We start from the raw sequence: 922746 nt of genomic DNA, 5'->3' as shown, positions 1-922746 counted from the left end.
GCGAGTAGCACCATCGCGCCAGAAGTCAGCTCTGCCAAACTCAGCAACAAGGCGAGTACAAGCCAGCTATAAGCCGGGCTCCAGTCCATAGCAGTGTTACTCCCTCGTGAATGAAAGTGTTAATGACAATTAGGTTAGCGTAACCTAATTATGTGAACTTATCTCGCTTAGGCCGCAAGCGAGTTTTTTGGTGCGAGCATATCCTCTGAAGGGTGCTATCCTGCCTGCCTTTAAAGATAGCGAGCATAAAGGAGAAGGGCGTGTCGGGCGTGGTCTATTGGCTGGATATGGCGGGTGTCATCGTGTTCGCGCTGTCGGGCGTGATTTTGGCGTGCCGGTCGCGGATGGATCCGATTGGCATGCTGGTGCTGGCGGCAGTGACCGGTATTGGCGGGGGCACGCTGCGGGATTTAGTGCTAGGTATCAGGCCGGTCTTTTGGGTGACGGATCCAGCCTACCTGTGGGTGATTTTAGCCACAGTGGGTTTGTCGTTGATGGGCTTTCACTATATCCACCGCCTGTCGAGGGGCTTTTTACCGATCGCCGATGCGTTTGGCTTGGCACTGTTTACTGTGATTGGTACTCATAAGGCACTGCTGCTGGGCAGCTCGGGCACGGTAGCGGTCTTGATGGGCATGATGACTGGTGTAGCAGGCGGGATGATACGGGATGTATTGGCTCAACGAGTGCCCATGGTGCTTCGCGAAGAGGTCTACGCGACGGCAGCGATGGCCGGGGGCATCGTATACGTGGCGCTACATGCCCTGGATGCGCCGCTGACCATGGCGATTGCCGCCTCACTGAGCGTCACCCTTGGACTGCGTTTGGCGGCGATCCATTGGCGCTTGGCGTTACCGGTCTTTGCCTGGGTCACGGTGCCGCCGAAACCTCATGATGAGGCGGCATCACCGCTCTCTACGCCGCAAAAAGCCAAAGAGCGGGTGAGGATGATTCGCCGTGAGCGCAAAAAACGCTAAGGGCGAATCGGAAGAGACTACCGATTAGGGCTTAGGGAGCGGTTCGCCTCCCGCCAGCGGTCAAACCAGCGGCGTGGTTGAATAACGCGCAAGGTTGGTTCGCTGTCCTCCAGTTCAACCCCTAATCCAAACACGCCAAGGCTGGCATAAAGCGCGCCGTTTGCGCTGCGGTTGGCCAGAGTGACATCAGAAAGCAGCAGCAGCGGGCCACCGGTGAGCGCCAAGTCCCTAAGGCTGATCTGCTCGCCGCTGATTTCTAGCTGCGCGGTGCCTTCTATATCGTGAACATTCAGCAGTCGCCCGAGCCAGTCGCTGTCCCTTGCACGGGCTAAAAATAGCCGGGCAAGTAAGCCAGTATCGCGCATCTCAAAGCGTAGCTGGCTGGCTAGACGGATAGGGTCTTGCCACGCCAGCTGCGCATCCAACATGGAAAGCGTTACCCACCAACCGGCATCCGGTGAACCGTTTTCACTCTGGCGATTAACATTCTCCAGGCGTAATACAGAATTATTGGCGGTGAAGCGACGTGTTTCCAGGTCTCCCTCGGTTAGCTCTAGATAGAGGTGCAAGTCGCCGCGTAGCCGCTGATCCAGCAACGCTAACTCTGCGCCAAAGGCACGCAGGGTGATTTCGCCCTGGGCGTTTAAACCTTCCAGCAGCCACTCGCTTTCCAGGCTTGCTTGCCCGTCCAGCAACCTAATACCCGCGCCTTCGGGCAGGTAGCGGTTGTAGCGGGTGAAATCGGGCACCTCAGTAATTGGCAGCGCGATGCGGGTGATAAAGTGCTCCGGCTGGGGAGATTCAAGCACATCGCTGAAGCGCTCGGTTTGCGTGGTGAGAGCAAAGTGGCGACCTTCCAGGTGCGGGCTATCATCACCTTGGTGACTCAAAGCAAAGCGGGGGATGCCAAGCGAGAGCTGGGCCTGCTCGGTACTATCCAATTGGGCGGTAAGCTCACCACGCCCAGTGGCGAGATAGTCTAAAAACGAGACTTCTAGCTGGTCGGCGTTGACCCGCAGCCGTGTGGGTGCCAGCAAGCGGTTATCGCGAAAGGCGCCCTGAGCGAAGAGTTGGCCTTCGCCCGCGATGGCCAAGCCATGTGCATCCGGTAGAAAAGCATTTAAAAAGCCTAGCCGCTGCACGCTTCCTTCCAGTGAAAACTGACCGCTTGGCACGTTCGCTTGGCGTTGAAAACGACCGTTATCGAGCACTAATATGCTCTCTAAGCGCTCGCTAGGCAGGTCAGCATCGGCTACTTGCCAGCTCAACCGGGTGCCGCTGATATTCAGCGCTGAGCCATCCATCTCCGCCTGTTGAATGGGGAGGAAAAGCTGCATATCGCTGGTTAACGTGCCGACTTGTTCGCCGCGCTGCCAGCGAGTGGTCAGTCCGCTGCCGGCTAAATGCACCTCTCCGCTGAGCTGCTCCGACGCCATGGTGAGCTGGCCGTGGCTGGCGGCTTGCCCGCCAAGCAGTTGTAGTGGCGCCGGGGTAGGTAAAATGGCGTCTAAATAGGGTTGCAAAACGTCGATATTGGGCAGGCGTGCCGATCGCCAGCTTAATGTTGCGGATGCCTCTTCGCGGGCTGTTTGTGGGTCTTGAGGGCTCGATGCCACGATGTTGATGTCGGCTTCATCGAGCAATAGACGCTCTTGGTGGTGCAACGTGGCGTCGGTAAAGTTAAGCGTTGCTTCAATAACTTCTTGTGGCGTTAGCTGGGCATCTAGTGAGCCGCTACCTTGGGCAATGAATCCACGTGTATCTGCTGCCAGTGTCGGCGCTTTAACACTCAGTTGGGCGTCATAAAGGCGCGATTGGCGAATACTCGCCGCGGCCTCAATTTGGCCATGGCCGGAAAGGTGAATGCCTTTTGGTTCAGAGCTCTCTCCTGCAGCTATCTGTGCTTCAGTAGCCTCTCCTTCAGTACCTTCTCCTGCATAATTTTGTCCTTCTACACCTGGTGAAATATATCGATCCAGCATATCCATTCGGGTGATATCGCCTTGCAAGGCGAGTGTTGCTGAGGTGGGAAGGTCGAGTAGATCCAGGCGCTTATTGGGAATTTGGGTAGCAAGGCGTAGCTCGCCGTGCTCTGCGTAAGGAGACGTGTCGGCTAGCTCAACATCGGCTAGCTGCGTTGAAAAATGTAGTTGATCGTTCTCAACCGCCAAGCGCACTTGGCCCTCACCCGTAGCCGTATGGCGAGGCGGAGGGGCATCCGGCAGTATCCAGCGAGGCGAGTCAGTTGGCGCACGTAAGCGCTGCTCATCCACGGTTAAGCGCAGCACGGGTGCGTCCAACATAAGTTCGCTACCGGGTCGTAACTTGCCAGCGATTAGCTCCAGTTCTCCCGTCAGTGCCCCGCGCCCCTCCAGGGTTAGCCAGGGCAAGGCGTCCAGGTAGGGCATAAAGACATCCCAGGCATCCGCCTGGGCATCCAACTGAAGCTGTGCGGAGAGCGCTGCCAGTAGGTCGGGGTTCAACTCGCCGCTGTTAACATTGACAGGAGTTATCGTTTTGAGCGACGCATCAGCGTTAAGATTGATAGCGCGCACCAGGGTTGCTTGATCGCTTAGGCGAACTAAACGACCATTAGTGATAGCGAGGGAAACATGAGGGATCGCGAGTGTGTCGCGACTTAAGGTGGTCTCTGCGACTTGTAGCTCGCCGTCAGCTTCAAGTGCGATGTCACCAACGGTCAGGCGGCGAATACCCACAGCATCGAGTGCATCGATATGCAGCTCGCCGCGCAACAGGGCCAGTAGAGAGAGCGAAAGGGTGGCGCGTTCAGCCTCAATCGAAATCGGCAGCGCCTCATCTTCACGAGCTAGATACAGCCCCTCTACTTCCCAGCGGCCTGGGTGTCGGCTAATACCTTGCTCCCAGCGAATATCGATGCCCTCAAATTGTGAAATGCGCGCGGGCAGCCACTGGCTATTAAGCAGCCAATAGCTGCCCGCCACCCAAACCAGGATGATAAACAGTAGGCCAATCAATACCCTCAGCAGCAGGCGAGGTAGGTGATTTTTACGAGTGTTCGCGTCTGGCATAGTAGCTTCCCTAGCAGATAACTCCTGTTGGGGCGTGTTTTATGGCATTATGCGCGGCGTTGGGCAGTGACGGGTTTTCGATTTCAACGCTAGGCAGGCAACAAACGCCATGTTCAAGGATTTTTACACGCAGCGCGGAGAGTATGTAGTGATCTCTGCAGAGCAGGCCAGTCGCTTCGCCAAAGGCGTGGCGGGTGACTACAACCCTATTCATAACCCGGATGCACGCCGTTTTTGTGTGCCCGGTGATCTACTGTTTGTACTGATACTCACAAAGTTTGGGTTGTCGCGGCAAATGGAATTTCGTTTCACCAACATGGTGGGCGCTGACACGCCGCTGAAGTTTAGTGAAGCAGACGACGGCACTCTTCACGTTAGCGATGAGAGCGGTAAATGTTATTTACAGGTAGTGCGTAGTGGCGACATTACCCACGATCCCGACGTGGTGGAAGCCTTTGCGCGTTGCTATGTCGCATTTTCAGGCAAAAATTTTCCACACTATCTCAAACCGCTGATGGAAGAGCATGGGGTCATGTTTAACCCCAAACGCCCACTGGTGATCTACGATAGTATGGGATTTTCACTCGAGCGTCTGGATGGCTTTTCGCCTGGCTTAACGCTGAACCACTCTTCGCTAGAGGTGCACGGTAAGCGTGCCGATGCGCTGCTGGAGTTCTCGATTGAGTCAGCCGGGGAGGCCGTTGGAGTGGGCTCTAAAAAGCTGGTCGTGAGCGGCCTTTGCGACTATGACGCCGATGAAATGGCCGCTATTGTAGAAGAGTTTTATCGTCTCAAGGCCGCCTATGAGTCGGCCTAGTGGTCAGTGTGCAGGTATCAACCTGCTAATGGCATTACATCGACTTCGACTTCCAGACGGTGCTCGCCGCCCCCGTTCATAACGCCTTTGAGCGGGGCGACATCGGCGTAATCCCGCCCCCAGGCCAACACCGGATGCTGCTCGCCAGCCACGGTGCCGTTGGTGGGGTCGAGGGCTAGCCAACCCCATTCGGGAATCCAGGTAGCCAGCCACGCATGGGAAGCATCTGCGCCTATAAGTCGTGCCTGCCCAGGCGGCGGCTGAGTTTCTAAATAGCCGCTGACATAGCGTGCGGCGAGGCCTACTGAGCGCAACGCCCCAATCGCCAAGTGAGCAAAATCCTGACAGACGCCGCGCCGGTTGGCGAGTACCTCGCTTAGCGGTGTCGCTAGCGTGGTAAAGCTGGGGTCATACTCAAAGGTTTTGTAAATCAGTTCATTAAGCGCTAAAGCCGCCTCAACTATCGGTCTGCCTGGGGTAAAGCAGCTGTGGGCAAAGTTGGCTAGCTCGTCATTACGGCGAATAAACGGCGAGTCGAGGCGGTAAAGTTGAATGTCAAAGCTGTTGTTCTGGCTAAGCTGCTGAGCAACCTGTTCCCACGTAGTTGAGCTGGTTGGTAGCGTCGCTAAGGGTTGCGTGCTCAGTGGCGTGACTACAGTGACATCTAGCGTTTGATGGACATCCTCCATGGCGAAATAGAGCACTCGATTACCGAATACATCGCGGCGCTCCATCTGCACCTGCGGCGCGGGGCTTATCTGCAGTTCCGAGGCACCACACTGCTGGTGCGGCGTTCTGCGGGGCAGCACTCGCGCTTCACTATGGCACAGTGTGACCGGGGCGCTGTAGTGGTAGCGGGTGGTATGGCGCAGCGTGTAGTTCATGCATCGGCCCCCATGCTGACTAACTGGCGCGGCCGCTCCACGTGGCTGAAATGGCTCTGGCTAATGGCTTCAGAAAGCGCGTTTAAGGGTTCAATCAACGCATCCAGCAGTTGCTCTAGGGCATCTTGCGCCTCTGGCGTATCGGCCAAGTGGCTTAAGCGATCGATGTCGGCCAGGTGCAGCGCGGCATTGGCCTGAATTAACAGCCGTCGCTCAGCGTTACGGTAGGGCGATGAGGTGCCGGGCAGGCGATCCATCTGACGCTCAATGCGTTTGAGCATATAGCCCACCGAGCGGGGATTGGTTTCATCAAAAAGCAGTAGATCCAGAATCGCCGCAGGGTGAAGCTCGCTGCGGTAACGGCGGCGATAAGCGGTAAAGTTATCGGTGGTGGCGAGCACGACTTCCCACAATGCTAGCCCCGGCGAATGCGGCGCATTGAGAGTAAGCTTGAGCAGCGACAGCAGTCCCAGCACGCGATCCAGGAAGCGGCCGATATCCATAAATCGCCAGCCGTAGTGATGCGGCATGGTTTCGTTACACAGCCCGAAGAAGGCGGCAAGCTGTGCAGAAAGCCCTTCGCAGGCGCGCCTCGCCGCGCTGGCCCCTAAGCTGGGGTTAAAGGTGGCCATGCGCTGGCGCAGTTGGTGCACCACTCTCCAGGAGTCGTCGCCTAAATGGTCGCGCACGCTGCGTGCATTGCGCATCAACTGTGCAAAAAGTGGCTGCAATGCCTGGGGATCTACATCATCAAATTGGGCCAGCAGCGCGGTGCGTTTTAGATCAAAGCCAATCAGCGGTGCCTGTAGCCTTTGTTCGTCCTCTTCGTTTAGTGTGGTGATATCCAGTGCTAACAGGAGTTCATCAAGCAGTTGATCGGCGATCTCATCCTGTTCATACTCCATCAGCCTGAGCAGCGCTTCACGCAGCAGTCGCGCACGGGTGTCTAATCGCTCCCCGTAACGGCCTAACCAGAATAGGCTTTCGGCTACTCGACTGGGTAGGTCAGTGCCGTCGCGTGTGGCCACCACCGGGCCGCGGGCCTGGCGGAGCTGGCTAACGTGGGGCTGTGGAGAGGTCGCCGTAACCCAAACATCCTTAACGATGGTGCTGCTTAGGGATGGCAAGCCAGGCTCACCAACCCAGGCTAAACCTCCGGGCATTACTTGGTACTCGCCTGCCGCACTATTTTTAGCGGCAGTGCTGCTTTTTGTAGTGGCATTGGGTGTGCGTGTCACAAAGCAGCGAAGATTGAGCGTGGTGGGCTCCAGACGCTGCAGGTGGCTATCAAAAACCGGCGCAGTGGCTGGTTTCGTCGTGATATCGGCGTTGGGCAGTAGCAGGGTCTCACCCAGCAGATGCTCGCACAGCATCGGTAAGTAGTCCGCTAACACCGGAGCTTCCAAAATGCCCACCCCCAACGCGTTAGATAGCGCCACGCCGCCTGCGCGCATGGCCTGTAGAAGCCCAGGTACGCCCAACTGCGAATCGCCGCGTAGTTCCAACGGGTCGCAGTAAGCGTCGTCGCAGTGGCGCAGTATCACATCGACTGGCTGCAAACCGCCCAGGGTGCGTAGCCACACCTGGGTATCACGAACGACCAAATCCTGGCCTTCAACCAGCGCAATATTAAGGTAGTTGGCTAGATATGCGTGCTCAAAATAGCGGGGACTACCCGGCCCCGGTGTTAATAAGATAAGCGTGGGGTTATCACGATGCTGATAGGCCATGGCGATCAGCGTGCGGTGGTGTAGGTCAAGAAAACCCGCTAACCGCTTTAATGGCGCATTGCGGTACATATCCGGCAGGGCGCGCGCCATCAGTATGCGATTTTCAAGCGCAAGGCCAGTACCGGATGGCGCCTGTAGTCGGTCTGCCATCACCCGCCACTGGCCCTGAGTATCCTGAATCACATCCACGCCGTGAAAAACAATCGGCGCGCGGTCATTGGGCAGCGACTGGTGGCAGGGCAGTATTAAATGCGCTGAGGCAAGCAGTTCCTGGGTGGGTAGCAGCCCCGCCTCAAAGAGCGTTTTGGGCCCATAGATATCGTCGTAGAGGGCGCTCAGCAGACGGCTGCGCTGGATTAGCCCTGCTTCTAATGCATGCCACTGTGCTTCATCAATCACCCAGGGTAGCGGGTCGAGCCGCCACGAACGCCCCTGGGTTTCATCATGCATATTAAAAATTACGCCGTTTTCAGCTAATAGGCGCTGAATCTCGTCATGCTGCTGGTGACGCCCCGTCGGGCCCAGGCCTTCTAATGAGCCGAGTAAGTTTTGCCAGCCAGGGCGTAACTGCCCCTGGCCATCGAGCATGGCGTCAAACGTGCCGGGCTGTCCCTTGCCTAGCTGGTGTAAGTAATCCTCAACGAGCCCGTTAGCCACGGGCGCGAGAAGTGAGGGAGAGACAGGGGCCGTCATTATCCTTGTAATCCTGAGAAGTAGGTGGCGGATTATCCTGTACTGGGCGCTAAGAGAAAAGCATTAGCTTAGGAAACCTCTGATTCACTATTGCGCTTGCCCATACTGCGTTGAAATTAGACTCAAAATGCTCATTTACCCATGTAAACTCCGCTTTTTCGACTAATTTCGCCTTGTCTGGCCTGCGCTCATGACGTTAATCAGAGGCTCCTTAGTTAAAAATGTTAGCTAGGCGTCCAACGCAGGTCGAGGGTCTGCGGCAGTTCCAGGCTTGGGGTTTCCAGCTTGGGAACCTGATGGCCATGGCGATGACCGCTGTCACTAAAACGCCCCAGTCTTCGCGCTTCGGCTTCAAACGCATTGACCGGGAAGGTATCGAAATTACGCCCTGTGGGGTGCACCACGTAGTAAGTGCAGCCCGCCACTGAGCGCTGGTTCCAGGTGTCGATGACATCAAACACCAGCGGCGCGTGAATGGGAATTTGCGGATGCAGCGCCGAGGGCGGCTGCCAGGCGCGGTAACGCACCCCGGCCACCGCTTCGCCGTTTCTGCCGGTAGCTGAAAGGGGCACCCGGCGGCCGTTGCAGGTCACCACATAGCGGTCACCGCTCATACCGCTGACTTTGACTTCCAGGCGTTCCACTGAGGAGTCGACGTAGCGTGCAGTGCCGCCAGCGGAGGCTTCTTCGCCCAATACATGCCAGGGTTCGATGGCTTGGCGCAGCTCGATATCCAGCATGGGGGTGTGCAAGCGACCGTGTAGCGGGAAGCGGAACTCCAGAAAGGGGGCGAACCACTCCAGGTCAAAATCGAAGCCGTGGTGGCGCAAGTCACTCAGCACGTCGTCAAGGTCACTCCACAGATAGTGGGGCAGCATCCAGCGATCCTGTAACGCGCTGCCCCAACGCACCGGTTTGGCCCGGTAGGGCGTTTTCCAGCAGCGGGCTACCAGTGCGCGGATCAGCAGCATCTGCATCAGCCCCATACGGGCGTGGGGCGGCATCTCAAAGCCGCGGAGTTCCAGTAAGCCAAGGCGACCGCTGTCGCTATCCGGCGAATAGAGCTTGTCGATACAGAACTCGGCGCGGTGAGTATTGCCGGTTAAGTCGGTGAGCAGGTGGCGCAATAAGCGATCGACCAGCCAGGGCTGTACCACTTCCCCTTCGGGCATTTGTTGAAGGGCGATTTCCAGCTCATAGAGGGCTTCATGGCGAGCTTCATCCACCCGCGGGGCTTGGCTGGTGGGGCCAATAAACAGACCCGAAAACAGGTAAGAGAGACTCGGGTGGTGCTGCCAGTAGGTGACTAAACTGGCCAGCAGATCCGGACGACGCAAAAACGGTGAGTCGTCAGGCGTCAACCCGCCCAGGGTGACATGGTTACCACCGCCGGTGCCGGTATGGCGCCCATCCAGCATAAATTTCTCAGTGCCCAGGCGGGTTTTTCGCGCTTCTTCATATAGCCGTTCGGTTTGTGCTACCAGGGTTTGCCAACTGGCCGCGGGCATAATATTGACTTCGATCACGCCGGGGTCAGGGGTGATCATAAAGTTTTCCAGGCGCGGGTCTCTCGGCGGTGAGTAACCCTCTACCATGACCGGGCAAGCGAGTTCCTTGGCGCACTCCTCAACGGTACTCAGTAGGTCAAGGTAGTGCTCTAAGCTGGTCAGCGGCGGCAGGAAAATATGCAGGCGGCCATCCCGCGGTTCCACACATAGACTGGTGTGAATGACGCTACTTTCCCGGTCGATGTTTGCCCGTGGCTGCTGTTGAACGGCTTCGCCTTCCGGATGCGATGGGCTAGGGTGGCTTGAGCGACCCAGGCGTTCGGCATCGCTGATATGCAGCTGTTCGGCGTTGCGGCGGGCGACTTCGCCGTGAATATCGCCCAGTTCAGGCCGGGGGGCGAACAGCGATTCAGGCTGTGGCTGCTCCTCTGGGTCGGCCCAGGGCAGCGCTGAAAGCGGTAAGCGTAGGCCCATGGGCGAGTCACCGGGCACCAGGAATAAGTGGTCGCGCTTGAGCGGCCAGCGGCCGCTCTCCCAGCGGTGAGCTTGGCTGATCGAGTGGCGCAGCGGCAGGGCGTAGCCCACCACTTCGTCCAAGCCTTGCTCTAACAAACGAGCTAAACGGTGGCGTTCGGCGTCATCTTTGAGATTGGCTTCCCGCGGATCCACATTGACGGGCAGCGACTGCTCTTTCCAGAGGTAGTAGTAGGCATCCTCAAACGCCGGAATCCAGTAGCGTTCCGCCACCCCCAAGCGTTCGCTAAGGGCCTTGGTGAAGCGATGCGCCATCGCATTATCAACGTCTACCTTGGGGGCGCCTTCCATACAGGCCAGCCACTGGGGATCTCGCCATAGCGGCACGCCATCTTTACGCCAGTAGCAGGCTAGCGCCCAGCGGGGCAGCGGTTCACCGGGGTACCACTTGCCCTGCTGTTGCTGAATGGCGCTGCCGGGCGCATAGGCGGCCTGCAGCCGGGTTAGTAGTGCCTCGGCGCGTTCGCGCTTGTGCTCGCCTAGCGCTTCGGTGTTCCACTGTGGGCTCTCCATATCGTCGACGGATACGAAGGTGGGTTCGCCCCCCATGGTGAGGCGTACGTCCTGCTGCAAGAGTTCGGCGTCCACTTGGTCTCCCAAGGCGCAGATGCGCTGCCACTGTTCATCGCTATAGGGCTTGGTGACCCGCGGATCTTCATGGATGCGCTCGACCTCCATGGTGACATCAAAGGTGACTTCACACTTATCCGAAAATCCGGTGATGGCCGCGGCGCTACCGGTCGTCGGAGTGGCGGCGAGGGGAATGTGTCCTTCGCCAGCGAACAGGCCCGAGGTGGGGTCGAGACCTACCCAGCCAGCGCCGGGCAGGAAGACTTCGGTCCAGGCGTGCAGGTCGGTGAAGTCCACCTCGCTGCCGCTGGGGCCGTCCAGCGCTTTAACATCGGGTTTGAGCTGAATGAGGTAGCCGGACACAAAGCGTGCAGCGAGGCCCAGATGGCGGAAAATCTGCACCAGCAGCCAGGCGCTGTCGCGGCAGGAGCCGCTGGCGAGTGTCAGTGTCTCTTCGCAGCTCTGAACACCGGGCTCCAGGCGTACCAGGTAACCAATATCGTCCTGTAGACGTTGATTAAGCGCGACCAGGAAGTCGACGGTGGTAGTTGGTTCGCGGGGAACGGCTTTGAGCCACTCCAACAGCCGCGGCCCTGACTCGGTGATTTCAAGATAGGGGCTTAGTTCTTGGCGCAGCGCTTCTGGGTAAGCAAAGGGGATCGTTTGCGCAATATCGTCCAAGAAGAAATCGAACGGGTTAATCACCGTCATCGGGGCGATTAGCTCGACGGCAATGGTTAGCTCTTTGCGGGGTTCAGGGAACACCACGCGGGCATTGAAGTTGCCAAACGGATCCTGTTGCCAGTTTAAAAAGTGGTCATCGCCGGAGAGTTTGAGCGAGTACGCTTCGATATGAGTGCGGCAATGGGGTGCCGGACGCAGCCGAATAACGTGGGGCGAAAGACGCACCGGACGGTCAAAGTGGTAAGTCGTACGATGATACAAGGCAACGCGAATGGTCATGGGCCACCCTCAAAAGAGCCGCTATTAATCGGCTGGTCGGTTGGGTTAAGGAATAACCGAACGTTTCGCAAGTATCGTTCCACTTTTACTATTTTGCAGCCGCTATCTTAACTAAGACGTTTAACTAAAGTGGAAATCGCGTTATGCACCAACTTGATGCCACTTGTGCGCACCAAGATAGGGCGTAAAGGCGCTTTAAGTTGCTCTTGCTCCCTGTCACGTAGCGTTTAAGTAAGCGAGCGTTGAAATATCGCAAAAGATGGTACGCATTTTGCTCTCAATTGTTTGATTGTTTTGCACGCGGCAGGCCTACACTGAGCATTAAGCAAGTTGCCGCTTACATCCCCAGCGCCAGGAGAGCGCCCATGAGCCAAGTGAATTGGAATAACTATGCGTGTCGTGATTACTACGATGAGCTGATGGCCGCACCCGGACAGCCACGTGACTCTGCGGGTGAGTTGTGCAACATGTTGGCAAGGTTCAGCGCCGAGGAGTTAGCTGAGCGGAAAACAGCGGCGGAGATCGCGATCCGTACCATGGGGATTACCTTCACCGTCTATTCTGAAGGCGCGATGATTGATCGCGCCTGGCCCTTTGATATTGTGCCGCGGATTATTCCCGCCAGTGAGTGGCGCAAAACCGAGGCGGGCCTTAAACAGCGCGTGCAGGCACTGAATCTATTTATCGATGATCTCTACCACGATCAAAAGGTCATTAAGGACAAAGTGTTGCCTGCCGAGGTGCTGGCACAGTCGGTTAATTTCCGCCCCCAGTGTGTCGGCATTAATCCCCCTCACGGCGTATGGGCCCATGTGTGTGGCTCCGACCTCGTACGCGATGGCGATGGGACGCTCTACGTGCTGGAGGATAACTTACGCATTCCTTCCGGCGTCTCCTACATGCTGGAAAACCGCAATGTCACCAAGCGGGTGCTGCCGGAGCTGTTTGCCTCAGGCAAAATTTTGCCTGTTGATGACTATGTAGCGCAGCTATACGACATGCTGGCGGCGATGTCGCCAAGGCCCGGGGATGACCCCCAGGTAGTAGTACTAACCCCTGGGATCTACAACTCTGCCTACTTTGAGCACGCCTATCTTGCCCAACAAATGGGTGTCGAGCTGGTGCAGGGAAGTGATCTACTCGTTGATGACGATGATGTGGTGTACATGCGCACCGTGGAAGGGCTACGCCGGGTCGATGTTATTTACCGCCGTGTAGACGATGAGTTTCTCGACCCGGAAGCATTTAACCCAGAATCCATGCTGGGGGTGGCGGGCCTAATGCGTGCCTGGCGGGCAGGGAAAGTAGCACTCGCCAATGCGCCGGGTGCCGGTGTGGCGGATGACAAGGTCGTTTACGCCTTCGTTCCCGCGTTGATTCGCTACTACCTCGACCAAGAGCCGCTGATCCCCAACGTGCCCAGCTACCTGTGTATGTTCGAGGATGACCGCCGCTATGTACTCGACCACCTGGATGAACTGGTAGTGAAACCGGCCAATGAGTCAGGGGGCTACGGCATGCTGATTGGCCCACGTTCAACCAAAGAGACCCGCGAAGAGTTTGCCCGCTTGATAGAGGCGAATCCGCGCAACTATATGGCGCAGCCGACCCTGGCGCTGTCGACCACGCCGACGCTGGCGAATGGCTTGGCGCAGCCACGCCACGTGGATTTACGCCCTTTCATACTCTCGGGTCCTGAAATTCATGTCACCACCGGGGGCTTAACACGAGTGGCATTGGTTGAAGGGTCGCTAGTGGTGAACTCTTCACAAGGTGGCGGCAGTAAAGATACCTGGATTGTAGAAACCGACGATAAGGCGGCAGCGGCCGCGGTGAAAGGAGCCTAATGCCATGCTGTCACGCGTTGCAGAGAACCTCTACTGGATGGCGCGCTATATCGAACGAGCGGAAGATACAGCGCGCTTACTGAGCGTCAATAGCCACCTTATGCTCGATTTGCCGGGTCGCTTACCGCTTGGTTGGGCACCGCTTATCGAAATGACCGGCAGTCTGGAAGCCTTTACCGCACGCCATACCGACTTTGATGAACGCAATGTCGTGCACTTTTTATGCGCCGATACCGACAATGATATTTCGATTATCTCCGCGCTTGCCAGTGCCCGTGAGAACCTCAGAACCACCCGGGATGTGGTGCCCCGGGAGATTTGGGAAGAGGTTAACCAGCTCTATCTGAGCGTCGCCGATCATGCCGAAAACGGTGTTAGTCCACGCCGTCGCGATAGCTTTCTTAAAAGCGTTATTCGTGGCTGCCAGACGCTGACGGGCCTGATTGAAGGCACGTTAAGCCATGGCCCTGCGCGCACCTTTATTGAGCTGGGGCGCCAGTTAGAGCGGGCCGATATGACCACCCGTATTGTGGATGTGCGCTCCGCCAGTCTGCTGCCGCAAAACCCTGAAGAACTGCTGCCGTTTGAGAACCTGCAGTGGATGAGCGTGCTCAAGTCGCTCACCGCTTACCAAATGTACCGCCAGCAGGTGCGCTTGCGCGTGCGTGGCCCCGATGTATTGCGCTTTTTGCTGCAGGACCCTAACCTGCCGCGCTCGATTGCTTGTAGTCTTGAAACCCTGGGCCATGAGCTGGCGCTACTGCCACGCCAGGATCGTCCTGCGGCAACCGTTTCGCTGGTGCGCGCCGATGTGGTAGATGCCGATATTCAAGCGCTGGCCCACTCACCCAGCAAGCTGCACTTGTTTATCGACGAACTGCAGATTGGCTTTGCCGCTATCCACGATACGCTTAGCGCTACCTATTTTGTGAATGACGACAGCGTACCTCGCATAACTCAAACCCAGAGTCAGAGCCAGAGTCAAAACCACGCGGGGGATAACGATAACGACTAACCGGCGGGAGAGTCGTGCCCTAGCGGGCTGGCGGCCTGCACGATTTGATGCAGGTATGCCAGCTTCTCGCGCACCGCTGGGGCAAGCACTCCTGGGGCCAAGTCGAGCAGGCCCATATCCCGGTTGAGCTCATTCACTGCCATCCCTACCTGATGAAACGCAATCAGCATACTCTCCAGGCTGCCGTCGTACTCAAGGTGGGTAATGCCCATGTGCAGTGCGGTATCCAGCACGGCGACCATATCCAAGTAGTAGGCAAATGTTTCGGCAAAATCTTCCCAGGGGTGCATGGTGGCGTAAGCGGAGATGAAGCGATTAGGCCAGTCGCTGGGCGCCCCCTGTTGGTAGTAGCGCTCTAACGCTTCAGCATAGGTTGGCCGGTGGTGGTTGCCAAATACCGCACGGCAATTCTCTTCATCGCGATCCTTAACCAATACATCCCAGTAGTAGTGGCCGATCTCGTGGCGGAAGTGACCAATCAGCGTGCGATGGGATTCATTCATATCGACCCGCAAGCGCTCGCGTTCAACGTCGTCGGCTTCTTTGACGTTGATGGTGATATGGCCCGATGCATGGCCGGTATACACCTTCTCTTGCTTGGCTGTGGAGCGCCATAAGCCCTGGTCGGGCAACGCATCGGCCATAAATGAGAAGCTTAACGGCACACTAATACCATCCTCTTTAGTGCCGTGGGGAAGTTTAAGTAGATCCAGAGTATGAAAAAGACGCCGTTTCGCAGCCTCTAGCGCCGCCCAGCGTTCGCGATGGCCGGCAATATTGAGGTCGGGTATTACTTCGTTGTAACGACAGCAGTCGCAGAGCGTGTCTGCTTGGCCGTGCTCCATCACCACCAGACGGTTGCACACATTTTCAACGGCGTAGTTGTGGCACTTCAGTAGCGCCGTATCGCAACCTGGGTGGGTACAGCGATAGCCACCGTTATCCATGGGCTCAATGGCTACGATATTGCTGCAAGCAGGGCACCAGCCTACTTGTGACTGGCAGGCAAGGCAGTGGGTGTTTTCGTAGAACAGCGGATTACCGCAGCGGCAGCTAAAGGTCTGCATAGATAATTCCCTGTGTTTAAACACGAGCTTTCGCCGCGGGCGATCCGCAAGTCTGCGGCACACTGATTAGCCGAAGCATAGCCAGCGCGACGCTACAATGGAAAGGCTAATTGACGTCTTGCTATAGATTTTGTTTACTCACGAGATACTTAGTTGACGTTAACGTCAACTTGCTGCTATACCCTGTGTACTTGTCTTACCGCGATGAATTTTAAAAACAGCTTTTTTAACACTCGCACCCATAACAACCACAACCATAAATAGGAGCAACGCTATGTCCGTTCGCGAAATTCCCATGTATATCGATGGTCAGCCCGTGAAGTCGCAAAGCCAGGAATGGCGCGACGTGGTCAACCCCGCGACGCAAGAGGTGGTGGCTCGTGTGCCGTTCTGTACCGCTGACGAAGTGGAGCGTGCCATCAGCAGCTCTAAAGAGGCGTTCAAGGAGTGGCGTAAAGTTCCGCTGGGTAAGCGCATGCGCATTATGCTCAAGCTGCAGGCGCTGATTCGCGACAATACCGCTGAACTGGCGGCACTTATCACCGAGGAGCATGGTAAAACCCTGCCCGATGCGGAAGGCGAAGTGGGTCGTGGTCTGGAAGTGGTAGAGCACGCTTGCTCGATTACCTCGCTGCAGTTGGGTGAATTAGCCGAAAACGCTGCCAACGAGGTAGATGTTTACACCATGCACCAACCGCTGGGTGTGGGGGCGGGGATTACTGCCTTTAACTTCCCGATTATGTTGCCCTGTTTTATGTTCCCGCTGGCGATTGCCACCGGTAATACCTTTGTTCTTAAGCCCTCCGAGCAAGATCCCAGTTCCACCATGCGCTTAGTGGAGCTAGCCCACGAAGCAGGTGTGCCTGCGGGCGTACTCAACGTGGTGCACGGTGGCCCGGACGTCGCCAACCAAATTGCTGATCACCAGGATATCAAAGCGCTCTCGTTCATCGGCTCCACCCACGTAGGGTCACTGCTGTATAACCGGGCAGCAGCAGCGGGCAAACGTATGCAGGCGATGATGGGCGCCAAGAATCACTGTGTGGTGATGCCAGATGCTAACCGTAGTCAGGCGATCAATAACCTGCTGGGCTCAGCCTTTGGCGCTGCGGGCCAACGCTGCATGGCAAACTCGGTGGTGGTACTGGTCGGCGAGGCGCGCGAGTGGTTAAGCGATATTGTCGATGCGGCGCGAGCAATGAAAGTAGGCCCAGGCACCCAGCTCGATGCGGATTTGGGACCGCTGGTGTCTCCCGCTGCCCGTGATCGTGTACTGCGGTTAATCGATGCAGGGGAGAAAGAGGGCGCCAAACTGATGGTCGATGGTCGCAAGGTCGAGGTAGAGGGTTACCCCAACGGTAACTTCGTGGGGCCGACCCTGTTTGCCGATGTAACCGCCGATATGACGATTTACCGGGAAGAGATTTTTGGCCCCGTGCTGTGTGTGGTCAGTGTTGAAACCCTGGATGAGGCGATTGCCTTTATCAATGCCAATCCCAACGGCAACGGTACCTCCATCTTTACTAACTCAGGCTGGGTAGCGCGCCGGTTTGAAACCGATATCGACGTTGGACAAATTGGTATTAACGTGCCAATTCCAGTGCCGGTCGCTTACTTCAGTTTTACCGGATCAAGGGCTTCAAAGCTGGGCGATTTAGGGCCTAACGGTAAGCAAGCGATTGCGTTCTGGACACAAACCAAAACCGTGACAGCGCGTTGGTTTGAACCAGAAAATGTTTCCAGCGGTATCAATAGCACAATTTCACTGGGCTAAAGAACGCTTCCTGTATTAACGAAAATTGGCCCTGTATAAAAAACAGGGCCAATTGACGGAAGTGTACTGGCTGTTCTGGCTTAAAAATTATCGAATAAAGGCAGGCTTTCTTCGAGCAACTGCTCGATGGGGCCGAGCTGGCTTTCATGCAACACTAAAAGCGACTCCTCAAGCATGAAGTTGTCAGCGGATGGAACCAGTAGAGCGAACTCACCCTCTTCAAGGTGAAATTCGTGTATTTCACGCATCCCCAGCGGTGTCATGCACTGCGTGCAGCGGTAGGTGTCATCTTCGCCATAAATCAGTCGATGGTACATCTTAAACAGCGTATATAGGGCTAAACCGCCTTCAAATGCTGGCCATCTCGCTGGGGTATCGCGAATGTCGGTGGTTAAGTCTTGACCCTCGGCTTCAGCATCTGCAATCGCATCGTCAAGTGGGGCGGCAAGAATGGCGTTTTTGTCAGCAGGGAGCGGCGTGTTGTGCTTTGAGGCGTGTTCAAAATCCTGTACCGCGCGCTTGAAGTCAGGCACTCCGCCGAGGGAGTAGTCGACATGCTGTAGGTCTTCTGGCTCAAAGCCGCCGTTTTCCCAGCCATGGATAACACGGAGTGTCATTTGACCCCGTTTCATTGGGCGGGCAAGCAACATATGCAGCATGATACGAATGTGCAGCTGACGCTCATCGGTATCATTTTCGAACGCTCGATAGGGGTCAGCAAACAGCTCGTGCAGCCGACCAGGGGTATGTTCCTTGGCTTCGTTTTGGTTCATGGCAGTGTCCCTTTGAACGAACTGTTTATTAAGAGTAACGCGCGGTTTTTTATCACAGATCGATGCATCAGTATGGCGAGCAGGGCGGCTGATTAAAAGCGTCTTAATTTAGCTTTTTGTTAACATCAGCTAAACCGTTTTTACCAGATATTTAAATTTAACAATAAAGAGGTGAGTATGTCTGCATCATTAAGTCGTTTTAACGTGCCTGAAACACTGGATGATCTGCCGGAAGATATTCGCAGTACCATTTTAGCGGTTCAGGAGAAAGCGGGGTTTGTGCCCAATGTCTTTCTGATGTTAGCCCATCGCCCTGCTGAATTTCGTGCTTTTTTTGCCTATCACGATGCGCTCATGGAACGCGAGTCGGACACGCTCACCAAAGCCGAAAAAGAGATGATTGTGGTCGCTACCAGTGCGCGTAATCGCTGCTTATATTGTGTAGTCGCTCACGGTGCCCTGGTGCGCATATACAGTAAAAACCCGCTACTCGCTGACCAGGTGGCGATCAACCATCGGGTGGCGCCAATTAGCGAGCGCCACCGGGTAATGCTTGATTTTGCTATGCACTGCGCTATCGATGTGGGTGAAATGACCGATGAATGGCTCTCCCGCTTGCTGGAAGTTGGCTTTAGCCAAGAGGATTGCTGGGACATAGGCGCCATCGCGGCGTTTTTTGGCCTGTCGAATCGGTTGGTCACCCTGGCGGGCACGCCGCCCAACGAGGAGTTTTACCTGATGGGGCGAGTGCCCCGCTAAGAGGCCACCGTTCTACCTCAACTTTACTAAGCTGTGCTTTTGATTGAGAATAGTTCTTGAGATGGCACTTGGATAAGTACTGAAAAAAACGTACTTAGAAAAAGCGCTTAGAAAAAAACACCTACATTCACTGTCGCCAGGGGAGCCCTGCTCAAAAGGGCTGAGATGCGCGCTGCGCAGACCCTGGAACCTGATCCGGTTCGTACCGGCGGAGGAAGCGCGACATGCTTTACCTAACGTTAGCCGTGCTTGGCGCGGCGCTGTGCTGCTTTGCTTATTTAGGCCTCCGGGCTCGCTGGGTGAATGGCCCACTTGATGACTATGTCACCGCCCGTAACTCGCAAACGGCGTCTACCCTGGGGCTCTCCTTCCTTGCCTCCGGAATGGGCGCATGGATTCTCTTTGCTCCTCCTGAAATCGGCGCCTTTGTTGGCCCGCTGGCCCTGGCAGGCTATGCATTAGGCTCTGCGCTGCCGTTTATCGTTTTAGGGCTGTATGGGCCGAAGATTCGCCGGGCGCTGCCTGAGGGGCGCAGCATCGCCGAGTTTGCTGAAGCGTGCTATGGCCCTGGTGTAAGGCGCTGGGTAACGCTGGTATCTATAGCCTATATGGCCTGCTTTTTAGCCGCCGAGCTAACCGCCATTGGGGCAATCACTGCCTTACTTTCCGATGTGCCACCTGCACTGGTGATTATTGGTGTGGCGCTTACTACGCTGGTTTATACCGCAGCGGGAGGCCTGCGTGCCAGCCTTGCCACTGACCGTTGGCAGGCGTGGCTGTTGCTGGTACTGCTGTGTGTGGTCGGTGGCATGGCGCTATGGCGGCTTCCCACTATTCCCGGTGGAGCTGCGCTTCCGGCCATTCCCATCACCAATGCGCTCAGCGTAGCGTTAACGCTGGTGATAGCGGTAACCGCTGCGAACCTTTTCCACCAAGGCTATTGGCAGCGCGTTTGGGCCGCTCAAGACGATCAAAGTTTAGGCCGCGGGGCATGGTTAGGTGGTGCGATGACGGTCGTCGTCGTTATGGTGATTGGCGGTTTGGGGGTGTTGGCCGCGATGAGCGGTGTCTCTCTGGGGGAGCCGCCGATGCCATTTTTTGCCCTGCTAAGCGATGCTCCTGTTTGGCTGACGCTACCCGCCTTGGTATTAGCGGTGACTTTAGTCGCCTCCAGCGTTGATACGCTGCAAAACGGTATTGCCTCGCTGGTGGTCGCGCGCAGCGAGCACAAGGGCGTTTCACTGGTGGCTGCCCGCTGGGTAACGGTGGTGGTGATGATTCCGGTGGTATTGATTGCCTTACAGGGGCTGTCGGTACTCCGGCTATTTTTGATTGCCGACCTGCTGTGTGCCGCCATTGTGGTGCCTGTACTGCTAGGCTTGTGGCAACGAATGACGCCGCTTGCGGCCATTGCGGGCGGCCTCGCGGGGTTGCTGGGCGCCATTCTCCCTGGGTGGTTAAGCCAAGGAAGCTTGGTCGCCGGGGTGGTGGCCGCCAGTTTTCCGGGCAGTATTCCTACCTTGGGGCCATTCGTCGGCGCATTAGTCGCCTCAACGCTAATGAGTGTGCTGCTCGCGGGGTTAAATAGAAACAGGTGACTTTTAAGCAGTAAAGGGCTGATCGCGTTATGCTGTTGGAATAACAGCTACCTCATGGTTGATATGACAATGAGCTTCCCCATTGCACCTGACGAAGATGCTCGTTTAGCAGCCCTTTATGAGCTTGAACTTCTAGATACCCCCGATGAGCCTGCTTTTGACCGGGTCACCAGATTGGTGACCAAATTGCTAAGTGTGCCTATCTCGACGGTGACGCTGGTTGATGCTAAACGGCAGTGGTTTAAGTCAAGCATTGGCGTTGAGCCCCAGGAAACATCTCGCGATGTGGCTTTCTGTGCTTATACCATCATGTGCCCAGAGCCATTTATTGTTGAAGATGCCAGTCAAGATCCCCGTTTTGCTCAAAACCCGCTGGTGACTGGCCCCGAAGGCATTCGTTTTTATGTGGGGATTCCATTACGGTCTATGCAAGGCTTGGCACTAGGGTCACTCTGCGCGCTCGACACCAAACCACGCGTCGTTAGCGAGGATGAGCTAGCGGCTCTGCAGGACTTAGCGGCAATAGCGACAGAGGAAGTTCATTTGCGAGAGCGGCTGGTGCTGGAGAAGAAAAACGCCCAGGCATTTCAGCAGGCGCTGAATGAGCTACATCAAAGTATGGAACGCCAAATTGAGCGGCGTACCAATGAACTCAATTTGGTTATTGAGTCAGCTTATGACGCCTATATTAGCATTGATGCCGACGACGTTATTTTGGACTGGAACCGCGCAGCAGAAGTGATGTTTGGTTGGCCACGCAAAGAAACACTGGCAAGGACGATAACGCAGCTGATTTTTCCTGCCGGGCTGCCCCCCAGTAATAACCGTGCTGCTATCACCTCTACGGCACGGCGCCAGGATGGTACTGAGCTGCCTGTTGAAGTTCGTATTAAGACGCTAATGATTGATGGCCGCGAGCGGCGAAGCCTTTTTATCCACGATATTACCGAACGTCAGCAGCTTGAGCGACTGCGTGATCAGCAGGCTCGTGAAGATGCGCTTACCAAACTACCTAACCGAAGAGCCTTGGATGAGCGCTTACCTGAAGCCATGGCCCGTACTCGACGCTCCCAACAACCCCTAGCCGTTCTGTTTATGGATCTGGATGGTTTCAAGGCAATTAACGATACCCATGGGCATGCCATGGGCGATGAACTGTTGCGTGTGATTGCTAAAAGATTGGCGACAACGGTACGCGAAACCGACTATATCGCGCGCTGGGCCGGGGACGAGTTTGTCTTGCTATTGGAGGGCAGTGAGCCCACGACAATCGAGCCGCTGGCCAATAAACTAGTTCAGGTGGTGCAAGAGCCGCTGGTCTCTGGTAATGCCGCGTTACATGTCAGCGTTAGTATTGGGGTTGCCTTATATTTACCAGCCAGTGCCGAGACCTCCAATGAACTGTTAAAGCGCGCCGATGTGGCTATGTATGAAGCTAAACGTTCTGGAAAAGCCCAAGTACGTATCGCCCAGCCTTTGGATAGTGCTTGTTAAGACCGGTTAACATTCAAGGACGACCATGATTCGAACTATTATGACTACCCCAGAGGGTGAAACTCACGAGGGGGATGAACGCTTGTTAGCCATCTGGCAGACTACGCCTGACAGCCATATCTGGATCGACATGCAGGGGGAGTCCCAACAAAGCGAGCGGGCGATTTTAGAGGCGTTTGAGTTTCACCCGATGGCGATTCAAGATGCCCACAAAGAGCGTCACCCGCCGAAAATCGAAGAGTTTGACAACCACACGCTGATTATTTATCGCGGTATCTCATCCTTTGATGCTGAACTCAATTATTTGCCTCAGCAGGTCTGCTTTTTTGTCGGCGAACGTTTTTTAGTGACGCTTCACCCTGGCCAAGCGCTCTCAATTGAACGGCTATTCAACGAGCACGGTAAAGCTTTGCTGGCTCACTCGCCAGAGCACGTCGCGCTGAGGGTGATGTATATTTCAGCAGGCTTTTATATCGATAGCCTGCTTGAGTTCGAAACGGCGTTAAGTGATCTTGAAGACGAACTGCTGGAAAATGGTAATGATGTGTTAATGCGCAAGATTATCACTTACCGTTCCCGGCTGGTAAAAATGCGCCGCATTTTTAGTTACCACCAGGGGATCACCCAAGAACTCATCGCTTATGACTATGAGCATTTGCCGCGGGAAGAGAGTGAAACCCTCCACGCGATCAACGATGTAGCGGATCGCTTTGAACGTCTCTACACCTTGACCCAAATGTACTATGACATTTGCGGTGACTTAATCGATGGCTATATTTCTATTTCGTCTCACCAGCTAAATATCACCATGCGCGTCCTCACGGTGATTACCGCGATCTTTGTTCCTCTAACGTTTATCGCCGGGATTTACGGCATGAACTTCGAAAATATGCCCGAGCTGCGTTATCAGTACGGCTACTTTTTTGTCTGGGGAGCCATGTTGGGTATTGCGGGTGTCATGATTTGGCTATTTAAGCGCAAGCATTGGTTTTAAGGTCGGGTTTTTAAGAACGGGTTTTAGCCGCACCAGGGAACGACTCATCAGGAAACGAAAAGTTGACGTATGCATAGGTGGTCAGCGACTGAGTGTGGCATCCTCTCCAGCGACCAAGACTATAAGGCATAAAGCCGTCGACTAGCGTTTTCACTGGGAGTTGTTCCATGACGATTATGATTTTCGGGCTGCTGATTTTTTTAGGCAGCCACTCTGTACGCATCCTTGCTGAAAACTGGCGTCAGCAGCAGATTGCAAAACACGGCGAAACCACTTGGAAAGTCGCCTATTCGGCGGTATCCATCGTTGGCCTGGCCATTGCTATATACGGTTTTGGCCAGATGCGCCTCGATCCTATCTATATCTGGTACCCGCCAATGGGAATGCGCCATGCGGTGGCGCTGCTGATGGTGCCCGCCTTTATTATGCTGGTGGCGGCCTACATTCCGCATAACGCGATTAAGGCCAAGCTTGGCCATCCAATGATGCTGGCAGTCAAAATCTGGGCGTTTGCTCACCTGCTGGCCAACGGACGCTTGGGCGAGATTATCTTTTTTGCGGCCTTTCTTATCTGGGCTATCCTGGCATTTAAAACCGCCAAAAAGCGCGACCGTCTGATACCGCCTGCGCCCGTTAGCACTAATAAAATGGCCACCATTGCTACCGTACTCGTAGGCTTGGTAGCGTATGTGGTGTTTGCCTTTTACTTGCACGCAGTGCTGATTGGCGTACCTGTTTTTAGCTAATCGAGCGTTAGCCCAACTTAGGAGTCACTCCATGGCCGAGACGACACACACGGTGCCCAATACCATGGCTGCCATGCTATTGACCGGACATGGCGGTATCGAAAAGCTGGAATATCATCAGGATGTCGCCACGCCGCAGCCCAAAGCGGGCGAAGTGCTGGTGCAGGTGACCGCCACGGCGAAGAACAACACTGATCGCAAGGCGCGTGAAGGGCTGTACCCTACCAAGGATAAGGGCGATGTTACCTCCTTCGCCATGGGCGGTACGCCAACGTTAACCTTCCCGCGTATTCAAGGCGCCGATGTCGCTGGCCGCATAGTAGCGGTCGGCGATGGCGTTGACGCCGAGCGCATAGGTCAGCGAGGGCTGCTGGATTTTAATATTTACGCCGATGAGCGTCGTGATATTAATCTAACCCCGGATTACTACGGCCATGGGGCCGACGGCGGATTTGCTGAGTATATCGCCGTGCCTGCTGATCAGTTTTATCATGTGCCTAACCCAGAGCTGCATGACGCTGAACTGGCCTCAATGGGTATGTGTTCTTATCAAACCGCTTATCACATGATGACTGCCGCCAAGGTAAATGCCGGTGAGCGGGTGCTGGTCAGCGGTGCCAGCGGCGGTGTGGGCACTGCACTCATTCAGCTCTGCCGTATTGTTGGCGCTATCCCGTATGCCGTTAGCCAGTTGGACAAAGCCGAGGCGCTCAAAGCACTAGGCGCAGAAGCGGTCATTGATCGTGGCGACCTGCCGACGTTTGTTGACCGGGTGCTGGAAACCACTGGCGGCAAACCAATCGATGCGGTGATGGACTTGGTCGGGGGTGAGATGACCAACCTGTTTATCGACACTATGATTGTCGATATGCAGGGGCGAAAGAGCTACCCGCGCCTCTCTATTGCCGGGGCTAGCGGTGGCAACCTTAGCGAAATGATGTGGACCCGCGTGTACCTTTATCAAGTACAGATATTTGGTGTTTCCCACGGCACCCGTGAAGAGGCCGAACAGCTGGTGGCGTGGATTCGCAGCGGGGAATTAAAGCCGGTACTCCATGCGGCCTTTAAACTATCTGATCTGCATGCCGCCGAACGCTATTTTGTAAACCGGGGCAGCAATTATCTGGGCAAAATTGTGCTCGTTCCCGATGCTCAGTGGGCATCTCACGGTGCTCCGTTCGCCCTTGAAAATTCCTCTTCTGCTGTTCAGGAGCGCCCCTAGTGCATAACCTTCATACTATCCAGCTAATGGACACCCATGCCGGTGGTGATGTTAGCCGTATCGTTACAGGGGGTATTGATGTTCTGCCTGGCGCCACCGTTCGCGAGCAGATGGAGTATCTACGCGATGACGCCGATGGTTTGCGCCGCCTGCTACTCGAAGAGCCCTACGGCATTCCGGAAATGTCGGTCGACTTGTTAGTGCCGGCAACTCATCCTGAGGCGGTGGCGGGTTACATCATTATGGAAGTGATGGGGTACCCCATTTATTCCGGCTCCAACACGCTGTGTACCGCCACGGCGGTACTGGAGAGCGGTATTGTCCCCAAGCAGGAAGGCATACAGCGCTTTAAGCTGGAAGCGCCGGCCGGGTTAGTGCAAATCGAAGCCAAGGTGCATAACGGCGTGGTGGAGTCGGTTACCTGTGGCGGCCTGCCCAGCTATATCGATACCTATCGCGATAAAATCCAAGTGCCGGGAATTGGCGAAGTCACCTACTCGATTGCCTATAGCGGTGGTTTTTACGCTTTGGTCGATGCCACCGAGCTGGGCTTTAAGCTGGTGCGTGATGAGGAGCGCGCACTCTCAGAGTGTGCCTACAAAATTGTCGAGGCAATTAAAGCGCAGCGGGGCTTTTCTCACTACACCCTGGGCGATGTAGGGCCTCTGCCATTTTTGCACTTTATGGGGCCTGAAGAGCAGATAGCTGAAGGCTATATACGCTCACGCTCAACCACCTACGTCCATCCTGGCGTTATATGCCGCAGCACGACGGGTACCGGCACCTCTGCGCGCTTGGCGTTGATGAACTATGAAGGGCGGCTAAAGCTAGGGGATAAGCTAGAGACAGTTTCTCTACGGGAGACAGGGTTTATCGGTACCTTTGTCGGTACCCATCAGGAGGGCGCTTACCAAGTAGTGGAGAACACCATTACTGGCCGCAGCTACGTGTTGGCTCACTCGGATATCGTTATCAACTGTGATGACCCGATGGTTGCCTGTGGTGAGCTACACCATATATTAAGCGACCGTCACCAGATGAAAGCACTATCAGTTGAGACATAGCATCACTTGAGACATAGCGACGCGAAGGAAATCTAGCTGGCAGACACGTACCCTTCGCTTTCCAGACGTTCCCATACCGGGGCTTTTTCGGCCTCGGTCATGCTTCCCCAGCCCGCGATTTCATCCAACGTCCGGCCACAGCCGTGGCAGACTGATGTGGTCGGCTCGATTTGGCAAATGTGTACGCAGGGCGAAAGTGGTCGCCCAGCGGGCGATGTGGAGCGTTTAGTCATTATGATGCGGACACCTTACCGCGCAGCGATTTAATTTTGCCTTTATGGGTTTTGTGATCGACGCGGCGGCGCTGCGAACCTTTGGTGGGTTTAGTAGCGCGGCGTATTTTTTGCTGTTTGGTGGCGCTCAGTATCAGCTCTTTTAAACGTGCCAGTGCATCCTCTTTATTCAGTTCAAGCTTACGATGACTCTGGGCTTTAATAATCACCACGCCCTCTTTACTGATGCGTTGATCGGACAGCGCCATTAAGCGCTCCTTGTACATCGGCGGCAGTGTAGAACTAAGAATATCGAAACGCAGATGTACCGCCGAGGCGACTTTATTGACGTTCTGGCCGCCCGCGCCCTGGGCACGAATCTGGCTGATATCAATCTCCCAATCAGCCAGAGTAATGTTACTAGAAATGGTGAGCATTAATGGCCCCTGTGTTACTCGTGAACCCATAAGGCTAGCACAATTGGCACACCTGAGACGAAAGAGGGCTTTCAGCACTTGTGGGAGGGAGTTTCAGCTCGCGAATATGTGGGCTACCAGCCTGATGAGACTATGGGGCGCTTGCAGCCCTGATGTTTAGCCCACGTTTTAGCGCGCCCGGTTAGCCAGCTAGATTGTTAACAGGCTGGCCATTGATGTAGGCCAGCAGGTTGCTAAACGCATCGCCAAAATAGAGCTCGTAGCTATCCTTTTCCACATAGCCAAGGTGCGGCGTGGCGACGAGATTGGGTTGTTCCAGCAGCGAGTCAGCTAACAGCGGTTCCGTATCAAAAACGTCGATTGCGGCTTGGCCAGGTCGCCCAGTTTTTAGAGCCTCCTCAAGCGCCCCAGGGGCAACTAATTGAGCGCGACTGGTGTTGACGAGCAGGGAGGTGGGTTTCATTTGAGCAAGAGATTCGGCGCTGACAATACCGCGTGTATCGTCGTTCAGCCGCAGGTGCAGGCTGAGTACATCAGCACGCTGGAACAAATCGGTCTGGTTTTTGGCTACCTCTATTCCTGCTTCAGCAGCGCGCTGTCGGGTTCCTTCTCGTCCCCACACCAACACCTTCATTTCAAAAGCCTGGCCATAGCGTGCTACCAAGCTGCCAATTTTGCCGTAGCCAAAAATGCCTAGGGTGCGGCCTTTGAGGCCCGTGCCTAGGGTACGCTGCCAACGGCCCGCCTTAAGATTCTCAACCTCTGCCGGTATATGGCGCATGGCGGCAAGCACTAAGCCCCAGGTTAACTCTGCTGCAGCGTAGGGCGAGCCAGTGCCCGTCATAACAGTGATACCATGGCGGCGGCAGGCCGCTATATCCACATGCGCCGCGCCGCCGCCGGTTTGGCTGATGACTTTCAGTTTAGGTAATTGCTCAAGCAGCGCAGCGGTGATAGGGGTGCGTTCACGAATGAGCACTAACGCTTCGGCATCCTGAAAGCGCGTACTCATTGCGTCAAGGTCGGTGAGTGTATCGTGATAAATCGTGACCTCTTGACCTTCAAGCAGCTTGAAGGCGTCTAAACCGCGCACACAGTCCTGATAATCATCGGCAATAACAATCTTCATCAAATCGGCTCCTTGCTGGCAATGCTGTTGTAAAGTAATAGCTGTTATAGGTTGATAATACGCCTAAACCCATTACCCAGGAGTCAAAAATGAGCGACTACCTATTGGATGATTCCCCGCTAAGCCCAGGGGTTATTTATCGGTTGTTATCGGGCGCTGTTTGCCCCCGGCCGATTGCCTGGGTGTCTACCCAGGATAAGCAAGGAAATGCCAATTTGGCGCCATTTTCCTTTTTTAACGTGGCCAGCGTGAATCCACCTGTGCTGGCATTTTCTCCACTGCTTAATGGTAGCGGCGAACTTAAAGACACCGTGCGCAATTTAAAAGAAGTACCTGAATGTGTCGTCCATGTGGGCAGTGAAGGGCTGATAGAAGCACTCAATACCACCAGCGCCAGCTTGCCGCCAGGAGAGGATGAGTTTGCTCTGGCCGCTCTTGAAAAAGCTGATATGCCTGGGGTCAACGTGCCACGCATTGCCAACGCTCCCGTGGCGTTTGGCTGCAAACTGTTCGATATGATTCGCTTTGGCGACCAACCGCTAGCAGGCACTTTGGTGCTGGCCCAGGTTGTCTCCATCCATATTGACGATTCGATTTGGGACGGTCGCCATGTCGATATGGATCGGCTCAAACCTGTTGGGCGTTTAGCGGGCAGTGATTACATTCGAATTAGCGATCGGTTCGCCATCGAAAGGCCTTCATAACAGCACTTAAAATATATAAGCAATTGATTTTTAATGTATTTTCCAATTTTATTCCCGTTGGTGAGGAGTTGTTACAATCGGGTAATAATTGTTACTTTTTAATTAACGATAATTAACCTTTAGTCGTATATTCTCCTGCCGATAGTAATAAATAAAAGTTCGGTAATGTGGCAAAGGTTTGAGGGAAGACTACTCACCTTTGCCATGCTATTTACGTGGGGAAATGATCTAGCCAGTAAGGAGCAGATCAATGAAAAGATTGGGAATTTTGTTTTTAAGAGAAGGCTTATTAAAAAAGTCTTTATTAAGAAATTGCTTATTAAAAGTAGTGTTATTAGCTGGAGTTTTGACTCCATTACTAGCGCAGGCAGAACTGACTTTTGGTATTGTTGCCCCTTCCAGCGGTGGCGCTGCACCGCTAGGCTTGGGCATGCAAAAAGGTATTGAGACCTATTTCGCCGAGGTCAATGCGGCGGGCGGAGTTAATGGTGAAACGCTTGCCTTGATTGCCCGTGATGATCAGTACAAACCGCTGCAAGCAGCCAGTAATACCCGAGCGCTTATTCAAGAGGATGAAGTGCTAGCGGCGATTGGCAATGTCGGTACTCCAACGGCTACTGTCACCATTCCCATTTATAACGAATATGAAACGTTGCTTTACGGGGCTTTTACTGGCGCGGGGGTGCTGCGTAAGTCACCGCCAGACCGCTATGTGATTAACTACCGGGCCAGCTACGTACAAGAAACCGCCGCCATGGTGGACGGGCTGTTGGAAGCAGGCGTTTTGCCCGAGGAAATTGCCTTCTTTACCCAAAACGATAGTTTCGGCGATGCAGGATACAATGGCGCGACCAAGGCATTAGCCGCTCATGGCGTCGACAATATCTCGGAACTGGCCCACGGGCGTTTTACTCGCGGTACGCGCAATATTCATCAGGGGCTAGCGACCATTCTGGAAGCGCCGGTGACGCCACGCGCCGTGATCATTGTCGGTACATACGGCCCTGCGGCAGACTTCATTCGTGAAGCGAAAAACGATCTTCCTGACACGGTATTTCTGAACGTCTCTTTTGTGGGCAGCCAAGCGCTTATGGATGAACTCGGCGACCTATCCGAGGGTGTGATTATTACTCAGGTAGTTCCCCCCCTGGATGCCGATCTGCCCGCCGTAGAAGCATACCGTCAGGCATTGGACACCCATGCCAACGGTAGCGAACCTGACTTCATCTCACTCGAAGGTTACCTAGCCGCGAAACTCTTTGTGGAAGGTGTGAAAGCAGCCGGAGCTGATCCAGACCGCGACGCAATTGTGGATGGTTTGCTTGGTTTGGGGTCGGTTGATATTGGACTAGAGGAGCCGGTTAGTTTGGGACCGAACGACCATCAAGCAAGCGATGCGGTGTGGCCCACTATTATCACAAACGGCCGTTTTGAGTCGGTGGAGTGGGCGAGCCTGTTGCCCTAACGCTTACTTTACCTGTCTGTCCCCTGACACAAGTGAAAACAGATAATGAAAAAAACCTTAAGTATTAGAGCGATGTTGATCAGCCTGTTCTTGGCTGCGGTGCTGGGCGCCGTGGTGCTGGCGGCAACGGGCTGGATTACCAACCAACGACTCATTGACTCACAGCGTTATATTACCGGTGAGGTGCTGCCGCTGGAAGATGCTAGTCGTGGAATGGTGTTGACTATGGGAGCCTTTGGTCAACGTCATGCGGATTTGCTTGCCGCAGAAAGCGTGACTGGTCTAGATACGGCGACCACTCAAGAGGCACTGGATGAGCGTTTTCAAGATGCACGACAAGGTCTCCATGGAGTTGATCAAGCGCAAGGGCTGAGTGAGCTGGATAGCCACTATCAGGCGTTACTGGAAGGGGATACGGCGCTGGAGGCGGTACGCCGCGAAGAGCTGAGCCTACAAACCCAGATGGCCGAGCGCATTAGTGAGATGCAAGCGCTTATTTCTCAAGTAATGCTTAGTGCCGAAGATATTGCCGGGCGTACGGCGTTAGCCCAGGTTCGCAGTGACCGTGAAGAGCGCGCGCTAATGGAAGCCTGGCGCGAAGATGGTATGACCACGCTGCCGACTCAGTTACTCGATAATATGTATACAGTGCAAGCGGATATTGGCCGCTTAAGCGGCAACGCACGTATGGCATTAGCGCAGCTATCTGACCTTGGACGTCAGATGATGCAGACGAATAGCGCGGATGCACTGGTCAACTTGCGCCACAATGAAATTTCTCAGCAGGTGGGTTTAGCTCGCCAATCACTGGCGGCGATCGCCGACGCTCCTAGCACCGAAGCAGGTCAGCGCGCGCTAATCAACGATTTAGATGATGTCATCGTAGAGCTGGATGGGTTGATGGTATCCGATGATAACGCTGTCTATGAGCTTCGTTTACAGCAGTTGGAGTTAGGCGCCCAGGTGCAAGCGGCGCTCACTAATGTTGCCCAAGCCATGACTCAGATGCGCGCGGCGCTAAGTGATGTCGAAGCGTACACCGTTGCTCAGGCGGATAGTGCCGCAACGCAAGCAGAGACGCTAGCTAATGCTGGTCGCTCGTTACTGATTATGGTCACTCTAGCGGTTATCGTGTTACTTGCGATTTTTGGCTGGCGTACCATGGTACGGGTGCTGGGGCCGCTAGTGGCGATGCGCCACCAAATGGAAAACATCAGCGGCGCCGCAGGCGAAAATGCTGACCTGTCTAAGCGTCTTGAACTTAAACGTAACGATGAAGTGGGGCAAACTGCCCAAGCGTTTAATAACATGATGGATACCTTTGAAGGCATGGTGGCGCAAATTCGTGAAAGCGCCGAATCCATTGCGGCCAGCAGTCGTCAAATTGCCGCGGGTAATGAGAATCTCTCCCAGCGTACCGACCAGCAGGCGGCGTCGTTGGCGGAAACGGCTTCAAGTCTTGAAGAGATTACTGCCACGGTAAAACAAACGGCTGAGTACGCTGACCAGGCCAAAGACGCTAGCGGTAATGTTGACCAGCGCGCCCGCGCTGCAGGCGATGTTTCAACGCGCACTACGGCGGCGATGGGGGATATCCGCGAAGCGAGTGAAAAAATTACATCGATTATTAAAGCCATTGATGATATCGCCTTTCAAACCAACTTGCTGGCGCTCAACGCTTCTGTTGAAGCAGCGCGAGCGGGCGAACAGGGGCGTGGGTTTGCCGTGGTGGCACAAGAAGTGCGCAAATTAGCTGGACGTAGCGCCGAAGAAGCTGCCCAAATTCGCCATTTGGTTGACGATAGTGTCGCCAAGGTAAGCGAGGGTGAGCAACTGGTAAACGCCTCCAGCAAACACCTGCAGGAAATCATTGATAGCCTGAGTGAGGTAACACGCTATGTTACCGAGATTGCAGGAGCTACCCATGAGCAATCTGCTGGTATTGATCAGATCAACCAGGCAATTTCGCAGCTGGATCAGGTGACCCACCAGAATGCCCGGTTGGTGCAAGAAGCGACTACTGCCAGCCATACGCTGGATGATCGTGCCGGTGATATGCATTCACTGGTAGGGCGCTTTCACGTCAGCGACGCAGCAGGGCAGCGGCATCTAGCGCTTCCTCAACAGGAGAAAGTGACTCCGTAGTAAGCAATTACTACCCTTTGTCGGAAAGCGCTTGCTAGTCTCATACAACACGCCCCGCGTGTGCTCAAACACTCGATCAATAACCATAAGATCACAAAGAGGAGCACTGAGATGAGCAGCAAGCGCATTTTAATGATCACTGGCGATTTCACTGAAGACTATGAAACCATGGTGCCATTCCAGGCACTTATGGCAGTCGGCCACCTTGTCGATGCCGTTTGCCCGGGGAAAACTTCGGGCGATACCGTGGCGACGGCGATTCATGACTTCGAAGGCGACCAAACCTATTCCGAAAAGCCCGGTCACCGCTTTGCACTGAATGCTGATTTTGCCAGCATTAACCCCGCCGATTACGATGCTTTGGTGGTGCCTGGTGGGCGTGCACCTGAATATCTTCGTTTGAACAAAGAGGTGCTAACCATGGTTCAGCATTTTTTTGAGACTAACAAACCCGTGGCGGCGATTTGCCACGGCGCTCAACTGCTAGCTGCTGCAAAAGTACTGGAAGGGAAGCAGTGCTCTGCTTATCCGGCCTGCCAGCCGGAAGTCGAGCTTGCGGGTGGTCATTTTGCCGATCTGGAGGTTACCGATGCAGTAACCGATGGCAACCTGGTTACTGCCCCCGCATGGCCTGCCCACCCCGCCTGGTTGGCGCAGTTTATGGCGCTACTGAATAAGTGAGCTTGGCCCACTGACCTAACAAAATTTGCGCCCAGCATCCGCTGGGCGCTCTTGTTTGCTGTGCCAATAATTGCCGCTATGCTAATAATTTGTGTGGATTCGAAAACTTCGAGAGACAGTGCTCATGTGTAAACTCTTTATTCAAGCCGACCCGGAGCTGTGGCGCAGCGCGACACATTCGCTGCGTATTGATGGCATGGTCACCAGTGTGCGAATGGAAAATTACTTCTGGCATATTCTCGAAGAGATCGCCCAGCGCGACCGGATGAACACGGCCCAAATGATTACCCGGCTTTATCATGAATCCATCGATGCCGGGCACGATTTGGGTAACTTCACTTCGTTTTTGCGCGTTTGCGCCCTGCGTTATCAAGCGCTGCAATTGACCGGGGATATTCCCGCCCAGCACCAAGTGCCTATCGCTACCCTGGACGCTGAGCAAATTTTAGCCCGCGAAAGCGGCAACAGACGTGACCCGTTGCATTAAAAAGAGGTGTAACTGTTCAGCTCATGCTGGCAGCCTAAAGGGTCGCGAGCTAAAGCTGCCTCCCACAACACCCTATAGCCAGCACTAAGCCAGAAGCTATTTGTGGGAGGGCGATTTATCGCGCGAAGGGTGCCGAAGGCACCCCTTAGTGTCTTTCGGCTGGAAGCTTGGAGGGTCGCGAGCTAAAGCTGCCTTATATGGATCCGTTCCGTTGAGCAAGCAAGCCACGAGATGCACACGGATGAGGACTGCACGCTTATATCCGGCCTTTGATGGTAGCGCGACTACCTGGCCCTGATGGAATGCGCACTCTCTGCTCTTAATCTCCCACGCGGCCTCTCAAGGGGCCTAACAGCTTCACAGAGTGACAGAGAGTCGGTCTTACCTGTGTGCCATCAAATGTCTTACTCACGCAACCTCGGGTGTGCTTACTTCAAACGATAATATGACTTTTTCTAAGTACCTCGTAGAGGCAACTGCCTCACTTTTCTAGGCTTGATAAGAGCGTTGATGAGCGAGTATCGACCAGCAAATTCGCGCCATTTTATTCGCGAGGGCCACAATCGCCTTTCGCTGACCTACCCGTGCCGCCAGCCGTATGACCCATTGAGCCAGTCGGTCGGGGTGTTCTTGACGTTGAAACTGCCTCAAAGCCGCCCTGGCACCATGAACGAGTTGGCGCCGCACCTCGCTGTTGCCACGTTTGGTGATGCTTTTTAAGACGTTCTTACCGCCACTTGAGTACTGCCGTGGCACTAAACCAATAGAAGCGCTAAATTGCCGTCCATTAGGGAAACGCTTGGGATCCCCCATATGACTGACGAGCAAGGTGGCATTGACAGGGCCAATGCCAGGAACGCTCATCAGCTGCTTCGTGCAGGGAGAGGCCTGAACATACGCCTCTAGTCGTTTGTCGTACTCGGCGATGCGCGTGTCGAGTGCTAGCCACTCATCTAAGAGGTCATGGATCACGTTGCATAACGTGGCTCCCAACTGATCGTGACGCTCGTCTAGCAATTGGCGTATATCCCCTTGTCGGATAACCCGGTGGCCTTGAGCCACAATAATGCCAACCTCATTTAACAGTCCGCGCAGCTCGTTGCCGACCACCGTCCGAGCACGCACAAGGCGGCTGCGTACCCGGTGCAGTGCTTGTAGCGACTGCTGTTCCTGGGTTTTCACTGTCACGCGCCGTGTCGCCGGGCGTGCAGCCGCTTCGGCGATACCGGCGGCATCGCGTGCATCATTTTTATGCCCCTGAATAAACGGTTTTACGGCTTGTGGAGGGAGCAGTTGTGCATCGTGACCAAGCTGGCTGATCTCACGAGCCCAATAGTGAGCGGAGCCACACGCTTCCATGGCCACGATGCAGGGCGGAAGGTTCGCCATCACTGTTCTCAACTGATCACGTTTGATCTTTTTGCTAAACACTTTATGGCCACTGTCATCAACGGCATGAAGTTGAAAAACATGCTTGGCAAGATCAATACCCACAATGCTAATGTTGTTCATGGATGGATCCTCTTTCAAGATGCCGTCAGTGTTCTGCGCACGTTAGATGAAGTACTTCTTCATCTTGGCACAGAGGGACGGATCCATCCCATTTCCCACGGGGCAGCTATCTATGCCTGATGAAACAGCAGGTTGGCGAGTACAGCCTGAAACCTACTGAATAGTTACAAAGAGGTTACCAACACGGTCACTCAAGTCGCGCTTCTAAAGCAGTTAAAAACTGCTTGATACGCGCCGCATTGGTGCCCACGTCGCTGGCACCCAGACGTGACGCCGAGCGCATATCCACCTGCACCCCGTTCTCAATCTCAGTTAAGCGAATCACCACATCATCCTCAAAGCCAAACCAGCGCGTGGTCGCGGTGGCTTCTATGTGATTGTCGGTAATTCGGGCGATACGCCAGCCAGCCTCTTCGGCCTCTGCTTGTGCGGCAGCGAGTACCGTTTGTGGGGCTTCGTCCAAGACCAGCGGCTTGATGTCAGGGTAGGCTGCTTGCTGCTGCTGTGCGGTGGCACCGCCCGGGTAGTCAACCGCGTTAGGCGCCGCTTCTCGTGCGTCAGCTAACGCTTCAAAGGCCGGTGGGTTCTGAGTATCGGTAGTGATATCGTGAATCGCGGGCACTTGTTGAGCACGTTGCCAATGCTGCCAGGGCATATAAAGCAGCGCAGCAGCGGCGACGATAACCAGCGTGGCTATTAATGCAGGCCTAGATCGACGAGCCAGCATGCTAAACAGCAGCGTGACAATACTGACCGCGACTGCTGCGCCGGCGGCATAGACGCCGTTACGAAGTAAATTAAACGCCTCGCCTAGGCTGATAAGTTCGCCACGATAAGCAGGCCCTGCGCCCGCCATCATAAGTGTCGCCGCCGCTATCAGTAGAATGGCTAAGCCAGCCAGTACGCCTGGCCAACGGCCGCCACGAGGACGCGCCGTTGTTAGTCGCGTTACCATGTTCTCTCCTTATCACAGCAAAGTTCGCTATTCTTAGCACAACTACTTCTTAGCACAAACACTGGGTCAATTGGCAGTGTGAATGTCTTAAACTCTGACGATAGGATATATATGACCGATAACGTAGCCGCTCTTCGCCAGCTACTGCTCAGCACACCGCGTGCCGTTCTGCCAATGACATATCAGCAGGTGGCTAGCGCGCTAGCGCTCACACCGCCGCGGACTATTGCTCAAGTCACCCAGGCGTTAGAGCAGTTAATGCGCGAAGACGCCGCACAGCAGAAGCCTTTCATCGCGGCGCTGGTGGTCAGCCGGCGAGGTGACGGTTTACCTGCGGCTGGCTTTTTTGAACTAGCAGTCGCCTTAGGCCGCTTTCCTGCGGATACCGCACAGCACGAGGCCGCTTACCGCGCTGAGTTTCAGGGTGCCCTTGACGAGCGTGAGAACGCAGATAAAAACGCTCAGCCTTAAGTTTCGCCACGCTGGCTAGGCGTTTTTCGCAGTGGGTCAAGCAGCGGGCCAAGCCCATTATGATCAATTTCGTGCATCAAATGCAGCAGTTGGCCAATTTCCCCTGAGGGAAACCCCTCCCGAGCGAACCAGTTTAAATAGGGGCCGGGAAGGTCAGCAATAAGACGGCCCTCATACTTGCCAAAGGGCATGGTACGCGTCACTAGCTTTTCCAGATCCTCTGGCTTCATGCATTTACTCCTTTCTAAGGCTGCAAGCAAAGTTATTCAATGAAACACCTCAGGCACTATTATCAGTCTGCTGGGCGATTTCGCCAATCAATTGGGCCATCGCCCGGGCGGGTTCGCTCAAATGGCCGCTAGTGGGGTGAATCAGCCCGATGTCGCGGTGAAAGGTGCGCTCGCCTAAATCAATCGCACGCACTTCCGCTGGCCAGCGTTGCTGCGCAATCGCCTGGGGCACTAGCGCAACGCCGACCCCTTTGGCGACCAGTTTAACGATGGCCTCCAGTTCATCGACTTCGCATACTTCACGCACATTGCAGTGGTTTGCGCGTAGAAAGCGTTCGACCTGCCGTCCACCAAAGGAAGCACGGTCGTAACGCACAAACGGCTGGCGGACGATCAGCTCCCGCCACTGATCGCCCTCAATATGGCGCGGCACGATCAAACGAAATGGCTCATGGGCAAGGGGCGTCCAGCGTAAATCGCTGTGCAGTGAAAAGGGCGGGCGAATAATCACCGCCATATCCAGCTCGCCAGCGTCGACTTGATTCACCAGCTCCATGGAGAGACCCGGCACCACTCGGGTGCGGCACTCGCTATAGGCGTGATGAAAATGCGCCAGCGCATCGGGCAGTAGCGTGCGCTGTATGGACGCTATGGCCCCAATATTGACCCTTTGAGTGGCTGGGCCCGCTGTAGCAGCCCCCAGCGTGCTGTAGAGGGTTAGGAGGGTATGAGCTTGCTTTAACGTTTCCTGCCCGCGCTGGGTCAAAATGGCGGCACGCCCTTTACGTTCAAACAGGGCGATACCCAGCTCTTGCTCAAGACGTTTCATTTGTGCGCTGACCGCCGCTTGAGTCAGGCCGATTTTGTTGCCCGCTGCGGCAAAGGTGCCTTCCTGTGCGACCGCAATCAGCGTTTTTAGCTCGCGGATCATTGATCAATCCTTTTTGTGAATCAGCTAAATAGTTATTGATTTTATTTTCCCATGAGCGGCCCTAGGATGAATACAGCGGTGCTACATAAAGTGCCCGCTAATCCTCATAAAACCCAATAATGTGGAGAATGACCATGAGCCTTTCACCCTTCCATCTGGCGATTCCCGTTTACGATGTGGCGCTGGCGCGGGCGTTTTATAACGATGTGTTTGGCCTGGAAGAGGGGCGTTCCAGCGAGCAGTGGGTCGACTTTAATTTCTTTGGCCACCAACTGGTCATTCATGAGCAGCCCAAAACGCCGGGGCAAGAGAGCGCGCACACTAATCCGGTAGATGGCCACAACGTCCCGGTGCCGCACTTTGGCGTAATATTAGCGTGGGACGAGTGGGAAGCCCTGGCCGAGCGCTTGAAAGCGCGCGATACGCAGTTCGTGATCGAGCCCTACGTTCGCTTTAAAGGCGAAGTAGGTGAGCAGGCCACCATGTTTCTGCTCGACCCCTGCGGAAACGCCCTGGAGTTCAAGGCGTTTAAAGATATGAGCCAGATCTTTGCGAAATAGCCTTTGCCAAATAAATTTTGCAAAATAGACTTTGCCAAATAAGCCCTGCATTAAATCTCTTTTTAAGCTCGTAGCGCCTGCTCTTGGCGGCGATGCTGCAACGGGGGCTCACCAAAGTAGCGCTTATAGTCGCGACTAAACTGAGGCACGCTGCGGTAACCCACCGCCGCAGCGGCCTGATTAACGTTGTGATTATCCTGCAGCAGCAACTGTTGCGCTTTGATTAGGCGCAGCCGCTTTAAGTACTGAGCCGGTGATGAGCGGGTAATTTGCTTAAAGTGCTGGTGAAACGTCGAAGGGCTCATATTGGCCTGTGCTGCCAACTGTTCCACGCTAAAGTCGTCGGCAAAATGGGTGTGGAGCTTAGACAGCACCTGCACAATGCGTGAATAGTTACCATGCCCCAGTACTAGCGCCCGTAAAGCGGGCCCCTGTTCTCCCTTTAGCGCTTCAAACACCACGTCACGAATGCGGGCGTTGCCCATGGCGCTGCACTCTACCGCTACGTTTAGCGTGCGCGCTAAGCGCCATACGGCGTCCTGCATGCCCTCTGTCATGGCCACTGAGGCCATGGGCAACGGAGCCAAAGCGTTATGACCGATATCGCCCATGGCTGTCACCATCTCGCTTAATAGTGCCGGATCCAGGCGCACCGATATGCCCAGCAAAGGGGCTTCCGGCGAGCCGTAGGTTTCGCACTCAAAGGGCAGTGGCAACGTTTGCACTAAGTAGTGGCCGGGGTCGTAATAGATTTCGCGATCACCCAGATAACCCATTTTACGCCCCTGGGCGATGATGGTCAGGCTCGGCTCATAGATCAGCGGTGTGCGAATCTGGTGGCGGCTTAAACAGAGTAACGACACGCCAGGCAGTGATGTGCTATTGATTCCGTCGCTTTTAACCAGTGGTGCGATAACGGCAGCTAGCGCATTGCCAGCCTGAGCGGTGGAGGTCATGAAGGCTTCTCTTGGGTTTCTAGTGGAATTTACATAATTATAATGATTTATGGTCATTTTTTGTTATTTTATTACGTGTCATCGGAGTATTTGGCAAAAATGACGTAGCTTCGTTCATCGCTATCATCACTGATTAGGCGAATACTATCGGCATGCCTCGCACGAGGGGAATCGTCTGCTGATTTATAAGGCAGTCTTTTGCTGATAAGGAGTTTCACCGATGAGCCAAGCATTATCCTACGCCGCATTCGCTGCCGATAAGCCCTTAGCACCGTTTACTTTTGATCGTCGCCAGCCGCGCCCCGATGACGTCGCCATCGAAATTCTCTACTGTGGTGTCTGCCACAGCGATCTGCACTTTGCTCGCAATGACTGGGGCATGAGCCAGTACCCCGTCGTACCCGGCCATGAGATTGTCGGCCGTGTGACCTCTGTGGGCGATAAAGTATCGCGTTTTAAAGCCGGTGACCTGGTGGGTGTCGGTTGTATGGTCGATTCATGCCGTACCTGTGCTGCCTGTAAAGATGGTGTAGAGCAGTACTGTCTGGAAGGCTTCACAATGACCTACGGCAGCGAAGATCGCCAGGATGGCACCATGACCCAGGGTGGCTACTCCGACTCCATCGTGGTGAGCGAGCACTTTGTGCTACAGATGCCTGATGGTATTGATCTGGCTTCGGCGGCGCCGATTCTCTGCGCCGGTATAACGACCTATTCACCGCTCAAGCATCACGGCGTGGGCAAAGGTCATAAAGTCGGTGTGATCGGTATGGGTGGCTTAGGCCACATGGGCGTTAAACTGGCTAAAGCGCTGGGCGCTGAAGTCACGGTGTTCACCCGTTCCGACGCCAAGGTTGAAGAAGCGAAGCGTAACGGCGCTGACCACGTGGTGGTTTCCAGCGACCAGACACAAATGGACGCGGTGGCTGAAACCTTCGACTTCATGCTCGACACCGTGCCCGTACAGCACGATCTAAACCCCTACCTAACGTCGCTGAAGTATGACGGTACTCACATCATCGTTGGCTTGCTGGAGCCTATTGAGCCAGCCATTGAGGCCTTTAACCTGGTCTTTAAGCGTCGTGTGGTGGCCGGTTCGCTAATTGGTGGCATTGCGGAGACCGAAGAGCTGCTCAAGCTGTGCGCTGATCAGGGCATTACCTGTGATATCGAAATGCTCGCTATCAACAACATTAACGAAGGCTTTGAGCGCATGGAAAAAGGCGATGTTCGCTATCGTTTCGTGATTGATATGGCCACGCTAAAAAACAGCGCAGCCTAAATAACGGATTGACTAGCTGCCTATCTAACCACTTATGTAGGCGGCTTGCTTGAGTAAAAAAAACGGCCCGAGTCCAGCAGAGGACTCGGGCCGTTGCTCTAGCTAGCTGCCATCTATGGCATTTCAACTTTACGCTTGGCGTGTGGCTCTTGCTGCTACTATGCCGGGCAAGAGCATCAAACCTGCCAGCAACCAAGCCGGCCAGCTACCCAAGCGGGTGAAAGGCGTTAGCCCCTCCATGGCGTAAAACTCACCGGTGAGCGTGGTTGTCTCGAACTGCGGGGCGCGTTCAACAATGCGCCCATTAGGATCAATAATAGCGGTAATGCCGTTGCTGGTAGCACGAACCACATAGCGACCATTCTCTAGCGCGCGTAGGCGTGCCATCTGCAGGTGCTGGTGGGGGCCGATCGAGGCGCCAAACCAGGTGTCGTTAGACACCGTCATGATGACACCGCTGTCTTGGGCTCGGCGGGCGACTAGCTGTGGGTAGATGATCTCGTAGCAAATAGCGTTACCAATATGAATCCCGGCGGCCTGCATCGGTGTTTGCTCATGCTCGCCTTTGGTAAAGGTCGACATGGGCAGGTCAAAAAAATCAATCGCCCCGCGGAGTAAACTCTCCAGTGGCAGGTACTCACCAAAAGGCACCAGGTGCTCTTTCTGGTAGCTGCCCTCTACGTCGCCAACGCCAATCACGCTATTGAAGTAACGCTCTTGTTCGTCGCGCTGAACGATGCCGGTGAGTAGGGCGACGTCGGGGGGCAGGTTCGCTTGCACGCGTTCCAGCACCGGCCGGGCCTGGGTCTCCATCATTGGCAGCGCGGTTTCTGGCCAGATGATCAGGTCAACCTCATCGGCGACTTCGCGGGTGAGCTCGCTGTAGGTATTCGCCGCCGTGCGCTGCCCTTCGGGCGTCCACTTCAACAGCTGCGGTAGATTGCCCTGTAGCAGTGCCACGCGTGTAGGCTCATCGGCTGGCGTAGTCCATTGCTGGGGGAGTGCCAAGGGAATTAGCCAAATGGCCGCCAGTGGGACAAGCGTCCACCACTGACGGCGCAGCAGTAGCTCAGCGCCAAGCGCACCGCTAAGCGCGACGAGCAGCGAGAGCAGGTAGACGCCGCCAACGGGTGCCCAGGCGGCCAGCGGCGAATCGACAAAACCAGAGCCCAGCAGCAGCCAGGGAAAGCCGGTAAACAGGTAGGTGCGCAGTACTTCGCCCAGTACCCAGGCGCCCGCAAAGCTGATAAACGCGAGTCGTGAGGAGGTGAAGCGCCGGTAGAGCCAGAAAGTGCCGGCAAAAAACAGTGCCAGAATTGTCACGAACAGCGCAGTAAGGAAAACGGCGAGCGGCACGCCGGTGTAACCGTAGTCGTGGATAGAGACATACACCCAGGAGGTGCCGCTGGCGAACAGTGCAACACCGTATAACCAGCCTTTTAGGGCCGCTTGGGTGGGAGTTAATGCATGCAGGCCCACATAAAGTAAGCCAATCGCCACCGGGCCCAGCCACCAAAACTCAAAAGGGGAAGCCGTTAGAGTGGTGAAACCGCCCGCCACCAGGGCGGCAAGCAGCTGTAACAAAAACGCGGGGGGAAAACCCATAGCGATAACCTATCTACGGTAAAATACGAGGGAGTGGTTAGCGAGCAGCGTGACAACAAGCGCCTAGTCGGGCTTGTTCTCCTGGTCATCATCCTCTTCGTCATCGCGACGCGTGTCGCGGTAGGCTTCGAGTAGACGAATGCGTCGCGTGTCCGCATTGAGAATCACAAACCGCCAGCCGCCTAGAATGGTGTGTTCACCGCGCCGCGGTAGATGGCCAAACTGCTGCATCACCAGGCCGCCAACGGTATCGAACTCATCGTCAGAGAACTCGGTGTCGAAGCGTTCGTTGAAGTCTTCGATGGGGGTCAGTGCGCGAATGGCGTAGCGGCCATTCTCTATTTCGCGGATATCGTCTTCTTCATCGGTATCGTGCTCATCTTCGATGTCGCCGACGATCTGCTCAAGAATATCTTCGATGGTGATGATGCCAGCGGTACCGCCGTATTCATCGACCACCACCGCCATATGATTGTGGGTATCCCGGAACTCTTTAAGCAGGCTGTTAAGGCGTTTGGATTCAGGGATAAACATCGCCGGGCGCAAAATGTCATCTAACTTGAACGCATCGCGCTGAGCCTGGGTCTGGGAGAGCAGGGGGAGTAAATCTTTTACCAGCAGAATGCCTTTTACGTCATCCAGGTTTTCGCCAATCACCGGGTAGCGAGAGTGGCCGGTTTCCTGGATCAACGGTAGATAGCCGTCGCTGGTTTGATCCAGGGCAATGGCTGAGACCTGTGAGCGGGGTATCAGCACTTCACGAACCTGCTGATCGCTGATCTCAAGGGCGCCTTCGATGATCATAATGGCGTCTTGATCCAGCTTTAATTTCCCTGCGGTATGGCGTAAAAACGTCATCAGCTCATCTCGTGAGCTGGGTTCGTCATTGTCTCCGGAAAGGGCGCCAAAGAGTTTCTCGAGCCAGGATTTTTGATTGGGGTTGCTCGATCGGTCTTCGCTCATGCGTCAATTCTCTCGTTTGCGGGCAGACAGTTGCTATCTCGTTAACGACATCGTTATGGAAACCATGTCTTTATGGAAACCATGTCGTTAGGTAGCTGTTTTATCACTGAAGCAGGGGATAGTACCAGATTAGTTGTTACGTGATTTAACGCACCCACCGTTAAATAATAAAGAGGTAAGGGGCTATGCGTCTTCCCTATTGGGCATGGGAGTGTTGTCAGCGTACGGGTCAGGGATATTCAGCTCGGCCAACAGTTCACGCTCAAACTGCTCCATTTCCTCGGCTTCGTGATCATCAATATGATCGTAGCCCATCAAATGCAGGATGCCATGCACGACCATATGAGCGTAGTGGTGCTCAATTGGCTTACTTTGCTCGCTGGCTTCTTTGGCTACCACAGCATGGCAAATTACCAGGTCGCCGAGTAACGGTAAATCAACCCCCGGCGGGCTCTCAAAAGGGAATGACAGCACGTTAGTGGTTTTGTCTTTACCGCGGTAATCACGGTTGAGCGTTTGGCTTTCGAGCTCATCCACAAAGCGAATAGTCACTTCAAGGCGCTGATCGTCAGGGTGGTGGGCGAACACACAGCCCACCCAATGGGTGAGCTGTGTCAGGCTGGGTAGCCGTGGTTCGTCAATCGCTGCCTGGCGGTCGACGACGACTTCAATGGCCTCGCTCATCGCGAACTATCCCATGCGACTTCACGTGCCTGCATTCGTGCGTCGCGCTCTTGCTGGCGCACCTCGCGGCGGGCACGCTCTTCCACTTCCTGCTGGGATTCGAACATATCGTAAGCTTCGATAATGCGCTGTACCAGCGGGTGGCGTACCACATCCTTGGCGGCGAAGTGGGTGACGCCGATGCCTTGAGTGTCTTTCAGCACGTCGAGCACCTGAATCAGCCCTGAACGCTGTCCTTTAGGTAGATCGACCTGGGTCACGTCGCCGGTAATCACGGCAGTGGAGCCAAAACCAATCCGGGTCAGGAACATTTTCATCTGCTCCGGGGTGGTGTTCTGACTCTCATCCAGAATGATGTAGGAGTTATTGAGCGTACGGCCACGCATATAGGCCAGCGGAGCAATCTCAATCACCTGCCGCTCAATCAGTTTTGCCACCTGTTCAAAACCGATCATTTCATACAGGGCGTCGTAAAGAGGGCGCAGGTAGGGATCGATTTTCTGGGCCAGGTCGCCGGGCAAGAAGCCAAGTTTTTCACCCGCTTCAACCGCCGGGCGCACGAGCAGGATGCGGCGTACTTCCTGTTGATTGAGTGCCTCAACCGCGGCGGCAACGGCGAGGTAGGTTTTACCTGTACCCGCAGGGCCAATGCCGAAGTTGATATCGTGTTCGCGGATGCTTGAAACGTAGCGCTGCTGGTTGAGCCCGCGCGGTTTGATCATGGTACGCGGGGTGCGCATGATCACTTCATCGCTGCTGCCGGTGCCGTCCTCTTCCTCTTCCAGCGCTTCAAGCCCGGACTCTTGCAGGAACAGGTGCACGGTGTCAGCGTCAAGTTCGCTCGCCGCTGTTTCGCGATAGAGGTGTTCCAACACGTTTGCCGCTGCTTTGATGCGGTTGGCTGGGCCCGCCAGTTGGAACACATTGCCCCGATTGCGCAGCGTCACATCTAGGCGGCTTTCAATCAGCTTCAAATGCTCGTCCTGCTGGCCGCAAAGGCTAGCAAGGCGCTGCGGATCATTGGGTTCAAGGCTTAAGGTGATGATGCGATTGGCCTGAGGTGTTGGCTGGCTCAAGAGTGGGGAACCCCTCGTTAGTGTGTGTATCGTTCAGCTTACTGCCCCGCCAGAAGCGGGGCAATGATCTGTGATAAGTGAACGATCAATAGCGCTCGGGTGAAGCAAGCTCACCGCGTAGCGAATTGGGAAATGCCTCGGTGATCTCTACATCGACAAAGTAGCCGATCAGCTCGGTGGGGTTGGCAGCGCGGAAGTTAACCACGCGGTTGTTCTCGGTGCGACCTGAGAGCTGGCCGGGGTCGCGGGGCGAAAAGCCGTTAACCAGCACACGCTGTGTGCTGCCAACCATGCGGCGGCTAATTTGCGCGGTTTGCTGAATGATCCGCTCCTGCAGAATTGCCAGACGCTGCTTTTTGACACTCTCCGGTGTTTCATCCGGCAGGCCAGAAGCAGGTGTGCCGGGGCGTGCGGAGTAAACGAAGCTGAACGAATGATCGAAGCCGATTTGATGAATTAAATTCATCGTCGCTTCAAAATCTTCTTCTGTTTCGCCGGGGAAGCCGATGATGAAGTCTGAAGAGAAGCTGATGTCCGGGCGATTGGCGCGGATGCGCTCCATCTTTTCAATGTATTCGGCCGCCGTATGTCCGCGCTTCATGGCAGTAAGAATACGGTCTGAGCCCGACTGTACCGGTAGGTGAAGGTGGCTCACCAGTTCGGGGATATCGGCAAAGGCGTCGACTAGGCTGTCAGTAAACTCCACCGGGTGTGAGGTGGTAAAGCGAATGCGGTCAATGCCCTCTACTGCCGCAACGCAGGCAATCAGTTCGGCCAAGTCGATTTCATCACCTAGCTGGTTTTCACCGCGGTAGGCATTGACGTTCTGGCCCAACAGGTTGATCTCACGCACGCCCTGGTCGGAAAGGTGGATGACTTCATCCATCACCGCCTCAAAGGGGCGCGAGACCTCTTCGCCGCGGGTGTAGGGCACCACGCAGAAGGTGCAGTACTTTGAGCAACCTTCCATAATTGACACAAACGCCGTTGCGCCATCGGAAGAAGGCTTGGGCAGGTGGTCGAACTTTTCGATCTCAGGAAAGGTGACATCCACCGCCGCAATCTGGTTATTGCCACGGGCATCCAGCATTGAGGGCACGCGGTGCAGGGTTTGCGGCCCGAACACCATGTCCACATGGGGTGCACGCTTGCGGATTGCTTCGCCTTCCTGGCTCGCCACGCAGCCACCCACGCCAATCACCAGGTTGGGGTTGGCGTCTTTAAGTTTTTTCCAGCGTCCCAGCTGATGAAAAACTTTTTCCTGCGCTTTTTCGCGAATCGAGCAGGTGTTTAACAAAATGACATCGGCTTCACGCTCATTATCAGTGAGTTCGAGCTGGTGAGATTCGCCGAGTAGATCCGCCATACGGGAGGAGTCGTACTCGTTCATTTGGCAGCCGTGCGTTTTGATGAAGAGCTTCTTCGCCATCGGTACCTGTCATCTATGAGTCGTCGGGGGACGAGGATGAATGGAGTGTTGTCGTGCGGTCGGCAATGAGGGTGTCCAAACCGCTATCGTTAGTTGGCGCATTATACGGATACAAGAAACCAGCGGCTAGCGTTCATCCATAATCGATACTTGACCCTCACGATTCTATGAGTATACTACGCACCGTGTTTAAGCAGTTCCTCGATAGCTCAGTTGGTAGAGCAAATGACTGTTAATCATTGGGTCGCAGGTTCGAGTCCTGCTCGAGGAGCCAATCGCTTGTTGATGTTCGTGAACAAGTTGGCTTCGCTTTTAACACGAGAGCGTTTGAAAAATAGCTTTTAAAAGATAGCTTAATATGTTCCTCGATAGCTCAGTTGGTAGAGCAAATGACTGTTAATCATTGGGTCGCAGGTTCGAGTCCTGCTCGAGGAGCCAAGTTGTCACATCAGTACTTCACAGGTACTGCGTATTAGCTAGCTGTTTTAGGTATACCGATACAGGGATATCTTCATGTAACAGGTAGTGCACTGTTCCTCGATAGCTCAGTTGGTAGAGCAAATGACTGTTAATCATTGGGTCGCAGGTTCGAGTCCTGCTCGAGGAGCCATTTAATTCCTTCCGGTATTCTTGTGGTTCTAATTACTCTCTCATCACCCTCCGCCTAATGGCGCCCGGGTGCTTTGTCGTGTCTGACTGTTGTGGCGTAAACTACTCATGGTCAATCAGTCTGGGCAGTTTATGGTGGTCAGTTTATGGTAGGCAAAGTGAATACACCGCAAGCCTTGCAGGTGTTTAAATGTTTGAGCGATGAGACACGTTTGATGTTGGTGCTCCTGGTGGCTCAAGAGCAGGAGCTTTGCGTGTGCGAAATGACCTATGCGTTGCAGGAATCGCAGCCTAAAGTATCCCGCCACTTGGCTCAGCTGCGTCAGTGTGGGTTGCTAAGTGACCAGCGCGAGGGGCAGTGGGTTTATTACCGGCTTGCCTCCCAGTTACCTGCCTGGGCTCATGAAATTATTCGTGCGGGTAGTCAGGGCAGTGCCGTCCAGTTAGCGGCGCTGACTCGGCGCTTAACCAAAATGGGTGACCGGCCAGCGCGTCTGGCGGTTCTGTGTTGAAATCCGCTATGTTGAAATCAGGGTTAAGGCCATAATGTTAAAACCAAAACGCCGCCCCTTGCGAAGGGGCGGCGTTTTTTACAGCTTACTTTAACTCAGCGTATTTAGCGCTTGGCGGCTAGCCGCTGAGAGTCTTGCAAGTGAGCATAGTCGAGCAGGATTTCAGCTGATTCGAGCACATAAGCGCGGTCAACGGCCGTTGCGTCATCCTCTGTGCTATCCGCCTCTTCGGTGTTATCTGGTTCGTCCGTGCGGGCATCCATCCACTCGTCCAGTTCTTCAAGGCCCAGTGCACGGCGGCGTTGGTTTTCCAGCGAAAGCTGTTCGGCTTCCTGGGCTTCCATTTCACGCTGACGCTGCTCGCGATTTAAGCTCACGCTGGTGTGCTGCTCGCGTAACTGGCGGGCCAGCGTGGACTGGCGCTCTAAATAGCGAAAGTTGGCGTTGTCCTGAGCGCGTGCGTCGTGCTGGGCTATCAGCTTGTCCAGCATGGTTTCAGGTTCGCCATAGCGGCGATACTGGACGTTCTGAACGGTGTCCCAGGCCAAGGCGTTATCCAAACTGCTTTCTCCAATACGCTCGGGATCAATCAGGCTGGGAAAGTCGATATCCGGCTCAACGCCGCGATTTTGAGTGCTGTCGCCGGAAATGCGGTAGAACTTGGCGCGAGTCAGTTTGATCTGACCATGGCTAAGCTCGTTGAGCGTCTGCACGGTGCCCTTGCCAAACGTTGGCGTGCCCAGTACTAAGCCGCGACCGTAGTCTTGAATCGCACCGGCAAAGATTTCCGAGGCAGAGGCAGAGAGGCGATTGACCAGCACCCCTAGCGGGCCGTCATAAAGTGTACCTGCTTCGCTGTCGCCATACAGTTGAATACGCCCCTGGGCATCGCGCACTTGTACGGTGGGGCCGCGATCGATAAACAGGCCAATAAGCGAGTTGGCTTCCTGTAGCGCGCCGCCGCCGTTGTTGCGCAGGTCAAGCACGATACCTTCCACGCCCTCGTCTTTAAGACGTTCGACTTCTTTGGCAACATCGCGAGTAGTACTGCGATACTCCTCTTCACCTGCTTGCCAAGCGTCAAAATCGACGTAGAACGTTGGGATGTTAATCACCCCTAAGCGGTGAGGTTCTCCGTCACGCTCGACTTCAATCACTTCGCCGTGGGCGGCTTGGTCTTCAAGGCTAACGGTGTCGCGGGTAATCTCAACGGTTTGCGAGCGGGTCATATCCACCGCTTGGGCAGGTACCACGTCCAAACGAACGACGGAACCTTTGGGGCCGCGAATCAGATCCACCACGTTGTCCAGGCGCATGCCGACCACATTGACCATCTCACCCTCTTCCTGGCCTACGGCGATGATGCGATCCGCTGGCTCAAGTACGCCAGCGCGCTCCGCTGGGCCGCCGGGCACAAGACTGGAGACTTTGACATATTCTCCGTCCGACTGAAGTAGAGCGCCAATGCCCTCAAGGGAGAGGCTCATCTGTATATCGAAGGATTCGCCCTGGCGAGGGGATAGGTAGCCCGTGTGTGGGTCAATACTGCTGGTAACGGCTGCCATTAATACGCCAAACACGTCTTCAGATTCGGTTTGCTCCAGCCGGGTCAGTTGACCTTCGTAGCGCTGGCGCAGGTTGTCTTCAATCTGTTCACTGTCCTGGTCGGTAAGAGCGAGTGTTAAAGCGTCGTTTTTAAGCCGCTTGCGCCATAGCTCGTCTAGCTCGCTTTGCCTGGATGCCCAGGGCGACTCTTCACGATCAATTTCTAGACGCTCGTTGCTCTCAAAATTGAAATTAAGGCCTTCGTCCAGCTTTGCCAGTAGCGACTCAAGGCGCGACCGCTGCCGATCACTAAAAGTGTTATAGAGATCAAACGCATCATCTAACTCGCCATTGAAGAGAGCGTCTGCCATGCCCGTCTCTAAGTGACGATAGGGCTCGATATCACTGCGCAGCAAGTAGGCGCGCTGGCCGTCCAGAATATCCAAATAGCGTTGGAAAGCATCCTGCGACCACGCTTCATCAAATGTAATATCAGCATAATGGCCGTAGCGGAGCGAGTCCGCAATTTCCACTGCCGCCTGGCGTTGTTCGTCGGTCGGCTCAAGTTGCGCCAAGGCGGCTGGGCTGGTAACAACCAGCATGACAGCCAGGGCGACCGAACGCGAAAGCGTTGCAAACAAGCTCATCAGTCAAGCTCTCCCGGATTTGTGTACACTCATTCTTCCCTAGACTCGCATATGACCCATGAGTTGCGTAGGTCGAGGGACTATTGTAGCAGGTCGCCTGCGCGATGAGACTCAATCATTACTGTTATGAGGATTTCCATGTCCGAGACTTTCAACGCTGATCGTTTAACGCGGTTATGCGATTTTCTGCGCCAATCACCGACCCCGTGGCACGCTGCAGGCAATATGGCTGCGCGATTGGAGCAAGCCGGTTTTCAGCGGCTGGAAGAGAAGGCCAGTTGGCAGCTAACGCCGGGCAAGCGCTACTACGTCACCCGTAATGACTCGGCTATTATTGCTTTTCAGTTGCCTGAGTCTGAATTGACAGCGTTGCGTATGATCGGTGCTCACACTGATAGCCCGGGGCTGCATCTAAAGCCTAACGCCACGCAGAGCTCTGCAGGCTGGCTTCAGTTGGGAGTGCAGGTTTACGGTGGTGTCTTGCTGGCACCGTGGTTTGACCGTGACCTGGGGCTGGCTGGGCGGGTATATGTGCGCCATGCGGATGGTCGCTTGGAAAGCGTATTGCTTAATGTCGATCGGGCAATTGCCATTGTGCCGAGCCTGGCGATTCACCTTGATCGTGACGTGAACAGTGGCCGTCCGATTAACCCGCAGACGCAGATGGCGCCGGTGTTGATGCAAAGCGAGGCAACGACGCTAGGCGAACTAGTGGCGCAGTGGCTAGAAGAGCAGCACGGTCTGCGTGCTGTGGAAGTAGTTGACTTTGAATTAGGCTTTTACGATGTTCAGCCGCCATCGCTGATCGGCGTTAAGCAAGAGCTGGTGGCCAGCGCCCGATTGGATAACCTGCTCTCCTGCTTCATTGGTTTAGAAGCGCTCTTGGCTTGCGATGGCAGCCAAGGCGCTTTGTTGGTGGCTAATGACCATGAGGAAGTCGGCAGTGCGAGCGCCTGTGGTGCCCAAGGTCCTTTCTTGGCAGATGTGTTGAGGCGCATTAATGCCCAACTCGGGGGCAGGGGGAGTGAAAAGGGCAGCGAAGAGTCGCTGATTCAACTGATTCAATCGTCGTTGATGATCTCTTGCGATAACGCCCATGCGCTACACCCTAATTTTCGCGATAAGCATGATGAACGGCACGGCCCGGCGATTAACGGTGGCCCGGTGATCAAGGTGAATGCGAGCCAGCGCTACGCCACCAATAGTGTCACTGGCGCACTGTTTCGCGATGTATGTCGCGAGTCGGACGTACCCGTGCAGTCGTTTGTTACCCGGGCGGATATGGGCTGCGGCAGTACGATTGGCCCGATTACCGCCACCGAGTTGGGAGTGCCCACCATTGATGTGGGTGTGCCTCAGTGGGCGATGCATTCGATTCGGGAAACCGCGGGCACTAAAGATGTTGAGCACCTAACCCGCGCATTGGTGGGATTCTTAAATCGTGCAAAGCTAAACTGATTCCTTAGCTGCACATAAACAAAAAGCCCGCTGACAGAATCAGCGGGCTTTTGGCATTAATTTGGTGGCTACGCCCTGATTTGAACAGGGGACCCCATCATTATGAGTGATGTGCTCTAACCAGCTGAGCTACGTAGCCTTTCAACGGGGGCGAATATTACTCAGCAATATGCTGTCCGTCAAGTATTTGTTGCGCAAGGAGGAGTGTGCTGTCAGTCATCCTCTAGCGGTAACGACACGAGCGCTGCACTAATTACGTCTTGATAGTTGCGGATTCGCTGAACATAGTGAACGGGTTCATAGCCCCGTGCATAGCCATAGCGGGTCTGTGGGTAATAACGCTTATCTGCCTTGAGCGGCAGCACGTCTTTCATGTCTTCCCAGGAGTTCGGATTCTTGCCCAGGTCGCGGGCCAGCTGTTGAGCGTCAAGCACGTGGCCGCGACCAATGTTGTAACTTGCCAGGGCTAGGTAGGTACGATCCGGCTCGGGGAGGGTGTCGGGTAGGCGTTGATGGCGATCAGCGAGATAGCGGGCGCCGCCGTCGATAGCTTCGGCCGGGTTTAAGCGATTATCGACACCGAGGGATTCGGCGGTATTTTGGGTTAACATCATGATGCCTCGCACGCCCGTTGGGGAAGTGGCTTGGGGATCCCAATGCGATTCCTGGTAAGCCAGGGCGGCGAGCAGGTCGGCGGGCATCCCGGTTTCATCCTCGGCATCTAGGAAAAGATCGATAAAGTTAGGCAGACGCTCGTTTATGCGTTTGTTGAGCGCACGTAGGTCGACGAAATCGAAATCACCGATGTAAGCATAATAATGCTGCATGACCCTAGCGGTGTATTCTTGCCCGTCGCTGCTGTCCATCCATTGATCGGCAAGCTTGGCGAGTGCCTGGTGGTCTGGGGCGAAATACCAGCCTAATCGATCACCGCTGGTGAGATTCATAGCCACTTCCAAGTGTGGGAAGTGGCGCCGCACTAACCTAACAATATTGGAATCGGCTAAGGTGCAGTCAATGCGCTTATCGGCCACTTCGGTGAGCAGCATTTCGGTAGTGCGAGGATCCTCCTCAAAGGCGATACCAGTGTATTGGTTGACCAAGCTCTGGAGCTTTTCCGCGTAGCTGGAATCCGCCGTGACGTGGATGTCGACTCCCGCCATTTCCTCTACTTGGCGTGGTAGGGGGCGCATATCCCGGTGGCAAACCAGTTGCTCGACGATATCGGTGTGGGTGGGTCCTTGGGTAAATTGCTCGTCCCGGGAAGGGAGGTGGGTAAGGCCTGCGGCGGCAAGCTGAATCTCACCGTCTTTCAGGGCTTGCAGCACCTCCGAGGTAGATTCCAGCAGCGTCCACTCAACTTGCCAGTCGTTGGCGGCGGCGAACGACTCGACCAAGTCGTGCTCCGGCCCTGAGGGTGTCCCATCACGATCAAGGTAGTAAGTGGTGGCGCTATTTCGGGTGGCTACCTTTAGTATTCCGCCTGGCCCGGGTGGTTCAAGTTGTGTGATCGACGACTCGCTTCCTTCGCAGCCCAGTAGCATGAGCAGTGGAAAGGTGGCGATTAACAGGCGGGGGCGAAAGAAAGGCATGGATTAACCGTAGCAGGCTTTTGTGCTGCCAGGAAGGTAGCGCTTCAACGCTAGGCACGCCAATTGGTTGCTGAGGGCTGGCTTGGCTAGTAAGGGGGGCGGATGCTAAGGCTTATGATTCCCAATATCTCTGACTTCCAAGACCTGGGGCTTCAAATACGAGTGGCTGCCCTGATGAAGAGGGCAGCCAACGGGTAACGCTTATTTAGACATTAAAGCGGAAGTGCACCACATCGCCATCTTTGACGATGTACTCTTTGCCTTCCAAGCGCCACTTACCGGCGTCTTTGGCTGCCTGCTCACCGCCTAGCGATACGAAGTCCTCATAGGCAACCACTTCTGCGCGGATAAAGCCTTTCTGAAAGTCGGTGTGAATCACGCCAGCGGCTTCGGGGGCTGTTGCGCCTTCTTTTACGGTCCAGGCGCGCACTTCTTTAACGCCAGCAGTGAAGTAGGTTTGCAGACCCAGCAGTGAGTAGCCCGCGCGAATGACACGATCAAGGCCCGGTTCGTCCATGCCCATCTCGCTTAAGAACATTGAGCGCTCTTCGTCATCCAGCTCGGCGATTTCTGCTTCCAGCTGGTTGCAAACAGGTACCACCAGTGCGCCTTCTTCAGCGGCGATTTCGTTCACGATATCCAGGTAAGGATTGTTCTCGAAACCGTCTTCATTGACGTTAGCGATGTACATAGTTGGCTTCAGGGTCAAAAAGCCGAAGCTCTTCACCTGGCGCTGCTCTTCTTCGCTTAAGCCAAAGCTACGTAGCGGCAAGCCTTCCGCAACGTGGGGTTGGATGCGATCAAGAATTGCCTTGGTGGCAATGGCGTCTTTGTCGCCGCCCTTCACCGAGCGAACCAGGCGCTGGCTGGCTTTTTCAACCGTGTCCAGGTCGGCCAGCGCCAGCTCTAAATTGATTGTTTCAATATCGGAGCGGGGGTCGACCTGGTTGGCTACGTGGATAACATTGTCGTTGTCGAAGCAGCGCACCACATGGGCGATTGCTTGGGTTTCACGAATGTTAGCCAGGAACTTGTTACCTAAGCCCTCACCCTTGGATGCCCCGGCGACCAGGCCAGCAATGTCGACGAACTCCATGGTGGTCGGCAGTACTTTTTGCGGCTTGACGATTTCGGCGAGCTTGTCAAGGCGCGGATCCGGCATCGGCACGATACCCACGTTCGGCTCAATGGTGCAGAAGGGGAAGTTTTCTGCATCGATGCCTGACTTGGTCAGAGCATTGAATAGTGTGGACTTGCCGACGTTAGGCAGGCCGACGATGCCGCAATTGAAACCCATAAAATGTTCCTGAGAATAAGGTGGTAGGGCGTAAAAGTAATCGCCATTCTACGAGATGCGCTAGCCGTCAGCTACCGGCGTAACTTACCAGCGTTTGGCGACCTCTATTCTGGCTTGAGGCTATGCAGTTGATTCATGGCTTTGGCCCAGTCGCCTGCAAGCGCTAGCGGTAGCGTGGCGATGCACTCATCCAGGGCGCGAACAATGACTTCTTGTTCGGCCTTGCCGGGCCGTCCCAACACATAATTTGTAACCTGACGCGCCTCGCCGGGGTGACCAATGCCAATCCTTACCCGGTGAAACTGCTTCTGGCCGCCTAATGCGCTGATAATATCGCGCAGGCCGTTGTGGCCGCCGTGCCCGCCGCCGGTTTTGTAGCGTGCCTGTCCAGGGGGGAGGTCGAGTTCGTCGTGGGCGACCAGTAGGTTTTCAGGGGCGAGTTTGAAGAACTGGCACAAGGCTGCCACCGCGGCGCCGCTACGGTTCATAAAAGTGGCGGGGTTGAGGAGGTGCAGCTCATGGTCGCCTAGGTGCACCTTGGCGTAGTGGCCAAAAAATTTCTTTTCTGGTCGCAGCTCTGCATGGGCGCTTTGCGCAATAGCCTCCACTAGCCAGAAACCGGCGTTATGGCGCGTGGCATCATACTCTGCCCCGGGGTTGCCTAATCCAATAATGGCTGTTACCTGGCTCATCTTCCCACCTCATAAAATATCCAGAAGACCAAAATTATCCATAAGACATGGTTGACGCCGTGCCAGCGACGGGCCTAAAAAAAATCAAGCGCCGAGGCGCTTGATTCTAACATCGTGTCAGCATCACGAGGGCCATGCAGGCATGGCCCCAATAGAGTGCTTAACGGGGTACTTACTCGGCGCTGGTGTCTTCTTCGCCTTCGCTTTCACCGTCTTCGTCTTCTTCAGCACGCACTTTTACTTTAGTGATGCTAAGTACCGCATTGTCATGCTCTTCGCCGTGGGACAGGTCAACTGAGGTGACGCCGGCCGGTAGGGTAAGGTCAGACAGGTGCAGTGTCGTGCCAAGCTCAACGGCAGCGATGTCAACTTCGATAAAGTCAGGCAGGTCTTTCGGCAAGCAACTGATCGAAATTTCGTTGGCCAGTACGTGCAGTTCGCCGCCTTGGTCTTTGATACCGACACACTTCTCTTCGCCCGTCACGTGCAGTGGCACGTTGATGGTGATTTCGTGAGTCGCATCAACGCGCAGGAAGTCGGCGTGAGTCAGCAGCGGCTTGAAAGGGTGACGCTGCAGGTCACGAACAACGACTTGCTCTTCTTTGCCTTCGATCATCAGTTTGATGACGGAAGAGAAGAAAGACTCATCTTCAATCGCTTTGTAGAAAGCGGTTTTTTCAACAGCGATGGACTGCGCGCCTTTTTCGCCACCGTATACAACGGCCGGCACTTGCTGGTTCGCACGACGCAGGCGGCGGCTCGCACCTTTCCCCAGGTCGTTACGAACGCTGGCTTTCAGGATAAAATCAGACATGGAATTGCCTCTTAGTTTAAGTAAGGAAGACGCCGCCGACCGCGACCAGACGACGACGTTTCCGTGGCCCCAAAAGGGGGCTGTATCGTCAGCAGATTAGTGGAACATCGCGCTGACAGATTCTTCGTTGCTGACCCGGCGAATCGCTTCCGCGATCAGGCCAGCAACGCTCAACTGGCGAATTTTGCCGCTACGACGAGCAACGTCAGATAGCGGGATGGTGTCGGTCACCACCACTTCATCCAGTACGGAGTTGGTAATATTATCGACCGCAGGGCCGGACAGGATCGGGTGTGTTGCATAGGCCACCACGCGCTTGGCGCCGTGATCTTTTAACGCTTCACCGGCTTTACACAGTGTGCCTGCGGTGTCGATCATGTCGTCGACTACGACACAGGTGCGGCCCTCTATCTCGCCGATGATATGCATCACCTGGGCCTGGTTAGCCTGGGGGCGACGCTTATCGATAATGGCGAGATCGGCGTTCAGCTGTTTGGCGATGGCACGGGCGCGAACAACGCCGCCCACGTCAGGGGAAACAACGACAAGGTCGCTGTAATTCTGACGCTCGATATCATCCAGCAGAATGGGGGAGCCGTAGACGTTGTCCACAGGGACATCAAAGAAGCCCTGGATCTGATCGGCGTGTAGATCCATGGTCATCACGCGGTCAACGCCTGCTTTAACCATCATGTCCGCGACTACTTTGGCGGAAATTGGTACCCGTGCGGAGCGCACGCGGCGATCCTGGCGAGCATAACCAAAGTAGGGAAGTACTGCCGTGATGCGAGTTGCCGAGGCGCGACGCAGGGCGTCGACCATCAGAATCAACTCCATCAAGTTGTCATTCGTCGGTGCACAGGTGGATTGCAGGATGAAAACATCCTTACCGCGCACGTTCTCATTGATCTCGACTGCGATTTCGCCGTCGCTGAATTGACCCACCGTAGCGTTACCCATACGGCTGTCTAAGCTCTCGGCAATTTTTTGAGCGAGTGCGGGATTGGCATTCCCGGCGAAAACCATCAATTTTGACACGCGCAGCCACCTTTGCAGTGTTGGGGATCAGGGGAGAAAACGCAGATCATACTTAGGCCATAGCTGAAAATTAAATTGGCTGGGGTACCAGGATTCGAACCTGGGAATGCCGATACCAAAAACCGGTGCCTTACCACTTGGCGATACCCCAACAATGGCCCTTCGTTAGCCGGGCGCTTTCAACTGCCCAGAGCGGGCTTTTACTAACAATAGCCCAGAGCATCATGTAGAGGAGAGGTGTTGAGTCCGCGTGCTACCCATGTCGACCAATGTTGTTCCGCTAAATGCGCGATTGCTTGTGCCGATTGCTGTGTATCAAAAGCAGCAAACAGACAAGCCCCCGTGCCGGTCAACCGACTAGGTGCATGCTGTGCAAGCCAGTTCAGGGCTTCCGCGATTGGCGGATAGCGTTCCTTTACCACGGCTTCACAGTCGTTGCGCCACTCCGGCGCTCCCCCCTGCAGTGCGCGCGCCATAGTAATGGGGTCGCTGTCACGTGTCAATTGCGGGTCTTGGAAGACGACCTGGGTAGACACGCTAATACCGGGGTGAATAATCACGAACCATGGGGTATCGAGCGTTACTGGGGTGAGCCGCTCGCCAACCCCTTCGGCCCAGGCGCTGTGGCCATGTACGAATACAGGCACGTCGGCCCCTAGCTGAAGCCCCAGCCGAGCTAGTTCGACTAACGGTAGGTTGAGCTCCCAGAGGTGGTTAAGCCCCACTAACGCTGTGGCTGCGTTGGAGCTGCCACCCCCTAAACCGCCTCCCATTGGCAACTGCTTATCGATCGTAAGCGTAGCGCCTAGTGCAGTGCCGCTATGCTGTTGCAATAACCGTGCGGCGCGTACGACCAAATTGTCATCGTGGCTAACGCCGCTAACCTCAGTGGTTAACTGAATTTTCCCGTCATCACGGGGGGCCAGCGTAAGGTGGTCGCATAGGTCGATAAACTGAAATAGCGTTTGCAGTGCGTGGTAGCCGTCTTTACGACGGCCCACTATATGCAGCATGCGGTTGAGCTTAGCCGGCGCGGTAAGCGTTAGTGGCGCGTTCATTGAAACGGTTACCCTTACTCTTCGCTGGCTTGCCACTGGTTGACGACCAGCGTAATACGTACATCATCGTAGTGCATGACCATGCGTCGTGGCAGCCATAAATCGTCGACTCTCTCCCAGTCGCGGTAGTCGATTTCCCAGCCGTCTTGGGCAATATGGCTCGGGAAGCCCAGTTCGTCGGTTTCTAGCTGATAGCTGCCGGTATTGTCATTATCAGGATCGCCGGGTAGGCCGCGCACCCAGTTGGGCATAGCGGTGACGGGGAGCGACCAGCCCAACTGCTCTTCCATAAGCGCTTCTGGGGTTTCTGCCTCAAAACGGCCGTCGCTATTGGAGAGGGAGAAGCGCCCCTCGCGACCCTCGAGCACGTTCCTCCCGCCGCCAAAGGGGCCACTGATCAGCATGCGGAAATAGTAGGGGGTTTGATTCCAATCCAAGTTGGCGCTGACATTCTCTTCTGGAGTGCGCAATCCCGCTTTGCCTATTAGCGTCCAGGTATCAAATGCCTCTACCTCGGCCTGCTGGCGTTCCCACTGACCTGCCTGGCGGCCGCTGTCATCCATGGGCGCCTGAGAGGCGCACCCGGCGAGCAAGAGTAGCGCGAAACCGGCAAGCCAGAGGCGCGGAGACTGGCGTGATAATGGCCAGCGTGGCGAAGGGGACGTCAGTGTCAACATAAACAGGCTCCATGTCAGATGAGTACGGCGCAAGAGTAACATGATTGATGCGCCGCATTAGGGGGTTCGCAGGGTTAGGGTGCCTCTGGCGGCGTTAGTTCAGGGCTTATTTAGGGGCTTAGCTCAGGGTAACGCTCAAGTAGCCCGTCGATCAGCGGATGCTGGTTCGTCCGCTGCATGATTTGCTGGATCAACTGGCGTGCCTCTTCATCGCGCCCCAGCGCTTTTAGTACTTCAGCTAGATGCGCAGCGACCTCCTGGTCAGGCAGCTGTGCGTAGGCGCTCTCAAGCCAGGGCAGCGCTTCTTCAGGTTTGCCAAGGCGGAAGTAGACCCAGCCCATGCTATCGAGCACGGCAGGATTGTCAGGGTCGGCCTCGTAGGCACGCTCAATCAGCTCAAACGCCTCTTGTAAGCGCCCAGGCAAGTTAAGGTCGGCCAGTGTGTAGCCCAGCGCATTGAGCGCTTCGGCATTGTCTGGGTCGGTGCGCAGTATCTGACGTAAATCCTGCTCCATGCCCGCAATGTTGCCTGCTTCCCAGCGCCGCATGGCACGCATATAAAGCAGCGATGCGTCATCAGGCGTGCGGCTAATTTCACGGTCTAATAGCGCGTCAGCGTCCGCAGGCTGATTTATTTCGTCCAGCAACTGGACTTCGAGCATTACCAGTTCGGTAAAGTAATTGTCGAAGCGCATACGCTCAATGCGCAGGAAGGCCCGAGCATCCAGCAGGCGATCCTCCTCAATTAGCATCTGCGCCGCCGCCGCACGAGCGGGCAAAAATTCACTGCCCTCGCTGACTTGGCGATAATAGAGCAGCGCATTATCGGTATCGCCTTGCTCTTGAGTGATGGCGCCGAGCAGGTAATAGGCTAAATCTGGCACCTCGGGTTGGCCGATTAGCGGTTGCAGCAAGCGTTGTGCGGGTTCGGGGTGCCCCTCCTCAAGATAGAGTTGTGCTAGCGATAAGCGCAGATCTTCATTGCCAGCATGGCTCTCTAGGAGAGCGTTGGTTTGCACTTCAGCCGCGCTAATGTTGTTAAGGCGAATTTCTGCCTGAGCCAGTAGCAGGATAAATCGTACATCGTCAGGTGCGAGTTCAAGGCCCTGCTGGGCAGCGCGCTGAGCGGCAGGATAATCCTCAACCTCTAGAGCTAAGCGCGCTTTTACTAGCCATAACGCAGCGGATTCCGGGTCTAGCAGCTCGACTTGATCAAGTCGTTGCTGGGCAAGTGCGGTATCGCCAAGAGCCGCCTCAATCAGTGCCGTACCCAGTAATACGTCGCTGTGGTGGGGCAGTTGGTCAGCGTTAGGGCGGGCTAAATGCGCACGCAACTGCTGGGCGATCAGCGTTAATGGTGCCTCTTCGGCCACGGCGATCTCAGCAAAGGCGGTGACATCGCCGTGGCCGCCAGCTTCAACAATAGCAATGCGCTGTTCAAGGCTGTCGAGCCAATCGCCGCGCTGTAGCGAAAAGGCCGCTAGCAGACGATTGGGTGCTTCTGCCTGGGGGGCAAGCTCTCGCCAGCGAAGCGCGGAAGCCTCTATTAGTGAGGCTTCATTGCCAAAGCGGGCTGCGAAGGTGGCACGTTCGGCAAGCGCTGGCTCGCGATAGCGCTTAGCCGCTTCCAGGTAGCCCTGGCTTGCGTAGCGGTAGTCGCCACGCTGGCCAGCAAGCTCGGCGCCGAGCAGCGTGCTTAGCCCAGCGGCATCCAAGCCACGGGTGATCGGCGGCGCATTGCGCATCGGATCGTCGGCCCAGGTGCCGAGGGGGCCATCTTGTGGGCTAGGCGTAGATTGGCAGCCGCTCAGCAGCAGAGCAGCAGAGGCAGCCACGGGTAGTAGTATCGAATGCCGTAACATAGAGCTCACTAATGAGAAGCCTGAACAGGTAGAGCCCATTAATACAGGGCCCGATAATGGAAAGCGAGGTCGCATGCGTCTCTCTATCAAGTGGCCGAATACCCAGCATAGCGGCTTGCCTGCCTGCGGCAAAGTGGTGTGGGCCAGATGATAGCCTGCTGTGATAGAATGTTCCTCCTTGAAAAAGTGGTCAGCAAACTTTATGCCTATTAATGACAGGTTTTTGTAGGCAGCGCTCGAACCACGCTTAAGACTTGTTTTAGCAAGCCCTAATTGACGGTGCAGCCGCTTATCATAACGGCGGCTGACAAAAAGTCCGACACACTAGCGAAGACGCATAACGCATGACGCTTCTTGCCCTGGGAATAAATCATCGTACCGCCAGCGTGGCCGTGCGTGAGCAGGTGGCTTTTACGCCGACGCAGCTTGAAACCGCGTTGGCTGAATTGCGTAACCTGCCACAAATCAGTGAAGCGGCGGTGCTCTCTACCTGCAACCGCACGGAGCTTTACTGTGTCACGGATGCGGCTGGCGAGCAGGCGGTACTCAATTGGCTCGGACGTTTTCATAACTTACACGTCGATGAGCTAACTCGCTGTGCCTATCACTATTTAGACAACGATGCGGCGCGCCATTTAATGCGCGTAGCGGTTGGCCTGGATTCTATGGTGCTGGGCGAGCCGCAGATTCTGGGCCAGTTGAAGGACGCCTATCAGCAGGCGCGCCAATCCAAGGGCTTGGGCGGCGAGCTTGAGCGCTTGTTCCAGCACACCTTCGCAGTGGCCAAACAGGTGCGCACCGAAACCGGCATCGGTAAAAATCCCGTTTCAGTGGCTTACGCCGCCGTCAGCATGGCCAGCCGCATTTTTGATGATTTTAGCCGTTCACGGGCGTTGCTAATAGGCGCCGGTGAAACCATCGAATTAGTTGCGCGCCATTTGCATGAAGCGGGCGTTCGCCAGCTTACCGTCGCCAACCGCACCCGTGAACGTGCTGAACTGGTGGCAGGCCCCTTAGGGGGAACGGCGATTACCCTGCAAGAGATTCCTGACGCGCTCGAACATGCCGATATTGTGATCTCTTCCACTGCCTCCCCGCTACCCATACTTGGCAAAGGTATGGTCGAGCGCGCGCTCAAAAAACGCCGCCATCGCCCGGTATTTATGGTCGATATCGCGGTGCCTCGGGATATTGAGCCTGAAGTGGGCGAGCTAGCGGATGTGTTCCTCTACACCGTGGACGACTTGGAAGAGGTAATCCAGGAAAATCGTCGTCACCGCCAGGTTGCCGCTGATCAAGCCGAGTCGTTGATTGAACACGGAGTGGGTAGTTGGCAGCATGAGCGACGTATTCGTAACGGCGGCGAGTTGATTCGCGACTACCGCCAGCATGGCGAAGCGCTGCGCGATCTTTCCCGTGACCAGGCGCTGGAGCGGCTGGCACGGGGTGAGGATCCCGCTAAGGTCATTGAGCGCTTGGCCCATCAGTTGACTAACCGTTTGCTCCACCAGCCCACCCAGGCCATACGCGATGCGGCCTCTGAGGAGCACCACGACTTGCTGAATGCCGCCCCGCGCCTGCTGTTGCCCGCAAAACCCGCATTCGAGACCACGCCTGCGCCCACGGTTAACCGCCAGAAGGATGATACGCCCGCATGAAAGAGACTCTGCGCCAACGCTTAGACAGCTTTACCGAACGCTTTGAAGAGCTGGCGATGCTGCTGTCGGATCCCGACGTGATCAATAACCAGCAGCGCTTTCGCGACTACTCACGTGAATATGCCGAGTTAGAAGAGCTGGTGGCGGCCTGGCAGCGCTATCGTGATATTGAAACCAATATGCACGAAGCCGAGCAGCTTAGCCGCGATAGCGACGCTGACATGCGCGAGCTGGCAGAGATGGAGTTAAGCGAAGGGCGGGAACGGTTAGCCGAGCTGGATCTCGAGCTGAAGCGCCTGCTGGTGCCTAAAGATCCCGATGACGGCCGTGGGGTGTTTCTGGAAGTGCGCGCCGGTACCGGCGGCGACGAGGCGGCTATTTTTGCCGGTGACCTGTTTCGCATGTACTCACGCTACGCCGAAAAACGTGGTTGGCGGGTCGAGGTGGTGAGCGCCAGTCACGGCGAGCAGGGTGGCTACAAAGAGATCATTTCCCGTGTCAAAGGCGATGGTGTTTACGCCCAGCTAAAGTTTGAATCCGGCGCCCACCGGGTACAGCGCGTCCCCGCGACCGAATCCCAGGGCCGCATTCACACCTCTGCTTGCACCGTCGCAGTGATGCCTGAAGTCGATGACGTGGGCGATATCGATATCAACCCTTCGGATCTGCGTGTGGACACTTATCGCTCCAGCGGTGCCGGTGGTCAGCACGTTAACACCACGGACTCTGCGATCCGCATTACTCACCTGCCCACCGGCGTGGTGGTGGAGTGTCAGGAAGAGCGCAGCCAGCATAAAAACCGCGCCAAGGCGATGTCGCTACTGGCCGCGAAGTTGAAGCGTAACGCCGTCGATAGCCAGCGTCAGACGCAAGCGGATGCACGCCGTTCGCTAGTGGGTTCGGGGGATCGCAGTGAACGCATCCGCACCTATAATTTCCCCCAAGGGCGGATTACCGACCACCGCATTAATTTGACGCTTTATAAGCTCAATGAAGTGGTCAGCGGCGAGCAGTTGGATGACGTGATTAGCCCGCTGATTCACGAGTATCAAGCAGAGCAGCTTTCAGCCCTTCAGGACGTCTAATGACCCTTGATGCGCTGTTGAAACAGGCTGCCCAACGCTTGCAGGCGGCGGGTTCCAGCTCGCCGCGTATCGACGCTGAAGTGCTGTTATGCCACGTGCTCGGGCGTGATCGCACATGGCTCTACACCTGGGGAGATAAAATATGCCCCTTATGGGAGCAGGCCCGTTTCGATGCGCTAATCGCTGCGCGTGTCCAGGGCACGCCGGTTGCCTACCTTACCGGCGAGCGCGAATTTTGGGGGCTGCGCTTAGCCACCTCACCTGATACATTAATTCCCCGGCCCGATACTGAAACCCTGGTTGAGCTTGCGCTTAGCCGAGCGGCGCTGACCTCAGGCCGTCTGCTCGATCTTGGCACGGGCACTGGGGCCATCGCCCTGGCATTTGCCAGCGAGCAGCCCCACTGGCAAGTACTGGGCGTGGACCTACGCGTTGAGGCGGTGTCGTTGGCAACTCGTAATGCGCAGGCGTTGGGGCTCGCTAACGCTACGTTCTTACAGAGCGATTGGTTTGCCGCCTTGGACGCCTATACGGTAGCGGGTAACCAATTCGATATTATCGTCAGTAATCCTCCCTATATCGCTGGTGATGATCCTCATTTAGCCGAAGGAGATGTGCGTTTTGAACCACGCTCAGCGCTTGTCGCTGACGCCTGTGGCATGGCGGATTTGCTGCATTTGGTAAACTCCGCGCAGCGCTATCTAGCGGCTTCAGGTTGGTTGCTGCTTGAGCATGGCTATCAACAGGCCGAAATGGTGCGCGAGGCGCTTGGGAGCGCAGGCTATCAAAACGTTGAAAGTGTTCGTGACCTGGGAGGGCATGAACGGGTTACCCTAGGCCACCTTTAATAACTGCCTGATTCATCAGTATTGGATCCTGCCATGAAACCAAAAAATAGAACGCTGGACCGTATCGACCTTAAAATCCTGCGCAGCTTGCAGGAAAATGCACGTATTTCTTACGTCGATTTAGCCTCGGAAGTGGGCTTATCCACAACCCCTTGCCTAGAGCGTGTTAAGCGTTTGGAGAAAGCGGGTATTATTCGTGGTTACCAAGCCATTCTTGATCCGCGGGCTTTAAAAGCCAATTTATTAGTTTTTGTCGAGATTAGCTTAGAAACGCAATCGCCAGCGGTATTTGATGAGTTTCGCCGTGCCGTCGAGAAGCTACCGCAGATTCAGGAGTGCCACCTTGTCTCGGGACAGTTCGACTACATCTTGAAGTGCCGCATTCCCGAAATGGCGGCTTACCGTCAACTATTGGGCGATGTGGTGTTAACGCTGCCTGGCGTGAAAGAATCGAAAAGCTACGTGGTAATGGAAGAGGTAAAAGAGAGCTTCAATTTACACATTCCTGCCTTTGAGGAATTTGAGGATAAGTAAGCCGATGATGGATGACCAGGCGCTGCTGCGCTATAGCCGCCAGATTATGCTGCCCGAGGTGGATATCGAGGGCCAGGAGCGCCTCCAATCTGCCCATGCAGTGATTATTGGGGCTGGCGGTTTGGGCTCTCCGGCAGCGCTCTATTTAGCTGCTGCTGGGGTAGGGCGCATCACTATCGCCGATGCCGACCATGTGGAACTTTCCAATCTTCAACGTCAAATTGCCCACCAGCACGCCAGTATTGGTTTAAATAAGGCGCACTCTGCTCAGGCCAGCATGCAAGCGCTCAATCCCCACTGCCACGCTGTTGCGTTAGACCAACATGTCGAGGGCGAACCGCTTGAACGCTTAATCGCTTCGGCGGATGTGGTGCTGGACTGTACCGATCGTTTCTCAAGCCGCTATGCCGTGAATGCGGCGTCCCAAAACGCAGGTGTGCCGCTGGTATCGGGTGCGGCCATTCGCTTTTCAGGCCAGCTGGCAATTTTTGACCCCCGCAATACCGAGTGTCCCTGCTACGCCTGTCTCTATCCGCCCGACGAAAGTGGCGATGAAGCGCTAAGCTGCTCAGAAAGTGGCGTCATGGCGCCACTGGTGGGACTGATCGGCTGCTTTCAGGCGGTTGAAGCCTTTAAGCTGCTTAGTGGCGCAGGTTCTGCCCATCAGGGGCTCTCTACCTTTGATGGCTTAAGCGGCCAATGGCGGCACTTTCAAGTACCCCGCGATCCCGCTTGCCCTGTGTGCGCTCAGCGCCGTTGATGCTATTGGCAGCGCCTTAATCGTTAGCTTTTGCTTCTGTGGTGTCGTGCTCTGCGACGTTCGCACTCGTGGTTGAGCGCTTCTCGACGGTTGCTTTGGGCGAGGTTTTAGTCATGCTGCCGCTGGCATCGGCAAAGGCGTTTTTCAGTACTTCGTTGTCAGGATCCATATCGATACTGCCATGGAAAACGCTGCCATCTTCCAGTACCAGGCAAGGGGCAACAATAGTGCCTGAGACCTGGGCGCCCTTATGAATCGTTGCGCGGTGGTGTGCTACCAAGTTGCCGGTTACCTCACCTGATATATGCAGTGTGTGAGCAAATACATCGCCGTTGATATAGCCATTGGCACCCAGGGTAACGGTGTGCTGTTTGCAGGTGATAATGCCGCTTACGCGTCCCTCTACCGTCAAATCTTCATCGCTATTAATGTCTCCCTCTACTTGCGTGTGACCCCCGATTACGGAGAGGCTTGGGCGCGCACTGCTAGCCGGAGTGCCTGGCGTTGCCGATGAGCGTGTGTCAGGTGGTATTAGCGTCGCGGCCTTAGTTTCAGGGGGAGTATTCTTGGCTTTAAACATTGGTGACTCCAAGTAAATGACGCCAGAGCGCCTTTGAGGTGAGTGGTCGTGAGCATTAAATACCTTAATCGGCTTGTTACTGTCTCAAAGCCTGGAGTTAAGCCAAGTGAGTGGGCTTATTCACGCCGCCGCAATAAAGTGGAGGGAGTATAACGTTAGCTGGGGTAACCACATCTAAAGCGGCAGGAAGCGGTATGGGCATTCAAGTATGGTTTATTGTGCTGGGCGTTGGAGTAATGACGCTGATCGTATGGGATGGCAAGCGCCGTAAGCTAAAACAGCGCTCTTTAAACGCAGCAGGGAGACCACACCAAGCGCCTGCAGTGGATACCGTTCCCATCTTAGAACTCCCCTTTGAAGCAATGTCGCCACCTGAAGAAGCCTCCGCTGCGACGTCTCCCACCATCCAGGGCGTGTCTGGTGGCAGCCGGATTGGGTCAGCCACCCATATTTTAGGCAAGGTGATCGCCGATGAGCCTGTGCTCATTAAGGGGCGTTTGGAGGGGACGCTCATTGCGCCCAATCATCCTGTGTCTGTGACTGCTTCTGGCCACGTGGCGTCATACATTGAGGGGAGTTGTGTCGATATTGATGGGTACATGGTCGGTACGCTTAAAGCCAATACTAAGGCCACGCTGCTATCACGGGCACGCTTACAGGGGGTAGTCGAGGCTCCTCGCTTAGAGTGCACGGCGGGGGCTTGGCTCCAGGTAGACGTGGCGCAGGCGGCCAGCAGGCAAAGCGCTGCCATGGTGCCCTAAAGGCTGTTGGCATTCATTTATCATTCTCCATATTAGACCAACGTCTAAGTTTGCGCTGTGGCGCTTCATTTTGTTTTAGCTTGGCCGATATCTCATTGAATAAATTAAAAATATTAAGGAATTAACAGAATGAAGCACCTCTCTATTAAATGGAGTCTGACTGCTGCGTTAGCCCTGCTGGTGCTTATGATAGGCTTGATCAGTGGCCTCGGGTTTTATTCCAATCATAATAGCTCGCAGGCGCTTGAAGAACTGGCTGCCACCAACGTACGGCTCGTTAACTTAGCCAACCGTACACAGGTGCACGCACTTAGAGCGCAAACTTTTTTAGACCGCTCGGCAAGTTTCAGTACCCAAGGTAACCCAGACAAAGGGCAGGAAAGCCTTGTTATGGCCACAGAGGCGGTAGCTGAGGCCGAGGAGCGTTTTAATGAGTTTCGTGCTGTGCCAATCGATCCCGACGGCTCGCTGGCTCCCCACCGTGATGTAATTATCAGCGCTTACGATGCTTTTGTGACAGAAGGTATTTCTCCTCTACTAGAAGCCGCGCCTTTTCAAATTCAGCGCAGACAAGAAGAATTGGGGGCGTTAAGCGCCGAATTGGATCTGGCCATGAGTGGTTTTATCGCTTATACCGAGGAGCGTGGCGCTAGTGTCCTTCAACAAATCAATCGCTTGGCGACTATTATTGGTGCCATTGCTATTACCCTTTTAGTGATTTCACTCGTGGCAGTGGTGGTGATTCGGTGGGCAATGATGCGTAGCGTTGTCAGGCCCCTTCGACGTGCCAGTGAACATTTTGCACGGATTGCCGAGGGTGATCTGACAGGCCAGATTGAGGATCGTGGGCGCAACGAAATTGGCCAGTTGTTCAGTGGGCTTTCGGCTATGCAGGAGAAGTTAAAACAACTGGTGCTGGCGTTGAGAGGCAGTAGCGAGCGAGTTTTCAGCGGAGCGGGTGATATCTCCGCGGGAAGTCAGGATCTCTCGTCACGAACTGAGCAGCAGGCCTCCGCGCTTCAGCAAACCGCCTCCAGCATGGAGGAAATGTCGGCGACGGTAAGTAAAAACGCTGAAACGGCCCAAGAGGCTGATCAGCTTTCGGTTACAGCGTCGCAGTCGGCGGAGTCAGGTGGTGAAGAGGTGGAGCGCACGGTGCAACTTATGCGTGAGATTGCGGCCAGTGCGAGCCAAGTAAACGATATTATCGGCGTGATTGATTCTATTGCCTTCCAAACCAATATATTAGCACTCAATGCATCGGTTGAAGCTGCCCGCGCGGGTGAGCAGGGCCGTGGCTTTGCCGTGGTGGCCAGCGAGGTTCGCTTGTTAGCGACGCGAAGTGCTGATTCAGCCAAGGAAATTCGTAGCCTGATCGAGCAGACCACCACGAAAATTAACGGTGGTGCTGAACAAGCGGAGCGCAGTGGGCAGACGATTCATCAGACCGTGGATGCGATTCGCCAAGTCACTACTCTGATGGGTGAAATTTCGACCGCGACGCGGGAGCAAAATAGTGGCATTGAGCAGATTAATGCTGCCCTTACCGAAATGGACTCGGTCACTCAGCAAAATGCTTCACTAGTGCAGCAGACCAGCACGGCCGCGAGCTCGTTAGAGGGGCAGGCCCGTGAGCTGGCCGACTTGATGGCTACCTTCCGCATTGATGAGAGCGCTGCCAGTGCTGCTGCGCTGACGCATAAGGGGGCTACTCAGCAGCAACAGGCTCAGCACCAAGTCGGCGGCCATGTTGAGCCAGCGCCACGCCAGCAGGCGACGCAAAGTAAAAAAGAGGCTGTCGATGAGTGGGATGAATTCTAAGTTTTAATCAACTAAAAGCCGGCGATGATAAGCGCACTTATCGTCGGCGGCTTTTTTACGCCTGGCTTTTACCGCTTATGTACGGGCGGAAACGCGCAGGCGCACATAATCTGCTGTCCAGTTTCCTTGCTCATCACGAAGGCTGTGGCCGAGCAGCGTCAAGGTGTTCTCAAGCACGGCATCGCGCACATCCTCGTCAAGCCCATGTAGAAACGGACTGGCAAACGTCTCAAGCCATCCAATCATGCCGGTTGGCAGCGGAGTAGGGCGTGGGATCAACTCAATGCTTTCTACTTTGAAGCCGACGGTTTCCAGCAGGTGGCCATATTCATGGGGCGTCGGGAAGTACCACGGATGCCGACCGCGGGCGCTAATGCCCCGAAACTGTAGGGCGGCAATCAGTGCGGTACAAATAGCGGCGACATTGCCATGACCACCGAACTCGGCTACAAAACGCCCTCCTGGCTTCAATGCACGCTTAACGCCCGCTAGTACTGCCTGGGGGTCTAGCATCCAGTGCAGCGCCGCGTTGCTAAATACCGCATCAAACTCATGGTCGAAAGGCAGTTGGTGTCCATCAACTACGCGGGCGGTAATGCCCCGTTGTCGGGCGGCATTTACCATCTCTTCTGAAGCATCTACACCTAGAACGTTAGCGCCCAGTTGCATAAGGCGCTCTGTCAAAGAGCCGTCGCCGCAGCCAAGATCCAAAATACGTTCGCCGGGTTGAGGCGCTAACAGCTTGACCACTTCGCTGCCTAGCTTAGGTACAAAATTAGCATTCTGGGCGTAGTCGCTGGCATTCCACTCTTGCCCGGGTGCATTCTGGGGGGTATTGGTCATATCGGCTTCCTGGCGTCGTTATTATTCCATCAAGTTTCAATTATCAGCATATAGCCTTATCAGTATAGCTTGCTGATGCCTAACTTATTAGATAGACAATGAAAATCTAATAGATGCATCTCCATCGCGACCTCTTTGATAACTTAGCTATCGGCCTTGAGACGCAACTTTTGATAGCGTTCTAGCAAAAAAACTAGAATGGACACTCTTTATTCGTTTGAAGGAGGCGTTAATGGGCCTAGCGATGCCCTGCTATAGGGTTAATTCTCCCGTTGGGGTAATTGCCGACACCCACGGGTTGCTGCGCGATGAGGCACTCTATCTGCTGGATGGGTGCGAACTCATTCTGCACTTGGGAGATGTAGGCAGTAAAGAAGCGGATAAAACGATTTTGCAGCGTTTGGAAGCACTAGCGCCGGTGCATTGCGTTCAAGGCAATATCGATACGGCGGCGTGGACGGAGAGCCTGCCGGTGCATCAAGACATCCTTGTGAACGAAAAACACCTGCACCTGGTTCACCGCTTAGAGGATTTCGACCCAAAGACTCCCTGTGCGGCGGTTCTGCATGGCCACTCCCATAAGCCCCGCAATGAACACATGGAGGGAAAGCTGCTCTTCAACCCAGGCGCGGCGGGAAAGCGCCGATTCAATCTGCCTATTACGCTAGGCAAACTATGGATAGATCATCACGGCTTGCGCGGCGCGATTATACATTTGCTGTAGGCAGTTTTAAGCCTATCAGACACCCCTATTATATTGTACAAATCTGTTACCCTGTTAGTTAGCTATTTTAGATAAGTGTTATCCAAATAAGCGAGGTTCCATGAACGACGTTATTAAGTTGCTGAAATCCCACCGTTCGATCCGTAAATTTAGCGACCGGCCGATCCCGAAAGAGTTGCTGCGGGAACTTATCCAAGCCGGGCAGGGGGCTGCGACCTCCAGCCATGTTCAGGCGTATACGGTTATTCATGTAAAAGACCAGGCGAACCGTGAGCAGATAGCAGAGCTGGCCGGTGGACAAGGTTATATTGCCACCTGTGCCGACTTTCTAGTTTTCTGTGCTGATATGAAGCGCCCCACGGAGGCTTCAGAGCGCACCGGTGCCAACGTTGTGCGGGGAATGACCGAGCAACTGTTGGTAGCAACAGTGGATACGGCGCTGATGGCGCAAAATGTGGCAGTGGCGGCTGAATCCGAAGGGTTGGGGATCTGCTATATCGGCGGTATTCGTAATAATCCCCAGGAAGTTAGCGACCTGCTACGCCTTCCCAAGCATGTGTACCCGGTGTTTGGTATGTGCCTTGGCTATCCGGAGCAAGAGCCTGAGGTGAAGCCGCGCTTACCCGTGGAGGCGGTTCTTAAAGAAGACTACTACACTGAAGACTGTGAGCAGGTAGAAGCCTTTGATACGACTATGCAGGCGTACTATCAGGCTCGTAGCAGCAGTAATAAAGACACTGACTGGTCCCGCAACCTCAAGCCTTTATTTGATAACAAGCTGCGCCCTCACATGCGCGATTTTTTAATCAAGCGCGGTTTTGAAATGAAATAAAGGGCGCTGCACACTATTTTTAATAGGATTTTTGGAAAAGAGAACGCTCAGTCGGTTGGTTGAGGTTCTCTTTTCCTCGCTTTCAGGAGCTTTACCGTATGCGCGTCTTTTCAAATCCCGTCGGTTCCGGCTCTCTATGGTTCGATAATCTCGCAACCGCAGACGGCACCCCCGTTGCCTACGATCCACAGGCCCGGGCTTTTGTGCCAATGCCCCCTTTTTGCATCAATCGCGACGTTATTGGCTGTAACTGGATTGCCCCTAAAGAGGGGGCTTTTTGCCGCGCTTGTGCTATGACAGCACTGGCGCCAGACCCTAGTCTTCCCAACGCTATTCCTAACTGGGCACAAACGGAAGCGGCTAAACGCTGGGTTCTGGATAACCTGGGCCGTTGGCACTGGTTTCGTCCGGAAGACCCAGGTGCGCCGCCGGTTTTCCATCTACTTGCCGAAGGCCCTACGCCTGTGCCGATGGGACACATTGAGGGTGTAGTGACCATCAGCGTAGCCGAGGTAGACCCCGTGCTGGTTACGACGCGTCGTGAAGCGTTAGAAGAGCCTTACCGTACGATGATTGGCCATATGCGCCACGAAATTTCGCACATGCTGTGGTGGCGGCTTAGCTTACGTGAGGATTTTATAAATGCCTTTCGAGAGATGTTTGGCGATGAGCGTCAGGATTACCAGGCCGCGCTTCAGCATCACTACCAAGATGGGCCGCCGCCTGATTGGAAAGAGCGCTATTTAACCACCTACGCTTCAGCTCACCCCCATGAAGATTGGGCCGAGACTGCCGCACATCTGCTGCATTTAACCGATATTGCCGACAGCTTTGCGGCATCAGATCTCACTTCGCCGGAGCTGCCTGGTCCACAGTGGGATCCGTACGCAGAGCCAGATGCCGAGCGTTTAATATACGTGGCTGCAGCGCTGACCGTCGGGGTCAACCACGTTAACCGCTCAATGGGGTTGCCGGATCTTTACCCCTTTGTGCTCTCAGAGACGGCCCGCCGTAAGCTGGCGTTTGTTCATGATTGGCTACGCCGCGGCGCGCAGGGTTTATGACCAGTCGCAAAGGTTGACACGGCAATAGTGAAGAATTGCCGTGACCATCTATACTGAGCTTCAAGGCTTTATTCGCAAGTAGATAACCAATAACAACTAACAATAAAATCGATGGCGACGCAGGCTATCGGTTAACCCGCATGGAGACTGCATATGACCCTTGATCGCGCTTACTACCTGCTAGCTACTTTCTACAGTTTAATAGTGATTATTGGGGTAATTGCTATATTGGCTGGAGGAGGAACGCTACTTGCTCCCATTCATTTGTTGTTGGGGGCGCTAGCGGTGATAGGGCTTTGGGGTTATATCCTCAAGCGCGGGTTTATGAATCCACGCATGTGGCGGCCCTTGGCCGGTGTGCTGGCGGTGGGCATTGTTGTTCAACTGTTCATTATGCTGACAACACCGCTTTCAAGCGTTTTATTAACATGGATGCTGACCAGTAGCATCTTTTCCGTCATGTTGGTCATTATGCTCTACCGTTATGGGAATCGAGACCAGCCTCTCTGGGCGTCTGATCAAGAACGCACAGCCGCTAGACAACTAGACGTTTTATTAAGCGATAACTCCCCCATAACGGCCATCAAACGTGACGGAAGTCGTGAGAATAGCGTAAAGGTATCTAAATCGGGCGAAGGGTATAAAGCAAGCGTGACACGGCGTTCACAAGAGGGCCAAGAGCGCTTCGAGGAGCGTTTCCAATATCCCGAAACGCTAGTGTTTTTCTTAGAGAAATTTACCAGCGTAACGGTTAATGATTTCAGTCATTCTGCCTCGTTGGATGATCGAGACAGTGCCAAGGCCACGGTATAGATAAAATATTCAAGTTATTAGTGAGGTGCTGACATCTTGAGCTAGCATTTCTTCTAGCTGGAAGGCCAATGTTTGTTGTATGTGCAGGTAGAGTGGTAGCAGTGCTTTCTTTAATCCACTCTCTGCTTGTTGCTTATTGATGTAGTAAGCACTTCTTCTACCATGGAAGTTGATTGTTTCGCCAACTTTGGTGAAGTGAAAGCCTGTCAGAGCGAGAAGTCGTGGTAAGCTAGGTTCCATCATTGCAAAAACTTGAATTTTACCTAGCTGCCTCCCTAAAGCATAGCCGGTGATAAATAGGCCTGTAGCGAGTAGTGGAAAGAGCTGCTTCTCTTCAGTAGAAAAAAAAGTATTATTTTGGCTGGTAGACGAGCTTTCTAAAGAAGTAGAGCTATCTTTAAGTCTTGTTCTGAAAAGGCGATTCACGGCCAGTCGTGAAATTTCATAGTAACTGCCTTGGTCAAGTTTGTCGGGGTGCAGCTCTGCGTGGGTGAGACTTTGGTTGCCGTAAGATTGTAATGGAAGCTGGTTAAGTGGATGAGGGCTGGAAGGCTGAGGTATAACCACTCGTACGCAGCCCGCTACTAGTCCTGTTCTCCGGTGTTCTATCAAACAGTGAATAGAGTTTTGGTCATAAACATCAAATTCGAGTTTTTTTATAGGGTCGCTAGCTTCTTCATATTGAAGCTCTTCGCAGTAAACATCATGCCTTAGACGATAAGCCAGTTGTTTCTCATGCTCATTTATGCAGAGTTTGAATTTGAACTCTTGTATGAATCTTGTAATAAATACAGCTGATGCTTCCTCGTTCTTCACTTGCAGTGGTAAAGAGCTCATGTGCTATCCCTATTTGATTCCAGAATTAAGTATAAACGGTATCTATTATTGAGAGCTAATTCCACTAAATGCTTCTGTTATTTTTATTGGCCTACCTAAATGAAACCCCTGACCATAAGTAATCCCATAGGCCTTAAGTATTGGCAATAGAGCTTCTTGATCAACGAATTCAGCAATGGTTTGCTTGCCAAAACCCTTAGCAATATCGGCAATAGCACGCACAATGACGCGGCTGTCAGGGCTAATTAGCATGCTGCGAATAAAAGAACCATCAATCTTAATATAGTCGACGGGCAACTGCCCAAGGTAGTGAAAACTACTGAAACCCACCCCAAAGTCATCCAATGCGGTACGGCAACCCAGGTCGCGTACTGCCTGTAGTACGCCGCGTGCGGTAGAAAAATCAGTAACCGCAGCTGTTTCCGTTACCTCCAATATGAGGTGATGGGGATCAGCGCCACTAGCCGTCAGCTCGTCTGCCAAGTATTGCTTCAAGCCCCCGTCGTGAAGAGATTGGCCCGAAAGGTTAACTGCCAGAGTGATACCCCGATCCTGCAATTGGCTAAGTGCCTTTAAACTATGCCGTAATACCCAGCGGTCGATTAAAATAATCTGCCCGCTCTGTTCGGCAATAGGAATAAAATGCGCGGGAGAAATTAGGCTTCCATCTACGTCGTGCATTCGCAGCAGTACCTCGTGGTGTTTTACGTCTTGGTCTTCCAGACGCATGATGGGCTGCACCATTAGCTCGAAGCTATCCTCTTCAAGCGCATTGCGTATGCGCTCAACCCAGTAAACTCGTTCTTGCAGCTCGTCTTTAGCATTTTCTGATTTGGAGAGTAGATGCCAGTGCTGGAGACCACTCTCTTTTGCTTTGTACATAGCCACATCAGCGCTAGCCATAAGGTCAGTAGGGGTATTGCCGTGGGTTGGAAACAGGGCAATACCAATACTGGCAGTTACCCGGTGCCGCCGCTCGCCGACAACGAAGCCGATGCCCTCTAACAGTTGGACTATATATTGCGCCGCACTGACTGCCTGATCGGCGTTGGTATCTTCTAATAGAAGGGAAAACTCGTCGCCACCCAGGCGGGCAATAACACCACGGCGGCCAAGGTTATGGAGGAGTGTGTCGGCAACTTCACTTAGTAATTTGTCGCCAACATGGTGCCCGCTCAGCTCATTCACCTCTTTGAACTGGTCTAAATCCAGCAGCAGTACCGCCCCTTTTTTCTTCGCTGGGTGTTCAAGGGCGATTTGTAGCGCATGCTGGAAATAGCGTCGGTTGTACAGTTCTGTTAACGGGTCGCGTTCAGCCAGCCAGGTTAACCGTGCTTCAGCAGCCTTGCGCTCGGTAATATCTAGCCCTACTGATATGCGTGATACTTTCCCCTCATTACCTGTCTGTAAAGGGGCATGATACCAAGCAATAGTATGAAGGCGGTGATCGGGCGTACGTAGGGTTTTTTCTTCTTGCTGGGGATAGGAAAACGTATTCAACGTGGCAGGGGCACCCGCCTCGAAGACATCAACAAAATGACGTCCAAGTAGCGAAGCCTCATTAAGCCCCAGCATCAACTGAGCATACTCATTGGCTAGGCTTATCCTTCCAGTGCAGTCTTGAGCAATTATAAACACCTGGGCTGTGTCCAACAGGCCACTGATGAAGTCCCGCTCTTTGGCTAGCTCTTCAATGCGCTCGGCTAGTTGGTCACCGCGTTCTTGTACTTCACTCTCTAACAGTTCGAGCTGGCGCGAAAGCTCGAGTGTGGTGCTCTCAAGCACATCTATCTCGTCGGGAATGCGGCGGCGGTGGTTGGGAATGGCGGAGTGTATGTCGCTAAACTTCCCGTCGGCCAAAGCAGGAAGCAGCCCGGCGACTCTACGTAGTCTAGCCATTGGGCCAAGCAGTATGACCAGTAGCAGTAGTTCAGCGGCAATCCAGCCGAGCATGCCGACGAACAGCAGCGTGCGAGTATCCTGATTAATTGCTTTAATTTGTTCGGTAATGTCTGATATCAGCAGGAAGTAACCGATATTGCTACGCTCGTTATCCTCTTCCATGCGCACTGCGCTGAGTTCTAAATGCCTGCCGTCATGTTCAAGACTTAATGGTGCTTCCATCAAGCGGCGAACAGGGGCAGTGTCTGCCGCTTGCTGCAACGGGACTAGGCTTTGTTCTTCGCTTGTGAGTGCGAGCAGTTGACCGTTCCATGCTGGCAACTGTCGTATTGTCGTTACCTGATTGTCTTCAGCGGGCCCGGTCACGAGTAGTGCGACTTCGCTGCCAGAGACTTCTTTAGCTTGCCGTGTGACGTCGGCTAACGAGCGGGACAGCACGACCATGCCAACACTTTCTCCGTCCACCAGAACCGGTACGGCAGCAAACTGCTGGCAGCTAGCTGAACAGCGAAGCGCTGAAAGTGGTCGTTCGGTGTCCATAACACGACTTACCCAGCTCAAGATGGGAAGCTGTGCTTGCGAATTTCCGGTTCCCCAGCTTCCCATGACTTTTCCGCGAGTATTGATGATTAAAATCTCATCAATCCCTGCCTCGAGCTGAAGAGCGGGCCACTGGGCGTCCAGCGCTTGCTCCACATCGGCTGTGCTGCCTGCTTGTAAAGGCAGTCCAAGGCTCGCAGAAGCGGCAGTCAAACCGGCTAACTGGCGTAAATTTTCCGATGAACGGAGTAGTGCTAAACGGATTTCTCGCTGCTGGCGTTCATGGTGCTGAGTGCGACTTTCCTGAAACTGACGGGTTAAGTTGTCGTGACCTAACCAGGTAAAAAGTGTTACCAGCGCCAACAGCAGGAGGCTACTTAACGCGATGACCCGCCAGGTTAGGCTAAGACGCTGAGGCGTTCGAAAAAGGGTGGGTGTTTTCATCGCGGTAACGTCCTAGCCAGGATCGGGGGAAACGTCAGAAGCGCAGCGATAGCTGGAATAACCACATATTCCATCTTCGGCTGGTCGCTGAAGAGTCTGGATTATCCTGAATGGGCAGCCAACCAGTGCCGTCCACATGGTGGTATTCGCCTGCCAACATTACTTGAGGGTGCGGTGTCCACTGAAGACCAAATGTTAGATCCTCCGCAAATTGGGTGTGTGCAGGCCCCAGCCCCTTAGCTTCAAAGTCTTTCCCTGAAGGATCATTTCGATTACTGATTAAACTGTCATAGCGTATTAGCCACTGCCAATTGTCGTAAAAGCGTCGAGTGTATTGCAAGTACCAGCTTTCACCTGTTGTATTGAAATTTAAAGAAGTTGGGTTGAAGTTTTTGAATCCTGATCGCCGTAATGCATACTCAGCAGTTATACTCCAAAGCTCTTGATTGTATTGGAGTGAAAATATCCAGGGCGTAAAGTAAAAATCTCCATCGTTCACACCTTGGTAGTGTGACTCTATTCGAGACTTCACATTAGCGTTGCTTACAGCTGCAACAATACGTCCTCCATCATGCTCATAGCGAACCTGTGCAATGGTGGATTGCTGAGGATTGAAAGAGCCTGCAATACGCTGTAGTTGAAGCGTTTGACTTAAATCATCACCAGCCTGAGGCTCGCCTAGACCAAGCTGGCCCCTTACTACTCCGCTATCCAACCGCTCTTCCAAATATAACGTTAGCCCATCCCCTGTAAGAGCCAAAGAACGCGTTCGGTCAAAATAGATAGACTGTGGTAGCAATATACTCGGACGGGTAAATGCCACGTCGCGGGTTTGGTTGTAAAAGCCAAAAGGGTTTTTAATTCGGCCTAGCTGAATACCAAGGGTACGCTCTTGGTTTGAAATCATTTGGTAATCAACTAGACCGTAATCCAGCTTAGGTTCAGCATCGCTGCTATTGCCTCCAGCTCGACGACTTAGCACCTGGGCAGCAACAAGCACATCCTGATGGGGACGTAAGGAGACGTTGAGGCCGATTTCGGTGAATTCGAAACTGCCTTCATCTTGGCTACTTTGACCAAAAAAGTTGTTATCGTCAGTAATCACTAGCGCTTGGCTAAGAAAACCATGTACCTGCAGAGTATCAAGGGCATGTTCGTCGCTTTGTGCGTTAGCAGCTAATCCCATTGCAACGGTGCCTAGCAAAGCGGCAATGGTTCGGCATTCATTCCATCGAAATGACTTGGACTCTATCATCCAGATACTCCCTTTCAAGATAGCCAATAGCACCGGGTGTCGTGGCAATGCGTTCGTGCATTTCGGTTTGGTCACTTACACGGTCGGGGGCTTGCCCTGTACCTGAGAAGACCATGCGATCCCAGGCTAGCTGAAGCTGATGCGGGTAAACCGCCAATTGCTCTTTGGCAAAACGAGCATGCACGGGGTGGCTATTACTCAAGACGAAAACCCTGACAGCTTGGCCATCCGGCCATGTGCGTTGGCGCATCGCAAAAATTGCGCGGGTGGTATCCCGATTCAGCCAGCGGGTAGTAACATCAGGATGAGCCACTAAATAAAGTGGTGCTTCCCGAGCGATGGCATTCGTTGCTGCGAAAGAGAGTCCCACCAGCAAAACAAGGGTGGTCACTGCCAGTAAGGCCAATCGCAATGGAGAACCGCTTATAACCGGTGATGGCATTGGTGATGGCTTACTGGTTGATTGATGAACGCCAGGTTCACGCACGATGCAGTTCTGCTCTGCACATTAAATGTGTATGAATTGATGACGTGTTCTCCCTCGCAGCACTAACGGAACTGTTTTTATATTCAGCTCTAATGGTATGACTGAAAGATACGCATCCAAAAACGACTGTGCCGTATCGATACGGCACATACCCAAACACTACATCAATTCAAGAAAAATAACAGGAAGTTATGTCAACGAATAGCGAGGATAAGTTATGACTATTCCATTACCGTATCCTTGTACCTAACAGCTAATCGCCTGTGGGAGACTACGCCGCCATCTACCTTAAAAGGATCAACCTTCATGTTCACTGGCCTAAGTGCATTTCCGCTAACCCCTATGAACGAGCAGCGCATCATGGAGCATGAATTTGCCCGTTTAGTTGCTCATTTAGCTGAGGCAGGGGTGGGCTCCATTGGTGTGTTGGGCTCGACCGGTAGCTATGCCTATTTAAGCCGTGATGAGCGCGCCCGTGTTGTCCAGCTTAGCGTTGAAAATGCAGTTAGTACGCCTGTTATTGTAGGTATTGGTGCGCTACGTACTCGTGATGTGCTGACTAACGCAGAGCGCGCTCAGCAAGCAGGCGCCAGCGGGGTGTTGCTAGCGCCGGTCTCCTATCAAAAGCTTACCGATGATGAGGTTTTCGACCTCTACGCTACAGTCTGCCAATCACTGAGTGTGCCGCTCTGCGTGTACGATAACCCTGGCACTACCCATTTTGAATTTAGCGATGAGTTGCATGGGCGAATCGCCCAGTTGCCCCAGGTACGCTCTATCAAAATCCCGCCGGTGAACAACGATATTGAACCTGCAAAGGAGCGGGTGGCTGGGTTACGCAAGCTGATCCCCGCTGATGTCACTATTGGCATCAGCGGGGATGCGGTAGCAGCCACCGGCCTAAATGCGGGATGTGATGCCTGGTACTCCGTTATCGGCGGGTTATACCCTAGAGCAGCGCTGGCGATAACCCGAGCTGCTCAGGCGGGGGACGTTCAGCAGGCCAAGGCACTTTCAGACGCCCTTGAACCGCTGTGGGTACTCTACCGTGAATACGGCGGTAGCCTGCGAGTGGCGGCTACCATTGCAGAAGTCACCGGCAAGGTGAGTCAGCCCTGCTTGCCCCAGCCGCTTAAAACGCTGCAAGCGGGCGATCGTAAAAGAGTAGAGCAGGTACTGGAGCAGCTTGGGCTTGAGTAGAGTTTAGTAACAAAAACGCCCGGCCAAAGCCGGGCGTAATAAGCACTTCAACGATGGTTACTCAACGAGCTTAAGCAAGCGATCTGGGTAATTTGTGAACAGGCCGTTTGCGCCCATTTCCATCAAACGCTCCATCTCATCGGCTTCATTGACGGTGTAAACGTGTACCGGCAGGCCATTTTCATTTGCTTGACGAATAAAGTTGGCATCAATGACTTCTTGGCCTTCGTAGATATAGTTAGTACCGATTCCCGACGCGTATTCCGCTACCGCCTGGAAGTCTTCATCATTAATCTCTGCTGGGCCCGGTGTCACACCAGTCCACTCCACTAAACGCGATTCGTCCTCTTCACTGGGGTAGTACCAAACGAGCTGGATGAGCGGAATGTCGTCGTTTAGTTCCTGCACCTTTAATAGGCTTTCCTGCTCGAAAGACTGCACTAACACGCGGCCACTCTCGACCATGTCATGTTCTTCCAGCGTTTTTACCAGGGCTTCTTCCAAGCCTGGGTTTAGCTGCGGTGACTTGGTTTCAATGTAGTAGCGAGCATTGTGACCGAAACGCTCGAAAAGCTCATCCAGCGTGAGGATCTGTGCCCCTGCAAAGTCCGCGTCTGCTTTATCAGCATTGGCTTCATTGAACCAAGTGCCGGTATCCAGCGCTTTCAGCTCTTCCAAGGTGAAGTCATTAATCTTGCCTTCACCATTGCTGGTGCGATCAATGGCGTCATCATGGAACACCACGACTTCACCGTCGGCAGTGATTTGGGCGTCCAGCTCTAAGTAGTCGACATTCCACTCATGGGCCAATTCATAGGCCGCCATGGTGCTTTCCGGCGCGTGGCCGCTGGCCCCGCGGTGGGCGATCACTTGAAATGACTCAAGATCTTTTAGCTGCTGCTCCAGTGGCGACATATCTGCTAGCGCAGTCGTGGTGGCAGCACCAGCGAAAAGACCCAGTGACATTGCGGCGAATAACGGATGACGTTGCATGAAAGTTCCTTAATTGAATGTTCGTTCAATAAGCCTACATGCCCTGAAGCGTTAAAGCCAAATGACAGAAATTGTTCAGTGTTTCATCAAGGGCCGATTAGGGCAGCAATTAAGCAAATACGCAGCGGGGCTATATAGCCACCCAAGAGCTAGGCACTCACGTTGAGACTCTTCACCAAAACCTGTGTTTCTTTTATGGAAGTCAAACGTACAAACTGAATATGCGAATAGAGGGGGTTAATCATATCGGCAAAGTAGCGTTTCCGGTTTTGCCGCCACGTTTTCAGTGACCATAGTAGAACCGAGTCACGGCTTAGAAACGTTTTGCGGAAGCTCTCGCGATTACCTGTACCCGGCCAGAGTTCCTCTTGGCTGATGATGCGTTTAACGGCACGAGTGAGTGCTTGGCTAAATACTCGCCAAAAGGGGTAATCGACCCACACCACCATATCCACATCATGCCACTTAATATGCCGAGTGCGATCAAAATTACCATCCAGTATCCACTCTTGTGGTGAGACTGCTAAAGCCTCTTCCAGCTCGGTGAAGAACACATCGTCCGGCGCTCCTTGCCAGTTAGCGCGCCAGAATAATTGATCAAGCTGAACGCATGGGGCGTTCAAAGCGTCTGCGAGCTGCTTTGCAAGGGTGCTCTTGCCGCTGCCACTCGTGCCGACCACATTAATCTTCATGGGAGTTCTCTTTAGGTGGCGCGACATTTTAATGAGTGCTCAAAGGGGCATCAAGCGCACCATACGGTGTAAATGAGTACCTTGGCCATTTTTAGAATGGACGCCCTCTATTGCTCCCCTCACGGATAACGCTTTACAGCGGCGAGCTGTTCTCGCAGTGGCAGGGCGATATACTGATAGGAGCGCTGGTAAATAAAGAAGTGCGCCGGGTACGTTTATCAAACGATGGTAGCGAAGCCGACGATGTAGAAGGCCTGTTTGGTGAGCTAGATGAGCGTATAAGAGATGTGCGAGTAGGCCCAGAAGGCGAGGTGTATCTACTTACCGACAGCGCCGAGGGCAGGCTGCTTCGAGTGGTGCCAGCAGGATAGTCGATGACCCTAAGTGCTATTGTCGAGTTGGATACGCCATCTAGAAAGGAAAAGCCCATGATTCATACAGAGCATCACCGATCTCACCGTACCGGTTGGCTGCGAGCCGCAGTGATGGGCGCGAATGACGGTATAGTCTCGACCAGTAGTCTGATACTGGGCGTTGCCGCGGCTAATACCACTCAAGGCGATATTATGCTGGCAGGTATTGCAGGCTTGGTGGCTGGCGCTATGTCGATGGCCGCGGGGGAGTATGTCTCGGTAAGCTCGCAATCGGATACTGAAAATGCTGATCTCGACATCGAGCGCCAAGCATTGGCGGAGCACTATGAACTAGAGCAGGAAGAGCTCGCCGCTATCTATGAAACGCGCGGCTTGGCACCCGAATTGGCACGACAAGTCGCCGAACAATTAATGGCCAACGACGCCCTAGGCGCCCATGCGCGAGACGAGATTGGCATCACCGACCTCAGTCAAGCGCACCCCCTGCAAGCAGCCCTCTCTTCAGCCGCGACGTTCACCATCGGCGCTCTTTTGCCGCTACTGGTCGCTTGGTGGGCGCCTTCCGCGCTGCTTATTCCTCTGGTCGCGTTGTTCTCACTGCTCTTTTTGGCCTTGCTGGGCGCTATAGCTGCCCGAGTGGGTGGAGCACCCATCCTAAAAGCTGCGGCAAGAGTGATGTTTTGGGGCGCTCTTGCGATGGCCTTAACCTCCGCCATCGGGCATGTGTTTGGAGTGATAGCTTAAAGGCAAAATGGCTGTCAGTGCCTGCACCTGGGGTTGAATTTCGCCTAAGTGCCTGCACTGAGAGAGGTGTAAGCAATTCACAAGGAGTCGTTATGACAACGTTAGTGATTGGCGCGAATGGACAGATTGGCAAGCAGTTTTGCGAACTGGCCCAAAAAGCGGGCACGCCTATCAAGGCAATGATTCGCAGTGAAGAGCAGGCAGCCTGGTTCAAAGAGCACGGCATTGATACCGTGGTCGCCGATTTAGAAGGTGAGTTTGAGCAGGCCTTTGACGGCTGTGACCAAGTGGTCTTCACGGCGGGATCAGGCCCCCACACCGGGCCGGATAAAACCCTGATGATTGACCTTTTCGGTGCTATTCGTACCGCCGATATCGCCAAGCAAAAAGGCCTCTCCCGCTACATCATGATTAGCGCCATGCGTGCAGAACAGCCGCTAGAGGCGCCCGAGAAAATGCGCCCCTATATGGCCGCGAAATTTGCCGCTGATGCTCACCTTCGCAACAGCGGCGTTCCCTACGTCATTCTCAAGCCTGGTCGTTTGACCGACGAAGCTGCTAGTCATCAGTTTGCCGATTCATTTGACGAAGCCGGTGACAACCAAATCTCTCGGGCTAATGTCGCTCACGCTCTGCTCCACACAGTGCAGACGTCCAGTTTGACGAATCAGGAGTACCTACTATTGGACGGTAAGCGTTCCATTGGTGAGATTATTCAGTAGGCAAGTTGCCGACACTTACGCATTAACCCCCTTCATGCCTTCCGGCGTATAGCGCTCACCGGTTACCGGAAGGTTGGCGGTGACGGTTTCCAACTGCTCTTGCTCATCAGCAGTCAGGGAGATGGACGCCGCTGCCGCATTCTCTTCAAGGTAGCGCAGCCGCTTGGTGCCGGGAATCGGCACAATGTTATCGCCTTTGGATAGCAGCCAAGCTAACGATAGCTGCGCCGGAGTGCAGCCTTTGAGCGCTGCCACTTCGCCGATCACGTCAGCGATGCGGCGGTTGGCACCCATGGCTTGTTCAGAAAAACGTGGCAGGTTAGGACGAAAATCGTCTTCGCCGAAATCGTTGGTATCCTGAAATCTTCCTGTCAAAAAGCCCCGGCCTAGAGGTGAATAAGGCACAAAGCCGATGCCGAGTTCTTCGCAGGTAGGTAACACGGTTTGTTCAACGTCCCGCGTCCACAACGAATACTCGGTTTGCACGGCGGTAACCGGGTACACGGCATGAGCACGGCGGAGGGTATCAGCGCTGACTTCGCAGAGGCCAATGTGGGCAATTTTTCCCTCTTTAACCAGTTGTACCAAGCCCTCCATTGTTTCTTCAATAGGTGTGGCCGGGTTAACGCGGTGAACGTAGTAGAGATCGATTTGCTCGACACCCAGTCGCTTTAGTGATGCTTCGCAGGCTTGCCGAGCATAATGGGCGCTGCTATCCAGACTACGCTGATACTCGCCGGGGTTGCGCACAATGCCAAACTTGGTGGCGATACGTACGTTGGGCTTATGGCTGGCAAGAAAACGGCCAATCAGCTCCTCGTTATGGTGGGGCCCGTACATATCTGCCGTGTCAAAAAAGTCGATTCCCAGCTCCACCGCTTGGGCCAATACCCGCAGCGACTCGCTATCGTCTCGGGGGCCGTAAAACTCGCTCATTCCCATGCAGCCTAAGCCAATGGCGGAAACGGTTAGGTCGGTTCCCAGTGTGCGTGCTTGCATGATGTCTCTCCTGCGTTTCTGGTTCTTAAGTGCTTCTTGAATTGGGAAGAGATAGCGTGGCACTATCCATTAATGAAAAAAATTAACGAGTTCGATAAGCCGTTTTCCGGTTTTGAAAATCAGATGCCTCGCGGGTGGGTCTGGGATGACACACGCACCTTTCTGGCGGTGGCCCGCCATGGCACTTTGAGTGGCGCGGCAGCGGAACTCCATCAGGGGATCGCAACGCTCTCCCGGCGTATCGAGCGGCTCGAAAAAGCCTTAAAGCTTCCGTTGTTCGTTCGTCAGCAGTCGGGCTATCAGCTTACCGAGGAGGGGGCAGGGCTAATCGAAAAAGCCGAGGCGCTGGAAGCCGCCGCAGCGGCGTTTACCAGTGGGGTTTCCCGTGCCACGCAGCTAAGCGGCAGAGTGCGCTTAGCCACGGCTGAAAACCTGGCCACGTCGTTGATTCTGCCCGCATTGCCACAATTCCATGCGCAATACCCTAGCATCAGGCTTGAGCTGGTGACCGATATCACTACCGTCAATCTGCACCGCCGCGACGCCGATGTAGCGCTTAGAATGGTCAAGCCCGAGCGGGGTAATGTCACCCTTCGGCGCCTTGGCACCCTGGGTTTCGGGCTTTACGCCAGCCCGGATTATGTAGCGCAGCGCGAGGCTCATCATGACGCGGGCGATTACGACACCGACACCTTTATCACCTGGGGAGAAATGCAAGCGCACCTGCCTGCCGCCCAGTGGGTTGAGCGCGTTCTGCAGGGGCGCGAGCCGGTGCTAACCACCACCTCGCTGGCGACCCAGCTAGCGGCGGCCAAAGCGGGGCTGGGGATAGCGGTATTGCCGCATTTTCTGGCGTTGGAGGCTGGGCTGGTGTGTATTGCTGCGGATATTGGCGTGGATCAGCCTATCTACTTGGTCATCCAAACGGATCTTACCCAGTCAGGTCGTACCCGGGCCGTGGCGGATTTTTTGGCTGAGTTGGTGGCCAATAACCGCGAGCGCTTGAATGGGTGAGTAGAGGGAAAAGATTGCATGTAAAAGTCTCGAAGCGCTCAGTGTGAGCTGAATGGGAACTTGGCTGCCTTGCGGATTGAGTAAAAAAGGAATAATTTATACTCATGAACGATTTTGAGTTCGATGAAGAGAAAAGTGCAGCCAATCGAGTAAAGCATGGAATCGATTTTCTGGATGCGCAGGCGCTTTGGAATGATCCTGATTTGCTGGAAATTCAGGCTAAATCCAATGATGAGCCACGTTTTCTTGTAGTAGGACTAATTGGCGTTAAACACTGGTCTGCTGTCATCACTTATAGAAATGAACGAATTCGACTCATTTCGGTAAGGCGTTCCCGGAAAAGAGAGGTGGAACTTTATGAAAGCTAATGACTTTGACAAAAAATTTGACCAAGGCTGTGAGGATATTGTCGATGACCTTGAACTGTCGACTGTTCGCCGTGTTAACCAGGAGCAAAAGCGAATCAATGTCGACTTTCCCGCTTGGGTGGTAGAGTCGCTTGATCGTGAGGCCGCTCGCATTGGCGTTACACGCCAATCTATTATCAAGGTCTGGCTAGTTGAGCGTTTGAAGGCAGAAGCAGCCGATAAGCCATCTAATAATCCATTGCCTCATTAACTATATTCGCCGCCCAGCTCCCGCTTAAGCCACTCCGCCAGCGGCTCGCTGCGGCGGCTATCGGCTTGGCTGGGCAACCACAGGCAGAGACGCGCAGGGGTTTGGATACTTCCCCAGGGGGCCGCCAGCCTGCCACTCCTCAGGTCGTCTTCCACCAATAGCCTCGGCGCGATGGCGATTCCCAGGCCCGCCACTGCCGCTTCCATCAAGTAGTAAAGGTGATCGAACCTCTGACCTTTGCTTAGCGCCTCTTCAAGCTGTGCCTGTTCAAGCCCTTGGGCAGTAGCCCACTGCGGCCACGCCTGGGGGCGGGAAGATGTATACAAGAGCTTATTGGCAAGGAGAGATCCGGGCTTGGTTGCATCGCACTTGGCCGCCAGTTGCGGGCTTGCTACCGCACATATCTGCTCCTCCATCAGCTCGAATACCTCAACACCTGCGGGCCAGGGCGGCTCGGAAAACGCCAGAGTGGCGCTGGCATCCGTTTGCGTGCCCGGCTGCTCGCTTTCACTCACCACCACCTGCAATTTCAGCTGGGGCAGCTCGCGGTGCAGACGATCCAGGCGGGGAATTAGCCAGCGGGCCAAAAGGCTGCCAGGGCAGGCCAGGGTGAAGGGCGCCTCTTCAACATCACGCTTGAGCGCTGCGCAACTATCCTTCAAGCGTGAGAACGCTTCACCCACACCACTCTGCAGTCGCTCCCCGTGCGAGGTCAGTACAATGCCGCGACCCGCTTTGGTAAAAAGTGCTACTCCAAAATGGTCATCCAAGCTCTTTAGCTGGCGGCTAACAGCGCCGTGGGTAACGCTTAGCTCATCGGCAGCGGCAGTCACGCTACCCAGCCGGGCGGTGGCTTCAAAGGCGCGCAGGGCGCTAAGCGGTGGCATGCTGTTTTGCATTAATACGTGACTCCAGCTCACATGTGGATGACATCTTATCGATTTTTATCCCGGCCTGCTTGCGCTACTTTCATTGCATTGTTTGATAACGCATTCAGAGGTCGTGATGAATCAACCTGTAGACGTATCCCAGAGCCTGCCCGATGCCAACGGTTTGTTTGGCAACTTTGGCGGCCGCTTTGTCGCCGAAACCCTGATGCCGCTGATTCTTGAGCTGCAAGACGAATACACCACCGCCAAGAACGACCCGGAGTTTCAGCGTCAGTTAGCCTACTTTCAGGGCGATTACGTGGGGCGGCCAAGCCCGCTCTACTTTGCCGAGCGGCTGACCGAGCACTTTGGCGGGGCGAGCATTTATCTCAAACGCGAAGAGCTGAACCACACCGGCGCGCACAAGATCAACAACTGCATCGGCCAGGTGTTGCTGGCCAAACAGATGGGCAAGAAGCGCATTATCGCGGAAACCGGTGCAGGCATGCACGGCGTTGCCACCGCTACCGTTGCTGCGCGCTTTGGTTTGCCCTGTGTCATCTACATGGGCGCAACCGACATCGAACGCCAGCAGACCAACGTGTTTCGCATGAAGCTACTGGGCGCAGAAATCGTCCCCGTCACTTCCGGCACCGGCACGCTCAAAGACGCCATGAACGAAGCGCTGCGCGACTGGGTCACCAACGTTGATGACACCTTCTACATTATCGGCACCGTGGCTGGGCCGCACCCGTATCCCGCCATGGTGCGAGACTTCCAAGCGGTGATTGGCCATGAAACCCGTAGCCAGATGTTTGAGAAACAGGGCCGCCTGCCGGATTCGCTGGTGGCCTGCGTGGGCGGCGGCTCTAACGCTATCGGGCTGTTTTACCCGTTCCTCGACGACCCAGACGTGAAGATGATTGGCGTGGAAGCGGGTGGCAAGGGCGTTAAAAGCGGCTTGCACGCGGCTAGCCTGAACGGCGGAACACCCGGCGTGCTGCACGGTAACCGCACCTATCTGCTGCAAAACGAAGATGGTCAGATTATCGACGCTCACTCGATTTCCGCCGGGCTGGACTACCCCGGTATCGGGCCAGAGCACGCATGGTTGCACGAGCAGGGGCGGGTCGAGTACGTCTCTGCCACTGACGACGAAGCGTTGGAAGCCTTCCAGGTTTGCTGCCGCCAGGAGGGCATTATTCCCGCCCTGGAGACCGCCCATGCCCTGGCGGAAGTGGCCAAGCGAGCCCCAAGCCTGCCACGTGAGCACTTGATGGTGGTCAACCTCAGCGGCCGGGGCGACAAAGATATGATGAGCGTGGCCCATCACCTTGGTGAAAAATTCGGGGTTAAACAGCTATGAGCGCGACACAGGAGAACGTCATGACCCATACCTCTCGTCTTGAACACTGCTTTGCTTCCCTCAAACAGCAAAACCGCCCGGCGCTGGTCAGCTACCTAACCGCCGGTGACCCTGATGCCGACACCTCCCGCCGCCTGCTGCATGGGCTGCCAGCAGCCGGGGTGGATATCATCGAACTCGGCATGCCGTTCAGCGACCCCATGGCCGATGGCCCAGCGATTCAAAAAGCCGCGCTGCGTGCCTTGAATAACGGCCAGACACAGGCCAAAACGCTGGAAATGGTGCGCCGCTTCCGTGAAGAAAACAGCACCACACCGATTGTGCTGATGGGCTACTACAATCCCATTTACTGCTACGGCGTCGAGCGTTTTCTAACGGATGCCGCCAAGGCCGGAGTAGATGGCCTAATTGTGGTAGACCTGCCGCCCGAGCACGACGAAGAACTTTGCCAGCCAGCGGCCCAACACGGCATTGATTTTATTCGTCTGGCCACGCCGACCACCGATGCCAAACGCCTGCCCAAGGTGCTGGCGAACGCCTCCGGGTTTATCTACTACGTTTCCGTTGCCGGTGTCACTGGTGGAAGTGCGCCCACACCAGAACGGTTGGAAGGCGCAGTAGCCGATCTTCGTGAACATACTGAACTGCCCATCGCCGTTGGTTTTGGCATCCGTACCGCCGAACAAGCCGCCACCATTGGCCGCTTCAGCGATGCAGTCGTCGTCGGCTCTGCACTCGTCGACTGTATCGAAAATGCCAACACGCCTGATGAGGCTGTGGAGCGTGTGCATGGCCTGGTAAGTGAACTGGCGGAAAGCGTCAGGGCGTGTCGGGAGGTGAGTGAGCCGCAAGTTTGCTGATCAGGGTATACGTCCCTTACTTACCGATTAACGCTGTTGTTGGGAAATGTATCGCCTCTGTTGGGTATCAAAGATTGAGCCAAGCCTTCGTGAGCAGCTAATCTAAGCACTTGGGCATACTGTCTAATGCTAATGAAGGGCTTTGCTGCGAGTCTAGAGAGGCGATTTTCATGAACCTGACCACGCTGCTGCTGTTTATTCCGGCCTGCTTCGCTCTCAATATGGCGCCGGGGCCTAACAATCTGCTGTCACTGACCAATGCCAAGCGCTATGGCGTTAGGGCCGCTTGTCTAGCAGGTATTGGGCGGCTGGCAGCCTTTGTTGGCATGATTACGCTGGCTGCTACCGGTTTGGCGACGCTGCTTTACACCTCTGAAAAGATTTTCCTGTTCATCAAGGTAATTGGTGGCCTCTATCTGTTATGGCTGGCGTATCAATTATGGGGTGCCGACAGCACTGAAAGTGTTGACGGAGATACCCAGCCCAAGAGCCTGTTTGAGCTGGCGCGACAAGAGTTCCTGCTTGCCGCCGGCAACCCAAAAGCCATCCTGATTTTTACCGCATTCCTGCCGCAGTTTGTGGAGCCCAGTGGCAATGTAGGGCAGCAATTTATAGTACTAGGTGCGCTGTTTTTGCTGCTGGAATGGGTAGCGATTGCCGGTTACGCCTATGCAGGCAGCTTTTTAAGCCACTGGTTTTCACGCCCCGCCATGCGGCGTTTATTCAACCGCAGCTGCGCAGGCTTATTGGCCAGCGCAGGAGTAGGGCTATTGCTTGCTAAAAAAGAGTGAGCAAGCTTTAACATGGGAGAGAGCTTTAACTCGCGACCTTCCCAGGCTGTGTATAAATGTTGCTAGAAGAGTTTTTGCAGCCCATGGATTACCCAGCGCGAGCTGGCGTCTGCGATTCATGTGCCTTACCAGCGAATTAATGAGCTGGTAAATAAAAAGCGTGGCGTTACCCCGAGCACTGCGCTCAGGCTGGCGCTTTTTTTTGGTGTTTCAGCGGATTTCTGGCTGAACTTACAAATGCGCTGGGATATTTACAAGGCAGAACAGCTTGAGCACGACGATATATCGAGTATTCAAGATGTGTCGCACTGGCAGAAGATGGCGTAAATACGCTTGATATAAAAATAGTAATTATCGATAGTTACGAGTCTAATCATTGCAGGCAGTAACCATTCAATATTTTATAAACAGAGAGAAACAATGGGAAAGCTCTTTTCACTAATCGTAGTAGTAGCGCTTGGCTACGCGGGTATTTACTTCTATTACGGCGTTGTCGTTGAGCGGGAAATCCAAGAACAGCTGGATGACCGCGGCCTTTCCGCTGTTAGCATCGATGACGTTGAGTATGATTTGCTGGCGCCTGTTAGCACCTCAGCGGAAATCGCTGTCACCGTCACTTATCGCGGCTCTCAAGCAACGTTGGATTTGGCAGTGCAGGGCCATCCCCTGTTTTCTGATGAAGTAACGGTCGAATTTGATGGCCTACAAGCACTACGGCTGGGCATCAGCTTCGGGCAGTAAGCGGTAACCACACGTGCTCAACGCCTATCGAAAGCGCCACAGCTACCAGCAATCCAGCCATTAGCCAATTGAAGCCCTTAATGATTGCAGGGCTTTTAATACGACTGCCTACGACGCTGCCAATCAGGATATAGCTACCGGGGGCGCCCGCGGCTAGCATCGCCAGTCCGAACGCCCAAACCACTAAGCTAAGCCCCTGAATGTCAGCGGCAGGAAACTGCAGTGTGGTGATGGGCAGGGTGGCCACAATGGCTTTGGGATTAAGCAACTGCATGACCAGCCCATCACGATAACTGACTAGCCGTGGGGCGTTGTCTGGCTCGCTTATATCAACACTTGAACGGGCGATTTTGCTTGCGAGATAAACAATATAACCGCAGCCCAAGGCACTCACCACGATCAGTGCTTCATCATCGATCCAGGCAGCACCCACCCAGCCCAATACTAATAAGTAAACCAGCATGGCGGTGCCTACACCGAGGCAAAACCCTACCGACTTTTTGGCTTGGCCATTGATACCAATATTCAGGCCAAGCAGATTCACAGGCCCAGGCGAATACATAGCGCCTAGGGCATAGGCGACAATTCCTAACATAGTTAAACCTCTTTTCTTAGGTGTTAGCGCGCGATATCACGCTGATACTGGTGGGGTGTCATGCCATAAATGCGCTTAAAGCGGCGATTGAAGTGGCTAAGGTCGGCAAATCCGAAGCGCAAAGCGACCTCGGTTAACGAGGCGCCAACATCCAGAGCAGAGCGGGCCGCATTGATTCGGCAATTGATCACATACTGATGCGGCGTGATGCCGTAATGCTGGCGAAACAGCCGCAAGAAATGGTACTTGGATAAGTGCGCCGCTTGGCTGATGTCATCAAGGGAGACATCTCTATCCAGATGGGCGTGGATATAATCTTTCGCCAATCCCAGCAGCGCATCGGGCCGAGTGGGCGCCTGGTTGGGCTGAGAAATCCCACCCAGATGCACTGTGCGCTCGATCATCTGATAAAGCGCGTTCTCCTGATCGATACAGCTACCGGTGTGAGAGGTGACCAAGCGCGCCAGTTCCAAAATGGCGTTGCGTAATTGGGCATCCTGAATCAGCGTGCTACGTGAACGAAAGCTAGCCGATTTTTCGTGACCCAGGACTTCCGCAAACTGCGCGTTAACCTGCTCAGGGTGTACATACACCATCAGGTAATCCAACGCATGCTCGCCGCCGGGTTCGCCATCGTGAACTTGTTCGGGATTAAACAAAATAACGTTGCCAGGAGGGCTGCGGTGAAACCGCCCGCCGCTGAAGAAATCCTGACGACCCGCCAGGGTGACACCGAAGGCATACTCCTCGTGGGCATGGCGGTCGTAGCTGAAATCCTCAATGGCCGCATGAAGCACCGTCAGTGTTGGCACATGCTGACTTTTGATAAATTGAAACCGGCTCGCGTTGCCCATGCCGCCCCCCCTCCTGATTAGTCACACCAACTCGAAACACAGCCCTAGATTATGCCGGTAGCTCCATGGATGCTTGTACATAATTGCTCATCAACTGTGCAATGATGGCCTATCGATAGTGAACACCACCAAGGGGCCGTCATGAAAAAGCTCTTTTCACTGATGATGGTGCTGGCGTTGGCTAGCTGCGCCGCCATGGAGCCGCATGTGGAGCGTGACGTCCAGCGCGACGTCGGACTGGCCATCCAGGAAGTCTACGAGCGGGCGCTGCCGACGCTGTCCGAGGACAAGCAGCGCCATTTTGCCCAGCGGCTCTACCGCCTGACGGGCGAGCAGCGCTGGCGGCCTCTCAATCATGCCTACGGCGAGCGTCTACTGACGCGACTCGAGGAGGACATCGTCGGCCTAGCCAAGCCCGGGTACGCGGCTGCCCGCAGCCGGGCGATCGTTGCCAACTACTCGCCGCGCACGGCCAAGCAGCGCGCCCGGCGCGCCATGCTGGGTGAGTGGGGGGAAATCGCCTTCGCCCGGGGGCTGCTGTTCCGGCTGATCCAGGCCGAGTACTTCGGCCTGCTGCCGACCATTGAGAACCACGAGCGGGCGCTGGGCTACCAGGCAGAGGTTGACTGGGCGGCCTTCTTGACCGACCCCGCGGTGATCGGGATCTATGCCGCTCAGGTGGCCAACCAAGCGTACTTCCTGCACCAGCTCGGCGTGATGGACCTGCGCCGGGAGGTAGAGGCAGCCTTCCGACGCCACTACCCGCCTGATCGAGTCGCCGAGCTCGACGACGCCGAGTACCATAACTGGCTATATGGCCTGACCCACTTCGTCATCGCTGACAGCCGATACTACCAGCGGAAGGTAGACCCGGAGGTGCACGCTTGGGTGCTGGAAGCGCTGGAGCGGGAGACGACCGGCATCATGGCCCGGGCCACGGCCGACATCCAAGCCGAGGTGGCATTGGCCTTCCTTCTTGCCGACCGCGAGGATCACCCGCTGGTGGGCCGGGTGCGTGAGGCGCTGGTGGCGGGGGTAGACCCGACCAGCGGCATCATCCCCTCGGCCACTGGGGAAAAGGGGCTGGCGGGTGGTGAACACCGCAACGTTCTGGCAATAATGGTGTTGCTCTGGCCGGGCCGCCTGCATCCCGGCCCCGACCTCTCGGACATGCTTGGCGAGCGCTCAGCCGAGTAACCATTGCTGGCCGGGCCTTGGTGAGGCGGACGTGTTAGAAAGTAGCCAGCAGGCCTATGCCCGATAGGAGGATTCGTGCACCAGTTAGCCGCCCAATGGATAGTGGGATTACTGAGAGACAGAAATATCCCTTTTCAAATCTGCGGAGGGCTCGCAGCAAAGGGGTATGGATCTAAACGAGCGTTGAACGATATTGACCTGTTCGTACCCGGCGAGCATTTTGCAGCGGTGGTGCAGGCTGGCCAAGCGAACATATCCAAGCCCGCCACGCACTACTGCGAAGAGGGCTGGGATTTAACCTATGTCCAGTTCAAGTATGGAGGCATTAAGGTGGAGGTTGGCAACGCCGACGGCGCGCAAATTTTTGATGCAGCCAGCCAGGCCTGGGTGCCGCTCAATATTGATTTTGCCCGCTATGAAACAGTCAATTTACTAGGCCTGGAGCTTCCTTTGATGTTCAAGGATGACTTGATCCGCTATAAGTCGGTGCTCTCAAGACCGGTCGATATCGACGATATTCGCGCCATAAGATATGCAACCTCCATTTCACCATCGCCCTCAAGCGACGGGCACAGTGCCGCCATCGATCACGTACTCCGTCCCCGTGATGGTGGCTGCCAGCGGTGATGCCAGAAATCCTATCAGGTTGGCCACTTCCGCAGGCTTCGATGGGCGGCCAATTGGGATGCCGCCCAGCGAATTCATGATGATCTGCTTGCCACCTGCGTAATCGGTGCCTGCCTCTTGGGCGATACGCTCGGCCAGCGCAACGGCGGCTTCCGTCTCAATCCAGCCCGGCGATACCCGAACCACACGCACCCCATTGGGTGACACTTCCTTGGACAAACTCTTGCTATAGGTGGATAGCGCCGCCTTGGCCGCCGCGTAAGCCGTGGTCGACTCGGGCAGGGGGAGTTCACGTTGAATGGAGGTCACGTGGATAATCACCCCATCGCCCTGGGCCAGCATGCCGGGCAGCAGGGCGCGATCCAGCCGTACGGCGGGAAACAGGTTGATGTCGAGCTCACGCTGCCACTCCTGCTCCCCAAGGGCAGCGAAGCCGCCACCGGGCGCTGATGAACCGCCCAGCACATGAACGATAATATCCACGCCACCCAAGCGTTCGTTGACCGCATCGGCCACCGTGGCACAGCCTTCGGCCGTCGTCAGGTCAGCGGTTACAAACAGCTCATCGGGCAGGTCGGCGGGGTGAGTACGGGCGGCGGTCAGTACCTGCGCGCCTTCTTCGCGAAAGAGTGACACCACGGCAGCGCCAACCCCTTTGCTACCACCGGTGACCAATACACGTCGCCCGTTCAAGTTCAGTTTCATTAGTGGATCTCCAATGACTGGATTTGCGACTCGGCAAGCTGGAAAGTGTGGTCAAGTTGCACCGGGCTGCCGGGGAAGTTGCCGGTCACAGTGGCGGTAACCACAATCGTGTTGCCTTGGTGGGAAACACTGACCGGCTCGACGCTATACTCAATGTTGGCACGGGTGGCGCGCAGCCAGGCTTGAATAGCGGTTCGCCCGCAGTGCGTTTCTCCCTCATCCAAAACACAGGCATCTTGGGTAAAGCAATCGCCAAGGTGGGTGTCATCCGCACCGTTGCTGATGCTGAAATAAGTGGTGATCGCGTCTGGCAGTGACAAGCTCATGATGATCATCTCTCGCAAGGTAATGTGAGAGAATATTCTGCCTAGACTTACGCGTTATCAAGAACGCACAAAAAGGTAAGTGGCTTACCAATGAGAAAGATTTATACGCCCACTACCGCCGCAAGCGATGTGGAAAATGTATTAAAAATGCTGGAAGGGCGTTGGAAGCTCATTATTCTCTTTCATCTCTTCGATGGAAAAGTGCAGCGCTACTCCGATTTCGAAAAACTCATCCCCGACATCTCCCAGAAAATGCTCGCCCAACAGCTGCGCCAACTGGAAGCGGATGGCATCGTGGCCCGAAAGGTCTACCCCCAGGTGCCGCCGAAAGTGGAATACCGCCTGACCGAATGGGGGCAAACGCTCTGCCCGGCGCTGGATGCCTTATTGAAATGGGCAGAGCAGAAGGATCACTTCAACGACCCTGCAGAGCAGAACAAACAAGACGATGCCGCCACCCAATGAGAGCCGCCTGATGCACTATCGCACCATGACCATCAACGATTACGAAGCCGCCATTGCCCTGTGGAGCGAAAGTGAAGGCGTGCGCCTGCGCGATGCCGATTCACGGGAAGGCATTGAGAAATACCTGCTGCGCAATCCCGGTCTGAGCTTCGTGGCAGAAGTCGAAGGAAAGCTGGTGGGAACGATCATGGCGGGCCACGATGGCAAACGCGGCTATGTTCAGCACTTGTCGGTGGCGGATTCCCATCGCCGGTTAGGTATCGCCACACGGCTGGTAAACCTTTGCCTGGAAGCACTCAAAAACGAAGGCATCCTGAAATCGCACCTGATGATCCTTCCCGAGAACGAAGCCGCCCAGACGTTTTGGGCAAGCCAGGGCTGGGCCTATCGATCCGATATTTTGCTTTACTCGTTTGTGAATGGGGATAACCACAACGTTTAACCAAGCTGAGTTTCTATCGCAGTCTTGTCGATCACCGACCAGACTTCCTGAATCTTATTATCGTGGAAGCGGTAAAACGCGTTCTCGCAAAACGTCACTTTTTTGCCGTCCACCGCAAGGCCGAGGAAGCTACCTTTGGGTGTGACATCGAATCGCAACCTGCACGCGACATGGGGTGAATCAATGGCCAAAAGCTCAATGTTGAAGTGAAGATCTGGTATCTGTTCATAATCGGCTTCCAGCATGGCGCGATAACCATCAAGCCCTAGGCGCCTGCTGTTGTGGTGGGCATCGTCATGCACGAACTGGTCAAGGTTCGTCCAATCCTGATTATTGAGGCAGGTGATGTAATCACGGTATGTCGCTTCCAGGTCACGTTTGTTCATCCTGGTTCTCCTTTCCTGGTTAGGCGTGAAGGCATTCGCCAAGGGGATATAGGCTCAGTATCATAAGCAGCCTAAACCAAACCACAGAAGTCATCATTCATGTCGTGCCCACCTTGCCCCCATTGCCAATCCGAATTCGTCTATCAGGATCAAAGCCTGTTCATCTGCCCCGAGTGCGCCCACGAATGGAACCCTTCTGAGGCTGAGGCAGAAGACACCGTGACGGTAAAAGATGCCCACGGCACGCTGTTAGCGGAAGGCGACAAGGTAACGATGATCAAAGACCTCAAGGTCAAAGGCAGCTCACTGGTACTCAAAGTGGGCACCAAAGCCGTTATCAAGCGGCTCGTGGACAGCAAGGATCACCAACTGGACTGCAAGGTCGACGGCGTCGGCGACATGATGGTGACCGCCCACTTTGTGAAGAAGGCCTGACTAAAATCTGAACTAACATGATAACCGTGCCGCCGATGACTGCTAGCCGACATTACCGATGGGTCATTCTGTTGATAGCCACCCTGGCTCAAGCAGCGGCATGCTTTTTCGTTCAAGGCATTGGGGCCATCAGTGTTTATATACAGGCAGATATGGCGCTCTCTGCATTACAGATTGGGGCGCTGGTCTCTGCTGCTCAACTGGTGCCTTTAGTCGGGCTGTTAGTTGCCGGGGAGTTGCTGGACAGGTTCAGTGAGCGTTTGGTGGTGGGGGTAGGCACCCTCGTCGTGGGCATCGCGCTTAGCGCGACCGTACTGGCTGAGAGTTACTGGGCCATGCTGCTGTTTTTGGTCATCGTAGGGGCGGGCTACAGTACCGCCCAACCCGGTGGCAGCAAATCGGTAGCCACTTGGTTTGATAAATCCCAGCGCGGCTTTGCCATGGGTATTCGTCAGGCTGGCTTGCCGTTGGGTGGGGCGCTGGCGGCGATCATACTGCCCACAGTTGCCATCACCTGGGGGTGGCGCGCCTCTTTTCTAGTGGGTGGGCTGATTGCGATCTTCGGGGCGTTGGTTTTTATGCTTTTTTACCGTGCCCCAGGTCGCGTGGTGCCGGTTACAAGGGCCTCTGAAGGTAGCATAAAACAAGTCGTCTTATCGCGATTGGCGATGATTCGAGAACCGGCCATGAAGCAGATTATGGCGTCCGGTATTAGTTTAATCTCGGTTCAATACGGTATTTTGATTTTTACTGTGCTCTATCTGCATAGCCGTTTGCAGATGGAGGTGCTGCAGGCGGCGACGTTGTTATTTGTGGCCCAGGGGGCCGGGGTTGCCGGGCGTATTTTGCTGGCGGCCTGGAGCGACCGCTGTCGCTCGCGCTATTTTCCGGTAATGGTGTGCATGGTGGCGGTGATAGTAGGGCTGCTGGTATTGGTTTGGCTGCCGCTACATTCAACGCTCATGCTGAGTGGTTTGATGGCCTGGTTAGGCTTTTTTGGTTTTGGTTGGTACGGCCCTTGGGTAGCTTATGTAGCGGAGTCTGCACCTGCTGATAAAACCGGCTTTGTGCTGGGATTGGCCATGGCGATTAACCAACTGGCGATTGTATCGATACCGCCACTCCTTGGGTGGCTGTTAGATATAAGTGGTAGCTTTATGCTCGGCTGGAGTCTGCTGATCGCCATGACGTTATTGGGGCTATTAATGACCATCCAGCGGCAAGGAGAAATTAATGAAAGCGATCGTGTTTGACGTATTTGGCACTATTGTTGATTGGCGCTCCAGTTTGATTAATCAATTCAATGAGCTAGAGAAAGAGCTGGGGATTGAGCTGCCTAGTGAAGTGCTGGCTGATCAATGGCGTCAGCTTTATGCGCCTTCCATGGACAGGGTACGCAGAGGGGAAATCCCATGGATGGTATTAGATGATCTGCATCGAGAAAGCTTAGTCACACTACTCAATCAACATGGGATTGCGCTAGACGAAGCGACCATTGATCGCGTCAATTACTTTTGGCACCAATTAGAGCCCTGGCCCGATGTCCCACATGGCCTACAGCGCTTGAAAGAGCACACCATCATCGCAACGTTGACCAACGGTAATGTCTCATTAATGGTCGATGTTGCCCGTCACGCCAAGTTACCGTGGGATATGATTTTTTGCGCCGAGTTATTCGAGCACTACAAGCCTGATTCGGAGGTTTATTTAGGGGCTTGCCGTCTGCTACGCCTACCGCCTGAAGAGGTAATGCTGTGTGCGGCGCATAATGCTGACCTGCGTGCTGCCCGTGCCTTGGGAATGAAAACGGCGTTTATACCCCGGCGCACAGAATATGGCCCGCAACAGAGCAAAGATTTAGAAGCAGAAGAAGCATGGGATTTTGTGGCTGAAGACCTCGTCGCGTTGAGTGAGCGGCTAAGAGGTTGACCCAAAAGCGCTTACCGTCAGGGCAGTGGTTAGTATCATGTAGTGCCAAGGCGCCAAAGATCACAATGTTCTACCAGCAGCTGTTACGTTACTTGCAGAGCGGGTTCGAGACCAAGGTGGTTAACGAAGGGGATGAAGTCGCGATCCAGGAAAAGCAGCGGGAGGCGGTTCTCTATACAGAACGTCGCGATAATGACATCCGCGGTTTTTCTGATCGTAATGCCTTTTTTGCGCAACGCTCGATAATTGTCGGCACACTTTACCGTCATCGCTTTGCCAAACATTTCATACTGATCCAGCGCCAGTAAGCTTTGCTGGGTTTTACGGTAATCTTTATCGTTACGAATGCCTTGCAGGATTTCCAGAAAGATTAGATCTCCGATCGCGACGGCTCCCTCAACGATCGATAAATCCAGTAGATCGGTATGTGGGTTCTCGACGCCGTTGAAATAGTCGATCCAGACGCTGGTATCCACTAGTATCATTTGCCACTCCGCATCTCATCCAGATCGCCTTCCCACTTGATGTGGCCACGCAATTTTCGCAGCTCTTGCTGCTTGCCCCGTTGCACCAGGAGCTTCAGTCCTTGCTCGACGGCTTCTTTTTTGGTCTCGTAGCCAGAGATCTTTAGAGCTTCGGCCATTAATTGGTCGTCAATGACAATGTTCGTTCTCATACTGCACCTATGTGTATGAAAATGTATTTCTATACACAATTTAGCACCTTATTGCGAACGAGGCATTCTCCTGTTGAGTGAACGTACAACTGCGCAGGGATCTTTATCAGGTAGAGCTATCAGAGCACGATGATATCGGTAAGCTTGTGTTAGCCAATAGAATGGTTCGTAAAGAGAAGGAAAGTTAATAATCAGCGGTTGAGTCCTTGCAGAGCAGGGTAGCCTATTTCAATGTTGCGCCATAAAAACCATTAAAAACAAAGGATTAGCTTAATAGGAGACAGCATGATACCCATCGAAACCTGGATGACGTATACCGTCGCATGCATTTTAATCATTCTTGTGCCGGGGCCTGACAATATTCTTGCCGTTAGTCGGGGGCTTAGTCAGGGGCGTTTAGCGGCTTGTATCTCTAGTGCCGGGGCTGGTCTTGGCCTGATGGTGCATGTGCTTGTCGCTTTTCTGGGGTTGGCGGTTCTCATTCAAACATCGGCAGTAGCGTTTAGTGTGGTGAAATTTGCCGGGGCTGGATATTTGATTTGGCTAGGGATTAAAGCCTTACGCTCACGAGAGTTGATTGCTTTCTCGTCTCAGAGTCACTTGTCCCATCGGGCTGTGTTTCTCACCGGCTTTTTAACCAATGTACTTAATCCCAAGCCAGCGCTGTTTATTTTGGCCTTTGTTCCTCAATTTGTATCACCTCTGTATGGAGCAGTCGAGCTACAAACGTTCTTTCTGGGCACATGGTTTGCGTTGTTGGCATTCGCGGTTTTTACAGTGTTGGGTTCTTTTTCATCCCTATTTGCGAGATGGCTAGAAGGCCACCCGCGCGCTATTTTTGGTTTGAACATTGGTGCTGGCATTACGTTTATCGCTGCGGGTTTATCTGTCTTGTTGCTTGGTCGGGCTGAGAGAAGTTGATAAAGCCTCAGAGCTCGGCCCGCTACCTACCTTACGACGCAGTCAGCTGAGGCTCATCCACCACCACCGCATCACACAACGTGTCAGCGAAGTTTGCCAGGGCGGGTGTCCAGGACTCCGGTTCGGGGGCGACAAAATAGGTATCGATATTGGCGATGGATACGGGCAGTTCCAGCGTGTGGATCCCGAACCGGTGCTGGTGGGCTTCAACCGTCCCACGGGGCAGCACCGTGTAACCCATCCCGGCAGCAACGCAGCCAAGCATCGCGTCCAGCGAACCGAACTCAAAGATTCGGCCTGCATTGACGCCGTAGGAAGCCAGCAACAGCTCGATACGCTGGCGGTAGCTGCACCCTTGGCGAAACGCCAAGAAAGCGGATGTCAGCAGCGCTTGTGAAGAGGGCATCGTCGTCATCGGCGTTGAGCCTACTAAGACAAGCTGCTCGCTAAATGCTTTGAGCAAGTGGTAGCGGCCGTGCTCAAGCCTCCCGGCCACGAAGACACAGTCCACCTGCCCGTTAAGCAACAACTCGACCAGCTCAGCCGTGGGCCCGGTCTTTATCTGGATATCAACGTCAGGCTGTGCCGCGTGGTACGCCGCCAGTATCGGCGGAAGGCGCAGCGCCGTCGTTGTCTCCATGGCACCAATGCGCAGCCGCCCACACGTCTTCTCATGGCCTTTGAACAGCGATACCGCTTCGTCGTGGGCCGTCAGCATGTGCTCGGCGTACCCCACCAGCGCCAGCCCGGCACTGGTAGGGCGAACGCGCCCTGCACGATGAATTAGCTGTACGCCTAACTCTTCCTCGAGTTTCTTGATGTGGGCCGTCACATTGGATTGCACCGTGTGTAGCTGTTTTGCGGCCGCCACGAAGCTGCCTGTTTCGGCCACCGCCATGAATAGTCGCAGCGATTTAAGTTGCACGCGCCATCTCCCTGTCAGGCTATCTCTAAACAAGATACTAGATATCAAAACTAATCGTTTCTAGAAATAGTTCCTCACGCGTAGTCTGGCTGTGTACTAACGCGCTGCCCACCTTGCCCGAAAGGCGGCACGAAAAGGACATCACATGATTAATCGAACACGCACTACTCATGATCTGCCCGCCCTGATGACAGGGATAATGGCGACCCTGGCGGGGATTGGCATCGCGCGCTTCGCCTATACGCCGCTATTGCCCGCAATTATTCAAGAGGGCTGGTTTACCTCGAGCCAAGGCGCCTACCTTGGGGCTGCCAACCTGCTGGGGTATTTTATCGGCGCACTCGCCGCCCACTCGCTGAGTGAGCGCTTTTCTCCTCGCTTAGTCATCGGCGCAAGCTTCGCGGCTATTGCTCTCAGCTTTATGCTTTGCGCTGGGGCGGGTGGTTTCGCCTGGTTCTTCTTTTGGCGATTGGTATCCGGTATTGCCGGAGCCGTTTTAATGGTGATTGGCCCTTCGCTGGCGCTGGCGGTCACGCCGTCTGAAAGGCGAGCCAGTGTGGGTGCCATGGTGTTTACCGGTATTGGCCTCGGCGCGCTGCTTTCGGCCTCCATTGTGCCCATGCTTCTTGAATTAAGCCTAACGGTCACCTGGGGCACGCTGGGGTTGCTTTGCATTGCGGCGGGTCTTTTAGGTGACTGGGGAGTTAACCACTTATCCGTAGCCTCACCTTCAGCAGCTAGCCCATCGGCCAATAGCCAAAAGGGCGTTGCGGGAGTCAAGCTAGTGGTGTGGTTGGTCATCGGCGCCTATGCCCTGGACGCGGTCGGGTTTGTGCCCCATACCGTGTTTTGGGTGGACTATCTTGCCAGGGAGAACGCTCTGGGTAATCACGCCGCTTCCCTACAGTGGGGCATCTTCGGCTTGGGCGCCGTATGTGGGCCGCTGATGGTGGGCGCCTTGGCGCATCGAGTGGGTTGGCATTGTGGCCTAGCGATTGCCTTTGTGGCGAAGGCTGCCGCTGTATCGCTGCCGGTATTTTCGCTAGCACTGCTCAGTCAATCCGTCTCCTCCTTCATGGTGGGGGCGATGATCCCCGGCATTGTCGCACTCACCTCCGGGCGCATTGCTGAATTAGTAGGCCCGACCGCGCACAAGAAGCTATGGGGGCAGGCAACCGCTGCTTTTGCTGCTGCCCAAGCGCTGGCGGGATATGCCATGTCTGCGCTTTATGGTGCATGGGAGACCTACGCGCCGCTATTTGCCATCAGCGGCTTCATGCTTGCAGCAGGCTTTTTGTTGGTGCTGCTTAGCCGTGGCGTACAGTCGTCTACCCAACAATCTACACAGCAATCTTCAAAGCACGCTAGCCACCACAGGAGGCAATAATGAAACTCTACCTAAACGCAACCTCGCCCTATGCGCGCCTGGTGCGAATCGTGTTAATGGAAAAAGGCCTGACGGACGCCGTGACGATGAAGTGGTGCGACCCTTGGGCAGACGATGCCGAACTCTTAAAGGCCAACCCCGCCGGGCGTATTCCGGCGTTGATAACGGAGAAGGGGATCACGTTAAGCGAGTCACTGCTGATTGCCGTTTACCTGGATGGCGTTAGCCCCAACAAGCCGATGATTCCCACGGCTGGTTTAGGTGAGGTGCTGCACCTGACCGGGTTGGGTCAAAACCTGATGGATGCCGCGTTCAATACCGTGATTGCCAGAAAGCATTACGGCAATGGAATTGATGATAGAGACCTGGGGCAGAGGCGTTCGAGGGCCATTCAGCGACTCCTGAAACAGCTGGGCAGCGAGCTTGGAGAAAAACAAAAGGCCTCACCCATCACCCTGGGCGAAATCTCCATTGCAGTAGCGCTGGATTACCTAGCCTTCAGGCTGTCAGAGGTGAGCTGGAAAGAAGAGAATCCACAGTTACAGGAATGGCAGGCTGGTGTGACAGCACGAGCAAGCTTTCAACAGACGGCTTTCTGTTAGGACTTTCTATTAGGAGAAGTGGGGAGAAAGCCAGCTCAGTGCTGGATCTCAGCCCGCAACTTTTCCACTTCTTCAACCGGCAGTTCTTCAATATCCGCGATCATTTGATCATCCATTTCGGTGCGAGCGATCAGCTTTCGGGCCGCGTTGCGTTTGCCTTCCAAGGCACGTTGCTCGGCTTCTTGACGCCCTTCCAGACGCCCTTCCTGACGCTCTTTTTGCACCAGATTTTCTAAGTTCTCTGCCAACATGTCTTTATCCTCCACCAAACTGTTGAGCCGCTCTAGATTAACTTCTGCACCAAGCCGCTGCAGATGACGCTTAATCCAGCGCGTGATGACCTTATCAATGCGTTCTTTGTTCGGATCCGCTTTGATAATGGCCACAATACGATCAACGGCTAGTTGTAGGGCTTCCCAACTCTCACCGGCGTTTTCGACGCTGAACACACCGCTTAACGGTGTCTGAACCAAGCCTAGTTGTTCATCAGTATAGCGCCCTTCATCGACTAGGTAATAGCGTAGGTGGGGCTGATAAATCTGAAGAAAGTCGGGCGGTTCTGGGGTGATCATCTCGAAGATGTCTAGCGGTGCCGTCCATCGCTCTGAGCCGTTATACAACACGACAGGGAGCACGGGCGGCAACCCTTGGCTGGGCGTGATGATCTTCTGTTTGAGTAGTTCGCTATAGAAGCAGGCGACGTAGTGCAGTAGCCGAATGGGCATAGTGCGATCCACTGAGGACTGAAACTCCAGCAGAATATACAGAAATACTCGTTGGGTGAGGTCTTTCCATTTCACTTCAACCGACCACACCACATCTTCAATCTTCTCTTCAAAAAGCGGCGTAATGTAGTTGCCGCTGTGGCTCTTCAGGGTGGAGAAATCCATCAGCTTAGCAATCTCAGCAGGCGTAAAGCCTTCGATCAACTGTTGCACGAACTCGGGGTAGCTAAACAGCTCCTTGTAGCCTGTATCATGATGTTTGTGAATGGTGCCCACCATGAGTGCTCCTTATTCAATGTGCCTAAGCGAGTGCATCGCAAAAAACAATATGCCTAAGAATAAATAGCGAGGGCTTGGCAAGCAACTGTTGTCGGGTTGGCGTTAGACACTGCCTGCATTTGATATATCCAGCCCTTAGCACCCATGCCAGACTGCATATTCAAAATAAGAATATTAAAAATCTCTTTTATGCTTTTTGGTAAATTAAGAATGCACTAAAATGGTGCCCTTTCTGAGCCAGGCCGCTGGGCGCCTGGCGCCGTGTTAGGCCTAAGATAAGGATATCACCATGAGTGAGCCAGCAAGTGATCAAGAGGGGGCGCACTTCAAGCGCAGTATGCAGACGCGCCATTTGGTGATGCTCTCGTTGGGCGGCGTGATTGGCACCGGGCTGTTTTTGAGTTCCGGTTATACCGTGCAGCAGGCCGGGCCTATTGGGGCAGTGTTGGCCTATCTGGTAGGTGGCATTGTTGCTTGGCTGGTGATGATGTGCCTGGGCGAGCTGGCGGTGCATATGCCAAATTCAGGCGCCTTCAGCGCGCATGCCAGCCGCTATATCGGCCCCGGCACCGGCTACATGGTGGCCTGGATGTACTGGCTCACCTGGACGGTGGCGCTAGGTTCAGAGTTCACCGCGGCGGCGGTGTTCATGGGGCGCTGGTTTCCCGACATCCCCGGCTGGTACTGGAGCGGCATGTTTGCGGCGATTGTGTTTGGCGTGAATGCGTTTACCTCACGCTTCTTTGCCGAGTCTGAGTTCTGGCTTTCATTGATCAAAGTGATCGCGGTGGTGGTGTTTGTGCTGGTGGGCGCCGTGGCGATCATTGGCTGGGTACCGCTGCATGATGCCACTGGCGCTGAGGTCGCCTCACCGGGGCTATCGGCACTGTGGGGAGAGGGTGCCATGCCGCCCAACCTGATGGCCATTGGTACCGCCTTACTGGCAGTGATGTTTGCCTTTTCCGGCACCGAGCTGATTGGCATTGCCGCCGGAGAAACGGTAGACCCAGCCCGCAATGTACCCAAAGCCATCCGCGCGACCCTGTGGCGATTGATCCTGTTTTTCGTCGGCACCATCGTCGTGATTGCGGCGCTGCTACCTCAGGATCAAGCCGGGCTCAGTCAAAGCCCCTTTGTGGCCGTATTCCACCGCCTTGGCGTGCCGGGCGCAGCCGATATCATGAATTTTGTGATCATCACCGCGCTGCTGTCGGCGGCCAATTCAGGGCTTTATGCCTCGTCGCGCATGCTATGGACGCTCGCTGACCAAGGCACCTTGCCCAAGTCGCTTGGCCGCCTCAACAAGCGTGGCATTCCGATGAATGCCCTGCTACTCAGCATGGTCGGCGGCCTGGGCGCGCTGTTCTCCAGCGTGTATACCCCTGAAACCGTCTATCTGGTGCTGGTCTCGATTTCCGGCTTGGCCGTGGTGGTGGTCTGGATGGCGATTGCGCTCAGCCAGTTTAACTTCCGGCGCCACTACCTGCGTGAAGGCGGGCAACTGAAGGATCTAGTTTATCGCACGCCGTTCTACCCCTGGGTGCCGATGATTGCGTTTGCAGCCTGTCTGGCCGCGTGTATTGGCATTGCCTTTGACCCGCATCAACGCGTTGCGCTCTATTTCGGTGTGCCTTTCATTGGCCTGTGCTACCTAGTGCACTTTGTACGCCACCGTGTTGCCTCCCAAGGTTCTGAATACTCGCCCAACGCCGTTGAGGAAAACACCGTATGAATGAGTTGAATCCGATCAAAGCCCTGTTGGCCGACGTGCCCTTTATGGTTATCGACGGCGCCATGGCCACCGAGCTGGAAGCGCTAGGCTGTGACCTCAATGACGCCCTCTGGTCAGCGCGCTTGTTGGCGCAGGCCCCGGAGAAGATTCGTCAGGTTCATCAGGCGTATTTTGAAGCCGGTGCCGACTGTGCGATTACCGCCAGCTATCAGGCCACCGTGCCCGGTTTCATGCAGGCAGGCCTAACGGCAGAAGAGGCGCGAACGTTGATTCAGTTATCGGTCACCCTGGCGCAGCAAGCGCGGGATACGGTCTGGCAGCCCGGCCAAACCGACCGCCCCAAACCGCTGGTAGCCGCATCCGTTGGCCCTTATGGCGCGTATCTGGCGGATGGCAGTGAATACCGAGGCGGCTATGACCTGGATCGCGCCGGGCTGGTTGAGTTTCACCGTGAGCGCTTTGAACTCTTGCTGGCGGCGGGCGCGGATCTACTGGCTGCTGAGACCTTGCCTTCACTGGAGGAAGCGCTGGCGATCACTGATTTGCTGGCCGAGCATCCGGGCGCGCAGGCCTGGATCACTTTCTCGGCGAAGGATGGCAAACACATCAGCGATGGCACGCCGATCACGGAATGTGCGAGAGCCCTGGCCAACTGCACAGGCGTAGCGGCAATCGGTGTGAACTGCACAGGGTTGACGCATATCGAATCGCTGATACAGGAAATCCGCTGTCAGTGCGATCTACCTATATTGGTTTACCCAAACTCGGGGGAAGTGTACGACGCAGTGACCAAAACCTGGCACCCGGCCCAGTGCGGTCATACCGCTGCGGCTCTTTCCGGGCTGGCACAAGGGGTGGAGCAATGGCTGGCAGCAGGCGCGTCAGGTATTGGCGGTTGCTGCCGGACGACACCAGAGGATATTCAGACGTTGTCTGAGTGGAAGCGGTTGCGCTAGCCGAAGCCAGTGAGAGACACCATGATAAGAAAAGAGCAGAGCGAGGGCTAGGCAAGGTAAAATCACCTAATAAGGATCGGACTCGCCTACGTGATCAGTAACAGAGGACAACGTGGCTGCTATGAATAGGGATTTATGGATCAACGCCTTACTGCATTCATGACCTCTTGATAGGGTAGTGGCCGAGAAAAAAGATACCCCTGAACTTGGTCACAACCGCGCTCACGAAGCATTGCCAGCTGCTCCTCCGTTTCTACACCTTCAGCAATGACCTTTAATTTTAAGCTGTGTGCCATCGCAATAATCGTGTTGACGATGATCTCACTGCCTGGGTTCGTGGTCACTTCAGTAATGAAAGACTTGTCGATTTTGAGAGTGTCGATCGGAAAGCGTTTCAAGTAGCTCAAACTGGAATAACCGGTGCCAAAATCGTCAAGAGAAATGCTAACGCCCAAGCCTATCAGCTCTTCCATCGTGATAATGGCCGACTCGACATTGTAGATCAGCGCGCTTTCGGTGATTTCTAGTTCCAAATCGGCTGGTGACATACCGGTTTCTATCAATATCTGTTGGACGACAGCGACAAGATTATCCTGGTGGAACTGTCGTGCAGACAGGTTCACCGCCATTTTCAGACCCGGGGCAGCGACTGCTTGGCGGCATGCTTCGCGCAGCACCCATTCGCCGATGGGTATGATCAGCCCTGTCTTCTCCGCTAACGGAATAAAGCTATCAGGGGCGATCATGCCCTGTGTGGGATGCTCCCAGCGTATCAAGGCCTCCAGCCCAACGACCTTTCTGGAAGTGATGTCGATCTGAGGCTGATAGAACAATTGGAACTGATCTTGTGCCAGTGCATGTCGCAATGAGGTTTCCAACGCCAGACCATCACCTTGAGTATCCTTGCTGCCAGGCACGAAGTGCTGATAATTGTTACCGCCATGCGCTTTAATAGCGGCCATTGCGCTCCTGGCGCCGTTGATCAGTACGTCCACATCCCTGCCACTGAAGGGGTATTCTGCAATCCCCATGCTGCAGGAGATAAACAACTCCTGACCATTGTCCAGGATGATTACCGAATGCAATTCGTCAGTAATACAGTTAGCAATGGCGGTCACTTCTGCAGCACCTTGACCAGGCAGTAAGACAATAAATTCGTCACCGCCCCAGCGGGAGATTGTATCTGCCTTGCTAATACACGCCCGTATACGCTGGGCTACCTGACGAAGCACTTCGTCACCACCCGAATGCCCAAGGCTCTCGTTAACCTGTTTAAAGCGGTCGATGTCCACATATAAAATACTCAGAACATCCTGTCGCTTATCGACTTGGTGCATTGCTTGACGCAGTCGGTCGGTGAGAAGCACCCGGTTTGGCAAATCGGTGACAGTATCGAAATACGTTAAGTGTTCAAGCCGCTGGTTCTTTTCCAGAGTTGTAATAGCGAACGATACATCGCCCGCCACCTCTTGCAAAAGCGTCATTTCATTTTGGTCAAAGGCAAACGGCTCGTGCCGGAAAAGCACGAATGCCGCTTTCTTCGATTCATGCGGAAGCGTCAGTGGTAACGCCGCCATAGCCTGTATGTCGAGTGCTAGCAAATCCTTGAACTGATCGTCGTGAGGTTGTGCTCTTAGGTCGTTGTGCACTACGGCGCAATGCTTCTCCAGGCATTCAAGAATCGTGTCTTTTGCAAAATCGGATAGCTGTCGAGTTACTATTCCTTTGTGGGCAGCCGCGTGTGCATGTAAAACGTTGCAGCGACCTGCTTCATGATCGTATTCAACGATAAGGGCGGCAAAGAGCTTGCCTTCTTTCACCGTGATGCGCGTGGCTTCCTCGCATAGAACTGTACGGCTCTGGGCCCTTACAATTAGGGTATTGATGCCGCTTAACACCTTATGTGTTCGGTTAAGTCGCAGAATTTGCTGCTCAGCCTCAATACGCTCGGTAATATCGACAACCGCCACCATCACAAAGCGTGCTGCCGCTGTTTTGACTGGATTGAGCGCAATTTCAGCAGGAAACTCGGTTCTATCCTGACGCAAGGCAAACAGGTCGCGACCTACACCCATCATCCGCTGTTTGGGGTCATTGATGTACTGTCGGCGAAACCCAGAATGGTTCTGATGGAATCGCTCTGGTATCAACGTTTCTATTGGCAGCCCCACCAACTGGTGGGGCTGATAGCGAAAAAGCGATCGTGCCAGCTGATTAGCCATTTGGATGATGCCATGATTGTCGACCATGAGGGTCGCAACGGGGGCGCTGTCGAGCGTCGAGCGAAAGCGTTCTTCCTCGTAGTTGAGAGCAGCAGCTCCAAGCCAAGCAACAAGAACAAGCACCATAACGCTGGACGTACTGCTGAGCGCGAAACCAAACTCATCGGTATAGTAGCCAGCGGCGACTCCCTGCATGCTCAGCCAGGAGGTGAGTAGTGGCGTTAACACAATATAGGGCAGCAAGCGCCGCAAAGAACGACCACCGATATAGGTGCTGGCCGCAGAACTCATCAAGCCTTTGCCGGGACGGGCTAGAAGCATGCCGACACTACAAAGCGCGAATAGAATTGACGTGTGAAGAGCCATCGTCGAAAAAACAGACAACCTAAACTTTTGAACGCCAAATAAATAGCCGGTTAACGCCGAACCACTGATGGTGATGGTTATCAGTGCAACGACCTGCAGCATGAGGGACGAGTAGCGCACGGGGACTATCGTGGTTAGCCACCCAATCCCTATCAAGCAGAAGCAGATGGCCGTACCAACCGACATTCGCCCCGGCCAATTCTCAGCTGGCGTGCCCTTATCCATGATCAAAACGTTGTCGATACCTATTGACCAGTTCAACGCATACTCAAAAAGCGTAAGCCCTGAAACCATCAATATAAAACCAGCGAGCAGAGCGATCACTGAATGTTTAGCAACAGTGATCAAGGGCTGAGAAGCAAACCGTAAAATGATCCCGCTGGCGAGAAAGCACAGTGCCGTATTGACTTTCATTGAATCGAAGTGGGGCAATATGTGTTTTCCAGCCTCTATATCTAAGACCCATGACAGCAACACCAGAGTGCTGATAGCGATGACTGTCCAGCCAATATAACCAGTGATCGTTCTGTAAATTTGGTGGTAAAGCGCCTCTGTATCTATGTTCGGTGGGGTTGTCTCTTGGCTCGGCATTATTACTAACTCCCGATTATATTTTTGTGACGCTACCCAGCAAGCGACATCGCAACCTAACGTCGATTTAGTACCTTAGTGCAAGCCTTTCTTCCTAATACGAATTAACCATAGACCTAAACTAACAGAGTATCTAATGCCACAATACACGAACAATCAATGGTCTAACCCCTCATAGTGGATTGTTCGAGAGTCGTGCTCTTTGGGCGTTTTGCTGGGACTTTCCCTGCTTGATAACGATGCGTTTAATGCCCTGACTCTGCGACCTCAATGATGCCCGGTGGCCTGAGCTTATGGCTGGTCTTTGGTGTATCAGGCATTGTTGGCACGTAGCAGCTTTGCTGTACTTATTTCATGCTAGGAACCCAAGGAACGGCATGCGCAACGATGAGCTAAACGACCGTGCTGAGTTAAACGACCACGATGCGCCACGCTTTACTACGCCTGCAGGTGAGATCATCGGCTGGCGGGACTGCGGCGTTATCCGTGCCACGGGCATTTGTTATGCCCGCACCCAGCGCTTTTGCGCCCCAAAAGATGAGCTGCCATCAACTGCGCCCATCCAGGCCACCGAGTGGTCGCCTTGTTCGCCGCAAAACCTCATTCCCGAACTAAACGCTGTGCTGGGGATTAGCGCCCAAGCGTTCTCCCCCTGCGAGGGCGCGTTACATTTATCGGTCACTCTGCCGGAAAATCCCTCGCCAACGCCGCGCCCCGTCATGGTCTGGATACACGGTGGTTCTTACGTGTTTGGTGCCGGGGATCTCCCAGTGTTCGACGTACGCCCGCTGGCGCTTGAGCAAGACGTGATCATAGTGGCGGTAACGTATCGGCTTGGCCTGTTAGGCTTTCTGGGCGGCTACGCCAATCGGCCCGCCAATTTAGGCCTGCTCGACATGATCTCGGCCCTGCGCTGGGTGAACACCAATATCGCGGCCATGGGGGGCGACCCCGCCAATGTCACCCTGTTTGGCCAGTCCGCCGGGGGCGACGCAGCGGCGCATCTGATGATTGCCGAAGGCACCGAGGGGCTGTTCCAGCGCGTTATTATTCAGAGCGCGCCGTTGGGCATTAGCCGTGGCCGGGAAAACATGTACGCCAAGATGAGCCAACAGGCGGCCACGCTAAACGACGATGCACCGCTTGATGAGATTTTGCGCCGACAGACCCAGGTGGCGGAAGCGGCCCGTGGCTTTGGTCTAAAAGCGGCCATGCCGTTTGGCACCCAGTACGGCCATTACCCGCTGCCCACTGAGGCCGGGGCCGATGCGGCCTGGCGGCGCGCCGCCGCAAAGATTGACCTGTTTATGGGCTATACCGCAGAAGAGAACGCGCTGTTTGTGGTGATATCCCCGAGCCTGATGCGGCTGCGTAACACGCCCTTGGTGGGGGAGGCACTCTGCAAAGCCATGGAGGCCGTCACCACACGCAAGGTCTACATACGCGATGCGCATAAGTTTGCCCGCCGCCATGCGCAGTCGGGTGGGCGCGCTTACCTGTATCGGCTGGACTGGTGCAAAGGCCGCTACCCGTTTGGCGCCGCCCACACGATCGACCTGCCGCTGCTACTGGGCGAGCCATTCAGCTGGCAACATGCCGATTTGGTAAAAGGCGTGGACGAAGCCACCCTGTTGGAACACGGCCAACGGATGCGTGAGCTATGGGCCGACTTCGCGCGTAACGGCCAGCTTGCGGCTACCGGCCACATCGAGCCGCAGGTGCTTGAGTGGTGGGAGGTGAGTTAGTGGGCGACAAGCGCCTGCATTTAAGAACGCATTTGTCGACTGGCCCCCGGCGGCTGGCCGGTGACGCGCTTAAAAGCACGGCTTGGTTTGTCCAAATACGAGATAGCAGGAGCGCCCGCATCGGGAGCGCTGCTTCAAATCGACTATCGCCAGGTGACGGAATGAATTTACGACTAACCTTCATTAAATAATGTGGAGGTCGCAGGTACGCCTTGCCCAAGAGAGCATCGCGCATTGTCTGCCTCTCATTTAGCGGTCATGAGCACTGTTTAAAAGCGTGCATTATCGTGGGGGGGACCATGACAAAACAAAAACTGATCCTGCTATTTGATGGAACGTGGAACGACCCTGAAGACCAAACCAATGTTTATCGTATTACCCGGCTGATACACGATGATGATGACGGTATCAGGCAACGGTTCTATTACGACCCCGGCGTAGGGACATCCAAATTTCGGCGATTTACCGGCGGAGCCTTCGGTCACGGGCTGAGCACAAACCTACAGAAAGGCTATGACTGGCTGGCAAGGCGTTACAGTGAAGGCGATGAAATCTGGGTATTCGGGTTCAGCCGTGGTGCCTACACCGCCAGAAGCTTGGTGGGGATGATTCGTAAATGCGGGCTGGTGCATGTCGTCACGCCAGGGTTGCTCGATAAGGCCGAAAGTATTTATCGAAACCGCGATTTGCACCCCGATTCTGAGGTGTGCAAAGGGTTCAAGGAGAGCTTCAGCCGCCAGCCCAGGATTCATTTCATTGGTGTTTGGGATACCGTTGGCGCGCTGGGCGTGCCCGGGACCAACCTGTTCAAAAGCAAATACGATTGGCACGATACCGAGCTTTCCAGCATTGTCGATCGTGCCTATCAAGCGGTTGCGCTGGACGAACACAGAGCGACCTACAACGTATCGCTTTGGACGAGCAAGGATGGCAAGCAGAAAACGGGCAATCGCGACGTAGAGCAGTGCTGGTTTATCGGCGCCCACGCCAATGTAGGCGGCGGCTATGGCGCTGACGACACACTGGCCGATATATCGCTGAGCTGGATGTTAGCCAAGGCGCAAAAGGCAGGCCTAAAACTGGCACCCTACGAAATTGTTGAGGATGCCTGGAAGACAGCACCAAAAGATTCGTTTTCTGATTTCCTGAAGGGGTTCTACGCCCGATACAAACGCCTTGGAAACACCACTGACGGCCGTTTTTACCGACAATATTCGGAAGTGATGCCAGGGCAGTATGCGGTGAATATTTCAGTCGATGAGAGTGTTTGGAAGCGCTGGGCCGATACAACGTGTGAGTACCGGCCACGTACCTTGACCGATGTCCCCCTTTCCCCACCGAAGGAGTAGGCGGGGTGGGTACTATTGATTGGCATAGGTAACCTTCACTCCAGCACCCAACCAGCTAAGCGATTACTATGACCACCACACAAGCCGACCCCATCACCATTGCACTCGCCCAACTGCCTGTCACCAAAGCGGCGGTAGACGAAAACCTGCAAACGCACTTGGCCTACATAGAACGCGCCGCCGCGCTGGGGGCCAACGTAGTCGCCTTTCCCGAACTCTCGCTAACCGGCTACGAGCTAGCACTACTCAGCCAACTGGCCATGCCCCGTGACCATGCAACCTTTGCCATGCTCACCGCCGCCGCCGTGGCTAGCAACACAGTAGTGGTCGCAGGCTGCCCGCTGCACAATCCAAACGGCAAACCCTACATTGCGGCGGTGATCTGCTTCCCCAGCGGAGAGCACACCTTCTACTTGAAACAGCACCTTCACGAAGGGGAGGATACTTACTGCACCCCAGGCCATGAAAGCGGCCTTATCAACGTGAATGGCACCCGCATCGCCCTGGCCGTGTGCGCCGACTTCACCCACCCCAGCCACTCAGCAATCGCCGCCGCAGAACAAGCGGACGTTTACCTAGCCAGCGCACTGATCTCTCCAGGCGGCTACGCCAACGATGCCGAGCTGCTCGCCGCCATCGCAAAGCGCCACCAACTCCCGGTACTGCTCGCCAACCACGTTTCCACCACGGGCGGCTGGCAAACCTGCGGCAATAGCGGCGGCTGGAATGCAGCAGGTGAGCTAACTGTTAAAGCCAACGGCGCGCAGCCCAACATAGTGCTGTGTCACATTCATAACAGTGCATTAAGCGGTCGCGTTGAAGCGATGACTGACCTAGGTCACGAAGTGTCCTCTATCGACTAAAAACTAAGTATTCAAAGTAGGCTTAATCTAAATGAACTGCTACGCTCGAAGTATTAGAGCGAAAAAAACGCCGCAGGGAATTGACGATGCAGAATGCCCGCATAACGCTTCACCGAAGCAAGCAGCGCACACAGGTGCAGGTTGATGGCATTTTGTTAGCCGACTCCACCAACACGCTTGAACTCCTCGAACACGGCTACCCGCCACGCCACTACTTCCCACGCGAAGACGTGCGGATGGACTTACTCACCGTTTCAGCAACCACCACTTATTGCCCATTTAAAGGGCATACGGTGTATTTTTCGCTGGGTGAAAGTCTGGATATTGCTTGGAGTTATGTAGAGCCGATTGAGGGGATGGAGACTATCGCGGGTAGTGTGGCTTTTTATGAGAAAGTAAGCGAGTGACGCTTTTCGAGGCAACATATTACTCAAAAATTTTTTAATTTTATTGCTAAGGAATATGATGAACAGCAAAGGTTCTGAATGGAATAAGTGGGACTTACACTTTCATACTCCATCTTCATATGATTATAAAGATAAAACTGTTACAAATATTGATATCATCAATGAAATGAAGAGAAACTCAATAGCTGTGTTTGCTATTACTGATCATCATGTGATTGATATCGATAGATACAATGATCTGAGAGAGCTAGGTGAAAAGGAAGGAATTACTGTTTTACCTGGTATAGAATTTCTCTCTGATGCTAAAGGTAAAGAACCTGTACATTTTATTGGTATATTTTCTGAAGATTCAAATATCGAACATATTTGGGGGCAGATTAAACACAAAACAGACATCAATAAAGTGGCGTTAGATGGTCTTAGGGAAAATCAAATTTATTGTCATCTTAAAGATACAATAGCATTGGTAAAAGAGCTAGGTGGAATCGTAACAATACACGCTGGAGATAAGAGTGGATCCGTGGAAAATATTACGCATTCACTTCCTCATGGAATCGCTCAGAAAACAGAAATTGCGAAGGCTGTTGATATATATGAGCTTGGCAAGGAAAGTGACCAAAATGGTTACTTAAAGTCAGTTTTTCCTAATGTAGGAAGAGTAATACCAATGATTATTTGCTCTGATAATCACAATATTAGGAAATATCAGATAAAACAAAATTTATGGATCAAGGGTGAACCTTCCTTTAAAGGTCTTAAGTACGCCTTGAATGAACCTGAGGGAAGGTTCTACATTGGAGACGAACCAGACATTCTGAAGCGAGTTAGGGAAAACTCTACCAAATACATTAAATCTTTAAATATTCGGAGAACAGGAAAGCAGGACGCTAATTCAATTTGGTTTGAAAGTGTTTGCATACCAGTGAATAGTGAGCTAGTAACTGTTATCGGGCACAAAGGAAGTGGTAAGAGCGCGCTGTCAGACATACTTGCTGTATGTACAGACGCTGAACACTCTAATGACTATATATTTCTTCACAAGCAAAAGTTCAAAAAGAAAGGTCTTGCTGATCGATTTAGTGCTTTTGTTGAGTTTGAAAGTGGGAAAAAGACTGAAGAACGGTTGCTAACTCATATTGTTGATGAAAGCCAAGAAAGGCTTGTTAGATATCTTCCACAAAGTTACTTTGAAAAAGTTTGTAATGAAATTGATAAAGTAGATGCTTTTCGCTCGGAGATCGAAAAAGTAGTATTTCAATATGTCCCTGCTGAGAAAAAAATGGGTAAAGCAACATTTGAAGAACTTATTGATCTAAAGAAAAGGTCTGCAGAAACGGAAATTCATCATATTCATGAAGAGATACTCGCGCTAAATGATAAAATCATAAAGCTTGAAGATCAGTTGGATCCAAATTTTAGAAAAAATATAGTTAGTAAAATTAAAGTAAAGGAAGACGAGCTCTCTGCTCACGAATCTTTAAAGCCAACAGCTGTTGAAGATCCATCAAAACATGCTGAATCAGAAGATACCAAGGCCAAGAAGAAAGCGCTAGAAAGTTTAGAGGCCTCTAAGTTAAAAATTGAAGAGGATATTGAGACCATAACTAAGAGAGTGTCGAATAGGAACTTTTGGATCGTTGAAGCAGAAAATCTTAATCGTGATTTGAAAAATAAATATAATGAAATTTTGTCTGTTATATCTGAAGGTAACGGTGTCGCTGACAAGTGTGGGTTCGATATTTCCAATGTCATTCGTGTTGAATTCGATGAGAGTGTGATTGTCGCTAATCTTTTACAATTGAAGGAAAAGAACAAAGATGATGCTAAGCTCATAAAAGTAGAAGATAACTGGGATCAGAAACAATACGAAACTCTTTCACCAGCTTCAAAACTGGAATATTTGAAAACGAGAATAAAGGATATTCATTCCGAGTTTACTGGTGAGCAAAAGGCATTTCAGGACTACTTGAGAGCTCTGGAAGAGTGGCAGGCAAGAAAGATTGAAATAGAAGGAGATGCTGAAACCGCTGAAAGCTTAATGTACATGATGAAAAAGCTACAGTATATAGATGATAAGCTTGAAGCTGATATAAATGAGATGAGAGATTTAAGAGTTAAGAAGTCTATAGAGATTTTTTCAAAAAAGAAAGAGATACAAACTTTTTATGAGGAAATAAAAGAAGAGATTTCTAGCAAGTTGTCTCAATCTGATGTTTCCGGGCTAAGTATAGCTAGTTCATTCTATTGCTCCAATGAATTTAAAAGCAATATTTTAAGGAATATAAAACAAAACAGGGTTGGTTCTTTTTATGGTAGTGAAGATGGTTCAGTATTGCTGCAGGAAGAGTTGATTGCACCAACTAATTGGAATGAAGAAAAGTCAGTGGAAACTTTTTTGCGCCATCTTGTTGAGTATTTAGAGTGTGATAAGCGGCCTGGCTCTAAAAATGAACGGATATTTATTGGGGAAGTTGTTAAGAATAGAAAAGAGCTTTACAGTTATGTGTATGGCCTAAGTTTCATTGATCCTTACTATGATTTGCGTCAAAAAAAGGTAAGAGCTTGGAACAGCTTTCGCCTGGAGAAAAAGGAGCTCTTCTACTGGTATTCTACTTGGTTCTTGATAAAGAAGATGTTCCCTTGATTATTGATCAGCCTGAAGACAACTTAGATAATAACAGTGTGGCAAAAGTGCTTGTTCCCTACATAAGAGAAGCCAAGAGATATCGTCAAATTATTATGATAACTCACAATCCGAATTTAGCCGTAGTGGCTGATGCTGATCAAGTGATTAAAGTTAGTGTTAATAAGGAATATGGTAACGAATTCAGCTTCATATCTGGTGGTATTGAGCATCCTAAGATAAATCAACAGATAGTAGAGGTTCTGGAGGGTACCATGCCGGCGTTTTCTTCAAGAAAAAATAAATACCAGATTTTGTGATAAAAGATAAGGTTTTAAAGTCAGATAAGTTTTTTCGCTCTAGATTTTTCGAAGAGCAAATGTTTAAGTGCTATCTTTAGTGGCGTCTAAAGGACTGCTGCTATTTGTAAACCGACACCACTAGAAAAGTGATGTCGGTTTTAACTAACCCCCCACTCACCCTAACCACCTCCCTCACCACCGCCTCATTCAACACCCCTCGTTTGGCTTCCACCACAGTAAGCCAATCGCGGGCGCGGGTGATGCCGGTGTAGACCAGCTCGCGGGTGAGAATGGGGTTGGCCGTTTGCGGTAGCAGTAGGGCGGTGTGCTGAAACTCCGAGCCTTGGGATTTGTGTACCGTCATCGCGAACACGGTTTCTACCGCGTGCAGGCGTGAAGGCAGCACCCAGTGAATGGGGTTTTCCGAGTCACTGGTTGGAAAGGCTACACGTAGAAGTGCCCTGCCTGGAGTGCGGGGATCAGGCACTGCCATTGTGATACCGATATCGCCGTTCATCAATTTCAGACCGTAGTCGTTTTGGGTGACTAGCACCGGGCGGCCTTCGAACCAGCCTTTCTCTAACGTGTGGTCGTTGCCGAACAGCAGCTTTTCGCGGCGCAATGTTCTGGCGATGCGCAGGTTTAAGCCTTCTACTCCCCACGGGCCTTTGCGTAGCGCGCACAGCAGCTGAAAGCGGCTGTAGGCGTTGAGTACTTGCTTAGCCCACGCATCGTAAACGTCGCCGTTCCCTTCAAACGCCAGTGCCGTATCAGGCCGCTCAATATCTAATGTATCCAGGTAGTGCTGGTAGCCGGTGGGCGGCGCAATCAGTTCGCCCTTGAAATTGGTGCGGCCTTCGCCAGCGTTGGGAAAACGTTCCGGGCTGCCGGTGATCACCAGGCGCTCCAGGGCGCTGTCTTCGTTTTGCGCGTCTGGCTTCAACACCAAGTGGTGCAGGTCGGCGTAGCCGTTATTCAGTACGCCATGCACGGCTTGGTGTTTATCCCGTTCCCGCAATGCTTCACTTAGCGGCTGGTTAATCGCCTGGGCGAGCTGACCGATGCCGCTTGTTTCAGTAAAGCGGTGGCTTACCCGCAGCATGGTAATGGCTTGATCCAACGGCTGGCCTTTGGGGTCGATTAATGCCTCCGGCAACGGGTGGTCGGTAAGTTGGGCCAGCCACTTTGCCGTGGCGGGGGTGTAGTGGGCGGCATCGGCGCGGCGGCACAGGTCGCCCAGCACGGCGCCTGCTTCCACGGATGCCAGCTGGTCTTTATCCCCCAGCAGTACCAGCTTAGCGCTGGCGGGCAGGGCGCTGAGCAGTGCCGTCATCATTTCGATATCCACCATCGAGGCTTCATCCACCACCAGCACATCCAGCGCCAGCGGGTTGGCGGCGTTGTGGCGGAAGTGGCGGGTGTCGGCTCTGGCACCTAACAGCCTGTGAAGTGTGGTGACTTCGGTTGGAATGGCGGCTTGTAGTTGGTCAGTGCTTGAATCGTCGCGAGCTGAAGCTCCCTCCCACAAAGTGGCTAAATCATTTATGGGGAGCTTTGCGACTTGCCCGGCGATGGATTCGTTTAGCCGTGCGGCGGCTTTGCCGGTGGGGGCGGCCAGGCGGATGCGCAGCGGATGGGCGTTGGGTTCTGCTAGCTGCAGGGTTTGCAGCAGGGCCAGGAGGCGTACCACCGTGGTGGTTTTGCCGGTGCCGGGGCCGCCGGTGATGATTGCGAAGGGGCTGCGGGCGGCTAGGGCGCAGGCAGTTTTTTGCCAGTCTATGCTGTTGCTGGCGGGGAATAGGGTATCTAGGGCATCTTTGAGTATTGGGGGGTGACTATCGTCACCCTTCGCCCGCTGAAGCGGCCTCCCACAAACATCATCATGCTCTGTGGGATACTCATAACTTAAGCCCTGGAGTGGCTTCCCACCAGTTTTATCAAGTTCTGTGGTAGCTAATCGGGCGGCGATTTCCTGGTGCAGGGTTTGCTCGAACTGCCAGTAGCGGCGTAGGTAGAGTTTGCTGGTGTTGCCGCTGTGGCTCACCACCAGCGGCGTATTACCGGGGCCGTTGCTGATCAGCGCGGGGTGGTCGAGCGCGGCTTGCCATTCGGGCAGCGTTAGCGTAGCCAGCACATGGCTGGGCAGCGGCGGCGGGTCGTTCAGGTCGTCGCCTTCCGGGGGCAGCGAAAGTGCAAAATCGGGCGCTTCCAGGGTGGCGGCTATATCCAGGCACACATGACCACGGCCAAGCTGGTGGCTGGCCAACGCCGCGCCTAGCAACAGCAGCGGCGGGGCGTTTTGGGTTTCGCGGTCGAGAAAGCGCACCAGGGCCAGATCCAGATCCCGCAGCCAGCCACGGGACACCCAGCGCTCACACAGCAGGAATAGCGCGGCGGTGTCGGTTAGCGCGGGGTGCGGCTGGGCGGCTGATTCTGTCGGTGGCGTTACCGGTGCGGTTGAATCAGAAGCAGCGGGCGGCGCGTCATCGGCGAACAGGTCTAGGTTCATAGATTGTGTGTCTCTATTACTCATACCACCGCCTCTAGGCCTGTTTCTGATACTGCATCTGCTGCCGTGCCTGCAAAAAGCGCATCCAGCGCTTCAATCAGCGCGACTGGCGCGGGCACGGCGTGTACGCCCCGGGCGGTGGTGCGGCTGCCGCGCAGAAATACCGTCATCGAGCCCCCCAGGTGTTGGTGTGGGTCGTAGTCGGGCAGGCGCGCTTTGAGTAGCCGGTGGAGCGCGAGCATATACAGCGCCGCTTGCAGGTCGTAGCGTTTTTCGAGCATGGCGTTGCGCAGGGCTTCCGCGGTGTAGGCGCTGTCGTCGCTGCCCAGGTAGTTGGATTTCCAGTCGAGCACATAGAAGCGGCCTTCATGCTCAAAGGCGAGGTCGATAAAGCCCTTGAGCATGCCATTGAGGGTGTCGGCATCCAGCGCGGGGCGCAATACCCCAGGCAGTAAGTGATCACTGACCAGCTCATCCAGTTTGCGTGTTTGTACCTGATGGGCGGCAAACCAGAACTCCAGTTCCACCTGATAGCTGTCGAGTTCACGTAGCGCCACCTGACTGCCCTCGCTTGGCTGTGATGGGGCCTGTGGCAGATGTTGGGGCAAGGGAAGCGGCGTGGCGAGCAGTTCTTCAAACCAACCCGCCAGGGTGTCGTGCCACGCCTGCCAGCCGCGCAGCTGTACGCGCCGCCGCAGCATATCTTCCCGGGCGGCGGGGTCTTTCAGGGCGCTGTTAAAACCTAGCTGGCCCGCCCACTCTAAAAGCCCGTGCAGAAAGGTGCCGGGGCCGGGGCCACGCGGGAACCGGTGTAGGTGAAACGCTTCGGTGTTGATGGCGTTGTCGTGGGGTTCATCCAGCACTTCCAGGGTGGTGGCTTCCTGGGGCGTGGTGGGTTCCGGCGCTGGCGTTGTCAGCGGGATGGTGCTAGATCCAGAGACGGCCCCAGAAGTACGCAGTGCCGAGTAGCTGGCGATCCACCACTGTTCCCGGGCGGGGCGTAGCGGGGTGCGGGCGTGGCCCAGTGCCTGCTGTTCCGGCGCCGGGGTAAAGCGCAGCGCGGTGGGTTCCGGGGCGGCACTTAGCGCAATATCGCTGCCTTCCACCAGTTCGCCTAGCACGTGTGTAAACGCGCTGGGGGCAATGGCCTTGCCGCCGTTGATCAGGTGGCCGATGGCGCTGTTCTCGCTGCCTTTTAACGGTGCCAGCCCCAGCCAGGTGGCGTGGCGGGCGCGGGTGAGCGCGACGTAGAGCTTGCGCAGGTCTTCGCCCAGGCGTTCGCGGTCGGCGGTGGCAAGCGTGGCTTCATCGGCGCTCAGGCTGAGTTGCAGCGTGCCGTCGCTATCGTGCCAGCGTAGCGGCAGGTCAGTGTCGCTCACCGGGCGGTGGTTGGCGATAAACGGCAGGAACACCAGCGGGTACTCCAGTCCCTTTGATTTGTGAATGGTCACTACCTTGACCAGATCGGCGTCGCTCTCCAGGCGCAGCTTGTGGCTGTCGCCGTGGCTGTCAGGGTCGGCAATGGCTTCGGCCAGAAAGCGAATCAGCGCGTGTTCGCCGTCCAGCTCCTGGCTGGCGTGCTGCAGCATTTCACCCAGGTGGAGCAGGTCGGTTAGCAAACGCTCACCCTCGGCGAACTCGCCCAGTAGCCGCGCGGCGATATCAAAATCGACCATCAATCGGCGCACCAGCGGCAGCACGCCCTGGCGCTGCCACAGGCGGTGGTAGTCGCTGAACTGCTCGACCCGCGCTTCCCAGGCCAGCTCGCTCTGGTTGAGGTGGTCGAGCTCTTCAAGGCTTAACCCAATCACCGGCGTTGCCAGGGCGGCGCGCAGTTTGGCCTCCGCCTGGCGGGAGTTGGCCTGGGGCTCGGCGCAGGCGCGCAGCCAAATGGCCAGCTGTGGGGCAATGGGGGAACTGAACACCTTGTCGTGATCGGAAAGGTAGACGCTCTTGATGCCTCGGCTGGCCAGCGCCAGTCGAATCGCTCGCGCTTCCTGCAGGCCGTTGACCAGCACGGCCATGTCCGAGGGGGCCAGCGGAGTGAGTGATTGCTCTCTTTTATCGTCATCGCCATCAGAGACCTTCGCAAAGCCCGCCTGTTGTTGGCGGCCTGCTTCCAGTAGCGCGGCCATGTGCGAGGCGCAGCGCTCGGCCATCTCGGTTTGGTAGGCGGTTTTGGAGAGCGGCTCTTCGCTTTCCAGCGGCCACAGGGTCATCGCAGGTAGTGGCTTACCTTTGAGTACCAGCGTCTCCTTGGTGCCTTTGGCGTTGACGGGGTTGAACGGCAGTGGGTTTTCGCCTCCATCGGCACGGAACAGAAAGGCGCCGGCATCGTGCTGGTCGGCGTAGCTGAAGCAGTGGTTGACCGCCGCCACCATGGCGCGGCTGGAACGGAAGTTGGTGCCCAGCGTGACGTGGCGTCCATCGGTGTCGTGTCGGGCCTGCAGGTAGGTGAAGATATCCGCGCCGCGGAAGGCGTAGATCGCCTGTTTGGGGTCGCCAATCAGCAGGATGGCGCTGTCGCGGCGGGGCGTTGCGACGTCATACACGGCGTTGAAGATGCGATACTGGATCGGGTCGGTATCCTGGAACTCGTCGATCAGGGCCACGGGGAACTGGCGCTGGATCTGCGCGGCCAGGGCCTCTTTGTTGGGGCCTTTCAGGGCGCGATCCAGATGGGTAAGCAGGTCGTTGGGGCCCATCTCGGCGCGGCGTTCCTGTTCGCGCTCCAGCCGGGCGCGGCACCACTGCACGGCGTGAATCAACAGGTCGTTGCGCGGCTCGGGCAGGGCGCCCAGCGCTTGCGGTAGTTGTGCCAGCGCTTCCCAGGCTTGCGGGCAGGGCGGTGCGCCCTCTTTCCAGATGTCGGCCATGCCGTCGGGCGTCATGCGTTTCCAGGCGGCGTCGGTGAGCGCGGGGCGGTCGGCGTCCGTTTCGCACCACTCGCGTAGTGCGCCTAGCCAGTTGGCGCGGCTTTTGGCGTTGAAGCTTTGGCCCTTGAAGGCTTTGCGCGTGGCGGCCTCTTCCAGGGCGGGCACTAGTTCATCCAGCCAGGCGCCCCAGGGGGCTTTGAGCTCGCTGAGTTGGGCGGCGCGTTCGGCCTGGGTGGCGGCCAGGGTCTCGCTGGGTTCGGGCTTTTCGTCACCCAGCGCTTCGCTTTCGGGCAGTAGCCGTTGCAGCGGGGCGTGCAGGTCGTCCGGTGATTTCCAGTAGCGGGTGACAATGCCGAGGGCGTCGCTGTCCAGCGGGTAGTAGAAGCTACGCCAGTAGTCGCGCACCACTTCCTGTTCCAGTTCACGCTGGTCGTTTTCCAGGTTGAGGGAGAACAGGCTGCCGCTGTCGAAGGCGTGTTCGCGCAGCATGCGGTAGCACCAGCTGTGGATGGTGGAAACCGCGGCTTCGTCCATCCATTCGGCAGCTAGGGCCAAGCGCCGCGAACAGGCGGGCCAGGTGGCAGGGTCGTATTGGTCGCGGAGTTCTAGAAGCAACGGATCTAGTGCAACCGGGGCTTCCCCGGCGGCAAGCCTACGTGGAGGCGCTGTGAACCCATCCGTGGGCGCTACTTGAGACATCTGACCGCCATGGATGGCGGGAATGCCGGAATCGTCGGGAACATTTTCCGGCCCTGTTGAATGACCTCCACTACGGCTTGCCCCCGGCGCCCCTCCTTCTTCGTCCTCAGCTCGAAATACTTCTGCTGCTTCTACCAACCGGTTGCGGATGCGTTCGCGTAGCTCTTGGGTGGCGGCGTTGGTGAAGGTAACGACCAAGATTTCCGGCGGGGTGAGCGGGCGTACAAACGCCGTGTCGTCGTCAACGCTGTGGCCGCCGAGTACCAACCGCACATAGAGCAGCGCGATGGTGAAGGTTTTACCGGTGCCAGCGCTGGCCTCTATCAGTCGGCTGCCGTGGAGCGGGAGGCTCAATGGGTTGAGGGGGGCGGGCTGGCTCATGACGTATCCTTCTAATCAATAGGCAGAGCTTCAGCTAAGGCTTTCGCCTGGAGCGGGCTTGGTTCATCGGACGGGTCATAGGTGACAATGTTAACCGGCAGCTTAAGATATTCTTCCAGTACGCTTTTGAGTTCGTCGCAAGAAAGCTCGGAGATCTCTGTTTTGGAGGTCAACAATAGATCTACACTGCCGCCTCGCTTGGTATCATCAAGTCGTGAACCGAAGACATGAACGTCCACATCAGCGTCAATATATTCCTCTACCCCGGTGAGAATGATAGCTCGATGTGTTTGAGTAATACGCATAAGACAGCTCCTAAACTGTATGAGAACCCCGCCACCTGATAATCTTGTTGCTAAGCCACTCTAGGTACAATGAGTTTACGCTACCGGCGGCTTCGGTTCACTCTAACGATGGGATCTCATGCTGACATCGCTGCTGGATAATGACTTCTACAAGATCACGATGCAGAACGCCGTGATCAAACGCTTTCCTTATGCCCATGCGCGCTACGCCTTTATTAATCGTGGCGAGCATGCTTTTCCTGACGGCTTCGGCGCCGAACTTCGCCGTGAAGTCGATAAGATGGCGTCGCTGCGCTTGAGCGATGAGGAGAAGCGCTATCTCGAAATAACGTGCCCTTATCTCGACCCTACGTATCTCGATTTCCTCGCCGGGTTTCATTACAACCCCAGCGAGGTGACTGTAGAGCAGCAGGGGAGTGACCTTTCTGTGATCATTGAAGGGCCCTGGTACCGCACCATTCTCTGGGAAGTGCCGCTGATGGCGTTGATCAGCGAGCTCTGGTATCGGCTGCGTGGCGTGACGATCACGCCTGACGCTGATGCGATGATTGAGCAGCACGCCCAGGAGAAGATCGAACTTTACCGCCGTTTAGGGCTGAAAATTGCTGAGTTTGGTACCCGTCGGCGCTTCTCTTCTGACGTTCACGACCGGGTGGTCGGTGCGCTTAGCCACCACGGCGGTGAGGCCTTCAGCGGCACCAGCAATGTGCTGATGGCCATGCGCCACGGTGTTAAGCCGATCGGCACCCACGCTCACGAGTGGTTTATGTTCCACGGTGCCCGCTTCGGTTTCAAAATGGCCAATAGCCTGGCGCTGGAGCATTGGGTGGATGTGTACCGTGGTGATCTGGGGATCGCCTTGACGGATACCTTTACCTCTAAGGCTTTTTACGACAGCTTCGATAAGAAGTTCGCCAAACTGTTCGATGGCGTTCGTCACGATAGCGGCGATCCTATCGAGTTTGCTTCCCAGACCATCGACCATTACGAGCGCTTGGGCATCAACCCGCTAAGCAAGACGATTATCTTTTCCGACGCGCTAACCCCGGAGAAGGTCGAGCGGATACATGCCTTCTGCAAAGGTCGCATCGGCATGGCGTTTGGTATCGGCACCAACTTCACTAACGATGTCGGTGTTGAGCCGATGAATATGGTGATCAAGATGGTCGAGGCGCGCCCGGAAGGGCAGGGTTGGCTTCCGGTGATCAAGCTTTCCGACGTTGCGGAAAAGAACACCGGCGACCCGGAGATGATCTCGCTGGCGAAGCGGATCTTGTCGCTGAATGGGAAGAATTCTTAGGTTCTAATCTGTTCGAAACATGGAAACCGCTTGTGGCTGATACCTCCAAACCACCCCATAATCCTCATGATCGGTTCTTTCGTAGCGCGATGGAAAACCACGCCGTCGCGCAGGAGTTCATGCAACATTATTTACCTAAGAAAATCAGCGCCGCCCTGGATTTAGGCAGTCTCAAGCTGGAGCATGATAGCCACCTCGATTCAGCCCTGCGAGAAACCGTCTCCGACCTGGTGTACCGTTGTCAATTAGCGGGGCAACCGGCGTATCTAGCTGTATTGGTCGAACATCAATCAAGCCCCGACCCGCACATGCCCGTGCGTATCGGGCATTATCTGTTTGGGATGCTGACCAAGCAGTTGAAGCAGCGCCCCAAGGAACCCCTGGCACCGGTTCATGCACTGGTGTTCTACCACGGCCGTCAAACACCCTACCCCTACTCAATGGATCTTGCTGACTGCTTTGAAGATCCGCTGGGGCTAATGGAGACGCTGTTCCAGGGGCCAATACCATTAGTGGATGTAAATCAGCTTGATGACGAAGCACTAAAACAACAGCAGTGGATAGGCTTGGTTGCTCGGGTGCTCAAGCACATCCGTGAGCCGCATATAGATCCTTACCTGATGGAATGGCTGCGTGACTGCGCGAGCTTTGACGAGCACAGTCGCCAGCAGTTGGATTTCATCGCTACCTTGCTAAACTATGTGGTAGGAACAGGCAACGTGATTGACCTTGATCAGTTGATTGAAGAGAGCCATCGCTTGCCCCAGCCTATAGGAGACACCTTTATGACCATTGCCACCCAGTTGGAAGCCCGAGGTGAAGCGCGAGGTGAAGCCAAAGGCAAAATCGAGGGTAAAATCGAAACCGCTCGAAACCTTCTGCAAGAGGGGGCTGACCCCCAGTTTGTAGCCAAGGTGACGGGGTTGTCTATTGATGATGTTAAGCGCCTTCAGAACCACGCTGAATAAGGTAGGCCCTAATTTTTCACCGAACGGTGCAGCGGCGCGTAGAGCGCCTCGGTCAGCGTGGCGAAGCTGTGGCCAAGGGCGCGCTCGTTGAATAGTTTTTCGAAGCTGGGCCATTGGTGGGCAAGGTAGGCGCTTTGGGCGACTTCGCCGGTCTGAAAGCGGCCGCCTTCGTAGGCGGTTTCGGCGGCGGCGTAGGCGTCGCTGTCGGGTTCTGATTCGGGAGTGCCCAGCTTGGCCAGCCAGGCGAAAGCGGCCTGTGGCGCCAGCGGTAGCGGTGCCTGCATGCCATCCCACCATGCGCTGAGTAGGGCATCTAGCTGGAAGCGGGCATTCTCGGCCTCTACAGGCTCCATGCGTACATGGCCTGCTTTAGAGAGTAGCTGGGTGGTCATCGGGCGCTCACTATTGCCCGCCAGATGCGCTACCCAGGGCCGCAGCAGGTGCTGCCAGCGGTACTGACCACGGCCGCGCCCCTGGCTGATTAAGCTACTGCTGAGCAGTAGCAAGCGGCAGCGGTTGCCTTCACTATCCTGGCGAAGCTCTCCCAGCCAATCTTCCAGCGTTACCCGCCCTGCAGCTCTTTCAGCTCTTTCAACAACAACATGCACCGCCTGGGGCGCTGCTACCACGTGGGGCCACTCTTGCAACGCTTCTTGGTAAGCGCCGAACAGGGCGTCCATGGGTTCGGCTAGCGCTTCGCGCATCCGTTCACCAAAGGCGCCCACTGCCAATACACCCTGGCCTTTAAAGCGTTCCAGTGCCGCGTGCAGTGCTTCCACTCGCGGCTGGCCGTTATCCACGGCGTGGCGCTGGGCGGCGATTAACTGATCCTGTAACTGCCAGTTCTGAAGCCCGTCCAGGGTGAAGGGTTCTACATCCAGTTGGGTAAGCTCCTCCTGCTCAAAATAGACCCCCAGGCGGGTGTTGAAAAACGCCTTGGCGGGTTCGCGTAGAAAGCTGCCCAGCTGATTAAGGGTTAGCGTGCTCTGCTGCTCGCTGTCCGCCTTAAGCTCTTGTGATTGTGAGCCTTGGGTGCTTTCGCCACTGGGGGTGTGCAGGGCGTGCCACTCGTGGGCATACGTAAACAGCCGTGCCTGGGCGGGGGAGTTGCTGGATGGTTCGGTAAAGTAGCGGCGACTGAATGGCTGCAGCGGGTGCTCGGTCGTTAACGCTTCCAGCAGCGGCTCGCCGCTCTGTGTTCGCCAGCCCGCTGCCAAATGGTCGCGCAGTTGGCCGACCAACACCGAGGGTGGCATGGGGTTGTTGTCGATCTGGCTGCGACCCACCCAGCTAATATAAAGCTGCTGGCGGGCGGAGAGCAGCGCTTCCAGAAACAGGTAGCGGTCGTCTTCCCGCCGGGAGCGGTCGCCGGGGCGGTAGTCGCTGCCCATTAAGTCAAAATCCAGCGGCGGCTGGGAGCGCGGGTACTCGCCGTCGTTCATGCCGAGCAGGCACACGTGCTTGAAGGGAATGGCCCGCATCGGCATTAGCGTGGCGAAGTTGACCGCCCCGGCGAGAAAGCGCTGGGAGAGGCTATGCTCGTCGATTTGCCCTAGCCAGTGCTCGCGCACCATGGAGAGCGGCAGCGGGTCAAAAAGCTCGGCCTCTTCGGTGCTGTCCAACAGCTGCTGTAGTGCGGTTTCCAGCTTGGTGAGCATCACGCTCTCTTGAGCGTCGTCGGTCAAAAAGTAGGTTTCCAGCAGTTCGCGCAACCGGGCTACCCAACTGGCGGCGTCGGTGGGCTGGCAGAAGGTTTCCCAGGTGCTTTCCAGCTTTTCCAGCAGATTTGCCAGCGGGCCTGCCAGGGAGGCTTCCAGCCCGCCGATATCATCGAATGGCTCGATGCCTTGCCACGCGTCGGCACTCCCCACCGTATATCCCAGCAGCAGACGTCGTAGGCCAAAGGCCCAGGTATTCTGGGTGAGGCCCTCGGGTAGATCCAGCCGGGTGCGCTGCTCGGCATTGAGCCCCCAGCGAATCCCAGCACCCTCGATCCAGCGGCTGAGAGTGGGCAGGTCGTGTTCGTCAATGCCAAAGCGGGTGCGTAGCGCGGGGACTTCCAGCAAGTCGAGCAGATCGCTGACCGAGAGGCGTAGCTCTGGTAGGCGCAGCAGTTTTTCCAGGGCAATCATCATCGGCAGACGGTGGCGGCTGGCCTGATCGGAAAGGGTGTAAGGGATGTAGCGCGGGTCGTCGGGTTTAGCGTTCGCGTTGTAGCCGCCGAAGGCGGAGCGGTACTGGCCGAATACGGCTTCAATATGCGGCGCGTAGCGGTCGATATCCGGCACCATCACGATGATATCCCGCGGGCGTAGCTCCGGGTCGGCGCTGAAGGCCGCCAGCAGCTGATCGTGAAGTATCTCCACTTCCCGCTGGGGGCCGTGGGCGATATGGAACACGATGGAGTCGTCGCTGGCCTGGTCGAGCGCGGGCCAGTGGGTTTGGGTTTCCGCCACCGGGCGCAGCTCGCGGATATCGTCCTGTAGCTGGCTGAGCAGGCAGTTGCGCTCTTCGCCGCTAAATGGCTCGAACATATCAATGCGTAGTGCCTGTTGCTCGAATAGGGTTTGGTAGTTGCCCGCGTCATCGTGTTCATCGAGTAGGCGTAAATAGTCGCGCCCCTGTTTGCCCCAGGCGGCCAGCAGCGGTTGGGCGTGAAGGTGCAGGGCGTCGTCGGCATCGCCGGTGCCGAGTACGTCCAGGGCGTCGGGCATGCCTGCCTTGCGCCGCTGGCGGTAGCGGCTGGCGCGGAGCAGGTCTTTGTGCTCGATGATATCCGCCCAGTAGTACTGGCAGGGGTTGTGCACGCAGAGCACAATCTGGCAGCAGCGCGACAGCGCCGCCAGGGCTTCTAACGTTTGTTGCGGCAGCGATGAGATGCCGAAAATGATCAATCGCCGGGGCAAGCCAGGTGGGCACGCTTGGCCTTCAAGCTGTTCGGCGGCTTCCAGAAAGCGGCTGTGCACCTGGGCGCGGCTGCTGTTAAGGCCTGCTTCGCCAAGATTATTAGCTACATCGTCGCGCAGTGCGCGCCATAGTTCTGGCTGCCACAGCTGGTGGGCTTCCAGCGGGCGGGCTTCGCCACGGGCGGTGATGAGTACGTCGTTACCCTTCGCCCAGGCGTCCAGCCAGTCGGCGCGATACACCTGGTACTGATCGAACAGATCCGCCAGCCGCTCGGCCAGTTGGTAGTGCTTGCGCTGGTCGCGATCGACTTCCAAAAAGCGCGCCAGCGGCGCAAAAGCTTCCTGCTCGGCAAGGCTGGGCAGCAGGCGCAGAAGGCGCCATATCAACCGTGACTTATCAAACGGTGAGGTTTCGGGCACCGCCTGGTCGTCGTGGGTTAGCTGCGTAAGCACCGTTCGGTAGGCCTGCCATAGAAAGCGCGCGGGCAAGGTGACGTTCAATGCTGCTGCAATGCCCGCACCGCCCTGGGCCGGGTCTTCTGCTAGCGCCAGTTTTAGCCACTGCCCAATGCCGTTGCTCTGCACCAGAATGGTCTCATTCTCCAGCGGCGAGAGCGGGTGTCGGCGCATCCACTCCACCGCCAAGCCGCGCAAATCTTCCAGGCGATTGGCATGCACCACCATAAAGCCCGGTGTTAGCGGCGTTTGCGAGAGCAGAGAGTTTGCAGACATGCACGATTCCTTAATGGATGGTGCCTTCATGTATGGTGCGGGGTGGCGCCTTAAAGCATCCATGGAGTGTAAGAATTCGCGATAAGCGTCCTAGCGGCACTCTTCTGACTGCTATAGCGGTTTAATAGATAGGCGCAACCCTAAGGAGTTAGCGACCTTGCTGATGGTCGAAAATGCAGGATTGCCTTCCCCCGAAAGAGCTTTATAGAGCCCTTCCCGGCTCATTCCAACGTCTTTGGCGAGTTGGCTCATGTTGCGGGCACGGGCGATATCACCAAGTGCGGCGGCAAGAAGAGCAGGATCATTTTCTTCCATGACTGCATCAAGGTAGGCCGCAATATCTTCCTCAGTTTGAAGATAATCAGCAGTATCGTAGTGACTGAAAGTGACATTAGGAACGGTCATGGGGTTACTCCTTCCATTGCGCGGCAATGGCTTTGGCTAGTTCGATATCGTGGGATTGGGTGGCTTTATCACCACCGCACAGCAGAACCACGATTACTGGCCCCTTGGTAATATAATAGATGCGGCAGCCTGGCCCATAAGGAATTCGCAGTTCAGAAACGCCTTTACCTACCGGCTTCACATCTCCAGGGTTGCCCAGACTCAAACGTCGGATGCGGGCTTCAACCTTGGCGCGGGCACGAACATCGCGAAGCTCGCGTAGCCATCTATCGAAGACATCAGTTTTAATCAACTCGATAATGGTGATAACTATAGTTGGCAACTCTGCGGGTGTCAACTTTGGTTAACGCCTAATCAAAAGCAAAGAAACGATGGGGGAGCGCTATGGTGTCAGGAGTTAATCATCTTGCGGGATGCGATATATATCGCCAAGCTATGCGGATACTGTGAGCAATACTGAGAGAAAATTCCAATGACCGAGCCGACTAATCATTCCCGCCGCCACTCTTCCCAAGTGGTCGATGGCCCCGGCAAAGCCGCCAGTCGCGCCATGCTGCGCGCCGTGGGCTTTAACGACGAAGATTTCAAAAAGCCCCAGGTGGGCATTGCCTCTACCTGGAGCATGGTGACGCCCTGCAATAGCCATATTAACGAGCTGGCCGAGTTTGCCCGCGACGGTGCCGATGCAGGCGGTGGCAAAGGTGTGATTTTCAATACCATTACGATTTCCGATGGTATTGCCAATGGCACCGAAGGTATGAAGTACTCGCTGGTGTCCCGGGAAGTGATCGCCGACTCCATCGAAACCGTCGCCGGCTGTGAAGGCTTTGATGGTCTAGTCGCCATTGGCGGCTGCGATAAGAACATGCCGGGCTGCCTGATGGGCCTGGCGCGCTTAAACCGCCCCAGCGTGTTTGTCTATGGCGGCACTATTATGCCCGGCAAAGGGCATACCGATATCGTTTCGGTCTTTGAGGCCATGGGCGCCCACTCCCGTGGTGATATCGACCTCATCGAACTCAAAAATATCGAAGAAACGGCGATTCCTGGCCCCGGCTCCTGTGGCGGCATGTACACCGCCAACACCATGGCCTCGGCGATTGAAGCCTTGGGCATGAGCCTGCCCGGTAGCTCAGCACAAAATGCTATCTCTCAGGAGAAGCGCGACGACTGCAAAGCAGCCGGTGAAGCGGTGCTGTCGCTGTTAGCTCACGATATCAAGCCTTCCGATATCATGACCCGCGAGGCGTTTGAGAATGCCATTACGGTCACTATCGCTTTGGGCGGTTCTACCAATGCGGTGCTGCACCTGATCGCAATGGCGCGCACCATCGGCGTTGAGCTGTCGTTGGCCGATTTCACCGAGATTGGTAAGCGTGTTCCGGTACTCGCTGACCTGCGCCCCAGCGGCCACTATATGATGAGCGAACTGGTGGCGATTGGCGGTATTCAGCCGCTGATGAAGATCTTGCTGGATGCGGGGCTGCTCAACGGCAACTGTTTGACCGTCACGGGTAAAACGCTGGAAGAGAACCTGGCCGAGGTCGCGCCTTATCCCGCCGAGCCGCCGATCATCGCACCGCTGGGCAACCCGATTAAAACGGAAAGCCACCTGCGCATGCTTTACGGCAACCTGGCACCGGAAGGTGCGGTTGCAAAGATTACCGGTAAGGAGGGCACTCGCTTTTCTGGTTCTGCGCGGGTATTTGGCTCGGAAGAAGAGGCCCAGGCGCGCATTAACGATGGCACCGTCGTTGCCGGCGATGTGGTGGTGATTCGCTATGAAGGGCCGAAAGGTGGCCCCGGTATGCGCGAAATGCTCACACCGACCTCGGCGATTATGGGCCGTGGTTTGGGTAACGACGTGGCGCTGATTACCGATGGACGCTTCTCCGGTGGTAGCCACGGTTTTGTGGTCGGCCATGTGTCACCAGAAGCCTTTGATGGCGGCCCGCTGGCGCTGGTGGAAGATGGCGATACCATCACCATTGATGCCGAAGCGGATACCATCGACGTTGACCTCTCCGATGAAGAGCTGATGCGCCGTCGTGCCGCCTGGCAGCAGCCAGAGCCCCGCTATACCCGCGGCGTGCTGGCTAAATATGCACGCTTGGTTAGCTCGGCCAGCACCGGTGCGGTGACCGATCAGGAGTAATCCGCGTTGCCGCTATGAACGCATCGTCATGAGCATGCTGTCATAAAGAATTAAAGCGCAAGGCTTACTATAAGAGCCTTGCGCTTTTTTAATGGGATAACAGGTGGCCAACATGGTGGAGCAAACGCAGGCACGTGGGCGCATAGGTGAAGTGTTTTGGGTATTTTTAGCGCTCGGCTTAACGTCCTTTGGCGGCCCGGTAGCGCACCTTGGTTATTTTCGCACGGCCTTTGTCGAGCGGCGCCAGTGGTTAACTGAAAGCGCCTACGCTGATCTGGTGGCGCTGTGTCAGTTCTTGCCGGGGCCAGCCAGCAGCCAGGTGGGCTTTGCACTTGGCCTATTGCGTGCGGGGCCTTGGGGGGCTGCCATGGCGTGGCTGGCGTTTACGCTGCCCTCAGCGATCATCCTGGTGCTGTTTGCATTTGGTGCGGCGGTGCTGGATGGCCCTATTGCCAGTGGTATTATTCACGGCTTAAAAGTCGTGGCAGTAGCTATTGTGGCCCATGCCGTGTGGGGCATGGCGCGTAATCTCTGCCCGGATAAAACCCGCACGGGCATTGCGCTTGCGGCGGTATTTACGGTGGTGTTGGTAAGCGGCCCGCTGGGCCAGGTCGCAGCGATTGTGTTGGGCGGCTTGGTCGGACTAGCGCTGTGTCGCGATAGTGCTGCTGTCACAGCAAGTGAATCGCTGCATTTTCCCGTAACGCGCAAGGCAGGCATGGTGGCGCTGGGGGGATTTGCTGGGCTGTTAATTCTGCTGCCGCTATTGGCGGGAGCCGCCGCATGGCTGGATATCGCCGATGCGTTTTACCGTTCAGGTGCATTAGTGTTTGGCGGCGGGCACGTGGTGCTGCCGCTGTTGGAAGCGGAAGTGGTGCAGTCGGGCTGGGTGACGCCGGATGAGTTTTTAGCAGGTTACGGCGCTGCTCAGGCGGTACCGGGGCCGCTGTTTACGTTTGCTGCCTACCTGGGAGCACTGCTGCCCGGCATTCATGGTTTAGTTGGTGCTTTGCTAGCGCTATTGGCCATCTTCATTCCTGGCTTTTTGTTATTGGTGGGCGTGCTGCCTTTCTGGAATCAATTTCGTCAGTGGGGCAGTGCCCAGGCGCTAATGCGCGGTGCCAATGCAGCGGTGGTCGGTATTTTAGGCGCAGCGCTTTATCAGCCGGTGTGGACGAGCGCAATCATTGGTGCAGAGGAGTTTGCGCTGGCGCTCACCGGTTTCTTGCTCTTAACCGTATGGAAGCTGCCCGCTTGGGTAGTGGTGGCTGTTGTAGCCTTTGGGGGAATTGCGATTGCGCCATGAGCAATGACACATAAACAGCCATCACGAACGAAGTGAAGTAAGCTCGGAGTAGGGCTTGATATAGCACTTGAGATAGGGCTTGAGCGGGAAGGAAAAAAGTTTCTTGGCAGACCGCCGGGAGGCGGCCTGCGTGGAGTGGAGAAGTGGGAACAGCAGAAAAAAGTGTCTGCTATGGCGCCTCCAGCTCTAGGGTGCGACGCAGGGCGTGAAGTTCATCCACTCCCAGGTGCTCAAGCCTTCCGGCGAGCAGGTCGCTGATTTTCTGAACGGGAAGCCCTGCCCTGCGGGCAATCTCTCGGCTTCCTAGGTCTGATACGGCGATCAGACGCGTGATAATACGCATTAATCGCGTACGTTTTTCAAGTTCCCTGACGTCGAGGTCAGGGCTGCTTCGCGGAGGATCAAGCTGTTCCGCAGTGGCAGTTGCGCGTGCCGTGCTCATGTGGCTCCATCAGTCTGAAATGACAATCACACAATGCCGCCAACCGGTGCGTATTTCAATGCCTATTTTGATGAAAATTTCACGACCATGGCTAAGCCCGCAAACGGGCTAGCTCTGGTAGACTATTCGACTTCCAATTTTGATGTGTGCCTGATCCGGCGCACGCTGTTTTTTAATTCGGTTTCGCTTTTTTTAGGCCGTTGGGCCGAGGAGTTTTGCATGTCGTCGAACAGCGCACCCAAGGTGGGCGTGATCATGGGATCCAAGTCTGATTGGCCGGTCATGGAGCACGCTGCTTCCATGCTGGAGCGTTTGGGCGTGGCTTATGAAACCCGTGTGGTCTCGGCGCACCGCACGCCTGACCTGCTGTTCGATTATGCCAAGAGTGCTGCCGAGCGCGGCTTGCAGGTTATAGTGGCAGGAGCAGGCGGCGCTGCCCACTTGCCAGGCATGGTGGCCTCGCAAACGCCGCTACCGGTGCTGGGTGTGCCTGTTGAGTCGAAAGCGCTCAAAGGTTTGGATTCGTTGCTCTCCATTGCCCAGATGCCCGGCGGCATCGCAGTGGGCACCCTGGCGATTGGCAAAGCGGGCGCGACTAACGCAGGGTTGTTAGCAGCGCAGATTGTTGGCCTGCAAGATGCAACCGTACGCAGTGCGGTAGAAGCGTTCCGTGCAGAGCAGACGCAGAAAGTCCTCGACAACCCTGACCCGCGCCCCGGGCCGGAAGCGGAATAAGGAGTCTGGCTATGAACTCTGGTATTGCAAAGAGCGACGTAGTTACAACTGATATCGTTAAAACTGACGTCGTACAAAACATTGGCGTACTGGGTGCAGGTCAATTAGGCCGCATGTTGGCGCTAGCGGGTTATCCGCTGGGTAATCGTTTCACTTTTTTAGATACTACGGGTAATCCCAGTGCTGGAATTGGCGATGTAATTGTCGATCCTAATAACCAGCATCTGGCTGAGTTTTTGGCCAAGGTTGATGTGGTGACCTACGAGTTCGAACACTTACCTGTTCAGCTGGTACGCGAAATTGAGCAGCACAAACCGGTTTACCCCAGCAGTCGTGCCATTGAAGTGTGTCAGAACCGGGTTGAAGAGAAGACACTGTTTGATCGTCTAGGTATACCTACGCCCGCTTACCGGGTAGTGGAGAGCGCCGAGCAGCTAGAAGCCGCCGCCCGCGAATTGGGTTGCCCGGTGGTGGCTAAATCGGTCACTGAAGGCTACGACGGCAAGGGGCAGGCGGTATTGAAGCAGCCCGAGCAGGCTGGCGAGGCGTGGAGTGCTATTGGCCACTCTCAGTTAGTTGTTGAAGCATTTGTCGATTTCGTGCGGGAAGTCTCGATGATTGCCGTGCGCGGTCGTGATGGTGAGGTGGTGTTCTACCCCATGGCCGAGAACCAGCATGTGGATGGCATCCTGCGTTACTCCGTGGCGCCGCTGCCAGACCTGGACGACAGCGTTCAGCAGACTGCTGATGGCTATATTCGTGCGCTGTTGGATGAGCTGGATTACGTGGGCGTGCTAGCGCTTGAGTTGTTTCAAACCCGTGATGGTAGCCTGCTGGCCAACGAAATGGCCCCCCGCGTTCATAATTCCGGCCACTGGACGATGGATGGCGCGGTGACCAGCCAGTTCGAAAATCACCTGCGCGCGATACAGGGTTTACCCTTAGGCGATACCCAGGCGATTGCCCCCACCTGCATGATTAATGTGATTGGTCGTGAAGGCGACAACGCAGCGATTCTAGCGCTTGCCAATACGCACCTGCATCGCTATGACAAAGCTGAGCGGGCTGGTCGTAAGCTTGCACACGTGAATATCCTCGCGCCTAATCATGCCGAACTGCTGGAAAAAGTTAACGTCTGCAGTGCCTTACTGCCCGAGGCACCGCCGGCTGCGTTGAGCTTCGCCATTAAACAGTAGTTTCTAAAATAACTTCCTCTAAGCTGCACCCCAGCCATTGGATTAACTTCCAAGGTTGGGGGTAGTCTATCTTTTTGATGGCTATTGATAGCTGAATGATAACTTTTTACAGTTCATAAAATTTCACAATCTTAACAGTAGCTAATTGAACGCCTTTTATTTACTCTTGTGATTCCAATCAGTGCGTAAACTTTTAACGCAATTCCTTTTAACTAACAGCCATATGTTATTTTTTATATGAGCTTGTTAAGTTCATGGCGATTATCCGCATGAGTGAACGAATGTTTCATGAGGATGGAGTATCGGATAAATTCGCGCAATTACAGAGTTTGCGTGATGAGAAAGTACGTATATTGTTCAACAACGTTTGGCAGCCCGTGTTTGCTGGTATATTAGGCGCTTTTTTATTAGTTGTCCTTATGTGGGGAATGGTTAACCCTGTCATATTAGTTAGCTGGCTTATTGTGATACTGGCGATCTCGGCGCTGCGTTTAAAATTGGCGCAACACTTTTTGCGAGCCTCTGATCTAGAGCAGAATAAGCCACGTTGGCTACGACTGTTCACCCTCTTAGTCTTTCTGGCAGGGTGTTTGTGGGGGCTAGGCAGTTTTCTCATGTTTGACAGCGGTAGGCCTGAGCAGTCAGCTGCTCTGGCTATCGTGCTTTCCGGCGTTGCAGCTGGCAGCATGGCGATGCTTTCTACTATTTGGTGGATGGTTCTTTTCTTTGTATTGCCTATTGCGATTCCACTTCAGCTATTGTTTTTATTTTCTGACGCCCCGACGCATACAATGATTGGTGTGCTGTTGGGGCTTTTTGTGTTGTTGCTAATAGCCACTAGCCACCGTTTAGGCCGCATCATTCATGACAATATTGAACTCCAAGTCACCATGGTTGCCCGTGAAGCACAGTTGATCGAAAGTGAAAATCGTTATCTATCGATTTTCCAACATTCGCCGCTAGGGGTGCTTCACTTCGATCAACAGGGCTGCATAACTGACTGCAATGAAAAGCTGCTGGAAATACTAGCGCTCGCCCGCTCTGAGCTTTTAGGGTTCTGTATTCAAGGCAGCGAGGATATTGATATTAAAACGGCCACTCAAAATGCCTTGACTAACGGTACTGGCTATTATGAAGGGACTTTTTCAGTACCTTATTCCTTCGCTCATTCAGAAGGTACCCCCGTGCGGGCCTTCTTCAATGGTGTGCGTAGCGTTGATAATGAGATTGTCGGTGGGGTGGTTATCGTTGAAGATTTTACTGAGCGTAAGCGAAACGAAGAGATGATTTATCGCCAAGCTTACTATGACGCGTTAACCGATTTGCCTAATCGTCGTCTGTTGATTGAGCGGTTAGCGGCCCTTTGCGATCATTCAACAGCGCAAGCGCAGTTCGGGCTGCTGATGTTTTTGGATCTCGATCGCTTCAAATTGATTAATGACACCTGGGGCCATGCCACCGGTGATGATTTGTTGGTTCAGGTCGCAAGTCGCTTGCAAAATTGTTTGCGCGAAGGGGATGTGGCGGCAAGGCTCAGCGGCGACGAATTTGTACTTCTGGGGGTGTTTGAAGAGGGCTCTGAGCAGACCTTCGAGTCTGGTGCTGAAAACTATATGCTTGAGGTTCAGCGAGTACTTTCGCAGCCTTATCGGCTGGCAAATCGTGAGGTGCCTGTAACGCCCAGTATAGGTTATACCTGCTTCACAACCGCCGCCTGTGATCACGAAGAAGTGCTTAAACAAGCGGATATTGCGATGTATCGCGCGAAAATAGAAGGTCTGGGGCAGCTTTGCCGCTACCAGCCATGGATGCGCGATAATATGCAGTGATCCGAATGCTTAAGCCAATTGACCGATGAGCAGCACCCATAAAGCGATTAACGCAAAGTGACCGGGGTACCACGCCAACCATAACCGGCGCGGCATTACCAAGCTGACGGGGGGAATACGCTGCGCTGCGCCTGCAGCGAGCATCAGCACGATGAGGCACGTGCCTACGGTGAACGATTTGGCCATATCAGAAGCATTCATCTGCCCGGCAATCCAAAGTACCGGAAATGCCGCTAGGCCTGCCCATAGGCGCGCTTGGAAATGACTTTCAGCTTGGCTCAAGGCGTGCATTGCGAACATTAATAGCGGAATCAGCAGCAGCCCGTTGTGCCCGTACTCGACCCAAAAACCGAGCAAGTACCACACGGTAACGCCAACCGCCGCACCGGCGAACAGCCAGGGCAAACCTAGCGTTTGCTGCTGGTAGTGCTGCCAACCTTGGCGCACTAGCGTGCCCAGGGCTAAACCACTGGCCAGGGTGAAGCAGACATTGAGGATAAAAGCATCCGATGCGCGCGGCATCATCATGTAGGGCAGTTGAGCGACCAGGCCGATAACTAAAATTCGTCGTGAGTAGCGTAGTGGGTTGCGGGTATTAAACAGCCCATGCCAGGCCACCATGGCGGCAAACAGCGGAAAAGCGATACGGCCAATGGAAGACCCCGCCCAGCTTAGATCCCAATCGCCGGGCAGCACATAGCGAGTGAGGTGATCCACGGTCATGGTGATCAGTGCCAGCCACTGCCCCCAGCCGGTCCAGTGAGAAGAGGGGCGAGGTAGCGGACCTGCATGTGGGCTAGTCGGGTGAGCCATAAAACCTCCGTGTTGAACATGCGCAATAATACACAGACAGAGGTAGCTTCACCTAGTTCACTGTATTCTCAGCGTTAGATAGAAACGCATCACCCCGGCGGTTGCCGGGGTGATGCGTTGTTCTGGATTGCTTTGAGGCTTACTCTTCTTCACCAAAATAACGGGTGTAGATCTCGTCGTAAGTGCCGTCTTCTTGCACTTCGGCTAACGCTTCGTTGAACTTCTCGGCTAGCGCTTCATCGCGCTGACGGAAGGCGATGCCAAAGCCGTCACCGAAGTACTCTTTGGGTTCGCTAATGCGTTCGCCAATCACCACGTACTCAGCTTCTTCGCTTTCCAGCAGGGTGGATTTGCCAATCGGGAAGTCGAGGAACACGATATCCAGACGCTCAGCCTCCATATCCAGCACCATATCGTCGGCGGTGGAGTAGCGGCTGATGTCAGCAACGTCGCTGAAGTTGTCAGTTACGTAGTTGTCTTGCAGGGTGCCGCGCTGAACGCCAATGGTCATGCCTTCCAGCGTCTCTTTAGTGGCTTCGCTGATGCCCAGGTCGCTGGCAGCAAACCATGCAGAGGGCATAGTGATGTAGGGGTCAGAGAACAGCACTTGCTCACGACGTTCGTCGTTAATGGTCATTGAGGACATGATGGCGTCGTAGTTGCGTGACATTAGGCCGGGAATGATGCCATCCCACTCCTGCTCGACCCACTCGCAGGTAACGCCCATGCGGTCGCAAAGCTCGTTGCCAAGGTCAATATCAAAACCGGTAAGCTCGCCTTCAGCGGTACGGAATTCCATGGGCTCGTAAGGAACGTCTACGCCAATGCGCACGTTATCGTAATCACGCGCCTGTGCCGAGGAAGCGGCGGCGACTGCTAAGCCGAGCAGCGAAAGGGATAGTAGTTTTTTCATATTGTTACTCCGTATAAAGCGGGTACAAAGAAAGATCAATATTCTAACCAACCAGTAAACTAACCCAGGTTGGCAGCAACGGAAAGAGGCTTTATGCGTATGAACCAACGTTTGTTTGACGGTTGCACCGTTTTTCCATGATCAACCGGTTTTCATGATTAAGCATCTTGCGGCCGTAGGTGTGCGAGCAGCTTTTTCTCTAGATAGCGGAAAAAGAACAAAATCGCGAAGGTTAAACATAGATAAATTGCAGCCACGAATAGAAACGCCTCGAAAGGGGCGTAGTAGCGGGCGTAGACAAAGCGAGCAGCACCGGTTAAATCCATCAGCGTGACCACGCTGGCAATAGCGCTGGCGTGTAGCATAAAGATCACTTCGTTGCCGTAGGCGGGCAAGGCGCGGCGAAAGGCGCTGGGTAAGATGATTCGACGCATCATTAAATTCTGCGACATGCCGTAGGCACGGGCGGCCTCAATCTCACCTTGGGCTGTGGATTTAATGGCGCCCCGAAAAATCTCGGTAGTGTAAGCGGCAGTATTCAGCGTGAAGGCGATCAGCGCTGGGTAGAAAGCTTCACGCAATACTGGCCACAAGAAACTCTCTTGGATGCCATCAACAAACACTACGCCGTAGTAGATGATATAGAGCTGAATCAGCAGTGGTGTACCACGGAAAATGTAGGTGTAGAGGTAAACCGGCAGACTAATCCATTTATGCTTTGAGCTGCGCATAATGGCCAGTGGCACAGCGAGAATGAGCCCCGCAACCAGCGATAAAAATACCAGTTGGGTGGTCGTGACCAAGCCTTCCCAGTAATAACCCAGCGTGTCCGCGGTGAAAATGGTGTTACCAGCTAGTAGGTCATTGAACCAAGTGGAAATATCGAGCATATCACTGACCTCCAAAGCCGATGTCGTAGTGTTTCTGCAAGCGCGCAAAAATCCATTCGGATACGCTTGCAATGAGTAGGTACGCTACGGCGACGGGGAGTAAAAAGGTAAATGGCTCGTGGGTCGCTCGGGAAGCCTCGGCTGCCACCCGCACCATATCGGTCAAGCCAATGACTGAGACCAGCGCGGTAGTTTTGAGCAGTACCATCCAGTTGTTGGATAGGCCCGGTAACGCATGGCGCATCATTTGCGGGAAGCGGATGCGGCGAAAGACGAGGCCACTGCTCATACCATAGGCTTTACCTGCTTCGATCTGACCGTTATCCACCGCCATAAAGGCGCCACGGAAGGTCTCGCCCATATAGGCGCCAAAGATAAAACCAATGGTCAGCACGCCTGCGGCGAAGGCATTGAAGTTAATATAAATATCGATGTCGTAGCTGTAATAGAGCATGTCGCTGATGGCGTTAACGCCAATCTGCCCGCCAAAAAATAGCAGCATCATCAAAACGAGATCCGGCACCCCGCGAATAAGCGTGGTGTAAACCGTTGCTGTACGCCTTAAAAACCAGTTGCGCGACATTTTTGCGCTGGCGGTCAGTAGTCCCAAAATAATCGCTAGAATCAGCGACAGCACCGCTAATTGAACGGTAACGCCTGCCCCCTCGATCAGCCGGGGGCCATAACCTTGCAAATCAATCATGGTGAGCCTCGCGGATCAGTATTTAGGTGCCAGGAATTGCTGCAGGCGCGGTGATTGCGGGTTGCCGAGCACCTGATCGGGCGGGCCAGCCTCTTCCACCAGGCCCTGGTGAAGGTAAATCACTTGGCTGGAAACATCCCGGGCAAACCCCATCTCGTGAGTCACCACGACCATGGTGCGGCCCTCTTCGGCGAGTCCGTGCATGACTTTCAATACATCGCCGACCAATTCCGGGTCAAGGGCAGAGGTGGGTTCGTCAAACAGCATCACTTCGGGATCCATTGCCAGCGCGCGGGCAATCGCGCCACGCTGCTGCTGGCCGCCGGACATCTGTGCCGGGTAGGCGTTGGCGCGAGCCGTTAAGCCGACGCGGTCAAGCAGGGCGTGGGCATGATCGAGGGCTTCTTTTTTGGGTTTTTTCAGCACATGAATCGGCGCTTCGATGATGTTTTCGAGCAGCGTCATGTGGGCCCACAGGTTGAAGCTCTGGAACACCATGGAGAGCTTGGCGCGCATTTGTACCACCTGCTTCCAATCTTCGGGCTCCCGGCCGTGCTTAGTGGTTTTAAAGCGAATGGGTTCGCCATGGACGATAAGGTCGCCATCGTCGGGTTGCTCGAGCAAGTTCATGCAGCGTAAAAAAGTACTTTTACCCGATCCAGAGGCACCAATCAGGGTAATCACATCGCCTTTTTGGGCTTGTAGTGAGAGACCTTTCAGAACTTCCGTATCGCCAAAGCGTTTTTTAATATTACGCACTTCAAGGGGAGTAGGCGTAGCGGCCATATCATTGGCTCCAGTACAGAGTTGCCGCAGCAACATATGGGTTTGATGCGGCTGGCGCGAAAAAAGGGGCGATTCTATCAGGCTGGGCGCATTATGCGCGCTTTCCTTCTAACATTATGCACTCGACGATGGTCGTATCGACGTCGAGGGGCCTGTTTTCGCCTCACCATTATTATTGTCTTGGCTATAGTAGGTTTTGCATGGGGGTTTAAACGATAGGCGCCACCAACAGCGCGGCTCGGGCGCCCACCTCTACTTGTGCGTTAGGAAACACCACATGAAGGGGCGTATCGCCCACCCGAAATTCACCCGAGTTACCGTCTTGGGCCAGCAGGGTACCGGGTTCAAAGCGACTGAAATTGGCCGTGTCCTCGGCAAAACAGAGTGTGAAATCATCTGAGTGACGTATTAACTCGTGTTGAACCTGGAAAAACTGCATTTGCGTGGCGGGCTGGCTGGGCGGCGTATGCCCTTCACTAAGTGCGGTGAGTAGCGTACGCATCGGTTGTAAGGATGCCATATCGTTGTGGCCAAAAGGGGCTACCCGGCCCAGCTCAAAAGTGAATGCCTGGGCGGCGTGATAGTGCTTGCTGTAGTGGGAGAACGTCCAGCTGTGCTGATGTTGGTGAAGCACCGCCTGCATATCCGCCGCCGCTAGCCAGTCCCACTGCTCAGCATCGGTGGAGGAGTCGGCAAAGGGCTCCACGACGAAACGAGGGTAGCGGCTATCCCGAATTGCGGTATGTAAGTCGTAGTGCAATTTGGGGAGCTCTGCATGACGTGCATAAAAGCTATCCACCGCGGCCATTAATTCTTTGGCGCGATCCGGCTCCTCTCCCTTAGCGGTTAGTTCACGGCTAAATAGCCGGTTTAAATTGGTGGTAAGAAAACGCTGCTGTGCCTTAAGCGCGGGCAGGTTGCCTAAAATCACCAGTACGGGCGCGCCGAGCGATATGCTGCCCGCTTCTACTCCGCTTAACCATTCACCTACCAGTTCCACCGGCGCGGTTTCGTTGCCATGGATCGCCGCAGAAAAAATGCATGCATGGGCGCCTTGGCTTGCCGTGTTGGGAGTGAGCTCCAAAATACCAGGCGCATGCAAATGATAAGTGCCGCTTGCGAAGACGCCTTGGCTGGCGGCGGGGAGCTGCCCGTCAAGCGACCAGTCGAGCCATTGGCCTAGCATTGTCGCTCCTCAGTAACTGTTTTCAGTATCGTTGTCAGTATAAATGCGAGCCTAGGTTTACCATGCTGGGCGTATGCCACAAGCCTGCAGGTCGTTCGCGTGTAAAAGCCTAGCGTATTCGTGAAAAAGCGTATTCATGAAACAAGCGCAAGCTAACAAGTGGCTTTATTTCATCGCTAACAGCAAAAAACGCCCATGGGGTGCATGAGCGTTTTTTAATTTGTTCATCAAGTTACGCTGAACGCTGGCGCTGCATCTCTTCCTGATACTCGCTAGCAAGCGATGTCTTTTGTTTATCTTGCAGGCCGCGCCCCGCCAGTTGGAAAACCTCTTGCTCCTCTTCATCCAGGTGGTGGGTGACTAAATCCTGAAGCTGTTTGGCGTGGGTCAACCAGTGGGTGGCGCTGTAGTCCGTTTCATCAAGCAGTTCTAATAGCTCATCAATTTCATGATGTTCAGCAACGCTATGGCGGGCTTTTTCCTGCGTCAGGTCGATGGACATCATTGGGATATAGAGCGCTCGCTCTTCTGCAGCGGCGTGATAGTGCAGCTCTGCTCGTACCTGCTGATACAGTTTATCTCGCTCATCGCTGTCTCCGTGTGTTTCAACTAAGCGGGCGAGCAGGGCGCGCTGAATATCGTGATCCTTGCGCAGGGCTTCAAAAATCGTCATTCCAGACTCCTTGGATACGTTTGATGTAGGCAAGTCAAAAGCTAGTGGTGGTTGGCGTAAAGTGCAAGGTGGTCTTCGTCGATGAAATCGACGCCCATGGACGAAAACATTCGCTTTTCTCTATGCTTGAGTGCGCTATGTTGTTGGTACGACTTATTGGGCGAGGCTCATTGCACGATTCATAAATGAAGGCCTAAGTGAAGGAGGTAGTAATGACAAAGGTACTGGTACTTTATTATTCCATGTATGGTCATATCGATACGCTGGCCCAGGCCGTAGCAGAAGGCGCAAAGGGTGTGAGCGGCGTCGAGGTGACGGTTAAACGCGTACCTGAAACAATGCCTGAAGAAGCGTTCAAGAACGCAGGCGGTAAGCAGGATTTCGACACGCCGGAAGCGACGCCTCAAGAGCTTGCCGATTACGATGCGATCATTTTCGGTACGCCTACTCGCTTTGGTAATATGGCTGGCCAAATGCGTACCTTCCTGGATCAGACCGGCGGCCTGTGGGCGAACGGTTCTCTGCGTGGCAAAGTAGCCAGTGTGTTCACTTCTACCGGTACTGGCGGTGGCGATGAGATGACCATTACCTCTACTTGGACGACGCTTGCCCACCATGGCATGGTGATTGTGCCGATTGGTTACGGCATCGAAGAGCAGTTTGATATTTCTAAAGTAAGCGGCGGTACCCCTTACGGCGCCGCTACGCTGGCTGGGGGAGATGGGTCGCGTCAGCCCGACGAACGCGAACTGAAAATTGCCCGTTTCCAGGGCGAGCTTGTTGCGAAAACGGCGTCTAAACTGGCCAGTTAGTCATTAATGGCGGTTAATATTTAACCAGATTTTAACGCCCCTGCGGGGGCGTTTTGCGTTACCGCATGAATGTGGAGTGACCATCAACTAGGGGGTGCACATACCTTATTACGACCGCTCCTTTTTGCTTGATATAGCGCTTTGTCAGCGGCATCAATAAGCTCAGAAAACCCCCCGTTTTCCATATGAGAGAATTCAGCCACCCCGATGCTCACCGTGACGGGTACAGCCTGTTTGACGTCAGGAAGCCAAACCCCCTCATTAGCGATATGGGCACGTAGCTTATTGGCGAGGCCCTCCGCTTCTACTAAAGATAGAGAGGGAAGCAGAACAGTGAACTCTTCACCGCCAAATCTACCTAGCGTAGCGATGTACCCTTTAAGTTCTTCTTCACAGCGCTGAGCAACGGCTCGTATTGCTTGGTCTCCCGCTAAGTGGCCCCAGGTATCATTAATGCTCTTAAAAAAATCGATATCGATGAGCAGAAATGAAAGAGGTTCACCAAAGTGCCTTGCGCGCTCAACTTCTTCTTTACCTAACTCCATTAGCCGTCGACGATTAACGGTGTTGGTCAACGCATCGTAGTTGGCAAGGCGGTGTAACTCAGCGTTCATTTGTTCAAGCTGTTCGTTCTGGGCAGCCAAACGTGCATTGAGGGCGTTAAGTTCCTCCTTGTAGCGCATCTGCTCTTCAAGGTTGAAGCACACGCCGGTGAAACGGTGTCCTCTATAGTGCTCGTCGCGATCAACAATCTTGCCATAGTTGGCAAACCACACCCACTCACCGGCCTGGTTGCGGAGCCGAAATTCGCTATAATAGCGTGATGTTTGGCCTTCGATATGACGTTCTACGGCGAGTTTAACCGTGGCAACATCATCTGGGTGCATCAAGGCAAAGATGTCGTCAATATAGGCAGCCGTGTCTTGCTGGGCATAGCCTAGCTGGTCAAATACTTTAGATAAGCCAAAAATGACCTCACCGGTGCTTAGATCGTTTTCCCATAGATCCAGACCACTTGCTTCCAGGGCAATCTCAAGGCGTCGCTCAAAGAGTTCCTGCTTTGTTAAGAGCTCCTGCATAGCCGGTACCCCGAAGTAAGTCTGCAAAGAAAGCTCTATTATCTTAAAAATACGCCCGCTGCAGTTGAAAGAAATCACACACCCTTTCATTACCGGAAACGCTTATCGCATACTCAAAAAAATCATAAGTTTTTCATTGGGTAGGCAAAGACATAGTACCAAAAAGACATAGTACCAATAGGTGGGTTAACGTCTCATTACATTGGAAAATGATGGTTTTTGCTTTAGCTGTCAATAGCCGTTGTCAACGTTAAAAGATGGGAGATTAGAGGCAGTAAACAGCTTTCTTTGAAGAAGTTAACGGCGCTTTTCGAGTCTGGAGTCTGGAGTCTGCCAGTCTGAGAAAAGCGCCACTTGTTGTCAGGCGTTAATGTGATCAGCAATCGCCTTGCCTAAGCTTGCGGTGGTGCCTTCTCCACCCACATCGCGGGTAAGTACAGTAGCGTCTCCCTCACTTAACACTTCCTCAATGGCAGTGACTATCGCATCACCGGCTTCTTTATAGCCGAGGTGCTCTAGCATCATGGCGCCTGACCAGATCTGACCGATAGGGTTGGCAATGCCTTTACCGGCGATATCCGGCGCGCTGCCGTGTACTGGCTCAAATAGGCTGGGGAAATTGCCTTCGGGATTGATGTTGGCTGAAGGGGCGATGCCTATCGTGCCGGTGCAGGCGGGGCCGAGATCAGAAAGAATATCGCCGAACAGATTGCTGCCCACGACGACATCAAACCAATCCGGGTGAAGAACGAAGTTGGCGGTGAGAATATCGATATGAAATTTATCCACCGCGATCTCAGGGTAGCCCTTCGCCATTTCGATCACACGTTCATCCCAGTACGGCATAGTGATTGAGATGCCGTTGGACTTGGTCGCCGAGGTGAGCTTTTTGCGCGGGCGAGTTTGGGCCAGCTCAAAGGCGTATTTCAATACGCGGTCTACGCCCGTGCGGGTCATGACCGTGTCTTGAATGACCACTTCACGGTCGGTGCCTTCAAACATTTTGCCGCCAACGCTGGAGTACTCGCCTTCGGTGTTCTCGCGCACAACGTAAAAGTCGATATCACCAGGTTCACGGCCTGCCAGCGGACTTTTGATGCCGGGCATGAGCTTGCAGGGGCGCAGATTGATGTACTGGTCAAAGCGGCGACGGAACTGCAGCAGAGAGCCCCACAGGGAAATATGGTCGGGCACTTTATCGGGCCAGCCCACCGCGCCATAAAACAGCGCATCGAAGCCTTTTAATTGCTCGAACCAATCATCCGGCAGCATCTTGCCGTGTTCCAGGTAGTAGTCGCAGCTGCCAAACTCAAAGTGGGTGAACTCAAGATCAATATTAAAGCGCTTGGCGGTCGCCTCAAGGGCGCGGATGCCCTCAGGCATGACTTCGGTGCCGATGCCGTCACCGGCGATAATGGCAATACGGTGGGTCATAGTGACTCCTTATCTTGTTAGTTCTGGCGTTTGAGTAATGAATAGAGTGTAGCGGCTATTTTGGCGGTGATAATCAGGCTACTATTCAAGTTATTATTGCCTGAAAGTGCAGAATGACTAAGGAATTGAATGGCGCACCTGGATGATTTGGCATTTTTTCAACACCTTGCGCGGGCAGGAAGCCTGACGGCGACGGCTCGCGAGCTGGGGCTATCGCTCTCGGCGGTGAGCAAGCGGCTAAAACAGTTGGAGGCGCGCCTGGGGGTGGAGCTTGCAGCCCGCACCACGCGGCGGTTGACGCTGACCGCAGAGGGGGAGCGCTATTTGGCCCGTGGCGCGCTGATTTTAGATGAGTTGGAGGAGCTGGAAAATTCACTGGGCGAGGGGGTCGATCAAGCGCTTAGCGGACGTTTACGGGTAAACGCCACTTTTGGTTTTGGTCGCCGTCATATTGCGCCGCTGCTGTCACGCTTTTGTGCCGATCACCCAGAGGTGGAAGGGTGGTTGGAGTTAACCAATTTTCCGCTCAATTTGAGCGATCACGGCTTTGATATTGGCATTCGCGTGGGCGAACCACCGGAGTCGCGCTTGGTCGCTCGGCGTATTCTGGCCAATCGACGAGTGCTCTGTGCGTCGCCTGCTTACATTGCCCAGGCGCCGCCTTTGCAAGTACCGACAGATTTACAGCAGCACGCCTGCCTGGTCATCCGCGAAAACGATAGTGATTTTCCGCTCTGGCGTTTTGAGCAAAGCGATCAGCCAACCCAGACACAGTCAGTGAAAGTGAGCGGCCGATTGGCCAGCAACGATGGTGAAGTGATCACCCGCTTGGCGTTAGATGGCCATGGTGTGATGCTGCGTTCTTGGTGGGATGTTAACGAACACCTTGCCAGCGGTGCACTAGTAGCTGTGCTACCTGCCTGGCAAGGCGTGCGGGCGGATTTTTATGCAGTGTATGAACAGCGCCGCCATGTACCCGCCCGGCTACGCGCTTTTATTGACTATGTACAGCGCGAGATGGCGGGGAGGGTGTCGGTGCTGCCCGAAGGTTAATGGCGACGCATAATGGCTTTTCGTCGCTCAGTGTGGAATGAACTCTGCCAGCATGAGGGTGGCTCCCGTGGGAGGGAGCTTCAGCTCGCGAATGTTTGGGCTATTCGCATGATGAAGCCAAGGGGATGCCTGCGGCACCCTTCGTCGAAGTGTCGAACCACCGAAGTGTCGGATCACGCTGAAACGGCCTCCCACAATAGGTAGCTGGCATAGTGGTTGCGATCTGAACCGTGAGATACAAAATAGCCAACCAATCTTAAATCCACCACATTAGATTACGAATAGCCCGCATAATAGACTACGAGGTAGGGCACTCATCGCCCTGGGTAACGTCGATGAGCTCATCAATGGGGAAATCCAATTCCGCTGCCCGCTGGCGCAGACGCTCTTCTGTCGCACTATCCATTTCCGCCGTACGTGAAAGTATCCACAGGTAGTCGCGGTTAGGGCCTGCCACTAACGCCCATTGGTACTCCTCATCCAGCTCAAGGACGTTATAGCCGCCGTAAAAGGGGCCAAAGAAGCTTACCTTTAAGCGCCCAACGCTTTCATCGTCAATAAAGTAGGCGCGGCCTTCAGCCTCATCCCACGCTTGCTCTTCAAGGTTGTAACCACGGTTGATTACTCGAACACCGCCATCATCGCGCAGGCTGTAAGTGGCGGTCACACAATCAAGACCACGTTCAAAGGAGTGATCCAAACGGGCAATTTCGAACCACTGGCCCAGGTAGCGGTCTAGCTCAAAGCCTGTTACAGGCTGTGTGCCGTCCGGAATGCCAGTGCAACCGGTGAGTAGAGCCATGCTGACGATGCTGCTTCCTAGCAGGGTTTTCATTAACGCGCTCCTTGGCGATGAACTATGGACTATGGACTATGGTAAGTGCTATTGGTCGCTATTTTGACATACAAAAAGAGCACGCTGGTGATGAAGTGTCTCCGTGTACATAACAAATAAAAGGAGTATTTATGTGGTACCAACAAGAGATCCATTTGCCTGAAATGGCGCGCGGCTTTCATTTGATTACGGATGATGTGGCCCGCGCACTGCCATGCTTAAGTGACTGTCATATCGGCATGCTGCATTTACAGTTGATGCACACTTCAGCCTCGTTAACGCTCAATGAGAATACTGACCCGGATGTGCGCCACGATTTGGATGCTTTCCTGCGTCGACTGGTGCCCGAAGATTTACCCTATTTCCGCCACACCCTGGAAGGGCCCGATGATATGCCCGCCCATGTAGCCGCCAGCCTGTTGGGTACACAACTTACGCTGGCGGTGCGCGATGGACGCCTGGCTTTAGGCACCTGGCAGGGCATATGGCTGGGAGAACACCGCAATCAGGCTGGGCCACGTCGATTACTGGCCACCCTAAACGGGTGTGAAGCGCGCTAGCTTGGCGCGCCACCTTGACTCAGCGTTGCTGTATAGTGGCTAATAATCTCATTTTGTCTTTGAAAAAGCGCTTTTAAATGCCACGACGCTCCTTTCTTCGCCTTTCCCGACAGCGCTGGTTGCGGCTGTTTTTCTTTCTTAATCTTGCTCTGGTGGTTGGGCTAATTGCTCACCAAATTTGGTTGTATGTCGCAGAGCCGAAATTTGAGTCGGTGCATACCCTTGAAGTGGCGAATATTCGCGAGGTGTTGAAGGAGCGAACCGACTACCGCTTTGCGGTGGTGGGCAATATCAATAACTCGGTGAGTGTGTTTCAAGACGAGATCGTGCCGCTCATCAATCTGGGCGGCATCGACTTCCTGATTTCCGCGGGGAATGCCGTCAATAGTGGACAGCAGGAGAGCTATCAGGCGATTTATCGGAGTCTGGAGCAGCTCAATATCCCTTACTTACTCACCTACGGTGAAAATGAAGATAGCGATTTTGGTAGCTATCTGTTTTATGAATATTTTGGGCCGCACTTTTACTCGTTTGTCGCGGGTAATAGCCACTTTATCTTTCTTGACGGCACCGGTAAGTCCTCTACCTCCTGGCAGCTTGATTGGTTGGAGCGTGAGCTTGCGGCCTCAGAAGCACAGCATCGGTTTCTATTTGTTGGTTTGCCGCTGCACAACGTAGTCAGCGACGCGCCGCTGTTTGAAGCGGACAATTACCTCAATGATTCCCGCTTAGCCGATGGCATTATGGCACTGGCGGAGGAGCATGACGTTGACACCGTATTTTCCGCTAACTTAACGCTCTTTTCACAGCAGACGATTAATGGCGTGGATTACGTCACCACCGGAGGCGCGGGAGGCATCCTCATCGACGCCGATAGCAGCTTTCACCACTACGTCATCGTCAATGTAGCGGGTGAGAATGTCGCTATTGCGCCAGTGAGGTTAAATGTGGATAGCCCTGGCTGGTGGCGGATGGTGAGCAGTGTGGCTTCCACGGTGTATGCGTTTTTCTACGTTAGCTATACGCGATTTTTGCTGATTGTGGGCATGTTGACGCTGCTCGCACTGCGCTTATATCGGCTAATTTTCGAAGATCGCGACTACTACCCTGATTTTGATATCGACCCAACGCCTTTCCTGGGTAAATCTCTGCGCGTAGCGATGGTGTCTAATAACTACTTCCCCTTTGTGTCGGGGGTGTCGGTCTCCGTGGATCGACTGCGCAATGGCTTATCCGATCTAGGCCACACCATTCAACTGTTCGTGCCGCGCTACCGAGAAACGTGGCAGGACGACAGTTCAATAAAACGCATCCCCACGCTAATGGCATTTGGGCAGAAGGGCGAGTTTCGGTTAACCAATCCGTTCAGCGCGCGTTTCCGTCGCTGCCTGCGTGGGTTTAAGCCGGATGTTATCCACGTTCATCATCCCTTTTGGCTCGGTTCCATGGGGCTGTTTATGGGGCGTCGGCTCAAGGTGCCCGTGATTTACACCTACCACACCCGCCTGGAGCACTATGCCCACTTCGTGCCGTTGCCCGGTGCGCTGTTTCGTAATTTGATTTCCCATACCCTGATTAAGCGCTTCTCTAATCGCTGCCAAGGAGTGATTGTGCCGACATACTCCGCCGAGGAGTATCTGCGCATGATTGGCGTGAAAACTCCCTCGCTGGTGCAGCCCACAGGCATCGATGTAGCACGCTTTTCACATGTTGAGGAGAGTGAGTTGGAAGCGCTGCGCGAGCAATTAACTATCGACCCTGCAAGTAAAATATTGATCAGCGTCTCGCGGATTAGCAAGGAGAAAAACATTGGCTTTATGCTGGAGGCCCTCGCCGAGCTTCAGTCACAGGGACACGACGATCTTCATCTGCTACTGATTGGTGATGGGCCAGACCGGGAGGCGATTCAAAACCAAATCGATATTTTGAAACTGACCTCGCAGGTCACTCTGGTAGGAGCAGTGCCGCCGGAACGCATGGCGCTTTATTACCATCTAGGCGATATATTTGTGTTTGCTTCGACCTCAGAAACCCAGGGCATGGTGATACTTGAAGCAATGTCGGCGGGGTTGCCGGTCGTGGCGGTGCGCTCCAGCGGTATCGATGATGTGGTGCGCCAAGGGGTCAATGGGTTCAAAACACCGCAAAATCGCCAGGCCTGGGGGCAAAGGGTGGTTGAGTTAAAAGATAACGCTGAGCGACGCCGGGAGTTGGGTAAGCAGGCCAGCCACTTTGCTGAGGAGTTTGATATTGCCAACTTTGCCTCAGCGGTGGCGGGCTTTTACGCTGAGGTGCTGGCCAAATATCACTCGCCTTCGCGGTGAGGCTGTTTTTTTGCCGCTTGGCGCCGGTTAGCATAGCGTTTAAGGCCTATTAACAGCCCCACGCCGGCCGCTAGCCCGACAGCCGCTAAGATAATTTCTTTGGTCGAGGCCGCGGTGAACAGTGCGCCTAGCTGGCTGCCCAATAAAATCACCGCTGCCAGCCCCGGCACGATCCCCAGGGTGGAGCCGATCATATAGTCGCGAAACTTAAGGTGAAAAGCGCCCGCCAGCATATTGGTAAGCGTGAACGGGGCGAGTGGCAGCAGGTTAATCACCGTCATGGTGCGAATGCCGCGCTTGGATAAGTAACCCGATAGGCCGCGCAGATGACGCCCGCCATAACGCATAAGCGCCTCACGGCCTAACCAATGGCCTACCCAGTAAGACACAACCGACGAGGTCAATGTGCCTAGCGTGGCGTACGCTAGCCCCCATATCGGGCCAAACAGTAAGCCAGTCACCACCACCAGTAGGCTAAGTGGAAACATCACCAGCAGGGCGCTGGCATAAGTGACCATGACCGCAGCAAACATCCAGGGCGCGGTACGCCACTGGCGAATGTAAGCGATAAATTCGCTAAGGCGCGCCTGGGTAAGTAGGTCGTAGCGCTGCAGTACCTGCCACATGACGCCCAGCAGCACGACGATTACCAGCAGGCCTACGCCCTTACCCAATGTCCGCGACATGCCCACTCCCATCGGCTAAAAAAGCGCTAGCATACGCTAGCCGTCCAATGGGATGAAGGCGCTTTTACATTAAGCGCCGTCGTTAATCAGCGGTTTCTTAGTTGTTGAGCTGGGCTTCAATGACCGGCCAAGCAGGATCGCCATCTGTGGTGGTGACGTCTGCCAACATTGCTTCAATGCGTTCTGGATGGTCGTTGATCCACTGTTCGGCGACGTCGGCAAGGTCTTGCTCTTCCTGGCCAAACGCCTGAATCATCCAGCTCTGCTCTTCAGCCGAAAAGGTAAACTGCTCAAAGAAGGTCACTACGTTGGGGGTGGCTTCAGCGTAGTCACTGCGCAGCAGCGTCAACACATCGCTTTCACCGTTGTTCTCACCGAACAGGTCTTCAGGATCTTCCAGGTAGCGCATGGGCAGTTCAAGGTTCATCCAGTGGGGCGTCCAGCCTACCCAGACAATCGGTTCCTCACGGGAAATGGCATCACGTGCAGCGGAAAGCATGCCCACTTCACTGGTATCGACTACCTGCCAGTCACCTAGCCCCCAGGTGTCGTTGTCAATGGCATTGTGAAGAATCTCACTGGCAGCAGAGCCTGCGCCGAAGCCATAGATTTCACCTTCGAACTGTTCGCGGTTTTCGTCTAAATCAGCAAAGCTCTGAATGCCGCTCTCATAAAGATACTCCGGCACCGCCAGGGTCATTTGCGCGCCGTCGACGTTATTCGCCACGTCAATCAGCACACCCGACTCCTTGCGGGGATCGAACATCTCACGCTGGGCAGGCAGCCAAGCGCCTAGGAAGGCGTCGATATCGCCGCTTTCAATGCCTTGGTAAATCACCTGCAGGCCGATTTCCTGGGTGCTGGTTTCGTAGCCGAGAGGGTTCAAGAGCTGTTCGGCGATGGCCGTTTTTACCGTAATGCCAGGCCATGCGGGCACACCGAAGTCGAGGGTTTGATCGTCGGCGTGAGCCGCCGTGGCAAATAGCGCGGTAGTGGCGAGGGCAATGCCTGAGGCGAGAGGTTTAAGGTGTGTCATAGGATCTCCTTGCTAGGGTTTTGTCTGATAGCTGTTGTTGTTAAACAGTTATTATTGAATACCGCTAAACGTGGCGGGCTAGCACGCGGAGGCGTGAAGCCAGCATGTCGCGGTCTAAATAGGTGCCCTGTAAATGGCGTGCGCCGCTGTTAGGGTCGAACTCGCGCCGTCCGTGGAGTACCCGGCGGTTATCAAAAGCGACCATCTGACCTGGAAGAAGGGTGAACTCTAGCTGGTGTGCTTCGCTGTGGAACAGCTTCCACAGTAGTGCATAAGCGCTGTACCAGGCGTCCATCTGCTCTACCGGTAGGTGAAGGGCATCGCGAATCCAGTTATTTAGGCGCATCTCAACCAGGTTGCCAGTGCTATCCAGGGTGATCACTGGGGCTCGCATTGAAATATCGTGGGTCTCATCCTGAAAGCGAAAATCGATGGGCGTTTCGCTAAGAATCGCCAGCGCTTCTGGAGACACCTGGCGCAGTGCTTCTACGACCCGAGCGCCATCGGCAAACAGCGATTCGCCGCCGCTGGCGCCGTTTTGCAGGCAGTAGAGCAACTGAATGTCTGGCGGTTGGCGCCAGTTGGGCAGGTCGATATGCAGTGGCAACCCTACCGCGGTATACGCCGCATTGTTGGGATTGGGTTTTGAACGTACATCAAAGCGAGCGCCAAAGTTGGTGGCGCGCAGGGGGCCAATACGTTCAGCCAAGCGGCTCACTTCCTCTTCTGCCAATGGGCCATCGGTAATCAGTGCCAGCCCGTCGCGTAGCATGGCAGTTAGCCAGGCTTTCTCGCCTTGAGGAGTTAAAAAATCGCTATGACTGATGTGCTCGGGAGTGAAGTTATCTACCCAAGGCTTAGCGTTGGGTACCGCAGAAGTCAGCTCGGCTTCCGGGCGGCGCTGGTAAAGCCAGCCGCTATGAAAGGCACTGACATGACCATCTTGCCATTGCAGGTGTAAGTGCCCATCTAGCAGCGCAACGTTGGGTGGCTCAGTGATTGGCTCAAGCGGCAGATAGAGCCTTTCCCGGGTTTGCGGATGGCGGCAGGATTGGCAGGCGCAGTGGTCGCGCAGCCAGAGTAGGGGCAGAGTGGTTTGCAGGCCATCTTGCCACTCAAGGGCAACGCCATTGGAAGCAAGCATCGCTTGAGTGAGTACCGGGCCTGCCTGATAAGGACTTAATTCGCCCATTTCGGGGGTATTTGTATGGGGGGGCGTTAAGGTGGTCTCTGCTGTGCTGTTCATTAAAAACTCCGATTCGCTCCCTCTGTGGCATTACGTAAGGGTGTGCGTTTGTGCCAACCAGGATGCGGAGTAGCCGCGGCAGTGACAAACGATTAATCTGACCCCTAAGACGTCATTTAATTTATAGGTCACTTTTTCATGAGCCAATTACCGCCCTTGTTATGGCTGCAAGCCTTTGAATCTGCAGCGCGCACCTTAAGCTTTACCGCCGCAGGCAATGAGCTGGGGGTTACCCAAGCGGCCATTAGCCAGCGCGTCAGGCTGCTGGAGGATCGGGTGGGGCAGAAGCTCTTTGTGCGCCATGCGCGCAGCTTAACGCTTACCCCCGCTGGGCAGGCGTGGCTGCCGAGCATTCACGATGCGTTTGTGCGTATTAGTGAGGGCACCCTGGAGGTCTTTGGCAGCACCTCTGAGCAGCCAGTGACGCTGCGTGCTACGCCGGTTATTCAGCAGTCGTGGCTTGCGCCGCGTTTAATTGCCTTCCACCGGGCTCATCCCCAGGTGTCGATTCGTGTGGTCAGTGCTATCTGGCCCGATGACTTTGGCCCCGAAGGGGCGGATATCGAGATTCGCTATGGCAAAGGGGAGTGGACGGGCGTTGAAATGCAGCCGCTTGGCGAAGAGCAACTGCTGCCTGTTTGCTCCCAGGCATTAGCTGAGACGCTAACCGCGCCGAGCGATTTGGCTGGGCATACGCTGCTGCACGCCGTTGGGTTTGGCGTGGGGTGGCCGGGGTGGCTGCAGGAAGCGGGGGTTGCTCACCTGGAAGCGCAGTGCTGGTCGCTCACTTGCGATAATCAGGTGATGACGCTGGCGCTTGCTAGCCAGGGCGGTGGTGTTGCGTTAACTCATCGACGCTTAATGGAGCAGCGTAGCGATTTGGTGGCGCCTTTTGAGCTCAGTGTGCCCAGCGATGAACGCTTCTGGCTGGTTCGCCCTAGCCGGCGCCACATTAGCGACGAAGCCGAGTTGGTGTGGCGGTGGCTTTGCAATTCAATAGCGTAAGAGGTTATTGCTGTTTTAAAGTCTTTTTACCAATTTTCTTGCCATTTTGGTGCATACGTGAAGAATAATGCGCCTTCATTGTTTAAAAAGGCGTGATTGTCATGGATTTTACCCTTCCTCCGCTGCTGACATCGCTGGTGGATCGCGGCAATGGCCTGCTCTGGGGCAGTGTGCTGATTTACCTGCTAATTGGCGCAGGTCTTTATTTTACGGTGCTGACCCGCGGTATTCAGCTGCGCTATTTCGGCCATATGTTTAAGCTGCTGCGCAGCTCCCGACAATCAAACGGCGGTATCTCGTCGTTTCAAGCGCTCTCAACCAGTCTGGCGGCCCGAGTCGGCACCGGTAACCTGGCAGGTGTCGCGGTGGCTATTTATTTTGGTGGCCCCGGGGCTATTTTCTGGATGTGGATGACCGCAATGGTTGGGATGGCGACCAGCTTTGTGGAGTCGACCTTGGCCCAGGCGTATAAAACCGACCACGGCGATAACACCTTCCGTGGTGGCCCTGCGCGTTATATTGAGCGTGGTTTAGGCTTGCGCTGGCTGGCTGTGCTGTTCTCTATCTGTTTGATTATTGCCTTTGGGTTGGCGTTCAACAGCGTTCAGGCCAACTCCATCGCCCAGGCCATGGAACAGGCGTTCGCCATTCCCACCTGGGCCATGGGGTTAGTTTTGATGGCAGTTGTGGCGCCGATCATCTTTGGCGGTTTAAAGTCGATTGCCAAGGTGGCTGAGCTGGTGGTTCCGCTCATGGCGCTGCTCTACTTAATTCTGGCGCTGGTGGTCGTGGGTTTGAATCTCAGCGACTTGCCCGCTGCGATCATGACCATTGTGCGCAGTGCTTTTGGCTTTGAGCAGGCGGCCGGTGGGGCAGTAGGCTACGCGGTTTCCCAGGCGATTATGAACGGTATTCAGCGCGGGCTGTTTTCCAATGAAGCGGGTATGGGCTCGGCGCCCAATGCCGCGGCTACGGCCTCTACGCGGCCAGATCATCCTGCTGCCCAGGGCTTTATTCAGATGCTCGGTGTGTTTCTGGATACGCTAGTGATTTGCACCGCCACGGCGGCAATCATCATTATGGCCGGGCCGGAGCTGATGTCGGGTGAGGAGAACAACGGCATTCAGTTGACTCAAATGGCACTCTCCAGCCATGTGGGTGATTGGGGCGGTATGTTTATCGCGGTGGCGATTCTGTTATTTGCGTTTACCTCGGTGATTGCCAACTACTCCTACGGCGAGTCCAACATTGAGTACCTGGCCGGGCGCCGCGCCCCGGTTGCCGTGTTTATTTACCGCTTAGCGGTGTTGGCGATGATTATGATCGGTTCGGTGGCAAGCTTGGGGGCGATTTGGAACTTCGCCGACCTCTCTATGGGCATGATGGCGATTATTAACCTGGTCGCTATTTTAATGCTGTCACCAGTGGCTTTCTCGCTCTTCCACGACTACGAAAAGCAGTTAAAAGCAGGTAAAGAGCCTGTGTTTGATCCCAGCCTTTTCCCCAAGCTGGTTAATAAAGTTGACCCCAAGGCCTGGCCCAAGAAGTAATCGAGCTTAAGTAAACGAGCTACAGCCATTTATCCCACTGGCTGCGCCCCGCCTCGCATTTTGCGTCGCGGGGCTTTTTTATTGGCCGTCACATGATTCGATTTAATCGAATACAAGTCGGAAAACGTTGCGCTTTTGCTTATTAGAAAGCGCCGTAGAATAGCCTCCAATCCTTCCCTATACGACTTTGGAGCTTTCAATGACGACCCGTGCCCTGGTAATAACCTCTTCTATTCTGGCTGAAAACGGCCAATCCAATGCGTTGGCTAATCGCTTTTTAGCGCAGGCTAATGCCCGCAACGATATCGACGTTACCCAGCGTGACGTGGTGAAAACCTCGCTCCCTCACCTGGATATTAGTGAACTGGGGGCTTGGCAGGTGGCGGCCGCAGAGCGTACCGCTGAGCAGCAGGCGTTAGCCGCGCGTTCGGATGAACTGCTGGCCGAGCTGCGCGCCAATGATGTGCTGGTCATTGCGGTACCGATGTACAACCTGGGTATTCCTTCACAGCTGAAGGCTTGGTTTGACCGTGTTCTGCGTGCCGGTGAAACGTTCCGCTATACCGAAAACGGCCCGCAAGGGTTGGTGGAAGGCAAGCGAGCGATTATTCTTGCAGCGCGCGGTGGTCAGTACGCGGGCACTGAATTTGACAGCCAGACGCCCCACCTGAAAGCCATGCTGGGGCTGATGGGAATTAAAGATACCCACGTGGTCTATGCTGAAGGCTTGAATATGGGTGACCAACAGCGCGAAGCTGCTCTCAAAGAAGCTTTCCAAGCGATCGATCAACTGGTTGAGGGGCTTTAAACACGTTCAGATGCGCTCTCAAGGCCTTTCAAGGAATAATAGAAGGATAATCACATGGCTCGGCCGGAATTACTCGAACAGATCTACACCATTGTCGATCAAATTCCGCCCGGGCGTGTGACGACTTATGGCCGCATTGCCGCAATGACCGAAGGCGCCACCCCACGCATGGTAGGTTCGGCGATGCGCCACCTGCCGGATGGCCACCAGTTGCCTTGGCATCGCGTGATCGCATCGTCGTTGAAACTTGCCGATCACGGTGGCGCCGAACGTCAACACCGCAAATTACGCGATGAGGGCGTGCTGTTTGATGCCAAAGGCCGCGTTCCAGCACACCTCGTTTGGCCTGATTGAACCTCATAAGGCAGTTTTAGAAACAACGGCGCCGCCCAAATTGGGCGGCGCCGTTGTATATGGCTGCGAATTTATGATGGGTGATGGTGGTTTGTTTTACACCTCACACCTCACACCTCACATTTAACCCCTCAATCCTCCAGATTGGCACCTGATTTCCACGACCAGTCGCGCCAGCGTAGGTCAAACAGATCCTTGCGGCGGTCTTTAAGATTGGTCACCGAACCTTCGGCACGTACTACCGTTAGGCGGGTGAGATCCAAGTCCGAGAAGAAGATCATCTCTGTATTGGGCGTGGTTTCCGCCAGCACTGCATCGTGGGGGAACGCGAAGTCAGACGGCGAGAACACCGCTGATTGGGCGTACTGGATATCCAGGTTTTCAATCGAAGGCAGGTTGCCGACGCTGCCGCAGAGCACCACGTAGCACTCGTTCTCTATCGCCCGCGCTTGACTGCAATGGCGCACGCGTAGGTAACCGTTTTTGGTGTCGGTCCAGAAGGGCACAAACAGAATGTCCATGTCCTGGTCGGCAAGCAGTCGGCCAAGTTCTGGAAACTCCACGTCATAGCAGATCAGGATGCCCACGCGGCCAGCGTCGGTATCGAACACCTGTAGCTCGTCGCCGCCCTCGATCACCCAGTCGCGGCGCTCTTGAGGCGTAATATGCAGCTTGGCCTGGCGCTCAACGGTGCCGTCGCGATGGAAGAGGTAGGCGATGTTGTAGAGTCGGTCATCATCACCTACTTCAATCATCGAGCCACCGACAATATTGATATTGTAGGAGACTGCCATACGCGACAGTTCAGTCTTAAAGCGCTCGGTGAAACCGGCCAAAAAGCGAATCGCGCCCATTTGATCCTGCTGGGCGGCGCGGTCTTGGAGGCCCATTAACGGCGCGTTGAACAGTTCCGGGAATACCGCGAAGTCACTCTGGTAGTCGGAGAGCGCATCTACGAAGTATTCGATCTGCTGAAGCGCTGCTTCCACCGATGAAAACTCACGCATCTGCCACTGCACCGCCCCCACCCGTACTTGGGTCGGTTTGTTGTCGAGCACGCTGGCAGCGGGCTCAAACAGAATGTTGTTCCACTCCAACAGGGTGGCGTAGCCACGCGACTGCTCATCTTCCGGGAGGTATTTGCGCAGTAGCCGCTTTACCTGAAAGTCATTGGCCTGCTGGAAAGACAGGATCGGATCGTAGATCTCTTTGCGCGAGACTTTATCGATGTATTGAGCAGGCGTGAGCTCATCGGCGTGTTGGTGGTACTCAGGAATACGCCCACCGGCAAGAATCGCCCGCAGGTTCATTGAGCGGCACAGCTCTTTACGCGCTTCGTAAAGGCGGCGGCCCAGGCGATAACCGCGGTAATCCGGGTGAATCAGCACATCCAGCCCGTACATAGCGTCACCATCCTCGTCGTTGAGGATGATCTCGCGATGGCCGATCAGGTCATCGTACTTATGCGGGTTGGAGAATTCGTCGTAATCCACCTGAACGGTGAGCGCTACGCCCACCAGAAGGCCATCGTCTTCAATGGCGATTTGGCCGTCGGGAAATTCCTGGATTAGTTTGTCGATGGTGCGCTTCGGCCATGCTCCGCCGATATCGTGATAGACAGCGTCCATCAATGCCTTGAGCTGATCGTAGTCATCGCTCATTAGGTTGCGCAGATTAAGATGCAGTTCTTCCAGGGACATATCAGGGCTTCCCAGCGTTAGAAATCGACGTCCATTCTAGCATTATCGAGCGCTGCTCGGCTTATCCGAGGTTAAACCGCGTGTTAACGGGCGTGTCAGCGTTTGCGCCATAATGACCCCAGCCAGAATCAGCAGCCCACCGGTAAAGTGGAACCCCGCCACTTGCTCGCCCAAGAAGGCCATCGCAATCAGTGCGCTAAACAGTGGCATTAAGTTGATGAAAATACTCGATTGATTGGCACCGATCTGACGCACCGCGCGCATCCATAAAAAGGTGGTAATGATCGAAGCAGGAATGCCCGCGTAGACAATCAGACCGATATTCTGGCCATCGATAGGTGTCATTGGCCCCATCAAATAAGGCGGTAACAAGAACAGCACCGCAAAACAGACTTGGGCGTAAAGCATCACCCAGGGGGGTAAATTCATTGACCAGCGTTTGAGCATTACCCCATATAGCGCGTAGCAGGTAGCGGCTACCACCATCAGCGCATCACCGAGGGCAACCTGTAGCTGTAGCAGCGAGAGCGGATTACCGCGCCCTAGTAGAACGGTAACCCCCACGAAGGCCAGTACGCCGCCCACAATGCCGCCGAGGGTCGGCGGCTCGCGGAGAATCAGCGCGCTCAGCAGCACCGTTAATAACGGCACCATGGCGGCGAGAATGCCCATGTTGGTAGCGGTCGTCGTTTCTGCCGCCACATAGGCCAGCCCTTGCCATAGACCCATGCCGAGTAGTCCCAGCAGTGCCAGCTTAGGCCACTGACGGCGGATTTCGTCGCGATGGCGTAAAGCTGCTGGGAGCACAAACGGGGTCATCACCGCAAGGGCAAGCAGCCAGCGTAAAAAAGCGATACTGCTTGGCGCGATGGCGCCTACGCTAAGCTGATTAATGGTCATATTGCCCGACCAGATAAGCACGGTGGCGAGCGGTGGCAAAAAATACATCAAGGGCATAGCAACGGTTCCTTATCGTTAGCCGGGTAATGTGCCGCGGATTCGCGTTCTGGGCAAGCGGTTGGCCCCAGTATCTAGAAACCAAACATCGAGAGACCCAGTATCTAGGGGCTATACGTGATGCTCTGGATGTCATACGCTTGTTTGAATTTGTTTTATAATGCTTCTAATAAAATTAAGGAGACCCGTGATGAGCCAAACGCCCGCGTACCCAAATCTGTTTCGCCCACTGACCATTGGTCATTTAACGCTGCCCAACCGCGTATTGATGGGCTCAATGCATACCAACTTGGAAGAGGCGCCCAATGGTTTTGAGCGCTTAGCGGCATTTTATGCCGAGCGGGCGCGGGAAGGGGTTAGCCTGATCGTCACCGGCGGTATTGCCCCCAATGCGGAAGGCGCCGTATTCCAGGGCGCCCACGCGCTCGTTGATGAGGCGCAGTTGCCAGAACACCGCCAGGTGGTCGACGCGGTGCATGCTGAGGACGGTCATCTGTGCATGCAGATTCTTCACGCCGGGCGTTACGCCTACTCGCCGGATCTTGTGGCACCTTCGGCTATTCAGGCGCCGATCAATCCCTTTATGCCTAAAGCACTCGCTAGTGATGAGGTTGAGCAACAAATTGCTGACTACGTTCGCTGCGCAAGTTTAGCTCAACAGGCGGGTTACGATGGCGTTGAGATCATGGGATCAGAAGGTTACCTGATCAATCAGTTTATCTGCCAGCGTACCAACCAGCGTGACGATGAGTGGGGTGGGGCGTTTGAAAACCGTATGCGCTTTGCGGTCGAAATTGTGCGCCGTGTTCGCGAAGCGGTGGGCGAACGGTTCGTGATTATCTTCCGCCTTTCGATGATTGATTTGGTCGAAGAGGGCAGCACCTGGGAAGAGGTCGTCACGTTGGGCCAGGCGGTCGAAGCCGCCGGGGCAAATGTGATCAATACCGGTATTGGTTGGCACGAAGCCCGGGTGCCCACCATTGTGACCAGCGTGCCCCGGGCCGCCTTTACCGAGGTGACTCGGCGGATCAAGTCGGCGCTGTCAATTCCGTTGATTACCACCAACCGCATCAATATGCCTGAGGTGGCCGAGCGTGTACTGGCGGCGGGCCATGCAGATATGGTTTCCATGGCGCGGCCTTTCCTGGCGGATCCCGCCTGGGTACGCAAAGCCGAAGAGGGCCTGGCGGAAGAGATCAATACCTGTATCGCCTGTAACCAGGCCTGCCTGGATCACACCTTTGCCGGAAAGCTGACCTCCTGTTTGGTTAACCCCCGTGCCTGTCATGAAACCGAGCTTTTGACAGAGCCCGCGCAAACCCCTAAACGCGTTGCAGTGGTGGGCGGTGGGCCAGCGGGCCTGGCAACGGCCGTGACAGCCGCTAGCCGCGGCCATAGCGTGGTGCTGTTCGAACAGCGCAGTGAGCTGGGCGGGCAGTTTAACTACGCGCGTAAGATTCCTGGCAAAGAGGAGTTTAACGAAACCCTGCGCTACTACCGGGTGATGCTGGAGAAATATGCGGTAGAAGTACGTCTAAATACTACGGCAAGCGCAGAAACCCTCGCCGATTTCGATGAGGTGGTCATGGCCACCGGCGTTAAGCCCCGGGAGCTCGATCTTCCAGGTCACGACCACGGCAAGGTGCTGAGCTACGCCGAAGCGATTGAATCCCCTGAGCGTGTTGGGCGTAAAGTAGCGGTGATTGGCGCAGGAGGTATTGGTTTTGATGTCTCCGAACTGCTGGCACACCAAGGCCATCCAGCGTTGGACATTGCTGAATGGTGCGACGAGTGGGGCGTTGATTTAGCAGTCGGCGAGCGGGGCGGTTTAAAAGCGCCGACGGCGCCCGTGGTTCCCCGTGAGATTGTCATGCTCCAGCGTAAAACCTCCAAGCCCGGCAAGTACCTGGGGAAAACCACCGGTTGGGTTCACCGCGCATCGCTTAAGCAGCGGGGGGTGGAAACCCTCACCGGCTGCGAATACCTCAAAATCGACGACGAGGGGCTGCATATTCGCCGCGATGGCGTTGACCAAGTACTTGCCGTGGATAGCGTGGTGGTGTGCGCCGGGCAAGAGTCAGTGCGTGATCTGCTGGCGCCTCTAGAGCGTTCGCGGGCGTCGGTACATATAATCGGCGGCGCGGATGAAGCCAGCGAACTGGATGCCAAGCGCGCCATTGAGCAGGGCACTCGTCTGGCGGCGAGTTTGTAAAAAAGTGCACAAGGGCAGGTTGAGAATCAAGTCATTAAATAAGCAAATACTTAAATAAGTAAGTGCTTAAAAGCGCAGGTGACGCAGGACAATCGTGCATTATCAATAGCTGGCGAAAGGTGCTGCAAGCATCTCTATCTCAGCAGGCTTATAGCCCTTGTGGGAGGGAGCTTTAGCTCGCGAATGTTCAGGCTACCAGCATGATGAGACACAGGGGAGCTTGCAGCACCCTTCGTCGACGTGTCGAACCAACGATAAATCGCCCTCCCACAAGGGCTTCCACAGGGCTGCAAGACCGCCACACATGGCGGAAGGCCCTCGCATTACCCTATCGCCGTTACCAGAAAGCGGTCTTGAACGAGACGCTTTCTACGTGCGATTGCCTTGGCGGGTGACGTTAGCCCATAAATGGCGATAGACTAAATGACTAATCTAACTATTAAGCATGGTTAGATATTAAAGGCGCGAGTGGCACCCAGCTCGCGCCGTTCGATCGCCAGATAAAAGGACTGTCGTCATGACCTCGGAGTGTAGCCCGCGTTTTTTAGCCAGTGATAACACCTCAGGTATTTGCCCGGAGGCGATGGAATATCTGCTAGAAGCCAATCGTTGCGATGATTTGGCTTACGGTAATGATCTCTGGACAGCACGCGCCGCGGATCGCTTTCGCGAGATGTTTGACTACGACTGCGATGTCTTCTTCGTTTTCAACGGCACCGCCGCCAACTCCCTGGCACTCTCTGCAATGGGACGCAGCTACCACAGCGTTATTTGCCACGAGCTGGCGCATATCGAAACCGACGAGTGCGGCGGTCCGGAGTTCTTCTCTAACGGAGCGAAGCTGCTGACCTCTCCTGGGGCCAATGGCAAGCTAACGCCGGAAGGCATTGAGGCGCTGGTCACCAAACGCAGCGATATTCACTACCCGAAACCTAAAGTGGTATCGCTCACGCAAGCCACTGAAGTAGGCACGCTTTACTCCCGGGAAGAGCTCATGGCGATTCGCGCCATTGCTGATAAACATGACTTGCGCCTGCACATGGACGGCGCCCGCTTTGCCAACGCTTGCGCCAGCCTAAATGCCACTCCGGCAGAAATTACCTGGCAGGTGGGAGTGGATGCGCTGTGTTTTTCGGGTACCAAAAACGGCTTAGCGTTTGGCGAAGCGATTCTGTTTTTTAACCGTGAGTTAGCTGAGGATTTTTCCTACCGCTGCAAGCAGGCAGGGCAGTTGGCTTCCAAGATGCGCTTTGTCTCAGCACCGTGGTTAGGGCTACTAGAAAGCGGTGCCTGGCTAACCAACGCACAGCATGCCAACGAGATGGCGCGCTACCTGTCGGAAGGGCTGCAAGCGCTACCCGGCGTATCGCTCATGTTCCCTACCCAAGCCAACAGCGTGTTCGTTGAATTACCGCCCCACGCGATTGAAGCGTTGAAAGCTAAAGGCTGGACCTTCTATACCTTTATTGGCGCAGGTGGCGCGCGTTTTGTATGTGCCTGGAACACCACCGTTGAATTGCTAGACGGTCTATTGGCCGATATTCGCGCGGTACTTGAGCGTTAAAGCCGTCAGTTACTCTCTTTTTTGCCGCTGTTTGGTGCCTTCAGCCCAGTGACGCCGCTGCCTATATGCAGCGGCGTCGCTGTTTTAGTGCTTTGCGTTTATTGGTGATGCCTGGACTAACGCAACTATTCGTCTGAATAATTCTCTTATCTATATCGCTGCAGCGTTGAAGGTTTTAGTCATCACTTTTTGCTAATGCTGACTACGCTAAAAAAGCGACACCTCGTTTGGCACGCCGTTGCGAAACACTTGGCTTGGCGGTGACTGCCTGGGGATGGGCCACAGGAGAGTTCCATGAGCATCTTTGATCACGTTCAAGACCGTTTTTCCCGCGTTCAGCAAGAGGACATGAGCCTTGAGGAGTACTTGGCGCTTTGTCGCCGTGATCCGAAGGTTTATGCCAGCGCCGCCGAGCGCATGCTGGAAGCCATAGGCGAGCCTGAAGTGATCGACACGGCGAAAGACCCGCGTCTATCACGTATTTTTTCCAATAAAGTGATTCGTCGCTATCCAGCCTTTGCCGAGTTTCACGGCATGGAGGAGGCCATTGAGCAAATCGTCTCCTACTTCCGCCATGCGGCCCAAGGGCTTGAAGAGCGCAAACAGATTCTCTATCTGCTTGGCCCTGTGGGTGGTGGTAAGTCGTCGCTGGCAGAGCGTCTTAAGCTGCTGATGGAGCGGATTCCGTTCTATGCCATTAAAGACTCGCCGGTCTACGAGTCGCCGCTTGGCTTGTTCTCGCCCGAAGAGGACGGCGAACTACTCGAAAAAGAGTACGGTATTCCACAGCGTTATTTGCGTAGCGTCATGTCGCCCTGGGCGGCGAAGCGGCTCAAAGAGTACGGCGGCGATATCTCCCAGTTTCGGGTAGTGCGTTTATACCCATCACGGCTTAACCAGATCGCTATTTCCAAAACCGAGCCGGGTGACGAGAACAACCAGGATATCTCGTCGCTGGTGGGTAAAGTCGATATCCGCCAATTGGAGCTTTACTCCCAGGATGATCCGGATGCCTATAGCTTCTCCGGTGGTTTGTGCCGTGCTAACCAGGGCCTGATGGAGTTTGTGGAGATGTTCAAAGCGCCGATTAAGGTGCTGCATCCACTGCTTACCGCGACGCAAGAGGGCAACTACAACCCCACTGAAGGCATGGGGGCGATTCCCTTTGATGGCGTGATTCTGGCCCACTCCAACGAGTCGGAGTGGCAGGCGTTTCGCAATAACCGCAATAATGAAGCGTTCCTCGACCGGGTTTATATCGTCAAGGTGCCTTACTGCCTGCGGGTTACCGAAGAGATCAAGATCTATCAAAAACTGCTCGAAGACTCTTCGCTTAACGCCGCGCCTTGCGCACCGGACACGCTGCGCATGCTGGCCCAGTTCTCGGTACTGTCGCGGCTAAAAGCGCCGGAAAACTCCAATATTTACTCGAAAATGCGCGTCTACGACGGTGAAAACCTGAAAGACACCGATCCTCGCGCCAAGTCGATACAGGAGTACCGCGACGCCGCAGGCGTTGACGAGGGTATGCAGGGGCTCTCCACCCGCTTTGCGTTCAAGATCCTCTCCAAGGTATTCAACTTTGACAGCACCGAGGTGGCCGCTAACCCGGTTCATTTACTGTATGTACTGGAACAGGCGTTGGAGCGTGAACAGCTGCCATCGGAAGTGTTTGAGCGCTACCTGGGCTTTATCAAAGAGTATATGGCGCCTCGTTATGTGGACTTTATTGGTAAGGAGATCCAGACCGCTTACCTCGAATCCTATAGCGAGTATGGCCAAAATATCTTCGACCGCTATGTAACCTACGCAGACTTCTGGATTCAGGATCAGGAGTATCGTGATCATGAGACCGGCGAGTTGCTAGACCGCCAGGCGCTCAACGAGGAGCTGGAGAAAATCGAAAAACCCGCGGGTATCTCGAATCCCAAAGACTTCCGCCACGAGGTGGTCAATTTTGTGCTGCGGGCGCGGGCACAAAACAACGGTATGAACCCGAGCTGGCAGTCCTATGAAAAGCTCAAAGGCGTTATCGAGCACAAAATGTTCGCCAATACCGAAGAGCTGTTGCCGGTTATTTCGTTCAATGCCAAGGCTTCCCGCTCGGATCAGAAAAAGCACGAAGACTTTGTGGCGCGGATGGTCGATCGTGGCTACACCGAGAAACAGGTGCGGTTGCTATCCGAGTGGTATCTGCGCGTGCGCAAGTCCCAGTAAGGATGGCGTGCTTAAGATGGGCGTTTAAGGAGGTCGTATGACCTACTTTATTGATCGAAGGCCGAACGCGAAACATAAAAGCGCGGTGAACCGGCAGCGCTTTTTGGAGCGCTACCGTAAGCATATCAAGCGCTCGGTTGAAGAGGCCGTTAACCGCCGCTCGATTACTGATATGGAGCGCGGTGAGAAAGTCTCGATTCCGGCAAAGGATATCTCCGAGCCGGTCTTCCAGCACGGCCCGGGTGGGGCGCGTAATATCGTTTCACCCGGCAATAAAGAGTTTGTCGCGGGTGATAAAATCCGCCGCCCCAGTGGCCAAGGGGGCGGTAGTGGCGCAGGCGAGGGCGGCGCCTCTAATCAGGGTGAAGGCGTCGATGAGTTCGCTTTTACGCTGAGCCGCGAAGAGTTTTTGGAGTTTGTGTTTGACGGCTTAGAACTGCCCCATTTGCAGCGCAAACCGTTGAAATCGCTTGAAGAGGTCAAAATGGTGCGGGCGGGACTCTCCCGGGACGGTGTGCCGTCGCGGATTAGCATTACCCGCTCGATGCGTGAAGCCTATGCTCGGCGCATCGCTATGCGTGCGCCGATTAAGCGGGCGTTAAAAGAGGCGACTGAGGCCCTGGAGGCCGAAGAGCGCAAGGACACAGTGCTGCGTAACCCCACTCGTATTGCCGAGCTTAAAGCCGAAATTGAGCGCCTGGAGAAGCGCATCGCGGGCGTACCCTTTATTGACACCTACGACTTGCGCTACCACCAGCTAAGCGCACAGCCGCAGCCCTCTAATCAAGCGGTTATGTTTTGCGTCATGGATGTCTCCGGCTCGATGACCCAAAACCACAAAGACATTGCCAAGCGGTTTTTCCTGCTGCTGTATCTGTTCTTGGAGAAGCACTACGAGAAAGTCGAGTTGGTTTTTGTACGCCACCATACGGCTGCTCGGGAAGTTAGCGAGGAGGAGTTTTTCTACTCGCGGGAAACCGGCGGTACGATTGTTTCCAGTGCGCTGAACCTGGTGAATAAAATCATCGAAAAGCGCTATCCCGTTGGCCAATGGAACCTGTATGTGGCCCAGGCTTCCGATGGTGATAACTGGGACGATGACTCGAATATTTGCCGCGACTTACTGGTCAAACAGTTAATGCCGCAGCTTCAATATTACGCCTACGTTGAGATCACACCCCATGACCATCAGTCACTGTGGCATGAGTACGAAAGTGTGGTGAAAGAGTTCCCCGAACGCTTTGCCATGCGCCAAATCGTGGAGGCGGGCGATATTTATCCGGTCTTTCGTGAACTGTTTAAGCGCCGCTTAAGCCAGTCCTAGTGACCTTGTATACAGGTTAGTGACCGCGTGTAGAGGAGTGGGCTATGAGTGCGACCCGCAAGCGTAAGCCGATTGCCACCGGCTCTGATTGGAACTTCAGTGTACTGGAGCGTTTTGATGCGGAGCTGGCCAGGCTTGCTGATGAGTATCGGCTGGATACCTATCCCAACCAGATAGAAGTCATCACTACCGAACAGATGATGGATGCTTACGCCAGTGTAGGCATGCCGGTGGGCTATCATCACTGGTCGTTCGGCAAGCAGTTTCTGGCCGTGGAGCAGGCGTACAAGCGCGGCCAGATGGGGTTGGCCTATGAACTGGTGATCAATTCCGACCCCTGCATCGCTTATTTAATGGAGGAGAATACGCTGATGATGCAGGTGCTGGTGATGGCCCACGCCTGCTATGGCCACAACTCCTTTTTTAAGGGTAACTACCTGTTCCGCACCTGGACCGACGCCTCTTCAATCGTTGATTATCTGGTGTTTGCGCGTAAATATATCGCCAAGTGTGAAGAACGCCACGGCGTGCAGGCCGTTGAACAATTGCTGGATGCTTGCCATGCGCTGCAAAACTACGGGGTCGACCGTTATAAGCGTCCCTCGCCGATCTCAGCCGAAGAGGAAGCGAAGCGCCAGGAGGAGCGTGAAAGCTACCTGCAAACCCAGGTGAATATGCTCTGGCGTACCATTCCTGAGTCATCTATCAGCGATTCGCCGCTGGCAGCGGGGAGCCTGCATGCTGACGATGACCCGCTAGGCTTGCACAGCGGCGGTCACTATCCTCCTGAACCTCAAGAGAACCTGCTCTACTTTATTGAAAAAAATGCGCCGCTGCTGGCGCCCTGGCAGCGTGAAATCGTGCGGATTGTGCGCAAATTGGCGCAGTATTTTTATCCTCAACGGCAGACCCAGGTAATGAATGAAGGCTGGGCGTGCTTTTGGCACTACACGCTGATGAACCGGCTCTACGATGATGGCAATGTCGATGAGGGATTAATGCTGGAGTTTCTCCAGTCTCATGCGGCGGTCATTAACCAGCCAGCGTTTGATCATCCTCACTTCAGTGGGATTAACCCCTATGCCCTTGGCTTTGCAATCTTTATGGATATTAAACGGATCTGCGAAGCACCCACCGATGAGGATCGCGAGTGGTTCCCTGATATTGCAGGCACGCCATGGCGGGAAACGCTGGAGTTTGCGATGCGCAACTTCAAGGATGAGTCGTTTATCCAGCAGTTTTTATCGCCGAAAGTAATGCGCGACCATAAGCTGTTTTTGGTGGTGGATGACGATCAGGTGGAGACGCTTGAAGTCGCAGCAATTCATAATGAACAGGGCTACCGCCAGGTTCGCGAAGCGCTTGCGACCCAGTACGCGCTCTCTGTCCGCGAACCCAATATTCAAGTGGTCGAAGCGGCCATTCGTGGGGATCGCTCGCTAACACTTCATCACGTCCAGGATAGCCGCCGCCCGCTAGGCCGCAGTGTTTACCCGGTGATTCGCCATCTTCAGCAGCTATGGGGCTTCCCTGTTCATCTTGTCTCTTTGGAAGAGGGGCGGGTAACGCGGCGTTTTCATTGGCCGGTAGAGGATGAAAGCCCAGCTTCTTAGGTGCGAGTGTGCTTAAAACAAAACTACCCCGCTCAAATGGCGGGGTAGGGGTGGTTATACACTATCAGGTTTTAAATGCTTAAGCCTGAGCAGTCCAGGATTGGCACCAGCCAGAGGGTGCTACGCTATTCTCTGGAAATAGCTGGCAACCCTCAGTATCTGCATTAAAGAACATGCAGTTATCGCAGCGTTCGCCCTCTTCATAAGCGGGGTGATCGCTGGCTTCACTGGCATCTTCTACATAGTTAAGCGCTTGGGCGTTGCTTGCGGAAGGATCAAGGCGCGGCAGCTCTTGGGCGAAAGCAGTTTTAGAAAGAATGCCAGCTCCCAGTGGAAGGGCTGCAAGGCCCAACATGCTGTTGCGCATAAAGTCACGACGGCTCTTATTAGCCATGATTTCTCCTTATCGTCACGGTCTGACGTTTGGTCACGTTATCGGGTGGTTATCCACCTCTTTGTGCTCCGCATCATCTTATTAGCCGGAGCTCTCAGCTGCATCTGTTAATCAGCTATATTTTCCAACCAGCTATATTTTTTCATTCCTATACTTCAACTACATGCTAGCGGATGTATAAGGGTTGTGCGAATAGTGCAGCTTGAATAGCGACAATTGGTCACGCTGTGGCCGGGTGCTGCGCTCGCTTCCTCGTCGCTGCTATACTCTGCCCAGCTTTGATACTACTTTTATGACCATTTTCTCTTAAGGGGCGCGCCATGCAAAACGCAGTCATTTTAATCAATACCGATAAAGGCCAGGTTAAGGCAGTGGCCGAGCGCTTGGCCGATGTAGAGGGCATTAGCGAGGTGTACTCCACCTGTGGCCGCTACGACTTGGTGGCAATTGCCCGCACCCGTGATTTTGAAAGCTTGGCCGAATTGGTGACTGAGCGCTTGAACGCCGTGGAAGGTATTAGCGATACAGAAACCCTGAATGCCATGCAGGTTCACTCCCGCCACGATCTAGAAACGATGTTTTCATTAGGCTGGTGATCGGAACAGGTTTGCCGCCATTATTGTAGTTATAGTCGTTTAAGCGTGACATAAAATGATAAGCGCTCGTAAGCGCTAGCCAGGGAGTAAGAGTGTTGGGAATATCGCTTTCGAGCTGGCGTCGTCAAGGTCGACGCCTAGGCATCGCCGTGCTGTTTGTTGTGGTAGGCACAGGGCTGTGGGAGTTTCAGGAGCGCCAGCATAAAGATGCCTACACCTGGATGGGGGTGCCTACTTGGGAGGAGTTTCGCCCCACTACGATGCACAGAGTGCTGCGCAATGACGGCTACTTGGTGGGATGGTCTGATGTACGGGTCAATCCGCTGTGGGTAAGCTATCAGGTTGAAGCAGTGGAAGACTCGAGTATTGGCCCGCGGCCAAATTTTCAAGCCGATTGGCGCACGCTATGGCCAGTTGGCACAGACAGCTATGCCGGTAGCGGCTACGACCGGGGGCATTTAGCACCAAACTACGCCATTGCAGCGGTGCATGGGCGCAGCGCTCAGGTCGATACCTTCCTAATGAGCAATATGACTCCGCAACGGCCCAATCTGAACCGACAGCTCTGGCAGCGGTTAGAAGAAGCGGTGATGGATCACTTTGCGCCACGCTTTGACCGGTTGCAGGTGATTACCGGCCCCATTTACCCAGAACACTTTATGGATAACGTGTTCAACCGGGTGGGACTGGTCGAAGTGCCTTCGGCTTTTTACAAGATCATAGTGGCGCCGCACAACGAGGCACCATTAGCGTTAGCGTTCATCATGCCACAAGACGTTCGGGGCAATGAGCCGCTGGATGACTATTTGGTGACCATCGATGAGATTGAGGCACGCACAGGGCTTAACTTCTTCCCAGACTTAGCAACGGAAGTAGAGTCTGTATTGGAAGGAGAGTTGCGTATACAGGGGTGGGCACTTGAAGAAGTGGCACGACGTCCGGGCAGGTTCCAATAATCCGGGAAATGCTTCGAAAAAAAGGGGGGACGAACAAGCATTTAATAGGGAGAGTAATGATGCGGACTGGCCCATGTAAGTCATGGTGCCCAGGAGAGGACTTGAACCTCCACGTCCATACGGACACTAGCACCTGAAGCTAGCGCGTCTACCAATTCCGCCACCTGGGCGCATCATCTAACGCTTGGATTAACTACTTACCGTTTGTGTTCGTATGGTGCCCAGGAGAGGACTTGAACCTCCACGTCCATACAGACACTAGCACCTGAAGCTAGCGCGTCTACCAATTCCGCCACCTGGGCGAACACAAACCTTGCCTAACACCTTACTGCTTATACCAATAGATAGCATAAAAGCAGTTTGGTGCCCAGAAGAGGACTTGAACCTCCACGTCCATACGGACACTAGCACCTGAAGCTAGCGCGTCTACCAATTCCGCCATCTGGGCAAGTGGCGCGTATAATACCGGGGTCATGGTTAAATGCAAGACCCCTTATGCGCTTTTTATAACGCAAATCGTATAAACTACGTCTAAGACGGTTGGGTGATTGAACGTGCAGCGCTATACTGCGCCTATGACTAAACAAAACCCTATTCATTTCAACCTATCAAGCGTTGAAATATCCAGCCCGCAACGCAACGCGTTTGCGCCTTTTTTATGCCTCTCGCAAATGACGCCATCAAGGATGTTGATCGCATGAAGTATTGGACGTTAAGTGATGATCCGCACGCCGAGCGCGAGGCGCATAAATATGGCAACCCGGCGCCAAGCAGGGAGTATTTGCTTGCAGCCTTAGAAAGCTATGGCAAGCCGATCACTCACGAAAATATGAGCCGCATGCTGGGGCTGGAAGACGAAGAACTTATAGAAGCCGTCAGGCGCCGCTTGGCGGCGATGGAGCGCGACGGCCAGGTGCTGCGTGACCGTCGTGGCGCCTATGCGCTGATCGACAAACTCGATCTGATTAAAGGCAAGGTGCTTGGGCACCGTGATGGCTTTGGTTTTCTGCTACGCGATGATGGCAAAAAACCCGACCTGGTATTGCCCCCGCGCCAAATGCGCCGTGTCTTTCACGGAGACCACGTGCTGGCGCGCATTAGCGGACGCGATCGCCGCGGTCGTGATGAGGCGACCATTGCCGATGTGATTGCACGCAACACGCAAACCATCGTCGGCGTTTACCGGAGTAATACGCCTGAGTTTGGTATTTTGATACCGGAGAATCCGCGTATTACTCAGGAAGTGATTATTCCTCATAGCGCCTGCGGTGGCGCTAAAGATGGCCAGGTGATCTCGGCCAAAATCGTTCAGCAGCCGGCCACCCGTGTACAGCCAGTGGGTGAAGTGATCGAAGTGCTGGGCGAGCGTATGGATCCCGGTATGGAAATTGATATTGCGATTCGCAGTTACGATATTCCTGCAGAGTTTCCGCCTGAAGTGCTTGATCAGATTGCTGGCATTTCAGCGGAGGTGTTGGAAGAGGATAAGCAGCACCGCGTAGACCTGCGCGACGTACCGCTGGTTACTATCGATGACGAGTCTGCCAAGGACTTCGATGATGCGGTGTGTGCCTGGAAAACCAAATCCGGTAGTTGGAAGCTGCTCGTCGCCATTGCAGATGTTTCCCACTATGTCCGCCCAGGCACGCCGTTGGACGATGAAGGCCGCACCCGTGGCAACTCGGTCTACTTCCCTGGTCAAGTGGTTCCCATGCTGCCGGAGCTGCTGTCCAACGGGCTCTGTTCCTTGAATCCCCACGTGGATCGCTTAGTACTGGTGTGCGAAATGAATATTTCGCAAACCGGTGCGATTAGCCGCTACCGCTTCTACGAAGCCGTCATGAATTCCCACGCTCGTCTGACCTATAACAAGGTGGCCGCGATTCTCGACGAGAAGAGCGAAGAGGGTGAGGCGCTAAGGGCAGAGCATAGCGAGCTAGTTAAGCCGCTGAAAAATCTGGAAGAGCTTTACTACTTGTTGCGCGAAGCGCGTGCCGAGCGTGGGGCGATCGATTTTGATACCACTGAAACGGCCATCATCTTTAACGATGAGCGAAAAATCGAAAAAATCGTTCCGCGTAGCCGTAACAATGCTCACAAGCTAATTGAAGAGTGCATGCTGGCGGCCAACGTGGCGACTGCGCGCTTCCTGGATAAGCATGATTTGCCGGCGCTTTACCGTATCCACGAGCGACCGACCCCGGAACGGCTTGATAAGCTGCGCCTGTTCTTGAACGAGTTAGGCCTTGCTGTCGGCGGCGGTGATATGCCCACTCCGCAGGACTATCAAGCACTGCGTGAAACGATTGCCGACCGCCCTGACTTCGATATCATTCAGACGGTCATGCTGCGCTCGATGAATCAGGCGGTCTACTCACCGCAAAATGAAGGCCATTTTGGCTTGGCCTACCAAGCCTACGCCCACTTTACCTCGCCGATTCGACGCTATCCCGACCTGCTGGTGCACCGCGCTATTCGTTCGGTGATCCGAGGTCCGCGCCAAACCAACACGGTGCTGCGCGTAGAAGGCGCGCCGGTTGAGCCGCCCAGCAAGTGGTGTCCGTATACCTTTGAGCAGATGCTTGAGCTGGGTGAGCACTGCTCGATGACTGAACGCCGTGCCGACGAAGCCACTCGTGATGTAGAGAGCTGGCTGAAGTGCGAGTTTATGTCCGACAAGCTCGGCGAGACGTTCGAAGGTACCATCGCCTCCGTCACTCAGTTTGGTCTGTTTGTGCGTCTTGATGAGTTCTACGTGGAAGGCTTGGTTCACGTAACGTCGCTGCCTTCGGACTATTACCACTACGAAGCTGAGAAGCACCGCTTGAAAGGTGAGCGTACCGGCACGACCTACCGCTTGGGCGATGGTCTTACCGTCCAAGTGGCGCGTGTCGATATGGACGATCGTAAGATTGACTTTGGGCTGGGTGATGAAAAGCCGCGCCCACGCCGCCAGCCGCGTAAGAGCCGCGGTGGGGAAGAGGGTGCTAAAGGCGCTGGTGTTAAAGGTGAGAGTGGCAAAGCCGCTGGGGATAAGAAGTCCAATGGCGAGAAGCCCGCTACACGTCGCGGCCCACGCCGTACGCGCAACGGCCCACGCAAACCATCACCGAATAAGGGCTGAGTATGAAGTCGGCGTCTTCACGGCGGGGGCCCAAGACCCCTGATGGTTTGGATCAGGTATATGGCGTTCATGCCCTGCAAAGCCTGCTAGACAGGGGCGAGGCGCCCCGAGAGCTTTGGGTGCAGCAGGGGGCAGGGAGCCGTTTAAAGGAGCTTATCGCCCAGGCCCAGGCGCATGGCGCTCGAGTAAAAGAGCAGCCGCGAGATTTGCTTGATCAGCTAACCCAGGGGGCGGCTCATCAGGGAGTGGTGGCGTTTTGTCCGCCGTTAACGCCTGAAGGTGAAGAGTCGCTCTGGCTTAAGTTGCGCGCCTGGCCCTCGAATACACCACCGCTGTTGCTGATTTTGGATGGCGTGACGGATGTGCATAACTTTGGTGCCTGCCTGCGTAGCGCGGATGCCGCCGGTGCCCACGGCGTGATTGTGGCGAAAGATAAAGCCGCACCGCTCAATGCAACGGTGCGTAAAGTCGCTTGTGGCGCCGCCGAAGTGGTGCCGGTTTATCAAGTGACTAACCTGGCGCGCACCCTGGCCAAGCTAAAAGATGCCGGTGTCTGGATAACCGGTACGGCTGGCGAGGCAGAGGCCAGCGTCTTTGACATCGACATGACCGGCCCCACCGCGCTGGTGATGGGGGCGGAAGGCAAGGGTATGCGGCGTTTAACTCGCGAAGCCTGCGATAATCTTGCCAAGCTTCCCATGGCGGGGGAGGTCTCTAGCCTTAATGTCTCGGTGGCCACTGGTATTTGCCTGTTCGAGGCTGTTCGTCAGCGCCAGCTTGCAAGTTAACCGCCGTGCTACTAAGATACACGCGCCCGTTTGTCTGCAAGCGGGTGTTAGCTGTCGTTGAAGTATTAGCTTTTGCTAAAATGAAAAGTTCTGTTTGATGCCCCTGTGGCCGCCTAGCGCGGTGTCGGAGCACTTCAGTTAACTCCTTGCTTCCCTGTCGTCGTTTATTGCGTTAAGCAATGGCACACAAAGGAAGCTGTCAAACCGCAAGGAGATCCCATGCGTCATTACGAAATCGTGTTTATGGTCCACCCGGATCAAAGCGAGCAGGTGCCGGCAATGGTCGAGCGCTACACCAGCATCGTTACCGAAAACAGCGGCACTGTGCATCGTCTAGAAGATTGGGGCCGTCGTCACTTGGCTTACCCGATCAACAAGATCCACAAAGCCCACTACGTGCTGATGAACGTTGAATGTACCGGCGAGACCCTCGACGAGATCGAGAATATCTTCCGTTACAACGACGCCATTATCCGCAGCCTGGTTGTTCGCTGCAAAGAAGCTGTTACCGAAGCTTCCCCGATGATGAAACCGGCAGAAGAAAAACGTCCGCGTCGCGAAGAAAAACCGCGCGCTGAAGAAGAAGAAACTGCCTGATTTTATTCACTGCACGTTTTAAGGAGCTAGTCCATGGCACGTTTTTTCCGTCGCCGTAAGTTTTGCCGCTTCACCGCTGAAGGCATCAAGCAGATCGATTACAAAGATCTGGACACGCTGAAGGCTTACATCACCGAAACCGGCAAGATCGTTCCAAGCCGTATTACCGGCACCAAAGCACGCTATCAGCGTCAGTTGGCGACCGCTATCAAGCGCTCGCGTTATCTGGCACTGCTGCCCTACTCCGATAGCCACCAGTAAGCGTTTAACGTGATGCTGGCACTAGCCCGATGGCTAATGCGGGGCACGCCTTACGCTGCAGGCGGGGCGGCCTTAGCAACGCTAGTGCCTTGGCTGTTCTGGTTAGGTGCAGCCATCGCCGCATTGATGACGTTGCGCAGAGGTTTTGCCCCTGCGCTACCGGTCATCATCGCTGCAGCACTACCGGCCGGTTGGTGGTGGGCTCAGGGTGATGTGATTCCGCTTGCTAGCTTACTGCTGGTTACGCTGATGGCCGTTATCCTGCGCGAGAGGATGCGTTGGGGGGAAACCTTGATTGTGGGGACATTGGTCGCCGCTGTCATGGTTCAACTCGGCATCTTCAGTCCGCCAGGTGGTACTGAGCTAATGCTTGAGCAGTTGCGAGAAGGTTCAGAAGAAGTGGATCGCATGCTCACGGAATTTGCCAATCAAGGCTACGACACTCAAACCATCGCTGCACTGGTGGTGGGGGGCGTAACCGGGCTTGTAGTGCTGTTGGCAGCCATAGTGTGCTTGGCACTTGCGCGGAGTTGGCAGGCTGGGTTGTACAACCCAGGTGGCTTTCGCGAAGAGTTTCACGCACTGCGCTTGACCCCTAAAGAGCTGGCCGTGCTGGTCGTCATTGGGGTGATAGGTATGCTGCTAGGCGCTCATGCGCTGGCGATGCTTGGTTGGATTCCGCTGTTGGTAGCTGGCGTTGCGTTAGTGCACGGGTTTATTGGAATAAAGGGGATGAACGGGCTGTGGCTGGTAGCATTTTATGTGCTACTGATCACGACCTGGCCCACGATTCTCATTGTGCTGCTGTTGGGGCTGATTGATACATTCGCGAACGTTCGCGCACGCCTTGCCCGCAGCAACTGACAAGAGGTTTACGAGATGGAAGTCATTCTGCTCGACAACATTGGTAAGCTGGGCGGCCTGGGTGACAAGGTCACCGTGAAGCCTGGTTATGGTCGTAACTACTTGGTGCCTTACGGCTTAGCCGTACCGGCCACCAAAGACAACATCGAAGCGTTTGAAGCACAGCGTGCTGAGCTAGAAGCGCAAGCCGCTGAGCGTAAGGCAGAAGCCGAAGCGCGCGCTGAGCAGCTAAACGACATCGAGCTGTCTTTGGTTTCCAAAGCAGGCGATGAAGGCAAGCTGTTTGGTTCTATTGGTCCGCGTGACCTGGCCGACGCGATTTCCTCTGCTGGCATCGATGTCGCCAAAAGCGAAGTCCGTATGCCGAATGGCCCGATTCGCCAAACCGGCGAATACGACATCGCCCTTCACTTGCACGCTGAAGTGGATGCCGTTGTACGCGTAGTGGTAGTTGCAGAGTAATTGAGCGAGTAATTAAGTTAGAGACGACGTAAAGTCGTTACTAACTGCAGCTAATACAGCTGCCTCAAAAGGCGCGGGGTTTCTCCCGCGCCTTTTGTTTTTCTGGTTATTCGCTATTTTGGGCGTTGCCAAAACTATCTAGCGAATCCCCGCTGGGTATTTTAAGACAACGCCTTGATCATGTTGGTAGTCGCGCTGTATGCGACTAAGATAAGCATCTTCACCGGCTACGCAGTAGTGTTTAAAGGAGCTCGCTATGCAGGACCAGCCTTCTGCTGATACAGAAACGGCAGCGTTAAAACTGCCGCCGCATTCATTAGAGGCGGAGCAATCGGTACTAGGCGGGCTCATGCTAGACAACCAGGCCTGGGATAACGTTTCAGAGCGGTTGGTCGCTGATGATTTCTACCGCTATGAGCACCGTTTGGTGTTCAACGTGATGATTCATCTGGCTGAAGCCGGTCAGCCGCTGGATGTGGTGACGCTTTCCGAAGCGCTGGAAGCGCGTGATCACTTGGATACGGTCGGTGGTTTGGCGTTTCTAGCCGAACTTGCCCGTAATACGCCCTCTGCCAGTAATATTCGCGCCTACGCAGATATCGTGCGTGAGCGGGCTACGCTGCGCAAGTTGATCCGGGCGGCTAATCAAATTGCTGATAGTGCGTTTACTCCCCAAGGGCGCCCGGCTGATGAGCTGCTCAACGAAGCCGAGCGGTTAGTGTTTCAGATTGCCGAGGAGCGCCCCAAAACGGGCGGCCCCATTGGCATGAGCGATCTATTGACCAAGGCGGTGGATCGTATCGATGAGCTGTTTAATCTGAAAGGTGAAATGACCGGGCTATCCACCGGTTTTCGTGATCTGGATGAAATGACCACCGGGTTACAGCCATCCGACATGGTGGTCATCGCCGGACGACCCTCGATGGGTAAAACGACCTTTGCTATGAACCTGGTTGAACATGCGGTGATTTCAAGCGACAAGCCAGTCATGGTGTTCTCCATGGAGATGCCCGCAGAGTCGCTCATGCTGAGGATGCTATCGTCCCTGGGCCGAATCGATCAAACCCGTGTGCGTACCGGGCAGTTGGAAGACGAGGATTGGCCGCGTTTAACTTCTGCGGTCAACCTGCTTAAAGACAAACAGCTGTTTATCGACGATACCGCAGCCTTATCGCCTAACGAGATGCGCTCAAGGTTGCGCCGTGTGGTGCGTGAACATGGCAATATTGCGCTGGTCATGATCGATTATCTTCAGTTGATGCAGATCCCTGGTTTTAGCGAAAACCGCACCGGTGAGATTTCCGAGATTTCGCGCTCCTTGAAGGGGTTGGCGAAAGAGTTTAACTGCCCTGTGGTGGCCCTTTCTCAGTTGAACCGCTCCTTGGAGCAGCGCCCCAATAAACGCCCGGTGATGTCGGATCTGAGGGAATCTGGTGCGATCGAGCAGGATGCCGACGTCATTGCCTTCGTTTATCGCGATGAGGTCTATAATCCAGATAATCCCGACAATCAGGGGATTGCTGAGTTAATTATCGGTAAGCAGCGTAATGGCCCTATCGGCACGGTGCATATGGCCTTTATCGGCAAATATACCCGCTTTGAGGATTTGGCCCCGGATAGTTACGGCCAAGCGTTCGGCGACTAAGTAAATGATGACTGGTTTGTGATGACAGGCTAGTGATAAGTAGCTTGAGGATAGGGGGCGAGTTCGTATAATGCCTCACCCACGATATGTAAAAACGGGAGCAGCAAATGGCAGGTGGATTTCGGCGCGGTAACCGGCAGCGTCTTCCTAAGTTAGAAGGTCGCGGTGAGCTAGAGGCGATAGAGCGCGAAGGCCCTTTTAAAGAGTGGCTAGGTATGCCGGATCTTTATCGCTACCATTTAGTGGTCGCAGGCGAGAAGTATAGTTACCAGACTGAAGATGGTGAGCTGCCTGTGACGGTGGGTGATAAGGTCGTGTTCCGTTACAAAGAGACTAAAGGCGGTAACTGGATTGACCGCAATTCGCTTGGTAAAGCCATCGACCCCTCTGAATATCAATAATCAATTGATATCTTGACCTTCCGGTCAGGAACTCTCTTGCACTATTGGCCTCCTAGCTATTAATGTCTAGTTATTGCTTATTGTCATTACATTGCAATGACGGGGCAACAGAAATGTCACAGGGTACAGCCATGCTGTGCCCTAATGACATTCCGTCTGACATAACGTATGAAATAGCCAAATAATAGGAGGGAACCATGGAGCTTAAGGATCTTAAGCAGTTTGTCGCCAATCACGACAATTTTGAAATTCGCGTGATTACCCATTCGGGCAGCCGTTTTTATCAGATTGAGCTGGAAGACGTTGAAGGCGAGCGCCATATGCTGACGCAGCGTACCAAGCCAATGCTGTTTCGCTCGCTGGACGATGCCTATATGGATCTCAAGCGCGCCGGTATTCATCGCGCCTACCTGGTACAGCATGTGCCTCACGATGAAGTGATAGGCCGCGATGCGCACTATAGTGAGCCGCTCACATCGCGTATGCCGCTCGTTTTTTAACGCTGATCACACCCATTAACGTTTAGTCTGACGCTTTTCCCACCACTGCCCAAGCTGAATGCGGCGACGGGCAAAAAACCGGTAACCGGCATTCATTATGCCGTGTACTCCCGGCAAACATGAAAATTTCACCAGCCGCCGATAGCCCAACACTGCATAGAGGGCACGGCTGGCATCCATGCCGATATACCATTTCCCTTGGCTATCACGCAGGTGCAACTGGCCCATCATGGCGTTAAAGTCCTGCCCATACGCCTGAGCGTTAAAATCACGTGCCTGGATATCTACCAGCGCGATGTGTTCCCGATGGCGATGCTTTTCCAGCCATGCGACTTCCTGTTGGCAAAAGGGGCAGTGGCCATCGTGAAATAGCGTAACTGGCGGTGCAGCATGTAGTGGCGTGTAGCGGCTCATGGTGACTCCCTTTTGGTATTAGCCGAATAACCTGCTGTGTGGCAGGGCTGCCCGTAGCCAGGCGATGCTTCCAATTGATCCAAAAAGTGCTCAGCCTGTTGGCGGATAGCCTCGCGCTTCTCATTGGCCATGCGGTTGAGGGAGCCGTAAATCAGCTTCATGCGAGGGTTCTTGCTCAGGTGCTCAACGTTGGTTTCGAGAAAGTGCCAGTAAAGGCTGTTAAAAGGGCAGGCTTTTGCCCCCGTGACCTGCTTGGGTGAGTAACGGCAGTGCTGACAATGGTCGGACATTTTGTCGATATACTTGCCCGACGCACAGTAGGGCTTCGAGCCCATTAAGCCGCCGTCGGCATGGAGCACCATCCCCAGCGTATTAGGCAGCTCTACCCACTCACTGGCATCGGCATAAACCGCCAGGTACCAGTCACATAGCGCCTCAGGTTTAACCCCGCACAGCAATGCGAAATTGCCTGTGACCATCAGTCGTTGAATATGGTGGGCGTAGCTATTGTCGATGGTCATCTGAATAGCACGCTGTAGGCATCGCATATCGGTATCCGCGTCCCAGTAAAACGCTGGCAGTTCGCGCTCAAAACCTAGCTGATTAGCACCCTTGTAGTTGGGCATCTGCGTCCAGTAGAGCCCGCGCACATACTCGCGCCAGCCAAGTATCTGACGGATAAACCCTTCCGCGGCGTTGATCGGCACGTCGCCGTCGTAGTAGCGCTGCTCGGCAGCTTCGCAGACCTCATGGGGTGACAGCAGGCCGATGTTCATCGCAGCTGAGAGGCGCGAGTGATACAAATAAGGTGCAGAGTCACTGATTGCATCTTGATAGTGGCCAAAATCAGCCAGTCCATGGTCTAAAAAATGGTGTAAATCCACCAGTGCTTGTCGACGAGTGACTGGCAGGTTGAAATTATCCAGAGACCCCATGTGGTCGCCAAAATGGCCCTTGGCATCGTTTAGCGCTTCTTGGGTGATCGCATCCTGACGATGTTGAGGTAGCTCAGGGAAATCCAGTTTGGCTTTGATAGGCTGGCGATTGTCGTGATCAAAATTCCATTTGCCGCCCACGGGCTCGTCGCCCTCCATTAAGTAGCCGGTACGTTTGCGCTGTTCTCGGTAAAAGTACTCAAGGCGCAGCTGTTTGCGGCCACTTGCCCACTGGCTAAAGTCATCGGGTGTAGTGAAAAAGCGCTCATCCTCAAGAAGTCGCCACGGAATCGTTGCGTTTTCGCGCTGCTGCATCGTCTCCCATAGCCGCCATTCGCCAGGTCGGGCAACGCGTATCTCATCGCAGCCATATTGTTGGGCGATACGTTCAGCTTCTTCAATAAGGGAGTGGCAGTTATCCGCATCATCCAACGCGCTGTAATGTACTTGAAAGCCCTTTTCGCGCAGTGCTTGAGCAAAGTGACGCATGGCGGCCAAAAAGAGGCCAATTTTATGGATATGATGGGGCACATAGCTCGCCTCTTCGCCAACTTCAAATAGGGCAACCACGGCATTGGCGGGCGCGTCTTGCAGCGTTGTGAGTGAAAACGAGAGCTGGTCCCCGAGCACCAAAAGCAAAGGCTTGGACATAAGTTGGCCTGTAGTTATACAAATAATGCCGATAGTATAACTTTATACCGCCAGTTTGCCGAAAAGTGATAAGATTTAATTAATTGATAGATGTACTGAGTACCATCGTTATTTTTCAGGAGCACGAGTAATGACCGAGAATGTCGTCAAGGATCAGCCGGGCGAGGGCCGCCTGGCTCATGCACCCAGCGAGCATCCGCCGGTAGCGCGCGCCAAGGTGGGTGTTGTGCTGGCAAACCTGGGAACCCCGGATGCCACCGACTACTGGTCAATGCGTCGTTACCTCAATGAGTTTCTTTCTGATAAGCGCGTGGTTGACTATGCCGGTTGGAAATGGCAACCGTTGCTACAGCTGATTATTTTGACCAAGCGTCCCTTCTCATCGGGCAAGGCCTACCGGGGAATCTGGAATAACGAGAAAAACGAAAGCCCGCTGTTGACGACAACGCGTGCTCAGACCGAGAAGATGACCGCTCGTTTAAAAGCGCTTTACGGTGATGATGTCGAAGTCGATTTCTGCATGCGCTACGGTAACCCATCGACGGAAAGCGTGCTGACGCGATTAAAGGAGAAGGGCTGCGAGCGAATCGTGTTTTTTCCGCTCTACCCTCAGTACGGTTCACCCACTACGGCGACGGCGAATGATCAGGCGTTTCGCACCCTGATGAAGATGAAGTGGCAGCCTTATATACGTACGGTGCCCGCTTATTTTGAACATCCCGCCTACGTTCAGGCGTTGGCCAACTCGGTGCAAGAAGCCTACGACGGTTTTTCGACCCGGCCGACCAAGCTGGTTGCCAGCTACCATGGCGTTCCCGAGCGCTACCTGATGGAGGGTGATCCTTACCACTGTCAGTGCCAGAAAACGACGCGCCTGCTCCGCGAGAAGCTTGGTTTTAGCAAAGAGGAAGTGGATACCGCTTTTCAGTCGCAGTTTGGCCCTGAAAAATGGGTCGGCCCACAAACCGTTAAGCATGTGGCAGAACTCGCCAAGCAGGGGCATAAGCACATTGCGATTATGTCGCCTGCTTTCTCTTCCGACTGTGTTGAAACCCTGGAAGAGATCGAAGAGGAGATCCGCGATAGCTTTATGGAAGCAGGCGGCGAAACGTTCAGCTATATCCCTTGCCTGAATGATCGCGACGACCATATTGAGGCACTGTTAGCCGTCATCAATAATGAACTAGCAGGATGGCTATCGGCCCCAAACACTAGTGTTTAGCTAGCTAGTTGTCATAACTGAAAGCTAATAGCAGCCGCCCTGCGAAATTAATCGCTGTGCGGCTGTTTGCGTTTAAGCGTTTGACTGGTCAGTCAAAACTGCCTGTTATATGGTGTACAACTTTAGAATCACTATTATTCAACGCTGGCATATCATTGGCAAAGCAAGGTGTCTAACCGCTAGCGGCTGTCTGGGTGGTGAGCCTTTCGTTCTTCAGGGGGTTTCGCTTGATACAATTTGCCGTGTTAATGGGTTTCGTGCTGGCGGCGCTATCGCCAATGTTAAACCACTGGTTTGGTCAGCGTACCAGCCTGGTTCTGGCACTATTTCCTGCCGGATTGGCGGCGTGGCTGGCACTGCAAGCGCCTGAGGTCATTGAGAACGGCAGCCTGCTTTTAGAGTGGCAGTGGGTGCCTTCCCTGGGGATCAGCCTCACCTTCTTGCTAGATGGCCTATCGCTGCTATTTGGGCTGTTGATTACCGTTATGGGCGCCTGTGTGCTGGTGTATGCCGGTGGCTACCTTAAAGATCATCCTGATATTGCCCGATTTCACATCGCCTTGGTCGCTTTCATGGTGTCGATGCTGGGGCTGGTATTAGCTGACGGCTTATTAACGCTATTTGTTTTTTGGGAATTGACCAGCATTACCTCCTATTTGCTGATTGGTTTTAACCACGCTGATATCAATGCGCGAAAATCAGCTCGGCAGGGCCTATTCGTTACCGTGGCGGGCGGGTTAGCGTTAATGGCTGGGCTGGTGCTGCTAGGGATTGCAAGCGGTAGCTGGTCGCTGGCGGAGATTCTAGACCAGGAGGCTGATCTGCGTGAGCATGCACTCTACACGCCGATGCTGATCTGTTTGCTGCTTGGAGCCTTCACCAAGTCGGCTCAGTTTCCATTTCACTTCTGGTTACCCAACGCTATGGCCGCGCCGACTCCGGTATCGGCTTACTTGCACTCGGCCACCATGGTGAAAGCGGGTATTTACCTGCTGGCGCGTTTACACCCAGAGCTGGGCGGTACTGAGTTATGGGTCGGTGTTCTTTCCGTGGTTGGCGCGACCACTATGCTGGTAGGTGCATTTTTAGCGATTCATCACACCAATATCAAAAAGCTGCTCGCTTACTCGACCATCATGGCGCTAGGCACGCTGACGATGCTATTGGGCATCGGTACCGAGTACGCGATGACCGCATTTGTGACATTTCTTTTGGCGCACTCTCTCTATAAAGGGGCGCTGTTTATGGTCGCCGGTATTCTCGATCATGAAACCGGCACGAAAGACGTTACCCAGATGGGCGGGTTACGCTCAGTGATGCCGTTGACTGCCACCATTGCGTTGGTGGCTGCGCTTTCGCTTGCCGGCGTGCCGCCGCTACTCGGCTTTATCGGTAAAGAGCTGATGCTTGAATCAGTACTCGGCGCCGATAGTTTCCGAACACTACTGGTATTGTTCGCCTTTCTGGCCTCTGTTTTGACTATCGCGGTCGCCTTTATTGTGGCGTTACGTCCTTTTTACGGTCAACGTCACCAAACCCCGCTTGAGCCACATGAAGCGCCGCTTGGCATGCTGCTTGGGCCCGCATTGCTCGCGCTAGGGTCGCTCCTGTTAGGCCTGATGCCCGCTGTACTGGGTGCTGATGCGTTGTTAACGGCAACCGCCACGGCTATATCCGGGCAAACATTAGAGGTGGCGCTGTCGCTTTGGTATGGCATTAACGTCGCGTTGATAATGTCGATCGTTAGCCTTGGGTTAGGCTTTTTGCTGTTTAGGCGTTGGGACAGCGTGCGTGGCAAGCTCTTTGCCTTGGCACCTTTGATGCGTCATGGCCCCGAGGCGGGCTACGAAAGCATGATGAATGGCATTGTGCTCTTCTCCGAGTGGCAAACGCGGCTGCTCCAAAACGGCTACATGCGGAACTATATTTTAGTGATGTTAGCGACGCTTATTGCACTGATCGGTAATTCAATTCTATTACGCCATTCGCCTGTGTTTACCTTTGACCTGGATGTACGCTTTCACGAGGTGGTTGTGGCAGGCACCATGGCGATGGGGGCGCTATTTGCGACCATTACTCGTTCCCGGCTTGGGGCAGTAGTTTCTGTAGGGGTAATGGGCTTTTCTATTGCGTTAATTTTTATTCTGTTCAGTGCGCCAGATCTGGCAATTACCCAACTGCTGGTAGAGACCTTAACGGTTATTTTGCTGGTGCTCGTACTGTTTCGTCTGCCGCGCTTCTCTAATCTTTCCACCAGCTTGGAGCGCATACGCGATGGCGTGGTGGCTGCGATGATGGGTATTCTGATCTGCCTATTGATTATGACCTCGTGGAGCATTCAACAGTTTGAGCCTATTTCGACCTATATGATTGAAAACAGTGCGCCTTTGGCGTATGGCCGCAATATCGTTAACGTCATTTTGGTCGATTACCGTGCTCTGGATACCTTAGGTGAGATGTTCGTGTTAGCGCTTGCCGCCATCGGCGTTATCGCCATGTTGAAGCTACGTCATGGGGATGGGCGTCATGGTGAAAACGGCAATAGGGAAAACAATGGCGTAAAAAACGCCGATAGCAGCAAAGTGGCGGCCAAGGAGCCTTACGATGGTTAAGTCAGGCACGATTATTCTCAATACCGCCGCACGGTTTTTAATGCCGCTGCAGTTGATGTTTTCTATTTTCTTACTGCTGCGCGGGCATGACGAGCCAGGCGGAGGGTTTATTGCCGGCTTGGTTGCAGCGGGGGCCTTTACGCTCTATCTGTTTGCCTTTGGCGTTAGTGCCACTAAAGAAGTGCTGCGGATGGTCGACCCTCGCGATTTGATCGGTGTTGGCTTGCTACTGGGGATGATCTCGGTAGTGCCGGCCTGGTTTATTGGGCAGCCATTTCTGACCGCCCAGTGGTGGACTATCCCGGTTATTGACTTTAAAGCCTCCACGCCGCTGATTTTTGATATTGGCGTTTATTTCGCCGTGTTGGGCTCGGTCACTGGGATGGTGATGACGCTGATGGAAGTTGATAAGGATGAACCTTGAGTTAACAGGAGAGACAGCATGGAACCCTTAATGGCAGTGGCGATAGGTCTACTTTATGCGGCGGCTATTTTTATGATGCTGCGCCGCTCTATCGTTAAGCTGGTGATTGGCTTAATGCTGCTCTCGAACGCCGCCAATTTACTGATTTTTACCACCGCAGGCATGACCCGGGGTTTGCCGCCACTGATTGCAGAAGGCATGATGCTGCCGCCCAGCGGGGTAGCCGACCCCTTGCCTCAAGCGGTTGTGCTAACAGCCATTGTGATTGCCTTTGGGGTACTTGCCTTTGCCGTGGTACTGATTCGACGCGCCTACGAAGTCGTTAAGGCTGATGATCTCGATAAGATGAAGGATACTGATACGTGAGGCCTGAAGTTGCACTTCCCGTCCTCTTGCCCCTGCTGACCGGGGCCGTCTCCTTATTGTTTTGGCGCTCGCGTCCCATGCAGCGCTTTTTGGCGGTGGCAGGCAATGTTGCACTGCTGATTGTTAGCCTTTGGCTGTTTGTATCTACCTTGTCAGATGGCTATGTCACCATGCAAATGGGTAGCTGGCCAGCTCCCTTTGGGATTACCTTAATCGCCGATCTGTTAAGTGCGGTGATGGTATTGATGACCGCTATCATCGGTTTGGCGATGGGGGTTTATTCGCTGGCCACCACTGGCCGCGGTCATGAAAAATTTGGCTACTATCCGTTAATGCACCTGTTGCTCGCCGGGGTGATGGGGGCCTTCTTAACCGGCGATATCTTTAACCTCTATGTATGGTTTGAGGTAATGCTGGTGGCCTCTTTTGCGCTGCTGATCCTGGGGGGAGAGCGCGCGCAGATGGAAGGGGCGATTAAGTACGTCACCTTGAACCTGTTGGCATCTGTCATCTTCCTAACCGCAGTGGGGCTGCTGTATGGCATGGTGGGTACACTCAACATGGCCGACATTGCGCTGCGCATGGATGAAGCAGAGCACACCGGCATGGTGGAAGTGTTGGCGGTTATGTTTATGGTGGCCTTTGGTATCAAAGCCGCCGCCTTTCCGCTGTTTTTCTGGCTGCCAGCCTCTTATCACACCCCACCGGTCGCTGTTTCGGCGCTGTTTGCCGGTTTGCTCACCAAGGTGGGTGTGTATGCGATGTTCCGTGTCTTCACCCTGATGTTTGATCAAACCATGGGCTATTTACAGGAGATTATGTTCTGGGGCGCTGCCTTCACCATGGTCACAGGTGTGCTCGGTGCCGCCGCCCAGCACGAATTTAGGCGAATATTGTCATTTCATATCGTCAGCCAGATTGGCTATATGATCTTAGGCTTAGCCCTTTACACCCCTTTGGCGATCGCCGGTGGCGTGTTTGCCATCGTGCATAACATGGTGGTGAAGACCAATCTCTTCTTGATCAGTGGTATCACCCACCGTTTGCAGGGAACCTACCAGCTTAAAAAAATGGGTGGCTTGTACCGTGAGCGGCCTTGGTTGGCGGTTGCCTTCTTTCTTTCTGCCTTCTCGCTGGCGGGGATACCGCCCCTGTCAGGCTTTTTTGCCAAATTCGTGATAGTGCGTGCGGGCCTGGAAGTTGAAGCCTATGTGGTGACCGGTATTGCTCTGGCGGTGGGATTAATGACGCTCTATTCCATGGTGAAAATTTGGAATGAAGTGTTTTGGAAGTCGTTACCCGAAGATAATCACGTGCCAGAGACCGCCACACCCACTGGCGATGACGGTCGGTTGTTAAAGCCCAGCCTGTGGATGATGTATTTGCCCGTTATGGTGTTGGCGTTATTTTCTCTGCTCATTGGTGTGCTTGCAGAGCCAATTATGTGGGTGATGATGGGTATTGGTGATCAACTGTTTGAACCCTCGGGGTATATCGAAGCCGTATTGGGTGCTTCAGCCAGTGCAGACGACGTGCTGCTGCAGCCAACGGGGGCGGAAGATCAACCTAAGGCGGACGCCGGGGAGGCAGCGCGATGACGGGAGCCATTTGGAACCTACTGCTAGGCCTTGCTTGGGTACTGTTAAGCGGTGATTTTAGCGGCTTAAACCTCCTTGTCGGGCTAATATTTGGCTACATCACGCTGATACTCATCGAACCCCAGCTTGACGCTCTAAAAGGCTATCCGGCGCGTGTACCGCGTTTTATCGGCTTTGTTGGTTTTTTTATAAAAGAGCTTGTTCAAGCCAACTTGCGTGTCGCCTTTGATATTGTCACTCCTCCTTGGCATATGAAGCCTGGGGTCATTGCGATGCCGCTTTCTGCACGCACCGAAATGGAAATTACCATGGTGGCTAATCTCATTTCGTTGACACCCGGCACGCTGAGCCTGGATGTGTCGGATGATCGTAAGGTGCTGTATATCCATGCGATGTTTTTAGACAACGAGGAAGAGCTGCGGCGCAATTTAAAAGAGATGGAGCACCGGGCTTTGGAGCTGTTTCGCTAATGGATACCGTTATTCTTATCAGCCAGGTGATTATGAGCGTGGCGCTGATCCTCACCTTCGTTCGCGTTGTGCGTGGCCCGAGTCTGCCTGACCGTGTCGTGGCTTTAGAGCTTTTTTCCACCAACGTAGTGGGGCTAGTTGGGGTTTATGCGATTAAGTCGGATGTAGCTAGTTTTCTGGATGCCGCCATTGTGATTGCTCTAATGGGGTTCTTGGCAGCCATTGCGTTTGCGCGCTTTTTGGAAAGGGGAGGCCCGCGGGATGATTGATTTCATAAAGGGCGCATTAATTATCGGTGGCGCGCTGTTTATGCTTCTTGCCTCCGTTGGATTGCTACGGCTGCCCGATTTGTTAACGCGTATGCATGCCACTACCAAGGCTGCCGCGTTAGGCGTTATCTTAATTATGTTGGCAGCTGCTATGCACTTTGCAGAAGTGGGAATCGTGGCCCGCTCATTTGCCATCATCGTATTTATCCTGATGACCGCCCCCGTGGCGGCCCACGTGATTGGCCGTGCCGGGTACTTTGTTGGCTCCAAGCTGTGGAGCGGTACCGTAAAGGATGAGTTACGCCCGAACTATGATCCCTTAACCCATGAGCTTAAAAGCGGCCTGGAGACCCAGGAAAACGCCAAGCGCCAACCCCGCGAGACGGATCCGGACTAGCCTTGCGGCCTCCGCTGCTTTGTCGACCACTATTGAGCCACCTTCGGGTGGCTTTTTTGCGTCTGGGGCAGGCATGCCAAAAACATGTCTAATGAGTTCAACCAAAGCAAAGTGTGTATAATAAAATAATGTACAATAATTGTACTGTATAAGATAATGTGTTCATGTTTTAAACCAAGCCAAGCGGACAGTGTGATCAAACGTGACCATGCGACGCAAACAACATCTCCCGCAGAAAATTTGTGCTCATTGTCAGCGGCCTTTTGACTGGCGGAAAAAATGGGCGCGCTGCTGGGACGAGGTGCGCTACTGCAGCGAGCGGTGCCGCCGTAGTGCTAGGCAGTCAGGGCATCAAAGCACCTCAAGGAGGCACAAGCATGTACAGCACGATTGATATTGTCTGGTTGCAAGATGATCTGCGCATTGCTGACAATCCTCTTTTGCATTTCGCTTCTCCCCCTAGCTTTCTGCTGTGTCTCTATGTGTTAGACGAGCAGTGGTTATATCCATTGTTTGATGGTGAATCGACACCGCGCATCGGGCCTGCGCGCTTGCGCTTTTTATGGCAAAGCTTAATGGAGCTACGCGGTGAGCTTCTAAAGCGCGGCAGCGACCTGCTGGTACGGATTGGTAAGCCCAGCGATGTGGTGATTGAACTGGCTTCAACGCTAAATGCAAGACAGGTACGCGTTGCTGACCATGCAGGAGTTGATGAAACTGCGCATATTCAGGCGGTTCAGCAAGGCTTACCCAGTCAGACGGCACTCGAGTGCATAGAGAGTGGACGACTCATTGATCGGCAGTCATTACCTTTTGAGTGCGAAGCGTTACCTGCGAGCTTTTCTTGCTTTAGGCGTAGCGTGGAGCATGAATGTACTGTCCCAGTCAGCCGCTGCGCCCCTGTAACGCTGCCTCCCTGGCCGGAAGCGGCAAGAGGATTTCCGCCGCTCAAAGCGGTCTGTGAGCAGAGCGCTACTTGGCATCCCGATTCTCGTCAAGGTTATGCCTATCGGGGAGGAGAGTCAGCAGCACATGGGCGCCTGAAAGATTACTTGTGGCGTCAACAGGGCGGTGAAACCTACAAGAAGACCCGCAACGGGCTATTGGGAGCTAATTTTTCAACCCGAGTCTCACCTTGGCTGGCGCGTGGATGCCTGTCGGCTCGCCAAGTCAATGACGCGGTGAAGGCGTGGGAAGCGGAAAATGGCAGTAATGAATCGAGCTACTGGATTACCTTCGAGCTACTCTGGCGGGAGTATTTTATTCGCGCCGCTCAGTTGGAAGGTGAGCAAATGTTTGGCTCCCGCCAGACTGACAAGCCGTGTGCCGTTTTCGATGCCTGGCGTAACGGCACGACGGGGCTGCCGTTTGTAGATGCCGCTATGCTGGAACTTCGTCACACTGGGTGGCTATCCAATCGTGCCCGGCAAAACGTGGCCAGCTTTTTAGTTAAAGACTTAAAGGTAGATTGGCGTTTGGGGGCGTTATGGTTTGAGCACTGTCTGATTGATTATGACGTGGCCAGCAACTGGGGCAATTGGCGCTATATTGCTGGTATCGGACGTGATCCACGTCAGGATCGCTATTTTAACGTATTAAAGCAGGCAGGGCATTACGATCCCCAGGGGCTTTATGTTGCTCATTGGCTTAAGCCGCTTGAAAAGCTTCCTCATGGTTTAGCGCGTCATCAACCTTGGCGTGTAGACCCCACGGCGTTTAAGCCTCCCTGCGTTGAGCCCGAGCAGTGGGAGCGCTGGCTGATTCCGAGCTTAGAAGTGCAAGAAATCGATGAAATGAGTAGTCATGACGTTGATTTAAGGGCTAAGACGCTATGATGTTGTGGATTAGCGAGCGCCGCCTGTCGTGGAGTCTTGGACTTGCTGGGCTCATTCCATTTATCACAGGCGGCGTACTGGCATGGTCAGCGCCATTAGGATGGCAGGCAACCGCTATTAATGGTTTTGTTTACTATAGCGCTGTTATTTTATCGTTCTTGGGCGGTGCGCACTGGGGAAGTGCATTGCAGGTACTTCAACCCAGCAGCCGCTGGCGATTACTTTTAGCCATGCTACCGAGCTTAATCGCATGGCCTGCACTGCTGCTTAATGTTGGCGCTGGACTTTGGGTACTGCTGGCTGGGTTTATTCTGATGGGTGGCTACGATTTTAGTCGTGCAGGTCGGGATGGCTTTCCCAGCTGGTATCCGGTACTGCGTGGCTTTCTTACTGCAGTAGTGGTGCTATTACATGTTGTTGTTTTAGTGCGCCTGAATGGGTAAGGCTAGTATCCGCTGCTTTTCTGGGCCATTATCATGCCAATGCCATGGATTGCCGAGAGAATGATGCTATGTCTTTGAAAGTTAATGGGTCAGCAAGCAGGCGTTCTGCTTTGTATGCAACGTTTTTACTTGCCGTGGGTGCGCTGGCACTGTGCAGTGGTCGGGTGCAAGCGAACCCTCAACTGATGTCAGAAGTAGACACCCAGGCTGCCACTGAGGTTAGCTACGCTAATTTCCAACAATGGCTTCGAGATTTTCGCCAGTACGCTGCTGGACAAGGGATCAGCGAAGCGACACTGAATAAAGCGCTGGATGGCGTTCGCTACCGTGAACGAGTGATTGAACTCGACGGCTACCAGCCCGAATTTGTCCGGCCTATTTGGGAGTATCTGGATACCGCGGTGTCCTCCACGCGCATTACTAACGGTCAAGAAAAGCTGGCTGATCACCGTAATACCGCGCAGCAAATGGAGCAGCGCTATGGGGTGCCAGCCGAGATAATCGTCGCCATCTGGGGCATTGAAAGTAACTACGGCAGTAATTTTGGTGATTTTTCGACCTTGGAGTCCCTTGCCACGCTGGCTTACGATGGCCGACGCCGTGACTTTGCCCGAGGTGAACTGCTCGCGGCATTACGTATTATTGATCAAGGTGATATCGCCGCTGAAGACATGAAGGGCTCATGGGCTGGGGCGATGGGCCATACTCAGTTTATTCCCAGTAGCTTCGAAGCCTATGCCGTCGATGGCGACGGCGATGGTCGACGCGATATCTGGGACAGCATTCCCGATGTCATGGCGTCAACGGCCAACTATCTTGACCGAGCAGGATGGCAAAGCGGTCAGCCCTGGGGGGTTGAGGTACGCCTGCCCGAAGGGTTTGATTACGCCCAGACTGAGCGGCGCAGCAGTGCCGAGTGGCGTAACCAAGGCGTAAAGGCGCAGCAGGGCGAATTGCCGAACTTTGATAGCGCCGCCATTGTGATACCCGCTGGCGCTAATGGCCCTGCATTTTTGGTAGGCGCTAATTTCCGTGCGATCTTGCGCTATAACAACGCCACCAGTTATGCGCTAGCCGTCGCGACTTTAGGCGATGCGATCGCCGGACGCGAAGGGATTCAGCACAGCTGGCCGCGTGATCAAGCGCCACTCACCCGAGACGATGTGCAAGAACTTCAGCGCGCATTGAACCGGGTAGGATACTCAGTAGGTGGCGCGGACGGCGTGATGGGGCCCAACACTCGGCAAGGCCTGCGGAACTTTCAGCGTGATCAAGGGTTAATACCGGATGGGTTTGCGACCCAGGAACTGCTCGAGCAGTTGCGTCAGCGTTCGCAGTAAGCAGTATTAAAGTTGCTTCTACTTTCCAAGGATGACGTTATGCAATTGATGGGTAAGATGTTTCTTAGCAGTGTGGTGTTAGGAGCCATGCTGTCTGCTCCCACGACAATGGCAGATGATGATCAGGTATTCGGCTGGGTTGAAAAAGCTACCCTGCAACCCTGGGATATCGAGGTAAAAGCCAAGCTTGATAGCGGAGCATTAACCTCCTCACTAGACGCCCGCGATATAGAGATGTTCGAGCAGGATGACGAGGAGTGGGTGCGCTTTCGTTTGAAGCTTGAAGATCAAGGAAGTGGAGAAGTATTCAGCGACCAAATTGAGCGGCCGCTTTATCGAGAATTGGCTGTTCGCGGAGCAGGCGGCCGTGACGAGCGTCCTGTGGTGCTGCTGGAAGTTTGTATGGGCGATACCATTTACGAAGAGCAGTTTAGCCTACGCGACCGTGAAGAGATGAACTACCCGCTGCTGCTGGGGCGCCGTACCATTAGCCACCTTGGCTTGCTGGATGTGCGTGAAACCTTCTTGCAGGAGCCCGAGTGTGGGGAAAACGCCACCGTTGTTCCCCATGACCCGGAAGATGAACAGTCCTAAATTTCATATCGAGAAACGCTCAAAACAGCCGTGATAGAAGCGCGGTCACGGCTGTTTCAACGCGTAGAATGCGCGGGCCAAGATGCATGCCCTCGCAGCCTGCTAGCATTAGTTGCTCTACCTCCCAAGCAATAAAGCCGCCCTCTGGGCCTACCAAGAGTAGGGTAGGTTCACTTATGTCTCTTGGGCAGGCGTTGGGCATGCCAGGATGGGCTACCAGTCCGCGACGTGCACCGAGTAAGCCAGGCAGTTGCTGCTCCAAAAAAGGACGAAAGCCTTTGCTAAGGGTGACCGATGGTAGCTGGGTATCGCGAGCTTGCTCTAAGCCGAGTACCAAGTGCTGGTGGATTTTATCCGGGCGTAACTCAGGGGACTGCCAATAGCTCTTCTCAACCCGTTTAGTATGTAGCAGGGTGATCTCTTTGACGCCTAGTGCCGTCACATGCTCTAACGTACGCGCTAACATACGGGGGCGGGGCAGTGCTAATACCAAATGTACGGGTAATGGCGGCGGCGGTGGCTCGTCAAGGTTTTCAAGTTGAAAATACGCGCGCTCAGTGGTGAGCTCTTTTAGCATCGCCTTACCCATCGCGCCGCCTTGCACACCCACGGTGAGCAGGTCGCCGGGCACCGCGCGGTGGACATCGTGAAGGTGTGCTAGTCGACGTGGATCGGTGATGCAGGCGTGGCCATCGTCGGTGAGATCGTTGGGATCGAGCAGAATCAAATTCATAATGATGGTCTATTGGTCACAGAATTAGCGCAGTACGGCTACCAAAACTATCAAGGTGGCTTGCATAGGCGCGTGGTGCAGGCACAATACCAGTAACGGGAATAAAAGCCCCTATCGCGTTTAAGGAGATGCGCCGTGCGCGTAATTCGCAAATATGCAAACCGCAGGTTGTACGATACTCAGCAGAGCCGTTATGTAACGCTGGAAGACCTGCGCCGTTTAATCATCGAAGAAGAACCGTTTAAGGTGGAAGATGCCAAAAGCGGAGAAGACCTAACGCGTACTATTCTGCTCTCTATCATTATCGAGCAGGAGCAGGCGGACAGCGAAGCGGAAGTGTTTTCTAACGATCTGCTGGCGCAATTAATCCGTGTTTACGATATGACCTCACCGCTGCCGCTGTCACGTTATCTTGAACAGGGTACGCAACTGATGCTGGAGCAGCAGAAACGCCTGCAGAGCCAGTGGAAGCAGGCAATGCGTAACACGCCGTTGGAGTTTATGCGCGAGCTAACCGAAGAGAACATGCGGTTTTGGCAAAAGACCTTGAACCAGCCTGGTCAAGCCGACGACTCGGATAACGCGGAGCCCCATGAAGGCGATAGCAGCGACGCCAGTAATGATAACAAACCCTCCTCCTGACCCACTTGGTGCTGCGCTGTGGCATAATGCCGCCGATATACGCTCTCCCGTTTGAGAAGGATGCACATGAAGGTTTTGATGATAGGCGGCGGTGGTCGCGAGCACGCTCTGGCGTGGAAATTGGCGCAATCTACCCAGGTTGAGCAGGTATTTGTCGCCCCCGGCAATGCCGGCACCGCGACGGAAGCAAAGCTGACTAATGTAGCGATTGCTGCAACGGATCTCGACAGCCTTGTCGCTTTTGCCCGTGATGAGCAGATTGACTTAACTGTGGTGGGCCCGGAGGCCCCCTTGGTAGAAGGCGTTGTTGATCAGTTCCAAGCAGCCGGTTTAACTATCTTTGGTCCTACTCAAGCCGCCGCCCAGTTGGAAGGTTCAAAATCTTTTACCAAGGATTTCCTGGCCCGCCATGACATTCCTTCGGCTGACTACCAAACGTTTACTGAAGTAGACCCTGCGCTTGCCTATTTAAGCAAAATGGGCGCGCCGATTGTGATTAAAGCGGATGGGTTGGCTGCGGGCAAGGGCGTCATTGTGGCACTGAGCGAAGTTGAAGCTGAGGCTGCCATTCGCGATATGCTTGAAGCCAATGCCTTCGGCGGTGCAGGCGCTCGTGTGGTCATCGAGGAGTTTCTGGAGGGCGAGGAGGCAAGCTTTATTGTCATGGTGGACGGCGAGCATGTCGTCCCCATGGCCACCAGCCAAGACCACAAGCGCGCCTATGATGGTGATACCGGCCCTAATACCGGCGGTATGGGTGCCTATTCGCCAGCGCCGGTGGTCACTCCCGACGTTGACGCACGTATCATGGAGCAGGTCATTCTGCCCACCGTGCGTGGCATGGCCGCAGAGGGCAATGCCTATACCGGGTTCTTGTATGCAGGTCTGATGATCGACGCAGCGGGCAACCCCAAGGTTATTGAGTACAACTGCCGCTTTGGTGATCCTGAAACCCAGCCGATTATGCTGCGCTTAACCTCTGATTTCGCTGAGCTGTGCTTAGCGGGTGCCGAGGGGCGCTTGGCCGGGCAGCGCTGCGAATGGGACTCTCGCGCAGCGGTAGGTGTGGTACTCGCTGCCGGTGGTTACCCTGGCAGCTACCGCAAGGGCGATGTGATTCGCGGCTTAGCAGCGGCTGAAGAAACGGGCTGCAAAGTGTTTCATGCCGGTACCGCGCAAAATGCTCAAGGTGATATCACCACGGCAGGTGGCCGAGTGCTATGCGTGACGGCATTAGGCGATAGCGTATCTGCGGCGCAGCAGCAGGCGTACCGGGGCGTTAATGCTATTCACTGGGATGGCGTCGAATGTCGGCGTGATATCGCCTTCCGGGCGATTGCCCGAGAGGAGTAAATACGCCTTACGCTAAGCTAATACTGACGAGGAAACAGGCATGGAGCGTATCAAGCTAGATTTTCCCGCTGAAGCGGTCATTCATCGTCACCCTTTGACGGTACGGGTAACCGATATGAACTATGGCCGCCACTTGGGGCACGATGCGCTGGTATCCCTGCTCCACGAGGCGCGTATTCAAGCCTTCGCGGCCCTGGACCTGCCCGAGTGGGATATGCATGGGTATCCTTCGGTGGTCGCTGATCTTGCCGTTCAGTATCAAAGTGAAGCGCGCTGGCCCGATGCGTTAACGATTGCCACCGCTGTGCCCGAGCCCCAGGGCAAAGCGTTGACTATTTATCAGCGCATCTATCAGGCAGATTCTCAGCAGGTAGTCGCTACCGCACGGGTCAATCAGCTACTGATCGATCTTGCTACTGGGCGTCCTATCGAAGTACCTGAGCAGGTTAAACAAGCGCTTTCCCACGCGAGGTATGGCTGATGTCTCGGGAGTATCCGATTATCGCGGTAACCGGTTCCTCTGGGGCGGGTACCACTACCGTGAAGCGCAGCTTTGAGCGCATGTTTCTGCGCGAAGATGTGCATGCAGCAATGGTCGATGGCGATGCATTTCACCGCTATACCCGTGATGACCTGCACCGTATCTTCCGAGAAGAGCCAGAGCGCAAAGACGAACTTTCGCATTTTGCCGTAGAGGCGAATTTGCTGGATCGCCTGGAAGGGTTGTTTAGTGAGTATGGCGAACACGGTTCGGGCACTTTTCGGCACTATATCCACGCTGAAGATAAACAGAAAATTGAAGCAGGTTGCCGGGTTGGCACTTTCACCGAGTGGCAGTCGCTGCCTTGTGGTACCGACCTGCTGTTTTATGAAGGCTTGCACGGTGGGCTGGTCACTGAAGAGTACGACATTGCCCGCCATGTGGATCTTTTGGTCGGTGTTGCGCCAACCATGAATCTTGAGTGGATTCAAAAGATCGACCGTGACACCAAGCTGCGTGGCTACTCACAAGAAGCAGTCATCGATACTATTCTGGGTCGGATGGATGACTATGTACGTTACATCCAGCCGCAGTTTTCGCGTACCCACATCAATTTTCAACGTGTGCCCACCGTCGATACCTCTAACCCCTTTGAAGTGCAGGATATTCCCACTGACGCTGAGTCGTTCGTGGTCATTCGCTTTCGGGATCCTTCCACCGTTGATTTTCCTTGGCTGTTGGCGATGATTAAAGACTCGTTTATGACTCGCCCGCACACGTTAGTGGTGCCGGGGGCGCGGATGTCGCTGGCGATGGAGCTGATTCTTGCCCCCTTGGTTAGGCACCTTCTTGCCCAGAGGCGCTTCCGTTAATAGGCCGCGAGCTGAAGCTACCACCCACCAGTGCAATCATCCGGCTGGCAGAGATAATTCGATACTTAAGTGAAAAGTAGCTAATGAAGGAGAGCTGTATGGATTGTCTGTTTTGCAAAATCATTAACCGTGAAATTCCCGCTGATATCGTTTACGAAGATGAGCACGTGTTGGCATTCAATGATATTAACCCCCAGGCACCGACTCACCAGCTAATCATTCCCAAAAAGCATATCGCGACGCTCAATGATATCGATGAGGCTGAGCTTGCAATGATAGGGCGGCTGCAGTTTACCGCCGCCAAGCTTGCCCGCGAGCAGGGCTTTGCTGAAGATGGCTACCGCGTGGTGATGAACTGCAACGAAATGGGTGGACAAACGGTCTACCATATTCACATGCATTTAATGGGTGGGCGCGCATTCACATGGCCTGCCGGTTGAACTCAGCAGACTGCTACCGCAAGTCAACGGAGTGTTGCCATGGATCGTCAACAGAGTCGTTCCGATCGCCTGATTCATCAGTTTGATGCCGTTCTACGGACGCTTATGCCGCACGCTGCTTCGCCGCAGCGCACCAGCCCTGCTGAAGGTGTGGCCGAGGGAGAGCTCGACGATCACGAGCGTCGCCATGCCGCAGGTTTGATGCGGATTAACCATACTGGTGAGGTGTGTGCCCAAGCGCTGTATCAGGGGCAGGGCGTAACCGCTAAACTTCCTCATGTACGTCATCAGATGGAGCAGTCGGCGCTGGAAGAGATCGATCATCTAGCCTGGTGTGATGAGCGTCTAGGGCAGTTGCAGAGCCGAGCGAGCTACTTAAACCCTCTCTTCTATGTCGCCTCGTTTGGCATTGGCGCGGCCACGGGGGCGGTCAGTGACCGTATTAGTTTGGGGTTGGTCGCCGCCACCGAAGAGCAGGTAGGCAAGCATCTTGATTCACACCAACACTCGCTACCCCGCGGCGACAACCGCTCTCGCGCCATACTGCGCCAGATGGCCATTGATGAAGCCCACCACGTTCAGCTTGCCTTAGAAGCGGGTGGCGTTCGCTTTCCGGCCCCGGTGAAGTGGGGCATGCGTCTGGCCTCTAAGGTGATGACTAAAAGCGTCTATCATCTCTGATACATATTCACGCGGCATAATGGGATATGCGGCGCTGTTTTAAGGAAAGTTATTACCAAGGAGAGGAGTGAAACCATGCTAGGCAATGCGGTGCTGTTTTTCATTATTGCGATCATCGCGGGAGCGGTCGGTTTTTCTGGCATTGCCGGGGCGGCTTCCACCATTGCGCAAATTTTGTTTGTGCTGTTTCTTATTTTGTTTATCGTTTCATTTTTAACTGGCCGCAGACGTTAGGGTTGTCCTCGGCGCCAGTGCAGTTACCAACCAAAAGGCCCCGCAGAGCGGGGCATTTTGCTGCCAACATACTGCTAATTGTTAGGCATCAATGCGCTTATACTTCATACGCTTAGGCGTATCGTTACCCACCCGCTTTCTATGATCCTCTTCGTACTCAGCGTAGTTGCCTTCGAATAAGACCACCTCAGAGTCGCCCTCGAAAGCCATAATGTGCGTGGCGATACGATCCAGGAACCAGCGATCATGCGAGATCACCATGGCGCAGCCCGGGAAGGCCAGAAGCGCGTCTTCCAGTGCCCGCAAGGTTTCGATATCCAGGTCGTTAGAAGGCTCATCGAGCAGCAACACGTTAGCGCCTTGCTTGAGCGTTTGGGCGAGCTGTAAACGGCCGCGTTCACCACCGGAAAGCTCCGACAAACGCTTCTGCTGGTCGTTACCCTTAAAGTTAAAGCGACCCACATAGGCACGCGAGGAGACCTCGTAGCCGTTAATGTTGAGGATGTCTTGACCATCCGAAACGGCTTCCCAGACGCTCTGCTTGTCGTCCAAACCGTCGCGTAGCTGTTCGACATAGGCGATATCGACCGTTTCACCGACGACAACTTCGCCTTCGTCTGGCTGCTCTTTACCGGTAATCAGTTTGAAGAGCGTCGATTTACCCGCACCGTTACCACCGACGATGCCGACAATCGCACCCTGGGGAATGGTGAAGGAGAGGTTCTGGTAGAGCAGCTTGTCATCAAAGCGCTTGGCCACATCGCGAAACTCAATGACGTTATCGCCTAGCCGCGGGCCAGGCGGAATGTAAATTTCATTGGTCTCATTACGCTTTTGGAAATCGCCTGACTGCATCTCTTCAAAGCGGTTAAGGCGCGCTTTGCTTTTGGCCTGGCGGCCTTTGGCGTTACTGCGCACCCACTCAAGCTCTTGCTTGATAGCTTTCTGACGCGAGGCTTCCTGCTTGGCTTCCTGATTCAGTCGCTGATCTTTCTGCTCCAGCCACTGGGAGTAGTTACCCTCAAAGGGGATACCTTGACCACGGTCAAGCTCCAGAATCCAACCCGCCACGTTGTCTAGGAAGTAGCGGTCGTGGGTGATCGCCACGACTGTGCCGTTGTAGTCGTGCAGGAAGCGCTCAAGCCAAGCTACCGACTCTGCGTCTAGGTGGTTAGTAGGCTCATCAAGCAGCAGCATATCAGGGCTGGAGAGCAGTAAGCGACAGAGGGCTACACGACGACGCTCACCACCCGAAAGATTGCCCACTTTGGCGTCCCAGGGGGGCAGACGTAGGGCTTCTGCAGCCACTTCAAGCTTACGCTCCAGGTTGTGAGCGTCCGCGGCTTCAATAATATTTTCAAGCCTGGCCTGCTCGCTGGCTAGCGCATCAAAGTCAGCGTCGGGCTCTGCGTAGGCCGCATATACACCATCCAACTTCTCCTGCGCCTCTTTAATCTCCCCTAGCGCTTCTTCGACGGTGTCGCGGACGTTTTTCTCGTCGTCTAGCTGCGGCTCCTGGGGAAGGTAGCCAACATTGATGCCGGGCATCGGACGAGCTTCACCTTCAAACTCTTTATCGACACCGGCCATAATACGCAGCAGTGTGGATTTACCCGAACCGTTAAGCCCCAGCACGCCAATTTTGGCGCCAGGGAAAAACGAGAGCGAAATATCTTTGAGAATTTGTTTTTTGGGTGGCACAACTTTGCCAACCCGGTTCATGGTGAAAACGTATTGCGCCATGGAGATCCGTTAAGTTGTTGAAAAGAAAAAGCAACAGCAGCAGGCTACTAGCTCTTAGTACTAACTGTTATTACTGACCAGAGAGTGATGATAGTGGTCTGCGCCAGGAAAGGCTAGGAGCGTATAATTAGCTGGCCTGCTCATCCGCTGAGAAGGCCGAGCCACTCAGGGCTTACTCTTCTTCGTCCCAGTCATCTTCAATGGCGCGTTGGAGTCGACGTTCTTCCAGCCACGCTTCTACTTGGCGTCGTGCGCGTAAGCTGTCAGATTTACTGGGTTTGCTTTTGCCGTAATGGTCATCATTGACGGCGTCTAAACTATCGAACTCGTCTGAGTCGAGTGTTTCGTTGCCTAAGGTTTCATGACTTAGGGTTTCACGATTTAGGGGATCACGGCTCATGTGATGTCCTCCAACCCAGCCGGCGTGCCGGCGTAACAACGGCTTCACACGAGTACATGTGGGGTCAAAAACACATGCTATCCGCAAAGTGAAGCGCCTAGCGCAGTTCAAGCGCCTTGCCGCTATATAACGCCAGTTGGGATGAAGTTCAAGCTTTATAGTTTTTTTTAGCGAGAAAGTTAATAATTAGCTATTTTCTCGCTGCTGTTGTAACGCTGCCAGTGCAAGCTGTGCTTCTACACGCTCCGTCACATCTTTTTGCACGCCAATGTAATACATCAGCTTGTCTGCTTCGTCATAGACAGGCGTAATGGATAGCTCGTTCCAAAACATGGTGCCGTCTTTGCGGTAATTACGCAGTACTTCTCGGGACGGGTGGCCATCTTTAAGCGCATCTCGAATAGCGGCTAGCGCGTCCTGGTCGCGGTCTTCGTTTTGTAAGAAGCGGCAATCGCGATACAAAATTTCATCCGCACTGTAGCCCGTCAAGCGCTCAAAGCCTTTGTTGACGTAGATGAGGATATTTTCATCCCCCTCCTGCTCGGCTACGACTATGCCGTCTTCCGATGCGTCAACAATACGTTCAAGCAGCTCCGGGCTGATCAAAGGGGATCGTTTCATCAAGTGGTTCCTGTTGCAGCTCCAAGTCCTTTCCATGGTTCACAGCCGTTTGTTCACCTGTGAACCGGCGGAATGTCCAATCACTTATTATAGGCAGCATAGCAAATGCGCCAACGCATCACTGCTATCTGGCTCTATCATGGCGAGCGTTGCCATGCATTGCAATCGTGAACGCTATGCCAGTGTAGGTAGAGTTCTCGATTGCACCCTTGAATACATGTGGTTACCGGTGGCACGTCACTCGACCTCAGGTAATTGGTGGGCACTAAGTATGGCTCCCACGGCGGTAGCCGCTAGGATCAGGAGTAATGTGCCGCTACCAAACCACTGCGCAAAGGCGCCAATAAGGCCACCTACAATCAACATTAAGACGCCGGTTAAAGTATTCGATAGGGCCACGTAAAGCGCACGGTTATCTTGGCTTGCCATATCGACCAGATAGGTTTTACGTCCTAAGCGTACGCCGTGGTGAACAATGACGAGTAATGCATAAACTGCCGCATAGGGCCATATGCTGTGTGTCCACTCGCCGGGTAACCAAGCTAAGCTAGCGCCCATTACGCAGCAAATAGTGGTACCCAATGCGGCGTCGCGCATAACGCCGCGACTCGACTGATCTGAGCGTTTCCCCCAGATCGGGCTGGCTACCATTGCGGCTAGGCCCGATACCACAATGAGTATGCCCAGGCCTCCCAGGTCGGTGCCGCTTTGGTTTTGCCCTAGCAGGGCGATGTAGGGCAGGGCGAGTGCACTTGAGAGCAGCAGCGCCCTGGCAAGGTTGAAGTGTAAAAACGTACGGTCATCTTTTAATAGCGAAAGTCCCTGTTTAATACTGTCCCAGGCGTTTTCACCGCCTTCTACAGCCCCTGGGGTTTCTTCGATGCGCGCGGCGGCTATGGCATTTATTAGCCACCCGCAGGCGGCTATGGTCAGCAGTATCGCTACCACGAAATGGCCGGGGCGGCTTTCAAACAGCATTAGTAGCCCTCCAGCGACCAGCGTTGCACCACCTGCAATACTACCGCTCCAGCCCATTAACGTGCCGCGGCGGCGTTTGGCAATGGTTTTCCCCAGCACATCTTTTGTGGCAATCGAGGATAAACCTCGTGCCAACGAGAGCAGAATTAGCGCTGCAAGCACTAACGCGCCACCCAAGGTGCCGTTGGCGAATAACGCCAATGCGGCAAGCGCTAAGGCAGCGAATGCTTGGGTCAGCGCGCCGGCCACCCACACCCATTTTCGCCTGGGCTTTAAACGAATAAAACCAGCCACAAAAATTTGCGGTAGCAGGGCACCTGACTCTCGGATGGGTACAAGCAGGCCTACCATCCAGATGGGGGCGCCAATAATGCCCATCAGCCAGGGTAAAACCAAACGCGCGCTGGATAGCTCGTCAGCCAGCTTATTGCCTAAAGAGGCCCATATATGAAGAAAAAAATTGCGTGGTTGTTCGTCGCAGGCGCTTTCAGGTATGTCGTCGCACATGCGGCTATCGTCATCGCCCGTTAGCCACTCATACAAGCGAGTTTGTGAAACGTTACTTTCGGCCATCGGGGCTCCTTGTTAGTCGACCTATCTCAAGCGGCCTATCTCAAGCTATCTCAAAATGACAGAATATCTTCTTAGGATGCCATATTAACTTGCCTTGGAGATCAGGGATGTCACGTATTCAAATCCGTTATTGTACTCAATGCCAGTGGCTGCTGCGCAGTGGTTGGTATGCACAGGAATTGCTTTCAACTTTTGGCGAGGGGGTAAGCGAGGTAGCGTTAGCTCCTTCTCATGGCGGTACGTTCGAGATCTGGTGTGATGATGTGCTGTTGTGGGAGCGTAAGCGTGATGGTGGTTTTCCGGATATCAAGCTTCTCAAGCAGCGTGTGCGAGATCAACTGGAACCTGGGCGAGATTTAGGGCATATCGATAGGTGAGATGGCCTGCATGGTAGGCGTTGTGCATTGGTAGCCAAAATAGCTGTATCACCAGCCTCTAAGCCTAGTGGGATAAGCGTGCTAGGAATTTGGTGAAATGTGTACTTTTGTACATTAATATTTCAATTCGTATATTTATTTTTCCTAACCACTTGATTGATTAGGCTGTGTAAGATAAAAGTATTAAAAATGAGGACGACGGTATCGAGTCAGCCCTTAATTACCAGGATGGTACGAGTGTGAATGATTCGCTTAATTGCCGTTGTCATAGCAGCTACCCCTGGTTTTTAGGATGAAAAAAATGCGTAAAGATAATGACATTGAGGCGTTGAAACGCCAGTCATCCAGCGAATTTGACTATCAAAATTTCTCGACAGATAAAAGAAGTTCTGGCAACAAACAGCGCTGGAAGCTTCTTGAAGGTGTTGCTAACTGTTCACCTGGGGGGAGGAAGTCGCATGTAAGGAAATCAGGTGAGTTCTCCCCTGCAGATGCCCCCGATTCTGAAGAAACTCCGAGACTGATTCCACAAGCATCTGCTCCTAAGCAAGAGAAAACTGTCCCTGTTTCACACATCAATGGCCAAGCGCGTGAATATAGGATCGAGGAGAGCTCTCGGACTATCCCAGTGCCACCTAGTGAGAGAGGCGTGGGGGCTTCTAAACCAGTTCTTCGAACATCTTCGCCTGATAAAACGTCAACGAGCCAACCTGCTTCTTTTGGAAACCTTTTCAAAGGCTATACCGAGAACAGCCAAGACGTTGAAAATTCTCCTCAAACATCTTTAAAAGCGCTGCTAAGGCAAATTGACTCATGACACTGATTTGTATGACATCTCCGAAAGGCGGGGTCGGTAAAACGACGCTAACAGCCAATCTGGCCTATACATTTCAACGTCAGGGTAAGCATGTCACCGTCATCGATTTTGACAGTCAAGATGCACTCAAATTGCACTTTGGTCTGTCATTCGATGACACCGATGGCGTCGTTACTGAAGGGCCACAGTACTCCAGTTGGGATAACCTAATCGTAACAACTGATAGTGGTATTGATTTATTGCCCTATGGGCGAACCAACCGCAAAGAACGGCTTAATTTCGAGAAGTATTTGGCAGATTCCAGACAGTTAGAGGAAGCGCTACGTCCCTATTACCAAGGTGAAGATAGAGTACTACTGGTTGATTTGCCACCAGGCCACTCGGTATCACTTGACGCTATCTCAAGATTGCAGCCTATTTTTGTAACGGTATTAATGGCAGATAGTTCATCCGTTGCAGTATTACCGACCATCGAAAATGGTGATTTTTTCCCTGTTGAGGTAGAAAGCGATATTTACTTTGTGGTTAACCAGTTGGATCTGCGTCAACGTTTAAGTGTTGACGTCTATGATTTGCTGAAGAGCCGATTAGGGCCTCTCTTGTTAGGTGCTATTCATCGAGATGCCGCCGTACCTGAGGCGCTTGCAGCTCAAACCTCTATTTTCCAGCACGCGTATTCGTCGTCGGTTGTCAGCGATTTAGAGCAGATTGTGGACAACCTGGCAAGAGTAACGCTAAACGCGGATGCACGTTTTAGCAGCCCAGAAAGGAGCATTTAAGATGAAAGGTGCTTTTTACAAACTCTGGGTTGGCTTTTTTGTTCTTCTTTATAGCGTTGTTTTTATTATCGTCATCGCCACACCTATGAGCCTAGCTAATCAATGGGTATTTGGTGGTGTCACCGTTTTGCTACTTATTTGCATGGGGCAAACGACTTCAAGGCGCGTGCGTTTGGCAATGGTACTGCTGACTGCCATTACCTCAACACGGTATATGTACTGGCGTGTCACTGAAACGCTTGTAACTGAAGGAATAGCGGAAACAATTTTTAGTACAGGTTTGTTAGCAGCAGAGTGTTATGCATGGCTGGTTTTAATTATCAGCTTCTTCCAAGTGGTAAGGCCTTTTGAAAGGAAGATTGTTCCATTGCCGGACGATACTTCTCTTTGGCCCACTGTTGACGTCTATATACCCACATACAACGAAAGTATGGAGGTGGTGAGAGACACCGTATTAGCGGCACAAAACCTTGATTACCCGAGTGACAAGCTAAATGTTTACCTGTTAGACGACGGCAAAAGGGCGGAATTCGGAGCATTTGCTTCACGAGCAGGTGTCGGCTATATAACACGCGATGACAATAAACATGCTAAAGCAGGCAATTTGAATAATGCGCTTAAGAAAACAAAGGGCGAATTAATTTGCATTTTTGACTGCGACCATGTCACCACCAGGGTGTTTTTACAAGCAACAGTAGGTGCTTTTTTAGATGATAAGGATTTAGCTCTTATCCAGACGCCTCACCATTTTTATTCTCCTGACCCTTTTGAGCGAAACTTGGTTAGTGGGCGTGATGTGCCTCATGAAGGCAACCTCTTTTATGGTGCAGTACAGAAAGGCAATGATTATTGGAACGCCACTTTCTTCTGTGGTTCCTGTGCGGTTATTCGCCGAACTGCGCTGGAGCAAACCGAGGGGTTTGCAGTAGAAACAGTCACCGAGGATGCTCATACTGCTTTAAAACTACAGCGTAAAGGTTGGTCTACGGCTTATTTAGGCATTCCGATGGCTGCGGGCTTGGCAACCGAACGGCTATCACTGCACATCGTACAGAGGGCGCGTTGGGCCAGAGGCATGACGCAAATAATGCGGATGGACAATCCCTTGCTCGGTAGTGGGCTTACCTTCGCTCAGCGTTTATGTTATCTGAACGCCATGCTCCATTTTCAGTTTCCTCTAGCACGCTTTGTTTTTTTGACTGCACCATTAGCTTACCTGCTATTTGGACTCGATATAATTGAAGCCTCGCCCCAAGCAGTAGCAGCTTATGTGGCTCCGCACTTGTTTGGTGTTGTGTATACCAATGCTAAGCTTGTAGGTCGTTACCGCTATACCTTTTGGAATGAAATTTATGAAACAGTGCTTACGTTTCATCTGCTTAAGCCTACTCTGGTAACGCTGTTTGACCCAAAACGAGGTAAATTTGACGTAACTGATAAGGGTGGCAAGCTTGACCATAGTTTCTTTGACTTTAATGTGCTCAAACCGCACCTCTTTGTTTTAGCTCTACTCCTGGCTGGCGTTATATGGGGTACCATTCGTCTGTTTTGGTTTAACACGGACGATGAGCAACTAAGTGTGCTGTTGTTTAACGTAATATGGGCCTCTTTCAGTGCTCTCTTTTTATTGGCCGCAGTTGCCGTAGGGAGCGAGCAAAAGCAAGTCAGGGAGTATGTTCGAATCGATCTGAAGCGACCTGCTGTGATCCATTTGGAGGGTGAATATACCTTTAGTACTTCAACTCAGAATCTCTCGATGGGAGGTATTCAAGTTGAAACACCTACCGACCTTCCTGCTGATCTCAATATTGATTATATAGAAATGTCTTTCGATAATCGGCCAATGCTTTTTCCGGTTGACTTGATAATGCGTGACAAAAAGTATATCCGCCTACAGTTCCGTGACTTAGATGTAAGTCAAAGGAGAGAGCTAGTTAGATTAGTGATGGGTAGAGCCGATGCGTGGTTAGAAAAAAGAGAGGTTCCTGTTGACAAACCTATTCGCTCAATTATTACCGTAGTGCGAGCTGTTGCTGGCTTATTCTTTAAGCGTTGGAAAGAAAAAACGCTATTTAGTGGTGGCAGTAGCCAACCCTCTCCTTCGGTTAAAAACACTAGTGTCGAAACGACGGCAGTAGCCACAACGAAAGGTACATGGCTGTGGCGAGCACTTTTCGTCTCCTTGCTTGTAGTGGCGATAATTTCTAGCCAGCGAGCTTGGAGTCAAACCCCTGAAGAAAGCAGTTTATCTCTTTCTAACCAAGTCATTGATTCTGAAAAGGGGGCTGAGCAACAGAGGGAGAATAGTAGTCTGCCAAATTCTTTTCTTTCTGAGGCTCTGCCGTCAGTTAGGTTAAATCCAGCGGGTGGATTAAATTTTGATAGCGAAGGTTCGTTTGGACTTGAGTCTCGCGAGCATGTTTTTCCTTTGCGTCACTCTATGTCAGATAATGGCGAAGAAGACCCGGTTAGGGTTCAGGGAAGTGGATCGCAAGTGGGGCTGGATTTTTCGATTAGTAGCAGTGAAGTTGTCACCGATGCGACTCTAAATTTATCAATTCAGTATTCAGATGCCATGCTGGAGGGAGTTAGCCGATTAGATGTTTCTCTTAATGGGGTAGTGATTGATACAATTTCACTGGATCGTTTCAATGCGGATGGTTATGTGGCTGAAATAGAGGTGCCGCCTGAGCAAATCGTAACTTACAACACATTATTATTGAGTCTTGTCGGCCAAACATTATCGCAATGCAATAATGTTCTCAGCGAAGACATATGGGTAGAGATCGAGCCAGAATCTTCACTAAGCGTTAACACGCAAGTACTGCCCCCCATTATCGACCTTTCACGATTCCCAGCTCCTTTTTTTGATGATGCTGATATGGAACGATTACACCTACCCTTTGTGATGCCTGAGACCCCCTCCGAGCCCCTTTTGGCTGCAGCCGGTACAGTGGCTTCACAATTTGGTGTGCTTGCAGATTTTCGCGGCGCGGATTTCCCTGTTCATCATAATCAGCTTCCAGATAGCCATGCTGTTGTGATGGGAACCATAGAGCAGATGCCGTTAGGACTGATACTTCCCGAAGGTATCACGGGACCCACTGTATTGCAGATGCAGCATCCAGAAAATCCTCTCTACCGATTGCTGGTGATAACAGGCCGTAATGACTTGGAGGTAAGAACTTCCTCCCGCTACATAACGCAACGCTATGAAAGCTTGAGTGGACAGCGGATAAGAGCCGAAGAGTTATCTATACCCCCTCGTCAATCTTTCGATGCGCCTAAGTGGCAGTCATTGGATGAGCCCATTTATCTTGAACGGCTTGTGGACGAAGGTACGATGGTCGGTGAGGGCATTCGGCCTTCCCCGCAACATTATAGCTTCCGCTTGCCGCCGCTTTTCGTGTGGGCAGGGGACGATGTCAATCTGCAAGTGAATTACCAATTTCCCGAGGGTGAATGGCTTGATATTGATAATTCCCGCTTAGAAGTCAGTTTAAACGATCAATACATCGAGGGGTTGCCCGTTGAGAAAAATTCCATTGCTTGGGATCTATGGAAGCTGCTGGGAAATGATATTCGCCAGGAGGAAGCCATTCTGGATATTCCCCAAGAGCAGCTTTATGGCAACAATCAACTGAGCTTTTACTTCAACATGGCGGTCCATACGCCTGATGAAGGATGTGATCTTGGCCTGCCTGAACGCATTGAAACACGCATTATGCCCAACTCACATATTGATCTGCGAGAAGCAAAAAAATTCGCCGCATTACCTGAACTCTCATACTGGGTAAGTGCTGGTTACCCATTTACGCAATGGGCTGATTTATCGCAAACATCTTTACTTCTACCTGAAGTGCCGCAGGCAAATGAGATAAGCGCAGCGCTTGGTCTTGTGGGGCGAATGGCGAATGCGACAGGGTATCCAAGCTACGGACTTGATATCCGCAAAGGATTGAACATGAGTAGCGCCTTGATAGATCGCGATCTTCTCGTGGTGGCGCGCGCAGATCACATTGAGCAAAGTGCGCTGAATGAACTGATGGATCCGTTTGCAATTGTTGATGAAACAATAAGTATTGAACCCTCAAATCTATGGCAACGCTTGAAAATATGGGCGAAAGCCGATGTTTCTACCGAGTCGGGCCGAGCGCGTGATGAATTACCCAGTCAGGCGCCCGAACAGGCGTTGCTGGCAACTCGTTCACCACTTAATGACGGTCGCAGTCTGATTTTGGCAACAGGCTTTAGCGATCAGGGCATTCAGCAGTTGACGAGCATCATTGATCAACCAGAAATCAGCCGTCAAACCGTTGGCGATCTAGTCACCATTGATCAGCAGCAGAGCGTTGAAGCCTACCGAGTTGCAGAACGAGATATACGCGGCAACATTAGTTGGAATCGTTTAGTTCGCTGGTATGCGGGGCAATATATTATCCCCGTATTATTACTGATGGTCATCGTCGTGTTGCTTACGGCTGTTGTGCTTCATGGCACATTGAATCGTCGAGAAAAATGGCGCACTCATCGCAAGTGATAAAAGAAAGGGCAGGGGAACCTCCATGCATAATTTATTAAGTACGCTTGCATCAGCAAAGTATAAAAAAAGAGTATTGATTAGTGCATTAGCATGTAGTTTTCCGGGGGGGCTGCTGCTGGCCCAAGAGAACACGTCGAGTGCTTTGGAAGCGCTTTTAAATCAAGCTGACTATTGGCAAGAGAACCAACGCCCTGATCTCGCGAGAGATGCTCTGGAACGCTATCTTGATGGTCGTCCAGATCACCCAGAAGTGCTCTATCGGCTAGCAAGACAAGCGCTGATTAATGATGACGTTGAAGATGCCCAAGAGTGGATTAACCGGCTTGAGCAACTCAATGCAGATGACCCGCGTCTAGCAGACTTAAGGCGTATGGAGCGTGGGCAAAATTTGGATAGTTCGCAGCTTGAGCGGGCCCGACAGCTCGCCCGGAACAATCAGTATCAGGAAGCAGCTACAATTTATCGTGCTCTCTTTGGTGGCCAAACACCCACTCGAGAGTTAGCGGTTGAATACTACCAAACCCTTGCTGGCGCAGGAGATGCTGGCTGGCGGGAAGCCCGCGCTGGACTACAACAGTTTAACGATGATTACGCTGATGATCATGAAATAGAGCTAGCTTTAGGTGAGGTCTTAACTTATCGAGAAGGAACCCGCCGGGAGGGAATCGAAACGTTAGCACGCTTGGCACAAAGCAGTGACTCCAGTGTGGCAGGCCCTGCCCAAGAGGCGTGGAAGCAAGCGTTGATCTGGCTTAGTGCTACGCCAGCTGATGAGCAGCTCTATCAAGCGTATCTAGATAGATTTCCGCAGGATACCAGTGTGGCGGAGCGTTTTGATGAGGCAACTACGCAAACTCGCCGTGGGGCGGGTTATATTGCAATGGAGTCGAACAACACTCGCGATGCTGAGGCCGCATTTCAAGCTGCTTTGGAAGAGGATCCCGACGATGCAGAGGCGAAAGCAGGCTTGGGCATTCTGAGGCTTCGACAACAGCGATTTAATGAAGCACGCACTTTACTGCAAGAAGCCATGGATGAAGCCCCTAGCCGCCGTGATGAATGGATGCCTGCTTTTCAAAATGCCTCTTTCTACGCGCGTTTGACGGAAGCACGTCGTCTAGCCGATGCAAACAACCTTGAGCGTGCGCTATCGCAGGTTCGGCCGTTAACCCAACAAGGTGGTGATGCAGGGCGTTCTGCGCGACTTTTAGAAGCCGATATTTTAAAGCGCCAGCGTCGGCTAGATGCTGCGGAACAAGCATATCGCCGTATTCTTAGTGATTGGAACAACAATGCGGATGCACGTCTAGGACTTGCTCAAGTATTGGCTGAAAAAGGCGATTGGGAAGAGGCGCAGCAGATTGCGCAAAACTTGCCTGCCAGTATGCGCGAACAACTAACAGGCGTAGCCTCAGGACAAGTTAATGAATTACGCAATCGAGCGCAGAATGGCGATGCCTTTGAAGCAGAGACGGCCCTTCGGCAAGCTATTGAATTAGTACCTGGTGACCCTTGGGCTCGCCTTGATTTGGCACGCTTGCTTAAAACCCAGGGCCAAGACGAAGATGCACGCCAAGTAATCTCGGTGTTGGATCGCCCTACCGCTTCAGCCGAACAGCGCTATGCTTATGCCCTGTATGCCTCTGAGAGCGATCAATGGGACGAGGTTCAGCGGACGCTATCCGTCATACCGACCGATGAATTGACCGAACCCATGCGCACTCTGCGTCAGCAGGCTCGCCTACAGCAACCGCTTCAACAGGCAATAGCACAAATAGAGCGGGGCAATCGAGCGGCAGGGATTAATACACTTGAGCGCTTGTACGCCAGTGATAGTGACCTTAATCCACGTCAAGTCGGCCAAATTGCAAGCATGCTCAGTGATGCCGGAGAAACCCGTGAAGCAGCACGCTGGGTAGACAGAGACTTGAGGCAAGGATTCAACCCTGAGTATGCCAGTGCTTACTTAACCCACTCTTTAGTATTAGCTCAAGACGAACGCCCTGCTGAAGCACGTCAATTATTGGATCGCATTAATCAGCAAGCTGATGTTTCTCTATCTAGGGACGACCTAACAAGTGTCGAAACGGGTATCGCAGTCATCGAAGCGGATAGTTTGCGCCGCAGTGGCCAGCTAGCCAGCGCTTACGAAGCTTTGGCCGCTCCTCTACGAGAAAATCCTGATGATGAGGGGCTCCTGCTCGCTATGGGTAGGCTATATGCCGATGGGCAGCGCTATTCCCAAGCCGAGCAAATCTACACTTACGCATTAACGCGCCACCCAGAGAGTGACAGCGCGCTCCAGGGGGCGGTGCAAACGACACTTTCCTCTGGTCGCCCCAAAAAAGCTCAGCAATTACTTGATCGCTATATGACGGGCACAGATACGCCAGAGAAATTGCTGCTGCAGGCGCAGGTTGCAAGAAGCAACGGCGATTCTAACCGGGCACTGGCGCTGCTCACAGAGGCGCGTCAATCCCTTGGAAGTAGCGGAGGGGCGCTGGCTCTATCGTCATCCAATCCATTTGAGGATCGTGCTCGTGGCCGCCAATCAGAGCTTAATGGTCGGCCCAGTTGGCTACCAGGGGGGAGTGGGAGTTACAGCGCTGGTAGCGAAAGAGCAGTGGCGAGTACGCCTAGCGTGAGACAGCAAATCGATAATTTAGCCAGAGAAATTCGCTATGAGCGTGCACCACGTTTAACTGGCGAGTTTGCCTTTAATTTCCGGGATGGTGAGAGTGGTCTTAGCGAACAGAATCGAGTGGAAGCACCGGTGAGTTTCTCTGCTGCTCCGTTTGGCGAAGGGCGTTTTGAAGTGACAATAACGCCGACTTCCATTGATGCAGGTACCCCCTCTGGTAATAGCGTCCAGCGCTTCGGCCGAAGCGCACTAGCCGAAAGTGCAGGAACTTTAAATCAGTCACTGAATGAACTTAGCCCAATTTTGGATCAAATCCAATCGACGGTTACAACCTTTTTTACTGCTCAGGATCGCCTAGCAACAGCACAAGCGAATCCAGACATTCCTGAGTCTGAAATAGCGCGCCTCACCGCTGAGCTTGAAGCGGCCGAGTCAAATTACACCTCGGCGCTGGAGAGAAACCCTGTCTACGAGGCGGGCCTACGTATCGAAGACCTCACCCAAGCTCAGCGCGATGTGTTTGTAGCTTACCTAGGTGAGCAAGGCGTGGATTTTGATAATCTGGCGTTGAATGGAGAATCGGCGGACAGCTTTGCTAATAGTCGTGAGTTGATTGAAACTTCACTCGCAGGGATTCAATCGCGTCTTCAAAGTGCGTCGCGAGTAGCGCGGCCTGGCAGTCAGCGTGAGTCAGGTGCCGCTCTAGCATTAGGATACCAACACGGCGATGTGAAAATTGATGTAGGCAGTACTCCGTTAGGCTTTGATGAAACGAATATTGTTGGTGGAATCAACTGGACTCCCAATATCACAGAGAATACTTCGTTGTCATTGACTGCTGGAAGGAGAGCCGTTAAAGACAGCGTTCTTTCCTACGCTGGTGCTTATGATGCCCAAACAGGTGATACCTGGGGTGGGGTCGTCAGTACGGGGGGACGGCTGGGTATCAACTACGACACCTCTAATGGTGGGCTCTACGCTAATGCAGGTATGTACGAGTATACGGGGGATAACGTGGCTGATAATACCGCATACGATCTATCCCTTGGCGGTTACCTGCGTCCGATCAATAATGAGCGGCGTCAATTGCAAACTGGCGTTAACGTAACCGCGATGGCCTATGATAAAGATTTAAGTCACTTCACCTATGGCCATGGGGGGTACTTCAGTCCTCAGGACTACGTGAGTATCTCCTTCCCTTTGCGCTATCAAGAGAATGTCTCTGAAGATCTATCCTGGGCAGCCCAGGTATCACCCGGTTACCAAAGCTATAGCACCGATGATATTGACTACTTTCCAACCGATCCAGCCTCTCAAGAGCTGTTAGATATTTTCTCAACACTTGGCGCAACCCCCGAATCACGTTACTCAGGTGAAAGTGTGAGTGGGGCGGGTGTATCCGTATCAGGTGAAGTGAAATACAACATGACACCCGAACTGTCGTTAGGTGGACGGGTAGGCTTCAACAGTTTTGGAGACTACAAAGATACGTCCGCTGCGATGTTTATGAATTATACCTTTGGAGGTGGTAGTGACTAACCCAAACGTCGATACACAAACGTACCTTGCCTACTACACGCAAGATCACTGTAGTCCACAGTGGCAGCGTTTTTTAACTCTCATGTTCGATGAGCTATTGACCCAAGCTGACCACGAAGGGGCCACAGGCTTTTTACGCCACATCGGCAGTCGTTTAGCGGCGGAATGGCCTCTTGGCGAATACGACACCCTTGAAGCATTAGAGCGTTCGGTTAATGATGCTCTAAGACAGCTAGATTGGGGGTGGGTAGCCATAAGGCCACAGGATAATCACTTAGTCATTCAGCATTATGCTTTTCCGATCCCCAGTACATCAGAAACCTCATTGGAGCAAAGCTTTCAAGCCGTTTCTGCTGTGTTAGAAGGCGTATATTCGACGTGGATCAACGAGCAGGGAGGAAGTGAAAAAACGCCGTTGCGGTGTGTTGATACAAACGTCACACTACGCTCGTTGACCTTCCATTATGGTCGGTAATATCGGTGTTTATTTGAGGGAACATAGCGATGAAGACAATACCGTCCCGTGTTATAGCGGTTTTAACACTCGTAGCAGGACTCTGCGGTATTGTCACTGCTAGTGCAGACGAAAGAAGGGTGGATCGTGCATGGGAGGCATATGTTGATCGTTTTATAACCGATGAAGGCAGAGTTATCGATACTGGTAATGGCAATATTAGCCATTCAGAAGGTCAAGGGTGGGGCATGATGCTAGCGCAGCATTATGGCGATCAGCAGACTTTCCATAAGCTTTGGCAGTGGACCCGTCAGCAATTGGGACGGCAGGATGTATCGCTTTTCTCATGGCGATATGACCCCAGCAAAACACCACCCGTGCGTGACAATAATAACGCCTCAGACGGCGATTTGTTCATCGCCTGGGCGTTATATCTGGCCGCTGAGCAGTGGGATAATCGAAACTACGCCAACGCGTCGAGCAGTATCCGGCGTGCTATCGTGGATGAGCTAGTCACCGATATGGCTGGTTATACAGTGCTGCTGCCTGGGATTGAGGGGTTTAAACACAGCGATACGGCTGACCTCAATCTTTCCTATTGGTTTGTTCCCGCTATGCAGGACTTTGCTGAGATGGCACCTGAAGAACCCTGGCAAGCATTGATTGATGATGGAGTCTCTTTGTTAGACGAAACCACTTTTGGCCGCTATAGATTACCCACTGATTGGGTAACGCTGACTGCGGATGGTGTCGTCTCTCCAGCAGAAGAGTGGGAACCGCGTTTTAGCTTTGATGCTGTACGTATTCCGCTCTATTTTGCTTGGGGAGGGCGTGATGAGGGTGCAAGTATTGGTAGTATAACGGCCTTTTGGAATGATCCTGCCTATCAGCCCGCTTCCGCATGGATAAACGTTACTACCGATGAGCGAGCAGAGTACCCCATATCGCGTGGTGTGAGAGCGATCAATGCGTTTGCGAATAACCAAGCCTTACCTGATCCTGTTCCAAAGGAAGAAGATGACTATTATTCCGCCACGTTGCTGTTGTTGACGCATATGGCAGATGATATGCGCTAAAGCGAACGTTTGGTTTTTATGGTACACCGCTGCAGTGCTGCAGCGGATGCCTAACTTAATAGTGATACTTGAAGTATGCAGGCCAATGAAGCTATTGGTAAATGTTATGGGAGTAACGGTTCTAACGCTTCCCATACATTATCGAGAATAATTGGCTGTGCATCGGCGGTAGGGTGAATGCCGTCGCTCTGCATTAGTGCGTCGTTCAGGGCAATATCTTCCAATAAAAAAGGCACTAGGGAAACGTCATACTCCTCCGCCAGCGAATGGAAAACTCCGGTGAAGGCGTCTCGGTACGCTTGGCCATAGTTAGGCGGGATATCGATCCCTAGCAGCAGCACCTGAGCTCCAGCGTCTTGGCTCTGCTCAATCATACTGGCTAGGTTTGCCTGCATTTGGTCAGGTGATAAGCCGCGTAGACCATCATTGCCACCTAGTTCGATGAGAACAATATCCGGCTGCCGCTGTCCGATAAGGTCAGTAAACCTTTGTAATCCGCCGGACGTCGTTTCACCACTAATGCTGGCGTTAATGACTTGGGCATCACCTTCCAAGCGTTCTGCCAGTAGGTTCACCCAGCCCTCATCACGCTCTATGCCGTAAGCGGCGCTTAAGCTATCACCCATTACCAGCAGGGTGGGGTTCGGGTTTGTGTCTGCGTTGACAGGCTCTGCGTTGATAGACGATGAGGCAAAGGTGACTATCAGCAGCACCAGCCATCCGGTTACCATGCGGTTCAGTCCATGCCATGCCATAGGGATGCCACGCTTCATGTCTTATTCCTCAAGTTCAAGCTCCTCAGATAAAGCTGCCAATGCTGCTACGGATATATCCATGTCGAGCGAGGCACTTCAAAGTGAGCGCCAAGCTTCTACCGACAATCAAGCGGTAGCTGATGTTCCCCAGGGCGCTGTTAGGCAACCCGTGTTGCACGCTGACAAACTGTCTAAAAAAGTCACCAGCGGTGAACGCTCTCTCACCATCTTACACGACCTGTCGCTGAGCGTAGCAGCGGGAGAGAGTGTAGCGATTCTGGGTAAAAGCGGCGCTGGGAAATCAACGCTACTAGGCTTGCTGGCGGGTCTTGATACGCCAAGCGACGGTGAGCTAACGCTGTTTGGCCACGCATTAAGCCGTTTGGATGAAGATGGGCGAGCAGCGTTGCGTGCCGGGCGAGTAGGCTTTGTGTTCCAGAACTTTCAACTGCTGCCCACTTTGAGCGCGCTCGAAAACGTCATGTTACCCCTTGAGTTGTCGCCCCGCGCAGGGGAAACGCAAACCGCTGCTCAATGGTTGGAGCGTGTAGGGCTTGGTGAGCGAGTGAATCACTTACCCAAACAGCTTTCTGGTGGCGAACAGCAGCGCGTTGCCGTGGCCCGTGCCTTTGTTACCGACCCCGAGCTGGTATTTGCCGATGAGCCCACCGGCAACCTGGATCCGGATACCGGTGAGCAAGTCATTGATCTTCTCTTCCAGCTCAATCGTGAGGCGGGCACTACGCTTATTCTGGTTACCCACGACCACGCCTTGGCTCGGCGCTGTGATCGCTGCTTGCGATTAGATCATGGCAAGCTAGAAGCCGTACTTGAAAACATCGTGCCAGCCGCCGCTTCGATTGATGAGGGCGCGCAATGAGTGATGTGAATTGGCGTTTGGCGATGCGCAGTCTCAAGCGAGATCTGCGCGCTGCTGATGTTCGTGCGCTATTTATTGCCCTGGTTTTGGCTGTTGCAGCTTCCACCATGATTGCGTTTTTTCTTGATCGGTTAGAGCGCGGTCTGGAGCGCCAGGCAGGGCAGATGTTGGGCGGTGATCTGGTGCTAGAGCAGCGTGATCCTTTTTCAACGGAGCTGAGAGAGCGCTTGGAGAACGCTGGTTTTGTGCTTAGCGACCAAGTGGACTTGGTGTCGATGATTAGCCGCGATGGGCGCTTTCAGCCTGCCAGCTTAAAAGCCGTGGATGAAGCCTACCCACACTACGGTGTCTCCTACGTAGATTTTGGCGATGGTACCGAGCAAATTGCCTCTGGTCCGCCGCCAGGGGAGGCGTGGGCTGACCCTCGCCTCATGGAGCTGGTCGAAATCGAGCTGGGTGACCGAGTACAGGTGGGACAAACCGAGCTGGCCGTAACGGGGATCATCGAGCGTGAAGCGGATCAGTCCGGCGGTTTTAGTAATTTTAACCCGCGTTTGATGCTCAATACGGCGGATGTCGAGGCGACCGGCCTGGTTCAAGAAGGCTCGCGGATTGAGTTTGAAATTCTAGCCGCAGGCCCGCCAGAAGCGCTTGATCAAGTGCAAGGTCTGCTTGCCGAGCTACGTCGCAACGGGGTAGAAGTGCGAGATGTTCGCGTTGACCGTCCCCAGCTTGGTAATGCGTTACAGCGTGCGGAAAGCTACCTGGGGTTAGCAGGGTTAGCGGCGGTATTGCTGGCGGGTGTGGCCGTGGCAATGTCTACCCGGCGCTATGTCGAGCGCCATTTGGATACCGCTGCGCTATTGCGCTGTTTTGGTGCCAGCCAGCGCCAGTTAGTGACAATTTTTACTCTTCAGTTACTCGGCTTGGCAATGGTCGCGGCTGTCATTGGAGCACTGCTTGGCCTTCTTGGCCAAGCGGTGCTGATTTGGCTGTTAGTGAGTTTTCTACCCATGACACTTCCGCCACCGGGGCTGATGCCACTGGGGTTGGGGGTCTTCACCGCGCTTGCCGTGCTGGTTGGGTTCGCCGGACCAACACTGTTGCGTATCAAGCAAGTCAGCGCACTAAAAGTACTGCGTCGTGAGCTTGATCCACTGCCGCCATCGGCCTGGCTGGTCGTCGGCGTAGCGAGTATCGTGTTTGGTGGATTGCTTTGGCTCTACTCGGGTAGCCTGCCGCTGGCGGTTGGACTATTGATCGGCGGTGCGCTGCTACTTGGCGTGCTGTGGATAATTAGTGCCTTATTACTGAGCGGCTTACTGCGTGTGGTACAGCGGTTCTCAGGGCGCAGTGAGTGGTCACAGGCGCTGCGTTTAGGTGGGCGCCAATTGGCTCGTCGGCGACAAGCGGGCCTAGGGCAGTTGTTGGCCTTTTCGGTGACCTTCTTTGCCATGGCGATGATTGTCTTAGTGCGTGGCGACTTGCTAAGCACCTGGCAGGATCAGCTGCCTGAAAATACGCCCAACTACTTTGCCATCAATATTCAGCCTTCCGAGCGTGACCCCTTTGAAGCGGCGGTATCGCCGCGGGTGGAAACCCAAAGCACCCTTTACCCAATGGTGCGAGGGCGAGTGATCGCGATTAATGATCAGCCGCCTCGAGACGCCGTGCCGCCGGATGCCCGTGGCGACAACTCACTGCGCCGCGAGCTCAACCTCACTTGGCAATCTGAAGTGCCAGAAGGCAACCAAGTGGTGGCTGGGGAGTGGTTCACACCAATGCAGCTGGGCATTAACGCCACTGGTGAGAACCGCGAGGAAAGCCAAGGCTGGATGAACGCCGTGGAGGCAACACCACAGTCGGCGCCGATCCCCATTTCTATGGAGGATGGGCTTGCCGAAAGACTTGGACTAAGCATTGGTGATGAGATGACCTTCTCGGTGGGTAGCGACGAGATCACTACCCAAATTACCAGCCTGCGCAGCCTGAATTGGGATAGCTTTCAGCCTAATTTCTTCGTTATCTTTCCACCGGGCGTACTGGAGCAGTTTGGCCATAGCTATATTACCGCTTTTCATCTGCCTGAGGCGGAGCAGGGGCTGATTCGTGAGCTAATTACCGACTTCCCGGGCGTCTCGTTGCTTAATGTGGACGCGATTTTAGGGCAGGTGCGGGATGTGCTCGCCCAGGTCACCCGGGCAGTGGAGTTGGTGCTCGCCTTGGTGCTACTAGCAGGGATTAGCGTGCTGTATGCCGCGTTGACCGCAAGCCTCCCGGTGCGTGCCCATGAAAGCGGGCTACTGCGCGTATTTGGCGCAGGCAGCCGGATGATTTCACGGGTACAGGGGGCTGAATATGCGTTGTTGGGCTTTGCCAGTGGTTTGATGGGCGCAGTGCTTGCAGAGCTAACCTCGGCCGTGCTGTATATTTACCTGTTGGATCTCACTCCGCGTTTGCACCTGGGGCTATGGGTCTTTCTCCCCGTTGGCGGGGCGCTTTTGATCGGTGTTATTGGCCATGCGCTTTCGCGGGGTTTACGTCGACAGGCGCCGGCAGCCAGCCTGGGGCTGCTAGGTGAAGCTTAATTCGGTGAGGCTTTGACGACTCATGAATCAGCGGGCCAGCCAAAAGCCGACGACGGTGGCGCTGATGACAGCAACAAAAAAGACCAGATTACGGGCGCGGGTATCACGACGTGGTTTCATAACGGCACCAATGCAGTGTTAAGGACTATGTTAAGTACGATGTTAAGTACGATGTTAAGTACAAGGTTGAAGTAAAATATGCCTAGCATGGTAACGTTTGTCGTCTGCGCCGTCATCTTGCTGATCCAGTGACGCGACCGTTCATTTCGGATCATTAGCTGTTTATTCAGGACTGCTATTTATGCTCCAAAACACTCCGGCGACGCACTGTGTTGCGCCAAAGCCGCTTTCCCTTGCTCAAGGACGCCTAGGGGCGCTGAGCTGGGGGCGTTCTGACGCCCCAACCTGGTTGGCCTTACACGGCTGGCTGGATAATGCAGCCAGCTTTACTCGGTTAGCCCCGCTGTTGGTCGAGGCGTTGGATATTCGTATTGTGGCGTTGGATTTTCGCGGCCACGGCCATTCGGCACACGCGCCACAGGGCGGTGACTATGCCCTATGGGACTATTGCCATGACGTATTGGATGCCATGGAGTCATTGGGACTTGAGCAAACCAGCTTACTGGCCCATTCCATGGGGGCGGCAGTGGCCTGCTTGCTTGCGGCTTCACTACCTGAACGCGTCGAGCGATTAACGCTGATTGATGGGCTTGGTGCCCTCAATACGCCCAGTGAAGAGACCGCCAGTCAGCTGCGCAAGGGGCTGACTGCCTACCGACGGCCGCTGTCACGAGCGCCGCGTTATCCCGATCTCGAGACTGCCGTTGCTGCGCGTGTTGCAGGCGGGGTCACGCCGCTGGATAGCATCACGGCAACACCGCTAGTCGAGCGTAACACCCAGCCTACTGCCGATGGTCATGTACAAATGCGCACCGACAGTCGACTACTGAAGCCGTCCCTGGTGCGTTTTACTCCGCAGCAAGTGCTATCGCTACTGGCGGAAATTAACGCTCCGTTGCTATTGATAGAAGGAGAACAGGGGATTTTGGGTGACCGCCAATGGGCTCAAGAGGCGCGGCAAGCAGTTAAAGGGTTAACCCGCAAGGTGCTCAAGGGAGGGCATCATTTACACTTGGAGCCCAGGGCAGTGTCGCAAGTCGCCTCGGTTATCGGCGCTCACTGGGGTAACACGGGTACTGGCTAGGCAGGAAACATAGCATGAATGAATTGGCTCATTTGAATAGTGGCAACAAGGTCGCACTGGTGCTAGGCAGCGGTGGCGCTCGTGGCTATGCGCACATTGGCGTGATTGAAGCGCTAGAGGCGCGAGGGTTTGAAATTGTGGCGGTATCAGGGTGTTCAATGGGCGCAGTGATTGGCGGTATTTATGCCGCGGGTAAGCTGCCTGAATACCGTGACTGGGTGTGCCAACTCGACTACCTTGATGTGCTCAAACTGGTGGACGTCACCTGGAGTCCAATGGGCGCGATGCGTGCCAGCAAAGTCATGAGCAAACTGGAAGCGCTGGTCGGCGATATCCTGATTGAAGATCTAGCGATCCCCGTCACTACGGTAGCGACAGACCTAGTGCGTCAGCGGGAAGTGTGGTTTCAAAGTGGCCCCTTGCTGCAGGCGATTCGTGCCTCAATGGCCGTACCGGGTGTTATAACCCCGGTTCATCTAGGCGAGCAGGTGCTAGTAGATGGCGGGTTACTAAATCCGCTGCCGATTATGCCCATGGTAGCCGCCCACCAAGCCGACTTTGTGGTAGCGGTTAATGTGACTGCCCATAGCCCTTTGCCGGTGACCTTAGAGGAGTTACTGCCTAAAGAGGAGGAAACAGCCGATAGTCGCACCCAAAGTGAGATCGACCGTGATCAACGTATGGGTAGTTGGATAGGCGATGTTCGTGCCGCAACGCAAAAACTGTGGGCAGGGCTGGGGGCTAATGGCGATGGCGCAAACGGGGAGGGCGATGACGAAGAGCTAGAGGAAACCACTGAAGCGCGTGGTAAGCGCGAGTGGAGCAAGCTCGATATGATTTTGGAGTCATTCGATATTACACAGGCGGCGTTGGCCAAGTATAAGGTGGCGGGTTATCCACCTGATGTACTGATCGAAATACCCAAAACTGTGTGTAGCACTTATGAATTTTACCGGGGCCGAGACTTGATTCGCCTTGGCCGCCATTTGGCAGATGAAGCGCTGGAACGCCGCATGCCTGGTATCGCTTCCGACGCAACCGAGTAGAGGGCTACTGGCCCCGCTTGCGTAGCAATATATAGACTGCTCCGGTACCACCGTCGATATCGATGGCCGAGCAGAACGCCAGCACCCCCGGCCACTCCCGCAGCCAGGTGTTGGTATGGCTTTTGAGCACTGGAAAATCCGAGGTGGTGCCCCACGCTTTGCCGTGCACCACCAGCACACAGCGCAGGCCCTGGCCAGCCGAGTCGCGTAGAAAACTCTCCAGTTCCACCCGGGCCTCCTCCAGCGTATAGCCATGCAAATCAAGCCCCGCCTGCCATGAGGTTTGGCCGCGCTTCAGCTGACTAAACGTACGCCATGGCAAGTCGGGCACGCTGAACTCGAGGTACTCCGAGGGGCGCACGGCTTCCACCCGCCCGTCCGAAGTGCGTCCGCTGGACTGAGGAGCGCTGCTCTCGACCGCCGCGTTACGCCGCGCTTCATGGGCCTGAACGTCGCGCTTGGGTTTGCCAGGGTCGGCCTGATTGGTGGCGATAGGGCGTACCCCCGCCGCCTTCAAGGCGTCGCGGAAGGCACTGATATCGTCATCATTTGGCAGGTGGCGGTGTCGCGTCATGTCAGGCTCGGGTGGCAGAAAAATGGGCTAGCACAGGTGAATCAGTTAAAGAAGCACAGTATAGCGGGCTGAGCGTTGCTGTGAACCGGGCGGCGTGAAAGGTACAATCTTTTATTCGTCATATGGTTCAGGTTCTATTGCCTGCCGCCATGATTATCGTTAACCAGGAGCTGCTGTGACCACGCATTTAAACGTTGAGCATTCTCACTCAACCCTTTCCCTGTCGGAGTCGTTGCTGGTGAGCCAGCTCTTTACGCTACGCGACTATCTGCGCTGGGTCTCCAGCGAGTTTTATCTGGCGGGCCTGCACTACGGCCATGGTACTGACTCTGCCTGGGATGAGGCGGTGGCGCTCTGCTTAGGCGCGCTGCATCTGCCGTGGAATATTGACCCCAGTGTGTTAGAAGCGCGGCTTCTGCCCGTGGAACGCCAGCGGATTATTGCTCTGGCGCGGGAGCGTGTTACCACCCGCCGTCCGCTGCCTTACCTGCTCGGCGAAAGTTTTTTTGCCGGTCACCCGTTTAGCGTTGATGAGCGCGTGCTGATTCCGCGCTCGCCGATTGCCGAGCTGATTGAAGATGGCTTTGCCGCCTGGTTCCCCGAAGAGCCGCCCGCTAGCGTGCTGGATCTATGCACCGGTTCTGGTTGTATCGGCATTGCTACAGCGCTCTATTTACCCACCTGCGAAGTGGTGCTTGCCGATATCAGCCAGGATGCCCTGGCCGTGGCACGACAAAATATTACCCGCCACGATGTGGGCGACCGGGTACGAGCGGTGGAATCGGATGTATTCAGCGGCTTGGAAGGCCGACGTTTTGATCTTATCGTTTCCAACCCGCCCTATGTGGATGCCCGCGACCTGGCTACTATGCCTGCCGAATTTCGCCATGAGCCATCGCTAGCGCTGGGGGCGGGCAGCGATGGCCTGGATATTGTCCGACGCATACTGCGTGAAGCGCGGGAACACCTAACCGATGAGGGCTGGCTGATCGTAGAAGTCGGCAACTCTGATCGCCATGTGGAAGCGGCGTTTCCCGACGTGCCTTTCCTATGGCTTGAATTCGAGCGTGGCGGCCAGGGCGTGTTTGCCTTGAGCGCCGCTGAACTCGACGCCCATGCGGCGTCTTTCCAGTGAGGAACTAACCGCCATGTCTGGCAATACGTTTGGCAAACTATTTACCGTCACTACTTTCGGTGAGAGCCACGGTCCTGCGCTCGGCGCGATTGTTGATGGCTGCCCGCCTGGGCTACCGTTAAGCGAAGCAGATTTACAGCACGATCTAGATCGCCGCAGACCGGGCAGTTCGCGGCATACCACCCAACGCAAAGAGCCTGATCAGGTGCGCATCCTGTCTGGGGTGTTTGAAGGCAAGACTACCGGTACCTCTATTGGCCTGTTAATCGAAAATACCGACCAGCGCTCCAACGACTACTCAAAAATCAAAGAGCAGTTTCGGCCCGCCCATGCGGATTACACCTATCACCATAAATATGGTCACCGCGACTACCGTGGCGGCGGGCGCTCCAGCGCCCGTGAAACCGCCATGCGAGTGGCGGCTGGGGCGATTGCCAAGAAGTATTTGGCCGCCCAAGGCGTACAGATCCGCGGCTATATGAGCCAGCTAGGCCCGATCAAAATTGATTTCAAGCAGTGGGAGTCGGTGGGCCAAAATGCCTTTTTCTGCCCTGACCCGGAGCGCGTAGCCGAACTGGAAGCCTACATGGATCAGCTGCGTCGCGACCAGGATTCAGTAGGTGCTGAGATCACCGTGATTGCCGAAGGCGTGCCTGTAGGTCTGGGCGAACCGGTGTTTGACCGCCTGGATGCTGATCTGGCGCATGGTTTGATGAGTATTAATGCGGTAAAAGGTGTGGAGATAGGTGCAGGGTTTGGCTGTGTCGCCCAGCGCGGTAGTGAGCACCGTGACGAGATGACCCCAGAAGGCTTTCTCTCCAATCATGCCGGTGGCGTACTCGGTGGTATCTCCAGCGGCCAGCCCATTGTGGCTCGCTTGGCATTAAAACCGACGTCCAGCATCACCACGCCGGGTCGCTCCATCGATATCCATGGACAGGCCGTCGAAGTGATTACCAAAGGGCGTCACGACCCCTGCGTGGGTATTCGTGCAACGCCCATTGCTGAGGCGATGATGGCGATTACGCTGTTGGATCACTGGCTGCGTCATCGCGGACAAAATGGTGAGGTAAGCGTTGATACGCCGCGTTTAACTCAGCGCTAACGCAATACGGTGAGGTTTGCAGTTCGCTGCTACACTCAAACAAAACAAATGCATGACAACTGGTCGTGACAAACAGTGCAGGAGCCGCCTATGAAGATTAACGTTGAGTTTGATCTTACTCCGGATGAATTTCGCCAATCACTGGGCCTGCCGGATGTCGAAGCCTTCCAGAAAAACCTGCTGGAAAATATCCAACGGCAGATGGAGTCTGGGGTAGAGGGCTATGACCCCATGAGTCTTATGCGGCCCTTTCTCCAGCAGCCGATGATGCAGCAAGGGCTATCGCAGGGCTTGTCTGAAGGACTGTCTCAAGGGCTAGCCAACTTCGGCACTTATCAGCAAATGATGCTGGATATGTTGCGCCAAGCGGGTAGCGCCAGCACTAATTCCACTAGTGCGTCCTCGACTAACGCCAGCGGGGCTGAGCAGGGCGGTAACACCAGCACTAAAAGCAGTGCGGCGAGTTCCAGGGCGAACAGTACTAATAATAGTAGTGCTAATAAAAGTGCCGGTAGTGGTGGCAAGGCTAAGTCAACAGCATCGTCGCGTTCTCGTACCGGTTCAAGCACACGTTCAACATCCAAGCGCAGTGATTCATAAATCAGTAACGCTAGTCTGGCAAAAATAGATGGCGAAAAGTGGATTGAAAGCGTTTGGTAAAGAGGGGATGGTCGCTAACGGCGATATGAGAAAGGCAACGTGGAGACGTTTTTGTAATAGTAGGCTGTTGCAACATGGGGTTTCGCAGCATGAGGTCGTCGCAACGTAGGTTTGTGCAGCGTCACTGAAGTCAGTATTACTGAATACGGCTACTTAAAACAGTGTCGCTGTTGCAATGCAGCATGCCAGGGACTACTCTTTTTGCAGTGCAGCAAATCAAGGTAAGGCAAGACAAGCTACATCACGATGAGTCACTCCAAGGCTCATGCCAAGGAACTAAACAGGAGCAGACACTATGCAAGACAATATGATGGACGCCTTCAACGCCCAAACTAAGCAAATGTTTGAGCCAATGCGTAAAATTAATTCGCTGATGCTCAACAACATGGAAAAAATGACCCAGTATCAGCTGGAAGCTATGAAGCGTTACAGCCAGATGGGTACAGAGCGCATTCGTAGCGCCACTGAAATTCAAGACGCAGAAAGCCTGCGTGATTTCGGCACCAAGCAAGCTGAAATGATGAACGAGCTGTCTCAGCAAATGCAGGAAGACGCGCGCGTCATGAGCGAAATGAGCCTGCAGTTTAAGTCTGAAATGGAAAAAATGTTCAGCGAAGCCGGTCAGCAAATGTCCGAGCAAGCCAAGGCTGCTACCAAAAGCGAGCAACCTGCCAAAGCCTCTAGTCAGTCATCGCGCAAAAGCTGATTAGTGAACTCATCGCGGCGCCCAAGGGCGCCGCGATGCATTTATAAGCTTTAATTTATATATGCTTACGTAGCCAAAGCGGTCGGTGCGCCCGAAGATAGGCGTAGGGAGAATAAGTATGCAGTCAGCGTGGCACAATCCGTTCCAGGCAATATCACAAGGGCTTTCTGACAGCCTGTCTGAAGGGCTTTCTCAAGGACTTTCTCAAGGGCTACCTGAAGGGTTATCCCCAGCGGAAATTGAAACCTGGAATAATCAGCTTAAAGAGATTAGCGAACAGTACCAAGGATTGATGCAGGATCTGCTTTCCCGTATTGCGCCGAGCGAAGCCGCCGACTCAATTTATAGTGATATGCGTGAAAGCTTTGAAGCGGGTGCGCAGTCATTGATGCAAAACCCGACGCTGCTGTGGGAAACCCAGAACCGTCTGCTTCAAGACCAGTGGCTATTATGGCAGCAAGCTCTACGTGGCATGGCTGGCGAACAAATGACGCCGCTGATTACCCCGGCCAAAAGTGACCGTCGTTTCAAAGATGAAGCCTGGACTCAGGATCCGCACTACATGGCCATTATGCAGCAGTACTTACTGTTCTCGCAGATGGTGGAAGAGCTGGTTGAGAGCTTAAGTGGATTGGATGAAACCCAGAAGCGTAACTTGATGTTTTATGCGCGCCAGTTGGTTAACGCGATGGCGCCCACTAACTTTATAACCACCAATCCAGAGGTCATGCGGCGCACTGTTGAAACCCGTGGTCAAAACCTAGTGGATGGTCTGGCCCGCCTACGTGAAGATTTAGGTAACTCTGGTGAAGGCATTAATGTCCGCATGACAGACCGCGCCGCCTTTGGCGTGGGCGAAAACATAGCGGTAACGCCCGGTTCAGTGGTGTATGAAAACGAACTGATTCAGTTGATCCAATACACGCCAACGACGGAAAAGACCTTTAAAACGCCATTGCTAATGGTGCCGCCGTGGATCAATAAGTACTACATTCTCGATCTGCGTGAAGATAATTCCATGGTTAAGTGGCTAGTGGATCAGGGCCATACGGTGTTCCTGATCTCCTGGCGTAATCCTGGCCCGGAGCAGCGCGACATTACCTGGGCCGACTATATGCAGATGGGGCCGATTAGCGCGATAGAAGCTATCGAGCAGGCCTGCGGCGAGAAGTCGGTTAATCTCCTCAGCTACTGTGTCGGCGGCACGTTAACGGCATCTACGGTAGCGTATCTCACCAGTACCCGCCGTGGGCGAAAAGTAAAGTCGGTGACCTATATGGCCACGCTGCAGGATTTCCGTGATCCTGGCGACATTGGCGTATTTCTTAATGAGCGGGTGGTTGAAGGCATTGAGCAAACTCTTGAAGCGAAGGGCTACCTTGATGGGCGCTCGATGGCCTACACCTTCAACTTGCTACGTGAGAATGATCTGTTTTGGTCGTTCTACATTAATAACTACTTGAAGGGTGAGACGCCCGCTGCCTTTGATCTGCTCTACTGGAATACCGATGGTACTAATTTAACCGCAGGTACTCATGCCTGGTATTTACGCCATATGTACTTAGAGAACCGCTTGGTTGAGCCCGGTGGCATTGAGCTGGATGGGGTGAAAATTGATCTGCGTAAGGTCTCGGTGCCCAGCTACTTTGTGTCCACCAAAGAAGACCATATCGCCAAGTGGAACAGTACTTACTACGGGGCCTTGCTTCCCAAGGGGCCGGTCACTTTTGTGTTAGGTGGCTCGGGGCATATCGCAGGTATCGTCAACCCGCCCCATAAAAACAAATACGGTTACTGGACTAACGACACACTGCCCGAAAGCCATGAGGAGTGGCTTGCAAGTGCTACGGCTCAGGAAGGTTCCTGGTGGCCTCACTGGCAGGCGTGGATGACCGACAATGGCTATGCCGATAGCGAAAAAATGGTGCCTGTGCGTCAACCTGGGGAGGGTGAACTTAACATCATTGAGCCTGCGCCTGGCCGCTATGTGAAGACGACAATTCCTGAGGTGTTGGGAGAGATTCCATCTTCGTCTTAAGGGGCAGGGAATAGCCTAAGGTTCGCACGCTAAAGTCTTCTGCCGAAATTCTATTGTAGGAGGGCGCTACTTATTAGCGCGCGAGGGGTGCCAAAGGCACCCCTTAGTTTCATCAGGCTGGGAGCTTGAGTGGTCGCGAGCTAAAGCTGCCTCCCACTGGTGCTTCAATCAGGTTGGGAGAAAGCTACCTGCCATCCAAAAACCCACTGTTGTAACAGTGGGCTTTAGTTTTAGTGTGGTTTTTAATAATAGCCTTTAATTACGAATCAAGTAGTCGAAAGCACCCAGCGATGCCTTGGCGCCTTCGCCCATGGCAATGATGATCTGCTTGTAGGGCACGGTAGTTACATCGCCTGCGGCGAAGACGCCGGGCACGGACGTCATACCGTGAGCATCGACGATGATCTCACCGCGGGGCGTCATTTCAATCGGAGAACCTTTCAACCACTCGGTGTTAGGTACCAGACCAATCTGAACAAAAATACCTTCCAGCGCGATGGATTTGCTCTCGTCAGACGTGCGGTCTTTATAGTTTAAACCATTCACACGGCTGCCATCGCCCGTCACTTCGGTGGTTTGTGCGTTGAGAATAATATCGACATTAGGCAGGCTCTTGAGCTTTTTCTGCAGCACTGCATCGGCGCGCATCTCACCCATAAACTCTACGAGCGTGACATGGCCGACAATACCCGCCAGATCGATCGCCGCTTCAACGCCAGAGTTACCGCCGCCGATCACCGCTACCCGTTTACCTTTGAACAGCGGGCCGTCACAGTGAGGGCAGTAGGCCACCCCTTTATTGCGGTACTGCTGTTCGCCGGGCACATTCATTTCGCGCCAGCGGGCGCCCGTCGCCAGTACCAGGGTTTTGCTCTTAAGCGTTGCACCCGACTCAAAGGTGACTTCGTGCAGCCCGCCTTCAGCCTCGGCTGCTTTGAACGCCGTGGCAAGCTGCAGGTTCATGACATCGACTTCGTAATCTTTTACGTGCTCTTCAAGCGCGCTAACCAGCTTGGGGCCTTCGGTATGGGAGACGGAGATAAAGTTTTCAATTCCCATGGTGTCAGCCACCTGACCACCGAAACGCTCAGCGGCAATGCCGGTGTTAATACCTTTACGTGCTGAGTAAATGGCGGCCGCCGCGCCTGCCGGGCCACCACCAATGACGAGCGTATCGAAAGCGGCTTTCTCGTTGAGCTTTTTGGCATCGCGTTCGGCGGCACCAGTGTCAACCTTGGCCAAAATTTGCTCAAGGGTCATGCGGCCTTGGTCGAACGGCTTACCGTTCAAATAGATGCTTGGCACCGACATGATTTCCCGCGACTCAACTTCGTCCTGAAACAGTGCACCGTCGATAGCGACGTGACGAACGTTCGGGTTGAAGATAGCCATGAGGTTAAGCGCTTGAACCACGTCAGGGCAGTTCTGGCACGAGAGCGAGTAGTAAGTTTCGAAAAGCATCTCGCCATCGAGAGCTTTGATCTGGTCGAGTAGCTCAGCAGACGTTTTAGGTGGATGGCCGCCGACTTGCAGCAGTGCCAACACCAGCGAGGTGAACTCGTGGCCCATGGGGATGCCGGCAAACACCACGCCAGTCTCTTCACCCGGGCGGTTAATCGCAAACGATGGCGTGCGGGCGTCCTGACCATCGCTGTATAGGGTAATCTTATCGCTCAGGCTGCTGATTTCCTCAAGCAGGCCGAGAAGTTCTTGTGACTTGGCACCGTCATCGAGGGAGGCAACGATCTCGAACGGCTGAGTCACTTTTTCCAGATACGCTTTTAACTGGGATTTTAAATTGGCGTCCAGCATGACAGTAGCTTCCTCGCAAGTAACAGACGTATTAAATACACGCGTGTGACGGCGCTAATCATTAATAATTTAAAACTGTTTTAAAACAGAACGCCCGGGCGAAACCCGGGCGTTGAACCTGCACGCTCTTGCGCCACGCAAATAAGAGCAAGCGCGTGAAAGCCGTAGGCGGTTTAGATTTTGCCTACAAGATCCAGTGAAGGTGCGAGCGTTTCTTCGCCTTCTTTCCATTTGGCCGGGCATACTTCGTTCGGGTTGGCACGAACGTATTGAGCGGCTTTCACTTTACGCAGCAGCTCTTCGGCGTTACGGCCGATATTGCCAGCGTTGATTTCGACAATTTGGATTTTACCGTCTGGGTCGACAACGAATGTGCCGCGCTCAGCAAGACCCGCGTCTTCAATCAAGACTTCGAAGTTACGTGAAATCCGTAGCGTCGGATCGGCGATCATTGGGTACTGCAGCTTGCCGATGGTCTCTGAGCTGTCGTGCCATGCTTTGTGAGTGAAGTGGGTATCGGTTGAAACGCTGTAGATCTCAACGCCCAGCTTTTTGAACTCGGCATAGTGATCGGCCAAATCGCCCAGCTCAGTGGGGCAAACAAAGGTAAAATCGGCCGGGTAGAAGAAGAAAATAGACCACTGGCCTTGCAGATCCGCTTCAGTCACATCGACGAATTCGCCATTCAGGTAAGCAGTGGCTTTAAACGGTTTTACTTCAGTGTTGATCAAGGACATTCAGATAATCTCCAGTTGTCATGAGTGAAGGGTTCATAAAGTAGTGCTAATGCTAACGGCTAGCGACTAATGTCTAAAATTAAAAAAAGCCATCCAGCCAATAGCATTGCCCTATTGGCGTACTACAAAAACCTATTTTGCTAGCTACTTAATGGGGTCGGTAGGGCAAAATACAAGAATTTTTCACATTGGCTTGCGGTAGGCGTCACTGCACCGCAAAATTCGCACGTTCAGTATTATGGCCTACGCTATTGTTAGCCGCTGAGGGCTGTTGCCGGCAGCAGCAGGGCGCACTTGGTATGAAGACCCTTGGCAAAACATTTGGCTGAATTGTTTAGTGAATGCTGAATTGTTTAGTGAATGCTGAATTGTTTAATGACTAGTTGAGACAACAGGAGCAGTGATAATGGGGAACATCCACAAACTTTCCGCGGCCGTTGCGGCTATCTCATTCGTCGCAGCGGCTAGCGCTGCCCAAGCCGAAGAGGTGCGGGTATTTAACTGGTCAGACTACATTGCCCCGGAAACGCTGGAAAAATTTACCGAGCGCACCGGCATTGAAGTGACTTATGACGTTTATGACAGCAATGAAATTTTGGATGCTGCACTGCTCGCCGGGCGTTCCGGCTACGATGTAGTAGTACCTTCTACCTACTATTTCACCCGCCAAGTGAAAGCCGGTGTTTTTCAGCCGCTTAACCATGAGCTGCTGCCCAATTTAGATAACCTTAACCCCGAACTGATGGCCAACCTGGAAACCATCGACGCCGGTAGCGAATACTCGGTTCCTTATATGTGGGGCACTAATGGGATCGGCTATAACGTTGACCGGGTAAAAGAAATTTTGGGTGATGATGCGCCGGTAGATAGCTGGGCACTACTGTTTGATCCTGAAATAACCGCCGCATTGAGCGAAGCGGGCTGCGGCTTGTCGATGCTGGACTCTGCCGATGAAATGCTTTCGCCCGCCATGGCTTACCTGGGTTTAGACCCCCTGAGTGAAAATCTGGACGATATTGAAGCGGCTGGCGAACTGATTGCCGACGTTCGCGACGACATGACCTATTTTCACTCTTCTCGCTATGTGTCCGATCTGGCGAATGGTGATATCTGCGTAGCCGCTGGCTATTCCGGTGATGTATTCCAGGCCGCTGATCGTGCCGAAGAAGCTGGGCGTGATTTCTCCATCGCTTATAGCATTCCTAAAGAAGGCGCTGCCCTCTGGTTCGATATGATGGCAGTGCCCGCCGATGCGCCGAATACTGAAAACGCTCACGCCTTTATCAACTTTATCCTCGACCCGGAAATCGCCGCTGAAATTACCGAGTACGTGCGTTATGCCAATCCTAACGCGGCAGCCGATGAGTACCTCTCTGATGAAATTATCAATGATCCGGCTATTTACCCGGAAACCGAGGTCATGCAAAACCTATACGTGCAGGCTGAAAAGCCTCAAGATGTGCTGCGTGCACGTACGCGCATTTGGAACCGCGTAAAGTCTGGTCGTTAAACCGACATTTATCCGACGGCGAGTCTGGGGTTAATTCTCTATGGCTCGCTGCTCATCTTTTTTAATGCCCGGATTGCCGGGCCTTTTGATGGGAGTGGCGAATGGTCACTACGCCCCTGTCGAACGAGCCTTCATCTGCTTCGCCAATCACTCCTTCTTCGTCACGACCCCAGGGCAAAACCCCGCGGTTTGCTGAAGATGTGGTGCTGGAAGTGAAACGTTTAAGCAAACGGTTTGATGATGCGCTGGCGGTGGATGATGTCAATTTGCAGGTTAAGCGCGGGGAAATTTTCGCGCTATTGGGTGGTTCCGGGTCAGGTAAATCAACCCTACTGAGGATGTTGGCGGGCTTTGAGACGCCCTCCGAAGGCCGTATTTTATTAGACGGTGAAAATATCACCGCTATGCCTCCGCACAAGCGGCCTATCAATATGATGTTCCAGTCCTATGCGCTATTTCCGCATATGACGGTGGCGCAGAATATTGCCTTTGGCTTAAAGCAGGATAAGCTCCCCAAAGCGGATATCGACGCTCGCGTCGCGCAAATGTTGAAACTGGTGCATATGGAGCGCTTTGCCAAGCGCAAGCCGCATCAGCTCTCTGGCGGCCAGCGCCAGCGAGTAGCATTGGCCCGTTCGCTGGCCAAGCGGCCTAAGCTGTTACTGTTAGACGAGCCCATGGGCGCATTGGATAAAAAGCTGCGCACTGAAATGCAGCTTGAAGTGGTTGAGATCATCGAGCAGGTGGGGGTGACCTGCATTATGGTCACCCACGACCAGGAAGAGGCGATGACCATGGCCGACCGTGTGGCGATCATGGCCGATGGCTGGATCGAGCAAATAGGTTCGCCGATCGATATTTATGAAAGCCCTGTGAGCCGCATGGTGGCGGAATTCGTCGGCACGGTGAATCTTTTTGAAGGCGAAATTATCGAAGACGCTGCCGACCACTGCCGTATCGCCGCTCCCGCGCTCGAGCGGCCCATCTATATTGACCACGGTATTACCACACAAGCGTCGAATCGGCGGGTTTGGGTCGCACTGCGCCCTGAGAAGATTTGGCTCACTCGTGAAAAGCCCACTACGGAGTACAACTGGGCGGCTGGCAAGGTGGATGATATTGCTTATTTAGGCGGTTTCTCGCTCTACTACGTGCGCACCCAATCGGGCCAAATCATTAAAGTCAGTATGGCCAATACCGAGCGTCGCGGTGATCGACCCACCTGGGAAGACAGTGTGTATGTCTACTGGGAAGATCACAGTACGATTGTTTTGAACCGCTAGCGTCTTGAGCTGCTAACGCTTTGAATTGCGATAGTGATGCATTCCTTACCGCGAGGAGACTGCCTTTAATGAAGTTATCTCGTTCTTCAGCACTGCTCAAACGCTTGCAGCTGGGGCGCCGAGCAGTGATCGCGTTTCCGCTCGTGTGGCTGACGCTGTTTTTTTTACTGCCCTTTGCGCTGGTGCTCAAAATCAGCCTTTCCGAAGCGGCGATTGCGATTCCGCCCTATGGCCCGCTGCTTGAGTACGCCGATCAGACGCTGCATGTCTTTCTTAATCTGGGTAATTATCTCTTTCTGCTCTCAGATTCGTTGTACATCGCCGCCTATTGGGGCTCGGTGAAAACGGCGTTTATTGCCACGCTGGCCTGTTTGTTGCTCGGTTACCCGATGGCGTATGCCATGGCCCGGGCACCGGCCCGCTGGCAGTTGCTGTTACTGCTGTTGGTCATGCTGCCCTCATGGACGTCGTTTTTGATTCGTGTCTATGCCTGGATGGGAATTCTAAGCAACAGTGGGTTAATCAATAACCTGTTGATAGGGATTGGCCTGATTGATTCGCCGCTGCGCATGATGAATACCCAGTTCTCAGTGACTATTGGCATTGTTTACGCCTACTTGCCGTTCATGGTACTGCCGCTATATGCCCACTTAACGCGCATGGATAACTCGTTGCTAGAGGCCGCTGCAGATCTTGGCTCGCGCAAGCTCAATACCTTTATCAAAGTCACCTTGCCGCTCTCTACGGGCGGCATCGTGGCCGGTTCGATGCTGGTGTTCATTCCTGCGGTAGGGGAGTTTGTGATTCCTGAACTGCTGGGTGGTCCAGACACGTTAATGATCGGCAAAGTGCTGTGGGAGGAGTTCTTCCTTAACCGCGACTGGCCGGTGGCGTCGGCGCTGGCGATGGTAATGCTACTGCTTTTACTGGTGCCGATTGTCTGGTTTCATCGTTACCAGTCCAAGGAGCTTGAATAATGAGCATGCGACGGCCGAACTTCTCGACGGTCATGCTGGTGCTTGGTCTGCTATTTCTTTACCTGCCGATGTTTGTGCTGGTGGTGTATTCGTTTAACGCATCGAAGCTGGTCACGGTGTGGGCGGGGTTCTCCACCCAGTGGTACGGCGAGCTGTTTCGAGATCAGCAGATTTTGTCGGCGGTGTGGACAAGCCTGCGCATCGCGTTTTTCGCTGCCAGCATGGCGGTTTGTCTTGGCACCGTGGCAGCCTTTGTAATGACGCGCTATGGCCACTTCTGGGGCAAAACGGCATTGTCGAGTATGGTCACGGCGCCGCTGGTAATGCCCGAAGTCATCACCGGTCTTTCGCTACTGCTGCTATTTGTGCAGATGGCGCAGATTACCGGCTGGCCAGCCGACCGGGGCATGGCGACCATTTGGATTGCCCACACCACTTTTTGCAGTGCCTATGTAGCGGTCGTGGTGGCTGCGCGACTGCGGGAAGTGGATCACTCCATTGAAGAGGCCGCTATGGATTTGGGCTCACCTCCAGTGAAAACCTTCTTCTCTATCACGCTGCCGATCATTACCCCCGCGTTGGCAGCAGGCTGGCTGCTGGCGTTTACCCTCTCCCTGGATGACCTGGTGATCGCCAGCTTTGTTTCCGGCCCAGGGGCCAATACGCTGCCGATGGTGGTGTTTTCGTCGGTGCGCATGGGGGTGTCGCCGAAGATCAATGCGCTTGCTACATTGATTATCCTAACGGTATCGCTGGCGACACTGTTGGCGTGGTTTTTCATGCGGCGTAATGAGACCCGGCGGAAGGCTGCTCTACGAGACGTTTAGATCAAGCTATAGCACATCGTCGTCGCGCCCAGCGACGACGCTTTCAAGTTCTCCGCTCATCGGTGAGACGATGATCTGAAGCTGGATGGGCGCGCAGCATTGATGGCAATCCTCCCAGGTATCGTGACTGCCTTGTGACGTATCAATCAGGAAGGTCAGCGGCGAATCGCAGTAGGGGCAGTGGAAGTCATAATTGACCAGGGCGTCGTCTTGCATTGTTGGCTACCTTGTATAGCGGATGCGCTAAATCAGTTTCTTACCCCTTGAGTGTAGCAGTGTGATCCTCGGGTAGGGCATCGTGGGGTTGAATCAGGTAGGATATCCCAGGATTTAAGTTCCCAAAGCAACGCAGCGAGAGTAGCGATGATGTTACGTAACATGGCAGTAGCGGCCCTAGTGGCCTTTCCGATGGTCGCGTTGGCTGAAACCCCCAATGTCACCGCTGGTGAGTGGGAGTTTGTGAGCAAAACCAGCGTCACCGGCGAAATGGAAATTCCGGATCAAACGGAAACCGAGCGCCAGTGTATTAGTCAGGAAGAGCTTGAGGGAGCTGAATTTGGCTTCATCGAGGAAGAGGAAGGCTGTGAACTGCTCGACCAGGAGCTGAATGCAGACGGTCTAAGCTACAGCATGGTGTGTCGCGCTGAGGGTGGTGAAGCCACCATCGATGGCGAAATGCGTTTTATGGGCGAGCGTATCGAAGGCAGCGTCGATATCCTTACCCAGTCACCCATGGGTGAACTCAGCATGAATACCGTGATTGAAGGCGAGTACCTTGGCGAGTGTGAGTAATTACTGCCTCTTAGTTAATAATTAATTTGTTAATAACTAACCGGTAGCTCACCAAAAGGGCGTCCCATTGGGGCGCCCTTTTGGTTTGTCGTTTTATGAATCTGGTGCGCTTCCTGGCGCGTTAGCAATTTCCTCCTCCAACTGCCGCTTAACTGCACCTGGCGAACCCGTGTGACGCGCGAGTAGATCGTATGCGACGGGCACGACAAACAGCGTAAACAGCGTGGCCGAGCCGACGCCCGCCATAATTACTGTGCCGATCACCAGGCGCGACTCAGCCCCCGGCCCTGTCGAGACAATCAGCGGTATGGCGCCGGCCATGGTGGTCACGGCGGTCATTAAGATAGGTCTTAAGCGCGTCACAGAGGCTTCAATCAACGCCGCACGAAAGGCTTTACCCTCGTCGCGCAGCTGGTTGGCAAACTCGACAATTAGAATGCCGTTTTTCGCCGCCAGCCCAATCAACAGCACCAAGCCAACTTGGCTGTAGATATTAAGCGACTGACCGCTTAGCAGCAGGGCGAGGAGCGCGCCGCTCATTGCGAGTGGCACCGTGAGCATAATCACAAAGGGATGGATCAGGCTCTCGAACTGCGCTGCCAGCACCAAAAAGACCACTAGCGCGCCCAGTATCAGCAGGAACGCGGTGGCGCCGCTGGCCTCTTGGAAATCCCGTGAGGCGCCTGCCAAATTGGTTTGTGTTTCTTCCGGCAGTAGCTCCGCGGCGCTCTGCTCTAAGTAGGCCAAGGCTTCGCCGAGAGGGTAGCTATCCGCCAGATTGGCTTCAATGGTAATCGCCCGTATACGGTCAAAGCGATTCAGGGTGCTGGCGCCAGCAAAGTCGGAGAGTGTGACCAGGCTGGCCAGGGGGATCAGCTCACCTGTGCGAGCAGATCGCACCTGAATGTTATCCAACGCCCTGGGGCTGTTTTGGCTGCCGCGGTCACCTTCCAAAATGACGTCGTACTCTTCACCGTCATCCACGTAGCGAGTGACGTTACGGCCACCTAACAGCACTTCAAGCGTTCTGCCGATCTCGGTAACCGTAACACCCAGCGAAGCAGCGCGCTCGTAGTCAATGTCGACTCTTAGCTGCGGCTGGGTTTCGTTGTAATTGCTCTCCAGTGCCATCAAGCGCGGGTTGTTTTCACGCACATGATCGATCAGCGTATCCCGCCAGCGGGCAAGCTCTTCGTAAGTCCCACCACCCAGCACAAACTGCACCGGCTTTTGGGTACGCTGCCCAAACCCCTGGCGCATTACCGGGAAGGCTTGTACTCCTGGCAACGTACGCAGCTTTTCGCGTACTTCGCCCATGATCTCCCAGGCACTGCGTCGACTGCCCCAGTCGGCCATATTGACGATAATAAAGCCGCTATTGAAGTTCTCGATGTTGCCGTAGCCACGAGGGGCGCGAACGACGACGCGCTCCAGCTCACCGCTCTCTACCAATGGTGTCATCCGCGCTTCGATCTCATCCATATAGTCCATCATGTAGTCGAAGGTGGCGCCTTCAGGGCCATTCACTAATACGATAAAGTTACCGCGATCCTCCTGAGGCGTGTATTCGTTGGGCAGTACCGTGGCCAGCCAGGCGGTGGCTCCAATCAGCAATACAAACGCCGTGACCACCAGCCAGCGCATTTTGAGCATCCACTCTAACGAGGCCTGATAGAGACGTTGAGTGCCGCTGAGAAGCCACTGCACGGCTTTGCCAATCCGGCTGTCGTGCATGCCCGGCTTAAGAATTTTAGACGCCATCATCGGCGTAAGCGTCAGTGCCAGCAGCGTAGAGACTACCACCGCGGCGGCCATGGTCAGCGCGAACTCGGAAAATAGTCGGCCAATATCGCCTTGCAACATGCTGAGCGGCAGGAAAACCGCCACCAACACCAGGGTGGTGGCGATAACTGCAAAAGCGATTTGCCGGGTACCGCGAAAGGCGGCGACTAGCGGTGTCTCGCCGTAGTCGTGCATACGCCGGTTTATATTTTCAAGCACGACGATGGCATCATCGACAATCAGGCCGATCGCCAGCACCAGCGCCAGCAGCGTTAGCAGGTTGATTGAGAAATTCATCGCGGCCAGAGCAGTAAAGGCGCCAATAACGGCTATCGGAACGGTTACCGCGGGCACCAGAGTGGTGCGCAAATTGCCCAAAAACATAAAGATCACCACCACCACCAAGCCCATGGCGATAAACAACGTCATAACGACCTGCTCAATCGCCCCGGAGACGAACAGCGAGGCATCGTAGTTAAGGCTCAGTGACATCCCTTCAGGTAGCGTACCTTGCAGGCGTTCAAGTTCGACCTGAACGGCTTCGGAGAGCTCTATGACGTTGGCCGTCGACTGCATGATCATACCCAGGCCGACCATGGGGATGCCGTTAGAGCGGAAGACAGAACGATCCTCCACAGCGCCGACTTCTACTCTTGCTACGTCAGCAAGGCGCACCAGATAGCCGTTTACCTCTTGGTTTTGAGGAGAGCTGAGGGCGAGACGCTGAAAATCTTCGGCGCTGGCAAAACTGCGGGGAAGGCGGACAATAAACTGCCGATCTTCGGATTCAAGCGAGCCTGCCGGTAGCTCTACGTTCTCTGCCCTTAGTGCGTCTTCGATATCGCTAACGGTGAGTCCCCGTGCGGCCAAGGCATTGCGATCCAGCCACACCCGCATGGCGTAGTCACTGCCGCCGCCAACACGCACCCGTGCTACCCCTGGCTGAACGGAAAGGCTGTCGACCAGAAAGCGGTTAGCGTAGTCGGTCAGCTCGGTGATGGAGTAGTCTTCGCCGGAAAGACTTAGCCACACCACTATCTCTTCGCTGCTATCGGCTTTGGTGACCTCTGGGTTGTCAGCGTCGTCGGGTAGGTTGCGCAGCGCGCCGGAGATACGGTCGCGAATGTCATTGGCGGCGGCATTGATATCCATATCGATGCCAAATTCGATTTCGATCTGAGAGCGACCATCCTCGCTTTGCGAGGTAATCAGCTCAATGCCTTCAACGCCTGCAATGCGGTCTTCTAATACCTGGGTAATCCGTGTTTCGACGACGCTTGCCGAGGCGCCGGGGTAGCGGGTATCGATGGTGACCACTGGCGGGTCGATGGTGGGGTACTCTTGTAGCGGCAGACGATTGAGCGCCAGTAGGCCAAAGGCAATAATCAGCGCCGCGATCACCATCGCCAATACCGGTCGCTGTACAGAGATATCCGATAAACGCATTAGCGGTCGGCCTCCAGCAGCGCTCGTATACCGGTCTCGTCATCGGCGATCCCAATTAACCTGGCTTCCTGCCCATCACGGGCTAGCTGTAGGCCATGAAAGACAATTAAATCGTTGGCGGCGAGTCCCTCGAGAATTTCCACCTCGCCATTGCGACGCTCGCCAATCGCTACTTCGCGACGTGCCAAGCGTGTGCTGCCTTCACTCTGTTCAATTAACATCACGAAGTGACGGTCACCGCTAGGCTCTATGGCCGCCTCAGGGATAACCACCGTATCGCGTACGCGCTGTTGAACGATCACTTCCATCAGCATGCCAGGGCGCAGGCGGCCATCGGTATTCTCGAGATCAGCGCGGACGCTTACGCTGCGCGTGACTGGATCCACCCGTGTGCCGATGGTGGCAATTTCACCGCTAAAGAGGGCGTCAGGGTAAGCGGCAGTCGTGGCGTTGAGCATCAAGCCTGGCGAGAGGCGGCCAAGAAATACTTCGGGAACGCTGAAGTCGAGCTGCATGACATCCAATTTATCGAGCGTCACCAGATCCATGCCTGGGGTGACCAGAGCGCCAATACTGATATTGCGAAAGCCGACACGGCCGCTGAAGGGCGCTTTTATCTGGTAATTGGCCAACTCCGCTTCAATCGCTTGTATATCGGCATCTGCCTGGCGCAGCCGTGATTGGCTATCTTCTACATCGGCCCGGGCCGCCAGGTTGCGTTCTTGCAGCTGGGAAGCGCGATTTGAAGCGTTGCGCCGCTCTTCGCGAAGTGCCTGGGACGCCCTCAACTGCGCCTGCTCTTCGGCATCCTCCAGACGAATAAGCAGTTGCCCCTCTTCGACCTGCTCGCCGTCACGGAAATTGATCTCGGCAACGATGTCCGTGACGGTAGCCGATAGCGTGACGCTCTCATCGGCACGAAGGGTACCTAAGGCTTCTAGTGGATCCGACCAGGTCGTCACGATCGCGCGGGTGCCGATGACTGAGGGCGCTGATTGGGCCAACGCCACGCAGGAAAGTAGAAGGGTGAGAGGCACGAGTGTGAGTCGCAACAGCCGTCGTCGGTGGAAGGGCAAAAGCATAGGGTTCTCAGCGTTAGATAATATTTATACAATTATTGTATAGGGTAATTTGGCTATATAATAATTTTTAAGTGCGACCCTGTTAGAATGCCTGCCTTTTACGGCGGGAGTCGCCCTCAATATGAGCTGTTCATTATGATCTATGACGTTGTCATCATCGGTGCTGGCGCCGCTGGTTTAATGTGCGCAGCCCAAGCGGGCTATGCCGGAAAACGGGTCTTAGTGCTTGATCATGCTAACAAAGCGGGCAAGAAGATTCTCATGTCCGGGGGCGGCCGCTGCAACTTTACCAATCTTGGCACAACGCCACAGCACTTTTACTCTTCAAATCCTTACTTTTGTATTTCGGCGCTCAAACGTTACCGCCCTGAGCACTTTGTTGAGCTGGTAGAGCGCCATGGCGTTGAACATGTTGAGAAAACGCCGGGTCAGCTATTCTGTGCAACCTCGGCTAAAGAGATTGTCCATACGCTACTGACCGAGTGTGAATGGGCCGGGGCTGAAATCAGGCTCAGCACCCAGGTTACCCGCGTGGAGCAACAGGGCAGTGCCATGCGGCTAACGACTTCGATAGGTAAAATCGATGCCGGGGTGGTCGTCATCGCGAGCGGTGGACTTTCCATTCCGAGCATGGGCGCGACAGGGTTTGGCTACGACATAGCCCGCCAATTTGGTCTAGAGGTATTCGCTACGCGACCCGGGCTGGTGCCGTTTACCTTAAGCGATACTTGGAAAGCGCGCGCAGCTGAGCTCTCTGGTTTGAGTGTACCAGTGGCCGTTAGTGCTGGCAGTCGCCGCTTTGTGGATCCTATGCTGTTTACCCATCGTGGCTTGTCTGGGCCGGCGATGCTGCAGATATCCAGCGTTTGGCAGCCAGGGGAGAGCATTAATATTGATCTGCTGCCCAATGAAAACGTGGCGGAATCGCTGCGCTATGCACGCCAAGAGACGCCTAAGCGTCAGCTCTCGACATGGCTTGGCGAACGCTTCCCGAAACGCTTCGCGCAAGCACTGCTGGAGTGGTATCCCGACCATGACTTGGCGCAGCCCCTGGCTCAGTATGCTAATGCTGCACTGGATGAGTGGGCGCAAAGACTCAACGCCTGGCAACTGAAGCCAGCGGGAACAGAAGGTTGGCGTACCGCAGAGGTGACCATGGGCGGGGTCAATACCGATGCGATTTCGTCCAAAACCTTTGAGGTTAAAGGCTTGCCGCAGTTGCGCTTTATTGGTGAAGTATTGGATGTAACGGGAGAGTTAGGCGGGTATAACTTTCAGTGGGCGTGGGCGAGCGGCGTCGCCTGCGGGCAGTCCTGCTAGGCTTTGCCTGAAAACTAGCTGCGCTTGGCCATACTTCGTTAAAAATGGCTATTCGTTAGCTTATGCAGGTTGACTATCTTTAGCCATCATCAGACCCACTATTCAGGCTAATATCACTAAGCAAGCTGTATATTGTAGGAGGCCGCTTCCAGCGGTTCGACACTTCGACGAAGGGTGCCCTATAGGCACCCCTTAGTTCCATAAGGCTGAGAGCTATTGTGGGAGGCCGCTTCAGCGGGCGAAGGGTGCTGCAAGCACCCCTTAGCTTCATCATGCTGGTAGCCTGAACATTCGCGAGCTAAAGCTCCCTCCCACCGGAGCTACTATCAAGCTGGTGGTGGAAGGCCGCTTTAGCGGCGGTTCGACACTTCGACGAAGGGTGCACTAGGCACCCCTTAGTTCCATAAGGCTGAGAGCTTGAGTGGTCGCGAGCTAAAGCTGCCTCCTACCGGAGCTACTATCAAGCTGGTAGCCTAGCCTTCGCTCGCAGCCTTTTTAGATAAAGCCTGACAGCAAGTAAGGTAGATTAATAAAATTAACTAGCCACTTTGGCTAATAATTTAAGTTTCTTGAGTAGCATATAGCCCGCAAGCGCTTTTCTGCCTGCCGCCATTGCACCACCTGGATGGCGCATCAGCTTAAATGCGGCAAAGCCGCCAACTGCGTAGAGAGGCAGCTTGAAGCTTTGCCAGTTTCTATCCAGTGGTGAAGCGGCCTGCTGTAAAAATTCGCTATCGACCAAAATATCCACGCGCTGCTGCTCTAGCTCGGCTAACAAAAGCGCTTTGCGCTCAGCGCGGCTGAGCGGTTTTGTTGGTGGCTTAGCGGTGTCTGCGGATGGTTTCATCACTTGGCTCCTCAAGCAGTGCTCGATCAGCAGCAAGCTGTTTGAGTGTTTCTTTTAACAGAGAGTGTTGCTTGGATTGGCGAATCGCAATAACCGCGAGTAGCAAACTGGCACCGATCAACACACCAGCGCTGATGGCAATGGCCGTTAAGCGGTAGGTATCCCAGAATAGAACGACGACCAGTGCCGTCAGTGTGGCAATACCTAATAAGAGGAGCAGTAAGCTTGCTCCTGCCAGCAGCAGTAGAACCAGTAAGCGTGCACGCTCCTCCTCTAACTCAAACACCGCCAAACGCAGGCGGGTTTCGCTATTAGCAATCAGCGATTTCAGTAAGCGTTTGGCGGCAGAGAAGACGCGTTGGGTGGGACCCAAAGCCATTAGCGACGACCGAGCAGCATACCCACAACCATACCTGCTGCGGCACCAATACCTATGCTTGTCCAGGGGTTTTCATGGACATAACGGTCACACGCATCGACCTGGTGAGTCAGCGAGTCGCGAGTTTCGTCATAAATGCGCTCGCCACGAGCTTCAAGGCGTGCACGGGTGTCCTTTAAACGGCGTTCGGCGCGAGTACGAAGATCGTTCATCTCTCCGCTGGCATCTTTAGCGGTCGCGTTGACCAGCTCTTCAACGGTTTCACTCAAGTGACGCAGATCATCTTTGAGTTGATCGGCTTGAGTAGAGTAAGTGGGTTGACGTTTAGCCATGGAGTCTTCCTTTGACGAGTGAATGATGGGGCTGCTAACTATTAGTTACTGTAATTAGCTACTGCCTACAAGCACAAGCATAGCAGCCACCTAGCAACAGACAAGCAAATGCGCCTATCGGTTCAGCCCTGTGGCACTAAATAAGGGATTTAAACTAAACCCAAGGCTCAAGCGGTGCACGCGGTGATCATAGTCGATCATGCTTTCACCATATCCGTAGTAGTACTGTACATGTGCTCGCAAGCTGTTGAAAGCGGGCCAGCTGTAATCAATTTGAGTGCCGATATTGCCTGCGCTGGGGTTGCCGCGTAACTGGCCGCTCACTTCATGGTTATTATTGAGGCGCTTGGCGAGGCGAATGTCGCCGTATCCCATGTAGCGTTCGATGTCAGGGTTGTCGTCGTCCTCCCCGGACTCAGGTATCCGCCAATGGGGAGCCAGGGTGAACGCCCAGTCGCCACGTTGGAAGGTGCTTTCAAGATACACTCGGTTCCAACTACGTGAGAGCGGATCCGAGCGACCATTCGACTGATGGTTAAGGGAGATTCGGTTACGGGTATTTACCCAGCCCAGTACACTCCAGGCATTGTCAAAATCAATAAACACTTCCGGCTCGTAATTGGTTTCCCGAAAGGGTGATGAGGCGTCGGTATTATAAGCCTGCCACCAGCTGCGCTGGGTGTAGCCAAAGTAGACGTCGCCGTAGTTACCGAATACCTGCTCAGCCAGATTAACCTTGGCGCTGAATTGGAATTTCAGTTCCACATCACTCACTTCGCCATCGTCAGAGATATTGCGGAAGCTTTCTCGGTTCTGGTTGGTATTAAAGCTAACCGGAAACAGATAGTTGGTGCGGTGGGTGGTAATTGCAAACGGGTTGCGGCTTGATTCCTGTTCAAGTTCGCGGCGCTCGCTCAAATCCTCCCGGGCAGCTTCTTCAGGCAACTGTTCAAACGGTATGCCTTGCGAGGCTTCTTCGGGATTTTCTATCTGCTGCAACTGTTGATGCAGATCATACAGCTCGGCATTGAGGGCACGGATACGCGCCTCAATCTCTTGTTGAGACTCGGCAACGGCATTCACACTAAACGTTGCAAGGCTCAGCAGAACAATAAATTTCGTCAACGGCAGTTTTCGGGTGACCATCAAGGTGACTCGCAAAATGAAGGAATAGGCAAATGCCAAGCTTGTTTCTATCACGCCGCCTGCGGAAGTCAACACCTCTGATTGCGCTGACCATCAGAACGCCTGACAATAACCTCATTCTCCGTCTCTGCGGAGCATTTGATGTCAGCGAGGCCCTAAGTAACGTGTTGATACGTAACGTGGTGAGATGCGCCTGTAAGTGGAGTATAACCTGTTTGTTCCTACTGCTCGTCATGAGCAGTGCTGCTATTAATCCAGCTCACGCTGCGCTTCAGTCGAATATGCTTGAACGGGTACCCGAACAGGCCGAACTGGCATCAAGGCTTGCTCAGTTAGAAGCCCTTGAGGAGCCCTTGACCGCCCAGCAGGCCAGCGATAAAGAGGCTCTGGAAGCAGCCATCGAAGCTTATGAACGGCTAGCCTCTGTGGAAGAGCGTCTTGCTGCACTAGACACCCGGGTAGAACAAGCCCCTGAAATACTAGCTCGTCTACAGCGCGACTTGAGCGAAGCGGAAGAAGCTTCGCAGCAGCTGACGGTGGCCGACTTGAGCGACCGTCCCCTCGATGAGTTGGAAGCGTTGCAAACCAACGCGGTGGTCGAGCTACAGCAGTTGCAAAGCCAACTGGCGGAAGTGAACTCGCAGCTGTTGGCTGCCCAAACACTCCCAGAGCGGGCCCAGCAGTCTATCGCGGAAACCCTCCAACGTGCGGAGAGTCTACGCCGACAGCACGATGAGCGCGAGGCTTTGCTGGCGGATCGTCAACTTTCTGCCTTGAGCGATGCGCGGCTGATCCAATTACGCCTTGAGCGGGCGCTGGCCGAACGCGAAGTGAGCTTTTATCAGCGCGAACTAAGCGCTAACAGCCGCCTGCGCGAATTAGCCCAGGAGCGTCGCGATGCGCTGATGGTGCAGATCGATTATCAAGAGCAGCAGCTAACGATGCTGCAAGGGGTGATTGATCGGCAGCGTCGGTTAGCCTCTGAACAAGCCATTGCGGATGCCGCCAGGGATAATCCGTTAATCGCTGCGGGGCATCCGGTGGTGGTGCAAGCGCAGCAAACCAATCAGACACTTAGCCTGGAGCTGCTGCGGGCAACTGACCGTGCTAACACGGTGGTGCGGGAAAACATTGAAGCCCAGCGGCAGTTGGAGAACGTGCGTCAGCTACAGCGTAGTCTTAATGAGCAAATTGAGGCTATCCGTGGCAGCCAACTGCTGTCGCGTATTCTGCGCGAACAGCGCAAGTCACTACCTTCTTTGGCGGCCCCACGAAATTTGCAGGACGAAATTGCCGACCTGCGCCTAAAACAGTTTGATTTAGTTCGCCAGCGTGATCAGCTGCGCCAAAGCGAACAATATGCCGCCACGCGGCTGGCTGAGGAGGGCATTGAGGCGACCCCGGGATTGGTCGATTCACTTTCGCAGCTTTATCAATCCCGTCGTGAACTGGTCGAGCAGTTGGAGCAGTCTTACGGCAGTTTATTAAGTGCGGCGATTGAGCTGCAGCTCAACCAGCAGCAGTTGGTATCGACGACTATTGAGTTACGCAAAACCATCGATGAGCAGCTGTTTTGGGTCGCCAACAGCCGGCCATTGGATCTAAATTGGGTACGCCAATTACCGCGCAACCTGCGGCTAGAATGGCAAGAAGGAGAGTGGCGAGCCATTTTGCCCACCCGCTGGCAAGGGTTCTCCTGGGAAGTGCTTAGAGGCGCCCCGCTAGTGGTGTTGAGTCTGGTGCTAATGGGATTGCGTCGCAAAATCAAGGCCCGCTTGGCCACGCTGCATTCGCAGATAGGTCGGTTAAAGAGCGATACCCAGCTGCACACACCCAGGGCGGTGCTGCTGAATGCGCTGCTGGCGCTCTCGGGCCCGTTGGCAGTAGCCGGTATTGGCGTTGGGCTGCAGGGGGCGGCTGGCTCCTTGGCTAATAGCGTTGCCCCGGCGCTGCTTCAATTGGCCTTAAGCTGGGCCGTCGTCGCTTGGGGGCGCAGACTACTGGTCGCCGATGGAGTGGCCGAGCGCCACTTTACCTGGTCGCCACAGTACAACGCCCGGTTACGCCAACTGTTAGGCGGGCTAGGCATCGCCTTGGTGCCAGTCATTGCCATTGCGGCGATGTCCGGAGAGATGGAAACGCCGCTAGCGATGCGCCCTGTCGCCTTGGGGCTATTTGCGTTTGGCTTGATGGCGATGAGCTGGTGGTTGGCGCAACTGATACTGGCGCATATTCCCATTTTTGGCGTGCACCTGTTTCGCTTGCTGTTGGGGCTGGCGATGGCCTCGGTGCCGCTGATCCTACTGGGATTAGTGGTCTGGGGTTACGAATACACCGCGTTACGTTTAGTGGGGCGGTTCGCGATTACCCTTTACTTGCTGGGGCTATGGGTCGTGGTAGAAGCCTCTTTGGTAAGAAGTCTTGCGGTAGCCGCACGGCGGCTTGCTTATCGCCGTGCGCTGGCGCGCCGGCGCGCTCAGGTGCAAGAGGGCGCGGAAGGTGGCCTCGAAGTCGTGGAGGAGCCTCCGCTTGATATGGCCCAGATCAATAGCCAGTCGCTGCGGCTTTCCAAGTTGATTGTGTTGATTGGCTTCAGTGCGCTGCTTTATTTGGTCTGGTCAGACTTGCTCTCGGTGCTCGGCTATTTGGACAACGTGTCATTGTGGGAGGCGCAAGAAGGGGATCTGGTCGATAACGCTCTATCGATCTCCGATGTCTTTGCTGCTCTGCTGATTGTCGCTATTACCTTTATTATGGCGGGCAACTTACCCGGTCTGTTGGAAGTGATGGTGCTATCCCGGCTGTCATTGAAACAGGGCAGCGCCTATGCCATTAGCTCGCTGCTCTCCTACACCATTGTGGGTACGGGGATTGTCATGGGGCTTTCGACGCTGGGCGTCTCCTGGGACAAGCTGCAGTGGCTGGTCGCTGCCTTGAGTGTGGGGTTGGGGTTTGGCTTGCAGGAAATTTTTGCCAACTTTATATCCGGTTTAATCATCCTGTTTGAGCGTCCGATTCGCATTGGTGACACCATCACGATTGGCAATTTGCACGGAACCGTCAGCCGTATCCGTATCCGTGCGACCACCGTGACCGATTTCGACCGTAAAGAGATTATTATCCCCAATAAGACCTTTGTGACCGACCAACTGATCAACTGGTCGTTGTCGGATAATATCACCCGCGTTGTGCTCACTTACGGCGTGGCCCACGGCTCCGATATGGCCAAGGTGCATCAGCTATTACGTCAGGTGGCGGATGAAAACCCCCGAGTGCTAGCCGATCCAGAACCGCAGGTTTTCTGTTTAAGCTATGGGCAGCACAGCCTCAATTTTGAGCTGCGTATTTTCGTCAACGATCTGCTTGACCGACTGTTTGCCGCCGATGAAATCAACTGCCGGGTAGATGCGCTGTTTCGCGAAGCGGGCGTACGCGTGGCGTTTGAACAGATGGATGTGTGGCTACACCCTGATCAGGGGGAGGCGGTTAAAGTGCAGTCCGCGAACCAACTGCCCCCTGCATCGACGTAATGCATTTTTAAGCTCTCTTTTTTTAAGGCCCTTTTACTGCATGCAGGAGAAATTCGCGGTTGCCGTCGCCGCCGGTGATCGGGCTCTCCTGCCAGTGTTGAATATTAAGTTCGCAGGCGTTGCAGCTGCGACGAATGTTGGCTTCAACTTCTGCAAAGTGTTTAGCGTCGCGTACCACGCCACGTTTATCCAGGGCGCCGGGGGTTAGCTCAAACTGTGGTTTCACCAGTGAAATTAACTGCCCCCCTGGTGGTAGCAGGGCGGCAATTTCGGGCAGAATCAGCGTTTGGGATATAAACGAAACATCCATAATGGCGCTATTGATGGGGTGGGCAGAAAGCACGCTGGTAAGGGCTTCGCTGCTGGTCATCGAGCGCGCATTTAATCCCTCCAAGCAGGTGACGCGTGGGTCGCCGCGTAGCTCTGCTGCAAGCTGTCCGTGGCCGACCTCGACACCAATCACATGGCGGGCGCCAAAACGCAGCGCGCAGTCGCTGAAGCCGCCGGTTGATTGACCGATATCGAGCACAACAGCGTTGTCAAAACGCAGCTCAAGCGCTGTGAGCACTGCCTCTAATTTTAACCCCGCCCGGGATACATAGCGCTCTTCGGGATCGTCATCTACTTCAAAGCGGGTATCTTCGGGCCATTTTTCAGACGCTTTGGTTAACGGCTTGCCGTTATCGGCAAGTCTTACTCGCCCGTGACGAATAAGCCTTTGGGCGCGGGTACGCGAGTTGGCCAGCTCCTGGCTGACCAACAGTTGATCGAGTCGCATCATAGAGATTAAGAGTGTGTTGTTCAGAGGGCTGCTTACCCCACGTCTGGGGGTGTATTGGGTAGGGATGAGTTGGAGCCTTGATCTGCCTGCAGCTCGGTAGGCGGTAAGCGTGAGGCCCCCCAGCTACGGTGCAGGTAGTGTTTAACATTTTCCACCTCTTCGCTGGTGACGTCGGCTATGTCAACGCGCTCAAGAGGATCGTAATGATAAATATACAGCCGAGATGCAAAGCGATCGAAAGGCAGCGAGGCCTCGCCGAAGCGCTCACCATTGCCTGATGTACTCACAATGACGCCATCGCCCCAATCCTGCCCGCTATCATTGTTGGGATTATAGAAGTAAATCCGCATGACATCAGAGGGGTCGAGGGATGCCCGCAAAATGGTGATTGCGTGCCAGCCGATAAAACGCGCCGCGCTATCAGTGACCGCAATACCCGCTGGCTGAGGGTGAATCAGCGGCTGGTTGCCATTGTAGTAGGGATGATAATAGGCGAAAAAGTGGCGAATAAAGTCGTCCACATCGCTAAGTTGACCGGTGGCAACATCGACATTGATGCGAAAGCCACGGCCCGACCACCAACCGTGAAATTCAGGATTCACCCAGCGGTGAGGGTCACCTTCACGGCCAATGCAGCGCCGTCCCATTTCGGCATAAATTCGATCCAGGTGTGGCACGACAATCAGCGAAACCGGGTCGAGATCGATGGGTAACTGGGTCGCCACACCTGATAGGCTCGCCATGGAGGAAATGGCTTGGCCTTCAAAATGCATAATGATTTCGTCATCTCGGGCTGCCCACGCCACCATTTGCAGCAGATAGTCTGGGTCGTTGTACGCCCACATGGAGAGTGCACGTGCCGACTGGCAGGTAGGATTGTTGCCCTGACCAACGCCTAGCGGTAATCCCAGCATGCAGAGCACGCCTTCAATTAAGCGTGCCCGAGGAGAAACAGTGTCGCCATAGGACAGGGTGAGTCGCGACTGCGCCCACTCGGATAGCGGCAGGTTAAGTTGACGCCACATGGCGGGCGCCACCGGCGGCTGATAGAGAATACCGCGCTCAAGCATCAGCGCCAGGCCGTAAACCGCTTGTGCGGTGGCTGGATAAACGCCGCCCCGAATAAGCGCTTGAACCAGCTCGCGATAGCAGAGTAGACAGTCGCGGCCGGTAGAAGAAAGACCCAGCGCCTCGGAGAGTAAGTGGTCACCTTCTTCGAGTAGGTGACGCAGCAGCACGGCGTGATACGGTGATACCAAGCCGGTATCGTGCATTGCCCGGGCGAAGCCGGTAGATTCAGCCTGCAGGGCCGCCTGATCCATATGCTCTAACCGATCGCGATAAATATCCACGCCAGGATCTTCGCGGCAGGCCTGAGTGGGGCCGTAAAGCGAGCTGACCAGCCGGTCGGCGCCTTGGCCACTAGCGCCAAGATCAATCTCTGGATTGGCCTGACATAGGGCAATTTGGGTGATCATCTGTTTGATCGAGTCAACCTGAATAGGGCGCTGTTTTAAAATGCGCCAAATCTCATCAATCAGGCGATCAACGATATGCTCATAGCCGATTCGTTCAGCTAAATGCTGAAAAAGCTGGCGTGGGATAGTCGCCAGTCGCCCTTGGGTTTCCCGCTCCGCCTCGCTGGGTGGCAAGAACAGCAGCCATAAATTAATCGCCATTACCTGAGTAAGGTAGTGGTGTGCATGCTCTGAAGAAACCAACGGGTGTTCAAAATTGCCTTTAGCGACAGCAAGCAGTCGAAGCTCGCTCAATGCCTCAATGACGACCACATTGGCATCCGCGCTTTTCAGCGAGAAGGTCGTCAGGGTCGGTACCAAATATTGGGGTGTTTCCCAATCGGAGCCCAAAAACACACCAGAGTCCTCAAACGCTTGCGCGCGGGACTCCAGTGCGTCACACCCGCCATCCTGAAGCAATACTCGCCGCGCAGTGTCCATCACGCGCGGCAATTTGGCGGGTTTCGAGAAGGCGGGCGCCTGGTTCAGCAGGCGCACTGCGTCATCAAATTGGCTCAATAATCCATCGAGCTTGCTATCTTCTTGAGAAGACGTAACTTGATTTGTCTCCACGGTGACTCCTTATCCCAGCATTAGCGGGGATTATACATAGAAGTCGAGGTCTTCTTGGCGTTTTAATAGATCGCGAATAGTATGCGCGTCTTCGCCTTTAAAGTAGACCAGACCCCAATGAGTACCAAACGCGGTGCGTTTAGTAACGGTTTCTTCTACTGGTGAGGTTAGCTCATGAGACTCAAAGTAGGGGTGATCTTCAGTCTCTTCGGGAATTTCCAAGCGGCTGACCACACGGCGGCGTGGGTAAACGCCAAAGCAGCCGGCAAAGCCATCGGCATCGACCACTTCTTTCGGGAAAAACGTGGCCACTTCTTCTTTCGTGGCTTTCGGATCGAATACCAGCATGGAAGCCTGGTAAGCATTGAAGCCGTAAACACGCTCTAGCAGTTCGAATACCTTGAAGCCGGGCGGACGGTAGGCCACTTCGCCAAAGTACATTTCACCATCGCTGGTAACGAAGTATTCTGGGTGGATCAAACCAAACTCAATATCGAACGCTTTAATCAGCTTCTCGATCTGTTGGGTGATCTGTTCACGGTAAATCTCGAGCTCAGGCGACGCGGGGACAAACACCGAGTAACCTAGCGTCACGTATTCAGAGATGTTCAAGAAGGCGATTTTGCCATCATGAATCCACGCTTCCACGGCAAATTCCCAGCCATCCAGGTGCGACTCCATCAACACCGGGAACTCTTCATCCGGGATGGTATCGACTTCATCTGGGGTGCGAATGACGCGGTGACCAAGGCAGCCTGCTTTATCAAACGCCTTCAGGTGAATCGGGTCGTTGGGGTCGCCGTCCAGCTTGAGCAGCGTCTGGTTAACGCGCTTGAGAAAGCGCACGACATCTTGTTTGTCGTGGGCTTCTTCAAAAATACCCACGCGGATGCCGCCTAGTTGGGCACGACGCTTCATTAACGCTTTATCGCGCAACAACAGCGACTGACCGTAAAGGCGCGGGTTATCCAGTAGCACAGAGTTGATAGCGCCAGCCCACTCAACGGTCTCTTCGTAAAGCGGAATGGCGACATCGACGCCTTTCTCTTTAAGCGTCTCGGCAATTTCCATTGAGCGATCATTGAGTCGCTCGAAATTCCAAGGCACGTAGGGAATGTCGTGTTTTTGGCAATACTCTTCCGCCCAGTCAGGTGCAACGACAATGTAGCGACGGTCAAAATTTTCGGCCGCTTCAATTGCATTGAGACTCCAGCCTAATAGAGCGATATAGCCTTTATTGGGATCCTTCTGCATGTTGATGACTCCTACTTGGTGAACGAACATAATTGCCAAATCACGCTCACTACCATACACGAGGGGGGCATGCGCGGCTAATGAGCGCATTTTCCTTTGCATTAGCGTATCACTGGCTTGAGGGTATAGCGTAAAGGCGTAACTGCGGGAATATGGTAAGCTAGGCGGTTCAACTTAATGTACGAATGGCAAGAGGATTAGGCCAAGATGGCGGCCAAGCCGATCTACCGTGTGGTGGTTCACCAGCAGGGTGAAATTTGGGATTTATACGTCCGAGAGATCTTTCAAAGCGAACTCTGGGGCTTTATTGAAGTCGAGGAGTTTGTCTTTGACGATGCTTCACGGGTAGTGGTTGACCCTGCGACTGAAAAATTGCAACGAACCTTCGATGGCGTCAAGCGTAGCTACCTGCCGTTAAATGCTATTGTGCGCATTGATGAAGTAGAGCGCGAGGGGCCATTGAAGGCGGTCAAAACCGATGCCCGGGTAGCGGAGTTCCCCCGTCCCTTTCCGTTGCCCCCGCGCGGAGAAGGGTAAGCGTATGAGACAAGCGCCCCGCTAAGTTAAGCGATAAGCGCTGTTGGCTTCGTCCGCCTTGCAGCGTTTTTAATCAGGACATGATGTCATGCTAGTAAACAGAACTCGTTATCGAAATTACGCCGCTGCGGCTGGCCTTTTACTCAGTTTTACCAGCTTCAATGCCACTGCTCAGTCTGCCAACCAAGCATGGGTGACCGATGAGCTGAGCACCTATGTGCGCAGCGGCCCCACCGATGGTTACCGTATCATTGGGACGCTCAACGCAGGTGAGCAGGTAGAGGTATTGGAAACCAGCGGTGATTACACCCGTGTGCGCAACAATGATGGCAATGCGGTCTGGGTGTTGAGCAATGAGCTACAGCAAACGCCGAGCGCGGTTGAGCAGCTACCTGCGTTAGAAGCCCAGGTCGAGGAGCTAACCGCCGAGCTCGAGGGGATCAATGAAACCTGGGAGCAGCGTACTGCCTCAATGACAGAGACTCTAGAGGTTCGCGAACGTCGCATTGCCGAGCTTGAAGCCAGCAACCAAGAGCTGGATGCTCAAGCAGAGCAGTCTCGTCGGCAAGTGAGGGCGCTCCAGGCGCGCCTGGAGACCCAAGAAGAAGACCTTCTGATGCGCTACTTCATGTACGGCGGCGGTGTGGCTGGCGCGGGTTTATTGGTGGGGCTGATTGTGCCTCACCTCCCACGTCGGCGTAAAAAGCGTGACCGTTGGTTCTAAAGGCGCGATAAGCCCTCTCTCCGGATAGTGCAATCGATTTCAAGGTGGCCAAAATGAGCGATCAATGGCGCAAGCGCTGGCAAGAAGGGCGTATTGGCTTTCACTTGCAGCAGGCGCACCCGGCATTGCTGCGCCATTGGGAGTCGCTCGGTGTTGCTCATCGCACCAAGGTACTGGTGCCGCTGTGCGGAAAAAGCCTTGATATGCGCTGGTTGGCGGATGAAGGACACCCGGTTCTGGGTATAGAGTTTGCCCCCGAGGCCATTGAGCAGTTTTTGGCTCAGCGCAGCACATCGGTATCCCGCTATCGTCAGGCAGGGTTTACGATTTCGCGCCAAGGTAGCGTGGAATTGTGGTGCGGGGACTTTTTTCACCTGCATATTCAGCAGGCCGCCGAGATTGGCGCGTTTTATGATCGCGCCTCGCTTATAGCGCTGCCACCAGCCACTCGGCAGCGCTATGCGTTTCACCTAGCACAGTTGGTACCGCCCGGCGCCAAGGGCCTGCTGATTAGTTTATCGCATACCGATGGCAGTGCTGGGCCGCCGTATAGTGTGCCCAAAAGCGAGATCGAAAGCCTGTTCACCCCCAACTTCACGCTAACGTTTCTGGAGGAGGGTAGCCCGGATGAGCGTGGCCGAACGGAGAGCGTATGGGCGCTGGAACGACGCGGGCCGCGCCTCTAGAGGTAAAGAGGCGCAGCCCGTGACAAATCTGTTTCAGTGGGGTCTCTCAGCGCGCGAGTAAACGGCCCAGCTCTGGGTCGCTAAAGGCGCGGTTCATGCCATCGCTAAGTAAGTCGCTGAGCATGCGTGCATTGCTGTCGGCATCAGGCTTAAGGGCATAGCCCTGGGTACGGCGCGAGGTGTAAGTGCCGGTATAAGTAGTGCCCTTATTTTGCGCGATAGCGCGGAAAACACCTTCAAGACGCGCTTCATCTACCAGTGGCTGGCCGCTGTCGCCACGGGCGTAGTTCAGACTGGCAAGTTCCAGCGTCAAGCTCGGGCGGCCCTCGGCCTGCTCGGTGGTGGGGCTAAAGCCCATATCCCGCACGGCACGCTCAGCTTCTTGCTGTAAGCGTGGAATCAGCTCGTGGCTGCTCACGGTAATATGCGCCGTCGACATATCGCCGCCAGCTCGGTTGCCAATAATATCGCTTTCGCGGCCATCCTGGGCAATCACAGTCACCTGTTGGCCTGAGCCAACTTGCGGCACCTGCGCGCTGCGTTCAGGGCTAAGCTGTAAGTATTGGGGGCTGGCGCAACCAGCAAGCCATGCACTGGCCAGCAGCACACCTGAAATCCGTAAAAAGTGACGCCGAAGCATGGTCTTCCTCCGCTATGGCTAAAACGCCAGTATAACGCGGGTAGCGCCTTGGCGGTATGTTCTGGCGATGTGGCTTTGCTCAGTCACTTCCCACATCACACTGCACATTGCCTTTGCGCACCGCTGTGGCTGCGTAAAAATTGACGCAACCTAGTTCGCTAGATTGCTTTTTTTGAATCGGGCCCCACGATTAACCAAACAGAAAGTAGAACGACCAAAGAGCCAAGCAAGAATCCGCTGGATAGCGTTTCATCAAGGACTAGAAAGCCCCATAGCACCGCGAAGGGTGGCACCAAGAAGGTAACGGTGAGCGACCGTAACGGCCCAATGTCAGCGATCAATCTAAAATAAAGGATATAAGCGAGGGAGGTGCATAAAAAGCCGACTGCGAGCAGGCTGAACCACACATCACCTTGAAGCCAATCAATGCTGGGGCCAGTTGAGATGTTCCAAAGTAAAAAGGGGCTGAGAAAAGCGGTAGCGCCTATTTGACTGCCAAACGCAACCAACGTTGAATCCAGGCCGCCCTGTTGGGTTATCCATTTTCGGGTAAGAAAGCCAGCAAAGCCGTAACCAACAGTGGCTATTATACAGGCCGCAACACCTATATAGATGTTGCCAACAATATTTGAATCACCCACGGTGGTAATAACCGTAATGCCGATAATACCTAGCGTTACGCCCAGCCATTTTTTTATAGTTAAACTCTCGCTAAAGATAAAAAAGCCAATCATGGCCCCTGTTAAAGGGGTCGTCGCATTTAAAATCGCTGAATAGCCAGCAGGTAGTAATGTTGCAGCTATGCTGTACATAAGGAATGGGATACCTGAGTTGATGGCACCCAAAATCAAAATCTTGCCTAACTTGCCTCTGAACGCGAGGCTTTTACGTATGATCGCGATGATAATAGCCAAGCCAATAAGGCCAAAAAAGACTCTAAAAAATGCCGTGTTGATCGGGCCTATCGCCGGTGAGGCGATTCTCATAAAAAGAAAGCTTGCTCCCCAGATAGCGGCTAGCGACAGTAGTCGTATATAGTCTATTGCTCTCATTTTATACCCCTTTTCAAAGCTTGCTCTTAGCCTTGAGCCGCTAATTGATGGTTGATTTTTTTTAGCTTTTTACCGGAAGTTGTCAGGGGGGGCTTGGTTTTTTGCCCCATGGCAATGCAGTATTGGCTTTTTATAGCGACGAAAAAACCCGTTTCTTGCTTTGTTGCATGTTTTTAAACCGGAATGTGCAGGCTTATGGTTTGATGCGTCGGGGTTGGCTTTGTGCCACGGGCGGCGGGTACTGCCTTCTACGGCTTCGCACATTAGAGGGGTTAAAATGGATCTATTTGAAAACGACGATATGAAGTTGATTAATCTGCTTCCTCGGGATGGTGAGGCCTACTACTACGGCAAAGTCATGGATACCGTTACCGCCGATATGTATTTGGATAAGTGTCTAAGCGAACTAAGCTGGGAGCATGATCGTGCATTTATTTACGGCAAAGAGATCGTTACAAAGAGGAAAATAGCCTGGTATGCGGACAAGCCGGTTTCTTACACGTACTCAGGATATACAAAGATCGCGTTAGTATGGCCTGATTGTTTAAGAGAGATTAAGCAGGTGCTGGAGAGCCACTGCGGGGAGGTGTTTAATTCGTGCCTGGGTAATTTTTATAGCTCAGGGGATGAGGGCATGAGCTGGCACAGTGACGCCGAAAAAGACCTTGTTGAGAATGGCGCGATTGGGGCGTTGAGCCTAGGCGGCGAGAGGAAATTTTCGTTTAAACATCGAAAAACAGGGGAGAGTGTGTCGCTTACGTTAGAACACGGCAGTCTGTTAATTATGCAAGGTAATACACAGCAAAACTGGCTACATAGCCTGCCTAAAACCAAGAAAGATGTTGAACCGCGGGTGAGCCTAACGTTTAGGCAAATGCGCTAGTCATTGGCTTTGGCAGGATTGTTATCAGGCTCAAGGCTATTGTGGGAGGGCGCTTTAGCGCGCGAAGGGTGTTGAAAACACCCCCAAGCTGGCAGCCCCAACATTCACGAGCTGAAGCTCCCCCCCACAGTTGTCGCGATTAGGTTGAAAGCTTGAGTGGTCGCGAGCTAAATCAGTTGCCCACGAGGGGCAACTGCCGTTGCATTAAGCCACGCGGCTTTGCTCCGTCGCTTTCGACTCAGCTTTGGGGAAGCGTCGCCAGTGGCGTGGATGGGCGAATAAGCGTTGCCCGCGGCGAAGCGCCAAGTGCTCAAAATCAGTGTGGCGCACGGTAGCCAGCCAAGGCTGGGCGAGCCAATCCGCCTCTAGCTCCACGCGCACCTCGGCACCCACCGGCGAGATCGCCGTGATGGTCACCGGTAGATGGCTCTCAGAGGTGGGTTGTTCGGTTAGCCGCACTTCATGGGGGCGTAGCAGCAGCTCTTCATGGCCATCGGGTAGATCCACGTGCCAGTATGCGTCGCCACAGGTGAGTACGCCGTTGGTCACTTTGCCTTCCAGATGATTCACATCGCCTAGAAACTCAAACACAAAGCGGTTTTTGGGTTCCCGGTAGAGTTCATCGGGAGTATCAATTTGCTCTATACGGCCGTTGCTCATGACTACGACGCGGTCAGAAAGCTCCAGCGCTTCTTCCTGATCGTGGGTGACAAAAACGCTGGTGAAATTGAGTTCATCGTGAAGATGACGCAGCCAGCGGCGTAGCTCTTGGCGCACTTTGGCGTCCAGAGCGCCAAAAGGCTCGTCCAATAACAGTACTTCCGGCTCCACTGCCAAGGCGCGGGCCAGGGACACACGCTGCTGCTGGCCACCGGAAAGTTGGGCAGGGTAGCGATTGGCAAGATGCTCCAGCTTGACCATTTCAAGCAGCCTAAACACCCGGGCGCGAATCTCTCCACTGCTCGGGCGGCGTTTACGCGACAGCACGGTCAGTCCAAAAGCCACATTGTCGTAGACGCTCATATGGCGAAATAGCGCGTAGTGCTGGAATACAAAGCCGATCCGCCGGTCACGCACATGGACATTGGTCACGTCGCGGTCGCCAAACAGAATTTTGCTGGGCTGTGCGTTGCGGTCGGCATTTTCCAAGCCAGCAATAATCCGCAGCAGCGTGGTTTTACCTGAGCCTGAGGGGCCAAGCAGGCCGACCAGCTCGCCTTCGTGAATATCCAGGTTGATCGGCTCTAACGCCTGGGTGGTGCCGAAGTGCTTAGCGATGTTGTGTAAGTGAATGCTCATGCAAATGCCTCCCGGCGCGCTGCGCGCCATTCCAGCCCGGCCTTGGCGGCGAGCGTCAGTAGGGCAATAAAGGCGAGTAGGGCCGCGCAGGCAAACGCCCCCACGGCATTATAATCCTGATACAGCTGCTCAAGGTGCAGGGGTAGCGTATTGGTTTTACCGCGAATAGCGCCGGAGACCACCGAGACAGCGCCAAATTCCCCCACGGCGCGGGCGTTAGTCAGAATGACGCCATAAAGCAGCGCCCAGCGGATGTTGGGCAGCGTAACGCGACGGAAGGTCGTCCAGCCGGAAGCACCCAGGGTCACCGCCGCCTCCTCTTCACGAGAGCCTTGGGCCTGCATCAACGGGATCAGTTCCCGGGCGACAAAAGGGCAGGTAACAAAAATGGTCACCATGAGAATGCCCGGCCAAGAAAACATCAGCTGAATATCATAGCCGTCCAGCCAAGTGCCGATCCAACCGTTGCGGCCATACAGCAGCAGGTAAATCAGACCCGCGACAACGGGGGAGACCGCAAAGGGAATATCGATCAACGTTTGCAGAATACGCCGCCCAGGAAAGCTAAACCGCGTGACCAGCCACGCCAGGGCAACGCCAAATACCAGGCACACGGGAATGGTCAACAGCGCAATCACCAGCGTCAGACCAATCGCGTGCAGGGTGAAGGTATTACTGACGTTCGACCAGAACACCATTACGCCCTGGGAGAATGCCTGAGCAAAAATGGCCACCAGCGGCAGCAGTAGAAACAGTGCTGACAGCACCAGGGCGGCGCCTATCAGCAGGCGCCGGATAAGCGGTGCATCACCAATTCGACGCATTACCCCTTACCTCCATGCAGGCGGCGCACAAAGCGTCCCTGCCAAATATTAATCGCCAGTAGCAGCGCCAGGGAGACAAACAATACCACCGATGCAATCGCTGAAGCCCCCGCATAGTCATACTCTTGCAGCTTAACGAAAATCATCAGTGCGGTGATCTCCGTTTCATAAGGCATGTTGCCGGCGATAAAAATGATCGCTCCGAACTCGCCCAGCGAACGCACAAACGCCAGCCCGGTTCCAGTCACCAAGGCGGGCCAGATATGCGGCAAGATCACGCGGCGAAAGGCCACACCGTCGGTAGCACCCAACGACATAGCGGCTTCATCGACTTCCACTGGCATATCTTCCAGTACCGGCTGCACCGTGCGCACTACAAACGGGATGCTGGTAAAGGCCATGGCCAGGGCGATGCCCACCCAGGTGTAAGCGACTTGAAACCCTAGCGGCTCCAGCAATCCACCCATCCAGCCGCTGCTGGCGTAAAGGGTTGCCAGCGTAATGCCTGCCACCGCGGTGGGGAGCGCAAAGGGTAGATCCATTAAGGCATCCAGTAAGCGCTTGCCAGGAAAGTCGTAGCGAACTAACACCCACGCCAGCAATAAGCCAAATATGGCGTTGATAATCGCCGCAACGGCTGCCGCGCCAATGGTGACCATATAGCTGGCGACCACGCGCCCTTCGGTAATGATCGCCCAGTACTCGGCAAAACTAAGCTCCGCTAACTGACCGAACAGGCCCGTAATAGGGAGCAGCAGCACCAGCGAGATAAACAGCACGCTGATACCCATAGAAAGGCCAAAACCCGGCAGCACGCGTGTGCTGCCGGTTCGCCAGGTGGCAAGTTGACTCATAGTTCAGGCTGGCTCATAAATGAATATTAGCGGCGCTGTAGCTGGTCGAGAAGGGCGCCACCTTCGAAGTGGGTCTCCATTGCCTCATCCCAGCTACCGAATACGTCGTCTACTTCGAGCAGTTCGGTCTCTGGGAACTGATCAGCGAACTCCTCTACCACCGTTTCGTTATGCACCCGGTAGTTAAAGCCCGCGAGCAGGCGCTGAGTCTCTTCCGTGTAGAGGTACTCAAGATAGCTTTGGGCCAAGTCGCTGTTACCATTTCGCTCAGCGTTTTCGCCGACCACTGCAACAGGGAACTCGGCCAGGATGCTAACGGGCGGCACGATGACTTCGTAGTCGTCGCTGCCGTATTCCTTGCGAATGTTGTTGACTTCAGACTCGAAACTGATCAGCACATCGCCAATTTCACGTTCGATAAAGCTGGTGGTTGCACCACGACCGCCGGTATCGAACACCGCCACATTGGCGAGGAAAGTGCGCATGAACTCTTCGATTTGCTCTTCATCGCCATCGAACTCGTTCTCGGCAAAGCCCCAGGCAGCTAGATAGGTGTATCTGCCATTACCCGAGGTTTTCGGGTTGGGGAAGACCACTTCTACATCTTCTTGGACTAGATCGTCCCAGCTTTCGATGCCTTTGGGGTTGCCTTTGCGTACCAAGAAGGCAGTGGTGGAGTAGTAGGGGGAGGCATTGTTCTCAAACGCATCCTGCCAATCTTCGGCTACCAGCCCTGCATCGGCGAGTACCTGTACGTCGGTGACCTGGTTAAAGGTCACCACATCGGCACGTAGACCCTGAAGGATGGCGCGGGCTTGTGCGGAAGAGCCGCCGTGAGACTGACTAATGGCAATCTCTTCACCGTGCTCTTCCTGCCACCAGGCTTGAAACTCGGGATTGATCGCAGCAAACAGCTCGCGAGCGATATCGTAAGAGGAGTTAAGTAGCTCCCGCTCTTGGGCGGCGGCGGTTCCACTTACCGTAACGCCTAACGCAATGGCAATCAGGCTGCGGCGGAAAATTGTTGGCAGTGCCATAGAGAAACTCCTTAAAAACAGTAGGCGCTTAGTGTCGCAATATTGGCAAGATTAAATCTATCAATGTGGAATTACAATCATGTTTTATATTCTATTTAAGAATATATGTGTGATGCCATGCAAAGAGCTGATACGTGGTTCTGCTAAGCGGCTCTGCTAAGATAGCGGCCTGGCTTTGCTCTCTTGCCTGCACACTCGCAGGTATATCGAGTGACTACCCTTCGTCTACTGATTGATAAGCAGGAATGGAATATGACCGCTGCGCAGGATTTCTTGATTGCCCCCTCTATTTTATCGGCTGACTTTGCCAGGCTGGGTGAGGAGGTGGATAACGTGCTGTCTGCAGGCGCGGATGTGGTGCACTTCGACGTCATGGATAATCACTATGTGCCCAACCTGACCATTGGCCCCATGGTGTGCAAAGCGCTGCGTAAACACGGGGTGACTGCGCCTATTGATGTGCATCTGATGGTGAAACCGGTGGATCGCATGATCAGCGATTTTATCGAGGCGGGCGCCAGCTATATTACCTTTCATCCGGAAGCGTCTGAGCATGTCGACCGCTCGCTGCAGCTAATTCGTGACGGCGGCTGTAAAGCCGGCCTGGTGTTTAATCCGGCTACACCGCTCTCCTATCTCGACTATGTGATGGATAAAGTCGATATGGTGCTGCTGATGAGCGTCAATCCAGGTTTTGGTGGGCAATCCTTTATTCCCGGTACGCTGGACAAGCTGCGTGAAGCGCGGGCGCGTATTGATGCGTCAGGACGGCCTATTCGCTTGGAAATCGACGGTGGTGTGAAAGTGGATAACATCGCCGAGATCGCCGCAGCGGGCGCTGATACCTTTGTGGCAGGTTCCGCCATTTTCAGCGCCCACGAAGCCAGCGACCCGCACGGCTATGACACGGTAATCAAACAGCTGCGTGCGGCGCTGGCCAAGTAATATACAAGGGTCGTTTAGTGCAATTTCATGCGCGGCTTTAAGTAACGATTAAGCTTATCGACCAGCCACGCTAGCCCCGTCTTCGGCGCCCCATGAATAGAGAGCTGGTGCATACGGTAGAGCGATGCATAGGCTTGGCGAGCCAGCCAGCCCTCTAAAAACAGGCCGCGGGAGGCGGAGCTGCGCATCAAATTACCTACCGCATCGTAGCGGGCCAGCGATACCAGTGAGCCGTGATCGCGGTAGCGGAAGTCGGCTAGCGGTTTGCCTTCCAGTTTATTGACCAGGTTTTTGGCGAGCAGCTTAGCCTGCTGGTGTGCAGCCTGGGCGCGCGGCGGAACGGTGCTATCTTCTCCCATTGGGCAACTGGCGCAGTCGCCTAGGGCAAAAATCTTCTCATCATCGACGCTTTGTAGGGTGCTTTTTACTTCAATTTGGTTTTTCTTATTCGTTGTCAGGCCTAGCTCCGCCAAAAACGGCGGCGCTTTGATACCCGCTGCCCACACGTTGATATCGGTTTTAATCACCTCATCGTCACCGGTGAGCAACTGATACGCCTGAGCTTCTTTAACGGCGGTATCAGTGTGGACAGTCACCCCCATGCTCTCAAGCTCTGTTTTAACCGTTTGACTAACCCGCTCGGAGAGCCCCGGCAGCAAGCGGGGTGCCGCCTCTAATAGATGGACACTGATTTGCTGGTTATCTAATGCCGTCACTCCATAGGCATTGAGCATGCGCGAAGCGTCAAACAATTCCGCCGCCAGCTCTACTCCTGTCGCACCACCGCCGACGATGCCAATGGTCAACTGAGTATGCTGACGTAGATTGGGGTCGGTATAGCGCAGAAAGGTGTTGATCATATCGCGCTGGAACGCCTTGGCCTGCTCGGGCGAATCAATGAAGTGGCAGTGCTCCGCTACGCCGGGCGTGCCGAAATCGTTGGAAACGCTGCCTATTGCCATGACCAGATAGTCGTAGGCAAGCTCGCGGGCGGGTAGCACCTCTTGCCCATCTTCATCATGAATCGGTGCTAATTGCAGCGTCTGCTGCTCACGATCTACGCCGGTGAGCGAGCCACGCTGATAGCGGTAGAAGTGGGCCGATGAGTGTCCACGAAGATCCACCTCGTCCATGCTGGAGTTCAGCACGCCGGTGGCCAGTTCGTGGAGCAGCGGCTTCCACACGTGAGTGGTATTGCGATCCAGCAGCACAATTTCTGCGCGTTTGCGCTTACCCAAGGTACGGCCTAATCGTGTGGCAAGGGCTAAACCGCCAGCGCCAGCGCCGACAATCACGATTCTGGGAGTGGGCATATCACTACCTCCTTAACTAAATTAGCCCCAGCATAGAAGGTTCTTACGCTGCTGACTAATGCGAAAGTTTGCTTTAAGCAGGTAAGATGGTTTTCTAATGGAAATGAGGCAGAGAGCATTGAAAGTGCATCCCATAAACTATTCAGAGTTACACACAATACTACAGGGTAAACGGCTGATTGCGTTCGACTTGGATGGCACGCTGATTGATTCAGTGCCCGACCTTGCCGTCGCAGTGGCGCGCACGTTAGACGAGCTGGGGTTGCCTGAACCGAGCGAAGCAGAGGTACGGGATTGGGTAGGCAACGGCGCGCCGGTATTAGTAGAACGAGCTCTGACCTGGGCGTTGCAAGCCCCGCCAGAACCTAGCCTGCAACAGCGCGCCTATGATGTGTTTATGGTGCACTACGGCGCTGCACCCAATACCCTGACAACACTCTACCCTGGCGTAAAGCAAGCCCTAGAGGCGCTGCATCAACAAGGTCTGACACTGGTGCTGATCACCAACAAGCCCGAGAGTTTTATTGAGCCGCTGTTAAAGCACTTCGAGCTGCTTGACTATTTTACGCTATGGATTGGCGGTGATTCGCTGGCCGAAAAGAAGCCCCATCCATTGCCGCTGCTTCACGCTGCGCACCATTGCCAAATACCGCCAGCTGAGTGTGTGATGGTCGGCGATTCACGTCACGATATGGCTGCCGGTAAGGCGGCGGGCTTTACTACCCTGGCGCTGCCCTATGGTTACAACCATGGGGAGCCAATAGAGAACAGTCACCCCGATCTAGTGCTCAGTTCTTTAACTGAGCTGCTGTTGAACGCACCTTGGGCGACAAAGGTGGTGGGCTAGGCTTGGCCGGTCGCTTACTCAGCCGTGGCCCCCCCTAGCGCGGTATGCATCACTTCAGCGTTATGGTGCAGCATGTCCGCGTAGTTAGCCGCGGGGCCACTTTCACCGCTCAGCGAGTCGACATACAGTGGGCCAGCCAGAGGTAGTGAGGCTTCCCGAGACAGGGCATCCATATGAATACTGGGCGTGGTACTTTCAAAAAACAGCGCCGGTGGGCGTGGACGATTATTAGCAAGATATTCGCTCATTTTAGCCATTGCCTGGGCGCTGCCCTGGGTCTCATGGTTAACCCCCCAGACGCCATGCGCTTCAAATGCGTAAGCGCGGGCGAAATAGCCAAAGCCTGCTTCGCTGGTCACCAAGGTGCGGTTCGTTTGTGGAATTCCTTCCAGGCGCTCTTTCACCGCTAGGCTAAGATTATTCAGCGCCTTGCGTGCCTCTTCAGCACGGCTATAAAACGCTTCGGCCTGGTCGGGTAGGTGAGCTGCCAAGGTCTCGGCAATGACATCAATGTAGGCCGCGGCACCCTCTGGATCCATCCACATGTGTGGGTCTAGCGCCCCTTTATGCTGCCCGGTCGAAATGATCAGCGGTGTATAGTCGGCCTCTCTAGCCACTTCCACTAGTGTTAGCTGATCGTCAGACATCGCTTCAACATGACGTATCCAGGGCTCTAGCCCAAGCCCGTTATAAAACACGATATGGGTCTCTTCTAACGCCAGCACATTGGGTGGCGTTAACTCCCAGCGGTGAACATCTTCCCCCCGCGGTACAATGACATTAACGCTGACTGTGTCGCCCGCCACCCGTTTGACCAGCTCCTCCATGACTGAAAAGGAAGCAATAACGCGCAGTGTTGTATTGGCATACGCTGGCGCATAGCTTATCAGCGCGACGAATAAGAGCGCACATACCCAGGTAACCCACTTTGACATCCCACGCTCCTAACTGGTTAAAAAGGCTATCTAAAAAGACGGCAGATAATAAAGACTGCGGTGGCTGGTTGCCAGTTCCGATACAGCGGCAGGCCGAAACAAGTATTGCTCAAGGCAGAATACTCTCAAGTAGAAAGGGCCACTATGCTGAAAAGAGCCTGTATTTCACTCCTAAACATAGCGTTCCTTATGACCGTCCGAATGGTTTCTTCTTTTCCGCATCGACTTGGTCATCCAAAGCTGTGATCTATTGCCCGGAGTGCTGGTAGTCGAAAGGGGGGCAGGTTGACACTTAACCCCTGCAAGGAAGTGCTCGGTTGCGTTATCATCACTCCATTAACAGATCTAATCTGTGGTCGAAATGACGCAATGGAGCAAATGGGGCAATGGCGCAAGCTCAGTCGGTGCACAAACAGCCATCACAGCAACAGGCAGCGCCGAAAGTGGTGATGATAGATAATTACGACAGCTTCACGTTCAACATTGTCCAGTACCTGGGTGAGCTGGGTGCGCAGGTGATCACTCACCTCAATGATGATATCACCATTGAGCAAATCGAAGAGCTGGAGCCGTCGCACCTGGTGGTATCGCCAGGGCCCTGCACGCCCAACGAGGCTGGGATCTCCATGGCCGCGATTAAACACTTTGCAGGCAGGCTGCCTATCTTAGGCGTCTGCCTGGGGCATCAGGCGATTGGTCAGGTGTATGGTGGCAAGGTCGTGCGCGCGCCGCAGGTGATGCACGGCAAAACCTCAGCCGTGCTTCACGCTAACCAAGGCGTGTTTGAAGGGCTGGATAACCCGGTTGAGGTTACCCGCTATCACTCCCTGGTGGTCGATAAAGCGAGCCTGCCCGACTGTTTGCAAGTGACTGCCTGGACAGGCGATGACGATGTAACCCCCGGTTTAGTTATGGGGTTTCGTCACCGCGAACTGGATATAGAAGGGGTGCAGTTTCACCCCGAGTCAATTCTTACCCGCCAAGGCCACGAGCTGTTGGCCAACTTTTTAAAACGCGGCTAATGGCCGGTTTCACACGCTTTTAGGGGCCCCTCTGCTCATGCAAATGCGAGATGCGATTAATGCGGTGATGCGCCGCGAAGACCTCACTTTCGATGCCATGCACGCTTTAATGCGTCAGATCATGACCGGCGATGCAAGCGATGCGCAAATTGGCGGCCTGCTGGTAGGCCTCGCCATGAAAGGCGAAAGCGCCGCGGAAATTAGCGCCGCTGCCCAGGTAATGCGTGAGTTGATGAAGCGCGTTGAGCTGAGTGCTGAAAACGTTGTGGATATTGTCGGCACCGGTGGCGATGGTGCCAACCTGTTTAACGTTTCCACCGCCGCCAGTTTTGTCGCCGCGGCCGCCGGAGCCCATGTAGCCAAACACGGTAATCGCAGCGTTTCGTCGTCGTCGGGCAGTGCGGATCTGTTCGATGTGGCGGGTATCTACCTGGATCTCAAGCCTGATCAGGTAGCGCGCTGTATTGAGCAGGTGGGCGTAGGCTTTATGTTTGCACCCAACCACCACCCGGCCATGCGCTATGCCATTGGCCCGCGCCGGGAAATGGGCGTGCGCACGCTGTTTAATATTTTGGGCCCGCTGACCAACCCTGCTGGCGCACCGAACCAGGTGCTGGGTGTTTACGCCCCAGAATTAGTGCCATTAATGGCGGAAGTGCTGAAAACCCTGGGCAGCCGCCACGTGATGGTCGTCCACTCAGAGGACGGCCTGGATGAAATCTCCCTGGCTAGCCCCACCCTGGTCGCTGAGCTAAAAGAGGGTGAGATTACCCAGTACACCATTACGCCTGAAGAACTGGGCATTGAGCGCCAGAGCCTGGCAACGCTGAAAGCCGCCAGTGCCGAAGACAGCCTGCGATTGGTCAAGGCCGCGCTTTCCGGTGAGGGTGCCGCTGCCGATATGGTCGCACTAAACGCTGGGGCCGCGCTCTACTGTTCGGGGGTTGCGGATACCTTAAAAGAGGGGGTGATGGTAGCTCAGGACGCGCAGGCCTCTCAGCTGCCGCTCGAAAAACTCAAAGAGCTTTCGCACTTCACCAGCGTTTTTAAGCAGTAGGTGCTTAAACAAGATAAGCTTTAAAAAAAGAGACCACCATGACTCAACAGGCAACGCCGACTATTTTAACGCGCATTCTTGCTCGCAAAGACCAAGAAGTGGCTGAGCGCCGTCAGGCCGTTTCAGAGACGGATCTGCTGGCCCTCGGGGAGCAGCAGAGCGCCCCACGTGGCTTTATTGAGGCGCTTAATACGCGCATTGCAACAGGTGATCCGGCGATTATCGCCGAAGTGAAAAAAGCCTCGCCCTCAAAGGGTGTTATTCGTGAAGAGTTTCACCCCTCGGATATCGCCAAAAGCTACGCCCAGGGCGGCGCTGCCTGTCTCTCCGTGCTTACCGACGCCGATTTTTTCCAAGGCCACGAAGACTATCTCATTGCCGCTCGGGATGTCTGCACGCTGCCGGTGATTCGCAAAGACTTTATCACCCACGGCTACCAGGTATGTGAAGCCCGGGCGATTGGATCGGACTGCATTCTGCTGATCGTTGCTGCCCTGGATGACGCACAGCTGCGCGATCTGCACCATCAGGCCAACCAGTTGGGGATGGATGTGCTGATCGAGGTGCACGACGCCAACGAGCTTGAGCGTGCCCTGGCGCTGGATCTAAAGCTGGTCGGCATCAACAACCGTAATCTGCATACCTTCGAAACCAGCCTGAATACCACTTTGGATCTACTGCCGCGCATTCCTGAGGGCGTCACGGTGATTACCGAATCGGGTATTCATACCCGCGATGACGTTGAGCTAATGCGCGATCATAACGTTAACGGCTTTCTGGTCGGCGAAGCCTTTATGCGCGAAAGTGATCCGGGATTGGCGCTGAAAAGGCTGTTTTTCTAACGCCACCCGTTTTTAGTTCGCCGACCGTTGGGTTCTCCTACTGAGCACGGCAACGGTAAGGGCTGGCAAGAAGGTGACGGTGACAATTGCCGTGCCGAGCAGCCCGAATAGCACAATGGCACCGACGCCGCGGTAAAGCTCGGTGCCTTCTCCGGGTAGAAACACCAGCGGTGAAAGGCCACACAGGGTGGTAAGAGTCGTCATGGCGATAGGCCGTAAGCGACTCTCTACCGCATGCTGAACGGCCTCCCGAACCCCCATACTCGCCGTGCGTAGATTCTCCCTCGCCTGATGAACCACCAGTATCGGATTGTTGACCACCGTCCCCATCAGAATCAGAAAGCCCAACATGGTGATCATATCGAACGGCTGGCTGATGGCATTTAAGCCAATTTTCGGCAGCTGAGCGCCGACAGTATTCATCAGCCACAGCCCTACAATCCCCCCTGCGGCGCCTAACGGAATAGTGGCGAGAATCAGCAGCGGGTAACCCCAGTGGGCAAAGATCGCTACCAGCAGCAGATACACAATCGCCAACGCAATTAATGCATTACTGGTTAGCGCCTGGCGGGTGGCGTCCAACTGATCCCCCGCGCCGGTCACGCTGACGTTAATGTTGGCGGGTATGACGCCCTCATCGCGCAGTGGGTCGATAACCTCATCCTGCATCTGCTCGATACCGGCTTCCAGCGCCACGCTGCGGGGTGGAATAACGTCCAGCGTCACGCTGCGGCGCCCGTCTACCCGCCGCAGCGTAGCCGTTCCCACCGTCTCGCGAATATCGGCGAGGGTGTTGAGCGGAACGCTCACCCCAGAAGGGGTATAGATGGGCAGGGTGGCAAGGGCATCAAGGTCGATATCGCCTGCCTCGGGGCCATAGCCGTAAAGGTCGATTTTCTCGTCGTCGAGATAGAAGTCATCCAGGTAGGCGCCGTTGGTGAGCACCGCGACGGTAGTGCCCAGGGCGTCGGTATCCAGGCCGACTTCAGCGGCGCGCTCCCAATCGGGGTATACCTCAATCAGCGGCTGGCCAAGATCCAGAGCGGAGGGCCGTGACTGAATGCGTGGGTTGTCGAACACTGTCTCGGCGCGTTGATAAATCGCATTGGCGGTGGTGTAGAGTTCGTTTAGATCGTTGCCGGCAATATCCAAAGTGATACTGCGCGTTCCGCCGTCGTTACTGGAGATAATCGAACCACGGGCAGCAAAGGCGCGCATGTCCGGGTACCTTTCAAAGCGCCGGGTGAGGGCGTCCATCAAGGCTTCAATATGGGTGGGGTCGATGGTTTCCGCAATGATCCGCAGGCTCTGCGCTTCGGCTTGAATGCCCATGGTGCGAATCGGCGGGATGTCGGTATCGCCGCGCTCGAAGTCCTCTGGATCATCGCCTACATGGGGTTCCAGTTCTTGCTGCAGCGTTTGCGCAATGGCATCCATGGTGGCCAGGTTGTAACTCGCCGGGGCGTTCATGCTAGCAAAGGTTTTGGCCTCTTCGCCTTCGGGCAGGTACTCCGCCGGGGGCGTCAGCCAGACAAAAATGCCGATTCCCCCTATGATGCCCAGCACGATAGCGAGAAAGCGCCGGGAAGCCGTGCGAATCATGCCATCAACCACCCAAAGGCAGCCGCGTACCCAGCGCGGCGATGACGTTGAAGCGCTCTCCTTACCGCGAAAATCGATATGCGCGCCCAGGGTGGGAATAACGGTAATGGCGACCACCATGGAGACAATAATCGACGTCGAGATGGCCACCGCAATATCGGAGTAGAGCTGCCCGGCTTCCTGCTGAATAAAGAAGATCGGCACAAAGACTAAAATAGTGGTCAGCGTTGAGGCCAGCACCGCAGGCCATACTTGCTTGACGCCCTCAAGAGCCGCTTCAAAGCGCGCCAGGCCACGGCGGCGCTGGGTCTCAATGCTCTCCAGCACGACGATGGTGTTGTCTATCGTCATGCCAATGGCGAAAGCGACACCCGCCAGCGAAATGACGTTGAGCGTGCGCCCTGCCAGCAGCAGGCCTAAAAAGGCGGCGATGGTGCAGATAGGGATGCCGATGACACCGGCCAGTGTGGCGCGGGCAGAGCGCAGGAAGGCATACATCACCAGGGTGGCAAACAGCGCGCCCAGGCCCAGGTTGACCCAGACATTGGCAATCGACGACTCCACGTAGCGCACGTCGTCGCTAGAGAGCGTCATGCGCATGCCCTGCTCGGCTAGCAGACCTTCATTTAGCGCCGCGACTTCATCGAGCATGGCGCGCTTGATATCAATCACATTGGCGCCCGGTTCCCGGCGCACCTGCACGCTTAGTACCGGCTGACCGTCCGAGCTGTAAGCGCGAGAAGTGAGTTCGGCGTAGGATTGGCGTACTTCAGCCACATCGCTTAGCCGGGTGACCGCGTCTCCGTCGCGGATGAGAATCAGCGCTTCAAGGCTCTCCACATCCTCAAAACGGCCTACAGTACGCAGCAGGTAGCGGCGTTTGCCGCTCTCGAGGTTGCCGCCGGAGACATCCTGGTTGCGAGCCTGAAGGGCGTCCTGAATGTCAGCGATACTCAGTTCACGGGCGACCAACGCTTCGGGGTCGATCAGTAGCTGCATTTGCCGCTCTGCACCACCGGAAACCGTGACTTCCGATACGCCCGCAACGCTCTCAAGGCGCGGGCGGACATTATCTTCCAGGTAGTCGCGCATGGCCGGCATATCGAGCTGGCGGGGGTTACCCCCACGGGGGCCAACGTTAAAGTACATAAAGGCGTTGGCGGAAAAGGAGTTGGCGACGATGCGCGGCTGGTCGACATTGTTGGGGTAGGAGGGCACCTGGCTTAGCGCGTTGTTAACCCGAATCAAGGTTTCGGTGAGATCGACGCCAAACGGGAACTCCAGCTCGATTTCGGCGCTGCCGCTGCTGGCGGTGGACTCCATGCGCTGCAGGTTGGGCACATTACGCAGGAACTCCTCTTGTTCGATCAAGATATCCTTTTCAATATCCTGCGGCGTGGCACCCGGCCACTGGGTCTCAATACCCACCACGCGGGTTTCCAGGTCGGGAATCATCTGTACAGGGATGCGCCAAATCGCAGCTACCCCCAGAATCAGCAGGATCAGCGTAATAACGCTCACCAAGATGCCGTGACGAATAATGGCGGCAAACATATGCGGGTATCGCTCCTTAGTCGTCGCTCAGGGACACTTCTTGTCCCTCTTCAAGCCGCTCATTACCGACGACGATAACGCGGTCTCCCGCTGATAGGCCCTCATTCACGGCGACCTCTCTCTGGTAGCTGCTGCCGATCTCAACCCGCTGTTCGAACGCCTGCCAAGTATCATCGCTCTGGCTCTGGCGGGCTAACCAAACGCTGACGCTGCCATCCGGACGGCGAATGAGGGCATCCCTCGGCACGCTGGGCCCGCTTTCGCCGTTAAGCTGCAAACGGCCTTCTACTGCCATACCCGGTAGCATTTCAAGTGGTGTTTCCGGCGCTGCACGCAGCAGAAACTGCCTTGAACTGGCATCGAGGGGAATACGCGCGAGGGTGCGCGCCGGGTGCCATTGATCGCTGCCTTCTAAGCGCACCTCTAACTGGGAGCCCTCAAAGCGTTGGTAGGCAGAGAGCGGCACCGAGAAATCCAAGCGAAGGGAAGCTAAATCGACCAAGGTGAGCAGGGTATCACCGGGGTTTACCCACTCACCGATATTGCTCTCACGGTGGGTGACCATGCCGTCAAAGGGGGCACGTATCTGGTGACGCTCAAGCTGCAGCTGGGCCAAGCTGTAGTCGGCTCGACGCGCTTCAAGGGTGGCCTGGGCCGCTGCTAAAGCGCTTTCACGCTGGCGTCGTTCACTGGCGGCAAAGTTTTGCGCCGAGAGCTGATTGGCTTCGCTCACTAAGCGCTGCGCTTCGTCACGTTCGGCTTCGGCCTGAGCTAGATCCGCGCTGGCGCGCTGGCTTTCCAGGCTAATATCGCGGGTATCAAGCGATAAAAGCGGCTGGCCTTGAGTGACTGTGTCGCCCATCTCAACCGTTAGCTCGCTGACCTGACCCGCTTCAGCGCTTGATAGCAGCGAGGTGCGTGGGGCGCTGACGGTGCCGGTCAATGGCAACACCTCTATCCGCGGAGAGTCCGCTACTACCTGCGTCTCAACACGGTTTTCCTGAGCGACCGCCATGGCCGCTAGGCTCAGGGTTAAAACAGCGCCTGCGCCTAGACGAGTCAGAGAGGAAAGTAGAGATAACAAGGCAGCTCCTGAAAAAACAATTAAAGAACAGCGTGACAGCTTTTTACACTGCACGCCGTTAACTCACTCAACATTATACAAGAGGTGTTTATTGTACAAGCTTTAGAGCGGAGCTGCTCTCTTAACTGCGGCTAACAGCGCCTGCAAAGGATGCGGCATTACCTGACTCGAGTAGCGCTTTACCTGGCTTCGGCAGGAGTAGCCGGTAGCCAGTAGTTTGCCGCTGTTTTCCTCTGCCTCGACCTGGGGCTGCCACGACTGGGCGTAGATCGTTTTTGACGTAGCGGCGTTGCGGGTTTCATGGCCGTAGGTGCCGGACATACCGCAGCAGCCGGTGGCCATCAGCTCAAGCTCTAACCCAAACGCCGCAAACACTTGCTGCCAGGCTTTAGGGCTACCCGGCGCGTTGGTTTTCTCGGTGCAGTGGGAGAGCAGCTTAAAGCCTGGGTCGTTTAGCTTGAGCTGGCTGGGCGCAAGCGTATTAATGCGGGTTGCCAGCCACTCCTGCAGCATCAGCACCTCCGGTACCGCCTCATTGCCTAGTGCTTTGATGTACTCCTGGCGGTAGGTAAGCGTCATTGCTGGGTCGATGCCCACCAGGGGGATATCAAAGCGGGCCAACGTGCGTAGCCGCTCGGCCTGCTTGGCGGCGGTACGCTCGAAGGCGCCCAGGAAGCCCTGTACCTGGAGGGGTTTGCCATTCGCCGAATAGGGCATCACGAACACGCGTAAATTGAGACGCGAGAGTAGCTCTACCACGTCCATGACCAGCTTGGCTTCAAAGTGGGTGGTGAAGGCGTCCTGGACAATAATCACGCTGTTAGCGCGCTGCTGTTCGGTTAACAGGGTAAGCGAGAGCGGCGTTGCCTCGGCGACGCCCCAGGCGTTGAGCTGCTTTTTAACACTGGCCCGTGAAAGCGCCGGAGAATCGCTCATGCCCAAGGTGCGGCGCATCAGTTGCTCTACCCAGCGCTGGCCAATCACGGCGTTATACAGCGGTGCCGCCTTGGCCAGGGTGGGCAGCATAAATTCAGTGCCGCCAATCACGTAGTCGCGCAGCGGGCGCAGGTAGCGGCCGTGGTAGACCTCCAAGAACTGCGAACGAAACTGGGGGACGTTGACCTTAACCGGGCACTGCCCCGCGCAGGACTTACACGCCAAACAGCCCGCCATGGCGTCATAAACCTCATGGGAGTAGTCGTGGTGCTGCTTGCGGCTTAGCGTGTTCGCCACCCGCAGCGGAAAGCTCTTAATAAAGCCCCAGCCGCCTTCGGCTTTCTTCTTGCGTGACTCTTCGACCACGTCGATGCCCGCCTGGGTCTGCAGCCGCAGCCACTCGCGGATCAGGCTGGCACGGCCTTTGGGCGAGTGGCGACGATCCCTCGTTGCCTTCCAGGAAGGGCACATGGGGTCATCAAGGTCATAGTTGTAGCAGGCGCCGTTACCATTGCAGTACACCGCGGCGTCGTAGGCCTGCCAGGCGCGCTCGTCGATGGTGCGGTCAAACTGACCGCGCATGGGCACGCCATCGACCGTCAACAGATCGGGATCGCTATCCTTGGCGATGAGCTCGCCGCTTTCGGCGGGCGAGGCGATCTTGCCAGGGTTAAGCTGGTTATAAGGATCAAAAGCCGCTTTTACCCGCTGAAGGCTGGGATAGAGTTCGCCGAAGAACTTAGGCGAATATTCGGAGCGTACGCCCTTGCCGTGTTCGCCCCACAGCAGGCCGCCATATTTCTGGGTCAGCGCAGCCACTTCATTGGACACCGCGCGAATCAGTTTTTCCTGTTCGGGATCCTTCATATCAATGGCGGGGCGCACGTGCAGCACGCCTGCATCTACATGACCAAACATCCCGTAGGAGAGTCCTCGGGCATCCAGCGCGGCGCGGAACTCTGCGATAAACTCGGCCAGATGCTCCGGTGGCACGGCGGTATCTTCCACAAACGGAATGGGCCGTTTCTCGCCCTGCACATTGCCGAGCAAACCCACCGAGCGCTTGCGCATAGCGTAGACTTTCTGGATCTGCCCGCGCCCCTCGGCCAGGGTGTAGCCTAGGCGCTCAACGGTGGTGTCTTGGCTTAGGTGGTCGGTGAAGGCGCGAACTCGCTCGGCGAGGGCACTCTCATCGTCGTCATTAAACTCAATCAGGTTAATGCCGCGAATCGCCGTGTTAGCGGTCGCCGGGAAGAACTCCGCCACGCTGTCCCAGACGAAGTCCTCCATAGCCAGTTGCAGCACGCTGTCGTCGATGGTCTCAATCGAGGTAGGCTGCGCGCTGGCAGTCATTAATGCTTTGGCATCCCGCAACGCGTCCATAAAACTGGTATAGCGCACATTGACCAGGGTGGAGTGCTTGGGAATCGGCAGCACGTTCAGCACCGCTTCATTTAAAAAGCCCAGCGAGCCTTCCGAGCCGCACAGCAGGCTGTTGAGGTTGAGCTGCCCCTCGCCGTCGCGCAGGTGGGCCAAGTCGTAGCCGGTCAAGCAGCGGTTGAGCGGTGGGAACTTGGCTGCAATCAATTCGCGCTGCTGGTCGATAATCTCGGCGGCAGTAGTATGCACGCGGCCCAGAATACCTTCCTGCTGGCACTCAGCCTGCTCTTCGTCCTGTGTTAACACGCGGCTGTGCAGATGCTTTCCACCGATCAGAATAGTATCGAGCTCCAGCACATGATCACGGGTTTTGCCGTATTCACAGCTGCCCTGGCCGCTGGCATCGGTTGAGATCATGCCGCCAATAGTGGCGCGGTTGGAGGTCGAAAGCTCCGGGGCGAAAAACAGCCCGTGGGGTTTGAGCGCCGCGTTTAATTGATCCTTCACCACGCCCGCCTGAACGCGCACCCGCCGTGCATCCACATCGATTTCTAGGATCTGATTCATATGGCGGGAGACATCCACCACGATGCCATCGGTGAGCGACTGGCCGTTGGTGCCGGTACCGCCGCCCCTGGGCGTTAATACAATGCTGCGGTGAGTGGTTTGGGCAGCCAGCCGGGTAAGGCGCTCTATATCTTCGGCATGCTTGGGGTAGACCGCCGCCTGGGGCAGGCGCTGGTAGATCGAGTTATCCGTTGCCAGCACCGTGCGGTTGGCGTAATCGGGGGCTATTTCGCCTTCAAAGCCGCGCGTTTTAAGCGCCTGTAGAAAACGTACATACTCATTGCCCAAGCGTTCAAACGGGGCAGTACGGGTGTCCAAGGATGCAATCATAGTTGATCAAGCCGTCAGTGCCGGGGGCGCAATAAAAGAAGACCGCTACTTTACCGCAGCGGCTGCCCCGCTGCATCTCACGGCAGCGCTTTACTCTGCCGCTTACTCTTACTCCACACCCAAGGCCTCTTTTACCAGCGCTAATGAGGTGTCCGACATGGGCAGTGTTAGGGCCAGTTCATGGGCGTGGGGCGACATCTTGCGCCAGGTCATCTGCACGATCTTTACCATATGGTCGTGCTCGATCTTACGTGAGAAATCGGCAAAGTAGTTCTCTAGAAATACCAGACAGGCACAATCCTCCAGCGCTTGCACATCCGGGTCTCGGCCCAGGCCTTTCTTGCCAATAATCGCTGCGGTGCGCTCGGCTTCTTTGTCACTGTAGCCTGCGTCGCGCATTAGCTGGGCGGTGGTATCGCCTGCGCGCTTGCCCTGGTCGCGCCGCCAGGTTAAGTAGCCTACGCGCCCTTCGGGGTACTCCTCACGCGGGACTAACCAGCGCTGTAAGTGCTGTGCGCGTACGGCTAAACGCAGCACGTCATCGGGCGCGTCATGCACACGGTCTAGCCAGTCGCTCATGCGCTGGGCGTAGGCCAGTTCCTGGGGCATGGAGGTGCCATCGGCAAGCGTCGTGGAGCGCGGATCCTCGGCATGCAGGGCATCGATGGCGGCGAGCGTTTGATCAAAAGCGGTAGGCATAGCTGCGTTGCTCGGCTAGAAATGATGCTAATAGGTTGCCGAGAAACTGTGCGAATCACAACTGCTGTAGGGAAGGTTGTGAAAAGGGGAGGGCGCAGCGCCCGCTGCTAATCACAGCGGACGCCTTTTCATACACTATAAATGTAGCGTTAACATTAGCAACGGTTGTAGATGTCTTCGTTGAGCTCACCCTCGCTTTTACCTACCAGTGTGGTGACCATCAAATCGCCCGCAACGTTGACGCTGGTGCGTGCCATATCAAGGATCCTGTCAATCCCCGCGACCACGGCGATAGCTTCCAGCGGCAGGCCAACCTGGGCCATTACAATCGAGAGCATAATCAGGCCAGCGCCCGGTACGCCTGCGGTGCCAATGGATGCCAGCGTGCCAGTGGCGACAATCATGCCATAATCCATCATGCTCAAATCAGTGCCGGTCATTTGGGCAATAAATAGCACCACCACGCCCTGGTAAAGCGCGGTACCGTCCATATTGATGGTGGCGCCCACGGGCAGCACAAACCCTGAAACCCCTTCGGAAACGCCCAGATTCTTCTGCGCACAGCGGATAGAGACCGGCAGGGTGCCCGCAGAAGAGGCGGATGAGAACGCCACTACAATAGCGTCCAGGCTGCCCTGTAAATAACGCATTGGGTTTAGCCGCCCCAATAGCGAGATAAAACCTGAATAGATCACCAGCACGTGGAGAATACTCGCCAGGTACGCCACGCCAATCAGCTTGGCCAGCGGCAGCAGTATCTCTAAACCGTACTGGCCGGAGACGTGGGCGATCAAGCCAAAGACGCCGAAGGGCGCGAAGGCCATTACAATGCCGGTGAGCTTGTACATCGCCTCGGCAAAGCTGTCGAATACCTTCATGACCGGCTCGCCTTTATCGCCGATCAACGTCAGCGAAATACCCAAACCAATGGCAAACACAATGATTTGCATAATGTTGCCGTTGGCCAGGGCGTCCAGCGGGTTACGCGGCACTAAGTTAACCAGAATAGAGACCAGCGATGGTGCTTCGCTAGCGGCCACTTCAGAGTCGAAGCTTAAATCAACGCCCACGCCTGGCTGCAGCAGGGTGGAAAGTACCAGACCGATGGAAATAGCAAAGGCGGTAGTGACCAAGTAGAGCGTAATGGTGCGCGCGCCAATACGGCCCATTTTCTGCGGGTCGCGCATGGAGGTAATACCCACCACCAGGGTGGAGAACACCAGCGGCACAATCAGCATCATAATGGCGTTAATAAAAATATCACCCAGCGGTTTAAACACGCTGGCGCTCTCACCTAATAGCGCACCTGCCAAAATACCCAGCGCCAACCCTGCGAGAATCTTCTTCCATAGGGCAATTCGTCGCCACCAAGCAAACTTTCCTTGCTGTGCTGTCTCCTGCACTGCGTTTCTCCTGTCAAAAAGTGTGAAAACCTATTATTTATCGATTCGCCAGTCGAATCGGCGGCCACTCTATCACTTTTGGCTAATGGGCTGGGATGGATATGCCGAGTGGTTATAGCTCATGCGGTAGATCCGAGAGTTAGATGCTGCTCAGCCACAGGAATACCACGCGCTAATTGAGGTTGAGGGTTCACGCTATAGCTATTTTGAAATATAACGATCAGAACCAAGCTCTGAGTTGTGGTGATTTAATTCGAGTCTTAAAAGGGTTGAATATTACGTTCGTTTTGACGTACGTACCGTATGGCGTACAATAAATGTGAGGCGGGATAAATTAGAGGTGCGTTATGACCGGAATATCTGCAACAGAGGCGCGCAGCAATCTTTATCGATTGATTGATGAGACTGCCGAATCTCATCAGCCCATTGTCATTATGGGCAAGCGGAATAAAGCCGTTCTGGTGGCGGAGGAGGACTGGTCTGCCATTCAGGAGACGCTATTCTTGCTTTCTGTTCCAGGGATGCGAGAGTCTGTTCGTGATGGAATGGAGACACCAGTGGATGAGTGCGATGAGGAGTTGGACTGGTGACATGGAAGTTGGTTTACACCAAACACGCTCAGAAAGATGCGAAGAAGTTAGCCTCCAGTGGATTGAAGCCAAAGGCACAGGAGCTGCTAGCACTGATCGCAGAAGATCCGTATCGGAAACCGCCTCCGTTTGAGAAGCTCATCGGTGATCTTGCGGGGGCTTATTCACGGCGCATCAATATTCAGCATCGTTTGGTTTACCAGGTACTTGAAGACGAAGGGGTAATTAAAGTGCTCCGGCTTTGGAGCCACTACGAATAATGCATAATTAGCCGCAGTTGCCGATCATCTAAGCAGCGCTGCGCGCTGTATTCTCGGGTGCGCCGTAGGCTTACCTCGCGCTACTTGAGTGTGGCGCTAGTACACATTTATCTGGTGTTGCACTCTTTCAGCGGCACTACTTGGATGGTGACGCTATATAATAGTTGGTCGATTCAACCTTCTAGCGTGGCTAAACGCATGCCAACTGACTCCGGCCATGGCTCCCCGCCGCGCTTTTGCCTACAATAGGCCCCTTTATGCACGCGCATTGGCGCGTTGCTCTTATTGTTTTCAGGCCAAGGGACAGGATTCATGCTCGATCCGAAACTGCTGCGCGGTGATCTTGACACGGTTGCTCAACAACTGGCCCGCCGGGGCTTTGTGCTTGATAAAGCGGGATTGCAGGCGCTGGAGTCGCGTCGCCGCGAACTGCAAACGCAAACCGAGCAGCTGCAAAACGAGCGCAATATGCGCTCCAAGGCGATTGGTAAAGCCAAGGCCAACGGGGAAGATATTCAGCCGCTGCTGGATGAAGTCAGCGATTTAGGTGATCGCCTTGATAAAGCCAAGCGTGAGCTGGCCGACGTCCAGGAAGAGTGGGACGACGCTATCAGTGGTATTCCCAACCTGCCCCACGAAAGCGTGCCGGAAGGCAAAAGCGAAGACGATAATGTCGAGCTTCACCGCTGGGGCACGCCGCGGGAGTTTGATTTCGAGGTGTTGGATCACGTTGATCTGGGTAAGCAGTCGGGTTATCTCGATTTTGAGCTGGCGGCGAAAATCACCGGTGCCCGCTTTGCGGTCATGCGCGGGCCGATAGCGCGCCTGCACCGGGCGTTGGCGCAGTTTATGCTGGATACCCAAACCGAGCAGCACGGCTATGAAGAGTGCTACGTGCCGTACATGGTCAACCGCGATTCGCTGATGGGCACCGGCCAACTGCCGAAGTTTGGCGAAGATTTGTTCAAGTTGGACGATGAGCGCGAGTACCACCTGATTCCCACTTCAGAAGTGCCGTTGACCAACTTTGTGCGCGATGAAATTGTCGAACAGGCAGCGCTGCCGATGAAGCTTACCGCTCATACGCCGTGTTTCCGCAGTGAGGCGGGCTCACACGGGCGTGATACCCGCGGTATGATCCGCCAGCATCAGTTCGATAAAGTCGAGATGGTGCAGATTGTGGAGCCGGAGAAGAGCTACGAAGCGCTGGAAGAGATGCGCGGCCATGCGGAGGCGATCCTGCAGGCGCTGGCGTTGCCGTATCGCGTAGTAACGCTTTGCACTGGGGATATGGGCTTTGGGGCCACGAAGACTTACGACTTGGAAGTGTGGCTTCCTAGTCAGGAGACTTACCGGGAGATCTCGTCGGTCTCTAACTGCGAAGATTTCCAGGCCCGGCGTATGCAAGCACGATATCGCCATCCGGATTCCAAAAAGCCGCAGTTGCTGCATACGCTGAACGGTTCAGGGCTGGCGGTCGGTCGTTGCCTGCTGGCGGTGCTTGAAAACCACCAGCAGGCGGATGGCTCGGTGATTATTCCTGAGCCGCTACGTCGCTATTTGGGCGGCGTGGAGCGTCTGGCCCTTTAAGCGCCCACTCAACGCTAACCCCGGCATCAATACGAATGGTGCCGGGGCTGTAATCACTGGCGGCACCGGATTGACTAGCGCCAGTGGCATCGCTTTCTGCCCGCATTGACATCATGCGCGGCTGGAAGATAGGCGATTGCGTCTCTTCAATGCGCTGCACATGGCCCAGTTCCGCATCTAAGCTGTCGGCCATCAGGTTTGCTTTATGTTGCGCTTTCTCCAACGCTTTGACCAGCGCTTCGTCAGTGGCAGCGTCGCGGTCTTGTAGGTCAAACTGCACGCCATCCAATGAGTTAACACCAGCGGCTATGAGCGCGTCTAACACTTCGCTTAACTGTTCGAGGTCGGTGAGTTCGACGGTGATCGGGCGCTCAAGACGCGTGCGCTGCAAGGTCTCATGCTCGCCATCTTCATTGCGTGGCCCTTGAATATGTTCAGGATAGACATTTAACGAGCCTGCATTGATAGCGTTACGCTCTAGGCCAGTGGCTTCCATTTGCTCGATTAATTTGCTGGCGCGGGTCTCTAAACGCTCGCGGGCATCGCTAAGTGCGCTACTATCACTCTCTTCCAAGGTGGAAAGGGCGGGCGTGTTTTCCCATAACCGTGCATTCAGGGTGGCCTTATCGGGTTCTACCTCAACCCAAGACTGCGCTTGAACATGCAGACTTGGCTGGGGTGGGTGCGACGGCGAGGCGTGTGCAAAAGGCACGCTAACTAGAGCCAATAGTGCGCTGCCTAGTAGGCCATTGCGTAAACGTTTAGAACCTGATTTTTGAAGCTTAGCTGGTATGGCTTGCATAAATGTTTTCCTTAGTGGGCGGGCAGTGGCGCCGCCAAGTTAAACCGGGTGTAAATCATTCAGGTAGACGCAGATTGGAAGCGAAGTAGAAAGGAAAGTTCAGCACGGAAGAGTGGACGCAAAACAGTTGCTTATTATTTGCACGGTTTGTGCAATATGGTGAATGCAGCCATTATATATGGACAACAGGCTAGGGATGGATCATGTCGAAATTGTCGGACGAGGATTACCGCAGTATTCCACTCAATGCCACCCTGGCGCTCGCTGCGCTGGTAGTGATTATTGCAGGAATGAAAGCCGGTGCAGATTTATTAGTGCCGCTGCTGCTCGCGATATTTATCGCAGTAGTATGTACTTCACCGGTGCAGTGGCTGCATCGCTGTGGTTTAAGCATGCGAATGTCGGCATTTCTGACATTGATGGTGTTGCTGGCGTTTATATCACTGATTGGCCTGCTGGTGGTCAATAGCTTTAGTACCTTTGTAACGGCGTTGCCGGAGATAGAATCGCGGCTTTATGAACAGTATTGGAATTTGCTCAATGCGCTCTCTTCTCGGGGGCTAGCGATTAATCCTGATCAGATCAACTCGCTCTTTGAGATGGATGATGAAGGCTCCTGGATGCCAGAGGTATTGAGCCAGCTTGGTAACCTCTTTATGCAGAGCATCATTGTCGGGTTACTGGTCATCTTTATGCTGTTTGAAACCCTCAATGTGCGCGACAAAATTTCCCGTGCCTTGGAAAATCCTGCACCTAGCTTGAAACGCTTTAGTGAGTTCAGCTTAACGCTGAAGCGCTATCTGGCTGTTAAGACGGTTATTAGCCTGGCAACGGGCGCGTTGGTTTGGCTTTCTTGCATGGTCGTTGGGGTGGATTTTCCGCTGCTATGGGGCGTGCTGGCGTTTGCCCTTAACTTTATACCCAATATCGGCTCAGCCATTGCTGCCATTCCTCCCGTGCTATTGCTCTTGGTCTCCCAGGATGGCGGCGCCTTTCAGGCACTACTGCTGGCTTCCGCTTATCTGGTGATCAACTTTGTGCTCGGCAATTTGATCGAACCGCGGGTAATGGGGCAAGCGCTGGGGCTTTCCACGTTTGTGGCGTTTTTATCGCTGGTGGTATGGGGATGGATCTTTGGTGCGGCGGGAATGCTACTTTCGGTGGTGCTGACGATGACGCTAAAGATTGCCCTCGATAGCCACCCACAAACACGCTGGATCGCACGGCTGTTAGGGCCTGGAAAGCGCCGTGTGAAAGATACTCGGGCAGGTGATGCTAGTCTGCCACCGTGGAAACGGAAAAATTAAGCAGAAAATTTAGGGCCTGTTACCGCCGACAGAGTCGGCGGCTTTTACAAGTGCTAAACACCTTCATCCATCAAGCGTTTTGTTCGATGAACTGGGTCAGTTGTGATTTAGATTGCGCGCCAACCAGTGAAGCGACTTTGGTGCCGGATTTAAACAGCATGACGGTAGGTACGCCGCGCACGCCTTGTTCGGCAGCAATTTCAGGTGCGTCGTCTACATTGACACTAACGACTTTCAGGCTCTCCTGACGTTCTGCAGCCACTTCATCAACGACCGGGGCCATCACTTTGCACGGGCCACACCACGGCGCCCAGAATTTCATTAGCACAGGCTGTTCAGCGTTGAGGACTTCTTGCTCAAAATTGGCGTTGGTGACATCAACATTATTAGCCATTTGCTTCTCCGTTTGCGTTGCTCTTACTGTTTCGTTGCCTCAAATGGAGCAACGGTCATTACGCGATCAATTGGCGCTCGTTCACCACGCCTCATGTCTATCGCGATAAGCGTGGGCAGATGTTAGCGGGCGCGAAGGTTGCTGGCAAATTTCCTGCATGATGAGTTAACTAAATAGCAGAAATTAATGAGTGCTGGTAGGACGTTTTTTTTATAATATAAAGATATTATCATGGTGTTTTTTATTCTATATGGTGCTGTAGAGTGACTAGTCATCAACGCCACCAGTCAGACGTGATGTAGCCACTGCGCATGAGTGTGCTGAAAGGTTCGGTCTACATCGAAATACGGTCTACATGGATCTGTATAAAGAATAAATAAGGTGAGGATATGAAGCTACAACAGCTACGCTATATCTGGGAAGTCAATCGACATAACCTGAACGTCTCGGCCACAGCACAGAATTTATTTACCTCACAGCCGGGTATCTCCAAGCAGATTCGTTTGTTAGAAGATGAGCTTGGCGTCGAGATTTTTGCACGCAGCGGCAAGCACCTGACACGAGTGACGCCTGCTGGGCAGTCGATTATCGACCTGGCCGGGCAGGTACTACGCCTCACCGAAAACATCAAACAGGTGGCCCAGGAGCATAGCGATGAGCGCCGCGGCAGTCTGGCCATTGCCACGACCCATACCCAGGCTCGCTACGCGCTGCCCCCCATTATCAGCGAATTCACCCTGAAATACCCCGATGTTGCCCTACATATGCAGCAGGGTACGCCCAAGCAGATCGCGCAGATGGTCAGTGAAGGGCAGGCCGATTTCGCCATCGCGACCGAGTCGTTAGAGCTATTTACCGATTTAGTGCTGCTGCCCTGCTATCGCTGGAACCGCTGCGTTCTGGTGCCTAAGGGGCACCCACTGGCGACTCATCAGGGCCCGTTGACCCTTGAGGCACTTGGTGAGCATCCCTTGGTTACCTACGTATTCGGGTTTACCGGTCGCTCGCAGTTAGACGATGCTTTTAAAGCGAAAGGGTTAACGCCCAATGTGGTGCTAACCGCCGCAGATGCCGACGTGATCAAGACCTACGTGCGGCTGGGCATGGGCGTGGGAATTGTGGCCCATATGGCCGTGGACGAGGCGCTTGATGAGGATTTGGTGGCACTGGATGCGAGCCATCTATTTGCCAGCTCCACGACCAAAATTGGTATCCGCCGTGGCACCTTTATGCGCGGCTACATGTATGACTTTTTGGAGCGCTTTGCGCCTCACTTAACCCGTGACCGGGTTGATGAGGCACTAACGGCAGGCCCGCGCCATGAGCAGTCGCTGTTTGACGACCTGAACCTGCCAGAGTATTAACCCGCAGTGTGGCGTTAGTGCTGTAAATGCAGCCCGCACTCGCGCTTCTCTTCCACCTTGGTAGGGTCGAAGTAGTCGAAGTTGTTGGGTAGATCATGCGCCTGTAGATACTGGTACATATCTTTGGCGCTCCACTGCAGCAGCGGGGCGACTTTCAATAGGCCATCGCTGTTGCGGCTAACCGGCTGCATTTTTGCGCGCTCGGGGGTGTCTTCAGCACGCAGTGCTGTGAACCATACGTCGGGCTGCATTTCACGCAGTGCGCGTTCGAAGGGCTCAATTTTGACTTCCTGAGTAAAGGCCGCGTGGCGCGGGTCATCGATACCAGGCATGGGGCCTTCCAGCGCTTCACGGTGAGCGCGTGTGCGCCGGGGCACAAAGCTCACGATGTTTAGGTTGAGTTGCTTTATCACCTCGTCAGCGAATTGATAAGTCGCCTCGGTGTTGTAGCCGCTGTCCATCCACACGATGGGAATATCCGGACGCACCTGGCTAACCATATGCAGAATCACTGCCTCAAAGGGGCGAAAGTTGGTGGTGCAAATAGGCCGTGCACCCTGGGCCAGCGCCCACTCAACTAACCCTTGAGGGTTATTTGCGAAATCTCTGTTAATCGCTTCAAGCTCTGAGGACATACTGCCTCCTAATCGAGAATTAAATATCGAAAGTTAAATAATACTGACTAGGCTACCAAACAGGAGGCAGCGAACCCCAATACCATTTAGTTTGGCTTTTATATTCCTTTTTGATATAGAGCTCGCGCTGCTTATTCCAAAGCGCCTATAAGGTGACGAATTTTATCCAGTGTCTCGGTGTACTCTTCGTCCGCTTTCGAGTCTGCAACTAGACCCCCGCCGCCCCATACATGCAGTCTTCCCGCCTCGGCTACCATGGTGCGAATAGCGATGGAGGTATCCATGCTGCCGCGCACATCGACATAGCCAAGGCTGCCACAATAAACACTGCGCTGGCAGGGTTCTAGTTCATCGATGATCTGCATCGCGCGAATTTTTGGGGCGCCGGTAATTGAGCCGCCGGGAAAGGCCGCCTTAAGCAGTGCCAGAGGGGTGTAGTTGCCGGCCAGCGTTCCTTGCACCACGCTGACTAAGTGGTGCACGTTAGGATAGCTCTCTAGGCGGCATAGCTGCGGAACGCGAATGGAGCCGGGCTGGCAGACACGACCCAGGTCATTGCGCAGTAGGTCAACGATCATCACATTTTCAGCGCGATCTTTAGTGCTGCTCAATAGCTGTTCCGCCAGCGCCTTATCCTCTTCAAGTGTGGCCCCTCGCGGACGGGTACCTTTAATCGGCCGTGTTTCGACCTCGCCGTTGCGGCACTGAATAAACCGTTCGGGGGAAAGTGACAGCACGGCCTTATCGCCCCAGGCCATAAAACCTGAATAGGGCGTGGGGGTCGCTTTGCGTAACTGTAGGTACGCCTGCCACTCATCCCCCTGGTAGTCGGCATAAAAGCGCTGAGCCAGGTTGATCTGATAGCAGTCACCCGCGCGAATATAGCGCTGCACAGCGTTAAAGCGTGCGACGTATTGGTCATGGCTGAGTTCTGCTTTAAAGCTATTCGTCAATGTAAACGCGCAAGTCGGCGCTGGCGCCTGGATAAGCCAGCTTTCCACCTGCTCACGGCGCTGCGGGGTGGCGATCAACCACGCCTGCTGGGCCATGTGATCCAGGGTGATACACCAGTCGTAAAGTCCCAAACGGGCTTGCGGTAACGTGACAGGGCTTGCCTGAGCACTCTTGATCGATAAGGTTTTACGCCCTAAATCGTAGCCCCAGTAACCTATTAGCCCGCCTAGAAAAGGGAGTTCACTGGTTTTATTAGGAATATCCAGTTGATCCAGTAGCCACTGCTGCAGGGCAAACGCATCGCTAGTTATGTGCGCCGGTGGGCTAAGCTGATCCGACGCAATACTCGCTTCGCCATGATGAGCCACTTCAAGGGTGGCAAGCGGGTCGCTGCTGATAATATCAAAGCGACCGGTGGCGATAGGGCGGCCACTATCGAGCAGCACCGCACCGGGCCTGGCACGTAGGCAGGCGAATATTCCCAGTGGGTCGGGTGAATAGGGCAGGGCAGTGATCGTCAACGCCTGGTTCATTAAGCAAACGCCTGGCCGGTAAGAGGGCTGCATATGGTAGAGGTCGTTGAAGATCGGCACCAGTCATGCGATTGACGCAATTCTCACGCTCGAAACATGATTGTTGACACTGTTTTTGCAGATAGACTTTTTGCCTACAACGAAAGATGTATAAAGTCGCTTTATAAGCAGGTTGACGGCTGTGGTTCGCGGGGCTAAAGTTTCGCTATGTTTCTAATTGTCGACAATTTGCCATGAGCTTACCCATTTCTTCTTATTCCGACGCCTCGCCGCATGAAATGGCAACCCCTGAAGTACGCACGCTCGCCGAGCGGGTATTTCATCAGTTGCAAGATGCCATCGTACGCGGCGAGCTTGCTCCCGGCAGTAAGATTACCGAGCCGGGGCTATCTAAAACCTATGGTATCTCCCGAGGGCCGTTGCGCGAGGCGATGCGGCGCTTGGAAGCCCACCGCCTCATCGAGCGCGTTCCTCATGTGGGTGCCCGGGTGGTTAAGCTCTCGATGAAGGAGCTTTTAGAGCTGTTTGACCTGCGTGAAGCCCTGGAAAGTATGGCGGCGCGCTTGGCGGCTGAGCATATGTCACCGGCAGAGGTTCAGGGTTTGCGGGATGTGCTGGCGCTGCACGAAGGCCAAGCCGATTTAAAGCGCGGCGAAGCTTACTACCAGCGCGAAGGTGATCTCGATTTTCACTACTGCATCGTTCAGGGCAGCCATAACAAGATGCTAATGAACCTGCTCTGCGACGACCTTTACTACCTTGTGCGCCTTTATCGCACTCAGTTCAGTGCCAGCGGCACGCGACCGCAGCGCGCCTTTGTGGAGCACCATCGCATTGTTGATGCCATTGAAGCCGGTGATGCGGAGCTGGCCGAGCTGCTCATGCGCCGCCATGTCAGCGCCTCTCGCGCCAATGTGGCGGATCGCTATGCAGCGGCCTTAGAACAGTCAGCATCTATATCACAAAGCTAAAACATAACTAGAAATTAGCAATAGGAGAAACGCCCATGTCCCAGATGACTCCCGGCGCCCGGTTTCGAGCCGCGCTTGAGGCTAACCGCCCGCTGCCGATCTTAGGTACCATTAATGCCTACACAGCGTTAATGGCCGACAAGGTTGGCCACCAAGCCATTTATCTCTCTGGTGGCGGCGTCGCCAACGCCTCTTTCGGCTTGCCGGATCTGGGCATGACGACCATGAATGACGTGGTGGAAGATGCCCACCGTATCTGCGGTGCTACCGAGCTGCCACTGCTGGTGGATATCGATACCGGTTGGGGCGGTGCCTTCAATATTGCACGCACAGTAAAAGAAATGCAGCGCGCTGGCGTGGCCGCGGTACATATGGAAGACCAGGTGGCCCAAAAGCGCTGTGGCCACCGCCCCAATAAAGCAATTGTCTCTCAGCAGGAGATGGTCGACCGCATTAAAGCTGCCGCCGATGCCAAGATCGACCCCGACTTCTATTTGATTGCCCGCACCGATGCGTTTCAAAAAGAAGGACTCGATGCGGCCATTGAGCGGGCAAACGCCTGCGTGGAAGCAGGGGCAGATGCCATCTTCGCCGAAGCGGTTCATACCATGGATGATTACAAAGCCTTCTGTGAACGGGTCAATGCGCCCATTTTGGCTAACATCACCGAGTTCGGCGCTACTCCGCTATTTACGCAAACGGAACTTGGTGACGTTGGCTGCCGCATGGTGCTTTACCCGCTCTCGGCCTTCCGCGCTATGAACGCTGCGGCACTGCAGGTCTATCAAAGCATCCTCGACAACGGCCATCAAAAAGACGTCGTGCCGCTGATGCAAACCCGCGACGAACTCTACGACTTTCTGAACTACCACGATTTTGAGCAGAAGCTGGATGCTTTGTTTGCCGAGAAAGGTGATGACCAGTAACCAAGTGCCGCTTAACGACTTGGCAACATTAAATAATGGTTATTCGTCATCTAAAGTGGATTTAATATTAACCGGCACATTTTGTGCCTCACGGTTCAGACAGAAACCACTAAGCCAGCTTTCTGTTGTGGGAGGCCGCTTCCAGCGGTGGTTCGACACTTCGACGAAGGGTGCCGAAGGTACCCCGGTGTTGTCAGGCTAAACGGTCGCGAGCTAAAGCTACCTCCCACAGGTCAACTGTCAGACTGTCAGAAATAATTCCATACCGAATGACGAAGAGCCTAAATACTTAAAAACAATAGCAGTAACAGGAGACATACCATGGCTGATAAACCCGTGACAGGCGCAGGGCTGCGTGGCCAGAGCGCTGGTTCTACCGCGCTATGCACAGTAGGCAAAACCGGTTCAGGCCTGACCTACCGTGGCTTTGATATCAAAGAGCTGGCCGAAAAAGCCAAATTCGAAGAAGTGGCTTACCTGCTGTTAAAAGGCAAACTGCCCAATCAAGCCGAGCTGGATCACTACATCGCCAAGCTGAAAAGCCTGCGTGGCCTGCCCGATGCACTGAAAACAGTGCTCGAGCAGATTCCCAAAGACGCCCACCCCATGGATGTAATGCGCACCGGCACCTCAATGCTGGGCAATCTGGAAACCGAGGAGAATTTCGACCAGCAGCAGGATGTTGCTGACCGGTTGCTGGCGGTTTTGCCCTCAATTATCTGCTACTGGTACCGCTTCACCCACGACGGCGTGCGCATTGATACCGAAACGGATGACGACTCGGTAGGCGGCCATTTCCTTAACATGCTACGCGGCGAGCCCGCCTCAGAGCTGCATGCGCGGGTCATGAACGTATCGCTGATTCTCTACGCTGAGCATGAGTTTAACGCCTCTACCTTTACTGCCAGGGTCTGCGCCTCAACGCTTTCCGATATGCATTCCTGCATAACCGGTGCGATTGGTTCGCTGCGCGGCCCCCTGCATGGCGGTGCCAACGAAGCGGCCATGGCGATGATCGAGGATTGGCAGTCGCCAGAAGAAGCAGAAAGCAAGATCATGGGCATGCTGGAGCGTAAGGATAAAATCATGGGCTTTGGGCATGCGATTTATCGCGAGTCCGACCCGCGCAACGCGATTATCAAGCACTGGTCCAAGAAGCTCTCTGACGATGTGGGCGATAAGGTGCTTTACCCGGTTTCCGAGCGTGTCGAAGCGGTTATGTGGCGCGAGAAGAAACTGTTTTGTAACGCGGATTTCTTCCACGCCAGCGCTTATCACTTCATGGATATACCCACCAAGCTGTTTACGCCGATTTTTGTGATGTCACGGCTGACTGGCTGGGCGGCGCACGTATTTGAGCAGCGCGCCAATAACCGCATTATTCGCCCTAGCGCCGATTACACTGGCCCTGAGAAGAGCGAGTGGGTGTCGATAGAAGCGCGAGACTGAACCGCCTGTTGCCCGGTTACTTGGACACCGGGCTTTTTTCAGCCCCCTTCTTGTGAGTCTGTCTGCTATGAATACCCAATACCGTAAACCCCTGCCTGGCACAGCGCTTGAGTTTTTTGATGCTCGCGAGGCGGTGGAAGATATTCAGCCCGGAGCCTATGCGCAGCTGCCCTATACCTCACGTGTGCTGGCGGAGCAGTTGGTGCGCCGCTGCGATCCTGAACTGCTTACCGATGCGCTAAAACAGCTGATCGAGCGCAAGAGTGACCTGGATTTCCCTTGGTACCCCGCGCGCGTGGTCTGCCACGATATTCTCGGCCAGACCGCACTGGTGGACTTAGCCGGGCTGCGTGACGCCATCGCTGAAAAGGGCGGCGACCCCGCCAAGGTTAATCCTGTAGTGCCTACCCAGCTAATCGTTGACCACTCGCTGGCGGTGGAGCACGCAGGGTCGGAAGAGGGCGCCTTCGAGAAAAACCGCGCCATTGAAGACCGCCGCAACGATGACCGCTTCCACTTTATTAACTGGACTAAAACGGCCTTTGAAAACGTTGATGTGATTCCCCCCGGCAACGGCATCATGCACCAGATCAATCTGGAGAAGATGTCGCCAGTGGTACAGAACCGCGACGGCATTGCCTACCCGGATACCTGTGTGGGTACCGATAGCCATACACCCATGGTCGATGCCCTGGGCGTTATCTCCGTAGGTGTGGGTGGCTTGGAAGCTGAAAGCGTCATGCTGGGCCGTGCCTCCATGATGCGCCTGCCGGATATCGTCGGCGTGGAGCTGACCGGCAAGCTGCAACCTGGCATTACCGGTACCGATATGGTGCTGGCGATTACCGAGTTTCTGCGTAAAGAGCGCGTCGTCGGCGCGTATTTAGAGTTTTACGGCGATGGCGCCGATGCCCTAACGGTCGGCGATCGCGCCACTATTTCCAATATGACCCCCGAGTACGGCGCGACCGCGGCGATGTTCTACATCGATGGCCAAACTATCGATTACCTGAAAATTACCGGCCGTGAAGATGAACAGGTTGCACTGGTTGAAACCTACGCCAAGCACACCGGCCTGTGGGCGGATAGCTTGACCGAGGTTGAGTATGAGCGAGTGCTAACCTTTGACCTCTCATCGGTGAAACGCACTCTGGCGGGGCCTTCCAATCCCCACGCTCATTTGCCTACTTCAGAACTGGCACAGCGCGGCATTGCAGTAGGGCTTGAGGCAGCACAGGCGGAAGAGAAATCGGGCAAAATGCCCGATGGCGCGGTTATCATCGCCGCCATCACCAGCTGCACCAATACCTCTAACCCACGTAATATGGTTGCCGCCGGGCTAATTGCCCGTAACGCCAATCGGCTGGGTCTGCTGCGTAAGCCGTGGGTGAAGTCGTCGCTGGCGCCGGGCTCGAAAACCGTCAAGATGTACCTGGAAGAAGCCGGTTTGATGAGCGAACTGGAAAATCTTGGCTTCGGGGTGGTGGCCTACGCCTGTACTACCTGCAACGGTATGTCCGGGGCGCTAGATCCAAAAATTCAGCAGGAGATTATTGAGCGGGATCTCTATGCGACCGCCGTGCTTTCTGGCAACCGCAACTTCGATGGGCGCATTCACCCCCACGCCCAGCAGGCGTTTTTGGCGTCACCGCCCCTGGTGGTCGCCTACGCCATTGCGGGCACGATTCGCTTTGATATCGAAAAAGACGTCCTGGGCGTGGATCAGGCGGGCAACCCAGTCACCTTGAAAGATATCTGGCCAGCGGATGAAGAGATCGACGCGATCGTCAAATCATCGGTGAAGCCGGAGCAGTTCCGTCAGACCTATATCCCCATGTTCGATCTGGATAAGAGCGCCCGCGCCCAGGTCAGCCCGCTGTATGACTGGCGGCCCCAGAGCACCTATATCCGCCGGCCGCCTTATTGGGAGGGCAATATGGCGAAAGTACGCACCCTCAAAGGCATGCGGCCGCTGGCGATCCTGCCGGACAATATCACTACCGACCACCTGTCGCCTTCCAACGCTATTCAGTTGAACAGCGCAGCGGGCGAATACTTGGCCAAAATGGGCCTGCCGGAGGAGGACTTTAACTCCTACGCCACCCACCGCGGTGACCACCTAACTGCTCAGCGGGCCACCTTCGCCAACCCGAAATTGTTCAACGAGATGGTGCGCGATGCCGACGGCAACGTTAAACAGGGCTCGCTGGCGCGGGTAGAGCCGGAAGGCCAAGTCACCCGCATGTGGGAGGCGATTGAAACCTATATGGCTCGCAAGCAGCCGCTGATCATTATTGCCGGGGCGGATTACGGCCAGGGCTCCTCGCGTGATTGGGCGGCTAAAGGCGTGGCGCTGGCGGGGGTGGAAGCGATTGCCGCCGAAGGCTTTGAGCGTATCCACCGCACCAACCTGATCGGTATGGGGGTGATGCCGCTGGAGTTTGAGCCTGGGACTACGCGTATGACACTGGGCCTGGACGGCACTGAAACCTTTGATGTCGAAGGCACCGTTTCGCCAGGGGCGATGCTCACCCTGGTGATCCACCCCCAAAACGGTGACAGCGAGCGGGTTGCGGTGAAGTGCCGCTTGGACACCGCCGAGGAGGTGTCGATTTACACCGCCGGTGGTGTACTGCAGCGCTTTGCCCAAGACTTTCTTGAGTCCACGGCGGCTTAATTGAAGTGGCCTAGCTGACCGAGAGAACCCGGTGCCTTTAGCTTTTCGAACCTAGTTTTTCGAATCTAGCTTTTCGAAACAAGCTTAGAGCACCGGGTTATTTTTTTAGGAGTGGTAATGATGAGCAGCGATTCAGTGCAAACAAACCCCGTACCGCAAATAAAAATACCCGCAACCTATATGCGCGGCGGTACCAGTAAGGGCGTGTTTTTTAAACTAAGCGACCTACCCGACGCGGCACAGCGGCCGGGTGTCTCACGGGATCAGTTGCTGCTGCGGGTAATCGGCAGCCCCGACCCCTACGAAAAGCAGATTGATGGTATGGGGGGCGCCACTTCAAGCACTAGCAAGACGGTGATTCTGTCGAAAAGTGAGTCAGCCGAACACGATGTGGATTACCTGTTCGGTCAGGTCTCCATCGACAAGCCCTATGTGGATTGGAGCGGTAACTGCGGCAACCTCTCCGCGGCGGTCGGCCCTTTCGCAATTACCAATGGTCTTGTTGGCCCTGCGCGTATTCCTGAAAACGGGGTGGCCGAGGTACGCATTTGGCAGGTGAATATCCAGAAAACCATCGTCTCACGGGTGCCTATCGTCAATGGCGAAGTGCAGGAGACCGGCGATTTTGAGCTGGATGGCGTGACCTTTCCCGCTGCCGAGATTCCGGTGGCCTTTATGGATCCGGCCGATGGCGAGGGGGCCATTTTTCCCACCGGTAATCTCATTGATCAGCTTGACGTGCCAGGCATGGGGATATTGAAAGCGACCCTGATTAATGCCGGTATTCCCACTGTATTTGTTAACGCCGCTGACATTGGTTACACCGGCGCCGAGCTGCAGGATGCCATCAATAGCGACAGCAAAGCCCTGGCTATGTTTGAAACCATTCGTGCCCACGGTGCAGTTCGTATGGGGTTGATCAACGACGTCAGCGAAGCCGCCAGTCGCCAGCACACGCCCAAAGTGGCTTTTGTTAGCCCACCGGCGGATTACGTATCATCGAGCGGTAAAAACGTTCAGGCGGCCGATATCGACCTGCTGGTGCGAGCGCTCTCCATGGGCAAACTACACCACGCCATGATGGGCACTGCAGCCGTTGCTATAGCAGCCGCAGCGGCGATTGAAGGCACTGTGGTGAACCTAGCCGCCGGTGGAGGTAAGCGAAACGAGGTTACTTTTGGTCATCCTTCCGGAAGTCTTCGTGTGGGTGCGGAAGCAAACCTAGTAGATGGGCGCTGGCATATTGAGCAGGCAATCATGAGCCGCAGTGCGCGGGTGTTGATGGAGGGGGTAGTTCGTATACCCGGCGACAGCTTTTAATAAACCTTCGCTGGGCCATACTGAATGGATCGGTATACAACAGGAGAGTGCTATGTCCGCCACATCCGAAACCAATCAGCGGCCTGATTACGACCCCGAGCTACAGTCCATTGCTGACTACGTGCTCAATTATCAGGTGGAGTCACAGGAGGAATTGGAAACCGCCCGCTACTGCTTAATGGATACGCTTGGCTGCGGGCTGTTGGCGCTACGTTTCCCTGAATGTACTAAGCATCTGGGGCCGATAGTGGAAGGCACGGTGGTTCCGTTTGGGGCACGAGTGCCCGGCACGTCGCTGCGCCTGGACCCGGTTAAGGCGGCGTGGGATATCGGCTGTATCATCCGCTGGTTGGATTATAACGACACCTGGCTTGCCGCCGAGTGGGGTCACCCCTCCGATAATCTGGGTGGGATACTCGCCGTTGCTGACCACCATTCACAGCAGCGGGTTGCACAAGGCGACGCTGCGCTTACAATGCGCGATGTGCTCAACGCCATGATCATGGCTCATGAGATTCAGGGGGTGCTGGCGCTGGAGAATAGCTTCAACCGCGTTGGTCTCGATCACGTGGTGCTGGTGAAAGTCGCCTCTACGGCGGTGGTCGCCAAACTGTTGGGCGCCAATCGCGAGCAGTTGCTCTCGGCGCTCTCCCACGCCTGGGTAGATGGTCAGAGCCTGCGCACCTATCGTCATGCGCCCAACGCCGGTTCGCGTAAAAGCTGGGCCGCTGGGGATGCCACTTCACGGGGCGTGCGCTTAGCGGATATCGCCCTGCGTGGTGAAATGGGTATTCCCAGCGCGCTGTCAGCGCCCCAATGGGGCTTCTACGATGTGCTGTTCAGTCATGCCAACAAAGATTTGAGCCTCAAGCCGGAAGCTGACCGTCGCCTACGCTTTCAGCGGGAGTTTGGTAGCTACGTGATGGAGAATATTCTGTTTAAGATCTCCTTCCCGGCTGAATTTCACGCCCAGACCGCCTGTGAAGCCGCCGTAACCCTCCACCCGCAGGTGAAGGATCGCTTGGCTGAGATCGATAGGATTGTACTCACCACCCACGATTCGGCTATTCGGATTATTTCCAAAACCGGCGCACTCGCCAATCCGGCGGATCGCGACCACTGCCTGCAATACATGACCGCGGTGCCGCTTATCTTTGGTGCGCTTAATGCTGAACACTATGAAGATAGCTTTCATGAGGAGCATCCGCTGATAGATGAGCTGCGTAATAAGATGGTGGTAGAAGAAAACGCTGAGTATTCGGCGGATTACCATGACCCTGAGAAGCGCTCTATCGCCAATGCGGTGCAGGTATTTTTCAGCGATGGGAGTGCGTCTGATAAAATCGTAGTGGAGTACCCGGTAGGCCATCGACGTCGTCGGGAAGAGGGGATGCCGCTATTGGTTGAAAAGTTTGAGCGCAATTTAGCGACCCGCTTTCCAGCAAGTCGTTGCCAAACAATTGCCGAAATATGCAGCCGTCAGACAACCCTTGAAGCAATGCCGGTACACAAATTCTTGGATATGTGGATGATTTGAAAGCACGCTATCCACAAAGCCCGGCGTGGGTAAGCACCGGGCTTTGTGGACTTTTAACGATCAATATGCGCTTCAATGAGGTTATTCAAATGTCACTTGATCGCGCATGCGGTCAACGGTGGCTGGTCCAATACCATTGACGCGCTCAAGGTCTGCAGCGCTTTCAAAGGCGCCATTGGTTTCGCGCTCTTCAATGATCGCGTCGGCTCGACTGGGCCCAATACCCGGTAGTTCGGCCAGCAGCTCAGCGTCGGCAGTATTGACGTTAATTGGGGCTACCTCTTGGGCCAGCACGCCACTGGAAAGTCCTAAGCTAATGCTCAGCAGTAGGGCGGCCAATATCCCTTTAATTGTCATGTTCATCTGCAATGATCCTTTTAATAACGATGGGTTGATTGGATTGCACAAGCGGCGCTGCGTAGAGGTTTCTACTCGTGCCCGAGTTAATAATGAGCAAGTTAAACGCCGATGCATTACTAACTTAGCTTTATTGAGAACGTGTTTCTGTAAGAGATCTATGACGGGGCTTGTAAGTTTTTAGCTATTCATATATGGCAAAAGGCTTACATGCAGCTTGCATGCGAGGGGGAGCGGGGAGTAGGTAGAGGCTGATATAATGGTTCAAAACGTATTTGGAGCAACGTTGTGGCCACCGATTCCCCGATTATTATTGCCCTTGATTACCCGTCGCTAGACGCCGCGCTTTGCATGGCTGACCAGTTGGATCCCGCCCGGTGCCGTGTGAAAGTGGGTAAGGAGCTATTTACCCGCAGCGGCCCGGCGGTGCTTGAGGCGCTGCATGGGCGTGGGTTTGAGGTGTTTCTGGATCTTAAATTTCACGATATTCCCAATACCGTTGCCAGCGCCGTGCAGGCGGCGGCTGAGCAGGGCGTGTGGATGGTCAACGTTCATGCCAGCGGCGGGCGCCGGATGATGGAGGCGGCAGTGCAACGCCTGGATCAGAATGCTCTAACGACCCATTTAATCGCCGTTACCGTATTGACCAGTATGCAGGCCGCTGATTTAGCAGAGCTGGGTATTCAGGCACCACTCGCCGATCACGTGGAGCGCTTAGCGCTGCTGGCGAAGCAGAGTGGCTTACAAGGGGTCGTCTGTTCGGCCCAGGAGTCCGCGCGGATCAAAACGCTATGCGGTGAGTCGTTCTTGAAAGTGACCCCTGGTATTCGGCCAAGTTTTGCAGTCGCTAATGACCAGCAGCGGACGATGAGCCCCAGTGAGGCTATGGCAGAGGGAAGCAGCCACCTGGTCATCGGTCGCCCCGTTACTCAGGCTGACGACCCCATGGTAGCGCTTGAGGCGATTGAGGCGGAACTAGGGGCTCGCTGAATACCTCTGCTTGGTGAAAACTATTCGCCCTCTACACCAATGACCGGCTTAATCGTGCCCCAGAAGCGACAGCTGGGGCACTGCCACTGTAACGCGTCGCTGGCAAAGCCGCAGCGCTGGCAGCGATGACGCGTGCGGTTAAGCAGCAGCGCATCGGTATGATGTTTTAGTAACAGTAGGCGCGTATCCGGGGAGGGTTTTCCACTCAGGCGCTGGCTTTCAATATACAGATCGATCAAATAATCCAGCCCACCTAAACTCGGCACGGCGCGCAATCGCTCACCAATCAACTCAATTGCTTTGTCGACCCCTTCACGCTGATGCACGAGCTGCCCTAGCGCAATAATCGTACTGGTGTAAGGCGCTTGCTCAAGTAGCCGGTAAAGATGAGCTTCATAGCCAGCTTCATCATTATTGCGCAGATAGGCGTGCTTGAGGGCGGGCAGCATGGTGGGGATATGCGCTATCTCTTGCCCTGGGATGTTATCTAATCGCTCAATCGCTCGTTCATAGTGCCCATTGTCCATCTCTAATTCGGCTAGTAGCAGGGTGGCGCGAACGCAGTTTTCATCCAGTTGCAGGGCTTTTTTGAGGTGCTTTTTCGCCAGTGGTCGACTGGCTTCGCTAATTTCCTCTAACGCCAGCTCGCATAGCCAGTGGGCCGCTGGACGACGCATCTTAGGATACTGCTTAAGCAGCGGCTGGATAACGTCGAGGGCTTGCTGCCACGCTTTTTCGCGCTCTAATAAATCAATGAGCAGCTGTTTCGCAGCATAGCGGTGATCATCATCACCGCTATGCTCCAGTAGCGTATTGAGTAGCCGCTGTGCGCGGTCATGAACACCAAGCGCCATAAAATCCCGGGCAAGCTCAAGCTGGATCTGTTCGTTGGTGTGTTGGGAAAGGGCGGGGCGTGCTAGCAGGTTTTGGTGAATGCTCACCGCTTTATCAGCCTCGCCGCGGGTGCGAAACAGTTTGCCGAGGGCGATATGGGTATGAACCGTCTCGCTGTTGACTGCAAGCACGTTAATAAAGGTATTGATCGCTTCGTCGGGCTGCTCGTTAAGCAGGTAGTTAAGCCCGACGAAGTAGTCTCTGGAGAGCGCCTGCGAGGAGGCCGCGGGCGGTCGGGAGCGATGTCGGCGGCGTCCGGCTTGGTGATAACCTAACCCGTAACCGATGGCAATGGCGACCAACAGTACGCTTAGCAGCGCGACATCCAGCATTTATGCCAGTTCCTTAAACTCCTGGGTGCGTAGGCTATCGAGCTCTTTACGCTGCTGCTTATTCTGTCGCTGGCTGCGGGCCAGGGTGGCTTTTAATCTCACGTAGACACCTAGCATGGCGAGCATGCCGAGTATGACGCCAAACACCAACGTCGCGAGCAGCCAAACCGACAGCGATACCGCTGGTAGCTCCAGCCAAATAAGGTTTAAGGCAATGGTTTGCTGATTATTAACGGCAAACAGAATACCGACCAGCACTACTATCAGCAAAATAACGGCTAGAATCAGCCCTTTGATCCAACGCATGTGAGTTTCCTAGTCTGTGACGTTCACGGTAGCGCTATTGTGTACGACTCAAGCGGCGACGTCATCCCACAGAAATGAATAGTCGCGTTTTAGTAGCCTAGTGCTCGACTAGCGTCTACCTGCTCGCGTAGCTCCTTGCCAGGCTTAAAGTGCGGCACGTACTTGCCTTCCAGATCAACTGCATCGCCTGTTTTTGGATTGCGTCCTACCCGCGGCTCCCGGTAGTGCAGCGAAAAGCTGCCGAAACCACGGATCTCAACGCGACCACCGCTAGAAAGAGAATCCGTCATATCGTCCAGGATAATACGCACCGCCGTTTCAACATCTTTGGCGGACAACTCCGGCTGACGCATCGCAATTTGTTCGATTAATTCAGATTTAGTCATCGGTTGGCTCCCTGCGAACATTGAAGGCCTTGACGCGCTCTCGACCTCGCTAACATCAAATTCAGCATACTGCGCAATTCAGTATAAAACAATTCAGATAAAACAAGGTTCTAGACTCATTAACAGCATAGGCGATGGAGGGCGCTGGCGCGACCCCACAGCTTAGGTATACTGACCCTTCATTTATTAGATCGGAGCGGCTGACGTTGAACGACGACAATTCCCCAGCAGCCATTTTGCGCAAACGGCTTTACTGGCACTCCCGGCGCGGCATGTGGGAGCTTGATCTGCTGCTTATCCCGTTTCTTGAACAGCGGTTTGACCATCTCAGCGAAGAGGATCAGCTGGCCTATCAGCAGCTCATTGAAGGTGAAGATCAGGATCTGTTTGTCTGGCTAATGCACCGCGAGTGGCCCGAGGAGCCTAGCCAGCGGCGAATCGTACAAATGATCGTTGAACATGCTGAAACCACCGATAATTCTGCCTATCGTACCCTCTAAGTATTGGCTACTAGCCCAGTGTGGGTTGTTGATCGGGCTAGTAGCGTTGAGCTATTGGGTCGGGGGTAAGCTAGCAGCAGTGGCGATGCTTGTACTGGGCGGTGGCCTTGGGTGGCGCGGCTATCTTCGTCAACCCAAAGGCGTGCTCTCGCTGACGTTGACGGCGCTACAAGTTCAAGGCCGTTGGCTGCGCGAGTCGCAGCATGAGGTGGGTGCTCTCACGGGAAATGAGGATCTGAGTGACGCGGATCAGGTTCGCTGTGACTATTTAGGGCCCTGGTTAATAGGACTTTATGTGGGTACGCAGCGGGTTTGGCTCTGGCCTGATAGCGCGCCTCACAAAGGTCTGCGTGAGGTAAGGCAGTTGTTCCACCGTCCTGGCCGCTAGCGATTTTTTTCTAACGCCTCTGATAAATCGTTTATCGAAAGCGAGGAGGCAACGGCTGTGGGCTGTTGGTGGGGCCAGTCGGTGGAGTAATGCAGTCCTCGTGACTCATGCCGCTGCTGAGCGGCGAGCACGGTCAATATTGCTAACTGTAGTGTCTGGTGCAAGCGTTTGCCTTCCGGGGCTGTTAGGGCCCCGTTAATCTCTTCCAGGCTGTTTAGCAGCGCCTTCAAATGCGCCAGAGCAGCACTTAGCCCCGCTGCGCTGCGCACAATGGAGACATGCTGGCTCATGGTGGTGCGCATTTGTTGGCGTATATCGCTGAGTACTTCCTTGGGTAAGACAGCCGCCGCAGCCCGCGCCGGGGGCTGAAATTCGCTACTGCTGGCCGCTTGGCCGAATTGTTCCTGCCCTTGTGCGAGCAACGTTTGGGCACAGCTGCGTGCAAACACCAAACACTCTAATAGTGAGTTGCTGGCCATTCGGTTAGCGCCGTGCAGGCCTGTGCAAGCTGTTTCACCGATGGCATAGAGGTTGGCAACATTGGTGGCACCTTGCAGGTTGGTGGCGACACCGCCGCAGCTATAGTGGGCAGCAGGCACCACGGGAATAGCCTGCTGGGTGATATCGATACCGCGAGAAGCACAGTGCGCCAGAATAGTGGGGAAGTGGTGGCAAATTGCCTTTTCACCTAAATGGCGAATATCCAACCACACGTGGCCTAGGGTGCTGCGCTGTATTTCGGCATCAATGGCGCGGGCGACGACATCCCTTGGGGCTAGCTCGGCGCGCTTGTCCAGCGCCAGCATAAAACGCTCTCCGACCTCATTGAGCAGATGTCCGCCTTCACCACGAACCGCCTCACTAATCAAAAACGCCGGGCCTTCGGGGTCAAATAGACAGGTTGGGTGAAACTGTTGAAACTCTAGGTTCATTAACCGAGCCCCCAACTCTGCCGCCATCATCATGCCTTCGCCGCTGCTAGGAGCGGGCGTAGTGGTGTGACGGTAAAGGCCGCTTGCGCCGCCAGTGGCCAATACGGTATGGCGCGCAGTGAGCGAGTGCCACTGTTGGTTAGTATCGCTGCCATAGGCGCCACGGCAGGCACCTTGATTATCTTGTAGCAGGCCAACAACGGTTAAATCATTGCGCTGGGTGATATTGGGATGCTGCGCCACTTTGGCTACCAGCGTATCCACCACGGCGCGACCGGTGGCGTCATCCGCGTGGATAATTCGCCGGGCATTGTGGCCGCCTTCTCGGGTGAGGTGATACGGGTAGCGTGCGGCAGGGTCGTGCTCGGGTGTAAAGGGAACGCCGTTATCAATCAGCCACTGAATGGCTGCGGGCCCATTGGTGACGGTAAAGCGAACGGCCTCGCTATCGCATAGCCCATCGCCAGCCACCAGGGTGTCGTTGATATGGGCATCGAGATCGTCATCCGGCGAAAGCACAGCGGCAATGCCGCCCTGGGCCCAGCGGCTGGCACCTTGGTCGTCTTGTGCGGGGCGAACCAGTGTCACTGATCTGTGATCGGCCACTTCCAAGGCAAGGGTTAGCCCAGCGACACCGCCGCCAATGATAAGTACATCGGATATTGGCGTGCTCATAGTGCCCGCTCCCCCTTGATGCTGACCGAAATATTGCAAGCCCTAAACGTCGCAAGCTTCGCCGAGGACAAATAATTAGAAGGCAGGCATCATAGCGCGGCGATTAGCGTTTAGCGATGCTTCGGCTTAAGAAATGAGTGATATTCGAGCACGCAAAAAGGCGCAGCAAAGAGCGGCGTAATAAAAATCAATATAGGAAGTTAAATGACTGAGGAAGAAAAGCTGAAGGGGAAGTGAAAAGCAGAGAGTGGTGCCCGGAGCCGGACTTGAACCGGCACGGGGTTGCCCCCGAGAGATTTTAAGTCTCTTGCGTCTACCGATTTCGCCATCCGGGCTTTACATCACACAAAGATCACATCGCAATGCTGTTTCGTTCTACTTAAAACACCACTGCTACACAAAGATGGAGGCTGGAGTCGGAATCGAACCGGCGTACACGGAGTTGCAGTCCGCTGCATAACCACTCTGCCATCCAGCCTCAAAAGTCGTTGGAGCGGGAAAGGAGATTCGACCGGGCTGGCGCACCAGATCACGACCCTCGCCTTGGCGATACCCTTTTACCACACATCCAAAATGGAGCGGGAAAGGAGATTCGAACTCCCGACCCTCGCCTTGGCAAGGCGATGCTCTACCACTGAGCTATTCCCGCTCGACTCGAGGGCGAATTATACGGATCACCGCCAAGTTGTCAATCAATGAATTAATGCGTGCTCCTTATTTACTTATCAGCAGCTTACATGGAGCGGCTAAGATGCGGCCAGGCCGCTTTCAGGTATTGAATCATCGACCACAACGTTAGGATAGCGGCGGTATAAAGTACTACAACGCCTAGCAGTGCAAATTCGTGCGTCGGTGGAAGCGCCAGTAAGATCAGCAGCGACACCATTTGCAGAGTGGTTTTAAGCTTGCCTACCCAAGAAACCGCCACCATGCCACGTTTACCCATTTCAGCCATCCACTCGCGTAGCGCTGAAATGACAATTTCCCGGCCGATAATCACCAGCGCAGGGAGCGTCAGCACCAGGGTGTCGTAACGCTCAATCAATAGCGCCAGGGCGACGACCACCATGAGTTTGTCAGCCACAGGGTCTAAAAATGCGCCAAAAGGTGTGGACTGATTCCAGCGTCGCGCTAAGTAGCCATCCAACCAGTCGGTAATGGAGGCCAGACCAAATAAGCCAGCCGCCACGGGCATGCTCCAGCTGAAGGGCAGATAAAACAGCACCACCAGCAGCGGAATAAAGGCGATTCTCGCCAGCGTTAATATGTTGGGTATGTTCATCGCAGGGTGCGATCCTTGCCGGGAAATCAGAGGATTCGAAGTGTCTGGGGGTCATTCTATCCCCCTTGGCCGATGGCATCCATGGCAAACGAGCGTTTATCCATTGAGTGCCCGGTAAATACTCTCGGCTAACGACGCATTAATGCCCGGTACGCGGGCGAGTTCATCGCGGCTGGCCTTTTGTACCCCCTGCAGGCCGCCAAAAAAGCGCAGTAACTCCCGACGACGTTTAGGGCCAATGCCTGGAATATCCTGCAGGGTTGAAGTGCGTCGCGCTTTATCACGCTGAGCGCGGTGGCCCGCAATGGCAAACCGGTGTGATTCATCGCGAATATGCTGGATCAAGTGTAGGGCGGGGGAGGCCGGATCCAAATCCAGCGGATTGTCCGCTGTTTCCACAAACAGACTTTCAAGTCCTGCCTTACGCGTGGTGCCTTTAGCGACGCCCAGTAGCATGATGTTGCTGATGTCGAGCTCTTTAAACACTTCTCGGGCCATATTGAGCTGACCCTTGCCGCCGTCGACGATCAGGATGTCCGGGGCGACTGCTTCGCCGCTTTTTACGCGCTTTAGGCGTCGGGTTAGGGCCTGCTGCATGGCAGCATAGTCATCACCGGCGGCCACCCCTTCAATACGGAAATGGCGGTAGTCGCTTTTACGCGGGCCTTGATGATCAAACACCACGCAGGAGGCAACGGTGGCCTCACCGTGGCTATGGCTAATGTCAAAACACTCCAGGCGCTGCGGTGTGTCTTCTAGGCCCAGCGCTTTCTGCAGAGCGGTAAAGCGCTGGGTGAGCTGGGTTTGATTGGCCAATTGTGAGGCCAACTGCTGCTCCGCGTTGGTAATGGCGAGCTGCTGCCACTGGGCGCGGTGGCCGCGCACTTGGCTGGTAACGCGAATGCGTTTGCCCGCCTGTTGGGTCAACGCCTCGGCGATAAGCTCGCTGTCGTCTAGCGGGTGGCTAGTAATTACTTCGCTGGGCACGTTATGGGGTTGGCCAAAATAGTATTGGCTAACCACCTCGGTGAGCAGCGTTTCAAGCGGTAGATCCAGACCGTTTTTCGGCGTGTGATGGCGCGCGCCCAGCAGGCGACCATCGCGGACGCTTAACACTGAAACGCCAAGCGCACCGGGGCGCTGGGCGAGAGCGAAAATATCCGCATCACCGCCTCCGGTGTCGACAAACTGCCGCTGCTGAAGCTGCCGTAGTTGCTGAACCTGGTCGCGAAGACGGGCGGCCTCCTCAAAGTTGAGCGCCTGGCTGGCCTTTTCCATCGCCTCCATCAGCTCTTGGGTCACGCTTTCGCTTTTGCCTTCCAGGCACATTACGGCGTGTTCTAGATCGCGCCGGTAGTCCTCGGCGGAGATATAGTCGACGCAGGGAGCGCTACAGCGATGAATCTGATACTGCAAGCAGGGGCGTGAGCGATGGGCAAAGACGCTGTCCTCGCAGTTGCGTATATGAAATATCTTCTGCATCAGCGCTAAGCTTTCACGCACGGCTCCGCTGCTAGGGTAGGGGCCTAGATAGCGGCCATCGTCGCTGCGCTGACGGGCGCGTTTATATTCAAGTGCCGGGTAAGGGTGACGGTCGGTGACAAAGACAAAGGGGTAGGACTTATCGTCACGCAGCAGAATGTTATAGGGCGGACGCAGCTGTTTGATCAGCGTCTGTTCAAGCAGCAGGGCTTCGGTTTCCGTGCGCGTGACGGTGACCTGAACATCGGCGATGCGCCCCACCATGGCTTGGGTTTTGGTATTCAACTGGCCACGGAAATAGCTGGCAAGACGCGCTTTTAAACGCTTGGCTTTGCCCACATAAAGCGTATTACTTTGTTCATCAAGCATACGGTAAACCCCTGGCGAGGAGCTTACCGAGCTCAAGAACTGTTTTGAATCAAAGGTCATATCAGCGTGTCGGTACCCGATAACAGCAGGGGAAGATGGGGGGTCATATTTGGGTAGCGTCAAACCCCTCTACCAGCCCGTGACGGAGCGCTAAGTGAGTAAGCTCAACGTCAGTGGCAACCTGTAGTTTATCAAAGAGTCGGTAGCGGTAGGTGTTTACCGTTTTAGGACTTAAGTGCAGGCGATCCGAGATATCTTGCACACGCTGGCAATTGACGATCATAAGGGCAATTTGTAGCTCACGATGGGATAGATGACTAAACGGGTTATCTTCCTCGGTGAAGTGCGAAAGAGCCAAACGCTGGGCAATTTCCTGACTGACATAGCGGCGACCATGGAACACCTGGCGGATGGCATCGGTCATTTCTATCGCATCGGCGCCTTTGCTTAAAAAACCTGAGGCACCGGCTTCCAGCATGCGTCGCAGCACGCTGTCTTCCATATGCGCGGTCAAGATCAAGACCTTAACGTCTTCCATGTTGCGGTGAATGCGCCGAGTGGCTTCAAGCCCGCCGATGCCTGGCATGCGGATATCCATTAACACGATGTCGGGCTTTAAATGACGACACTGTGTTACCGCACTTTCGCCGTCGTCGACCTCGCCCACAATTTTAATGTCACACTCTTCGTTTAGCAGGTGAGCAATGCTAGTTCTTACTAGATGATGATCATCGGCGATAAGTACACTGATCAAGGGACAGGCTCCTGCATGGAAAAATCATGGGCTCAGGCGTTGGCCTTGTACTCTAATGCATAGAGTGCCACAGCTAACTACAAAGGAGAATTAGTTAGGCGCTGATGTTTAAAAACTTGACCAAGGGAAATGTTCGCCGTAGTATCCGCCTCGCTGTTGGAAAGACAGTACGTGGGGCCTTAGCTCAGCTGGGAGAGCGCAACACTGGCAGTGTTGAGGTCAGCGGTTCGATCCCGCTAGGCTCCACCAATACAGAATTTTACCAAATGCTAGAAAAAAGCCTCGTTGTTTAACGAGGCTTTTTTTCGTCTTGCTTTAGCTTTAAGGGCGGCGTTTAGCCAGCTGCTTTTTGCTCAGTGATTGGCCCTAGTAGCAAAAACTCGATTAACGCTTTTTGCGCATGTAAGCGGTTGCCGGCTTCCTGCCAGACAACTGCACGGGGATCGTCGAGCAGTGTATGGCTGATCTCTTCGCCGCGATGGGCGGGCAGGCAGTGCAGGAAGAGCACGTCTTGATTTGCTTTGTCGAGCATTGCTTCAGTAACTTGGAAGCCCGAGAAGTCGGCTTCACGTTTCGCCTGCTCTTCTTCCTGCCCCATGGAGGCCCATACATCGGTGGTGATCAGGTCGACCTGCTTTACCGCTTCCTGAGGGTCGTGCAGCAGCGTCACTTGATCGCCAGCGGCAGCCATAATGTCTGCACGAGGTTCGTAGCCTTTCGGGCAGCAAATGCGCAGATGAAAACCGAACTGGCGAGCAGCATTGATCCATGAGTGGCACATGTTGTTGCCATCCCCAATCCACACCGCTGTGCGACCCTTTACGCTACCGCGTAGCTCAGTCCAGGTCATCACGTCGGCAAGCAGTTGGCAGGGGTGGTAGTCATCGCTTAAGGCGTTAATCACCGGTACGCTGCTGGCGCTGGCGTAGGTTTCCAGCCCGGCGTGGGAAAAGGTGCGAATCATCACTGCATCGACCATTTCAGACAGTACGCGAGCAGTGTCTTCAATGGGTTCGCCCCGACCCAGTTGAGTGTCGCGGGGGGAGAGAAAAAGTGCGTGACCGCCAAACTGTGCCATTCCCGTTTCAAATGAAACCCGTGTGCGCGTCGATGATTTTTCAAAGATCATCGCCAGAGTCCGGTTGGGTAATGGTGTATAAACAGGACCTTGGGCTTTTAGATTGGTTTTGATCGTAATGGCGCGCTGGATCAAATAGTCCAGCTCATCCGGTGTCAAATCTAGCAAGGTCAGGAAATGGCGTGTCGCCATAAGGGCTTCTCTCCGCGCAAAAACACTATCCTAGCTATGCTGCAGGGGATGCGCAACGCGAACGGCATGCGTAGAATGCCACATACACGTTAAAGCCGAGCGCTCTACTCAGGTACTTGTTCAACTGCTACGTTCGAGTGCTAACTGAGTGGATGGGCATCGGTTATCAATAAGCGAGGAAATAGTATGAGCACGACTGCCGAAAATATTCAGCGCCAAATTAGCGAAAACCCGATCCTGATTTACATGAAAGGTTCGCCCCAACTGCCCCAGTGTGGGTTTTCTGCCCAGACCGTCCAAGCGCTGATGAGCTGTGGCGAGCGCTTTGCGTTTGTTAACGTTCTGGATAATCCGGATATTCGCGCTGAGCTGCCCAAAATTGCTAACTGGCCCACCTTCCCGCAATTGTGGGTAGAAGGCGAGTTAGTGGGTGGTTGCGATATCGTGGTTGAGATGCATCAAAATGGCGAGCTGGAAAAGTTAGTAAAAGCCGCTGCAGAGCGTGCTGGTGCGGCGGAAGGTGGTGATAACGCCTAGGCGTTGTCTAACCGTCCGTTTTACTCAGGCGGTTGGCGGGCTGCGGTGCAACCGTTAGAATGACGTTTGTTCTCGCATCGTCTTTGTTATGCATCGTGGCCTTTGCCTCGCGCTGGCTACAGCGTGTGGCAAGTCAGCCCGCCGAAGGAAGTACAGCTTCATGAGTTATCAGGTTCTGGCCCGCAAGTGGCGGCCTCGCACATTCCACGAACTCGTGGGCCAGGCCCATGTTCAACGCGCCTTGGTCAATGCCCTTGATCAGGGGCGTCTACACCATGCCTACCTGTTTACGGGTACTCGTGGTGTGGGTAAAACCACCTTGGCGCGTATTCTTGCCAAGTGTTTGAATTGCACGGCCAACGGCCGTGGTGACGAAGGCATTACTTCTACCCCTTGTGGTCAGTGCGATAGCTGTCAAGCAATTGATGAAGGGCGCTTTGTTGACCTTATTGAGGTCGATGCGGCGTCAAGAACCAAAGTAGAAGATACCCGTGAATTGCTGGACAACGTCCAGTATGCGCCTACCCAAGGGCGCTATAAGGTGTACCTGATCGATGAGGTGCACATGCTCTCCACCAGCAGTTTCAATGCGCTGCTGAAAACGCTGGAAGAGCCTCCCCCTCACGTTAAATTTTTGCTGGCGACCACCGATCCGCAAAAGCTGCCGCCGACGGTACTTTCTCGCTGCCTCCAATTTACCCTCAAGCATATGCCACCAGAGCGCGTGGTGGAGCATCTCACCTATGTGCTGGGTGAAGAGGGTGTCGCTTTTGATGAAAGCGCCTTGTGGCTGTTGGGTAAGGCGGCGGAAGGCTCAATGCGTGATGCCATGAGCCTAACCGACCAAGCCATTGCGTTTGGCCAAGGAGCGGTACGCCATGCGGATGTGGCTGCCATGCTGGGCACTTTGGATCATCGTCATATTCTTGGGCTGGCAGAAGCCCTGGCCGATGTGGATGTGCAGCGCTTGCTGGCCGAAGTGGCTGAGTTGGCAGAGCAAGGCCCGGACTTTGCCGCGGTGTTGGATGAGTTATCAAGCATGCTGCATCGTTTAGCCGTTGCACAGATGGTGCCGGACGCCGTGGATAACAGCCATGGTGATCGTGACGTTATACTGCAGCTAGCTAGCCGTTTCACCGCTGAAGACATTCAGCTCTATTACCAAATTGGTATTCAGGGGCGGGGCGACATGGTGCACGCCCCTGATCTGCGCAGCGCGTTAGAGATGACGTTGCTGCGGATGCTGGCATTTCGCCCTCAGGGTGTGCCGAAACCGCCGCGTACCCCGCTACCGCTTCGCCGCGAGCCTTCACAAGCGGAAGCGACAGAAAAGGGTGTTCAAGCGCCCGTGGCAGAGGCGCCATCAACGGCGCCGCAGCCCGCGGCAGCAGTTGATGCAACGGCAGAAGTTCATTCCGCGCCAGACGCTCAGCCTGAGCCGCCATTAGCGCCAAGCCCTGAGCAGGCAGCGCCTGCCGCTGAAGAGGAGCCGCCTCTGCAAGAGCCGCCGCCTTGGACTGTCGAAGCGGAGGAACGATTAATAGAGGGGGGGACTCACCAGCAAGTCCCTGAGCCAACGGTTAAGACTGAACCAGAACTTGCTACTGAGCCCCAGCCTGTTACTGAGCCAGAGCCGACCGCAGCGCCTGCACCTGCTTCCGAGCCTCAAACGGTAGAGCCCTCAGCGACTGTAGCGCCAGAAGCTGCACCAGAGGTCGTTCCAGAAGCCCTGTCAGAAACCCTGCCAAAAACCTCTCCACAAAACCGGTCGGAAATTCAGTCCGGCAAGCTGGATAATGCGCAGTGGTTGCAGTGCTTTGATTCTCTTGGTCTGGGCGGCTTAACCCGTAACTTGGCGGGCAACTGCTTGGTCGAGAGTGACGACGGTACGCTGCTGACGCTGCGCCTCGACCCCAGCCAAGAGGCCATGCAGGCGGAAGTGCACCAAACGCGCATTGAACGGGCGTTAAAAGAGCAGGGTATGCCACGGCGAATAGCGTTTTACGTTGCCGAGTTGTCTAATAGCCTTGAAACGCCGCGGCAGCGCGAAGAGCGTCTTAATCAAGAGCGTCATGCCCAGGCGGTTGATCTACTCAATCACGACCCCCATGTACAGAAGTTACAGCAGGCGTTTGGGGCAAAGCTGATAGAATCCAGCGTTAAGCCTGCTGACGCGGTACGCTAAGCGCTTTTCAATTCGTCGAGACATAAACATCTTTTTAACTAGCTTTTTTAACTTGTTTTTTAACTACGGACGTTGGAGATCAGACCATGCTTAAAGGTGGAATGGGCAACTTGATGAAGCAAGCCCAAGAGATGCAGGAAAAAATGCAGCAAGCCCAGGAGGAGGTCGCCAAAGCCGAAGTCCAGGGCGAGGCGGGTGCCGGTATGGTCAAGGTCACCATGAATGGTCGCCATGACGTATCAAACGTGTCCATTGACCCCAGCGTTATGGAAGAGGACAAAGAATTGCTGGAAGATTTGCTAGCGGCGGCGGTCAACGACGCAGTGCGCAAATTGGAAGTCAGCTCTAAACAGAAAATGGAAGAAGCGACGGCAGGCTTGAACCTACCGCCCGGCTTTAAGATGCCGTTCTAAGCAATGCGTTTTTCTCCTCTCGTTGAGCAGCTAATGGATGCGTTTCGCGTATTGCCAGGCGTTGGGCCCAAAACGGCTCAGCGCATGGCAATGCACCTACTCGAGCGCGAACGGCCAGGTGGGCAGCGACTTGCTGAGGTTATTCTGCAGGCGATCGAAGAAGTCGGCTACTGTCAGCGCTGCCGCACGCTCACCGAAGCAGAGGTCTGTATGCTGTGTGAAAGCCCGCGGCGCGATGATTCACTGCTTTGCGTAGTGGAGTCGCCTGCCGATCAACTGGCGATTGAAGAAGCCGGTGGCTTTAAAGGGCGCTATTTTGTGCTCCACGGTCACCTTTCGCCGCTCGATGGCGTGGGGCCTGAGTCGATTGGTTTAGACTTGCTGGAAGCGCGTGTTGCAGAAGGGCTCATTGAAGAGGTGGTGTTGGCGACTAACCCCACCATCGAGGGTGAAGCGACTGCCCATTACATTGCTTCGCTGCTGTCCGAACACGGCGTCAAACTCTCACGGCTTGCCTATGGCGTTCCCATGGGCGGTGAACTGGAGTACGTTGATGGCGGTACCTTGAGTCGTGCATTTAATGGTCGTCTGCCGTTTGCCAGTGAATAAGCCTACCTAAAACGCAAGCGCCTGAGCGTTTGCGCTAACTTGGAAGAATGCTTTTGTCCTCTCTTACCCCCTCTTATCAATGGCTTGATACTCCAGATGCGCTTGATGCGGCATGCGAGCAAGTAGCCGATGCCACCGTGATTGCTCTGGATACCGAGTTTTTTCGAGAGAACACCTTTTTTCCAGTCCCTGCGCTGATTCAATTTACCGCGGGGGAAGAGGCTTATCTGATTGATCCGGTGGCCGTTCCCTGTACCGATAGATTCCGTGCTCTGCTGCAAAATAGTGCCATCAAATTACTGCACGCTTGCAGCGAAGATCTAGAGGTCTTTCAGCACTGGGCAGGTGTATTGCCGGAACCGTTAATCGACACTCAGGTAGTACAAGGATTTTTAGGTGAAAATCCTGGCATGGGGTATCAAAAGCTGGTCGAATTTTGGGTCGGTGAAACCCTGCCTAAAGAGGAAACACGCTCAAACTGGTTACTACGCCCGCTGTCGCCTGCACAGTGCCATTACGCCGCGCTGGATGTGATCTATTTACTAAAAGTCTGGACGCTACAGGCTGAAAAACTCGCCATGTTGGGGCGGCGTGAATGGGTGGACGCCGAGTGCGCTAGCTTAATTGAACAGGCCGGCCGCAGCGTTGATAACGACCTGCAGTGGTATACCCGTCAACGCCAATTGTGGCGTTTAACGCCCCGTCAAATGGAGGCGTATCGGCTAATGACCACTTGGCGTGAAGGCGAGACACGCCGTCGCGACTTGCCGCGCAACTGGTTGATTAGCGATAAGCTGCTGTTTGCGATCGCCGAAAAGATGCCCAGCAATCGCTTTGAACTCGCTGACGTTGAAGGCATTAAGCCGATGCTGATCAAAAAAGAGGGCGACGCACTGCTGGCAATGGTCAAACAGGCCCAGCACTGTGATGAAGAGGCGCTGCCCAAGCGTTGGCCAGACCCGATGCACCCGACGTTCAAATCACGTTTTAAAGCACTCAAGAAGGCGGTAACAGGCAAAGCCAATGACTTAGGAGTGGCACCGGAAATGCTCATGCGTCGCCGCGATATAGAAACACTGGTGATGCAGGACTTGGCAGGGGAACCTCTCACTTGGCCGACGGGTTGGCGTGGCGAGTGTCTGAATGGCGCTTTGGCCCAGGCCCTAGAGGAGCGAGCATAATGAGCGACAAAATGATTTGCGAGGTTTTCAAAAGCTCGCGTAAAGATGAAATGTATTTATACATCGATAAGCGTCAAGGATTGGTAGACGTCCCAGAGTTATTACTTGAGACCTTCGGCAAGCCGGTACCGGTATTTACCATGCTGTTGACCGCTGACAAAAAATTGTCACGGGTTAATGCAGCAGACGTAGTAGCAGGTATTAAAGAGAAAGGCTTCTATTTGCAAATGCCGCCGCCTAAAGAGGCCTATTTGCTCGACGTGCATCGCGCCCATGTGGCTTCGCGCTCTGATGCCCCTTCTGACGAACAGTAGCGCCCCGGTTATGAATTTTCTTGCCCATGCGTGGTTGGTGAGCGCTGGTAGTGATGATTTTCTCTACGGCAATTTAATTGCCGATGGCGTTAAGGGCCATGATTTAAGTGCTTGGCCCGCTGCGACGGCGTTAGGCATTCGTCACCATCGCCGGGTAGATGCCTGGGTGGATAGCCATCCTAGCGTTGTTAATGCACGGCGCCGTGCGCCAACGGGGCAGCGGCGCTATGCGGGGATAGCCCTGGATATGGTGTGGGATCATTTCCTGGCCCGGGATACGGCGGGGCAGGCAGATCAGGAAGCGATCATTGAGCGTTGCTATCGGCTACTCTCCACTCGCACCGCGCCGAACCGGCTGGCCGGTATGATGCCGATTCTCGTCGAGCACGACTGGCTAAGAGGCTACGCTGACTTTTCATTTACCTGCCGGGCCGTTGCCGGCATTGGGCGGCGTTTGTCTGGCCCCAATCAATTGGCTGCTTTAGTGCCTTGGCTGTACGACGATTATCAAGCACTAGAGAACGATTTTCAGACACTATGGCCAGCGCTATTGGCTGAATTGAGCCACCAAGATACACCCCAATCATAAAGAGCTTTCCGTGACAATGAGCCAGGAGAGGATGGAGACCGCGATGCGCGAACGTTTTTGGGAGCGCTTTACGCTAGAAGAACTGACACCCCAGGAGTGGGAGGCGCTATGCGATGGCTGTGGTCAGTGCTGCCTGCTGAAGTTGCACGACGAGGACACCCAAGAGTTAGCGATACTCAATGTGGCCTGTCGTTTGTTGGATATTCACAGCTGTCAGTGCAGCGATTACGAGAACCGTTTTGAAAGCGTGCCCGACTGCACTCAGCTGACGCCGGCATTGGTTAAAGAGTTCACCTGGCTGCCGCAGAGCTGTGGCTACCGGCGAGTGGCGGAAGGGCGCAAGTTGGCGGGTTGGCATCCGTTGTTAAGCAATGACGCCGAGCGGGTTCACCGCAAAGGAGTCAGCGTGCGCAGCTTCGCGGTGTCCCAGGATGAAGTGCCGGAGCAGCAATTAGAATCGCATATTATTGCCGTGCTGCCGATGTAGCTTTAATTGAACCCTGTTTCTCAGTTAACCATTCACAAAGAGCCTTGAAGGGCATGGGTCTCGCGAATAGGTAGCCTTGAAAAACATCGCACTGCAATTCCACCAGCTGTTGGTGCTGTTGTGTCGTCTCTACCCCCTCTGCCACCACCGTCAGTTCTAGGTGATGAGCAAGGGCAACAATGCCCTGCACGATAGCGGCATCCTTGCTGTTGTTGGCAATATTGTTGATAAAACTGCGGTCAATTTTTACCTTGTCGACGGGTAAGTGGCGTAAGTAGCTCAGGCTTGAAAAGCCGGTGCCGAAATCGTCAATGGCAACACTGATCCCCATCGCGCGCAGCGCATGCAGCGTATCAATCGCGGCGTCAGTATCATTCATCAATATGCCTTCGGTTAACTCAAGTTCCAGCGATGTCGCACTGAGTCCTGTGGCTTCTAGGGTAGTGCTGAGCGAGCTTAAAAAGCTAGGCCGATGAAACTGCATCGGCGAAAGGTTGACCGATATGCGGCAGTGGCTGGAAAGCTGCGGCTGGAGAGTGAGAAAATCCCGCGCGGCGCGCTCTATCACCCATTGGCTTAAGGCAATAATTTGCCCTGTCTCTTCAGCAATAGGGATAAATAGCGCCGGTGAGATAGCGCCTTTGATTGGATGGTTCCAACGTACCAGTGCTTCAAAGCCTTGAACTGCTCCCGTGATCGTTAACAGCGGCTGGTAATGCAATTCAAACTGTTCATTCAGAATTGCTTCCTGCAAATCATTTCTCAGCGTCACCCGTTGGGTAAGCTTTTGGTTAATATCCTGAGTGAAGGTTTGCAAGGCGTTGCGACCTTGCTGCTTGGCTTTATACATCGCCATATCAGCTTGCTGGAGTAACTCTTCGGGGTGCGACAGCTCTTTGTCATTAAGCGCAATGCCAATGCTTGCCGAAAGGTGGAGTTCGTGGCGCTCAATGCGGTAAGGCTGGGCAAGGGCTTCGAGCAGGCGCCCGGCAATCTCTTCTGCCTGCTGTGGGCTATCGAGATCCGGTAATAGCAACACAAACTCATCCCCCCCGAAGCGACACAGGGTATCGGAAGGCCTGATGGCTTGTTCAAGCCGTCTGGCGACGTTGATAAGCACTTGGTCGCCAATGCTATGCCCTAGCGTATCGTTGATCGGTTTGAATTCATCCAGGTCGATAAACAGTACCGCTAGCTGCTGCTTATGACGCCGAGCAAGTTCGACGTCATGGCGCAAATGGTCTTCAAACAGAGCGCGGTTGCCAAGGCCTGTCAGCACATCGTGGGTGGCATGAAAAGCGAGTGCGTTCTCATGATCCCGGCGCTCGGAGATATCGTTAATACTGCCCACAAAGTGTGTTACTTGGCCATCAGGGCTACGCACTGGCGAGAGAAAGAGATTGTTCCAGAACGCTTGGCCGTTTTTGCGATAGTTGCGAAGGGTCAAGGTGATATCGAGTTTCCGTTCGAGCGCATGCTGAATATCGGCAATTTGCTGTGGGTCGGTATCTGGGCCTTGTAAAAAACGGAAATTGCGGCCTTTTACTTCTTCAAGCGAATAGCCTGTCACGGTTACAAAGGCAGAGTTTACATAGAGGATGGGGTAATCCGTTTGCTGAGCCTCACAAATTAAAATGCCGTTACTGCTGGCTTCGAGACTGCGTTGATAGATACGCAGCTGTGACTCTTTTTGGCGTAGTGCTGTCATCTCTTTGGCAATGCCGTAAACGCCTACGACTTGACCGCTTACTATCGTAGGTAAAAACGACATATCTAACTGGCGGGCATTGCCCTGCTGATTAATGACCTCCAAGTCGAACCGCTGGGCGATGCCCATTAACGCTTTTTGGAAGGCGGCATCCACTGTTAGATGATGTTCAGGGGGAACAAAGTCTTTCCAATGACTACCGATAATCTGTGTTTCGTCAATTTCAAGGAGGGTGAGTAGGGATCGATTGACGCTTAAGTGGTAGCCACTCAAATCCAGGGAAAACACCGCATCAGGGTTTTGTGTAAACAGCGAGCGAAACCGCTGTTCGCTATCCTCCAGGGTCTCTTTAGCTTTCGAAAGCTCACGCGAGCGCTGAGCGCGGGCTGATATCAAGGCAAAGCTAAAAACCAACTGATAAGTGAGCAGCAGCCCGCCAATTCCCACGCCGGCGGCTATAAAATGCGTTAGTTCTAACGGCGGATTGGGTAGTTCAGAAAGAGCCAAATTAATAATTGTGCCGCCTGGCAAAACCAGCGTTTGTTCAGCGAGCATTGGCGGCAGTGACCCGGGAGAAGAGGTTGGCAATAGGCCATTACCTTCGTTAAGGAGGGAGCCATTGGCATGGGTGATATGCAGCGAATAAGTGCCATTGACGACACCGGTTTCCCGCTTAATAAGACGCGCTATATCGATGGCTGCAACGAGTTGATAGGGCCGTTCTTGCTGCTTAATGGAAAGTAGCGCTAACGTGGGGCGCTCATAGTCGGGAAACGACCACTGTATGACGTTTCTCTGCTGGTTAAGCCAAGTCAAGGTCGCTAAGGTGTTCAACTGGTTATCTAGCCAACGCTGAGCACTCTCATGGCGAGAACGGCGCCATATGTCATTGGCCACTGGATTGAAGTACGCAATCGCTAAGATACTTGGATAATCTGTCCAGTAGCGTTCAACCTCCCGGCTTCGAGAGGTGGGGTCTGCAAAGACCTGGCGCCAGCGTTCAGTTAAACGTTCTAGAACTATCGCCCGTGACGCCAGCATTTGATCAATATTGACCGCAATACCTTCCAAATTTTGCTGTGCGTTTTGACGCATATCTTCTTGCTGGTTCCAGCTGACTAAAAACCAGCCACTCATACTCAGGCTAACGCCAAGAACACCCGCCAATACAGCGGCGCTGCTTAAGGATGTCTTCAAATGAGGAACATGCAGGCTCACCATTATCATGGCGATGCCAAATAAAAAGCCGATCAGGCCGGGGATCAATGCGCTGGCGCGGGGTAACCAGGTGGGCACGGGCCACCCATTGTGGGCCGCTATTGTAATGCAGCCCACCGTCCATAAAAATAGCCCGCCGAGTTGCCAAATACGGCGCTGCCAGCGTCCCTGAGGGCCGACCCAAAGACAAAAGGCAGCCATCAATAATATAGGGGCGGCTTGGCTAGGCAGGCGTCGATGACCACTCAACAAGGAGGCAGCGTGATATGACGGGTCTAAGGCATTGTGTAACAGCGTATAGCTGGCAACCACGGCGAGTGCAACGGCGGTAGCTTTACGAAAACGTTCGAAGCCAGCCATTACTGCGCTGAGGCCTAGTCCACATAATAAAATCACCAGTGCACTGTCCGGTAGCAGAGCTAGCGATTGCGGCTGGTGAACGTCAGGAAAAAAGCCCAGCAAAAATCCACCTGCACCAATCACAACGGTGGACACCAGCAGCATCAGCAAGCCAGTTTGAAGTGCCAATTCGCGATTATTGACTTCCATTAGCTATTATTCGCATATCCAATCGAGGGTGTTCTTACACCTAGACACATAAAGTACCTTTAGAAACCACTAGGTCACCAGGGCATACCATCAACGCAAGGGGGTTGGTCGCTGTATTAGCGTCATTTTGTTTAATTAAGCTTCTGTATTTAATATTGTTTTTATCTGTTTGGATTGAGTTTAGCGGAAATTTATAGGCATAAAGGAGCATATGCGGCTGTAAAATATGCGCGTAAATCAATATAAGTATAGATTTTGCACCCTTTCTAATGGGTAATACACTTGTTTAACCCTACCGGACACTGCCTTGCAACGACCATTTCATAAGTTAACTTTAGCACTATTCTTAAGCAGGTCTAGGTCAGAAGCAGCTTAGGCGCTGCAGGTTCCGGTCGGTCGTCGCCTAAGCTGACGCAGCAATATAAAACAGACGTTTATTGGACTATTTCCCGCTTTGGAAAAGTCGCTTTGCTTGGCAGGGTGTGTAGACTACTAGCGACTATTACCGGTAAGTAAAGGACGACCATGACCGCTGCCAGCTCCCCTTCAGCTTCTCCACTTGTGGTGGGTATCGGCGCTTCTGCTGGCGGATTGGAAGCCATTTCTAAGCTGATTAAGCCGCTCAATCCTGATATGCCGCTTGCTTACGTCGTGTTACAACACGTATCGCCAACCCATAAAAGCATGCTGGTGGATATATTAAGCCGCGAGACCCACCTGCGGGTACAGCGCTTTGAAGATAACCAAAAACCTGAAGCCGGTGTGATTTACGTGGTGCCGGCTCATACTAGCGCACTGATTAAAGATGGCATTTTTTATACCACGCCCATCAAACCTCATGTGGGGCCTAAGCCCTGTATCAACGATTTTTTTATCTCGTTGGCGGCGGACGCCCATGAGGCGGCGGTGGGTATCGTGCTATCCGGCACCGGCTCTGATGGCACCGCTGGGTTGCGAGCCATTATGGCGGCCGGTGGTATCACCATGGTGCAAACGCCAGCCAGCGCTAAATACAACGGCATGCCGCAATCGGCGGTAGACGCTGGCGTAATTGACTATGTGTTGGATGCAGAGGCAATGGCACCGCGTTTAGCCGAACTTGCCCAGTTAGAGTATGCAAGTCATGAAAATAGCCAAGCAGCCGTGCCAGACCGCTTACTGTCGTTACTTAAAGAGCATCGCCAACTCGATTTTTCCGGTTACAAAAAAGGCACGCTGAGTAGGCGAATACGGCGTCGGCTGATAGCCACCAATGTGGCTGATATGCAGCAGTATCTAGCATTAGTGGAGGCTAGTCCGTCTGAACTGGAGCAGTTGGGCCGCGATATATTAATTTCGGTGACGGCCTTTGTTCGCGATAGGTCGGCGTTTGATGTTTTGGAGAGTGCTATTAGCACCCTCATTCAGGACGCTGGACGTGAGCCCGTCCGGATATGGGTAGCAGGCTGCGCGACAGGTGAGGAGGCTTACTCCATTGCAGTGATGATAGCCGAAGCGAAGCGGCGTCACGGCAAGGCCAGCCGGGTGGTGCAGATTTTCGCCACTGATATTGATGAGGATGCTTTAGAAGTTGCTCGGCGGGGAAGCTACATTGGTGCTGCTCTGGAGGCGTTGCCCCCCGAGTGGGTTGAACGCTATTTTATTGCCACAGAGCATGCCTTTGAGGTGAATAAAGAGTTGCGCGATATGGTGGTTTTTGCCAAACACAATTTGGTCGATGATCCGCCTTTTTTGCGTTTGAACCTGGTTTCTTGCCGTAACGTACTGATCTACTTTAATAACGAACTGCAGCAGCGTGTTCTCCAGCGCTTTCACTTTGGGTTAAGGGCTAAAGGGTTACTTTTTCTAGGCCGTTCGGAAAGCATCGCCCAAACCGAAAGTCTATTTGCCCCGCTTGATCGTCGTGAACGCCTTTTTCGTAAACTAGGTGAGAGCCGCGAAGTGGCTGTGCGATCTACCCAAAGTGCTGGAGAGCCGCCACTGCGGCGTCAACGTGATCGTGATATGCAGCAACTGTTAGCTGCTTTGGTTGCCCATATGGAAGCAACGGTTGCACTGTGTGATGCGCAAGGGGGCGTACTGCATACGGCGGGAGAGGTAGCCAAGTTCTTACACTTTCCTGCTGGCCGAACCCAAGTGGGCATCGGCGATGTGATTAACCCAGCTTTCCGTGGCGAGCTGATGGCGATGCTGCATCAGTTTCAAAAACAGCGAGAGCCTCAATTAGGTCGCCGTCGACGCTTTGAAGATCGCTGGTGGCGGCTCAGTGTGCGTGGCCTCTCAGAGGGCGATGACGACCGCCGTGTACTGGTGATTCTCACCCCTAACCCGATGGTCGAATCTGTCCCTTCGAGCGATATCTCCCTAGAACAACTAATGGAGCCACTGCCACTTGATAAAGGCAATAGCCTGGAAGATGAGCTAATAGCTACCCGCGAACATCTTCAAGCTCTACTCGAAGAGCTGGCCACGACCAACGAGGAGATGCAGTCACTGAATGAAGAGGCCCAGGCGTCCAATGAAGAGCTTCAAGCCACTAATGAAGAGATGGAGGCTGCCAACGAAGAGCTGCAAGCCACCAACGAAGAGCTGATAAGCCTTAATGAGGAGCTAAATGTTAAAACCAGCGAGCTCACTAAGCTCAACGAAGAGTATACCTATCTCTATGACGCACTCGATTTCCCTTTGCTGGTGTTTGACACTGATCACTGCCTAAAACGTTACAACGCCCCCGCTGCGCGCTATTTTAATTTCCGGCCAACCGCCCTTCAGCGGCATGTGTCTGGGCTAAAATTACCTAGTGCGCTTAACACGCTGGAAGAGCAGTTAGCCAGCGTTATGGCCAGCGGCATGCCGGAAGAAGATGTGATCGAGGTGGAAGGGAGGTTGCTGCAGCGCGTATTGACCCCCGGCGTTAGTCGCGATGGCAACGTAGAGCTGTTGATTGTGACGCTGATGGATATTACCGACCTTAGCCATGTGCAGGCCAAGTTACGTCAATCCCAGGCCCAACTGCATGCGTTGATGGAAAATAGCACGGTGATGATGGCGCTCAAGGATCTCAACGGGCACTACACGTTCGCCAACCCCCAGTTTTTAAACACCTTCGGCCTCTCTAAAGATGAACTGGTGGGGCACAATCCCTTTGAACTATTTCCTGAGACCTACGCCAGCTCCATCTGGACATGCGATCTTGAAGCGCTGCGCTATCAGCGCATGGTAAAAGCGGAGCACATCCTCACTAGCCCGGAAGGGGGCGTGCGCATTTTCTCCTCGGTTCATCAGGTACTTCGCGATGAGCAAGGCCACCCCAACCTGATTTTGACCGAAGCGGAAGATATTACTGCCCGCAAGCAGGCCGAGCGGGAGATGCAGGTGGCTGCAAAAGTCTACGAGCAGGCGGGGGAGGCGATTGTTGTTATCAATGCGCTGGGCAACATACAGTCGGTCAATGCAGCCTTTACGCGAATTACCGGTTTTAGTGCCCATCAGGTGCTTAATACACCTGCGCTCACGCTGCTCTATAGTGAACAGGAAAATGGCCAGGATTCCGAGCCGCCGGGCAGTTGCCATATTGTCTGGGAGTTGGTGCAGCAGCATGGCTATTGGCAGGGAGAAGTATGGAATCGGCGCCAAGACGGTACCCTGTTCTCCCAATGGCTGACACTTAACAGCATTGAGCCGGATAGCCACGAAGAGACCCTTTATGTGGCGGTATTTTCAGATATTACTCACATTAAAGAGTCCCAGCAGCACGCTGAGTACCTCGCCACCCATGACGCCTTAACGGGGCTACCCAACCGCACGCTGTTTCAGGATCGCCTTCAGGTGGCCATTGCCCATGCCCGGCGCAATGACCAAATCAGCGCGCTGATGTTTCTGGATCTGGATAACTTTAAAAGCATTAACGATACCTTGGGCCATGACGTCGGCGACGAGCTGCTGATCCAAGTCGCCGGTCGCTTGCGTGAGCTGGTGAGGGAGATGGACACCGTAGCGCGCCTCGGGGGCGATGAGTTCACCATCATTGTGACGGACACCACGATCGAAGGCGCCGAGCAGGTGGCCAAGCGGATTGTCGACTCGCTGGCCAAACCCTATGAGGTACGCCGCCACTCGCTGTTTGTGACATCGAGCGTTGGTGTGGCCTTCTGCCCCGATGATGGCGACGATGTGGCCGGCCTCACCAAAGCAGCGGATACTGCGATGTATCGTGCCAAAGAGAACGGCCGTGATCGATTTGAACTGTTTAAACCCGAGCTGCAAGAGCGTTTAATGCGTGATGTAGCCATTGAACACGCACTGCGCGAGGGCATGGAGCAGGGCCGCTTAAGGCTGGTGTATCAACCTAAATTTACCAGCGCGTCTCCCAATCGCTTAGTTGGCGCCGAGGCGCTGCTGCGTTGGAGTGACCCCGTCCTGGGTGATGTAAGCCCGACTGATTTTATCCCCGTTGCCGAAGCCACCGGCTTGATTTTAGAGCTTGACCGCCATGTGGCGCTGCTGTTGATTACTCAATTAGCGCAATGGCTGGCCGATGGTGTCTGCTTACCACCGGTGGCCATGAACGTGTCTGCACGCAGCTTCCAGGAGGAGCGCTTCATCTCCCATCTGTTTACCTGTCTAAAACAGTACCGGGTTCCCCATGAGTTGATTCAAGTGGAGATTACCGAAAGCACCCTGGTCGACCGCTCAAGCGCGGCATTAGGCAATATTGAAAAGCTGCGTGAAGCGGGGATTAAGCTTGCGGTGGATGATTTCGGCACCGGCTACTCATCGCTCGCCTACCTAAAGCGGCTGCCGTTGGCCGAGCTTAAAATAGACAAAAGCTTTGTAGACGGACTAGACAGCGCAGATGAGAGTGATCAGGCGATTGCTCTGGCGATTCTAGGAATGGCCAAGGCGCTCAATATCCGCACCGTGGGAGAGGGCGTGGAAACACATTCCCAGTTAAGCTGGTTGACCGCTAATGGCTGTGATTACGTGCAAGGATACTTGTTATCACGACCATTACCGTTAGCTGAGTTTACCGTGCTCGCCAAGGCCCATGTTCTGCCTCTCAGCAATGATGATATGGAAAGGAAATCCTGACATGACGATGCAAAATGGGTTTATTGAGCAGTGTGAGCACGAGCAGTTGCATCTTTCCGGTGCTATTCAGCCTCATGGGGCGCTAGTAGTGAGCACCTTGCAAGGCATTGTCAGCCACGTATCGGAGAATATTCTAAATTGGCTCGGTGTGGATACCGAGCTCGAGTCGCTACTGGATCAACCGCTTCCCGCTTTTCTTCAGGAGCTGCACAAGAGTGCACCGACCCTTGCAGAGGGCGAACGTTATACAGGCCAAAGCAATTTTGGGCCTCAAGAGTTCGATGTGGTAATAAGCCACAATGGTGAGCAGCTTCTGTTTGAGATTTACCCTGTTGATACTCATGCCGACCCGATGCCGAAGCAGGGGGAAGCTTACCCTGTGCCTGAAAACCGCGAAGCGCTTGAAGAGCAGTGCCAGCAACTGTTAGAGGAATTACTGGCGTTGAGTGGTTTTGACCGCGTGCATTACTACCGCTTCATGCCTGAGGGCGACGGTGAAGTTACCGCGGAGGCCCGCCAGCCTGAGATTGGGGGCAGCTATTTGGGCTTGCGCTTTCCAGCCAGCGATATTCCCCAGGTGGCGCGTCAGCTTTACTTAAAAAACCCGTGGCGTTCAATCCCCCACGCCAGCGCTGAACCGGTGGCAATTATGGGCCGCAAGCAGGCTTCTATCCCCAATCTCTCATGGGTGGATTTGCGCAGCGTATCACCGGTTCACCAGGAATATATGGCCAATATGGGGGTCGGTTCGGCTATCTCTCTTCCGATAACGCAGGCAGGCGAGCTTGATGCGCTGATTTCTTGCCACAGTGCCGTACCCAAACAGTTAACGGTTAGTCACCTACAGGCCATGAGCGCGCTGTCGGAAGGCTTTAATTTACGCCTGCGCGACTATAAGGCGCGCAGGCGATTAAAGGTGCTTGATGGCATGCAGCGCCAGTTTGATCAGGCTAAGGACGTGCTGATGCGCCACGGCGAGTTAGCGAGCGCCTGGACTGAATTAAGCCACTGGTTAATGGATACCTTTGATGTCGATGGGGTGATTTTGCAGGTGGGAGACGAATACTATCAGGCAGGTACTGCGCTATCGGTGGGTGGGGTTGAGGTAGTGGCCGAGGCTGCGCGGTTTGAAACGTCGTCGGTATGGATAAGTGATAGCTTGCGAATCGACTGCCCCAATATGCCGCTGAGTGAGATCGCCGGGGTTGCTGTGGTAAGTGATCTACCCCTGGATCAGCACCACAGCGTTAATCTCTACTTATGTCGGCTTGAACACCTCTATGAAGTTACTTGGGGCGGTAATCCCGATAAACCCGTTGATTATCGCGATGGCAGCAGCGGGATTGCGCCGCGGCGCTCCTTCGAAGCCTGGGTAGAGCAGCGGGTAGGCCACGGCCGCCCCTGGTCCAAGAGTACTCGCATGTACCTATTGAAACTGCGCGCCTTGCTTCAGCAGGCCAAGTCGTTTGCCTGGAAAGGGAATGAGTAAGCCCACGCTGAGTGAATGGTTGAAGCGTGAAACGCGTGCGGATCACCATCGAGTCGATCAGCATCCCGCGCTGAAACCGCTGCTAAGGCGCGAATTAACGGTTGCTGAATATACTTCGGCGTTAAGCGCGCTTTATGCCCCCATCGCCAGCCTAGAGCAGGCGCTAAGCAGTGGCTTACAGGCGCATGATATGGATTACCGGTTAATACATCGAGAAGCGCTACTCAAGGCGGATATCCACCAACTCGGCAGGCGAGCGCCATCTGCGCCTCTTACGCCGCCACCTACCAGTGTGGCCGACGCAGTGGGCATGCTCTATGTGTTGGAAGGCTCACGTTTGGGCGGGAAGATGATTGCCCGCCACGTTGAGAGCGTGCTGGATGATCAGGTGCCGTTGCGTTTTTTTACTGCTCACCCTTTAACAACAGAAGAGTGGGCAGCTTTTTGGCACTTTGCAGAGTACCACTGCCCCCGGTCTACATGGCCTGCCGTGCTTGCCGCGGCACAGCAGGCCTTTGGGCACTTTACTCAGGGGTTGGCAGCGTTTGCGAGTTCAGGCCCAGTGCCCAGAGAATAAACGCATCTTGGCGCGCGGTATCGCGCCAGGCTTTGAATCGACCGGATGCGCCGCCGTGGCCACTGCTCATATCGGTACGCATCAGAATCGGCGCAGAACCCTGCTGCTGTTGTGCTACCTGGGCATAAAATTTGGCGGGCTCCCAGTAGCTGACCCGGGTATCGAACCAACTGCCCTCAATCCACAGGGCGGGGTATGACTGCGCTTTAATATTATCGATGGGCGAGTAAGCGGCTATTCGCTCGGCGACCTCTGGTTCTTCCGGGTTGCCCCACTCGCTGTACTCCGCGGTCGTCAGAGGCAGCTCCGGGTTCTGCATCGTGCGCAGCACGTCTAAGAAGGGCACATCCAGCAGCGCGGCGCAAAACTTTTCCGGCGCACGGTTAATACAGGTGCCGACCAGCAGCCCTCCAGCGCTGGCGCCATAGGCCGCTATGCGCTGTGAATCACTGACACCCTGCTCCACAAGCGCCTCCCTGGCGGCCAGGAAATCATCAAAGCTGTTCTCTTTGTGGGCCATCTTGCCGTTTAAATACCAGGGTTCGCCCCGCTCGCCGCCGCCGCGCACATGAGCAACGGCAAAGGCCGCACCGCGCTCAAGCAGTTCCAGCCGGGCGATCGAGAACCAGGGGTCGAGAGCCTCACCGTAAGCGCCGTAGCCATACAGCAGCGTGGGTAAGGGCTGATCCGCCAGTTCGGCGCGCATCACCACCGATACGGGCACTTGCTCACCGTCGCTGCTGGTGGCCCAAAGGCGGCGGCTGACTAGCTGTTCAGGCTGTAAGTTGCCGTAAACAGGTACTCGTTTCAACAATGCCCTTTCGCCGCTGGTGAGATCAAGTGAAAACCAGCTGGGCGGCTGGGTAAACGACTCTTCGCGCAGGCGCACTACCTGGGTATCGAAGTGCGGGGCATCTTCAAGCATCTGCGAACAGGGTTGTTCAGGCAGTGCCAGGGTCTCATCCAGGGTGCAGCTGTGCTGGGCATCAAAAAGCAAACGCCGCAAACGAACCTGTGCCTGGGCATGATCGCGCTCAGCCAGCATCAGCCCCCAAGAGAACGCATCAACGCCTTCCAAGGTGGCTTCTTCACGGTGGGCGATTAGCGTTTGCCAATTCAATTGGGGCTGACCAAGCTGACTTTCGGGCAGGAAATCGAGCTGAAAGTGAGCACCTGCCTGGTTGTGCAGGCGATAAAAACTGCCTGGGCGGTGATCAATGCTGTACTCAACCCCTGGTTGGCGCTGCTGAATACACTGCGGTGCTGAATCAGGCGAGTGGGCGGGCAACAGGTGAATTTCACTGGTGTCTTTTGAGCCGCTTTCAAGCAGCAGCCACGACCGTGAGCGCGTTTTGCCGATGCCGAGCCAGAATTCAGGATCGTCTTCCCGTAGCACCAGTACTGGCTCTTTTGAGGCGCCAGGCTCCTTTAGCGAAAGTGAAAAGCGCCAAACGCTGTCGGGGCGCTGAGTGTCGTCAAAGCGAGTGAACAGCAGCGTCGCCGTGGTGGCAGTTTGATCTTCTGCCCAGCACAGACCTGCACCAATATCGCTTAACAGTTGCACGGGCGACCCGCTTGGCAGTGCTTTCAGCCACAGGGTAAAACGCTCGTCGCCTTGAGTATCTTCTGTCCAGGCCAACCACTGCTCATCGGGAGAGAGCGCCATATCGCCCATGTCGTAAAAGTCGTGCTTGGCGGCACGGGCTCTAACGTCAAAAAAGCATTCGTGCTGTTCAGGCTGATGGTTGGGGTGGCGCCACCAGCAGGGGTAGTCATCCTCGGCACCGGTCTCGTTCCAGAACGTGAAGTGGTCAAGCGTTGTCTTAAGTCTGGTCACGGCTAATTCGCGGCGCGCCAAGTGACTCTGGTATAACGCTTCCTCCAGCGGGGCAAGCGGGGCAAACCAATCGGCTTGTTGCTGGTTGGCGGCCTCTAAAAAGGCACTGACCTGTGGGTCATCGCGCTCTTCTAACCAGTGCCATTGCGGGTCATTGGCGCGATAATAGCGTGCAGCGGGTAAGCCTGAAGGTATGCCTTGCTGTGCTTTCATAAATTGATAGGTACCATAACGGGAAATCAACGTCGGGTGAGCTCACCCATATGAGGGGTATTATGCTGTTTGCAAATTCAACGCCACTACTGTGGTTGAGTTATTACGGGCTGTCGCTGTTAGTGGTTGTCGCGGTCTATTTTGCGCTCACTTTTCTGCCTCGCTTGCCACGTCTTGTGCTGACCTGGATGGTGGCAGGGGCGATATGGGCACCTGCCACTTTCCGGCTGCCGCTAATCGAAGAGGGTGAATTCTATACCGGTTGGGCACCTTCGGCGATGGTGGCGGCGGTTGGGTTTTTAGAAAACAACGGCGCAGCACTTCGTGGCGGGCTAATGTGGCTGGTGTTAGGGATGACATTAGGCGCGCTGATTGGCGTTGCTCTGTGGTGGTGGCGCCGTCCTGGGGACGATGAATATGTCTTCCAGGAAGAAGAGAGAGCCGATGAAAGTGAATCACCACGCCGTCGCGAACCGGTGATTGGTTAATGGCTGTGTTTAGGTTCAATGCTTTTGCAGAGAACGCCGGGTGTCTGTGTATTGGTAAAGCGTATGTGTGAACTGCTGGGTATGAGCGCCAATGTGCCCACCGATATCTGTTTTAGTTTTTCGGGCTTTTTGCATCGCGGTGGGGGCACCGGCCCTCATCGCGATGGTTGGGGAATTGCCTTCTACGAAGAGGGCGGTTACCGCGATTTTCGCGACCCCCATCCCTCCATTAATTCCCCCATCGCCCGGCTAATTTGCGATTACCCGATTAAGTCCAATGTAGTGATCAGTCACATTCGTCAAGCCAATGTGGGGGGCGTAAAGCTTGCCAACACTCACCCCTTTACGCGAGAAATGTGGGGGCGGCCCTGGTGCTATGCCCATAATGGCCAATTAAGTGGCTGGGAGCGCCTAGCATTAGGAAATTACACCCCAGTTGGCAGCACTGATAGCGAGCACGCCTACTGCTGGTTAATGGGCGAGCTTCGCCGCGAGTTTCCTTCCCCGCCCGCTGATCCCGCAACACTGTGGCAGCGTTTGCACCAGCTATGTGAGCAGCTAAGAGCGCTGGGCGTGTTCAATATGCTGCTCTCCGATGGAACCTACCTGTATACATTTTGCGCCACGAAGCTTGCGCATATTACTCGCTGTGCGCCCTTCGGCGAGGCGGAACTCTCCGACGCCGAGATGACGGTGAATTTTGCCGAACATACCACGCCTAACGACATCGTTTCAGTCATTGCCACCGAGCCGCTCACGCATAATGAAGCCTGGCAGCGCATGGTGCCGGGTGAGCTATTGGTCTGGCGCGATGGAGAAATTCAGGCGCGTTACTGTCCATAAATAAACGATCTACTAAATTGGATTGAGGGAAGTAGCAGCGCATCAATTGAACTCGACTATGGGCTAAAGTTGAAACGTCAGTTTCAATCGATCGTTTTACAGCCTGTTAGAGGTCGTATATCGTTGGGTACCTTAACCTATTTTCAGATAGAGCCTAGCGACAACAACAAGGTCGGTGATTTACACCGACGCTAATAGCGGAGATTGCCCATGAGCGAACACGCCAATGCCGCCGTTTTACGTGGCCCAGCGCTTGAAGGGTTGGATCAGTACGATTCAGTCACGGATGTTTTTCATACCGCAGTAGAACGTTTTAAGGACAAGCCTGCATTTTCCTGTATGGGGAAAACGCTCACTTTTGCCGACCTCGATCGCCTTTCCGCAGATTTTGCCGCTTGGCTGCAGCACGAAACCGACCTCGTTCCCGGTGATCGTATTGCCATCCAGTTGCCCAACGTCCTGCAGTTCCCGGTAGCGGTATTCGGTGCACTGCGTGCAGGCTTGGTAGTGGTCAACACCAACCCGCTGTATACCGAGCGGGAAATGGCCAACCAGTTCAAGGACTCCAATGCCAAGGCCATTGTGATTTTGGCCAATATGGCCGACAAGCTGGAGAAAGTGCTCGATAAAACAGATATCAAACACGTTTTAGTCACCCAGCTAGCCGACTTACACGATGCTCCCAAGCGCTGGTTAATCAATGCAGTGGTCAAGCACGTTAAGAAAATGGTGCCTGCTTATTCACTGCCCAGTGCAGTGGGTTTTCGCGATGCATTGAAAAAAGGTGCCTCGCTAAGCCATACCGAGGTCAAGAGAAGTCCTGACGAGTTAGCCGCACTTCAATACACTGGCGGCACTACGGGTATGCCCAAGGGCGCCATGCTGACCCATCGCAATCTCATCGCCAATATGCTTCAAGCGCGGGAAGCGATTGGCCCTCATCTGACCGATGGCGAAGAGCTGGTTATCGCACCGCTACCGGTTTATCACATCTATACCTTTACGGTTAACTGCCTGTTCCTAATGGAAACCGGTAACCACTCTTTGCTGATTACTAACCCTCGCGACCTGGATGGTTTTGTCAAAGAGCTTAAGGGGCTGCCCTTTACCGCTTTTATCGGCCTCAATACGCTGTTTAATGCGCTGTGTAATCGCGACGACTTCAAGCAGCTCGATTTTTCCAAGTTGAAGCTGACGATCTCCGGCGGCATGGCGCTGACCAAAGCCGCGGCGCAGCGTTGGGAAAAAACCACCGGTTGTCCAATTGCCGAAGGGTATGGTTTGACCGAGACTTCTCCCATTGTCAGCTTCAACCCCACCGATGCGATTCAACTGGGCACTATCGGTAAGCCCGTGGCAGGCACTGCGGTAAAAGTCGTCGACGCCGATGGCAACGACGTTGAGCTAGGCGAGCCTGGAGAACTGTGCGTGCAAGGGCCGCAGGTGATGAAAGGCTACTGGCAGCGCGAAGACGAAACCCGTGACGCCATTGATGAGGATGGCTGGTTCCACACCGGCGACATTGCTGTGCTACAAGATGATGGCTATATCCGCATCGTTGATCGCAAGAAAGATATGATCCTGGTTTCTGGATTTAATGTTTATCCCAACGAAGTTGAAGATGTGGTGGCAGCACACCCGGATGTACTTGAGTCTGCAGCGGTCGGCGTGCCGGATGAAAATTCTGGCGAAGCCATAAAGCTGTTTGTGGTCAGTAAAAATGATCAGCTAGATGAAAAAACGCTACGCGACTGGTGCAAAAAAGAGCTCACTGGCTATAAGGTGCCCAAGATCATCGAGTTTCGTGATGAGCTGCCCAAAACCAACGTAGGCAAAGTGCTTCGCCGCCAGCTGCGTGACGAAGAGCCCTCAAAAACGTAATCAGATAGCCATTAATAAACACTCGATTAGCGGGCGAGGGCAGGTTGTAACAAGGGTCTTTCGCCATGGATGGCGAAAGTAGCGCCCACGGATGGGTTCACAGCGCCCTTGTGGAAACCTGGGCTCGCCCGCTTCCTGCTTGCTTTGTGGTTAGGCGTCGCGGAGCTGAAAGCGTTACACTATACGACCCGCTCAATTGAGCGGGTTGATTTTTTATAACTCTTACTAATATCTCTTGTTAAATGCCCAAGCGAATGGAAGCCGACTCAATCGTGACCACCGACACATCCCCAGCCCCCACCGATAGCCAACGTCTTGCGTCGCTGAAACAGGCCGCGGGCGATGTGATGCTGCGCGATGCAGAGCGGCTGGAGCGACGGCTGGCCGGTTTAAACCGCCGCCTAGGCGATAACAAACCGATTAGTCGTGGTTTGGACGAAGTGGAGCGTGAGTTTAGCCGTTCCCAGCAGCAGCTTAGCCAGCGCGAAAGCCAAAAGGTCGCCCTCAACTACCCGCCAGAATTGCCGGTGGTCGAACGGCGGGAAGATATTCTCAACGCCATCCGCGACCATCAGGTCGTGGTGGTGGCTGGGGAGACTGGCTCAGGCAAAACCACCCAACTGCCTAAAATGTGTTTAGAACTGGGCCGGGGCCGCCGTGGCTTAATTGGCCACACCCAACCGCGTCGCTTGGCTGCCCGCAGTGTCGCCGGTCGCCTAGCGGAAGAACTAGAAGTCTCTATGGGCGAGCAGGTGGGCTATCAGGTGCGCTTCACCGACCAGAGCAGCCCGACGACCCTGGTCAAGCTGATGACCGACGGGATATTGCTGGCCGAAACCCAGCATGATCCGCTGCTGCTGCGTTACGACACCATCATTATTGATGAAGCCCACGAGCGCAGCCTGAATATCGACTTTCTGCTCGGCTACCTCAAGCGCTTACTACCCAAGCGGCCCGATCTAAAAGTCATCATTACCTCGGCGACTATCGACGTGGAGCGCTTTGCCAAGCACTTCGGCACGGCCAAAACGCCCGCGCCTGTGGTGGAAGTCACCGGGCGCACCTATCCCGTAGAAGTGCACTACCGGCCGCTGGTGCGCGACGAGGACGATGAGGAAGACCGAACGCTGCAAGAGGGCATTCTGCACGCGGTGGACGAGATTGAAGCCATTGAGCGCGAGAAAGGTTGGTTGCACGGCCCCCGGGATGTGCTGGTGTTTTTACCCGGTGAGCGCGAAATTCGTGAAACCGCCGATACTCTGCGCCGCGCCGAGCTGAAAGGCACCGAAATCCTGCCCCTTTACGCACGGCTCTCCAACGAAGAGCAGAACCGCGTGTTTGCGCCGCACCGCGGCCGGCGCATTGTACTCGCCACCAACGTCGCGGAAACGTCGTTGACGGTGCCTGGAATTCGCTATGTGATCGACCCCGGCCTCGTGCGTATCAGCCGCTATAGCTACCGTTCCAAGATCCAGCGACTGCCGGTAGAAGCGGTTAGCCAGGCCAGTGCCAACCAGCGTAAAGGGCGCTGTGGGCGGATTGCCGAAGGCGTGTGCATTCGCCTCTATAGCGAAGAGGATTTTCTCTCCCGGTCCGGCTTTACCGACCCCGAAATCCAGCGCACCAACCTGGCCTCGGTGATTCTCTCGATGCTGGGGCTCAAGCTCGGCGATATCGAGGCCTTTCCGTTTGTTGATCCGCCGGATAGCCGCTTTGTTAAAGACGGCTTCCGACTGCTGTTCGAGCTGGGCGCGGTGGACGAAAAACAGCGCCTTTCTCCGCTCGGACGTAAGCTGGCGCGGCTGCCGATTGACCCACGCCTGGCGAGAATGGTGCTAGCGGGTGTCGAATTCGGCAGCCTGCGAGATGTACTGATCGTCGTCTCGGCGCTGGCCATCCAAGATCCCCGTGACCGACCAGCGGATAAGCGCCAAGCCGCGGACCAAGCTCACCAGCGCTGGCACGATCCGGATTCCGACTTTGTCGCCTTGCTGAACCTCTGGCACGGCATTGAGAATGCCCGTGAGGCGCTTTCAGGTAATCAACTGCGCCGCTGGTGCCGCGAGCACTACATCAACTACCTGCGCATGCGCGAGTGGCACGACACCTTCCGCCAACTGCGCCAACTGCTGCGCGATATGGATATCGACGTGCCCGCGCCGCCGCCCCGTAATGAAGACGAGAGCGAAGAACAGGCGCGTCAAACGCGGCGTAAAACGTCGGGCAAAGTGCATCAGGCGCTACTCTCGGGGCTGCTCTCTAATCTGGGGACGTTGGTGGAGAACCGCGAGTATCTCGGCGCCCGCAATCGCAAGTTTATGATTCATCCTGGCTCAGGGTTGGCCAAGAAGTCGCCCAAGTGGATCATGGCGTTTGAGATGGTGGAAACCTCCAAGCTGTTTGCCCGCACCGTGGCCAAAATCGATCCCCAGTGGATTGAACCCCAGGCGCAGCACCTGGTTAAACGCAGCTACAGCGAACCCCATTGGGAGATGAAGCGCGCCCAGGTAGTGGCTTTTGAACAGGTCACGCTGTTTGGTCTGCCGATTGTGGCGCGGCGCAAGGTACATTACGGGCCGATCGCGCCTCAGGAATCCCGGGAGCTGTTTATTCGCCGTGCGCTGGTGGAAGGGGAGTTTCAAACCAAGGGTGCCTTCTTTGCCCATAACCGCGCGCTGATCGATGAAGTTGTGGCGCTGGAAGATCGTGCTAGGCGGCGGGACATTCTAGTCGATGAAGACACGCTCTATGACTTTTACGACCAGCGGATCCCGGCGGAGATCGTCAACGGCAAGGGCTTTGAGCACTGGCGCAAGCAGGCCGAGCAGCAAGAGCCGCAATTACTCCACTTCGATATTGAGTCGCTGAAGGCGCGTGACGCGAAGGACGTGACCCAGGCGCAGTACCCCGATCATTTGATTCTGGCGGGCGTCGCGTATCCAGTCAGTTACCACTTTGACCCTGAAGCCGAGGATGACGGTGTTACCCTGACTGTTCCCGCCGCCATGCTGCCCCAGGTGCCGGTGCATGCCCTGGAGTGGCTGGTGCCTGGGCTGCTGCGTGAAAAGTGTATTGCGCTGCTGAAGTCACTGCCGAAAAGCATCCGCCGCCAGGTGGTGCCGATTCCCGATTGGGTGGATGCGGCGCTGGAAACACTGGTACCCGATCAGCGCCCGTTAACTGAGGCGTTAGGGGAGTTTATTCGCCGCCGGACATCGACGCGGGTGCATCCTGACGATTGGCGCCTAGACTTGCTCGAACCGCATCTGATCATGAATATTCGCGTGGTCGATCATGCGGGCGAAATCCTAGGGCAGGGGCGCGATCTGCGTGCCCTTGAGCAGCGCTTTGAAGCGGCAGCCAGCGCAGGCGCCCAGGCCCTGGCTGAACAGGTTAGCCATGAGCCCGCTGTGGCCGGGCTGCCCACGACACCGCTGCCAGCTTCGCGTGTTACCACCCAGGCAGGTATTCGCGTAGAGGCGTATCCTGCATTGGTTGCAGCTGACGCCAACGAGTTCAAGGTAGCGCTGTTTGATCACCCGGCAAAAGCTGATGCCGCTCACCAAGAGGGCATTGCCCGGCTGGCGATTGCCAAGCTTCCCGAACAGGTTAAAGCGATTAAGCAACTGCCGGGTGTTGAGAAGTGCGCGCTGCTGTTTGCCAAAGTGGGCAGTAAGCAAGCTTTGATTGATGACCTGCTGCTAGCTGTGTTTACTCAGGTAGTGGCTCAGCACCCCCTGCCACGCTCGGAAGGGGAGTTTAGCCAGCGCCTAAGCGCTACTCAGAGCCAACTTGTGGACGAAGCGAAAGCGCTGTTGGTACGGGTAGAGGCTGCGCTAAAAGGCCACCTGGCGGTTAGTAAGGTGCTCAAAGGGAAACTTAATTTTGCGCTGGCGCTGGTATATAGCGATGTTAGCGCGCAGATGCAGCGACTGGTTTACCCAGGCTTTATCCGCGATGCGGGCGCCTGGCTTGACGAATACCCACGCTACACCGAGGCGGCGCTCATTCGGCTTGAAAAAGCCGCCCGTGAGCGCGGTCGCGATCAAATGATGATGCAAGACGTCCAGGCATTAGAGGCTCGCTTTGATGCCCGCCGGGAAAGTGAGCGACGCGGAAGGGTGGAAGACCCTGAGTTGGTTGCTTTTGGCTGGTGGTTGCAAGAGCTTAGAGTGTCGCTATTCGCGCAGCAGTTGGGGACGAGCATGGTGGTGTCGGTAAAACGACTGGAAAAACGCTGGCAAGAGATCACTAGCGTTTAGCTAGGGGTTGAAAAAAGTTGCTGGAAAAACCGCTATTTTACGCACACAGTAACGTGATGGGTTCGCCGTAAGTTGCACGCTACATTGATGGCCGGTCACGTCGGCAAGCCGCTTAGAGGAGATTGGCATGACACATGTGGTGATAACCGGTACAGGGCTCTATACGCCGGAACACGCCATTGATAATGCGGCCCTGGTGGCAGCATTTAATGCTTGGGTAGACGCTGAAAATGCGCAGTATGCCGATTCGATTCAGCGTGGTGAGCGTGAATCGCTGGCGCATTCCAGCAGTGAATTTATCGAAAAAGCCTCCGGAATTAAGAGCCGCTACGTGCTCGATGCGTCTGGAATCCTTGACCCACAGCGTATGCGGCCTAAACTGCCGCAGCGGGGCAACGACGAACCTTCTATCCAGTGCAAGATGGCAACCGCTGCTGCGCGGCAGGCGCTGGCCGCCGCTCAGGTGGATGCAACTGACATTGAACTGGTCATTGTCGCCTGCTCAAACCTGGAGCGTGCCTACCCTGCCGTGGCAGTGGAAGTGCAGCAGGCTCTGGGAGCAAGCGGCTATGGGTTTGATATGAATGTCGCCTGTAGTTCAGCGACCTTTGCCATTGAAACGGCTGCCAATGCCATAGCCTCCGGCAGTGTTAAGCGCGCTCTGGTGGTCAATCCGGAAATTTGCTCGGCGCATCTCAACTTTCGAGACCGTGACAGTCACTTCATTTTCGGCGATGCTTGTACCGCTGTAGTACTAGAAAGTAGCGCCATTGCGGTGGCCGATGAGCAGTTTGAAATTCTCGGTACGCGGCTGGTTACCCAGTTTTCCAACGCGATCCGTAATAATGCAGGGTTCCTTAACCGCGTAACGGACAGTGACCCTCTCGCCTTGGACAAGCTGTTTGTGCAGGAAGGGCGTCGGGTGTTTAGAGAAGTTTGCCCAATGGTGGCTAAATTGATCACCGACCATTTGGCCTCCTTAGAGTTAACCGGTGGCGATCTAAAGCGCATGTGGTTACACCAGGCTAACCGACATATGAACGATCTGATTGCCCGCAAAGTATTGGGCTATGACCCGAGTGAAACACAGGCGCCGATTATTTTGGATCGCTACGCCAACACCAGTTCAGCGGGTTCTATCATCGCCTTTCACCTCCATCGCGAGGAACTTGTGGAGGGTGATATTGGCGTAATTTGCTCCTTTGGCGCGGGCTATAGCGCGGGCTGCGTGGTTATTCGTCGTTTGTAGATGTCTGTAAAGGTGCAGGGGAATTGAAAAAGGAAAATGTCATGTGGCAGTGGTTAAATAACGAAAAGCCTGCGCTTTCGCTGCGTAGCAAAGGGGTGCCACTACTGCTGGTGACGTTACTCGCAAGCGGTGGCTGTGCCAGTACACAAATGGCGGAAAATGCTGCTCCCGAAGACCCTTGGGAAGGCTTTAACCGCAAAGTGTTTGCGTTTAACGATGTGCTGGATCGTTACGCACTCAAGCCGGTGGCAAAAGGCTATCGCGCTGTCACCCCCGACCCGGTAGAAACGGGCGTAGGTAATTTTTTCTCCAACTTAGGTGAAGTGCGTACTGCGCTTAATAGCGTTCTGCAAGGCAAACCGGCCAACGCGGGTCTCGCCACATCACGTTTTTTAATTAACTCCACGGTAGGCATTGGCGGACTGTTAGATTATGCCACCCTAATGGAAATTACTGCGGATGAAGAAGATTTTGGCCAAACGTTAGCGGTGTGGGGGTGGGAAGATTCGCGTTATCTTGTGCTGCCTTTCTTTGGCCCCAGCACGCTGCGGGATACCACAGGTATGCCCGCTAACATGGCGACGAACCCCGTTAATTATGTAGAAGACGATGCTGTTCGAGTGAGCCTTTCCGCACTCAATGTGATTGATATTCGTGCGGGTTTGCTCGACCAGGAAGAGCTGATTCGCGGCGATCGATACCGTTTTATTCGTGATGCTTACTTACAGAGCCGCCAATTTGAGGTGAGCGATGGAGAATTGGGCGATGACCCCTTTGCCAGCGAAACCTTCGACTTTGATGACAGCGATTTTGACAACAGTGGTCAGGATGACAGTGACTCTGGTGGCGACGAAGTCACCGATTGAGGCTCATGATGGAGCATTCTAAGCAGTTGATCGCGGTGATCGACGAACCCGGTCGTGAGCGCGATGCGCTTGCTGAAGCGATTACCTGCGATGACATGTGGGTGTTTGCTGCTGACGATATCAAGCATTTACCCGCTGGCACGGCGCTTATTGTTGCCCATGCCCGAGCAGTTCCGCGGCAGCAGTGGACACACCTAACGCGACGCCTGCCAACGTTGGTCGTTAGCGACTCGCGTCAGGACGCCGACTTGATCAAAGCGATTGATGTAGGGCTGGTGGACTATATTGTCCATCCGCTGCGTCACGCTGAGCTGTTGCGACGAATGATCCGTAAGGCCATAGAGCTCAACGATTTGGCGCTGGAGCGCGAGCGTGACCATGCGCGGCTGGCGGAGTTAAACGAGAGCCTGGAGACCCATCTGGCGCTGTTACGGATGGATCAGCAGAGCGGTGGGCATATTCAGCGGCGTTTGTTACCGCTGCGGCCCAAGGTGATTAACGGGGTGTTTTACGACTATATATTCGCCCCTTCGCTCTACTTGTCTGGTGATTTCCTCGATTACCAACGCTATAACGAGCGCTACAGCGCCTTCTATTTCGCCGATGTATCGGGGCATGGCGCTTCGTCGGCGTTTGTTACCGTGCTGCTCAAATATTTATGCAACCGCTGGCTGAGTGAGTGGGATGGCCAGCATCCGGAAGATCTGCCGCCTGATTGGTTAAAGGCGATGAACCGTGAGCTGCAGGGCACCGATATTGGTAAACATGCCACCTTATTTGTCGGTGTTATTGACCACGAGGCGCATACTCTGCACTATTCGCTCGGCGCGCAGCTTCCCATGCCCCTATTGGCGGCAGAGGGAGAGCTACGCCGTTTGGAAGGAGAGGGAATGCCGGTAGGCCTTTTCCCCGATGTGGAGTATCCTTCGCTGAGTTGTGCATTGCCGAATAAATTTCGTCTATGGCTCTGCTCAGATGGAGTATTGGAATGCTTGCCGGGTAAAACGCTCGACACGCGGCTCAAGGAGCTTGAGCAATTAGTAAGCGAGAGTGTAACGCTTGAGCAGTTGCGCGAACGGCTAGCAAAAACAAACGCACTTCTTGCCGAAGGAGATGCGGAGTTTGATGCCAACCAAGAGCGCGATGCTTTACCCGATGATCTAACAATCATGATGGTGAGCGGATTTGGTCATGCTGATTGAAGAAGGCCGCATTAAAGCGGCGTTCGATTCTGGTGTTTTTGTTTTAAAACTGTGTGGCGATGTGCGTTTGACGCTCTGCGCCACGCTGGATACCCAAGCCCAACGTCTCGCCGAGACGCCGGGCCTGCGTGCCGTGCTGATTGACCTGCGTGAAGCCACCAATGTCGATTCGACGGCGCTTGGCTTTCTGGCCAAGGTCGCGATGGCGGTGAAAGGGCGCCTGGAGCAGCCGCCGACGATTATTGTCGATAATCCTGATGTGCGGCAGATGCTGGATGTGATGGGCTTTGCGCGTTTTTTCACGCTGATGGAAGCGCCGCTACAACAGGCGAGTACGCTCAACAATGAGCTTGAAGAGCTGCCCCAAGAGCCAGCCGACGAGGAGGGGCTGCGTGATCGCATCCTGGAAGCCCACCGTATTTTAATGCATATGAACGAGCATAACCGTGAGCAGTTTCAGCCTCTGGTTGAGATGCTTGAGTCCCAAGACGCCACGACGCACCACTAAGCTCTCCTTACCTTGATAAGCCCCTGGCCATCTCCAAGGGCTATCGTTCGATAGTGCCCCACCCCGACAAACGCCTTAAAATCGGCTATGATTAGCGGCCTATCTATTCCAGTGCGTGCATTATCGCCTTAAGGAGACCCATGGATCTTAATCCTCGCCGGGTAGCACTGTTGGTGGCCGCCAATACTGCGCTGGCACCCTTTGCTATCGACGCATATTTGCCTGCCATGGGTATCATTGCCGAGAGCATCGGCGCCAGTATTCATCGTACTGAACTCTCCATCAGCGTATTTTTGTTCGGCTTTGCGCTGGGCCAACTCTGCTTTGGCCCGCTTTCGGATCGCATGGGCAGAAAGCCAGTGCTGCTAGGTGGACTGGTGGTGTTTATGCTGGCGAGTCTTGCTATTACGATGGTGGACAGTTTGCCCACGCTGCTGCTCTGGAGGTTTATCCAGGCGCTGGGTGGAGGAGCCTGTGTAGTCAATTCGGCGGCGATTGTGCGCGACTGTTTTAGCGGGCGCGAGGCCGCTAAAGTGATGTCCACCATGGCGATGATTATGATGCTGGCGCCGCTGGTGGCGCCAGCGGTGGGCAGTTTGCTGCTGCATGTGGCTGGCTGGTGGCTGATTTTTGTGTTCCTGGCCGTCTATGCAGGTTTTTTACTCTGGTTGTTAGGCACGCGTCTGCCTGAAACCCGCGACATGTCGTTGCCTGCCGCTTCACCACGGCAGGTAATACGCAACTACGCCAGCGTGCTTAAGCACCGTGAAGGCATGGGCTATATCTGTGCGGTAGCGGCTTCCTTTGCGGGCCTGTTTGCCTTCGTGACCGCTTCGCCGTTTCTCTATCTCGACTATTTTGGCCTCTCACCTGGCACTTATCCGCTGGTGTTTGGGGTCAATGTGGTGGTGATTGCGCTCTCTAACCGGGTCAATATTCATCTGCTCCGCAAGCGCACTCCCCAGCAGAATTTGCGTTTAGGGTTGCTTATACAGCTGGTGGCCGCGCTTGGGTTGGTGGCGGTGACCGCCCTGGACATTGCGTCGCTAGTGATCGTGGTGCCGTTGATTATGCTGTTTACCGGTATGATCGGGCTGATCACACCCAACGCGATCTCGTCGTTACTGGATCATTTTGGTCATATCAGCGCCACGGCAACGGCGCTGCTGGGCGGCATTCAGTTTACCTGCGGCGCCCTCGCGGGAGTGATGGTAGGGCTATTCGAGGTAGAGCATCTCTGGCCCATGGTTCTCACCATGCTGGGTGCTGCGTTGCTAGGCAATATCGGTGTACGCAAACTGACTAAAGCACCTGCTGCGGATGAATAATTTTTCAAATGGATAGGGTGTATGGACAGGGCGTATGGATAGAGCATATGGATAGTTTGCATGGATAAGTTGAATGGATAAGTTGAATGGATAAGTTGAATGGATAGCATGCTGGCTTGGGTCAATATGCCCATGAGTACCTGGTTCGCTTGCTCCGCCGTACTGTTGCTGGGTGCCTTTGTCCAACGCGCCACCGGTTTTGGTTTAGCCATTATTGGCGCGCCGTTACTGTTGATGCTAGAGCCTCGCCTGGTGCCAGTCGTTCTAGTGTTGTTTGGATTTACCGTCTCGCTAATGATGGTGCGTCACTACTGGCACGAGGTGCGCCTGGACTCCATTGGCATGGCGCTAGTGGGGCGCCTTCCCGGTAATGCGCTGGGGATTTGGCTGCTGCTTGCCGCCCCCATGTTTGTGTTAGAAAAGCTGATTGCAGTGATCGTGTTGTTTGCGGTTCTCGTCACTTTGTGCCGCTTTCAACTGCCGGTAAACCGAATAACGCTGTTTGGCGCGGGGGTGCTCTCAGGTATTTTCGGCACCGTAGCGGCTATTGGTGGCCCGCCCATCGTGCTCTTAATGCACGGCCTACCTGCTGATCGTGTGCGTGGCAACTTAGCTGCCTTTTTCATTTTGACCTCCCTCTTGACCTTCATCACCCTCGCCTTGGCTGACCAGATTCAGCTTTGGCATTTTCAGGTCGCGCTTACCTTTCTGCCTATGGTGTTAATCGGTAACGCCTTGGCTGATGCTATTGCCCACCGTCTGGATAGACGCCTTCTGCAGGGAGCTTCACTAGCGTTGTGCACCCTCGCGGCGCTAGGACTTTTGTGGTGATGTAAGGCTTGGTTGCCTCTATGTAACGAAAATTTTTCTACGTTTTGCTCGCTGTCATGAAGTTGTCATGGAACCAGTGCAAGGTATGCCTTGCGAAGGCCAGATCCCTACATGAACAGGAGTATTTCGCATGAACCGTATTCTCAAAACCACCGTTATCGCGGCTGCTGTAATGAGCGTTGCCGGTGTTGCTCAGGCCCGTGATCAAATCCGTATCGTAGGCTCCAGTACCGTTTACCCGTTCGCCAGCTACGTAACTGAAGAGTTCGGTGCTACTACTGGTAACCCGACCCCTGTTATTGAATCAACAGGTTCGGGCGGCGGTTTGCGCCTGTTCTGTAACGGTGTTGGTGAAGGCACGCCGGATATTACGAACGCTTCACGCCGCATGAAAGTGTCTGAGTTCGAGCGTTGTGAAGAGAACGGCGTTACCGATATCACCGAGGCTAAAATCGGTTCTGACGGTATCGTATTGGGCCAATCAAGCGAAAACGATGACGTTGCCTTAACCCGCGAACAGATCTTCATGGCGGTAGCTGCCATGGTGCCGGTTGATGGCGAGTTGGTTGAAAACCCCTACACCAACTGGAGCGAAATCGACTCTTCGCTGCCAGACCGTGAAATCTCCATTTATGGGCCGCCGACAACTTCAGGTACCCGCGATGCTTTTGAAGAGCTGGTAATGGAATCTTCGTCCGAGGGTATGGATGTTTACGGCGATGAAGGCTACACCGATATCCGCTCTGACGGTGTTTACATCGATGCCGGTGAAAATGACAACCTGATCGTTCAGCGCCTTTCAGAAGACACCGGTGCCTTCGGTATCTTCGGCTACTCTTTCCTTGAAGAGAATACTGACACGATCAGCGCCGCCAGCATTGATGGTGTCGAGCCTGAAGCTGAGGCAATCAGTTCCGGTGACTATCCTATCGCGCGTTCACTGTGGTTTTACGTGAAGAACCAGCACGCTGAAGAAGTTCCGCCGATGTACGATTACGTCGATATGTTTATGAGCGAAATGATGATTGGCGATGACGGCTACTTGCGTGATATCGGTTTGATCGTTCTGCCAGAAGCAGAGCGCGAAGAGTGGCGCCAGGCCGTTGCAGATCGCACTGCAATGACTGCAGACGTTCTTAAGTAAGTTGGTAGGTCAGTTGTAAAAGAGGTCGGCAGTGCAAGCTGCCGACCCGTTTTGTTGATAGGTTTCTTAACCGGTGACGACGTGAGAGAGATGCGATGCAGACCAACCAGCTTCTTCTGATTTTTTGCGGTGTATTATTGCTGCTGGGGCTGCTGGCTTTTTTTGCTGGCCGTTCTAAAGCCACCCGGTTACGTAGCGCGGGTACGGCGATGTTCGCCCAGCCTGACCAATACGCTTGGTTTACCGTACTCTCCACCGCCGGGCCAGCCGTGGTGGTGAGTGCCCTGGGCGCTTTCGTTTTGCTGCTAATGGGCGCCGACATTCCTACGCTTTACCTGCTGGCGGCGAGCTTAGTGATAGCCGCCATCGGGCTCCTGGTGAGTCTTAATCAAGTAAAACCCGATTTCCATGCCCGCCAAGCCATTGAGCGGGTCATTCGCATGGCCCTGGCCGGTGCAGCGTTAATCTCCATTTTGACGACCTTTGGTATTTTAATTTCGATTATTTCCGAGGCGCTGCGCTTTTTCCAAATGCACAGCTTCTGGGAGTTCATCACCGGCACCACTTGGAATCCTGGCGCTAGCTTTTTAGCGTCCGCGGGTCGCGGTGATGGCAGCGGCGCTGAGTTTGGCTCGGTACCGCTGTTTGCTGGCACCTTTATGATTACCGCCATCGCTATGCTGGTGGCAGTGCCTATCGGTCTGCTGTCTGCAATTTATATGTCTGAATTTGCACCGCGCAAAGTGCGTACCGTTGCTAAGCCGGTGTTAGAGGTGTTGGCGGGTATTCCTACCGTGGTTTATGGCTTTTTTGCTGCTATCACCGTGGCGCCGATCATTGTCAATATTGCCGGTTTTCTGGGGCTCGATGCGTCTTATAACAATGCGTTGGCCCCTGGCATTGTGATGGGCATTATGATCATTCCGTTTATCTCATCGCTATCTGATGATGTGATCAATTCGGTGCCCGATAGCATGCGCCAAGGATCCCTGGCGCTGGGTATGACCAAAGGGGAAACGATTCGTGATGTGGTAGTGCCCGCTGCCATGCCGGGGATTATCTCCGCGTCGCTCTTGGGTATGTCTCGTGCCATGGGTGAAACCATGATCGTGGTTATGGCGGCGGGTATGCGACCTAATTTAACCGCTAATCCGCTTGAAGATATGACCACTGTGACTGTGCGTATCGTGGCGGCGCTCACCGGCGATCAGGAGTTTGAAAGTGCCGAAACATTATCAGCTTTTGCCCTTGGGCTCGTGCTCTTCGTGATCACACTCGCACTCAACTTGGTGTCCGTATTGATGATCCGTCGTTTCCGTGAAAAATACCGCGTGAATAACCTGTAACGCCGAGGAACTGTTTCGATGAGCCATAGTTTTGACGAAATCAGCCAGCAGCTTAAGCGGCGTCACCGAAAGTCTACCCGCCTTAAATGGATCACCATGGGATCGTTAGGTCTTGCGGGCCTTTTTCTGGTGCTGTTTTTTGCTGATATGCTGAGTAAAGGTCTACCCGCTTTCCAGCAAGCGTATATACAAACCGAGATTAGTTACACAGAAGAAGCCGAAACCGATGGTCGGCGGGCGTTTGACGAAGAGCTGTTGCCGTTAATTAGCCGTACAGTGGTTCGCGTGATTCCCATGGAACTACGCAACAATCCTGACATGATCGGCACCAGCGAAGAACAGTGGGTGTTGGCGACTAGCGAGGTGGATCAGTACTTAAAAGGGCACCGGCATCGCTTGAGTGAAGAGGAGCAGGAAGCCCTTGATGCCCGAGTTGAAGCAGGGCAGGTGGATCTACGCTTTAATAGCACTTTCTTTGGTTCGGGTGATTCTAAGATTGCCGAGAACGCGGGTATCTTATCGGCAGTGGTTGGCACCATTATGACCATGATCGTCACTCTGGCGATATCTTTCCCGATCGGTGTGATGACAGCTATTTATCTTGAAGAGTTTGCCCCTGATAACCGCTTAACCCAGATTATTGAAATTAACATCAATAACCTAGCGGCGATCCCGTCGATTCTATTTGGTCTGTTGGGCTTGGCGATCTTTATTAACTTTTTCGGGGTGCCGCGTTCGTCCCCCTTAGTGGGTGGCATGACGCTGGCACTGATGACGTTGCCGGTAATCATTATTTCGACGCGTACCGCGCTGCGTAGCGTGCCTGAATCCATTCGTCATGCAGGCTTTGGGGTAGGCTGTTCACGCTGGCAGGTAGTGCGGGATCACGTTCTACCATTGGCGATGCCGGGTATTATGACGGGTTCTATTATCGGCCTTGCGCAAGCGATGGGTGAAACCGCGCCGCTGATTATCGTGGGTATGGTGGCTTTCATTCCTGATGTGGGCGTTTCCTTTACCAACGCCGCAACAGTGATGCCCGCGCAAATATTCACCTGGGCCGGTGAACCTGAGCAGGCGTTTGTAGAAAAAACTGCTGGCGGTATTTTGGTGCTACTCACCATACTCATCTCACTCAACGCTTTTGCCGTTGTGATGCGTAAGAAATTTGAGCGTCGCTGGTAGGCCAGTGCGTTATAGAGGACATTACTATGAATAGCCATGCAACTGTAATGAACGGCCAGCAGACACCTGCGGTTGGGCAACCCTATACACGGAATGAAGCTGCGTGCCACGACCTGAGTTTCCGGGTTCGCGATTTGAATTTGTGGTATGGCAAAAACCAAGCGTTGAATAATCTGAATATTGATCTTTTTCAGAAAAACGTGACGGCACTGATTGGCCCTTCGGGGTGTGGTAAGTCAACGTTTTTGCGCTGCTTGAATCGGATGAACGACCTCATTCCCAGCGTACGAACCGAAGGCTTGGTCGAGATGGACGGGCTGGACGTTAACGCGCCTAAGATGGATGAAGTGGCGCTGCGCCGCCGGGTGGGCATGGTGTTCCAAAAGCCTAATCCGTTTCCTAAGTCGATCTTTGAAAATATCGCTTACGCACCACGCATGCATGATTTGGTCAGCCGTAAAGTTGAGCAGGAAGAGTTGGTTGAAAAAGCGCTGCGCGACGCCGGGTTGTGGAACGAGGTGAAAGACAAGCTGCATGAGCCAGGCACCTCTCTCTCCGGTGGTCAGCAGCAGCGGTTGTGTATTGCCCGCGCTATTGCGGTTCAGCCTGATGTGATTTTGATGGATGAGCCAACCTCAGCGCTTGACCCTATTTCGACCGCCACCATCGAAGATTTGATGGACAAGCTGAAAGAGAAATTCACCATTATTACCGTGACGCATAATATGCAGCAGGCGGCGCGAGTGGCGGACTACACGGCGTTCTTCCACCTGGGAGAAATCATTGAGTACAACGACACCAAAGTGATGTTCTCAACCCCGGCACAGAAGAAGACCGAGGACTATATCTCTGGTCGTTATGGTTAATTAATACACACTAATTAATGCTTACTACAAAGTGGCGGGCCTGTTTGCTAGTAAGCATTTTTTTAAGCATGTATATATGTTTTAACGTATATAGCCGTTATGCTTTCTCTTAATAGATTGTGTAACGGTTAGCTTAGGAGGCACTCATGGCACTACGCATTGGCATTAACGGCTTTGGGCGGATTGGGCGTTTGGCACTGCGCAGTTTGTGGGGGCAGGTCGACGCGGGTGCGGTAGAAATAACGCGCATTAACGACCCGGGCGGCGATGCGGCAACCTTTGCCCACCTGCTGGAGTTTGATTCAGTTCACGGGCGCTGGGCACCAGGGAAGGGCATCTCGGCAACCGATGACGCTATCGTTCTCGATGGAAAATCTGTCGCCTTTAGCGCTAATAAAGCAATTGCCGATAGCGACTGGTCGAACTGCGATATCGTCATTGAGTGCTCTGGGGTAATGAAAACCACCGATAAACTGCAGGCGTATCTTGCTCAAGGTGTCGTCCGTGTGGTGGTGAGTGCGCCTATGAAAGAGGCGAGCGTGCTTAATGTGGTGGTGGGGGTGAACGACCACCTTTACGATCCTGCCCAACATAAGATCGTCACCGCTGCCAGTTGCACCACCAACTGTCTGGCGCCGGTGGTCAAAGTCATTCAGAAAACCTTCGGTATCCGCCATGGTTCAATGACCACGGTGCACGACATTACCAATACCCAAACAATTCTAGATGCCCCGCACAAAGATCTGCGCCGGGCACGTGCCTGCGGTATGAGCCTGATTCCCACCACGACCGGTTCAGCGAAAGCTATCACCGCTATTTTTCCTGAGCTAGAAGGCAAGCTAAACGGTCATGCGATTCGTGTACCCCTGGCGAATGCTTCGCTCACTGATATGGTGTTTGAGCTTGAGCGTAAAGTGAGTGTCGAAGAGGTTAATCAGGCGCTAAAAGCCGCCGCTGATGGCGAACTTGCCGGGATTTTGGGCTATGAAGAGCGCCCGCTAGTGTCGATTGATTACCGCACCGACCCGCGCAGCTCAATCATTGATGCGCTCTCCACCATGGTGGTCAACGGCACTCAGCTAAAGCTCTACGCCTGGTATGACAACGAGAGGGGCTACGCTAATCGAACCGCTGAGTTAGCGCTAATGGTAGGCAGTGGGCAGGTCGATCGTGGCTGAATCGATGCTGCAAAGGGTAAAGGCGCTCCCTTTCGAGGTGCGCCAATATATGCTGATTACCGGTAACTACTGGGCGTTCACGGTAACCGACGGCGCGTTGCGCATGCTGGTGGTCATGCACTTCCACCAATTGGGCTACTCACCGTTAGAAATTGCCATGCTGTTTCTGTTTTACGAAGCTTTTGGCGTGGTAACTAATCTGGTAGGCGGCTGGTTGGGCGCGCGGCTGGGGCTTAACCGCACCATGAATGTGGGGCTTGGACTGCAAATTATCGCCCTCGCCATGTTGATGGTGCCCGCTAGCTTGCTGACAGTTGCTTGGGTGATGGCTGCTCAGGCGCTGTCGGGGATCGCTAAAGACCTCAACAAAATGAGCGCTAAAAGCGCCGTTAAGGTTCTGGTGCCCAAAGAGAGTGCTAACGCCAATAGTTCTCTCTACCGCTGGGTGGCGATGCTGACCGGCTCTAAAAATGCGCTAAAAGGGCTGGGCTTTTTTGTCGGCGGCCTGCTTTTAACATTGATTGGCTTTCAGGCCGCTGTGTTCGTCATGGCGGTAATGCTTGGTGGCGTGTTACTGCTTTCACTGTTGAGGCTTAAGGCGGATTTAGGCCGCCAAAAAGTAAAGCCCAAATTCTCCGAAATCTTCTCAAAATCGCGTGCTATTAACGTGCTCTCCGCGGCGCGCTTTTGCCTGTTTTCGGCACGAGATGTGTGGTTTGTGGTAGCACTGCCGGTGTTTTTATACGATCAACACGGTTGGACACACTGGACAGTGGGTGGGCTGTTAGCGGTATGGGTTATCGGTTATGGCGGGGTGCAAACTCAGGCACCTAAATTAACCCGCCTGATCAAAGGCGATGCGCGGGCGCTTACCGCCGGTTGGGCGGCGGCATTGGCCGTGCTGGCGATTGTGTTGGCGATGCTGCCCTTGGCGCAAGTGGGCTGGTTGGTCGTTGGACTGCTCGCCTTTGGGGTGCTGTTCGCGATTAACTCCAGCTGGCACAGCTATTTGATTGTGCATTATGCTCGCGCCGACGGCGTCTCAATGGATGTCGGCTTCTACTATATGGCCAATGCCATGGGGCGTTTAGTGGGCACGCTACTGTCGGGTTGGCTGTATATGGCCTATGGGCTGAGCGCCTGCCTGTGGGTATCAGCCGCCTTAGTGGCTGCCAGCGCATTGATGGCCCTAGCGTTGCCTAAGCAAGTCGCATGATCCGCGCTTCGCCCAGGCAAGGGCTATGCAAGCCTTGGCGCCGCTGCTGTTTGGCCTATTGATAGAGCGCAATGGCGTTGGGGTACTATGGCTAACCACTGGATAAATGCTAATGGCTTTTTGGCGTTACTGGTTATTCGTGTAGCCCGATTGCAGGTGGTAAACCATCTACATAGAGGTGGCGTAACTTCCAAAACCCTTCAATTTCAACGCGTAGTCCCTGCCCGACAAGCGTTGGGTCAATAAAGATCGTTATACCTTGATAGTGGTAGTGCTGATAGCGCGAAGCATCTAGGGGTTCGTTTGCCTCGGCGACGGCAATATTGGCAAGCCCTCCGCAGCAGCCATGCTTAGGGGAGAGGCGGATGGTGACGACTCCGCCTTGCTGCTTGATAAAGTCTAATGCGTTGCCACCTAGCTCAATCACACTGTCCATAGCCTATCCCGGTTACGCCATTAATGGGCTGGATAGTAAACGATCTCACCATCCTCTTTCGTAAATTGGGGAATTGGACGCTGTTTCGCGACGTCCCGCAGTTGGGGTTGTGATAAATAGTGACGAGCATGGTGGCCTCGCGATTGTTTTAGCTGTTTTCTTTAGCTACTTTCACTGCCTGGCGCGTTGCGCTGTGAAGGCGCGGTTTTAAAAGCGGGCGATACCCGTGTCGGATCCACCTGATTTTTATAGCTAGCAGCAGCTTCTGCCCACCACATTAATTGACCTAAGGTGCGGCCAAAATAACTTTCCCAGCGCTCTTGTTCATGGGCAAACTGCCCATCCTCGTTTAGCGCTTCCTGGGCTTTGGGTATATGAATCATCGCCGACACCGGAAGGCAGCCAAGCTCCGAGAGAAACGCGCGCATGGCAACACCGGCGCGCACGCCGCCCCACTGACCCATTGAGTAGGTCACGATGGCGCTGGGCTTAAACGCAAACAACGAAGCTCCAAAATGGTTAAGCAGATGGCTAAGGGCTGGGCTCATGGAGTGATTATATTCTGGACTGACCATCACATAGCCATCGGCCGCGGCGATTTTATCAGCCAGCTCTGCTAAGTCCTCCGGCGCATCGTTTTTTGCGTAAGCAAAATGCGGCTTAAACGGATCGCTTAAGTTTAGCGCTAGCGGATCAATAATCTCCGCCGTTGTATGAGGGAGCGATGAAAGCAAGCGCTCGCACGCTTTTGCGACCCGCTCGCCAAGGCGAGCGGGTGAAGGTGGTCTACTGGTTCGGGTTGAACCCAGAAATACCAAATAGTGAGCCATAGCGCTTACTCCTGATTAATGAGCGTCTGCCGGAAAATGATGACGAGTTTTATTGGCAATCCTGACCAGCGCGAGCATTAGCGGTACTTCGACCAATACGCCGACAACAGTGGCTAGCGCAGCGCCCGACTGTAAGCCAAACAGCGCGATAGCCGCTGCTACCGCCAGTTCAAAGAAGTTGCTGGCGCCGATCATCGCCCCCGGTGCGGCAATGTTATGTGGCAACCGCCAGGCTTTAGCCCAGCCATAGGCAATAAAGAAGATCAGAAACGTTTGAATAATCAGCGGTATCGCGATTAACACGATATGCAGCGGATTAGTGAGAATGACCTCGCCTTGGAAGGCGAATAGCAGTACCAGGGTAATGATCAAGCCAATCGGGGTGATAGGGCCAACGCGCTTCATAAACACGTTGTCGTACCACTCGTTGCCGTGCTTTTTAATCAAGCTTTGCCGCGTGATATAACCCGCCGCCAGGGGTATCACAATGTACAGCACCACTGACAGGGCAACCGTGTCCCAGGGTACTTGAATATTGGAAATGCCCAGCAGAAAGACCACGATGGGTGCAAAGGCAAACAGCATAATCAGATCGTTAAGCGCCACTTGCACCAGGGTGTAGGCGGCATCGCCGCGGGTCAGGTAGCTCCACACAAACACCATGGCGGTACACGGCGCTGCGCCCAGCAGAATGGCACCGGCTAGATACTGACTGGCTAGCTCGGCGGGAATTAACGGACGAAAGATCACCATCAGAAATAGCCAAGAGATGGCGAACATAGTGAAAGGTTTGATCAACCAATTCACGGAGGTAGTAATGATCAACCCTTTGGGCTGTCGACGCACGCCCAGTAGCGAGGTGAAGTCAATTTGCGCCATCATGGGGAAAATCATTGCCCAGATAAGTATCGCCACTGGAATCGACACCTGCGCCACTTCAAAGCGTGACAGCGTTTCCGGTACCGCTGGGATAAATTGCCCGACCAGGATGCCGACCACAATGGCGAGTGCTACCCATAGCGTGAGGTAGCGCTCAAACACGCCCATGCCTTCGGCGGTGGAGGGTGATGCGTTGTCATTTAGTGCTGGCATGTGAAGCTCCTATTAGATGGCGCGTTGATTAACCCGTTTGGAGACTTCTTCGGCGCTCTCTTTACGCTCCGAATAACGATCCGTCAGTACGTCGTTGCGGTCACGCACCAGTAGAGTGAATTTCAACAGCTCTTCCATGACATCCACGATCCGGTCATAAAACGGTGAAGGCTTCATCCGGTTTTTATCATCAAACTCCATAAAGGCTTTGGGTACCGAAGACTGATTGGGAATCGTCAGCATACGCATCCAACGCCCCAAGATACGTAGCTGGTTGACCGTATTGAAGGACTGCGAACCGCCGCAGACCTGCATGACGGCCAATGTCTTACCCTGAGTAGGGCGGACGCCACCCAAGGCAAGTGGTATCCAGTCTATTTGCGCCTTCATAATGCCGGTCATTGCGCCGTGACGCTCGGGGGAGCACCACACCATCCCCTCTGACCATTGGGCCAATTGGCGTAGCTCATCGACTTTGGGGTGACTGGCATCTTCAGCATCCGGTAATGGCAGTCCTCTGGGGTCAAAGACTCTTGTTTCTGCGCCCATGGCGTTTAGCAAACGCGCCGCTTCCTCAACCGCTAGGCGGCTGAAAGAGCGCTCACGCAGGGAGCCGTATAACAGCAATATTTTAGGTAAGTGTTCACTGCTATGTGGAATACCCAGCCGTTCGCTGCTGGGTGGTTCAAAGAGTTCAGCATCTATATTAGGCAGATCATCCAGGTCGGAAAAATCAGTCAGTGAGGTCATCGCGGTTTACTCGGATTGTGTCTTAATAGCTTGATGATTCCATCATATATGTTTTTACGTATATTTCTAGGTCAACTGTGTACCTGCAATATTGCCGTCATGAACCCGGCGTAGAGTGGCAGCCACTAACTACATAAGAGGCTGTTTATTTATGACGAAGCGCCGCGTGTTGTTCCTCTGCAATGCTAACTCTGCACGGTCTCTGATGGGGGAGGCGTTGCTTCGCCATTTGGCAGATGATCGTTTTGAAGCGTTTAGCGCCGGTTCTGAGCCGGATGAGCCCCATGCATTGACGCTTGAAGCGTTGCGCAAACACGGACTTCCCACCGAGGGCTTGCGCAGTAAGTCGTTGGATGAGTTTGAAAGCGAAACCTTCGATTTTGTCATTGTGCTATGCGACAAAGCCCAGCAAGCCTGCCGCGATTGGCAGGGGGAGGCGGACGAAGTTCTATCCTGGGATATTCGTGACCCTCGCTTGATCGGCAAGTCAGATGCTTATGAGCAGGCATTATTAGAGATTCGTCGGCGCCTGCAGCTCTGGCTGCCCCTCCACACATCTGTTTAATCTTACTGAAAGGGGCGGGTCGAGATGAAATGGATTAATAACTTAAGCGTCAAGGCAAGTTGGACGCTCGTATTAGTGGCCTTTAGCGGCCTTGTGGTTGTTATTGGCGCACTGGGTTTGTTCGCCAACCATTTTGGCCGTGAAGCATTCACATCGCTTCATGAACGGGATATGGCGCAAATTAGCAACCTGGATAGCGCCTACTCCCAGCTCTTGCGTGCGCGTATTCAGATGAATCGTGCGGCTGAGTTAATTCGTACTCCGTCGTTCGATCGACCTGACCCTCTGATAGAGGAAGCCCAGCGGTTGCTTGACGCGGCGACCGAGAATTTCAATCAGTTCACAGCCAGTGACTTTGATCAAGATCAGCAGGCGTTTGTCGATCAGTTAGCGTCGGACTTTCAATCATTCGTTAACAATAATCTCAGCCTTCAAATGATGATGCTTGAAGAGCGCGACGTATCTGGTTTTTTCTCGGGTGAGTCGCGAGTGGATGATAGTAGTCAGCACTTTGTGGCTAGCGCCGAGGCTTTTTTAGACGCTTCCGCTCAGCGGGGTAACGCCTTACTTATGCGCTTTGAACAGGTCTCCTCGCTACTTTTTTGGGGTGTGATTGCAGCGCTTGGTGCTGCGCTGTTGGTAGTGACGGTCGTGGTGTGGGGCGTGCGTAAAAACGTGCTTCGCCCATTGAAGACGATCACTGGGCACTTCCAGCGCATCGCTAACGGTGACTTGTCGGCGCCGGTAACGGCGCACTCAACCAATGAAATTGGTCAGCTATTTAGTGAGCTGGATAAGATGCAGCACTCTTTGACGGCCACGGTTAATCGACTTAATGCGAGTAGCCAGCAGGTATATAGCAATAGTCAGGAAATGACCGAGCAGAACCAGCTTTTAGCAAGCCAAACCGACACTCAAGTGTCAGCTTTGCAGCAGATGGCGGCGAGCTTGGAACAGCTAACCGCCACGGTGAATCAGAATGCTGAAAGTGCGGCCCACGTTAATCGGTCAACGGCGGATGTGTCCCACAAAGCACGGCAGGGTGATGAGGTAATTACCCAGTTTATCGCCACCATGGATGCGATAAATAATCACTCCGAAGAGATCCAAAGCATTATTCGCATGATTGAAAGCATTGCTTTCCAAACCAATATTTTAGCGCTCAATGCATCGGTTGAGGCTGCGCGTGCCGGTGAGCACGGTCGTGGGTTTGCGGTGGTCGCCAATGAGGTGCGTGCGCTGGCAACGCGCAGTGCCAGTGCCGCCAGCGATATTCGCTCGCGCATCGAAGCGTCGAGTGCGAGTGTCCAGCAAGGTAGCGTATTGTCTCAGCAGGCTGGTGAACATACACGGGCGATTATGCAGGCGGCGAGTAATGTGGACACGCTGATGACGCAAATTACCCATGCTTCTGAAGAGCAGCGGCGAGGCATTGAGGAGGTCAATCAGGCGGTTACCCAAATCGATACCACCACCCAAGACACCATGCGCTTAGTCAATCAGGCGGCCCAGAGCGCAGAGGTGTTATCCCAGGAAGCCTTGCAAATGCGTGAGTATGCCGGTCAGTTCAGTGTTGCTGGTGAGGTGGTAGAAGCAGGCCGACATAATGCCAAGGATAATGACGTCGAATATCCCGAATGGGAGCAGCTTTGCCAAGATGGATCAGCCATAGCACGGCCCCTAAAGAGTGAGCGTAAAGCTCGCTTGCTGGCCGCTTCATAGAATCAACCACTGGTTGGGCTTAACGCCCTGGCTGAAACCCTGCCAGGGCGTTAAACAAAATTATTTAACCCAGAAAATCTCTGACTAATCGATTAGCTCGACGGCGACAGCCGTTGCCTCGCCACCGCCAATGCATAAGCTGGCAATGCCGCGTTTGCCGCCTTTAGTGCGCAGGGCATGAATGAGCGTGGCGATGATGCGTGAGCCGGTAGAGCCAATCGGGTGTCCTTGGGCGCAGGCGCCGCCAAACACATTGACTTTGTCGTGGGGCAGGCCCAAGTCATCCATGGCCATCAGTGTCACCACCGCAAAGGCTTCGTTAATCTCGAATAGGTCTACGTCATTCACGCCCCAATCGAGCTTTTTCATCAGCTTTTCAATCGCACCCACTGGCGCGATGGTGAACTCGCTGGGGTGTCGAGAGTGAGTCGTGTGGCCTAGCATACGCGCTAGCGGCTTAATGCCTTGCTGGTCTGCAGCTTCCTGACTCGCCAAGATAAGTGCCGAAGCGCCATCGGAAATTGAGCTGGCGTTGGCGGCAGTAATCGTACCGTCTTTGGCAAATGCGGGGCGCAGCTGGCGGATTTTATCGAGCTTAGCTTGGAAGGGCTGCTCATCGTGTTCGACAAGGGTTTCGCCCTGACGAGAGGTGACCATCACCGGCGCCATCTCTGCGCTTAGGTGGCCCGCGTTGGTGGCAGCCATGGCGCGCTCAAGGGACGCAATGGCAAAATCATCCAGGCGCTCCCGTGTGTAGCCACGCTCAGTAGCCACATCCTGGGCAAACACGCCCATTAATTTGCCGGTTTCGGCGTCTTCCAGCCCATCCAAAAACATATGGTCTTTAAGCTCGCCGTGCCCCAGTCGATAGCCACCCCGCGCCTTGGTAAGCACGTGAGGGGCGTTAGACATGGACTCCATGCCGCCAGCCAGCAAAATATTGCCACTGCCCGCCTTGATTAAATCGTGGGCAAGCATCGTGGCCTTCATGCCCGAGCCGCACAGCTTGTTGATAGTGGTGGCGCCATTGGCATCTGGAATGCCGGCTTGGCGCATTGCCTGCCGCGCTGGGCCCTGCTTCACACCGGCGGGCAGTACACAGCCCATAATGCCCTCGGTGATCAGGGCTGGGTCAATTCCCGCCTCTTCAATGGCCGCTTTAATGGCGACCGCGCCAAGCTGTGGGGCTGTCATATTTGCCAGGCTGCCCATCATGCCGCCCATCGGCGTGCGTTTGGCAGCGAGAAATACAACATCGGTGGCGTTGCTCATGGCCAGTCTCCTTCAGGATTATTGTGATTATCATGTCAAGTGGTTGTTGATACGTTGACCCGTAGGCGGTGCTGTGGTTCTCTCCAAAGTAACCAAGCAAGCGCTAGTGTAAATAACATGAATGTAATGAATGCATCCCCTCGCCGCAAGGAACTGACGCGCCTCGCTGCTCAGCTATTCGTCCAAGAGGGCTTTGATCGCACGACGGTGCGCATGCTGGCGCAGGAAATGGGTATTAAGTCCGGCAGCTTGTTTCATCATTTTAAAGATAAGCAGGAAATCCTCGCTGCGGTCATTGAAGAGGGCACTCAAAATGCCTTAATGATTGCGCGAAAAGCGCTGGACGAGTGCTCTGCAGAGCCTGAAGTGCGGCTGCGCGTTATGGCACGTGCCCATCTCGAAACCCTCTTTACCGATCGCAATGCCCATGTGGTGGCACTCTTTGAGTGGCGTCGACTCGACCCAGCAGCCAGTGCTCATTTGAGCCACTTGCGTGATGCTTACGAGGCGCTGTGGGTCGCTGTTATTGATGATGCTTTGGAAGCTGGCTTGATCCATGGCGACCGTTTTCTTGTCTCGCGTTTTGTTTTGGGGGCGCTGAACTGGACAGTGCGCTGGTACGACCCCAACGGGCCACGCTCGCCTGATGACCTCGCTGACGAGCTGGTCGCCATGATTATGCCCACGTCTGCTTAATACTCCGACAACAGCCTCGACCAACGTCTAACGTTACAGCTTATATCAGTGCTTGCTCTCTGAGTCGTTTGCTTTTAGCGTTGCTATTATCTTTTAGCTTACGTTAACGTCAACGGATAAATATAACAACACTGCTTGCGCTTATTCTCACTACGAGCTCATTTCCAATAACATAAGAGAGCCATCATGACAGCGACATCACAATCACTGCCCGACTACCATCACTACCTCGATAACTTTTCCGTGGATAGCGTTATCGCCCGTCTGGATGACCACCAAGACAGTCTGCTAAATGCCTTTGAGGCCTGCTGTGGGCGTCATGTGCGCTCTGGCCGCGGCGATGTGCTGGCGTTGGTTCAAGAAGACTCTCAAGGCGATATGCATACACTGAGCTACGCCGAGCTAGATGAGCAGAGTGCAAAGTTGGCAGGGTGGTTTCAGTCCCAAGGGTTGAGTCAAGGCGACCGCATTGCCTGCATGCTGCCACGCACACCACAGTTACTGGTTGCGGTCTTAGCAACATGGCGTATTGGTGCGGTTTATCAGCCCCTGTTTACTGCCTTTGGCCCCGATGCGGTGGACTATCGGCTAGGCCGTGCTGGCACCAAATTGGTGATTACGGATCACGCTAACCGCTATAAATTCGATGGCCTTAGCCAATGCCCGCCGGTATTGGCGGTGGGTGGGGCGACCAGTGAGCATGCTGAGGATCACGACTGGCAGGCGGCGTTGACGCATACGTCAATGAGCGGCAAGCCGCCGAGGCTAGCGCCTGAAGCGCCATTTCTGCAAATGTTTACCTCTGGCACCGTAGGCAAGCCGAAAGGCGTTGCCGTTCCATTGGCAGGGATGACCGCTTTTGCGATCTATATGGAGCTGGCCATTGATCTGCGTGACGATGACCGCTTCTGGAATATGGCCGACCCCGGTTGGGCTTATGGTCTCTATTATGCGATTGCCGGGCCTTTACTGCTTGGAGTGACGACGCATTTTTGTGAGGCAGGGTTTAGCGCCGAAGGGGCACTGGCGTTTATGAAGCGCCACCACATTACTAATTTCGCTGCCGCCCCCACCGCCTACAGGCTGATGAAGGCGTCAGGTCTGTTTGATGACGCCCATGAAACGCTTGAGCTGCGTGCGGCTAGCTCGGCGGGTGAACCTCTAAATACTGAAGTAGTGACCTGGGTCGAGAAGTCGTTGGGTTGCCCGGTTATGGATCATTATGGCCAGACCGAAACCGGCATGACGTGCAACAACCACCATGCCCTTGACCATCTCAAGCATGTGGGCGCAATGGGCGTGCCGATGCCGGGTTATCGCCTGGCGATTTTGGACGCGGAGTATAAAGAGCTGCCTGCCGGTGAACCGGGTGTCCTCGCCGTCGATATCAAGAACTCCCCGGCGCACTTTTTTCAGGGCTACACCTGGCAAGAGAAGAACCCCTTTGTGGAAGGTTATTACCTGACAGGCGACGTGGTTATTCGTAATGAAGACGGTACCTTTCAATTTGCCGGGCGTGACGACGACATTATTACCACCGCGGGTTACCGGGTGGGGCCAACGGACGTAGAGAATAGTGTGATGACGCATCCTGCGGTCGCCGAGTCAGCGGCAGTGGGGCAGCCTGATGAGATCCGCGGCGAGGTCATCAAGTCCTATATCGTGCTCCGCGAAGGCTATGAGGCCAGTGACGAGCTGGCTGATGAAATCAAACAGCGAGTGCGTGAGCGGCTTTCGACCCACGCTTTTCCGCGCATTATTGAGTTTGTCGATGAGTTGCCTAAAACCCCCAGCGGCAAGATTCAGCGCTTTAAATTACGTGCCCAGGCCGTAGAAGAATCCAAAGCAAGTGAATAGCCAAGTGAAATGAAAAGACGAGCAAATAAAGCCACCACTATATATAGCAACCATCCATTACAGCCTTGGGGAATACGGAAATGCAGGTTAAGGAGAGTACGTTTTTAATTACCGGGGCTGCCTCTGGTCTTGGGGCGGCTACCGCTGAGCGCTTAGTCGCTGCAGGCGCTCGCGTCGTGTTATGCGACTTAAACGACAGTGTCAATGCCCATGCCCAGCAGTTAGGGTCAAACGCGCGCGCCATTCTGGCGGATATTACCTCGGGTGAGCAGATGCAGCAGGCCGTAGATGCGGCGGTAGCGCTGGGTGGCGAGCGCGGGCTTTCAGGCGTGGTTCACTGTGCGGGTGTGGTTAGCGTGGCTAAGCTGGTTGATCGCGAAGGCAGCCCGGCTGACTTAGAAAGCTATATGAAAACGATCAATATAAACCTGGTAGGCACTTTTAACGTCATGCGACTTGCGGCTGCTGCCATGGCTAAAAACGCGCCTAATGAGAATGGTGAGCGTGGGGTGATCATTAATACCGCCTCCATTGCTGCTTTTGATGGGCAGGTGGGGCAGTGCGCTTATAGTGCCTCTAAAGCGGGTGTTGTGGGTATGAGTTTGCCAGCGGCGCGGGAATTGTCGCGTCATGCTATTCGGGTAATGGCCATCGCCCCTGGCGTATTTGAAACGCCGATGATGAGCGAAATTCCTGACGAGGCGGCCCAGGCGCTAGCGGCGGCGGTGCCTTTTCCTAAGCGTTTAGGTAAGCCAGACGAGTTTGCTCAATTAGCCGAACAGATTATTACCAACCCCATGCTCAATGGCGAACTGATCCGCTTAGACGGTGGCATTCGCATGCAGTAAGTCGGTGGCAAGTAGGTAAAAGAAAAATAAAACAACTCGTCGGCTTTTGGCTGGCGAGTTTTTTATTATTTGCACCAGGGGGTTATTGGTTGGGCGACCAAAGTTCTAGGGTGTTTTTAGGCTAAATTCAAACGCCCGCTTGACTCTGGGGGGCGCTCGCGCTAATTTTCAAACATGTGTTTGAAAGCTCTCTGCCATTAAGAGTTGCTTGGCTTTCAATCCCCCTTTCTTAGGAGAAGTGCGATGCCCAGCTATCAGGCCCCTATTCGTGATATGCGTTTCGTTATGGACGAGATGCTTGACTACCCTGCTCACTACGCGCGCCTGCCAAGCGGTGACGATGCGTCGCCAGATGTTGTCAGCGCTATTTTGGAAGAGGGGGCACGCTTCGCCCGCGACGTACTGCTGCCGATCAATCAGAGTGGCGATGAAGAAGGATGCCTACTGGAAGGGGGCGAGGTCAAAGCGCCTAACGGTTTCAAAGAAGCCTATCAGCAGTACGTAGAGGGTGGTTGGCCGAGCCTGGCCGCCGATCCTGCTCATGGTGGTCAAGGGCTGCCGCCTTCATTGGCGATGCTGCTGTCAGAAATGATCTGCGCCACTAACCTGGCGTGGGGCATGTACCCAGGGCTCTCCCATGGTGCAGCGGATGCATTGCGCCACCATGGCACGGATGAGCAGAAGGCAACGTACCTTACCAAGCTGGTTGAAGGGGTGTGGACCGGCACCATGTGCCTAACCGAACCGCATTGCGGTACTGACCTCGGATTGATCAAGACGCGGGCAGTGCCCGCCGATGGCGATGCCTATGCGATTACCGGTACCAAAATCTTTATCTCCGCCGGTGAGCATAATCTGGCTGAAAATATCGTCCATTTGGTATTGGCAAAACTGCCCGGCGCACCGGAAGGCTCTAAAGGTATTTCGCTATTTGTAGTGCCCAAGTTCTTGCCTGATGCTCAAGGTAATGTGGGTGAGCGTAATGGCGTCACCTGTGGTTCGCTTGAGCACAAAATGGGCATTCATGGTAATGCCACCTGCGTGATGAACTTCGATGACGCAACCGGCTATCTGGTGGGTGCCCCGAATAAAGGCTTGGCGTGCATGTTCACCATGATGAACGCTGCGCGTCTTGGGGTGGGGATTCAAGGGCTGGGGCTGATTGAAGCCAGTTTCCAGAATTCATTGAGCTATGCCCGTGACCGGTTACAGATGCGCGGCTTATCGGGCAAGCAGGCTCCTGAAAAGCCCGCTGATCCGATTATCGTCCACCCTGATGTGCGCCGCATGCTGCTGACCCAGAAAGCCTTCGCCGAAGGCGGGCGTATGTTGGTGCTTTATACCGCGCAAATGCTCGATGTGGTGGAGCATGGTGAGCCGGGTGAAGAGCGAGATCACGCCGAAACCCTGCTTGGCTTGCTAACCCCTATTGTTAAGGCTTTCCTGACCGAAGTTGGTTTTGAAAGCACCAACGAGGGCGTGCAGATCTACGGTGGTCATGGCTTCATTAAAGAGTGGGGCATGGAGCAACTGGTACGCGATGCTCGTATTACTCGACTCTATGAAGGTACTACCGGTATCCAGGCGCTTGATCTGCTGGGTCGTAAAGTACTCATGAGTCAGGGGGAATCGCTGAAGGTATTCACCAAAGAGATCCATAAGTTCTGTAAAGCTGAAGCCGACAACCCTGCGCTAAAAGAGTTTGTTGTGCCGCTCGCCAAGCTGAATGCTGAGTGGGGTGAGCTGACCATGGGCGTGGGTATGAAGGCAATGCAAGACCGTGAAGAAGTAGGTGCGGCGAGTGTTGATTACCTTATGTACTCAGGCTACGTCACCCTGGCGTACCTGTTTGCTCGCGCGGCCAAGCAGGCGTCTGTTTCTCTAGAAGGTGACGATAAGGCCTTCTACGCCGCTAAATTGAATACCGCTCGCTTCTACTACCAGCGGATATTGCCGCGCACCAAGGCTCATGCACAGATGATACAAGCAGGGGCTTCCAGCCTGATGGCCATCTCCAGCGAAGATTTTGGTCTGGGATTTGAAATTTAATTAACGGCTAAAATGTGAAAAGAGCACTCTCTGGTCAGGCGTTCTGATCGGTGGTTTGCGGCAGAAGGGTAGCCTTCTGCCGCTTTTTTATACGCAATAACTTCTTTTACTTGCTATCTTATTAGTCAGGCCTTAAAGTACGCATCCGCTGCCGGGGACGCCAAGCGTTACCAGCGGTGAATGAAGTGTAAAAGCTTCGGTTTGTCAGGTAGTTAGTGCTTTTACGAAAGCCAGCGGTTTTGGATGTGGTCAGGTTTGCATCGAAAACAACGCCCTTGACAAACACCAGGAAATGCGTAGAATACGCCTTCCTCGCTGAGGCAAGCCAAGTCAACGGCAGCCCGGTTGCTTTCACAGCAACCTAACAGCGAAACAGCTCTTTAACAATTTGATCAGGTAATTCATGTGGGCGCTTGCTGATGTTGGTGACAAATCACCCAATATCAAGGCAAGCGACTCAAGCAATAAGGTTTTAAAGGATTCGTCCTTTGGAATCTGTTTTGAATGAATTCGTTTGAACCTTGAGCCAAGTTTGGTTCGCTTCTGTCACTTTCGAGTGGCGGGTAAGAACCGCATAGATCTTAAACTGAAGAGTTTGATCATGGCTCAGATTGAACGCTGGCGGCAGGCCTAACACATGCAAGTCGAGCGGTAACAGATCTAGCTTGCTAGATGCTGACGAGCGGCGGACGGGTGAGTAATGCATAGGAATCTGCCCGGTAGTGGGGGATAACCTGGGGAAACCCAGGCTAATACCGCATACGTCCTACGGGAGAAAGGGGGCTCCGGCTCCCGCTATTGGATGAGCCTATGTCGGATTAGCTAGTTGGTGAGGTAATGGCTCACCAAGGCAACGATCCGTAGCTGGTCTGAGAGGATGATCAGCCACATCGGGACTGAGACACGGCCCGAACTCCTACGGGAGGCAGCAGTGGGGAATATTGGACAATGGGGGGGAACCCTGATCCAGCCATGCCGCGTGTGTGAAGAAGGCCCTCGGGTTGTAAAGCACTTTCAGCGAGGAAGAACGCCTAGTGGTTAATACCCATTAGGAAAGACATCACTCGCAGAAGAAGCACCGGCTAACTCCGTGCCAGCAGCCGCGGTAATACGGAGGGTGCAAGCGTTAATCGGAATTACTGGGCGTAAAGCGCGCGTAGGTGGCTTGATAAGCCGGTTGTGAAAGCCCCGGGCTCAACCTGGGAACGGCATCCGGAACTGTCAGGCTAGAGTGCAGGAGAGGAAGGTAGAATTCCCGGTGTAGCGGTGAAATGCGTAGAGATCGGGAGGAATACCAGTGGCGAAGGCGGCCTTCTGGACTGACACTGACACTGAGGTGCGAAAGCGTGGGTAGCAAACAGGATTAGATACCCTGGTAGTCCACGCCGTAAACGATGTCGACCAGCCGTTGGGTGCCTAGAGCACTTTGTGGCGAAGTTAACGCGATAAGTCGACCGCCTGGGGAGTACGGCCGCAAGGTTAAAACTCAAATGAATTGACGGGGGCCCGCACAAGCGGTGGAGCATGTGGTTTAATTCGATGCAACGCGAAGAACCTTACCTACCCTTGACATCTACAGAAGCCGGAAGAGATTCTGGTGTGCCTTCGGGAACTGTAAGACAGGTGCTGCATGGCTGTCGTCAGCTCGTGTTGTGAAATGTTGGGTTAAGTCCCGTAACGAGCGCAACCCTTGTCCTTATTTGCCAGCGAGTAATGTCGGGAACTCTAAGGAGACTGCCGGTGACAAACCGGAGGAAGGTGGGGACGACGTCAAGTCATCATGGCCCTTACGGGTAGGGCTACACACGTGCTACAATGGCCGGTACAAAGGGCTGCGAGCTCGCGAGAGTCAGCGAATCCCTTAAAGCCGGTCTCAGTCCGGATCGGAGTCTGCAACTCGACTCCGTGAAGTCGGAATCGCTAGTAATCGTGAATCAGAATGTCACGGTGAATACGTTCCCGGGCCTTGTACACACCGCCCGTCACACCATGGGAGTGGACTGCACCAGAAGTGGTTAGCCTAACGCAAGAGGGCGATCACCACGGTGTGGTTCATGACTGGGGTGAAGTCGTAACAAGGTAGCCGTAGGGGAACCTGCGGCTGGATCACCTCCTTAACCGATGCGTCACAGTCGGTAAGCGTCCACAATGAATTACCTGATCAGATAGCTGTTGTATGAGCAGTGATAAGCGAATGCTTTTCTAGCTTAGAAAAGAAAAAGGTCTTCTTTTTAAAGTGAAAAACGCTTATCACTGCTTATAGCAGTCGCTCTTTAACAATGTATATCATGCTGACAAGAACACTTCGCAAGAAGTGCTTCTTAAATTGTGATACGCGTCAGCGTATCCGGCAAAATGAAACGTGATTATTGCGAACCCCAGACTCCTTCGGGTTATAGGGTCAAGCAATTAAGCGCACACGGTGGATGCCTAGGCAGTCAGAGGCGATGAAAGACGTGGTAGCCTGCGATAAGGTTCGGTGAGGTGGCAACAACCTGTGACCCGGACATTTCTGAATGGGGAAACCCACTGGCCATAAGGTCAGTATCTTACACTGAATACATAGGTGTAAGAGGCGAACCAGGGAACTGAAACATCTAAGTACCCTGAGGAAAAGAAATCAACCGAGATTCCCCTAGTAGCGGCGAGCGAACGTAGATCAGCCCTTAAGCATGTGAATGATTAGGCGAACAGATTGGGAAGTCTGGCCGTAGCGGGTGATAGCCCCGTAGTCGAAAATCTGATCATGTGAAATCGAGTAGGTCGGGGCACGAGAAACCTTGACTGAAGACGGGGAGACCATCCTCCAAGGCTAAATACTCCTGACTGACCGATAGTGAACCAGTACCGTGAGGGAAAGGCGAAAAGAACCCCGGAGAGGGGGAGTGAAATAGATCCTGAAACCGTGTGCGTACAAGCAGTAGGAGCAGACTTGTTCTGTGACTGCGTACCTTTTGTATAATGGGTCAGCGACTTATATTCAGTGGCGAGGTTAACCGTATAGGGGAGCCGTAGGGAAACCGAGTCTTAACTGGGCGACACAGTCGCTGGATATAGACCCGAAACCGAGCGATCTATCCATGAGCAGGGTGAAGGTTGAGTAACATCAACTGGAGGCCCGAACCAGGATCTGTTGAAAAAGATTTGGATGACTTGTGGATCGGAGTGAAAGGCTAATCAAGCTCGGAGATAGCTGGTTCTCCTCGAAAGCTATTTAGGTAGCGCCTCACGTATTACCGCCGGGGGTAGAGCACTGTTTCGGCTAGGGGGGTCATCCCGACTTACCAACCCGAGGCAAACTCCGAATACCGGTGAGTAGAGCGTGGGAGACACACGGCGGGTGCTAACGTCCGTCGTGAAAAGGGAAACAACCCAGACCGTCAGCTAAGGTCCCGAAATCCTGGTTAAGTGGGAAACGATGTGGGAAGGCTCAGACAGCTAGGAGGTTGGCTTAGAAGCAGCCATCCTTTAAAGAAAGCGTAATAGCTCACTAGTCGAGTCGGCCTGCGCGGAAGATGTAACGGGGCTAAACCAGGTACCGAAGCTACGGGTGAGTTCATATTTCGATATGGATTCGCGGTAGAGGAGCGTCGTGTAAGCCAATGAAGGTGAATTGAGAAGTTCGCTGGAGGTATCACGAGTGCGAATGCTGACATGAGTAACGATAAAGGAGTGAAAAACTCCCTCGCCGGAAGACCAAGGGTTTCTGTTCGACGCTAATCGGAGCAGAGTGAGTCGGCCCCTAAGGCGAGGCCGAAAGGCGTAGTCGATGGGAAACGGGTCAATATTCCCGTACCGGACATGGTTGCGATGGGGGGACGAAGAAGGCTAGGTGAGCCAGGCGTTGGTTGTCCTGGTGAAAGTGAGTAGGCTTGGATCTTAGGTAAATCCGGGATCCTTTAAGGCCGAGACACGAGATGAACTGACCACGGTCAGGAAGTCACTGATGCCACGCTTCCAGGAAAAGCCTCTAAGCTTCAGATCATGTGCGACCGTACCCCAAACCGACACAGGTGGTCAGGGTGAGAATCCCAAGGCGCTTGAGAGAACTCGGGTGAAGGAACTAGGCAAAATGGTGCCGTAACTTCGGGAGAAGGCACGCCGGCGTAGGGTGATGAGACTTGCTCTCTAAGCCCGAACCGGTCGAAGATACCAGGTGGCTGCAACTGTTTATTAAAAACACAGCACTCTGCTAACGCGCAAGCGGACGTATAGGGTGTGACGCCTGCCCGGTGCCGGAAGGTTAAATGATGGTGTTAGCCGCAAGGCGAAGCTCTTGATTGAAGCCCCGGTAAACGGCGGCCGTAACTATAATCGATCCTAAGGTAGCGAAATTCCTTGTCGGGTAAGTTCCGACCTGCACGAATGGCGTAATGATGGCCACGCTGTCTCCACCCGAGACTCAGTGAAATTGAAATCGCCGTGAAGATGCGGTGTACCCGCGGCTAGACGGAAAGACCCCGTGAACCTTTACTATAGCTTCACACTGGACGCTGATGTTGCCTGTGTAGGATAGCTGGGAGGCTTTGAAACTCGGACGCCAGTTCGGGCGGAGCCAACCTTGAAATACCAGCCTGGCATCATTGGCGTTCTCACTCAGAATCCGTTATCCGGATCGAGGACAGTGTGTGGTGGGTAGTTTGACTGGGGCGGTCTCCTCCTAAAGAGTAACGGAGGAGCACGAAGGTACCCTCAGCACGGTCGGACATCGTGCATTGAGTGCAAGAGCATAAGGGTGCTTGACTGCGAGACAGACACGTCGAGCAGGTGCGAAAGCAGGTTCTAGTGATCCGGTGGTTCTGTATGGAAGGGCCATCGCTCAACGGATAAAAGGTACTCCGGGGATAACAGGCTGATACCGCCCAAGAGTTCACATCGACGGCGGTGTTTGGCACCTCGATGTCGGCTCATCACATCCTGGGGCTGAAGTCGGTCCCAAGGGTATGGCTGTTCGCCATTTAAAGTGGTACGCGAGCTGGGTTTAGAACGTCGTGAGACAGTTCGGTCCCTATCTGCCGTGGGCGTTGGATGTTTGAGAAGGGCTGCTCCTAGTACGAGAGGACCGGAGTGGACGACCCTCTGGTGTTCCGGTTGTCACGCCAGTGGCATTGCCGGGTAGCTATGGTCGGACGGGATAACCGCTGAAAGCATCTAAGCGGGAAGCCCCCTTCAAGATGAGACATCCCTGAGGCCTAGAGCCTCCTGAAGGGCCCAGCGAGACCAGCTGGTTGATAGGCACGGTGTGGAAGCGCTGCAAGGCGTTGAGCTAACGTGTACTAATGGCCCGTGAGGCTTGACCCTATAACACCCAAGGGGTCTGGTCGTGATGATGACGTTAAGGTTGAGAGATCAACAGAAAGCCGGATATGCAGCGTGCGGCCCAGGCAACATAACGCCAGGGCGGCAGGCAATGAGACGATCACAATGTAGTTAAAACAGTCAGCATGATGTACATAGCCAGTTACGCCTGACGACCATAGCACGCGTGAACCACCTGATCCCTTGCCGAACTCAGAAGTGAAACCGCTTAGCGCCGATGGTAGTGTGGGGTCTCCCCATGCGAGAGTAGGTCATCGTCAGGCACTTATTTAACGAAGAACCCAGCCAACCGGCTGGGTTTTTTGTTTGCGCGAAAGAAAATAAAAAGTGTTGGATAAATGCTATGATGCGCCCCAATTAATTAGGTAGCCCACACCGTTTGTGATGGGCGGAATCGAGGTGAAGTGGTGAGTGAAACGGTACCTACATCATGGCTAGTTTACTGCCGTCCTGGGTTTGAGAGTGATGCGCTTGCGGAACTGCAGCATCACGCAGCATTACAGGGCATCCCCTGTGAGTCATCTCATGGGGAAGGGTGGGTAAGCTTAACGCGTGTTGATGGCGAAGCGGTTAATGATTTGCACCGCCAGGCAGCGTTTAAAAAGCTGATTTTCGCACGCCAGAGCTTAGCGGCCTTGCCTGCGCTCACTCTTTCCCGTGACGACCGTCTTACCGCTATCTTGGAACAGGTTAAAGCCAGCCGTTGGAGCTTTGAAGAGATTTGGCATGAAACGCCGGATACCAACGATGGTAAAGCGCTGGCCGGGCTGATTAAGGCACTTACCAAGCCGTTGGAAAGTATGTTGAAAAAACGTGGTGCGTTAAGGCGCAGCGCGGGCGCACGACGTTTACATATTTTCTGGACTGACGGTGATCAAGTGCAGCTGGCGATGAGCTTCCCAGGCAACCGTAGCGATTTGATTAATGGTATTCGTCGGCTGCGCTTTCCCTCTCGTGCGCCTAGCCGCTCAACGCTGAAGTTGGAGGAGGCGTGGCACGAGTTTATTCCTAGGGATGAGTGGGATGTGCGGCTAGCACCGCATATGCAAGCAGCTGACTTAGGGGCCGCTCCAGGAGGTTGGACGTGGCAGTTGGTTCAGCGCGGCATGTACGTGTATGCCATCGATAATGGCCCAATGGAATCACAGTTGATGAAGACTGGGCAGATTGATCATCTCAAAGAGGATGGCTTTACCTGGGAGCCACCACAACGTCTAGACTGGCTGGTGTGCGATATTGTTGATAAACCAGTGAGAGTGCTAGCCATGGTGGAGCGATGGCTGATTCGTAAATGGTGCAAAGAGGCGATCTTTAACCTCAAGTTGCCCATGAAAAAGCGCTGGGATGAGGTAACACGTTGTCTAACGGCGTTGGAAGAGTCGCTGGAAAAAGCGGGTGTGCATGCCAACGTATCATGCCGTCACCTCTATCACGATAGGGAAGAGGTAACGGTGCATGTGAGACTTAGGGATTAACGCTAGTAAAACCTCATGTTTAATAGCCTGGCTCGTAAATCCGGATAGTTTCATCTTCGGTTAACAGCGGTAAAATACGCTGCATGGCCATTATCCGCGCTTCGCTTGAGTGCCACTCCTTCCAAGCGCGGAGGTCACGCCATTTGGTAATCATCAGTCGGCGATCGGTATGACCCAGTTCTACCAATGTTTCACCACTGATAAAGCCCCTTACGCCTAGAGAAACGCGCATTGCCTCCCGCGCTGCTTGCTCAAATTCTTCTTCAAGACCGGGCATAATTCGCCGTTCGATGATAACTTTAATCATACTTTCTGTTTCCTACATCGAGGATATTGATGGCTGATAATACGGGTACGTTACCCAACGTTGATGCGGTATTGGACACCACAGGACTTTACTGCCCAGAGCCGATTATGCTGATGCATAACAAAGTGCGCGACATGAGCCCAGGCCAAGTGCTCAAAGTGATTGCCACTGACCCAGCCACCACGCGAGATGTCCCCAAGTTTTGTCAGTTCTTAGGGCACGAATTGCTTGAGCAGGACACCGCCTCTGAGAATAACTACCTCTACTTTATTCGTTTAGCATAACCCGTTGAGCTAGCCCTTAAGATAGCCCTTCGAAATAGCCGAGAACCCATGCGAGGCTCAAATCAAAATCAACTCATTGATGTTGGCCTCGCTCACAAAGCGACGTTAAGGCACTCGATTAATCACTGGCCACAACCATCATGGCTAGCGCATCAAGTGTCTCTGGATCTTCTTCCAGAATGCGGTTGGCGATATGGCGCTGGAAAAAGTAAACGGTTTGATGGCGGGTATGAGCGCTGTAGAGGCACTTATCCCCTAACAAAATCGGCGTCATCGCCGCTTTGTTCTCGTCGGCAAGGAGCGCGTCAAGGCTACCGTCGCTGTAGAGACGCCAGCCGTAAACGGGCTTCATATGCCAGGGTGAATCGGGGTGATTCATGCACAGTGCGTGGGTGCCCAGAGTATCGGGGATTTGCTGAATAAGGGTGACTTCGCCAGAAGCCTCATAATCAAAGTATTCAGCCGCCGCAACTAGCTCGTGGTATTTGTGATCCGGTGGCGTATCAAAAATTTCTTCCGTTTCAGGATCACGATAACCTACGAAGTAGCCATTTTCCTGGCTATTCAGATCATGGCAGGCTGCCAGGCTTTCCATCCACGGCACCAAACCGATGACGGTACCGTCCTCTCTTAACCCCCAGGCCAAAATAGGCAAGCCATAGTAGGCGTCGGGACTCGCAGCGAGCTGGTACACCATCTCTAAGCCATCTAGCTCAGGGGCTAAACGGACAAGGCACTTTTGCGCCTGCTGACGCTGGCGCACAGTTTCCAGGTCGATGACCTGGGCAGAGCGGGGTGACAAGGATGCGCCCATTGTGTCCCTCCTTATGCTGCGTGGTCATCAGATTGGCAAAGCCGATTCATTTGCCTCTCATATCCACAAATAGCACAACTTGCTCATAAGGTTAAGGGTTCTGCACTTTTTAATTATCTGAGCAGGTTGGAAAGCGAGCTCGCAGCGCTTGATGCTCAGAGAGCGCTTGCAGAAACTGGCTCCAGGGAGCTTGGTCATTATCCAGCGAAAGCCAGCGTTTCTGATAGCGTTGAATCGCTATTGGCTTGCTTACCTGCTGTGCGTCAATTAAGCGATTGATCGCCGTTAGCCACTGCTGGGCAGCGTTTGCCAAGCGTTCAAGCGACGGCGATTCCCAACGGCTTAAGCAACGGGTGGTATCACTCTGCCGAGCTAACAATGCATTCGCTTCTGTTAAGCGTTGGGTGTCGAGTAGCAGGGCGCGCAACACCTCAGCAGTCAATGGCCGCTGTTGCAGGGTTTTCAAATGGTTTTCAAGGGTAGAAGAGTCCTGCTGCCAGTCGAGATCAAACTGGTGATCCGTCATTTGCTGTAAGTAATCAATCGCTTCAAGCTGACCAGTAATAGTGGTTTCATCGACGTTCGATAAAGGCTGGCTCGCTCGTGAAAAGCTTTTAACCCACTCACTGGAATCAAAAATAGCGTTCCAGCTGACCGTGGGTAACTGTGCCGTTTTGGTCGTGGTTAATCGAATTAGGCGCGTTCTATCTTCATCGCTTAACTGTTCGGGTACCTCGCTATTTAAACAGGCGCTAAGTCGCTGCCATAGCGTGCGCTCATATAACCACTGTTGGCTAGGTGGAGCTACACGCCCCAGTTGATTGTTTCGTGCAGCGACTAGCGAAGTGATTTGGCACTCGCGCAGCGCGTATACATTCAGCAGGCTGTCCCGGGTTTCGGGAATATCTATAACCCGATCGGAGCGCTCAGGGAAGTCGCCAATATTTCCCGGGTCAGTTCTTTGAATGTTTGATAGTGCAAGGTCATCGGCGAGTTGCTGATGATAACGCTGCCACTGCTGCTCAGCGGGGTTATCCCCACAGCCAGCCAGTAGGGTGCTTAGGGTGATTGCTAGAGAAAGGTTTCTCCATTGAGCCATGCTTTACCCCCGAAGGCTAATACGCTGTAAACGCCAGCCAAGTAGCAGTGCTGCGGTACTCAAGCCTGCAACCAACCCAATCCAGTAGCCATGAACCCCTAGAGGGGCAACCATATCACCCACTCCATAAGAGCCCAGCCAGTGGCCGCCACCCAAGCCTACAATCCAGTAGGAGAGCACCGTAATCACCATCACAATGCGGGTATCTTTATAGCCGCGTAAAGCCCCTGCTAAATTAACCTGTAACGAGTCTGAGAGCTGAAAAATAACGGCTAAAGCAATGATCGAGAGCGCTAGCGCCTGTATCTCACTATTAGAGGTGTAAAGTGCGATTACCGGTTCGGCGCTAACCCACAGTACGAGGCTGTTAATAGCGGCAATGATGACGCTTATGACAATTCCATTCCAAGCGACTTTGCGGGCTAGTGCTAAGCGCTGCTGACCTAGCGTATTACCGACTCGTACGGTTAGCGCCATGCTCAGCGACAGGGGCAGCATAAACAGAATGGAGGTGAAGCTGAGCGCTATTTGGTGGGCACCTACCGTGACTTCACCAAAGCTGGCAATGAAGAGTGCAATCAGCGTGAACAGGGTGACTTCAACAAAAATAGCCACGCCAATGGGAACGCCCACCACCACTAATTCACGTATACCTAGCCATTGGGGCGGTGTCAGTTTGTGCCAAATCGCAACGCTTTTATAAGTATTTCCCCTGCGCGTGTAGTAGGCCATCGCCAGCGCCATCGTCCACATGGAGAGCGCCGTCGCAATGCCACAGCCAAAAGCGCCCAAGGCAGGTAACTGTTGCAAACTAGTGGGAACCCAGGGGCCAAATAGATCAACCAAGCCATCGCCGCCGTAGATCAAGAGGTAGTTGGCAGGAATATTCACGCTTAAACCGACCAAGCTGATCCATAGCGCCGGACGGGTATGATTCATGCCATCAGAGAATGCTCTAAGCGCCTGAAAGAGGGCGATCCCCGGCATGCCAAAGGCGACGGCTGACAGATAGGCGGCAGACTGGCTGGCGACCGCTGGCGGCACGCTCATCAATTCAAATATCGGCATGATGGCCGACCAAAGCAGCACCGCCGCGGTAACGCCTAGCAGCAGCGCGACCCAAAGCGCCTGATGAACGGCCGGACGAATAGCCTCATGGCGCTGCCCTCCCAGCAAATGCGCCACAATCGGAGTCAGCCCCATTAAAGTGCCCGTCATAAAAAGCATGAGTGGCATCCACAGGCTCGAGCCCACCGACACAGCGGCAAGGGACGTGGCGTTATGCCGACCGGTCATCATGACATCGACGACACTCATCCCTGCCTGAGCCAACTGTGCACCGCAAATAGGCAGTGCCAAGTGCATCAACGTTCGTGTTTCTGGCCAATAAACCGGTTTAATTTGCTGAGTAAAGCCGCCCACTTGTTGGCTCCTAAAGGGGAAAAGTTGCTGTGAAAGGCCGCTATATTAGCAGGAGCGACTCTCTTTTGGGGGTAGCCGTTAGCTTGTATTAATCGAGTGGGTATAATGCCCCAAAATCAGTATCAAACGGGGTCAATTGTGAGTGACAGGCAGGAGCGGTGGACGCTCGAGGATATTACCGCGCTTTTTGACGGGATTTTTGCTGAGCGCTATCAAACCCGATTGATCCGGGGCGGGGATGAGCCTCTCTATCGGCCCGCTAATAGCGAAACGCCTTATCATCAGGTTATCTTCGCGCGGGGCTACTATGCCAGTGCGCTGCATGAAATCAGCCATTGGTGTATTGCGGGAGCACAGCGGCGCCAACAAGAGGATTACGGCTACTGGTACTGCCCTGATGGGCGCGATGCTGAACAGCAAAAAGCGTTTGAGCAGGCTGAGATTGCGCCACAGGCATTGGAGTCTATCTTCACCCGCGCCTGTGGCCGTGTGTTTCATGTCAGCGTGGATAATCTAGGCGGTGATATAGAGGTAGATATAGAGACCTTTGCGATGCGTGTAGAGGCCCGTGCCCAGCGCTACCAACACGAGGGTTTGCCTCTCCGCGCTGAAGTTTTTCGCCACGCCTTGGAGGCTTACTATCAACAAGGATTTTCCCGCCAGTTGGCTATCGCTCAAGGCCTACATAGGTTGTTGTAAAGGCGGTAAGGCGTCTATGTTGAGACTGTCGCTTGAAAAAAAGCGCCAATTGAAACTAATCACTCTGACTAAGGACGATTCAATGGCTGATTTTTTTACATCATGGAATGAAGCGGCCATAACCAGTATCGGTTTTTTTTGGATGGCACTGTGGGCTTTTGTACTCGGTTACATCATTAGCAGCCTTATTCAGGTGCTAGTGACCAAAGAGCGTATGCAGAAGGTAATGGGTAAGGATGGCCCAAGAAGCGTTGCATTGGGTACATTTTTTGGCTTTCTTTCAAGTTCCTGCAGTTTTGCCGCGTTAGCGACTACTCGCAGCATTTTTCAGAAAGGGGCAGGGTTGGCGCCAACAATGGCTTTTATGTTGGCTTCCACCAACTTGGTCATTGAGCTGGGTATGGTGATCGCCGTCTTTCTCGGCTGGCAGTTTGTTGTTGGGGAATATGTTGGCGGTATTATGCTGATTCTGGTTACCTGGATGCTTATCAGGATTACGCGTCCACGTCGACTTGAAGCCCAGGCCCGTCGAAGAGTGGGGAAGCCGGAAGGTGAGGGTGAGCAGGTAGGCAAAGATTGGAAACAGAAAATCTCTAGCCTTCAAGGATGGAAAGATATTGGTCAGACTTACGTCATGGAATGGCAGATGGTTTGGAAGGATGTGCTGATTGGTTTTACAGTGGCTGGGATAATCTCGGCCTTCGTTCCAGATGTTTTTTTTCAGACATTGTTCATTGGCTCGGGTGGCGAGAATAGTGCCAATCCTGGTTTTCTATCGGTACTGGCACAAACTATTGTCGGCCCGGTTGCCGCCTTTTTCACCTTTATCGGCTCCATGGGAAATATTCCTTTGGCGGCAGTCCTGTTCGGCCAGGGCGTCACTTTCGCCGGGGTGATGGCATTTATCTTTTCTGATCTTATCGTACTGCCTGTACTGCGTATTAACGCCACCTACTATGGTTGGCGTATGGCTCTTTACCTACTAGGACTGATGTTCGTGGGTATTGTTTCGGTTTCGCTAATTCTGCACTATGCATTGGTTTTTATGGGGTTGTTGCCGGACTTCGCCAGTGCCACAGCGCCGGGGGATCGGGAGTTCTTTAAGGTTAATTACCAGCTTTTCCTTAACATTTTTTTCCTCATGTTGACGGCCGTTATGTTCTGGTTCTGGAAACTCTCCCTACAGGAGCACCATGATCATGGCCATGAAGATCACCACGACCACGGCGGAGCATCGTTGACCGACAAGGTGCTAAAAGTGCTAGTGGTGATCGCGGCTTTCTGGCTCCTAGGTGGGCTGGCCGTCTCCTTGCTGTAATGGAAGGGGCCCTTAATGAACATGTGCTACTGCTTACTCCTCATCGGTCAGGCGCTGATGCATCGATAGCATCACTTCCAGCTCATGCTCTGGGCGCATCGGCTCTAAGCCCAGCTCACTGAAGGTTTCGCGCCGCTGGCGGTGCCATTCGCCTGGGGTAATCGAAGGGTAGAGCACCGACGCCGGGGCTAATTCCACGAAGGGGTCTAGCCCGTAGGTGTCGAACAATCGCGCCAGTGCCGCTTCGTCGTCGCCGTTGTCGCTGGTATACAGCGTGGCGGAGAAGTGATCGTTCTCCAGCTCGCGAATCACCTCTAGCGGGCTAACGCCCAGGCTCTCTAGCTCTTCCATGCTATAGGCGCCCATTGCGTTGGTATCTTCTTTGATCCAGCTATCGTCTGGCTGAATCAATGTCTGCTTCACCCGGCCATCGGGTAGCGACCAGGCAATGGCTAGCGGGAGCCCATCGTCTTCGCCCGTTTCAATGGCTATAAACCCTGGATAATCGGCCACGCTAATACTCCTTTTAAGATTCCGTGGAAAGACGGAAAAAACGCTGGGCGGTCTGTGTGGTTGCCGCACCTAGCTCAGTTTCGCTCATACCGTGCCACTGGGCGATCTCGCGGACAATCCACGGTAGCAACGCCGGTTCGTGTCGGCGACCCTTTAACTTCGCCGGCAGGTTGCGGGGCAACAGATAAGGGCAGTCGGTTTCTACCATCAAACGCTCTAAGGGTATATCGCTTACCAGTGGGCGCAGGTGATGACCGCGGCGCTCGTCGCAAATCCAACCGGTCAGGCCTATATGCAAGTCTAGGTCGAGATAACCAAACAGCGTATCGCGGTCAGCGGTAAAACAGTGCACTACCGCATGACTGATGTCGTCTCGCCACGCATGCAGGATTTCGCGCATACGCTGGCCCGCATCGCGTTCATGTAAAAACAGCGGCAAACCGCTTTCTACTGCCAGAGCCAGCTGCGCTTCAAAGGCACGCTCCTGCTCCTTGGGCGTCGAGAAGTTGCGATTAAAATCCAAACCACACTCGCCTACGGCGACGACTTCCGGCATGGCATGCAGGGCTGCCATGGCGCGCTCAAGGTTATCATCCCAGCGACTGGCGTCGTGGGGATGCACTCCCGCTGTGGCGTAGAGGCCAGGATACTGCTTGGCAAGCGCAACCGCTTGCTCTGCGTGGGCAAGGTCGGTGCCGGTGACGATCATGGTCGTTACCTGCGCCGCCTGGGCGCGCTGGATAACCGCCTCCAGATCACGCCCGAAGCTATCGTGGGTCAAGTTAGCGCCAATATCCACCAAGGGGGCGCTAGGCCGAAACTGTAGTGCTTCGGGTAAAAAGTCATCGGCATACGCGGTGTCCAAAGGTGTCTCCCGTTCAATATGCAAAGGCACCATTGTAACGGTATGCGCAAGTATCGACTAATGGTGTGTTAAAGACGATGGACGCAAGGAAATGGCACGAATTGCAAAAAAACTGGCTCGATAGGTAAACAGCTAGCGCTTATTAGCGCCTAAGATGAACGCAAGCTATGGCGTGCTACGTCGCTGCGATTGATTCAGTAACACCCTTTAATAACAACAAAAGAGAGCCACATAATAATGCCAATATCTCCTCGTTTATCTCACAGCTTTGCTACTTCCACTCTCGCCGCTGCCATTCTGATGGCCAGCTATGCGCCCACTACTTTTGCTGATGAGGGTATCTCTGATAACGAAATCCGCATTGGCTATTTAGCCGATATGTCCGGCGTTTATCGCGACCCCATTGGCCCATTGGGTGAAGACGCTATCAATATGGCGATTGAAGATATGGGCGGCAGCGTCAATGGGGCCAATATTGTGGTGTTTAGCGCCGATGACCGTAATAGCCCCGATGTAGGCTCAAGCGTCGTGCGTGAGTGGATCGATGAGCGCAACGTCGATATGGTCACCGGGCTGGTGGCATCTTCTGTCACTCTGGCGGCGGTGAGCCTGCTGGAAGAGGCGGATAAACTTGGACTGGTCAATGGCGCTGTCTCTTCAAGCATTACCAATGAGCACTGTTCGCCCAATCATATTCACTGGGTTTATGACACCTGGGCGATGTCCAACGGAACGGCAAAGGCAATTACCGATGAAGGCCACAAAAATTGGTATTTGTTAAGCGCTGACTACTCCTTTGGCCATGCACTGGAAGCCGACGTCACACGCGTAGTGACTGAAAATGGCGGCACCATCGTGGGCAGCGCTCGCCACCCTTTCCCCAGCAGTGACTTCTCCTCTTTTATGCTCCAGGCCCAGGCGTCTGGCGCTGATGTCATTGCGCTAAATAACGCTGGCGGCGATACGATTAACGCGGTTCAGACAGCAGGGGAATTCGGCATTACCCAGGCAGGGCAGATTCTGGCGGGCATGGTGCTGTTTAGTACTGATATACGCAGCATTGGCTTAGAGAACGCTCAGGGTCTGCAGTTCACAAAAGCGTGGTACTACGATCTAAACGAAGAAACCCGGGCCTGGGCGGAGCGTTTCCGTGAGCGTACCGGCAGCATGCCTACCATGGTACACGCGGGTCTCTATTCCAGTACTCGCCACTACCTTGAAGCGATTGAAGCTACCGGCACCGATGACACCCAAACCGTCCGTCAGCAAATGGCCGATACCCCCATCAACGACATCTTCGCCACCGATGGCTACATCCGTGAGGATGGCCGCATGGTTCACGATATGTATTTAGTAGAAGTGAAAACACCTGAAGAGTCGCAGGATGAGGATGATCTCTTTCATGTTATTCGCACCATTCCTGCAGAAGAGGCCTTCCGTCCGCTTTCAGAGAGTGTCTGCCCGCTGGTAAACAGTTAAGTCTTTGCCAACTCATTACAACAACTCAGAGGATTTGGCATGCCGGAAACGTCGGTTATTCAGCAAAACAGTATCGGGGCTGCTCTAAACCGCAGCGCTCGAAAATATTCTCACCAGCTGGCGCTGGTATTTGGCGAGCGCCAATGGCGCTATCAAACGCTCAACCAGGCAGCCAACCGCGTAGCCAATGGCCTGCTGGCAGCCGGGCTTACGCCAGGTGATCGGCTGGCGGTGTATGGCAAAAACTCTGATGCCTATGTCATCGCCTGGCTTGCCGCTGCTAAAGCGGGGTTGGTGCATGTGCCGATCAATTTCGCTTTAAGCAGCGATGAGCTGCGCTATATTCTTGACCAGTCGGGGGCAACTGGCCTGCTCAGCGATATCAGCCTCGCCGACAAAGTAAGTGCCGCGACCGAAGGCTTGGATCTAACCATGATGGGCACCCTGCATGCGGATCAGGGGCGGGATGCGAAAAGCTTTGATGTACTCGCTCATGCAGTTTCAGGATCCAGTAGTGAAGCGCCCAATAGTGAAAAGAGTAGCGAAGAGCCCAATGTGACGGTCGACGGTGCCAGCCTTGCTCAATTGCTCTATACCTCGGGCACCACCGCCGCGCCTAAGGCCGCGATGATGACCCATCAGGCACTGATGGCCGAATATATGGCTTGTATGGTTGAGCTGGATATTAAAGGCAGCGACGCCATGCTCGCCGCGCTGCCGCTCTACCACTCAGCACAAATGCACGTCTTTCTCATGCCAGCACTGTTGCTCGGTGCGCCCGTCTATTTGCTAGAGGCGCCGCTTCCCGAGCTGTGTTTAAGCGCTATAGCTGATCACCAGATCGCGTCATTTTTTGCCCCGCCCACGGTCTGGATCAGCCTGTTGCGCCACGCTGAATTTGATCGCTTTGATTTAAGCGCTCTAAATAAAGCCTATTACGGTGCCTCGATTATGCCGGTGCCGGTACTGGAAGAGCTTCAGCAGCGTATACCGGGCGTCGGGCTCTATAACTGTTATGGGCAGAGCGAAATAGCGCCCTTGGCGACCGTGCTGCGCCCTGAGGAACACGCTGAGCGCCCAGCGTCCGCCGGGCGGCCCATTTTGACGGTGGAAACCCGCATCGTCGATCTTGAGATGAACGATGTGCCGCCCGGCGAGCATGGTGAAATCGTCCATCGATCGCCGCAGCTCATGAACGGGTACTGGGATAAGCCGACGATGACTGAAGAAGCCTTCCTGGGCGGTTGGTTCCACTCCGGGGACGTGGGCTACTTCGATGAAGCGGGCTATTTGTACGTTGTTGACCGTATCAAGGACGTGATCAATACCGGCGGCGTGCTGGTGGCTAGCCGTGAAGTAGAGGAGGGGCTATTCAAGCATCCGGCGGTCTCCGAAGTGGCGGTGATCGGTCAGCCCGACGAGAAATGGATCGAAGCCATCACGGCGGTAGTTGTATTGAAAGAGGGCCAAGAGGCAAGCGAGGAGGAGCTGATCCATCACGCAAAAACGCTGATGGCGCCTTATAAAGTGCCTAAACACATCCTCTTTGCCGATGCGCTGCCCAAAAGTACCGCAGGCAAAATCCTTAAACGCCACCTACGTCAAGACCTTAAGGGGTAAGCATGGACGCGCAAACAACCGACCTGTTTCACGCCATGATCAAACGCTGCCTAAGCCAGGAGGTTGCCCCGTACTACGATGAGTGGGAGGCAGCGGGTGAAATGCCGCGCTCACTGTGGCGTGCATTGGGCGCTGCGGGGCTGCTCGGCATTGACCTTGACGAACAGCACGGTGGTTCAGGGGCTGATATCGCCATCACCCAGCTGGCGCTGGAAGAGCTCTCCCGCCAGGGGTTTGGTGGCCTTGCCAGTGCCTATAATATCCACGCTAATATCGTTATGCCCTACCTGCAGAACCTGGGGACAGCGGCGCAATGTGGGCGTTGGCTACCTGCCATGGCCCGTGGTGATGCGCTTGGGGCCATCGCCATGACCGAACCCCATGCGGGTAGTGATCTTGCTTCAATGAGAACTAGGGCGAAGCGCACTAGCGATGGCTGGGAGTTAAGCGGTAGCAAAATCTTTATCACCAACGGTCAGTTTGCCGACCTGGTCATCGTATGTGCCAAAACCGATCCTTCCGCCGGGTCAAAGGGCGTGTCACTGTTTTTGGTTGACACCCACTTACCCGGCTTTTCGCGGGGTAAACCGATTAAAAAGATCGGCCAGCACGCCAGTGACACCGCCGAGCTTGCCTTTGATCAAATGCAGTTGCCCCATGAGGCGCTGCTGGGTGAGGAGGGCGCCGGGTTCCGCTACCTAATGCAGGAACTGCCCCGTGAACGCCTGGGTGTTGGGGCACAGGCGCTGGGCGCCGTGGAGGGAGCGCTGGCGCTGACGTTGGAGTACGTACAACAGCGCCAGGCGTTTGGACAGCGGGTGGCGGATTTTCAAAATACCCGCTTTACCCTGGCAGAGATCAAAGCCCAGCTGGACGTGGCCCGTGCCTACTTTGAGCACTGCGTCGAAAAGTACCGCCAGGGCACCATGAGCAGCACGGATGCGGCGATTTTAAAACTGCAGCTCAGCGAACTGCAGTGCCAAGCGGTGGATCGCTGCCTGCAGCTATTTGGCGGTTACGGCTACACCCACGAGTATCCCATTTCACGCTTTTATCTGGATGCCCGAGTACAAACGATCTATGCCGGCAGCTCAGAGATCATGAAAGAAGTTGTCGCCCGCTCGCTGCTAGGCAAAGTGGCTTAGCAAGACGATGCGTTTGAACACAGGAGAGAGCCATGCGGTTGGATGATGTAGTGATTTTAGGCGGCGCACGAACCGCGATCGGTAGTTTTGGCGGTTCGCTCTCAACCAAGGCGCCGTTTGAGTTGGGGGCGATAACCGCCAAGGAGGCGTTGCGCCGTGCTGGCGTTGAGGGCGGAGATATCGATCACTCGGTCTATGGTCACATTATTACCACCGGCCCCCAGGATGCCTATCTGGCGCGCCATATTGCGCTCGAAGCTGGGGTGCCGAAGGAGGCGGGGGCCTTCAACGTCAATCGGCTGTGTGGTTCAGGTGTACAGGCGGTGGTCTCAGCCGCCCAGCAGATTGCCATGGGCGACAGCCGCTTAGCGCTGGCAGGTGGCGCGGAGTCGATGTCGCGTGGTGCCTATTTGCTGCCGCCCCAGGCGCGCAACGGCGTACGTATGGGTGATGTAAACGTTCAGGATTTAACCCTGGGTATCTTAAGCGATCCCTTTGGCAGCGGCCATATGGGCTGCACCGCCGAGAACATCGCTAAACAGTATGGCCTAAGCCGTGAGCAACTGGATCAGTTTGCCCTTGAGAGCCATCAAAAAGCGGCGCGTGCCATCGCGGAAGGCCGCTTTGACGATCAAATCGTAGCGGTGGAGGTCAGTCGCGGTAAGCAAACGGTACTTTTCTCCCGCGATGAGCATGTGCGCGATGGCGTCCAGCTTAGCGATTTGGCGCGGCTCAAGCCCGCCTTCCAAAAAGATGGCATGGTGACCGCAGGCAATGCCTCGGGTATCAACGATGGTGCAGCCACGTTAGTGCTTGCCCATGCCGATGAAGCCACACAGCGGGGCTTAGCGCCCAGAGCGCATCTTCGTGTTGCCACAACAGCAGGCGTTGAGCCAACGCTAATGGGCCTTGGTCCGATTCCGGCGGTGCAACGCTGCCTCCAACAGGCGGGGCTAAGCATTAACGATATTGACGTGATTGAGTCCAATGAAGCCTTTGCTGCCCAAGCTCTGGCGGTGGCCGACACGCTAGGTTTTCCGTTAGAGAAACTAAACCCTAACGGCGGCGCGGTTGCCTTGGGGCATCCGGTGGGGGCCACGGGGGCTATTCTGATTCTCAAAGCGCTACACGAATTGGAACGTATTAACGGTCGCTACGGCTTGATAACCCTGTGTATTGGTGGTGGGCAGGGCATCGCCCTGCTTATCGAGCGCGGCTGATCCGATTTGATTACCACAAGAACACGTTTAAAGGAGTGTTTATGCCTTCAGTAACCCCGAAAATTTTACCCGCCACGGCCTCTGCGACGAACCCCGCTTTAATGATTGGCGACCTGCTGGAGGCAGGTGTGCGCATGGCAGGCGACAATCAGATTGTCTACCGGGATCAGAGCCGTCACAGCTACGAGCGTTTTCGTGAGAGAGTGCACCAACTGGCCCATACGCTGACGTCACAGGGCGTACAAGCCGGTGACGTGGTAGCGGTGCTGGATTGGGATAGCCACCGCTATCTGGAGTGCTTTTTTGCCATTCCAATGATCGGCGCGGTACTCCACACGGTGAACGTGCGCCTGGCTCCGGAGCAAATCCTCTACACCATGGAGCATGCCGAAGACGTTTTCGTTATCGTGCACGAAGAGTTTGTGCCGCTGCTTGAGCCGCTGGCCGATAAGCTGCCCCAAGTACGTGGCTATCTGCTGTGTCAGGAGGCTCCGCAAACAATCGATACCACGCTGCCGCTGGTGGGCGAGTTTGAAGCGCTATTAAGCCAGCAGCCCATTCACTATGACTTTCCCTCCTTTGATGAAAACGCCGTCGCCACACTGTTCTATACCACCGGCACTACGGGTAACCCCAAAGGGGTTTTCTTTACCCACCGCCAGTTGGTGCTGCATACATTGAACGAGTCTAGCGCTTTCCAGGCGCCCGGTTTTGAGCTGCTCAACCGCGACAAGGTCTATATGCCCATTACCCCCATGTTTCACGTTCACGCCTGGGGAGTGCCGTATACCGCCACGCTGATGGGGGCTACCCAGGTCTACCCTGGCCGCTACGAGCCGGAAATGCTGGTCAAGCTGCTGGTTAGCGAGAAGGTCGACTTCTCCCACTGCGTTCCCACCCTGCTCAACATGGTAGTCAGCGCCGAGGCGATTGCCTCAAAGCAGGTCGACCTCTCCGGCTGGAAAGTTTTGGTCGGCGGCAGTGCGTTAACCGAGTCGCTAGCGAGCAAGGCATGGGCGTTGGGGATCGACACTCGCAGTGCATATGGCATGTCGGAAACCTGCCCGCTACTCACTGCCGATATTCTACCGCAGGATATCGGCGACGCTGATTTTGAGACCCAGCTACCCTGGCGCTGTAAAGCGGGCCTGCCGATACCATTGGTTAAACTGCAAGTGGTTGATGCGGACGGCGAGCCGCTACCCAATGATGGTAAAAGCGTTGGCGAAGTGCGTGTTCAAGCGCCTTGGCTGACCCAGGCCTACTACAAAGAGGAGAAGCGCAGTGCGGAGCTATGGCGCAACGGCTGGCTGCACACCGGGGATGTGGGCTCCCTTGATGAGCGGGGCTTTTTGACCATTAGCGACCGCATAAAAGACGTGATTAAAACCGGCGGTGAGTGGCTCTCGTCGTTAGAGCTGGAGAGCTATATCAGTCAGTGCCCAGGTATTGCCGAAGTGGCGGTGATTGGGGTCGCGGACGATAAGTGGGGAGAGCGTCCTGCTGCTTTAGCTGTCCCCGTGGATCTGAATAACCCGCCCACTATTGAAGACGTGCAGACGTTTTTAGAGCAGTTTGTGGCTCAAGGAAAGCTCAACCGCTGGGCGGTTCCCAGCATGATTCGCTTCGTCGATGAGATACCCAAAACCAGCGTGGGCAAGCTGGATAAAAAACGTATTCGTACCGAAATTTAGCCTATCGGGCTGGCTAGCGAACATTCCCCGCCGTGCGTGCTTTGCGATACGCGGCGGGCGAATTGCCTGTCCAGGTTTTGAAGGCACGACTAAAACAGGCTAGATCCTCAAAGCTCAACGCCTCCGCGATGCTAACCAGGGGCTTCTCACTACAGGTGAGTGCCTGAATCGCGACATCGCGGCGGTACTCATCCTTGACCGCTTGAAAGTGAGTGCCCTCCCTTTTGAGATGCCGCGCCAGCGTGCGTGCCGACATATGCAATGCATCGGCGGCGCTATGCACTGTGCCTGCCGTCAACAAATGGCGAGAGAGGTGTTCGCGCACGCGGTGGGTGAGCAGGCGATCTGCAAACGACACATAGAACCAGTCTGCCGGGGCGCGCTTTAGAAAAGCGCCCAGGTGTTTCTTGGTCTGTCGAATAGGGTGATCAAGGAAATCGCGGTCTATATAGATCGCGGTTTGTGCCTGCTCAAAGCGCACCGTGCCGGGGTAAAAATAGAGATAATCAGCGCTGTGTGGCGGCTGGGGGTAAGCGCACTCCATCAAAATAGGCGGTATTTTACGCGCAATCATCCACGACGCGATGCCGTGAAACAGCTTGAGCATCAGCTCATGAATCAGAGTGCGGCTGCCCAGCAAGGGCGCATGCTCTACTAGCGCCATGCGAGCGAAATCGCCTTCGAGCGTAAATGCATAGCCAAAGTCGTCGAGAAGAATACGGAAAAACTGCGTATAGCGGTGCAGTGCCACCTGCAAATTGGGCGCATCCAGCATGCTTAAACACAGCAGCTTCAGGGTGCCTCCCCGCAATGGGCGGGAAAAAAAGCCGGGCGTTTCGTCGTCCAGTTCGTTCACCAACCCGCGATACAGTTCGGCAAACTGCTCAACCGTGACGCGGCCATGGGGGGCCGAAAGTAAAAAGGGAGAAATACCCGCCCGTTCCAGGTAGCGTGTGGGCGATGTTGAGCTGTTGGGTAAGCCTTTAAACAGCTCATTTACAAAATGCATCGAGACGGTCACCGTCACGTTCAGCCCGCCTTTAAAAGTCGTTTTTTGGTTGAGATATTGTCGTTGCTGGCAAAACGGTATCACGCTGGTGATTTCCGCTCTACGATTCACCTCTATATGGTTCCCCCTCCTGGGCCGCTCATGCGTTACACTGTGCGCCTCACGATTTAGGAGGACACCGCGTGACCCTGTTACGACTCGAACAGCTGCAACTCGCCTACGGCACCCATGTACTACTCAATCGCGCCGACCTGACGGTTGAAAAAGGCGAACGGCTGGCGCTGGTCGGGCGCAACGGCACCGGCAAATCCACTCTGCTAAAGCTGGTAGCGGGGGATATCCTTCCCGATGATGGCTCAATCTGGCGAGCACCTGGCCTCAAGATAGGCGTGCTGGCTCAGGAGTTGCCCGAGTCATCTGGCCTGACCATTTTCGATATGGTCGCCCAAGGTCTGCCGGAAGCTGGGGAGCTACTCTCCGAGTACGACCATCTTATCAATGATCCAGACCCTGATATGGATCGCATGGCGACCCTGCAAACGCGTCTGGAAGCCATTGATGGTTGGTCTTTCCACCAGCGTATCGATACCGTGCTGACCCGCTTGGGCCTGCCCCCAGCGGCTGAGATGAGCTCGCTCTCCGGTGGCTGGCGGCGCCGAGTGGCGTTGGCGCGTGCCCTGGTCGCCGAGCCTGATTTACTGCTGCTCGATGAGCCTACCAACCACTTGGACTTAGACACCATCGCCTGGTTGGAAGAGCAACTGCTGGCGTTTAATGGCGCGGTGCTGCTGATTACCCACGATAGGGCGTTTCTTTCCAAACTGGCCACCAATATTCTGGAGCTGGATCGCGGCCAGCTAGGTCGCTATCCCGGCAAGTACGAAGAGTACCAGGCCCGCAAGCAGCATGAGCTTGAAGTGGAAGCCCGGGAGAACGCCGAGTTCGATAAAAAACTTGCCCAGGAAGAAGCCTGGATTCGTCAGGGCGTTAAAGCCCGGCGTACCCGTAACGAGGGCCGGGTGCGCGCGCTGGAAGCGATGCGCAACGAGCGGAGCCAGCGCCGCGAGCGCCAGGGCAATGCCAACCTGACGGTGGATCGCGGTGAGCGTACCGGCAAGCGCGTTGTGGAGCTGCAAGGCGTCACCCAGCGGTTTGGTGATGAGGTGATACTGCGCGATATCAACCTTGAAGTACTGCGCGGTGACCGTATTGGCTTCCTGGGGCGCAACGGTGCGGGTAAGACCACCCTGCTGAAAATCCTGCTGGGGGAATTGGAACCCAGTGAAGGCAAGGTACAGATGGGCACCAACCTGAAAGTGGCCTATTTCGACCAGCTGCGCGCCGGGCTTGAACTGGAAAAAACCGTTTACGACAACGTTGCCCAAGGCAGCGACCGGGTCAGCGTGGGCGGTAAAGATCGCCACGTGATGAGCTACCTGCAGGACTTTCTGTTCACCCCCGAGCGGGTGCGCCAGCCGGTGAAAGCGCTCTCCGGTGGCGAGTCCAACCGCCTGCTGCTGGCCAAACTGTTCACGCAGCCAGCTAACGTGCTGGTGCTCGATGAGCCGACCAACGACCTCGACATGGAAACCCTGGAGCTGCTTGAAGAGCTGCTGCTCGATTTCGATGGCACGCTGCTACTGGTCTCCCACGACCGAACCTTTATGGATAACGTGGTGACCAGTATGCTCGCCTTTGAAGGCGATGGCGTTGTGCGTGAGTACGTGGGTGGCTACACCGACTGGATTCGTCAGGGGGGCAAGTTGCCGCCAGCGCCTTGGGAAGGGGCGGCGCGTCAGCGTACCGAACCCACCTCAGAAGCGCCCAAAAAAGTGGCTGAAGCACCTGCCGCAACGGCCAAGAAAAGCGTCAAACTCTCGTATAATTTGCAGCGTGAATTAGATGCACTGCCCGCCGAAATCGAGCGTCTTGAGGGGCAAGTAGAGGCGCTGGAGAGTGAAATCGGTGACCCAGCGTTTTATCAGCAGGATGCTGACGCCGTTACGGCTAAGCTGCAAACGCTTGAAAAGGTGCAGAAGGCATTAGAAGTCGCGATGGAACGCTGGATGGAGCTGGAAGCGATGGCTGCTGGCGAATAAGCTTTAAAACGTTAAAAGGCGCCGTATGGGCGCCTTTTTTGTAAGCGATACAACGCAGTAGATTATTCGTCGCTTTTTTCGCCTTTTTTACCCACGCGTACCGCGAGGACATCGCATTGGGCGCCGTGAAGTACGCCGGTAGAGGTTGAGCCGAGCAGAAGGGCGAAGCCGTGGCGGCCGTGGGAGCCCACCACGATCAAATCTACACCGTGTTCTTCAGCAAAACGGTGGATTTCGGTGTCGGGCATACCCACCACGACGTGCTGGTCAGCCTCGGCAATATGTGGGGAGGCGATTTCGGCTAAGCGTTTTTTGGCGTGTTCATCCAATTGATCCTGGATGCTGGTCAAGTCCATGGGGATATCGCCACCGTAGGCGAACCCAAGCGGTTCCAGGGTATGCATAATGGAGATTTTGGCTTGATCGTTGCGCTCTGCGATCGCAACGGCACGTTCCAGAATCTTGTGGGAGTCTTTGGTTAAGTCAACGGCAACTAAAATGTGGTGATAGCTCATGGCGTATCTCCTTGGCAGTAGGTAACAAAGAGGTTCTTTGTTCAATGACCGTTACTTTAGATGGCGTGTCCTGTTTTAACAATGACTTGAGTCAAAACAGCGACCTGAGTCATGGTTTTTAGAATAGTTTATATAGTGTGGCTTATGTGGGAGGAAATGTAGAGATGGAATGGTTAATTATCGTGTTTATTATGCTGTTTGTCATTGCGCCGGTGATGTGGCTAAAGCCTAGCCCGCGTCAAAAACGCCAGCAGGCGCTGCGCACTCAAATCGCTAAACAGGGCGTCAGCATTAAACTGGAAAAGCCGCCACTACACCATTTTAGAGGTACCATGCCAGCTTATCGCTGGCACTATCCCCAGGAAGGGCCGGGGCCTGATTTTCTATTGGTAAGAGACAGCAATGCCAGTGAAGCCTTAACGCCATTTCATGCTGGCTGGCGCTGGCGGATAGCCCCTTTGAGGCCTTTACCTGATGCCGCCACAGCAGCGTTAAAAACACTGCTTGAACGCTTACCGCAAGACGCCTTGGTGGTGCAGTCAACCCCTTATGCATTGACGCTTTGGTGGTGGGAGTCGCAAACCGCGGAGCGATTCGCGACCTACCTACCTGAATTTCAGCAACTGCGGGAGGCGCTGCGTGGTCGTGCCGACCAGCCTTTCAGCCAGCCGTTAAAGGGCACTGAGAAGTCGTCTTCCAAAGTAAGCGATCAAGATACTGGGCTATCCTGATCCCGTGCTTGTATCGCTAAGCCGTTGGATTCAATCACCGCCAACCATTCGTTGAGTTGTTCGAGGTTCTCTTCGCTTAAGCCAGCGAACATCTCTTTGCGCGCTTGTTGCGCAACGCTGTCGATCTGTTCCAGCAGCGGCATAGCGGCAGGGGTAAGATAAATCCGCTTGCTGCGACGGTCGTTGTCGCAGGCTCGACGCTCAACTAAGCCTTGCTCTTCGAGCTGGCCCAAGGTGCGCACAAGAGAGGGCGCCTCAACGCCAATCGCACGGGCGAGATCGCACTGTGGATGGCCTTCGCCAAGACGCCACAGGTGGTACAGCGTCACCCAGCGTGTTTGGGTTAATCCCAAGGGCGCCAAGCGGCGATCCAAGATGGAGCGCCATAGGTGGGGCAAGCGTGCGATGCGAAATCCAATCGTTGAAGCCATAGGTAACTAGCTGCCAATAAATGTGAGTAGTCGAATTGTCATAAGCTACGCCGCTGAATGCAAGGCGCTTAAGCCTTCAATCTTCCGGTCGCGCCTCTTCATCGTTAGGTCGACCCGGCACGAACCGCCGTAAGTTTAATCCACTTAGACCACTGGCGCGTATCTCTCCATCTGCCAGCGTGGCTTCCTGAGCATCGTCTGAGACCTCAAAACGTATTAATCCCAAGCGCTGGCCAGTACCTGTCATGATATCAATGCGCCAATCGCCGCTAGGGTCTTCGGGAAAGTTTTGTTTGTGGCTCCATGCGCGGTAACCCTGCTCGCGTCCGCCATCGATATTAAGCTCCACGACATCCATTGGCACACCATTGTGATGCCAGGCATGGGTAATAGTTTCACTTAATCCACGCGGTGCCCGAATAGCGGTGTAAACATAAAGGCCATTTTCGCTGATGGCTTGCGGCGTTAACGCCATTGAGCCTTGGGGCAGGCGCTGCTCAACATTAAAGCCAGGAGAGAGCGCGCTACTGGTCATCCAGAGGCTGGCAGGCGGTACCCATATACGTCCAAGCCAAGCCCCGTAGGCGAGTAGCAGCGTCAACACAAAAAAAGCGCACCAGCGTTTGAGCGAGCGTTGCTTAAGCAAGTGCCAAAAACTCGGCAAGGCCACCAGAATGGTAATCCCCAGGGCCAGTAGCAGACTCTGGCCGGTGGTAAGGTGCACCATGATGGGGAGTGTGACCAGTAGTACCAGGAAGACGCACTGGGCATGAAAGACGAAATAGAGGCTGCGCCAGCGCTCCGCGACTTTGAAGTAGAGAGGATCGATAATCGACAGTATTGCCATGCCGCCCACCAGTAGCGCAAACAGCGTTTGTCCGCTATTCCACACGGTAGTGACTAAGATAAACGGCAGGGTGAAGAAAAGTGTCTCCTGGTGAATCATCTGGGCAATAAAGGTGGTTACGCCCCGGGTTGGTGTGGGGTGGCCCCGGCGCGACAGCCAGCGGCTGATCAAACCTTCCGAAAGCAGTAGCGTCCAGGCAAACAGTAATCCCAGTGCCAGCGCTGCGCCTAACCATTGTTGGCGATCAACTAAAAAGAAGCTGCTTAGCCCGGCAGCAAAGGCCATCGGAGGCCAAAGCCAGCTCCAGGGTTTGAGGCGTTCGACAATGCGTTCAATTCGCCGCTGAATGGCTTCAATACGCGTAGGCGTGAGCAGTGCGCCCATAACAAGATAACCTGCAAAGTAAAAGGAAGCGCGATTCTAACAGGCTGTCAGGCTTAACGCTGATCTAGTGTAAATCCGTGCTTCTGGCGTGATCCGTTACATTCATTAAGACGACGCTGTAGGAACGGATGCCGGAGAGCGCTGGTCTCAGTAAATAAGCAAATTAGCCAAAAGTCTGGGCTTGACGTTATCAGGCAACTCAACCAAGCTAAGGCAATCAAACGACCGTATGAAAGTCGTGTGGAAGCCGTATGAGAAACGTGGCGGGTTCTCTTTTCAGAGCCAGCCCGAAAATGTGGAGAGAGCGCGGATGATCTATCAAGGCAATGCCATTACGGTGACACGTCGTGACACCCCGAGTGGCAATAATATCGCAATGCTCACTTTCGATCTGAAAGATGAGTCCGTCAACAAGCTTTCCAGCGCGGTGGTCGCAGAGCTGAGCGAAGCAGTAAAAGCCATTCAAGCTGAAAATAGCTTAAAAGGTTTACTTATTGCGAGCGGGAAAGATGTGTTTATCGTGGGCGCCGATATCACCGAGTTTCACACTCTATTTGATAAAGGCGAAGCCTACCTTGAGGAGATGAATCTCAAGGTTCACGATATTTTTAACGCTATTGAAGATCTGCCGTTCCCTACCGTAACAGCGATCAATGGACTGGCTCTGGGTGGTGGCTGCGAAGTACTGCTAACCACCGATTTTCGCGTGATGGGCGACAAAGCCAAGATCGGCTTGCCCGAAACCAAGCTCGGTATCCTGCCTGGTTGGGGTGGCTGCGTGCGTCTACCGCGCATTATCGGCGCCGATAATGCCATTGAGTGGATTGCCGGTGGTACCGAAAACCGTGCCGATGCCGCGCTAAAAGTGGGTGCCGTCGATGCGGTGGTGACGGCTGAACAGTTGGAAGAGGCCGCACTGGATATTCTTGACCGTGCGAATGCCGGTGAGCTGGATTACCAGGCCCGCCGTGCTGAAAAGACCAGCCCTCTGAAGCTCAACCCGATTGAGCAGATGATGGCGTTTGAAACGGCGAAAGGCTATGTCGCTGGAAAGGCGGGGCCACATTATCCGGCGCCGGTAGAAGCGATCAAAGTGATTCAGAAAGGCGCTGGCGAAGAGCGTGGCCGTGCCCAGGCCATTGAAGCTAAAGCCTTCGCCAAGCTGGCGCTCAGCAGCGTGGCGTTTAACTTGGTGGGTCTGTTCTTGAACGACCAAGTGGTCAAGAAAAAAGCCAGCAAGTATGAGAAACAGGCGCAGCCGGTTAAGCAAACGGCCGTGCTGGGTGCGGGTATCATGGGCGGTGGTATCGCTTATCAGAGTGCCTCTAAAGGCACGCCCATTCTGATGAAAGATATCAAGGATGACGCCATTGAGCTGGGCCTGAAAGAAGCCCGTAAGCTATTTGCCAAGCAGGTAGAGCGCAAAAAGCTGACCACCGAGCAGATGTCGGAAAAGCTGACCAATATTCGCCCGACGCTCTCCTACGGAGACTTTGGCAACGTCGATCTCGTTGTCGAAGCGGTGGTTGAAAACCCCAAAGTCAAAGACGCCGTACTGACCGAAGTGGAAGGGATGGTGAGCGAAAATACCATTCTCACCTCGAACACATCGACGATTTCCATCAACCGCTTGGCGCAAAACCTAAAGCGGCCGGAAAATTTCTGCGGTATGCACTTCTTCAACCCCGTACACCGCATGCCTCTGGTAGAAGTCATCCGTGGTGAGAAGACCTCGGATGCCGCCGTTGCCGCCACCGTGGCTTACGCAAGGGCAATGGGTAAAACGCCGATTGTAGTTAACGACTGCCCGGGCTTCTTGGTTAACCGGGTACTCTTCCCTTACTTTGGCGGCTTTAGCTTCCTGGTTGAGCAAGGCGCTGACTTCCAGCACGTTGATAAAGTAATGGAGAAGTTCGGCTGGCCCATGGGCCCGGCCTACCTGCTGGATGTGGTCGGTCTGGATACCGCCGTTCACGCCAATGAAGTCATGGCGGAAGGCTTCCCAGATCGGATGGCCCGCGACGGTAAAACCGCTATTCAGGTCATGTACGACAACGACCGTTTAGGCCAGAAGAACGACAAGGGCTTTTACGCCTACGAAGAAGACAAGAAGGGTAAGCCGAAGAAAGTCACTGACGAAGCGGCTTACGCTTTAGTTAAAGAGGTGGTGAAAGAGCATAAAGAGTTTTCCGACGAGGATATTATCGCTCGCATGATGGTACCGCTCTGCTTGGAAACCGTGCGCTGCCTGGAAGATGGCATTGTGGCAACGCCAGCCGAAGCCGATATGGCGTTGATCTATGGTATCGGTTTCCCGCCGTTCCGTGGTGGTGCATTGCGCTACATCGACGCCATGGGCGTTGCAGAGTTCGTCAAGCTGGCGGAAGGGCTAGCCGACGAGTTGGGGGCACTGTATGCGCCCACCGACAAGCTGCGTCAGATGGCTCAGAACAACGAGCAATTCTATTCCAGTGACAACTCTGCCACCCAGGCCTAACCACCACGCACAGGAGATATAAGATGAGTTTGAATCCGAGAGACATTGTGGTGGTAGACGGTGTTCGTACCGCCATGGCGAAAGCCAAAAATGGTGCTTTTCGTAACGTTCGCGCAGAGAATCTCTCTGCTGCGGCTATGCAGGCGCTGTTTACCCGCAATCCTAATCTAGATCCTTCTGAAGTGGATGATGTGATCTGGGGCTGTGTGAATCAGACGCTTGAGCAGTCGATGAACATCGCCCGTAATGCGGCGATTATGACCGGCATCCCGCGTTCGGTGCCTGCGCAAACCGTTAATCGTTTGTGTGGCTCTTCGATGACGGCGCTGCACATCGCCGCTGCCAATATCAAAGCAGGTATGGGCGACTTCTTTATCATCGGCGGCGTTGAGCACATGGAGCACGTACCCATGGCTCACGGCGTTGACGTTAACCCGGCGGCCAGCAAATACGCAGCCAAAGCAGCGATGATGATGGGCCTGACTGCCGAGCTGCTGGGTAAAATGCACGGCGTTTCCCGGGAAGAGCAGGATAAATTCGGCGTCCGCTCCCACCAGCGCGCCCAGGCGGCGATGGAGAAGGGCTACTTCGATAACGAAATTATCGGCGTCGAAGGCCACGATCAACGCGGTTTTAGAGTGATGGTTCAGCGTGATGAAGTAATTCGCGGAGACTCCACGCTGGAGTCTATGGCGAATCTGAAGCCGGTATTTGATCCGCGTAACGGTACGGTTACGGCGGGTACTTCCTCGGCGCTTTCCGTGGGTGCCTCGGCAATGGCCGTGATGAGCTACGAGCGCGCTCAAGCGCTTGGCCTAGAGCCTATTGCGAAGGTGCTCTCTACCGGTGTCGCGGGTTGTGATGCGTCGATCATGGGCTATGGTCCGGTACCTGCATCTAAGAAAGCGCTGAAAATTGCAGGCCTTTCCGCGGCGGATATTCAAACTGTTGAGCTTAATGAAGCCTTCGCCGCTCAGGGGATTCCGGTGCTAAAAGATCTTGGTTTCCTGGATGCCTTGGACGATAAGGTTAACCTGAACGGTGGCGCGATTGCCCTCGGGCACCCGCTGGGTTGTTCTGGCTCACGTATTTGCACCACGCTGCTTAACGTGATGCAGCAGCGCGATACCACCCTCGGCTTAGCCACCATGTGTATTGGTATGGGGCAGGGCGTTGCGACGGTATTTGAGCGGTTGAAATAACCACTTCGCTCTTATTGCTTCAAATCGGCACCTTGCGAGGTGCCGTTTTTATTGTCAAAGCAACTATTCCGATTGAAAGGCCGTGCGGTGGAAATCCGCTGCGGCTTGGACTTCCGCAATGCCGCAGGTATCGGGCACCGGCACGGTGTTGCCCGCCAATACGGCAAGTACGGCTCTAGTGCCGTTGGCCAGTGACTCAAGGTTATAGCCGCCCTCTAATACAAACACCAAACGGCCATCGCAGTGTTGTTCGGCCAGTTTTTGCATGAATCCGGTCAGTGCGCCAAAACCTTCATAGGAAACGTTTAAGGCCAAATCGTGCCAGTGGGGGTCAAATCCTGCCGAGACTAAAATAATGTCGGGCTTGAACCACGCTGCGGCCGGGGCAAGAATATCGCGAAACGCCTTGAGGTACGCTTCGTCGCCAGCGCCAGCCGGTAACGGAACATTAATCGTGGTGCCTTCAGCTAAACCAGCGCCCACTTCTTCCAGATGGCCTGAGCCGGGATAGAAGGGTGCTGCGCGGTGAATATCGAAAAACATTACGTCCGGTTCTGCCCAGAAAATATCCTGGGTGCCGTTACCGTGATGGGCATCCCAATCAACAATTAGCACTCTTTCGCAACCCAGTGCGCTGCGCGCATGGGCTGCGGCGACTGCCACATTGTTGAATAAACAAAACCCGCGGGCGCGAACGGGCTCTGCGTGGTGTCCAGGCGGGCGCACAAGTGCAAAGGCGCTTTTAGCGCGCTTCTCCATTACGGCTTCTACTGCGGCAATGGCTGTTCCAGCGGCGACTTCGGCGGCATCGATGCTACCTGGTGAGACTGCTGTGGTATCCACATCCAACCAAGCATTCTTCCCGCGCAGGCTAAAGATATCGCTTAGGTAGGAAGTGGTATGCACCCTGGCGAGTTGATCATGGGTGGCTGCTCTGCCCCCTTCGATGTGCAGGCCCGCAATGGGCGCTTTCTCCAGCAGATGCTGTATGGCTTTTAAGCGGCCGGGGTGTTCGGGGTATTTCCATGGCACAGGAAGCCCTGCAAGCAAGTGTCGAATGCGTTTATCGATTCGTTGCGGTAGAAAGTCGGCGTCAATGTTGGGCTCGTGAGCGAGCACCCGATCATCATAGAAGGCAATGACTTTATGCATAATGGCTACCTAATGTGCGTGCGATAAGTCACAGCAGTAATTTCAAGCAAGATACTGCAGTCCTTTAATCGCACAATGGGCACGAAATGCTTATCTACAGTAAGGCAGGCTGGGCGAAGTTATACAATGTCACTTTCAAACGATGCTGCTCTCAGACAATGCCACTCTCAACACTAAATGCTAGGGTCATGCTGAGTTCTTCTACCTGATCTGCAAATGAGGGCTGCCACTCGCCGCGCAAAATGAGCGGTGGCTGTACCCACCTCCAGCGTAAGCCAGTGACGATACTTTCCACTGCGCGCTGAGTACCTGTGCCATCGTGACCCGCGCGAATATAGAGCGCGCAGGGCAACCCTTGTTTCTTTTCAATGACAGGATAGTAGCTGCGATCAAAAAAATCCTTGAGCGCGCCGCTCATATAGCCCAGGTTTTCCGTGGTGCCGAGCAGAATCGCATCGCAGGCCAGCACATCGTCTGGGCCAGCTTCCAGGGGCGCTTTTACCACGCAGTGCATCTGTTCAAGGTCAGGATGACTAGCTCCCTGGAAGGCCGCATCGCGCAGTAGGCGGGTATTTGCCGAAGGGGCATGGGCAACAATTAATAGCTGTTTTTTGAACTCAGATGTCATAGCCGTAGCCTAAGTAAGCAGTAAATATCTAAAAGTTTGCGGCCAGTGCTGGAAATGCCACACTGCTTCAGTGACTTTAAGTAGAGAGCCTATATGCCCAACAAGACCCCTATCAATGTCTTTTACGATGCGCAGTGCCCGCTGTGTCGTAAAGAGCGCCGTCGCTATGAGCGCTGGTCGGGGCGGCATGCCGCTGATATCGCTTGGCTTGATGTGAGTGAACATCATCAGGTGCTGCAGCAAAAGGGTGTCGATCCTGATATGGCGCTGCGCTCTCTACATATCGAAACGGCAGCTGGGCAATTGGTGGAGGGGATCGATGCTTACCGTTTATTAATGAAACGTATTCCCTTATTGGCGCCGGCTGCCTGGTTCATTGGTCTCCCAGGCATTAAATCGGGATTGCGGTCGCTTTATGATGTCTGGGTGAAGCGCCGCCTGAAGAAACAAGGCCGGTGGAATTGCTAGACTGTGTACGAAATACACACCCGATAAACCAAGGAGAGAAGCATGGCATTTGCACTTTCATCAATGCAGGTTACCAGCTCGGCGTTTGTTAACCACCAGGCGATCCCAGCCAAGCACACTGGGGAAGGTGAGGATGTTTCGCCGGCACTTGCTTGGCATAACGCTCCCGAGGGCACCCAAGGGTTTGCGGTGATCTGTCACGACCCTGATGCGCCGTTGGTCAAAGACGGCAGCTACGGCTTTGTCCACTGGGTGCTCTATAACTTACCCGGCGATATCCAGGAATTAACGGAAAAGACGGCGGCGGGCACTGTCGGCGCAAACGACAAAGGCGATACTGGTTATTGTGGCCCGATGCCGCCAGAAGGGCATGGTAAGCATCTTTATTACTTCTGGGTGCTGGCGCTGGATCATCAAACCTCGCTCCCTGAAGGGCTCACGCTGGCTGAGCTGCTCAAAGAAGTAGAGCCGCACCTGCTGGGCATGAACCGTTTGGTGGGTACTTACCAGCGCGATTGATCTAGCCTCTGGCTGGACATTTTGCGTAACCCGTGTAGGCTCCATCGCTTTCTTAGCCCTTTGTATTAGCCAAGTGATGGAGCCTTCTGATGAGTGACCTGCCTAACTGTCCTGCCTGTGCCTCTGAGTTTAGCTATGATGATGGTCTTCAGTATGTCTGCCCAGAGTGCGGCCATGAGTGGTCAAAAGTGGCAGAAGAAGAGAGCGCTGATGACGCTTCAGGCGTGCGCGATGCCAACGGCAATATGCTAGCCGACGGTGATAGCGTAACGGTGATCAAGGACTTGAAGGTTAAGGGCAGTTCACTGGTGGTTAAAGTGGGCACCAAAGTGAAGAGCATTCGCTTAGTCGAGGGTGATCACGATATCGATTGTAAAATTGACGGTATCGGCCCGATGAAGCTTAAATCCGAATTTGTTAAGAAAGCCTAGCGTTAAAACCGATTGTTAAAAAAATAGCCCCCTGGCGTTGGTCAGGGGGCTATGAGCTTATCTCTTATCTAGCAACACATTTTTGCGTCACTTGTTTACGCAGTGGTATTAATCTGCGTGCCGACGCTGCCACTAGTGGCCAATTGTGGATCCATCGAAACGCCCTCCATCAGGGCGGCAATCTGTGATGCACTGCCATCTAACGCCTGTTTAAAAACGCTGAGCTGGGCCTGTTGGCTTATCTGCACCTGCTGAAGCGCCATTGATGCACTTACCATGTTATTTACCGCTGAATCCATGTCGTCACCTCGAATAGCATTTGCCATCCACAATGATGGCATCTGATACCTAGCCGAAATTACCAGACGCCATCATCAAGTGCAAAGCCATAAGTAGCAAATGATGACTGATGATAGCTTTTTTAAATGATAATGATTGTTGTTTTTGATGCCATCAGCGCCGAACGTGCCGATATTTTGCGTAAATTGCTATCCATTTTGCTCAGGGGCTTCACATCAAATTTATACAGGACTAAAATGGTACTCAATTGACGTGGCGACCATTTGATTCGCTGCGTACTGATGACATAAAGGGAGTCGACATGCTTAAGCTTTCTCGGCTGACAGACTATGCCGCGGTGGTCATGGCGCAAATTGCCCGCCATCCCCAGGCGTCGCATGCAGCGGCAGAGTTAGCAGAGGCCGTGCAGTTGCCCCATCCGACGGTTAGTAAAACGCTCAAAATGCTTGTGCGGGCAGGGCTGCTGGTTTCCCAGCGTGGCGCCCAAGGCGGTTACCGCCTGGCTCGGCCTGCATCGCAGATTACCGCCGCCGATATTATTGCGGCGATTGAAGGCCCCGTCGCCATGACCGAGTGCAGCCAAGCAGAAGGCGATTGTGAGCTTGTGGCTACCTGCGGTGTGGCAGACAACTGGCAGCGGGTCTCCTTGGCCATGCGTACGCTGCTTGAAAGCGTGACGCTGGCGCATCTGGCTGATACAGCGCCAATTAAGCTGCCAGTCCAACTGCCTATTCAAACGATCAGCCTGTCGGCGGCGTCGGCCTAACGGCGGCGCGAGTACAGCAGGCCTAACTTATTATTAAAGGCGATGACCTCGCCACCCAACTGCCCGGAGGGTATCACCATGGCAAGCGAAGAAATGGAACAGTTGGTTCGTCGCGAATACAAAGATGGCTTTGTAACCGATATTGAGAGCGACACTCTGCCACCTGGCCTGGATGAAAACACCATCGCCTTTATTTCCAAAAAGAAGGGCGAGCCGGAGTGGATGCTGGAGTGGCGTCTGGATGCCTACCGCCAGTGGTTGAAGATGAAAGCTCCTTCCTGGGCGCATCTCGACTATCCGCCGATCGATTACCAGTCGATCTCCTATTTCAGTGCACCGAAACGCCCGGAAGACCGCCCGCAAAGCCTGGATGAAGTGGATCCCAAACTGCTGGAGACCTATGAGAAGCTGGGTATCCCGCTGCACGAACGCGCTGCGCTGGCAGGCGTTGCCGTTGATGCGGTGTTTGACTCCGTTTCGGTCGCCACTACCTTCAAAAAGCAGCTGGGCGAAGCAGGGGTTATCTTCTGCTCCATCTCTGAAGCTATCCGCGACTACCCGGAGCTGATCAAGCAGTATTTGGGCACCGTGGTTCCCGTGGCGGACAACTACTTTGCCGCGCTGAACTCAGCGGTGTTTACCGATGGCTCCTTTGTGTTTGTGCCAGAAGGCGTGACTTGCCCGATGGAGCTGTCTACCTACTTCCGTATTAACGCGGCCAACACCGGCCAGTTTGAGCGCACGCTGATTATTTGCGAAAGCCGTGCCCAGGTCTCTTACCTGGAAGGCTGTACCGCACCGATGCGCGACGAAAATCAGCTTCACGCTGCAGTGGTCGAGCTTGTCGCTCTGGATGACGCCTATATCAAATACTCCACCGTGCAGAACTGGTATCCCGGTGATGAAAATGGCGTAGGCGGTATCTATAACTTCGTCACCAAGCGCGGCGACTGCCGCGGCGACCGTTCACGGATCAGCTGGACACAGGTAGAAACCGGCTCGGCGATTACCTGGAAATACCCCTCCTGCGTCCTGCGTGGTAAAGACAGCATTGGAGAATTCTACTCAGTCGCCGTTACCAACGGACGCCAGCAGGCCGATACCGGCACCAAGATGATTCACATTGGCGAAGGTACGCGTTCCTATATCGTTGCCAAGGGTATCTCCGCAGGCAGGAGTGACCAGTCCTATCGCGGCCTGGTGAAAATTGGCCCACGGGCCAAAGGGGCGCGTAACTTTACCCAGTGTGACTCGTTGCTGATTGGCGATAAGTGCGGTGCGCACACCTTCCCTTATCAGGAAATTGGTAACAGCACGGCGACCATTGAGCACGAGGCGACCACCTCGAAAATCGGTGAAGACCAGTTGTTCTACTGCCAGAGCCGCGGTATCTCGGAAGAGGACGCTGTCAGCATGATCGTTAACGGTTTCTGTAAAGACGTCTTCCAAGAGCTGCCCATGGAGTTCGCCGTTGAAGCCGAAGCGCTGCTCAACGTGACCCTGGAAGGCGCGGTCGGCTAACCGCTGGTCATTTATTCCACTTAATATAGTAGTGTCGCCGTAGCGACTCGCCAGAATCAGAAGGTAATCAATATGTTGCAAGTGAATAATTTACACGTCTCCGTCGAAGGTAATGAAATCCTCAAAGGCCTGACCCTGACCATCAAGGCGGGTGAAGTGCACGCCATTATGGGGCCGAACGGCGCGGGTAAATCGACTCTATCCGCGGTGATTGCCGGTAAAGACGGCTACGAAGTCACACAGGGCACGATTACCTTTGAAGGCAAAGACGTGCTGGAGATGGAGATTGAAGAGCGCGCCCAGGCCGGCTTGCTGCTGGGTTTCCAGTACCCGGTGGAGATTCCAGGGGTTAAAAACATCTACCTGCTGAAATCAGCGCTTAATGCCCAGCGGGTAGCCCGTGGCGAAGGCGAAATGCCCGCACCGGAGTTTATGAAGCTGGTCAAAGAAAAGCTGGGCTATATGAAAATGGACGCCAGCTTCCTCCAGCGCGCCGTTAACGAAGGCTTCTCCGGCGGTGAGAAAAAGCGCAATGAGATTTTGCAAATGCTGGTACTACAGCCGAAGCTCGCCATGCTCGATGAGATCGATTCGGGGCTGGATATCGACGCCATGAAAATCGTCGCCGACGGCGTTAACAGCCTGCGCGCTGAAGACCGCGCCATTCTGCTGGTCACCCACTACCAGCGCCTGCTGGATTACATCGTGCCGGATAAAGTTCACGTCCTGGTCGATGGCCGTATTGTCAAAACCGGCGACGCCGAGCTGGCTAAACAGCTGGAAGCCAACGGGTACGAAGGTATCGAGGAGTCTGTGGCATGAGCGATACGCAAACCTTTTTAGATACGCTGAAGGCGCGCAGCTCGAACTACACGGCGGAGCCCACCTGGATCGCCGCGCGTCGCCAAGCCGGTGCCGCGCGTTTTGAAGCGCTGGGTTTCCCCACTCGCCGTGATGAAGAGTGGAAGTACACTGACGTGCGCTCGATTGCCCAGGGCAACTTTGCCCTCGCCGACAACGCCGAGTTCTCACCGGCCAGTGCCGCGGCGCTAACGCTGCCGATTGATGCTTACCGGCTGACGTTTGTGGATGGCGTTTTCTCATCGGCGCTCTCAGACTTAGACACACTGCCGTCAAGCGTTCAGGTGTTACCGCTCTCCAAGGCGCTAGCAGAGAACCACGAAGCCGTGGGTGGGCCGCTGGGGCGTTTAACCGGGGTTGATTTCTCACCCTTCGCGGCGCTAAACACTGCCTTTATGGAAGAGGGTGCAGTGGTTCGCATTGCACCGGGAACAGTGGTTGAAAAGCCCATTCTGCTGCAGTTTCTGTCCCGTGCGGGCCAGCCAGTAATGTGCCACCCGCGTGTATTGGTAGAAGCAGGCGGGCGCAGTGAAGCGACGCTGATCGAGCACTATACCGGCGAAAGCGAAGCGACTAACTTTACCAATGTGGTTGGCGAGCTGATGCTTGACCGGGGCGCGATCCTGGCCCACTACAAGCTGCAAGAAGCGCCGCTGGGTGATTTGCACGTGGCGAGCATTCACGTAGAGCAAGGTCGCGATACGCGCTATACCTCCTACAACCTGAGCCTGGGCGGCGCGCTGGTGCGTAACGACTTGATCAGTGACTTGAATGGCCAGGGCGCCGAAACCAACTTCCTGGGCCTGTTCTTTGGTCAGGGTCGTCAGCATGTCGACAACCACACCAAGGTCAACCACAATGCGCCGCTGACGTTCTCCAATGAGAACTACAAGGGCATTCTGGATGACCGCGCCCACGGGGTGTTTAACGGCAAGGTGTACGTCAAGCGTGATAGTCAGAAGATTGAAGGCTTTCAGAGTAACCAAAACCTGCTGCTATCGGATCGCGCCCACATCGATGCCAAGCCGGAGCTTGAGATCTATGCGGATGACGTCAAGTGCTCACACGGCACGACTACAGGTCAGTTAGACGAAGAGGCAATCTACGCGCTGCGTACCCGCGGTATCGATGAAGCCACTGCCCGGGGGCTGCTCACGCTCGCTTTTGCTGGCGAGGTGTTGGACAAAGTCACTCTGGATGAGATTGCCGAGCGCGTTGAATTAGCGGTCGCCGGCAAGCTGCCAGAGCGCTTCAATCTTGCCGGGCTTGTCGAAGCGGCGGTTTCACTTAACGACTAGCGCCACTACCCACTCAGGAGCGTCTGATGCCACATTCCGTTATTGAGCCAACGCCTAGCCCGTTTGAAACAGGCACTGTGCAAGCAAGCCCTGCGCAAGCGACCTTTGATGTTATGCGCCTGCGTCAGGACTTTCCGGTACTAGCCCGTGAGGTGCATGGCAAGCCGCTGATCTATTTAGACAATGCGGCCACTAGCCAAACGCCTCAGCAGGTGATTGACGTGTTTAGCGATTACTACTCGCGCTATAACGCCAATATTCACCGCGGGCTGCATACCCTCGCCGATGAGGCGACGGCGGCGTTTGAAGGTACGCGCCACCGGGTTAAGGCGTTCCTGAATGCGGAAAATGCGCGTCAGATCATCTTTACCCGCGGTACCACGGAAGCTATCAACTTAGTCGTGCACAGCTGGGGGCGCGCAAATCTTGCTCCCGGCGATGAAGTGCTGATTTCCATGTTGGAGCACCACTCCAATATTGTTCCATGGCAGCTGTTGGCCGCCGAGATTGGCTTTACCATCAAGGTGATTCCCGTGGAGGCCAACGGCGCATTGGATATGGCTGCCTATCGCTCGCTGCTGAGTGAGCGTACTAAGCTGGTGGCGGTGAATCATGTCTCTAATGCCCTGGGAACCATTAACCCGGTGCAAGAGATGGCAACCCTTGCCCATCAGCAGGGTGCGCTGATTTTGATTGATGGTGCTCAGGCAGCACCTCACCAAGTGGTCGATGTGCAGGCCATTGATGCCGACTTCTATGCTTTCTCTGGCCACAAAGTGTACGGGCCGACAGGCGTTGGCGTCCTCTACGGCAAGCAGGCACTGCTTGAAGCCATGCCACCCTGGCAGGGCGGTGGCGAGATGATCAGCACCGTCTCTTTTGATGCGGGCACCACCTTTGCTGCTATTCCGCATAAGTTTGAAGCGGGCACGCCCGCTATTGCGGAGGTCATTGCCCTGGGTCGAGCGCTTGAGTGGATGGAGAGCATTGGCATAGACGCCATCGGTGCCTGGGAAGGCCAGTTGCTCGATCACGCTACCCAGGCGGTTGGTCAAATCGATGGTCTGCGTATTTTGGGCACTGCGCCGGAGAAGGCGGCCGTTCTTTCCTTTATTGTGGAAGGGGCGCATTCGCAAGATATTGGCCTGCTGATCGATCAGCTTGGCGTCGCCATTCGTACCGGTCACCACTGCGCGCAGCCCTTGTTGCACCATTTCGGGGTCGATGCGACGTGCCGTGCTTCATTCGCGGCGTATAATACCCTCGAAGAAGTGAATCGCTTTGTTGAAGCACTCCAACGTGTCATTGGTATGGTGCGTTAAGGTCGGTTCTTTAAGAATCGTCATTTAAGGACAGTTATGGATCTTGAGCAAGTTGCCAGCCTAGAGCGTGGCCAACAGCTACCGCTACAGCGTGATGTGGAGGCTATTGCCATTCCATTTGGCAGTACGGAAACACTGGCTGAAGATAGCGTTGTTAGCGTTATGCAGGCGAAAGGCAGTACGGTAAGCGTCGGTTTTGAAGGGCGCCTCTACCTGATTGAGGGGCGCAACCTGGATGCTTTGGGGCTTGAGTCGCTACCGCGGCCTACGCTGCCGGAAACGGCGACCGAGGAGGAGATTGAGCAGTTCGTGTGGGAACAGCTGCGCACCTGCTTTGACCCGGAGATACCGGTCAATATCGTTGACTTAGGGCTTGTCTACGGCTGCCGCATTGAGCGCCTTATCAGTGGTGAGCGTATGGTGACAATCCGCATGACGCTAACGGCCCCTGGGTGTGGGATGGGCGATGTGATCGCGGCGGATGCGCGCAATAAGATCCTCGGTGCGCCGCAGATCAGCAAGGTTCACACCGAAATAGTCTTCAGTCCGCCCTGGAGCCGTGACATGATGAGTGACGAGGCCAAGCTTGAACTCGGCATGTTCTAACCCCGGCTGGGGAGCTGGATGCATAACCTTTTGTTGAAATGGCTAAAGCGTTTATTAATGTCGCTAGGAGCACTGTCGCTGCTGGCGACATTGCTGTTTATAGGCGGCAATTTTTGGGTGCTCGCGACGACCGCCGCATATATTGAGCGTCAGCCGCAGCAGTGTCGTCCAGCAGAGGTGGGGATTGTCTTCGGTACGTCTCACTGGACGCGCAGCGGTGTGCGAAACCCGCACTTCCATGCGCGCATGCGAACCGCTGCGACTTTAATTGAGCAGTCCCAGGTCGAGCATCTTTTGCTCTCCGGGGATAATCGTACCCAGGCGTATAACGAGCCGCGTGCAATGTGGCGCGAGCTGTATCGCCGCGGCGTCGCGTCTGAGCAGTTGACCATGGACTTTGCTGGTTTTAGCACCTACGACACGCTAGCGCGTGCTCGGGATGTGTTTCAGCTTGATAAAGCTCTGCTCATCACCCAGAGCTGGCATCTTCCCCGAGCGGTATATATTGGGCGCGAGCTAGGTATCGATGTCACTGGCTGTGTGGCGGATGATCCCACCGTAGCAGTGGGTTGGCGTTTAAAGCTGCGCGAATGGGCAGCGCGCGTAGCTACCCTGGGCGATCTCTATGTGTGGGGGAGGGAGCCCTATTTTCTCGGTACGCCTGAGCCTATCGAGTTACCCAGGCAGACGCCCATAGACCTCATTCTGCCATCGCTCAACGAGCGCTTTAGCCCACCATAACCCTTTGAGACCATAGACAGCTAGCTTAAAGCCTCTAGCTATGTGTCTATAGAGCGTTAGCGATGGGTTTTACGCTTTTGCAGCGCATACAGCTCGCGAATAAGCTTACGACACCCCTGCATGCACTCTTCTACCACCGGTTCGATGGGGTCGGGTAAGGGGTGGGTATACAGCGAGGAGAGCGCCTGCATTAATACACGCTCTTGCTCCAATAGCTCATTGATGAGTACTTGGCTATCGTTGCCGACGAAGCTTTTTAGACGGCTCCAAAGCCATAAGAAGTCATCGCGCTCAACGTCTGCATCCCGGGGCAGCATTTTCAAATGCGCACGGGCAAGCTCCTGCAACTTGCGCATCTGCTTGAGCCGCGCAGTGTAATGCGGCTTTAAAGCGTCACGCAGCGAGGGCCGCAGGCGTTCGATATTGTCTTGGAAATAATCAATGCTATCGGCCAGCGCTTCCAATACGCTGTCCATCGCCACTTGGCGATTATCGAGAAACATGAGCGTCTACCTCCTTCGGTGACGCAGATTGTGGGGGTGACAGCGACTATTTGCCACCCCCGAAGCGGATTATTTTAATATTTTGCCTTAGCCTTTAGGCTTGGGCGGCGCTTTACGGGCTGGTGTGGCGTTTCTTTCAATGTGTTCAATGATCATTCCTGCAATATCCTTGCCGGTGGCGTTCTCAATGCCCTGCAAACCAGGCGAAGAGTTAACCTCCATAATCACCGGACCGTGATTGGATCGGAGTAAATCGACACCTGCAACGCGCAGCCCCATGGCTTTAGCTGCACGGATAGCCGTTGAGCGCTCTTCAGGGGTGATCCGGATCACGCTAGCGGAGCCACCGCGGTGTAGGTTCGAGCGGAACTCACCATCCGCCGCCTGACGCTTCATCGAGGCGACTACCTTATCGCCGATCACCAAGCAGCGAATATCGGCGCCACGCGCCTCTTTAATGTACTCCTGCACCATTATATTGGCTTTCATACCCATGAACGCCTGAATCACAGATTCTGCCGCTTGATTAGTTTCCGCCAATACCACGCCAATCCCCTGGGTACCTTCCAGCAGCTTGATGACCAGTGGTGCACCTTTAACCATGGTGATCAGGTCGGGAATGTCGTCCGGTGAGTGGGCGAAGCCGGTAATCGGCAGCCCCAACCCTTTGCGCGATAGCAGCTGCAGTGAGCGCAATTTATCCCGCGAACGGGTAATCGAGACGTTATCGTTGATAACGTAGGTGCCCATCATCTCAAACTGACGCAACAGCGCGCAGCCATAAAAGGTGACTGATGCACCAATGCGCGGGATCACCGCATCGAAAGGCTCAATCTCTTGGCCTTTATAGTGGATCGAAGGGTGGTGCGAGGTAATGCTCATATAGCAGCGCAGCGTGTCCACCACGCGGGCGGTATGCCCGCGCTGCTCTGCGGCTTCAACCAAGCGGCGGGTAGAGTACAAATTGCGATTGCGTGACAGCAGAGCGATATGCATTTAAAGGACTCCGAGCCTAGATAAAGGCGACTTATAAAGGGTTAAGGCTCACCGTGCAAGAATGCAGCACCGGGTGCAACCATGAGGCGGCGCATGGCGCGGCGTCCTAGCAGCATTGGGTGACGCATATTGCTGCGGTCAGTAAGGGTGAGTTCAACAGGGAAATTCAAATCGCCCATCTGCATAGGGGTGCGAATAACATAACGCCACTCGCTATGACCGTTGGAGCTAGTAATGCGGCGCCGATCATGCAAGTGCAAACTGTAGCGGTGGGCCGGCGTTGTCGGGCCACCACTGTGGGTAATAAAGCTGACCCACAGTTGGCCATGTTCATCTTCATGCGTCTCTATATCTTCTGCATGCAGAGCAGAAGTACGCGCGCCCGTGTCTGCTTTACAGCATAGGTGAAGCCCTAGTTCAGGTAGCGTCACCATCTCGCGGCGGCCAATGACCGCTTTGGCCTGATAGGGTAATTCCTTCACGGCTCACTCCTTGCAATTAAAAGTGACAACATTGGCTCAAGCATTCCTCTTTGACATCATCAGGGTCAAACGGTGTTGAATAGGAGAGCCAGTAGGCGCATCCCGTAGAGCCATCATGACCGGTAAGCGTAGCCTGGGTATTAACGCAATATCACGTACTACGGCGGCAAAATCGCTACGCTCATCTTCCGCTAAGCGTTGCAGAAAAAGCGGCAGGCGCTGAGCGTCTTCAAGATAGCCCCAACCACGCCCGGCTATTGCAGCGAGTACATCCGGCCCACAGGCCGCTGTGTCATTGAGTAAGGCCGTGTACCAATTGCCCACCGATGATGCTTCAGTATTGCCTACTGCACGCAGACAGGCACACAGCGTTTCAATGTCGCCCGCTTGTGCGGCGGCTTCGCCGCGACGCTGCAGTGCGTCGACTAACGCCTGTGGCAATGGTTGGTGCTCTAAACAGTAGCACAAGGAGTGGATAACGGCGGTGGGTAGTTCAGGCAAACGCGGTGCTAACGAATCAGCGTCAAGCCTTTCCATACGAACGACGTAATCGGCAATCCCTTGTAACCCCAACGCCTGCCAATCGATTACTTGCTGGCCGCTCAAGTAGGCCTCAACCGGCTCAAAATGCTGGCTGGCAGGCAGCCCACGCGCATGGGTGGCGCGTGCATTGAGCATGGCCTGGAAGGTGACGCTAGGCGTGAAGGCGAGGGGATTATCCTTCATTAAGTGATCCACGTCCGCTGTTTCTTCACGACCCACGTTAGAAACCGCGCGCCCCAGTGTTTCCAACAGTCGGTTTAAAAACGCATCGCGCTGGGCGGGGGCAATCATTCCCTGCTCATCCAGTGGCAAGGCTAAGAACCAAATGGCAGGCTCGGGCATATCGCCAAGGCGGAACACAATGGCCAAGCGAGCTTGTCCTTGCCAGGGTTCAGGCCAGGCCAGTTCGCCACTTTCAAAAGCAGCAAGTGACTCCCGCGAGCATGGGACGACATGGCGCCCCATATGGTAAAGGGAAACCTCGCCACCGCTGCGGGTAAAAAACTCATCAAGGGTTTGAATTGGTTGCATGACATCCTTCCGTGTTGCAAGCCTGCACTCTACCTTGCTGATGTGGCACTGTCAGCCGAGTGGCTGATAAAACATGGTGTTAATGGCAGTGTCTCAATGCATTAGCTTTAATGACAATACGGTTAAAAATTAATCAACTGTGCGAAAGCCCCATGAGAGCAAGCGTTGCGACACCTTTCCATAGTTTATCCACAGGCTCGTGCAGGTTTTCTGTGAGTCTATGGATAACTTCTCGCAAGCGTTGATAAGTGGCAAGGCACCCACGGAGTGGGGATAATGGTCAGACGCCACATATTTTTCATTTTCGAGGTAGTGACAAACGATTATATGAGTACTTATCAACCGCTGCAGACAGCGCTTCTAGAGCTAGAGGCGTCGATGAAAGCCGCCGATCTATGGCGAATGCCAACACCCGATGCAGAGGCGTTTGCCAGCCAGCAGCCATTTTGCATCGACACGATGTCGCTGCCTCAATGGATACGCTTTGTGTTTATTGCCCGCTTGAACGCTTTGATTGATGCCCGTGCTGCCATGCCCGCAAAGTGCGAGGTTGCCCCCGCTGTGGCGGCCTATTTGCAGCAGGAAAAAACACCTGCCCATCACCAACTGCTCATCGTCCGGGCGGTAGAGAAGGTCGACCAGATCGTCACTGAAAGCACTTAAAACAGCGTGCCACTAAACGCACAAAGCCCGCCGTGAGGCAGGCTTTGTGGATAACATCCGCTAGCGGATTTGCAAGCGATTTAGAAGCGGTAACTGAGGCCTGCCATGACCACGAGAGGGTCGATCTCAACGGTACCCGCTGCTGCACCATTGACCTTCGCATCGGTATCGATATCGATGTACCAAGCCGCGGCGTTCAGCGCCCAGTGGTCATCAATCAGTAGATCGACACCTACTTGGCCCGCCGCGCCCCAGGAGTCATCCAGCTCTAAATCGCCAATTGTCAGCTCTTCATCGGAGAATAAGGTGTAGTTAATACCGGCGCCGACATAAGGCTGTACACGAGACTGAGTGCCGCCTAGTGGGTAGTACTGCAGCGTCAGGGTAGGCGGTAAGTGCTTGGTCGAAGCAATATTAGCGCCGTTCAAATGAATGTCGTGCTCAAACGGCAGCGCCGCCAGCAGTTCTACGCCGACTTTATCGTGGAAGCGATAGCCAAGGGTGAACGCGAAATTGGTTTCATCCTGTACATCCACTGATAGCGCACCGTTGGCCAGTGAGCCGTTGTCGCTGGTGGGGGCAACTTTAGCAACACCCACGCGGGTGAAGAAATCGCCAGCGCCGTAGGCGAATGCCTGACTGCTGGTCATTATTGCCGCAGCGGCAACAGTGGTTACAAGTAGGGTAGGCAGGGCGGCTTTACGCATGGGTTCACTCCTGGGGTCAAGATTAGACGGCCTTTCGATAGCCGCTTAACGATGAAGCCAGTGTAACGAGACCCAGGGAGTGGATTATTGATCCAGGGCAAGAGTTATTAGACAAGGGGGGTTAGAGGGAGGGGCGGCTGGAGAGACCTAATTCAGAAGTGGGCTGCTTGCCCATTTGTATGGATGCATGCGCAGTGATGTGAAGTACTTTTAGTCTGTAATGCGTGTTTTTTCTGATACGCTCAGCAAGAGGTATAATCAAATATTGCCAGGATATTGTTTATAAAAATAAATTAAAACAGCGAGTTGTAAAACATCTACTCGTGTTTATAGGCAATGCGAAAAGATGGTCAGGAATGAGCATGCGCTTTTTTCTAGCGAGCATTCGAATGAGAGTTGGTAATTTGCCCATTACTATTAACGCCTTGGAGTTTTTTCATGGTGTTACGCTGGCTAGGAAAATACGTATGCGTAGAAATAAACTGCTATGCAATACGAGGCAAGAAATGAAGAAAGGAGTGTTGACATTTTTCTGCGGGAAAATGGGGGCAGGGAAAACTACAAAGTCTCTTGAAGTTTCCCAAGAACGAAACGCCGTACTGCTTTCAGAAGACGAGTGGCTTGCGTCGGTTTATCCCGATAGCATTACAACACTGGAAGATTACGTAAAATATGCTGGACGGCTCAAACCTCAAATGAAGAAGCTGGCTCAGTCGATCTTGTCGTCAGGCACTAATGTGGTAATGGACTTTCCTGCAAATACGACTCCGCAACGAAAATGGCTTAGAAGCGTCTTTTCAGAGATTCAGGCTCCCCATGAGCTAATTTACATTGACCAGCCAAATGATATCTGCTTAGAGCAGATAGCCAAAAGGCGTGCAGAACAACCGCAGAGAGCGGCGACGGATACTGAAGAGATGTTTGAGCAGGTTACAAAGTACTTTGTTGCGCCCACACCTGATGAAGGGTTTAACATAACTGTAATTTCGGAAAATGGATAACAGACGCAGGTACAGCGACTGCTTGTACGTTTCGGCTGCGCCTTTATTACAAAGCCGCGCACGCTCAGCGTTAGTCATTCTGGTGAATTATGAAACTTGATTTGTTCGTGCTGCGGTGCAGCGATTTGCGGGCCAGCAAGCAGTTTTATGAGCAGCTCGGTTTCAGCTTCGTGGAAGAGCAGCACGACCACGGGCCAGTACATTACTCGTCAGAAAATGTGGGATTTGTATTCGAGTTGTATCCATTGGTTAGCAGCGAATCAGTAGACAACACGCGACTAGGATTTTCAGTGGAAGGTCTGGACAATATCATCCCAGACTTAGACTTAGTGGATCAGTATGAGTTTGGCGGAAAGCATGTTTATATCGTCCAAGATCCTGATGGCAGAAAGGTTGAACTTAGTGAGCAGAAACCATAACAAGCGGCATCACGGCGACCACTGGCAAGTAGAGAAAGAGCTTGAGCTGGCGGTGCCGACACTGTTCAAGGTAGGACTGTTTGAACTATTTGCGCCTGATGATTTGATAAACCGCTCTAATCCTGGGCGTCGTTTTGTAGGCGAGCTTGCAAAAGGCTACTTGTCAGAAGCAAGAGGCGCCCTCCTACAACAGATAGTTGGCTTAGTGGCTACGATCAGAATTGTGAGACTCAAAATGGTCGTTTAATAATAAATCTACATTATATAACGAATAACTTTTTAAGTAGACGTTCCTCTGCTCCTTACCCTAGCGGCGCTGTGTAAATAAAGCAATATCTCTTAAATCCGCTTTGGTAGCTAGGGTGAGAGTGAATAACGCTATTAGTTGCTTTTTTCACTATCAAACTCATTGATAAAGCTGTTGAGGTCATAGTCAGCGTCACCGCTTTGTTCCCCCTCGATAAGCAGTTGCCTGAGTGTATATAGTTTGGCTTCCTGGTTTTCGAGTAGACGTAGGGCTGAACGAATAACTTCGCTCGCAGAACCGTATCGACCACTTTGTACTTGCGTGGTACCCCTCATTTTGTCGGGCTGGTAGCCTGAACGGTCGCGAGCTAAAGCTACCTCCCGCAAGTGCCATTATCTGTCTAGCAGAAGTCATTCCGCACTAAGTAACTAAGAGTCGGAAAACTCGGCTACCAGATAAAAAAAGCCACTAACGAGTAGTGGCTAATTTTGATCGCTTAGACATTGATCCGCGTTTTCTTAGCGTCGACCTATTCAGCCGTTGCCAACAGGCTGGCGTTACCGCCCGCCGCGGTGGTGTCGATGCATAGATGGCGTTCTACCACGTAGCGATCCGGCGAGATGGTCTGGGTCTCTAGTGGCACGATGGCACCGTCGCGCTTGGCCAGCGCAATCCGCAGTTCACGTGTCCAGTCGCTGTTGCCAGCGGCGGCGACTGCCGCAATCCCTTTGATCTCGCTCAACGTCTCGGCTGAAACGCTGCCATCAAGCCCGGCCACTGGCACTCCGGCGTCGATCAGGGGCTTCACGGCCTGCTCGGCACCTGGTGCCACGATGACAGCGGCACAGCCCGTGCCTAAGGCCTGTGCTGCTTGAGCAATGGCGATATCCAGCGTCGGCCCGAGACACAGAACAGAGCCCTTCGGATACATTGCCAGACGGTTGCTTTCACCTGTCGGTCCCGGCAGTGTCTGGGACGTCATGTCCAACGCTGCTGTTTCGGCAAGCGCCTTGCGGATCACGCCACCTTTACCGGAGAGCGCCTTGCGCAGTACCTCGATGCGATTGGGTCGTGCTGCCCAGTTACGTGCATCTAGCCCGTCGAGAGCCGATTGGAGATCGCTAAGTGATACTGCGCTCCCCTTAGGCGTCTCGTGTAGCTCGGCGTCGGCGGTGCGGCGGAAACGAGTGACATAGAGCGGGCCGCCAGCTTTGGGTCCGGTACCTGAGAGGCCCTCGCCGCCGAACGGTTGAGAGCCGACGATGGCACCGATCTGGTTACGGTTGACGTAGACGTTGCCGACATGGATGCGCTCGACGATCTGCTGCACGCGGTCATCAATGCGGGTATGCAGACCGAATGTCAGCCCGTAGCCCTTACCATTGATGTCGTCGACAACCTTGTCGATATCCCGCGCCTTGAAGGTGGCCACGTGCAGCACCGGGCCGAAGATTTCTCGTTCGAGATCTTCAATGCCCCCAACCTCGATCACCGCCGGGGTGACAAAGGTGCCGGTGTCCGGCGCAGACAGCTTCTTCAGCACTTTTCCAGCTTTCTCATTCGACGCCACGTAGTCGCTGATTTCCTGTTGGGCATCGACGTCGATCACAGGCGAAACGTCGGTATCCGTGTTCCAGGGGTCGCCAATGGTGAGTGCGTCCATGGCGCCGTAGAGCATGTTGAGCAGGCGGTCTCGGGCCTCTTCCTGGACATACAGCATGCGCAGCGCGGAACAGCGCTGACCAGCTGACTGGAAGGAGGAGATCAGGATATCGCGCACAGCCTGTTCGGTCAGCGCCGTGGAGTCGACGATCATGGAGTTCAGGCCGCCGGTCTCGGCGATCAGCACGGCGTCAGGGCCTGCGTTGTCTGCCAGGGCCTTGTGGATGATCTGCGCCACCGGGGTTGAGCCGGTGAAGCAGACGCCAGCGATACGTGGATCGCTGGTCAGCGGGCCGCCCACCGTTGGGCCGTCGCCAGGCAACAACTGCAGTGCCGCTTCCGGTAGGCCAGCCTCACGCATCAACTCGACGGCGCGAGCGGCGATCAGGGGCGTCTGCTCGGCGGGCTTGGCGATGACCGCGTTGCCAGCGACTAACGCTGCAGCGATCTGCCCGGTAGTGATGGCCAGCGGGAAGTTCCACGGGCTAATGCAGACGAAGATGCCACGGGCGTTGCCGGGTTCTTCCGCTTCCAACCGCTCGCCTTCGTTGGCGTAGTAGCGCAGGAAATCCACCGCCTCACGCACTTCCGCGATGCCATCGAACATCATCTTGCCCGCTTCGCGGGTGGTGATCACGGTCAGCTCGGCGATGTGCTCTTCGTAGAGATCAGCGGTGCGGCGTAGCACCGCAGCGCGTTCGGCAGCAGGGCGTGACGACCATTCGCGGAAGCCTTCTTCGGCGGCGTCAAGGGCAGTCGCCACTTCTTCTGGTGTGGCTTCATGCACCTTGCCGATCACCCGCGAGCCGTCGGCGGGGGAGACGGCATCGCGAGCAGGCCCTTGGGGGGCGGGGCTTCCCAGCAGCATGGGGCCTGCCGTCCAGGTGGCGTCGGCAAACGCTTCGCGAGCGTTGAGCAGCGGCAGGATCGAGGCGGGTTCGTTGATGCGGTAACCTTTGGAGTTCTTGCGCTCGGGCTCGAACAGCTCGCCAGGCTGGCGGATCAACGGGCTTGAGACATCGTTGCCGAGTTGCTTAAAGCCTTCAATGGGATCTCTTGAGACTTCGCTCGCCGGAATCGAACTGTCCACTACCTGGTTGACGAACGAGGAGTTTGCGCCATTCTCCAGCAGGCGGCGTACCAGGTAGGCCAGCAGGTCACGGTGCGCGCCAACAGGGGCGTAGATGCGACAGTGCGTACCTTCTGACTCCTTGACGATGTGGTGCAGCGATTCGCCCATGCCATGCAGGCGCTGGAACTCGTAGCTGTCCTTATCGCTGCCCGCCATCTCCACGACGGCGGCGCAGGTGTGGGCGTTATGAGTCGCGAACTGCGGATAGATGCGGTCACGCCGGTCGAGCAGCATTTGCGCGCAGGCCATGTAGCTGACATCGGTGTTGACCTTGCGAGTGAAGACCGGGAAGGTCTTGACCCCCATTTCCTGGGAGAGCTTGATTTCGGTATCCCAGTAGGCACCCTTAACCAGCCGCACCATGATTTTGCGATCAAACCGCTCGGCGAGTTCGTAGAGTGTCTCAATCATGGGCGCGGCACGGCGCCCGTAGGCTTGCACGACGACCCCGAAGCCATCCCATCCGTCCAGACTGGGGTCAGCCATTAGCGCCTCAATCACGTCGAGGGAGAGATCCAACCGATCCTGCTCTTCGGCGTCGATATTGAAACCGATATTGGCCTTGGCCGCTTGCTGCACCAATTCTTTGGCGCGTGGCAACAGCTCTGCCATCACCGTGTCACGGTGAGTGTATTCATAACGTGGGTGCAGCGCCGAGAGCTTCACCGAAATGCCGGGGCTACCGCGTACATCACCTTTGGCTTGCTCGGCAATGGCGGAAATCGCCTTGGCATAAGCCTCATGATAGCGGACGGCATCTTCGTCGGTGCGCGCCGCTTCGCCCAGCATATCGTAGGAGTAGGTGTAGCCCTGTTTCTCGAGCTCACGGGCATTCTTCATGCCTTCTTCGATGGTTTGACCAAGCACGAACTGGCGGCCGAGAATCTTCATCGACTGACCAACCGCCTTGCGCACCACCGGCTCGCCCATGCGGCGTACCAGTCCGCGCAGCGCTCGGGTCGGGCCCTTGGGGTCTTCTTCCAGCACCTTGCCGGTCAGCAGCAGCGCCCAGGTAGAGGCATTGACCATTGAAGACGAAGACTTGCCCAGGTGGGCGCCCCAGTCGGAGGGCTCAATCTTGTCGTGGATCAGGTCGTCGATGGTTTCCGCATCGGGCACGCGCAGTAGCGCTTCTGCCAGACACATTAGGCCGACGCCCTCAGTAGTCGAGAGCCCGTACTCGGCCAGGAACGCCTCCATCATCGAGGGCGACCTTTCCTTACGCACACGCTCCACGTAGTTGGCGCCGACGGCGGCAACCTTCTTGCGGTCGTCTTCCGAAAGCTTGATGCGCTCGATAAGCCCGTGCAGCACATCTGCCTCGTTGGCATCATAATGACTGCGAATGCGTGAGCGTAGATCACTCACGTCGCTCTGCAGATGATCGTTCATACAGGGTCTCTCCTTGCTAGCCGACAGTTTGGCGTTGCTGCGCCGGTTAGGATGTAGTCGTTCTCAAACCTGAAGAGGGCTCCCGCGGGAGCCCTCTTGATACGCTGAATGTATCTTGAGCGCTTATTTGCGTTCGATATGCTGATATTCGCCGGCATCGTCGGTGGCATTGCTTACGACGATGATGGCAATGAAAGAGGCGATAAAGCCAGGAATAATCTCGTAAACGCCCGGGCCACCCATAAAGGAGCCGTTCCAGCCAAGTGCAATCCAGACCATTACGGTGAGCGCGCCCACCACCATGCCTGCGATAGCACCATTGCCGTTGGTGCGTGACCACATCAGCGATAGGATAATCAGCGGGCCAAAGGCCGCACCGAAGCCTGCCCAGGCGTTACTGACCAGCCCCAGAACCTGGGAGTTTTCGTCAGAGGCAATAAACGCTGCCACAATGCCCACCAGCACTACACTGACACGGCCAACGGCCACACACTGTGCCTCAGAGGCTGTCTTGTTCAAGAACAGACGGTAGAAGTCTTCGGTGAGTGACGAAGAGGCTACCAACAACTGACTTGAGACGGTGCTCATAACCGCAGCCAACAGTGCTGCATAGAGGAAGCCGGTAATCAGCGGATGGAATAGCAGGTTTGCCAAGACGATAAAGATGGTTTCCGGATCTTCGATATCCAGGCCATTACGGATGGCATAAGCGCGGCCAAAGATACCCAGAGACACAGCACCAATCAGAGAGATAAGCATCCAGCCCATGCCAATGTTGCGGGCAATCGGTACATCCTTGAGTGTCCGGATGGCCATGAAGCGCACAATGATGTGCGGCTGACCGAAGTAACCCAGCCCCCAGGTGACAGCGGAGAGCCAGCCAATAAAGGTGAGCCCCGAGGTCCAGGAGAGCAGGGTGGGGTCGACCTCATTCAGCGTTTGTGAGGCCTGAGAAAAGCCGCCACCACCTTCACCAAAGAGTACCACCGCCGGCATGATTACCAGGGCCAGCATCATGATGCAGCCCTGTACGAAGTCGGTCATGCTCACGGCCAGGAAACCGCCAACAACGGTGTAAATAAGTACCACGCCCAGGGTGATCATAACGCCCATGCCGTAGTTACTCATGTCACCGAAGTTGTAAATGCCGGAAAACGCGCTTTCAAACAGCTTGCCGCCAGCCACTAGGCCTGAGGCCGTGTAAACTGCGAAAAAAACTACGATGACGATAGCGGAGACTGTCCGCAGTGACATTGACCGCGTTGGGAAGCGGTTTGCCAGGAAAGCCGGGATGGTAATCGCATTGCCATAGTGAACGGTCTGCTCACGTAGGCGCGGAGCGACTAGAATCCAGTTGAATAACGCCCCCACGAGCAAACCAATGCCGATCCAGGCGGAACCCAAGCCAGAAACGAACATTGCCCCAGGTAAACCCAGCAGCAACCAGCCACTCATATCCGAAGCACCGGCCGACAGGGCCGCTACTTTAGGGCTGAGGGTACGACCACCCAGCATGTAATCTTCAGAGGAAGAGGTGGATTTGCGCATCGCATAAATACCGATGGCGACCATGAGCACAAAGTACGCAATGAGACTTATCCAAACACCTATAGCCATGTAACTTCTCCAGTTTTTCAGGACGGAGCTAGCTCCGACAGGTTAGTGCGCATACCGGGAAGAATCCGGTATTGACGCAGTCTTGTTGTTGTTAACCTCTTTTCATATCCATGTTACTGGCCCTGATGAGCCCGCTATAGATGAAGTCAGAAAGGTCGGTGGTGCCTATGTGTGCCGTGATCCCGCTATTATTTTCGACCATAGGATAGTTCCCTGTTCAGGTTAGTTTCGGATGAGTCGTTTTACTCATCTCCCAGCGTCAATAGCGACGCTTTCCCGCCTAACGCAGCGGTGTTATCAGTAATGGTTGTTTCAGTCACGAAGCGTTGCAGGTACAGAGCAAATGAGTAACGCGGCGTTATGCCTAAATAAATAAGCGAATGTAGATTGCTGACACCTTTGTTGCATGTTGAATTCAAGGCAAAACGTGTCAATTCCGCGGCAAGAGAAGTAACTATACGACTTTAGTAGAGTTTTTGCTGGCTTGCCATTGGGCTTATGGGTTGTTTTGGTGCATTGGTTGTCAATGGTGGTGCATCGCATTGACGCAGTTTACGCGGCGATAATCCGTAACTGCGCCGAAATGCATGAGAAAGCGCACTTTGGTTGGCAAAGCCGGTTTGAATGGCAATATCGGTGAGGGGAAGTCGGCTTTGCAGGATCAGTTGGCGGGCCGCGTGTAGACGTTGGCGTTTGACGTACTGCCAGGGCGAAAGCCCCGTTTGAGCGCGGAAGCAGTCGGAGAAATGCGCTTCGCTTAGACAGGCAAGTCGCGCTAGATCAGCGACGCGCAGGTCTTCGGCGAGGTGTTGACGAATAAAGCGGTTAATACGCGTCAAATCCAGGCGCTGCTGAGTACTGCTGGCGGTAGTACCCAGGCGGGCCTTTAGTGAGCCCAGTAGCGTGGCGGCTAAACGGTCTTGCTGAAAGGAGTTAGTCGACGTATCAAACCCTTGAGCAAGCTCGCTTTGCATAAACTCCAGGTAGTGGCGCAGTGCGTTATCTAGACCAAAAAAGCGTGGTGCGTCGAATAGCGCTACCAGTTCACGGTTCTCACCGGTTAGCGCAGGGGCGTCTTCGGGAAGATCTAGAATCAACTGCCTGTTATGACCGTAACCCGAGTAGTAGTGCTCGTGGTTTGCGGGCACGATACACCCCGAGAATGCATTGACGCGCCCACCCAAGCCTTCAATTTCAAATTCTGAAGAGCCGCACAGCGTAATCACAATTTGATGAAAATCATGGGTGTGGTGATGGGTAGCGCTGGCTAGTGGTATTTGTCTAATGGTACTGGGCATGCAGTTCTCCTGAATTGCATTAGGTCTCCTGAACCGCAAGACGCCTTTAAACCGTATCAGCTACTGCTGGCGAAGGGCAGTGTGGGCGTGCAAGTGGTCGCGAAGGGCCTGAAGTTCTGCCTGCCCCTCTTGATTGAGCAGCGGCTTGCCTTGGGCAAGCATCCAGCGTCGGCCATGTTGCTCCATTAAGTGTGCGGCGCGGCGTCTAATGCCGTCCAAGTACTCGTTGTGTCGAATGGGGTAGCCGATTATCGCGTTCCACTCGGTTTCGCTCACTTGGCTGTTGAGCGCTTTATCAAACAGCGCCAGTAAATCTTTGGGCTCCGTGCGGTAGCGTGGGGTGCTTGAGGTCATCAGCACCAGCATTACCGCACCAATCACGAGTAAGCAGACTCCAAACACTAATAAGTACAGCGCCATTCGCTCTGCTCCTGGGCGTCATCCGTTAATAAATAGCTACGTTATTATACGCTTGGCGCCGCTAGGGTCGAAAATTTTACTTTTTTGCGAACTTTTACTTCACAGCGTGTCTGAGTATGTACAGGCAACATCGCGATAGCAGTCGCTAAAGTTGTTGTCCTGGCTCTATTGTTTTGATCCCTTGCTTCCGCTACTTCTTGAGTAGCGGCTTTTTTTTGTCCAAAGCTCAACTGTTCTTCGACACCTGATTTGAAACCGTTAAGCAACTCTGCTAATGGCGGCGTATAGCCAGCAGCGCTACCAGGATATCACGTCGTGTCACAATTCCTATTAGACGCTGCTGTTCCACCACTGGGTAGACTTTGGGTTTAGGGCCTAGCATCTCCTGGGCCAGGTCAGTAATGCTTTTATTGGGAGAGACGCTGAGCACTTCGTGGCGCATCATCTCTTTCACCAGGGGCGCTTCATCGTCATGATAAATGCTATCCAACACACGTCCCATCACATCCTGCTCCGAAATAAAGCCGATTAAACGATCACTCTCATCCACTACCGGTGCGCCAGGCAGACGATGCAGTGCTAGCCCCTTGGCCAAGGTTGTTATTGATGCGTTGGGTGAAACGCGGTAGCAATCAAGGGACATGATATCGCGGACGATTCTGGGGGTTGCTCTATTCATCATGGACACTCCTTGCTCATCTTATTCATCGCTATGGCAAACAGGGCATCGCAAGCAAAGCGATCTGATCAGTTCAGGATGCTAAAGTAGCAGCGACTCTTTCACTGTAGGTGATTTAAAACGCAGTGTTCAGCCTGCAAAGCATCTTTATTCAACGCTGTAAGTACTGAATTTTCTAAGCCGTTAATTTTCTAACTGCTCAAATGATCTGCAAGTTAACGAATTGAGGAGCCACCCATGGATGCACGTGAGTACTTAAACCGCAAAGGGGTGGGGCTTGACCGAGACCCTGACCGCCCTAATACCTTGGAGGAGAAAGCCTGGGAGCGTGCGCGGGGATCTGGGCACCAACGGCCAAAATCGGGGACGCCTCACGATTGGGAAGATTGGGAGCGTCACCACGATGACTTGGCAGAAGGCGCTGAAACCTTAGAGCAAAAAATTGACAAAGAGGCTCATCGGGTTGCCCAGGAGCGGGCAGCTAAGGCAGCGGCTGAGCCAGCCTCCAGTTCAGTAGAGCATTTCACTCCGCCAACTAAAGTTGAACCAGCGCCTGCCGAAGCCACGCCGCCTAAAGCGACCCCCGTAAAGCAAGCTGCGCCGGAGCCTGAAGCGTTAAAACTCGCCTATTATGCCCTGGCGCTACTATTGCCTCCGCTGGCGGTAGGGTTGACCGACGGCGGTAGTAAGCGGGTAGGGGTAGCTCTGTTGCTAACGTTAGCGGGCTGGCTGCCCGGCGTTGTGTATGCTTTTTGGTGGCTGCAGCGGCGTTAACTAAAGCCCCTTGTAGACGTTAACTACTTGGCAGCCTGATCAAGGTGCGTATAATCTCCGTAAACTAATTTATAAGGCAGGGTTTACGATGGGTTATCTGATCGGCGTCACGGCGCTATGGGCGTTCTCCTTTTCGCTGATAGGTGTCTACTTGGCGGGCCAGGTCGACAGCTATTTTGCGGTATTGTTGAGGGTTACGCTTGCCACCCTGGTCTTCCTGCCTTTTTTACGACCCAGCCTTCTGCGGGGTAAGCATCGGCTGGCGCTTATGGGCTTAGGTGCCATACAGCTGGGGGTAATGTATACCTTCTTCTATCAATCCTTTCTGCTGCTGTCGGTACCTGAAGTGCTGCTGTTTACTATCTTCACGCCTATTTATATCGCACTGCTGGATGATCTGCTGTTTGGCCGCTTCACGCCGATCTATATTGTGACCGCGCTGCTCGCTGTAGTCGGGGCAGGGGTTATTCGCTATGACGGTGTTGATAGCGGTTTTTGGGCAGGCTTTTTAGTCGTGCAGGGGGCAAACCTCTGTTTTGCGCTTGGCCAGGTAGGCTATCGCCGTTTAGCCGCTGATTTGCCACCTACACTAGCGTGGCACAACGTGTTTGGCTGGTTCTTTATTGGCGCGATGGTCGTGGCTCTGCCTGCCTATTTGCTGTTTGGCAACAGCGCGGCACTGCCTACCACGTCACTTCAGTGGGGCGTACTTGCATGGTTGGGGTTAGTGGCTTCTGGCGTAGGCTATTTTGCCTGGAACCAGGGCGCCACCAAGGTAGACGCAGGCACCTTGGCAATTATGAACAATGCGCTGGTGCCAGCGGGGCTAATCGTCAATTTAGTGATTTGGAACCGCGATGCGGACATTCCGCGTTTGTTGTTGGGGGCGCTTATCATGGCCGCCTCCCTGTGGCTCAACCACTGGTGGTGCCAGCGCCGTCAGGTAGCCGTTAGCTAAGCCTATTTGCCCGATAGCTGAGGTGTCCCCATAATGGCGACTTATGTTAGCGAGAGTCGGCCCATGAGCAACACCTTATCAGCAGACGCTAAGTCAGCGCCCTCCAGCGATCAATCGAGCAGAACCTTTAAAACTATTGGTCTGATTGGTCGGCTGGGGAGTGACAAAGTGGTCGACTCCCTTCAGCGGCTGGTAACCTATCTGGTCGCCCATGACTACTCGGTATTAGTGGAAGATCGCACCGCTACTGTCATACCGCACCATGGTCAGCCGGAAGCCAGCCGTCGCATGCTGGGCGAGCTGTGTGACTTGGTGATTGTGGTAGGGGGCGATGGCAGTCTATTGGGCGCGGCGCGGGCGCTATGCCGCAGCGGTACGCTGATTTTAGGCGTTAATCGGGGCCGCTTGGGGTTTCTTACCGATATCTCACCCGATGAGTTGGAAACCCGCGTCAGTGAAGTGCTGGCGGGGGAGTTTGAGGTTGAACAGCGTTTTTTGCTTGATACCGTGCTCTACCGTAATGGCGTTGCCGTGGGTAATGGCGATGCCTTGAACGAAGTCGTGCTGCACCCTGGTAAAGCGGTGCGCATGATAGAGTTTGAGCTGTTTATTGATGGCCAGTTTGTGTATAGCCAGCGCAGCGATGGCTTAATTGTTGCTACGCCCACCGGTTCAACGGCCTACGCGCTCTCTGGCGGTGGGCCGATCATGCACCCCAAACTGGATGTCGTGACGCTGGTGCCGATGTTCCCTCATACGCTCTCGAGTCGCCCCATTGTAATCGATGCCGCCAGCGAAATACGTATTCACATTGGCGAAACCAACCAGTCCTATCCGCATATCAGCTGCGATGGGCAAACCCGAGCGGTGGCCAAACCCAATGACGTACTGGTGATTACCCGCAAGCCTGAACGTATCCAGCTGGTGCATCCCATCGGGCATAATTTTTACGAAGTGCTGCGCAGCAAATTAGGCTGGAGCCACCGGTTGGGGGATTGAGTATGGAGGGATACGACCTCATTGGGGATGTCCACGGCTGCGGTGCTACGCTCGCCTCACTGCTGGAAAAGCTGGGTTACCACCGGCGCAACGGCGTCTATCGCCACCCGCGTCGCAAAGTGATTTTCCTAGGTGATTTGATTGACCGAGGCCCTAGAATTCGTCTGGCAGTGACTATTGCCCGGCGAATGGTCGAGCAGGGCGAAGCGTATATCGTCATGGGGAATCACGAGTATAACGCCCTGGCGTATACCCATCCTGGGCCCCCAGGTAGCCATAAACGCTGGTTGCGCGAGCATACGCCACGGCACAACCGTATTATTCAGGACACCCTAGAGCAGTATCGCGACTATACCAACGAGTGGGACGACACCTTGGCGTGGTTTAAAACCATCCCGCTGTGTTTGGAAATCGATGGTATCCGCGTGGTGCACGCCTGCTGGGATGAGATGCTGATTGAAGAGCTGAAACAGCGCCACCCTGATTGCTGCATGGACACACAGTTTTTGATTGAGTCCACCGATCCCAAAACCCAGGCATTTCGAATTTTAGACCGCCTCACCCGAGGTCCGCATGTCTCACTACCCAAAGGTATTGCGATACACTCAGGCGATGGCTTTACAAGGCAAAGTTTTCGCGCCCACTTCTGGGCCCAGGCGCCTCAGCAGTGGGGGGACGTCGTCTTTCAACCGGATAACTTGCCCGGCAATCTTGAAACCCGCGCATTGACCCACGAAGAGCGCCAGAAACTTAGCTACTACGGGCCAGAGCAGCCGCCGCTGTTTATTGGTCATTACTGGTGTGAAGGCATACCAGCACTGCCGACCCAGAATATTGCCTGCCTGGACTATAGTGCTGTCAAATATGGGCGCTTAGTGGCCTATCGATGGAGTGGTGAGGCAGTATTAAATGCAGACCATTTTGTGTGGATTAAGGTACCAAAAGACGAGCGTGCGCTGCCCAAACCCTGGGAAATCGACTTTGATTAACAAATGCTTCTTTTTGTTACACAAAATTACATATTTTTTTCAAAACGGCTGAACTAACCCTGCCGTCGGCTATCAGAGTAAGTGTTCCCTTGAATGATCCCTTGCTTTTATTCTCCGGCGGTTCCCACCGCCGGTTTTTTTTGCTTGTCTTTTGGCAGCCGGGTGGTTCATTCAGTAGTTGTCTACAATAACTGTCTTCAATAGCTACCCGCTGCGGACAGCGTGCCGCAAGCGCTTTGATTAGAGGGATTTCATGCATCCAGTGATGCTTCTGCCCGATCACGCGGATACCAGTGAACTTCGCCAGGCACTCTGGCGCCACCGCATTGGTCACCGCATTACCGATGAAGCGGACGGCCAACTGCTATGGATCGCCGACCCACGCCAGCTTGGCGAACTTAAAGCACTGCTAGAGCGCTGGCAGCGGGGCGAACCCCTGGTGCTTCAGCAGGCTGCTCAGCGCCCGCGCACCATGACCCACTCCTTGGCATCGCTAAAGCAAGTGCCGGTAACGGCGCTGATGATTGTCATTAGTCTGGTGATATTTGCCCTGATTGGTGTTTTTGGTGACCAGTTGATTGTCACTCTCACCATCGTGCCAATAGGTATTTCAGGTGGTGAGCTGGTGTTTGGTAATCTGACGCAAACGCTTACCTCTGGGCAGGTATGGCGCTTGTTATCACCTGCTTTTCTGCACTTTGGCTGGATGCATTTGATATTTAATCTGATGTGGGTGTGGTACTTCGGGCGACAGGTTGAAGCACTACAGGGCAGCCGAATCATGCTACTGCTGCTTATTGTGGCGGGTATAGGCGCGAATGTGGCGCAGTACGCGACCGGCACCGTGCTTTTCGGCGGCATGTCCGGGGTGGTATATGCCTTACTGGCCCACGTTTGGTTGATGTCACGCCGGGTTCCCCAAAGTGGCTTTTTTGTACCGCAAATGCTGGTGGTCTTTATGCTCGGCTGGATGGTGTTCACCATGACCGATATGGCGGGCAGCGTTGGTTTTGGCAATGTCGCTAATGAAGCACATTTGGGCGGTCTACTCGTGGGGCTGGTCACAGGCTGGTATTATTCATCCCGCCGTTTGAAAAACCGTTAAGAGGCCTGCAATGAGCGAAATGACGTTCGAAAAAATGATCAACCAGATGACTCCAGCGATTTACGAAAGCCTTAAACAGGCGGTATCGCTGCGCAAATGGCCCGACGGTCGCCGCTTAACGCCGGAACAGACCGAACTCTGCTTGGAAGCCGTCATGCGCTTTGAGGTGGAGAACAACGTGCCGGAAGAGAACCGCGTAGGCTATTTAGAGCAGCGTACCTGCGGTGCAGCGGCTAGCGGCGTTGGCGTATCGCCGGAACTGGCCGGCTTGGCACGGGATGCCACGCGTGATTGAAGCGGCAGTACCGGGCTTTTCAGTAGAGGGCTGTTTAAGCAAAATGGCGGCAGCGCTACCTGGCCGCCAAGACCAGCCGGTGGTTTACCACTTGCGCGCGGGTGAGCACCGTGTTGCGCTTAACGAGCGTATCGGTGAGCCGCTTAGTTTGCGGTGGACGGGAGCCATTGCCTGTACCCACTGTGGGCGAGCAACCAAGAAGAGCTTTGCCCAAGGCCACTGTTACCCCTGCTTCAAGCGGCTAGCCCAGTGCGATACCTGCATTATGAAGCCGGAAACCTGTCACTTTTTCCAAGGCACCTGCCGTGAGCCGGAGTGGGGCGAGCGACACTGTTTCCAGCCCCATGTCGTCTATTTGGCTAACTCATCGGGGCTTAAAGTAGGCATCACCCGCAAAACCCAAATGCCTACCCGCTGGTTGGATCAAGGCGCGATTCAGGCGCTGCCGATTCTTGAAGTGGATACGCGTCAGCAGTCCGGTTTTGTCGAAATGCTGTTTAAAGAACAGGTTGCCGACCGCACCAACTGGCGGGCGATGCTCAAAGGCGACGTCGAAACCATGGATTTAAGTGCCGAGCGGGATCGTTTGTTGACCCTGCTAGCCGATGGATTGAACCAACTGCGCGAGACTCATGGTTCGGATGCTATCCGTTTGTTGGAACAGCCTGCGCAACATTTTCACTACCCCGTCAGCGTTTTTCCCAAAAAAGTGGTGTCGCATAACTTTGATAAGCAGCCACTGGTAGAAGGCGTGCTGCAAGGCGTCAAAGGGCAGTATTTGATCCTCGATAGCGGGGTCATTAATCTCCGCAAATTCACCGGTTACGAGATCCAGGTGTGTTAAGCGGCTAGCCATAAGAGGGCGTTTTGACTAAGGTTAGGGGGTGATCTGACCCGCCTTACGCAACGCAAGGAAGCCCCGATGCCTTGGCTTAAACTGCTTCACATTGCCGCGCTAGTGATCTGGTGCGGCTCACTTCTTTATCTGCCCGCCTTGCTTAGCCAGGCGCTGCAGCTTCGCAAAGACGCGGGCTTCGCCCAGGGCACACCGCCCATGCCGCGGTTCTTTTATAACTCCGTCGCTACCCCGGCCGCCTTAGTGGCTATTGCCTCGGGCACGCTGCTGTTTCTCATCCATGGTGTGCTGGGCGGCTGGCTGATCTTAAAACTGGGTGCTGTTGTGGCCATGGTCGCCGCCCACGGCTGCTTTGGCTGGTTAATCTTGCGCCTTGAGATGGGCCACTACCGCTGGGTAAAACCCACCAACTGGACGGCGCTATGCGTTGCGTTGGCGGGCATTATAGGCGTGCTGGGGCTTGTGTTAGCTAAGCCACTGGATTGGAGCTAACGCTATGGCGCTAATCCTTAACCTCGACACCCACCGCGTGTTCATACACCAGTTGACCGCCCAGCCAGCCCGCCAAAGCGATCAACGCTGCGGTGAGCAGCGATACGGCCAGCCCCCAGGGCAAAATCGCACTCGGGTCGTTAAAGCGCAGCAGCCAGTTCAACGACGCCAACGAGAGCATCACCACCGCGACGATAGCGTGGCTCCAGCCGGTTATCAGACGGCGAATGCGCGGTACAGTGACCAGATCGATAATCCCAGCCGTACTGGCAATCCAGCCGCCGAAAGCACCGACGCCTGCCAGCCACAAGCTAGCGCGCAACCAGAACGGATCGCCGCTCAGCAGGAAACCGATATCGCTTGCCACCAGCGCCATCAGGGCCGCGACGGGAAAGTGAATCATCACGGGATGAAGTGGATGGCCGGCGAGAGATGCGCGGCTTTTAATCGAGCGCTGGCGAGGCTTTGCCATAGTCACTTCCTGTGGGCAGAAAAAGGAATTCAAGGGATGAGGTTGATTATTCAACGCTTAACCCAGCAGCGGGTCAACTCACTTGGCACACCGCTAGCGCTGTCAGTCGGCCTGCTATTAGCCGGTTGCGCCGGGGATAAGTCTATTCTAGACCCGGCAGGCCAAGCCGCGCGAGACGTGGTGATGATCTGGTGGGTAATGCTAGGGTTTGGCACTGTGGTATTGGTGCTGGTGACTGCTTTTTGGCTGTATACCTTCAAGCGCAAAGAGGTAATACGAACGCCCGCTGAGGAGCGAACAATAGCGCGTCGCTGGATTATTGGCGGCGGCATTGTGCTGCCCGTGGCCAGCATTACCGCGCTGCTGGCTTTTGGTGTGCCCACCGGTCAGCGGCTTTTACCGTTGCCCCTGGCAGAGCCACCGGAGGTAATTGAAGTCATTGGCCACCAGTGGTGGTGGGAAGTGCGCTACCCCGGCGCAGAAGGGGGTGAGGTGGTGACTTCTAATCAGCTCATCATGCCGGCAGGGGAACCGGTCGACTTTCACGTTACCGGTGCTGACGTTATTCACGCTTTCTGGGTGCCGCGACTGGGCGGCAAGATCGATATGATCCCAGGGCGAGTGAACAAAATACGCTTGGAAGCAGACGAGCCGGCGGTATTTGGCGCCCAGTGCGCCGAGTTCTGCGGCGCCCAGCATGCCCAAATGCAGCTCTATGTGGAAGCCGTCGAGCGGGACGAGTACGACGCCTGGCTGGCCGCTCGCCAAACGGAGGCATTATCGTCGCTTGCGGCAAACGATCAGCAGCATGAAACTGCCAGGGAGGCATTTATGACCCATTGTGCCAGCTGCCACCGGGTAGCAGGACTCTCCTCTGGGGAAGAGGGGCCGGATCTTTCTGATCTTGGCAGCCGGACGAGCCTCGGGGCGGGAATAATGGCCATGGAGGAGGGCGCAGTCACCCACTGGCTTAAGCATCACCAACGCTTAAAACCGGGCAACAAAATGCCGCCCCATGATGATATCGAGACGGCCACCTTGGAGTCTCTGGGTGCTTGGCTGGAGACGCTAACCCCATGACCACTATTAACCGTGAAGCGACCCCAGAAGGCGATAACATTAAAGGCCCCAACCAACTGCACAATGACTTGCACGATATTTGGGGCAATCCGCGTGGTTTGAAAGCACTCACCATTGTTAACCATACCACTCTCGGCCTACGTTTTATGGTTACCGGGATGGTGTTCTTCTTGATTGGTGGCCTATTGGCCATGCTGGTGCGCACCCAGCTGGCGCTCCCCGATCAAGACTTTATGTCGCCGGATATCTATAGCCAAGTCACCACCATGCATGGCACGGTGATGATGTTTCTGTTCGCCATCCCAATGCTGGAAGGGTTGGCGATTTATATGATTCCCAAGATGATCGGTGCCCGTGATCTGGTTTGCCCACGGCTAACATCCCTGGGTTACTGGTGCTATCTGTTTGGCGGCATCATCCTGTCGTTTAGCTTGGTGTTAGAGATGGCACCAGACAGCGGCTGGTTTATGTATACCCCGCTCAGTAGCAGCGAGTACTCACCGGGATTGGGCTCAGATTTTTGGCTGCTGGGGATCACCTTCGTTGAGATCTCCGCGCTCTCTGCCGGGGTCGAATTGGTGGTTTCGATACTGCGTACTCGCACCCAGGGCATGGCGCTGCACAAAATGCCGCTGTTTGCCTGGTATATCCTCGCCATGGCGCTGATGATCGTGGTCGGTTTCCCGCCGTTGATTCTGGGCAGTATTCTACTGGAGCTTGAACGCGCAGTGGGGATGCCCTTTTTTGAAGTGGCCGGTGGCGGTGACCCGATTCTTTGGCAGCACCTCTTTTGGCTATTCGGCCATCCCGAGGTTTACATCATTTTCCTGCCTGCGGCGGGCATTGTCTCCACGCTGATACCAGTGTTTGCTGGTCGTCCGATCGTTGGTTACGGCTGGGTGGTCTTCGCCATTACCGTGACAGGCTTTATCAGTTTCGGTCTCTGGGTTCACCACATGTTTACCGTGGGCATTCCTCAACTGGCCCAAGCCTTCTTCTCCGCCGCCAGTATGTTGGTGGCGGTGCCTACGGCGATTCAGGTGTTTGTGTGGCTGGCCACGCTATGGCTGGGCAAGCCCAAGATGAAGCTGCCGATGTTATGGATCGTGGGCTTCCTGATTATCTTCGTGTGTGGTGGCTTGACCGGGGTAATGCTGGCGCTGGTGCCCTTTAACTGGCAGGTGCACGATACCCACTTTGTGGTGGCGCATATGCACTATGTGCTGGTGGGCGGGATGTTCTTTCCGCTGATTGCCGGGCTCTACTACTGGTTGCCGCTGTTTTCAGGGCGAATGCCTTCTGAAACCCTGGGCAAATGGGGCTTTTGGCTCACCTTTTTGGGCTTTAATGGCACCTTTTTGATCATGCACTGGACTGGCCTGTTGGGTATGCCGCGGCGGGTCTACTCTTATGAAACGGGTATGGGTTGGGATATTTTCAACCTGCTGTCATCCATGAGTAGCTTTATTATGTCGGCGGGGATTGCCATGGTGCTGCTGGATTTTGCGCTGCACTTCCGTTTCGGCAAACCCGCTAAGCATAATCCCTGGAACGCGGATACCCTGGAGTGGGCCAACAGTATGCCGCCCAGCGCCTATAACTTTGTCAGCCTGCCAAAGATCGAGACGCGCCATCCACTATGGGATGACCCGAATCTGCCGCGCACCATGACAGAAGGGCAACATAGCCTGGCGGTGGCTACCCATGGCCGACGGGAGATGTGGGGCACTGACCCTTTGACCGGCAAAGTGCGGGAAATCATTCATCTGCCGGGTAACTCCTGGTGGCCGCTGTTTGCTGCCATGGCGCTGGCCGTGGTGTGTGTAAGCCTGCTGACGCGGCTATATCCGCTGGCTGGTATCGCCGTTGTCGTGGCTGGCCTATTTTTACTGCGCTGGTCTTGGGAGAATGGTGCCCATCCAAAAGCGGCGCCGGATGCCGAGGTAGCTCCCGGCGACCCTCCGCTCCACTCGCGCACCATGGATGGTCCAGGCCTATGGGCCATGTCGATCACGCTGCTCGCCAATGGTTCGTTCTTTCTCTCTTACCTATTTGGCTGGTTCTATCTATGGACAGTGTCCCCTGAGTGGCGGATGCCCGAGACCTCACCGCTCTCCTTGGTGGGGCTGATCCTTGCCGGGGTGGCGCTAACCGCTGGCGTGGTAATTCTCGAAAAACTGGTGCGCGGTTTGCGCCAGGGTAAGGATGCGGGACTGGCAGTGGGCATGTATAGCATCAGTGCCCTAGGCTTTGTGCAGGTAGCGGTAACGCTGTGGGTGCTGCTGAGTGCAGACCTGGCGGTTACCGAAACCTCCCATGATGCGATCATTATGGTCGGGCTGGCCTATGCGCTGCTACACGGCGGTTTAGGCGCGGTGCTGACCCTGCTTCAGGGCCTGCGGGTGGGTTATGGCTTTGTGGGCGCCCATGCACCCTTCGAGCCTGCCGTGGTTGCCCAGTGGTGGCGCTATAATCTGGTGACGTTCTGGATACTCGTGGGCGCGCTTGCGGTGTTGCCTCGCGTCATAGGGAGCTAAGCTAATGACCATCACGTTGCAGCGCTTACACCTTACCCATCCCTTGCATTTTGTCATTGGCTTAACGCTATGGTGTATCTGGTTCGTGGCCGTTTACGGCGGGCATGCGGTCGCTTGCTCGGTTGCACCGCCTGCTCCCGAGCAGGGCGTATTCACCCTGGTGAACGCTATGCTGCTTGCCGTCAGTATCGCCGCGATTGCGTTACTGGCAGCGTTAACGGTGGGCTGTTGCCGCATGGCCAAGCGCCATGAAGGACGGCTGCGCTTTAATGCCACGGTTTCTGCCGGGCTGTATCTTTTCTCTACTTTAGGCGTTGTGTTTGCTGCAATGCCGATTATGGGCATTCCGCCTTGCCTGTAAGCGATCCGCTTAGCAAAGAAGAAGAGCAGCTCTATACCCTCCACGGTATGTGGTGCACCAGCTGTGCCTTAGCCGTAGAGGGCTCTCTAAAGCGCCTTAAAGGTGTGCGTGAGGTTAGTGTGCACTACCCAAGCGCGACGCTCTGCATCAGTGGCACGCCTGCCGCTATTCAGCTCTCTACTCTTGCCCCCAAGATTAAACGCCTGGGCTATCGGTTGACAGAACTTGAGCCGGTGGCGGATGCCCATGGACGTTTAGAAGAGGAGAGCCGCTACCTGACGCTTAGGCTGATGGTCGGTTCGCTGTTCGGCATGTGGACGATGCTCGCGTCACTATTGATCTATGCGGGTGCATTGCCTTCGGAGCGGGTTGAGTTGGTGGTTGCGTGGGTGTCGGGGGCATTTTCCCTGCCCGTGGTGCTGTTCGCAGGGGTACCGTTTTACCGGGCCGGATGGCGCACGCTGCTTGCCAAGCGCCCCGGCATGGATGTGCTGGTTAGCCTTGGCGTAATCGGCGCAGTGATGGTTTCGGTGTGGCTGCTATGGCGCGGCTCAAGCGAAGTCTATTTCGACACGGCGGTGATGCTGATTGTGCTTTTACTGGTTGGGCGGTTGGTGGAGACACTCTGCCGTCACCGTGGGTTAAAAGCGCTTGATGCTCTGGCGCTGCCAAATGATGACATTACGGTTTGGCAGGACGAGCACTGGGAATCGGTTCCTGTGGATGAAGTGATGAAGGGAACGCGCGTCGAGCTAGCGCCCGGTGAGTTGATAGCCCTTGATGGGATCCTGGAAGACCCAGGTTGGATCGATACTGCCTCGCTTACCGGCGAAAGCCTGCCGCGCCACTTTCATGCCGGACAGAAGGTCTATGCGGGCTGCCGCTACCTGGGTACAACGCCGCTGGTAATGCAGGTAAGTGCAGGCGTAGGCAAGCGACGACTGGATCAGCTTTGTGACGAAATGCGCCGCTATCAGGCTAAAAAAGGCGAATTACAGAAGCTTGCTGACCGTTTTGCTGCTTGGCTAAGCCCGCTAGCTCTCGTGCTAGCGATGCTAACGCTGCCCGCTGTGCTGCTACTGGGTCTGGGCTTGGAGGATGCTTTTGTGCGCGCACTTTCGGTGTTAGTGGTCGCTTGCCCTTGCGCCGTGGGGCTTGCGGTGCCGCTGGCAAGCCTTGCCGGTAGCGGCCAGGCCATGCAGCAGGGTGTTGCGCTACGCGACCCGGCAGCGCTCGAAACCTTGGCACACATTCGCTCGGTAGCGCTGGATAAAACCGGCACCTTAACCACTGGCAGCCATACGGTGCTGCACTGGCAAGCACGGGAAGGCGTTGATGAGCGCACCTTGCAGCGCAAGCTCAGTGTCGCTGTTGCTGGCAGCGAACACCCCTTGGCACAAGCGCTAGCGCGCTGGGCGGGCAGCCAAGGCGACCAGCGCCCTGAGCAATGTCTGCAGGTTAATGACACCCCTGGAGAAGGGCGCCGTGTGCAGCTCAACAGCGGTGAGTGGCTAACGTTAGGCAGCGCCGGTTGGCTTTCTCGCCAGCAAATAGCGCTTCCTGCCCAAGCGGAAGAGGCAACGCTATCCTTTGCTTCTCAGGTGGTGATTGCTGACGAGGTGGGCTGGCTAGCCTCGTTCTATCTCACCGATCAACCGGTGGATGACGCCGAGACTAGCGTAAAACGCCTGCTAGCTTCAGGTTATGTCGTCGCTATGATCAGCGGCGATCGGCAGGGGGCGGTCAGTTGGTTGGGCGAACGGGTAGGGCTTGCCCGTGAAGCTTGCTACGCCCAGCGTTCGCCTGAAGCCAAAGCGCGGCTATTGCAGGGACTACCATCGCCGACACTCTACGTAGGGGATGGCTTAAACGATACCTTAAGCCTGGCCGCGGCCGATGTAGGTGTTGCGCCACTGAGTGCCAGCGAAGCTGCCCGCGAAGGGGCTTCCGCACAGCTAATGACGCCGGGGATGGGTGGTGTAGTCAAACTGCTCGGTATTGCTAAACGCACGCGGCGCATCATGGTTCAGAATCTGTTCTTTTCGGCGCTCTACAATACCCTTGCACTGGGGTTGGTGGTGCTGATGGCGATCCCCCCGCTAGTGGCGGTACTCGCCATGGCGGCAAGCTCGCTGACGGTTACTCTCAACGCTGCACGGCTGGCCTGGGCAGAGTCGGATGAAAATAGCTAAATTGCATAGCCAAGCGCCTGTTTAAGCCGTTCGGCATTGGTTGCCACCCAGCGTGGATCTATCGCTCCCCAATCACGTATCTGGTAGCGACCGATGTTGTGGCGCTCGCCGTCATCCTTGGTAAATACACACTCGATATCCAGCTCGGCAAGGGAGGCGATCGTATCCTGGGCGGTGCGCCGCGGCATGCCGGTGGCCTCGATTAGCGCAGGCACGCTGGCAGCGCCTTGTTCGATCAAATGGGCGACGTATAAACGGCGGTAAAAACTCGATTTGGTTTTGCTTAGAGCAGGCATTCGGCTTCCTTTGCAGCTAATTTATGCGCGTGCTGCCTAGCTTAAATGAATAAATCCTGCTGCGCGCGTGGTGGGCGAAAATCCCGGGTGTTTAAGCCCTGCTCGGTGCGATCCTGCATGTTCCACTGGCGGCTGGCGCGGGCAAAGCGTTGCGCAATTAAATCAGCAAATACCCCTTCACCGCGAAAGCGCTTACCAAACTTGGCATCGTACGCCTTACCGCCACGGCACTGACGCATTAGGCTCATCACTTTCGCCGCGCGCTCCGGGTAGTGGGCTTCTAACCAGGCTTCAAATAGCGGCGCCACTTCATAGGGTAAGCGCAGCAGCATCCAGGCGGCGGTTCGCGCTCCTGCACGGCTGGCGGCTTCCAATAGCTTTTCAATCTCATGATCGGTTAGCCCCGGAATAACTGGCGAAATTAGCGCACCCACTGGAATGCCCGCTGTATTCAGTTCACGAATCGCCCGCAAGCGCGCCTGAGGCGATGCCGCCCGTGGCTCTAATGTGCGTTTCAATTGGGCATCCAGGCTGGTCAAACTGACAAACACACGCACCAGCCGGTGCTCGGCCATTTCCGCCAGAAGCTCTAAATCGCGCAGTACCAAGGTGCTTTTAGTCACCAGCGTTACCGGATGGCGACACTCCAGTAGCAGCTCCAGCAAACGGCGGGTGGTTTGGTAGGTGGCCTCTAACGGCTGATAGCAGTCTGTGTTGCCGGAAAGGTTGATCGGGCGGCACACGTAATTGGGGTGGCACAGCTCTTCGGTTAACCGCTCCACTAAACCGCTACGGGCAATCAGCTTGGTTTCAAAATCCAGCCCTGGCGATAAGTCCCAGTAGGCGTGAGAAGGGCGGGCATAGCAGTAAACGCAGCCATGCTCACAGCCGCGATACGGGTTCAGCGAGCGATCAAAAGGTAAATCTGGCGAGCGATTCCACGACAAAGCACTTTTGCTCACCTCCTCACGCACTTCGGTGGCGATAGTCGTAGAGGCCTCTTCCCGCCACCAGCCGTCATCTTCCGCCTCGCTGCGGGTGGGCGCAAAACGGTTGTGCGGGTCGTACGTTGCCCCGCGACCTTTACGCACGGCTGACACATGAGACGCTTGTTCGGGAGTCGTCATTGGCCACCTCACCTCTAAACGCTATTGATGCATGTATATGGTTATATATACAGTATATGGCGTTTATAAAAAGACGCAAGCAGAGGGGTAGGGGCTTAAATGCTAAATTCGGGGGATGAACAGACGCTCTGTTATTTCATACTCTTAACTAGGGCCTGTTGGCGTTTCACTCACGGCCAAGCTGGCGCCCATATTGAAAGAGGCGATATGACCTATGGAGCTGCAACCACATTTTGAGCTGATGGCATCCTATAACCAGTGGATGAACACCAAGGTATACGATGCTGCCAGCAGGCTGACGACCGCTGAGCTTAACGAAGAGCGTGGAGCTTTCTTCGGTTCGATTTTTGGCACGCTAAATCATGTTGTGGTCGCCGATACCATTTGGCTTAAACGGTTTGCAGCGCATCCCGCGTCTAGCGCAAGAACGCTTGCGGTAATAGTCGACCTCCCTGCGCCACAGCGGCTTGATGAATTGATGTTTGATGACTTGGAAGGCCTGAAAGCGCATCGCCGATGGCTTGATACTGTAATTATTAACTGGGTGGGCGCGCTAACTGATGACGATTTGAGTACCACGCTGAGTTATCACAACACTAAAGGAGTGGCCTCAAAGCGACGCTACTCAAGCCTGATTCTCCACTTCTTCAATCACCAAGCCCACCACCGCGGGCAGGCATCTACTTTATTCTCCCAAGCCGGTGTAGATATTGGTGTCACCGATCTGCTGGCGCTGATTCCGGATGAGGCTTCAATATAATGGTTGACCACCTTTCTGGTAGAAAACGGTAAAGAGAGAAAGCCCAGGCATATTAGATTTATGTATACTGAAGGTCATTGATAGCGGTGGCTTACATTGAAAGGTGTCACATTAATTACAGTAGCTGCGAGCACTAGATGATCAAGCTAGAAAAACTTAATGCATCGGATATCCCCGTGCTGCGCAGTATCACAGTACACGATGATCAGGTGAAGTTTGTGGGAACTGCTAAGGACTTTCTCGCTGATAAAAATGAATCTACGCATCTGCATGTGATAAAACACAATGATCAGTTGATCGGGTGCTTCAAAATCGATATAGCCTACGCTGATGATTATGATTTTTGCACTGAAGGCAGCATAGGCTTGCGCACGTTTCTCATTGACGCCAGTCAGCAGGGCAGAGGGCTCGGAACTTCGGCGGTAAAAGCGCTGTTTCCCTATCTAAAAGAAAACTATGCGAACTACCCACGCCTCTATCTAACAGTGAACTGTAAGAACCCAGCGGCATACACCTGTTACCAAAAGGCGGGCTTTCATGAGACAGGTGAGCAATATCTGGGTGGGGCTGCGGGGCCTCAACATATTATGTACTGGGACATCCAATGATCAGTACGTCTACCACAAGCGGTAGAAAGTTCGTTCTGACTCTCATGCAAAAACGAACGCCTTGGTTCTTTCAAACCAAGGCGTTGCTTTTCTATCGATTTACCAACCTATCCGTTCAACGCTTCTTCCGTGCTGGCTTTTTCTCGGCACTGGCCGGTGCGCTTTCCTTCTCACCGCTGCCACCATTGGGGAAGTGCGCACGCACCAGTTCCAGCAGGCCTTGAGTGGAGGTGTCGAAGTCAGCGGCGTTGGTGTCGATGCGCTCGCTGATTTCACCGGCGATGCGCTTGCCGAGTTGCACACCCCACTGGTCAAACGAGTTGATGTTCCAGATTACCCCTTGCACGAACACCTTATGTTCGTAGAGCGCGATTAGCGCGCCCAGGTTTTTCGGCGTTAGCTCATCCAGCAGTAGGGTGCTGGAAGGGCGGTTGCCGGGGCAGCTGTAGGGATCGTGTTGGCTTAGCTCTTTGCTATCCCCCTGGCTACCTTCCATAAAGGCGTTGGCCTGGGCGAGCATATTGGTCAGTAGGGCGAAGTGGTGGTCTTCCACGCCGGGCTCGGGCTTGAGCGAGGCAATAAAATCAATCGGCACGTAGCGGGTGCCCTGGTGCAGTAGCTGGAAGAAGGCGTGCTGGCCGTTGGAGCCGGTCTGGCCCCAGACAATCGGGCCGGTTTTGTAATTCACCGGGTGGCCGAAAATATCCACCGACTTACCGTTAGACTCCATATCCAGCTGCTGCAAAAACGAAGGCAGTTGGTTCAGCGCCTGGTCGTAGGGCACGATGGCTTGAGTTTCGGCGCCAATAAAGTTGATGTACCAAATACCAATCAGCGCCATCAGCACGGGCATGTTTTGCGAGAAGGGCGCGTTGATGAAATGGTTATCCATCTCATGAGCGCCTTCCAGCAGTTCGATAAAGCCTTCGAAGCCGATCGAAAGCGCAATCGGTAGGCCGATGGACGACCACATGGAGTAACGGCCGCCCACCCAGGCCCAGAACTCGAACACGTTCTCTTCGCGAATGCCGAACTCCATGGCCGCTTTGCGGTTGGTAGAGGCGGCAATAAAGTGCGCGCCCACGTCGGCGTCTTCGCCAGCGTTCTCCAGGAACCAGCGCCGCGCGGTTTTGGCGTTTAGCAGGGTCTCCTGGGTAGAGAAGGTCTTGGTAGAGACGATGAACAGCGTAGTCGCCGGGTCAAGGCGCGAGAGCACCTTTTGAATATGGGTACCGTCCACGTTGGAGACGAAGTGGAAGTGCAGCTCCGGGTGGCGGTATTTGAGCAGCGCGCGCACCGCCATATTGGGTCCAAGATCCGAGCCACCAATGCCGATATTGACCACGTCTTTAATGCGTTTGCCGTTGTAGCCTTTCCATTCACCGCTGCGCACCGCTTCCGAGAACAGCTTGATCTGCTCGCGGGTGCGGGTGATTTCCGGCATCACGTCTTCGCCGTCCACATAGACCGGCTCATCGCCTAAGTGACGCAGCGCCGTATGCAGTACCGGGCGGTTTTCCGTAACGTTGATAATATCGCCGGAGAACATCTGTGCTCGGCGCTGCACCAGTGCGGAGTGGTCGGCTAGCTCAATCAGCTTGGTAAGCACTTCATCGGAGACATGGTGCTTGGAGTAGTCGAGAAACAGACCGCCCACCCGTAAGCTCATTTTCTCAAAGCGCTGCGGGTCATTGGTGAAGTAGTCACGAATGCGGTCGTTAGCGGTTTTGTCGCGCAGGCGGTCAAGCGCCTGCCAGGTAACACTACGAGTGAGCTGAAACATAGGGCGATCCGTTTGTTATATGTGAACGTGGTAACCAAAGACAAAAGTGGCGTTATGTAAAAATACTACATAAAAAATGACAAAGAGTAGAGGGTATAAGTGACGTGGAAAGGTATTAAATGCGTAAAGCGACGTATTTAAAAGGGCAGGCATGTTCGCCTGCCCTCACTTTTTGGTAACAGCGGTTAGGTGGCGAGTGCTACCTGGGCCGCATCACGTTTGATAAACGCATAGCCTAAACCCGTCACCAACGAGCCAGCCACAATAGCGCCAAGGTACAGCAGTGCCGGAGTGATGGCGTTGGGGATCAGCAGTACAAAGATGCCGCCGTGAGGCGCCATCAACTTTGCGCCTACCAGCATTGATAGGGCGCCGGTAAGGGCACCGCCAGCAATACAGGCGGGGATAACGCGTAGCGGGTCTTTCGCCGCAAAGGGGATCGCGCCTTCGCTGATAAAACACAGGCCCAGTACAAAAGAGGCTTTGCCCGCTTCCCGCTCCGGTGCCGAGAACTTGTTGCGCGCTACAAAGCTGGCAATGCCCATACCAATCGCAGGTACCATCCCCGCCGCCATAATCGCCGCCATGGGCCCGTAGGTTTCTGAGGCGAGCAGGCCTACGCCAAAGGTGTAAGCGGCTTTGTTGACCGGGCCACCCAGGTCAAAGCACATCATCGCGCCCAGCAGAATACCCAGTAGCACCGCGTTGGTGGAGCCCATGGATTCCAGGAAGCTGGTCAGGGCATTAAGCAGCGCCGCGACCGGTTCGCCAATCACGTAGATCATGGTCAGGCCGGTGACCAAGCTAGCGACCAGCGGAATAATCAGAATGGGTTTGAGTGACTCAACGCTGGAGGGCAGTTTGACGTAGCGTGTCACCGCCAGGGCCACATAGCCCGCCAGGAAACCCGCCAAAATACCGCCGATAAAGCCGGAGCCGATATTGGCCGCCAGCATGCCGCCAATCATACCCGGCGCGATGCCGGGGCGGTCGGCGATGGAGTAGGCGATATAGCCTGCTAGCACTGGAATCATCAGCGCAAAGGCGGTTCCGCCACCGATCTGCATCAGCGCGGCGGCCAGGGTGCCTTCTTGCTCAAAGGCCTCAATACCAAACACAAAGGAGAGGGCAATTAGCAGGCCGCCTGCTACGACCATCGGCAGCATAAAGGAAACGCCGGTGAGTAGGTGCTTGTAAACGCCTTTCTCTTTGACGCTCTTATTGGCTGTGCCCGCACTGCTGCTGCCACTCTCTACGGCGGCCTCGCTCAGTGCGGCTTCAAGGGTGGGGCGTGGTTTTTTTAGCGCGTTGCCGGTAGAGGTGCGGTAGATGCGCTTACCAGCAAACCGCGACGGATCAACGTCGATATCGCAGGCCAGTACGACTATGTCGGCGTCGGCGATCTCTTCTTCAGTCAATTTATCTTGTGCGCCCACCGAACCTTGGGTTTCCACGCGAATGGCGTGGCCCATGGCTTTGCCCGCCTCGGCGAGGGCTTCGGCGGCCATAAAGGTATGCGCCACGCCGGTGGGGCAGGCGGTGACGGCAACGATTTTCTTGCCACCCGCGCTGCTTGCAGCGGTAGGTGCGCTAGAGGCGGCCGGGGCGCTATAAATCGGCGCTTCACGCTTAGCCTGGGCCAGAAAAGCGCTGGGGTCGGGGAGTGCGCTGGCAATCGGCGCTTGGAATAGCCGTTTGCCTTCAAAGCGCTCTGGGGCAGGCACGTGATCGGCGGCGACCACGATCAAATCGGCATTAGCGATCTGCTCGGCAGTAGCGGCCTGGAGCGGCGCGACTTCACCGTGCATTTCCACGTGTGCCGACCAGCCTTGGCGCTGGGCGGCTTGTTCCAGGCGCTTAGCCGCGAGGAAGGTGGTCGCCATGCCGCTGGGGCAGGCGGTAATCAGAATAACATTCATAGCGTGGCTCCCTCGGTGATGGTGTCATCAAGACGCCGTATCCGGGTGTGTTGTTGGAGTGAATCGAAATCGGCAGCGTGGGGGTTACCCACGCCAACGTGGCGCACGGCCTCGGCCGAGAGCGCGGTGGCAAAGCGCAGCGTTTGTTCAGCGTCTTGCTGGCCGTTCTGGTGAGTCAGCAGCCCGTGGAGCATGCCCGCAACAAAGGTATCGCCGGCGCAAACGGTATTTGTCGCGGTGACCTTAGGGGGGGTGGCGTGCCAGGCACCTTGAGCGTTAACCCACAGTACCCCTTCGGCACCCGCTGAAATCAGTGCATGAGTGATGCCGCTTTTATGCAGCCGTTTAGCCGCATTCAAGCGAGCATCAGAAGAGGTCATATCTTCGCCCGCCCACTCTGCCAGTTCGTTTTCATTAGGCTTAACACCGGCGGGGTGGGTCGCTATGGCCGCATTGAGTGCCGGGCCACTGGTATCTACCCAGAGCGGTACGCCGCTGGCGTTTAAGTGGTTTAACAGCGCGCTGAAATCGTCCAGTGACAGCCCGGGGGGGAGGCTGCCCGCCACGACTACCGCCTGGGGTGGTGTCGCGCTGGAAAGCTCGGTATTGAGCGTGTCGATCAGCGCCTGCAAATGCGTGGCGTCAATGGGCATGCCGGGGCCATTAATATCGGTAACGCGGCCGCTCTGTTCCGCAATTTTGGCATTAATACGGGTTTCTCCCGGCACGCGCACAAAGGCGTCGGTCAGGGAGTACTGAGTAAATGCCAATTGAAAGGGAGCGTCGTTATCGGCACCTAAAAAGCCGCTGACGGTGACGTCGTGACCAAGGCCTGCCAATACGCGGGCAACGTTAACCCCTTTGCCTGCCGCTTCTAATTGGGCGCTAGTGGGGCGGTTGACGCTGCCCAGCACCAAGGCGTCAAGGTTAAACGCCAAATCCAGTGCCGGGTTCAATGTAATGCATAGCACGCGGGCCATTAGCGCGCCTCCAGTGCATCGCGAACTTCATCGCTAGTCGCCTGATTCAGCGCTAACTGAGCGCTGGCTTGGGCATCAGCGAAGTCAAACTCGCGCAGGCGGGCTTTGACCAGCGGAACCTGCCGAGCGCTGACGGAGAGCTCGTCAACGCCAAGGCCTACCAGCACCGGAATAGCCACGGCGTCTGAAGCCAATTCGCCGCACACGCCGACCCATTTGCCTTGGGTGTGGGCTGCCGCCACGGTCATTTGAATCAAACGCAGCACTGCGGGGTGCAAACCATCGGCTTGGGCAGAGAGTTCCGGGTGGCCACGGTCGATAGCCAGGGTGTACTGGGTCAAGTCATTAGTGCCGACTGAGAAGAAGTCCACCTCGGCGGCGAGACTGGGTGCCAGCAACGCGCTGGAGGGTATTTCAATCATCACGCCAAGCTGCACATCGGTGGCGCGCTGGGAAGTAGGGATCTCTTGGAGTAGGCGGTCGTAGATGACTTTGACGGCACGGAACTCGGCGATATCTTTGACCATCGGCAGCATAATGCGTAGCGGTTTTTCGACTGCTGCCATCAACAACGCGCGCAATTGGGTCTCGAGCACTTCGGGTTGGGTCAGCGCTAAGCGAATACCGCGTAGACCTAGGAAGGGGTTGTCTTCTTGGGGTACCGGCCAGTAGGGCAGCGGTTTATCACCGCCGACATCCAGGGTGCGCGCTACCAGCGGGCGGCCATTGAGTGCGTCAATTGCCTGACGATACTCGCTAATCTGAGTGGCTAAGTCTGGTGCGCTGGCGTGGGCCATAAACAGAAATTCGGTACGCAGTAGGCCAACCGCCTCAGCGCCGCGCTCCACCGCATCGGCGGCGTGGGCGGTGTTGCCCAGGTTGGCGGCGACTTCCACACGGTGCCCATCGCGGGTTTGGGCGACCTCGAAGCGGCTTTCCCAGGCATCGGCTTCGCGCTGCTGGAGGTCGAGTAGCTGCTGCTCGGCACGCTGTAGGCGCTCTTCGGAAGGCTGCGACGTCACCCGGCCACGCTCGCCATCCAAAATCATCATGCTGGCGTTGTTGAGTGCCATCACCGCTTGCCCGGCGCCAACGACGGCGGGAATACCCAATGCGCGGGCCAGAATAGCGCTGTGCGCCGTGGCGCCACCGCGAACGGTGAGCAGGCCGCGCACACGGGAGGTATCCAGGCGGGCCACATCGGAAGGGCCGATATCGTCCATCACCAGAATATAAGGGTGATCCGGCGGTTCGGGGAGCGTCACATCGCAGAGTACGCCCAACACCCGGCGACCCACGTCGCGCAGGTCGGCTGCGCGTTCGGCCAGCAGGCGATCAGCGAGCATCTCCTGGGCGTGGGCCGCGGTTTCAATCGCTTCCCACCAGCCCGCTTCCGCCGAGCGTCCCTCACGAATGGCATCCGTCGCCGCGTGATGGAGTTCCGGGTCGTCGAGCATCTCTTCGTGCATCGAAAGAATATCGGCGACTTCCCCACCGGGGGCGTTACGTACCAACGTATGCAGCTGGGCGGCGCCCTCTTTCAGCGCGCTATTTAAACGGCTGATTTCGTGTTCAGCGTCGCTGGCGTGCTCTGCGTACTCGAACTTCATCGGCCGAATGACAAACACGGGCGCAATGGCTAAACCCGGCGAGGCGGCCACACCGGCGTGGGGCGTATCGGCTGCGAGGGGCTCGACGGCTGGTGTAGCGGTGCTCGCTTCCGGCGCGCTATCAAAGCCACCGTCAAAGGGTGTGACTTTCTCTCCCAGCCCCGATTCAACCGCCTCGGCGACGGCCTCCAGCGCTTCGCTTGCCTGCTCGCCCTCGGCTGAAAGCACCAGCCACTGGCCGCGGCGTGCGCCCAGGCCAATCACTTTGGTCAGGCTGGCGGCGGAAATCGGGGTGGCGCTGCCTTCTTCCAAACGTGCCTGAATTGGCATGGCCTGGGCGCGCGCTATCTGTACAAGCTGTTTGGCGGGGCGGGCGTGTAAGCCATGGGGGTTAAGTACCCGCACACGGCGAGTCTGAGTGCTGGCGGTTTCGCCCGCCAGGGTGGCCAGCAGCTGCGCGCTGGTTTTGCCCATCAGGCTTTGGCTTTCGCTGTTTTCCAAAACCGCCATCAATTGCTCTAGCAGCGGGCGGTGGGCATCACCGTGGGCGGCCAGGCAGAACAACGCATGCACCGGATGACCAGCGCTTTCCAGGCTTTGTTCAGCCGGTGTGGCCACTCCTAGCGCGGGCTGATTAACGCCCTGGGCACTACTAGCCAGCCACAGCCCTTTACCTAACCAGGTCGGCTGCGCCGCAGCGACGGCGGTAATAAAACTGTTATCGACACAGCCGCTTTGGCGTAAGCGGGCGGCTGCAGCGAGGGCGAGTTCTTGTGGGTCGCGTGCCGGAAAGTTGACGCATAGGGTGTCGGCATCCAGGCGCGGTTCTAAGGCTGGTTTCGAAAGCAGCCGCGCTACATCTGCCGCAGAGGTGGCGTTTGCCAGTTGCTCGGAAACGCCTTCGCGATCCAGTACGTGAGTGAGCTGGCGCAGAATATCCAGGTGCTCATCGTTCTGGGCAGCGATGGTGACGAGTACATGCACCTGCTGGCCGTCGTGCCACTCGATCCCGTGTGGAAACTGCAGCACGCGTACGCCCGTTTGCTTCACATACTGACGGCTTTCTGGCGTACCGTGGGGGATCGCAATGGCGTTGCCTAGAAACGTGGATGATTGCGCCTCCCGGGCGTGCAGGCCGTCGCGATACTCGGCCTCAACCAATCCGGCCTCAACCAGCGCCTTAGCGGCACTGTCCAGCGCGGTTTGCCAGCTGTCGGCGTGGCGGCCTAGCAAGATGTCATCGGGGCCGAGTGTCAACATAGGTGTCTCCGTGTAGAACCATAGTCGTAGCGCTTCGAAGTGAGCTAGATGAATCGTATCATCTGTGTATAGTTGGCTATGCTGAATCGATTCACTGAATGACACAAGGCTTGGGCGTTTAGACTTTGGTCTGGTAGGCGCTAACTTGCTGATAAACTGCTTGGTTACATTAAGGGAGACCCGAATGACTCTTGCCGATATTGCCCGGCTGGCCGGCGTCTCGCGCACGACCGCTAGCTACGTGATTAATGGTCAGGCCGAGCAGCGGCGCATAAGCGCAGCGACAATTGAAAAAGTGATGGCGGTGGTGCGGCAACATCGCTATCACATTGACCCCCAGGCGGCAGCGCTGCGCCGGGGCGCAAGTCGCTTGCTCGGGCTTATCGTGCCGGACTTGGAGAACATCAGTTACGCCCGCCTAGCCAAACGCCTGGAGCGGGGTGCACGGGAGCAGGGTTACCAGCTGTTGATCGTAAGCTCGGATGACTGCGCAGAGAGTGAACGGACACTGGCGTTGGCGCTGCGAGCACAACGCTGTGAGGTGTTGATCACAGCCAGTTGCCTCCCCAGCGACGACACTTTTTATGCCGACCTGGTAGACGAGGGGTGGTGCGTGGTGGGAATGGACCGTGGCCTCAACCCGGCGCGCTTTGCCAGTGTCGTGAGTAACGATCAGGAGGCGGCCAAGACGTTGACCCTTTCGGTAATCGGCGCGGCGACCAAGCGTGTTGCCTGGTTAGAAGCGATGCCGGATCTGTCGGTTAGCTGCGAGCGCCGGGCGGGGTTTCAGGCGGCCCTTGAAGGCAGCATGATTGAACCGCTTTATCTTACCGGATCCCACTATGAACGCAGTGAAGGGGCGCGTTTAGCAGTTCAGCTACTGGATGAACAGGGCGGTGCCGACGCATTGGTGACGGCGTCCTATACACTGATGGAAGGGGTGTTTGATGTGTTTCTAGAGCGCGGCGGCCTGCCGGAAAATATTCGCCTGGCCACTTTTGGTGATCACCGGCTGCTGGATTTCCTTCCTCAGTCAGTGAACTCGGCGCTACAGGATTATGACCGTATTGCCGAGTTAACATTGCGCTGTGCCCTAGCTGCCATGAGCGGCCACTATGAGAGCGGACTACAAGTGGTGGCGCGCCATCTGCACAGGCGTTAAACCGTGCGGGCCTGGGCCCAAGCTGCTGCATCTGGTATCGACATGTCGTAACTCTCGCTCAAGTAGGGCGAGGAGAGCACGAAGTCGGCGCTCGCCGCATTGCAGGCAACGGGGACATTCCACAGCGCCGCTAAACGCAGCAACGCTTTGACATCCGGGTCGTGGGGCTGGGGGGAGAAGGGATCCCAAAAGAAGATCAGCACATCCAGCCGCTGCTCCGCAATCCGCGCGCCTATCTGCTGGTCACCGCCCAGGGGGCCACTCATTAAACCCTCCACATCTAATCCTAACGCGGTTTGCAGCCGCTTAGACGTTGTTCCTGTCCCGATCAGTTCGTGCTGGCTCAGCGTATCCTTCCAGCGGGTTGCCCACTCAAGCATTTCGCTCTTCTTGCCATCATGGGCAATCAGCGCAATGCGCTTGCGTGCTTGCAGCGTACGGATGGCTTGGCGGGGCGGTTGCGCGTCACTCATTTGGTCACTTCCCTCATGGTTCTATTGCCTTACGGTCTTATGGCCGAATGGCTTTTTCTTATTAAGCTTGCTACCGAGGTTAGCCGATTAATCGCTCTCCAGGGCAAGAATTTTCATCGTATTGGTGCCCCCATGGGCATTCATATGGTCACCGCGAGTGAGAATGACATGCTCGCCAGGGTGGATAAATCCCTGCGCCTGCAAGCGCTTTAAGGCTTCTTGGTTAAGGTTGGCCGGATCCATATCGGTGGTATCGAAAGGTATAGAAACCACGCCACGATAGAGTGCCATGCGCCGCTGGGCGATAGGGCTGTGGGCCAATCCCACGATAGGCAAACCTGAACGAATCCGTGACGCAATTAGCGGTGTATAGCCGGTGGAGGTCATGCAGGCGATGGCGCTGACGCCGGATAAGTGATTCGCTGCATACATCGCCGACAGCGCGATGGTTTCATCGATGCGCTCAAAGCCTTCATGAATACGGTGGCCTGACTCTTGAGCGAGACGCTCACGCTCGGCACCCAAACAAACGCGGTTCATCGCTTCGATGGTTTCTACCGGGTAATCACCCGCGGCGGTTTCTGCGGAGAGCATCACCGCGTCGGTGGCGTCGAGCACCGCGTTGGCCACGTCGAAGACTTCGGCGCGGGTGGGCAGCGGCGACTCGATCATCGACTCCATCATTTGGGTGGCGGTAATCACCGCGCGGTTGAGTGAGCGTGCGTGCTTGATAATGCGCTTCTGAGTACCAATCAGCGCGGCGTCACCAATCTCAACGCCCAAGTCACCCCTGGCCACCATGACCGCCTCGGAGGCTTCAATGATGCCGTCCAGCGTGGCGTCGTCGGCAACCGCTTCCGCGCGTTCGAGCTTAGCCACCAGGCCGATCTCTTTACCTGCTTCGCCAAGCAGTTCGCGGGCTTCCTGCATATCCGCGGCGCTGCGCGGAAAAGAGACCGCTAAGTAGTCAACCCCAATCTCAATTGCAGTTTTTAGATCGTCCTTATCTTTCTCAGTAAGCGCGGGCGCTGAGAGTCCGCCTCCCTGTTTGTTAATGCCCTTGTTGTTGGAGAGCTTGCCACCCACGTGAACGCGGGTATGCACTTCTTGTCCAACTACTCGTGTGACATCGAGTACTAAACGGCCATCGTCGAGCAGTAGACGGTCGCCCTCAACGACGTCATCGGCCAGGGTTTGATAGTCGCAGCCGACGCGATCAGCAGTGCCGCTGTTGGCGTCCAATGCCATATCCAAGACAAACGGCTGGCCGACCTCGAGTTTGACGGCGCCCTCGATGAAGCGCGCAATACGAATTTTCGGCCCCTGCAGGTCGCCCAGGGCAGCAACGCTGCGGCCAAGGCGCTCGGCGATCTCGCGGACTTCGCTTAAACGACGGCGGTGATCATCCGCCGAGCCGTGGGAGAAGTTAAGCCGCACCACATCCACACCGGCTTTTAGCATCGCTTCCAGCACGCCGGGGCGATCACTGGCGGGGCCAAGGGTGGCGACGATTTTGGTGCGTCTCAAAGGGGTATGAGGGCCTGAGGGCGTATAAGGAAGGGAGGAAGTAGACGTCTGGGCCGTTGTTTTCGAAGTCGCATTCGTCATGGGCGCTCTCCTTGAGTAGAGGTATTGTTGGCAATTTAGTATTGGACTACGATAGCGTTTATATAGTAATTTTACTACATATTGGATTTATACTAGCCTTTTGGGGCGATTAAAACGCTATTTATCGGCCTCATGACGCTTAAATACGTATTTTTAGTAATTTTTTTACTAAAGGTACCACTTGTAATTATTGGTCAATTGAGGAGCTATCATGACAATAAGAGTTGCGATTAACGGATTTGGCCGCATTGGCCGCAACGTACTGCGCGCCCTTTACGAAAACAGCTACCGTGACCGCGTACAGGTCGTCGCCATCAACGATCTAGGCGACCCCTCGCTAAATTCTCACCTGCTGCGTCACGATACCGTGCATGGCCACTTTCCCTTTAAGGTAGAACACGACGCCGAGAGCATCACGGTAGATGGCGATCGCATCGCCATCTCCTCTGAGCGCGATCCAGCGCAGCTGCCGTGGGCATCGATGAATATCGATCTTGTGATGGAGTGCACCGGTTTGTTTACCAAGCGCGAAGCGGCGGCCAAGCATATCGAAGCGGGTGCCAAGCGCGTGCTGATTTCCGCACCCAGCCCTGATGCCGATGCCACGATTGTGTATGGCGTAAATGATCAGGTGTTGACCGCTGAGCACACGGTTGTCTCTAACGCTTCCTGCACCACCAACTGCCTAGCGCCGGTTGCCAAAGCGTTGAACGATGCGGTGGGTATCGAAAATGGTTTGATGACCACGGTGCACGCTTACACTAACGATCAAAACCTCTCGGATGTTTACCACTCCGACCCCTACCGGGCGCGCAGTGCTACGCACTCCATGATCCCGACCAAAACCGGCGCTGCCGCAGCGGTGGGCTTGGTGCTACCAGAGCTGGCGGGTAAATTTGACGGCCTGGCCGTTCGCGTACCGGTAATCAACGTCTCGCTGGTGGATCTCACTTTCACCGCTAGCCGCGATACCAGCAAAGAAGAGATCAATGCCATCGTCGAGAAAGCTGCCGCTAGCTCACCGGTATTGGCCGTCAATGCCGAGCCGCTGGTCTCTATTGATTTCAACCACGATGCCAATTCATCGACTTTCGATGCTAATCATACTCGCGTGAATGGCCGTCTGGTTAAAATCATGGCGTGGTACGACAACGAGTGGGGCTTCTCCAACCGTATGCTGGATACCGCGCTGGCAATGCAGGCAACTGCCAAGTAATAAGCTAAGGGCAGGTATCGCCCAGCAGCAGTTCAGTTTGCAGCAGTTGCTGGGCGAGGGGGACGCGGCCAAGAATCATCTGCGCCGCGACCCGCCCTTTACCCACGCTATCCTGGCGCACCGTGGTTAAACGCGGTGCCCGGTACTGCCCCTCGGCAATGCCATCGAACCCGGTAATGCGTAATTCTTCAGGTACCCGAATACCGCGCTGCTCGGCCAGCGTTAGTGCCGTGAGCGCAATACGGTCAGACATGCACAGCAGCAGGTCTGGCCGTTTTTCTATGGGCTGGTCGAGAATCTCGGCAATCACCGGCGAGCACACCTCAAAAGTATTCTCCTCGATATTCCATAGCGGTACTTGCTCCACATCGACCCCTTGCTCACTCAGCGCGCTATGAAAGCCCTCAAGGCGGGCGCGGCTGATCGTGCTGGTGTTGGGCAGTAGGGTGTGCTCGGCCGTCACACGACCGTTGCAGAGCTCTTTGGTTAAACGCAGATTGATTATCGCCGGGCGTTTGGGCAACTCGTTAAGCGCATGCTGGGCGATTTTATAGCTGGCGGCGGTGTCATCGATATGCACCGTTGGGCAGCCTTCAATATCAAAATCAACGGCCACCAGGGTGCGCTGGGTGGGCAGTTCATCGAGCAGTTTATTGTTGGGCATTAGTCCATAGACGATAAAGCCATCGGCGATATTGGCGGAGCCCGGCGGCTGTGATGCGTGGCCGCGGCCCGGCAATAACAGCAGCGTGTGGCCGTGGGCATCGAGAACCTCGGCGACCCCTGATAGAAACTCGCTGGCCACGGCGTCGTTCAAACTGTAGGTGAGGCTCTCAGCAAGAATCACCGCAATAATCCGCGAGCGGCCGGTGCGCAAGCTGCGCGCTTTGGCGTCAGGGCCGCTGTACCCCAGCCTTTTCGCCTCTTTGAGTATGCGTTCGCGCAGGGCTGGCGAAAGCTGATCCGGCCGGTTAAAGGCATTGGAAATCGTGGCAGTGGAGACGTTGAGTTCCTGCGCAAGATCCTTGAGTGTCATACGGCGCTGATCAGTCACGGTACTTCCTTTACAGGCTTTTTTGATAGTTGAAGACTTGGCTATTCAAAAGGTGTGCACAATAAAATCGACCCGCTGTGTGCAGCCAATTCCCATGATAAGCGAAGGGAAGGGTAGGTACACACAGAGGGTCGTTAATGCGGGTAACTTGGCTGTCTCTTGTGCTTAAGCCGCTGCTTGTTGAGTGGGTAGTGTCAGTGCTGCACCGCTCTCATCAAACAAGTGTACTTTTTCCCAATCCGCTGCTAATGACACCTTCTGGCCTGCTTGCCACTGGCTGGGGGCTTCGCTGCGATGGATCAGCAGCGTGTCGCTCTGTTTGGGCTCAAGGTAGACGTAAACCTCGTTGCCTAAATACTCGACATTGACGATATCGAAGCAGTTGTCATCGGTGGGCGCCGCTAAGCATAGGTGCTCTGGGCGAATACCGAGGGTCAATGCTTCGCCGCTTTGCCGCTGCTGGGCATTCTGGGGCAAGGAAAGCTCGCCAATTCCCGCGGCTCGCACACGACAGCCGTTGGCATCGCCAGCGAGTAACTCTGCAGGCATGAAGTTCATGGTGGGCGAGCCGATAAACCCGGCAACAAATTTCGTCGCCGGGCGCTGGTACAGCTCGTGGGGACTGCCTACCTGTTCGACATAGCCACCGTTGAGTACCACGATTTTGTCGGCCAGGGTCATGGCCTCCACCTGGTCGTGGGTCACGTAAATCATGGTGGAGCCCAGGCGGTTATGCAGCCGGGCGATCTCGTTCCGCATTTGTACCCGCAGCGAGGCATCCAGGTTGGAGAGCGGCTCGTCAAAAAGCAGAATGCGTGGTTCACGCGCCATGGCGCGTCCCATGGCCACCCGCTGGCGCTGCCCGCCAGAGAGTGCCTTGGGTTTACGATGCAGCAGCTCTTCCAACTGCAGAATCTTGGCAGTAGTCATTACCCGCTCATGCACCGTCTCTTTGGCGGTTTTAGCCAGCTTCAGGCCAAACGCCATGTTGTCGTAGACGGTCATATGCGGATAGAGCGCGTAGGACTGAAACACCATGCCCACCCCTCTCTCACGGGGCGGCAAATCGTTGACCACCGTTTCGCCCATATACAGATCGCCATCGCTAATCGACTCCAAGCCGGCGATCAGGCGTAAAAGCGTTGACTTGCCGCAGCCGGAGGGGCCGACGAAGACCACGAACTCACCGTCGCCAATATGCAGATCGACATCGTTGATAATGTGATCGCGGCCAAACACCTTATTGACCTTATTAAGCGTAACACTTGCCATGGGTGACTCCTTGCCGACCTTCGTGCGCTACTTTTGTTGGGTCGGCCTGTTGTTGTGTACGGTTGTGGCGATTAACTGTTATGAGCGACGCGCATAAAGGCTGCCTGGTACGCCGGTAGCGTTAGGCTGTCACCATCGCGCTGGGTGATAAAGCCGTGGCCCTGCAAATCGCATTCAATCGCTAGTGGAAGATTAACCGTCTGGGCCTCGGCGGTGAGGTTGAAAACGCATAGCAGTGTTTCATCCCCTTTTTGTCGGCTAAAACCGAGCAGCGTTTCGCCTACATCGACCAGCGTTAAGTCACCATCGAACAGCGCGGGGTGCTGGCGACGGAAGGCCAACATGTTGCGCAGCGCATTCAAGGTGGAGTTGGCATCATCCTGTTGGCGGCTTACCGCCATATCCCGATGACTGGCCTCCATAGGGAGCCAAGGCTCAACGTTGGAAAAACCGCCGTGTTCGCTGTCGTTCCAGGGCATTGGCGTGCGGCAACCGTCGCGGCCTTTGAATTCCGGCCAGAGCACTTTGCCGTAAGGATCCTGGATGCGTTCAAACGGCACGTCGGCTTCCGGCAGGCCCAGCTCTTCGCCTTGGTACAGGCAGACGCTACCGCGCAGGGAGCAGAGCATGGCCAGCGCCACTTTTGGGTAGGCGGTGGGGTCTTCGCCAGCGCCCCAGCGAGAGGCGCTGCGCACTACGTCATGATTAGAGGTTGCCCAGCAGGGCCAGGCGTCGCCAGCCAAGCGCTGAAAGCGCTCTAGCACTTCATGAATATAGCGCACCGAGTGGGGAGCGTTGAGCAGGTCGAAGGTGTAAGCCATATGCAGCTTGTCGCCACCAGCGGTGTACTCGGCCATGCGCTCAAGCGGGTTATCGTCGCCAATTTCGCCCACTGTCGTGGTGCCGGGGTACTCGTCCATCAGCGCCCGCAGGTCTTTCAAGAAGTCGAGATTTTCGGGACGGCTCAGGTCGTAGACGTGGCGCTGCCATGTGTAGGGATTGCTATCCGGAGCGCCCAGGGTTTTAGCTTCGCCCTTGGGAACCGGCGGATTGTCGCGCAGCTCGGCGTCGTGGAAGTAGAAGTTGACGGTATCCAAGCGGAAACCGTCCACGCCCAGCTCCAGCCAGAAGCGCATATTATCCAACTGCGCTTGACGGGCTTCCGGGTTATGGAAGTTAACGTCCGGCTGGCTGGTCAGAAAGTTATGCATATAGTACTGCTGGCGACGGGAATCAAACGTCCACGCCGGGCCGCCGAAAATAGATAGCCAGTTGTTGGGTGGCGTGCCGTCCGGCTTGGGATCGGCCCATACAAACCAGTCGGCTTTGGGATTGCTGCGGTTTTGGCGGCTCTCCTGAAACCAGGCGTGTTGATCCGAGGTGTGGCTAATCACCTGGTCGATTATCACCTTCAAACCAAGCGAGTGGGCTTTTGCCAGCAGCGCTTTAAAGTCCTCAAGGGTGCCAAACATGGGGTCGACGTCGCAGTAATCGCTAATGTCGTAGCCAAAATCGAGCATTGGCGAGGTGAAAAACGGCGATAGCCAGATACCGTCCACGTTGAGGGAGGCAACGTAATCGAGTTTTTCGGTAATACCGTTAAGATCGCCAACACCGTCACCGCGGCTATCCATAAAGCTACGCGGGTAGATCTGGTAGATAACCCCACCGCGCCACCAGAGTGTGTTGTTCTGCTCTGTTGTATTGTCCTGGCCAGTTGTGGCGTCTTGCCCCGTTGTAGCGACTTGCATAGTAGAGTCCATCGTTGACATAAAAAATTCCTTAGCCTTTAACGGCGCCCGCGGTAAGGCCTGACACAATGCGGCGCTGGAAGATAATCACTAATACGACCAGTGGCACCGTGACCACCACAGAGGCAGCCATAATCGGCCCCCAGGGCAGTTCGTAGGCACTGCCGCCTGACAGCAGCGCAATAGCAACGGGTACCGTGCGCTGGGCGTCGGTCAGGGTGAAGGTGAGGGCAAACAGAAACTCGTTCCAAGCGGCAATAAACGCCAGCAGCCCAGTGGTCGCCATGGCGGGCCACATCAGCGGAAGAAACACTTTCGTGATGGTTATCCAGGGCGTGGCGCCGTCCATGATGGCGGCCTCTTCCAGCTCCATGGGCAACTGCTTCATAAAGGTGGTCAATACCCATACGGTGAAGGGCAGGGTGAAGATGGTGTAGCTTAAAATCAGCCCAGCGGGGTTGTTGTAGAGATTGAGCGCACGAATCACCTCAAAAAGCCCGGAAAGCACCGCTACCTGGGGAAACATCGACACCCCAAGAATGACCAGCAGCACCGTGGAGCGGCCCCGAAAGCGCACGCGGCCCAGGGCGTAAGAGGCGGTAATGCCGAGTAGCAGGGCAATAAACACCACGCTAAACGCCACCACGATGGAGTTGAAAATAGCGCGCAGAAAGCTGGTCTGGCTAAAAATGCTGATGTAGTTATCGAAGTTCCAGTTCGAAGGCCAAAGCTCAACGCGGAACAAGTCGCTCGACGGTTTTAACGAGGTGATGACCGCGTAATAAAACGGGAAAACGGCGTACACCATAATCAGCACAATCAGCGCCCAAAACCCGATGCGCTTGGCTATTTTGGCCAACTGACGAGTATTCATTAGTCGCCTCCCAATTGGATTTGTTTACGCCCAACGTAGAGGTAAGCCACGGTGGCCAGGGCAATGATCAAGAACAGCAGAGTAGAAGCTGCGCTGCCGTAACCGACATCCTGAAACTCGACCAGCTGTTGGCGGGCATAGACCGACATCGACATGGTGCTGGTGGAGTTGGAGGTGAGTACGTAAATCACATCGAAGACGCGCAGCGCATCCAACAGGCGGAAGATCACTGCGACCATTAGCGCCGGGGTAATCAGCGGTAGGGTAACTTTGAAGAACACCCGCAGCGGGTGAATGCCGTCTACCTCGGCGGCCTCGTAGCAATCCTTGGGCAGCATCTGCAGAGCAGCAAGCACCAGCAACGCCACGAAGGGGATGGTTTTCCACACATCGACCATAATCACCGCCCACATGGAGTAGGCGGCGTTCGCCGTCCAGGCGATAGGGGCATCGATAATGCCCACGCTCATTAGCAGGTGATTGATGATGCCGAATTGGTCGTTGAGCATCCATGCCCACATTTGCGCGGAAACAATGGTTGGGATTGCCCAGGGGATCAGCACCGCAGCGCGCACAATCACGCGGCCCTTAAACTCGGCGTTCAAAATCAGCGCCACAATGACCCCGAAAACCACTTCTAGGGATACCGACACCACCGAAAAGTAGACGGTGTTCCATACCGACTGCCACCACACCGAGTCGGCCAATACCCCATACCAGCGGCCATCTTCATAGACGAGGTAGTTCTCGAAGCCAATCAGATTGGCAGCGCCTAAATCTGACAGTGATGCATCGGTGAAGCTGAGAAAGAAGGTGCGCACCAGTGGCCAGCCAGCGACCAGGGTTAACGCAATCAGCATGGGGGCTAAAAAGAGCCAGGCGGCTTTAACCCGCTGACGGCGAACCTTAGTGCCCCGGCGCGGCTTGGTAGTGAAAGAACGCGCCCCGGCGGGCGCGTCATCATGCTTGATGGAGGTCGACATGGAAGGGCTCCAGGGTTACCAGTTGCGACGCTTCAGGCGAGCCAATTCGTCTTCAAGATCCGCGACCGCTTGAGTGCCATCTTTAGTGCCGGAAAGCACTTCATGGGAGGTGCTGAAGAAAGCGTTGCTCACCCGGCCATAGGCATCGCCGGTGGGGGCAGAGGGGCGAGCGACCGCATTGACGAAGGTGTCGTAAAGCGTGCCAAAGAAAGGCACCGCTTCGAGTACTTCGTCGTCCTGGTAGAGAGCGTCGATCGTGGGGTTGTAAGAGGCCTGTATGGCGCGGCGCTTCTGCTCCTCTTCACCGGTCAGGAAGGCGACCAGATCGGCGGCCAGCTCGGGGTGTTCGCTGTAGCGCGATACGGCCAAGTTCCAGCCGCCCAGGCCAGCGGCACTTTGGCCGTTTTCGCCACCCGCGGGTAGTTGGGTAACGCCCACTTTACCGCGAACATCGCTGTCTTCGCTTTGGGCCAGCGACCAGGCATAGGGCCAGTTGCGCATAAACACCGCGCCGCCACTCTGGAAGACCCCGCGCGCTTCCTCTTCGGTGTAATTGAGTACGCCGTTGGGCGAGATGTCGCCAATCCAGGAGGCGGCAAGATCAAGTGCCTCGGCAGCATGCTCGTTGTTAATACTAATTTCACCGTCGGCTTCCACGACGTTGCCGCCGCCAAAGCTGGCTACCCACTCAAGGGCGTTAACGGTCAAACCTTCATAGGCGCGGCCCTGGAAGACATAGCCCTGCATACCGTCTTTGCCATCAGCACGTTCTGCGTCTTTAATCTCACGGGCAATCTCGGTGAGTTCTTGCCAGGTTTTTGGCACGTCATGGCCATATTTTTCCAACAAGTCTTCGCGGTAGTAGAGTACGCCCGCATCGGTGAACCACGGCATGGCGACTAAACGATCATCGATGGTGTTGTTGGTGACGATGGTCTCAAAGTGCCCAGCGGCGGCGTCATCGCCAAGCACCTCACGTAGATCCAGCAGGTGGTTGGCGAGCAGGCCGGGCCACACTACGTCGATCTGCATCACATCGATATCGCTGGAGTTGGCCGACAGGATCTGCTGATAAAGCGAAAGGCGCTCGGTGGAGGAGTTGGGTGTAGAAACGACGTCGACGCTATGGCCGGTTTTCTCTTCCCAGGCGCGTACGCCTTCCTGGCACAGCGTCAGCTCTGCGCCTACCGCGCCACAGGAAATGGTAAGTTCTTCAGCCTGAGCCTGACTGGTTGCGCTCAGCGTGCTGGCTACTGCAATGGCGGTAGTGATTAAAGTCTTTTTCATAACGGCATACCTCGACGTTTATTGTTGTGGATGGTGTGGCTTCTAAATTAGCGTTAATTCACAAACTCAACGTTTGTTCAATGGCTCTCTTAATCTTTATCTTAATCGATTAAGATTGTGCTGCTCAGTTAGCCGCTTTGATCGAGGAAGTTCAATAGCGACTTTTGTCTAACGACATTATTCAGTTTTCACTAAATAAAATCGTTCCTTAGACATTAGTCGCTAATTAGCAAATAGCCGTTGGTAAAAAGTGACTTAATCGATTAAGTTTTGGCTACCTTTCCTTAAGCACCGTGGCGTTTCGTAGCACAGCCACTCCTCCCGCTGGGTGAACCGTGCAAGGGAAGTGTTATCGATATGATCTTAATCGATTTAGACAAGAGCACTTACAAGCAAACGCTTAAAACAAGCGCTAATAAACAACCGCTTGCCAATAACAATAGGGTACTCAAAACAATGCACAAAATGACATTTAAAACGCCGTTAGCCATTGCGATTGCCACCGCCAGCTTGGGAATGAGCGGTGTTGCTTCCGCACAAATGACCATGGAACAACGCTTTGCCGAGCTAGAAGCCCGCATTGAAGCCGCGGAACAGCGTGCCGATGCCGCCGAGCGCCGTGCCGAGATCGCCGAGCAATCGCAGTCGACCGCCGTGGCAACAGAAAGCGATGCGGAGATCGAAGAGCGTCTGGCCCGGGTGGAGCGTTATGCCGATGGCGAAGAGGGTTTCTCGTTTAACGTTTATGCGCGTTCAGGCTTGCTGATTGGTGAAGATGGTAAAAGCGAAAATGCTGGCCCTTACCTGACACCCGCGGGTGGAGAGGGCGGCGCCGTTGGCCGTTTAGGCAATGAGCCGGACACCTACGCCGAAGCGATTTTCAACTACCGCATGCAGTTCGATAACGGCGCTAAAGCGCTTTACCGTACCATGATTGCTGACGGCACGACCTCCAGCAATGACTGGACCGGCGGCGATTCGGATATCAACGTGCGTCAGGTGTTTGCCGAATTCAGCGATCTTCCCAGTTTTACCGGTGCGTTTGAAAATGCCTCGATTTGGGCTGGTAAACGCTTTGACCGCGATAACTTCGACATTCATTGGCTCGACAGTGACGTGGTTTTCCTGGCCGGTACCGGTGGCGGTATCTATGACATGCAGTTGGCAGAGAACTGGAAGTCTAACCTTTCGATTTATGGCCGGAGCTTTGCCGACTACCCAATCGTTGACCGTGAGAACCCCGGTCTTGAAGGTGATACCGACAACCTGATCCTGACCTCCAACAACTACTTCGGCAACTGGCAGTGGATGGTCAACGGTATGTCTGCTGCAGACAACGACGAGCGCGACATTGATGTCGGCCAAACCGCTGCTGATACCGGTTTCCACACCATGATTGCTTATCATGGCGACAGCTTCTTCGGCATGGGCGAGGGTAATTTCAAGGCGGCTGTGCTGCACGGTCAGGGGCTAGGTGCCGAGACCAAAAGTATTGGTTCGCGGGGTGATCTTACCGATGACGCTACCTCTACGCGCTTAGCGGTCTATGGCACTACTTATATTGCCCCGCAGTGGCGCGTTGCCCCCTCTATTCTGGCTGAAACCAGCGAAGACCGTTATGCCCAGGGCGATAAGTACAACTGGGCAGGGCTCAACGTGCGCCTAGCCAACGAGTTAACGCAGAACTTCGAAATGCAGTACGAAGCTGGCTATCAGTGGATGGATCTAGACCCACAGGGTTACAGCGGTCGTAACGCTGTGGATGGTGGCTTCAGTAAATTTACGATTGCGCCCACCTTCAAGCCTGACGTCGGCGGCTTCTGGCAGCGTCCAGAGATTCGTCTGTTCACCACTTTCAGCGATTGGGATGACGACCTTAACAACTACGGTGCCAGTTCACTGGGCGACGAAGGCTTTACCGGCGGTCAGTGGTCCTTCGGCGTTCAGACCGAGGTATGGTTCTAAATCGATGTAAGTTGGTTAGCGTTTAACTGTTTCTTCTCCAATGCACTTTGCCCGCGACATGTCGCGGGCTTTTTTATAGCTTTAAAAGTATTGGTAAAAAGTAATCGGTAAAGTGCTTGGGAATAGTATTTATGGACGGCGGGTAGGGTTGCTCAGGAGCGTTTATGTCACTACTGCAAGAGAAACTAAAAGCGCCGCCACTACCGCTTGGCGTAGTGGCCCGGCCGCGCCTTAATGACCATTTCGGGTTAAATGATCGTGTCCGTTTGTTGATGGTGCAGGCGCCTCCAGGCTATGGCAAAACCACGCTGCTGGCTGAGCGGCTGCCCGCGCTGGAGCAAGAGGCCACTTGGCTAGGCTTGGATCAGCGCGACAACCAACCCGCGCGGTTTTTAGCCTACTGGCAGGCAGCGCTCGATGGACTGTTAAGCGAGCAACTGTTAAGCGAGAAAATACGGCTTTCACCCGTGGCAGACGATGGTGACTGCGTGGAGCAGTTAGAGCGTTGGCTTGGCGAGTTGCCTGAGCAGCGCTCGCCGTGTCGTTTGGTAGTGGACAATTTTGAGCACCTTAGCCACCCGGATATTTTAGCTGGGATCGCCCACTGGCTGCGCCATCAGCCGCCCTGGCTGACGTTAACGCTGGTCAGCCGCTCAAGGCCAGCATTGGGTTTGGCAAGCCTGAGGCTAAGAGGTGAATTGGAAGAGATCGACCTTCACGCGCTGGCCTTTGACAGCGAAGAGGCGCAAACCCTGTGTGCCGAACAGCTGAGCTTTCCCCCCACACGAGTAAGCCTGGAGCGTGCACTGCGCAGAAGCGGTGGCTGGGTAATGGCATTGAGCTGGCTGGTAGAGCGCACCACCACGAGGGCAGGGTTTGACGCCCTGGTTGATCGATTAAGTGGTGCCCATCCCGACTTTGTCGCTTGGTTTGACGAACTGCTCTCTGCTGCACTGCCATTGGAAGAGCGCGAACTAATGCTACAACTGGGGGTGCTGGAGCGTTTTTCCCCCGAGCTTATGGCCCGCCTGCTGGAAGGGGAGCGCCTGACCCAGCGGTTGGAGGCCTTTGAACAAGCTGGGCTATTTATTGAACGCCCCGACCCCCATGCTCAGTGGTACCGCTTTCAACGGCTGTTTGGTGAGTACCTGCGCCACCGCCGCCATGAGCTTAGTTTGGCCACCCAGCGAGTGCTGCACCAGCGCGCAAGCCAGGCGTGGTTAGCCTTGAACGATCCGGTGATGGCTCTGCGCCAGGCGATACTCGCTGAAGCCCCCGATGATGTGGCAAGCCTACTGACCACCCAAGGGCCTGCCTTGCTGGCAAGCGGTGCCTATGCACTGTTGGCCAAGGGCTTCGCCCTGCTCGGCGAGCCACGGCTCTCTACCCGTCCGGAACATACGCTGCTCTATGGCTGGGTCTCCCATGCTCAGTTTCAGTTTGATATTACCGCACGCGTGATTGGCTGGATTAAAGCGCAGTTGCAAGCGCCAGAGTGGCAACTGCTCAGCGCTGAATTCGCGACCCTGCGCGCCCAGTTGGCGATTAATCAAGGCAACGCCGAGCGCGCTGCACCGCTGGCCGAGCAAGCGCTAGCCGTGCCCGCCCGCTATTTAGCTTCCACGCCGCTGACCGCCACCGCTATCTTGAGCGAGGCGCGCTTTGTGCTGGGCTATTTGGAAGAGTCGCTGCAGCGGGTGCGCGAGGTAGAGCGTCAAGCCCGCCAGCGTGACGATCACCAACTGCTGCTCTGGTCGTTTTGCCATCAGTCGGAGACGCTGGTGGCTCAGGGGCGCCTACAGGCCGCCTACGATATTCAGGAGCGCGCCTTTGCGCATTTGGAGCGGGCCGAGCTTGAGTATCTGCCCGTGGCGGAGTTTCTCTACCGCATTCGCAGCCAGGTGCTATGGGAGTGGCACCGGCTGGACGAAGCCGAGCAGGCCGCGCTGAAAGGCATCGCCGTGCTGGATAATCAGGGAGAGCGCTGGACACTTCAGTGCCACATTCAGCTCGCCAAAGTCGCCCAAAGCCGCGGCGACCAGGCCCAGTGCGCTGACCATATTCGGCGGCTGCGTAAAATCCTTGCCGAAGGCGATTACCATATCGACTGGGTCGCAAATGCCCACGCCACCCTGCTGGCCTGGTGGCACTCCACCCAGGATCTGGATGCGGTAGAGCGCTGGCGCCAGGAAGCGCCGGCGCCCACTACTGAAGGGGCTACCAACCACTTTTCCCAGTGCAATGTGCGCAACCACGCCCGGGCGCTCACGCTGCTGGGGCGTTTTGATGAAGCCTGCACGCTATTAGAGGCCCTTGAAGTACACACACAGCGCTTGGGGCTGGTTACGGATGCCAACCGTAACCAGCTCTGCCTAGCCGCAGCGGCGTGGAGTGCAGGAAGAGAGGAGCATGCCTGTCAGCATATGCATCAAGCGCTGAGCTTGGCTTCCCGCACCGCGCTGGTGGGCAGCTTTCTACGTTTGGGCAAACCGCTAGGGGAGTTGCTCAATAGGTTGCTCGACAGCGGCACCTTGGATGTCTTAGAGCAGGCCAGGGCACAGCGGTTGCTGGCGCTGGCAGGCCGCCAGAAGGATTTTGGCAGCGCCCGACGCTTAATGCTGGATGAAACGGTGATCGCCGATATTGTCGCCCGGCCAGATGTCCCCGAGCTGATCCGCACCTCGCCGCTTACCCGCCGTGAGTGGCAAATCCTGGGGCTGATTCATGCCGGACTTTCCAATGAGCAGATTGCCGAGCAGCTGTCGGTGGCGCCTACCACCATCAAAACCCATATCCGCAGCCTCTATCAAAAGCAGAATATTCGACGCCGCGACGAAGCGATTGCCCTGGCGGGGCAGTTGCTGGCGCATATTCAGGGGGAATAAGTCGACAGACGGGCTACTCCTAACGCCTACGCCCAGAGTCACCCCCTGGGGAGGATTTTATCTTGTGAGCAACCCTGCATCATGCCAAGTAATCAGCAAAAACTATGTCAAGAACTGTGACAAGAACTGTGACAAGAACTATGGCAAGGACAAAACAATGATGCAGAAAATCTCTACTTCCCACTACGTTGGTAGCCAAGGGGCCGACTGGTGGCGCGGCGCCGTGATTTATCAAATCTACCCGCGCAGCTTTATGGACAGCAACGGCGACGGCATTGGCGACTTACAAGGCGTGATCGACAAGCTCGATTACATCGCCTCGCTTAACGTCGATGCGATTTGGCTGTCGCCGTTCTTCACCTCGCCGATGAAAGACTTCGGCTACGACATCAGCAACTATCGCGATGTTGATCCGATGTTTGGCACACTGGAGGATTTCGACCGTTTAGTCGAGGGTGCCCATGCCAGAGGGCTAAAAGTCACCATCGATCAAGTCATGTCGCACACTGCCGATCAGCATGCCTGGTTCGAAGAGAGTCGCCAAAGTCGCGATAATCCCAAAGCCGACTGGTACGTATGGGCCGACCCTAAGCCCGATGGCGCGCCGCCCACTAACTGGCAATCTGTATTTGGCGGCAGCGCCTGGCAGTGGGACACCCGCCGCTGCCAGTACTATCTGCATAACTTCCTGGCTAGCCAGCCGGATCTAAACTTCCGCACGCCTGCGGTGGTCGATGCCATGCTGGAGGAAGTGCGCTTCTGGCTAGAACGGGGCGTGGATGGCTTCCGGCTGGATGCGGTGAACTTCTGCACCCACGGCGAGCTAAAAGATAACCCGCCGCGCCAGGAGACGACCGAAAGTTTTCTAGGCGTTCGCCCCGACAACCCTTACGGCTACCAGCTCCACCAATACGATAAAACCCAGCCGGAGAACCTGGTGTTTCTGGAGCGGCTGCGCGCGCTGTTGGATGAGTACCCCGGCACCACTAGCGTGGGCGAGGTGGGCGACGACGACGCCTTGGGCGTGATGGCGGAGTACTCCCAGGGCGGTAAGCGGCTGCACATGTGCTACTCGTTCAACCTACTTACCGATAAAGCCGACCCCGACTACTTGCACGAAACGCTAACCGAGATGGAAGCTCGCATTGGCGATGGCTGGCCCTGCTGGGCGCTGGGCAACCACGACGTGACGCGGCTGGCAACTCGCTGGCAGGCGGAAGGGCAGCTCGATAAGCTGCGCCTTTATATGGTGTTTCTACTCACCCAGCGCGGTAGCGTATGCCTTTATCAAGGTGAAGAGTTGGGGCTGCCCGAAGCTCAACTGACGTTTGAACAGTTGGTTGACCCTGCGGGTATTACCTTCTGGCCCGCTTATAAAGGCCGAGACGGCTGCCGAACGCCGCACCCCTGGCAGGCGGACGCTCGTCACGCGGGCTTTAGTCGTGGCACACCCTGGCTACCGGTGCCTAATACTCATGCTAATCTCGCCGTTGACCAGCAAGATAACGACATCGATTCATTGCTCAATGCCTATCGCGATTTTTTAGCCTTCCGCCGGACTCAGCCTGCGTTGGTGAAGGGCTATGTGCGCTATCACCCTGTGCGCGACGATGTGCTTTGTCTTGAGCGCACCTACCAGCAAACACGGTTACTAATTGCTCTGAATTTTAGCGGTCAAACGGTCACCCGTTCGGCACCTGAAGGCGCTGAAGCCATTGCTGGTGCTCCAGCGTGGCTAACCGGTGAGTGGCAAGGCAGCCAATTGTCGCTTCCGCAACTCTCCCTTCCGCCTTATGGCGTGGCCATTGCCCGCTGCTCTCAGCTTGAGGAGAACGCACCATGGGACGTCTAACGCTAAGTGGTATCGGTAAATCTTTTGATGGCGTGGAAATCTCGCGGGATATCGATCTCACCATCGAAGACGGCGAGTTCGTGGTGTTTGTTGGCCCCTCCGGCTGCGGAAAGTCCACGCTGCTGCGCATGATTGCCGGGCTTGAAGACATCAGCGAAGGGGATATGCAGCTGGATGGCCAGCGGATCAACGAGATTCCGCCCCAGGAACGGGACATCGGCATGGTGTTCCAATCCTACGCCCTCTACCCACACATGAGCGTGGCCGAGAACATGGCCTTCGGCCTGAAGCTGGCCCGCACTGACAAAGCGGAAATTCGCCGCCGCGTTCAACACGCCGCTGAGATGCTGCACCTCACCGAGCTATTGGAGCGTAAGCCTAAAGACCTCTCCGGCGGTCAGCGCCAGAGGGTAGCCATTGGCCGCACGCTGGTCAAAGAGCCTGCCGTGTTTCTGTTCGACGAGCCGCTCTCTAACCTGGACGCCGCGCTGCGGGTGGATATGCGGGTGCAGATCGCCGCGCTGCATAAGCGCTTGAACGCCACCATGATCTACGTGACCCACGACCAAGTGGAGGCGATGACGCTGGCTGACCGCATTGTGCTGCTTTCCCGGGGAAGAATCGCCCAGGTAGGTGCGCCGCTCTCGCTTTATCACTTTCCCAAAACCTTAGAGGTAGCGGAGTTTATCGGCTCGCCGCGCATCAATACCTTCCCGGTTACGGTAGTCGACCCGGGTGAGCGCCAAACGGTAGTGCGTTTGCCTAACGGGGAGACACTGACGGTGGCGGTCAATGGCAAACACCTCCATTCAGGTGATGGCGCCACTTTGGGATTGCGGGCGGAAGATTTTGTATCGCCTGAACAGGCTGAGGCTCGGCTGACAGCGAGATTAATGGTGGCGGAAAAGCTGGGTTACGAAACCCTGGCGCATCTGCAGGTAGACGGCATCGACGCTACCTTAACCCAGCGTTTGGATGGCTTAACGCAGCTAACCGAAGGCCAAACGATCGACTTGGGTTTAGCGGGCCAGCATTGCCATCTTTTTGACCTTAAGGGGAGTGCCTGCCCGCGGCAGGTGGTGGTAGATGGGGTAAGCCAATAATCGGCCATCTTATTTTTTTTTAATAAAAGTGCATCCAATACGTCTCCTCGCGGGTAATCCCTATACAGGCGCTATTTAAGGCGGCTGATAAAAAACCTTTTAGGAGACTGAAAATGACCATCCAACCTCTTACGCGTGCAGCACTCGCCGCTACCTTGATTGTATCCTTCAGTCACGTCGCGCTGGCAGACATGACGCCCGCGGAAGTCCAGGTGCCGGACGGTAATACCGTCGCCCTCGAAACCGTTGGCGTTGGCGCTATTACCTACATGTGCGAAACCCAGGACGACGGCAACATGGGCTGGGTATTCAAAGGCCCCCACGCTGCGCTTAATGACAGCGAAGGCACACAAGTAGGAAGCTACTATGGCCCGCCAGCCACCTGGGAAGCGTTGGATGGCTCAAAAATTACCGGCACTCAGCTAGCCACGGCCGCTAATGGTGATGGCAACATTCCACTTCAACTGGTGGAAGCCAACCCGGCTGAAGGCGAAGGCGCCATGAGCGGTGTTAGCTACATTCAGCGCCTGAACACCCAGGGTGGCGTTGCCCCGGACGTGGCCTGCGATATGGATCACGACGGAGCCACCGCGGTAGTGACCTACCAGGCGGACTATATCTTCTGGGCTGCTGAATAAGTCGACTGGAATGTTAATTCCGCTGGGGGCTCGTCTGTCGAGTCCCCAGCGGCTATGCTGTCTCTGAGAACGACGACTGGCGTCGGTGCCGTCACCAGGGAGCTAGGGTTTGACTGACGTGTCTTCAGAATTTGATCATGCTGCGGCATTAGCCAACTGTGCCCGTGGCGAGCATGACGCCTTGCACCAACTCTATGTTCATGAAGGTGCCCGACTATTAGGCGTAGTCATAAGAATCGTCAAGGATCGTGGTATGGCCGAGGATATTGTCCACGATGCCTGTCTTAATATTTGGCAGCGTGCCGATAGTTTTGATCCCGCCAAAGGATCAGCGCGTACGTGGATATTTAGCGTGGCGCGTCACCTGGCACTGAACGCCATCCGTTATCGCGACCGTGAAGTCACTTTTGATAGTCACGATCCTACCGAATTAGATCTCGATGAACATTTTCAGCACACCTCCGTTGCCGATGAAGCCTTCGATTGGCAAACCGGCCAGCGGATGGATAGCTGCTTGGAAGCGCTTGAGCCGGAGCGGCGTAACTGCGTACTCCACGCCTATGTTGATGGCCTTAGCCACGCGGAAATTGCCGCGCATACCGGCGCGCCGCTGGGAACCGTAAAAGCCTGGATCAAACGCAGTTTGCTGCGCCTACGGGAGTGTATGGCATGAGCCGCCCCAGTCAGCACGAACACGAAGACGACCACACTTTAGCGGGTGAATACGTGCTGGGTACGCTGTCGTTAGAGCAGCGTAAGGCGCTAGAGGCCCGGCTACCTAACGAGCCTGAATTGCAACAAGCCGTGATGGCTTGGGAAGAGCGTTTCTTGCCCTATACCGCTATCACCGACCCGGTAACGCCTTCTGACAATTTATGGCCGCGTATTGAGCGCAGCTTAGCGTCACGGGAAGCGCTTGCTAAGCGTGCTCGACCTGCCTCTGTCGTGCCGCCAAGACCCCGCCGCATGCTACACAGCCTGTCGCTTTGGCGCGGCGCTGCCGGGTTTGGTTTAGCGGCGGCGTTAGTATTGGGCGTATTGCTGGCCAATGAAGTAACTGAACCGACGACCCCCGAGTACATGGTGGTTCTGCTGGCACCGCAAACACAGTCAGCGGGTTGGGTAGTGCAGGCCTCATCGCGCCAGGAAATCGAGCTGATCCCGTTGGGCACCTTCGAAGTGCCTGAAGGTAAGGCATTAGAGTTCTGGACCAAGGCAGATGAGTGGCAGGCCCCTGTATCGCTTGGCTTAGTGGAGCCAGGGCAGCCGATCCGTTTGCGCTTGGATGAACTGCCGCCTCTTGAGGATAACCAGCTGTTTGAGCTAACGCTGGAAGACGAAACCGGTTCGGCCACTGGCCTGCCCACCGGGCCGATTGAGTTTATTGGCCGCGCGGTCGAGATTTAGTCCCTCAAAAGCGCCGGTTAAACGTGTCTTTAAAAGAACGTCAAGCCGACCTGGAACAGGCGCTCCACGTCGCGAATGCGGCGCTTGTCGATCACGAATAGAATCACGTGGTCACCGCTCTCAACCATCACATCGCCGTGGGCGATGATGACCTCTTTGCCGCGCACAATCGCACCGATGGTGGTGCCGTCGGGCAGTGCGATATCGCGGATGGTACGGCCCACCACTTTTGATGACTGCTTATCGCCGTGGGCGATGGCTTCAATGGCCTCGGCGGCGCCCCGGCGCAGCGAGTGGACGTTGACGATATCGCCCCGGCGCACGTGGGTCAGCAGGCTGCCAATGGTCGCCTGTTGGGGAGAAATAGCGATATCGATCTCGCCCCCCTGCACCAAGTCCACATAGGCGGCGTTATTGATCAGCGTCAGCACCTTCTTCGCACCTAAACGCTTGGCGAGCAGCGACGACATGATATTGACCTCGTCGTCGTTGGTCAGCGCGCAGAAGATATCGCACTCTTCGATATTCTCCTCTTCCAGCAAGCGCTTGCTGGTGGCACTGCCGTGGAGCACCACGGTGCGATCCAGCCGCTCGGAGAGGGTGGTGCAGCGCTCCAGGCTGTGCTCGATGATCTTGACCTGGTGGCTATGCTCCAGGTGTTCGGCCAGGCGCTCGCCGATATTGCCACCCCCGGCGATCACGACCCGACGGAAATCCCGCTCGACCCGGCGCAGCTCGCTCATCACTGCGCGAATATCCCGACGGGCGGCGAGGAAGAACACCTCGTCGTCGGCTTCAATGACCGTATCACCACGGGGGATAATCGGTCGGTTACGGCGGTAAATGGCGGCCACGCGGGTATCCACGTTGGGCATATGGCGGCGCAGAAAAGCCAAATCCTGGCCCACCAGCGGGCCGCCGTAGAACGCTTTCACCGCCACCAGCTGTACCAAGCCACCGGCAAACTCCAGCACCTGCAGGGCACCGGGGTGCTCGATCAAGCGGCGCACGTGGTCGGTGACCACCTGCTCAGGGCTGATCAGTACATCAATGGGGATCGCTTCGTGGGCAAAAAGGCCTTTACGGGTCAAATACGCCGTGGCGCGCACCCGGGCAATTTTGGTCGGCGTGCGAAACAGCGTATGGGCGACCTGGCAGGCGATCATATTGATCTCGTCGCTATTGGTGACAGCGATCAACATATCGGCGTCTTCACAGCCCGCCTGACGCAGCACAATCGGGTAGGAACCCGCCCCGGTGACGGTGCGGATATCGATTTTAGTGTGCAGCTCGCGCAGTTTTTTGGCGTCGGTGTCAACGACGGTGATGTCGTTCTCCTCGCGGGCGAGGTGTTCAGCCAGTGTGCCGCCGACCTGGCCGGCGCCGAGAATAATAATTTTCATGCGGTCTTGTCCTCACGGCCAGGCTCAAGGGAGAGTCGGTAACCAATGCCGGGTTCAGTTTGCAGCAGGGTGGGGGACTGCGGGTCATCACCTAGCTTTTGACGCAGTTTGCTAACCACGATGCGCAAATAGTGAGTATCTTCCTGGTGGGTCGGGCCCCATATCTGTCGCAATAGCTGGGTTTGAGTAACCACTCGCCCAGCGGACGCAGTGAGCTGGGCCAGAACGGCGAACTCTTTAGGCGTTAGATGAATGGCCTCGCCGTGCAGGCTCACTTGGTAAGCGGCCAGGTCGACGATCAAGCCACCCTGCTGGAAACGCTGGGCACTTGGGCTGGCGCGCCGCCTTAATAGGGCTCGAATACGTGCCAGCAACTCTTGAATGCCGAATGGTTTGGTAACGTAGTCGCTCGCACCGCTATCCAGGGCGCGCACTTTTTCAGCCTCATGGCCGCGCACCGAAACAATGATCACGGGCACCTCGCTATACTTGCGGATCGAATCGAGCACTTGCTGTCCATCCATATCTGGCAGACCAAGATCCAGCAAAACGATGTCGGCATTAGCGGTAAGGGCATCAGCATTGAGTTTTTCCAACCCTTCGCGACCACTGGCCGCCTCAATCACCTGAAATCCCTGAGAGGTGAGGCTGATACGCAAAAAATGGCGAATGTGTGGCTCGTCATCAATGACTAATACGCGCGCTTGATCAGTGGTCATTCTCGGCGTCCTTGCTGGGTGCCGATAGAGGCAGCGTCATGGTAATCCTGGTGCCAATACTGTCAGGCCCAGGGCTTGCCTGGATTTGACCCGCGTGGGCGCCAAGCATTCCCCGACAAATCGCCAGCCCCAAGCCGCTACCGTGCAGGCTGCGATCCCCGTCGTTACCGGTGACAAACATATCGAATACGCGCTCGCGCAGTGCTTCGGGTATGCCTGGGCCTTGGTCGGTAACCGAAAACAATAAGATAGGCTGATCTCCAGCCCTTTTCTCGTCACGACATTGGGCTTCGATAGTGATATGGCCATTAGGGGGTGAGAAGCGCGCCGCATTTTCAAGCACGTTGACCAGCGCTTGCTCAATCAGGGCGGGGTGAACGTAAAGCAGGGGTAGCTCTTTTGGCCAGTGCTGCTCTACTTGGAAGCCTTCAAGGGCGCTGCCTAAGCGCTTTCGTGCTGAAGCGACTAAATCATCAAACGCCACCCAGTCGCGCTCAATTTTCATGTCGCCATGCCCTAGCCGGGTCATATCCAACAGGTTTTGTATATAGCGGTTAAGGCGTTCGCTTTCGCTTAGCACGCCATCTAATAACGCAAAGCGATCCTGTCGGCTGAGCTGTGCATCCAGGGTGCGAAGCGAGCTGGCCGCGCCGATAATTGACGCTAGTGGAGTACGCAGGTCGTGGGAAACCGACGATAGCAGCGCTGAACGCAATCTCTCCTGCTCTTCAGCCAAGCGAGCGGCGCTCAGCTCCAGCAGGCGTTGGCGGCTATCTCCGGCGAGCTTGCCGACGACCAATGCGACTAATAGAAAGAACAGCAGTGTTAGCAGTTGCTCTTGCTCTTCAACCGCTAACGAAAAGTGCGGAACGGTGAAGCAAAAATTAAACGTCAGAAAGCCCAGCACAGCACATAACAGAGCTGCGTAGCTTCCTGCCAACACAGCACTGGCGAGAACCGCGGTAAGAAAAATCAGCGAAAGATTAGCCAAGGCTAGCCAGGTATATAGGCCCCAGGCGATCAGCAGAGCAACTAGCGTGCTCGCCAGCGCAATCAGGATTTCTGACTGCATTGGCAAGCGCAGCTGGTTCACAATCTGCCCAAAGGATTTAAACATCGATTTTCTAAGCGTCATGGCACGATTGTCCTTAACGATTGCTCAACGCGAACGTCCTTCAAAATGATCGGCTAGCGCCGCCAGAACATGGGTGTCAGTAACACCACGACGGTGAGTATTTCTAATCGGCCCATCAGCATGCCAATACATAGCAGCCACTTCGCCGCGTCGGGTAGGGGAGCAAAATTACCCGCGGGGCCGATAATATCGCCAAGGCCTGGCCCCACATTGGTGACTGCGGTGGCGGCACCGGAAAGAGCGGTGACTAAATCCAACCCCAGGGCGGATAAGCTAAGCGCCAGTGCGGCAATAGTGATAAAGAAAAAGAACGAGAAGGCCACTACGCTGCGCGAGATATCGCTGGTGACCGGCTGCTGGTTATAGCGAGTGGTAAACACACCATTGGCATGGATGAGATAACGCAGCTGGTTAAGCAGCATTAAGGAGGCAATCTGAAACCGGAAGATTTTCATCCCGCCGCTAGTAGAGCCGCTGCAGCCGCCCACAAAGGTCAGGTAGAAAAAAGCGACCACCGGCAGCGCTCCCCACTGGGTGTAATCATCAGAGGCATAACCGGTGGTCGTGACCACTGAAATCACGTTGAAGGTGACGTGGGTAAGTGATTCAAACCAGTTATCTCCCTGAATGACCCGCCAGGCGCTAAGCATCAAGATGGCGGCCAGTAGTAGCTTTAATAGACCGCGTACCTGCTGGTCTTTCCATAAAGCGCTGCGTGAGGTGCGAATAAAGCGGATATACAAAACAAACGGTAGTGCGCCGCAGATCATAAAAAAGCTGCCCATCCACAGCAGCCAAGGCTGGTCGGCGTAAGCCCCGAATGAAGCATCAGAATTGGCAAAGCCGCCAGTGGCCAGCGATGTCATGCCATGTACGGTAGCGTCTAGTAGCGTCATCCCGCCGAACCAATAACTACCAATCGCGGCCAAGGTTAGGCTGACATAAATCGTCAGCGTTGCCTTAGCAATACCGCCAGTGCGTGGCATTACTTTATCTGACCAGTCAGACGACTCGGTGTGAAACAGCCGCATACCGCCTACTTTAAGAAACGGCAAAATCGCAATGCCCATAACGATAATGCCGATGCCGCCCATCCACTGCATTAACCCTCGCCATAGCTTCAATCCATCGGAAAAGTGCTCAATGCCGACCAGAATGGTAGAACCCGTCGTGGTTATCGCCGATACCGATTCAAACACCGCGTTGGTGAAGGTTAATTGAGGGGCGCCAAGCACTAGGGGCAGGCTGGCAAAACCGCTAATGGTGACCCAACTGGCGGCAGTAAGAATAAACATTTGCCATGGCTTCAACTCTAAGGCTGCGCGATAGGTGAGTAACCTAGTGAGCGCTGCGGCGCCAAGTACAATCAAAATGGAAACGCCGAAGGCAGGTGCGTCAGGGGCTCTCTCAATCAGCAGTACGACGAAAGGCACTAGCATGAACAGCGCTAGGACAACCCAGAGAATCGAGATGATTTTAAAAACAGGTGCCCAGTGCCGATACACATTCCTGCTACGGTAAAACCATGGTGTGAATGGAGTCATATGCCCAGCTCGCCGTTTAGTATTCTTAACATTCGCTATGACACCATGACCTTCCATAAAAAGTCTGTAAAAAAAAACAATAAAACCCAGCAAAGTGCTGGGTTTGGGCAAGCTAGCTAAACGCCTTCTTTAGTTTTAATATTTTTAACCTTTAACGCCCCCGGCGGTTAACCCGCCAATAATCCAACGCTGGCAGATCAGGAAGGACACAGTGATTGGCAGCCCCGAGAGCACGGCAGCAGCGGCGAAGTCGCCCCAGCGCTGATTATGGTCGGCCAGGTACTGCTGGGCGCCCACCGCCAGGGTGAGCTTATGTTCATCCACTAGCAGCACCGACGCCATGGGGTACTCCATGATGCTCATCACAAACGCCAGGATGAACACCACCATCAGAATCGGTACCGACAGCGGCAGCAGGATGTAGCGAAACGCCTGCCAGGTGCTTGCCCCGTCCACCATGGCGGCTTCTTCGAGCGACCCGTCGATGGATTCGAAGTAGCCCTTGATCGTCCATATATGCAGCGCTACCGCGCCGAGCGAGGCGACAATCAGCGCGCCATGGGTGTTGATCCCCAGCCAGCCGACGAACTGACCCAGCCGGTCGAACAGCGCGTAGAGTGCCACCAGCGAGAGCACGGCGGGGAACATCTGGAAAATCAGCATGCCTTTCAACAGCGGCTCCTTGCCCTTAAAGCGCATACGGGCAAAGGCGTAGGCGCTGGTGGTTGCTAACATAAGAATTAATACCGATGACACGACTGCTACTTTGATGGAGTTCCACAGCCACAGCAGTACCGGAAAGGGGGGCTGGACGATACTACCGTCCGGGCGCTCCCAGGGAATACCCAGCGCCAGTGACCAGTGCTCCAACGAGAAGCGCTCGGGGATCAAGCTCCCCGAGGCAAAGTTTCCCTCACGAAACGAGATTGAAATTACCAACAGCAGCGGAAACACGATCAGTGAAACAAAGCCGATCAGCGCCATATGGGCGCCCCATCGCCGTGCGCGAATGGAGCGGGGTTGGACCATCGCCATCGTAAACCTCCTAAACTTTAACCTTGGAAAGCCGCAAATTCACCACCGACATGCCCACCACCAGCAGGAAAATCAGCGTAGCAATGGCTGCCGCCAGACCGAAGTTCTGGCCGGCATCCTGGAAGGCGATGCGGTAGGTATAGCTCACCAGCAGGTCGGTGGTGCCCGCGGGCGTACTGGCACCCAGAATGTCCGGGCTGCCCCCGGTGAGCAGCGCAATCAGTACGAAGTTATTGAAGTTGAATGCAAAGGCGGCGATTAACAGCGGCGTGAGTGGCTTGATGATCAGCGGTAGGGTGATCTTCATCAGGTTAGTGATCGGCCCGCCGCCGTCTACCGCCGAGGCCTCGTAAAGATCGCCGGGGATCGACTGAATCAGCCCCATGCACAGCAACAGCATGTAGGGGTAACCCAGCCAGGTATTGACGATCAGCAGCATGGTTCGGGCTAGCCAGGGGTCGGTAAACCACTCTGGGGAAATGCCGAACAGTGCCTCCAGAATCATGTTCACCTCACCAAAATGCTGATTGAACATGCCTTTGAAAATCAGAATCGAAATAAACGCTGGAACCGCGTAGGGCAGTATCAGCAGCGTCCGATAGACCGCCTTGCCCTTGAGCTGATCCCACTGCAGCAGCGAGGCGAGGACGAACCCCACGGCCAGCGTGAACAGTACGGTGAGCCCGGCAAACACGAAGGTCCAGACAAATATCTGCATAAACGGCCCGCGTATATCCGGGTCGGTGAAGATCTTGCTGTAGTTGGTGAAGCCCACGTTCACCGGCCACCCAGGGGTGATGCGTTCGCCGTTCTCGGTGACGAAAAAGCCGATATCGTTATCCGGCGTCAGCACCTTACCCTCCTGCTGATCATAAAGGCTGCCGTTGTCACGAATCTCATAGCGGTCGATCATTGGCGCGAACTGGCGCAGGCCCGCCATGCGTAGCTCGGTGCCCCCGGGCGTTTGCAGGCGCAGCGCCTGGAGGGCGTCGCGGGCCTGGATAGCTGCGCGCATGGGAAGCGGCTCACCTTCGGGCGGGCCGTCTACGGCTTGGGTTGGAGCGCGACGGACTTCGCTGTTAGTTAGGTTGATCGCGGCGGATAGTAGCCGGTCGTTGTCGCCCGCAGGAGCGTCGCTTTCCAGGTAGAGGCGCACCAGCTCGTCCTGCTGGTAAAGCGAATAGGAAAAGGCTGCCCCCTCTGCCTGGTAGCTTTGGGCGGTGAGCTGAGCGCGCACGCGCTCCTGGCTGAGCAGGTTGTCCGAGCTGTAGTTACTGAAGCTAATGCCGACGGTATACACCAGCGGGAAAATAACGAAAACGCCAAGCCCGGCCACTGCCGGGAAAATATACCTGTGGCTCATCAGCGAACGTCGACTGAATACCACGCCCAGCGACGTGCCAAGCACTAAAAATAGCAGCGCAAATACCCATTGGCCGTGCAGATAAAAAGCCATCACCAGCCAAAGCAGGGCCAGTACCATCAGCCCGATCACGCTGCGCATTGCCCAGCGGGAATAGCGTTCGGCCACATGGCGGGAGCGGTGGCGGGGCAAACCCCGCGAAGCATTCGTGGTAAACATTAAAGATGTCCTGCGAAACTGCCCGGCCTTGCCAGCGGTGTGCCATGGCAGGGCAGTGAAGGAAAGGCGAGTGGCTACTGGCGCATACGCCGCGCGGCGGCATCCAGTGCTTCCTGGGGGGATTGACGCCCGCTGCCGATGTTTTGTAACGCGGGTTCCATGGCTGCCCAGAAGGCGCCCATTTCAGGAATGTTCGGCATCGGCATACCGACTTCAGCGTTCTCGAGGGTAGCCGAGATGTTGGGGTTGTCGGCAAGCTCGGCCTGATAGTCGATGTGGGCCACGGCCCCCAGCGACCCATCGCTGTTGAAGGTGCGCATACCCTCCTCGCTGAGCAGGTAGTTTTCCAGGAACTCGACGGCCAGGAAGTCATTGGGCGACGCTGAGTTGATCATTGCCGTCATAACGCCAAACATGGGCTTGGCACGTTCGTCGCCGACCTTGGGAAGCAGGGCGACGCCGTAATCAATGCCGCTGCGCTCAAGGTTCGGCCAGGCCCAGGGGCCGCTAATCATGGTCGCCACTTCGCCCTTGTTAAAACGATTATCCATGATGCTGTAGTCGGTTCCCCGCGGCACCACGTCGCTTTCGATCAGCTCGACCAGCAACTCAGCACCCTGTACGGCGCCTTCGTTGTTAACGCCAATATCGGTAACGTCGTAGCCTGCGTCAGTTTGTTTAAACGGGTAGCCACCGTTAGCGGCTAGCAGCGTCCAGCCGTAGTAGGGCTCGCTGTAGTCGAACAGGATGGCTTTTTTACCCTCTCGGGAAAGCGTCTCGTCCAGCTGCATTAGCTCGGCAAAGCTCTCCGGTGGCGTGTCCACCAGAGCTTTGTTGTAAATGAGGCCGAGTGACTCCACTGAAATGGGGTAGCCATAGGTTTCGCCATTCCACAGGGCAGCTTCCCAAGAGAAGTCATAAAAAGACTCACGGAAGCTGTCACTAGGCGCTATCTGTTTTAATAGGCCGCTTTGTGCCCACTCGCCAATCCGGTCGTGTGCCCAGATCACGATATCCGGCCCTTGGCCACTACCTGCCGCCTGTTGAAAACGGTCTGTCAGGTTATCCGGAAAGACCACCTCAACTTCGATGCCCGTCTCTTCAAGAAACTGATTGGCCAGCAGCTGAATGCCTTCCTGGCCCTTGTTGTCGCCCATCCAGATGGTTAAGCGGTCATCTTCGAACGCGAAGGCTGGCAGGGTAGCGCTGGCAGCCAGAGTGGCTGTCAGTAGCGGTCTGATAAAGTAGCGTAGCGTTGCCATCGAGTCATAACCTCATTGTTGTTGTGGTCATTTATTTATCAACTTCCGCAGAGTGGCCAATTATGCGCAAGGTCACCTCCTCCTCAGGGGGCGTAGCAGTGGCGTATATCAAGGGCGTAGAGTAAAAGTGGAAGGAGAGGGATTGATATGAAGTGCTGAGTGCGTCGATAGAGCAGAATTCGCGGTTATTTTGTAGTAAAATTACACGAATTATTGCGTACAATACCCGTATTACGGTAAATTTTAGGTAATCTAACTACATAAGATGCCTAATTATAAACAGGAGTGACGATGAGCCAGTCCACTGCTTCCCAAGGTGCACCGCTGGGCGATCCGAATAACGCTATTGATTTAGCGCTGTTTGGGGCGCTGGGTGATCTTGCCATGCGCAAGCTATTTCCTGCCTTATACCATCTTGATCGCGAAGGCTTGATGCCTGAAAGCACGCGCATTATGGGGCTGGCTCGCCATGAGCATGACGCTGCATCGTTCCGGAAAATGGTTAACGACGCGCTGCAGAAACGGTTGAAAAGCAGCGAGCAGGATAAGCAGAGCCTCGAGCGCTTTCTCGCCCGCCTAGATTATTTAAAACTCGATTTTTCCAGCGTTGAGGGTTACGACGCCATTCGCCAGTGGCGAAAGGGCTCTCCGCGCCCAATGGTGGTCTATCTCTCCGTTGGTGCGCCTATTTATGGCGATATCTGCCGTCACCTGCAGGCCAGTAAAAGCCTGGACGATGAGTCCCGTGTGGTGGTTGAGAAACCCATCGGCTACGACCTGCACTCATCCATTGAAATTAACGACGCCATTGGTCAAGTATTTCCCGAATCGCGGATTTACCGTATTGACCACTATTTAGGTAAAGAGACCGTACAAAACCTGATTGCGCTGCGTTTTGCCAACCCGCTGTTTGGCACTCAGTGGAATCAGAACAACATCTCCCATGTGGAAATTACCGTTGCCGAAAAAGTGGGCATCGAAGGGCGCTGGGGTTATTTCGACCAGGCGGGTCAACTGCGGGACATGGTGCAAAACCACTTGCTGCAGCTGCTGTGCTTAATCGCCATGGATCCACCCTCCAATCTGGATGCCGATGCCATTCGCGATGAGAAGGTTAAAGTGCTTAAAGCGCTCAAGCCGTTTGTGGGCGAAGCGCTTGGCCGTGATGTGGTTCGCGGCCAATATATCGCCGGCACTAGCGATGGCCAGTCGGTGCCGGGTTACCTGGAAGAAGAGGGCGCCAATACCCAGAGCCAGACCGAAACCTTTGTGGCCATGAAAACCGAAGTGTCTAACTGGCGCTGGGCAGGCGTGCCTTTCTACCTGCGCACCGGTAAACGCATGCCGGAGAAGCTCTCGCAGATCGTCATTCACTTCCGTCAGCAGCCTCACTATATCTTCGATCCGGACCAGCGCGGCATCGCCTCTAATAAGTTGATTATTCGCCTGCAGCCGGAAGAGGGTATTGCCCTGCAAGTATTGACCAAAGATAGCGGTTTGGATAAAGGCATGCGTCTGCGCCCGGGGCCGCTGCATTTGGACTTCAACAGCGCATTTCCCAAATCGCGGATACCCGATGCTTACGAACGCCTGCTGCTCGAAGTCATGAAAGGCCAGCAGTACCTGTTCGTGCGTCGCGATGAAATTGAACACGCCTGGCGCTGGTGCGACCAGCTCATTGATGGCTGGAAAAAACGCGACACGCCGCCGCGTCGTTATCCAGCAGGCTCTTGGGGGCCGGTCGCTTCTATTGCCATGATTACTCAGGATGGCCGCAGCTGGTACGAGGATTATTAATATGAGCCAAGCACGCCAACAGTTGGCCGAGCAGCTTGCCGAAGCTGTGTTTCAAGGGCTGCAAGAAGATTTAAACCACCAGGAGCGCGTCCTACTGGTGGTTTCTGGTGGCTCTACGCCAGTGCCCTTTTTTAAGGCACTGGCGGCCAAGCCGCTGCCCTGGGATCGGGTAGATGTAACGCTGGCCGATGAACGTTGGGTAGACGAGCAGAGCAGCGATAGCAACGCCAAGTTGGTGCGTGAGCATCTTCTACAGGGCGAAGCATCGGCGGCCACTTTTATACCGTTAACTTGCAGCGCGGCTACGCCTGAAGAGGGCGTTGATGAAGTTGCCAAGCAAGCGGAATCGCTAGCGTGGCCTGCCAGCGTGGTGATTCTAGGTATGGGCGGTGATGGTCATACGGCGTCACTATTTCCCGATAGTCCTGAACTGACCCTGGCCCTTGCCACCGAGGAGCTGTTAGTGGCGGTAAGAACGCCTAGTCAGCCGCAACCCCGGATCACCTTTTCCGCCGATCGCCTGCATCAGGCGCGGCGGCACATTCTACATATTACAGGCGAAGATAAACGCGCCGTATTGGCCAAGGCACTCAACGGCGACGACGTTCGTCAACTGCCTATTCGTGCCTTTTTAACCTGCCCGTTGGCAATTTACTGGGCGCCTTGAGCGCTAACTGCCTTAGCCAATAATAAGTTGCTTGGAGACTCACTAATGACTATCGACAAACAGTTACCTTCTACGCGCACTGCAGAGCTGGATAGCATCTGCTTGAAAGCCGAGGTGATTCCGGTCATCACTATCGAGCGTTTGGAAGATGCGGTACCACTAGGCCGCGCCCTGGTAGAGGGTGGCTTAACCGTGCTGGAAGTTACCCTGCGTACCGACTGCGCGCTAGAAGCAGTGAAGCGTATGCGTGAAGCGTTGCCCGGTGCCAGCATTGGCGTGGGCACAGTGCTGACGCCTGCCCAGTACCGCCAGGCCGAGCAGGTTGGTGCTGACTTTGTAGTAACACCAGGCGCAACCGAAGCTCTCTATCGTTATGGCGTTGAAAGCCCGGTGCCCATGTTGCCGGGGGTCTCGACGGTTTCTGAGCTAATGACGGGCTGGCAGTACGGCTATCGTCGATTCAAGTTCTTCCCAGCGGAATCCAGCGGTGGAGCCAAAGCGATCAAAGCGTTTGGTGCGCCGATTCCAGAAGCCCGCTTCTGTCCCACCGGCGGCATCACCGTCGACAACGCCGATGACTATCTATCGCTGCCCAATGTGATGTGCGTAGGTGGCTCCTGGTTAACACCCAAAGCAATGGTAGAAGCGGAAGATTGGGATGGTATCCGTGAGCTGGCGCGCCAGTCCGCGGAGCGTTTTCATCACTAGATAGGCCCCCTGCGCTGAGTTAAAAACCAGTGCTAAGTTTAAAAAATAGCTCCAGTTTATTGTTCAATACAACATAGCTGGGGCTTTTTTATACCCTTAAAGCAGTCTTGAAACAGGCTAAAGCTCAATATAAGACCAAAGGCGTATAACGAGCTATATTCAGCTCAACTAAAATGGCGGCAAGATTTGTCTGACATTTCGCTATTCGCGCATACATAAACGTGCGTGCCACTTACAATGATGATGAGGTGAGTCAAAATGCACGCGTTAACCTTGGCGTCCTTCCTGTTTTTTACAGGGCTTGTAGCCTTTATCACTTGGCGGATCACCCGCCGAGATGATCACTCAAGCACCAGCGGCTACTTTCTTGCCGGGCGCACGCTAACCTTCCCGCTGATTGCCGGCTCTCTGCTGATGACCAACCTCTCCACCGAGCAAATGGTAGGGCTCAATGGGGCGGCCTTTTCTGATGGTTTAAGCGTAATGGCCTGGGAAGTGGTTGCGGTTATCGCCCTGGTGGCGTTGGCGCTATTCTTCCTTCCGCGGTTTTTGAAAAGTGGTATTGCCACGCTGCCGCAGCTTCTCGAAATTCGTTTCGATAAAACGACGCAGCTAATCACCAATATCATCTTCTTGATTGCTTACGCGGTGATTCTGCTGCCGATCATTCTCTATTCAGGTGCCATCGGTCTGCAGGGAATGCTCGACCTACAGGGGTTAACCGGCATTGAGTCTTCGACGACGCTGCTTTGGCTAACGGTGTGGATCGTCGGTATTATCGGTTCCGTGTATGCCCTGTTTGGTGGCCTGCGCACGGTTGCCGTTTCCGACACGCTCAACGGTGTTGGCCTCCTGATCGGTGGTTTCGTGATCGTCTATTTCGGCCTGCAGGCCGTGAGTGGCGGCACGGGTATCATGGAAGGCTGGAGCATCCTTAAAGAGGCTGACCCGGATAAGCTTAATTCGATTGGCGGTGCTGAACAGCAGGTGCCGTTCTTTACCCTGTTTACCGGCGTTTTCCTGATAAACCTGTTCTACTGGAGCACCAACCAGCAGATTATTCAGCGTACCTTTGCAGCCAAAAACCTCGCCGAAGGTCAGAAGGGCGTGCTGCTGACCGGTCTCTTCAAGCTGCTGGGGCCGCTGTACCTAGTGCTGCCGGGCATCATTGCTTATCACCTTTATGCCGATCAGGGCGTGCGTGCTGATGAAGCCTACGGTCATTTGGTCTTTAACGTACTGCCGCCGTATCTAACCGGGTTTTTCGCTGCCGTCATGGTAGGCGCGATTTTATCGTCGTTTAACTCCGCACTTAACAGTACCACCACGATTTTCAGCCTGGGCATCTATAAAGGGGTGTTGAACAAAGAGGCTACGGAAGAGCAGGTGGTTAAATCGGGCAAGGTGTTTGGCTGGATCATGGCCATCATTACCATGATTATTGCGCCACTGCTGGCAGGCCAGGAGAGCCTGTTTGGTTACCTGCAGAAGATGAACGCGATCTACTTTATTCCGATTCTTGCCGTCGTGCTGGTCGGACTGCTAACCAAACGTGTTCCGCCGATGGCAGCCAAAATTGCCTTGGTGGGCGGCTGCTTATTGATTGCCGCCGGTTACTTTGTGCCACCGTTTACGCTGTTGCCGCAGATCATGCACGAGTTCCACTTTGTTGCGCTGGTCTTTGTATTGCTGGTGGCGGTGATGCTGATTATCGGCAAGGTGCGCCCAAGGGAAACGGATTGGATTCAGCAGCACAGCGGCGATGTGGATCTAACACCCTGGAAAGGCGCAGTGCCCGCCGGTATCGTTTTGGTCGTGTTAGTCATCGTTATGTATATAAGCTTTGCGGGTTGAATGAAAGCCTTAGTCGCAGATAGTTGAAGCCGTAATAACAAATAGAAAGGCCCCGCTAGCTTATACTAGCGGGGCCTTTCGCATTACTAGAGCGTTATAATTGGTCTCTTCGTCATTCAGTATAGAATTAACTCTGCCAGCCTGATGGTAGCTCTCGTGGGAGGGCGCTTCAGCGCGCGAAGGGTGCCGCAGGCACCCCCTTGGTTTCATTATGCTAGGAGCCCAAATATTCGCGAGCTGAAGCTCCCTCCCACAAAATATAGATAGCTTAGTAGTTTCATCCTGAAACGTGAGGCACAAAAGAGCTAACGAATATTAAATCCACATGAAACGACTGATAACCTATAATTGAGGGCGTTATACGAGGCGCAGCGGGGGCTCGGCGAGCCCTTTGATACCGGTTTCGACCACATACAGCGAGCCCGCTGTTGGCTCTTGGGCCAACTGCTCAGCACTGAATCCCTCTTGCGCCGTGGTGATATACAGCGTTTTTAGATCAGGGCCTGCAAATACCGGGCAGGAGGGTTGGCTGACCGGTAGCTCGACGCGGCCTACTATTTCACCGTTAGGATCCAGGCGAACGACCTGCCCAGCCCCCCACAGCGCTAGCCATAGGCAGCCTTCGCTATCCATCACTGCACCATCGGGGTTGCCTTGGCTGGAGAAAAAGTCCGCCCAAGGCTGCGGCTCGCCTTGCGGCCAGCCGTCGCTATCCAGTTCCCAGCGCATCACTACACCCGTCACGGTATCGGTAAACCACGCGAACTCACCATCTGCGGAGAAGCAGATGGCATTGGGAATCGTTAGGCCTGAACGCAGCCGCGAGAGCTCGCCGCGATGCAGGCGATAAAGGCTTCCAGCGCTTCTTTCAGCGCTTTTACCCATGCTGGAGAGCCACAGGCTGCCATGGCGATCAATGCGGGCGTCATTGCTGCGGGTGATGGGATTATCGGCTTCGAAATCACACCACTTTTCGATACTGCCGCTGCTGGGGTCGAAGCGGCTTAAACGGTCTTCGCCCACCAACAGCAGGCCACCCTCAGCTAGGGGCGCTGCCAGAGACACCCGATGATCAAGCTGATAGTGGCTGCTTTCCCCGGTGGCGGGGGAGAGCCAGTGCAACTGCTTTCCAAGAATGTCGCACCAATAAAGGCGCTGATTTTTGGCGTCCCACTGCGGGCCTTCACCCAAGGTGCAGCGGCAATCGACCGCTAACTCAGCCTGCCACGTTGAAACACTCATATCGGTATTCATTGTTATTGGATCTCCTTATTGTTCTCCTGCCAACCAGGCATCGACGAGGGCTTGAGCCTGTTGACCTACCTGGGAAGCGCTTTGGCCGGGTTTGTATAGCGCGCTGCCCAGGCCTGCACCATCGACACCCGCTGCGCGCCATTCGGCGAAGTTATCGACTCCAGCGCCGCCGACGGCATACAAAAGCGTCCCTGCCGGAAGCACGGCGCGTACTGCTTTCATACCTTCTAATCCTACCTGCACCGCGGGGAAGAGTTTAAGTCCGGTGGCGCCTGCATCCAGCGCATCGAAGGCTTCTGAAGGCGTCACAATGCCCGGCCAACTCGCCATGCCGAGCTTATGCGTTTCTTCAATCACCGCTGGCCGACAGTTGGGAGAAACGATTAAGCGCCCCCCAGCAGCGTGAACTTCACGCACCTGAGCAGGGGTGAGTACCGTGCCTGCACCAATGACCGCGCGCTCGCCAAATGCGTCTACCAAGCGGCGAATGCTCTCCAGCGGGTTGGGTGAGTTAAGCGGTACTTCAATTTGGGTGATACCTGCGGCCAGCACCGCTTCCGCAACATCCACGGCCTCATCAGGCGTTACACCGCGTAAAATACCAATCAGTGGCAGCGACATAGCCAATTTCTCCATGCTTAAATTATTTTAACGCGTGATGGGCGAGGCGCAGGCCTGCTAAGACGGCGGTGTCGCCATCCACATGCTGCGTCTGATAGCCGATCGTATTGAGCGCCAGCGTATAGCGCTGGCTCAGGGCTTGGTTGCCAATCAGCATGATCGGCTCATCTGTGGGGCACTCACGGCAGGCGCCAGCAAGCTCAAGGCCAATGGCGAGTCCGGAGAGTCTGGCCGCCAGTACGGCTCCACGCGTTTCGCCCGCCGGTAGCCGACCATCGAGTAAATCTTGCGCGCGCAGGCCGAACAGTCGGCTACTAAAGGTTTCGGGTGCCGCGTAGATCTCGCTAACTGCCGAAATAAACGCCTCACGGCAAGCGGGGTCTTGAAGCTCATCGTTGCCGATTGAGTGGCGCAAGACCGATTGGTTGGCCAATAACTGGTAAAGCTCGCCGGTTAAGTAGGTCGAAAATCCACTCACAGCACCCGCTTCAAGAGTGGCCCATTTGGCGTGGGTACCCGGCAAACAGGCGAGGCCCGTAAAGTCAGGTGTGTCAGTGACGAGGCCTGCTAACTGGGTCTCTTCGCCACGCATCACATCAAAGTGGGTTGCAGCACTGCGGGTTTGACTTAATCCGGGCAGCAGATAAACACGCAGCTGGTCGCCTGTAAGCGTTGGCGTTACTGCGCCTTGGCTAAGCTGGTCAAGCCGCGTGGGGATCGGCAAATAGGCGGCTTCCAACCAGCCCTGACGGGCGCCTGCCATGCCGCACACCATTACCTTAGTCGTGCCGGTGGCGGGTAGCCAATCGACCACCAGTTGTAGCAGCTCGGCTTCGTACTCATCGGCCTTTAGCGACAGCATGCCCTTGTCGCTACTGGCTTGGGCAATCACTTGGTCGTGTTGATCCAGCCCCCAGGCACGCAGATTGCTAGAGCCCCAGTCAACGGCAATCCAGGTTAATTGGTCTGCAATATCGGGTGTTTCACTCATCACGGTTGATCCCATGTCTTACCACTCCGCAATAGAGCCGTCTTCGTGAGTCCAAACCGGGTTGCGCCAACGGTGGCCCACTTTGGCGCGCTCTTCAACGAATTCTTCGTTGATCTCGACACCAAGGCCTGGGCCCTGGGGAATGGCGCAGAAGCCGTCTTCAATGGCGAGGGCGGATTTATCGACCAAGTAATCAAGGACGTCGTTGCCCTGGTTGTAGTGGATGCCCATGCTCTGCTCTTGGATAAAGGCGTTGTGGCTGACCGCATCGAGCTGTAAAGAGGCGGCCAGGGTTAACGGGCCGAGCGGGCAGTGGGGCGCTAAGGCGACGTCGTAAGCGGAAGCCAGGGCGGCGATTTTGAGGCCTTCGCTAATGCCGCCGCAGTGGGAAATATCCGGTTGAATAATGTCGATCATGCCGTCGGCCAGCAAATCGCGGAACTGGAAACGGGTATGCAGCCGCTCGCCAGTTGCCAATGGGTAGCCTAAACCACCGGCAATATCTTTCAAGCAGGGCAGATGTTCCGGGGCGACCGGCTCTTCCACAAACATGGGGTGAAAGGGTTCCAGCTCGCGCAGCAGCGCTTTGGCCATAGGGCGGTGCACGCGGCCATGAAAGTCGATGCCGATACCGACATCTGGCCCAACGGCGTTGCGGGCTTCTGCCACCCGGGCGACGGCTTCATCGACCTTGCGGTGGGAGTCGACGATTTGCATTTCGGGGGTTCCGTTCATTTTAAAGGCCGTGAAGCCTTTTTCGACCAACGCTTTAGCGCCAGCGCCCACGTCGCTTGGGCGGTCACCACCGGTCCAGGCGTACATGCGCATTTTGTCGCGCACGGCACCGCCCAACAACTGATGAACGGGCACACCCAGATCGCGACCTTTAAGATCCCACAACGCCTGGTCAATACCGGCAATCGCACTCATCAGAATAGGGCCACCACGATAAAAGCCGGCGCGATACATGATGTTCCAAAGATGCTCGATGCGGTGTGGATCCTGGCCGATCAAGTAGTCGGAAAGCTCGTGCACGGCGGCTTCAACGGTGGCGGCGCGGCCTTCAATTACCGGTTCACCCCAGCCGTAGCAGCCTTCGTCGGTTTCGATTTTGAGAAACAGCCAGCGCGGGGGAACTTGCCAGGTCTTGAGTTTGGTAATTTTCATGTTCGGTCATCCTTCTGAATAGGAAATATTCATTGAGTAACTGTTAACTGACGATGCCAAGGTCGATGGCCGTGCGGCTGAGTACTTCTCTCGCGGCGGTTTCTGCGGCGCTGGCATCGCGGCTGCGGATAGCGTCAAGTACCTGGCGGTGGCGCGTAAGACTGTCCTCCAGGGTGTCCGTGTGGTGTTGCGAGCGATGTATCAGTGCCATGATCGAAGGGCGCAATAAATGCCCCATTTGCCGCCAGACTAAATTGTGGCTGGCCCGGTAGGTGGCGTCGTGAAAGGCGACGTCGTACTCGGCATGCTCAGCACGCGCTTCAACGCTGCCTGCACTGCTCTCCATACCGGCAAAGGCACTTTCCAGACGCTCTATGTCTTCAGCCTGGGCTGCCCGTGCAGCGAGCCCTGCGACCACCGGTTCAGCAGAAAAGCGAAAGGCGTAAATGGCCCTTACCAACTGTGGGTCAAGGTTGACCAGGCCAGTCATCCATTCGCTCATCAGTGGGTCGAGTAGATGCCAGTCGCCCATCTCGCGGACCAGCGTGCCTCGGCCCGCGGTTCGCTCTAATAGTCCCGCAGCGGTGAGGCTGGTGAGTGCGTTACGCACTTGGTTACGACTAACGGCAAAGTGTTTGCCGAGATCCAGCTCGCGAGGGAAAACATCGCCGGGCTGCCAATGGCCTGCCAGCAGTGCCTGGGCGAGTAAACGGGCTAACTGTTCAGCGCCACCCTTGTGGGGCGGTAGAGCGTCCAGCGTCATCGGTGATCTCTTGTTTTTTATTGGATTAACCTTAGTCTAGTAAATGTCTGACATTTAAACAAGTCATGCCATGGGCGTCTCTAAAGGACCGATGACGACTTCTCCAATCAAAAAAGCCCACATCTGTTTGCAACAGAAGTGGGCCAATAGTGGTTAGTCAGCCACAGCAGTGCCGTGGTTTCGCATTCAATTTTGAATAGTAAAAAACAACAACTTGAGATTGTCATTACCCCGTCATTTCTCCTCGGTAACGTATTTGAATAACCAACGGAGAGCATCATGCGGAAAAAATTATTACTCACGAGTGTAGCGTGTATCACGGCTTTAGCGTCCTCTGCTCAGGCTGAGACGCTAGGTGGATTGGCGTTTTCTGACACCACGCCCATTACCCAAAACATGAACGCAACGGATGAGTTCACTATCGTGGGTGAAGACGATTTGATGTCCATGGATGCCATCAATGCTGATGGTTCGGTAAGAGCCATCGTTGAAATACCCACGGGCACATCGGCGAAATGGGAAGTCAGTAAAGATGATCCCAAAGCGGTTTATTGGGAATATAAAGACGGTGAACCGCGCGTTGTGAATTACCTGGGCTACCCCGGTAATTATGGTGCTATTCCAGGCACTGCTTTGCCAAAGGAGTTGGGCGGCGATGGTGACCCACTGGATGTGATTGTGCTGGGCCAAGCCGTTCCACGAGGTGAAATTGTCGATGTGAACGTTATTGGTGTTCTGAAAATGCTCGATGATGGAGAGCAAGACGACAAGCTCATTGCCGTTCTCACCCAGGATTCACCTTTTGCGCATATTGAAAGCATGACGCAGCTGGATAACGAGTTCCCAGCTGTAAGTCAGATCATTGATCTGTGGTTTGCCAATTACAAAGGGCCTGACGGTGGTATGGAAGGGCTAGGGTTTGAAGATGCGGAAGCGGCAAGGGCAGTGCTAGAAGCTGCTGCTGAAAACTTCGCAGCCATGCAATAACGACCAAATCCCAGTCATTGGGAGTTGGAGCTCTCAGCTTATCGTTGCTACTGCCTCACTAGCATCGGTGACCGCCCAGGCGGTCACCGAACTGGATCGCCATTAACTATTTCGAAGCGCCTCGATATCCGCATGGGTGGGGAGGGAGGCGTAAGCGCCTGGCCGTGTGACCGCATGGGCACCACATCGGCAGGCGGTATCCACCGCGCGGTGGAGAAAATCAGCATCGTTCTGCCAGTTTTCATCGATGCCGTGGGCCGAGAGCTCTGCCAACAGCCCGCCAATAAAGGCGTCGCCCCCAGCGGTGGTATCTACCGCTTCCACTTTGGGTGGCGCAATGCGCTGGTCAATACCGACGCCTTTGATTACGACATCATTGGGGCCGTCAGTAATCAAAATAACTTTTACCCCTGCCGCTAGCCGCTCTGATAGCCACGATTCTGCAGGATGATCGGCGCGCAAGTAGTCGAGTTCTTCCTGGGAGAGCTTGAGCAGCTCAGCGCCGTCTAGCAGCTGTGTGACTAAGCTGGCATCGGCTTCGCCGCCGGGCCACAGGTTGTGGCGTAGGTTGGCATCCACGCTGACCAGGCAGCCTGCGCGCTTAGCCATAGTGGCCATCGCCAGGGTAACGTCGGCGATCTCTGGGTCGGTCAGGCTGTTACTGCACAAGTGCAGAATGGCAGGGTTCTCGAAGACGCCATGGGGTAAATGCTCAAGGCGATAAAGCAGGTCAGCAGCGGGCGGGCGATAGAAATCAAAAGTGCGTTCGCCTACGTCATCCCGGGAAACGAACGCCAGCGCCGTGCGGGCTTCTTGGGTAAATACCACGCCGCTGATGTCTACACCGTGGCTTTTGAGTTCACGCACTAAAAAATGCCCGAACGTATCGTCGCCCACCATGCCTAAAAATTGGCTAGGAACGCCCAAGCGGGCGCAGGCGACCGCCACGTTAGCGGGAGCACCACCGGCGTAGGGTGTAAAGGTTTCCTGGGTATCGGTCCCCGCCCCTAAACGGCTGGAGAGCATATCAACCAGCGCTTCCCCAAACGCGATAACTGGCGTCATCATTGGCTCCTTAGTGTAATTAACGTAATAGTTGTTTTGTAACGCGTCGTTTTATACAAAATAGCCTTATGCCACGCAGTGGCCGCGGGCGGCTTCCAGCAATTCATACCAGGCTTCCCGGGGTAGCGTGGCAGGGCCTTTGAGCATATCGTTGATTCGCTCAGGTTTAACGCTGCCAACCACCGGTACTGGCGAGTTGGGAAGACTACGCAGCCATGCCAGCGCTAAAGCGCTGGGGGAGCTATCAAGCTCTGTCGCCCACTTCGCCAAACATTCGCCAACGGCGCCTTGCATCAGTTGCCCGCCTGCCAGGGGCGACCACGCCATGGGCGCGTGGCCATCGGCACATAGATCATCAAAGTCGCCGTCAAACAGCGGCGTCGTGTGGGCAATCGAGAGCTCGACCTGGTTGGCTGACAAGCGGTGATGCATGGCGCCCTGCAAGCGCCGCCACTGGCTGGGCAGGTGATTGGAAACCCCCGCCGCGCCAATTTTGCCTGCTTCAATGGCATCGTCCAGCGCACGGCCGGTCGCTTCCGCGTCCATCAACAGATCGGGACGGTGAATCAGGAAATGATCGAGGCGTTCGACATTCAAGCGCACAAGTGAGACATCAATGGCGCTAGTAAGATAAGCAGGGCTGGCGTTGTAGTGCTTTACCTTACCCGAACCGGGGGCGGGGTTGTCGTTTGCGATGCTCGCTTTGGTGACAACCTTGACCCGCTGAGCCAGGGCAGGGCGCGCCCGTAGAGCGGCGCCAAAAAGCGTCTCTCCTTGGCCGCTGCCGTAAATGTCCGCATGGTCAAACCAGTTCAGGCCCTGTTCCAGGCGCGCTTCGATCCAGTCTGCTAATCGCTCCGGTTCGTGCATAGCGGATGTTTCGTGCAGGCGCATCATGCCGAGCAGAAACGGCACATCAAAGGTGGCAGCGGGCATAGCAGATTCCATATTGATGTTGTTAGAAATGTGTTTAATAAATGTTGCTAGAAATTGTGATCAGAAAACTTCTTCGTTATGCAGTGCTTCGGCGGCACCTAGCAGGCCCGTCCAGGGGGCAGTCACCACCCACACGGGGATGTCAGCGTTATAGGTGCCCATACGGCCTTTGTTGACAAAGGCCTCGCGCAGTTCGCTTTTCGGCAGCCACTCCAGCAAGCGGGGAAGAATGCCGCCACATAGATAAACCCCACCCCTTGCGCCCATGGTCAGGGTGGCATCGCCACATACATCGCCAAGTATTTTGAGAAAGCGCAGCAGGGCAGTAGTGGCGAGGCTATCGCCTTCATTAGCCGCTGTGGTCACCTCCGCTGGGCTGGTAAAGCGCGGCTCCATTCCCTCAAGGGTGCAGTAGGCTTGGTACAGCTCCAATAAACCCTGGCCGCACAAGATGCGCTCTACGCTCACCCGTTTGTGACGCTGCAGAAATACATCCAACAGTGCCCGCTCGGTACTGTCCGTGGGGGCAAAGGTGACATGACCGCCTTCGGTGGGCAGCGGAATCCAGGCGTGTTGCCCAGGAAAGACCCCGGCAACGCCAAGCCCGGTGCCTGGGCCGATGATTAAGCGTGTGGAGTGCGCCTGGGTGTGACCCGGCTGAACCTCGACCAAATCACTGGATGCCACATGGGGGACGCCCAGCGCCTGGGCGGTAAAATCGTTGATGACCTTGAATAGCGATAGATTCAACTGTTGCTGAACGTCGCTTTTCAAAAAATCCCAGTGGTTATTGGTCATTTTGACACGCTCAGCGTGAACGGGGCAGGCAAAAGCTAAACACGCCTCTTGAGGCGCGTTGTCCCCGGTGGCGCCCACGCGGTGCAGGTAGTCTCGAACCGCTTCTATAACGCCGGGGTAGTCGGCGCAGGGTAGGTTCAAAATATCGTGGGGGGTTACTTCACCGGGAGAAACCAACGCCAAGCGTGCGTTGGTTCCCCCGATGTCGCCGATAAGTGCCGGTCGCATCAGGCATCCTCTTGTGAGATTTGCCCCTGCTGGCGGGCGAGATCATCGGCTTCAAACCCGCCAAACACGCCAGCGCCTTCTTCGCCACGCATGGCCAGATGGCGGAAGCCGCCAAATAGCTCGCGACCCAAGCCCACATGGTAGTGATCCAGGTTGCCGATGGCCAGTTGCCGCTCAGCCCAGGTGGCGGGATCGACTTTGGCTTCCAGCGTACCGGCATTGGCATCCAAGCGCACAATATCGCCATCGCGCAGTTTGGCCAACGGGCCGCCATCCAGGGCTTCAGGGCTCATGTGAATGGAAGCGGGCACTTTGCCGGAAGCACCCGACATCCGCCCATCGGTGACCAGTGCTACCTTAAAGCCTCGGTCTTGTAGCACGCCCAGGAACGGCGTTAGTTTGTGTAGTTCCGGCATGCCGTTAGCTTTGGGCCCCTGGAAACGTACTACCACGATGACATCGCGGTCTAAATCGCCAGACTCAAAAGCCGCTTTCATTTCATTTTGATCTTCGAAGATTTTTACTGGCGCTTCAACAATGCGATGCTCTTCGGCGACGGCGGAGATTTTAATCACACCGCGTCCAAGGTTGCCTTTCATCACCGTTAAACCACCCGTTGCCGCGAAGGGCTTAGCGACAGGGCGAAGAACATCTTCATCAAGACTTTTTTCGGGGCCTTCGTGCCAGACGACTTTGCCATCTTCCAGGAACGGCTCCTGGGTGTAGGCGGTTAGGTCAGTGCCAAATACGGTGGGGATATCGCCGTGAATCAAGCCTGCGCCCAACAACTCCCGGAACAGGTAGCTCATGCCGCCCGCCGCTTGGAAGTGGTTGATATCCGCCTGGCCGTTGGGGTAAACCTGCATCAGGCTGGGAGTAACCGCCGAAAGGTCGGTGAAGTCATCCCAGTTCAGGGTAATGCCCGCAGCGGCGGCCATGGCGATCAGGTGCATCGTGTGGTTGGTTGAACCACCGGAAGCCAGCAAGCCCACCACGGCGTTAACAATCGCGCGCTCATCAATCTGTTTGTAGAACGGACGGTAGTCGCCACCGGGTTCGGTGTTACGGATGGCCTGCTCGGTGGCATAGCGCGTCAATGCTTCGCGCATCTCGGTGCCAGGGTTTACAAACGAGGTGCCGGGCAGGTGTAGGCCCATCACCTCCATCATTAGTTGGTTGGAGTTGGCGGTGCCGTAAAAGGTGCAGGTGCCGGGGCTGTGGTAAGAGTCAGACTCAGCTTCAAGCAGCTCGGCGCGGCCTACTTTGCCTTCCGCGTAGAGTTGGCGGATGCGCGCCTTCTCTTTATTAGGCAAGCCGCTGGGCATAGGGCCCGCGGGGACAAACATGGCGGGCAGATGGCCAAAGCGCGCGGCAGCGATGAATAGGCCTGGAATAATCTTGTCGCATACGCCCAGGTAAAGGGCAGCATCAAACATATTGTGCGAGAGGCCAACGGCCGCAGACATGGCGATCACATCGCGGGAAAACAGCGATAGCTCCATCCCCGGCTGGCCTTGGGTCACACCGTCGCACATGGCGGGAACACCACCGGCAAACTGGGCGGTGGAGCCCATGGCACTGGCGGCTGCTTTAATCGTTTCAGGAAACGTTTCAAACGGCTGGTGCGCCGAGAGCATATCGTTGTAAGACGAGATAATGCCCAGGTTGGCGCTGTTCATCAGCTTGAGTTCGTTCTTATCACGCGGGTTACAGGCCGCAAAACCGTGGGCCAGATTGCCACAGCTTAGCTCAGCACGGTGCACGCCACGTTTGTGCTGGTCAGCCATGCGCCGCTCGTAGAGGGCGCGACGCTCAGCAGAACGCTCACGAATGCGCTGGGTAACCTCAGCAACGGTGGGGTTTAAAGTGGCGGGTGTTGAGCTCGGCATAGGGACCTCTGCATGATAGAGACGGTGAGTGAAGCTTGTAGTTATTTTACATTTTTTGGCGTCGATATAAGAGACTTTACGGCAATAAAAACCACATTTGTAGTTTTATTACTCGAATATAAGGTGGCAAGTACGCCACTCGAAATATCTAAATGAAGCCTTAACATCCTGACAGGGTGGAAGACCCGCTAATGAAATAGCAAGTATAGCACTCAGGCTTTTGCTACCATTTTGCGCTTTGCCTTTGAATGTTTGATGACCCCTAGTGGGCTGGAGCCTGCATGCACGCCATTGTTGACCACATTCAGTCAGTTGATCTCAATGCCGGTGAGGAGGCGCGTCGCTACTTGGATACACTGACCAAGCCGCCAGGTAGTTTGGGTGCCTTGGAAGAGCTGGCTATTCAACTGAGCGCCATCACCGGTGAGCTCAAGCCCAGCGTAACGCCGCCTGCGGTGGTTGTGTTTGCCGCCGATCACGGGGTCGCTGCTGAAGGCGTGTCAGCCTTTCCCCAAGCAGTGACCGCCCAGATGGTAGCCAACTTTGCCAACGGTGGGGCGGCAATTAATGTCTTTGCCCGTCAGATAGGTGCTCAGGTCGAGATTGTGGATGTGGGCGTTGCTTCGCCTTTAACACTGCCTGGGGTGACCTCGGCCAGAGTGCGCCAAGGCACCGCCAATATGGTGGTAGAGGACGCGATGCAATTTGATCAAGGCATCGCCGCGATTGATGTGGGTGTTGCGGCCGTTAACAGAGCAAAAAGGGCAGGTGCAAAGTGCCTTATTGTTGGCGAAATGGGCATTGCCAATACCACCGCCAGCAGTGCAATGCTGGCAGTGCTGACGGGTGAGTCAGTGGCAAGCGTGGTGGGCGCAGGAACCGGGATTAACCCACAGCAGCAGGCGCACAAAGTGGCGGTGATTGAACGCGCTATTGCTGCGCGCAGCGCTAACGCTCAGGCGCCTTTAGAGGTGCTGGGCAAGTTGGGTGGCCTCGAAATAGCCGCTATGACCGGCGCTTATCTGGCCGCAGCGGCCCAGCGGTTACCGGCCATTGTGGATGGCTTTATTGCCACCGTCGCCGCGCTAACCGCCTGCCGAATCTGTCCCGCCGTGCGTGGCTATCTGATTTTTGGCCATCGCTCCCAGGAGCCAGGTCACGATGTGGCATTAAAAGCGCTGGAGGCCAAGCCGCTGCTCGATATGGGCATGCGGCTAGGCGAAGGCAGTGGTGCTGCGCTGGCGTATCCATTGCTGCAAACGGCGACAGCGATGGTGGCGGAAATGGCTACCTTTACCGATGCCGGTGTTAGCGATAAGGCATCATCATGATCCCAGGCGCCACTTTTGGCGGCATTGTGCTGATCATCTTCGCGATCGCCATTGATTTAGTGGTTGGCGATCCTCGCTCGCTGCCACATCCGGTGGTGCTGATGGGGCGCTTTATCAGCGCTTTTGAGCGGCTGTGGAATCGTGGCACCGCGCAGCAACGCAGAGTTAGTGGCTTTCTGCTAACCACTATTGTCGTCGGCGGCGTATGGGCTATTAGCTGGCTAGCGCTGGCACTGCTGGAGCGCTTGCACCCTGGGTTAGCGCTGATCGCCGAGCTTTGGCTGCTCTCTACTGCGCTGGCGATCAAAGGCCTGGGCGATGCGGCCCGCGCCGTGATCCAACCGCTTACTCAAGGCGATTTGCCTGCCGCCCGTAAGGCGCTGGGGATGATTGTCGGCCGCGATACGCAAAATCTAGACGAAGCGGAGATTACCCGGGGCACGGTGGAAACCGTGGCGGAAAACACCGTGGACGGTATTACTGCGCCGCTATTTTTTGCGCTTATCGGCGGAGCGCCGCTAGCGCTGGCTTACAAGGCAGTCAATACTCTTGATTCGATGGTAGGCTACAAAAACCAGCGCTATGCCGATTTTGGCTTTGCCTCCGCCAAGTTGGACGATTTAGCCAACTGGGTACCGGCACGCTTAACCGCGCTGTGTCTATGGCTCGCAGGCTTGCTATTAAGTCTTGCCGGTGTTGTACGATTGCGCTGGCAAGGCGCACTGTGGGGCACCTTCCGTGATGCACCGCGCCACCCCAGCCCCAATGCAGGCTGGCCGGAGGCCATGGTGGCAAGGCTACTGGGTGTTCAACTGGGCGGCACCAATGTCTATCAAGGTGTGGTGTCTCACCGCGCGACCCTAGGCGAGCCGTTTGAAGTGCTAAGGGTCAGCCATATCACTTCCACGTTGCGCTTAATGCATGGCGCCTGGCTGCTGTTTATGTTGCTGTCAGTTGTGGTGATAGCGGGCATGTCATTCATTTTTAAGGGGCTACTATGAGTCAATTTATGTCGCCCAGCTCTCCATGGCCCGCGCACGGCGGCCAAGCAGAGGCGCTACTAGCGCACTTCGGCTTGCCCGCCGATCACCGCCTGGAAGATTTCAGCGCCAACCTTAACCCCTTGGGGCCTCCGGCCTGGGTTAGCGATTGGCTGGCTAAGCAACTGGCAGGTCTTGAACGCTACCCCGCGCCGGACTACGCCGCTGCACGTCAGGCCATCGCCACCCATCACCAGCTTCAGCCCGAACACGTACTGCTCACCAACGGCGGTGCGGAGGCAATTTTCCTCGCCGCCGCACTGCATGCGGGTAAGCGAGCGGCGGTTATTACCCCAAGCTTTGGCGAGTATGCCCGCGCTTGCCGCGCCCATGGGCTTTCAATCAGTGAGATCGCGCTGCCCGCGCCGCACTTTACGCTGGACGTAGACGCGCTAATGGCTGGGCTTAACGATATCGATGTGCTGTTTCTATGCCGCCCCAATAATCCGACCGCTACGCTTATCGATATCTCAGCAATCGAAGACCTGATGAATTACACCGCTGCGATTGGTTGCCGCGTTGTGGTCGATGAAGCCTTTATCGATATGGTGGGTGAGACGCTGGGCGAGACGTCACAAGCGTCGTCGTTGGCACCACTGCTGGTGCGCTACCCGCATCTGATGCTGCTCCACTCAATGACCAAATTTTATACCCTGCCGGGTCTCCGGTTGGGCTATCTGCTGGCGGATGCGGCCACGGTTCAAGCGGCACAGGCTCACCAGCCACCTTGGAGTGTCAATCACCTCGCGGCTGAACTGGTGGCACCATTGCTGGCAGATGATGCCTTTGCCCGGCGCACCCAGCGGTGGTTGGCCAGCGAGCGCTCGCGCATGGCTCAAGCGCTTGCTCAATTAGGGCTGGAAGTCGTACCCAGTCAGGCGTGTTTTTTTCTTATCCGGCCCAGTGCCGCGCAGACAATCACCAGCGATGCGTTATTTGAACAGCTGCTACGTCGGGGTATTTTAGTGCGTCATACCCATAATTTTGCCGGGCTCAATGGTGATTGGCTGCGGGTAGCGCTGCGCGATACCGCTGCTAATCGACGGCTGATAAGCGTGTTGAAACATGTTTTGGAAAATGTTTTGAAAAAAGGAACGGCATGATTGTCTTCGTTAGCGGCGGGGCGCGTTCCGGCAAAAGTGATATCGCCGAGCAATGGGTGGTAGACGCCGCGGCTAGCTCACCCTGTTATTACCTGGCCACTGCTGAGGTGTACGACGAAGAGATGGCTGAGCGGGTGGCTCGACACCAGCAGACTAGAAACGGCCAGAGTGAAACCGTTCAATGGATCACCATAGAAGCACCGCTGGCAATAGATCAGGCACTCGTCGAGGTGCCTGATGGCAGCGCGGTGCTGCTGGACTGCGTAACCCTCTGGGCCAGCCAAGTCCTGTACGCCAGCAGGCTATGCGAAGAAGAGGGCTTAGCGTTGCTGGCTAACGCACTGGCTGAGGCCCGCGCGCGCAGCCTTTATCTAGTGATTGTCTCCAATGATATTAACGAAGCGTTGCCGCCTACGGATGCTGAAACCTGGCGCTATCTGGCGTTTCTTCAGCGGGCTCACTGCTGGATAGCGGCAGAGGCCGATTCTGTACTCGAAGTGGTCGCAGGCTGTGCCATTAAGCGGAAGCATCAGGACTGGAAGCATGAGAAGGAGGTAAACGTTTGAAAAATGCCTTGTTCGGTGTGCTGCTGGCGCTGCAGTTTCTGACCCGAGTCCCGATTCCAATAGCCGTTCCCTGGACGCCCGATACCCGGCGCTGGGCAGTGCGCGCCTATCCATTAGTGGGGTTGATGATAGGGAGCGTACTGGCGTTAACAGCGTTTGCTATGCACAGCGTTCCCACGCCGATCACCGCGCTGGCGATATTAAGCGTGTGGGTGGCGCTCTCGGGTGGGCTGCATTTGGATGGCGTCATGGACATCGCCGATGCGCTGGGCAGCAATCAGCCGCTGGCGCGCCGCTGGGAGATTATGAAAGACCCGCAAATTGGCAGCTTTGGAATGCTAGCGCTACTGTTTTTGCTCGCCTGGAAGGGCGTTCTGCTATGGGCATTGCTGGCCTATCAGGCTCCCTTGTGGTGGCTGTTGATGCTGCCTGCGCTAGGGCGCTGGGCTGGCGTTGCGTTACTGGTGCTAACACCCTGCGCCCAGCAGAAGGGCTTGGCGTGGAGCTGGCAGCAATCGCTTAGCGGTCAGGATGTGGCGCTAGCGTTGGTGCCGATCATGCTGATAGCCCTGTTAGCGCCCGCGATAGTGTTGATGATGCTTACGGTTACTGTTTTCGTGTTACTAATCCGCTGGCTAATGTTGCGACTGTTTAACGGCATTAACGGCGATATGGTAGGCGCCACCATCGAAGGAGGAGAGCTTTGGCTACTGATCTTACTGTGGAGCTGGTGGCAGTTCGCCACGGTATCACCGCTTGGAATTTAGAGCGCCGTTATCAAGGCCAGCAGGATATTCCGCTGCTGTTTCCTGATGCTGAAGCAGGGTTGCTGGAACTGCGCGACGCGTTGGTGGATGAGCGGTTCGATGCCATCTACTCAAGCGATCTTAACCGCTGCCAGCAAACCCTTGCGTGGGCAGAAGTAGCCAAGGCCAACGTGCCACTATCGCTTGAACCGCGCCTGCGCGAGCTCGATTTTGGCGAGTACGAAGGCAAAGTTTACGATGAGCTGAAAGAGTTACCCCATTACCGTGCCTGGATTGATAGCGTGGGCGAGCTGCAAATTCCCGGCGGAGAATCGGCGGCCCAATTGCGAGAGCGTTTAGACGCTTGGTTGCATGACCTAGCGGTTAATGCCCGCGCTGATGGACACAAAAAAGTATTGGCCGTCACCCATGGCGGCGTGATTCGAGAACTACGCCGTCGCTTTGAAACGATTCACTTCTGGGACGGTACCGTGCTTCAGGCCCAAGGCAGGCGCTGGCAGCTTATTTATCAGCAAGACGAACATGGAAAAGGGGAATGGCAATGCAGCTCTTCATCGGCGGTGCCTGCGCTGGCAAACGCGAAGCCGTAGCCGCACGCTTTCCCACTGCGAAATGGAGGCGTCTGGATACTGATAAGCCCTTCAGCGATAGCCAGCAAACGCTAATAGCCGATAAGCCGCTTGTTATCACAGGTGTGCTTGAGTGGCTTGGGGCTTCCCTCGAACGTGAGGATAACGATACCCTGCGCCAGCAGTGGCAGAGCGATATGGCAGCACTCTGCCAGCGCGCCGAAGAGCTAAATGCACCGTTAATCATCATTGCCAACGAAGTTGGCCGTGGGATTGTGCCCATGCAGCCCGAACAGCGCCGCTTACGTGACCTCAATGGCTGGTTCGTTCAGGATGCCACTGCCCAGGCTGAGCAGGTGTGGTATGTGCGGCATGGTTTGGTGATGGCGGTTAAGTAGCTGACTGAGTTCGATGCCCCAGCCATTTGATGATTTTCATTGGCTTTGTAAGCCATTGCTTAAAATTTTGTAAGCGATCTCTTACGCGTGTAAGAGATCGCTGTGACTTGCCCAGGATTTATCCTTTAAAGGTTGTGTTTAACTTTTGATTCGCTATCTTAGTCAATTCTCATGAGCAGTGAATGATCCACGGAGCGACTGTCACTGGTAACGAAAAATTCTATCGAACTATCATGGGATATTGATTCGCTAGAAGCGCGCTACCAAATAGCCAGCTACGACAAGAGTATGTTCGCGAGAGAAGAACTTATTGGCTTGAACATGTCGATGCACTGAGGTGAAGAAGCCCATATTGATTGGCTGAAGATGCTCACGACTCCGTTACTAAGGCCATGAACGAACATTGGATGCGCGACAATAACTTGCCTCTCATCCTCAAAGTAGTCATCACAGTAGCGAGTTATAGCGCGGTCACCAGGTAACTAAAAGCCTTAAAGCTTGCGTCTTATTTTAAGCTGTAGAGTGCTGAATATAGACGATGCAGGCAGTCCACACTACGTCGATTAACCACTAGTCGGCACATAAGGAATTGATAAATGTCGATGCATGAATTTGAAGATCTGGTTGAAATGTCGGTCAACTGTCTTGACCAAGCTGGTGAGCACGGCAGTTTCGAGCAGCGCTCTTTATTCTGGAATCTCTATCAATTTCAAGAAAGTTGGGATACTGGTTTTACTCACTTGAGGGTTATCGATACCCTTCTGAAGCATAGGTTTGTATATCAATTTAACATTGAACAGCATCCTGAATATTCAGCTCATAAAGCATTTTTTGATAGTATTCAAGATTTTACCTTTGTAAATCTTCATCCAGAAGAAAAGTGGCATAGTCAGACAAACCCGGCCGCAGGGTATGTTAAACCACCCCATTTATTTTGTGATGCCGGCTCGCTGCTCTGGCAACGATTTGTCGATTTAGGCGTGCTTACGGGTAACGAGGCACTGCCGCCAGCAGCGATAGATATTGTAGACATGGTAAAAGAAGTGATGATTGCTGCCGCAGCCCAAAATGACCGTGAGTTGATCAGTATTTGGTACACGGCGTTAGGCGTGCATCTCTGGTCGACTTGCTCTGAAGAAGAGCAGGAAGACGTTAAGAAAAAACCATCCCTCGAGGTAATTAGAGCGATTGTGCAGGAAAAGAAAGCGTTAGAGATCGATCCTGGCTATGGCTTTTTGGTGCAGCCTACACCTGATTTAATCGAAGAAGATCCTTTCTTGTCCGAGTGGTTTCAAATAAGTGAAGAGTGAATGATTATTATCATTTGAACGAGGCATAGCGTTTAAATATGGACTTAACCACCTGGTTTAAACGCCTCTGTAGGGAAAATGATCTGTTAGTCGGCGAATTGGAGCTGTTATTCCTCGGCGTGGATTCCCTCACGCTCAGGCATGCGATAGGCGCGACATTGATCTATACGGTTTTCGCTCTAATCTCATTATGGGTCGACAGACGCGCTTTAATGCTGTCAGCGATGAGCGGGTTTGTATTCACTTATAATCAGGTGTTAGCCGAGTACGGCGTGATAAGTCTAGGTTTTGCAATTACTGGATTGTTAGTGGGTGTTGGCTTGCTTGTGCTTTCGGTGTACTGGCCACGTTGCCGAATAACGGCGTTGAAATTATTGCCTGCACGTCTACATAGGTGGGTGGTCGCTCAAAAAGCTGACTGTTTCTAAAGCCCCTAGGTAGGGTAGGGCATCAAGCACCTGATGCATGACACCTTCGATAAAGCTGTCATCCAGCCTCAGTTTTCTTAGGTGAATGCTCAGGAGCACTAGAAACCGCAGGTGCTGCACTTATTAGTTGAATTCAGGATCAGAGAGATTGTGCTGGAAATGAAAGCGTTAGAGACCGATCCCGGCTATGGCTTTTTTATGCAGTCGATATCTGACTTGATAGCAGAAAAACTCTTTTTATCTTTTTGGTTTCAGATAGGTGAAGAGTAGGTGATTTATACCACTTGATTGGCGTTTAAAATTGAAAAATCTTCGTAGAGACGATGACGTTTTAGTCGGTGAATTCAAACTGCTAATCAGCATAAATAAGGGCGGGGGAGTTAATAGCATGCAAAGAAAATGGATGGTTACACTAGTCAGTGCACTGCTGGTCACTGGCTGTGTAGAAGGTAAGGAAGCTGAGCGGGAACCAAGCAGTGTGAAAGAGCAGTTTGATCGGCTGGAAGCTATTAACGACGACCGTAAAGCTGTATTAGATGGTCTTGAAGACAAGGCGCTGGCGCAACTATTGTGGCAAGAGCAGCATTCAAATTACTTCGATATGTTGAATCTTATTCCTTTCCATATGGTTCCCGATCAATTTCAGTACACTCAGCCATGGTTGTTGCGGCTGGAGGACTATGCAGACCTCGCTGATTTGACGGACACTTATGTGCAAAGCTTGCTGGCTTTCAGTAGCTATGACCACCCCCAATGCATGGGGTATTCGGATCACCATGGTTTGAAATTGAGTCAGGGATTTGAATTTCCATTTCGTCATTATCTGGACTTTCCGCAGATGGCATTTGAGGACGGCCGCACGTTAGAACTTCCAGAGGTTACGAACCAGCAGCGGGAAACCGCCGACGTCGTGTACACCGGTGAGAGTTTTTGTTTCAAGGCGCCTTTTACTGCCGATGATCCGCAGCCACTCACAGTGAGCGGCGAATTTCATGCGGACTTGCCAACCGCTCTGCTTGAGTTTGAGTTTACTGCTGATGATGTTGGTAAAACAGCCGAGCAAGGGGGCTATTTAGTGACCCTGTTGGAGTTCGCGAATGGGCGCTATGAGATTGAGGTGGATGCCGAGGAAGGCACACCGATGAACTTTGGTAATAGGGATATCCTTGCCGAAGCTGTTGATGCCCATGGCCAGTATCTTGCCTGGCGTGCAACTGAGCGAGCACCGACTAACCGCGCTCAACGTATTCACGAGCTATTGGACGACCTCTACCAGCGGGCAGAACAGGGGACTTTAGACGAAGCCGTGGCGCGTAGCGAACTTGAAACGATGCGCGATACCCTGCGTGAGGAGCAGGGCCGTAAGTTATTTTTGGGCCGGGCGTTCAGTGGCATTGTCGACAAAGCACGCGTCACCCTGATGGTCTATACCGAAGAGAGTGAATCGGTAAGCCATGAACTGGAGTTGCCAGTGCACAATTTTCCGCATCCGTTGACGGTTGATGACGGCAATCTGGACGCTTTACCTGAAATTCCGCCCACGGCGCCAGTGTATAGTACCCGTGAGGAACACAAACTACCTACTGTTGAGCTGGATGATGCGCTGATGCAAGAGCGGATCAAAACGATCCAGTGGCATGAAGAGGGTGAGGGCTTAGACCCAAATAGGGAACACTCAGGCCAGATCGGCTGGTTTTACCCACCGGTGCAAAGCGATCTTTTTTTGAAAAAAGAGGAGCGCGCAGGCGCTTTGCATGTGATGGGTACATTTGAATTTTATGATTCGCAGGGTGATAGAGTTGAAGCGCGCGAGCCGAACGAGAACGAAAGTGAGGTGGTTGCCTTTGAATACAAGGAAGGTGACAGAGGGTTGGGCGCTGTGTACCCGCGAAGGTTCGGGCGGCTGGATTATAGTCCTGAGCGATTCACCGAGACTCCAGTGCGCGTCAAAGGCACGCTACCGATGCTAGTCGCGCCGAATCTGATTAAGGACAGCTTTGCCAAAGACGAGCTTCCAGCAGGTATGACGCTGAACGGAAATCAGTTAGTTATCGATTATGCTGTGTTTGAACCACGTGAAGTTGCAGAGGTGCGTGACGAACATACTGAGCGCAGAAACCAGGTGTTCGTGAAGGACGGCCAGGGGTACTTGGCAGAAATAATGCAAGACACCTATTTCAATAACCAGCCGCGGCGAACGCCAGTGGATGTTTACTATTTTCATGGTCAGCCGGAAACCGTTGAGATTTGGTACAAGGGGTCGACCACGGTTGTTGACTATGAATTCGATTTTGAATTAGTAAGCGATGGCATACAAGCTCATTAAGCAATATGAAAAACAGAAAAATATCTAAATCGCTGATTTTGAAAAGTAAAATATTCCTTTTTACATGGGTGCCCAGAGGCTGACTGAGGGATTTTGCTTTGCCAATATGGAGTAAGTGAGTGAGACCCGAATTGAGAGAAAAAATTGCTGCCGTCTGTGCCCATAAAATAAACACTAAGGGGGAGGCGGTAGGGCTTTCTTTCTATGCTTTCTTTGCAAATAAAAATGATGATCCAGAGCTTCTTATGGAAGTGGCGACATGGTGGAGAGGAACCCACAAGCTGGATCACTTTGAAAAAGCGCTAAAAATAAAACAGATGATTGAAGCTGGGTGCTAATTTCAAATGAGCGAATGGCTTGGCGTCTATCTGAGTTTAACGGGATACCCGCATCAAGGAGGGTACCCTTGAGAATTGACCACCCTCCAACAAGTTGCTAGCTTACGCCCACTCTCAGGTGCTGGCGGTGGATTAAAGCCGCTAGTGAAACGGGAAGTTGGTGAACGCTTTGCGTGATTCCAACGCTGCCCCCGCAACGGTGATCGAGATAAGAACGGCTAAGACGCCACTGTGCTCAAGCACGGGAAGGTGGTCGTTCGGAAAGAATGAAGACGTCTTTCGCTCGTCAGCCCGGAGACCGGCCCGAGAGTAATGGTTCAACCTGAACCGATATATGCCGAGGCGCGGTGGGCGCTCTCAGGGCGATTAACGGTGGCGCGATGCGATCATGCCGTGCGACCGAGACTCCCTTGTTTGATCCTCCGTTCGGTCAAAAAAACTGCGCTGTGCGGGTGAGCCCAGCGTGCAAGGGATCCTCCATGAACCTCCGTTTCCACATTACCGCCAAACGGGCGGCGTTTAGTATGGCTGCTTTACCGTTAGCCTTTCACATCCAAGCCGAGGCGCAATACGCCGAAACAACGACCGATTTAGCTATGCTCGATCCTGTGGTCGTGACCGCTGCGTTAGCGCCCCGCACCGCCAACGAAAGCCTCTCTTCCGTTAGCGTGCTGGATGAAGCGACTTTCCGCCGCCAAGACCCCATCAGCCTGACCGATCTTCTGCGCGGCCAGCCGGGGGTTGATGTCACGAGTAATGGCAGCTTTGGCAAAAACAGCAGCGTTTATCTACGCGGGGCGCCCAGCGATGCCTCCGTGCTCATGATTGATGGTATTCGGCTGCGATCCGCTACGGCGGGCGGTGCTGCATTTCAGTATTTAGATCCGCGTATGTTTGACCGTGCTGAGATTGTGCGCGGCCCCCGCGGTAGCCTTTATGGTGCGGATGCCGTCGGCGGCGTGATACAGCTTTTTACCCCTGATGGTGACGAAGAGGGGCCGCAACCGAGAATTTCAGTCGGCGGTGGTTCATTCAATACCCAGCGGTTAAGCGCAGGCGTTTCAGGGCGCGAGGGGGGCACGCGTTACAGCTTTGCCGCTAGCCATTTCAATACCGATGGCCAGCCCATTCGTCGGGGTGGTGAAGACAAAGGCTACGACAATACCTCGGCGCTAGCCCGTGTTGCGCATACCTTTGAGAGTGGCGCTGAAGTCGGCGTGTTGGCAATGCGCGCACGTGGTAACAACGAATATGACGGTGGAGAGAATGACTTCGTCCAGCAGGTGGCAGGCGTCTACGCTGAGTTGCCGGTAACTGATACCTGGCAGAGTCGACTGACCCTTAGCGAAGCCCGCGATGAGTTGGACACAATCGATAATTTCGGCGCCTCCGTTATTGATACCCGCACACAAACCGCCCGTTGGCAGAACAACATTCAGTTTGGCGCTCATGAGTTGATCGCAGGCGCTGAAATTAGCGAAGACCGCGTTTCAAGCACCAACGATTTTGACGTTACCAGCCGTGATAACAAAGCAGTGTTTACCCAAGGGTTACTCGACTTTTCGCCGTTCGCCCTTCAAGCAAGCCTGCGTTACGACGATAACGAAGCCTATGGCGATGAAGTTACCGGTAGCCTGGCGATAGGTTACGATTTGGATAGCTACCACACTCTTCGTGCCAGTGTGGGCACCGCATTTAAAGCACCGAGCTTTAATGACCTTTATTGGCCGGATTCGGGTAACCCTAATCTCAATCCAGAAAAGTCTGAAACCGTCGAGGTGGGCGTTCGAGGCCAATACAACCAGTGGTTCTGGGATCTAGCTGCCTTCCAAAACGACTACGACGATATGATTGCCTGGGCGCCAACGTCGAGTGGCTTATGGGCGCCGCAAAATGTTAACAGCGCGCGTATACGCGGCGCCGAGCTGTCAAGCGGCGTCGAGGTCAACGACTGGACACTCCAAGCTGCCTTCACCTACCTGGATCCGGAAGACCGGGCAACCGGCAATCGATTGGCGCGCCGGGCCACCCAGAGTGTGCGTTTGGATGCAGATCGGGAGCTTGGCGATTGGTCGTTGGGGGGTTCCCTAGTCGCGCAGAGTTACCGTTACGATAACACCACCAATACCCAGCGTTTAGGAGGCTATGGGCTGGTTAACCTGCGCGCAGGCTGGCGGTTTGCGCCACTCTGGAGCGCTCGTGTTACGCTAGAAAATGCCTTTGATAAAGAGTATTCAACCACCCGTGATTACATCAACGCTGGCCGAGCAGGGTTCCTGAGTGTTCACTTTGGTCAATAGAAAAAGTGGTGTTGCGCGCGGGGCCCTGGGCCTCGCGCTGCTGTTGATGGCGTCTGTTGCTTCTGCACACGAGCACTCGCGATGCGTAGTAGATGACCGTGACCGTGAGGTCTGTCTTCACAATGCTGCTCGGCGTATTGCTACGCTCTCACCTGGCGCAACCGAGCTGACTTATGCGGCTGGCGCAGGAGATCAAGTGGTCGCCGTCGTCTCGTATAGCGACTATCCCCCGGAAGCCAAACAAGTGGCGTCAGTGGGCAGCCATACCCGAATTGATTTAGAAAAGCTGGTGGGGCTTGCTCCCGATCTAGTGATTGGTTGGGTGACGGGTAACCCCGCCGAACAGCTTGAAACCCTTGAAGCCCTGGGCATGCCAGTGTTCTATATCGAGCCCCGCGATGTAGAGGGCGTGGCCAGCACCATTGAGCGCTTGGCAAGGTTGGCAGGCACAGAAACAGCGGGACAAGCAGTGGCCGACAATTTCCGCACTACCATGGCGGCCATTGAAGAGCGCTATCGGGATCGCGAGCCGGTAACCACATTTTACCAAGTGTGGGATGAGCCGCTAATGAGCGTTAACGACCAGCACCTGATCGGCCAAGTGGTTGAGATTTGTGGCGGTGAAAATGTATTTGGCGAACAGGCACGCCTGGTGCCGCGTATCGATGATGAAGCCGTGCTGGCAGCCAATCCAGAAGCGATTGTGGCCGGTGGCATGGGGGAAGAGAATCGCCACTGGCTGACGCACTGGGAACAGTATCCCAACTTGACGGCAGTTGCGGAAGATAACCTCTTTTTTGTGCCGCCCTCACTGATTCAACGGCCCACGCCGCGACTGATGGAGGGCACCCAGATCCTCTGTGAGAAGCTCGATATCGCCCGCCAGAAACGTGGGCGCAGTTAATGCTCGCACGCCTGGGTCTGCCGCTGAGCCTGCTACTTCTAGCGGCCTTGGCTTCGCTGATCCTCGCCATGGGTGTCGGCAGTGCGCAACTCTCTCCTGCGCAAATTTGGCAGGTGTTGATGGGTGACAATGTGCAGGGCCAGGGCGATGCCTTGGCGCGCACCATGGTGATCGAGCTGCGCTTGCCCAGAGCGCTAAGTGCCTTTGCGGTGGGTGGCTTGCTGGCGGTAGCCGGTGCATTGATGCAGGTGTTGCTGCGTAACCCCCTGGCAGACCCTTACGTGCTTGGTCTTTCCGGTGGCGCCTCGATTGGCGCACTGGCAGCCATGCTGGGAGGGCTAGGCGGGCTGGCGATTTCAGGCTCGGCATTTGGCGGCGCGCTATTTTCGACGTTTTTAGTTTTTGGTTTGGCCCACGGCAGCGGCGGTTGGACGCCTTCGCGGTTGCTGCTAACGGGCGTGGTGGTGGCAGCGGGGTGGGGCGCAGTGATTACCCTAATGCTGGCGATGAGCCCCGCCGAACGTCTGCCGGGTATGCTCTACTGGCTCATGGGCGATCTCTCCTATGCGCGTACGCCTTGGCCGCCGCTACTGCTGTTACTGGCCACCTGCGTGGTGCTGATTCCGCTTGGGCGCAGCCTGAATGTGTTGGCCCGTGGCCCGCAGCAAGCCGCCGCGCTGGGCGTTGCCGTCAGGCCGCTTGAATGGTGTATCTACATTGCCGCCAGCCTGCTGACTGCTGCGGCAGTGACTACCGCAGGCAGCATTGGCTTTGTCGGTTTAGTGGTGCCGCATATGCTGCGCCTGCTGTTAGGCAACGACCAGAGGCTGATACTGCCCGCCTGTGCGTTGGCGGGGGGCACGCTATTGGTGTTGGCGGACACACTAGCCCGCACCATGATCGCTCCGGAACAGCTGCCCGTAGGCGTGATCACTGCGCTGTTGGGCGTGCCCACCTTCCTGTTTCTGCTCTACCGGAGCCGCTGATGAGCGTACTGGCTACCCGAGACCTCATCATCGACGTGCCGGGACGTGAAGGTGGCACACCGCTTAATTTAACTGTTGAACCGGGACAAGTGTGGGGTGTGTTGGGCCCTAACGGGGCGGGTAAAACCACGCTGCTGCATACTTTGGCGGGGCTGCATGCCCCACGTTCGGGCAGCGTTCAGCTCAACGAGTCAGTGCTTGGTCAGCTGCGCCGCCGGCATATCGCCCAGTGTTTGGGGTTGGTGTTTCAAGATCGCCAGGATGGGTTTCCAGCAACCGTGCTGGAAACTGCGCTGATTGGTCGTCACCCTTATTTATCGCCCTGGCAGATGGAGGGGGCTGAAGACTACGCTCGTGCGGAAGACGCCCTTGAGCGCCTGGATGTGGCGCACCTTCGCGACCGTTTGGTAAGCACACTTTCCGGCGGAGAGCGCCAGCGTGTGGCCATTGCCACGGTACTGACTCAAGCGCCCAATGTGTGGCTGGCCGACGAACCCACCAATCATCTGGATCTTCACCACCAGAGCGCCGTGATGGCACTGATGGCAGAACAGGCCAATCAGGGGCAGGCGGTCATCATGTGCTTACACGACCTCAACCTGGCTGCCCGCTGGTGCGACCATGTGCTGCTGCTGTATACCAATGGCGAGGCGTGCTGGGGTACTCGGGATAGCATGTTGGTGCCCAGCGCGCTGGAAAACCTCTACCGCCAAAAGCTAGCGGTGGTAGAGGTGGATGGTGCGCCGGTGTTTGTGCCGATAAAGGGGTAATACCTACTGCTCCAGCTCTTCCCGCCAGGAGTGGCGTGGTTCGAAACCGACCAGACGACGGGCCTTATCAATGCAGTAGAAGGTTTCGAATTCGCTCATTTCACGCTTGATAGGCACGCCGGAGTAAAAGCGTTCGATCACCTGGGCGTTGCTCAGGCTAACCGACAGATCGTCATTGGCGACGTTAAACACCTGGTAGCCGAGGCCATCCGTTTTCAGGCAGCAATCGACCATCTGGCCCAGGTCGCGGGCGTCGATATAGGCGAAGATATTGCGGCGACGCAGGGCAGGGTCGTCCATGTAGGCTGGGAAGTTCTGACGGTACTCGTGGGGCTCGATAACGTTGTTGATGCGCAGGCCGTAGATATCGATGCCCGAGCGCGCCTGGAAGGAGCGTGCCGTTGCTTCGTTGACTACCTTGCTCATGGCGTAGCTATCTTGAGGCACGGTGGGGTGCTCTTCATCGACGGGCAAGTAGTCGGGTTTTTGCTCGCCATCAGCGAAACAGACACCGTAGGTGGTCTCACTAGAGGCAAAGATGACCTTGGGAATGCCCAGCTTGGTGGCGGCATCAAGAATGTTGTAGGTACTTAGCGTATTGATGCGGTAGGTCTCGTTGTCTGGCCGATGCAGGATGGCGGGTATGGCCGCAAAGTGAACAATCGCATCATAGCGCGGCACGCCGGTGCCAGGTTCCAGCTCATCGAATCCAGCGTAGGCTTGGCAGGCATTAAACACTTGCCCAGCATCGGTCAGATCGGTTTTCAGGGTAGCAATACCGGGCACATCAGACGCCACCCAATCCAGATTAGTGACTCGATGGCCTTGATCGCGAAGATAAGCGGTCGCATGACGGCCAGCCTTGCCACTGCCGCCGGTGAATAGGATGCGCATATGAACCCCAATAATGAATAGATTGAGTCACCCACCTTAGCAAAGAAAAATCCTCACATCCGGAAATGATTTTGTGTTCTACACTAAAGATGATTCGGAACCTTGTTGATCCGATTAATCAGCGTCTGACCCTAACAATAGCGTGATTACAAAAACGGGAGGTCGTTATGGTCAATCATGTTTGGGGGCTCCTCCATCATCCTGAACGGGAGTGGTATAAAATCAGTGAGGAGCATGAGTCTGTCAGTCATCTCTATGCTCACCATGTTCTGTTGCTCGCTGCCGTTCCTGTTGTCTGTGCCCTGATAGGCACCACCCAGGTAGGCTGGACTTATGGTGGTTCGGAAACCTATAAAGTCTCTCTTGCCAACGGCATTGCCTTAGGCGTGGCTTTTTATGCGCTGATGCTAGTGGCAGTAGGTATTGTGGGCAGTATGATCCATTGGATGGCTCGCCGAATTGAGAACCGACCTAGCCGCCGCGACTGTATTATCTTCGCAGGTTATATTGCGACACCGATGTTCCTGTGTGGCGTTTTTGCGCTCTATCCGGCTTTCTGGTTTTGTGTGCTGGGTATGGTGATCGGTCTGCTCTATAGCACCTATCTGCTCTACAAGGGAACGCCCAGCTTTCTGGGAATCAGCCATAAGCAGGGATTTATTCTGTCTACCACGACGCTGGGCATCGGCGTTTTGGTGCTGGAGGCACTGCTTGTCGTCGTCGTACTTCTTTGGAGTATGGGCACGGATCACAGCGTGGTTTGGCACCTTTTCCGCTGAATGGACGCCGTAGCGCTTGGCACCGGCGCTAGCTTAAATCGCACTCCGAAAAAGCATGATCTGCTTGCCATCGGCAGGGTCGTCAATCACACGCGCATGTACCCCAAACGTCTGCTCTAGTCTGTTGGCGGTGAGTACGTCTTGGGGCTGGCCGCTATCGATCAAGCGGCCGCTATCCATCACGCCGATGCGGTCACACTCCATGGCTTGGTTAAGATCATGTAGCGAGATAACCACCGTGATCGGTAGTTGCCTGACCAGTTCTAGAATCGACAGCTGGTGGCGAATATCCAGATGATTGGTGGGTTCATCTAGCAGCAGGATTTTAGGCTGCTGTGCCAACGCCCGGGCAATATGCACGCGCTGGCGTTCGCCGCCCGACAGGGTATGCCAAAGCCGATCCGTCATATGCGCCATATCGACGTCGCGCAGCGCTTGCGCCACGATGGCATCATCTTCAGTTGACCAAGGCCGCAACGCGGAAAGGAAGGGGGTGCGGCCCAGCGAGACCACCTGACGCACGGTAATCCGGTCGGTGGTGTCGGCCTGCTGTTCCACCAAGGCGATGTACTGGGCGATTGCCCGTTGCTTGAGGGTGTGCATTGGCTGGTGGTCAACCAGCACCCGGCCAGACTTGGGTTTGTTCAAGCCTGCCAGCAGGCGCAGCAGGGAGGTTTTTCCCGAGCCGTTCGGCCCCACCAGGCCAAAGGTTTGGCCGGGCTCGACGGTAAGATTGACGTCAGTCAGCAGTGGCGTGCCGTGTACCGACCAAGCAAGCTGTTCAGTCGTTAATCGCATTAAGACCTCTTACCGCGAACCAGGATCAGCGCAAACGCTGGCGCGCCGATCAGTGAGGTAATCACCCCGATGGGGAGTACTTGGCCGGAAACCAGCACCCGGGAAAGAATATCCGAGCCGATCAGGAACACGGCGCCGGCCAGGGCGGTTGCCGGCACCAGGCGGGTATGGCGGCTCCCCACGATAAAACGCATGGCGTGGGGAATCACCAAGCCCACAAAGCCAATCGCCCCCACAATAGACACCATGACTGCCGTGACCAGCGCCATGGCGATAATCAGCATCCCTCGCACTGGGCGCACCGCGATGCCCATGGAGGCGGCGCTGTCGGCACCGAAGGTAAATGCATCCAGGGAGCGCCGGTGCCACAGGCAAACCAGCAGCCCGAATAGCGCGGCAGGCACCGCCAGGGTTACATCGGCCCACCGCACCCCGGAAAGATTGCCCATCAGCCAGAACATGATGCCCCGGGCCTGCTCGGCGCTCGCTGACTTGGTAATGATAAAAGCGGTCAGCGCATTGAAAAGCTGCGAGCCTGCAATGCCTGCCAGAATAATCGCCCCCGCGGCCTGAACGCCACGCCCGCCACCCACACCGCTGTTGGCTGCATGGGCGAGCATGATCACGATTCCAAAGGAGAGCAGGGCGCCGATAAAGGCACCCAGAGAAAGCGAAAGAGCGCCTGCGCCCAGTCCGGCGACTGCCACCGCGACTGCCCCGGTAGAAGCCCCGGCGGAAATGCCCATCAAGTAAGGATCAGCCAGGGGGTTGCGCAGAAGTGCTTGTAGCACGACCCCGGCCAGGGCCAAGCTGGTGCCGCAACAGGCGGCGACCACGGCGCGGCTGAGTCGATAGTTCCAGATAATGCCCGCGTCGATTCGGTCAACCGGGTAATCCGTTCCTATCATCTGGTTGGCGAGCACTTTGACAATGGTATCCACGGGAATCGGCGTCTCGCCGATGGCGGTGCCCGCGATCAGTGCCGTCACAAGCACGAGCGGCGTTATCCATAGCCAGCGCAACCCGAAGTGTGCGGAGGAAGCCCTCGTTAGCGCTATGCTCATTCGTTAAACGACATATTGGATAGTGACTCGGCAAGTGTTTCAAGGCCGTAAATAGTGCGCATGGTGGCGCTCATGGCGTGGGCGTCCATCTCGACGATACGGTTATTTTTAACCGCTTTCATCTCCCGGGTGACCGGGTCACTGCGTAAAAACTCGCGTTTTGCTTCAATGTCGTCGGCAGGAAAGCGGCGGCGATCCATACTGGCGATAACAAGCACATCGGGATCGGCTCTGGCGATGCTTTCCCAGCCCACCGTGGGCCACTCTTCGTCAGACTCGATGACATTTCGAATGCCGAGTTTTTCCATCATATACCCCGGTGCCCCCAGTTGCCCCGCCACGAAAGGGCTAACCCCCAGGTCTGTCGATGAGAACCAGAATGCCGCCGATAAGTCTTCCGGTAAATCAAGGCTGCTCGCCAAGTCGATAGCGCGCTGTTCGCGGGCGGCAAGGTCGGTTATCAGCGCCTCGCCAGCGTCTTGAACGTCATAGATCTCGGCTAACTCGGTGATCCCTTTGTAGATGGAATCCGTCGAGAAAGCGGCAGTGCGGGTACCATCGCCGCCGGTCGAGTTATCCTTGGTGTCGCAATCGGCGGGCATAATATAGGTATTAATACCCAGCTCATGAAACTGCTCACGGGTGGCGACACTGCCGGTGGGGCCCACGTGCCACTCATACTGCACCGCCACCAGATCAGGCCGTTTATTGACCACGGCCTCGAAGCTCGGGTCGTCGTTGGCGATCCGCTCGATCGCTTCATTGGCATCAGCAAACTGGGGAAGAACCGGATTAAACCAAACCGAGGTGCCATTCACTCGATCAGCGAGCCCCAGCGAATAGAGAATCTCCGTGGCTGACTGGCCAACCGTCACCGTTCGCTCCGGGGGGGACGTCACACTGAAGTCAACGCCGCAATTGGTTAGCGTAAGGGGGTAGTCAGTGGAGGCGTAAGCCGCCTGTGCAAGGCCAACAGCGCTCGCGGCGATGGCCGTGGTCAATCTCAACATCATGTACACTCCCGTGCATGATGAGCTACGCATTCGGGCAGAAAATACTGACCGAGCCACTTCGCTCGATGTAAGTAATATATCGGCAGTTCTCCTGACTGACGGGTCATGGCTAGCTCGCCTTCCCAGACGCTGTGTCCAGTGGCATCAAAGAGCATCGCTCGCCGCCTACAGTTGCGGGGGCAGTTCCGGTTCGCGGCAAGCCGCGGCGGATTCTCTATTAAGTTCCGAGGGGAACACCGACACTGGCCATTCTAGGTGTCAGGGGGATAGCGAACAACACAAAGCCTAAGGATCTCATGAGATCTCGCTATAATTGCAATATTATAACATTGTATTTTGAAGAGGTGTAAAAATCCAGCGTCATTCTTAGCGTCAGCTGATACATGCCTTCGCAAAGTTAACCACTTGCAACAGATTGGCCTCGCCGCCATGCCTTCCTCTATACTAAAAGCTTTTTAAATTCCCACTTCTTAATGAATGGTTTTATTATCACTCAGCTAGTTACCATGAATCTTATTCAAGTCCCACGCTCCCTGGATCAGTTGGCTATTAGTGATCGGTTAGCGGGCTTGCCTAGCACGGGAGGTGCCGGTGAGTGAGTTTCCCTTTGCGGCAGTGGTTGGCCAGGAGGCGCTAAAAACCGCGCTGCTTCTGAACGCCATTAATCCGCGTATCGGCGGGGTGCTGATTAGTGGGCCAAGAGGCAGCGCGAAATCCACCTTAGCTCGGGCGCTGGCCGCCATTCTGCCCAGCGATAGCGAAGGACAGCGTGCCCCTTTTGTCACTCTGCCCTTGGGCGCCAGTGAAGACAGGCTGGTCGGTAGTTTGGATCTGCAAAAGGTGCTGGCCGAGCGTGAGGCGACTTTTCATCAAGGCTTACTCGCCAAAGCCGACGGCGGGGTGCTCTATGTGGATGAAGTCAATCTACTGCCGGATACCCTGGTTGATTTGCTGCTGGACGTGGCCGCCAGCGGCACCAATATCGTTGAGCGCGATGGCATCAGCCACTCCCACCCGGCACGTTTTAGCTTAATCGGTACCATGAACCCGGATGAGGGCGAGTTGCGCCCACAATTGCTTGATCGCTTTGGCCTCTGTCTTGAGCAGGCGGGGGCCATCAGCATCGACGAGCGTATTGCTATCGTGCAGCAGCGGGAGGCCTTTGACCGCGATCCTGCTGGCACGCTGCAAAACTATGAACATGCCCAGGCAGCCCTGGCCGAGCGTATTGCTAAAGCCCAGCGTTTGCTCAAAGAGATCACCACCGACTCCTGGGTGTATCGAACGATTGCCAACCGTTGTGAGGCCGCCGGGGTTGAAGGCTTACGGGCAGACGTTACCTGGCACCGTGCTGCACAGGCCCACGCTGCCTGGCGTGGCGTGGGTGGCGTGGAGCAGCAGGATATCGATACCGTCGAGCCTTGGGTGCTGGCGCATCGGCGTACCCAACAGCCAGAGCAAAGCCCGCCGTCATCGCCGCCTAATCAAACGCCTTCGCAAGGCGAGGGCGGGTCGTCGGCAGCTAATAACGCACCCAGCGGCGGGACGTCTAGTCAGCGCGGTGAACAGGGCCAGTGGGGCGCCATGCCTCCCACGGCTCAAGCGTCGATTAGCCAGCCAGCACTGAAACTGCCCGATAGCGATGAGTTTGCTCAGCGGGCTAAGCGTGCCCATACCGCTGCTAGCGCGGGGAAAGGCGGGGTGGAGGGGCGTGGCCGCTCCCAAGTTGAGACCTCGCGGCTGGACGGGTTCGCGACACTGATCGCCAATCGCGGCCAGTGGCCCTGGCGAGAGCTAAAGATGCGCAAGTCCCGCGCCGGGCAGGCGACGGCACACCTGGTATTGCTGGACACTTCCGGTTCCACCCTGGGGCAACGGCTGTTAGGCCAGGCAAAGGGACTGGTCGAATCGCTGGTCAGCCAAGCCTACGCGGCACGGGAGCAGGTCGCGGTGCTGGGATTTGGCAACGGCGGCGTGGTGCCGATACTCTCCCGCCGCCGAGCGCCCAAAAATGCGCGGAGCACTCTAGACAGCGCCAAAGGCGGTGGCGGCACCCCGCTGCGGGAAGCGATTATTGAGGCCAAGCGGCTGATCCGCCAGTGGCAGCGCCGCGAGCCCGGCTTAAAGGTGCGCACCTATTTGATCACTGATGGCCGCACCCGAGAAACCGTTGACGATCTCGCCCCGCTGGAGGAGTGCCTGCTGATCGACACCGAACAGTCCAAAGTCAAACGCGGGCAGGGCGCACGCATCGCCCAGCAGTTGGGCGCCCGTTACTGGCCGGCCTCGTTTGGCAAACCCTCTATGGCAGTCTCTGTACATCAACCTGGGAACCTCTCATGAGCGACGCAAGCCACCTCAATCGCATGCAGCGCAAAAAAGACGTGGTCGACGAGCGCATCAGCAAGGCGACGGAAGAGCGCGGCGTGCTGATTCTGCTCAAAGGCAACGGCAAGGGTAAAAGCAGCTCCGCTTTCGGCACCATGGCGCGCTCACTGGGGCACGCCCAGCAGTGCGCGGTGATCCAGTTCATCAAAGGCCGCCGCGAAACCGGCGAGTATCTGTTCTTTCGCGATCACTCCAAGCTTGACTGGCACATCATGGGCCACGGCTTTACCTGGGAGACCCAGAACCGCGAGCGGGATATCGAAGCCGCCGAGGCCGCCTGGGCCGTCGCCAAAGGGCTGCTGGAGAACCCCGCCTATCATATGATCGTGCTGGACGAGATGAGCTATATGTTCAAGTACGGCTATCTCGACCCCGAGCCGGTGGTGGAAGCGCTTAAGCGCCGCCCGGCGCACCAGAACGTCATCATCACCGGGCGCACCATGGCCACGCCGCTGCAGGAAATCGCCGATACCATCAGCGTCGTTCAGGACGAGCGCCACGCCTTTCGCGGCGGCGTCAAAGCCCAGGCGGGGATAGAATACTGATGATGACGCCAACCGCTCGCTGTCCCGCACTGTTTATCGCCGCCCCGGCCTCAGGCCAGGGCAAAACCACCGTCACGGCTGGTCTGGCGCGCCTGCTGCGCAACCAGGGCAAAGTGGTGCGGGTGTTCAAAACCGGCCCGGACTACCTGGATCCACAGATATTGGCCCAGGCCTCCGGCCAGCCGGTGGATCAGCTGGATCTATGGATGGCAGGCGAGGCCTACTGCCGCCAGCGCTTTTATGACGCCGCCTGCGAAGCGGACTTGATCCTGGTGGAAGGCGCCATGGGGCTGTTCGACGGCGAACCCTCCAGCGCCGATCTGGCGGCCCTGTTCGATATTCCCATGGCGATCGTCATGGATGTAAAAGGCATGGCGCAAACCGCCGCCGCGCTGGTCTCGGGGTTGGTCGGCTTTCGCGACGACATCCATATCGCCGGGCTTATCGCCAATGCCTGCGGCTCGCAGCGCCACCGCGAACTGATCGAAGACGCGCTGCCGTCGACGATTCCTTTGCTGGCCGCCATGCCCCGCGACCCTGCACTGTCGCTCCCCGAGCGCCACCTGGGCCTCGTGCAGGCGGCGGAGATTCGCGAGGATCTGGAAGCCCGCTTCGAAGCGGGTGCTAAAGCGCTGGAAGCCGCTGGGCTGCTGGATGCGCTCGCCGCGCTTTCACCGGTGACCTTTACCGCCCCCCAGGAACAACTTGCGGCCGCTAAGCCGTTGCTCAACGGCCACACCATTGGCGTGGCCCGGGACGCCGCCTTCAGCTTTGTCTATCAAGCCAACCTCGATCTGCTGGAGCAGATGGGCGCGACGCTGCGCTTCTTTTCACCGCTGACGGATAGCCACCTGCCCGAGTGCGACGCCCTGTGGCTGCCCGGTGGCTACCCGGAGCTTCACGCTGAAACGCTGGCGGATAACGGCGCCATGCGTTCGGCTATTGAGGCTTTTTACCGCGCCGACAAGCCCATTCTGGCCGAGTGTGGCGGGCTGCTGTACTGCCTGGAAACCCTGACCGACTACGACGATATTACCCATACCATGCTGGGCCTGCTGCCTGGGCAGGGGGCCATGCGCGGGCGTCGTGGATGCCAGGGGATGCAAACCGCCGAGCTGCCGGAAGGCCCGGTTCGCGGCCATGCGCACCACCGCTCCATGGCGGAAGGCACCCCCGAGCCGATTGGCCACGGCCGACGCCAGCGCCACCCCGCACCGGGAGAGGCGATTTACCGCCAAAAGCGCCTGACGGCGACCTATCTACATCTGTTTTTCCCTAATAATCCTGACGCTGTGGCCCGCTTGTTTTTATCAAGCTCGGCACCCGCCGAACAGCAATTCGAAAGTGAGGAGTTCATTCATGCAACTCAATAAAATTCCTGCCACGGTCGTGACCGGTTTCCTGGGCAGCGGCAAAACCACGCTGTTGGCCAATATTCTGCGTCAAGTCACCGGCAAGCGGATCGCCGTGATTGTTAATGAGTTCGGCGAACAGGATATCGACTCCAGCCTGCTGCGCAGCTGTGCGCTGGGGTGTGAAGAGGGTAGCGAAGGCGGGCAGCTAGACGGTGAAGACGGCAGCATCTATGAACTGGCCAACGGCTGTATCTGCTGCACCGTGGAAGAAGAGTTTCTGCCGGTGATGAAAAAGCTGGTCGCCCGCCGCGATGATATCGACCACATCCTGATCGAAACTAGCGGCCTGGCGCTGCCTAAACCGCTGGTGCAGGCGTTCAACTGGCCCGACGTTCGCCAGCACTGCACCGTGGATGCGATTATTACCGTGATCGACGGCCCCGCCGTGGCCGCCGGGCGCTATGCCAGCGACGTCGATAAGGTGGCAGCCCAGCGCCTCGCCGACGAGAGCCTGGATCACGACCCCAGTCTTCGCGAGCTGCTCGATGACCAACTCAGCGCGGCGGATCTGGTGCTGGTCAGCAAAGCCGACCTGCTCAGCCCGGAAGAGCGTGCCCGAGTGGAAGCGGTGATTCAGGCTCGGGTGAGTGCCTCGGTGAAAACGCTGTTTATCGATCAGACCCAGACCACCGACACCACCCAGTTGGAAGCGCTGATGGGCATCGGTGCAGCAAGCGAAAAAAACATCGATAGCATTACCAATCACCACGACAAGCACCACGCTGAAGGCGCTCACCACGACCACGCCCACGATAACTTTGATTCTTGCGTGATCACCCTGGGCGAAGTCGATGGCGACATCCTGGCCGACAAGCTGCAACAGCTGCTGAAAAGCCACGAAATCTACCGCGCCAAAGGCTTTGCAGCGATTCCCGGCAAGCCCATGCGTCGGGTCATCCAGGCGGTGGGCGAGCGACTGGAAGGCTACTTCGACCGGCTATGGGCTCAGGACGAAACCCGCCAAACCCAATTAGTGATTATTGGCAAACACCTGGATAGCGCAGCGCTACGTGACGCGCTGGCTGAAGCAGAGGTTCAAACGGCTACCTAATGCACTTATTTGCCGCCAAGCCCGGAGGCTTTGTCGATGATGAAGGCATTATCGACTTGCAACAGAGCCCCGCCGAGGTCGTGATACTCTCCGCCGCCGATAGCAATCTGTCGGCGCTGGCCCAGGCGGTTGATCGTCTGGGCGAGGCGTACCCCTCAGTGCGGCTGGCTAACTGGATGAACCTGGTAAAACCGGCCGCCTACGATCTCTACGAAGATCGGGTGTTGGAAAAGGCTCAGCTGGTCATCGTCTCGCTGCTGGGTGGCAAGGCCTACTGGCAGTACGGCCACGAACGCCTGCTGGCCTGGGCGGCGGCTAAACCCGAGCGCCAGCTGATAATTGTGCCGGGCTGCGATGCCCCGGATGATGCGCTGCTTGAAGACTCCACCATCCCCTTCGATGACGCATATCGCGTATGGCGCTATCTACGCGAGGGCGGTACCGATAACGCCGAGCAGCTGCTGCGTTTTGTCGCCAATGAGTATATGAACAGCCAGTTTATAGATAGCCAACTGGGCGACTGGCAGGAGCCCAAGGTCATTCCGCCCGCAGTGATTTATGCGTCCCAGGAGCAGCAGGCGTCAAGCCTCAGCGAGTGGCGCGATCGCCAGGTGCCGGGGCGGCCGGTGTGTCTGCTGCTGTTTTATCGCAGTCATTTGCAGGGGGCGAATACCGCCGTACCCGACGGATTGCTGGCGGCGCTTAAAGAGCAAGGGCTTGAGCCGTTGGCGGTCGCCGTGGCGTCCCTGAAAGAGGGGCCGTGCATTGATTTTATCAACCACCTGATTGAGCAGACCGGTGCCATGCTGGTGATCAATACCACCAGCTTTGCGGTCAACCGCAACGCCGACGGGCTGGATGCCCTGGGGGAAGAATTACCCGACAACCTGTTTGTCGGACGACCCGTAGTGCTCCAGGCGATTCTTGCCAGCAGCACCAGTGAAGACTGGCAGGGCATGGCCGCCGGGCTGCATAGCCGCGATGTGGCGATGCAGGTGGTGCTCCCCGAGATGGATGGCCGCATCATCACTCGGGCGGTGGGTTTTAAAGCCGAAGCCCACTACAACCCGCGCTGCCAACTGGCGGTGACCCACCACGTCATCCACCCGGAGCGGGCCGCCTTTGTGGCCGAGCTGGCGCGGCGCATTTGTTCGCTGCGGCTGACCCCCAACGGGCAGAAGCGTGTCGCGCTGATCATGGCCAACTACCCCAATCGCGATGGCCGGATCGGTAACGGGGTCGGGCTGGATACCCCCGCGTCGACGCTGCAGATTCTAAGCGCCCTGAAAGAGGCGGGTTACCCGCTCAGCGAGCTGCCGGAAAATGGCGATGAATTGATCCGCCTGCTTCAGGGCGTGGTGACCAACGATCACGGAAGCCTCGACCAGCGCGCCTGCTGGCAGAGCATCAGCGTTGATGACTACCTGGCCTGGTTTCAAACCCTGCCCACCGAGCTGCAGGAAACCGTGTGGACGCGTTGGGGCGCACCTCACGAAGACCCCAAGTGCCGCCAAGGTCGACTGATGATCGCGGGTGTGCGTTTGGGTGAGACCTTCGTGGGTATCCAGCCGGAACGCGACTTTATCGACGATCTCACCCAGTCCTACCACGATATGGAGTTGGCGCCGCCGCACAGTTACTTGGCGTTTTATTTTTGGCTGCGCGCGCACTACCAGGTGGATGCGGTCATCCACGTGGGCAAGCACGGCAACCTGGAGTGGCTGCCGGGCAAAAGCATCGCCTTGAGCGCCGACTGTTGGCCGGATATTGCTCTGGGGCCGCTGCCGCACTTTTATCCGTTTATCGTCAATGACCCCGGTGAGGGTGCCCAGGCCAAGCGGCGCAGTCAGGCGGTGATTATCGACCACCTGATGCCGCCGCTGGCGCGGGCCGAGCTCTACGGCCCCATGGCCGAACTTGAAGCGCTCACCGACGAATATTACCAAGCGCTGGATATGGATCCCCGCCGGGAAGCGCTGATTCGCAGCCAGATCCTCGCCCACCTGCGTGATACCGGTATCGACCAGGAGCTTGCTCACGGCGTTGATGAAAATAGCGCTGACGATGCCGAGCTTCTCAACGAGCTGGATACTTTCCTGTGCGACATCAAGGAATCGCAGATTCGTCACGGCCTGCATATTCTTGGCACGCTGCCGCCGGAAGATAAGCGGGCGGGCACTTTGGTGGCACTGTTGCGGCTCCCCCGGGGCGAAGCGGTGGCCAGCCGCGGCCTGCTGCACAACCTGGCCAGCGATTTAGGCTTGGATTTTGACCCCTTAGCCGCCGCTAGCGAGCCCTGGCAGGGGCTTGAACCGGCTATTTTGACCCAGCAGCTCGATACCCCCTGGCGCACCGGGGCGGATGCCCGCGAGCGCCTGGAACTGCTGGCCGAGCGCTGGGTGGCCGACTACGTATTGGCAAACGGCTGCCTGGACGACCTGGGCCGAGATTACCCCGCTACGGCAGCGCAGCTGCGCTACGCCCGCGACCAGCTGTGGGTCACCATGCAGCGCGGCGTGAAGATGGAGATTCAGTCGCTGCTCGACGGCCTTGAAGGCATCTTCGTGCCCGCCGGGCCCAGCGGCGCACCCAGCCGGGGGCGGCTGGATACGCTGCCCACCGGGCGCAACTTTTTCAGCGTCGATAACCGCTCGATTCCATCACCTGCCGCCTGGACGCTGGGCGAAAAATCCGCCCAGGCGTTTGTCGAACGCTATCTGCAGGATCATGGCGACTACCCGCGGCGGCTGGGGCTCTCCATCTGGGGCACCGCCACCATGCGCACCGGCGGCGATGACATCGCCCAGGCCTTAGCGCTGATGGGCGTGCGGCCCATTTGGTCGCTGGGTTCCCAGCGGGTGAGCGACTTTGAAGTCATTCCCTCAATGCTGCTCAATCGCCCACGGGTCGACGTCACCCTGCGGGTGTCCGGGTTTTTCCGCGACGCCTTCCCCAACGTGATTCGCCTGTTTGACGCCGCCGTGCAGGCGGTGGCGAGCTATGCAGAGCCGGGCAACAGCAACACCATCCGTGAGGCGGTGCTTTCCCGCCAGCAGGAACTGGAAGAGCAGGGGCTAAGCCCCGAGATGGCTGCCCAGGAAGCGAGCTACCGAATATTTGGCAGCAAGCCCGGCGAGTATGGTGCGGGCTTAAACCGGCTGATTGAAAACCGCGCCTGGGACAGCGCCGACGATTTGGCCGAGGCCTATATGGAGACAGGCGCCTACGCCTACGGTCAGTTCAAGGCCTCTGGCACCGCCGCGCGGGCGGCGTTCGAGCAGCAGCTCCAGGGCCTGGATGCAGTGATGCAAAACCAGGATAACCGCGAGCACGATATTCTTGATTCCAACAGCTACTACGCCTTCCAGGGTGGTATGGCCAACGCCACCCGCTCGCTAAGCGGGAAGGCGCCGGAGATTTACCACGCCGACCACGCCAACCCCGCGATGCCCAAGATTCGCACCCTGAAAGAAGAACTGGCGAAGGTGATTCGCTCGCGCGTGTTGAACCCCAAATGGATCAACGCCATGCGCGAGCACGGCTATAAAGGCGCCTTTGAGATGGCCGCCACGGTGGACTACCTTTTCGCTTATGACGCCACCACCGATCTGATTGCCGACTACCAGTACGCCCAGGTGAGTGACGCTCTGGTGCTCGACAAAGCCAATCAGCAGTTCCTCCGCGAACACAACCCGGCCGCCCTGGAAGAGATGGCGGAACGATTACTCGAAGCCGCCCAGCGGGGCATGTGGCAAGCCCCTGGCGAGCATGGCCAGGCGCTTCAGGATCTGCTGCTGGAAATAGACGAAGCCAAAGAGACTAATGGTCATGTCGCCCAGCCCACGCATTAAAGGCTGGTGCCCCGGCGCGTGGCGACCCATGGCCACCGGCGACGGTCTGTTGGTACGCGTGCGCCCGCCGCTGGGTGAGCTTTCGCGGGAACAGGTATTAGCACTATGCGACGCCGCCGAGACCTACGGCAGCGGTTTGATCGAGCTAACCAGCCGGGCCAACCTGCAGTTACGAGGGGTGACCGACGAAAGCTGGCCGCCGCTGATGGCGTTTCTGGTCGAGCATCAACTGGTGAGCGACGACCCGGAAGCAGAACGCCAACCGCAACTGATGCTGGCACCCGCCTGGCAAAAGGGCGATGACACCCATACCATTGCCCGCTTGTTGCAGGCGCGGGGCAGCGAATTAGCCGCCATGCCCGGCAAGGTGGGCATCGCCATCGATGCGGGAAAAGCGCCGGTGCTTGGCGACAGCGCCGCCGATTTTCGTATCGAACGCTCAACGGAAGGCAGCCTGCTGGTACGCGCCGATGGCTACGCGCAAGGCACGGCAGTGAGCGATACCGAGGCCGCCGTCGAGCAACTGATACGCCTGACCCACTGGTTCGTGGCTACCGGCGGTTGGGCGTCAGGCCGTATGCGGCGGCATACCGTACCGCTGCCCGATTGGGCGCCTGCCGATACCGCTCCTGCAGCTCCCGGCGAGAAGCTGGCGTTGGGCGAACATGGCGAGGGCATGGTGGTGGGGCTTCCCTTTGGCCGAGTGGCGGCTGAAACGCTGCGTGAGTCGGTCTCCCCGACAAATGGCTCCCAAACAAGTATCAGTGCGGTGCAGGTCACCCCCTGGCGGCGGCTGTTGTTGAAGGATTGCGATACACTGCCTGCAGTTGATGGCTTGATCCGCCATAATAGCGACCCGCGGCTAGCGATGGATGCCTGCCCTGGCGCGCCCTCCTGCGAACAAGCGAGTGTCGCCACCCAGCCGCTTGCCGAGAAGCTAAGCGGCTGGGTGGAAGGAGCGGTGCATATATCCGGCTGCGCTAAAAGCTGCGCCCGTCGCGCCCCTGCCGATGTGTGCTTGGTCGGGCAAGCAGGTCGATTTAATGTTGTTGTTAACGGCGGTGCCGATAGCACGCCGATTAAGACAGGCCTCACCGAAAGTGAGGTGGTTGGTTTTTTGAGAAAGCTCAGCGAAAACAGTTAGGTTGTTCCTCGGTAGCTGAGTGTCAGGGCAGGTTGTAGCGAGGGTCTTTTTCCACGGATGGAAAAAGTAGCGCCCAAGGATGGGTTCACAGCGCCCTTGCGTAAACCTGCCCTGGCACGGGTGTCTTGCTGACCAGCATGCAGACCAGCAGCGAATTAGTTTATTTGGAGAGTTTGGGTGCCCTATAAGTACGAAACCAGTGGCCCGGCGATTTACCGGGAGTCGTTTGCGATTATTCGCAGTGAAGCCGAGCTTGGCCGCTTTTCAGAGGAAGAAGAGACCGTGGCGGTGCGCATGATTCACGCCGCCGGGCTGGTGGAATTGGCCGCGCATATTCATTTTCAAAACGACGTGGTCAATAAGGCCCGTGCCGCGTTAAAGCAGGGCGCACCGATTCTCTGCGATGCCCGCATGGTCTCAGAAGGCATCACCCGCAAGCGGCTGCCCGCTGACAACGAGATTATCTGCACCCTCAACGATGAGCGCACGCCCGGCCTTGCCCAGGAAATGGCCAACACCCGCTCGGCGGCGGCGCTGGAACTCTGGCGGCCGCACCTGGAAGGCGCCGTGGTCGCTATTGGTAACGCGCCTACCGCGCTGTTTCACCTGCTCAATATGCTCGAAGACCCGGCGTGCCCGCGCCCGGCGGCGATTATCGGCTGCCCGGTAGGTTTTGTCGGCGCCGCCGAATCCAAGGAAGCGCTGTTGGCTAACCCGGCACTGCCCAGCTGTATCGTCCGCGGGCGTTTGGGCGGCAGCGCCGTAACGGTGGCGGCTATCAACGCCATGGCGGATCGCATCGAATGACTCAGGGAACGGTATACGGTGTTGGGCTAGGCCCAGGCAGCCAAGACTTGATGAGCGTGCGCGCCGACCGTCTGATACGCAGGGCGACCCACGTGGCGTATTTCCGTAAAAAGGGTCGCTGCGGCCATGCGCGCACCATCGTGGAGGGCATGATCCCGCCCGGCGCAATCGAGCTGCCCATGGAATACCCGGTCACCACGGAAATTCCCTTCGACGACCCGCGCTACAATGAGCTACTGGCGGCTTTCTACGAACGCAGCGTGGCCCAGCTCATCGAGATGGCGGAAGCCGGGTGCGATGTGGTGGTGCTGTGTGAAGGCGACCCGTTCTTCTACGGCTCCTTTATGCACCTCTACACTCGACTGTTGAACCGCGTGCCCGTCTCGGTAGTGCCGGGGATTACCGGCATGTCGGCGGCGTGGACGGCCACCGACCAGCCGATTACCTGGGGCGATGACATCCTGACCGTGCTGATGGCCACGCTCCCCGAAGAGGCGTTGGCCGAACGCATCGCCCAAACCGATGCGCTGGTAGTGATGAAGATTGGACGTAACCTGGCCAAGCTACGCCGAGCGCTGACTCACGCGGGCCGCGAAGGCGAAGCGTGGCTGATCGAGTACGCCGCCATGTCGCAACAACGCGTATTGCCACTGGCGGACGTGGGCGAGAGCGTGCCGTACTTCTCGATTGTGCTGATCCATGGCCATGGGAGGCGGCCATGAGCGGCTGGCTGAAAATCGTCGGCCTGGGGCCGGGTTCAGAGGCCATGGTCACCCCCGAGGTAACCGCTGCGCTATTGGATGCCACCGACGTGGTGGGCTATGTGCCCTACGTCAACCGGGTCGCGCCTCGTGCTGGATTAGTCCGCCACGGCTCGGATAACCGCGAAGAGATTCGCAGGGCAGAGCAGGCGCTACAGCTGGCGCTTGAGGGCCATCGGGTCGTGGTGGTCTCTTCCGGCGACCCCGGCGTCTTTGCCATGGCCGCCGCGGTGTTCGAAGCCTTGGAGGCAGGCGATGCCCAGTGGCGCGCGCTGGATATTCAGGTGCTGCCGGGTATTTCCGCCATGCTGGCCGCCAGCGCAAGCGTCGGCGCGCCGCTGGGGCACGACTTCTGCTGCATTAATCTATCCGACAATCTCAAGCCCTGGGCGCTGATTGAAAAGCGCCTGCGCCTGGCCGCCGAGGCCGACTTCGCCATGGCGTTCTATAATCCGCGCTCCAAGGCGCGCCCGGCGGGTTTCGAGCGCACGCTGGACGTACTGCAGGAAGCCTGCGGGCCGGATCGATTGATTATCTTCGCCCGGGCGGTGTCCACGCCGGAAGAGTCAGTTCGCGTCACCACCCTAGGCGAGGCAACGCCGGACATGGCCGATATGCGCACTTTGGTTATCGTCGGTTCCCAGCAGACGCGATTGATCGAGCGCAGTGGATCTCCGCTGGTTTATACACCGCGCTCGGCTGATTAAGCGTCGTGATGATTAGGTTATTCGTCATCTAATGTGGATTTAATATTAATCGACCATTTTGAGTCTCATAATTCTGATTGTAACCACTAAGCCAACTATTTGTTGTGGGAGGGAGCTTTAGCTCGCGATTGCTTATGCTTCCAATCCGATAATACCAGGGTGCCGTCGGCCCCCTTCGCGCGCTGAAGCGCCCTCCCACGGGTGCAGTTATCAGCTTGGCAGCCTAAACAGGCGCGAGCTAAAGTTACCTCGCACTGGTCAATTATCAGACTGGCAGAAATAATCCCATATAAAATGACGAAGAGCCGATGATTAATAGTGGTCGCCAAGCCAGCTAAACACGTCATCGATGCAATGAACTTCGTGGCGGGGTGGCAGTGCTGGCCGTTCGATCATCACCACGGGCAGGCCGAGCCTACGGGCAGCGGTTAGTTTTGAGGCGGCTCCATCGCCGCCAGAGTTTTTACACACAATGCGCTGGATTCGCTGGTTTTCCAGCAGGGCTAAGTCGCCCTCCAAGGTAAACGGGCCTCGATCAATCACGGTGCTGACATCCGCCAGTGGCAACGGGCTTGTAGGCCGGTCAACCAAACGCAGCACGTAATGGTGCTGGGGCTGGCCGGCAAAGGCCGCAAGGTGCATGCGGCCAATAGCAAGCAGCACCCGCTGGGGCGGGCCCGCCAGGGCACTGACGGCTTCATCGATACTTGCCACGCTTTGCCACTGGTCACCGTCAACGGGTCGCCAGGCAGGCCGGGTAAGGGCAATGGCTTTTACGCCGCACTGGGCCGCGGCGGCTAACACGTTCGCGCTCATCTGCGCGGCAAAGGGATGGGTGGCATCGACGATATGGGTGATGCGCTCCTGGGCCACAAACGCGGTAAGGCCACTCACGCCGCCAAAGCCGCCAATACGGGTCGGCAGCGGCTGGGGTTTAGGCGTGGCAACACGGCCCGCATAGCTGAAAATGGCGGGAAGCCCGCGCTTGGCAACCGCACTGGCCAGGGCGCTGGCCTCCGTGGTTCCCCCGAGAATTAGGATCTTGATCATGGTTGAAATTTCTCACGCTCCAGTGGGTCAGGCTCCCTGGCTGACCCTTTTAGGCTGGGGGGAGGGTGGCACACAGGCGCTAACGGCGGCAAGCCGCGCCGCACTGGAAAGTGCCGAGGTGGTGTTCGGCGCACGCCGCCACCTACGCCTTTTGCCGCCCCTAAACGCCGAGGTGATTGAGTGGCCAGTTCCCTTTGCCGATGGCATTCCCGAACTGCTCAATCAGCGCGGCCGCCGGGTGGTCATGTTGGTCTCAAACGACCCGTTCTGGTTTGGGGCGGGCAGCACCCTGGCGCAGCATCTCAGCGCTGACGAGTGGCAGGCGCTGTCAGCGCCTTCTACCTTCAGCCTTGCGGCTTCCCGCCTGGGCTGGCCGCTGGAGCGCTGCACCTGCCTGGGCCTGCACGCCAAGCCGCTGACGCGCATTCGACCTTACCTGCATGCCGGTAGGCGTTTGCTGGTGCTGGTAAGAGACGGCGAGGCGGTGGCCGAGTTAGCGGCGTTGATGAACAGCTTCGGCTTTGGCGATTCCCAGCTAACGCTACTGGAAGCCCTGGGCGGCGATAACGAGCGCATTCGCCATTGTCGTGTCGACGCCAGCTTGCCCCAGGCCATCGCCCACCCGGTAGCGGTAGCGCTGGAAGTCGCCGGTAACGGCCCGGCCTTACCGCTGACGCCCGGCCTGCCGGATCATTTTTTTGACCACGACGGCCAGATCACCAAACAGACCATTCGCGCCATAACCCTGGCGGCGCTGGCCCCCATGCCCGGCGAGCGGCTATGGGATATCGGCACCGGTTCAGGCTCTATCGCTATTGAGTGGCTGCTCGCTCACCCGGATAATCAGGCGGTAGGCTTTGAGCAAAACGCGGAACGGGCAGCCCGAGCGCGCAGCAATGCAGAGAACCTGGGCGTTGATTGGCTGGAAGTAAAAGAGGGCAGCGCGCCGGATGTGCTGAACGATACACCGCTGCCGGATGCGGTATTTATTGGCGGCGGGTTATCCCAAGCGCTGTTAGATGACTTATGGCAGCGCCTGCCCGAAGGCGTGCGCATCGTCGCCAATGCCGTCACGCTGGAATCCGAAGCGCTGCTGGCGCACTGGCAGCACAAGGTAGGCGGTGAACTGCTACGGCTGGAGCTTTCCAATTCCGCCCCCATCGGCACCCGGCGAGGCTGGAAGGCCAGCTACCCGATTGTTCAGTGGCGGGGCGTTCGGTGAAGGCGCGGGCGTTACACGTCGCCGGATTTGGCTTTCGCAGTGAGGCCACGCTTGAATCTCTTGCCCAGGCGCTGGATCAACTGATCGACCAATGCGGCGCTATCGATAAGCTGGCGGCGGCTCGCTCCATGCTGCCGTTAGTCGAAGAGCTGGGACAACTGCGACACATCGAGGTTATCGCCGTGTCGGACGCCGAGCTGCCGACGGTGGCAACGCTGACTCATTCAACACAAAGTATGCAGGCCCGCGGCACGGGCAGCGTGGCCGAGGCCGTAGCGCTGTTAGCGGCAGGCCCGAATGCTAGGCTAATGGGGCCGAGGATAATTTCAGCGGATAGGCTGGCCACCGCCGCGTTGGCGTTGGCAGAAGGAATCACAGAATGACCGTACATTTCATTGGCGCCGGCCCCGGCGCGCCGGATCTGCTTACCCTGCGCGGGCGCGACCTGATCGCCGCCTGTCCGGTTTGCCTCTATGCAGGCTCGTTAGTGCCGGAGCAGATTCTGGAACATTGCCCGGCGGGGGCGCGGGTGATCAACACCGCACCGCTGTCGCTTGATGACATCATGCAGGAGATCAGCCGCGCCCACGCCGAAGGCCAAGATGTGGCCCGGCTGCATTCGGGGGATCTATCGGTCTGGTCGGCCATGGGTGAGCAGCTGCGCCGCCTGCGCGAGCTGGAGATCCCATACAGCATTACCCCCGGCGTGCCAGCCTTTGCGGCAGCGGCGGCAACCCTAGGTCAAGAGCTAACGCTGCCCGGTGTAGCCCAGTCGGTAGTGCTCACCCGCACGCCTGGCCGGGCCAGCGCCATGCCCAGCGACGAGACCTTGGACAATTTCGCCCGCACCGGCGCCACGTTGGCCATTCATCTCTCTATCCATAACCTTGCCCAGGTGGTCGAGAGCCTGACGCCTTATTACGGTGAGCAGTGCCCGGTGGCGATCGTGTGGCGGGCAAGTTGGCCCGATGAGCGGGTGGTACGCGGGCGGCTAGCCAGCATAGAAGCGTTGATCGATAACACCATGCAGCGCACGGCGCTAATTCTGGTGGGGCCGGTGCTGGAGAGCGACGACTTCCAGGAGAGCAGCCTCTATGCCGTAGGCTACGACCGCCGCTTTCGCCCCCAGTCGGCGGATTCGCCTTTTGCCACGGCAAGCCAAGACCAAGAGAGCGAATCATGATCACGCTTTCGCTAATAGGCATCGGCACCGGCAATCTTGACCACGTCACCCTGGCCGCCGTGCGCGCCCTCAATAACGCCGACCTGATCCTGCTGCCCCGCAAAGGCGAGGCCAAGTCGGATCTTATCGATCTACGCCGCTTGCTATGCGAACGGCTGCTGGAAGCGCCGGTGACCACCAAGATCGTCGAGTTCGACCTCCCCAGCCGTGATGGCCGTCATGACTACCTGGGCGCGGTAGACGACTGGCACGCTGCCATCGCCAACGTCTGGGCGCAGCAAATCGATGAACATCTTCCCAACGGCGGGCGGGTAGGGATGCTGGTGTGGGGCGACCCCTCGCTTTACGACAGCAGCCTGCGCATTACCCAGCGCCTAAGCGCGGCGGGTAAGCAGGTTGAAGTAGAGGTTGTGCCAGGCATCACCAGCCTGCAAGTGCTTACCGCTGAACACAAAATTCCCCTCAATGCCCTTGCCGAACCGGTGCACATCACCACCGGCCGCCGCCTGCGCGAGCGCGGCTGGCCAAACGATGCCGCCACGGTAGCCGTAATGCTGGATAGCGGCGGGGCCTTTACCGCGCTGCCGCAAGAGGACACTTACATCTGGTGGGGCGCCTACCTGGGCATGGATAAACAGTGCCTGATCAAAGGCTGGCTAAGCGACGTCGGCGATCAGATTATCCAGCGTCGGGCAGCGCTACGCGACACCCACGGCTGGATAATGGATATTTATCTGCTGGCCAAACAGCCCCTGCTATAGTGCCGGTATTAATATGGAATGATTTTCCATAAAATGGCGCTACTGACCAACTAGTATATTGAGGAATAGCCATGAGCTTTTACGTTTACCTATCCGGCGAGATCCACACCGATTGGCGCGAAGAAATCCAGCGCGGCGCCGAGGCCGCGGGCCTGGATATCGTGTTTACCGCACCGGTCACCGACCACGCCGCCTCTGACGCCGCCGGCGACCACCTGGGCAAGCCGGAAAATGGCTTCTGGCGCGATCACCAGTCATCCAAGGTCAACGCCATCCGCACCCGTACAATGATCGAGCAAGCGGATCTGGTCGTCGTACGCTTCGGCGACAAATACAAACAATGGAACGCCGCCTTCGACGCAGGCTACTGCTCAGCCCTCGCCAAGCCCTACATCACCCTGCACAGCGAAGACATCGTCCACCCGCTTAAAGAAGTCGATGCCGGGGCGCAAGCCTGGTGTACCACCACCGACCAAGTCGTCGAAACCCTACGCTACGTGCTCAAAGCCTAAGCCCCTGCGCCTCCCGCAAGTCCTGCTAAAACTTGTGGGAGTGGATCATCTTGTGGGAGGGAGCTTCAGCTCGCGACGATTACGCCACGTAAACAGCTCCGCCACTGAACTGACGTTCTATTCTGTTTGGCGGGAGGGCGCTTAAGCCTGCGGCTGTTTCGCCTCGAGAATCAGCAACTACCAACGTCTTGATAATACGTACACTATAACTACAGTGTAATGTATGAACTCTATTAATTTTGATTAGAATCCTGGTAAATATGCAGCTAATCGCCAGAAGCTTGGCGTCTCGTTTACTGGTGGTGTGCCACTGCGTTAGAGACGGAGAAACAATCCGAATTATCTCAGCACGCAAGGCGGATAAACGAGAGCGAAAAACTTACGAAGGGTATAGACATGCGTGACCATTACGATTTTTCAGAGTCAGTCAAAAACCCATACGCCAAGAAGCTTAAAAAGCAGGTCACGATACGGCTGGATGAAGATACCATCGCGTATTTCAAGAATCTGGCGGAGGAAAAAGACCTTCCTTATCAGAGCTTGATCAATCTCTATCTGCGCGACTGTGCTCAGTCACATAAAGACCTCAAGCTTGATTGGAAATAAACGGCGCAGCGTTAACCAAGCCCTACATCATCATCCTGCGCAGCTAAGATATTAGAAGTCGACGCAGGCTACCAGGTTTGGTGCGCTACTACCGATCAAATGGTTGAAACTCTGCGTTATGTCCTCAAAGCCTAAGCTGGCCGTTCTTCCTTCTGAAAGCCTTGCTTCAATTTGTGGGAGGGTGCTTCAGTGCGAGAAGACACAGCCACATAAATAATCCAGTCCAATAGAGTGCTAGGCCACTATTGCTAGTGTTTTTCGCTACAAAAACTATAAAATCAAAGAATTGCATGTGCGTAGCGCGGCGTAACGCTTGGCGAGGAACGAGCCAAAAGGCACCCGCAGCAGCGGCCCGGCGCTAAGGCAGCGTCAGCTGCCCAAAGCCTGCTCCAGCTCAATTTTTCTGCAAAGTCACGTGACCTAAGCCAATTTTATGAATAGAGTATGTTAGATCGGCAAAACGAGTGCGCACGCGAATTTTGGATATACTGAAAAACTATTTTTAATTCTATTAGATATCAGATGGTTAGGGTAATTCGGCGTGCGTGATAAGAATGTTAAATATTGCAGAGCGTTATTCAATTTCAGAACAAGCAGTTTAACCATTGTTAGCTTCATAGCAGGCAGCTTGTAGAAAAAGGGATTCCACATAACACATGAAGCTTCATTTGAAAGTTGAGTCTGCACTTAAAAGCAGGTAACAAACAACTGCAGCGGATCAAATTTCGCTGCGCTTAATTTGTCCGCTGAGTTGGGTGTCATGCCTCTAGGGAGTAAAAAATGAGCATTCTCGATTTATTCAAGAAAAAGCCAAAAGTGAATGGAATTATCAAGTATTTAAACTTAGAAGGTTGGTGGTTGAATGAGTTGAGCGATGAAGAGCGTGAAATCATTCTAAATATTTACTCTCCGATGGGTAGTGAAAATTCGATAATTGAGGGTGAAATATGCAGCAGCAGTCAAACACAGCTACACTTCTTCTGGGGCCTTATTGGCTGGTTCAATAAACCAGAACTAAGACATATCGCCTATAAGTTAATTTCTAAAGCTGAAACTTTTATCGATAAAAGCTCAGAGCCTTTAGATGTGCATTTTTTCTATAGCACTAAATTAGAAGTTTTCTATAAAGATCGAGATTTACGCCCAAATGGTCTTGAACTTGCAATCCAATCCTGCGAACAACAAATTGCAAATGCACCGGCAGCAGCTACAGCATTCAAACAAAAATATGATGGTAATTTGCCTGCACATAAAGGTTACGCCCAGTTAGCAATCATCTTAGAAAAGCAAAAACGCTACGATGAAGCGATTTCTTTATGTGAAAAAGCTAAATCTCAAGGCTGGGCTGGTGACTGGGATAAACGTATAGAGCGCTGTGATAAGCGAGCAAAGGCATAACAATACGTTGTTGTTGAACAATTTTTTCGCTGCGCTACAAAATTTTCTCAAAAAGCGGCGTTATTTCTCAAATGGAGGTTAAGTGAAGTACATTAATTACTTATTGTTAATTGTTGGCGGGTTAAGTGTTTTTCTTATAGTTAAATCTAGTAATGACGTAATTTTATCAAATGAATATGGGGCTTTTTTTAGCCAGTTTATCCTCGGAAATGATATTGTGTTTAACCTTTCATGTGGCATGCTGGTTAGTATTTGGTTTTACTTCTTAGTGGTTTTTCTACCAGAGTATTTCAAGAAGATAAGAATTAAGAAAAACTTCATTTCTGAGTATAAAGAATTCAGAAGACAAATTATACAACATATTTTGCACAATAGTTCAGAGCCATATTCGGTAGGGCTTATAGATGAGCTAACAGATGTCAAAGAGTTTAAGAGGTATTTTTATACTAAAGTCAGCGATAACAAGAACAGATGGTATGTTTTTTCAAATAACCTAGATAGTAAGGCGTTGACCGAAATTCTACTAGAGTTTGAATCCTTAAAAGAATCAATAATTTTGTTGTTGGTAAATATTGATATTCAAAACGATGAGGTGGTTTCGTTTCTACATAGATTAAAAACAATGTCGATTAATTTAAAGTGTGTGCGAGAAGGTGATTATCTAGGTTGTAATCGCTTTTTAAGGTTTTTATGGGAAATGTTGTCTGGCTATACGGTCGACGGTTACAATGATAACGATACATTTGAAAATATTTTTAAAAAAATATAGCGAAATATAACAATGCCTACCCGCTGCATATTGGTTGGTGTGGAATTTTGTGTAATAAGGCGAAGCCATACACAAAATTAAGCACCAACCAATATGTAGCTGCACTTAGCGTTGAGGCTTTAGAAAAACTCCGAAGACGGCTATGTTTTGGTAGTGATCACCTACCAAGACCAGTTCCACCCCGGTACCTTTGAGCCCGCGGTGCATGATCTGATTGAGCACAAATTAGATTTCATCGTTTCCCTGCCAAGTACCGCAACAATGCGACCAATCGGCTGTCTATGATGCAGCTATTTCATACATTCAGTACTCTATAAATTCAGGTTATTAAAGGCGATCCATCGATATTATGACGAGAAAAACACTAGGTCTGAAGGCAAAAAAACAGATAGACGCCAAGCCCACCGACGAAGTCGAAGATCAATTCCCTAATGATCCCGAAAAACGGTTTTTAAATGGCGTCGCTATTCATCCTTCCCCACGCATTTATTTAGAGCCTGGCTCTCAAGAGCGTACTGTGCGAGCGATGGATTTGATTACGCCCATTGGGATGGGGCAGCGAGGGTTGATTGTGGCGCCGCCAGGCTCTGGCAAAACGACAATGTTAAAACATATCTGTCAGGCTGTAGCGGAAGCTCATCCTGATATAAAGCTGTATGCCTTGCTGATTGATGAGCGTCCTGAAGAGGTGACCGACTTCAAGCGCAGTGTGTCGGCAGAAGTCCATGCATCGTCTTCAGACGAAAGCTACACACACCATGTGAAAATGGCAGACAAGCTTCTTGAGACGGCGCGTAGGCAAGCAGGCGAGGGTCATAATGTGATGATTGTGATCGATTCTCTTACCAGGCTCTCGCGGGTTCATAATGCCGAGCAGCGGGGCAATGGCCGCACTATGTCCGGCGGGCTGGATTCCCGAGCGATGGAAATACCGCGAAAACTGTTTGGCGCTGCGAGAAAGATCGAAAATGGTGGTTCGCTCACTATTCTGGCCACCGTGCTGGTGGATACAGGAAGCCGTATGGATCAGGTGATTTTCGAGGAGTTCAAAGGCACGGGCAATATGGAACTCGTGTTATCCCGGGATGTGGCCAATCAACGGATTTTCCCTGCGATAGATATTGCCAAAAGCAGTACCCGTCGCGAAGAGCTGTTGATTGATGAAAAAGATATTGAAAAAGTAAGGACATTGCGAAGAGCGCTGACAGCGCTTAAGCCGGTAGAAGGCGCGCAGAAGTTACTTGAGTTATTGGATAAATATCCAACTAATGCCGAACTGCTAGATGCGTTTTTACCAGCTTCGTGAAATGTCTACAATAAAGAAGCTCACCTTTGATTTTTTAATAGGTGAGCCTCTTGGGTAAGTTCTAACGATTACTTTGTTTACTGAAATTCAAGTTTGACTCGGGTACTGCTTTGCGAACCGGAAAGCCTGCAATCTCTTTGCGCTCAATAATGCTTTTTAACCGTCTTTCAATAGCGCAAAGATTTTTAAAGTCACTCATGTCGACTAAAGAAATGGCTTCGCCTGAGGCACCCGCGCGGCCGGTTCGGCCAATGCGGTGGATGTACTCTTCTGGCTGAAAAGGTAAATCGTAATTCACCACACGACTCAATTCATCAATATCCAAACCGCGCGCGGCAACCCCCGTGGCGACCAAGTACTTTAGCTCGCCAGATTTGAACTGGGCCAAAATCTTTTCGCGCATGGCTTGGCTTCTATCGCCATGAATGGAGTCCGCTGTGATGCCGCGTTTTTCCAGCTGAGCAACAAGCTTGGCCGCATTGTGTTTTTTCTCGGTAAAAATAAGCGCCTGATCCCACTTTTGCTCATTAATTAAGTGGCTCAACAGGGCGGACTTAGTGTCTTTGTCGACGGTGATGAGCCACTGTTTGACATTAGCGGCGGCGCGGACGTTGGGAGAAATGGATATTTCAGCCGCTAGATCGGTCATCTTGCTATCTGAAAAATCGTAGGCTAGGGCGCGAACGTCGTCTGTGATGGTGGCCGAAAACAGTAGGTTCTGACGGTTTTCAGGTAGGCGCTCTATGATTTTATGGATATCGTCGGCAAAACCCATGTCGACCATTCTGTCCGCTTCGTCCAGTACCATGACTTTAAGTTCATCAAAGTGCAGCGCACGCTGATGGGCCAAATCAAGCAATCTGCCCGGCGTGGCGACCAGAATATCCACCCCTTCGATTAGGCGCTCTTTTTGAGCTTCGGTATCCACACCGCCATACATCGCCATCGAGGTTAGGTGCGTGTGCTTGGCGTATTGAGCCACACTGGCTTCGATCTGAACCGCTAACTCACGAGTCGGTACGAGAATTAGCGCCCGTATGCGCTTGCCGCGTAACGTTCCCGCGTTGCTGAACCGTTCTAGCAGAGGCAGAACAAAGGCAGCGGTTTTGCCCGTGCCTGTTTGGGCGGTGGCGATTAAGTCCTTACCCGAAAGAATGGCAGGAATCGCTTGTTCCTGGATGGGCGTTGGCGTTTGGTAACCTAGTTCGGTAATCGCTTGAACAAGAGGACTGGATAATCCTAGTTTTGAAAATGGCATTAGGAGCTCTGACCGATGGTCGTAAGGTGTGTAGAAAATGAAAAATGATGCAGTATAGCGTAAAAGCAAGCTCTCGTTGCTCGGATAGTGCGTTTTGCTTTTCAGGGTCTGATGTTTTAATTTTGAGTGCTATGTCGTTGAATTATGATTCAGTTTACTAATTAGATTGTTATAGAAACGAATAATGCTATCCAGCTATGACAAAGAATCCAAGTGTGCTGAAATCGGTTTTATCAAGAGGGCTGTCAATGTGGCTGGCCTTAAGTGGGTGAAGGCTGTTAGGGAATCATCATGGAGAGCATTGGTAACTAAATGAACCCCGTCATTCAAGAAGAAATATCCGGCTGTGGCATCGCATCATGTGCTGTTCTTGCGGGCATTAGCTATGCGCAGGCCAAAGAAAAAGCAAACGCTTTGGGTATCTATGCCGAAGACACAGCGCTTTGGTCAGACACCGAGTACGTCCGTAAGCTCTTGCGTGCTTTGGGAATCACCGCTGCACCCACGGAGACGCCGTTCGATACCTGGGAGCGCCTTCCAGATAAGGCGCTGTTGGCGATCAAATGGCGCATAGAGCAGGGCAAACCTTTCTGGCATTGGGTGGTGTTTGTTAGGAGTGAGCGGGAAGCCGTGGTGCTGGATTCCAAAAAAGCCCTGAAAACAAACACCCGTCGTGACTTCGGACGCATCAAACCCAAGTGGTTCATTCGTTTAGATTAATGCTTGAGGGCTGCTAATAAGCGCTATGAGCTAGCGCTTGGTTCTTGCTGGGCTCTCGCTTTCTGTTCTGCTTGATCCAGAAGCACCGGGCCGCTACCTGATTCCGCCAGCTTGTCGTCCGGGTTGTAGAGCGGGCAACTGGTCATGCTCAGACAGCCGCAGCCTATACAGCCTGCCAGGTTATTACGCAGCTTTTGCAGATAAGCAATCCGGCCATCGAGCATCTGCTGCCAATTTTTTGAAAGCTGTTGCCAGTCTTGAACCGTCGGTGTGCGGTTATTGGGCAGTGATTCAAAAGCTCGCTTGATCTCATCCAGACTGACGCCGACTTTCTGAGCGGCTTTAATCACCGAAATCCGCCTAAGTACTTCCGGTTTGTAACGGCGCTGGTTGCCCGCATTGCGCCAGCTTTGGATCAACCCTTGCTGTTCGTAAAAGTGCAAGGTACTGACTTTAATGCCGCAGCGCTTTGCCACCTTGCCCACACTCCAAATAGCCTCTGCCATCACGCACTCCTGAATCTTTTTTGCCATTTTTTCCCAAAAAACACTTTACCTCAAGTGAAGTTGAGGTTTTATCCTGCCATTTCACTTAACGCAAGGAGACTCTTATGTACTTGGAACACGTTAATCTGGTCGTTGATGATATGGATGCCATGTTGGATTTTTACCGCGCGGTATTCCCGCATTGGCGGGTACGCGATGAAGGCCATGGCGAGTGGTATGGCAAACCGCGTAAATGGGTGCACTTTGGTGACGACGAACATTACCTGGCGCTAAGCGATCATGGCGAAGGGGCAAACCGCGATCTGAAAGGTCACAGTGTTGGGCTGGCCCATTTTGCCTATGTGACCGATAACCTGGATGCCGTTGTGGCCAGATTGAATAACGCGGGTTATGCCATTGCGAAACCAGGAGCTGTGGAGCCGTTTCGCAAAAATGTCTATTTTGTCGATCCGGCCGGTTTTGAAGTGGAGTTTGTCGAATACCTAAGTGACATCCCGGCCGAGCGGAATTTAAATCAAGATGCCGCTTAATAAGCAGTTCAGCACCTTCCAGGGTGCTGAACCGTTATAGATTTAGCTTTGATGCACCATAAAATATCTTTAGAATAACCTGTTAAAATTCCTGGATCTTGCAGTGGGACTTGGAAGCAAAAAGGCTTTCAGGAATTGATGAGAGCTAATTACTCCCATGGAAGGAACGGATTGCCCCTAAGGAAGACAAAGCATTCCGGCCTAAATTTACGAAGCTGCCTAGCGCTGGTTCATATGCAATCTTATCCAGGGCTAGGCAGCTTTCCAATACTGCCTTTGGCGCCATTGACCATCATTAGGAACGTTTAGATGATTCGTAAATACCGTGAGGCGGATATTGAACAAATTTTGGATATCTGGCTCTCAGCATCGATTGAAGCCCACTCCTTTGTTGGTTCAGAATTTTGGCGGTCAAAAGTTAGCGAAATGCGGGATATATACATTCCTGCATCAGAGACCTTCGTATTTGAAGCTGATGGGCAGATAGGCGGGTTTTACTGCCTCTATGGAAACACGTTGGCAGCAGTTTTTGTGCTACCAAGCCTGCAGGGAAATGGTATAGGGTCAGCGTTGATTGAAGATGCTAAGAGCAGAAGGGTGTGTTTACAACTTAGTGTCTATAGGCAGAATGCTTCCAGTATCAATTTTTATAAAAAACATGGCTTTATTGCATTAAGTGAGCAGATTGACGAACAAACTGGCCATCCTGAGTTCATCATGGAGCATTACTGTTAACAGCGTGTAGCGATTAGCAGCGGTTTGTGATCGATGGTGTAAAGCATTAAGGAATATTCGATGCACGGTGAATGTCTGTGTGGCGAGATTAAGTTCGAAATTGAAGGGGAACTGCCGAACTTCTATCAGTGTCACTGCTCATTGTGTCGCAAAGCGACAGGATCTGCGTCAAATACGGCCACTTTTGTAAAAGCAAATAGCTTCCGCTGGCTTTCTGGTCAGTCCAAAATCAGCTCTTTTCAGAAGCCAACCGGCTATCGTAATGATTTTTGTTCGGTCTGCGGTAGTCTGGTACCCAACCAGCTGAGAGACACGGGGTTGGTATGGGTTCCCGCTGGTTTGCTGAATAATGTGACTGCGTCGCAAATATCTATCCATCTTCATCTTTCTTCATCCGCGTCTTGGGCGTCAGAATCAGATGGCTGTGTTCGTTTGGATGTTGGCCCTGATAGTTTGGAATCGCTTAACCTGGCATTGCAGAAGCCAAGTCGTTGAATAAAGGTCGAATTTTTGCCATTGATAGCTGAAATGTCTTCCAATGCAGCAGCTAAGACGACCACTCAAGCAAAACATACCAACGCCTCATCATAAAAACCGTAAAATGATCGCCCGTAGGGCCATCCCCCAAGGGTATAATGCCACTGGTAACGGTGGGGTGGCTTTGTTACATGCGTTAATTTTCAGCAGGTTTTGTTACTTGTTACTATTTTTAAATAGAGAAAAAGGTAGTCGTTCATGATTAACACCAAAATATACAAGGCGGTTTACGAACTCGCTGAAAAACTCATGAAGGCTGCTGATAAAGAGGATAGAGAGGCCTTCGATGCACTCTATGCGCAGTTGGAAGCCATTTGCAACGAGAACGAAAATACCGATAAGGATCATCCAGAGCAGTGGGAGACGCTGGCTGACTTCACGGAAGAGCTGGATGAGGCGCTGGCAGTCTACGAAAAAGCCTTTGAAAAGGCCGTTGCAGTTAACTCGAAGGATCACATGTCATCTATCGCGTTCTCTATGGCGAAGTTGCAAGTTGAGCTGGGCCAAACCGACGCGGCTATCAGTAATCTTAAAAATGCCCAAGCCACCGCCAATAAAATTGAAGATGGCGAGCTTAAAGACGAAATTGACGAGCTGCTTGGAAAGCTGACCACGGGTTAGTTTTTTAAGCTGCTAGTTTTAATCATATTCACGATAAACGTAGATGCACAAAGCTTGATTGTGCTGGGTTTGCCTAAGACTAGGGACACTATTTTGACCAATAACGATATTTTTCGCCGCATACGTTACACCTTTGATTTAAAAGACAGCACCATCGTGGATATCTTCGCCTTGGCAGAGGTCAGCGTGGCTCAAGAGCAGGTAACGGCCTGGCTGAAAAAGGATGACGACGACGCCTTTGTCACCATGAAGAACCGAGAGTTGGCGGCGTTTTTGAACGGCTTTATTAGCTTTAAGCGTGGCAAGCGCGAAGGGCCACAGCCCGTGCCAGAGTCGCAGTTGAACAACAATATGGTGTTTCAGAAGCTGCGCATTGCGTTGAATTTAAAGGCTGAAGATATTTTGGCTGCTTTTGAGCTGGCTGGCTTCAACCTAAGTAACCATGAGTTAAGTGCGTTTTTCCGCAAGCCCAGCCATAAGAATTATCGAGAGTGCAAAGATCAGGTGCTGCGAAATTTCTTACTCGGCATCCAGCTTCAGCTGCGGCCAAACCAGGAGGCTTCAAGCTCTGAGTCCTGAGCTTCATGGCCTGAATTCATGCAATAGCTGCAGCACTTTGTATTATGCGGTATAGGCCAGCTGCGGCTTCGATGTGATGTTTTAAGTGTCGCTACAAAGCTGCGCTGTTTTGTGCAGCTGAACTCAGACCTTAAGGCAACGGCTATGGAAATCGAAGCGGATCTGATAGAAAAGGAAAGAGCCTTGCTTAGCTTCGAGGTGCGCAGCTCACCGGCGAAGCTGCGGTCTTTACTGTCCTTGGATTTCCTGGAGATCGGCGCATCAGGCGATTTTTTCGGGTTAGATAGTGTCCTTGATTGTTTGCCGCAGGAATCCGCATGGTCGGCCATATATCAGGACTTTGAGCACCGGAGATTGAGCTCTGATCTTATTCAGCTCTTTTATAGGGTTGCTATCAGTCGTCAAAACGGCTTAGGTACAAGTTATTCACGGCGAACGTCAATATGGCGGAAAGAGGGAAGTGACTGGAAAATGGTGGCTCTTCGACGCTGAGTGTGGAATTCATGCCCTGAGCTAGGCCAGAATATAGTCTTTACAACGGCAGTAGGTATGACATGGACGGCACCCAAATTCTGGCGCTCGGCCTGGGCCTAGAAGCGCCCTGGATCCTCAAGAACCAGCACCTGGATACCTCTGTGTCGCCCCACCGCCTGGATCTCTATGTCGAGGCGGAGCGAGGCAGTCTCTATCCCTGTCCAGAGTGCGGTAAGACCTGCCAAGCTCACGATTTTGCCGACAAAACCTGGCGGCATCTGAACTTCTTTCAGCACCACTGTTACCTGCATGCTCGCGTGCCTCGCACGAAGTGTCCTGAACATGGCGTCAAACGCATAGAGGTGCCCTGGGCGCGGCCGGGCAGCGACTTCACCCTGCTGTTTGAGCAAGCGGCTATGTCACTGGTCAAGGAGATGCCGGTGCTGGCCGTCTCCCGCCAGTTGGAGATTTCCGACAAACGACTATGGCGCATCGTGCATCACTACGTAGGCCGAATGCTAGGGGAACTGGATCTGTCCAAGGTGGCGACGGTCGGCGTGGACGAAACCGCGTCCCGGCGCGGCCATCACTACGTCACAGTGTTCCTCGACATGAAGCGCAAGCAGGAACCGGTGATCTTCGCTGTTCCAGGCTGCGGCAAGGATGCCATCCAAGCATTTAGCGCCTTCCTGACAGCCCATGGGGGCGATACGGACAATGTGGTCGAGGTAGTCTGCGACATGTCGCCCGCCTTCCTTAGCGGCATCACCAAGCACCTTCCCAAGGCCGAGGTAACGGTCGACTGGTTCCATATCGTGCAGACCTTTACCAAGCGGCTGGACGAGGTACGCAAGAAAGAGCGCCGCGAGCAGGAACACCCTAAATCGCTGCGCTGGGCACTGCTGAAAAATCTGGACAACGAGAACCTGAGGCCTAAACAGTTGGCGGCGCTCCAGGAGTTAGTAGCTGATCAGAGCGCCACGGCCGATGCCTGGATAATCAAGGAAAAGCTACGCTGGATCCAGAAGGCCCCAACGCCCAGAGCGGCTCGGTGGCGCATCACGAACTACCTCAAGGTCATGCAATCGGCGGTTTCTGAAAAGCCACTACTGAAGCCGATGGGAAAGGCCTTGGCGACACTTGAGCGGCACGCGGAAGCAGTGGTCAGGCGCTGGCACTCGGGACTGACGAACGCAAGACTGGAAGGGATGAACGGCCTATTTCAGGCAGCTCGGTCACGCGCACGTGGCTATCGGAACGAGGCTAACTTCATCGCCATGATCTACCTGATTGGCAGCCCGGTGGGCCGCCTGTTCGATCAGGCTAAATCCACATGAAGTGACGAAGAACCAAAATGGTTTACAACCAAGGTACGGCTATTTCTCCTTTTGAGGTTCAGTCTTAGATCGTTGATTCTGCGGGCGTTACACACTTTAATTTTGAAAAGTGAGGGGCTATGGGAACGGAAATTTGGCTTCTGTATGTCAGCACCGTATTCATTTTGATGAGTACGCCTGGCCCTAGCCAGCTTTTGATGCTTTCCAATAGCGTTAGCAATGGTTTCCAACGGTCGCTATTTACCGCCGCTGGCGATTTGTCAGCCAATTTTTTACAGATGATTGTCGCCTCGATAGGTTTGGTGAGCATTGTCCAGCAATCCAGTGATTTCTTTATCATTGTGAAGTGGGCGGGGGTGGCATATTTATTGTACTTAGGCCTAAGGTTGATCTTCGCAAAGGGTGGGAGCCATGTAGGTGTGGCGAATAAGGTGCGGTCGAAAAACAGCTTGTTTTGGCAAGGTTTTATCACTTCAGCCGCAAACCCTAAAGCCGTTATTTTTTTCGCTGCTCTTTTTCCACAGTTCATTAACCCATCTGAGCCCCTTCTGTATCAGTTTGCGATACTGAGTGCCACGTATCTCATCATGGATGCGGTTTTCTTGTTTTCCTACGGTAAATCAGCTGAATGGGTTAGTACGCAACTAAAGTCATCAGCGCGCCAGTACTTAGGTAAGGTATCTGGATCGTTTCTGATTGGCGCAGCGGTGCTTCTAGGGCTGAAAGAAGTTGATGCTAACTTATAAAACGCCTCGCCAGCGATAGATACGGGGAAAGTTGTGGTCAAGCAAGTGGGCGGAGTTAACATTCAACCTAATCACAGAGCTACATGCCACTGCGGCATGGTGGAGCTCGAACTCGATCTGCCTGAGGGTCTTGTTGACCCGAAAAGGTGTAACTGCTCTATTTGCAGGCGCAAAGGCGCTGTTATGGCCTATGTACCATTGGACGGTCTTCGCATTCTCCGTGGAGCTGAGCATCTAAAGCTATATCGGTTCAATTCAGGTGTCGCAAAGCATTATTTCTGCTCAAACTGTGGCATCTACACCCACCATCAAACGCGCTCAAACCCCACTGTGTATGGATTCAATGTCGGGTGCCTGGAAGGCGTTAACCCCTGTGATTTGGATGGTGTCCCGGTTAGCGACGGTATCAATCATGAAGCTGATCTGTAACGGAGAGTTAGGAAGTGCTAGTGCAGCGTGCCTACCCGGTTGGTTCAATCCGGGTATTGAGGTTGCTTTGGGATACTCCATCCATATTCATCGCCTGAAAGATGATATAAATTAAAGTCTTTTCGTACGGAAGCAGTGGAACTGCGCTGTTGTGGCGACGTAAAGGATCCAAACATGATTACGGCTTCCAAAAGGCTAGTTTTGAGATACTACTGGCCTGAAGATATTGCCCCAATCTTTAAAAGCTATACGGGTGATTTAGGCTCAACAAAATACCTTGCACGGCACCCTCACACTGAAATCGAACAAACCGAAAAGATGCTTCAAAATTTTTCCGTTCCTGAAAGTATGGCGTTAACAGGCAAGTGTATTTGGGTTGTAGATGCTATCAGGAAAGGAGGTGCCATAGGGCTGATAACCGTTGTAAAAAGTAAAGGCTCAATGGTTGTTCACTTTGGTATCGGGAAACCATATAGAGGTTGCGGATACGCAGCAGAGGCGTTGGTACTTACCGCACAGCACTTGCTCGCAGAAGATCACGCAATAAGAGTTAACACCTGCACTGACCTCGAGAACGTCGCTGCTCAAAAGGCTTTAGAAAAAGCGGGTTTTATATTCACGAAAAGAGCTGAAAAATTTTATCAAGCCCCACAATTAAACGGCGAGTATAGGGACGTTTTCCACTACGAGTTCAGGGGTTAATAAAAGCTAGTCTCAGGATATTTTTGCTCTGTGTTGCCTTCGCAAAACACTACTTCTGCTCAAATTGCGGCATCTACACTTATCACCAAACGCGCTCGAACCCCAATGTGTATGGATTCAATGTTGGGTGCTTAGAAGGCGTTAACCCCTGTGATTTGGAAGGAGTCCCGATTAGCGAAGGTATCAATCATGAATCTGATCTTTAGCCTGACCTTTTACAGCATCGCTCTATCAGGGCTGTCTCTGAACAACGGAGTATAAAGTGAAATCAAGGAGTGAACATGAGCTGTGTTTTTTGTGAGATCGTGGCTGGTAACGCTCCATGTCACAAGATATGGGAGGACGCCGATCACTTGGCTTTTCTGTCCATTTATCCGAATACACCTGGGTTTTCAGTGGTCATTCCCAAGCGTCATGTTACAAGCTATCTGTTTGCTCAAGATGACGATGTGGTAACGGCGCTGGTATTGGCTTCAAAGCGGGTGGCTTTGCTGCTTGATGAAATATTGGATGATGTTGGTCGTACGGGAATGATATTCGAAGGTTATGGAGTAGATCATTTACATGCGAAACTATTCCCTATGCACGGGACGGGTCAACATTCGGCGTTCAAGCCTATTGCGTCTAGCGTGAACAAATATTTTGATCGGTATGAAGGTTATATCTCGTCCCATGACCATAAACGTGAAGACGATAACATTTTAGCGAATCTTGCCGCCAAAATCAGGGCGAGTATTTATCAACAAGAGCGTTAATAAACCAGTGCCCGTTGTCACTAAAACCTTAACAGTCTATACGTGGAGCCCGTAATGAAATCAACGGTAGAAGAGCGCATTCGTTCGTTGGGCTTGGAACTGCCCGTCGTTACCACGCCAAGGGGCAACTTTCGTTCCTATGCCATTTCGTACAACATGCTCTATCTGTCGGGTAAGGGCGCCCCGTTGCGAGAAGAGGGAGTTGCTGTCCCAAAAGTTGGGCAGGAAGTCACTGTAGAGCAGGCTCGGATGTATGCTCAAGAGGTTGGCCTGTATCTCCTTGCGCTCATTAAAGAAGCCCTGGGTGACTTTGATCGGGTTCAGCGTGTCGTGAAGGTGTTTGGTATGGTTAATGCTGATCCTAATTTTACTGCTCACACTGAAGTCATCAACGGTTGTTCCGACCTGCTTGTTAGCGTTCTTGGTGAGCGCGGTAAGCATGCACGCTCTGCCATTGGTGTTGGCTCATTGCCGAAGGGGTTTGCTGTGGAAATTGAAGCCATCGTTGAGTTTTCAGACGCTTCGCCACACCATCGCGACGCTTAAACCCTTTCTTGAGCTGTCCCCACTTTTGGTAGCTGTTTTACCCAACGTCGAGGGCTTAGGCTCAGTAAAGGCACACTCCTGCCGACAATCAATTGGGGCGGAGCTAGCGCTTGCCGGGAGCATCATCAACAAGGAGGAAATGGTGCAAATTTGTGAAACGGAGAGGCTGGATATCAGAACGTTCTCCTTAGACGATGTTCCCGAGTTAACCAATATCCTCAGCGACCCTGAGGTGATGAAATATTCGATTCGAGGCGTTTGCGATGAAACGGCGACTCGGCGGTTTATCGAGTGGTGTTTGGAGAGCTATGCGTCTCACAGTATCGGGCCATGGGCTTTAGTTGAGAAGGATTCCGGTAAGCTTGTTGGCTTTTGCGGTTTCAGTCACGAAGAGGTTAATGGTGTTGAAGAGATGGGGCTAGGCTATCGGCTAGCCAAACGGTACTGGGGTCAGGGGCTGGCGTCTGAGTCAGTGCAAGCGGTACTCCATAATGCATTTAATCAAAAGCAGCTATCGTCGGTGGTTGTTATTATTGAGCCTGAAAATGGTGCGTCACTTAAGGTCGCAGAGAAAGCAGGGTTTTCTGCATTCGATAATATTGAATTTCATGGCCGTCCAGTGAGGCTGTACCGGCTAACTCAGCAGTAGTGGGACGTACTTCATACTAATGACATGAAAGCGATAGGTGCGCGATAAGTGGCATTATGGGCTAACCCGATTATGCCAGTATCCTGGCTTTCTCGAGTGATGGGCGAAAGCAACAATGGTAATTGTTTGGTTATTGGAAACAGTCACAAGGGAAAACGGGAATTGTTGAAGGATCAAACGCTTTGCACCACGTTTGCTTGCTTTGCCTATTACAGGAACTAGTGGTGGATTTGGTGCGCTTAGCTTTGTGGTAGCTTGTTCAAAGGTATCAATAAGCTGTTCACCAAGCCCCGGTGATTCGAGTTCATACCAAGCTGCGGCTTCCAACAGTTCTTCTGCAGCCTCTGGACTAACCTTTACTATCAAAATCAGTTCCTTAACCGAGCTCTGGCACGCTCAAGGACTTCACTGACATCTAAAGATTTGATTTTGCCAGATTCAATCTCATTGATTCTGCGACATATCTCCGCGTCCCAAGCTTCCGATACACTGATTTCAGCCATACCATCTAGGCTTGCTACCAAATCATGAGCGAGTTTAGCCCGCTCTTTCTCCGATAGGGTCATTGCTTCGTTCGTGATGGTTTCAAGTTGCGCTGTATTCATCTTTTACCCAGCCTTGTGAAACGGCAATGTCAAAATCATGCAGTAAAGCACACTTTAGTACAAGGTCATCAAGTCTGCCTATGGACTGTTGCGGAACCATATCATTAGCGCAGTTGGCGGATTCTGCGCCGAGGAAGTCAATGCCAAAGGTCATACTGAAAGGGTTTATCATCGTCTCCGAGCCGGATCTGAACGCTGTTAAAGCAGAGCTCATCAACCATAAGCGGTTAACCCTGGCTGAGCCCGGCTGCCTCGTTTTTGAGGTTGTTCAATGCACTATGAACCCCTATCGATTTGACGTGTATGAAGAGTTCATTGACCGAGACGCTTTTGAGCGACATCAGGCTAGAGTGAAATCCTCCGCCTGGGGTAAGGTTTCAGCCAATATTGAAAGGCATTACAGCCAGCAATCCGCTGGGTAGCTAACCCAGCGGTTATAACCGACGTTTCTTACATTCGTATGTGTGCTCTATTACCCGCGCTTCTTACCAGCTTTTTTCATACTCATCACGTAAATAATGAACATGATCAGTGAGCCCATTACAAAACACCATACGCCTACGGTTGCGTAGCTCGCAAAAGTGGGAAGAAATAAAAGGCTGCCAAAGAAGAAAAATAAGCTTGATAAGAGACCGAGTAGGTTGGGTAGCTGTTGATGCTGCGTTATCTCACTGTTCATTTTGTTTCCTTATCTGAACTATTACTTTCAAGAGCCTCACAGTGCTTAAATAGTGATGTTGGGTGAAAACTGAAAGCCTACCGATATCCGATTCCAGCTGTTGATTTGAACAATAATGGCGGTGAGGTCAATTAGCCCCTGCTCACCAAACGCAGCTAAGGCGTTTTGATAGTCGTCGTCACTCACCGCTTGCTGGCTGACCAGTGTCAGTGCTTCGGCCCAGGCGAGTGCGGCGCGCTCTTTTGTGCTGAAGCAGGGGGCTTCACGCCAAGCAGGCAATACGTCTAAGCGAACCTGGTGTTCGCCATCGTCTCTGGCCTCTTGCGAATGCATGTGCTGACAAAAGCAGCAATGATTAATTTGCGAAACACGTAGGTTGACCAAGTGGATTATCGAGCGATTAACCGTTGAGTCTGGGGCAGCGTCGCCTAGTGCAGTCAGGTGCTTAGCTAGGCGGGGGCAAAGGCGATATACAGACTGTTGAGACATACGAGTAGACATGTGGGTGACCTCGGTGAGTAAGTTGAGAGCTCAGCTTAACGTCGAGGTTTTTTTACGCCTTGTAAATTTGCGACAGTTTGCGTTTGCGATAGGCGGCGGGTGTTTCATAGGCAAGTGATTGGAAGGCGTGGGTGAAGTGAGCTTGGTCATAGTAACCGCATTGCAGCGCTATTTCCGCTAGAGGCAGTGTGGTTGCAAGCAATCCGTGGCGGGCACGGTTTAGCCGGGCATAGGCCACTAATTGGCCAGGGGTAACGCCTACCTCACGTTTTAATTTGCGCTCCAGGGTACGTCGAGTAAACCCTAGCGTAGCACCTAACTGTTGGGGGGAAAGCTGTAGTTCTCCAATGGCTTGAACAATCGTAGTGATACGGCTATTGGCAGGTGGCTGGCTCTTTAGTCGATCTAACAACCATGTTTCCAGCAGGCGTAATCCCTGTTGTGAGTCCAACTGGTAGAGGCGCTCTACCACAGGCATTAATCCTTGCAACCTTAATTTTTGCACACTTAGTTCTTCAAGCTCGTTATCCACGCGATGGTATGTATCTGCGAATGCTTCGGGTAGTAAGCCCAGCAAGCTGTGGGCGCCTGCCGCTTTAAAGCGAATGCCCAAACAGGGTGTGGTTGTGTCGAGTGTTTCTATTAACGTTCGCCTGTTGAAACAGAGCGTGATGAGGGGGCGGGAGCTGGAGAGTTTAATGCTAAGACTAGCCCCTGCATCGGGGTAGAACTTTTCGGTTCTGGGTTCAGTGAGGTGACCTGGAGTTCCCATTGACCAAAAGCATTGAACCCAAGGCGTTAATCGCCTATCAGGCAGGCGATGCCGGAAGTTTAGATAGTCAGTGTTGCTTGGCAGAATGAGGTCAGTCATGGCGTTAGTCAGCGATAGGTTTTACCAAAAGTAGCTCTTATTGCCTCAATCAAGCAGTTTTTGGGAGCAGGCCCGCCGCCACACGCTAGGCGGCGTATTTTCCTGGCGAGCCCAACTGCGCCTTAGCTGCCGTTCATCACCGAATCCGGACGCTTCGGCTATGCGTGCTAGCGTCCATGTCGTTTCGGTCATTAACGCTTTGGCTCGCTGCAGGCGTAACCCCATAATGTAGTCGCCCACCAGCATGCCGGTAAGGCTTTTGAATTGGCGCCGGAAATGACGTTCGCTCATGGCTGCCTGAGCCGCCAATGTTTCGACACGCCAGGTTTGCGAAGGGGCGGCGCATATTGCATCTTGAACGCGATGCAGCCTTTCATCCACATGATTGCGGCCCTCAAGCCAGGCCCCCAGTTGAGGCTCCTGACCGCTGCGGCGAAGATACAGCACCATCTCTCGCGCTACCGCCAGAGCCAGCGAGTGGCCACAAGCACGGGTAAGCCAGTACAGCATGGTATCAATGCCGGTTGAAATCCCCGCGCTGGTTAAATAGCGCTCATCCTCAGTAAAGATACAATCACGTTGTACCTTTGCTTGTGGGGCTTTGGACTGCAACTTCTCGATTAGCGTGTGGTGGGTGGTACAGCGTCGCCCCGCTAACAGGCCTGAATCCGCCAGTAATAGCGTGCCCGAGCAAACGGTCATCAGCGTATCTGCATAGTGGGCATTCGCCTTGAGCCAAGCGACACACTCTTGCTGCGCTAATGGCTCAAGGCTATTGCGGTACTGCCCCGGAATCAGCAGTAAATCTTGAGTAGGAAGCTGTTCAGGCAAGGGGTCGATGCCGCTGAGGGTAAGCGGCCCTAGCCACTGCATGGCGGCTTTGGGGCCGATATAGCGCACCTGAACGTCTATCGAAAGCCTGTCAGCACACTGCAAGACCTGTAGCGGGCCAATCAAATCAAGGGGCACTTGGCCGGGCATCATCAATACCGCCACCCGCAGGGTTGTGGCTCTTGGGGATGGCGGTTGGCTATGCTGTTGCTCTTCACTCACGTGGGTTTTGCCATTCGTTGATCATGTCTTGTGTACTGATAATACGCGCAAAGCGGTCTTCAAGTACCAGTTCGGTGCGCGCCTTAATATCCTCGGCTGACCAGGTGATGCCATGGCGCGTCATGGGGAACGTTAGGGTAGCATCGCTGATAAAGTCGACGCTAAACCCTAAATCCGACGCCACCCGTGCGGTGGTTTCGCAGCATTGCTCGGTACGAATACCGCTAATCGCCAACCGTTCAATGCCTCGCTCCCGTAACCAGTTTTCAAGCGAGGTATCGCTGAAAGCATTATGAACCCGCTTATGAAAGGTCACCGTCACTTCATCGCTAAAGTCATCAAGCGGACGAATGAGGCCACCATCAGGATCGAAAGCCCCTTGGCTGCCAGGTTCTTCATGCAGAATGCGTACAACCGGTAAATCGTTGGCCTGGGCTGCGTTTAGCACGGCACGCTGCTTGGGGCGCCACGTCTGAGCCAGTGATTCTACCCAGTAATCACGGGCGGGGAAGGAGGCTTGAACATCAATTAATAACAATGCGGTTTTAGGCTGGGCCATGGCTAATCTCATCGTGTTGAAGTGAAGTGACAGATTAGCTGTTACGCATTCAGGCAACGATGCGTTGGCCGGTCACAAAGAGGACAATTTCGGCCATGTGTGGCAATGTTTTCTAATTGGCAGTACGGCAGAGGCTGATTTTCAGGAGCAAGTAGGGTTTATTTCTTCACACAGACAAAAATCGCGTTTCCTGAGGCGTTATCCCAGGGAATGATTTTTTCATAGTTGTGCTCAAACACATGAACTTCAAAGTGAGGCGCTAATAGTGCGCTTAACTCTGCAAAGCTGACGGCCACCATGGGGTGTTCGTCGTTCCATAGCTGTGTACCTTCAGCGTTGGCTTTTTCAATGCTGAGCCTAAGCGACTGCTTTTCACCTTGGCCACTGTAGTGCCATCCTGAGCGGAACGTGAATAAATCGCTTTCTTTTTGGGCGTTGTGTTTAACAGATAAAGCGTTATCGATTTTGTCTTTATCGACGGCGTTAAAACAGAAAATACCACCAGACTTGAGTGCGCAATGAACACTGGAGATACATGCTTTTAGCTTTTCAATGCCATCGCTGTAGTGGATTGAGTATAAAAAGCAGGTAATTAAGTCTTGAGGTTCGTTGGCTTTGAAGTCGCTCATGTCTTGCAACGTGAAGAGCGCTTCTGGGCAACGTGTGGCGGCGATATCCAGCATGGGTTGGTTGATATCCAGTCCGCTGCTGGCGTATCCAAAATCAATGAAATGGCGCACGTGTGGGCCGGTGCCACAGGCTAAATCTAGGTGTGTCGTACCGCCGTTACCGAAAATCTGATGCAGCCTGTGAATGGCGTGACTTTGCGCTTGATAGTCGATATCCACGCACATCAAATCGTAGTAGCCAGAAAGGTCGGTATAGAGGGCGTTAACGGACATAGTGACCTAATAGTGGCAACTGAAATAGGGTGGGTGGCGCATAGTAAACGAGCGGGTAGGGTTTGAGAAGCGTTTACAGCTTGGAGCTTTACGATTACACAAATACATTTTGCGGCACTAAAGAAACTCTGACGATTACCGATATATATAACCAAGACCATCTATATGTCTCTGCTTGATCCTAAATGCCACGAGTGCCCGCTATGCCGAAAATGCTGATCTTTATCATCACCTTGATTCTCATTCTGTCTAACCAAGTGCAGGCAAACACGAGTGCGGCAGAGGCGGCGGCGTTGGCGTGGCTAGAAGCCATCGATAGCGGTCAGTATGAGCAGGCATGGGAAACTTCGTCTTCATTACTAAAAAAGCCTCTTTCACCGCACATGTTAGAACGGACGATTGGTGCAGCGCGCCGTGACTTTGGTGCGGTTCAGTCCCGTCGGCGAATCAGCGTCGTCCGCGAAACCTCTATGCCAGGGGCTCCAAGAGATGACTACGCGGTTTTGACGTTCCAAACAAGTTTTGAAAACAGACCGCAGATTACGGAAACCATCACCCCTCACTTGGAAGAGGGGACGTGGAAAGTGAGTGGTTATTACTTGAACTAACCGATTCCTCAAAATATTTCGACCACCTCTGGCCTTCAAAATCGCTGCCTTAGTTCAGGCTCTTTTTACCCGCGAGTCCTGCCTTCACGTTGTTCATGACGAAGCTCAAAGTGGCTGCTACGTTGAGTAGATAGCCTTGTGTATGTTGCTATGGATAAGCTTCAGATTCAGAGGGGAATGTTCAGGCGTTGAATGCGAGGAGCGGGTATGCAAACCCTTTCTCTCAAACCGCACTGGCTCTGGTTGATAATTGCCGGTTTGCTAATGGCTACCATGTCGTTGACCTGGCAGGCCATGGCACAGTCCTCGTCTTCCAGTGCGCTGGTGCTCAATATCGAAGGCGCGATCGGCCCGGCGACCAAGGATTACTTCGAGCGCGGCTTGGACAAAGCCTGCGAGCAGGGCAGCGAAGTGGTAATCGTTGAGCTCGATACCCCCGGCGGGCTGGTCGACACCACCCGCGACATGATTCGCGAGATGCTCAACGCTGATATCCCCGTAGTGATGTACGTATCCTCCAGCGGTGCGCGCGCCGCAAGCGCTGGCACCTATCTGCTCTACGGCAGCCACGTGGCCGCCATGGCCCCCTCGACGCATCTCGGTTCGGCCACGCCCATTCAGATGGGCGGCGGGCTGTCTGGCAGCGATGAAGGCGACGATGACAGCGCGGCTGACGAGTCGGAAGGCGAGGGCAGCGCTATGGAACGCAAGGTGATGGAGGACGCGGTGAGTTTTATCCGCAGCCTGGCGGAACGCCATGATCGCAATGCCGATTGGGCCGAAGACGCGGTGCGTGATGCCGTCAACCTCACTGCCAGCGAGGCGCTGGAGCAGAACGTCATCGAAGTGGTGGCGCGCGATCTTACCGGTCTACTTGAGCAGATCGATGGCATGAGTGTGGTCATGGAAAGCGGTGATGCTACCCTCGAGACCGCCGACCTCACCATTGAGCGCTTCGATCCGGATTGGCGCACCCAGGTGTTATCGCTGATCACCAACCCCAACATTGCCTTCTTTTTGATGATCATCGGCTTCTACGGGCTGGTTTTCGAGCTTGCCAGTCCCGGCAGCTTGTTCCCCGGCACCATTGGCGTGATTTTCCTGTTGCTAGCCCTTTTTGCGTTTCAGGTGCTGCCGATCAACTACGCTGGTCTGGCGCTGATTGTGGTCGGGCTGGCATTGATGGTGGGCGAGGCACTGATGCCCAGCTTCGGCGTATTGGGGCTCGGCGGGATCATTGCTTTTGTACTCGGGTCGATCATGCTCATGGATGCCGAGTACATGGCGATTTCACTACCGCTGATTGGCGGCGTGGCGCTGGTCTCCGGCGGCCTGATGCTGTGGACGTTGACGCGCTTTGCCACGCTGCGCCGTCGCCCGGCGCATACCGGTATCGAGCAGATGATAGGTGCCAGCGCCGTTGCCCTGGAAGATTTTGAAACCAACGGCCACGTTTGGCTGCACAGCGAACGTTGGAATGCGGTGAGCGATGCTCCCGTCAAGCAGGGTGACGAGCTAAGGGTAGTGCGTCTTGAAGGCTTGACGGTCTACGTCTCACATCCCTAGCGACCCTGGCCCTGGTGGCCGTCGTCAGGTAATTGATCATCCGCTAAACGAGGTGCCCCATGATTATTTCGTATCTTGTCCCAGTCGTATTGGTGGTGCTACTAATCGCCGCCTCCATCCGCATCCTGCCGGAATACAAGCGCGGCGTAGTGTTCTTTCTGGGCCGCTATCAGAAGGTGAAAGGGCCGGGCCTGGCCATCGTGATTCCCGCAATTCAAAAGATGCAGGTGGTCGACCTGCGCGTCATCACCATGGACGTGCCCGAGCAGGATGTGATCTCCCAGGATAACGTCACGGTGAAGGTCAACGCTGTGCTTTACTTCCGGGTGGTGGATCCGGAAAAGGCGATTATTCAGGTGGAGAATTTTACCCAGGCCACCAGTCAGCTGGCACAGACCACGCTGCGTTCGGTGCTGGGTAAGCATGACCTGGATGAAATGCTCTCCGAGCGCGACAAGCTCAACGATGATATCCAGGAAATCCTCGACGCCCAGACGGACTCCTGGGGCATCAAGGTGGCGAATGTCGAGATCAAGCACGTGGATCTTGACGAGAGCATGATCCGCGCCATTGCCCGCCAGGCTGAGGCGGAGCGCGAACGTCGCGCCAAGGTCATCCATGCCGAGGGTGAACTACAGGCTTCCAAGAAGCTGGTCGAAGCGGCTAACGTGATGCAGGAAAACTCCGCCGCGCTGCAACTGCGCTATCTGCAGACCATGAGCGACATGAGCAACAAGAACGCCTCGACGATCGTCTTCCCACTGCCCATGGACATCATGGAAGCCTTCAAGGATATGAAGGCGAAGCACATGGCCTCTGGGCCGGATGCCCATAAAAGTGATGGCTGAGACGGTACTCCAGTTCGCGTAAAGTGTGGGCATTCACGAGTAGACATACTGCAAAGCCGTACATGGTAAAAGTGTACCTGTCGGGTAGGTATTTATGAGGCCTTATGTTTTATAGTGTAGGAAAACCCTTAACTGGAAAACGGCATGAACTATATTGTCGGTTTGATTTTAGCCTTCGCTACGCTGCCAGCATTAGCTTCTGATACTGCTCAAGACTGCGAAAACGCTATGTCGACGATGGAGATCAACCAGTGTGCGCAGTTGGAGCTAGAAACCGCTGAGGCGGAAATGCACCGCTATCTCGTCGCAGCGCTAAACCGCAATGAGGCTGATGACGCCTTGGTGGAGTCGATTCAGCAGGCCCAAGAGTTATGGGAAGGTTACCGTCAAGCTCATTGCGATGCGGTGTACACCCAGTGGCGTGATGGCACCATAAGAGGCGTAATGTCGCTTTCGTGTAAAAAACAGCTGACTCAAGCGCGTACCCATACGTTATGGGAGAGTTTTTTAGTCACAATGGAAGGCGAGTCGTTACTACCGGAGCCTGAGCAATAAACCGGGCTTAATGGTTAGAACTTCATTAATCCTTTTTCAGCCGCGACGGAACCCATGCTATACATTGCCGACACCCCTGAACCGCCTTACTACGCCGTTATTTTCACTTCACTACGCACCGAGGTCGATAACGGCTATGACGCAATGGCGGCAAGAATGGTTGAGCTTGCAGCGCAGCAGCCGGGGTTTTTAGGAGTGGAGTCTGCCCGCAATGAAGTAGGTGTAACGGTCTCTTACTGGGCCGATTTGGCGTCTATTAAAGCGTGGAAAGCCCATGCTGAGCATCAAGAGGCTCAGCGGCTAGGCCATCAGCAGTGGTACCAGCACTTCAAAACCCGTATCGCTAAAGTCGAGCGAGATTACGGTATTTAGCTGATTGCCACCGATTCAGCGGCTTACACCATCAGCCCCGCGAGTGCCTGCATCCCTAGGGCCACCGCAAGTACCATAACCCCTGCCACCAAACTGGTTATCAAGGCATGGCGTTTCCACAGTACCAGAACACGGTGGCCAAAGCGGTGAACCAGCCAGGCAAGGCCGAAGTAGCGCAAGCCACGGGCGGTTAACGCCGCCAATACGAACAGCATAATTGGGTAGCCGGAAAGCCCGGCGGTAATCATTGCCACTTGGAAGGGGATTGGCAGTATGCCAATGGCCAAAATGGCGGCAAAACCGTACTGAGCGAAAAATGTTTGAAATGCCTGGTAACTACTCTGCATCCCCATAGACTCAATAAACCACGTACCGACCGACTCATAAAGCACTAAGCCAATGCTGTAGCCCACCAGCGACGCGACGAGGCAGCCCGCAGTAGTGACCAAAGCCAGTAACCACAGCCGCTGCCTATTAACGGCCATCAGCGGGATCAACACCAGCTCAAGAGGAATGGGCAGAATAATAGTCTCCAGAAAGGAGAGGGTGCCCAGCAGCCACAGCATATTCTTCGAGCGGTTAATGCGCTCAAACCACTGCTTAGTGCGTTTGGATGCTATGGCCATGCAGGTCTCTACACTTCGGGATTAATGCGGCGATAGACAGCCGCTAAAAGGCTGTAGAGACCAAACGCGAAGAGCCCCAGCGCGACAAAACCCAGTAGCCACTGGCCGTAGGGTTGGCTTCGCAGGGTGCTAAACACTTCGCCCATACCGCCTGCTTGATTGGGATTGATTTGATAAGCGGCGATGATAAAAAAGCTACCCACGATCACAAATACCAAGCCACGAATCACTAAGCCAAAACGGCAGATAGGATAGGCCCATTGTTGAGTTTGTGTTGGCATAGCAAAGTGTTTGTCGAATTTGGCCTTGTAGCCTTTCAGCGCGTGGGCAATGCCTACCCCAATCATGATGAGGCCGACCCCGCCTACCAGCCAGCGCCCGAAAGGCTGCTGCATCAGCCAGCCTGCGACGCCTTGAGAGCCGCCGCCTGAATCACCTGAAGAGCCCGCAAACTGCAAGATGAGTGTGGCGGCAAAAAAAGCCAACAACGTGTGGGTAATGGCGCTGGCCAATAAGCCCGCACGAATTGCCAGCCCCTTGGCGCCGTTGCCGTGATGGTCAGTATCTTTAACGGCTTGGATGATCCGCCACATCGCGTAGCCCACCAAGCCGATGGCCATAAGGGCTAACATGACTTTTCCGAAGGGAGCGGTGAGCACGCGTTCTAAGGCACCCCGACTGCCTTCTGTTTGGCCGCCTTGCCCAAAGGCTGCCAGCGCTGCAAGGCCGCCGACTAATACATACACAATGCCCCGAGAGGCGTAACCCATGCGGGCGAAAAGGGTAATCGCATCACGGTGGTCGGGGTTATTCATACTATTGGCCATGGTGTCCTCCTGACATATTAAGCGTTGCGCATCCCTATGCAATCTAGTTCATATAGCGCTTATCAGCGGCCCATACTGGGCTTGTGCTGTGCTATTGTCCAGCCTAGGTCAAGCTGAAGCGTCAAAGGCTATTTTTGAATAAAACGAGCAGAACATGAGCACAATTTCGTCACCTATCTTCTGGCGGGATGCGCGTATGCCCTATGTAGAGCTGCGCAAGATTAGCGACGCGCGACAAGTTTGCTATGCGCCACACAGTCATACGCATTGGTCGCTGGGGGCCGTTACCGCAGGTAAAAGCACTTTTTGCTATCGCGATGCGACGCATCACATTAGCGCGGGTGACATCGTTATGATGAACCCCCACTGGGTGCATGCCTGCAACCCCATCGAGAACCAGCCCTGGGCCTACCTGATGCTCTACGTCGATACCGAGTGGCTGAGTGAATTGCGTTACCAATTGGGCCTGTTGAATACGCCGTATTGGCAAGATATCGCTACCGCCGTCATTACCCAGCCAGCGCTTTACGCCGGGTACTGCGATATGGCCGCTTGTTTGCTGGATGAACACCGCGAGATTAGCGATAAGCAAACGGCGCTAGTCGAATACTTGTCCACCATTCTGCAAGTGCTTGCTCAAGAATCCCCCGCTGCATTGCCCCAAGCACCCAGTGCGCTAGAACAGGTTGCGGGCTATTTGCGTGCCAACTGTAGCGCTGATATATCGCTAGAACGCCTATGTGAGCAGTCCGGCTATAGTGCTGGGCACCTGATTCGCGCCTTTAAACAGCACTTCGGACTAACGCCCCACGCTTACCTGATTAATCAGCGCATTCAGATGGGGCAGCAAGCGTTAAAACAAGGGCAACCTATCGTTGAGGCGGCTTTGAACGCTGGCTTTAATGACCAGCCCCACTTTCAAAGAACGTTTAAGCGGCTGGTAGCAGCGACACCCAACCAGTACCGCTATCCGCTACTCAACCAGTAAGAAAATAGCGCTAGCCGCCAGGCAGATAGCGAGTGCGCGGTTAATCGTCAGTAAGATGATAGGACGATGAACATAGCGTTTCAGAAAAGCGCCTGCATAGACCCAACTGGCTAGCGATAGCCAGCAAATAGGCAGATAGAGGCCGGCGAACAACCATAGAAGATGGGGCTCATTAGCAGTGGTGTAGGCGCCAATGCCAGCGGCAGACGCCAGCCACGCCTTGGGGTTGAGCCACTGCATCATGGCGCCTGTCATAAATCCTGGCGCTTTGACGCCGCCTCGCTCCTGCAAGCGCCCATCATGCTGTAGCAGCTGATAGCTGAGGTAGAGTAAAAACAGGATGCCTGCCCAGCGTAAAAACGTTTCCAGCAGCGGCGCCACACTCAGTAGAGAGTAAAGGCCCGCACCGATGGCTAAAAATAGCGCGATAAACCCCAGCGTGGCGCCGGTTACAAAAACAAGCCCTTTAGTGATGGGGTAGTGCGTACCGCTACTCAAACAAACGATGTTGACCGGCCCCGGCGAAATAGACGCGGCAAGCGCAAATGCGGCCATGGGTAAGGCTGTCGATGCTAGTAAAACGCTCATTGTCATCCTCCTCGGTAGTGCAAGGAGTTTGCGGTGGTGCCCACTGGAGGTATTGAACAAAATTGAGGTGGTCGCTTAAATCACTGCCTTCCACTCTGCTCTTTTAATGCCCAAACACCGACCAGCCGGTGCGCTGCACAAACATTTCGAGCGCCTGGGTGCCCAACAAACTATTGCCGTAGGCATCTAGCCCCGGCGACCAAACAGCTATGGAGCCATGGCCGGGTGCAATTGCCAGAATGCCGCCGCCCACGCCGCTTTTGCCAGGCAGGCCGACGCGAAAAGCGAACTCCCCCGAGGCGTCATAGTGCCCGCACATCATCATTAGTGAATTGATACGCCGTGCCCGCTGGGGGGCTACCACGCGAATGCCACTGGGCTTGTTGATACCATCCGAGGCCAAAAACAGCCCGGCATGGGCCAACTGCTCACAGCTCATGGCGATGGCGCACTGGTGAAAATAGGTGCCTAGCACCTTATCGACATCATGGCGTAGGCGGCCAAAGGCTTTCATAAAGTGAGCCAACGAGGCGTTGCGGTCGCGGTGTGCCATTTCGGAAGCGGCCACAGCGTGGTCGAAGTAAATACTGTCGTCATCGGCGATATAGCGCACAAAGCTGAGAATCTCGCCCAGTGTCTCTTTGGGCTCGTGGCCCATCATGATCGCATCGACCACCGCAATGGCCCCGGCATTGATAAACGGGTTACGCGGTTTGCCGCTTTCATGCTCTAGTTGCACGATGGAGTTGAAGGGATCACCTGAGGGCTCGCGGCCCACTTTTGACCACAGCGAATCACCCACTTGCCCAAGTGCAATGGTCAGGGTAAATACTTTAGAGATACTCTGAATCGAGAAGGGCGTGGTAGCACAACCTGCCGAGTAAACGTTGCCATCCACGGTGGCGAGCGAAATGGCAAACTGCTGTGGGTCAACATGGCCCAGCTCGGGAATATAGTCTGCGACCTTACCGCGTTCTTCGGCGTTTGCCATGGCTGCTGCAATGTCATTGATCAAGTCTTGCATGGGCGTATCGTGTACCGTCAATGGAGGCGGGGCATCACCCTAGCGAAAACTGGTGGAAATGTCTGTTAAACATAACGTCTCTTTTAAACATAAACGGTCTGATCACCTGCCAGTGCGCAAGATTCGGGTCGGCAACTCGCCCGTGAAGGCTTAGGCTGAAAGGAACTGAGCAGCCCCGCTAGAGAGATAACCCAATGAATGACTATGAGCGTATCGAAAAAGCCATGGCCTATATGGTGGCGCATGCGTCGGAACAGCCCAATCTGGAAACGGTGGCTGCTCATGTTCATTTGAGTGCCTTCCACTTCCAGCGGCTGTTTTGCCGCTATGCGGGGATTAGCCCCAAACGCTTTTTGCAGGCGCTCACCTTAGAGCGCGGCAAGCAGTTAATGCATTCGTCCACTTCTTTGTTGGATATCGCCCATACCCTTGGGCTTAGCGGTGGCTCAAGGCTTTACGACCACTTTGTTCAGTTAGAGGCGGTCACGCCCGGCGAGTATAAGCGCCAGGGGGAAGGAGTGGAGATCGCTTACGGCGTTCACGAAACACCCTTAGGTCGCCTATTCGTCGCGGTAACCCCCCGGGGTATTTGTCGAATGGGGTTTGTCGATACGACTAATTCTGAGGAGTTACTGGCAAGGTTGGCCAAAGAGTGGCCGCACAGCACCTTTCAACATAGTACTGAGGCCACTCGCTACGCGGTGGAAAGGCTGTTTACTCAGCCCGAAGAGGGGGCTACAGCTGTGTCGCTGCACGTGACCGGCACCAACTTCCAAATAGCGGTTTGGCGAGCGCTGCTGACGATTCCCGAGGGGCAATTTGCCAGCTATTCCCATATTGCTCAGGCGCTGGGGGCACCTAAATCGTCCCGTGCCGTGGGCAATGCGGTGGGCGCTAATCCCATCGCGCTATGGATCCCCTGCCATCGGGTAATTCAACAAAGCGGCGCCCTCGGTGGTTACCGCTGGGGATTAGAAAAAAAGCAGATGGTACAAGCCTGGGAGCTGGCGCTGGCTAACACAGACAAAACAGCGCTCGCTCCCAGTCTAACGACCTAATCAATCAACCCATTAGCATCATAAAACGGGAAAGGGCCTGGATAGTGCTCGATAAACCCTTGGTGAGTCACCATGCCGTTAGTTGCCGACCACTGGTGTAGCAGGTAACCGGGGGGCTCTAGCTGAAAGCTGGAGGGGCCGTCTGGGGTGAGATCTAAACTCACCTGATGGGAAACCCCAGGGCAGCTAATCGCCAGGGTGTTCGCAAAGCGCGCTTGGATCGAACGGTGCAGATGACCGCAGAGCACGCGCTCGACCTGGGCATGTTTGCCAATGATGTCGGCTAGCGCGTCTGGTCGCTTCAGCGGCTGGCGATCCATATGGTCGATGCCACTAACAAAAGGGTGATGATGCACCATGACCAAGGTAGGTTTCTCGGGCTGCTCTGCCAGGGTGGTGTCTAGCCACTGCAGACTTTCATCGCTTAACTCTCCGTGGGGGGTGCCGGGCACCGATGAGTCGAGCCCTACAATGCGTACCGGGTAGTCTTCTAAGATCCACTGTAAATAGTCGCGGTGCTGAAACAGATAACGGTGCTCGGGAAAGGCGGCGCGCAGATGTTCGCGGTCATCATGATTGCCAGGGATCAAGTACACGGGCAGCGTTAATTCAGCCAGGATCTGCTTAAAGGTGGCGTACTCGTCAGGATGGCCAAAATCAACCAAATCACCGCTAATCAGCACCAGGTCGGGCCGCGGCGCTAGCTGATTGAGCGTGGCGATTGCTTCACGCAGCGCATTGGCGGTATCTACCTGGCGGTAAGAGAGCTTCCCGCCCGCCTTGATATGCGGATCGCTAATCTGGGCGATAAGACATTGCTGGGCATGAGGGGCTTTCTGAATGTTTAAACCTTGATCAGCCATTGGCCATCTCCTTGGCATTAACAGGGGGAGTGGGCTTATCTGGATGAAAAAGCACGCTAGAGTGAAGTGCCAAACCAATGGCAATGCCGTTTGACCAGCGCTGGCGGGAGGGGGCCTCAACCTGGAGCGGCGAAGCGCCGCCGGTGTCCACCATCAGGCGCTGGGTCTGGCCCAGGAAAATACTTTGTACCACTTTCCCCTTTACATCGGCTTGGTCTACGGAAACCACCTGAATATCTTCTGGACGGCAGTAGACAGTGGATACTCCCTGCAAATGTGAGGCTCGGAGTCCACCTCCATGGACGACCAATCCTCCATCGGCGCGTGTGCTGATCACGTCCAGGCAATTAACCGCGCCAATAAAATCGGCCACAAAGGCGTTGGCCGGCTGATGATAAATCTCCTGGGGCGTGCCCAATTGCGCAATGCGTCCGGCTTGCATTACCGCGATGCGGTCACCCAAGGCCATCGCCTCATCTTGATCGTGGGTGACGTAGACCGCCGTGGTGCCTAGCTCCCGTAGAAGCTGGCCAATGTCGATGCGTAAGCGGTCGCGCAGTTTCGCGTCTAGAGCTGCTAACGGCTCATCAAACAGCAGCACCTTGGGGCGAACGGCAATCGCGCGGGCGAGGGCAACGCGCTGCTTTTGGCCTCCTGAAAGGGCGTCGATGCGTCGCTCGCCAAAGCCTTGTAAGTCGACCATATGCATGACTTCGTCAAGCCGATGGGCGATCTCGGCACGTGGCAAACGCTGTATTTTCAAGCCATAGGCAATATTGTCGGCAACGCTCATATTGGGAAATAGCGCGTAGTTTTGAAACACCATTCCTACGTCGCGCTTCTCAATCGGCAGAGCGGTGACATCACGCTCGCCAAACAGCACTTGCCCGCCTTTGTCGGGGCTTTCCAGGCCGCTAATAATGCGCAGAGTGGTGGTTTTGCCGCAGCCGGAAGGGCCCAGCAGTACCAGGGTTTCGCCCGCATTAACCTGCAGATCAAGCGGCTGTAGCGCTGTATTGCCGCCAGCGAAGGTACGGCTGCACTGGTTTAGCGTAATGCTGACAGATGAACTCATCACGGATCTCTACTTAAGTGTTGAATGCTGTACCTGGGAAACCGCTTAGCGGCGCTGCTCGGTGAGTCGGCCCGCCCACTGAATCGCCACCAGCAAGGGCACCACCATTACCAGAAATATCAGCGTGTAGGCTGAGCCTATTTCCAGGCGCATCGAGGCGTAGCTGTCGGCTAAGCCGACCGGTAGCGTTTTGGTTAATGGGGTATGCAGCATCCAGGTAATGTTGAACTCACCGATCGATAAGGTGACCACCATTAGCGCTCCCGCCAAAATGCCGCTCATACAGTTGGGGATGACCACCCCGAAAAAGCGTTGCCTAAAGCTGGCGCCTAAGCTGGCGGCGGCTTCTTCCAGTTGGGGAAGCTTGGCGGTCTGCATCACGGAGAGCACCGCACGCACCATAAAGGGCAAGGTAAACAGCACATGGCCAACAAGAATAAATAGCCAACTGCCGCGAAATTCACGGTAGCTGCCATAGGCGAGCAGTAGGGCAAGCGCGGTGGCCAGCCCGGGTACGGCAACCGGTAGCAGTAGGAGTTCTTCAATCGCGTTGGCCCAGCGGCGACGGCTGCGCAGTAGACCATAGGCGGCGGGTACGCCAATCAGGATGGTGATCAATAAACAGGCGAGCGCCAGTTTAATCGACAGCCAGATGGTATCGGCGTAGAGCTGCCACACCTCATTGACCCAGCGCAGGGTCAGACCACTCTCAAGACCCACAAAGTAGTTCTCGGTTAGCCCCGCCATGACCGACATGGCGACGGGCACGATCATAAATAGGCACACCAGCAGTGTGAAGCTCAGTTGGAGCGTGAAACGTAGACGCGATTTCATACGGAGGCTCCCAAGTTGCCGCCTGCCAGCCTGCGGGCAAGGCTCAATGCCATCCACGTAATCACACCCAGCACCAACGAAAGCGCGGCGGCCATGGCAAAATTAGCGTAGTTGGTGAATTCGCCGTAGATATTGAGCGGTAGAATGCTCAATCGCGTGCCCAGGGTAAACGCCGTACCAAAGGCACCCATACTGGTGGCAAAGCAGATGGCAGCGGTTGAGAGCAGCGCGGGCGCAATACCGGGTACGATAACGTCTTTGGTGACCTGCCAGGTGTTAGCACCTAACGAACGGGCTGCCTCTTCAAGGCTTCTATCCAGGTTGTCGCAGGCAGCCATTACCGTAGTGATGACACGAGGAATGGAGAAGTAGAGGTAGCCAATAAATAACCCGGCCAGTGAGTAGGCGAACATCCAGCGCTCGCCAAACAGCCACAGGCTGGTCTGCGCCAAGGCGCCTTGACGTCCCCCCAGCATGATGACCAAAAAGCCCACCACCACACCTGGAAAAGCCAGCGGAAAGGTGAGGGTCGCCACTAGTATGGACTTGCCAAAAAAACGCTGACGGGCGAGAAAAAATCCGGCAACGCCCGCAATGGCAACCGCTACCAGTGACACTACCAGCGAAAGACCAACGGTGGTCGCCAGGCTGATTAAGTACTGACGATGGGTAAGAATAGTCAGGTAAGCGCTAATACCGCTGCTTGGATCAGCCTCGGCGCCCATCATGATCAGACGCGAAAAAGGCAGTAGCCAAAAGGCGCAGAAAATCACCAGGGCAGGCAGTAAGGCGAATAACGCGATAAAGCGTTTACGCCGGGCTGGGCCTACCATCGTCGATGGTCGACTTAGGTAAGAAGCAGCCCCGGAGGGCTGCTTGGATGCCGCTGTCATTATTAACGAACCTCCGACAGATACCGCTCAGAGAAGCTACGTTGAGCAGCCGCCATAGCGGGGTAGTCGAGTGCTTCGGCGCGGGCATACTCGCTATCGGGTAGAAAGACTTCGCGCGCTTCAGGGGAAATGGCGCTGGCGCGCACAGGGCGTAGGTACGCATCAGCCCATACCGCTTGGCCTTGATCAGAGAGCACGAAATCAAGCACTTGCTGACCGTTTTCGGGGTTAGGGCCGTCTTTCACCAGGCTCATAACATAAGGCACTACCACGCTGCCCTCTGCGGGAATCACAAACTCTACGTTGGCACCATCGCTATGGCGTGCGCGGTAAGCGTTGAAGTCGTAATCGAGAAGAATCGGGATCTCACCAGAAAGTACTCGCGCGTAGCTGGTTTGCTTGGGCACAATCGGGTCGTTTTCGGCGAGCTGGTTGAAGTAGTCGATCGCCGGGGTGAAGTCATTAAGATCGCCACCCATGGCTAGATTGACCGCCACGGCACCGACGTAGCCAACAAAGGCGCTGGCGGGGTCAAGGTAACCCACCATGCCCCGATACTCGGGCTTGAGCAGGTCTTCCCAGGACGTGGGTACCGGTGCGCCATCCAAGGCATCAACGTTGACCATAAAGCCGAGGGTGCCGGAGTGAATAGCAAACCAGTTGCCTTCGGGGTCTTTCAAGCCTTCCGGGATCTCGTCCCAATGAGCAGGCTGGTAGGGCGTCACCACATCCTCTTCCATGGCTTGAATGCCGAAGGTCACCCCGTAGTAAACGACATCGGCCACCGGACTAGCCGCTTCAGCGACCAATTGGGCTAAGGATTGGCCGGAGTTTTTGTTGTCTTGCGGCACGTGAATGCCGGTCTCCTGTTCGATCAAACGCAGCTGAGTGCCCCAGTCCGCCCACTCTGGTGGGCAGTTGTAGCAGATTGCGTTGTCGCTTGACTGGGCAGTAGCAGCCCCTGACGCACTGATAACCGCCGTGGCCAGTAACGCTTGATAAAGACGCTTAAGGTTCATGCGTTTAAGACTCATACCGTGTTCCTCTAGGAAGTGCTTAACGTGGACTTACGGGATGTCGGGATTCCGACACTTTCGCCCTTACGCAACGCGTGGGGCAGGGGAGCGGGCATGCATTTTTCTCCCCGAATCATGGCTAGCAAGGTGTGAACAGCTGCGCGCCCAATGTCGGCGCGAGGCTGCTCAATTGTGCATAGCGATGGGTAGAGGTGTTTGCCTAAAGCAATGCCGTCAAAACCCATTACAGAGAGGTCGCCAGGCACGTTAAAACCTGCGCGTTGCAGTTCGCCCATCAGGCTGATGGCGAGCAGATCATTGGTACAGATCACCGCGCTGAGAGCCTCTGGCCCTTGCAGAGCAGGTGTTAGGCTTTTCAGGTCAGCTTGGGTATGGCGGGTCATCTCAACCAACGGGCGTGCGATCAGGCCTGCCTCGCCCATAGCGTGGCAGTAACCGTCAAAGCGCTGCTGGGCGCGGTCTGACTGCAGCAGCGGGCCAGCAACCATGCCAATTCGCTTATGGCCCAGGTTGATTAAATGGCGGGTGGCATCAGTGCTGGCGGCGCGGTTATCCACGCCGATGGAGGGGAAACCACTGTTGCCGGGCGGGTTGTAGACCAGTAAGCAAGGCGTCTTTTCCAAACGCAGCTTCTCCAGCACGGCGCTGTTATCCGCTTCAGCCACGGTAAGCACCAAGCCGTCCACGCGCTGGCGCAGCATCTCCTCAACAATGTCACCCTCGCGGCTGGGCGAGTAGTCACTGGTGGTAACGATGAGAGAGTAACCAGCCGCTCTGGCTGCTACTTCCATAGCTTGTAGCTGCTCGGCAAACACCGGGTTATCGAGACTGGGCACCATCACGCCAATCATCTGGGTGGCTTGCGAGCGCAGCTGCTGTGCGACTTTATTAGGCCTAAACGCCAGCTGCTGGGCAGCGTTAAAAACTTTTTCACGCGTCGCTGGGCGTACCAAATCGGGGCTTGAAAAAGCCCGTGCTGCGGTTGCCCGGGAAACCCCGGCGAGTTTGGCCACACTGAGTAAATCTGCCATGGGAATACCTGTTATTAATACAATGAGATCGATCTCATTTATCAGGTATCAGCCTAAAGACGGCATATGACGAATTGATGGCGATAAAAAGTATTTTTGATTATTAAAGGAATTAGGGTGCTTGAGCGGAGACTGAACACATTGCGCCACTTAGCGCCGCCCGCTAAAGTCTTGCTCTTGTTCACCTGGGCGAGACCACTTTATGGCCACACTGATGATTCAAGGCACCACCTCGGATGCGGGTAAAAGCACCGTGGTGGCAGCCCTTTGCCGCGCGCTGGCAAGGCGTGGGATATCAGTGGCGCCGTTTAAACCCCAGAACATGGCGCTGAATAGCGCCGTGACTGAGGACGGCGGCGAGATTGGCCGTTCCACTGCGTTACAGGCCCAAGCCTGCAATTTGGCACCCCACAGCGATATGAATCCGGTACTGCTAAAGCCGGAAACCGACCGCGGTGCCCAGGTGATTCTGCGCGGCAAGGTATACGGCCATATGGACGCGCTGGATTACCATGCCTTTAAACGTACCGCTCAAGAGAGCGTAATGGCCGCGTGGCATGCGTTAGAAAGCCGCTTTGATGTGATTATTGCCGAAGGCGCGGGCAGCCCGGCTGAAATCAATTTGCGTAAAGGCGATATCGCCAATATGGGCTTTGCCGAAGCGGCTGACTGCCCAGTATTACTCGTCGGTGATATTGATCGCGGTGGGGTCTTCGCCCAATTGGTGGGTACGCTGGCGCTGTTGAGCGAGAGCGAACAGGCGCGCACTAAGGGCTTTATTATCAATCGCTTTCGGGGTGATATAGCGCTGTTGGAGCCAGGTCTTGAGTGGTTGGAAGAACGTACTGGAAAACCGGTATTCGGCACGCTGCCTTATCTGAAGGGGCTGGTACTCGATGCAGAAGACAGCATTGGTTTAACTCACGCCGACAAAGCCAGCCAGACGCTCAAGGTGATCGTGCCCGCGCTACCGCGTATTAGTAACCACACCGATTTTGACCCCCTGCGGTTACATCCCCAGGTCTCGTTGTCGTTTATCGGGGCCGACCAGCCGATTCCTGCCGCCGATGTGATTATGTTGCCCGGCAGTAAAAGTACCGCAAGCGACCTTGAATGGCTGAAACGCCAGGGCTGGGATATCGCCATTCAGCGTCATCTGCGCTATGGCGGCAAGGTGCTGGGTATTTGCGGTGGCTTCCAAATGCTGGGCGAGTGGGTAGATGACCCGGAGGGCTTGGAGGGAAAACCTGAAAAGGTAGCGGGGTTAGGACTGCTTCCCCTGACCACGCGCATGGTGGCGGGTAAGCAACTGCGCAATGTGAGTGGTTTAACGGTGGCGGAGGGTGCTACCGTTACCGGCTATGAGATCCATAACGGCGTAAGCGATGGAGCTGCGCTTAGTTCGCCGCTATTTGAAATAGACGGACGTCCAGAAGGCGCCGTTAGCAAAGATGGCCAAATTATCGGCACCTACCTGCATGGGTTGTTTGACCACCCCGAAGCCTGCCAAGCGCTGTTAAAACAGCTGGGCCTCGTGAATGGGGAGCAAAGTGATTACCAAGCCCACCGAGAGCGTGAGCTTGACCGTTTAGCCGATATGCTGGAAGCCCACATCGATATTGACGCGGTTATTGCTCTGATTGAAGCTGGCGCTTCGCCATCACCGTGATTTCAATACTGCTTCCGCCGTAGAGGTTAGGGGATTCGGTGCAGGTGCGGGCAGGGTAGCGGCCAGGTTCAAAGTACTCCGCGTAAACAGTGTCCATGTCTTGGATAGCGTGTAGATCCGTGAGGTGGATATCTACCCGCACTATATCCGCTAAGCTGCCGCCTTCCATTTCAAGCATGCGCGAGAGTGCGCGCATCACAAGGCGAGTCTCCTCTTTAACGTCGCCCCGGGCTGCGTGGCCGTTAGATAGATCGCCAACGGTTAGTCCTGAAATAAACACATAGTGATCATCGACGACCATGTGGCTACCAGGGAAGCTTGGTGTGGGCAGAGTAGGGTCATTCATAAAGGTGGGCATACTAGCTCCTTCTAAGTGATGTTCACGCTTACAGTTCTCTTCGACAGATCGTTAACAGTAGTGTTCAGTATCAGTAAAAATGAATGGATCTCGCGGTGAAACATGTCGCGCTGTCAAAACGGTGATGTTTGCTCTAGGCTTGCGGTTTTTTAGTCGCTGAGGATGATTCAAATGAAGGTCGTACACGTTAACGCAGAGGCCCAGCGCAACGCCTGTTTGGCGCGATTATGCGCTGAGGTCTACGGGCAAGACGCCGGTCTGACGCCGCTGGTCGTGTTTACCGGCACCTGCAGTGTTTTTTTCCCCCAAGAAGCAGCGCGGCTGTTTGCTGCCGTTGATGGGCAGGGTAAACCTCAAGCGCTGGCACTGCTAGTGCTGGACGAGGAAGGCGAGGGCATGACGGTGACCCACGCCTGCGCGCTTGACCAGGCAGATGCTCAGCAGCGGTTAATCAGCGAACTTACTCTGAAAGCGCCGCTACGTGTCGAAGTGGATAACGCCGAACAAGAAGCGTTCTATCAAAAAAGTGGCATTAAGCGCTGGTTTGGCGGGGTGGATGGAAAGCGTATTGGCTTGGGCGCTCGCCACCCTGCCAAGAGTATTCGCGATTTAGCGCCTACCCTGGTATTGGATGAAGCGCTTATCCTGCGTCGCTTTAAACATGACCCTAAGGCGTTTGAGGCTGCCAAGCAGGCCTTTTTGAAGGGTTTAAACGATTTCCCGCAGTCGCTTTAATAGCCCTTAGGAAACGCTGCGTTCCAGTTTGTGCAACCAAGTTGCACGTTGTTGCCATGTTATTTACGTGTTGCCCCGATAAAATAAGCATCACGACTAGCTTATTAAAAGAAGGGAGAAGCTGCATGGCATTACCGATAATGGATAACAGTCAACGTTACGGTGCGATTAGCCGCTTGTTGCACTGGGGGATGGCGCTACTGTTTGCTTGGCAGTTTACGAGTGCCACGGCGCACTGGCTTTTTCCGGACACACCCTTTGAAGAGTTCTTCTGGGGAACCCATTACCCAGTGGGTGTATTGCTACTGACCTTAGTCGTACTGAGAACGATATGGGCGTTAGCCAATGCGTCGCGTCGCCCGCCATCGGTGAGCGTTATGGCAAAACTGGGCCATCTTGCACTCTATGGCTTGATGATCGCAATTCCGACGATTGCGCTTATTCGTCAGTACGGTTCGGGCCGTTCGCTTGAGGTGTTTGGAATTAATCTGATGTCAGGTTTTGAGGGCGAGGAGATCACCTGGATGACGGATCTCGGCGGTTTGCTCCATGGTGAGCTGGGCTGGACACTGCTAGCGCTGATAGTAGGGCACATCGTGATGGCCATTTTGCATCGCAAGCTGACTCACCACGACGTGCTGACGCGCATGGCTAGATAATAGCCGGATAATTAGACTACTTCTTTGCTAGCTCGCGCATGGCGGTTTCCAAGCCCTCCATGGTCATGGGGTACATGCGGTCATCGATGATCTCGCGGATCAGTTGGGTCGAGTAAGTGTACTCCCAGGCACGGGGCGGCATAGGGTTAAGCCACGCCAGGCGAGGAAACTTTTCGCATAAACGCTTAAGCCACACGCCGCCCGCTTCGTCGTTAAAGTGCTCTACGCTGCCGCCGGGGTGGGTGACCTCATAAGGCGACATGGCCGCGTCACCGACAATTACTACCTGGTAATCCGCGCCGTAGGTGTGCAAAACATCCATGGTCGGAATCCGCTCGTTACCCCGACGCATATTGTTTCGCCAAACCCCTTCGTAAAGGCAGTTATGGAAGTAGTAGTGCTCCAGATGCTTGAACTCTGAGCGGGCGGCAGAGAACAGCTCTTCGCAGACGCGAATATGGTCATCCATCGAGCCGCCCACATCCAAAAACAGCAGCACCTTTACGGCGTTATGGCGCTCTGGGCGCATCTGCACGTTGAGTAGCCCGGCGTCCTTGGCGGTTTCGCGGATGGTGCTATCCACGTCAAACTCATCTAACGCCCCTTGGCGGGCAAACTTGCGCAGGCGACGCAGCGCCATTTTGATGTTTCGGGTGCCCAATTCCAGAGAATCATCGTAATCGCGGAAGCGACGCTCGTCCCAGACCTTGGTGGCGCGGCGGTGGCGCGAGCCATCCTGGCCAATGCGAATGCCCTCCGGGTTGTAGCCGTAGGCGCCAAAGGGGCTGGTGCCGCCGGTGCCGATCCACTTATTGCCGCCCGCGTGGCGCTCTTTTTGCTCCTCCAGGCGTTTTTTGAACGTCTCGATAAGCTCTTCGAGGCCGCCCAGTGATTCGATTTTGGCTTTCTCTTCATCCGTTAGCTGCTTCTCAAACTCCCGGCGTAGCCAGTCGTCAGGGATTAGCGCCTCAATGGCAGCGTCCATATCCTCAAGGCCTTTAAACCAGGCGGCAAAGGCGCGATCAAAACGGTCGAAGTGGCGTTCGTCTTTGACCATCACCGTGCGGGCCACCTGATAGAAGGCTTCCATATCGGCGAACACCACGCCGCGCTCCACCACGGCGTGGAGATCCAGCAGCTCGCGTAGCGATACCGGGACGCCCGCGCGCTTTAACGTCTCAAACAGGCCAATAAACATGGCTTAGCGGCCTGTGCCTTTCTGGCGACGGATCATAAACGCCAGACGTTCCAGCAGTTGAGTGTCCTGCTCGTTTTTGACCAAGGCGCCGGCTAGGGGCGGGAGCGCTTTGGCCGGGTCGCGGTTGTAGAGCGCCTCTTGAGCAATATTGTCAGCCATCAGTAGCTTGAGCCAGTCGACTAGTTCAGACGTAGACGGTTTTTTCTTCAGGCCTGGTGCTTTACGTAGCTCGAAAAACACCTCTAGGGCTTCGCTGACCAGCTTGGGCGCGATATCCGGGAAATGCACATCGACAATCGCCTGCATGGTCTCGCGGTCGGGGAACTCGATGTAGTGGAAAAAGCAGCGGCGTAGGAACGCATCCGGCAGCTCTTTTTCGTTGTTTGAGGTGATGATGATAATCGGGCGCTGTTCGGCGCGGATGGTTTCGCCGGTTTCGTAAACGTGAAACTCCATACGATCCAGCTCTTGAAGCAGGTCGTTGGGAAATTCGATATCGGCCTTGTCGATCTCGTCGATCAATAACACCACGCGCTTGTTGGCGGTAAAGGCTTCCCACAGCTTGCCGGGCTTGATGTAGTTGGCGACGTTCTCGACCCCTTCGACACCCAGCTGTGAATCGCGCAGGCGGCTGACGGCATCGTACTCGTACAGACCCTGGGCCGCCTTGGTGCTGGATTTGATATGCCAGGTAATCAACTGGGTATCGAGAGACTCGGCCAGTTCTTCAGCCAGCAGGGTTTTGCCGGTGCCCGGCTCGCCTTTGATCAACAGCGGCCGCTCGAGCACCACGGCAGCATTCACCGCCTGTTTAAGCGCATCGGTTGCGATATAGGAAGAAGTGGAATCAAACGCCATGGGAGGGCCTCGGCTTGTCGGAAGCGGGTTTATAAATAGATAAACGGATTCAAACAAGTGTACGTGAGGGTCGCCTTCAAGGCCAATGGGTGGTCTAGCGTTATTGGTAAAGTTACACTTGCTTGAGTAACTTAGTGAGTCGGCAACTGTCATAGTTGCCATAATAGGGATAATGACAGCGTATAACGAGAGGTTACGCCATGCATGCCAACGTAAAGCAACTGCGTTTACAAACCAAGGCGCTCTTAGCGGCGACACAGCGTGGAGAAACCGTCGACATCACTTATCGCGGCAAGCCTTGTGCTCGGCTGGTGGGTCTCGATGAGAGCGGTCTGGAAACACGTCCAGCCCGTAACCCTGCCTTCGGGTTATGGGCTGATCAGGACTCCTCGGACGGCAATGATGTTGAGTCACAGATGCGGCGACTACGAGCGCCGCGTACGTTCGAGGTGGGTGAATAATGCTAGTAGACACCGACGTACTGATCTGGAATTTGCGCGGTAATACTGCGGCGGCGGAACGCCTGGATGATCTACCGGGCTTTTCGCTGTCCGCAGTGAGTTATATGGAGTTGGTGCAGGGCATGCGCAACAAGCAGGAACTCAATCAACTGCGTCAAGCGCTGCATTATTGGCAAGCAAAAATAGTCCATTTGGACGAAGGCACCTCGTCGCGTGCCACCTTCCTGGTCGAAAGTTATGCGCTTAGCCATAACATGCAAATGGCGGATGCGCTCATTGCCGCGACGGCTATGGAGCTGGGCGTGCCCTTGCTAACCGCCAATGATCGACATTACCGGCATATCGATGGTTTGGCGTTAGATATCTTTCGTCCAGATTAAATGGCTCAACTCCTCTCTAGCACTCTCTGTTACCCCTGCCAATTCGGCGGCATTATGCCCTGACGCTGCATTTGCCGGTAGATCGTGGGTCGAGAAACCCCCAGCGCGCGTGCCACGGCACTTATGTTCCAGTGCTGTGACTTAAGCATTTCCAGCAATGTGTGATCGGTGTTGCCATGAGCGTCCGCAGGCTTGTGGGGGCTCTGCTGGGTAATGCGTTGGCTAAGGCACTGTTCGGGCAGATCATGAACGGTGATTTCATCGCTTTCCGAGGTGGCCAGTGCAAAGGCCAGCGCATTCTTTAGCTGGCGGATATTACCGGGCCAGGCATAGGCGAGCAGGGCGCTGATGGCGTCGGCCCGCAGTCGGGGAGATTGGCTGGAGGCGCGCTCTTTAATGATGTCGTCAAATACGCGGCGGATAACGTAGAGCTTATCGGCGCGGTCGCGTAGCGCGGGCAGGCGAAGTTGGGCCCCGTTTAGGCGGTAATAGAGATCTTCGCGGAACTCGCCCTGCTGGATCATCGCATCGATATTGCGATGAGTGGCGGTAATCACCCGGATATCAACCTTTTCAGGCTTATTGGCACCCAATGGCATCACTTCTCGCTCGGCCAGTACGCGCAGCAGGCGGGTTTGCAGGGCCAGCGGCATATCGCCGATTTCATCTAAAAACAGCGTGCCGCCATGGGCTTGGGGAATCAGCCCGCGCATGCCTTTGGCGCGGCCACCGGTAAAGGCGCCGGCTTCATAGCCAAACAGCTCGCTTTCGATCAGCGCTTCGGGAATGGCGGCACAGTTTACCGCGATAAAGGGGCCCTTAGATCGGTTGCCGCTGTCATGCAAGGCACGGGCAACCACCTCTTTGCCGGTGCCGGTTTCTCCGCTAATCAGCACATTAACGCTGGCTTCATTGCGCAGTCGTTCAGCCAGTTTCTGCACTTTGCGCATGGCGGGGTCGTCGGCACCGAGGCGTACCAGTGGTTCCGGCAGGCTGGAGGCGAGCGGTTGTGCTTGCTGAGCAGGGCGCGGGCGGCGTGGCTCCAGCAGGCTAATAAAGTAAATCGTGTTGTCGACCCTGGCGCGAAAAGCACGTAGTTGATCGTCGGTGGCGCTATTAATGCTGAGCATATCGGCGATCTCGCACTCGAATAGCTCCCCCAGTATTGGGATGTGATGGGCTGACCAGGGTGGCCAACGGCGCTGGTGTTCACCTATTAGATCACGGCCCACGGCATTGGCAGCAATCACTTGCCCGTTCTCTTCAATAGCGATGAGTCCGCGCCCGTTTACATGCACAAACTCTCGCGAAGTATCCAGCCGCACCATCAGGCAGTCACGGTAGCGCTGCAGAAAATAGGCGTCCTCTATCATGCGTGCATAGAGCGTCACCAGCGAGAGGCTGAAATTTTGGCTTTCATGCTGGGTGGGTGATTGCAGAGCAGAGATATCCAATACGGCCATCACATTGCCTTGGGGATCGGCGATAGGTGCGGCGGTGCAGGTAAGCGAAATATGCGAGGCGTCGAAGTGCTCCTGGCGGTGGCAAATGATTGCTTGTCGGTCATGCAGGCAGGTGCCTACTGCACAGGTGCCTGCAAAGCGTTCGTCCCAGTCAGCACCCAGATAGAGGCCTGCCCGGCGCAGTTGCTGGTCTTGGTTAGGGTCGCCGCGAAACTCGACGGTTATCCCGCGGTGGTCGGTGAGTAGCAGCACGTAGCCTAGCTGGGCGATTTGTTGATAGAGCTGGTCAACCCCAGCGCGTGCTACGTGCAAAAGCTCATCGACAGACTCCCGGTGCTCAATCAGGGTCTGCTGCGGTACGACGCGAGCAGGACGAGGCCGGGTGGGGTCGAGCTGGTACTCGTTTAGGCAGCGCAGCCAGGAGCGCCGGATAGTCGCTTGCGCCGGTAGCTGCGGAACGTCCAGGCCTTCGCCGAGCTGGAAAATATGCTCAATATGCTGGCGCTGGACGGATTGCAGCCGTGCAGGCAGAGGCGATTGAGTAGGCATGGCGTGGTTCACCGTAGGGATTGTTATTGTCCTTCCAGCCTATGCGCTCTGGCGTGGGTGTCAACGCAGCGCTATTACGCCGTTAGTCGTGCGTTACACCTGTAACACCTGGTTGTAAACAGTGTGACAGGTGTACGTCCTCTTACTACGTCTTATCGCCGCTTCGCTTTATTAAATAATATTATTTTTCAGTTAGTTATTTAAGTTGTATGCGTTTTGGCACGACGGGTGCTTAGGGTTGGGTGTCTCACAAGCAATTTAACAATAACAAACCATGGAGTTCTCGCTATGTCCGAGATATCGGCACAAACCCAGAAAACCGCCACGGCCACTGTTCAAGGGTGGCTGAGTGATTTTGATAACGCGCTGCAAACCCAGGATATTCAGCGTGTCTTGTCGCTATTTAATGAGGAGTGCTACTGGCGCGACTTTGTAACCTTTACCTGGAATTTAAAAACCTGTGAGGGAAAAGATGCTATTCAGGCCATGCTCAATGCCACCCTGGAGAACGTGCGTCCTACGAACTGGCAGCTAGAAGGCGAAGCTACCCAGAACGGCGATACCAGTGAGGCGTGGTTTACCTTTGAGACAGCGGTCGCCAGCGGCAAAGGCTACCTGCGCCTTAAAGACGGCAAGTGCTGGACGCTGCTAACGACTATGCAAGCGCTCAACGATTTTCCCGAACCGCGTAATCACAACCGTCCGAAAGGGGCCGAGCATGGCGCCAACAAACAGCGTGAAACCTGGCTAGAAGCACGGGAGCGCGAAGAGGCAGAGCTTGGTTATACCCAACAGCCTTACTGCGTAATCATCGGGGGAGGCCAAGGTGGGATTGGCCTTGGGGCGCGGCTGAAGCAGATGGGTGTGCCGACCATTATTATCGAGCGCAACGAGCGCGCGGGTGACTCCTGGCGCAAGCGCTATAAGTCGCTCTGCCTGCACGACCCGGTGTGGTATGACCACCTGCCCTACATTCCTTTCCCAGAAAACTGGCCGGTGTTTGCGCCTAAAGACAAGGTGGGCGATTGGCTGGAGATGTACACAAAGGTGATGGAGCTCAATTATTGGAGCTCCACTGAGTGTCAGAATGCGCGCTATGACGACGCCGCAGGCGAGTGGGTGGTTAACGTCAAGCGCAACGGCGAAGCGATCACGCTACGCCCGAAACAGCTGGTAATGGCCACCGGGATGTCGGGTATGCCCAATGTGCCGTCATTTCCTGGTGCAGAGAGCTTCGCAGGCGAGCAACAGCATTCCAGCCAGCACCCAGGGCCGGATGCTTACGCGGGCAAGAAGTGCGTGATTGTAGGCTCGAATAACTCTGCTCACGATATTGCCGCGGCACTTTGGGAGCACGACGCCGATGTGACCATGCTGCAACGCTCATCCACCCATATCGTTAAGTCGGATTCGCTGATGGAGGAAGTGCTGGGGCCACTCTACTCCGAAGAGGCGGTGGCCAATGGCTTAACCCACGACAAGGCTGATCTGATTTTTGCCTCGATTCCCTACAAGGTGCTGCCGGACTTTCAGCGCCCGGCGTTTGAGGCAATCAAACAGCGCGACGCCGAGTTCTATCAGAAGCTGGAAGACGCGGGTTTTATGCTCGATTTTGGTGACGACGACTCGGGTCTGTTCTTGAAGTACCTGCGTCGTGGCTCGGGTTATTACATCGATGTGGGCGCCTGTGATCTGGTCGCCAACGGCGATATCAAACTGCGCAGCGGCGTAGGCATTGAGCGCATCAATCCCCACTCCATCACCCTCACCGATGGCAGCGAGCTAGCGGCAGATTTGATCGTTTATGCGACTGGCTATGGCTCCATGAATGGCTGGGCGGCGCGGCTTATCTCTCAGGAAGTGGCGGATAAAGTCGGCAAGTGCTGGGGCCTGGGCTCTGACACCACCAAAGACCCTGGCCCCTGGGAGGGCGAGCTGCGCAATATGTGGAAACCCACCCAGCAAGAGGCGCTGTGGTTCCATGGCGGCAACCTGCACCAGTCGCGGCACTACTCACACTACTTGGCGCTGCAGTTAAAGGCACGGATGGAAGGGCTGGAAACGCCTGTCTACGGTCTGCAGCCGGTTCACCATACGTCTTAAAACAGGAAGGGTAACCCATGAGTCAGTCAAGCATGCAGGCAGCGGTATGGTATGCAGCAAAAGATTTACGCGTTGAGCAAGTGCCGGTTCCCACTATCAGCGACCCCCATGAAGTGAAGGTGAAAGTGGCTGCCTGTGGTATTTGCGGCAGTGATCTGCACGAGTATGCCGCCGGGCCCATTTTTATTCCGGTAGGTAAGCCGCACCCGATCAGTGGCGAGCAGGCGCCGATCATTATGGGCCATGAATTTGCCGGGGAAGTAGTCGAGGTCGGCGAGAAAGTCACGCGGGTGAAGGTAGGCGACCGCGTGGCGATTGAGCCGATTCTCTCGCCCAACAAAGATGGCGCTTACCAGATGGAGCGCTATAACCTGACGCCCTTGCTTGGCTTTCATGGTCTATCCGGCGGTGGCGGTGGCTTTTCCGAGTTCACCGTGATGGGTGAGCATATGGTGCACAAGCTGCCGGATGATCTCAGCTTCGAGCAGGGCGCACTGGTCGAGCCCGCGGCGGTAGCGCTACATGCGGTGCGTCAAAGCTGCCTGAAAGCAGGGGATAGTGCGGCCGTGTTTGGTGCTGGGCCGATTGGCTTGATGACCATTGAAGCGCTAAAAGCCGCAGGCGCTGCTCAAATATATGCTGTTGAGGTCGCGCCTTCACGGAAAGCCAAAGCTAAAGCGCTAGGTGCCACTGTGGTTGATCCGCAGCAAGAGGATGTTGTGGCGAAATTACAAGCCTTGAGCGGTGGTGGAGTGGACGTGGCGTTTGAAGTGACCGGCATTCCTACCGTGCTGAATCAGGCGCTGCACAGCACTCACGAAGGGGGCGAAGTGGTGGTGGTGAGTATTTGGGAAGGAGAGGCCAGCTTTCAGCCTAACGATTTAGTCATCAAAGAGCGCACCATGAAGGGCATTATTGCCTATCGACATGTTTACCCCGCGGTAATGGCGCTGATGCAACGAGGCTACTTCCGCGCCGAGGACATGGTCACTCAGCGTATTCCATTGGCGGATATCGTGGAGGAGGGCTTTGAGGCGCTGCTAAACGACAAAGCCCAAGTGAAAATCATCGTGACACCCCACCACTAATCTGAGGATTCCAAAGCGTAAACAAACGTATATGGTGCTTTGTGATGCAAAAAGACCGCAAAGTGCGCAATGCTGGTGCATTTTGTTTGCTGCAGTGCGTCGGAGGTTGATTCTAGAGAGGTGTTTTTTAATTAAATATTTGATTTTTAATGATATTTAAAAAAGTGGCACACAGATCGCTATATATATGGCAAAGGATGAGTGAATAGAGAGGCGCAATTAACCATCTGGCTTCTTTTCCTTCTTCATCCACGTTGCTACCGGCTGGTAGCAACAAACCGAGTGAGCTGGCGTGCTCCACCTGGTCCCCTTCGGGGGACTTTTTTTATGCCCGGATTTTATGCCTGAGTTTTATGCCAGAGCTTTAAGCATAGGAAAAACTATCAGGGTGCAGTTTCTTATAACAATATTTTACAAGAAATTTGGAAACAGTGTTCGTATACTATACTCTGTACAGGAAAGTTGGATAGCAAGTACCGCAATCCCCAAGCGCAAGGAACTGCGCGTTGCATAGAGGACGACCCTGATGAGTAATATGAAACTGATTTCTGCCGCTGTAATCACTGCTAGTTTCGCACTGGCCAGTTCAGCGGCTCTCGCTTACAACGCTGGTGACGCATTCGTCCGTGGCGGCGTTGCCCAAACGGATACGGGTTCAGGTAACGGTAACGTAGCAGGTGACTCACTAAGCGTTGATGAAGCTCGTGGATTAACCTACGGCGTGGGCTATCTGTTTACTGACAAAGTGGGCATTGAGCTCAATAGCTCCGAAGAATTTGAGCACGACTTGAGCGTCAGCGGTGTCGACGCGGGTAGCATTGATCGCTTACCGATCAATCTGCTGGTCAACTACTACCCGTTAGGCGGTTTAGATTCACGTGTACAGCCTTACGTGGGTGCTGGCCTTAACTACACGCACTTTTCCAGCGAGCCCAGTGGTCTGAGCGTCGATGAAAGCTATGGCGCTATCGGCCAAGTAGGCGTGGATCTGGCCGTTACTGATAACGTTATGCTCAATGGTTACGCAAGCTACGCTGACGTGAACGCAGATATCAACGTCGGTGGTGAAGTTGACATCGAACCCGTCACCATTGGCGGTGGAGTTACTTATCGCTTCTAAGCATTGCTACCCTTTAGCTTTGTTAAGACGTCTGAAATAGCACTACGCCCGGCCTTGAGCCGGGCGTAGTGCGTTGTAGAGAGGCGGTTAGCAAGACGTTATAGCGGGTTTACGGCGTTAAGTTATCAAAGCCGCTTTCTGTCACTGCGACGTTATCTTCGATACGAATACCGCCACAGGGGGCGAGTTGGTCGACCAACCGCCAGTTAATGGGCAGTGAGGTGCTGCGCAGCGGTTCGAGCAGCATGGCGATAAAATAGAGCCCAGGTTCAATGGTAACGACCATACCAGGGCGCAGCGTGCGCGTCAGCCGTAGCGCTGGGTGCTGCTCTGGCGCTGGGGCGGGAGTGCCATTCGGGTGGCGTAACCCGGCCACATCATGCACTTGAAGGCCCAGCGAGTGGCCCAGTCCATGAGGGCAAAATGCCCGGGTTACACCCTCGACAACCGCTTGTTCTGCGGTGCCTTTAAACAGATCATTAGCCACCAATATTTCACCCAGGTGGTGATGCATCTGCTCGTGGAGTGCTAAAAAGTTAACGCCTGGGGCTACGCCTTTGACTAACTCATCTTTCAGCCCATGCATGGCGGTGACCAGTTCGCTAAACGCGACGGGTGCATCAGGGCCAGCGTAGGTGCGGGTAATATCAGCGCAGTAACCGCGAAAGCGGCGACCCGCATCGACTAGCAGGCTATAGCGCTGTTTAGGTGCGTTCAGGTCGTAGTGTTGATAATGCAGCACGCCAGCATGCTCATTTAAACCAATAATATTTTGGTAAGGCACATTTGATTCGCGCTGGCGACTCGCCGCTAAGTACGCCAACTGAATATCCAACTCACCGGATGCGCCAATAAACGCTGCCTGGGATGCCTGATGGCCCGCTATCGCTAAGCGATTGGCTTCACGGATACAGGCGATCTCATAGGGTGTTTTAAACAGCCGTAATTCATCGAGGGCATGGACTATTTGCTCAGGGTGATGCTCTGCTTTTAGCGCCTGCTGGATGTTGCTGGCAAGACGCTCAATATCGCCAATGACGGCGGCATTCCCCGAAAGCGGTGGGGTGGTTTTCTCGCTGCATAAGTGGATATCAAACGCGTCTACCCAGGGCTCTTCGGGAAGGTGAGTAGGCAAGTGCCAAAAATCGGCGGGCGCATACAAGTACAGCTGCGGGCGCTTTTCTGGCTGAATAATCAACCAGCTATGCTGCACATCAGCTAAACCCACCCAGTGCATAAAATGCCCGTAAGTTTGAAAAGGGGGCGCGTGGTCATCAGCAAAGTGTACGCTGGTATGACCACTGTAAATCGCCAGACTATCAAACCCGTGGTCGGTCAAAATATCCGAATAAGCATGCTGCAGGTGCGCTATATGCTCGCGTTGCAGGTTAAATAGGGTGGTTGACATACAAAACTGTGCCCTCTCTTAAGTAAGCATTTCTCAAATGCGGGTTCATACACGGGGCGGCGCAAGTTCGCTCCAGAGGCTATCCAGCTCCGCGTGGCGATGATTTTGATGACGGTATAGCCGTAGCTCCATAGGCACATCCCAGCGACTATCGCCCGCTCTTACCAGCGTGCCTTGAGCAAGCTCTGCTGCGACGTTGCGCTCTGGCAGCCAGCTCATGCCGTAGCCAAGTAGCACCAGCTCTTTAATACCCGCCGCGTAGAGATTTTCACTCTGCGCGGTTAAATAGGTGGTTTGGGGGAGCCTGGCTAGGTGTGCTTTCACCGCAGACCCCAACAACCCACGCTTGGGGTAGGCAAGCCACGGCAGTGGTTGATGGCGTGACCCAGGCAGCAGGGCGCGTGGTTCTCCCTCTGGGGTTAACCCAGTCACTGGAATCAGCCTTTCATGACCAATCACACGATAATTACAGGCGCTGGTGTCGATCTCCAGATCGCAGCGCCCAATCGGCCAGTAACAGATAGCCAGGTCGCACTCGGCACGCGCCAAGGCTTGAAAGTAGTCATTGGCCACCCAGCCGGTCGCCCGCAAATAGGGCTGTACGCGATCTTGCCACCCTGTCGCCGATAGCCACTCCGGCAAGAAGTGCGGCAACAGGCTTTGCGGTGCTGCGACCATGATGCGCCGCTGCTGGCCAGCGTTAATTTCGCGCACCCGGTCACGGGTCAGCCGCACCCGGTCGGTTACCTGTTCGCACAGGGTCAGAAACTCCTCCCCGGCCGGGGTGAGCGAAAGTGGCAGCGTTTGGCGATTAATCAGCGTTACGCCCATCTCCTCCTCGAGCAGTTTTATCCGCCGGGAGAAGGTGGGCTGGGTAACGTTTTGATCATCTGCTGCGCGTGAGAAGTGCCGCGTTCTGGCCAGGGCGATAAAGTCTTCTAGCCAGCGAATTTCCATGCTCTACCTCTCAGCACCTGGGGTCGCTGTGTCGAATATGACACCCGCTTCATAGGCGCCCCTCCTCAACAGCGTGGCACGCCACACGGGTTCCGTCATCCTGTGTTTGCAGCACGGGAATTTCTTGCTTACAGCGCGCATTGGCATGCGGGCAGCGGCCATGAAACACGCAGCCGCTAGGCAGGTTAACCGGGGTCGGTACTTCGCCGGTGAGACGGATATGCTGGGGCCGGTCATCCTTCAAGCGTGGAATCGCCGAGAGCAGCGCCTGGGTATAGGGGTGGCGGGGCTTCTCGAACAGTGTCGCGGTGGTGGCAACTTCACACACCGTGCCTAAGTACATCACCGCTACACGGGTGCCAAAATGCTCCACGACGGCTAGGTCGTGGGTAATGAACAGGTAGGTCAGATTGCGCTCTTGCTGTGCTTCCATCAGCAGGTTGAGTACCTGGGCTTGAATCGAGACATCCAGCGCAGAAATAGGCTCATCGGCAACGATAAACTCAGGGTCGACGGCCAAAGCGCGGGCAATGGCGATACGCTGACGCTGACCGCCTGAGAATTCGTGACCAAAGCGCTTGCCCCAGTCGGGGTCGATGCCCACCGAACGCATTACCTCTTCAACTTTTTGGAGAATCTGCGGCCGTTTCCAGTCAGGGTGGTGCAGGCGTAGCGGCTCTTCAAGTGTTTGCTGAATGGTCATGCGTGGGTTGAGCGACGCATAAGGGTTCTGGAAAATCATCTGCATCCGCTTGCGATACGGCAGCAGTTGGCGCGAGCTTAAGTTATCGATGCGCTTGCCGTCGTAGCGAATTTCACCCTCTGTTGGGGTCAGTAGCCCCATGACGGTACGCGCCACTGTGGACTTACCGCAGCCGGACTCGCCAACCACGCACAGGGCTTCGCCGCGCTTGATATCCAGATTCACACCATTAATGGCATGCACGTGCTCTTGGTGGCGAACCAGCTTGCCGCCCTTGAAGCGCAGCTGATCGAGGAAATCTCCAGAGAGCGAGAAGCGTTTTTTCAAGTCGCGAATCTGCAGCAGCGAATCAGCGCTCTCTTCGTTCTGACGGGGAGTAGAATTATGGCTTTCCGTTATGGCCTCAGCGTGCGCACTCATGAGGTTTCCTCCTTCAAACGGCGATCTTCGAGCATTTCAGCCACCATATGACACGCCACACGGCAGTTGCCGGATTCGACAAATTCAGGCACCTGCTGCGTACAGGCCGGGCGGGGCTGGCCATCGGCACGATTGATAAAATCGCAGCGCGGATGAAACGCGCAGCCGCTGGGCAGGTTAGAGAGTGACGGCATGCTGCCGCGAATCTGATTGAGCTTTTCACCCGGCGTTGCCATCTGCGGCAGGGCGTTGATCAACCCCTGGGTGTAAGGATGCTGCGGGTCGTTGATAATCTCCCGCGTTGGCCCTTGCTCAATGACTCGGCCAGCGTACATGACCAGCATGCGCTGGGTGACCTGGCTGACCACGCCCAGGTCGTGGGTGATCAGAATAAGCCCCACATTGTGCTGCTCGCAGAGGTCAAGCAGCAGCGCCATGATCTCGGCCTGAATGGTCACATCAAGCGCCGTAGTGGGCTCATCGGCAATGATAATATCCGGGTCGAGGAGCAGCGCAATGGCGATAATAATCCGCTGGCGCATACCGCCTGAAAGCTCGTGAGGGTACTGATCCAGACGCGTTTCAGGTGAAGGGATTTGCACCTGCTGGAGTTTGTCCAGGGCGATCGCACGAGCCTCTTTGGAGGAGATACGCCGGTGCGCTTTTAAGCACTCGACCATCTGCTCGCCAATGGAGAGCACCGGGTTCAGCGTCATCATTGGGTCTTGGAAGATCATCGAGACGCGGTTGCCACGTACCTTACGCAGGCCGCGCTCAGACATGCGGTTAAGCACCTGACCGTCAAACGTCACCGTGCCGCCGGCGATAAAGCCCGGTTTGGCAATCAAGTTGAGCAGCGAAAACGCGGCAACCGATTTGCCTGCGCCGGACTCACCGACAATACCCAGGCGCTCACCGCGCTCAAGGCTGAAACAGATATCGCGCAGGGCGTGTACTTCGCCCTGGCGCAGCGCAAAGCGTACATCGAGGTTGTTGACTTCAAGTAGTGCCATGGTGTCCTCAGCCTTTATAGAGTCGTGGGTTCATGACATCACGCAGCCAATCGCCGAGTAGATTGATCGACAGCACCAGCACCACCAGAACTGCGCCCGGGATCAAGGTGATCCACCAGGAGCCGGACTGGATGTAGTCAAAGCCCGATTTGATCAGTGAGCCAAGCGAGGGGTGGGTCTCTGGCATCCCCAGGCCCAGAAACGACAGCGCCGCTTCAGAGATAATCGCGTTGGCAATCTGCACGGTAGAGATAACGAAGATTGGAGACATGGTGTTAGGCAGCACGTGGCGGAACATAATCCGTTTGCTGCGTAGGCCCATCACGCGGGCGGCGTCAACGTACTCTTTGTTTTTTTCTGCCAGCACTGAGGCGCGCACGGTACGGGCATACTGGGGCCATTCGGCCAGGCCGATAATCAGGATCAGCATCATTACCGCGTACTGGCTATAGAAAGCGCTGCCCATGGTCGCTTTGACCAAAGCGCCCACCACGATAGCGACCATTAGTGTCGAGAAGGAGAGCTGAATGTCTGCCAGGCGCATCAATATCGTATCGACACGACCGCCCAGGTAGCCCGCCATTAGGCCAAAGGTGACCCCTATCAGCGCCTGTAAAATAACCGCACCGAAACCAATCAGCAGCGAGACACGGGTGCCATATAGCACAACTGACCACAAATCGCGCCCCTGGGCGTCGGTGCCCAAGGCGAAACGGTCATCGGCGCCATCAATCCAGAAGGGCGGCAGTTCAGATGACATAATGTCGATTTGAGAGAGGTCGTAAGGGTTCGTGGGCGCCAGCAGCGGTGAGGCAAAGGCAGCGATGACCATGCAAATAAACACGGCCAAGCAGAGCTGGGCGGTATAATCGCGTTTGAAGCTGTACCACATGTAGGAGTCGCGCAGACGTTCCCAGCGGCTGGGTGAAGCGCTCGCTTGGGTGGAATTGTTGGTGGTGCTCATGCGGGCTTCCCAGTCAGTTTAACGGTGGGGTTCACCAGACCGTAGATCAGATCCACAATCGTATTGGTGACCACAAAAATAACGCCGACAATCATCAGGTAGGTCACAATCAGCGGAATATCGGCGCGGTTTATAGCATCCAAAAACATCAAGCCCATGCCAGGCCATTGGAAAACGGTCTCGGTCAAAATGGTGTAGGCCACCATGGTGCCGATCTGCACGCCCCCCACGGTAATAACGGGCAGCATGGTGTTTTTGAGCGCGTGAACGAAATAAACCCGGCGCATAGAGATCCCTTTCGCGCGGGCATACTTCACGTACTCCGATTGCATGACTTCCATCATTTCGGCACGAATCAGGCGGATAAACAGCGGTAGCATAATCGAGGCCAATGAGACCGCCGGTAATACGAGATGCTGTAAACCGTTCCAAGTCGCCAGGTTGGTATCCCAGTGACCCACCACGTTAACGAGGTCATAGCCACGGCCGAAGGAAGGCATATTGCCTTCGGTGGAGAAGAAGTCGTTTAGCCATGCGCCCCAGCCGGTACTTTCTGGGAACAGCGTGACGGTGACGCCGATGGCGAAGATTTGAATCAGTACGATCGCGGTCAAGAACACCGGAATCGAAATGCCGACAATCGACACACCCATAAAAAGGCGTGAAATCGGTGAGCGCGGTTTGATGGCGCTATAGACCCCAATGGGGACTGAAAACAGCACAATAATCAGCGTCGCGGCAAATACCAGCTCCAGGGTGGCGGGTAAATGGCGAGCAATTACTTCTAACGCCGGTTCGCGATAAAAGTAGGAGTAGCCGAAATCGCCTTGAACGGCGTTTTTAGCAAAACGAACGTACTGCACCAGGAAGGGGTCATTGAGGCCTAAACGCTCGCGAATTGCTTCACGCTCGCTTTCCGGCACTGACTGGCCAACCATCTGCTGTACGGGGTCACCCAGGTTATCCTGAATGGCGAAGGCCAGCACGCTGATGACAAACATCACCAAAATTGCGTGCATCAGCCGCTTGATTAAAAAGGCAATCATGGCGTACGCCACCTATGTGAAGGGTTCATCAAAGGAAGTGGGGGCATGTTATGCAGAGTTCTCTCAGCCTAGAACCGCCATACAAAAGGCTTCGCCCCCTAAACGCTTAGGGAGCGAAGCATCCTTGCGGTTAATGCATAAGTGACTCTTTTGATTTAATGCAAGGCACTTAATCAGCGGTGTTAATGCTTAGTCATCGCTGCGATTAATCACTAAGTCACCCAGGTAGGGGAAGTCAATAGCGTTGACTATTGGCTCTGCTTCAACGCCGTCTGCCGCGGCATAAGCCAGGTTCTGCCAATGCAACATGATAAAACCAGTGTCTTCATAGAGCATCGCTTCGGCTTCACGCAGCATTTCATTGCGCTTTTCTAGGTCGGTTTCGCTATCCGCTTCGGTTACCAGTGCGTCGATCTCTTCGTTGCAGTAGCCACCGTAGTTGTACTGGCCAGCACCCGTCTCTTCATCAAAGCAGAAGGTTAGATACTGGAAGAAGTTAGCGGTATCTTCGGTATCCGCGTGCCAGCCGATCATCGCCATATCGGACTGGCGGGTATCGTATTCCGGCCAGTACTGCGCCAGGGGCATGGTACGCAGGTCAACGTCAATATTGATTTGCGCCAGCATGTTGGCGACCGCTTGGGCGATCTGGGCATCGTTAACGTAACGGTTATTAGGGGCAATCATTTCAACACTGAAGCCGTCTTCGTAGCCCGCCTCGGCCATTAGCTCTTTGGCGCGCTCAATGTCGTAGCGCGGCGTTAAGTCCGGGTTATGGCCTGAGTAACCCTCAGGTGAGAATTGCCCCGCTGGGTTAGCAAATCCACGCATTAAACGGTCGGCAATGGCTTCCTGATTAATCGCTAAATCAACCGCTTGGCGAACGCGGGCATCCTGGAAGGCTTCAACGCGATCTTCGTTCATCTGGAAGCCAATGATACGCGTGCCGTCAATCTCTATGAGATTAACGCCATCTGCTTCACTTACGCGATCCAAGTCATTGGGTGGTACGGCATCAATAAAATCGACGCCGCCGGAGAGCAGAGCAGCTACTCGTGAAGCGTTTTCAGCGATGGGCGTCAGCACGATGTCGGTAACGTTGCCTTCGCTTTCAGTATCCCAGTAATCTTCAAAGCGTTTGAAGTCAACGCGTACGCCTTGGCGGCGGTCGGTGACGATAAACGGGCCAGTACCGGAAACATTGCGCGAAGCATAGGAGTTGCCAGCTTTGACGATTTCAGCTTTGTCGCTGCCTTCGTCGGTTTCGCCGCTATAGAATTTGCTATCCATCGGGAAGATGTAGGTAGCTAGGTTGAGTAGCAGCGGGTAAGGTTCGCTGGTGACGATCTCAACGGTGTAGTCGTCAACGGCTTCGGCGCTGGCCACTGGCTCAAAAATAGCGCGATAGTCAGGGCTCTCTTTCAGACGCTCAATGGTCCAAACCACATCTTCGGCGGTGAATTCGTTGCCGGAGTGGAAGGTAACGCCTTCGCGCAAGGTCATGCGCATGGTGGTTTCGTCGACCTGTTCCCACTCGGTGGCTAAGCGCGGTTCAAACTCAAAATCTTTTGTCCAGCGTACCAGCGGGTCAAACGCTAGGTGAGAGAAGCGCAGCATGCCGCCAGAAAGCTGCTCATGGATATCGAGGGTTTCAGGGTCGGCAGCATAGCCAATGCGTAGCGTTTCAGCGCTTGCGGCCATCGGCAGTAACGTTGTACCCGCAAACACTGCACCAATAACGGAAGCCAGTAAGGTTTTTTTGAGCGTCATTATCGTTCCCTTAGGTCATTGTTTATTGTTCGTTTTACCGCCGCTTTCTTGGCTAGAAGCAGCCTTCCCGCCAGGAAAGCGTCAGTAAAACAGACACGGTCAGTTGGTAAGCCTATTTACAACACAAGCGTACAACCTAGGCTTACAACATAGAGAGTGCCTATCGCGTCATACAATCGAAATAATGACAGGCATCATTCGTCTACTGAATGATGTGGCTAATAGCGGTATGCTCAAGGCTCCTCTTAAGACGAAAGTAGTAAGCCAAAAGCGACACATAATCGGACGGAAAATCTTATGTGGGAAAAAATTGGGATAGCATTAATGGGGTTTTGGCTACCTATCAATGGTTTTGCCACTGAGCCTATGGGGCAAAGTACCCTTGATCAAGGTGGCTCTGAGCGTGTAGCGCCTGAAATAGCAGGGTCTTTGGATGATGAGCTGCGGGAGTGGTTTATTTTAAGTCATGGTAATGACTCAAGTGCCTCCTTCGTAGAGCTAGGCGACGATATCAATATTGATATCACTGGTTCTGTTGACAACGAAACGTGGGAAGGCGAGGAGGCGCTCTCTATTAGCCTGACCGTGAACGAAGGGCAGTTGATCAATGCAGTGGTTATTTACTCAATAGGAAGTGCTATTTCTCCGCCGTTATTCACCTCTGAAGGCGGAGACGTGGCAGTAACGCTAACTCAATATGAGCGTTCCAGCCAAACGGTTCACGTGGCAGGGAAAATAGAGGGGGTACTGCTACTACAAGTCGAGCTAGGTGAACCGCCAAGCCAGGAAGAGGGCATTGAGATCGACGTAGCGTTCGATGTAGAGGCGCAAAAAGTAGAGTTCTAGGCATCCAGGTCGACGTTTGCCGACCTGGTGAAAAGACCTCAGTGGCTGTCTACCCCCAGCAAAAGCGCTTAACCGAACTGCTGATGCAGCCAGGCATTAATTGTATCAGATTCGTACATCCACTCTTCACGCCCATCGTCGTGGATGATTTTCAAGCAGGGCACTTTGACTTTGCCGCCCCCTTCCAATAGCGCCTGCTTATGCGCAGGATCAAGTTGAGCATCACGTACCTCAATGTTTAAACCCAGTCGCGCTATCTCTTTGCGCACCTTGATGCAGAAAGGGCAGGTGCGAAATTGGTACAGCGCAAGGTTCTGGCACGCCTGATCCACCTTGGCTTGCTCTTCAGGCGTTCGCTCTACTGACTTAGGTGTAGAGAGTTTCTCGGAAATCAGCATGACCGGGGCGAGCACCACGCGTAGACCACGAAAGAAATAGCGAATCAGAATGCGCATCGAAAGGCTCCTATGCTGAGATGTTGGCTTACATCAGCGTGACGAGTGGGAAGAAAGAGAGAGTCATCATTGATAAACAGTGGCCGCATCCTGCAACAACTCAAGGGATTTGTCACTTGAGTGGTGCTTTGTCAGCGTTTATGGCGATGAATAGATGAGCAAATTGCCTCAACATGCTAGGCTATTTGGCTATTTTTACGCCATTTTTTGGCTTTTAGTGAATTGGATTACGGGCGATTAACGGGGCGAGAGCCATGCATCTGCATATTATGGGTATCTGCGGCACCTTTATGGGTAGCCTGGCACTGCTGGCGCGTGAGATGGGGCACCAGGTGAGCGGCTCCGACCAGAATGTTTACCCACCTATGAGCACCCAGTTGGTTGATGCGGGAATCACCTTGATGGAGGGCTACCACGCCGAGCATCTGTCGTCTGTATCGGGGCCTGTGCCGGATCTTGTCGTGGTGGGCAATGCCTTGTCACGGGGCAATGAAGAAGTTGAAGCGTTACTCAATAGCGGCCTGCCGTATACCTCGGGAGCGCAGTGGTTGGCAGAGCACGTGCTGCCCGGCCGACGCGTTATTGCCGTGGCGGGTACCCACGGTAAAACCACCACCGCCAGCGTATTAGCCTGGCTCTTAGAGAGTGCCGGTTTAGCGCCGGGTTTTTTGATTGGCGGCGTGCCACGTAATTTTGGCGTGTCGGCGCGTTTAGGTGATCCACAGGCGCCGTTTGTCGTGGAAGCTGATGAGTATGACACGGCGTTCTTCGATAAACGTTCCAAGTTCGTGCACTACCGTCCGCATATTGCCATCCTCAACAACCTTGAATTTGACCACGCCGATATCTTCCCCGACTTGGCAGCCATTGAGCGCCAGTTCCATCATCTGGTGCGCACCGTGCCTGGCCATGGGCACTTATTAGTTGCTGATGAGCAGCCCGCCCTTGAGCGCGTGCTGAATCAGGGTGCCTGGACGCCGGTGGCGCATTTTGGCGGCCAGGCCGCGAGCGAATGGCAGCTTGTACTAGAGCGCGCTGACGCCAGCCGCTTCCAGGTAATTTATAGCGGTGGCGAGCCTGTTCCGGGTAACGATGGCCAGGAAGAAGATGGCGTCGTTGAGTGGCCGCTAACTGGCGAGCACAACGCGCGCAATGCCCTGGCAGCGCTGGCGGCGGCGCATTTGTGTGGGGTTGATCTAGCCCGTTGCTGTGCTGCGCTGGCGCGTTTTGAAACCCCCAGGAGACGCCAGGAAGTGCGTGGCGAGATTAATGGCATTCAGGTAATCGATGATTTCGCCCACCATCCCACAGCGATTGCCGCGACGCTCAAAGGGCTACGCGCAGCAACCACTAAAGGGCGCCTGCTGGCGGTCATTGAGCCGCGCTCAAACACCATGCGCTTAGGCGCGCTGCGCGAACGGTTACTTGAGAGCGTGGCTGACGCTGATGGCGTGTTTTGGTTTCAGCCTGCCGGGCTTGACTGGTCGATGGACGAGCTGGTTGCCACGCAAGGGGCGCATGCCCAGCTGTTTAGCGATATTGATACGCTCGTGGCAGCAGTGGTCACTCAAGCGTCACCGTTGGATCGCATTGTGGTGATGTCCAACGGTGGCTTTGAGGGCGTGCATGAACGCTTGCTCGCCGCATTAGCCGCCGCCAAGGAGGGGGAGACGTGACAGATAGAACCGACCCATCGTTCAAAAAGCCGATTACCGTGGCCCTCACCGGCGCATCCGGGGCTCAATACGGGTTACGCCTGATCGATGTATTAGTCGCCGCAGGTCATGAAGTGTGGGTCATGATTTCGAAAGCCGCGCACATGGTAATCGCCACGGAAACCGATATTGAGCTGCCCGCACAGCCCCAGCGCTTAGTCGAGGCGCTGAGTGAGCGCAGTGGGGCGCAGCCCGGTCAGATTCGCTGCTTTGGCCGCGAAGACTGGATGGCGCCGGTGGCTTCAGGCTCTGGAGCACCGTCTGCAATGGTGGTTTGCCCGTGTTCAACGGGGACGCTTTCGGCCGTTGCCACGGGCGCCAGCAACAACCTGATTGAACGGGCGGCAGATGTGGCGATTAAAGAGCGACGAACGCTAGTGCTGGTGCCGCGAGAAAGCCCGTTTTCACCGATCCACTTGGAGCACATGCTGACATTGAGCCGCTTGGGCGTGGTTATCTTACCGGCAGCCCCAGGGTTTTATCACTGCCCGCAAAGTATTGATGATCTGATTGATTTTATTGTGGCACGCATCCTCAACCAGTTGGGCATTGAGCATTCGCTGGTGCCTCGCTGGGGAGAGGTCGAAGATAAGGATGAGTGATCTATGATGTCGTGGGCCACGCTGTCGGTTTTTGTGCCGACGTTTCTGTTTGTTTCGCTGACGCCTGGTATGTGCATGACCCTTGCCATGGTGCTGGGGATGACCCAAGGCGTTAAGCGCACGCTGTGGATGATGGTGGGCGAGCTGCTGGGTGTTGGCTTAGTGGCTGCCGCCGCTGGGGCTGGGGTGGCCGCATTGATGCTGCGTCAGCCAGAGCTGTTTGTGCTGTTTAAGTGGGTGGGCGGCGCTTACCTGGGTTATTTAGGCATTATGATGTGGCGCTCCCGTGGGCGCATGGCAATTCCCAGCGAGCTGGATGCAGGCCCACCCGCAAGCCCTCTGCAGTTGGCCATGCAAGGGGTTGTTACCGCGGTGGCAAACCCAAAAGGGTGGGCCTTTTTTATGGTGCTGCTGCCGCCGTTTTTGGATAGTAGCCGCCCGTTACCGGGGCAGCTCAGTCTGCTGATCGCGGTCATTTTGACTATTGAGTTCGCTAGCATGCTGGTCTACGCCACCGGCGGTAAAACGCTACGCAATGTGCTCGGTAAAAGCGGCAATGTGCGGCTACTGAATCGCATTGCCGGAACATTGATGATCGGGGTAGGCCTATGGCTTGCCTTTGGGTAAAGGGTTTTGATTTTAAACTAAACCGGTGGCAAGAAACCGACGCGAGCGCTGATAAGCGCTAGCGATGCCACGCTGAGCAGAAGCCACGGGCAAGGGCGCATCGGCGGGCGAGACTGCTGCTGCCAATGAAGTAGCGTGAGCGCGCAAACGACCAAGCCGAGTAGCGCCCCTCCCACCAGGTCACTGAACCAGTGCACGCCCACCACAAGTCTTGATAGCGCCATGGGTAGCGCAAGCGCTAGCGCTACCCAGTACACCCAAAAGCGTTTTTGCCGGGGCATCTCGGCCGCGACGAACGCTGCTGTAAGGCCCACGAGCACCACCGCGGTTGAGGTGTGGGCACTGGGGTAGGAGAACGAGCCCATCAAATAGTCCGGCGTCTCTGGGCGCGCACGACCAAACAGCCCTTTGCCTGCTATGTTCAGCAGGGCGACGCTGGCAAAAGCGCCACACCAGTGCAGCAAAGCCTCCCATCTCTTACTCACCAGCATCCATGCTGCCCAAGGCAGCGTTAAAGCGATAATGCCCAGGGTGTCGCCAATGCGTGCAAAAATATTACCCGCTAGGTATAAAACATCACTTTGCAGCCAGGTGAAAAGTTGCTGTACGAACAGATCCATCTCAAGCGGTTCATGTTGGGCGATGACCAGTAGTGTCCAACCCGACAGGCTGCCTAGCGCTATGACCAGTAGCAGCAGTGAAGCCAAGGGGACATCGCCGGTTTGGCTCATGGCGAGCCATGGCCTCCGAAGCAGCGGTACACGGCGAATGCTCCCAGCAATCGCCCGGTAAAGTCGGCCATGTCTCGTCGCCTGGTGCCGGCCCCATGAGAAAATCACGGCGAGCACGACAACAATCGCCGCAAGTATGAGTAATGCAGTCTCTAAACCCGGCGGTAGATTTAAATGGTGTTGCCAAGTTCGCCCCAGCAAGTAGCCGGGCAGTACATAGGCCGGTGCCCATAGCGCCGCAGAGGTCAGGTTGGCCCAAACAAACGTCCGTGGTGGCATATGCATCATGCCTGCTACCAGCGGAATAATCGGCCGCACCGGGCCGACAAAGCGGCCGATAAACACCGACCATATACCATAGCGCTCAAAGAACCGCGCCCCACGGCCTAACCATTCGGGATGCTGCGACAACGGCCATCGCTGCGTGACCTGTTCACGATGCCTAAAGCCTAACGAAAAACTGATCCCGTCGCCTAAAACAGCGCCTATAAACCCAGCGCCGACTAGCCACGCCAGGCCGATATCCTGGTGCCCTGCAAGAGACGCAGCAGTCGTGATTAACACCACTCCTGGCACCAGCAATCCTACCAGGGCGAGTGATTCGACTAATGAAATCACCAGCACCATGCAGATGATAAGCGGCGGTGATGGCGTTAAAGATTGAAGCATATCGGCTAGTGGCACAGTGTACTCCAGCGTCAGAAAGGAGAAATTAAAAAAGTTATGCTAGACGTTGGCGAGAGCCGCGCCGCGTGCTTCCAGGCGCTTTACATAGTGCTCGAAGTACTCTGTGCGGCTGGGTAAGCAGGCCGCTATGCGTGCTTCCAATTGGCCGGTTTCTACTAATACACGCTGTGAGAGCGCTCGTTGCAAGCGCTCGCGTACTAGTAGGGCTCCGCTTTCACTAGTGTCAGGTAGAACAAGCCAAAAAGTGGCGCTGTCTGCGCGCCCAAGCACGTCATGATCGCGACAACGGCTATTTACTTCGCCGCAAAGCGCCCCCAGCAGTGCTGATTGCGCACGATGGCCAAACTGCTCTTCCGCCATATCCAACTGCGGCAAATGCAGTACCAGAACCGCGAGTTGCTGATTGAGCATGGCGGCGCGCTGGAACTCGCTGTGTAAGCGCTCTTTTAGCGTATCAATGTGGTAGGCATTGCAGTCGCTGTCATTGGGGTCCGTTGCACGCAGGAGCGCCCTGCGACGGGCGTGCTCCCAGCGGGGGAGAGCGAGCAGCAGCGTCAAGACAGCATAGCCAACGATTATGGCCGGTGGCGCAGAGGCGACCGAGGGAAGTATCCACCACAGTGGCCCAACGGCGATATTGATCAGTAACGCGGCCCATAGCGGTAGCAGTAAAAAAGCAGCGGTAATCGGCAGCCCTAGCCAAATAAGCGATACCTGAGGCTGGTAGTAGAAAGCGCCCAGCACTACCGAGTAGGTAGCGCAAAGTAGAATAATGCGTGGTAAGTAGCTTTTCACCCCTTGCCCGATATGCATTAACAGGGCCGACATAAGCAGCAGGGTCATAAAGGTGGGGATCAGTAGGTCGCGGTAATTTCCCATGGCATACAGCCATAGCGCGTAGCCTGCCATCAGTGGGATGCTGGCGGTATAAGCGAGCGTCATCAACCGCTTGAGAATGTGATGCTCGGTCATATTGTCTCCCGCACTCGCTCCGCCGGTAGCTTACTAATCTCACACACCGAAAGCGTTGCCGGTTCGATATCAATTAGTTCAAGGTGTTCGCTAGTAATATTGTCGGGTAAATTGGCGAGTAGTCGGCTGCGTCGTTGCGAGGCCTCTTTGGGAGAGCGGGCGAGAATCAACGTCACCAGCGTTGTGCTGCTTAAGCGGTAAACGTTTTCAAAATCATAGGTAAGCTCGCACAGTTTTTGAGCCATTGGCCACAGCTGGTGGCGTTTTACATGCAGAATAAACAGCTCTGCATGTACGCCTTCGCGCTCACAGCGCGTTTGTTCTCGGCTTATATCACGCAGCAGTTGCTCGCCGGGCCACAGGTTAAGGCCTGGAATTAACCGCAGGCGTTGGCGAATGGAGCCGTTCATATCGATAAGCTGCTGTGCTCTGGATAACGCAAGCAGGCCGAGTACTAGTAGAGAACACATCAGCAGGAGAAATGCTGGCCCGTCCAGCAGAGGCGCTACCATTACAGCACTAATCAGCCCAGCGCTGAGATTGAAAGCAGCTACCCAATTATTTTGTGGCAGCATCAGCATGGCAGCCCAAGCCCAGATTAAAATGCCGTGCCGTTCTGGGGCCGCGGCAATTAAACCCAGTAGCAGTGCGCCAGGCACGATTTGCCACGGTAATCCGCGTGAATGGCGGTGGCTAAAATCAAGCATTAGCGCGGTGATAAATAACCAGCCGATTGAGAGCCACAGCACTAGGGCCGCAGCGGGGGGGGTGGCAGGTGTCCATAATGCCAGGGCTACGGCAGCGGCTAGAAGATTGGCACGTAGCAGGCGGATTTTGTACTTGCTTTGCATGGTGACTTACTATTCGTCCTGAATAACCAGATGTATCTCATCAAGTAAAGTAATTGTAGGATAATAAATGTACACGACACACATTAGTGCCTTAATCGTCCTCAGTATAACGGCGAAATGACGTAATATAAGCAAAACGTATAAAACGGCTACACTCGGCAAATTGAAAAGTTAAAGCACCCTTCCGCACGGAGACACTATGAGCGCTTCTACACCGTTCCAAGACGAGGCCCAACAGCACTTATCTGACGGGAATGTGCCCGCCTATATGCAGGCCTTGGGGCAGGCGGCGCGGCGTGCAGCCAGCGAGCTGCGGCGGGCGGATACAGGGTTGAAAAACCGTGCGTTGATGGCGATGGCTCATCGCCTGACCGAAGCGCGAGGCCAAATACTAGATGCCAACGCTGATGATCTGCAGCGCGGCCGCCAGAACGGTTTGGAGAGTGCCCTGCTAGACCGCTTAGCCCTAAATGATGCGCGTATCGACGCCATGATTGAAGGACTGCAGCAGGTAGCGGGCCTGCCCGATCCGGTGGGTGAAATTGGCGATATGCGCTATCGGCCTAGCGGTATCCAAGTGGGCAAAATGCGCGTGCCACTGGGGGTTATTGGGATTATTTACGAGTCGCGCCCGAATGTAACCCTGGAAGCCGCAAGTCTATGTTTAAAATCGGGCAACGCCTGTATTTTGCGTGGCGGGTCGGAAGCGAGTCAGTCAAATGCCGCGATTAGCGCCTGTATCCAAGCCGGTTTAGCTGATGTAGGGCTGCCTGCCGGTAGCGTGCAGGTAGTGGCTACCACCGATCGCTCGGCGGTGGGAGAGCTGATCAGCATGCCGGAATATGTCGATGTGATTATTCCGCGCGGTGGAAAGTCGCTGATTGAGCGTATCAGTCGCGAGGCCCGCGTACCGGTTATCAAGCATCTCGACGGTGTCTGTCATGTGTATATCGATACCACCGCCGATCCCGCCAAAGCACTAGCCATTGCTGTCAATGCAAAGACCCATCGCTACGGCACCTGCAATACCATGGAAACGCTGCTGATTGATGCGCCGATTGCTGATTTGCTACTGCCAGAGTTAGCCCGCGCTTATGCCGAACATGAGGTCGAACTGCGTGGCTGCCAGCGCACACAGGCGCTGTTGCCCCAGGCCGGAGCAGCAGACGAAGCAGATTGGTATGCCGAGTATTTGGCCCCCGTGCTGGCAATCAAAGTGGTCGATGGTATCGATGAAGCGATTACCCACATCGAGCAGTACGGCTCTCACCATACTGATGCGATAGTGACCCAGGATTATTCACTTGCTCGTCGCTTTATGGCGGAGGTCGACTCCAGCTCGGTGATTGTCAATGCCTCGACCCGCTTTGCCGATGGATTTGAGTACGGGCTGGGCGCTGAGATTGGTATTTCCACTGACAAGCTTCACGCCCGTGGGCCGGTGGGGCTAGAAGGCCTAACCACGCAGAAATATGTAGTATTCGGTGACGGTCAGGTGCGTGAATAGGGTGGTGAGATGAGTCAAGCGGAACAACGCATCGGCATGCTAGGCGGTACCTTTGACCCTGTTCATCTGGGCCATTTGCGCAGCGCGGTGGAGCTGCATGAGGCGCTGTCGCTTGATCGGCTGCATATGATACCCGCCCAACAGCCACCGTTACGTGGTCGGCCCCAGGTTTCTGCGCAGCAGCGTTTTGAACTGTTAGCTGCGGGGATTGGTGATACCCCCGGGCTGGTTGCTGATGCCCGCGAGCTGCGCCGTGAAGGCCCCTCTTACAGCGCCGACACGCTGGCGGAGCTGCGTGCCGAGGTCGGCGACCAGGCGCGTCTGGTGATGGCAATTGGTTTTGATGCGTTTCTTCGGCTCACCCAATGGCATCAGCCAGAGCGCTTGTTCGAGCTTGCCCATTTAGTGGTGATTGCAAGGCCGGGCTATAACGATCCGCTGCCGTCATCATTAATGGAACTGGTAGAGCATCGTAGAGTCGATAGCGTAGAGACATTGATGCAGCGGCCCTTTGGGGGCTATCTTTCGCTGGCATTGCCATCGCTAATGGCGATCTCAGCAACGTACGTTCGTGAGTGTTTAGAAGCGGGGAAAAGCGTGCGTTATTTGCTGCCAGACCCCGTTGAGCGAGCCATTGAGCAGGACAGTCTTTATCGACAGCGCGAATAGCGCTGGCAGTCATCAAAGAAGCCGTTACAATGGCCGGCTTTATTGACCGATTAACCAATAAGGTTGTCTTTAGGAGTCATGCACATCGATACATTGAAAAATCTAGCAGTTGACGCGCTAGAAGAACTGAAAGCACGTGACATTACGCAGTTGGATGTTGCCAAATTAACCGAGGTTACCGACCTCATGCTCATTGCCAGCGGCACTTCGACCCGCCATGTTGCTGCGCTGGCGCAAAACGTCGTGGAAAAAGCCAAGGCCGCAGGGCTTGGGCCGCTGGGCGTTGAAGGTGGCGATAACGCAGACTGGGTGCTGGTCGACCTGGGCGATGTTGTTGTCCACGTGATGATGCCTGAGGCACGTACCCTGTATGACTTAGAGCGACTGTGGGCCGATCTGCCGAGTGATTCGGGCGCTATTGGCGAGTCCCTTGAGCGCTTTCAAGAGCGAGCTGGCATGTCATGAGGATCCGGCTGTTAGCGGTGGGAAGCAAAATGCCTGGGTGGGTAGAAGAGGGCGTCGACACTTACCGCAAGCGGCTACCGAGAGATTTTAATCTCGAGATAGAAGAAATTGCCCTCGGCCAGCGTGGCAAAAATGCAGATATCGCGAAAGCGCGCGCTCAGGAAGCCCAGCGTATTCGCGATAAGCTGCGTGGCGACGAATACGTGGTAGCCCTTGAAGTTAAAGGTAAAGCTTGGACCACCGAACAGCTGGCACAAGAGGCTGACGCATGGCGCATGGCAGGGCGCGATATTGTCTTGCTTGTTGGTGGGCCGGATGGCCTCGAGCCCTCGCTGTCTGCGATGGCTGATAAAAAGTGGTCGATCTCCCCGTTGACGCTGCCTCACCCCCTGGTACGGATTATGCTGGCCGAGCAGCTCTACCGTGCCTGGACACTATTGGTAGGTCACCCTTATCACCGCTGAAGGCTAACTGAGATGGTGAGCGATCACTGTTATCGCCTGCTGCGTCTTTTTGTTTGATTTGATTGCCTGATTTGAGAGTCATCGTTGCCATGCTCAAGCGCCCCAACACGCTAAAAAACTCCGAGCAAGAACTGCGTATTTTTCGTGTTAGAGCGCTTCTAGCGGTGTTAGTGGTTTTTACGCTTGCGGGCTTGCTAACGAGTCGCTTGGTTTATTTACAGATCGTCCAGCATGATATGTATAGCACGCGCTCCGAAAATAACCGCGTTCGCGTCGAGCCGCTGCCGCCGAACCGCGGTTTGATCTATGACCGCAACGGCGTACTACTGGCTGAAAACCGTCCAACCTACAATCTCACGCTGGTTCGCGAGCGTGTCGATAACCTAGATGAAACCCTGGCGCTATTGGTCGACCTGCTTGAACTGCCTGAAGAGGAGATCGAAGCGTTCAATGTGCGTTCACGCCAACGCCAGCGTCCTTTCCAGCCAGCCCTCCTTACCAGTGACTTAAGCGAAGCGCAAATTGCCCGTTTGGCGGTTAATCGTCATCGTCTGCCTGGAGTTGAAATAGAGGCTCAGCCGCTGCGCTACTACCCCGATGCCGAAATCATGGCCCACACACTGGGCTACGTCGGGCGTATTAACGCCGAAGAGATGGAAACGCTGGATGCGGGTCGCTACGCGGGAACTCATTTTATCGGTAAGACGGGGGTTGAGCGTTTTTATGAAGAGGAACTGCACGGTCAGGCAGGCTTACGCAAAGTTGAAACAAACGCTCGCGGTCGAGTCTTGCGAGAGCTTGGACGAACCGATCCAGTGCCTGGTAAGAACCTAACCCTAACCCTGGATAAGTCGCTGCAAACACTGGCCTACGAATTGCTGGATGGCCGTCGCGGCTCCATTGTGGCTATCGTGCCGGGCACTGGCGAGATCCTCGCCATGGTATCGACACCGGGTTTTGACAGTAACCAGTTTGTGACCGGTATTGACGTTGCTTCTTATCGCGATTTGCAGCAAGACCTTGACCTGCCCCTGTTTAACCGTGCAACTCGCGGCCACTATCCTCCCGGCTCTACGATTAAGCCGTTTCTGGCGCTCGCGGGTTTGGTGGAAGGGGTAATCACGCCAGACAGCACCATCAATGACCCCGGTTACTACCAGCTGCCTAATGATTCCCGTCGCTACCGCAACTGGTTACGGTGGGGACATGGGCGTGTCGATATGGAGCGCTCGCTGGCCGTTTCCAATAACACTTACTACTACACCTTGGCACATGATTTAGGCATCGATAATTTGCATGAGCAAATGAGTAATTTTGGTTTTGGTCAGCGCGTAGCCCATGACGTTCAGGGAGAGAGTAGTGCTTTAATGCCTTCGCGAGATTGGAAGCGTGGCCGCTTCAATCAACCCTGGTACCCCGGTGAAACCCTCTCGGTGGGGATTGGGCAAGGCTATTGGCAGGTAACGCCTCTCCAGCTTGCCAGCGCTACGGCAACGCTGGCCAATCGGGGCCACTGGGTGAAACCAAGGCTGGCCCGCCAGATTGGCGATACTCCGGTGCCACGCGATCTACCGGATACGTTAGATGACATTGAGCTCGCCAATGATAGCTGGTGGGATCGCGTATTCAGTGGCATGGAAAAGGTGATTAGTGGCACAGAAGGCACTGCCCGGCGAACCGGGGTTGGCCTTGAGTACCGGATGGGCGGTAAATCTGGCACCGCACAAGTATTCTCGCTGGGGCAGGATCAGCGTTACAACGCCGATGAGCTGGCTGAGCGACTGCGTGACCATGCGCTGTTTATGGCCTTTGCACCACTGGACGACCCCCAGATCGCCGTTTCGGTTATTGTTGAAAATGCCGGTGGTGGCAGTACTCACGCCGCCCACTTGGCCCGTGCAATGACCGATGCCTGGTTACTTGAGGATGAGGCCCCCGATGTAGAAGAAGTGCGTGAAGTGTTGGAAGAAGATGATGCCAATGTGGAGGGGAACTAAGCCATGCCTTGGCATTATATAGCCCGTTCGATGCGTGGCCATCCTGTGCGACCGCCTGAGAGTGGTATCGCCCGCCGTAAAAGTATTTGGGAGCGAATCCATCTCGATCCATGGCTACTGGGTTTGCTATTGCTGCTCATGGGGAGTGGTTTGATCGTTCTTTACAGTGCCTCTGGACAATCCATTGATGCAGTGATTGCCCAGAGCGTGCGCTTTCTTATCGCCCTGGTAGGAATGGTGATTATTGCCCAGTTTTCGCCATCGACCTTTTTGCGCTTTGCGCCCTTGGCCTATGGCATTGGCGTTGCCATGCTGATTGCCGTCGATGTGGTGGGCGATGTGGGCATGGGGGCCAAACGCTGGCTAGTGATTCCTGGCGTGATACGTTTTCAGCCATCGGAAATGATGAAGTTAGCAGCCCCGCTAATGGTTGCTGCCTATCTGAATCGCTGTGAACTACCGCCACGCCTGCGCGATATTGTCGTGTGCGGGGTCATTATTGGCGTACCTGTGGTGCTAACCGCGATTCAACCTGATTTAGGGACTTCGTTATTGGTCTCTAGTGCAGCCCTGATTGTAGTGCTGCTGGCGGGCTTGTCATGGCGTTTAATCGGCTTTATTGCCGCCCTGGGGGCTGCGGGTGTGCCGCTACTCTGGATGAATATGCATAATTACCAGCGTCAGCGGGTATTGACGTTTCTAAACCCTGAAAGCGATCCCCTGGGGTCAGGCTGGAATATTATTCAGTCGACCACCGCCATCGGGAGTGGTGGGTTATGGGGCAAAGGATGGCTGCAGGGTACCCAGTCCCAGCTAGAGTTTTTACCTGAGCGGCATACCGATTTTATTATCGCCGTTCTGGGAGAAGAGTTTGGCTTGGTGGGTATGCTGGTACTGTTGTTCCTGTATCTATTGATTGTCAGCCGGGGTTTGTGGATGGCAAGCTCCGCGCAAGATACCTTTGGACGCTTGGTAGCGGGCAGCATCATCTTAACGTTTTTTATCTACGTATTTGTCAATATGGGCATGGTGAGCGGCATTTTGCCCGTGGTGGGGGTTCCGCTGCCGTTGGTCAGTTTTGGCGGTACCTCAAGCGTGACCTTGTTAGCGGGTTTCGGTATTCTCATGTCGATACATGCGCATCGTCGGTTGCTGTCGCGCTAGCGACGCTGCCTGCTTCAAACGCTATTGTTGCTCAGTAATGGAAAGCTCAGGCATGGATGATTCTGGAATGAATAGCTCAAGAGTGGAGAGCCAATGAACAAGGTTCAAGGGAAGACGAGCAGCTATGTATTGGCCGCGCTGATGTGCTGGGTGGCCTCCGCAGCGTTTGCTGACCAGCCTTCTCAGCAGTCTCAGTTTGAGGCTCCTCGCCACTTTGCTCCCCAGCAAAATGCTGACAGCCAAGCGCTGATGGAAGAGTTGGTGGAGCAAGGGTTGCCGCAAGAATGGCTGGAAGAAGCGCTGGGGCAGGCGAGCTTTACCCAAAACGTATTAGATGCCATGGAGGGTGCTGCTGAGCGGCGCCTGAAGTGGTACGAATATCGTGCTATTTTTCTGACCCAGCAGCGCATTGAAGAGGGCGTGGAGTTTATCGATGCTCATGCCGACGCCTTGGCGCGAGCGGAAAGCACCTATGGTGTGCCTGCTGAAATCATTACCGCTATTATTGGCGTTGAAACCTATTATGGTCGCCATAAAGGACAGCATCGCGTGCTGGATTCGCTAGCTACGTTGGCGTTTCATCATCCAGCAAGAGGGGCTTTTTTTCGTGGTGAGCTAGCGGCCTTTTTAAGGATCGCCTACGAGCAGAAGGTTGACCCTACCGAACTACGCGGCTCTTACGCGGGCGCCATGGGCTACCCGCAATTTATTCCCACCAGTTATCAAGCCTATGCCGTGGATTTTGATGGCGATGGGCGGCGTGATCTTTGGGAGAACCCGGTTGATGCGATTGGCAGCGTCGCTAATTACTTTGCTGAGCATAACTGGAAGCCGGACGCTGATATCTACCACCACGCCAGTGGGCCAGACGTAATGCCGGTAGAGTTACTCCAGGAACTCTCATTTAATCAAACCTCACCTCCCGAGGTGAGCATTGCTCAATTGGCCGCTCATGGGCTTGAGCCCAGCGAGCCACTTGATGATAATTTGCCAGTGGTGCCGTTAGCGCTTGAGTTCGCCGATGGTGAGACCCGCTACCGGTTTGGCGAGTATAATTTTTACGTGATTACCCGCTACAACCATAGTCACCTCTATGCCATGGCCGTAGCCGAGTTGGCAGAAGCGATTGCTGAGCTACACGAGGATAAGGGATGAAGAGCAAATTGAGGACTAGCCAGCGGGCGGTTGGCGCGATTGTCTTATTGGCGCTGGGCAGCGGCTGTGCCAGCAATGGCACCCAGCGGGTAGATGCTTCCGGCTCTGCGAATCAATCGGCGGCTCCTGCTTCAACGTCGGCCAGCACTAGTGATGGCCGCTATGCCATGAGTGGTGATGCCTATCCACTCGAGCCGCCGGATGTTACCAAGGTGCCTGATGCAGAGCCCCGCATCGAGCAGCCTTCCAGAGCAGGCAACCGCTCTACCTATGAAGTGTGGGGGAAAACCTATCACGTGCTGCCTGAGGCAACGGGTTATGAGAAGCGCGGTACTGCCTCCTGGTACGGTGAAAAATTCCATGGCTACGCGACCTCAAACGGTGAAATCTATGACATGTATAAAATGTCGGCGGCGCATCGGTCGTTGCCTCTACCCACCTTTGCGCGCGTTACAAGCCTGGATAACGGGCGATCAGTCATTGTCCGCGTGAACGATCGCGGCCCCTTCCACAGTGACCGTGAGATTGATCTCTCCTACGCGGCAGCCGCCCGGCTAGGCTTCCTCGACAATGGTACCGGTTCCGTGAAAGTGGAAGCGATCAACCCCGAACAGTGGCTAGCCGAGCGGGGCAGAGGTGGTAGCGCTCCCACGCAGGCAAGGGGGCCGGAGGCTCCGCGAGGTGAATCAAACGCTTCACCTGCGCCTGTTCAGCCAGTGGCCTCTGCGATGCCAGCGTCTGCACCCCCGTCACAAGCACCAGCGGCGCAGTCACCATCAGGCCAAGAGGAAAAAGGTGACGCCGTGTATTTACAGATAGCGGCGTTAGGTAATCCGGAAGGCGCCCAGCAGTTACAGCAGCGTTTAGAGGGCGAACAGCCCCACGCGGTGCGGATTATGAACGACGCTGACGTTTATCGTGTTCAAGTGGGGCCTATCGCTCCGAGCCAAGAACCTCAAGCGCGAGAAACACTGCGCCAAGCAGGGTTCCCCCAGGTCTTTGTTGTGCGATAATTCACCTTCTGTTTATTTACTGTGGCGCGTCTTACGCGCCGCCGTTTTTTTAAAATAAGCTTTTCAAGTAAGCTTTCAAGTAAGTGAGACTGACGTTATGAACGTGTTTACATCCATTGGTCGCTCTGCACGCCTGTGCCTCTTTGCTGCCATGGCGACAGTTGCTGTGCCTGCCATTGCCCAGTCAACTCCTCAACCGGTAATTCCGCAGCCGCAAACCATTATCCCTTCAGCCCCTCAGTTAGCGGCTAGTTCTTGGATTCTGATGGATGCTAACAGTGGCCGTATCCTGGCCGAGCATAATTCCGATGAACGTCTGCCTCCGGCGAGTTTGACTAAGCTAATGACCGCCTACTTGGTTGAGCGTGAGCTAAATCGTGGCACCATTAACCTCACTGATATGGTTAATATTAGCGAGAACGCCTGGCGTACCGGCGGATCGAAAATGTTTATCGAGGTAGGTGATCAGGTTTCGGTGGATAACCTGCTTCATGGAATTATTATTGTTTCGGGTAATGATGCCAGTGTCGCTATGGCGGAGCATTTAGCCGGTGGTGAAGTGCCCTTTGCGGATCTTATGAACCAGCATGCCACTCGGTTGGGCATGGATAACACCAATTTTCAGAACGCTACAGGTCTGCCGGCTGAAAATCATTACTCAACGGCCCATGATCTTGCACGTTTATCCCAACATATTATTAACGATTACCCCGACCACTACGAGATCTACTCTCAGCGCACTTTCTCTTATGGCGGTATTGACCAGCCCAATCGTAATCGTTTGTTGTGGCGCGATCCGTCTGTAGATGGGCTGAAAACCGGCTGGACAACAGAAGCTGGCTTTTGCCTGGTATCATCAGCTAAGCGTGACGATATGCGCTTGATCTCCGTGGTAATGGGTACTAACTCTGACGAGGCGCGGGCTCAGGAAACTCAAAAGCTGCTTAGCTACGGTTTCCGCTTTTTCGAAACCATGAAGCTCTATGAGCGTGGTGCTGTATTGGCAACACCGCGGGTTTGGGGTGGCGATATCAATGAGCTGCGTGTTGGTGTAGATGAAGAGGTCTTTATGACCCTGCCCCGCAACCGCAACGAAGAGCTGCGCGCGCGTCTCAACCTAAACTCAGACCTACAGGCGCCGATTGCCATTGGCGATGAGGTTGGCACGCTGGAAGTTCATTTGGGTGACGAAGTGGTCGGTGAACGTCGCCTAGTGGCATTGGAAAACATTGAAGAAGGCGGCCTTTTCAAGCGTCTGTTTGATCAGGTGCAACGCTTCTTTAGTAATTTGCTGAGTAGTTTTACTGACTAGCCTTTGGGTAAGCTGAGGCGGTTGATTTTGTATCTGTAACGATGGGTTTGCTATGAAAAAAGGTGCTCCACAGGGACTGCGCGATTTACGCCAACCGGCGGCTCAAGAGCCACCTAAAATTACTTTCCCGTGTGATTACTCGTTAAAAGTCGTCGGCGATGCGGCCGAAGATTTTCCTGCCTGTGTGTGTCAGGTGATCGTGCGTCATGACCCTGACTTCGATGCCACGGCAATGCAGGTGGTCGATAGTCGCAATGGCCGTTTTCAATCGGTACGGGTGGTGATTAGAGCTACCGGAGAGCAGCATATTAAAGAGCTGTTTGAGGATCTCAAGGCCACTGGCCGTGTGCATATGGTGGTGTGACCGTGGATAACGCCGTGCCAATTGAGTTGCACGACTTGGGGCACCAAGCCTACCTGCCCGTTTGGGAGGCTATGCGTACGCTGACCGATACCCGGGATGCGCAAACCCCAGATCAGTTTTGGTTGGTCGAGCATGATCCCGTGTTTACCCAAGGTCAGGCCGGCAAACCTGAACATCTGCTGCTGCCTGGCGACATTCCGGTGGTGCACGTTGATAGAGGGGGGCAGGTCACTTATCACGGTCCGGGGCAGGTGGTGCTGTATCCACTTTTGGATGTGCGGCGAAGTAAAATTGGCGTGCGCGATTTAGTCACGGCGTTGGAAAACGCCGTGATTGACGTTTTGGGCAGCTATGGTGTGAGCGCCCGAGCAAGGCCTGATGCCCCCGGAGTTTATGTGATGACTGAAGCGGGTGAGGCTAAGATTGCCTCACTGGGTCTGCGTATTCGGCGAGGAGCAAGCTTTCACGGCGTGGCGTTAAATGTAGACGGTGACTTATCGCCTTTTTTGCGTATTAATCCCTGCGGCTATGCGGGCATGCCCATGTTGAAGCTGGCTGACTTGGTAGCGTTGCCAAGCGATCATCGAGTAGGTGAGCAACTGGCTGAGGCGTTGGCTACACGGTTAAATCGCGAATTGGTCAGTGTTGATCGATCACCACTGTAAAAATTCGCCAGCGTTTTTTTAAAACGTTTCAAAATGGGGCTTACAACCAGCTCAATAGCATTAAGCCCCATATCGCCCTAGGTTAAGGCCTATCCAACGTTGAGAGCTGGAATGATATCTGGGTTTGCTTCTTGTTCCTGACCGGGGACTGCAGCAGGGGAGGCGAGCCCCAGATTGTTTTTTTCAAACACGCGATCAGCGCGGTAACTAGAACGCACTAGCGGGCCAGAAGGCACTTCCATAAAGCCTTTTTCCAGGCCAATTACCCGGTAGCGTTCAAACTCTTCAGGTGTTACCCAGCGCTCCACTGACAGGTGGTTTTTGGTTGGACGCAAATATTGGCCAAGCGTGACGATATCGACGCCGATCTCACGTAAATCATCAAACGTCTGTAAAATCTCTTCGTCGGTTTCACCCAAGCCCAGCATCAGGCTGGTTTTGGTGATGATGTCAGGCCGGTAGCGCTTGGCATGGGCGAGCACATCGAGGGTTTTGCGGTAACCTGCCCGGCGATCACGCACCCGGCTTGTCAGCCGTTCCACTGTTTCGACATTCTGGGCAAATACCTGCAAACCAGAATCGACGACCCGTTCGATAGCGGCAAGTTCTCCGTCAAAGTCGGGCGTCAAGGCTTCCACGACCACTTCTGGCGTGCGAGCTTTGATCGCGCGAATGCAGTTGGCGTAGTGGGTTGCACCACCATCGTCGAGGTCATCACGATCGACTGACGTCAGCACGATATAACGCAGCCCCATGAGCTCTACGGACTTGGCTGTGTTTTCGGGCTCTTCGTGGTCTAGCCAGCCTTGAGGGTTGCCGGTATCGACCGCGCAGAATCGACAGGCGCGGGTACATACCGAGCCCATCAGCATGATAGTGGCAGTGCCGTTGCTCCAGCATTCACCCATATTGGGGCAGTGGGATTCGGCACAAACGGTACTTAACCGATGGGTGGCGACGTTTTTCTTGACCGCCTCAAAGCGCTCGCCCCCTGGGATCTGTGCCCTTAGCCACTTGGGTTTTCGCTCTAGCTCAACAGAAGGGGCCTCTGCCTGCGCTTTGCGCTGCTTCATGCCATCCTTGATCACCGACATGCCATGTTCGTTACGGTATTTTTCACCGCTGGACACGCGCTGCGAGGGGTTATTGCTCATAGGGACAGAGCCTCTCTTCTGTGCGGTAGGCCGGAGGCATTGCCGGGTGTTGACCCTTCCAAAGCCTGCCAGTTGAAACCTAATTAATACGAAGTACGCTCGATATTTTATCGCGCTAATGACTACTAATGTAACATATCTCGCTGTTAACAAGACACCGTAAACCGTTACTCGCCTTCAGGCTCATAGTATCGGTAAACAGGCTACACCGTGGCTAGGCAAAGGGCTGGAGGGAGCCTGGAAGTGGCGGCGGTAATCGGGTAAGTGCTCACGAATGAAGCTCAAAAATAGCTCGGCGACCGGGGTGGGTAAGCGCTCCCGCGTATAGACCGTGCACCAAGAGCGGTGGATGGGGAAGTCGGGCAGCCCCAGCTCAAAAAGTAACCCCTGCTCAAGCTCCAGCTGTACCGCCAAACGCGGAAGTACAGCAACTCCCAAATGGGCCATTACCCCACCTTTAATTGCCTCGTTGGTGCCTAATTCAATGCAGTGGGGGAGGGCAACCTGTTGATTGGCCGCCATCTGTTCAAAGGCATTACGCACGCCGGAGCCGGGCTCTCGCATCAGTACATAGTGGCGAGCGAAGTCTGCTAGCGAGGGTTGCGGCATCGAAAGCAGAGGATGTTCGGGCCAGACAACCGCGATCAGTTCATTATCAATAATCGGCATCACGACCAAGCGATCATCTTCAGGAACCATAGCCATAATGACGATATCGTCCTGTTGCTCCGTGAGTCGCTCGAGTGCTTGACGGCGGTTGCACACCTTTAAGCGGACGTGTACCTCAGGGTAGTGAGCACGGAATCGGGCAAGTAAATAAGGTACAACGTATTGGGCGGAGGAAACTGCTGCGATATTAAGTTTTCCGCTAATTTTGCCGTTAATATCCGATAGATTCATTTCCAGCCGGGAAAGCTGGCCAAAAATTTCGCGCGTCGAGTGGGCAAGGGTGTCGGCAGAGGGAAGCGAGTACAGCGTCTTACCCGCGTAATTAAACAGTGGCTGACCCAGTGCCAACTCAAGCTGGCGTATTTGCGCGCTGACTGCTGGCTGGGTCAGTCCCAGTTGTTCAGCGGCACGGGAGTAGGAGCGCTGCCGATGCACCGCCTGGAAGACCTGGAGTTGCCGAAATGTTAGGCGATTAAGCAGATTGAGGGATGACATGAAAACCTCGTAGTGAGCACCCTTTAATTAATATCAAAATCAGGCTTCATCGCCAGAACGAAGCATGCTACCACTGAATCTTTTAACTGCCTAAGCAGGACTTAATTAGTCGCATCAGACGTAATTACCAGGGTTAAAGATCGACGCCGCGCGCGTAGTGGCCTAGACTATATTGCATTGCAGCATCATTGCTTTCGGGTCTGATGCCTGTGCATCAACCCAACGGGAGACCCTATGAACTTACTTGCCAACCCACTCGCTAATGCTATGTTGCCTGCTAGCGCTTTCACCAGCGCATGGTTGCAGCAGCAAAATGATTCCACAACCATACCTGGAGGTGAGGCGATCGCTTCATTATTCGATCCTTTTGGGTTTGGTCGCGCAGCTTTTGGCTATTGGCGCGATAGCATGGAACGCAGCGTTCTCTATCTGGACGTGATGCGTGAACGCGGTAATCAGTATCTTGAGCACATGGAACAAACCAAGCCTAGCGTATTGGGGTTTGATACCGAAGTGCTAATCGATGGTCGGACGCTGCCGCGGCCAACCAATTATGAGTTGCTGCGCGTGCTGCCCCACGAAGGGACGGAAATCGATCTGCAAAAACGTCCTTTTGTAGTGGTGGATCCGCGCGCAGGGCATGGGCCAGGAATTGGTGGGTTTAAGCCTGACAGTGAATTAGGTGTGGCGCTTAAAGCGGGTCACCCCTGCTACTTTATTGGCTTTCTGCCGTTTCCTGAGCCAGGCCAAACGGTTGAGGATGTGGTCGAATCAGAAGTCGCATTTTTACGCCATGTGATTGAGCTGCATCCCGAAACCACCGAAAAACCGATGGTGGTGGGCAATTGCCAGGCGGGCTGGCAGATAATGATGGCGGCTGCCTTAGAACCAGAGGTTTTTGGGCCTATTCTGATTGCCGGTGCGCCGCTCTCCTACTGGGCGGGTGAACACGGCAAAGCCCCGATGCGTTATACCGGTGGTATGGCGGGGGGAAGCTGGATTACGGCACTTACTAGCGATATTGGCGATGGCCTGTTTGACGGGGCGTGGTTGGTGCAGAACTTTGAGCGCCTCAACCCGGCTAATACCTACTGGAAAAAGCAGTACCACCTTTACGATAACGTCGATACTGAAGCGGGCCGATACCTCGATTTTGAACGCTGGTGGGGTGGTCACGTCGTATTGGGCGGTGAAGAGATTCAATATATCGTCGATAACCTGTTTGTTGGTAATCGACTCTCTACCGCGCAGCTGGTGACCCATGATGGGCGTCGAATCGATCTCCGTAATGTGCGCTCGCCGGTCGTTGTGTTCTGCTCCCGTGGCGATGACATTACCCCGCCGCCTCAAGCGTTGGGCTGGATTCGTGATTTATATGAAAACGAAGACGATATCATTGCTCATGAGCAAACCATCGTTTATTGCCAGCACGATACCACCGGCCACCTAGGTATTTTTGTTTCGGGCAGCGTGTCACGCAAAGAGCATACTGAGTTCACCGCCAATATGGATTATATCGACGTACTGCCGCCAGGGCTGTATGAGACTTCCATATCTCCAGCAGAGAAGGGTGAAGATGCCGAGCTATTCGAGCGCGACTATCTGCTCGAGTTTATGCCCCGAGATTTTGCCGAGCTGGATCGTGCGGTCATGCACAAACCTGAAGATGATCGTCGTTTTGCTACCGTGGCACGGATCTCAGAAATTAATTTGGGGTTGTACCGGCTCTTTATGCAGCCCTGGATAAAAGCTGTCATGACACCGGAAGCTGCTCGCTTTATTCGTCGTATGCACCCGATTCGTTTAGGCTATAAGCTGCTTTCTGACCGCAATCCGCTTTCGGTGCCGCTGCCGGTAATGGCAGAAGCCGTGCGCAAAAATCGCCACCCGGTGTCGCAAGACAACCTGTTTAAAGCGCTTGAAACCATGGGCTCTGACCAACTGGTCGCCAGCCTTAACGCGATGCGCGATTTGCGGGATAGCAGCACCGAGAAAATGTTCATGGATGTCTACGGCCAGCCGCTGCTGCAAGCCGCCGTTGGCCTGTATGGGGATGCCCATGTGCATCGCCGCCGCCCCGGGGCCGAGCCTGAGCATCGTCGCTTCATAGAGCAACGCCAAGCAGAGCTGCGCGAGAAAATTGCCCAGGGCAGTGCACATGAGGCAGTCATGCGTTCGCTTATCTACGTACTCGGCGGCGCCCCAGCCACTGATGAACGTAACTTTAAGCGGCTGCGTGCCTCGCGCGCGGAACTTGAGCCCGGTATCAAGCTAAGTGATTTTAAAAGCTTGGTGCGCGAACAGTTCTTTATCTTAAAACTGGATCGTGAGCAGGCGTTGAATTCGCTGCCTACTTTGTTAGCAGGTAGCAGCAACGACGATATCGATGGTTATATCAGCCACCTTGAGCACGTGTTTGCGGCCAGTGGCGATCTTTCGGAGCATGCTGCCGAGCGCTTTGTTCAGATTAAAGCGCTGTTTGATAGGGCAAGGCCCCGTAAACCGATGGAGAATAAGCCGGTAGCTAGCAAGTCAGCGGCGGCTAGTAACTCGGCTGCAACGGCCAAGTCTGCCGCTAAACCCAAGGCTGTCGCCGCTAAGCCGCGCGAAACGCAGGCGGTTACGCCTGCAGCAGCGGCCAAGGAGCAGTCCGTGGTTGATGAGCAACCCTCGGCCAAAGAGGTATCGTCAAAATCGGCTACGACTAACGAATCGGCCAATGAGGCAGCGGCTAAACCGACTAGCGCTACCGGGCGTAAAAAGACGCCGCCTAAACGCTAAAACAGTATGTTAGCTCAGCACGCCCCCGCCTATTTGGTGGGGGCGTTTTATTTGTCTAATGGTCTTTTGGGTTGCTGTAATGCTGGTGGCAGTCTAGTGTCTAGCTACTCTTTATCTGAAATCTAACCTTGGTTGCCTGAAATCTACGGATTTTCTCTGCGCGTTGGTTGCTACTGGCGCTTAGCTAAGGGCTGGGGTAGGGTAGGCGCATTTTTTCATCCGTATCTTTTAACGGGCGGTTTCGTCCCGGCGATACGGCACCGAATTCAGAGCACGCGCTAGACAGTCCGTGCATTAGGAAAGTGGAGCACTATGGGCAAGTCACTGGTCATCGTCGAGTCGCCGGCTAAAGCGAAGACGATTAACAAATACCTCGGCAACGATTTCATCGTGAAGTCGAGCGTGGGTCACATTCGTGACCTGCCGACCAGCGGCTCAGGTAAGGCAGCCTCCGACCCCAAGGAGCGCGCGCGCCAGGCCGCAGCGACACGCAAGATGTCGGCGGAAGAGAAGGTGGAGTATAAAAAGCGTAAAAGCCAAGACCAACTAATTCGCCGCATGGGGATTGACCCCAACAACGGCTGGGAAGCCCGCTATGAGGTGCTGCCCGGAAAAGAGAAAGTCGTTGCCGAACTTAAAAAGCTGGCTGAGAAAGCTGACGCTGTCTATCTCGCAACGGATTTGGATCGCGAAGGGGAAGCCATTGCTTGGCACTTGCGCGAGACGATTGGGGGCGATGACAGCCGCTATAAGCGCGTGGTGTTCAACGAAATCACCAAAAACGCGATTCAGGACGCGTTCAAGGCGCCTGGCGCACTTAATATACCGCGCGTAGAAGCGCAGCAAGCAAGACGCTTCCTGGATCGTGTGGTGGGCTTTATGCTTTCGCCTCTGCTTTGGGCGAAAGTGGCCAGGGGGCTGTCAGCAGGCCGTGTACAGTCAGTTGCGGTACGTCTAATTGTTGAGCGTGAGCGAGAAATTCGCGCTTTTATTCCTGAAGAGTTTTGGGATGTGCACGCAGATTTGGCCTCACCGGAAGGTGAGCTGGTGCGTTTTGCCCTGGTTCGCCAGGATGGCAAGGCCTTTAAGCCCACCTCCGAAAAAGACACCCTTGCGCGTATTGAACAGCTTAGAAAAGCCAAGCTGGCGATTACCTCACGGGAAGATAAGCCCACCAGTTCAAAACCCACGGCACCCTTTATTACCTCGACGCTGCAGCAAGCGGCGAGTGGCCGGTTAGGTTTTTCTGTAAAGAAAACCATGACCATGGCTCAGCGCCTCTATGAGGCGGGTTACATCACCTATATGCGTACCGACTCCACCAATCTGTCGAAAGATGCGGTTGAGAGCGCGCGCAGCTATATAGGTGAAGAGTTCGGTGAGCGCTACCTGCCAGAAGCCCCTAATCGCTACAGCAGCAAAGAGAGTGCCCAAGAGGCCCACGAGGCGATACGCCCTTCTAGCGTCGAGCGTAAGGCTTCTGATTTGGCCGGAATGGAGCGGGATGCCGAGCGTCTCTACGAACTGATCTGGCGCCAGTTTGTGGCCTGTCAAATGACCCCCGCAGAGTATCTGTCGAGTACGCTAAGCGTCGAAGTCGATGGCTACGAGCTACGTGCCAAAGGTCGCGTGCTGAAGTTTGATGGTTATACCCGCGTGATGAAGCCCAGCGGTAAAAATGAAGATCAGAGTTTACCGGACTTGCCAAAGGGCACGCCCATGGCGCTGGAAGCGCTCGATCCTCAGCAGCACTTTACCAAACCGGCACCACGCTACACCGAAGCGAGTCTGGTCAAAGAGCTTGAGAAGCAGGGCATTGGCCGACCGTCGACCTACGCTTCAATCATCTCAACGATCCAGGATCGCGGCTATGTGAAGTTGGAAAACCGCCGTTTCTATGCCGAAAAACTAGGCGATATCGTTACCGAGCGGTTGAAAGAGTCCTTCCCTGACTTGATGGACTTCTCGTTCACCGCCCGTATGGAAGATAGCCTGGATGAGGTCGCCGAAGGCGAACGTAACTGGCAGGCGCTGCTGGACGCCTTCTACGAAGAATTCCGTGAAGAGCTGGCCAAGGCGGAGAGCGAAGATGGCATGCGCCCCAATCAGCCTGTGCCAACGGATATCGACTGCCCGAGCTGTGGCCGCCATATGCAGATTCGCACCGCTTCCACCGGGGTTTTCCTGGGGTGCAGTGGCTACAATTTACCGCCCAAAGAGCGCTGCAAAACCACTATTGACCTGATTCCTGGTGAAGAGGCTGTGGCTGAAGACGCGGGCGAAGAGGCGGAAACCAATGCCCTGCGTGCCAAGCGTCGCTGCCCCAAGTGTGGTACCGCGATGGACAACTATCTGATCGATGAAACGCGTAAGCTGCACATCTGTGGTAACAGCCCTGATTGTGACGGCTACGAAGTTGAAAGCGGCAAATTCAAGATCAAGGGGTACGACGGCCCAATCATCGAGTGCGACAAGTGTGGCTCTGAGATGCAGTTGAAGTCAGGGCGCTTTGGCAAGTATTTTGGCTGTACCAATAGCGAGTGTAAAAATACCCGTAAGCTATTGAAAAGCGGAGAAGTGGCGCCGCCAAAAATGGATCCGATACCGATGCCGGAGCTGGCTTGCCAAAAAGTTGACGACCATTACGTGCTGCGTGATGGAGCAAGCGGGTTGTTTTTGGCTGCCAGCAAGTTCCCTAAAAATCGTGAAACACGACCGCCACTGGTGAAAGAGCTGAAAGCGCACGCTGATGAGCTGCCCGAAAAGTATCACTTCATTCTTAAAGCGCCAAGTGAAGACCCGGATGGTCGCCCTGCACAAATACGCTACTCGCGTAAGAGTAAAGAGCAGTACGTGATGACCGACGAAGAGGGCAAGGCTACAGGCTGGAAGGCCATGTTTGATGCCGGTAAATGGCATGTGGAGGACAAGCGCAAGTGAACGCACGGTCGAGAACCAACCAGTTGCTCTACCAAGCAGAGCTGGTAGCTGCTTTGCCTGCGGGAGACGATGAACATGCCCCCGCACGGCAGATGGCGTTGGAGGAGAGCGCTTTGGCGCTCTTTGAGCTGGCGCTTGAGTCGTTGCTGCGCGAAGTTACCGAACATGCCCGCCTGTCGGAGCATCGTTGGACTGTGTTGCTGGCCCAAGATGGTCCTGCTCTGGCCGAGCTTCAACGTCTGCGCGACTTGAAAGCCCAGCCGGAAAGCTGGCTAAATTGGCTGGGCGAGCAACTTGAGCGCCTGCATAGTGACGAAGGTGCCGCGCGCCGCGCTATTCACAACCCCGCTATGATTGCGGTGGGCAATCAAATCGGTTTGCGCCAACAGTTACTGGAGAATCTTCAGGCCGCTAAGCGTGAAATAGGTGCTCTGCGTGAAACCAGCCTGGAGTGGTAGTGTTTATTGTTGTGTATGGCCCAAGTCGTCCAGAAAGGAGATCATGATGCGCTATAACCAAGTGAAAGATTTAGTCGAATGGGCAGCGGGCTTTCATGCGCGGATGGCGCGTCAGTACAGCGAAGCCGCTGAAAAAGCAGAGAATGAGCGCCTACAGATGGCGTTTAATTACTTGGCCAGCCGCGAGCTGAAAATGAAAACTGGTCTTGAAGATCTCTTCCGCGATGGCTCTGACCATTCAGAGGTGCTGGAGTTATGGTTTGATGATTCCAGCGATTTCCCCCAGCCGCCTGAGTTGGATCGCTTGGCTGAACAAACAATCACAGGTTCGATAGAGGATGCGATGAGAACTGCCACATCGGCGCATCAACGTCTTCAATCGCTCTACGAACATCGTGCTTCGCGTGCGAAAATTGAGCCTGAAGAGGAGTTTTTCAGTGCTCTGGCTCAAGGGCATAATTCGGAAATACGTCATATAATGGCCAGTATGGAAGAGTTGCAGGGCGTTTAATGGGTCTCTTTCAGTGGTTTATAGGTCATTACTTTCGAAGTGCGTTAGCTGCCTATATGACGAAATTACTAACGGCGGATGTGGGAATGAGGTATAACAGCCACCAGATGTGCCTAGTCGGTCAACCACGGGCTAACTTGTTTCGAGAGCTACCATGTTTTTAGTTAATCGCCGTCGTTTTTTAGCCATGGCACTGAGCTTGCCAGCCCTGGCCAGCGCTGCTGTTACTGCGCCTAGTCAGACTGGCCCCACTGATCTTGTAGAAACAATGCTTAGCCGTGCCCATGTGCCGCGCCATAGCGACGAGCTATGGGTGCTGATTGATGACAAAGAAGCAACCCTCAGTGTGTTTCGTGGCAATGCACTTGTGGAGCGCTTTGTGCCCATATCGCTCGGCCGCGCCGGGGCTAAAACCCAGCGGGTTCGCGGTGATAACGTGACACCTATGGGCGAGTTTCGTGTCAATCGTTTTAATTACGAAAGTCAGTGGCGTACCTTCATTGGCATTGACTACCCGACGCCCGCACACGCTAGAATGGCGCTGGAAAAAGGGATCTATTCCCAAACAGACTATGATGATTACTTCGACTACTATCGACGTTATGGCCACCCGCCGCAAAACACCGCACTGGGTGGGGCGATTGGAATACACGGCCTGGGTAGCGCAGACCCTGATATTCATGGGCGCTACCACTGGACGCAAGGGTGTGTCGCCGTTACCAACGAGCAAATCGATCGCTTGGCATCGCTAGTGGGTGTTGGCACTCGTGTAGTGATCCGTTAAGCTAACGCCGTTGATGGAAGTTCGAGGTTTTAAACAAGTGGCTATAGACAACCGCTGTGGTCTATTATAAAACAGCGTTTGACTTGCGTGCTTCGCAGCACAAGTCACTGAAAAGAACCTGCACCGCAGGTAGACAAATTTAAGCTAAGCATGTTACTTAAGTGCGTGACCTTATTTTTGTCATACCCTTAACGTAGTACCCAAGGACGACTCAAGGAGAACATTATGACTCTGAAAACTACTCTGAAGATGACTGCTGCTGCCGCTTCTCTGGCAATTCTTGCTGGCTGTGCTTCTACCAGCGCGCTGGAAGAAGTTCGCATGACTGCAGAATCTGCACAGGCTGACGCTGCAGAAGCACGCAGCATGGCTTCACAAGCTATGAACACTGCAAACCAAGCCCAGCGCGACGCGCAGGCTGCTCTGCAGATGTCTGAGCAGAACCGTGAAGAAATGAACCGTATGTTCCAGCGCTCCATGCAGAAGTAATTCTGCTTGGGCTGCTGAGGGAGTCGTCTGACTCTCTCAGCAGCTGCTGGAAGAGCTGTGGTTAGTTAATACACCGAAAGTAAGACGTCGTAATCTAAGGCGTTAGAACAGCAGGTTTTGATACTAGCTACGCAAAAAACCCCGCCTTGGCGGGGTTTTTTGTTGTTAGATATTCGCTTAGGCGTCTTTATCGGCGTCAGTGGCTTCGCTGAGCTTAAGCTCGTCTATTAGCTCAACAGGCTCGGGCTCTGGTTCAGGTGCTTGAGGGCCATAGAGGGCGACAAATTGACCGTCAGGGGCTTCTACTGCTCGCTGAATCTGTTCGGCGTCTATTTCAGCGTCATTGCCAGTCAGCTCTGTAACGCGCTCTAAGGCGTTGAGCAACGGTTCAAAGCCTTCTACGTTCTCTTCCAGCTGTGGGAAAGACTGGACAAACAGTGTGCCGTCGGCTGCAAAGCCCGCTTTGAACGGTGCATCCATCAGGTTGACCTGGGTGCCGCTGGGTAAGCGTTCGTAGAGCGATTTGATGTCTTCTGGGTACATGCGGATACAGCCGCGGCTAACGCGCATGCCTACGCCGTCAGGACGATTGGTACCATGAATGAGATAGCTCGGCATAGCCAGCAGGATCGCGTGTTCGCCCAAGGGGTTGTCAGGGCCTGGCGGCACCACGGAGGGCGCTGGCTCGCCACGCGCGGCTGCTTCGCGACGCATGGATGCCGGTGGAGCCCAGGCGGGATCTTTCACCTTAACCGTGGTGCGCGTGATACCTACGGGAGTGGCAAACTCTTCACGGCCAACGCTGACCGGGTAGGTTTCGACAATGCCGGGTTTATCGGCGGGGTAGTAATAGAGACGCAGCTCAGAAAGGTTAACGACGACACCTTCCCGCGGCGCAGGCGGAAGGATGTATTGGGCGGGGATCACCACTTCGGTACCTACTCCAGGTACCCAGAGGCTGACATCCGGGTTGGCCATGCGAATCTCTTCGTAGCCAATGTTGTGGCGTCGGGCGATGTCGATCAGCGTCTGCTTGGGGTCTTCGACAACGACGGTGTAGCGCTCACCAATCACATCGCCTTCATCGGGGAGGCGGAAGTGACCACGGGGTAGTTCATCCTGATCAGCAACCTGGGCGGCGCTGTCGGCGGCGTCGATGCTGATTTCCTGTGCTTGCGCCTGTGGCGATTCTTCTGAGTTTTCTTGAGCCTGCTGTTCTTGCACCGGCTCTTTGTTAGCGCTATCGGCTTGCTCATCAGCTGATTGCGCAAAAGCGGGGCTCATCAAGCTAGCGGCGAGTAGCACGGCCAGGCTGGTAGGGCCCCAAAGGGTAAAGGTGTCGCGAATGTTCATGGTCGTTCCTAATGTGTTAATTCACTGCTGATGCGCGTTGCTGGGCCATTGAGATCAATTAACGGCTGTTGACCAAATCGGCCATGGCTACTGGCAAGTTTGCCCCAAGCTTCACGCCGCCGCTACTTTTTGATTAAGGGTGCTAAGCAGATTTTCAAGCTGCTGGAAGCGCTTGTCGACACTTTCCATTGGTAATTCAAATCGTAAGGTGTCAGAACCGTCTAGTCGGTAGTGCTTTGGTGATGTCTGAATGAGGGTTACCAGCGTTAAGGGATCCACCTGGGTGCTGCTATCAAACAGCACTCTGCCGCGGCTCTCGCCAGCCTCGATTTTGCTTATCCCCAACTGCTCGGCACGGTGGCGCAGCTTGGTTTGGCGAATCAGGTTTTTCAATGGGTTGGGCAGTAAACCAAACCGGTCGATTAGCTCCACTTGCAGCTCTTTTAGCTCGCTGTCGCTCTGAGTGTTGGCAATCCGTTTATACATGACCAGGCGCTGCTGAACATCGTGAATATAATCACTCGGAATCAGCGCGGGTAGGTTAAGGTTAATCTCCACGCCGGTATTGAAGGGTGCATCGATATTGGGCGTTTTGCCCGCGCGAATGGCCTTCACCGCTCGATCCAGCATCTCCATATACAGCGTGTAGCCGATGGTTTCCATCTGGCCGCTCTGTTCGTCCCCCAGTAGTTCACCCGCGCCACGGATTTCCATATCGTGGCTGGCTAGGGTAAAGCCTGCGCCTAGATCATCCGAAGCGCTAATCGCTTCCAAGCGCTTGATGGCATCGCGGGTCATGGCTTTGGGCGGTGGCGTTAATAGGTAGGCATACGCCTGATGGTGGCTACGGCCAACCCGGCCCCGCAGCTGGTGCAGTTGGGCCAAGCCAAATTTATCGGCGCGTTCGATAATAATGGTATTGGCGCTGGGTACATCAATACCGGTTTCAATAATGGTCGAACATACCAGTACGTTAAAGCGCCGGTGGTAGAAGTCCGACATGATGCGTTCTAGGCTGCGCTCGGGGAGTTGGCCGTGGGCAACCCCCACTCGGGCTTCGGGGATCAGTTCGCGGATTTTTTCGGCGCTGTTCTCAATGGTTTTGACTTCGTTATGTAGTACATAGACCTGCCCGCCGCGCAGTATCTCGCGCAGCAGGGCTTCTTTGATGATGCTGGTGTCGTGCTGCTGGACAAAGGTTTTGACCGACAGACGGCGGGCGGGCGGCGTGGCGATAATCGACAGATCACGGATGCCGCTCATGGCCATATTGAGCGTGCGCGGAATAGGGGTCGCGGTCAGCGTCAAAATATCGACTTCGGCACGCAGCGTTTTGAGCTTCTCTTTTTGTGCTACCCCGAAGCGGTGCTCTTCATCGATGATCAGTAGACCCATTTTGGGCAACTCAACGCTTTTGGCGAGCAGTTTGTGGGTACCGATGACGATATCCGTTTGGCCGCTCTTAATGCTCTCGAGCGTCTGGGTGACCTCTTTGCCGCTGGTAAAGCGCGAGATGAGGCCAATATTGACCGCGGTATCGGCAAAGCGGTCGCGGAAGTTCTCGAAGTGTTGGCGCGCCAGCAGGGTAGTCGGTACCAGAACCACCACCTGACGGCCAGACTGTACGGCTAGAAACGCCGCGCGCATGGCCACTTCGGTTTTGCCGAAACCAACGTCACCACAGACCACGCGATCCATGGGCTGTGGGGAGGTCATGTCGCTGATGACCGCTTCAATTGCCGCGTGCTGGTCGGCGGTCTCTTCAAATGGGAAGTTGCCTGCAAAACGCAGATACTCCTCGCCTGGCGCTTCATAGACCACGCCTTGCTGGGCTTCCCGGCGAGCGTAGACATCCAGCAGTTCTGCGGCGGTATCGCGAATTTTCTCCGCAGCTTTACGACGGGCTTTTTCCCACTGATCCGAACCGAGCTTATGCAGCGGGGCCAGTTCGTCACCGGCCCCGCTGTAACGGGAGATCATATGCAGGCTGTCGACAGGCACATAAAGCTTGGCGCCATCGGCGTAGGCGAGCGCCAGGAATTCATTCGCTTGACCACCTGCCTCCAGCGTTTCCAGGCCTAAATAGCGGCCCACGCCGTGGGCCTGGTGCACCACTGGTGCGCCCTCGCGCAGCTCCGACAAGTGGCGTACGGCAAGCTCGTTGTCATCGGTGGCTTTTTCGCGTCGACGGCTCTGACGCACCACATCACCAAACAGCTCGGTTTCACTAATCACCGCAATGCTTGGATTATTTAGCCATAAGCCGCTGTCGACCAGGCCTTCGGTAATCGCATAGCGATGATCGCTAGCCAAAAAGTCGTGGAAGCTGTCGGTGTGCGGAAGGGTGAGCTTAAGTGGTGATAGGATCTCTTCCAGCGCTTCCCGGCGACCCCGCGACTCCGCCACGAACAACACGCGGGTTTGGGCGTGGGAGTGTAAGAAGGCTGATATTTCCGCCAATGGCTGCTTGGCGCGAGCATTGATAGAGAGCGTCGGGAGCGGAGCAGCTTCAGGCTGCTGCGCATGGCGTTGCGCGCTATCCTCGGTGAGCTCTATGCGCGGGCGGGCTTTGATCGCCGAAAATACGTCGTTGACCGGAAAAAAAGCCCGATGGGGAGGGAGTAGCGGACGGGTTGGATCAACGCCCAAATTCACGTAGCGGGCATCGATTGACTGCCAGTGCTGCTCGGCCGCCTCAAAAACCCCTGGCAGCATTGCTACCCGGGTGTCGTCGGTTAAGTGGTCAAACAGCGATGCGGTGTGCTCAAAAAACAGTGGCAGGTAGTGCTCAAGCCCCGGCGAAGGAATACCTTTCAATGCATCGTTATAAAGTGGGCATTGCCGCGGATCGACGTCAAACAGGGTTTCAAACTGCTCACGGAAACAGGCAATCGCACTGCGGCTTAGCGAGTATTCGTGGGCGGGGAGCAATTCTAGCGAGTCAAGCTTATCAGTCGAGCGCTGGCTGCCGGGGTCAAAGTGGCGCAGCGAATCGATCTCATCATCAAACAGATCAATACGGATCGGCTCATCCATACCCATCGCAAATAGGTCAATTAGTGCGCCGCGCATGGCGTACTCGCCGGGCTCATAGACTGTTTCGACGGCGCGATAGCCTGCTCGGGAGAGCGATTCACGGAACGCCTCTCGATTCAGTCGTTCACCGCTTTTAAGCGTCATTACCCGCCCGGCAATGTACTCGACCGGGGGCAAGCGCTGCATCAGTGTATTGATTGGCACCAGCACAATGCCGCGCACGCCGTCTTGCAGTTGGCGCAGTGTGCGCAGCCGGGCTGAGACAATGTCCTGATGGGGTGAAAAGCTGTCGTAAGGCAGCGTTTCCCAGTCAGGGAAAGGCAGAACCGGTACGTCGCTATAAAAATAGAGATCTTGTTCAAGGCGCTGCGCGCTGGCCGTATTGGGGGTAATTACCAATAGCGGGGCTTTGGTGGCAACGCGGGAGAGTGCCAGCGCAGTCGCGCTGCCCGGCGGCGATGTCCAGTAAAGCGTATCGCGAGTCCCTTGAGGCTGGGGCGGTTCGAGCAGAGAGAATGTTGGCATAAGCAAGATATCGTTTTGCACTGAAACGGAAGGAAGATCATACACGATCACCCGTTTCAGTTAGAGTGCCGCGACTTATGGTAGCGGCTAAATCGATTCTTTGAATCCGTTTTGTAGTGAGATTGGCATTTCTGTAATACCCCTACATGTTGTGCGACTATCCATTCATTGCGACCGTTGTGCTTGCCCCGGATAATGTATTTCCGTTCCTACTACCTGATGAGGCCGCACGTGAGTCAGCAAGCGCTCGAAAACGTTTTTCAAGAATGGCAAGGCAACGAAGCCTTGGCGGAGCAGATGATCCCATTAGTAGGGCAGCTCTATCGTCAGAATAACGTCGTTGCCACCATGTTCGGACGTTCGCTTATTAAACGGTCAGTCATCCGCATTCTTAAAGACCATCGCTTCGTGCGTAAAATAGAAGGGACTGAACTCTCCGTTGAGGATACCTATCCTATCGTGAAGGGTATGGTCGCTTTGAACCTTGGCCCCGCCCATGTGGATGTAGGTAAACTGGCGGTGATGTTCAAGAACCAGGGCGGTGGTGACGTCGAAGCCTTCCTGCGTAAAGAGCTGCAGGAAATTATTGATGGCTACCAGCCGGGCGCTAGCACCGGGGAGCCGCAAGATGTGGTGCTCTACGGTTTTGGCCGCATTGGTCGTTTACTGGCGCGAGTGATGGTAGAGAAAGCCGGGGGCGGTAACCTCCTGCGTTTGCGCGCTATTGTGGTGCGTGGCCGTGGGGATGTGGCTAAAGATCTTGAAAAGCGCGCCAGCTTGCTGCGTCGTGACTCAGTGCATGGGCCCTTTGACGGCACCATCATGGTCGATGCAGAGGCCCGCACCCTGACGGTCAACGGCAATGTTATTCAGGTGATTTACGCTGATTCACCCAGTGAAATTGACTATACCCAGTATGCTATCGATAACGCGGTAATTGTTGATAATACCGGTATCTGGCGCGATGAAGAGGGCTTAGGTCAGCACCTGAAGTGTAAGGGCGCTGCCAAAGCGCTGCTAACGGCGCCAGGTAAAGGCGATATTAAAAACATTGTTTACGGTATTAACCACGAATCCATTGGCGACGGTGATCTCATCGTCTCTGCTGCCTCTTGTACCACCAATGCGATCGTTCCGGTATTGAAGGTGCTCAACGATGAGTACGGTGTGGTAAATGGACATGTGGAAACCGTGCATGCCTACACCAACGACCAGAACTTGATCGACAACTACCATAAAGGTGACCGTCGTGGCCGCAGCGCGGCGCTGAATATGGTCTTGACCGAGACAGGGGCCGCCAAGGCCGTATCAAAAGCGCTACCTGAGCTTGAGGGTAAGCTAACCGGCAACGCCATTCGAGTGCCGATTCCTAACGTCTCCATGGCTATTCTTAACCTGACTCTGGATAAAACGACTGACTCCGCGGCGCTAAATGATTACTTGCGTCGCATGTCGATTGAGTCTGCTTATCAAAAGCAAATTGACTTCGTTGATTCAGCAGAAGTGGTGTCGTCAGATTTTGTGGGCAACCGCCATGCCGGTATCGTGGATGCTAAAGCTACCATTGCCAACGGTCATCACGCGGTCATTTATGTTTGGTACGATAACGAATTTGGTTATAGCTGCCAGGTTGTGCGTATTTTGCAGCAAATGTCTAACGTGCGGTTTTTAAAGCTGCCTCGCTAGTTAAGCTTAGTAATGCCCTGATGCCGGGTGTTAGAGCTAATCAAATGAGTTGACGCCACCTTCGGGTGGCGTTTTTTTGGTCTTAATAACCTCTTTTGCCAATGTATATAGCACTTTTGGTGGTCATCAGGGATGTGGTCATTGGACGCGCTTATCTTTATAATACGATGGATTTTTCGGGGTGGTTCAAGTGTTGCTTGGGCCTGACTGGTAACAATCTGAGCAGAAAATAACAATTCACTGAGCAGAAAAGAAGCATTCGAACCCCTTACCTTCGTATATCCGATCCAACAACTGGGCGAGACTATGATCGAAGTCAAAAAAGGCCTGGATCTCCCCATCACGGGAGCGCCCGAGCAGCGTATTGAAGATGCGCGGCCTGTGCGCCACGTGGCAATCCTGGGTACCGACTACGTTGGCATGAAGCCGACGATGGAAGTCCAGGAAGGGGATAAGGTCAAACTGGGCCAATTGCTTTTCACCGATAAGAAAATTGATGGTGTGCGCTATACAGCGCCTGCTGCCGGTGAAGTGCTTGCAATAAACCGTGGCGAAAAACGTCGTTTACTGTCTGTCGTGATCAAAGTCGATGAAACTGAGGAAGCGGTCGAATTCGCTGCTCATGATCGTAAAGCCTTGGCGCAGCTTGAGCGTCAGGCCGTTGTCGACCAACTGGTAGAGTCGGGGCTTTGGACTGCTTTGCGCACCCGTCCCTTCTCGCGTACTCCGGCCATTGATAGCACCCCGGCCGATATTTTTGTAACCGCCGTGGATACCCATCCACTTAGCCCTGATCCTGCCCTGATCATTAATGAACAGACGCAGGCATTCGAGGATGGCCTCAAGGTGTTAGCGCGCCTGACCGAGGGCAACGTCTTCCTATGTACGGGCGAAAATGCCTCAATCCCGGGTGGTGATGTTGACGGCGTAAAAACCGAAAGCTTTGCCGGCCCGCATCCTGCTGGGCTTGTTGGCACACATATTCACTATCTTTCTCCAGTCGCACTGCATAAAAAAGTGTGGCACATCGGCTATCAGGACGTAATCGCGTTCGGTAAGTTGTTTGTAGAAGGGAAGCTGGATATGAGCCGGGTGGTTGCCATTGGCGGCCCGCGTGCTGAAAATCCGCGTCTGATTCGTACCCGTGTCGGCGCTAGTACGGATGAACTCCTGGCCAATGAAGTCATCAAACCCGAAGACACTCGCGTAATCTCTGGTTCGGTATTCTCTGGCTTTGCCGCTGAAGGTAAGTTGACCTACCTTGGCCGCTTCAGCAACCAAGTGAGCTTGCTGGAAGAAGGCAATAAGCGGACGTTTATGGGGTGGCTGTCTCCCGGTGCTAATCGTCACTCTGTTTTAGGTATTTACATCTCTAAGATTAAAGGCCTGAGCAATTACGCACCAACGACCTCTACCAATGGCTCCGAGCGTGCTATGGTGCCGGTAGGTGCATATGAGACGGTGATGCCGCTGGATATCATGCCAACTCAGCTACTGCGTTCGCTGATCGTGGGCGACATTGAGGTTGCCATGCAGCTTGGCTGTTTGGAGCTGGACGAAGAGGATCTGGCGCTGTGCACGTATGTTTGCCCCGGCAAATACGAATATGGCCCCATCCTGCGTGACAATCTCACCATGATCGAGAAAGAGGCCTGATGATGGGTATTCAACAGACACTCCAAAATATCGAGCCGCATTTCCACAAAGGCGGAAAGTACGAAAAGTTCTATCCGTTATTTGAAGCGGTAGATACGATTTTTTATACACCGCCAAGCGTAGCCAAAACTACTGCCCACGTGCGTGACGGTGTCGATCTTAAACGCATCATGATTACCGTGTGGATGTGTACCTTCCCAGCGATGCTGTTTGGTATGTGGAACGCTGGCTGGCAGGCTAACACCGCCATTGATGCGGGCTACGCCTCTATGGGTGGCTGGCGCGAAGCCATTACGATGACACTGTCGTCCGGTCACGATGCGAACAGCCTTTGGGCGAACTTTGTCCTCGGGGCTACCTACTTCCTGCCTATCTATCTGGTCACTTTTGTGGTCGGTGGTTTCTGGGAGGTGCTGTTTGCAATCAAGCGCGGTCATGAAGTCAACGAGGGCTTCTTCGTTACCTCGGTGTTGTTTGCGCTGATTCTCCCGGCGACTATTCCGCTTTGGCAGGTGGCGTTGGGTATCACCTTCGGTGTGGTAATCGGTAAAGAGATCTTCGGCGGCACGGGTAAAAACTTCTTGAACCCCGCGCTTACCGGCCGTGCATTCCTTTACTTTGCCTATCCCGCGCAGATATCTGGTGATTCTGTATGGGTTGCCGCTGACGGCTATACTGGTGCGACGGCACTCTCTATGGCATTCCAGGACGGCATGTCTGCTCTGACCGACACCTTTAGCTGGTGGGATGCTTTCCTTGGCTTTATCCCCGGCTCGGTGGGTGAGGTTTCGACGCTAGCGATCTTTATCGGCGCTGCTGTGCTGCTGTGGACGCGAATCGCATCATGGCGAATCATGCTAGGTGTACTTCTGGGCATGGTGGCGACCAGTACGCTGTTTAACCTGATCGGCTCTGATACTAACCCAATGTTTGCCATGCCTTGGTACTGGCATCTGGTAATCGGCGGTTTCGCCTTCGGTATGGTCTTCATGGCAACCGACCCCGTGTCGGCGTCGATGACCAATCAAGGCCGCCTGTTGTTTGGTGCGCTGATTGGTGTGATGACCGTTTTGATTCGCGTTGTGAACCCGGCTTTCCCGGAAGGCATCATGCTGGCGATTCTGTTCGCTAACCTGTTTGCACCGCTGATTGACCATTTCTTCGTCCAGGCCAACATCAAGCGTCGCGTTAAGCGAACCGGCGTACCGGCCGAGGAGACTGCCTAATGGCACAAGGTAACAACTCCATCAAGAAAGTCCTGATTGTGGCGTTTGCACTATGTATCGTGTGCTCCGTCATTGTCTCGACCGCGGCGGTCGCCTTGCGACCGATGCAGCAGCTTAACCAGGAGCTCGACCGTAAAACCAACATCTTGAACGTTGCCAAGCTTTACGAGCCAGGTATGGACGTTGAAGATGTGTTTAGCGAAGAGATTACCGCCCGGGTCGTTGACTTGGATACGGGGGAGTACTCCGACGAGTTTGATCCCGATACCTACGATAGTTTTGAGGCTGCCCGTGACCCCGCCTCGGGTCGCACGCTTTCTGGCGATCAAGACATCGCAGGTCTATCACGGGTTGAAAACTTCGCTACGGTTTATCTGGTTGGCGGTGAAGATGATCCGGAGCAGATCGTGCTGCCGATTCGTGGTCAGGGTCTTTGGGGCTTGATGCGTGGCTTCCTGGCCGTAGAGGGTGATGGCAATACCATCGTCAGTATCACCTACTACGAGCACAGTGAAACGCCAGGTTTGGGCGCGGAAGTTAACAACCCGCGCTGGCAAGCCCAGTGGGAAGGCAAGAAGATTTACGATGAAGAGGGCGACCTCTCACCGGAAATTCACCTGACCAAAGGCGGCGCCAGTGACGAATACGAAGTCGATGCGCTATCTGGCGCTACGCTGACCAGTAATGGCGTGACTAACATGCTGCAGTTCTGGTTGAGCGAAGAAGCTTTCGGTCCCTACCTGGCTAAATTCCGCAGTGGCACCGAGCCGGAAGACGCCGAAGAGACCGATACCAACTTCGAAGACGTTGAGGGGGCCTGATCATGGCGGACGTAAATGCAAAAGGCGTTTTAACGGCGCCGATTTTCCAGAACAACCCTATTGCGCTGCAAATTCTGGGGATCTGTTCAGCACTTGCGGTAACCACCAGCATGAGCGTATCGCTCGTTATGGCGCTGGCGGTTATTTTCGTAACGGCATTCTCAAATCTGTTCGTATCGTTGATCAGGAATCATATTCCCTCTTCGATCCGTATTATCGTGCAGATGACCATTATTGCCTCGCTGGTTATCGTGGTTGATCAGATTCTCAAGGCGTATGCCTATGAGATGTCTAAGCAGCTCTCGGTATTTGTGGGTTTGATCATTACTAACTGTATCGTCATGGGGCGCGCTGAAGGCTTTGCAATGTCCAATACGCCGGGTATGTCGTTTTTAGACGGTATTGGTAACGGCCTCGGCTACGGTTTTGTTCTCATGGTGGTGGGTTTCTTCCGCGAACTGCTGGGTGCAGGTAGCGTATTTGGCATTACCATCCTCCAGACCGTGCAAAACGGTGGCTGGTACGTGCCTAACGGCTTGCTATTACTACCGCCTTCAGCGTTCTTTATTATCGGTCTACTGATCTGGGTAATGCGTTCCGTTAACCCTGAGCAAGTAGAAGATAATGAGTTCAAAATGAAGGAAAACACCAAGCCCAAGGAGGCCGTGTAACATGGAACATTATCTGAGTCTTTTTGTTGCCTCGGTGTTTGTTGAAAACATGGCACTGGCCTTCTTCCTGGGGATGTGTACTTTCTTGGCGGTGTCCAAAAAGGTCTCCTCGGCAATTGGCCTGGGCATTGCGGTCATTGTGGTGCTGACCGTCACCGTGCCGGTTAACAACCTTGTTTATACCTTCTTGCTGCAGGAAGGTGCGTTGACCTGGACTGGTATTAGCGGTGCTGAAAACATAGACCTCTCCTTCCTTGGGTTGCTCTCTTACATCGGTGTCATTGCGGCGCTGGTACAGATCATGGAAATGTTCCTTGATAAGTACGTACCGTCGCTCTACAACGCGCTAGGGGTGTTCCTGCCGCTGATTACCGTTAACTGCGCCATCCTGGGTGGCGTACTGTTCATGGTCGAGCGTAGCTACAACTTTGGCGAAGCTGTGGTCTATGGCTTTGGTGCGGGCACCGGTTGGGCGCTGGCAATTGCCGCCCTGGCGGGTATCCGTGAAAAGCTGAAGTACAGCGATGTGCCGGGTGGCCTTCAAGGGCTGGGCATTACTTTCATCACCGTGGGGCTGATGTCGTTGGGCTTTATGTCCTTCTCGGGCATTCAGCTTTAATCGGAGCCGGTTTTTCCCGGCGGTGCCAAACATCGCCGGGTAATAGAAAACCTCCAGCAATAGGAAACCGACATGGTTGATACAACAGTCATCTTGCTCGGTGTTGTCATGTTCACGGTCATCGTTATTAGCTTAACGGCGATCATTCTGGCAGCGCGCAGCAAGCTTGTGAGTAGCGGGGACGTGACCATTGAGGTCAACGGCGATCCTGAGCACACTTTGAAGACCCAAGCCGGTGGTAAGCTGCTAAATACGCTTGCGGCTAACGGTATTTTCCTCTCTTCCGCCTGCGGTGGCGGTGGTTCTTGTGCCCAGTGTAAGTGTCGGGTAGAAGAGGGCGGCGGCTCTATTCTGCCGACCGAAGAGTCGCACTTCACTATGCGTGAGAAGAAAGAGGGCTGGCGCCTCTCCTGTCAGGTACCTGTGAAGCAGGACATGAAAGTCGAAGTGCCTGAAGAAGTGTTTGGGGTGAAAAAGTGGGAATGTGAAGTTATTGCCAATCCCAACGTTGCCACCTTTATCAAAGAGCTGAATCTGAAACTACCTGAAGGCGAAGAAGTTGCCTTCCGCGCCGGTGGCTACGTCCAGCTCGTTGCTCCCCCATATGATGTCAAATTCTCTGATTTTGATATTGAAGAGGAGTACCGGGGTGACTGGGAAAAATTTGATATGTTCAAAATTTCCCACAAGAACAACGAGGAAGTGATTCGCGCCTACTCCATGGCGAACTACCCGGATGAGAAGGGTATCCTCAAGTTCAACATCCGTATTGCAACGCCGCCTCCCGGCACTGACCATCCGCCAGGCTTGATGTCGACTTATGTCTTCAGCCTTAAAGAGGGCGATAAGGTTACCGTGATGGGCCCGTTCGGCGAGTTCTTTGCCCGTGATACCGACGCCGAAATGATCTTTATCGGTGGTGGTGCGGGTATGGCACCGATGCGTAGCCACATCTTCGATCAGCTGAAGCGCTTGAAGTCTGAACGCAAGATCACCTTCTGGTATGGTGCGCGCTCCTGGCGTGAAACTTTCTACAACGAAGAGTACGATCAGTTAGCCGAAGAGTTCCCCAACTTTGAGTGGCACTTGGCGCTTTCTGACCCACAGCCGGAAGACAACTGGGAAGGGCCGACAGGCTTTATCCATAACGTGCTGTACGAAAACTATCTGAAGGATCATCCAGCACCTGAAGATTGCGAGTACTACATGTGTGGGCCGCCAATGATGAACGCCTCGGTTATCAAGTTACTACTTGATATGGGCGTTGAGCCGGAAAATATCCTGTTGGATGATTTCGGTGGCTAAGCAGTCGGCGTAAGTCGATAGTAGTATTAAGCGGGGCTGGCCTATTGGGCTGGCCCCGTTTGTTTATAAACGCTTGTGAAAGGAATGCCCCATCACTGCGCTGATAAGAGGCGCTCGGCTAAGGTATAATCGGTTTAACGATGAATGACCGTGAGGCACTTATCACTACGGCTGTTGTCGTCAGGTAAGGCCAATAATTTAAAGCTAGGCAATGTAATGCTGGGAGGTTGATATGACTATTTGGCTACTGGTATTCGGTTTCATGGCACTGATTATGGGTGTGATGGCCGTGGGAGTCATCATGGGCCGCAAACCGATTGCGGGTTCTTGCGGCGGTTTGAACCAAATCGGTATGAAAGATGGTTGCGATATCTGCGGCGGCAAAGACGAGGTTTGTGAAGAAGAGAACCGCAAGCGCGGTGGCGTGCGCCGCCGTAGCGATGAAAGCCGTGGTGCCGATTTGGGCTATGATGCTACGCGTCGCTAATTAAGACTGCGTTATATGCAACGGGACGATGATTGATCAAAAATAGCAAAGGGACGCAGAGAGCATGGCGGTTCACAATTACGATGTTGTGGTGATCGGTACGGGGCCTGCAGGGGAAAGCGCTGCTATCAACGCTGCAAAACATGGCAAGCGTGTCGCGATTATTGAGAAGCAGGCCCAGGTAGGCGGTAACTGTACTCACTGGGGTACTATTCCTTCTAAAGCGTTGCGCCATCAGGTCAAACAGATCATGGCGTTCAATACCAACCGTATGTTCCGCGATATTGGTGAGCCTCGCTGGTTCTCTTTTCCCAAGGTGATGGAGCGCTCACGAGGCACTATCGATAAACAGGTCGAGATGCGCACGACTTTTTATGCGCGTAACCGCATCGATCTTTTCCACGGTGTTGCTCGTTTTAAAGATGAGCATACCCTGTTAGTACGTGACCGCCAGGAGGGCATGGAAGAGCTAGTGGCCAAGAAGTTTGTGATTGCCACCGGTTCGCGCCCCTATCGTCCGGCTGATATTAACTTCCGCCATCCGCGTATTTACTGCTCTGACACTATATTAAGCCTTTCGCACACCCCTCGAACCCTGATAATTTTTGGCGCCGGGGTGATTGGCTGTGAATACGCATCAATATTTTCAGGTCTGGGTGTCAAAGTTGATCTCATTAATAACCGTGACAGCCTGCTTTCGTTTCTGGACGATGAGATTAGCGATGCGCTCTCCTACCATTTGCGTAAGCACGGGGTATTGGTTCGTCATAATGAGGAGTACGAGAGCGTTGAGGGTGATGAATCAGGCGTCGTTGTGCGTCTCAAGTCAGGCAAGAAAATTCGTGCTGATGCTTTTTTGTGGGCCAATGGGCGAACCGGTAATACCGACAGCTTGGGGTTGGAGAACATTGGCTTAACTGCTAATGGGCGTGGTCAGCTAAGCGTTGATGAGCACTACCGTACCGCGGTCTCCCATATCTACGCAGCGGGCGATGTCATTGGCTGGCCGAGTTTGGCGAGTGCGGCTTACGATCAGGGTTTGAACTCGTGCAATGAGCTGCTCGATAAAGAGTATCGTTTTGTGAGTGATGTACCCACCGGGATCTATACCATCCCCGAGATTAGCTCCTTCGGCCCCAATGAGCGTGAACTCACGGAAGCAAAAGTGCCTTACGAAGTAGGCAAAGCCTTCTTCAAAGATACCGCCAGGGCGCAGATTACTGGCGATACAGTGGGTATGCTTAAAATTCTTTTCCACCAGGACACTCTGGAAATACTCGGTATTCACTGTTTTGGGGATCAGGCGTCTGAAATTTTGCATATCGGCCAAGCGATTATGCAGCAAAAGGGCGATGCCAATACGCTCAAATACTTTGTGAATACCACCTTTAACTATCCGACCATGGCAGAAGCGTACCGGGTGGCTGCCCAGAATGGTTTAAATCGGGTTTTCTAACCGGCACTACGACGTTTAAGAGTCGCTGGGTTCGTGAATTAGCGTATGAGCGTAAGTCAGTGGGTCGTTATGAGGTGAGGGGGCATTGGGGGGTAACAGACTTTCAACGCGGTTGCGCCCCAACGCTTTGGCTTTGTAGAGCGCTTTGTCAGCAAGCGAATAAAGCTGCTCAAATGTCAGCGAGCCGCTTTTACACGACGTTACGCCGATGCTAATAGTTGGGTTGGCGTGCAGTTCCATCCCCCTCAGCGTATTAGCTTCAATCTCTTGGCGTAGTCGATCTGCTGCCTGTATCGCATCATGGGTAGCAGTGTTGGGCATCAATAAGCAAAACTCCTCGCCACCAATTCTCGCTAATGTATCCGATGGGCGGCTAAGCTCGCGAAGCTTTTTACTGACCTGGCGGAGTACCTCATCGCCAGCTGGATGCCCGTAGGTATCGTTAATTTGCTTGAAGTGATCAAGATCTAACAGCAGAAGGCTGAGTGGTGCTCGATTACGCTGCGCTTGGGTAAGCCCTGCAGATGCTACATTGACCAAATGGCGCCGGTTATATAGCCCGGTCAGTTCATCGGTTAGCATTAGCTCATGCATGACGTTACGCTGACGGTGTAGGTAAATAACGGCCATGCAGAGCGTAATTGCAGCGCTGACCATTAACACCAGTAGCACACTTACGGCAATCGAAAGTCGCTGCATGGCTAAACGTTGTTGAACCGAAATGGCGCGAATGTCTTCTAGCAGCTGGTTATACAACCATGACTGAGCGCTACCAATCTCCATGGCAACGCTCTGTAATGGATCAATAAGTTCTGGACGCTGTTGAGCTTCTTGTGACAGCAATGCTAGGTCGGAAAGGCGGCTATTAAGCTCGCTGAAATGGTGATTGAGATATTCAACATCTGCAATGAGATAACGGTGGTGTTCAATACTGTTCTGAATGTTGTCCAAATGACGCTTGGAAAGTGAAATAAAATAATCGATGTATTGAATATGCTCATTGCTAGGCAGGCGTCTGCCTTCCTCTAGCGCAACTCTTAACTGAGGTGTAGCTTGCTGGGCCAGCACTATGTCACTTATCAGCGTGGTGTAGTCGGCACTGGCTTTTTGGCATGCACTGTAAACATAGCTGCCCATTATTGCGGACATAGCGCAAAGAATGGCGGCAAAAATCAACGCTAAGCGTCCGCCAGGCTGACGAAGAAAGCGACGCATCATCACGATATACTCAGCAAGCAGCCAGTGATGCCGCCCCTCTCTGCATACAGCTGAGCAGGCGAGAGTACGTTGGGTAAAAACACACAATAATCAAAAAAGTGCTTCCGTTGCAAAGGGCGGTTCTGCATGGCACCTCTCCGTTAATGGGTAGGTAATCCAATGAACAGCTTAAAGTCTTCATCCTTATGCAACTTAAGCACTCGCCCGGCGTGTCTGCCATCCCACAACTTTACTAATTGCAGGGTCATACTTGTGCTCGTTATTATTAGTATTTCTGTTAGTTATTGATAATTAAATGTTATTTATCCTGGCTAAAGCTTGGCGTGCTTTTTCTTGCCAGCTGCCGTCAAGCGATGCGGCCTGTGTTAACGCTTCGCGAGCCGCATTAGTCGCTTCGTCTTGCAATAGTAAAAGGCCCAGATTTAGCCATGCAGCACCCATTTTTTCATCCAGTTCGGTTGCCCGTTCAAACGCCTTGCGTGCGTCGTCGGGTTGTTGATCTGCGTAAAGCGCATTGCCTAGCGCAAACTGCCCCATAGCGTTAGTAGGGTGGCGTTTTACAAACGCTTGCCAGCTTGAAAGCGTGGCCCGTGGCCCGTGAGACTCTTCGTAGGCGCTAAGCGCTTCTAGCGCATTACGGGCAGTAATGCCCGCGGGAATCGTACCCGGCTCGCCCACTACAAACCCCCAGCGCTCAGTGCGTGCCCAGGTGGCGTCGAAGCGACTAAACGACATCGTATGACGCTCAATTTCGCCGCTGCGCAGAATCAGCGTTTCATTGGGCAGATCGTAGCCAATGGCGACGGCGTAGTGCCACATTGGGTAAATCGGCAACGACAAGTTCTGCATAACGACCACCGGGTCGCCTGCTGCCAAATGGTTCAATAGGGAATCCATGGTGCCGCGAATAGGAAACGCGATGCGCTCATGCCGCCGCACCGTGGCCAGCATTTCAGGCTGCACGCTGCCATCACGTCCGGGCAAAAATACCTGGGGAATCAGTTCCTCAACGTCGGTGTCGACACCCTGGTGATTGAGCACCATCGCCAGCGTGGCAGGGCCGCACTGAAATTCCGTTTGGGCATAAAACGGCACGCTGGTAATTTCGGTATGAGGCGGTAGAGCTTGATAAGTGCTTTGCAGTAATACCGGATTACGCGCACAGCCACTCAATAGTAGCAGTAAAATAAAAACGCCCGCGAAGCGGGCGTTAGTGATCAAGTTATTCAACAACATAGGGGTCATGTGCTGCCTATATTAACGAGTAAACGGATAAACGTCGGTTAGGCCGAGGATATCGGTTACCAGCAAAATAATGAAAACGGCGAATAGCGCCCCTACAACCCCAGCACCGGCAGGCAGCTGCTCCAACTGTTCGGCCATTTGCTGAGCTTCAGCGTCGCTCAGTGAGGCTACGCGAGCCTCGACTTCGGCCAGATCAACACCCTGTTTTACCAGCTGATCTTGCACATCGGCGCGAGCCAGGATCTCGTTAATCCGTTCGCGATCAGCGCCAGCACGGTCAGCCGCCAAAACAGATTGGGTAGAGATTAAATCCATTGATTGGGGCGCATTGGGTGCAGCGGCAACGGGTAAGCTGGTAATAACGAGCGCTGCAATCAGTAGGGTCGAGAGGTAAGCACGCAATGTTTTCATCGTCTTCTTCCTTATAGACTAGTCGGGGTGGTAAGGAATGAGTATAGAAACAAATGGATTGATTTTTAAGCGTAATATGCAAAGTGCTAATTATTTGCACTAATGCGATAGGTCCAGGCGGATTCTGAGAGTAGTCCGCGGCCCCCGGCCATGGTCATGGCCAGATCATGCAGGCCCGGCCATAGCGGTACCGTTGCCGCGCCCTTAACGGCTAAATCCAGCCGCTGGGCCATTAAAAGCAATTTATGCAGTCGCTTCATGGGCAGGCGGCCAATCGCTTTCTGGTAAGCGGGGCGGCGCTTATCAAAAATCATCGGCTTTTGAGTTTTGCAAGCGTGCTCAAAGCTCTGCCCTTGATCCAGGTGCTGATGCAGCGAGAGCAGGGTACGCAGCTCCCGACTAAGCGCCCACAGCACAATAGGCGCCTCAACGCCTTCACTGCGTAAGCCATTGACAATGCGTGAGGCGCGGCTGGGCTCACCTTTCAGGCAGGCATCGGCCAAATTGAAGACATCAAAGCGGGTACTGTCTTCTACCCCCTGGGCAATACTTTCCACGTTCAAGCGGGTGCCTTGGGGGTGAATCAGGGCAAGCTTCTGCAACTCCTGGTCGGCGGCCAGTAAGTTCCCTTCGGTGCGCTCACCCAGCAGGCGGGCGGCATCCAAGTCAATTTGTACGCCATGCAGGGAAGCGCGGTCGCGCAGCCAATAGCCCAAGCGTGAGGCATCTACCGGCCATACCGGTACAAACAAGCCGTGCTTATCCAGCGCTTTAAACCAGGCGCTTTTTTGCTGCTTGGCATCTAGCTTGCCCATACCAATCAGCAGAACATCATCGCTGTTATCCAGGGTTTCGGCGTAATGTGCTAACGCTTTACTGCCATCTTGCCCCAGCTTGTGGTTGCCTAAGCGCAGCTCCAGCAGTTTGCTGGTCGCAAACAGCGAGAGGTTGCTCGACATTTCCATCAATCGGCCCCAGGCAAAATTGGGCTCGACATCGAGTACTTCACGCTCCTCGACACCACCCTGGCGAGCTGCGGCCCTTACAGCATCGCAGGCATCGCGATGCTGTAAGGGCTCGTCCCCTGCTACGATCACTACGCGGGGCAGCTTTTTTGCTAACGCAGCGGGTAGCTGATCAGCAAATACCTTCACTGCATGCCCTCAACGTAAGTAAGCCGCTCGATGATTTGCTGAGAGAGCTGGCGCGCAAGCGTTTGTTCAGCTTCCATCATTAGCGTTTCGCGGTTGAGCAGGTCGTCATCGCTGACGCGAATGCGGGTAGCCGTCGAAAGCGTTTCGTTATTGATGTAATAGGCATTAGACGCCCGCTCCTGTACCGAGAGGCTGCTGCTAAGCGTTAGCTCGTGTTCGCGGCTTGCTCGACCATCGCCGCCCAGTCGGCGCTCGGTTAAAACAGGCGTACCCAGCGTGACCCGCCAGGGCGCATCAGCGGTGACCTGGGTGCCTAATTGCTGAAGACGTAAGGCGACCTGCTGAGCGACGGCACTGTTGGTGTCGCCTTCTAAAGCAAGAGTGGGCAGCGTAGGCAGCGATTTAGTGCCGCGTAGCCTAAACCCACAGCCGCTGAGCAGCACCGCCGCCGAGGCGGCGATGCTAGCGGTTAAAAATGTGCGTCGGTTCATCCGCTCACCACGATATTAACCAATTTTCCGGGCACCACGATGACTTTGCGCACGGTGTTGCCCTCGAGGAAGCGCTGAACGTTTTCGTGCTCCATCGCCAGCTTTTCAATAGATGCCTTATCTGCACTTGCCGGTACTTCAAGGCGAGCGCGCAGCTTACCGTTGACCTGTACCACCAGCTCAATACTGTCGCGGGTAAGGGCGGATTCATCCACCACCGGCCAGGTTGCTTCAATGGCCGGGCCTGAATGACCAAGCGCTTCCCAGAGACTATGGCACAGGTGGGGCGTAATCGGCGAGAGCAGCAGTACGCAGGCTTCCAGCGCTTCGCGGCTAACCGCCAGGCTAAGCTCGGAGCTATCGTCGAACTTACCGATGGCGTTGGAGAGCTCCATCACTGCAGCAATGGCTGTATTGAAAGTCGTGCGGCGGCCAATGTCGTCGCTGGCTTTCTTGATGGTCTCGTGGGTTTTCCGGCGCAGCGCCTTTTGATCGTCGTTAAGTGCATTGACGTCCAGCGTGCCGGGCGTGCCCGCTGCCAAGTGCTCATTCACCTGACGCCATAGGCGCTTCAAGAAGCGGTGTGCGCCCTCTACCCCTGAATCCGACCACTCCAGGGACTGCTCGGGGGGGGCGGCAAACATCATGAACAGGCGTACGGTATCGGCACCGAACTTGTCGATCATTGATTGCGGATCAACGCCGTTGTTTTTCGACTTGGACATCTTCTCGATGCCACCCATCTCCACTGGCTCTCCGTCGCTCATCAAAATGGCGCTCAGCGGGCGGCCTTTCTCATCACGCTTCACTTCCACGTCAGCGGGGTTAAACCACTGCTTGCCACCGTTATCAGTAGAGCGGTAGAAGGTTTCCGCAATGACCATGCCCTGGGTCAGAAGCTGCTGGAAGGGCTCGTCGGAATCCACCAAGCCGAAGTCACGCATCAGCTTGTGGAAGAAGCGCGCGTAAAGCAGGTGCAGAATGGCGTGCTCGATACCGCCAATGTAGAGGTCAACCGGCAGCCAGTAGTTGGCGCGCTCGTCCAGCATGGCTTCGGTGTTATCGGCACAGCAGAAGCGCGCGTAATACCAGGACGACTCCATAAAGGTGTCGAAGGTGTCGGTTTCGCGCGTCCAGCCATCACCCAGGTCAGAGAACGCAGGCATCTTCTTCAGCGGCGAGCCGGAGGCGTCCACGGTGACTTCCATGGGTAGCGATACCGGCAGCTCGTCATCCGTCAACGGTACCGTTTGACCTTCAGGGCCGTATTTAACCGGAATCGGCGCACCCCAGTAGCGCTGGCGGGCAACGCCCCAATCGCGCAGGCGGTAGTTGGTTTTGACTTCGCCACGACCAAGCTCAGCCAGTTTGGCGGCAATGGCGTCAAAGGCTTGCTCAAAATCCAGGCCATCAAATTGACCTGAATTGACCAGCTTGCCGTATTCGGCGTAGGCCGCCTCAGAAACGTCGGCAGGCTGGCCGCTTTCATCGGCGATGACCGGTTTGATGTCAATGCCGTACTTGGTGGCAAACTCCCAGTCGCGCTGATCATGGCCAGGCACTGCCATGACGGCACCAGTACCAAACTCCATGAGTACGAAATTAGCCACGTAAACGGGCACTTCATCGCCGGTTAGCGGGTGAACCGCCATATGGCCGGTGAGCATGCCTTTCTTCTCTTTGGTGGCCATCTCTGCTTCAGAGGTGCCGCCTTTGGCGCACTCATCGCAGAAGGCCGCCAGCTCACTGTTCTGCTCGGCCGCCTGCTTGGCTAGCGGGTGGCCAGCGGCAACCGCCACATAGGTCACGCCTAACAGCGTATCCGGGCGGGTGGTGTATACCGCCAACGGGTCGCAGGCGCTGCCGTCTTTAGTCTGGATATCAAAAGTGAGCTCAACGCCTCGGGATTTGCCAATCCAGTTGCGCTGCATTGTTTTGACCTGCTCCGGCCACTCTACTTTATCCAGGTCAGCCAGCAGTTCATCGGCGTAGTCGGTAATCTTCAAGAACCACAGCGGTATCTCTTTACGCTCAACCAGCGCACCGGAGCGCCAGCCGCGGCCTTCAATAACCTGCTCATTGGCAAGCACGGTTTGATCAACCGGATCCCAGTTGACCGTCGACATCTTCTTGTACACCAAGCCTTTTTCCACCAGCTTGGTGAAGAACCACTGCTCCCAGCGGTAATAGCTGGTATCACAGGTAGCGAACTCGCGGCTCCAGTCGTAGGCAAAACCCAGTGCCTTCAACTGATTGCGCATGTAGTCGATGTTTTGGTACGTCCACTTAGCGGGCGGCACCTGATTCTGAATAGCGGCGTTTTCCGCGGGCATGCCGAAAGCGTCCCAGCCCATGGGCTGCATGACATTTTTACCCTGCATGCGCTGGAAACGGGACACAACGTCACCGATAGTGTAATTACGCACGTGCCCCATGTGCAGCTTGCCGCTGGGGTAGGGGAACATGGATAGGCAGTAAAACTTCTCGCGGTTCGCGTCCTCTACGGCTTTGAAGCACTGATTTTTGTCCCAGTACTGCTGGGCGTCGCGTTCGATTTCACGAGGGCTGTAGTGTGCGTCCATCGGTTTATTAATGCCTTGGCGTATTCGCCCAAAAGGGGCGCAAAGTGAATGTGAGATGACATCTGTCAGATAAGTGAGGTCGATTGTATCCTATGCAGGTGTATCCTTGAACGGTAAGCCGATGATAGGTAACTGCACGCGTCGATAAAAGGAGAGGCACCATGAGTGAACAGCAGAATGACAATCGCCTACGAGAAGGCTACGAACGCTTGCTAGAGCGGATGCAGGGGGGCGCCAACGAGCTAACCTGGGAAAATTTGCAGAAGGATTTGGACGACGCGGTCGAGTTTGAGTCGGAGCTAGAGGAGTACACCAAAGACGAGCTAGCCCTGCTGCGCGCCTGGGTTGAACGTGACCTGAAAGATATGCGCTACTACATGGCAGACACCGGCAAGCAAGTGGCCAGCTGGCTGGGCATTGATATTGACGGCCTTTCTCGGCGCGTGGCGGAGTCGCTGCTTTCGATTGCTGACCGCAGCGTGGTCGACCGCGAACGCTTTGAGGAAGATTTAGAAGCTGCCCGCGCCGACTACTGCGAAGGTGAGATGGCGGCACCCGGCCTAATGGCATGCACCCACTGTGATGCCCAGGTGATGCTGCCTACCGTTGCACGCCTGGAGCCTTGCCATCAGTGTGGCCATCGCTACTTCTACCGCTTCCCCAATAAAATCATTGAGACCTGATCCATTAGCTAACCAGTAAGCTGACGCCTGCGATCGCCCCAAGCGAAAGCAGGCTCATGACTGCTGCGTAGAGCAGGTTATTTTTCATCATGCGATAACCGCTCACCCCGTAGCGTCCCTGCAGTGACAGGTTGATCCCCGAAAGCGGGCCCACGCTGGTGCCCACAGCCCACGATGTTAACGCCACAAACGCAAAGACGGTTTGTTCTCCGTTCTGCAGGTTCAGTATTGAGGCCAACACCGATACGCCAATGATTGGATGTAAGCCTGCCAGTGCGCTCAACGTAATCGCCGCAAAGCTAAGCATTGCCTGGGGTGCGCCAAAGCGGGTGAACAGCGTCCAGTCGCTGCCAGCCGCCGCTGTTACCAGAGTTGAAAGACCAATTGTTAAAAGCCCCGCGGCTAAAAACAGCGAAATTTCCCCGCGCATGGCCGGTAGCCGCGTAGTGGTGTGCTGGCGAATGCGGCGCAGGGTAAAGCGAGGCCCATGGGGTAGGTTGCTCAATACCGCCACGCTGGGCAGCAGAAAGGTAATAATGCTGACGATGGTCAGGGCAGGGGTAAGCACAAAGTGAAACAGCATCACCAGCGCCGCCATGCCTACCGGCATAAACAGGCTACGTGGCGCCAGTGAGTAGCCATCCACCTCGCTGAGGTCAAACCGGCGCCGCAACTCCAGCGTGGTTAACAGCCCTGACAGCATCGCCATGGGAAAGCCCACCACAGCAATTTGCGCGTACTCCACCTCGGGCACCAGCGCAATCACCACGCCCATGGAGGCAAAAAAGGGCGACCATAGCGCTGCACTGGAGAGCCCCCGGTTAAGCGCTAGCAGCTGCGGCGTGGTAAGCGGCCCGCGCCGAGCCAGTTTATCGCCCACCATAAATACGGTAGAGAGATTTAAAATCGTACCCAGAAAGTGCACCCCCAGCCAGGTACGCAGCACTCCACCCGCTCCGGTCACTCGACTTCCCGTCGCGCCCTTGTTGCCTTGCTTACCAATCAGCGAGATAAAACTAACGCCCACCAGCATGGCGGCTACAAACGAATTGCCCTGCAACATAGCGGGCCAATCCACCTCGGCGCCATACACAAACCGCGCCACCAGCAGCATGCCTGCACCCAGCACGATTAGTACGCCCGCCTGAATGCGCGAACGACGGGGTATATCCCGCCACAGCAACACAACCGCCGCCCACAGCAAATAGCTCACCGCATGCGCAGTGTTCAACCAGCCCGTAAAACCGATAATCTGTGCGATAAGCCCAAGCAGAATCAGCACGCCCGCCAAGCGCTGCCGAGAAGATGTCTCTTGCATGCCAAACCCTTAGTAGTGAATTAGCAGGCTAATCGGATTTGCAGAGGAAGGCCAGCAGTAAGCTAAGAGTTATAAATAGGTATTTTCGTAGCGCCGCGGTACCAGCTCTTGCACCGCGGCTAGCTAAAGTTGTAGGAATGGGATGGATCCGTCCCACTGTGCCAAGATGAAGACGCATTTCATCATTAGGCCGCTTCAACGGTGGTTCGACACTTCGAAGAAGGGTGCGGAAAGCATCCCTTATTATTACTAGGCTAGCAGCTTGAACATTCGCGAGCTAAAGCTCCCTCACAAGGGTTGAAGGCAGCCCCTCTTCTCATCAGGCTTCCAGCCTACAGCGTAAAAATGGGTAACTTGCGCTCTGCTTTGGCGAGTTTCAGTTTGGCGACTTTGGGCAGACCGTTTTCGAACGGTGGGAAGTCCTCGCCCTGAATCAGCGGTGACAGATAGTCCCGACAGGCCTGGGTAATGGCAAAGCCGTTATCGCTGATAAAGTCCCTGGGCATAAACTTCTCTTGGTTGGCTACCTGGGAGAGCGGGGCAGATATCACATCCCACTGGTAGGGCGCCTGAGAGATGCGGCGAATAGCGGGCATCATGGCGTTTTTACCTGCCAGCGCCAAGGTTACTGCTTCTCGACCCACCGCATAGGCTTGTTCAACGTCGGTTTTAGACGCTAGGTGACGCGCCGCGCGCTGCAGATAGTCGGCCACTGCCCAGTGATACTTGTAGCCCAAATCCTGTTTGATCATACCGGCGAGCGTTGGTGCCACGCCGCCAAGCTGCCGGTGGCCGAACGCATCGGTATTACCCGCATCGGCCAGAAAGGTACCATCTTCGTAGCGAGCGCCTTCAGAGACCACAATAACGCAGTAGCCATACTGTTTAACGCTCTCCTCAACCCGCGCCATAGCCGCTTTACGGTTAAAGGGGATTTCCGGGAAGATAACCATGTGTGGCGGCTCGCCTTCGGCTTCGCCTGCCAGCCCCCCGGCGGCGGCAATCCAGCCCGCGTGGCGGCCCATTACTTCGAGAACAAAAACTTTGGTGGAGGTCGCACACATCGAAGCGATATCCAGCGATGCCTCCAGCGTTGAGGTGGCAATATACTTGGCTACGCTGCCAAAGCCCGGGCTGTTATCGGTAATCGGCAGGTCGTTATCGACGGTTTTAGGCACGTGGATAGCGGTCAGCGGATAGCCCAGCTTCTCGGAAAGTTGAGAGACCTTTAAGCAGGTGTCGGCGCTATCGCCGCCGCCGTTATAGAAAAAATAGCGAATATCGTGGGCTTTAAAGACTTCGATCAAGCGCTCGTACTGGGCACGGTGGGTGTCAATATCTTTGAGCTTATAGCGGCAGGAGCCAAAAGCGCCGCCCGGTGTATGGCGCAGCGCGGCAATGGCCTCATCGCTCTCTTGGGTAACGTCGATAAGGTCTTCCGTTAAGGCTCCGATAATGCCGTTATGACCGGCGTAAACCTTGCCTATTTGATCGGGGGCTTGACGGCAGGCTTCGATAACGCCGCAGGCGCTAGCGTTGATCACGGCGGTGACGCCACCTGATTGGGCGTAAAAGGCATTATGCTGGGCCATGGAAACGTCTCATCTCCTAAAAACGGATAGTTTTAATCGAAATATTTATCACCGCCAAATACGCGCTACCCGGCATTGTCGGTGCTAAACCAGATTGCTGTAATGGGGCGAAGTTTAGCGTAAAGCCTGGTTCTCTGCATTAGCGGCTCTCTGCATCAGCGGCTACGCTGTTGACGGTTAGGTGTTAATCCGTACTGTCCATCTCTTGTTCGCGCTGGGCAAGTTGCCAGCCGCCCAGGTCTTTGTAGCGATTAACCATCGCGCAAAACAGCTCGGCGGTGCGCTCGGTGTCATAGCGAGCGGAGTGTGCGGCCTTGTTATCAAACTCAATGCCCGCTGCGCGACAGGCCCGCGCAAGTACCGTTTGGCCATAGACCAGGCCTGCAAGCGAGGCGGTATCAAAGCTTGAGAAGGGGTGAAAAGGATTGCGCTTAATGCCACAGCGGTTGACCGCCGCATTCAAGAAGCCCTGGTCGAACGCCGCATTATGGCCAACTAAAATAGCGCGCGTGCAGTCATGTGCTTTGATCGATTTACGAATCGGGCGGAAAATTTCTCCCAGTGCTTCCGACTCGCTGAGCGCTACCTGACGACGCAGGGGATCGTCCAGGTTGATACCGGTAAAATCGAGCGCTGACTGCTCGACATTCGCGCCCTCAAAGGGCTGAATGTGGTAGGCATAGGTGGCATCAGGAAGCAGGTTGCCCTCCGGATCCATGGTCAGCGTGACGGCGGCTATCTCAAGTACAGCGTCGCCTTGGGCATTAAATCCCCCGGTTTCTAAATCAACGACCACGGGCAGGTAACTGCGAAAACGTTGGGCCATTAATTCGCGGGCAATTGCCTCGCTCATGCAGCTCTCCTTATGTTCAAGCGAGTAATAGTAAAGCGAGTCATCAGATAACATTAGCGGCAAACCGCCGCTTTGAATGGGGGGATTCTAGCAGCTTTAGCCCCCAGGCGTCGTTGACGGTATTCGCTGGGCATTGAGAACGCTATACTCAACGTCAGTCTCAACGGTTTACTCCAACGAGCTATCACAGACGAGCTATCACATTCGCCAGGTGCTAGTGGCAAGTGTAGTTTTTACTAATGAATATCTTATGGTCAACGAGGAGCAAAGAATGTCCGATGTCAAAAAGGTTGTGCTGGCATATTCAGGCGGCCTGGACACATCCGTAATCGTTAAGTGGTTGCAAGAAACCTACAACTGCGAGGTAGTGACCTTTACTGCCGACATCGGTCAGGGCGAAGAAGTCGAACCGGCGCGAACTAAAGCGCAAGCGCTTGGCGTGAAAGAGATTTACATCGAAGACTTGCGTGAAGAGTTCGTGCGTGACTACGTCTACCCGATGTTCCGCGCCAACACTATTTATGAAGGCGAGTACCTGCTGGGCACCTCTATCGCTCGTCCGCTGATTGCCAAGCGGTTGATCGAAATTGCCAATGAAACGGGTGCCGACGCTATTTCCCATGGTGCTACGGGTAAAGGTAACGACCAGGTGCGTTTCGAACTTGGTGGCTATGCCCTGAAGCCCGGCGTAAAAGTGATCGCCCCTTGGCGGGAGTGGGATTTAACTTCCCGCGAAAAGCTAATGGCATATTGCGAAGAGCATAAAATTCCGGTCGATTTTTCTAATAAAAAGAAAAAATCACCCTATTCAATGGATGCCAACCTGCTGCACATCTCCTATGAGGGCGGCATTTTGGAAGACCCATGGGCCGAAGCAGAAGACGATATGTGGCGCTGGAGTGTCTCGCCTGAAGCCGCGCCCGATCAGCCCACTTACGTTGAGCTGACGTTTGAAAAGGGCGATATCGTGGCTATCGACGGCGAGCCATTGAAAGCCCATGAAGTGCTCGAAAAGCTCAACAAACTGGGCGGCGACAACGGTATTGGTCGTTTGGATATTGTTGAAAACCGCTACGTGGGCATGAAATCGCGTGGCTGTTATGAAACGCCAGGGGGCACCATTATGTTGCGTGCTCACCGTGCCATTGAGTCGCTCACCCTAGACCGCGAAGAAGCCCACCTGAAAGATCAGTTGATGCCGAAGTACGCGGAAGTAATCTACAACGGTTACTGGTGGAGCCCAGAGCGTCGCATGCTGCAGGCGGCCATTGACGAGACCCAAAAGAATGTCGCGGGTGTCGTGCGTATGAAGCTTTACAAAGGCAACGCTACCGTAGTGGGCCGTAAGTCCGATGAGTCGCTATTTGATGAATCAATCGCTACCTTTGAAGATGATGCTGGCGCTTACAATCAGAAAGATGCCGAAGGCTTTATTAAGCTAAACGCGCTGCGTTTGCGTATTGCCGCAGGTAAGGGTCGCAAGCAGAGCTAAGTAAGCGCTGATAAAAGCAGCTTATAACTTGCAGGGCGGCCATCTCCTTGCCGCCCTGTAAGCAAAGGAGCCATTATGCTTAAGAAATTATTTTCCGGTCTCTTCGGTAGTGATCGTCAGGCTGTGCCAGGCGCTACCTCTAAAGCTGCTGAGCCGGTGGAATACAAGGGTTATGAGATTGTCTCCCAGCCAGACAATCAGAGCGGTCAGTACCGCGTCAGTGGTTGGATTCGCAAGGCCGACGCCAGTGGTGAAACCCTTGAGCACCGCTTTGAGCGTTCCGATATGCTCCCAGGGCGAGAGGCCTGTGATGCTATGATGGTCACCAAAGCGCAGCGCTATATTGATGAAGTAGGTGAAGCGATGTTCGAGCCAGACCCGCGCAGGTCAGGCGAGGGCGAGTAGCAACAACGCCGTCATATCATTCTAGTAAAGGAGAGGCGTATGCGTTTAGTACACCAAGCCTCACCCTGGCGCTCTCTATTCCATGAGAATGGCACGCTCAATACCTCGGCGCTTAATGCGCCGTTGCACCATATCTTCTCAAAACTCTCCTCAAACTTCCCCTCACCGGATATCTCATTAGCTGACGCCTATGCTTGGCAACTGCCGCTGGTGGAAACATTGGTGCATTATGATTTACCCGCCTGGCGTATTAGCCAAATTATCAGTGACCACAATGCTTCACTGTATCGTCTGGCAATAGCGCAATCCCTTGACGAAATGCAGGCGCAGGGCTGGGGCGCTCCGCCCGTCGACTACTGTGTTCTGCTGCTAGGCTCCGCGGCGCGCTTCGAAAGCCTGTTAGGCCCCGATCAGGATAATGCGCTGATTATCGACGGCTATCCTGACCATCGCCATGTAGAGATCGACGGCTACTTTCAAGCGCTTGGCGAGCGGTTTACCCAGCGCCTGGATGAGGCCGGTATACCGCTCTGCCATGGTCATGTCATGGCGCGATGGCCGATGTGGCGCAAACGGCTAAGTGAGTGGTACGCGCAGCTAGACATCTGGAGCGCTGACCGCCAGGTAAAGCGCGTACAGCAGACTAATATCTTACTCGATTTTGCCCCGGTCGCCGGTAATCCAGCGCTTGCTAAGAAGTTGGGTGAGTGCATCGCTTCAACTCTTCCTAAAGCGTCACTGTTTATGGATGAAATGGCGACGCTACTGGATGAGCTGCCGGTGGCGCTGGATCGCTTTGGGCGGCTTGCCTCAAGCCCAGGCCTGGATGCCCCCCATGGGCAAGCCCTTAATCTCAAGCATCAAGGCTTGTTGCCGTTGATTAGCGCCGCGCGCTTACTCTGCCTGCGGCACGGGCTGCGCGACATAGCCACTCGCGAGCGATTGATCGCGCTAAGTCATGCAACGGATGCGTTAACGTTGGCTGAATCGGCGTTGCTTGTAGCCGCTTTTGAGCGACTGCAGCAGCGCCTATTGGAACAGCAGCGGTATAACAAAGCTCGTGGCCAAGCTGCAGATGGCTGGGTTGACCTGCGGCGTTTGCGTGAAGACGAGCGCTTACTGCTGAAGTTTGATCTACAGCAGATTAGGTCGTTTGTTCAGCGAGTGAAAAACGCCTAGCCGGAGTCGAGAGATGATGAGTCACCCGGCGCGGCGGGTAGTTCTAACGTTAAGCAGGCACCGCCTAAGGTTTTGGCATCCTCGACCCAAAGCCGTCCACCTAGATGGGCGATAATACCCCGACTAATCGGTAATCCTAAGCCGCTGCCTCTTGGCCGACCTCGTGGAATATCATCGTCCTGTTGAATTTGATGGAATTTTTCAAAAACCCGTTCACGCTCGTCTTCGCTAATACCCGCACCATTATCCTCCACGCTTAAACGGAAATGACGACGATGGCTATAAAGCGTGAGGCGCACTTTTGGCTGCTCCCGATCGGCAAACTTACCCGCGTTATCAAGCAGGTTAATAATCACCTGTTCTAAACGGTCATGGTCGCCAACCACCACCGCAGGGTCAGCTTCCAAGCTAACGTCTAAGGCAATGCCGCGCTCCTCATGTAGATGGGCAATAGCGTCAATGCTGTGCCGAGTTAGGGCGGCAAGATCGAGGGGGACGGGATTAAGCGTCAAACGACCACTTTCCAGGCGGGCAAGATCCAGAATTTCTTCAATTAAACGAGACAGACGCTGGCTCTCGTGGACGATCACGCCGAGAAAATGCTGGCGTTTTTGATCAGGCAGTTGGCTGCTGTCGCGCAATATTTCGGCAAAGGCTCGAATGGAGGTGAGCGGTGTGCGTAGCTCGTGGCTGACCATGGCGACGAACTCGTCTTTCAAGCGATCCAGCTCGCGCAGACGCTCGTTCGCGCTACGCAGTTCTTCGCCAATTTGCACCAACTCCTGAGATTTTTGCTCCAAGCGACGGTTGTACTCCAGGGTTTGTGAGGTCGTGTCCAAAATGCTTAGAATCGACTCAATATCCAGTGCTTCGCCGCGTACTACCGAGTTGATCAGTACCCGCGCGGAGGAACTGCCCAGCGCCCCCGCTAGCGCCTGTTCGGCGCGGGTAATCAGCTCGGCGGTAGCAGGTTCATCGGCTGCATAAGCACTTTTGGTGCCGCTATGGCTGAATACACGACGGGTGGTCTGGGGCCCCAAATAACGAACAAGCAACTCTTTGAGCGCCCCCTGGGTCGTTTGCCCGCGCCATATCGATGTCGATAGCGAGGTGGTTTGCAGATTAGGGTGCATTGCTTCGGTGAATAGCGCTGCCTGGGTTTGCTCAAGGGGCGTAGGGCGAGTAAACAGCGATACTCCAACTAATAGTCCCACGTTAGCCATCATGCTCCAGAGCAGCGAATGGGTATAAATATCCCAATTTTCGAGCCCGAATAAGCCGTAGGGAATTAGCCAAGCGATACCCCAGGGGCCCTCAGTGAGCAGTGCTGCATCCAACCAACCGGATTGGGCAAACCCTGGCAGCAGCAGCGTATAGCACCAGAGTAAGAACCCGGCGATTAGGCCAGCTGTGGCGCCTTGGCGGGTAGCGCCGCGCCAATACAGGCCAATCAAGAGCGCTGGGGCGAACTGGGCTGCCCCAGCGAAGGAGACCAGCCCAATAGTGACAAGGCTATAGGAGTCACCAATCAACGCATGGTAGAGATAGCCGAGTAGCAGAATAAGCACGATAGCAATGCGCCGAATACCTAACAGCCAACCGGCAAGCTCCCCTTTGGTACTTAAGTGCAGCCGTCGTGAGCGCAGCAGAAGGGGCATCACCAACTGGTTGCTGACCATGGTTGAAAGCGCGATTGTTTCCACAATCACCATGCCTGTGGCCGCAGACAGGCCACCAATAAAGACCAGTAGCGGCAGCCCTTCTAAGCCTGCTGAGAGCGGCAGCGTGAGCACGAAGCTGTCCGAATCACCTGCGCTTACGCCTAACAGCAGGCCAGCCAGCGCTATGGGAATAACGAACAGGTTAATCAGCAGCATGTAGAAGGGGAATAGCCAGCTTGCTCGGGCTAAGTGCTGCTCATCGACATTCTCCACTACCAATACCTGGAATTGGCGAGGCAGGGTTAAGAAGGCCAGAAAGGCCAGCACCAGCATGCCCACCCAGCCAGTGGCACCACCTGGAACGCTATCCAGCCGCATGCTATCGATAAGGGCTGGCGTGGCCGCTACCTGGGCAAACAGCGCGGCCGGGCCTTCAAACCTCACAAACACCACGAACACGCCGACGGCCATAAAGGCGACCAGTTTAACGATGGACTCCACCGCAATCGCCGCCACCATGCCTTCATGGCGCTCACTGGCATCCAGGTGGCGTGTGCCAAACAGAATAATAAATACTGCTAATACCAGGGCGACCCAGAGAGACTTATCCATCCAAAAATGTTCATCCACTAACGTGGTGTCGGCCGCGCGGGGATAGTTGATCAGCACTGCATGGCTAACGGTAATGGCTTTTAACTGCAGAGCAATATAGGGGGTGATGCTAATCAGCGCCATCAGGGCAACCAGTGCGCCTAAACTGGTGCTTTTGCCGTAGCGGGCACTGATGAAATCGGCAATAGAAGTGATCCGCTGCCGTGCTGCAATACGTACCATTTTGCGGATAACTGAAGGGGCCAACAGCATCGCCAGGGTGGGGCCCAGGTAGATGAGCAAAAAGCTGGGGCCATACTCGGCGGCGCGCCCGACGCTGCCGTAGAACGTCCAGGCCGTGCAGTAAACAGCAATAGAAAGGGCATATACCGTCGGCGAGCCAATGATGGAGCGACCCTGCTCCGCCCGCCGGTCACCCCAGGCGGCGACCACAAACAGCAGCGCCAAGTAGCCAAAGGCGGTGCCGAGGATAATCGCCTCACTACGCATGTTTAGCGGCCCGAACGCCGTTCCATCAGCCAAGCAGTCAAGCCGATCACCACTGCCCAGACGATAAATAGATAGAGCGGTAGCCAGCCCACGCTAAAGGTAGGTAGCCGATCCACCACGATAATCAATGGTGGGGAGAACAGCAGCAGGGCAATCGCCACCAGAGCCATTAGGCGCTCTGTTTGGCGTGATTTCACACCGAAAGGTTTCATCAGGCGCTGGCATCCTGTCGGTCGAAGGCGTTGACTTGCAGGGCTAACAACTGCTCAAGCGTATCGACGCCGCGGGCTTCTAAGCGAGGCAGCAGGGCTAGCCATAGCTCGGCGGTCACGCGGGCATCGCCTAATGCAGTGTGGCGCGTCCCTGGTGGAAATGCCAGATCGTAGCGCTGGGCAAGGCTATCCAGATCATGCCCATCGAGCGCTTCGTCAAGTGCCCGTGAAATCAGCAGGGTGTCGATCACAGGGATATCAAAGGCGACCCCTTTGTGGCTAATGGCAAGTAGATCAAAGGCGGCATTATGGGCCAGCAAGACAGCTTCGCCGACATAATCGCGAAAGCGGGTAAGCACAATATCCAAAGGCGGCGCGCCTAGCACATCGGCATCGGTAAGGCCGTGTATCGCGGTGCTAGCCGGCGGGATCGGCCGCTGCGGATCCACTTTTTGATCGAAGGCCTCGCTTGCCAATAAACGGGCGTTGACCACGCGACAGGCGCCAAGACTGATGACGGTGTCACCTCGGCGTAGCTCAAGCCCGGTGGTTTCCGTATCAAAGGCGACTATTTCCAGGCTGCGCAGCGTTCGGCTGGCCAGCGCTTCATCCGGCGGGGGCAGGTCGGCAATGCCAAAGTCATGGAATTCCGGGCGCGGCGGGGCGGTTTCTCGTGGGGCGCCAACGCGCTCCATGGCGGGCAGGGGAAGTCTCAGGCGTGAATGAATGCCATCATCGTCGGCAAGGCTCCAGATGTCGCTGGCGTGTTGACGCATGACATCAGCGACGCTTGGTGTTAACGGCAGTGAGTTTAGCGGCTGCTGTCGCCACTCCGCCAGCTCGTGCTCGGGGATCGCTTTGCCGCGCCAAATAAGATCGAGATAGACGCGTTTGTTGCCCAGGCATATCTCACCCTCAAAGCCACTGTCAGGCAGATGGGTGTTGAGGTGCTTCACCAACGAGTCGAACAGCGCAATCAGTGCTGGGGCGTCGCCTTTAAACCAAGCTGGCATGCCCACCGGGGTGATTAAACGGTGTTCCGGGTCAAGGCGCTCATCCAACGCCTGCCAGAAGTCGTTTGACCACATGGGCGTTAAGCGCTCGCCCTGGTGCTGCATGTCGTCGAGCAACTGGCCGATTTTAGCCACGTTGTCGCCAAGCGTAGCGCCTTCTTCTTGGATAACTCGCTCAAAACGCTGGCGCAAAGCAGACGTGCTGGCGTCGTTTTGATTGCGCAGTTGAATCAGTGCATCGGCGGCGCTGGTCAGGCTGGCTGTATGCTGCCGCAGTGGGGTCAGCATATCCGCAAGCTCCGCTCTAACGCCCATTTCACTCGACCAGGAGGCGGTGGCGTCACTAAAGGTCAGCAATGTTTCGCCATCGCTACCCGGCACGCGGCGTAAAATCACTTTGAGCCAGCGGTCGTCGCAGGGGGCTAATAGCTCTCTGGGGGAACCGTCGTTAGGCAACTGGCCGAGCATTTGCTGTAGGCTCGCTACCGGTAGCAGCGCCTCCAGGCGTTTGCCCAGTCCTAACCCGGTATTACCTTCAAAAAAGTCCTCAGCCGCCTGGTTGAACAGCATGAGGCGGCGGTGGTGATCACACAGTAGCAGCGGTGTTTCGAGCACTTGCAGCAGCGTCTCCAGCTCCTGTCGGATGCGTGCAGCGCTGCGGGCGCCGTCAGCGTGAGCGGTGGCGAGGCGGCTACGATCTGATCGCCAGCTTTCGCGTACTCGACGTAGGTCGGGCCCCAGTCCTTTTAGCCAACCTTCGGGTGGGTGCTCATCCCGTGCGTCTGGGTTGGCGACTAAGCGCGCCAGTTGCACTTGTAAATGGCGCAGCGGGGTAAACAGCATGCGCTCAAGCAGCAAGCCGACTACAAAAATCGTTGCGCCACCGGAGAAACTGCCTAGCCAGAGAGCGATGCGCGTTACCCCTGCGGGAGCAAGCTGCGCATCCAGCCAGGCGGCGAAAACGGCCCCACCCAGCAGGCTGATGCCGCTAAGTAATAGCCAGAGGCCAATCAGGCGCTGACGTTTGGGCAGCCCTCCCCGGGTCATGGCTGCTCCTCAATCAGTAGTGCTTTGACTTTTTCGACCAGTGACTGGGTAGAGAAGGGCTTGGTGATGTAGTCATCGGCGCCCAGCGCCATGCCTTTTTCCCGCTCCACGTCACGCCCATGAGCGGTCAGCATAATAATGGGAAGCTGGGCGGTAGCCGCTTCGCTACGCAGCCGCTCTAAAACGTCAAAACCGCTAATCCCCGGCAGGCTAATATCGAGTAGCAGCAGATCGGGCTGGCTATCATTCACTCTTGCCAGGGCCTGTTCACCATCTTCAGCAGTAACGACCTCAAACCCCGCTTGCTCCATCAGGAACTCTAGCGATAAAACAATGTTGGGTTCGTCATCGACGACGAGCACTTTAGCCATGGAGCTCTCCTGCTTATATTTGTTTTAACGTTTATTTGTTTTAAAGCTGCATGGCTGCAGTCTAGATAGATCTAACAGGTCAGCCAAGACGACCTTGGCCGAATGCATTCAAGACAAAGAAGCGATCACAAAGAAGCTAGTAAGCGCGTTTTGTTACACTGCTTGCCTCTTTGCCATGGCTTACACATGTTATGGCGTTCCACTGATCTGGTTGTTAGGGCTGTCAATGCGCGTACTCCTGTTATCTGCCTACGAAGCGGTGAGCCACCGCTACTGGGCGCAAAGCTTAATGGCGCAGCTTGATGAGGTGTCGTGGACGCTGTTGAGCCTGCCGCCGCGTCATTTTGCTTGGCGTATTCGTGGCAATCCGCTGAGCTGGATGCTTAAAGAGCACGATACTCTCAGCCAGTCGTTTGATGTAGTGCTAGCCACGTCGATGGTGGATCTGGCCACGCTGGCGGGGCTGTTCCCGCATCTCGGCCGAGCAAAAAAGGTTGTCTACTTTCATGAAAACCAGTTCGCCTATCCTGAATCGAGCGATCAGATGCCACAAGTAGAGGCCAAGATGGTCAATCTCTATACGGCGCTGGCGGCGGATAACGTGGTGTTTAACAGCGCCTATAACCGCGACTCTTTTATTGATGGCGCGCGAGCCTTTCTGAAAAAAATGCCGGAAAACCTCCCCGCAGCCAAGCCACTGGAAGCGCTACGCGAGCGGGCTCAGGTTTTGCCAGTGCCCATTCCAGAGAGCTCAGAACCTTGCCAGCAAACGGCAGTTAACAAAACAGTGCCACAGCGGATTGTCTGGAATCACCGCTGGGAGTACGACAAGAACCCTGACGACTTCTTTGCCGTACTGTTTGCGTTAAGCGATGCCGGAGTAGCGTTTGAATTGGCGGTGCTTGGTCAACGTTTCCGTCAAGCCCCCGCCATTTTTGACGAAGCTGAGCAGCGCTTAGCCAAGCATATTGTGGCTTGGGGGCCGCAGCCAGAAGAGGCGTATCGAGAGCTGCTAGATAGCGCAGGCATTGTGGTTTCGACTACCTGGCATGAGTTTCAGGGGTTGGCGATTATGGAGGCGGCCCAGCGCGGGGCTTTACCACTGGTGCCGGATAGGCTCTGTTTCCCTGCGCTTTACCCTGCAGCCTATCGCTATGACGGCTCTCGGGAAGGGCTTTATGACCGGCTTAGTGCTTGGCTCACCGATCCGGCGGTTCGCCCTGAACGCCTTGATACCACCGCTTGGGAGTGGCCCGCCTGGCGTGAGGCTTACCGCCAGTTGCTGATGAGCTCGACTTGATGGCCTAGCAGCCTGTCGGACTTAACACTGATCTACTGCGAATCCCGGTATTTTGGCCAACTTTATTCGATCGATTTCGTTAAATAGCGCGCTATTCGCCTCAATCGATCGAAAAATTTGGCTCAAAATCCGTGCTTCTCGCGACGATCGGTCAAGCCCGACAGGCTGCTAGCCGTTAAGCCGGTTCGGTTTTGTCTTTATAGTCGCACAGGTCCTCGATAATGCAGCTACCACAGCGGGGTTTACGCGCGATGCAGGTGTAGCGGCCGTGCAGAATCAGCCAGTGGTGAGCATCGTGAAGAAACCCTTTTGGCACATGGCGAAGCAGTTTCTGCTCCACCTCAACCACATCTTTGCCTTTAGCGATGCCGGTGCGATTGGATACCCGGAAAATATGCGTATCCACCGCCATGGTGGGCTGACCAAATGCCGTGTTGAGAATCACATTGGCGGTTTTACGGCCTACACCGGGCAAGGCTTCCAACGCTTGACGGGTGTCGGGCACTTCGCCGCCATGCTGATTAACGAGGATGTGGCAGGTTTTCATCAGATTTTCGGCTTTGGTATTGTACAAGCCGATGGTTTTGATATGCGCTTTAAGCCCATCAATACCTAAATCAATGATCGCTTGGGGCGTGTTAGCGACCGGGTAGAGCTGCGCCGTGGCTTTGTTGACGCCTACATCGGTGGCTTGGGCAGAAAGCAGTACGGCAGCCAGCAGCTCAAAGGGCGTGTTCCAATTAAGCTCGGTGGTGGGGTGCGGGTTTTCGGCCTGAAGGCGAGCAAAAATTTCATGACGCTTTTGGGCATTCATGGCGGGTCTCTTAATAAATACGCGTTATAAATACAAGCAGTTGCTTAAATGTGCACTTCGGCATCTTGCCAACTATTTAATCGTACCGGTAACCCGTACGCGCCGCTCAGCTCGGGGTGCTACTGCCACTGGCTTGGCTCGGGCAGCATTGCGTTGATCGATAACATTTTTCAGTGCGATTAACAGACCCGCCACAAAGAATGCGCCGGGTGGCAGCACGAAAAACAGGAACTGATAGTCGTCGGCAAACGTCAGCTGCCAATTGGCCGCTTGCGGCCCAAACAGTAGCGCCATATCGCTAAACAGCGTGCCTTGACCCAGTAGCTCACGTAAGGCGCCAAGCAACACCAGTACGGCTCCAAACCCCAATCCCATCATAAAGCCATCAATGGCCGCTGGAAGCACCGGCTGGCGGGAGGCAAAGGCATCCGCGCGACCCAGGATGGCGCAGTTGGTGACGATCAGCGGAATAAAAATCCCCAGCACTTGATAGAGCGGGTAGGCGTAGGCGGCCATCAATAGTTCAGCGCAGGTAACAAAAGCAGCAATCACCATCACGAAAGCGGGCAGACGCACTGCGCTGGGCACCTGGTGACGAATCAGCGAAATCGCCGTGCTGGCACCGACCATGACCAGCAACGTGGCCAGCGCCAGCCCCAGCGCATTGACCACGCTACCGCTTACCGCTAGCAGCGGGCAGAGCCCCAGCAGCTGCACCAGCGCGGGGTTATTCGACCAAAGACCGCTTCGAGCGAGTTCGCGCCACTGGCTCATTGGGTGGGCTCCTTAAATGATATCGGTAGCGGTGTATCGTTGGCGTACTGAAGCGCTTTATGGACAGCGTTAACCACGGCCCTGGGCGTAATCGTCGCGCCGGTAAACGCATCAAAGTGACCGCCGTCTTTAGCTACTGCCCAGCCTTCTGGCGGCAAGCTATCTAACCTTAAATCGTTAAACCCGGTGATCCAGTCGCTACGGCTGCGCTCAATGTCATCGCCTAGCCCAGGCGTTTCCTGGTGCTGGGTAACGCGTACGCCGCTGATACGCTGCTGCTCGTCAATGCCAATCAGTAGACGGATTTCGCCGTTATACCCCTGCCGGGTCACCACCGGTAAGATCACCGCGCTACTACCCTGATCGCTTACCCACCAGCCTTGGCTATCGCTTGCAAGCCCTAGCGCTTGTGGGTTGGGAAGGGTAAAGGTGCTCTCCAGCACCTGGGTGACGGGAGTATTCGCGAGCGCTTGGGGCAGTACTTCCTGCAGTTGGCGGTGTTGGTAAGCCAACTGATGCGTCTCTATACGTTCGGCGGTTAGCGTGCGGGTAAGCGCAACGCTGCCCGCCGTTACCAAGGCAAAAGTGCCCAGGGCAATCGCACCACGCCGCATGGCCTGGAACAGCGTCATGGCTGTTCTCCTGGCTTACCCGGTGAGGCTTTTTGCTGGCCAGTGGGCCGCGGCACGCTATATAGATCCAGTAAGGGTACGCACAGGTTCATCAGTAAGACCGCAAACGCCACAGCATCGGGGTAGCCGCCAAAGGTGCGAATAATGATAATCAGCGCGCCGATCCCCGCGCCATAAATAAGTTTGCCGCGTTGGCTGGTGGCGGCGGATACCGGGTCGGTGGCAATAAAGAACGCGCCAAATAGCGTTGCCCCGGTGAGCAGGTGAAACAGCGGTGAAGCAAAGTGGCTAGGGTTGCTGAGATAAAACAGCGTGGCCAGTAGTAGTAGGCTGCCAAGCATCGCTACCGGGATGTGCCAGCTAATAATTCGCTTCGCTAACAGCACCGTACCACCCGCTAGCCAAGCAAGCGCTACCCATCGCCAGGCAGTTAGGGTTCCATCCGGCAGTGGGCTAGTCGCCCAGAACTCACTGGCAAGCACGGCGTCGCCTTTGTGCTTAAAAGCATCGAGCGGTGTTGCGCCGCTCAAACTATCTAGTTGGGTGGTCGGCAGCGTTCCAGCAATTTGTGCCCACAAACCATTAGGTAGCAGTTCCTGGGGTGGGGCCCACAGCGTCATGTAGGTAGGAAATGACACCAGCAGCAGCGCATAGCCCACCATGGCAGGGTTAAACGGGTTATGCCCCAAGCCGCCGTATAGCTGCTTGGCGACCACAATCGCCGCGATCATACCCACGCCGATAAGCCACCAGGGGCTAGCGGGTGGCAATGACGCGCCCAGCAAAACGCCGGTAAGCAGGGCACTTGAGTCATTCAGCGCCACACGAATGGGGCGTTTGCGTAGCCACAGCACGGCGGCCTCAAGTGCAATACCAAAAGCGGCGGCTAGCAGTACATTGCTGATAACACCTAGGCCAAAGAAATAGCTCATGGTGGCAATGCCTGGCAGGGTCGCTGCAATCACCCAGCGCATTAAGCTCGCCGTTGGCGGCACAGCCGTTGCCGTCATGGCATCTTTAACGCCTGAAGCGTGCATCATGCTCATGACGACTCCTCGCTAGACTGCTGTTCGCGCGCCTGGGCAAGCTGCAACTCGGCTGCTTTTAAGTTCTCCTGGGCGGTGGCAAGCTGCATTTCTAAGTCATCCAGGGATTGTTTAGGGTCTTCCTGAGCGACGCGCGCCAGGGTTTTTTCGGCCTTCTTGACCGATGCTTTGGCGGCGGCATGGGCGATGCGCAGGCCTCGTAAATCGACCTTTTCTCCGCTGGCTGCGGCAGTGTTCGTTGGGCGCCGTTGTTGAGCCTGGCGGGCTTGCTTGCGTGCCTGCTTCTCAGCCTCCTCCCGAGCGAGACGCGCTTGGCGAAACTCAAAACGGTGCTTGGCGTGCTCCGCCTTTACTGCTTCAATTCGCTGCAGGCGTAACCGGCTTTTCGCTTCCCGGTAATCCGCCACGAGCGGAATATGGCTGGGGCAAACATAGCTACAGGCGCCGCACTCAATGCAGTCAAACAGGTGATAGCGTTCTAACTTGGTATCGTCTTGAGCGCGGGCGTACCAGTGCAGCTGTTGCGGCAGCAGCGCTACCGGGCAAACGCTTTCGCACTCACCGCAGCGAATGCAGGGCGATTCTGCTGGGGGCGGCGGCAACTCTTCAAGCGTGGCCGCGATTAAACAGTTAGTAAGCTTTGTGACCGGCGTATCGAGTGTTAGCAGTGGCGAGCCCATCATGGGCCCCCCCTGAATCACTTGGTGTAACTCAGGGGTATTTAACCCTGCCTGTTCCAGCAGCTCTCTAACCGATGTGCCCATACGCACCCAGCGGTTGCCGGGCTGGGTGATGGCCTCTCCCGTCAGCGTGACCACCCTGGAAACTAGCGGCTGACCATCGCGTACTGCGTGTAGTATCGCCAGCAGGGTGCCTGGGTTATGACACAGCACGCCCACATCAGCAGGCAGCCCGCCGCTGGGTACCTCAAGGTTTAACAGCCTTTTAATTAGCTGGCGCTCGCCGCCGCTGGGGTAGCGGGTGGATATTACTCTCAGCTCAATGTTGATCGGCTGGCAATTTGAAAGGGCGGGTTTCAGGGCTTTTATGGCATTGGGCTTGTTATCCTCGATGCCAATAATTATATGCTGCGCGCCGCATAGCTTGGCGACTATCTGCGCACCTTCGAGCACTTCTTTAGCGTGGTGGCGCAGGGTAAGGTCATCGGCGGTGATATAAGGCTCGCACTCGGCGGCGTTAATAACCAGGGTGTTAATCGCATGCCGTTCGACCACACGCGCTTTAATATGGGTGGGAAACCCAGCGCCACCTAAGCCGACGATGCCGCTCTCGTTTAACCGCTCGAGCAGCGCATCGGGTTCGACATGTCGCCACGCCAATGGTGGCAATCGCAGCCATTCATCTTGCCCATCTCCATCAATGCAGATTTGGGTAGCGCTAACCTCGCTCACCGTGCCGCTAATGCTGGCGTGCAGGTTGCTAGAGATCATACCTTCACGTTTGGCAATCACGCTGCCCACTTTTACCGCGTCGCCCACTACCACACAGGGCGTGGCGGCCTGGCCGCTATGTTGCTGCAGGGGGAGAGTGACCCAGCGGGGCAGTGGCGCTTCAATTAGCGCGGATTGGTTGGAACGCTGTTTGCGTTCGGGGGGATAAATGCCTCCCGGGAAGTCAAAGGCGTTCGACATCAAGACACCCCTGAAGCGGGTTGGCGGTCGCTGGCAATCATGTTTGATGAGTGCGCCACTACCGGCTGCCATTGGGTGATCGGGGCTGAGCGTGGCAGCATATCGATACAGTCCACGGGGCAGGGATCAAGACACAGATCGCAGCCGGTGCATTCGTCTTCAATGACGGTATGCATTAATTTAGCCGCGCCGATAATCGCATCGACCGGGCAGGCCTGGATGCACTTAGTGCAGCCAATGCACTCCGCTTCGCGAATAAACGCCACCTTGGCTTCGCTTTGTGCTTCGCCATCCAGGGGCTCGGGGTCACGCCCGAGAAGATCGGCAAGGGCGTGAATCGTCGCTTCGCCACCCGGAGGGCATTTATTCAGCGCATCCCCCTGGTTAATGGCCTCGGCATAAGGGCGACAGCCTGGGTACCCGCACTGGCCGCACTGGGTTTGCGGCAGCAGGGCATCAATTTGTTCAACTAGCGGGTTATCTTCGCGCTTAAAACGCTCGCTAACCACGCCCAGCAGGGCACCAAAACCAATGCCCAAGCCGGTTAATACCGCGACGGCGCTAAGGATACCAATGAGATCAATGCTGCTATTCATCGCGCTGGCCTCATCCCTGCACCAACCCTGAAAAGCCGAGAAATGCCAGTGACATTAGGCTGGCGGTGACCATCGCTATCGCCGCACCTTGAAAGGGTTTGGGAATATCCGCCCCCGCTAAACGTTCGCGCATCGCGGCAAACAGCACCAAAATAAGCGAGAAGCCCAGTGCTGCACCCAACCCATAAAGTGTGGTGTGGAAAAAGCTTAATTCACGGTTCAACGACAGCAGAGCTACCCCCAATACCGCGCAGTTGGTGGTGATCAGCGGCAGGAAAATGCCCAGCACCTGGTGCAGCAGCGGACTCAGCTGGCGCACCATGATTTCGGTAAACTGCACCACGGCGGCGATCACCACGATAAAGCTAATGGTGCGCAGGTAGGTTACATCCAGCGGCACAAGCAGGCCGTGATAAACCACGAAGCTAGCGGCCGATGCTAGGGTCAGCACAAAGGTGGTGGCCAGGGACATGCCCATGGCCGACTCCAGTTTGTTAGAGACGCCCATAAACGGACATAGGCCCAGGAACTGAACCAGTACGAAGTTGTTGACCAGTGCAGTGCTGACCAAAATGATAAATAACTCACTCATGGCAGCGTATTGTGCGAAGAAAAGGCGGCGCTGGCTAGTGGGAGGCTAGGAAGTTTGATGTGTGAAAAACCTATTCAGGAGGAAGTTTGAATAAAAGTACCGCTGTAATAAAAATGCAAAAGGCAGAGCGCTGTGAGTCTCTGCCCTTTAACTTGGCTACCGCTTACGCGGTGGGTTAAGTAACCCGCTGGCCCGGTTCTGCCCCCGTGTCAGGGGAGAGCAGGTAGATACCATCTTCGTTGGCAGAGGCCAACACCATGCCTTCCGATACGCCAAAACGCATTTTGCGCGGTGCCAAGTTGGCGACCATAACCGTTAAGCGACCTTCCAGGGCTTCCGGGGCGTAGGCGGAGCGAATGCCGGAGAAGACGTTGCGAGTTTCGCCACCCAGATCGAGGGTCAATTGCAGCAGTTTGTCGGCGCCTTCGACGTATTCAGCTTTGGCAATGCGCGCAATGCGCAGATCGACTTTGGCAAAAGTGGCAAAGTCGATTTCCTCGGCGATAGGCTCTTCCGCCAGCGGGCCTTTGGGCGCTTCTTTCAATTTTTGCTCTTCCACGAGATCTTCCTTCGACGCTTCAATCATGGCATCGATTTTGTCGCGTTCAACGCGGGTCATCAGCGGTTTGAACTTGTTGATTGAGTGATCGGTGAGCACGCTTTGACGCGTGTGCCAGTCTAACGACTCAACGTTAAGAAACGCACGGGCCTCTTCAGCCATGGCGGGAATTACAGGAGCCAGGTAGACCATCAACTGGCGGAACAGATTAATGCCTACCGAGCATATCTCAAGCACCTCTGGGTCGCGGCCATCCTGCTTGGCCAGCGCCCAGGGCTCTTTATCAGCAATGTAGGTGTTGGCTTCATCCGCCAGTTCCATAATTTTGCGCATTGCACGGCTAAATTCACGTGCTTCAAAGTCTTCGGCAATATCATCACCGGCGGCAATAAAGCGGGCGACCATCTGTGGCTCAGCGCAGTGGCTTGAGAGGCTGCCACCGCCGAGCTTTTTAACAAAACCGGCGCAGCGGCTGGCAATGTTGACCACCTTGCCGACTAAATCTGAATTTACCCGTGCGGCAAAGTCTTCCAGGTTTAAATCCAAATCATCAACTTTGGAAGTAAGCTTGGCGGCAAAGTAGTAGCGCAGATATTCCGGGTTGAGATAATCGGCGTAGGTGGCAGCTTTAATAAAGGTGCCGCGGGATTTCGACATCTTGGCGCCGTCCACCGTCAGGAAGCCGTGGCAGTTAACGGCGGTGGGCGTGCGCAGGTCAGCGCCATGCAGCATGGCGGGCCAGAAGAGCGCATGGAAATAGACGATATCTTTGCCGATAAAGTGATATACCTCGGCGTCAGAGCCTTTGTTCCAGTAGCTGTCGAAGTCGATACCTTCGCGGTCACACAAGTTCTTGAAGCTGGCCAGATAGCCAATTGGTGCATCCAGCCAGACATAAAAGTATTTGCCTGGGGCGTCGGGAATTTCGAAGCCGAAGTAGGGCGCATCCCGGGAAATATCCCACTCGTTAAAGCCAGACTCAAACCACTCCATCAGCTTATTGCGGATTTGCGGCTGCACATGGCCGTCGTCAATCCAGCCCTGCAGGAAGTCGGCAAAGTCAGGCAGTTTAAAGAAGTAGTGGGTCGATGTACGTACTTCGGGCGTTGCCCCTGAAATGGCTGAAACGGGGTTGATCAAGTCGGCGGGGGTATAGGTAGCGCCGCACTTTTCGCAGTTGTCGCCATACTGGTCTTCAGCGCCACATTTGGGGCAGGTGCCTTTAATAAAACGGTCAGCCAGAAACAGGCCTTTCTGGGGGTCAAACATCTGCTCGATATCACGGGTGGCAATATGGCCTTTATCCCGTAAGCGCTTATAAATCATTTCGCTGAAGTGGCGGTTTTCAGCGGAGTGGGTCGAGTGGTAGTTGTCGAACCCAACGCCAAAGCGGGCAAAGTCTGTTTGGTGGTCGTTGGAAACCCGCTCAATCAGCGCTTCAGAGGTAATGCCTTCCTGCTCGGCACGCAGCATAATGGCGGTGCCATGGGCGTCATCGGCACATACGTAGTAGCACTGCTGGCCACGGCTTTTCTGGAAACGTACCCAGATATCAGTCTGGATATACTCAAGTAAGTGACCGAGGTGAATGGCTCCGTTGGCGTAAGGGAGCGCGCTAGTCACCAAAATGTTGCGCGTGGCGGTAGTAGACATGGTGAAGGTTAATTCCGAGTGAATAAGGGTGCCGATCAGGCGATAGTAAAAAAGACGGCGAAGCCGCTAAACGCTTCGCCGATACCGTTACTTCCTAGCAACGGTTAATAAAGCGCTTGCTCTTCTTGAACGACTTCACGTAGCAGTTCTAAAAAGAGCTTATCAGCCTCAGAGTGCTCGGCCGGGTCTTCCGGTATATGCACGCTGGTGGTATCGGAAATTTCGTTGGCAATTCGCGCCATCGCCGCAGGGCTATTGCCTTCGGTCAGCTGTTCTCTGGCAATCGCCAGTGATTGCTCAAGGATCTTTGGGTCTTGCAGCAGCTTGCGAATAAAGCCACGTAGCTCGTTGATGATACGTGTTTTCTGAATTTCTGAACCGGACATGGGAGTCTCCTTAGGATCGCGATTGACGACAGCGCCATGCGAAACCAATCAATGCGTTGACCATAGCATTTTTTCTGCCAACGGGCATGAGTTGCCCGATATTAAAATGGCAGCTTAAAGTGTTGGTTTAGAGCGCCGATTTAAAGCGTCAGTCGCCCGGCCTTGTGTTTAACAGGGTTCGCGTACTGGGCAAGCCAGTAGGGGCGCAGAGGCTCCGGAACTTCGGCAAGCCGGGCATTAAAGCGTTCACGGTCTTGTCGAGTGATGGCTTTGCGTGCCACTAGCTCGGGTGCTTCGCCCAGCGCCTCTAAAGCCAAATAGTGACTGGGGAACAAGCGATAGCCACCAATCACCTGGCGGTCAATCTCAGCAGCGACTTCGTCGGGAGTGGCCATATCAGAACCTACCGGCGTGCCAAAGTGCAGCCGTACACGCCCTTTGGAGCCAGTAATGCCGGCTACAATGGAGCGAATATCTTCAAACTCACTTTTGGCGTAGCTACCCTGGGTGTCGATATCGTGTAGCTCCTGGGCTTTTTGTACATCGCAGGGGTCGTATTCATAGCTAATCGATACCGGCACCAGCTTTAACTCAGCAATAGCCTCGCCAAATACCATGTCTCGTTCTGCAGCTCGCCTGGCCATGATCAGCATTTTGATAATGGCGGGCTCTGTGTGGTCGATGCCGTTCTTGGCCCGGCCTTCCCGCTGTGCCATCCAGATTGAGTGCTGGTCTTCGGTAATGGTATGGCGAATATAGGCGGAAAGTTGCTGGTACGCTGCCAGCATGGCCCGCTTGCCTCGGGCGCTGCGTGGCACGATAAAGCTTTTATTAAGCCGCATTAGATCGGTGACATAGGGCTTTTTAAGCAGATTGTCACCGATCGCGATACGCACGGTGCCGCGGTTTGCTTGATACAGCGCATAGTTGACGAACGCCGGATCCAGCGAGATATCGCGGTGGTTACCTATGAACAGGTAAGCGCCGTTGGCGTCGAGTTTGTCGAGGCCGGTAACTTCAAAGGCATCCGTGGTGGTGCGAATCATGCGCTCCATGTAATGGGCAATGCGCATTTGAAACTCATAAACCGTCGTTACGTCTTTGACTTCACGACGCACGGCACGGCTGGCAAAAACACGCGCCAGTGATGGTGCCCAGCGCGCCATGCGCGGCAGCCGAAAGCGGGTCAGTGCATCCAGCAGCTCGTTGTCCCGTGAGAGCCTGGCCAGCACATCGGCCACTTCATGATCCATAAAGGGCCGAATATCGGCCCACGGGTCTGTCTCGGTAGAGGCGTTGATAGCGTTGTTGTGATGAGTCATGCGAACCGTTGGATGATAAACCATTGGGTGGTTAGGAATAGGTATCGATTAATAACATCGAGGCGAAAAGACGACTTCGGATAACAGTCTTGAATGACTATAGAGCCCTTACTGCGCCGCGGGTTCCCGCTGGGTCTCGCCGCCAAGCCACTCTATCAAGCGTGGAATATCGGTAGATAGCGCCTGCGCCATTAGAATAAAGTCTGTTTCCAGACGGGCAAGCGCATCGTCTCCGTCGTCAGCGTGGTCGGCTTCTTCAATCAAGGCATCGCCAAAGCGCAACGATTTCAGTGCCAAATCATCGTGTAGCACACAACTTAAGCGTCCTTTCAGGCTAATCGCGAGTTTACTAGCTTGGCGGCCGCTCTCAAGCAGTTGCTGAATTTCATCGCTGTCTAAATCGACCTGGCGAGCACGCAGTACGCCGTCATCACCTTTAGCTTTGAGTTCAACCTGATCACCAAGCTGAAGGTCGGCCGGGCGACTGGCCGCGTCACCTAGCCAAGTAGTCATGGCGCGAATAGGCAGTGTCTGTGAGCTCAGTGGGGTGACTTTTAGACTGCCCAGGGTCTCGCGAAGCAAATCCAGAATATCTTCGGCGCGGGTGCGTGAGCTGGCATTGATGCCAATCATCTGGCCGCGAATGTCCCACCAAAGATCAATTTTCTGGCTTCGCACAAAGGCGCGGGGCAATAAATTCTCGGTGACCTGCTCTTTTAATGCGGTCTTCTCTTTGCGGGTCACTTTGCGGCCTTCGCTGGCCTCAATGTCCGCCACCTGCTCATCGACTTCCTCTTTTACAACTGAGGCGGGCAGTAGCCGCTCTTGACGCAGCGCTGAAAGCAGCCGATGTGATTGAATTTCGTGGACAAGCTGCCCTGCGCCCAAACGTCCAGCCGGCGCAGTCCAGCCCAGACGGCGTGCGTCGGCGTTGCCGAGTGGTTTGGCGGCATGCTCTTGTAGTGCGCTAGCAAGCTCATCGCTGGATAGTTCGGGCGCGTCGTGCAGGCGGTATAAATGCAAGTGCTTAAACCACATGGAGCCAATCCTGTTTAAAAGGTGGCACATTATGGCGAAAGCGGGGCATTCCTACCAGCGGCTGTCGCCAATCGTCTCTGTTGCACGTGTTTCAAACTTGTGTTTGATTGAGTAGTTGCCAATCACTATAGAGGAGTCGGTATGAGTACATCGCTGTCGCGAGTTCATCTGCGCGTTAGAGGCTATCATCTGGATGGCTACGGGCATGTGAATAACGCTCGCTACCTTGAGTTTATGGAAGAAGGGCGATGGGATTTTTTTGATCAGCACCCAGAGATGATCAAAGAGCTCCATCAGGCCGGGCGGGCATTCGTTGTCGTCAATTTGAATATTGATTATCTGGCCGCTGCCCGCCAAGGGGATGATTTGGAAGTGATGACCGGGATCATCGACGTTGGTGAGCGCAGCGGGCTCTGCCACCATCGTATTGTACGTAAGGATGGCACCGTCATTGCCCGTGCCGATTTAACCTTCGTGCTACTCGATATGCGCGCCAACAAGGCCGCTGCCATCGAGGGAGAGGTGCGTGAGGCGTTGGCCGCGTTAACCTTGGAGAAAGAGGCATTTAGCGCCTAAACGGCTTTGGTGAGCTCCCTGGCTGCCCTTGCTGCTTTTGCGGTGGTATGATGGCGCAGTATTTGCGCGCCGCTCTATGGTAATTTCAGAGCGGTGTTTACCAGCGCTTTCAACTCTCGCAGTGCCAATGCAGTGCAAAGGATCTGACTTTCATGGGTGACATCGCCAGAGAAATCTTGCCCGTCAATATTGAAGACGAGCTTAAACAGTCGTATCTCGACTATGCGATGAGCGTCATTATCGGCCGCGCGCTTCCAGATGTGCGGGATGGCCTTAAACCGGTTCATCGGCGTGTGCTGTTTGCCATGCATGAACTGGGTAATGATTGGAATAAACCGTACAAGAAGTCGGCGCGTGTCGTCGGCGATGTCATCGGTAAATACCATCCGCACGGTGATAGCGCGGTATACGACACCATCGTACGTATGGCGCAGCACTTCTCAATGCGCCATGTCCTGGTCGACGGTCAGGGCAACTTCGGTTCTATTGATGGGGATAACGCGGCCGCCATGCGTTATACCGAGGTGCGTATGTCGCGCCTTGCTCACGAACTGCTTGCTGACCTTGAAAAAGATACCGTCGATTGGGTGGATAACTACGACGGTACCGAGCGTATCCCCGCCGTATTACCCACCAAGGTGCCCAACCTGCTCATTAACGGCTCGTCGGGTATCGCGGTAGGTATGGCAACCAATATTCCACCGCACAATATGCGTGAAGTGATTGACGGCTGTTTGGCCCTCATCGATGACTACACGCTGTCGGTGGATGACTTGATGGAGTATATCCCCGGGCCTGACTTCCCCACCGGTGCAATTATCAATGGTCGCGCGGGCATTTTGTCGGCGTACCGTACAGGCCGTGGGCGTATCTATGTGCGCGCTTGCCACACCATTGAGCACCACGACAAAACCGGTCGTGACCACATCATCATCACCGAGCTGCCTTATCAGGTGAACAAGGCGCGGTTGATCGAGAAGATCGCCGAGCTGGTGAAAGAGAAGAAGATCGAAGGCATCGCCGAACTGCGCGATGAGTCGGATAAAGATGGCCTGCGCGTGGTGATTGAAATCAAGCGCGGTGAGTCCGGCGAAGTAGTGGTCAATAACCTGTTTGCTCAAACGCAGCTGCAAAACGTGTTTGGGATTAACATGGTGGCGCTGGAAAATGGCCAGCCACGTACGCTGAATCTTAAAGAGATGCTGGAAGCCTTTATTCGCCACCGGCGCGAAGTGGTTACCCGGCGTACGCTGTATGAGTTGAAGAAAGCCCGCGAACGTGGCCATCTGTTGGAAGGCTTGGCGGTGGCTATCTCGAATATCGATGAAGTGATCGAGCTGATCAAAGCCTCGCCCAATGCGGCCGAAGCGCGTGAGAAATTGCTCGCCAAGACTTGGCAGCCTGGCCAGGTGACTGCCATGTTGGAGCGGGCCGGGGCTACTTCCTGCAAGCCAGAAGAGCTGGAAGAGGGCTTTGGTTTAAACACTGCGGCCACCTCTTATCGGCTTTCGCCTGCCCAGGCGCAGGCAATTCTTGAGCTACGCCTGCACCGCTTAACGGGCCTTGAGACCGAGAAGCTGCTAGATGAATACCTGAGCATTCTTGAGAAAATTGCCGAGCTAACCGAAATTCTGGCCTCTGCTGACCGCTTAATGGAAGTGATTCGCGAAGAGCTGCGAGCGGTGCGTGATCAGTTTGGCGATGACCGTCGTACTGAGATTCAGGCCAGTCACCTCGATTTATCGATGGAAGACTTGATCGCCGAAGAGGACATGGTGGTCACCGTGTCGCGTTCAGGCTATGCCAAGACGCAGCCGCTGTCGGATTATCAGGCCCAGCGCCGTGGTGGTCGCGGTAAGTCCGCTACCGCTATGAAAGACGAAGACGTGATTGAGCATCTACTGGTTGCCTCTACTCATGACACCGTTCTGCTGTTCTCAAATCGCGGCAAAGTGTACTGGCTGAAAGTGTACGAAATGCCCAACGCCAGCCGAGGCTCGCGGGGTAAGCCGCTGGTGAACATGCTGCCGCTGGAAGAGGGTGAGGCGGTCAACGCCATCTTGCCAGTGCGCGACTACAACCCTGATAACTACATCTTCTTTGCCACGGCCAAAGGCACTGTTAAGCGGACGAGTCTTGAGCAGTTTTCGCGCCCACGCAGCGTTGGCCTGATTGCGATTGACCTTGAAGAGGGTGACCGCTTAGTGGGGGCTGCCATTACCACCGGTAATGATCATGCCATGCTGCTCTCGTCTAACGGCAAGGCCATTCGCTTTGAAGAGGGCAATGCCCGCGCCATGGGTCGTACTGCCCGCGGCGTGCGTGGTATGCGCTTAGCGGGTGATGCTGAAGTGATTAGTCTGATTATTCCCAAGAGTCAGCAGATCGACGCCGAAGCGGATGCCGAAGGTGAAACGCAAGACAGCGCCCAAGAGAGCACTGCAGCCGAAACCGCCGATGGTCAAATCTACATTATGACCGCCAGTGAAAATGGCTACGGCAAGCGCACGCGCTTAGAAGAGTTCCCGCTGCGTGGTCGTGGTGGTCAGGGTGTCATCGCCATGCAAACCAGCGAGCGTAACGGTTCGCTCGTGGCGGCCATGCAGGTCTATGACAGCGATGAAATGATGCTAATCACCGACCGCGGCACGCTAGTGCGTACCCGTGTGGAAGAGGTGTCCACCACGTCGCGTAATACCCAAGGTGTCATGCTGATTCGTCTGGGCAAAGAGGAGAAGCTGGTCAAGACGGTGCGCGTGGATGAGCCGGAAGAGAGCGACGAGCTAAGCGGTCTTGAAGGAACTGACGCTGAAGAAAACAGCCTTGAGGACGCTCAGGCGAATAAAAATTCCGATGACGCACAGGAAACGGGGACTGATGACACGTCACTATAATTTCTGCGCAGGGCCAGCGGCCCTGCCAGTGGCCGTGCTGGAGCGCGCCCGGGAAGAGCTGCTGGACTACCAGGGGCGCGGCCTTTCAGTAATGGAAATGAGCCACCGCAGCGATGAATTTATAGCCATTGCCGAGCGCGCCGAAGCCGACTTTCGTCATCTGCTGAGCGTGCCGGATAACTACCGCGTGCTGTTTCTACAGGGCGGGGCCAGCATGCAGTTTGCCATGCTGCCGATGAACCTGCTGGGGCAAGGCGGTAGCGGAAACTTTATTCAGACCGGTATCTGGGGCAAAAAGGCGCTCAATGAGGCCAAGCACCTTGGTTTTGATTGCCATGTAGTTGCCAGTAGTGAGTCCAACGGCCATACGGCAGTGCCTACACCGGACGAGCTGCGGGTGAGCACAGATGCTGCCTATTTGCACTACACCTCTAACGAGACAATTGGTGGCTTGGAATTTGATTATACGCCGCATGTTCAGCGGGCCGATGGTGCTCACGTGCCACTGGTCTGCGATATGTCGTCGAACATCCTCTCTGGGCCCATCGACGTTAGCGAATTTGGCGTTATCTACGCTGGGGCCCAGAAAAATATTGGCCCCGCCGGGTTAACGCTGGTGGTTGTGCGTGACGACCTGCTAGGCAAAGCTCAGGCCAATATACCTTCGCTATTTGATTATCAAATGCTGGCGGACGCTGGTTCGATGGTCAATACGCCCCCCACTTACGCCTGGTATTTAGCCGGTCTGGTCTTCCAGTGGCTGAAAGACGATATCGGCGGATTGGCGGCAATGGACGCTATCAATCAGCGTAAAGCCGATAAACTTTATGCGGCGATTGATGCCAGCGAGTTTTATAGCAATCCAATTGCTAACGCCAACCGTTCGCGCATGAACGTGCCCTTTGTGCTGGCCGATTCGGCGCTGGATAAAGCGTTTTTACAGCAGGCCGATGCGGCAGGGCTGCTTAATCTAAAAGGTCACCGCAGCGTGGGCGGTATGCGTGCCAGCCTTTACAACGCGGTGCCTGAGTCTGCGGTAGATGCCTTAATTGCATTTATGGCCGATTTTGAAAAAACAAGGGGCTAACCACCATGTCCGACACGTCGATCAACCTGGATGAGCTGCGCCAGCGTATCGATCAGCTCGATAGCGATATTCTCAATCTGATCAGTGAGCGCGCCAGTTGCGCCCAGCAGGTGGCCCACGTCAAGTTGGCCGAAGATAAAGATGCGGTGTTTTATCGCCCTGAGCGAGAGGCCCAGGTGCTGCGGCGCATTATGGCGTTGAATAAGGGGCCGCTCGATTCAGAAGAGATGGCGCGCTTGTTCCGTGAAATCATGTCGGCGTGTTTGGCGCTTGAACAGCCGGTTAAAGTTGCCTATTTAGGCCCTGAAGGCACCTTTACGCAGCAGGCGGCGCTTAAACACTTCGGTGAAAGTGCCGTTAGTTTGCCCATGGCAGCCATTGATGAGGTATTTCGTGAAGTAGAGGCGGGCGCCGTGCATTACGGCGTCGTGCCGGTGGAAAACTCCACCGAAGGGGTGGTCAATCATACCCTTGATACCTTTATGGACTCCTCAATCAAAATTTGTGGCGAGGTAGTGCTGCGTATTCACCACCATTTGTTGGTCAGTGAAACGACCCGCCGGGATAAAGTCTCGCGTATTTATTCCCATCCGCAGTCATTTGCCCAGTGCCGTAAATGGTTAGATGCGCATTTTCCGCATGCAGAGCGCGTACCGGTCTCCTCCAATGCGGAAGCGGCCAAGTTAGTCAAAACCGAGTGGCATAGTGCGGCGATTGCAGGTGATATGGCGGCCAAGCTTTATGACCTTGACTATATCGCCGAAAAAATTGAAGACAGCCCGGATAACTCCACGCGGTTTTTGATTATTGGTAACCAGGATGTGCCCATGGCGGGAGAGGATAAAACCTCTATTGTGGTTGCCATGCGCAACCAGCCGGGGACGCTGCATGCGTTGCTGGAGCCTTTCCATCGTCATCAAATTGATTTAACGCGCCTTGAAACGCGTCCTTCGCGTACCGGTGTGTGGAACTACGTCTTTTTTATCGACTTTAAGGGCCATCGTGATGAGCCCAAGGTCGCGGCAGTGCTTGAAGAGGTACAGCTGCGGGCGGCGGAACTACGTGTGCTGGGTTCCTACCCCATAGGCGTGCTGTGACATTAATGGTCGAAGACAGTGTTAAAACATCAGGCTGTCATGAATCGCGTCTATTGATTGTTGGCTTGGGATTAATTGGTGGTTCGCTAGCGGCAGCACTTCGCGTTTCAGGTTTCCAGGGGCAGATTGTTGCCTGTGATCCTGATGATAGTGAGATTGCTCGTGGTATTGAGATGGGGCTTATCGACTCAGGCGGTACCCACCTTGATGAGCAAGTAAATGATGCCACCATGGTGGTGCTAGCGGTGCCGGTGCTCGCCATGGAGAGCGTGATGGCGAGCTTGGCTGAGGTACTGCCTAACGCATCGGCTGACGTTGTGATTACCGATGTGGGTAGTACCAAGGCGACTATTCGTGCCTGTGCTCAACGGGTATTTGGCCAGGTGCCTACCAATATGGTCTTGGGGCATCCTATTGCCGGTTCAGAAAAAAGCGGTGTGGCAGCGGCGAATCCGCGTCTCTATGTAGACCACAAGGTTATTCTGACACCTGAGCCGAACGTAGATCGTGACGATTTGCAGCGCGTGCGCTGCTTATGGGAAGCCTGCGGCGCCGAAGTGCTGGAAATGGACGTAGAACGCCATGACCAGGTGTTGGCGCGTACCAGCCATTTGCCCCACCTGCTGGCTTTTTCACTGGTGGATACGCTGGCCCGTCAGGATGAACGGCTAGATATTTTTCGTTACGCAGCGGGCGGTTTTCGCGATTTTACCCGTATTGCGGGAAGCGACCCGGTGATGTGGCGCGATATTTTTATCGCCAATAAGCAGGCGGTTTTAGCGTCGCTGGATGATTTTGAAGCGGGGCTCTCTCGATTGCGTCATGCGGTAGAAGCCGGTGACAGCGATGCGCTGATTGCCACCTTTGATCGGGCAAGCCACGCCCGGCACTATTTCGACTCTTTATTGAACAAAACCAGTTATCAGGCGGAATATCATATGCAACCACAAGGTAAGGTTACCTACCGTGTGCAGCCGGGCGGTCAAGCCCAGGGGCGTTTACGCGTACCTGGCGACAAATCCATGTCGCACCGCTCCATTATGCTAGGCGCGCTGGCTGAGGGTGTCACTGAAGTAAAAGGCTTTCTGGAAGGTGAAGATAGTCTAGCTACCCTGCAGGCGTTTCGTGAAATGGGGGTGGCGATTGAAGGGCCGCACCAGGGGCGCGTGACGATTCACGGTGTAGGTATGCATGGCTTAAAAGCCCCTGCAGGCCCGCTCTATGTTGGTAACTCGGGCACCGCCATGCGGCTGTTTTCAGGACTGCTGGCAGGCCAAGCGTTTGACAGCGAGCTGACCGGCGATGAGTCACTGACCAAGCGGCCTATGGGGCGTGTGGCTGACCCGCTGCGATTGATGGGCGCCACCATTGATACCGCTGAGGGCGGGCGTCCGCCGTTGAAGATTCGTGGTGGCGCCAAGCTTAAAGGCATCCATTACGATATGCCCATGGCCAGTGCCCAGGTGAAATCTTGCCTGTTGCTGGCGGGGCTGTACGCCGAAGGCGAAACTCGGGTGCGCGAACCTGCACCAACCCGCGACCACACCGAGCGTATGCTCAATGGTTTTGGCTACGCAGTTTCCCGTGAAGGTGATACCTGCTGGCTCAAAGGGGGCGGTAAACTCACCGCAGGCCCCATTGATGTGCCTTCGGATATCTCATCCGCCACCTTCTTCTTGGTGGCAGCAGCGATTACCCCAGGCGCTGATATTACTCTTGAACACGTAGGTATTAACCCCACCCGCATTGGTGTGATTAATATTCTTACTTTGATGGGGGCGAATTTAGCGCTAGAGAATGAGCGCGAAGTGGGCGGCGAGCCGGTGGCCGATATTCGTATTCGCTACGCGCCGTTAAAAGGAATTGATATCCCAGAAGAACAAGTGCCTTTAGCGATTGATGAATTCCCCGCACTGTTTATTGCCGCTGCTAATGCTGAAGGTGTGACTCGTCTTAGAGGCGCTGAAGAGTTACGCGTCAAAGAGTCTGACCGCATTCAGGCCATGGCCGATGGCTTGGCTGTTTTAGGTGTGCAGCACACCGTCGTAGAAGACGGCATTGATATTGTCGGCAATGGCGATGGGCAAAAAGCGAGCTACGGCGGTGGACGTGTCGATAGCCTGGGCGATCACCGTATTGCCATGGCGTTTGCGATTTCATCGCTACGCGCAAGTGCCGAAATTGTGATTGAAGACTGCGCCAATGTGGCGACCTCTTTCCCTGATTTTGTTGAATTAGCCACGCGCATTGGCATGGGCGTTAGCGTGGAGGGCGCGCATGAATGATCGTGTTGCCGCTGCTCCCGTTCTCACCATTGATGGCCCTGGCGGTGCAGGTAAAGGCACCATTAGTGGTTTGGTGGCAGAACGCCTAGGTTGGCATCTTCTCGATAGCGGCGCGCTTTATCGGTTGACGGCTCAAGCGGCGGTTAAGCACAACGTGGCCGTTGACGATGAGTTGGGTCTGGCACGTTTGGCAGAACAGCTGGATGTGGCGTTTCCTGTTGAAGAGGGGCAGCCACGTACGCTGCTTGAAGGTGAAGATGTTGGCCAGGTGATTCGCACCGAACAGGCCGGCGAGCGCGCTTCCCAAGTGGCGGCCCTGCCTGCGGTGCGCCAAGCCCTGCTACAACGCCAGCGCGATTTTTGCCAGGCTCCAGGCTTGGTGGCGGATGGCCGTGACATGGGTACCGTGGTGTTTCCTGACGCGGCGCTGAAGATTTTTTTAACCGCCAGTGCCGATGAACGGGCACGTCGCCGTCATCTACAGTTGCAGGAAGCCGGGGTGAATGCTAGTCTTTCGAGTCTTTTAAAGGAGATTCAGGCACGCGATGCACGCGACACGCAGCGTAGTGTGGCTCCTCTCAAGCCGGCAGATGATGCCATTACGCTTGATACCACGCGCCTGAGCATACCGGAAGTGGTTGATCGACTGACCGAACTGCTCGCCCAAAGAGGGCTGGTAAGCGGCGTGTGATTCTCCCTTGCGGCGTTTTTGGATAGGTGTCACGACGTGGCAGGGCACTAAACTCACATCGGTGAGCCCGGTCAGGTCTAACCAGCGTTAACACCTCCAAAGGCTGAGTGACATTAGGCCCGCACTTGCTGGTGGTGCGGAGAAGGCATTTATGCCTCAACAACGTAATTACGTAGGAACACCATGAGCGAAAGCTTTGCTGAGCTGTTTGAACAGTCTCTTAACGACATCAACATGGAGCCAGGCGCTATTGTCGCGGCCCAGGTTGTCGACATTGACGGTGACTGGGTTACTGTCAACGCTGGTCTGAAATCTGAAGGTCAGATCCCTGCGTCACAATTCCGCGATGAACACGGTAATCTGAACATCGCTATCGGTGACGACGTGCACGTTGCACTTGAAGCCGTAGAAGATGGTTTCGGTGAAACGCGTCTGTCTCGTGAAAAAGCCAAGCGTGCAGAAGCTTGGAAGATTCTTGAAGCAGCCTTCGAGAAAGACGAAATCATTAAGGGCGTTATTAACGGTAAGGTTAAAGGCGGCTTCACTGTTGAAGTTGACTCTATCCGTGCCTTCTTGCCGGGCTCGTTGGTTGACGTTCGTCCAGTTCGCGATACTGCGCACCTGGAAAACAAAGAGCTGGACTTTAAAGTCATCAAGCTCGATCCGAAGCGCAACAACGTTGTGGTATCACGTCGTGCGGTTCTGGAAGCAGAGAACAGTGCCGAGCGCGAAGCGCTGCTGGCAACTCTGCAAGAAGGTCAGCAGATCAAGGGTATCGTTAAGAACCTGACAGACTACGGCGCTTTCGTAGACCTGGGTGGTGTTGACGGCCTGCTGCACATTACAGACATGGCGTGGAAGCGTATTAAGCATCCGTCCGAGATCGTTGCCGTTGGCGATGAGATCAACGTCAAGGTTCTTAAGTTTGACCGTGAGCGTAACCGCGTTTCACTGGGTCTGAAGCAGTTGGGCGAAGATCCGTGGGTCAACATTAAAGAGCGTTATCCGGAAGGCATGAAAGTGCACGCGGTCGTCACTAACCTGACTGACTACGGCTGCTTTGCCGAGCTGGAAGAGGGTGTTGAAGGCCTGGTTCACGTTTCTGAAATGGACTGGACTAACAAAAACATCCATCCGTCTAAAGTCGTTCAAGTGGGCGATGATGTTGACGTCATGGTGTTGGATATCGACGAAGAGCGTCGTCGTATTTCTCTGGGTATCAAGCAGTGCACTGCTAACCCGTGGGAAACCTTCAACACTGACTACAACAAGGGTGACCGTGTTTCCGGTACCATCAAGTCAATTACTGACTTCGGTATCTTTATCGGCCTAGAAGGCGGTATCGACGGTCTGGTTCACTTGTCTGATATTTCTTGGACTGATACTGGCGAAGAAGCCGTACGCAGCTTTAAGAAAGGCGATGAAGCTGAAGCCGTTATCCTGTCTATTGATCCTGAGCGTGAGCGCATCTCGCTGGGCATCAAGCAGATGGATTCTGACCCCGTTGCTGAGTACCTCTCAGTCAACGATAAGGGCAGCATCGTAACGGGTCGCGTCATTGAAGTTGATGCTAAAGAAGCTCAAGTTGAATTGGCGACTGACGTTATTGCTGTGCTGAAGGCCTCTGAAATCAGTGCTGACCGCGTAGAAGACGCGCGCAATGTGCTGAATGAAGGCGACAGTGTAGAAGCTCGTATCGTAAGTGTTGATCGTAAGAGCCGTCAGATTAACCTGTCGGTAAAAGCGAAAGACCAAGACGATACGCGTCAGAACTTGAAGAAGATGCGTGAGCAAGAGCCGGAAACAGCGGGTGGCCCGACCACCATCGGTGACTTGATCAAGCAGCAGATGGGCCAAGACTAATTATCGATTAGTTGCTGGTTCGTAAAAAGCGCCGCCCTTATGGGCGGCGCTTTTGTTTGTAGTGGTTGAGCGATTGTAATTACTCAGCAGGAGGGTTTGCATAGTCGTCAGGGGTTATTAGATTTAAACTTTTTAAGCAGCAATTGAGTTTTAAAAAACGATTAGTAATTGAGTGAAAATCAACTAGACTGTTGTCAGTTACTCTTTTTACAGGAATAATGTCCCTGCATTCTGAACTAGTGGGTGCCAAGGTTGTCAATCAGCACCTAAGTTAGATCCCATTCAATTGAGCCCCATTCAGTTGGATACGCTATTAAAGGAACCCCGATGTCATTACTTAACGAATATATCCAAAAAGAACAGCAGCTAAAGCAGCTTCAAGAAGACTTGCAGCGCTTAGAAGGCGATCAGCGCCTCAAAAGTGAGTTGGAATTTAAGGCCAAACTTGAAGCGCTAATGACTGAGTTTGGCAAGCGTCCGGGCGATGTTATTGCCTTATTAGATCCTGCTGCTGACCAGCGTGGTACTAAAACCACGGCGAGTGGCAATGCCCGTCGTAAGCGCCGCCTGAAGATTTACAAGAACCCCAAAACAGGGGAAGTAATCGAAACTCGCGGTGGCAACCATAAAGGCCTGCGTAGCTGGAAAGACCAGTACGGTGATGAAACCGTCGAGTCCTGGTTGGAACGCATGGAAGACTAAGCTATCTAACAACCGGCATTTCTGTACAGAAATGCCGGTTTTTTATTATCATATGTTCTCAGCTATACCTCAGTGTCGTTATACCGCTAATAATCTATTAATGGGATGCGGAGTTCTAAATGGTTCGCTTTCCATAGTACCTGCGGAGGATGGCCGCTAACGTGGCAAGAATCCTTCCTATGAAGCAGATACATGATGGTATGCGTCAAGGCTTCATAAAGATCAGCTAAACTGTCAAAGCTTGTACTCGCGTAGTAATGGGTAGGAATATCGACACGACGGTAGCGAACAGGTAACGCAATGTCTTTGGCATTGTCCGTATCCGCTAGGTATAGACCAATGTCGGTTCGGTTAGAGTGAAAAAAATCACTATTAAGTGCATTAACCCTATTTGCGAGTATGTCGGGCAGCGCGATGATGGTCGTTGATAGCCGCAGCCGCCCCTGTAAGCACGCTAGTTGAACATTGTGATGGCTGGCGTCCCCTAGCCCCTTAATATGTTCAGGAGCTTTGTATAGGCGCATCAGGAGCATTTGGCGATCAGCGGTTTTTTCGATGCGGGTGTTAAAGCCATGCTGTAGCATCGGAGGCTGAAAAGCGGTTTTCAGCGTTAGCCGGAAATTGCGCGGGCTGAACTGATAGCGCCGTTGGAATGCCCGTGAAAAAGATGAGTGGTTATAGTACCCGCAGCGTTTCGCAATTTGCGCTATATTGAGAGGAGTAAGCGCAAGCAACACCGCCGCGCGCTCGAGCCGCCTTTTTTCACGATAGGCGCTAGGTGAAATGTGGAAGCTTTGGCGAAATTGGCGCCGAACTTGAGAAGACGAATACCCTATGTGATTAGCAAGGTCTTCGATACCGAGTGGCTTATCGAGTGTATCCTGCAGCCAGATCTCAGCTCGTGTCATCGCGTTGAACATTATCTGGCCTCTCATGCGTGAATCGTACAGGTCGTGCTTATCTCGCCTGTAGTGCACTCTCCCAGTGCGTTAGTGTTGGTAACCTAGCTGAAGAGAAAAATTTCAGCCTACGGATGAGAGTTGAATCTCTATTCAGGCTACTTGTAGGTAATGTTGATGCGAAGCATCGATTTAATGAGTTGTCGCTGACTGTGCCGTGTTTGATAAATGTGCTTGTTACCCTCATATACTTGTTAATGATGCCTTTATGCTGGCAACTGGGTAGCAAAGGCAAGTTTGCTCGTTATCTTTACGCGTTTGTGCACAGTTTTTGCCAAAAAAAGCTATGTTGGCAATCATTTCGACCATTTCAAGCAAGGTGTAAATGAAACATCGATGAAATATCAAAAGGTTCAAAAGCCGATAGATGAGCGTGAGAAGCTGCGTAAGTTTCGTGAGTTAGACGATGCCTTTGCGCAGGCTTTACGCCAATTAGATGATCCAGAAAGTGATTTTGATATACCGACAGGTCCGCCGGTACGTTCGCTTGCGGCATTGGAACAGGAAGATGTAGAGACCCAGCAGAAGGAGCAACAACAAGAGCAGGAGCGTATTTTTAAACAGCGCTTTGAAGCTTTGCTGCGCGAGTATGGTGTGGGGCATGACGATCTGGCCGAGCTGATCGAAGTATTGCTTGGCTATGGGGTATGGCAGCAGGATGTAGTGCCTGTAGCTAGCGCCTCTAAAACATCGTAGAAGACTCTGCAGGCGCTCTTACGCTAACGGTAACGATAAACCCTCAAACTGGGTAGAAATACATCCTGCTCTAGTTTCTCATCGCGTCTCCTTGCCCGTGTGCGGGTAGTGGGAGGCTGTGGCGTCGGCAAGTTAATGTGGGGCAGTCGCTGGTTATTGTCAGGCACAAAAATAGGCATAGCGGCATTCAGCGCCCGCCGCGTATGTCCATCGTCGAGGGGTTCGGTAAAAAACAGGTTTGCCCGCATCAGCGGGGCCTGAGTTTGTACCTGGGCAAGCACTTCGCCGCTTGGGATACCGGATAGCTTGCGTAGCTGAATACGAATATGCGGCGCATCAGTATCAAGCTGCAAAAGCTTATGTTCAGCTTCTTGCACTGACAGGCGTTTAATCGAGCGGCCGCTACTGTACCAAGCAAATCTAACGCGTGAGACAGGCGCTTGTGCGATAGGTAGCTGTCGCCAGCTCTGTTTAAGATGTAAACGGGCAAGCCCATTACGGCGTAACACTTCATCAACGTGAGGGTGGCGTTGTGGCAAGCGGCTTTTTGCATCGCTAAGTGCTTGTGGGAATGCCTGTTTAATATGCTGTAGTAGGTCACTAAAATTGGCTTTGGCTTGATTGACAGCGCCTATCGCCGTTAACAGCTCATCATTCGCGGCCACTACGGCAATATAGTTGCGCGTCTCACGACCATCTTGATCCTGCTCATGCCACATATCGAACAGGGCTTTACGCAACCAGTCAGGATACGGCGTTGTTTGATGGAAGACCCACGTTGCCGGTAGCTGCTGTTCGTATAGTGAAGCGGCGGTTTCAATTGTTGCGAGTAACTGATCAAACTGCTGCTCCAATTGAAGCAGCAGATGATAGGCCGAAGGCGATGAGGGGTTAGCGTTTATCTCGGCCATAGTTAGTATTAGTGCTCGTTAGGTCAGTTTTCGTAAAAACTAGGTCAGTGGTGCATCTTTGTCGGCTTGCGCCAGTAAGGTTTCTATATCGGCTTCATCCATAGCGGATTCACCCGATATGCGATGTGACTCATCGGCCCAGGCACCCAAATCTAATAGTTGGCAACGCTTACTGCAGAAAGGGCGGTAAGTGCTTTCTGGTAACCAGGGCACGCTCTTGGCGCACTGCGGGCAATTAACTTCTAGCGGGGAATCGTTTGCAGGGCGAGCCATAAAAAACTCCAGTTGCATTAACAAGCGCGGTATTTCAGTAGCTAAGCTGTTGACGGTAGCGTTCATCCAGCCGTGCCACTTGTTCCTTCATACTGGCGTGGTCACCGCTGTTATCGATCACGTCATCTGCTTTGGCTAGCCGTTGTTCGCGGGAAAGTTGGGCGGCGAGAATAGCACGCACCTGGCTTTCACTCACCCCATCACGCTGTAGGGTTCTCGATAATTGTAGCGCTTGGGGCACATCGACAACCACTGTGCGGTTCACGAGCGCATCTTGACCCGTCTCAAACAGTAGCGGTGACACAAGCAGCACGTAAGGCGCTCCCTGAGCTTTGAACCGCTCTAAATGCTGCACTAGCCGCTCCCTTATTTTGGGGTGTGTGATAGATTCTAGCCACTGGCGTTGTTCTGGATCATTAAAAACAATCTCGCGTAGGGCGGCGCGGTTAAGCGTGCCATCCTGGTGCATGACCTGATCACCGAAGCGACTTTGAATGGCTAGCAGTGCCGGCTCCTTAGGTAAGACTATTTCCCTGGCAACATCATCGGCATCGACCCAGGCGGCGCCGAGTGCTTCAAAAGCGCGAGCGACGGTCGATTTACCTGACCCGATGCCACCCGTTAATCCGATAATCATCTGCTGCCTCATATAGCTAAAGTTTATAGGGCCACGTTTCGCATGGCTCAATTTTACATAAGCAGGTTGAGATACATTGCCATTATTTCATCACCGACTAGCAACCCCACCCAGCCAGCGAGAGCGAGAAAAGGGCCAAAGGGTAGCGGTGTGCCACGAAGGCGAGGCGAGTAGGCCTGGACAACTAGCCCAACAATGGCCCCAAGCCCTGCGGAAAGTATCAAAATCAGCGGTAAAAAACTCCACCCCAGCCAGGCGCCTAGCGCTGCTAGAAGCTTAAAGTCACCATAGCCCATCCCCTCTTTGCCTGTGACCAGTTTGAATAGCCAATAGAAGCTCCACAGAGAAAGGTAGCCTACCATGGCGCCGATAACGGCACTCGGCAGCATAAGTGGCTGGAAGAGGAGCTGAAAGAGTAACCCTGCCCACAGCAAGGGTAGGGTGATGACGTCGGGTAGTAGCTGGGTGCGAAAGTCGATCACGGCGAGCACTAACAGCATTAGGCAGGCACCGTAAACGAAGATTGACTCTACCGTAAGACCGTGGAGCGCTAGCACTGCTATGGCCAGCAAGCCACCGGCTATTTCTACCAGTGGGTATTGAATGCTAATAGGCGTTTGGCACACAGCACAGCGTCCACGGCGCTTTATCCAGCCGATCAGCGGAAGGTTGTCGTGCCATGCAATAGGGGCTTCACAGCGTGGGCACATGGAGCCGGGTGTGGCTAAGTTAAAGCGCGGTGAGTGCTCGGCGCTAAGCTCAAGTGCTTCGCGGGCTTCATTACGCCAGCCACGCATCAGCATCACCGGCAGACGCGTAATCACCACATTGAGAAAACTGCCCAGGCATAGTCCCATCAATAAAACGATTAACCACAGAGTAAACGGAGGGTGATGCATGGAGCTCCTTAGGCTTCTTGAAATTAGCGTTGTTTAAGCATTTGACGATTAGAGGGCAGAGCCCAAGTCGAAGATGGGTAAGTACATAGAGACAACCACACCGCCGACGAGCACGCCAAGTACGACAATAATAACCGGCTCCATCAGCGAGGTGAGGGCATCGACCTTATTGTCGACTTCTTCTTCGTAGTAATCGGCGACGCGATTGAGCATGGCATCCAGCGACCCCGCCTCTTCACCGATACTGACCATTTGAATCGCCAAGGGGGGGAAACGGTTGGTCATTCGCATGGCGAAGTGTAGCTGTTGCCCGGTGGCTACGTCCTGGCGCGTTTGTACCACCGCCCGTTCGTACACTTTATTGCCGGTGGCACCCGCGGCGGTATCTAGGCCTTCAACGAGCGGTACGCCGGAGGCAAAGGTAGTCGCTAAGGTACGCGAAAAGCGGGCGATGGCGGATTTATGCATAATATCGCCAATGACCGGTAACCGAAGCAGCAAAGCGTGCATGCGGTAGGCGACATTAGGCGAGCGCTGAATGCTTATTCTGAGTAGTAGGACGGCAGCAATCACCACGCCGAGCGCCGCTAGCCAATACCGCTGGGCAAGCTCGGATAAATTCACGGTCAACTGGGTCAGTGCGGGAAGCTCTGCACCAAAGCTCTGGAACATGCTTTCAAATTCAGGCACCACTTTAATCAACAGCAACATGGTCACCGCAATGCCAATCGTCATGACGGCGGTGGGGTACCAGAGTGCTTTCTTAACCCGCGCCTTTAGCGACTCAACCTTCTCTTTGTAAGTCGCAATACGATCGAGCATTTGATCCAGCGCACCTGACTGCTCGCCAGCGCTGACCAGGTTAACAAACAGCCGATCAAAGTGTTTGGGGTGACGGCTCAATGCATCAGAGAAGCTGGAGCCCGACGATACATCACTCATCAGATGTTGAATCAAGGCAACCATGGCAGGCTTTTTGAGGCTCTCGGCCACCACCTGAAGTGCCTGTAGCAAGGGAATACCGGCGCGAATCATGGTGGCCATTTGGCGTGCAAAGACCATGATGTCGTTGGGATTAATTCGGCCGCTGCCGCCTAGGTTGCCTTTTTTACTAATCCGGCCGATAACGATGTTTTGCTTGGTCAGCTCAGCGGCTACTTCTGCTTTACTGCGGCCAATCATTTCTCCGCTTAGCGTTCTATCCTGGGGGCCTTTACCGCTCCATTTCCAGCGCGCTAGCTTGATGGCGGGCGTTTGGCGTCGACGTGCCGTTTTAGCCATGCCTTACTCCTTGCTCACACGGTTAATCTCTTCCAGGCTGGTAATGCCCTGCATGACTTTCAGTAATCCACTGCGGTGAAGGCTTGGATAGCCCTCCTTGCGCACCTGTTGATCAATATCTAAGGCGTTGGCATCACGCATAATCAGTTGACGCATCGCTTCGGTAATCGGCACTACCTCATAAATGCCAATTCGACCTTTATACCCGTGGGTACAGTGCTTGCAACCTACCGGTTTGTAGATAGTTGCCTGATGGATTTCTTCGCTGCTAAAGCCTTCTTTGCGCAGCGCCTCGTGGGGAATATCAATGGGCTCTTTGCAGTGTGTGCATAGTTTGCGAGCCAGGCGCTGAGCAATAATCAAACTAACGGCGCTGGCGATGTTAAACGACGAGACGCCCATATTCGCTAGGCGAGTCAGTGTTTCAGCCGCCGAGTTGGTATGCACCGTGGAGAGTACCAAGTGGCCTGTTTGGGCAGCTTTAACGGCAATTTCGGCGGTTTCCAGGTCACGAATCTCGCCTACCATGACGACGTCCGGGTCTTGGCGTAGAAACGCCCTTAGCGCACTGGCAAAATCGAGGCCGATCTTAGGTAATACGTTCACCTGATTGATACCCGCAACTTTGATCTCAACCGGGTCTTCGGCGGTGCAGATATTACGTTCCACTTTATTAAGAATATTAATGCCGGTATACAGCGAAACGGTTTTACCACTGCCGGTAGGGCCGGTGACCAGAATCATACCTTGGGGTTGTTTTAATGCGTGCTCATAATGGCCCCGTTGGTCGTCGGTAAAGCCCAGTTGCTCAATACCTAGCTGCACTGCGGTAGGGTCTAATATCCGCAGCACCAACTTTTCCCCATAGACGGTAGGCAATGAGTTAACCCGGAAATCGAGGGAGCGTGTGCGGGAAAGCTTGAGCTTGATCGAGCCATCTTGGGGTAAGCGACGTTCCGAGATATCCAGGCGGGCCATGATTTTCAGTCGTGCCGCGATACGGTTGCGCATGGCAAAGGGCGGTCGTGCCACTTCTATGAGCATTCCATCAACGCGAAAGCGTACCCGGTAAAGCGTTTCGTAGGGCTCAAAATGGATATCAGAGGCGCCTCTGCGAATCGCGTCTAACAGAATTTTATTCACAAACTTAACAATGGGCGCGTCTTCACTATTTTGAGAAGATTCTTCCAGCGGAACTTCGTTACCATCGTTATTTTGCACTACGCTCAGCGAATTAACCGCATCATCCAGCTCATCCAACTGATCAAGCATGCCACGCTCGTTTTGCGCAAGGTAACTGTTGAGCGCGACCGTGATTTGATCAACGGGAGCGAGGATGCCTTCAACGCTAAGGCCGGTCGCAAACTGCAATTCATCTAGTTGCGTCAAAGTGGCGGGGTAAGGCACTGCGACAGTCAGGCGATGGCCGTGACGCGCTAATGGCAGAACGTTAAGGCTCTGCAGTACTTTGATGGGATAGTCCGAAGCGGGGGGTAGTGACGAGAGCCGCACTGCCTCCAGGTTTATGACTGGAAGCCCATACTCCCAGCCAGCTGCCAGTGTGGCTTTGTTAGGTTCGACCAGGCCGCTTTCTATTACATGCTGAAGTAACGATATTTCCAAGTCCGACGCGGTGCTTTCCGCCGTGGCGGCTTGAGCGTCTGTCAGCAAGCCGTGCTTAACCAAGCGCTGGGCGATACCGCGCAAGCCACCACGCGCAGCGGCGTGGCTTAAAGTCGACTCGAAGGGGGGCTGGTTCATCAAAAAACCTGTTTTAAATCAGTGTAGGCGTGTTACTTGTACCATAAACTAGCGTTTATAGGCATTAAATGGCTAATGCTGTTAAGTCACTAAAGTAGCATGCAACTGAGCCGATAGCTTTAATACAGCGTATTGTAAAAAAAGGCTGCGTAAGCTAGTGTAACCACTATTATTTCTAATTCTTTTTAAGGATTTCAGATCCTTAAAAAGGCTGACCCTACCCCCACCGGAGATGCCTTCATGCAGAATGCTGCACAACCTAATGCACCGAGCACCAAGCAAGGCGGTTTCACGTTGATTGAGCTGATGATCGTCGTGGCGATTATTGGTGTGTTGGCTTCTATTGCCATACCCCAATATCAGAATTACGTGGGCCGTGCGCAAGCTGCAGAGGCTTTTACTGCTACAGCAGGTTTGAGAGCTGATATCGGTTTATATTTTTCTGAGAATGGAAACTTCGTAGGCTATCAAACTGTAAATGGAACCCCTTCTTACATCTCCAATACAGCAGGTCAAATTGGTGGTCAGTACATCAGTAATGTGACCCTCAATGGACAAGCGAGCGGTGGGTTCACAGTTACATTTGATAATGGTGTTCATAGCGGTTCTTCAATGATAATTCAGCCACTAATTAGCAGTGGGACTACTAATGACGCAGTAGCAACTGCTTCCACAAACGGTGGGCAAATTACTGGATGGCGTTGTAGTAGTAGCAGTACTCCTCCCATCGACAATACTTATCTTCCTTCAGCTTGCCGTCCTTAACTCTTTACTTATTTTTCAAAAGGGCCTTCGGGCCCTTTTTTGATTTCCATAATCCCTACTCATTTGATCGCTACACTGTAAGCTCTGACCTTAAGCGAGGAGCTTACAGTGAAGCCCATCAAACTGATTGCTATGAGTGCGCTTGGCGCGCTGCTACTCAATAGCACTGCCTTTGCCCAGCCTGATCATGCGCCGGCCCACGGTGCCCGTGATAAGGGCCAGCACCAGCAGCATGAATCTAACCGCCCTAGTTACTCCCGTGATGAGCGGGTTGATTTACCACGCATTAATGAACGTGAGCTACGCCAACTGTTGCGTCGGCATGACGCACCGCGAGCCGAATCGTTGCCGCCAGGTATTCAGCGTAACCTTGAGCGTGGCAAACCCTTACCCCCGGGTATCGCCAAGCGTTTTGACGGCCAGTTAGCATCTCAATTGCCGCATTACCCAGGCTATGAGTGGGAGCGTGTTGGTGCCGATGTGGTGCTAATTGAAGCCGCCACGCGCATCGTGGTGGATGTGCTGGTGGACGTATTACGCTAGCTGTTGCAAGCGAAAGTCGGTTTGACTCGAAAATTACATCTCGGCGGCTTATGGTAGAGGCTCACAGCCTCATCGCGTTCAAAAGGGAGATTCAATGAGCGACCACACGCTAGCCGCACGTCTTGAAATTACTATCGCTATTGCCGAAGAAGCCGGGCAGATGATCATTAAGGCGCGGGAGCAGCAGGACTTTGCCCAGCGCTTAAAAAAAGACAATGAGCTGGTCACCGATGTAGATGTGGCCGTTGACAAGCTTATTAGTCAGCGCCTGGAGGAGCACTTTCCAGGTGAAGCGCGGCTGAGTGAAGAGCTCGCCCCAGAAAGCGCTTTGCATGAAGCGGCGCCAAAGCTGTGGGTGGTGGATCCGATTGATGGCACGGTGAATTTTGCCCAGGGACTGCGCCACGTAGCGGTTTCCATCGGCTGGATGGAAAAGGGCGTCGCCAAAGTGGGCGTTGTGCATGCACCGTTTTTAGGCGAGACCTTTAGCGCTGCCGAAGGTGCTGGTGCTTTTTGTAACGGCAAACCCATACAGCCTAGTAGTGCAGACTCACTGGCTCACACCTTGGTGGGGACAGGTTTTCCCTATCGTAAAGAGGAGCGTAAGCAACTTTTGAAGCGCTTGGAAGCTGTGCTGTTTGAGTGCCAAGACGTACGTCGTAATGGCGCAGCAGCGCTCGATTTATGCGATGTAGCCTGCGGTCGCCTGGATGCGTACTACGAAAGTGTTTCGCCCTGGGATTTTGTTGCAGGCTGGGTTATTGCTCGGGAAGCTGGCGCGCGAGTAGGGCACTTATACCCTGTGCCCCCAGCGGTACCAGAAGACCTTTATCCAGACCATTTAATCGTAACGGCCCCGGGTGTATATGACGCCATGGCCTATCTGTTGCTCGAGGCTGATCAACGCAAGCCATAAAGGCTGATGAGATTTATAGCGGTGTGTGACAAATACTTGAAAAGAAAGCGCTATAAGGGCTTTTCATTTATCCAAGAAACCGCTAGTATACGCACCGTCTTGAGGCAAAGATGTAGCGGCCAATAAAGACAGCGGAGCGTGGCGCAGCTTGGTAGCGCGTTGCAATGGGGTTGCAAAGGTCGCAGGTTCGAATCCTGTCGCTCCGACCAAGAATATATAAAACGGTCACTTAGCTAATTGCTACAGTGGCCGTTTTTGTTTGTGAGAGTTTCAGGAGGCCTCTGGTAAGCTGCGCTCATCGCGTTAATCAGAACTACTCTAGACGGATCCCGTCTTGATGCCTCCAACGATATCGTTCAGTTGACGCTGCTTAAATCGCATCTCGCCAAAACTGCACCGACGTTTCTGACACTATGCCCTGCTGAGTACCAATATCTATGACGGCTTGCTGAAAAGCCCGAGCAAGCTCTGGCGCATGGCACAACGCTAACGAACGGATCATACGCGTAATGCGCAGATGATTATGGCCACCCGCTTTCAACCAAATGTGCGTTTGGATCGAGAGGTCGGGCTGTGCTGTGATGGTGTGGTCTTCGCGTTCCAGTCCAAAAAAGTCCAGCATCACGTCCAGCGAGCGCTGCTGGTGTTGGCGTAATAACGCATCTTTCGCAAACACCGCTTGCACATCGAGTGTGAGCAGAGGAGCAAAGGCGTTAAAGCGGCCCATTTCAGGAATAGGAAACAGCCACTGAATATAGTCGTGGGTGTGTTCCAGCCAGAAAGAGGGGAGTTCCCAGATGTCTTCGAGTCGACGACCTTTATGATCGTGGCCTTCCCCGCGGTAAAATGCGATTAAACGCTCATCATTGCCCATTATGCTCCCCGCACTAACGGTTCATCGAGTCCATGTAGCACCATTTCGCGTGCGTGGCGTTCGGTGTCTGGGTCAATTTGGGCATCAATTTGTTCTAATGCACGGACATAAGCTGTGGGTAATCCGTGTTCTCGTGCGCCTGCTAACACATGGTGCTTGTACCATGTATAGGGCTGCATGCCAGTAGCGGTGAGCTTGCCAACATACGCCTGTACTTCAAGCTGCCCGTCACCAACCAGGTCGGTCACCGTCAGCCAGGTTTCATCGTAAGCAGCGTTGAGCCCTTCATAACGATCCAGCGTCACCTTATGGTGCGAAGCCACTTCCCAGACGACGCCGTAGACAGCCGACTGCTCAGATGCCGTTACAATATCGCATTTGCCAGAGCCGTCACCGCCTTGCTGATGAAAGGCTAGGCGATACGCGGGCAGAAGGGCGGTGGTCACAAAGCGCGCTGGGATCCTTGCAGCTAAGCGCTGGGTAGACATATTCGAGCCATAAGCAAAACAGAGCACCGTTATCTCCTTTTCAATATGTTGGCTTCCATGAACAAGACTTTAATAGGTTTCTTGCGCGACCAGTGTGCTTTGGTAATGCGCGAGTACCTGCTCTGCATTCGCTTTTAGCGTTTCTCGCCACGCCGCAGGAGCCCGTACGTTGATATTGGCGCCCATGGCCATCAGCCACCACAGCGTTTGTTGGTCATCGGGCACCTCGGCTTCTAGTTGTTGCCAGTTGCTGTCGGACAGTGGTGTCAGCCGCTGAGTTTCAGACAGTGGGGTCTCACTGAGTAGCCACGCAACTTGTGGCGCTACATGGGCGACAAGTGTGACGGGGGCTTGGCCTTGCAAATAGCCGAACGCTCCACCCGCTATGTAATTGTCTAAGTCAAATCCTTGCAAAGGTCGCCAGGTCGCTTTACTTAGAGCGGCTGTTTCAATGCGGTGCATGGCGAACTGACGAATATCGTCATAGTCGTCCACTGTCGCAAGTAAATAGGTCACGCTGTGTCGGCTGACTAGCCCTTGAGGATGAAGGGTGAAGTGCTTTTTCGTTTTGGACGTGCGTGACAAGTACACGACATCCACCGGTTTTTGCTCTAGCAGGGCTTGAGAGACGATTTGCCACGTCATTTCATTAAGTGACGCGGGGATAAGCGCTTTGCCATTGGGGATGGCACGAACTTTCCGAGCCCATTGGCTCAAGCCGTTGGAATTCATCTCATCCAGCAACCGCCTCGCATCCGTAAAGTGCGGCGATAATTGCCCAACGACCACAGGGGGCAGTAATCCTTTTAAATACTCTTCGGCAAGTACCAGCGTCAGCGCGCTCGGCACATCCAGTGCGGGCAGCTGACACTGAAAGTCGCGATCGAAATACCACTGATAGGGCTTCTGACTATCATCACACCCGATGGGAAACTGCGTCGAGAGTTTTTGGCTCAAATCCCGCTGTAACGACCTAGTATCAATATTAAACCCGCGTTCAGCGAGTTTTTCTTTCAAGATAGGAGTCGACATTTTCTTAGGATAACGGGGAATGAGTTGCAGAAGCGTCAAGTAGCGAAAAAGTGTATCGCGCGTATCAGACATAGTGACGCTAATCCTGGCTATAGGAATGAAAGCAGTAAGTTTATCGTGCCTCACAAAACTTAGCGACTCTCTCGGGCAGCGCATCGGGTTCCCGAGCAATCAAATGAGCTCGGCGTCGCCAAAGTCCAGTCATGCGCTGGTTTGGGGTGGCGTGGGGGAGGTGCCCCCATAGTGCGGCAGGGTGAATGTCGAGAGGCATTTCAATTGACGTGTTTGGGTGTCCTTCAAGCCATCGATACACCTCCAAAGCGCCGCGGCCAACGCATACGGGAAATAGCAGTGCATTCAAAGGCAGGGGTAAGCCGAGAGCCAACAGCAGGGCGTTGACTTCATGGTCACACGCAAGGTGCCAACGATGCCGGTTAGCTACTAGAGGAGCGGTTAAATGGCCTGCCACGCAATGCCAAATTAGGTGGGCATGTAAAAAGCGCCGAGATTCATCGGAGAGAGTGGCGCTATAACAGGGACAAAAATAGAGATGCCGGCCATCCGTACTCGCCGTGGCTATTTGCTCCTGCAAAACAGGGGTTAAAATTAAAAATTCGCTGAGCAACTCCATAACAGGCAGTGTTTCTGCCCAATAGGCGCGATCCGCCTGCCACTTCGCCAACTCTTGCTGTGCATCCGCCGTTGCTGAAGATGAACGTACCAACGTATCCATAGCATGCCTTTCCTCAAGGGTGAGGTGTCATAAGCTACGTTAGAGGTGCGACAACGTAGGTCGCATAAATACGAGGTATACCTATGACTGCTCTGTTAACCAAACGTTAATGAAGTAATGTGCTTCCGGTGATGGGGGCGCGTTACGTACCCCGCGTGCCTCGCTTAGCTTCCAACGCTGGCCTTGGGGCGTGATGGCAACGGTTACTGGCTCAGGTTGCTGTAGGTGATAGATAGCGACTTGTCCGTTGGCGACGGCGCTGCTGTAACTGCCTACGCAGTGCCGCATGCGCTCTCCCTCCAAGAGTAAATCCTGCCAAGAGGTAATGGCGGCGATTGACGTTGTATTAGGCAAGGGCGGCGTAGGGTAGGGGCCATGGTGTTGGTGCAGTTCAGTGGCGCTACTTTGAAGATTGTCCGCGGTTGCGTGGGCATTAAAAACATTCACTAACTGGTCATGCAGGGCCTGAAAGGCCGCCAATGAGGAAACGGGGTAAAGGGCTTCAGTCCTTGTAGCTAACATGCGTTGGGTATCCACCAGCATCGCTTTAAGCCAAGCACTACCACGGTAATGGGGAGCAGGGCGTAGCGCCTCGTTAATAAGCGTAAGCAATCCCGGCCAACGCGCGCCCTCATAATTGGCTAAAAAGATAAGGTGCCTGGCGTGAACATAAGGTTGATGACGCAAAAACTCGCTGTTATCGGGATTATTTAACGCCCTTTTAAGCGGAAAGAGTTCGCGCCGAATCACCGGGCCAAGCTGGCAGCGACGCAGCAGCTTGGCACTTGATCGCGTTGCGGGTAAACCTGCAACTGCACATAGCGTTGATTGCTTGTGGTGAAGTAATGCCGCGAAGGTGTCCGCTGACCACCTTTCTTGTGCCCCCTTTTCTACCAGCAGTATTAGCAGTAGTGGCGATGACACTGCCATGTCGAGGGCAGCGTCTAGCCGGCCCGTAACCTGTGCTATTTCCACGCCTAAAAAAGGCACCGCATTAATAACCTCAATTAGTGCGTCGGGCATACCCTGCGTTAGTACCTCACCATGGGTAGCCATAAGCACCTCCCAGCTAATGCCCGGGGGCTCCAAAAACGTACCCGTCGCTAAGTGTGCGCCCTCTGCCTCACTGATCCAAGAAAATGGTGCGTCCGTCTGCCAGGGGAGAAGCCGCACAACCATTTGATAGCCGACGACAGAGGATAAATCGAGCGAGACGCTGTTATCTGCAGGTGAAGGCTCACTGGCCCAAATGTGTCGGGCAAAGCGGGCTATCCAGGTAGCGAAGTTTGCTGTAAGTGATTTGGTTTGCAAAGGGGGCATTAGTTAGCGTCATCCAGGTGTGGGCTAGGCGACCAAATAATAGTGGGTTTGTACGACATTAAATGTCGCATGGCGCGGTTAGGCTAGTGATTGAGAACGATGCTTGGCAGTAGCCGCTGCAGTAAGGAGCCCCTATGAAACCTGCTATAAACCCAAACAAAATCGTTGTGTTTACCGGTGCCGGTATTAGTGTCAGTAGTGGCCTAGAGGCGTTTCGTGACAGCGATTTAAGGTCGGTTGGGCAGCACGAGCAATTGGCTTCACCCCATGCCTGGAATAGACGTCGGAAAGAAGTGATAGAGTATTACAACTGGCGCCGAGAGTGTGCTGGCAACGTACAACCTACCCCGGCTCATCTTGCTATCGCACGGCTTGAGCAAAAGTACGAAGTTGTCGTAATTACCCAAAACGTTGATGACTTACATGAGCGAGCAGGTTCTCGTAATGTCATTCATTTGCACGGTGAGCTTAGAAAGGTGAGATGTTGCGGTCAGCATGCGCTGGTATCGGATATCGGCATCAGCCCACAGCATTTAGGTGACACTTGCCCTGATGGGCATGAATTACGGCCACACGTGGTCTGGTTTGGTGAGCAGATTATGCATTACTCAGAGGCTGGTCGGCATTTTAAGACGGCAGCCAAGGTGCTGGTAATCGGAACTTCGCTGCAGGTTGACCCAGCAGCGCAGCTGCCCAAAAAGGGAAGATATAGGGCGGAAAAGCTGATCGTAAACCCTCACGTCGATGTGGCGGATAGACCCTACAGCTATCGCATTATTCATAAAGAGGCGGATAGCATTGTGCCGGATATTGTAGCGGCCTGGCTTGAAGGGCAGCGCTGGGACTATGGGCTGGGTCGCGCCTGAGAGCGTGGTCATGATATTGCCACAGCAAGGATCATTGTGCATGAGTTCAACGAAAAAAGCTGAAGACCTGCTGCACTTGGCTGCACTTCTTCAACGTCACTATGTGAGCACTCCGCGTTTTAACGTATTCACCGTATTGCATAAACCAACGGATGAAGTTCGCTTACACTCGCGTTTTATTGCCGCTTTGCTAAACCCTCAAACGCATGAGTTAGGCGTAGAGCTACTTAAGTGTTTTATCGACCAAGTACGCATCCCGGATTTCTCCTTAAAAGGTGTGCGTGTCGTTACCGAGCAGCAGCGAATTGATATTCTGGTTACCAACACCAAGCGTCAAGCCATTCTGATCGAAAACAAGCTATTTGCCGCTGATCAGGAAAACCAGTTGGTCACGTATTATCAATCACTGCGTGCCCAAGGCTACAAAGAGGTGCACGTGGTATTCCTTTCATTGGACGGGCGCCCTCCAGCATCACACAGCTTAGGGCACCTGGAGCAGCTTGGTACTAGTTCCGATATGCCAGGCACTTATCAAACAGCCGCCTACGCAGAGTGCTTGCGGCCCTGGTTGGCCAAATGCGTAGAAAAATCCGTACTGCATCCTTCTTTACGCGAAAGCATCGTTCAGTATCACGACCTGATCACACAGTTAACGGGACAAGACATGGACACCCACCACCTGGATACGTTGGCTGACACCTTGCTTGAGGGAGACAACCTGCTTGCAGCGCATGACATTCGTCTGGCGTTTGATGAAGCGCTGATTCGTTTACAAGCGAAAATTTGGATAGAGCTCAGGGAGACGATCAGCGGAATCAGTGCTGAGATGGATCAGCAACTGGATAGCCAGCATTCAACGTGTGGCAACGTTCAAGAGCAGTGTCGAGTATTTATGCAGTCTTATAAGCGTAGATCACCCAATCGCGAGACCGTTGGCTTGTATTATAAGCTGCCTCATCTGCAAAATGCTTTTATCGCTGCTGAAGCAGAAATAAACAGTATCTATCTAGGAATTAAATGCTCTAACGAATCAACAGAGTATAAGCCGCTGTGTCAGTTATTGGACAAAGAGGGGGCAATGGCCAGTCGGAATCACCTATGGCCTGGTTATGCCTACATTCCCCAGGATTTAAATTTGCGTAACCCATCCATTCAATCTTTGCGTACCCTAACAGACGACGCGCAACTAAAAAGCTACGTTCAAGCTATGGCCGATGAGATGCTACGCCTATGGCATTTGTCATCAGGGCTTAAGGTGGATGCTAATGTATACTGAATATTGATGTTAGAAATTCCACTGCCGTCAAAACACCTTTTTTGACGTGATGCTTATGACATGGATAGGGGGATCTGATTGATTTTAAAAGTGAAAAAGCTCTAGTTTCGGATGGTAATTTATTGTTGTTCTCCACCGCAACGGAAGCGATGCCGCCGTTGCACGGTGATGCATGCGCCCAACCTGCTGTGCTATTAATTAACCTCGCTCAGTTTGCTGCTATGTTAATACCTATATAGATTTACTCGCTGAAGCCATGTGCGCGCTGGCGGAGATATATAAACGATGTCGTATGAAATCATGCTAAAGCGTATATATGCGCCGATAGAGGATCACGACGGCACTCGGGTGTTGGTTGATCGGTTATGTCCTAGCGGGTTGTCTCCCAGTTTACTGGCGCTGAATGAGTGGTACCCGGAGATAGCGCCTGCATCTCAATTATGCCGTCAGTATCGACAGCAAAAAATCAGTAAATCACTCTTTCTTGAGCGCTACAGGCGTGAGCTGAAGGCATGCCACGATAAGCTACTGCCTTTAATGAGATTCGCACGAGCGGGGCGAGTTACCCTACTAACCGCCGCTCGTGAAATTGAAGATTCCCACCTTCCAGTAATCAAAGAGCTGGTGCTATCAGCGCTCGAAAAGGAAGACGCGAGTGATCGTGAATTTTGCTCATCGCCCTGCCTGGCGCACACATTACCCACTTCTCAACGTTAGACCGTTTGCTTCACGCGTCATCATTGGGCTTGACGATGAATGGGTTGGTGCCAGTGCGCCTAATATTCATGGCTTAATAAGCCCAGATAACAGCAAACAAAATACCCCACCCCAGAGCACTGGCAGCCATGATTGTGTAAGTGGCTGAGATCGTAGCAACATCAAATTCTTGATGGGTACAGAGTGCTTGTAAGCCGTGGTAAATCAAGCTGCAAGAGATGCCCAGCCCGCTAAGTATAACCACTACGTTGAAAAGTAAGCTGGGTACCAATAGTGCCAATGAAGCGACGAATAACGGTAGTGGTGCAAGTGTGGCAAGTAAATAGGCATCTTGATAGCTGATAGATAGCTCTTCAGTTCCATTGACTACAGCGTAGATTACCCAGCCAATAACGAAAAAACTCAATATCTCTGCTAGGAAAACAATTGTCGTGATAAAACGCCACTCTCGGTCAGCAAAGCCTGCCATAAATGCATCGCCGTAATGGGTGCCCGCATAATAGAGCATTACTGGCGGCAAGAGCGACATGGGTAAAACCACCAGCCACGCTAGTAAAGGAATGGAGGGGGAGGAAGCCTGTAGCTCTTTCCAGCCTTCACGATGGTTGAATGGTAATTTGAGAAAAGTGAGTACTCTCATTTCAGATCCCCCCTGCAGGTGTAATCTCAATGGTTATTTGTATCATGGTGTGATATTGTATTTTTTTAAAGCGCTCTAAATTGGCGAGTCAGCAATAGCCGAGTATGTGGTAAAGAGAATTGGAAAAATGAATAACCCTCAGACACTTGATAAAAGCGACTTTGAGCGGCTGTCGCAATTTCGTTACCGGTTGCGTTGCTTTCTTCGCCATAGTGAAGATATCTGTCGCCGCTATGGGCTGACGCCCTTGCAGTATCAACTATTGCTACATCTTCGTGGTTTCCATGGAAGAGACTGGGCGACGGTGGGGGAGCTAGCGGAACGGCTTCAATCAAAACATCATGGGGTGGTGGCGCTAGTTGATCGCTGTGAGCAGCTATCATTGGTTGTGCGGCGGCAAGGGCGTGAGGATCGCCGCCAAATAGAAGTGCATTTATTGGAAGAGGGCGTGAATCGGGTAACGCAAATCGCTGAAGCTCATCAACCTGAGTTGCGTCATTTGCAGGAAGAGACGCCATTTCCGGGTTGGCATAAGTCCACTTAATGCAGAGCTTAAGAAGTTGGATATAGCCAATATACATCGAATGTCCTCATTAATAATGCTTGGTTCGATTGCTGTGTTTAGCTCTTAAGTGTGGTGTGTGGCATTTAGTTGCTGTACTTCTATACTGTGAACTTCAATTTATCGTTAAGGTATTGCACTATGACAAAGCATGATTTGCCTTCTGGAGCTGGAGATGTCGCAAACCAGTATCCTGAGATATGGGAAGCTTATGCCGCTTTGGGCAAAGCCTGTGCTGAAGCTGGGCCGCTTGATGAACGTAGCCGACGCTTGATAAAACTCTCGCTGGCCATAGGGGCACGCTCCGAAGGGGCCGTTCACTCCCATGTGCGTCGTGCCTTGGAGGAGGGAGTGAGTGCCGAGGAACTGAAACAAGTAGCCATGTTAGCGATTCCTACCACCGGATTTCCGACTGCTGTGGCGGCCTTAACCTGGATTGAGGACATCACGGATCCTGATTAAGGGCGCTCTGGGGGCGCTCTTCTGAATCTAGAGGCACTGTCCGGATCCAATCGACGCGAACAGTGCCGTGATGCTACAGATATTCTGACCGTTCAGTGCTTGGCGTTCTGAAGAGCCTGTTCTTCGATGTCTCTATCGACTGAAGAGACGTAGTATTCGTCATCGAAAGCGCCTTCTGGCTCCTTGAGCCACACTAGGCAGATAACCCAACTAATGAAGGCGCCGGTCGCGATGATGTAGAAGAACTGCGACGGTGTGACAAACGTAAAGATGGTGAGGTAAACCACCGCGCCAACATTACCGTAAGCGCCCGCCATGCCCGAGATTTGACCAGTGATGCGGCGCTTGATGGAGGGAATGATACCGAAGGTTGCCCCCTCAGCCCCTTGCACGAAAATCGAGGTGCCGATGGTCACAGCAATGGCCAGAATGAGTGGCCAACTCGAATTGAGCATGGCCATTAGCAAGAACCCAACGCTAATCCCAAACATGTAGCACAGCATCACAAAGCGCCGGTTACCCATGCGGTCGGAAACCATGCCGCCCATGGGGCGCGCCACCAGATTGACGAACGCGAATGACGCAGCGATCAGGCCGGCCGTAGCGGCATTCAGGCCCCAGGTCTCCTCAAAGAACATGGGCAGCATCGATACCACTGCGAGTTCAGCGCCGAAGTTGGCAAAATAGGTGCTGTTAAGCGCCGCCACACTGTTGAACGAGTATTTATCATCTTCGGGCACCCCCTTACGCAGGATTGGCAGGTTGACCCGCAGGATCTGTACGATCTGATAAATAACGATCGCCACAATGACGAGATAGGCGATGACCGCCCCAGTAACTGATAAATAGCCCATATACTGGATACGCCAGACCAGGATGGCGAGTACGCCGACCAGCGGGATGGTCCAGATGATCAGCTTGATCATGTCGCCCCAGGAGCTCACTTCCATGGCGGCGGTCTTGCGTGGCTTGCGGTGGGCCTGAGCATCCGGGCCATCGGTAATCGCGAACCAGTAGTAAACACCGTAAGCGGCCATCACGATAGCACTCTGGGCGATTGCCCAGCGCCAGCCATCGGGGCCGCCGTACATACTCAGGGCGATGGTTGGCAGCGACATGGCCGCTACGGCAGAGCCGAAGTTACCCCAGCCAGCGTAGAAGCCTTCAGCGAAGCCGATGTCTTTCGGCTTGAACCACAGCGCCGTCATGTGTATACCGACCACGAAGCTGGCACCAATCGAACTCAGTACTAAGCGCGCCACCAACAGCTGCGTCATGCTGTTACCGAAAGCAAACGCCAGTGCCGGTAGTGACATAGTTACCATAAGCACTGAGAACACCCGTCGCGGGCCGAATCGATCCAGCGCCATGCCAACGATGATGCGGGCAGGAATGGTCAAGGCGACGTTGCAGATGGCGAATAGTTTGAGATCATCCGTGGTCAGCCAGTCGACGCTCTTGAGCATGCTCGACGCGAGCGGCGCCATGTTGAACCACACGTAAAAGGTAATAAAGAAGGCAATCCAGGTCAGGTGCAAGGCCCGAATTTCGGGGCTGCGAAACTTGAATACAGCGGAAACTTTCATGGTCGTATCGTCCTGTGTCCCAAAGGTGGGCTGTACCAAAGGAGGTGTAGAGGCTGCTCAAGGGCTGGGTAGGATCAACAAGGGACACTCGGCGCGCCGGGCCAGGAACGAGCTGACGCTGCCGAAAGTCATGTAGTCGAGTTCATCGACGAAATAAGTCAACGACTTGGCGATAATGCCGCCGTCCGGCTGATGGCTATGGCGGGCAATCACCAGTAGGTCTGGCGAGAGTTTGCGAGTGGCCTGCAGCAGCATCTTGCGTGCATCCCCCTCGGCGAGAAGCTGCTCGGCCTGGAAGCCCTCGCCGATGGCGAATGCCACACCCTCTTGAAGGTGTTGTTTAACCTCATCGTGCTCCTGCTGAAAAAGCGCCTCGTTGTTATCGGTAGCGTCGAGTGGATTCTCCACCACGCCGACCAGTACCAGCAGAGGTTGGTTGCAGCGGAACATATTGACGACCTGAGCGAGAGCCAGCTTGGCGTTTCGCGAACCGTCATAGGCGATCATGATTTTCATGGTGTCCTCCCACATTGGGGTAGGGGGTGAAGACCCGGAGCTTGGCTCCGGGCATAAACAAGCAAGCCCTATTTAGGGGTTCTTAACGTAGGCACCTTTGCGTAGGTAGAACCACCAGTTGATGACCAGGCAGATGGCGTAGAAGACCGCAAAGCCGTACATGGCAAGCTCCGGTGTGCCGGCCTGGATTTGCTCGCCCATTACCCGCGGGGCGATGAAGGCGCCATAGGCAGCGACGGCTGAGGTCCAGCCAAGTACCGGGCCTTTCTGCTGCTGGTCGAAAATAACCCCGATGCTGCGGAAGGTAGAGCCGTTGCCGATACCACTGGCGGCGAATAACACGATGAATAGCAGCAGGAACAGCCAGAAGAGTTGATTTGGATCGGTGGCGTTATAGGCCTGCATCATCACGTAGCCGGTGGCGATAGAGGCGACCACCATGACCGCAGAGATTATTTGGGTGACGATGGAGCCACCCACTTTGTCGGAGATCCATCCGCCCAGCGGACGGATCAGGGCGCCCACGAAGGGGCCTATCCAGGCCCAGGTTAAAGCGCTGGGCGCCTCTGGGTTGGCCACGCGAATTAGCGTGCCATCGGCAGTGGCTTCCATCATGTTGCCGAAGATGACGTTGATGGAGAGCGGCAGGGCTGCAGAGAAGCCGATAAAGGAGCCGAAGGTCAGAATGTAGAGGATGGTCATTGACCAAGTGTGCTTATTGGAAAATATCGCGAACTGCTTCTGGATATTGGGCTTGATGTCGCCAGGAATCAGGCGCAACAACACCAGAGTCAGAACAATGGTTAGCGGCAAGGCAACCCACATATTAAGCCAACTGAGAGCCAGCATGCCGACGATGGCAGTTACCATGCCGACGCCGTAGAGGCCTAATATTTTGCTGAAAGCTGCCAGCGGCGAACCAGGGTTGGGCGTAATAGTGCGAAGATTGTTCATACCGAACCAACCGGCGAACGCTAATGGAACCAGGAATACAAGCCAGATAAAGCCAGCATTCTGGATCCAGGTATCGGTACCTGCTTCGATTCTGCCGATCAGCGTACCGCTAGCGCTTTGCAATTCCATCGGCGAACCGGCTATAGCGCCGAAAATGCCGACGGTCATTACCAGCGGGATGACAATTTGCATGGTCGTGACGCCGAAATTACCCAGGCCTGCATTCATGCCCAGGGCGTAACCTTGCTGCTTGCTGGGATAAAAAGTGGAAATGTTGCTCATTGAACAAGCGAAGTTACCGCCACCGATACCTGAAAGTAGCGCCAATGCCTGGAATACCCAGAACGGCGTGCCTGGGTTCATCAAGGCGATACCAGTGCCGGCTGCGGGGATCATCAATAGCGCGGTGGTCAGGAATATGGTGTTCCTCCCGCCAGCGATGCGGATCATGAACGATGCTGGGATGCGCAGGGTGGCACCTGCTAGACCGGCAAGCGCCGTCAGTGAAAATAGCTGGTTAACCGTGAACGAAAAACCCAGGTTCTGCATCTGGGTGGTAATCATTCCCCACATCATCCAGACAGCAAAGCCCATCAGCAGGCTGGGGATGGATATCCATAGATTGCGGTTGGCAATGTGCTTGCCTTCCTGTTCCCAGAATTGGGCGTCTTCGACATTCCATTTCTCAATGTCGGCATTTCTCTTGCTCATGGCGATTTCCCCTTGGCATCAAACCTGTCTGCATCTAGCAGTTAGAAAGCAAGATACGCTGGGGGAAGAAATTGGGGAATAGGTGGAAATAGCATGAAAAACAGCGACATACCTCTTGAGAGGTAGTCGCTGAAAAGCCTGGATTCATTGATTTTAAACAGAAAAAATCGAGAGGAGGTAAAGGCGGGTCAGAGCAAAAGTATTCTGGGAGTCTTTAGAGGTAACCACACAGAATCGATTAGTGATCGATACCTTCCTGGACTGCCCAGACGGCGGCTTCGACACGCGAGCGTAAGTTAAGCTTTTTGAGCAGATGCTTGACGTGAACCTTGACCGTGCCTTCGGTAATATCCAGCTTGCGTGCGATGAGCTTGTTGGAGAGTCCGCCAGCAAGCTGTTGCAGAATTTCGCGTTCACGCTGCGTTAGGCTATGAATATCCGGGGTGGTGGGGGCATTGCGCTGATTACGCAGGGCTTCAGCGAGTAGGGCGGTCAGGCTTTCGCTGATGACCATGCGCCCCAAAGCAGCCTGACGCAGTTGGCGAACCATGTCTTCAGGCTCCATATCCTTTAACAGGTAACCGTCAGCACCGTTGCGCAGTGCGGCGACAACATCATCCTCATGGTCGGAAACAGTGAACATCACCACACGGCCGCTATAGTTGGCTTCCCGTAGGCGGCGCAAGGCTTCTAAGCCATTGACGCCCGGCATGTTTAAATCCAGTAAAACCAGGTCAGGCTCAAGTTTGAGGGCCAGTGCAATGCCTTCTTCAGGGTCGCCCGTCTCGCCAACCAGTTCAAGATCGTCCTCTAGCTCAAGCAGCTGAGCGACGCCACGCCGGAGTAGCGGGTGGTCATCAATAATCATCAGGCTGGCGGGTGTATCGTTGGCTGTGGTCAGCGTCATTAAGAAGTCCCTGTACCTAAGTGAGAGTCGGAGGCAGCCGTCACAGGCTGCTGCTGAATTAAGCGAGCGGTCAACGGGGTGAAGACTATCTCAATGCTGGCCCCCCCTGTGGGACGATTGGTGATACTCAGCTCCCCGTTCAGGGTAGTGGTTCGGTCGCGTATGATCACCAAACCGTAGTGCATAGGTGGCGAGCTATCGTCTTCCAGGCCTATGCCGTCATCCTCAATACGCACTAGCAGGCGAGCATCGGCGAAGCGCACAGTGACTCCAGCCCAGTGGGCTTGGGCGTGCTTGTGGGTATTGGCCAGCGCCTCGCGAATGATCTGCAGCACGTGAATTTCTTCATTGGGGTTAAGTAGGTAAGGCGGCACATCGTACTCAAGCTCGACCGTTACCTCCATGCGCTGGCTAAACTCATCGACGGTCTGGCGTAAGGCAAATTGCAGCCCCGGCCCCTCTAGTTTGAGCCGGAAGGTAGTGAGCAGCTCACGTAGCTGACGATAGGCGCTGTTTAGGCCGGTACGCAGCTCGTCGAATACCGCAGACTGCATCTCTCGGGTGGCTTCTTTTTGCTGCATGCGTTCGAGTCGAGCGACCTGCATTTTGAGATAAGAGAGCGATTGGGCTAGAGAGTCGTGAAGTTCCCGCGCAATGATGGTTCGCTCGTTGATCAGCGTAACGTGCTGCTGCTCCTCGATACGTCGCTGCAGGTACACCGCCGTGGCGAGCTGGTCGGCTAACATGGTGAGCAGCCGACGGGTGCTATCGTTGAGGCGCTCCTGGGGATACCACACTTCCAGGGTGCCTAGCAGCGTATCGCCTACGCTAATCGGTAGCAGTAAGCACTGTGACTGGTTATTGGACACCATCTCCAAGGGGCGAGGATCGATCAGGCAAGCGTGACACTCCTGGTCACGACAATACTCTGGTCGGGTTCGCGAGTGGGTTTCTAAAACCGGCATTTCCCGTTGGTCGAAAGGATCGTTGAGAGAAAGCCGTATCGGCCCGATATCCAGCAGCTTTTCCAGTTCGCGTAACATGGGCGCTGCGCTAGAGCAGAGATCATTACCGCCCCCATACAGCGAGCGGCTGGCATCGTGCATTACCCGCAGTGCCTGATTACTGCGTTCAAGCTCCTGCTTCTTGCGCGACACCTTGTCTTCCAATGCGGCGTAGCTTGTTGCCAGCTCCGCAGACATCTTGTTAAAGGTATGGCCCAACAGAGCCAACTCGTCGCTGCCGCGGAGTTCGGAGCGTGGCTTGAAGTTACGCTGTGCCGCCTCGCGGGCAAGAACCATCAGTTGACGCAAAGGGACTACCAGATTGAAGCGAACATCGTAGAGGGCGATCGAGACCACTATAGCGATCAGTACCAGAAAGAGTACTTGCATCATCCCCAGTAGCCGCACCTTGGCCTCCGTGCTCTCTTCCAAATAGGTCACCAGCACTTCAATGTCATTGACCATCGCCACGATCATCATTTCTAGCGTATCGAGGTCAAGCGCAGTGGCTGGGGACGGTGCCTCTAGTGCCGGACGAAGCGTGTGCTGCCAGTAGATCTGAAGTTTTTCCAGTTGACGGCGGCGCTCGTGACGATCATCAATGGGGATCGTTTGTTGAAGCGTTGTGCCATACAAACGTTGATCGAAGCTCGAAATCAGTCCTTCGAGCTGTTCTGCGCTTGTCTCCTCTGGAGCATACTCCAGGCGTTGCAATGCCCCCATGATTTGATAGGCATTCATGCGTAGTGAGCCAGCGACATTAATCGCGGCAGCATCGCCACGGCTGCTGTTAGACATTGCCATGGTCAGGGTGATGCTGATGAGTGCCATCCCGCTAATGGCAAGTAAGGACGCAATGATGCGAGCAACCAGGGAGCGCTGAAGTAATTTCATGGCATTTCCGATAGCGCGGAAGAGGTAAGGGAGTGTGGCACTGTCTGCATTTCGATACGAGGGCTATTCCTTTGGGGTTAGCCGACCTACCTCCGATGTTTTTTGACCTACGCCCAGTATTTACAGACAATTCTTACATGTCTTCCGATGTCTTTATACCCTCGCTGGGAAACGCCATGCCATCATCTGTGCCGCCTCCCGCGTTGGAGACATCAAAGCAGCCTGTAAATGGTTATCAGTTGCTAGTAGCCATGCTGCTGATGCCGCTGGCAAGCGCTTTAGCAGTGGCTGGCTGGACACTTTATGCCCTGCTCGCAAAACAACCCCTCTATGTGCTGGTACCGTTGAGTAGCGGTGTGCTGTTGGCTTGGCCGGCTTGGTTTATCGCCAAGCGGGGAGACACCTGCCGCTTGATGCAATGGCTATTACTGGGGCTAGCGTTGGCGCTGGGCGGGTTTGGGATGGCTAGCCAGCCGTGGGAGTTTTTGTTGGTTGGGGCTGGGCTTGGACTGGGAGGTGCGGTGATTACCACTGGCATAGCCCACGCCAAAGGCTGGATGCCTGGTCGTTGGGTGAGTCTTTGTGTCGCCCTTTTTCTGGCTTTAGCGGCGGGGGTAGGGTTTTCCTTGCGGATGGCGCCTCTGGTAGTCCAAGCCTATGGTTGGCGCGCGGCGCCACTTAGTCTGTTGATCCCTCTGTTTATGGTAATGCTGCTGCTGTGGCTTTTCGTAGAGTCACCCGAGTAAAGCCGCCTATGAGTCTCACCTGTTCATTCTTACCTACTCTCTCACCTTCTGATTCTAAACCACTAGCGATAAGGCCCATTTTATGACCATAGCGACATTTGCCGATTTACTGCAGGAAGCGCGTAAACAACCTAAGCCCCAGCGCCTGCTGTTTGTGTTCGTTCGCGCAGAGCTGCCCGATTTCCCTGATGCTGACCAGCGTCGTCGCTTCGAACAGGGTGAAGGGGGTGTGTTGGTGCCTGTGGTATGCGTAGATAAGTCGACGGAGGAATTGACCAGCATGGCTGCGTTGGTTGAGGAGTCACGCCGTACCGAGATCGAATGGGATCTAGTGTTCACAGCTGCCATGGACGACCCAAAAGATGACGCTGAGGTTGAACGGCAGCTCCAGCGTATGATGGAGTCGCTGCAAATGGGTAATATCACCGCCTATCTTGCCTTCGATCATCACGGCAATGCGGTTAACGTCGCCTAGGGACGGTTACCATGGAGCACTATTTCCTCATCAAGCACCTGCACATGACGGCCGCTGCGCTGAGCATCACGCTCTTCATAGTGCGCGCCTGGTGGTCGGTGCAGGAAAGCCCGCGACTCAACGCCCGTTGGGTCAAGGTATTGCCTCATCTTATTGATACGGCTCTGTTGGGGCTGGGGGTGACTTTGATGGTATTGCTTTCCGTATGGCCCTGGCAGCTTCCTTGGCTTGGCGCCAAGCTACTGGCGCTGCTGGCCTATATCGGTATTGGCACCATTGCGATTAAGCGCGGTGCAACGCCAAGGGCACGTGCTGTTGCTGCGTTAGTGGCGGTTGCCATATTCGCCTATATGGTGGGGGCTGCCATACATCACAGCCCGCTTTCCTGGCTAGCCTGAATTGCGGTTACTTTCTGCTTCACTCCTCACTCCTCACTCCTCACTTTTATTGTGCCATTGAGTGGGCGGCATGGCCGCTCCCTTCGTGGCGCCCGAGCCGGGCGAGCAATTCCAGGTCGATATCGTCATAGGTGATTATCTCGCCACCATGAACTACGACGAACTGCTCGGCATGCTCATGGCTGGAGAACGGCGCAAGGTTGTGGCCCATGCTGCCGCGCCGATCATGGCTGACCACATACCAAGCGTCTGCTGCAGGGATAAAGGCATCGTCTTTAGGTGCTTCCCAGGGTGTCACGCCGACATCATGTACATAGGCGTGGCGCAGCTGGGTCTGATTTTCGGGCTGCTGGAGGAAAACGAACATCTCCAGCGTGGAGCAGAACTTACGCGCGTCACTGTGGCTTTGCATAAATGCCTGACCTTTGGGGCCTTCGAATTCGGTGATAAACATACCGCATACATGGCAGATGTCATCGCCGCTAATAGGCTGAGGCGGCATCCTTTCGGCGCTGTCAGTGGCATTGTTGCAACCGGTCATGAGCAAAATAATAAGGGCTAGCGTGGGCAGCAGGGCGGGCATGGTCAATCCTCGTTAATAAAATGATGTTAAGAGATGATGTTAAGCGGTATGACGATGGAAGCGACGGACGGCCAATAGCAGGGGCACTACGATCCAAACCAGCATTGCCAGGGGCGGCCAGGCAGAATGGAACGCGCCTTGCTGTGCGATAGCCGCGATACCGCTTTCTAGCTGTGTGCTATCGAAGCCCGACAGGTTGATCAAGCGAAAACTGTCGGTGGGATTGAGCAGCATCAGGTAGGGGAGCCAATCGCCCCCCTGCTTGACGCCAACCAGTAGGGCCAGCAGTACTAGATCAAATACCAGCACGAACAGAAACCACCCCCCCAATGCCAGCCCGGCGGCTCGTGCCTTTTCGCTGACCGTTACGCTGATCAGGTAGGCAAAGGCCAAAAAAACCCAGCCCAAAAGCACACTGCTGGCGATCAAGCGAGCTAAGCCGACGCTTAGCTCGCTAAGCGGTACGCCTTCAGCGCCCAACGCGATAACCATACCTGCGATACCAAAACCGAGTAGCGTAGCGACGGCCAGAATCATCCCATGGCCGAAGAACTTACCAAACAGCAGCGCCGAACGACTTATAGGGTAGGTGAGTAGCAGTAGTAGCGTGCCGGCCTCCTGCTCACCGACAACGGCGTCGTAGGCGAGCATCAGCGCGATTAAGGGGATCAGAAAAACGGCTAGAGTTGATAAACTGACCAGGGTGGTGGCCAGTGAAGTAAAACCAAGACCGCCGCTCGCAGCGGCACCAAAGTAGGCAATACCCATTGCCAGAACGGCAAGGATCACGGTGATCGCCAGTACCCAGCGATTGCGCAGGCCATCCTGGAACTCTTTGGCGGCGACGATGAACATGGCCTTCATGCGCTGGCTCCTAGCGTCAGTGAGGCGGGGCGAGTAGAAAAATGCGTGTAGAGATGCTCAAGGGTGGGTGGTGATAACTCGATGTCGTCGATATTTGGCATGGTGGTTAATTGACGTAGTACCTGCATTTTATTTTCCGCGGGCACGTTGACCTCCACACAGCGCTCATTGATTGGGATAGGCTCAAGGGACATGGCTTTCCAGAGCTGAGACTGCATGGCCAGCAATGTGCCGTGGATACGAAACGTCAGCGGTAGCTGTGCTTCTTCACGCAGCTGTTTAAGGCTTCCCAGGGCCAGGCGTCGCCCTTTGCCCAGGATCAAGGCGCGGTCGATATAGGGTTCGATGCCCGGCAGTACATGGGAAGAGAGCAGCACGGTACAACCGTTGTCGCGTAGGGCTTTTACCGCTTGATAAAAATCGCGGGTGGCCGCGGGGTCAAGGCCGGTGGTGGGTTCATCCAGCAACAATAGCCGGGGAGACCCTAATAAAGCCTGGGCCAGGCCAAGGCGCTGGCGCATGCCCTTGGAGTAAGTTTTAACGCGACGGTCGGCGGCTTCGACCAGGCCCACACGCTCAAGCAGAACCGTTACCTGATGGCGGTCAGCGCGCTTTAAACGAGCGAAATAGGTGAGCACTTCACGCCCGGTGAGCTGTTCGTAGAAGGTGACGTTTTCAGGTAGATAGCCCAACTGACGCCGTAGGCGTTCGGCATGTGGCCCGTCAGGAGCGCTACCGAGGACGTCAACGTGGCCCGAGCTGGGCGCAATTAAGCCCAGTATGAGTTTCATGATGGTCGTCTTGCCCGCGCCATTATGCCCCAGCAGGGCGAGCATCTCGCCTTCTTTGATGGTGAGATCCATTTCAGCTAGTCGCACCAGCGCCCCGTGACGCTTGGTAACTCGCTGTAGTTCTATTACTGGGTTCATGGAGCATTTCCTTCTCGGCCGGGCTCGCTCATCAAGGGCGCGCTGTCTCTGACCCCCGGGGGACGAAACACCGGGAACTGACGTTGCACCCAGCGCAGTGCCAACACCGCAGGGCTTTGCATCAACAGGCGCGCGGAGGGGTGGCGCCAGAGAAGATGATCCATGGCGTCGTTGGGTTCATGGGCGGTGTCGCCGACACCGTTATCGTCAAGATCCCAGCCCAGGTAGTCGCTCCAGTAATTGCCCGACCAATCCTGCTCACGGGTGGCGACATACATGACTTGCTGCTTATTAGCGATGAAGGCGTTGCCCGCCATTTGGTTATCCTCTGAACCGGCGGTGAGGTGGATGCCGATGTCGCTGACTGCGAAACGATTATTCTCGATACGATTGAACTGCGAGTTGTAAACGAACAGTGCCTTGCCGTCGCCGCCCGCTAGACGCCCCTCGCCATCTGCCCCCAGGGGCTGGGTGACGCCTTCGACTCGGTTGCCGCTCAATAGGGAGTCGGTGATGTTGTTCATCAAAATGCCGTAGTTGTCGTCTGCTTCCGAACGGTTATCAACGACTTCCAGGCGTTTGGATTGCATCAGGGCGTAGCCGGTTCGGGTTCGTTGGGTCAGGTTGCCTTCAAGACGATTGTCGAAGGAGTACATGTAGTGCACGCCATAGCGCAGGTCATGCAGGGTGTTGTCGCGCAGCACGTTGTGGCGGCTGCTGTCGAGATAGATGCCGTCGCGAGTCTGCGCAACATCGTTGGATTCAATAATTGAGTCACTAACGTTATAAAGGTGAATGCCGTTGCCGCGATCCTGAGAGCGCAGTCGGGTATCGCCACGAATGGTATTGCCTATCACACTGACGTTATTGACAGCATCGAGCCAGATGCCGAAGCCAGGCCCGTTTAGCTGGTTATTGCGGATGGTACTACCGTGAGCGCTGGGCTCGACAAAAATAGCGGCCTCCAGTTTTGTCAGGTTATCCCCCCAGTCTTCAATGCGGACACCTTCAAATATAATGTCGGGAGCTGCCAGCACCACCGCATGGCCTTGGCCTCCTGCATCGAGGATGGCTTGCAACTCGCCCCTAATATGCAGCGTGCGGTCAATAACCACACGCCCGGGGTAGCGTCCTGCAGGCAGCAGCAATTGATCGCCGTCGGTCGTCTGTTCGATCAACGGCTGTAAAGGCTCACCAGGCGTGGCGAGCCAGTCGGCGGCATAAACCCCGCTAGGCAGCCAAAAAAGCCATAGCAGCGCCAGTAGGCAACCTAAATAGCCAGGGTGTCGTCTCATGGTGTTCTCCCGCAGCGGGCCGAAGGAATCGGCCCGCGTGTTGTCGTCAGGCGGGTTCGACTAGCATGCGACCAGTCATTTCCATATGCATCGCGTGGCAGAACCAGTTGCAGTAGTACCAGTGCACCCCGGCCTTGTCGGCGGTGAAGGTGACGCTAGCGGTCTGCTGGGGGCTGATCTCCATCTGCACACCGTGGTTGACCATGCAGAAGCCGTGGGTCAGATCCTCGACCTGGTCAAGGTTGGTGATGACCACGGTCACCTCATCGCCCTGTTTGACCTTGAATTCGGTCAGGCCAAATTGCGGTGCGATGGAGGTCATGTACACGCGTACTTTATTGCCATCGCGGATTACCTTGCTTTCGCCCTCCAGGTTGACGCCGTCTGCCTCGGCCATGGCCACGGTCTCGGCGAAGAAGGGGTCGTCTCGTGTCCATACTCGGCTTGGGTTGATCTGGTCGGCGCGTACCAGAATACAGTCGTGAGGCTCGGCATAAGTGGGGCCGTCATGCACCAGTTTCATTTCTTCCCCGGAGATGTCGATCAACTGATCGTTTTCGGGATGCAGAGGGCCTACCGGCAGGAAACGGTCTTTGGAAAACTTCGACAGCACTACCAGCCACTTGCCGTCGGCATCGCGGGATTCGGTGAGACTGGCGTGGTTATGCCCAGGCTGGTAGTGGACATCGAGCTTCTGACGCAGGTAGTTGACGTCTTCGCCATTGTAGTGGCGAATGGCATCCTCAATGTTCCACTTGGCTACCTGGCTATCGATGAACAGCGTGGTATAGGCGTTGCCCCGGCCATCGTAGGTGGTGTGAAGCGGGCCCAGGCCCAGTTCAGGTTCACCCACAATGGTATCGCGCGGTTCGATACTGTCGTCGAACAGCTCAGGCAACTTGTCGATGGCGATGATTGAGCAAGTGGGGGATAGCTTGCCGTTGGCGATGAAATATTTGCCATCCGGTGAGGTATTCACGCCATGGGGGTTCTTGGGGATCGGGATGTAACGTGTCAGTTGCGAGCCCTTGCGCCCATCCAGTACCGGTACGCTTGATTCACCCAGTGTCTTGTAGTTCCCGGCCGCCACGGCGGCTTCAATCGCTTCAACGTCGAATACCACAACCCAGTCGCGCTCGTTGCGCATGGTCTCGGTCAGAGTCATGCCCTTTTCTGAGTTGTAGCAGGTAGAGGCGACGAAACGCCCGGTGTAGTCGGCATCGGTGTTATCAAGGTTGCCATCGACGATCACCTGCCAGGCCACGTCCATGCTTTCGGCATCGAGAGCGTTGAACATAGTGAAGTAGTTGTCGGGGTTCTCCAGGTCGCGGCCGTCATTGATCTGGGGGATCGGCAGTTCGGCATTGGCGAAGACGTACTTGGTGTAAGGCACCTTCTGCAGGCGCAAACCGTGAATCGCCTGGACGTTGGGGATGGTGGTGACCTTGTCCGTCTTCATGATATCGAGACGAATGCGCGCAACGCGGGTGTTAGCCTTGTCGTTGATAAATAGGTACTTGCCGTCGTAGCTGCCGTCGGTCATGGAAATATGGGGGTGGTGGCAGTCACCGTTGAGAAAATGGCTCGACTCGCCGAGTATCCGCTTCGACTCGTTGCTGATCCCCCAGCCAGAGGCGCTATCCACGTTGAACACCGGGATGCGCATCAGTTCGCGCATTGAAGGAACACCGAGCACCCGAACCTCACCCGAGTGGCCGCCGCTCCAGAAGCCGTAGTAATCGTCGAGTTCGCCGGGCGCAACGTCGATACCGTTGGCGCCGGCGGCCTGAACTTGACGGCTATTGAGTAACGCACCTGCGCCAAAACCACTGGCCAGGCCCGCCCCGGCAACTCCGGTGACGGCGGTATTGCGCAAGAAATGGCGACGGCCGATATCCTGAATATGGTCTTTTTTATCGCTCATGCTTGATTCCCCTGAGATCAGTCTTGCTGGTGAAGAGGGATGCGTTGCCATGCGGCCTGTTTGCCGCTGGCGCCGGTATCCCGTTGGGTCTCAACGCTATTACCGCGCGATGACATATTGGCCGCCTTTTCATAGCGCTTGCGGCGCTTGACCATGGGCGGGCAACGCTGGTCGTCGTGGTAGGTCACTTGGCAGTCGAGACAGTAGTGGCACTCATTGGCATTGATGCGGCCGTCCGGGTGTATAGCGGCCACTTCGCATTCATTGGCACAGATTTGGCACGGGGTACCGCAGCTACCGCGGTGGCGCTTGAGCCAGTCGAACAGGCGTAAACGCGAAGGAATAGCCAACCCGGCACCTAAAGGGCACAGATAGCGGCAGTAGAATTTGTGGTTGAAGGCAGAAATCGCCACCAGTCCAAGAGCATAAATAACGAAGGCCCAGTCACGTTGGAAACGCAGGGTGATTGCGGTCTTGAACGGCTCCACTTCGGCGTAGCGTTCCGCGGTGCCAAGCGAATGTAGCGAGACTGCGAACAAGGCCAGCAGAATGATGTATTTAATCGCCCATAGGCGCTCATGGAGCCCGAAGGGCACCTCGATCTGCTTAACGTTTAGTTTGCGAGCGACCTGGTTGACTAGGTCTTGTAAAGCGCCGAATGGGCACAGCCAGCCGCAGAAAACTCCGCGGCCCCACAGCAGCAGGCTCACCGCCACGAACGACCAGAGAATAAATAGCATTGGGTCGATCAAAAATGAGGACCAGCTAAAACCGCTTATCAGCGAGTTGGTGAAGGTAAGGATATTGACGACTGATAGCTGGGCCAGCGAGTACCAGCCGATAAATACTAAGGTGTATATCTTGAAACCCAGACGCAGTGGGTTCAGTACACGCGGGTGGCGCGCCAGCACATCCTGGAACAGCATGATGCCAGTGAGCACCAATAATCCGGCGGATAGCACAGCGATCTGGAAAGCCTTGTCGCGCCAAACCTGTACCCAGATAGGCTCTTCCACCGGTGGCTCAGGCCGTTCTATATAGGCCTCGGGAACACTGTAGTCGGCGCTAAAGCGGCTGAACTCGGTATCCAAGGGGCCAGAAGCGCGGCGAACCAGTAATTCCAGCTGCCACGGTTGTCCGGGGTCGAAGCCCGCCTCTTCGCGGACGATGAAGATGTCTCGCTCGGCCAGTGTGGGCGCGCCTTCGAGGGCCAGATCACCCAGGCGGATGTGATCGCGATCATGAAAGCTGACCCGAGTGCTGCCCTGTGAAAGCTCGATGCGATCGAAGATGCCGCCGCGCACATACCCTGAACCCTTGAATGAGTAGTCACCACGCCCCATGACGGCAATAGCGTGCTCGCCATCCTTCAGCTCGACCATTAGTTGATCATAGCCAGTATCGCCGAGCAGGTTGCGGCCAGCGGTTGGTGGGTTGAGGTAGGTGTAAAACAGCTCGATAAAGGTTTTATCGGCGGGCTGTGGCGAGCGCAGGTAATCTTCGGCGGGCGTACCTATAAAGCTCGCATCGACCTCGCCATGGGTCAGTTGCAAACGGCGAATGGTGCCGTCGCCGGTCAGTTCATCCCAGTTGGCAGGGGCGAAAACGTCTTCTCGAACGCGTGCCGGTGGTGTCTGGGAGGGGTCGGCAATGAGCTGCTGTTCAGCGGCCACTTGCCTGGCGCTGCGCATGATGGTGTCGCTGACGACGATGACGGTCACCGTCGCACCAGAGATAGCGTCAAGATTGTCGCCGACCCTGAGCCTGTCATTGACGTGGGCCGATTCGTGCTCATCGGCGAAGCTATTTAGCTTCGATTCGGGAATGCCCACCAGCATGATCGGCTCTGAATGACTGAGGACGTCGGCCTGTACAATTTGCCCATCCAGATCAATCCCCACCAGTACATTGACCGGTTTGCCCGAGTAGGCGGGGATCGGAGCGACATCCTCACTCTCAAAAGCGTAGCCGCGCAATTCATCATCGCTGTCCAGTACACGGCTTACCGGCCACTGTGAATCCGCGGCTTCAAGACGCTCTGCCGTGGGAAACCCTTCGCGTACCTGCTCCAGTTCTATAGCTTGGGCGGGCAGTGTTACCGCTAGGAGCAACAGTAAGCTAATCCAGATGCCGGTTAGACGGCGCGGGCAAGCCACAGGGGACATCGTGGTTTCCTTTCGGGTCAAGAGCGTTATAGAACCGGTTCTAGCAAGTGATCGACGGCAGCTTTCACTTCGTCATCGCTCAAGCCCAATTGGCCTCCTTTCGGCGGCATTGCCTGAAAACCGTTAATCGCGTGGTCGTACAGGGTGTCCATGCCTTTTTCTAAGCGTGGCTCCCAGTGTTCGGCATTGCCGCGAATGGGAGCACCTGCAGCGCCCGTCATGTGGCAAGCCATGCAGGCTTGGTTATAGGTGGCTTCGCCATCGGCATGAGCGGTAACCGAAATAGAAGTAATAACGCCTAGCAGCAGTATGGACGCGAGGGTTTTCATTGAAGTATTCCTTATGCATCTTTTGAGTTGAAATTACCAATTCGGCAACGTGGCAAGGTGGTTTATTGAGGTATACGAGTTGCTGGGTACTGATTTCTCAGTACGAGAAAAGGTATGAAGTTCACTTTAAAGAAATAAGGGGGACTAATGTTGATCTGGATCATTTTTAGTCTCGCGTACCCCTACAGAGCATTAGCTTACCCCTTAGTGGGTAGGCGATGACGTCAGTCGTTATTGTGATTTCAACTCGAATTTCAGACGCTTGGCTATGCACCACGGCGCTAGGGGTGTGGCGATGTAGAAATGTTTTTACAGCGTGGATTATTTCAACATGTTCAAGTACTGGCGCAGCACTTCGGCATTGTTACGGCGCTCTTCCTTAGAGGCAAATACCAGAGTAACTCGCTCTTTCCTGGCACGTTGTGCAAGATCACGAAGAGACTCGCGATAAGAGGTTAACTCTTTGAGATAGCGACGGCGGAAGCCACTCCAGTCGAGTGAGCCATTATGAAACGCTTTGCGTAGTTTGCTGCTTGGGGCGACCTCCTTGCGCCATTCATCGATTTTGGCTTCCTCCTTGGACACCCCGCGCGGCCAGATACCGTCGACGAGGACACGATAACCATCTTTGCTTTGAGGTGAGTCATAGGCTCGCTTTAATTCAATATCCATCGCTATCTCGCAAGTAAATGAGTTTCCTTTAAAGCCTAGCTAGTGAGTCGGTTCCACTCTACTTGAATCCTAGTAAGCCCAGACAATAGCCATCAGCAAGCCCCATGCCAGCACCCCGGCGGCCATAACGGTGTAAGTAGCAGACATCGTTGTTACGTCATTCGCTGAGCGTTTACACAGAGCCTGCAGCCCGTGGTAGACCAAACTGCAAGAGATGCCCAGTGCCACCAGTACTACCAGCGCATTGAACACCAGGCTGGGGATCAGCAGGGCGATCGCTGCAGACCACAGTGGCAAAGGTGCCAGGGCTGCCAACAGATAAGCGTCGTGGTAGCTAATTGAGAGATCACGATCGCTATTGACCACCGCGTGAATTAGCCAGCCCATTACAAAGAAGGTGAGCAGCTCGGCCAGGAATAGAATGGTCGTGATGAAGCGCCACTGCCGATCGGCGAAGCCTGGAGCGAAGATATCTCCGTAGTGTGTACCGGCATAATAGAGCATCACGGGTGGCAACAATGACATGGGCAGCACGATGCACCAAGCCAGAGTGGCGATTGAAGGATGGCGTTGCTGGAGGTCTTTCCATCCCGCTAAATGGGTAAAGGGCAGTTGAATAATGGTTAGAGGGTTCATTGTCTAGCCTCGCAGTCAGTTGTGATCGTTGTGAGCTTAAAATATCATGTCGTGATATTATATTCAGAATTAAGGCTAGTTTGTATTTTGTCAAGTATGAAGCTTGATTCCCTCTGTTTTAAGAGTGTGCAACCCATATCAGCAGCAGTGGTACATGCCCGTGTGAAATCTGAGAAGTCATAGCATCAGCCTACCTCTAGAACGGCTATGTCCTGGTGAAAATCGCACAGAGTGGTTAGGTACTATTAAGAAACCCAGCCGCGTTCTGGCTCGAATTAATTCGTAATCTTAAATTTACCAAGGGTATCGCTCTTGCCAAAAATTGACCTGTGGCAATGTTGCTAGAGGGATTCTTCTGCTAATCTTAAAAATGTAAATAATATGCATCTTAATAAACGTATGCCTTTTGGCTTCCCAGCCGAAGGTCGGATCTGACTAGCAAGGGAGTATGGCTTATGGCTGATGGTCTCACTAAATCAGCGGCCCGCAATATTTTCTACGGTGGTTCGCTGTTCTTCTTCCTGCTCTTTGCCGCGCTAACGGCTCATAGTCATTGGTACATGGTCAATGTCTCCACGGACAGCGAAGGCCTCACGGATTCTGTTAAGCATGGCAAAGAAGTGTGGGAAAAAAACATGTGTATCAACTGCCATAGCATTATGGGAGAGGGTGCTTATTTCGCTCCTGAACTGGGTAACGTCTGGGAACGCTATGGAGGTCATGAAAATCCTGAGGCTGCCAGATCGGGTATTAATGCCTGGATCCGCGCCCAGCCATTGGGGATCGAGGGTCGTCGTCAAATGCCAGCGTATGACTTTAGCGAAGAGGATATGAACTCGCTAATCGACTTCCTCGAATGGACCGATGGCATCGACGATCAGGACTGGCCCCCACATCCCGCTGGCTAAAGCAAACAGCCGAAGGATGAATCAAGGAGAACCGTACAATGAAATATGAAACCCAGAAGGTTGCTTTACCCTTTTTTATGGTGGCCATGGCGCTATTTACGCTACAAATAGTCTTCGGACTGCTGGCCGCCACCGTCTATGCTTGGCCCAATTTTATGGCCGAAGTGATGCCCTTTCATATCATGCGTGTCAGCCATACCAATCTGTTGATTGTGTGGCTGTTGATCGGTTTTATGGGCTGTACCTACTATTTGATGCCAGAGGAAGCCGAGCGGGAAATTCATAGCCCCAATCTGGCGTATATCCAGCTGGCGATCTTTGCTTTTGCTGGCGCCGCTGCTCTGGTCGGCTACCAGTTCGGTATCCATGAAGGGCGCGAGTTTCTTGAGCAACCGTTCTGGGTGAAAATACTCATCACCATTTCTTTTCTAATGTTTCTTTTCAATACCAGCATGACGCTGCTCAAGGGCCGCAAGACCGCTATCAACCTGGTGTTAATGCTGGGGCTTTGGCTAGCGGCAGTATTTTGGTTATTCGCTTTCTACAACCCGACCAACCTGGCTGTAGATAAACTCTACTGGTGGTGGGTGGTGCACCTCTGGGTGGAAGGCGTATGGGAATTGATCATGGCTTCCTTGCTGGGTTACCTGCTGATCAAAATGACCGGTGTGGATCGCGAAGTGATCGAAAAATGGCTCTATATCATTGTTGGGTTGGCACTGTTCTCCGGCCTGCTGGGCACCGGGCACCACTACTACTGGATTGGCGCACCTGGCTACTGGCAGCCCATCGGCAGTATCTTCTCGACGCTTGAAGTGGCGCCTTTCTTCGCCATGGTGGTATTCGCCTTTACCATGTTCTGGAAGGGCAGTCGTAACCATCCTAATAAAGCGGCCATGCTATGGGCCTTAGGCTGCCCAACCATTGCCTTTTTCGGCGCTGGGGTGTGGGGCTTTATGCATACCCTTTCGTTCGTGAATTACTACAGCCATGGTACTCAGGTAACCGCCGCTCATGGCCATTTAGCTTTCTATGGTGCCTATGTGATGCTGATTCTTGGCGTGATTACCTACGCCATGCCGCAGATCCGCCGTGTGCAGCCTTATAACCAAGTGCTGAACATGTGGGGCTTCTGGATCGTCACCAGTGCTATGTGCTTCATGACGTTTACCCTGACCTTCGCCGGGGTCGTGCAGACTCACTTACAGCGTGTCTTGGGCATGAATTACATGGAAGTGCAGGATCAATTAGGCCTGTTCTACATCATGCGTTTGGGCGCTGGTGTGGCCGTGGCAGTGGGGGCGATCATGCTGCTCTACTCCTTCTTCGGGCCCGCCCGAGAGCAAGTGCCTGCTGGTGGCACACAAATTACCGCTGGGGCAGGCTCGGCCTGAACTTAACGGCCCTGCGGGGCCGTTTTTGCTTTCTTTATTTATTTTCCGGCAATGGAGTCTTGCCATGCCTCTTTCTTGTGTCGCTAATCCTATCGATGAGCGTGAAATACCTTTCTACGAGAACGTCGGCAACGAATGCGCTATGTTTGAGCACGCCTTTCGTCAACGTCTGCCGCTGTTACTTAAAGGCCCCACCGGGTGTGGTAAAACACGTTTTGTTAGCCATATGGCCGCGAAACTGGGCCGTCCACTATTCACCATTTCATGTCACGACGACCTGACTTCAGCCGACCTTACAGGCCGCTATCTATTGCAGGGCGGCGAGACCCGCTGGGTCGATGGCCCGCTTACTCGCGCAGTGCGCGAAGGAGGGATCTGCTATCTCGATGAGGTGGTGGAGGCGCGTAAAGATGTCACCGTGGTACTTCACCCGCTGACCGATGACCGCCGACTACTGCCGTTGGAACGTACCGGGGAACTGCTCGAAGCGCCGGATGACTTCATGCTTGTGGTGTCTTATAACCCTGGCTATCAGCATATTCTCAAATCGCTTAAACCGAGTACCCGCCAGCGCTTCCTGGCCATGTCATTTGATTTTCCACCACCCAAAGTCGAGCGCGATATTGTCGCGCGGGAGAGTGGTTTGTCCGGTGAGCAGTGCGCCGCGCTGGTCAATCTTGCCGCCAGTCTGCGGGCCATGAAGGGGCAGGATTTAGAAGAGGGTGTTTCTACTCGCCTGTTAGTTTACTGCGCTACCCTGATTGCTGCCGGGGTGCCCATTTTGGAAGCTGCCCGGGCTACTTTAGTGGAGCCGCTGAGTGATGACGCGGATGTTCAAGAAGGGCTGATGGAAGCCATTCACGCAACCTTTGGGTGAGGGCAGGGCATGCTTGATTTTCTTGAAGTCGAGGAGTTTGTAGGCCGCCATTGGCACCGATGGGCTTCCAGTGCGGCAAGCTACCCAGACCATCCCGAAGCCGCAGTGCGCCTTGAAACGCTGCGGCCCATGCTTGGCGTCTTTTTCCGCGCCGGAGGGGGCGAGGCGGGTATCGATGTTGCTGCTATTGCGGGGCGTAGTTCGTCGCATCGCTTATCCTTACGTCAAAGGCTTGGGCTTGATGAGGAGGTGCTCGATCAAGCACGCCGTGACGAAGAAAGCCTGTTGTTACCGCCACGCATTGCCTTGTTCGCCGAGGCTTCCTTGAACCGGGATCTCTACCTTTGGCTGGTAGCGTACCTGGCGGTGACCCGGCATGTGCACGTCGTCGAAGATCCGCTACAGCAAGACCTTCTCCAGCTGCGTGAAGTAAACCGGGCGACTCGGGCTGTATTGGCCCACTTCCCTGGGCTCGCTCAGCGCCACGCCAGGTTATGTCAGGCATTGCTGGCCATTCGCCCTCAGCGCAAGCGCTTGCCGCCGATGGAAGCAGCGCTTGAATCCGTTCTCTGTGCCCAGCTGGGAGAAACGCCGCCCAAGGCTGGCTGGGCCGAAGTGATGCATATCGCTATCCTCGACGAGACCCTGCCTTTGGACAAGTTTCATGCGCCGCGTGGATACCGGCCGCCACTGCCGGTGCCGCTATGGGGGCAAGCCGTTGCCCTGGGTACCCATAAACAAGCACGAACCGAGCAGGAAGATGATGAGGCGCCGGTTCCAGGGAAGAATTCGCCACAAGATGATCACGGTAAACGTAAGGCTGACCGGCGCGAGCAGGATCAGGCTGACCGCGATGACTCTTTAATGCTCAATGCATCCGAAAAGATGCTTTCCTGGGCCGAAATGGTCAATCTCAATCGCCATGTAGAGGATGAAGACGACGATGAGGCAAAACAGGCGGCCGATCAGATTGACGAAATTGTGCTCAGTGCTAACCGTAAGAAGGCGGCTTCCAAGTTAAAGCTTGATCTTGATCTGGCGCCCGGTGAGGTGAGTGGGGGAAGGCTGCGTGGGCGCCATACCTATCCGGAATGGAACCATCGTAAGCAAATCTATATGCCTGACCACTGTGTGGTACTCAGCGATGTGCAGAGCGAGGAGGGGGAGAACTGGCAGCCGGATGAAACGACAAAACGGCGCATTCGCCGAGTCCGACGCGAGTTTGAAGCACTTAGGCCGCGTCGTGAGACGCTACGTGGCCAGCTGGATGGCAGCGAGCTGGATATGGACGCCGTCATTCGCTCCCGCTGTGATCTGGCGGCGACCGGTGAAGCCAGCGACCGTCTCTATCAAGCTAGCCGTACCCAGGCGAGGGATTTGGCGGTTTCGATCCTGGTCGATGTATCCCTTTCCACTGAGGCCTGGCTGGAAGACCGGCGGGTGCTGGATGTGGCTAAAGAGGCGCTGCTGGTATTGGGGCACGGCCTTGCGGGGTGCGGCGATGACTATGCCATTCACAGCTTTACCTCCCACCGTCGTCACCGTGTTTGGGTCAATACGCTGAAAAGTTTCGATGAGCCAATGGGCGAGCGGGTGTCACGGCGAATCGCAGCGCTCAAACCAGGCCACTACACGCGTATGGGGCCTGCTATCCGGCATCTATCCCAAGAACTTGCCAAACGGCCCAATCGGCACCGGTTACTGCTACTGCTGACCGACGGCAAGCCTAACGATACGGACTATTATGAAGGGCGCTATGGCATTGAGGACACGCGTAGGGCAGTACTTGAAGCGCGGCGGGAAGAAGTGCGTGTGTTCGGGGTAACGATCGACCGGGAAGCGGGGCGCTATATTCCTCATCTGTTTGGGCGAGGTGGTTATGCCATTGTCCAGCGTCCGGAGCATCTCTCCTTGGCGCTGCCGAGTATCTACCGCCAGATTGTTGCTTCCTAAGGAGGTTGTCAATGTTGCGCTTGCGCCTAGTAGTGGCGATTAGTCTGTGGTCTTTGGTCGCTTTAGGTATAGTCGTGCCGCTGGTATGGCTTATCAATAACCGTGATTGGGGCGTGGCGCTGATGTTGCTGGTTCCCTTTATCGTTTATGGTTTGATGCGCCTGGGTCGGTTGCTGGAAGGCTGGGCAAATGCCGCGCAGCGGCCTTGAACTACTGATTCCGCACTTAGCTAAATCCAAACCTGTGAGGCTACCCCACTAAATGAAAGCGACCGGCCAGGTAGCCCGCGGCAATCAGCGTTAACGTTAATAGTGTCAGGGCAATGAAAACTCCCTTCCAGGCTGGGGTCGCAGCGCGCAAGTTTAAATAGACCATGAGCACACAGTGGGCTTTGAAACCGGTCGCCATCATTATCATGGCGGCTGACCAGAGGGGAAGCGCCTGCCAGTCGGTGGTTTGATCTAGCCGAGCGGAAACCATGGAAACCAGGGTTAGCGCCATTAATACGCCCCAAGTAATGATTAAACGTCGTGTACCGGGCAGTGCCCTCATTGTTTCCTCACAAAATTATCTCAGCAGATAAATTAGTGGATAAAGCAGGATCCAAATCAAGTCCACCATATGCCAGAAGGCTGCCGCCGTTTCTACGTTCTCGGTAGAAGTGCGCCAGCTCACTAGGCCTAGTAGCGCTAAGCCGAACACAACGTGAGCAAAATGGAAGGCGGTTAAACCATAGTAAAAACCAAAAAAAGCGTTCGTTTCTGGCGTTATTCCAGCAGCAAACTTATTTGTATACTCAAAAACCTTAATGACACAGAACAGTACGCCCAACAATATAGCGGCGCCTAACCACTGTCGGCTGCGCTGTATGCGCTGAGCGCTTATCGCCTCAACGGCAAAGGCTACAAATAGTCCGCTGGTCAAGAGCACCAGGGTATTGAGGCCGCCCAGCACCGGGTCAAGCTGATGTTGGGATTCATTGAATAGTGCAGGGTCAAGGGCGCGTTGACCGGCATAGAGCGCAAAGAAGGCGGTGAAAACCAGCATTTCGCTCAGTATCAATACCCACATCAGTGGATTGCCGGGTAGGGCTGAAAGCGGCCCCCAGCCGGGATTGGGCAGGTCGCGCCTCATTAATTCTCCACTCGGTAAGCGTTGTGCCGAGGTATCAGGGCTCACTGGTTTTCGTCAATATATTAAGTGCATTTTAAATGCATGTTAATTTTGGTGCAATATTTCTTTTATTTGACACGCGTCACTACCCAGCGCTACGGCAATGTTTAGCATCAGTGGCCTAGTGTTTGCCGATGATGCCTTTATCCTGGAGTGACTGCTATGTCATTGCTGTCTTTACCTTTTTCCATGCCCTCTTTGTCCATTTCCCCTCCTATAACGCCTAGCTATTTGATACGTCTCGTTGATCCACGGGTACCTTTTACAATTAAGCAACATATCGTCGAGCCTTTACTCAACCGTACTTTTGCTGTGCCGCTTGCAGAGGGGGAATTCGATGCTTTGGAAGGTCGGCGCATTAGTCTCACCATCGCCGATTTAGGTGTGACGCTAAGTCTGACGCTTGAATCACAGCGCTTGATATTATGTCGCGAGAAAGGCGAGGCAACCATTCGGGGAGGTTGGCGGGAATTCTTGTGCCTTGCCACGCGCCGCGAGGATCCCGACAGCCTGTTTTTCCAGCGTCGCTTAATCATTGAAGGGGATACAGAGCTGGGGTTGACGCTCAAGAATCTACTCGACGGTTGCGAGGAAGGCCTTGCACAAGGGCGTTTGGGGGAACTGTTGTTGGGACTGGAGCGCTTGGTACGTAAAGAGTGACCCAGGCTTCTGAAATGTTCACAAGCGGCCTCGGGAAATCCCGAGGCCGCCCATTATTAAGCTGCGTCGAGGGGGCGTGAAGGCCCAAAGTGCTCAAAGTGTCGGCGATCCTCGTCGACACCCAGTTCGGACAAAGCGCTGTTAATCGCTGTCATGAATCCTTGGGGGCCGACGAAGTAGCATCGCGCCTTAAGATCAGGCAGGTAGTGAGCTAATAAGCTGTGGTCGATACGACCAATATGTTCGGCTTCGTTGCCGCGCTCATGAATACGGACAGCCTTAAGACGTTGAGGGTACTCGCTCTTCAGTGCTTCTAATTCGCCTTTAAAGGCCTGGTGGTCGGCATCCAGGGCAGCGTGTAGATAGGTGACTTGCCGCCCAAGGGACAAGGCATGTCTAGCCATGGGAAGCAGGGGCGTTTGCCCAACGCCGCCGCTGGCAAGCAGCAGAGGCTCATCACCTTCAATCAGCGTTAGGTCACCTGCTGGCGGTAGCAGTTCCAAGGTGTCGCCGGGTTGTAAGACATCGTGGAAGTGACGGCTGACTTGGCCCTGTTCTTCGCGTTTGATCGAGATTCGATAGCTTTGACCATTTGGCGTGTCTGAGAGGCTGTAATGCCGATAAACCAGCTCGCCATTAATGGTTAGACGCACACCGATATACTGACCTGGCTCATGGTCAGCCACACGACCTCCATCCTCGGGCTCAAGGACAAAAGAGCGAATTAAAGCACTTTCCTGCTGGGTACTGGCAATCTTGAAACGGCGTGTGCCGCGCCATCCGCCCGGGCGCTGCTCAAACTCACGATAGCGCTGGTCTTCGAGGTCAATTAACAGGGCGGCAAGCTCGTTATATAGAGCGCCCCATGCATCGGCGATTTCCGGGGTGACAGCTTCACCCAGCACTTCGCCAATCGCTGCCAGCAGGCATTCGCCGACAATAGGGTACTGCTCGGGAAGAATGCCTAGCGAGACGTGTTTGCTGACCACAACATCCAGAGTAGCCCGCGCTTGAGCTGGATTACTGCGTAGTTGCACATAGGCCAACACGGCGTTGGCCAGGGCACGGGGCTGACCACCGCTTTGCTGATGAACCTCATTAAAGAGGGGCTTGACCTCTGGGTAACGGGTAAACATCAGCGGATAGAAGCGCTGTGTAATCGCATTCAGGTGTTCGGCCACGACGGGAGCTGTCGCGTTGATCAGCTTTTCCTGCTCATGTGTTAGCACGGGTAATACCTCAATCGTTAAGATTCATTACATATGCATCTTAACGTCAAAAACTATAAATACCAACCAGTAAGGAGCATTGTTAAGGAGAGGGGCTGCTAGCTATTTGAATAACAAGGCCTGAATATAATGCAAAAGCGCTTGGTATCGAGCGACGATGAAGCTTATCTGAGTCTATAAGATGCATTTTTGATACTTGTCATGGTTTTTGTAATTGGCCTGGCGCACAATGCAAATCCAAGTAATTCAGTGGGGTATTATGCTATGTCGACTATCACCTCCTCCCAACCTGCCTCCAAGCTCAAGCAGCTGCCGTTGTTACGGCTGGCTTTTCGGCCCTTTTTCCTGTTGGCAGCGCTGTTCAGTATTTTATCTCTACTGGTATGGCTGGGCTTTTGGCATGGCAATATTTTGCTGCGCCCTTATGGCGGCCTGGTGTTCTGGCATCAGCATGAAATGTTGTTTGGTTTTGCCGCAGCGGTGATCGGAGGGTTTTTGCTTACCGCTGTACGAAACTGGACAGGACTGCCGAGCTTAAGCGGCGGGCCACTATTGGGACTGGTGGTGTTATGGCTATTGGGTAGAGTGCTGATGGCTTTTCCCATGGATTTGCCAGGATGGCTGCTGCTGGCGGTTGACCTTGCATTTCTTCCCGTGGTCGCCATTGTTATGGCGCGACTGGTCATTACCGCAAAGCGGTGGCGCAACTTGATCTTTATACCTGTGCTGTTGCTATTTGCCACGGCTAACCTGGCGATGCACTTAGGGGTGATGCAGGGTGACGCCGAGCTGATCCGCCAAGCCGCCTACTTGGCCGTACTGTTGATCACACTGATGATGACCGTAGTGGGCGGGCGCGTGATTGCCATGTTCACTGCCAATCGCTTGGGCCGCACCAAACCTGAACCTATTGCTTTACTCGAAGGGGTGACGCTGGTGAGTACGGCTGGCGTAGTCGTGCTGCAGCTGGTCATCATGTTGGGGGTTGCCATTCCTGCTTTATTAATGGGGGGAGTGATGCTCTTAGCGGCGTTGGCCAATACTGTTCGCATGGTGCGTTGGGGTGGGTTGCATAGCTGGCGTGAACCTTTACTTTGGGGACTGCACGGCAGCTACGCCTGCATTCCGCTAGGTCTTGTCATGTGGGTCTTGGCACTCATGGGGCTGATGCGCGTTGAACTTGCTGTGCACGCCCTGACCATTGGCGGCATGGGCACCATGATGCTGGCCATGATGGCCAGAGTTTCGCTAGGTCATACGGGCCGCCCCATACGCACTTTGCCCGGTATTGGTGTGGCGCTGGGCTTAATGCTAATAGCCGCCTTGGTGCGCTCACCCGTCTTGGCGTTATTTCCCCAGATCACCCACTGGACCTATACGCTGAGCATCATCTTCTGGTGCGTGGCCTACGCAATATTCGTAGTGCACTACACTTGGCCGTTGATGCAGGCGCGAGTCGACGGTCAGGATGGCTGAACGAATAATAGATGGCGCCTGCATCCGTCTGGATGCAGGCGTATTAAAACCATTGAGGTATTTAAACGCTCATTAGCGATCAGCCAGGGTGACCCGGGCACCGCCAAAGGCAAGACTGCGTGGGTTAGCCACTGGACGGTTGTTGGTGAGGTGGGTAATGCCTACTCCGCAACGGCCCACCATCCAGATCAGGCAGGCTGTAAAATAGAGGTAACCCAGAGCCCAGGGAGCTACGGCGGGTAGCCCGAGCCAGCCCAGTAGATGCCAAATTCCCGTGAACAACACCCCGCCTAAAAGCCCTACCCAAAACGTTCTAATTTGAAACTGCAAATGGGAAGCGACCCACTCCTCGGCATCGTTTCTCTTCATGTGGGCAATGAGTACCCCTATGGGGGCGGTGACCACCGCTAACACGCTACCCAGAAAGAGCATATAGACAACGATAGCCGTGCCACGCCCGCGGCTTTTCTTAAACGTATTAGAGGAAGTCGACGTTGAAGTGGCCTCTTGAGAAGCGGAGGGCATGGAGGATGGGGAGATAGCCATAGAGAACCTCATTCGGCAAAGTGGGAATCATTAATAGCGCGTTAAAATGCATTTTTAATGCATTTATTGTAGAGCAACTATGCAGAATTTACTTAGCTGAAATTAATAGGGTTGTTTCTAGTGATCGTTAGACATTGACGGTGGGGATACGCATTAGTCCTGCCAACTGCGGGTAACGATTGGACAACACATCTGCCAGAGTATAGCGGTCAAGCACCTCCAGAAACGCTGACAAGGCTTCGTTTAGAATGGGCTGGAGCCGACACGAGGGAGTAATGATGCAGTTGTTATCGCTATGAAAGCACTCGACTAGCTCCATGCCATGTTCCATTTCGCGCACTAGTTTACCTAGCACGATAGTAGCGGGGTCTCGCGTGAGCAATAGGCCACCGTTCTTGCCCCGAATAGCGGTAACGTAGTTCTTCTGGCTAAGCTCCTGAACGACTTTCATCAGGTGATTGCGAGAAATATCAAAGGTCTCTGCGATCTCATTGATAGTAGAACGCTCTTCGCCTTTCACGGCGAGGAAGATCAGCACGCGTATTGAATAATCGGTGAATCGAGTGAGATGCATGGAGTGCGCTTTGCTCCGAGAGTAATCCAACTGTAAAAGAAACATGTTGTATGAACGTTCAGTAAGTTGCAATCAGAACATGGGGGTACCAATACTGGCCTAGGTCAAGAAGGAAAGCGTTAGTGCCTTAGCTCGAGCTGGTCAAAGTGCGGTTTCAAACGGCTTACCAGCGCATTCATCTGAGCTGTAGATGGAGTATTGGCAACTGGCTGAGAATAGGTAGGGTCGAAGCATTGCTCGCTGCGGGCCACCTGCAGCGCATAGTGGCGTACCCCACAGTCGGCAAGACTCAGTGCCAGGCGTTCCACATCGGCAAGCTGAAAATCTTTCCAGTGAATGGTGGTACGGCACTCGAAGTTGAGTCCGCTGTCGAGCAAAGCCTCCAAGCTACGGGCATGCAACTGCCAGATGCCGGGACGGCCGCAGATGCGGTCAAACGCTTTTCCGCGTCCTTTTACATCCAGCCCCACCCAGTCGAGATGCGGTAATAGCTGGGTGAGGCGGTCAGGATAAGGGCCGGCGGTATGTAGTCCCACCTCAAAGCCCAATGCTTTCACTTCCTTTACTGCATCGTACAAATCGGCATTCAGGGTGGGCTCACCACCGCTGAAAACCACCGCCTCCAGCAGGCCTTGCCGGGTGCTCAGGAATTCCAGTATCGCTTGCCACTCCTGGGGTTCACCTCGGCGCGGCGGGATCATGTTGGGATTGTGGCAGTAGCCGCAGCGTAGCGGGCAGCCTTGGAGAAAGACAACGCACGCCAGATGATTGGGATAATCCAGGGTGGTCATGGGCACAAGGCCGGCAATCGGCAGCCGAATCGAAGATAATTTAGTTGTGATGTCGTCAAGTGTCGTCTGCATAGCCATAGTGATATCCCTCTGCTGGGGCGCCTGTCGCCAGACCCCCCAGCCGTCGTTAGAGAAAAGTGAAGGCTAGCTACCGAGAGGCGGCGGCTTCAGTAAAATGGCGTCGCTCCTGGTGTTCGGCACGTTTGCCGATATTGAACTGACTTACCGGGCGGTGGTAACCCATGACGCGGGTCCAGACTTCGCAGCGCTGGCGCTGCTCAGTGGGCAAGCTAGCATATTGAGAGGTTTGCATTAGCGTGTTCCTTAAACGAGTTGATAAAAAGTGAGGCAAATGCCTCAAGCCGTGGCGGCGTCAATTGCGCTCGCCGTTTTTGCCCACAGTGCTTCGTCGCACTTGGGGCAGAACTCATGTTCACCCGCCAGGTAGCCATGCACCGGGCAGATCGAAAAGGTGGGTGTCACTGTGAGGTAGGGTAAGCGAAAGTGAGAGAGCGCCGTTTTAACCAGCTTGCGACAGGCGGAGGCCGAGGTAATCCGTTCGCGCATATAGAGATGCAATACCGTGCCACCGGTATAGCGAGTCTGTAAGGGGTCTTGATGGCTCAGTGCCTCAAAGGGATCATCGGTATGGCCCACCGGCAATTGGCTGGAATTGGTGTAGTAGGGCGCCTCGGGTGTACCGGCCTGAATTATGTCAGGAAAGCGAGTCAGATCCTCCCGGGCAAAGCGGTGAGTGGTGCCCTCTGCAGGGGTAGCTTCAAGGTTATACATATGGCCGGTCTGTTCTTGAAATTCGCGCATCCGCTCCCGGACGTGGTCAAGAAGATCCAGCGCCAGCTGCAGCCCTTGGGCGTCGGCGATATCGCAGCGATCCCCAGTAAAGTTGCGCACCATTTCGTTAAGCCCATTCACACCCAGAGTGGAGAAATGATTGCGTAACGTGCCCAGGTAGCGCTGGGTAAAGGGGTAGAGCCCCTGATCCATTAGTTGCTGAATGCGCTCGCGCTTGAGTTCGAGGCTATCGCGCCCGAGCGACAGTAGGCGATCCAGCTCGCTGAACAGCCCGGCCCGGTCGCCGGCAAAGCGGTAACCCAGCCGGGCGCAGTTGATCGTCACTACTCCCAACGATCCGGTTTGCTCCGCGCTGCCGAACAGACCGTTACCGCGTTTGAGCAGCTCACTCAAATCAAGCTGCAGGCGGCAGCACATGGAACGCACCATGTGAGGTTCCAGATCCGAATTTAGAAAGTTTTGAAAGTAGGGCAGACCGTACTTGGCGGTCAGTGCGAAGAGCCGCTCGGCGTTGTCGCTTTCCCAGTCGAAATCATGGGTGATGTTATAAGTGGGTATCGGGAAGGTGAACACACGCCCGTGGCGGTCACCGGCCTCCATGACTTCCAAATAGGCTCGGTTGATCAAGTCCATTTCAACCTGCAGTTCGCCGTAACTGAACGGCTGCTCCTCTCCACCGATAACCGGTACCTGTTGGCGCAAGTCGTCGGGGCAAACCCAGTCGAAGGTTAGGTTGGTGAAGGGCGTCTGGCTACCCCAGCGCGAAGGCACATTGAGGTTGTAGATGAATTCCTGAAGCGCCTGCTTGACCTGTGCATAGGTGAGGCCGTCCTTGCGCACGTAGGGGGCCAGGTAGGTATCGAAAGAGCTGAAGGCTTGTGCCCCGGCCCACTCGTTCTGCAAGGTGCCAAGAAAATTAACCATTTGCCCGAGGGCACTTGAGAGGTGGCGGGGCGGGTTGCTTTCGGCTCGTCCCGGCACCCCATTGAATCCCTCTAGCAGCAAAGTACGCAGCGACCAGCCGGCGCAATAGCCGCACAGCATATCCAGGTCGTGAATATGCAAATCACCTTCCCTATGAGCTTCCCCCACGGCGTGGGGGTAAATCTCATCGAGCCAGTAGTTGGCTATCAACTTGCCCGAGACGTTGAGGATTAAACCGCCCAATGAATAGCCCTGGTTGGCATTGGCGTGAACACGCCAGTCGGCGCGTTGGAGGTACTCATTGACCGTCGGGGCGACGTCAATATGATGCTTTGCTACCTGAACGCTTGTGGAGCTTTTCACCCAATTCACCTATATATGCTAACTTTAATAAAAATAAATACTATATGTGGTGTTAAAGGGTAAGCGTTCAGGATTTTGCAATAAATGATCCAGATCAAAAATGGTGGGGAAAAATAGTAAGACGTGGTGGCGCCTAGGCTATGGCTTTAGCCAATCATCGTGCGGGTGTTATCCATACCCGGTCGGCCATACCAGTAACCGTCGCAGATTTCAGCATCCACCAGCGTTAAAGGATCGGGAGTAGGTAACCTGCCGTGGCGGGCCTTGTCGAAAGCCTTGACTACCATGGCCATGCCTTCCGCCCGTGGGCTGAGACGTGCCACTGATACCCCCATATCCACCATGACCGTCAGTTCATGGCGCAGATCCTGGCAGGCGCTGGAAAGGGTTTGAATACCGTTCAGGGTAAAAACATCGCGGGATTCTTGTGAACGTAGCACCAAGCCTTCGGGGTACTTTTGGCAGACGAACTTGCAGCGGTCTTTAGGCGTTTGGTGGCGCCGGGCGGTAAAGCAGCGTGATGACCAGGCCAAGGGGAGATGCCCGTAGGCGAATACTTCGCATGGATGGGGAATGCCTGCCTGGTGGCAATCGTGAATAAGCTTGGCCAAATCTTGCTGTGACATTTCCACCGGCGCTTGCCAGCGCTTCATTCCAGCACGTGCCATGACGCCCAGCGTCGCCGGATTGTAGAGGTTCAGCGCGGCACCGGCGATAAACGGCAGCCCAGCACTGGAGAGTCGCTGCAGGGCACTCTGGTCATTGGCCTCGACAATGAAGTCGCCGTTGTCACACAGCTTGCGTAAGTCACGCAGATCGGCTTCGGACTCGATTAGTGTCTGGCTGGCGAGTACCACCTGCTTGCCCGCCTGGGTGAGTTCGCGCCCAATGCCTAGCCAGTCGTCCAGTTTCATGTCGCGGCGCCGCGAGCAGACGGTTTCGCCAAGGGTAATTATCTCTACCGGCCAGTCGGCTGCCTCGCGGTAGAAGTCGGCGTAGCGTTGCCGAGTCCAGTAAAAAAGCACCGGCCCGAGGGAGAGTTGAAGAGGGCCGGTTGATAAGGTCGGTGATGGGGGAGGTGTAGTGTTCGGCATAGTAGGCTCCTATTTCCAGCGGCGTTCGTAGGCGCCTAGGGTAGTGATGGCACCTTCGGAGAGCTCGGCAAGGCCGGCCATCCAGGCGGGTTCTGGATCAAAGCGCTCAGGCTGATCCTCTAGGCGGTTGAGCGCCTGACGCCAGATCCCGGCCACTTTAGAGACATAGGCGGGGCTGCGCTGACGGCCTTCAATTTTGACGGCGCTAATACCCAGGTCGCGTAGTTCCGGCAATAGCTCCAGGGTATTGAGGCTGGTGGGTTCCTCAATGGCGTGATAGGTCTCCCCCGCCACCTCGAAGCGACCCTTGCATAGGGTGGGGTAGCCCGCGCGCTCGCCTTCGGCGTAGCGGTCGATAAGAACATTGTTAAGGCGCGACTCTAAGCCCTCAGGCGTTTCTTCCCAGCGGACATGGGCTGCTGGCGAGCAGACGCCCCGGGTATTGGGCGATTCGCCGGTCAGGTAGGAGGAGAGATAGCAGCGTCCTTCGGCCATGATGCACAGACTGCCGAAAGCGAACACCTCCAGTTCTACCGGTGTTTGCTTGGCCAGGTCGCGTACCTGAGTGATTGACAGCACCCTTGGCAGTACGGCGCGCTTGATGCCGAAATGCTGGTGGTAAAAGCGTAGCGCTTCATGGCTGGTCGCCGAACCCTGCACTGAAAGGTGCCGCGAGATCTCGGGGTGATGGCGAGTAGCGTAGTCGAGCAGCCCCATATCGGCGAGAATCAGCGCATCCACGCCCAGTTCCGCGGCCTGATCCACGGCCCGAGTCCAGTGTTGCCAGCCATCGGGCTGGGGATAGGTATTAATAGCGCAAAAAACGCGTTTGCCATGTCGGTGGGCGTAATCAATCCCCTCGCGGGCACGTTTGTCAGTAAAGTTTAGCCCGGCGAATTGCCGTGCGTTGGTGATGTTCTGGAAGCCGAAGTAGACAGCGTCGGCACCTTCATCTACAGCGCGCTTTAGGGCGGGTAGGTTGCCAGCGGGACATACAAGCTCCATAGCGAGACTCCTTGCGGGAAAAGTCCGAGCATTTTAGTCACCTATTTTTTGTCAGCTTTTGACACAGGTCATATCGGGGTGGCTTTCAAAAGCGGATAACGCTGCAGAGTAGGCAAGCTGGATGCAGGCAGTTTTTAAAACGTATATTGTATGAATATTAACCAATGCTTGCTGCACCCACTTCCAGAGATCTTTTTAAGAGATCTTTTTAAGAGACCTTTTTCAGAGAACTCTTCTAGAGCCCCTTTTCAGAGACCAATTTCGATCATGCAAGATGAACTGCTCTTCAATCGCCCCCTGGTAGAGAAATATGACCGCCCAGGCCCGCGGTACACTTCGTATCCCACTGCGCCCCAGTTTCATGCCGCGTTTGCCGAGGATGATTACCGTAGCGCCGCCGAGCGCAGTAATCGGGTCGCAGTACCCAAGCCGCTTTCGGTCTATGTGCATATCCCGTTCTGCAAAAGCCTGTGCTACTACTGCGCCTGCAACAAAATCATTACTCATAATACCGAGCGAGCCGCCGAATACCTGGAGTGGTTAAAACAGGAGATACGTGTTCAGGGAGCGCTGTTCGATACCACTCGGCAAATGACCCAATTACACCTGGGCGGCGGCACCCCAACCTACTTAAGCAACGCCCAGCTAAGCGAACTGATGGCGGCGCTGGACGAGGCTTTTCACTTCGCTGCACCTGAAGAGCGCGAATTCTCGCTGGAGGTAGACCCCCGCACCGTGACCCCCGAACAGGTGTACGAGCTCTACGCGCTGGGCTTCAATCGGTTGAGCTTTGGGGTTCAGGACTTCGATCACGACGTGCAGCAAGCGGTCAATCGCGTCCAGAGCGAAGAGCAGGTGGTATCCCTGGTCAAGGCTGCCCGCGAGGCGGGGTTTGAATCGGTCAGCGTTGACCTGATCTACGGTTTACCGCTGCAGACGGTGGCGAGTTTCGATACGACCCTAACCAAGATTATTGACCTGCAACCGGATCGCATTGCCGCTTATAGCTACGCCCATCTGCCCGAACTGTTTAAAGCTCAGCGGCTAATTCGCCCCGAAGACATGCCGCCCCCCGAGCGCAAGCTGGAGCTACTGGAGCTTACGATTAACCGGCTGACCTCTGCAGGATATGTCTACATCGGCATGGATCACTTCGCCCTTCCGAATGACGAGCTGAGCCTGGCCCGTGAAAATGGCACTCTGCAGCGCAATTTTCAGGGCTACTCTACCCACGCCGACTGCGACATGATTGGGCTGGGCATTACCTCGATTGGCAAGGTGGGCGATACCTACAGCCAGAACGTCAAGGAAACGGCCCAGTATCAGCATCGTTTGGATGAAGGGCGTTTACCGGTCTTCCGTGGCTATCGCCTTAGCGATGACGATCGCCTGCGCCGCGATGTCATTAATACCCTGATGTGTCACGGCCGTCTTGAATTTGCCGCTATCGAGGCCCGACACGATATCGATTTTAGCAGCTACTTCGCGAGTGCCTTGGCGAGCCTCGAAGAGATGGCGGACGACGGACTAATTGCTTTGCGCGACCATGAAATCGAGGTGCTGCCGTCGGGGCGATTGATGATCCGCAACCTGGCCATGGCGTTCGACGCCTACCTGAAACCAACGGAAAACCGTTATTCGCGCACGGTGTAATTTCAACAGCGCCAACCGTCTATTCCTTTACGTTGGCCGCTCTATCACCTTGGGGGTAGATAGGGTGTATATGGAGGTAATCACGCAGTAATTCGCTTGTCGATCACGCAGAATCCACTCCATGGAACCCGCACTGTCGGGTATGCAAATTTCCGAGGAGCCTGGAGATCGACCATGAGTCACTTCATAGATCGGCTGAATTTCTTCCGCAAGTCCCGCGAGCCTTTTGCCAACGAACACGGTGAGCTACGCAGCGAATCCCGCCAGTGGGAAGATAGTTATCGTGCCCGCTGGCAACACGACAAGGTAGTGCGTAGCACCCACGGGGTGAACTGCACCGGCTCCTGTAGCTGGAAGATCTACGTCAAAAACGGTTTAGTTACCTGGGAAACCCAGCAGACTGACTACCCCCGTACCCGTCCCGACCTGCCTAACCATGAGCCGCGTGGCTGCCCCCGCGGCGCCAGTTACTCCTGGTATCTGTACAGCGCCAACCGCCTCAAGTACCCGTTGATCCGCAAGCCGCTGCTGGCGCTATGGCGCGAAGCGCTCAAGGCTAATCCAGACCCGGTAGATGCCTGGGCGTCTATTGTCGAAGACCCCGCCAAGACCAAACAGTACAAGCGTGCTCGCGGCATGGGCGGCTTCGTTCGCGGTAACTGGGACGAGCTCAACGAGCTGGTGGCGGCCTCTAACGTTTACACCGCCAAGCAGTATGGCCCCGACCGTATTCTTGGCTTCTCGCCTATTCCTGCCATGTCGATGGTCAGCTACGCCGCGGGTAGCCGCTACCTCTCGCTGATTGGTGGCGTCTGCATGAGCTTCTACGACTGGTACTGCGATTTGCCGCCGGCCTCGCCAATGACCTGGGGCGAGCAGACTGACGTTCCCGAGTCCGCAGACTGGTACAACTCCGGCTACATCATCGCCTGGGGCTCCAACGTGCCCCAGACGCGTACCCCGGATGCCCACTTCTTTACCGAAGTACGTTACAAGGGCACCAAGACGGTTTCGATCACTCCGGATTATGCCGAAGTCTCCAAACTCACTGACGAATGGCTATCCGCCAAACAGGGCACCGATGCCGCCCTGGCGATGGCCATGGGCCATGTCATCCTCAAAGAGTTCCACCTCGATTACCCGAGTGCTTACTTCACTGACTATGTGCGGCGTTATACCGATATGCCGTTCCTGGTGGAACTGGAAGTGCGTGAAGATGGCAGCTTCGCACCGGGTCGCCAACTGCGTGCCAGCGATTTTGATGCTGCCCTGGGCCAGGAAAACAATCCCGAGTGGAAAACCGTTGCCTGGGATGAAACCCGTGACCAGTTGGTGGTGCCACGCGGCTCCATCGGTTTCCGCTGGGGCGAAACTGGCGACGAAGTGGGCAAGTGGAACCTGGAATCGCTGGACGCCGCAGGCGCTGAAATCAAGCCGTTACTCAGTTTGGTCAACCACCACGATAGCGTCGCGCGCGTGGCGTTCCCTTACTTCGGTGGCATTGAGCACGAGCACTTTGAGCACGTAAAAGGGGCCGGTGTTGGTGCTGCTGACGACCTGCTGTTCCACAATTTGCCCGCCAAACGCTTGAAGAGAGCCGATGGCAGCGAAATGCTGGCGGTCACCGTTTTTGATCTGATGTGTGCCAACTACGGTATCGACCGTGGCTTTGTCGGCGACGGCGAAGATGATGGCGCGACCTCGTTTGATCAGATTCGCCCCTATACCCCCGCGTGGCAGGAGAAAATCACCGGTGTCCCTGCAGAGCAGTGCACCCGCATTGCCCGTGAATTTGCCGACAACGCCCATAAAACCAACGGCCGTAGCATGATCATCGTTGGTGCCGGTATGAACCACTGGTACCACATGGATATGAACTACCGCGGCCTGATTAACATGCTGGTCATGTGTGGTTGTATCGGTCAGAGCGGTGGCGGCTGGGCTCACTACGTTGGTCAGGAAAAACTGCGTCCGCAGACTGGCTGGACGCCTTTGGCCTTTGGCCTCGACTGGCAGCGCCCGCCGCGCCACATGAACTCTACTTCCTTCTTCTATAGTCACTCCTCCCAGTGGCGCTACGAGAAGCTTGAGATTAAAGAAATTCTTTCGCCGCTGGCCAAGGCCGAGGATTACCCCGGTAGCCTGATTGACTTTAACGTGCGTGCTGAGCGCATGGGCTGGCTGCCGTCAGCACCTCAGCTGGACACTAACCCGCTACGCCTAGCGAAAAAAGCCGAAGCCGCGGGTATGTCCACTGCCGACTATGCCGTTCAGCAGCTCAAGAGCGGTGAACTGCGCTTTGCAGCGGAAGACCCGGATGCGCCAGAGAACTTCCCGCGTAATATGTTCATCTGGCGCTCCAACCTGCTGGGTAGCTCCGGTAAGGGCCATGAGTACATGCTCAAGTACCTGCTGGGTACTCGCCACGGTATTCAGGGTAAAGACCTGGGTGACTTCGGCGGCCAGAAGCCCGAAGAAGTGGTATGGCGTGACGAGGCGCCGGAAGGCAAGCTCGACCTGCTGGTGACGCTGGATTTCCGCATGTCCACCACCTGCCTCTACTCGGATATCGTGCTGCCTACGGCAACCTGGTATGAGAAGGACGACCTTAACACTTCTGACATGCACCCCTTTATTCACCCCTTGACTGCCGCCACCGATCCGGCCTGGGAATCGCGCAGCGACTGGGATATTTACAAGGGTATTGCCAAAGCATTCTCCAAGGTGTGTGTAGGCCACCTGGGCGAAGAGACCGACCTGGTCACGCTGCCGATGCAGCACGACTCGCCAGGAGAGTTGGCCCAACCGGCGGTGATGGATTGGAAGAAGGGCGAATGCGCGCCGATTCCCGGTAAGACCATGCCATCGCTGATTGAGGTTAAGCGCAACTATCCCGAAACCTATGAGCGCTTCACCTCCGTAGGGCCGCTGCTGGAAAGCATCGGTAACGGCGGCAAGGGCATCGCCTGGAATACCGATGCTGAAGTCGAGCTGCTGGGCAAACTCAACCATCGCAAACTGGATGGCCCGCATAAAGGGCGTCCGTTGATCGACAGCGCTATCGATGCTGCCGAGATGATTCTGACCCTGGCACCGGAAACCAATGGCGCCGTGGCAGTAAAAGCGTGGGATGCACTCTCCAAAATTACCGGGCGTGACCATACCCACCTGGCAAGGCCCAAACATGACGAAAAAATCCGCTTCCGCGATGTCGTCGCCCAGCCGCGCAAGATTATCTCCAGCCCGACCTGGTCTGGCCTCGAGGATGAGCATGTCTCCTATAACGCCGGTTACACCAACGTTCACGAGCTGATTCCCTGGCGCACCGTGAGTGGTCGTCAGCAGTTCTATCAGGATCATGCCTGGATGCGCGCTTTCGGTGAAAGCCTGCTGGTCTATCGTCCGCCCATCGATACCAAGGCGGCCAAAGGCTTCCAGCTTCCCGCCGACAACGGCTTCAAGAGCAAGGCGCTGAACTTTCTCACGCCGCACCAGAAGTGGGGCATCCACTCCACTTACTCGGACAATCTGCTGATGTTGACGCTTAACCGAGGCGGCCCGGTGGTGTGGCTCTCCGAGGCGGACGCGGCTGAGATCGATATCGAGGACAACGACTGGATCGAGGTCTACAACGCCAACGGCTCGATTGCCGCGCGGGCAGTGGTCAGCCAGCGGGTCAAGGCGGGCATGGTGATGATGTACCACGCCCAGGAGCGCAACGTGAACGTCCCTGGTTCTGAGGTCACCGGCACGCGGGGCGGTATTCACAACTCGGTCACCCGTGTCTGCCCCAAGCCAACCCATATGATCGGCGGCTACGCGCAGCTCTCTTACAGTTTTAATTATTACGGCACCGTCGGCTCAAATCGCGATGAGTTCGTGTTAGTGCGCAAGATGAAATACGTTGACTGGCTGGATGGTGAAGGCAATGACAGTGTTCAGAAGAACAGTGCTCAGGAGGCCGTGAAATGAAAATTCGTTCCCAGGTAGGCATGGTTCTCAACCTTGATAAGTGTATTGGTTGCCACACCTGTTCGGTGACCTGCAAAAATGTCTGGACCAGTCGCGAAGGTATGGAGTACGCCTGGTTCAACAATGTCGAGACCAAGCCCGGTATCGGCTATCCCAAAGAGTGGGAGAACCAGGCCAAGTGGAAGGGCGGCTGGATGCGCCTTAACGACGGTCGGATTGAACCGCGTATTGGTGGCAAATGGCGGGTGCTGGCGAACATTTTCGCCAACCCCGACTTGCCCGAGATGGATGACTACTATGAGCCGTTCACTTTCGACTACCAACACCTGCATACCGCCAAGATCGGTGAGCACCAGCCGGTGGCGCGTCCGCGCTCGCTGATTTCCGGTCAGCGTATGAAAAAGATCGAGTGGGGCCCGAACTGGGAAGAGATTCTTGGCACCGAGTTCGCCAAGCGGCGCAAAGACGCCAACTTCGACAAGGTGCAGGCAGATATATACGGCCAGTTCGAAAACACCTTCATGATGTATCTGCCGCGTCTGTGCGAGCACTGCTTGAACCCAACCTGTGTAGCGGCTTGCCCCAGTGGTGCGATCTACAAGCGGGAAGAGGACGGCATCGTTCTAATCGACCAGGACAAGTGCCGTGGCTGGCGTATGTGTATCTCCGGCTGCCCCTACAAGAAGATCTACTACAACTGGAAAAGCGGTAAGTCCGAGAAGTGTATCTTCTGCTACCCGCGTATCGAGGCCGGTCAGCCGACCATCTGTTCCGAGACCTGTGTGGGCCGCATTCGCTATCTCGGCGTGCTGCTGTATGACGCTGACCGTATAGAGGAAGTGGCAAGCTCCCCTGACGAGCGTGACCTCTACCACCGCCAGTGCGAGATTTTCCTAGATCCTAACGATCCGGAAGTGATTGCCCAGGCCAAGCGGGATGGCATCCAGGATAACGTCATCAAAGCCGCCCAGGCCTCACCGGTCTACAAGATGGCTATCGACTGGGGATTGGCGCTGCCGCTGCACCCGGAATACCGCACGCTGCCGATGGTGTGGTACGTGCCGCCGCTGTCGCCGATTCAGTCCGCCGCTGAGGCGGGGCATGTAGAGTTCGATGGCATCCTGCCCAAGATCGAATCACTGCGTATCCCGGTGAAGTACCTGGCCAACCTGTTGACAGCCGGTGAAGAGGAGCCCGTGGTATTGGCACTCAAGCGCTTGATGGCGATGCGTGTCTACATGCGCGGCAAGCACGTGGATGGCGCCCCTAATGCCGAGGTGCTCGATGCCGTAGGTCTGAGCGTAGCCCAGGTGGAAGAAATGTACCGCTACCTGGCCATTGCCAACTACGAGGATCGTTTCGTGATCCCCACCAGCCATCGTGAGATGGCAACCGAAGCCTTCCCCGAGCGGGGTGGATGTGGCTTTACCTTTGGTGATGGTTGCCACGGTGAGAGCCAGCCCAACCTATTTAACGGTCGTAAGCAGACCAGCGTGTTGGTAAAACCGGTAGAGGTCTTCGACCCGCAGCCACAACTTGAGGAGTCTCGTCATGACTGAAGCCGCTACCCAATCGCCGACCCCGGTAGAGCCGTCGTTCGAACCGCTACAGGGTATGCGTAGCCTACGCGTACTGGCCCGCCTGCTCGATTACCCGACCCAGGAACTGCAGGATGCCAGCGGCGAGCTCATCGAAATTCTCAATGCCGAGCGCCGCCTGGGAGCGGCTCTCAAAGCGTCGCTAATGGAGTGGTGTCAGCGTCTCCAAGAGGGCGACCTGCTTGAACTGCAGGCCGAGTACTTCGCCATGTTCGATAAGGGGCGAGCTACGTCGCTGCTGCTATTCGAGCACGTTCACGGTGAATCACGTGACCGTGGCCAGGCCATGGTAGATCTTATGGCCGAGTACAGCGCGGCCGGTTTTGAGCTGGATGCCCGTGAACTGCCCGATCATCTACCGGTATTTCTTGAATACCTTTCAATGTGCGATGAAGCCGAGATCGGCCGCTGGCTGGGCGAAATACGCCATATTCTGGCGCTGCTGACCGCGCGGCTGGAGGAGCGGGGAGCGGATCACGCGCTGGTACCGTTGTCACTGTTGGCGTTAATCGGCGCCGAGGGTGATGTAGAGGAGCATCGGCCCCAGGTCAAGAAAGAAGTGCCTGATAACACCCCCGAGGCCTTGGACGCCGTATGGGAAGAAGAAGCGGTGCGTTTCTCGGCAACCTCTGACGAGGACTGCGCGCTGCAGTCTGCCGAAGGGCGTCGCTTGGCCGAGCGCAAACACACCGTTCAGAGCCAGCCGGTACGCATTATGCCTGCTCCGTCTTTAAATGCCTCTTCCGCTCCTTCCGCCGATCGTTAATAGGAGAATCACCATGTATGACGCGATTGCGCATTACTTAACCCATCTGATCTACGGTTACTACCCCTATCTCGCGGGCACGGTGTTTCTGCTGGGCAGCCTGCTCCGTTTTGATCATGGTCAGTACACCTGGAAGACCGGTTCTAGCCAGATGCTCTCTTCAAAGAATATGCGCCTGGGCAGCAACCTGTTTCATATCGGTATTATCGTGATTTTCTTCGGCCATCTGGTGGGCATGCTCACTCCGCACTGGGTCTATGAACCGTTCCTGCACGCTGGCACTAAACAGCTAGTGGCCATCGTGGTCGGCGGTATTGCCGGTGCTATGTGCGTGGTGGGCGGCGCCATGTTGCTTTATCGGCGATTGGTAAATCCTCGCGTAAAGGCGTCGTCGAGCTTGATGGATACCTTGATCCTGGGTTTGATCGTCTTACAGGCATGCCTTGGCATGGTAACCATCATCTTCTCGCTAGGCCATATGGACGGTGAAATGATGCTGACACTCTCCAGCTGGGCGCAGTCGATTGTCTTCTTTAGCGGTGGTGCGGCGGACTACATGCAGGAAGTGTCGTGGATCTACAAACTGCATATCTTTATCGGCTTAACCATCATCCTGCTGTTCCCGTTTTCGCGGCTGGTGCATGTGTGGAGCGTGCCGTTCGGCTATGTTACCCGGCGTTATCAGCTTGTCCGCCGGCGCATTTAAAAAACGGCTTGTGCACGTCCAGGACTAGAGGAGAAATAACATGCAGATGATTGATATCGAACAGCTACCTGGGGGCGTCGCTGCGCCTCCGGTACGCGTCGGCGACACCCCTATCGATGAAGCAACGATTGCGTTGGAGATGCAGTACCACCCCGCCGAAACGGCGGGGGAGGCTCAGCTTCAGGCGGCCCGTGCGTTGGTGGTTCGAGAGCTGCTTCGCCAGCGTGCTAGCTTCCTGGGCCTACTATCGACACAGGAAGTTAGCGAAGCACAGGAAGATGCGGCGATTGCTGCCCTGCTCGAACAGGAGCTTGATGTGCCCGAACCGGGGGAAGCCGATTGCCAGCGCTTTTTTGAGACCCACCGCGAGCGCTTCAGCGAACCGGTGCAGTTACGCGTTCGTCACATTCTGCTCGCGGCCGCACCCGATGACTCCCAGGGTCGCGACGACGCTTACCAGCTTGGCGAAAAGCTACTCGAACAGCTTAATCAGATACCCGAACGGTTTGCCGAATTTGCTCAACACCACTCCGCGTGCCCTTCAAAAGAGCTGGATGGTGATTTGGGCTGGTTGGTATCAGGGCAGACTGTTCCAGAGTTGGATCGCGCTTTGCAGCACTTGCCCGAAGGTCTGCACGAGCGCCCCTTGGCGTCTCGCTATGGCTGGCATGTGGTGAGTATTGACGAGCGCAGAGAAGGTAGGGCGTTACCTTTCGATCAAGTGATTTACCGGGTGCGCCATAGCCTACGGGAGCAGGCAACTCGACGCGCGCTGCGTCACTATTTGCTGGCGTTAGAGAGCGAAATAGGCGTCGAAGGCATTGTTCTGGATGACGATGCTGGCGGCAGCTTGATGCAATAGCTTGAAGCAATAGCAAAGCTAATAGGAGAGCTTGATGTCCCATGTTCCTGTAGATGCTCTTTTCACTCCGCTTGGCATCGCGGTGCTAACGGTTTCCGATACCCGTGGTTTCGATGAGGATGGCAGCGGCGACCTGCTGGTTGAACATCTGAGTGAAAGCGGCCATATCCTGGTAGAGAGGCGCATCGTACCTGATGATATCTATCAGGTTCGTGCCGTGGTCTCGGAATGGATTGCGCGAGCAGATATCCACGCAATTCTGGTTAATGGCGGCACTGGCTTTACCGCTCGGGATACCACTCCCGAGGCGTTGATACCGCTGTTCGACAAAGCGATTGAGGGGTATGGCGAGCTGTTCCGCCACTACTCTCTGAAGACCATCGGCACCGCGACGATCCAGTCTCGCGCTGTAGCGGGGGTGGCCAACCGAACGATGATGTTTGCGATGCCCGGCTCGCCCAAGGCGTGTGCGTTGGCGTGGGACAAAATAATCGCTTTGCAGCTGGACTCCCGCACTCGGCCCTGCAACTTCGCCGCCATGGTGCTGCCTTCAGCGACCCAATGCAGTGGACGCCATAAAGCGACTTCTTCCAATGAGGTGGAGCGTTTATGAACTGTCACTGCGCAGAAATAGTCACACCCGGCTTGTTAGATCTGTTTGATGCACGCCAACGGCTTATCGACGCCGCCACGCCCATTAATACAGTAAAAACCATCACCCTGGAACAATCGGCGGGGCGAGTGCTGGCAGAAACGCTGCTCGCACCTCTTGATATGCCGGGTGTGGACAATAGCGCTATGGATGGTTACGCGCTGTGTCTGGCTGATTACCAAGCGGTACCTCGCGGTGCAGGCTTACCCATTCTTCAACGCGTACCGGCTGGCGCAGGCGTCATGCTGCTACCGGAAGGAGGCTGCGCGCGTATTTTTACCGGCGCGCCGGTACCCATGGGGGCAGATATTGTGGTACCTCAAGAGCGGGTAACCCTTGATCAGCGTGGGTATATACACCTCGAAGGTAACCTGGTGATAGGCGCTAATATTCGCCGCCAGGGCGAGGAGACCTGCATGGGAACCCCGCTACTCGCTGCAGGCACTTTTCTTGATGCCGCGTCGATTGCGCTGCTGGCAAGCCATGGTATTAACACGGTTAACGTCAAACGGCGCCTGCGGGTGGCGCTACTCTCAACCGGCGATGAGCTAATTGCCCCAGGTACTGCGAGAGCGCCGGGACAGGTATACGACAGCAATCGCGCCATGCTTAACGTACTGCTAGCGCAAGCTCAGTGCGATGTGTTGGACTTGGGCGTCATCGCTGATTCGCCGCAGTCATTGCATCAGGCTTTTGAGCACGCACAAACCGCTGCAGATGTGGTGATGTGCACCGGTGGCGTTTCGGTAGGCGAGGAGGATCATGTACGCCCGGTGATCGAGCAGCGCGGTGGGTTACATTTTCATGGTGTTGCCATGAAGCCAGGGAAGCCCTTTGCGTTCGGTTATCTGGGCGCGGAGCCTGCCTCTTCCACACCGTTAATGGCGTTGCCGGGTAACCCAGTGGCCTCCCTGGTGGGCTGGCAGCTGCTGGCGCTGCCGTTTATCCATGCCATGCAAGGTAGAGCCGTAGCGGCTCTACAGCGTTACCCGGTAAAAGCGGGCTTTTCTCAGCGAGGGCCCCAGGGGCGCTGCGAGCTACTACGGGTGGTGATGGATTGGTCACAGGGGGCTCCCGTGGCGCAGCTAGCGGGCGGGCAGGGCTCACACATGCTCAGCGCGGCTAGCCAAGCCCACGGTTATTTAATGATTAACCCCGCCACGGAGGTGACTGAAGGGGGCATCTATCACTATTACCCCATCAATCAGTTCGCCGCTTGAACAGCTTTTCCTATCGTGGCCACTGACCTCGTTTGTTTTTCATAGGAGAGGGTATGTCTTCACAACACAAACCCCGCACACTGATTTATGCCTGCTCCGGCTGCTCTGATGTGGCGCAACTTGCCAATAGCGTTGCCCTGCGTCTTGACCATGCAGGAGAGGCAGAAATGTCCTGCATTGCCGGTGTGGGCGGTGGTGTGCCCGGCCTGGTGCGCATTGCACGCTCCGGGCGCCCTATTGTGGCCATTGACGGGTGCCAGATGCACTGCGCCAGCCACTGTCTCGCCAAAGCGGATGTGATACCCACAGAGCACGTAAAGCTATATGAAAACGGCCTGCGCAAGCGGCGGGGCCAGTTTTATGATGAGCAAACAATCGCTGAGGTTACCGCAGAGGTAAAAGGACTCATTGCCCGGCTGCCCGTTAATGCCAGTACCCAAGAGGAGCCCGTAGAATGAATGCACTAGTAGATGGGTTTGGCCGCACGGTGCGTTACCTGCGTATATCGGTGACTGATCGTTGTGATTTTCGCTGTGTGTATTGCATGGCTGAGGAAATGACCTTTCTGCCACGCGCCCAACTGCTTACCCTTGAGGAGATAGCCGCGCTTTCACAGGCATTTGTCGAGCTGGGCGTGGAGAAAATTCGTCTAACTGGCGGTGAGCCGTTAGTACGCCAGGGCGTACTAACACTAGTGCAAAAACTCGGTGCATTGGTAGGTCTGCGCGAGCTGGCGATGACCACCAACGGCTCAGGTTTGGTCAAGCATGCCAATGCTTTGCGCCAAGGCGGGCTACATCGGCTCAATATTAGCCTCGACTCGCTCAAGCCCGAACGCTTTAAAGCATTAACCCGGACGGGAGATCTTGATCAGGTGATCGCGGGTATCCGTGCAGCGCGCCGCGCTGGCTTTCAGTCGATTAAGCTAAACGCCGTATTGCTCAAGGGGCGCAATGACGACGAAATTATCGACTTGGTAAACTTTGCCCGGGATGAACACGTCGATATAAGCTTTATTGAGGAGATGCCGCTGGGCGCTATCAGCGAGCATAACCGTGGTGAAACCTTTCTTTCCACCGATGCGGTACGCGAGACCATAGAAAACCACTATCAACTCTTACCCACCACTGAGACCACCCTAGGTCCATCCCGCTATTACCGTATGGCAGACAGCCAGTCGCGGATTGGCTTCATCTCTCCCCATAGCCATAATTTCTGTGCTGCCTGTAACCGTGTTCGAGTAACGGCTGAAGGGCGGCTACTGCTTTGCCTGGGCAATGAGCACTCGGTAGATTTACGCTCCGTAATGCGACGTTATCCGGGTGATACCCAGCGGCTTAAATCGAGCATTGTGGCGGCAATGAAGAAAAAACCTGAGCGCCATCACTTCACGACGGATGGTGAAGTTCAAATAGTGAGGTTTATGAATGCAACTGGTGGCTAACCCAGTGTTCTAGCTGGCTTGATTTGATCACTAAGCCTCCTCAGCGTGAAAGAAACTCCCGCAGTAAATTGGGTAGTTGATAGGCCACCCAATATTTTTTTATTAGCGTCAGATTAATAAAATCTATTTCGACAAGTCGATCACCGCTCTTGAAGGGACATCGCCCTGTTCCATCAAAAAAAGCGAGCGCGATTTGGGAATGAACCAAGCGACAAAAAAGGTGAGTCATTTATTAGGTGCGCTACCCTAATAAATATAAAATTATTAAGGTTCCAACTCCTGACGCTCCCAATGCGTCTAACGTATCGAAAAAATCATTTCCAAACATTTTCAATTCACTGGGAGAAAAATAGCGTTCAAGCAACTGTGATATACCATTTGACGTTACACTTAATACGGCGATGGTGACCTCGATTTTTTCTATTCCCGTTAACCACAGCAGAGTGGCGAGTAAACTAATTAAAACAACGCTGGCTCTAAAGGAAAGCCATTTAGCAGAATGAATAAATGCATTGACACCACCTATAAAGCCCTCCGAGGTTGTCATTGTTTTGGGTAGAAGCCGTTTCCAAAAGCCCTGATTGGAGTCCAATAGATGCGATAAAACCATGTGCATACACCAGAGTAGTTGAGTGGATAACAGCTTGCCATGGAATACTTAACAATCACTTAAGCATTCATTGATTGGCAAGGCTTCGGCACGCTTGGCTAATATCTTCTGCCTGCTGGTAAACGCTAGTGGCTATGCCAAGCAAACCCAGCACGCTATGAAATAAGTTGTCGTGCGAGGCGGCTTGATCAGAGACTTGGCGTAAGCAGTCCGTATCAAGGCCTTGCTGCTGTGAAAATGAGCTGGACAGCCACCAAACCATGGGCACATGCGTCTGTTCATCGGGGGCAATGGCATAAGGAATGCCGTGCAAATATAGGCCTTTTTCGCCCAGTGATTCACCATGATCAGAGAGATAGATCATCGCAGTTGCGTAGTCATCCTGACGCTTTAACGTCTCAATTACCTGATCCAACACAGTGTCGGTATAGAGAATGGCATTGTCGTAGCTGTTGGTAATGGCGTCTCTTGAGCACTTGGCTAAATCAGCGGTGGTGCAAGCGGGAACAAAACGTTCGTAGGCAGCAGGGTAGCGTTGGTAATAGCTGGGGCCATGGTTGCCTAGCTGATGCAGCACGACCACCTGGTCAGCTGAGGTACCGCTAATTTGCTTGGTCAAGGCTTGAGCCAGTGCTTCATCCAAGCATCGCCCCTCTTGACACAAAGACGCATTGTCCTCTGGCGAGAGCGCTTTTGTCGTCACTCCGTCGCAGACACCTTTACAGCCTGACTGGTTATCAAACCAGGTGACCTCTAACCCGGCGTGGGCTAATACGTCCAGCAAGGATTCATGTTGCTGAGCATACGATTTAGCGTAATCAGCACGCCCTGGTAATGAAAACATACAAGGTAATGAGACCGCTGTGCTTGTACCGCATGAGGAAACATCCGAAAAATTGATAACGTTAGGCTGCTGGGCAAGTTTAGGTGTGGTTTGGCGTTTATAACCATTTAGCCCCCAATTCGCCGCCCGTACCGTTTCGCCCACAACGATGACAAGCAGTGTAGGTTTGTCACCCACTCGTGAACTGATACGGGCATCCTCACCCACTGGGGAGCGCACCGTATTCGCGGCAGCGTGTTGGCTGGAAAGAGCCTGTGCCATCGAAACAATATAATTACCTGGAGTCACCAAGTAGCGAAGCTCTTTATTGTTGCGCATGAGTGACGACGCTTCTTGATAAGATAAGAAGATCGCTGACAGCAATATAACAGTGCTGGCAAGACAATAAGCCAAGCGTCGCAACATTGCCTTCTTCCAGTTTGAAAGTGTGATTTTAACGCGCCAAATAAAAACGGTAGGCAAGCCAAAAAAGATTGCTAAATGAATCAATAAACCAGCTGTGAGAAGTTCCTTTGCCTCGTTAGTATCCGTTTGAAGCACATTGTCTAGCATTGAGGTGTCAAAATAGGTGCCGTAGTAACTGGTAAAGTAACTGACAAAGGCGGCAATCAGAAACAGTAAGGTTAATAAGGGTTTTACCAGCGTTCGAAAAGCAAAGCTAATGAAGACCAAAAAGTTCAGGCAGGTCATCACCAAAAACATATTAAAAAAGGTTAGCCAAGTATGGGCGGCAAGAGGGTCATAGCCAGCAAAGGCTTGCTTCCAAAAAGGGAGATTGTAAAAAACACTGAATATGACAACGACCCATAAGACAAGCTGCTCCGTGCTCAATGTGGGGCGATAACGCCATACGGTGCTAACAATTTTTGAAGGCAATGATAGAAAAGGGGGCATCGATAGGCTCTCTGTATGAAAAGATTAATGAACGCTGGGGGTTAATAAAAATTTTGAAAGGACAATGCTGACGGTCCAGCAAATCATGACGGTCCAGAGGTCGTGGGAGAGAAAGTGCGCCCCGCGCAACTGTTGAGTGATCCCGAACGTAAGGCCAAGCCCTACACCCAGTGCGAGCCCTGCCCATCGCCAGTGGGGCCGTATGGCGGCAAAAAAGAAGTAGCAGGCTATCCACGTATAGCCTGCGCTGGCATGCCCGGCGGGAAAGCAGGCGGACGTCGGCATTGAGGAAGGCCGTATGCTGAGCAAGCCAATAAAGTCTCGTTCCCCACCATAGCGAACTAAATCCCAAGGGCATTCCATGTTCACTAGGTGTTTAATCGTTGCGACAAGCAGCGTTGAAAGAAGCGTTGCGGAAAAAAGATATAAAAGCGGCGTGCGATACGCTTTAAGACGAGTTACCACGGTGCTTAGTATCAAAAGGAGGAGTGTGACTAAACCCATCGCTAAGCTTAGCCATTTACCGCCTTTGTGAAGAACATCTTGGGTGATCAAGGTATCTTTCCACACCCAGGCATTACCCTGAAAGCGATATATAAAGTCAGTTATCGTAAAATCTATTTTTAAAATACTGAAGACCGACATGGCGATTAGAAATACAAGCCATGCGGATGCTACGGGTTTGAAAACATTTAGTAGAGCAGCACGCATAGCCATACACCCATCATCATAAAAATGGTCATCATGACGGCGGCAGCCCCCATGTCTTTAGCGCGCCCGCTAAGTTCGTTATGTTCTAGTCCAATACGGTCAATAATGCTTTCGATGGCGGAGTTAATGAGTTCCACTATCACTACAAGGGTGAGTGAAGAAAACAGCAATGCTTTTTCTACGGAAGTGGAGTTAACAAAAAATATAAAAGGGTAGAGGACGAGGCATAGCATCACCTCTTGTCTAAAGGCAGACTCATTTATCCAGCAAGCTTTGAAACCCGATACTGCATTAATAGAAGCGCGGAATATGCGTTTGACACCCGTGCCATTAGGTTTTGACGTCGTTGAAATAGGCAAGACAGTACTCTCGATAACGTAACAGTAGGGTCACTATAAAGCGCAAAACTTAACGAACAGTTATGCGCTTTAATTCAGTAGCTAGAATGCAAAGGGGCAGCGCTGGGTGGTGTTCTTACCCCCTGTGTTGGTTGGTTTGTTGCCGAGGCAGATTGAACGGGAGCCGTTGCGTTTTGTCCGTCAAGATTAGCGCGTATAGCTTCTATTACCGTGCTGATCTCTGGGCGCCAAAGAATGGTGTCATAGGCTTCTCGTGGTACGAAGGCGAGTGATTTTTTCTGGCGTACCAGGGAAATGGTGGCGACATCGAGTGCTGCCGCTAAGTGCATAGGCCCGGAGTCTGGTGTCACGAGTAACCGCGCTCGCCCTAGAACAGCGGCAAAGTGACGGATAGGAAGCGGCGGGCATAAGCTGCCATACAGTGATGGCATCAAACGCTGCTCAATAGGGGCTAGAAGCCTAAACTCCTCCGGTCCAAGAAAAACGACATAGCGCATTTTACGGGCTTCAATGGCATCAATGAGCATTAACCAAAATGTCAACGGCCAACGTTTGTTTTGATGCCCACCAACGAAGATGGCAATAAACTTTGTATCTGATGGATCATCGCTATGAAGGCTGACTAGCTGTTGTATTTTCGTCATTGCCTGATAGCGTTCCTGCTCAGTTAACTGGAGCAATGGCCGGTTACGGCAGTCAACACCGAGCGGACGTGTCAAATTAACGATGGCATCGTAGGCATGTGATGACTTACCTTCCGTCTCAATGTTGTACCAGCGCTGCTGGCCTTTACGTGAACCCATGCTGTACCGTGCCCCTATTAACCGGGTCACAATTAAGCCGCTCGTTGATCCTCCGCTCACTTGTACCGCCAGGTCATAGCGTTGTGCTCGTAAGCGTCTTAATAGTGTCACACACTGCCAAGGGCGCAGAATAGCGGCTCTCGACAGTAAATAAAAATGATCAACAGGACGTTGCTGTAACAGTGGAAATGTTTTATCCGTCGCTAAATAGTCAATGCGCGCGGAAGGGAAACGTTCACGAAAAGCATCGATGGCCGGAGTACTGATCAGCGCGTTGCCCAGGCGAAAATTGGGGCGAATAATTAGGATTTTTTCTATGCCCACAAGGTTGTCAATGGTTTCTGGTGCAGGTGCTTTGAGGATATACCGTATGCCTATCAGTAAATATTGCTTCATTCTTTTTTCTAAAAAACGGGCCACTATTTTTAAATGATAATTTGTTCTAATAAGTGTCAGTAAGTGCATACGCTGGCGCTCTGTTAAGTTAATAGAAAATGATCTGTCCACGGTAGCGACAGAACAGATTAAAATGACCGCCAGTGAAGGCACTGCTTTGGCTTTGCCTATGGCGAAAGAGGCAGCTTGAGTCTAAATAACTTAAAGAAGAGTTAAACTGCGTAAGAAATTTAAAAAATAGGGTGGTGGGCTTACTGGTTGGATTTAGATGAGGTTGCTTGTTGAGAGGTAAGTTACTCTATTTAAGAAAAGCTTAAGTTTTGGTAGCCAAGATAGCGGTTTGCCGATTGAGGGAATCAGCATGCGTGCACTACTAATAGAAGATGACCCCCTGCTTGGGGATGGCATCAAGACGGCGCTAGAGCGCGAGGGCTACGCGGTCGATTGGTTCATGCTTGGCCGCGAGGCAATCAGCGCTATCGGCAGCGAGGCCTTCAGCGTGATTATTTTGGATCTTGGGCTGCCCGATATGGACGGTATGCAGGTACTGCATTTACTCCGACAGCAATCTACTCTGCCGATTCTGATTTTGACGGCCCGTGATGCCATGGAAGACCGTATTGGCGGTTTAGATGCGGGGGCGGATGACTATGTGCTCAAGCCTTTCAATTTGCAGGAGCTACTCGCCCGTTTGCGTGTCGTAATGAGGCGCGCGGAGGGGCGTGCCTCGCAAATATTGACGCTGGGTGCACTGAGTATTGATGAGGCTCTCCATACGGTGAGTTGGCGGGGGAAAGACGTAAAGTTGGGCCGGCGCGAGTATGCCTTATTGCTAGAACTGGCTAGGCACCCGGACAAGGTGCTATCTCGCCCTCGTTTAGAGAATTTGCTTTACGGCTGGGGCGAAGAGGTAGAGTCCAATGCGGTGGAGGTTCACATTCATCATCTGCGTAAAAAGCTTGAAAAGGAATTGATTATTAACGTGCGTGGGATTGGCTATCGGCTGGATAGCCAGGCGCAATGAGATCGATACGGCGTTATCTGCTGCGCACGCTAGCCATTACCATGGTTGTCGCCGGTGGCTTGGCGGTTACCGCGGCTTACTTAATTACGGATCACGAGCTAGAAGAAATTCTCGATACACAGCTTAGTCTGCATAGCCGGATTGTGGCTGGCCAACTCGATCCCAATGCGACCATTGACGACTATGCTCGCCTGGCTTCGCGCATGGGCCTTCCAGAACATCCGGCTCAGCTATATCGCGACGGTAACTCAGTGCCCGACAGCAGCTTTGAATCAGGTACCAAGCTTTACCACGAGGAAGAACTTAAATTAGTACTGGGTTTTTGGAATGCCGATGGCTCACCCAGGCTTCTAGGGGGCAAATGGAATGATGCTGGCCCTTTCCCCGCGCCTTTAGAGGAGGGTTTTCGCTGGGAAAGCTACGATGGTCATCGCTGGCGGGTTTTCAGCATGTTCGATGTTGCAAGCGATACCTGGATCAGTATGGGGCTACGAGGTTCGTTTCATGCTGAAGTAGTGGAGCGCATCACCTGGAACAATTTATTGCCGATGCTACTGTTGCTGCCACTCCTTCTTTGGCTGATGAGTCGAATTATCCGGCGGGGTATTGCACCTATCCAAGCCCTTTCCAGCCAAGTACAAGGCCGCTCCGCCCAAGACCTGCGTAAAATAGATAATCCGGTTCCTCAAGAGCTTAATGGATTGCGTGAATCGCTAAACGACTTTATCGCTCGGTTGAAAGAAACTTTAGAGCGCGAGAGGCGCTTTACTGCAGATGCGGCCCATGAATTACGCACTCCCTTAGCTGCGCTGAGGATTCACCTAGATAATGCGCAGGCAGGGGGAGAGCAATCATTACAAAAGGCTTATGTCGGGGTTGAGCGGCTTCAGCGTGTGGTAGAACAACTACTTATTTTGGCTCGATTGGACCAAGTGGCCACAACCTCGCCGGCCACTATTGATCTTTATCCGATTATTGCCGAACTGGTAGCCGAGCTGTGGCCACTCGCTGAAGAGCGAAATCAGCACTTGAGGCTAATAGGCTTAACCCAGTTGGAGGTTCGCGCCGACGAAGTGGAGGTGGGAATTCTCTTCCGTAATCTACTCGATAACGCCTTGCGCTATACGTCAGAAGGCGGTCAAGTTGAAGTTGAATTAGCGCTTTGGGAGGGGTTGCCTCAACTCACGGTGAGCGATACTGGCCCCGGACTCCCCGAGGCACTTTTGGATAAAGTTACTGAGCGTTTTAGGCGCGCGTCTGGCCAGGGCACCACCGGCAGCGGGTTGGGCTTGTCGATTGTCTCGGAGTTGGCTCTGCGCCAGAACGCACGCCTTACGCTCAGTAATCGCATACCCAATGGACTAGTGGTCAGTGTGACGTGGGAGCAAAACCAGTAACAAGATAGCTGCAAGCACTCGAATTACTGTATTTGAGTTATGCAGGCGGAACCATCCCCTTATCAGCCACTAATGCCCTGCCTGCTGGCAACTCATTAGTCGGGGCATGGCAATCTTGCAGTTTGTTGGGGCGGAATCTGTATCCTGCGAGTTTGCCCCTATGCTGTCAATGCCATCCTCAAAACGTCAACAGGCCCTAGGATACCCGTAGAAATTCAAATGGCAGGGACTAGTGGTGAATAGCGCTTTCCGTTAAGCTCCTCTGGAATTTTTATCTGCCTGCTTTGAGGTGATTGTATGTGGAGCCTGCTAAGGCTGTCTGCAATATCACTATCAGTACTCATGATAGCTGGTTGCTCAGATCCCAAAATTGATACTAGCTCCATGCCTGCGTCGGTTGTCTCTGTTGAGAAAGTGCGTAACTCCTTGCCCACCTACAAGCGCGATGAGTTTGATCAAGGCTTGATCATTATCGCCACGTCGACATCGTTTAGTGGTATCGATATTCTCAACCCCCACCGCATGAATGCCGCTGAGATCGCCGAAACTGCCAACGCGCAAATGCATGGGTTAACGGGGGATCAGGTGATCCAGCGTGCCGATCAGATTCTGCGCGAGCGCCGGGCACGCGAGCGCGAACAGGCTATTCGCACCTTAAAGCGGCTGGAAGAGAAGCGTGCAAAAGCCACCAGTGACCAGCAGCAGTTAGCTCGGTTTACCATTGACAGTGCACGCTATTACATGGGCTCAAGCCCTTACGGCGCTCCGGAACCGGTGATTGATCTTGGAGTGACCAATGGCACGGACCAGGCCATTTCTGAGCTTCTGTTGAGGGGCGTGGTGACGAGCCAAGATCACTCAGTACCTTGGGTGGATGAAACGTTTTACTACGTTGTTCCTGGTGGCATGGAGCCTGGCGAAACACTGGAGTGGAGCCTTGCGCCTAACCGCTTTGGTCCATGGGGGAATGCTCAAATACCCAGCGATGCAGAGCTGACGGTTACCTTGCAAGGACTGAAAGATCTTGATGAACAGCCATTATGGGACTCGCCCGAGCTAACGGAACACGAACTGGCCAGGCTTGAGCGACTGCAGAAGGAGTATGGTGGTATTGCCTTCTCCCGTTTGGAGTGAGCCTCGGGTGGAGTAAGCCCTGTGTACAGTAAGCGCTGGAAAACCAAAACGCCCTAGCGGTTATCCGCTAGGGCGCACCTGTCTCTACCAATAATCTTTGCGTTAAGGGGGAATACTTACTCTTTGGCTTCATGGTCGGCGAGGGCGGCAACAATCGCCTCTTCCCACTGCCCTTCGGTTAACCCCCAGTGCTCCATTTCTGATTGATCGGCACTGCCTTCCGATGCCTCGCGCAGTTTATCGACGCTGCTGCTTTCATAGCAGTGCTTGGCGAAATCTTTGGTTTTTACATCTTTTAGCTGGTTGATCATCGACATGTTGAGTTCCTTTCAAGGTCAATAGTGAGGAAATGCCCGCTCAGTGTAGCTATTCTGGCCACTTTTACCTGACTTGGTTCCCAACACTGTTTAGTTGAAGTGAGAAAAAAGCGTAGAGAAAGCTCTTCGTAGAGCTAGCCAGCCATCAGCGTATCGATAAAAATTTTACCGGCGATACTGGCTAGCAGCAGCATAACCAAATTATCGAACCAGCGGTGGGGCAGCCGATTGCCCAGGCGGGCGCCTAGGGGCATGGCGGCGAGTATGACCACAAGAGCAAGGATGCTAAACAGAAAACGTTCCAGGGTTAAAATGCCCGCGTTTATAAGCGCCGGTATTTGAACACAGGTAATGGCGACGAAGAAGACCGAGATGGAGCCAATAAATACGTTTCGTTTCAGCTGCATCGCATTGAGAAAGGTAACCGAAGCGGGCGCCGACATACCCGCAGCACCTTGAAGCACGCCTGCCAGTAGACCAATGGGGATCACTAGTCGTGCAGCGATAGTAAAAGGCAGGGCGATGCGTCGCTTCATCACTTTGATGATCAGGTAAAGCACGATCACACCCGCGACACCCAGTGACAGTATTTCGGGAGATAAAACGACTAATCCCCAAGTGCCCAGAACGATGCCTAGCCCGCCAGCAATGGAGAAAGCTGCCAAGAAGCGCAAGGGTAGTAGGTGGCGTCGATATTGCCATACCTGTAAAGCATTGCTAAATAGGTTAGGCGCGACTAATAGAGCGATAGCGAGTTGAACGTCGTACAGCATGGTGAGAATGGGTACGACAATAACCGGGACGCCTGAACCGATGGCGCCTTTGACGATACCTGCGACGAGTAGCGCTATAAACGCAATTAACAGCATAAGGCGACCCGGCCCTTTTTAGCGCACAGCCGCCGCTCAACAGGCAGCTGTGCGTATTGTTCCCTTCAGGATTGAGCGTTTTTATTTCAGCACATAGCAGGGCACATAGTGCTGACCATCGAGTTTCATGCGCCCTTGGGCTACAAACGAGGTGAGTAGCTCGTCTAGGCGTTGCATGAGTTCGGGCTCTGCGGTCAGTACAAAGGGGCCATGAGCTTCAATGGCTCGAATGCCAGCCTCTTTGACGTTGCCAGCGACAATCCCAGAGAAAGCACGACGCAGATTGGCGGCGAGCTCGTGGGTGGGCTGCTGGCGGTGCAGCGCTAAGCCACGCATGGCGTCGTGAGTCGGCTCAAAGGTTGCCTGGAAATCGCGCGCAATGGTCAATCGCCAGTTGTAGTAGAACGCATCTTGATGGGTGCGCCGAAATTCAGCGATCTCATCGATGCCGTGGCGCATGGTGCGTGCAACCGAGACCGGATCGCCGGTAATGATGGTGTAGTAACGGCGGATATCCTCACCGAGGGTATAGACTAGGAACTCATCAATTTTCTGAAAGTAGGCCGCTGAATTGGCAGGGCCAGTGAAAATTAACGGGAAAGGAATGTCCTGGTTGCTGGGGTGCAACAGAATGCCCAGTAGATAAAGAATCTCTTCCGCGGTGCCCACCCCGCCAGGAAAAACGATAATGCCATGGCCCAGGCGCACAAAGGCTTCCAAGCGTTTTTCAATGTCTGGCATGACCACCAGTTCATTGACGATGGGGTTGGGCGCTTCGGCCGCGATAATGCCGGGCTCCGAAACACCCAAATAGCGGCCTTCTTTACGCCGCTGCTTGGCATGCGCAACGTTAGCGCCTTTCATGGGCCCTTTCATGGCGCCAGGGCCACAGCCGGTACAAATATCTAAATCGCGCAGACCTAAGTGGTAGCCGACATCTTTGGTATATTCGTACTCTTCTCGGGAGATAGAGTGGCCGCCCCAACATACCACCAGGCTAGGGTCGCGGCCGGGTTTTAATGTGCCCGCTTTGCGTAGGATGTGGAAGACCGCATTGGTGGTGCCTTCTCCCGTACTCAGGTCAAAACGATTGTGGTGCTGAATCTCATTGTAGACGTAAACAATATCGCGAATGATCGAGGATAGATGCTCGCGGATACCTCGAATCATGCGGCCATCTACGAAGGCCTCGGCGGGGGCGTTAGTGAGCTTTAAGCGAATGCCGCGGTCTTGCTGCAGCACTTCAATATCGAAATCTTTATAGGCTTCTAAAATCGCCAGGCTGTCATCGCTGGGATTGCCGCAATTGAGTACTGCCAACGCACAGCGCCGAAGTAGATCGTGAAGACCGCTTTGAGACGTTTTATGCAGTCGGTTGACTTCATGCTGAGAGAGGACTTCGAGGCTTCCTTCGGGGGAAATAATGCTGGAAAGGGTGGCGCGAGGTTGAACGTTTTCGGTCATTAGCGGGGCTGTCCCTAATCGTTTGATGTCTCTTGGCATACTACCACGCCCAAGCGGCGGGTACAGCGCAGCGGCTGGCTCGCCGGGGTGTGCTATTATGGGGCATATTTTACAGGGCGGCGGCAATAGCACTTTTGTTAGTTACTACTCTATTGCCTACAGCGGGTTCTCAAACAGAGCTGCTAAAGACCGTTATCAAAGACCATGGCGCTTCACTATGTTCAATGCCCACTATTTTCGTACCTTTATTACGCTTGTTGAAACAGGCAGTTTTACCCGTACGGCTCAGCGTTTAGAGATGACCCAGCCGGGCGTAAGCCAGCATGTACGCAAGCTAGAGGACTATTTAAATAAAGAGCTGCTAGAGCGTAAGGGGCGCAGCTTTACATTAACCGAGTCGGGGCGGCGTGCTTACGATTACGCTTTAAAGTTATTTGCTGAGCATGAGCAGTTCCGTCACGGGCTGGATGATGACTCTTTGGATAGCGGTGACTGCCGGATTGCCTCGCCGGGTAGCGTTGGCCTGATGTTCTATCCGTATATATTGGGGCAGCAGCAAATGCACCCCAATTTAACGGTCAACTATAGCTTTGCGTTCAACCACGAAATCGTCAATGACCTGCTCGAAGGGCGTTATGACATCGGGATAGTCACCGAGGCAATGCGACACCCTGAGCTTAGCTGCAGCATTTGGCATGAAGAGCCACTCTGCTTGGTGGTGCCTGCAGATTTTGCGGGTAGCACGCTGTCAGATTTAATGGGCATTGGCTTTCTCAACTATTACGACGGCATTAACCATGCCAATGCACTGCTGCGAGCCAATTATCCCGACGAGTTTCGCTCAATGACCCACTTCCGCCATCAAGGCTTTACCAATGAAGTCAGCATGGTACTGGACGCGGTGGCCAGGGGGTTGGGCTTTAGCGTGGTATCGCGATTGGTATTGGAAACTTCCCCCTGGCAGCGCCAGGTAAAAGCGTTGAACCTGCCCCATGCGGTCAATGAGGTACTCTATTTGCTGCGCCGCCGCGACTCTGTGTTGCCCAAGCGTTACGAAAAGCTGTTAGACGGTTTTCACACTCAGCGCCTGCAAGAAAAAACGCCCCTGATGCCGTCTAATTGATTAGGCACCAAGGGCGTTCTCGCAACTTAAAGCGCTATCGCTTCACATCTTGTCAGCTTTGCCGTTAGTTGCGATATTCATCAATGCTAGGGCAGGAACAGATTAACTGACGGTCGCCGAAAACGTTATCGACGCGGTTAACGGCGGGCCAGTATTTAGCGGCTTGAACAGCCGCGGTCGGGAAGGCAGCCAACTGGCGGTCATAAGGCCGCTGCCAGTCGCTATCCATTAGATCCGCCTGGGTATGTGGCGCATTGACCAGCGGATTGTTATCCAGCGGCCATTCGCCGCTCTCCACTCGGGCGATTTCGTCACGAATGGCAATCATCGCATCGCAGAAGCGGTCGATTTCATACAGCGACTCAGACTCGGTGGGTTCGATCATCAGCGTGCCCGGCACCGGGAACGACATGGTCGGTGCGTGGAAACCATAATCCATCAAGCGTTTGGCGATATCCTCCTCGCTAATCCCAGAGGCCGCTTTAAGCGGACGAATATCGATGATGCATTCGTGGGCAACCGTACCGTTCTGGCCACGATAAAGAATCGGGAATGCCGCTTCCAAACGCTTGGCAATATAGTTGGCGTTTAGGATGGCAAGCTCGGTGGCTTCACGCAGGCCGCGCGCGCCCATCATTTTAATGTAGGCCCAGGAGATGGGTAGGATCGAGGCACTGCCAAACGCTGCCGCGGATACCGCACCGCTATCAGCGTTGACGCCATTGATTGGCGTTACCACGTGGTTGGAAACGTAGGGTGCCAGGTGGGCTTTTACGCCGATAGGCCCCATGCCCGGGCCGCCGCCACCGTGGGGAATACAGAACGTTTTATGCAGGTTAAGGTGAGATACATCGCCGCCAAAATCGCCGGGGCGGGTTAACCCCACCTGGGCGTTCATATTGGCGCCATCGATATACACCTGGCCACCGTTATCGTGAACGATCTTGCACGCTTCGCGCACGCTGGTTTCAAACACGCCGTGTGTGGAAGGGTAGGTCAGCATGATGGCGGAGAGCTGATCGCGATGCTGCTCGGCTTTAGCACGCAAATCCGTCATGTCGATGTTGCCGTTTTGATCGCACTCGACCACGACGACTTTCATCTGCACCATGGCTGCCGAGGCAGGGTTGGTGCCGTGGGCGGAGCTTGGTATCAAGCAGATATCGCGATGTCCCTCTCCCTGGGCTGCCTGATAGCGACGAATTGCCACAAGGCCCGCATATTCGCCCTGAGCGCCAGAGTTGGGCTGCATCGAGAGATGATCGTAACCGGTGACTTCGACCAGAAAGGCCGAGAGTTCGTCGATCATTTGGTGATAGCCAGCTACCTGGTCGCGGGGCGCGAAGGGGTGCAGATGCGCAAACGAGGGCCAGGAGACGGGGATCATTTCGCTGGTGGCGTTCAGCTTCATGGTGCAGGAGCCGAGCGGGATCATTGCATGGGCAAGCGACAGATCCTTGTTCTCAAGACGCTTCAAGTAGCGCAGCATTTCTGTTTCGCTGCGGTAGCGGCTAAAGGTGGGATGACTCAAGAAGTCGCTTTCGCGCAGACAGGCAGCGGGAATGCCTGTAGCGCCGTTAGCCACTACCTGCTCGTCCAAAACAGCAACGGCAAGACCGTGCTCGTCACCCAGCAGTACGTCAAACAGCGTTGCTACGTCGCGGGCGGTGGTGGTTTCATCCAGACTGATGCCCACATCGCCATTGCCGAAGTAGTGTAAGTTAATATCGTGGGTCATGGCACGACCATGGATCTTGCCAGCGTCAATGCCGGTCAAACGCAGCGTATCAAACCAACTGTCATGAGCGAGCGTTACCCCTGCCTGCTTAAGGCCCTCGGCGAGCAGAGTCGCCAAGCGGTGAACGCGGCCAGCAATTTTGCGCAGCCCTTCAGCGCCGTGATAAGTGGCGTAAAAACCTGCGATGTTGGCCAGAAGTGCCTGGGCAGTACAGATGTTAGAGGTCGCTTTCTCGCGGCGAATATGCTGCTCGCGGGTCTGCATCGCCATGCGCAGCGCTGTGTTACCACGGCTATCTTTTGACACGCCTATGATACGCCCAGGGATCGAGCGCTTGAGCTTGTCGGAAGTAGCAAAGAAAGCCGCATGGGGGCCGCCAAAGCCCATGGGTACGCCAAAGCGTTGGGAGTTGCCCACTACAATATCCGCACCGAGCTGGCCGGGCTCTTTAAGCAGCACCAGACTCAACAGATCGCTGGCCACGCAGGTCATGATATTGCGCTCAGCCGCGGCGCTTAATAGCGGAGCCAGATCGCGCACTTCGCCACTGGCAGAGGGGTACTGGACAAGCGCCCCAAAGACATCATGGTTGGCTAGCTCTTCCGCAGGCCCAGTGATTAACTCAAAGCCAAAGAACTCAGCGCGGGTTTTAACCACGTCTAGCGTTTGCGGGAAAACGTCGTCGGCGACGAAAAAAGCGTTGGATTTGCTTCTCTTATTGCCACGCTTACACAGCGCCATGGCTTCGGCGGCGGCGGTGGCTTCGTCGAGCAGCGACGCATTGGCCAGCTCCATGCCGGTTAAATCCATGACCACTTGCTGGAAGTTGAGTAACCCTTCCAGGCGGCCTTGAGAAATCTCCGGTTGGTAGGGGGTATAGGCTGTGTACCAGCCTGGGTTTTCCAATACGTTGCGCTGAATCACCGCGGGCATATGGGTGCCGTAATAGCCCTGGCCAATATAGCTTTTTGCCACACGGTTTTGCCGCGCTAGCTGGGCTAGGTACTCTAGCGCCTCCGCTTCGCTACGCGGATCATCAAGCGCTAGCTCGCGGCCAAGACGAATATCGCTCGGCACGGTCTGTTCAATCAGATCTTCCATGTGCTGCATGTTGAGCGCTTTTAACATCGTGGCCACGTCATCTTGACTTGGACCATTATGACGTTTGATAAAAGCATCGTGATCGGCCAGCTCGGCCAGACGGCGTGTTTCAAGAGACATGAAAAAGATTCCGGACGTTAAGAGAGAACCGTGCAGGGCGATAAGCGAAGAGCCCGCCATAAAGGATAAAGGCAGGCCCTAATATATGATTCAGCGACCGCCTTTAGTCGTCGGCGCTTAGCGTTGCTTGATAGGCATCTGCGTCAAGCAGGCCATCAAGTGAGTCGCTGTCTAAACGCACTTTCATAATCCAACCGCCTTCGTAAGGGGATTCATTGACTGTTTCGGGGGCGTCTTCCAGGGCGTCATTGACTTCGATGACTTCGCCAACAACTGGGGAGTAGAGATCAGAAGCGGCTTTGACCGATTCGATAACGCCAAACTCTTGGCCTTTGCTCAGGGCTGTTCCCACTTCAGGCAGTTCAACAAACACAACATCACCTAGCGCCTGCTGGGCGTGATCAGTAATACCCACGGTCACGGTGCCGTCTTGATTATCAAGCACCCACTCGTGGCTTTCAGCGTAGCGGAGATTGGAAGGAAGATTGCTCATGATGTTTTCCTATATGAAACAGTTTCTGGGCCCGAGCATACTAGCGTTTGTCGCTCGCCTTGGCGAATAGTGGCTAGGGCAGGTCGAGCGAATAAGCGAGCATGTTAACGTGTTTCCAATCGGAAACAAATTTCTTCGTTGCTCCATGGCGTGCTTAGTAGCGTTATCTGTCTAGATACTTTTGCGCCTGGGTGCAGACGTCGGATTATGAAAAAAGCGGTATCCTCTATGCACAAGCGACATCACCCTAGATGCTTGCTAAGTTTATGGTGTAAAACGTTTACATCCTATGCTAACCAGCCATAGCGACGTCACATATAACCACTAGATGGTAGCCAATCAACAATACACACCACCGTTGCATACCAACAAAGCGAGGAAATGAACATGGAAGCATTAACTAGCCTCTTAGGGGCAATCAACGGCGTGGTCTGGGGGCCCGTCATGTTGATTCTGCTACTCGGTGTGGGGATTTACCTGCAGCTTGGCTTGAAACTGATGCCGATTAGAAAGCTCGGCATGGGTTTCAAGCTAATGTGGGCGGGGCGTGATGCGAAACCTGGGGTGGGTAAAGCGGCGCCAGCCAAAGAGGGTGACGAAGGGGAAATATCGCCTTTTGACGCCTTGATGACCGCGCTCTCTGCGACCATCGGCACCGGTAATATTGCCGGGGTCGCCACGGCCATTGCGTTAGGGGGCCCCGGCGCTGTGTTTTGGATGTGGATTACCGCACTGGTAGGGATGGCCACTAAATTTGCCGAAGCGGTGCTGGCCGTGCGCTATCGTGAAACCGATAGCACAGGTTACCACGTGGGTGGGCCGATGTTTTACATCAAGAATGGCCTGGGTAAAAAGTGGCTATGGCTGGGCGGTCTGTTCTCATTTTTTGGCGCTGTCGCAGCCTTTGGGATCGGCAACACCGTCCAGTCCAACTCCGTTGCTGATGCCATGGACGCCACATTCGGCGTGCCGCATTGGCTCACGGGTGTGGTCATTATGGTACTTGCTGGCGCGGTGATTCTGGGCGGTATCAAGCGTATTGCTAAAGTGGCGGGCAAGTTGGTGCCGATTATGGGCATTGCCTATGTAGTCGCTGGCTTGTTGGTATTGATCGTCAATGCCGGGCAGATCGGTGAAGCCTTTGGTTTGATCTTCTACTACGCCTTTAACCCCATGGCGGCTGCAGGTGGTTTCGCAGGTGCCGCCGTCATGGCGGCGATTCGTTTTGGTGTGGCACGTGGGATCTTCTCCAACGAAGCGGGTTTGGGTAGTGCACCTATCGCACACGCAGCGGCAAAAACTAAAAACCCAGTGCGCCAGGGCTTAATCGCGATGCTGGGTACCTTTATCGATACCATTATTGTGTGCACGATTACCGCGCTGGTGATTTTGACCTCAACGGTTTGGCAAGAAGGTGAAGCGGGGGCATCGCTGACCGCGCTTTCGTTTGACGCTGCACTGCCTGGCTTTGGTAATCAGATTGTCGCCATTGCATTGGCGATTTTTGCCTTTACTACCATCCTTGGCTGGTCATTTTACGGCGAGAAGTGCTGCCAGTTCCTGTTTGGTACGCGCTCAATTATGATCTATCGGGTGCTGTTCGTACTGGCCATCCCCCTGGGTGCTATCGCTCAACTGGGCTTTATCTGGCTCATGGCGGATACCTTCAACGCTATGATGGCGATCCCGAACCTGATTGCCTTGGCACTGCTTTCGCCGGTAGTCTTTAAATTAACCAAGGACTATTTCGACGGTAAAGACGTACTGCCGGGTGAAGAGCTGGATCACGACCAATAATATCCGCAGCGCGTAAAAGGCGCTGTAGGTGAAGACAAAACGTGAATGACAGTAGAGTCGGGAAGACACTTAAGCAGTGGCTTCCCGTCTCTTTTTTAAGTCAAGCATTTATCAGTGAATAATTTTTAAGTGAGGAATGCCCCCATGTCCGAATTAAAGCAAACACCGCTGCACGCGCTACACCTCAAACTAGGTGCCAAGATGGTACCTTTTGCGGGCTACGATATGCCGGTGCAGTACCCGCTGGGGGTCAAAAAAGAGCATGAGCACACCCGTCAAAAGTGCGGGCTGTTCGATGTCTCCCATATGGGGCAGATTAGTGTTTCGGGTGACAACGCTGCCGAGGCCTTGGAAAGCCTGATACCTGCGGATTTGGTAGGGCTTGAAGTGGGCGCGCAGCGTTACGGGCTTTTCACCAGCAACGAAGGCGGCATTATCGATGACCTGATGGTGGTCAACGCAGGTGATCATTTCTATTTAGTCGTGAACGCAGCTTGTAAAGATCAAGACCTGGCTCACCTGCGCCTCAATTTGGCATCGACCCATACCGTCGAGCCCCTGGATCGGGGGTTGCTGGCGCTTCAGGGGCCCCAGGCACGGGATGTTATGCAGCGGCTTTGCCCGGAAGCCTGTGAACTTGTGTTTATGCAGCATGGCCGCTTCACCATTGCCGGTCATGAAGTGTGGGTGAGCCGCAGCGGCTATACCGGTGAAGATGGTTTTGAAATTTCCGTCGCCGCCGATGCTTGCGAAGCCTTCGCTGAGCAACTGCTAGCTGAGCCCGAAGTCGAAGCGATTGGCCTGGGAGCGCGGGACTCGCTGCGTTTGGAAGCGGGTTTATGCCTCTATGGTCACGATATGGACGAGCAAACTACCCCGGTAGAAGCTGGGCTGATCTGGGCCATTGGCAAGCCGCGTCGCCGTAGTGGCGAGCGTGCCGGTGGTTTTCCGGGCGCTGACGTGATTCTGCATCAGGTCGAGGCCAAAGATCACACCCGCAAGCGAGTTGGGCTGTTAGCTGAAGGCCGTGCACCGGTGCGTGAGGGTGCGCAGCTGCTGGATGAGGCGGGCAATGAGATTGGGGTGGTGACCTCCGGTAGTTTTGGCCCAAGTGTTGGTAAACCGGTGGCGATGGGTTATGTCAGTCGTGAACTGGAAACGCCGCAAAGTGCCGTGTTCGCGGTAGTACGTGGTAAGCAGCTACCCATGGTGGTAACCCCCATGCCGTTTGTAAAACCAGGTTACTATCGCGGTTAAAAGCGCGCCCATCTACCCACGGCCCCTCCTTAGCTAGGGGCCGTTGCTTTATAAAGGGCAGTAATACGAAAGACGGTATTACCAAGCGAGTGTTTTAGCGCAGCACCTGCTTGGGATCGATGGGTTTGCCGCCTTGGCGTAAATCAAAGAGTAGATCATAGCGCTGGGTGGCACTGCTTTGACCTACCTCACAAAGCGGGTCTCCCGCGCTAACCTGTTTGCCTACCTCGACCAAAATACGCTCGCAAAGGGCGTATACGGTCTGGAGATTATCGGCATGGTGCACAATCACCACTTCACCTAGCTGGCGCATGCCGTCGGCAAAACGTACCTCCCCAGGGGCGACGGATTTAGCCTGGGCGCCAGCTTGAGTAGCCAGCAGCATGGGCTGCAGGGTGCCACGGCTGTCCGGCCCGAAGCGACGAACCACGCGATAATCATCCAGCGGCCAGGGCCAGCGCCTGGCTGAAGAGGGCAATGCCTGGCTGGGTGCGCTACTGGTGGGCGCCGCGGCAGGCTTGTTAGCGCTTGATGAGCCACTGCTACTCGCCGTGCGTTGCGATGAGCTGCGCGGCGTTGAACCGCCAAGGGGTAGGCTGACCACTTGGCCTATTCTTAAGCTTGTGGGGGAGGCGCTAGGGTTGGCGCTCTGGATGCGGCCACTGGTGGTGCCAAAATGTCGGGCGATGCTCGAAAACGTATCGCCGGGACGGATTTGGTAGCGGTAAGGGCCGCCGGAAGGGGCCCGTTCTTGTTGAGTGGGAATGAGCAGGCGCTGGCCAATTTCCAGGCGCCGCGCATCGACGCCAGGGTTAAAACGCTGCAAGCGTTCCAGCGGCACGTTAGCCCGAGCCGCCAGTTTACCCAGTGTGTCGCCACGCTGTACTTGCACCCAGTCGCCACTGATCTGGCTGGCGCTTGGGGCGGCCGCTCGCTGGGATGGCGATGGGGGAGCGCTGGAGCAGCCGGTCATTAGTGCCGCTAACAGCCAGACGGTAAGCCAACCCGCTAGTCGTGATCGGTTCGGCTGTCCAGCATGCCATCTTTTTCCAACCAGAGTGCATTGATCCATGTGTGGAAGCGTTCCTTATGCTGCTTTTCTTCGTGGTTATCTGATGCGTACATCCACTCAGGAATGCTGAGTTGCCTTGCCTGTAAGGTGACGGGCGCCTCTCTGCCGCATAAAAAGCCCCAAAACGTCGGCGAGGGGTTGGCGTAGCTGATCGTCACATCCAGGATACCATCCAATTGGTTGCCTAGCAGGCTAAGTACCTGGGCAATGCCGCCCGCTTTGGGGCGTAATAAATGACGGTAGGGGCTCTGCTGGGCATCGCGTTTGGCAACTGAGAAGCGGGTACCCTCGACAAAATTAAAAATCGCAATGGGCGAGAGACGTGCCTGATGACACATACGCTCGGTAGCGGCTCGATCAATGGTGGCCAGTTTAGGGTTTTTAGCCACTTGCTCGCGGGTAAAGCGGCGCATAAAAGGGAACTCTAGTGCCCAAAAAGCCAACCCTACGATGGGAATCCAGATTAATTGACGCTTTAGGAAAAAGCGTGGCATGGGGATACGCCGATGCAGCGCCATCAATAGCATAAAAATATCAGTCCAGCTGCGGTGGTTGGAGATCACCAGCCACCACTGCTGCGGGCTCAAATTATCGGGTACGCTTGCGTGTAGCACGGGTTTAAGCCAGTGCCGCATCCACCAGAGGTTTACACCTATCCAGTTTAACGCGACGCCATTCAGTCCCTGAAGTACTAACTGTTGCAGCCGTTGCCCTGGGGCGATGACTTTAAGCAGCGTCAGCAGAATGAGAGGTACGCCCCAGAACAGCGTGTTGAGCGTTAGCAGCAGTGCGCTAACCAGCCCTTTAAAAATAGGCATACCGCGTTTCCTTACCGTCAGACCAATAACGTAATACTGAATGCTAAATGATCCTAGCCACGCTGCCCAGCAGAAACCTAGTGCATCATCTCAGTCATGGGCTAGTCGATAGACAGTGAAGGTGCTTGAACGGTCTTAAGGAGGACGGTGCGCAGTGCATGGGCGGCTACGGAGAGCTCTTGGTGGGTCAAAATGCCGACTCGGCAGGAAATGGCGGGCGCAGTCAGCGGGATACAGCGGGCACCCAATTCATGCATTTGACGAATGCACATGGAAGGCACTGCGCTGACGCCCAGACCGTCGGCGACCATTCTTCCCACCGTAGAGAGCTGGTGGCTTTCAAAGGCCACTGTGAGCTCCGTATCCTGTTTGCTCAGCTCCTGTTCCAATATACGACGTACCATGGAGGGGCGCTGAAGAGTAATAAAGTCGTGGCTTAGCAGCGTCGACCAGGCGAGTTGGGTGGTCTGGGTTAACGGAGAGTCAGCCGGTACGACAGCCACAAAATGGTCTTCAAACAGCGGTGTAAACAACAGGCTGCCGGCCCCTTCAGGGGACAAAGCGATCCCCATCTCTACCTGGCGGGAGCGCACCATGGTGGTGACCTCCTCATTGATGACATCGTGAACGGTAATGTTGATCTTGGGGTGCTGCTGGCGAAATTTAACCAGCGCCGCAGGGAGTAAGCTACAGGCAAAGGCGGGCATCGCCGCGACGCTGAGCCGTCCCAGTTGAAGAGTGAAGCGTTGGCGCAAACGCTCCTCGGTATTGTCCCATTGAGCCAGCAGGTGTTTGGCTAGCGGTAGCAGCGACTCGCCTTCTGGGGTTAATCTGACGCTACGGGTGCTGCGAATGAGTAGTTTACCCCCAAGGGACTCCTCCAGGCCTTTAATCGCCAGACTTAGCGCCGGTTGAGATAAATGCAGTCGCTCGCAGGCTTGGGTAAAACTGAGGGTTTGGGCGACCGCCAGAAAGGCGCGCAGCTGTTTGACGGTCATAAAGTGCCTTTTATAAGTTTAAAAAATAAATTGATAAGAAAAACAAACTTAACAAATATATCATCTGGCACAACACTGGCACTATCGTAAGCTTCAATGCGCGAATTTTTGACAATACTCATCTACGATAATACTGATCAACAACAATGTGAGGCACAACAATGGCAGGATTCGATAAGCGGGTAGCTTCCTACGAAGAGGCAATGGAAGGCATCGAGAGCGGCATGACCGTCATTGCCGGTGGCTTCGGGCTCTGCGGTATTCCCGAAAACCTGATTGCCGAAATCAAGCGCCGCGGCGTCAATGACCTCACCGTGGTTTCCAATAACTGTGGCGTGGACGGTTTTGGTCTGGGGATCCTGCTTGAAGACCGCCAAATCAGTAAAATTCTAGCCTCTTACGTAGGCGAAAATGCCTTGTTCGAGAAGCAAATGCTTAACGATGAGATTGAGGTAGTGTTAACGCCCCAAGGCACATTGGCGGAAAAAATGCGCGCAGGCGGCGCTGGCATTCCCGCTTTCTATACGGCGACTGGCTACGGCACGCCGATTGGTGAGGGTAAAGAGGTTCGCGAGTTTAATGGCCGTCACTGTATTTTGGAAGAAGCTATCGTCGGTGATTTTGCCATTGTGAAAGGCTGGAAGGCAGATCGCTATGGCAACGTGATGTATCGCCATACGGCGCAAAACTTTAACCCCATGGCTGCCACGGCGGGGAAAATCACCGTGGTGGAAGTTGAAGAAATCGTTGAGCCGGGTGAGCTTGAGCCTAGCCAGATCCATACCCCGGGGATTTATGTGGATCGCATTATTCAGGGCACGTTTGAAAAGCGGATCGAGAAACGCACGGTGCGCAGCTAACGCGCCACGCCTTCAAACGTAACACTTGCTTATCATTTAACGATTCAACAAGAGGAAGTCACCATGGCTTTAACACGAGAACAGATGGCTCAGCGTGTCGCCCGCGAACTTCAAGATGGTTTTTACGTCAACTTGGGCATTGGTATTCCTACCCTGGTTGCCAACTACATTCCGGATGGCATCGATGTCATGCTGCAATCCGAGAACGGACTGCTTGGGATGGGCCGCTACCCCACCGAGGACGAGCTCGATGCAGACATGATCAATGCGGGTAAAGAGACGGTGACGGTTCGCCCAGGCGCGGCGATTTTTTCTTCCGCAGAATCGTTTGCGATGATTCGTGGCGGTCACGTGGATCTTACTGTGCTGGGTGCTTTTGAGGTGGATCAGCAAGGCAACATCGCTTCATGGATGATTCCTGGAAAGTTGATCAAAGGAATGGGCGGGGCCATGGACCTCGTTGCCGGTGCCGAAAACATCATTTGCACCATGACCCACGCCTCTAAGCATGGCGAATCCAAGCTGCTGGAAAAATGCGAACTCCCGTTAACTGGCGCAGGCTGCATTAATCGTGTGTTGACGGATCTCGCTTACCTTGAAATCAAAGACGGTGCCTTTATCCTCAAGGAGCGTGCACCGGGTGTAAGCGTTGAGGAGATCGTCGAGAAGACGGCGGGCAAGTTGATTGTGCCTGACCATGTTCCTGAAATGACGTTTGATGCCGAATAAGCACCTCGCCTGTTAGCCAGAAGGTGAAGCAGGTGACTCATTGAGGCGCTAGCACTGTTGCCGTTAGCGCCTTATGCCATTTCACAGCGTGTATGGTGGGGCAGTAGTACATCGGCAATACGCTCGTGGTTATCCTCAACGTGCTTTTGGACTAACGCCAGACCGCCTAAACAGAGGCGATGCTCATCGCCTTCGGCGAAAACAGTTTTTTGCGGCGTGGTGGGATAGAAGCGATGATCCAACAGCGAAGACACCGTGAAGACGCCGTTTTGTTGTCCTTGCAGACTTGGCATCCCCACCTCGGTGAGGCGTTGATCCAAAACTGTCAAAGGCTCACCAAGCTGACCGCAATCAAAGCCAGCGTGGTGCAAGCGTGGGCCCATCACCGCTATCCAGGCAGCCAAGGGGTGTGCTTGCTGTAGCTGCTGATAGAGCGCCCAGCTAGGCATCGGCCAAGGGCGACCGCGGCAGAGTAAATTATGGCCTTTGCAATCCTGAGGATGGGACTGTTGCACTAACCCTTCAATGGCTTCTCGTGGCGCCTTGGACAGTGTGCCTATTTGCAATTCTGCTAGCACTAGCCAACTGCTGCCGTCGCTCGGGGCGAGCAGTTGCACTAACAGTCCTTTATCGGCCATGGCGTAGTGACCCATCGGGCGATAGCCCATATGGGCTAAGTTGCCGGTAAGCGCGGCAGCGGTAAAAGGGCCGTAATTGAGTGTAACTAGCGTTAAATACTCGGCTGCGGTTGATAGCGGCCACAGCCTGAGAGCGCCGATATCGGGATGGGTATGAACATAGTCAAGCCACAGCTGCTGAACGAACTCCTGACGCTGCATGGTGAACTCCTTGCCTAAAGTGGCACACCTAGCGTGAGCCATTAAATAACTGCTTATTATAGGCAAGCGAGGTAAGCAAGGGTTCAACGGGTATTAACGACTGGTTAAACGGCAAGCAACTGCTGGTCGCGGACAAACTGATCAAATTCAGTAAAGCCGCCCACATGGGCTTGATCGACAAATACCTGCGGGACAGTGTGAATGGGTTTACCTGCCGTTTTGGCGATATCTTCTTTAGTGACGCCTTCGGAAGGCATGTCTACATAACGATATCCCTCAATTTTACCGACCTTTTCCAAGTGCTCGGCAAGCTGTTTTGCGCGCACACAGAAGGGACATGACATCCGACCAAAAATAACCACAAACATAGAGGGCGCTCCATTACGATAAGCAGAGTAAGTTACCAGGTAGTTAGTAACTGAAGGTTAAATAGCCGTTGGCTAAACGATAAATTAGCGCCCATTGTGGCTGAGCAGAGCACGTTTCGCCAATAGCAGCTCGCTACACGGATCATTAATACCGGTTATCAGTTGGAAAAAATGAATAAGCCTATGCAAACGCTCACCGCTGACGAATACACCTTCCTTGCTGAACTGGCGAAGGCGTACCGAGATGTGCACTTGCCATCCATTAAACAAAAAAGTGACTGGAACCCGCATTTAGGGGTTGATGCGCTATGCTTTCAGCATCATGGCGCTGAGCACATGGTGGGGGCGTTGATTACGCCCTGTGAGCTTTGGCTGGTCGCGGTGCCTGACCGGAATCAGCTTACTGCGCCTTTGGCGGATATCCTGACGCTCTCACTTCCATCAGGCGCATACCAATTATCCTTTGAGCACCTGCCGGGCGGCTATGAATTCTACAAGCGCGCCATTTTGCATGAGTTGGGTGAGCTGGAGAGCATGCAGGAGGCCGCGAGGCTGGCGCAGCAAATGATGTCGCGTTTAATGCAACCCGCAGAAGTGCCCGGCGCCTAGGCCCGGATAGCTATACTGACACTGTTTAAATTGATAGTGCGTTCTAGGGCCTGTTGACGTTTCACTCGCGGCCGCGCTGGCGCCCGTTTTTATTCGCGGCAAGGCAGGAGGAGAGAGGTTTGGTGGTTCCAAATGAACGACGACTAACGCCGCCGCGGATAAAAACGGGCCCAGCCCTTCGGGTTGCCCCACAAAGCGCGCCATACGGCGTTGCAAAACTTGAAAAGGGAACCACCCTTCCCAGCGTTTTGCGCCTTGTCTGGCGAGCTTTGTGGGGCAACGCGGCTCGCGCTGAAACGTCAACAGGCCCTAATATTGATAGTGCGTTCCATCCACGTAGTGAAAAAGGAAATAGCCTATGACTTCCCAAGCTGTTACAACACCGCGAGTTGCGCTGGTCACCGGTACTAGCAGCGGCATCGGCGCCGCTGTGGTTAAGCACTTTTGCGAATTAGGACATCAAGTCCTTGCCGTCGATTTTAATCCGGCGGGTAAGGCAGTAGCTGAAAAAGCCGGTGCTGCTTTCTTTGAAGCAGATCTAACCGACCCCAATGCCTGCCGTGCGGCGGTGGCAGATGCGGTTAAGCGCTTTGGCGGTGTGGATATATTGGTCAATAATGCTGGCATTCAGCACGTTGCGTCGATTGAGACCTTTCCCGAAGAGAAGTGGCGTCAGATTATGGATCTGATGCTGACGGCGCCTTTCTTGCTCACACAGGCCGCGTGGCCGCATATGCGTGAAAAGGGCTGGGGCCGCATCGTAAACGTGGCCTCGATACACGCTCAGGTGGCTTCACCGGGTAAGGCAGCGTACATCAGCGCCAAACACGGCATGATTGGTTTGACCAAGACAGCGGCGCTAGAGGGCGGCGAACAAGGCATCACTGCTAATGCGGTATGTCCAGCCTATGTAAAAACCCCGCTCGTGGACAATCAAATCGCCGACCAGGCCAAATTGCACGGTATGGATGAGCAAGAGGTCATCGAAAAAGTCATGCTCAAACAGGCGGCCATCAAGCGCCTGATCGAGCCTGAAGAGGTGGCGCAATTAGTCGCTTACCTGGCATCCGATGCAGCCGGTGCCGTGACTGGCTCAAGCTTTAATATCGATTTAGGCTGGACGGCGCATTAATTAATCAGTTTGGCCCCGCCAGTGGCCGTTGGCGGGGTGCTTGTGCCTTGTTGCAGGCTTTAACGCCGTACCGGGCGTTTTTGTAATTTGCGCTGCAGGGTGCGGCGATGCATGCCTAGTGCCCGTGCGGTGGCGGATATATTGCCGTCGTGCTCCTGCAGTACTTTCTGAATATGCTCCCAGGTGATGCGGTTTATCGATGGCGGATTGTCAGCAAGCTCAATATCCGGGTCGCCGCTCTGGCGCTCAAACGCGGTTAATACATCGTCGGCATCCACCGGTTTACACAGGTAATTAACTGCGCCGAGTTTAATCGCCTCCACAGCGGTGGCGATGCTGGAGTAGCCGGTCAGCACCACAATGCGACACTGGGGGACGGTAGCAAGCAGCTCGGGAAGCAGTTTTAAGCCTGAACTGTTTTCCAGTTTTAAATCAAGGGTCGCCATAGTCGGTGAATGCTGCGCGGCCATGGTTAGGGCCTGCTCGGCATCGTGGGCAACGATAACGTCGTAACCGCGGCGCGTTAGCGCACGGTTCAGCACATGACAAAACATTTCATCGTCATCAATGATCAGCAGGCGTTGCTCTCGCGTTTGCATGTTGTCCTCAATCCATTACTGGCGGTGCTTGGGGCGGGGGCGATTAATTTGGTGCTGCGCAGCGAGGCAGCGTCACTTCCGTTAGCGTACCCCCCTCCGGATGATTATACAGGCTTACGCCGCCACCAAAGCGATTGATGGTGGCATGGGTTAAAAACAAACCGATACCCATGCCTTTGCTTTTAGTTGAAATAAACGTCTCACCCAGCTGGTCGGCAATCGACATGGCGACACCTGGGCCATGATCACGAATATCGATCACCACGCTCTCACTTTGCCAGTCTAAGCGTATAGCAATGTGCTCAGGGTTGGCGTCAGCGGCGTTATTGAGCAAATTGGTCAATGCTTGGTCGAGCGTGGCATCGACGGCCAGCCAAGGCCTACCGCGTTTTTCTGCCACATCGAACTGATGGCTTACATCAGGACGAAGCACCAACCAGCGCTGAACAACACCCGCTAACCACACTTCGGCGTCGAGCACTTCGGGTTCTGCCATACGGCGCCGGTCAGCGTTGGAGACCAAATTTTGTAGACGTGATTTGCATACGTCTACCTGCTGGCGCAGTAAGTTAATGTCCTGATCAAGCGTCGAATCGGGGAGGGCATCGGCCTGCATCTCTTTGAGGAGGACTGCCATGGTAGAGAGTGGTGTGCCCAGTTCGTGGGCAGTGCCCGCAGCCTGGGTTGCGACCGCCAACACCTGCTCATTGCGCAGGGCCGCTTCCCGAGTGCGGGAGAGTGCCTGATCACGGCTGCGCAGGGCATGAGCCATTTTATAGATAAAAAATGTCACCAGGCCAGCAGAGAGGCCAAAGTTAAGCCACATGCCTAGTATATGCAGGCTCAAAGGGCTATCACTATTAATGTGACCCAACTGGGGGATGGGGTAGTAAGAGAACATTAAAAAGGTGTAGCCCGCCATGGAGCAGGCGGCAATAATCCAGGCGTGGCGCCAGGGCAGGGTGGCGGCGGCGATGGTGACCGGCACCAGGTAGTAAGTAATAAAAGGGTTGGTGGAACCGCCCGAGAAATAGAACAGCAGCGTTAAGCCGGTAATATCGGCGAGCAGATGCAGCAGATACTCTAGATGCGTCACTGCACGTGGCCGCCCTAGCCGCCACCAGGTGGCGATATTGAGTACGCCCATGGAAATGACCACGCTCACCACGGCGGTCACCGGTAAGTCAAAGGCCAGCAGCTCAACACCGACAACAATGGCCAATAAAAAACCGGTCCAGGTGATGCCGCGCACAATAGTCAGCCGCACCAGGTTGCGGTTGGGCGTAGAAAGCGGAAGGGGTAAGGCAGTTTGCATGTCGGGCTTATTTGGTCTTGGCTTTAAAGCCATGAATGATAAATTTTATCAGCAGGGTCATGACGTAGGTGGTCCAGCCTGCCGATGCCAATATATTAAACAGCAACATTTTAGGCGGCAGCCAGGCGCTACCCAGTAAAGCTTCAAGCATGATGTGGAAGAACATGGCCAGCAGCAGCGGCAGGGCCAGGGTGTGGATCCACATATCGGTGCGCCGCTTGCGAATATGGTAGCGGCGTAGCAAATAACGCAGTGGCCGATGGGCCCAGCAAAAAACCACCAGGGCCCCAATCACCAGTAAGCTAGCGAGAGTGGGTTCTGTGCTGCCGATATGAACGGAGAGTGAAATCGACCAAGCAAGGCTTAGCCACATCAATCCTTCCAGGCTGGCAATAATATCCGCATAGCGGCGCACGTTCTGCATAAACAACTAAATCCTTAGCGTCAAAAAACTAACTTTTAATAAACGACTGTTCAAAACTCGCCGTTAGATCTGATCTTAAAAGAACCATGGCTTAACAACAGCGTTGCCATAATACGATACTTGGGCTGGGGTGTGGGCGCTTGAGGAGCGGATTTATCCCATCGCGCAATTGCGTATACTGTACACGGCGTATTTTACCCGATTTAACATCATTACAGGACTTGCCGTGGACACTGTGACCTTGACCCGCCCCGACGATTGGCACCTTCACTTGCGCGACGATGAGGCGCTCAAAGCGGTAGTAGGCCATACCGCCGCGCAAATGGGGCGGGCGATCATTATGCCCAATCTTACCCCGCCAGTTACCACAACGGCCCAGGCGCTTGAGTATCGTCAGCGTATTCTCAATGCCCTGCCAGTGGGTAGTACCTTCGAACCCCTGATGGTGCTCTATCTCACCGATACAACCCCACCGGAAGAGATCGAACGCGCGGCTCAAAGTGGCATTGTTAACGCCGTGAAGCTTTACCCTGCGGGTGCGACGACTAACTCCGACTCTGGCGTGACCGATTTGGCCCATTGCGACGCAACTATCGAAATGATGGCTAAGGTTGGCATGCCACTTTTGGTGCACGGTGAAGTCACCCATGCTGAGATCGATATTTTTGATCGCGAAGCGGTATTCATTGAAACAGTGCTAAAACCGCTGCTGGATCGCCATCCAGCGCTGAAAGTCGTGTGTGAGCATATCACCACCCAACAAGCCGCTGAGTTTGTTGCCCAGGCGCCGGATAACGTAGCCGCGACCATTACCGCCCATCATCTGTTGTTTAACCGCAATAAGATGCTGGTGGGAGGTATTCGTCCTCACTACTACTGCCTACCCATCCTAAAGCGCGAGCAGCATCGCCAAGCGCTGCTTAAAGCGGCCACTAGCGGTAGTCATAAGTTCTTTTTGGGCACCGATAGTGCACCTCACTCCCAGGGCGCTAAAGAGTCAAGTTGCGGCTGTGCCGGTGCCTATACCGCCCCCGCGGCCATTGAGCTTTACGCCACTGCCTTCGATGAAATGGATGCCTTGGACAAGCTGGAAGCCTTCGCCAGCCTTAACGGGCCGCGTTTTTATGGCCTATTGCCCAACCCGGATACCATTACGCTTGAACGACGCGAGTGGACGCTGCCGGAGAGTTACCCTTATGCCCAAGGAGAGAAAATTATCCCCTTGCTGGCGGGTGAGGCGCTGAGCTGGGCGGTTAGTTCTTAACAAGCTAGGTCTTAACAAGTGCCGTCGACGCTATAACGGTCGACGGCATCAAACGCTTAGCAGGCCCTGCTAGGCGTTGCCAAGTTGCTTAAGCATTTGATCAACCATGCGCGATGAGTGGTCGGCTGCCACTTCCAGAAACTCATCGAAGGAGAGGTGGTTGTCGCCGCTGCCGGGAATATCAGAGAGCGCTCGGATCACCACAAAAGGGCATTGGTATAGGTGGCACGTTTGAGCAATGGCGGCGCCTTCCATCTCTACTGCAAGCATGCTGGGGAACTGGGCGCGGGTAGCGTCTACCCGGGCAGGGTCAGCCATAAAGGCGTCACCTGTGGCGATCAAACCTTCACGCACCTGGACCTCACCTAACGAGGCGATGGCGTTACGCGCCACCTCTCGCAGTGATGTGTCCGCTAAATAAGCAGCGGGCATGCCTGGTACTTGGCCTATCTCGTAGCCAAATACTACGGCGTCAACGTCATGATGACGTACTTCGTCTGAAATAATCACATCGCCAATGGCTAAATCTGCGGCAAAGCCACCGGCGGATCCGGTGTTGATTATGGCGTCGGGCTGATGGCGCTCTAATAAAATAGCGGTGCCTACCGCGGCGTTGACTTTGCCAATCCCCGACTGCAGTACGATGATCTCAAGGCCGTAACGCGTGCCGGTATGAAATACAAAACCAGCGTGCTCATATCGCTGGGGGTTATCCAGCTGGCCCACCAACGTGCTTACTTCCTGCGCCATTGCGCCAATAATACCAATACGCTTCACTGCGCCATGCTCCTGCATAAAAGGGTAATGTTGTTTAATTTAGGCGTGCTCTAAGAGAGCTAAATCGTGCTGCTCAGCGGCTTCAAGGGTATTTTCCAGCAGCGTTGCAACGGTCATTGGCCCAACGCCTCCGGGGACGGGGGTGATAAAGCTAGCGCGTTCGGCGGCGGCTGCAAAATCAAGATCGCCTTTAAGCGTGCCATCGTTCTGGCGGTTAATACCCACGTCGATCACGATAGCGCCGGGCTTAATCCACTCGCCGTTGACAACACCCTGTTTGCCGACAGCCACGACTAAAATGTCGGCGCGGCTTACGTGCTCTTTGAGGTTCTGCGTAAAGCGATGACAAACGGTGGTCGTACAACCCGCTAGCATTAGTTCTAGCGCCATCGGGCGGCCGACGATGTTAGAAGCGCCCACCACGGTGGCGTCTAAGCCGCGTAGCTCAATATCACTCTGTGCCAGTAGGGTCATTATTCCTTTCGGCGTGCAGGGGCGCAGGGCGGGCATACGCTGGGCTAAGCGACCAATGTTGTAGGGGTGGAAACCATCGATATCTTTGCCCGGAAGAATACGCTCTAAAATTGGCCCAGCATCGAGATGCTTGGGTAGCGGCAGTTGAACCAGGATGCCATCCACGGCTGGGTCGCTGTTCAGTTCGTCAACCAGGGTTTCCAACTCATGCTGTGAGGTTGTAGCGGGCAGAGCATGCTGAAAGGAGATAATGCCTGCTTGCTCGCAGGCGCGGTGCTTATTACTCACATACACATGAGAGGCGGGATCGTCCCCGACCACAACCACGGCTAGTCCCGGTGCCCGCCCGCCTGCTTGACGGCGTGCAGCGATCTTTTCGGCAACCTGTTGGCGGACTGTAGCAGCGATGGCTTTGCCATCGATTAGTTGGGCGGTCATGTAATGGAATCCCTGTGGATGTTAAAAATGGCCTAGGCATTAAAGCGCTCATGCAGCAGCGCTTTAAAGACTGTAATTTTCGCACGCTGGGGCATCCAGGCAAAGCGCCTTCACTAACAATCACTTTAATGGTTGACTTTAAAATTAAAAATAGTAATATATGCCTCGCTTGAGACGGGCAGCACGGTAGCGTCTAAGGTGATGAAAATCGGGATGTAGCGCAGTCTGGTAGCGCGCCTGCTTTGGGAGCAGGATGTCGGGGGTTCGAATCCCTCCATCCCGACCAATCACTTAGCATGAAAGGTAGTAGTTTGCTTTTCCAAGCTGCAGTTGTGGTCTAGTGCTCATCGGTATTCGTTTGTAATGAATACTATATGTGCGCCCATAGCTCAACCGGATAGAGCAACGGCCTTCTAAGCCGTAGGTTGCGGGTTCGATTCCTGCTGGGCGTGCCACCTAATTCAGTGGTAACAACCTGTCAGAATCATATCTTCAAGCGCATACTATTTGTTCTACGTAAGATTGTCTTTGGTGGGTGTAGCTCAGGGGTAGAGCCCCGGATTGTGACTCCGGTGGTCGTGGGTTCAAATCCCATCATCCACCCCAGTGACAATATTTGCGTTTCCAGTTTTTAGATTTGTACGAAAATGCGGCGAGAGCAGGCAGTTTTCGACAAAGCTCAGGTTGTGGTGGGTGTAGCTCAGTGGTAGAGCCCCGGATTGTGACTCCGGTGGTCGTGGGTTCAAGTCCCATCATCCACCCCATTACCCCAGTATATATTGCTTCTACTATCTTCCATTTGTTTTAGTTAATTCCTTTTTTAGAGACTATGCCCTTAACTGGGATTTCTGTGTTTCTGGCTTTTAGGATCCTCTCGTTGTAGCTAACGCGGCATCACCTTAATGCGGTTACCCGCCATATGGGTGAGCGGCTCAGGCCTGCCAAGCAAATACCCCTGTGCGTAGTTGATGCCCATGTGGTGCAAAATATCCAGCGTTGCCTGGGTTTCCACAAATTCAGCAATGGTTTCAATTCCTAACCCCTTGCCGACGGCATGAATCGCCTCAACCATCGCTCGGTCAATCGGATCCTGATGCACATTGCGGATAAAATTACCGTCAATTTTCAAGTAATCGACGGGCAACTGCTTCAGATAACTAAAAGAGGAGAGGCCGGTGCCAAAGTCATCCAGCGCAAAGCGGCAGCCGTACTCTTTAAGGGTGACAATTAGTTCACTCACGCTTGAGAGTTGGGCAATGGCGGTGCTCTCGGTAATTTCAAAACAGAGCGTGCCGTGGGGCAGGCCTGCCATGGCTACCTGAGTAATAAGGTCGTGACAAAAATCCGCATCGGAAAGCGACGCGCCTGAAAGGTTGATCCCCCATAAACTGTGAGCTGGCAGCGTCGCGTGGCGGTTTTGATCCCCTAGCCAGGCTAGGGTGTTACGAATCACCCAACGGTCAATGCGCACCATAAAGTGATAACGCTCGGCAGCGGGTAGAAAGCTACCAGGCGCGATGATCTCTCCATGCTCTTCAAGCCGCAGCAGAATTTCCCGGTAGCCAGGGCCAGCGGCGCAAATGGCTGCAATGGGCTGGGCGAAAAGACGGAAGGTGTCGTTATCCAAGCCATTTTGTAAGCGTTGCACCCACTGGAGTTCGCCGTGTTTTTCCAGTAATGCATGATCGTCAGGCTGATAGCAGTGGATGCGATTGCGGCCTGCCTCTTTCGCGGCGTAGCACGCAGCATCAGAGGCGTGGAGAGCCTGGCTCAACTGCATGGGCTGAGTGGCGTTGAGTTCAACCAAACCAATGCTAACGCCGATGCCAAAGGTATGGCCCTGCCAAGAAAAACGATACTGCTCAATATCGCAGCGAAGCGCTTCCGCAATCGTCAATGCTCGCTCTATACCGCAGTCGGGTAGCAACAAAGCGAATTCATCGCCTCCCAAGCGGGCGGCGATATCGCTGCTGCGCACATGGTTCTTCAGTTTTAACGCCACCTGTCGTAGCAGCTCGTCTCCAGCGAGATGGCCGCAGGTGTCATTGACGATTTTGAATTGATCGAGATCCAGGTAGCACAGCACATGGTGGCCATCGTCGCGATTAAGTATCGCAGTCAGTGCCGATTCGAAGGCGCGGCGGTTGAGCAGGTCGGTTAGGTTGTCATGACTGACCTGATAGCTCAGCTGTTCGGTCAGTTGGCGAGTGAGGCTAACATCCTGAAAAACAACCACTGCACCTAGGGTAATGCCGCTGCGCGAACGTATTGGTGAAGCGCTGTGTTGGATGGGGGTATGCGTGTGATCACGATTCACCAGTAGGCAGTGCTCGGTGGAGTGCACCGGCGTTAGTTGGGTGAGCACTTGCCGGGCTGGGTTGTTTAGCGGTTGACCACTGGCTTCCTCGAGTAATCGATACACCATGTAAATGGGTTTATCCATGGCCTCTTCGAGTGTCCATCCGGTCAAGCGCTTAGCTTCCGCATTGATAAACGTTACGTTGCCACTAGCGTCACAGGTAATAACGCCATCGCCGATCGATGCCAGGGTAGTGCGGGCAAGGTCGCGTTCACGGTTTAACTGCTCCTGCAGCTGTTTGCGCTCGGTAATGTCGCGCACCATGCCTGAGCGCTCTGACGCGGATCCGCTGGCGCCTTCGCTAACTTGTATTTCCAGGTAGCGCACCTGCATATCTGCGCCGCGGCGCTTAATTTCATGGCGTGCTCCGGGGCTGAGGGAGCGGGTCGGCAATAGCTGCGAGACAGGTTGGCCAATAATCTGTTTGGCCTCGACCTCGAAGAGTTGCTCCGCCCCAGGGTTAAGGCTGGTCAGAGTGCCGTCTGCCTGCCAGGTAATCACGCCATCACGGAGATTGCGCAGCATCACGCGGGTATGTCCAACGGCGCTTTCAAGGGCAGCCGTTACGCGATTATAGCTCGCCGCTATTTCGCCTACTTCGGTGAACGGGTCTGCCTCAATTCGCTGGCGCATATCACCCTGCTGTTCATGCTGGCGCATATGCTCAAGTAGTTGGTTCAACTCATTCTTGGCGCCATGCTCGGCGAGATTGAGGCCCATCTTTTCTGCTTCAGGTGAGACGCGCATGGGCAGGAAGCGTCGGGTGGTTCGGAATAGCAGCCAGGCGCTGCCAAAGCTCCAAACGCCGCACACCACAGCGCCGGTCAACTGAATGCCAAACTGAGCGGATCGAGACAAGCCGCTATCAAGCAGTGTTAAGTCAGCCACCCAGGGGAGTGCTAGCGTACCCCATACGCCTGCCACGAGGTGCGAAGGTATGGCGCTGACTGCATCATCAATGTGTTTACTTATCAGCCATTCGCTGGTCAGTACCATCAGTACGCCGCTAACCGCACCCAGCCCAAATGCCGCCGATAAGGAGATCACGTGAGCGCTGGCGGTGACGGCGACCAAGCCCGCAATGGCGCCATTAATCGCATACATAACGTCGGCGTAACGCCGAGTGCGTAGCCCCATCAGCATGCCCGAAAGGATGCCGCCGACGGCGCCCAAAACCGTATTGGCTATGATGCCGGGGATTTGCTCGGTAACGGCCAGGGTGCTGCCGCCGTTAAAACCAAACCAGCCTAAGATCATAAACAGCGCGCCCAGCATGGCCAGAGGCAGGTTGCCCGAAGGGAAAGCAGTGGGTGGTTTGCCATGGGTGAAACGGCCGCTGCGTGGGCCGATACAGAGTACCGCTGCCAGCGCGACCCAGCCGCCCACGCTATGCACAACCGTGGATCCCGCAAAGTCGACAAACCCAAGCGCCCCTAGCCAGCCTTCCGCGCCACCCAAAAGTCCGCCCCATGCCCAGTGACCAAAGACCGGATAGATAAGCAGAGCTATCCAGAGGGCCGTCCAGGTATAGGCTGCAAAGGGCATGCGTTCTGCCACCGCCCCCGACACAATGGTAGCGGCGGTAGCGCAGAACATTGCCTGGAAAATAAAAACGGTAATCACCCAGTGGTTGGAAGCTTCTAACTGCCAACCAAACAGTGCTGTGCCGATTAAGCCTTGGTAGGAGTCGCCAAACATGAGCCCAAAACCGACTAACCAAAAAACGCTGACGGCAATGGCAAAGTCCGCTACGTTTTTCATAGCGACGTTGATAGCGTTCTTGGTGCGCGTAGTGCCTGCTTCCAGGCAGAGAAAGCCTGCTTGCATCACAAATACCAGGGCTGCGGCCCAGAGCACCCAGAGTGTGTCAAGCAGTGGGCTATGCAAATCTAGCGTGGCAGGCATAGTGTTTTCCTTAGCAACTTTTGGTGCAAGTGCGCTTCTTTTTGGTGCTTTGATGGTTTTGCGCGGATGGGTGGGAAGCCGTTGCATTGGTGTTAACCGACTGCCATTCAGGTTTCCTAATAGGAACTAAGCAATTGTTATGCCGCTAATAGTGAAGTCATCCTTTTTAACGCCAATGGCAGCATTAATTGCTGATTTTTAGAATTAAAACAGCGTTTTCGACTATGTTAATACGTATGGATTGGTGATATTTTTCAATTAGTTATCGGTCTTCAATTGTGGTTCATAATTGCTAAAACGGGAGTGCATCATAATGGCGCGTCAAACGGTAGTTTTGGGAGCAGGCATGGTCGGCGTCAGCATTGCCTGGCATTTGCGCCAGCGTGGGCATGAGGTCACCTTGGTAGATCGCCTTCAGCCTGGCCGCGAAACCTCGTTTGGCAATGCGGGTATCATTCAGCGTGAAGCGGTTAGGCCTTACCCTTTCCCCCGCGACGTTAAAACGCTACTTAGCGTTTTACCTAACCGTCGGGTAGATATTCGTTACCGTCCTGCGGGTATGGTCAACGCTGCCTCCCCGCTATTGCGCTACTGGATGAACTCTGCGCCCAAGGCATACCAAAAAATTGTGCCCGAATACGCCTCACTGATTCAGCTTTCGCTGAAAACCCACGGCCCGATGATTGATGCCGCAGGAGCCGAGCACTTGGTGCGCCGACAAGGGTGGCTTGAGCTTTATCGCACCCCTGAAAAACTCGCCGCACGGATAAAAGAGGCTGAAGAAGCGCGACGCCTATATGGCGTACAGTTTGAGCAATTGGATAGGGCTGCACTTGAGGAGAAAGAGCCTTCGTTGAGTGACACCATTATCGGTGCGATTCACTGGCTAGACCCCTGGACGGTTGCTGACCCCGGGGGGTTGGTCGCGGCTTATGCCCAAGCGTTCAGCAATGATGGTGGGCGTATTTTGCAGGCGGATATCAAATCGGTTCAACAAATAGGTGACCGCTGGCAGGTTAATACCGCTGCCGAATCGTTAGAAGTAGATAACGTCGTTGTGGCGCTAGGGCCCTGGGCGGGAAGCTGGCTTAAAGAATTGGGCTATCACTTTCCTACCTTTGTAAAACGTGGCTACCACATGCATTACGCGCCTCAAGCGCCGGCCAAGCTAAATTTCTGGGTGATGGATGCAGAGGTCGGCTATTTATTAGCGCCGATGAACGCTGGGATCCGCTTGACCACCGGCGCGGAGTTGGATCGTCTGGATGCCCCCGCTGATGTCAATCAATTAGGCGCCGCCGAGAAAGTCGCGCGCGGGGTGTTCCCGCTTGGTGAACGCCGCGAAGAAGCGCCGTGGAAAGGCGCAAGACCCTGTTTGCCGGATATGAAGCCCGTGATTGGGCCTGCGCCCAGGCATCCCGGGCTATGGCTTGCCTTTGGTCATGGCCATCAGGGGTTTACCCTTGGGCCAGCAACCGGTCATCTGGTGGCAGATATGATGGAAGGTCAGCCGACGGCTATTGATATGGCACCATTTCGCGCTGACAGGTTCTAGATAGCGCTATATTCATTAATGATCAGGTAAATTTAGCCGATAGTATTAGGTGCTGGTACTAGTAATAGGGAACGATATTTTTGCGCGTGATCTAATGCTTTGCTAGTTTAAAAGTACATTTGCACACCATGAGGTGGATATATGGATGTAGGCATCAGCAGTTCAGTTAGCGCATCGCTTTATATGAACCAAGCGCAGACTCCTGAGCAAGCGCAAATGCAGGTGTTTAAAGAAGCGCTAGATACTCAGGCGCAGCAAGTGACCGAAACCATGGCCTCTGCGGACACTGGCGCTCAGCCTGATTTGGCCAAAGAGGGCAATGTAGGTACGCAGGTTAATACCTACGCCTAGATAACAGTATTTAGTGACTAGCAGCGGACTTGTGCCGTTTAGTACGATAAAACGCTGACTTGGTCAGCGTTTTTTTTATGGCCTTTTCAATGACGTCTTCAAGAGCGTCACGTTTGATGCCACCCGCGACAACAGCTGCCTCCAAGCGTTACAATTGGCGCAATGAACATTGCTCATTGCGCGGTGGCTAATTGGCGAAAACTGCTGATGGAGTGCTGCGCTGAGACCCTATATTTGAAGAGGCACAATGAAAGAGACACAGCTGGCCCACGAAGCAGGGCTTAGACGCACCTTTGCAATTATTTCCCACCCCGATGCTGGTAAAACCACGATTACCGAAAAAATGCTGCTGTTTGGCAACGCCATTCAGTTGGCCGGCTCGGTGAAGAGCAAGCGTAATGATCGCCACGCAACGTCCGATTGGATGAAGATGGAGCAGGAGCGGGGTATCTCGGTGACGACCTCGGTGATGCAGTTCCCCTACGGCGGCCGCATCGTCAATCTGCTGGATACGCCGGGTCACGAGGACTTCTCTGAAGATACCTACCGCACACTCACGGCTGTTGACTCTGCATTGATGGTGATCGACGGCGCCAAAGGCGTTGAGGATCGCACCATTAAGTTGATGGAAGTGTGTCGTCTTCGCACCACGCCGATTCTCACCTTCATCAATAAAATGGATCGCGATATCCGCGACCCCATTGAGGTAATGGATGAAGTTGAAACGGTACTCAATATCCAATGTGCGCCGATGACCTGGCCGATTGGCATGGGGCGCCACTTTAAGGGTGTTTACCACCTCTATAACGACGTGATTCATCTTTATACCCAGGGGCAGGGTAGCCGCATTCCCGAGGATAAGCGTATTGAGGGGTTGGATAGCCCCGAAGTAGATGCCGTGCTTGGGGAAGATCAGGCTGAAGAGCTGCGTATGGAGGTAGAGCTGGTGCGTGGCGCTTCCCATGAATTTGATCTGGAGGCTTATCGCCGGGGTGAGCTTTCTCCGGTCTATTTTGGTACCGCCATGGGCAACTTTGGGGTGCGTGAAATGATGGATGGCTTTGTCGAGTATGCGCCGCCGCCCCAGGCCCACGAAACCGATACTCGGGTAGTCACTTCCGATGATGATCGTTTCACCGGTTTCGTGTTTAAAATCCAGGCCAATATGGATCCCAATCACCGTGATCGCATCGCGTTTTTACGGGTCTGTTCAGGCAAGTACGAAAAGAACATGAAAATGCGCCATGTACGCATTGGTAAGGACATTAAAATTGCCGATGCGTTGACCTTTATGGCCTCAGACCGCTCTCAGGTGGAGGAAGCGTGGCCCGGCGATATTATCGGCCTGCACAATCACGGTACGATTCAGATCGGCGATACCTTTACCGTGGGTGAGGATATGCGCTTTACCGGCATACCCCACTTTGCCCCAGAGCTATTCAAGCGCGTGCGGCTTAAAGATCCACTTAAGATGAAGGCGCTACAAAAAGGCTTGCAGCAGCTTTCCGAAGAGGGCGCTACCCAGGTCTTTATGCCGATGGACAACAATGATCTGATCCTCGGCGCCGTGGGTACTCTCCAGTTCGATGTGGTCGCCCACCGCCTGAAAGAGGAGTATAAGGTCGACTGCTTGTACGAAGGCGTCAATGTGCAGACCGCCCGCTGGGTCTACTGTGAAGATGCTAAAAAGCTCGAAGAGTTTAAGCGTAAAGCTAGCGCCAACCTGGCGATTGATGGTGGCGGTTACCTCACCTATATTGCGCCTACACGGGTTAATCTGCAGATGACCCAGGAGCGCTGGCCGGACATTCGCTTCCAGCCTACCCGCGAACACTAAGTTTTAACTATCCAGGCATGCAAATGCTGATTGATGCCCACTGCCATCTCGATTTTACCCAGTTCGATGATGATCGGGCTGAGGTGTTTGGGGCTGCTAAGGCAGTGGGTGTCGCCCACTTTGTGGTGCCGGGCACGGCTCGTTCGCGTTGGCAGCAGGTGCTGGCGCTGGGCGAGCGGGTGGATACGTCAGTATGTCTTGGCCTGCACCCTTACTTTATTGATGAGCATCAAGCGTCGGATATCACGGCGCTTGATGATTTGCTCGCTGAGCACCCTGAGGTGATAGCCGTGGGGGAGTGCGGTATTGATGCACGTTTTACCGACACCCTAGAAGCGCAGTGGCAATACTTTGATGCCCAGTTGAAGCTAGCCAAACAGCATGCGCTGCCGGTGGTGGTGCACTGCGTCCACGCCAACGATAAGGTCGCTAAGCGCCTTCGCCAGCTGGCGCTGCCCAAGGCGGGGCTGATTCATGCCTTCTCAGGCTCCATTGAGCAAGCAACGAAGTTTCTCGACCTGGGGTTCAAGCTGGGGTTGGGCGGCGCAGTCACCTATGAGCGCGCCAAGCGGTTGCGGCGAACCGTTAAGGCGCTGCCTAATGATGCTTTTGTGCTGGAAACCGACAGTCCCGACATGCCGCTTAGCGGCTATCAGGAGATGCGTAATGAACCGTGCCGAGTTGCAGAAGTGTGTAACGTTGTGGCCAGCTTGCGCGGGCAAACAGCGGAACAGGTCGCGACCCAAAGCAGTGATACCGCCGCGACGCTGTTTGGCTTGCCTAGAAACGCTAGCCCTAGCCGTTAAGGCTAACCGCCAGCTGTTCGGGGTCAACGCGCTCAATTGCATAGGGTAACGAGAGAAGAGCCGCTGACGCTCCTGTTAAGAAGAGTGACGTTTCTTCTTCGGCTACTTTGGTGTTCATTACCGCCAGCAATTCAACGCCGCCTTGATCATTAAAAGCGCTGACTACCACTTCGCCAACCGCTTTATCGTCATCGTTGACTACGCTAGCGCCCACCTCAGGCAGCGCTGTAGTCTCTATACTGATACGCATTAAGCGCTTTTTCACCTGACCACGAAAGTGCGCCCGGGCGACGACTTCTTGACCGGTGTAACAGCCCTTTTTAAAACTAATACCACCCAGCGCTTCCCAGTTAAGCATCTGAGGCAAGAAGTGATCCTGCTGAGTATCGGTTAGCCACGCCAAACCGCTACGAATATCCTCAAGCTGCCAAGCATTACGGCCCGCTTGGTCATCCTGAACCGACGCCACATCGACTTGGCTGTCGTTATCGAAACACACTAGCCAGCGCGCTGTCTCACCGGGGTAGCGGAGTACGCAGGCTTGGTCGCTGTTGGTATGGGTGCCCACTTGAACAGGCAACTCTATATCCAACTGATCCGCAAGCGCTTGGGCCTCATCGCTGGCGCCAATGAATATCAGGTCGCGTTGGGTGGTTAGTTCAGCGCGGTAAAAAGCGGCGAACTTTTTAAGATGATTCGCTAGGCTGTCCAGTAAGGTGTTGCTGAGCAGTAGACGATAATGATCTTCGCCCAAGCGCATCAACTGCGCGTTGGCCAGCATGCGGCCCTTAGGCGTACAAAAACAGGTGAGCGGTGCAAAGTATCCGTCGGCCAAGCTTACCTGGGCGCTGGTCTGGCCCTGGAGGAACTTTTCTGCATCTGCCCCCTTCACATCCAGCGCGGCTAAGTGGTTAAGGCGGACGCTGCCAAGGGCGGGGGTGCTAGCGGTAACGGTCGCCATAAAAACTCCTGCAAAAGTGGAAAAGCGTTCGAGAGTGATGCATTCAGTACGAAAAAGTGAAAGTGTCTTTAGGGCTATTAGGTGTGGGCAGTCGGCACTGATTGCAAGGCACCATTAGCGTGCTAGACTCTTTCTCTTGTATCAGTTTTGCACAGGTCAACAGGTAGGAAAACGCTATGGCGCAGCAGTCGTTAACATTTCAGGGTGTTAAATCGGTCGATCAGGTCAACAAAATCACCACGGCGCTCATGATGCTTGATGGCGTTGATAGTGCCGAAGTGGGGCGCCATGGTGCCGATGTAGACGGCCGGGCAAAACGCGAGACGCTGATTAACGCCATTGAAAAACTCAAGCTAGGCGTAAAGGTATCCTAATGCACCCTCCCATTACCGTGATAAGCGAACGCAACCATGTCTTTAGGCAGCGAGTTGAAGTCAATGGCTTGGAAGATCTCTATGCCGATGTGCCACCGATAGTAGGTGGCGAGGGCAGTGCCCCTGATCCCCACGACTATTTCGATATTGCTCTGGGTACCTGCAAGGCGGTTACCGTGCAGATGTACGCCAAGCGTAAAGAGTGGCCGCTTGAGGGCATTACAGTCACCGTGCAGCGGGACGATAGTCAGGAAAAAAAGGGCATCTACAAGCTAGATGTGGCATTAACACTGCACGGTATTGAAGACCCTGAGCAGCGCGCCAGGCTGGAAGATATTAGCCACCGCTGCCCAATTCAACGCCTGATGACCCAGTCTACGGTCGAGATCGCCACCCGGTTAGTTTAAATTACATCTTTTATAGGAGCACCGATGAGCAAAGCCTTTCGATTGCAGTCAAAATTTCAGCCCGCTGGCGACCAGCCTGCTGCTATTAAAGGGCTGATTAGTGGCCTGGAATCTGGGCTTGCTCACCAAACGCTGCTCGGCGTGACCGGGTCGGGCAAAACCTTCACCATGGCCAATGTGGTGGAACAGCAGCAGCGTCCAACCATCGTGATGGCGCCGAACAAAACTCTTGCGGCCCAGTTGTATGGCGAATTCAAGGCGTTTTTCCCGGATAACGCCGTAGAGTATTTCGTCTCCTACTACGACTACTATCAGCCGGAAGCCTATGTGCCTTCCTCGGATACCTTTATCGAGAAAGATGCCTCGATAAACGACCATATCGAGCAGATGCGGCTTTCGGCCACCAAGGCACTGCTAGAACGCCGCGACGCGCTGATTGTGGTGTCAGTTTCGGCGATTTATGGCCTGGGTGACCCCGACCAATACCTGAAAATGCGTCTCCACTTTACCCGCGGTGAGCTCATCGATCAGCGCGCTTTCCTGCGCCGCTTGGCCGAGCTTCAGTACACCCGCAATGATATGGATTTCCGTCGCGGTACTTACCGGGTGCGCGGTGATGTGATCGATATCTTTCCTGCCGACTCTGACGAGGAGGCCGTGCGGGTGGAGCTGTTTGACAGCGAAATCGACACTATCCGACTGTTTGACCCGCTCACCGGTGCTGTCCGCGGGGAGGTGCCACGGATGACCATCTACCCCAAATCTCACTACGTCACCCCGCGGGAAACGATTCTGGGCGCCATTGATGCCATCAAAGAGGAGCTCAAAGAGCGCCTGGAGTGGATGCGTAAGCATGAACGGCTGGTAGAAGCGCAGCGTCTTGAGCAGCGCACACTTTACGATATTGAGATGATGCTGGAGCTGGGTTACTGCAACGGTATCGAAAACTACTCCCGATACCTCTCTGGGCGTGCCCCGGGCGAGCCGCCGCCGACGTTCTTTGATTACCTGCCCGATGACGCACTGCTATTTATCGATGAGTCCCACGTCAGCGTGCCCCAGGTAGGTGGCATGTACAAAGGCGACCGCTCGCGTAAAGAGACCCTGGTCGAGTATGGCTTCCGGCTGCCCTCGGCGTTGGATAACCGGCCCATGAAGTTTGAAGAGTGGGAGGCCATTTCCCCACAAACAATCTTTGTTTCCGCCACTCCAGGCCGTTATGAGGGCGAACACGCTAGCCAGACCGTTGAGCAGGTGGTGCGTCCCACCGGACTGCTGGATCCTGAAATCGAAGTGCGCCCGGCCAGTACCCAGGTCGACGATCTGCTTTCGGAAATCGGCTTGCGCACCGCGGTAGGCGAGCGAGTACTGGTGACCACGCTAACCAAGCGTATGGCGGAAGACTTGACCGAGTATTTTGACGAGCACGGCATTCGAGTGCGCTACTTACACTCGGATATTGATACCGTCGAGCGGGTTGAGATTATTCGTGACTTACGCCTGGGTAAGTTTGATGTGTTGGTGGGCATCAACCTGCTGCGAGAAGGCCTAGATATTCCCGAAGTGTCGCTGGTGGCGATTCTCGACGCCGATAAAGAGGGCTTTCTGCGTGCCGAGCGCTCGCTGATACAGACCATTGGACGCGCTGCCCGTAACGCCCACGGCAAGGCGATTCTTTACGGTGATCGGATTACTGACTCGATGCGCAAGGCGATTGATGAAACCGAGCGTCGTCGCGCCAAGCAGACCGAGCACAACCTAGAGCACGGTATCACGCCAACAACGGTTACCCGCTCAGTGGCCGATATCCTTGAAGCCGCCCAGGCGCCGGGCAAGAAGAACAGTCGCCGCCGTGGCAATGAACGCAAGGTGGCGGAAAGCGTCGCCGAGTATGATGTCACCACGATGAGCAAGCAAGACCTGCTGGGCGCCATCAGCAAGCTCGAAGACGCCATGTTTGAGGCAGCGCAAAATCTGGAGTTCGAAGAGGCGGCGCGGCTTCGCGACCAGCTCCATCAAATGAAAGACAAACAGCTGGCGCTGGGCTAGCGGTATGCCGGAAGGCCCGGAAATTCGCCGCGCGGCGGATCGTATTGAGCAGCAGATAGGCGGGCGGGTGATCGACGATGCCTGGTTCGCCTTTCCAGAACTTGCCGAGCAGGCAGCAACATTTATAGGTGTTCGGGTTGCCCGAGTAGATACCTGGGGTAAGGCAATGCTGATCCGGTTTGCCGATCAGCGCGTGCTTTATTCCCACAACCAACTTTATGGTGTTTGGAAACTGCATAGTGAGGATAAGCCGCCTAATACCAAGCGCGCGCTGCGGGTTCGATTGAGCGCAGAAGGGCGTTGCGCTAGTCTCTATAGCGCCTCCGATATTTCCCTCTGGCAGGCAGACAATCTCTCCGAACACCCTTTCTTAGCCCGCCTGGGCCCTGATTTGTTGAGTCAAGACGTGGCTCCATCCGATGTGCAGCAGCGGCTGAATTTAAAGCAGTTTCATAAACGCAGCCTGGGGGCACTGCTGCTCGATCAGGGGTTTGTCGCCGGGCTGGGCAACTATTTGCGCTCTGAAATACTGTTTTTTTCCCAGCTTCCGCCAAGCGCTCGACCGGTGGATTTAACCCCAGAGCAGCAGCAAACCCTGGCTGACTGCATCATTGACGTTACCCGGCAGGCCTATCAAGCCGCAGGCGTTACTAATCGTGAGGCCTGGATTGCGCAGGCCAAAGCAGCGGGTGAGCCGCGCAGGCAGTGGCGTTTTGCGGTTTTCGAGCGGGCAGGGCTTGAATGCCACCGCTGTGGAACGGTGATTGAGCGTACAATGGTTGGGTCGCGAAGGCTCTATTTATGCCCATATTGTCAGTCGTCTTGAGTAGTGTTATACCGTTATCTTACTTAAGAGATACCATCGACTAAAGCTCTAACCATAGTAGTCAGATAGGCGCCAGGGATTGCTGCTGCGTAAGTGCCAATACGGTATACTGGTAGCACGCTAAGACGGCACCTCCGCGGGCGCGGAAGGAAAGCCGCTGACTAGACGATAACCTAGGAGCTATTAGTCCATGACCGTGATTCGCCAGGACGACGTTATTCAAAGCGTTGCCGATGCTCTGCAGTACATCTCTTACTACCATCCTAAAGATTTCATTGACGCCATGGCCGCCGCCTATGAGCGTGAAGAGAACCCTGCCGCCAAAGACGCCATCGCACAGATTTTGATTAACTCACGCATGTGCGCCACCGGGCACCGTCCAATCTGTCAGGACACGGGTATCGTCACCGTGTTCGTTCACGTGGGCATGAACGTTACCTGGGAAGCGGACATGAGTTTGGACGACATGATCAATGAAGGTGTGCGTCGCGCTTATTTGCTCCCCGACAATGTTCTGCGCGCGTCGGTGCTGGCGGACCCCGACGGCAAGCGTGCCAACACCAAGGACAACACCCCGGCGATTATTCACCACTCGATTGTGCCCGGTGATACGGTCGATATTCACGTGGCAGCGAAGGGCGGCGGTAGCGAAGCAAAATCCAAGTTTGCCATGCTGAACCCCTCTGACAGTGTGGTTGATTGGGTGATGGAGCAACTGCCGAAGATGGGCGCTGGCTGGTGTCCGCCCGGGATGCTGGGGATTGGTATCGGCGGCACCGCGGAAAAGGCCATGATGATTGCCAAAGAAGCGCTACTCGATCCTATCGATATTCAGGATCTACAGGCCCGTGGCCCCAGCAATCGCGCCGAAGAACTGCGTTTAGAGCTGTTTGACAAGGTCAACAAGAGTGGTATCGGTGCCCAGGGGTTAGGCGGCTTAACCACCGTGCTGGATATTAAAGTCAAAGACTATCCAACCCATGCCGCCAACAAGCCTGTCGCGATTATTCCCAACTGCGCGGCGACTCGTCATGCCCACTTTACTCTGGACGGTTCTGGCCCTGCGGTACTTGAAGCGCCTAAGCTTGAGGACTGGCCGGAAATCACTCGCGAGGCGGGTGAAAACGTCAAACGTGTCAACCTTGATACGGTGACGCCTGAGGAGGTTAAAACCTGGCAGCCTGGTGATACGCTGCTGTTGAACGGTAAGCTGCTCACGGGCCGCGATGCTGCTCATAAGCGCATGGTCGATATGCTGGCCAAAGGCGAGCCGCTGCCGGTGGATATGAAAGGGCGCTTTATCTACTACGTGGGCCCGGTTGACCCCATTGGTGACGAAGTGGTTGGCCCCGCTGGCCCAACGACCGCCACGCGGATGGATAAATTTACCCGCACTATGCTGGAAGAGACTGGCCTATTAGGTATGGTCGGCAAAGCAGAGCGTGGCCAAGCCGCTATTGATGCTATCCGTGACAATGAAGCGGTGTACTTAATGGCGGTCGGTGGGTCGGCATATCTGGTCGCTCAAGCGATTAAAAAATCGCGGGTAGTGGGCTTCGAAGACTTAGGTATGGAAGCAATCTATGAATTTGAGGTTGAAGATATGCCGGTGACCGTCGCCGTTGATAGCCTGGGCACATCGGTACATCAAACCGGGCCTGCAAAGTGGAAAGAGATTATTGCCCAATCGGCGTAATGGAGTGGTAAGGTTGATTAGGCTTTAGACGCATAAGGGCCTCGCTGACGGCGAGGCCTTGTTCTATGTGAGGGCTTTATAAGGACGTGACTATGACCTCCTGGTTGCTAGGGACCAGCATCTTACTGATACACCTGCTTGGCATCGTTTCAGCCATTATGGCGCTGATGTCCAGTCGCACCTCCCAGGGTGCCGTGGCATGGATCATCTCGCTGCTGACCTTCCCTTATGTCGCGCTTCCAGCGTACTGGTTTTTCGGGCGGCCAAGGTTTTATGGCTATGTATCTGCCCGCGGTCAGCGGGACACCGTTCTACGCCGGGTTCTAGTGCGTTACCGGGCTAATGTTCAACCCTACGTTGCGCCCTCTACCAATGCCGATATTCAGGCGGTCGAACAGCTTGCCATGATGCCGCTAACCCATGGCAATCAAGCCACACTGCTGATTGATGGGCCAGCAACGTTTGAAAGCCTGTTTGATGGTATTGACCGTGCGGAACAGTATGCGTTGGTGCAGTTCTTCATTGTTCGTAACGACGCCCTCGGCCAACGTTTGAAGCACCATTTACAGCGCGCTGCCCGGCGCGGCGTGAGGGTCTATTTTCTTTACGATGAAGTGGGTAGCCGCAAGTTAGCCGATAGCTACCTCAATGATTTAATCAGCGATGGGGTGGCCGTCAGTGCCTTCCGATCATCGCGAGGCTTTAAACACCGTTTTCAGCTTAACTTCCGTAACCATCGCAAGGTAACGGTAATAGACGGCAAGGAGGGCTGGATAGGGGGCTTTAATGTCGGGGTCGAATATCTCGGCGAAAATCCGCGGCACGGGCCTTGGCGTGATACTCATCTCAAACTTGAAGGGCCCAGCGTGCTGGGCTTGCAGGAAGCATTTTGGGAGGATTGGCACTGGGCGACGGATGAAGTGATTAGCTTGAACTGGATGGCCGACACGTCATCCTCTGCCACCGACCATCATGTGGTGATTGTGCCTTCTGGGCCCGCCGATCGTCAGGACACCGCCAGCCTGCTCGTCCAGCAGGTCATTCATAGCGCCAAGCAGCGCCTGTGGGTGACCAGCCCCTATTTTGTCCCTGATCAGGGAGTTCAGGATGCGCTGCGGCTTGCAGCGATGCGCGGCGTCGACGTTCGAGTGATGATTCCGGAGCGCCCCGACCACTTGTTGGTTTTCCTCTCTGCGTTTTCATTTCTACCCGATATGTTAAGGGCAGGTGTTAAAATATACCGTTATCTTCCCGGTTTTTTACATCAAAAAGTCATGCTTGTAGACAACGAAGCGACCACGGTAGGGACAGTCAATTTGGATAATCGCTCATTTCGGTTAAATTTTGAGATTACCGCGTTTATTCCAAGTCGTGATTTTGCTACCAGCGTTGAGGCAATGCTGGAAAAAGACTTTGCTCACTGTCGGCGTGTCACCATCGATGAAATTAACCAGCGCCCGGTATGGATGAAAGTCGTTTCGCGGGCGGCCTATTTAATGGCCCCGGTTCAATAGATACGTCAGCCTAAAAGGAAAATCGAGATGCTCAAACGCAGGGTGAGACAAGGAGTCATGGGGTGAATCTTGAAACAAAATGGCTGGAAGATTTTGTAGCGCTAGCCAATACGCGCAGCTTCTCTGCGTCAGCACGCCAGCGACATGTGACCCAGCCGGCCTTCAGTCGCCGTATTCGCGCGTTGGAGCAGGCTGTTGATGTCACCCTGGTGGATCGTTCAACCACCCCCGTAGGGTTAACGCCCGAAGGGCAGCTGTTTTTGGTTACTGCGCGCAATTTGGTCGAGCAATTAAACGAATCGCTTAGCCATTTGCGCGGTCTCTCTATCGCCAATGAGGCGCTGGATATCGTCGCGGCGCACTCCCTGGCATTAAGTTTTTATCCGCCTTGGATCTCCCGCCTGCAGCAAGGCTTGGGCGAGCTGCCGACCCGCTTGGTGGCCATGAATGTGGGCGAGGCAATACATGTGCTGCGAGAGGGCAACTGCGATCTGATGCTCGCCTACTACGACCCTTTTGCAACTATGCAGCTCGATGCCGAGGTGTTTCCCTCGTTTTCGATTGGTAAGGTCAATATGTTGCCCGTTTCGTTACCCGACGAGCATGGCAAAGCAAAATTTTCACTCCAGCACGACACTTCCATTCCCTATCTTTCGTACACTCAAGGGGCCTTTTTAGGGCGCAGTGTGCGCATGCTACTGAAAAATGATCCGCTACGAATGAAGCTGCGTACGGTATATGAAACGGCCATGGCTGAAGGCCTGAAAGGAATGGTATTACAGGGCGTTGGGGTGGCGTGGATACCCGATTTTTGTATTCGTGAAGAGCTGAAAAGTGGCCGTTTGGTGAGGGCAGGCGACCCTAGCTGGGATATCCCCCTGGAAATCCGCTTATATCGCTGCTCAATGGTGCATAAGCCCGGCGTAGAGCGTTTATGGCGGCAGATGATGAAGCTGCCGCGGGATTTCCTACAAGCATAGCGCTCGTCAGTGAGCGTTTAGCTACTTCCAAAATCGGCGGGTAGCCCTAAAAAGTTCTGAATAATGAAGAAGTGATCTTCAAACAGGCTGTCGGGCTCAAGATCGGCGAGCGCTACCCAGCGCGCATGATCACCGCCTTTAACAGGCTTCAGGCGTGGCAGCTGCTGATCGGGGCGTAGCGCAAAATAGAATGCTTCCGCCAAAGTACGCCCACGCCAGCTGCGGTGGGGTTCATCAAACAACCGTTGGCCACGCAGAGAGCCTTTGAGTACAGGCTCAGGAACCTTTAAGCGTATTCGTTCGCGAAGTTCACGCAAGCAAGCATCCAAGAGCCGTTCGTGGGGGTTAATAAACCCTCCCGGCAGGGCATAAAGGCCTTTGCCCGGTGCCGCCGTGCGTCGTACCAGCAGCACATGGCCCGACTGCACGACCACGGCGTTGACCGTGACAAAAATTGGCGGGTAGGGGGCGTGAGCCCAGGCCTGACGGTACTGATCCAACAACTGCTGCTCTTCGAGCAGCCGCTGATAGGCGTGCTCATTGCAAAAGTGTTTGACGCTTTCTACAACCCCCGGCGGTAAATCGTGGTAAGCGCCGGTACTCAGGTAGTCATTCGTTGAGCTGGGCGAGCGAAACAGTCGCTCACGTATTTGACTGGCTGAAATCCCCTCCACCGACGGCACGCTGACAGACTCCCACTGAGGAAACAGTGAAAGGTAGTAGCTTGACTGGCCGCGGCTGGCTCCGATCAAGCCAATACGGGGTAGGCGAGCATTGGCAGGTGCAGCTAAATCGCGCACTTTGCGTTGCACATCGCGCACCCAAACATCGTCGTTATAGAGGGCGTCGAGTAACGGGGTGATCTCCAAGCGTTGATTATCGGCGTCGTCAAATCCCGCCCGAAGCATGGCTTGTCGTTCGTCAAATCGCCAGGGGTTACGCAGTGAGCGGGCCTGCCAAGAAGAGCCTACCAACACAATGACCTGTCGTGCGCGTTTGAGCGCTTCACGAATGACCGCGAGATGCCCCAGATGTGGCGGCTGAAAACGACCAATAAACACCAAACAGTCGAAGTCGCAGGCAGTCGCGGGGCGCGAAGTATCAGTAGCCATTCAAGCTTCCTTTTGCGTTTGGTGAACTCAGAGATGCAACCTACCAGAAAACTGCGCTAAACGCTGTGGTTAGGTATGCTAGAAAAATAGGATGTTGATAACGCTTATAAAAAGCCCCGATACACAGAGCACAGGGAGTGAATATGATTAAACGCGCCGCTACCTTTTGGTGGAAAGTAGTCCAAGACGCCACGTCACTATGGTTGGAGCGTAATGCCTTTAGCTACGCAGGTTCGCTAGCGTTCTATACGCTTTTCTCATTGGCGCCCACGATTATTATTGCAGTCACGGTCATCGGTGTTGTTTTAGGTGAAGAGGCTGCCCACGGACAAATAGTCGCTCAGTTACAAGGCACGCTAGGAATGGATGCAGCAGTGGCTATCGAACAGGCTGTTGCTCAGTCGAGGATTGAAGAGTCCGGTCTACTGCCAACGCTACTAGGTGTTGGGGCATTGGTGATCGGTGCAACAACCGTTTTCGCACAGATGCAATTTTCGCTCAATACCATTTGGGGCGTAACGGCAAAGCCCACTTCTAATAGCGCTTTACGCTTTATTAAAAGCCGGTTGCTATCGCTAACGGTGGTGCTCTCCATCGGATTTATACTGATGGTATCGCTGGTATTAGGCGTCGTTTTGCGCGGTATGCTCCAGGCCGCCGATAATCTGGTGCCTTATGCCAGCTTACTGACAACGTCAGTTGAGTCGCTGGTCTCGCTGGCTGTGGTCACCTTACTATTTGCCACCATTTTTAAAGTACTTCCCGACGTTGTGTTGCGCTGGCAAGATGTGTTGATTGGCGCAGTCGTCACTGCCGTACTGTTTACTATTGGGCGCAGTGTAATCGCGATTTACCTGGCGTATACGGCTACAGCATCTACCTATGGCGCCGCCGGGTCGGTAGTCATGATTTTGCTATGGGTCTACTACAGTTCACTAATATTGCTGTTTGGGGCGGCGTTCACCCGCTCATTGCTACTACGCCGTGGCCGCCCGCTGATTCCGCGTAACAGTGCAGTGATTGTCAAACGTGAGTATGTTTAACACTCCGTTCAGAAGCGCCAAGGTAAGGAGGTAAGTATGAGTGATTGCTGTGTACGTGCCCTTGTGACCGGTAAGGTGCAGGGGGTCTGGTATCGCCGGGCTACCCAAGAGAAAGCCCTTCAGTACGGTATCACCGGCTATGCCAAAAACTTGCCCGATGGCCGGGTTGAAGTGTTGATATGTGGTCACTCCGACGCAGTCAAGCTGCTAAGCGAATGGCTATGGCAGGGCTCAGAAGGTGCACAAGTTACCCACGTGGAGCTCGAGGTGCTGGATAACTGCCGCGCCCCGAGCCACTTTGCCACCCAGTAAAGCCTATTGAGAGCCTCTGATGAGACGGCAGGTTTCTATTGGGCGCCTTTCCATTCAAGGATATTGTTAGCTGTCAGGCTAACAATATTCTGGCGCGCTTCCGGTGTGATCCATGCGTTGTGAGGCGTGACGATTAAGTTTAGCGGCTCGCTGAGCGCATCCAACAGTGGGTGCCCATCTCTGGGTGGTTCAGCGGGCAGCACATCAACGCCTAATCCACCCAGCTTGCCGCTGCGCAACGCCTCTAACGCTGCCACTTCATCGATAACCCCTCCGCGGGCGCAGTTGACCAGTAGTAGTGAGTTCTTGGCGCGCGCTAAGCGCTCCCGGTTGATCAAGTGCTTGGTGGCCTCGCTCAACGGGCAGTGCAGGCTGATAACATCGGCATCGGGAAGCAGGTCGTCCAGGGCAGGCCGCTTATCATTAGCTTCGTTGCCGGGGCGGGCGGCAAAGGTGACCTGCATGCCAAAGGCCTCCGCCAAGCGTGCTACTTCGGTACCTAGCTCGCCTTGCCCGACCATGACGAGCTGTTTGCCTGCCAGTTGGAGCGTTGGGTAATCCTGCAAGCAGAAGAAAGCGCTATGCTGCCACTCGCCTGCGGCAACATCGCGCTGATATTGGGGAAGACGATTGGCTAACGCGAGCATGAGCATCAAAGTGTGTTGGGAAACGCTAGCGGTGCCGTAAGCCGCCACGTTTTTAACGTCAATGTCGTGTTCTTTTGCACTTTCAAGATCGATATTATTGAGGCCTGTTGCCAATACGCATATCAGCCGCAGTTTTGGCAGTTGCTGCAGCGTTTCGGCGTCCAGCACGACCTTGTTTACGATCGCTATATCGGCGTTAGCAAGGCGTTCCCGCGCTTGTTGCGTGGTACTCTGCTCAAACACCTCAAGGTTTGAAACCGTCTCCTTAATGGCGGCCAAATTGATCTCGGGGCCGAGACTTTGCGCATCCAGTATCACCGCATGGGGCATTTTCTTCTCTCCATTAACCGCAGGGGTCTGTATAACCTTGCTCGTCAGGGGGCACAAAAGGGTATAATGGCGGCGCTTTATCAACCGCAGCCTTGGAATTTAACCCGACAGGCCACATATTGCAGCCTGGCAGCGTTTGTGTTCGCCATTGTTCTTTCTTTTCAGAACGAGTCTTTTAGATAGAACTGGATTTGTCAGAGCTGTTTCCGTAGAGCTGAGTCGTTAGAATCAGTTCTGTCAGAACTAAGCTTGTCAGGGTTGAGCTTATTAGGAGTCATTAAGATGCCCATCTATGAATATGAGTGCAAGGCCTGCGGCCATCGTATGGAAAAATTGCAGAAGATTAGCGCCGATCCTCTCAAGGATTGCCCTGCATGCCAAAGTGATGGCTTGGAACGGCTTGTCTCGGCAGCGGGATTCCGTTTGGCCGGCGGCGGTTGGTACGAAACTGATTTCAAAACGGGTAGCAAAAAGAACCTGGCCGCTGATGGCAAAACTGCCTCTGCAGATGCCGGTAAATCAAGCGATGCCAGCGCTACCGCTAAGAGCGACACTCCCAAAGACAAGGGCGCCGCGGCATAGCCGCGGCAGTCAGGGTCGGGACGCCCGCGACACACTCATTGCCACGTAACAGAACAGGATTTGACATGCGCAGCCATTATTGCGGCCAGCTAAACGAAACTTTGGTGGATCAAACGGTTACGGTATGCGGATGGGTTCATCGCCGCCGTGACCACGGTGGGGTAATTTTCCTCGATATGCGCGATCGCGACGGCATCGCTCAGTTCGTGGTTGACCCTGATACCGCCGAGGCATTCGCTAATGCCGACCGTGCCCGCAGTGAATTCGTCCTGCGTATTACTGGTCGCGTTCGGCTGCGCCCAGAAGGCACCCAAAACGCCAACATGCCGACGGGTATGATTGAAGTGTTGGCAAAAGATGTTGAAGTGCTCAATACCGCCGTTACCCCGCCATTTCAGCTGGATGAGCATGGCAAAGTTGGCGAAGAGGTGCGCTTAAAGCACCGCTACATCGATCTGCGTCGTCCGGATATGATCGAGAAGCTGCGTCTTCGCTCGCGTATTTCGCATAACGTGCGCGCGTACCTCGAAAACCAGGGTTTCCTGGACATCGAAACGCCGGTGCTCACCCGCGCAACACCTGAAGGTGCGCGTGATTACCTGGTGCCTAGCCGTACCCACGCGGGTAGTTTCTTTGCACTGCCTCAGTCGCCGCAGCTGTTTAAGCAGCTGTTGATGGTGGCGGGTTTTGACCGCTATTACCAAATTGCCAAGTGTTTCCGCGATGAAGATTTGCGCGCCGACCGTCAGCCTGAGTTCACACAGATTGATATCGAGGCGTCGTTTGTGGAAGAGAACGACATCATGGGCATTACCGAAGCCATGATTCGTCAGCTATTCCAAGAAGTGCTGAAGGTAGAGTTGCCAGAATTTCCGCGCATGACCTGGCAGGAGGCGATGGATCGTTTCGGTTCCGATAAGCCTGATCTGCGTATCCCGCTGGAACTGACCGATGTCGATGACCTGATGCAGCAGGTTAACTTCAACGTCTTCTCTGGTCCCGCCAAGGCTGATGATGGTCGCGTCGCGGCACTGAAAGTGCCCGGTGGTGCCAAGCTGTCGCGCAAAGAGATCGACGAATACACCAAGTTTGTCGGCATCTACGGTGCCAAAGGCTTGGCGTGGATCAAGGTCAACGAGCGCGCCAAAGGGCTTGAAGGTCTGCAGTCACCGATCGTCAAGTTTATGGAAAACATCGTTGAAGAGCTGCTCGACCGCGTGGGCGCAGAAGATGGTGACATCATCTTCTTCGGTGCCGATAAAGCGCGTATCGTTAACGAAGCCATTGGCGCGCTGCGCGTCAAGCTCGGTGCTGATCTGGAGCTCTATACTCAAGAGTGGGCGCCACTGTGGGTAGTCGACTTCCCAATGTTTGAAGCCGACGACAACGGCCGCCTTAGCCCACTGCACCACCCCTTTACCGCGCCTTCCTGCACACCGGAAGAGCTCAAGGCCGATCCTGCCAACGCGCTTTCACGCGCTTACGATATGGTGCTCAACGGTACCGAATTGGGCGGCGGCTCTATTCGTATCCACGATCAGACCATGCAGAGCACGGTGTTTGAGATTCTAGGCATTGGTGAAGAAGAAGCCCAAGAGAAATTTGGCTTCCTGCTGGATGCACTGCAGTACGGTGCGCCGCCTCATGGTGGCTTAGCCTTTGGCTTGGATCGCTTGGTCATGCTGATGGTCGGTGCCAAGACTATTCGTGAAGTTATCGCCTTCCCGAAAACTCAAAGCGCTGCCTGTTTGATGACCAATGCACCGGGCGAAGTCAGCCCCGAGCAGTTGAAAGATTTGAACATCCGTCTACGTCAGAAAGTCAAAGCGGAACCCGCCGCCGAATAAATCGGTTTGGATGGCTGCTCAACACCGACGCCGTGGCGTCGGTGTTTTTGTATGTTCTAGTCACACGAGTATCGACGCCATGGAAGAGCAAAAGTCCGTCGTACCCATTCGCATTTTGGGCATAGACCCTGGCTCCCGGGTAACCGGTTACGGGGTGATCGATATTATTGGCGTTAAACCTTGCTACGTAGCGAGTGGCTGTATCCGCACGGCAGAAGGGGCCTTGGAGCAGCGCTTGGCGCAAATTTACGCCGGCCTTAGCGAAGTCGTCGGCCTGCATCGACCCTGCCAGGTGGCCATTGAGCGGGTCTTTATGGCCAAAAACCCCGATTCAGCGCTGAAGCTGGGCCAGGCTCGGGGGGCGGCAATGGTGTGTATGGCCAATCATGGCTTAAGCCTTGCCGAATACGCCGCGCGGCAGATAAAGCAGGCGGTGACTGGCCAGGGCGGCGCGGATAAAGAGCAGGTGCAGCATATGGTGACAGCAATTCTGCAGCTCTCTGCTACCCCACAAGCTGACGCCGCCGACGCGTTAGCCATTGCGTTAACCCATGCTTATAACGGCTCTGTGTTTAGCAGCCATGGCTTGCCCGCCGCGCCATCTCGGGGCCGCCGTCGCTCAACTGGACGCTGGCGGCTTTAACTGGTTATTTGTCATCTAATGTGGATTCAATATTAATCGGCAATTTTGTGTCTCACACTTCTGATCGTAACCACTTAGCCAGCTATCTGTTGTTGGAGGCCGCTTCCAGCGGGCGAAGGGTGCCGAAGATACCCCGGTGTTGTCAGGCTGGCAGCCTAAACGGTCGCGAGCTAAAGCTACCTCCCACTGGTCTACTATAAGACTGGCAGAAATACTGAATGACGAAGAGCCCTGTAACTCCCGCTGTGCCGATGGCTGAACTACTGGTCACCTGTACAGAGTCGCTTTATAGTAATCACCTGTTTTTCACTCTATTTTTTTCATTCCGGTGCGAGCGTATTTATGATTGGACGTCTGAGTGGTCAGCTAGTGGCAAAGCAACCTCCCTGGATTGTGATCGACGTTCATGGCGTAGGTTACGAACTGGAAACCTCAATGAATACGCTGGTCGCACTTCCGGCGATTAACGAGAGCGTCTCATTATTTACCCATTTAACCATTCGTGATGACGCCCACTTACTTTATGGCTTTGGCCGTGAGCATGAACGTGCTTTGTTCCGTGCCTTGATCAAAGTCAATGGCGTAGGGCCCAAGCTTGCACTAGCCATCCTGTCGGGCATGGACGAAGACGCCTTTATGCGCTGCGTCCGTGACGACGACAGCAAGGCGCTGACATCACTGCCAGGGGTGGGCAAGAAAACTGCTGAGCGGCTGATTATTGAAATGCGCGACCGTTTCCCCGAGTGGGAAGATGGCAGCAACGCGCTACTACCCCTTGAGGCCACCAATGGCCGTGCTTCTGCCCGCGATAGTCTTGCCGATGCGGAAGCCGCGTTAGTCAGCTTGGGGTATAAACTGACTGAGGCCTCGAAAATGCTCGCCGATATCGATCCCAACCAGTCTACCGAAGCGCTTATTAAAGCCGCGCTCACCCAACGCATGAGTGGTTAGAACGGAATAAATAACAAATTGCGGGTAGCGGATAGAGCTTTGTGAATAGACCTTTTTGAATTGCCATAAAGAAGAGCACCTATGTTAGAACACGATCGGCTGATCGCTGCTGAACCTGAACAGGGAGAGGGGCGCATTGATTACGCGATTCGCCCCAAGCGGCTGGATGACTATATTGGCCAGCCGCGTGTGCGTGAACAGCTGGAAATCTTTATCGGCGCCGCACGGCTGCGTGAAGAGAGCCTGGATCACACTCTGGTATTTGGCCCCCCTGGGCTAGGTAAAACGACCCTCGCGCATATTATTGCCACCGAGATGGGCGTCGGTATGAAGTCGACTTCCGGGCCGGTACTCGAGCGGGCAGGCGATCTAGCCGCCATGCTGACTAATTTAGAGCCTGGCGACGTACTCTTTATCGATGAAATTCATCGCCTGTCGCCGGTGGTAGAGGAAGTGCTCTACCCGGCTATGGAAGATTTTCAGCTCGACATCATGATTGGTGAAGGGCCTGCGGCGCGTTCGATTAAACTGGATCTTCCCCGCTTCACCCTGGTAGGTGCTACTACTCGGGCAGGGTTATTGACCTCCCCGCTGCGCGATCGGTTTGGTATCGTGCAACGGCTTGAGTTTTATAACCTGGAAGAGCTAACAGAAATTGTCTCGCGCTCGGCGCGCTTGTTAGGCGTTGAAACCAGCCACGATGGCGCCATTGAAGTGGCCAGACGCTCAAGGGGCACGCCGCGAATTGCCAACCGATTGCTGCGCCGGGTGCGGGATTACGCCGAAATGAAAGGCAACGGCGTCGTCGATGTTGCCATGGCTGATGCGGCACTCAATATGCTCAATGTGGATCATCATGGTTTGGATCATATGGATCGACGGCTACTGTTGGCCATGATAGATAAATTTGACGGTGGACCGGTGGGCATTGATTCACTTGCCGCTGCGATCAGTGAAGAGCGTGACACGATCGAAGATGTTATTGAGCCCTATCTGATTCAGCAGGGCTTAATGATGCGTACACCCCGTGGCCGTGTGGTCACTCGCCAGGCGTGGCTACACTTCGAACGCGTGCCTCACGAACAGGCAACCGATATGGAAGGAGAGCGCCGTCCGTGAGTGGTCATATAAGTGAGGGCTATCGCCTGCAGCTGCGCGTTTACATGGAAGATACTGACGCAGGCGGCATTGTCTACTACGTTAACTACTTGAAGTTTATGGAGCGTGCGCGCAGCGAATGGCTCCGCCAGTTGGGCCTGAATCAGCAAACGCTGCTAGACGAAGGTACACAGCTAGTGGTATACCGCTTGGCCTGTCATTACGCGAAACCGGCTTGCTTGGATGACGCGTTGGAAATTAGTGCTCACGTTACCGACGTTGGGCGCTGTCGGATGACGTTTGAACAGCAGGTTTGGCGTGATAAGGAACTCTTATGCTCTGCCACAGTCGAGATAGCCTGCTTGAGCGCCGAGCGCTTACGGCCAAAAGCGTGGCCTGCATCGCTTAAAGTTTTGACCCAGGCCTCTTAACCAAGAGGTCACTCACTGCGTCGGCAATCCCGACCCTAATAGATTGATGAGGGCACCTGTGAACGATAACACCATGTCCATTCCCCATTTGATAATGAATGCCAGTACGGTAGTGCAACTGGTAATGCTGCTACTGCTGGTGGGGTCGATCCTCTCTTGGGTAGTGATTTTTCAGCGCAGTATTGCGCTGGGCCGTGCCAAGAAAGAGTACAACCAATTTGAGGAGTCTTTTTGGTCAGGTGTCGACTTAAATGAGCTCTACCGTGAGATTCCCGCCGATGACCCGCGCCACGGCGCCGAGCATATTTTTCAAGCCGGTTTTCGCGAATTTAACCGTTTGATGCCTAAAACCCGTGACCCGGATACCGTGCTGGAAGGTGTACAGCGCAGCATGCGCGTAGCGTGGTCTCGGGAAGAGGATCGCTTAACCCAGCATTTAGTGTTTCTTGCCACGGTAGCCTCAGCTAGCCCCTATATCGGCTTGTTCGGCACCGTATGGGGCATTATGGGGTCATTTCAGGCACTCTCACTGACCCAGCAGGCAACCCTTGCTACGGTGGCTCCCTGGATTGCTGAAGCGCTCATTGCCACAGCCATGGGGCTATTTGCGGCGATTCCGGCGGTGATTTTCTATAACCGCTTATCCAACTCGTCTTCTCGCCTGCTGGGCAAATATGAAGACTTTGCCGAAGAGTTTCACGCTATCCTGCACCGCAATTTGCAAGGTCGTGACGGCAAACCGAGCGCCAGCTAAGGGAGAGAACCATGCAAGGACCATTCAATCGTAGCGGTAAAAGCAAGCCGATGGGGGAGATTAACGTCGTCCCTTTCATTGACGTCATGCTGGTACTGCTGGTGGTCTTTATGATCACCGCGCCCATGTTGACCCAGGGCGTACAAGTTGAGTTGCCGCAAGTCACCTCTCAGCCCATTGAAACCCAGGAGGATAATGATCCCATTATTATCTCCGTTGATAGCGACGGCGGGTACTTCATCACTCTGGGGGAAGATTCAACGTCGGTGTCGCTGGATGAAATGTCCTCAAGAGTGACAACGATTTTAGAGCGTCGTCCCGGGACACCGGTGATGGTACGCGGCGACCGTAATGTGGCCTACGGCCAGATTGTCGTCTTAATGAGTACCCTGCAAGGCGCCGGTGTGGCTAATGTGGGGCTGCTTTCTGAGCCGCCAAAAGATGGGTAAGGGCAAGGCGCAGCGCATGGCACAGAAATCCCCACGCGACCCTCAAGATGTTGGCTATAAGTGGCCGACTATCCTGGCGATTGGCGTGCATCTGGCAATTGTAGCGTTTAGCTTGATCAGCCTGCCTAGTCGAAACGCCGAACCTGACAGCTCCTCCATCGTGCAGGCAACGTTGGTAAGTACCGAAACGTTTACCAATCAGGCACAGCAGTCAACAGAAGAGCAGGCGGCGATGAATGCGCCCGCCGAAGCCCCTACCGAGCCGGAGGCACCGGAAGAGCCTTCAGCCAGTGAAGAGCAGGCCGCAGCCGAGCAGCAAGCCGCCGAAGAGGCCGCCCAGCAGGCGGCGGAAGCGGAAGCACAGGCGTTAGAAGAGGCGCGTGCGGCCGCTGAGGCTGAGGCTCAGCGCAGAGCTGAAGAAGCGGCTGAGCAGGCCGAACAGCAGGCGGCCGAAGCAGCTGAACGTGAAGCCGAAGCGGAAGCTGCCGCAGAGCGTCAGCGTGAAGTGGAAGAGGCACAGCGCCAGCAGGAAGCCGCCGAGCAGCAGCAACGCGAAGAGGCCGAAGCAGAACGCCAGCGCGAAGCCGAAGAACAGCAGCGCCGTGAAGCGGAAGAAGCCGAGCGTCAGCGCGAAGCTGAAGAGCAGCAGCGCCGCGAAGAGGAGGAGGCTGAACGCCAACGCGAAGCTGAAGAGCAGCGATTGCGTGAGCAAGAGGAGGCTCAGCGAGAACGAGAGGCCGAAGCGCAGCGCCAGCGTGAAGCAGAAGAGCAGCAGCGTCGTGAAGCAGAAGCTGAGCGCCAACGCGAAGCAGCGGAGGCTGCCGAGGCGGCTATGCAGCGCCAACTGGCCGGAGAGGCCGAAGCGGCTGCCAATGCCCAGCAGGCGGAGCAAGCGGCCAATAGCTTTATCAACATTGTTCGTCGTGCTGTAGAACAGGCGTGGGTGATCCCGCCCGGTGCAAGTGATGCGATGAGTGCTACCCTACAGGTACGGCTAGGGCCTTCAGGAGAGTTGTTGGCAACGTCGATTGTGACATCAAGCGGCGATAGTGCTTTTGACCGGTCTGTAATGCAGGCCGTGGAACATGCTGCACCGTTTGGTGAATTGCGAGATTTGCCAGTCGATCAGCAGCGTAATTTACGTCAGTTTAATCTGCGATTTACCCCGGGGGATGTTCGCTGATGCAAAGTTTGAGCAAAGTATGGTTGTTCTGTCTTCTGCTGCTAGTTAGCAGTGTGGCAAGTGCTAACTTAACCATTGAGATAACGCGGGGCAGCGATCAAGCGCTGCCGATTGGTGTCGTGCCGTTTGCCGGTTCAGACGGCTTACCCGAAGATGTCGCACAGATTGTTCAGGATGACCTTGAACGCAGTGGCTATTTTGCTCCCTTAGCACGCAATGCTATGTTTGAGCAGCCTAGCCAATCTGACGATGTGCAGTTTGGTACCTGGCGTTCGTTGGATGTGCGCTATCTAGTTGTCGGCCAGGCACGACAAACTGACGGCGGCTTTGAACTACAGTTTGAACTGATGGATATCAGCGGTCAGCGCCGAATGATCGGTGAAACCGTAACGGTTCGAGGGGATGATCTACGCGGTGCTGCACACTATATCAGCGATCAAATTTTTGAAGAGATTACTGATATCCGCGGCGCGTTCTCTACCAAAATTGCTTATGTAACGGCCCAAGGTATCGGTGACGATATGCAGTTTGGTCTGTACGTTGCAGATGCCGATGGCCGCCGTAGTGAGCAGGTGTTGACCTCTGATGAACCAATCATGTCACCGGCGTGGTCACCCGACGGTAGCAAGCTCGCCTATGTCTCCTTTGAGACGGAGCGTCCAGCGATTTATATTCAGGATGTAGCGACGGGCCAGCGCGTACAAGCGACCTCCTTCGATGGCATTAACGGCGCACCAGCATGGTCACCGGACGGGCGGCGTATCGCCATGTCACTGTCTAAAGATGGCCAGCCTGAAATTTACATTATGGATGTTGGCAGCCGTTCCGTAGAGCGCATCACTAACAATAACAGTATCGATACTGAGCCCGCATGGGCGCCGGATGGTCAAAGCCTGCTGTTTACCTCTGACCGTAGCGGTGGCCCTCAGCTTTATCAGTATTCGTTGGGTGGCGGTGAGGCCGAACGGCTTACCTTTACCGGTAATTACAATGCGCGTGGCCGCTTCTCGCCGGATGGCGAGCAGATATTTTTGATCCATCGCTCTAGCCGTGGTTATCAAGTAGCAAGGCAAGACCTAAGCGGCGACCGCTTAGTGGTATTAAGTGAATCAACAAGAGATGAATCTCCTAGTGTTGCGCCGAACGGGACCATGGTAATCTTCGCTACCCAACAGGGTAACAGTGGGGTGCTAAGTGCTGTTTCTGCCGATGGCCGCTCTTCATTCAGGCTGCCGTCAGCACAAGGCGATGTTCGTGATCCAGCTTGGTCACCCTTCTTAAATTGATCAACTCAATTGATTAACATCGAAATTTTTGTTTTCAGGCAAGGAGTCTGATTATGCAACTTAAACCGTTGGCTCGCTCATTAGCAGCAGCGCTATCTATCGTGGTAATCGCTGGCTGTTCCAGCACCGGCGGAACCCAAGACGGTGACTCGTACGGTAGCCAGGATGGCAGCACGACTGGGTCTAGCACCTCGGGTACAGGCACGGGTAGTCAGTATGGTTCCACCTCTGGTTCAGGCGCTGGTCAGCAGGCTGATTCACGCATCCCAGAAGTACGCACCATCTATTTCGATTACGACCGCGATACGATTAAGAGCGAGTACGAATCCGTGGTAATGGCTCATGCGCGCTATCTGCGTGCTAACCCGAACGCTCAAGTGGTACTCCACGGACATACCGATGAACGTGGTACCCGTGAATACAACATGGCGCTAGGTGAGCGTCGTGCGAATGCGGTAGAACGCTTCCTGAATATTCAGGGTGTTTCGCCATCGCAAATGAGCGTTGTAAGCTATGGTGAAGAGCGTCCGGCCGTCAATGGTCAAGACGAGAGCGCCTACGCTCAGAACCGTCGTGTTGTATTTAACTACTGAGCATTTAACGATTGAATGCTTAACCACTGATGAATTCGGCGTGCGGCTTATCGCACGCCGTTTACGTCTACGGAGTCATCATGAATCACAGTCTCAAGCGTTACGTTGAGAGGCTGTGCGGTGCGGGAGCCATAGTGCTCCCGCTGTCCGTATTGCCCCTAACGGCCACCGCTCAACAGCCGCTCGTTCAAGATCTTTCCGACTCTTCCAATAGCAGCTTTTACCAACAAACGCAGCGCCAGGAAGCGTCCAGCGGTAACCTGGTGTTGTTTAACCAAGTCCAGGAGCACCAGCAGGAGATCCAGCAACTGCGTGGCCAAATTGAAGAGCTACGCCACCAGTTGGAACAACTGCGTCGTCAATCCCAACAGCAGTATCTCGATATTGAAGACCGCCTGATGAGCAGCGGCCCAACTCAGATTGAGCAGTCAACGCCCGCGGTAGAGCCAGAAGCCGCAGAGGAAGTTGTCAACGCGCCTTCGAGTCGCAATGTTAGTGAGGACGCCCAGGCGGATTACCAAGCGGCTTTTGCGCATGTTCAAGCACGCCGTTTTGATGAAGCGATTGCGGCCTTTGAGGCCTTTGTTAGCGACCATCCTGACACTAGTCTAACGGCTAATGGTCATTACTGGCTGGGCGAGCTATATGCTGCAGAAGGCGAGCTGGATGCTGCCGACCAGGCATTTAGCCGAGTGATCGAGGAGTACAGCGGCAGCAGTAAAGTGCCGGATGCAATCTATAAGCTAGGCTTAGTGAAAGCGCGTAAAGGGGAAGCAGAGCGCAGCCGTGAGCTACTCGAGCAAGTGCGTGATGACTACCCGCAAAGCAGCGCCGCGGGTCTTGCCAATGACTTTTTACGCCAATCAGCAAGTTAATATTTTTTGCTTCAAGGAATCAGCATGAGCTGCAAGATCGACTATCAACCAGCGCCCAACCTATTGGAAAATCGCATCGTGTTGGTAACCGGCGCAGGGGACGGAATTGGCCGTGCGGCAGCGCTGAGCTATGCCCAACACGGAGCCACCGTGATTCTATTGGGGCGCACCATTGCCAAGTTAGAGCGCGTTTACGATGAAATCGAAGCGGCTGGCGGCCCCCAGCCAGCGATTTTTCCGCTCAACTTTGAAGGCGCTACGCTAAAAGATTTTCATGATATGGCGGAAACGCTGGATAAAGAGTTTGGCCGTTTGGATGGAGTGTTGCATAACGCCGGGCTGTTGGGTCGCATCACGCCTTTCGAGCAGTATAACCCTGAGCTTTGGCAGCAGGTAATGCAGGTGAATATCAATGGGCCCATCTGGATGACTCAGGCGCTATTGCCTCTGTTGCAAGCGTCTGATGATGCGTCGGTTATTTTCACCTCCTCCAGCGTTGGCCGCAAAGGCCGTGCCTATTGGGGTGCGTACTCGGTCTCTAAGTTTGCTACCGAAGGATTTGTCGAGGTGTTGGCCGATGAATTGGATACCCAATCCACGGTACGCGTTAATTCACTCAACCCGGGGGCCACACGCACTCAAATGAGGCGTACCGCGTTCCCCGGTGAGGATCCCTTCACACTGCGCACCCCGGAAGACATCATGCCTACCTACTTATGGCTTATGGGGCCAGACAGTGCAGGCACCAACGGTCAAAAGCTCGACGCCCAGCCGCCACGGGTATAGCGCGTACTTTTAACTCACTATTAGCACGTCGATGCCCGCCGGTACTTACGCTTGTAATTCTCGCTAGCGTTTGAAACCGTTCAGGGCATCGACCAGCGCGTGACACTCTTCGAACCATAAGTCAGCAGGCCACCGCTGATAGTCGTCCTCTTCGCTAATATAGCCGTAGCCAACGGCCACGGCCGTCATCCCCGCGGCGACGGCGGCTTCGATATCCCGAGCATGGTCGCCGATATACCAGCACTGACCCGGCTCAACGCCTAGCCGCCGGGCAGCTTCCCAGAGTGGTTCAGGGGCTGGCTTTTTAACACTCAGGTCATCTGCACACAGCAGTGCGCCCGGCTGAAGTGCCAATGCGTCCAACAACGGTAGCGTATAGCGACGTGGTTTATTGGTCACAATCCCCCAGGGCCGTTGGTCGCCATGCCACGCTTTCAGCCATACATCGAGTGGCGAGAAAACCCGGCTGTGTACGGCGACCGCCTCCTCATAGGCATCCAGCAGAAACTGACGCGCTTGGGTATGGCCATTCGCTGTGACTTCTAACCCCAGTGCCAGGGTTACCAGCGCACTACCGCCGTTAGAGACCTGACGACGGATCACTTCAAAAGGGAGTGGGTCTAAACCGTGGTGTATACGTAGCGCATTGGTTGCTTGGGCTAAGTCTGGAGCGGTATCGACCAGGGTGCCATCTAGATCGAAGAGAATCGCTTGGGGCGCTAGCATCGGCATTTAATCGCTCACCTTGCGGCAGTACATCATGTAGTTGACCGAAACATCATGGCTTACTAAACGATAGTGTCGGGTTAGCGGGTTGTAAGTAAGCCCCGTCTGCTCACGCACTTCTAAGCCACAGCCGCGAGACCAAGCGGCCATTTCTGAAGGGCGAATAAATTTCGCGTAGTTATGCGTACCCCGAGGTAGCAGTCTAAGCACGTACTCGGCGCCTAGAATGGCAAATGCATATGCCTTGGCGGTGCGATTCAGCGTAGAGAAAAACACATAGCCACCTGGGCGAACCAGGGCGCTGCAGGCACGAATGACGGAGGCGGGGTCGGGTACGTGCTCAAGCATTTCCATGCAGGTCACCGCATCGTAAAAACCGGGCTTTTGAGCAGCCATGGCTTCCACACTGATGTGCTGATAATCGACCTCGACACCGCGATCTTCCGCATGCAGCCTAGCGACCGCTAAAGGTGCTTCACCGAGATCAATACCGGTTACTTTAGCCCCGCGGTTGGCCATGGATTCGCTCAAAATACCGCCGCCACAGCCCACATCCAGCACCTTTTTCCCTGCTAAGCCCGCTCGCGCATCAATAAAATCGAGCCGCAAGGGGTTAATCTCGTGAAGTGGTTTAAATTCACCCTGTGGATCCCACCAGCGGCTAGCAAGCGCTTCAAATTTGGCGACTTCCGCTGCATCGACATTGCCTTGATAGTGACCAGCAGTGCTATCCTGTGGTGTCGCTTGCATGTTGTGACTCCCGTTGTCGTTGAACATTAAGCAAAAAATGTCGCTTAATAACCGGTTATTATCTACTTGCGCTCATTATCGTCGATTGGCGAGGTGGCATCCATCCACGCCTTCAGTATTATGGACATTCTAACCACTCCTATGTCGGAACGCATGAAAAGGACCCATATATGATTCGCAAGGCCGTACTTCCTGTTGCTGGGTTTGGCACCCGCTGCTTGCCGGCTTCGAAGGCTATTCCCAAGGAGATGATTACGATTGTCGATAGGCCGGTTATTCAATATGTGGTCGAAGAAGCCATTGCCGCGGGTATTCGTGAGATTGTGCTGGTCACCAGTAGTAATAAGAGCGCTATTGAAAACCACTTTGACACCCACGCTGAGCTAGAAGCCAGTCTGGAAGCGAAAGGTAAGCACGAGCTTTTGACGATGCTACGCAACTTGGTGCCTGATGATGTCAGTATTATCAGTATTCGTCAGGGAGTTCCGCTGGGGCTAGGCCATGCGGTGCTATGCGCTCGCCCGGTCATTGGCGACGATGAGCCTTTCGCTGTGCTGCTTCCCGATGTGCTGGTGGACAACAGCGCCAACCAATCGACCGACTTGGCCGGCATGTTGGCAGCTTATGATCAACAGCAAACGGCGCAGCTAATGGTGGAAGAGGTGGCTTGGGAGCAAGTCGAGAAGTATGGCATTGTGGCTCCCGCTGGCGATGTGCCCGCGCCTAACCAATCGGCAGATCTTGTAGGAATGGTGGAGAAGCCGAAACGTGATGCAGCGCCTTCAAACCTGGCCGTGATTGGTCGCTACGCGCTGCCCGGTCATATTTTCTCCATTTTAGAAACCACCAAACCCGGTGCCGGTGGCGAAATTCAGCTCACTGATGCGCTAGAGACCCTGCGCGAACAGTCGGGGGTGCAGGCATACCGTATGCAGGGCACGACCTACGATTGTGGTCAGCCGCTGGGTTATCTTGAAGCCACGCTTGCCTACGCGCGCCGTCATCCTGAGTTTGGCGAGAATTTTAAAACCTTGCTATCACGTTACCATCAGGGAGAGTAACCCATGCGGGTGTTGCTTTATGGTAGCGAATTGAGCGCAGCAACGGCCGCCGCTGCGTTGGCCTCGGTAGGGCATCAGGTGCAGTGGTTACCGCACGCTGACGCCCCTTGGTCAGCACTTTCCCGGGTGGATTGGCTTCGCAGTGAACCGCAACTGCTGGTTCATTTGGAGCACGGGCTGGCGGATGGGACGCTGCAGATCATTGAACAGCTTAAAGAGGCGCACACACCTGAAGTGATTTGGCTGGCGTTATCTCCTGCGCAGCGTAGTTCAGCCACGGCGCTGGTTGAAGACCCGCTGCTGGTTGATCAGCAGGGCATAGTGCTTATCAATAACTCTACGTTTCCGGTCGGCGAGACCGAGCGCCTGCATGCGCTGATAGGCGTGCAGCATACCAGCGTGGCGCTCCCTGATACGTTGGAAGAGGGACGGGCATGGGAGTCGTTTACCCGCCCCACTAGGCGGCTGCTAGGTTGCGATGATGCCACTGGTGAGCAGGTGACTAGGGAGCTATTGCGTGCCTTTAATCGCCGCAGCGAAGTATTTCAGTGTATGCCGCGCCGTGCTGCTGAGCTCACCAAACTGGCTATTAACGGCATGCTGGCTACGCGTATCAGTTATATGAATGAAATCGCTGGCTTGGCTGATACCCTGGGGGTGGATGTTGAGCATGTCCGACAGGGAATGGGCGCTGACTCACGGATAGGGTTTGAGTATCTCTACCCCGGATGTGGATTTGGCGGGCCGAACTTCTCTCGTGACTTGATGCGCTTGGCCGATGTGCAACTGCAAAGCGGTCGTTATTCAGCACTGCTTGAGCAGGTGATGGATATTAACGAGCAGAAGAAAGAGACCCTATTTCGCAAACTGTGGGCGCACTTTTCCGGTGAACTGGCGGGTAAAACCGTGGCGATATGGGGCGCGGCGTTTAAGCCTGGCACAGCACGTATTGACCATGCTCCGGTATTAACGCTGCTGGAGGCGCTCTGGGCGCAGGGAGTTAAGGTGCAGCTCCACGACCCAGCGGCAGTGCCTGCACTTCACGCCTTGGTAGGCGAGCGTGACGACCTGCGCACCTATACGCATGACCCCTACCAAGCCTGCGAGGGGGCTGATCTGCTGATGCTGGTAACTGAATGGAAAACGTATTGGAACCCGGACTGGCACCGACTCGGCTCGCTTTTAAACGCTAAGCTCGTACTAGATGGACGCAATATTTACGACCCTGAGTTCGTTGCCAGCTGTGGATTAATGTACCGAGGTATTGGCCGTCGTGCCGACCCGAAGACTCTTTGAGGAAATGTCATGCCAGACGCCACCGCATCCTCTCGTATTGTGCCCGATGTGGATCAAAGCTTGACGGCGCAACACTTGCGTCACCGAAAGGGGCCCACGCTATGGCCACTATGGCTATGTTTGCTACTGATCATTGCGCTTATGGGCGCGGCTGCGGCTGGACTTTGGTACGAACGTGAACGACTGTTAGATGAGCTTCACCGGGTGAGTGGGGAAGTCTCCAATGTGCATGCTCGGTTGGATTCGGATGACACTGACGTACAAGATGCGATAACCTTTGTACAAGCTCAGATGTCGACGCTTTTCCAAGAGCAGGAGCAACTGTCAATGTCTTTAGCCGCTACTCGAGAAGAGTTATACGGCTTTCTCACTTCTAGCGAGGATACGGTCTCTAGTGATTCCATCAACACACTGTTGCAGCAGTTGTCTCAGCTTAAAGAGCAAGCCGAACTGCGCGACAGTCAATTATTGGCGATGCGGGAATCGCTTGACGCCTTGGAACAAACGGGTTCCTCGGGTCGTCAAAATCTTGTTGAAGAAGTCTCCCATCTGGAGCAACTGACCGAACGGCGCATCGACAGCCTGGATAGTCAGCTCAACAGTGTCAGTAGCGCTTGGGAAGAGCAGTTGTCGGCGCAAAGAGCAGCGTTCGAGGAACGCTTTGATGAGCTGGAAACATCCGTTGCAGAGATAGAAGCGCCTGCAGATCAAGCAGCCTTGGAAGCATTGGAGCAGGAGTGGTCTCAACGGCTGAATTCGCTGGAAAGCGATGTGCGCCAGGTACGTCAGGCGCAGCTTGCCTTCAGTGCTCAGTTAGAAATGCTGCGTTAATAAGGCGCGTCGGAAGTATGAGTGTGATTGCTTAATCTTTAACATGCTAATGCGTTGAAATGCTTAGGCGATGAAGCCGCTGATTTAGGTTGGGATAAAAATGTATGGGAAGACAACGGCGATGGACATCAGCCACAAAGCGCACCTTTACGGTTGTGCTACCGCTGTTATGCGTATCACCTAGCGCATGGGCATTAGAAGCGACTGTTACGGGTGTTTCCGATGAGGTCGAAGGCAATATTCAAGCCTACTTACAGAATATCGAGGCAGCAGAATATACTGAGGTGCGTTTAGAGGGCGAGATCCGTCGGCGCACCGAGGAAGCAATGCGTGTTTACGGCTATTACGAGCCCGAGGTATCCCTTGAACGTGCCACTGATGAGCGTGTGTGGCTGGAAATTGAGCCCGGCTCTCAGGTTGAAATTGAAATTCTGTCAATTAATGTGAAAGGCGATGCGAGTGAAGATCCGCCTTTCCAAGAGGCCATAGAAGACTTTCCCCTGGAAGAAGGGGATGTGTTGAGACATGCTCCCTGGGATCGATTAAGCAGCCAGTTTTCGGGATTGGCCATTGAGCGCGGTTACTTTGATTGGGGATTTACCGATCGACGCATGGAAGTGCGTCCATATCTACAAAGCGCGCGCCTGTATATGGATTTTGACAGTGGTCCCCGCTACCAATTTGGTGAATCTTCCATTACCGGCAGCCATATTGAGCTTGATCGGTTGCGTCGCATGCAGCCTTTTGAGCAGGGTGACCCCTATTTAGCGCAAACCCTTGCAGACTATAACCAATCGCTTGCAGAAACCGGCTGGTTCAGCTCGGTCTCGGTGCGTCCGCGCCTTGAAACTGCTCAAGAATTAACTATCGCCCCCTCTGGTGGTGGTTCCCCCTGGTGGAGTGAAGCCACTGCATCGCAGCCTGAGCGTCCGAGAGTCACCAGTGCGGCTTTGGCCAGCGCGCTGAGTCTTAATAAGCCCAGTGATACACAGCTACCTATCGACGTCAGTGTTGAACCCGCTGATCGTCACCAGTTTGAAGTAGGTATTGGTTATGCCACCGATGTAGGGCCGCGGTTACGATTTGGCTGGGAACAGCCGTGGATCAACCGCTATGGTCATAGCCTTGATCATGACCTTTATTTATCAGCCCCGGAGCAGCGTTTTACCGGCGTGTATAACGTGCCTCTTGAGGATCCACTGCGCGATAGCTATCGGCTTCAATACGGTATTCGTAATATAGATGATAGCGATACCCAGTCGCTAGAAGGCACCGTCGAACTGGCCCGGCGATGGGAGTTTGATAACGACTGGGTGCAAACAGTTTACTTCCGCACTACTTATGAGGATTTCGAACAGGGTGGTGAGGCGGATCAAGTATGGCTGTTCTATCCAGGTATTCAGTGGTCACGCACGCGGACACGTCCTCAGCGCTTTCCTTTATGGGGTGATCGCCAGCAGCTCTCGTTAGAGTATTCGGATACTGTGTGGGGCTCGGATGCTACGTTCGCGCGTATCACAGGGGATACGGAGTGGATCCGCATGATTGGCAACGATAACCGTTTCTTGGCACGTATTAGTTTAGGCGCCATTGAAACCGATGATTTTGCCAAAATACCGCCATCGCTGCGCTTTTTTGCGGGTGGCGACCGCAGTGTGCGTGGTTATTCTTATGAGAGCTTATCTCCCCGCAACGACGAAGGCCGACTGCGCGGGGGGCAGCAAATGCTTACCTCGACCCTGGAGTATCAGCGTCGCGTGACCGGGGATTGGTGGGGAGCCACTTTTATAGATAACGGCGATGCGTTTGATAATTGGGGGCCCAATGATTTGAAAACGGGCGCCGGGGCCGGGGTACGCTGGGTCTCGCCGGTGGGGCCAATTCGTTTTGACATTGCCCACCCCTTTGACAGTGAGGACGATTGGCGTTTGCACTTTTCTATCGGACCGGAATTCTAGGAGAGAGACTTGTCTCAGGTTGAACCAGCTACGTCTGATAAGCGCCGTATGTTGTCTCCAAAGTATCGCGCATGGCTACTGTTCTGGAGCCTTGTGCGTCTTGTGATCGTGTTGCCTATTTGGCTGTTCGGTATTGTGGCGCTGATTGTCGGGGTGGCGTTATCGCCCTGGGGCACTGGGGTGCTGCTCTCGCAGGGGGAGCAGCGCGATTTTTTCTCCTACGCGCATCATGAAGGTGGCTTGCTCGACCATTTTCAGCTCGAAAATTTCCAGCTACAGCTGGGCGAAACCCGTATAACCGTGGATGAGTTCGAACTCCAGTGGGCAGATGACTGTGTTCTGTCAGGGCGCTTATGCATCGATACACTGCGTGTGGTGGGCGCCGACATCCAGCTAGGCCCATCCAATAAGCAAGCGCCACCTCCCGAAGAGGAAGGGAGCCCGCTGGCTATTCGTTTTCCCTTTCCCATCGAACTACGTTCGCTGCTGCTGGACGATGTTAACCTCAGACTTGCGGATGGTACCGAGGTGGCGTGGCGCTCATTAAGCTCGGCGGCCACTGCAGAAGGAAGCACAGTACGCCTCTCGCCAACCCACTTGGAGCAGCCCCGTGTCTATTTGCCACCCTCGTCGGGCGTTCTGCTAACCCAGGGCATTGAAACGCCGCTTTATGCTGAAGCCATAGATGCCGCTATCTTGCTCAACCAGCCACCCCAAGAAGCTGTGGCGTCGGTGGAATCGCCGGAGCAGCAGCTTGAAGAACGCGAGCGCCTGGAGCTACCGGAGGTCACGCTGCCGGTTGATATCCAGATACCTGAATTCACGCTCAATGATTTTCAACTGGAAGGGGCCGCCGAGTACCGCGTTGAGCGGCTGCGGCTTGGGTTGTTAACCGAAGGTAATAACGTCGAAGTCACCGAGCTTTCTGTTATTACCCCGGATGCTGAGGCTGAATTAACCGCGAACGCCACTTTAACCGGCAACTACCCACTCGAAGCTCGCTTAGACGTCGAACTGTTTTTAGCTGAGATATACCCTGAGCTAAGTGGCGAATCTTTAACCTTAACGCTGTCTGGCCCACTGGATGCGCTTGAAGCGCAGTTGGACGCTTCCGGCGCGGTCAATGCATCCTTGAGGGGACAAGTGGACACGCTTGCCCCGACGCTGCCTTTTCAACTCCAACTGCAAAGTGACCAAATACAGTGGCCTTTACCTGCCAGCGCAGATGAGAGTAGCAATGAGAGCGTCGATGGCAGCACTGAAGAAGAGACAACGGAAGCCTATATAGTCGATGACTTGGATCTACAGGTAACCGGCAGCCTGAGTGATTATAGTGCTCAATTGGCCCTGGCGGTTGAGGGCCCAAGCCTGCCACGCACTCAACTTAACGTGACAGGTGAGGGCGATCTCGAGCAGTTTAGCTGGCAACCGCTCACCCTGGCAGTCGACGAAAGCTCCCTGCGCAGCGAAGGCAGTATCAGTTGGGTTGCACCGCTACAGGTCAACACCACTATTCGCCTGGATCAGTTTAACCCTGCCCACTTCGTGGATCAGCTGGAAGGTAATTTAAACGGCGACATCGAGCTTACGCTGCGTCAGCAAGAGGATCAGTGGGCGGTTAGCGTGCCCAACTTAGCAATTGACGGCGAACTGCGCGACTACCCGCTAACCCTGCAAGCGGCCTTTGATGCTAACAGCAACCTGGAACTGGAGATTGAAGAATTGCTGTTTACCCAGGGGGAGAATCGCTTAACAGCAGAGGGGCAAATTAGCGAACAGGCCATGTCGTTAAACGCGAACATTGCACTACGCCAGTTGCAAACGCTCTCGCCAGACTTGGCGGGCACTATCGTGGGTACGCTAGAGGCCAGCGGCAGTTTTAATCAGCCGCAATTACTCGCCAATTTACAAGGTGACGGCGTGCGCTTTGGCCAGAATCGTATTGATCGGCTTGCCCTAGATGCTGATGTACAGGGCATCGAGGATCCCACCCTCGACGTACAGCTGGGGCTACAAAACATCAATGCTGGGGGGCAGGCTCTTGCAAACATTGAGGCCAATTTGGCCGGGCGCCTCTCCGAACATCAGCTTGAGCTGACCGCCCAGGGCACAGACAACAGTGCTTTAAGCCGTGCGCTGATTGCCCTGGAAGGCCGCTTTGATCAGCAAGGCCAACTTTACCAAGCCCGCGTAACGCCACTGGAAGTTGATTCTGAGGCGGGGGATATTCGTCTTGAGGCGCCCCTGGACTTTCGCTACAACCTAGCCGATGGTCAGGCGCGCCTCTCGCCGTTCTGCCTGCGCCGGGAGCAAGGTGGATTAGTCTGTTCCGAAGAGGAAATCACGGCCTCTGCGCAACAGGGCAACGCCGTGCTTTCGGTACGTGAAGTGCCAATGGAAATGCTGGAGCCCTTTTTGCCTGAAGAGTGGCAGTTAGAGGGGGATACAACCGCGGATCTTGTTGCCAACTGGCGTCAAGGGGGTGCCCAGTGGCAGGCAGATCTTCAAATTCTTAGCGAACTCGCCATTACTGCCGTTAATGATTATGGCCAGCCGGTGCAACTGCCAGAAGTCAGTTTAGACGCCCAGATCGAGGCCAACCAAGCCCAGGCGGATGCCAATGTGTCGCTTTCGCTTGCCGAATCGGGCGATATCAACTTAGACCTGGCGGTCAATGATCCCTTGGGGGCCGGTACGTTAACTGGCGAGCTGCGCGCAGAAGGTGTTTCGCTGCAACCCTATCGACCCATGTTGGTCGGAATGGAGCGACTGGAGGGCGATTTATCGGGCAGCGTCCAAATTACCGGCACCACGTCTGCACCTGACTTACGGGGCCAGCTTGGACTGCGCGGCATAGGGGTAAGTGGCCCGGATATTCCTGTCGATATTCAGGGCGGCGAACTGGTGGTCTCTTTTGACGGTGAGCAGGGAGATATTGACGGCTACCTGGCTGCTGAGCGCGGGCGTTTGGAAATTACCGGTGATGCTTATTGGCCAAGCGGCGATGATTGGCGGATTGGCGTCGATCTAAATGCTGTTCAGGAGCCTATCCTGGTCGTTATGCCCCAGTTTGGGCGTCTTGAGGTAGCGCCTGATATTCGTATCCGGGTCACGCCGGAAAGGCTGCAAGTGAGGGGGGATGTGAATTTACCCTGGGCACGGCTTGAAATTGGCGATATGCCCTCATCGGCAGTCACCCCAAGTAGCGATGAAGTGATTATTACCGAGCGCGACGATCGCCAGGCCGAAATTGAGGCTCAGCGAGCGGCTGCCAATGAGGATGGCCCAAGTGCCGCGGACGAGCTTGCCGCCACCGGTATGGCCATTGACGTACTGGTGACCTTAACGCTGGGCAGCGATATGCAAATTTCAGCCTACGGCCTGGAATCTGGCTTGGGAGGCGCGCTGGAAATTCGCCAAAGCAGCGGCGCGTTACAGCTGTTTGGCGACGTTAATTTGGTCGATGGTCGTTTCCAAGCGTTCGGCCAAGACCTGGTTATTCGCCGCGGTGAACTGCTGTTTAGTGGCCCGCCTGGTCTACCCACGCTCGACTTCGAGGCCATACGCAACCCTGAAGTTACCGAAGATGACGTAATTGCGGGCTTGCGGGTAACAGGCAGCGCCGAATCTCCGAACGTACGGATATTTTCTGAACCGGCAATGGATGAATCCCGTGCGCTCTCATACCTGTTACGGGGTCGCGCACCTGATGCTTCTGGGGGAGGTGTGGATAGCGCACTAACTACCGCGCTGATAGGCATGTCGCTAGGGCGCACCGGCGGGGCGGTGGGTTCCATTGGTGAAGCGTTCGGCATTGATGACTTAACGCTGGACACCACAGGCGCTGGCGACGATAGCCAAGTCGCTGTCAGTGGCCAGCTTACCGACGATCTTAGGATTAGTTACGGGGTGGGAATTTTCTCGCCGATTGCCGAACTAACACTACGCTACACGCTGTGGCGTAACCTTTATGTACAGGCCGTCTCGGGTACCAATCAAGCGGTGGATTTAATCTACACCTTTACCCGTTCCGGTAATCCTGAAATCATTCAGCAGCAATAAGTGAGGGTGATATGTCACTATTTTCAAACGCTAGCCCAGGTTCAGGCCGTGTCCTGCCTGGACGTGATACGCCCATAGAAACCAGTCAGGTGCATACCATTAACGGGCACTCGATACATCCTCCGTTTCCCGAAGGCCACGAGGAGATCGTACTAGGCATGGGGTGTTTCTGGGGCGTTGAGCGACTGTTTTGGCAGTTGCCGGGGGTCTATGTCACTGCGGCGGGGTATGCCGGTGGTGAGACACCTAACCCCACCTATGACGAGACATGCACGGGGCGTACCGGCCATACTGAAGTAGTAAGAGTGGTTTATGACCCCCAGCAAGTGGAGTTAGAAACGCTGCTGCAGGTTTTCTGGGAACAGCATGACCCGACTCAGGGCAATCGCCAGGGTAACGACATCGGCTCCCAGTATCGCTCAGCCATTTTTACCACCAGCCAAGCGCAGCAAACGGTAGCCGAGCAGAGCGCTGCTGCCTACCAGCGGGCGCTCGACAAGGCGGGCAGAGGGGCAATCACTACGGAGATTAAGCCGCTAGAGACATTTTATTACGCAGAGGCTTACCATCAGCAGTACCTGGATAAAAACCCCCACGGCTACTGCGGCTTAAAAGGCACGGGTGTCACCTGCCCGATAGGTTAAAACGCGCACAGTAAACCTTTGACTACCGAATCATCGACAGGAAGCCATTATGCAGCAACGCCATTACCTGAAGTGGGCTTCCCCCCGCGGCACGGCAGCCAGCGCTTTAGCATTAATGCTCTGCACGCCGCTGGCTTGGGCAGGCGAGGAAACGAGCGCCCTGGCCATGCCCCAAGCCGTCAGCGACACGCCATTTGCAAGTGAGCGCGAAGCCGTGGTTTGGCGCCGAGAAGAGCTTAAAGATATTGAAAGTCTGGTGCGTCAGCTGCGCTTTGATCTAATCAATAATCAAGATCTTGAGGCTGCAATGCCGCGATTGCTCGAGTTGCAAGAGCGTGCCAGCGCGCAACGTTTGCTGCCTGCGTTTATCGAAGGCACTCACGGCAGTGGTTCTGAAGCGCGGGCTTCGATATGGGAAGAGTGGGAAGACTTTGCCGCTGGTTTTATCGATTTGGAGGGTAAGATCGCCAATTTGATAGACGTGGCAGAGCAAGAAGATACTCGAGCCACTGCCCGAGCGCTTTCAGAGGTGGGCGCGAGCTGTAAGAGCTGCCATCGTGCCTATCGCTACGACTAAGCGTAGCGGTAGGCATTGGGGGAGAGCTTAATCGCCTTGCTGGATGCGATCGATACGGTAAAGGGTTTCCACTTGTTCTAAACCATTTACGGTGCAGTTAAGATCTTTAACGCGGCCATCGCTTAACCCGTAGACCCAGCCATGCACTGAAATCTGCTGACCTCGCTGCCAAGCGCGCTGCAAAATCTTGGTGCGGCATAAACTGTTTACCTGAGCTTTCACGTTGAGCTCGCACATGCGATCGATTTGATCTTCCAGAGGGAGGTGGTCAAGCGAATTCCTGTGGTGGTTGTACTGTTCGCGCACCGAGTGCAGCCAGTAATCTACCACGCCACATTCGCCTCCCATCATGGCGGCCTTAATGCCCCCGCAACCATAGTGACCGACAACCATAATATGGCTGACTTTTAGAACATCCACCGCGAACTGAACTACCGAGAGGGCGTTCATGTCGGTGTGGTGAAGCAAGTTGGCAACGTTGCGGTGTACGAAAACTTCCCCAGGCGGGAGTGCAATAATTTGATTCGCTGGCACTCGGCTGTCGGAGCAGCCAATCCATAAATAGTCGGGGTTCTGCTGGTTCGAAAGGCGCTTGAAGTAGTCGGGGTCTTCTTCGCACATACGCTCAGCCCAGGCGCGATTATTGTCGAGTAGCGTCGCAATAGGGTCAGACATAGCGTCTCCAGAAAAGTTAAAGGGCGTTAAGTCGCTGGTAGGTAAGCGGGTTATCAAAGCCCTAGTCAGGGTGGAACTAGGCCTTGTATAGCGTAGGCCAGTACAAAATAGCAGCAGAAGGTTTTAACCTTCCCGGGTAGTCAGGTCAACCACTGCACTTGGCCAATGGGCAACCCGATATTGATTCATACGAATTCTAACTCCCCAGGAGCAAATCATGGCAGACGTTTCTGAATACGAATATGACCTTCTGGTTATTGGCGCAGGCTCTGGTGGGGTACGCGCGGCGCGTATGGCCGCGGCTACCGGCGCTAAAGTTGCGATTGCCGAGGATCGCTACCTGGGCGGAACCTGCGTTAACGTTGGCTGTGTGCCCAAGAAGCTCTACTCCTACGCTGCCCACTTCCATGACAGCTTTGATGATGCGGCAGGTTTTGGCTGGCAGCTGCCTGGCCCCGCCAGCTTCGATTGGGCCACACTGCGTGACAACAAAATAAGTGAAATCAAACGTCTAAATGGGATTTATCAGCGCATGCTGGAAGGCGCTGGAGTGACACTTTTCAACGCCCGAGCACGCCTGGCCGATGCGCACACGGTGACCTTAAGCGGTGAGCATGGCGATATATCGGTGACTGCGCAAAAAATCGTCCTCGCTACCGGTGGATGGCCCTGGGTGCCCGACTTCCCTGGCAGTGAACACGCGCTGGATTCCAATCAGATTTTTGATCTGGATACCTTTCCTAAGCGCTTTTTAGTGCTGGGCGGTGGCTATATCGCGGTGGAATTTTCGAGCATCTTCAATGGCCTGGGCAGCGAGACGCACCTTATCTACCGTGGCGAGCTGTTTTTGAAAGGCTTTGATCAACAGGTTCGCGAGTTCACCTGCGCGGAAATGGAAAGAAAGGGGGTCAACCTCCACTTCAACACTAACATCGAACGTATTGAGCCTGGACAGGACGGCTACAATGTGCACCTTACCAACGGCGATGTGCTTGAAGTCGATGTGGTGCTGGCGGCCACTGGGCGGAAAGCAAATATTCGTGACCTAGGACTTGAAGCGCTGGGATTAAGCTTGGATGACACTGGCAAAATTCCCATAAACGAGCGGTTTGAAACAGCGCTGCCTTCAGTTTTAGCGCTAGGCGACCTGATTACTGGGCCTGAATTAACGCCGGTCGGGCTGGCTGAAGCGATGCAGCTTGTCGATATTCATTTTGCCGATACGGTTCCCCAGCCGCTGGATTACAGTACGATCCCCACCGCCGTTTTTTGCCATCCTAATATCGGAACCGTAGGGCTTTCCGAAGAGGCCGCGCGGGAAAAATTCACCGATATTCGCGTGTATAGCACCGACTTTCGGGCCATGAAGCACACCCTATCAGGTAGCCAAGAGCGCACCTTAATGAAGCTGGTCGTGGACGATGCTACCGATGTAGTCGTAGGGGCCCACATGGTCGGAGATGACGCGGGTGAAATTATTCAGGGAATTGCTATCGCGGTAAGAGCTGGCCTTACCAAGCAGGACTTTGATCGCACTGTAGGCATCCACCCGACAGGAGCAGAGGAGTTCGTCACGCTGCGCACGCTGACGCGCAGATAAGTAAATTAAAAACAGCAGGCGTGCCCGTGTGGCGCGCTTTTTTTTCGGCGACATGCACTATTCTAACTGTGATAGCTGTGAGTTGGGAGTGGTTGCGTCATCCGCATATAACAAAAAATTATGGAAATACAGTCGGTGAATAATATGGCTTTTGAATTGCTCATAATCAGCTGTTATAATGAACATCAAATTCGCTACAGCGAAGCATAACTATGAGTACGCCGATACAACCTTTTACTCCTTCTGCTGACCTTGCCAGGCCCACGGTGGCTGATGCCGTAGTGGGTCATGCGGAAATGCCATTGTTCATTCGCAAACCCAATGCGGATGATGGCTGGGGAGTTTATGAGCTGGTCAAAGCTTGCCCTCCGTTGGATGTGAATTCAGCCTACGCCTACCTGCTACTGGCGACTCAGTTTCGTGATACCTGCGCAGTGGCTACCAATGAAGAGGGCGAAATCGTTGGTTTTGTTTCTGGCTATGTTAAGGATAATGCTCCCGACACCTACTTTTTATGGCAAGTGGCTGTCGGTGAAAAAGCACGTGGCACAGGGCTAGCGCGACGTTTGGTCGAGGCTATTATGTCCCGCCCTGAGCTTGACGATGTTCATCATCTTGAAACCACCATCACCCCTGACAATCTCGCCTCTTGGGGCTTATTTCGTCGCTTGGCGGCACGCTGGCATGCGCCGCTCAATAGCCGCGAATACTTCTCTACCGAACAGCTCGGAGGAGAGCATGACCCGGAAAACCTGGTTCGTATCGGCCCGTTCCAAACAGACCGCATCTAATACGCCGTTTTGCTAGATACACGTATTGGGCTTACCGTTTTTCCCGCTCATGTTGCTTCGGGCCAGTAACGCCTAAAGTCAAAATGATCAATTAAGGAGGTCGCTAATGCAGACCCAGACGCTTGAACGCATGGAATCCAATGTACGTACTTATTCTCGTTCATTTCCGGTGGTGTTTACCAAAGCGCAAAATGCGCGCCTAACCGATGAGAACGGCCGTGAGTACATTGATTTCCTAGCCGGCGCGGGCACGCTGAACTACGGCCACAATAATCCGCACATGAAGCAGGCGATGATTGATTACCTGTCCACTGACGGTGTGGTTCACGGACTGGATATGTGGACCAATGCCAAGCGTGATTATCTGGAGACGCTGGAAGAAGTTATTTTCAAGCCACGAGGGCTGGATTATAAGGTTCACCTGCCTGGCCCAACCGGTACCAACGCCGTAGAGGCTGCTATCCGCTTGGCTCGTGTGGCTAAAGGTCGTCATAACATCGTTACCTTCACCAATGGCTTCCACGGGGTGACCATGGGGGCTTTGGCAACCACGGGTAATCGTAAATTCCGTGAAGCCACGGGTGGCATACCCACCCAGGGCGCTAGCTTCCTGCCTTACGATGGCTATATGGGTGAGCATACCGATACCCTGGATTATTTTGAAAAGCTGCTCAGCGACAAATCTGGCGGTTTGGATATTCCAGCGGGTGTCATCATTGAAACCGTGCAAGGCGAGGGCGGTATTAACGTTGCAGGCTTGGAGTGGTTGAAGCGTCTCGAAGGTATTTGCCGCGCCCACGATATTCTGCTGATTATTGATGATATTCAGGCAGGCTGTGGCCGTACGGGCAAGTTCTTTAGCTTCGAGCATGCGGGTATTACGCCCGACATTATCACCAACTCAAAATCGCTCTCCGGTTTTGGGCTGCCATTTGCCCATGTGTTGATGCGGCCAGAGCTGGATAAATGGAAGCCGGGGCAGTATAACGGCACTTTCCGTGGTTTTAGCCTGGCGATGGTGACCGCCACTGCAGCGTTGAAAAAATACTGGACGAATGACACCTTTGAACGTGATGTTCAGCGCAAAGGGCGTATTGTAGAAGAGCGCTTCCAAAAGCTAGCGGCGCTATTGACGGAGCACGGCATGCCCGCCACTGAACGTGGACGGGGTTTGATGCGCGGTATTGACGTAGTGTCCGGTGACATTGCCGATAAAATCACCAGCAAAGCCTTTGAACACGGCCTGGTAATTGAAACCAGTGGCCAGGACGGAGAAGTGGTTAAGTGCCTGTGTCCGCTGACCATTAGCGATGAAGACCTGCTGGAAGGCTTGGATATTCTCGAAATGTGCGTCAAAACTGTTGCTAGTGAGTAATAAAGCGTTACGCTGAAATAGTCGGCTCAACAGTTTTTTAGTCAAGGATATAGCGGCTGGTAGTCGCCAGCCGCTTTGCTAAGGAGTACTCCTATGATCGTTCGTAATATTGAAGAAGCGCGTAAAACCGAGCGCCTAGTGACCGCCGAAAATGGCAATTGGGACAGTACGCGCCTGGTGTTGGCTAACGACGGTGGAAACTTTTCTTTCCATATCACACGCATTTTCGAAGGCACTGAGACACATATTCATTACAAGCATCACTATGAGTCTGTGTACTGCATCGAAGGCGAGGGCGAGGTAGAAACCCTCGCTGATGGCAAGATTTGGCCTATCAAGCCGGGTGATATCTATATCCTCGACCAGCACGATGAACATCTACTGCGTGCGCATAAAACCATGCACCTGGCATGTGTGTTTACACCGCCGATTACGGGCAACGAAGTTCACCAAGAAGACGGTTCTTATGCGCCCTCTGAATAGCTATAGCGCTTAATAAAGCGTTGCTGTATCAAGAGTGCTCAAGCAATAGAAAAAGCAGCCTGCTTATATAGTAGGCTGCTTTTTTGCAAAGTATTCGTCATTCTGTTATTAAGTGCTTCTTTAACAAGAGCTTATAGCTTTTCAAAGACGAGCGTAATTTCACCGAGTGTGAGGCCAAATTTGCGCATGGCGGTTCGATTGATCAAGCGGCCATCAGGCTGTAGGTACATCCAGTCATCCATGGTAAATGAGATCATTCGACCGTTTATGTCGATTTCTAATGGATAGCGCATGTGAAAGACATGACCGTATTGGCGTGCTTCAACTTGGCCTTCCACATCGTTGGCAGTACCCACCCAGCTATGCTCATCGATTCGCTCAAATGTCCAAACGCGTCGATCAGTTTCACCGTCTGAAAATACGAAAGATTCATCCAGTGTTAAAGTGTCATCTTCGTATCTGCCTTGGATTTCCACGGTGAAGCGACGCTGTACCTCGCCGGAGTAATCCTGCACCATGCCCCAGGCGCGGGTAGTGCCTGTAAAGTATTCGGCGATATCCAAACGAGGTTCAGAATCAGCGTAATCTTCAATATCAACACTGGCACAACCTGCTAATAGGAAGAGCAGGGTGAAAAAGCCAATACGCAGGGAGCGAATCATGGACGCAATTCCTATATGACAATGGATTTTGGTACAACTGTGGTAAGGTATTTTAATAGCATAGAGCACCGAAGCGGCTATGGCTACAGTATCTACACGGGTTCGCTTAATATATATTATGTTAAATGCAAGAAACTAAACATCTATAAATAGGTGTCCGAAAAACTATGATGACGTTGGACACCCGCCCCCCATCTCCTTATCATTCCTCAACCTATTGTCCAAGGAAATATCTCGTTATGCGCCCAGGTGTTTTGTGGCTTATCGCTGGCTTGTCGCTTTCGATCGCAGGCTGTGCAGCAACCCAGCCGGAAACGAATCAACCGCCCCCTTTAAGCGAAGCCTCATTCAATGCCCGTATCCTGGAATTAGAGAGCCAGCTAACGCAACAATGCGATACCCGCACTGATCTACACCAACGCCAGTTTGATCAACAGCAGACATTGACCGCTGACATGCGTGAAGTAGGCAGTTTGTTGCGCCACCTCCGCCAAGACGTGCAGCAGTTGGAAGCTCGCGGTGAAGAGCCGGTCATCATTCGTGAAGAGTGTGAAATTGATGAGAGTTTGACTACTAAAACGTTATTGGGCCGCAGCGAATGGGTTGGCCTACCTAGCCTGGGTACCTACCTCAAAGCGCGAGTCGATTCAGGAGCCAACACCTCGTCCCTTTCTGCTGCTGAGATTACCCGCTTCGAGCGTGACGGTGAAGATTGGGTGCGCTTTAAGTTGGCGCTAAACGACGACGATGTGGCCGTTGAGTCACAGCGTGATAAATGGATTGAAGCGCCCATTGTGCGCCGAGTGCGTATTGTTCAAGCCTCTGGAGAAGAGTCCCGTCCCGTCATTTCTCTGCTAATGACTCTAGGGCCGATTCGTGAAAATGTCGAATTCACCCTCAATGACCGCTCTCATCTCGATTACCCGGTGCTGTTAGGACGGCGCTTTTTGATGGATATTGCGGTAATTGATGTAGCCGACACCTATTTGCATGACCGCCCCGAATTTCCTGGTGGCGAACCAGCGGATCAAGCTGCTGAAGATGAAGCAGTTGATGAAGACGATAGCGAAGAGTAACCGCTCTGACGCTTCACGAGGAAAGGAATCTCCATGTCACGGTTAATGTTTTATATTATTGTCGGCCTGTTGCTTGTCGCGGGCGTAGCGACCAGTGTGCATCGTCATGTGCAGTTTGAAATCCCGTGGCTGCCTGGTGAGCAGCGCCAGGTGTGGGAAATTGAAGCTGGTATCAACTTCAATGCCCAGGATGGCCCTGTTCAGGTCGATTTGGCGCTGCCTTCTCATCAAGCAGGCTACCGTGTACTGACGGAGAACACTGCATCGTCGGGTTATGGGCTTGCTTACCAGGCGGACGAATTAGGCCGCACCGCCCGATGGACTATTCGTGAAGCCGTGGGTAGCCAAACGTTATACTACTCGGTTCAGATGCTGGTATCCCAGGATGCGCGCTCACCGGTACAGACACCTCCTGAGGTGCCCGTTACCACACCTTGGGAAAGTCCCTATGATACGGCGGCCAACCAGCTAATTGAGCAAGCCTGGGCGCGCAGTGCCAACAACGCCACCTTCGCTCGCGAGTTAATTCGCGATATCAACGGTGAGCGCCAGGAAGAAAATGCGCGGCTGCTGCTTTCACAGGAGAATCCTGCGGCGCTGGTAGTGCGATTACTCAACCAGGCGGGCGTACAAGCCCGTGAGGTGAGCGGCCTACTGTTAGAAGATGGGCGGCGCCGCCAGACTCTCAGCAGTTGGATTCAGGTGTTTGATGAATCAGGTGAAGAGTGGTCGATTTTTCACCCGCTAACGGGTGAGCAAGGCAAGCCCGATAACCTGTTGCTGTGGGAAACCGGCGGTCGAGCCGTACTGGAGGTTCAGGGTGGCACCAATTCTCGGGTTACCTTCTCCATGATGACCCATGATCAACCTGCTTCAGCGGCGGTGCGTAACCACTACTCTGAAGATACGCTGCTGAATTTCTCCATTCACAGCCTGCCACTGGAGGAGCAAGCGCTATTCCAAACTATCTTGCTGATTCCCATTGGTGCGTTAATGGTGGTGTTTTTGCGTGTGCTGGTGGGCATCAAAACGTCCGGTACTTTTATGCCGGTGTTGATCGCCCTCGCCTTCATTCAGACCTCCCTGCCCACGGGCTTGATTGGCTTCCTGCTTATCGTTGCCGTCGGTCTGATAATTCGTAACTATCTTTCCTACTTGAATTTATTACTGGTGGCCAGGGTCTCGGCGGTGATCATAACGGTGATTGCGATTATCTCGATCTTCACCGTATTGGCCTACCGCATGGGGCTCAGTGCTGGCTTAACGATCACCTTCTTCCCGATGATCATCCTGGCCTGGACCATCGAGCGGATGTCGATACTTTGGGAAGAGGAAGGCCCTAAGCAGGTGCTAATCCAAGGCGGCGGCAGTTTGATCACGGCTATCCTTGCCTATCTGGCGATGAATAATCCCTGGGTACGTCATATCACCTTCAACTTCCTGGGTGTTCAGTTGATATTGATGGCATTGATCTTGCTGCTGGGCAATTACACCGGCTACCGTTTATTGGAGCTGCGCCGCTTCAAGCCAATCACTGACGATGAGAAGCCCTCATGAGTTGGCTGAAGAATTGGACGTGGCCCACGCGCTTGCGGGATAAAGGCATTATCGGCATGAATCGGCGTAATATTCGCTATATTGGCCGATATAATAGCCGCCGTCTCTATCCCCTTGTCGATGACAAGCTTAAAACCAAGCTACTGGCTCAGCAGTATGGGATTACCACACCCGAGCTGATTGGCACCGTTACAACCCAATTTGGCGTTAAGCATATTGGCGCCATGCTCACTGGGCACGCAGGCTTCGTCATCAAGCCTGCCAAGGGAAGCGGCGGCAAGGGCATTCTGGTGATTGAAAAGGTCGAAGATAACGCCTTTATCAAGCCTAGCGGTGCCAAGCTCTCTCTTACCGATATTGAGCGGCATGTATCGAATATTCTGTCCGGGCTCTACTCATTGGGTGGCTCGCCGGATGTGGCGGTGATTGAAACGCTGATTAATTTCGATGAAAGCCTGATGGATTACACCTATGAAGGGGTTCCTGATATCCGGGTTATCGTCTTCAAGGGCTATCCCGTTATGGCCATGATGCGTCTCTCTACCGCCGCGTCCGACGGCAAGGCTAATTTGCACCAAGGGGCGGTAGGCGTTGGCTTAAACATCGCCACCGGAGCTGCACTGCGTGCCGTTCAGTTTGATCGGCCCTGCTTTAGCCATCCGGATACTGGGCATGATTTGGCAAGCCTGGTCGTTCCCCAGTGGGAGACGCTGCTTCATTTGGCGGCGGGTTGTTATGAGATGACTGGTTTAGGCTACCTGGGAACCGATATGGTGCTTGACCGCAAATACGGGCCGATGCTGCTAGAGCTCAACGCTAGACCTGGTTTGGCTATTCAAATGACCAATGGCGAAGGTTTGCGCCGTCGTCTTGATCTTATTGAGCGTCAACCCGATGGAGTGCCTGCAAAACAACGAGTAGCCTTTGCTCAGCACCATTTTGCGCGACAAAGTGAGCTGGTAGACAGCGAATCGGTAGAAACCTCTGACACCTCTTCCACCGGCGCGTAGACTACTACAAAAGCTAGGCTAACAACGTTCAACGAGTTGCCCATGACCCAAGCGAGTACACTACTACAGCAGGCGGAGTCTCAGTGCCATATCCGCGGCGTTCGTTTCACTCCTATTCGCCGACGCGTGCTGGAGATGATCGCCGAAAATGGCGGCGGGCTAAAAGCCTATGACCTGCTCGATAAGCTCTCTACCGAGCATGCGGCCGCGCGACCCCCAACGGTTTATCGAGCGCTGGAGTTTTTGATTGATCAAGGTTTGGTGCATCGTATTGAATCGCAGAACTCCTATGTGGCCTGCGCCTGCCCAGAGCATGCCCATGGTTTTCAACTACTGATTTGCCGGCACTGCGGTTATGTCGAAGAGTTGCACTTGGACGAAATCAGCGATCAACTGGCGGCACTGGCAAAACGCCAGGGCTTCAATGTTGAGCGCCAAACCATTGAGCTTCAAGGGCTTTGTCAGGATTGTCGAACAGCTAGCGAGTAAATTTATGTCCCGTTTTGATCACGTCGCGCCGGATGCGCTGTTTAAGCAGCTAGAGCGAGCCACCCCGGAAGATAGTCTACCCGCTGTGACTACCCTGCTGGCCGCGGTGCGTTTTAATGCTGATGGTTTGATCCCTGCCATTGCACAGCAGCACGATACTAACGAAGTGTTGATGATGGCCTGGATGAACCGCGAGGCGCTGGAGGAGACGTTAACCACCCAGCGTGTTTGCTACTATTCACGATCGCGGGGAAAACTATGGCGTAAGGGAGAGTCGTCGGGCCAGCAGCAGCAGCTTGTCTCTGCTGCGTTGGATTGCGATGGCGATACGCTGTTGTTGCAAGTCGAACAAACGGGGCCTGCTTGCCACACCGGGCGGCGCAGCTGTTTCTATATTGCCGTGGATGGAGAGCAGGCCTCAATTACCAGTAATCCGCTGATTGATCCTGACGACCTGTACGGCAAAAAATCCTAGTTCTGCCGATGCAATCCATGACTCGTTTAATATCAGCCCTGCGTTCAGGTTCGCGCTGGGTATTGATGAAGGTGATGATTGGCTGCGTTAGAGTCTATCAATATACGCTCAGCCCCCTTTTAGGCCCGCGCTGCCGCTTCTGGCCGAGCTGTTCGTCCTACACGATTGAAGCGATTCAGGTGCATGGGCCAATAAAGGGCGGCTGGATGGCCGTTAAGCGGATCGTTAAGTGCCACCCAGGCAATCCTGGCGGCATGGATCCAGTGCCCGGTGGCCGCAGCGAACAGCTTTGCCGCGAGGATGATGAAAAGGCATCCCTGCCCTCTTGCTGTGATCATCACCCTCGCTAGCTTGTTTTCCTATTTCTGCTGCGCTACCGCGTAGATCTTCTCCAGCATGGCATGCAGACCGTTGCTCCGCGTTGGAGAAAGGTGCTTATCCAATCCCAAGTCTGTCAAAAAGTGCGGTTCGGTAGCACGAATCTCAGCGGCTGTGCGCTCGCTGTAAATGCGCAGCAATACGGCAATCAGGCCGGATACGATGGCGGCATCAGAAGTTGCCTTGAAAACCAGCTTATCGCCCTCCTCCTCATGGCGCATCCAAACGTTTGACTGGCAGCCCTGAATTTTAAATTTCTCGATCTTCCACTCTTCTGGAAAGTCAGGCAGCTGCTTACCCATATCGATAATGTACTGGTAACGATCCATCCAGTTGTCGAATATCTCGAAATCTTCGATCAGCTCTTGCTGGGCCTGTTCGGCGCCGGAAGTGCTCATGCTATTTCCTTCTCTATTGGAATTGGCGACTGATGTTTTGAGTCATAGGGTTACTCATTGGGGCCATTATAACGGCTCGAAGGAGTCTTGAGGGAGGTTGTGTCCTGAAACAGTCAATCGATGGCGCTGTTGTTCGCGATGCCACTCGTTGTCTTCAGTATGGAGATAACGTGAGGTGGTATCGAGACGCGCGTGACGGGCGCTTTCGGCCAGATGGCGCAGACTGATGCCCGATTGCGCTTGGTGGGTAATCGATGTGTGCCGTAACCAGTGCGGCGTTGCCTGGCTAAGTGCAGCAATATGTTCCGGTGCGCCATCGTTATCTTTAAGTGTTTGAGCCGCCTGCTGAAACGTTGCGCAAATAAGCCGATAAAGCTGGTTATGGCCCAGGCCACGCTGTCCATCCAGAGCGCGAAGAACCGGTGCTTCAGCTTCAAACTGCTCAGGGTAGTCAGACAATCCCAGCGCATGGCGCCACTGGCGCAAACAGTCCAGCATATCGTCAGGCAGCGGAATGCGTGCCATCTTGTTTCCCTTGCCCACCACATGCCACCACCAGCGCCCTTCGCTGCGCTGGAAATCCCCCATACGCGCATCGGCTATCTCGCTAATGCGCGGTGCCAGCAAATAGGCAAAACCAAAGATAAAGCGCCGTCGTGCATGTTCAAAATGGGCACGGCTGCCCTCCCCAGCCTCTAGCGGGCTATTCAGCCACTCCCACAACCACGCCCATAAGCCACTTTCCAAATAGCGCTCGACACGCTGTGTTTGATTATTCAGGCGCCGTGATTTATCGCGCATCAAGCGAAACGGATTGTGGTTAACCCAGCCTGCTTCTACCAGCCAGGCAAACATCCCTTGCAGTATCACCAAGCTTTGGCGTCGGCTGGCGGGCGATAAACCGCCACGAAATGGCCGCCATGACGGGTGCGTACGAGATTTAGAGGGCCCTACCCACTGCTCGCTTGGCTGTGGGTCGGCGAGAAAGGCTTCAAAGCGGCGCAGGGTTTCGCGATTGGTATCGGCCAGCGTTTGCCCTTGGCTAGCGAGCCAGAGCAGCAGCCGCTCCGCCTCACGTCGGTATGCTTTCCAGGTTTGTGGACTATCCACGTACTCTTCAAGCCATGCGGTCACTGCCTGGGCATCGTTTTGGGCGCTAATACGCCCGCCACTCGGCGACTCTTTCAATATCTGTAGTTGACCCGTGGGTGCAATAACTTCGTTTGCCATGCCCGCCGCCGTACTCTTTTTTAGTCGATTTTTTACATTACCTGGCTTTAAGTGTGCCGCTGTAGCCGCATAAATTCAAGATAATACGGGTAATCTTGAATTAATATCTTTTTACATAAATAAAATTACGTATTACATAATACGTAATTATTGCCTTTTGCACGACAAGTCCTGACAATAGTGGCTACAGAAGCTCTCAAGGAAGGATCATTTCATGGCCCGCAACGGCATTCAGTACAGCGATGTTCAACAAGCCATTGATGCCCTGCTGGCCCGGGGCGATACGCCCAGCGTGCAGCGTATTCGTGATGTGCTGGGTACCGGCAGCTTCACGACGATTAGTGATCACTTCCGCTTGTGGCGCAGCGAGCGGGAGCAGAATCGTGACGTGCCGCCGCCCAAGGGAGTGCCGGAAGTCGTGGTGACCATGGCCAGCGAGCTATGGCGCGAGGCCCAGGAGGTAGCGAATCAAGCGCTGCTTCACTATCGCGAAGATGCCAATCGCCAGGTTGCAGATGCGCAGCAGCTCGCCGAAGATGCAAAACAGCAAGCCGCTAACGCCGAGCAGCGTGAAAGCGCCCTCGCCGAGCACTTACGTCATATGGAGCAGCGCATGGAAGCGTTAAACCGGGAATTGGCCGCTAGCCAAACCAGCGAACATCACTGGCATCAAAAAGCTGAAACAGCGCAAGAAGAAGTAACTCAACTGAAGCAGGTACAGCAGCAGTTAGAGAGCCAGGCTGGCGAACAGCGCAAAACACATAGCAACGCCCTCAGCGAGCAACAGGCAGCGTGGGAGCAGCGGTTAGCACAAGAGGAGCAGCGTCATGAGGCAGCTGAAGGAAGGCTAATGGCGATGCTGGATAGCGCTCAGCAGGCGCGCGCCCAGGAAGAGAAGACTTTCCAAAAACGTCTGCAGCAGTCTGAGCAGCGTATTGAGGCATTGAGTCAGGAGCTAAAGGCAAAGCAGCAGGCCCTGCACACTCTGCAGCTGGAGGCTAGCCAGCGCGAACAACAGCTTGGTGAGCAGACACAGCAAATTACATCGCTGGAGAAGCAGCAACAAGTGTTAACCGAGCAGCTAGATGAGGCGAAGGCAGCATTAGATCGCCAAGCCCAGCAGCATGCCGAGCGCGAAGCTGCGCTACAGCAAGCGTGGCAAGAGAAGCTTTGGAGCCGCATGGAAGCGCTGCAAACACAGCTAACGGCGCTACCCGATGCGCTTTCAAAACACAACAGTGAGCCAGGCCAGTAATCAATCTGGAGACATAAAAAAAAGCCCAGCGATTGAAGCTGGGCTTTTGCCTTACCCTCGCTAATTTAGCGGTAGTAGGCGTTAGTGGTATCGCTGTGATCGGTAACGTCGCGAATACCGGCAAGCTCTGGAATGCGCTCCATCAGGGTTTTCTCAACGCCATCTTTCAGAGTTAAGTCGACTGCGGCACAGCCCTGGCAGCCACCGCCAAAGGCGAGAACGGCGTACTGCTGTTCGGTGAGCTCAACCAGTTTGATTTCGCCGCCATGAGCTGCCAGCCCAGGATTAATCTCGCTGTAAAGCACGTAATTGATACGGTCTTCCAGCGGGCTATCCGCATTGACCTTGGGCATCTTGGCGTTGGGCGCTTTGATGGTTAGCTGGCCACCCATGCGGTCGGCGTTGAAATCCACCACAGCCTCTTCCAAAAACGCCAGACTGTTTTTATCGAGAAAGACGTTGATTTTCTCGAGTTCAAGCAGCACATCGGTAGGCTCTTCTTCGCCGGGACGGCAGTAGGCTAGACACGTTTCCGCGTAGGGTGTGCCCGGCTGGGTAATGAAAATGCGTACCGCAATACCCTCAACGTTCTGCTTTTCCAGCAGTTCTGCCAAGTATTCTTGCGCACTGGTGGTAATATCAATACCTTGGGTATCGACACTGGTGTCTTTTTCGCTAGTCGTGGTCATGAGGGCTGTCTTCCTCCCGTGGTAGTGGCGGCGCCACTTCACATGTCATTTGTGTCTATGGTAAGCAAAACAGCGCGCTGACACAATCCCGACTGTTTTAGTCGGCTATTTTAAACAGCTCTTTTTACGAGCGACTATTAATTATCTTTCCTTATCTTGCGTATAGCCTCCGTAGGGGCGCCTTTTGCCATCCCTTTTGTTATCATTATGCGCCTTATAACGACAGATGCTGCTTTTCCGACGATAACAACATCCCCTTTGACGACTGTGACGCTGGAGAACTCCCCCTGCCATGGCTGATAGTGCTTTGATCGCAACCCTCACCCAACGCCTTGCCCAACGTATCCTGATTCTGGATGGCGGCATGGGCACCATGCTGCAGAATGCCCAGTTGAGCGAGGAAGATTTTCGCGGCGAACGGTTTAGCGACTGGCCCTCGGATCTCAAAGGCAATAATGATCTGCTCGCGCTAACCTGCCCCGAAGTGGTCACGCGGATTCACCGTGACTATCTGGAAGCCGGTGCCGACATTATTGAGACCAACACCTTTAATAGCACTCAGCTGTCACAGTCTGATTACGGCATGGAATCGCTGGTGGTTGAACTCAACCGTGAATCAGCGCGCCTGGCTCGTGAGGTCTGCGACGCAGTGGCCGCTGAAACCGGCGTGCCCCGCTATGTTGCCGGTGTGTTAGGCCCCACCTCGCGCACCGCGTCGCTATCGCCGGATGTGAATGATCCCGCCAAGCGTAACGTCACCTTTGATGAGCTGCGCGAGAACTACTATGAAGCCGCCGAAGCGCTGATTGCAGGCGGTGCCGATCTGATCATGATCGAAACTATCTTCGATACACTTAACGCCAAGGCAGCGATCTATGCGCTGGAAGAGCTGTTCGATGACCGCGGTGAGCGCTTACCGGTAATGATCTCCGGCACCATTACCGATGCCTCGGGCCGTACGCTTTCAGGTCAAACCACCGAAGCCTTCTGGAACTCGGTACGCCATGCTCAACCGCTGTCGGTGGGTTTGAACTGTGCCCTGGGCGCTGAGGAGCTACGTCCTTACCTGGAAGAGCTCTCTACCAAAGCCGATACCTTTGTCTCCGCCCACCCCAACGCAGGGCTTCCTAACGAATTTGGTGAGTACGACCAAACACCGGAAGAGATGTCGGAGATCGTCAGCGAGTTTGCCGCCAGCGGGCTGGTCAATATCATCGGCGGCTGCTGTGGCTCCACGCCCGAGCACATTCGCGCCATTGCTGATTCTGTTCGTGATATGGCGCCCCGGGTCATTCCTGAGCGCAGCCGCGCCTGCCGCCTATCCGGTCTTGAGCCGTTCAATATTGAAGCCGACTCGTTGTTCGTCAACGTTGGCGAGCGTACCAACGTCACCGGCTCGGCACGTTTTAAGCGCTTGATAGTAGAAGAGGACTTCACCACCGCCTTGGAAGTCGCCCTTGAGCAGGTCGAAAACGGCGCCCAGGTGATCGATATCAATATGGACGAGGGCATGCTCGAGTCCAAGGAAGCCATGGAGCGTTTCCTTAACTTGATCGCCGGCGAGCCGGATATCGCCCGGGTGCCGATTATGATCGACTCCTCCAAGTGGGAGATCATCGAAGCCGGCCTGAAGTGCGTCCAGGGCAAGGCTGTGGTGAACTCCATCTCGCTTAAAGAGGGCGAAGCCGCCTTCCGCGAACAGGCGACCAAGTGCCGCCGCTTTGGCGCTGCCATTGTCGTCATGGCCTTTGATGAAGAGGGCCAGGCAGACACCTTTGCCCGCAAAACCGAAATTTGTCAGCGCGCCTACCGCCTGCTGGTGGATGAGATTGGCTTCCCCGCAGAAGACATTATCTTTGACCCCAATATCTTTGCCATCGCCACCGGTATTGAGGAGCACAACAACTACGCGGTCGACTTTATCGAAGCGACCCAGTGGATTCGCGAAAACCTGCCCCACGCGATGATTTCTGGCGGGGTGTCTAACGTCTCTTTCTCGTTCCGTGGCAACAACCCGGTGCGCGAAGCGATCCATTCGGCGTTTCTTTACCACGCCATCCGCGCAGGCCTCTCCATGGGGATCGTCAATGCAGGCCAGCTTGCTGTCTACGACGACCTCCCCGCCGAGCTACGGGATGCAGTAGAGGATGTGGTGCTCAATCGCCGCAGCGACGGCACCGAGCGCTTGCTGGATATTGCCGATAAGTATAAAGGCGACGGCAGCGGTGCCGCTAAAAAAGAGGATCTTGAGTGGCGTAGCTGGCCGGTCAATAAGCGTATTGAGCATGCGCTGGTTAAAGGTATTACGGTATATATTGAAGACGACACCGAACAGGCCCGCGCCGAAGCCGAACGCCCGATTGAGGTCATCGAAGGCCCGCTGATGGACGGTATGAATGTGGTCGGCGACCTGTTTGGTGATGGCAAAATGTTCCTGCCTCAGGTGGTTAAGTCCGCTCGGGTGATGAAACAGGCCGTGGCCTACTTGATCCCCTATATTGAGGCCGAGAAGAGCGAAGAGACCAAAGCCAAAGGTAAGATCGTGATGGCCACGGTCAAAGGCGATGTCCACGATATCGGTAAAAATATCGTTGGCGTGGTATTGCAGTGCAATAATTATGAGGTGATTGACCTTGGCGTCATGGTGCCAGCCGAAAAAATCCTTCAGGCAGCCAAGGAGCATAACGCCGATATCATCGGCCTTTCCGGGCTGATCACCCCGTCGCTGGATGAAATGGTGCACGTTGCCAAAGAGATGCAGCGCCGGGGTATGGATCTACCGCTGCTGATTGGCGGTGCCACCACCTCTAAAGCGCATACCGCGGTAAAGATCGAACCGCAGTATGAGCACCCGGTGATTTACGTGACCGACGCCTCCCGGGCAGTTGGCGTAGCGGGCAAATTATTGACGCCTGCCTTGAAAACACCTTACGTCGCTGAGATCCGTGAAGAGTACGAAAAGGTTCGCGAGCGTAACGCCAAGCGCCGCCCCAAAGCGGCGGATCTTGACTACACTCAGGCGCGCAAGCGGCGTTTTCGCACCGACTGGAGCGCCCACACCCCCGCCGAGCCCAATATGCTGGGGCTAAAAACCTTCGACGACTACGACCTGGAAGAGCTGATCGAGCGCATCGACTGGACGCCCTTCTTTATGAGCTGGCAGCTCGCGGGCAAGTATCCCAAAATTCTCGACGACAAGGTCGTCGGTGAAGCCGCTCGAAACCTGTTTGAAGATGCCAAGGTCATGCTGCGTAAGCTGGTTGAAGAGAAGCGCGTTCAGGCCCGCGGTGTGATTGGCCTGTGGCCCGCCAACAGCGTTGATGATGACGTCATCGAGGTGTACGCCGATGAGTCACGCAGTGAAGTTGTCGAGCGCCTCTTCCATATCCGTCAGCAGACCACCAAAGGCCGCGACGGTATCTGCTACAGCCTGGCCGATTTTATTGCCCCCAAAGAGAGCGGCAAAGCCGACTGGATTGGCGGCTTTGCGGTCACCACCGGCCATGGGGTTGATGAACTCTCCAAAGCTTATGAGGCCGCCGGTGACGACTACAATGCGATTATGGTGCAGGCGTTGACGGATCGTCTTGCCGAGGCCTTTGCCGAGCGCATGCACGAACGGGTGCGTAAAGAGTTCTGGGGCTATGTACCGGAAGAAACGCTGGACAACGATGCCCTGATCGCCGAGAAGTATCAGGGTATCCGCCCTGCCCCTGGCTACCCCGCCTGCCCGGATCACACCGAGAAAGCCACGCTATTCCGGCTGCTCAATGCCACCGAAAATACCGGTTTGGCATTGACCGAAAACTTCGCCATGTGGCCAGCGGCAGCGGTTTCCGGCTGGTACTTTGCTCATCCGCAGTCGAAGTACTTCTCTACCGGTAAGATCACCCGAGATCAGGTCGAAGCCATCGCCGCGCGTAAGCAGATGCCCCTTGAAGAAATGGAGCGCTGGCTCTCACCGGTACTTTCCTACGACCCGAGCTAATCAATGCTGTTTGTCGCTCGCCGTCACGGCAAGGTTATTCGCCTTGCCTTGCCCATCATGCTGGGCATGCTCTCCCAGAGCATGCTCAATTTGATCGATGCCGCTCTGGTGGGGCATTTAGGCGAAGTAGCGCTTGCGGGTGTAGGCGTGGGCGGTTACGCGATGTTTATGCTTAGCGCTATTGTGTTTGGCCTCTCCTCCAGCGTTCAGTCACAAACCGCCCAGCGCGAGGGGGCTGCCCACAGGGAGATCGCCCATCCACTTAACGCGGGGCTGGTGATTGGGTTTGGGGTTGCTTTGCCACTGTCACTCTTGGCTTGGTGGCAAGCGCCACTGCTGATTGGCTTGATTAGCCAAGCCGACGATGTCCAAAGCGTCGCCGTAGACTACTTTCGTTGGCGGGTGGTGTCACTGGTAGCCATTGCGCTAACGCTCTGCTTTCGTGGCTACTGGAACGGTCGCCAGCATACGCATCTCTACTTGCGTATCATCGTGGCGGTTCACTTGATTAATGTGGCAGTCAGCGCGGGGTTAATCTATGGATTTGCCGGGCTACCCAAAATGGGCGCGAGCGGTGCAGGTGCGGGGACTACACTGTCGCTATTTATTGGTTTTCTTGCTTGGTGTTGGGAGAGCATTAAAAGCCCTGCTATCCAACATTTGTTAACCCATATGCCTTGCTTAGCCACCCTGCGTACCACTCTGCTACTTGCTGCCCCTCACTCTTTGCAGCAGCTTTTATTTGCAGCGGGTTATGCGGTACTTATTTGGTTACTTAGCCAATTGGGTACGGCCAGTGTCGCGGTTGGCCATGTGTTGATTAATCTTTCACTGCTGCTTATTTTGCCGGGGGTGGGGATTGGCGTTGCTGTAATGAGCTTAGTAGGTGAGGCATTAGGCCGAGATGCCCAGCACGAAGCCCACCGCTGGGGCCTGGATGCACTCCGTGTCGCCTGGCCGTTACTGCTGGTGCTGGCGCTACCCATGCTGATAGTGCCCGAGCACGTACTCGCCATTTTTTTCACCAGCAGTGAGCTAGTGGCACTGGGCAAACTCCCGTTGCAACTGACCGGTGTGATGATTGTGCTGGATGCGGCCGCTTTAGTGCTCGCCCAGGCCTTAATGGGTGCGGGCGCCCAGCGCACGGTGATGATGCTAACCCTGGGGATGCAGTGGCTGCTTTTTTTACCCTTGGCTTGGTGGGTGGGAATCGGTTTAGACCAGGGCCTATTAGGCATCTGGCTTATGCAGTTGCTCTACCGATTGATAAACTCGGCCGGATTTTTGTGGGTGTGGCAGCGCCGCCGCTGGCTGGCCCCAGCCTTCTAACCGGCTGCTTGACCCATGGTAGGTGTTCTAAATAGCTTTTAGAGATAAAAAGATAATTATATATTCTTTTGTAGAATATGACGCCCGCGTTAAGGTGACGCTACATTAACGTCCGTCTCAACGTGACCATTTCGCTTTTTAGCAGGATCGTGCCACATGTACCGTTATGATATTCACGACCAAACCCTGGTTGATGAGCGTGTCGCTCAGTTTCGCGACCAAATGGAACGCTACCGCGCCGGGCGTTTGGGAGAAGAGGAGTTCCGCCCACTACGGTTGCAGAACGGCCTCTATATTCAACGCCATGCGCCTATGCTGCGTATTGCCATTCCTTACGGCATGTTGGCGGGTAACCAGCTGCGTGCCCTGGCTGAGATCACCCGCCGCTACGACCGCGGTTACGGCCACTTTACCACCCGGCAAAACTTGCAGCTCAACTGGCCTGCTCTTGAAGACGTGCCGGATATTCTGGCAGATCTGGCCAAGGTACAAATGCACGCGATTCAAACCAGTGGTAACTGCATTCGTAACACCACCAGCGACCAGTTTGCCGGCATTGCCAACGATGAAGTTGAAGACCCACGCCCCTGGTGCGAATTAATCCGCCAGTGGTCGACTCTGCACCCGGAATTCGCCTATTTACCGCGCAAATTTAAAATCGCGGTCAGCGGTGCGGCCCAAGACCGCGCGGCGATTCAAGTGCACGATATTGGCCTGCGTCTATGGCACAATGCCGACGGCGAGCTGCGTGTTAAAGTGCTAGCCGGTGGCGGCCTTGGCCGTACGCCGATGATTGCAGACGTAGTACGTGAAGACTTGCCCTGGCAGCATCTGCTCACCTACCTGGAAGCCTGTGTACGGGTTTACAACCAGTTTGGACGCCGGGATAACAAGTTCAAGGCGCGGATTAAAATCCTGGTTAAAGCCCTGGGCATTGAGGAGTTCCGTCGCCGGGTCGAGGAAGAGTGGGCGCATTTGAAAGACGGCCCGCAAACGCTTAACCAAGCAGCCGTCGATGCAGCCAAAGTTCACTTCCCCGAGCCTGATCGTCGCCCGGTTGCAGAGAGCGCTAACGAAGATTTTGACCGCTTGCGTGCCGAAAATCGCAGCTTCGCGCGTTTTGTCACCAACAACGTGACCGACCATAAGGTGCCCGGCTATAAGGCCGTTACGCTGTCACTGAAACGTCGTGAGCACGCGCCTGGGGATGTCACCGCTGATCAAATGGAAGCGGTCGCAGATTTAGCCGATCGCTACAGCTTTGGTGAAGTGCGTGTCACCCACGAACAGAACCTGGTGCTTTCTGACGTACCGGTCGATGAGCTGGAAGCGCTCTGGAAAGAGCTGGAAGCCTTGGGTATGGCGAACCCCACAGTAGGCACGCTCAACGACATTATCTGCTGCCCTGGCGGCGATTACTGCAGCTTGGCCAATGCGGTCTCTATTCCCATCGCACAGGCACTGCAGGAACGCTTTGAAGATCTTGATTTCTTGTATGACCTCGGCCCGCTGGATCTGAATATCTCCGGCTGCATGAATGCCTGTGGCCACCACCATGTCGGCCATATCGGCATCCTGGGCGTGGATAAAAAAGGCGAAGAGTTCTATCAGATATCGATTGGTGGCAACTCCACTGACGATGCTTCGCTGGGTAAGATTTTAGGCCCGTCCTTTTTCCGCTCAGACGTGCCGGATGTGGTTGAAAAAGTATTGGAAGTCTATGTGTCACAGCGCCATGAGGACGAACGCTTCTTGGATACCTACCGCCGTATTGGCTTAAAACCCTTTAAGGAGCGTGTCTATGCCTAATAATCCTGTGCCTAATAAAACCGATGAGACACAAACTGAAGCGGTTGAACAGACACCGGTTCATGTCGACCACTTGATTGCTAACGGTGAGCTTGCGGCGGAAAATGCGTGGTGTGTTTCCTACGATGCGGATGCCCTGCCCGAACAGCGCCCGGCGTTTGTGCCGCTGGCGTTATGGCAGGCCAATCAGGAAGACGCTGAGCTGGCACCGCTACTCACCAGCGATACCGAGCTGACGGCGGAATTAGGCAAACAGCTTGGTAATGCCCCAGCCATCGCGATTGACTTCCCCGCCTTCACCGATGGCCGTGGCTACAGCATCGCCCGCCTGCTGCGCGAGCGCTACGGCTATAGTGGCGAAGTGCGTGCGGTGGGTGATGTTCTGGTCGATCAGTTGGAGTACATGCGCCGCTGTGGTTTTACTGCCATGGCGCTGCGCGATGACCAGCATCCAGAAGACGCCCTGCGCGCACTTAGTTTTTTCAGCGTTCGCTATCAACCCGATGTAGAAGAGCGTCAGGCGCTGTTTGAGCGCCGTTTAGCCGATAATAAGTAGACGCAGAGCGTGAATGTTATAAGCCCAAAAGGGCAGCTTCGGCTGCCCATTTTATTGGTGACTGGCTCTATTCTATTATTAAACTGTTAACCCCGCCGCTTTTGCTGGCGCTCGCGGTTATTGGCTTTGGCGCGGTCGCTTTTGCGTAGCATCACCCAGGTAGCGCCTAGCCCACCTTCCGAAGGCTGTGCGGAGACGTACGCCTGCACTTCCTCAAATTGGCTGAGCCACTTGGCAAGGTACGAACGCAGTACGTTCGCGGGACTATCAATTTCACGCCCGCGGCCATGCACTATCATAACGGAGCGTAAATCGTGGGCGTAAGCTTCTTGAATAAAGGGAAACAGCATGCGTCGGCACTCTGTTAATGGACGCCTAAGCAAGTGGAGCTGCGACTGAACGCTATAGCCACCGTGCTTTAATTTATCGACCACACCCTGCTGAATGCCCTCACGGCGATACTCCATGGGATCAAATGGGGGCAGCAGATCGACAAAGTCGTCGGACAGAAAATTGCGTGCCCCCATCTCTTCCTCTGCCCATTCCCGCCGAGCCAACTGGGATTCAGAGGGGCTTTTGCGATTAGCGCCTGGGTCAGCACGGTTTCTTGGTGGCAGCGGTTTCACATCACCGACGAGAGCACGAAAATCCAGATCATCACGAAGCGGCTGATTCATTGCAGGCTCCTTCGGCAGGTTCTAATGAGCACCCATTTTACATACATACTTCACCATCATAGCCTAGCAAACCTGGGTAGTTTGCTTAAGCAGATTCATACAGTCGATAACATAGAACTTGTCATCGTCTGCCTGGCGCGACAAGCTTAGCCTCAGTTTTTGATCGCCACTGCTCACTTTTTTACCGAGTTTTTTTACCGTACATTGCGAGGCGCCAGTTGTGATTAAAACGGTTTGGCTAAAACGCCTTTTGATTTTAAGCAGTATGGTGCTGCTCAGCCTAGCCGGATGGCTCTGGTTAACCATGCTCAGCCCGTGGTTTTATGAGCGACCCGACGACCTTCCCGCTATCGAACAGCGCACTCATCAGGTCTTTGTGTATGGCACGCTACGCTATGCCCCCGTTCGCTTAGTGGTCATGGGAAGTTTCGGCGCGCCACAGGATGCAGTGTTAGAGGGTTATCAGCGTAACGGCCTCGACCTTTCACCCCAGCCAGGGAGCAGCGTTGAGGGGCTACTGTTACGAGTTGATGCCGAAGAGTTGGCTCGCCTTGATCGCTATGAGCGACTGGGTGTGCGCTACGAGCGGATGACGGTAACCCTTGGCGATGGCACCCGCGCCTGGGTCTACCTGCGCTTGCCAGAGAGACAAAATGCATTTGTACCGAACGTGGACTCTCCAATAGCTCTGGTACCATAGACACCTTGCTAAGCCCTACTACTAAGCCCTATTGCCAAGACAGCTTTTATGAACCCTTTCAGGAATAGTGATGAGTGAAATGACACCGTACGTTTTGGTTCTCTATTACTCGCGCTCCGGCGCGACCGCCACCATGGCGCAACAGATTGCGGCCGGCGTAGAAAGCGTGCCAGGTATTCAGGCGCGTTTACGCACAGTGGCGCCTGTTTCAACGACCTGTGAAGCCGTTGACCCCGAAATTCCTGCAGAGGGTGCCGTTTACGCTGACCTGGACGACCTGCGCAACTGTAGCGCGCTGGCGTTGGGTAGCCCCACCCGGTTTGGCAACATGGCGGCACCACTAAAATATTTTATCGATTCCACCAGCAGCCTGTGGATGAACGGTGCTTTGATCGATAAACCCGCCAGTGCTTTCACCTCAACCTCCAGCCTGCACGGTGGGCAAGAGAGCACCCTACTCACTATGCTGGTGCCGCTGCTGCATCACGGCATGGTCTACGCAGGGGTTCCTTATAGTGAAACAACCTTGCTGGAGACTCAGACAGGCGGCACGCCCTATGGCGCAAGCCACTTGGCTGGAACTCGTAGCGACCGCTCGGTCGATGAGCACGAACGTGCGCTGTGTATTGCCCAGGGCAAACGGTTGGCACGCCTCGCTTTAGCGCTTCACGCCATCCGTCAGGAGGCATTATGAGGCAGTGGCTGGAAGACGTCGAAACACGCCATGGGATTGATAAGCTTACGCTTAGAAGCCGGCAGGTTGTATTAATCAGCTTCGCGGTTCTGCTGGTGTTGGTGATTTACCGCGGTTTTTTACTCCAAGACGACGAATTTAACTGGCGCCCTGTCGTAGCCTTCGTTTTGCCCCTGGTGCTGTTTTTACCCTCCATCATTGGTAAACGTGCTCGAGGCCACGCATGGCTCGCCTTTGTTAGCCTGCTCTACTTCACGCAAGGGGTGATGTTGGTCACTCTGCCTGGACAGGGCTTGCGCGGAGTTGTGGAGGCCGTTGTCGCACTAGTGCTATTTGCCGGTTGCATGGGCTATGCGCGCTTTCGCAGTCGACAGCTAAGACAATAGGTCAATAAAACCAAAGCCATAGGATAACGCCAGCGGCGATAAGTAATGCGCCCATCGCCCGTAAACGCAGCGTGGCAGCATTCAATGGCTCATTATGTTCATCGACAGGCTGCTGGCGAAAACGTTTGGTGCCTACCAACATCGCCGCTACCAGCGGTTCACCCAGCAGCCGATGTACGATCAAACCCACTAAATGCAGCCCGATCAGCACGATGAGCAGATCACTATTGAGTTGATGCAGGGTTCTAAGCTGGCTGCCTACCCCATCGCCAAATAAACCATAGAGCGGTGCTTGAAAAAAGATATCGTCACTTAAAAACAGGCCGCTCACGGCTTGAAAACTAAGCGAGAGCAGCATCAATATCACCATCCAGCCGCCCAGCGGATTATGGCTGGCATAAACGCCGGGTTGGCGCTTAAGAAGTGACTTGGAGTAGGCGACTGTTTTTGCGGGTGGATATAGAAACGTTCTAAATCTTGCATATACGCTACCCAGGGTGCCCCATAACCAACGGAACACGAGTAGCCCGATTACCACGTAGCCCGCTTGGGCGTGCACTTCAACCGGAAATAGGAAGGGCGCACCGCTAGTCTTGGTGGTATAAAAAGAGATCAATACCGCCGCCACTAATCCCCAGTGGAACAGGCGAATCCAACCATCCCACACCTCTATCGCTACCTTGTCGCGCATGGCCTGTCCTCTCAGCAGTGATGAGCCCGAAATAATGAGAGAGTTTCGCATTAATTCTGGCTTTCTCCTAGAATGCGAGACAGTTAGCCGCAATCGATAGTTACCACGCTGAGTCACAACACTGGTTAAAATGAAACAGTCAGTCACAACGCGTTTAACATCCATTGATGTCGGTCACTTGAGCTTTAAAGGCATACCAGCGAACATGGATGAAACTCCAGGGAGAAGCATTCGATGACACGTAACATAGCCGATATCAGGCGTGATTATGAAGGCGGCACGTTAGACGAGTCCCAAACACCCGACGATCCATTCGTGTTATTCGATGAGTGGTTCAGCCTAGCCCTGGAAAAAGAGGGCAAAGACGGCAACGCCATGACACTCGCCACCGTCGACAGCCAAGGCCGACCTCACGCACGGGTGGTACTGTTAAAGGGATTTGACGAGCGCGGCATGGTGTTTTTCACCAATTACCATAGCCACAAGGGCAGCGAGCTGAACAATGTGCCCTTCGCGGCCATGACTTTCTGGTGGCCTTCGCTTTCACGACAGGTACGTATTGAAGGCCCTGTTGAACAGGTCTCAGCAGACGAGTCTGATGAGTACTTTGCCAGCCGCCCCCGTGGCAGCCAATTGGGCGCTTGGATTGCGACTCAAAGCGTGGTGATTCCCGGCCGTAACTGGATCGAAGAGCGTCAAAAGCGCTTTGAACAAGCCTATGATGGCCAGGATATTCCCCGCCCGATCCACTGGGGGGGCTATCGTGTCACGCCAGAAATGATCGAGTTTTGGCAGGGCCAGCCTAGCCGCCTACACGACCGCCTGCGCTTTGAACGACGCGACGGCGGTGAATGGAGCCGCTTCCGTATGGCGCCCTAATCTCAGCAACATTTTTACGATTAAGGCCTGCGTTTTATACGCAGGCCTTATAGTTTTTAAAGCCTTCCAAATGCCTAATCAGGTAAGCTCTCAAGCCGGTGGCGTTGCCACTCGCTCTCGGGTTCGTTGAGGCGTAATACCGCATCAATCACCTGCTCTTCCATGTTGTAGCGGCATTTAAAGCCTAAGTGCTTCATCAGCGCCCGCATCGGATGGTTGTCGACCATAATTTTGCCGATCATCTCCAGGGTGCCAATATTAGTGCAGTAATCGATCATCTTCTTCATCAGCAGGCTACCAATGCCCAGACCTTGAAGGTCATCGCGAATAATGACCGAAAACTCGGTACGAATATTGTCGGGGTCGTTCCACACCCGCACCACCCCAAGCATCTCTTTACTGCCATCATCGCCTAAATATTCTGCGATAAACGCCATCTGACGGTCGTAATTGATATGTGACAGGATCGATAAGTCACGCTGGGTTAGGTTGGACTTGTTATGGAAATAGCGAAAACGAATACTCTCTTCCGAGAGTTGGCGATGGAAAGTGGTAATTAAGTGTGCATCCTCGGCACGAATAGGCCTTACTTCGACCTGCCAGCCGTTTTTCAGCGTCACCCACTCACGTAGCTCTTCAGGGTACGGCATGATCGCAAAGCGAGATGGTGTACCCAGATCCATGGCGAAATCGACGGCGACCATACCGTCACGATTCAGCAGCAGTGGATTCACTTCCAGCCCCCGAAGATCGCTTAGATCGGAGGCCATTTGCGATAGCTTGACCAGCATTTGGCATAAGTGCTGAATGTCACGCTCTGGGTCGGCGGAGTGTTCACGAATTAATGAGGCGGCATGGGTTCTACCCACCACATCGGCAGCCAGGCTCATATTGAGCGGTGGCAGCGCAACCTGGCGGTCAGCAAGCACGTTGACCTTATAGCCGCCGATACCAAAGACGATAAGCGGGCCGAAGACCGGGTCACGGGTAATGCCGGCGCAAATCTGCATTGAGTGCTTGCCACGCTGCATGGGCTGCAAACAGTACTCACGGATCGCGTACTCGGGAAATTTCTCAGCGACCTTCTCACCGAGCTGGCGAACCCCATCCGCCACCTGTTCGGGCGTATCCAAATCCTGTAGCAAGCCCGCTGAAATTTTATGCGGGTGCTTGCGGTAGCGATAAGGGCGACAGTTGCCTTCATGAACCACTTTCAGCGCTTTGGTGCCAGGAATCTCCGCAGCGCGGGCAAGCGCTTCATCGGGGTTGGCCAAATAGACGCTGGGCGCCGTGGGAATGCCATAGGCTTCAAGCACTTGGGCCGTTTCTGAGTGGGTCAAGGTTTGCCTGCCCTGCTCTTTTGCCTGCTTAATCAGCGTACGGCACTGGGCGCGTATTTCTGGACTGGTGGAAAATGGCAGGCTTGGGGGGATCTCCTGCAGCAGCGCTTGAACGCGCTGATAAATCACCATATGCATAAACGCCTTAACGGCTTTTTCAGGTGAAATATAGGTCGGAATCCCGGCTAAATTGCAGATATGGCGAGCATTGAGTGCCTCTTTTAAGCCCATCCAACTGGTGAGCAGGTTACGGCGAAACTTCTTGCGGTTATCGATCAACGCCTGGGCTGTGACCAGCGATGGCGCCATCCGGGTAGGCGCGTGTACCACGAGCACTGCATCCACGTTGGCGTCAGCAGCGACAATCTCCAGCGCTTGAACAAACCGCTCGGGCGAGGCATTGCCGCCCAGATCCACCGGGTTCTCCCCCGGCTTGCTCATATCGACCTCGCTACGGTGCAGCGCTGCCTGGGTTTCGGCGCTGAACTCAGCCAATTTGCCGCCCGCGCTAATCAGCTTATCGATGGCCAGCATGGCGGGACCCAAACCGTTTGACACAATGGCCAGACGATCGCCCTTGAGGGGTTTCATGCGCGACAGAGTTTCCAGCGCATCGAGCAGCTCGTCGGAGTCATCTACCCGCACAACCCCTGCCCGGGCAAAAGCGGCATCAAATACCACGTCACGGTTAGCAATCCCTGGCGTGGGCGCCATGCCGGATATATCCGATTCTGGAGTGCGGCCGCTTTTTATCGCCAGTACCAGGCGATTACGTGACGCATCACGCACGGCGGTCATAAAGTGCTGAGCGTCACTGATTCGCTCGAGGTGCAGCATAATGGCCTGGGCGGGAGAGAATTGATTAACGTAGTCGATCAGGTCAGGCAACAGTACATCGACGCTGTCACCGACAGTAATTAGGTGTGAAAAACCCACATCTCGCCCGGCGGCCCAATCGATCATGGCGTTGGCCAGCATTCCCGACTGGCCCAGATAAGCGACGCGGCCCGCTTTTACCGGTTGACTGGCGTAAGAGGCGTTTAATTTCTTACCCGGTACAATCAACCCCATGCATTCGGGGCCGAGTACTCGAATACCCGAGACACGTGCCGCACTTAACATCCGATCGCGAATGGAGCCCTTATTACCCTTATCCCGATCCAGGTAAGCGCCGCCGGAAAGCACCAGGGCCGCTTTGACACCGTACTGCCCAAGCTTTTTAATCAGGCTAGGCACGCCTTCAATCGGCGAGCAGACCACGGCTAAGTCGGGCACTTCCGGTAGCTCGCTTACGCGACTAAAGCACGGTACGCCGAAAACCTGGGAGTAGCCTTTAAGATTGACCGCCCAGAGCGGCCCTTTAAACCCGCCCTCCTGAATGTTTCTCAGCACTAAACCGCCCAATGACGCGGGCTTTTCGGAGGCGCCAAACACCGCTAGTGTGCGAGGTTCGAAAAAATGGTGTAAAAAGCGCGTGCTCAAAATGCGTCTCCCCTGACATGAATAGCGGCTGTACGACTTATTGACACTGTCGCCCAGGCCCTGAAGGCGATTAAGGTGGCATCAATAATAATGGAGCGTTGGAATGATTACCGCCTACCTTACCCACCCAGACTGCTCATTGCACCATATGGGGCCCGAGCATCCTGAAAGCCCCCAGCGTCTGGAGGCCATTCGCGCTCGCCTATCGCTTGCAGGGTTATTACAGCAAACCATGCAGGCCGATGCCAAGGAAGCCTGCGAGGAGGCTCTTTCCAGAGTACACCCCTTGCGTCATTTGCGCTCCCTGGATAAGTGTTTGCCCACCGAGGGCATCGTTACGCTAGATAGCGATACCATGATGAACCCTGACAGCCTGCAAGCAGCCCGGGTTGCCGCGGGAGCGGTTATCCGTGGGGTAGACCAGGTGTTTAAGCGTCAGGCGGATAACGTCTTTTGTGCGGTTAGGCCACCCGGCCACCACGCGGAAGCCAGCGATGCGATGGGATTCTGTTTTTACAATAATATCGCCGTGGGGGCGGCCCATGCGCGAGCCAAATACGGTGCCAAACGTATCGCTATTTTGGATTTCGACGTGCATCAGTGCAATGGCACCATCGATATCTTTAAAAACGATCCCGAGGTGCTTATTTGCACCAGCTTCCAGTATCCGTTCTACCCGTGGCGTTATCTGCGCAGCGAGTGGCAAAACGTTGTGAATACCCCGCTGGAAGTGGGCACCGATGGCCCAGAGTTCCGGCGCATCATCGAAAACCACTGGCTACCTGCCCTGCACGCCTTTAAACCTGACTTGGTGATGCTCTCCGCGGGTTTCGACGCTCACCGTGACGACCCTATGGGTGATATCTGTTTAGAGGATGAAGACTTCTACTGGATTACCCATCTAGCCATGGAGATCGCCACCCTGTATGCCGATAACCGCATTGTATCGGTGCTTGAAGGGGGCTATAACCCGAAGTCGCTAGCGAGTGGCGTTGAGGCGCATCTAAAAGCGCTTTTGGGGCTACCGTTTGCTGAAGTGCCCTAGTAAATAGGCATCAGCGCACTTGCCTCTGTCGGCCGTTCTTAGCCGCTTCTTTGCTGTGATATCATGTCCGTTTACGCGCGCCTATAGACACGCACCGTTAGACAACGCAGCCAATGTGACGACCTATGACCGCTACGACTGAAGAGCATGCCGCGCTGCGTATTGCATCGGGAAGCAAACCCTTTGTTGAGCCGCTGCGTTTAGGCGAGCGGCTCAAACAGATTCGTCTCGCTAATCAGTGGACTTTGGAAGAGGTTAGCCAACGCACGGGCCTTGCCCGTTCAACGCTCTCTAAAATTGAGAACGATCAAGTCTCACCCACCTTTAGCGTAGTCCAAAAACTCACTACTGGGCTCAACATCGACCTGCCGCAATTACTTACGCCCCCAAAACGGGAGCGTTACACCATGGGGCGGCGCGATTTGACCCGTAAAGGCAAAGGACAACTGCACCCCACTCCTACCTACGAGCACGAGTTATTGGGCCATCAACTCGCCCAAAAACGCATGATTCCCTTCAAGACCATCGTAAGGGCACGCAGTTTTGACGAATATCACCAATGGGTACGCCATGATGGTGAAGAGTTTTTGATGGTGCTGCATGGCGACATTATGCTCTACACCGAATTTTACGCCCCGTTAGTGCTAGCTGAGGGCGACAGCATCTATTTTGATAGTGATATGGGGCACGCCTTGGTATCCACCAGCCCAGGGGATGCCGTTGTTTTGTCGGTCTGTACACGCGGTGATGTGGCCTAAGGCTGTTTGCAAACCGGCGAGCTATTCACAGGGGTTATAGGCAGTTGGTGGGCTTCGGTAAACCGGCCAGGCGTGCGATCCGCTTTGCCGGACTGCCGGGGAAGAGCTGCATCAGGTAAATAGAACGCCCTTTTTCATCACCCAGTGCGTTTTTAGTTGCTTTCACCAGCGGCCGCATCGCCGGTGCCATTTCGTAACGCTGATAAAACGCCCTCACTACGTCGATGACTTCCCAGTGCTCAGCGGTAAGCGTTAAGCCCTCTTCTTCCGCCATTAAACAAGCAACGGATTCGTCCCACTGTGACTGATTAACAAGATATCCTTCTGGGTCTAGCGGATATCTGTTTTGCGAATCAAGATAACGGTATATTTTTGTCTCTGACATGCCTAGTACCAAGTAACTGCCTTTTCATACTGCTCAGTCAGCGCTACAAAGCCATCCACCTCTAGCGTGGGCAGCTCATTATCCGCGGCTATGTTTGTAAGCCCGCGGCTTACAAGGTCTTCCGATAGAAGGAATATGCGCGACTGACACTGCTGCCATGCCTCCCAGGTGGGATCTAGCGCAGCTGTAACGGCTTCTTCGATCAGCAGCACGGCATCCTGCCCCCCTATCGCTTGCTGCATTTGAGTGGATGCACTGCTGTCAGGCGCTTTGGTGAGGATGTGTAGAATCATAATGACGCTCACTTGGCCCTAGAAATTAAGTATCTTGGAATGTTGCTGCAAAATCCCAGGAACTTCCTGCTCGGTTATCATAGTAACGCCCCCTACCAGAGAGTCGGCGGATAGATGCATCCCTTGCAGCGCCCCTTCGGTCACCCAAAGCTTGTCAATATCGTACATTTCCAACATATCAATGGTGGGCAGCGTGGCTTTTTGGCCCGGTGCGCCACTGCCCTGCTCTTTCAGCAGTGCCATTATACCCTGTCCCATAAACAGCAGATGCACGGGCTGGCCAAAGGCAGCCGCGACCAATGCGGCATCTAATCCTTCACGTAGCCAGTTTGAGCTATGTGGCGCGTGGCGAACTATCACTAATAGCGCATCAGGTGTTGCCATTAGCACTCCTTTAAGCAAACGAGATCAGACGATCAGTGCGTTGCTGCAGCTCAAGCAGTTGCCCAAGCCCGGTCAACTCGAAAGGCGGGGCTACATTAAAGGCCTGCTTGCCGTGTCGCTGCGCTTCTGATTCGCTCATCAACCCACGCCGCAACGCTGCGGCAATACAGACATCCAATTGAACCCCGTGCTGCTGGCTCAGTTCAGCCCAGGCCTCACTAAGATTGAGCTCATCCTGGGGGGGGGCCATCAACGAAGAGGCATTATGAACGCCGTCGTGATAGAAAAAAACACCCGTAATTTGATGTCCACGCGCTAGAACGGCATGAGCAAAACGCAATGCAGAGTGAGGAGCTGGGCTGCTATACGGCGCCCCCATCACCAATAAGCCGTACTGCATGATCTTAATACCTGATAACGGTTACCCTAAAAAAAGACAGGCCCTATCAAATAGGGCCTGTCATATCGTCTATCGCTTACTCGGATCAATCGTTACTCATAATACCCAAAATCGACAACAGGCTAACGAACAGGTTGTAGATGGATACGTAGAGCGTCACCGTGGCGAGAATGTAGTTCGTTTCGCCAGCGCGGTGAATGATCTCACTGGTTTGATACAGAATGGCTGCTGAAGCAAACAGCACAAAGCCTGCTGATACCATCAATGAAAGCGCCGGAATTTGGAAGAAGAACCCAGCCACCATGGCCAGAATCAACACAATGGCGCCCGCCATCAAGAAGTTGCTCAAAAAGCTAAAGTCTTTCTTGGTGGTTAACGCTACCGCTGAAAGACCTACAAACGTCAGACCGGTCATGGCCAACGCGTTCATAATCAACGCACCGCCATTAGGCAGGGTCAGGTAGGCAGAGAGAATCGGCCCAAGCGTAAAGCCCATAAAGCCGGTGAAGGCGAACGTTGCCAATAAGCCAGCCGCGGAGTTGGCGGTTTTATGTACCAGGAACATTAAGCCGTAGGCACCAATCAAGAACACGAAGATGTTCATTTGTTGGATACCGAGGGCCACAGCAGCACCCGCAGTGACTGCTGAGAACAGCAGCGTCATTGCCAGTAGCGCGTAGGTGTTACGCAACACCTTGTTAGTGCTAACACTGTTGGCAACGCCACTCGACTGAGGACGTGCCGTACGTAAATCGTTGTAAGCCATGTGTTCATGCTCCCTAAATGGTATTTCCAACAACTGACAAGCATGCCGTTACCGAGTTCCAGACGCAAGCCTTTGTCTATTTCACACAGACCTCTTCGTAAATGGTTATTCAACGTTGAACCAGCTCAGCGAGCATTGTCTATGCTTGTTGGACACCAAAAACATGAAAAAAATTCTACTCCCTGCCAGCGCATTAGCACTTTTTACGCTGGCACTGCCTGCAATGGCGTTCTCCCCTGCTGGAGAAAATATTGCCTATAGCGTGAATGACGAGGATTTTCAGGGCTATTTTATTTCTGCGGGTGACAATACAAAAGGCAGCGTACTAATCGTTCATGACTGGGACGGGCTGGATGATTATGAGCGCCAGCGTGCTGATATGTTGGCCGATGAAGGCTACGACGTATTTGCCGTGGATCTATATGGTGAAGGCAACCGCCCCCAAGCAGTCGAAGATAAGCGCGCCGCAACCAATCGACTCTACCAAGACAGAGAACGCATGCGGGCCCTGACCTTGGGTGGTTTAGCCCAGGCAAGAGAGCAAGGTGCTGCCGGGCAAACGGTCATCATGGGTTACTGCTTTGGTGGCGCCGTAGCGCTAGAGATCGCCCGCTCCGGTGAAGCCGACAATATAGCAGCGTACACCAGCTTTCACGGTGGTCTAACAACCCCCGATGGCCAGTCTTACTCAAGTGAAACCGCACCTATCTTTATCGCCCACGGCGGTGCCGACACTGCGGTTAGCTTAGAGGACGTTGCCACCCTGGCTGAGGAGTTAGAAACCGCAGGTGTGACCTATGAAGTCGGTATCTATTCCGGCGCTCCCCACGCTTTCAGCGTGTTTGGCAGCGATGCGTATCACGAACGCGCCGACCAACGCTCTTGGGCAGCCTTTAATACTTGGCTGGATGAAATGCTTTAAAACAAATACCCCTAGCTTTGCCAGGCGCTGCTAGGGGTATTGAAAATTCAATTTAGCTAATGCGTACTTAAAACCTGTATTTAGTTGGCGACTAATCAGCTTTGCGCTTCTTCTTCGTCTTCTTTTTCATCTTTATGCGGCGTAACGGTGGTCAGCGCCGTTTGACGTGCATCTTGAGGAGAATTGTAGAGACGAGCGTCAACCAAATGCAGAACCGCCAATTGCGCAAACAACACCGCAAAACAGACGATCAAACCTTTCAACATGGCGGCATATCCAGAGAGGGAGGGGCTAACATCCGCATATTAGCCGATCGCTAGCCAAACACAATGTATTTTATGCGCTTGAAAATACCTTGTTCTAAAGCGTTGAATAGCACGCAGAGCAGCAGCTCAGACCATGCCGCGGCTAATCCTTAACGGATACCTTGCGCAAGTCCTCAATCGTTACCCCCTCGGGTAAATCTGATTCCTCCGCGGGCAACCATACGGGAGAAAGATCGCTATCTTCTTGGCCATCGTCATACTGATGGCCTGGAATGCGGTAAACGATCTGACTGTGGTGGTGATCCCATGCGAATACACGATCCATATGCTTATCCTAGAAAAAAGAAAGTCGTAACTATGACATGCGCGTATAGCATGATGTTCCGTCACATGTCTTATACCTATTAAGTTAAATGCCGAAAGGACTATTGCTGACAAGGGGTTGCCAATCAAAACCCTCGTTGCCCTTTTCCTGCTCACCTTTATACTTGCCGGGTGTAGCTCAGGCCCCACCTCAACAAGAATCGCTGACTGCCGCTAACTAGCTGAGTAGGCTAGCGACACCATGTGTCGATGGCGACTGCATACGCGGCACCCAGGTGAACAAAGCGGGAGGGGTAGTTTTAATACTTTTTTGTTGATTTTGCTGGAAAAATGACAGGTGATGGCTTGAAAGAACCTCATGGCGGTAAAGACCCACAGGAGGCCCTGCGCGCCAGGCTCAAGAAAAGCTTATTAGAACGTAGGGCTTCAGCCCACCGCCGTAAAATCGGCGCTCGAGCAACGCGTCAGCAGTTCTTAGAAGCTACTCGGAACGTGGGGGTTATTGTTGTTGCTACCTGCTTCACTGCTGGCTGGGTAGTCACCAACCCCAGCCTAAATACCGATAACGTTTGGCTTGGCGTGGGGCTAGGTATAATATTGATTTTTGTAGGGTCGTTCGGCTATGGTTATATAGAGCGCGATAAAACCTCAGATGAGGATGATAGGCTATGAATGAACTTATTCTTGCTGGAATGTTGATGAGCCTAGCGGTTGTGTCCGGGGGTATGGTGTGGAGTCAACACCGCGAGCATCATGGTAAAAAATCGCTAACCGATAGCGTGTTTTCCTGGCTCTCCAAACGCTTTGCTTGATGAATTCAGTTCATAAATATGAAAGGGTCGCGAATAGCGGCCCTTTTGTTTGTTCAGAGTACGTTGTCAGGCATGCCTTGTCCCCAGCTCATTCTTCATTTTAGCAAGGGTTATCCGGAGCGAAGGAAACCCACTCACCATTTAGTATGAACACCAAATCATCAACTTCCATGCCAAGTAAATTAGGCTGGTACACCACCACCGTAAGAGACCGCTATGCCTGTTATTCAGCGACTGCTCCGCGTCCTTAAAGCGTCGACGCTACAAATTTCGTGGACATTCCTTCTACTTATTGTGCTCGCACATATGGGCACCGCCTGGGTACTTTTTTCTCTGGTCGGCGAAGCGATGGCCGACTCCCTTACCGATTGGGTTTATTTTTACGTGGTCGTCTCCAGCACCGTAGGTTTCGGTGATTTCAGCCCGACAACCATAGCTGGCGAGTGGATCGCCTCGCTCTACCTCATTCCAGGCGGCATTTCTCTATTTGCCGCTTTAATCGGTAAAGCCACTGTCACCCTTTCAAATTTTTGGAGACTACAGATGCAAGGAAAAGGCGATTTTAGCCACCTATCCGGCCACACCCTCGTCATTGGCTGGCACGGCGAAACCACAGAACGCATTTTGGACATTCTCAAAGCTGATAAAGGCCTACCTGATGAAGTCGTGCTCTGCGTAACCAAAGAGATGAGTAACCCACGCCCGGCGGATTTGAAATTTATCAAAGGGGAGAGTTTCTCCAATGCCGAGCTTCTCAAGCGAGCCGGGGTTGAGAGCGCCAGCCGCATCATCATCTACGACACGAGTGATGACCGAGTTGCTACCGTCGCGCTGAGTGCCTACAGCCTTAAAGCAAAAAACGCCCATATCGTCGCCCACTGCGCCAATCCCGACACCGCAGCAATGTTGCGGCGCACCTTGCCAGGCATCGAATGTACCCAAGCCTTAGCGTTGGAAATGCTGGTAAGGTCAGCCTCTGATGCAGGAATTTCACGGGTCGTCAACGAACTACTCGCGGTTGATCGTGGCGCTACCCAATACCAAACCAGGTTAAACCAGCCGCCTGCCGGAGCCACCTTCGGCGACTTATTTATGCAAGCGAAAAAGGTATGCAATGCCACCGTGCTTGGTCTTGCCAACAGCAGCGATGACAGCGAAGGCAGCATGTTGAATCCAGACACCCAGCGTCCACTGCAGGATGGTGACATTATTTACTACATGGCCAATACACGCCTTTCACAGCAACAGTTGAGTGAGCTACTCACCGCAGAAAGTTAAAAAAGTGAGGTGAGCCGTTTTTCATGAATTAAACGGGCCTGCCCTCTTGGAGGGCAGGCCTTTGCTTGCTCACTGCCCCAGCCAACCCGTCCTACGCACCAGAGTCTTCTCAACTTCCAGCACTATCATCATGGCGATACCGATAGCGATGATTAACACCCCGTCCGCAATACCTAGCGGCCGAGTATCGAACAGGCGATGCATAACCGGCAGAAACGTGAATGCTAGCTGAGCAAAGACGACCATAGAGACCGCTATTAACACGGCGGGGGTTCCAAGCACTCCTCGCCAGTTAAAGGAGGTCATGTGCAGATAGCGCACGTTGAAAAGATAGAACACTTGCAGCACCACGATGGTATTAACTACCAAGGTGCGACTCATGGCTAGCTCATCCCCTCGGCCAAGCGAATAGAAGAAAATACCCAGTACTGCTATCAGGAACAAGAACGACACCAACCCGATGCGCCAGACCAGAAAGGGCGTCAGCAAGCCCTGCCCTGCAGGCCGCGGCCGACGCTGCATAACATTCGGTTCGGCTCCCTCAAACGCCAGCGACAACCCTAGTGTGACGCCAGTGATAAGGTTGATCCACAGGATCTGAACGGCTGACATCGGCATAGCGAAATTAAACAGAATCGCGGCAATGACCGCTAATACTTGGCCCCCATTGGTCGGCAACGTCCAAGCCGTCACTTTACGAATATTGTCGTAGACCACTCGGCCTTCATTCACGGCGGCCACAATGGAGGCAAAGTTATCGTCGAGCAGAACCATCTGCGACGCCTCTTTTGCCGCATCGGTGCCTTTATGCCCCATACCAACACCGACGTTCGCCTGCTTTAACGAAGGTGCATCATTAACGCCATCGCCGGTCATCGCCACTATGGCGCCGGTCGATTGCAGCGCTCGAACAATTCGCAGTTTGTGTTCAGGGTTGGTTCGGGCAAAAACACTGGTCTCGGTAACGATGTCAGGCAGATCGCTATCGGCAATGTCATCGAGTTCACGCCCCGTTAGTACGTGCGGGTCGTCATCGAGCCCCAACTGACGAGCAATAGCCGCTGCCGTCGCGGCGTGATCGCCGGTAATCATTTTCACCATAATGCCGGCGGAGTGGCACTCTTTAATGGCGGCCATTGCCTCCTCCCGCGGCGGGTCGATAAAACCTATTAAGCCAACAAAAACCAACTTGTCATCAAGGTCAGCAAACGTTAGCTTGTGGGTACCGGACGGCAGCCGCTTAGTCGCTAAGCCGAGCACCCGTTCCCCCTGAGCAGCCGCCTCTGAGATGCGGGCCGTCCAGGCATCCCGTTCCAGCGACCTACTTCCCTCTCCATCCGCCTGAAGGGAGCATAGTTGCAACAGTTCGTCTGGGGCACCTTTGACGAAAATACGCGCCCCCTCCGATGCATGGCCGTTGAGCGTGGCCATAAAGCGATGTTTGGCATCGAAAGGAATCTCATCAAGGCGGTGCCACTCATGCCGAGTAGACTCGGGTTCCAGGCCAGCCTTAATAGCCAACGCCACCAGCGCCCCTTCCATGGGGTCGCCAATCACATGCCACTCTCCGTCGGTATTGCTCAACTGGGCATCGTTACACAGCAGTCCGGCCAGGATCAGGCTGTCGATATCCGTTGGCCGTGTATCCTCCACGTTAGCCGCTGTCTCCGCTGTCAGTCGCCCTTCCGGTACATAGCCAGACCCGGATACCATCATTCGGCCGCTGGAGGCTTCCAGCCGACGCACGGTCATCTCGTTGCGCGTTAGTGTGCCGGTCTTGTCGGAGCAGATAACCGATGTAGCCCCCAGCGTCTCCACCGCAGGAAGCTGCCGAATAGCGGCGTTGCGCCGTGCCATACGCTGCACGCCGATAGCGAGCGTGATGGTAATAACGGCGGGCAGGCCTTCGGGGATCGCCGCAACGGCCAAGGCCACAACGGCAATGAGCGCCTCCGACCAGACATGGCCGCGTACCAGCACCGCAAAGGCAAACAGAACAACCGTCACGGCCAACGTGACCCAGGTAAACTGCGTTCCGAAGCGATTGATCTGCTGTAGTAGTGGCGTGGTCAGTGGTTGAACATCACGCAGCATGGTACTGATTCGTCCGATTTCAGTATCGCTACCGGTGGCCACCACCACCCCTGTCGCCTGCCCAGTGGCCACCAGCGTGCCGGAATACGCCATGGAGTGACAATCGCCCAGCGCAGCCTCTTTTGGGGCCGGTGAAACCCGCTTTTCTGCAGCCACCGACTCGCCGGTCAGGATAGCCTCCTCAATTCGCAGTGAGCTGGCACGGATAAGACGCAAATCTGCAGGCACTCGATCTCCTGCCTCCAAGGATACGATGTCGCCCAGAACGATCTCATCGACGGGCACTTCGACGTGCTTCCCTTCTCTGACTAGATGAGCGTGCGGAGCGATAAGGTTACGGATTGCATTCAGCGCTTTTTCCGCCTTGCCTTCCTGTACAAAACCGACCACTGCATTAACCAAGACCACCGCAACAATGACCGACGCATCGACAAAATGCCCTAGCAACGAGGCTGCGATGGCCGCCGCCAAAAGGAAATAGATCAGTGCATTATGAAAATGAGCGAGAAAGCGAAGCAGCGGGTGTCGGCCAGCTACTGCCGGTAACTGGTTACGCCCATACTGCTCCAAGCGCTTGGCAGCTTCATCTACTGTCAGCCCCGATAGCGAAGTCTCCAAGTCCGCAAGGACATCATCGGCATGCCTTGCGTGAACCTGCAAAGACGGGCTTTCTGATGATAAATCGGTATCGGCAGTAGGTGTGTCCATACTGTCTCCCTAGCAAGCGAAAATAGAGGTAATGAGGTACTGTCGTTGCAGACACTGGCGTTACAGCTTGAGCACCAGCGTTACGGTATCGGTCTCATCTTTGACTGATTGAGTAACGAAGCCAAACTCGTCCGCCATTTGCCGCATAGCATGATTCTCTCGCAGAATATCGGCGTAGAGCTGCTGGATGCCACTATCACGAGCATAGTTGAGCAGTTCCTGCATAAGACGATAGCCAAGTCCCGTTCCCTTCATATCGCGACGCACCATAATCGCAAACTCAGCTTTTTCCTTGTCAGGGTCAGCAGACAGGCGAACAACTCCGACGATTTCGTGCTTACCTGGTGCCATAGCGACGAAGGCCATTTCTCGGTCGTAGTCGATCTGGGTGAGGCGAGCCGCGAAAGCATCATCAGCCCCCTGGATGGCCGCAAAGAAGCGTGGCCTCATGTCATCGGACGAAGAGTGACGGAACATTTCGACCAGCCCGTTATCATCTTCCGGGCGTATGGGGCGTAAGTCATAACGCTGGCCAGTTCGGGTTTCGATAACTTTTTCGAGCTGCTGCGGGTAGGGGCGAATAGCAAGCGGTCGACGTTGGCCGTGGACGGCCCTGACCACAATACGCGCATCCAGGGCGATCACCCCGGAAGAATCGGCCAATAAAGGATTAATATCGAGCTCGGCGACGCGATCCAGATCGCAGACCATTTGCGACAGTTTGATCAGGGTGAGCGTAATGGCTTCCACATCGGCGGCAGGCCGATCTCGATAGCCTTGCAGCAAGCGAGAGATACGCGTCGTTTGGATCATCTCCTTCGCCAGGAGGGGGTTGAGCGGCGGGAGGCCAATGACGCGGTCACCGATGACTTCAGCCGCCGTGCCGCCCTGGCCAAACAGAATGATCGGCCCAAAAACGCTGTCTTCAGCAACGCCCATAATCAGCTCATGCGCACCAGGGCGGCGAATCATCGGCTGCACGTTGAAGCCATCCATCCGTGCCTCCGGCGCAACACGTTGAACGCTAGCGAGCATATCTGTCGCCGCCTGAGCCACCGCCACGGGTGAGGCAAGGTTCAACTGCACTCCCCCCACATCCGACTTGTGCGAGATATCCCGCGACAATATCTTCAGCACCACCGGGAAACCCAACTTTTTGGCCGCCTCGCAGGCTTCCTCCGGCGTCTTCACTGCGATGGCCGATACGGTTGGAATGCCATAAGCCGACAGTACTGCCGCTGCCTCCGGCTCGGTCAGTACGCTACGACCATCCTTGAGTACACTGTCGATGATGGCTTCCGCGTTGACCTTGTCGATGATGATATCTTCAGCAACGGCTGGCGGCGTCTCCATCAACGCTTGCTGATTACGCCAGTAGTTCGACAAGTGCGAAAAGGCCCTAATGGCCTGCTCTGGCGTTTGATACGTAGGGATGCGTTTCGCGGAAAACAGCTGGCGGGCCTCGGCAGGCGCCCCTTCACCCAGCCAGCAGGTCAACACCGCAGGACGCCGTTCGCCCAAGGTCGCAACCACGGACTGGGCAGCGTCAAGGCTATCGGCTACCGCCGCAGGGCAGTTCATGACCAAAACCGCATCCGCTCCAGGCTCATCGAGTAACGCTTCGAGTGCGCCTGCATAGCGTTGACCAGGCGCGTCGCCGAGGATGTCAACCGGATTGGCATGGGACCATGCTTTGGGTAGCAAGGCATCCAAGCGCGCCAGCGTCGACTCGGAAAGTTCGGCCAGGTGACCTTGTCGATCAGCTAGCTCATCAACCGCCAGTACACCGGCTCCCCCACCGTTGGTAAGGATGGCCAGCCGGTCGCCTTTTACGCGGATGCCGGTCGCCAGCGTGCCTGCGGCTTGGAACAATTCATCGAGGGTATTGACCCGTAGCATTCCCGCACGCCGGAACGCCGCGTCGTAGACAGCATCAGAGCCGGCTAGCGCCCCGGTATGTGACAGCGCGGCTTTGGCGCCCGCATCACTGCGACCTGCCTTGACGACCACCACAGGCTTGTTACGGGAGGCCATACGGGCCGCCGACAGAAACTTGCGTGCCTCGGTCACGGCCTCCATATAGATAAGGATGGAGCGGGTATTAGGATCAAGAGCCAGATAGTCGAGCATATCCCCGAAATCAATATCGCTCATTGAGCCAAGAGAGATCACATGCGAAAAGCCGATGCCACGCGCAGATGCCCAGTCAAGAATCGAGGTCGCTACCGCACCGGACTGGGTCACGAAGGCAACGTCTCCCTTTTGCGGCATGATATGAGCAAAGCTAGCGTTGATCCCCCTGTGCGGCAGCAGAATACCCAGGCAATTAGGCCCGACAATACGCATCAAGTAAGGCTTAGCGGCCTCCAGCATTGCCTGTTTGAGCGCTTTTCCATCGGCACTCTCTCCCTCACCGAAGCCCGCGGTGATCACCACGGCCGCTCGACACCCCCGTTCCCCAAGTTCACGAATAAGACCCGGCACGCTGTCAGGTGGCGTGGCGATAATGGCCAGATCTGGAGCCAACGGTAATTCACTGATGGAGTGGTAGTTGAGCGCTGAGCGGATGGCCCGCTCGTTTGGATTCACAGTCAGGATAGGCCCTGAAAAACCGGCCTCAAAAAGGTTTCGCGCCAGCACGGCACCCACTGAACCAGCGCGGTTGCTTGCACCGATCAGCGCTATCGTGTCAGGCGAAAACAGCGCGTTTAGATTGCGTATCGACATGGTAGCGGTACCTAGTGATGAAGTTTACTAGAGCTGCCCATGTATAACTTAGCATTCGTGACAGCTGCTTCACGCGCATGGATTGTTATAGCGTGAGTTCATCTATAGAAAAGCTTAGTCATATAAATAACATGGTTTAATTTGTTAAGTTATTGATGTGGCGCAACTATTCCTGGCCCCACTTGTTGTCATGCTAAAAAACACACGCCAACTTCTTATCCTATTGATATTTCATGCTAAATCAGTAAATAAGATTTCGAAAACAATGTTCACCTTACCGTAACGTAAAATGAGCACTCATTTCAGGTGGGTAGAAATTACTATCACAGCACACATGTCATTTTATTAACCATCTAATTATTAACGACTTTACACATTAAAATGTTGATGTCGGTCAAAACATGAGCTATTAAATTCTTCAGCAAAGGCGATGAGTACTATACTTTTTCTACTTCACTTGAGGAGCTATGACAATGACAACATCAGCGTTTCCAAAAGCTTCCACTAATGCCGCCAATAATAGCGTAGAGAGTAGCAGTGTAGACAATAACAACGTAATTAATAACAAATACTTGCTAGCTTTTTGGTATCAGCCTTGGGCTGAAACGTCAAATTCGGCGGCCAAGCTACAATGCATTTGGCTAGAAACACTTAACGACGCATTTCGCCACGAGATCGATTTCCTGGCGACTATGGCGCCAGTCTATAACAAGCTCACACACTGCATGCTGGGCTTCAACGGGCCACTGACGCCCGAGTTGATAGCATCCTGTTACCGTCAGATCGCCGGAGACATGACTGAGGCCACTTTTAACCGCATGCGCAACGTATCCGAACTCAACGAAGACTTTAAAGAGCGGATTTGGTGTGAACTATAGTTTGGCGTGAATTATAGGTGTTACGCTCTAAAACAGTGGAAATCTTTCAGAGCGGTGGTAGCGGAGCATGTCCGACCACCGCTCTCAACTCACCTATTCATCTGGCGCTAACTCCTCCCGTGTGGGCGGGCGCCCCACCTGCACTTCGCTAAGGTATTCTTGAGACAGACCGCGGTATAGCGCGAACATCATTGCAAACACCAAAATGAACATCGGAAGGCCAACAACGGTAATCACCTCCTGCAAGGCGGTAAGCCCGGCATCACCAGCAAGCACAATGAGCATCGCTGCCAGCATACCCTCAGAGACGCCCCAGAAAACCCGTTGATGCCATGGGCCAGGGTCTGCGCTGCCGGTACACAGCATATCGACTACCAAGGACGCAGAGTCCGATGATGTGGCAAAAAAGATAGCGACAATCACAACGGCCAAGCCCTGGATTAATGTGGCAGCCGGGAAGTTCTCGAAGAAGGCGAACATGGCGAGGGGAATGCTTTCACCTACAGCGGCGGATAAAAGACCGGCCTGCTCCCCCAGCGCTTCTCGAGCATCGGGCCCAATCCCGTCAATCTCCATTGCCGACCAGCCAAAGATTGCAAACCAGACCAGCGTAAAAATGGAGGGGGCAAAAAGCACACCAAGGACGAACTCGCGGATGGTGCGCCCGCGCGAAATTCGCGCTACAAAGATCCCGATAAAGGGCGACCACGTGACTGTCCAGGCCCAATAAAATACCGTCCAGCTACCCTGCCAGCCCCATGTACCGCCATCTCTGGAATAGCTTGCCAGCGTGTCATTCCAGAAAGCCATGGGCAGCAGATTCGTTATGTAGAGGCCAAAGGTTTCGACCACCGCGCGTAAAAGGAAAACGGTCGATCCGGTAAAGAGTACAAATAGCAACAGGCCGACGGCCATGGCGATATTGATATTGGAAAGCCGTTTAACGCCGGAATCCAGCCCCGCCACGATCGACCCTACGGCGACAGCCGTCAGTATGGCAATGATGAACACCTTGGTGATGACCGAATCCGGAACACCAAACAGTTCCGTAAGACCCGCGTTGATCTGCTGAGTGCCCAAGCCGATAGAGACGGCTACACCAAACAGGGTGCCAAGTATCGCGAAGACATCAAGCGATTTACCGAGGGGGCCATAAATGCGGTCGCCTAACAGCGGATAGAATACTGAACTAAAGCGCATCGGCAGATTGTAGCGGTAGATAAAGTACGCAAAAGCCAGCCCGGGCATAGCGAAAATCGCCCAGGTGTGTAGACCCAGATGATAGATTGAAAAACTCATAGCATCGTCGGCGGCTTCCACAGAGAAAGGGACGACATCAGGCCTGGGTGGATTAGAAAAGTGGGAAATAGGCTCAGCAACGCCCCAGAACATCAATACCGTGCCGATGCCGCCTGCGAACAGCATGGTGAACCAGGAGATATTATCGTAGGCAGGCTTTGCATTATTGCCGCCCAAGCGAATCGCCCCGTAACGGCTAATTGCCAGCCAGAGCAGAAATGCTACCCAACTTGTTACCCCTAAAATAAAGAACCAGCCAAGGTTGGTAACGATCCATTCCCTACCGGCACCAAAAGCTGCCCCTATGGGTTCTGGCGCAATCAGCAGCACCACAAGAAAAAGGATCATAATCCCTGCGGACGTGAAAAAAATAATCGGATCCGTCTTGAGGCCCAATTTTCTCGCTAGTGCATCCATTATTATTCCTCCCGTGTCGTTCCAACAACATAGGAGTCATTGATCGATAACGCCAAGGCGCTATCGAACCTTGAAGTTTTCCCAGGAGAAAGCCGCACAGGCAAAAACAAAGGGCGCCTGTACCAGCTTCAGGTTTTGGAGTACTCCTGATACTGATACAAGTGCCCAAAGAACCGCTTACTGCATTAACAAACGCTAGACGTAGAAATCCAGATCCTCTTGAGCTTTGAGCAGATCGCGCATCTTGATGGGATCGTCACCAAAGAAGAAAACTAGCCCCCAATGAGTCCCGAAGGCTGATCGGTCGGGCACGGTCTCTTCTGCCGGTGCGACCAGTTCGTGTGACTCGAAATACGGGTGATTAATCGTCTCTTCGGGCATTTCCAGCTTGCTGACAACACGACGGCGTGGATAGACACCGAAACAGCCTGCATAGCCTTTCGCATCGACCACTTCACGGGGGAAGAATGCCGCCACTTCCTCTTTCGTGCTTTTCGGGTCGAATACCAACATTGACGCTTGATAGGCGTTGAAACCGTAGGCTTTTTCGATCAGTTCGAATGCTTTAAAGCCGGGTGGGCGATAAGCAACTTCGCCAAAGTACATCTCGCCGTCCGCCGTGACGAAGTACTCGGGGTGAATCAGGCCGAACTGGATATCGAAGGTTTTGATCAACAGCTCAATCTGCTTGGTGATCGCATTGCGCCAGCTCTCAAGCTCCTGAGTAGCAGGCACGAATACCGAATAGCCCAATGTCACGTATTCCGAAATATTCAGAAACTGAATTTTGCCATCATGTATCCAGGCTTCAACGGCAAACTCCCAACCGCTCAAGTGACTTTCCATCAGCAGCGGATATTCTTCATCCGGGATGTTGTCAATTTCTTCTATCGTGCGGATCATGCGGTGGCCGAGACAACCGGCTTTATCGAAGGCCTTGACGTGAATCGGGTCATCTGGATCGCCGTCAAGTTTCAGCAGCGTCTGGTTGACGCGCTTCATAAAGCGAACAATGTCTTCTTTCTCGTGCGCCTCTTCAAAAATCCCGACACGAATGCCACCAAGCTGAGCACGGCGTTTCATGAGCGCCTTGTCACGGAACAGAATGGACTGACCGTACATGCGCGGGCTGTCGAGAAGAACGGAGTTGATGGCACCAGACCACTCAACGGTTTCTTCGAACAGGGGGATAGCGACGTCTACACCTTCTTCCTTGAGCTTTACGGCTATCTCCATGGAGCGATCATTCAAGCGAATAAAGTCCCATGGGATAAAAGGTATATTGTTCGCGGTACAGAAATCGGCGGCCCACTCTGGAGCGACGACGATATAGCGGCGGTCGAATTTCTGCGCAGCCTTGATCGCGTTGACACTCCAGCCAAGTAGAGCGATATAACCTTTGTTCGGATCTTTAGGGGTCTCGGTGCCTTTAACCGAGTCCATTTCCGGATCACGCCAGGCCGCTACTGCTTCGGGCATTTGCTTTTCTGATGATATCGACATTCGATGTCCTCCTTGCTGGTTGACCCAAATTGACTGGGCTTAGATTGGAGCGCACCAAGTGAGCTGAGCCGCAGTCATTTGTGTTCAGGAGCGATTGAGCAAGCCAGCATTAGGAAAGTTTTTAGCGCACCCGTGTAACTAAGTTAGTCGATCCAGTTACATATGGCAATTAATCTGTAGAGTTTCTGTTGAATAACTGTAGAAGTTATCTCACTGATAGATGGGCATAATTTCTAAAGCGCTGTTGAACAACAGAACCACACACATCGAAGAAATTCAGAAGATCGAGCCTTTATTACCGCGTCTTCGACTAACCGCCATCATGCTCAGCGGCGTCTTCAGCCCCCTCCTCGACCATCTCTTCGGCCTCCTGCTCTTCTTCTGCGGAAGCCTCCGGCTTGCCATGATCTTTGCGGCCAACGGTTAGCGTGGTAGCGAGGCCGAAGTGGTCAGAACCTTGCACCTTCACTCTGTCGATATCAATAAGATGGAAACCGTCAGAAACGAACAGATGGTCTATCGGGTATCGCCACCATGGGTACTCCGCATGGTAGGTACTCAGCAATCGCCGGCCACGGCGAGGATCTTTGAGATCACTCAAGTCAGCGAAAAGCTTGGTGGTGTCAGACCACGCAACGTCGTTAAAATCACCGGTGACGATCCAGCGGTTGTCCGGGTCTTCTTCCACATGCCGAGCAATGAGCATCAGCTCTGCATCGCGTTCTCGACTGTCTCGTCGTTCATCCTCGTTGCTAACGGTTCGTTCCTGCAGCCCTGGCGGAACCGGATGGGCGCCAACGAAGCGCACTGGCCCGATGCCTGGTACGTCAATCGTTGCAAAAATGGAGGGTCTACGGTCTGAGACTAAATATTCTACTCCCTGCTCCAGCAGCGGAATCCGCGACCAAAGCACTATTCCAAGCCCCTCATCGCGAACCTCCCCTACTCGGTGGGCGTACTCCTCGTCAAGTGGCGCCAAGCCTTCGGCCCAGGCGTTATTGACTTCGATTAGCAGCAGTAAATCAGGCTCCTCCTGCTGAACCATTGCCACTACCTCAGCATACCGATCATTTTTGTAATCAACATTTGCCGTCAGCACTTTTAACGTTATCTGGCCTTCTTTTGGCTCTACCTCAGCGGTGGGCACCTCAGTCGACCAAACGGATGTAAACGGCAGGATGTGTGTTAAGTGCCATCCTGCTATCACAAGAATGACCACTCCCCATACGGCGTGCTCTTTTCGTGGGCGCTTAAGCCAAGCGTGAACGCCCAGAAGGAGCGCTGGCAAGACCAACGCGCTCGTTAGCTGCAGGCGTGGAAAATCCCACAGCCTGATCCACCACTGACCGCTGGGTATTAATGGCAGCAAGGCCACCACTACCATCAAGAGCACCAATAACCGGATAAACCAGAGAAGGAGTTTTAACAACATGAAACCTCTCAAATGCGGCAACGGTAACCAGGAGGATCCCGGTTATGCCGGCCTAGATTGCCGCAGATATTGTGACGATTTAAGCATACCCCTCTCTGGATAGCTGCATGCCCATTTATCTGAGAGACACCGTCATAGCACTGACCCACTAAATCGACGTAATCCAGCTCTCTCCCGCTGTAAATCAGTTCGCAACCACTAACACCCTATTGGCTTGATATGGATCAAGCTACGACCACTTGCGTCGTGCTCTTAGCCAAAATGACGGCTATGCTCGTTAAGCGAATAATAGGTTATTACGTTATTCCAAATGGTTAATACAAAGGCTTTATTACAATTGCACACCAAACTGAGTTCGAGGAGTCCGTTATGAACAGTAATGTCGGTGGTATCGATAAAATTTTACGCATCCTGGTGGGGATTGTACTGATTGTACTGGCCCTGACAGGCACTATCGGGCTTTGGGGGTGGATTGGCGTGCTGCCGCTTGCCACAGGGCTATTTAACTTCTGCCCAGCCTACAAGCTACTAGGTGTTAATACCTGCAAGGTTAAATAGTAGCTTTCAGCCAGCCAATGGCCTGTAGCTGCCCAACTGGTGCTTAGCGACCTATCTCAGTTATTCTACGCGCAGTGTTTGCGCTCCATGACTGAAGGATAGCCATATCTATGTTGGGATTCCTGCAGGGTTTTTCCTATGGCCTGTTTATGACCTGCCTGCCCTGGCTACTGGTCGGCCTGTTCAATCCTGGTTTGGCGGTTCCGCTGGCGACGCCCAGTCGACTCCAGGTGATTGCCCGCTATTGCCTGATAGTCCCTACCATCAGCATGTTACTGTGGCTGACCTCCCTATGGGGTGGTTTCAGCCCCAGCCTGTTTGGCTGGCTGACGGGCCTCGTCGCCATTCCAGTGGCACTCCCTGTCGAGCGAACGCTACGCGGCTGGCTGGCCCGCCGCCGCTTGCGTCGCCACGAGGTTCAAAGAGAGGCCGAAGCACAGCGGCGGCGTGCTGAAGAGGAGCGCAACGCCTATGAAGCAGGTGTCTCGGTGCTCGATCCCGCAAGCCCCCCCGTGGGAGCCAACGACCTAGTACTAGCCATGTGCCGGGCCAAGCAGAACCTGCTCGACGTGCACCGTCCCGATCTGGCTATCCTCACAGACCGCCTCTATAGCCGCTACCACCATGTGATGGACGTGCTGGGCGACCGATTCCACACTGGCGAACTGGCCTTCGAGCGCTCACAAGGCTTGGTCACTCAAGTTTGTTTTGGTGCGGTGGATACGTTGACGACCATGGCCTCCCAGGCAAGGGGTGTGGTTAGCGTGGACGGTAATTACGTCCGAGGTCGATTGGAACGGGAGGGCAAACGATTAAGCGATGAAGAGCGCACGGCCCTGGTGCGTCGCCTCGATCTGCTAGTGGAAACCGAACATCGACTGAACAAGCTCTCTGCCCGTATCGAATCCGCCTTGACCGTACTCGACGATACCGCCGTTTCCATGGCGCGCATCGAGACGGCTCGCCCCCAGGCGTCGGTTACCACCGAAAAAGCACTGGAGGATCTGCGCCTTTTCGTCGAAGGTGCTGATCGTTATGCCCGCAAAGATTAAGATGGCATTCAGTGGTATCGTGCAGTTTTTACTATGTTTTTATAAACGGTTTTTTATAAACGGTTTTATTTAACCGATTTATCTAATCGAGCTTTTTTTAATAGCTCAGGAGATGTCTATGGCTCAGCAATCCGATGACAAACGTCGCCTCTCCCTGCCCCCGGTGGACGAGATCGCTGACCAGTTGGGGGCGAGTCAATTGGGAGCGAGTAAGGCTGATTCAGTCGCCCCCGATGAGCGTGACATCGATCCTGAGCTTGAGGCGATGGCCGACCGCTTTGTCGAGGATATTCTCGCCGAGGGTGACGAGGAATCAGTGGTTCGCCAGCGCCGTGCCGTGGATGAGATGGGCCTTGAACTGCAGCAGCAGGCTGCCCATCGCAGTGCCATGCTGCAAACACCGCTGCGCAAGCTGGCCCACCAGGGCGACGAAGGCGGGCCGGTCGCCAAGGCACTGACCGATCTGCGCGGGCGTATGGAGGGGCTCGACCCTGCACGCCATCGCCTGGCACCAACTACATTGGATCGCGTTCTAGCGGTCATTCCTGGCCTGGATAGCCGCCTGCAGCGCTACTTTCGCAAGTTCGAGAATACCCAGCAGGCCTTGGATGCGATCATCGAGGATCTGGAAAGCGGACGGGACATGCTGCATCGTGACAACCTCACGCTGAACGATGACCAGCAGGCGTTAACTAAAATTCTTGGCGAGTTGAACCGCCAAATTGCGCTGGGGCGCATGATCGATCGCCGCCTGCAGGAAGAGATCGCCGCTCGCGATGGCGATGATCCGCGGCGCCAATTTCTTGAGGAAGAACTACTCTTTCCCCTCCGTCAGCGCATTGTCGACCTCCAGCAACAACTGGCGGTGAGTCAGCAGGGCGTGCTGGCACTAGAGGTGATTATCCGCAACAACCGTGAATTAATGCGCGGTGTGGACAGAGCCATTAACGTCACCGTCTCGGCGCTCACCGTCGCGGTGACGGTGGCCATGGCAATGGCTAATCAGCGCCTGGTGCTGGATCGCATCGAAGCCCTCAATACGACCACATCACAGATGATTGGTGGCACTGCCAAGGCGCTGCGGCAGCAAGGCGTGGACATCCAGAAGCGTGCCTCCTCCGCAATGCTCGACATGCAAGTGCTTGAGGAGGCTTTCAGCGAGGTGATGGGCGCCATCGACGATCTATCCAGCTATCGGCAAGAGGCCCTGCCCCGCCTGGATGAGCAAATCGACAGATTAGCGACTTTGGCTAAACAGGGAAATGCGTCCATCGAACGCCTTCAAGAAGGCAGCGAATCGCAACCAAAAGATGGTCGCGACCCCAGCTGATTGTTCAGGCTTTTCAAAGTGAAGCGCACTGTTAGTAGAATAAGCTAGTTGAATAAGCTGGCTGTTTAGGTTCGCTGAATCAACTACTTGAAACGAGAAGAGGCGTCCCGGAAGGCTTTGCGCATCAGCTCCCAAGAGTCTTCCATACCTTGGCGGACAGTCTCCCAGGCAGCTTCGCTGGCATGCTGAAGCTCATCGAGCCTTTGCTGAGTCTCTGCTTGACGCTTCTTGAGTCGCTCGATGTCCTCTTGGTACTTGACCCTCGCCTCGTCGCTCGCCTGACGCGCCTTGGCAGTCAGCTTATCGATATCAGCATTCCACTCATCGAGCCTGGCTTTCATTTCTTCAACGAATTCATCGCGCTGTCTCATGGTGATACCTCCCCTTGCGGTAACGGGTATGACGGATTCGATGTGAATCTATGTCTACCAGATTAGCTGGAAATCTCAACTTGTTAATCCGAGGCTTGCACTTGAAAGGCTGATAGCTACAACGCGAACACATGCTAAAAGTATCGTTGAAGGCGTTTCTTTTTCTAGTTTAATGGCAATGACGAGTGCCTTGCTTGGTATCCCGGTGACAACCTTTAAGTAATTTTAAGCCCCAATATTTCACGCGCTTTCTTCCAGGTCGCCACTGGACGCTGATATTTACTACATAATGCAACAGTTCGCGCTACCAACTCAGCATTGGAAGAAGCCAGTGTATTTCGATCAAGACGTACGTTATCTTCAAGACCAGTGCGTGTATGGCCGCCCGCAGCGATCGACCACTCGTTAAGCAAATACTGATTTGCACCAATACCTGCACCGCACCATTGGGCGTCCGGCGCCAGTCGCTTGAGCGTCTCAATATAAAAATCAAACGTTGGCTTGTCTGCTGGCATTGAATTTTTTACGCCCATTACGAACTGGACGTAAAGCGGTAATTTGAGTTTTCCTTGGTTAGAAAGCGAGACCGCCTGATGAATGTGCGATAGATCAAATGCCTCAATTTCGGGTTTAATATCGTACTTGAGCATCTCAGCGGCAAGCCATTCCACCAACTGAGGTGGGTTTTCATAAACGCGGTTTGGAAAGTTATTAGAGCCTACCGAAAGGCTGGCCATATCGGGTTTAAGCGACAACATACCACCGCGAGCCTCACCTGCACCAGAGCGCCCGCCGGTGGAAAACTGAATAATCATGCCTGGGCAATGCTTCTTAAGACCTTCCATAAGACGTTCAAACTTCTCTGGATCGGACGAGGGCGTTTGATCATCGTTACGCACATGACAATGGGCAATACTGGCACCGGCTTCAAACGCCGCTTGAGTGCTTTCAACCTGTTCATCAATAGTGATGGGTACTGCAGCGTTATTCTCTTTGCGTGGCAGACTGCCAGTGATGGCTACACAGATAATACAGGGCTTAGACATGGACGCCTCTCCTTGTTTTTATTGAGTATAAATAGGTTAAACCGTTTAGCATCGGATCCATTTATAGGAACTTGCTACGAGCCTGCATCATTTAGCAATCCAAAACGTTATTGTTTGAACTACTACTAAGAAGACATTAAATCCCAAAAAACCTCCCTTCCCATAACGCAGCGCCATTAGAAAAGTCCAATCTGGTCATATTAACGACTGACCAACCTGTCATTGCCGGTGTCACATCCCGAGAATATGCCCACACAAGGTAACAAAATCTGCCAATCGCGATACCTAGTAAATGACAGATTTCCTTGTTAACGCGGACTTCAGCCACCCCACAAGGATGACTATTTATCTAGGGTGACGTGGAGATACTCACAACAAGACTTCCAAGGTAACCTCATGGACAACACTCGACTCAAAGGTAAAAATTGCTTAATCACAGGTGCTGCACGCGGCATGGGCGCCGCCGTTGCCGAACATTATGCTGCTCAAGGGGCGAAGGTTTGCGTGGCGGATATCAATATTGAAGGGTGCGAAGAAGTCGCTTCACGTATCAAAGCAAACGGAGGCGATGCTATTGCAGTCAAACTTAACGTTACCGATCGTGCTGAAGTGCAGGCTGCAGTTAAAGCAACGGTCGATGCCTTTGGTAGCCTGAACGTAATGGTCAATAATGCGGGCATCAATAAGCCACTGATGTTCCTTGATATCACTGAGGAAAACTGGCATCAGATAATGGATGTTAACGCGCTGGGCTGCCTGCTCGGCATGCAGGAAGCAGCCAAGCAGATGATTGACCAGGGCAAAGAAAACGGCCCTTATAAAATCATTAACGTTGGCTCAATTCTGTCTCGACAGGCCTTTGATGACGTTGTGCCCTACTCATGCAGCAAACACGCTGTGCTGGCGATGATTAACGGCGGCGCCAAAGCACTGGTCGACCACAATATTACGGTCAATGGTTATGGCCCCGGCGTAGTGCGCACTGAACTGTGGGAGCAGCTCGATAAAGACTTAGTCAGTATCGGCAAATTCGATAAGCAAGGCCAGTCTATGGACGAGCTTGCTGAGAAAATGATCTTAATGAAGCGCTACTCCTACCCGGAAGATGTGGTCGGCACCGCCTCATTCCTGGCCAGCGCTGAATCTGATTACATGACCGGTCAGCTGTTGATGATTGATGGCGGTATGATTATGCAGTAAGTGAGCACAACGCCCCCATGCCTGTCTCTTAGGCATGGGGCTAAGCCTCACTCCTGACTAATAATGTCCCTTTTCGCGCATCACCTTATCGGCACGCTCTTGAGCAATAGAGAGTGCTTTTTTGATAGAGCGCCGTCCATCCAGCACTTCAAATATCTCGTTTCCTGCAATGCTGATGACCTCCGTAACCCCAGGCACGGGCGGGCGTGGCCATGCCTGTAAAATATCCTTCTTTGCCATATCATCGACAATCTTAATTAGCGGCGATAATGCGGACACTTCTGGATCCTTACTAACACTGAAACGAGGCGTTACCAGGCTACCGTTCATAATGTAAAGTTTGGACATATTGGCTGAGGTCAGGTGTCTAAGTGCTGTCCATACTGCCTCAACACGCTCTGGTGCTAAGTTAGCGGGAATAGCGAGGGCATAACCACCGATCGGAGTTATGGCGCGACCATGATTTCCAACTGGATGGGGAAGATAGCCAGTATTGCCATATGCAGGAGAGTGCCGATCCAACTCAAACAGCGGTGCGAGCAGTGTATAGCAGTAGGCCATACAGGCCTCTCCTGATGCGTACGACTGGGCACGTTCATACCAGGACATACTGAGAATATTCGGCGGCGAATATTTCAAAATATCCAGCATATATTCGCAGGCCCTATAAGCGGCATCTGACTGAAACATCGGGCGCAACTGCTCGCCCAGGGCTAGCTGAAAATCATAACCGCCCTGGCCGCTAGGTAGATTAAGCAGCGGTTGACCGAACTTTGCCATTAAAAAACTAAAGGTATGCCCAAGGGGCGTGCCTCTTGCCGCATTCCAGGCAATGCCGTAGCGTCCTTTGGCTGGGTCATGCAACTGCCTAGCGACTTTAACCAGTGCTTCCGTGGTGGTGGGCGGCGTTAACTGCGCCGCATCGAAAACATCCTGACGATAACAGAGTAATTCCGGTGTGGTTTGAACAGGTATACCGTACTGACTACCTGCATACCCTGAACTCTGAATAGCCATGGGATGGAAATCAGAAAGATCGTAATTATCGCGTTTAATTAGCGTATCGAGAGGCATGAGAATACCGCTGGCCGCTAATTCACCAAACCAGGGCAGATCACAGGCCACCACGTCATAGCGCGACTTCGCCAAACGGGCATTATCGAGGATCTCATCTAGAAGATTATCGATTGACCTTGCTTTGTTGCGTATTTCTAGACCGAAGATCGACTCTAATTGTCGTTTAAGATTATGCATGGCCATAAACGTTGGGTCAGCATGCGCTAACACACGTAATCCACCCTTCAATTGAAGCCGTGCCGACAGCACTGCTGGCGTCGATATCACCCGATCTGTTGACGACATTCCCAAAAAGATTTTACTGGCAGTGTCTGAACCTGGGGCTATACCGAACAACGGTCCGAGAAGTCCTTTAATTCGCTCAGCGTAGCTCTCCCACTCTTGAATCATTTGAGGGGAAGGATGCAACGAAACCGTCTTACCCGACTTAGTTCGTGGGCGTGAGATAAGTAAGCCACGCTGCATAATACTCTCGATACCGCGTTTTGCCGTACCGTAAGTCAAACCAGACGCATCTGCCAGCGACGTTGGAGTGGTTAATCTACCCGCAAGATGGTTGCGCATGACGTGCAGCAGCATGCGCATTTCACGATAGCCGAGGGCCATGGAGAGCGTGCCTTCAGTTTCATCTTCGAATTTTTCAATGAAATCGATAAAACGAGCAAACTCTGTATTAGAAATTTTTGAAGGGGGCATTTGCGACAGCTTATCGTACGGTCCTTCTGGCTTAGCTTCATTTATCTCAGCGTGACCGTCTCTCATGACAACCCCCTAGGCATCATAAAGCCATAAGACTAACAAAATAGTGATAAGCGCTTTTAACGATCGGCCGCTATTTAATGTATTCAAGCGTCAGATGATACCGTCCATGATTAACCGGATACCTAGCAAGATCAGTAGGCAAAGGATCACCCTGAAAAATAGCTCACCATCGATGCGTTTCTGAATAACCAACCCCAACTTAACTCCCAACCACGCAACCGGCATCAGTAGTAGCGCTGTCGTCAGGTTATCGATATTCACCAAGCCCAGCAGGGTATAGGGAACCAGCTTGACCAAATTTGTAATCGCCAGAAACACCACTGCTGTGCCCAGAAACTGCTGTTTCGTCAGTTGGCATTGCAACAAGTAAAAGTTAAGCGGCGGACCACCCGCGTGGGCAATAAAGCTGGTAAACCCTGCCATCCCACCACTCAGGCGACCAACCCAAGCAGGCAGCCGCTTTCCACGTAGCGGTTTAAAAAGCCCCCATAGACCAAACAGCACTGAAAAAATACCCAGCAGTAGCTTCAGGAGCGCTTCGTCAAACCAGCCATAGGTGAAATAACCTACTCCAACACCCAATATCGCAGGTGGAAACATCAACCACAATAAACGATCAACCCGCTGTCGCCACCACGCTTTTAGGCTAAAGATATCCATCACAATTAGCAGGGGTAGCATCACCGCCACCGCAAATGTTGGGCTCGCTTTTAACGAGATCAACGGCACGGCTACAACACCCACCCCACCAGCAAATCCTGACTTGGAAATACCGGTGAGCAGCACTGCAATAATCATTAGCGCCACAAATACCCAGTCGACAACCATTCGAAAGCCTCAGTAATAGTGAGCCGCGGCTCCTCTCGTAAAGAGCGAAAAAGGGGGCCATGACAGTCACGGCCCCCTTTCGTTGGGTCAGCAAGAAAGCGTTAGCTATGTGTTTTTTATATGACGTTGCACACTTCATCGAAGGAGAAGCGATCACCACGGGGAAACAATGCGCTGGCATCGCCATAGCCTAAGTTACACAGGAAGTTGCTCTTCACTTTACCGTCAGGGAAGAACTCTTCATCCACGGCCGCATTGTTGAATCCAGACATGGGGCCTGCATCCAGGCCAAGTGCACGCGCCGCTAAAATGAGATAGCCGCCCTGAATGGAGCTATTGCGGAACGCTGTGGAGTGAATAAAGTCCGGCTTACCTTCGAATAATGACTTGGCATCCTTGTTATGGGCAAACATACGCGGCAAGTGCTCATAAAACTCGGTATCAAAACCAATCACAGCCACCACCGGGGCTTTCATGGTCTTCTCCTGGTTGCCCGGTAACAGCGCTGGCTTCAGGCGCTCTTTTGCAGCATCGGTGGTCAGAAAAATAATCCGCGACGGCTGGCAATTCATGGACGTGGGGCCGAAATGCATTAGGTTATACAGTTCGCGCAGGGTGTCTTCACTTACCTCACGATCCTGCCAAACGTTATGAGTACGTGCTTCAGTAAACAGAGTTGCAATAGCTTTTTGATCAATCGTCGTCATGTCATTTCCTCTTTCGGTTTAACCAGCTCAGTTCGAGCCGGACGTTCAGGGTAAGACGCTCAGGCCGTCTTTAAGCCGAAGTCGTAATGAAAGTAGCGGTAAGGTGTTTCCATCTGCCGGCCATCGGGTGCCTGCCCCGTTGGCTGCTGAGTAAACTCCTTGACCAGTGAATCTTTCACGCCAAATACCGCATCGGAATCGAGATAAGGGTCATCCTCAGCGAAGATTTGAGTGACCAAGGTTTCGTACCCCGGTGCCATCAACATGAAATGCACATGGGCGGGTCGATAAGGATGACGCCCAGTAATTTCGAGCATTTTGCCGACCGGCCCGTCAGTCGGAATTGGATAAGGCGAAGGCGTCACCGTCCAGAAGGCGTAATGCCCCTGGCTGTCCGTGTGAAAACGAGCGCGTAGCGAGGCACTTTCAAGCTCAGGCTTTTGGACGTCATAAAAACCTTCACTGTCTGACTGCCAGACATCAATAGTGACATTCGCCAAGGGCTTGCCCAGGGCATCGTGCACGTTACCCTCGATGAATAACGGCTCACCTTCCACGCCCCAGTTAATGGCGTCGCCTTGGTTGGCTTGGGGAGGGTTTTCAACATAAAAAGGGCCCAACACCGTGCTTTCGGTAATCTTGGGATCACTGCTTGCGTGGTTGATCGCATCCACTAGCATGGTCACCCCAAGGGTGTCAGACAACAGGATGAACTCCTGGCGTTCGTCGTCACACATTTGCCCCGCTCGGGTGAGAAACTCAATCGCCTGGATCCACTCTTTCTCGGTGGGCTTCACCTCGCGCAAATAGGCATGCAGGTGTTTTACCAGGCCATTAAGCAGCGTTTTAAGCCGTTCATCTTCACAGCTGGAAAATTCATCAATTACCGTCGCGGTAATGTTGTCGGTGGTTAAGTTACGCATGCGTTTGCCCTCCCTGCTGTGCTGACACAGGTTCACCTAGTCCTGAAAGGCGCTCGGTATGATGTACAGTGGCGATGTAGTCATCATCGCCATGCCCCGTGGCGATGAGCGCGGTATAGGCTTCGCGCATTTGCGCTGCCAGCGGCGTAGACACCCCAGAGCCGTGGGCACAATCGAGTATCAAATCAAGATCTTTGGCCATCTGGGCAGCCGAAAACGTCGAGGTAAAATCGCGCTCTAAAAGTGGTGGTACCTTGTACTTCACCATCGGCGAACCCACCGCGCTGTCAGAGATAAGCTCTAACATGGCGTCCCATTCAATGTTGCCTTTGCGCGCCAGGGTCAGGGCTTCACTCATCATCCCGGCACTTACGGCAATCATCAGGTTGATCGCCAGTTTAGCCACTCGGGCCTGCTCTTCATCACCCAGCCAGTACTGCGCCTTGGTAAAGGCGTCAAACACAGGCTTGGCCGTTGCCAACGCATCCCGCGGGCCAGACACCATCGCAGACAGCGTGCCAGCCTCTGCTGCCACCGGATTACCTGAGACGGGGCTGCGTAGATATTCAATACCCCGGGCCTTTGCCGCTTCAGCGACGCGGGCCGAGGCTTCAACACTCACCGTACTCGTCTCAATCAAGATACTGCCAGGTATCATGTGGCGAACTAGTTCGCCGGATTCTAGACACAGATTGATCAACGCACGGTCATCAGGGATAGAGACAAACACCATGCCGCAGTCAGCCACCGCACTGGCAAGCTGTTGATGGGGCGTAACCCCTATTTTTTCAGCGAGGGCGAGGCGTTCAGCCGAAAGGTCAAACCCATGAACGGCAGTTCCTGATTGAATAATCCTGGCGGCCATAGGTAAGCCCAACTTACCCAAACCTACCCAAGCCACTTTTGAGGGCGAATGGTTCGTCGTAGAAATGGTTGTCATGAGGTTGCCTCCTGTGTCGATTGCGTTTCACGCGCCAGCAACTCGGCGTGAATTCGGTGGCCAGACTTGGCAAGCTCAGCAATTCCCTTTTCGGTCTCTATCAACAGACGGCCGCCACGTTTTTTGAACTGCCCCGCCACCATGACGCTGTCGACGTTAGCAAGGCTCGTTTGCATAACGACCGTAGAAACGGGGTCGTTAACCGGCTGCATATTGAGCTGGTTGCTATCCAGCAGCACCAAGTCAGCCTGTTTGCCTGGGGTCAAGCTGCCAATGCGGTCGTCAAGCCCGAGGGCTTTTGCCCCATCCAGTGTGATCCAGCCCAGCGCTTCACGGGTGGTAATGGTCGAAGTGTCAGGGATCTTGCCCTGCTCACGGCGCGAGGCATCGTTATCCAGGGCACGTTGCATCCCCAGGGCGGCACGGGCTACGCTGAACATGTCACCAGAAAGCACGGACTCAAGGTCTACCCCGAGTGAGACCAGGCCGCCGTGTTGACGCACCAGCCCGGTCACTGGAAAGCCATGGCCTTGGGTCATCTCATTTTCCGGTGCCACTGAAAACGTCACGCCACTGGCGCAGAACCGAGACATCTGGCCCTCATCCAGGCTCTGGCCATGAACAATGTTAATGTCGGGGCCCAGCAGACCGCGTGCTTCCACCTCGTCCCAGGCGCCGGGTGCCACGGCTTCGCCGCCGCCCTGATGCATCGAGGCAACCAGGCCAAACTCTTTGGCCAGGGCAAAGTCTTGCAGAGTGACGTCCAGGGTTGAGTAATGAGGCCCCAGAATCGCCATCCCCAGGGTGACCAGACCATCAGGATCAGACAGCTCGCCACCCAGCAGCCGCTCAATCTCATGGCGCGGATGAGGGACTTCACTAAAGTGCGGCTGTCCTGGCTTGGGATCGGGCTTGGGCGAGCCGTGCATAAACAGCGCGCGAATGCCTGACTCCTTTAATCCCCAAATGGCAGCGTCTGTATGTTCGGGGGTGGGGTTGTTATGGCACCAGTCGCCCAGCGTGGTGGTACCGCAGTTAAGCTGATTAATCGCCCCCATGCGGGTGGCAATGTAAATATCATTTGGCGTGAATAGTGCTGCCAATCCACGGTGTACATGGCGAAAATACTCAAGCAGCGTCCAGTTAGCGGCAACGCCACGTAGGCCGGTCTGCCAGGTATGCATATGGGCATTCACCAGCCCAGGAATAAGGATGCCGCCGCCACAGTCCATGACCTCGGCCCCCTGCGCGCTGGGGTCTGTTTTCAGCTCATGACCCACTGCAACAATCCTGTCATCCTCGATCAGAATCTGCCCGTTGCTTAACTCGCCCAGCTGCGGATCCATGGTTACCACGGAAGCATTGATAAACAGGGTCTTCATTGAGCCTCCCCGCTATCAGCGTTAGGCCGACGACCTGCCTGGGCATTGCTCAGTAACTGGTGAATTCCCGTGGCTTCTATCTCGCGTGGGTTCCAGTATGGGTTCTGGATGGCAATATCAGTGGCACGCTCAACATCTGCTTCCGTAAAACCAAGCTCAGCAAGCCCACTAGGTGCTCCTACCGCGCGGCCTAAATCAAACAAGCCAGCCGCCGCATCGTCGCAGCCCAGTGCACGACGAATACGAGCCATCGCACCGGGCACCGCAGGCGCGTTATAAGCCAGCGCATGAGGCAGCACAATGGTGTGCGTTTCTGCATGGGGCAAGTTGAAGGAGCCACCCAAGGTATGGCAAAGCTTGTGGTGCAACGACATGCCCACTGACCCAAGGCAAGTGCCACACAGCCAAGCGCCATACAGCGCATCAGAACGAGCCTCAGCATGGGTAGGGTCGCTGGCAATCACGGGTAAACTTCTCGCTAACGCCGCGATGCCTTCCTCTGCCATTAGCGCGATCACCGGGTTGCAGTCGCGGGCATAAAGCGCTTCTACCGCATGGGCAATCGCGTTAATGCCACTAGTCCCCGACATCACAGCGGGAAGTGTTAAGGTAAGATCAACGTCGTAAATCACCGTTTCAGGCAATACTTCAAGGGTGCGCTGAGTGGCCTTGATACCATCGCGGGTCTCCCCCAGAATCGGCGTCATTTCGGAGCCGGCATAGGTGGTGGGAATAGCGATCTGAGGTAAGCCAGTGCGCAATGCAATGGCTTTACCCAACCCAATGGTCGAGCCTCCGCCAATGGCAACCGTGCAATCCACGTTAAGCTCTTTCACCACCTGCAAGGCGTGCTCGGTCACCTCGACCGGCGTATGCATGACGGCGTCAGCGTAAAGGCCAGCCCCCTTCTTACCCAACTGCTCTAGTACGCGGCTTGCCTGCTCGTGCTGCTGGGGCGTTGCCAACACCAGAGCGCGCGAGCAGCCGAGATGCTCAAGCTCTTCACTTAGTTGCGAGAGAGTGCCCCGCCCAAACACCACGCGGGATGGAAGGCCATCATAAACAAAAGGTTGCATGGAACATTCCTTATACGTTTGAAGTGGTCTGTATGCGCACTTTGCAGAGCGCACCAGTCGCTACGCGGCGAACTAGCTCGCCTGCGCCGGCTTACCCATCCCAGTAATCGCTTGCACTAGCTCGTCCTCGCTAACGTTGTCACCATCAAACTCAGCGGTAACGCGGCCGTCATACATAGCGATAATCCGGTTACTCAGGCCAAGCACTTCAGGCATCTCCGAAGAAATCACCAACACGGCGTAGCCAGATTTGGCTAAGTCTTTAACCAAGGTGTGAATTTCCGATTTGGATCCAACATCAATACCCCGGGTAGGCTCATCCAGAATGAGTAATTTAGGATGCGTATGCAGCCACTTGCCGATGACGATCTTCTGCTGATTCCCGCCGCTTAAATTGCCTACCTTCTGGCGCCAGCTGGGCGTTTTTATTTTCATTGCTTGGTGATATTTGTCGTAAACTTCGCGCTCTTTCGAACTCGTCATAAAACCCAGTGACGACACGCTAGACAGACTTGCCAGCGTCATGTTGTCACGACAGTTCATCCCCAAAATCAGCCCTTGATCCTTGCGATCTTCTGGAACTAGAGCAACACCATTGACGACTGCATCATGGGAATTACGAAAACGCACCACCTCGCCATCCAGCACGACCTCGCCAGCAGAAGGCGTTCGTAATCCGAAGATTGTTTCTGCCACTTCAGAGCGTCCCGCGCCTACCAGGCCATACATGCCGACGATCTCACCCTTGCGAACGTTAAAGCTGACATTCTCAAATACTCGCTTCACTGTGAGGTTGCGCACTTCCAGCAGGTTGTTGCCGAAATCACTGGGTTTACTGGCATGATCAAGCTCCAAACTGCGGCCGATCATCATGCGGGTAATCTCGTCTTCGTTGGTATCCGCTGTATTGACGGTGCCCGTGTACTCGCCGTCTCGTAGTACGGAAATACGGTGAGAGAGATGGAAAATCTCATCCATGCGGTGGGAGATATAAACAATCCCCACGCCTTGCTCGCAAAGCGAATTAATCACGTCGTAAAGCACTGGTTTTTCGTGGTCAGTGAGCGATGCCGTAGGCTCATCAAACACCACAACTCGTGGGGTAAACGCTAGCGCACGACCAATCTCCACCATCTGTTTTTTAGCAATCGACAGCGATCCCACTATGTCATCGTGTTGAAAACCACACTTGAGCGTCTCAAGAATTTTATTGGTATCCTCGCGCAGCTTGCGCCAGTCCACACGGTTGAACGGCTTTCTTGGCAGACTGCCCAGAAAGATGTTTTCGGCCACCGTCATTTCAGATACCAACGACTGCTCCTGATGGATAAGAACTACCCCTGCACGCTTGGCATGTTTAGGATTTTCGAAGGCCATCTCTTCACCACCGAGGGTGATCTTGCCCTCATTCGCTTGGTGCTTACCGGCCAGTACTTTCATCAAGGTCGATTTACCCGCGCCGTTCTCCCCCAGCAAGGCATGCACCTCGCCGGGGCGAACGTCGAAATCCACGTTGTTGAGTGCCACCACACCGGGGAATCGCTTGGTAATGCCTGTGAGCTCAAGTATCGGCTCGGCATCAACCGGACGACGTGACTGGATGGGAGAATTCATATCCGCACCTCCTTGGTTGAGGGCGCATTGAGTTTCTTGTCGATAATCAATACCGATATGAGAATCGCGCCTAGAATCACCAGCACATAAAAAGCGGGCACCTGCATTAAGTTCATACCGTTACGCAGGATGCCGATGGCAAGTACACCGCCTAGGGTGCCGACAATGCTGCCGTAACCACCGGTCAGCTTGGTTCCACCTAAAACAACAGCGGTAATCACCCAAAGCTCGTAGTCACGCCCCAAATTCGGTGTCGCTGCCCCCATCTGACTGGCTAGCATCACGCCCGCCAGGGCAGCAAAGAAGCCAACAATAATGAAATTGATCATCATATGACGCCCCAACCGAATACCTGCATCAATCGAGGCTTCTGGGTTTCCGCCTACTGCAAAGGTGTTACGTCCATGACCGGTTCGCGTTAGCACTAGATGCATGATCAAAGTGCAAGTCAGGAAGATGACTGCCAATACTGGAAAAGGCCCGATAGTGCTGGTACCAAAATCTGAGAAGGCAAAATTCAGCGCATAAAACGACTGCTCACCGGTGTATAGGAAGATCAGCCCCCTTATGCCCAGCATGGCCCCTAGCGTCACGATGAAAGCATTTACACCTGTTTTCCATACAATTAGGCCATTGATCGCGCCCAGCAATATCCCCGACCCAAGTGCCGCGAGAATCGCCAGTGTCATACTGATCTCTTGCAAACCTACCGCAAGCGAAGCGGCGAGCCCCAATATCGCTCCCACCGATAAATCGATGTTGCCGTTGATCATCACTAGCGTCATGCCCAATGCGATCAAGCCGATGGTGGAAGTCTGTACCAAAATGTTGGTGACGTTGCCGAACGAGAGGAAGTACTCCGACATCAAGCTGAAGAAAATAAAGAGAGCGATGACAAACACCCAGATTGGCTGGATACTTGTTCTGCCACGGAAGAACCCTTTAATTGAAGTCATGTTGCATTCCTCCGCGTTATGAGTGGGTCGTGAACAAGCTCTTACGCTTGTTAGCGAGATCCAGCCATACGGCCAGAATGATAATTACCCAGGTCACGATCCACTGGATGTAATAGGGGTAGCCCATCAACAGCAGCCCATTCTGGATAAAGCCCAAGATCAGCACGCCCACCACGGTTTTCCAGATACTGCCAGCGCCGCCCAGTAAGCTAGTGCCACCGAGGATGATGCCGGCCAGTACCAGCAGCTCATAACCTTGGCCAACATTGTTTTGCGAGCCCATCACCCGGGAACCAAGTACAAGTGCAGCACATGCCACACAGAACGCTGAAATGAGATAGGTACTGAACACGCACCAGTTCTTACGAATACCGGAGTAAACAGCGGCCATCGGATTGCCACCTACAGCGAAGATGCGTCGTCCGTATCCGGTATAGCTCATCACCACTTGCACCAAAATGGCCAGCAAACCAAACAGCAGGATAGGAACTGCAATCCCCCCTAAATAGCCGCGTCCAAAGAAGGCGAACCACGTTCCCTCTTGGTCGGCGATGTCCACGTTTTGACCACCGCTATAAATCAGCACAAACCCCTGAATCGCTGACAACATAGCCAACGTCACAATGAGCGAATTAAGACGTAGAAAGCCGATCAAAATGCCATTCACAGCACCGATCATCAGCGTTAATGCAAACATCATGAGAATCGCATTGGTGGGGCCAATCTTGTCGTGTAAATCCACCACCAGCACTGTAGAGAACGACAGCATCGACCCCACGGAAAGATCCAGATTGCCGCCAATGATCACCACCGTGACACCGACTGCGATGATGCCAATAATCGAAGCTTGGCGAACCACGGTCATAATGTTCGACTGGGAGAGGAACTGCTCAGAAAATAACGAAAAAACGAACATACCGAGCAGGAAAAAAATGAGAATTCCCTGAGCCGATAGAAAACTCATTACACCTGCCTTGCTAAGCTTTCCTTTCGGCAGACTGGATTTGGATTGTTCTGCGGAAGCCATGCTAATCACCTGTATAAAATCACTTGGAAAGACCGGTTAGCGCAATGGGCAAACAAATTGCCATTGACGCTTTCCGCGCACTCCATGCGCAGGAACCCCTGCTTTCAGGCGCATGCTGTATCCCGGAAACTGCACACTAAAGGCAGTAATTCCGGGCAGCATGCCTTACCTCAGAAAACGGGGCGGTCGAACTCGCTGAGATTTTCAGCGGTGATTTTGGGGGTATCGAAGAAATTCATCTTCGGCAGGTCTTCTCCCGCCAGAACATCCAGTGCCGTCTGCAGAGCAGCTTCAGCATCATCCACGGGAGACTGATAAATAGAACCGTAATACTCACCACGCTCAATCGCATCGTAGCCGACGGCGAAGTTAGTGGCGCCGATAAAAATAATTTCATCAGCTCGGTCAGCGCCTTTAGCCGCATTCAGAGCGCCAACACCCATGTTGTCGTCGCCAGAATAAACGCCGTCAATGCGGTCATATTTGGTCAAAAAATCTTCCATAACCCGCTGGGCACGTTCACGGTTCCAGTTGCCTGGTTGCGTTTCCATCAGCTCAACACCCGGGCACGCTTCGGCTAGACGATCTTCAAATCCCTTTGCACGCTCCATAGCAGTGGTATAGCCAGGCTGGCCCGCAATTTGCACGATCTGCCCTTCTCCACCTAGGGCGTCACACATCATCTCGGCAGAGGAAACGCCTTGCTGTACGTTATCAGGCCCAGAGAAGGCAGCGATGTACTCTAGCCCCGCTTCAGCAATTTTAGAGTTAGTGACGACCACCGGAATGCCGGCATTATGTGCTTGGCGTATAGCGGGAATAACCGCCTGCCCGTTGGTCGGCCAAATAATGATGGCATCAACTCGTTGTTGAATGAGATCCTGCATCTGCCCGATCTGACGAGCGACATCACCACCGGCATCTAGCACCACGATATCGACGTTGCCTGCCTCTTCAGCGGCAGCTTCAAACGCGCTTTCATAGGTTGTTTGATAGCTATCAACCCCCACATTGTTCTGAGTAATACCAATGCGATAAGTATCTTCGGCCTGGGCCGTAGTGATCGACATCATAATGACCGAAGCGGCAATAGCGGTTTTCTTGAACATTGCGTTTCTCCTAACGTTTTTTAGTAATTGTTCTTCAGCCTGCGGGCTATGCAAGCCTGGATTTGGAGCTTACTGCTACGCTTAGATTCGGCACAACGCGGCCGAAGTAGAGAAATGACCAATTTGGTTTTTTTAATAAATTTCTTCCCGAAGCAAGCTAGTGCTAGGGGCGACGTCAACAAGTGTATGAGCCAGCGTGCTCACCAATCGTTGGATGAATGTCCAATTTTTGGGGGGCAGTTCAACTGAGGTGACCTTTTGATTTCTGCTATTTACACCTACCCACTCTACGTAGTTCTTACAATGTCACGCCCCACCGATGTGACCAGATTCATTGAGGATCTGGACGGCGACGTATTGGCTGAACGCCTGGGTAAAATCCTTAGCCACGCAACAGTGGCAGCAACGGACAACCCAAAAAAAGAAAACCAAGATGCCGGTTGCCTTGACGGTCAGAACATCGGCTCCAGTAGTTTAATCAACCATAGATCCTCCATGGGGGCATGCTAACTTAACCAAAATCTGATATAAAAACGAAAAAAGGAAAGCAATATGTCCCGCCTCCCATTAGGTATAACAACTGTACTTACATCACTACTATTCGCCGTTCCAGCCCACTCTGATGCCCCGCTGCGTCTCGCCGTGGACGTTCCATTCGAGCCTTTCGAGTATCGCCTACCCGATGGCACTCTGACTGGCTTCGAGGTGGAGCTGGGAGAAGAAGTGTGTCGACGCATCGAACGCGAGTGCGAGTGGGTGGAGCAAGGCTGGGATGGCATCATCCCCGGTTTATTGGCTCGTAAATACGACGCTATTATGTCCTCCATGGCGATCACCGATGCACGTCGCGAGCAGGTACTGTTCTCCGAACCCTACTACAGCAACCCTAGTGTTTGGGTGACACTGACAGGCCAAGAGATTGATATTGAGGATCATGAAGCTCTTGAAGGTCTTTCGGTAGGCGTTCAGCGTGGCACCATCCGCGATGAATACATTACCGACACCTATGGCGATCTTGTCGACGTGCGACGCTATGCAACGGGGGAAGATCTTGCCGTAGATGTTAGAGCCGGTCGTATAGACGCGGGCTTTATGTATTACCCACTCGCGCTGTCGTCACTCCAAGTCAATGCTGAAGGCAGCGGGATCGTTACCAGCTCGCCGTTGATCCGCGAGCCCAAGAGCTATTTTGGACACGGTGTGGCGGCAGCCTTCCACCCTCGCAATGAAGCGCTGGCGGAGCAGTTCAATGAAGCACTGAGAGAAATCAAGCAAGACGGCACTTATGATGAGCTAATGCATAAGTACGTCGACTACGACATCAAGATTTGAGTTGTTCGTCTATCTAGCGATGTACAGCACCAAGAGGGTAACAGCTGATGTGCCCTCCTCGTTCAGCGTTGGCAGATGCAACGCTGAGCGGGAAATTTATTTTGACCAAGATACTATTGCAAATGCCAGTATGGTCTTGAGACGGAGTCCAGGATGGGTAGTTGCGGTTGCGATGGTCAAGTTTTAGCAGCATTCTAATGATAAATACTTCCATTGCCTTTCCTAAATAAACCTTGCTACTATAACAATGACATCGGAATGTGGAATTTCCTCAGCAAGGATGATGACTATGCGATTAACGCTGTTTTTTTCTGCCAGCATGCTTATATTCTCAAATGCCGCTATTGCTCAACAGAGTGAAGGCTGGCCGCCGCGCTTGTTTAGCGAATCTGTTCGAGGCTGTATGGCGGAGTTTAAAGAGAATGGTGCTATCGCACCTTCTGATGCCGCAGATACCTGCAGATGTATGATGGGTAACGTTGAAAGGGAATTTACCGCTGCCGAGTTCGGCTACTTCATAGAGAACCGCAAAGCTCCAGGATTTTTAGAGCGCTTTGAAGAAACTGTTGCACCCTGCTTTGAATAAATCCTACATTTACGCAACTCCCAAAGCGTCCCAACAATGATTTTTTTATGACACTGCACTGTTTAGGTTTGTATACACGAATATTCACAGCAAATTTACGGTTCTAACAGGCGATGTTTTTTCGGGGGGATTACCACCGGAACTGTCAACGGCGAGACCTGAGCCAGAAGCGTTACGTTTATTGGTGGGCCGACGGTGTCTACAGCAATGTCCGCCTGGATGACCGGCTCTGCTTGCTGGTGATTGTCGGGGTCACCGAGCACGGCGACAAGGAGTTGGTCGCGGTTGAAGATGGCCACCGGAAGTCCGAAGCTAGCTGGCGAGAGCTGCTCACCGGCTTGCGCCTGATGGTAAAACACCAGATTTGACAACACCTCAATAATTTTCAGTTTACGTTTAGTATTACTACTTACTAATTTTCATTTACTCGACCAAGCCCTTCTCCATTAACTCTTCTAGCCAAACATTTGATTGTTCATCGATAATTTCATTCGCTAATGCTGGCCCTACTCTTAACGAGTCAACAGCTTCCACTTTCGCTTTCTCATTTTGATGTAGCTTTCTTAACGCCCGACCCAATGCTGAAGAGATAGTGCGCTGCCCATACTCCTCACAGGCTATTTCCCATGCCTTTTCAGGAATATTCCCCCACTCTCTACGCATCATACAAAGGTCTAAAATATCTTTGATATGGTCGTTGTATCTATCGGCATTGGCAGTCAGCTTGGTAGCAAAACACCCAACTCTACTCACACAGGCGATAGGAAAAAGAGTATTCACTTCTCCAGGTAGCAGGTGTTGATTGCTAAAATTCACGATTTCAAGCTTGATGGGCTGATCGGTACCAACAAGTAACGTCCTTATTGCGTCTCGATCAGCACGAATTTCTCGTCCTGCAAATCTCTCGATTTCGCAGCCCTCTTTTACCAGCTCACCAAAACTAACGTTGGTAATGGTGGAGCGGGCGGCACGGTAAGCATCTGTCCCTATACAAAATAAATCTATGTCTACTGATTCGCGGAATTCATTAAGCTCAAGCGCTATACGCGTGCCTCCACCAAAAAGGATATTATTTTGGTAGAGGAAGTCGGGGTTAAATTGCGAAAGCAGGTGATTGATTCTTTGATGGTGAGGACGAGTAAATGTCATGCTACAAGCATTTGCCCGTGGCCATACTCATGTGCTAACGCTTTAATTAGAGCGCACTCATTGGCGTTCAGCCTACGCTGATCAACGAAACGCCACCTTTGCTCATAAATACGAAAGGCAAATTTAGGATCAACCAAGCGCTCGGCTCGATCCCATAAGATGAGATCCAGTTCTGGATAGTCTTTTCTATTAAGCTTTTTCATTCAAGAAACCCTCCTTATCGGAGAAGTTTGTATGAGGCCTGTTGGCCTATTTCGATGCTTTCACATTGGGTATCACTGTTACCCACTCATCATCATAAGCGATCAATTTTGATCACACAAGGCTAGTAAGGGCACCGTCATACCACACCTTGGTGACCAGCAGCAATGCCAGTTGAGCCAACCCGAGCAAATGCAGCGGGAATAAAGCAACCTGCCAGAGTCGGGCGTCGAAAACGTCGAAGCACTGAACAAAGTGCTGATTAACACCTTTCGGGAGTTTGTCATTGCTTGTTATTGCGACCACTGGCGTGACGCCTACCGAGGTGCTGCATTTCCCCTCGCCTTTGATCGAGACGTACTGATTGCCCGCGCGATCAATGCTCACCACTGGACACCAGGCATTGCCACCAGCCTCTCTACGACCTTGCCCTTTCTCTCATTGACGATCTGGCGACGTTCACGTGTCGTATATGAACCTGCAGGCACTGCACAAGGCAGATTACCAAGCACTCATTCAGCCGCATGAATGACAGTTGCTCGGCTTTAGGTTATTGAAAGACAGTCAAGGGCATAACAATGCAAACCGCACACCTAGCGCCCCACCGCGCACGCGATGTGATAAATCAGCTAGGGTACCGTGGACAAAAGGCAGCACATCTTCCAGCCACTCAGACACATTTTGAACACAGTGGAAGACCGGTGCATTTAGTAGAGGGGCTAATAGGAAGAAACGCAGAGCCAATAAACGAAAAAAACCCCTGACGAATCAGGGGTTTTAGTATCGAGGTGGCGGAGGGACAGGGATTCGAACCCTGGATAGGCTATTAACCTATGCCGGTTTTCAAGACCGGTGCATTCAACCGCTCTGCCATCCCTCCGGCTTATGGGTGCATATAATAACAGCTTTCCCTTGGAAGTCAACGCCTTTTAGTACAAACGTAACCCGACGCGGGTAATCTTTCCGCCTTCCATATCGCTGACCACCCAGTGAATGCCATGCCAATCGACGTCGTCCCCGATTACCGGGTGGCCACCCACGCGCAGGGCGATAAACTCCGCCAGTGTCATCTCCTGTTCACCGGGGCTGAGCGTTAGGCCATAGGCTTGGGCGATATCCTGCATTTGTGCGGTGCCATCCAGGGTAAACGTACCGAAGAAGGCGCGCTCCTGCTTGAGCTTGGCATCGCCATTGAATAGTCGGTTAAGCGCGTACAAGTCCTCTGAGCGGCCGATCACGCAAATCACATCACCCAGCTTCAAGCGCGTGCTGCCCTTCGGGTGCAGCATGGCGTGGTCGCGGAACAGTGCTGAAATCAAAGCACCTGATGGAAAACGCAGCAGCCGAATAGGCACGTCCTCTAAATCCTGGTTCTCGACCCCGTACACAAACAGCTCAAAGTCGTTTTCCGGCAGGATGCCCAGCGGGCCGCGTCGGTTAGGCACGGTGCCTACCGGCACTTCCACCTTCAACCACTTGGCCATCAGCGTCAGCGAGCCGCCCTGAATGAGCAGCGACATCAACACCACGGCGAAGGCCACGTTAAAGTAGAGCGAGGCGTTTTCGACCCCACCGATGACCGGGAATATCGCCAGCACGATAGGCACCGCCCCTCTCAAACCCACCCAGGCAATAAAGAAGGTTTCCCGCCAGCGGAATTTAAAGAACGGCTTGATGGTGATCAGCACGGCCAGCGGGCGGGCAATAAAGATCAGCGCCAGGGCCACTAAACCCGCGGGCAGCGCCACGTCCCATAGCTCACTGGGCGTAACCAGCAGGCCAAGCACCAGGAACAGGCCAATTTGACTTAGCCACGCCAAGCCATCGTGCACAGGCAAAATAAAGTTGAGGTGGCGGCCGGGTTGGTTACCAATCATTAAGCCGGCGAGGTAAATCGCCAAAAAGCCGCTGCCGCCCAGCACGCTGGTTAAACCGAACACGCTGAACCCCAGCGCCAGCGCCAACATCGCGTAAAGCCCTGGGGCTAAATCGAGCCAGCGCAGCAGCTTGGCACTTAGCCAGCCGCCGCCCAGACCGACAATCAAACCAATACCAAACTGGGAAATGAAAAACAGCAGGGTTTCAGTGGGGCCGCCAATATCACCCACTAGCAGCTCAACCAGCATCAGGGTGAGGAAAATTGCCATCGGGTCGTTGGTGCCCGACTCAATTTCCAGCGTCGCCCCTACCCGCTCGTTGAGATTAACGCCGCGGCCGCTGAGCATGGAGAAAACCGCGGCGGCATCGGTTGAACCTACGATGGCGCCCACCAGCAAGCCCTGCACTATTGTTAGGTCAAAAATCCACATCGCGATAACGCCAACAATGGCGCTGGTGATAAAGACACCGAAGGTCGCGAGGGAAAGCGCGGGTTTAAAACCCACCCGGAAGGTTTTGAGGCGGGTACGTAAGCCACCGTCTAGCAAAATCATGGCCAGCGCCAGGTGGCCGATGGCAAAGGCCATGGAGTAGTCGTCAAACTCGACGCCCAGCACACCCTCTTCACCAGCTAGCATGCCTAGCCCGAGGAAGATCAGTAGCAGCGGCACACCCATCATTGACGATAAACGGCTGGCCATAATGCTGAGCGCCATCAGGGAACCGCCTACCAAAAAGAACGTATAAATTGCGTCCATGACTCTCCGTCTCTACATCAATACAGCGCTATTATTGCATGTAACCGTTGAATTTACTGTCTCTTCTCAGCGTCCCCTTATACTCAAGGGGCTGGTCAGGAGCTTTCCCAGGCGGCTACACTTCGCCGTTACAACCCCTGGAGTTTCTGACTATGTTGCGTTGCCTCTCACGCTGTTGGCACCCTATTCTGTTGAGTCTCATCGTTACTTTATTGTTTTCTAATTCAGTTATTTACGCAAATGAAGAGAGTGAAGAAAGCCCTCAAGAAACGCCCCCACTGACGCTAGATACAGACGTGGAGGTGCCGGAAGCATTTTTGCGAACCGATGACAGCGAAAGCGTCGAGGAAGTGCCCACCATGGCGCAGACCCCGGCACCGCCGCTCGAACCACCGCCGGTTAAACACATTACGCTAATGCTGGATTGGTACTTGAGCCCGCAGCACGCTGCCTTGGTGATTGCTAAAGAGCGGGGTCTATACGCTGCTCAGGGCCTTGAGGTGGAGATTCAGTCACCGGCCGACCCTTCCATCGCTATCAAGCTGCTAACCGCAGGTGAAGTCGATTTGGCGCTGACCCGCCAGCCACTGCTCCATCTACATGTCCATAACGGTGCGCCGATCACCCGGATCGCGACATTGATCGAAACGTCGCTAACGGCGGTCATCGTGACGGGCGAAGAGCAGGCGGAAACTGAAAATACCTTGGCAGGGTTACACTACGGTTATACCACCGGTGAAGGCCGAGACTTGAGCATTCCACGTTTACTTCCCCGCTCGGTACAGCAAACCGATGATTTCAACCCGCCTATCAACCTGCACTTCGATCCCATTCGAGCCATGCGGGAAGGTCAGATTGATGCGGTCGCCGATGGCTTTTACCACTACCTTCCTCAGCAGTTGGCAACTGAAGGCATTAACACCCACGTCATTCGCTTCGATGAGCTAGACATTCCTCGAAATGACGGCCTAGTGGTGTTGGCCAATAGCGATACGCTTGCCCGCCGCGCTGATACCTGGTCTCGCTTCGTGCTTGCCCTTGAGCAAGCCAGCCACTGGATTATCGACAACCCTGACGCCGCCTGGAAGCTGCTGATTAGCGCGCACCCTGTGCTCGAAAATGACATTAACGCCAACGCCTGGGAAGATATCCTGCGTCGTATGTCGCTGAGCCCCGCGGCACTAGATAGCCGCCGCTACGCTGGTTTTGAAACCTTTCTAAATAAAATGGGCCTTACTGACGCAACGCTACCTGTATCGCGTTTAGCCGTAGATCCTCACACTTTATAACCACGTATTGATCGCTTTCCATCCACTACCATGGCGGCCCATGAGCGAAACAGCTTTAATTTTTGTAGACGTTGAAACCACCGGCACCCGGGCGACGCGGGATCGAATTACCGAAATAGCCGCTCTCAAAGTCGTTAAAGGTGAGCTGGTGGATCGTTGGTCGAGCTTAATTTACCCAGAATGCAAAGTGCCCGCGCAAATCACTCAGTTGACCGGAATTAGCGACGACATGCTGGTTGATGCGCCACGCTTTGTACACATAGCCGAATCATTCCGGGAGTGGTTGGGCGACGGGCAGTTAGTAGCCCACAATGCGCGCTTTGATTACAGCTTTTTGCGCAACGAATTTAAGCGCGCCGGCCAGGATTACCGTGCATCGCTGATATGCACGCTGCGTTTATCCCGACGGATAGCACCTCAGGAGCGCCAACATAACCTTCAAGCGTTGCTTAACCGCTACGCTATCGCCCCCATACGCCACCACCGTGCCGGAGACGATGTGGAGGCGCTGTGGTCACTCTGGCAAGCGTGGCAGGTAGAGCACAGCGATGAAGCTTGGCAGCGCCTACTGGGCGATGAGCGCCGCCACCGCACGCTGCCCGCCCACCTGGATAGCGCGCAGTTGGAAGGGTTGCCCGCTTGCCCCGGCGTTTATCTGTTTTACGGCCACAATCGGCTGCCCCTGTATGTGGGCAAAAGCATCAATCTACGTAGCCGCGTGCTGGGGCACTTTCAGCGCGACCACCAAGACGACAAAGAGATGCGCCTCGCCCAGCAGGTTCAGCATATCGAGTGGGAAGAGACCGCTGGCGATTTAGGCGCCCAATTGCGTGAAGCGCAGCTGGTTAAAACGTTGATGCCGATTATGAACCGGCAACTGCGCAAGCAGCGCAAGTTAACTACCTGGCACTGGGCAGAAGGAGCCGACCACCCTGAGCTGCTCAGCGGTAACGCTCTAACCCAGCCTCTAGGCGGCACACTGTATGGTTTGTTTAGGAATGCGCGGGAGGCCAAGAACGCCTTGCGCGCTATTGCTGAAGAGCAGCAGCTCTGCCCTCGGGTGCTGGGGCTTGAAAAAGGTAAGGGGCGCTGTTTTGCCAATCAGGTGGGCAAGTGCCGTGGAGCGTGCAATGGTCAGGAGTCGATAGCAGCGCATACCCAGCGGGCACAGGAAGCACTCACCCAGCTTCAGGTTAACGTGTGGCCCTGGCCGGGCAGCATTGCTATTGAGGAGAAGTCGGCGGGCGCGACAGCGTCTGCATGGCATGTCGTTCGACAATGGTGCTATCTGGGCAGCGCGACTAGTTTTAACAACGCGCAAACGCTTGCGGACACGCCCGCAAGCTTCGATGTGGATAGCTACCGAATTTTGAACCGTTTCTTGCGTTATCCAGAGCAGCACGGCTTAACGGTCACTCCGCTCTGATTAGGCTGCGCTTGTTTGTATGACTGCGCGTGCATCTACTGGGCGTCGACGAACGCCTCGACCGCCTGCTGAAAGGCTTCCGGCTGGTCGGCGTGTAGCCAGTGACCGGCATTTTTAAGCGTTACCACACGAGCGCGGGGCAACACCTCACGCAGCGCGGGGATCATATCGTCAGCCACGTAGTGGGAATCGCCGCCACGAAGAACCAACGCCGGGCCTTCAAAAGGCTGCTCGCCATCAGGCACGCCGATGATATCGCTATAACCGCGTTTGATCTGATCTAAGCCTACCCGAAGCGCCATGACATTATCGTCATTGCGCACCAGGTTGGTGGCCAAGAACAGCCGCGTAGGCCGGAAGTCCACATGCTCGGCCAGCAGGTCATCGGCTTCACGACGATTTTTGGGCTGCCCTTCTCGTACGCTGTCCAGCGCGGCGAACACATCATCGTGACCATGCTCATAAGCCACCGGAGCAATATCGGCCACGATTAACGACGCCACCCGCTCCGGCGCCAGGCGCGCCAAGCTGATCGCCACTTTGCCCCCCATGGAGTGCCCCAGCACGTGAGCGCGCTCGATCGAGAGCTTATCAAGTAGCGCGATAACGTCATCCGCCATGGTGGCGTAACGCATTCCCTCTGCATGGGGCGAGCGGCCATGGTTACGCAGATCCAGCGCGATCACCCGGCGGCTGCGCTGCCACACTTTCAAGTGCGAACGCCAATTATCGGCACTTCCCAGCAAGCCATGAATCACCACCAGCGGGGTGGTATCTGCGGCGGCTTCTTCGGCGGGCATATCGATAAAATGGAGATCTACGGTGGCAACGTCAGTCATGCTAGCTCCTAAGCCTTGCGGTCTCTGTGTTGTTTACGCGATTACGCCGTGCGGGGCTCGGCGTCCACCTGGCCTGTCCAAACCACCAAGCGGCGGGTTAGCCAGGCAAGCAGCAAGCCATACAGCGGCAGGAAAAACAGCAGGCTGATAGCAAGCTTAATCGCGTAGTCGACGGCGGCGATTTCTACCCAATTGGCGGCCATAAACGGGTCTGGGCTGTTATAGAACGCCGCCGAGAAGAATGCAAAGGTGTCGGCCAGGTTACCCAACACCGTTGAGCAAACGGGCGCCACCCACCATGCCCACTGGCGCAAGCGGTCAAACACTTGAACATCCAGCAGTTGGCCAATCACATAGGCCAGGAAGCTGGCGAGGGCGATACGGGCGACAAACAGATTCCACTCCGAAAGAGCCTCAATCCCGGCAAAGCTGCCGCGGGGAAATACCACGGATACCACATAGGAGACCAACAGCGCGGGAAGCATAACGCGCAGAATAATCGATCGAGCCGGCCCTTTACCAAACAGACGCACCGTGAGGTCGGTGGCTAGAAAGATAAACGGGAAGCTAAACGCGCCCCAGGTGGTATGAAAGCCAAAGAGCGTAAACGGTAGCTGAACGAGATAGTTACTGGCGGCAATAATGCCGATATGGAAAGCCACCATCACCATTAGGCAACGGCGGTGCTGAGTCTCACTCAATGCAAACATGCGGGTAGACCTTTTTTTATAGAGAAGAGGGGTTAGGGAACCCTCGGGGTAGTCAGCGCATTCGGTCAGCTTGTAACAAAACCCTACGCCATTCTGGGGAGCGCATTATACGGCTTCTGCATAATATTAAAAGCTAAGCTATGCAAGCTGCCACCCCCTGGCAATCTGCATGCAATCGTGGCGAGGGCAGGTTTCCGCGAGGGCGCTGTGAACCCATCCTTGGGCGCTACTTTCGCCATCTGACCGCCATGGATGGCGGAAATGCCGGAATTGTCGGGAACACTTTCCGGCCATGGCGAAAGACCCTCGCTTCAATCTGCCCTCGCACTTGGCTAATTTAGTCGCATCAATCCAGCGGTGTGGCTTTGTCCGCAGCGCCTACCGAGCGTTCGCGCATGGCGGCGTGAACATCGGCAAGGCTGGTGGGGTCATCAATGGTGGAGGGAATACCAAACTCTTTGCCGTCGGCAATCGTACGCAGAAGTTTGCGCAGAATTTTACCAGAGCGGGTTTTGGGTAAGCGGTCAACCACTAACACCTGTTTGAAGCAGGCAATCGGGCCAATATGCTCGCGAACCCGCGCAATCAGTTCGGCCTCCAATGTGGCTTCATCACCATCAAAGCCATCTTTCGGGATCACCAAGCCGATCGGCAACTGCCCTTTTAGATCGTCATGAATCCCAATGACCGCGCACTCAGCCACCGCAGGATGAGCACCGACCACCTCTTCCATTTCACCGGTCGAGAGTCTGTGCCCTGCCACGTTAATGACGTCATCGGTGCGGCCCATGATGAACAGATAGCCTTGCTCATCAAAATAACCGCCATCGCCGGTTAGGTAGTAGCCGGGGAATGCCGCCATATAGGCACTATGAAAGCGCTTTTCGTCGCGCCATACGCCGGTCAAGCAACCAGGTGGCATGGGCTGTTTGATCACCACACTACCCTGCTCCATGGGTTTGGCCTGCTCGCCGTCGCGGTTAAGCACTTGCACATTGAAGCCAGGAACGGGGAACGTTGCGGATCCCGCCTTGGTGGGCACAGGCTCTATACCGGGCAAGTTAGCGGCGATGGGCCAGCCGGTTTCAGTTTGCCACCAGTGATCAATCACCGGCACGTCCAAAAGGTCATCCAGCCAGTGAAACGTGGGTGGATCGAGGCGTTCACCGGCCACGTAAAGATGCTTTAGGCTGCTGATATCGTAGTTCTGTAGCAGCTTGGCATCGGGATCCTCTTTCTTAATCGCGCGAAACGCCGTGGGCGCGGTGAAGAAGCTCTTCACCCGGTACTCCTCGATTAACCGCCAGAAGCTGCCCGCGTCGGGGGTTTTTACCGGCTTGCCCTCGTATACCACCGTGGTGCAACCCACTAGCAAGGGGGCGTAAACAATGTAGGAGTGCCCGACGACCCAGCCCACATCCGAAGCGGTAAAGAACACTTCACCGGGCTCCATTGCATAGATCGCCTGCATCGAATAGGCCAGCGCCACCGCGTAGCCACCCGTATCGCGCATAACGCCTTTGGGTTTTCCGGTGGTGCCTGAGGTATAGAGGATGTACAGCGGGTCGGTTCCCTTCACCGGCACGCACTCAGCAAATGGGGCGTTGGCAACCAACTCTTCCCAGTCGTAGTCGCCCTCCTCCAATTCAGCCCGGTGCGCTTCACGCTGATAAACGACACAGGCATCCGGCTTATGGGCGCTTAATTCAACGGCTTGGTCTACCATTGGCTTATAGGGCAATACCTTGCCCAGCTCGATACCGCAGGAAGCGGCAACCACCACTTTAGGCTCGGCGTCTTCAATCCGTGCCGCCAGCTCATGGGGGGCGAAGCCACCAAATACCACCGAGTGTATGGCGCCAAGCCGGGCACAGGCGTACATGGCCACCATGGCTTCGGGGATCATCGGCATATAGATCACCACACGATCGCCTTTGGTAACGCCCAACTGCGCCAGCGCCCCTGCAAAATGCGCCACTTTATCGCGCATTTCGCGGTAGCTAATGGTCTGCTTAGCCTTTGCGGCAGGCGAATCCCAGAAAATCGCTGCCTGATCACCACGCCCATTTTCGACATGATAATCCAGTGCCGCGTAGCTAAGGTTCATTTCACCGTCGCTAAACCAACGGGCATGCGCTGTTCCAGCGCTCTGCTCATCGTAGCTGAGGATGGTCTTAGGTGGTGTGTACCAGGGAATACGTTTGGCCTGTTCGGCCCAGAACGATTCAGGGTGTTCGATGGAGCGTTGGAAGGTGTGTTGGTAGTGGCTCATGGTGTCCCTATCTTTTTTGTAGTAACGCTTAAGGAAGATTGTTGACACTGTATAAAGGAAACCGACACTTCGCCCTCATACTATGGGCTAAATAGCGACCAAAGCGGTAGACAGGCACCGACATTGTCGACAAGATGACGAATTACTACCATTGATTAATCGTTAAACAGCAGCTTGGACAAAACTCACTAAATTACTGATCATTGAATAAATAATCTTCGCGACGCGACGATGCCGTGACAACGAATAACACTGTTTATAAAAACATACTTATAAAACAATGTTTATAAATAATGCTTATAAAAACGCTGAAGTAACAGTGTAGGCAAGGAGATCATTATGTCTGCTTCTACAAGCGCCGCTACACGCCTGCTTGAACATAACTGTCGCGCTATTGAGGCGGGAACCAACCTGCTAAAAGCGTTGGCCAATGAAAAACGGCTGCAAATCCTCTGCCTGCTTGCCGAGAAAGAGCTGTCAGTGACGCAAATTAATCAACAACTCGCGTTAAGCCAGTCGGCACTATCACAACATCTGGCTATTTTGCGGCGTGATGAGCTCGTCGATACCCGACGGGAGTCACAAACCATCTACTACTCGTTAAGCAGCGAAAGTGCCAAGGCCGTGATTGATACCTTGGCACACCATTACGCCGCATAACGCTCCAAGATTTAACCTCAGCGCCGCTGCCACCCAGCGGCGTCGATTAGGCCAAGCGCTTTCAGCGCCGCTTTTTCAACGCCTTCTGAAATGGCCAATCCCAGTTTACGACTGACGGTTTTAGGGGCTTCTAGCTTCACTGTGAATACTTGCGCCTCGCTCATACGTTCAACCAGATAGGCTTCGCTGGTTCCTACGCTGTCGACAAGCTGAAGCGATAATGCCTCGCTACCATACCAAATTTCGCCTGTGGCAAGGGTATCGATATCCATGGCGGGACGCCGTTCTGCCACATAGCCTTTAAACAAGCGGTGCGTATTCTCTAAGTCCTCCAAGAACTTTGCTTTGCCCTCTTCGGTATTTTCACCCAGCACGGTTAAGGTACGCTTGTATTTACCGGCGGTCAGCAGTTCTACGTCAACATCGTGGCGCTTTAGCAGACGATGAATATTGGGCACTTGCGCCACCACGCCGATAGAGCCAATCACTGCAAAGGGCGCGGCCTTAATGTGCTGCGCGGTACAGGCCATCAGGTAACCACCGCTTGCCGCCACCTTGTCGATACACACGGTTGTGTTTAGCCCCGCCGTGCGCAGCCGGTCTAACTGCGCCGCCGCCAACCCATAGGCATGCACCAGTCCACCCGCGGACTCAAGCCGCACCACTACCTCGTCTTCCTTAGCAGCGACACCGATGATGGCCGACACCTCTTGAGCAAAATGCTCGGTTTGCGAGGCTTTCAGATCGCCGTGAAAGTCGAGCACCCAAACCCGCGCCGCTGAGGCGGCATCCTGCTCCGTTTTGTGCTCTTTGTGACGTTTTTTATCTTCACTACGAAATAGTTTCAGCAGTTTTTTGCGTGCACCAGGAAGCGTGGCAGCCAGCCGCAAACGCCGAACACGGCGGCGGCGTTGTTCGTTAAGTGGCTCGATCGTGAGTTTCAGCTCGCTCTCTTTGTCCTGCTTGGTTCGTGCAATCAGCAGCAGGCCAAAGCCTATTAGTGCCATCACGATGGTGGTTTGCACAACAAAGGTGCCTATCTCTGCTACCCATTCACTCATTGACGTTCTCCATTAGAGGATTAATTCCTTTATAGCTCGTGCGTTGTATATGCGTTTGTTGATAGTGACTAGCGCGCTTGATTGGAACGCCCGTATGAAATAACCTCGCTTGCCTTTACGATTGTTTCTTTTGGCTATGGTCGCTAGCCTTAGCCTGATCTACTTAACCGAGAGATATGTTATGTCAAACAACACCCTTGAGAAGCTAAAAGCGCGTTTTAATCCTGCAGCAGCAAAGGGCATGGATGAAGTTTTCCAGTTTCACTTTACCGATGCAGGCAGCTACTACTTAAATATCCAGGATGGCACGCTGGACGTACAAGAGGGTGAGCATGACGATCCTTCTGTCAGCTTGAGCCTTACCACTGACACGCTAAAAGGGATTATGAGCGGTGAGATCAATGGCATGACGGCCTTTATGACCGGTAAGCTAAAAGCGACTGGTAATGTCATGCTGGCCACTAAGCTGACTAGCTTATTCCCTAGCGAGTAATCATCATATCGGCACGCGGCGCCGCTTACTCTTCGCGCCAGCGTGCCAAATGGGTTTCGATCAGCTCCCGGGATATCGAGTAAGGCGGCGGCAGAGAGGGCAACTGACGAGGCGAAAACCACGCCGCATCGCTAATCTCCACCCCATCGATGCGAATGCGCCGGGTAGTGGCTTCGGCGAAGTAACCAAACATCAGCGAGTGCGGGAATGGCCACGCCTGACTTTGGTGATAACGCAGTTGATCGATATGCACGCCCACTTCCTCAAACACCTCCCGGTGCACAGCCTCTTCCGCTGACTCTCCCGGCTCGATAAAACCCGCCAAGGTGGAGTAGCGCCCGGGTGGAAAGCGCGGACTACGGGCCAACAGCATCGCCTCCCCGCTGGTCACCAGCGTGATAATACACGGTGAGATACGCGGATAGTTGCGGTGTCCACAGGCGTGGCAGTGCATAGCGAATTCCGCAGTCAGCTTGGTGGCCGGTGCCCCACAGCGGCCGCAGAATCGGTGATTCTCTAACCATGCACCTACCTGCAGCGCCGTGGAGAGCAGGCTAAACCAAGCGGTTGAAAGCTCGCTCATCCATTGCCGACCATCAATCCAATCGTTGCCAGCCTGGGACTCCACAAGCAGCGCCACCGGCTCATCATCCCAGTAACATAGCGGCTGCATCTGCTCTGTCCAGGGTTGATAGGGCTGCAGCGGGGTTAACTCTTCGCTGCCGTTTAACGGTGCGGGCGCCAATAAACTACGCGAAAGCCGAATCACCCGCCCTGCTTGTTCGTGATGGGGAATTTCTCGCCTAAGCATCACTGGTCGCACCCTCAAACCAGTTCAATTGATGCGCCTTGCACTTGGCCTGGTGGGCCGCTCGCTCTTCGTCGGTGGGCCGCACCACGCGCAGTTGGCCCGGCGTTAAAGAAAGCCGCTGAATCGACATCCCCTCATTGGAGGTATCCGCCTGCTCCTGTTCCGCTGCGGAGGCCGCGTCTAACGTTAACGCGGTCTGCCCACCGGTCATCGCCAGGTACACTTCGGCGAGGATTTCAGAGTCTAACAGTGCGCCGTGCAGCACCCGGTGGCCGTTGTCGATATCGTAGCGTTTGCACAATGCATCAAGACTGTTGCGCTGGCCGGGGTGCATCTTCCTAGCCATGGTCAGCGTATCTAATACGCCGCAATGATCCCTTACCGGCCCCAGCACAGGAGATTTACGCTGCCGATTCAACATGCTCAGCTCGTGGTCAATAAAGCCCACATCGAACGGAGCGTTATGAATCACCAGCTCTGCGCCTTCGATAAAGGCCCAAAACTCATCGGCAATGGCCGCGAATACCGGCTCGTTAGCAACTCTGGCGTCATCAATCCCGTGAACTTCGACGACTTCAGCGTCGATATGCCGCTCAGGGTTGATGTATTGATGATAAGTGCGGCCAGTGAAGCGTCGATTGACCATCTCAATGGCACCAATTTCGACTAGGCGATGGCCATCTTTGGGGTCGATACCCGTGGTTTCAGTATCCAAGATCACCTGACGCATCATGCTCTCCTTTTTTGGTGCTCATCAATCGCTTCATTGGCCAGCGCATCGGCGCGCTCGTTGCCTGGGTGCCCGCTGTGCCCTTTTACCCAGTGCCACTCGACCTGGTGACGCTGGGTCTCTTCGTGCAGGGTCTTCCACAGCTCGGCATTTTTGACCGGCTGCTTGGCAGCGGTTTTCCAGCCGCGCTTGATCCAATTATGAATCCACTGGGTGATCCCCTGGCGAACATATTGGGAGTCAGTCCAGAGCGCCACTTCACAAGGGGTATTAAGCGTACGTAGCGCCATTATCGCGGCCATTAACTCCATGCGATTATTAGTGGTATCTGCTTCATAGCCTTTCAAGGTTTTCTCATGCTCGCCACTCGACAGCACGACACCCCATCCGCCAGGCCCTGGGTTACCCCTACAAGCCCCATCGGTATACACCGTTACCCGAGGTAGATCTCCCGCCGCCTCTTTAGTCAATCTCTTGATCCCCCGGTCTATGTAAAACAGATTTATGTAAAACAGGCTTCTGTGGGTCAGCTTTATTTGAATCAGCTGTGTGCCTATCCGTTTGCCGCGTTTTGGCTTGCGATGTTCCAGCGGGAGGCGTTTGATAAGCTTGATAGTGGGCGGATGAACCTGAGCGGGTAACACCCAGCGACGCCGGGGACGCTGGCGCCTTCAAACCAAATCTCAAACGCTGCACCGGCGCTTGGCGCTGCTGTCGGCGTGCTTGAATCATATAACTTTCGCCCAGTGGCAGGTTATGCCGCCGCCCTAACGACTCCCAATACTCACCGCACTTGGCATTCATCCGCCCCCGAAAACAGCAATAGTCTACCCGCTCAACCTCAAAGTCGACAAACGCCAACCAGTCCCGCAGGCGGCTAGCCGAGCGCCAGGTACCGCTCCAGGGAAAGCTCTGTTGGCGCTTTCGCAACTGCCGGGTAAGGCCGCTCACGCCGATAGGGTTAAAGCCAAACAGCACCATAATGCCGTTGTCAGCAGTGACACGCGCGGCCTCCTGGAGCGTGAAGTGGGCATCGGTTAACTGCTCAAGCCAGTGGTGAATGACCATCACATCTAAACAGCGATCCGGCAGCGCAAGCTGATCTGGTGGGCATACCAAGGTGCTATCGTTTTCGGCTAACTGATGCGTAGGCGACCAGCGTATGGGGTGCGCAATGGCCGACATGGTCATCAATGCCGGCCCCATGCTCATTTCCAAGCTGTGGCCGCCCACACGGGATTCCACCACGGGCCCTAAGCAGGCACGCTGGGTTTCCCACAGCGAACGCCCCGCCTCTGTTTGCCAATAAGGCTGGCTACTTTGTAAGCGCTTAGCCAGTGTCGTGGCCGTCGTCGAATTTGACATGAACAGCGCTTCCCTCCACAGTAACGGCTTTTTAACGCCTTTTACGCACCGATTCAGCGCTAATAAGCGCAATGTTTGATGTGTTTTTTCGTAACTTAAAGGATCTCGCCGATGATGAGCGTGACACCGATCCCCGCCCTTAGCGACAACTATATTTGGCTATTAAGACAAGATACCAGCCAAAGCGTTTGTGTGGTGGATCCCGGTGAAGCTGCCCCGGTGATCGAGTTTCTTGAACGTGAGTCGCTTACCCTCAAATGCATTCTGATTACCCACCATCATCATGATCATACGGGTGGTTTAGCAGAGTTAATTAAACGCTACTCTCCACACGTTATCGGCCCCGACAATCCCAAGATTGAAGGCATCGATGAAACCGTGGGTGACGGCGACGAAGTCCGCATCATGGGGCGTTTATTTGACGTCATGGCGACCCCCGGCCATACGCTGGATCATATCAGCTACTTCACAGCCGGTATCCCTGCACTACTGTTCTGCGGTGACACCCTTTTTTGCGCGGGCTGCGGTCGTCTATTCGAAGGCACCCCTGAGCAAATGTACACCGCGCTGAAAAAATTTGCGGAACTCCCTGAAGATACACTGGTCTTTGCAGCCCATGAGTACACTCAGGCAAACCTGACGTTTGCCCGTGCTGCGGATCCTGAAAACGAAGACGTTAAACACGCCTTGCAGGAGTGTGAAAAGGCGCGGGCATTGGATCGCCCCACCTTACCCAGCACGATAGGACGCGAGCTGAAAATTAATCCCTACCTTCGCGTGGGCACTGATAGCGTGCGCCAAGCGGCAGGCACCCAGGGTGTTAATAATGATGATCTCGCTACGTTCACCACTCTGCGTGAGTGGAAGAACCGTTTTTAAGAACGCTATCGAAACCAAACGAATGCAACTATGACCTATCGAACGATTCGCCAGCGCTTGATGCTGAGCGCGGGCAGTACCGTAATAATGGGCCTAATGTTAGCCGCTGCGGCAAGCTCACAAGCCTCTGCGACAGCCTATGAAGGATCTACTGCATCAACCAGTAAATCAGTAGATGCTACAAAACCACACCCCACGCCGTTCCAAATCCATTTTTGGGAGGCGCTGGAACTGAAACCCCAAGACGCCTGGACAACGCTGCGGAAAAGCTTTCAGTGGCAAGAGAAGTCACTGCCTGCCGAGGCCCAAGCGCGGGTAGACGAATGGATTGAGTACTACCGTTCCAGCCCCGAAAACATTGCCACGATTACCGAACGAGCCACCCCCTGGCTTGCCTGGATTACCCAGCAGGTTAGCGAGCGCGGTCTACCCGGCGAAGTCGCGTTAATCCCCTTTGTCGAGAGCTCCTTTGACCCCGGCGCGCGAAGTCATCGCGGTGCTGCAGGGCTATGGCAGTTTATGCCCGGCACCGGTGATGCATTGGGCTTGGTACGTAACGGAAACTACGATGGCCGGTTAGATGTTTTGACCTCCACCGAGGCAGCGCTGGACTACTTGGAAATGCAGGCCGACCAGTGGTATGAAGGCGATCTAATGCTTTCATTAGCGGCTTATAATGCTGGCGCTGGCACCGTTAATCGCGCTCAACGCCAGGCCCAAAGCCAGGGCCTAAACGGTGAGTACTGGGATCTTTCGCTGCCCTACGAAACCATGCAGTATGTGCCCAAGCTGAAAGCCATCGCGACGATTATTAACGACCCAGAGCAGTACGGTGTCAGCTTGCCGGAAATACACGTTGATCCGGCCTTCGCTAAAGTTAAGCTAGACCACGCTGTGACGCTCTCAGAAGCTTCTCAACTGTTGGATGTTAGCCAAACTGCATTAGCCGAATTAAATCCCGGTCTGCTCAATGGCAGCATTGACCCCCGCAGTGCACAAACGCTGCTGGTACCTGAAGAAGTGGATACCCAGGTTCTTGCGCAACTTGCGCAGGACGGCAATCAAACACAAGACAGCAACCAAGCATTTGCGCAAAACAGTAGTGGCAATACCCACCGCGTTGAAAGAGGCGACAGCCTCTCTGCGATCGCGGCCAGATATAATATTGACCAGCAAGACCTTATACGCTGGAATTCGATTGACCGCCCCGGCGCTCTGCAACCAGGCCAGCTGCTGACACTATCAGGGCGTTAAACCGGGTTAACTAGTTGGCTTTGTTCACATGGGATGTCTCCAATGCCGCGTGGTTTGTTTTTTGCGAAAACGCTTCTACTCATCAGTGGCCTGCTGTTCAACGTATCAATACTGGCTTCAGACGCCGACACGATAGCGTCAGAGTCGTCGTCCAACAGCGATTCGTCTATCACCGCCCCCAACTCCAATGTGGTGGGTGATTTGAATACAGACGCAAACAACGTGGTGCCGGTTGAAACAGTTCATGGACTATCGCTTTACGATAGCCCCGAGCTACCAGCCGATTTCCCCTACTTCCCGCATGTAAACCCACAGGCCCCCAAAGGCGGCACCATTACCCATACCGCCGTGGGGAGCAGCTTTGACTCAACCAATCCGTTTATTATTCGCGGTACGCCGGTCACTGGCATTTCACAAATTTACGACACCCTTATGGCCAGCAACCCGAACGAGCCCTTTAGCCTCTACAGCTTGCTGGCCGAAGGCGTGCGCCTTGACCCTGAAAGGGAGTGGATTGAGTTCGACCTGCGCCCTGAAGCGCGTTTTCAAGACGGAGAGCCTGTCACCGCCTACGATGTGGTGTTCTCGCTTAACCTGCTCCGCGAAGAGGGAAATCCGTTTTACGCCAGTTACTACGCGGGGGTGGAAGAAGCCATCGCCCTCAATGAGCATCAGGTACGGTTCACCTTCAACGACACTCAATCCCGAGAGCTGCCGTTAATCGTCGCCCAACTGCCCATACTTCCCCGCCACTACTGGGAGCCCCGCGAATTCTCCTCCCCTACCCTTGCGGCACACCCAGGCTCCGGGCCCTACCGCATTAGCGAAGTAGACCCAGGTAGGCGCATTGTTTATCAGCGTGATGATGATTATTGGGGTAAAGATTTACCGGTCAACGTTGGCCGATACAACATTGATCGCATCATTTACGACTACTACCGTGATAGGGATATTGCCTGGGAAGCGTTTAAAGCGGGTCTCACCGACTTTCGTATCGATGCACGCGCCGCCACTTGGGCAATTGGCTACGACTTTCCAGCTTATGAAGAGGGCTTGGTAAAGCGGCTAACGGTACCGGACGTTAACCCTTCGATGATGCAGGCGTTTGTCTTCAACCTGCGTAAAGAAAAGTTCCAAGACCCCAGAGTGCGGGAAGCGTTGAGCCTGACCTTCGATTTCCCGTGGCTCAACACCAATATTTTTTACGGCACCTATCAGCGCACCGAGAGCTTTTTCCAAAATTCAGAGATGGAAGCCACCGGCTTACCCTCTGAGGAGGAACTGGCACTGTTGGAGCCCTTCCGGGAGGAGTTGATGGCCTCTCATGGCTCTGACCGTCTCTTTACTCAGCCACTGCCTATCGATGAGCCCATCGAGCTGCGCGAGCGGCTTCGCAGAGCGCTCGACTTACTCCGCGAAGCGGGCTATCGCGTTGAAGACGGCGTACTGGTTAACCAGCAAACCGGGCGACCCTTAAGTCTGGAAGTGCTGCTCTACGACTCAGGGCTTGAACGGGTGGTGCAGCCCATGCTCCGTAACATGGCCCGCCTGGGTGTGCAGACGTCGCTGCGTATCGTTGATATTAATCAGTATTTAAACCGACAGCGTAATTATGACTATGACATAGTGATCAGTCATTTCCCTCAGTCGAACAACCCGGGCAATGAACAGCGCGACTTCTGGACCAGCGCCGCCGCCGAGGCACCGCAAAGCCGTAACCGGATGGCGCTGGCACATCCGGCGGTCGATGCGCTGGTGGAGGAAATCATTAGTGCCAATGGCCGTGAAGAGTTGGATACCGCCACGCGCGCGCTGGATCGGGTGCTGCGCTGGGGATTTTATGTGATTCCCCACTACCACTCTGGGGAGACCCGCATCGCCATTTGGGATAAGTTCGGCTACCCCGAACCCTTCCCGAAATACGCCATGGATCTGGATGCGTGGTGGGTAGACACCGACCGTGAAGCAGAACTGCAGCGCCGCCAGCGCGGCCGTTAACTTTGGCCCAATTACAACTGCTTAATCGCAACGGCTTGTCTTCAACGGTTTCATCGTCATAAACCTCGGAGTGCTCTGTGGCCCGTTATACCCTACGCCGACTGCTGCTAATGATTCCGACCCTTTTCGGGATCATGCTACTCAATTTTATTATTGTTCAGGCGGCGCCGGGTGGGCCAATTGATCAGATGCTGGCACGTTTTGAAGGCGCCGACGCCATGGCCAGCACTCGCTTGGATATGGGTGGCGCCGATGTCCAGGTCAGCGATGACTCCCGGGGCGCCCGAGGTATTGACCCACGCTTTATCGAACAGCTAGAGCAGCAGTTTGGTTTTGACAAACCCGCCCACGAACGCTTTATCGGCATGATGGCGGATTACCTCACCCTCGATTTTGGCACCAGTTTCTTCCGCGACCGCCCGGTAACAGATCTGATGATCGAGCGACTGCCGGTTTCCATATCGCTAGGGCTCTGGACGACGCTGCTGGTCTATTTAATCTCTATCCCATTAGGCATTAAAAAAGCGCTACGCCACGGCTCCCGGTTTGACGTCTGGTCGTCGGGGTTAGTGATTGTCGGCTATGCCATTCCGGGCTTCCTGTTTGCCATCCTGCTCATTGTCCTGTTTGCCGGGGGCACCTACTGGGACTTATTCCCTTTACGCGGTTTGACCTCACCCGACTTCGACCAGCTTTCAGCCTGGGGCAAAGTCAAAGACTACTTTTGGCATATCACGCTGCCGGTGATCGCCGCCTCAATTGGCAGCTTTGCCACGCTGACGATGCTAACCAAAAACAGCTTTCTCGATGAGATTCACAAGCAGTATGTGATTACCGCCCGCGCCAAGGGCGCCGACGAGCGGCGCGTGCTTTACGGTCATGTATTTCGCAATGCCATGCTGATTATTATCGCGGGCCTACCCGCCGCCATGATCGGTATTTTCTTCACCGGCGCGCTGTTGATCGAAGTTATCTTCTCCCTGGATGGTCTGGGTCTGCTCGGTTTCGAAGCGGTCATGCAGCGGGATTACCCGGTGATATTCGGCACCCTGTTCCTGTATACCGTGATCGGCTTAATCCTCAAGCTGATTTCCGATTTGACCTACGTGTGGGTAGATCCGCGTATCGACTTTTCGACACGGGAGTCGTGATAATGGCCTCTTTATCGTCACGTTTATCGCCTATTACTCGCCGTCGACTGGCCGCTTTTAAAGCCAATCGCCGTGCCCGGGTGTCACTCTGGTTATTTACCACGCTGTTTATCCTCAGCCTGTTTGCCGAGCTCATTGCTAACGACAAACCGATCATCATGCAGTACGACGGCCAGTGGTACTTTCCCATGCTGGTGGACTACCCAGAAACCGAGTTTGACGGCTTTCTACCGACCCGAACGGACTATCTGGATCCCTTTGTTCAGCAACAAATTGATGATCACGGCTGGGCGCTGTGGCCCATCATTCCATTTTCATACCAGACCCTGGACATGAATATGACCCGCCCTTCTCCGGCACCGCCGGATAGCCGCCACTGGCTGGGCACCGATGACCAAGGCCGGGATGTGACCGCACGGGTGATTTATGGCTTTCGACTCTCGGTGGCCTTTGCGCTGGTGCTCACCGCAGGATCGTTAGTCGTCGGTGTGGTAGTGGGCGGTGTGCAGGGCTACTTTGGCGGTAAAATTGATTTGATCGGTCAGCGATTCACCGAAATCTGGTCCGGCTTGCCGGTGCTGTTCCTGCTGATTATTTTAGCCAGCTTTGTTCAACCGGGGTTTTGGTGGCTGCTGGGCATTATGCTGCTCTTTTCGTGGCTGGGCCTCGTCGATATCGTACGTGCCGAGTTCCTGCGGGCGCGTAATTTGGAGTATGTGCGCGCGGCCAAAGCCATGGGCTTGCCGTCACGCTTGATCATGTGGCGCCACGTGCTACCCAATGCCATGGTAGCGACACTGACATTTATTCCGTTTCTATTTACCGGCGCCATTGGCACCTTGACCGCTCTGGATTTTCTCGGCTTCGGCCTGCCGCCGGGCGCTCCCTCGCTGGGCGAACTTGCTGCCCAAGGCAAAAATAATCTACACGCCCCTTGGCTAGGCATCACGGCGTTTATGACCCTGGCCATCATGCTGTCACTGCTGGTCTTTATCGGTGAGGGCTTGCGTGACGCCTTTGATCCCCGCCACGTACAACAGCGCCAAGCAGGCCCAGACCAGGAGTCCCAGCATGCCTAATCCCCTGCTGCGCATTGAACACCTTGATGTCGCTTTCGATAACACCCCTGTGGTGCATTCACTCTCGCTAACCCTCAACGCGGGTGAAACCCTGGCCATTGTCGGTGAGTCTGGCTCGGGTAAATCGGTATCGGCGCTGGGCATGGTGAATTTGCTGCCCAGTAATGCCAGCGTTCAAGGCGAACGCTGGCTGGGTGATACCAATCTGGCCACGTTATCGGAAACTGAGTGGAACACGGTGCGTGGCAATCGCGTCGGTTTTATCTTCCAGGAGCCGATGACCTCACTAAACCCCCTGCATAGGGTGGGCAAGCAGATTGGTGAGGCCTTACGGCTGCATCAAGGGCTGCGCGGCCAGGCGGCCCGTGAGCGCAGCAAAGAGTTGCTGGAACAGGTGAAACTACCGCGCCCGGACGAACTGTTGGATGCCTGGCCCCACCAGCTCTCGGGTGGGCAGCGCCAGCGGGTAATGATTGCCATGGCAATTGCCAACAATCCCTCACTACTGATTGCCGATGAGCCCACCACCGCACTGGACGTCACGGTACAGCAGGAGATTCTCGCCCTGCTGCGGGAACTACGCGACCACCATGGCATGGGTATGCTGTTTATCAGCCACGACTTAAACCTGGTGCGCCGCCATGCCGATCGCATTTGCGTGATGTACCAAGGGCGCATTCAAGAAATCGGCCCGGTGGAGCAGGTCTTTCAGCACCCCCAAAGCGATTACACTAAAGCGCTACTGGCCGCTGAGCCGGAAGGTAGGCCCCAAGCTATAGAGCATACAGCGCCGCTACTGACCGCTCGTCAATTGAGCGTGAGCTTTAAGCGCCCTAAGACCGGCTTATTTAAGCGCCAGCCCCCTGCTTTTGTAGCGGTGCAACCAATAGATTTCCAAATCGCGCCAGGGGAAACCCTGGGCATTGTCGGTGAGTCCGGCTCGGGTAAAACCACGCTGGCGTCAGCGGTCATGCGGCTGGTCACTAGCCAAGGCGATGTTACCCTTGGCAACGATAAACTAAGCGCCCTAACCGGCGATTCGTTACGCCGCCAGCGCCATCGCCTGCAAATGGTGTTTCAAGACCCTTATGGCGCACTTTCACCGCGTATGCCAGTGTTTGATATCGTTAGTGAAGGGCTGCGCTTTCACTACCCCCATCTCACCACTGAAGAAGTCGCCCAGCGGGTCAATCAAACGCTGCACGAGGTAGGTTTACCCGAGAGCTGTGCCGCGCGCTACCCCCACGAGTTCTCCGGCGGTCAGCGCCAGCGCATTGCCGTGGCAAGAGCGATTATCTTAGAGCCAGAGTTGCTGGTGCTGGATGAGCCAACCTCGGCGTTAGATCGTACCGTGCAGAAGCAGCTAGTCTCCCTGTTACGCGATTTGCAGGCCCGCCGTCAGCTAAGCTATCTGTTTATAAGCCATGATTTAGCCGTAGTGCGTGCCATGGCACACCGTATTATGGTGCTAAAGGATGGCGAGGTGGTCGAACAAGGCCCCTGCCTAGAGGTGCTTTCTGCGCCACAGAACGCGTATACTCAAGCGTTGATTGCCGCTGCACATCTGACCCACTAGCTCTGATTGACTAACTTTATCAAGCCACGATACTGGCCATTGCTGTCTGCAGAATCAAAGATAACGGTATAAAACTACAGATAAAATAAAGCCGCTTACCCTTTTGGGAAGCGGCTAATGGAAACCTTGAACAAGGGCTGCTCAGAAAAGCGCGATTTCCTCGGCAGTTAATTCGCGCCACTCGCCGGGCGCCAGGTTGGCATCCAGAGCTAAGTCACCGATAGAGCTGCGGTGCAGTGAGTTCACGTGATTGCCCAAGGCGGCAAACATACGCTTCACCTGGTGATAGCGCCCTTCGGTAATGGTGAGTTCTGCCTGGGTGGGCGAAAGCAGCCGCAGTGTTGCTGGCTGCGTCGGGGTCTCCTCTCCATCCAGCATCAGGCCATCGGCGACTTGGCCAATCGCCCACTCCGCCGTCGCGCCTTCCATCGGTTCCGCCAGCTCGGCGATATACACCTTGGCACAGCGATGGCGTGGTGACGTGACGCGGTGCGACCACTGACCATCATCGGTTAATAGCAGCAGTCCCGTGGTATCCACATCTAACCGCCCTACCGGCTGTAACCGATCAGCTTTGGGCAGATCGATTAGATCGATTGCTCTTTGATAGAGACCGCGGCGGGCGTTACATTCAACGTCGACGGGCTTGTGCAGCATAATGTAGCGCAACCCTACCAGCGCCAACCGCTCGCCGTTGAGTACCACTACATCGTTATCGGTATCGATTTGGGTCGCCGACTGTTTGATCGGCTCGCCGTTCAGGGTCACTTCGCCATTTTTGAGTGCCCGCTTGGCGAGGCTGCGGGTTAACGGTGTGGTCTCACTCAAAAAGCGATCAAGGCGCATCATTAACCCACTCCTGGCAGCAGCTTAAAGTGGTCGGCATCTTGCCAGGCAGGAAATTTTTCACGAAAAGCATCAAGGGCAGTTTTATCCAGCGTGCCCGTCTCTATAAACGGGGTATGGGCAGGTTTATCAATTAGCGGTTCGCCTTTGAAGTCGACCAACAGGGAGTCGCCGCTGTAGGCAAGCCCTTTGGCATCTTCTCCAACGCGATTAACGCCAATTACATAGCTTAGGTTCTCTACCGCGCGGGCCTGGAGCAGCGTACGCCATGGATGACGACGCGGTGCTGGCCAGTTGGCGATACACAGCAGCGCATCATACTCGAAATGCTCCCCTTCTGCTGGCTGCTGGCGCATCCACACCGGAAAACGCAGGTCGTAGCAAACGCTCAGCAGCAGCTTAAAGCCATTAAGCTCTACCACTTTACGCTCACTGCCCATACCGTAGCGCTCATGCTCCCCGGCCATACGGAATAAGTGGCGCTTGTCGTAGTGGGTTAACTCCCCCTCCGGCGTTGCCCAGATCAAGCGATTATAAAACTCGCCGTTCTCTTCAATCGCCACGCTGCCGGTCATCACACAGTTACGCGCCTTCGCCTGGGCCTGTAGCCAGGCAACGCTTTGGCTCTCGGCCATCGGCTGGGCCATTTCGCGGGAGTTCATGGTAAAGCCAGTGGCAAACATTTCCGGCAATACAATAAGATCCGTATCGCGGCTATCCAACTCGCCCAGCAACTTCTCAAGATGGGTGTGGTTGGCCTGGGGGTCTTCCCAGCGCAGATCGCACTGCACTAGCGTGTTCCTAAGTTGACTCACTTAACACCTCCAATTCGTCAGTCTCAAGGCAACGTTTATGCTAGATTAGCATCTTTAAATAATGAGGCTGCTATGCTTCCTACTCCAACACGCGATCCAGCTGCCGTCAAAGGCGTCATGTTTGGGCTAACCGCCTACACCATGTGGGGCTGTTTTCCGCTATTTTTTGCCCTGTTTGACGGCGTTCCCGCCTTTGAAATTTTGATTCATCGGATCATTTGGGCGTGTCTGTTTTTAGTCGGTTTGATTACCCTATTACGCCGCTGGCCGCCCGTTGTCACTGCATTAGGCGAACCCAAGCGGCTTGGCCGGGTGTTAGCCTGCGCGCTATTGATTGGGTTTAACTGGGGTATCTATATTTATGCGGTGGAGTCAAAGCAGGTATTGCAAGCGAGCCTGGGCTACTTCTTAACGCCTTTAGTGAACGTCGCGCTCGGCATGCTGGTACTGCGGGAAGTGATGGCCAAGCTGCAGCTGGTCGCCTTGGGCTTGGCCAGCGTCGCCATTGCAGTGCAGTTCGTGATGCTTGGCGAGCTGCCCTGGATTAGTTTACTACTGGCGTTAAGCTTCGGCAGTTATGGCCTGTTTCGTAAGCAGGTACCGCTGGACGGCTTATCAGGACTGTTTGTAGAAACCCTGCTGCTATTTCCCCTCGCCCTGATCTCCTTGACCTGGTTAAGCTGGAACGGCAGTTCGCACTTTTTGCAAAATACAGCTACCACTAATCTGCTAATCGCCAGCGGTGTCTTGACCGCATTGCCGCTTATGGCTTTTGCTGGCGCGGCTCGTCGGCTACGCTTAGCGACCATTGGCTTTCTTATGTACATCAATCCCAGTATCCAATTTCTCATCGCGCTAACGGTTTTCGGCGAGCCCCTGGGCGTTATCCAGTTGGCAACGTTCGTGCTTATTTGGATCGGACTCGCGCTTTATTCCTGGTCGGCGTGGCAGTCACGCCCGCGCTACGCTGCGGCTAGTTAGCGCCAGCGGCGATGATGCACTAGCATCGGCAGCAGCTTCAAGCATAGGCGTCGATGCAGTGTCCCGTTCAGGCTGGTAGCCAACCCGGAAGCCGCCCCAGTGCTTACCCTGCACATACACCGGCACTGAGAGGTCGTGCATGATTTCGCCGGTATCGCGCTTGTAGGTTTGTAGCAGCAGCGGCTTTTCATGAGCGCCACAGCGGCTGCCGGTTGGGTCATCGAAAATGCGCTTGTTGCGGCAGAATTTTAAATCGTGGGCGTAGTCACCGGTTGGCGCAAGGCTGACCGCTTTGTTATGGGTCGGCACATAGCCTTTACGGTCACAGGCAATGGCATAGCTTAAGCCTAACTGAGTAAGCAAAGGCTCCTGCAGATCAGGCAGATACCTATCGGTGAAACTATCAAAGCCGGTTTTATATTGCGGCGGCTGCGTACCCGGAATCTGTTCATAGTGGGGCTGGAACAGCTGGGTGCCTGAAAGCTCCCCACTGGCAATCGCCTTCTCCAGCAGCTTACCCAACTTATCGGCGGTTAATCGTGCGGCGTGAAACACCTGTTGGTGGCGGCCCTCTAAATGCTGCTGGGCCAGTTCACCATCGACCCCTTCCGCAGCCTCCATCAATGCGCGGGCCTGTTCAGCCAAATCGTGCATATTTCGGTTGCCTTCATCCACATCATCTTCCAGCTGGCTCAGGCTGTCCGCCACGGTTTGACTATGTTGACGGGTGTTTTCCATGGCATCGGCAACACGGGTGATTTCGCTCTGCACCTGGTCGAATTCCTGCGTCATCGTACCCAGACTGGTGCCGACCACTTGCAGCCCCTTGGAGCGTTCGCTGATACGGGCCATCAAGTCACCAATGGTGTCGACTACCGACTGGCCGCTCTGATGCATATCCTTAACCAGCTCATCGACACTTTGCGTCGCGGTAGAGGTCTTGAGCGCCAGGTTGCGCACTTCGCCAGCAACGACGGCAAACCCTCGACCGTGTTCGCCCGCTCGGGCCGCTTCAATTGACGCATTGAGCGACAGCAGATGGGTCTGTTCGGCGATACCCTCAATCATGGAGGTAACGTTGCGAACGCGCTCTATTTTATCGTTCAGCGCGGTCAGCATTTCCAGCGCTTGGTTGGAGCGGTCGGCGACGTCGCTCATGTCCTGGATAATATCGTCCAGCTCGGCATGGTTGTGATGACTGGCTTCCCGGGCGCTCTCTGCCAGCGCCGCCACTTGGCTGGCGCTGGCACTCACCTGCATAATGGCTGCATTAATGGCCGTCATACTCGATGAAGCTTCACGGGCCATGGTCTCTTGTTTGGTTAGACGCTGATCCATCAGGTCGGCGTAGTGCGACACTTCTGCCGAGGCAATCGCGGTACTACTAGCGCGGTTCATTAATCGGTAGGCCATGGCACGCAGCGACCGGTAATCACGCAGCGGTTTAAAGCCAAACCGACTCTGCTCCAGGTGACGTTGGTCGGCTCGGTAAACGCCTTCCAGCGCACTGAGCAGCATAGCACCACCGCCCATCGCGGCGAACAGGAGCGCCAGGTAACGCCAGTGGCCGCCCTGAGCGGCAAGCCCTATGGAAAGCGCCACGAACAGCACCGGAACTAACAATCGCAGTAAGCGCATGAGCAGTACTCTTTTTATTAACGTTATCAAGTATCGAAAATACCACTTCTGAGGAATTAACTCCCCTTCGCGGCTAAGCTTAGCGTGTAACGCTTATGAAAGAAGTAGCACTTTGGGGGAAGGAAGCGCTTGGTCATCATTGGGTTACCGCAGTGAAAATGAATATAAGCACTGCAATGAAATGGAATATCCCTTACTCTTTTGGTTCGGCCACTTCTACAACACCTGGAACCCATGCTAAAGCGCTACTTGCCAATCCTGACATGGCTCCCCCACTACCATAAACGCCTATTGGGGGCCGATCTTTTGGCGGGCTTGATCGTCACCGTGATGGTCATTCCCCAATCGCTGGCCTATGCGCTGCTGGCCGGGTTACCCGCGGTGGTGGGCCTCTACGCCAGTATACTGCCTCAACTGTTCTATACCCTGTTTGGTACCAGCAAAACCCTCGCGGTCGGGCCGGTGGCAATTATCGCGCTGATGACCGGTGCCGCGCTCTCCTCAGTAGCAGCCACGGGCACGGAGACCTATTTACAGGCAGCGCTAATCCTGTCACTACTTTCCGGTGGCATGCTGGTCGTGATGGGGCTGCTGAAAATGGGCTTTTTCAGCAATTTTCTAAGCCACCCGGTTATCTCCGGCTTCTTAACGGCGTCGGGCATTTTGATCGCGGCCAGCCAACTGGGCAGCTTACTGGGGGTAGAGAGTAGTGGCTTTACCCTGGTGGAACGTCTTATCACCCTGGTGCCCAATTTAGCCACCTTTAACTTACCCACTTTGCTGATCGGCAGTGGAACCCTGCTGTTTTTGATAGCTATGCGACGCAAAGGTAAAGCCACCCTGCACAAGATGGGCCTGCCAAACACCCTGGCGGACTTGATCGCCAAAGCGGGGCCGGTCTTTGCAGTCGTAATCACCACCCTGGTGACCTGGCACTGGCAGTTGGCCGATAGAGGCGTTGACGTAGTGGGATCCATTCCCGGTGGTTTACCCGCGTTGAGCTTTCCCTGGGCAGACTACTCGCTATGGCGGGCACTGCTAATCCCAGCGCTGCTGATTAGCCTGGTCGGCTTTGTGGAGTCGGTCTCCATGGGCCAGATGTTGGCCGCTAAACGGCGCCAGCGCATATCCCCCAATCAGGAGTTAGTAGGCCTGGGCGCCAGCAATTTAGCCGCCGGACTTTCCAGCGGCATGCCGGTAACCGGGGGGTTGTCCCGCACCGTTATTAACTACGATGCAGGGGCGCAAACACCTGCCGCCGGTGCCTTTGCGGCACTAGGTATTGCGCTGGTCACCCTGTCATTTACCGGTTGGCTCTACTATCTGCCCATCGCGACCCTGGCCGCGACGATTACCGTTTCGATTTTGACGCTGGTGGACATCCCCATGCTGCGCCAAACCTGGCGCTACTCCCGCAGCGACTTTGCCGCCATGGCGGTGACGATTCTGCTAACGCTGTGCGAAGGCGTTGAAGCTGGCATTATCAGCGGTGTGACACTCTCTATTGCGCTATTTTTGTACCGCACCAGCCGCCCGCACAGCGCCCTGGTGGGTCGCGTGCCCGGCACCGAACACTTTAGAAACACCACCCGCCACGATGTCGAAACGGTCAATACCGTTGCCCTGCTGCGCATCGATGAGAGCCTCTATTTTGCCAATGCCCGCTATTTGGAAGACACCGTTTATAACCTGGTGGCGAGTCACCCCGAACTTGAGCACGTGGTGCTGATCTGTTCAGCGGTTAACCTGATCGATGCCTCAGCCCTAGAGAGCCTGGATGCGATCAACGCCCGTTTAAAAGACTCCGATGTAAAACTGCATTTATCCGAGGTCAAAGGCCCAGTAATGGATCAGCTAAAGAAGAGTGACTTTCTGGACGCACTGACCGGACGGGTATTTCTAAGCACCTACGCCGCTTGGCGTGAGTTTTCTTAACTGTATTGCTCTCGCTACCGCTCTGAAAAACCAGGCTTTTGCCTGGTTTTTTTATGCCTGTTGTTTACTAACGGACACCACTGATGACAACGGCATTGACAGCCACCCAGCGGCTTCTCTACTATCACTCGACCATTTAGCAAAATACAATACCGCATAGCAAAACACATTCGATCAAATAACCAGTAACTGAACGTCACCATCAACGTCACTACAACCACAATAAAGGAGCATCCCAATGCGCCCCTTCGCTCAACGCCTACTTATTGCCGCCTTACCTCTATCGCTACTCGGCGCAGCAGTCAGCCACGCCAGTGAAATTGAACTGCCCGGCACCATGGCCTGGACGGCTTATGGCACCAACTCAAGCGGCTATGCCCAAGCCGTCGCCATCGGCAATATGCTGCAGAACAAATACGATTCGTCTGTACGTATTCTGCCGGGTGATAACGATGTATCACGCATGACGCCGCTCAAGCAGGGCCGCGTTGACCTTTGCGCCTGCGGGATCGCCAGCTACTACGGCGCGGAAGGTGTAATGATGTTTGCCGACCGTGACTGGGGCCCTCAGCCACTTCGCGTGATTACCACTTCTACCGCCTCTTTTGGCCTCTCCCTTGCGGTTGCGGGCGACTTGGACGTTGAAACACCCGCTGACCTGGCGGGCAAACGCATCGCCTATATCCGCGGCGACGATGCGCTCAATAAAGGCACAGAGGCGTACCTCGCCTTTGGCGGTTTAACCTGGGATGACGTAGAGCGGGTTGATTACCCCGGCTATGGCCGCTCGTTCGACGGCATTATCGCTGGCGATGTGGATGCCTCCTTTACCACAACGGTGACCCCGCCTGCCCAGCAGTTGGCCAGTAGCCCCCGCGGCATTAGCTGGCCGGTGTTAGACCCCAACGACGAAGCAGGCTGGGAGCGTATGGCTGCGGTGGCGCCTTACTTCCGCCCTCACGAAGTCACTTCTGGGGCAGGCGGCATCAGCGCCGAAAATCCGGTGCCTAGCGCTAGCTACCCTTACCCCATCGTAGTTGCCAACCAAGACCTGGACGACAATGTGGCTTATGGCCTGATCAAGGCCATGCAGGAAAATTTCGACGACTATAAAGATAACGCCCCAGGGGCGCTTGGCTACGCCTTGGAACAGCAAGACCTTCAGTGGGTAGTGCCATTCCACGATGCGGTCGTGGAGTACTACAAAGAGATCGACGTATGGACCGATGAAATGCAGGCTCATCAGGACAAGCTCGTTGAGCGTCAGAACGTGCTGCTAACCGCCTGGGAAAGTTTTATGCAGGACGCACCCAGTGAGGACGAGGCATTTACTACCGGCTGGATGGAAGCCCGTGCCACCGCGCTGAGCGATGCCGGTTTCGAACCGATCTTCGAGTGATACACCACGGGGCGGCACTTGCCGCCCCCTGCTGATTGACGGATGTCCCCCATGACCACAGATACCTCGCCTGCCAATAATCAGCAGGTTAAAGAAAAGATCAGCCAAATTCGTCAGCTTCCTCCTGCGCTGCGCTGGATTCCCGCCACGGTCACCGTCATTTTGATGGCGATGACCCTGGATTATCTGTTTAACGTTGGCTTACTGACTTTCGTTACGGGTCTGGAGACGCAGTTCTACTACGCCGTTGTGGCGCTGCTGCTACCGCTGGTGTTTTTGCTTTGGCCCATGCGCAGTCGCCAACAAGAGCAGCCCATTCCCTGGTATGACTACACGCTGAGCGCCATCACACTTATCGTTGGCGGCTATTTTGTTTACAACGCAGTGCCCATTTTGGAGCGCGGCTGGGCCTTTTCTGCACCCGAAATCGCCATTTATGCAAGCTACGCCTACTGGCTGCTGATTATCGAAGCAGCACGCCGGGCGGGTGGTTTACCCATTGCGATTATTGCCGGGGTATTCTCGCTCTATCCGCTGGTGGCCGATATCGTCCCCGGCCCTATCCAGGCGTTTCCTTCAACTCTTGAACAAACCGCCATGTACCACACCATGAGTACCGAAAGCATCATGGGGGTGCCGCTGCAGGCATTCGCGGGCCTGGTGATTGGCTTTTTGGTGTTTGGTGTCGTGCTGCAGAAAAGCGGCGGCGGTAAGTTTTTTATTAATCTGGCCTTTGCGCTGCTGGGCCATGTACGGGGCGGCCCTGCTAAGGTGTCGATTTTCTCCAGTGGCCTGATGGGCTCCATGAGCGGCAGCGTGATCAGTAACGTACTCACCACCGGCGTGCTGTCGATTCCCGCCATGCGTCGTATCGGCATGAGCCGCTCCTTTGCCGGCGGTGTAGAAGCCTGCGCCTCAACCGGCGGTGTATTGATGCCCCCTGTTATGGGTGCTACTGCTTTTGTCATGGCGATGTTTCTCGACATCCCCTACTCCGCTGTGGCGCTGGCCGCCGTCATTCCTTCGATTCTGTATTTCCTGGGTCTGTTTATTCAGATTGATGCCTACGCTGCGCGCCACGATATTAAAGGCCTACCCGCCGTTGAGCTGCCTTCGCTTTGGCAAACCCTAAAAGAGGGTTGGTACTTTATTTTTGTCTTCGCGTTATTAGTCTGGATGCTGCTGATTACGCAGCGCGAAGCCGTAGCGCCTTTTTACGCCACCGCGCTGCTGTTAGTGCTGAATCAGCTTTCCAAGCATAACCGCTGGGGCTGGAAAGACGTGGCCGATACGCTCTCGTCTGCCGCCAAGCTATTTGCCGAGCTGATCGCTATTTTGGCCGGCGTGGGCATGCTGGTCGGTGCGCTTTCGATGACCGGTCTTTCTGGCACCATCGCTAACGACTTTATCAATATTGCCGGCGGCAGCGTGCCGCTACTGCTGATTATGGGCGCCGTGACCAGTTTCGTGCTCGGCATTGGCATGACCGTGACTGCCGCCTATATTTTCCTCGCCGTTGCGCTAGCCCCTGCGCTGATTCAAGGCGGAGGGCTGGATCCCATGGCGGTGCATATGTTCATCCTTTACTGGGGCATGCTGAGTTTCATTACTCCGCCGGTGGCCCTGGGTGCCTTTGCCGCCGCCACCGTGGCCGGTGCCCGGCCCATGGAAACGGGTCTGCAGGCCATGCGCCTGGGTAGCGTGATCTACTTTATCCCCTTCCTATTTGTGCTTAATCCGGCGTTGATTATGCAGGGCGCACCGCTGGTGATCGTGGCCGTGTTTATCCAGGCCGTGCTCGGCATCATTCTGTTTGCCTCCGCCATGCAAGGCTACTTGATGGGCGTTGGGCGACTGGGCTATGGCGCGCTGCAGGAGATCATTATTCGCGCCCTGGTACTGGTCGCGGGACTATTACTGGCACTGCCTGGCGGTGGAATGATCCCCCTTAGCCAGTGGGAACTGATCGGCCTTGCGCTTGCTGCACTAGTGCCCGGCGTGTTGATGGCACGCTTAAGCCAGCGCCACCATCGGCGTACTCAAAGCGCCTCTGCTGCGTAACAGATAGAACGCCAGGGTTATTTTTTAATTCATTATCATGCGAAATACGAGAGCCTAACTATGTCCGTTCACTACCAGCGCCACGGTGATATAGGCGTTATCCAAATTGCTAACCCGCCGGTTAATGCCCTGGGTCAGGCCGTGCGCAGCGGCTTAGTCAACGCGCTCAAAGAGGGTATTGCCGACAAAGATGCGAAAGCGCTGGTCGTGCTGGCCGATGGCCGCACGTTTATTGCCGGGGCGGATATCCGTGAGTTTGGCAAGCCGCCCCAAGCACCCCTCCTGCCCGATGTGATTACCCACCTGGAAGCCTGCCCAAAACCGCTGATCGCTGCCCTGCACGGCACGGCCCTGGGCGGCGGTTTGGAAGTAGCACTCGGTTGCCACTACCGAATCGCGCTGGCAGGAACCCGCGTAGGGCTACCAGAGGTAAAGCTTGGCCTACTGCCTGGCGCCGGTGGCACACAACGTTTGCCACGCTTAGTTGGCGTTGAGCGGGCGTTAGAGATGATTACCAGCGGTCGCATTGTGGAGGCTGAAGAAGCGCTTGAGGCGGGCATCATCGACGCCATTAGCGACGCCAAAACGCCTCTTGAAGCGGGTTTAGCCGCCGCCCAGGAAGTGCTGGCAGGCACTCAAACACCCCGCATCACCGGCCAGCTTCCTGCCCCGGCGGCGGATTCCCAGGCCATCACTAAAACGTTGGAACATCTTAACCAGCAATCTCCCGAGTTGTTTTCGCCGTTTCGCATTGTCGAAGCGATTCAGGCCTGCGTGAGTGCCGAGTCACTTGAGGCCGGATTGCGCCGCGAGCGGGAGCTGTTTCTAGCCTGTATGGACTCCCCCCAGCGCGCCGGGCTTATTCATCTGTTTTTTGCCGCACGCAGCCCGCACCTGGTGCCCGACGTTGAGAAAGCCAGTGCTTTTAAACACGTTGCACTGATTGGTGAGCATCCGCTATTTGAACGCCTGCAAAAGGCCGCGCAAAAGGCGGGTATTAGCTTAACCAGCACACCCGACGAGGCCACCGAACTTTGCCTCCTGGCGCCCAATGCCCCCAGAGATTCAGGCAAGGCGTGCCCGGTTATCGCACTGGAAGAGATTGGCGCCGGCAGCGCCTGTTCCAAAGATAGTGCGCTAAGCCTGATCATTGCTGAAAACGGCCATATCGCTGAGCTAATCAACGTAAGCGCAGAACCACTTATTCAGCAGCGAGCCGCACTGACGCTTAAAGCGTTGCGTCTAAACATCGTGGTCAGCCAGCAAAAAAGCATGCTTCGTGCGATGCATGCTGCCATTCAGCAAGCCCCGACCAGTGAAAGGCAGTCAGCGCTTGAACAGCTGAGTGTCAATATGGCGAAACAGGGCTTCTGCTACCGGGAAAGTGACCTCGATTTGCTCGCGGTGGAAGCGTTTGGCTATCCACGTCACCTAGGAGGGCCACACCGCCAGGCCACGCTCTCAACTGCAGCTCAGGATGTATAGCCCATGAACCTCACCTTTAGCCCCGAAGAGCAGGCATTTCGCGAACAGGTTCGCCGCTTTCTAGCCGATGCACTGCCCAGCGATATTAGCGAACGCGTACGCCAAGGACGCCACCTGCGTGCAGATGATCACCTGTGCTGGCAGAACATCCTCAGCGAACAGGGCTGGCTAGCCTCTAACTGGCCAAAAGAGTTTGGCGGCCCAGGCTGGGGGCCGGTACAGCGGCATATTTTCGACGAAGAGTGCGCCGCAGCCCATGCGCCTACGGTCGTTCCCTTCGGCGTTAATATGGTGGCCCCCGTCATCATGAAATTCGGCAGTGTCGAGCAGCAACAGCACTACCTGCCGCGCATTTTGAGCAATCAGGATTGGTGGTGCCAAGGCTACTCAGAGCCCGGCGCTGGGTCTGATTTAGCGGGTCTAAATACCCGCGCCGTTCGCGATGGCGACCACTATATCGTCAATGGTCAGAAAACCTGGACCACCCTGGGCCAGCACGCCAACATGCTGTTCTGCCTGGTACGCACCGACCCAGACGCCAAGAAGCAGGCGGGCATCAGCTTTCTGTTGATTGATATGCAGACACCGGGTATCACCGTGCGGCCAATTATTACCCTGGATGGTGCCCACGAAGTTAACGAAATCTTTTTAGATAACGTGCGCGTACCCGTCGAGAACCGGGTCGGTGAAGAGGGCCAGGGCTGGACATGCGCTAAGTTTCTACTCACCCATGAACGTACCGGGATTGCCGGACTTGGTCACGCCAAGCAGGCGCTGCGCCACTTGAAGTCCCTGGCGAGCCGGATTCAACATCGCGACAAACCGCTGCTGGAGCTACCCAGCTTCCGTCAGCGGGTGGTGAAAGCGGAACTCGAACTCATGGCGCTGGAAGTCACTAACCTGCGCGTGATTGCCGCTGCCCGAGATGGCGGTGTACCCGGCGCAGAGAGCTCGCTGCTAAAAGTACGCGGCTCGGAGCTTCGCCAGGAGCTAAGCGAGCTTACCCGGCGCGCCCTGGGCCCTGCTGCGCTGCCATTCTTTCCCGACTTCCTGCATGGCGACGACAGCCTGGATGAAGAACGCGCCCAAAACGCTTCTGCCAGCGCTCAGTATTTCAATCGTCGCAAGCTGTCGATTTATGGCGGCGCCAATGAAATACAAAAAAGTATCGTCGCCAAAACCATTCTAAATATGTGAGGTCACCATGGATTTTGCTTTAACCGACGAGCAGCGCATGCTCGAAGAGACGCTCACCCGTTTGGTGGCCGACCAGGTTTCCGCCGAGCAGCGCCGCGCTATGCTGGCCGCTGCTCCAAACCGCGCTTCTGCACTATGGCGCACCTTTGCCGAGCTGGGTTTGCTGCATATGCCCTTCAGCGAAGACGTGGGCGGGCTAGGGGGCGATGGCACCGACCTGATGATTATTATGCAGGCATTGGGACGAGGCTTAGTGCCCGAGCCCTATCTGGCTGGCCTGGTGCTGCCCGGCCAACTGCTGGCCGTTACCGCCAACAGCGAACAGCAAACCCGATGGCTAGCACCACTACTTGAAGGTGAGCATCAGTTGGCGCTTGCCTGGCAGGAGATTGGCGCCCGTTACGACGCCTTTACGGTAGCTACCCAGGCTACCCAGCAAGACGACCAATGGCAGCTAACCGGCAGAAAAGACGTGGTACTGAACCTTGAAGCCGCTGCGGCTACGCTTGTCACCGCCCGATTAGCTAACGGCAAGCTAGGGCTGTTTATTGTGCCCGCTGATGCACCGGGCACAGCTACCCACCTCTACCGCACTATCGACGATCAGCCGGCCGGTGACCTGACCCTGGACAGCGTCACGCTGCCGTTAACCAACTGCCTGAGTGAAGATGTTAGCGATAAGCTAGCGGAGGTGCTGGCCGTGGGCCGGGCAGCGCTCTGCGCCCAAGCTATCGGCGCAATGGAGGAGGCCTGCAACCAAACGCTCGCTTATTTAAAAGAGCGCAAGCAGTTTGGCGTACCGCTTTCGACCTTTCAGGCCCTGCAGCACCGTATGGTGGATATGCACCTGCACCTGGAGCAGTCCCGCTCCATGGCAATTTTAGCCGCCACTAGTCTCGCGCTACCTGCCAGCGAACGGGATTACAAAATTGCCGCGGCCAAAGCCTACTGTGGCGAGTCGGCTCGCTTTATTGCCGAACAGGCGATCCAGCTGCATGGGGCGATGGGTATGACCGAAGAGTGCTATGTCGCGAACTACGCCAAGCATCTGGTAATGTTCGATCACTACCTGGGCGACAGCGACTATCATCTCGAAACGGTCAGCGAGCTGTTAAAGGTTGCCTGAGAACGTTGCCAGAAAAGCTAATTAGGGAGCGATACATGCCAGATTACGTCGGCGAGTTAGTGACTGTCAGCGCTATTGAAAACGGCATCGTAGAAGTGGCCATTGCACGCCCCGAAGTACGCAATGCGCTGAATGAAGCCACCGCCCTGGCACTCAATGAGGCGCTGGCGGTGGTGGCAGACAATGAGCAAGTTCGCTGTGTGATTCTGTGCGGTGAAGGTAGTGCGTTTTGCGCCGGCGCTGACCTGGCAGAGTTTGAGAAGGCAACGTCTCAGCCTGCGAGCGAACGGCTGGAAACGCTCTTTCTGCCTGCCCTGCGTAGCCTAATGGCAATGAATAAGCCGGTGATTGCAGCGGTTAGCGGTGCGGCTGCGGGCATCGGTGTTTCCTATGTGCTCGCCAGCGATATGGTGGTGATGGGCCACTCCGCCTACCTGAAGCTTGCCTTTATCAATATTGGGCTCATCCCTGACGGCGGTGCCTGCTGGCATCTGGTGCGCCAGCTTGGCCATGCTCAGGCGTTTGAAATGGCCGCCTTGGCAACCCCCATTTCGGGTGAGCGCTGCGTCGAACTCGGCTTGGCTAACCGCGTCGTCGAAGATAACCAAGTGCTAGACGAAGCTTGGTCGTTGGCGCAAGCACTGGTGAGTCAATCGCCCCAGGCGTTAAGCGCTACCAAACGCGCCTTACGGGAAGCTGCCCAGCGCCCGCTAAATGACACGATGCAATTAGAGGGCGAGCTTCAAGATCAGTGCAAGGCGTCGGAAGATTTTCACACGCGGGTGGCAGCGTTTCGTCAAAGCCGCCGTAAATGATCCAACGTTTTCTGGTAATCCTGGCGCAGCGTGGCCACTTCTTCGGCCACGCTGTGCATAGAGGCAATAGCGCCTACGCCCTGCCCCGCGCCCCAGATATCCCGCCACGCTTTTGCCTTACTGCTACCCCCTGAGCCATAGCGCATAGAGGTTTTATCACCTTCAGGCAGCGCATCAGGATCTAATCCCGCCTGTTCGATACTTTGCCGTAGATAGTTACCGTGCACGCCGGTAAACAGGTTGGTATAGACAATATCGCCTGCCGCTGCGTCGAGCACCATCTGTTTATAGTCCGCTTGGGCGTTTGCCTCTTGGGTGGCAATGAAACGCGTGCCCATATAGACCAAATCCACGCCTAGCGCCTGGGCGGCAACGATCTGTTCGCCTTTGCTAATCGCCCCTGCCAGTACTAACGGGCCGTCGTAAAAGCGGCGCACTTCGGCCACAAACGCAAAGGGATTTAGCCGCCCGGCATGCCCGCCTGCGCCGTGGCAGACCAGTATCAGCCCATCAACCCCCGCATCAATCGCTTTCTTGGCGTGCCGCAACGTGGTCACATCATGAAAAACCAGCCCGCCATAGGCGTGCACCTTTTCCACCACTTGATTAGGCGCGTGCAGACTGGTAATCACCAGCGGCACCTTGAACTCGGCGCATAGCGCGACATCGTGTTCTAGGCGATCATTGGTGGGGTGCACGATTTGGTTGACCGCAAAGGGTGCTGAGGGTTGTTCGGGGTGCTGCGCATCATAGTCGGCCAGGGTTTGAGTGATCTGCTGTAACCACTCACGTAATACGTCAGCAGGTCGGGCGTTGAGCGCGGGGAAAGCACCCAGAATGCCCGCTTGGCATTGGGCAATCACCAGTTCCGGCCCGGAGACGATAAACATGGGTGAACCGATCACCGGCAGGGTTAATGAAGCGGTTAGGCGCGTTAGCATGGGAAACTCGCTGGTTGTTATTGTGAGGTAATCTGCAAAAGGCCCCGATTGGGGCCTTCCGTGAACTGCTTTTAGATGCGCTTACAACTTGCTCTCAAGCTCCGGCAGGATCTCAAACAGATCCCCCACCAGGCCGTAATCCGCCACCTGGAAAATCGGTGCTTCGTCGTCTTTGTTGATGGCAACGATCACCTTGGAGTCCTTCATGCCCGCCAGGTGCTGGATGGCACCGGAAATGCCCACGGCGATATACAGATCCGGCGCGACGATCTTGCCGGTTTGGCCGACCTGCATATCGTTGGGCACAAAGCCTGCGTCTACCGCGGCCCGGGAAGCACCGATGGCAGCCCCCAGCTTGTCGGCAATGCCGTCGAGCAGCTTGAAGTTTTCGCCGTTGCCCATACCGCGGCCGCCGGAGATCACCACCTTGGCGCCGCCCAATTCAGGACGATCCGACTGCGCCAGCTCCTCTTTCACAAAGCTGGACTGGCTGTTGTCGACCACTACGTCGACGGCTTCCACCGTCGCGCTGCCGCTGGTGCCGACCGCATCAAAACCGGTGGAACGCACGGTGATGACCTTGAGGGCATCGTCGCTTTTGACGGTAGCAATGGCGTTACCGGCGTAGATCGGTCGCTTAAAGGTATCGGCGCTGTCCACGGCGATAACGTCCGACAGCTGGCTGACGTCTTTTAGCGCCGCTAAACGCGGCAGCACGTTTTTGCCGGTAGTCGAAGCGCTGGCCAGCACGTGGGTGTAGCCATCGGCCAGTTCGACCAGCAGCGCGCCCATGGGCTCGGCCAGCTGGTGGGCGTAAACGGCGTTATCCGCAACGCGGACTTTGCTCACGCCGTCGAGTTTGGCGGCGGCTTCGGCAGCGGCTTGCACGCCTTCACCGGCCACCAGGATATCGATATCGCCACCGATGGCTTGGGCGGCCGCCACGACGTGGGCGGTGGCACCGGCCAGTTGGCCTTCGTGTAGATCCGCAAGTACCAGAATGCTCATGGCATCAACTCCTTTCAAAGCTCTTTTCTTAAAGTACGGTTTTCAAAGCACTTATCTTAAAGAGCTTATCTCAAAGAACTTTGGCTTCGTTTTTCAGCTTGTCGATCAGCTCGTCTACCGAGGCGACTTTGACGCCGCCCTTGCGCTCGGCGGGCGACTCGACTTTGAGCAGGCTGACCTTGGAGGCAACCTCAACGCCGTAGTCGGCGGGGGTTTTCACATCCAGCGGCTTTTTCTTGGCCTTCATGATGTCGGGGAGCTTGGCGTAGCGCGGCTCATTCAAACGCAGGTCGGTGGTGACAATCGCCGGTAGTGTCAGGGCGATGGTCTGCAGGCCGCCGTCAATTTCACGCGTCACGTTCACCTTGTCGCCGTCGACCGCTACTTCCGAGGCAAACGTACCTTGAGGTAGGCCGGTGAGCGCGGCGAGCATTTGGCCGGTCTGGTTGTTGTCGGTGTCGATGGCCTGTTTACCCAACACCACCAACCCCGGCTGCTCTTCTTCAACCACTTTGGCCAGCAGCTTGGCCACGGCCAGGGATTCGGAGCGCTCGTCGGTTTCGATATGGATGGCGCGATCCGCCCCCAGCGCCAGCGCGGTACGTAGCTGCTCTTGGGCGGCTTTGGGGCCTACCGTGACGGCGACGACTTCTGTCGCCACGCCCTTCTCTTTCAGGCGTACCGCCTCTTCCACGGCAATTTCGCAGAAGGGGTTCATGGCCATTTTGACGTTGGTAAGATCAACGTCAGAGTGATCCGCTTTAACGCGGATTTTGACGTTATAGTCGATGACGCGTTTCACCGCGACGAGTACTTTCATAAGGCGTGCTCCTGGCGATTAAGAATATTTAATCTTGTTTCAACCATTCTTTAATTCTGCATAGCAGAATACTATTTTACTTTATGACAAGAACATTAAAAAAACACCGCACAAAGGTCAAGCGCTTCCGCATTCTTACCCCCCTTTAAAAGGGTGCCCATACAAACCACGCTGCCAATAGCGGAATCGAGGCGACCAGAAATCTGCCGTTCCAGCGGTAGCCGATACGCGTGGCGGGTACACCGGTAAATCGGGACAAAATCAGCATTGATGCGGTCATCGGCGACGACATTAGCGCCAGCGCCCAGCCTACCATCAGCGATGCACCTATCAGCGCAGGCGTTAGCCCCTCAATGGCTAACTGCGGTAGCAGTCCCACCAGCAGCGTTACCGTCACGATAGGATTAACACCTACCTGGGCCAGCCCCACTACCATCAGCATCGCCAGCACGGCATTGAAGGCGCCCCACGGGTTCAACACCGTTAGTAGCGGCGCCAACTGCTGAGTGTCCACCAGCCCAACGCATAAATGACCCAAATAGCCCGCCGCCCCTAGCACCACGATCTCATTGGCACTGGGCGAAAGCAGCCACGGCAACTGACGATGCACCGCGCTAACCGCGGCAGGCAGCCCGCCGAAGCCAAGCCTGCGCCGCTGCCAGGCAAGCCAAATCAGCGCCCCCGTGGGCGCACCTAACAGCGCGGCAATGGGTAAGCGCAGTGTTAATAGCCAGGCAAGGCTAAACACCAGTGCCACAATCCCCAGCAGCAACACACTGAACTGGGCCAAGGGGCGTAATGAAGGAGCATCTACCGAGGCTTTATTGGCAGGGGGATGTGGGCCGGTCAGAAAATCTACCGCCCAGCCGGCCAGAAAAATCAGCGCAGCGGCACCCAAAATATACGGCGCAAGCTCCAGCCAAGTGACCTGGGGAAGGCTCGACAGCACTACCGCCACCCCAATGCCCATAGGGGAGATCAACGGCGCCAGGGAAAACCCGCGCAGCAGCGCCAACATCATGCGCCGCTGGCGAGCCTCTCGTACCCAGGCGCGCCCTTGGGCCGCGACTAGGGTGTTACTCTTTTCAATCATGGCGGCAAACAAGTTAAGCACGCCGATATTGAGAATAATCCCAAACAGCGCAGAACCAAGCGATAAAATCGGGTAGCGGCGGCTAGGCGGTTGAAGCAGCATGCTTTGCCCACAGCGGCGCACCAGGCGCGAACGGTAGGCAGGCAAACGTAGCATACTCAACGCCACCACAAAGGTAGCAAAAAACGCAAAACGCCCACTGGCTTCAAACAGCAGTTGGCCTGGGTTCGACGAGTGCCAGAGCGCTAGCAGCGACACTATCCCCGCGGCTAACAGTAACCCTCTGGCCATCCGCGTTAGCTTGCCAACAAGCGTTAATAGATAGAGCGCCAGCGCGGCAATGCCGACGGCTTGCCAAAACAGGCTGCCAACCACCAGATGAAACAGCGTTGCCAAGGTGACCAGCAGTAACAGAGAAACCCGCAGGCGGGCTGGGCTCACTCAGTTGGCTCCCGGGGTTTGTTTTCTGGAAATCCCTCTGTGGATTCACTGCCACTGCGACGCCGAAAGGAGCCTTCTCCCATGGCCACTAAGCTGCCCTGGTCATCGACTATCTCACCGCTGCTCATATAGGTTTTCTGTCCGCCGCCGCGAACCGTGCCTATTGCCTTCAACACACCTTGCCGGGCAGGGCACACAAAGGTCGTGGTTAATGAGAGTGTCATTCCTCGGCGAATATTGCCCGGCACATCGCAGTGCAAACCGGCAAGGCTTAAAGCGCTATCCAGCATTGAAGCCAATACACCACCATGAACGTTGCCGCTGCGGTTTAGGTGTTTTGGCTCAATGGTCAGTTCAACGACTACTCGGCCCTCTTCCCACTCAACGACGTGCATGCCCAGCAGTTCGTGGTAGCCCATTAACGCTTGCTGAGGTGAATGACTCATGAGCCGCTCTCCTGCTGGGCTAAATCGCGCAATCGTCCTTTAAGAATTTTGCCGCTGGCGGTGGAAGGTAGCGTATCCATCAATACAATTTGAGTAGGCCGTTTGTAAGGCGCCAACCGCTCAGCGATAAACGCCTTGAGCTCCGCCAGATCAACGTCAACGCCCGGCTCGCACTGCACAAACGCCACGACTTCTTCGTTTCCGGCGATTTGACGCCCCACTACGGCGGTAAGCGTGACCGCAGGGTGTTCGTTAATCACCGCTTCCACATCCGGCGGGTAGATATTGAAGCCGGAGCGGATAATCAGCTCTTTGCTACGCCCAACAATATAGAGTTGATCCTGGTGATCGAGCTTGGCGATATCGCCGGTATTGAGCCAACCATCGTCAGTTAGAGTGGCCCGAGTGGCTTCCGGCTGACGAAAGTAGCCTTTCATAATGTTTGGCCCGCGCACCCATAGCTCACCTACTTCATCTCCAGGCTGCTCGGTAGTTCCGCTGTCGCTAAGCGGTTCCAGGCGGTACTCAAGCAAAGGCAATACCCGGCCAACGGTGCTAGTTGCATGGCGGTCATCGATGCGGGTCTGGCTTATGGTAGGGCTGGCCTCGGTTAAACCGTAGCCGTTATGCAGCGTCAGCCCAAAGGCGGACTCTACCCGCACTTTGGTGTCGCTATCTAACGGCGAACCTCCTGCTGACATATAAATTAGCTCAGGTGCTTCCAACGGGCGCTGCTCACGTTTTAAAAACTCTAACGCCCGGGCATACATCGCCGGCACGCCCTGGAGAACGGTAATGCGCTCCTGCTTCAGCGTTGCCAGCATATGGGCGGCATCGAAGCGCGGCACGGTATACAGGCAGGCGCCGTTATAGAGCGACCCCATACATACCGAAGAGAGGCCAAACACATGGGACATGGGCAGCACGCCGTAGACCCGCTGTCCTTCGCTTAAATGACGCATGCCGCCTGAAATCGAGGCGATATAGAGAATACCACGATGGGTCAGCATGACGCCTTTAGGTGTGCCAGTGGTGCCCGAGGTGTAGATCATCGCCGCCACCTGCTCGGCGCCGCTCGCGCAGACCGGCTCGGGCTCGCTGTCATACAGCGGCGAAATGGCCAGCCCACCCAACTGAGGGTGCTGGTAGCGGTCAGCCCCGTGGCGCTCGGCGTGCTGGCACGCCTCTTGGGATGCTTCACAGGTATAGAAGACTCGCCGAGGTAGGCAGTTGCCCTGAATTAGGTCAACTTCCTGTGCTGAGAGGCGCGAATTAACGATAGCCACCCAGACATCCAGCTCGCTGGCAGCCAGTAGCAGCACGACCAGAGCGCGGCAGTTTTCACTCACCGTCATAATCCGGTCGCCAGGGCGAATGCCCAATGCGCTTAACCACTCACAGGCGGCGTGTATTTCTTGACCAAGCTCCGCATAACTCCAGCGCACATTGCCATCCACGATAGCCGGATGCTCGCCAAGCAGCTTGGCATTTTCAAGCACGCGGGTACTGAGGCGCTCGGGAAGCTCGGCCACCAGCTCGCTGGCAAGGCGCCCAAAAATAGCCTCGTCCGGCGCTTGGTAGGAAACCGATAAAGCCATTAGGACGCCTCCCGCACCATATTGCGAGCAATGACGATTTGTTGAATCTGGGTGGTGCCTTCGTAAATACGGAATAGCCGCACATCGCGGTAAAACCGCTCAACCGCATACTCCGACATGTAGCCCGCCCCACCGTGAACCTGCACCGCGCGGTCTGCGACACGGCCCACCATTTCTGCGCAGAAAAGTTTGCAGCAGGAGGCCAGTGTCGAAACATTTTCGCCATCGTCTTTACGCCGTGCAGCGTCCATCACCATGGTTTTGCCTGCATAGGCTTCGGTTTTGCTATCCGCCAACATGGCTTGGATCAGCTGATGCTCGGCAAGCGCCGCACCAAACTGCTTACGCTCCATGGTGTAGCGCAGCGACTCTTCCACTAAGCGCTCGGCCACACCTACACAAACCGCCGAAATATGCAGCCGCCCGCGGTCTAGCACCTTCATCGCCGTTTTAAAGCCTTGCCCCTCTTTTCCGCCAATAATATTTTCAGCGGGCACTCGGCAGTTGTCGAAAATAATATCGCAGGTATGGGCGCCCTTCTGGCCCATCTTGTTATCCGCAGGGCCGCGTACCAGCCCTGGAGTATTACCTTCGACGATAAAGGCTGAAATACCGCCTGCGCCTTTATTCTCTGGGTCAGTACGCGCCATCACGGTAAACAGATCGGCTTCTGGGCCGTTGGTGATATAACGCTTGGTGCCGTTCAAGATATAGTCATCGCCATCCCGCACCGCCGTCGTGCGCAGGCTGGCGGCGTCGGAGCCGGAATCGGGCTCGGTGAGACAGAACGAGCTAAGAATCTCGCCCGTGGCCAAGCGTGGCACATACTTGGCTTTCTGCTCATCAGTACCATCAATCAAAATACCCTGGGCGCCGATGCCATTATTAGTGCCAAACACCGAGCGAAAGGCAGGCGAGGTTTTACCAATTTCCATCGCCACCAGCGCCTCCTCCTCCATGGTCAGGCCCAGGCCGCCGTACTCTTCAGGGATCGATAGCCCGAACAGGCCCATCTCTTTCATTTCCGCAAGAATTTCTGGGGGCACCGCATCCTCCTCGGCTAGGCGTGCCTCATTAGGAATTAGGCGCTCACGGACAAAACGGGCGATGGTATCAACAAGCTGGTTAATCAATTCGGGATCGCGAATCATGACGGCTCCTGGTGGCAACGGGTTTTATAGTTAGAGTTATCATTCGAAGTAGCGCTGGGCGTGGACAACACATGTATTTTGCATAGCAAAACTATTGTCCACTATTCTTGTCAGGCACTTTTGCATAGCCTAGGATGGCAGTCAATAATTGGAACACTATTTTGCAATGCAGAATTACAATGCTAAATATGCATTCATTTGCAGAGAGGAATTAGCGTATGGCTAGCGAATCAACATCAACACCTCCCCCCTTTACCACACTTGGCATCGTCGGCACCGGCGCCATGGGACGTGGCATCGCGCAGTTGGCTGCCCAGGCCGGTCTAGACGTCATGCTTTTCGACGTTAAAGAGGGCGCCATACAAGAAGCGAAAGCCTTTATCAACGGCTTATGGCAGAGAAGTGTCGAAAAGCAGCGCATTAATGCAGAACAAGCGCAGCACTATAGTGAACGGTTGATGGAAGCCAGCGAGCTTGCCGCGCTCGCCCCCTGCGATATTGTGGTGGAAGCCATTGTCGAGAAGCTGGAGGCCAAGCAGGGGCTGTTTGGCGATTTAGAAGCAATCGTCAGCCAACAGGCGGTATTGGCGACCAATACCTCTTCACTCTCTGTCACGGCCATTGCCGCCGCCTGCCAGCACCCTGAGCGGGTTATTGGCTTTCACTTCTTTAATCCCGTGCCGCTGATGAAGATTGCCGAGGTCATCCCTGGCCTGCGTACCACCGATGAGGTGACTCAGCGAGTCAATGCTCTAGGTCAATCCATGGGCCACTTTACGGCCCAGACCACCGATACCCCTGGGTTTCTGGTTAACCATGCCGGGCGTGCCTTCGGTACTGAAGCGCTGCGACTTTTAGGCGAAAGCGTCGCTGACCCGGCGACCATTGATCGCATTATGGTTGATCAGGGCGGATTTCGGATGGGGCCCTTTACCCTGCTTGACCTTACCGGGCTAGATGTTTCCCACGCTGTGATGGAGTCGGTGTATCACCAGTACTATGAAGAAGCGCGTTTTCGCCCGTCACCTTTAACCCGGCAACGCTTGGCCGCGGGCTTGCTGGGGCGTAAAACCGGCGAAGGCTTTTACCGCTACGAGGAAGGCAAGCAGCAAATGCCGGATGAGCCTGCCATCGCTACTGTGTCTCCATGCCCGGTATGGATTAGCCAGGAAGACCCCGAGAGCGCCAAAGCGCTCACCGCGCTGGTGAATGCGGCGGGTTGGCCGTTAGAAACCGGCACGCAGCCCACTGAACAAGCGCTCTGCCTGCTTACCCCTTTCGGCGAAGATGCCACCAGCTGTTCGCTGCGCCAGGGGCTAGACGCCAAGCAGTGTGTGGCGGTGGATATGCTCGCAGGACTCGATAAACGCCGTAGCCTGATGGTCACCCCAATCACCCACTCCACTTTTCTTCAAGCAGCGCAAAGCCTGCTCAATCATGACGGTACGCCGGTAAGTACTCTGCAGGACAGCAACGGCTTCGTTCTTCAGCGCATTATTGCCTGCATCGTCAACGTCGGTGCCGATATTGCCCAGCAAGGCGTGGCAGAACCCACGACGATCGACCGAGCGGTTGAGCTGGGCTTGGGCTACCCCTTCGGCCCATTGCGCATGGGCGACCATTACGGCGCCACGCGCATCATGACGATATTGACCCACCTGCTTGAGGCCACCGGCGACCCACGCTATCGGCCAAGCCCCTGGTTGCGCCGCCGCGCTGCGCTTCAAATGTCGCTAACCGTCGCTTAATGAACCTACCAACAACAAGGAGCACCACCATGCAAGACGCCTATATTTACGACGGTTTACGCACCCCTTTTGGTCGCCACGGCGGCAGCTTAGCGGCTATTCGCCCAGATGAGCTGTTGGGGCTGACGCTTAAAACACTGGTAGCCCGCAACCCGTTCGCACTTGAAAGCTATGAAGAGGTGCTGGCAGGCTGCACCAACCAGGCGGGGGAAGATTCCCGCAACGTGGCCCGTCACGGCGCATTGCTGGCTGGCCTGCCCATCGAAGTAGCAGGACAAACCGTTAACCGACTTTGCGGCAGCGGCCTGGCAGCGATGATGGATGCCGCCCGGGCGGCACGGCTAGGTGAAGGCGAGCTGTTTTTAGCGGGCGGCGTTGAGTCCATGTCTCGGGCGCCCTATGTATTGGGTAAAGCGGACTCCCCCTATGCGCGCAACCAGCCGATGTACGATACGGTGATCGGCTCTCGCTTTCCCAACCCCTGGATTGCGAAGGAGTACGGCAGCCACAGCATGCCGGAAACTGCTGACAACATTGCCCACGACCTGAATATTGGTCGCGCTGAAAGCGACGCCTTTGCCGCCCGCTCTCAGGCCCGCTACGCCCAAGCGCTGGCCTCAGGCTTTTACGACGGCGAGATGTTTGGCGTAGAGGTGCCCCAAGGACGTAAACAGCCGCCACTGATGGTAGATAAAGACGAACACCCCCGCCCGCAAAGCACCGAAGACAAACTGGCCCAACTGGGCGCGCTGTTTGAGGGTGGCGTTGTCACCGCCGGCAATGCCTCGGGTTTGAATGACGGCGCCGCTGCCATGATTGTGGGTACCATGGCCGCCGGTGAACGTGTGGGCCTAGCACCACGCGCGCGCATTGTCGCCAGCGCCGTTGCCGGTGTTGCACCGCGGGTTATGGGGTTGGGGCCAGTACCCGCTTCGCAAAAGGCGTTGGCGCGTGCCGGGCTTACCCTTGAGCAGATGGATGTAATTGAAATCAACGAGGCGTTTGCCGTTCAGGTGCTTGGCTGCGTGCAGCAGTTAGGGCTCTACGTTGATGATCCACGCTTGAACGCCAACGGCGGCGCCATCGCCATTGGTCATCCTCTGGGGGCTTCAGGAGCACGCTTGGCGCTTACGGCTCTCCGACAGCTTGAGGCGACCGGTGGGCGCTACGCGTTGGTCACCATGTGCATCGGCGTCGGTCAGGGCATTGCCACAATTATCGAGCGTCTGGACGGCTGATTTAGTGTCAAACAGCCGCTATTTCGTTGATAGGCATGAACGCTGCGTCTAAGTAGATATGCGATACTGGGCGCCATAAGCCACCGAATGTTGGGATATTGAATGCACCCCACCGACACTGATGCTGACGACCCGCAGTTGCCCGGAAAAGATCGTAACTTTGTGACTGCGCTCGCGCGCGGTTTAGAGTTGCTGCGCGCCTTTGGCGCAGGTGAAGAGTATTTAGGCAATGCTGAGCTGTCCAACCGTACGAGTATCCCTCGACCGACGGTGTCACGGTTAACCTATACCCTGACCCAGTTGGGCTATCTCCAGCACAATACCCACCTGGAAAAGTACCGCCTTGGGCCAGGTGTCTTAGCCTTGGGGTATCGCTTTCTCGCTAATATGGGCATTCGCGAGATTGCTCGCCCGCATCTACAGAAATTTGCTGATGCCACCGACTGTAACGTTAGCCTGGGCGGGGCCGACCGCAGTGATATGGTTTATTTGGAAACCTGCCACGGCCATGGCCCGCTAATCATTCGCCTGGACACGGGCTCCCGCCTGCCCATTGCTACTTCTGCGATTGGTCGTGCATGGCTATGCGGCTTGTCTGACGAACGACGCCAGCAGGTACTGCAAGAGTTGGCCAGCGAGTATGGCAGCGACTGGCCGCGTTATGAAGCGGGCATACAACAGAGCTTCAAAGACTATGCGCAGTACGGCTTTTGCCTCTCTGAGCAGGATTGGCAGCGCGACATTAGCGCGGTGGCGATGCCGCTGATTTTGGAAGATGGCGCCGAGGTCATGGCGATTAACTGCGGCGGCTCCAGCCTGCGCTTGGATCACGATCGCTTGGTTAATAACTTAGGCCCCCGTCTCAAAGAAGTCGCTAATCAGATTAAGCAGGAACTAGCGCCAAGAAACCGCTCGGCAAGGTAAATTCAAGCTAGGGAGACTTTAACTAACGCTCGTTTGAATGCATCATAGACTTCTAAACAAGCGCATCGATACCAAGAGCGCCAAGGAGTGGGGATGCCAAGCGAGTGGATAGCGCGTCATGATCAAACAGTAACCCTTAAAGGCGAGTGGACACTTGCCAATTATCGCCATATCAAAGCGGCGCTTCAGCAAAGTGACACTCGAACTGAGCCTGGCAAGCCAACGGATGCGACGGTTTCACTAGACGCAATAACCCGCCTTGATACCGCTGGTGCCATACTCATTGTGGAGCTGATTGGCGTTGAGAAAGCGCAGGCGGTAGCGGATTGGGCAGCAGAACTGCCGAAAGAGCAGCAGGCGCTGCTGGTGCGTATTGCCGAAGCCATGGAAGCCCCGCTTGACGTTGATCCTCCTTCCTATTCGCGTATTAACCAAGCGCTTGCCAGCGTGGGTCAACATATGGTGGGGCTTTGGTCTCAGCAGCGCCAGCTGCTGGCCTTTATTGGTCTCGTCGTGGCCACCCTCTTCCAGCTGGTATTGCGGCCACGCCACTGGCGCTTAACGGCCACCGTGGCCCATATCCAGCAGAGCGGTCTTAATGCTGTACCCATCGTCGCGCTACTCACCTTTATGGTGGGCGCCGTCGTGGCTTTCCTTGGCGCTACCGTTTTGCAGGATTTTGGCGCCACGATTTATACCATCGATCTTGTTGCGTTCTCATTCTTGCGAGAGTTCGGTGTTCTGCTTGCTGCGATCCTACTCGCGGGACGAACCGCCAGTGCCTTTACCGCCCAAATTGGCGCCATGAAATCCAATGAAGAGATAGATGCCCTGCAGGCTCAGGGCCTTGATCCTATCGAGCTTTTGGTGCTCCCGCGGGTAATGGCGATGTTAATTAGCCTGCCCATGCTCGCCTTTGTAGGTATGCTCAGCGGCTTAGCGGGGGGCGCCATGGTCACCTCCCTATCACTGGATATTTCACTAACCCAGTTTTTGACCACGCTGCAAAAAGACGTATCGGTGACACACTTTTTGGTAGGGCTAAGCAAAGCCCCGGTGTTTGCCTTTGTGATCGCCGTTATCGGCTGCCTGGAAGGCTTTAAGGTCAGCGGCAGTGCACAGTCGGTGGGAGAACACACCACGTCAAGCGTCGTTCAATCGATTTTTATGGTGATTCTGATTGATGCCGTCGCCGCGCTATTCTTTATGGAGATGGGCTGGTGATGGATTCAGATAAACCGACAGAGCAAAACGACCAACCGGTCATTAAGGTTCGAGGCTTGGTGAACCGCTTTGGCGCTCATGTGGTTCACGAAAATTTAGATCTGACCCTTGAACGCGGAGAAATCCTCGGCGTTGTAGGCGGTTCTGGTACCGGCAAATCAGTGCTGTTACGCAGCATCGTCGGTTTGAAGCGCCCCAATGACGGCACGGTTGAAGTCCTAGGCACAACTCTTAACGAGCTTAACGAGGCACAGCGCAGCCAAATAGAGCGGCGCTTTGGCGTACTGTTTCAGCGCGGTGCGCTGTTCAGCTCGCTGAACTTGCAAGAGAATATTGCCCTACCGCTAATTGAACACGCCAGGCTACCCCGTGAAGACGCCGAGCATCTTGCCAGGGTCAAGCTAGCGTTGGTCGGGCTTCCGCCACAGGCCGCGCTGCAGTTTCCTGAGTCGCTGTCTGGCGGCATGGTCAAGCGCGCCGCCCTTGCCCGTGCCTTAGCCCTTGATCCTGACATCCTGTTTCTGGATGAGCCAACCGCCGGGCTTGATCCTATTGGCGCGGCGGCCTTCGATCAGTTGCTGGTCACCCTTCGCGATGCGCTGGGGTTCAGCGTATTTCTGGTCACCCATGACCTGGATACGCTCTACGCCGCCTGCGATCGGGTCGCCGTGCTCTCGCAGAAACGCGTGTTGGTGGTGGATACCATCGACAAGGTCGCGGAGACCGAAGATGAATGGATTCAAGACTACTTTCACGGGCCGCGTGGTCGAGCCGCGCAAAGTGCTCATACTGCCTCTTCAACGAATGCTTACACACAGGAGTGAGGGTAGATGGAAACCCGCGCGCATCACGTGTTAATCGGTTTATTCACGCTGGGCACCGCCGCAGCGGCGCTGCTGTTTGCGCTATGGATGAGCTATGCAGCAGGCGAACGTAGCTACCAGCCTTACCGCATTCTATTTGAGCGCAGCGTTAGCGGCTTATCGGTCGGCAGCCGAGTACAATATAACGGTATTGAGGTGGGGGACGTCACCGAGCTTAACCTCAATCCTGATGACCCTCGGCAAGTGATTGCCCATATCCGCGTTTACGATGACGCACCGGTCAAGACAGACACCCGGGCAAAACTTGCCTTTGCCAGCATCACCGGCAGCATGTCTGTGCAACTCCACGGCGGCACCCCTGAAGCCCCGCTGCTGATTGATCAAACCGATATCGAAGCGCCGTTTATACGCGCAGACCCTTCGCCCATCGCCACGCTGTTCGATGAAGGCGAAGATATGATCGAGAACATCAACTCAATCCTGAAAAACGTTAACGAGCTGTTTGACGATAACAACCGCGCTCAGGCAGGCAATATTTTAACCAACATTGCTCAGATTACCGAAATGATTGCCGCCCAGCAGGACGCCCTGGATCAGAATATGGCGCTTTTCGGCGAAGCCACTCGCCAAGCGACGACCACACTCAGCAGCATCGACGCACTTAGCCAGGAAGCGACACAGCTGCTGCGTCAAGATGGCCGGCTGGTAATGGAGAGCGCCGCTGATGCGAGTCGCGATGTGGCCCGGGCGGCTCAACGCATTGAGCAGTTAGTGGAAACTAACGCTGGTGCCATCGAAGGCAGCCTGCAGGGCGCGCAAGATATTGCTCCGGCGCTCTCTTCGCTACGCTCCACCCTTGATACACTGGATCGTATTACCCGCCAGCTAGAGGAGAGCCCAACAGACTTTTTCCTGGGCCGTGATCAGGTAGAGGAGTTCCGCCCATGACATTACGCCCCACTGCTATCGTTTTAGTTAGCGCTGCGCTGCTACTCAGCAGTGGCTGCTCAATATTGCCCGAAAGTCAGCCAGCGACCCTGTATCGTCTGCCCAGTAGCGATATACAGCCCGTCACATCAGATTCCATGGCCACCCGCCAACGCCTGGCGGTGGCTGCTCCACAGGCGGGGCATTTACTGAGTAGCAACCGCATTGTGGTTTACCCAGAGGGTAATGTGGTTAATGTGTACGAAGCTGCCCGCTGGCAGGAGAATGCCCCTGCATTACTCCAATCGCGCTTGATCACTGGGTTACAGCAGAGCCGCCTATTCGCCAGTGTGGGTAGCGATAGCCTGCCTTCCGAGCGATTGCTGCTGAGTGAGCTACGTCACTTTCAGAGCGACTACGCTACCCATCCGCCCACGGTGAAGGTTCAGCTCGATGTTCAGCTCGTCAGCACTCAAAACCGCGCTTCAATCGCTACTCAGAGCTTTACCACCAGCGCGCAAGCTATAAGCACCGATATTCCTGATGT

At 54.6% G+C, this 922746-nt stretch carries 847 protein-coding genes, 18 tRNA genes, 3 rRNA genes, 4 pseudogenes and 3 riboswitches (2 of these 875 running past the window's edge); of the genes and pseudogenes, 495 read left to right on the top strand and 377 right to left on the bottom strand.

Features of this window, described 5'->3' with window-relative positions; all coding sequences use genetic code 11:
* A protein-coding gene (locus tag KF947_RS04625) for an NfeD family protein (protein ID WP_133730046.1) crosses the window boundary here: on the bottom strand, positions 1-89 show its beginning. The gene continues 406 nt to the left of window position 1, outside the view; only the first 89 of its 495 coding nucleotides appear in the window; it begins with the start codon at positions 87-89; its stop codon lies off the left edge, out of view.
* Positions 90-260: 171 nt separating this feature from the next.
* On the opposite strand from KF947_RS04625, the gene KF947_RS04620 reads away from it, so the two are divergent.
* Positions 261-977, top strand: coding sequence for a trimeric intracellular cation channel family protein (locus KF947_RS04620; RefSeq protein ID WP_133730047.1), 717 nt, complete (start codon positions 261-263; stop codon positions 975-977).
* A gap of 17 nt (positions 978-994) precedes the next feature.
* Here KF947_RS04620 and KF947_RS04615 read toward each other — a convergent pair whose 3' ends face one another.
* Positions 995-4027 carry a hypothetical protein gene (locus KF947_RS04615; RefSeq protein ID WP_227405576.1) on the bottom strand — a complete coding sequence of 1011 codons (3033 nt, stop codon included), beginning with the start codon at positions 4025-4027 and terminating at the stop codon, positions 995-997.
* 109 nt (positions 4028-4136) lie between these two features.
* Between KF947_RS04615 and KF947_RS04610 the strand changes: the two genes are divergently transcribed.
* Entirely contained in the window at positions 4137-4844 is a 708-nt protein-coding gene (locus tag KF947_RS04610; protein ID WP_133730049.1) for a DUF3581 family protein, read from the top strand.
* Between the two features lie 17 nt (positions 4845-4861).
* On the opposite strand, the gene KF947_RS04605 is transcribed toward KF947_RS04610, so the two are convergent.
* From KF947_RS04605 to KF947_RS04595, 3 genes are all read right to left on the bottom strand, one after another.
* Entirely contained in the window at positions 4862-5728 is an 867-nt protein-coding gene (locus tag KF947_RS04605; protein WP_227405575.1) for a transglutaminase family protein, read from the bottom strand.
* Complete coding sequence (locus tag KF947_RS04600; protein ID WP_227405574.1) at positions 5725-8151, bottom strand: circularly permuted type 2 ATP-grasp protein; 2427 nt, start codon at positions 8149-8151, stop codon at positions 5725-5727. The genes KF947_RS04605 and KF947_RS04600 overlap by 4 nt, the downstream gene beginning before the upstream one ends.
* Before the next feature lie 224 nt (positions 8152-8375).
* On the bottom strand, positions 8376-11726 hold the full coding sequence (locus KF947_RS04595; RefSeq protein ID WP_227405573.1) for a DUF2126 domain-containing protein: 3351 nt from the start codon (positions 11724-11726) through the stop codon (positions 8376-8378).
* Positions 11727-12091: 365 nt separating this feature from the next.
* Between KF947_RS04595 and KF947_RS04590 the strand changes: the two genes are divergently transcribed.
* Both KF947_RS04590 and KF947_RS04585 read left to right on the top strand, forming a co-directional pair.
* On the top strand, positions 12092-13573 hold the full coding sequence (locus tag KF947_RS04590; protein WP_227405572.1) for a circularly permuted type 2 ATP-grasp protein: 1482 nt from the start codon (positions 12092-12094) through the stop codon (positions 13571-13573).
* A gap of 4 nt (positions 13574-13577) precedes the next feature.
* Positions 13578-14588: an alpha-E domain-containing protein gene (locus KF947_RS04585; protein WP_227405571.1), complete on the top strand. Its 1011-nt coding sequence runs from the start codon at positions 13578-13580 to the stop codon at positions 14586-14588.
* Here the strand turns inward: KF947_RS04585 and KF947_RS04580 are convergent.
* Entirely contained in the window at positions 14585-15655 is a 1071-nt protein-coding gene (locus KF947_RS04580; RefSeq protein WP_227405570.1) for a putative zinc-binding metallopeptidase, read from the bottom strand. The genes KF947_RS04585 and KF947_RS04580 overlap by 4 nt on opposite strands.
* A 274-nt stretch (positions 15656-15929) precedes the next feature.
* Between KF947_RS04580 and KF947_RS04575 the strand changes: the two genes are divergently transcribed.
* Positions 15930-17429 carry a CoA-acylating methylmalonate-semialdehyde dehydrogenase gene (locus tag KF947_RS04575; RefSeq protein ID WP_133730056.1) on the top strand — a complete coding sequence of 500 codons (1500 nt, stop codon included), beginning with the start codon at positions 15930-15932 and terminating at the stop codon, positions 17427-17429.
* A gap of 80 nt (positions 17430-17509) precedes the next feature.
* Here KF947_RS04575 and KF947_RS04570 read toward each other — a convergent pair whose 3' ends face one another.
* On the bottom strand, positions 17510-18202 hold the full coding sequence (locus KF947_RS04570) for a hypothetical protein (RefSeq protein ID WP_227405569.1): 693 nt from the start codon (positions 18200-18202) through the stop codon (positions 17510-17512).
* 177 nt (positions 18203-18379) lie between these two features.
* Here KF947_RS04570 and KF947_RS04565 point away from each other — a divergent pair, with 177 nt between their 5' ends.
* The 7 genes from KF947_RS04565 (at position 18380) to KF947_RS04535 (ending at position 26079) form a co-directional block, all read left to right on the top strand.
* Complete coding sequence (locus KF947_RS04565; protein ID WP_227405568.1) at positions 18380-18961, top strand: peroxidase-related enzyme; 582 nt, start codon at positions 18380-18382, stop codon at positions 18959-18961.
* A 128-nt stretch (positions 18962-19089) separates the two neighbouring features.
* Positions 19090-19196, top strand: a riboswitch (TPP riboswitch).
* Complete coding sequence (locus tag KF947_RS04560; RefSeq protein WP_227405567.1) at positions 19186-20559, top strand: sodium:solute symporter; 1374 nt, start codon at positions 19186-19188, stop codon at positions 20557-20559. (Overlaps the previous riboswitch by 11 nt.)
* Positions 20560-20613: 54 nt before the next feature.
* A complete protein-coding gene (locus tag KF947_RS04555) occupies positions 20614-22053 on the top strand; it encodes a diguanylate cyclase domain-containing protein (RefSeq protein ID WP_227405566.1) in 1440 nt (479 codons plus the stop codon).
* A gap of 25 nt (positions 22054-22078) precedes the next feature.
* Positions 22079-23047: a magnesium/cobalt transporter CorA gene (gene corA, locus KF947_RS04550; protein WP_227405565.1), complete on the top strand. Its 969-nt coding sequence runs from the start codon at positions 22079-22081 to the stop codon at positions 23045-23047.
* A gap of 167 nt (positions 23048-23214) precedes the next feature.
* Positions 23215-23793, top strand: a complete 579-nt coding sequence (locus KF947_RS04545) for an NnrU family protein (protein WP_227405564.1) — start codon at positions 23215-23217, stop codon at positions 23791-23793.
* Positions 23794-23824: 31 nt separating this feature from the next.
* Positions 23825-25015, top strand: a complete 1191-nt coding sequence (locus KF947_RS04540) for a zinc-binding dehydrogenase (protein WP_133730063.1) — start codon at positions 23825-23827, stop codon at positions 25013-25015.
* On the top strand, positions 25015-26079 hold the full coding sequence (locus tag KF947_RS04535) for a proline racemase family protein (protein ID WP_208862630.1): 1065 nt from the start codon (positions 25015-25017) through the stop codon (positions 26077-26079). The genes KF947_RS04540 and KF947_RS04535 overlap by 1 nt, the downstream gene beginning before the upstream one ends.
* 32 nt (positions 26080-26111) lie before the next feature.
* Here the strand turns inward: KF947_RS04535 and KF947_RS04530 are convergent, their stop codons facing one another.
* From KF947_RS04530 to KF947_RS04520, 3 genes are all read right to left on the bottom strand, one after another.
* Positions 26112-26312, bottom strand: coding sequence for a DUF1289 domain-containing protein (locus tag KF947_RS04530; RefSeq protein WP_133730064.1), 201 nt, complete (start codon positions 26310-26312; stop codon positions 26112-26114).
* Positions 26312-26728: an alternative ribosome rescue aminoacyl-tRNA hydrolase ArfB gene (gene arfB, locus KF947_RS04525; RefSeq protein ID WP_133730065.1), complete on the bottom strand. Its 417-nt coding sequence runs from the start codon at positions 26726-26728 to the stop codon at positions 26312-26314. Before arfB ends, KF947_RS04530 begins: the two co-directional genes overlap by 1 nt.
* Before the next feature lie 181 nt (positions 26729-26909).
* Complete coding sequence (locus KF947_RS04520) at positions 26910-27857, bottom strand: D-2-hydroxyacid dehydrogenase family protein (protein WP_133730066.1); 948 nt, start codon at positions 27855-27857, stop codon at positions 26910-26912.
* Positions 27858-27946: 89 nt separating this feature from the next.
* Here KF947_RS04520 and KF947_RS04515 point away from each other — a divergent pair, with 89 nt between their 5' ends.
* The 5 genes from KF947_RS04515 (at position 27947) to KF947_RS04495 (ending at position 33339) form a co-directional block, all read left to right on the top strand.
* A complete protein-coding gene (locus KF947_RS04515; RefSeq protein ID WP_133730067.1) occupies positions 27947-28561 on the top strand; it encodes a flavin reductase family protein in 615 nt (204 codons plus the stop codon).
* A 346-nt stretch (positions 28562-28907) separates the two neighbouring features.
* A complete protein-coding gene (locus KF947_RS04510; RefSeq protein ID WP_227405563.1) occupies positions 28908-30026 on the top strand; it encodes an ABC transporter substrate-binding protein in 1119 nt (372 codons plus the stop codon).
* 45 nt (positions 30027-30071) lie between these two features.
* Positions 30072-32171, top strand: a complete 2100-nt coding sequence (locus tag KF947_RS04505; protein WP_227405562.1) for a methyl-accepting chemotaxis protein — start codon at positions 30072-30074, stop codon at positions 32169-32171.
* A 111-nt stretch (positions 32172-32282) separates the two neighbouring features.
* Entirely contained in the window at positions 32283-32852 is a 570-nt protein-coding gene (locus KF947_RS04500) for a DJ-1/PfpI family protein (protein WP_227405561.1), read from the top strand.
* A gap of 124 nt (positions 32853-32976) precedes the next feature.
* A complete protein-coding gene (locus KF947_RS04495; RefSeq protein WP_133730071.1) occupies positions 32977-33339 on the top strand; it encodes a ribbon-helix-helix domain-containing protein in 363 nt (120 codons plus the stop codon).
* Positions 33340-33828: 489 nt separating this feature from the next.
* Here KF947_RS04495 and KF947_RS04490 read toward each other — a convergent pair whose 3' ends face one another.
* Positions 33829-34851, bottom strand: coding sequence for an IS110 family transposase (locus tag KF947_RS04490; protein ID WP_227404785.1), 1023 nt, complete (start codon positions 34849-34851; stop codon positions 33829-33831).
* Between the two features lie 187 nt (positions 34852-35038).
* Positions 35039-35806, bottom strand: coding sequence for a DUF1499 domain-containing protein (locus tag KF947_RS04485; RefSeq protein ID WP_133730072.1), 768 nt, complete (start codon positions 35804-35806; stop codon positions 35039-35041).
* 111 nt (positions 35807-35917) lie between these two features.
* Here KF947_RS04485 and KF947_RS04480 point away from each other — a divergent pair, with 111 nt between their 5' ends.
* Positions 35918-36277, top strand: a complete 360-nt coding sequence (locus KF947_RS04480) for a hypothetical protein (RefSeq protein ID WP_133730073.1) — start codon at positions 35918-35920, stop codon at positions 36275-36277.
* Here KF947_RS04480 and KF947_RS04475 read toward each other — a convergent pair.
* Entirely contained in the window at positions 36274-36507 is a 234-nt protein-coding gene (locus KF947_RS04475; RefSeq protein ID WP_022522550.1) for a DUF3820 family protein, read from the bottom strand. The two genes, KF947_RS04480 and KF947_RS04475, sit on opposite strands and share 4 nt — an antisense overlap.
* Positions 36508-36556: 49 nt before the next feature.
* Positions 36557-37438, bottom strand: a complete 882-nt coding sequence (locus tag KF947_RS04470) for a LysR family transcriptional regulator (protein WP_133730074.1) — start codon at positions 37436-37438, stop codon at positions 36557-36559.
* A gap of 134 nt (positions 37439-37572) precedes the next feature.
* Between KF947_RS04470 and KF947_RS04465 the strand changes: the two genes are divergently transcribed.
* Entirely contained in the window at positions 37573-37998 is a 426-nt protein-coding gene (locus KF947_RS04465) for a VOC family protein (protein ID WP_133730075.1), read from the top strand.
* A gap of 62 nt (positions 37999-38060) precedes the next feature.
* On the opposite strand, the gene KF947_RS04460 is transcribed toward KF947_RS04465, so the two are convergent.
* Positions 38061-38954, bottom strand: a complete 894-nt coding sequence (locus tag KF947_RS04460) for an AraC family transcriptional regulator (protein WP_227405560.1) — start codon at positions 38952-38954, stop codon at positions 38061-38063.
* Positions 38955-39174: 220 nt separating this feature from the next.
* Between KF947_RS04460 and KF947_RS04455 the strand changes: the two genes are divergently transcribed.
* Complete coding sequence (locus KF947_RS04455) at positions 39175-40236, top strand: NAD(P)-dependent alcohol dehydrogenase (protein ID WP_227405559.1); 1062 nt, start codon at positions 39175-39177, stop codon at positions 40234-40236.
* Between the two features lie 129 nt (positions 40237-40365).
* Here KF947_RS04455 and lnt read toward each other — a convergent pair whose 3' ends face one another.
* From lnt to miaB, 5 genes are all read right to left on the bottom strand, one after another.
* Positions 40366-41841, bottom strand: a complete 1476-nt coding sequence (lnt, locus tag KF947_RS04450) for an apolipoprotein N-acyltransferase (RefSeq protein ID WP_227405558.1) — start codon at positions 41839-41841, stop codon at positions 40366-40368.
* 63 nt (positions 41842-41904) lie between these two features.
* Positions 41905-42804, bottom strand: coding sequence for an HlyC/CorC family transporter (locus tag KF947_RS04445; RefSeq protein WP_088699211.1), 900 nt, complete (start codon positions 42802-42804; stop codon positions 41905-41907).
* Between the two features lie 183 nt (positions 42805-42987).
* On the bottom strand, positions 42988-43488 hold the full coding sequence (gene ybeY / locus KF947_RS04440; RefSeq protein WP_227405557.1) for an rRNA maturation RNase YbeY: 501 nt from the start codon (positions 43486-43488) through the stop codon (positions 42988-42990).
* Complete coding sequence (locus KF947_RS04435; RefSeq protein ID WP_227405556.1) at positions 43485-44564, bottom strand: PhoH family protein; 1080 nt, start codon at positions 44562-44564, stop codon at positions 43485-43487. Before KF947_RS04435 ends, ybeY begins: the two co-directional genes overlap by 4 nt.
* An 85-nt stretch (positions 44565-44649) precedes the next feature.
* On the bottom strand, positions 44650-45993 hold the full coding sequence (gene miaB, locus KF947_RS04430) for a tRNA (N6-isopentenyl adenosine(37)-C2)-methylthiotransferase MiaB (protein WP_009288234.1): 1344 nt from the start codon (positions 45991-45993) through the stop codon (positions 44650-44652).
* A 198-nt stretch (positions 45994-46191) separates the two neighbouring features.
* Between miaB and KF947_RS04425 the strand changes: the two genes are divergently transcribed.
* From KF947_RS04425 to KF947_RS04410, 4 genes are all read left to right on the top strand, one after another.
* Positions 46192-46267 (top strand) — tRNA-Asn (locus KF947_RS04425).
* A gap of 88 nt (positions 46268-46355) precedes the next feature.
* Positions 46356-46431, top strand: a tRNA-Asn gene (locus tag KF947_RS04420).
* Between the two features lie 96 nt (positions 46432-46527).
* Positions 46528-46603, top strand: a tRNA-Asn gene (locus tag KF947_RS04415).
* Positions 46604-46748: 145 nt separating this feature from the next.
* The gene (locus KF947_RS04410; protein WP_133730081.1) at positions 46749-47114 is read left to right on the top strand and encodes a metalloregulator ArsR/SmtB family transcription factor; all 366 of its coding nucleotides are present in this window, start codon (positions 46749-46751) and stop codon (positions 47112-47114) included.
* A gap of 104 nt (positions 47115-47218) precedes the next feature.
* Here the strand turns inward: KF947_RS04410 and KF947_RS04405 are convergent, their stop codons facing one another.
* Entirely contained in the window at positions 47219-49306 is a 2088-nt protein-coding gene (locus tag KF947_RS04405) for a carboxy terminal-processing peptidase (protein ID WP_227405555.1), read from the bottom strand.
* A 138-nt stretch (positions 49307-49444) separates the two neighbouring features.
* Between KF947_RS04405 and KF947_RS04400 the strand changes: the two genes are divergently transcribed.
* The gene (locus KF947_RS04400) at positions 49445-50764 is read left to right on the top strand and encodes a M18 family aminopeptidase (RefSeq protein WP_133730083.1); all 1320 of its coding nucleotides are present in this window, start codon (positions 49445-49447) and stop codon (positions 50762-50764) included.
* A gap of 62 nt (positions 50765-50826) precedes the next feature.
* Here KF947_RS04400 and KF947_RS04395 read toward each other — a convergent pair.
* From KF947_RS04395 to KF947_RS04350, 10 genes are all read right to left on the bottom strand, one after another.
* Positions 50827-50903: transfer RNA gene (locus tag KF947_RS04395), tRNA-Met, on the bottom strand.
* A 73-nt stretch (positions 50904-50976) separates the two neighbouring features.
* Complete coding sequence (mltF, locus tag KF947_RS04390) at positions 50977-52356, bottom strand: membrane-bound lytic murein transglycosylase MltF (RefSeq protein WP_133730084.1); 1380 nt, start codon at positions 52354-52356, stop codon at positions 50977-50979.
* A 205-nt stretch (positions 52357-52561) separates the two neighbouring features.
* Positions 52562-53653: a redox-regulated ATPase YchF gene (gene ychF, locus KF947_RS04385; protein ID WP_133730085.1), complete on the bottom strand. Its 1092-nt coding sequence runs from the start codon at positions 53651-53653 to the stop codon at positions 52562-52564.
* A 104-nt stretch (positions 53654-53757) separates the two neighbouring features.
* The gene (gene pth, locus KF947_RS04380; RefSeq protein ID WP_227405554.1) at positions 53758-54345 is read right to left on the bottom strand and encodes an aminoacyl-tRNA hydrolase; all 588 of its coding nucleotides are present in this window, start codon (positions 54343-54345) and stop codon (positions 53758-53760) included.
* A gap of 172 nt (positions 54346-54517) precedes the next feature.
* Positions 54518-55159 (bottom strand): 50S ribosomal protein L25/general stress protein Ctc, encoded by a 642-nt coding sequence (locus KF947_RS04375; RefSeq protein WP_133730087.1) that lies wholly within the window; start codon positions 55157-55159, stop codon positions 54518-54520.
* A 96-nt stretch (positions 55160-55255) separates the two neighbouring features.
* A complete protein-coding gene (locus tag KF947_RS04370; RefSeq protein WP_009287569.1) occupies positions 55256-56197 on the bottom strand; it encodes a ribose-phosphate pyrophosphokinase in 942 nt (313 codons plus the stop codon).
* A 76-nt stretch (positions 56198-56273) separates the two neighbouring features.
* Positions 56274-56348: transfer RNA gene (locus KF947_RS04365), tRNA-Gln, on the bottom strand.
* Between the two features lie 52 nt (positions 56349-56400).
* The gene (gene ispE, locus KF947_RS04360) at positions 56401-57255 is read right to left on the bottom strand and encodes a 4-(cytidine 5'-diphospho)-2-C-methyl-D-erythritol kinase (RefSeq protein WP_133730088.1); all 855 of its coding nucleotides are present in this window, start codon (positions 57253-57255) and stop codon (positions 56401-56403) included.
* 14 nt (positions 57256-57269) lie between these two features.
* Positions 57270-57932, bottom strand: coding sequence for a lipoprotein insertase outer membrane protein LolB (gene lolB, locus KF947_RS04355; RefSeq protein ID WP_133730089.1), 663 nt, complete (start codon positions 57930-57932; stop codon positions 57270-57272).
* 110 nt (positions 57933-58042) lie between these two features.
* On the bottom strand, positions 58043-59794 hold the full coding sequence (locus KF947_RS04350; RefSeq protein ID WP_227405553.1) for a tetratricopeptide repeat protein: 1752 nt from the start codon (positions 59792-59794) through the stop codon (positions 58043-58045).
* 344 nt (positions 59795-60138) lie between these two features.
* On the opposite strand from KF947_RS04350, the gene hemA reads away from it, so the two are divergent.
* Genes hemA through KF947_RS04325 form a run of 5 tightly spaced genes read left to right on the top strand, consistent with a single transcriptional unit; the run spans position 60139 to position 64679 of the window.
* Positions 60139-61452 carry a glutamyl-tRNA reductase gene (gene hemA / locus KF947_RS04345; protein ID WP_133730091.1) on the top strand — a complete coding sequence of 438 codons (1314 nt, stop codon included), beginning with the start codon at positions 60139-60141 and terminating at the stop codon, positions 61450-61452.
* Positions 61449-62537, top strand: a complete 1089-nt coding sequence (prfA, locus tag KF947_RS04340) for a peptide chain release factor 1 (protein ID WP_133730092.1) — start codon at positions 61449-61451, stop codon at positions 62535-62537. Before hemA ends, prfA begins: the two co-directional genes overlap by 4 nt.
* A complete protein-coding gene (prmC, locus tag KF947_RS04335) occupies positions 62537-63385 on the top strand; it encodes a peptide chain release factor N(5)-glutamine methyltransferase (RefSeq protein WP_227405552.1) in 849 nt (282 codons plus the stop codon). Before prfA ends, prmC begins: the two co-directional genes overlap by 1 nt.
* A 33-nt stretch (positions 63386-63418) precedes the next feature.
* Entirely contained in the window at positions 63419-63919 is a 501-nt protein-coding gene (locus KF947_RS04330; protein WP_133730094.1) for an Lrp/AsnC ligand binding domain-containing protein, read from the top strand.
* A gap of 4 nt (positions 63920-63923) precedes the next feature.
* Positions 63924-64679, top strand: coding sequence for a HesA/MoeB/ThiF family protein (locus tag KF947_RS04325; RefSeq protein ID WP_227405551.1), 756 nt, complete (start codon positions 63924-63926; stop codon positions 64677-64679).
* 16 nt (positions 64680-64695) lie between these two features.
* On the opposite strand, the gene KF947_RS04320 is transcribed toward KF947_RS04325, so the two are convergent.
* Positions 64696-65259 (bottom strand): bactofilin family protein, encoded by a 564-nt coding sequence (locus tag KF947_RS04320; RefSeq protein ID WP_227405550.1) that lies wholly within the window; start codon positions 65257-65259, stop codon positions 64696-64698.
* Positions 65260-65453: 194 nt separating this feature from the next.
* Between KF947_RS04320 and KF947_RS04315 the strand changes: the two genes are divergently transcribed.
* On the top strand, positions 65454-66020 hold the full coding sequence (locus tag KF947_RS04315; protein WP_133730097.1) for a bactofilin family protein: 567 nt from the start codon (positions 65454-65456) through the stop codon (positions 66018-66020).
* Between the two features lie 129 nt (positions 66021-66149).
* The gene (locus KF947_RS04310; RefSeq protein ID WP_227405549.1) at positions 66150-67841 is read left to right on the top strand and encodes a methyl-accepting chemotaxis protein; all 1692 of its coding nucleotides are present in this window, start codon (positions 66150-66152) and stop codon (positions 67839-67841) included.
* Between the two features lie 75 nt (positions 67842-67916).
* Here the strand turns inward: KF947_RS04310 and KF947_RS04305 are convergent, their stop codons facing one another.
* Positions 67917-68684, bottom strand: a complete 768-nt coding sequence (locus KF947_RS04305) for a class I SAM-dependent methyltransferase (protein ID WP_227405548.1) — start codon at positions 68682-68684, stop codon at positions 67917-67919.
* A gap of 232 nt (positions 68685-68916) precedes the next feature.
* Between KF947_RS04305 and KF947_RS04300 the strand changes: the two genes are divergently transcribed.
* From KF947_RS04300 to KF947_RS04285, 4 genes are all read left to right on the top strand, one after another.
* On the top strand, positions 68917-69408 hold the full coding sequence (locus KF947_RS04300) for a metallophosphoesterase family protein (RefSeq protein ID WP_227405547.1): 492 nt from the start codon (positions 68917-68919) through the stop codon (positions 69406-69408).
* A gap of 100 nt (positions 69409-69508) precedes the next feature.
* Positions 69509-70240 carry an oxygen-insensitive NADPH nitroreductase gene (nfsA, locus tag KF947_RS04295; protein ID WP_227405546.1) on the top strand — a complete coding sequence of 244 codons (732 nt, stop codon included), beginning with the start codon at positions 69509-69511 and terminating at the stop codon, positions 70238-70240.
* A gap of 98 nt (positions 70241-70338) precedes the next feature.
* Positions 70339-71304: a putative zinc-binding metallopeptidase gene (locus KF947_RS04290; RefSeq protein WP_227405545.1), complete on the top strand. Its 966-nt coding sequence runs from the start codon at positions 70339-70341 to the stop codon at positions 71302-71304.
* A gap of 153 nt (positions 71305-71457) precedes the next feature.
* The gene (locus KF947_RS04285) at positions 71458-72117 is read left to right on the top strand and encodes a hypothetical protein (protein ID WP_133730102.1); all 660 of its coding nucleotides are present in this window, start codon (positions 71458-71460) and stop codon (positions 72115-72117) included.
* 9 nt (positions 72118-72126) lie between these two features.
* Here the strand turns inward: KF947_RS04285 and KF947_RS04280 are convergent, their stop codons facing one another.
* The 4 genes from KF947_RS04280 to KF947_RS04265 are packed head-to-tail and all read right to left on the bottom strand — an operon-like array spanning position 72127 to position 77537.
* Positions 72127-72954: a PEP-CTERM/exosortase system-associated acyltransferase gene (locus KF947_RS04280; RefSeq protein ID WP_227405544.1), complete on the bottom strand. Its 828-nt coding sequence runs from the start codon at positions 72952-72954 to the stop codon at positions 72127-72129.
* A gap of 45 nt (positions 72955-72999) precedes the next feature.
* Positions 73000-75840: an EAL domain-containing protein gene (locus tag KF947_RS04275; protein WP_227405543.1), complete on the bottom strand. Its 2841-nt coding sequence runs from the start codon at positions 75838-75840 to the stop codon at positions 73000-73002.
* Between the two features lie 34 nt (positions 75841-75874).
* Positions 75875-77095, bottom strand: a complete 1221-nt coding sequence (locus KF947_RS04270) for a hypothetical protein (RefSeq protein WP_227405542.1) — start codon at positions 77093-77095, stop codon at positions 75875-75877.
* Positions 77064-77537, bottom strand: a complete 474-nt coding sequence (locus KF947_RS04265; RefSeq protein ID WP_227405541.1) for a hypothetical protein — start codon at positions 77535-77537, stop codon at positions 77064-77066. The genes KF947_RS04270 and KF947_RS04265 overlap by 32 nt, the downstream gene beginning before the upstream one ends.
* 351 nt (positions 77538-77888) lie before the next feature.
* Here KF947_RS04265 and KF947_RS04260 point away from each other — a divergent pair, with 351 nt between their 5' ends.
* The gene (locus tag KF947_RS04260; RefSeq protein WP_227405540.1) at positions 77889-78782 is read left to right on the top strand and encodes a dihydrodipicolinate synthase family protein; all 894 of its coding nucleotides are present in this window, start codon (positions 77889-77891) and stop codon (positions 78780-78782) included.
* A 57-nt stretch (positions 78783-78839) separates the two neighbouring features.
* Here the strand turns inward: KF947_RS04260 and KF947_RS04255 are convergent, their stop codons facing one another.
* Positions 78840-79775 carry a glycerophosphodiester phosphodiesterase gene (locus tag KF947_RS04255; protein WP_227405539.1) on the bottom strand — a complete coding sequence of 312 codons (936 nt, stop codon included), beginning with the start codon at positions 79773-79775 and terminating at the stop codon, positions 78840-78842.
* Between the two features lie 149 nt (positions 79776-79924).
* Positions 79925-80467, bottom strand: coding sequence for an adenylate kinase (locus KF947_RS04250; protein WP_227405538.1), 543 nt, complete (start codon positions 80465-80467; stop codon positions 79925-79927).
* Between the two features lie 110 nt (positions 80468-80577).
* Between KF947_RS04250 and KF947_RS04245 the strand changes: the two genes are divergently transcribed.
* The 3 genes from KF947_RS04245 to KF947_RS04235 all read left to right on the top strand — a co-directional run bounded on the left by KF947_RS04245 (position 80578) and on the right by KF947_RS04235 (position 82307).
* Positions 80578-80838, top strand: coding sequence for a PQQ-dependent sugar dehydrogenase (locus tag KF947_RS04245; RefSeq protein WP_227405537.1), 261 nt, complete (start codon positions 80578-80580; stop codon positions 80836-80838).
* Positions 80839-80895: 57 nt separating this feature from the next.
* A complete protein-coding gene (locus KF947_RS04240) occupies positions 80896-81585 on the top strand; it encodes a VIT family protein (protein ID WP_133730109.1) in 690 nt (229 codons plus the stop codon).
* Between the two features lie 92 nt (positions 81586-81677).
* The gene (locus tag KF947_RS04235; RefSeq protein ID WP_227405536.1) at positions 81678-82307 is read left to right on the top strand and encodes an SDR family oxidoreductase; all 630 of its coding nucleotides are present in this window, start codon (positions 81678-81680) and stop codon (positions 82305-82307) included.
* A 15-nt stretch (positions 82308-82322) separates the two neighbouring features.
* Here the strand turns inward: KF947_RS04235 and KF947_RS04230 are convergent, their stop codons facing one another.
* Positions 82323-83306 carry an aldo/keto reductase gene (locus KF947_RS04230; RefSeq protein ID WP_227405535.1) on the bottom strand — a complete coding sequence of 328 codons (984 nt, stop codon included), beginning with the start codon at positions 83304-83306 and terminating at the stop codon, positions 82323-82325.
* Between the two features lie 72 nt (positions 83307-83378).
* Between KF947_RS04230 and KF947_RS04225 the strand changes: the two genes are divergently transcribed.
* From KF947_RS04225 to brnA, 3 genes are all read left to right on the top strand, one after another.
* Positions 83379-84320: a LysR family transcriptional regulator gene (locus KF947_RS04225; protein WP_227405534.1), complete on the top strand. Its 942-nt coding sequence runs from the start codon at positions 83379-83381 to the stop codon at positions 84318-84320.
* A 104-nt stretch (positions 84321-84424) separates the two neighbouring features.
* Positions 84425-84688 carry a BrnT family toxin gene (locus KF947_RS04220; protein ID WP_227405533.1) on the top strand — a complete coding sequence of 88 codons (264 nt, stop codon included), beginning with the start codon at positions 84425-84427 and terminating at the stop codon, positions 84686-84688.
* A complete protein-coding gene (gene brnA / locus KF947_RS04215; protein ID WP_133730114.1) occupies positions 84678-84938 on the top strand; it encodes a type II toxin-antitoxin system BrnA family antitoxin in 261 nt (86 codons plus the stop codon). The genes KF947_RS04220 and brnA overlap by 11 nt, the downstream gene beginning before the upstream one ends.
* On the opposite strand, the gene KF947_RS04210 is transcribed toward brnA, so the two are convergent.
* Entirely contained in the window at positions 84935-85837 is a 903-nt protein-coding gene (locus tag KF947_RS04210) for a LysR family transcriptional regulator (RefSeq protein ID WP_227405532.1), read from the bottom strand. The two genes, brnA and KF947_RS04210, sit on opposite strands and share 4 nt — an antisense overlap.
* Before the next feature lie 106 nt (positions 85838-85943).
* Here KF947_RS04210 and trpB point away from each other — a divergent pair, with 106 nt between their 5' ends.
* From trpB to KF947_RS04185, 5 genes are all read left to right on the top strand, one after another.
* Positions 85944-87173: a tryptophan synthase subunit beta gene (gene trpB, locus KF947_RS04205; RefSeq protein WP_227405531.1), complete on the top strand. Its 1230-nt coding sequence runs from the start codon at positions 85944-85946 to the stop codon at positions 87171-87173.
* 20 nt (positions 87174-87193) lie between these two features.
* Positions 87194-88033 (top strand): tryptophan synthase subunit alpha, encoded by an 840-nt coding sequence (gene trpA / locus KF947_RS04200; RefSeq protein WP_227405530.1) that lies wholly within the window; start codon positions 87194-87196, stop codon positions 88031-88033.
* Positions 88034-88203: 170 nt separating this feature from the next.
* Positions 88204-88824 carry a LysE family translocator gene (locus KF947_RS04195; protein WP_227405529.1) on the top strand — a complete coding sequence of 207 codons (621 nt, stop codon included), beginning with the start codon at positions 88204-88206 and terminating at the stop codon, positions 88822-88824.
* Between the two features lie 87 nt (positions 88825-88911).
* A complete protein-coding gene (locus KF947_RS04190; protein ID WP_227406275.1) occupies positions 88912-89151 on the top strand; it encodes a HigA family addiction module antitoxin in 240 nt (79 codons plus the stop codon).
* A gap of 93 nt (positions 89152-89244) precedes the next feature.
* Positions 89245-89565, top strand: coding sequence for a hypothetical protein (locus KF947_RS04185; RefSeq protein ID WP_227405528.1), 321 nt, complete (start codon positions 89245-89247; stop codon positions 89563-89565).
* Here the strand turns inward: KF947_RS04185 and KF947_RS04180 are convergent.
* Positions 89549-90160: a LysE family translocator gene (locus tag KF947_RS04180; protein WP_227405527.1), complete on the bottom strand. Its 612-nt coding sequence runs from the start codon at positions 90158-90160 to the stop codon at positions 89549-89551. The genes KF947_RS04185 and KF947_RS04180 overlap by 17 nt on opposite strands.
* A gap of 23 nt (positions 90161-90183) precedes the next feature.
* Positions 90184-91014 carry an AraC family transcriptional regulator gene (locus KF947_RS04175; RefSeq protein WP_133730121.1) on the bottom strand — a complete coding sequence of 277 codons (831 nt, stop codon included), beginning with the start codon at positions 91012-91014 and terminating at the stop codon, positions 90184-90186.
* A 141-nt stretch (positions 91015-91155) separates the two neighbouring features.
* On the opposite strand from KF947_RS04175, the gene KF947_RS04170 reads away from it, so the two are divergent.
* Positions 91156-92211 (top strand): DUF3541 domain-containing protein, encoded by a 1056-nt coding sequence (locus KF947_RS04170; RefSeq protein WP_227405526.1) that lies wholly within the window; start codon positions 91156-91158, stop codon positions 92209-92211.
* A gap of 183 nt (positions 92212-92394) precedes the next feature.
* Positions 92395-92838: a hypothetical protein gene (locus tag KF947_RS04165; protein WP_227405525.1), complete on the top strand. Its 444-nt coding sequence runs from the start codon at positions 92395-92397 to the stop codon at positions 92836-92838.
* Here KF947_RS04165 and KF947_RS04160 read toward each other — a convergent pair.
* The gene (locus tag KF947_RS04160; RefSeq protein WP_227405524.1) at positions 92770-93543 is read right to left on the bottom strand and encodes an SDR family oxidoreductase; all 774 of its coding nucleotides are present in this window, start codon (positions 93541-93543) and stop codon (positions 92770-92772) included. The genes KF947_RS04165 and KF947_RS04160 overlap by 69 nt on opposite strands.
* Positions 93543-93869, bottom strand: a complete 327-nt coding sequence (locus KF947_RS04155; RefSeq protein ID WP_227405523.1) for a nuclear transport factor 2 family protein — start codon at positions 93867-93869, stop codon at positions 93543-93545. Before KF947_RS04155 ends, KF947_RS04160 begins: the two co-directional genes overlap by 1 nt.
* Before the next feature lie 90 nt (positions 93870-93959).
* Here KF947_RS04155 and KF947_RS04150 point away from each other — a divergent pair, with 90 nt between their 5' ends.
* Positions 93960-94334 carry a winged helix-turn-helix transcriptional regulator gene (locus KF947_RS04150; RefSeq protein ID WP_133730126.1) on the top strand — a complete coding sequence of 125 codons (375 nt, stop codon included), beginning with the start codon at positions 93960-93962 and terminating at the stop codon, positions 94332-94334.
* Positions 94335-94344: 10 nt separating this feature from the next.
* The gene (locus KF947_RS04145; protein ID WP_227405522.1) at positions 94345-94776 is read left to right on the top strand and encodes a GNAT family N-acetyltransferase; all 432 of its coding nucleotides are present in this window, start codon (positions 94345-94347) and stop codon (positions 94774-94776) included.
* Here the strand turns inward: KF947_RS04145 and KF947_RS04140 are convergent.
* Positions 94773-95162: an ester cyclase gene (locus KF947_RS04140; RefSeq protein WP_227405521.1), complete on the bottom strand. Its 390-nt coding sequence runs from the start codon at positions 95160-95162 to the stop codon at positions 94773-94775. The two genes, KF947_RS04145 and KF947_RS04140, sit on opposite strands and share 4 nt — an antisense overlap.
* Before the next feature lie 99 nt (positions 95163-95261).
* On the opposite strand from KF947_RS04140, the gene KF947_RS04135 reads away from it, so the two are divergent.
* Genes KF947_RS04135 through KF947_RS04125 form a run of 3 tightly spaced genes read left to right on the top strand, consistent with a single transcriptional unit; the run spans position 95262 to position 97526 of the window.
* Positions 95262-95597 (top strand): zinc ribbon domain-containing protein YjdM, encoded by a 336-nt coding sequence (locus KF947_RS04135; RefSeq protein WP_133730128.1) that lies wholly within the window; start codon positions 95262-95264, stop codon positions 95595-95597.
* 17 nt (positions 95598-95614) lie between these two features.
* Positions 95615-96850 carry an MFS transporter gene (locus tag KF947_RS04130; protein WP_227405520.1) on the top strand — a complete coding sequence of 412 codons (1236 nt, stop codon included), beginning with the start codon at positions 95615-95617 and terminating at the stop codon, positions 96848-96850.
* Positions 96831-97526 carry a haloacid dehalogenase type II gene (locus KF947_RS04125; protein ID WP_227405519.1) on the top strand — a complete coding sequence of 232 codons (696 nt, stop codon included), beginning with the start codon at positions 96831-96833 and terminating at the stop codon, positions 97524-97526. The genes KF947_RS04130 and KF947_RS04125 overlap by 20 nt, the downstream gene beginning before the upstream one ends.
* A gap of 83 nt (positions 97527-97609) precedes the next feature.
* Here KF947_RS04125 and KF947_RS04120 read toward each other — a convergent pair whose 3' ends face one another.
* On the bottom strand, positions 97610-98011 hold the full coding sequence (locus KF947_RS04120) for a PIN domain nuclease (protein ID WP_227405518.1): 402 nt from the start codon (positions 98009-98011) through the stop codon (positions 97610-97612).
* A complete protein-coding gene (locus KF947_RS04115) occupies positions 98008-98202 on the bottom strand; it encodes a type II toxin-antitoxin system VapB family antitoxin (RefSeq protein WP_227405517.1) in 195 nt (64 codons plus the stop codon). The genes KF947_RS04120 and KF947_RS04115 overlap by 4 nt, the downstream gene beginning before the upstream one ends.
* 285 nt (positions 98203-98487) lie before the next feature.
* On the opposite strand from KF947_RS04115, the gene KF947_RS04110 reads away from it, so the two are divergent.
* Entirely contained in the window at positions 98488-99123 is a 636-nt protein-coding gene (locus KF947_RS04110; RefSeq protein WP_227405516.1) for a LysE family translocator, read from the top strand.
* 31 nt (positions 99124-99154) lie between these two features.
* Here KF947_RS04110 and KF947_RS04105 read toward each other — a convergent pair whose 3' ends face one another.
* Positions 99155-100048: a LysR family transcriptional regulator gene (locus tag KF947_RS04105; RefSeq protein ID WP_227405515.1), complete on the bottom strand. Its 894-nt coding sequence runs from the start codon at positions 100046-100048 to the stop codon at positions 99155-99157.
* Positions 100049-100193: 145 nt separating this feature from the next.
* On the opposite strand from KF947_RS04105, the gene KF947_RS04100 reads away from it, so the two are divergent.
* Together KF947_RS04100 and KF947_RS04095 are read left to right on the top strand one after the other, a co-directional pair.
* Positions 100194-101435: a YbfB/YjiJ family MFS transporter gene (locus tag KF947_RS04100; RefSeq protein ID WP_227405514.1), complete on the top strand. Its 1242-nt coding sequence runs from the start codon at positions 100194-100196 to the stop codon at positions 101433-101435.
* A complete protein-coding gene (locus KF947_RS04095) occupies positions 101435-102037 on the top strand; it encodes a glutathione S-transferase family protein (protein ID WP_133730132.1) in 603 nt (200 codons plus the stop codon). The genes KF947_RS04100 and KF947_RS04095 overlap by 1 nt, the downstream gene beginning before the upstream one ends.
* A gap of 35 nt (positions 102038-102072) precedes the next feature.
* Here the strand turns inward: KF947_RS04095 and KF947_RS04090 are convergent, their stop codons facing one another.
* The gene (locus KF947_RS04090) at positions 102073-103041 is read right to left on the bottom strand and encodes an Rpn family recombination-promoting nuclease/putative transposase (RefSeq protein WP_133730133.1); all 969 of its coding nucleotides are present in this window, start codon (positions 103039-103041) and stop codon (positions 102073-102075) included.
* A gap of 289 nt (positions 103042-103330) precedes the next feature.
* Between KF947_RS04090 and KF947_RS04085 the strand changes: the two genes are divergently transcribed.
* Together KF947_RS04085 and mmuM are read left to right on the top strand one after the other, a co-directional pair.
* Positions 103331-104773 (top strand): amino acid permease, encoded by a 1443-nt coding sequence (locus KF947_RS04085; protein ID WP_227405513.1) that lies wholly within the window; start codon positions 103331-103333, stop codon positions 104771-104773.
* Positions 104770-105729 carry a homocysteine S-methyltransferase gene (mmuM, locus tag KF947_RS04080; RefSeq protein WP_227405512.1) on the top strand — a complete coding sequence of 320 codons (960 nt, stop codon included), beginning with the start codon at positions 104770-104772 and terminating at the stop codon, positions 105727-105729. Before KF947_RS04085 ends, mmuM begins: the two co-directional genes overlap by 4 nt.
* 140 nt (positions 105730-105869) lie before the next feature.
* Here the strand turns inward: mmuM and KF947_RS04075 are convergent, their stop codons facing one another.
* Complete coding sequence (locus tag KF947_RS04075; RefSeq protein WP_227405511.1) at positions 105870-108908, bottom strand: EAL domain-containing protein; 3039 nt, start codon at positions 108906-108908, stop codon at positions 105870-105872.
* 377 nt (positions 108909-109285) lie between these two features.
* Here KF947_RS04075 and KF947_RS04070 point away from each other — a divergent pair, with 377 nt between their 5' ends.
* The 5 genes and pseudogenes from KF947_RS04070 (at position 109286) to KF947_RS04050 (ending at position 116215) form a co-directional block, all read left to right on the top strand.
* Positions 109286-110653: a carboxylesterase family protein gene (locus KF947_RS04070; protein ID WP_227405510.1), complete on the top strand. Its 1368-nt coding sequence runs from the start codon at positions 109286-109288 to the stop codon at positions 110651-110653.
* Positions 110654-110952: 299 nt separating this feature from the next.
* Positions 110953-112002, top strand: coding sequence for a DUF2235 domain-containing protein (locus KF947_RS04065; protein ID WP_227405509.1), 1050 nt, complete (start codon positions 110953-110955; stop codon positions 112000-112002).
* Between the two features lie 68 nt (positions 112003-112070).
* Positions 112071-112865 carry a carbon-nitrogen hydrolase family protein gene (locus KF947_RS04060; protein ID WP_227405508.1) on the top strand — a complete coding sequence of 265 codons (795 nt, stop codon included), beginning with the start codon at positions 112071-112073 and terminating at the stop codon, positions 112863-112865.
* An 86-nt stretch (positions 112866-112951) separates the two neighbouring features.
* Positions 112952-113272 (top strand): DUF427 domain-containing protein, encoded by a 321-nt coding sequence (locus tag KF947_RS04055; protein WP_227405507.1) that lies wholly within the window; start codon positions 112952-112954, stop codon positions 113270-113272.
* 58 nt (positions 113273-113330) lie between these two features.
* Positions 113331-116215, top strand: a pseudogene (locus KF947_RS04050) (TrlF family AAA-like ATPase).
* Between the two features lie 100 nt (positions 116216-116315).
* Here KF947_RS04050 and recD read toward each other — a convergent pair.
* Genes recD through KF947_RS04030 form a run of 3 tightly spaced genes read right to left on the bottom strand, consistent with a single transcriptional unit; the run spans position 116316 to position 122967 of the window.
* The gene (gene recD / locus KF947_RS04040) at positions 116316-118706 is read right to left on the bottom strand and encodes an exodeoxyribonuclease V subunit alpha (RefSeq protein ID WP_413614126.1); all 2391 of its coding nucleotides are present in this window, start codon (positions 118704-118706) and stop codon (positions 116316-116318) included.
* 20 nt (positions 118707-118726) lie between these two features.
* Positions 118727-122662, bottom strand: coding sequence for an exodeoxyribonuclease V subunit beta (recB, locus tag KF947_RS04035; protein ID WP_227405503.1), 3936 nt, complete (start codon positions 122660-122662; stop codon positions 118727-118729).
* 11 nt (positions 122663-122673) lie between these two features.
* Positions 122674-122967: a nucleotidyltransferase domain-containing protein gene (locus KF947_RS04030; RefSeq protein ID WP_133730147.1), complete on the bottom strand. Its 294-nt coding sequence runs from the start codon at positions 122965-122967 to the stop codon at positions 122674-122676.
* Positions 122968-123085: 118 nt separating this feature from the next.
* On the opposite strand from KF947_RS04030, the gene pncB reads away from it, so the two are divergent.
* Positions 123086-124267 (top strand): nicotinate phosphoribosyltransferase, encoded by a 1182-nt coding sequence (gene pncB, locus KF947_RS04025; RefSeq protein ID WP_227405502.1) that lies wholly within the window; start codon positions 123086-123088, stop codon positions 124265-124267.
* Positions 124268-124299: 32 nt separating this feature from the next.
* Positions 124300-125235, top strand: a complete 936-nt coding sequence (locus KF947_RS04020; protein ID WP_227405501.1) for an Rpn family recombination-promoting nuclease/putative transposase — start codon at positions 124300-124302, stop codon at positions 125233-125235.
* A gap of 8 nt (positions 125236-125243) precedes the next feature.
* On the opposite strand, the gene recC is transcribed toward KF947_RS04020, so the two are convergent.
* From recC to KF947_RS04005, 3 genes are all read right to left on the bottom strand, one after another.
* Positions 125244-128873: an exodeoxyribonuclease V subunit gamma gene (recC, locus tag KF947_RS04015; protein ID WP_227405500.1), complete on the bottom strand. Its 3630-nt coding sequence runs from the start codon at positions 128871-128873 to the stop codon at positions 125244-125246.
* 111 nt (positions 128874-128984) lie between these two features.
* Positions 128985-129278, bottom strand: coding sequence for an addiction module antidote protein (locus KF947_RS04010; RefSeq protein ID WP_088699118.1), 294 nt, complete (start codon positions 129276-129278; stop codon positions 128985-128987).
* A 4-nt stretch (positions 129279-129282) separates the two neighbouring features.
* Positions 129283-129600 carry a type II toxin-antitoxin system RelE/ParE family toxin gene (locus tag KF947_RS04005; protein WP_227405499.1) on the bottom strand — a complete coding sequence of 106 codons (318 nt, stop codon included), beginning with the start codon at positions 129598-129600 and terminating at the stop codon, positions 129283-129285.
* A 150-nt stretch (positions 129601-129750) separates the two neighbouring features.
* Between KF947_RS04005 and ilvD the strand changes: the two genes are divergently transcribed.
* On the top strand, positions 129751-131433 hold the full coding sequence (gene ilvD, locus KF947_RS04000; protein WP_133730151.1) for a dihydroxy-acid dehydratase: 1683 nt from the start codon (positions 129751-129753) through the stop codon (positions 131431-131433).
* A gap of 112 nt (positions 131434-131545) precedes the next feature.
* The gene (gene chrA, locus KF947_RS03995) at positions 131546-132739 is read left to right on the top strand and encodes a chromate efflux transporter (protein WP_227405498.1); all 1194 of its coding nucleotides are present in this window, start codon (positions 131546-131548) and stop codon (positions 132737-132739) included.
* A 169-nt stretch (positions 132740-132908) separates the two neighbouring features.
* Here the strand turns inward: chrA and KF947_RS03990 are convergent, their stop codons facing one another.
* Positions 132909-133181, bottom strand: a complete 273-nt coding sequence (locus KF947_RS03990) for an XRE family transcriptional regulator (protein WP_008958942.1) — start codon at positions 133179-133181, stop codon at positions 132909-132911.
* A 219-nt stretch (positions 133182-133400) separates the two neighbouring features.
* On the opposite strand from KF947_RS03990, the gene purE reads away from it, so the two are divergent.
* The 3 genes from purE to KF947_RS03975 all read left to right on the top strand — a co-directional run bounded on the left by purE (position 133401) and on the right by KF947_RS03975 (position 136941).
* On the top strand, positions 133401-133916 hold the full coding sequence (gene purE / locus KF947_RS03985) for a 5-(carboxyamino)imidazole ribonucleotide mutase (RefSeq protein ID WP_133730153.1): 516 nt from the start codon (positions 133401-133403) through the stop codon (positions 133914-133916).
* Between the two features lie 11 nt (positions 133917-133927).
* Complete coding sequence (locus tag KF947_RS03980; protein WP_227405497.1) at positions 133928-135112, top strand: 5-(carboxyamino)imidazole ribonucleotide synthase; 1185 nt, start codon at positions 133928-133930, stop codon at positions 135110-135112.
* Between the two features lie 269 nt (positions 135113-135381).
* Positions 135382-136941 carry a sensor domain-containing diguanylate cyclase gene (locus tag KF947_RS03975; protein ID WP_227405496.1) on the top strand — a complete coding sequence of 520 codons (1560 nt, stop codon included), beginning with the start codon at positions 135382-135384 and terminating at the stop codon, positions 136939-136941.
* 9 nt (positions 136942-136950) lie between these two features.
* On the opposite strand, the gene KF947_RS03970 is transcribed toward KF947_RS03975, so the two are convergent.
* The 7 genes from KF947_RS03970 to KF947_RS03940 all read right to left on the bottom strand — a co-directional run bounded on the left by KF947_RS03970 (position 136951) and on the right by KF947_RS03940 (position 142905).
* Complete coding sequence (locus KF947_RS03970) at positions 136951-137754, bottom strand: TraX family protein (protein ID WP_133730156.1); 804 nt, start codon at positions 137752-137754, stop codon at positions 136951-136953.
* Between the two features lie 139 nt (positions 137755-137893).
* On the bottom strand, positions 137894-138667 hold the full coding sequence (locus KF947_RS03965; RefSeq protein WP_133730157.1) for a transporter substrate-binding domain-containing protein: 774 nt from the start codon (positions 138665-138667) through the stop codon (positions 137894-137896).
* Positions 138668-138825: 158 nt separating this feature from the next.
* Positions 138826-139557, bottom strand: a complete 732-nt coding sequence (locus KF947_RS03960; RefSeq protein WP_133730158.1) for an ABC transporter permease — start codon at positions 139555-139557, stop codon at positions 138826-138828.
* A gap of 1 nt (position 139558) precedes the next feature.
* Positions 139559-140260 carry an ABC transporter permease gene (locus KF947_RS03955; RefSeq protein WP_088699055.1) on the bottom strand — a complete coding sequence of 234 codons (702 nt, stop codon included), beginning with the start codon at positions 140258-140260 and terminating at the stop codon, positions 139559-139561.
* A gap of 15 nt (positions 140261-140275) precedes the next feature.
* A complete protein-coding gene (locus KF947_RS03950; protein WP_227405495.1) occupies positions 140276-141046 on the bottom strand; it encodes an ABC transporter ATP-binding protein in 771 nt (256 codons plus the stop codon).
* A 208-nt stretch (positions 141047-141254) separates the two neighbouring features.
* A complete protein-coding gene (locus KF947_RS03945) occupies positions 141255-142232 on the bottom strand; it encodes a succinylglutamate desuccinylase (RefSeq protein WP_227405494.1) in 978 nt (325 codons plus the stop codon).
* A 232-nt stretch (positions 142233-142464) separates the two neighbouring features.
* Positions 142465-142905, bottom strand: coding sequence for a hemerythrin domain-containing protein (locus KF947_RS03940; protein ID WP_133730161.1), 441 nt, complete (start codon positions 142903-142905; stop codon positions 142465-142467).
* A gap of 212 nt (positions 142906-143117) precedes the next feature.
* Between KF947_RS03940 and wrbA (KF947_RS03935) the strand changes: the two genes are divergently transcribed.
* Positions 143118-143717, top strand: a complete 600-nt coding sequence (gene wrbA, locus KF947_RS03935; RefSeq protein ID WP_133730162.1) for an NAD(P)H:quinone oxidoreductase — start codon at positions 143118-143120, stop codon at positions 143715-143717.
* 83 nt (positions 143718-143800) lie between these two features.
* Here wrbA (KF947_RS03935) and KF947_RS03930 read toward each other — a convergent pair whose 3' ends face one another.
* On the bottom strand, positions 143801-144796 hold the full coding sequence (locus KF947_RS03930; protein ID WP_227405493.1) for a sensor domain-containing diguanylate cyclase: 996 nt from the start codon (positions 144794-144796) through the stop codon (positions 143801-143803).
* Positions 144797-145156: 360 nt separating this feature from the next.
* The gene (locus KF947_RS03925) at positions 145157-146230 is read right to left on the bottom strand and encodes a tartrate dehydrogenase (RefSeq protein ID WP_227405492.1); all 1074 of its coding nucleotides are present in this window, start codon (positions 146228-146230) and stop codon (positions 145157-145159) included.
* A gap of 129 nt (positions 146231-146359) precedes the next feature.
* Between KF947_RS03925 and KF947_RS03920 the strand changes: the two genes are divergently transcribed.
* A complete protein-coding gene (locus KF947_RS03920; protein WP_227405491.1) occupies positions 146360-147283 on the top strand; it encodes a LysR family transcriptional regulator in 924 nt (307 codons plus the stop codon).
* Between the two features lie 298 nt (positions 147284-147581).
* On the opposite strand, the gene KF947_RS03915 is transcribed toward KF947_RS03920, so the two are convergent.
* Positions 147582-148118, bottom strand: a complete 537-nt coding sequence (locus KF947_RS03915; RefSeq protein WP_287018441.1) for a lipocalin family protein — start codon at positions 148116-148118, stop codon at positions 147582-147584.
* 131 nt (positions 148119-148249) lie between these two features.
* Here KF947_RS03915 and KF947_RS03910 point away from each other — a divergent pair, with 131 nt between their 5' ends.
* Together KF947_RS03910 and KF947_RS03905 are read left to right on the top strand one after the other, a co-directional pair.
* Positions 148250-148678: a secondary thiamine-phosphate synthase enzyme YjbQ gene (locus KF947_RS03910; protein WP_133730167.1), complete on the top strand. Its 429-nt coding sequence runs from the start codon at positions 148250-148252 to the stop codon at positions 148676-148678.
* A 77-nt stretch (positions 148679-148755) separates the two neighbouring features.
* Entirely contained in the window at positions 148756-151002 is a 2247-nt protein-coding gene (locus tag KF947_RS03905) for a glycosyltransferase (protein ID WP_227405490.1), read from the top strand.
* On the opposite strand, the gene KF947_RS03900 is transcribed toward KF947_RS03905, so the two are convergent.
* From KF947_RS03900 to KF947_RS03890, 3 genes are all read right to left on the bottom strand, one after another.
* On the bottom strand, positions 150984-151688 hold the full coding sequence (locus KF947_RS03900; RefSeq protein ID WP_227405489.1) for a TVP38/TMEM64 family protein: 705 nt from the start codon (positions 151686-151688) through the stop codon (positions 150984-150986). The genes KF947_RS03905 and KF947_RS03900 overlap by 19 nt on opposite strands.
* Before the next feature lie 97 nt (positions 151689-151785).
* Positions 151786-152724 carry an ABC transporter substrate-binding protein gene (locus tag KF947_RS03895; RefSeq protein WP_227405488.1) on the bottom strand — a complete coding sequence of 313 codons (939 nt, stop codon included), beginning with the start codon at positions 152722-152724 and terminating at the stop codon, positions 151786-151788.
* Positions 152725-152788: 64 nt separating this feature from the next.
* Positions 152789-153970, bottom strand: coding sequence for a TauD/TfdA family dioxygenase (locus KF947_RS03890; protein ID WP_227405487.1), 1182 nt, complete (start codon positions 153968-153970; stop codon positions 152789-152791).
* Positions 153971-154108: 138 nt separating this feature from the next.
* Here KF947_RS03890 and KF947_RS03885 point away from each other — a divergent pair, with 138 nt between their 5' ends.
* The 4 genes from KF947_RS03885 to KF947_RS03870 all read left to right on the top strand — a co-directional run bounded on the left by KF947_RS03885 (position 154109) and on the right by KF947_RS03870 (position 157687).
* A complete protein-coding gene (locus tag KF947_RS03885; protein WP_227405486.1) occupies positions 154109-154975 on the top strand; it encodes a LysR substrate-binding domain-containing protein in 867 nt (288 codons plus the stop codon).
* A 101-nt stretch (positions 154976-155076) separates the two neighbouring features.
* On the top strand, positions 155077-156525 hold the full coding sequence (locus tag KF947_RS03880) for an alanine/glycine:cation symporter family protein (RefSeq protein WP_227405485.1): 1449 nt from the start codon (positions 155077-155079) through the stop codon (positions 156523-156525).
* Between the two features lie 199 nt (positions 156526-156724).
* Positions 156725-157333: an FMN-dependent NADH-azoreductase gene (locus tag KF947_RS03875; RefSeq protein WP_133730173.1), complete on the top strand. Its 609-nt coding sequence runs from the start codon at positions 156725-156727 to the stop codon at positions 157331-157333.
* 54 nt (positions 157334-157387) lie between these two features.
* Positions 157388-157687, top strand: a complete 300-nt coding sequence (locus tag KF947_RS03870) for an MGMT family protein (RefSeq protein ID WP_022522712.1) — start codon at positions 157388-157390, stop codon at positions 157685-157687.
* Positions 157688-157818: 131 nt separating this feature from the next.
* Here KF947_RS03870 and KF947_RS03865 read toward each other — a convergent pair whose 3' ends face one another.
* Together KF947_RS03865 and KF947_RS03860 are read right to left on the bottom strand one after the other, a co-directional pair.
* On the bottom strand, positions 157819-159387 hold the full coding sequence (locus tag KF947_RS03865) for a bifunctional GNAT family N-acetyltransferase/carbon-nitrogen hydrolase family protein (RefSeq protein WP_133730174.1): 1569 nt from the start codon (positions 159385-159387) through the stop codon (positions 157819-157821).
* 42 nt (positions 159388-159429) lie between these two features.
* The gene (locus tag KF947_RS03860; RefSeq protein ID WP_133730175.1) at positions 159430-160344 is read right to left on the bottom strand and encodes a DMT family transporter; all 915 of its coding nucleotides are present in this window, start codon (positions 160342-160344) and stop codon (positions 159430-159432) included.
* 190 nt (positions 160345-160534) lie between these two features.
* Here KF947_RS03860 and KF947_RS03855 point away from each other — a divergent pair, with 190 nt between their 5' ends.
* From KF947_RS03855 to KF947_RS03835, 5 genes are all read left to right on the top strand, one after another.
* Positions 160535-162556: an NADPH-dependent 2,4-dienoyl-CoA reductase gene (locus tag KF947_RS03855; protein ID WP_227405484.1), complete on the top strand. Its 2022-nt coding sequence runs from the start codon at positions 160535-160537 to the stop codon at positions 162554-162556.
* Positions 162557-163073: 517 nt separating this feature from the next.
* Positions 163074-164120: a threonine aldolase family protein gene (locus KF947_RS03850; protein WP_009287653.1), complete on the top strand. Its 1047-nt coding sequence runs from the start codon at positions 163074-163076 to the stop codon at positions 164118-164120.
* A 294-nt stretch (positions 164121-164414) separates the two neighbouring features.
* Entirely contained in the window at positions 164415-166337 is a 1923-nt protein-coding gene (locus KF947_RS03845) for a PrkA family serine protein kinase (protein WP_088699075.1), read from the top strand.
* Between the two features lie 37 nt (positions 166338-166374).
* Positions 166375-167661, top strand: a complete 1287-nt coding sequence (locus KF947_RS03840) for a YeaH/YhbH family protein (protein ID WP_133730178.1) — start codon at positions 166375-166377, stop codon at positions 167659-167661.
* A 44-nt stretch (positions 167662-167705) separates the two neighbouring features.
* Positions 167706-169274: a SpoVR family protein gene (locus KF947_RS03835; RefSeq protein ID WP_227405483.1), complete on the top strand. Its 1569-nt coding sequence runs from the start codon at positions 167706-167708 to the stop codon at positions 169272-169274.
* A 79-nt stretch (positions 169275-169353) separates the two neighbouring features.
* Here KF947_RS03835 and KF947_RS03830 read toward each other — a convergent pair whose 3' ends face one another.
* Positions 169354-169668 carry a high-potential iron-sulfur protein gene (locus KF947_RS03830; RefSeq protein WP_133730180.1) on the bottom strand — a complete coding sequence of 105 codons (315 nt, stop codon included), beginning with the start codon at positions 169666-169668 and terminating at the stop codon, positions 169354-169356.
* A 320-nt stretch (positions 169669-169988) separates the two neighbouring features.
* Between KF947_RS03830 and KF947_RS03825 the strand changes: the two genes are divergently transcribed.
* On the top strand, positions 169989-170264 hold the full coding sequence (locus KF947_RS03825; RefSeq protein ID WP_008958975.1) for an Lrp/AsnC family transcriptional regulator: 276 nt from the start codon (positions 169989-169991) through the stop codon (positions 170262-170264).
* A gap of 95 nt (positions 170265-170359) precedes the next feature.
* The gene (locus KF947_RS03820) at positions 170360-171220 is read left to right on the top strand and encodes a DNA/RNA non-specific endonuclease (protein ID WP_133730236.1); all 861 of its coding nucleotides are present in this window, start codon (positions 170360-170362) and stop codon (positions 171218-171220) included.
* Between the two features lie 83 nt (positions 171221-171303).
* Here KF947_RS03820 and KF947_RS03815 read toward each other — a convergent pair.
* From KF947_RS03815 to KF947_RS03805, 3 genes are all read right to left on the bottom strand, one after another.
* Positions 171304-171390 (bottom strand) — tRNA-Leu (locus tag KF947_RS03815).
* A 45-nt stretch (positions 171391-171435) separates the two neighbouring features.
* Positions 171436-171522, bottom strand: a tRNA-Leu gene (locus KF947_RS03810).
* A gap of 59 nt (positions 171523-171581) precedes the next feature.
* A tRNA-Leu gene (locus tag KF947_RS03805) sits at positions 171582-171668 on the bottom strand.
* A 249-nt stretch (positions 171669-171917) separates the two neighbouring features.
* Between KF947_RS03805 and rnr the strand changes: the two genes are divergently transcribed.
* The 9 genes from rnr (at position 171918) to KF947_RS03760 (ending at position 179862) form a co-directional block, all read left to right on the top strand.
* A complete protein-coding gene (gene rnr / locus KF947_RS03800) occupies positions 171918-174344 on the top strand; it encodes a ribonuclease R (RefSeq protein WP_133730181.1) in 2427 nt (808 codons plus the stop codon).
* 2 nt (positions 174345-174346) lie between these two features.
* Positions 174347-175132: a 23S rRNA (guanosine(2251)-2'-O)-methyltransferase RlmB gene (rlmB, locus tag KF947_RS03795; RefSeq protein WP_133730182.1), complete on the top strand. Its 786-nt coding sequence runs from the start codon at positions 174347-174349 to the stop codon at positions 175130-175132.
* A 219-nt stretch (positions 175133-175351) separates the two neighbouring features.
* Positions 175352-175729 (top strand): 30S ribosomal protein S6, encoded by a 378-nt coding sequence (rpsF, locus tag KF947_RS03790; protein ID WP_133730183.1) that lies wholly within the window; start codon positions 175352-175354, stop codon positions 175727-175729.
* Positions 175730-175762: 33 nt separating this feature from the next.
* On the top strand, positions 175763-175990 hold the full coding sequence (gene rpsR, locus KF947_RS03785) for a 30S ribosomal protein S18 (protein ID WP_008958980.1): 228 nt from the start codon (positions 175763-175765) through the stop codon (positions 175988-175990).
* Positions 175991-176002: 12 nt separating this feature from the next.
* Entirely contained in the window at positions 176003-176854 is an 852-nt protein-coding gene (locus KF947_RS03780; protein WP_133730237.1) for a hypothetical protein, read from the top strand.
* Between the two features lie 15 nt (positions 176855-176869).
* Positions 176870-177316, top strand: a complete 447-nt coding sequence (gene rplI, locus KF947_RS03775) for a 50S ribosomal protein L9 (protein WP_133730184.1) — start codon at positions 176870-176872, stop codon at positions 177314-177316.
* A 256-nt stretch (positions 177317-177572) separates the two neighbouring features.
* Positions 177573-178961, top strand: coding sequence for a replicative DNA helicase (dnaB, locus tag KF947_RS03770; RefSeq protein ID WP_009287667.1), 1389 nt, complete (start codon positions 177573-177575; stop codon positions 178959-178961).
* Between the two features lie 107 nt (positions 178962-179068).
* Complete coding sequence (locus tag KF947_RS03765) at positions 179069-179362, top strand: hypothetical protein (protein WP_022522725.1); 294 nt, start codon at positions 179069-179071, stop codon at positions 179360-179362.
* Between the two features lie 197 nt (positions 179363-179559).
* Positions 179560-179862, top strand: coding sequence for a DUF6482 family protein (locus tag KF947_RS03760; RefSeq protein WP_022522726.1), 303 nt, complete (start codon positions 179560-179562; stop codon positions 179860-179862).
* A gap of 15 nt (positions 179863-179877) precedes the next feature.
* Here KF947_RS03760 and KF947_RS03755 read toward each other — a convergent pair whose 3' ends face one another.
* Together KF947_RS03755 and KF947_RS03750 are read right to left on the bottom strand one after the other, a co-directional pair.
* A complete protein-coding gene (locus tag KF947_RS03755) occupies positions 179878-180276 on the bottom strand; it encodes a thiol-disulfide oxidoreductase DCC family protein (RefSeq protein ID WP_227405482.1) in 399 nt (132 codons plus the stop codon).
* The gene (locus KF947_RS03750) at positions 180273-181862 is read right to left on the bottom strand and encodes a cryptochrome/photolyase family protein (RefSeq protein WP_227405481.1); all 1590 of its coding nucleotides are present in this window, start codon (positions 181860-181862) and stop codon (positions 180273-180275) included. Before KF947_RS03750 ends, KF947_RS03755 begins: the two co-directional genes overlap by 4 nt.
* Before the next feature lie 130 nt (positions 181863-181992).
* On the opposite strand from KF947_RS03750, the gene hemH reads away from it, so the two are divergent.
* From hemH to KF947_RS03685, 13 genes are all read left to right on the top strand, one after another.
* Entirely contained in the window at positions 181993-183084 is a 1092-nt protein-coding gene (hemH, locus tag KF947_RS03745) for a ferrochelatase (RefSeq protein WP_227405480.1), read from the top strand.
* A gap of 230 nt (positions 183085-183314) precedes the next feature.
* Positions 183315-185696, top strand: coding sequence for a putative monovalent cation/H+ antiporter subunit A (locus KF947_RS03740; RefSeq protein WP_227406273.1), 2382 nt, complete (start codon positions 183315-183317; stop codon positions 185694-185696).
* Positions 185689-186120, top strand: a complete 432-nt coding sequence (locus KF947_RS03735; RefSeq protein WP_227405479.1) for a Na+/H+ antiporter subunit B — start codon at positions 185689-185691, stop codon at positions 186118-186120. Before KF947_RS03740 ends, KF947_RS03735 begins: the two co-directional genes overlap by 8 nt.
* 18 nt (positions 186121-186138) lie before the next feature.
* Positions 186139-186486, top strand: coding sequence for a Na+/H+ antiporter subunit C (locus KF947_RS03730; RefSeq protein WP_227405478.1), 348 nt, complete (start codon positions 186139-186141; stop codon positions 186484-186486).
* Positions 186483-188084: a Na+/H+ antiporter subunit D gene (locus KF947_RS03725; RefSeq protein WP_227405477.1), complete on the top strand. Its 1602-nt coding sequence runs from the start codon at positions 186483-186485 to the stop codon at positions 188082-188084. Before KF947_RS03730 ends, KF947_RS03725 begins: the two co-directional genes overlap by 4 nt.
* Complete coding sequence (locus KF947_RS03720; protein WP_227405476.1) at positions 188081-188554, top strand: Na+/H+ antiporter subunit E; 474 nt, start codon at positions 188081-188083, stop codon at positions 188552-188554. Before KF947_RS03725 ends, KF947_RS03720 begins: the two co-directional genes overlap by 4 nt.
* Complete coding sequence (locus tag KF947_RS03715; protein WP_227405475.1) at positions 188554-188823, top strand: monovalent cation/H+ antiporter complex subunit F; 270 nt, start codon at positions 188554-188556, stop codon at positions 188821-188823. Before KF947_RS03720 ends, KF947_RS03715 begins: the two co-directional genes overlap by 1 nt.
* Complete coding sequence (gene mnhG, locus KF947_RS03710; RefSeq protein WP_071693775.1) at positions 188816-189220, top strand: monovalent cation/H(+) antiporter subunit G; 405 nt, start codon at positions 188816-188818, stop codon at positions 189218-189220. The genes KF947_RS03715 and mnhG overlap by 8 nt, the downstream gene beginning before the upstream one ends.
* Positions 189221-189428: 208 nt before the next feature.
* Positions 189429-189614, top strand: a complete 186-nt coding sequence (locus KF947_RS22200) for a DUF2256 domain-containing protein (RefSeq protein ID WP_133730239.1) — start codon at positions 189429-189431, stop codon at positions 189612-189614.
* Positions 189598-191055, top strand: coding sequence for a DASH family cryptochrome (locus tag KF947_RS03700; protein WP_133730192.1), 1458 nt, complete (start codon positions 189598-189600; stop codon positions 191053-191055). The genes KF947_RS22200 and KF947_RS03700 overlap by 17 nt, the downstream gene beginning before the upstream one ends.
* Positions 191052-191498, top strand: a complete 447-nt coding sequence (locus KF947_RS03695) for a DUF3429 domain-containing protein (protein ID WP_227405474.1) — start codon at positions 191052-191054, stop codon at positions 191496-191498. Before KF947_RS03700 ends, KF947_RS03695 begins: the two co-directional genes overlap by 4 nt.
* Positions 191499-191566: 68 nt before the next feature.
* The gene (locus KF947_RS03690) at positions 191567-192838 is read left to right on the top strand and encodes a lytic murein transglycosylase (protein WP_227405473.1); all 1272 of its coding nucleotides are present in this window, start codon (positions 191567-191569) and stop codon (positions 192836-192838) included.
* A 39-nt stretch (positions 192839-192877) separates the two neighbouring features.
* Positions 192878-193432 (top strand): ATP-dependent zinc protease, encoded by a 555-nt coding sequence (locus KF947_RS03685; RefSeq protein WP_133730195.1) that lies wholly within the window; start codon positions 192878-192880, stop codon positions 193430-193432.
* A gap of 19 nt (positions 193433-193451) precedes the next feature.
* Here KF947_RS03685 and KF947_RS03680 read toward each other — a convergent pair whose 3' ends face one another.
* The gene (locus KF947_RS03680) at positions 193452-194165 is read right to left on the bottom strand and encodes a 16S rRNA (uracil(1498)-N(3))-methyltransferase (RefSeq protein WP_133730196.1); all 714 of its coding nucleotides are present in this window, start codon (positions 194163-194165) and stop codon (positions 193452-193454) included.
* Positions 194166-194300: 135 nt separating this feature from the next.
* Between KF947_RS03680 and phaR the strand changes: the two genes are divergently transcribed.
* From phaR to KF947_RS03645, 7 genes are all read left to right on the top strand, one after another.
* Positions 194301-194807 (top strand): polyhydroxyalkanoate synthesis repressor PhaR, encoded by a 507-nt coding sequence (phaR, locus tag KF947_RS03675; protein ID WP_133730197.1) that lies wholly within the window; start codon positions 194301-194303, stop codon positions 194805-194807.
* A 66-nt stretch (positions 194808-194873) separates the two neighbouring features.
* On the top strand, positions 194874-196160 hold the full coding sequence (gene purD, locus KF947_RS03670) for a phosphoribosylamine--glycine ligase (RefSeq protein ID WP_227405472.1): 1287 nt from the start codon (positions 194874-194876) through the stop codon (positions 196158-196160).
* A gap of 40 nt (positions 196161-196200) precedes the next feature.
* Positions 196201-196641, top strand: a complete 441-nt coding sequence (locus tag KF947_RS03665; RefSeq protein WP_133730199.1) for an acyl-CoA thioesterase — start codon at positions 196201-196203, stop codon at positions 196639-196641.
* On the top strand, positions 196641-197513 hold the full coding sequence (locus KF947_RS03660; protein WP_133730200.1) for a phosphoribulokinase: 873 nt from the start codon (positions 196641-196643) through the stop codon (positions 197511-197513). The genes KF947_RS03665 and KF947_RS03660 overlap by 1 nt, the downstream gene beginning before the upstream one ends.
* 98 nt (positions 197514-197611) lie before the next feature.
* A complete protein-coding gene (locus KF947_RS03655) occupies positions 197612-197953 on the top strand; it encodes a histidine triad nucleotide-binding protein (RefSeq protein ID WP_227405471.1) in 342 nt (113 codons plus the stop codon).
* A 39-nt stretch (positions 197954-197992) separates the two neighbouring features.
* Complete coding sequence (coq7, locus tag KF947_RS03650) at positions 197993-198634, top strand: 2-polyprenyl-3-methyl-6-methoxy-1,4-benzoquinone monooxygenase (RefSeq protein WP_227405470.1); 642 nt, start codon at positions 197993-197995, stop codon at positions 198632-198634.
* 75 nt (positions 198635-198709) lie between these two features.
* Complete coding sequence (locus KF947_RS03645; protein WP_133730203.1) at positions 198710-198868, top strand: DUF1328 domain-containing protein; 159 nt, start codon at positions 198710-198712, stop codon at positions 198866-198868.
* Between the two features lie 81 nt (positions 198869-198949).
* Here the strand turns inward: KF947_RS03645 and ettA are convergent, their stop codons facing one another.
* From ettA to KF947_RS03625, 4 genes are all read right to left on the bottom strand, one after another.
* A complete protein-coding gene (gene ettA, locus KF947_RS03640; protein WP_133730204.1) occupies positions 198950-200611 on the bottom strand; it encodes an energy-dependent translational throttle protein EttA in 1662 nt (553 codons plus the stop codon).
* A gap of 172 nt (positions 200612-200783) precedes the next feature.
* Positions 200784-201011 (bottom strand): PA3496 family putative envelope integrity protein, encoded by a 228-nt coding sequence (locus tag KF947_RS03635; protein WP_133730205.1) that lies wholly within the window; start codon positions 201009-201011, stop codon positions 200784-200786.
* A 186-nt stretch (positions 201012-201197) separates the two neighbouring features.
* Positions 201198-201632: a PAS domain S-box protein gene (locus tag KF947_RS03630; protein ID WP_133730206.1), complete on the bottom strand. Its 435-nt coding sequence runs from the start codon at positions 201630-201632 to the stop codon at positions 201198-201200.
* Between the two features lie 237 nt (positions 201633-201869).
* Positions 201870-203183, bottom strand: a complete 1314-nt coding sequence (locus KF947_RS03625) for an MFS transporter (protein WP_227405469.1) — start codon at positions 203181-203183, stop codon at positions 201870-201872.
* A 107-nt stretch (positions 203184-203290) separates the two neighbouring features.
* Here KF947_RS03625 and KF947_RS03620 point away from each other — a divergent pair, with 107 nt between their 5' ends.
* The 7 genes from KF947_RS03620 to KF947_RS03590 all read left to right on the top strand — a co-directional run bounded on the left by KF947_RS03620 (position 203291) and on the right by KF947_RS03590 (position 215409).
* Entirely contained in the window at positions 203291-203560 is a 270-nt protein-coding gene (locus KF947_RS03620) for a SelT/SelW/SelH family protein (RefSeq protein ID WP_133730208.1), read from the top strand.
* A 301-nt stretch (positions 203561-203861) separates the two neighbouring features.
* Positions 203862-204377, top strand: a complete 516-nt coding sequence (locus KF947_RS03615) for a hypothetical protein (RefSeq protein WP_227405468.1) — start codon at positions 203862-203864, stop codon at positions 204375-204377.
* Positions 204374-205156, top strand: a complete 783-nt coding sequence (bcsQ, locus tag KF947_RS03610) for a cellulose biosynthesis protein BcsQ (protein WP_133732816.1) — start codon at positions 204374-204376, stop codon at positions 205154-205156. The genes KF947_RS03615 and bcsQ overlap by 4 nt, the downstream gene beginning before the upstream one ends.
* Before the next feature lies 1 nt (position 205157).
* On the top strand, positions 205158-209696 hold the full coding sequence (gene bcsA / locus KF947_RS03605; RefSeq protein ID WP_227405467.1) for a UDP-forming cellulose synthase catalytic subunit: 4539 nt from the start codon (positions 205158-205160) through the stop codon (positions 209694-209696).
* A 25-nt stretch (positions 209697-209721) separates the two neighbouring features.
* Positions 209722-213879, top strand: a complete 4158-nt coding sequence (locus KF947_RS03600) for a cellulose biosynthesis protein BcsC (protein WP_227405466.1) — start codon at positions 209722-209724, stop codon at positions 213877-213879.
* Positions 213872-214354: a cellulose biosynthesis protein BcsD gene (bcsD, locus tag KF947_RS03595; protein ID WP_133732813.1), complete on the top strand. Its 483-nt coding sequence runs from the start codon at positions 213872-213874 to the stop codon at positions 214352-214354. Before KF947_RS03600 ends, bcsD begins: the two co-directional genes overlap by 8 nt.
* A gap of 29 nt (positions 214355-214383) precedes the next feature.
* Positions 214384-215409, top strand: a complete 1026-nt coding sequence (locus KF947_RS03590; RefSeq protein ID WP_133732812.1) for a glycosyl hydrolase family 8 — start codon at positions 214384-214386, stop codon at positions 215407-215409.
* 104 nt (positions 215410-215513) lie between these two features.
* On the opposite strand, the gene KF947_RS03585 is transcribed toward KF947_RS03590, so the two are convergent.
* Positions 215514-216182: an arylesterase gene (locus tag KF947_RS03585; protein WP_227405465.1), complete on the bottom strand. Its 669-nt coding sequence runs from the start codon at positions 216180-216182 to the stop codon at positions 215514-215516.
* A gap of 61 nt (positions 216183-216243) precedes the next feature.
* Here KF947_RS03585 and KF947_RS03580 point away from each other — a divergent pair, with 61 nt between their 5' ends.
* The 4 genes from KF947_RS03580 to KF947_RS03565 all read left to right on the top strand — a co-directional run bounded on the left by KF947_RS03580 (position 216244) and on the right by KF947_RS03565 (position 221882).
* Positions 216244-217044, top strand: a complete 801-nt coding sequence (locus tag KF947_RS03580) for an ABC transporter ATP-binding protein (RefSeq protein WP_227405464.1) — start codon at positions 216244-216246, stop codon at positions 217042-217044.
* Positions 217041-219632, top strand: coding sequence for an ABC transporter permease (locus KF947_RS03575; RefSeq protein WP_227405463.1), 2592 nt, complete (start codon positions 217041-217043; stop codon positions 219630-219632). The genes KF947_RS03580 and KF947_RS03575 overlap by 4 nt, the downstream gene beginning before the upstream one ends.
* A gap of 301 nt (positions 219633-219933) precedes the next feature.
* A complete protein-coding gene (locus KF947_RS03570) occupies positions 219934-220836 on the top strand; it encodes an alpha/beta fold hydrolase (RefSeq protein ID WP_227405462.1) in 903 nt (300 codons plus the stop codon).
* 14 nt (positions 220837-220850) lie between these two features.
* Positions 220851-221882, top strand: coding sequence for a patatin-like phospholipase family protein (locus KF947_RS03565; RefSeq protein ID WP_133732808.1), 1032 nt, complete (start codon positions 220851-220853; stop codon positions 221880-221882).
* Between the two features lie 4 nt (positions 221883-221886).
* On the opposite strand, the gene KF947_RS03560 is transcribed toward KF947_RS03565, so the two are convergent.
* On the bottom strand, positions 221887-222456 hold the full coding sequence (locus tag KF947_RS03560; protein WP_133732807.1) for a Smr/MutS family protein: 570 nt from the start codon (positions 222454-222456) through the stop codon (positions 221887-221889).
* A 175-nt stretch (positions 222457-222631) separates the two neighbouring features.
* On the opposite strand from KF947_RS03560, the gene prmB reads away from it, so the two are divergent.
* The 5 genes from prmB (at position 222632) to phaC (ending at position 228100) form a co-directional block, all read left to right on the top strand.
* The gene (prmB, locus tag KF947_RS03555; RefSeq protein WP_227405461.1) at positions 222632-223591 is read left to right on the top strand and encodes a 50S ribosomal protein L3 N(5)-glutamine methyltransferase; all 960 of its coding nucleotides are present in this window, start codon (positions 222632-222634) and stop codon (positions 223589-223591) included.
* 13 nt (positions 223592-223604) lie between these two features.
* Positions 223605-224696 (top strand): chorismate synthase, encoded by a 1092-nt coding sequence (gene aroC, locus KF947_RS03550; RefSeq protein WP_133732805.1) that lies wholly within the window; start codon positions 223605-223607, stop codon positions 224694-224696.
* 90 nt (positions 224697-224786) lie between these two features.
* On the top strand, positions 224787-225296 hold the full coding sequence (locus KF947_RS03545) for a hypothetical protein (RefSeq protein ID WP_133732804.1): 510 nt from the start codon (positions 224787-224789) through the stop codon (positions 225294-225296).
* Between the two features lie 355 nt (positions 225297-225651).
* Positions 225652-226062, top strand: a complete 411-nt coding sequence (locus KF947_RS03540) for a phasin family protein (RefSeq protein WP_007113285.1) — start codon at positions 225652-225654, stop codon at positions 226060-226062.
* A 118-nt stretch (positions 226063-226180) separates the two neighbouring features.
* A complete protein-coding gene (gene phaC, locus KF947_RS03535) occupies positions 226181-228100 on the top strand; it encodes a class I poly(R)-hydroxyalkanoic acid synthase (protein ID WP_227405460.1) in 1920 nt (639 codons plus the stop codon).
* Positions 228101-228355: 255 nt separating this feature from the next.
* On the opposite strand, the gene ahpF is transcribed toward phaC, so the two are convergent.
* Both ahpF and ahpC read right to left on the bottom strand, forming a co-directional pair.
* Complete coding sequence (ahpF, locus tag KF947_RS03530; protein WP_227405459.1) at positions 228356-229912, bottom strand: alkyl hydroperoxide reductase subunit F; 1557 nt, start codon at positions 229910-229912, stop codon at positions 228356-228358.
* Between the two features lie 173 nt (positions 229913-230085).
* Positions 230086-230649 (bottom strand): alkyl hydroperoxide reductase subunit C, encoded by a 564-nt coding sequence (gene ahpC, locus KF947_RS03525; protein WP_064233589.1) that lies wholly within the window; start codon positions 230647-230649, stop codon positions 230086-230088.
* A gap of 406 nt (positions 230650-231055) precedes the next feature.
* Between ahpC and KF947_RS03520 the strand changes: the two genes are divergently transcribed.
* The 4 genes from KF947_RS03520 (at position 231056) to KF947_RS03505 (ending at position 235246) form a co-directional block, all read left to right on the top strand.
* Positions 231056-232159 (top strand): polyamine ABC transporter substrate-binding protein, encoded by a 1104-nt coding sequence (locus KF947_RS03520; RefSeq protein WP_227405458.1) that lies wholly within the window; start codon positions 231056-231058, stop codon positions 232157-232159.
* Between the two features lie 101 nt (positions 232160-232260).
* A complete protein-coding gene (locus KF947_RS03515) occupies positions 232261-233442 on the top strand; it encodes an ABC transporter ATP-binding protein (protein ID WP_133732800.1) in 1182 nt (393 codons plus the stop codon).
* A gap of 68 nt (positions 233443-233510) precedes the next feature.
* Complete coding sequence (locus tag KF947_RS03510; protein WP_133732799.1) at positions 233511-234419, top strand: ABC transporter permease subunit; 909 nt, start codon at positions 233511-233513, stop codon at positions 234417-234419.
* A complete protein-coding gene (locus KF947_RS03505; protein ID WP_227405457.1) occupies positions 234419-235246 on the top strand; it encodes an ABC transporter permease subunit in 828 nt (275 codons plus the stop codon). The genes KF947_RS03510 and KF947_RS03505 overlap by 1 nt, the downstream gene beginning before the upstream one ends.
* 6 nt (positions 235247-235252) lie before the next feature.
* Here the strand turns inward: KF947_RS03505 and KF947_RS03500 are convergent, their stop codons facing one another.
* Positions 235253-235462 carry a CPXCG motif-containing cysteine-rich protein gene (locus tag KF947_RS03500; RefSeq protein ID WP_088700406.1) on the bottom strand — a complete coding sequence of 70 codons (210 nt, stop codon included), beginning with the start codon at positions 235460-235462 and terminating at the stop codon, positions 235253-235255.
* Positions 235463-235609: 147 nt separating this feature from the next.
* Here KF947_RS03500 and KF947_RS03495 point away from each other — a divergent pair, with 147 nt between their 5' ends.
* On the top strand, positions 235610-236038 hold the full coding sequence (locus tag KF947_RS03495) for a DUF3617 domain-containing protein (RefSeq protein WP_022522778.1): 429 nt from the start codon (positions 235610-235612) through the stop codon (positions 236036-236038).
* Positions 236039-236131: 93 nt separating this feature from the next.
* On the opposite strand, the gene KF947_RS03490 is transcribed toward KF947_RS03495, so the two are convergent.
* Together KF947_RS03490 and KF947_RS03485 are read right to left on the bottom strand one after the other, a co-directional pair.
* Positions 236132-239266, bottom strand: a complete 3135-nt coding sequence (locus tag KF947_RS03490) for an efflux RND transporter permease subunit (protein WP_227405456.1) — start codon at positions 239264-239266, stop codon at positions 236132-236134.
* The gene (locus tag KF947_RS03485) at positions 239266-240348 is read right to left on the bottom strand and encodes an efflux RND transporter periplasmic adaptor subunit (RefSeq protein WP_319796390.1); all 1083 of its coding nucleotides are present in this window, start codon (positions 240346-240348) and stop codon (positions 239266-239268) included. Before KF947_RS03485 ends, KF947_RS03490 begins: the two co-directional genes overlap by 1 nt.
* A 135-nt stretch (positions 240349-240483) precedes the next feature.
* On the opposite strand from KF947_RS03485, the gene KF947_RS03480 reads away from it, so the two are divergent.
* Positions 240484-241668 (top strand): NAD(P)/FAD-dependent oxidoreductase, encoded by a 1185-nt coding sequence (locus tag KF947_RS03480; protein WP_227405454.1) that lies wholly within the window; start codon positions 240484-240486, stop codon positions 241666-241668.
* A gap of 535 nt (positions 241669-242203) precedes the next feature.
* Here the strand turns inward: KF947_RS03480 and KF947_RS03475 are convergent.
* The 4 genes from KF947_RS03475 to KF947_RS03460 form a co-directional block, all read right to left on the bottom strand.
* Positions 242204-242515, bottom strand: a complete 312-nt coding sequence (locus KF947_RS03475; protein WP_133732793.1) for a YqjK family protein — start codon at positions 242513-242515, stop codon at positions 242204-242206.
* Complete coding sequence (locus KF947_RS03470; protein WP_071693730.1) at positions 242490-242894, bottom strand: phage holin family protein; 405 nt, start codon at positions 242892-242894, stop codon at positions 242490-242492. Before KF947_RS03470 ends, KF947_RS03475 begins: the two co-directional genes overlap by 26 nt.
* The gene (locus KF947_RS03465) at positions 242894-243226 is read right to left on the bottom strand and encodes a DUF883 family protein (RefSeq protein WP_227405453.1); all 333 of its coding nucleotides are present in this window, start codon (positions 243224-243226) and stop codon (positions 242894-242896) included. Before KF947_RS03465 ends, KF947_RS03470 begins: the two co-directional genes overlap by 1 nt.
* Before the next feature lie 114 nt (positions 243227-243340).
* Positions 243341-244372, bottom strand: a complete 1032-nt coding sequence (locus KF947_RS03460) for a phospholipase A (protein WP_227405452.1) — start codon at positions 244370-244372, stop codon at positions 243341-243343.
* 215 nt (positions 244373-244587) lie between these two features.
* Between KF947_RS03460 and mscK the strand changes: the two genes are divergently transcribed.
* Positions 244588-247902 (top strand): mechanosensitive channel MscK, encoded by a 3315-nt coding sequence (gene mscK, locus KF947_RS03455; RefSeq protein WP_264478628.1) that lies wholly within the window; start codon positions 244588-244590, stop codon positions 247900-247902.
* 22 nt (positions 247903-247924) lie between these two features.
* Here mscK and KF947_RS03450 read toward each other — a convergent pair whose 3' ends face one another.
* The 3 genes from KF947_RS03450 to KF947_RS03440 are packed head-to-tail and all read right to left on the bottom strand — an operon-like array spanning position 247925 to position 252027.
* A complete protein-coding gene (locus tag KF947_RS03450; RefSeq protein ID WP_227405451.1) occupies positions 247925-248683 on the bottom strand; it encodes a TlyA family RNA methyltransferase in 759 nt (252 codons plus the stop codon).
* Between the two features lie 32 nt (positions 248684-248715).
* Positions 248716-250773 carry a hypothetical protein gene (locus tag KF947_RS03445; protein WP_133732788.1) on the bottom strand — a complete coding sequence of 686 codons (2058 nt, stop codon included), beginning with the start codon at positions 250771-250773 and terminating at the stop codon, positions 248716-248718.
* A gap of 30 nt (positions 250774-250803) precedes the next feature.
* Entirely contained in the window at positions 250804-252027 is a 1224-nt protein-coding gene (locus tag KF947_RS03440; protein WP_133732787.1) for an ATP-grasp domain-containing protein, read from the bottom strand.
* Between the two features lie 207 nt (positions 252028-252234).
* On the opposite strand from KF947_RS03440, the gene KF947_RS03435 reads away from it, so the two are divergent.
* From KF947_RS03435 to KF947_RS03425, 3 genes are all read left to right on the top strand, one after another.
* Positions 252235-252564 carry a DUF1820 family protein gene (locus KF947_RS03435; protein ID WP_007113264.1) on the top strand — a complete coding sequence of 110 codons (330 nt, stop codon included), beginning with the start codon at positions 252235-252237 and terminating at the stop codon, positions 252562-252564.
* An 88-nt stretch (positions 252565-252652) separates the two neighbouring features.
* The gene (locus KF947_RS03430; RefSeq protein WP_133732786.1) at positions 252653-253288 is read left to right on the top strand and encodes a TIGR04211 family SH3 domain-containing protein; all 636 of its coding nucleotides are present in this window, start codon (positions 252653-252655) and stop codon (positions 253286-253288) included.
* 53 nt (positions 253289-253341) lie between these two features.
* Positions 253342-253974 (top strand): thiopurine S-methyltransferase, encoded by a 633-nt coding sequence (locus tag KF947_RS03425; protein WP_227405450.1) that lies wholly within the window; start codon positions 253342-253344, stop codon positions 253972-253974.
* Positions 253975-254020: 46 nt separating this feature from the next.
* Here KF947_RS03425 and KF947_RS03420 read toward each other — a convergent pair whose 3' ends face one another.
* Both KF947_RS03420 and KF947_RS03415 read right to left on the bottom strand, forming a co-directional pair.
* A complete protein-coding gene (locus tag KF947_RS03420) occupies positions 254021-254614 on the bottom strand; it encodes a YajG family lipoprotein (protein ID WP_133732784.1) in 594 nt (197 codons plus the stop codon).
* A gap of 158 nt (positions 254615-254772) precedes the next feature.
* Positions 254773-255666, bottom strand: coding sequence for a DMT family transporter (locus KF947_RS03415; protein WP_133732783.1), 894 nt, complete (start codon positions 255664-255666; stop codon positions 254773-254775).
* 277 nt (positions 255667-255943) lie between these two features.
* Between KF947_RS03415 and KF947_RS03410 the strand changes: the two genes are divergently transcribed.
* Positions 255944-256549 carry an alpha-ketoglutarate-dependent dioxygenase AlkB family protein gene (locus KF947_RS03410; RefSeq protein ID WP_133732782.1) on the top strand — a complete coding sequence of 202 codons (606 nt, stop codon included), beginning with the start codon at positions 255944-255946 and terminating at the stop codon, positions 256547-256549.
* Between the two features lie 204 nt (positions 256550-256753).
* Here KF947_RS03410 and KF947_RS03405 read toward each other — a convergent pair whose 3' ends face one another.
* From KF947_RS03405 to cysP, 4 genes are read right to left on the bottom strand one after another with little or no spacing between them, the layout of a single operon-like run.
* On the bottom strand, positions 256754-257848 hold the full coding sequence (locus KF947_RS03405) for a sulfate/molybdate ABC transporter ATP-binding protein (protein WP_133732781.1): 1095 nt from the start codon (positions 257846-257848) through the stop codon (positions 256754-256756).
* Entirely contained in the window at positions 257845-258672 is an 828-nt protein-coding gene (cysW, locus tag KF947_RS03400) for a sulfate ABC transporter permease subunit CysW (protein WP_133732780.1), read from the bottom strand. Before cysW ends, KF947_RS03405 begins: the two co-directional genes overlap by 4 nt.
* The gene (gene cysT / locus KF947_RS03395; protein ID WP_133732779.1) at positions 258672-259526 is read right to left on the bottom strand and encodes a sulfate ABC transporter permease subunit CysT; all 855 of its coding nucleotides are present in this window, start codon (positions 259524-259526) and stop codon (positions 258672-258674) included. Before cysT ends, cysW begins: the two co-directional genes overlap by 1 nt.
* Before the next feature lie 26 nt (positions 259527-259552).
* Positions 259553-260563, bottom strand: a complete 1011-nt coding sequence (cysP, locus tag KF947_RS03390; RefSeq protein ID WP_133732778.1) for a thiosulfate ABC transporter substrate-binding protein CysP — start codon at positions 260561-260563, stop codon at positions 259553-259555.
* 252 nt (positions 260564-260815) lie between these two features.
* Here cysP and rpe point away from each other — a divergent pair, with 252 nt between their 5' ends.
* Entirely contained in the window at positions 260816-261508 is a 693-nt protein-coding gene (gene rpe, locus KF947_RS03385; protein ID WP_133732777.1) for a ribulose-phosphate 3-epimerase, read from the top strand.
* Positions 261509-261522: 14 nt separating this feature from the next.
* Here the strand turns inward: rpe and KF947_RS03380 are convergent, their stop codons facing one another.
* Complete coding sequence (locus tag KF947_RS03380; RefSeq protein ID WP_133732776.1) at positions 261523-262821, bottom strand: NAD(P)/FAD-dependent oxidoreductase; 1299 nt, start codon at positions 262819-262821, stop codon at positions 261523-261525.
* A gap of 103 nt (positions 262822-262924) precedes the next feature.
* Between KF947_RS03380 and KF947_RS03375 the strand changes: the two genes are divergently transcribed.
* On the top strand, positions 262925-263668 hold the full coding sequence (locus KF947_RS03375; protein WP_133732822.1) for a phosphoglycolate phosphatase: 744 nt from the start codon (positions 262925-262927) through the stop codon (positions 263666-263668).
* A 14-nt stretch (positions 263669-263682) separates the two neighbouring features.
* Here the strand turns inward: KF947_RS03375 and KF947_RS03370 are convergent, their stop codons facing one another.
* Positions 263683-264603 carry a metal ABC transporter substrate-binding protein gene (locus KF947_RS03370; RefSeq protein WP_133732775.1) on the bottom strand — a complete coding sequence of 307 codons (921 nt, stop codon included), beginning with the start codon at positions 264601-264603 and terminating at the stop codon, positions 263683-263685.
* Positions 264604-264989: 386 nt separating this feature from the next.
* Between KF947_RS03370 and KF947_RS03365 the strand changes: the two genes are divergently transcribed.
* The 3 genes from KF947_RS03365 to trpC are packed head-to-tail and all read left to right on the top strand — an operon-like array spanning position 264990 to position 267524.
* On the top strand, positions 264990-265625 hold the full coding sequence (locus tag KF947_RS03365) for an anthranilate synthase component II (protein ID WP_133732774.1): 636 nt from the start codon (positions 264990-264992) through the stop codon (positions 265623-265625).
* Between the two features lie 37 nt (positions 265626-265662).
* Positions 265663-266682, top strand: a complete 1020-nt coding sequence (gene trpD, locus KF947_RS03360) for an anthranilate phosphoribosyltransferase (protein ID WP_133732773.1) — start codon at positions 265663-265665, stop codon at positions 266680-266682.
* Between the two features lie 38 nt (positions 266683-266720).
* On the top strand, positions 266721-267524 hold the full coding sequence (gene trpC / locus KF947_RS03355) for an indole-3-glycerol phosphate synthase TrpC (RefSeq protein WP_133732772.1): 804 nt from the start codon (positions 266721-266723) through the stop codon (positions 267522-267524).
* Between the two features lie 12 nt (positions 267525-267536).
* Here trpC and KF947_RS03350 read toward each other — a convergent pair whose 3' ends face one another.
* From KF947_RS03350 to KF947_RS03330, 5 genes are all read right to left on the bottom strand, one after another.
* Positions 267537-270680 carry an efflux RND transporter permease subunit gene (locus KF947_RS03350; RefSeq protein ID WP_227405449.1) on the bottom strand — a complete coding sequence of 1048 codons (3144 nt, stop codon included), beginning with the start codon at positions 270678-270680 and terminating at the stop codon, positions 267537-267539.
* Positions 270681-270696: 16 nt separating this feature from the next.
* Positions 270697-271764 (bottom strand): efflux RND transporter periplasmic adaptor subunit, encoded by a 1068-nt coding sequence (locus KF947_RS03345; RefSeq protein WP_227405448.1) that lies wholly within the window; start codon positions 271762-271764, stop codon positions 270697-270699.
* A 102-nt stretch (positions 271765-271866) separates the two neighbouring features.
* The gene (locus tag KF947_RS03340; RefSeq protein WP_227405447.1) at positions 271867-274977 is read right to left on the bottom strand and encodes an FAD-binding and (Fe-S)-binding domain-containing protein; all 3111 of its coding nucleotides are present in this window, start codon (positions 274975-274977) and stop codon (positions 271867-271869) included.
* Between the two features lie 108 nt (positions 274978-275085).
* Positions 275086-275676, bottom strand: a complete 591-nt coding sequence (locus KF947_RS03335) for a DUF4202 domain-containing protein (protein ID WP_227405446.1) — start codon at positions 275674-275676, stop codon at positions 275086-275088.
* 155 nt (positions 275677-275831) lie between these two features.
* Positions 275832-277079: a dicarboxylate/amino acid:cation symporter gene (locus tag KF947_RS03330; protein WP_133732767.1), complete on the bottom strand. Its 1248-nt coding sequence runs from the start codon at positions 277077-277079 to the stop codon at positions 275832-275834.
* 347 nt (positions 277080-277426) lie between these two features.
* Between KF947_RS03330 and KF947_RS03325 the strand changes: the two genes are divergently transcribed.
* The 3 genes from KF947_RS03325 to serS all read left to right on the top strand — a co-directional run bounded on the left by KF947_RS03325 (position 277427) and on the right by serS (position 279519).
* Positions 277427-277669 (top strand): type II toxin-antitoxin system Phd/YefM family antitoxin, encoded by a 243-nt coding sequence (locus KF947_RS03325; RefSeq protein ID WP_133732766.1) that lies wholly within the window; start codon positions 277427-277429, stop codon positions 277667-277669.
* On the top strand, positions 277666-277929 hold the full coding sequence (locus tag KF947_RS03320) for a Txe/YoeB family addiction module toxin (RefSeq protein ID WP_133732765.1): 264 nt from the start codon (positions 277666-277668) through the stop codon (positions 277927-277929). The genes KF947_RS03325 and KF947_RS03320 overlap by 4 nt, the downstream gene beginning before the upstream one ends.
* A gap of 312 nt (positions 277930-278241) precedes the next feature.
* Positions 278242-279519, top strand: coding sequence for a serine--tRNA ligase (gene serS / locus KF947_RS03315; RefSeq protein WP_227405445.1), 1278 nt, complete (start codon positions 278242-278244; stop codon positions 279517-279519).
* On the opposite strand, the gene KF947_RS03310 is transcribed toward serS, so the two are convergent.
* Positions 279464-280321, bottom strand: a complete 858-nt coding sequence (locus tag KF947_RS03310) for an SIMPL domain-containing protein (protein WP_227405444.1) — start codon at positions 280319-280321, stop codon at positions 279464-279466. The genes serS and KF947_RS03310 overlap by 56 nt on opposite strands.
* 203 nt (positions 280322-280524) lie before the next feature.
* On the opposite strand from KF947_RS03310, the gene KF947_RS03305 reads away from it, so the two are divergent.
* Positions 280525-281628 (top strand): AI-2E family transporter, encoded by a 1104-nt coding sequence (locus KF947_RS03305; protein WP_133732762.1) that lies wholly within the window; start codon positions 280525-280527, stop codon positions 281626-281628.
* A gap of 70 nt (positions 281629-281698) precedes the next feature.
* Here KF947_RS03305 and trxA read toward each other — a convergent pair whose 3' ends face one another.
* Positions 281699-282022, bottom strand: a complete 324-nt coding sequence (gene trxA, locus KF947_RS03300; protein WP_007113240.1) for a thioredoxin — start codon at positions 282020-282022, stop codon at positions 281699-281701.
* Between the two features lie 389 nt (positions 282023-282411).
* Here trxA and cysB point away from each other — a divergent pair, with 389 nt between their 5' ends.
* A complete protein-coding gene (gene cysB / locus KF947_RS03295; RefSeq protein WP_133732761.1) occupies positions 282412-283386 on the top strand; it encodes an HTH-type transcriptional regulator CysB in 975 nt (324 codons plus the stop codon).
* A 14-nt stretch (positions 283387-283400) separates the two neighbouring features.
* Here cysB and KF947_RS03290 read toward each other — a convergent pair whose 3' ends face one another.
* Both KF947_RS03290 and pabB read right to left on the bottom strand, forming a co-directional pair.
* Positions 283401-284021 (bottom strand): phosphoadenosine phosphosulfate reductase family protein, encoded by a 621-nt coding sequence (locus tag KF947_RS03290; protein ID WP_227405443.1) that lies wholly within the window; start codon positions 284019-284021, stop codon positions 283401-283403.
* A gap of 131 nt (positions 284022-284152) precedes the next feature.
* On the bottom strand, positions 284153-285508 hold the full coding sequence (gene pabB, locus KF947_RS03285) for an aminodeoxychorismate synthase component I (RefSeq protein WP_227405442.1): 1356 nt from the start codon (positions 285506-285508) through the stop codon (positions 284153-284155).
* Positions 285509-285741: 233 nt separating this feature from the next.
* Here pabB and KF947_RS03280 point away from each other — a divergent pair, with 233 nt between their 5' ends.
* The 6 genes from KF947_RS03280 to KF947_RS03255 all read left to right on the top strand — a co-directional run bounded on the left by KF947_RS03280 (position 285742) and on the right by KF947_RS03255 (position 294388).
* The gene (locus KF947_RS03280) at positions 285742-286479 is read left to right on the top strand and encodes a GntR family transcriptional regulator (RefSeq protein ID WP_227405441.1); all 738 of its coding nucleotides are present in this window, start codon (positions 285742-285744) and stop codon (positions 286477-286479) included.
* A 35-nt stretch (positions 286480-286514) separates the two neighbouring features.
* Complete coding sequence (prpB, locus tag KF947_RS03275; protein ID WP_227405440.1) at positions 286515-287405, top strand: methylisocitrate lyase; 891 nt, start codon at positions 286515-286517, stop codon at positions 287403-287405.
* A gap of 321 nt (positions 287406-287726) precedes the next feature.
* Positions 287727-288854: a 2-methylcitrate synthase gene (prpC, locus tag KF947_RS03270; RefSeq protein WP_227405439.1), complete on the top strand. Its 1128-nt coding sequence runs from the start codon at positions 287727-287729 to the stop codon at positions 288852-288854.
* A 67-nt stretch (positions 288855-288921) separates the two neighbouring features.
* Entirely contained in the window at positions 288922-291531 is a 2610-nt protein-coding gene (acnD, locus tag KF947_RS03265) for a Fe/S-dependent 2-methylisocitrate dehydratase AcnD (protein ID WP_227405438.1), read from the top strand.
* Positions 291532-291651: 120 nt separating this feature from the next.
* A complete protein-coding gene (gene prpF / locus KF947_RS03260) occupies positions 291652-292851 on the top strand; it encodes a 2-methylaconitate cis-trans isomerase PrpF (RefSeq protein ID WP_227405437.1) in 1200 nt (399 codons plus the stop codon).
* Between the two features lie 52 nt (positions 292852-292903).
* Complete coding sequence (locus tag KF947_RS03255) at positions 292904-294388, top strand: bifunctional 2-methylcitrate dehydratase/aconitate hydratase (protein WP_227405436.1); 1485 nt, start codon at positions 292904-292906, stop codon at positions 294386-294388.
* Between the two features lie 81 nt (positions 294389-294469).
* Here the strand turns inward: KF947_RS03255 and KF947_RS03250 are convergent, their stop codons facing one another.
* A complete protein-coding gene (locus KF947_RS03250) occupies positions 294470-294751 on the bottom strand; it encodes a ComEA family DNA-binding protein (protein ID WP_133732752.1) in 282 nt (93 codons plus the stop codon).
* Between the two features lie 282 nt (positions 294752-295033).
* Between KF947_RS03250 and pyrF the strand changes: the two genes are divergently transcribed.
* Positions 295034-295735 (top strand): orotidine-5'-phosphate decarboxylase, encoded by a 702-nt coding sequence (gene pyrF / locus KF947_RS03245; protein WP_227405435.1) that lies wholly within the window; start codon positions 295034-295036, stop codon positions 295733-295735.
* 20 nt (positions 295736-295755) lie between these two features.
* Here pyrF and lapB read toward each other — a convergent pair whose 3' ends face one another.
* From lapB to KF947_RS03230, 3 genes are all read right to left on the bottom strand, one after another.
* Positions 295756-296961, bottom strand: a complete 1206-nt coding sequence (gene lapB, locus KF947_RS03240) for a lipopolysaccharide assembly protein LapB (protein ID WP_227405434.1) — start codon at positions 296959-296961, stop codon at positions 295756-295758.
* Positions 296962-297267 carry a lipopolysaccharide assembly LapA domain-containing protein gene (locus tag KF947_RS03235; protein WP_027958442.1) on the bottom strand — a complete coding sequence of 102 codons (306 nt, stop codon included), beginning with the start codon at positions 297265-297267 and terminating at the stop codon, positions 296962-296964.
* 89 nt (positions 297268-297356) lie between these two features.
* Positions 297357-297653: an integration host factor subunit beta gene (locus KF947_RS03230; RefSeq protein ID WP_007113226.1), complete on the bottom strand. Its 297-nt coding sequence runs from the start codon at positions 297651-297653 to the stop codon at positions 297357-297359.
* A 206-nt stretch (positions 297654-297859) separates the two neighbouring features.
* Between KF947_RS03230 and KF947_RS03225 the strand changes: the two genes are divergently transcribed.
* Both KF947_RS03225 and KF947_RS03220 read left to right on the top strand, forming a co-directional pair.
* Positions 297860-298153, top strand: a complete 294-nt coding sequence (locus KF947_RS03225) for a succinate dehydrogenase assembly factor 2 (RefSeq protein WP_133732749.1) — start codon at positions 297860-297862, stop codon at positions 298151-298153.
* Positions 298113-298541 (top strand): hypothetical protein, encoded by a 429-nt coding sequence (locus KF947_RS03220; RefSeq protein ID WP_227405433.1) that lies wholly within the window; start codon positions 298113-298115, stop codon positions 298539-298541. Before KF947_RS03225 ends, KF947_RS03220 begins: the two co-directional genes overlap by 41 nt.
* Here KF947_RS03220 and nadB read toward each other — a convergent pair.
* From nadB to uvrY, 7 genes are all read right to left on the bottom strand, one after another.
* Entirely contained in the window at positions 298538-300148 is a 1611-nt protein-coding gene (nadB, locus tag KF947_RS03215) for an L-aspartate oxidase (protein ID WP_227405432.1), read from the bottom strand. The genes KF947_RS03220 and nadB overlap by 4 nt on opposite strands.
* Positions 300149-300396: 248 nt before the next feature.
* Positions 300397-300483 (bottom strand) — tRNA-Leu (locus tag KF947_RS03210).
* Between the two features lie 69 nt (positions 300484-300552).
* Positions 300553-300626, bottom strand: a tRNA-Cys gene (locus KF947_RS03205).
* Between the two features lie 96 nt (positions 300627-300722).
* Positions 300723-300797 (bottom strand) — tRNA-Gly (locus KF947_RS03200).
* An 84-nt stretch (positions 300798-300881) separates the two neighbouring features.
* A complete protein-coding gene (gene pgsA / locus KF947_RS03195; protein WP_227405431.1) occupies positions 300882-301430 on the bottom strand; it encodes a CDP-diacylglycerol--glycerol-3-phosphate 3-phosphatidyltransferase in 549 nt (182 codons plus the stop codon).
* A 96-nt stretch (positions 301431-301526) separates the two neighbouring features.
* Positions 301527-303341 carry an excinuclease ABC subunit UvrC gene (uvrC, locus tag KF947_RS03190; RefSeq protein ID WP_133732746.1) on the bottom strand — a complete coding sequence of 605 codons (1815 nt, stop codon included), beginning with the start codon at positions 303339-303341 and terminating at the stop codon, positions 301527-301529.
* A 43-nt stretch (positions 303342-303384) separates the two neighbouring features.
* Complete coding sequence (uvrY, locus tag KF947_RS03185) at positions 303385-304035, bottom strand: UvrY/SirA/GacA family response regulator transcription factor (RefSeq protein WP_009288007.1); 651 nt, start codon at positions 304033-304035, stop codon at positions 303385-303387.
* Between the two features lie 173 nt (positions 304036-304208).
* Between uvrY and KF947_RS03180 the strand changes: the two genes are divergently transcribed.
* Positions 304209-304284: transfer RNA gene (locus KF947_RS03180), tRNA-Ala, on the top strand.
* Positions 304285-304369: 85 nt separating this feature from the next.
* Here KF947_RS03180 and argF read toward each other — a convergent pair.
* Positions 304370-305305, bottom strand: coding sequence for an ornithine carbamoyltransferase (gene argF, locus KF947_RS03175; RefSeq protein WP_227405430.1), 936 nt, complete (start codon positions 305303-305305; stop codon positions 304370-304372).
* Positions 305306-305491: 186 nt separating this feature from the next.
* Between argF and grxD the strand changes: the two genes are divergently transcribed.
* The 8 genes from grxD to KF947_RS03135 all read left to right on the top strand — a co-directional run bounded on the left by grxD (position 305492) and on the right by KF947_RS03135 (position 311620).
* Positions 305492-305842: a Grx4 family monothiol glutaredoxin gene (gene grxD, locus KF947_RS03170; RefSeq protein ID WP_133732744.1), complete on the top strand. Its 351-nt coding sequence runs from the start codon at positions 305492-305494 to the stop codon at positions 305840-305842.
* 160 nt (positions 305843-306002) lie between these two features.
* The gene (gene dnaX, locus KF947_RS03165) at positions 306003-308027 is read left to right on the top strand and encodes a DNA polymerase III subunit gamma/tau (RefSeq protein ID WP_227405429.1); all 2025 of its coding nucleotides are present in this window, start codon (positions 306003-306005) and stop codon (positions 308025-308027) included.
* An 86-nt stretch (positions 308028-308113) separates the two neighbouring features.
* Positions 308114-308440, top strand: coding sequence for a YbaB/EbfC family nucleoid-associated protein (locus KF947_RS03160; RefSeq protein ID WP_071693664.1), 327 nt, complete (start codon positions 308114-308116; stop codon positions 308438-308440).
* A gap of 3 nt (positions 308441-308443) precedes the next feature.
* Positions 308444-309049 carry a recombination mediator RecR gene (gene recR, locus KF947_RS03155; RefSeq protein ID WP_133732742.1) on the top strand — a complete coding sequence of 202 codons (606 nt, stop codon included), beginning with the start codon at positions 308444-308446 and terminating at the stop codon, positions 309047-309049.
* Positions 309050-309096: 47 nt separating this feature from the next.
* A complete protein-coding gene (gene rnd, locus KF947_RS03150) occupies positions 309097-310230 on the top strand; it encodes a ribonuclease D (RefSeq protein WP_227405428.1) in 1134 nt (377 codons plus the stop codon).
* Positions 310230-310544 carry a YcgL domain-containing protein gene (locus KF947_RS03145; protein ID WP_133732740.1) on the top strand — a complete coding sequence of 105 codons (315 nt, stop codon included), beginning with the start codon at positions 310230-310232 and terminating at the stop codon, positions 310542-310544. The genes rnd and KF947_RS03145 overlap by 1 nt, the downstream gene beginning before the upstream one ends.
* Positions 310545-310554: 10 nt before the next feature.
* Positions 310555-311133: an ACP phosphodiesterase gene (locus KF947_RS03140; protein WP_133732739.1), complete on the top strand. Its 579-nt coding sequence runs from the start codon at positions 310555-310557 to the stop codon at positions 311131-311133.
* Positions 311134-311164: 31 nt separating this feature from the next.
* Positions 311165-311620, top strand: coding sequence for a YcgN family cysteine cluster protein (locus KF947_RS03135; RefSeq protein WP_287019054.1), 456 nt, complete (start codon positions 311165-311167; stop codon positions 311618-311620).
* Here KF947_RS03135 and KF947_RS03130 read toward each other — a convergent pair.
* The gene (locus KF947_RS03130) at positions 311598-315095 is read right to left on the bottom strand and encodes a putative bifunctional diguanylate cyclase/phosphodiesterase (RefSeq protein ID WP_227405426.1); all 3498 of its coding nucleotides are present in this window, start codon (positions 315093-315095) and stop codon (positions 311598-311600) included. The genes KF947_RS03135 and KF947_RS03130 overlap by 23 nt on opposite strands.
* A gap of 525 nt (positions 315096-315620) precedes the next feature.
* On the opposite strand from KF947_RS03130, the gene KF947_RS03125 reads away from it, so the two are divergent.
* The 3 genes from KF947_RS03125 to KF947_RS03115 are packed head-to-tail and all read left to right on the top strand — an operon-like array spanning position 315621 to position 322252.
* Positions 315621-320186 (top strand): EAL domain-containing protein, encoded by a 4566-nt coding sequence (locus tag KF947_RS03125; RefSeq protein ID WP_227405425.1) that lies wholly within the window; start codon positions 315621-315623, stop codon positions 320184-320186.
* A 1-nt stretch (position 320187) separates the two neighbouring features.
* A complete protein-coding gene (locus tag KF947_RS03120) occupies positions 320188-321675 on the top strand; it encodes a GAF domain-containing protein (RefSeq protein WP_227405424.1) in 1488 nt (495 codons plus the stop codon).
* Positions 321668-322252, top strand: a complete 585-nt coding sequence (locus KF947_RS03115; RefSeq protein WP_133732735.1) for a biliverdin-producing heme oxygenase — start codon at positions 321668-321670, stop codon at positions 322250-322252. Before KF947_RS03120 ends, KF947_RS03115 begins: the two co-directional genes overlap by 8 nt.
* Here the strand turns inward: KF947_RS03115 and KF947_RS03110 are convergent.
* Positions 322200-324302, bottom strand: coding sequence for a S9 family peptidase (locus KF947_RS03110; RefSeq protein ID WP_227405423.1), 2103 nt, complete (start codon positions 324300-324302; stop codon positions 322200-322202). The genes KF947_RS03115 and KF947_RS03110 overlap by 53 nt on opposite strands.
* 62 nt (positions 324303-324364) lie before the next feature.
* On the opposite strand from KF947_RS03110, the gene KF947_RS03105 reads away from it, so the two are divergent.
* The 16 genes from KF947_RS03105 (at position 324365) to arsJ (ending at position 344695) form a co-directional block, all read left to right on the top strand.
* Positions 324365-324790: a hypothetical protein gene (locus KF947_RS03105; RefSeq protein ID WP_227405422.1), complete on the top strand. Its 426-nt coding sequence runs from the start codon at positions 324365-324367 to the stop codon at positions 324788-324790.
* 63 nt (positions 324791-324853) lie between these two features.
* Positions 324854-325633 (top strand): class II glutamine amidotransferase, encoded by a 780-nt coding sequence (locus KF947_RS03100; RefSeq protein WP_227405421.1) that lies wholly within the window; start codon positions 324854-324856, stop codon positions 325631-325633.
* A gap of 210 nt (positions 325634-325843) precedes the next feature.
* Positions 325844-327514 (top strand): AMP-binding protein, encoded by a 1671-nt coding sequence (locus KF947_RS03095; RefSeq protein WP_227405420.1) that lies wholly within the window; start codon positions 325844-325846, stop codon positions 327512-327514.
* 254 nt (positions 327515-327768) lie between these two features.
* Positions 327769-331776: an ATP-dependent RNA helicase HrpA gene (gene hrpA / locus KF947_RS03090; protein ID WP_227405419.1), complete on the top strand. Its 4008-nt coding sequence runs from the start codon at positions 327769-327771 to the stop codon at positions 331774-331776.
* 127 nt (positions 331777-331903) lie between these two features.
* Positions 331904-333025, top strand: coding sequence for a beta-ketoacyl-ACP synthase III (locus KF947_RS03085; RefSeq protein ID WP_227405418.1), 1122 nt, complete (start codon positions 331904-331906; stop codon positions 333023-333025).
* A gap of 41 nt (positions 333026-333066) precedes the next feature.
* The gene (locus tag KF947_RS03080; protein WP_133732728.1) at positions 333067-333891 is read left to right on the top strand and encodes a VacJ family lipoprotein; all 825 of its coding nucleotides are present in this window, start codon (positions 333067-333069) and stop codon (positions 333889-333891) included.
* A gap of 8 nt (positions 333892-333899) precedes the next feature.
* On the top strand, positions 333900-335093 hold the full coding sequence (locus KF947_RS03075; RefSeq protein ID WP_133732819.1) for a PP2C family protein-serine/threonine phosphatase: 1194 nt from the start codon (positions 333900-333902) through the stop codon (positions 335091-335093).
* Positions 335083-335601 carry an STAS domain-containing protein gene (locus KF947_RS03070; protein WP_133732727.1) on the top strand — a complete coding sequence of 173 codons (519 nt, stop codon included), beginning with the start codon at positions 335083-335085 and terminating at the stop codon, positions 335599-335601. Before KF947_RS03075 ends, KF947_RS03070 begins: the two co-directional genes overlap by 11 nt.
* Before the next feature lie 140 nt (positions 335602-335741).
* Positions 335742-336929 (top strand): multidrug effflux MFS transporter, encoded by a 1188-nt coding sequence (locus KF947_RS03065; protein WP_133732726.1) that lies wholly within the window; start codon positions 335742-335744, stop codon positions 336927-336929.
* 99 nt (positions 336930-337028) lie between these two features.
* Positions 337029-337760 carry a sulfite exporter TauE/SafE family protein gene (locus KF947_RS03060; RefSeq protein ID WP_133732725.1) on the top strand — a complete coding sequence of 244 codons (732 nt, stop codon included), beginning with the start codon at positions 337029-337031 and terminating at the stop codon, positions 337758-337760.
* A gap of 130 nt (positions 337761-337890) precedes the next feature.
* Entirely contained in the window at positions 337891-338904 is a 1014-nt protein-coding gene (locus KF947_RS03055) for a PstS family phosphate ABC transporter substrate-binding protein (RefSeq protein ID WP_133732724.1), read from the top strand.
* A 95-nt stretch (positions 338905-338999) separates the two neighbouring features.
* Positions 339000-340250, top strand: coding sequence for a phosphate ABC transporter permease subunit PstC (gene pstC / locus KF947_RS03050; RefSeq protein WP_227405417.1), 1251 nt, complete (start codon positions 339000-339002; stop codon positions 340248-340250).
* Positions 340251-340268: 18 nt separating this feature from the next.
* Positions 340269-341435: a phosphate ABC transporter permease PstA gene (gene pstA / locus KF947_RS03045; protein WP_133732722.1), complete on the top strand. Its 1167-nt coding sequence runs from the start codon at positions 340269-340271 to the stop codon at positions 341433-341435.
* 26 nt (positions 341436-341461) lie between these two features.
* Positions 341462-342301 carry a phosphate ABC transporter ATP-binding protein PstB gene (pstB, locus tag KF947_RS03040; RefSeq protein ID WP_227405416.1) on the top strand — a complete coding sequence of 280 codons (840 nt, stop codon included), beginning with the start codon at positions 341462-341464 and terminating at the stop codon, positions 342299-342301.
* Positions 342302-342447: 146 nt separating this feature from the next.
* Positions 342448-343479: an ArsJ-associated glyceraldehyde-3-phosphate dehydrogenase gene (locus KF947_RS03035; protein WP_227405415.1), complete on the top strand. Its 1032-nt coding sequence runs from the start codon at positions 342448-342450 to the stop codon at positions 343477-343479.
* Positions 343480-343483: 4 nt separating this feature from the next.
* Positions 343484-344695 carry an organoarsenical effux MFS transporter ArsJ gene (gene arsJ, locus KF947_RS03030; RefSeq protein WP_227406271.1) on the top strand — a complete coding sequence of 404 codons (1212 nt, stop codon included), beginning with the start codon at positions 343484-343486 and terminating at the stop codon, positions 344693-344695.
* A 133-nt stretch (positions 344696-344828) separates the two neighbouring features.
* On the opposite strand, the gene KF947_RS03025 is transcribed toward arsJ, so the two are convergent.
* The 4 genes from KF947_RS03025 to arsH all read right to left on the bottom strand — a co-directional run bounded on the left by KF947_RS03025 (position 344829) and on the right by arsH (position 347803).
* Positions 344829-345131, bottom strand: a complete 303-nt coding sequence (locus tag KF947_RS03025) for a CC/Se motif family (seleno)protein (protein WP_227405414.1) — start codon at positions 345129-345131, stop codon at positions 344829-344831.
* Between the two features lie 161 nt (positions 345132-345292).
* Complete coding sequence (locus KF947_RS03020) at positions 345293-345961, bottom strand: NADPH-dependent FMN reductase (protein ID WP_227405413.1); 669 nt, start codon at positions 345959-345961, stop codon at positions 345293-345295.
* 15 nt (positions 345962-345976) lie between these two features.
* Positions 345977-347053 carry an ACR3 family arsenite efflux transporter gene (gene arsB, locus KF947_RS03015; protein ID WP_133732717.1) on the bottom strand — a complete coding sequence of 359 codons (1077 nt, stop codon included), beginning with the start codon at positions 347051-347053 and terminating at the stop codon, positions 345977-345979.
* Positions 347054-347065: 12 nt separating this feature from the next.
* Entirely contained in the window at positions 347066-347803 is a 738-nt protein-coding gene (gene arsH / locus KF947_RS03010; protein WP_287019053.1) for an arsenical resistance protein ArsH, read from the bottom strand.
* A 151-nt stretch (positions 347804-347954) separates the two neighbouring features.
* On the opposite strand from arsH, the gene KF947_RS03005 reads away from it, so the two are divergent.
* Both KF947_RS03005 and KF947_RS03000 read left to right on the top strand, forming a co-directional pair.
* Positions 347955-348368 (top strand): arsenate reductase ArsC, encoded by a 414-nt coding sequence (locus KF947_RS03005; RefSeq protein ID WP_133732715.1) that lies wholly within the window; start codon positions 347955-347957, stop codon positions 348366-348368.
* Positions 348369-348392: 24 nt separating this feature from the next.
* Positions 348393-350090, top strand: coding sequence for a methyl-accepting chemotaxis protein (locus tag KF947_RS03000; protein WP_227405412.1), 1698 nt, complete (start codon positions 348393-348395; stop codon positions 350088-350090).
* An 84-nt stretch (positions 350091-350174) separates the two neighbouring features.
* On the opposite strand, the gene KF947_RS02995 is transcribed toward KF947_RS03000, so the two are convergent.
* Positions 350175-351362, bottom strand: a complete 1188-nt coding sequence (locus tag KF947_RS02995) for an acetyl-CoA C-acyltransferase (RefSeq protein WP_227405411.1) — start codon at positions 351360-351362, stop codon at positions 350175-350177.
* A 126-nt stretch (positions 351363-351488) separates the two neighbouring features.
* Between KF947_RS02995 and KF947_RS02990 the strand changes: the two genes are divergently transcribed.
* From KF947_RS02990 to rlmM, 8 genes are all read left to right on the top strand, one after another.
* Complete coding sequence (locus KF947_RS02990; RefSeq protein WP_133732712.1) at positions 351489-352058, top strand: TetR/AcrR family transcriptional regulator; 570 nt, start codon at positions 351489-351491, stop codon at positions 352056-352058.
* Positions 352059-352244: 186 nt separating this feature from the next.
* Entirely contained in the window at positions 352245-353915 is a 1671-nt protein-coding gene (locus KF947_RS02985; protein ID WP_133732711.1) for an AMP-binding protein, read from the top strand.
* 80 nt (positions 353916-353995) lie between these two features.
* The gene (locus KF947_RS02980; RefSeq protein WP_227405410.1) at positions 353996-354763 is read left to right on the top strand and encodes an SDR family NAD(P)-dependent oxidoreductase; all 768 of its coding nucleotides are present in this window, start codon (positions 353996-353998) and stop codon (positions 354761-354763) included.
* A gap of 243 nt (positions 354764-355006) precedes the next feature.
* Positions 355007-356812 (top strand): acyl-CoA dehydrogenase C-terminal domain-containing protein, encoded by a 1806-nt coding sequence (locus KF947_RS02975; protein WP_227405409.1) that lies wholly within the window; start codon positions 355007-355009, stop codon positions 356810-356812.
* A 583-nt stretch (positions 356813-357395) separates the two neighbouring features.
* A 16S ribosomal RNA gene (locus KF947_RS02970) occupies positions 357396-358929 on the top strand.
* A gap of 282 nt (positions 358930-359211) precedes the next feature.
* Positions 359212-362113: ribosomal RNA gene (locus KF947_RS02965) — 23S ribosomal RNA — on the top strand.
* A gap of 165 nt (positions 362114-362278) precedes the next feature.
* Positions 362279-362394 (top strand): 5S ribosomal RNA (rrf, locus tag KF947_RS02960).
* Together the 16S, 23S and 5S rRNA genes form the textbook arrangement of a ribosomal RNA operon.
* 141 nt (positions 362395-362535) lie before the next feature.
* Positions 362536-363606, top strand: a complete 1071-nt coding sequence (gene rlmM, locus KF947_RS02955) for a 23S rRNA (cytidine(2498)-2'-O)-methyltransferase RlmM (RefSeq protein WP_223288165.1) — start codon at positions 362536-362538, stop codon at positions 363604-363606.
* A 19-nt stretch (positions 363607-363625) separates the two neighbouring features.
* On the opposite strand, the gene KF947_RS02950 is transcribed toward rlmM, so the two are convergent.
* Complete coding sequence (locus tag KF947_RS02950; protein ID WP_227405408.1) at positions 363626-363913, bottom strand: antibiotic biosynthesis monooxygenase family protein; 288 nt, start codon at positions 363911-363913, stop codon at positions 363626-363628.
* A 29-nt stretch (positions 363914-363942) separates the two neighbouring features.
* Between KF947_RS02950 and tusA the strand changes: the two genes are divergently transcribed.
* The gene (gene tusA, locus KF947_RS02945; RefSeq protein ID WP_227405407.1) at positions 363943-364197 is read left to right on the top strand and encodes a sulfurtransferase TusA; all 255 of its coding nucleotides are present in this window, start codon (positions 363943-363945) and stop codon (positions 364195-364197) included.
* A 118-nt stretch (positions 364198-364315) separates the two neighbouring features.
* On the opposite strand, the gene KF947_RS02940 is transcribed toward tusA, so the two are convergent.
* The 3 genes from KF947_RS02940 to KF947_RS02930 form a co-directional block, all read right to left on the bottom strand.
* Positions 364316-365011: a hypothetical protein gene (locus tag KF947_RS02940; protein ID WP_133732700.1), complete on the bottom strand. Its 696-nt coding sequence runs from the start codon at positions 365009-365011 to the stop codon at positions 364316-364318.
* A gap of 109 nt (positions 365012-365120) precedes the next feature.
* Positions 365121-366110 (bottom strand): DUF3080 family protein, encoded by a 990-nt coding sequence (locus KF947_RS02935; protein WP_227405406.1) that lies wholly within the window; start codon positions 366108-366110, stop codon positions 365121-365123.
* Positions 366111-366113: 3 nt separating this feature from the next.
* Positions 366114-367532 carry an MATE family efflux transporter gene (locus KF947_RS02930; protein WP_227405405.1) on the bottom strand — a complete coding sequence of 473 codons (1419 nt, stop codon included), beginning with the start codon at positions 367530-367532 and terminating at the stop codon, positions 366114-366116.
* A 105-nt stretch (positions 367533-367637) separates the two neighbouring features.
* Between KF947_RS02930 and KF947_RS02925 the strand changes: the two genes are divergently transcribed.
* Together KF947_RS02925 and KF947_RS02920 are read left to right on the top strand one after the other, a co-directional pair.
* Positions 367638-368231, top strand: a complete 594-nt coding sequence (locus tag KF947_RS02925; RefSeq protein ID WP_227405404.1) for an elongation factor P hydroxylase — start codon at positions 367638-367640, stop codon at positions 368229-368231.
* Between the two features lie 16 nt (positions 368232-368247).
* Positions 368248-369549 carry a permease gene (locus tag KF947_RS02920; RefSeq protein ID WP_227405403.1) on the top strand — a complete coding sequence of 434 codons (1302 nt, stop codon included), beginning with the start codon at positions 368248-368250 and terminating at the stop codon, positions 369547-369549.
* A 33-nt stretch (positions 369550-369582) separates the two neighbouring features.
* Here KF947_RS02920 and KF947_RS02915 read toward each other — a convergent pair whose 3' ends face one another.
* The gene (locus KF947_RS02915) at positions 369583-370062 is read right to left on the bottom strand and encodes a hypothetical protein (RefSeq protein ID WP_227405402.1); all 480 of its coding nucleotides are present in this window, start codon (positions 370060-370062) and stop codon (positions 369583-369585) included.
* A gap of 13 nt (positions 370063-370075) precedes the next feature.
* Entirely contained in the window at positions 370076-370960 is an 885-nt protein-coding gene (locus KF947_RS02910) for a TatD family hydrolase (RefSeq protein WP_413614118.1), read from the bottom strand.
* 204 nt (positions 370961-371164) lie between these two features.
* Between KF947_RS02910 and KF947_RS02905 the strand changes: the two genes are divergently transcribed.
* The 5 genes from KF947_RS02905 to KF947_RS02885 are packed head-to-tail and all read left to right on the top strand — an operon-like array spanning position 371165 to position 378085.
* Positions 371165-372406 (top strand): ABC transporter substrate-binding protein, encoded by a 1242-nt coding sequence (locus KF947_RS02905; RefSeq protein ID WP_133732693.1) that lies wholly within the window; start codon positions 371165-371167, stop codon positions 372404-372406.
* 39 nt (positions 372407-372445) lie between these two features.
* Positions 372446-374026: a fatty acyl-CoA synthetase gene (locus tag KF947_RS02900; protein WP_227405400.1), complete on the top strand. Its 1581-nt coding sequence runs from the start codon at positions 372446-372448 to the stop codon at positions 374024-374026.
* Positions 374027-374028: 2 nt separating this feature from the next.
* A complete protein-coding gene (locus KF947_RS02895; protein ID WP_227405399.1) occupies positions 374029-375171 on the top strand; it encodes an acyl-CoA dehydrogenase family protein in 1143 nt (380 codons plus the stop codon).
* Between the two features lie 32 nt (positions 375172-375203).
* Positions 375204-376391, top strand: coding sequence for a beta-ketothiolase BktB (gene bktB, locus KF947_RS02890; protein WP_227405398.1), 1188 nt, complete (start codon positions 375204-375206; stop codon positions 376389-376391).
* A gap of 41 nt (positions 376392-376432) precedes the next feature.
* Positions 376433-378085, top strand: coding sequence for a fatty acid--CoA ligase (locus KF947_RS02885; RefSeq protein ID WP_227405397.1), 1653 nt, complete (start codon positions 376433-376435; stop codon positions 378083-378085).
* A gap of 13 nt (positions 378086-378098) precedes the next feature.
* Here the strand turns inward: KF947_RS02885 and KF947_RS02880 are convergent, their stop codons facing one another.
* Positions 378099-379112, bottom strand: coding sequence for an AraC family transcriptional regulator (locus KF947_RS02880; protein ID WP_227405396.1), 1014 nt, complete (start codon positions 379110-379112; stop codon positions 378099-378101).
* A gap of 164 nt (positions 379113-379276) precedes the next feature.
* Between KF947_RS02880 and KF947_RS02875 the strand changes: the two genes are divergently transcribed.
* Complete coding sequence (locus KF947_RS02875; protein WP_211596558.1) at positions 379277-381193, top strand: ATP-binding cassette domain-containing protein; 1917 nt, start codon at positions 379277-379279, stop codon at positions 381191-381193.
* A 62-nt stretch (positions 381194-381255) separates the two neighbouring features.
* Here the strand turns inward: KF947_RS02875 and KF947_RS02870 are convergent, their stop codons facing one another.
* Positions 381256-381708, bottom strand: coding sequence for a universal stress protein (locus tag KF947_RS02870; protein ID WP_227405395.1), 453 nt, complete (start codon positions 381706-381708; stop codon positions 381256-381258).
* Between the two features lie 164 nt (positions 381709-381872).
* Here KF947_RS02870 and KF947_RS02865 point away from each other — a divergent pair, with 164 nt between their 5' ends.
* Positions 381873-382439 (top strand): hypothetical protein, encoded by a 567-nt coding sequence (locus tag KF947_RS02865; RefSeq protein ID WP_022522963.1) that lies wholly within the window; start codon positions 381873-381875, stop codon positions 382437-382439.
* Here the strand turns inward: KF947_RS02865 and slyA are convergent.
* Both slyA and KF947_RS02855 read right to left on the bottom strand, forming a co-directional pair.
* Complete coding sequence (slyA, locus tag KF947_RS02860) at positions 382418-382870, bottom strand: transcriptional regulator SlyA (protein WP_022522964.1); 453 nt, start codon at positions 382868-382870, stop codon at positions 382418-382420. The genes KF947_RS02865 and slyA overlap by 22 nt on opposite strands.
* Positions 382871-382946: 76 nt before the next feature.
* The gene (locus KF947_RS02855) at positions 382947-384101 is read right to left on the bottom strand and encodes a DUF5924 family protein (protein ID WP_022522965.1); all 1155 of its coding nucleotides are present in this window, start codon (positions 384099-384101) and stop codon (positions 382947-382949) included.
* A gap of 310 nt (positions 384102-384411) precedes the next feature.
* Here KF947_RS02855 and fadB point away from each other — a divergent pair, with 310 nt between their 5' ends.
* Both fadB and fadA read left to right on the top strand, forming a co-directional pair.
* The gene (fadB, locus tag KF947_RS02850; protein WP_227406268.1) at positions 384412-386598 is read left to right on the top strand and encodes a fatty acid oxidation complex subunit alpha FadB; all 2187 of its coding nucleotides are present in this window, start codon (positions 384412-384414) and stop codon (positions 386596-386598) included.
* A 23-nt stretch (positions 386599-386621) separates the two neighbouring features.
* On the top strand, positions 386622-387800 hold the full coding sequence (gene fadA, locus KF947_RS02845) for an acetyl-CoA C-acyltransferase FadA (protein ID WP_227405394.1): 1179 nt from the start codon (positions 386622-386624) through the stop codon (positions 387798-387800).
* 63 nt (positions 387801-387863) lie between these two features.
* On the opposite strand, the gene KF947_RS02840 is transcribed toward fadA, so the two are convergent.
* A complete protein-coding gene (locus KF947_RS02840; RefSeq protein WP_227405393.1) occupies positions 387864-388952 on the bottom strand; it encodes a histone deacetylase in 1089 nt (362 codons plus the stop codon).
* A gap of 151 nt (positions 388953-389103) precedes the next feature.
* On the bottom strand, positions 389104-389580 hold the full coding sequence (locus tag KF947_RS02835; protein WP_133732682.1) for a flavodoxin family protein: 477 nt from the start codon (positions 389578-389580) through the stop codon (positions 389104-389106).
* 93 nt (positions 389581-389673) lie between these two features.
* Between KF947_RS02835 and KF947_RS02830 the strand changes: the two genes are divergently transcribed.
* The 3 genes from KF947_RS02830 to KF947_RS02820 all read left to right on the top strand — a co-directional run bounded on the left by KF947_RS02830 (position 389674) and on the right by KF947_RS02820 (position 390998).
* Positions 389674-390048, top strand: a complete 375-nt coding sequence (locus KF947_RS02830; RefSeq protein ID WP_227405392.1) for a thiol-disulfide oxidoreductase DCC family protein — start codon at positions 389674-389676, stop codon at positions 390046-390048.
* Positions 390049-390090: 42 nt separating this feature from the next.
* A complete protein-coding gene (locus KF947_RS02825; RefSeq protein WP_227405391.1) occupies positions 390091-390567 on the top strand; it encodes a YbhB/YbcL family Raf kinase inhibitor-like protein in 477 nt (158 codons plus the stop codon).
* A gap of 89 nt (positions 390568-390656) precedes the next feature.
* Complete coding sequence (locus tag KF947_RS02820; protein ID WP_133732679.1) at positions 390657-390998, top strand: zinc ribbon domain-containing protein YjdM; 342 nt, start codon at positions 390657-390659, stop codon at positions 390996-390998.
* Between the two features lie 95 nt (positions 390999-391093).
* Here the strand turns inward: KF947_RS02820 and KF947_RS02815 are convergent, their stop codons facing one another.
* The gene (locus KF947_RS02815) at positions 391094-391297 is read right to left on the bottom strand and encodes a putative motility protein (protein ID WP_133732678.1); all 204 of its coding nucleotides are present in this window, start codon (positions 391295-391297) and stop codon (positions 391094-391096) included.
* Between the two features lie 302 nt (positions 391298-391599).
* Here KF947_RS02815 and KF947_RS02810 point away from each other — a divergent pair, with 302 nt between their 5' ends.
* The 7 genes from KF947_RS02810 (at position 391600) to KF947_RS02780 (ending at position 398413) form a co-directional block, all read left to right on the top strand.
* Positions 391600-392064 (top strand): SUF system Fe-S cluster assembly regulator, encoded by a 465-nt coding sequence (locus KF947_RS02810; protein ID WP_133732677.1) that lies wholly within the window; start codon positions 391600-391602, stop codon positions 392062-392064.
* Positions 392065-392142: 78 nt separating this feature from the next.
* The gene (sufB, locus tag KF947_RS02805; protein ID WP_035580285.1) at positions 392143-393585 is read left to right on the top strand and encodes a Fe-S cluster assembly protein SufB; all 1443 of its coding nucleotides are present in this window, start codon (positions 392143-392145) and stop codon (positions 393583-393585) included.
* Positions 393586-393657: 72 nt separating this feature from the next.
* Entirely contained in the window at positions 393658-394407 is a 750-nt protein-coding gene (sufC, locus tag KF947_RS02800) for a Fe-S cluster assembly ATPase SufC (protein ID WP_227405390.1), read from the top strand.
* Positions 394404-395744, top strand: a complete 1341-nt coding sequence (gene sufD / locus KF947_RS02795; RefSeq protein ID WP_133732676.1) for a Fe-S cluster assembly protein SufD — start codon at positions 394404-394406, stop codon at positions 395742-395744. Before sufC ends, sufD begins: the two co-directional genes overlap by 4 nt.
* Positions 395745-395770: 26 nt before the next feature.
* The gene (locus KF947_RS02790; RefSeq protein ID WP_227405389.1) at positions 395771-397066 is read left to right on the top strand and encodes a cysteine desulfurase; all 1296 of its coding nucleotides are present in this window, start codon (positions 395771-395773) and stop codon (positions 397064-397066) included.
* A 36-nt stretch (positions 397067-397102) separates the two neighbouring features.
* Complete coding sequence (gene sufT / locus KF947_RS02785) at positions 397103-397672, top strand: putative Fe-S cluster assembly protein SufT (protein WP_133732674.1); 570 nt, start codon at positions 397103-397105, stop codon at positions 397670-397672.
* 18 nt (positions 397673-397690) lie between these two features.
* Positions 397691-398413, top strand: coding sequence for a vancomycin high temperature exclusion protein (locus KF947_RS02780; RefSeq protein ID WP_133732673.1), 723 nt, complete (start codon positions 397691-397693; stop codon positions 398411-398413).
* A 56-nt stretch (positions 398414-398469) separates the two neighbouring features.
* Here the strand turns inward: KF947_RS02780 and KF947_RS02775 are convergent, their stop codons facing one another.
* The 4 genes from KF947_RS02775 to KF947_RS02760 form a co-directional block, all read right to left on the bottom strand.
* Positions 398470-398916, bottom strand: a complete 447-nt coding sequence (locus tag KF947_RS02775; RefSeq protein WP_035556972.1) for a hypothetical protein — start codon at positions 398914-398916, stop codon at positions 398470-398472.
* 87 nt (positions 398917-399003) lie between these two features.
* Positions 399004-399912, bottom strand: coding sequence for a 30S ribosomal protein S6--L-glutamate ligase (gene rimK / locus KF947_RS02770; RefSeq protein WP_133732672.1), 909 nt, complete (start codon positions 399910-399912; stop codon positions 399004-399006).
* A 41-nt stretch (positions 399913-399953) separates the two neighbouring features.
* Positions 399954-400394 (bottom strand): ATP-dependent zinc protease, encoded by a 441-nt coding sequence (locus KF947_RS02765; RefSeq protein ID WP_133732671.1) that lies wholly within the window; start codon positions 400392-400394, stop codon positions 399954-399956.
* 36 nt (positions 400395-400430) lie between these two features.
* The gene (locus KF947_RS02760; protein ID WP_133732670.1) at positions 400431-401468 is read right to left on the bottom strand and encodes a DUF3549 family protein; all 1038 of its coding nucleotides are present in this window, start codon (positions 401466-401468) and stop codon (positions 400431-400433) included.
* A gap of 327 nt (positions 401469-401795) precedes the next feature.
* Between KF947_RS02760 and KF947_RS02755 the strand changes: the two genes are divergently transcribed.
* Positions 401796-402131, top strand: coding sequence for a YqcC family protein (locus KF947_RS02755; RefSeq protein WP_133732669.1), 336 nt, complete (start codon positions 401796-401798; stop codon positions 402129-402131).
* Positions 402132-402211: 80 nt separating this feature from the next.
* On the opposite strand, the gene KF947_RS02750 is transcribed toward KF947_RS02755, so the two are convergent.
* Positions 402212-402838 (bottom strand): OmpW/AlkL family protein, encoded by a 627-nt coding sequence (locus KF947_RS02750; protein ID WP_227405388.1) that lies wholly within the window; start codon positions 402836-402838, stop codon positions 402212-402214.
* A gap of 362 nt (positions 402839-403200) precedes the next feature.
* On the opposite strand from KF947_RS02750, the gene KF947_RS02745 reads away from it, so the two are divergent.
* Both KF947_RS02745 and KF947_RS02740 read left to right on the top strand, forming a co-directional pair.
* On the top strand, positions 403201-403839 hold the full coding sequence (locus KF947_RS02745) for an AAA family ATPase (RefSeq protein ID WP_227405387.1): 639 nt from the start codon (positions 403201-403203) through the stop codon (positions 403837-403839).
* 89 nt (positions 403840-403928) lie between these two features.
* Positions 403929-404258, top strand: a complete 330-nt coding sequence (locus tag KF947_RS02740; protein ID WP_227405386.1) for a VOC family protein — start codon at positions 403929-403931, stop codon at positions 404256-404258.
* A 381-nt stretch (positions 404259-404639) separates the two neighbouring features.
* On the opposite strand, the gene KF947_RS02730 is transcribed toward KF947_RS02740, so the two are convergent.
* From KF947_RS02730 to KF947_RS02705, 6 genes are all read right to left on the bottom strand, one after another.
* Positions 404640-404840, bottom strand: coding sequence for a type II toxin-antitoxin system ParD family antitoxin (locus KF947_RS02730; RefSeq protein WP_227405385.1), 201 nt, complete (start codon positions 404838-404840; stop codon positions 404640-404642).
* A gap of 194 nt (positions 404841-405034) precedes the next feature.
* Complete coding sequence (putA, locus tag KF947_RS02725; RefSeq protein ID WP_227405384.1) at positions 405035-408691, bottom strand: bifunctional proline dehydrogenase/L-glutamate gamma-semialdehyde dehydrogenase PutA; 3657 nt, start codon at positions 408689-408691, stop codon at positions 405035-405037.
* A gap of 123 nt (positions 408692-408814) precedes the next feature.
* Positions 408815-410308 (bottom strand): sodium/proline symporter PutP, encoded by a 1494-nt coding sequence (gene putP / locus KF947_RS02720; RefSeq protein WP_133732666.1) that lies wholly within the window; start codon positions 410306-410308, stop codon positions 408815-408817.
* A 464-nt stretch (positions 410309-410772) separates the two neighbouring features.
* A complete protein-coding gene (locus tag KF947_RS02715; protein ID WP_227405383.1) occupies positions 410773-411606 on the bottom strand; it encodes an AraC family transcriptional regulator in 834 nt (277 codons plus the stop codon).
* Between the two features lie 60 nt (positions 411607-411666).
* Positions 411667-412026 (bottom strand): hypothetical protein, encoded by a 360-nt coding sequence (locus KF947_RS02710; protein ID WP_133732664.1) that lies wholly within the window; start codon positions 412024-412026, stop codon positions 411667-411669.
* A gap of 271 nt (positions 412027-412297) precedes the next feature.
* Positions 412298-412705: a CBS domain-containing protein gene (locus tag KF947_RS02705; protein WP_227406267.1), complete on the bottom strand. Its 408-nt coding sequence runs from the start codon at positions 412703-412705 to the stop codon at positions 412298-412300.
* A gap of 237 nt (positions 412706-412942) precedes the next feature.
* Between KF947_RS02705 and KF947_RS02700 the strand changes: the two genes are divergently transcribed.
* From KF947_RS02700 to KF947_RS02665, 8 genes are all read left to right on the top strand, one after another.
* Positions 412943-413479, top strand: coding sequence for a YqaE/Pmp3 family membrane protein (locus KF947_RS02700; RefSeq protein WP_227405382.1), 537 nt, complete (start codon positions 412943-412945; stop codon positions 413477-413479).
* An 88-nt stretch (positions 413480-413567) separates the two neighbouring features.
* Complete coding sequence (locus KF947_RS02695) at positions 413568-414437, top strand: carboxylate/amino acid/amine transporter (RefSeq protein ID WP_022522995.1); 870 nt, start codon at positions 413568-413570, stop codon at positions 414435-414437.
* Between the two features lie 63 nt (positions 414438-414500).
* On the top strand, positions 414501-415436 hold the full coding sequence (locus KF947_RS02690) for an NAD(+) kinase (protein ID WP_039859209.1): 936 nt from the start codon (positions 414501-414503) through the stop codon (positions 415434-415436).
* A 2-nt stretch (positions 415437-415438) separates the two neighbouring features.
* Entirely contained in the window at positions 415439-416425 is a 987-nt protein-coding gene (locus KF947_RS02685; RefSeq protein WP_227405381.1) for a metallophosphoesterase, read from the top strand.
* A 253-nt stretch (positions 416426-416678) separates the two neighbouring features.
* Entirely contained in the window at positions 416679-417530 is an 852-nt protein-coding gene (locus KF947_RS02680) for a rhomboid family intramembrane serine protease (protein ID WP_133732660.1), read from the top strand.
* Between the two features lie 10 nt (positions 417531-417540).
* Complete coding sequence (locus KF947_RS02675) at positions 417541-417825, top strand: YeaC family protein (RefSeq protein WP_227405380.1); 285 nt, start codon at positions 417541-417543, stop codon at positions 417823-417825.
* Positions 417809-418669: a DUF2797 domain-containing protein gene (locus tag KF947_RS02670; protein ID WP_227405379.1), complete on the top strand. Its 861-nt coding sequence runs from the start codon at positions 417809-417811 to the stop codon at positions 418667-418669. The genes KF947_RS02675 and KF947_RS02670 overlap by 17 nt, the downstream gene beginning before the upstream one ends.
* A 78-nt stretch (positions 418670-418747) precedes the next feature.
* Complete coding sequence (locus KF947_RS02665) at positions 418748-419173, top strand: CopD family protein (protein ID WP_133732657.1); 426 nt, start codon at positions 418748-418750, stop codon at positions 419171-419173.
* Positions 419174-419183: 10 nt separating this feature from the next.
* On the opposite strand, the gene KF947_RS02660 is transcribed toward KF947_RS02665, so the two are convergent.
* Entirely contained in the window at positions 419184-419645 is a 462-nt protein-coding gene (locus KF947_RS02660; RefSeq protein ID WP_133732656.1) for a DUF2231 domain-containing protein, read from the bottom strand.
* A 36-nt stretch (positions 419646-419681) separates the two neighbouring features.
* Here KF947_RS02660 and coxB point away from each other — a divergent pair, with 36 nt between their 5' ends.
* From coxB to KF947_RS02640, 4 genes are read left to right on the top strand one after another with little or no spacing between them, the layout of a single operon-like run.
* Positions 419682-420725, top strand: a complete 1044-nt coding sequence (coxB, locus tag KF947_RS02655; protein ID WP_227405378.1) for a cytochrome c oxidase subunit II — start codon at positions 419682-419684, stop codon at positions 420723-420725.
* Complete coding sequence (ctaD, locus tag KF947_RS02650; protein ID WP_227405377.1) at positions 420722-423262, top strand: cytochrome c oxidase subunit I; 2541 nt, start codon at positions 420722-420724, stop codon at positions 423260-423262. Before coxB ends, ctaD begins: the two co-directional genes overlap by 4 nt.
* Before the next feature lie 4 nt (positions 423263-423266).
* Positions 423267-423623 carry a hypothetical protein gene (locus KF947_RS02645; RefSeq protein WP_133732653.1) on the top strand — a complete coding sequence of 119 codons (357 nt, stop codon included), beginning with the start codon at positions 423267-423269 and terminating at the stop codon, positions 423621-423623.
* A 47-nt stretch (positions 423624-423670) separates the two neighbouring features.
* Positions 423671-425815 carry a heavy metal translocating P-type ATPase gene (locus tag KF947_RS02640; protein ID WP_227406266.1) on the top strand — a complete coding sequence of 715 codons (2145 nt, stop codon included), beginning with the start codon at positions 423671-423673 and terminating at the stop codon, positions 425813-425815.
* Here the strand turns inward: KF947_RS02640 and KF947_RS02635 are convergent.
* Together KF947_RS02635 and KF947_RS02630 are read right to left on the bottom strand one after the other, a co-directional pair.
* On the bottom strand, positions 425812-426111 hold the full coding sequence (locus KF947_RS02635; RefSeq protein ID WP_071693579.1) for a winged helix-turn-helix domain-containing protein: 300 nt from the start codon (positions 426109-426111) through the stop codon (positions 425812-425814). The genes KF947_RS02640 and KF947_RS02635 overlap by 4 nt on opposite strands.
* A gap of 41 nt (positions 426112-426152) precedes the next feature.
* Positions 426153-427238: a PA0069 family radical SAM protein gene (locus KF947_RS02630; protein ID WP_227405376.1), complete on the bottom strand. Its 1086-nt coding sequence runs from the start codon at positions 427236-427238 to the stop codon at positions 426153-426155.
* A 214-nt stretch (positions 427239-427452) separates the two neighbouring features.
* On the opposite strand from KF947_RS02630, the gene KF947_RS02625 reads away from it, so the two are divergent.
* Together KF947_RS02625 and KF947_RS02620 are read left to right on the top strand one after the other, a co-directional pair.
* The gene (locus KF947_RS02625) at positions 427453-427998 is read left to right on the top strand and encodes a DinB family protein (protein WP_227405375.1); all 546 of its coding nucleotides are present in this window, start codon (positions 427453-427455) and stop codon (positions 427996-427998) included.
* A gap of 137 nt (positions 427999-428135) precedes the next feature.
* Complete coding sequence (locus KF947_RS02620) at positions 428136-428606, top strand: GNAT family N-acetyltransferase (protein ID WP_227405374.1); 471 nt, start codon at positions 428136-428138, stop codon at positions 428604-428606.
* Positions 428607-428721: 115 nt separating this feature from the next.
* Here the strand turns inward: KF947_RS02620 and pgi are convergent, their stop codons facing one another.
* The 4 genes from pgi to ptsP form a co-directional block, all read right to left on the bottom strand.
* The gene (gene pgi / locus KF947_RS02615) at positions 428722-430389 is read right to left on the bottom strand and encodes a glucose-6-phosphate isomerase (protein ID WP_227405373.1); all 1668 of its coding nucleotides are present in this window, start codon (positions 430387-430389) and stop codon (positions 428722-428724) included.
* Between the two features lie 185 nt (positions 430390-430574).
* Positions 430575-432308, bottom strand: a complete 1734-nt coding sequence (locus KF947_RS02610) for a PTS fructose-like transporter subunit IIB (RefSeq protein ID WP_227405372.1) — start codon at positions 432306-432308, stop codon at positions 430575-430577.
* A complete protein-coding gene (gene pfkB, locus KF947_RS02605) occupies positions 432305-433288 on the bottom strand; it encodes a 1-phosphofructokinase (protein WP_227405371.1) in 984 nt (327 codons plus the stop codon). Before pfkB ends, KF947_RS02610 begins: the two co-directional genes overlap by 4 nt.
* The gene (ptsP, locus tag KF947_RS02600; RefSeq protein ID WP_227405370.1) at positions 433288-436158 is read right to left on the bottom strand and encodes a phosphoenolpyruvate--protein phosphotransferase; all 2871 of its coding nucleotides are present in this window, start codon (positions 436156-436158) and stop codon (positions 433288-433290) included. The genes pfkB and ptsP overlap by 1 nt, the downstream gene beginning before the upstream one ends.
* Positions 436159-436342: 184 nt before the next feature.
* Here ptsP and cra point away from each other — a divergent pair, with 184 nt between their 5' ends.
* Positions 436343-437320 (top strand): catabolite repressor/activator, encoded by a 978-nt coding sequence (cra, locus tag KF947_RS02595; RefSeq protein ID WP_227405369.1) that lies wholly within the window; start codon positions 436343-436345, stop codon positions 437318-437320.
* Here cra and KF947_RS02590 read toward each other — a convergent pair.
* Both KF947_RS02590 and pyk read right to left on the bottom strand, forming a co-directional pair.
* A complete protein-coding gene (locus KF947_RS02590; protein ID WP_088700522.1) occupies positions 437317-437793 on the bottom strand; it encodes a methylglyoxal synthase in 477 nt (158 codons plus the stop codon). The genes cra and KF947_RS02590 overlap by 4 nt on opposite strands.
* An 87-nt stretch (positions 437794-437880) precedes the next feature.
* Complete coding sequence (pyk, locus tag KF947_RS02585; RefSeq protein WP_227405368.1) at positions 437881-439401, bottom strand: pyruvate kinase; 1521 nt, start codon at positions 439399-439401, stop codon at positions 437881-437883.
* Between the two features lie 211 nt (positions 439402-439612).
* Here pyk and gap point away from each other — a divergent pair, with 211 nt between their 5' ends.
* Entirely contained in the window at positions 439613-440617 is a 1005-nt protein-coding gene (gene gap / locus KF947_RS02580; RefSeq protein WP_133732641.1) for a type I glyceraldehyde-3-phosphate dehydrogenase, read from the top strand.
* 4 nt (positions 440618-440621) lie between these two features.
* On the opposite strand, the gene KF947_RS02575 is transcribed toward gap, so the two are convergent.
* The 6 genes from KF947_RS02575 to KF947_RS02550 form a co-directional block, all read right to left on the bottom strand.
* The gene (locus tag KF947_RS02575) at positions 440622-441671 is read right to left on the bottom strand and encodes a LacI family DNA-binding transcriptional regulator (RefSeq protein WP_227405367.1); all 1050 of its coding nucleotides are present in this window, start codon (positions 441669-441671) and stop codon (positions 440622-440624) included.
* Positions 441672-441836: 165 nt separating this feature from the next.
* Positions 441837-442943 carry an ABC transporter ATP-binding protein gene (locus KF947_RS02570; protein WP_227405366.1) on the bottom strand — a complete coding sequence of 369 codons (1107 nt, stop codon included), beginning with the start codon at positions 442941-442943 and terminating at the stop codon, positions 441837-441839.
* Positions 442944-443014: 71 nt separating this feature from the next.
* The gene (locus KF947_RS02565) at positions 443015-444694 is read right to left on the bottom strand and encodes an alpha-glucosidase family protein (RefSeq protein ID WP_227406265.1); all 1680 of its coding nucleotides are present in this window, start codon (positions 444692-444694) and stop codon (positions 443015-443017) included.
* Positions 444695-444725: 31 nt separating this feature from the next.
* The gene (locus KF947_RS02560) at positions 444726-445568 is read right to left on the bottom strand and encodes a carbohydrate ABC transporter permease (protein ID WP_133732639.1); all 843 of its coding nucleotides are present in this window, start codon (positions 445566-445568) and stop codon (positions 444726-444728) included.
* Positions 445568-446551, bottom strand: a complete 984-nt coding sequence (locus KF947_RS02555) for a carbohydrate ABC transporter permease (protein ID WP_223288160.1) — start codon at positions 446549-446551, stop codon at positions 445568-445570. Before KF947_RS02555 ends, KF947_RS02560 begins: the two co-directional genes overlap by 1 nt.
* A 15-nt stretch (positions 446552-446566) precedes the next feature.
* A complete protein-coding gene (locus tag KF947_RS02550; RefSeq protein ID WP_227405365.1) occupies positions 446567-447838 on the bottom strand; it encodes an ABC transporter substrate-binding protein in 1272 nt (423 codons plus the stop codon).
* 456 nt (positions 447839-448294) lie between these two features.
* Between KF947_RS02550 and KF947_RS02545 the strand changes: the two genes are divergently transcribed.
* The 7 genes from KF947_RS02545 to KF947_RS02515 all read left to right on the top strand — a co-directional run bounded on the left by KF947_RS02545 (position 448295) and on the right by KF947_RS02515 (position 457688).
* Complete coding sequence (locus KF947_RS02545; RefSeq protein WP_133732636.1) at positions 448295-449803, top strand: carbohydrate porin; 1509 nt, start codon at positions 448295-448297, stop codon at positions 449801-449803.
* Between the two features lie 164 nt (positions 449804-449967).
* On the top strand, positions 449968-452688 hold the full coding sequence (gene malT / locus KF947_RS02540; protein WP_227405364.1) for an HTH-type transcriptional regulator MalT: 2721 nt from the start codon (positions 449968-449970) through the stop codon (positions 452686-452688).
* Between the two features lie 157 nt (positions 452689-452845).
* Positions 452846-454540, top strand: coding sequence for an alpha-glucosidase (locus KF947_RS02535; RefSeq protein WP_227405363.1), 1695 nt, complete (start codon positions 452846-452848; stop codon positions 454538-454540).
* Positions 454528-455643, top strand: a complete 1116-nt coding sequence (gene ugpC, locus KF947_RS02530) for a sn-glycerol-3-phosphate ABC transporter ATP-binding protein UgpC (RefSeq protein ID WP_133732633.1) — start codon at positions 454528-454530, stop codon at positions 455641-455643. The genes KF947_RS02535 and ugpC overlap by 13 nt, the downstream gene beginning before the upstream one ends.
* Before the next feature lie 113 nt (positions 455644-455756).
* The gene (locus tag KF947_RS02525; protein WP_133732632.1) at positions 455757-456281 is read left to right on the top strand and encodes a DUF3455 domain-containing protein; all 525 of its coding nucleotides are present in this window, start codon (positions 455757-455759) and stop codon (positions 456279-456281) included.
* A gap of 118 nt (positions 456282-456399) precedes the next feature.
* The gene (locus tag KF947_RS02520; RefSeq protein WP_227406264.1) at positions 456400-456954 is read left to right on the top strand and encodes a sigma-70 family RNA polymerase sigma factor; all 555 of its coding nucleotides are present in this window, start codon (positions 456400-456402) and stop codon (positions 456952-456954) included.
* On the top strand, positions 456951-457688 hold the full coding sequence (locus KF947_RS02515; protein WP_133732631.1) for an anti-sigma factor domain-containing protein: 738 nt from the start codon (positions 456951-456953) through the stop codon (positions 457686-457688). Before KF947_RS02520 ends, KF947_RS02515 begins: the two co-directional genes overlap by 4 nt.
* Before the next feature lie 29 nt (positions 457689-457717).
* Here KF947_RS02515 and trkA read toward each other — a convergent pair whose 3' ends face one another.
* The 7 genes from trkA to malE all read right to left on the bottom strand — a co-directional run bounded on the left by trkA (position 457718) and on the right by malE (position 466368).
* Positions 457718-459091: a Trk system potassium transporter TrkA gene (trkA, locus tag KF947_RS02510; protein ID WP_022523027.1), complete on the bottom strand. Its 1374-nt coding sequence runs from the start codon at positions 459089-459091 to the stop codon at positions 457718-457720.
* Positions 459088-459810 carry a response regulator gene (locus tag KF947_RS02505; RefSeq protein ID WP_133732629.1) on the bottom strand — a complete coding sequence of 241 codons (723 nt, stop codon included), beginning with the start codon at positions 459808-459810 and terminating at the stop codon, positions 459088-459090. Before KF947_RS02505 ends, trkA begins: the two co-directional genes overlap by 4 nt.
* Complete coding sequence (locus tag KF947_RS02500; protein WP_227405362.1) at positions 459800-460945, bottom strand: DUF4118 domain-containing protein; 1146 nt, start codon at positions 460943-460945, stop codon at positions 459800-459802. Before KF947_RS02500 ends, KF947_RS02505 begins: the two co-directional genes overlap by 11 nt.
* 53 nt (positions 460946-460998) lie before the next feature.
* On the bottom strand, positions 460999-462489 hold the full coding sequence (locus tag KF947_RS02495; protein ID WP_227405361.1) for a TrkH family potassium uptake protein: 1491 nt from the start codon (positions 462487-462489) through the stop codon (positions 460999-461001).
* Positions 462490-462633: 144 nt separating this feature from the next.
* Positions 462634-463524 (bottom strand): maltose ABC transporter permease MalG, encoded by an 891-nt coding sequence (malG, locus tag KF947_RS02490; protein WP_227405360.1) that lies wholly within the window; start codon positions 463522-463524, stop codon positions 462634-462636.
* A 10-nt stretch (positions 463525-463534) separates the two neighbouring features.
* Positions 463535-465106 carry a maltose ABC transporter permease MalF gene (malF, locus tag KF947_RS02485; protein WP_133732625.1) on the bottom strand — a complete coding sequence of 524 codons (1572 nt, stop codon included), beginning with the start codon at positions 465104-465106 and terminating at the stop codon, positions 463535-463537.
* A 74-nt stretch (positions 465107-465180) separates the two neighbouring features.
* Positions 465181-466368 carry a maltose/maltodextrin ABC transporter substrate-binding protein MalE gene (malE, locus tag KF947_RS02480; protein ID WP_227405359.1) on the bottom strand — a complete coding sequence of 396 codons (1188 nt, stop codon included), beginning with the start codon at positions 466366-466368 and terminating at the stop codon, positions 465181-465183.
* A gap of 291 nt (positions 466369-466659) precedes the next feature.
* Between malE and zwf the strand changes: the two genes are divergently transcribed.
* From zwf to KF947_RS02460, 4 genes are all read left to right on the top strand, one after another.
* Positions 466660-468165: a glucose-6-phosphate dehydrogenase gene (zwf, locus tag KF947_RS02475; protein WP_133732623.1), complete on the top strand. Its 1506-nt coding sequence runs from the start codon at positions 466660-466662 to the stop codon at positions 468163-468165.
* Between the two features lies 1 nt (position 468166).
* Positions 468167-468832 carry a 6-phosphogluconolactonase gene (gene pgl, locus KF947_RS02470; protein WP_088699810.1) on the top strand — a complete coding sequence of 222 codons (666 nt, stop codon included), beginning with the start codon at positions 468167-468169 and terminating at the stop codon, positions 468830-468832.
* Positions 468833-468877: 45 nt separating this feature from the next.
* Complete coding sequence (locus KF947_RS02465; protein WP_133732622.1) at positions 468878-469540, top strand: bifunctional 4-hydroxy-2-oxoglutarate aldolase/2-dehydro-3-deoxy-phosphogluconate aldolase; 663 nt, start codon at positions 468878-468880, stop codon at positions 469538-469540.
* A gap of 258 nt (positions 469541-469798) precedes the next feature.
* Complete coding sequence (locus KF947_RS02460) at positions 469799-471394, top strand: solute:sodium symporter family transporter (protein ID WP_133732621.1); 1596 nt, start codon at positions 469799-469801, stop codon at positions 471392-471394.
* A 357-nt stretch (positions 471395-471751) separates the two neighbouring features.
* On the opposite strand, the gene KF947_RS02455 is transcribed toward KF947_RS02460, so the two are convergent.
* The 5 genes from KF947_RS02455 to KF947_RS02435 are packed head-to-tail and all read right to left on the bottom strand — an operon-like array spanning position 471752 to position 476190.
* Positions 471752-472636, bottom strand: a complete 885-nt coding sequence (locus KF947_RS02455) for an SMP-30/gluconolactonase/LRE family protein (protein WP_227405358.1) — start codon at positions 472634-472636, stop codon at positions 471752-471754.
* A gap of 27 nt (positions 472637-472663) precedes the next feature.
* Entirely contained in the window at positions 472664-473284 is a 621-nt protein-coding gene (locus KF947_RS02450) for a 2-dehydro-3-deoxy-6-phosphogalactonate aldolase (protein ID WP_264478627.1), read from the bottom strand.
* Between the two features lie 7 nt (positions 473285-473291).
* Positions 473292-474260, bottom strand: coding sequence for a 2-dehydro-3-deoxygalactonokinase (locus KF947_RS02445; RefSeq protein WP_227405357.1), 969 nt, complete (start codon positions 474258-474260; stop codon positions 473292-473294).
* A gap of 18 nt (positions 474261-474278) precedes the next feature.
* On the bottom strand, positions 474279-475427 hold the full coding sequence (dgoD, locus tag KF947_RS02440; protein WP_027957639.1) for a galactonate dehydratase: 1149 nt from the start codon (positions 475425-475427) through the stop codon (positions 474279-474281).
* A 43-nt stretch (positions 475428-475470) separates the two neighbouring features.
* Positions 475471-476190 carry a FadR/GntR family transcriptional regulator gene (locus tag KF947_RS02435; protein WP_227405356.1) on the bottom strand — a complete coding sequence of 240 codons (720 nt, stop codon included), beginning with the start codon at positions 476188-476190 and terminating at the stop codon, positions 475471-475473.
* A 279-nt stretch (positions 476191-476469) separates the two neighbouring features.
* Here KF947_RS02435 and KF947_RS02430 point away from each other — a divergent pair, with 279 nt between their 5' ends.
* The gene (locus tag KF947_RS02430) at positions 476470-477177 is read left to right on the top strand and encodes an inorganic diphosphatase (protein ID WP_227405355.1); all 708 of its coding nucleotides are present in this window, start codon (positions 476470-476472) and stop codon (positions 477175-477177) included.
* Positions 477178-477279: 102 nt separating this feature from the next.
* Here the strand turns inward: KF947_RS02430 and KF947_RS02425 are convergent, their stop codons facing one another.
* From KF947_RS02425 to edd, 4 genes are all read right to left on the bottom strand, one after another.
* Complete coding sequence (locus KF947_RS02425) at positions 477280-478242, bottom strand: carbohydrate kinase family protein (protein ID WP_227405354.1); 963 nt, start codon at positions 478240-478242, stop codon at positions 477280-477282.
* 66 nt (positions 478243-478308) lie between these two features.
* Positions 478309-479178 (bottom strand): aldo/keto reductase, encoded by an 870-nt coding sequence (locus tag KF947_RS02420; RefSeq protein ID WP_227405353.1) that lies wholly within the window; start codon positions 479176-479178, stop codon positions 478309-478311.
* A gap of 60 nt (positions 479179-479238) precedes the next feature.
* A complete protein-coding gene (glk, locus tag KF947_RS02415; protein ID WP_227405352.1) occupies positions 479239-480204 on the bottom strand; it encodes a glucokinase in 966 nt (321 codons plus the stop codon).
* Positions 480204-482093: a phosphogluconate dehydratase gene (gene edd / locus KF947_RS02410; RefSeq protein ID WP_227405351.1), complete on the bottom strand. Its 1890-nt coding sequence runs from the start codon at positions 482091-482093 to the stop codon at positions 480204-480206. Before edd ends, glk begins: the two co-directional genes overlap by 1 nt.
* A 281-nt stretch (positions 482094-482374) precedes the next feature.
* On the opposite strand from edd, the gene cobT reads away from it, so the two are divergent.
* From cobT to KF947_RS02340, 14 genes are all read left to right on the top strand, one after another.
* Positions 482375-483424, top strand: a complete 1050-nt coding sequence (gene cobT, locus KF947_RS02405) for a nicotinate-nucleotide--dimethylbenzimidazole phosphoribosyltransferase (RefSeq protein WP_227405350.1) — start codon at positions 482375-482377, stop codon at positions 483422-483424.
* Entirely contained in the window at positions 483421-484425 is a 1005-nt protein-coding gene (cbiB, locus tag KF947_RS02400; protein WP_227405349.1) for an adenosylcobinamide-phosphate synthase CbiB, read from the top strand. The genes cobT and cbiB overlap by 4 nt, the downstream gene beginning before the upstream one ends.
* On the top strand, positions 484422-485567 hold the full coding sequence (cobD, locus tag KF947_RS02395; protein ID WP_133732609.1) for a threonine-phosphate decarboxylase CobD: 1146 nt from the start codon (positions 484422-484424) through the stop codon (positions 485565-485567). Before cbiB ends, cobD begins: the two co-directional genes overlap by 4 nt.
* Positions 485564-486133 (top strand): bifunctional adenosylcobinamide kinase/adenosylcobinamide-phosphate guanylyltransferase, encoded by a 570-nt coding sequence (locus KF947_RS02390; RefSeq protein ID WP_227405348.1) that lies wholly within the window; start codon positions 485564-485566, stop codon positions 486131-486133. Before cobD ends, KF947_RS02390 begins: the two co-directional genes overlap by 4 nt.
* Positions 486130-486900 carry an adenosylcobinamide-GDP ribazoletransferase gene (gene cobS / locus KF947_RS02385; RefSeq protein WP_227405347.1) on the top strand — a complete coding sequence of 257 codons (771 nt, stop codon included), beginning with the start codon at positions 486130-486132 and terminating at the stop codon, positions 486898-486900. The genes KF947_RS02390 and cobS overlap by 4 nt, the downstream gene beginning before the upstream one ends.
* Positions 486837-487490 carry a histidine phosphatase family protein gene (locus tag KF947_RS02380; RefSeq protein ID WP_227405346.1) on the top strand — a complete coding sequence of 218 codons (654 nt, stop codon included), beginning with the start codon at positions 486837-486839 and terminating at the stop codon, positions 487488-487490. The genes cobS and KF947_RS02380 overlap by 64 nt, the downstream gene beginning before the upstream one ends.
* Positions 487442-487867, top strand: coding sequence for a bifunctional adenosylcobinamide kinase/adenosylcobinamide-phosphate guanylyltransferase (locus KF947_RS02375; protein ID WP_227405345.1), 426 nt, complete (start codon positions 487442-487444; stop codon positions 487865-487867). The genes KF947_RS02380 and KF947_RS02375 overlap by 49 nt, the downstream gene beginning before the upstream one ends.
* A gap of 596 nt (positions 487868-488463) precedes the next feature.
* Positions 488464-489177 carry a hypothetical protein gene (locus KF947_RS02370; RefSeq protein ID WP_133732604.1) on the top strand — a complete coding sequence of 238 codons (714 nt, stop codon included), beginning with the start codon at positions 488464-488466 and terminating at the stop codon, positions 489175-489177.
* A gap of 816 nt (positions 489178-489993) precedes the next feature.
* Positions 489994-491931 carry a hypothetical protein gene (locus KF947_RS02365; RefSeq protein WP_227405344.1) on the top strand — a complete coding sequence of 646 codons (1938 nt, stop codon included), beginning with the start codon at positions 489994-489996 and terminating at the stop codon, positions 491929-491931.
* 119 nt (positions 491932-492050) lie between these two features.
* Positions 492051-492269, top strand: coding sequence for a DUF6500 family protein (locus KF947_RS02360; RefSeq protein WP_133732602.1), 219 nt, complete (start codon positions 492051-492053; stop codon positions 492267-492269).
* A 99-nt stretch (positions 492270-492368) separates the two neighbouring features.
* A riboswitch (cobalamin riboswitch) is annotated at positions 492369-492591 on the top strand.
* A gap of 157 nt (positions 492592-492748) precedes the next feature.
* Positions 492749-494569 (top strand): TonB-dependent receptor domain-containing protein, encoded by a 1821-nt coding sequence (locus tag KF947_RS02355; RefSeq protein ID WP_227405343.1) that lies wholly within the window; start codon positions 492749-492751, stop codon positions 494567-494569.
* Between the two features lie 46 nt (positions 494570-494615).
* Positions 494616-495473: a cobalamin-binding protein gene (locus tag KF947_RS02350; protein ID WP_227405342.1), complete on the top strand. Its 858-nt coding sequence runs from the start codon at positions 494616-494618 to the stop codon at positions 495471-495473.
* Entirely contained in the window at positions 495473-496459 is a 987-nt protein-coding gene (locus tag KF947_RS02345; protein ID WP_208862707.1) for a FecCD family ABC transporter permease, read from the top strand. The genes KF947_RS02350 and KF947_RS02345 overlap by 1 nt, the downstream gene beginning before the upstream one ends.
* Positions 496459-497229 (top strand): ABC transporter ATP-binding protein, encoded by a 771-nt coding sequence (locus KF947_RS02340; protein WP_227405341.1) that lies wholly within the window; start codon positions 496459-496461, stop codon positions 497227-497229. The genes KF947_RS02345 and KF947_RS02340 overlap by 1 nt, the downstream gene beginning before the upstream one ends.
* Positions 497230-497232: 3 nt before the next feature.
* Here KF947_RS02340 and KF947_RS02335 read toward each other — a convergent pair whose 3' ends face one another.
* Positions 497233-498123, bottom strand: a complete 891-nt coding sequence (locus KF947_RS02335; RefSeq protein WP_133732598.1) for an NAD-dependent epimerase/dehydratase family protein — start codon at positions 498121-498123, stop codon at positions 497233-497235.
* 167 nt (positions 498124-498290) lie between these two features.
* Here KF947_RS02335 and KF947_RS02330 point away from each other — a divergent pair, with 167 nt between their 5' ends.
* The gene (locus KF947_RS02330) at positions 498291-498902 is read left to right on the top strand and encodes a Yip1 family protein (RefSeq protein ID WP_133732597.1); all 612 of its coding nucleotides are present in this window, start codon (positions 498291-498293) and stop codon (positions 498900-498902) included.
* Positions 498903-498935: 33 nt separating this feature from the next.
* Here KF947_RS02330 and KF947_RS02325 read toward each other — a convergent pair whose 3' ends face one another.
* Genes KF947_RS02325 through KF947_RS02315 form a run of 3 tightly spaced genes read right to left on the bottom strand, consistent with a single transcriptional unit; the run spans position 498936 to position 501777 of the window.
* Positions 498936-499700, bottom strand: a complete 765-nt coding sequence (locus KF947_RS02325; protein WP_133732596.1) for an ABC transporter ATP-binding protein — start codon at positions 499698-499700, stop codon at positions 498936-498938.
* Complete coding sequence (locus KF947_RS02320) at positions 499700-500764, bottom strand: FecCD family ABC transporter permease (RefSeq protein WP_133732595.1); 1065 nt, start codon at positions 500762-500764, stop codon at positions 499700-499702. The genes KF947_RS02325 and KF947_RS02320 overlap by 1 nt, the downstream gene beginning before the upstream one ends.
* Positions 500761-501777, bottom strand: a complete 1017-nt coding sequence (locus KF947_RS02315; RefSeq protein ID WP_227405340.1) for an ABC transporter substrate-binding protein — start codon at positions 501775-501777, stop codon at positions 500761-500763. The genes KF947_RS02320 and KF947_RS02315 overlap by 4 nt, the downstream gene beginning before the upstream one ends.
* 63 nt (positions 501778-501840) lie before the next feature.
* Positions 501841-502033, bottom strand: a riboswitch (cobalamin riboswitch).
* A gap of 335 nt (positions 502034-502368) precedes the next feature.
* Between KF947_RS02315 and KF947_RS02310 the strand changes: the two genes are divergently transcribed.
* The 9 genes from KF947_RS02310 (at position 502369) to cobJ (ending at position 514446) form a co-directional block, all read left to right on the top strand.
* A complete protein-coding gene (locus KF947_RS02310; protein ID WP_227405339.1) occupies positions 502369-504120 on the top strand; it encodes an AAA family ATPase in 1752 nt (583 codons plus the stop codon).
* On the top strand, positions 504117-504710 hold the full coding sequence (cobO, locus tag KF947_RS02305) for a cob(I)yrinic acid a,c-diamide adenosyltransferase (RefSeq protein WP_227405338.1): 594 nt from the start codon (positions 504117-504119) through the stop codon (positions 504708-504710). Before KF947_RS02310 ends, cobO begins: the two co-directional genes overlap by 4 nt.
* Positions 504710-506083 (top strand): cobyrinate a,c-diamide synthase, encoded by a 1374-nt coding sequence (locus KF947_RS02300; protein ID WP_227405337.1) that lies wholly within the window; start codon positions 504710-504712, stop codon positions 506081-506083. Before cobO ends, KF947_RS02300 begins: the two co-directional genes overlap by 1 nt.
* Positions 506070-507176 (top strand): cobalamin biosynthesis protein CobW, encoded by a 1107-nt coding sequence (cobW, locus tag KF947_RS02295; RefSeq protein WP_227405336.1) that lies wholly within the window; start codon positions 506070-506072, stop codon positions 507174-507176. Before KF947_RS02300 ends, cobW begins: the two co-directional genes overlap by 14 nt.
* Complete coding sequence (gene cobN, locus KF947_RS02290; RefSeq protein ID WP_227405335.1) at positions 507176-511027, top strand: cobaltochelatase subunit CobN; 3852 nt, start codon at positions 507176-507178, stop codon at positions 511025-511027. The genes cobW and cobN overlap by 1 nt, the downstream gene beginning before the upstream one ends.
* Entirely contained in the window at positions 511005-512171 is a 1167-nt protein-coding gene (locus tag KF947_RS02285) for a cobalamin biosynthesis protein CobG (protein ID WP_133732588.1), read from the top strand. The genes cobN and KF947_RS02285 overlap by 23 nt, the downstream gene beginning before the upstream one ends.
* Positions 512172-512348: 177 nt before the next feature.
* Positions 512349-512978: a precorrin-8X methylmutase gene (locus KF947_RS02280; RefSeq protein WP_227405334.1), complete on the top strand. Its 630-nt coding sequence runs from the start codon at positions 512349-512351 to the stop codon at positions 512976-512978.
* Positions 512975-513700, top strand: coding sequence for a precorrin-2 C(20)-methyltransferase (gene cobI / locus KF947_RS02275; RefSeq protein ID WP_227405333.1), 726 nt, complete (start codon positions 512975-512977; stop codon positions 513698-513700). Before KF947_RS02280 ends, cobI begins: the two co-directional genes overlap by 4 nt.
* Positions 513697-514446 carry a precorrin-3B C(17)-methyltransferase gene (gene cobJ, locus KF947_RS02270; protein WP_133732585.1) on the top strand — a complete coding sequence of 250 codons (750 nt, stop codon included), beginning with the start codon at positions 513697-513699 and terminating at the stop codon, positions 514444-514446. Before cobI ends, cobJ begins: the two co-directional genes overlap by 4 nt.
* Before the next feature lie 312 nt (positions 514447-514758).
* On the opposite strand, the gene KF947_RS02265 is transcribed toward cobJ, so the two are convergent.
* Positions 514759-515496 (bottom strand): cobalt-precorrin-6A reductase, encoded by a 738-nt coding sequence (locus KF947_RS02265; RefSeq protein WP_133732584.1) that lies wholly within the window; start codon positions 515494-515496, stop codon positions 514759-514761.
* Here KF947_RS02265 and cbiE point away from each other — a divergent pair.
* The 10 genes and pseudogenes from cbiE to rho all read left to right on the top strand — a co-directional run bounded on the left by cbiE (position 515495) and on the right by rho (position 523253).
* On the top strand, positions 515495-516718 hold the full coding sequence (gene cbiE / locus KF947_RS02260) for a precorrin-6y C5,15-methyltransferase (decarboxylating) subunit CbiE (protein ID WP_133732583.1): 1224 nt from the start codon (positions 515495-515497) through the stop codon (positions 516716-516718). The two genes, KF947_RS02265 and cbiE, sit on opposite strands and share 2 nt — an antisense overlap.
* The gene (locus KF947_RS02255) at positions 516700-517101 is read left to right on the top strand and encodes a cobalamin biosynthesis protein (protein ID WP_413614117.1); all 402 of its coding nucleotides are present in this window, start codon (positions 516700-516702) and stop codon (positions 517099-517101) included. The genes cbiE and KF947_RS02255 overlap by 19 nt, the downstream gene beginning before the upstream one ends.
* Positions 517098-517901 carry a precorrin-4 C(11)-methyltransferase gene (cobM, locus tag KF947_RS02250; protein ID WP_227405332.1) on the top strand — a complete coding sequence of 268 codons (804 nt, stop codon included), beginning with the start codon at positions 517098-517100 and terminating at the stop codon, positions 517899-517901. The genes KF947_RS02255 and cobM overlap by 4 nt, the downstream gene beginning before the upstream one ends.
* The gene (gene cobF, locus KF947_RS02245) at positions 517898-518662 is read left to right on the top strand and encodes a precorrin-6A synthase (deacetylating) (protein WP_227405331.1); all 765 of its coding nucleotides are present in this window, start codon (positions 517898-517900) and stop codon (positions 518660-518662) included. Before cobM ends, cobF begins: the two co-directional genes overlap by 4 nt.
* A 71-nt stretch (positions 518663-518733) precedes the next feature.
* Entirely contained in the window at positions 518734-519174 is a 441-nt protein-coding gene (locus KF947_RS02240; protein WP_227405330.1) for a YtoQ family protein, read from the top strand.
* Between the two features lie 260 nt (positions 519175-519434).
* Positions 519435-519578, top strand: a complete 144-nt coding sequence (locus KF947_RS02235) for a BrnT family toxin (protein WP_227405329.1) — start codon at positions 519435-519437, stop codon at positions 519576-519578.
* A pseudogene (locus KF947_RS02230) lies at positions 519532-519780 on the top strand (BrnA antitoxin family protein); the annotation flags it as partial. The gene KF947_RS02235 and the pseudogene KF947_RS02230, both read left to right, overlap by 47 nt.
* A gap of 780 nt (positions 519781-520560) precedes the next feature.
* The gene (locus KF947_RS02225) at positions 520561-521178 is read left to right on the top strand and encodes a tetratricopeptide repeat protein (protein WP_227405327.1); all 618 of its coding nucleotides are present in this window, start codon (positions 520561-520563) and stop codon (positions 521176-521178) included.
* 82 nt (positions 521179-521260) lie between these two features.
* Positions 521261-521947 carry a hypothetical protein gene (locus KF947_RS02220; protein WP_227405326.1) on the top strand — a complete coding sequence of 229 codons (687 nt, stop codon included), beginning with the start codon at positions 521261-521263 and terminating at the stop codon, positions 521945-521947.
* Between the two features lie 349 nt (positions 521948-522296).
* Positions 522297-523253 (top strand): transcription termination factor Rho, encoded by a 957-nt coding sequence (gene rho, locus KF947_RS02215; protein WP_227405325.1) that lies wholly within the window; start codon positions 522297-522299, stop codon positions 523251-523253.
* Positions 523254-523314: 61 nt separating this feature from the next.
* Here rho and KF947_RS02210 read toward each other — a convergent pair whose 3' ends face one another.
* The gene (locus KF947_RS02210; RefSeq protein ID WP_227405324.1) at positions 523315-524511 is read right to left on the bottom strand and encodes a DEAD/DEAH box helicase; all 1197 of its coding nucleotides are present in this window, start codon (positions 524509-524511) and stop codon (positions 523315-523317) included.
* 312 nt (positions 524512-524823) lie between these two features.
* Between KF947_RS02210 and KF947_RS02205 the strand changes: the two genes are divergently transcribed.
* Positions 524824-525231: a hypothetical protein gene (locus tag KF947_RS02205; RefSeq protein ID WP_227405323.1), complete on the top strand. Its 408-nt coding sequence runs from the start codon at positions 524824-524826 to the stop codon at positions 525229-525231.
* A gap of 23 nt (positions 525232-525254) precedes the next feature.
* Here the strand turns inward: KF947_RS02205 and soxR are convergent, their stop codons facing one another.
* Positions 525255-525737, bottom strand: a complete 483-nt coding sequence (soxR, locus tag KF947_RS02200) for a redox-sensitive transcriptional activator SoxR (RefSeq protein WP_227405322.1) — start codon at positions 525735-525737, stop codon at positions 525255-525257.
* Positions 525738-525841: 104 nt separating this feature from the next.
* Between soxR and KF947_RS02195 the strand changes: the two genes are divergently transcribed.
* The 13 genes from KF947_RS02195 (at position 525842) to KF947_RS02135 (ending at position 534377) form a co-directional block, all read left to right on the top strand.
* The gene (locus KF947_RS02195) at positions 525842-526267 is read left to right on the top strand and encodes a VOC family protein (RefSeq protein ID WP_227405321.1); all 426 of its coding nucleotides are present in this window, start codon (positions 525842-525844) and stop codon (positions 526265-526267) included.
* Between the two features lie 309 nt (positions 526268-526576).
* Positions 526577-527002, top strand: coding sequence for an N-acetyltransferase (locus KF947_RS02190; RefSeq protein WP_227405320.1), 426 nt, complete (start codon positions 526577-526579; stop codon positions 527000-527002).
* A gap of 60 nt (positions 527003-527062) precedes the next feature.
* Positions 527063-527497 carry a GFA family protein gene (locus KF947_RS02185; RefSeq protein WP_133733696.1) on the top strand — a complete coding sequence of 145 codons (435 nt, stop codon included), beginning with the start codon at positions 527063-527065 and terminating at the stop codon, positions 527495-527497.
* A 240-nt stretch (positions 527498-527737) separates the two neighbouring features.
* Positions 527738-528160: a tetratricopeptide repeat protein gene (locus KF947_RS02180; RefSeq protein ID WP_227405319.1), complete on the top strand. Its 423-nt coding sequence runs from the start codon at positions 527738-527740 to the stop codon at positions 528158-528160.
* A 93-nt stretch (positions 528161-528253) separates the two neighbouring features.
* A complete protein-coding gene (locus tag KF947_RS02175; protein WP_133733698.1) occupies positions 528254-528739 on the top strand; it encodes a DUF1456 family protein in 486 nt (161 codons plus the stop codon).
* Positions 528740-528883: 144 nt separating this feature from the next.
* A complete protein-coding gene (locus KF947_RS02170) occupies positions 528884-529231 on the top strand; it encodes a nuclear transport factor 2 family protein (protein ID WP_227405318.1) in 348 nt (115 codons plus the stop codon).
* Positions 529232-529293: 62 nt separating this feature from the next.
* A complete protein-coding gene (locus KF947_RS02165) occupies positions 529294-530550 on the top strand; it encodes an ISL3 family transposase (protein WP_227404396.1) in 1257 nt (418 codons plus the stop codon).
* Between the two features lie 119 nt (positions 530551-530669).
* Positions 530670-531296, top strand: a complete 627-nt coding sequence (locus tag KF947_RS02160) for a LysE family translocator (RefSeq protein ID WP_227405317.1) — start codon at positions 530670-530672, stop codon at positions 531294-531296.
* 96 nt (positions 531297-531392) lie between these two features.
* Positions 531393-531725, top strand: a complete 333-nt coding sequence (locus KF947_RS02155; RefSeq protein ID WP_227405316.1) for a GFA family protein — start codon at positions 531393-531395, stop codon at positions 531723-531725.
* Positions 531726-531899: 174 nt separating this feature from the next.
* On the top strand, positions 531900-532427 hold the full coding sequence (locus tag KF947_RS02150; protein WP_227405315.1) for a GNAT family N-acetyltransferase: 528 nt from the start codon (positions 531900-531902) through the stop codon (positions 532425-532427).
* A 281-nt stretch (positions 532428-532708) separates the two neighbouring features.
* A complete protein-coding gene (locus KF947_RS02145) occupies positions 532709-533182 on the top strand; it encodes an HIT family protein (protein ID WP_227405314.1) in 474 nt (157 codons plus the stop codon).
* A 54-nt stretch (positions 533183-533236) separates the two neighbouring features.
* A complete protein-coding gene (locus KF947_RS02140) occupies positions 533237-533728 on the top strand; it encodes a RidA family protein (protein WP_227405313.1) in 492 nt (163 codons plus the stop codon).
* A gap of 139 nt (positions 533729-533867) precedes the next feature.
* Entirely contained in the window at positions 533868-534377 is a 510-nt protein-coding gene (locus KF947_RS02135) for a GNAT family N-acetyltransferase (RefSeq protein ID WP_227406262.1), read from the top strand.
* A gap of 54 nt (positions 534378-534431) precedes the next feature.
* On the opposite strand, the gene KF947_RS02130 is transcribed toward KF947_RS02135, so the two are convergent.
* Together KF947_RS02130 and KF947_RS02125 are read right to left on the bottom strand one after the other, a co-directional pair.
* The gene (locus tag KF947_RS02130) at positions 534432-534743 is read right to left on the bottom strand and encodes a type II toxin-antitoxin system RelE/ParE family toxin (protein ID WP_227405312.1); all 312 of its coding nucleotides are present in this window, start codon (positions 534741-534743) and stop codon (positions 534432-534434) included.
* Positions 534744-534745: 2 nt separating this feature from the next.
* Positions 534746-534982: an addiction module protein gene (locus tag KF947_RS02125; protein WP_027957578.1), complete on the bottom strand. Its 237-nt coding sequence runs from the start codon at positions 534980-534982 to the stop codon at positions 534746-534748.
* 26 nt (positions 534983-535008) lie between these two features.
* Here KF947_RS02125 and KF947_RS02120 point away from each other — a divergent pair, with 26 nt between their 5' ends.
* Positions 535009-535404, top strand: coding sequence for a putative quinol monooxygenase (locus tag KF947_RS02120; protein WP_319796389.1), 396 nt, complete (start codon positions 535009-535011; stop codon positions 535402-535404).
* A 50-nt stretch (positions 535405-535454) separates the two neighbouring features.
* Here KF947_RS02120 and KF947_RS02115 read toward each other — a convergent pair whose 3' ends face one another.
* The 7 genes and pseudogenes from KF947_RS02115 to KF947_RS02090 all read right to left on the bottom strand — a co-directional run bounded on the left by KF947_RS02115 (position 535455) and on the right by KF947_RS02090 (position 539547).
* Entirely contained in the window at positions 535455-535661 is a 207-nt protein-coding gene (locus tag KF947_RS02115) for a YrhK family protein (protein ID WP_227405310.1), read from the bottom strand.
* A 45-nt stretch (positions 535662-535706) separates the two neighbouring features.
* A complete protein-coding gene (locus tag KF947_RS02110) occupies positions 535707-536162 on the bottom strand; it encodes a carboxymuconolactone decarboxylase family protein (RefSeq protein WP_227405309.1) in 456 nt (151 codons plus the stop codon).
* A gap of 52 nt (positions 536163-536214) precedes the next feature.
* Complete coding sequence (locus KF947_RS02105) at positions 536215-536667, bottom strand: helix-turn-helix domain-containing protein (protein WP_227405308.1); 453 nt, start codon at positions 536665-536667, stop codon at positions 536215-536217.
* A 45-nt stretch (positions 536668-536712) separates the two neighbouring features.
* A pseudogene (locus KF947_RS22170) lies at positions 536713-537033 on the bottom strand (DUF6597 domain-containing transcriptional factor); the annotation flags it as partial.
* Between the two features lie 45 nt (positions 537034-537078).
* Positions 537079-538086: a GlxA family transcriptional regulator gene (locus KF947_RS02100; protein ID WP_227405307.1), complete on the bottom strand. Its 1008-nt coding sequence runs from the start codon at positions 538084-538086 to the stop codon at positions 537079-537081.
* On the bottom strand, positions 538079-538645 hold the full coding sequence (locus KF947_RS02095) for an isochorismatase family protein (RefSeq protein ID WP_227405306.1): 567 nt from the start codon (positions 538643-538645) through the stop codon (positions 538079-538081). Before KF947_RS02095 ends, KF947_RS02100 begins: the two co-directional genes overlap by 8 nt.
* Positions 538646-538803: 158 nt before the next feature.
* A complete protein-coding gene (locus tag KF947_RS02090) occupies positions 538804-539547 on the bottom strand; it encodes a class I SAM-dependent DNA methyltransferase (protein ID WP_227405305.1) in 744 nt (247 codons plus the stop codon).
* A gap of 203 nt (positions 539548-539750) precedes the next feature.
* Here KF947_RS02090 and KF947_RS02085 point away from each other — a divergent pair, with 203 nt between their 5' ends.
* The 5 genes from KF947_RS02085 to KF947_RS02065 all read left to right on the top strand — a co-directional run bounded on the left by KF947_RS02085 (position 539751) and on the right by KF947_RS02065 (position 543496).
* Entirely contained in the window at positions 539751-540155 is a 405-nt protein-coding gene (locus tag KF947_RS02085; RefSeq protein WP_227405304.1) for a DUF4019 domain-containing protein, read from the top strand.
* Positions 540156-540362: 207 nt separating this feature from the next.
* Entirely contained in the window at positions 540363-541721 is a 1359-nt protein-coding gene (locus tag KF947_RS02080; protein ID WP_227405303.1) for an NfeD family protein, read from the top strand.
* A 59-nt stretch (positions 541722-541780) separates the two neighbouring features.
* Complete coding sequence (locus KF947_RS02075) at positions 541781-542569, top strand: slipin family protein (RefSeq protein WP_227405302.1); 789 nt, start codon at positions 541781-541783, stop codon at positions 542567-542569.
* 144 nt (positions 542570-542713) lie between these two features.
* Positions 542714-543124: a lysozyme inhibitor LprI family protein gene (locus KF947_RS02070; RefSeq protein WP_227405301.1), complete on the top strand. Its 411-nt coding sequence runs from the start codon at positions 542714-542716 to the stop codon at positions 543122-543124.
* Positions 543125-543178: 54 nt separating this feature from the next.
* Positions 543179-543496, top strand: coding sequence for an antibiotic biosynthesis monooxygenase family protein (locus tag KF947_RS02065; RefSeq protein ID WP_133732314.1), 318 nt, complete (start codon positions 543179-543181; stop codon positions 543494-543496).
* Between the two features lie 23 nt (positions 543497-543519).
* Here the strand turns inward: KF947_RS02065 and KF947_RS02060 are convergent, their stop codons facing one another.
* Both KF947_RS02060 and KF947_RS02055 read right to left on the bottom strand, forming a co-directional pair.
* A complete protein-coding gene (locus KF947_RS02060) occupies positions 543520-544122 on the bottom strand; it encodes a YqaA family protein (protein ID WP_133732315.1) in 603 nt (200 codons plus the stop codon).
* 8 nt (positions 544123-544130) lie between these two features.
* Complete coding sequence (locus KF947_RS02055; protein ID WP_133732316.1) at positions 544131-544949, bottom strand: DUF1206 domain-containing protein; 819 nt, start codon at positions 544947-544949, stop codon at positions 544131-544133.
* A gap of 154 nt (positions 544950-545103) precedes the next feature.
* On the opposite strand from KF947_RS02055, the gene KF947_RS02050 reads away from it, so the two are divergent.
* A complete protein-coding gene (locus KF947_RS02050; protein WP_227405300.1) occupies positions 545104-545937 on the top strand; it encodes an AraC family transcriptional regulator in 834 nt (277 codons plus the stop codon).
* Here KF947_RS02050 and KF947_RS02045 read toward each other — a convergent pair.
* Together KF947_RS02045 and KF947_RS02040 are read right to left on the bottom strand one after the other, a co-directional pair.
* The gene (locus KF947_RS02045) at positions 545923-546531 is read right to left on the bottom strand and encodes a LysE family translocator (protein ID WP_227405299.1); all 609 of its coding nucleotides are present in this window, start codon (positions 546529-546531) and stop codon (positions 545923-545925) included. The two genes, KF947_RS02050 and KF947_RS02045, sit on opposite strands and share 15 nt — an antisense overlap.
* A gap of 97 nt (positions 546532-546628) precedes the next feature.
* Positions 546629-547549: a glutaminase gene (locus KF947_RS02040; RefSeq protein ID WP_227405298.1), complete on the bottom strand. Its 921-nt coding sequence runs from the start codon at positions 547547-547549 to the stop codon at positions 546629-546631.
* Between the two features lie 194 nt (positions 547550-547743).
* On the opposite strand from KF947_RS02040, the gene KF947_RS02035 reads away from it, so the two are divergent.
* On the top strand, positions 547744-548607 hold the full coding sequence (locus KF947_RS02035) for a bifunctional transcriptional activator/DNA repair enzyme AdaA (protein WP_227405297.1): 864 nt from the start codon (positions 547744-547746) through the stop codon (positions 548605-548607).
* Here KF947_RS02035 and KF947_RS02030 read toward each other — a convergent pair.
* Genes KF947_RS02030 through KF947_RS02005 form a run of 6 tightly spaced genes read right to left on the bottom strand, consistent with a single transcriptional unit; the run spans position 548604 to position 554340 of the window.
* On the bottom strand, positions 548604-549470 hold the full coding sequence (locus tag KF947_RS02030) for a phosphodiesterase (protein WP_227405296.1): 867 nt from the start codon (positions 549468-549470) through the stop codon (positions 548604-548606). The genes KF947_RS02035 and KF947_RS02030 overlap by 4 nt on opposite strands.
* Entirely contained in the window at positions 549463-550545 is a 1083-nt protein-coding gene (locus KF947_RS02025) for an ABC transporter ATP-binding protein (protein ID WP_227405295.1), read from the bottom strand. Before KF947_RS02025 ends, KF947_RS02030 begins: the two co-directional genes overlap by 8 nt.
* 45 nt (positions 550546-550590) lie before the next feature.
* A complete protein-coding gene (locus KF947_RS02020) occupies positions 550591-551379 on the bottom strand; it encodes an ABC transporter permease (RefSeq protein WP_088699885.1) in 789 nt (262 codons plus the stop codon).
* The gene (locus KF947_RS02015) at positions 551376-552272 is read right to left on the bottom strand and encodes an ABC transporter permease (RefSeq protein WP_227405294.1); all 897 of its coding nucleotides are present in this window, start codon (positions 552270-552272) and stop codon (positions 551376-551378) included. Before KF947_RS02015 ends, KF947_RS02020 begins: the two co-directional genes overlap by 4 nt.
* A 2-nt stretch (positions 552273-552274) precedes the next feature.
* On the bottom strand, positions 552275-553306 hold the full coding sequence (locus tag KF947_RS02010; protein ID WP_227405293.1) for an ABC transporter substrate-binding protein: 1032 nt from the start codon (positions 553304-553306) through the stop codon (positions 552275-552277).
* 11 nt (positions 553307-553317) lie between these two features.
* Positions 553318-554340, bottom strand: a complete 1023-nt coding sequence (locus KF947_RS02005) for a LacI family DNA-binding transcriptional regulator (protein WP_227405292.1) — start codon at positions 554338-554340, stop codon at positions 553318-553320.
* Positions 554341-554542: 202 nt separating this feature from the next.
* On the opposite strand from KF947_RS02005, the gene KF947_RS02000 reads away from it, so the two are divergent.
* On the top strand, positions 554543-556009 hold the full coding sequence (locus KF947_RS02000; RefSeq protein WP_133732326.1) for a cobyric acid synthase: 1467 nt from the start codon (positions 554543-554545) through the stop codon (positions 556007-556009).
* Here KF947_RS02000 and KF947_RS01995 read toward each other — a convergent pair.
* Positions 555969-556367, bottom strand: coding sequence for a RidA family protein (locus KF947_RS01995; RefSeq protein WP_133732327.1), 399 nt, complete (start codon positions 556365-556367; stop codon positions 555969-555971). The two genes, KF947_RS02000 and KF947_RS01995, sit on opposite strands and share 41 nt — an antisense overlap.
* A 171-nt stretch (positions 556368-556538) precedes the next feature.
* Between KF947_RS01995 and KF947_RS01990 the strand changes: the two genes are divergently transcribed.
* Positions 556539-557102: a hypothetical protein gene (locus KF947_RS01990; RefSeq protein WP_133732328.1), complete on the top strand. Its 564-nt coding sequence runs from the start codon at positions 556539-556541 to the stop codon at positions 557100-557102.
* 125 nt (positions 557103-557227) lie between these two features.
* Positions 557228-557761 (top strand): cytochrome b, encoded by a 534-nt coding sequence (locus KF947_RS01985; protein WP_133732329.1) that lies wholly within the window; start codon positions 557228-557230, stop codon positions 557759-557761.
* Positions 557762-557777: 16 nt separating this feature from the next.
* Here the strand turns inward: KF947_RS01985 and KF947_RS01980 are convergent, their stop codons facing one another.
* On the bottom strand, positions 557778-558959 hold the full coding sequence (locus KF947_RS01980; RefSeq protein WP_133732330.1) for a vWA domain-containing protein: 1182 nt from the start codon (positions 558957-558959) through the stop codon (positions 557778-557780).
* A 3-nt stretch (positions 558960-558962) separates the two neighbouring features.
* On the bottom strand, positions 558963-559817 hold the full coding sequence (locus KF947_RS01975; protein ID WP_133732331.1) for an AAA family ATPase: 855 nt from the start codon (positions 559815-559817) through the stop codon (positions 558963-558965).
* A gap of 200 nt (positions 559818-560017) precedes the next feature.
* Here KF947_RS01975 and KF947_RS01970 point away from each other — a divergent pair, with 200 nt between their 5' ends.
* Together KF947_RS01970 and KF947_RS01965 are read left to right on the top strand one after the other, a co-directional pair.
* Positions 560018-560278, top strand: coding sequence for a type II toxin-antitoxin system Phd/YefM family antitoxin (locus tag KF947_RS01970; protein WP_133732332.1), 261 nt, complete (start codon positions 560018-560020; stop codon positions 560276-560278).
* Complete coding sequence (locus tag KF947_RS01965; RefSeq protein WP_227405291.1) at positions 560278-560658, top strand: type II toxin-antitoxin system VapC family toxin; 381 nt, start codon at positions 560278-560280, stop codon at positions 560656-560658. The genes KF947_RS01970 and KF947_RS01965 overlap by 1 nt, the downstream gene beginning before the upstream one ends.
* Positions 560659-560687: 29 nt before the next feature.
* Here the strand turns inward: KF947_RS01965 and KF947_RS01960 are convergent, their stop codons facing one another.
* Positions 560688-562670 (bottom strand): sigma-54-dependent Fis family transcriptional regulator, encoded by a 1983-nt coding sequence (locus KF947_RS01960; RefSeq protein ID WP_227405290.1) that lies wholly within the window; start codon positions 562668-562670, stop codon positions 560688-560690.
* Between the two features lie 288 nt (positions 562671-562958).
* Between KF947_RS01960 and KF947_RS01955 the strand changes: the two genes are divergently transcribed.
* The 3 genes from KF947_RS01955 to KF947_RS01945 all read left to right on the top strand — a co-directional run bounded on the left by KF947_RS01955 (position 562959) and on the right by KF947_RS01945 (position 566981).
* Complete coding sequence (locus KF947_RS01955; protein ID WP_227405289.1) at positions 562959-564773, top strand: NAD(P)/FAD-dependent oxidoreductase; 1815 nt, start codon at positions 562959-562961, stop codon at positions 564771-564773.
* 17 nt (positions 564774-564790) lie between these two features.
* A complete protein-coding gene (locus tag KF947_RS01950) occupies positions 564791-565861 on the top strand; it encodes a 2,3-butanediol dehydrogenase (RefSeq protein ID WP_287018842.1) in 1071 nt (356 codons plus the stop codon).
* A 526-nt stretch (positions 565862-566387) separates the two neighbouring features.
* A complete protein-coding gene (locus tag KF947_RS01945; protein WP_223288149.1) occupies positions 566388-566981 on the top strand; it encodes an OmpW/AlkL family protein in 594 nt (197 codons plus the stop codon).
* 109 nt (positions 566982-567090) lie between these two features.
* Here the strand turns inward: KF947_RS01945 and pepQ are convergent, their stop codons facing one another.
* The 7 genes from pepQ to KF947_RS01910 all read right to left on the bottom strand — a co-directional run bounded on the left by pepQ (position 567091) and on the right by KF947_RS01910 (position 575262).
* Positions 567091-568389: a Xaa-Pro dipeptidase gene (gene pepQ / locus KF947_RS01940; protein WP_227405288.1), complete on the bottom strand. Its 1299-nt coding sequence runs from the start codon at positions 568387-568389 to the stop codon at positions 567091-567093.
* Between the two features lie 45 nt (positions 568390-568434).
* Positions 568435-569346 carry a LysR family transcriptional regulator gene (locus KF947_RS01935; protein ID WP_022523144.1) on the bottom strand — a complete coding sequence of 304 codons (912 nt, stop codon included), beginning with the start codon at positions 569344-569346 and terminating at the stop codon, positions 568435-568437.
* A gap of 49 nt (positions 569347-569395) precedes the next feature.
* Positions 569396-570469 carry an ABC transporter ATP-binding protein gene (locus KF947_RS01930; protein WP_133732339.1) on the bottom strand — a complete coding sequence of 358 codons (1074 nt, stop codon included), beginning with the start codon at positions 570467-570469 and terminating at the stop codon, positions 569396-569398.
* The gene (locus KF947_RS01925) at positions 570466-571482 is read right to left on the bottom strand and encodes an ABC transporter ATP-binding protein (RefSeq protein ID WP_009287009.1); all 1017 of its coding nucleotides are present in this window, start codon (positions 571480-571482) and stop codon (positions 570466-570468) included. The genes KF947_RS01930 and KF947_RS01925 overlap by 4 nt, the downstream gene beginning before the upstream one ends.
* 7 nt (positions 571483-571489) lie before the next feature.
* Positions 571490-572446 (bottom strand): ABC transporter permease, encoded by a 957-nt coding sequence (locus KF947_RS01920; RefSeq protein WP_133732340.1) that lies wholly within the window; start codon positions 572444-572446, stop codon positions 571490-571492.
* Positions 572443-573492, bottom strand: coding sequence for an ABC transporter permease (locus KF947_RS01915; RefSeq protein ID WP_022523147.1), 1050 nt, complete (start codon positions 573490-573492; stop codon positions 572443-572445). Before KF947_RS01915 ends, KF947_RS01920 begins: the two co-directional genes overlap by 4 nt.
* Before the next feature lie 189 nt (positions 573493-573681).
* Complete coding sequence (locus KF947_RS01910) at positions 573682-575262, bottom strand: ABC transporter substrate-binding protein (RefSeq protein ID WP_133732341.1); 1581 nt, start codon at positions 575260-575262, stop codon at positions 573682-573684.
* Between the two features lie 297 nt (positions 575263-575559).
* Here KF947_RS01910 and KF947_RS01905 point away from each other — a divergent pair, with 297 nt between their 5' ends.
* Entirely contained in the window at positions 575560-576108 is a 549-nt protein-coding gene (locus KF947_RS01905) for a hypothetical protein (RefSeq protein ID WP_133732342.1), read from the top strand.
* A gap of 68 nt (positions 576109-576176) precedes the next feature.
* On the opposite strand, the gene KF947_RS01900 is transcribed toward KF947_RS01905, so the two are convergent.
* Positions 576177-576563 (bottom strand): glutaredoxin family protein, encoded by a 387-nt coding sequence (locus KF947_RS01900; RefSeq protein WP_133732343.1) that lies wholly within the window; start codon positions 576561-576563, stop codon positions 576177-576179.
* Between the two features lie 254 nt (positions 576564-576817).
* Here KF947_RS01900 and mpl point away from each other — a divergent pair, with 254 nt between their 5' ends.
* The 3 genes from mpl to KF947_RS01885 are packed head-to-tail and all read left to right on the top strand — an operon-like array spanning position 576818 to position 579507.
* Positions 576818-578239 carry a UDP-N-acetylmuramate:L-alanyl-gamma-D-glutamyl-meso-diaminopimelate ligase gene (mpl, locus tag KF947_RS01895; protein ID WP_227405287.1) on the top strand — a complete coding sequence of 474 codons (1422 nt, stop codon included), beginning with the start codon at positions 576818-576820 and terminating at the stop codon, positions 578237-578239.
* Positions 578236-578880 (top strand): flavin prenyltransferase UbiX, encoded by a 645-nt coding sequence (locus KF947_RS01890; protein ID WP_133732345.1) that lies wholly within the window; start codon positions 578236-578238, stop codon positions 578878-578880. Before mpl ends, KF947_RS01890 begins: the two co-directional genes overlap by 4 nt.
* A 3-nt stretch (positions 578881-578883) precedes the next feature.
* Complete coding sequence (locus KF947_RS01885; RefSeq protein WP_227405286.1) at positions 578884-579507, top strand: LysE family translocator; 624 nt, start codon at positions 578884-578886, stop codon at positions 579505-579507.
* 17 nt (positions 579508-579524) lie between these two features.
* Here the strand turns inward: KF947_RS01885 and KF947_RS01880 are convergent, their stop codons facing one another.
* From KF947_RS01880 to KF947_RS01870, 3 genes are read right to left on the bottom strand one after another with little or no spacing between them, the layout of a single operon-like run.
* Complete coding sequence (locus tag KF947_RS01880) at positions 579525-580922, bottom strand: bifunctional DedA family/phosphatase PAP2 family protein (protein ID WP_227405285.1); 1398 nt, start codon at positions 580920-580922, stop codon at positions 579525-579527.
* A 42-nt stretch (positions 580923-580964) separates the two neighbouring features.
* A complete protein-coding gene (locus KF947_RS01875) occupies positions 580965-581897 on the bottom strand; it encodes a diguanylate cyclase domain-containing protein (protein WP_227405284.1) in 933 nt (310 codons plus the stop codon).
* Positions 581894-582748, bottom strand: a complete 855-nt coding sequence (locus KF947_RS01870) for a hypothetical protein (RefSeq protein ID WP_133732348.1) — start codon at positions 582746-582748, stop codon at positions 581894-581896. The genes KF947_RS01875 and KF947_RS01870 overlap by 4 nt, the downstream gene beginning before the upstream one ends.
* Before the next feature lie 199 nt (positions 582749-582947).
* Here KF947_RS01870 and KF947_RS01865 point away from each other — a divergent pair, with 199 nt between their 5' ends.
* The 11 genes from KF947_RS01865 to lipB all read left to right on the top strand — a co-directional run bounded on the left by KF947_RS01865 (position 582948) and on the right by lipB (position 593523).
* The gene (locus KF947_RS01865; RefSeq protein ID WP_133732349.1) at positions 582948-584255 is read left to right on the top strand and encodes a glutamate-5-semialdehyde dehydrogenase; all 1308 of its coding nucleotides are present in this window, start codon (positions 582948-582950) and stop codon (positions 584253-584255) included.
* A 9-nt stretch (positions 584256-584264) separates the two neighbouring features.
* Positions 584265-584924 (top strand): nicotinate-nucleotide adenylyltransferase, encoded by a 660-nt coding sequence (gene nadD, locus KF947_RS01860; RefSeq protein WP_133732350.1) that lies wholly within the window; start codon positions 584265-584267, stop codon positions 584922-584924.
* A 78-nt stretch (positions 584925-585002) separates the two neighbouring features.
* Complete coding sequence (gene rsfS, locus KF947_RS01855) at positions 585003-585389, top strand: ribosome silencing factor (protein ID WP_007112938.1); 387 nt, start codon at positions 585003-585005, stop codon at positions 585387-585389.
* Positions 585386-585853 (top strand): 23S rRNA (pseudouridine(1915)-N(3))-methyltransferase RlmH, encoded by a 468-nt coding sequence (gene rlmH / locus KF947_RS01850; RefSeq protein ID WP_133732351.1) that lies wholly within the window; start codon positions 585386-585388, stop codon positions 585851-585853. Before rsfS ends, rlmH begins: the two co-directional genes overlap by 4 nt.
* A gap of 89 nt (positions 585854-585942) precedes the next feature.
* Positions 585943-587850: a penicillin-binding protein 2 gene (mrdA, locus tag KF947_RS01845; protein ID WP_227405283.1), complete on the top strand. Its 1908-nt coding sequence runs from the start codon at positions 585943-585945 to the stop codon at positions 587848-587850.
* Positions 587851-587853: 3 nt separating this feature from the next.
* The gene (gene rodA / locus KF947_RS01840; RefSeq protein WP_133732353.1) at positions 587854-589014 is read left to right on the top strand and encodes a rod shape-determining protein RodA; all 1161 of its coding nucleotides are present in this window, start codon (positions 587854-587856) and stop codon (positions 589012-589014) included.
* A gap of 93 nt (positions 589015-589107) precedes the next feature.
* Positions 589108-590169, top strand: a complete 1062-nt coding sequence (gene mltB / locus KF947_RS01835) for a lytic murein transglycosylase B (protein ID WP_227405282.1) — start codon at positions 589108-589110, stop codon at positions 590167-590169.
* Positions 590166-591182: a septal ring lytic transglycosylase RlpA family protein gene (locus tag KF947_RS01830; protein ID WP_227405281.1), complete on the top strand. Its 1017-nt coding sequence runs from the start codon at positions 590166-590168 to the stop codon at positions 591180-591182. Before mltB ends, KF947_RS01830 begins: the two co-directional genes overlap by 4 nt.
* A gap of 97 nt (positions 591183-591279) precedes the next feature.
* A complete protein-coding gene (locus KF947_RS01825) occupies positions 591280-592494 on the top strand; it encodes a D-alanyl-D-alanine carboxypeptidase family protein (protein ID WP_227405280.1) in 1215 nt (404 codons plus the stop codon).
* Between the two features lie 52 nt (positions 592495-592546).
* Positions 592547-592858 carry a YbeD family protein gene (locus KF947_RS01820; protein WP_133732357.1) on the top strand — a complete coding sequence of 104 codons (312 nt, stop codon included), beginning with the start codon at positions 592547-592549 and terminating at the stop codon, positions 592856-592858.
* A 2-nt stretch (positions 592859-592860) separates the two neighbouring features.
* Entirely contained in the window at positions 592861-593523 is a 663-nt protein-coding gene (gene lipB, locus KF947_RS01815) for a lipoyl(octanoyl) transferase LipB (RefSeq protein WP_133732358.1), read from the top strand.
* 89 nt (positions 593524-593612) lie between these two features.
* Here lipB and lipA read toward each other — a convergent pair whose 3' ends face one another.
* Complete coding sequence (gene lipA, locus KF947_RS01810; protein ID WP_133732359.1) at positions 593613-594677, bottom strand: lipoyl synthase; 1065 nt, start codon at positions 594675-594677, stop codon at positions 593613-593615.
* 183 nt (positions 594678-594860) lie between these two features.
* Positions 594861-595841, bottom strand: a complete 981-nt coding sequence (locus KF947_RS01805; protein ID WP_227405279.1) for a LysR family transcriptional regulator — start codon at positions 595839-595841, stop codon at positions 594861-594863.
* Positions 595842-596075: 234 nt separating this feature from the next.
* Here KF947_RS01805 and KF947_RS01800 point away from each other — a divergent pair, with 234 nt between their 5' ends.
* From KF947_RS01800 to KF947_RS01775, 6 genes are all read left to right on the top strand, one after another.
* On the top strand, positions 596076-598622 hold the full coding sequence (locus KF947_RS01800) for a DUF3141 domain-containing protein (RefSeq protein ID WP_227405278.1): 2547 nt from the start codon (positions 596076-596078) through the stop codon (positions 598620-598622).
* 312 nt (positions 598623-598934) lie between these two features.
* Positions 598935-601562, top strand: a complete 2628-nt coding sequence (gene topA, locus KF947_RS01795) for a type I DNA topoisomerase (RefSeq protein WP_133732362.1) — start codon at positions 598935-598937, stop codon at positions 601560-601562.
* A complete protein-coding gene (locus KF947_RS01790; protein ID WP_133732363.1) occupies positions 601559-602020 on the top strand; it encodes a DUF6586 family protein in 462 nt (153 codons plus the stop codon). The genes topA and KF947_RS01790 overlap by 4 nt, the downstream gene beginning before the upstream one ends.
* A gap of 46 nt (positions 602021-602066) precedes the next feature.
* Positions 602067-602531, top strand: a complete 465-nt coding sequence (locus KF947_RS01785; protein ID WP_133732364.1) for a 2-hydroxyacyl-CoA dehydratase — start codon at positions 602067-602069, stop codon at positions 602529-602531.
* Between the two features lie 154 nt (positions 602532-602685).
* Positions 602686-603315: a L,D-transpeptidase family protein gene (locus KF947_RS01780; protein WP_133732365.1), complete on the top strand. Its 630-nt coding sequence runs from the start codon at positions 602686-602688 to the stop codon at positions 603313-603315.
* A gap of 225 nt (positions 603316-603540) precedes the next feature.
* Positions 603541-603804 (top strand): Lpp/OprI family alanine-zipper lipoprotein, encoded by a 264-nt coding sequence (locus KF947_RS01775; RefSeq protein ID WP_022523170.1) that lies wholly within the window; start codon positions 603541-603543, stop codon positions 603802-603804.
* A 177-nt stretch (positions 603805-603981) separates the two neighbouring features.
* On the opposite strand, the gene KF947_RS01770 is transcribed toward KF947_RS01775, so the two are convergent.
* Positions 603982-605157: a L,D-transpeptidase family protein gene (locus KF947_RS01770; RefSeq protein ID WP_133732366.1), complete on the bottom strand. Its 1176-nt coding sequence runs from the start codon at positions 605155-605157 to the stop codon at positions 603982-603984.
* Between the two features lie 111 nt (positions 605158-605268).
* Complete coding sequence (gene mfd / locus KF947_RS01765; RefSeq protein ID WP_208862702.1) at positions 605269-608718, bottom strand: transcription-repair coupling factor; 3450 nt, start codon at positions 608716-608718, stop codon at positions 605269-605271.
* Positions 608719-608949: 231 nt separating this feature from the next.
* Here mfd and KF947_RS01760 point away from each other — a divergent pair, with 231 nt between their 5' ends.
* The 9 genes from KF947_RS01760 to sthA all read left to right on the top strand — a co-directional run bounded on the left by KF947_RS01760 (position 608950) and on the right by sthA (position 618645).
* On the top strand, positions 608950-610404 hold the full coding sequence (locus tag KF947_RS01760) for a glyceraldehyde-3-phosphate dehydrogenase (RefSeq protein ID WP_227405277.1): 1455 nt from the start codon (positions 608950-608952) through the stop codon (positions 610402-610404).
* A 306-nt stretch (positions 610405-610710) separates the two neighbouring features.
* Positions 610711-612060, top strand: coding sequence for a Na(+)-translocating NADH-quinone reductase subunit A (locus KF947_RS01755; RefSeq protein WP_133732369.1), 1350 nt, complete (start codon positions 610711-610713; stop codon positions 612058-612060).
* On the top strand, positions 612060-613286 hold the full coding sequence (locus tag KF947_RS01750; protein WP_133732370.1) for an NADH:ubiquinone reductase (Na(+)-transporting) subunit B: 1227 nt from the start codon (positions 612060-612062) through the stop codon (positions 613284-613286). The genes KF947_RS01755 and KF947_RS01750 overlap by 1 nt, the downstream gene beginning before the upstream one ends.
* Complete coding sequence (locus KF947_RS01745; protein WP_133732371.1) at positions 613286-614107, top strand: Na(+)-translocating NADH-quinone reductase subunit C; 822 nt, start codon at positions 613286-613288, stop codon at positions 614105-614107. Before KF947_RS01750 ends, KF947_RS01745 begins: the two co-directional genes overlap by 1 nt.
* Positions 614108-614109: 2 nt before the next feature.
* On the top strand, positions 614110-614778 hold the full coding sequence (locus KF947_RS01740; protein WP_133732372.1) for an NADH:ubiquinone reductase (Na(+)-transporting) subunit D: 669 nt from the start codon (positions 614110-614112) through the stop codon (positions 614776-614778).
* A 1-nt stretch (position 614779) separates the two neighbouring features.
* Positions 614780-615397 (top strand): NADH:ubiquinone reductase (Na(+)-transporting) subunit E, encoded by a 618-nt coding sequence (gene nqrE, locus KF947_RS01735; RefSeq protein ID WP_009286984.1) that lies wholly within the window; start codon positions 614780-614782, stop codon positions 615395-615397.
* A gap of 72 nt (positions 615398-615469) precedes the next feature.
* Positions 615470-616702, top strand: a complete 1233-nt coding sequence (nqrF, locus tag KF947_RS01730; protein WP_133732373.1) for an NADH:ubiquinone reductase (Na(+)-transporting) subunit F — start codon at positions 615470-615472, stop codon at positions 616700-616702.
* 232 nt (positions 616703-616934) lie between these two features.
* Positions 616935-617189: a (Na+)-NQR maturation NqrM gene (gene nqrM / locus KF947_RS01725; protein ID WP_133732374.1), complete on the top strand. Its 255-nt coding sequence runs from the start codon at positions 616935-616937 to the stop codon at positions 617187-617189.
* 64 nt (positions 617190-617253) lie between these two features.
* Positions 617254-618645: a Si-specific NAD(P)(+) transhydrogenase gene (sthA, locus tag KF947_RS01720; protein ID WP_133732375.1), complete on the top strand. Its 1392-nt coding sequence runs from the start codon at positions 617254-617256 to the stop codon at positions 618643-618645.
* 15 nt (positions 618646-618660) lie between these two features.
* Here sthA and KF947_RS01715 read toward each other — a convergent pair whose 3' ends face one another.
* From KF947_RS01715 to leuS, 6 genes are all read right to left on the bottom strand, one after another.
* Positions 618661-619863 carry a GGDEF domain-containing protein gene (locus tag KF947_RS01715; RefSeq protein ID WP_133732445.1) on the bottom strand — a complete coding sequence of 401 codons (1203 nt, stop codon included), beginning with the start codon at positions 619861-619863 and terminating at the stop codon, positions 618661-618663.
* A gap of 291 nt (positions 619864-620154) precedes the next feature.
* A complete protein-coding gene (locus KF947_RS01710) occupies positions 620155-621108 on the bottom strand; it encodes a PA2778 family cysteine peptidase (RefSeq protein ID WP_227405276.1) in 954 nt (317 codons plus the stop codon).
* Between the two features lie 12 nt (positions 621109-621120).
* The gene (locus KF947_RS01705) at positions 621121-621519 is read right to left on the bottom strand and encodes a PA2779 family protein (protein ID WP_133732376.1); all 399 of its coding nucleotides are present in this window, start codon (positions 621517-621519) and stop codon (positions 621121-621123) included.
* A gap of 86 nt (positions 621520-621605) precedes the next feature.
* Positions 621606-622673, bottom strand: coding sequence for a DNA polymerase III subunit delta (gene holA, locus KF947_RS01700; RefSeq protein ID WP_133732377.1), 1068 nt, complete (start codon positions 622671-622673; stop codon positions 621606-621608).
* Positions 622670-623164 (bottom strand): twin-arginine translocation signal domain-containing protein, encoded by a 495-nt coding sequence (locus KF947_RS01695; protein ID WP_133732378.1) that lies wholly within the window; start codon positions 623162-623164, stop codon positions 622670-622672. Before KF947_RS01695 ends, holA begins: the two co-directional genes overlap by 4 nt.
* Positions 623161-625746, bottom strand: a complete 2586-nt coding sequence (leuS, locus tag KF947_RS01690; protein WP_133732379.1) for a leucine--tRNA ligase — start codon at positions 625744-625746, stop codon at positions 623161-623163. The genes KF947_RS01695 and leuS overlap by 4 nt, the downstream gene beginning before the upstream one ends.
* A 161-nt stretch (positions 625747-625907) precedes the next feature.
* On the opposite strand from leuS, the gene KF947_RS01685 reads away from it, so the two are divergent.
* Complete coding sequence (locus KF947_RS01685) at positions 625908-626429, top strand: zinc ribbon-containing protein (protein ID WP_133732380.1); 522 nt, start codon at positions 625908-625910, stop codon at positions 626427-626429.
* 4 nt (positions 626430-626433) lie between these two features.
* Here KF947_RS01685 and KF947_RS01680 read toward each other — a convergent pair whose 3' ends face one another.
* From KF947_RS01680 to rnt, 3 genes are all read right to left on the bottom strand, one after another.
* Positions 626434-627747: a hypothetical protein gene (locus tag KF947_RS01680; RefSeq protein ID WP_227405275.1), complete on the bottom strand. Its 1314-nt coding sequence runs from the start codon at positions 627745-627747 to the stop codon at positions 626434-626436.
* A gap of 332 nt (positions 627748-628079) precedes the next feature.
* Entirely contained in the window at positions 628080-629339 is a 1260-nt protein-coding gene (locus tag KF947_RS01675; RefSeq protein ID WP_133732382.1) for a 6-phosphofructokinase, read from the bottom strand.
* 184 nt (positions 629340-629523) lie between these two features.
* Entirely contained in the window at positions 629524-630192 is a 669-nt protein-coding gene (gene rnt / locus KF947_RS01670; protein ID WP_227405274.1) for a ribonuclease T, read from the bottom strand.
* Positions 630193-630463: 271 nt separating this feature from the next.
* On the opposite strand from rnt, the gene KF947_RS01665 reads away from it, so the two are divergent.
* From KF947_RS01665 to KF947_RS01655, 3 genes are all read left to right on the top strand, one after another.
* Positions 630464-631684 (top strand): argininosuccinate synthase, encoded by a 1221-nt coding sequence (locus KF947_RS01665; RefSeq protein ID WP_071693107.1) that lies wholly within the window; start codon positions 630464-630466, stop codon positions 631682-631684.
* 75 nt (positions 631685-631759) lie between these two features.
* Positions 631760-632089, top strand: a complete 330-nt coding sequence (locus KF947_RS01660; RefSeq protein ID WP_133732384.1) for an HlyU family transcriptional regulator — start codon at positions 631760-631762, stop codon at positions 632087-632089.
* Positions 632090-632128: 39 nt separating this feature from the next.
* The gene (locus KF947_RS01655) at positions 632129-633268 is read left to right on the top strand and encodes a DUF294 nucleotidyltransferase-like domain-containing protein (protein ID WP_133732385.1); all 1140 of its coding nucleotides are present in this window, start codon (positions 632129-632131) and stop codon (positions 633266-633268) included.
* Here KF947_RS01655 and KF947_RS01650 read toward each other — a convergent pair.
* The 4 genes from KF947_RS01650 to KF947_RS01635 are packed head-to-tail and all read right to left on the bottom strand — an operon-like array spanning position 633265 to position 638673.
* Positions 633265-636030, bottom strand: a complete 2766-nt coding sequence (locus KF947_RS01650) for a sensor histidine kinase (protein WP_227405273.1) — start codon at positions 636028-636030, stop codon at positions 633265-633267. The genes KF947_RS01655 and KF947_RS01650 overlap by 4 nt on opposite strands.
* A 2-nt stretch (positions 636031-636032) precedes the next feature.
* Positions 636033-636242 (bottom strand): hypothetical protein, encoded by a 210-nt coding sequence (locus tag KF947_RS01645; protein WP_133732387.1) that lies wholly within the window; start codon positions 636240-636242, stop codon positions 636033-636035.
* Complete coding sequence (locus KF947_RS01640) at positions 636242-638302, bottom strand: 3'-5' exonuclease (RefSeq protein ID WP_227405272.1); 2061 nt, start codon at positions 638300-638302, stop codon at positions 636242-636244. Before KF947_RS01640 ends, KF947_RS01645 begins: the two co-directional genes overlap by 1 nt.
* A complete protein-coding gene (locus KF947_RS01635) occupies positions 638299-638673 on the bottom strand; it encodes a response regulator transcription factor (protein ID WP_022523646.1) in 375 nt (124 codons plus the stop codon). The genes KF947_RS01640 and KF947_RS01635 overlap by 4 nt, the downstream gene beginning before the upstream one ends.
* Before the next feature lie 226 nt (positions 638674-638899).
* Between KF947_RS01635 and KF947_RS01630 the strand changes: the two genes are divergently transcribed.
* Positions 638900-639973, top strand: coding sequence for a DUF3524 domain-containing protein (locus tag KF947_RS01630; protein ID WP_133732389.1), 1074 nt, complete (start codon positions 638900-638902; stop codon positions 639971-639973).
* A 175-nt stretch (positions 639974-640148) separates the two neighbouring features.
* Here KF947_RS01630 and nth read toward each other — a convergent pair whose 3' ends face one another.
* The 11 genes from nth to KF947_RS01575 form a co-directional block, all read right to left on the bottom strand.
* Entirely contained in the window at positions 640149-640787 is a 639-nt protein-coding gene (nth, locus tag KF947_RS01625) for an endonuclease III (RefSeq protein ID WP_227405271.1), read from the bottom strand.
* Positions 640788-640859: 72 nt separating this feature from the next.
* On the bottom strand, positions 640860-641561 hold the full coding sequence (locus KF947_RS01620; RefSeq protein WP_227405270.1) for an electron transport complex subunit E: 702 nt from the start codon (positions 641559-641561) through the stop codon (positions 640860-640862).
* A complete protein-coding gene (gene rsxG, locus KF947_RS01615) occupies positions 641558-642193 on the bottom strand; it encodes an electron transport complex subunit RsxG (RefSeq protein WP_227405269.1) in 636 nt (211 codons plus the stop codon). The genes KF947_RS01620 and rsxG overlap by 4 nt, the downstream gene beginning before the upstream one ends.
* Positions 642190-643239, bottom strand: a complete 1050-nt coding sequence (locus tag KF947_RS01610) for an RnfABCDGE type electron transport complex subunit D (protein ID WP_227405268.1) — start codon at positions 643237-643239, stop codon at positions 642190-642192. Before KF947_RS01610 ends, rsxG begins: the two co-directional genes overlap by 4 nt.
* The gene (gene rsxC / locus KF947_RS01605; RefSeq protein WP_227405267.1) at positions 643236-644891 is read right to left on the bottom strand and encodes an electron transport complex subunit RsxC; all 1656 of its coding nucleotides are present in this window, start codon (positions 644889-644891) and stop codon (positions 643236-643238) included. The genes KF947_RS01610 and rsxC overlap by 4 nt, the downstream gene beginning before the upstream one ends.
* Complete coding sequence (gene rsxB, locus KF947_RS01600) at positions 644891-645487, bottom strand: electron transport complex subunit RsxB (protein WP_227405266.1); 597 nt, start codon at positions 645485-645487, stop codon at positions 644891-644893. The genes rsxC and rsxB overlap by 1 nt, the downstream gene beginning before the upstream one ends.
* Before the next feature lie 10 nt (positions 645488-645497).
* The gene (gene rsxA / locus KF947_RS01595; protein WP_133732396.1) at positions 645498-646079 is read right to left on the bottom strand and encodes an electron transport complex subunit RsxA; all 582 of its coding nucleotides are present in this window, start codon (positions 646077-646079) and stop codon (positions 645498-645500) included.
* 175 nt (positions 646080-646254) lie between these two features.
* Positions 646255-648291: a methionine--tRNA ligase gene (metG, locus tag KF947_RS01590; RefSeq protein WP_227405265.1), complete on the bottom strand. Its 2037-nt coding sequence runs from the start codon at positions 648289-648291 to the stop codon at positions 646255-646257.
* A 104-nt stretch (positions 648292-648395) separates the two neighbouring features.
* On the bottom strand, positions 648396-648677 hold the full coding sequence (locus KF947_RS01585) for a hypothetical protein (RefSeq protein WP_133732398.1): 282 nt from the start codon (positions 648675-648677) through the stop codon (positions 648396-648398).
* A gap of 140 nt (positions 648678-648817) precedes the next feature.
* Positions 648818-649999, bottom strand: a complete 1182-nt coding sequence (locus tag KF947_RS01580) for a 1-acyl-sn-glycerol-3-phosphate acyltransferase (RefSeq protein WP_133732399.1) — start codon at positions 649997-649999, stop codon at positions 648818-648820.
* Between the two features lie 108 nt (positions 650000-650107).
* Positions 650108-651037: a recombination-associated protein RdgC gene (locus KF947_RS01575; RefSeq protein WP_227405264.1), complete on the bottom strand. Its 930-nt coding sequence runs from the start codon at positions 651035-651037 to the stop codon at positions 650108-650110.
* 141 nt (positions 651038-651178) lie between these two features.
* On the opposite strand from KF947_RS01575, the gene KF947_RS01570 reads away from it, so the two are divergent.
* The 8 genes from KF947_RS01570 (at position 651179) to KF947_RS01535 (ending at position 662232) form a co-directional block, all read left to right on the top strand.
* Complete coding sequence (locus KF947_RS01570) at positions 651179-651613, top strand: acyl-CoA thioesterase (RefSeq protein WP_133732401.1); 435 nt, start codon at positions 651179-651181, stop codon at positions 651611-651613.
* Between the two features lie 152 nt (positions 651614-651765).
* Positions 651766-654507, top strand: coding sequence for a DNA gyrase subunit A (gene gyrA, locus KF947_RS01565; protein WP_133732402.1), 2742 nt, complete (start codon positions 651766-651768; stop codon positions 654505-654507).
* Positions 654491-655594: a 3-phosphoserine/phosphohydroxythreonine transaminase gene (gene serC / locus KF947_RS01560; RefSeq protein WP_133732403.1), complete on the top strand. Its 1104-nt coding sequence runs from the start codon at positions 654491-654493 to the stop codon at positions 655592-655594. Before gyrA ends, serC begins: the two co-directional genes overlap by 17 nt.
* Before the next feature lie 5 nt (positions 655595-655599).
* Complete coding sequence (gene pheA / locus KF947_RS01555; protein ID WP_227405263.1) at positions 655600-656691, top strand: prephenate dehydratase; 1092 nt, start codon at positions 655600-655602, stop codon at positions 656689-656691.
* 5 nt (positions 656692-656696) lie between these two features.
* Positions 656697-658976 (top strand): bifunctional prephenate dehydrogenase/3-phosphoshikimate 1-carboxyvinyltransferase, encoded by a 2280-nt coding sequence (locus KF947_RS01550; RefSeq protein ID WP_227406260.1) that lies wholly within the window; start codon positions 656697-656699, stop codon positions 658974-658976.
* A complete protein-coding gene (gene cmk / locus KF947_RS01545; protein WP_133732405.1) occupies positions 658969-659667 on the top strand; it encodes a (d)CMP kinase in 699 nt (232 codons plus the stop codon). Before KF947_RS01550 ends, cmk begins: the two co-directional genes overlap by 8 nt.
* A 183-nt stretch (positions 659668-659850) precedes the next feature.
* Positions 659851-661530 (top strand): 30S ribosomal protein S1, encoded by a 1680-nt coding sequence (gene rpsA / locus KF947_RS01540; protein WP_008957327.1) that lies wholly within the window; start codon positions 659851-659853, stop codon positions 661528-661530.
* Between the two features lie 327 nt (positions 661531-661857).
* On the top strand, positions 661858-662232 hold the full coding sequence (locus tag KF947_RS01535) for a histone-like nucleoid-structuring protein, MvaT/MvaU family (protein ID WP_133732406.1): 375 nt from the start codon (positions 661858-661860) through the stop codon (positions 662230-662232).
* A gap of 86 nt (positions 662233-662318) precedes the next feature.
* Here the strand turns inward: KF947_RS01535 and KF947_RS01530 are convergent, their stop codons facing one another.
* Positions 662319-663152, bottom strand: a complete 834-nt coding sequence (locus KF947_RS01530; RefSeq protein WP_227405262.1) for a helix-turn-helix transcriptional regulator — start codon at positions 663150-663152, stop codon at positions 662319-662321.
* Positions 663153-663428: 276 nt separating this feature from the next.
* On the opposite strand from KF947_RS01530, the gene KF947_RS01525 reads away from it, so the two are divergent.
* A complete protein-coding gene (locus tag KF947_RS01525) occupies positions 663429-663887 on the top strand; it encodes a hypothetical protein (RefSeq protein WP_319796387.1) in 459 nt (152 codons plus the stop codon).
* A gap of 23 nt (positions 663888-663910) precedes the next feature.
* On the opposite strand, the gene KF947_RS01520 is transcribed toward KF947_RS01525, so the two are convergent.
* The 6 genes from KF947_RS01520 to pilB are packed head-to-tail and all read right to left on the bottom strand — an operon-like array spanning position 663911 to position 669649.
* The gene (locus KF947_RS01520; protein WP_133732408.1) at positions 663911-664798 is read right to left on the bottom strand and encodes a DNA replication terminus site-binding protein; all 888 of its coding nucleotides are present in this window, start codon (positions 664796-664798) and stop codon (positions 663911-663913) included.
* A gap of 39 nt (positions 664799-664837) precedes the next feature.
* Entirely contained in the window at positions 664838-665071 is a 234-nt protein-coding gene (gene yacG, locus KF947_RS01515; RefSeq protein ID WP_133732409.1) for a DNA gyrase inhibitor YacG, read from the bottom strand.
* Positions 665072-665105: 34 nt separating this feature from the next.
* The gene (coaE, locus tag KF947_RS01510) at positions 665106-665708 is read right to left on the bottom strand and encodes a dephospho-CoA kinase (RefSeq protein WP_133732410.1); all 603 of its coding nucleotides are present in this window, start codon (positions 665706-665708) and stop codon (positions 665106-665108) included.
* Between the two features lie 53 nt (positions 665709-665761).
* Positions 665762-666607, bottom strand: coding sequence for a prepilin peptidase (locus KF947_RS01505; RefSeq protein WP_223288146.1), 846 nt, complete (start codon positions 666605-666607; stop codon positions 665762-665764).
* Between the two features lie 48 nt (positions 666608-666655).
* A complete protein-coding gene (locus KF947_RS01500) occupies positions 666656-667888 on the bottom strand; it encodes a type II secretion system F family protein (RefSeq protein WP_227405261.1) in 1233 nt (410 codons plus the stop codon).
* 3 nt (positions 667889-667891) lie between these two features.
* Entirely contained in the window at positions 667892-669649 is a 1758-nt protein-coding gene (gene pilB, locus KF947_RS01495) for a type IV-A pilus assembly ATPase PilB (RefSeq protein WP_227405260.1), read from the bottom strand.
* 240 nt (positions 669650-669889) lie between these two features.
* On the opposite strand from pilB, the gene KF947_RS01485 reads away from it, so the two are divergent.
* The 4 genes from KF947_RS01485 (at position 669890) to KF947_RS01470 (ending at position 672082) form a co-directional block, all read left to right on the top strand.
* Positions 669890-670414, top strand: coding sequence for a pilin (locus KF947_RS01485; RefSeq protein ID WP_287018540.1), 525 nt, complete (start codon positions 669890-669892; stop codon positions 670412-670414).
* Between the two features lie 108 nt (positions 670415-670522).
* On the top strand, positions 670523-670957 hold the full coding sequence (locus KF947_RS01480; RefSeq protein ID WP_227405259.1) for an anti-virulence regulator CigR family protein: 435 nt from the start codon (positions 670523-670525) through the stop codon (positions 670955-670957).
* A 94-nt stretch (positions 670958-671051) separates the two neighbouring features.
* Positions 671052-671873 (top strand): inositol monophosphatase family protein, encoded by an 822-nt coding sequence (locus tag KF947_RS01475; RefSeq protein ID WP_227405258.1) that lies wholly within the window; start codon positions 671052-671054, stop codon positions 671871-671873.
* 132 nt (positions 671874-672005) lie between these two features.
* A tRNA-Pro gene (locus KF947_RS01470) sits at positions 672006-672082 on the top strand.
* 161 nt (positions 672083-672243) lie between these two features.
* On the opposite strand, the gene KF947_RS01465 is transcribed toward KF947_RS01470, so the two are convergent.
* The 5 genes from KF947_RS01465 to KF947_RS01445 form a co-directional block, all read right to left on the bottom strand.
* Positions 672244-672747, bottom strand: coding sequence for an opioid growth factor receptor-related protein (locus KF947_RS01465; RefSeq protein WP_133732417.1), 504 nt, complete (start codon positions 672745-672747; stop codon positions 672244-672246).
* Positions 672747-673262: a gamma-glutamylcyclotransferase family protein gene (locus KF947_RS01460; protein ID WP_227405257.1), complete on the bottom strand. Its 516-nt coding sequence runs from the start codon at positions 673260-673262 to the stop codon at positions 672747-672749. The genes KF947_RS01465 and KF947_RS01460 overlap by 1 nt, the downstream gene beginning before the upstream one ends.
* 42 nt (positions 673263-673304) lie before the next feature.
* Positions 673305-674339: a helix-turn-helix transcriptional regulator gene (locus KF947_RS01455; protein ID WP_227405256.1), complete on the bottom strand. Its 1035-nt coding sequence runs from the start codon at positions 674337-674339 to the stop codon at positions 673305-673307.
* A 40-nt stretch (positions 674340-674379) separates the two neighbouring features.
* Positions 674380-675000 (bottom strand): DUF2201 family putative metallopeptidase, encoded by a 621-nt coding sequence (locus tag KF947_RS01450; RefSeq protein WP_227405255.1) that lies wholly within the window; start codon positions 674998-675000, stop codon positions 674380-674382.
* Positions 675001-675081: 81 nt separating this feature from the next.
* Positions 675082-676056 (bottom strand): PcfJ domain-containing protein, encoded by a 975-nt coding sequence (locus KF947_RS01445; RefSeq protein ID WP_227405254.1) that lies wholly within the window; start codon positions 676054-676056, stop codon positions 675082-675084.
* A 398-nt stretch (positions 676057-676454) separates the two neighbouring features.
* On the opposite strand from KF947_RS01445, the gene KF947_RS01440 reads away from it, so the two are divergent.
* From KF947_RS01440 to KF947_RS01430, 3 genes are all read left to right on the top strand, one after another.
* A complete protein-coding gene (locus tag KF947_RS01440; RefSeq protein WP_227405253.1) occupies positions 676455-677186 on the top strand; it encodes an SIR2 family NAD-dependent protein deacylase in 732 nt (243 codons plus the stop codon).
* 10 nt (positions 677187-677196) lie between these two features.
* Positions 677197-678462: a PD-(D/E)XK nuclease family protein gene (locus tag KF947_RS01435; protein ID WP_227405252.1), complete on the top strand. Its 1266-nt coding sequence runs from the start codon at positions 677197-677199 to the stop codon at positions 678460-678462.
* 285 nt (positions 678463-678747) lie between these two features.
* Entirely contained in the window at positions 678748-679179 is a 432-nt protein-coding gene (locus tag KF947_RS01430) for a DUF488 domain-containing protein (RefSeq protein ID WP_319796386.1), read from the top strand.
* 73 nt (positions 679180-679252) lie between these two features.
* Here the strand turns inward: KF947_RS01430 and KF947_RS01425 are convergent, their stop codons facing one another.
* A complete protein-coding gene (locus KF947_RS01425) occupies positions 679253-679819 on the bottom strand; it encodes a YIP1 family protein (RefSeq protein WP_227405251.1) in 567 nt (188 codons plus the stop codon).
* Between the two features lie 127 nt (positions 679820-679946).
* On the opposite strand from KF947_RS01425, the gene KF947_RS01420 reads away from it, so the two are divergent.
* Positions 679947-680363: a MarR family winged helix-turn-helix transcriptional regulator gene (locus KF947_RS01420; protein WP_039858438.1), complete on the top strand. Its 417-nt coding sequence runs from the start codon at positions 679947-679949 to the stop codon at positions 680361-680363.
* A gap of 159 nt (positions 680364-680522) precedes the next feature.
* Positions 680523-680843 (top strand): carboxymuconolactone decarboxylase family protein, encoded by a 321-nt coding sequence (locus KF947_RS01415; protein WP_039858439.1) that lies wholly within the window; start codon positions 680523-680525, stop codon positions 680841-680843.
* Positions 680844-680935: 92 nt separating this feature from the next.
* On the opposite strand, the gene KF947_RS01410 is transcribed toward KF947_RS01415, so the two are convergent.
* From KF947_RS01410 to KF947_RS01390, 5 genes are all read right to left on the bottom strand, one after another.
* Complete coding sequence (locus KF947_RS01410) at positions 680936-682429, bottom strand: MFS transporter (RefSeq protein ID WP_227405250.1); 1494 nt, start codon at positions 682427-682429, stop codon at positions 680936-680938.
* Between the two features lie 57 nt (positions 682430-682486).
* Positions 682487-682945 (bottom strand): universal stress protein, encoded by a 459-nt coding sequence (locus KF947_RS01405; RefSeq protein ID WP_035558455.1) that lies wholly within the window; start codon positions 682943-682945, stop codon positions 682487-682489.
* A 72-nt stretch (positions 682946-683017) separates the two neighbouring features.
* Positions 683018-684610, bottom strand: a complete 1593-nt coding sequence (locus KF947_RS01400) for an antiporter (RefSeq protein ID WP_227405249.1) — start codon at positions 684608-684610, stop codon at positions 683018-683020.
* Between the two features lie 238 nt (positions 684611-684848).
* Positions 684849-685517 (bottom strand): two-component system response regulator NarL, encoded by a 669-nt coding sequence (gene narL, locus KF947_RS01395; RefSeq protein ID WP_027959366.1) that lies wholly within the window; start codon positions 685515-685517, stop codon positions 684849-684851.
* Positions 685517-687415 carry a type IV pili methyl-accepting chemotaxis transducer N-terminal domain-containing protein gene (locus KF947_RS01390; protein WP_041158445.1) on the bottom strand — a complete coding sequence of 633 codons (1899 nt, stop codon included), beginning with the start codon at positions 687413-687415 and terminating at the stop codon, positions 685517-685519. The genes narL and KF947_RS01390 overlap by 1 nt, the downstream gene beginning before the upstream one ends.
* A gap of 176 nt (positions 687416-687591) precedes the next feature.
* Between KF947_RS01390 and KF947_RS01385 the strand changes: the two genes are divergently transcribed.
* The 3 genes from KF947_RS01385 to KF947_RS01375 all read left to right on the top strand — a co-directional run bounded on the left by KF947_RS01385 (position 687592) and on the right by KF947_RS01375 (position 689034).
* Positions 687592-688161 carry a hypothetical protein gene (locus tag KF947_RS01385; protein WP_227405248.1) on the top strand — a complete coding sequence of 190 codons (570 nt, stop codon included), beginning with the start codon at positions 687592-687594 and terminating at the stop codon, positions 688159-688161.
* Between the two features lie 82 nt (positions 688162-688243).
* Positions 688244-688636, top strand: coding sequence for a ribonucleotide reductase subunit alpha (locus KF947_RS01380; protein ID WP_088701544.1), 393 nt, complete (start codon positions 688244-688246; stop codon positions 688634-688636).
* An 11-nt stretch (positions 688637-688647) separates the two neighbouring features.
* Positions 688648-689034, top strand: coding sequence for a SirB2 family protein (locus KF947_RS01375; RefSeq protein WP_027959370.1), 387 nt, complete (start codon positions 688648-688650; stop codon positions 689032-689034).
* A gap of 46 nt (positions 689035-689080) precedes the next feature.
* Here the strand turns inward: KF947_RS01375 and KF947_RS01370 are convergent, their stop codons facing one another.
* The 9 genes from KF947_RS01370 to KF947_RS01330 all read right to left on the bottom strand — a co-directional run bounded on the left by KF947_RS01370 (position 689081) and on the right by KF947_RS01330 (position 698431).
* A complete protein-coding gene (locus KF947_RS01370) occupies positions 689081-689617 on the bottom strand; it encodes a nitrous oxide reductase accessory protein NosL (RefSeq protein WP_227405247.1) in 537 nt (178 codons plus the stop codon).
* A 39-nt stretch (positions 689618-689656) separates the two neighbouring features.
* Positions 689657-690481, bottom strand: coding sequence for an ABC transporter permease (locus tag KF947_RS01365; RefSeq protein WP_227405246.1), 825 nt, complete (start codon positions 690479-690481; stop codon positions 689657-689659).
* The gene (locus KF947_RS01360; protein WP_088701541.1) at positions 690478-691410 is read right to left on the bottom strand and encodes an ABC transporter ATP-binding protein; all 933 of its coding nucleotides are present in this window, start codon (positions 691408-691410) and stop codon (positions 690478-690480) included. The genes KF947_RS01365 and KF947_RS01360 overlap by 4 nt, the downstream gene beginning before the upstream one ends.
* Entirely contained in the window at positions 691407-692705 is a 1299-nt protein-coding gene (locus KF947_RS01355) for a nitrous oxide reductase family maturation protein NosD (RefSeq protein WP_227405245.1), read from the bottom strand. The genes KF947_RS01360 and KF947_RS01355 overlap by 4 nt, the downstream gene beginning before the upstream one ends.
* Before the next feature lie 46 nt (positions 692706-692751).
* A complete protein-coding gene (gene nosZ / locus KF947_RS01350) occupies positions 692752-694629 on the bottom strand; it encodes a TAT-dependent nitrous-oxide reductase (protein ID WP_133732437.1) in 1878 nt (625 codons plus the stop codon).
* A gap of 17 nt (positions 694630-694646) precedes the next feature.
* A complete protein-coding gene (nosR, locus tag KF947_RS01345; RefSeq protein ID WP_227405244.1) occupies positions 694647-696794 on the bottom strand; it encodes a transcriptional regulator NosR in 2148 nt (715 codons plus the stop codon).
* Between the two features lie 26 nt (positions 696795-696820).
* Complete coding sequence (locus tag KF947_RS01340; protein WP_088701537.1) at positions 696821-697123, bottom strand: c-type cytochrome; 303 nt, start codon at positions 697121-697123, stop codon at positions 696821-696823.
* 321 nt (positions 697124-697444) lie between these two features.
* Positions 697445-697795 carry a DUF488 domain-containing protein gene (locus tag KF947_RS01335; RefSeq protein ID WP_227405243.1) on the bottom strand — a complete coding sequence of 117 codons (351 nt, stop codon included), beginning with the start codon at positions 697793-697795 and terminating at the stop codon, positions 697445-697447.
* Between the two features lie 69 nt (positions 697796-697864).
* Positions 697865-698431, bottom strand: coding sequence for a YIP1 family protein (locus KF947_RS01330; RefSeq protein ID WP_088701535.1), 567 nt, complete (start codon positions 698429-698431; stop codon positions 697865-697867).
* Between the two features lie 455 nt (positions 698432-698886).
* Between KF947_RS01330 and KF947_RS01325 the strand changes: the two genes are divergently transcribed.
* The 5 genes from KF947_RS01325 (at position 698887) to KF947_RS01305 (ending at position 703772) form a co-directional block, all read left to right on the top strand.
* Entirely contained in the window at positions 698887-699339 is a 453-nt protein-coding gene (locus KF947_RS01325; RefSeq protein WP_088701534.1) for a c-type cytochrome, read from the top strand.
* 38 nt (positions 699340-699377) lie between these two features.
* Positions 699378-700733 carry a cbb3-type cytochrome c oxidase subunit I gene (locus tag KF947_RS01320; protein ID WP_088701533.1) on the top strand — a complete coding sequence of 452 codons (1356 nt, stop codon included), beginning with the start codon at positions 699378-699380 and terminating at the stop codon, positions 700731-700733.
* A 64-nt stretch (positions 700734-700797) separates the two neighbouring features.
* Positions 700798-701610 (top strand): CbbQ/NirQ/NorQ/GpvN family protein, encoded by an 813-nt coding sequence (locus tag KF947_RS01315; protein ID WP_227405242.1) that lies wholly within the window; start codon positions 700798-700800, stop codon positions 701608-701610.
* 9 nt (positions 701611-701619) lie between these two features.
* Positions 701620-703563, top strand: coding sequence for a nitric oxide reductase activation protein NorD (locus KF947_RS01310; RefSeq protein ID WP_227405241.1), 1944 nt, complete (start codon positions 701620-701622; stop codon positions 703561-703563).
* Positions 703564-703574: 11 nt separating this feature from the next.
* Positions 703575-703772, top strand: coding sequence for a hypothetical protein (locus KF947_RS01305; protein ID WP_088701530.1), 198 nt, complete (start codon positions 703575-703577; stop codon positions 703770-703772).
* Between the two features lie 40 nt (positions 703773-703812).
* Here KF947_RS01305 and KF947_RS01300 read toward each other — a convergent pair whose 3' ends face one another.
* Complete coding sequence (locus KF947_RS01300; RefSeq protein ID WP_088701529.1) at positions 703813-704115, bottom strand: cytochrome C oxidase subunit IV family protein; 303 nt, start codon at positions 704113-704115, stop codon at positions 703813-703815.
* Between the two features lie 15 nt (positions 704116-704130).
* Positions 704131-704697 carry a cytochrome c oxidase subunit 3 family protein gene (locus tag KF947_RS01295; RefSeq protein WP_088701528.1) on the bottom strand — a complete coding sequence of 189 codons (567 nt, stop codon included), beginning with the start codon at positions 704695-704697 and terminating at the stop codon, positions 704131-704133.
* 201 nt (positions 704698-704898) lie between these two features.
* On the opposite strand from KF947_RS01295, the gene ubiT reads away from it, so the two are divergent.
* A complete protein-coding gene (gene ubiT / locus KF947_RS01290; RefSeq protein WP_088701527.1) occupies positions 704899-705396 on the top strand; it encodes a ubiquinone anaerobic biosynthesis accessory factor UbiT in 498 nt (165 codons plus the stop codon).
* A gap of 56 nt (positions 705397-705452) precedes the next feature.
* Here the strand turns inward: ubiT and hmpA are convergent, their stop codons facing one another.
* Positions 705453-706625, bottom strand: coding sequence for an NO-inducible flavohemoprotein (gene hmpA, locus KF947_RS01285; protein WP_088701526.1), 1173 nt, complete (start codon positions 706623-706625; stop codon positions 705453-705455).
* Positions 706626-706889: 264 nt separating this feature from the next.
* Here hmpA and KF947_RS01280 point away from each other — a divergent pair, with 264 nt between their 5' ends.
* The gene (locus tag KF947_RS01280; RefSeq protein ID WP_227405240.1) at positions 706890-708101 is read left to right on the top strand and encodes an NnrS family protein; all 1212 of its coding nucleotides are present in this window, start codon (positions 706890-706892) and stop codon (positions 708099-708101) included.
* A 72-nt stretch (positions 708102-708173) separates the two neighbouring features.
* On the opposite strand, the gene KF947_RS01275 is transcribed toward KF947_RS01280, so the two are convergent.
* The 7 genes from KF947_RS01275 to ubiU all read right to left on the bottom strand — a co-directional run bounded on the left by KF947_RS01275 (position 708174) and on the right by ubiU (position 714211).
* Positions 708174-708647, bottom strand: a complete 474-nt coding sequence (locus KF947_RS01275) for a DUF4870 family protein (protein ID WP_227405239.1) — start codon at positions 708645-708647, stop codon at positions 708174-708176.
* A 127-nt stretch (positions 708648-708774) separates the two neighbouring features.
* A complete protein-coding gene (locus tag KF947_RS01270) occupies positions 708775-709221 on the bottom strand; it encodes an Rrf2 family transcriptional regulator (protein ID WP_022523538.1) in 447 nt (148 codons plus the stop codon).
* Between the two features lie 119 nt (positions 709222-709340).
* Positions 709341-710090 (bottom strand): anaerobic ribonucleoside-triphosphate reductase activating protein, encoded by a 750-nt coding sequence (locus KF947_RS01265; protein ID WP_227405238.1) that lies wholly within the window; start codon positions 710088-710090, stop codon positions 709341-709343.
* Between the two features lie 70 nt (positions 710091-710160).
* On the bottom strand, positions 710161-710325 hold the full coding sequence (gene nrdD / locus KF947_RS22100) for an anaerobic ribonucleoside-triphosphate reductase (protein ID WP_027959384.1): 165 nt from the start codon (positions 710323-710325) through the stop codon (positions 710161-710163).
* Between the two features lie 44 nt (positions 710326-710369).
* Positions 710370-712121, bottom strand: a complete 1752-nt coding sequence (locus tag KF947_RS01260) for a ribonucleoside triphosphate reductase (RefSeq protein WP_088701523.1) — start codon at positions 712119-712121, stop codon at positions 710370-710372.
* Positions 712122-712258: 137 nt separating this feature from the next.
* The gene (locus KF947_RS01255; RefSeq protein ID WP_088701522.1) at positions 712259-713206 is read right to left on the bottom strand and encodes a U32 family peptidase; all 948 of its coding nucleotides are present in this window, start codon (positions 713204-713206) and stop codon (positions 712259-712261) included.
* 9 nt (positions 713207-713215) lie between these two features.
* Positions 713216-714211 carry a ubiquinone anaerobic biosynthesis protein UbiU gene (gene ubiU, locus KF947_RS01250; RefSeq protein WP_227405237.1) on the bottom strand — a complete coding sequence of 332 codons (996 nt, stop codon included), beginning with the start codon at positions 714209-714211 and terminating at the stop codon, positions 713216-713218.
* Positions 714212-714478: 267 nt separating this feature from the next.
* Between ubiU and hemN the strand changes: the two genes are divergently transcribed.
* The 10 genes from hemN (at position 714479) to moaA (ending at position 727084) form a co-directional block, all read left to right on the top strand.
* Entirely contained in the window at positions 714479-715864 is a 1386-nt protein-coding gene (gene hemN, locus KF947_RS01245) for an oxygen-independent coproporphyrinogen III oxidase (protein WP_088701520.1), read from the top strand.
* Positions 715865-716038: 174 nt separating this feature from the next.
* Complete coding sequence (locus tag KF947_RS01240) at positions 716039-719836, top strand: nitrate reductase subunit alpha (protein ID WP_227405236.1); 3798 nt, start codon at positions 716039-716041, stop codon at positions 719834-719836.
* Positions 719833-721395 (top strand): nitrate reductase subunit beta, encoded by a 1563-nt coding sequence (gene narH, locus KF947_RS01235; RefSeq protein WP_227405235.1) that lies wholly within the window; start codon positions 719833-719835, stop codon positions 721393-721395. Before KF947_RS01240 ends, narH begins: the two co-directional genes overlap by 4 nt.
* Positions 721388-722200 carry a nitrate reductase molybdenum cofactor assembly chaperone gene (gene narJ / locus KF947_RS01230; protein ID WP_227405234.1) on the top strand — a complete coding sequence of 271 codons (813 nt, stop codon included), beginning with the start codon at positions 721388-721390 and terminating at the stop codon, positions 722198-722200. The genes narH and narJ overlap by 8 nt, the downstream gene beginning before the upstream one ends.
* Positions 722201-722213: 13 nt before the next feature.
* Entirely contained in the window at positions 722214-722906 is a 693-nt protein-coding gene (gene narI / locus KF947_RS01225) for a respiratory nitrate reductase subunit gamma (protein WP_227405233.1), read from the top strand.
* A 40-nt stretch (positions 722907-722946) separates the two neighbouring features.
* A complete protein-coding gene (locus tag KF947_RS01220; protein WP_227405232.1) occupies positions 722947-723768 on the top strand; it encodes a peptidylprolyl isomerase in 822 nt (273 codons plus the stop codon).
* Between the two features lie 34 nt (positions 723769-723802).
* Positions 723803-724381, top strand: coding sequence for a molybdenum cofactor biosynthesis protein B (gene moaB / locus KF947_RS01215; protein WP_133732558.1), 579 nt, complete (start codon positions 723803-723805; stop codon positions 724379-724381).
* Complete coding sequence (gene glp / locus KF947_RS01210) at positions 724378-725640, top strand: gephyrin-like molybdotransferase Glp (protein WP_227405231.1); 1263 nt, start codon at positions 724378-724380, stop codon at positions 725638-725640. The genes moaB and glp overlap by 4 nt, the downstream gene beginning before the upstream one ends.
* Before the next feature lie 53 nt (positions 725641-725693).
* Positions 725694-726098: a putative zinc-binding protein gene (locus tag KF947_RS01205; RefSeq protein WP_133732556.1), complete on the top strand. Its 405-nt coding sequence runs from the start codon at positions 725694-725696 to the stop codon at positions 726096-726098.
* On the top strand, positions 726095-727084 hold the full coding sequence (moaA, locus tag KF947_RS01200) for a GTP 3',8-cyclase MoaA (RefSeq protein ID WP_133732555.1): 990 nt from the start codon (positions 726095-726097) through the stop codon (positions 727082-727084). The genes KF947_RS01205 and moaA overlap by 4 nt, the downstream gene beginning before the upstream one ends.
* Positions 727085-727325: 241 nt before the next feature.
* On the opposite strand, the gene KF947_RS01195 is transcribed toward moaA, so the two are convergent.
* The 5 genes from KF947_RS01195 to KF947_RS01175 all read right to left on the bottom strand — a co-directional run bounded on the left by KF947_RS01195 (position 727326) and on the right by KF947_RS01175 (position 731770).
* Positions 727326-727694, bottom strand: a complete 369-nt coding sequence (locus KF947_RS01195; RefSeq protein WP_227405230.1) for a hypothetical protein — start codon at positions 727692-727694, stop codon at positions 727326-727328.
* Positions 727695-727761: 67 nt separating this feature from the next.
* Entirely contained in the window at positions 727762-729369 is a 1608-nt protein-coding gene (locus KF947_RS01190; RefSeq protein ID WP_227405229.1) for a phosphoethanolamine transferase, read from the bottom strand.
* An 87-nt stretch (positions 729370-729456) separates the two neighbouring features.
* Positions 729457-730149 carry a phosphatase PAP2 family protein gene (locus KF947_RS01185; protein ID WP_227405228.1) on the bottom strand — a complete coding sequence of 231 codons (693 nt, stop codon included), beginning with the start codon at positions 730147-730149 and terminating at the stop codon, positions 729457-729459.
* A complete protein-coding gene (locus KF947_RS01180; RefSeq protein ID WP_227405227.1) occupies positions 730125-730502 on the bottom strand; it encodes a diacylglycerol kinase in 378 nt (125 codons plus the stop codon). The genes KF947_RS01185 and KF947_RS01180 overlap by 25 nt, the downstream gene beginning before the upstream one ends.
* A gap of 74 nt (positions 730503-730576) precedes the next feature.
* Complete coding sequence (locus tag KF947_RS01175) at positions 730577-731770, bottom strand: glycosyltransferase family 9 protein (protein WP_227405226.1); 1194 nt, start codon at positions 731768-731770, stop codon at positions 730577-730579.
* A 292-nt stretch (positions 731771-732062) separates the two neighbouring features.
* Between KF947_RS01175 and KF947_RS01170 the strand changes: the two genes are divergently transcribed.
* The 3 genes from KF947_RS01170 (at position 732063) to KF947_RS01160 (ending at position 735256) form a co-directional block, all read left to right on the top strand.
* Positions 732063-732725, top strand: coding sequence for a response regulator transcription factor (locus KF947_RS01170; protein WP_088701508.1), 663 nt, complete (start codon positions 732063-732065; stop codon positions 732723-732725).
* Positions 732722-734122 carry an ATP-binding protein gene (locus KF947_RS01165; protein ID WP_227405225.1) on the top strand — a complete coding sequence of 467 codons (1401 nt, stop codon included), beginning with the start codon at positions 732722-732724 and terminating at the stop codon, positions 734120-734122. Before KF947_RS01170 ends, KF947_RS01165 begins: the two co-directional genes overlap by 4 nt.
* A gap of 297 nt (positions 734123-734419) precedes the next feature.
* Positions 734420-735256, top strand: a complete 837-nt coding sequence (locus KF947_RS01160; protein WP_319796384.1) for a DUF6694 family lipoprotein — start codon at positions 734420-734422, stop codon at positions 735254-735256.
* Positions 735257-735372: 116 nt separating this feature from the next.
* On the opposite strand, the gene KF947_RS01155 is transcribed toward KF947_RS01160, so the two are convergent.
* The 3 genes from KF947_RS01155 to ppnN all read right to left on the bottom strand — a co-directional run bounded on the left by KF947_RS01155 (position 735373) and on the right by ppnN (position 737906).
* A complete protein-coding gene (locus KF947_RS01155; protein WP_088701505.1) occupies positions 735373-735573 on the bottom strand; it encodes a hypothetical protein in 201 nt (66 codons plus the stop codon).
* A gap of 134 nt (positions 735574-735707) precedes the next feature.
* Positions 735708-736442, bottom strand: a complete 735-nt coding sequence (locus KF947_RS01150) for a sulfite exporter TauE/SafE family protein (RefSeq protein ID WP_227405223.1) — start codon at positions 736440-736442, stop codon at positions 735708-735710.
* An 81-nt stretch (positions 736443-736523) separates the two neighbouring features.
* On the bottom strand, positions 736524-737906 hold the full coding sequence (gene ppnN, locus KF947_RS01145; RefSeq protein ID WP_133732553.1) for a nucleotide 5'-monophosphate nucleosidase PpnN: 1383 nt from the start codon (positions 737904-737906) through the stop codon (positions 736524-736526).
* A gap of 217 nt (positions 737907-738123) precedes the next feature.
* On the opposite strand from ppnN, the gene KF947_RS01140 reads away from it, so the two are divergent.
* Positions 738124-739029, top strand: coding sequence for a LysR family transcriptional regulator (locus KF947_RS01140; RefSeq protein WP_227405222.1), 906 nt, complete (start codon positions 738124-738126; stop codon positions 739027-739029).
* A gap of 64 nt (positions 739030-739093) precedes the next feature.
* On the opposite strand, the gene gcvP is transcribed toward KF947_RS01140, so the two are convergent.
* A complete protein-coding gene (gcvP, locus tag KF947_RS01135) occupies positions 739094-741988 on the bottom strand; it encodes an aminomethyl-transferring glycine dehydrogenase (protein WP_227405221.1) in 2895 nt (964 codons plus the stop codon).
* 103 nt (positions 741989-742091) lie between these two features.
* Positions 742092-742481: a glycine cleavage system protein GcvH gene (gene gcvH / locus KF947_RS01130; protein WP_227405220.1), complete on the bottom strand. Its 390-nt coding sequence runs from the start codon at positions 742479-742481 to the stop codon at positions 742092-742094.
* Between the two features lie 387 nt (positions 742482-742868).
* Here gcvH and KF947_RS01125 point away from each other — a divergent pair, with 387 nt between their 5' ends.
* Positions 742869-744278 carry an alanine/glycine:cation symporter family protein gene (locus tag KF947_RS01125; protein ID WP_133732549.1) on the top strand — a complete coding sequence of 470 codons (1410 nt, stop codon included), beginning with the start codon at positions 742869-742871 and terminating at the stop codon, positions 744276-744278.
* Between the two features lie 144 nt (positions 744279-744422).
* Positions 744423-745535: a glycine cleavage system aminomethyltransferase GcvT gene (gene gcvT / locus KF947_RS01120; RefSeq protein WP_227405219.1), complete on the top strand. Its 1113-nt coding sequence runs from the start codon at positions 744423-744425 to the stop codon at positions 745533-745535.
* Between the two features lie 94 nt (positions 745536-745629).
* On the opposite strand, the gene KF947_RS01115 is transcribed toward gcvT, so the two are convergent.
* The 3 genes from KF947_RS01115 to KF947_RS01105 all read right to left on the bottom strand — a co-directional run bounded on the left by KF947_RS01115 (position 745630) and on the right by KF947_RS01105 (position 748423).
* The gene (locus tag KF947_RS01115; protein ID WP_227406256.1) at positions 745630-746427 is read right to left on the bottom strand and encodes a LysM peptidoglycan-binding domain-containing protein; all 798 of its coding nucleotides are present in this window, start codon (positions 746425-746427) and stop codon (positions 745630-745632) included.
* A 116-nt stretch (positions 746428-746543) separates the two neighbouring features.
* Entirely contained in the window at positions 746544-747425 is an 882-nt protein-coding gene (locus KF947_RS01110) for an acyltransferase (RefSeq protein ID WP_227405218.1), read from the bottom strand.
* Positions 747426-747526: 101 nt separating this feature from the next.
* The gene (locus KF947_RS01105; protein WP_227405217.1) at positions 747527-748423 is read right to left on the bottom strand and encodes a LysR family transcriptional regulator; all 897 of its coding nucleotides are present in this window, start codon (positions 748421-748423) and stop codon (positions 747527-747529) included.
* A gap of 161 nt (positions 748424-748584) precedes the next feature.
* Here KF947_RS01105 and KF947_RS01100 point away from each other — a divergent pair, with 161 nt between their 5' ends.
* Both KF947_RS01100 and KF947_RS01095 read left to right on the top strand, forming a co-directional pair.
* Positions 748585-749283: a CoA transferase subunit A gene (locus tag KF947_RS01100; protein WP_064232851.1), complete on the top strand. Its 699-nt coding sequence runs from the start codon at positions 748585-748587 to the stop codon at positions 749281-749283.
* A 63-nt stretch (positions 749284-749346) separates the two neighbouring features.
* Positions 749347-750012, top strand: a complete 666-nt coding sequence (locus KF947_RS01095; protein ID WP_133732545.1) for a CoA transferase subunit B — start codon at positions 749347-749349, stop codon at positions 750010-750012.
* Positions 750013-750083: 71 nt separating this feature from the next.
* Here the strand turns inward: KF947_RS01095 and KF947_RS01090 are convergent, their stop codons facing one another.
* Together KF947_RS01090 and KF947_RS01085 are read right to left on the bottom strand one after the other, a co-directional pair.
* The gene (locus tag KF947_RS01090; protein WP_133732544.1) at positions 750084-750851 is read right to left on the bottom strand and encodes a DUF1338 family protein; all 768 of its coding nucleotides are present in this window, start codon (positions 750849-750851) and stop codon (positions 750084-750086) included.
* Between the two features lie 104 nt (positions 750852-750955).
* Positions 750956-751219 carry a GrxA family glutaredoxin gene (locus tag KF947_RS01085; RefSeq protein WP_035579179.1) on the bottom strand — a complete coding sequence of 88 codons (264 nt, stop codon included), beginning with the start codon at positions 751217-751219 and terminating at the stop codon, positions 750956-750958.
* Positions 751220-751402: 183 nt separating this feature from the next.
* Here KF947_RS01085 and hybE point away from each other — a divergent pair, with 183 nt between their 5' ends.
* Positions 751403-751828 carry a [NiFe]-hydrogenase assembly chaperone HybE gene (gene hybE, locus KF947_RS01080; RefSeq protein ID WP_227405216.1) on the top strand — a complete coding sequence of 142 codons (426 nt, stop codon included), beginning with the start codon at positions 751403-751405 and terminating at the stop codon, positions 751826-751828.
* 358 nt (positions 751829-752186) lie between these two features.
* On the top strand, positions 752187-752960 hold the full coding sequence (locus tag KF947_RS01075; RefSeq protein ID WP_227405215.1) for a 3-hydroxybutyrate dehydrogenase: 774 nt from the start codon (positions 752187-752189) through the stop codon (positions 752958-752960).
* A 59-nt stretch (positions 752961-753019) separates the two neighbouring features.
* Here KF947_RS01075 and KF947_RS01070 read toward each other — a convergent pair whose 3' ends face one another.
* Genes KF947_RS01070 through KF947_RS01060 form a run of 3 tightly spaced genes read right to left on the bottom strand, consistent with a single transcriptional unit; the run spans position 753020 to position 755298 of the window.
* Positions 753020-753559, bottom strand: a complete 540-nt coding sequence (locus KF947_RS01070; RefSeq protein WP_009286672.1) for a response regulator transcription factor — start codon at positions 753557-753559, stop codon at positions 753020-753022.
* Positions 753560-753602: 43 nt separating this feature from the next.
* A complete protein-coding gene (locus KF947_RS01065) occupies positions 753603-754874 on the bottom strand; it encodes an ATP-binding protein (RefSeq protein WP_133732541.1) in 1272 nt (423 codons plus the stop codon).
* Positions 754875-754881: 7 nt separating this feature from the next.
* Positions 754882-755298 carry a hypothetical protein gene (locus tag KF947_RS01060; protein WP_133732540.1) on the bottom strand — a complete coding sequence of 139 codons (417 nt, stop codon included), beginning with the start codon at positions 755296-755298 and terminating at the stop codon, positions 754882-754884.
* 226 nt (positions 755299-755524) lie between these two features.
* On the opposite strand from KF947_RS01060, the gene pyrC reads away from it, so the two are divergent.
* Positions 755525-756562, top strand: a complete 1038-nt coding sequence (gene pyrC / locus KF947_RS01055) for a dihydroorotase (RefSeq protein WP_133732539.1) — start codon at positions 755525-755527, stop codon at positions 756560-756562.
* 69 nt (positions 756563-756631) lie between these two features.
* Here the strand turns inward: pyrC and mtnN are convergent, their stop codons facing one another.
* Positions 756632-757339, bottom strand: coding sequence for a 5'-methylthioadenosine/S-adenosylhomocysteine nucleosidase (gene mtnN / locus KF947_RS01050; protein ID WP_133732538.1), 708 nt, complete (start codon positions 757337-757339; stop codon positions 756632-756634).
* 39 nt (positions 757340-757378) lie between these two features.
* A complete protein-coding gene (gene folD / locus KF947_RS01045) occupies positions 757379-758251 on the bottom strand; it encodes a bifunctional methylenetetrahydrofolate dehydrogenase/methenyltetrahydrofolate cyclohydrolase FolD (RefSeq protein WP_133732537.1) in 873 nt (290 codons plus the stop codon).
* Positions 758252-758460: 209 nt separating this feature from the next.
* Between folD and KF947_RS01040 the strand changes: the two genes are divergently transcribed.
* The 4 genes from KF947_RS01040 to KF947_RS01025 all read left to right on the top strand — a co-directional run bounded on the left by KF947_RS01040 (position 758461) and on the right by KF947_RS01025 (position 759015).
* Positions 758461-758537 (top strand) — tRNA-Pro (locus KF947_RS01040).
* 92 nt (positions 758538-758629) lie between these two features.
* Positions 758630-758706 (top strand) — tRNA-Arg (locus KF947_RS01035).
* 76 nt (positions 758707-758782) lie between these two features.
* Positions 758783-758857: transfer RNA gene (locus KF947_RS01030), tRNA-His, on the top strand.
* Positions 758858-758940: 83 nt separating this feature from the next.
* Positions 758941-759015: transfer RNA gene (locus KF947_RS01025), tRNA-His, on the top strand.
* A 119-nt stretch (positions 759016-759134) separates the two neighbouring features.
* Here KF947_RS01025 and amt read toward each other — a convergent pair.
* Entirely contained in the window at positions 759135-762515 is a 3381-nt protein-coding gene (gene amt, locus KF947_RS01020; RefSeq protein ID WP_227405214.1) for an ammonium transporter, read from the bottom strand.
* 313 nt (positions 762516-762828) lie between these two features.
* Between amt and KF947_RS01015 the strand changes: the two genes are divergently transcribed.
* The 4 genes from KF947_RS01015 to KF947_RS01000 all read left to right on the top strand — a co-directional run bounded on the left by KF947_RS01015 (position 762829) and on the right by KF947_RS01000 (position 767064).
* On the top strand, positions 762829-764070 hold the full coding sequence (locus KF947_RS01015) for an NAD(P)/FAD-dependent oxidoreductase (RefSeq protein WP_227405213.1): 1242 nt from the start codon (positions 762829-762831) through the stop codon (positions 764068-764070).
* 141 nt (positions 764071-764211) lie between these two features.
* Positions 764212-764421 (top strand): putative motility protein, encoded by a 210-nt coding sequence (locus KF947_RS01010; RefSeq protein WP_227405212.1) that lies wholly within the window; start codon positions 764212-764214, stop codon positions 764419-764421.
* Between the two features lie 247 nt (positions 764422-764668).
* Complete coding sequence (locus KF947_RS01005; RefSeq protein ID WP_133732533.1) at positions 764669-766258, top strand: peptide chain release factor 3; 1590 nt, start codon at positions 764669-764671, stop codon at positions 766256-766258.
* A 23-nt stretch (positions 766259-766281) separates the two neighbouring features.
* Entirely contained in the window at positions 766282-767064 is a 783-nt protein-coding gene (locus KF947_RS01000) for a TatD family hydrolase (protein ID WP_227405211.1), read from the top strand.
* Here the strand turns inward: KF947_RS01000 and KF947_RS00995 are convergent.
* Entirely contained in the window at positions 767054-768025 is a 972-nt protein-coding gene (locus tag KF947_RS00995; RefSeq protein WP_133732531.1) for a YgfZ/GcvT domain-containing protein, read from the bottom strand. The two genes, KF947_RS01000 and KF947_RS00995, sit on opposite strands and share 11 nt — an antisense overlap.
* A 176-nt stretch (positions 768026-768201) precedes the next feature.
* Here KF947_RS00995 and KF947_RS00990 point away from each other — a divergent pair, with 176 nt between their 5' ends.
* The 7 genes from KF947_RS00990 to KF947_RS00960 all read left to right on the top strand — a co-directional run bounded on the left by KF947_RS00990 (position 768202) and on the right by KF947_RS00960 (position 775871).
* Complete coding sequence (locus KF947_RS00990) at positions 768202-768399, top strand: hypothetical protein (RefSeq protein ID WP_007114205.1); 198 nt, start codon at positions 768202-768204, stop codon at positions 768397-768399.
* Positions 768399-768806, top strand: a complete 408-nt coding sequence (locus KF947_RS00985) for an OsmC family protein (protein WP_022523500.1) — start codon at positions 768399-768401, stop codon at positions 768804-768806. Before KF947_RS00990 ends, KF947_RS00985 begins: the two co-directional genes overlap by 1 nt.
* Before the next feature lie 24 nt (positions 768807-768830).
* Positions 768831-770855, top strand: a complete 2025-nt coding sequence (gene uvrB / locus KF947_RS00980) for an excinuclease ABC subunit UvrB (RefSeq protein WP_133732529.1) — start codon at positions 768831-768833, stop codon at positions 770853-770855.
* Between the two features lie 4 nt (positions 770856-770859).
* Positions 770860-771681: an endonuclease VIII gene (gene nei, locus KF947_RS00975; protein ID WP_227405210.1), complete on the top strand. Its 822-nt coding sequence runs from the start codon at positions 770860-770862 to the stop codon at positions 771679-771681.
* A gap of 190 nt (positions 771682-771871) precedes the next feature.
* A complete protein-coding gene (locus KF947_RS00970; RefSeq protein WP_133732527.1) occupies positions 771872-773377 on the top strand; it encodes a fumarate hydratase in 1506 nt (501 codons plus the stop codon).
* A 92-nt stretch (positions 773378-773469) separates the two neighbouring features.
* Positions 773470-774891, top strand: coding sequence for a cardiolipin synthase (gene cls / locus KF947_RS00965; RefSeq protein ID WP_227405209.1), 1422 nt, complete (start codon positions 773470-773472; stop codon positions 774889-774891).
* Between the two features lie 62 nt (positions 774892-774953).
* Positions 774954-775871: a LysR substrate-binding domain-containing protein gene (locus tag KF947_RS00960; RefSeq protein ID WP_009286686.1), complete on the top strand. Its 918-nt coding sequence runs from the start codon at positions 774954-774956 to the stop codon at positions 775869-775871.
* 17 nt (positions 775872-775888) lie between these two features.
* On the opposite strand, the gene KF947_RS00955 is transcribed toward KF947_RS00960, so the two are convergent.
* The gene (locus tag KF947_RS00955; RefSeq protein ID WP_133732525.1) at positions 775889-776983 is read right to left on the bottom strand and encodes a bifunctional nicotinamide-nucleotide adenylyltransferase/Nudix hydroxylase; all 1095 of its coding nucleotides are present in this window, start codon (positions 776981-776983) and stop codon (positions 775889-775891) included.
* Between the two features lie 143 nt (positions 776984-777126).
* On the opposite strand from KF947_RS00955, the gene KF947_RS00950 reads away from it, so the two are divergent.
* Positions 777127-778026 carry a YihY/virulence factor BrkB family protein gene (locus tag KF947_RS00950; protein WP_039858480.1) on the top strand — a complete coding sequence of 300 codons (900 nt, stop codon included), beginning with the start codon at positions 777127-777129 and terminating at the stop codon, positions 778024-778026.
* A 36-nt stretch (positions 778027-778062) separates the two neighbouring features.
* Positions 778063-778338: an acylphosphatase gene (locus tag KF947_RS00945; protein WP_227405208.1), complete on the top strand. Its 276-nt coding sequence runs from the start codon at positions 778063-778065 to the stop codon at positions 778336-778338.
* A gap of 35 nt (positions 778339-778373) precedes the next feature.
* Here the strand turns inward: KF947_RS00945 and KF947_RS00940 are convergent, their stop codons facing one another.
* The gene (locus KF947_RS00940) at positions 778374-779315 is read right to left on the bottom strand and encodes a D-2-hydroxyacid dehydrogenase (RefSeq protein WP_227405207.1); all 942 of its coding nucleotides are present in this window, start codon (positions 779313-779315) and stop codon (positions 778374-778376) included.
* A gap of 282 nt (positions 779316-779597) precedes the next feature.
* Between KF947_RS00940 and KF947_RS00935 the strand changes: the two genes are divergently transcribed.
* The 13 genes from KF947_RS00935 to KF947_RS00875 all read left to right on the top strand — a co-directional run bounded on the left by KF947_RS00935 (position 779598) and on the right by KF947_RS00875 (position 790793).
* Entirely contained in the window at positions 779598-779897 is a 300-nt protein-coding gene (locus KF947_RS00935) for an FmdB family zinc ribbon protein (RefSeq protein WP_227405206.1), read from the top strand.
* A 65-nt stretch (positions 779898-779962) separates the two neighbouring features.
* On the top strand, positions 779963-781744 hold the full coding sequence (gene aspS / locus KF947_RS00930; RefSeq protein ID WP_133732522.1) for an aspartate--tRNA ligase: 1782 nt from the start codon (positions 779963-779965) through the stop codon (positions 781742-781744).
* Between the two features lie 79 nt (positions 781745-781823).
* Complete coding sequence (gene ruvC, locus KF947_RS00925) at positions 781824-782387, top strand: crossover junction endodeoxyribonuclease RuvC (RefSeq protein WP_208862706.1); 564 nt, start codon at positions 781824-781826, stop codon at positions 782385-782387.
* A gap of 342 nt (positions 782388-782729) precedes the next feature.
* Positions 782730-783338, top strand: coding sequence for a Holliday junction branch migration protein RuvA (gene ruvA, locus KF947_RS00920; protein ID WP_133732520.1), 609 nt, complete (start codon positions 782730-782732; stop codon positions 783336-783338).
* Between the two features lie 81 nt (positions 783339-783419).
* Positions 783420-784457, top strand: a complete 1038-nt coding sequence (ruvB, locus tag KF947_RS00915) for a Holliday junction branch migration DNA helicase RuvB (RefSeq protein WP_088701469.1) — start codon at positions 783420-783422, stop codon at positions 784455-784457.
* A complete protein-coding gene (gene ybgC, locus KF947_RS00910; RefSeq protein WP_287018501.1) occupies positions 784454-784867 on the top strand; it encodes a tol-pal system-associated acyl-CoA thioesterase in 414 nt (137 codons plus the stop codon). The genes ruvB and ybgC overlap by 4 nt, the downstream gene beginning before the upstream one ends.
* Positions 784868-784925: 58 nt before the next feature.
* Positions 784926-785621, top strand: a complete 696-nt coding sequence (gene tolQ, locus KF947_RS00905; protein ID WP_007114222.1) for a protein TolQ — start codon at positions 784926-784928, stop codon at positions 785619-785621.
* 11 nt (positions 785622-785632) lie between these two features.
* Positions 785633-786070 (top strand): protein TolR, encoded by a 438-nt coding sequence (gene tolR, locus KF947_RS00900; protein WP_133732519.1) that lies wholly within the window; start codon positions 785633-785635, stop codon positions 786068-786070.
* 16 nt (positions 786071-786086) lie between these two features.
* On the top strand, positions 786087-787253 hold the full coding sequence (tolA, locus tag KF947_RS00895) for a cell envelope integrity protein TolA (protein WP_227405205.1): 1167 nt from the start codon (positions 786087-786089) through the stop codon (positions 787251-787253).
* Complete coding sequence (gene tolB, locus KF947_RS00890) at positions 787253-788539, top strand: Tol-Pal system beta propeller repeat protein TolB (protein ID WP_133732518.1); 1287 nt, start codon at positions 787253-787255, stop codon at positions 788537-788539. Before tolA ends, tolB begins: the two co-directional genes overlap by 1 nt.
* 53 nt (positions 788540-788592) lie before the next feature.
* Positions 788593-789132, top strand: coding sequence for a peptidoglycan-associated lipoprotein Pal (gene pal / locus KF947_RS00885; protein ID WP_009286695.1), 540 nt, complete (start codon positions 788593-788595; stop codon positions 789130-789132).
* A gap of 80 nt (positions 789133-789212) precedes the next feature.
* Positions 789213-790007, top strand: coding sequence for a tol-pal system protein YbgF (gene ybgF, locus KF947_RS00880; RefSeq protein ID WP_133732517.1), 795 nt, complete (start codon positions 789213-789215; stop codon positions 790005-790007).
* A 24-nt stretch (positions 790008-790031) separates the two neighbouring features.
* Positions 790032-790793, top strand: coding sequence for a YciK family oxidoreductase (locus KF947_RS00875; RefSeq protein WP_133732516.1), 762 nt, complete (start codon positions 790032-790034; stop codon positions 790791-790793).
* 63 nt (positions 790794-790856) lie between these two features.
* Here KF947_RS00875 and KF947_RS00870 read toward each other — a convergent pair whose 3' ends face one another.
* Both KF947_RS00870 and ubiG read right to left on the bottom strand, forming a co-directional pair.
* Positions 790857-791525, bottom strand: coding sequence for an HAD-IA family hydrolase (locus tag KF947_RS00870; RefSeq protein WP_227405204.1), 669 nt, complete (start codon positions 791523-791525; stop codon positions 790857-790859).
* Positions 791526-792269, bottom strand: coding sequence for a bifunctional 2-polyprenyl-6-hydroxyphenol methylase/3-demethylubiquinol 3-O-methyltransferase UbiG (gene ubiG / locus KF947_RS00865; protein ID WP_227405203.1), 744 nt, complete (start codon positions 792267-792269; stop codon positions 791526-791528). It abuts the gene before it with no gap.
* A gap of 170 nt (positions 792270-792439) precedes the next feature.
* Here ubiG and galU point away from each other — a divergent pair, with 170 nt between their 5' ends.
* From galU to KF947_RS00830, 7 genes are all read left to right on the top strand, one after another.
* Entirely contained in the window at positions 792440-793330 is an 891-nt protein-coding gene (gene galU / locus KF947_RS00860; RefSeq protein WP_227405202.1) for a UTP--glucose-1-phosphate uridylyltransferase GalU, read from the top strand.
* Positions 793331-793333: 3 nt separating this feature from the next.
* Positions 793334-794626, top strand: a complete 1293-nt coding sequence (locus KF947_RS00855) for a nucleotide sugar dehydrogenase (RefSeq protein ID WP_133732512.1) — start codon at positions 793334-793336, stop codon at positions 794624-794626.
* A gap of 9 nt (positions 794627-794635) precedes the next feature.
* Complete coding sequence (locus KF947_RS00850) at positions 794636-795457, top strand: hypothetical protein (RefSeq protein WP_227405201.1); 822 nt, start codon at positions 794636-794638, stop codon at positions 795455-795457.
* Between the two features lie 104 nt (positions 795458-795561).
* A complete protein-coding gene (locus KF947_RS00845; protein ID WP_227405200.1) occupies positions 795562-797415 on the top strand; it encodes an autotransporter assembly complex protein TamA in 1854 nt (617 codons plus the stop codon).
* A 9-nt stretch (positions 797416-797424) separates the two neighbouring features.
* Positions 797425-801477, top strand: a complete 4053-nt coding sequence (locus KF947_RS00840) for a translocation/assembly module TamB domain-containing protein (protein ID WP_227405199.1) — start codon at positions 797425-797427, stop codon at positions 801475-801477.
* Between the two features lie 11 nt (positions 801478-801488).
* Positions 801489-802121 carry a peptide-methionine (S)-S-oxide reductase MsrA gene (msrA, locus tag KF947_RS00835; protein ID WP_227405198.1) on the top strand — a complete coding sequence of 211 codons (633 nt, stop codon included), beginning with the start codon at positions 801489-801491 and terminating at the stop codon, positions 802119-802121.
* A 49-nt stretch (positions 802122-802170) separates the two neighbouring features.
* On the top strand, positions 802171-802698 hold the full coding sequence (locus tag KF947_RS00830) for a c-type cytochrome (protein ID WP_133732507.1): 528 nt from the start codon (positions 802171-802173) through the stop codon (positions 802696-802698).
* A 27-nt stretch (positions 802699-802725) separates the two neighbouring features.
* Here KF947_RS00830 and can read toward each other — a convergent pair whose 3' ends face one another.
* The gene (gene can / locus KF947_RS00825; RefSeq protein WP_133732506.1) at positions 802726-803373 is read right to left on the bottom strand and encodes a carbonate dehydratase; all 648 of its coding nucleotides are present in this window, start codon (positions 803371-803373) and stop codon (positions 802726-802728) included.
* Positions 803374-803590: 217 nt separating this feature from the next.
* On the opposite strand from can, the gene gorA reads away from it, so the two are divergent.
* From gorA to KF947_RS00805, 4 genes are all read left to right on the top strand, one after another.
* Entirely contained in the window at positions 803591-804973 is a 1383-nt protein-coding gene (gene gorA, locus KF947_RS00820; protein WP_227405197.1) for a glutathione-disulfide reductase, read from the top strand.
* Between the two features lie 212 nt (positions 804974-805185).
* Positions 805186-805764: a diaminobutyrate acetyltransferase gene (ectA, locus tag KF947_RS00815; RefSeq protein ID WP_133732504.1), complete on the top strand. Its 579-nt coding sequence runs from the start codon at positions 805186-805188 to the stop codon at positions 805762-805764.
* 106 nt (positions 805765-805870) lie between these two features.
* The gene (gene ectB, locus KF947_RS00810; protein WP_133732503.1) at positions 805871-807139 is read left to right on the top strand and encodes a diaminobutyrate--2-oxoglutarate transaminase; all 1269 of its coding nucleotides are present in this window, start codon (positions 805871-805873) and stop codon (positions 807137-807139) included.
* Positions 807140-807232: 93 nt separating this feature from the next.
* Complete coding sequence (locus KF947_RS00805; protein ID WP_007114243.1) at positions 807233-807622, top strand: ectoine synthase; 390 nt, start codon at positions 807233-807235, stop codon at positions 807620-807622.
* Positions 807623-807753: 131 nt separating this feature from the next.
* On the opposite strand, the gene KF947_RS00800 is transcribed toward KF947_RS00805, so the two are convergent.
* Positions 807754-808284 carry a DUF3833 domain-containing protein gene (locus tag KF947_RS00800; protein ID WP_227405196.1) on the bottom strand — a complete coding sequence of 177 codons (531 nt, stop codon included), beginning with the start codon at positions 808282-808284 and terminating at the stop codon, positions 807754-807756.
* Positions 808285-808523: 239 nt separating this feature from the next.
* On the opposite strand from KF947_RS00800, the gene KF947_RS00795 reads away from it, so the two are divergent.
* The 6 genes from KF947_RS00795 to yidD are packed head-to-tail and all read left to right on the top strand — an operon-like array spanning position 808524 to position 813241.
* Positions 808524-809360, top strand: a complete 837-nt coding sequence (locus tag KF947_RS00795; protein WP_133732501.1) for an ATP-dependent zinc protease — start codon at positions 808524-808526, stop codon at positions 809358-809360.
* A gap of 33 nt (positions 809361-809393) precedes the next feature.
* Positions 809394-810917, top strand: a complete 1524-nt coding sequence (locus KF947_RS00790) for an inactive transglutaminase family protein (RefSeq protein WP_227405195.1) — start codon at positions 809394-809396, stop codon at positions 810915-810917.
* Complete coding sequence (locus KF947_RS00785) at positions 810914-811927, top strand: alpha-L-glutamate ligase-like protein (RefSeq protein ID WP_227405194.1); 1014 nt, start codon at positions 810914-810916, stop codon at positions 811925-811927. Before KF947_RS00790 ends, KF947_RS00785 begins: the two co-directional genes overlap by 4 nt.
* A gap of 42 nt (positions 811928-811969) precedes the next feature.
* Positions 811970-812416, top strand: a complete 447-nt coding sequence (locus tag KF947_RS00780; protein WP_007114248.1) for a transcriptional repressor — start codon at positions 811970-811972, stop codon at positions 812414-812416.
* Positions 812417-812420: 4 nt separating this feature from the next.
* Positions 812421-812891, top strand: coding sequence for a phosphoribosyl-AMP cyclohydrolase (hisI, locus tag KF947_RS00775; RefSeq protein ID WP_133732498.1), 471 nt, complete (start codon positions 812421-812423; stop codon positions 812889-812891).
* Between the two features lie 17 nt (positions 812892-812908).
* Positions 812909-813241: a membrane protein insertion efficiency factor YidD gene (gene yidD / locus KF947_RS00770; RefSeq protein ID WP_227405193.1), complete on the top strand. Its 333-nt coding sequence runs from the start codon at positions 812909-812911 to the stop codon at positions 813239-813241.
* Between the two features lie 9 nt (positions 813242-813250).
* Here yidD and KF947_RS00765 read toward each other — a convergent pair whose 3' ends face one another.
* Positions 813251-813667 (bottom strand): SufE family protein, encoded by a 417-nt coding sequence (locus KF947_RS00765; RefSeq protein WP_227405192.1) that lies wholly within the window; start codon positions 813665-813667, stop codon positions 813251-813253.
* A 66-nt stretch (positions 813668-813733) separates the two neighbouring features.
* Positions 813734-814897, bottom strand: a complete 1164-nt coding sequence (locus KF947_RS00760) for a tyrosine-type recombinase/integrase (protein ID WP_227405191.1) — start codon at positions 814895-814897, stop codon at positions 813734-813736.
* 214 nt (positions 814898-815111) lie between these two features.
* Between KF947_RS00760 and KF947_RS00755 the strand changes: the two genes are divergently transcribed.
* Positions 815112-816152 carry a DNA-binding protein gene (locus KF947_RS00755; RefSeq protein WP_227405190.1) on the top strand — a complete coding sequence of 347 codons (1041 nt, stop codon included), beginning with the start codon at positions 815112-815114 and terminating at the stop codon, positions 816150-816152.
* A 65-nt stretch (positions 816153-816217) separates the two neighbouring features.
* Here KF947_RS00755 and nfuA read toward each other — a convergent pair whose 3' ends face one another.
* Positions 816218-816841: a Fe-S biogenesis protein NfuA gene (nfuA, locus tag KF947_RS00750; RefSeq protein WP_133732494.1), complete on the bottom strand. Its 624-nt coding sequence runs from the start codon at positions 816839-816841 to the stop codon at positions 816218-816220.
* 292 nt (positions 816842-817133) lie between these two features.
* Between nfuA and metH the strand changes: the two genes are divergently transcribed.
* The 4 genes from metH to KF947_RS00730 all read left to right on the top strand — a co-directional run bounded on the left by metH (position 817134) and on the right by KF947_RS00730 (position 824523).
* Positions 817134-820829 carry a methionine synthase gene (metH, locus tag KF947_RS00745; RefSeq protein WP_133732493.1) on the top strand — a complete coding sequence of 1232 codons (3696 nt, stop codon included), beginning with the start codon at positions 817134-817136 and terminating at the stop codon, positions 820827-820829.
* Between the two features lie 3 nt (positions 820830-820832).
* The gene (locus KF947_RS00740; protein WP_227405189.1) at positions 820833-822158 is read left to right on the top strand and encodes an MATE family efflux transporter; all 1326 of its coding nucleotides are present in this window, start codon (positions 820833-820835) and stop codon (positions 822156-822158) included.
* A gap of 156 nt (positions 822159-822314) precedes the next feature.
* Positions 822315-823967 (top strand): nitrite/sulfite reductase, encoded by a 1653-nt coding sequence (locus KF947_RS00735; protein WP_133732491.1) that lies wholly within the window; start codon positions 822315-822317, stop codon positions 823965-823967.
* Positions 823960-824523, top strand: coding sequence for a DUF934 domain-containing protein (locus tag KF947_RS00730; RefSeq protein WP_133732490.1), 564 nt, complete (start codon positions 823960-823962; stop codon positions 824521-824523). Before KF947_RS00735 ends, KF947_RS00730 begins: the two co-directional genes overlap by 8 nt.
* An 86-nt stretch (positions 824524-824609) precedes the next feature.
* On the opposite strand, the gene smrA is transcribed toward KF947_RS00730, so the two are convergent.
* Positions 824610-825200: a DNA endonuclease SmrA gene (gene smrA, locus KF947_RS00725; protein WP_133732489.1), complete on the bottom strand. Its 591-nt coding sequence runs from the start codon at positions 825198-825200 to the stop codon at positions 824610-824612.
* Positions 825201-825420: 220 nt separating this feature from the next.
* Here smrA and KF947_RS00720 point away from each other — a divergent pair, with 220 nt between their 5' ends.
* The 3 genes from KF947_RS00720 (at position 825421) to KF947_RS00710 (ending at position 826980) form a co-directional block, all read left to right on the top strand.
* Positions 825421-825900: a gamma-glutamylcyclotransferase family protein gene (locus tag KF947_RS00720; protein ID WP_319796383.1), complete on the top strand. Its 480-nt coding sequence runs from the start codon at positions 825421-825423 to the stop codon at positions 825898-825900.
* Positions 825901-825970: 70 nt separating this feature from the next.
* Positions 825971-826594, top strand: coding sequence for an NAD(P)H:quinone oxidoreductase (gene wrbA / locus KF947_RS00715; RefSeq protein WP_227405188.1), 624 nt, complete (start codon positions 825971-825973; stop codon positions 826592-826594).
* A complete protein-coding gene (locus tag KF947_RS00710) occupies positions 826591-826980 on the top strand; it encodes a DUF2069 domain-containing protein (protein WP_133732487.1) in 390 nt (129 codons plus the stop codon). The genes wrbA (KF947_RS00715) and KF947_RS00710 overlap by 4 nt, the downstream gene beginning before the upstream one ends.
* A gap of 1 nt (position 826981) precedes the next feature.
* Here the strand turns inward: KF947_RS00710 and KF947_RS00705 are convergent, their stop codons facing one another.
* On the bottom strand, positions 826982-827671 hold the full coding sequence (locus tag KF947_RS00705) for a cytochrome b/b6 domain-containing protein (protein WP_133732486.1): 690 nt from the start codon (positions 827669-827671) through the stop codon (positions 826982-826984).
* Positions 827672-827905: 234 nt separating this feature from the next.
* Here KF947_RS00705 and pdxH point away from each other — a divergent pair, with 234 nt between their 5' ends.
* The gene (gene pdxH, locus KF947_RS00700; RefSeq protein ID WP_133732485.1) at positions 827906-828550 is read left to right on the top strand and encodes a pyridoxamine 5'-phosphate oxidase; all 645 of its coding nucleotides are present in this window, start codon (positions 827906-827908) and stop codon (positions 828548-828550) included.
* A 74-nt stretch (positions 828551-828624) separates the two neighbouring features.
* Here pdxH and KF947_RS00695 read toward each other — a convergent pair whose 3' ends face one another.
* Positions 828625-831372, bottom strand: coding sequence for a bifunctional acetate--CoA ligase family protein/GNAT family N-acetyltransferase (locus KF947_RS00695; RefSeq protein WP_227405187.1), 2748 nt, complete (start codon positions 831370-831372; stop codon positions 828625-828627).
* 103 nt (positions 831373-831475) lie between these two features.
* On the opposite strand from KF947_RS00695, the gene KF947_RS00690 reads away from it, so the two are divergent.
* The gene (locus KF947_RS00690) at positions 831476-832417 is read left to right on the top strand and encodes a histone deacetylase family protein (RefSeq protein WP_133732483.1); all 942 of its coding nucleotides are present in this window, start codon (positions 831476-831478) and stop codon (positions 832415-832417) included.
* Between the two features lie 125 nt (positions 832418-832542).
* Positions 832543-833175: a helix-turn-helix domain-containing protein gene (locus tag KF947_RS00685; protein ID WP_227405186.1), complete on the top strand. Its 633-nt coding sequence runs from the start codon at positions 832543-832545 to the stop codon at positions 833173-833175.
* Between the two features lie 34 nt (positions 833176-833209).
* On the opposite strand, the gene KF947_RS00680 is transcribed toward KF947_RS00685, so the two are convergent.
* From KF947_RS00680 to KF947_RS00660, 5 genes are all read right to left on the bottom strand, one after another.
* Entirely contained in the window at positions 833210-833560 is a 351-nt protein-coding gene (locus KF947_RS00680; RefSeq protein ID WP_227405185.1) for a TusE/DsrC/DsvC family sulfur relay protein, read from the bottom strand.
* A gap of 2 nt (positions 833561-833562) precedes the next feature.
* The gene (gene tusB / locus KF947_RS00675) at positions 833563-833853 is read right to left on the bottom strand and encodes a sulfurtransferase complex subunit TusB (RefSeq protein ID WP_223288891.1); all 291 of its coding nucleotides are present in this window, start codon (positions 833851-833853) and stop codon (positions 833563-833565) included.
* An 18-nt stretch (positions 833854-833871) separates the two neighbouring features.
* The gene (gene tusC / locus KF947_RS00670; RefSeq protein WP_227405184.1) at positions 833872-834237 is read right to left on the bottom strand and encodes a sulfurtransferase complex subunit TusC; all 366 of its coding nucleotides are present in this window, start codon (positions 834235-834237) and stop codon (positions 833872-833874) included.
* A 10-nt stretch (positions 834238-834247) separates the two neighbouring features.
* Entirely contained in the window at positions 834248-834637 is a 390-nt protein-coding gene (gene tusD / locus KF947_RS00665) for a sulfurtransferase complex subunit TusD (RefSeq protein WP_133732478.1), read from the bottom strand.
* 85 nt (positions 834638-834722) lie between these two features.
* Complete coding sequence (locus KF947_RS00660) at positions 834723-835403, bottom strand: Bax inhibitor-1/YccA family protein (protein ID WP_133732477.1); 681 nt, start codon at positions 835401-835403, stop codon at positions 834723-834725.
* A 163-nt stretch (positions 835404-835566) separates the two neighbouring features.
* On the opposite strand from KF947_RS00660, the gene KF947_RS00655 reads away from it, so the two are divergent.
* Positions 835567-836325: a dienelactone hydrolase family protein gene (locus KF947_RS00655; RefSeq protein WP_227405183.1), complete on the top strand. Its 759-nt coding sequence runs from the start codon at positions 835567-835569 to the stop codon at positions 836323-836325.
* 95 nt (positions 836326-836420) lie between these two features.
* Here KF947_RS00655 and KF947_RS00650 read toward each other — a convergent pair whose 3' ends face one another.
* The gene (locus tag KF947_RS00650) at positions 836421-836591 is read right to left on the bottom strand and encodes a hypothetical protein (RefSeq protein WP_166650408.1); all 171 of its coding nucleotides are present in this window, start codon (positions 836589-836591) and stop codon (positions 836421-836423) included.
* Between the two features lie 142 nt (positions 836592-836733).
* Entirely contained in the window at positions 836734-836916 is a 183-nt protein-coding gene (locus KF947_RS00645) for a hypothetical protein (RefSeq protein ID WP_227405182.1), read from the bottom strand.
* A gap of 667 nt (positions 836917-837583) precedes the next feature.
* Between KF947_RS00645 and KF947_RS00640 the strand changes: the two genes are divergently transcribed.
* Together KF947_RS00640 and KF947_RS00635 are read left to right on the top strand one after the other, a co-directional pair.
* Positions 837584-837727, top strand: coding sequence for a hypothetical protein (locus KF947_RS00640; protein WP_166650407.1), 144 nt, complete (start codon positions 837584-837586; stop codon positions 837725-837727).
* A 216-nt stretch (positions 837728-837943) separates the two neighbouring features.
* Entirely contained in the window at positions 837944-839005 is a 1062-nt protein-coding gene (locus KF947_RS00635; protein ID WP_133732473.1) for an ion channel, read from the top strand.
* A 69-nt stretch (positions 839006-839074) separates the two neighbouring features.
* Here the strand turns inward: KF947_RS00635 and KF947_RS00630 are convergent, their stop codons facing one another.
* Both KF947_RS00630 and KF947_RS00625 read right to left on the bottom strand, forming a co-directional pair.
* On the bottom strand, positions 839075-841807 hold the full coding sequence (locus KF947_RS00630) for an HAD-IC family P-type ATPase (RefSeq protein WP_227405181.1): 2733 nt from the start codon (positions 841805-841807) through the stop codon (positions 839075-839077).
* A gap of 60 nt (positions 841808-841867) precedes the next feature.
* Positions 841868-844534, bottom strand: a complete 2667-nt coding sequence (locus tag KF947_RS00625) for a bifunctional acetate--CoA ligase family protein/GNAT family N-acetyltransferase (protein WP_227405180.1) — start codon at positions 844532-844534, stop codon at positions 841868-841870.
* A 473-nt stretch (positions 844535-845007) separates the two neighbouring features.
* Here KF947_RS00625 and KF947_RS00620 point away from each other — a divergent pair, with 473 nt between their 5' ends.
* A complete protein-coding gene (locus KF947_RS00620) occupies positions 845008-845412 on the top strand; it encodes a hypothetical protein (protein ID WP_227405179.1) in 405 nt (134 codons plus the stop codon).
* A gap of 93 nt (positions 845413-845505) precedes the next feature.
* On the opposite strand, the gene KF947_RS00615 is transcribed toward KF947_RS00620, so the two are convergent.
* The 3 genes from KF947_RS00615 to KF947_RS00605 form a co-directional block, all read right to left on the bottom strand.
* Positions 845506-847128 (bottom strand): BCCT family transporter, encoded by a 1623-nt coding sequence (locus KF947_RS00615; protein WP_227405178.1) that lies wholly within the window; start codon positions 847126-847128, stop codon positions 845506-845508.
* Positions 847129-847323: 195 nt separating this feature from the next.
* The gene (locus tag KF947_RS00610) at positions 847324-848571 is read right to left on the bottom strand and encodes a carboxylate--amine ligase (protein WP_413614125.1); all 1248 of its coding nucleotides are present in this window, start codon (positions 848569-848571) and stop codon (positions 847324-847326) included.
* Between the two features lie 370 nt (positions 848572-848941).
* Entirely contained in the window at positions 848942-850063 is a 1122-nt protein-coding gene (locus tag KF947_RS00605) for an endonuclease/exonuclease/phosphatase family protein (protein ID WP_227405177.1), read from the bottom strand.
* 369 nt (positions 850064-850432) lie between these two features.
* Between KF947_RS00605 and KF947_RS00600 the strand changes: the two genes are divergently transcribed.
* The 3 genes from KF947_RS00600 to KF947_RS00590 all read left to right on the top strand — a co-directional run bounded on the left by KF947_RS00600 (position 850433) and on the right by KF947_RS00590 (position 853003).
* Positions 850433-850621, top strand: a complete 189-nt coding sequence (locus KF947_RS00600; protein WP_133732465.1) for a DUF2892 domain-containing protein — start codon at positions 850433-850435, stop codon at positions 850619-850621.
* A 110-nt stretch (positions 850622-850731) separates the two neighbouring features.
* Positions 850732-851673 carry a cobyrinic acid a,c-diamide synthase gene (locus tag KF947_RS00595; protein ID WP_227405176.1) on the top strand — a complete coding sequence of 314 codons (942 nt, stop codon included), beginning with the start codon at positions 850732-850734 and terminating at the stop codon, positions 851671-851673.
* Positions 851674-851791: 118 nt separating this feature from the next.
* The gene (locus KF947_RS00590; protein WP_227405175.1) at positions 851792-853003 is read left to right on the top strand and encodes a toxic anion resistance protein; all 1212 of its coding nucleotides are present in this window, start codon (positions 851792-851794) and stop codon (positions 853001-853003) included.
* Positions 853004-853086: 83 nt separating this feature from the next.
* Here KF947_RS00590 and KF947_RS00585 read toward each other — a convergent pair whose 3' ends face one another.
* Entirely contained in the window at positions 853087-853374 is a 288-nt protein-coding gene (locus KF947_RS00585; protein ID WP_027959459.1) for a hypothetical protein, read from the bottom strand.
* A gap of 215 nt (positions 853375-853589) precedes the next feature.
* Complete coding sequence (locus KF947_RS00580; RefSeq protein ID WP_227405174.1) at positions 853590-854420, bottom strand: 3-keto-5-aminohexanoate cleavage protein; 831 nt, start codon at positions 854418-854420, stop codon at positions 853590-853592.
* A gap of 396 nt (positions 854421-854816) precedes the next feature.
* Between KF947_RS00580 and KF947_RS00575 the strand changes: the two genes are divergently transcribed.
* Positions 854817-855620, top strand: a complete 804-nt coding sequence (locus tag KF947_RS00575; protein ID WP_133732461.1) for an SDR family NAD(P)-dependent oxidoreductase — start codon at positions 854817-854819, stop codon at positions 855618-855620.
* A gap of 57 nt (positions 855621-855677) precedes the next feature.
* Here KF947_RS00575 and KF947_RS00570 read toward each other — a convergent pair whose 3' ends face one another.
* The 11 genes from KF947_RS00570 to KF947_RS00520 form a co-directional block, all read right to left on the bottom strand.
* Positions 855678-857459 carry an extracellular solute-binding protein gene (locus KF947_RS00570; RefSeq protein ID WP_227405173.1) on the bottom strand — a complete coding sequence of 594 codons (1782 nt, stop codon included), beginning with the start codon at positions 857457-857459 and terminating at the stop codon, positions 855678-855680.
* 90 nt (positions 857460-857549) lie between these two features.
* Positions 857550-858287, bottom strand: coding sequence for a sulfite exporter TauE/SafE family protein (locus KF947_RS00565; protein ID WP_133732459.1), 738 nt, complete (start codon positions 858285-858287; stop codon positions 857550-857552).
* Positions 858288-858403: 116 nt separating this feature from the next.
* The gene (locus tag KF947_RS00560; protein ID WP_223289214.1) at positions 858404-858994 is read right to left on the bottom strand and encodes a malonic semialdehyde reductase; all 591 of its coding nucleotides are present in this window, start codon (positions 858992-858994) and stop codon (positions 858404-858406) included.
* A 59-nt stretch (positions 858995-859053) separates the two neighbouring features.
* Positions 859054-859917, bottom strand: a complete 864-nt coding sequence (locus tag KF947_RS00555) for an intradiol ring-cleavage dioxygenase (protein WP_227405172.1) — start codon at positions 859915-859917, stop codon at positions 859054-859056.
* Positions 859910-860857 (bottom strand): NAD(P)-dependent oxidoreductase, encoded by a 948-nt coding sequence (locus tag KF947_RS00550; RefSeq protein WP_133732456.1) that lies wholly within the window; start codon positions 860855-860857, stop codon positions 859910-859912. The genes KF947_RS00555 and KF947_RS00550 overlap by 8 nt, the downstream gene beginning before the upstream one ends.
* A complete protein-coding gene (locus KF947_RS00545; protein WP_133732455.1) occupies positions 860854-862239 on the bottom strand; it encodes an amidohydrolase family protein in 1386 nt (461 codons plus the stop codon). Before KF947_RS00545 ends, KF947_RS00550 begins: the two co-directional genes overlap by 4 nt.
* Positions 862236-863315: a maleylacetate reductase gene (locus KF947_RS00540; protein ID WP_133732454.1), complete on the bottom strand. Its 1080-nt coding sequence runs from the start codon at positions 863313-863315 to the stop codon at positions 862236-862238. Before KF947_RS00540 ends, KF947_RS00545 begins: the two co-directional genes overlap by 4 nt.
* 72 nt (positions 863316-863387) lie before the next feature.
* Complete coding sequence (locus KF947_RS00535; RefSeq protein WP_223289219.1) at positions 863388-864929, bottom strand: sugar ABC transporter ATP-binding protein; 1542 nt, start codon at positions 864927-864929, stop codon at positions 863388-863390.
* Positions 864926-865885, bottom strand: a complete 960-nt coding sequence (locus tag KF947_RS00530; protein ID WP_227405171.1) for an ABC transporter permease — start codon at positions 865883-865885, stop codon at positions 864926-864928. The genes KF947_RS00535 and KF947_RS00530 overlap by 4 nt, the downstream gene beginning before the upstream one ends.
* A 16-nt stretch (positions 865886-865901) precedes the next feature.
* Entirely contained in the window at positions 865902-866849 is a 948-nt protein-coding gene (locus tag KF947_RS00525; RefSeq protein WP_208862705.1) for an ABC transporter permease, read from the bottom strand.
* Between the two features lie 233 nt (positions 866850-867082).
* Positions 867083-868021 carry a sugar ABC transporter substrate-binding protein gene (locus tag KF947_RS00520; RefSeq protein WP_227405170.1) on the bottom strand — a complete coding sequence of 313 codons (939 nt, stop codon included), beginning with the start codon at positions 868019-868021 and terminating at the stop codon, positions 867083-867085.
* 552 nt (positions 868022-868573) lie between these two features.
* Between KF947_RS00520 and KF947_RS00515 the strand changes: the two genes are divergently transcribed.
* From KF947_RS00515 to KF947_RS00505, 3 genes and pseudogenes are all read left to right on the top strand, one after another.
* Positions 868574-869353 (top strand): transporter substrate-binding domain-containing protein, encoded by a 780-nt coding sequence (locus tag KF947_RS00515; protein ID WP_227405169.1) that lies wholly within the window; start codon positions 868574-868576, stop codon positions 869351-869353.
* A gap of 289 nt (positions 869354-869642) precedes the next feature.
* Positions 869643-869939 carry a hypothetical protein gene (locus KF947_RS00510; protein WP_227405168.1) on the top strand — a complete coding sequence of 99 codons (297 nt, stop codon included), beginning with the start codon at positions 869643-869645 and terminating at the stop codon, positions 869937-869939.
* A gap of 134 nt (positions 869940-870073) precedes the next feature.
* Positions 870074-870283: pseudogene (locus KF947_RS00505) on the top strand (transposase); the annotation flags it as partial.
* Positions 870284-870362: 79 nt separating this feature from the next.
* On the opposite strand, the gene KF947_RS00500 reads toward KF947_RS00505, so the two are convergent.
* From KF947_RS00500 to KF947_RS00480, 5 genes are all read right to left on the bottom strand, one after another.
* Positions 870363-871088 carry a nucleotidyl transferase AbiEii/AbiGii toxin family protein gene (locus tag KF947_RS00500; RefSeq protein WP_227405167.1) on the bottom strand — a complete coding sequence of 242 codons (726 nt, stop codon included), beginning with the start codon at positions 871086-871088 and terminating at the stop codon, positions 870363-870365.
* Positions 871085-871291 (bottom strand): hypothetical protein, encoded by a 207-nt coding sequence (locus KF947_RS00495; RefSeq protein ID WP_227405166.1) that lies wholly within the window; start codon positions 871289-871291, stop codon positions 871085-871087. Before KF947_RS00495 ends, KF947_RS00500 begins: the two co-directional genes overlap by 4 nt.
* A gap of 112 nt (positions 871292-871403) precedes the next feature.
* On the bottom strand, positions 871404-871676 hold the full coding sequence (locus KF947_RS00490; protein WP_227405165.1) for a hypothetical protein: 273 nt from the start codon (positions 871674-871676) through the stop codon (positions 871404-871406).
* 402 nt (positions 871677-872078) lie between these two features.
* Positions 872079-872169, bottom strand: a tRNA-Ser gene (locus tag KF947_RS00485).
* 49 nt (positions 872170-872218) lie between these two features.
* Positions 872219-873925: a potassium/proton antiporter gene (locus tag KF947_RS00480; RefSeq protein WP_227405164.1), complete on the bottom strand. Its 1707-nt coding sequence runs from the start codon at positions 873923-873925 to the stop codon at positions 872219-872221.
* A gap of 212 nt (positions 873926-874137) precedes the next feature.
* On the opposite strand from KF947_RS00480, the gene KF947_RS00475 reads away from it, so the two are divergent.
* Both KF947_RS00475 and KF947_RS00470 read left to right on the top strand, forming a co-directional pair.
* The gene (locus KF947_RS00475; protein ID WP_319796382.1) at positions 874138-875214 is read left to right on the top strand and encodes an ABC transporter substrate-binding protein; all 1077 of its coding nucleotides are present in this window, start codon (positions 874138-874140) and stop codon (positions 875212-875214) included.
* A gap of 40 nt (positions 875215-875254) precedes the next feature.
* The gene (locus KF947_RS00470; RefSeq protein WP_227405162.1) at positions 875255-876640 is read left to right on the top strand and encodes a 3'-5' exonuclease family protein; all 1386 of its coding nucleotides are present in this window, start codon (positions 875255-875257) and stop codon (positions 876638-876640) included.
* 35 nt (positions 876641-876675) lie between these two features.
* On the opposite strand, the gene KF947_RS00465 is transcribed toward KF947_RS00470, so the two are convergent.
* From KF947_RS00465 to KF947_RS00455, 3 genes are all read right to left on the bottom strand, one after another.
* The gene (locus KF947_RS00465) at positions 876676-877479 is read right to left on the bottom strand and encodes an alpha/beta fold hydrolase (protein ID WP_133732843.1); all 804 of its coding nucleotides are present in this window, start codon (positions 877477-877479) and stop codon (positions 876676-876678) included.
* Positions 877480-877520: 41 nt separating this feature from the next.
* Positions 877521-878189, bottom strand: a complete 669-nt coding sequence (locus KF947_RS00460; RefSeq protein WP_133732844.1) for a 7-cyano-7-deazaguanine/7-aminomethyl-7-deazaguanine transporter — start codon at positions 878187-878189, stop codon at positions 877521-877523.
* 346 nt (positions 878190-878535) lie between these two features.
* Complete coding sequence (locus KF947_RS00455; RefSeq protein ID WP_223289170.1) at positions 878536-880509, bottom strand: propionyl-CoA synthetase; 1974 nt, start codon at positions 880507-880509, stop codon at positions 878536-878538.
* Between the two features lie 291 nt (positions 880510-880800).
* On the opposite strand from KF947_RS00455, the gene KF947_RS00450 reads away from it, so the two are divergent.
* A complete protein-coding gene (locus KF947_RS00450) occupies positions 880801-881121 on the top strand; it encodes an ArsR/SmtB family transcription factor (protein ID WP_022523354.1) in 321 nt (106 codons plus the stop codon).
* Between the two features lie 17 nt (positions 881122-881138).
* Here KF947_RS00450 and sohB read toward each other — a convergent pair whose 3' ends face one another.
* Positions 881139-882182, bottom strand: a complete 1044-nt coding sequence (gene sohB, locus KF947_RS00445; protein WP_133732846.1) for a protease SohB — start codon at positions 882180-882182, stop codon at positions 881139-881141.
* Positions 882183-882363: 181 nt separating this feature from the next.
* Here sohB and KF947_RS00440 point away from each other — a divergent pair, with 181 nt between their 5' ends.
* A complete protein-coding gene (locus KF947_RS00440; protein WP_088701392.1) occupies positions 882364-882675 on the top strand; it encodes an SCP2 sterol-binding domain-containing protein in 312 nt (103 codons plus the stop codon).
* Positions 882676-882700: 25 nt separating this feature from the next.
* Here the strand turns inward: KF947_RS00440 and nudC are convergent, their stop codons facing one another.
* Genes nudC through KF947_RS00420 form a run of 4 tightly spaced genes read right to left on the bottom strand, consistent with a single transcriptional unit; the run spans position 882701 to position 885581 of the window.
* Positions 882701-883486 carry an NAD(+) diphosphatase gene (gene nudC, locus KF947_RS00435; RefSeq protein WP_133732847.1) on the bottom strand — a complete coding sequence of 262 codons (786 nt, stop codon included), beginning with the start codon at positions 883484-883486 and terminating at the stop codon, positions 882701-882703.
* Positions 883479-884216, bottom strand: coding sequence for a DNA polymerase III subunit epsilon (gene dnaQ, locus KF947_RS00430; protein WP_227405161.1), 738 nt, complete (start codon positions 884214-884216; stop codon positions 883479-883481). Before dnaQ ends, nudC begins: the two co-directional genes overlap by 8 nt.
* A complete protein-coding gene (rnhA, locus tag KF947_RS00425) occupies positions 884216-884686 on the bottom strand; it encodes a ribonuclease HI (RefSeq protein WP_133732849.1) in 471 nt (156 codons plus the stop codon). The genes dnaQ and rnhA overlap by 1 nt, the downstream gene beginning before the upstream one ends.
* Complete coding sequence (locus tag KF947_RS00420; RefSeq protein WP_227405160.1) at positions 884679-885581, bottom strand: class I SAM-dependent methyltransferase; 903 nt, start codon at positions 885579-885581, stop codon at positions 884679-884681. The genes rnhA and KF947_RS00420 overlap by 8 nt, the downstream gene beginning before the upstream one ends.
* Positions 885582-885692: 111 nt before the next feature.
* Between KF947_RS00420 and gloB the strand changes: the two genes are divergently transcribed.
* From gloB to KF947_RS00390, 6 genes are all read left to right on the top strand, one after another.
* Positions 885693-886460 (top strand): hydroxyacylglutathione hydrolase, encoded by a 768-nt coding sequence (gloB, locus tag KF947_RS00415; protein ID WP_133732851.1) that lies wholly within the window; start codon positions 885693-885695, stop codon positions 886458-886460.
* A 30-nt stretch (positions 886461-886490) separates the two neighbouring features.
* Positions 886491-887714 carry a transglycosylase SLT domain-containing protein gene (locus KF947_RS00410; RefSeq protein ID WP_133732852.1) on the top strand — a complete coding sequence of 408 codons (1224 nt, stop codon included), beginning with the start codon at positions 886491-886493 and terminating at the stop codon, positions 887712-887714.
* A gap of 42 nt (positions 887715-887756) precedes the next feature.
* Positions 887757-889712 (top strand): extracellular solute-binding protein, encoded by a 1956-nt coding sequence (locus KF947_RS00405; RefSeq protein ID WP_227405159.1) that lies wholly within the window; start codon positions 887757-887759, stop codon positions 889710-889712.
* 77 nt (positions 889713-889789) lie between these two features.
* Positions 889790-890863, top strand: a complete 1074-nt coding sequence (locus KF947_RS00400) for a microcin C ABC transporter permease YejB (RefSeq protein WP_133732854.1) — start codon at positions 889790-889792, stop codon at positions 890861-890863.
* A 2-nt stretch (positions 890864-890865) separates the two neighbouring features.
* Complete coding sequence (locus KF947_RS00395; RefSeq protein ID WP_227405158.1) at positions 890866-891942, top strand: ABC transporter permease; 1077 nt, start codon at positions 890866-890868, stop codon at positions 891940-891942.
* Entirely contained in the window at positions 891935-893518 is a 1584-nt protein-coding gene (locus KF947_RS00390) for an ABC transporter ATP-binding protein (RefSeq protein ID WP_227405157.1), read from the top strand. Before KF947_RS00395 ends, KF947_RS00390 begins: the two co-directional genes overlap by 8 nt.
* Positions 893519-893659: 141 nt before the next feature.
* On the opposite strand, the gene KF947_RS00385 is transcribed toward KF947_RS00390, so the two are convergent.
* Together KF947_RS00385 and KF947_RS00380 are read right to left on the bottom strand one after the other, a co-directional pair.
* Entirely contained in the window at positions 893660-894364 is a 705-nt protein-coding gene (locus KF947_RS00385) for a pseudouridine synthase (protein WP_133732920.1), read from the bottom strand.
* 2 nt (positions 894365-894366) lie between these two features.
* Positions 894367-895179 (bottom strand): amidohydrolase, encoded by an 813-nt coding sequence (locus KF947_RS00380; protein ID WP_133732857.1) that lies wholly within the window; start codon positions 895177-895179, stop codon positions 894367-894369.
* Positions 895180-895251: 72 nt separating this feature from the next.
* Here KF947_RS00380 and rarD point away from each other — a divergent pair, with 72 nt between their 5' ends.
* On the top strand, positions 895252-896160 hold the full coding sequence (rarD, locus tag KF947_RS00375) for an EamA family transporter RarD (protein WP_227405156.1): 909 nt from the start codon (positions 895252-895254) through the stop codon (positions 896158-896160).
* Here the strand turns inward: rarD and KF947_RS00370 are convergent.
* Entirely contained in the window at positions 896131-897798 is a 1668-nt protein-coding gene (locus KF947_RS00370) for a methyl-accepting chemotaxis protein (RefSeq protein WP_133732859.1), read from the bottom strand. The genes rarD and KF947_RS00370 overlap by 30 nt on opposite strands.
* A gap of 234 nt (positions 897799-898032) precedes the next feature.
* Here KF947_RS00370 and KF947_RS00365 point away from each other — a divergent pair, with 234 nt between their 5' ends.
* The 7 genes from KF947_RS00365 (at position 898033) to KF947_RS00335 (ending at position 907816) form a co-directional block, all read left to right on the top strand.
* Complete coding sequence (locus KF947_RS00365) at positions 898033-899733, top strand: SulP family inorganic anion transporter (RefSeq protein ID WP_133732860.1); 1701 nt, start codon at positions 898033-898035, stop codon at positions 899731-899733.
* A gap of 238 nt (positions 899734-899971) precedes the next feature.
* Positions 899972-901132, top strand: a complete 1161-nt coding sequence (locus tag KF947_RS00360) for a TAXI family TRAP transporter solute-binding subunit (protein ID WP_133732861.1) — start codon at positions 899972-899974, stop codon at positions 901130-901132.
* A 51-nt stretch (positions 901133-901183) separates the two neighbouring features.
* Positions 901184-903193 carry a TRAP transporter permease gene (locus KF947_RS00355; RefSeq protein ID WP_227405155.1) on the top strand — a complete coding sequence of 670 codons (2010 nt, stop codon included), beginning with the start codon at positions 901184-901186 and terminating at the stop codon, positions 903191-903193.
* Between the two features lie 60 nt (positions 903194-903253).
* Complete coding sequence (locus tag KF947_RS00350) at positions 903254-904678, top strand: enoyl-CoA hydratase/isomerase family protein (RefSeq protein ID WP_227405154.1); 1425 nt, start codon at positions 903254-903256, stop codon at positions 904676-904678.
* Between the two features lie 3 nt (positions 904679-904681).
* The gene (locus KF947_RS00345) at positions 904682-905875 is read left to right on the top strand and encodes an acyl-CoA dehydrogenase family protein (protein WP_227405153.1); all 1194 of its coding nucleotides are present in this window, start codon (positions 904682-904684) and stop codon (positions 905873-905875) included.
* A gap of 7 nt (positions 905876-905882) precedes the next feature.
* On the top strand, positions 905883-907001 hold the full coding sequence (locus KF947_RS00340; RefSeq protein ID WP_227405152.1) for an acyl-CoA dehydrogenase family protein: 1119 nt from the start codon (positions 905883-905885) through the stop codon (positions 906999-907001).
* Positions 907002-907036: 35 nt separating this feature from the next.
* Entirely contained in the window at positions 907037-907816 is a 780-nt protein-coding gene (locus tag KF947_RS00335) for an enoyl-CoA hydratase/isomerase family protein (RefSeq protein ID WP_133732866.1), read from the top strand.
* Here KF947_RS00335 and KF947_RS00330 read toward each other — a convergent pair.
* The 7 genes from KF947_RS00330 to KF947_RS00300 form a co-directional block, all read right to left on the bottom strand.
* Positions 907798-908757 carry an NAD(P)H-dependent flavin oxidoreductase gene (locus KF947_RS00330; RefSeq protein ID WP_227405151.1) on the bottom strand — a complete coding sequence of 320 codons (960 nt, stop codon included), beginning with the start codon at positions 908755-908757 and terminating at the stop codon, positions 907798-907800. The two genes, KF947_RS00335 and KF947_RS00330, sit on opposite strands and share 19 nt — an antisense overlap.
* 81 nt (positions 908758-908838) lie before the next feature.
* On the bottom strand, positions 908839-909765 hold the full coding sequence (locus tag KF947_RS00325) for an electron transfer flavoprotein subunit alpha/FixB family protein (protein ID WP_133730514.1): 927 nt from the start codon (positions 909763-909765) through the stop codon (positions 908839-908841).
* Between the two features lie 70 nt (positions 909766-909835).
* Positions 909836-910585: an electron transfer flavoprotein subunit beta/FixA family protein gene (locus tag KF947_RS00320; RefSeq protein ID WP_227405150.1), complete on the bottom strand. Its 750-nt coding sequence runs from the start codon at positions 910583-910585 to the stop codon at positions 909836-909838.
* Between the two features lie 145 nt (positions 910586-910730).
* Positions 910731-912119, bottom strand: a complete 1389-nt coding sequence (locus KF947_RS00315; protein WP_227405149.1) for a hypothetical protein — start codon at positions 912117-912119, stop codon at positions 910731-910733.
* Positions 912116-912565: a PaaI family thioesterase gene (locus KF947_RS00310; RefSeq protein ID WP_133732870.1), complete on the bottom strand. Its 450-nt coding sequence runs from the start codon at positions 912563-912565 to the stop codon at positions 912116-912118. The genes KF947_RS00315 and KF947_RS00310 overlap by 4 nt, the downstream gene beginning before the upstream one ends.
* Positions 912562-914163 carry a class I adenylate-forming enzyme family protein gene (locus KF947_RS00305; protein ID WP_133732871.1) on the bottom strand — a complete coding sequence of 534 codons (1602 nt, stop codon included), beginning with the start codon at positions 914161-914163 and terminating at the stop codon, positions 912562-912564. Before KF947_RS00305 ends, KF947_RS00310 begins: the two co-directional genes overlap by 4 nt.
* Positions 914163-915314, bottom strand: a complete 1152-nt coding sequence (locus tag KF947_RS00300) for an acyl-CoA dehydrogenase family protein (RefSeq protein ID WP_172420765.1) — start codon at positions 915312-915314, stop codon at positions 914163-914165. The genes KF947_RS00305 and KF947_RS00300 overlap by 1 nt, the downstream gene beginning before the upstream one ends.
* A gap of 218 nt (positions 915315-915532) precedes the next feature.
* Here KF947_RS00300 and KF947_RS00295 point away from each other — a divergent pair, with 218 nt between their 5' ends.
* The 7 genes from KF947_RS00295 to KF947_RS00265 all read left to right on the top strand — a co-directional run.
* A complete protein-coding gene (locus tag KF947_RS00295) occupies positions 915533-917062 on the top strand; it encodes a 3-hydroxyacyl-CoA dehydrogenase (RefSeq protein WP_227405148.1) in 1530 nt (509 codons plus the stop codon).
* 29 nt (positions 917063-917091) lie between these two features.
* Positions 917092-918300, top strand: a complete 1209-nt coding sequence (locus tag KF947_RS00290; protein WP_133732874.1) for a 3-oxoadipyl-CoA thiolase — start codon at positions 917092-917094, stop codon at positions 918298-918300.
* Positions 918301-918402: 102 nt separating this feature from the next.
* On the top strand, positions 918403-919224 hold the full coding sequence (locus KF947_RS00285) for an IclR family transcriptional regulator (protein ID WP_027959572.1): 822 nt from the start codon (positions 918403-918405) through the stop codon (positions 919222-919224).
* A 93-nt stretch (positions 919225-919317) separates the two neighbouring features.
* The gene (locus KF947_RS00280) at positions 919318-920448 is read left to right on the top strand and encodes an MlaE family ABC transporter permease (RefSeq protein ID WP_133732875.1); all 1131 of its coding nucleotides are present in this window, start codon (positions 919318-919320) and stop codon (positions 920446-920448) included.
* Positions 920448-921272, top strand: coding sequence for an ABC transporter ATP-binding protein (locus KF947_RS00275; RefSeq protein ID WP_227406253.1), 825 nt, complete (start codon positions 920448-920450; stop codon positions 921270-921272). Before KF947_RS00280 ends, KF947_RS00275 begins: the two co-directional genes overlap by 1 nt.
* A gap of 6 nt (positions 921273-921278) precedes the next feature.
* Positions 921279-922220, top strand: coding sequence for an MlaD family protein (locus KF947_RS00270; protein ID WP_227405147.1), 942 nt, complete (start codon positions 921279-921281; stop codon positions 922218-922220).
* On the top strand, positions 922217-922746 hold the 5' portion of the coding sequence (locus KF947_RS00265; RefSeq protein ID WP_133732877.1) for an ABC-type transport auxiliary lipoprotein family protein. Its footprint extends 91 nt past the window's final position; the window shows 530 of its 621 coding nt (coding positions 1-530); the start codon lies at positions 922217-922219; the stop codon falls past the right edge of the window. The genes KF947_RS00270 and KF947_RS00265 overlap by 4 nt, the downstream gene beginning before the upstream one ends.

The organism is Halomonas sp. FeN2 (genome assembly GCF_020595105.1).
Classification (GTDB): Bacteria; Pseudomonadota; Gammaproteobacteria; order Pseudomonadales; family Halomonadaceae; genus Vreelandella; species Vreelandella neptunia.
Note: the sequence above shows the minus strand (reverse complement) of the source record. Positions and strands in the feature narration are given on the sequence as shown.

What these genes read in the sequence shown, in the direction of transcription:
- KF947_RS04615 (WP_227405576.1), bottom strand. Translation starts at nt 4,027, where the DNA reads ATGCCAGACGCGAACACTCGTAAAAATCACCTACCTCGCCTGCTGCTG.
- KF947_RS04610 (WP_133730049.1), top strand. Translation starts at nt 4,137, where the DNA reads ATGTTCAAGGATTTTTACACGCAGCGCGGAGAGTATGTAGTGATCTCT.
- KF947_RS04605 (WP_227405575.1), bottom strand. Translation starts at nt 5,728, where the DNA reads ATGAACTACACGCTGCGCCATACCACCCGCTACCACTACAGCGCCCCG.
- KF947_RS04600 (WP_227405574.1), bottom strand. Translation starts at nt 8,151, where the DNA reads ATGACGGCCCCTGTCTCTCCCTCACTTCTCGCGCCCGTGGCTAACGGG.
- KF947_RS04595 (WP_227405573.1), bottom strand. Translation starts at nt 11,726, where the DNA reads ATGACCATTCGCGTTGCCTTGTATCATCGTACGACTTACCACTTTGAC.
- KF947_RS04590 (WP_227405572.1), top strand. Translation starts at nt 12,092, where the DNA reads ATGAGCCAAGTGAATTGGAATAACTATGCGTGTCGTGATTACTACGAT.
- KF947_RS04585 (WP_227405571.1), top strand. Translation starts at nt 13,578, where the DNA reads ATGCTGTCACGCGTTGCAGAGAACCTCTACTGGATGGCGCGCTATATC.
- KF947_RS04580 (WP_227405570.1), bottom strand. Translation starts at nt 15,655, where the DNA reads ATGCAGACCTTTAGCTGCCGCTGCGGTAATCCGCTGTTCTACGAAAAC.
- KF947_RS04575 (WP_133730056.1), top strand. Translation starts at nt 15,930, where the DNA reads ATGTCCGTTCGCGAAATTCCCATGTATATCGATGGTCAGCCCGTGAAG.
- KF947_RS04570 (WP_227405569.1), bottom strand. Translation starts at nt 18,202, where the DNA reads ATGAACCAAAACGAAGCCAAGGAACATACCCCTGGTCGGCTGCACGAG.
- KF947_RS04565 (WP_227405568.1), top strand. Translation starts at nt 18,380, where the DNA reads ATGTCTGCATCATTAAGTCGTTTTAACGTGCCTGAAACACTGGATGAT.
- KF947_RS04560 (WP_227405567.1), top strand. Translation starts at nt 19,186, where the DNA reads ATGCTTTACCTAACGTTAGCCGTGCTTGGCGCGGCGCTGTGCTGCTTT.
- KF947_RS04555 (WP_227405566.1), top strand. Translation starts at nt 20,614, where the DNA reads ATGGTTGATATGACAATGAGCTTCCCCATTGCACCTGACGAAGATGCT.
- corA (WP_227405565.1), top strand. Translation starts at nt 22,079, where the DNA reads ATGATTCGAACTATTATGACTACCCCAGAGGGTGAAACTCACGAGGGG.
- KF947_RS04545 (WP_227405564.1), top strand. Translation starts at nt 23,215, where the DNA reads ATGACGATTATGATTTTCGGGCTGCTGATTTTTTTAGGCAGCCACTCT.
- KF947_RS04540 (WP_133730063.1), top strand. Translation starts at nt 23,825, where the DNA reads ATGGCCGAGACGACACACACGGTGCCCAATACCATGGCTGCCATGCTA.
- KF947_RS04530 (WP_133730064.1), bottom strand. Translation starts at nt 26,312, where the DNA reads ATGACTAAACGCTCCACATCGCCCGCTGGGCGACCACTTTCGCCCTGC.
- arfB (WP_133730065.1), bottom strand. Translation starts at nt 26,728, where the DNA reads ATGCTCACCATTTCTAGTAACATTACTCTGGCTGATTGGGAGATTGAT.
- KF947_RS04520 (WP_133730066.1), bottom strand. Translation starts at nt 27,857, where the DNA reads ATGAAGATTGTTATTGCCGATGATTATCAGGACTGTGTGCGCGGTTTA.
- KF947_RS04515 (WP_133730067.1), top strand. Translation starts at nt 27,947, where the DNA reads ATGAGCGACTACCTATTGGATGATTCCCCGCTAAGCCCAGGGGTTATT.
- KF947_RS04505 (WP_227405562.1), top strand. Translation starts at nt 30,072, where the DNA reads ATGAAAAAAACCTTAAGTATTAGAGCGATGTTGATCAGCCTGTTCTTG.
- KF947_RS04500 (WP_227405561.1), top strand. Translation starts at nt 32,283, where the DNA reads ATGAGCAGCAAGCGCATTTTAATGATCACTGGCGATTTCACTGAAGAC.
- KF947_RS04495 (WP_133730071.1), top strand. Translation starts at nt 32,977, where the DNA reads ATGTGTAAACTCTTTATTCAAGCCGACCCGGAGCTGTGGCGCAGCGCG.
- KF947_RS04490 (WP_227404785.1), bottom strand. Translation starts at nt 34,851, where the DNA reads ATGAACAACATTAGCATTGTGGGTATTGATCTTGCCAAGCATGTTTTT.
- KF947_RS04485 (WP_133730072.1), bottom strand. Translation starts at nt 35,806, where the DNA reads ATGGTAACGCGACTAACAACGGCGCGTCCTCGTGGCGGCCGTTGGCCA.
- KF947_RS04480 (WP_133730073.1), top strand. Translation starts at nt 35,918, where the DNA reads ATGACCGATAACGTAGCCGCTCTTCGCCAGCTACTGCTCAGCACACCG.
- KF947_RS04475 (WP_022522550.1), bottom strand. Translation starts at nt 36,507, where the DNA reads ATGAAGCCAGAGGATCTGGAAAAGCTAGTGACGCGTACCATGCCCTTT.
- KF947_RS04470 (WP_133730074.1), bottom strand. Translation starts at nt 37,438, where the DNA reads ATGATCCGCGAGCTAAAAACGCTGATTGCGGTCGCACAGGAAGGCACC.
- KF947_RS04465 (WP_133730075.1), top strand. Translation starts at nt 37,573, where the DNA reads ATGAGCCTTTCACCCTTCCATCTGGCGATTCCCGTTTACGATGTGGCG.
- KF947_RS04460 (WP_227405560.1), bottom strand. Translation starts at nt 38,954, where the DNA reads ATGACCTCCACCGCTCAGGCTGGCAATGCGCTAGCTGCCGTTATCGCA.
- KF947_RS04455 (WP_227405559.1), top strand. Translation starts at nt 39,175, where the DNA reads ATGAGCCAAGCATTATCCTACGCCGCATTCGCTGCCGATAAGCCCTTA.
- lnt (WP_227405558.1), bottom strand. Translation starts at nt 41,841, where the DNA reads ATGGGTTTTCCCCCCGCGTTTTTGTTACAGCTGCTTGCCGCCCTGGTG.
- KF947_RS04445 (WP_088699211.1), bottom strand. Translation starts at nt 42,804, where the DNA reads ATGAGCGAAGACCGATCGAGCAACCCCAATCAAAAATCCTGGCTCGAG.
- ybeY (WP_227405557.1), bottom strand. Translation starts at nt 43,488, where the DNA reads ATGAGCGAGGCCATTGAAGTCGTCGTCGACCGCCAGGCAGCGATTGAC.
- miaB (WP_009288234.1), bottom strand. Translation starts at nt 45,993, where the DNA reads ATGGCGAAGAAGCTCTTCATCAAAACGCACGGCTGCCAAATGAACGAG.
- KF947_RS04410 (WP_133730081.1), top strand. Translation starts at nt 46,749, where the DNA reads ATGGTAGGCAAAGTGAATACACCGCAAGCCTTGCAGGTGTTTAAATGT.
- KF947_RS04405 (WP_227405555.1), bottom strand. Translation starts at nt 49,306, where the DNA reads ATGAGCTTGTTTGCAACGCTTTCGCGTTCGGTCGCCCTGGCTGTCATG.
- KF947_RS04400 (WP_133730083.1), top strand. Translation starts at nt 49,445, where the DNA reads ATGTCCGAGACTTTCAACGCTGATCGTTTAACGCGGTTATGCGATTTT.
- mltF (WP_133730084.1), bottom strand. Translation starts at nt 52,356, where the DNA reads ATGCCTTTCTTTCGCCCCCGCCTGTTAATCGCCACCTTTCCACTGCTC.
- ychF (WP_133730085.1), bottom strand. Translation starts at nt 53,653, where the DNA reads ATGGGTTTCAATTGCGGCATCGTCGGCCTGCCTAACGTCGGCAAGTCC.
- pth (WP_227405554.1), bottom strand. Translation starts at nt 54,345, where the DNA reads ATGAGCCAGGTAACAGCCATTATTGGATTAGGCAACCCCGGGGCAGAG.
- KF947_RS04375 (WP_133730087.1), bottom strand. Translation starts at nt 55,159, where the DNA reads ATGTCTGATTTTATCCTGAAAGCCAGCGTTCGTAACGACCTGGGGAAA.
- ispE (WP_133730088.1), bottom strand. Translation starts at nt 57,255, where the DNA reads ATGAACGCGCCACTAACGCTTACCGCGCCGGCTAAGCTCAACCGCATG.
- lolB (WP_133730089.1), bottom strand. Translation starts at nt 57,932, where the DNA reads ATGTTGACACTGACGTCCCCTTCGCCACGCTGGCCATTATCACGCCAG.
- KF947_RS04350 (WP_227405553.1), bottom strand. Translation starts at nt 59,794, where the DNA reads ATGTTACGGCATTCGATACTACTACCCGTGGCTGCCTCTGCTGCTCTG.
- hemA (WP_133730091.1), top strand. Translation starts at nt 60,139, where the DNA reads ATGACGCTTCTTGCCCTGGGAATAAATCATCGTACCGCCAGCGTGGCC.
- prfA (WP_133730092.1), top strand. Translation starts at nt 61,449, where the DNA reads ATGAAAGAGACTCTGCGCCAACGCTTAGACAGCTTTACCGAACGCTTT.
- prmC (WP_227405552.1), top strand. Translation starts at nt 62,537, where the DNA reads ATGACCCTTGATGCGCTGTTGAAACAGGCTGCCCAACGCTTGCAGGCG.
- KF947_RS04330 (WP_133730094.1), top strand. Translation starts at nt 63,419, where the DNA reads ATGAAACCAAAAAATAGAACGCTGGACCGTATCGACCTTAAAATCCTG.
- KF947_RS04325 (WP_227405551.1), top strand. Translation starts at nt 63,924, where the DNA reads ATGATGGATGACCAGGCGCTGCTGCGCTATAGCCGCCAGATTATGCTG.
- KF947_RS04320 (WP_227405550.1), bottom strand. Translation starts at nt 65,259, where the DNA reads ATGTTTAAAGCCAAGAATACTCCCCCTGAAACTAAGGCCGCGACGCTA.
- KF947_RS04315 (WP_133730097.1), top strand. Translation starts at nt 65,454, where the DNA reads ATGGGCATTCAAGTATGGTTTATTGTGCTGGGCGTTGGAGTAATGACG.
- KF947_RS04310 (WP_227405549.1), top strand. Translation starts at nt 66,150, where the DNA reads ATGAAGCACCTCTCTATTAAATGGAGTCTGACTGCTGCGTTAGCCCTG.
- KF947_RS04305 (WP_227405548.1), bottom strand. Translation starts at nt 68,684, where the DNA reads ATGACCAATACCCCCCAGAATGCACCCGGGCAAGAGTGGAATGCCAGC.
- KF947_RS04300 (WP_227405547.1), top strand. Translation starts at nt 68,917, where the DNA reads ATGGGCCTAGCGATGCCCTGCTATAGGGTTAATTCTCCCGTTGGGGTA.
- nfsA (WP_227405546.1), top strand. Translation starts at nt 69,509, where the DNA reads ATGAACGACGTTATTAAGTTGCTGAAATCCCACCGTTCGATCCGTAAA.
- KF947_RS04290 (WP_227405545.1), top strand. Translation starts at nt 70,339, where the DNA reads ATGCGCGTCTTTTCAAATCCCGTCGGTTCCGGCTCTCTATGGTTCGAT.
- KF947_RS04285 (WP_133730102.1), top strand. Translation starts at nt 71,458, where the DNA reads ATGACCCTTGATCGCGCTTACTACCTGCTAGCTACTTTCTACAGTTTA.
- KF947_RS04280 (WP_227405544.1), bottom strand. Translation starts at nt 72,954, where the DNA reads ATGAGCTCTTTACCACTGCAAGTGAAGAACGAGGAAGCATCAGCTGTA.
- KF947_RS04275 (WP_227405543.1), bottom strand. Translation starts at nt 75,840, where the DNA reads ATGAAAACACCCACCCTTTTTCGAACGCCTCAGCGTCTTAGCCTAACC.
- KF947_RS04270 (WP_227405542.1), bottom strand. Translation starts at nt 77,095, where the DNA reads ATGATAGAGTCCAAGTCATTTCGATGGAATGAATGCCGAACCATTGCC.
- KF947_RS04265 (WP_227405541.1), bottom strand. Translation starts at nt 77,537, where the DNA reads ATGCCATCACCGGTTATAAGCGGTTCTCCATTGCGATTGGCCTTACTG.
- KF947_RS04260 (WP_227405540.1), top strand. Translation starts at nt 77,889, where the DNA reads ATGTTCACTGGCCTAAGTGCATTTCCGCTAACCCCTATGAACGAGCAG.
- KF947_RS04255 (WP_227405539.1), bottom strand. Translation starts at nt 79,775, where the DNA reads ATGCAACGTCATCCGTTATTCGCCGCAATGTCACTGGGTCTTTTCGCT.
- KF947_RS04250 (WP_227405538.1), bottom strand. Translation starts at nt 80,467, where the DNA reads ATGAAGATTAATGTGGTCGGCACGAGTGGCAGCGGCAAGAGCACCCTT.
- KF947_RS04240 (WP_133730109.1), top strand. Translation starts at nt 80,896, where the DNA reads ATGATTCATACAGAGCATCACCGATCTCACCGTACCGGTTGGCTGCGA.
- KF947_RS04235 (WP_227405536.1), top strand. Translation starts at nt 81,678, where the DNA reads ATGACAACGTTAGTGATTGGCGCGAATGGACAGATTGGCAAGCAGTTT.
- KF947_RS04230 (WP_227405535.1), bottom strand. Translation starts at nt 83,306, where the DNA reads ATGCAAGCACGCACACTGGGAACCGACCTAACCGTTTCCGCCATTGGC.
- KF947_RS04225 (WP_227405534.1), top strand. Translation starts at nt 83,379, where the DNA reads ATGAAAAAAATTAACGAGTTCGATAAGCCGTTTTCCGGTTTTGAAAAT.
- KF947_RS04220 (WP_227405533.1), top strand. Translation starts at nt 84,425, where the DNA reads ATGAACGATTTTGAGTTCGATGAAGAGAAAAGTGCAGCCAATCGAGTA.
- brnA (WP_133730114.1), top strand. Translation starts at nt 84,678, where the DNA reads ATGAAAGCTAATGACTTTGACAAAAAATTTGACCAAGGCTGTGAGGAT.
- KF947_RS04210 (WP_227405532.1), bottom strand. Translation starts at nt 85,837, where the DNA reads ATGCAAAACAGCATGCCACCGCTTAGCGCCCTGCGCGCCTTTGAAGCC.
- trpB (WP_227405531.1), top strand. Translation starts at nt 85,944, where the DNA reads ATGAATCAACCTGTAGACGTATCCCAGAGCCTGCCCGATGCCAACGGT.
- trpA (WP_227405530.1), top strand. Translation starts at nt 87,194, where the DNA reads ATGACCCATACCTCTCGTCTTGAACACTGCTTTGCTTCCCTCAAACAG.
- KF947_RS04195 (WP_227405529.1), top strand. Translation starts at nt 88,204, where the DNA reads ATGAACCTGACCACGCTGCTGCTGTTTATTCCGGCCTGCTTCGCTCTC.
- KF947_RS04185 (WP_227405528.1), top strand. Translation starts at nt 89,245, where the DNA reads ATGGGAAAGCTCTTTTCACTAATCGTAGTAGTAGCGCTTGGCTACGCG.
- KF947_RS04180 (WP_227405527.1), bottom strand. Translation starts at nt 90,160, where the DNA reads ATGTTAGGAATTGTCGCCTATGCCCTAGGCGCTATGTATTCGCCTGGG.
- KF947_RS04175 (WP_133730121.1), bottom strand. Translation starts at nt 91,014, where the DNA reads ATGGGCAACGCGAGCCGGTTTCAATTTATCAAAAGTCAGCATGTGCCA.
- KF947_RS04170 (WP_227405526.1), top strand. Translation starts at nt 91,156, where the DNA reads ATGAAAAAGCTCTTTTCACTGATGATGGTGCTGGCGTTGGCTAGCTGC.
- KF947_RS04160 (WP_227405524.1), bottom strand. Translation starts at nt 93,543, where the DNA reads ATGAAACTGAACTTGAACGGGCGACGTGTATTGGTCACCGGTGGTAGC.
- KF947_RS04155 (WP_227405523.1), bottom strand. Translation starts at nt 93,869, where the DNA reads ATGAGCTTGTCACTGCCAGACGCGATCACCACTTATTTCAGCATCAGC.
- KF947_RS04150 (WP_133730126.1), top strand. Translation starts at nt 93,960, where the DNA reads ATGAGAAAGATTTATACGCCCACTACCGCCGCAAGCGATGTGGAAAAT.
- KF947_RS04145 (WP_227405522.1), top strand. Translation starts at nt 94,345, where the DNA reads ATGCACTATCGCACCATGACCATCAACGATTACGAAGCCGCCATTGCC.
- KF947_RS04140 (WP_227405521.1), bottom strand. Translation starts at nt 95,162, where the DNA reads ATGAACAAACGTGACCTGGAAGCGACATACCGTGATTACATCACCTGC.
- KF947_RS04135 (WP_133730128.1), top strand. Translation starts at nt 95,262, where the DNA reads ATGTCGTGCCCACCTTGCCCCCATTGCCAATCCGAATTCGTCTATCAG.
- KF947_RS04130 (WP_227405520.1), top strand. Translation starts at nt 95,615, where the DNA reads ATGATAACCGTGCCGCCGATGACTGCTAGCCGACATTACCGATGGGTC.
- KF947_RS04125 (WP_227405519.1), top strand. Translation starts at nt 96,831, where the DNA reads ATGAAAGCGATCGTGTTTGACGTATTTGGCACTATTGTTGATTGGCGC.
- KF947_RS04120 (WP_227405518.1), bottom strand. Translation starts at nt 98,011, where the DNA reads ATGATACTAGTGGATACCAGCGTCTGGATCGACTATTTCAACGGCGTC.
- KF947_RS04115 (WP_227405517.1), bottom strand. Translation starts at nt 98,202, where the DNA reads ATGAGAACGAACATTGTCATTGACGACCAATTAATGGCCGAAGCTCTA.
- KF947_RS04110 (WP_227405516.1), top strand. Translation starts at nt 98,488, where the DNA reads ATGATACCCATCGAAACCTGGATGACGTATACCGTCGCATGCATTTTA.
- KF947_RS04100 (WP_227405514.1), top strand. Translation starts at nt 100,194, where the DNA reads ATGATTAATCGAACACGCACTACTCATGATCTGCCCGCCCTGATGACA.
- KF947_RS04095 (WP_133730132.1), top strand. Translation starts at nt 101,435, where the DNA reads ATGAAACTCTACCTAAACGCAACCTCGCCCTATGCGCGCCTGGTGCGA.
- KF947_RS04090 (WP_133730133.1), bottom strand. Translation starts at nt 103,041, where the DNA reads ATGGTGGGCACCATTCACAAACATCATGATACAGGCTACAAGGAGCTG.
- KF947_RS04085 (WP_227405513.1), top strand. Translation starts at nt 103,331, where the DNA reads ATGAGTGAGCCAGCAAGTGATCAAGAGGGGGCGCACTTCAAGCGCAGT.
- mmuM (WP_227405512.1), top strand. Translation starts at nt 104,770, where the DNA reads ATGAATGAGTTGAATCCGATCAAAGCCCTGTTGGCCGACGTGCCCTTT.
- KF947_RS04075 (WP_227405511.1), bottom strand. Translation starts at nt 108,908, where the DNA reads ATGCCGAGCCAAGAGACAACCCCACCGAACATAGATACAGAGGCGCTT.
- KF947_RS04070 (WP_227405510.1), top strand. Translation starts at nt 109,286, where the DNA reads ATGCGCAACGATGAGCTAAACGACCGTGCTGAGTTAAACGACCACGAT.
- KF947_RS04065 (WP_227405509.1), top strand. Translation starts at nt 110,953, where the DNA reads ATGACAAAACAAAAACTGATCCTGCTATTTGATGGAACGTGGAACGAC.
- KF947_RS04060 (WP_227405508.1), top strand. Translation starts at nt 112,071, where the DNA reads ATGACCACCACACAAGCCGACCCCATCACCATTGCACTCGCCCAACTG.
- KF947_RS04055 (WP_227405507.1), top strand. Translation starts at nt 112,952, where the DNA reads ATGCAGAATGCCCGCATAACGCTTCACCGAAGCAAGCAGCGCACACAG.
- recD (WP_413614126.1), bottom strand. Translation starts at nt 118,706, where the DNA reads ATGAACCTAGACCTGTTCGCCGATGACGCGCCGCCCGCTGCTTCTGAT.
- recB (WP_227405503.1), bottom strand. Translation starts at nt 122,662, where the DNA reads ATGAGCCAGCCCGCCCCCCTCAACCCATTGAGCCTCCCGCTCCACGGC.
- KF947_RS04030 (WP_133730147.1), bottom strand. Translation starts at nt 122,967, where the DNA reads ATGCGTATTACTCAAACACATCGAGCTATCATTCTCACCGGGGTAGAG.
- pncB (WP_227405502.1), top strand. Translation starts at nt 123,086, where the DNA reads ATGCTGACATCGCTGCTGGATAATGACTTCTACAAGATCACGATGCAG.
- recC (WP_227405500.1), bottom strand. Translation starts at nt 128,873, where the DNA reads ATGTCTGCAAACTCTCTGCTCTCGCAAACGCCGCTAACACCGGGCTTT.
- KF947_RS04010 (WP_088699118.1), bottom strand. Translation starts at nt 129,278, where the DNA reads ATGACCGTTCCTAATGTCACTTTCAGTCACTACGATACTGCTGATTAT.
- ilvD (WP_133730151.1), top strand. Translation starts at nt 129,751, where the DNA reads ATGACCGAGCCGACTAATCATTCCCGCCGCCACTCTTCCCAAGTGGTC.
- chrA (WP_227405498.1), top strand. Translation starts at nt 131,546, where the DNA reads ATGGTGGAGCAAACGCAGGCACGTGGGCGCATAGGTGAAGTGTTTTGG.
- KF947_RS03990 (WP_008958942.1), bottom strand. Translation starts at nt 133,181, where the DNA reads ATGAGCACGGCACGCGCAACTGCCACTGCGGAACAGCTTGATCCTCCG.
- purE (WP_133730153.1), top strand. Translation starts at nt 133,401, where the DNA reads ATGTCGTCGAACAGCGCACCCAAGGTGGGCGTGATCATGGGATCCAAG.
- KF947_RS03980 (WP_227405497.1), top strand. Translation starts at nt 133,928, where the DNA reads ATGAACTCTGGTATTGCAAAGAGCGACGTAGTTACAACTGATATCGTT.
- KF947_RS03975 (WP_227405496.1), top strand. Translation starts at nt 135,382, where the DNA reads ATGAGTGAACGAATGTTTCATGAGGATGGAGTATCGGATAAATTCGCG.
- KF947_RS03970 (WP_133730156.1), bottom strand. Translation starts at nt 137,754, where the DNA reads ATGGCTCACCCGACTAGCCCACATGCAGGTCCGCTACCTCGCCCCTCT.
- KF947_RS03965 (WP_133730157.1), bottom strand. Translation starts at nt 138,667, where the DNA reads ATGAAAAAACTACTATCCCTTTCGCTGCTCGGCTTAGCAGTCGCCGCC.
- KF947_RS03960 (WP_133730158.1), bottom strand. Translation starts at nt 139,557, where the DNA reads ATGCTCGATATTTCCACTTGGTTCAATGACCTACTAGCTGGTAACACC.
- KF947_RS03955 (WP_088699055.1), bottom strand. Translation starts at nt 140,260, where the DNA reads ATGATTGATTTGCAAGGTTATGGCCCCCGGCTGATCGAGGGGGCAGGC.
- KF947_RS03950 (WP_227405495.1), bottom strand. Translation starts at nt 141,046, where the DNA reads ATGGCCGCTACGCCTACTCCCCTTGAAGTGCGTAATATTAAAAAACGC.
- KF947_RS03945 (WP_227405494.1), bottom strand. Translation starts at nt 142,232, where the DNA reads ATGCTAGGCCAATGGCTCGACTGGTCGCTTGACGGGCAGCTCCCCGCC.
- KF947_RS03940 (WP_133730161.1), bottom strand. Translation starts at nt 142,905, where the DNA reads ATGACGATTTTTGAAGCCCTGCGCAAGGATCACGATATTCAGCGCGCC.
- wrbA (WP_133730162.1), top strand. Translation starts at nt 143,118, where the DNA reads ATGACAAAGGTACTGGTACTTTATTATTCCATGTATGGTCATATCGAT.
- KF947_RS03930 (WP_227405493.1), bottom strand. Translation starts at nt 144,796, where the DNA reads ATGCAGGAGCTCTTAACAAAGCAGGAACTCTTTGAGCGACGCCTTGAG.
- KF947_RS03925 (WP_227405492.1), bottom strand. Translation starts at nt 146,230, where the DNA reads ATGACCCACCGTATTGCCATTATCGCCGGTGACGGCATCGGCACCGAA.
- KF947_RS03920 (WP_227405491.1), top strand. Translation starts at nt 146,360, where the DNA reads ATGGCGCACCTGGATGATTTGGCATTTTTTCAACACCTTGCGCGGGCA.
- KF947_RS03915 (WP_287018441.1), bottom strand. Translation starts at nt 148,118, where the DNA reads ATGAAAACCCTGCTAGGAAGCAGCATCGTCAGCATGGCTCTACTCACC.
- KF947_RS03910 (WP_133730167.1), top strand. Translation starts at nt 148,250, where the DNA reads ATGTGGTACCAACAAGAGATCCATTTGCCTGAAATGGCGCGCGGCTTT.
- KF947_RS03905 (WP_227405490.1), top strand. Translation starts at nt 148,756, where the DNA reads ATGCCACGACGCTCCTTTCTTCGCCTTTCCCGACAGCGCTGGTTGCGG.
- KF947_RS03900 (WP_227405489.1), bottom strand. Translation starts at nt 151,688, where the DNA reads ATGTCGCGGACATTGGGTAAGGGCGTAGGCCTGCTGGTAATCGTCGTG.
- KF947_RS03895 (WP_227405488.1), bottom strand. Translation starts at nt 152,724, where the DNA reads ATGACACACCTTAAACCTCTCGCCTCAGGCATTGCCCTCGCCACTACC.
- KF947_RS03890 (WP_227405487.1), bottom strand. Translation starts at nt 153,970, where the DNA reads ATGAACAGCACAGCAGAGACCACCTTAACGCCCCCCCATACAAATACC.
- KF947_RS03885 (WP_227405486.1), top strand. Translation starts at nt 154,109, where the DNA reads ATGAGCCAATTACCGCCCTTGTTATGGCTGCAAGCCTTTGAATCTGCA.
- KF947_RS03880 (WP_227405485.1), top strand. Translation starts at nt 155,077, where the DNA reads ATGGATTTTACCCTTCCTCCGCTGCTGACATCGCTGGTGGATCGCGGC.
- KF947_RS03875 (WP_133730173.1), top strand. Translation starts at nt 156,725, where the DNA reads ATGACGACCCGTGCCCTGGTAATAACCTCTTCTATTCTGGCTGAAAAC.
- KF947_RS03870 (WP_022522712.1), top strand. Translation starts at nt 157,388, where the DNA reads ATGGCTCGGCCGGAATTACTCGAACAGATCTACACCATTGTCGATCAA.
- KF947_RS03865 (WP_133730174.1), bottom strand. Translation starts at nt 159,387, where the DNA reads ATGTCCCTGGAAGAACTGCATCTTAATCTGCGCAACCTAATGAGCGAT.
- KF947_RS03860 (WP_133730175.1), bottom strand. Translation starts at nt 160,344, where the DNA reads ATGCCCTTGATGTATTTTTTGCCACCGCTCGCCACCGTGCTTATCTGG.
- KF947_RS03855 (WP_227405484.1), top strand. Translation starts at nt 160,535, where the DNA reads ATGAGCCAAACGCCCGCGTACCCAAATCTGTTTCGCCCACTGACCATT.
- KF947_RS03850 (WP_009287653.1), top strand. Translation starts at nt 163,074, where the DNA reads ATGACCTCGGAGTGTAGCCCGCGTTTTTTAGCCAGTGATAACACCTCA.
- KF947_RS03845 (WP_088699075.1), top strand. Translation starts at nt 164,415, where the DNA reads ATGAGCATCTTTGATCACGTTCAAGACCGTTTTTCCCGCGTTCAGCAA.
- KF947_RS03840 (WP_133730178.1), top strand. Translation starts at nt 166,375, where the DNA reads ATGACCTACTTTATTGATCGAAGGCCGAACGCGAAACATAAAAGCGCG.
- KF947_RS03835 (WP_227405483.1), top strand. Translation starts at nt 167,706, where the DNA reads ATGAGTGCGACCCGCAAGCGTAAGCCGATTGCCACCGGCTCTGATTGG.
- KF947_RS03830 (WP_133730180.1), bottom strand. Translation starts at nt 169,668, where the DNA reads ATGGCTAATAAGAGCCGTCGTGACTTTATGCGCAACAGCATGTTGGGC.
- KF947_RS03825 (WP_008958975.1), top strand. Translation starts at nt 169,989, where the DNA reads ATGCAAAACGCAGTCATTTTAATCAATACCGATAAAGGCCAGGTTAAG.
- rnr (WP_133730181.1), top strand. Translation starts at nt 171,918, where the DNA reads ATGAAGTATTGGACGTTAAGTGATGATCCGCACGCCGAGCGCGAGGCG.
- rlmB (WP_133730182.1), top strand. Translation starts at nt 174,347, where the DNA reads ATGAAGTCGGCGTCTTCACGGCGGGGGCCCAAGACCCCTGATGGTTTG.
- rpsF (WP_133730183.1), top strand. Translation starts at nt 175,352, where the DNA reads ATGCGTCATTACGAAATCGTGTTTATGGTCCACCCGGATCAAAGCGAG.
- rpsR (WP_008958980.1), top strand. Translation starts at nt 175,763, where the DNA reads ATGGCACGTTTTTTCCGTCGCCGTAAGTTTTGCCGCTTCACCGCTGAA.
- KF947_RS03780 (WP_133730237.1), top strand. Translation starts at nt 176,003, where the DNA reads ATGCTGGCACTAGCCCGATGGCTAATGCGGGGCACGCCTTACGCTGCA.
- rplI (WP_133730184.1), top strand. Translation starts at nt 176,870, where the DNA reads ATGGAAGTCATTCTGCTCGACAACATTGGTAAGCTGGGCGGCCTGGGT.
- dnaB (WP_009287667.1), top strand. Translation starts at nt 177,573, where the DNA reads ATGCAGGACCAGCCTTCTGCTGATACAGAAACGGCAGCGTTAAAACTG.
- KF947_RS03765 (WP_022522725.1), top strand. Translation starts at nt 179,069, where the DNA reads ATGGCAGGTGGATTTCGGCGCGGTAACCGGCAGCGTCTTCCTAAGTTA.
- KF947_RS03760 (WP_022522726.1), top strand. Translation starts at nt 179,560, where the DNA reads ATGGAGCTTAAGGATCTTAAGCAGTTTGTCGCCAATCACGACAATTTT.
- KF947_RS03755 (WP_227405482.1), bottom strand. Translation starts at nt 180,276, where the DNA reads ATGAGCCGCTACACGCCACTACATGCTGCACCGCCAGTTACGCTATTT.
- KF947_RS03750 (WP_227405481.1), bottom strand. Translation starts at nt 181,862, where the DNA reads ATGTCCAAGCCTTTGCTTTTGGTGCTCGGGGACCAGCTCTCGTTTTCA.
- hemH (WP_227405480.1), top strand. Translation starts at nt 181,993, where the DNA reads ATGACCGAGAATGTCGTCAAGGATCAGCCGGGCGAGGGCCGCCTGGCT.
- KF947_RS03735 (WP_227405479.1), top strand. Translation starts at nt 185,689, where the DNA reads ATGGTTAAGTCAGGCACGATTATTCTCAATACCGCCGCACGGTTTTTA.
- KF947_RS03730 (WP_227405478.1), top strand. Translation starts at nt 186,139, where the DNA reads ATGGAACCCTTAATGGCAGTGGCGATAGGTCTACTTTATGCGGCGGCT.
- KF947_RS03720 (WP_227405476.1), top strand. Translation starts at nt 188,081, where the DNA reads ATGACGGGAGCCATTTGGAACCTACTGCTAGGCCTTGCTTGGGTACTG.
- KF947_RS03715 (WP_227405475.1), top strand. Translation starts at nt 188,554, where the DNA reads ATGGATACCGTTATTCTTATCAGCCAGGTGATTATGAGCGTGGCGCTG.
- mnhG (WP_071693775.1), top strand. Translation starts at nt 188,816, where the DNA reads ATGATTGATTTCATAAAGGGCGCATTAATTATCGGTGGCGCGCTGTTT.
- KF947_RS22200 (WP_133730239.1), top strand. Translation starts at nt 189,429, where the DNA reads ATGCGACGCAAACAACATCTCCCGCAGAAAATTTGTGCTCATTGTCAG.
- KF947_RS03700 (WP_133730192.1), top strand. Translation starts at nt 189,598, where the DNA reads ATGTACAGCACGATTGATATTGTCTGGTTGCAAGATGATCTGCGCATT.
- KF947_RS03695 (WP_227405474.1), top strand. Translation starts at nt 191,052, where the DNA reads ATGATGTTGTGGATTAGCGAGCGCCGCCTGTCGTGGAGTCTTGGACTT.
- KF947_RS03690 (WP_227405473.1), top strand. Translation starts at nt 191,567, where the DNA reads ATGTCTTTGAAAGTTAATGGGTCAGCAAGCAGGCGTTCTGCTTTGTAT.
- KF947_RS03685 (WP_133730195.1), top strand. Translation starts at nt 192,878, where the DNA reads ATGCAATTGATGGGTAAGATGTTTCTTAGCAGTGTGGTGTTAGGAGCC.
- KF947_RS03680 (WP_133730196.1), bottom strand. Translation starts at nt 194,165, where the DNA reads ATGAATTTGATTCTGCTCGATCCCAACGATCTCACCGACGATGGCCAC.
- purD (WP_227405472.1), top strand. Translation starts at nt 194,874, where the DNA reads ATGAAGGTTTTGATGATAGGCGGCGGTGGTCGCGAGCACGCTCTGGCG.
- KF947_RS03665 (WP_133730199.1), top strand. Translation starts at nt 196,201, where the DNA reads ATGGAGCGTATCAAGCTAGATTTTCCCGCTGAAGCGGTCATTCATCGT.
- KF947_RS03660 (WP_133730200.1), top strand. Translation starts at nt 196,641, where the DNA reads ATGTCTCGGGAGTATCCGATTATCGCGGTAACCGGTTCCTCTGGGGCG.
- KF947_RS03655 (WP_227405471.1), top strand. Translation starts at nt 197,612, where the DNA reads ATGGATTGTCTGTTTTGCAAAATCATTAACCGTGAAATTCCCGCTGAT.
- coq7 (WP_227405470.1), top strand. Translation starts at nt 197,993, where the DNA reads ATGGATCGTCAACAGAGTCGTTCCGATCGCCTGATTCATCAGTTTGAT.
- KF947_RS03645 (WP_133730203.1), top strand. Translation starts at nt 198,710, where the DNA reads ATGCTAGGCAATGCGGTGCTGTTTTTCATTATTGCGATCATCGCGGGA.
- ettA (WP_133730204.1), bottom strand. Translation starts at nt 200,611, where the DNA reads ATGGCGCAATACGTTTTCACCATGAACCGGGTTGGCAAAGTTGTGCCA.
- KF947_RS03635 (WP_133730205.1), bottom strand. Translation starts at nt 201,011, where the DNA reads ATGAGCCGTGATCCCCTAAATCGTGAAACCCTAAGTCATGAAACCTTA.
- KF947_RS03630 (WP_133730206.1), bottom strand. Translation starts at nt 201,632, where the DNA reads ATGAAACGATCCCCTTTGATCAGCCCGGAGCTGCTTGAACGTATTGTT.
- KF947_RS03625 (WP_227405469.1), bottom strand. Translation starts at nt 203,183, where the DNA reads ATGGCCGAAAGTAACGTTTCACAAACTCGCTTGTATGAGTGGCTAACG.
- KF947_RS03620 (WP_133730208.1), top strand. Translation starts at nt 203,291, where the DNA reads ATGTCACGTATTCAAATCCGTTATTGTACTCAATGCCAGTGGCTGCTG.
- KF947_RS03615 (WP_227405468.1), top strand. Translation starts at nt 203,862, where the DNA reads ATGCGTAAAGATAATGACATTGAGGCGTTGAAACGCCAGTCATCCAGC.
- bcsQ (WP_133732816.1), top strand. Translation starts at nt 204,374, where the DNA reads ATGACACTGATTTGTATGACATCTCCGAAAGGCGGGGTCGGTAAAACG.
- bcsA (WP_227405467.1), top strand. Translation starts at nt 205,158, where the DNA reads ATGAAAGGTGCTTTTTACAAACTCTGGGTTGGCTTTTTTGTTCTTCTT.
- KF947_RS03600 (WP_227405466.1), top strand. Translation starts at nt 209,722, where the DNA reads ATGCATAATTTATTAAGTACGCTTGCATCAGCAAAGTATAAAAAAAGA.
- KF947_RS03590 (WP_133732812.1), top strand. Translation starts at nt 214,384, where the DNA reads ATGAAGACAATACCGTCCCGTGTTATAGCGGTTTTAACACTCGTAGCA.
- KF947_RS03585 (WP_227405465.1), bottom strand. Translation starts at nt 216,182, where the DNA reads ATGAAGCGTGGCATCCCTATGGCATGGCATGGACTGAACCGCATGGTA.
- KF947_RS03580 (WP_227405464.1), top strand. Translation starts at nt 216,244, where the DNA reads ATGTCGAGCGAGGCACTTCAAAGTGAGCGCCAAGCTTCTACCGACAAT.
- KF947_RS03575 (WP_227405463.1), top strand. Translation starts at nt 217,041, where the DNA reads ATGAGTGATGTGAATTGGCGTTTGGCGATGCGCAGTCTCAAGCGAGAT.
- KF947_RS03570 (WP_227405462.1), top strand. Translation starts at nt 219,934, where the DNA reads ATGCTCCAAAACACTCCGGCGACGCACTGTGTTGCGCCAAAGCCGCTT.
- KF947_RS03565 (WP_133732808.1), top strand. Translation starts at nt 220,851, where the DNA reads ATGAATGAATTGGCTCATTTGAATAGTGGCAACAAGGTCGCACTGGTG.
- KF947_RS03560 (WP_133732807.1), bottom strand. Translation starts at nt 222,456, where the DNA reads ATGACGCGACACCGCCACCTGCCAAATGATGACGATATCAGTGCCTTC.
- aroC (WP_133732805.1), top strand. Translation starts at nt 223,605, where the DNA reads ATGTCTGGCAATACGTTTGGCAAACTATTTACCGTCACTACTTTCGGT.
- KF947_RS03545 (WP_133732804.1), top strand. Translation starts at nt 224,787, where the DNA reads ATGAAGATTAACGTTGAGTTTGATCTTACTCCGGATGAATTTCGCCAA.
- KF947_RS03540 (WP_007113285.1), top strand. Translation starts at nt 225,652, where the DNA reads ATGCAAGACAATATGATGGACGCCTTCAACGCCCAAACTAAGCAAATG.
- phaC (WP_227405460.1), top strand. Translation starts at nt 226,181, where the DNA reads ATGCAGTCAGCGTGGCACAATCCGTTCCAGGCAATATCACAAGGGCTT.
- ahpF (WP_227405459.1), bottom strand. Translation starts at nt 229,912, where the DNA reads ATGCTGGACGCCAATTTAAAATCCCAGTTAAAAGCGTATCTGGAAAAA.
- ahpC (WP_064233589.1), bottom strand. Translation starts at nt 230,649, where the DNA reads ATGTCCTTGATCAACACTGAAGTAAAACCGTTTAAAGCCACTGCTTAC.
- KF947_RS03520 (WP_227405458.1), top strand. Translation starts at nt 231,056, where the DNA reads ATGGGGAACATCCACAAACTTTCCGCGGCCGTTGCGGCTATCTCATTC.
- KF947_RS03515 (WP_133732800.1), top strand. Translation starts at nt 232,261, where the DNA reads ATGGTCACTACGCCCCTGTCGAACGAGCCTTCATCTGCTTCGCCAATC.
- KF947_RS03510 (WP_133732799.1), top strand. Translation starts at nt 233,511, where the DNA reads ATGAAGTTATCTCGTTCTTCAGCACTGCTCAAACGCTTGCAGCTGGGG.
- KF947_RS03505 (WP_227405457.1), top strand. Translation starts at nt 234,419, where the DNA reads ATGAGCATGCGACGGCCGAACTTCTCGACGGTCATGCTGGTGCTTGGT.
- KF947_RS03500 (WP_088700406.1), bottom strand. Translation starts at nt 235,462, where the DNA reads ATGCAAGACGACGCCCTGGTCAATTATGACTTCCACTGCCCCTACTGC.
- KF947_RS03495 (WP_022522778.1), top strand. Translation starts at nt 235,610, where the DNA reads ATGATGTTACGTAACATGGCAGTAGCGGCCCTAGTGGCCTTTCCGATG.
- KF947_RS03490 (WP_227405456.1), bottom strand. Translation starts at nt 239,266, where the DNA reads ATGCGTTTATCGGATATCTCTGTACAGCGACCGGTATTGGCGATGGTG.
- KF947_RS03485 (WP_319796390.1), bottom strand. Translation starts at nt 240,348, where the DNA reads ATGCTTTTGCCCTTCCACCGACGACGGCTGTTGCGACTCACACTCGTG.
- KF947_RS03480 (WP_227405454.1), top strand. Translation starts at nt 240,484, where the DNA reads ATGATCTATGACGTTGTCATCATCGGTGCTGGCGCCGCTGGTTTAATG.
- KF947_RS03475 (WP_133732793.1), bottom strand. Translation starts at nt 242,515, where the DNA reads ATGAAACCATCCGCAGACACCGCTAAGCCACCAACAAAACCGCTCAGC.
- KF947_RS03470 (WP_071693730.1), bottom strand. Translation starts at nt 242,894, where the DNA reads ATGGCTTTGGGTCCCACCCAACGCGTCTTCTCTGCCGCCAAACGCTTA.
- KF947_RS03465 (WP_227405453.1), bottom strand. Translation starts at nt 243,226, where the DNA reads ATGGCTAAACGTCAACCCACTTACTCTACTCAAGCCGATCAACTCAAA.
- KF947_RS03460 (WP_227405452.1), bottom strand. Translation starts at nt 244,372, where the DNA reads ATGGTCACCCGAAAACTGCCGTTGACGAAATTTATTGTTCTGCTGAGC.
- KF947_RS03450 (WP_227405451.1), bottom strand. Translation starts at nt 248,683, where the DNA reads ATGATGCGACTCGATCAACTGTTGGTCAGCCAGGAGCTGGCCAACTCG.
- KF947_RS03440 (WP_133732787.1), bottom strand. Translation starts at nt 252,027, where the DNA reads ATGCAGAAGGATCCCAATAAAGGCTATATCGCTCTATTAGGCTGGAGT.
- KF947_RS03435 (WP_007113264.1), top strand. Translation starts at nt 252,235, where the DNA reads ATGGCGGCCAAGCCGATCTACCGTGTGGTGGTTCACCAGCAGGGTGAA.
- KF947_RS03430 (WP_133732786.1), top strand. Translation starts at nt 252,653, where the DNA reads ATGCTAGTAAACAGAACTCGTTATCGAAATTACGCCGCTGCGGCTGGC.
- KF947_RS03425 (WP_227405450.1), top strand. Translation starts at nt 253,342, where the DNA reads ATGAGCGATCAATGGCGCAAGCGCTGGCAAGAAGGGCGTATTGGCTTT.
- KF947_RS03420 (WP_133732784.1), bottom strand. Translation starts at nt 254,614, where the DNA reads ATGCTTCGGCGTCACTTTTTACGGATTTCAGGTGTGCTGCTGGCCAGT.
- KF947_RS03415 (WP_133732783.1), bottom strand. Translation starts at nt 255,666, where the DNA reads ATGAGAGCAATAGACTATATACGACTACTGTCGCTAGCCGCTATCTGG.
- KF947_RS03410 (WP_133732782.1), top strand. Translation starts at nt 255,944, where the DNA reads ATGGATCTATTTGAAAACGACGATATGAAGTTGATTAATCTGCTTCCT.
- KF947_RS03405 (WP_133732781.1), bottom strand. Translation starts at nt 257,848, where the DNA reads ATGAGCATTCACTTACACAACATCGCTAAGCACTTCGGCACCACCCAG.
- cysW (WP_133732780.1), bottom strand. Translation starts at nt 258,672, where the DNA reads ATGCGTCGAATTGGTGATGCACCGCTTATCCGGCGCCTGCTGATAGGC.
- cysT (WP_133732779.1), bottom strand. Translation starts at nt 259,526, where the DNA reads ATGAGTCAACTTGCCACCTGGCGAACCGGCAGCACACGCGTGCTGCCG.
- cysP (WP_133732778.1), bottom strand. Translation starts at nt 260,563, where the DNA reads ATGGCACTGCCAACAATTTTCCGCCGCAGCCTGATTGCCATTGCGTTA.
- rpe (WP_133732777.1), top strand. Translation starts at nt 260,816, where the DNA reads ATGACCGCTGCGCAGGATTTCTTGATTGCCCCCTCTATTTTATCGGCT.
- KF947_RS03380 (WP_133732776.1), bottom strand. Translation starts at nt 262,821, where the DNA reads ATGCCCACTCCCAGAATCGTGATTGTCGGCGCTGGCGCTGGCGGTTTA.
- KF947_RS03375 (WP_133732822.1), top strand. Translation starts at nt 262,925, where the DNA reads ATGAGGCAGAGAGCATTGAAAGTGCATCCCATAAACTATTCAGAGTTA.
- KF947_RS03370 (WP_133732775.1), bottom strand. Translation starts at nt 264,603, where the DNA reads ATGTCAAAGTGGGTTACCTGGGTATGTGCGCTCTTATTCGTCGCGCTG.
- KF947_RS03365 (WP_133732774.1), top strand. Translation starts at nt 264,990, where the DNA reads ATGGCGCAAGCTCAGTCGGTGCACAAACAGCCATCACAGCAACAGGCA.
- trpD (WP_133732773.1), top strand. Translation starts at nt 265,663, where the DNA reads ATGCAAATGCGAGATGCGATTAATGCGGTGATGCGCCGCGAAGACCTC.
- trpC (WP_133732772.1), top strand. Translation starts at nt 266,721, where the DNA reads ATGACTCAACAGGCAACGCCGACTATTTTAACGCGCATTCTTGCTCGC.
- KF947_RS03350 (WP_227405449.1), bottom strand. Translation starts at nt 270,680, where the DNA reads ATGTTTGCCGCCATTATTCGTCACGGCATCTTGGTGAGCGTTATTACG.
- KF947_RS03340 (WP_227405447.1), bottom strand. Translation starts at nt 274,977, where the DNA reads ATGATTGCATCCTTGGACACCCGTACTGCCCCGTTTGAACGCTTGGGC.
- KF947_RS03335 (WP_227405446.1), bottom strand. Translation starts at nt 275,676, where the DNA reads ATGCCTACCGCTTTTGATCAAACGCTCGCCGCCATCGATGCCCTGCAT.
- KF947_RS03325 (WP_133732766.1), top strand. Translation starts at nt 277,427, where the DNA reads ATGACCGGAATATCTGCAACAGAGGCGCGCAGCAATCTTTATCGATTG.
- serS (WP_227405445.1), top strand. Translation starts at nt 278,242, where the DNA reads ATGCTCGATCCGAAACTGCTGCGCGGTGATCTTGACACGGTTGCTCAA.
- KF947_RS03310 (WP_227405444.1), bottom strand. Translation starts at nt 280,321, where the DNA reads ATGCAAGCCATACCAGCTAAGCTTCAAAAATCAGGTTCTAAACGTTTA.
- KF947_RS03305 (WP_133732762.1), top strand. Translation starts at nt 280,525, where the DNA reads ATGTCGAAATTGTCGGACGAGGATTACCGCAGTATTCCACTCAATGCC.
- trxA (WP_007113240.1), bottom strand. Translation starts at nt 282,022, where the DNA reads ATGGCTAATAATGTTGATGTCACCAACGCCAATTTTGAGCAAGAAGTC.
- cysB (WP_133732761.1), top strand. Translation starts at nt 282,412, where the DNA reads ATGAAGCTACAACAGCTACGCTATATCTGGGAAGTCAATCGACATAAC.
- KF947_RS03290 (WP_227405443.1), bottom strand. Translation starts at nt 284,021, where the DNA reads ATGTCCTCAGAGCTTGAAGCGATTAACAGAGATTTCGCAAATAACCCT.
- pabB (WP_227405442.1), bottom strand. Translation starts at nt 285,508, where the DNA reads ATGAACCAGGCGTTGACGATCACTGCCCTGCCCTATTCACCCGACCCA.
- KF947_RS03280 (WP_227405441.1), top strand. Translation starts at nt 285,742, where the DNA reads ATGAGCTTACCCATTTCTTCTTATTCCGACGCCTCGCCGCATGAAATG.
- prpB (WP_227405440.1), top strand. Translation starts at nt 286,515, where the DNA reads ATGTCCCAGATGACTCCCGGCGCCCGGTTTCGAGCCGCGCTTGAGGCT.
- prpC (WP_227405439.1), top strand. Translation starts at nt 287,727, where the DNA reads ATGGCTGATAAACCCGTGACAGGCGCAGGGCTGCGTGGCCAGAGCGCT.
- acnD (WP_227405438.1), top strand. Translation starts at nt 288,922, where the DNA reads ATGAATACCCAATACCGTAAACCCCTGCCTGGCACAGCGCTTGAGTTT.
- prpF (WP_227405437.1), top strand. Translation starts at nt 291,652, where the DNA reads ATGAGCAGCGATTCAGTGCAAACAAACCCCGTACCGCAAATAAAAATA.
- KF947_RS03255 (WP_227405436.1), top strand. Translation starts at nt 292,904, where the DNA reads ATGTCCGCCACATCCGAAACCAATCAGCGGCCTGATTACGACCCCGAG.
- KF947_RS03250 (WP_133732752.1), bottom strand. Translation starts at nt 294,751, where the DNA reads ATGAACATGACAATTAAAGGGATATTGGCCGCCCTACTGCTGAGCATT.
- lapB (WP_227405434.1), bottom strand. Translation starts at nt 296,961, where the DNA reads ATGCTGGATGTCGCGCTGCTAAGCGTACTGTTGGTCGCCATTGCCATC.
- KF947_RS03235 (WP_027958442.1), bottom strand. Translation starts at nt 297,267, where the DNA reads ATGCGTTGGATCAAAGGGCTGATTCTAGCCGTTATTTTGCTGATAGTA.
- KF947_RS03230 (WP_007113226.1), bottom strand. Translation starts at nt 297,653, where the DNA reads ATGACTAAATCTGAATTAATCGAACAAATTGCGATGCGTCAGCCGGAG.
- KF947_RS03220 (WP_227405433.1), top strand. Translation starts at nt 298,113, where the DNA reads ATGCTGAAACCACCGATAATTCTGCCTATCGTACCCTCTAAGTATTGG.
- nadB (WP_227405432.1), bottom strand. Translation starts at nt 300,148, where the DNA reads ATGAGCACGCCAATATCCGATGTACTTATCATTGGCGGCGGTGTCGCT.
- pgsA (WP_227405431.1), bottom strand. Translation starts at nt 301,430, where the DNA reads ATGAACATACCCAACATATTAACGCTGGCGAGAATCGCCTTTATTCCG.
- uvrC (WP_133732746.1), bottom strand. Translation starts at nt 303,341, where the DNA reads ATGACCTTTGATTCAAAACAGTTCTTGAGCTCGGTAAGCTCCTCGCCA.
- argF (WP_227405430.1), bottom strand. Translation starts at nt 305,305, where the DNA reads ATGGCGACACGCCATTTCCTGACCTTGCTAGATTTGACACCGGATGAG.
- grxD (WP_133732744.1), top strand. Translation starts at nt 305,492, where the DNA reads ATGAGCACGACTGCCGAAAATATTCAGCGCCAAATTAGCGAAAACCCG.
- dnaX (WP_227405429.1), top strand. Translation starts at nt 306,003, where the DNA reads ATGAGTTATCAGGTTCTGGCCCGCAAGTGGCGGCCTCGCACATTCCAC.
- KF947_RS03160 (WP_071693664.1), top strand. Translation starts at nt 308,114, where the DNA reads ATGCTTAAAGGTGGAATGGGCAACTTGATGAAGCAAGCCCAAGAGATG.
- recR (WP_133732742.1), top strand. Translation starts at nt 308,444, where the DNA reads ATGCGTTTTTCTCCTCTCGTTGAGCAGCTAATGGATGCGTTTCGCGTA.
- rnd (WP_227405428.1), top strand. Translation starts at nt 309,097, where the DNA reads ATGCTTTTGTCCTCTCTTACCCCCTCTTATCAATGGCTTGATACTCCA.
- KF947_RS03145 (WP_133732740.1), top strand. Translation starts at nt 310,230, where the DNA reads ATGAGCGACAAAATGATTTGCGAGGTTTTCAAAAGCTCGCGTAAAGAT.
- KF947_RS03140 (WP_133732739.1), top strand. Translation starts at nt 310,555, where the DNA reads ATGAATTTTCTTGCCCATGCGTGGTTGGTGAGCGCTGGTAGTGATGAT.
- KF947_RS03135 (WP_287019054.1), top strand. Translation starts at nt 311,165, where the DNA reads ATGGAGACCGCGATGCGCGAACGTTTTTGGGAGCGCTTTACGCTAGAA.
- KF947_RS03130 (WP_227405426.1), bottom strand. Translation starts at nt 315,095, where the DNA reads ATGGAAGTCAATAATCGCGAATTGGCACTTCAAACTGGCTTGCTGATG.
- KF947_RS03125 (WP_227405425.1), top strand. Translation starts at nt 315,621, where the DNA reads ATGACCGCTGCCAGCTCCCCTTCAGCTTCTCCACTTGTGGTGGGTATC.
- KF947_RS03120 (WP_227405424.1), top strand. Translation starts at nt 320,188, where the DNA reads ATGACGATGCAAAATGGGTTTATTGAGCAGTGTGAGCACGAGCAGTTG.
- KF947_RS03115 (WP_133732735.1), top strand. Translation starts at nt 321,668, where the DNA reads ATGAGTAAGCCCACGCTGAGTGAATGGTTGAAGCGTGAAACGCGTGCG.
- KF947_RS03110 (WP_227405423.1), bottom strand. Translation starts at nt 324,302, where the DNA reads ATGAAAGCACAGCAAGGCATACCTTCAGGCTTACCCGCTGCACGCTAT.
- KF947_RS03105 (WP_227405422.1), top strand. Translation starts at nt 324,365, where the DNA reads ATGCTGTTTGCAAATTCAACGCCACTACTGTGGTTGAGTTATTACGGG.
- KF947_RS03100 (WP_227405421.1), top strand. Translation starts at nt 324,854, where the DNA reads ATGTGTGAACTGCTGGGTATGAGCGCCAATGTGCCCACCGATATCTGT.
- KF947_RS03095 (WP_227405420.1), top strand. Translation starts at nt 325,844, where the DNA reads ATGAGCGAACACGCCAATGCCGCCGTTTTACGTGGCCCAGCGCTTGAA.
- hrpA (WP_227405419.1), top strand. Translation starts at nt 327,769, where the DNA reads ATGGAAGCCGACTCAATCGTGACCACCGACACATCCCCAGCCCCCACC.
- KF947_RS03085 (WP_227405418.1), top strand. Translation starts at nt 331,904, where the DNA reads ATGACACATGTGGTGATAACCGGTACAGGGCTCTATACGCCGGAACAC.
- KF947_RS03080 (WP_133732728.1), top strand. Translation starts at nt 333,067, where the DNA reads ATGTGGCAGTGGTTAAATAACGAAAAGCCTGCGCTTTCGCTGCGTAGC.
- KF947_RS03075 (WP_133732819.1), top strand. Translation starts at nt 333,900, where the DNA reads ATGGAGCATTCTAAGCAGTTGATCGCGGTGATCGACGAACCCGGTCGT.
- KF947_RS03070 (WP_133732727.1), top strand. Translation starts at nt 335,083, where the DNA reads ATGCTGATTGAAGAAGGCCGCATTAAAGCGGCGTTCGATTCTGGTGTT.
- KF947_RS03065 (WP_133732726.1), top strand. Translation starts at nt 335,742, where the DNA reads ATGGATCTTAATCCTCGCCGGGTAGCACTGTTGGTGGCCGCCAATACT.
- KF947_RS03060 (WP_133732725.1), top strand. Translation starts at nt 337,029, where the DNA reads ATGGATAGCATGCTGGCTTGGGTCAATATGCCCATGAGTACCTGGTTC.
- KF947_RS03055 (WP_133732724.1), top strand. Translation starts at nt 337,891, where the DNA reads ATGAACCGTATTCTCAAAACCACCGTTATCGCGGCTGCTGTAATGAGC.
- pstC (WP_227405417.1), top strand. Translation starts at nt 339,000, where the DNA reads ATGCAGACCAACCAGCTTCTTCTGATTTTTTGCGGTGTATTATTGCTG.
- pstA (WP_133732722.1), top strand. Translation starts at nt 340,269, where the DNA reads ATGAGCCATAGTTTTGACGAAATCAGCCAGCAGCTTAAGCGGCGTCAC.
- pstB (WP_227405416.1), top strand. Translation starts at nt 341,462, where the DNA reads ATGAATAGCCATGCAACTGTAATGAACGGCCAGCAGACACCTGCGGTT.
- KF947_RS03035 (WP_227405415.1), top strand. Translation starts at nt 342,448, where the DNA reads ATGGCACTACGCATTGGCATTAACGGCTTTGGGCGGATTGGGCGTTTG.
- arsJ (WP_227406271.1), top strand. Translation starts at nt 343,484, where the DNA reads ATGCTGCAAAGGGTAAAGGCGCTCCCTTTCGAGGTGCGCCAATATATG.
- KF947_RS03025 (WP_227405414.1), bottom strand. Translation starts at nt 345,131, where the DNA reads ATGGACAGTGTGATTGAGCTAGGTGGCAACGCATTAGACTTTATCAAG.
- KF947_RS03020 (WP_227405413.1), bottom strand. Translation starts at nt 345,961, where the DNA reads ATGGCTCACTATTTGGTATTTCTGGGTTCAACCCGAACCAGTAGACCA.
- arsB (WP_133732717.1), bottom strand. Translation starts at nt 347,053, where the DNA reads ATGCCAGCACTAAATGACAACGCATCACCCTCCACCGCCGAAGGCATG.
- arsH (WP_287019053.1), bottom strand. Translation starts at nt 347,803, where the DNA reads ATGACCTCACTGACTGATTTTTCCGACCTGGATGATCTGCCTAATATA.
- KF947_RS03005 (WP_133732715.1), top strand. Translation starts at nt 347,955, where the DNA reads ATGACGAAGCGCCGCGTGTTGTTCCTCTGCAATGCTAACTCTGCACGG.
- KF947_RS03000 (WP_227405412.1), top strand. Translation starts at nt 348,393, where the DNA reads ATGAAATGGATTAATAACTTAAGCGTCAAGGCAAGTTGGACGCTCGTA.
- KF947_RS02995 (WP_227405411.1), bottom strand. Translation starts at nt 351,362, where the DNA reads ATGAGCAACGCCACCGATGTTGTATTTCTCGCTGCCAAACGCACGCCG.
- KF947_RS02990 (WP_133732712.1), top strand. Translation starts at nt 351,489, where the DNA reads ATGAATGCATCCCCTCGCCGCAAGGAACTGACGCGCCTCGCTGCTCAG.
- KF947_RS02985 (WP_133732711.1), top strand. Translation starts at nt 352,245, where the DNA reads ATGACAGCGACATCACAATCACTGCCCGACTACCATCACTACCTCGAT.
- KF947_RS02980 (WP_227405410.1), top strand. Translation starts at nt 353,996, where the DNA reads ATGCAGGTTAAGGAGAGTACGTTTTTAATTACCGGGGCTGCCTCTGGT.
- KF947_RS02975 (WP_227405409.1), top strand. Translation starts at nt 355,007, where the DNA reads ATGCCCAGCTATCAGGCCCCTATTCGTGATATGCGTTTCGTTATGGAC.
- KF947_RS02950 (WP_227405408.1), bottom strand. Translation starts at nt 363,913, where the DNA reads ATGATTAAAGTTATCATCGAACGGCGAATTATGCCCGGTCTTGAAGAA.
- tusA (WP_227405407.1), top strand. Translation starts at nt 363,943, where the DNA reads ATGGCTGATAATACGGGTACGTTACCCAACGTTGATGCGGTATTGGAC.
- KF947_RS02940 (WP_133732700.1), bottom strand. Translation starts at nt 365,011, where the DNA reads ATGGGCGCATCCTTGTCACCCCGCTCTGCCCAGGTCATCGACCTGGAA.
- KF947_RS02935 (WP_227405406.1), bottom strand. Translation starts at nt 366,110, where the DNA reads ATGGCTCAATGGAGAAACCTTTCTCTAGCAATCACCCTAAGCACCCTA.
- KF947_RS02925 (WP_227405404.1), top strand. Translation starts at nt 367,638, where the DNA reads ATGCCCCAAAATCAGTATCAAACGGGGTCAATTGTGAGTGACAGGCAG.
- KF947_RS02920 (WP_227405403.1), top strand. Translation starts at nt 368,248, where the DNA reads ATGTTGAGACTGTCGCTTGAAAAAAAGCGCCAATTGAAACTAATCACT.
- KF947_RS02910 (WP_413614118.1), bottom strand. Translation starts at nt 370,960, where the DNA reads ATGGTGCCTTTGCATATTGAACGGGAGACACCTTTGGACACCGCGTAT.
- KF947_RS02905 (WP_133732693.1), top strand. Translation starts at nt 371,165, where the DNA reads ATGCCAATATCTCCTCGTTTATCTCACAGCTTTGCTACTTCCACTCTC.
- KF947_RS02900 (WP_227405400.1), top strand. Translation starts at nt 372,446, where the DNA reads ATGCCGGAAACGTCGGTTATTCAGCAAAACAGTATCGGGGCTGCTCTA.
- KF947_RS02895 (WP_227405399.1), top strand. Translation starts at nt 374,029, where the DNA reads ATGGACGCGCAAACAACCGACCTGTTTCACGCCATGATCAAACGCTGC.
- bktB (WP_227405398.1), top strand. Translation starts at nt 375,204, where the DNA reads ATGCGGTTGGATGATGTAGTGATTTTAGGCGGCGCACGAACCGCGATC.
- KF947_RS02885 (WP_227405397.1), top strand. Translation starts at nt 376,433, where the DNA reads ATGCCTTCAGTAACCCCGAAAATTTTACCCGCCACGGCCTCTGCGACG.
- KF947_RS02870 (WP_227405395.1), bottom strand. Translation starts at nt 381,708, where the DNA reads ATGAGCTATCACCACATTTTAGTTGCCGTTGACTTAACCAAAGACTCC.
- KF947_RS02865 (WP_022522963.1), top strand. Translation starts at nt 381,873, where the DNA reads ATGGAATGGTTAATTATCGTGTTTATTATGCTGTTTGTCATTGCGCCG.
- slyA (WP_022522964.1), bottom strand. Translation starts at nt 382,870, where the DNA reads ATGGCTTCAACGATTGGATTTCGCATCGCACGCTTGCCCCACCTATGG.
- KF947_RS02855 (WP_022522965.1), bottom strand. Translation starts at nt 384,101, where the DNA reads ATGGGCGCACTGCTCACGCCTACGCGTATTGAAGCCATTCAGCGGCGA.
- fadB (WP_227406268.1), top strand. Translation starts at nt 384,412, where the DNA reads ATGATCTATCAAGGCAATGCCATTACGGTGACACGTCGTGACACCCCG.
- fadA (WP_227405394.1), top strand. Translation starts at nt 386,622, where the DNA reads ATGAGTTTGAATCCGAGAGACATTGTGGTGGTAGACGGTGTTCGTACC.
- KF947_RS02840 (WP_227405393.1), bottom strand. Translation starts at nt 388,952, where the DNA reads ATGCATAAAGTCATTGCCTTCTATGATGATCGGGTGCTCGCTCACGAG.
- KF947_RS02835 (WP_133732682.1), bottom strand. Translation starts at nt 389,580, where the DNA reads ATGACATCTGAGTTCAAAAAACAGCTATTAATTGTTGCCCATGCCCCT.
- KF947_RS02830 (WP_227405392.1), top strand. Translation starts at nt 389,674, where the DNA reads ATGCCCAACAAGACCCCTATCAATGTCTTTTACGATGCGCAGTGCCCG.
- KF947_RS02825 (WP_227405391.1), top strand. Translation starts at nt 390,091, where the DNA reads ATGGCATTTGCACTTTCATCAATGCAGGTTACCAGCTCGGCGTTTGTT.
- KF947_RS02820 (WP_133732679.1), top strand. Translation starts at nt 390,657, where the DNA reads ATGAGTGACCTGCCTAACTGTCCTGCCTGTGCCTCTGAGTTTAGCTAT.
- KF947_RS02815 (WP_133732678.1), bottom strand. Translation starts at nt 391,297, where the DNA reads ATGGATTCAGCGGTAAATAACATGGTAAGTGCATCAATGGCGCTTCAG.
- KF947_RS02810 (WP_133732677.1), top strand. Translation starts at nt 391,600, where the DNA reads ATGCTTAAGCTTTCTCGGCTGACAGACTATGCCGCGGTGGTCATGGCG.
- sufB (WP_035580285.1), top strand. Translation starts at nt 392,143, where the DNA reads ATGGCAAGCGAAGAAATGGAACAGTTGGTTCGTCGCGAATACAAAGAT.
- sufC (WP_227405390.1), top strand. Translation starts at nt 393,658, where the DNA reads ATGTTGCAAGTGAATAATTTACACGTCTCCGTCGAAGGTAATGAAATC.
- sufD (WP_133732676.1), top strand. Translation starts at nt 394,404, where the DNA reads ATGAGCGATACGCAAACCTTTTTAGATACGCTGAAGGCGCGCAGCTCG.
- KF947_RS02790 (WP_227405389.1), top strand. Translation starts at nt 395,771, where the DNA reads ATGCCACATTCCGTTATTGAGCCAACGCCTAGCCCGTTTGAAACAGGC.
- sufT (WP_133732674.1), top strand. Translation starts at nt 397,103, where the DNA reads ATGGATCTTGAGCAAGTTGCCAGCCTAGAGCGTGGCCAACAGCTACCG.
- KF947_RS02780 (WP_133732673.1), top strand. Translation starts at nt 397,691, where the DNA reads ATGCATAACCTTTTGTTGAAATGGCTAAAGCGTTTATTAATGTCGCTA.
- KF947_RS02775 (WP_035556972.1), bottom strand. Translation starts at nt 398,916, where the DNA reads ATGTTTCTCGATAATCGCCAAGTGGCGATGGACAGCGTATTGGAAGCG.
- rimK (WP_133732672.1), bottom strand. Translation starts at nt 399,912, where the DNA reads ATGCATATCGCTCTGCTGTCACGCAATCGCAATTTGTACTCTACCCGC.
- KF947_RS02760 (WP_133732670.1), bottom strand. Translation starts at nt 401,468, where the DNA reads ATGCAACCAATTCAAACCCTTGATGAGTTTTTTACCCGCAGCGGTGGC.
- KF947_RS02755 (WP_133732669.1), top strand. Translation starts at nt 401,796, where the DNA reads ATGAGTACTTATCAACCGCTGCAGACAGCGCTTCTAGAGCTAGAGGCG.
- KF947_RS02750 (WP_227405388.1), bottom strand. Translation starts at nt 402,838, where the DNA reads ATGCGTAAAGCCGCCCTGCCTACCCTACTTGTAACCACTGTTGCCGCT.
- KF947_RS02745 (WP_227405387.1), top strand. Translation starts at nt 403,201, where the DNA reads ATGCGCTTTTTTCTAGCGAGCATTCGAATGAGAGTTGGTAATTTGCCC.
- KF947_RS02740 (WP_227405386.1), top strand. Translation starts at nt 403,929, where the DNA reads ATGAAACTTGATTTGTTCGTGCTGCGGTGCAGCGATTTGCGGGCCAGC.
- KF947_RS02730 (WP_227405385.1), bottom strand. Translation starts at nt 404,840, where the DNA reads ATGAGGGGTACCACGCAAGTACAAAGTGGTCGATACGGTTCTGCGAGC.
- putA (WP_227405384.1), bottom strand. Translation starts at nt 408,691, where the DNA reads ATGAACGATCATCTGCAGAGCGACGTGAGTGATCTACGCTCACGCATT.
- putP (WP_133732666.1), bottom strand. Translation starts at nt 410,308, where the DNA reads ATGGCTATAGGTGTTTGGATAAGTCTCATTGCGTACTTTGTGCTCATG.
- KF947_RS02715 (WP_227405383.1), bottom strand. Translation starts at nt 411,606, where the DNA reads ATGCCCAGTACCATTAGACAAATACCACTAGCCAGCGCTACCCATCAC.
- KF947_RS02710 (WP_133732664.1), bottom strand. Translation starts at nt 412,026, where the DNA reads ATGGCGCTGTACTTATTAGTGTTTGGAGTCTGCTTACTCGTGATTGGT.
- KF947_RS02705 (WP_227406267.1), bottom strand. Translation starts at nt 412,705, where the DNA reads ATGAATAGAGCAACCCCCAGAATCGTCCGCGATATCATGTCCCTTGAT.
- KF947_RS02700 (WP_227405382.1), top strand. Translation starts at nt 412,943, where the DNA reads ATGGATGCACGTGAGTACTTAAACCGCAAAGGGGTGGGGCTTGACCGA.
- KF947_RS02695 (WP_022522995.1), top strand. Translation starts at nt 413,568, where the DNA reads ATGGGTTATCTGATCGGCGTCACGGCGCTATGGGCGTTCTCCTTTTCG.
- KF947_RS02690 (WP_039859209.1), top strand. Translation starts at nt 414,501, where the DNA reads ATGAGCAACACCTTATCAGCAGACGCTAAGTCAGCGCCCTCCAGCGAT.
- KF947_RS02685 (WP_227405381.1), top strand. Translation starts at nt 415,439, where the DNA reads ATGGAGGGATACGACCTCATTGGGGATGTCCACGGCTGCGGTGCTACG.
- KF947_RS02680 (WP_133732660.1), top strand. Translation starts at nt 416,679, where the DNA reads ATGCATCCAGTGATGCTTCTGCCCGATCACGCGGATACCAGTGAACTT.
- KF947_RS02675 (WP_227405380.1), top strand. Translation starts at nt 417,541, where the DNA reads ATGAGCGAAATGACGTTCGAAAAAATGATCAACCAGATGACTCCAGCG.
- KF947_RS02670 (WP_227405379.1), top strand. Translation starts at nt 417,809, where the DNA reads ATGCCACGCGTGATTGAAGCGGCAGTACCGGGCTTTTCAGTAGAGGGC.
- KF947_RS02665 (WP_133732657.1), top strand. Translation starts at nt 418,748, where the DNA reads ATGCCTTGGCTTAAACTGCTTCACATTGCCGCGCTAGTGATCTGGTGC.
- KF947_RS02660 (WP_133732656.1), bottom strand. Translation starts at nt 419,645, where the DNA reads ATGGCAAAGCCTCGCCAGCGCTCGATTAAAAGCCGCGCATCTCTCGCC.
- coxB (WP_227405378.1), top strand. Translation starts at nt 419,682, where the DNA reads ATGAGGTTGATTATTCAACGCTTAACCCAGCAGCGGGTCAACTCACTT.
- ctaD (WP_227405377.1), top strand. Translation starts at nt 420,722, where the DNA reads ATGACCACTATTAACCGTGAAGCGACCCCAGAAGGCGATAACATTAAA.
- KF947_RS02645 (WP_133732653.1), top strand. Translation starts at nt 423,267, where the DNA reads ATGACCATCACGTTGCAGCGCTTACACCTTACCCATCCCTTGCATTTT.
- KF947_RS02640 (WP_227406266.1), top strand. Translation starts at nt 423,671, where the DNA reads ATGTGGTGCACCAGCTGTGCCTTAGCCGTAGAGGGCTCTCTAAAGCGC.
- KF947_RS02635 (WP_071693579.1), bottom strand. Translation starts at nt 426,111, where the DNA reads ATGCCTGCTCTAAGCAAAACCAAATCGAGTTTTTACCGCCGTTTATAC.
- KF947_RS02630 (WP_227405376.1), bottom strand. Translation starts at nt 427,238, where the DNA reads ATGACGACTCCCGAACAAGCGTCTCATGTGTCAGCCGTGCGTAAAGGT.
- KF947_RS02625 (WP_227405375.1), top strand. Translation starts at nt 427,453, where the DNA reads ATGGAGCTGCAACCACATTTTGAGCTGATGGCATCCTATAACCAGTGG.
- KF947_RS02620 (WP_227405374.1), top strand. Translation starts at nt 428,136, where the DNA reads ATGATCAAGCTAGAAAAACTTAATGCATCGGATATCCCCGTGCTGCGC.
- pgi (WP_227405373.1), bottom strand. Translation starts at nt 430,389, where the DNA reads ATGTTTCAGCTCACTCGTAGTGTTACCTGGCAGGCGCTTGACCGCCTG.
- KF947_RS02610 (WP_227405372.1), bottom strand. Translation starts at nt 432,308, where the DNA reads ATGAATGTTATTCTGATTACCGCCTGCCCCAGCGGCATGGCGACCACC.
- pfkB (WP_227405371.1), bottom strand. Translation starts at nt 433,288, where the DNA reads ATGGCCCGCGTGCTATGCATTACATTGAACCCGGCACTGGATTTGGCG.
- ptsP (WP_227405370.1), bottom strand. Translation starts at nt 436,158, where the DNA reads ATGTTGACACTCGGCCCCGATGACATCTTGCTAGGCCGCCACGCCGAC.
- cra (WP_227405369.1), top strand. Translation starts at nt 436,343, where the DNA reads ATGACTCTTGCCGATATTGCCCGGCTGGCCGGCGTCTCGCGCACGACC.
- KF947_RS02590 (WP_088700522.1), bottom strand. Translation starts at nt 437,793, where the DNA reads ATGAGTGACGCGCAACCGCCCCGCCAAGCCATCCGTACGCTGCAAGCA.
- pyk (WP_227405368.1), bottom strand. Translation starts at nt 439,401, where the DNA reads ATGACGAATGCGACTTCGAAAACAACGGCCCAGACGTCTACTTCCTCC.
- gap (WP_133732641.1), top strand. Translation starts at nt 439,613, where the DNA reads ATGACAATAAGAGTTGCGATTAACGGATTTGGCCGCATTGGCCGCAAC.
- KF947_RS02570 (WP_227405366.1), bottom strand. Translation starts at nt 442,943, where the DNA reads ATGGCAAGTGTTACGCTTAATAAGGTCAATAAGGTGTTTGGCCGCGAT.
- KF947_RS02565 (WP_227406265.1), bottom strand. Translation starts at nt 444,694, where the DNA reads ATGCAAGTCGCTACAACGGGGCAAGACGCCACAACTGGCCAGGACAAT.
- KF947_RS02560 (WP_133732639.1), bottom strand. Translation starts at nt 445,568, where the DNA reads ATGAATACTCGTCAGTTGGCCAAAATAGCCAAGCGCATCGGGTTTTGG.
- KF947_RS02555 (WP_223288160.1), bottom strand. Translation starts at nt 446,551, where the DNA reads ATGTCGACCTCCATCAAGCATGATGACGCGCCCGCCGGGGCGCGTTCT.
- KF947_RS02550 (WP_227405365.1), bottom strand. Translation starts at nt 447,838, where the DNA reads ATGAAAAAGACTTTAATCACTACCGCCATTGCAGTAGCCAGCACGCTG.
- KF947_RS02545 (WP_133732636.1), top strand. Translation starts at nt 448,295, where the DNA reads ATGCACAAAATGACATTTAAAACGCCGTTAGCCATTGCGATTGCCACC.
- malT (WP_227405364.1), top strand. Translation starts at nt 449,968, where the DNA reads ATGTCACTACTGCAAGAGAAACTAAAAGCGCCGCCACTACCGCTTGGC.
- KF947_RS02535 (WP_227405363.1), top strand. Translation starts at nt 452,846, where the DNA reads ATGATGCAGAAAATCTCTACTTCCCACTACGTTGGTAGCCAAGGGGCC.
- ugpC (WP_133732633.1), top strand. Translation starts at nt 454,528, where the DNA reads ATGGGACGTCTAACGCTAAGTGGTATCGGTAAATCTTTTGATGGCGTG.
- KF947_RS02525 (WP_133732632.1), top strand. Translation starts at nt 455,757, where the DNA reads ATGACCATCCAACCTCTTACGCGTGCAGCACTCGCCGCTACCTTGATT.
- KF947_RS02515 (WP_133732631.1), top strand. Translation starts at nt 456,951, where the DNA reads ATGAGCCGCCCCAGTCAGCACGAACACGAAGACGACCACACTTTAGCG.
- trkA (WP_022523027.1), bottom strand. Translation starts at nt 459,091, where the DNA reads ATGAAAATTATTATTCTCGGCGCCGGCCAGGTCGGCGGCACACTGGCT.
- KF947_RS02505 (WP_133732629.1), bottom strand. Translation starts at nt 459,810, where the DNA reads ATGACCACTGATCAAGCGCGCGTATTAGTCATTGATGACGAGCCACAC.
- KF947_RS02500 (WP_227405362.1), bottom strand. Translation starts at nt 460,945, where the DNA reads ATGACGCTTAGAAAATCGATGTTTAAATCCTTTGGGCAGATTGTGAAC.
- KF947_RS02495 (WP_227405361.1), bottom strand. Translation starts at nt 462,489, where the DNA reads ATGACTCCATTCACACCATGGTTTTACCGTAGCAGGAATGTGTATCGG.
- malG (WP_227405360.1), bottom strand. Translation starts at nt 463,524, where the DNA reads ATGGCGATGGTCCAACCCCGCTCCATTCGCGCACGGCGATGGGGCGCC.
- malF (WP_133732625.1), bottom strand. Translation starts at nt 465,106, where the DNA reads ATGTTTACCACGAATGCTTCGCGGGGTTTGCCCCGCCACCGCTCCCGC.
- malE (WP_227405359.1), bottom strand. Translation starts at nt 466,368, where the DNA reads ATGGCAACGCTACGCTACTTTATCAGACCGCTACTGACAGCCACTCTG.
- zwf (WP_133732623.1), top strand. Translation starts at nt 466,660, where the DNA reads ATGAGCCAGTCCACTGCTTCCCAAGGTGCACCGCTGGGCGATCCGAAT.
- pgl (WP_088699810.1), top strand. Translation starts at nt 468,167, where the DNA reads ATGAGCCAAGCACGCCAACAGTTGGCCGAGCAGCTTGCCGAAGCTGTG.
- KF947_RS02465 (WP_133732622.1), top strand. Translation starts at nt 468,878, where the DNA reads ATGACTATCGACAAACAGTTACCTTCTACGCGCACTGCAGAGCTGGAT.
- KF947_RS02460 (WP_133732621.1), top strand. Translation starts at nt 469,799, where the DNA reads ATGCACGCGTTAACCTTGGCGTCCTTCCTGTTTTTTACAGGGCTTGTA.
- KF947_RS02455 (WP_227405358.1), bottom strand. Translation starts at nt 472,636, where the DNA reads ATGAGTGTTTCAACGTGGCAGGCTGAGTTAGCGGTCGATTGCCGCTGC.
- KF947_RS02450 (WP_264478627.1), bottom strand. Translation starts at nt 473,284, where the DNA reads ATGGAGAAATTGGCTATGTCGCTGCCACTGATTGGTATTTTACGCGGT.
- KF947_RS02445 (WP_227405357.1), bottom strand. Translation starts at nt 474,260, where the DNA reads ATGAGTGAAACACCCGATATTGCAGACCAATTAACCTGGATTGCCGTT.
- dgoD (WP_027957639.1), bottom strand. Translation starts at nt 475,427, where the DNA reads ATGAAAATTACCAAACTCAAGACCTGGCAAGTTCCCCCGCGCTGGCTG.
- KF947_RS02435 (WP_227405356.1), bottom strand. Translation starts at nt 476,190, where the DNA reads ATGACGCTGGACGCTCTACCGCCCCACAAGGGTGGCGCTGAACAGTTA.
- KF947_RS02430 (WP_227405355.1), top strand. Translation starts at nt 476,470, where the DNA reads ATGCGGAAAAAATTATTACTCACGAGTGTAGCGTGTATCACGGCTTTA.
- KF947_RS02425 (WP_227405354.1), bottom strand. Translation starts at nt 478,242, where the DNA reads ATGACGCCAGTTATCGCGTTTGGGGAAGCGCTGGTTGATATGCTCTCC.
- KF947_RS02420 (WP_227405353.1), bottom strand. Translation starts at nt 479,178, where the DNA reads ATGCCCGCTGCCACCTTTGATGTGCCGTTTCTGCTCGGCATGATGCGC.
- glk (WP_227405352.1), bottom strand. Translation starts at nt 480,204, where the DNA reads ATGCGACCGGCACTTATCGGCGACATCGGGGGAACCAACGCACGCTTG.
- edd (WP_227405351.1), bottom strand. Translation starts at nt 482,093, where the DNA reads ATGCCGAGCTCAACACCCGCCACTTTAAACCCCACCGTTGCTGAGGTT.
- cobT (WP_227405350.1), top strand. Translation starts at nt 482,375, where the DNA reads ATGCACGCCATTGTTGACCACATTCAGTCAGTTGATCTCAATGCCGGT.
- cbiB (WP_227405349.1), top strand. Translation starts at nt 483,421, where the DNA reads ATGATCCCAGGCGCCACTTTTGGCGGCATTGTGCTGATCATCTTCGCG.
- cobD (WP_133732609.1), top strand. Translation starts at nt 484,422, where the DNA reads ATGAGTCAATTTATGTCGCCCAGCTCTCCATGGCCCGCGCACGGCGGC.
- KF947_RS02390 (WP_227405348.1), top strand. Translation starts at nt 485,564, where the DNA reads ATGATTGTCTTCGTTAGCGGCGGGGCGCGTTCCGGCAAAAGTGATATC.
- KF947_RS02375 (WP_227405345.1), top strand. Translation starts at nt 487,442, where the DNA reads ATGCAGCTCTTCATCGGCGGTGCCTGCGCTGGCAAACGCGAAGCCGTA.
- KF947_RS02370 (WP_133732604.1), top strand. Translation starts at nt 488,464, where the DNA reads ATGTCGATGCATGAATTTGAAGATCTGGTTGAAATGTCGGTCAACTGT.
- KF947_RS02365 (WP_227405344.1), top strand. Translation starts at nt 489,994, where the DNA reads ATGCAAAGAAAATGGATGGTTACACTAGTCAGTGCACTGCTGGTCACT.
- KF947_RS02355 (WP_227405343.1), top strand. Translation starts at nt 492,749, where the DNA reads ATGAACCTCCGTTTCCACATTACCGCCAAACGGGCGGCGTTTAGTATG.
- KF947_RS02350 (WP_227405342.1), top strand. Translation starts at nt 494,616, where the DNA reads ATGGCGTCTGTTGCTTCTGCACACGAGCACTCGCGATGCGTAGTAGAT.
- KF947_RS02345 (WP_208862707.1), top strand. Translation starts at nt 495,473, where the DNA reads ATGCTCGCACGCCTGGGTCTGCCGCTGAGCCTGCTACTTCTAGCGGCC.
- KF947_RS02340 (WP_227405341.1), top strand. Translation starts at nt 496,459, where the DNA reads ATGAGCGTACTGGCTACCCGAGACCTCATCATCGACGTGCCGGGACGT.
- KF947_RS02335 (WP_133732598.1), bottom strand. Translation starts at nt 498,123, where the DNA reads ATGCGCATCCTATTCACCGGCGGCAGTGGCAAGGCTGGCCGTCATGCG.
- KF947_RS02330 (WP_133732597.1), top strand. Translation starts at nt 498,291, where the DNA reads ATGGTCAATCATGTTTGGGGGCTCCTCCATCATCCTGAACGGGAGTGG.
- KF947_RS02325 (WP_133732596.1), bottom strand. Translation starts at nt 499,700, where the DNA reads ATGCGATTAACGACTGAACAGCTTGCTTGGTCGGTACACGGCACGCCA.
- KF947_RS02320 (WP_133732595.1), bottom strand. Translation starts at nt 500,764, where the DNA reads ATGAGCATAGCGCTAACGAGGGCTTCCTCCGCACACTTCGGGTTGCGC.
- KF947_RS02315 (WP_227405340.1), bottom strand. Translation starts at nt 501,777, where the DNA reads ATGATGTTGAGATTGACCACGGCCATCGCCGCGAGCGCTGTTGGCCTT.
- cobO (WP_227405338.1), top strand. Translation starts at nt 504,117, where the DNA reads ATGAGCGACGCAAGCCACCTCAATCGCATGCAGCGCAAAAAAGACGTG.
- KF947_RS02300 (WP_227405337.1), top strand. Translation starts at nt 504,710, where the DNA reads ATGATGACGCCAACCGCTCGCTGTCCCGCACTGTTTATCGCCGCCCCG.
- cobW (WP_227405336.1), top strand. Translation starts at nt 506,070, where the DNA reads ATGCAACTCAATAAAATTCCTGCCACGGTCGTGACCGGTTTCCTGGGC.
- cobN (WP_227405335.1), top strand. Translation starts at nt 507,176, where the DNA reads ATGCACTTATTTGCCGCCAAGCCCGGAGGCTTTGTCGATGATGAAGGC.
- KF947_RS02285 (WP_133732588.1), top strand. Translation starts at nt 511,005, where the DNA reads ATGTCGCCCAGCCCACGCATTAAAGGCTGGTGCCCCGGCGCGTGGCGA.
- cobI (WP_227405333.1), top strand. Translation starts at nt 512,975, where the DNA reads ATGACTCAGGGAACGGTATACGGTGTTGGGCTAGGCCCAGGCAGCCAA.
- cobJ (WP_133732585.1), top strand. Translation starts at nt 513,697, where the DNA reads ATGAGCGGCTGGCTGAAAATCGTCGGCCTGGGGCCGGGTTCAGAGGCC.
- cbiE (WP_133732583.1), top strand. Translation starts at nt 515,495, where the DNA reads ATGGTTGAAATTTCTCACGCTCCAGTGGGTCAGGCTCCCTGGCTGACC.
- KF947_RS02265 (WP_133732584.1), bottom strand. Translation starts at nt 515,496, where the DNA reads ATGATCAAGATCCTAATTCTCGGGGGAACCACGGAGGCCAGCGCCCTG.
- cobM (WP_227405332.1), top strand. Translation starts at nt 517,098, where the DNA reads ATGACCGTACATTTCATTGGCGCCGGCCCCGGCGCGCCGGATCTGCTT.
- cobF (WP_227405331.1), top strand. Translation starts at nt 517,898, where the DNA reads ATGATCACGCTTTCGCTAATAGGCATCGGCACCGGCAATCTTGACCAC.
- KF947_RS02240 (WP_227405330.1), top strand. Translation starts at nt 518,734, where the DNA reads ATGAGCTTTTACGTTTACCTATCCGGCGAGATCCACACCGATTGGCGC.
- KF947_RS02235 (WP_227405329.1), top strand. Translation starts at nt 519,435, where the DNA reads ATGCAGCTAATCGCCAGAAGCTTGGCGTCTCGTTTACTGGTGGTGTGC.
- KF947_RS02225 (WP_227405327.1), top strand. Translation starts at nt 520,561, where the DNA reads ATGAGCATTCTCGATTTATTCAAGAAAAAGCCAAAAGTGAATGGAATT.
- rho (WP_227405325.1), top strand. Translation starts at nt 522,297, where the DNA reads ATGACGAGAAAAACACTAGGTCTGAAGGCAAAAAAACAGATAGACGCC.
- KF947_RS02210 (WP_227405324.1), bottom strand. Translation starts at nt 524,511, where the DNA reads ATGCCATTTTCAAAACTAGGATTATCCAGTCCTCTTGTTCAAGCGATT.
- KF947_RS02205 (WP_227405323.1), top strand. Translation starts at nt 524,824, where the DNA reads ATGAACCCCGTCATTCAAGAAGAAATATCCGGCTGTGGCATCGCATCA.
- soxR (WP_227405322.1), bottom strand. Translation starts at nt 525,737, where the DNA reads ATGGCAGAGGCTATTTGGAGTGTGGGCAAGGTGGCAAAGCGCTGCGGC.
- KF947_RS02195 (WP_227405321.1), top strand. Translation starts at nt 525,842, where the DNA reads ATGTACTTGGAACACGTTAATCTGGTCGTTGATGATATGGATGCCATG.
- KF947_RS02190 (WP_227405320.1), top strand. Translation starts at nt 526,577, where the DNA reads ATGATTCGTAAATACCGTGAGGCGGATATTGAACAAATTTTGGATATC.
- KF947_RS02185 (WP_133733696.1), top strand. Translation starts at nt 527,063, where the DNA reads ATGCACGGTGAATGTCTGTGTGGCGAGATTAAGTTCGAAATTGAAGGG.
- KF947_RS02180 (WP_227405319.1), top strand. Translation starts at nt 527,738, where the DNA reads ATGATTAACACCAAAATATACAAGGCGGTTTACGAACTCGCTGAAAAA.
- KF947_RS02170 (WP_227405318.1), top strand. Translation starts at nt 528,884, where the DNA reads ATGGAAATCGAAGCGGATCTGATAGAAAAGGAAAGAGCCTTGCTTAGC.
- KF947_RS02165 (WP_227404396.1), top strand. Translation starts at nt 529,294, where the DNA reads ATGGACGGCACCCAAATTCTGGCGCTCGGCCTGGGCCTAGAAGCGCCC.
- KF947_RS02160 (WP_227405317.1), top strand. Translation starts at nt 530,670, where the DNA reads ATGGGAACGGAAATTTGGCTTCTGTATGTCAGCACCGTATTCATTTTG.
- KF947_RS02155 (WP_227405316.1), top strand. Translation starts at nt 531,393, where the DNA reads ATGGTGGAGCTCGAACTCGATCTGCCTGAGGGTCTTGTTGACCCGAAA.
- KF947_RS02150 (WP_227405315.1), top strand. Translation starts at nt 531,900, where the DNA reads ATGATTACGGCTTCCAAAAGGCTAGTTTTGAGATACTACTGGCCTGAA.
- KF947_RS02145 (WP_227405314.1), top strand. Translation starts at nt 532,709, where the DNA reads ATGAGCTGTGTTTTTTGTGAGATCGTGGCTGGTAACGCTCCATGTCAC.
- KF947_RS02140 (WP_227405313.1), top strand. Translation starts at nt 533,237, where the DNA reads ATGAAATCAACGGTAGAAGAGCGCATTCGTTCGTTGGGCTTGGAACTG.
- KF947_RS02135 (WP_227406262.1), top strand. Translation starts at nt 533,868, where the DNA reads ATGGTGCAAATTTGTGAAACGGAGAGGCTGGATATCAGAACGTTCTCC.
- KF947_RS02125 (WP_027957578.1), bottom strand. Translation starts at nt 534,982, where the DNA reads ATGAATACAGCGCAACTTGAAACCATCACGAACGAAGCAATGACCCTA.
- KF947_RS02120 (WP_319796389.1), top strand. Translation starts at nt 535,009, where the DNA reads ATGTCAAAATCATGCAGTAAAGCACACTTTAGTACAAGGTCATCAAGT.
- KF947_RS02115 (WP_227405310.1), bottom strand. Translation starts at nt 535,661, where the DNA reads ATGAACAGTGAGATAACGCAGCATCAACAGCTACCCAACCTACTCGGT.
- KF947_RS02110 (WP_227405309.1), bottom strand. Translation starts at nt 536,162, where the DNA reads ATGTCTACTCGTATGTCTCAACAGTCTGTATATCGCCTTTGCCCCCGC.
- KF947_RS02095 (WP_227405306.1), bottom strand. Translation starts at nt 538,645, where the DNA reads ATGGCCCAGCCTAAAACCGCATTGTTATTAATTGATGTTCAAGCCTCC.
- KF947_RS02090 (WP_227405305.1), bottom strand. Translation starts at nt 539,547, where the DNA reads ATGTCCGTTAACGCCCTCTATACCGACCTTTCTGGCTACTACGATTTG.
- KF947_RS02085 (WP_227405304.1), top strand. Translation starts at nt 539,751, where the DNA reads ATGCCGAAAATGCTGATCTTTATCATCACCTTGATTCTCATTCTGTCT.
- KF947_RS02080 (WP_227405303.1), top strand. Translation starts at nt 540,363, where the DNA reads ATGCAAACCCTTTCTCTCAAACCGCACTGGCTCTGGTTGATAATTGCC.
- KF947_RS02075 (WP_227405302.1), top strand. Translation starts at nt 541,781, where the DNA reads ATGATTATTTCGTATCTTGTCCCAGTCGTATTGGTGGTGCTACTAATC.
- KF947_RS02070 (WP_227405301.1), top strand. Translation starts at nt 542,714, where the DNA reads ATGAACTATATTGTCGGTTTGATTTTAGCCTTCGCTACGCTGCCAGCA.
- KF947_RS02065 (WP_133732314.1), top strand. Translation starts at nt 543,179, where the DNA reads ATGCTATACATTGCCGACACCCCTGAACCGCCTTACTACGCCGTTATT.
- KF947_RS02060 (WP_133732315.1), bottom strand. Translation starts at nt 544,122, where the DNA reads ATGGCCATAGCATCCAAACGCACTAAGCAGTGGTTTGAGCGCATTAAC.
- KF947_RS02055 (WP_133732316.1), bottom strand. Translation starts at nt 544,949, where the DNA reads ATGGCCAATAGTATGAATAACCCCGACCACCGTGATGCGATTACCCTT.
- KF947_RS02050 (WP_227405300.1), top strand. Translation starts at nt 545,104, where the DNA reads ATGAGCACAATTTCGTCACCTATCTTCTGGCGGGATGCGCGTATGCCC.
- KF947_RS02045 (WP_227405299.1), bottom strand. Translation starts at nt 546,531, where the DNA reads ATGACAATGAGCGTTTTACTAGCATCGACAGCCTTACCCATGGCCGCA.
- KF947_RS02040 (WP_227405298.1), bottom strand. Translation starts at nt 547,549, where the DNA reads ATGCAAGACTTGATCAATGACATTGCAGCAGCCATGGCAAACGCCGAA.
- KF947_RS02035 (WP_227405297.1), top strand. Translation starts at nt 547,744, where the DNA reads ATGAATGACTATGAGCGTATCGAAAAAGCCATGGCCTATATGGTGGCG.
- KF947_RS02030 (WP_227405296.1), bottom strand. Translation starts at nt 549,470, where the DNA reads ATGGCTGATCAAGGTTTAAACATTCAGAAAGCCCCTCATGCCCAGCAA.
- KF947_RS02025 (WP_227405295.1), bottom strand. Translation starts at nt 550,545, where the DNA reads ATGAGTTCATCTGTCAGCATTACGCTAAACCAGTGCAGCCGTACCTTC.
- KF947_RS02020 (WP_088699885.1), bottom strand. Translation starts at nt 551,379, where the DNA reads ATGAAATCGCGTCTACGTTTCACGCTCCAACTGAGCTTCACACTGCTG.
- KF947_RS02015 (WP_227405294.1), bottom strand. Translation starts at nt 552,272, where the DNA reads ATGACAGCGGCATCCAAGCAGCCCTCCGGGGCTGCTTCTTACCTAAGT.
- KF947_RS02010 (WP_227405293.1), bottom strand. Translation starts at nt 553,306, where the DNA reads ATGAGTCTTAAACGCATGAACCTTAAGCGTCTTTATCAAGCGTTACTG.
- KF947_RS02005 (WP_227405292.1), bottom strand. Translation starts at nt 554,340, where the DNA reads ATGGCAGATTTACTCAGTGTGGCCAAACTCGCCGGGGTTTCCCGGGCA.
- KF947_RS02000 (WP_133732326.1), top strand. Translation starts at nt 554,543, where the DNA reads ATGGCCACACTGATGATTCAAGGCACCACCTCGGATGCGGGTAAAAGC.
- KF947_RS01995 (WP_133732327.1), bottom strand. Translation starts at nt 556,367, where the DNA reads ATGCCCACCTTTATGAATGACCCTACTCTGCCCACACCAAGCTTCCCT.
- KF947_RS01990 (WP_133732328.1), top strand. Translation starts at nt 556,539, where the DNA reads ATGAAGGTCGTACACGTTAACGCAGAGGCCCAGCGCAACGCCTGTTTG.
- KF947_RS01985 (WP_133732329.1), top strand. Translation starts at nt 557,228, where the DNA reads ATGGCATTACCGATAATGGATAACAGTCAACGTTACGGTGCGATTAGC.
- KF947_RS01980 (WP_133732330.1), bottom strand. Translation starts at nt 558,959, where the DNA reads ATGTTTATTGGCCTGTTTGAGACGTTAAAGCGCGCGGGCGTCCCGGTA.
- KF947_RS01975 (WP_133732331.1), bottom strand. Translation starts at nt 559,817, where the DNA reads ATGGCGTTTGATTCCACTTCTTCCTATATCGCAACCGATGCGCTTAAA.
- KF947_RS01970 (WP_133732332.1), top strand. Translation starts at nt 560,018, where the DNA reads ATGCATGCCAACGTAAAGCAACTGCGTTTACAAACCAAGGCGCTCTTA.
- KF947_RS01965 (WP_227405291.1), top strand. Translation starts at nt 560,278, where the DNA reads ATGCTAGTAGACACCGACGTACTGATCTGGAATTTGCGCGGTAATACT.
- KF947_RS01960 (WP_227405290.1), bottom strand. Translation starts at nt 562,670, where the DNA reads ATGCCTACTCAATCGCCTCTGCCTGCACGGCTGCAATCCGTCCAGCGC.
- KF947_RS01955 (WP_227405289.1), top strand. Translation starts at nt 562,959, where the DNA reads ATGTCCGAGATATCGGCACAAACCCAGAAAACCGCCACGGCCACTGTT.
- KF947_RS01950 (WP_287018842.1), top strand. Translation starts at nt 564,791, where the DNA reads ATGAGTCAGTCAAGCATGCAGGCAGCGGTATGGTATGCAGCAAAAGAT.
- KF947_RS01945 (WP_223288149.1), top strand. Translation starts at nt 566,388, where the DNA reads ATGAGTAATATGAAACTGATTTCTGCCGCTGTAATCACTGCTAGTTTC.
- pepQ (WP_227405288.1), bottom strand. Translation starts at nt 568,389, where the DNA reads ATGTCAACCACCCTATTTAACCTGCAACGCGAGCATATAGCGCACCTG.
- KF947_RS01935 (WP_022523144.1), bottom strand. Translation starts at nt 569,346, where the DNA reads ATGGAAATTCGCTGGCTAGAAGACTTTATCGCCCTGGCCAGAACGCGG.
- KF947_RS01930 (WP_133732339.1), bottom strand. Translation starts at nt 570,469, where the DNA reads ATGAGTGCGCACGCTGAGGCCATAACGGAAAGCCATAATTCTACTCCC.
- KF947_RS01925 (WP_009287009.1), bottom strand. Translation starts at nt 571,482, where the DNA reads ATGGCACTACTTGAAGTCAACAACCTCGATGTACGCTTTGCGCTGCGC.
- KF947_RS01920 (WP_133732340.1), bottom strand. Translation starts at nt 572,446, where the DNA reads ATGAGCACCACCAACAATTCCACCCAAGCGAGCGCTTCACCCAGCCGC.
- KF947_RS01915 (WP_022523147.1), bottom strand. Translation starts at nt 573,492, where the DNA reads ATGATTGCCTTTTTAATCAAGCGGCTGATGCACGCAATTTTGGTGATG.
- KF947_RS01910 (WP_133732341.1), bottom strand. Translation starts at nt 575,262, where the DNA reads ATGACGCTCAAAAAAACCTTACTGGCTTCCGTTATTGGTGCAGTGTTT.
- KF947_RS01905 (WP_133732342.1), top strand. Translation starts at nt 575,560, where the DNA reads ATGTGGGAAAAAATTGGGATAGCATTAATGGGGTTTTGGCTACCTATC.
- KF947_RS01900 (WP_133732343.1), bottom strand. Translation starts at nt 576,563, where the DNA reads ATGCGCATTCTGATTCGCTATTTCTTTCGTGGTCTACGCGTGGTGCTC.
- mpl (WP_227405287.1), top strand. Translation starts at nt 576,818, where the DNA reads ATGCATCTGCATATTATGGGTATCTGCGGCACCTTTATGGGTAGCCTG.
- KF947_RS01885 (WP_227405286.1), top strand. Translation starts at nt 578,884, where the DNA reads ATGATGTCGTGGGCCACGCTGTCGGTTTTTGTGCCGACGTTTCTGTTT.
- KF947_RS01875 (WP_227405284.1), bottom strand. Translation starts at nt 581,897, where the DNA reads ATGACCGAGCATCACATTCTCAAGCGGTTGATGACGCTCGCTTATACC.
- KF947_RS01870 (WP_133732348.1), bottom strand. Translation starts at nt 582,748, where the DNA reads ATGCAAAGCAAGTACAAAATCCGCCTGCTACGTGCCAATCTTCTAGCC.
- KF947_RS01865 (WP_133732349.1), top strand. Translation starts at nt 582,948, where the DNA reads ATGAGCGCTTCTACACCGTTCCAAGACGAGGCCCAACAGCACTTATCT.
- nadD (WP_133732350.1), top strand. Translation starts at nt 584,265, where the DNA reads ATGAGTCAAGCGGAACAACGCATCGGCATGCTAGGCGGTACCTTTGAC.
- rsfS (WP_007112938.1), top strand. Translation starts at nt 585,003, where the DNA reads ATGCACATCGATACATTGAAAAATCTAGCAGTTGACGCGCTAGAAGAA.
- rlmH (WP_133732351.1), top strand. Translation starts at nt 585,386, where the DNA reads ATGAGGATCCGGCTGTTAGCGGTGGGAAGCAAAATGCCTGGGTGGGTA.
- mrdA (WP_227405283.1), top strand. Translation starts at nt 585,943, where the DNA reads ATGCTCAAGCGCCCCAACACGCTAAAAAACTCCGAGCAAGAACTGCGT.
- rodA (WP_133732353.1), top strand. Translation starts at nt 587,854, where the DNA reads ATGCCTTGGCATTATATAGCCCGTTCGATGCGTGGCCATCCTGTGCGA.
- mltB (WP_227405282.1), top strand. Translation starts at nt 589,108, where the DNA reads ATGAACAAGGTTCAAGGGAAGACGAGCAGCTATGTATTGGCCGCGCTG.
- KF947_RS01830 (WP_227405281.1), top strand. Translation starts at nt 590,166, where the DNA reads ATGAAGAGCAAATTGAGGACTAGCCAGCGGGCGGTTGGCGCGATTGTC.
- KF947_RS01825 (WP_227405280.1), top strand. Translation starts at nt 591,280, where the DNA reads ATGAACGTGTTTACATCCATTGGTCGCTCTGCACGCCTGTGCCTCTTT.
- KF947_RS01820 (WP_133732357.1), top strand. Translation starts at nt 592,547, where the DNA reads ATGAAAAAAGGTGCTCCACAGGGACTGCGCGATTTACGCCAACCGGCG.
- lipA (WP_133732359.1), bottom strand. Translation starts at nt 594,677, where the DNA reads ATGAGCAATAACCCCTCGCAGCGCGTGTCCAGCGGTGAAAAATACCGT.
- KF947_RS01805 (WP_227405279.1), bottom strand. Translation starts at nt 595,841, where the DNA reads ATGTCATCCCTCAATCTGCTTAATCGCCTAACATTTCGGCAACTCCAG.
- KF947_RS01800 (WP_227405278.1), top strand. Translation starts at nt 596,076, where the DNA reads ATGAACTTACTTGCCAACCCACTCGCTAATGCTATGTTGCCTGCTAGC.
- topA (WP_133732362.1), top strand. Translation starts at nt 598,935, where the DNA reads ATGGGCAAGTCACTGGTCATCGTCGAGTCGCCGGCTAAAGCGAAGACG.
- KF947_RS01785 (WP_133732364.1), top strand. Translation starts at nt 602,067, where the DNA reads ATGCGCTATAACCAAGTGAAAGATTTAGTCGAATGGGCAGCGGGCTTT.
- KF947_RS01780 (WP_133732365.1), top strand. Translation starts at nt 602,686, where the DNA reads ATGTTTTTAGTTAATCGCCGTCGTTTTTTAGCCATGGCACTGAGCTTG.
- KF947_RS01775 (WP_022523170.1), top strand. Translation starts at nt 603,541, where the DNA reads ATGACTCTGAAAACTACTCTGAAGATGACTGCTGCTGCCGCTTCTCTG.
- KF947_RS01770 (WP_133732366.1), bottom strand. Translation starts at nt 605,157, where the DNA reads ATGAACATTCGCGACACCTTTACCCTTTGGGGCCCTACCAGCCTGGCC.
- mfd (WP_208862702.1), bottom strand. Translation starts at nt 608,718, where the DNA reads ATGCCAACATTCTCTCTGCTCGAACCGCCCCAGCCTCAAGGGACTCGC.
- KF947_RS01755 (WP_133732369.1), top strand. Translation starts at nt 610,711, where the DNA reads ATGATCGAAGTCAAAAAAGGCCTGGATCTCCCCATCACGGGAGCGCCC.
- KF947_RS01750 (WP_133732370.1), top strand. Translation starts at nt 612,060, where the DNA reads ATGATGGGTATTCAACAGACACTCCAAAATATCGAGCCGCATTTCCAC.
- KF947_RS01745 (WP_133732371.1), top strand. Translation starts at nt 613,286, where the DNA reads ATGGCACAAGGTAACAACTCCATCAAGAAAGTCCTGATTGTGGCGTTT.
- KF947_RS01740 (WP_133732372.1), top strand. Translation starts at nt 614,110, where the DNA reads ATGGCGGACGTAAATGCAAAAGGCGTTTTAACGGCGCCGATTTTCCAG.
- nqrE (WP_009286984.1), top strand. Translation starts at nt 614,780, where the DNA reads ATGGAACATTATCTGAGTCTTTTTGTTGCCTCGGTGTTTGTTGAAAAC.
- nqrF (WP_133732373.1), top strand. Translation starts at nt 615,470, where the DNA reads ATGGTTGATACAACAGTCATCTTGCTCGGTGTTGTCATGTTCACGGTC.
- nqrM (WP_133732374.1), top strand. Translation starts at nt 616,935, where the DNA reads ATGACTATTTGGCTACTGGTATTCGGTTTCATGGCACTGATTATGGGT.
- sthA (WP_133732375.1), top strand. Translation starts at nt 617,254, where the DNA reads ATGGCGGTTCACAATTACGATGTTGTGGTGATCGGTACGGGGCCTGCA.
- KF947_RS01715 (WP_133732445.1), bottom strand. Translation starts at nt 619,863, where the DNA reads ATGATGCGTCGCTTTCTTCGTCAGCCTGGCGGACGCTTAGCGTTGATT.
- KF947_RS01710 (WP_227405276.1), bottom strand. Translation starts at nt 621,108, where the DNA reads ATGACCCCTATGTTGTTGAATAACTTGATCACTAACGCCCGCTTCGCG.
- KF947_RS01705 (WP_133732376.1), bottom strand. Translation starts at nt 621,519, where the DNA reads ATGAAAACATTGCGTGCTTACCTCTCGACCCTACTGATTGCAGCGCTC.
- KF947_RS01695 (WP_133732378.1), bottom strand. Translation starts at nt 623,164, where the DNA reads ATGAACCGACGCACATTTTTAACCGCTAGCATCGCCGCCTCGGCGGCG.
- leuS (WP_133732379.1), bottom strand. Translation starts at nt 625,746, where the DNA reads ATGGACGCACACTACAGCCCTCGTGAAATCGAACGCGACGCCCAGCAG.
- KF947_RS01685 (WP_133732380.1), top strand. Translation starts at nt 625,908, where the DNA reads ATGAGTGAACAGCAGAATGACAATCGCCTACGAGAAGGCTACGAACGC.
- KF947_RS01680 (WP_227405275.1), bottom strand. Translation starts at nt 627,747, where the DNA reads ATGCAAGAGACATCTTCTCGGCAGCGCTTGGCGGGCGTGCTGATTCTG.
- KF947_RS01675 (WP_133732382.1), bottom strand. Translation starts at nt 629,339, where the DNA reads ATGGCCCAGCATAATGCCTTTTACGCCCAATCAGGTGGCGTCACCGCC.
- rnt (WP_227405274.1), bottom strand. Translation starts at nt 630,192, where the DNA reads ATGAGCGAGGCAATTGCCCGCGAATTAATGGCCCAACGTTTTCGCAGT.
- KF947_RS01665 (WP_071693107.1), top strand. Translation starts at nt 630,464, where the DNA reads ATGTCCGATGTCAAAAAGGTTGTGCTGGCATATTCAGGCGGCCTGGAC.
- KF947_RS01660 (WP_133732384.1), top strand. Translation starts at nt 631,760, where the DNA reads ATGCTTAAGAAATTATTTTCCGGTCTCTTCGGTAGTGATCGTCAGGCT.
- KF947_RS01655 (WP_133732385.1), top strand. Translation starts at nt 632,129, where the DNA reads ATGCGTTTAGTACACCAAGCCTCACCCTGGCGCTCTCTATTCCATGAG.
- KF947_RS01650 (WP_227405273.1), bottom strand. Translation starts at nt 636,030, where the DNA reads ATGCGTAGTGAGGCGATTATCCTCGGCACCGCCTTTGGCTACTTGGCG.
- KF947_RS01645 (WP_133732387.1), bottom strand. Translation starts at nt 636,242, where the DNA reads ATGAAACCTTTCGGTGTGAAATCACGCCAAACAGAGCGCCTAATGGCT.
- KF947_RS01640 (WP_227405272.1), bottom strand. Translation starts at nt 638,302, where the DNA reads ATGACCCGGGGAGGGCTGCCCAAACGTCAGCGCCTGATTGGCCTCTGG.
- KF947_RS01635 (WP_022523646.1), bottom strand. Translation starts at nt 638,673, where the DNA reads ATGGCTAAAGTGCTCGTCGTCGATGACGAACCCAACATTGTTTTATCG.
- KF947_RS01630 (WP_133732389.1), top strand. Translation starts at nt 638,900, where the DNA reads ATGCGCGTACTCCTGTTATCTGCCTACGAAGCGGTGAGCCACCGCTAC.
- nth (WP_227405271.1), bottom strand. Translation starts at nt 640,787, where the DNA reads ATGAATGCCCAAAAGCGTCATGAAATTTTTGCTCGCCTTCAGGCCGAA.
- KF947_RS01620 (WP_227405270.1), bottom strand. Translation starts at nt 641,561, where the DNA reads ATGAGCCAGTGGCGCGAACTCGCTCGAAGCGGTCTTTGGTCGAATAAC.
- rsxG (WP_227405269.1), bottom strand. Translation starts at nt 642,193, where the DNA reads ATGACGCTGTTCCAGGCCATGCGGCGTGGTGCGATTGCCCTGGGCACT.
- KF947_RS01610 (WP_227405268.1), bottom strand. Translation starts at nt 643,239, where the DNA reads ATGAGCATGATGCACGCTTCAGGCGTTAAAGATGCCATGACGGCAACG.
- rsxC (WP_227405267.1), bottom strand. Translation starts at nt 644,891, where the DNA reads ATGTCGAACGCCTTTGACTTCCCGGGAGGCATTTATCCCCCCGAACGC.
- rsxB (WP_227405266.1), bottom strand. Translation starts at nt 645,487, where the DNA reads ATGAATAGCAGCATTGATCTCATTGGTATCCTTAGCGCCGTCGCGGTA.
- rsxA (WP_133732396.1), bottom strand. Translation starts at nt 646,079, where the DNA reads ATGAGTGAGTTATTTATCATTTTGGTCAGCACTGCACTGGTCAACAAC.
- metG (WP_227405265.1), bottom strand. Translation starts at nt 648,291, where the DNA reads ATGTCTACTACCGCCACGCGCAACATTTTGGTGACTAGCGCGCTCCCT.
- KF947_RS01585 (WP_133732398.1), bottom strand. Translation starts at nt 648,677, where the DNA reads ATGTCCGGTTCAGAAATTCAGAAAACACGTATCATCAACGAGCTACGT.
- KF947_RS01580 (WP_133732399.1), bottom strand. Translation starts at nt 649,999, where the DNA reads ATGACTCATCACAACAACGCTATCAACGCCTCTACCGAGACAGACCCG.
- KF947_RS01575 (WP_227405264.1), bottom strand. Translation starts at nt 651,037, where the DNA reads ATGTGGTTTAAGCACTTGCATTTATACCGCCTGCACGACGCGCCCGAA.
- KF947_RS01570 (WP_133732401.1), top strand. Translation starts at nt 651,179, where the DNA reads ATGAGTACATCGCTGTCGCGAGTTCATCTGCGCGTTAGAGGCTATCAT.
- gyrA (WP_133732402.1), top strand. Translation starts at nt 651,766, where the DNA reads ATGGGTGACATCGCCAGAGAAATCTTGCCCGTCAATATTGAAGACGAG.
- serC (WP_133732403.1), top strand. Translation starts at nt 654,491, where the DNA reads ATGACACGTCACTATAATTTCTGCGCAGGGCCAGCGGCCCTGCCAGTG.
- pheA (WP_227405263.1), top strand. Translation starts at nt 655,600, where the DNA reads ATGTCCGACACGTCGATCAACCTGGATGAGCTGCGCCAGCGTATCGAT.
- KF947_RS01550 (WP_227406260.1), top strand. Translation starts at nt 656,697, where the DNA reads ATGGTCGAAGACAGTGTTAAAACATCAGGCTGTCATGAATCGCGTCTA.
- cmk (WP_133732405.1), top strand. Translation starts at nt 658,969, where the DNA reads ATGAATGATCGTGTTGCCGCTGCTCCCGTTCTCACCATTGATGGCCCT.
- rpsA (WP_008957327.1), top strand. Translation starts at nt 659,851, where the DNA reads ATGAGCGAAAGCTTTGCTGAGCTGTTTGAACAGTCTCTTAACGACATC.
- KF947_RS01535 (WP_133732406.1), top strand. Translation starts at nt 661,858, where the DNA reads ATGTCATTACTTAACGAATATATCCAAAAAGAACAGCAGCTAAAGCAG.
- KF947_RS01530 (WP_227405262.1), bottom strand. Translation starts at nt 663,152, where the DNA reads ATGTTCAACGCGATGACACGAGCTGAGATCTGGCTGCAGGATACACTC.
- KF947_RS01520 (WP_133732408.1), bottom strand. Translation starts at nt 664,798, where the DNA reads ATGGCCGAGATAAACGCTAACCCCTCATCGCCTTCGGCCTATCATCTG.
- yacG (WP_133732409.1), bottom strand. Translation starts at nt 665,071, where the DNA reads ATGGCTCGCCCTGCAAACGATTCCCCGCTAGAAGTTAATTGCCCGCAG.
- coaE (WP_133732410.1), bottom strand. Translation starts at nt 665,708, where the DNA reads ATGATTATCGGATTAACGGGTGGCATCGGGTCAGGTAAATCGACCGTC.
- KF947_RS01505 (WP_223288146.1), bottom strand. Translation starts at nt 666,607, where the DNA reads ATGCATCACCCTCCGTTTACTCTGTGGTTAATCGTTTTATTGATGGGA.
- KF947_RS01500 (WP_227405261.1), bottom strand. Translation starts at nt 667,888, where the DNA reads ATGGCTAAAACGGCACGTCGACGCCAAACGCCCGCCATCAAGCTAGCG.
- pilB (WP_227405260.1), bottom strand. Translation starts at nt 669,649, where the DNA reads ATGAACCAGCCCCCCTTCGAGTCGACTTTAAGCCACGCCGCTGCGCGT.
- KF947_RS01485 (WP_287018540.1), top strand. Translation starts at nt 669,890, where the DNA reads ATGCAGAATGCTGCACAACCTAATGCACCGAGCACCAAGCAAGGCGGT.
- KF947_RS01475 (WP_227405258.1), top strand. Translation starts at nt 671,052, where the DNA reads ATGAGCGACCACACGCTAGCCGCACGTCTTGAAATTACTATCGCTATT.
- KF947_RS01465 (WP_133732417.1), bottom strand. Translation starts at nt 672,747, where the DNA reads ATGGGCAATGATGAGCGTTTAATCGCATTTTACCGCGGGGAAGGCCAC.
- KF947_RS01455 (WP_227405256.1), bottom strand. Translation starts at nt 674,339, where the DNA reads ATGTCTGATACGCGCGATACACTTTTTCGCTACTTGACGCTTCTGCAA.
- KF947_RS01450 (WP_227405255.1), bottom strand. Translation starts at nt 675,000, where the DNA reads ATGGATACGTTGGTACGTTCATCTTCAGCAACGGCGGATGCACAGCAA.
- KF947_RS01445 (WP_227405254.1), bottom strand. Translation starts at nt 676,056, where the DNA reads ATGGCTACCCATGGTGAGGTACTAACGCAGGGTATGCCCGACGCACTA.
- KF947_RS01440 (WP_227405253.1), top strand. Translation starts at nt 676,455, where the DNA reads ATGAAACCTGCTATAAACCCAAACAAAATCGTTGTGTTTACCGGTGCC.
- KF947_RS01435 (WP_227405252.1), top strand. Translation starts at nt 677,197, where the DNA reads ATGATATTGCCACAGCAAGGATCATTGTGCATGAGTTCAACGAAAAAA.
- KF947_RS01430 (WP_319796386.1), top strand. Translation starts at nt 678,748, where the DNA reads ATGTCGTATGAAATCATGCTAAAGCGTATATATGCGCCGATAGAGGAT.
- KF947_RS01425 (WP_227405251.1), bottom strand. Translation starts at nt 679,819, where the DNA reads ATGAGAGTACTCACTTTTCTCAAATTACCATTCAACCATCGTGAAGGC.
- KF947_RS01420 (WP_039858438.1), top strand. Translation starts at nt 679,947, where the DNA reads ATGAATAACCCTCAGACACTTGATAAAAGCGACTTTGAGCGGCTGTCG.
- KF947_RS01415 (WP_039858439.1), top strand. Translation starts at nt 680,523, where the DNA reads ATGACAAAGCATGATTTGCCTTCTGGAGCTGGAGATGTCGCAAACCAG.
- KF947_RS01410 (WP_227405250.1), bottom strand. Translation starts at nt 682,429, where the DNA reads ATGAAAGTTTCCGCTGTATTCAAGTTTCGCAGCCCCGAAATTCGGGCC.
- KF947_RS01405 (WP_035558455.1), bottom strand. Translation starts at nt 682,945, where the DNA reads ATGAAAATCATGATCGCCTATGACGGTTCGCGAAACGCCAAGCTGGCT.
- KF947_RS01400 (WP_227405249.1), bottom strand. Translation starts at nt 684,610, where the DNA reads ATGAGCAAGAGAAATGCCGACATTGAGAAATGGAATGTCGAAGACGCC.
- narL (WP_027959366.1), bottom strand. Translation starts at nt 685,517, where the DNA reads ATGACGCTGACCACAGCCAACGATACACCCGCCAGCCTGATGATTATT.
- KF947_RS01390 (WP_041158445.1), bottom strand. Translation starts at nt 687,415, where the DNA reads ATGAAATTACTTCAGCGCTCCCTGGTTGCTCGCATCATTGCGTCCTTA.
- KF947_RS01385 (WP_227405248.1), top strand. Translation starts at nt 687,592, where the DNA reads ATGCCATCATCTGTGCCGCCTCCCGCGTTGGAGACATCAAAGCAGCCT.
- KF947_RS01380 (WP_088701544.1), top strand. Translation starts at nt 688,244, where the DNA reads ATGACCATAGCGACATTTGCCGATTTACTGCAGGAAGCGCGTAAACAA.
- KF947_RS01375 (WP_027959370.1), top strand. Translation starts at nt 688,648, where the DNA reads ATGGAGCACTATTTCCTCATCAAGCACCTGCACATGACGGCCGCTGCG.
- KF947_RS01370 (WP_227405247.1), bottom strand. Translation starts at nt 689,617, where the DNA reads ATGCCCGCCCTGCTGCCCACGCTAGCCCTTATTATTTTGCTCATGACC.
- KF947_RS01365 (WP_227405246.1), bottom strand. Translation starts at nt 690,481, where the DNA reads ATGAAGGCCATGTTCATCGTCGCCGCCAAAGAGTTCCAGGATGGCCTG.
- KF947_RS01360 (WP_088701541.1), bottom strand. Translation starts at nt 691,410, where the DNA reads ATGAACCCAGTAATAGAACTACAGCGAGTTACCAAGCGTCACGGGGCG.
- KF947_RS01355 (WP_227405245.1), bottom strand. Translation starts at nt 692,705, where the DNA reads ATGAGACGACACCCTGGCTATTTAGGTTGCCTACTGGCGCTGCTATGG.
- nosZ (WP_133732437.1), bottom strand. Translation starts at nt 694,629, where the DNA reads ATGAGCGATAAAAAAGACCATATTCAGGATATCGGCCGTCGCCATTTC.
- nosR (WP_227405244.1), bottom strand. Translation starts at nt 696,794, where the DNA reads ATGTCCCCTGTGGCTTGCCCGCGCCGTCTAACCGGCATCTGGATTAGC.
- KF947_RS01340 (WP_088701537.1), bottom strand. Translation starts at nt 697,123, where the DNA reads ATGAAAACCCTCGCGTCCATACTGCTGCTAGGCGTTATTACTTCTATT.
- KF947_RS01335 (WP_227405243.1), bottom strand. Translation starts at nt 697,795, where the DNA reads ATGGATATTGAATTAAAGCGAGCCTATGACTCACCTCAAAGCAAAGAT.
- KF947_RS01330 (WP_088701535.1), bottom strand. Translation starts at nt 698,431, where the DNA reads ATGAACCCTCTAACCATTATTCAACTGCCCTTTACCCATTTAGCGGGA.
- KF947_RS01325 (WP_088701534.1), top strand. Translation starts at nt 698,887, where the DNA reads ATGGCTGATGGTCTCACTAAATCAGCGGCCCGCAATATTTTCTACGGT.
- KF947_RS01320 (WP_088701533.1), top strand. Translation starts at nt 699,378, where the DNA reads ATGAAATATGAAACCCAGAAGGTTGCTTTACCCTTTTTTATGGTGGCC.
- KF947_RS01315 (WP_227405242.1), top strand. Translation starts at nt 700,798, where the DNA reads ATGCCTCTTTCTTGTGTCGCTAATCCTATCGATGAGCGTGAAATACCT.
- KF947_RS01310 (WP_227405241.1), top strand. Translation starts at nt 701,620, where the DNA reads ATGCTTGATTTTCTTGAAGTCGAGGAGTTTGTAGGCCGCCATTGGCAC.
- KF947_RS01305 (WP_088701530.1), top strand. Translation starts at nt 703,575, where the DNA reads ATGTTGCGCTTGCGCCTAGTAGTGGCGATTAGTCTGTGGTCTTTGGTC.
- KF947_RS01300 (WP_088701529.1), bottom strand. Translation starts at nt 704,115, where the DNA reads ATGAGGGCACTGCCCGGTACACGACGTTTAATCATTACTTGGGGCGTA.
- KF947_RS01295 (WP_088701528.1), bottom strand. Translation starts at nt 704,697, where the DNA reads ATGAGGCGCGACCTGCCCAATCCCGGCTGGGGGCCGCTTTCAGCCCTA.
- ubiT (WP_088701527.1), top strand. Translation starts at nt 704,899, where the DNA reads ATGTCATTGCTGTCTTTACCTTTTTCCATGCCCTCTTTGTCCATTTCC.
- KF947_RS01280 (WP_227405240.1), top strand. Translation starts at nt 706,890, where the DNA reads ATGTCGACTATCACCTCCTCCCAACCTGCCTCCAAGCTCAAGCAGCTG.
- KF947_RS01275 (WP_227405239.1), bottom strand. Translation starts at nt 708,647, where the DNA reads ATGGCTATCTCCCCATCCTCCATGCCCTCCGCTTCTCAAGAGGCCACT.
- KF947_RS01270 (WP_022523538.1), bottom strand. Translation starts at nt 709,221, where the DNA reads ATGCATCTCACTCGATTCACCGATTATTCAATACGCGTGCTGATCTTC.
- KF947_RS01265 (WP_227405238.1), bottom strand. Translation starts at nt 710,090, where the DNA reads ATGGCTATGCAGACGACACTTGACGACATCACAACTAAATTATCTTCG.
- nrdD (WP_027959384.1), bottom strand. Translation starts at nt 710,325, where the DNA reads ATGCAAACCTCTCAATATGCTAGCTTGCCCACTGAGCAGCGCCAGCGC.
- KF947_RS01255 (WP_088701522.1), bottom strand. Translation starts at nt 713,206, where the DNA reads ATGCCGAACACTACACCTCCCCCATCACCGACCTTATCAACCGGCCCT.
- ubiU (WP_227405237.1), bottom strand. Translation starts at nt 714,211, where the DNA reads ATGGAGCTTGTATGTCCCGCTGGCAACCTACCCGCCCTAAAGCGCGCT.
- hemN (WP_088701520.1), top strand. Translation starts at nt 714,479, where the DNA reads ATGCAAGATGAACTGCTCTTCAATCGCCCCCTGGTAGAGAAATATGAC.
- KF947_RS01240 (WP_227405236.1), top strand. Translation starts at nt 716,039, where the DNA reads ATGAGTCACTTCATAGATCGGCTGAATTTCTTCCGCAAGTCCCGCGAG.
- narH (WP_227405235.1), top strand. Translation starts at nt 719,833, where the DNA reads ATGAAAATTCGTTCCCAGGTAGGCATGGTTCTCAACCTTGATAAGTGT.
- narJ (WP_227405234.1), top strand. Translation starts at nt 721,388, where the DNA reads ATGACTGAAGCCGCTACCCAATCGCCGACCCCGGTAGAGCCGTCGTTC.
- narI (WP_227405233.1), top strand. Translation starts at nt 722,214, where the DNA reads ATGTATGACGCGATTGCGCATTACTTAACCCATCTGATCTACGGTTAC.
- KF947_RS01220 (WP_227405232.1), top strand. Translation starts at nt 722,947, where the DNA reads ATGCAGATGATTGATATCGAACAGCTACCTGGGGGCGTCGCTGCGCCT.
- moaB (WP_133732558.1), top strand. Translation starts at nt 723,803, where the DNA reads ATGTCCCATGTTCCTGTAGATGCTCTTTTCACTCCGCTTGGCATCGCG.
- glp (WP_227405231.1), top strand. Translation starts at nt 724,378, where the DNA reads ATGAACTGTCACTGCGCAGAAATAGTCACACCCGGCTTGTTAGATCTG.
- KF947_RS01205 (WP_133732556.1), top strand. Translation starts at nt 725,694, where the DNA reads ATGTCTTCACAACACAAACCCCGCACACTGATTTATGCCTGCTCCGGC.
- moaA (WP_133732555.1), top strand. Translation starts at nt 726,095, where the DNA reads ATGAATGCACTAGTAGATGGGTTTGGCCGCACGGTGCGTTACCTGCGT.
- KF947_RS01195 (WP_227405230.1), bottom strand. Translation starts at nt 727,694, where the DNA reads ATGGTTTTATCGCATCTATTGGACTCCAATCAGGGCTTTTGGAAACGG.
- KF947_RS01185 (WP_227405228.1), bottom strand. Translation starts at nt 730,149, where the DNA reads ATGGCTATGCGTGCTGCTCTACTAAATGTTTTCAAACCCGTAGCATCC.
- KF947_RS01175 (WP_227405226.1), bottom strand. Translation starts at nt 731,770, where the DNA reads ATGCACTTACTGACACTTATTAGAACAAATTATCATTTAAAAATAGTG.
- KF947_RS01170 (WP_088701508.1), top strand. Translation starts at nt 732,063, where the DNA reads ATGCGTGCACTACTAATAGAAGATGACCCCCTGCTTGGGGATGGCATC.
- KF947_RS01165 (WP_227405225.1), top strand. Translation starts at nt 732,722, where the DNA reads ATGAGATCGATACGGCGTTATCTGCTGCGCACGCTAGCCATTACCATG.
- KF947_RS01160 (WP_319796384.1), top strand. Translation starts at nt 734,420, where the DNA reads ATGTGGAGCCTGCTAAGGCTGTCTGCAATATCACTATCAGTACTCATG.
- KF947_RS01155 (WP_088701505.1), bottom strand. Translation starts at nt 735,573, where the DNA reads ATGTCGATGATCAACCAGCTAAAAGATGTAAAAACCAAAGATTTCGCC.
- KF947_RS01150 (WP_227405223.1), bottom strand. Translation starts at nt 736,442, where the DNA reads ATGCTGTTAATTGCGTTTATAGCGCTACTCGTCGCAGGTATCGTCAAA.
- ppnN (WP_133732553.1), bottom strand. Translation starts at nt 737,906, where the DNA reads ATGACCGAAAACGTTCAACCTCGCGCCACCCTTTCCAGCATTATTTCC.
- KF947_RS01140 (WP_227405222.1), top strand. Translation starts at nt 738,124, where the DNA reads ATGTTCAATGCCCACTATTTTCGTACCTTTATTACGCTTGTTGAAACA.
- gcvP (WP_227405221.1), bottom strand. Translation starts at nt 741,988, where the DNA reads ATGTCTCTTGAAACACGCCGTCTGGCCGAGCTGGCCGATCACGATGCT.
- gcvH (WP_227405220.1), bottom strand. Translation starts at nt 742,481, where the DNA reads ATGAGCAATCTTCCTTCCAATCTCCGCTACGCTGAAAGCCACGAGTGG.
- KF947_RS01125 (WP_133732549.1), top strand. Translation starts at nt 742,869, where the DNA reads ATGGAAGCATTAACTAGCCTCTTAGGGGCAATCAACGGCGTGGTCTGG.
- gcvT (WP_227405219.1), top strand. Translation starts at nt 744,423, where the DNA reads ATGTCCGAATTAAAGCAAACACCGCTGCACGCGCTACACCTCAAACTA.
- KF947_RS01110 (WP_227405218.1), bottom strand. Translation starts at nt 747,425, where the DNA reads ATGCCTATTTTTAAAGGGCTGGTTAGCGCACTGCTGCTAACGCTCAAC.
- KF947_RS01105 (WP_227405217.1), bottom strand. Translation starts at nt 748,423, where the DNA reads ATGACCGTCAAACAGCTGCGCGCCTTTCTGGCGGTCGCCCAAACCCTC.
- KF947_RS01100 (WP_064232851.1), top strand. Translation starts at nt 748,585, where the DNA reads ATGGCAGGATTCGATAAGCGGGTAGCTTCCTACGAAGAGGCAATGGAA.
- KF947_RS01095 (WP_133732545.1), top strand. Translation starts at nt 749,347, where the DNA reads ATGGCTTTAACACGAGAACAGATGGCTCAGCGTGTCGCCCGCGAACTT.
- KF947_RS01090 (WP_133732544.1), bottom strand. Translation starts at nt 750,851, where the DNA reads ATGCAGCGTCAGGAGTTCGTTCAGCAGCTGTGGCTTGACTATGTTCAT.
- KF947_RS01085 (WP_035579179.1), bottom strand. Translation starts at nt 751,219, where the DNA reads ATGTTTGTGGTTATTTTTGGTCGGATGTCATGTCCCTTCTGTGTGCGC.
- hybE (WP_227405216.1), top strand. Translation starts at nt 751,403, where the DNA reads ATGCAAACGCTCACCGCTGACGAATACACCTTCCTTGCTGAACTGGCG.
- KF947_RS01075 (WP_227405215.1), top strand. Translation starts at nt 752,187, where the DNA reads ATGACTTCCCAAGCTGTTACAACACCGCGAGTTGCGCTGGTCACCGGT.
- KF947_RS01070 (WP_009286672.1), bottom strand. Translation starts at nt 753,559, where the DNA reads ATGCAAACGCGAGAGCAACGCCTGCTGATCATTGATGACGATGAAATG.
- KF947_RS01065 (WP_133732541.1), bottom strand. Translation starts at nt 754,874, where the DNA reads ATGCAAACTGCCTTACCCCTTCCGCTTTCTACGCCCAACCGCAACCTG.
- KF947_RS01060 (WP_133732540.1), bottom strand. Translation starts at nt 755,298, where the DNA reads ATGCAGAACGTGCGCCGCTATGCGGATATTATTGCCAGCCTGGAAGGA.
- folD (WP_133732537.1), bottom strand. Translation starts at nt 758,251, where the DNA reads ATGACCGCCCAACTAATCGATGGCAAAGCCATCGCTGCTACAGTCCGC.
- amt (WP_227405214.1), bottom strand. Translation starts at nt 762,515, where the DNA reads ATGCCTGCCACGCTAGATTTGCATAGCCCACTGCTTGACACACTCTGG.
- KF947_RS01015 (WP_227405213.1), top strand. Translation starts at nt 762,829, where the DNA reads ATGGCGCGTCAAACGGTAGTTTTGGGAGCAGGCATGGTCGGCGTCAGC.
- KF947_RS01010 (WP_227405212.1), top strand. Translation starts at nt 764,212, where the DNA reads ATGGATGTAGGCATCAGCAGTTCAGTTAGCGCATCGCTTTATATGAAC.
- KF947_RS01005 (WP_133732533.1), top strand. Translation starts at nt 764,669, where the DNA reads ATGAAAGAGACACAGCTGGCCCACGAAGCAGGGCTTAGACGCACCTTT.
- KF947_RS01000 (WP_227405211.1), top strand. Translation starts at nt 766,282, where the DNA reads ATGCTGATTGATGCCCACTGCCATCTCGATTTTACCCAGTTCGATGAT.
- KF947_RS00995 (WP_133732531.1), bottom strand. Translation starts at nt 768,025, where the DNA reads ATGGCGACCGTTACCGCTAGCACCCCCGCCCTTGGCAGCGTCCGCCTT.
- KF947_RS00990 (WP_007114205.1), top strand. Translation starts at nt 768,202, where the DNA reads ATGGCGCAGCAGTCGTTAACATTTCAGGGTGTTAAATCGGTCGATCAG.
- KF947_RS00985 (WP_022523500.1), top strand. Translation starts at nt 768,399, where the DNA reads ATGCACCCTCCCATTACCGTGATAAGCGAACGCAACCATGTCTTTAGG.
- uvrB (WP_133732529.1), top strand. Translation starts at nt 768,831, where the DNA reads ATGAGCAAAGCCTTTCGATTGCAGTCAAAATTTCAGCCCGCTGGCGAC.
- nei (WP_227405210.1), top strand. Translation starts at nt 770,860, where the DNA reads ATGCCGGAAGGCCCGGAAATTCGCCGCGCGGCGGATCGTATTGAGCAG.
- KF947_RS00970 (WP_133732527.1), top strand. Translation starts at nt 771,872, where the DNA reads ATGACCGTGATTCGCCAGGACGACGTTATTCAAAGCGTTGCCGATGCT.
- cls (WP_227405209.1), top strand. Translation starts at nt 773,470, where the DNA reads ATGACCTCCTGGTTGCTAGGGACCAGCATCTTACTGATACACCTGCTT.
- KF947_RS00955 (WP_133732525.1), bottom strand. Translation starts at nt 776,983, where the DNA reads ATGGCTACTGATACTTCGCGCCCCGCGACTGCCTGCGACTTCGACTGT.
- KF947_RS00950 (WP_039858480.1), top strand. Translation starts at nt 777,127, where the DNA reads ATGATTAAACGCGCCGCTACCTTTTGGTGGAAAGTAGTCCAAGACGCC.
- KF947_RS00945 (WP_227405208.1), top strand. Translation starts at nt 778,063, where the DNA reads ATGAGTGATTGCTGTGTACGTGCCCTTGTGACCGGTAAGGTGCAGGGG.
- KF947_RS00940 (WP_227405207.1), bottom strand. Translation starts at nt 779,315, where the DNA reads ATGCCCCATGCGGTGATACTGGATGCGCAAAGTCTCGGCCCCGAGATC.
- KF947_RS00935 (WP_227405206.1), top strand. Translation starts at nt 779,598, where the DNA reads ATGCCCATCTATGAATATGAGTGCAAGGCCTGCGGCCATCGTATGGAA.
- aspS (WP_133732522.1), top strand. Translation starts at nt 779,963, where the DNA reads ATGCGCAGCCATTATTGCGGCCAGCTAAACGAAACTTTGGTGGATCAA.
- ruvC (WP_208862706.1), top strand. Translation starts at nt 781,824, where the DNA reads ATGGAAGAGCAAAAGTCCGTCGTACCCATTCGCATTTTGGGCATAGAC.
- ruvA (WP_133732520.1), top strand. Translation starts at nt 782,730, where the DNA reads ATGATTGGACGTCTGAGTGGTCAGCTAGTGGCAAAGCAACCTCCCTGG.
- ruvB (WP_088701469.1), top strand. Translation starts at nt 783,420, where the DNA reads ATGTTAGAACACGATCGGCTGATCGCTGCTGAACCTGAACAGGGAGAG.
- tolR (WP_133732519.1), top strand. Translation starts at nt 785,633, where the DNA reads ATGCAAGGACCATTCAATCGTAGCGGTAAAAGCAAGCCGATGGGGGAG.
- tolA (WP_227405205.1), top strand. Translation starts at nt 786,087, where the DNA reads ATGGCACAGAAATCCCCACGCGACCCTCAAGATGTTGGCTATAAGTGG.
- tolB (WP_133732518.1), top strand. Translation starts at nt 787,253, where the DNA reads ATGCAAAGTTTGAGCAAAGTATGGTTGTTCTGTCTTCTGCTGCTAGTT.
- pal (WP_009286695.1), top strand. Translation starts at nt 788,593, where the DNA reads ATGCAACTTAAACCGTTGGCTCGCTCATTAGCAGCAGCGCTATCTATC.
- ybgF (WP_133732517.1), top strand. Translation starts at nt 789,213, where the DNA reads ATGAATCACAGTCTCAAGCGTTACGTTGAGAGGCTGTGCGGTGCGGGA.
- KF947_RS00875 (WP_133732516.1), top strand. Translation starts at nt 790,032, where the DNA reads ATGAGCTGCAAGATCGACTATCAACCAGCGCCCAACCTATTGGAAAAT.
- KF947_RS00870 (WP_227405204.1), bottom strand. Translation starts at nt 791,525, where the DNA reads ATGCCGATGCTAGCGCCCCAAGCGATTCTCTTCGATCTAGATGGCACC.
- ubiG (WP_227405203.1), bottom strand. Translation starts at nt 792,269, where the DNA reads ATGCAAGCGACACCACAGGATAGCACTGCTGGTCACTATCAAGGCAAT.
- galU (WP_227405202.1), top strand. Translation starts at nt 792,440, where the DNA reads ATGATTCGCAAGGCCGTACTTCCTGTTGCTGGGTTTGGCACCCGCTGC.
- KF947_RS00855 (WP_133732512.1), top strand. Translation starts at nt 793,334, where the DNA reads ATGCGGGTGTTGCTTTATGGTAGCGAATTGAGCGCAGCAACGGCCGCC.
- KF947_RS00850 (WP_227405201.1), top strand. Translation starts at nt 794,636, where the DNA reads ATGCCAGACGCCACCGCATCCTCTCGTATTGTGCCCGATGTGGATCAA.
- KF947_RS00845 (WP_227405200.1), top strand. Translation starts at nt 795,562, where the DNA reads ATGGGAAGACAACGGCGATGGACATCAGCCACAAAGCGCACCTTTACG.
- msrA (WP_227405198.1), top strand. Translation starts at nt 801,489, where the DNA reads ATGTCACTATTTTCAAACGCTAGCCCAGGTTCAGGCCGTGTCCTGCCT.
- KF947_RS00830 (WP_133732507.1), top strand. Translation starts at nt 802,171, where the DNA reads ATGCAGCAACGCCATTACCTGAAGTGGGCTTCCCCCCGCGGCACGGCA.
- can (WP_133732506.1), bottom strand. Translation starts at nt 803,373, where the DNA reads ATGTCTGACCCTATTGCGACGCTACTCGACAATAATCGCGCCTGGGCT.
- gorA (WP_227405197.1), top strand. Translation starts at nt 803,591, where the DNA reads ATGGCAGACGTTTCTGAATACGAATATGACCTTCTGGTTATTGGCGCA.
- ectA (WP_133732504.1), top strand. Translation starts at nt 805,186, where the DNA reads ATGAGTACGCCGATACAACCTTTTACTCCTTCTGCTGACCTTGCCAGG.
- ectB (WP_133732503.1), top strand. Translation starts at nt 805,871, where the DNA reads ATGCAGACCCAGACGCTTGAACGCATGGAATCCAATGTACGTACTTAT.
- KF947_RS00805 (WP_007114243.1), top strand. Translation starts at nt 807,233, where the DNA reads ATGATCGTTCGTAATATTGAAGAAGCGCGTAAAACCGAGCGCCTAGTG.
- KF947_RS00800 (WP_227405196.1), bottom strand. Translation starts at nt 808,284, where the DNA reads ATGATTCGCTCCCTGCGTATTGGCTTTTTCACCCTGCTCTTCCTATTA.
- KF947_RS00795 (WP_133732501.1), top strand. Translation starts at nt 808,524, where the DNA reads ATGCGCCCAGGTGTTTTGTGGCTTATCGCTGGCTTGTCGCTTTCGATC.
- KF947_RS00790 (WP_227405195.1), top strand. Translation starts at nt 809,394, where the DNA reads ATGTCACGGTTAATGTTTTATATTATTGTCGGCCTGTTGCTTGTCGCG.
- KF947_RS00785 (WP_227405194.1), top strand. Translation starts at nt 810,914, where the DNA reads ATGAGTTGGCTGAAGAATTGGACGTGGCCCACGCGCTTGCGGGATAAA.
- KF947_RS00780 (WP_007114248.1), top strand. Translation starts at nt 811,970, where the DNA reads ATGACCCAAGCGAGTACACTACTACAGCAGGCGGAGTCTCAGTGCCAT.
- hisI (WP_133732498.1), top strand. Translation starts at nt 812,421, where the DNA reads ATGTCCCGTTTTGATCACGTCGCGCCGGATGCGCTGTTTAAGCAGCTA.
- yidD (WP_227405193.1), top strand. Translation starts at nt 812,909, where the DNA reads ATGACTCGTTTAATATCAGCCCTGCGTTCAGGTTCGCGCTGGGTATTG.
- KF947_RS00765 (WP_227405192.1), bottom strand. Translation starts at nt 813,667, where the DNA reads ATGAGCACTTCCGGCGCCGAACAGGCCCAGCAAGAGCTGATCGAAGAT.
- KF947_RS00760 (WP_227405191.1), bottom strand. Translation starts at nt 814,897, where the DNA reads ATGGCAAACGAAGTTATTGCACCCACGGGTCAACTACAGATATTGAAA.
- KF947_RS00755 (WP_227405190.1), top strand. Translation starts at nt 815,112, where the DNA reads ATGGCCCGCAACGGCATTCAGTACAGCGATGTTCAACAAGCCATTGAT.
- nfuA (WP_133732494.1), bottom strand. Translation starts at nt 816,841, where the DNA reads ATGACCACGACTAGCGAAAAAGACACCAGTGTCGATACCCAAGGTATT.
- metH (WP_133732493.1), top strand. Translation starts at nt 817,134, where the DNA reads ATGGCTGATAGTGCTTTGATCGCAACCCTCACCCAACGCCTTGCCCAA.
- KF947_RS00740 (WP_227405189.1), top strand. Translation starts at nt 820,833, where the DNA reads ATGCTGTTTGTCGCTCGCCGTCACGGCAAGGTTATTCGCCTTGCCTTG.
- KF947_RS00735 (WP_133732491.1), top strand. Translation starts at nt 822,315, where the DNA reads ATGTACCGTTATGATATTCACGACCAAACCCTGGTTGATGAGCGTGTC.
- KF947_RS00730 (WP_133732490.1), top strand. Translation starts at nt 823,960, where the DNA reads ATGCCTAATAATCCTGTGCCTAATAAAACCGATGAGACACAAACTGAA.
- smrA (WP_133732489.1), bottom strand. Translation starts at nt 825,200, where the DNA reads ATGAATCAGCCGCTTCGTGATGATCTGGATTTTCGTGCTCTCGTCGGT.
- wrbA (WP_227405188.1), top strand. Translation starts at nt 825,971, where the DNA reads ATGAGTGAAATGACACCGTACGTTTTGGTTCTCTATTACTCGCGCTCC.
- KF947_RS00710 (WP_133732487.1), top strand. Translation starts at nt 826,591, where the DNA reads ATGAGGCAGTGGCTGGAAGACGTCGAAACACGCCATGGGATTGATAAG.
- KF947_RS00705 (WP_133732486.1), bottom strand. Translation starts at nt 827,671, where the DNA reads ATGCGCGACAAGGTAGCGATAGAGGTGTGGGATGGTTGGATTCGCCTG.
- pdxH (WP_133732485.1), top strand. Translation starts at nt 827,906, where the DNA reads ATGACACGTAACATAGCCGATATCAGGCGTGATTATGAAGGCGGCACG.
- KF947_RS00690 (WP_133732483.1), top strand. Translation starts at nt 831,476, where the DNA reads ATGATTACCGCCTACCTTACCCACCCAGACTGCTCATTGCACCATATG.
- KF947_RS00685 (WP_227405186.1), top strand. Translation starts at nt 832,543, where the DNA reads ATGACCGCTACGACTGAAGAGCATGCCGCGCTGCGTATTGCATCGGGA.
- KF947_RS00680 (WP_227405185.1), bottom strand. Translation starts at nt 833,560, where the DNA reads ATGTCAGAGACAAAAATATACCGTTATCTTGATTCGCAAAACAGATAT.
- tusB (WP_223288891.1), bottom strand. Translation starts at nt 833,853, where the DNA reads ATGATTCTACACATCCTCACCAAAGCGCCTGACAGCAGTGCATCCACT.
- tusC (WP_227405184.1), bottom strand. Translation starts at nt 834,237, where the DNA reads ATGGCAACACCTGATGCGCTATTAGTGATAGTTCGCCACGCGCCACAT.
- tusD (WP_133732478.1), bottom strand. Translation starts at nt 834,637, where the DNA reads ATGCAGTACGGCTTATTGGTGATGGGGGCGCCGTATAGCAGCCCAGCT.
- KF947_RS00660 (WP_133732477.1), bottom strand. Translation starts at nt 835,403, where the DNA reads ATGGCTTACAACGATTTACGTACGGCACGTCCTCAGTCGAGTGGCGTT.
- KF947_RS00655 (WP_227405183.1), top strand. Translation starts at nt 835,567, where the DNA reads ATGAAAAAAATTCTACTCCCTGCCAGCGCATTAGCACTTTTTACGCTG.
- KF947_RS00650 (WP_166650408.1), bottom strand. Translation starts at nt 836,591, where the DNA reads ATGTTGAAAGGTTTGATCGTCTGTTTTGCGGTGTTGTTTGCGCAATTG.
- KF947_RS00645 (WP_227405182.1), bottom strand. Translation starts at nt 836,916, where the DNA reads ATGGATCGTGTATTCGCATGGGATCACCACCACAGTCAGATCGTTTAC.
- KF947_RS00640 (WP_166650407.1), top strand. Translation starts at nt 837,584, where the DNA reads ATGAATGAACTTATTCTTGCTGGAATGTTGATGAGCCTAGCGGTTGTG.
- KF947_RS00635 (WP_133732473.1), top strand. Translation starts at nt 837,944, where the DNA reads ATGCCTGTTATTCAGCGACTGCTCCGCGTCCTTAAAGCGTCGACGCTA.
- KF947_RS00630 (WP_227405181.1), bottom strand. Translation starts at nt 841,807, where the DNA reads ATGGACACACCTACTGCCGATACCGATTTATCATCAGAAAGCCCGTCT.
- KF947_RS00625 (WP_227405180.1), bottom strand. Translation starts at nt 844,534, where the DNA reads ATGTCGATACGCAATCTAAACGCGCTGTTTTCGCCTGACACGATAGCG.
- KF947_RS00620 (WP_227405179.1), top strand. Translation starts at nt 845,008, where the DNA reads ATGACAACATCAGCGTTTCCAAAAGCTTCCACTAATGCCGCCAATAAT.
- KF947_RS00615 (WP_227405178.1), bottom strand. Translation starts at nt 847,128, where the DNA reads ATGGATGCACTAGCGAGAAAATTGGGCCTCAAGACGGATCCGATTATT.
- KF947_RS00610 (WP_413614125.1), bottom strand. Translation starts at nt 848,571, where the DNA reads ATGGACTCGGTTAAAGGCACCGAGACCCCTAAAGATCCGAACAAAGGT.
- KF947_RS00605 (WP_227405177.1), bottom strand. Translation starts at nt 850,063, where the DNA reads ATGTTGTTAAAACTCCTTCTCTGGTTTATCCGGTTATTGGTGCTCTTG.
- KF947_RS00600 (WP_133732465.1), top strand. Translation starts at nt 850,433, where the DNA reads ATGAACAGTAATGTCGGTGGTATCGATAAAATTTTACGCATCCTGGTG.
- KF947_RS00595 (WP_227405176.1), top strand. Translation starts at nt 850,732, where the DNA reads ATGTTGGGATTCCTGCAGGGTTTTTCCTATGGCCTGTTTATGACCTGC.
- KF947_RS00590 (WP_227405175.1), top strand. Translation starts at nt 851,792, where the DNA reads ATGGCTCAGCAATCCGATGACAAACGTCGCCTCTCCCTGCCCCCGGTG.
- KF947_RS00585 (WP_027959459.1), bottom strand. Translation starts at nt 853,374, where the DNA reads ATGAGACAGCGCGATGAATTCGTTGAAGAAATGAAAGCCAGGCTCGAT.
- KF947_RS00580 (WP_227405174.1), bottom strand. Translation starts at nt 854,420, where the DNA reads ATGTCTAAGCCCTGTATTATCTGTGTAGCCATCACTGGCAGTCTGCCA.
- KF947_RS00575 (WP_133732461.1), top strand. Translation starts at nt 854,817, where the DNA reads ATGGACAACACTCGACTCAAAGGTAAAAATTGCTTAATCACAGGTGCT.
- KF947_RS00570 (WP_227405173.1), bottom strand. Translation starts at nt 857,459, where the DNA reads ATGAGAGACGGTCACGCTGAGATAAATGAAGCTAAGCCAGAAGGACCG.
- KF947_RS00565 (WP_133732459.1), bottom strand. Translation starts at nt 858,287, where the DNA reads ATGGTTGTCGACTGGGTATTTGTGGCGCTAATGATTATTGCAGTGCTG.
- KF947_RS00560 (WP_223289214.1), bottom strand. Translation starts at nt 858,994, where the DNA reads ATGACGACGATTGATCAAAAAGCTATTGCAACTCTGTTTACTGAAGCA.
- KF947_RS00555 (WP_227405172.1), bottom strand. Translation starts at nt 859,917, where the DNA reads ATGCGTAACTTAACCACCGACAACATTACCGCGACGGTAATTGATGAA.
- KF947_RS00550 (WP_133732456.1), bottom strand. Translation starts at nt 860,857, where the DNA reads ATGACAACCATTTCTACGACGAACCATTCGCCCTCAAAAGTGGCTTGG.
- KF947_RS00545 (WP_133732455.1), bottom strand. Translation starts at nt 862,239, where the DNA reads ATGAAGACCCTGTTTATCAATGCTTCCGTGGTAACCATGGATCCGCAG.
- KF947_RS00540 (WP_133732454.1), bottom strand. Translation starts at nt 863,315, where the DNA reads ATGCAACCTTTTGTTTATGATGGCCTTCCATCCCGCGTGGTGTTTGGG.
- KF947_RS00535 (WP_223289219.1), bottom strand. Translation starts at nt 864,929, where the DNA reads ATGAATTCTCCCATCCAGTCACGTCGTCCGGTTGATGCCGAGCCGATA.
- KF947_RS00530 (WP_227405171.1), bottom strand. Translation starts at nt 865,885, where the DNA reads ATGACTTCAATTAAAGGGTTCTTCCGTGGCAGAACAAGTATCCAGCCA.
- KF947_RS00525 (WP_208862705.1), bottom strand. Translation starts at nt 866,849, where the DNA reads ATGAGTTTTCTATCGGCTCAGGGAATTCTCATTTTTTTCCTGCTCGGT.
- KF947_RS00520 (WP_227405170.1), bottom strand. Translation starts at nt 868,021, where the DNA reads ATGTTCAAGAAAACCGCTATTGCCGCTTCGGTCATTATGATGTCGATC.
- KF947_RS00515 (WP_227405169.1), top strand. Translation starts at nt 868,574, where the DNA reads ATGTCCCGCCTCCCATTAGGTATAACAACTGTACTTACATCACTACTA.
- KF947_RS00510 (WP_227405168.1), top strand. Translation starts at nt 869,643, where the DNA reads ATGCGATTAACGCTGTTTTTTTCTGCCAGCATGCTTATATTCTCAAAT.
- KF947_RS00500 (WP_227405167.1), bottom strand. Translation starts at nt 871,088, where the DNA reads ATGACATTTACTCGTCCTCACCATCAAAGAATCAATCACCTGCTTTCG.
- KF947_RS00495 (WP_227405166.1), bottom strand. Translation starts at nt 871,291, where the DNA reads ATGAAAAAGCTTAATAGAAAAGACTATCCAGAACTGGATCTCATCTTA.
- KF947_RS00480 (WP_227405164.1), bottom strand. Translation starts at nt 873,925, where the DNA reads ATGGACGCAATTTATACGTTCTTTTTGGTAGGCGGTTCCCTGATGGCG.
- KF947_RS00470 (WP_227405162.1), top strand. Translation starts at nt 875,255, where the DNA reads ATGAGCGAAACAGCTTTAATTTTTGTAGACGTTGAAACCACCGGCACC.
- KF947_RS00465 (WP_133732843.1), bottom strand. Translation starts at nt 877,479, where the DNA reads ATGACTGACGTTGCCACCGTAGATCTCCATTTTATCGATATGCCCGCC.
- KF947_RS00460 (WP_133732844.1), bottom strand. Translation starts at nt 878,189, where the DNA reads ATGTTTGCATTGAGTGAGACTCAGCACCGCCGTTGCCTAATGGTGATG.
- KF947_RS00450 (WP_022523354.1), top strand. Translation starts at nt 880,801, where the DNA reads ATGTCTGCTTCTACAAGCGCCGCTACACGCCTGCTTGAACATAACTGT.
- sohB (WP_133732846.1), bottom strand. Translation starts at nt 882,182, where the DNA reads ATGAGTGAATGGGTAGCAGAGATAGGCACCTTTGTTGTGCAAACCACC.
- KF947_RS00440 (WP_088701392.1), top strand. Translation starts at nt 882,364, where the DNA reads ATGTCAAACAACACCCTTGAGAAGCTAAAAGCGCGTTTTAATCCTGCA.
- nudC (WP_133732847.1), bottom strand. Translation starts at nt 883,486, where the DNA reads ATGCTTAGGCGAGAAATTCCCCATCACGAACAAGCAGGGCGGGTGATT.
- dnaQ (WP_227405161.1), bottom strand. Translation starts at nt 884,216, where the DNA reads ATGCGTCAGGTGATCTTGGATACTGAAACCACGGGTATCGACCCCAAA.
- KF947_RS00420 (WP_227405160.1), bottom strand. Translation starts at nt 885,581, where the DNA reads ATGTCAAATTCGACGACGGCCACGACACTGGCTAAGCGCTTACAAAGT.
- gloB (WP_133732851.1), top strand. Translation starts at nt 885,693, where the DNA reads ATGATGAGCGTGACACCGATCCCCGCCCTTAGCGACAACTATATTTGG.
- KF947_RS00410 (WP_133732852.1), top strand. Translation starts at nt 886,491, where the DNA reads ATGACCTATCGAACGATTCGCCAGCGCTTGATGCTGAGCGCGGGCAGT.
- KF947_RS00405 (WP_227405159.1), top strand. Translation starts at nt 887,757, where the DNA reads ATGCCGCGTGGTTTGTTTTTTGCGAAAACGCTTCTACTCATCAGTGGC.
- KF947_RS00395 (WP_227405158.1), top strand. Translation starts at nt 890,866, where the DNA reads ATGGCCTCTTTATCGTCACGTTTATCGCCTATTACTCGCCGTCGACTG.
- KF947_RS00390 (WP_227405157.1), top strand. Translation starts at nt 891,935, where the DNA reads ATGCCTAATCCCCTGCTGCGCATTGAACACCTTGATGTCGCTTTCGAT.
- KF947_RS00385 (WP_133732920.1), bottom strand. Translation starts at nt 894,364, where the DNA reads ATGCGCCTTGATCGCTTTTTGAGTGAGACCACACCGTTAACCCGCAGC.
- rarD (WP_227405156.1), top strand. Translation starts at nt 895,252, where the DNA reads ATGCTTCCTACTCCAACACGCGATCCAGCTGCCGTCAAAGGCGTCATG.
- KF947_RS00370 (WP_133732859.1), bottom strand. Translation starts at nt 897,798, where the DNA reads ATGCGCTTACTGCGATTGTTAGTTCCGGTGCTGTTCGTGGCGCTTTCC.
- KF947_RS00365 (WP_133732860.1), top strand. Translation starts at nt 898,033, where the DNA reads ATGCTAAAGCGCTACTTGCCAATCCTGACATGGCTCCCCCACTACCAT.
- KF947_RS00360 (WP_133732861.1), top strand. Translation starts at nt 899,972, where the DNA reads ATGCGCCCCTTCGCTCAACGCCTACTTATTGCCGCCTTACCTCTATCG.
- KF947_RS00355 (WP_227405155.1), top strand. Translation starts at nt 901,184, where the DNA reads ATGACCACAGATACCTCGCCTGCCAATAATCAGCAGGTTAAAGAAAAG.
- KF947_RS00350 (WP_227405154.1), top strand. Translation starts at nt 903,254, where the DNA reads ATGTCCGTTCACTACCAGCGCCACGGTGATATAGGCGTTATCCAAATT.
- KF947_RS00345 (WP_227405153.1), top strand. Translation starts at nt 904,682, where the DNA reads ATGAACCTCACCTTTAGCCCCGAAGAGCAGGCATTTCGCGAACAGGTT.
- KF947_RS00340 (WP_227405152.1), top strand. Translation starts at nt 905,883, where the DNA reads ATGGATTTTGCTTTAACCGACGAGCAGCGCATGCTCGAAGAGACGCTC.
- KF947_RS00335 (WP_133732866.1), top strand. Translation starts at nt 907,037, where the DNA reads ATGCCAGATTACGTCGGCGAGTTAGTGACTGTCAGCGCTATTGAAAAC.
- KF947_RS00330 (WP_227405151.1), bottom strand. Translation starts at nt 908,757, where the DNA reads ATGCTAACGCGCCTAACCGCTTCATTAACCCTGCCGGTGATCGGTTCA.
- KF947_RS00325 (WP_133730514.1), bottom strand. Translation starts at nt 909,765, where the DNA reads ATGAGCATTCTGGTACTTGCGGATCTACACGAAGGCCAACTGGCCGGT.
- KF947_RS00320 (WP_227405150.1), bottom strand. Translation starts at nt 910,585, where the DNA reads ATGAAAGTACTCGTCGCGGTGAAACGCGTCATCGACTATAACGTCAAA.
- KF947_RS00310 (WP_133732870.1), bottom strand. Translation starts at nt 912,565, where the DNA reads ATGAGTCATTCACCTCAGCAAGCGTTAATGGGCTACCACGAACTGCTG.
- KF947_RS00305 (WP_133732871.1), bottom strand. Translation starts at nt 914,163, where the DNA reads ATGGCTTTATCGGTTTCCTACCAAGCGCCGGACGAGGCTATTTTTGGG.
- KF947_RS00300 (WP_172420765.1), bottom strand. Translation starts at nt 915,314, where the DNA reads ATGATTCGCGATCCCGAATTGATTAACCAGCTTGTTGATACCATCGCC.
- KF947_RS00295 (WP_227405148.1), top strand. Translation starts at nt 915,533, where the DNA reads ATGGCTAGCGAATCAACATCAACACCTCCCCCCTTTACCACACTTGGC.
- KF947_RS00290 (WP_133732874.1), top strand. Translation starts at nt 917,092, where the DNA reads ATGCAAGACGCCTATATTTACGACGGTTTACGCACCCCTTTTGGTCGC.
- KF947_RS00285 (WP_027959572.1), top strand. Translation starts at nt 918,403, where the DNA reads ATGCACCCCACCGACACTGATGCTGACGACCCGCAGTTGCCCGGAAAA.
- KF947_RS00280 (WP_133732875.1), top strand. Translation starts at nt 919,318, where the DNA reads ATGCCAAGCGAGTGGATAGCGCGTCATGATCAAACAGTAACCCTTAAA.
- KF947_RS00275 (WP_227406253.1), top strand. Translation starts at nt 920,448, where the DNA reads ATGGATTCAGATAAACCGACAGAGCAAAACGACCAACCGGTCATTAAG.
- KF947_RS00270 (WP_227405147.1), top strand. Translation starts at nt 921,279, where the DNA reads ATGGAAACCCGCGCGCATCACGTGTTAATCGGTTTATTCACGCTGGGC.